This window comes from Streptococcus infantis, from assembly GCF_021497965.1.
GTDB classification, from domain to species: Bacteria; Bacillota; Bacilli; order Lactobacillales; family Streptococcaceae; genus Streptococcus; species Streptococcus infantis_B.
The window spans coordinates 689,753-1,612,498 of record NZ_CP046525.1; the positions used below are offsets into that span (position 1 = coordinate 689,753).

The following is a 922,746-nucleotide window of genomic DNA, read 5'->3' on the forward strand; positions in this document are numbered from 1 at the left end:
AAAAGCTAAGTACTCGGTTCAAGAAGGGGATGTTATCACTTATCAAGTTCCAGAACCAGAAGTTTTAGAGTATGTGGCTGAAGATATTCCCTTAGAAATCATTTATCAAGATGAGGATGTAGCAGTAGTTAACAAGCCTCAAGGGATGGTCGTTCATCCAAGCGCTGGTCACACCAGTGGTACCTTGGTTAATTCCCTCATGTATCATATCAAGGACCTATCAGGCATCAATGGTGTATTGCGTCCAGGGATTGTCCATCGTATTGATAAGGATACTTCAGGTCTCTTAATGATTGCTAAAAATGATGAAGCGCATATGGCACTGGCTCAAGAATTGAAGGACAAGAAATCTCTTCGTAAGTATTGGGCTATTGTTCACGGTAATCTCCCAAATGATCGTGGAGTCATTGAAGCGCCGATCGGACGTAGTGAAAAAGACCGTAAGAAACAATCTGTTACCGCTAAAGGGAAACCAGCAGTGACACGTTTCCAAGTCTTGGAACGCTTTGGTGATTATACATTGCTGGAATTACAACTGGAAACAGGCCGAACTCATCAGATTCGTGTGCACATGGCTTATATCGGCCACCCTGTAGCTGGAGATGAGGTTTATGGACCTCGTAAAACTCTAAAGGGACATGGGCAATTTCTCCATGCCAAGACGCTTGGATTTACTCATCCAAGAACAGGTGAGACTATGGAATTTACTTCCGATATTCCAGCTATCTTTAAAGAGACTTTGGAAAAACTTCGAAATAACTAAACAAAAAGGACTCAGTTGAGTCCTCTTTATTTGCGTTTTTTCTTAGCTTTTTTCATTTTGTTAGCCATGCGTTTCATGGATTGCTTCATAGCAAATTCACCGATTTTACCCTTGAGACCTCCACCGAGCATCTGGCTCATATCAGGCATACCAGCTCCTCCGAGAGCAGACATATCAGGCATGCCACCTTGTCCCATCATGCCTTCAAGGGCGGACATATCCATGCCACCAGGCATATTTTTAGGAAGGTTGTTAGGGTCAATACCCATTTGCTTCATCATCTTGTTCATGTCACCAGACATGACACCTTGCATGAGTTGTTTGGCTTGGTTAAAGTCCTTAATGAACTTGTTGACTTCTATGAAGGTGTTACCAGAACCAGCAGCGATACGACGACGACGGCTTGGTGTGAGCAAGTCTGGATTTTCACGTTCTTCTGGAGTCATAGAAGAGACGATGGCACGTTTGCGAGCAATTTGGCGCTCATCCACCTTCATGTTTTGAAGGGCAGGGTTGTTGGCCATGCCTGGAATCATTTTGAGCAAATCTTCCATTGGTCCCATATTTTGTACCTGATCCAACTGATCAATGAAATCGTTGAAATCAAAGGTATTTTCACGCATTTTTTCAGCCATTTCAAGGGCTTTTTGCTCATCGTATTCTTGGGAAGCTTTCTCAATCAGAGTCAGCATATCTCCCATACCGAGAATACGGCTGGCCATACGATCTGGGTGGAAGGTTTCAATGTCAGTAATCTTTTCACCAGTACCAGTGAACTTGATTGGTTTTCCAGTGATGTGACGAACAGAAAGGGCAGCACCACCACGAGTGTCACCGTCAATCTTTGTAAGGATGACACCAGTAACTTCTAATTGATTGTTAAATTCACGTGCAACGTTGGCAGCTTCTTGACCAATCATGGCATCGATGACAAGAAGAATTTCATTTGGTTGAGCAAGTGCTTTAACATCACGGAGCTCATTCATGAGAAGTTCGTCAATTTGTAAACGACCAGCTGTATCAATCAAGACATAGTCGTTATGGTTGGCTTTGGCTTGCTCCAAACCTTGGCGAACAATCTCCACTGCAGGAACTTCAGTTCCAAGTGCAAACACAGGAACATCAATCTGTTGTCCCAGTGTTTTCAATTGGTCGATAGCAGCAGGACGATAGATGTCAGCCGCGATCATCAATGGACGAGCATCCTCTTCCTTTTTGAGTTTATTAGCAAGTTTACCTGCAAAAGTTGTTTTACCAGCCCCTTGCAAACCGACCATCATGATAATAGTTGGGATTTTTGGAGACTTGATAATCTCAGCTGTATCTGAGCCAAGAACTGTTGTTAACTCTTCATTTACAATCTTGATGATTTGTTGGGCTGGATTGAGGGTATCAATCACTTCATGTCCGATTGCACGTTCACGAACTTTTTTGATAAAATCCTTAACCACAGGAAGAGCAACGTCGGCTTCTAAAAGAGCTAGACGAATTTCCTTGGTTGCTTCCTGGATATCGCTCTCTGTAATTTTTCCTTTTTTTCGTAAGTTTTTAAAGACGTTCTGCAAACGTTCTGTTAAATTTTCAAATGCCATTATTTTCTCCTATTTTTCAATTCAGTGGAAATCGTCCGAAATGTTGTAAACACTCTAGTTCTTCGGGTGTGACTTCTTTCATGATTTCATTTGGGTATCCCCAACAGCTAAAACCTATTTGCATAGCTTTGGAAATATCATTGGGCGAGATAATCTGTAGTCGACTAGGAAATGGTTCCTCTGCGGTTAATAGTTTGCAAGGTATTCCTTGATAAATAACTAGACAGCCCATGATTACTCCCGATTGTCGATACTTGTTAAAATCTCAACTTGCTCTTGTAGAAAAGCATCTTCTGGATAACGCTCCAAAATTTGATCAAAAATCTGACTGCGAACAATGTAGTCAGAATACATATGAAGCTTCATTTCATAATCTTCCAGTATCTTTTCTGTACGTTTGATATTATCATAAACAGCCTGACGACTGACGCCGAACTCTTCTGCAATTTCAGCTAAACTATAGTCGTCTGCATAGTAGAGCTCGATATAGTTCATCTGCTTATCAGTCAAAAGGGCTGCATAAAATTCAAACAGAGCATTCATTCGATTGGTTTTTTCAATTTCCATAAGATTTATTATACCAAAAAATAGCTTGAACTGCTAGTAATGGATTGACTTTAGAGATAAGTGAGAAAAAGTCGTTTTAACGGTTATTTTCTGACTATGAATCCTTTTTTTGGTATAATGGAGTGTATTATAATGTTTTAGAAAGAGGTTCTTATGAAAGAATTAGAAGCCGTGTTAGAGCAACGTTTTGATCTTGTTTTTTCAGATAAACAATTACTTGAAACAGCTTTTACTCACACTAGTTATGCAAACGAGCACCGCCTCTTAAAAATTTCACACAATGAACGCTTGGAATTTTTAGGAGACGCTGTTCTGCAATTATTGATTTCAGAATATCTGTACAAGAAATATCCAAAAAAACCAGAAGGTGATTTATCTAAACTTCGTGCCATGATTGTTCGCGAGGAGAGTTTAGCTGGTTTTGCGCGTGATTGCCAGTTTGATCAGTTTATCAAGCTAGGAAAAGGAGAAGAAAAATCAGGTGGTCGCAATCGTGATACCATCTTGGGAGATGCCTTTGAAGCCTTTTTGGGTGCTCTTCTTTTAGACAAGAATCTGGCTAGAGTGAAGGATTTTATTTATCAAGTCATGATACCAAAAGTAGAAGCCGGCGATTTTGAAATGATTAAAGACTACAAGACTCACTTGCAAGAATTACTCCAAGTCAATGGTGATGTCGATATTCGTTATCAAGTGATATCAGAGATTGGACCTGCCCATGATAAGATGTTCCAAGTGGAAGTCCTTGTTGAAGGGAAAAGTCTTGGAACTGGTCAAGGACGTTCAAAAAAATTAGCAGAGCAGGAAGCCGCAAAAAATGCAGTTGAGGAAGGGCTGGATTCATGTATTTAAAGGAAATTGAGATTCAGGGATTTAAGTCCTTTGCTGACAAGACCAAGATTGTTTTTGACCAGGGGGTTACAGCAGTTGTAGGACCTAATGGTTCTGGAAAATCAAACATCACGGAAAGTCTGCGTTGGGCACTAGGTGAATCTAGTGTAAAAAGTTTACGTGGGGGGAAGATGCCTGATGTTATCTTTGCAGGAACAGAAAGTAGAAAACCTTTAAACTATGCTTCTGTGGTTGTTACCCTAGATAACCAGGACGGCTTCATCAAAGATGCAGGTCAGGAAATTAAGGTAGAGCGTCACATCTATCGTACAGGAGATAGTGAGTACAAGATTGACGGCAAAAAAGTCCGTCTTCGTGATATACATGATCTCTTCTTAGATACTGGACTTGGGCGCGATTCCTTCTCTATTATTTCCCAAGGGAAGGTTGAAGAGATCTTCAACTCTAAACCTGAAGAACGTCGGGCTATTTTTGAAGAAGCTGCCGGAGTTTTGAAGTATAAGACTCGTCGCAAAGAGACGGAAAGCAAGCTCCAACAAACACAAGACAATCTAGACCGTTTGGAAGATATCATTTATGAGCTAGATAATCAAATCAAGCCCTTAGAAAAGCAAGCAGCAACAGCTCGTAAATTTATAGAATTAGATGGTCAGCGTAAAGCTATCTACTTGGATGTTTTGGTTGCACAAATTCAAGCAAGTAAAGCTGAATTGGATCTAACAGAAGAAGAATTAAATCAAGTTCAAGAACTTTTGACCAGCTACTATCAGAAACGTGAAGAGTTAGAAGAAGAAAACCAAACTCTCAAAAAGAAACGTCATGACTTGCAATCTGAGATGACAAAAGACCAGTCCACACTGATGGATTTGACTGGTTTAATCAGTGAATTAGAACGTAAGTTAGCCCTGTCTAAACTGGAAACAGAGCAAGTCGCTCTCAATCAACAAGAAGCTCAGGCACGTTTGGCTAGTTTGGACGAAAAGAGAAATGCTCTCATTCAGGAGAAGGAAGAAAAAGAAGCAAATCTCAGTCAGTTAGAAGAAAATTTAGCGGTCAATACGAAGGAACTCAATCGTTTAGAAGCAGAATTATTAGCTTTTTCTGATGATCCAGATCAAATGATTGAGCAATTGCGTGAACGTTTTGTGGCTTTCTTACAGGAAGAAGCGGATGTGTCTAACCAGCTGACACGTATTGAAAATGACCTTGAAAATAGTCGCCAACAGACTCAAAAGCAAGAAGAACAATTAGAATCCTTGAAGGAACAATTGGCTTCTGCCAAGTCCAAGGCTAGTGAGCAAGAGCATGCCCTTAAATCAGCTAAAGAAAAGGTACAAAGCTTACTTGCTGACTATCAGACCAATGCTAAGCAAGAAGAAGAACAAAAGCAGGCTTATCAAAGTCAGCAAAATCAACTCTTTGACCGTTTGGATAGTCTGAAAAACAAACAGGCCAAGGCGCAAAGTTTGGAAAACATTCTTAAGAACCATAGCAATTTTTATGCGGGTGTTAAGAGTGTTCTCCAAGAAAAAAATCGCTTGGGTGGTATTATCGGAGCAGTCAGTGAACATTTAACCTTTGATGTTCGTTATCAGACAGCTCTTGAAATTGCACTTGGTGCAAGTAGCCAACACATCATCGTTGAAGACGAACAGGCAGCGACTAAAGCTATCGACTTCCTTAAACGAAATCGAGCTGGTCGTGCGACTTTCCTACCTTTGACAACCATTAAGGCTCGTAGCATTTCAGGTCAGAATCAAGATGTGATTGCCTCAAGTCCTGGTTTTCTTGGTATGGCAGATGAACTGGTTACCTTTGATGCCAAGCTTGAAGCTATCTTTAAAAATCTGCTAGCTACCACAGCTATCTTTGATACAGTTGAGCATGCGCGTGATGCTGCTCGTAAGGTACGCTATCAAGTTCGTATGGTAACGCTAGACGGTACAGAACTACGAACAGGTGGTTCTTATGCTGGTGGTGCCAATCGTCAAAATAACAGCATTTTCATCAAGCCTGAATTGGAGCAGTTGCAAAAAGAGATTGCTCAAGAAGAAAAACTTCTTCGCCAAGAGGAAGAAAATCTGAAGTCAGTTCAAGAAGCCTTGAATGAACTTAGTCAAACTTTGGAGACCATTAAGTACCAGGGAGAGCAAGCTCGTATCCAGGAACAAGGCTTGTACTTAGCTTATCAACAAACTAGCCAGCAGGTCGAAGAACTTGAGACACTCTTGAAACTTCAGGAGCAAGAATTAACTAATCTCAGAGGTGGAGATTGGCAAGCTGAAAAGGAAAAATGCCAAGAACGTCTCGCAATTATTGCAACTGAAAAACAAAAGCTGGAATCTGAAATCGAAGAAATCAAATCCAATAAAAATGCTATTCAGGAACGCTACCAAAACTTGCAGGAAAAAATTTCTCAAGAGCGTCTGCTTAAAACAGAAATGCTTGGACAGAAGCGTTATGAAGTTGCCGATATTGAACGGATTAACAATGAACTTGAGAACCTCAATAACGAGCAAGAAGAGATTGAACGTCTTTTGCAAGAAAAAGTAGACAATCTTGAAAAAGTTGATACAGAACTTTTGGCCAAGCAAGAAGCAGAAGCCAAGAGTCAGAAGGAAGAAATTCAACAAGGATTGATTCGTAAGCAGTTTGAACTCGATGACATTGAGGGACAACTGGATGATATTGCTAGTCATTTAGAACAAGCTCGTCAGCAAAATGAAGAATGGATTCGTAAGCAAACACGTGCGGAAGCGACTAAAGAGAAGATTACAGATCGTCTTCGTTATCTTCAAGGCCAGCTGACAGAGGAATATCAGATTAGCTATACGGAAGCTTTAGAGCAAGCCAATCTGTTAGAAGATTTGGCAACCGCTGAACAAAAGGTTAAGGATTTGGAAAAATCCATTCGTTCACTTGGTCCGGTCAATTTGGATGCCATTGAACAGTTTGACGAAGTACACGAACGCTTGGAATTCTTGAATACTCAACGAGATGATATTCTTTCTGCTAAGAATTTGCTTCTTGAAACCATTACAGAGATGAATGATGAAGTGAAAGAGCGCTTTAAATCAACATTCGAAGCTATTCGGGAGTCCTTTAAAGTGACCTTCAAGCAGATGTTTGGTGGTGGTCAAGCAGACCTAATCCTGACAGAAGGAGATTTATTGACTGCAGGTGTCGAAATCTCTGTGCAACCACCAGGTAAGAAAATCCAATCCCTCAACCTCATGAGTGGTGGGGAGAAAGCCTTGTCAGCTCTAGCTTTGCTCTTCTCAATCATTCGTGTTAAGACTATTCCATTTGTAATTTTGGATGAGGTAGAAGCTGCACTTGACGAGGCAAACGTTAAACGTTTTGGTGATTATCTCAATCGATTTGATAAGGACAGCCAATTTATCGTCGTTACCCACCGTAAGGGAACAATGGCAGCTGCAGACTCTATCTATGGAGTAACTATGCAAGAATCTGGTGTATCAAAGATTGTCTCTGTAAAACTAAAAGATTTAGAGAATATGGATGCTTAGTTAGTGCTCGTTACAAATTTTCAGCTTAGCATTTAGAATGACCTTTAAGAAGTCAAAAGGGTTACAAAAATAATTTGAGGAGCTTATATGGATTTTGATCTATTCCTAATGGTTTGTAATTATATTGGGACAATAGCTTTTGCAGCGTCCGGAGCCATCAAAGGATTTGGTAAACGTTTAGATATTTTTGGAATCAGTTTATTGGCAATTGTAACTGCAGTAGGCGGAGGAATCCTAAGAGATTCCATCATTAGTCGCTTTCCAGCTTCTCTAGCAGATCCTAGCCCCATTTATGTCTCTATCCTAGTAGCTGTTATCATGTATGTCTTTGTGACTTCAAAACAGGCCAATGCGAGTCATGATAAAAAGTTCTATAAGTGGTTGAGGGAAGCCTATCTCATCTTTGATTCCATTGGGTTGATTATCTTTTCCTTGATTGGAGCGACGGCTTTGGCAGATAGTAAGTTGAATTTGATGTCTGCAGGTATTTTGGCCTGTTTAACGGGAGCAGGTGGTGGTATTATCCGAGACCTCCTGATCAATGAAGTTCCAAGTGTTCTAAAAGAAGATATCTATGCCCTTCTATCTTTCGTGATTGGAGTAGTATACTACTGGCTAGCCTTTGTCCTTCATTTTCCAAGAATTACTGCCTTTATCATTCTCTCTATTGTTGGTTTTGTGATTCGACTTTGTATCATTAAATTTCGACTCTCTTTACCAAATATGGATAAGAGAACCTTGAACTGATGAATAAGCGAGACTTATTTTATATAGGCGTCTAATCTCGTATAGATTAGGCGCTATTTTATTTTTTGCAAATACGGGAAATATTTGATGAAATTAATATTTTTTGGTATTATATCTAAAATTTAAAATAAGATAGGAGCAGCAATGAGTAATTTGAAGAATTCGGTTGATTTTATTAAAGAAATAGAGAAATTAAAGTCAGTAACAAGATTTAATAGAACTCTTGATGGAAGATTTGAAAATAGTGCTGAGCATTCTTGGCAGGGTGCCATAGCTGCAATGGTTCTTCAAGATTATTATCCTGAAAAATTGAATATGGAAAAAGTGATTTCTATGTTACTGATTCATGATTTAGGTGAGATTTATGCCGGAGATACTTGGGTTTTTGATAATGAAAAAAAGGTTCATTCTCATGATAGAGAGCTAGAATCTATAGAAAAAACAATGAGCCTCCTTCCAAAAGAGAAATATTTGAATATGAAAAATTTGTGGTTGGAATTTGAAAAAGGGCATAGTTCTGAAGCAAGATATGCAAGAGTTATCGATGCATTGGTACCACTGATAAATCATTTAGAAGTATCAGAATTAAATTATAACCCTGATAATATCAGTGCAGACATGGTATTAGAAAAGAAAAAGTTCATAAAAAGTGAATCTGAAGAATTATGGAAATTGACAGAAAAGTTAATTCAGGAAAGTGTAGAGAAGGGCTTATATTTATAATAAGAATTGGCTCTTTGGATTGATTTTTAGTATATTAATGCGTGTCATCCTGCACGTCTTTTTTGCTTTTTCTATGGTATATCTATGGTATAATAGAAGATAGATTTATAACTGGAGAATGTATGTATTTATGATTAAACTAGTCGCAACGGATATGGACGGGACTTTTCTAGATGAAGCGGGCCAATTTGATATGGAGCGCTTAAAAGCTCTTCTCTCTTCATATAAAAAACGAGGAATTTATTTTGCTGTTGCATCGGGACGTGGACTCTTGTCGCTTGAAAAGCATTTTGCGGATGTCAAAGATGAGATTATCTTCATTGCTGAAAATGGGAGTCTCGTTCGCTTTCATGGACAAGACCTCTATGAAGCAACCATGCCACGTGATTTTTACCTGTCAACTTTTGAAAAGCTAAAGACTTCCCCTTATTTCGATGAGAAGAAGATGCTCTTGACTGGTAAGAAAGCTTGCTATGTTTTAGATACTGTAGATGAAACCTATCTCATGTTTAGTCATCATTACAATGAGAATATTCAAAAAGTAGCCAGTCTCGAAGACATTACCGATGAGATTTTCAAATTCACAACGAACTTTACAGAAGAGACAGTAGAAGCCGGAGAAGCTTGGGTCAATGAACATGTGTCTGGTGTTAAGGCTATGACTACAGGGTTTGAATCAATCGATATTGTTCTAGACTATGTTGATAAGGGAGTTGCTATTGTCGAATTGGCTAAGAAGTTAAATCTAGATATGGATCAAGTGATGGCCTTCGGTGACAATCTCAATGACCTTCACATGATGCAGGTTGTAGGACATCCGGTCGCACCTGAAAATGCTCGTCCAGAGATTTTAGAACTAGCTGAAACAGTTATCGGTCACCACAAAGACCAATCAGTTATTGCTTATATGGAGGGATTGTAATGGCAGATATTAAATTAATTGCCCTAGACTTGGATGGAACTTTGCTGACGACAGACAAAAAATTGACAGAACGTACCAAGGCCACTTTGAAGGCTGCGCGTGAACAAGGAGTCAAGGTAGTCCTAACAACTGGACGTCCCCTAAAGGCTATGGATTTCTTCCTCAAAGAACTTGGAACAGATGGTCATGAGGATGAGTATACTATTACTTTTAATGGCGGTTTGGTTCAAAAAAATACGGGTGAAATCCTTGATAAGACAGTATTTTCAATTGATGATGTGAGTCGTATTTACGAAGAAACTGAAAAACTAAATATTCCCTTAGATGCTATTTCTGAAGGCATCGTTTATCAGATTCAATCAGACCAAGAAAGTTTATACTCTCAGTTTAACCCAGCTTTAACCTTCATTCCAACCGCCTTTGAAGATTTGTCTAGTCAGATTACTTACAATAAGTGTGTCACTGCCTTTCCTCAAGAACCCTTGGATGCAGCTATTCTGAAGATTTCTCCTGAATTGTTTGACAAATATGAAATTTTTAAATCACGTGAACTCTTGCTAGAATGGTCACCAAAGAATGTTCATAAAGCGACAGGACTAGCTAAGTTAATTGAGCATTTAGGAATTGACCAAAGTCAAGTGATGGCTTGTGGAGATGAAGCTAATGATCTTTCGATGATTGAATGGGCAGGTCTTGGTGTAGCCATGCAAAATGCTGTGCCTGAGGTCAAAGCAGTTGCAAACGTAGTAACTCCTATGACCAATGACGAGGAAGCAGTCGTCTGGGCAATTGAAAAATATGTACTGAAGGAGAATTAAAGTATGGGATTATTTGACCGTTTATTTGGGAAAATAGAAGAACCAAAAATTGAAGATGTCGTTAAAGAAGCATTAGAAAACATTGATTTATCAGATGATAACGAGCAAAACGAGGCATCGGAATCTGAAAATGCTGAAGTGACAGAACCAGAAGAAGTTATCTTACCTGCTGAACCTCAGGAAGAAACAAATGAAGACTCACCTGCAGTAGAGGTTGTAGAAGAAGCTATCATTGAACCTCTTGATGAAGTTGAAGTTTCTCAAGATGAATCAAATCTATTTGAAGAGGCAGAAAGTCCTCAAGTGGAATCATCTCACGTTGAAGATATGACTTCAAGCGATGAAGAAGAAGAGGATTTTAATCAACTTCAATCAGACGAAACAGAATCAGAAATTTTTGAAGAAGAGGAAGCAAATCAAGCAACCGAGGAAACTCCTCAAGTACAAGAGACTGTACAGGAAAAGTATGATCGTAGTCTCAAGAAAACTCGTACGGGATTTGGTGCCCGTTTGAATGCCTTCTTCGCTAATTTCCGCTCAGTTGATGAAGAATTCTTTGAAGAACTAGAAGAACTCTTAATCATGAGTGACGTTGGTGTCCAGGTGGCTTCAAATCTTACGGAAGAATTGCGTTATGAAGCCAAGCTAGAAAATGCTAAGAAACCTGAAGCACTTCGTCGTGTTATCATCGAAAAATTGGTGGAGCTGTATGAGAAGGATGGCAACTACAACGAAAGTATTAATTTCCAAGATGGGTTGACTGTCATGCTCTTTGTAGGTGTTAATGGTGTCGGAAAGACAACATCAATCGGTAAATTAGCTCATCGCTACAAACAAGCTGGGAAGAAGGTCATGCTTGTTGCTGCGGATACCTTCCGTGCTGGTGCAGTAGCTCAGCTAGCAGAATGGGGTCGTCGTGTCGGTGTGCCTGTTGTAACGGGTCCAGAAAAAGCTGATCCAGCCAGTGTGGTCTTTGATGGAATGGAACGTGCAGTAGCAGAAGGTATTGATATTCTCATGATTGATACAGCTGGACGTTTGCAAAACAAAGAAAACTTAATGGCAGAGTTGGAAAAAATTGGTCGTATCATCAAGCGTGTTGTGCCTGAAGCACCTCATGAAACCTTCCTAGCTCTAGATGCCTCAACTGGTCAAAATGCTCTTGTACAAGCTAAAGAATTTTCAAAAATCACTCCTTTGACAGGTATTGTATTGACCAAGATTGATGGAACAGCTCGAGGTGGTGTCGTTCTTGCTATCCGTGAAGAGCTCAATATCCCTGTTAAGTTGATTGGTTTTGGTGAAAAAATCGATGATATCGGTGAATTCAATTCTGAAAACTTTATGAAGGGGCTTTTAGAAGGTTTACTATAAAAGAAAATCCTGCAAGAATTCTTGCAGGATTGTTTTTGATTATTCTAATCGACCATCTTCACGATAGGCGATATCCGGTTGCCAAGTCCATTCAGCTCCGTATTTTTTGAGTAAATCAAAGCTAGCTTGAGGTCCCATGCTACCAGCTTTGTAGTCATGGAGTGGAGCACCGTTTTCAGCCCAAAGTTTCTCAATACGGTCAATCAATTTCCATGATGCGCTTACTTCTTCCCAGTGGCTGAAGTTGGTTGAATTATTGTTCAAAACATCATAGATCAGTTTTTCATATGGATCTGGTGAAGCACCTGTAGCTGTAGCATCAGTTCTGTAGTCAAGCGAATTATGTGCAAGTTTGAACTCTTCTCCAACTTCTTTACCGTTAAGGCTAAGAGAGAATCCTTCAGTTGGTTGGATGTAGATTGTAAGCACATTCGGTGCTAGTGGTTCTCCGAAAATAGAATCCATTTGTTTGAAGACAATGTTCACGTGTGTTCCTTTTTCAGTCATTCGTTTACCTGTACGGAAGAAGAAAGGTACATCACGGAAGCGGTCGGTATCTACAAAGAAGGCACCTGAAGCAAATGTTTCTGTCATAGATTCAGGGTTGACATTTGGTTCGCTACGATAAGAAATATATTTCATGCCATCGACTTTACCCGAACGATATTGACCACGGATGAAGTGCTCTTTGAGTTCTTCGTCTTTAGGGTGGTAAAGGTTCTTGAAGACCTTGATTTTTTCAGCTCGAATATCATCCTTTGTAAAGCTTGCAGGTTTGTCCATAGCAAGGAGTGATAGGAGCTGGAGGGTATGGTTTTGAACCATGTCACGAAGGGCACCAGACTCATCATAGTAACCACCACGCTCCTCAACACCTAGACGTTCTGCAAAGGTAATCTGAACATTATCAATGTGCTCACGATTCCAAACATTTTCAAAAATCATGTTGGCAAAACGGATAGCAAAAATACTTTGAATCATTTCTTTACCGAGATAGTGGTCAATACGATAGATTTGCTCTTCGTTAAAAGTAGCAAGGAGTTCTTCGTTTAGTTTGCTTGCAGTCTCATAGTCTGTTCCAAAAGGTTTTTCAACAATCAAACGTTCAAAGCCTTTACCGTCAACGATTTGCTCTGACTTGAGGTGCTTGGCGATGGTACCAAAGAATTGAGGTGCCATAGAGAGGAAAAAGAGCTTGTTGTGTTCAGCTTGATATTTTTCGTTTAACTCAGCCTGAAGCTTGCGTAATTCGATGTAGTGCTCAGTGTCATTAACATCGTGACTTTGATAGTAAAAATGACTAGCAAATGCTTGAGCTTCTTCTACGCTATCTGCCAAGTCCAAAATAGATTCGACAACAACAGATTCGAAATACTCTTTACTCCAAGGTCTACGAGCAGTTCCAATAACAGCAAAATGATCAGATAGATTACCTGATTTGTAAAGTCTAAAAAGTGAAGGGTAGAGCTTGCGTTTAGCCAAATCTCCACTTGCACCGAAAATTGTAACAATAACTTTAGATGACATCCAGCTACCTAATTTCTATTTTGTTTCCTAGTCCAACTAGGCATGGGAAAACCCCATTTTCATATCCTTTATTTTATCATAATTTTCTAAAAAATCCAAAATTCCAATACAAATAAGAAAAAAACTGCAAGGTATCCCTTGCAGTTTTTTTAAGCGTTAAGGACCTTGTCCAAAAATTCTTTTAGACGAGGGTGTTGTGGGTTATCAAAGATTTGATCAGGAGTTCCATCTTCTAGAAATTCACCGTCTGCAGTAAAGATAACACGATTGGCAACCTTACGCGCAAATCCCATCTCGTGAGTTACGATGATCATAGTCATGCCTTGCTCTGCCAATTCCTTCATAACGTTAAGAACGTCGCCAACCATTTCAGGGTCAAGGGCAGAAGTTGGCTCATCAAAGAGCATGATATCAGGGTTCATTGCTAAACCTCGAGCAATAGCTACACGTTGTTTTTGTCCACCAGACAAACTATCAGGATTAGCATTGGCCTTGTCAGCAAGTCCAACCTTTTCAAGAAGTTCCATGCCTAATTTTTCAGCTTCTGGTTTGGTTAATAACTTATGCTCAATAGGAGCGAAAGTGATATTTTCCAAAACTGTCATATGTGGAAAGAGATTGAAGTGCTGGAACACCATTCCTACATTTTCACGAACATGGTCCACGTTGGTTGCTTTGTCAGTCAAATCATAACCATTAACTGTAATATGACCTTTTGTACCTTCCTCAAGGAGATTCAAGCTACGCAAGAAAGTTGACTTACCTGAACCAGAAGGACCGATGATACAAACAACATCACCTTCGTAGAATTTTACAGAGATTCCTTTAAGAACCTTGTTTTTTCCATATTGTTTATGTAAATTATCGACATCAATTTTTAATTTTGCCATTATTGAATCCTCTTTTCTAAGCGTTTAGCTAGTCTAGTTAGAAGAGTGATAATCACAAGGTAAAAGACTGCGAGAATTGCATACATTTTGAAACTTTGGTAATTACGAGCAATGATAATCTTTCCAGTTTGGAAAAGTTCAACCAAACCGATTGCAGATACGATCGTTGTATCTTTCAAAGCGATAACAAATTGGTTAACGAAGTTTGGAAGCATGAGTTTGGTTGCTTGAGGCAAGACAATCTTACGCATGGTTTTTCCATATGAAATACCAAGACTTCGACTAGCTTCCATTTGTCCAACAGGAACGGCCTTAATACCACCACGAACAATTTCAGCGATGTAAGCTGCTGAGTTTAGGGAGAGGGCGATTGTACCAGCGACAAAGTCGTTGATTGGACTTTGTTGTCCTGTAAGGGACTCGATAAAGTTAGGAATGCCCCAGAAAATAAATGCTGCAAGAATCATCAAAGGAATTCCACGGATGACGTCAACAAAAATCTCTGAAATCAAACGAAGTGATTTATATGGGCTGACGCTAAACATACCAAAGATAATTCCGATGAAAATAGCGATGGCAAATGAAACAAGGGCTAAGGCAAGAGTAATTCCAAGGCCGTTAAGGAGTTGTTTGTAGTTATTTTTCAACAAGCCCCAAATAGTTGTCTCATCAGCAGTTGAAGTTGTCGTAGTAGAATCACTAGCTAGATACTTATCAAGAATCTTTTGGAATTCTCCATTTGCCTTAAGGTTTGCGAGTCCCTTGTTAAACTTCTCTAGCAATTCTGGATTGCTTCCTTTTTTTACTGCAAAGGCAGTTTCACCAATTGGAGTACCTGCGATTGGTGTTTTTAACTTTTGTCCTTGACTGATAGAGTATTTAATAACAGGTTCGTCGTCCATAACGGCATCAATTGAACCAGTATTTAAACTATCATACATAGATGCAGCATCTGAAAAAGTTTTGATTTTGTAACCGTATTTACTTTGGTTCTCGTTTAGGAAGGTTTGTGAAGCAGTACCATTTTTCACACCTACAGTCTTACCGTTCAAATCTTCATAAGAAGAAATAGTACTTGATTCCTTAACACCAAGAATAGTATTAGCTGTATAGTAAGAATCAGAGAAATCAAAGGTTTCTTTACGAGCATCAGTCACTGACATACCTGCAATGATACCGTCTGCTTGTCCAGATTGGACTGCGTTAATAGCAGCGTCAAAACCAGGGTTGGTGATTTCTATTTCAAAGCCTTGGTCTTCAGCGATAGCCTTGATTAGATCCATATCGATACCAGTGTATTGGTTGCTTGAGTCCTGGAAAACAAATGGTGCAAATGACGAGTCACTGGCAATGACATACTTGGTTTTCTCAGTATCAGCTTTTACTAGTCCTAATGAAAAAATAGGAAATAAAATAAGCAAATAAGCTAGAATTTTTTTCTTCATGTGATGTCTCCTTTCAGGGTATTTTCAAATTATAGCAGAAATAATTGAATCCGGCAACCATTTTGTGTTTTTCGTGTCAGAAGATATGACATGCATTTAACAGAGATAGAAATTTGAGAAACAGAAAGTCTTTCCCTTTTATGGTAAAATAGAAATATAGAAAATGTGTATGAGGCTATTATGATCAATAGAATTACAGACAACAAATTTAAACTTGTATCCAAATACCAACCTTCTGGGGACCAACCGCAGGCCATTGAGCAGTTGGTTGATAACATCGAAGGGGGTGAGAAAGCCCAAATCCTGATGGGTGCGACAGGTACAGGAAAGACCTATACCATGAGTCAAGTGATTGCGCAAGTTAATAAGCCAACCTTGGTCATTGCCCACAATAAGACACTAGCAGGCCAGCTCTATGGAGAGTTCAAGGAATTTTTCCCAGAGAATGCTGTTGAGTACTTCGTTTCTTACTATGATTACTACCAGCCAGAAGCTTATGTGCCCTCTAGCGATACCTATATCGAAAAAGATAGTTCGGTCAATGACGAGATTGATAAGCTCCGCCACTCAGCAACATCAGCTTTGTTGGAGCGTAATGATGTTATCATTGTAGCATCTGTTTCTTGTATCTATGGTTTGGGTTCTCCGAAGGAATATGCTGATAGTGTGGTAAGTTTGCGTCCAGGTCTTGAGATTTCTCGTGACAAACTGCTCAATGATTTGGTTGACATTCAGTTTGAACGCAACGACATCGATTTTCAGCGTGGAAGATTCCGTGTGCGTGGGGATGTGGTGGAGATTTTCCCAGCCTCTCGGGATGAACATGCTTTTCGCGTAGAGTTTTTCGGCGATGAGATCGATCGCATCCGTGAAGTCGAAGCTCTGACAGGGCAAGTTCTGGGCGAAGTGGATCATTTGGCGATTTTCCCAGCCACTCACTTTGTGACCAATGATGACCACATGGAAGTAGCGATTGCTAAGATCCAGGCCGAGTTGGAGGAGCAGTTAGCTCTCTTTGAGAAGGAAGGTAAGCTCCTTGAAGCCCAGCGTTTGAAACAGCGTACTGAGTATGATATTGAGATGCTCCGTGAAATGGGTTATACAAATGGTGTCGAAAACTACTCCCGTCACATGGATGGACGAAGCGAAGGAGAGCCTCCGTATACGCTTCTTGATTTCTTCCCTGATGATTTTTTGATTATGATAGATGAGAGCCACATGACCATGGGACAGATTAAGGGCATGTATAATGGAGACCGTTCTCGTAAGGAAATGTTGGTTAATTATGGTTTCCGTTTACCTTCTGCCCTAGACAACCGTCCTCTTCGTCGGGAAGAGTTTGAAAGTCATGTTCACCAGATTGTCTACGTTTCAGCGACACCTGGTGATTACGAGATGGAACAAACAGACACTGTGATTGAGCAAATCATCCGTCCGACTGGTCTTTTGGATCCAGAGGTAGAAGTGCGTCCAACTATGGGACAGATTGATGACCTCTTAGGTGAAATCAATGCCCGTGTTGAAAAGAACGAGCGTACCTTTATTACTACCTTGACCAAGAAAATGGCAGAAGATTTGACTGACTATTTCAAAGAAATGGGCATCAAAGTCAAGTACATGCACTCGGATATCAAGACCTTGGAGCGAACGGAGATTATTCGTGATTTGCGTTTAGGAGTCTTTGATGTCTTGGTTGGAATCAACCTCCTTCGCGAAGGGATTGACGTACCAGAGGTAAGTTTGGTTGCCATTCTTGATGCAGACAAGGAAGGTTTCCTCCGTAATGAACGTGGTCTTATCCAAACCATCGGTCGATCTGCTCGTAATAGTGAAGGTCATGTCATCATGTATGCTGATACTATGACTCAATCTATGCAAAAAGCTATCGATGAAACAGCCCGTCGTCGTAAAATTCAGATGGCCTATAATGAAGAGCATGACATTATTCCAAAAACCATTAAGAAGGAAATCCGTGACCTTATTTCTGTCACAAAAGCTGTGGCTAAGGAAGAAGACAAGGAAGTCGATATCAATAGCCTCAACAAACAGGAGCGCAAAGAACTAGTCAAGAAACTGGAAAAACAAATGCAAGAAGCCGTCGAAGTGCTTGACTTTGAGTTGGCAGCGCAAATACGTGATATGATGCTGGAAGTCAAGAGTTTGGACTAGTAGGAGGGAAGAATGAAGATTATCATTAAAACAATGGAAACTCCTGAAGAGATAGAAGGAAAATCTCTCGTTCATTGGCAAACGTGGAGAGAGGCTTATGACAATCTTTTACCCGCGGAATATCAGGAGACGATGACATTAGATAGATGTCGTTTCTTTAGTCAAAAGTATCCAGAAAATACCTTGATTGCGATGGATGGAAAGAAGGTCGTTGGATTTATCAGCTATGGAAATTTTTGTGATGCAGCCATTCAAGCTGGTGAAATCATCGCCTTATATGTTTTAAAAGATTACTATGGAAAAGGTGTGAGTAAACAGTTAATGCATGCTGCATTTGCTGCTCTCGATCATTTCTCTGAAATTTATTTATGGGTATTGAAAGATAATAAGCGAGCCATTGCTTTCTATCAAAAAATGGGTTTTACTTTTGATGGTCAAGAAAAAATACTTGAACTTGGAAAACCTGTTAAGGAATTGCGGATGATGTGTTCTTCAAATAAAAAGTCCTAAAGGAAGTCCCTATCAATCTTTGAAACATTATCAATTAATCAAGTATAAAAAGTGAAATAGATAGAATGAAACAAAGAGATGAAGGAGAAGAAGAAAATGGGGAAAATTCACTCAAATGAAAAATAATAGAAGAAAATTAAATACAAAAAAGAATCTATCAAGGCAAGAAGTTTTTCAGTCCTGGCTAGATTCTCATAAAATTATAGGCTTTTTCCTGATCCTTGGTCTCATCTTAGGAATAGGAATAGGTATCAATCTTATTTTTAATAGTCTTCCTATTCCGTCGCCCTATAGAGATATCAACTATAGTTTTCCAATATATATAAATATTTTTTGTCTGGTATATCGATTATTTGACTATTGGTTCCTAGACTTGACTAGGACAAGAATGACGATAAAAAGATATGCAGATTTATTTATCTATCTTAATAGTATCGGTTTAATAGTTCATCTCTTTATTGGGATTGGTGGGAAAAATAGTAAAGGAATTTTGCCATCTCTCTTATCCCTAGATCGCCGCTATATTTGGTTTCCTATAGCATCCTATCTGATCTTTTTCAGTTTGGCATTTATTATAACTCTAGTAATGAAATATATTGAAAAGAAAAGGAGTTAATCATGACGAAACATCTAACTGTTTTTAGAATTATTTACCTTTTGTTCCTGGTATTTGTACTGATTCATTTTATCTTAGGTTTGTTCGGTTTAGCTTTTACACCTATCGTGTGGAATATCTGGTTTTTGGCCCTTGGCTTAACCTTGTTTATTCATCCATGGACAATCTTCTATAAAACTAGAATTTTTCAATGGCATCATCTTATTTTTCAGGCTCTCAGTGGTTTTTTTGCACTTTTAATCTGGTTGATGATATTCTTTTTCCTATCTTTCATTCCAGACTCATCGATTCCTGTCAGTATAGACTATCAAGTTAATACTAAAGACAAGGAGATAAGGATTAATAGAGGATCTTTTCTTGATGATATTCGAGAATATCACGACTGGATTAATCCTTTGATTATGAAATCTAAAGTTAAGTATAAGATAGAAAATTAAAGATTAGAAAGTGGGTCCTATGTCTCGAGCACAATTAACCATTCTTACCAATATTTGTTTGATTGAAGACCTTGAAAAGCGGCGCGTGGTTATGCAGTATCGATCACCTGAAACCAACCACTGGTCTGGCTACGCTTTTCCAGGAGGTCATGTTGAAAATGGAGAGGCTTTTGCAGAGTCAGTTATCCGAGAAATCTATGAAGAGACAGGTCTGACAATCCAAAATCCTCAACTGGTTGGCATTAAAAATTGGCCACTGGATACAGGTGAGCGCTACATTGTCTTTTGTTACAAGGCGACTGAGTTTACTGGTACTCTCCGTTCTTCAGAAGAAGGAGAAGTCTCTTGGGTACAAAAAGACCAGATTCCAAATTTGGATCTGGCCTATGATATGTTACCTTTGATGGAGATGATGGAAGCTCCAGACAAGTCTGAATTTTTTTATCGTCACCGTACAGAAGACGGATGGGAAAAGGAAATATTCTAATCTTTGACTAAATAACCTAGCTGATCCAAGGCCTTCTCGATATAGAGGAGGTCTTGTTTGCTTTCAGCCTCAACCAAATGGTAGTGTATTCCATCTGTTAATTCTGATAGGGGGCGAAAATCTGAAGATTCAGCTTGGTTTAAAAAGTGTTCTACATCTCGTCTACAACTCAACTTAAGAAGGGTTTCAATTTCTCCGTAGACAGGATGGTCAATGAGAATATTTTGTACCCGACCTCCGTTATCAACAATAGCAAGTAGTTCTTGTTCCATGTCTTCCTCTTTGTGTTTAACCTTAAAGAGTTTGTGAACAAAAGGATTGGCTTTATTTTCTTTATATATATAGCCACGATTGGTTGATAGAATAGGAGCTCCATTAGCACGCAGCACAGCGATATCCTGAACAATGATCTGTCGAGTCACGTGAAAATATTCTGCTAAACTTTGGCCATTCATTGGCTTTTGAGCTTCCTTTAAAAGTTGAATAAGTGCTTCTTTTCGGTCTTTAGTCATGATTTACTTTCTTAATGGCGTTTTTTTAAAGCTTTGTAAACAGCTAATGCTAAGTAATAGTCTATCATACTATGAACAATAGTTCCAAAACCAACTAATACAAACAAGACGTAGAACATATTTTTTAAGTCTGTTCCTGTACTAGCATAAAAGATGATACAAGCAAAGACTTCCGCGATAGCATGTACTAAACCAAGTACAAAGTTAAAAATCAAGGAAGATTTCTTGTTGTCCAAGGTTTGAGGATATTTTTGAAGGTAGAAAGCTCCCAGGGTTCCAAAGAAGATATGAGAGAAGGCGCGAAGTACGATGACAATTGGATAACCCGCTAGCAGGAAGCCGATACTAGAAGCAACGATGACAAAAATTGCCATCCAAGGCGAGAGAAACATAGCGATAAAAATAGCTACGTGACTTCCAAGAGTGTAGGAAGCGGGTGGGATAACGATTTTAAATGGCATCACTAAAGGAATCAAAATAGCGATAGCTGTCAGCAATGCGGTTAAAGTCATGAATTGGGTTTTCTTTTTTGTATTCATAATAACTCCTTATATCTGTATATACAGTTGTATAGTATACTAAATATTTTTCCCCGTCAAGAGAGAAATTGAATTTTGAGGAAAAAATAGTTAAAATAAAGTAAAGTAAAGTATCTTAGAAAGAGCAGAGAGTCAAGATGATAGATATTCTTTATCCAATTTTTATCATTCATTACATATCTAAGCAGAAAAAAATAAGATTCAAAGTATCAAAATTCACAACATTTACAGCCTATTGTTTTTTGATTATATCTTTAATTAGAATTGCATTTGGATCCTTAGGACTATTCCTTTTCTCGATTCCCATATTCGGTTTCCTCTATTTTGCAGTTATAGGTGAAATTCTTTTTCATATTAGCATCATTTACGGAATCATTTTACTTTTCTTGTCCTTAACGCTATTCCTAGACAGTCAAAAAAGTAATCAAGATATCCAAATGACAGAAAATACTCCGTTTATATTTCATGTCCTAATGTTAGCATTTCATGCGCTCTTAATCTATACTACCTTGGTACCAATCTTTTCAATTCAATGATAAAATCTAAGTATTTTCTTCCATAAACATCAGTAGAAGCAGGACAAAAAATAATCATTTTTTTTACAAAAAGACTTGCTTTGAAGTAACAAGTGTGATATACTTATACACGGTTTGAAAAAACTGCCTAAGACAGTAGGGGAGCTAGACTCATAAATATCCTACCGAGGACAAAACGTATCATGTAAAAAGAAGCGTATTGTACTTTCGTGTCTAGGTTTGGGCGCGTTTTTCTTTTGGAAAAATTCCCCAAGCAAAATAATTACGGAGGTGAACACACTAATGAGTGAAGCAATTATTGCTAAGAAAGCGGAACTAGTTGACGTAGTAGCTGAGAAAATGAAAGCTGCTGCATCAATCGTCGTTGTAGACGCTCGTGGTTTGACAGTTGAACAAGATACAGTTCTTCGTCGTGAGCTTCGTGGAAGCGAAGTTGAGTATAAAGTTATTAAAAACTCAATCTTACGTCGTGCAGCTGAAAAAGCTGGTCTTGAAGATCTTGCATCTGTTTTTGTTGGACCATCTGCAGTAGCATTTTCTAACGAAGATGTTATCGCACCAGCGAAAATCTTGAACGACTTTGCTAAAAACGCTGAAGCACTTGAAATCAAAGGTGGTGCAATCGAAGGCGCTGTCGCATCAAAAGAAGAAATCGTTGCTCTTGCAACTCTTCCAAACCGCGAAGGACTTCTTTCTATGCTCCTTTCTGTACTTCAAGCGCCAGTTCGCAACGTTGCTCTTGCAGTCAAAGCGGTTGCAGACAACAAAGAAGACGCAGCTTAATCATAAGCTACGCAGCGTAGCCTAGCTACAAAAAATTATAAAAATTAAAATTAAACTTATTTTGGAGGAAATAACAATGGCATTGAACATTGAAAACATTATTGCTGAAATTAAAGAAGCTTCAATCCTTGAATTGAACGACCTTGTAAAAGCTATCGAAGAAGAATTTGGTGTAACTGCAGCTGCTCCTGTAGCTGTTGCTGCAGCTGGTGCTGCTGACGCTGGTGCTGCTAAAGACTCATTTGACGTTGAATTAACAGCTGCTGGTGACAAAAAAGTTGGCGTTATCAAAGTTGTACGTGAAATCACTGGTCTTGGACTTAAAGAAGCTAAAGAACTTGTTGATGGTGCACCAGGTGTCATCAAAGAAGGCGTTCCAACTGCAGAAGCTGAAGAAATCAAAGCTAAATTGGAAGAAGCTGGAGCTTCAGTTACTCTTAAATAATAGAGTGACTACATTTGTAGCTTAAAAATATGATTAAACCACTATTCTTAGGATTAGTGGTTTTTCTTTTGTTCGAAAAGTGTTACAAGAACAATAGTTGTTCTATCTTTAGATTATTTAGTAGTGATTCCTTATGTAAAAAATTTACTTTTTAATTCCTTTCTGTTATAATAGATGGCAAGAAAGAATATCTTATCAGTAGATCCTAAGCGAGCCTGTGGTAGTGGGAGTCAGGTGGTTAAGAGATAAGTGTGGCGCTTTTGGTATTTTAATAAAAGTAATGAAGTAATAAATTAGGGTGGAACCGCGTTTCTGACGCCCCTAGGTCAAACGACTTAGGAGCAAAGACACGGTTCTTTTTGTATCCTGAGTCGGACACCATCATATAGAAAAAGGAGTAAAATATGTCTAAAAAATTGACATTCCAAGAAATTATTTTGACTTTGCAACAATACTGGAATGACCAGGGTTGTATGCTGATGCAGGCTTATGATAATGAAAAGGGTGCGGGAACCATGAGTCCTTATACTTTCCTCCGTGCCATCGGTCCTGAGCCATGGAATGCTGCTTATGTAGAGCCATCTCGTCGTCCAGCAGATGGTCGTTACGGGGAAAACCCAAACCGTCTTTACCAACACCACCAATTCCAAGTGGTTATGAAACCATCACCTTCAAACATCCAAGAACTCTACCTTGAGTCGTTGGAGAAATTGGGAATCAATCCTTTGGAACACGATATTCGTTTCGTTGAAGATAACTGGGAAAACCCATCAACTGGTTCAGCTGGTCTTGGATGGGAAGTATGGCTTGATGGTATGGAAATCACTCAGTTCACTTACTTCCAACAAGTAGGTGGTTTGGCAACAGGTCCTGTTACTGCTGAGGTTACCTACGGATTGGAACGTTTGGCTTCTTATATTCAAGAAGTAGACTCAGTTTACGATATTGAGTGGGCTCCAGGAGTGAAATACGGAGAAATCTTCCTTCAACCAGAATATGAGCATTCAAAATACAGCTTTGAAGTTTCTGACCAAGATATGCTTCTTGAAAACTTCGAAAAATTTGAAAAAGAAGCAGGACGTGCTTTGGAATTGGGACTTGTACACCCAGCCTATGATTACGTTTTGAAATGTTCACATACCTTCAACTTGCTTGATGCTCGTGGAGCGGTATCAGTTACAGAACGTGCAGGTTACATTGCCCGCATCCGTAACTTGGCTCGTGTCGTAGCCAAAACCTTCGTTGCAGAACGCAAGAAACTCGGCTACCCACTTCTAGATGAAGCCACACGCGCAAAACTCTTAGCAGAAGAGGAAGAATAAAGAGAGCGTATTAGATGGGATTGGCTGATAGAGCAATCCTACAGAACCAGTTGCCACAGTGATAATTGTCTCGTTAGAGAAACTAACGATACCAGGCAAAATTGGAGACTTTAGGCTCCAATTTTAGCAATGAAACGACGAAGTCGGTTGCTTGCGTGCCAATCACATAAGGCAAACTGGAAAAAAAGATATTTTTCGGAGAAAAAAACATGACAAAAAACTTATTAGTAGAACTAGGACTCGAAGAGTTACCAGCCTACGTTGTCACACCAAGTGAAAAACAACTAGGTGAAAAAATGGCAGCTTTCTTAGATGAAAATCGTCTTTCATACGAAGGAATTCAAACTTTCTCAACACCACGTCGTTTGGCTGTTCGTGTACTTGGTTTAGCAGACCAACAAACAGATTTGACTGAAGATTTTAAAGGACCTTCTAAGAAAATCGCTTTGGATGCAGAAGGGAACTTTTCTAAAGCAGCTCAAGGATTCGTCCGTGGAAAAGGCTTGACAGTTGATGATATTGAATTCCGTGAAATTAAAGGTGAAGAATATGTCTATGTAACCAAGCATGAAGCTGGAAAACCTGCTGAAGAAGTGTTGACAGGAATTCCAGAAGTATTGGCTAGCCTTAGCTTCCCAGTAGGTATGCACTGGGCAAATAATACCTTTGAATACATTCGTCCGGTCCATACTTTGATAGTCCTTTTGGATGATGAAGCTCTTGATATGGACTTTCTAGATATTCATTCGAGACGAATTAGCCGTGGACATCGTTTCCTTGGACATGAAGTGGAAATTCGTCATGCTGATAGTTACGAAGAAGATTTGCGTAAAGTTTATGTCATTGCTGATAGCATTGAACGCGAAAATATGATTCGGGAACAAATCAAGGCTATTGAAGTAGAACAAGGTGTTCAAGTTCAGGTTGATGAAGGTCTTTTAAATGAAGTTTTGAATCTGGTTGAATATCCAACTGCTTTTATTGGTAATTTTGACCCTAAATACCTAGAGGTTCCAGAAGAAGTTTTGGTTACTTCAATGGAAACTCATCAACGCTACTTTGTTGTCCGTGACCTTGAAGGGAATCTTAGACCAAACTTCATCTCAGTTCGTAATGGGAATGCTGAGCACTTAGAAAATGTTGTTCGAGGAAATGAGAAAGTCTTGGTGGCTCGTTTAGAAGATGGAGAATTCTTCTGGCGTGAAGACCAAAAATTGAAGATTGAAGATCTTGTAGCTAAATTATCTTATGTAACTTTCCATGAAAAGATTGGTTCATTACGTGAACACATGATCCGTACCGGGCAAATTGCTATTCTATTAGCAGAGAAAGCTGGCTTATCAGTAGATGAAACTGTTGATCTTGCACGTGCTGCAGCTATTTATAAGTTTGATCTCTTGACTGGTATGGTAGGTGAATTTGATGAGCTTCAAGGAATCATGGGTGAGAAGTATGCTCTGCTTGCTGGTGAAAATCCTACAGTTGCTCAAGCCATTCGCGAGCACTATCTTCCAGATTCAGCTGACGGAGCCCTTCCTGAGTCTAAAGTTGGTGCTATCCTTGCACTAGCTGATAAATTAGATACTCTCTTATCTTTCTTCTCGGTTGGCTTGATTCCATCAGGCTCAAACGACCCATATGCTCTTCGACGTGCAACACAAGGAATTGTTCGAATCTTGGAAGACTTTGGTTGGAAGATTCCAATGGACGAATTGATTGCGAGCCTTTATGCCTTATCATTTGAAAGTCTAACTTATGATAATCAAGAAGAAGTGCTTAACTTCATTAAAGCTCGTGTTGATAAGATGATGGGTTCTACTGCAAAAGATATCAAAGAAGCTGTTCTCGCAAGTTCGAATTTTGTTGTTTCTGATATGATTGAAGCTGCAGAAGCTTTAAGCGAAGCTGCAAATACTGAAGATTACAAATCATCAGTTGAGTCTCTATCTCGTGCCTTTAATTTAGCTGAAAAAGCAAATGGTTTGGTTAAAGTCGATGCAAGTCTTTTTGAAAATGAACAAGAAAAAGAACTTGCTCAAGCAGTAGAAAGTCTTGAATTGCAAGGTTCAGCTAGTGATAAATTAACGCAACTATTTGCTCTTAGTCCTGTAATTGATGCTTTCTTTGATAATACAATGGTTATGGCAGATGATGTTGATGTGAAGAATAACCGTTTAGCTATCCTTGCTGAACTTGTAAATAAAGCAAAAACAGTGGCTGCTTTCAATCTTCTCAATACAAAATAAAATTAAAAAATAATTGGAGGTTCTAATATGACACCAGAAAAAATTGCTCGTATTAATGAGCTTGCTAAAAAGAAAAAAACAGAAGGGTTGACTGCTGAAGAAAAAGTAGAACAAGCCCAACTTCGTGAAGAATACATTGAGGGATATCGTCGAGCAGTTCGTCACCACGTTGAAGGAATTAAAATCGTGGATGAGGAAGGAAACGACGTGACACCTGAAAAGCTTCGTCAAGTGCAACGCGAAAAAGGTTTACACGGTCGAAGTCTAGATGATCCAAATTCCTAAGTTAAATAAAACAAAACTCGGCTAGCATACACTAACCGAGTTTTGTTGTCTCTTAAAAAAGGAACCTAAAATGGTTCCTTTATCAGTAGTTTTAGTTGCTTGCTCCAGAAGTAGCATCAGCAGCTCCATGGCCACCATCGGCTGAGTCAGAAGCTCCAGAAGTAGCATCTGCATCACCATGACCTCCAGCAGGAGCAAAAGGTCCGCTACCACCTACCAAACGTTGGCCAGTTTCTTTCAAGTACCAGTCAAGCCATGGTTGGAAGTTAAAGACAATTTCATTGATACCAGCATATGATCCATCAGGATAGTACATAGCTTGGTAGTTGTGTGTATTGATAACACCTGCAGGTGAACCAGGAACAATTGTACGTACGTATTCTTGGTTGCCATTGCGAAGCGTACCGATAACCCACTCAACGTTTTTCATACGTGCTGGAGGGAGTGAACCATGAATAGTAGACATACGACCGCCTGATTGGGAAGGAACTCGCTTCGCAAACATAGTATTAGGGTCTTGGTGGGCATTGTTATAGTAGAGGAATTGATTGTTATCATCAGCATATGTCAATTCAAAAGGCATAGCTTTTAAGAACATATCAATCTGGTTAACAGTCAAGATACCATGGTCAAGTTTAACATATGTATCGCCTGAAACAGCACCAGTGATTTCTGCAACTTTTTCTACCCAGTTTGGATCGTCTGGATCAACTTCTGTAATAGTTGTAGCGATTGGTTTGCCACAATCCAAGTCTTCTGGTTCAATTGGTTTTGGTTTTTTCAATTTAGAAACGACTCCTACGTATTTGACAAAGTTATCTAAGCAAGTTTCAAGGAATTTAACTGTTCCTTCATTAATAATGTTTCCATTTGCATCAAAAGCTTCTTTAGCTTTTCCGAGAAGGAATTCATTACCTGGCAATGTGTAGGCATTCACTCCTGGTGCATCAAGAATTTTACGAAGGTGAACTTGAGCACGTGAAGTACCTTGGTCATAGTATGATGCACCCACAATCATAACTGGTTTGTTTTCAAATGGATGAACTTCAAATGAAAGCCATTCAAGTACAGACTTAAGTGAAGCAGAAATAGTGTGGTTGTGTTCAGGAGTTGCAATGATTACACCATCGGCACGAGTAATTTTGTTGTAAAGAAGGCGCAACTGGAAGCTGTCATCCCATTTTTCGTCTTGGTTAAACATTGGAACTTCATCGATTTCCAAAACTTCTAGTTCAAATTTAAATTTAAACTGACGGCGGATGAATTCCAAGAGTTTGCGGTTATATGATTGATCATAGTTTGATCCAACAAGTCCAACAAATTTCATTCTTTCGATCTCCTATCTTACAATTTTTCCCAGTCAAAGTCTTCAGCATCTTTGCGAAGAAGTTCTTGAGCGTTACGCAATTTTTCAGTAACTTTAACAAAGATACGGAAGTCATCAAAGATGGCATCCAATTTCTTGATAACATCAAGATCTACCAAGTCACCATTCTGATCAAATGCTTGAAGAGAATGAGAAAGCAAGAATTCATCTGGGAGAACATTTGCTTTGATTTCAGGAGCATTTAGAATTTGACGAAGTTGCAATTGAGCACGTGATGAACCGAGTGTACCATATGAAGCACCTGTAATCATAACAGGTTTGTTCAAAAGTGGGAATACACCATATGAAATCCAAGCAAGAGCGCTCATAAGAACAGCTGGGATTGAGTGATCGTATTCAGGTGTACCGATAATAACTCCATCAGCAGCTTCGATTTTAGCAGCGATTTCCGTAGCTTCAGCTGGGATTTGTTTGTCAGCTGGTTTGTTAAATACAGGTAGATCTTTAATTTCTACCAATTCGATTTCTGCTTTGTCAGCAAAGTGTTTCTGCATATATTGAAGCAGTTGGCGGTTTGTGGAACGTTTTGAGTTTGTTCCTACAATAGCAATAAGTTTAAGCATGGGCTTTCCTTTCTCTTTTGCATTATTAATTAATTACCGTTGGATACCAGATGAACAAGCGACATGCCCATCTTTGTCAATGAGGATGGCTTCGATACCATCAATATTTTCGACTTGCCACATTATAGAGGCGCTTCGCTCTCCGAATAAACGAGTGGTCCATATCTCACCGTCGACTGAACGGTCAGATACAATCGTTAAACTGGCTAAATCCGTTTCAATGGGATAACCTGTCTCACTATCAAAAATGTGATGATAATCCTTGCCATTGATTTCAAGATGCCGTTCATAAATCCCAGATGTAACAACTGATTTTCCAGTAATAGATAAGGTCATCAGGTGATTACCTCGTGGATTATTTGGATCTTGAATGCCGATTTGCCATGGACGTCCATTTTTTGATTGATTGTTCCCAATTGTGAGGATGTTTCCTCCAAGATTGATTAGAGCAGAAGTGATGCCATTTTCTTTTAAGAAAGCTGCAACCTTATCTGCACTATAGCCCTTCGCTAAACATCCTAAGTCAATTTTCATTCCCTTTTTTTCTAGGAAAACTGTGGAATGTATTGGATCGAGTTTGATATAACTGGGGTTTATCAATGGTAGAACAGAAGTTATCTCTTCAGGACTAGCAACCTTTGCGTCGGAAAAACCAATACGCCAGGTTTGAACCAAAGGCCCGATACTAATATTGAGATGACTTTTAGGTGCCAGACTGTGTTCCAAACCTAATGAAATCAGTTCAAACAAATCAGGGTGGACTTTAACTGGGGCAATACCTGCCTGATAGTTAATTTCCATTAATTCAGATTCAGCACTATTGGCATTGAACCGAAATTCAAGCTCTTTAAGCAAATCAAAAGCTTGTCTGAGCAGACAATCAGCCCGATCATGTACTAAGGAAATGGAAATTGTAGTTCCCATTAGTCGTTCAGAAGATGAACAGAAAGGCAAAAAACTAACTCCTTTCAAGTCAATTGGAAATAGTTGTAAATCCTGTCATGAAAGTAACTTTGAGATTTATATTTTATTCCCGTATAAATAGAATATCATAAAGTCAGCGTTTTCACAATTTATTTTTTAAAAAAGTCAAGAAAAATGCTTAAAAACATAATTATGAAAAATAATACTCTTGATAAGTTTTTTTTATAATAAATTAATATTTAATTCTAGTCAAAATTAAGTAATTTCAAACAAAAAAACTTGTAAACGCTAACAGAAAATGTTATAATATTAAGGAAAAAATAATTAAAGGTAGGATTTATCTTATGAGTAAAATCGTAGTTGTGGGTGCTAACCACGCTGGAACTGCATGTATCAACACTATGTTGGACAACTTTGGAAACGAAAACGAAATCGTTGTATTTGATCAAAACTCAAATATCTCATTCCTTGGATGTGGAATGGCACTTTGGATTGGTGAACAAATCGACGGTGCTGAAGGCTTGTTCTACTCTGATAAAGAAAAGCTTGAAGCTAAAGGTGCGAAAGTTTACATGAACTCACCTGTACTTTCAATCGACTACGATAACAAAGTTGTTACTGCAGAAGTTGAAGGAAAAGAACACAAAGAATCATACGATAAGTTGATCTTCGCTACTGGTTCTACACCAATTTTGCCTCCAATTGAAGGTGTTGAAATTGTTAAAGGAAACCGTGAATTCAAGACTACTCTTGAAAACGTACAATTTGTTAAGTTGTACCAAAATGCTGAAGAAGTTATCAACAAACTTGCTGATAAGAGCAAACACCTTGAGCGTATCGCTGTAGTTGGTGGTGGATACATCGGTGTTGAACTTGCTGAAGCTTTCGAACGTCTTGGAAAAGAAGTTGTGCTTGTTGATATCGTTGACACAGTATTGAACGGATACTATGACAAAGACTTCACACAAATGATGGCTAAAAACTTGGAAGACCACAACATCCGTTTGGCACTTGGTCAAACTGTTAAAGCTATCGAAGGTAACGGTAAAGTTGAACGCTTGGTAACTGACAAAGAAACATTTGACGTTGATATGGTTGTTCTTGCAGTTGGTTTCCGTCCAAACACTGCTCTTGCTGACGGTAAGATCGAACTCTTCCGTAACGGTGCTTTCCTTGTTGACAAGAAACAAGAAACATCAATCCCAGGTGTATACGCTATTGGTGACTGTGCGACTGTTTATGACAACGCTCGTAAAGACACTAGCTACATCGCACTTGCTTCAAACGCTGTTCGTACTGGTATTGTTGGTGCTTACAACGCTTGTGGACATGAACTTGAAGGAATCGGTGTTCAAGGCTCAAATGGTATCTCAATCTATGGTCTCCACATGGTTTCAACTGGTTTGACACTTGAAAAAGCTAAAGCTGCTGGTTACAATGCTACTGAAACTGGATTTAACGACCTTCAAAAACCAGAATTTATGAAACATGACAACCATGAAGTAGCTATCAAGATTGTCTTTGATAAAGACAGCCGTGAAATTCTTGGTGCTCAAATGGTATCTCGCGATTCATCAATCGGTATGGCTATCCACATGTTCTCACTTGCTATCCAAGAACATGTTACAATTGATAAATTGGCATTGACTGATCTATTCTTCTTGCCACACTTCAACAAACCATACAACTACATCACAATGGCAGCATTGTCAGCTGAAAAATAATATCTATTAAAACAGAAGAGCATGCTCTTCTGTTTTTTTGTATATTGAAATAAAAAAGCAATCCTATGATTAGGTTGCTTTTCTGTTTTAAATTGCTAGTTTACCTTGGGTCAAATGTAAATCCTTCCCCTAGGATTTCATGGGCTTCAGTAATAGTGATAAAGGCCATAGGATCTACAGAATGAATCATTTCTTTCATCTTAACCATTTCATTTCTAGCTACAATACAGTAGACAATCTTTAAATCGTTTTTACTGTAGTAACCTTGACCGGAGATAAAAGTAACACCACGACCAAGTTCTTCATTGATTTTATCAGCTAACTCTATTGGTTTTTGAGTGATAATCATAAAGCCTTTTCCAGCATAGCCTCCTTCGCCAATTAAGTCAATGACTCTTGAGATAATAAAGTCAAACAAAAGAGTGTAGGTTACGAGACGTAGGTCTTGGAATATGATTAATATCAGCATAAGAATTAGAAAATCAAGACCAAAAAGTAATTTGCCGATCGAAATATGGGTGTATTTGTTAAGAATACGCGCGACAATATCAGTTCCACCAGTTGTCCCGCCTGCGTTGAAAATGACACCCAGACCAACTCCTAGGAGGACACCAGCTACTAAAGCTACAACAACCAGATCTCCTTCAAGGTTAAACTGGAGAGGAACCTTCTCAAAGATAGCCAACCAGACAGATACAGAGAGTGTTCCAAGAAGACTAGAGTAGAGTGATCTTATTCCAAATATTTTCCAAGCTAGTAGGAAGAGAGGGATATTAATCAAGATATTCATTAGCGAAATAGGGATTTTAAAAAGATAGTAAGTTATCAAGGTTATCCCCGTAGCTCCACCTTCAAATAAGTGATTTGGAACAACAAAATAGGTAAGTCCGAAGGCGAAGATAGCAGCTCCGAATATAATAGTTACAGTTGATTTAATATGCCGTAGCATTGAGCTCCCCTCCTTTATATAAAAGTGTAGTAAGAGTTTCACTACAAATTTTTATTTTATAATTTCATGGATTGAATTTTTTCAGAATCAGGTGTCACACGTAGCGTCTTTTGACCTGTATAAGTCACGAATCCTGGTTTTCCGCCAGTTGGTTTATTAAGCTTTTTAACCTCAATCATGTCAACTTGAACGAGATTTGAAAGGCGTCCTTTGGAGAAGTAGGCGGCAAGTTCTGCAGCATCCGTCTTGACTTCGTCAGAAGGATTCAGATTTCCTGAGATGACAACGTGGCTTCCAGGAATATCTTTAGCATGGAACCAAAGTTCCTCTTTTCGTGCTATTTTAAAGGTTAATTCTTCGTTCTGCAGGTTATTTCGCCCAACGAGGATAATGGTTTTACCATCACTAGCTAGATACTTCTCAGGTTTTTTACGCTTCTGGATTTTCTCCCGTTGGCGTCTTCTGATAAAGCCTGTTTGAATTAATTCTTCACGAATTTCAGCTATTTCATCTAGACCAGCCTGGTTTAGAACCGTCTCTACGCTTTCCAGATAAAGTATAGTAGCCTTGGTTTCCTCTATCAACTCTGTCAGATATTTAACAGCCTCTTTTAACTTCTGATATCGTTTGAAGTATTTTTGCGCATTCTGATTAGGTGTCAATGCTTTATCAAGAGCGATAGTGATGGGCTGATTGGTGTAGTAGTTGTCTAAGATAACTTGGTCTTTGTCATTAGGGACTTGATGAAGGAAGGTTGTTAGCAACTCCCCTTTTTGTCTGAATTCTTCAGCGTTTTCGGTAGCTTGAAGTTCTTTTTCTTGTTTATTAAGCTTTTGGCGATTCTTTTGTAGTTCATTTTCGACACGACGAATGAGTTCGCTAGCTTGTTGTTTGACCCGGTCACGCTCAGCCTTATCTTTGTAAAAGGTATCAAGTAATTGAGAAAGGCTTGAGAAATGATCATCAATGGTATTAGAAAAAGGGACACAAGAAAAAGACTTATCCGTTAAGCAAGGTTTAGTTTCTTGTTTAAAAAAGTTACGGAAATTGGAGAGTTTATCACTGACCAATAATGTTTCCAATTCGTTTGCCGTATCACGACCTAATCCTTGAAAGAGAGTCTGAAGATTTTTGGCCTTCAGTTCCAGTGTTTGTAGTATTTCAAAGAGTTTTTCATCCTTGATGGTAAAGGGGTTTCGAGCATCTGTGCTTGGAGGAGTTATATAAGTAGCACCGGGCAGGAGAGTACGGTAACTATTTTGAGAAAAACCGATATGCTTAATAACTTCAAGGATTTTGTGATTACTCTTATCGACAAGGAGAATATTACTATGTTTTCCCATAATTTCAATAATAAGTGTGGCCTGAATATTGTCACCAATCTCATTCTTGTTAGAAACTGTGATTTCAACAATTCGGTCGTTTTCAATCTGCTCGATAGACTCGATTACAGCACCTTGCAAATACTTTCTTAAGACCATGATAAAGGTAGAAGGTTGAGCAGGGTTTTCAAAAGTCGTTTCTGTTAACTGGATGCGTCCAAAAACTGGATGCGCAGAAAGGAGCAGACGATGACTTTGGCGATTGCTACGGATTTGTAGAACCAATTCTTGTTCAAAGGGTTGATTAATCTTTTGAATGCGACCGTTTAGTAGTTTAGCTCGCAATTCCTCAACCATGTGGTGTAAAAAAAATCCATCAAATGACATGGTTCTCTCCTTATGAATGTATTCCATAGTATTATATCAAAAAGGTAGAATAAAATCATAGAAATATGATATAATAAAGCCAAGTAAAGAGAATCGAGAAGCACATGTATATTGAAATGGTAGATGAAACTGGTCAGGTTTCTAAAGAAATTTTAAAGCAAACGCAAGAAATTTTGGAATTTGCTGCGAAAACGATTGGAAAAGAAGACAAGGAGATGGCAGTCACCTTTGTGACCAATGAGCGCAGTCATGAACTTAATTTAGAGTTCCGCGATACGGACCGTCCAACAGATGTCATTAGTCTTGAGTATAAGCCAGAATTAGAAATTGCTTTTGATGAGGAAGATTTGGAAGAGGATCCGGATTTAGCGGAAATGATGTCAGAATTTGATGCTTATATCGGTGAACTGTTCATTTCAATAGACAAGGCAAAGGAGCAGGCTGAGGAGTATGGCCATAGTTTCGAACGAGAAATGGGCTTCCTAGCTGTTCATGGATTTTTACATATTAACGGTTACGATCACTACACTCCGGAAGAAGAAGCGGAGATGTTCGGTTTACAAGAAGAAATTTTGACAGCCTATGGACTCACAAGACAATAAACGAAAATGGAAGAATCGCGACTTGCTTTCAAGTTTAGATTTTGCCCTGACAGGTATTTTTACTGCCATAAAAGAAGAGCGTAATATGAGAAAGCATGCGGTGACTTCTCTCTTAGTTCTACTTGCAGGCATTGTTTTTCAAGTTTCCAGAATTGAATGGCTCTTTCTCCTATTAAGCATTTTTTTAGTAATTGCTTTTGAGATTTTGAATTCTGCTATTGAAAATGTAGTGGATTTGGCTAGCCATTATCACTTCGATATGCTTGCAAAGAAGGCTAAAGACATGGCTGCAGGTGCGGTACTTGTAGTGTCTTTATTTGCTGCGGTGACTGGACTCATTATTTTCATCCCTAGAATTTGGGATTTGCTATTTTAAACATTATAGAGGTAACTATGACATTTAAATCAGGCTTTGTAGCCATTTTAGGACGTCCTAATGTTGGGAAGTCAACGTTTTTGAATCATGTCATGGGGCAAAAAATTGCCATCATGAGTGATAAGGCGCAGACAACGCGCAACAAGATTATGGGGATCTACACGACCGATAAGGAACAGATTGTCTTTATCGATACCCCAGGGATTCACAAACCTAAGACAGCTCTTGGAGATTTCATGGTAGAGTCAGCCTATAGCACTCTTCGTGAAGTCGATACAGTTCTTTTTATGGTGCCAGCAGATGAACCACGAGGGAAGGGGGACGATATGATTATCGAACGCCTCAAAGCTGCTAAGGTTCCTGTGATTTTGGTGGTGAATAAAATTGACAAGGTTCACCCTGATCAACTTTTAGCTCAAATCGATGATTTCCGTAATCAGATGGACTTTAAGGAAATTGTGCCAATTTCAGCTCTTCAAGGAAATAATGTTTCTCGTCTAATCGACATTCTCAGTGAAAACCTTGAAGAAGGATTCCAATATTTCCCAGCAGACCAAATTACAGACCATCCAGAACGTTTCTTGGTTTCTGAGATGATTCGTGAAAAAGTGTTACACTTAACTCGTGAAGAAATTCCACATTCAGTTGCAGTGGTGGTAGACTCTATGAAACGAGATGAGGAATCTGATAAAGTTCATATCCGAGCAACCATCATGGTTGAACGCGACAGCCAAAAAGGAATTGTCATCGGTAAAGGTGGTGCCATGCTTAAGAAAATTGGTACCATGGCTCGTAAAGATATCGAACTTATGCTAGGAGATAAGGTTTTCCTAGAAACCTGGGTTAAGGTCAAGAAAAACTGGCGTGATAAAAAGCTGGATTTGGCTGACTTTGGCTATAACAAAAAAGAATATTAAGAAGAGGTGGGCGGTAGCCTGCTTCTTGTTTTTAGTGAAGGAGGAGTTATGCCTGAATTACCTGAGGTCGAAACAGTTCGACGAGGTCTTGAAAAATTGATTCTAGGGAAGAAGATTTCAAACATTGAGATTCGCTATCCTAAGATGATTAAGACGGATTTAAACCAATTTCAGAAAGAGTTACCTGGTCAAGTGATTCAGTCAATGGGACGTCGAGGAAAATATCTACTTTTTAACCTTAGAGATAAAGTTTTGATTTCTCATCTTCGGATGGAAGGGAAGTATTTTTATTATCCAGACCAAGTTCCAGAACGTAAACACGCCCATGTTTTAATTCATTTTGAAGATGGTGGTACTTTGGTGTACGAGGATGTTCGTAAGTTTGGGACTATGGAGTTGCTTGCTCCGGAGCTTTTAGAGGCTTACTTTATTTCTAAGAAATTGGGTCCAGAACCGACTGAGCAAGATTTTGATTTAGGAAGATTTAAACTAGCTTTGAAAAGATCTAAAAAGCCTATTAAATCTCATTTGCTGGACCAGACTCTTGTTGTAGGATTAGGTAATATCTATGTGGATGAAGTACTCTGGAGGGCGAAAGTTCATCCAGCTAGGATTTCTCAAGGTTTAACAGCCCAAGAGGCTAAAAAAGTTCATGACGAAACGATCAATGTTTTAGGTCAGGCTGTTGAAAAGGGTGGTTCAACGATTCGTACCTACACCAATGCTTTTGGTGAGGATGGAACCATGCAAGAATTTCATCAGGTCTATGATAAAACTGGACAAGCTTGTTCACGTTGTGGATCCATCATCGAGAAAATTCAGCTTGGTGGTAGAGGAACCCATTTTTGTCCAGAATGTCAAAGGAGAAAGTGATGGGAAAAATAATCGGAATTACTGGTGGTATTGCATCTGGAAAATCCACTGTCACAAATTTTTTAAGACAAAAAGGGTTTCAAGTAGTGGATGCGGATGCCCATGTCCACCAACTGCAGAAACCTGGAGGTCGACTTTATCAGATGTTAGTTGCGCACTTCGGTGTGAAAATACTTTTAGAAGATGGGGAACTGAATCGTCCCTTACTTGCTAGTCTGATTTTTAATAACTCTGATGAGAGAGAATGGTCTAAACAGACTCAAGGCAAAATCATCCGTGAAGAATTGGGCTCTTTGAGAGACAAGTTAGCTCAAACTGAGGATGTATTTTTCATGGATATTCCATTGCTTTTTGAGCAAGACTATGCTGCTTGGTTTGATGAAACTTGGTTGGTTTATGTATCACCTGATGTTCAATTAAAACGTTTGATGAAAAGAAATCATTTATCAAAAGAATCGGCTGAAGCTCGGTTGGCTTCTCAATGGTCTTTAGAAGAAAAGAAAAAATTGGCTAGTCATATATTAGACAACAATGGCAGTCGTGATCAGCTTCTGAGTCAAGTAGAGACTTTACTTGAAGGAGGCGGTGCTCATGCAAGAGATTAGTTGGAAGGATAATCTTCGTATTGCTTGGTTTGGTTGCTTTTTAACAGGTGCAAGCATTTCTCTCGTTGTTCCTTTTATGCCTATTTTTGTGGAACAGTTAGGAGTTGAAGGGGATCAAGTTGCTTTTTATTCAGGTTTAGCTATATCTGTTTCTGCCATTTCTGCAGCCTTTGTATCACCAATCTGGGGTATCTTAGCAGACAAATATGGGCGAAAACCTATGATGATTCGTGCGGGACTAGCCATGACTATTACCATGGGAGGACTAGCTTTTGTTCCAAATGTTTTCTGGCTCTTGTTTCTACGTTTTCTCAATGGCGTTTTTACAGGTTTCGTACCCAATGCGACAGCTTTGATTGCGAGTCAAGTCCCTAAAGACAAGTCGGGGTATGCCCTAGGGACTTTATCAACTGGCGTTGTTGCTGGAACTTTAACAGGTCCATTTGTTGGTGGTCTTATTGCAGAATTTTTTGGAATTCGGAATGTCTTTTTATTGGTTGGCATTTTCTTGTTTTTAGCTGCTGCCCTAACCATTCTTTTTATTAAAGAAGACTTTCAACCTGTGCCGAAAGAAAAAGCACTCCCGACCAAAGAGCTTTTTACATCTGTTAAGTATCCTTTTCTCTTGATAAATCTATTTCTAACCAGTTTTGTAATTCAGTTTGCTGCCCAATCGATAGGTCCCATCCTTGCTCTTTATGTACGAGATCTTGGGCAGAAAGAGAATCTCCTCTTCGTCTCTGGTTTGATTGTATCTAGCATGGGATTTTCAAGTATGATGAGTGCAGGAGTCATGGGGAAATTAGGTGATAAAGTAGGGAATCATCGACTACTTGTTGTGGCTCAGGTATATTCAGTTTTCATATATCTATTATGCGCAAATGCAACAAGTCCATTTCAATTAGGATTCTATCGTTTTCTATTCGGGCTAGGTACAGGCGCTCTGATACCGGGTGTTAATGCACTCCTCAGTAAAATAACTCCCAAAGCAGGCATTTCAAGAGTATTTGCCTTTAATCAAGTCTTCTTTTATCTAGGGGGTGTGATAGGTCCCTTGGCAGGATCAGCAGTAGCTGGCCAATTTGGCAACCACTCTGTATTTTATGCAACAGCTCTTTGTGTAGCTCTGAGTTGTACATTTAATCTTATCCAATTTAGAACATTATTAAAAGTGAAGGAAATCTAGTGCGCGTAAAAATAAATTTAAAATGCTCCTCTTGTGGTAGCATCAATTATCTAACCAGTAAAAACTCAAAAACACATCCAGATAAGATTGAAGTCTTAAAGTATTGTCCCAAAGAAAGAAAAGTGACTCTACATCTTGAATCTAAGTAGAAATTATGGTAAAATAATAGGGATTTTAAGGAGTTTGATATGTATAACCTATTATTAACCATTCTATTAGTATTATCTGTTGTGATTGTGATTGCAATTTTTATGCAACCAACTAAAAACCAATCTAGCAATGTATTTGACGCCAGCTCAGGTGATTTGTTTGAACGTAGCAAAGCGCGTGGTTTTGAAGCCGTAATGCAACGTTTGACAGGAATCTTAGTCTTTTTCTGGCTAGCCATTGCCTTAGCATTGACGGTATTATCAAGTAGATAAGAAAATAATGGGCGAGACTAGGTCTTAGCCTATTTTTATTTTGAAAGAAATAAGGTTTTACACAAAAAATAGTATACAAATCTAGAAAGAAAACATGAAAGATAAAATAAAAGAATATTTAGAAGAGAAGGGAAGAGTTACGGTAAATAATCTAGCTCAAGCTCTGGGAAAGGAGAGCTCTAAGGATTTTAGTGAGCTCATCAAAACTTTGTCTCTGATGGAAAGAAAGCACCAGATTCGCTTTGAAGAAGATGGTAGTCTCAGTTTAAGCAAAAAGAAGAAGCATGAAATTACCCTTAAAGGGACTTTTCATGCTCATAAAAACGGATTTGGTTTTGTCAGTTTAGAAGGTGAAGAAGACGATCTTTTTGTTGGGAAAAATGATGTTAACTATGCTATTGATGGGGATACTGTAGAGGTTGTTATTAAGAAAGTTGCAGATCGCCAAAAAGGAACTGCTGCAGAAGCTAAGATTATCGATATTTTAGAACACAGTTTAACAACAGTTGTTGGCCAAATCATTCTTGATGAGGAAAAACCTAAGTATGCTGGTTATATCCGTTCTAAAAATCAAAAAATTAGCCAACCGATTTACGTAAAGAAACCACCTCTCAAGCTAGAAGGCACAGAAGTTCTCAAGGTTTTTATTGAAAAGTACCCAAGTAAAAAGCATGATTTCTTTGTCGCAAGTGTTCTGGATGTGGTAGGACATTCGACAGATGCTGGAATTGATGTTCTAGAAGTACTAGAGTCCATGGATATCGTCTCAGAGTTTCCAGAGGCTGTTCTTAAGGAAGCAGAGAGCGTTCCAGATGCACCATCTGATGCGGATTTGGAAGGACGTCTAGATCTGAGAGATGAAATTACATTTACCATAGATGGAGCGGATGCTAAGGATTTGGATGATGCAGTTCACATCAAGTCTTTAAAAAATGGTAATTTTGAACTTGGAGTCCACATTGCAGACGTTTCCTATTATGTTACTGAGGGTTCAGCCCTTGATAAGGAAGCCCTTAATCGTGCGACCTCTGTCTATGTAACAGACCGCGTAGTTCCAATGCTTCCAGAACGCCTTTCAAATGGTATTTGTTCCCTCAATCCTCAAGTAGATCGTTTGACCCAATCGGCTATTATGGAAATTGATAAACATGGTCGTGTTCGTAATTACACTATTACGCAAACAGTTATCAAGACAAGTTTTCGTATGACCTATAGTGATGTGAATGACATTCTTGCAGGAGATGAAGAGAAGAGACAAGAGTTCAAGAAAATTGTACCAAGTATCGAACTCATGGCCAAGCTCCATGAAATTCTTGAAGGTATGCGGATTAAGCGTGGGGCTCTAAATTTTGATACCAATGAAGCTAAAATCTTGGTTGACAAGCAAGGGAAACCAGTAGATATTGTGCTTCGTCATCGTGGGACAGCTGAACGTATGATTGAGTCCTTTATGTTGATTGCTAACGAAACAGTTGCTGAGCATTTTAGCAAGCTAGACCTTCCTTTCATCTATCGAATCCATGAGGAGCCAAAAGCAGAAAAAGTTCAGAAGTTTATTGATTACGCTTCTAGTTTTGGCTTGCGAATCTACGGAACTGCCAGTGAAATTAGTCAAGAAGCCCTCCAAGACATCATGCGTGCCGTTGAGGGTGAACCTTACGCGGATGTATTATCCATGATGCTTTTGCGTTCGATGCAACAGGCTCGTTATTCTGAGCATAACCATGGCCACTATGGCTTAGCCGCGGACTATTACACACACTTTACCAGTCCGATTCGCCGTTATCCTGACCTCTTGGTTCACCGTATGATTCGTGACTATGGACGTTCTAAAGAAGTGGCGGAACATTTTGAACAGGTCATTCCAGAGATTGCGACCCAGTCTTCCAACCGTGAGCGTCGGGCTATCGAAGCTGAACGTGAAGTTGAAGCTATGAAAAAAGCCGAATACATGGAAGAGTTTGTGGGTGAAGAGTATGATGCGGTTGTGTCCAGCATCGTCAAATTCGGTCTTTTTGTTGAATTGCCAAATACAGTCGAAGGCTTGATTCATATTACAAATCTGCCTGAGTTTTACCATTTCAATGAACGTGATTTGACTCTTCGTGGAGAGAAATCAGGGACAACCTTCCGTGTGGGACAACAGATTCGTATTCGTGTCGAAAGAGCCGATAAAATGACTGGTGAGATTGATTTTTCTTTTATTCCAAGCGAGTTTGATGTCATTGAGAAAGGTTTAAAACCGTCTGGCCGCAAGGATAGAGGTCGTCGTTCTGATAAGAAAGAAGACATGAAAAAAGTTGGTCGCTCAAGTGATAAACGTAAGCATTCTTCAAAAGACAAGAAAAAAAAGAGTAAGAAACCTTTTTATAAGGAAGTAGCAAAGAAAGGAGCTAAGTATGGCAAAGGGCGTGGGAAAGGTCGTCGCGCAAAATAAAAAAGCGCATCACGACTATACTATCGTAGATACGCTAGAAGCAGGAATGGTTCTAACTGGTACAGAGATCAAGAGTGTTCGAGCAGCTCGTATCAATTTAAAAGACGGATTTGCCCAGGTTAAGAATGGGGAAGTTTGGCTGAGTAATGTCCATATCGCTCCTTATGAAGAGGGCAACATCTGGAACCAGGAGCCAGAACGTCGTCGTAAACTTCTCCTTCATAAAAAACAAATCCAGAAATTGGAGCAAGAAACTAAAGGAACAGGTATGACCTTGGTTCCTCTTAAAGTTTATATCAAAGATGGCTATGCCAAGCTCCTTTTAGGACTTGCAAAAGGGAAACATGACTACGATAAACGGGAGTCTATCAAACGCCGTGAGCAAGATCGTGATATTGCGCGTGTTATGAAAGCTGTTAACCACCGATAGAAAGAGTGAAGAATATGGAAAAACTAGTTGCCTACAAACGCATGCCTGTCTGGAATAAAGACACCATGCCAGAGGCTGTTCAAAGAAAACACAATACTAAGGTCGGAACCTGGGGGAAGATTACCGTATTAAAAGGAGCTCTAAAGTTTATTGAATTGACTGAAGAGGGAGAAGTTATAGCTGAGCACCTCTTTGAAGCAGGTGCTGATAATCCTATGGCACAACCTCAAGCTTGGCACAGAGTGGAAGCTGCCACAGATGATGTGGAGTGGTACTTGGAATTTTATTGCAAACTAGAGGATTATTTCCCAAAGAAATACAATAGCAATCCAGTTCATTCGGAAGTCTTAGAAGCTATGCAGACCGTGAAATCGTGTAAAGCACTAGACCTGGGCTGTGGTCAAGGAAGAAATGCACTCTTTTTAGCTCGGCAAGGATTTGATGTTACAGCAGTGGATCAAAATGAGCTATCCCTTGAAATCTTGCAAAGCATCGTAGAGCAAGAAGATTTAGAAATACCTGTCGGTCTCTATGATATTAATTCAGCAAGCATAGGCCGAACTTACGATTTTATCGTATCGACAGTTGTTCTCATGTTTTTACAAGCAGATCGTATTCCGTCTATCATTCAAAATATGCAAGAACAAACCTCTATCGGTGGCTATAATTTGATTGTTTGTGCTATGGATACAGAAGATTATCCATGTTCTGTTAATTTCCCATTCACCTTTAAAGAGGGGGAGCTGGCAAATTACTACAAGGACTGGGAATTGGTTAAGTACAATGAAAATCCAGGGCATTTACATCGTCGTGACGAAAACGGCAATCGTATTCAACTACGCTTTGCGACCATGTTGGCAAGAAAAGTAAAATAAAAGACTAAGGGAATAGAAAAGGATTTTTCTATTTCCTTTTTTGTTACCCTAATAAGAAAGGAAGTTCTCAATTTATGCTATACTAGAAGTAGGAGAAGTCGATGAAATGAAACAGAATCGTGATAGTTTTAAAATGATTCTAATCGACCACTATTCTATTTCCTTTTTTGTCTAGGAGGTCTTAGGATGACTAGTCTTTTAATTGAACTGTATGACCGTCATACCATTGAGAAAAATGTCTACCAAGCTTTTGTCAGTGATTGTGATGAAATTTTATTTTTATCTTTGAAAAAAATTGCTGAAGAAGAAAGATTATCCCTGAAACATTTTTTATTGGAACAAGTACCCCACTTAAAACAAGTACATTTTCGTCAATTTAAGCTAAATAAAGTCTGGCAGGATTTAGACCTCTTTATAGAAAGTTATGATTCAGTTACAATTGATGTTTTTGGTGGAGATAATCTATTAGCGATTGTCTTATTTCAATATGGTTTAGAAAATAATATTCCGATTATTGCTATGGATGTTGAACAAGGAAAACAGTATGCATTAGGAAGGACTAAAATTGAGGATGAAGTCCTAGACATTCCTAGTCTATCCATTGAACAGTTGGTAGCCTTACGTGGTGGGAAAATCCTGAAATCAAGACGACCTCAGCATACGGTTAAGCAAATTGAAGCTATCAAAAAATTGGCCAAGTACGCTATTGAGAATCCAGAGGAATGGTATCAGATTACTCAATTTTTTGCGATAGCAAAAACAGCCGATTTTCACTCTGAAACAGCAAAAGTTTTGGAAAGTAACGGAAAAACTTACTCCTATCCAGCTAAATTGATTCCTCTATTTAGAGATGCCAATTTACTAAAAATCGAAGAGGAAACAAGTGATAGGGTTACCTATACATTTCTCAGTCCAGAAGCACATTTGTTATGTCGCACCAAGGGACATATTTTGGAGCTTTATATCTATTTACTAGCCCTTGAGTCTGAGTATTTTGACGAATGTCTCATTGGCGCTGAGATTGATTGGAATGGTATCTTTCCTGAGATGGACAATGTTCAAAATGAGATTGATGTTATCTTTCGTAAAGGTCACTCAGTAGTATTCATTTCCTGTAAAATGACAGATTTATCTGTTGAAGCTATTAATGAACTTGAAGTTTATGCCAATCATTTTGCAGGTGATAATTGTTTGAAGATGATTGTTTGCTCTGGTAGGATTAATCCCGTCTACAGCAATCGTTGTCAGGAATATGGTGTGACTGTGATTAAGCAGGATCAAATACAAAATCTCATCCCTATGGTTCAGAAATATATTAAAAATCAAAGAAAATAGTTGAGAATTATATAGTATAAAAGGTTGAATCTATCAGCCTTTTTCTTCTTCTTTTCGAATGGAATAGAAAAGGAGGTCTCTATGTTTCTAGCGAGGGATAAAAATGGGAATTTAATTAGCGCTTTAGGGGATGAAGTAAAGAAACAAACTTATTATTGCCCAGCTTGTGGAGCACGTGTTCGCTTGAGAAAAGGGAAAAATGTACGAACGCATTTTGCTCATGAAAGTCTAAAAAAATGTGATTTTTTCCATGAAAATGAAGGACCAGAACACCTGGAAAACAAGGAGCAATTGTTTTATTGGGCTAAGAAGAATGATGAGGTTGAAATGGAATATCCGATACCTGAACTGAAGCAAATTGCTGATATCTTTATCAATAAACAACTAGCCCTAGAAGTTCAGTGTAGCCCAATTTCTTGTGAACTTTTAAGGGAGAGAAGCAATGGTTATCAAAGTCTCGGGATTCAAGTTTTGTGGTTACTTGGAGAAAAACTATGGATAAAAGAGCGACTAACTCAACTTCAGAGAGATTTTCTTTATTTCAGTCATAATATGGGATTTCATCTTTGGGAGTTAGACCATAAAAGAAGAGTTTTGAGACTTAAGTACTTACTCCACCAAGATTTGAAGGGAAAACTTCATTATCAGGTCAAGGAATTTTCTTATTGCAAAGGGAATCTTCTAGAAATATTACGGACTCCTTATCAACAACAAAACCTGATTTCTTTTTCAGTTGAGCAAGACAGGAACATCTGTTATTACATTCAAAAACAACTTTATTATCAAAATCGCTATTGGATGAAGCAACAAGCTCAAGCCTATTTGAGAGGAGAGAATCTTTTGAATCGGAAGAAACAGGACTGGTATCCCCAAGTAAGGCCGATAGAAAAAGGTTATTTTTGCCAAATCAAACAAGATCTTCATGATTATTATCGAAACTTTCAGGCTTATTATGAGAAAAATTCTCAAAATAAGCAACAAAAGCTCTATCCACCTGTCTTTTATCAGCGTTATTTCCTGAAAAATATGGTAAAATAGAAAGGATGGAGGAAATTTATGGTATTACAACGAAATGAAATAGATGAAAAAGATACATGGGATTTGTCCACTATCTTTGAAACAGACCAAAAATGGGAAGAAGAACTTGCCCTTCTAACGGAAGATACAAAACAAGCAGCTAGTCTTGAGGGACATCTCTTGGATAGTGCAGAGAGTCTTCTTGACATTACAGAGCGTTATCTAGAATTGAGTCGTCGTCTTGAAAAACTTTATGTTTATGCACATATGAAAAACGATCAAGATACAAGAGTAGCTAAGTATCAAGAATACTATGCAAAAGCTATGGCTCTTTATAGTCAACTTGATCAAGTCTTTTCATTCTATGAGCCAGAATTTATGGCTATCACAGAAGAGCAATATCAAAACTTTCTAGCAGAAGAACCAAAACTCCAACCATATAAACACTTCTTTGATAAACTATTGCAAAATAAGGACCATGTCCTTTCACAACGTGAAGAAGAGTTGCTTGCAGGTGCTGGTGAAATCTTCGGTGCTGCTAGTGAAACCTTTGCTATTTTAGATAATGCAGATATTGTCTTTCCATTCGTTAAAGATGAAGATGGAAATGAAGTTCAATTGTCACACGGTGTTTATATGCGCTTAGTAGAATCTAAAAATCGTGAGGTTCGTCGTGGAGCTTATGAAGCTCTTTACTCTACCTATGAGCAATACCAGCACACTTACGCAAAAACTTTGCAGACCAATGTTAAAGTGCAAAACTATCGTGCTAAGGTTCGTAACTACAAGAGTGCGCGTGAAGCAGCTCTTGCAGCAAACTTTGTGCCAGAAAGTGTTTATGACAATCTAGTATCTGCTGTTCGCAAGCATTTGCCACTCTTGCACCGTTATCTAGCTCTTCGCTCAAAAATCTTGGGTATTCCAGACCTCAAGATGTACGATGTCTACACTCCTTTGTCTTCAGTGGAATACAGCTTTACTTATGAGGAAGCCTTAAAGAAAGCAGAAGAAGCTTTGGCAGTTCTTGGTGAAGATTACTTGAGTCGTGTGAAACGTGCCTTCAGCGAACGTTGGATTGATGTTTATGAGAATCAAGGGAAGCGATCAGGTGCTTACTCAGGTGGTTCTTATGATACCAACGCCTTTATGCTCCTCAATTGGCAAGATAATCTAGATAATCTCTTTACTCTTGTACATGAGACAGGTCACAGTATGCATTCTAGCTATACACGTGAAACTCAGCCTTACGTTTACGGAGATTACTCAATTTTCCTAGCTGAGATTGCTTCAACAACCAATGAAAACATCCTGACAGAAAAATTATTGCAAGAAGTTCAAGATGATGCAACACGCTTTGCCATTCTCAACAACTTCTTGGATGGTTTCCGTGGAACAGTATTCCGCCAAACTCAATTTGCAGAATTTGAACATGCCATCCACCAAGCAGATCAAAACGGTGAAGTCTTAACAAGCGAGTTCCTAAACAAACTCTATGCAGACTTGAACCAAGAATACTATGGTTTGAGCAAAGAAGATAATCCACAAATCCAGTACGAGTGGGCTCGAATTCCTCATTTCTACTATAATTACTATGTATATCAATATTCAACTGGTTTTGCAGCAGCTTCAGCCTTGGCTGAAAAGATTGTTCATGGTAGCCAAGAGGATCGTGACCGTTATATTGAATACCTGAAGGCTGGGAAGTCAGACTATCCACTCAACATCATGCGTAAAGCTGGTGTTGACATGGAAAAAGAAGATTATCTCAACGATGCCTTTGCAGTCTTTGAACGTCGTTTGGATGAGTTTGAAGCCCTTGTTGAAAAATTAGGATTAGCATAAGATGGTTGAGTCATACAGTAAAAATGCTAACCACAACATGCGACGTCCTGTCGTAAAAGAAGAAATCGTCGAATTTTTACGTCAACGACAAAAGCAAGTGTCAGGTTCCTTAAAAGAACTAGAAAACTTTGCTCGCAAGGAAAATATTCCCATCATCCCTCATGAAACTGTCGCTTATTTTCGTTTCCTAATGGAAACAATACAACCCAAAAACATTTTAGAGATTGGAACCGCAATTGGTTTTTCTGCACTTTTGATGGCTCAACATGCCCCAAATGCAAAGATTACAACCATTGACCGTAATCCTGAAATGATTGGTTTTGCTAAATTAAATTTTGCAAAATTTGACAGCCGTAAACAAATCACTCTCTTAGAAGGGGATGCGGTAGATATCTTGTCAACATTGACAGAGACCTATGACTTTGTTTTTATGGATTCTGCCAAGTCTAAATACATCGTATTTCTTCCAGAAATTCTCAAACACCTAGATGTTGGAGGAGTAGTCGTCTTGGATGATGTTTTTCAAGGTGGTGACATCGCTAAGGATATCATGGAAGTTCGACGTGGACAACGAACAATCTATCGTGGTTTGCAAAGACTATTTGATGCAACTTTAGATAACCCAGGACTAACAGCCAGTCTGGTTCCTCTTGGAGATGGGATATTGATGCTGAGAAAGACTCAAGCAGTAGTTGAACTGCCAGATTTTGATTAATTTCAGATTTTTTTAAGACAATTTAGTAAAATAGATAATATAAATATTTATCGAGTGAATAAAAGGAGTAATCATGAAGAAAAAATTATTGGCCGGTGCCATCACTTTGTTATCAGTAGCTACTTTGGCTGCTTGCTCAAATAGCTCTGAAGGAGCTGACCTCATTACAATGAAGGGTGATGTTATCACAGAACATCAATTCTATGAAGAAGTGAAAAACAACTCAACTGCTCAACAAGTTTTGCTTAATATGACTATTCAAAAAGTTTTCGAAAAACAATATGGTTCTGAAGTAAGTGATAAGGAAGTTGAAGATGCTGTAGCAGAAGAACAACAAAAATACGGCGATAGCTATCAAATCGTTCTTTCTCGTGCTGGTATGACAGCTGAAAGTCGTAAAGCTCAAATCCGTACAAGTAAATTAGTTGAGTACGCTGTTAAGAAAGCTGCAGAATCAGAATTGACAGACGAAAACTACAAAAAAGCTTACGATGAGTACACACCGGATGTAACTGCGCAAATTATTAAACTTGATAGTGAAGATAAGGCCAAAGAAGTTCTTGCTAAAGCAAAAGAATCTGGAGCTGACTTCGCACAACTGGCTAAGGATAATTCAACTGACGAAAAGACAAAAGCAAATGGTGGAGAAATCACTTTTGACTCTGCGTCAACAGAATTGCCAGACGTTGTTAAAAAAGCTGCATTTGCTCTTGATGTAGATGGTATTTCAGATGTAATCACAGCTCCAGGAACACAAGCTTATTCTAGCAGTTTCTATATTGTTAAATTGATTAAGAAAACTGAAAAATCTTCTAATATTGATGATTATAAAGAAAAATTGAAGACAATCATTCTTACTCAAAAACAAAATGATGCAACTTTTGTTCAAGGTGTCATTAGTAAAGAATTGCAAGCTGCAAATATCAAGGTTAAAGATCAAGCCTTCCAAAATATCTTTACTCAATACATCCAAAGTGATTCAACAACAGAAACTACAACTACATCTTCTAACTAAAGATTAAGACTCTATCTTTCTACTAAGAAAGGTAGAGTTTTTAATATATTTGGAATACCAATTATAAAAACAAAAATTGATAGAGAATCTCAATAAATAGAAATTCAGTTGGTTAAAGGGTAAGAGTTTTTTTCTAACTCAAAAAATGGTATAATAGCAAGAAAACTAAAATTAATAAAAAATAAGATTTGTTAGTGGTGAAGTATGAAAATTAGTAAACGGCACCTGTTGAATTATTCCATTTTAGTGCCCTATATCCTCTTGTCTGTTTTGGGCTTGATAGTGGTATATTCGACAACGAGTGCGTCCTTAATCCAAGAAGGACAGAGCGCTTTTCAATTAGTTCGAAACCAAGGTATATTTTGGTTCGCTAGTTTAATACTGATTGCAGTTATCTATAAGTTGAAGCTAGGATTTTTACGTAATGAACGCTTGTTATTCATTGTGATGTTTTCAGAGTTAGTATTGCTTGCTCTAGCACGTTTGATTGGGATTCCTATTAATGGTGCCTACGGTTGGATTAAAGTAGGACCAATTACTGTTCAACCTGCCGAATACTTGAAAATTATTATTATCTGGTACTTGGCTCAACGTTTTTCAAAACAACAAGAAGAAATTGGTGTCTATGACTTTCAAGTTTTAACTCAAAACCAATGGTTACCAAGATCTTTTAATGATTGGCGATTTGTACTCATAGTCATGATTGGTAGCTTGGCTATTTTCCCTGACCTTGGAAATGCGACAATTCTCTTTTTAGTAGCATTGTTGATGTACTCAATTAGTGGGATAGCTCATCGATGGTTTGCAACTATTCTTGGAATATTGACTAGTTTATCCTTTGTTTCCCTTACAGCCATTAAATTGATTGGTGTGGATAAGTTTTCTAAGATTCCAGTATTTGGATACGTAGCTAAACGCTTTAGTGCCTTCTTTAATCCATTTGATGACGTAGCTGGTGCGGGACACCAATTAGCGAATTCTTATTACGCTATGGTTAACGGTGGATGGTTTGGCTTAGGCTTAGGAAACTCTATTGAAAAACGTGGATATCTACCTGAAGCACACACGGACTTTGTATTTTCTATCGTCATCGAAGAGTTTGGTTTTGTCGGTGCTAGTCTTATCTTAGCTCTTGTATTCTTCTTAATCCTTCGTATTATCTTGGTTGGTGTTCGAGCAAAAGATCCATTTAACTCAATGGTGGCAATCGGTATCGGTGGAATGATTTTGATCCAGGTATTCGTCAATATAGGTGGGATTTCAGGTTTGATTCCATCTACAGGTGTAACTTTCCCATTCCTTTCTCAGGGAGGAAATAGTTTGTTGGTTCTATCTGTAGCTATTGCCTTTGTGTTGAATATCGATGCAAGTGAAAAACGTGCAAAACTTTACAGCGAATATGAAGCACAGCTCTAAGAAAATGTGACAAGGAGAAAAAAATGTCTCTTCAAAAACTAGAAAATAACAGAAATAAAACTGTAGTCCAAGAAGAAGTTCAAATCTTGACAGATTTGCTTGAAGATATTACTAAAAATATGCTTCCCACTGAAACCTTTGACAAGATTATGCAGTTGAAGGAGCTATCATCAAAATTAGACTATCAAGGTTTGGATAAAGTAGTCAGAAGTCTTTCCAATGATGAAATGGTCTACATCTCTAGATATTTCTCTATTTTGCCACTATTAATCAATATTTCTGAAGACGTTGACTTGGCTTACGAGATTAACCATTTAAACAATATCGACCAAGATTATCTTGGAAAATTGTCAACAACCATTGAAATGGTAGCAGAAAAAGAAAATGCCGCTGAAATTCTAGAACATTTGAACGTTGTTCCAGTATTAACAGCCCACCCAACACAAGTGCAACGGAAGAGTATGTTGGATTTGACAACTCATATCCATTCGCTCTTACGTAAATATCGTGACGTAAGAATGGGCCTTATTAACAAGGAAAAATGGCACAATGATCTTCGTCGCTATATAGAGATTATCATGCAGACGGATATGATTCGTGAAAAGAAACTAAAAGTAACTAATGAAATCACAAATGTGATGGAGTACTACAATAGTTCTTTCCTACAGGCTGTCCCTAACTTAATGCTAGAGTACAAACGTCTAGCAAAAGAACAAGGAATTGATCTTAAACAAGCCAAACCTATTACTATGGGAATGTGGATCGGTGGAGACCGTGATGGAAATCCATTTGTAACAGCTGAAACTCTCATGCGTTCAGCAACCATTCAAAGCGAAGTCATCTTCAACTACTATATCAGCAAGATTTCTAGTCTCTATCGAACTTTCTCTCTTTCTACTAATTTATCCAAGACAAGCAAGGCTGTTGAAGAAATGGCTGCGCAATCTAGTGATACATCTGTCTTCCGTGAAAAAGAACCTTACCGTCGTGCTTTTCACTTTATCCAATCTAAATTAATTCAAACGCTTTTGAATTTAAAAGAGTGGGCTCTTATTGGTTCATCAGCAGATGAACGACATCATGTTGAACGTCTCCTTGGTGCTCAAGGATACCAACAGGGAGAGATAACCGACTATATCAGTAGCCGACTTACAGGTGCTATCCAAGACTTAGCAGATGAGCGCCCACCCTACTATGAAACGATTGAAGAGTTTAAGCATGATTTAAATGTTATTAAGGATTCATTGCTTGAGAATAAAGCAGAAGCCTTGTTGACTGGTGAGTTTGCAGAATTACTAGAAGCAGTTGAGGTCTTCGGTTTCTACTTGGCATCAATTGATATGCGTCAAGACTCAAGTGTCCATGAAGCCTGTGTTGCTGAATTGTTAGCATCTGCTGGAATCAATGACCACTATAGCGATTTGTCAGAAGATGAAAAGTGCGAGTTGCTCTTACATGAATTGTTAGAAGATCCTCGCATCTTGTCTGCAACTCATGCTGAGAAGTCTGAACTGCTCGAAAAAGAATTGGCTATTTTCCAAACTGCACGTGAATTAAAAGATCGTTTGGGAGAAGACGTCATTCGTCAAACAATTATCTCTCACGCAACTAGCGTATCTGATATGCTGGAATTAGCCATCATGCTCAAAGAAGTCGGTCTGGTGGATGCTGAAAAAGCTCGTGTTCAAATCGTTCCTCTTTTTGAAACGATTGAGGACTTAGATCATTCTGAAGAAACAATGAGAAAGTATTTCTGTTTACCACTTGCTAAGAAGTGGATTGCTTCTAGAGACAATTACCAGGAAATCATGCTTGGCTACTCTGATAGTAACAAAGATGGTGGATATCTTTCATCTTGTTGGACACTCTATAAGGCTCAAAAACAATTGACTGCTATTGGTGATGAATACGGAGTCAAAGTAACCTTTTTCCATGGTCGTGGTGGTACCGTTGGCCGTGGTGGTGGACCAACTTATGATGCCATTGCTTCTCAACCACTCAAATCAATCAAAGATCGTATTCGATTGACTGAACAAGGTGAAGTTATCGGAAACAAATACGGAAACAAGGATGCAGCCTACTATAACCTTGAAATGTTGGTTTCAGCAGCTATCAACCGTATGATTACTAAGAAGAAGAGTGATACCAATACTTCAAATCGCTATGAAGCTATCATGGATCAAGTGGTGGAACGCAGTTACGATATCTACCGTGAGCTAGTATTTGGAAATGAACATTTCTATGATTATTTCTTCGAATCTAGTCCAATCAAGGCAATCTCAAGTTTCAATATTGGTTCTCGTCCAGCAGCTCGTAAAACGATTACTGAAATTGGTGGTCTACGCGCCATTCCTTGGGTATTCTCATGGTCACAAAGTCGTGTTATGTTCCCAGGTTGGTATGGAGTGGGTTCAAGCTTTAAGGAATTTATCGATCAGGATCCTAAAAATATCGAAACGCTTAGAGAAATGTATAAAAACTGGCCATTCTTCCAGTCTCTTCTCTCTAACGTAGATATGGTTTTGTCAAAATCTAACATGAACATTGCTTTTGAGTACGCTAAACTATGTGAAAGTGAAGAAGTACAAGCAGTCTTCTATACTATCTTAGATGAATGGCAATTGACCAAGAACGTTATCTTAGCCATCGAAGGATATGATGAACTTTTGGCAGAAAATACATACTTGAAAGATAGTCTAAACTACCGTATGCCTTATTTCAACATTCTGAACTATATTCAGTTGGAGTTGATTAAGCGTCAACGTCGTGGTGAGCTTTCTTCAGATGAAGAAAGATTAATTCATACAACTATTAACGGAATTGCTACAGGATTACGTAATTCAGGTTAATACAAGCAATTTTTTCCAAAAACCGTAGGAATTTTCATAATTTTTTAAAATAATTCATGAAAAACCTTGACAAGTTTTAGGAAAATGATATAATTTAAGCATTCAGAAAGTAATCATCGAATTTTTTCTAGCGAGTCTGTGGGTGGTGAAAACAGTCAGATGAAGATGATGAAATTGGGCTGGATGTTATTAAGAATTTGAAATCATAAGAATTCGGTAGGCACACCTTACAGTGCAACTCGTGAAGCGAGTAAGAGCGATAGGACTAGTTCCTATAATTGAGGTGGCACCGCGCATCGACGTCCTCACACAAGTTTTTTGTGTGAGGATTTTTTCTATGAGGAGGAAAAAATTATGGAAATCAAACGATGGCGACGCTTGGTAAAGTTATATTGAAAGTGAAATGAACATTACTAAGTTTAAGAAAATAAGGAGAAATAGATATGAATAAACGTTTAATTAGTATTATCGCAGCACTAGCACTTGTAGTTGGAGGAAGCTTGGTCTACTCTAACTTAACAAAACAGGAAACTAAAACAGAGACAGCTAACAAGACAGCTAAAGTAGGTGTTCTACAATTCGTCAGCCATCCATCACTTGATTTGATTTACCAAGGAATCCAGGATGGTCTTGCTGAAGAAGGTTATAAAGGCGACAAAGTTAAAATCGACTTTATGAACTCAGAAGGTGACCAAAGTAAGGTTGCTACAATGAGTAAACAATTGGTGGCAAACGGAAATGATGTCGTTGTCGGAATCGCAACACCTGCTGCTCAAGGACTTGCAAGTGCAACAAAAGACCTTCCTGTTATCATGGCAGCTATCACGGACCCAATTGGTGCTAACCTTGTACAAAACTTGGAAAAACCAGGTGGGAACATCACTGGGGTATCTGACCACAACCCTGCTGAACAACAGGTTGAATTGATCAAAACATTGACTCCTGATGTCAAGACGGTTGGAGCTCTTTATTCAAGTAGCGAAGATAACTCTAAATCACAAGTTGAAGAGTTCAAAGCTTACGCTGAAAAAGCTGGTTTGAAAGTAGAAACTTTTGCAGTACCTTCAACGAACGAAATTGCTTCAACAGTGAACGTTATGACTGGTAAAGTTGATGCAATCTGGGTTCCAATTGATAACACAATCGCATCTGCATTTTCAACTGTAGTATCAAGTAACCAAACAGCTAAAAAACCAATCTACCCAAGTGCGACTGCCATGGTAGAAGCTGGAGGTTTGGCATCAGTCGTTGTGGACCAACACGATCTTGGTGTTGCTACTGGTAAAATGATTGCAAAAGTCTTGAAGGGTGAAAAGCCTGCAGATACACCAGTTAATGTCTTCTCAACTGGTAAATCAGTTATCAACAAGAAAGTTGCTCAAGAACTTGGAATTACTATTCCTGAATCAGTTATCAAAGAAGCTGGTCAAGTAATCGAATAAGAATAAAGGAGGAGTTGGAGACATCTCCTCCAATTTTTAGAATAAAGGAAACGAATCAAACATGCTAATATCTATTATTTCACAGGGATTGGTCTGGGCTATCCTAGGTTTAGGAATCTTTATGACCTTTCGAATCCTGAACTTTCCAGATATGACAACTGAAGGTTCCTTCCCTTTGGGAGGAGCAGTAGCAGTTACTCTCATTACCCAAGGGGTTAATCCTTTTCTTGCGACTTTAGCAGCTGTAGGAGCGGGTTGTCTTGCTGGTTTAGCAGCGGGTCTTCTTTATACAAAAGGGAAGATTCCCACCCTTTTATCAGGAATTTTGGTCATGACTTCTTGTCATTCTATCATGCTCATGATTATGGGACGGGCTAACCTTGGACTCTTAAACACCAAGCAGATCCAAGATGTTCTTCCATTTTCATCAGAGATTAATCAATTACTGACAGGTTTGATTTTTGTTACTTTGGTCATTTTACTCATGCTTTTCTTCCTAGATACCAAACTTGGACAGGCCTATATTGCTACAGGAGATAATCCAGATATGGCTCGTAGTTTTGGTATCAATACAGGACGTATGGAGCTTATGGGCTTGGTCTTGTCAAATGGTGTAATCGCACTTGCTGGTGCCCTTATCGCCCAACAAGAAGGATATGCCGATGTCTCTCGTGGTATCGGGGTTATCGTAGTTGGTCTTGCCAGCTTGATTATCGGTGAAGTTCTCTTCAAGAGTCTAACTCTAGCAGAACGCCTAGTTACCATTGTAGTTGGTTCCATCAGTTACCAATTCTTGGTATGGGGAGTTATTGCTCTCGGCTTTAATACTAGCTACCTCCGTTTGTACAGTGCTCTTATCCTGGCAACTTGCTTGGTAATTCCAACCCTTAAGGATAAATACTTGAAAGGAGTCAAATTAAGCAAATGACAGCAATTGTAGAATTAAAAAATGCCACAAAAATTGTGAAAAATGGCTTCGACGAGGAAAAAATTATCCTAAACAATGTTTCACTTGAAATTTATGAACATGACTTTATCACAATCTTGGGTGGAAATGGAGCAGGGAAGTCAACCCTCTTTAATAGCATTGCGGGAACTCTACCTTTGACAAGTGGTAGCATTCGCATCATGGGCGAAGATGTAACTCATTTTACCCCTGAAAAACGTGCCAAGTATCTTTCTCGTGTTTTTCAAGATCCAAAGATGGGGACAGCTCCACGTATGACAGTCGCAGAAAACCTTTTGATTGCTAAGTTTCGTGGAGAAAAACGTGGTTTATTTCCAAGAAAACTCTCAGCCTATAAAGAAGAATTTCAAGCAACCATTGAGAAAGTTGGCAATGGTCTAGAGAAGCATTTGGATACTCCGATTGAATTTTTATCAGGTGGACAAAGACAGGCTTTAAGTCTCTTAATGGCAACACTAAAACGTCCAGAACTACTTTTGTTAGATGAACACACAGCTGCCCTTGACCCTAAAACAAGTGTTGCTTTGATGGAATTGACAAATGACTTTGTCAACAAGGACCATCTAACTGCTTTGATGATTACTCACCATATGGAAGATGCTCTCAAGTATGGAAATCGCTTGATTGTTATGAAAGATGGACAAATCATCCAAGATTTGAATAAGGATGAAAAAGCTAAAATGAAGATTTCTGATTATTATCAACTGTTTGATTAAGAATTCACATTAACTATAAGCTTAGAGGTAGTATTTACCTCTAAGTTTTTGTTTTTGAAACGAATAGAAAATTTTAGCTATGATTTTTATTTTCAAGGTTATTTGCTTTTAAATAAAATTTTACTTTAAAAAAGTTCATAATCTATGAAATAGGAGTATGTAAAGGGGATGAAATGGTTTACTTTTTTTCAGAAATAAAGTATACTATATAAAGTAAACTGTGATAAAATGGAGGTATTGTCTATGGTTGACAAGAGAGTCATCGAAGAAATCAAAAACAATACCAATATTGTCGAAATCATAGGAGAAGTAATTTCCTTACAAAAATCTGGACGGAACTTTTTAGGGCTCTGTCCTTTTCATGGTGAAAAGACCCCTTCCTTTAACGTAGTTGAAGATAAGCAGTTTTACCACTGTTTTGGTTGTGGCCGTTCTGGAGATGTCTTTAAGTTTATTGAAGAATATCAACAAGTTACCTTTACCGATGCAGTGAGGATTCTAGGCGAACGTCTTGGGATGCACCTGGAAACTCCTGTCCATAACACTGCTCAACATACGTCCCCTCATCAAAATCTTTATGAGATGCATGATAAGGCTACACGCTTTTATCATGCTATTCTCATGACAACAAAAATGGGTGAGGAAGCAAGAAACTATCTCTATAAACGTGGCTTGACTGATGATGTCATTAAACATTTTATGATTGGTTTAGCTCCTGCTGAACGTTCTTATCTCTACCAACGTTTAGCTAATGATTATAGCGAAAAGGACTTGCTGGATTCAGGTCTGTTTTATCTTTCCGAGAGTAATCAATTCTTTGATACCTTCCATAACCGGATTATATTTCCACTCTCTAATGATCAAGGTAAGGTAATTGCTTTTTCTGGTCGTGTTTGGCAAGAGACGGATTCTCAAACTGCCAAGTATAAAAATAGTCGAGCGACGGCAATTTTTAATAAGAGTTACGAATTATATCATTTGGATAGAGTAAAAAAAGGGTCTGGTAAAGCTCCTGAAATTTATCTGATGGAAGGTTTTATGGATGTCATTGCAGCCTACCGTGCTGGTATTGAAAATGCTGTAGCTTCCATGGGAACAGCCTTGACTGCTGAACACGTTGAACATCTCAAACGCTTTACTAAAAAAGTGATTATCACTTATGATGGTGATAAGGCAGGACAAGCAGCAACCGATAAAGCTCTAAAGGAACTTGGTGATTTACCAGTTCAAATTGTTCAGATTCCAGATGCAATGGACCCTGATGAGTATTTACAAAAGAATTCTCCAGAGGATTTGGCTTATCTTTTATCCAATACTCGAATCAGTCCGATTGAGTTTTACATTCACCATTACAAACCTAGTAATAGTGAAAATCTCCAAGCACAGATTGATTTTATCGAGAAAATTGCACCTCTTATCGTCAAAGAACCTTCTATCACAGCACAGAACACCTATATTCATTTACTGACGGATCATTTACCATCTTTTGATTTTCAACAAGTAGAGCACATTATTAATGAAAGTCGTGTTAGACAGAGACAAGAGAAGGTTAAGCAAGTCGTTAATCCGACACCTATCACAATGTCAGTTTCTAAACAACTGACAGCAGTTATGCGGGCTGAAGCGCATATTCTTTACCGTATGATGGAACATCCTTTGGTGCTCAATGATTATCGCTTGAGAGATAATTTTGTATTTGAAACACCTGAGTTTCAAACCTTGTATGGTCTGCTGATTGATAATGGATCGATCACTTCGGAAGATTTGGCTAACCAGACTAGAGAAGTTGAAAATGCTTGGTACCAAGTGTTAGCCTTGGATTTACCTTCTGAAATGTCTCCAGAAGAGTTAAAAGAAGTGGAAGAGTCGAGAAATCGTGCTCTGTTGAATCAACAAAATTTGCAGATTAAAAAGAAGGTTCAGGAAGCTAGTCATGTAGGTGATACAGATACTGCTTTAGAAGAGCTTGAACGCTTAATTGCCCAAAAAAGAAGAATGGAGTAAGAATGGCAAAAAAACAAAAAGAAGTAACAACTTTTGATGTCCAAGTCGCTGAGTTTATTCGTAACCATAAGAAAACTGGTACTGCGACAGATGATGAAATTAACAATGTCCTTGTAATTCCTTTTGCTCTTGATGTTGAAGGGATTGAAAATCTTTTGCAACGTATTCAAGATGCAGGTATTGCAATCACGGATAACGAAGGAAATCCAAGTGAACGTGTTCTAAGTACAGAAGAAGAACCGGAACTAAGTGATGAGGACTTAATTGGTTCTACATCTGCCAAGGTCAATGACCCTGTTCGTATGTACTTGAAAGAAATTGGAGTTGTACCTCTTCTTACAAACGAAGAGGAAAAAGAGTTGGCCCTTGCTGTTGAGGCTGGCGATGTTGAAGCTAAGCAACGTCTAGCAGAAGCTAACCTTCGTTTGGTTGTGTCTATCGCGAAACGCTATGTTGGACGTGGAATGCAATTCCTTGACTTAATCCAAGAGGGTAACATGGGGCTTATGAAAGCCGTTGATAAATTTGACTACTCTAAAGGGTTCAAATTCTCAACTTATGCAACTTGGTGGATCCGTCAGGCCATTACTCGTGCCATTGCTGACCAAGCTCGTACCATCCGTATCCCAGTTCACATGGTGGAAACTATCAACAAGCTTGTTCGTGAACAACGTAATCTTCTTCAAGAGTTGGGACAAGACCCTACTCCTGAACAAATTGCAGAACGTATGGATATGACACCTGATAAGGTTCGTGAAATCCTTAAGATTGCTCAGGAACCAGTTTCTCTTGAAACACCTATTGGTGAAGAAGATGACAGCCATCTTGGTGACTTTATCGAAGATGAAGTGATTGAAAATCCAGTTGATTACACAACTCGCATAGTTTTGCGTGAGCAGTTGGATGAAGTGTTAGACACATTGACTGACCGTGAAGAGAATGTTCTTCGTCTTCGTTTTGGTCTCGATGATGGGAAAATGCGTACGTTAGAAGATGTGGGTAAAGTCTTTAACGTTACTCGTGAGCGTATTCGTCAGATTGAGGCAAAAGCTTTAAGAAAACTTCGACAGCCAAGTCGTAGCAAACCGCTTCGTGACTTTATCGAAGATTAAGATAGAGGAGACTGAATATGGCTTACACAGAAGAGCAAATTGAAAACATCAAAACACGGATTTTGACAGCTTTAGAAGAAGTTATAGACCCAGAATTAGGAATCGATATCGTCAACTTAGGTCTTATTTATGAGATTCGTTTTGATGGTGATACAGGTGAGACAGAGATTGATATGACTTTGACAACTATGGGTTGTCCTTTGGCAGATCTCTTAACTGACCAAATCTATGATGCAATGACAGATGTTCCAGAGGTTACCAACGTTGAAGTTAAATTAGTTTGGTATCCAGCTTGGACGGTTGAAAAAATGAGTCGCTATGCACGTATCGCTTTAGGTATTAAATAGAATTATATAAAAAAGAGAAATAGTATAGTTGTTAGGAAATTCCCTAGCTTTTATGCTATCTCTCTTTTAATTTGCTGATTTTCTTTCAATAAAATGATATAATGGATAGTATGGAAAAAGAGAAATTACGCATCAATATGCTAAGTTCAAGTGAAAAGGTAGCAGGCCAAGGTGTTTCTGGAGCTTACCGTGAACTTGTGCAACTTTTGAAACGTGATGCGAAAGACCAACTAATTGTAACGGAGAATCTTCCTGTAGAAGCTGATGTTACTCATTTTCATACAATCGATCTTCCTTATTATTTGTCAACATTCCAAAAGAAGCGTTCTGGTCGTAGAATTGGTTATGTCCATTTCTTGCCTGATACCTTAGAAGGTAGCTTGAAGATTCCATTCTTCCTAAAAGGAATCGTGAAGCGGTACGTATTTTCCTTTTATGACCGTATGGAACATTTGGTTGTGGTCAATCCTACTTTCATCGAAGATTTGGTTGCAGCTGGGATTCCCCGTGAAAAAGTAACCTATATCCCAAACTTTGTGAATAAAGAAAAATGGCATCCACTTCCTGTAGAAGAAGTAAGTAAACTTCGACATGACATGGGGTTGAGCGAAAATCAATTCGTAGTAGTAGGAGCTGGGCAGGTTCAAAAGCGTAAAGGGATTGATGATTTCATTACACTTGCTGAAGAGTTACCAGATATTACCTTTATTTGGGCTGGTGGCTTCTCTTTTGGTGGTATCACGGATGGTTATGAACGCTATAAAAAAATCATGGATAATCCTCCAAAAAATTTAATTTTCCCTGGGATTGTTGAGCCAGAACGGATGAGAGAGCTGTACGCTTTGGCAGATTTGTTCTTACTTCCTAGTTATAACGAGCTCTTTCCAATGACCATTCTTGAAGCTGCAAGTTGTGAAGCACCCATTATGCTTCGAGATTTAGATCTTTATAAGGTGATTCTAGAAGGAAATTATCGACCAACTACTGATGTGGAAGATATGAAAGAAGCCATTTTGGAATACAGAGCGCATCCAGAAGCACTAAAAGAATTAAAAGAGAGGGCTAAGGCTATTTCTAGAGAATATTCAGAAGATCATCTCTTGGAAATCTGGCTTAAATTCTATCGGGAGCAAGCAGCTTTAGGAAAAAAATGAGGTAGTATATGCGAATTGGATTATTTACAGATACTTATTTCCCACAGGTTTCGGGTGTTGCAACCAGTATTCGAACCTTAAAAACAGAGCTTGAAAAGCAAGGACATGCAGTCTTTATCTTCACGACAACCGATAAGGATGTCAATCGTTATGAAGACTGGCAGATTATTCGTATTCCTAGTGTCCCTTTCTTTGCCTTTAAAGACCGTCGTTTCGCTTACCGTGGATTTACGAAGGCTCTTGAGATTGCTAAACAATACAAACTCGATATTATTCATACCCAGACAGAGTTTTCTCTTGGTTTATTGGGAATATGGATTGCACGAGAACTGAAAATCCCAGTCATTCATACATATCATACCCAGTACGAGGATTATGTCCACTATATTGCTAAGGGGATGTTAATTCGTCCAAGTATGGTTAAATATCTTGTTCGAGGTTTTTTGCATGACGTTGATGGAGTCATTTGTCCGAGTGAAATTGTACGCGATCTTTTATCTGACTATAAGGTAAAAGTTGAAAAGCGTGTTATTCCTACTGGAATTGAACTTGCCAAATTTGAACGCCCTGAGATTGGTCCTGAACACATTAGTGACTTACGGGATAAACTAGGGATTCAACAAGACGAAAAGATGCTTCTAAGTCTTTCTCGAGTTTCTTACGAGAAGAATATTCAAGCAGTTCTTAAAGCTTTACCAGATGTCTTAAAAGAAGAACCAAATGTTAAACTGGTTGTAGCTGGAGATGGACCTTATTTAGACAATCTTAAGGAGCAAGCAGAAGATTTAAAAATTCAAGATTCGGTTATCTTTACAGGTATGATTCCGCCAAATGAGACGGCACTCTATTATAAGGCAGCCGATTTCTTCATATCGGCTTCTACAAGTGAGACTCAGGGATTGACTTATCTTGAAAGTTTAGCTAGTAAGACACCTGTTATTGCCCATGGTAATCCTTATTTGGATAATCTCATCAATGATAAAATGTTCGGAACCCTTTATTATGAGGAAAGAGACTTGGCAGGAGCGATTCTTGAGGCTTTACTTGCTACACCGTCAATGGATGAAAAACACTTGGCTGAAAAATTATATGAAATTTCTGCTGAGAATTTTGGTAGAAGAGTCCATGAATTCTATCTAGATGTCATTATTTCAAATAATTTTGCCAAAGAAACCAGAACTGACGAACCTGTTACAAAACGTATTTTAAAGACAGTCTTTTATATTCCACAACAGGCCGTTAAGATGCCAGTTAAAGGTTCTAGACGTATGCTTAAGGCATCAAGAAAACAATTAAGAAATCTAAGAAAATATTTGAATGATTAAATTCTTCCGATGAAAGGATAAAACAATGAATAAGAAATTGATGAGAAGTGGTAGAGATCAAAAAATTGGTGGTGTCTGCGCAGGAGTAGCACATTATTTTGATATTGATCCTACCATTGTTCGTGTTATCTGGGGAGTTTTGGCTTTCTGTTATGGAGCTGGAATCGTTGCTTATTTGATTTTGTGGGCAATTGCTCCTGTATCAAATGAATTTTAAGAAAAAGATTAGAGTAAAAGCGAGACTAATAATATTCAATGATTTGAAACTTCAAATCGGTGAAATGGGATTCATTTGGGGTTTATTTCTGGTGCGGGATATTAAATTTCATTAAATAGATTTGTCCGTTAAAGGAGTTGAGATAATGAAAAAGAAAAGATGGGCCAAAATCAGTGCACTGGTAGGTATTGTAGGAGGGCCCTTATCGATCTTCTTTATATGTGCGTTATTGGCTGCTGCGATTGGTGCTAGTCGTTCGGGGGCACTGATATCTCTTGCTTTAGCAGTAGTGACATTTGCCATTATCTTTTTCGTAGCATTGAAAAGTGCTTACTATTATAAAAAAGATGAACGTGTGAATCAGGTGATTGCGAATTTATTTGTAACTTCAAGCGGGGTAGGTTTCGTTGTAACCTTACTGATTGCCTTGGCAAATATTCCAATGTTCAGCGGACTTATTGATTGGATAATGGATGCCTTGTTCGACGGAAGCGATGGCTTTGCACGTGCCCTCGGTTTCATGTTTCTATCAGCGATTTTATCCGTTGTCTGGGGCATTTATTATGCCATGTCCCTAAGGAAATTTGAGGACTAACACTTAAAGGAGACGAGAACATGCAAAGTAAGAAATGGGTAATCTGGTGTGTTTTTGTGGGCATTGTTGGAGGAGCATTTTTAATGGTATCTCCCGTGGGATTACTCGCGGCAGGAATCGGAGCAAATGGCCAGATGTTTGGTTCTATATTAATTCTAATACTGTCTACGTATCTGACGATTTTCTGTGTAGCTTTGAAGAGTAAGCTTTACTATAAAGGCGATGATAGAGTCTCTAAATTCGTGACCAATACGTTTTTAATAGCAGGGACGATTGGATATGCCCCAATCTTTATTTGGTTTATAGGCTATATTCCCTTCTTAAATGACTTGTTATATTGGTTGTTTAGTACGGTTTTTTCTGGACAAGATGCCTTCTCTCTATTTTTTCTAGTGGTAGAGTTTGTCGCGATCCTATCGATTATCAGTGGCATCGGATATGCGATCAGCTTGAAAAACTTCAGAGAATAATGTAAAGCGGATTTTTTCGAGACTTTTATTGATAAGATATTCGGAAATTACAAATAGAGAGGAAATGCGAATTTGACAGATATAAAATAGGGAATCTGATGTGTTTTTGTTGGTGATACATCTGTATCAAATGATTTTTAAAATTAGAGAATAATAATAATAAAGGAGAAAACATGGCATTCGGTGATAATGGTAAACGTAAAAAAACTTTCTTTGAAAAACTAACAATGTTTGTCGTATTAATCATGTTGTTTGTTACTTTAGCAGGTATTTTTGCGACTGCAATTGGTGTATTTAGCAGATTCTAAATTGCTAGTTGTAGGATTTATTTCAAATAGTTGGTGACTGGGATTTCCCAGCCCTTTTTAAAGTGAGAAAAGAATATGAGTATGTTTTTAGACACAGCCAAGATTAAGGTAAAGGCTGGTAATGGTGGCGATGGCATGGTTGCCTTTCGTCGTGAAAAATATGTCCCTAACGGTGGACCTTGGGGCGGTGATGGAGGACGTGGTGGTAATGTTATTTTCGTTGTAGACGAAGGCTTGCGTACCCTTATGGACTTCCGTTACAATCGTCATTTCAAGGCCCAATCAGGTGAAAAAGGGATGACAAAAGGAATGCATGGTAGAGGGGCAGAAGACTTGATTGTCCGTGTACCTCAAGGGACAACTGTGCGTGATGCGGAGACTGGGAAAGTTCTCACTGATTTGATAGAGAACGGACAAGAGTTCATCGTGGCTCACGGTGGTCGTGGTGGTCGCGGAAATATCCGTTTTGCAACACCTAAAAATCCTGCGCCAGAAATCTCAGAAAACGGAGAACCTGGTCAAGAACGTGAATTACAGTTAGAACTTAAAATCCTTGCGGATGTTGGTTTGGTTGGTTTCCCATCTGTAGGTAAATCAACACTCCTTAGCGTGATTACCTCCGCTAAGCCAAAAATTGGGGCCTACCACTTTACGACTATTGTACCAAATCTTGGTATGGTTCGTACCCAGTCCGGTGAATCCTTTGCCGTTGCAGACCTTCCTGGATTGATTGAAGGTGCTAGCCAAGGTGTTGGCTTGGGGACTCAGTTCCTTCGCCATATCGAGCGTACTCGCGTTATTCTTCATATCATTGACATGTCAGCTAGTGAAGGACGTGATCCTTATGAGGACTATTTAGCAATCAATAAGGAACTTGAATCTTATAACCTTCGTCTTATGGAGCGTCCACAGATTATTGTTGCCAATAAAATGGATATGCCTGAGAGTCAAGAAAACCTTGAAGAGTTCAAGAAAAAATTGGCTACTAATTATGATGAATTTGAAGAATTACCGCCAATCTTCCCAATTTCAGGTTTGACTAAGCAAGGACTTGCACCGCTATTAGATGCAACGGCTGAGCTTCTTGATAAAACGCCAGAATTCCTTCTTTATGATGAGTCAGAGATGGAAGAAGAGGTTTACTATGGCTTTGATGAGGAAGAAAAACCATTTGAGATTGGCCGTGATGACGATGCAACTTGGGTTCTTTCAGGTGAAAAACTCATGAAACTCTTTAACATGACTAACTTTGACCGTGATGAGTCTGTCATGAAATTTGCGCGTCAGTTGCGTGGTATGGGAGTTGATGAAGCTCTTCGTGCTCGTGGTGCTAAGGACGGCGACCTTGTCCGTATTGGAAAATTTGAGTTTGAATTTGTAGACTAGGAGATAGCTATGGGTGATAAACCAATATCTTTCCGAGATGCTGATGGAAATTTTGTTTCTGCAGCAGATGTCTGGAATGAAAAGAAATTAGAAGAACTTTTTAATCGCCTCAATCCCAATCGTTCATTGAGACTTGCGAGAATGAAGAAAAAAGCCGAAGAAAAAAAATAAGAACAAAAGAACCCGTGATATTTGTATCACGGGTTTTCTGGTTTACTAATTACTTTTGATCTGGGATTTCCAGACTAGATTGCGCAAGGTCTACAGTTAATTGATAGTCAGTATTGTCACGGACAGTAATTTCAAAGTCAGTAGTATAAAGAACGAGTCGGAGAGTATCGCCTTCTTTTAGTTTATAAATAGTTGGTTGGAGTTCAAATTGGAATTCCATCCATTCATCTGGTTTAACTTCTTCAATTTTTAATAAATCATGACGATTTTGGAGATTGAGGTAGCCTTTGGTAATAACACGTTGGGCATTTGGGCTAAATGGTAGTTCGCAAAGGTTTTCCAGCATATGGTAGCGACCATTATCAATCGTACGAGTAGCCAAGACTCCAGGATAAGGTTGAAGGTATTTCTTTTGACCAAGTTCGAGAAGTTGAGCAGAGAGAAGACCTTTATTGATACTTGACTTGAGACGAAGATTTAGTTTAACACGACCATTGATATGAAGATCTTCAGTCACTGGAAGATCAATAGTAATCTGATTCACCTTACCTTGATAAAGTTCATTGTTAAAGGTTTGGTAAGTTTTTACAAATCGTTCGAAGTCAGAATCTTGGTAATGATTTTCAATGACAGCTTCCTCAGTACCTAAAGAGAAAGTTTTATGGTCAGTTTGATTTCCAAAATCTTCAAGTGACAGCCAAGTTTGAGGAGCAGTATTGTCTTGCCAAACGACACTTGAAAGTTGGTAGTTAGTGCTTTGACCCAATAATTTCTGTGTCAAAAGGGCATTCATGGATTCACGGAAATCAATAGACTGCCAGTTGTTCATATAAACATGGGCACCGTTATGGTAAAAGAGATGTTTATTAATATGACTTGGAAGAGCATTGAACATTTGATAGACATGAAGTGGTTTTACATTCCAGTCTTGTGAACCGTGGGTAAAGACAACTTCAGCCTTAACCTTTTTAGCATTAAGAAGGTAGTTTCTGTCATGCCAAAACTGGTTATAATCTCCAGTTTTACGGTCTAGATTTATCTTGAGTTCTTCTATGGAAGCTTTATGAGCCTCATTTCCACGAATATAGTCACCAGCTAAGAGATTACGAGAATAAGTTAATTCATCTAATGAATCGAAGTCCTCCCCTGGATAGCCACCAGGGCTTGTTACCAGACCATTTTCTCGGTAATAGTTGTACCATGATGAGATACCTGCTTCAGCGATAATGACTTCTAAACCTTCAACTCCTGTAGTAGCAAGACCGTTAGACATTGTTCCTAGGTAAGAAAGACCAGTAGTTGCCACTTTACCATTTGACCAATCAGCTTTTACTTGACGTTTACGACTATGATCCGTAAAGGCACGACAACGACCGTTAAGCCAATCAATAACATTCTTATAGGCTTCAACTTGGCGGTAATCTCCATTGGTCATTAAACCTTGTGAATCTTTGGTACCAAGACCTGATACGTAGATATTGGCAAATCCTCTTGGAAGGAAGTAGTCGTTAAGTGTGTAGCTGCTATTGATATGAGTGAGTTTTTCTTCAGCTTCAGAAACAAGTCCAGCATCCCCAACGGGTTCAACCAAGTCCAGGGTTGGATTTTCTAACGTAATTTCATGTGGTTCCTTGACTTCTAGTTCGGCTTCCATCTTATAGAGAGCCTTATCGCTTGCTTTGTCATTGGTTCCTTGATGGTATGGACTTGCTGTCATGACAGCTGGAATCTTTCCATTGTAGGCTGGACGAATGATATTTACCTTGATGAGGTCAGGTAGACCATCTTTATCAGAATCAACACGAGTCTCTACATAAACTACTTCACGAATGACATTGTTAGTATTGAAGGTTGCCAAACTCTTGCCATTGAAGTAGTGATAGTTATTGTCCTCAGGAATAAGACCATCACTAACTAACTGATCGATAAGGGTGTTCCCTTTTTTAGTGCGTGTATTTAAAAGCTGGTAGAGATTGTCGATTAAATCTCCGTAAACGATCGGAAACGCTGTTTCTTTGTGAAAAGCCAGACCATCTTCAAAGTCTACTAAGTAACTGAATCCAAGTAGTTGAAAGGCAACAGTATAGAAAATTTCTGCTGTCAATTCACGGTCTGAATTGAAGAAAGTGAGTAAATCTGTTTCTTTATCAACTGCTAAAGTAGTGAGGGGATAATCCGTATTTTTAAAATTGAAAAAACAAGTTCTAACAAAAGCTTCAAACTGTTCTTTATGTGAAGCTGAAAGATCAAGCTTGAATCCAAGCTCAGATAATTCCTGTAAAGCTTGTTGGTTTGTAACGGGATAATAACTAAATTGATTAAAACGCATTGATATCTCCTTTAAAGAATCATTCAAGAGTCATTATATCAAAAAATCATAGAAAATAACAGAAAGAGTAGAGTATGTCTGATAGTCAGGCATGATAAGAGAGTCGATACTAAAACATGGACAATTTTCATTTTTTGAGTATCCTATAAGGTTATGCTATACTAGATATATGTTAGATTTGGAGAAATACGGCGTGACCATGTGGGAAGAGGAGAAAATTCTCTCTTTCCGTCAAAAACTTTTAGCCTGGTATGATGAAAATAAGCGAGATTTACCTTGGAGAAGAAGCAAGAATCCTTACCATATTTGGGTATCTGAAATTATGTTGCAGCAAACAAGAGTTGATACTGTCATTCCCTATTACGAGCGTTTCCTAGAATGGTTTCCGACTGTAGAGAGTTTAGCAATCGCACCTGAAGAACGTTTATTAAAAGCATGGGAAGGACTTGGTTATTATTCTCGTGTTCGCAATATGCAAACAGCAGCTCAGCAGATTATGAATGAGTTTAATGGAGAATTTCCTTCAACTTACGAAGGAATTTCAAGTCTGAAGGGGATTGGTCCCTATACGGCTGGTGCAATTTCAAGCATTGCTTTTAATCTTCCACAACCAGCAGTTGATGGGAATGTCATGCGTGTTCTGGCTCGTCTATTTGAAGTCAATCATGATATTGGAAATCCTAGCAATCGGAAAATATTTCAGGCTATGATGGAAATCTTGATTGATCCAGATCGTCCAGGTGATTTTAATCAGGCCTTGATGGATTTAGGTTCAGATATTGAGGCTCCAGTTAACCCTAGACCAGAGGATAGTCCTGTTAAAGAATTTAGCGCTGCCTATAAACATGGAACTATGGCTCGCTATCCCGTTAAAGCACCAAAGAAAAAGCCGGTTCCTATTTATCTCAATGCTTTAGTGGTACAAAATAGTAAAGGACAGTTTTTACTAGAGAAAAATGAAAGTGAAAAGTTGCTTGCTGGATTTTGGCATTTCCCCTTGATTGAGGTAGAGGAATTTTCAAAAGACGAAGAATTAAATCTCTTTAGTCAAGTGGCTGAATCATTTCAGCAGCTCGGTCCTTCACCTCAAGAAAGCTTTGAGCAGGATTATGATTTAGAGGTTGACTGGCAGGATACCCATTTTGAAGAAGTGAAACATGTCTTTAGCCATCGAAAGTGGCATGTCCGAATTTTAGCCGGGCAGGTAGTTGATGACAAAGAATATAGCGATAAAGAAGTTGTTTGGTTAACTCCAGAAGAGTTTGACCTTTACCCACTAGCAAAACCTCAACAAAAGATTTGGCAAGTGTATTCAAAAAGATGTTGATAATACTAGTCTTTCGTGTCTTCTTTGCATTTTTTTGGTATAATTGATATAAGGAAAAAGGTGACTATATGAAAAAAATATTGATTGTTGATGATGAGAAACCAATCTCAGATATCATTAAGTTTAATATGACTAAAGAGGGTTATGAAGTTGTAACAGCCTTTAATGGACGTGAAGCTATTGAACTGTTCGAAGCTGAAAAACCTGATATTATTATTTTGGACTTGATGTTACCAGAAATTGATGGTCTGGAAGTGGCTAAAACGATTCGCAAGACAAGTAGTGTTCCAATTATCATGCTTTCAGCAAAAGATAGCGAGTTTGATAAGGTTATTGGTCTTGAGCTTGGAGCTGATGATTATGTAACAAAACCATTTTCAAACCGTGAGCTACAAGCGCGTGTTAAGGCTTTGCTTCGTCGTACTGATTTAATAGCAGTGGAGAACCAAGAAGAAGATACAAAATTACAAAGTCTTCAAATTGGAGATTTAGAGATTCTTCCTGATGCTTATGTGGCGAAAAAATATGGTGAAGAATTGGATTTAACTCATAGAGAGTTTGAGTTATTGCATCACTTAGCTTCTCACCTTGGTCAAGTTATTACCCGTGAACACCTTCTTGAAACTGTTTGGGGATATGATTATTTCGGTGATGTTCGTACTGTTGATGTTACCATTAGACGTCTACGTGAGAAGATTGAAGACACACCAAGCAGACCTGAGTATATCTTGACTCGTCGTGGTGTGGGTTATTACATGAGAAATAATGATTAATATAATTAAACAAACGATTCTGACAAGAGATTTTATCTTTGTTCTCATTTTAATTGGATTTATCATGCTCGTGAGTTTCCTTTTGCTTGAAGGTCGAAGGGATAATATTCGTCTCAAACAGTTAAATCAAAAGGTTAAAGATTTAATTGCCGGTGATTATTCCCAAGTACTGGATATGCAGGGGAATAGTGAAATCACTAATATCACGAATAACTTAAATGATTTGTCAGAAGTTATTCGTCTGACGCAGGAAAACTTAGAGCAGGAAAGCAAAAGGTTGCATAGTATCTTGTCATACATGACTGATGGTGTCCTTGCAACTAACCGTCGGGGCCAAATCACTATGATTAATGATATGGCTAAAAGACAACTTGGTGTTGAACGTGATGAAGCTCTGAATCAGAATATTCTTGAGTTACTCAAGATTGAGGATGAGTACGAGCTTAGGGACTTGATTACTCAAAGTCCAGAATTGATGATTTATTCCCAAAATGTCAACGGCGAGTATATCAGTTTACGTGTGCGTTTTGCCTTGATTCGTAGAGAGTCTGGTTTTATCTCTGGTTTGGTAGCAGTCTTACATGATACGACTGAACAGGAGAAGGAAGAACGCGAGAGAAGACTTTTCGTTTCGAACGTTAGTCATGAGTTACGGACTCCATTGACTAGTGTAAAATCTTATCTTGAAGCCTTGGATGAAGGAGCTCTTTCAGAACCAGTTGCACCAGACTTTATAAAGGTTTCTCTTGATGAGACCAATCGGATGATGCGTATGGTGACAGACCTCTTACATCTATCACGTATTGATAATGCTACCAGTCATTTGGATGTTGAATTGATTAACTTTACCGCTTTCATTACTTTTATCCTGAACCGTTTTGACAAGATTCGAGCCCAGGATGAGGAGAAGAAATATGAGATTGTTCGAGACTATCCGATTACTTCTGTATGGATTGAGATTGACACCGATAAGATGACACAGGTGATTGATAATATTCTCAACAATGCTATCAAATATTCTCCAGATGGTGGGAAAATTACGGTCAGCATGAAGACAACTGATGATCAGATGATTTTATCTATTTCGGATCAAGGACTTGGGATCCCTAAAGAAGATTTACCAAAGATTTTTGACCGTTTTTATAGGGTTGATAAGGCTAGAAGCCGTGCCCAAGGTGGTACTGGTTTAGGACTTGCTATTGCAAAAGAAATCGTTAAACAACATAATGGTTTTATCTGGGCTAAGAGTGAATACGGTAAGGGTTCAACCTTTACCATTGTACTTCCTTATGATAGAGATGCTGTGAAGGAAGAAGTATGGGAGGATGAAGTAGAAGACTAGAATGAGTGAAACAGGCTTTAAATATAGTATTTTAGCATCGGGTTCTAGTGGGAATTCCTTCTATCTAGAAACCCCTAAGAAAAAGATTTTAGTGGATGCCGGCTTATCCGGTAAAAAAATCACAAGTTTATTAGGTGAAATCAATCGTAAACCAGAAGATTTGGATGCGATATTAATCACGCATGAACACACGGATCACATACATGGTGTTGGAGTTTTAGCGCGTAAATATGGCATGGACCTCTATGCCAATGAGAAAACTTGGCAAGCTATGGAAAATAGTAAGTACTTAGGTAAAGTTGATTCTTCTCAAAAGCATATTTTTGAAATGGGAAAAACCAAAACATTTGGAGATATTGATATCGAGAGTTTTGGTGTTAGTCATGATGCGGCAGCTCCCCAATTCTATCGTTTTATGAAGGACGATAAGAGTTTCGTCATGCTGACAGATACAGGTTATGTCAGTGACCGTATGGCTGGTATCGTTGAAAATGCAGATGGCTACCTTATCGAGTCAAATCATGATGTAGAAATTTTGCGAGCTGGATCTTATGCTTGGCGACTCAAACAACGGATTCTTTCTGACCTCGGTCACCTTTCGAATGAAGATGGTGCAGATGCAATGATACGTACACTTGGTAATCGTACCAAAAAAATCTACTTGGGACATTTATCAAAGGAAAACAATATCAAGGAGCTTGCCCACATGACCATGGTCAATCAGCTAGCTCAAGCGGATCTCGGTGTAGGAGTAGATTTTCAAGTTTATGATACGTCTCCTGATACCGCAACACCATTGACAGATATATAAAAAAAGAAGGCAAATGCCTTCTTTTTATTATGCTTTTTACAAACCAGCAAATTCTTTGATTTCTTGTGCAGACATAGAAGAATCACAACGAACCTTGATTTCTCCGTTAGCAACATGTACGAATCCAGGTACTGTAGGGATTTCATAACGTGAGCGGAAGTCTTGCAATGCATCGAGCTGGCTTGGTTCTTCGCTGTTGATGAAGTAGATGTGTGCTTTTGTTTCGGCAACGACACCAGCCAAAGTTCCGGCAAATTTACGGCAGTAAGGACAAGTTTTACGTCCAACAAAGAAAGTTGCAGTTTCTTTGTTATCAAGGGCTTCTTGAGCACGCGCTACAGTTGTAACTTCAAGATCTTTAATATCTTCTAAGAATTGTTCCATGAGTTTACCTCGCTTTCATTGATAAATCTAGTATGCCATAAAGTTTTTAAAAATGCTTAGATTTGATACGAAAAAAGATGAGATGGTCTATCTCATCTTTTTAAGTTGTTATTTTACAAAAGCGTTGATTTCAGCTTCAATGTTTGCAATTTTGGTTTGTGAATCTTCATTGCTTTCACCAACCACTGCAATATAGAATTTAATTTTTGGTTCAGTACCTGAAGGACGAACAGCAATCCAAGAACCATCCGCAAGTGTGTATTTCAAGACATCACTTGGAGGAGTTGTCAAGGCTGTTACAGTGCCATCTGTAGCAGTAGATGTTTGAGCTTTAAAGTCTTCAACAACAGTAATTGCTGTATTATTGAATTCTTTTGGACCATTGTCACGGAATTTAGCCATAATTGCCTTGATCTGCTCAGCACCATCAACACCTGAAAGGGTAACAGAAATAGTCTTTTCAGCATAGTAGCCGTATTCTTTGTAGATTTCTTCGATACCATCTGCAAGTGTCAAACCACGAGAGCGGTAGTAGGCAGCAAGCTCAGCAACTACAAGAACGGCTTGGATAGCATCTTTATCACGTACGAATGGTTTAATCAAGTAACCGAAGCTTTCTTCAAATCCCATCATGTAAGTGTGATTGTGTTTTTCTTCGAATTCTTGGATTTTTTCAGCGATAAATTTGAAACCAGTCAAAACGTTGAACATAGTTGCGCCGTAGCTTTCAGCAATCTTAGTAACCAAGTCAGTTGAAACGATAGATTTGCAGAGAGCAGCGTTTTCTGGAAGAGTTCCAGCATTTTTGTGGGCTTCTAAAATGTACTTAGCCATGATAGCACCGATTTGGTTACCAGAAAGGTTGAGGTAGCTACCATCTTTTTGAAGGACTTCAACACCGACACGGTCAGCGTCAGGGTCTGTTGCAACAAGAACATCAGCGCCAACTTGGCGACCAAGTTCTTCAGCGAGAGCAAAGGCTGCTTGATTTTCTGGGTTTGGTGATTTAACAGTAGAGAAGTCTGGATCTGGTGTTGCTTGAGCTTCAACGACTTGAACTGAGTCAAATCCTGCTTGTGCAAGTGCACGGCGAGCCAACATTTCACCAGTACCGTGAAGTGGTGTGTAGACAATCTTCATGTCTTTACCAAATTCTTCAATCAAGGCTGGGTTGATGTTTACATCTTTAACTTCTTTGAGGTATTCGGTATCGACTGCTTCGCCAATAACTTCAATCAAACCAGAAGCTTTTTCAGCTTCTACATCAGCAACTTCAACAGCAAATGGGTTTTCGATAGCACGAATATAAGTTGTCAAAGCATCTGCATCATGCGGAGGCATTTGACCACCATCTTCACCATAAACCTTGTATCCATTAAATGGAGCTGGGTTGTGACTAGCTGTAATCATGATTCCTGCAAAACAGTTGAGGTGACGAACAGCAAATGAAAGTTCTGGAGTTGGACGAAGACTTTCAAAGACATAGGATTTAATACTGTGTTTAGCAAGAACTGCTGCAGACTCAAAGGCAAATTCTGGAGAGAAGTGACGGCTATCGTAAGCAATGGCTACACCACGTTCTTTTTCATTTCCCCCTTTTGACTCAATCAAACGAGCCAAACCTTCAGTTGCTTGACGGACAACATAGATGTTAATACGGTTTGTACCTGCACCAATCAATCCGCGCATACCAGCTGTACCAAATTCAAGATTAGTATAGAAGGCGTCTTCCTTTGTTTTTTCATCCATATTTTCTAAATCTTGACGAAGGTAGTCAGGAAGTTCTGCAAAATTTACCCATTTTTGGTAATTTTCTTGATAAGTCATAGGAAATCTCCTTTATTATATATTCTAATCGGCTTCATTATACCATGAAATGAAGTTTTAGTAAAACGTTAGCATGAGTTTCTGATAAGTTGTAAAATGTAGCTTAAGAACAACCCTTGAACGGCTTAAAGAAACATGCTATACTAACTGTATGATTATTTTACAAGCAAATAAAATCGAACGCTCTTTTGCAGGAGAGGTTCTTTTTGAGAATATTAACCTCCAAGTAGATGAAAGAGATCGTATCGGTCTTGTTGGGAAAAATGGAGCGGGTAAGTCTACACTATTAAAGATATTAGTCGGAGAAAAAGAACCAACCTCTGGAGAGATTAATAAGAAAAAAGATATTTCCCTTTCTTACTTAGCACAGGATAGTAGATTTGAATCAGACAACACAATCTATGACGAGATGTTGCATGTTTTTGATGACTTACGGTCTACTGAGAAACAGCTTCGTCAGATGGAGCTCGAGATGGGTGAAAAGACAGGTGCGGATTTAGAAAAACTAATGGCTGACTACGATCGTTTGTCAGAAAACTTCCGTCAGGCCGGAGGTTTCACCTACGAAGCGGATATTCGGGCTATTTTAAACGGATTTAAATTCGATGAATCGATGTGGCAGATGAAGATTGCCGAGCTCTCTGGTGGTCAAAATACTCGTCTTGCACTGGCAAAAATGCTCCTTGAAAAACCGAATCTCTTGGTTTTGGATGAGCCAACCAACCACTTAGATATTGAAACTATCGCCTGGTTAGAAAATTACCTCGTAAACTATAATGGTGCCCTTATTATCGTCAGTCATGACCGTTATTTCCTCGATAAGGTTGCAACTATAACACTTGACTTAACCAAACATTCCTTAGACAGATACGTAGGAAACTACACTAGCTTTGTGGAGCAGAAGGAGCAAAAACTCGCAACTGAAGCCAAAAACTACGAAAAGCAACAGAAGGAAATTGCTGCCTTAGAAGACTTTGTCAATCGGAATCTTGTTCGAGCATCGACAACCAAAAGGGCGCAATCTCGACGGAAACAACTGGAGAAAATGGAGCGCTTGGATAAGCCAAAAGCTGGAACTAAATCAGCTAATATGACCTTCCACTCTGATAAAACATCTGGCAATATTGTTTTAACTGTTGAAAATGCTGCGATTGGCTATGATGGTGAGGTATTGTCGGAGCCCATCAATCTCGATCTTCGTAAGATGAATGCAGTAGCGATTGTAGGTCCTAATGGTATTGGTAAGACGACCTTTATCAAGTCTATTGTTGATCAGATTCCTTTTATTAAGGGTGAGAAGCGTTTTGGCGCTAATGTCGAAGTTGGCTACTATGACCAAACTCAAAGTAAGTTAACACCAAGCAATACAGTTTTAGATGAACTATGGAATGATTTTAGATTGACGCCAGAAGTTGAAATCCGTAATCGCTTAGGTGCATTTCTTTTCTCAGGGGACGATGTTAAGAAATCAGTTTGTATGCTTTCAGGTGGAGAGAAAGCTCGCTTGCTCTTAGCTAAACTTTCTATGGAAAACAATAACTTCCTGATTCTCGACGAGCCTACAAACCACTTGGACATCGATAGCAAGGAAGTCTTGGAAAATGCTTTGATTGACTTTGATGGGACTTTACTTTTTGTCAGCCATGACCGTTACTTTATCAACCGAGTAGCCACTCATGTTCTAGAATTATCTGAAAATGGCTCAACCCTCTATCTTGGTGATTATGACTATTATGTCGAAAAGAAAGCAGAGCTAGAAGCTAGTAAAGTAGAGGGAACATTAGTTGATAGCAATAAGAACGAAGAAACTCCAGTTAATGATTATCAAGCTCAAAAAGAGAGTCAAAAAGAACTTCGGAAACTGATGCGAAAAATTGAAAACTTGGAGGCAGAAATCGAAGAACTTGAAACCAAAGCTCAAGATATTTCTGACCAAATGCAGACTACCAATGATGCAGATGAACTCATGCAATTACAAGCAGAACTGGATAAGATTAGCCAGCGACAGGAAGAAGCAATGCTTGAGTGGGAAGAGTTATCCGATCAGGTATAAAAAAAACAGCGATTGACGCTGTTTTTTTATTCTAGCTATCCACCCTGAGGGAATCGAACCCCCATCTCAAGAACCGGAATCTTACGTGATATCCATTACACTAAGGGTGGAAACTCTCATCATTATATCAAAAATAGGAGTTTTACTCAAGACCAATATAATGCTAAATAAAAGTAAAAAAAGGATTTAGACAAATCTAAATCCTTTTACATTCTTAGTTTTTTTCAAGAAGTGCTTTGATTTCTTGAAGAACTTCCAATTCAGTTGGACCAGCTGGAGCTGCTTCAACTTCTTCTTTCTTACGAAGGTTTTGAGCTTTCTCAATTCCTTTAACTACAAAGAAAAGAACAGTACCAACTACTACGAAGTTGATGATAGCGCTCAAGAAGTTACCGTAAGCAACACCGTTCCATGAAAGTTCAGCAATGCGGTCAACTTTCGCAGCTTTCAAAGCTGGGTTCAATAGTAGTGGAGTGATGATATCGTTAACGAATGAAGTTACGATAGCACCAAAAGCAGTAGCGATGATCACACCGACAGCAAGGTCTACGACGTTACCGCGGAGCAAGAAATCCTTAAGATCCTTTAACATAATCTTTTTCCTTTCAAAATTTTATCAAATTTTTACACATAACATTATATCGTAAATTTGTGGGCAAAGCAAGAAAAGTGCTCAATGATTTTTAAAAACAAAAAGCTTGCTGAAAAGGTAGTTTAGAACGACTATTGTAACCTGTGCAAAAACGATTTCTATGGTGTTAACCCTGTTGATGTCATCACCAACAAATTGACCGATAATATGAGGAAATTTAGTAACAAAGATAAAGGTTAAAGCCATATCAAGTAAGAAGGTAAAAGCTCTAGCTCCTGAGAATTTGATAAGTCGTCTAAACCAATTTGCTCGTTTTTGTTTAAAAACAATGGTATCGTTGGTAAAAAAGGCAAATAAAATACCCGTTATATTACCTAAAGCTGTAGCGACCAACTCTTGTCTAGTTATAAAAAATATGATCATGCGTGTTCCTACTGAGACTATGGTAGTAGCAACACCGAAAAATAAATAGGATAAAATTTCGTTATCGAAGAATTTTTTTATGTATCTTTTCATAAGATTAGTATAGCATAAAGACTATAATTGTGCTATACTTATAAAGTTGACTTGCTCAACCCTTGGTGCTTAGCTTCTTTCACCAAGCATATTAGACGCGGGATAGCCGCTAAAGGAGAAAACATGAAAAAACTAACTGTCCGTGATTTGGCTGATATTGCCATTGTAGCAGCTATTTATGTGGTTTTGACAATTACGCCACCACTCAATGCCATCAGCTACGGTGCTTATCAGTTCCGTATTTCTGAAATGATGAACTTCCTAGCTTTTTACAATCCTAAGTACATTATCGGTGTTACTCTTGGATGTATGATTGCTAATTTCTTCAGTTTTGGACTCATCGATGTCGCAGTCGGTGGAGGATCAACTCTTGTCTTCCTAAGTCTAGGAGTTCTGTTGTTTAGTAAATACAGTAAAGACTATCTGTTTAATGGATTGATTCGTAAAGATCATTTCTTCTTTTCAATTCTATTTTCAATTTCAATGGTAACAATCGCTGCTGAATTGCATATCGTAGCAGAAGCACCTTTCTTCTTTACTTGGTTCACTACTGGTATCGGAGAATTTGCTTCACTAATTGTCGGTGCCATTATCATTGGTAAAATTGGTCAACGTATTGATTTGACTAGATAAAGATATCACATCAAATATTCATGAAAAGGGCTGAACTTTGTTCAGTTTTTTTCTTTGTCCATAAAACTAGTTGCTCAACAAAAGTGGTATAATAAAGAAAAAAGGGATCATTTTAATATGTATAGTTATCGTATTTCAGTTTTTGAAGTCCTTTGGAAAAATCAAGTCATTAGATTTTTGTTAATTTTTTTAGCACTATTTTATTTCTATCTTTTTTTCCAAAGAGTTAAGACATCTTTAAAAAGTGGTGGGAGTATGTTGGATCCTTTTCATATTGCAAAGGGAAGATTATACATTCACACGATTATTCTTTTTAGAAAAAGGATTGTTCCTCTAGCTGAAATTAAACAGATTGATATTGATTACGTTCGAGGGAGAAGAATGAATGGGGACAGGTATCATCTGTACTTTACAAGGAAAGATGGAAAATCTTTTACTTTTCATTTTGGAAAAAGCAAAAGAAACGAGGAGTTATTGAAAAATCTTGCCAATGTGGCCAAGAAGTGCCATATTAAAATCTATTATTATTATTAAGAGTCGATTGCTAAAATTGGATTGTTGTCACTTGTGACAGTTGTCAAAGCTAGGAGAGTAGCTAATATGAATCAACTACAAGTAATAAGAAAAGATAAACAACTAAGAATTTTATTGATGCAAGAATGCGATATTCTCTTTTATGACCAGTTGAAAGAGGTTGAATTTTCTCAGAACAATGAAGTTTATTCTCTTTCGCCCATAGCCTTTGCTAAAGACGGTAGTGGGGGAGAATATGTAATTCTTGAGGATCAGAGTATAGGTTTTATAGGGAGTGAAGGCCAAGTTGGCCGGGTAGCAGAAAGCCTTGATGAATTGCTTACTTTCTTACTTCATGCTGGTTCTATCTCAGACTTTTCCTGTCGGTTACTCTATCAAAACAAGCATTTGTTGGCAAAATTCTGTCAGGGATTTATTAACAAAGCACGAGAAAACTACCAGTCAAAAGGTGAATTGTGGGATAAAGTGAGAGCTGGACTTGCACAAGAGTTGGGACTTGAATTTCAGCCAGAAAAACTGCAAGAGTTAGCCTTCAATTTTTATCAATCAGCGATAAGAACCCCTCTATTCACTTGTAAATATGGTCATGGTGAGAATGAATATGTCTGCGATTCTGTTTTGTCTGATATTGTCGGCTTGTGGGTTTCAGAGATGGTAGGGTTGACTGCAGAAGAAATTATGAATTATAATCGTTTCGGAAATATTGATGAAAGAGGTTCTATTTAATTAAAGTATTGTGTCTATTTTAAGTATCTTGATTAGAAATATACTCCTGTTAGATTCAAGAAAACGCTTCCCATAAATGTAGTTTTATGTTATAATATTCACAAATAAAAAGTTTTAGGAGTTTATATGGTTTCATCAGAATTTATCTCAAAAATTGAATTTGCTTGTAAAAAGAAAGAAAGTCTTTATTCAAATAGCAAATTCAAGTATGCTATCCGTTCAATGTTTGCAGGTGCATTCCTTACCTTCAGTACAGCAGCTGGAGCTGTTGGTGCTGACTTGATCAATAAGATCACTCCTGGTAGCGGACGCTTCCTTTTCCCATTTGTTTTCGCATGGGGATTGGCCTACATTGTCTTCTTGAATGCTGAGTTGGTTACATCTAATATGATGTTCCTTACAGCTGGTAGCTTTTTGAAAAAAATTAGCTGGAGAAAAACAGCTGAAATTCTCTTGTATTGTACTTTCTTTAACTTAATTGGTGCGCTTATCGCTGGTTGGGGATTCGCACACTCAGCAGCTTACGCAAACTTAACACATGATAGCTTTATTTCTGGCGTTGTAGAAATGAAGTTGGCACGTTCGAATGAATTGGTATTACTTGAAGGTATTTTAGCGAATATCTTTGTAAATATCGCAATTCTATCATTTGTTTTGGTTAAAGATGGTGGAGCTAAACTTTGGTTGGTTCTTTCAGCCATTTACATGTTTGTATTCTTAACGAACGAACACATCGCCGCAAACTTTGCATCATTTGCGATTGTGAAATTCAGTGTCGCTGCTGATTCAATTGCAAACTTCGGTATTGGAAATATCCTTCGTCACTGGGGTGTGACCTTTATCGGTAACTTTATTGGTGGTGGTTTACTAATTGGATTACCTTACGCTTTCTTAAACAAAAACGAAGATACATATGTAGATTAAAAGTTGGATTGATTCCAACTTTTTCTTTTTGTTTTTCCATGCTATAATGAAAGTAGTAATGTTAAATTTAGAGGAAAATCATGAACGAAATTAAATGTCCAAATTGTGGCGAAGTTTTTACTGTTAATGAAAGTCAATATGCAGAACTAATTTCTCAAGTTCGCACTGTAGAGTTTGACAAGGAGTTACATGCCCGAATCAAGCAAGAATTAACGTTGGTGGAACAAAAAGCTTTAAATGAACAACAGGCAAAACTCGCTCAAAAGGATCAAGAAATTGCCCAGCTACAAAGTCAAATCCAAAACTTCGATACAGAAAAAGAATTGGCCAAAAAAGAAGTGGAGCAAAGTGCTAGCCAAAGTCTGTTGGAAAAAGAAAAAGAGGTCCAAGCTCTTGAGAATCAATTGGCTACCTTGCGCTTGGAGCATGAAAATCAACTACAAAAAACTCTTTCTGATCTTGAAAAAGAACGCGATCAGGTCAAAAATCGGCTCCTTTTACAAGAAAAAGAAAACGAACTTTCTCTTGCTTCGGTGAAACAAAACTATGAAGCCCAGCTTAAGGCAGCTAGTGAGCAAGTTGAGTTTTACAAGAATTTTAAGGCACAACAATCTACAAAAGCTATTGGTGAGAGTCTAGAACAGTATGCGGAGAGCGAGTTTAACAAGGTTCGTAGTTTTGCCTTTCCAAATGCTTATTTTGAAAAGGACAACAAGATTTCAGCGCGTGGTTCTAAAGGAGACTTCATCTTCCGTGATTTTGATGAAAATGGGCTGGAATTTATTTCCATCATGTTTGAGATGAAAAATGAAGCGGATGGAACTGAGAAGAAGCACAAGAATGCTGATTTCTACAAGGAGTTGGACAAGGACCGCCGTGAGAAAAACTGTGAGTATGCAGTTTTGGTAAGTATGCTAGAGGCTGATAATGACTACTTCAACACTGGGATTGTCGATGTCAGTCATGAGTATGAGAAAATGTACGTTGTCCGTCCTCAGTTCTTTATCCAGTTGATTGGTCTCTTGCGCAATGCGGCTCTTAACTCTCTAAAATACAAGCAAGAACTAGCACTTATCCGTGAGCAAAATATTGACATTACCCACTTTGAAGAAGACCTAGACGCCTTCAAGATTGCCTTTGCTAAGAACTACAATTCAGCCTCAGTCAACTTTGGCAAGGCCATCGATGAAATAGACAAAGCCATTAAGCGTATGGAAGAAGTCAAGAAATTCTTGACTACATCAGAAAACCAACTCCGCCTCGCTAATAATAAATTGGACGATGTTTCCGTTAAAAAATTAACCCGTAAAAATCCAACTATGAAGGCTAAGTTTGACGCCTTGAAGGAAGACTAGGAGGAACCTATGCAGATACGAAAAGCAACCATGAAAGATGCTGAAGCTCTACTGTCTTTATACGAAGACTTGGGCTATCCAACGACCGCTTCTAAGCTGTCTCGACGTTTAGAACTGATTCTTTCTCAGCCACATTATGGCTGTCTTTTAGCTGAAAGAAACGGAGAAATTTTAGGTTTCTTAGGTTATGCAAAGCTCTTCTATTTTGAAGCAGATGGATCTTACTATCGTATTTTATCTTTGTCAGTTGCAAAAGAAACAAGACGACAAGGAATTGCTAGTAGGCTAATCGATGAATTGAAAAAACAAGCAGTAAAAGAAGGAGCTGAGGCACTGGCTTTAAATAGTGGATTAACCGCTGAACGAAATGCTGCACATCAGTTTTATCAGGCTGTTGGATTTGAAAAAGTGACTGCCGGCTTTGCCTTGCATTTAAAAACTCAACATAAATAAATCATGAAAAATATGGTAGAGGGAATGAAGTAATGTCTTCAACAAAAGGGAAAACCTTATATTTTAATGAAAAGAGCATGGACTATGTAACATTTGGAAAAGGAAATCAACATCTCGTGATTATACCAGGATTGGGCGATGGACTACAAACGGTTAAAGGTATGGCTATACCTCTTTCAATTACATACCGTATACTTGCCGAACGTTACAAAATTTATGTTTTTTCTCGAATCAATGAGTTGAGGCAGGGTTATACGACACGGGATATGGCAGTAGATATAGCAGAAGCAATGGAGGTATTAAATATTACCAGTGCCTATGTTATGGGGATTTCGCAAGGTGGAATGATTGCCCAATGGTTGGTGGCGGATTTCCCTGAAAAGGTTCAAAAGCTCATTTTATCTGTAACCACTGCAAAACTAAGTAATCTAGGCAGGGAGAGAATTAGTTGCTGGCTGAACCTGAGTCAAACAGGAACTTATAAGGATCTGATGATTGATATTGCTCATCACTCTTACACGACTAAATCCTTTGGAAAATTTAAATACCTTTATCGAATAATGGGAACCTTTGGTCATATTAAAGATAAACAACGTATCGATATTCAGGCTGTATCTTGTTTGAAGCATGATAGTCTAGATTTTTTGGAAAAAATCAACTGTCCTACGTTAATCATTGGAGCAGAAAAAGATGATGTTCTTGGCGTAGATGGTTCACTTGGATTGCATCAGCATATCAAAGGTAGCCAACTGATTATTTTACCAGGGTGTGGGCATGCACTCTATGAACAGAATAAGGATTTCCAAAAGAGAGTTTTAGTATTTTTAGAAAGTTAATAAATGAACGGTATTATCAACTTAAAGAAAGAAGCGGGGATGACCTCGCATGATGCGGTTTTTAAACTGCGTAAGATTTTAGGGACTAAGAAGATTGGGCATGGTGGTACCTTGGATCCGGATGTAGTGGGCGTTTTACCCATTGCTGTGGGAAAGGCGACTCGCATGGTAGAGTTTATGCAGGATGAGGGCAAGGTCTATGAGGGGGAAATTACTCTTGGCTATTCAACGACGACCGAGGATGCTAGTGGGGAAGTAGTTGCAGAGACTCTTGTTTTAAATCCACTGGATGAAAAACTTGTAGATGAAGCCATTGCGAGTTTGACTGGTCCTATCACTCAAGTCCCTCCGATGTACTCTGCTATCAAGGTTAATGGACGCAAGCTATATGAGTATGCGCGTGCTGGTCAGGAAGTGGAACGTCCTGAACGTCAGGTGACGATTTATAGTTTTGAAAGAACGAGTCCGATTTCTTATGATGGGCATCTTGCACGATTTACTTTTCGTGTAAAATGCAGTAAGGGAACTTACATCCGTACTTTGTCAGTCGACTTGGGAGAGAAACTTGGTTATGCAGCTCATATGTCTCACTTAACACGGACCAGTGCTGCAGGTTTGCAACTGGAGGATGCCTTAACTTTAGAAGAAATTACTGCAAAAGTAGAGTCTGGTGAATTGGACTTTCTCCATCCAATTGAGATTGGAACCGGTGACCTTGTCAAAGTTTTTCTTACACCTGAACAGGCAGAAGAAGTCCGTTTTGGACGTTTTATTGAGTTAGAACAACCAGAAAAACAATTGGCTGCGTTTGAAGGCGAGAAGCTTTTAGCTATTTTAGAAAAGCGTGAAAATCTCTATAAACCTAGAAAGGTTTTCTCTTAAGTATTTGACAAACCAATGATTTTTATCTATTAGTCCAAAGATGAGATCTTCTCATCTTTTTAAAATATTTGCAGATTAATAGTTTTAAAATTTTATGTCCTAAAAAACCATTGAAAATACAGTGTTATTTGACAGTTTGGCTTACTTATGATAAGATTTAATTTAAGAAAAGTTAGAGAAAAATAGAGGATATTATGAGTATTGAAATGACTGTCAGTGAGATTGCTGAAGTCTTGGGGCTATCCCGACAAGCAATCAATAATCGTGTCAAAGAATTACCTGAAGAAGATATTACAAAAAACGACAAAGGTGTCACTGTTGTTACCCGTAGTGGATTGATCAAACTTGAAGAAATCTACAAAAAGACTATCTTTGAAGACGAACCAGTTAGTGATGAAGTTAAGCAACGTGAACTCATGGAGATTCTTGTTGATGAAAAGAACGCTGAAATCATCCGTCTTTATGAGCAATTAAAAGCTAAAGATAAACAACTGGCTGAAAAAGATGAACAGATGCGAGTTAAAGACCGCCAAATCGCTGAAAAAGATAAGCAACTGGACCAACAACAACAGTTAACTCTTCAAGCAATGAAGGATCAAGAAACACTTCAGTTGGAGTTGGATCAAGCTAAGCAAGAAGTACAAGCATCGAAGAAAGGCTTCTTTGCTCGCTTATTTGGAAAATAAGAAAAAACTGCTTGGTTTCTATAAATAGACCAGGTGGTTTCTTTTTACAAACTAATTAGGTACGATAAGATGGAAACAGTAAGAGATTATATCTCATTTGATTTAGAATTTAACAAACACCAGGATAGGACTCATTTGATTCAAGTATCAGCAGTACATTTTAAAGACGGTGAAGAAGTAGGAGCGTTTGACTCTTATGTCTACACTGATGTTCCTCTGAAGAGTTTTATCAATGGATTGACTGGTATTACTTCGGAGACTCTCAAAGATGCTCCAAAGGTAGAAGAAGTTCTCCAAAAGTTTCAAGATTTTGTTGGAGCCTTGCCACTTGTTGGTTATAATGCAGCAAAGAGTGACTTACCGATTTTACTAGAATATGGATTGGATTATCGTGATCAATATAAAGTCGATCTTTATGACGAGTCTTTTGAACGTCGTAGTTCTGATCTACATGGAATTGCTAATCTAAAATTACAAACTGTAGCAAGTTTTCTAGGTTTTAAAGGGAAATCTCATAATAGTTTAGAGGATGCTCGTATGACTGCTCGAGTATATGAAGCTTTTCTGGAGTCGGATGAGAGTCGACTTTTACTCAATACTCAGAGCAACCTCAATTCTAATCCTTTTGGTGGTTTAGATTTATCACAACTTTTTGATTAGGAGGTTTTTTATGAAACCTGAAAAACCGAAAAAATTGGGTTTTAAAAAGATTTACCTAAATCTAGATAAAATCCTCTTTCTATTCTTTCTAATCTTTATGCTGGTTGACTATATTTGGTTGCCATTAAACTCAGTCATAGCTGGATTTTTACTAAGTCAGACTGGATATTTGTTTATTTCTTATAACAATATTTTTTCAATCATAAAAAACGCTCCTATAGTCAGTCTTGGTTTTGTGGTTTTGATAGCCATTAATCTGCTGGTAGCCTATTTTCAACTCAGTATTCTCTTTATTGGAGCACGTCATCTCCTTTATCATGAAAAAAGAACTCTCATAGAATATAGTCGAAAAGTATTCCGTGAAAGCCTTGCTTTTATGAAGAAGTTGACTATTTCTAAAGCATTATTTATCTTTCTTTTTGTGGCAATGCTATTTCCTTTTATCAGAAAGATATTTAAGATTTATTATTTCAATAAAATAGTGATTCCGGAGTTTATCCAAACTTACATGGAAGATAAATATTGGATGTGGTGGGTAGCTATTATTAGCTTATCACTTTTATTCTTCTATGTTTCGGTTCGGTTGATGTTCGCATTACCAAAAGTCTTTTACGAAAAGATGTCAGTTAAGGACTCCGTTCTTTATAGTCTTGAAAAAACCAAGAATAATTTTTGGTTTTATGCCTGGCATTTATTCTTAATTATTGTAAAGACAAACCTATTCTTTTACCTACCTCTCATCCCTATATTATCAATTCAGTTTATAGTGGATAGCATAACACAGAAAGAATCCCTAGTTCTTGCTATTATTAACTTTGCTCTCATCAAGAATTTTCACTATATGGCATTAACCTATTTCCTTATTAAATTCTCTTCTTTTCTAACAGGAGAAGAACTTGACATTATGCCAAGACGGGAGAAGGACCATATCATGAGATGGGGTGTGATGGTCTGTGCAAGTACTTTCTTTGCAATTGAAGGATATAATTATCTAGAAGCTCCTGTAGTCAATCCGCCACTTGTAATTTCACATCGTGGCGTATCAAATGGCAATGGTGTACAAAATACAATCCAATCCTTGGAAAAAACTGCTCAATTAAAACCGGATTTAATAGAAATGGATATCCAGGAAACCAAGGATGGTCAATTTGTCATGATGCACGATGCAAATCTTAGAGGATTAGCAGGTTTGAATAAGACGCCACAGGATTTGACTCTGGAAGAGTTACAACAGATCGACATACACGAGAATGGTTATACGACGAAGATTTCGAGTTTTGATGATTATCTGAATCGCGCAAATGAATTGCATCAGAAACTTCTTATTGAAATTAAGACTAGCCACAAAGATAGTCCGCAAATGATGGATCATTTTCTCGAAAAGTATGCTGCAAAAATTAAGGTTTATGGTCATCAAATGCAATCCTTGGATTACCATGTTGTTGAGAAAGTAACTCAGTATGACAAGGATATTCCAATCTACTTTATTCTTCCTTACAATTCTGTTTTTCCGAGAACGAATGCAACGGGTTATACTATGGAGTACTCTACATTGGATGAATACTTTGTAACCAAACTTTGGAATACAGAGCAGAAACTCTATGTATGGACAATCAATAGTTCTGAGTCATTTGATAAGTCTTTCCGCTTAGGTGTCAACGGCATGATAACGGATAACTTGAAAATGATTAAAGATGAACTAGAAACAGCTCAGGAAGATCCTGAGTATACAGACTTGCTTTTAAAAAAGGCAACTGAATTCTTTGCATTCTAATCAAAAAAGAGGCTGTTAACCAGCCTCTTTTTGTACGATATTAAAAAGGTAATTTACCTGCGAATGCACCAAGTTTCTTCTTAGTAGTTTCGTCAATTTGCTCGAGAGCAGCATTGAGTGCTTGGACAGTCATATCAGATAGTGTCTCAATATCTTCTGGATCTACGACTGCTGGATCAAAATCAATTTTAACGACTTTTTTATCACCAGTTACTGTTGCAGTTACCAGATTTTGAGCAGAAGTTCCAACAAATTCAGTAGCAGCAAGCTCAGCTTGACTTTGTTCCATTTGTTTTTGAAGTTTTTGAGCTTGGCGCATCATGTTTTGCATATTCATCATGGCGGTAGTTAGCTTCCTTTTCTTTTATTTTCCATTTTATTTTAACAATTTTAATTGGAAAAGTCTAATTAAAATTTCAGGATTGCTATATATATATCAACCAACGGTTTAAGGTTTCTTTAAGCTTTCTATATTATTCTGAAGAACTCTATATTAATCGAGAGTTAGAAATGTCAGATTAGAACTCAATTTTGCCAAAAACGTGCTTTTGATACTAGTTTCTAGCTAGAGGGACCTAGTATTTATTTTAAGATAGTGCTAGATTATGATATAATAGGAAAGAATGAGTTTTTAGAACAAACTAAAGGAGAATCAATATGATTTACGCTGGAATTTTAGCAGGTGGAACCGGCACGCGCATGGGTATCAGTAATTTACCTAAACAATTTCTTGAGTTGGGAGACCGCCCAATTCTAATTCATACAATTGAAAAATTCGTCTTAGAACCAAGTATTGAAAAAATCGTTGTTGGGGTTCATGGCGACTGGGTGACACATGCAGAAGATTTAGTTGAAAAATTCCTTCCACTCCACAAGGAACGTATCATCATTACAAAAGGTGGTGCTGATCGTAATTCTAGTATTGAAAAGATTATTGAAGCCATCGATGCTTACCGTCCACTAACAGAAGATGATATCGTAGTAACACATGATTCGGTTCGTCCTTTTATCACACTTCGTATGATTCAAGACAATATCGCTCTTGCTCAAAAACATGATGCGGTTGACACTGTGGTTGAAGCGGTGGATACAATTGTTGAAAGCACAAATGGTCAGTTTATTACAGATATTCCAAATCGTGCTCATCTTTACCAAGGACAGACTCCACAAACATTCCGTTGTAAAGACTTTATTGATTTGTATGGTTCATTATCAGCAGAAGAAAAAGAAATTTTAACAGATGCATGTAAAATCTTTGTCATTAAGGGTAAAGATGTGGCCTTGGCTAAAGGTGAATACTCAAACCTTAAAATTACAACAGTTACAGACTTGAAGATTGCTAAAAGCATGATTGAGAAAGACTAGAGACATGATTAATCAAATTTATCAACTGACAAAACCAAAATTTATCAATATTAAATATCAGGAAGAAGAGATTGACCAAGAGAATCATATCCTCATTCGACCAAATTATATGGCGGTTTGTCATGCGGATCAACGCTATTACCAAGGAAAGCGTGATCCCAAAATATTATCTAAAAAGCTTCCAATGGCTATGATTCATGAGTCTTGTGGAACTGTTATTTCTGATCCAACAGGTACCTATAAGGTTGGTCAGAAGGTTGTTATGATTCCAAATCAACCACCTATGCAAAGTGACGAGGAGTTCTATGAAAACTACATGACAGGTACCTACTTCTTGTCAAGTGGTTATGATGGATTCATGCGTGAGTTTGTTTCTCTTCCAAAAGATCGTGTAGTAGCTTATGATGACATCGAAGATACGGTAGCTGCTATCACTGAATTTGTCAGTGTTGGTATGCATGCCATGAATCGTTTTTTGACAGTTTCTCATAGCAGAAGACAGAGAATAGCTGTCATTGGTGATGGTAGTCTAGCCTTTGTCATGGCAAATATTATCAACTATACCTTGCCTGAAGCTGAAATTATCGTAATTGGTCGTCACTGGGAAAAGTTGGAACTCTTCTCTTTTGCTAAAGAGCTTTACATCACTGATAGTATCCCAGAGGATCTTAGTTTTGACCATGGTTTTGAATGCTGTGGTGGTGATGGATGTGGACCTGCTATAAATGACTTGATTCGTTACATCAAACCACAGGGAACGATCCTTATGATGGGGGTTAGTGAGTATAAAGTAAATATTAATACTCGTGATGCGCTTGAAAAAGGGTTGTTGCTAGTAGGTTCTTCTCGTTCTGGGCGAATTGACTTTGAAAAAGCCGTTCAAATGATGGAAGTTAAGAAATTTGCAAATCGTTTGAAGAATATCATTTATCTAGAGGAACCTGTAAGAGAAATTAAAGATATTCACCGAGTATTTGCAACTGACTTAAATACTGCTTTTAAAACAGTCTTTAAGTGGGAAGTCTAATGGAGGAAGATTGTGGAAAAAATCATTAAGGAAAAACTTACCTCTTTACTATCAACTGATGAGGATATTCTAAGTGTTGAACAATTAGGTGGGATGACCAATCAAAACTACTTGGTCAAAACATCTTCGAATCAATATATTGTTAAGTTTTTCGGAAAAGGTACAGATAAATTAATCGACCGCCAAAATGAAAAGTTCAATCTTGAATTGTTGAAAGATTTGAAATTAGATGTAGAAAATTATCTTTTCGATATTGATGCAGGTATCAAGGTCAATCAATATATTGAAAATGCAGAGACACTTGATTCAATTACCATTAAAACTAAATTCGAGAAGATAGCTCCAATTTTACAAACGATCCATGCTTCGGGTAAAGAATTAAAAGGAGAGTTTGCTCCTTTTGAGGAAATTAAAAAATATGAATCATTGATTCAAGGGGAGATTTCCTATCCGAACTATGAAGTTGTCAGAAAATCTGTATTTTCTCTGAAAGACCAACTTGAAGAAATTGGAATGGATAAGAAATCGTGTCATATTGATTTGGTTCCTGAAAATTTTATTGAAGGACCAGATGGCCATCTTTATCTCATTGATTGGGAATATTCATCTATGAATGATCCTATGTGGGATTTGGCAGCTCTTTTCCTAGAGTCTGAATTTACAAGTGCAGAAGAAGAAGACTTTTTAAGTCATTACGAGAGTGACAAGACTCCAGTTTCAAGGGATAAAATTCGTATTTACAAAATCTTGCAAGATATCATATGGAGTCTTTGGACTATTTACAAAGAAGAAAATGGTGCAGATTTCGGAGATTACGGAATCTCTCGTTACAATAGAGCAGTAAAAGAATTAGAGTCTGAAGGAGATTTAAATGAAAACTAAAAATGGAGTTTCTTTTGGGCTACTATCAGGTGTGTTCTGGGGATTAGGATTAACTATTAGTGCTTATATCTTTTCAATATTCACGGATTTATCGCCCTTTGTAGTAGCAGCAGCGCACGATTTTCTGAGTATTTTTATCTTGTTAGGATATCTTCTATTTAAAGAAGGTAAAGTACGTTTTTCAATCTTTTTGAACATTCGAAATGTCAGTGTTATTGTCGGAGCACTTTTAGCGGGTCCTATTGGTATGCAGGCCAATCTCTACGCGGTCAAATATATAGGTAGTTCCTTAGCTTCGTCTGTTTCAGCTATTTATCCTGCAGTATCTGTCATTCTTGCTTTCTTTTTCTTAAAGCATAAGGTTTCTAAGAATACAGTATTTGGAATCTTATTAATCATTGCAGGGATTATTGCTCAGACTTACAAGGTTGAACAAGTCAATTCCTTCTATATCGGAATTCTTTGCGCCTTGATTTGTGCTTTTGCTTGGGGAAGTGAAAGTGTTCTGAGCTCCTTTGCTATGGAAAGTGACCTCAGCGAAATTGAAGCTCTCTTGATTCGTCAAGTTACATCCTTCTTGTCTTATCTTGTTATTGTGCTTTTCACGCATCACTCATTTGCAGAAGTGGCAAATGGCCAATTGTTTGGTCTATTAATTGTCTTTGCAGCATTTAATATGATTTCTTATCTTGCCTACTATATGGCTATCAATCGATTGCAACCAGCAAAAGCAACTGGTTTAAATGTCAGTTATGTAGTTTGGACTGTCCTGTTTGCAGCGATGTTCTTGGGGACACCTCTGACTGTCTTGACCATTATAACTTCATTTGTTGTAATGGCTGGTGTTTATATTATCATTAAAGAATAAAGGAGAAAACGCGTGAAAGCGATCATCTTAGCAGCGGGATTGGGAACTCGTTTACGTCCTATGACAGAAAATACTCCCAAAGCCTTGGTACAAGTCAATCAAAAACCTTTGGTTGAATATCAAATTGAATATTTAAAAGAACGAGGAATTGATGACATTATCATCGTCGTAGGTTATTTGAAAGAACAGTTCGACTATCTCAAAGAGAAATACGGTGTGCGTTTAGTTTTCAACGATAAGTATGCGGATTACAATAACTTTTACTCTCTTTACTTGGTAAAAGAAGAGTTGGCTAACAGCTACGTTATTGATGCTGATAATTATCTTTTCAAGAATATGTTCCGCAATGATATCGAGCGTTCAACATATTTTAGTGTTTATCGTGAAGATTGTGATAATGAGTGGTTCCTAGTTTACGGAGATGATTACAAAGTTCAAGATATCATTGTCGATAGCAAAAATGGACGCATCTTGAGTGGTGTGTCATTCTGGGATGCTCCAACAGCTGAGAAAATTGTTGGGTTCATCGATGAAGCCTATGCAAGTGGCGATTTTGTTGACCTTTACTGGGACAATATGGTTAAAGATAATATCAAAGAACTAGATGTATATGTAGAAGAGTTAGAAGAAAATTCTATCTACGAAATTGACAGTGTCAAAGATTATCAAAAATTAGAGAAGATTCTATCTTCACAAAAATAACCAACTTTTATGAACTGATACCTTACCTATTTTTACTTGACTTTTCATGTTTGATACAGTATACTAGTGAAAATTTAACCTTTAAGGGAAGTCCAGAGAGACTCACAAGGTGTCAGAGAAAAGAAGCTACAATGGGAACAAGTAAGCAAGTGCTTATTTGCTACTTTTGTGTAAATATCTTAACTGAAACCTTGCTATTGCAAGGTTTTTCTTTATCTGATCCCCTTAAAATTTAAGGAGGAAAAGTTATGAATCCAAATTGTAGAAAACGCATGGGTGCTATTCGCTTGGAAAATATGAAAGTGATTGTTCAAGAGGAAATCGCACCAGCAATCTTTGAGCTGGTACTTGAAGGAGACATGGTTGAAGCTATGAAAGCTGGACAATTTCTTCATTTACGTGTACCTGATGATGCCCACCTCTTGCGTCGCCCAATTTCAATCTCATCTATTGATAAGGTTAATAAAAAATGCCATCTTATATATCGAATCGAAGGTTCTGGTACAGCAATCTTTTCAACCTTAAAAAAGGGTGACAGTATAGACGTTATGGGACCCCAAGGAAATGGTTTTGACTTATCAGATTTAGACAAGCAGAATCATGTTCTCCTAGTCGGTGGTGGAATCGGAGTACCACCCTTAATCGAAGTAGCTAAACAACTGTATGAGAGTGGTGTAGAAATTACAACTGTTCTAGGATTTGCTACTAAAGATGCTGTCATTTTGGAAGATGAATTAGCCAAATATAGTAAAGTATTTGTGACGACCGATGATGGCTCTTATGGGATCAAGGGGAATGTCTCAGTTGTGATTAAGGAATTGGACAGTGAATTTGATGCTGTATACTCTTGTGGAGCACCTGGTATGATGAAATACATCAATCAAACCTTTTACGACCATCCAAGAGCCTATCTATCTTTAGAATCACGTATGGCCTGTGGTATGGGGGCTTGCTATGCTTGTGTCCTAAAAGTACCAGATAGTGAAACAGTTAGTCAACGTGTCTGTGAAGATGGACCTGTATTTAAAACCGGAACAGTAGTTTTATAAGGAGAGTGTCATGACTACAAATCGATTACAAGTTTCTCTACCTGGCTTAGAGTTAAAGAATCCTATCATTCCCGCATCAGGCTGTTTTGGTTTTGGTCAAGAGTATGCTAAATACTATGATTTAGATCTCTTAGGGTCTATCATGATTAAAGCAACTACACTTGAGCCACGTTTTGGGAATCCTACTCCAAGAGTGGCAGAAACTCCTGCTGGTATGCTTAATGCTATTGGTCTACAAAATCCTGGTTTAGAGGTCGTTCTGTCTGAAAAGTTACCTTGGCTTGAAAGAGAATATCCAAATCTCCCTATCATCGCCAATGTTGCTGGATTTTCAAAACAGGAGTATGCAACCGTTTCTCATGGAATTTCAAAGGCAAATAATGTAAAAGCTATCGAGCTCAATATTTCATGTCCTAACGTTGACCATGGAAATCACGGTCTTTTAATCGGGCAAGACCCAGATTTGACTTTTGATGTGGTTAAAGCAGCTGTAGAAGCGTCAGATGTTCCAGTCTACGTTAAACTAACTCCAAGTGTGACTGATATTGTAACCATAGCGAAGGCAGCAGAAGATGCCGGTGCTAGCGGACTTACCATGATCAATACTCTTGTTGGTATGCGTTTTGATCTCAAGACAAGAAAACCAATCCTCGCAAATGGAACAGGTGGGATGTCAGGTCCAGCAGTCTTTCCAGTTGCACTTAAATTAATTCGCCAGGTAGCACAAACAACGAGTCTGCCAATTATCGGTATGGGGGGAGTTGATTCAGCTCAAGTTGCCTTAGAAATGTATCTAGCAGGTGCTTCAGCAATCGGTGTCGGAACAGCAAACTTTACAAATCCCTATGCTTGTCCAGATATTATCGAAAATCTGCCAAAAGTTATGGAGAAATATAACATCGAAAGTCTGGAACAACTTAGGAAAGAAGTAAAAAATAGCTTATAGTCTTTTTAGATTCGTAATGTTTTGAATGCCTTCTTCTTTTTGGTATAATATAACTATGATTGTAACAATACCTATTAAAACTGAAAAAGACATTGCAACCCCAGGACCGACTGTCCTAGTATTAGGATATTTTGATGGTATCCACCTAGGGCATCAAAAACTATTTAGTATAGCTGGTGAAATAGCTGCAAAGAAAAGATTAAGCGTTTCCTTAATTACTTTTCATGAATCACCAAAATTAACCTTAAAAGCCTATTCGCCAGAAAATTTGCTTCATATCCTAAATGCGGACGATCGTGAACGCAAATTTAAACGAGCAGGAGTTGAAAATCTTTATCTGATGGATTTCTCAAGCCGTATTGCTAATATGACAGCGCAAGAGTTCGTAGATAGCTTTGTCAAGGAAGTTAAAGCTGATACCATTGTAGTTGGATTTGACTATAGTTTAGGTTCAGATCGAAAATCTGCAGAGGATTTAAAAGAAATCTTCGACGGAGAAGTAGTTGTAGTACCACCTGTAGAAGATGAAAAAGGAAAGATTAGCTCTACTCGTATTCGTCAAGCCATCCTAGAAGGGGATGTGAAAGAAGCTGGGCAATTACTAGGAAGCCCTCTTCCGACAAGAGGAATTGTGGTACATGGTAATGCCCGTGGACGTACAATTGGATATCCTACTGCTAATCTTGTCCTCTTAGACCGTACTTATATGCCAGCAGATGGTGTCTATACTGTTGATATCGAAATCAAGAGAAAACTCTATCGAGGGATGGCAAGTGTCGGTAAGAATGTTACCTTTGATGGAGAAGAAGAGCGCTTTGAAGTCAATATCTTTGATTTTGATGAGGATATTTATGGAGAGACTGTGACCATCTATTGGTTAGATCGTATCCGAGATATGGTAAAATTTGACAGTGTTCAACAACTGGTCAAACAACTTGAAGAAGATGAAAAAGCTGCAAGAAAATAAAAGAATCAAAAAGTTCGAATGATTGTTCGAGCTTTTTGTTTAGCAAAAGTATTCGATTAAGAGTCTTAGAGATATTTTTACAATCGGTAAAATTTTGGGAAAAAGCAAAGTTTTAGCTTGACATCTTAAATTTTAAGGAGTAGAATGTTTACTAGTTAATTAAATGGTTAAACACTAGTTAAGGAGTTGTGATGAAACAAAGAAGTGTCCTTTGGTTTATGATTGGTCTTTTTGTTCTGATTTTAGGAGCTTGCGGACAAAAGGGCAATCAAGAAAGCAAGAATGCTAAGGGAATGAAAATAGTGACCAGTTTTTATCCAGTCTACGCCATGGTTAAAGAGGTTTCTGGTGATTTAAATGATGTTCGGATGATTCAGTCTAGCTCCGGTATTCATTCCTATGAACCATCCGCAAATGATATTGCAGCTATTTATGATGCTGATGTCTTTATTTATCATTCACATACCTTGGAGTCATGGGCAGGAAGTTTAGATCCGAACTTGCAAAAATCTAAGGTAAAAGTCATAGAAGCGTCTGAAGGTATGACCTTGGAGCGTGTGCCTGGCTTGGAAGATATGGAAGCCGGAAACGGTGTTGATGAGAAAACATTGTATGACCCTCACACCTGGCTTGATCCTGAAAAGGTTGCAGAAGAAGCACAGATTATTGCTGACAAGTTATCCGAACAGGACAGTGCTAACAAGGAAACTTATCAGAAAAATGCGCAAAACTTCAGTGCAAAAGCTCAAGACTTAACCAAGAAATACCAACCAATCTTTGAAAAATCAAGTCAGAAGACATTTGTAACGCAACATACGGCCTTTTCTTATTTGTCCAAACGGTTTGATCTAAATCAACTAGGGATTGCTGGTATTTCACCTGACCAAGAACCAAGTCCAAGACAATTGACTGAAATTCAAGAATTTGTAAAGACTTATAAAGTCAAAACTATTTTTACTGAAAGCAATGTTTCTTCTAAAGTTGCTGACACACTTGTAAAATCAACAGGTGTGAGTCTTAAAACTTTAAATCCTTTAGAGGCTGATCCACAAAATGACAAGTCTTACTTGGAGAATCTTGAAGAAAATATGGCTATCTTAGCACAAGAATTGAAATGAGGAGATTATGAAGATTAATAAAAATTATTTAGCAGGATCTGCAGTGGTCCTTGCCTTAAGTGTGTGTGTTTATGCTTTAAATCAACATCAAGCACCTGAGACAAAAGAAAGCAATCGTGTATCATATGTTGATGGAAAAGAATCTGAAGCTAAGAAAAATGAATCTCTAACACCGGACCAAGTTAGCAAGAAGGAAGGAATAGAAGCTGAGCAGATTGTTACTAAGATTACAGACCAAGGATATGTGACATCACATGGCGACCATTTTCATTTTTACAATGGTAAGGTACCATATGATGCCATCTTTAGCGAAGAGTTAGTCATGAAAGATCCAAACTATCAGTTGAAAGATGAAGATATTGTTAATGAGATTAAGGGTGGCTACATTATCAAGGTGGATGGGAAATACTATGTCTACTTGAAGGATGCTAGTCATGCAGATAATATACGTACCAAAGAGCAAATTGAAAAACAAAAACAAGGGCATACATCTGACCAAAAAAATGATTCTAAGGAAGTTGTGGCAGCTAGAGCTCAAGGACGTTATACAACCGATGATGGTTACGTCTTTAATGCTTCAGATATCATTAAAGATACAGGTGATGGTTATATCGTACCACATGGTGGTCACTATCATTTCATTCCTAAGAGTGACTTGTCGGCAGGTGAATTAGCAGGCGCAAAAGCATATTTATCAGGGAATACTACAGCTCTCAGTCAACCTTTATCAGTGACACCGAATAATGGTGTTTCTGCAGCAGATGATGGTTATGTCTTTAACCCTAATGATATTGTCAGAGATACTGGCGATGCTTATATCGTACGACATGGGGACCACTATCACTATATCCCTAAATCATCTCTTAACAATCATCAAGCACAATCTAACACTCCAAGCTTAGAAAGTCCTTCTAATTCTACACCAAATAATCCGTTACCACATGTTCACCATGAAGAAGAGGAACACGATCATGGTTTTGATGCAAATAGAATTATAAGTGAAGATTCAGAAGGTTTTGTCATGAGTCATGGAGATCACAATCATTACTTCTTTAAGAAAGATTTGACACCTGAGCAAATCAAGGCAGCACAAGATCATTTGAAAGCTAAGTCACCAGTGACACCAAGTCCAAGTCATGAGGACCATGATGAAGATGAGCATGACCACCATCATGGTGAAGACCATGATCATGGCTTTGATGCGGATAGAGTCATCAGCGAAGATGCAGCTGGCTTTATCATGAGTCATGGTGATCACAATCATTACTTCTTTAAAAAAGATTTATCCCCTGATCAAATTAAGGCTGCCCAAGATCACTTGTACGGCAATAAACATTCAGAAACTAGCCCAGATAACCACAGTAGTAAACCAGAAGAACACCATCATGATAACCATGGAAACCATCATGAGGAAGAGCACGATCATGGCTTTGCAGTTGATCGTGTAATAAGTGAAGATGATAAAGGATTTGTCGTTTCTCATGGAGATCACAACCACTATTTCTTTAAAAAAGATTTAACAAAAGATCAGATTAAAGCTGCCCAAGATCACTTGTACGGCAATAAACATTCAGAAACTAGCCCAGATAACCACAGTAGTAAACCAGAAGAACACAATCATGATAACCATGGAAACCATCATGAAGAAGAGCACGACCATGGTTTTGCAGTTGATCGAGTGATTAGTGAGGATGAACAAGGTTTTGTAGTTTCACACGGAGACCATGCCCATTATTTCTACAAGAAAGATTTGTCGAAAGATCAGATAAAGGCTGCGCAGGAACATTTGCATGGTCATCATCAGGTAGAAGCTGTTAAACCTCTTGCCAAGACGGTTGAAAGTTTCTCTCGAGATGCCAGCGATGAAGAAAAAATAGCTTATATTTCTAAAACATATGGCGTTCCTCTTGAGGCTATCAGAATTTCAAATGGATTCTTTGTATTTGGTAATCCAGACCAAGCTTATGATCCAACTCACATTCACCCTTACGCCGTTCGTAAAGAACACGTTCGTATTCCGCTTCAAACAGGTGATGCAGAGCTTGATTTCCTAAACGAACTCTATACAACTGCTTTACGTGATGGTGTTTCTCCTTATAGCTTGCAGGTTGAAAATGGTAGCTTTGTTATCCCTCATGGCGACCACAACCACTATATTAAAGTTCAAACCAAGGGCTATGAAGTTGCTTTGAAACATAAAATCCCTGCTTTGCAATCTAACTACCAACCAGGTGCATTTGATGAAACGACTGTTCAAAATAAGGTTGATCAACTTCTAGCAGAAAGTCGCGAAGTTTACAAGGATAAACCAATTTTACAAAGACAAATTGAGCTTGCCTTAGGTCAATTCTCTGAAAATATGAAGAAGCTCTCAACCAACTCTACAGCTGGGTATCTAGCTGCATTAGATCTCTTTGACAAACAGTATATCCATGTTGATGCTAGCGTAAAACCAACAGAAATCAGTCCTTTAGATAAGAAATATCAAGCTTTAGTAGATAAGATTAATACCTTGGATACGGATGCTTATGGACTTCCTAAGAAGGATTTATTGACTCAGCTTCAAGAAAATAAACTAGCCCAAGATGAAGCAGGTTTAGATGCAGTTGAAGCTAAGTTACAAGCTTTGCAAGATTTTAATGACCGTACTGGTGTTACGACAGTCGAATACATCAAGTATTTCTATCAACATCTATCTGATGGTCGCTTAAATGACACTCTTAGAAATAAAGTTGCTAACTTAACTTGGACACTTTATCAATCACAATCCTTCCTTAAGGCAACTGACTTGAACAAACTATTCCCAGAAATCTACCAAACAAAACTGGAAGTGGAAGAATCGCTCAAAAATGAGCCAGTTGCAAGCAAGCCTTCTGAAACAATCTTAGATACAGAAAAAGTGGACGGTCATAGTGCTAAAACGGCAGTTTATGAGTTCTTGAAAGGTTTGTATGATGATATCAAACCTGAGGAACAAAGCAATCATGTTCAAAAAGCTCAAGTAGAAGGACTCTTAACGAAAGCTGATGAATTAGTTGCTCAAGTCAAAGAAGAAGGCGTAAAAGCTTCACTCGCTGACGAGGTGAAAAACCTGAAAGCTGCTCTAGATAAAGACGACGCAGACCTTGATGAACTAAACACACAAGTTCAAGATCTTATAAAACGTATTTCACAAACCATTCAGACTGAACGTGAGAATGCTAATCAAGACCCAGAGGTTTTAGTTCTCTATCAAAAATTATATAACGGAGTCCTTGCCCTTCATACTTATTTGGAAATGAATAATGGTTCTGATACGGACTTTGAAAAAGTGGACGCCTTGTTCGATAAATTGTCAGCTGCAAGCAAAGACAAACAAGCTCTTCTAGCTCTTGCGCAAGAAATTGTATCATTAAACCAAGAACTTCAATCCAAAGCTAAGCCGGATGAAGCAAGTTCTGAAACAACAAGCAATCAAGCAAGCGACAAACAGACTGAATCAAGCAATCCAACGACTAGTTCTCCAGAAACAAGTGAAAAAGAAGTCAACTAAAAAAGAAGTAGCTTTGCTACTTCTTTTTTAGTCTTTGTAAGATACAATGCCAATGATTGTATCAACTGCACGCTCCATAGTTTGAAGGCTGACATATTCAAAACGTCCGTGCATATTTTCACCACCAGCGAAGATATTTGGAGTTGGAATTCCCATAAAGGAAATCTTAGAACCATCTGTTCCACCACGGATTGGTTCGATAATAGGTGTGATATCAAGGTCTTCCATAACCGCTTTGGCAATGGTTATTGGTGTCATATCCTTTTCAATGACTTCTTTCATGTTGTAATACTGGTCTGTCAAAGTCAAGGTTACACGATTGCTACTAAGTTCTTGGTTCATCTTATCAGCGATAGCTTGCATAGTAGCTTTACGCGCTTCAAAGGTTTCTTTTTCGAAATCACGAATGATATAGCTAGCACGCGCTTCCTCAACACTACCAGATACATCCATGAGATGGTAGAAACCTTGATATCCCTCAGTCAATTCAGGGCGGTCACCAGCTGGGAGTTGGTTGTGGAAGTCAATGGCTAATTGAAGGGCGTTAACCATTTGTCCTTTAGCTGTTCCTGGGTGAATATTACGCCCTTGGAAATGGAGTTCAGCAGCCGCAGCGGAGAAGGTTTCGTATTGAAGTTCACCAAGAGGTCCACCGTCAACTGTATAAGCAAAGTCGACATCGAAATCTTCTGCATCAAATTTGTTGGCACCAACGCCGATTTCTTCATCAGGTCCAAAGCCGACACGAATTTCGCAGTGCTTTATTTCAGGATGAGCGTTCAAGTACTCGATAGCTGTCATGATTTCAGCGATACCAGATTTGTCATCAGCGCCGAGAAGGGTAGTTCCATCAGTAGTAATCAATGTTTGTCCATGATATTTCTCTAAGCTCTTAAAATCTGCTGGATCAAGCTTGAAACCAGATTCTCCAAGATTGATAAGGCCACCGTCGTAGTTTTCGATAACTTGCGGGTTAACTCCTTCAGCATTAAAATCAGCCGTATCCATGTGAGAGATAAAACCAATCTTACGAGTCAAACTAGGATCATTAGCTGGAAGAGTACCGATAGCAAAACCGTTTGGCAAATAATAGACATTTTGCAAACCGACACGTTTCATTTCTGGAATGAGGACATTAGTCGCAAAGTCTACCTGACTCTGAGTGCTTGGTGTAGTAGTAGAATTTTCGTCTGAACGTGTGTTAACCTTAACATAAGTTAAAAAACGCTCTAGTAATGTAGGGTATTTCATCATAACTCCTTTTTATAATTTTTTATTTACCTAAACAGAATTGACTAAACAACTGGGTAATCAGCTCATCTGGCGCAGCATCACCAGTGATTTCTCCGAGGATTTCCCAAGTACGAGTCAAATCAACTTGAAGCAGATCAACTGGCATACCCAGTTCAAGACCTTCGTTAACTGCCTGTAGACTTTCAACTGCCTTTTCAATTAATGAAATATGACGGGCGTTGGATAGATAAGTAGCATCTTGTTCGACCAAGCCAGCATTTTCAAAGAAGAGGTTATTGATGCGTTCTTCAATCTTATCAATGTTTTGATTTTTAAGGACTGAAATACGGATGACATCATCTGGAAGCTCAGCAGTTTCGATCGCTTCTGGCAGGTCAGTTTTGTTGAGAAGAATGATTCGATTAGTATCTTGACTAATTTCAAGAAGTTGTCGGTCTTGGGCAGTTAGAGGTTCGCTAGCGTTTAGGACTAGTAGTACCAAGTCAGCTTCCTTAAGGGCTTTTTTCGAGCGTTCAACACCGATTTGCTCAACAATATCATCCGTCTCACGAATACCTGCAGTATCAATCAATTTTAGAGGAACCCCGTTAATGTTGACGTATTCTTCGATGACATCGCGCGTAGTACCCGCAATATCGGTTACGATAGCCTTGTCTTCACGAAGGAGATTGTTGAGAAGACTGGATTTCCCAACGTTTGGACGACCAATGATGGCTGTTGAAATTCCCTCACGAAGGATTTTACCACGACGTGCCGTTTTTAAGAGATTGGTTAAGAGGTGTTCAAATTCTAAAGTTTTTTCACGGATTACAGCAGTAGTAGCCTCTTCCACATCGTCATACTCAGGATAGTCGATATTAACCTCAACTTGTGCAAGTGTATTGAGTATCTCCTGGCGAGTATTGTTAATAAGATCAGAAAGGGAGCCATCTAACTGTTTGACCGCAATATTCATAGCCTTGTCCGTCTTGGCACGGATGATATCCATAACGGCCTCAGCCTGAGTCAAGTCCACACGACCGTTGAGGAAGGCACGCTTGGTAAATTCACCAGGCTCAGCCAACCGAGCCCCTTCACGGATAGCTAGTTGAAGGATTTCATTAGTTACGGCGATTCCACCGTGAGTATTAATTTCAATAATATCTTCACGAGTGAAGGTTTTTGGAGATTTCATAGCACCAACCATGACCTCGTCCATAACCTTACCTGTCTGAGGATCAACGATATGTCCGTAGTTTAGAGTGTGACTAGCAACCTTGCTCAAATCCTTGTCTCTAAAAATTTTCTGGGCGATAGTAAAACTATCCGATCCACTTAAACGAACAATACCAATAGCCCCTTCACCAAGCGGAGTCGAGATTGCTGCGATGGTATCAAATTCACGTGTAATCATTTCATTTCCTTTTTACAATTTATATACAAATATCAATTAAAATTGTATCAAAATATAGCGTTTTATTCAACGAATGCCACTTATAAAGAAAAGCCTAAGCAGATTGCTTAAGCTTTATTTAGTGCGCATTTCACCTTGTGGGAAATAAGTTCCTTCAGGCATATCGTTAATAATAACGTGAACAGCTGACTGAGGTGCTCCTGTGTTACGAACAACAGCTTCTGTAACTTCCTTAGCTAGGGCTTTCTTTTGCTCTAGCGTGCGTCCTTCAAATAAATCAATGCGTACAAATGGCATAATTGCGTCCTCCACCAGATATTTGATTTCTTCTATTTTACCACAATTTGCCATTTAAAGCTTTGAGAAAATATGGTATACTAGAATGTAGCAAAAAATTTAGAAATGGACGTGAAATAGAAGCATGGCACAGTTGTATTATCGTTATGGGACCATGAACTCTGGAAAAACCATCGAGATTCTCAAGGTAGCCTATAACTACGAGGAGCAAGGAAAAGGAGTTGTGATTATGACTTCAGCTCTGGATACGCGTGACGGTGTTGGCTATGTTTCAAGTCGCATTGGGATGAAAAGACCAGCAATTACTATTGACGAAACGACAGATATCTTTGGATTTATCCGAGATTTACCTGAAAAACCTTACTGTGTACTTGTCGATGAAGCCCAGTTTTTAAAACGTCACCATGTTTACGACCTAGCTCGTGTTGTTGATGAGTTAGACATACCTGTTATGGCATTTGGTTTAAAAAATGACTTTCGTAATGAGCTGTTTGAAGGTTCTAAACACCTCTTGCTCTTAGCAGATAAGATTGATGAAATCAAGACCATCTGTCAGTATTGTAAGAAAAAAGCGACTATGGTCTTGCGTACGCAGGACGGACTGCCTGTTTATGATGGTGAACAAATCCAGATTGGTGGAAATGAAACCTATATCTCAGTTTGCCGTAAACATTATTTTGCCCCTGAAATCAATAAGGAGAATAAGAAAGAATGAATATCTATGATCAACTACAAGCAGTAGAAGACCGTTATGAAGAATTGGGAGAATTGCTGAGTGATCCTGATGTGGTCTCTGATACCAAACGTTTTATGGAGCTTTCAAAAGAAGAAGCTTCTACTCGTGATACCGTTACAACCTACCGTGAATACAAACAAGTTCTTCAAAACATTGTCGACGCTGAGGAAATGATTAAGGAATCAGGTGGAGATGCTGATTTGGAAGAAATGGCCAAGCAAGAATTAAAAGACGCAAAGGCTGAAAAAGAAGAGTACGAAGAAAAACTGAAAATCTTGCTCCTTCCTAAAGATCCAAACGATGATAAGAACATTATCCTAGAAATCCGTGGTGCAGCTGGTGGAGATGAAGCAGCTCTCTTCGCTGGAGATCTTCTAACTATGTACCAAAAGTATGCGGAAGCCCAAGGTTGGCGCTTTGAAGTTATGGAAGCATCTATGAATGGTGTCGGTGGTTTCAAGGAAGTGGTTGCTATGGTATCAGGTCAGTCAGTTTACTCTAAACTCAAGTATGAATCAGGTGCTCACCGTGTACAGCGTGTCCCTGTGACAGAAAGCCAAGGTCGTGTACACACTTCAACAGCGACAGTTCTGGTCATGCCTGAAGTAGAAGAAGTAGAATACGATATCGATCCAAAAGACCTTCGTGTTGACATCTACCACGCATCAGGTGCTGGTGGACAGAACGTCAACAAGGTCGCAACAGCCGTTCGTATCGTTCACTTGCCAACCAATATCAAGGTTGAGATGCAGGAAGAACGGACGCAACAGAAGAACCGTGAAAAAGCCATGAAGATTATCCGTGCGCGTGTTGCTGACCACTTTGCACAGATTGCTCAAGATGAACAAGATGCTGAGCGTAAGTCTACTATCGGTACCGGTGACCGTTCTGAACGTATCCGTACTTACAATTTCCCACAAAACCGTGTCACGGACCACCGTATCGGTTTGACTTTGCAAAAGCTTGATACAATCCTTGCTGGTAAGTTGGACGAAGTGGTGGATGCCTTGGTTCTTTATGATCAAACACAAAAATTAGAAGAATTAAACAAGTAATGAAATTAGCTCAACTATTTAAAGATTTTGAAGAAAAGTTAATAGTACAAGGAGAGGAAGCAGAAAGCCTCTCTTTTGTCTATCGTAGCCTGAAAAATCTATCTTTTACAGACTTTATCTTTGCTCTCCAGCAAGAGGTAACAGAGGAAGATAAACACTTCGTAAAAGAAATTTACACGAAACTGGTAGCTCATATACCTGCTCAGTACATTATCGGTCAAGCTGAATTCTTTGGGATGCAGTTAAAAGTAGATGAGCGGGTATTGATACCACGACTTGAAACAGAAGAGTTAGTGGAGCTTATCCTAGCTGAAAATCCTGAGGGACATCTCAAGGTCCTGGATATTGGTACAGGAAGTGGCGCAATTGCCCTTGCTTTAGCTAAAGATAGATCAGATTGGACAATCACGGCTGCTGATATTTCTCAAGATGCATTAGACCTAGCATCGGAGAATGCAGAGCGTTTAGATTTAGAGATCTCATTTATCAAATCTGACTGTTTCTCCGAAATTTGTTCAAAATATGATATAATTGTATCCAATCCACCATACATTTCTCGAGCAGATGAGGAAGAAGTAGGCTTGAATGTTTTGCATTCAGAACCACACTTGGCACTTTTTGCTGATGAGGATGGCCTAGCAATTTACCGTAAAATCTCGGAAGAATCCAAGGGCTATCTAACTGATGTTGGTAAGATTTATCTTGAAATTGGCTACAAACAAGGTCAAAGTGTACCCGCTCTCTTTATGGAAAATCTTCCTGAGAAACGAGTTCGAACTCTGAAAGATCAATTTGGCCAAGATAGGATGGTTGTCATTGATGATGGAGAAAATTAAGCAAGAGTTGGAAAAGGGTGGAGCAGTAGTTTTGCCAACTGAGACAGTTTATGGCCTTTTTGCGAAAGCTTTGGATGAGAAGGCTGTTGACCATGTTTATCGGCTCAAACGTCGCCCTAGAGATAAGGCTCTCAATCTCAATGTTGCTAGTTTAGACGATATCTTGAACTTTTCCAAGAATCAGCCACCTTGTTTACAACAACTTGTTAAAAGTTTTTTGCCAGGGCCTTTAACCATTATCCTAGAAGCTAATGACAAGGTCCCTTACTGGGTCAATTCAGACTTGACGACTGTTGGATTTCGCATGCCCAGTCATCCCGTCACTCTAGAATTGATTCGTGAGTTTGGTCCCTTAATCGGCCCGTCTGCTAACATTTCAGGACAGGATAGCGGTGTGACCTATAAGGAAATTCTGCAGGATTTTAACCAAAATGTTCTAGGTTTGGAAGATGATGCTTTTTTAACTGGTCAAGATTCGACTATTATAGACTTATCTGGCAGCAAGGTGAAGATTCTACGCCAAGGTTCGATAACTCGAGAAGATATCCTTGCCAAGATACCTGAAATTCCTTTTGAGGAGGTATGATATGCTACGTGAATTAAAAGCGACAGATGTCGAAACAATTTGTGTCATTAACAAAGAAGCGCTAGGTTATGCTTTTAGTCCAGAGGAAACGGCTGGTCAACTAGCTAAGTTGACACAAGACTCCCATCACTTCCTACTTGGTTTTGAGGATTCAATTAGCCATGATTTACTTGGTTATGTTCATGCTGAGGTTTATGAATCCCTTTATTCAAAACCAGGTTTTAATATCCTGGCTTTAGCTGTTTTACCTCAAACACAAGGTAAAGGAATCGGTAAAACATTGCTTGAAGGATTAGAACAGAAAGCAGAAAAACGTAGCTATAACTTTATTCGCTTAAATTCTGCAGACCATCGTACAGGTGCGCATGCATTTTATGAAAGAGTTGGTTATACCTGCGATAAAATGCAGAAACGATTCATTAAATTAATAAAAGGAGAAGACCTATGATTTTTGACAAAGATGATTTTAAAGCCTATGACTCGGATCTTTGGAATGCCATTGCCAAAGAAGAAGAACGCCAACAAAACAACATTGAGTTGATCGCTTCAGAGAACGTAGTTTCTAAAGCTGTTATGGCTGCTCAAGGGTCTATCTTGACTAATAAATACGCCGAAGGTTATCCAGGACGTCGTTATTACGGTGGAACTGATGTAGTAGATATTATCGAAACTCTAGCTATCGAACGTGCGAAGGAGATTTTTGGAGCAAAGTTTGCTAATGTACAACCCCACTCAGGGAGTCAAGCCAACTGTGCAGCATACATGGCTTTGATTGAGCCAGGTGATACAGTTATGGGAATGGATTTGGCTGCAGGTGGTCACTTGACTCACGGAGCTCCTGTTAGCTTCTCAGGTCAAACCTACAACTTTGTTTCTTATAGCGTTGATCCTGAAACAGAACTCTTGGACTTCGATGCCATCTTGAAACAAGCTCAAGAAGTAAAACCAAAACTAATTGTTGCTGGTGCTTCAGCCTATTCTCACATTATTGATTTTTCTAAATTCCGTGAAATCGCAGATGCAGTCGGTGCTAAGCTCATGGTCGATATGGCTCACATTGCTGGTTTGGTTGCTGCTGGTCTTCATCCAAGTCCAGTACCATACGCTCATATCACTACAACAACGACCCACAAAACCCTTCGTGGTCCGCGTGGTGGTTTGATTTTGACTAACGACGAAGAGCTTGCTAAGAAAATTAATTCAGCTATTTTCCCGGGTATCCAAGGTGGTCCTTTAGAGCATGTTGTTGCTGCTAAGGCTGTTGCCTTCAAAGAAGTCTTGGATCCAGCCTTCAAGGAATATGCTGCTAATGTCATCAAGAACAGTAAGGCTATGGCTGAAGTATTCCTGAAAGATCCTGATTTCCGTATTATCTCTGGTGGCACTGAAAACCACCTCTTCCTAGTGGATGTCACTAAGGTTGTAGAAAGTGGAAAAGTAGCTCAAAACTTGCTGGATGAAGTTAATATTACCCTAAATAAGAACTCTATCCCTTATGAAACCTTGTCACCATTTAAGACTAGTGGTATTCGTATCGGAGCGGCAGCAATTACTGCTCGTGGTTTTGGTGAAAAAGAAAGCCGTCAAGTTGCTGAACTTATTATTAAAGCCCTTAAGAATGCAGAAAACGAAGCTGTCTTAGAAGAAGTGAGAAGTGCAGTCAAATCCTTGACAGATGCCTTCCCATTATACGAGGACTAATATTTTATGGACATTTATATTAAGAAAGCTATTATCCATCAGTTCAGCCCTGATGACATAGAGTTGTACTTAGCGGATAAATTTCTCAATATCACTCCTAAAATTGAAGAATACTTGCGTAAAAAAGTGGAGCGTGTGTATTCGGACGATGCCAAAACTGGGATTTTTGAAGAAGATAATCCATTTTTCAACCATATTTCAGAAGATTTAATGGCAACATCTGTGACAATAGCAAACCTTTGGAAAGAAGAATTTTCTGTATCTGAAAATCAAAAGACAAATGATTTAGTCTTTGTCCAGTTTTCAAAAGAAGGAGTCGAACACTTTGCCTTCCTTCGAATTGCATTGCGAGAAACCTTGACACACCTAGGTGGTGAGGTTGATAATCCAATCAAACTGACTCAGAATAATCTACCAGGTTTTGGTACTGGAGCTGATGAAGCCCTTGTGGTTAATCTTCAAAGCCGCAAGTATCATTTGATTGAAAAACGCATCAAGCACAATGGAGCTTTTTTAAACTATTTTTCTGAGAATCTTATTCAAGCTCAACCAAAGATTTCACCTAAGAAGTCAATCAAGGAACTGGAGAAAACTGCTCAGAAAATTGCGGAAACTTTTAATGCGGATGATTTTCAATTTCAATCAAAAGTAAAATCTGCGATTTTCAACAATCTTGAGGAAAACAATGAGCTCTCTCCAGAAAAATTAGCCAATGATCTCTTTGATAATAATCTAACAGCTCGTCTCAGTTTTATTGACCAGGTCAAAGAAGCAGTGCCAGAGCCTGTACAGTTTGATGAGATTGATGCTAGTCGTCAGTTGAAGAGATTTGAAAATCAGAAACTTTCCTTGTCAAACGGGATTGAACTAATCGTACCAAACAATGTCTATCAAGATGCAGAATCCGTTGAGTTCATCCAAAATGATAATGGAACCTATTCTATCTTAATCAAAAACATCGAGGATATTCAAAGTAAATAATGTTTAAATTCATACGAAGAGTGCTGGTGCTAGCAGTCTTCCTTTTCGCTGGCTATAAAGCCTATCTCATTCGTCAGGATGTCAAACAAGTCATGACCTACCAACCCATGGTCCGTGAGATCTTGAATGAAAGAGATACTCCAGCAAACGAAGAGCTTGTGCTCGCCATGATCTATACAGAAACCAAGGGTAAAGAAGGAGACGTAATGCAGTCTAGTGAGTCTGCTACCGGTTCTACTGATACCATAAACGATAATGCAAGTAGTATTCGTCAAGGTGTTCAAACTTTGACAGAAAATCTGTATCTGGCTCAAGAAAAAGGAGTGGATGTCTGGACAGCCATTCAAGCTTATAACTTTGGACCTGCTTATATTGATTTTATCGCCCAAAATGGGAAAAAGAATACGATTGCTCTAGCTAAACAATATTCTAGAGATACAGTTGCGCCGACATTAGGGAATACAACAGGAAAAACCTATCGCTACATCAATCCTATTTCCATTTTTCAGGGTGGAGAACTTTATGTCGATGGGGGAAACTATTATTACTCTAGACAGGTTCAAGTAAATCTCTATATCATGAAAATTTTTAATCTATTTTAAGCATCTAGAAATTCTAGGTGCTTTTATAAGTTTTCTTTAAGGATACTTTAATATGCTAGAGAAGAAAAGGAGGAACGTCTCATGCGAAAGAAATTCTTTCTGACTAGCGCTGCAGTACTTTTAGCAGTTGCAACATTGCAAAGCGCCCAGGCAGCTACTGATGTTCAAAAAGTCATTGATGAAACCTATGTTCAACCTGAGTATGTCTTGGGTTCTTCACTAACAGAAGATCAAAAAAATCAAACACTTAAAAAACTAGGCTATGATGCATCAAAAGATACTAAAGACTTGAAGACCATGACACCAGATGTCTACTCAAAAATTATGAATGTCGCCAACGACTCTAGTCTTCAACTTTATTCGTCAGCAAAAATTCAAAAACTAGGTGAAAAATCTCCACTTGAAGTGAAGATTGAAACACCTGAAAACATCACCAAAGTGACCCAAGACATGTACCGTAATGCTGCTGTTACATTGGGTGTCGAGCACGCACGTATCACCGTTGCAGCTCCAATCCCAGTTACTGGGGAAAGTGCTCTAGCAGGTATTTACTATTCCCTTGAGTCAAATGGTGTAAAATTACCTCAGGAAAATAAAGACTTAGCTCAGGAAGAGCTCAAGGCCTTGTCAGATATTAACGATGAAAACAAGGATAAATCAGGCTTTGATGCCAATAAACTGAACGTAGCCCTTGCCGATATCAAGGCTGCTATTGCTAAGGCTAAAGAATCCAAAGGTGAACTTACAGAAGATGATGTTCGTAAGATTGTCGAAGATACTTTGAAGAACTACAAACTGGATCAAGTTGTTACAGGCAACCAAGTCAATGTCATCATCAACTTTGCCTTTAATCTTTCAAAAAGTGATATTTTAAATAACGAAGACTTTACTAAGACGCTAAAAGATCTGAAACAAAGTATCGTTGCTCAAGCAGGTGACAGTTTCAGCAATATCGACCTAAACTTTGATGCCAATAAAGCTATTCAAGACGGTGGAAATATCCTCAGCTCAATTTGGCAAGCTATCCTTGATTTCTTCAAGAGTTTTGGTGCTTAGGTCAATTCATGGTATAATAGATGGTAACAGGGTTGTTGCCGTCTTTTTTTGTCGGCTTATAGAAAGTGAAAAATATGTTAAAGAAAAATGATATTGTAGAAGTAGAGATTGTCGATTTGACACATGAAGGAGCAGGTGTTGCTAAGGTAGACGGCTTGGTTTTTTTTGTAGAGAATGCTCTGCTGACTGAAAAAATCCTTATGCGAGTACTGAAAGTCAATAAAAAGATTGGCTTTGGTAAAGTCGAGGAATACCTTACACAATCTCCACATCGTAACCAAGACTTAGATTTGGCTTACTTGCGTTCAGGAATTGCTGACTTGGGTCACTTAGCTTATCCTGAGCAACTCAAGTTTAAAACCAAGCAAGTAAAAGACAGTCTTTATAAGATTGCTGGAATCATGGATGTAGAGGTTGCTGATACTCTAGGTATGGAAAATCCGATCAAGTATCGCAACAAGGCCCAGGTTCCTGTTCGCCGAGTAAATGGTGTTCTAGAAACTGGTTTCTTCCGTAAGAATTCTCACGACCTTATGCCCTTGGAAGATTTTTACATTCAGAATCCAGTTATTGATCAGGTTATTCTAGCCCTACGTGATTTACTCCGTCGATATGACTTGAAGCCTTATGATGAGAAGGAGCAGTCTGGCTTGATTCGTAACCTTGTTGTTCGTCGTGGATATCATTCAGGTCAGATTATGGTCATTTTGGTAACAACTCGTCCTAAAGTTTTTCGAGTAGAACAATTGATTGAACAACTTATCAAGCAATTTCCAGAAATTGTATCTATCATGCAGAACATCAATGACCAGAATACCAATGCCATTTTCGGGAAAGAATGGCGTACACTTTATGGTCAAGATTACATTACTGATCAAATGTTGGGTAATGATTTCCAAATCTCTGGACCGGCCTTTTACCAAGTCAATACCGAAATGGCAGAGAAGCTTTATCAAACAGCCATTGACTTTGCGGAGTTAAGAGAAGACGATGTCGTCATCGATGCCTATTCAGGAATTGGGACTATTGGACTATCAGTTGCTAAACACGTTAAGGAAGTTTATGGCGTAGAAGTCATCCCAGAAGCCGTGGAGAATAGCCAGAAGAATGCTAGCTTAAACGGCATCACCAATGCCCACTATGTCTGCGATACAGCTGAAAATGCCATGAAGAATTGGCTCAAGGAAGGTATCCAACCAACCGTGATCTTGGTCGATCCACCCCGCAAGGGCTTAACCGAAAGCTTTATCAAAGCAAGCGCCCAAACAGGAGCTAAACGCATCGCCTATATCTCCTGTAACGTCGCAACCATGGCGCGTGATATCAAACTCTACCAAGAGTTGGGCTATGAATTGAAGAAAGTCCAGCCGGTGGATCTTTTTCCGCAAACGCATCATGTTGAGGCGGTATCACTACTTGTACGAGCTAGATAGTAGCGAAGTAGAAGTAGATGATCTGCCCATGGGACAAGGTGAGACCGAAGGTCGAGAAGGTGCCCTGGGGTATAGGACTCGTAGAATGAGGAGAGACACCGACGAGATGATACGGTAAGTCCGAACCGCTGAGTGTGTGGCTCTACTCTTCCGAACTGAGACAGTCAAAAAGTAGAAGGGGATGGTATTGGTATCAATCAATGAGTAACAAAGTAACAGCATGATTCGAAACATTTGCTTGGAATTTGCGGAGGAACATCAATATGGATGGAATAACAAATGATTCTATAAAAACGGCTAAACTAATGAAACAATTATGGCCCCAATTGACCGATAAAGAAGCTATTGATGAATTAAAAAAATATACGAATGGCAAGAATACTGCAATCTTTACTGAAGTTGAAGGTGACACAATTGTAGGTCTAGCACTATGTTCACTCAGATTTGATTATGTTGAAGGTTGTAAATATAGTCCTGTTGGATTCTTAGAAGGGATTATTGTCGACGAGAAATATCGTTTAAAGGATATTGCTAAAAACCTCTGTACAAAATGTGAGGAATGGGCGAAAAATAAAGGATGTAAGGAATTTGCAAGTGACTGTACTTTAACGAATACGGATTCTATAAGATTTCATCTCAATATTGGATTTCAGGAGGCAAATAGAATTATTCATTTTAAGAAGAAATTATAATTTCAGAACGTGGTCAACATTTATGTATCTTTAGGAAGTGTGAAAGAATGGACGGACCACGAATTACTTTTCATTATTTAAGAATATAGTAATGTTGTAAAGTTAATCGAGGAGTTATTGATGGATTTTAGTAGTAAGATAGCCATAAATAAAGGCTGGTCAGATGATAAAAAATATTGTGTGACAGATCAAAATCAGAAAAAATATTTCTTGCGTGTTTCTGATAAGGATAAGTTAGATTCTAAAAAATTTGAATTTGAGATGATGGAGAAAGTGGCTTCTCTTGGAGTTCCGATGTGTAAACCACTTAGCATAGAACTCTGCGATGACAAAGTATATTCTTTACACGAATGGATAGACGGGAAAGATGCAAGAGAAACCATTTTAACTACTTCGAGAGAACAACAATACACGTACGGTGTAGAAGCAGGAAGAATCCTTTATAAAATTCATTCACTCCCTGTAACAGAAGTCCGTGAAGATTGGGAGGTCTTTTTTAATCGAAAAATTGATGACAAAATCGCAAAATACAAAGAATGTACCGTCCAATATGAAAATGGTCAGATCTTTATTGATTTTTTAAATGCAAATCGAGAATTGTTAAAAGATAGACCTCAGGTTTTCCAACATGGAGATTATCATATCGGGAATTTCATGATTGGTGAAGATTGTAAAATTTATATCATTGACTTTGATCGATTTGATCTTGGGGATCCTTGGGAGGAATTCAATCGTATTGTATGGTCTGCTCAAGTCTCTCCCTCTTTTGCGTCTGGTATGATAGATGGATATTTTGATAGTAAGGTTCCAGATTTATTTTGGAAACTTCTTGCTATCTATATTATAAATAACATAGTTGGTGCTCTTCCATGGTCTGTTCCTTACGGAGTTGAAGAAATGGCAGTAATGCAAAATCAAGCTAAGGAAATTTTAGAATGGTATGATGATTTGAAGCAAATTATTCCTAGTTGGTATTTGATTGAGAAAAAGGCTGAATAATAAAAGAGATTAAATATCAATTTGAAAAAATGTCAAGATTATTTGCTAAGATTATAACGAATTCAATTCTTTATTGATACCTGTCGAGAAATATCTTGAAAATTGGAATGTTGTTTCGGGGTCAAGTTACATGAAAGAATATATTTTAAATTTAGAAAAAGAATTTTCTTTGATAAAAAATGGATTCAAAGAGGAAGAGAATAGAGCTCTTGCTGACTATCTATCAAACGATAATGCGTATACTAAAGAATTAGCATTTTTAGCCTTCAAATCCAATGTATATCAAGTTAGAATGTATAGTGTATTTCTCTTCGGCCATTTGTCATCGTATGAAGAAATTTTGATATTCATGAGGGATGAGGTTTCAAAGGATGACAATTGGAGAGTTCAAGAAGTATTAGCAAAAGCATTTGATGAATTTTGTAAGCAAACAGGTTATGAAAAATCTCTTCCAGTTATTGACGAATGGTTACAAAATAGTAATCCAAATGTTAGAAGAGCTGTTACAGAAGGTTTGAGAATATGGACGAGTAGACCATATTTCAAGGATAATCCAGATGAAGCTATTAAACGAATCGCAACATTAAAAGAAGATTCTAGTGAATATGTTAGAAAATCAGTCGGCAATTCTTTGAGGGATATTAGCAAAAAATTTCCAGAGTTAATTAAAGAAGAACTTGATGGTTGGGATATTAATAGTAAAGAGATTCAACAAGTTTACAAGCTAGCAAGTAAATTTATTAAATGATAATTCTAAACTATAAAGTTAAAAAATGGTAACTATAAAATATTTTCATTCTATAGTATAATTTTAAACAACAACTTTATCCCTTTCGTTCTATAATATAGGAGTATACTAGCACCACATGTTGAGGCGGTAAGTTTGCTAGTCAAGGAGTAAAACGACGAAGATTAGCATTTACTTCCGCCCATGCGATAGCTGTCCGTGATTGACAAGTGCTAGCACGCAGACAGAACGGAGATAGCGAACCGCTGAGTGTGTCGCTCTGCTCGTAAAAGCTTAGAAACCTTTGAACGAAAGGGATAATGAAAGCCTTGATTGCAAGGCTTTTTGCTTTATGGTGGGTAAGTATCAGAGTGAGAAAATTTTTGGAATGAGTAGAAGTGATAGCTAGAAATTATCAGTTTCTATTTCCATTTACCCTGTGGGTACGTGTTTGTTTCCATTGACAAGGAGTTTGTGGGAATAGAAATGTACCCACCTTGTTTGAATCAAGTGAAGTGTAGTTGAAGGAAATCTGTTGAAAGCAATACTTCATTTTACCGAATAAGTAATAATTTAGGCAACTTCAAATCGATTAAAAAAAACTATTTTAAAGGTTAAGAGTAGACAAAAATTGTCCACTCTTTTTTGCAAACTCAATTTATCAATAAATGAAATGAGGGAATGTAAAATGAAATATTTTGAGGTTGAGTTAGAAAATCCTGATGAATTTTTAAAACTACAAACAGAAGATTTTGTGAAAGCTAATCGCTTGCTACTAAGGAAGATAATCCAGAGCGTTACAGTCTATGAAGAAAACTTCGTCATATCCTTTAAATCTGGCATCGAATTGGAAGTATGAGTCTCATTCCATAACTTTTATATTGAACATATCATCTTGTTGTGTTATACTATAAATTGATATAAACAAAGATGTAGGAGGAACCGAAACTATGACAGCCTCAATGCGTTTAAGATAAGCTGGCAATAAAAAAAGCAGAATCTATACCCGATGATAGGCTTTTTTGTTGTGCTTATTTATACGATATTGAGCATTCATTAGTTACGGTGAGGATATTGGTTATTTAACTATACCTTTATTTAACTATGTCTTTAATATGAATGTTTCCAAATTGTATGTATGCAGACCAAAAGCCACATTGTGGGGTTTGGCCTGCATTTTTTATTGCCTAGAATGCTATTCAAAATAGAAATTCAAGCAAAATAATATGCAGGAGATAATATAAATGGAAAAATACAACAATTGGAAACGAAAATTTTATGCAATATGGGCAGGGCAAGCAGTATCATTAATCACTAGTGCCATCCTGCAAATGGCGATTATTTTTTACCTTACAGAAAAAACAGGATCTGCGATGGTCTTGTCTATGGCTTCATTAGTAGGTTTTTTACCCTATGCGATTTTGGGACCTGCCATTGGTGTGCTAGTGGATCGTCATGATAGGAAGAAGATAATGATTGGTGCCGATTTAATTATCGCAGCAGCTGGTGCAGTGCTTGCTATTGTTGCATTCTGTATGGAGCTACCTGTCTGGATGATTATGATAGTATTGTTTATCCGTAGCATTGGAACAGCTTTTCATACCCCAGCACTCAATGCGGTTACACCACTTTTAGTACCAGAAGAACAGCTAACGAAATGCGCAGGCTATAGTCAGTCTTTGCAGTCTATAAGCTATATTGTTAGTCCGGCAGTTGCAGCACTCTTATACTCCGTTTGGGATTTAAATGCTATTATTGCCATCGACGTATTGGGTGCTGTGATTGCATCTATTACGGTAGCAATTGTACGTATACCTAAGCTGGGTAATCAAGTGCAAAGTTTAGAACCAAATTTCATAAGGGAGATGAAAGAAGGAGTTGTGGTTCTGAGACAAAACAAAGGATTGTTTGCCTTATTACTCTTAGGAACACTATATACTTTTGTTTATATGCCAATCAATGCACTATTTCCTTTAATAAGCATGGAACACTTTAATGGAACGCCTGTGCATATTTCTATTACGGAAATTTCCTTTGCATTTGGGATGCTAGCAGGAGGCTTATTATTAGGAAGATTAGGGGGCTTCGAAAAGCATGTATTACTAATAACAAGTTCATTTTTTATAATGGGGACCAGTTTAGCCGTTTCGGGAATACTTCCTCCAAATGGATTTGTAATATTCGTAGTTTGCTGTGCAATAATGGGGCTTTCGGTGCCATTTTATAGCGGTGTGCAAACAGCTCTTTTTCAGGAGAAAATTAAGCCTGAATATTTAGGACGTGTATTTTCTTTGATCGGAAGTATCATGTCACTTGCTATGCCAATTGGGTTAATTCTTTCTGGATTCTTTGCTGATAAAATCGGTGTAAATCATTGGTTTTTACTATCAGGTATTTTAATTATTGGCATTGCTATAGTTTGCCAAATGATAACTGAGGTTAGAAAATTAGATTTAAAATAAACAATATTGGAGGAATATTTATGTATCTTATTTTCATGTAACTCTTCCTGCTAAAATCGCAGGGTTTTCCCTGCATACAAGCAAATGAAAGCATGCGATTATAGACAGGAGGAAATGTTATGGAATTAATATTAAAAGCAAAAGACATTCGTGTGGAATTCAAAGGACGCGATGTTTTAGATATAAATGAATTAGAAGTATATGATTATGACCGTATTGGTTTAGTAGGAGCAAATGGTGCTGGAAAAAGCACTTTACTCAGGGTACTTTTAGGAGAATTAACTCCCCCAGGATGTAAAATGAATCGTCTGGGTGAACTTGCCTATATTCCCCAGTTGGACGAAGTAACTCTGCAGGAGGAAAAAGATTTTGCACTTGTAGGCAAGCTAGGTGTTGAGCAATTAAATATACAGACTATGAGCGGTGGTGAAGAAACAAGGCTTAAAATAGCACAGGCCTTATCGGCACAGGTTCATGGTATTTTAGCGGATGAACCTACGAGCCATTTAGACCGTGAAGGAATTGATTTTCTAATAGGACAGCTAAAATATTTTACAGGTGCACTGTTAGTTATTAGCCATGACCGCTATTTTCTTGATGAAATAGTAGATAAAATATGGGAACTGAAAGATGGCAAAATCACTGAGTATTGGGGAAACTATTCTGATTATCTTCGTCAGAAAGAGGAAGAACGTAAGAGCCAAGCTGCAGAATACGAACAATTTATTGCGGAACGTGCCCGATTGGAAAGGGCTGCGGAGGAAAAGCGAAAACAGGCTCGTAAAATAGAACAGAAGGCAAAAGGTTCTTCAAAGAAAAAAAGTACTGAAGACGGAGGGCGTTTAGCTCATCAAAAATCAATAGGAAGTAAGGAAAAAAAGATGTATAATGCTGCTAAAACCCTAGAGCACAGGATTGCGGCCTTAGGAAAAGTAGAAGCTCCGGAAGGCATTCGCAGAATTCGTTTCAGGCAAAGTAAAGCATTGGAGCTCCATAATCCATACCCTATAGTCGGTGCAGAAATTAATAAAGTATTTGGGGATAAGGCTCTGTTTGAAAATGCATCTTTTCAAATTCCGTTAGGAGCAAAAGTGGCGTTAACTGGTGGTAATGGAATCGGAAAAACAACTTTAATCCAAATGATCTTAAACCATGAAGAAGGAATTTCTATTTCGCCTAAGGCAAAAATAGGTTACTTTGCACAGAATGGTTACAAGTACAACAGTAATCAGAATGTTATGGAGTTTATGCAGAAGGATTGTGACTACAATATATCAGAAATTCGTTCAGTGCTAGCATCTATGGGGTTCAAACAGAACGATATTGGAAAAAGTTTATCTGTTTTAAGCGGTGGAGAAATTATAAAATTGTTGCTTGCTAAAATGCTCATGGGTAGATATAACATCCTAATAATGGATGAACCCAGTAACTTCCTTGACATACCAAGTTTAGAGGCTTTGGAAATACTAATGAAGGAGTACACCGGAACTATCGTGTTTATCACCCACGATAAACGATTACTCGAAAATGTAGCAGATGTAGTTTATGAAATTAGAGATAAGAAAATAAATCTGAAACATTAAATTTAAGGTAGTCGCTGGTCAGTATAGTCTGTTCTGGTTGGCGACTCCATTGTTAAAGAGTATAAAGACTTTAGATTTTATGAATATTAAAAATAGGAACAGTCAATTGAACTGCTCCTATTTTTCTGCTAAATATATTGTAGTTTTCTTATATGTATAATGATAGATTAGCGGATTCTCATCTACGGTACTTACTTCAAATATGAAGAAGTGATCGCGGTTATCTCTGGACTTTTCCTTATTGAGGACAAAGTAATTCTTACGTGAAGTCGCCATTGTTTTTAGGATATCATCAGTTAGGAAGGTCAATGGAATATTCATGTTAGAGTAGCGGTAGAAGTCACGTTCAAAATCTTGGTAGCTCTCGCTATAATAGTCCATTTGTAGGTGATTACGCTGAAACTCAAGCTGATTCATAGAGCACCTCCTCGACAAGTTCAATACTAATAATGTCTTTTAATTTCAAATTGATGTGACCTGTTGTAGTTTTTATCAAAATGAAATCTTTGGTCAGACTTGGTATTGTTCCAGTGTAGGAAACACGCTTGTTTTTTTCAATCACTTGAATGCGTGTGCGTAGCTGCCCGGCGTATACTTGACTGAGGAGTAATAATTTCTTCTCTAGTGATAAGTCAGACATGTACGTTACTTTGTTTGTATCATCAGAGAGTGCTGATGCATGTTCAGATAGGAAAAAGCCCATCCATTTTTGCATCTTTGTATCCTGGTACTCTCTTGCTGATTGAAATGGTAAATATGAACGGTCAATCATATCAAATCCTTTCTATGCAGAGGCAAGGGTATTTTTATCAAATTGAATCGTAAAACCTTGAATTCCCCCACCTGTGTAACATTCTTTAAAGCGATTGATTACCTCAGTATAGATTATCACAGATGAGCTTGTTGGCTTAATGCTAAATGTAAATTCCAATGGTAATCGGTTTTCAGATTTAGCATGTACTAGTCGTATCGATATTTCAGTTGTTTTGAGTTTTCTCTGACGAAGTTTTGAAGTTGCTGTTTCAACGATTCCATGTAAAAATCTTTCAAGCATTTCAATATCATTACATCCTTTGCTACGGATTTCTGAAAATTGTACTGTATTTTTTTCTTGTTTCATTTTAATCCCTCCAATCCACCCGCGGAATGACCACCGATAAGTTTACTGCGTTCAATATTTCTGGAACCTTCAGTTAGGACGGTTCCTTTTTGTATGGCTAAAAAACCAAACTGTTCTCTGACAACATCAATAGCTGTCTGAAGTCTATTATCTTTTTCAATTTGTTCTACATCATCAAAGAGTGATAGTAGAGTATAGCTTTCATCTACGAAGCCACTATAAGATACACCAATTTGTCTCACTGCACCAGAGGTGTATTTTTTCGGAATAATACAAGTACATGACTCACCATTGTTTTGGGGAGATTTGCGGGTTCAATTTTATTCTGAGCATTTATAGATTTTTTCATCTCAGTCCTAGAATAGCCAATATGAATAGAAACGACAGTAGTCAATACTAGGGCTACTGTTCCGTTCCACAGTATCATTTAAAAATCATTTTCACACCCTTTCGTCTATTAGTATAGAAGAAAGCTCTCAGCACATGTCGAGTGTGTAGCTTTGCTGGTAAAAGCCTAGAAACCTTGTAACGAAAGAGATAATCGAAAGCCTTGATTGTAAGGCTTTTTATAGTTAAGTCTTTATTACTAAATACTGAATACAAAATATTAAAAAGGTATAAAAGTATCCTAATTTAAATATTTATATTTTAAAAAGAAAATAATTGATACAAGTGTAACACCTGTGATAGAATTGACTTGAGGTGAAGAAAATGGCAACTGATAAAAATAGAATAATGATTAGCTTGGATGATAAAAATCTAGAGAAACTTGAAAATTTAGTAGAAGATGCTAGAGATAGAAGAGGAATGCGACTAACAAAGTCCCAAGTTATAGAATTGCTCCTAAATACTGTTGATTATTTCGATGATATTATGGGAGCTATTTACTCAAAAAAATAACAGCAAAAATGCTATTATTTTTTTACCAACAGGTGCAACACTAGTGATATAGGAGTGATAAAATGGTTGTTTATATTAGACAAAGCAAACTACCAAGTGAAGTTTCAATTAATAAGTACAATGCTCAAGTAGGTGCATACTTACAAGGAGAAGAAGTTATTTTATATCAATCTTTTTCTGAAATAGAACAGTTAACAAGTGAAGATATAGTTGTAGATTATATAATGGAGACTAGAGCATTACTAAAAATGATGGGGTTAAACGTTCCGGTTTATGACTATCCTATTGAGCTCAAAGAGTTTTATGGTCGAAAGATTTATGAAGGCGTTTTGGGAGAGATTGTAAATATACCTGATAATTGGGGAAAATTTATTAAGCCCAAAGCTGGTTCAAAAGTCTTTACTGGAAGAGTTGTTAACGGAACCCGTGATTTGATAGGTATTGGTTTACCTTTTGACTATCCTATATGGATTAGTGAGGTTGTAGAATTCATAGCAGAATGGCGTTGTTTTGTGTTAGATGGTCGCGTATTAGATGTTCGACCCTATACAGGTGACTATAATGCACAATTTGATCCTAGTGTAATTGATGAAGCCATATCATGTTGGAAAGATGCGCCAATAGCTTATGGACTAGATATCGGTGTTACTAGTGATGGCAGGACACTTGTTGTTGAAGTAAATGATGGTTATGCATTGGGAAATTATGGCCTTTCTCCTTTAAATTCGATCAATTTTCATAAAGCTAGATGGAAAGAAATGGTAAAACCTTATTTTGAAAAAAACGATGTTTTTAATATGCCTGAAAATGAAAATATAAGTCTCTAAAGGAACGGAAGAAAATCTGTGTTTAACTGCAACTAGTAAGTTGCAGTTTTTTATTTTGAATAATGATATAATAGGATAAGAAAATAATGAAAACGCTATATATTTGAAAGTTGAATAGGAAAGTAGAAAGTATGAAAACAATTGATATGATTATTAAATCATCAACTGATTTAGTTATGTATCTTACATAAAGAGAAAGGAATTAATTATCATGAAATTATCTTTGTATAGTGAAGTTGAACATTACCATTCTTTAAGTTCTTATTCTTTAAATGATATTACACATACTGATACCCCAAAAAATATTATTGAAAAGTCTAAAAAAGATAAGGATAGATACCCAATAGTAATACTTAATAAAGACCATAAAGTAATTGGTTTTTTTTGCCTACACCTAAACACTGGTCCTAAAGAGTACGGCTATTATCAAAATGATTATGCGCTTATTAGAGGATTTTCTATTGATGATAATTTCAGAAATCAAGGATATGGTAATAATGCTCTGAATGGAATATTTGAATTCATAGATTCAACTTTGAAATTAGAAATTAACCATATTATATTGGCTGTAAATGAAAAAAATATATTGGCTCAAAAAGCATATAGAAATTCAGGTTTTTTTGTTGTGAAAAAAGATTTAGAAGGAAAAAGGGGGAAATTAATTATTATGGAGAAAAGCAAAAACTAGTATCATTACTAGTTTCTGCTTTTCACTAAGTCTTTAAAGTTAGTATTCTATCTTGTTTCCACATTTTGAGAGAAATAATCTATATACTGAGATTTCATATTTTGCTCTTCTAAAATATCAAAGACTTGGATAGCCTGTTTCATTTTTTCAACACCAGTATCTAAATTCTTTTTAAATTCAAAGTAGCCCTTAGCATAAAGGAAAACAGTTTGTTCATAGTAATTTAATTCGTTATCTAATAGTTTTGTAATCTCTGCAATAAGAAATGTGCAATTATGAAATTTTTCTTTATCAATACTTAATATCAAACAATTAATGGCAAGTTGAGTAACTAATCTTTTATTTGTTTTGTTTAGGTGTGAAAGATATGGAAAGGTCAATAAAGTTTTATAGAGATGGTTTAGGATATAAGACTGATTGCAGAGAAAATAATCCGTCAGTATGCTTTTTTGATACTCCGGGAACAAAGTTTGAACTATTTCCTTTGGAACAATTAGCAAAAGATATTGATGAAAATAATCCACCAAAAGGGAATGGATTTTCAGGAATTACATTAGCCTACAATGTTGAACATAAAGAAGATGTAGAGACTGTAATTGCATTAGTAAGAAAAGCAGGTGGAAAAATTGTAAAAGAGCCACAGGAAGTTTTTTGGGGTGGATATCACGCATATTTTTCGGATTTAGATGGATACTATTGGGAAGTTTCATGGGGACCGAATTTTCAATTTGATGAAAATGGATTGCTGAAATTTTGAGGATAAATAGGGAAAGAGTTTGCCATAAAGTAAGGAATATTTGATTTTGAAGGAGGTAATCATAGTGAATGAATTTAATGAATTTGTTCGTGAGATTTTTTCTGCAGCAGGTGATATTGTCATAAGATCGATGATGGGCGGCTACCTTATATATTTTAACGGTAAGCTGATAGGTGACATTTGCGATAATGAACTATTTTTAAAGAGAACGCCGACATCGGACAAACTTCTTGCAGACTCAGAATTGCGTTATCCGTATGAGGGTTCAAAGACATTGATGTATGCATTCGACAGATTTGAGGATATGGATTTGATTACTGAGCTACTGAAAGGTATGTATGCGGAACTGCCAGAAAAGAAACCCAAGAAAGCTAAATGAGACAAACAAGCTTCAGTTTGTTGAATTTAGCAAGGTACAAGTTTTTATGAGATGAAGCCTATAAAATTTGTACGGAAACTGTAGGGTAAGAAAAGAAAAAATATTTTCATTCTAAAGTTTAAGTTTAAACATTAACTCTATCCCTTTCGTTCTATAATATAGAAGTTTACTAGCACCACATGTTGAGGCAGTATCACTGCTTGTACGAGCTGATACTTTAGCGAAGTAGAAGTAGATCTTCGGCACATGCGATAGGACTCGTAGAAAGAGGGGGGGCACCGACGAAATGATACGGTAAGTCCGAACCGCCGAGTGTGTAGCTTTGCTCGTAAAAGCCTAGAAAGCTTGGTATGAATCAATAATGAAAAGCCTTGATTGTAAGGCTTTTTTTTGTTTTTGTGATAGAATATAGGTAGTTATAATCGAGAACAACTAAGAAGCAGTAAATATACGTAGAATAATTAAGATTAGGAAGAAAAAATGACAGAAATTGATAAAAGGAATTTAAAAAATTATCTTTGTTTTACATTTGGAATTACTTATATAGCTTGGGGGATTCTTGCCATCTTTACGCAATCTCATATTTTGGGATTAGAAACAATTATAGGGAGAATGTTACATATAGTAGGTGCACTTGGTCCAGCTATTGCAAGTTGCTTTTATTTGAAAAGGAATAATATAAAATTTAAACATTTTTTATTTAGTAAGAAAGAAAATAGTAGTATTTATTTCATTATTCATTTGTTAGCAATTTTGATACTATTTTCTGTATCGTCCTTAGAATTAAATGAAGTATCCATTTATCTGATGCCACTATTCTTTATTCAATTAATATTTTTTGGTGGTGGACACGAAGAATTAGGATGGAGAGGCATACTACAACCCTTACTTGATAAAAAATATACTTATTGGAAATCTAATTTGATTGTAGGATCAATTTGGGGGATTTGGCATCTGCCTTTATGGTTTATAGTTGGAGAAAGTCATCAAGGATTTCCTTTTATTTTATTTTTTATACATACGTTATTTTTAAGTTTTGTTTTAGGGCTTCTTTACCGTCAAACGAAATCTGTGGGGTATTGTATTTTATTTCATGCGTTCGCAAATTTGTTAAATCTCTATTTTGTGTTGAAGATTAATCTTACTTTTATTATCATTTTTATAGCTTATTTAATTTATACAATATTAGCAAGTAATAGAATTAGTAAGGAAAAGAATTTGTATCCAAAATAAATGGATACACTCTAGAAAATGAAGATGATTTTGTTCAAGGGAATAAAGTAGAAATAACGAACATTTATATGAAAGGCTTAGAGTAAACATGAGTCTCTTATTTGAAGAATTTAAAACCATTTGTTTCCATTTAAATCGAGTCGGAATTACACCGACACTGATGGGGTCTTTGGGATTGGAATTTAGAACGAAAGAAAATTGGGGGCCGTCTGACATTGACATTCATGTGCATGGTGACCCTAGAGGTTGGGAAGCACCTGATCATCTCAGAATTTATGACTGGGACAAGATAATGAAAGTGATGAAAGACTTAGGCTACGTCTTAATAGATATTCATGAGCATGAATTCAAAAAGGATCGAGTGAGTGTTGAATTTGGAAGTATCGATTCCTTACCTGATTTTGCAGGAGTTTCGGAATCGGATATAGAGCTTATTCACATTGAAGGTATCACTTTTCGTCTTCCAAGCTTGGAACAGTTTTTAAGTATTTACAAGGCTTCTTCCCAAGATTCTTATCGAAATGAACAAAATAACAATAAGGATTTTAAAAAGATAGAGTGGCTGGAAAGACATTTGTAAATTATCATATGAAAAGTAGTAAGTTGTAAGACTGGTTGTCATGTTATTTTTATTATCATTTTTATTGCTTATTTAATTTATACGATATTGGCGAGTAATAGAATTAGTAATTAAAAAATATTTTAAATTTTTGATCAGCTTAACTATTATTGAAAGTAACGATTGATGTATTTAGATTACTGCTTCTTTAAACAGATTAAACAAGGACGTATCTATTGAAAGTCTCACAGTAAGGAGTTTATATATGAAATTCCATGAATTTGGGGATAAGAATTTGCTTCCTATCCTATTGATACATGGCGGTGGCAGTTCTTGGTGGAATTATCTTCGTCAAGCACGGATTTTGTCAGAAGACTACCGTGTTATTCTACCCACTTTGAATGGCCATGGTGAAGAGTATCAACTCGATTATGTTTCTACGGAAGATTCTGCTTTGGAGATCCTAAACTATATCAAAGCAAACTATGGTGGAAAGTTGTTTGCGATCGGTGGCGTTTCTCTTGGTGGTCAAATTGCCATGGAACTTTTATCCTTAGACAGCGAGATAGCTGAGAAGGCCATCATAGATGGAAGCCTCTGTATTCCTCAACCAAGGTTAGCTAAAATCAGCATCTTTCTAGTATCACTATTTGATAAACTGTTGTTCAGTAAATTCTCTTGCAAACTTCAATTAAGCATGATGGACAAACTCTATCCTAAACTGGCTTATCCAGAGGAGATAAAAGCATATTATTTAGAGGATCTGCCAAGGACACCTATCAAAACATTGGTGACCATTTACAAAACCTATATGGGACGTTACAAGCTGAAGGATACGATTTCTGCTAGTAAGGCCCAGGTTCTGTATATCTATGGTGAAAAAGAATTAAACTGTGTGAAAGCATCAGCGAAATTATTTCAGCAGCTACATCCAAATACGATCCTGTATGAAGCAAAGGGCTATAACCATGGCTATTTATCAGCTTACCTACCTCAAGAGTGGATTGATTTGGTAGTACCATTTTTAAAGAGTGATCCATTGGGAATCTGATATGCTGTAAGGAGGAATCTTATGCTAGGAGCAATAGTAGGAGACATTGTAGGTTCTGTTTACGAATGGGGAAATATTAAAACGAAAGGCTTTCCATTATTTCGTGAGGATTGTTTTTTCACGGACGATACGGTAAGTTCGAACCGCTGAGTGTGTGAGTTTGTTAGTGAAACGTAGTTAATCCTCAAAATAAAGAAACTAAAACTCCATTATTTTGAGATGAAAACCTAAACTGTTTTTAAGGAGGTGAAATATTGATAGAAAGCAGACCTATGTTTGAAAAAATCTCATCCTTTGATGAATTTAATAAATATTACTGGTATCGTGATGAACTTTCACAGATATGCAGGTCATTAGGGCTTGAATATAGAGGTACAAAACAAGAACTCAATGATATTATTGAGCAGTACTTCAAGGGAAACTTGATTAAAAAACCATCAGTAAAAAGAAATAAGAAACGAGTAGAAGTCGTTACCTTAGATACGCCCTTACTTGAATGTAGATTCGCCTTTAATGCACACTTTAGAGAATATTTCTCTACTTTAACAGGTGTTTCGCCCTTTAAATTTACTGCTGATATGGCCACTGCCTGGAGAAAAGTAAAAAGGGAACATGATTTGAGTTTTACAATCCAAGACATGCTAAAAGTTTATTATGGAGATTCAGATTATGCCAAGTATGACCATTCGGTTTGTCAATGGAATCAATTTTTAAAGGATTTCTGTGTAGACGAAAATAGTGCCAACTACTTGAATAAACTAAAAGTAGCTTCTATTCTTTGGAAAGAAGTTAGAAATTCAAGTAATGAAAAAATTTATTCAAAGAATCTTTTAACTAAATATGCAGATAAAATAAACGAGTATGGTGAGTAGGATATTATTTATTTGCTTAATAAACAATTTAAAAAAGCCAATACAAAAAAAGTAAAACAAATAAGGTCTTTGATATAAGAATTAATTTAACTCTGATAAGATTTGAAAGGTGATTATGAAAGTAAAATTTAAAGAAACGAATAAGTTTTTTTTCAAAATAGTAGAAGTAGAGGGAGAAAAGTATATTCTAGACTTGACGACCGTTAGCCCCAAATCCTATTTCTGGGGTTCTATTCCTGATGAGATTACTGCAAAAATGCAAAAGTTAGATAAAAGAGATACGCGTTTTGAAAGTGTGGCTCCAACTATGAGTAAATCGATTGGGGTTGCAATTGGTACAGCAATAGGGGGTTCTGGCTATCGTCTAGTGACGAATTTTTTTAGAAACAATGGGATTAGTCACAACCTTCCTTTAAAGATAGGCTTATATGGCCTGTTCATCTTCCTAGCTTATCTTGTTTTCTGGTTCATTGCCATAAGAGCTCGTCATAGTGTCCAAAAAAGACTTGAGAATAAAGTTTCAAACTATCAAATAACCTTTAAACCAGTAGGAAATAAACGTCAATTAAAACATTACAAACTTCTTCCTTTTATCCTTGTTCCGACTCTTGGATGTTTTGCATTCTATCTATATACTGTTAATGGAACAGAGGGAGCCTTACTTGTTATTAATAGTATTCTATTGTTGGGATTCTTTACAGTGATTTTAGGCATGTCACCACTCCGAGAAAGTGTCGAAAAGCAAGAGATTATTTTTGAAAAAATCGAGCAGTTATAAGTTAAGATGAAAGCTATTTTATGATCCTCTTTTGCAGGTCACATTGGGTTATTTTATCAGAAAAAATTATGTAATAGCGAAGAAAGTGTTTATGTTGCTCAATAACTCATTTAAGGTTCAGAACTTCTCTCGTAATGACATTTTATAATTTAGAAAAGGTGTAAAAATGAATTATTTAGAAATACGCAAGAAATATGGATTTTATAGAAAAGTCGTGATTGTTTTGGCTGTTCTTCTCATTCTTTCTGTAGCTTGGATGGTGAAAGATAGGACTATTCAAACCCTTTGTATTTTATTCATAAATGCACTCTTATTTCTTTTCATTGCACTAATCAGAAGAGGGTATGTAAGGAGTGGTACTAAGTTACTGTATATGGACTTAGATTTACCATCTTGGAAGCAATACATTGAATTGAAGAAAGATGCAAAAAGAGCTATTATAAAAATGGATGTGACACTAACATCTGTTGGGTATTCCTATATGATTGGTGATTTCGATGCTGCCATTAAGGAGGCTTCTGAAGCAATGACTGATCAAAAACTGAAGCTGAAATATAGGGATTTTTTAGAAAGTTATCTTATTCGTTCGACAGTTCTTGCAAATCCTAACCTGACCAGGGACCAGCTTAATCTTATGCTAAACAAAATGTCCATCTCAGATTCCTCTCTAGCCGAGAAAACAAAAAGCGTGAGTATCGCACTTTACGATTTAACAATTGCTCATCAATCCAATGATTACTTTGAAGACTTGGAAAACGAATTTAAATATCAACAATTGGAAATCACTTACTATCAAGCTTTGAACTCTGAATTAAAAGGAGATATGACTAGGGCGAATGAATTGTTTAGAATACTCGCTCAAGAAGATGAACAGCTCTATATCGTCCAGAAGTCTAAAGGATTTTTAAATAGTGAATCTATTAATTAGCAATGAATAAGTACAGAAAAGGATTGAATATGAAATCAAACAGTTTATTTTTTTTTAATGGAATTTTTGCTTTAACGTGCTCTCCCATTATTGCATTTGCATTTTTCTATAGATGGGAGATAAGATTTATCAATGGGGCTCTTCGTTTTGTTGATAAACCAGCATGGGCTTTTTCAGTAAATTTAATTAGTTTTATATTTCTTGTTTGTTCTATACTTGCAATTTTCATTTATAGAAAAGAATCAAATGGTCGTAAGAAAAGCTTTTTGTTTCTTTTAGTTGCATCTATCACAGGTTTTATCCCCTTCCTTTCATTTTTTTCAGCAATTTTTGCTCTTATTGCTGGAATTTTATATCTGGTTGATTTTAATCGATTGGTAAAAGAATAAACTAGAAGGTATTTATCATTTTCAGCATATCCAACCTTTTTTAGAACTGATTCTCTCAATCTCCAGTACGTCTGATTTCTATTTTCTGAGGTTTCATTTTATAATAGCATTATATGTAATGACTGATGTAGTTACACTAACATTTCTATTTAAAAATTAAGGAGTATTATCAATGAAAAAAGCAATGTTAATTATAAACCCTACCTCTGGTGGGGAAAAGGCTTTGGATTATAAGGTCAAGCTGGAGAATAAGGCCAAAGATTATTTTGAGCACGTGGAAACCAAAATTACTGAAAAAGCGCTGGATGCAACACACTTTGCTGAGGAAGCCTCTCGTGAGCAGTACGATGCAGTCCTTGTTTTTGGTGGGGATGGTACTGTTAATGAAGTAATCTCTGGCATCGCTGAGAAAGACTACATTCCGAAACTTGCGATTATTCCAGGAGGAACTGGAAATCTCATCACGAAACTATTAGAAATCAATCAAGATATTGACGGTGCGATTGACGAGCTTGATTTTAGTTCTACCAACAAGATTGATATCGGAAAATCTAACGGAAACTATTTTGGTTATATCTTTAGTATTGGTTCATTACCAGAAGCCATACATAATGTTGGGATAGAAGATAAGACGAAGTTTGGCATGCTCGCCTATGCGATTAATACCATGAAGTCAGTGGTTACAGATCAAGCATTTAATATTACTGTTGAGACAGAAAATGGAAATTATTTTGGCCCAGCCAGTCATGTTTTAGTTCTTCTTACCAATTATTTCGCTGACAAAAAAATCTTTGATGAAGACAAGGATGGTTATGCCAATATTTTGATTTTAAAAGATGCCTCAATCCTTACTAAATTGTCAGTTATCCCTGATTTATTAAAAGGGGATGTCGTCGTAAATGAGAATATCGAGTATATAAAAGCTCGTCATATAAAAATTTCTTCTGATTCTGAATTGGAAACGGATGTTGACGGTGATAAATCTGATGACCTACCAGTAGAAATCAAGGTGCTAGGTCAGCATATCGAAGTCTATTCTCAACCGAAAGAATGATAAACTTTTGAAAAGAATAGTAGATAATAAAGGAGGCGATGATGATGAAGATTTTAGCAATTAATTCAATTTCGTTTAAAAAAAGAATGATTGAATTACTATTTGATTATCTTTTCATTCTAGCTTATTTAGCACTTCTGTTTTTAGGTTCTATGCTTTTTTACATTATTATTTTTAATGGTATCCCAGAGTTTACAGAAATTCAGTCACAGTGGCTTGTATTTTTTACCTCTGTTTTGCCAATCACTCTACTTTTTACATTCTTAGATTATACAAAAAATGGGAGTTTTGGGAAGGTGAAAGCAGGACTTCAATTGGTTTACAAGAAAAAAACAGTGCAAGCTAGCTTGCTTAGAAACACCATTAAATTTTTACCTTGGCAAATAGGTCATATGGGCACGATACATGGTTTCTATAGTGAGTTTGATTTCTTATCTATTATCCTCTCGTTTTTAGCTACTCTTCTCGCAGTTGCCCTACTTGCAATGATGGTTTTCAGGAAAGATAAGCGACATCTAGGTGACCTTATAGCTCATACACAGGTACAGTTAAAAGGTGACTAAAATTAAATATTTCATAGATATTTCACTTATTAGGGAGAGTGCCGTGTGCCAGCTTCCTTTTTTAATGATTTAAAACCTACTTTACTTAGCAAAATGCTTGGACTTAAAATAAATTTGAACTATAATATAAGAGAAGCTTATCGACCTGAAAAATCTTAGTTAAAAAGGAAACATTTTATGAAAGTATCTAAAAAAATCAGATTAATGAGCTGCTGTGTTTTAGCTATCTTTACTTTAGCTGCCTGCGTTACAAACCAAAACCAATCTACGGAAAAACAGAATAGTTCAACTACTAAGGTGGCTAGCTCAGGTAAAGAAAGCTACAAAGGAACCTATAGCAATCTTAATAACAAGGAAAGCGAAGAAGAAGTTCGAAAAGCCTTGGCTGCACATTTGGATAAAGATAGTGTCGATGCATTTTTCAACCTTGTAAATGATTACAACGCAACTGTCGGTTCAGTAGGCTTGACTGGAGATTTTTCTACATTTACCAAAACAGACTATGATGTTGAAAAGATAAGCAATCTTTGGACGCCTAAAAAGGGTGATTTTGTCGGTACTAACTGTCGTATTAACAGTTATTGTTTATTAAAAAATTCTATCGAAATTCCTAAATTAGAGAAAGATGATTCTCTCTTGTTTGTCGATAATGATGCCATTGACAAAGGTAAGGTCTTTGATGCAGAAGACAAGGATGCTTTTGATATTTTATTCTCAAGAGTCAAGACCGAAGCAACGACTGATGTCAAAGTTCATGCTGCAAAGATGGAAAAATTCCTTTCTCAATTCAAGTTTAATGAAAATGCAAGAATGCTGTCCGTAGTCGTCCATGATGACTTGGATGGGCAATCCCTCTTTATTGGCCATGTCGGGATCCTTGTGCCAAGCGAGGATGGCTATCTCTTTGTTGAAAAATTAACCTTTGAGGAGCCTTATCAAGCCATCAAATTTGCGACCAAGGAAGATTGTTACAAATATCTAGATACAAAATACGAAAACTATACAGGTGAAGGTTTAGCGAAACCCTTTATTATGGATAATGATAAGTGGGTTCAATTCTAAAGGATGGTAATGAAATGGAAGTAGTACTGGCATTCATAATTTTTGTCTTAATCGGAGTATGGGCTGTTTGGGTTATCAAGGGAAACCAGCAGAGACCAAGAAGAAATGAACGATTTATTGGGTATATCAATCGATACGATGAAGATGGTGATCCTTACCAAGCAGAGGTTTGGGAAGTGACAGAGGATGAGGAGTAGACATATGGAATTACAAGATTTTACGAAACAAGAACAAGAAATGATTAAAAAGGGGTTAACTTTCTCTAAACTGAGCGATAAGGAAACAGCTGATAAGATTATCGCCCTAATCCCTCAAGATATGATTAAACGGATTCCATTTTTTGTTAGAAAACATGCTATTACGCGGACTATTAAGAGAATCTCTCTTGAGTATCCGGAATTGTACGCTGTTGCTGAACAAGAAGGTCAACTTCCAGAAAAAGAAGCTCAAGAATTACGCCAAATTCTTATAACTATTTTCCAAGAGAAAATGACCAAGCATAAGATTAAATAGGAGTTGAGAATGGCTATTGATGGTGTTAAAATCATTGACAGTGATCAAGCTTATGACATTTACAATGAAGTAGTCGGTCGCTATAGAGATGGTGAACATGTGGCGAATATTATCAAGGAAATCCTTGATACGGAGAAAGATGACTGTCAAACAGACTTTTTTACAGAAATTTATTGGACTGCATTTGCCTACTCACTGTGGAAGATTGGTCACCTGACTGACGATATCAGAGATAAAACCTTAGAGATTATTAAAAAAGGTCCAGATCCATTTTGGTTGGAAATAGACTCAAAGGCATTGAAGCAAAGGCAAAAGGTCTTGGATAAACTTGCTATCCAGTTGCAAACTGAAAATCCTAGACCTCTAAAGGTTCCTAAAGCAAAGGCTAAACGAAAACCTTACTTTGAAGAAGGAGACATCCTTGCTGTTAAGTTTGAAGATGAGTATGGTCTTGTATTTGTATCTATGATTGAGCAGAGTCCTAGAAAACTTGAGTACCATCTAGCTTGCACGCGCCTCTTACAAACAAAAAAGCCCTCCATAGATGATTTTTTGACCAGTCAAATCTCCTGTAAGATGGACAATACAAAGTTTGCTCTCGTTACAGATTGCTGGTTCAATCACAAAGATTTAGGGCAATTATTAGAAAATATTGAAAAAATTGGACAGGTGAAACTTAGACCTTTTAGTCTTTGGATGTTGGCACCTGCCCAAAATTTAGAAGACATTTATGAAGAAATCACTAGAGATAAAGGCTCTTCTGGCCTTCGGTTCATCGAAACCTATAAACTTGTAGATGATATTTTTTCAGTCTAATGTCTATCTGATAAGAGGAAAATAAAGGGTGAGTCATTCCCACATGCTGTGTTGGGCTCTGACTCCATAGCTATCAATCGAACCATCTGAATTGAACTTGGATTCAATACGGTATCTTTTCCAGAGGTCGTAATCTGCTGTTTGAATGGTTAGGATAAAGTTGTTATCCTTATCAGAGACATTATAATCAGCAGGATTGACTTCAAAGATATCGATTAATTTTCGTGTTTGAAAATCTTGGAGCTTGAGATTGGCTAAACTGACATGATTGATAGAAATTTCCTGCAACTGATGGGGATCCTTGGGCGTTCTATAGTAGGTAATGACACAGTTTTTGAGTTGATCAGTATCTTTTCCTGTAGGAGTAAGGCTCATAAAGCCATAGGATTGATCATCCCGCTTGACTTCAAGAAGCTGACCGTAGTAGAAGTGGTCGTTTTTTGGATTGGTGATTGGACTATCTGCGCCTTTATCTTCGAAGGTGAATCCATGCTCTAAAAGCTCGGAAGCCTTGGTTTCTCCGATAATGATAGTGGTATCTTGAATGGTAACTGGAACTGGTTGAGCTGGAAGACCACTCATCATGATGCAGAACATAAAAACATAACTTGTTAAAAAAACTGTCCCAATAAAAGCATTGGTTGATGCATAGGCATGACTGTTATGAAAGTTTTTTCTGATAGTTAGTACAATAAATTTACCAATACTTTTTAAAACCATACTAACAAGTACGATGAAAAATTGTTTTTTCAAACATTCATAAACTGCTTGAGGAAAGCTATTACCATGATAGTAGAAGACAGACAATAGGAGTAGATTTACGATTAAATAGATTAGCAAGAACCAATGAATATCTTTAAGGGCCTTAGCATCAGTGATTTCTTCATAGTCAACGTGAATTCTTCCTTGAACAGCATGGCCAAGTTTATAAATCCATTTGGGAATGTCTTTGCCTTTTTTAACCGCAACTACAAGTCTGATATAGAGATAGATAGTAAAGGATAAGGATAGAAAGAAAAGAGCATAAAAAACTAAAACAATAGTAGTGAACATGGTTATTTCCCCTTTTTTTCACCAATGAATACAGAACAATTTATTAGCTCCATTATAGCACTTTCTCGGGAAATAGAGCTAGAAATATCAGTAAAATCCTTAAAGATAAAAAAGTGGGAATCATTGCCATTTATGCTATACCGATTGTACTGATAGAAGGTAGTCCTTTCTTACTAATCGTTTTATTGGTTAGGAATTTTCTTTTAAAGAGAAAGATAAGATTTGAGAGAGAACATAAAGGAGTAGAGAGTCATGGGTAGAACGGTAATTATAGGAACTTTAATGGTTTTTACAATCTTTAATCTGCTACTCGGTCTGGGTTTTTATCTCTTTCTAAAAAAGAGGAAAGAGAATGGGCAGTCATTGTACGAAACCCCTGTAAATCAACAAACTCGAACAGAAAAACTGGGTCTAGGCGAGATTTTAGTCTACCTGTCCCTGATTGTCATCGCGGGGATCTTTGCTTTTCAGACCTTAAATAGAGGTGCTATTGGGAATTCTATTTTAGCCAAAATGATCCTTCTACCTGCTCTAATGGCCCTTTTCAATGCAAGAAAAAGGACTGGAAAGTCTTTACTTGCCTTCCTTATAACCTTGATGGTCTTTCTAGTAGGAGTCATGTTTAATCTCACGATTGGTTTGCCACCTCAAACACCAATTTTGCAAATTAATGAAAGTAAAATCATTTTAGCAGAAACCAAAGCCAGTGAGCTGATGGATGCTGGATTTGACATCTATGTAAGACAGGGTGATGGTGGTAGCGACTACGAAGAGCTCCTGACAGATGGCAGTTTCCAAAAGTATCCAGGCGATAAAACAGTTACCATCGAAAAAGGCTTCAGACTTGATAGCAATGCTGTTCCTTACGCTCCCTATCTTCTTGCAAAAGATGGCATAGTACTGGGCAGTATTTCCTTTTACGGTGCTGAGGACCAGGATGTGGCTTTAGAAGATTCTAAGGTTATTCAGGTTCGATTTAATAAAGACAGTATTGAAGAAGCAAAGAAACATTATATCACTTTCAAGTTAGATGAACTCGACTTAACTAAGCGATTGGACCTTCCTTTTGTTCAAAAAACTTTTAAAAAGCATCTATGGTCCACTCCACCATCAAGTACAAACGATGTCACTCAATTGTGGTATGGGTTACAGTGGTCAAGTAACAGTGACTCTCTATTTTGGAATGAATATTACAGCCTTATCCGTCTAGATGAAAATTATTTGATGACTGATTTTGAGCTAGCTGTTCAAATAGCGAAAAATGAGTAGATATATTTTTAATTAGTGACTGTACTTATAGATAATTAAGGGACTAACTATTTTAGTTCCTTTTTAGTTTTTTAAAACTTAATTTAAAACAGTTTCTATTTTCAAGTTAAATTAATTTCACGAACGAAAAAATGAATTTATTTAAAAAAGTTTCTAGAAATACTTTACAAGTCTCTGAAAACATGATATAGTAATGAAGCTTAGAAAATGAGATGATGTTTTCTAGCAAATATAAACCCGAGTAAAAAATGCCTACGGACAGGCAGGGTTGAATGCCGAAGCGTGGTTGAAAAGCCACATTATTGATAGGGTTAAAAGCCTACTTTTATAAGTTGATGTTAGGGCACCTGTCCTAATTCGTATAGATTTGTTAGTGTGGTGAAAGCACACGTCATCTTGTGAAACGATCAATAAAGTACGTAATATTTGCTACTAGAGAGTTAGGAAACATCAGGAACAGACATACTCAAAAGAAACAAACATAAACACGTCAGTAGATTGTAGAGCAGGTGCCAACCTGCTCTTTTTTCATGAGTGCCCTTTGAGCCTTAGATGATTAAGGTGAGAAAACTATGATAAAGGAGTATGTCTAAAACATGTTAAATCAAAACCAAGCTCCCATCTATGAGGGGCTGGTCAAGTTACGAAAGAAAAGAATTGTACCATTCGATGTACCAGGTCACAAGCGGGGACGCGGTAACCCAGAATTAGTCGAACTTTTAGGGGAAAAGTGTGTTGGTATAGATGTTAATTCTATGAAGCCTTTGGATAATCTAGGGCATCCCATTTCGATTATCCGAGAAGCAGAGGAGTTGGCAGCAGAAGCTTTTGGTGCAGCTCATGCCTTTTTAATGATCGGTGGAACAACATCATCGGTACAAACCATGATTCTCTCCACCTGTAAAGCGGGAGATAAGATCATCCTCCCTCGAAATGTACATAAATCAGCCATCAACGCTCTCGTTTTATGTGGTGCTATTCCCATCTATATCGAGATGAGTGTGGATCCAAAAATCGGTATTGCACTGGGACTTGAAAATGAGCGTGTAGCACAAGCTATTCAAGAACATCCAGATGCCAAAGCAATCCTAATCAACAACCCTACTTACTATGGAATTTGTTCGGACCTTAAGGGGTTGACAGAGATGGCTCACGCTGCAGGGATGAAGGTCTTAGTAGATGAAGCGCATGGGGCGCACTTGCATTTTACAGATAAACTTCCTCTGTCTGCTATGGACGCAGGAGCAGATATGTCAGCTGTATCCATGCATAAGTCCGGTGGCAGCTTGACTCAAAGTTCCCTTCTTTTAGTTGGCGATCAGATGAATCCTGAGTACGTACGTCAGATTATTAATTTGACACAGTCAACATCAGCATCCTACTTGCTAATGGCTAGTCTAGATGTTTCTCGTAGAAACCTAGCCCTTCGTGGCAAAGAGTCCTTTGAGAAGGTCATTGAGTTATCTGAGTACGCTCGTCGAGAAATCAACGCCATTGGTGGCTACTATGCCTACTCAAAAGAGCTAGTAGACGGTGTGTCCGTTTGCGATTTTGACGTGACCAAACTGTCCGTTTATACTCAGGGAATTGGGCTAACAGGGATTGAAGTTTATGATCTTCTGCGAGACGAATATGACATTCAGATTGAGTTTGGTGATATCGGCAATATCTTGGCCTACATATCGATTGGAGACCGGATTCAAGATATCGAGCGCTTGGTCGGTGCTTTAGCTGATATCAAGAGACTTTACTCGAGAGATGGGAAGGACTTGATTGCTGGCGAATATATCCAGCCTGAGTTAGTGCTTTCTCCTCAGGAAGCCTTTTATTCAGAGAGAAGTAGCTTAACTTTGGACGAATCCGTTGGGCAAGTCTGCGGAGAATTTGTCATGTGTTATCCTCCCGGCATCCCAATCTTAGCGCCAGGTGAACGGATTACACGAGAAATTGTCGATTATATCCAATTTGCCAAAGAACGTGGTTGTTCCCTTCAAGGAACGGAAGATCCAGAGGTCAATCACATCAATGTTATTGAGAGAAAGGAGAACTAAATGGATTTATGGTTTTCTGAAGTTCATACTCCAGATGTGAAATTATCCCTGAGAACAGCCAAACAACTCTACGCTGGTAAAAGTGAATGGCAGGATATCGAAGTTTTAGATACGCCTGCTTTTGGGAAGATATTGATTTTAAATGGGCATGTCTTGTTCTCGGATGCAGATGATTTTGTATACAACGAAATGACCGTCCACGTTCCTATGGCTGTCCATCCTAATCCGAAGAAAGTTTTGGTTATTGGTGGTGGTGACGGAGGTGTTGCCCAAGTATTAACGCTATATCCTGAACTGGAGCAAATTGACATCGTAGAACCAGATGAGATGTTGGTTGAGGTTTGTAGAGAATACTTCCCAGATTTTGCTGCAGGGCTTGATGATCCTCGTGTTACCATTTACTATCAAAACGGGCTTCGTTTTTTACGAAACTGTGAAGATGATTACGATATTATCATCAATGATGCGACGGATCCATTTGGACATACGGAAGGGCTCTTTACCAAGGAATTTTATGGTAACAGCTATAGAGCTCTCAAAGAAGACGGTATCATGATTTATCAGCATGGTAGTCCTTTCTTTGACGAAGATGAGTCGGCTTGTCGAAGCATGCATCGTAAGGTTAATCAAGCCTTTCCAATCAGCCGAGTTTATCAGGCACATATCCCTACCAGTCCGGCTGGCTATTGGTTATTTGGATTTGCATCGAAAAAATATCACCCTGTCAAAGATTTTGACAAGGAAGGCTGGAAAAAACGCCAGTTATTCACAGAATACTACACTGCAAACTTACATGTGGGGGCCTTCATGTTGCCCAAGTATGTTGAAGACATTTTAGAAGAAGAGGAAAGAAAAAAATGAGTCGTTTATTAGTTATCGGATGTGGGGGCGTTGCCCAAGTTGCTATTTCAAAGATTTGCCAAGATAGCGAAACCTTTAAAGAAATTATGATTGCTAGCCGTACCAAGTCAAAATGTGATGACTTGAAGGCTAAATTAGAAGGTAAAACAAGCACTAAAATTGAAACAGCTGCTCTTGATGCTGACAAGGTAGAAGAAGTAATTGCCTTGATTGAAAGCTACAAGCCAGAAGCTGTTTTGAACGTAGCTCTACCATACCAAGATTTGACCATTATGGACGCTTGTTTAGCAACAGGAGTCCACTATATCGACACAGCCAACTATGAGGCTGAAGACACAGAAGACCCTGAATGGCGTGCTATTTATGAGAAACGCTGCAAAGAGCTTGGATTTACGGCTTACTTTGATTATTCATGGCAATGGGCTTACCAAGAAAAATTCAAAGAAGCAGGATTGACAGCTCTTCTTGGCTCTGGTTTTGACCCAGGTGTAACCAGCGTCTTTTCAGCATACGCGCTCAAACATTATTTTGACGAAATCCACTATATCGATATTTTAGACTGTAATGGTGGTGACCATGGTTATCCATTTGCAACTAACTTTAACCCAGAAATCAATCTTCGCGAGGTTTCTGCGCCAGGTTCTTACTGGGAAGATGGGAAATGGGTAGAAGTAGAAGCTATGTCTATCAAACGTGAGTATGATTTCCCTCAAGTTGGGCAAAAAGACATGTATCTTCTTCACCACGAAGAAATTGAATCACTGGCTAAAAACATTCCAGGAGTTAAACGTATTCGTTTCTTCATGACTTTCGGTCAATCTTATCTAACTCACATGAAATGCTTGGAAAACGTTGGGCTTCTTCGTACAGATGCTATTAACTTTAATGGTCAAGAAATCGTACCAATCCAATTCTTGAAAGCCTTGCTTCCAGATCCTGCAAGCCTTGGTCCACGTACAGTTGGAAAAACCAATATCGGCTGTATCTTTACAGGTGTCAAAGATGGTGTTGAAAAGACCATTTACATCTACAATGTTTGCGACCATCAGGAATGCTACGCAGAAGTTGGTTCACAGGCTATCTCTTACACAACAGGTGTTCCTGCCATGATAGGGACAAAATTAGTGATGGATGGTACTTGGAAACAACCAGGAGTGTATAATCTTGAAGAGTTGGATCCAGATCCATTTATGGAAGCTTTGAATAAATACGGTTTGCCATGGGTTGTGGTTGAAAATCCACAAATGGTGGACTAATGAAGTTAGAACAAGTACCAACACCAGCCTATGTTATTGATCAAGCAAAACTAGAGGAAAATTGCCGCATTCTACAAGAGGTTCAAGAAAAGGCAGGCTGTAAGGTGTTGCTAGCTCAAAAGGCTTATTCTCTCTATAAAACTTATCCCCTAATTAGCCAGTATCTCTCTGGTACAACGGCTAGTGGACTCTATGAAGCGAAGTTGGCTAGGGAAGAATTTCCAGGAGAAGTCCATGTATTTGCGCCTGCTTTTAAAGCAGCAGATATGGAAGAGTTACTTCAAATATCTGATCACATTGTTTTTAACTCAGAGAGACAATTACGAAAATATGGTCAAACTTGTCGTGAGGCTGGTATCAGTGTAGGTCTACGCCTCAATCCTCAGTGTTCTACTCAGGGAGATCACGCGCTCTATGACCCTTGTGCTCCTGGATCCCGTTTTGGAGTGACTCAAGACAAAATACCAAGTGATTTGCTGGACTTGGTGGATGGGCTTCATTTTCATACTCTTTGTGAGCAAGGGGCAGATGATTTACAAACGACTTTGAAAGCAGTAGAAGACCAGTTTGGTGCCTATTTGCACCAAGTTAAATGGCTCAATATGGGTGGTGGACATCACATTACGAGAGATGACTACGATGTGGACTTACTGATTTCTGAGATTAAACGGATTCGAGAAACCTATAACCTTGATGTCTATATAGAACCAGGAGAAGCGATTGCACTCAATGCTGGTTATTTAGCTACTGAAGTTTTAGACATCGTTGAAAATGGGATTGAGACCCTAGTCTTAGATGCTTCAGCAAGCTGTCATATGCCAGATGTCCTTGAGATGCCCTATCGTCCTCCATTGAGAGATGGTTTTGAAGCCCAAGAAAAAACTTATACTTATAGACTTTCTTCCAATACCTGTCTAACAGGTGATATCATTGGTGACTATAGCTTTGAAAATCCAGTTGAGATTGGAGATAGATTGTACTTCGAGGATATGGCAATCTACTCCTTTGTCAAAAATAATACCTTTAACGGGATTGGACTGCCAAGTTTGTATGTGATGGATAGAGAGGGTAAATGCAGTCTAGTCAAGGCCTTTGGCTACCAAGACTTTAAGGAGAGATTATCATGATGGACAGTCCAAAGAAATTAGGTTATCGTATGCCTGCAGAGTATGAATCCCATCATGGGACTCTCATGATATGGCCTACTCGACCAGGGTCTTGGCCATTTCAAGGCAAGGCTGCAAAAACAGCTTTTAGCCAGATTATCAAAACCATTGCCCAAGGAGAAACAGTCTATCTTTTGGTAGAGGAGTACTATCTATCTGAAGCCCAATCCTATCTTGGAGACCAGGTCGTTTATCTAGATATCCCAACAAATGATGCTTGGGCTCGCGATACAGGTCCGACCATTCTCCTTAATGATAAAAGGGAAAAGTTAGCGGTAGACTGGTCTTTCAATGCCTGGGGTGGTGCTGTGGATGGACTCTATCAAGACTATGAAGCAGATGACCAAGTGGCGCCTTCCTTTGCTAGAGAATTAAATATACCTGTTTATAGCGCCAAACCATTTGTACTAGAAGGTGGTTCCATACACAGTGACGGCCAAGGAACAATACTTGTCACAGAAAGTTGCCTCCTCAGTCCTGGACGTAATCCTCACATGACTAAAGAAGAGATTGAAAATACCTTACTAGAGAGTCTTGGAGCTGAAAAAGTTATTTGGCTTCCTTATGGTATTTATCAAGACGAGACCAATGAACACGTCGACAATGTTGCAGCCTTTGTTGGTCCTGCTGAGGTTATTTTAGCTTGGACAGACGACCAAGATGATCCTCAGTATGCCATGTCTGCAGCAGATCTAGCTCTTTTAGAGAATGAAACAGATGCAAAGGGTCGGAGTTTCACCATCCATAAGCTCCCAATCCCAGCGCTTCATCAAGTAGTGACGGAAGAAGATTTGCCGGGCTATTCATATGAAGAAGGTGAAGAAGAACGCTATGCTGGTGAGCGTTTAGCAGCATCCTATGTGAACTTCTATATTACCAATAAATCTGTCTTGGTGCCACAATTTCAGGACGAAAACGACCAAGTGGCCTTGGATATCCTGAGTAAGTGTTTCCCGGACCGTGAAGTCGTAGGAATCCCTGCAAGAGATATTCTTTTAGGTGGTGGAAATATCCACTGTATTACCCAACAAATTCCAGAATAGGAGAAAAAGATGAGAAATGTAACGGTTGCAGCTATTCAGATGCAATGCGCTAAGGATGTGGAAACGAATATCCGAATAGCTGAACGTCTAGTTCGACAAGCTGCTGAGCAAGGAGCCCAAATTATTCTCTTACCTGAATTATTTGAACGTCCCTATTTCTGTCAGGAACGTCAGTATGACTACTACCAGTATGCCCAGTCGGTGACAGAGAATACGGCCATTCAGCATTTTAAAGAGATTGCCAAGGAACTAAAGGTCGTTTTACCAATCAGTTTCTATGAAAAAGATGGTAATGTCTTATACAATTCCATTGCTGTCATTGATGCGGATGGAGAAGTACTAGGAGTTTATCGTAAAACTCATATACCAGATGACCATTATTATCAGGAAAAATTCTTTTTCACACCTGGAAACACAGGCTTCAAGGTCTGGGACACTCGCTATGCCAAGATTGGTATCGGGATCTGTTGGGATCAATGGTTCCCTGAAACTGCCCGATGTCTTGCGCTAAATGGCGCGGAATTACTCTTTTACCCAACAGCCATTGGTTCGGAGCCGATTTTGGATACAGATAGCTGTGGTCATTGGCAACGTACCATGCAAGGACACTCAGCAGCAAATATTGTGCCAGTTATTGCTGCTAATCGTTATGGTTTGGAAGAAGTCACTCCTTGCGAGGAAAATGGAGGACAAAGTTCAAGTCTGAATTTCTACGGTTCATCCTTTATGACCGATGAAACAGGAGCTATCTTGACCCAAGCAGAACGACAAGGCGAAGCTATCTTGTTAACAACTTATGACCTGGACAAGGGAGCAAATGAGCGCCTAAATTGGGGCTTATTTAGAGATAGAAGACCAGACATGTATAAAGAAATTGTCAGATGAGAAAAGCCTAGTATAGGCTTTTTTCTGTAAATACTATAATAATTTTTGATAAAGTATTAGTATAATGATAAAATGGACTTAGTGTTAGCAAGGATAAAATAGACTGGAAAGAGCTAAATCATTTTTTCCTTGAAGAATTAGGCCACGACTGAGGGTTTTTATGGGTAAATGGACATGTAAATGTGGGCAAGCTATGAATGAACACCGAGCGCCCGATCCAAATGCTTATTCAGTTTATTCGGATGAGTTGCTTGAGGATATTTTTAACAATACTGACGAACATGATAAAATTTCCTATGTAGACATTTCGAAGGCTTCCTTTTATATATGGAAGTGCCCAAATTGTGGTAGTTTCATGGTTTTTGGTGAAGAGGATAATCCAAATTGTTTCACTTTTTATGAGCGCCAGACCAATGAAAAAGTTGAACCACTTTTCGATCCTGATCAGGAGTTGAATCTCGTTGTCGTTGAGTTTCAAGAAGGTGGAAATGGATATACTTATATCTGTGATGATCCAAGTATTCATATTGGGCATGGTGTGATTGTACCAACTGGAAAGAAAAATATTGAAAAAATAGCTCTGGTAGTCCAGAAATATCATGCTTACCCAAGAGATATCACTTATCCCGTTGAAAAGTTAAAAAGGGTCATCCGTAGGTATTCTATTTTTGATCCTGAGACTTCGAAAATAGTTTGTAAAAATATACTTGAGCACGGAAGAATTCTAAATGCTTGCTCGAAAAAAGTAAAAATTGAGTCTAAACAAATTTACCATGCAATCAAAACTCCTCTAGGCTATTTTTGGTTGGAGTTAAATAGAGTTCCAATTCCGATGAAAATCACACAAATTCAAGTACAAGATAAAAAGTATCAGGTTGATGGAGCCTTTTATATAAAGCCTGCCAAGGTAAACTACAGAAAATTGTTAGAACTTGAATTATGTGCAGATTTTGATATTGATGCCTCTCGCTGGATTGACGTTCTATCAGACGAAAATGTTTGGGGAAATACCTGGGAATTGAATGGCCTTCAATTTGGAATTACTGCAGGAGAGTCCCCAGAATTTGAAGATGAAGTAGTTGCAAGAAAATTTAGCCGTATCCCACTTTATTATGACTGGCATCCAGAATTTGAAGACTATTATGGCTTTAGCCTAGCATGGAAAAAATACGAGTCTGATAGTGATTTGTCGATTGATTTCTATACGACATAAAAGAAATGCTCGGTATTATTGTGTAAATTATAAAACAGTATTTGAGATTTTAGATGAAAAGTGATTTAATTTTACAATAAAAAGTAGCCCAATTAGGCTACTTTTTTAAAATTCTTTATAAACATAAGGATTATCGGGTTTGTCGACCTTGATGAAAGACTGGACTTCGAGGGTTGGGAGGATTTGGTTGAGTTCCTTGTGATAGTGTTTGCTAATCTTACCTTTGACTTTTACCCAGGTGTTATTTTCGTACTTATTAGTGTTTCCAGTGGTCAAAAGTCCAAAAACACCTGAATCAGCGATACAGTGCATGATACCAAAGCGAAAGACAAATTGACTATCGCTGTGACTAGGATCGTTATAGACAAAGCCAATAAACTCAATCTCTTTACCTTCAAATTCATTGGGATAATCATAGATAGCTTCCATGACCTCCAGGTAATTTTCATCATTTATAACTATACTTGATTGAGCTAAGTATTTATCAGCACTCTTCCGAATATTATTTTCATGAGCTGTTTGTGAATAAAATCGACTGGTATCCGGTTTGAGATACTGACTGCTCGTTCCTTCACTTGCTTGGATTGCCTTGTCAGTTCCTTCCGACAAAGGGAAATAATATCCTTTTGCCGATACTGTTTGTGAATCCAGAGTGACAGTTGGAAATGTAAATCCAACTAACAAGGGTAAACTTAAGAGGGCAAAACTAGCAAGCTTGGCTGAATAACTATGCAAGTGACTGTGTTCTTTCAAACGCTTGAAGAAAAGATAGGCTTGAACGATGGCTAGTAACAATGACAAAACCATGGTGATATAAGCCAGATAAGAGTAATGGAGGTTTAGATACTGATTGAGTTTACCTGATATCTGCAGATAAAGGGTTAAGAAAAAATAACTCATCAGAATAAGAAATCGTATCATAGAATCACCCCAACTATATAAGAATAGACAAGTACAACAAGAGTTACAATCATCATGAACTGCCAAATAAAGCGAGTTTTAAGATAGTTCTTCATCATGAGTAAGTTTTTGACATCAAGCATTGGTCCAATAACCAGAAAGGCAAGCACTGGAGCGAAGCCAAAACTGGAGAGAAGAGAAGATCCAATAAAGGCATCTGCCTCACTACAGAGTGATAGTAGGAAGGATAAGAGCATCAATAGAACAATAGCAAGCAGTGGGGTAGCGCTGATAGATGTCAGGATCCGGGTTGGCACATATACTTGGACTATACTTGCAAAAAGACAGCCAAAGACCAAGTAACGCCCCATATCGAAGAACTCATCAATAGCTTGGATAAAGACTTGAAGAAGTTTCTGACCTTTCGTTAAATGAGAAAAATCATGTTCATGACAAGCTAGTCTTTTTTCTTTTTGTATAGCTCCTTCCCAGAAAAATCCAAGAAAAATACCCAATATCGTAGCAATGAGTATTGCCCCTAAAGCTCTTAGAAGAACCATTTGAATGGAATTACCAAAGGCTGAATAGGTCGCAAAGAGTACGATAGGATTGATGATTGGAGCGGTTACTAGAAAGGGAACAGCTGTATAGCTTGGAACCTTCTTCTCCAAGAAACGATTGATGATAGGGACAATCCCACACTCACAAGAGGGAAAGAGAAAACCAATGAAGGTACCAAAAAAGATTCTCCCCAAGCGATTTTTAGGGAGAAATGTATAAACCTTCTCAGGTGTGACGTAGACTTCAATAGTACCAGAGATAATGCTACCAATTAAGACGAAGGGTAGGGCTTCAATAATGATTGATAGAAAAATGGCGCCAGCTTGTAGCACACTAGAAGGAAGACTTTGAAAGAATATCATCTATTTTTTCTTTTCAGCCTTATCTTTCTTTTCTTTGTCATCAGGAAATGTTACTTGTTTCAAATCAGGAAGTTTGGCAAACTCTTCGAACATTTTATCTAAGTCATCAGTTTTTGTAAATTTAACAGCCATAAGGCATACCTCGATTCTTTGTGCTACCTCTATTATACTATTATTTCTAGGAAATAGTTATATTTTATAATCAAGTTCCTTTTTATCTTTATAAAGTTGAAATAAAGCAACAAATTAATGAAAACAAGCTTTCCTGCTTATGGTATAATAGTTTCATGGATAAAAAATATGAAAAAATTTCCCAAGATTTGGGTGTAACCTTAAAACAAATTGATACTGTCTTATCTTTGACAGCTGAAGGAGCAACTATTCCCTTTATCGCTCGTTATCGGAAAGACATGACTGGTAGTTTGGATGAAGTGGCTATTAAGGCTATTATAGACCTTGATAAAAGTCTAACCGCTCTGAATGATCGTAAGGAAGCTGTTTTAGCCAAAATCAAAGAGCAAGGCAAGCTAACTAAGGAATTGGAAGAAGCTATCATATCAGCTGAAAAATTAGCGGATGTTGAAGAACTTTATCTTCCCTATAAGGAAAAACGTCGCACCAAGGCAACGATCGCGCGTGAGGCGGGACTCTTCCCACTTGCTCGTTTAATCTTACAAAATGTATCTGACTTAGAAAAAGAAGCAGAAACATTTGTCTGTGAAGGTTTTGAGACTCCACAAGATGCTTTATCGGGTGCAGTTGATATTTTGGTTGAAGCTCTATCTGAAGATGTCAACTTACGTTCAATGACTTATCAAGAGGTCCTTAGACATTCTAAGATTACTTCACAAGTCAAGGACGAAAGTTTGGATGAAAAGCAAGTCTTTCAGATTTATTACGATTTCTCAGAAACAGTTGCCAATATGCAGGGTTACCGTACGCTTGCCCTTAATCGTGGTGAGAAGCTAGGTGTTTTGAAGATTGGATTTGAGCATGCAGTTGATCGTATTCAAGCCTTCTTTGCTGCTCGTTTCAAAGTTAAGAATGCTTATATAGACGAAGTGATTCAACAATCTGTTAAGAAAAAAGTATTGCCAGCTATCGAGCGCCGTATTCGTACTGAATTGACAGAAAAGGCAGAAGAAGGAGCTATTCAACTCTTCTCAGAGAACCTTCGAAATCTTCTCCTTGTTGCACCTCTTAAAGGGCGCGTGGTACTTGGATTTGACCCAGCCTTTCGTACAGGTGCCAAACTAGCAGTCGTTGATGCTACTGGGAAGATGTTGACGACGCAAGTCATTTATCCAGTCAAACCAGCTTCAGCTCGCCAGATTGAAGAAGCAAAGAGAGATTTGGCAGATTTGATTGGCCAATATGGTGTTGAAATCATTGCTATCGGTAATGGTACTGCTAGTCGTGAGAGTGAAGCCTTTGTGGCGGAAGTTCTGAAGGATTTTCCAGAAGTCAGCTATGTCATTGTAAATGAGAGCGGTGCATCTGTCTACTCAGCTAGTGAACTTGCTCGTCAAGAGTTTCCTGACTTAACCGTTGAAAAACGTTCTGCTATTTCTATTGCCCGTCGCTTGCAAGACCCACTTGCTGAATTGGTTAAAATTGATCCTAAATCCATCGGTGTCGGTCAATATCAGCACGATGTTAGTCAGAAAAAACTATCTGAGAGTCTTGACTTTGTTGTTGATACAGTCGTTAACCAAGTCGGTGTTAATATCAATACGGCTAGTCCAGCACTACTTTCACACGTTGCAGGACTTAACAAAACTATCTCTGAAAATATCGTTAAGTATCGTGAAGAAGAAGGTAAAATCACTTCACGCGCCCAAATCAAGAAAGTTCCTCGTTTAGGTGCTAAAGCGTTTGAACAGGCTGCAGGTTTCCTTCGTATCCCTGAAAGTAGCAATATCCTTGATAACACAGGTGTTCACCCAGAAAATTATGCTGCTGTTAAAGAACTATTCAAACGTTTGGATATTGAAGACCTAAATGAAGAAGCGCAAGCAAAACTCAAATCTGTTTCTATCAAAGAAATGGCTCAAGAGCTAGACCTCGGTCAAGAAACACTTAAAGACATTATCGCTGACCTTCTCAAACCAGGACGTGATTTCCGTGATTCTTTTGATGCTCCGGTCCTTCGTCAGGATGTCTTGGATATCAAGGACTTAAAAGTCGGTCAAAAGCTTGAAGGTGTCGTTCGTAACGTTGTAGACTTCGGTGCCTTTGTTGACATTGGTATCCATGAGGATGGTCTCATTCATATTTCTCATATGAGTAAGAAATTTATCAAACATCCAAGTCAAGTCGTATCCGTTGGGGATTTGGTAACTGTTTGGGTGAAGAAAATCGATGTCCAACGTGAAAAAGTAAATCTGTCGCTCCTTGCACCAGCTGACTCTAATGAATCTAACTGATTACGTTAGGCAAGTTTCTTTAGAAGACTTCGGAAAACCTTTCAAACACCAGGCTCAATGGAATACTCGTCTGCGGTCGACAGGTGGACGATTTTTCCCTAAGGATGGGCATTTGGATTTTAATCCAAAAGTCTATCAAGAGCTAGGGGTAGAAGTTTTTCGGAAGATTGTTCGCCACGAACTCTGTCATTATCATCTCTATTATGATGGAAAAGGGTATAAACATAAGGATTTGGCTTTTAAGGAACTGCTAAAAGAAGTGGATGGACTCCGTTTTGTTCCTCCTCTATCAAGTGCTCGTCAAAAACCAGCTTTGGTTTATAAATGTCACTCTTGTGGCCAAACCTATCAGAGAAAGCGTCGAATTGACACCAAACGTTATCGTTGTGGTCTATGTCGTGGAAAGCTCCTCTTGTTAAATCGGCCTAAGGACTGATGTAGGGAGCTTTAGTTCATGTTATACTTATTTCAAGAATACCGAAAGAGGTACAAATCATGAATAAAAATTTTTATAAAATGAGACGAAATCGTATGATATCAGGAGTTCTTGCTGGACTATCTGATAGATGGGATCTTGATGTGACACTGGTGCGCTTTATTTTTGCTATCTTTACAATCGCAAATTTTGGACTCGGAATCATCATCTACATCATCCTAGCCTATATCTTACCAACCAAGGAAGATATCGAAGCGGACATGTACGGAACAGGCCCACGCAAAATAAAACAAGCTGAACCAATCGATGATGATAAAGGCTGGTTTTGGTAACCATCTTACCATTCTTAAAAAATCAAACCCTTGTAGTATCAAGGGTTTTTCTTTTGCTTAAAAATTTGTGGTAAACTAATAGTAGTTGATTTCCAAAAAATATCTCTATCTTACAAAAATGTAAGATTAAAGCTCAATTTGTAAGGTTATGTTATGGAACCAACTCTTTTTTTAGAGTACACTTATATCATAAAGATAAAGGAGCAAAACAATGAAAAATATTTTACAAAAGAAACAAACAAGTAAACCGAGTCCTAAGGATATCGAGCGAGTTGAGCTCGGCATTCAAATGATGCAGGCTCAGTTTCAATTAATGGGATATTAAAAAGGAGATGTCAAAATGACGCTATTAGATGTAAAACACGTTCAAAAGATTTATAAAACTCGCTTTCAAGGCAACCAAGTAGAAGCCTTGAAAGATATTCACTTTACTGTAGAAAAAGGCGATTACGTTGCTATCATGGGTGAATCTGGTTCTGGGAAATCTACTTTACTCAATATTCTCGCCATGCTAGACAAGCCAACTCGTGGCCAGGTTTTCCTTAACGGAACAGACACAGCTACCATTAAAAATTCTGAAGCATCAAGTTTCCGTCGTGAAAAGTTAGGTTTTGTCTTCCAAGACTTTAATTTGTTAGATACGCTTTCTGTTAAAGACAATATCTTACTCCCTTTGGTATTGTCTAGAAAGCCTATTACAGAAATGATGAAAAAATTGGTGGTGACGGCTGAAAATCTTGGCATCAATCAATTGCAGGAGAAGTACCCTTATGAAATCTCTGGAGGGCAAAAACAACGGGTTGCAGTTGCACGGGCTATCATCACAGACCCAGAAATTCTCCTTGCGGACGAGCCAACAGGTGCCCTAGACTCTAAATCGTCTGCAGCCCTCCTTGATATCTTTGATCAGATCAACGAGCAAGGGCAAACCATTCTCATGGTAACCCACTCAACAGCAGCAGCTAGCCGTGCAAAACGTGTCCTTTTCATCAAGGATGGCATTCTCTATAACCAAATCTACCGTGGTGAAAAAACTGATCGTCAGATGTTCCAAGAAATCTCTGACACCTTAACTGTTATGGCAAGTGAGGTGAACTAGTATGTTTCGATTAACCAATAAGTTGGCCATATCCAACTTAATCAAAAACCGCAAACTCTATTACCCTTTTGCTTTGTCTGTCATTTTGGCAGTCACGATTAGCTATCTCTTTTACTCCCTAGCCTTTAATCCAAAAATTGTGGATTTGCGTGGTGCATCTGCTATACAATTTACCCTACAACTAGGGCTTGTCGTAGTGACACTTGCATCTGCCATTATCGTGCTTTATGCCAACAGTTTTGTCATGAAAAACCGTTCCAAAGAACTGGGTGTATATGGCATGTTGGGCTTAGAAAAACGCCATTTGATTGGTATGACCTTCAAGGAACTCTTGATATTTGGGCTAGTAACAGTCACTGCCGGTATTGGGATTGGTGCCCTCTTTGACAATCTCATCTTTGCATTATTGCTTAAACTTGCAAAGATGAAGGTAGAGCTAGTAGCTACTTTCCAATGGTCTGTTGTTTTTTCTATCCTTCTGGTATTTGGGCTTGTATTTTTACTCATTGTCTTCCTAAATGCTATCCGCATTATCCGTATGGATGCTCTGCAACTTTCTCGTGAGAAAGCAAAAGGTGAGAAGAAGGGGCGTTTCCTGGTTCTTCAAACTTTAGTAGGGCTCATTGCACAAGGTGGTGGCTACTACTTAGCACTAAGCGTAACAGATGCATTTAAAGCTGTCGCTACTTTCTTTATTGCGGTCATGTTAGTTATTGTAGGAACCTATCTCTTATTCAATGCTGGTATTACAGTCTTCTTACAGTTGCTCAAGAAAAACAAGAGATATTACTACCAACCCAACAACCTCATCTCTGTTTCTAACCTCATCTTCCGTATGAAAAAAAATGCTGTCGGATTAGCAACCATTGCTATCCTTTCAACCATGGTTTTAATCACCATGTCAGCAGCAACCAGCATCTACAACGGTTCTGAAAATATGAAAAAACTCCTATATCCTCACGATTTTGATGTCAAGGGGCAAAATGTAGAAGTTGAGGATTTAGACAAACTTTTGACTCAGTATGCAAGTGAAAAGAGCTTAACGATTAGTAATAAAGATGTTCTCAGTTATGCGAGTTTCGGTCTTTCTAGTCAAGACGGGACCAAATTAAGCATCTTTGAAAAAGGGCAAAATAATGTTATGCCCAAGACTGTCTTCTTAGTTTTCGACCAAAAAGATTACGAAAAGATGACTGGTCAGAAATTGAATCTCACTGGAGATGAAGTAGGGCTTTGGGCTCGAAATGACCAACTTAAAGGACAGAAAGCATTTAGTCTGAACAATCAGAACTATACGATCAAGGAAGCAATCCAGCAGGATTTTATTGCCAATCATGTTACCAATCCCTATGTACTATTGGTATCGGATTATAACTATCTTGTAGTTGCTGACCTTCAAAGCTTTTTAAAACAGTACCAGGATTCAGCTATATACACACAGCTCTACGGTGGTATGGATGTAACAGCTAGTCTAGAGGAACAGTTAAAGCTATCTGATGATTTTGAGGAGTTTGCAAATAATTTTAGTCATAATCTCAAAAATAAAGACGGTATGGTTTATGGTGGAGGCACTGCAAGTGATGCAATTGCCCAAATGAATGCTCTCTTTGGAGGAGTTCTCTTTATTGGTATTTTCCTCTCTATCATCTTTATGATTGGAACTGTACTCGTTATCTACTATAAACAAATCTCAGAAGGTTATGAAGACCGTGAACGCTTTGTCATCCTGCAAAAAGTTGGGTTGGACCAAAAACAAATCAAGCAAACCATTAACAAGCAAGTCTTGACTGTTTTCTTCCTTCCTGTAATCTTCGCCTTCCTTCATCTAGCATTTGCCTATCATATGTTAAGTTTGATTCTTAAGGTCATTGGGGTAGTAGATACAGCTATGATGTTAAGTGTAACACTTTCTATTTGTGGTATCTTTGCCCTCATCTACGTACTTATCTTTATGATTACTTCAAGAAGCTATCGTAAGATTATCCAGCTATAATAAAAAAATAAATACCTCGATTTTTTCGAGGTATTTTTATGTTTTAAATGCTAAACAATTGTCCAAATAGATAGGTAACACCCATAGTCAAAAGGCCGATACAAAGGTTACGAATCATAGCTGTTTTAGTGGGGGCTTTTCCAAGTTTTGCACTCGTATATCCAGTAATTAAAAGGGAAATTGCTACAATAACAACAGTAGCAGGGATTCGATAGTCGCTTGGGAAGATAGTTATTGAAAGCATGGGTGGAAGACTTCCAAGAACAAAGGCAATAAAGCTAGATGCTGCAGCATGCCATGGATTGGTGAATTCTTCATACTCGATACCGTATTTTTCCTCGACTAAGGCTTTTAGTGGATTTTTCAAAAAAGCTTTGTTAACTAATAGTTGAGCTGAAGTTTCACACTCACCATTTTGAAGATAGGCTGCGTAGAGTGATTTTTTTGCAGCATCCATATCTTTATCCAAAAGTAATTGTTCACGGGCTACAGCGGCCTCCTCCGTGTCTTTTTGAGTAGATACGGATACATACTCTCCTCCAGCCATAGAAAAGGCGCCAGCAAGGATTGCGGCCAATCCTGATAGGAAGATAATCCAGATATTCGTTGTAGCACTCGCTACCCCGATAACAACTCCAGCAATAGAGATAATTCCATCATTAGCTCCCAGTACACCAGCACGCAAGATATTTAAACGGCCAGCAAAGTTTGCATCAATTTCATGAGTAATTTCTGACATAGTTTTCTCCTTTTTAAACATTATAAAGTATAGGAGAAGTGAATACAAACTTTTTAAACTATCTGAAAAAAGTTCTACAATTCTAATTTAAGACAAAGTAAATAGAAGTAGCCATAGCTATTTCTTATGCCAAGATATAACAAAGTTGTATTTGTAACCTAGTGGGATAGGTGATACAATGAACATAATGAAATCTTTGGAGGTCTAAATATGACTCGTGAATTTAAATTTGAAACTCTTCAATTGCATGCAGGACAAGTGGTGGATGCTACTACCAAGTCTCGTGCTGTACCAATTTACCAAACAACATCCTTTGTATTTGATGATACACAAGAGGGTGCAGAACTCTTTGCCCTTCAAAAACCTGGTAATATCTATACTCGTATTACCAATCCAACAACATCGGCCTTTGAAGAGCGTATCGCAGCCCTTGAAGGTGGTGTTGGTGCTCTTGCAACTGCATCAGGTATGGCTGCTATTACCTACACAATTTTAGCTCTAGCTCACGCAGGAGACCACGTCGTTGCAGCGTCAACCATCTATGGTGGTACCTTTAACCTCTTGAAAGAAACCCTTCCACGTTATGGAATCACCACAACATTTGTTGATATTGATAATCTAGAAGAAGTAGAAGCAGCGATTAAAGTTAATACCAAGCTTGTCTTGATTGAAACTTTGGGAAATCCAGTTATTAATATTCCAGATATCGAAAAAATCGCTGAAATTGCTCACAAACACCAGATTCCTTTGGTCGCAGACAATACTTTTGCTACACCATATCTTATCAATGTCTTTTCTCATGGTGTTGATATCGCGGTTCACTCAGCAACTAAGTTTATCGGTGGTCATGGGACAACTATTGGTGGTGTCATCGTTGATAGTGGTAAATTTGACTGGGCTGCTTCAGGGAAATTCCCTCAATTAGTCGAAGAAGATCCTAGCTACCACAATATCAGTTATACTCGTGATGTTGGTGCTGCAGCCTTTATCGTTGCTGCTCGTGTTCAATTGCTTCGCGATATGGGAGCTGCGCTATCACCATTTAACTCATTCTTACTTTTACAAGGTCTTGAAACACTTTCTCTTCGTGTTGAACGCCATGTTCAAAATGCTGAGAAAATCGTAGATTTCCTTGTGAACCATCCAAAGGTTGAAAATGTCAACTATCCAAAACTTCCAGATAGTCCTTACCATGCCTTGGCTGAAAAATACTTACCAAAAGGTGTTGGCTCAATCTTTACTTTCCACGTTAAAGGTGGAGAAGCAGAAGCACGTAAAGTGATTGACAACTTGGAAATCTTTTCGAACCTAGCCAACGTGGCAGATGCAAAATCATTGGTCGTTCATCCAGCAACTACAACACATGCACAGTTGTCTGATTCAGATTTAGAAGCTGCAGGAGTAACTAAAAATCAAATACGACTTTCAATCGGTCTTGAAAATGTCGATGATTTGATTGAAGATTTGCGACTAGCTCTTGAAAAAATTTAAAAATAACTTGTTTTTATCGAATTAAGGATCCTTCTCACGAATAATTAAGTGAGGAGGATTTTTATGTATAGTATTTCATTTCAAGAAGATTCGCTATTACCAAGAGAAAGACTAGTCAGGGAAGGAGTAGAGGCTCTCAGTAATCAAGAATTACTAGCTATCTTGCTAAGAACAGGAACAAAACAGGCCAATGTCTTTGAAATAGCACAGAAGCTTTTAAATAACCTAACTTGCCTAACAGATTTAAAAAAAATGAGCCTACAGGAATTGCAGACTTTATCAGGTATTGGACGTGTTAAGGCAATTGAACTACAAGCCATGATAGAGCTAGGCTATCGCATTCATAAACGCGAAACAGTGGAAATGGAGAGTATCCTTAGTAGTCGAAAGTTAGCTAAAAAGATGCAAGATGAACTTGGAGATAAAAAACAAGAGCACCTAGTGGCGCTCTATCTAAATACTCAAAATCAAATCATTCACCAACAGACTATTTTTATTGGGTCAGCTACTAGAAGCATTGCTGAACCGAGAGAAATTCTCCACTATGCCCTAAAGCACATGGCAACATCTGTGATTCTTGTTCACAATCATCCATCAGGTGCAGTAGTTCCCAGTCCCAATGACGACCATGTTACCAAGCTTGTTAAAGAAGCCTGCGAATTAATGGGGTTGGTCTTATTGGACCATCTAATTGTTTCTCATTCTGATTACTTTAGTTACCGAGAGAAGACGGACCTGATATAGGATTATTTTTTGAAGTTTAGAGGACCCTGCTCAATCGCTTGTAAAGCATAGGACTCTATATCCTTCATATCAATTTTAGGAAGAGGATCAATTGTAGGGACTAGCAACTTTTCTTGTACGATAAAGTCGACAATAGCATTGAAATCTTTAATGTTATAATACTTTTTGGAGTGAATCAAGATATCTCTGTAAAAAACAAGCGATGAACGAAATTTGCCTTTAAATTTTGCATCTGCTTTTTTGCAGAATAGTTTAGACTTTTTAGACCACACTTTGAGTTGCTTTTGTTTTTCTTTTTGAGATAGTTTATCATGATTCACTTTATCCATAGAAAATGCTTGATAGCTTTCAGTAGTTAAAAGTCTGTATAGATTAGAAAGTTGAAAATAAACGTCTATTTTCTTTTCCTTATAGGTTGAGAAATGGTCAAATTCCTTGCTCTTAACAGATGAGAAAACATTAACTTCTAAATCTCTTAAAAGCTCATGAGTAGAAGGGGGGTTAAGTTCAGTCATAATTAATTAACTAATTTAAAGTTCATTGACGACATAGTCAAACAATGTTTTATCTTTTGGGCGATTTTCAAAGAGAAATTCTGGATGCCATTGAACACCGAGATAAGGGAAACCTTCCGTACTTGTTATAGCCTCGATAATACCATCTTTAGGATCATGTGCTACAACCTTTAGATTCGGAGCTAAATCTTTGATACTCTGATGATGGAAAGAGTTGATATGGGAGATTTCCCCATAGATTTCTCTAAGAATAGTATCTGGTTCAGTGACAAGGCGCTGAGTAGTGTATTCAGCTGAACTATCCTGCCAATGATCCTCGATATCTTGATAAAGAGACCCACCCATGGCAACATTAAAGAGCTGGGTACCACGACAGACAGAAAAAATTGGTTTTTTCTGTCTAATAGCTTCTTTGATAAGTGCTAGTTCAAAAATATCCCTTTGAAGGTGGTAGTCGTCGCTATCAATAGCTTTTGACTCACCATAATATTTAGGATCAACATTTTGCCCACCAGTTAAAATAAGCTTATCAATTAAACTAATGTAGTAACTGGCCATTTCTTCATCACCGATCGGTAGGATAATGGGGATACCTCCAGCTTCCTTAACCCCTTCAACAAAGCCTTTGGCCGCATAACTCATCATAAGCTCATCATCTGGATGAACTTTTTCATTTCCTGTAATCCCAATAACTGGTTTATTCATAAATACTTACGCTTTCTAATCCTCTTTACGCATGAAATAGAGGAGAGTTTGAAGTTCGCTTGTAAGATCGACATACTGAACAACTACGTCTTTAGGAAGATGTAGGTGAACAGGTGAAAAACTGAGAATACCTTTGATGCCAGCATCAACCAACAATTCAGCAACTTCTTGAGATTTTATACTAGGGACAGTAAGAATAGCAGTTTTAACATCATTATCTATAATTTTGTCCTTTATTTGAGAGATTCCATAGATTGGAACACCGTCAGGAGTCTGGGTACCAACCTCAGGATGGTCATCTAGGTCAAAAGCCATGATGATTTTCATCTTGTTACGCTCATGAAAACGGTAGTGGAGGAGGGCATGCCCCATATTTCCGATACCAACTAGCATAACGTTGGTAATAGAGTTATCATTTAAAAGATCGGCAAAAAAGTTCATGAGCTTCTTGACATCATAGCCAAAGCCACGTCGTCCAAGTTCTCCAAAGTAGGAGAAATCACGACGAACAGTCGCAGAATCTATACCAATTGCCTCTGCGATTTGTTTGGAATTAGCTCTTTCAATTTTTTCAGCATTAAATCTTTTAAAAATACGATAATAGAGAGAAAGTCTCTTTGCTGTTGCTTTAGGAATAGCAGACTGTTTTTCTTTCACAAAATCACAACCTTTCTATTTACTATTTTATAGAAAGTTTGTGAAAATTGCAACAATAACGAAAAAAAACTAAGAAAAATCTTAGTTTAGGTATTTTCGTGATAGGTTGTTAAAAAACGATAGAGGTTCCCAAGAAGACCTTGATAGATTTCAACCCCATTGTGTGTTAATGAAGTGATAAGAGTCGTATCAGGAAGGGTTACACAACCCGATAGAGAGAGCATAAGAGCTTCATAGTCTTCATATTCTTGAACACGCTCTACTTGATATGAGTCCTTGTAAGTTAATCGAAACATAATAATCTTCTATCTTTTGCTTTTTGTAAATACGCCACGCTCAACAAGACTATCCATCAAGAAGTAGAATTTCTCTTGGTGGATATGTGTTTCTTCTGATTTGAAAATATCAACTAAACGCAGACCAGATTTATCAGTGATATTGATTTTCGCGCCTGTTAAGTCTTTATTAATGATAATTTTCAGCTGGAAACCTTCTCCACTATTTGGAACCTTTTCAAGTAGACGTGTCAGTTCATAGTTACCAACTTTAGTTTCAAAAAAAGTATTATCTTTAAGAGTAAATTTCTTTACAGTTGTGCTAAGTGTGTAATCGTAACGGCAATTTTTTAGTTTAATTGTTTGTTCGAATGCCATTGAGTTATCCTCCGATGATATTTTTAAGAGTATTAGCGAGAGTTATCATCTCTTGTTCTGTATTTTGAGGTGAAATGCTGACACGAACGGATTCGTGCAAACGAGGTGAATCTTCTCCGTAGAGTGCCTGAAGAACATGACTGACCTGAACAACACCAGCAGTACAAGCAGAACCAGTCGAGATAGAAATCCCTTCAAGGTCTAGACGGAGTAGCAGTAGGTCGTTTCGTTGTCCTGGAAATCCAATGTTGAGGACATAGGGAAGTTGCTCTTTACCTTGGTTTAGATAGTAGTTTGATCCATCCATTTCAGCTAGAAATGTTTCTTGTAGTTTTTGAACTTTTTCGAAATTGCTTTCTAAATTTTGGAGATCGTCCTTAAGTGCTGCAACCATACCGATAATTGCTGGAAGGTTTTCTGTTCCTGCTCTTTTTTTCTGTTCTTGATCTCCACCGTGTAGATAAGAATCAAAATCTGTAGAAGCTGCATAGAGGAAACCAACGCCTTTAGGACCATAAAACTTATGAGCAGAAGCACTGAGAAAATCAATCCCCAATTCTTCAGGGAGAATCTCTAATTTACCAACCGCCTGAACTGCATCAACATGATAAACAGCTGGATGATTTTTTAAAACCTCACCAATTTCAGCAATCGGTAATAGAGTTCCTGTTTCATTGTTTGCAAACATAGTAGATACTAAGATGGTATCTTCACGGAGTGCATTTTTGACTTGGTCTGCAGTGATTTCTTGATTTACAGGTTTCAAAACAGTTACTTCAAACCCGAAATTTTCAACCAAATATTCAATTGGTTCAAGAACTGCGTGATGCTCAATAGCAGTAGTAATGATGTGTTTCCCACGCCCTTGGTGGCGAAGGCAGTAACCAATAATTGCTGTATTATTACTTTCTGTACCACCAGAGGTGAAGAAAACGTGCTGTGGCTTTGTTCCTAGTAAACTCGCTAACTCTTGACGCGCTTCTCGTAATAATTTACCTGCTTGACGTCCATGGCTATGAATACTAGAAGGGTTCCCATATGTTTCTTGCATGACTTGAGTCATTGCTGAGATAGCTACAGGTGACATGGGTGTCGTAGCAGCATTATCCAAATAAATCAAAAACTCACCTAATTTCTATTTAAATTTAAATAGTGGACTAACTGGTTTTCTTTCATGAATACGAACCATGGCATCACCAATTAATTCGCTTGCAGTAATGTATTTTACATTTTTTGGTTTTTTACTTTCTGTTACGACAGAATCTGTAACCAAGATTTCTTTGATATTAGCTGCATCAAGCAATTCTGCAGCGCTGTCAACGAAAAGTCCATGACTTGAAACTGCATAGATTTCAGTTGCACCATCGCGTTCTAGGATTTTAGCAGCTTCAGAGAAAGTACGACCTGTATTTAGAATATCATCAATCAAGATTGCTTTCTTGCCTTCAACCTCACCGATAATGTATCCCTGACTACGTTCAGAATCATCTTGAGCATAGTCGATGATAGCAATCGGTGCATCAAGGTACTCAGCAAGGCTACGAGCACGTTTTACGCCTGAATTTTTAGGGCTAACAACAACCACATCTGAACCTGTCAAACCTTTATCGCAATAATGTTTTGCAAAAAGAGGAATTGTGTAGAGGTTGTCAACAGGAATATCAAAGAAACCTTGAACCTGAACAGCGTGAAGATCAAGTGTCAATACACGACTAACTCCGGCTTTAACCAACATATTTGCAACAAGTTTAGCTGTAAGGGGTTCGCGAGAAGAAGCGATACGGTCTTGACGAGCATAACCAAAATAAGGCATGACAACATTGATTGTATTTGCACTAGCACGAACACAGGCATCAACAGTGATTAAAAGTTCCATCAAATGATTGCTAACAGGATAAGAAGTAGACTGGATGATATAAACATCATAGCCACGAACACTTTCTTCGATGTTAACTTGAATTTCACCATCTGAGAATTGACGTGATGATAATTTTCCAAGTGGAACACCTGCAGCATCTGCGATTTTTTGAGCAATTTCATGGTTTGATGAAAGTGAAAAAAGCTTCATATTCTTTGTATCTGACATTGATAAACCGTCCTCTATAAACTACGTGAATCAGCAAAAGCAAACAATTTTAAAACAAGTGTTTTCTGTTACAGATTCTAATATTTTTTATCTCTTTTATTTTATCAAAAAAAGTTGATTATTTCAGGATTTTTTCATATTTTCTATAAATCGTACTAATTTTGAATGTGCTTTCTTGTATTCGATATCATTTGCCTGTAAAAACTCCTGAAAATCAAGACTTCCCTGGTCTCCATTTTCGACTTCCAGCTCTAATTCATAATCAACAACATCGAAGTAGGTACTTTGATCTAATGCCATCAGTCCGATAGAGGTCTCTTTCTCATAACGAACAGTGGTTAAACAACCTAAAACAAGCCATCCACTTGGTGAAACACCTCGATTTGAAAGTTCTTCTAAAATCATACCCTGAGGAAGTTTGCATTCCTCTAAACATTTCTTTGCCTCTTCTAGAGTGAGAGCTTGATTGTATTCCATATTGCCTACAGCTTGAGGAATTTTTATAGTTAATTCAGCGCTATCTTCAAAAGTCCGAATACGCATGGCTATCTTATTGCTACGTAGCTTATAGTCACAAGTATCTAAGTAGTAGTTGTTTTGCGTAATAGGAGTAATATCCGAAAAATATTCTTTTAATTTTATATAGTCTTCTTTTTTTAGAAGAGTTTTTAATTCTATTTCTAAATGTTTCATTTTGAGAACCTTTTATTTTGTTTGAAAGCGATTTATGGTATAATAATAACTGTATTTATTGTATATGATTTTCAAATGAAAATCAAAGAGTAAATGAATATTGTAGCTAAAGAGGGGTGAATCTATAAAATCTATGATTACTGAATGGGAAGAATTTTTAGATCCTTACATTCAAGCTGTTGGCGAGTTAAAAATAAAACTACGGGGGATTCGAAAACAGTACCGCAAACAAAATCGACATTCACCAATTGAATTCGTAACAGGGCGTGTGAAACCTATTGAAAGTATCAAAGAAAAAATGGTTCGTCGTGGAATAACCTATGACACGCTTGAACAAGATTTGCAAGATATTGCAGGATTGCGTGTGATGGTTCAATTTGTAGACGATGTGAATGAGGTTGTATCTATCCTTCGTAAAAGACAGGATATGAGAGTTGTTCAAGAACGAGATTATATCACTCATCGTAAGGCGTCAGGTTATCGTTCTTACCATGTAGTTATTGAATATACAGTCGATACCATAAATGGTGCAAAAACCATCTTAGTTGAGATTCAAATTCGTACTTTGGCAATGAACTTTTGGGCGACGATTGAACATTCACTCAACTATAAATATCAAGGAGATTTCCCAGAAGAAATTAAGGAAAGGCTTGAGATTACCGCTAGAATTTCTCATCAGCTAGACGAGGAAATGAGCAAGATTCGAGATGACATTCAAGAAGCACAAGCACTCTTTGATCCTTTGCATCGGAAATTAAATGACGGGGTAGGAAATAGTGACGATACAGATGAAGAATACAGGTAAAAGGGTTGATCTGATCGCCAACCGTAAACCTCAAAGTAGAAAAGTGTTGTACGAACTCAAGGATCATTTGAAGAAGCATAATTTTATACTTAATGATAAAAATCCTGATATTGTTATCTCCATTGGAGGAGATGGAATGCTTCTATCTGCTTTTCACAAGTATGAAGATCAGTTAGATAAGGTTCGTTTTGTTGGGGTTCATACGGGACATCTTGGTTTCTATACTGATTATAGAGACTTTGAATTAGATCAGCTAGTTACTAATTTACAGTTGGATACAGGAGCTAAGGTTTCGTATCCATTATTAAATGTCAAAATTTATCTAGAAAATGGTGAAGTTAAAATCTTCCGTGCTCTAAACGAAGCTAGTATTCGTAGAGCAGATCGAACTATGGTTGCTGATGTCGTGATAAATCACGTCCCCTTCGAACGCTTTCGAGGTGATGGATTGACTGTATCAACTCCAACAGGAAGTACAGCCTATAATAAATCACTTGGTGGTGCTGTCCTACATCCGACCATAGAAGCATTACAATTGGCGGAAATTGCTAGTCTGAATAATCGAATTTATCGAACACTTGGTTCTTCAATCATTGTTCCTAAGAAAGATAAAATCGAACTAATACCAACTCGAAATGATTATCATACTATCTCTATCGATAATAGTATCTATTCTTTCCGAAATATTGAAAAAATAGAGTACCAAATCGACCACCACAAGATTCATTTCGTTGCCACTCCAAGCCACACCAGTTTTTGGAATCGAGTTAAGGATGCCTTTATTGGTGAGGTGGACGAATGAGGTTTCAATTTATTGCCGACGAACATGTTAAGGTAAAAACCTTTCTAAAGAAACATGAAGTTTCCAAAGGTTTACTTGCCAAGATTAAGTTTCGAGGTGGTGATATTCGGGTGAATGGGCATCCGCAGAACGCTACCTACCTCTTAGATATTGGGGATGAGGTTGTCATTGATATTCCTCCAGAAGAAGGTTTCGAGACACTGGAAGCAATTGATTATCCCTTGGATATTTTGTTTGAAGATGACCACTTTCTAATTCTGAACAAACCATTCGGTGTGGCCTCTATTCCTAGTGTTAATCACTCAAATACTATTGCTAATTTTATTAAAGGTTACTACGTAAAACAAGTTTACGAGAATCAGCAAGTGCACATTGTAACTAGATTAGATAGAGACACGTCTGGTTTGATGCTATTTGCCAAACATGGATATGCTCATGCAAGGCTAGATAAACAACTTCAGAAAAAAAGTATTGAAAAACGGTACTTTGCTCTTGTAAAAGGAGCAGGTATTTTAGAACCAGAAGGAAATATCATAGCTCCCATTGCGAGAGACGAAGATTCTATCATCACAAGGCGTGTAGCTAAAGGTGGTAAATATGCTCACACAGAATACAAGGTCATAGCATCCTATGGAGACATACATTTAGTCGATATTCGATTACATACTGGGAGAACACACCAAATTCGTGTTCATTTTTCACATATTGGTTTTCCCTTACTTGGAGATGACCTCTATGGCGGAAGTTTAGAGCATGGCATACAGCGTCAAGCGCTACATTGCCATTTCTTATCTTTTTATCATCCTTTTCTTGAAGAACAGTTGGAAATATCATCTCCGCTGCCAGATGATTTTAAGAATTTAATAACTAAGTTATCAATTAATTAATATTAAAGGAGAAAACTCATGGAAGTTTTTGAAAGTCTAAAAACCAACCTAGTTGGTAAAAATGTACGCATCGTTCTACCCGAAGGGAAAGAACCTCGTATCCTACAAGCTACAAAACGTTTGGTGAAAGAAACAGATGTTATCCCAGTTTTGCTTGGTAAACCTGAAAAAATCAAAATCTACCTTGAAATCGAAGGAATTCATGAGGGGTATGAAGTCATCGACCCAGATCATTACGATAAATTTGACGATATGGTTGCTTCTCTTGTAGAACGTCGTAACGGTAAGATAACAGAAGAAGAAGCTACTAAACTCTTGAGTGAAGACGTTAACTACTTTGGTGTTATGCTAGTTTATATGGGCTTGGTTGACGGTATGGTTTCAGGTGCACTTCACTCAACTGCTGCAACTGTTCGCCCAGCACTTCAAATCATTAAAACTCGTCCAAATGTAACTCGTACTTCAGGCGCTTTCTTAATGACTCGTGGTTCAGAACGTTATCTTTTCGGAGACTGTGCAATCAACATTAATCCTGATGCTGATGCCCTAGCTGAAATTGCTATTAACTCAGCAATCACAGCTAAAATGTTTGGTATCGAGCCAAAAATTGCAATGTTAAGTTACTCAAGTAAAGGTTCTGGTTTCGGTGAAAACGTTGATAAAGTGGTAGCAGCTACTAAACGTGCACACGAATTGCGTCCTGACCTTGAAATTGATGGAGAATTGCAATTTGACGCTGCCTTCCACCCTGAAACAGCAGCTTTGAAAGCTCCAGGAAGTAAAGTGGCTGGACATGCAACTGTCTTCATCTTCCCAAGTATCGAAGCAGGAAATATTGGATACAAGATTGCAGAACGTCTAGGTGGTTTCTCAGCTGTAGGACCTGTTTTACAAGGTTTGAATAAGCCAGTTAATGACCTTTCACGTGGATGTAGCTCAGATGATGTTTATAATCTTACTCTCATCACTGCAGCACAAGCTATTTACCAATAAAATTTCCAAAGCCCCACTTCTTTAAGAGGGGCTTTTCTAGTCTTTTAATTGTCTAACACCCTGCAAAACTAGCTAAATTATGGTAAAATAGATAGTAATCATCTATGATTTATCGATTAAGTTTGTATGAAGAAAGGGAAATAGAATGGCTATTATTCAATGGTTTCCTGGCCATATGTCAAAAGCGAGAAGACAGGTTCAGGAAAATTTAAAATTTGTTGATTTTGTGACAATTTTAGTAGATGCACGTTTGCCTTTGTCAAGTCAAAATCCAATGCTGACTAAAATTGTAGGAGATAAACCAAGTCTCCTGATTTTAAACAAGGCAGATCTTGCTGACCCAACCCTTACAAAAGAATGGCGTCAACACTTTGAAGCACAAGGAATACAAACACTAGCCATTAATTCAAAAGAGCAAGTTACAGTTAAAGTGGTTACAGACGCTGCCAAAAAGCTTATGGCAGATAAAATCGCTCGTCAAAAAGAACGTGGGATTCAAATTGAAACCTTGCGTACCATGATAATCGGTATTCCAAACGCTGGTAAATCAACTCTGATGAACCGTTTGGCTGGTAAGAAAATTGCTGTAGTTGGTAACAAACCAGGTGTGACAAAGGGCCAACAATGGCTCAAAACAAATAAAGATTTGGAAATCTTGGACACTCCAGGGATTCTCTGGCCAAAATTTGAAGATGAAACCGTTGCTTTAAAGTTGGCTTTAACTGGAGCTATCAAAGATCAGTTGCTTCCAATGGATGAAGTGACGATTTTTGGTCTTAATTACTTTAAAACACATTACCCTGAAAAGCTTCAAGAACGTTTTAAACAAATGAATCTGGACGATGAAGCTCCTGAAATCATCATGGATATGACACGTATCCTTGGTTTCCGTGATGATTACGATCGCTTCTATAATCTCTTTGTTAAGGAAGTTCGTGACGGAAAACTAGGTAACTATACCTTAGATACATTGGATGATCTCGATGGCAACGATTAAAGAAATAAAAGAAGAATTAGCAAAGATAACTGAACTTGAAAATCCCTTGTTTAAGAAATTTGAAAAAGATTCTCGTACTGGTGTACAAAAGGAAATTAAAAAGCGTAAGAAATCTATTCAAGCTGAAATTGATGAAAATCTCCGCTTAGAAGCCATGTTATCTTATGAAAAAGAACTTTACGTTCAAGGTATTAGTTTAATTGCGGGTGTAGATGAAGTTGGTCGTGGTCCCTTAGCTGGGCCTGTCGTTGCCGCAGCAGTCATATTGCCAAAAAATCGTAAAATAAAAGGCTTGAATGACAGTAAGAAGATTCCTAAGAAAAAACACGAGGAGATTTTTCAGGCCGTTAAGGACAATGCACTAGCAATTGGTATTGGAATTATGGACAATCAAGTCATTGATCAGGTCAATATCTATGAAGCAACTAAACTAGCTATGAAAGAAGCTATCTTTCAGCTTGACCCTCAACCAGAACACCTTTTGATTGATGCAATGAAGTTGGATTTGCCGATTTCTCAGACATCCATCATCAAAGGAGATGCGAATTCCCTATCCATTGCAGCAGCATCGATCATTGCTAAGGTTACCAGAGATAAAATCATGGCAAACTATGATCAGGAATTCCCAGGTTATGATTTTTCTCAAAACTCTGGTTATGGTACTGCTAAGCATCTAGAAGGTATTGAAAAGTACGGAGTTACACCCATTCATCGTACAAGTTTTGAACCGATTAAATCTATCATTTCAGAAACTAGTAAAAGATAATTAAAGGAGAGAATTATGGAGGAACAGTCGGAAATACTTAGTTCCAAGAAAGAATTTGCCTTCGCGTCCAGTACGATATTAGCTCAAGTAGGGCGAGGTATTATTGTTGGATTAGTCGTAGGACTTATTGTTGGGTCATTTCGTTTTTTGATTGAAAAAGGCTTTCATGTCGTTCAAGGACTATATCTAGACCAAGAAAATCTACTTCGAAATCTATTGATCATTTTATTGTTTTATATTCTAATTTGCTTGCTTAGTGCCAAATTAACACGCTCAGAAAAAGATATCAAAGGTTCTGGTATTCCTCAAGTTGAAGCGGAGTTAAAAGGTCTCATGTCTCTCAATTGGTGGAGTGTGCTATGGAAGAAATACATTCTAGGTATCTTGGCCATTGCGAGCGGACTCATGCTCGGGCGTGAAGGTCCAAGTATTCAACTAGGTGCTGTTGGAGGTAAAGGAATTGCTAAGTGGCTCAAGTCTAGCCCTGTCGAAGAACGTTCTTTAATCGCGAGTGGAGCTGCTGCTGGACTTGCTGCTGCCTTTAATGCGCCGATTGCAGGGTTATTATTTGTAGTAGAAGAAGTTTATCACCATTTTTCACGATTTTTCTGGGTTTCAACCCTGGCAGCCAGTCTGGTAGCAAACTTTGTCTCTCTTCTCATCTTCGGCTTAACACCTGTTTTGGATATGCCGGATGACATCCCTCTCATGAGTTTGAGTCAATATTGGATTTATCTTGTTATGGGGATTTTTCTTGGACTCTCAGGTTTCCTTTATGAAAAAGCCGTTCTAAATGTCGGAAAAGTCTATGATTGGATTGGCCAAAAGGTTCACATTGATAAAGCTTATCATCCAATTTTTGCTTTTATCCTGATCATTCCAGTTGGAATATTTCTACCTCAAATACTTGGTGGAGGCAATCAGGTTGTCTTATCCTTAACAGAACAAGATTATAGTTTTCAAATTCTCTTACTTTACTTTATCATTCGCTTTATCTGGAGCATGATCAGTTACGGAAGTGGACTGCCAGGTGGTATTTTCTTACCAATTTTAGCTTTAGGATCTTTACTTGGTGCTCTGGTCGGTGTTATTTGTGTCAATCTTGGCCTTGTTACCCAGCAGCAATTTCCTATCTTTGTTATCCTTGGGATGAGTGGTTATTTTGGAGCTATCTCAAAAGCACCTTTGACAGCTATGATTCTTGTGACGGAAATGGTTGGTGATATCCGTAATCTCATGCCTTTAGGTATGGTGACCCTAGTTGCTTATATTGTTATGGATTTGCTCAAAGGAGCGCCCGTATATGAAGCCATGCTAGAAAAAATGTTACCTGAATCAGCAACTGATGATGGAGAAGTTACACTGATAGAAATCCCTGTTTCAGACAAAATAGCTGGAAAACAAGTACATGAACTCAATTTACCTCATAATGTGCTTATCACAACCCAAGTACATAACGGTAAAAGTAAGACTGTTAATGGATCTACAAGGATGTATCTAGGTGATATGATTCATCTCGTGATTCCAAAAAGTGAAATTGGAAAAGTGAAAGATTTGCTTTTATAGAAGTGTTGATTTACATAATTTTTATTACGTAAAGTTATAATATATTTTGAAAGGTTTCTCTATGAAAAAAAATAAGGCAATTTTGGTATATTTGCTAGGAACATTTATCCAATTAGTATCAGTTTGTCTAGTTTTCTTTCTATTGAATCGTTACTCTGTTCAGTCTAATGTATTAACTATTTCAGGAATCATTCTAGGTGGAATTTCTTCAGCTCTTTGGGGAATAATTGTTGCTAATCGATATTTTCATATTCATTTTAAGAAGATTTTAAAAGATTTTTTTAACATTCATACTAGTTATAAACACTATTTATTATCTTTCTTCCTAATTGTATTTGATTTTTCTTTCATATTGTTTGGTGGGAAAATGTTAGAATTTAGCTGGTATCTCCCTTTTTTGATGTTCTTCAAATTTATTTTATTTGGAGGAATAGAAGAGATTGGATGGCGATATGTATTCCAACCAATTTTACAAGAACATTTGCCGTATTTCCTCTCAACAATCTTAACCTTTTTTAGTTGGGCTATTTGGCATCTGTTGTACTTTTACATAGATGGTTCTCTGGCAATATTACAATTGACGCCGTTTTTAATTGGATTACTGACAAATTCTTTCATACTATCAGCACTATATATTAAAACAAACAATCTCTGGATTTGTGTAATGACTCATTCAATTATTAATGTCTTGTCTCAACTAACCATAGATACTAATCAATACGAAACTTACTTGATAAAAATCTTCGTCATCTTAGTTTCGTGCTATATGGTAATGAATAAAAAAGAAGAGTATAGTCGTAACTGATTGTATTAGTAAACTTTCATCTTAATAAAATGAAATATAAAACTCCAAAACCAAAAAAATTTTTGGTTACAAACTATACACTAGCAAAACTAAAAGTTTATGTACAATTGACTTAACGTGAGCTAAACTATTGATACAACTGAATTAGAAGCATAAAGTACATTCTTTAAGGAGTGTACTTTATTTTTATTTTGTACATTATTTTGAAGTGTTATTTTGTATATTTTCTAGTTCATAACATCATCTGATTTAAGGAATTGATTTGTACATTTTTAATCTAATAGGTGCAGAAGAAGTAGTAGTTCAATTGTACATTTTTTGCTACTCATTTAAGGTCTTATTGATAGTAAGATATAGATTTTTACTCGTGGTGCTAGTTAATCTCAAAGTATCAAAGATTATAAGTCAGTACAATTTGCTCCATTCTCAACTGCAATCCTGTTAAGCCTTCTAGCTGGTGTTTGTTCGACATCAAAAAAAAGCACAAAGTTCTGAAAATCGAGTTTCAATAGTCCTCCGTCTCATAGCCATTAGTTTCCAATGATTATGTTGTTTAGCTCTTACCATCTTTTGACGTAAAGGCGTCCAAAGATGGTAACCTTTCTGTTTCAACTGTTCTCTGAGTTCATAGCTAAGATAAGCTAAATCAGCTAAAACATAGGGTTGAGAACAATTTTCTAGTAAGTCATCAACTGCCTTGACAGTCGATTAAACCGACTTCTTTCAAGGAGACACCCACAAGGATTCTTGTTTAGAAGCACCGAATCAATCAAGAAGGAGCATCCTGAGGTTCCAGCATTTGAAGAATATGACGAGCTACTTGAAGCAATCAAAAAATCCCTATAAAGGGATTTTTTTATACCTATAATACCTTGTGCAAAATAGTCGTATATATCAAAATCAGAGTCACGTTACCTACTATTAGACCAAAAGTCGCATGCAAGGTTTTTGATGTACCTGGCTTAAAATCTGCACTAATCAAATATGGCCAAAAGCATATCATTGGGAAAACAGCTATTAACACGCATACATAGACAGGAAAGCTTGTCCAAAGAAAGCGTGTCGTCTCTAACCAGTGACCCCATGAAGGTATCATTATTTTGCTTATAGTGAAAAGTATGCATATAAGGTGGACCATCAGAAGATAAATAGCATACTTTGTCTTACTTAGTACTTTTTTATTTTTCATTTTGCCTAATTATCCCTGCAAATTCTTCTATCGCTCTGCTGCAATATTAGAATTAAAATTGAAATTAACTATATCATTATTCGAATCAAGGTTTAAATTCATAAAATAATGATTCCAAAAGAATTCATTGTTACCTGATCCCCACTGCACGCCATAATGACCCAAATATTCATCTCTTGGCTCGCTTGGAGTCAGCCATATTTTTTTACCAAATACTTTCGTGAACTCGTTTTCGTCAAGCTTCTTTAGCAAATCTATACCATCTATATTATATGAAATTCCATATTTTTTGGCAACAGCTGTGCACTCAGAATCGAAGCAAACCTGCGTAACTACACAGTCCTTCAGCTCCGTATTCTTCCTCTTATCTCCGTAAACACCTATACATCCGAGAACTACATTCTTCTTTACAAGAAGATAGGTAGATCGCGTAACTGCTGAGTCATATGACTTAAAGCCGTTTGGTACGCTAACCCCAGCTCCTTGGTATTTAGAATAGCTCTCCGTTGTCAAAAGCTCATTATAATTAGGATAATCATGTCTACCATTTGACACATAGATTTCAAACCCCTGGTCTATCAAATCCGAAATCTTAGTCTCTGTAAGATGAATTTCAGTTCCGTCAATTTTAAGTGGAGGTGCGTTATCAGGTAGACCTATAATTATATATACAAACATCAAAAAAACGAATACCATAAGCACTGCAACGATACCTATCCAAGATTTCCCGGTTCTCCTTCGTGCATCGAAAAGCGACATTATAGAAGGCGTGATTATAGCAGCACCAATTGGCGCCGCCCCATGACGGAACATGCCCATGACCTTAAAGGCAATTACAGCGCTAATTAGTATTAAAACTATGTGCACTGCATACTCTCCTACGCTTAGCTTACTCGTCCTAGTCTGATTGTTTGCTGGGGCATCGTACACTGGAACACCGTTCTCAAAGGTGTTCTTCATTCTATAACGCAGCCAAAACAATATTCCAATAAACACAACTGCCAAGAACATTAGCATTCCGATAAAAACTAATTTTTCCATCTGTAACCTTTTTTCTGACCTAATTATCGACCATCAAAATTCATATCTAGTCTACCACATTTTGAAATTGTTTTACAATATTTACATACTTGTGCATAAATCAAAAAGTTTTAAAAGAATTTAACGACTTGGCAACAACTCAACAAAGTCTAATGAATGAGTGGGATTATGTAAATAACCTCCTAATAAAAAGTCCAACTGAAATCACAGAGTTGAGTAATATGTCTGTATGGTGGATATGTCAGGAAAGCTCAGATCATCGTTATAAAATTCAAGTTAAAGAAAGAATGACGTACAGAAAACGAAATAAAAAGGCATGTTCGATTTGCAAAGGTTACAGAAGAAAGCAAGAACATTTTATACAGTTTAAAATTGTCAAAATGTACATTTGAAAAATTTTTAGTTTTCACTTAAATAAAGTACATTTTCGTCTGAATTGAGAGTAGTCAAAATTTCTAGTGTTCACTTAAATAAAGTACATAATTGAGTATAAATGGCTAAAAAAAATTTTGGGTTACACTAGCAAGATTTAGATATTGCATATATCACCTATTACATCTTTCCGAAAAACTATAATTTTCTTGAAAAATATATCTGACTATGCTATACTACTAGTATAGAAAGATTTGGAGAAAAACATGAAACGTGAAATCTTATTAGAACGGATTGATAAACTCAAACAAGTCATGCCCTGGTACGTCCTGGAATACTATCAATCAAAACTAGCTGTTCCATACAGTTTTACGACCTTGTACGAATACTTAAAGGAATACGATCGATTTTTTACCTGGGTCTTGGAATCTGGTATATCGAATGCTGACACCATGGCTAATATTCCTTTGAATGTTCTTGAGAACATGACCAAGAAAGACATGGAATCTTTTATTCTTTACTTACGTGAACGTCCTTTACTCAATGCTAATACGACAAAGAATGGTGTCTCCCAAACAACTATTAATCGAACATTATCAGCATTGTCTAGCCTTTATAAGTATTTGACTGAGGAAGTTGAAAATGAGCAAGGAGAACCTTATTTCTACCGCAACGTCATGAAGAAGGTAGCTACCAAGAAAAAGAAAGAAACCTTGGCGGCCCGAGCTGAAAATATCAAGCAAAAGCTCTTTTTAGGCGATGAAACAGAGGGATTTTTGAATTATATCGATGAGGAATATCCTAAAACTCTCTCTAATCGCGCTTTATCCTCTTTTAATAAGAATAAAGAGCGAGATTTAGCCATTATCGCACTCCTTCTCGCCTCTGGCGTCCGTCTCTCTGAAGCCGTTAACCTAGACCTTCGTGACCTCAATCTTAAGATGATGGTCATTGACGTCACTCGAAAAGGTGGAAAACGTGACTCGGTCAATGTTGCTGCCTTTGCTAAGCCTTATCTAGAGCAATATCTTGCTATTCGAGACAAACGTTACAAGACAGAAAAGACTGATACAGCCCTATTTCTGACCTTGTATCGAGGTGTTCCAAACCGAATTGATGCTTCTAGTGTTGAAAAGATGGTGGCTAAGTATTCGGAAGACTTCAAAGTCCGCGTGACACCCCATAAACTACGTCATACATTAGCAACTCGTCTCTATGATGCCACCAAGTCACAAGTTTTGGTCAGCCACCAGCTGGGACATGCCAGCACACAAGTTACCGACTTGTATACCCATATTGTTAATGATGAACAGAAAAATGCCTTGGATAGTTTGTAATGGCACATAATATAATTTATGTAATATTTGTAAAAAGAGCGTTAGATAATCAAAAATCTATCGCTCTTTTATTATTCTATAAAAATTCAATCCAATAATTTCTGTGTGGCTCAATGATAACTGGTTTTCCCCAAAATGACTTTAGATAAGCCAGATTCGCAGGGCTGATGGGTCTTTTCTCTTCGTTATACTTCTCAGCACTTTCTTTCGTTAAAAAGCATTTAACAGCTTCATATGGCGTACCGTCACTAGCTGTACGATCAATACCCATATAAGCAATTTCATCACCTCTTTGAGGACTGTCAGTGAGAAGTTTTCCAATAAAGTAGACTGTTTTATTTTTCATTAATTCATAAGCTTTACAATTTTCAAGTCGGTTATTCGCTACTGCGTACATAATACAAAAACTATCCACGATGTCTTTCATTGGCATTAACGCTTCTTTGCTTACGATGATTTCCTCAGGAGCAAGACCCCCAATAATCAAGTCTTTAAAATGAGCTTGCTGAATAACATTGTCTAAGGCCATTCCCAGAGGGATTTGTACAGCTTGAAAACCTAAAGGTTCTAACTCTTGTCTTTTCTTATCGAAGTGTTCTTGTGTGATACTGACATTCAAATCGTATGGATTTGTAGTTTCTTGTTTCTTAAAAAATGCTACCACAGTACGATCTAACTGTTCAAATAGACCAAGATTTTCAACTGGAATCTTTATCATTATTAATTTTTCCTCTATATATTTAAAATTTCCACTATATTATACTCTCATGATGATCGATTATCAAGTTTAAATAAGAAAGAAATCCACATTACATGGATCTCTCTTTCTTTATTCCACCACTGCCTCAGCAATTTCTTCTGCAGTGATTCCTGCGAAGTAACGCCCTAGGTTAATGGTTTGAAGAGCTTTGAGGACATCTTCACGTTCGTATTTAACACCACGAAGGACATCTTCTACAGCTGCAACGTCTTCGATACCAAAGAAGTCACCGTAGATCTTGATGTCTTGAATTTTTGACTCAATAACGTTAGCAAAGATTTCAACCTTACCGCTTGGGAATTTAGTTCCACGACGGACATTATATTCAGGTGATTTACCATAGTTCCAGTCCCAAGTCCCAAACTTAGTTTCCTTGATACGATTGATTTCAGCCAATTCCTCATCTGAGAAGACATACTCTGTCATTTCAGGGTATTCTTTTTTCATGTATTCCAAAAGTAGGTCACGGAATTCTTCTACGGTGATTTTTTCTGGCAATTCATCTACGATATTGGTTACACGTGCGCGAACTGATTTAACACCTTTTGATTCGAACTTATCTTTAGACACTTTAAGTGCGTTAGCAAGGACTGACAAATCAACGTCGAAGAGAAGGCAACCATGGTGCATGATACGTCCGTTAATATAAGCTTGCGCATTTCCACAGAATTTCTTACCGTCGATTTCAAGGTCATTGCGGCCTGTAAATTCAGCTTTAACACCAAGTTCTGCCAAAGTGTTGATAACTGGAGTAGAGAAGCTCTTGAAGTCAAAGGCCTTGTTTTCATCTTCTTTTGAAATGATTGTATAGTTAAGGTTGTTCAAATCATGATAAACTGCTCCACCACCACTGATACGACGTACTACTTCAATTCCGTGTTCACGAACGTAATCACGGTTGATCTCTTCGATGGTATTTTGGTGACGACCTACAATAATAGATGGTTTGTTAATCCAAAGAAGGAAGATTTGATCTTCGTCCAAAAGGTGTTTAAAAGCATATTCCTCTAAAGCAATATTAAAGGCAGTGTCATTTGAATGATTGATAATATATTTCATAGTATTTCCAAAAAATTAATTTTTAATTTCTATTCATAGCAATACAATTTTCAAAAAGTAGTAAAAAGAAATGCAACGTGTTATCGTTACATTTCTCGGAAAAATTGAGACAAGAGACTCAATTTTTAGGCATGGAACTCTAATAGAGATCGCTGCCGTCCGTACTACTTTAAGAAAATTTTATTAAAAGACTTATTTATTTTTCTTAGGTGAATGGATGGCCATTCCAAGAACATCTGCAAAGGCTTCGTACATTACTTCAGAGTATGTTGGGTGTCCGTGGATAGTATTAAGCATTTCTTCAACAGTGATTTCCATTTCAATGATACTTGACGCTTCGTTAATCAATTCAGCTGCTGCAGGACCAATGATGTGAACACCAAGGATTTCACCGTACTTCTTGTCTGCAATGACCTTAACGAATCCTTGAGCCGCATCTGATGCAATCGCACGACCGTTAGCCGCAAAGTTGAATTTACCAATTTGAACATCGTATTTTTCACGAGCTTGTTCTTCTGTCAAACCAACTGCTGCAACTTCTGGAAGTGTGTAGATAGCTGCAGGAGTCAAGTTCAATTTGGCAACAACGTGATTTCCTTTAAGAGCATTTTCAGCTGCTACTTCACCCATACGGAAGGCAGCGTGAGCCAACATCTTAGTACCGTTGATATCACCTGGCGCATAGATACCTGGAACAGAAGTTTCCATGTATTCATTGACCTTAATACGACCACGGTCTAATTCAAACTCAACATCTCCGATACCTTCAAGATCTGGAACACGACCGATTGAAAGAAGGGCTTTATTCGCGATAATATCATCTTTTCCTTCAACCTTGATACGGAGTTTTCCATCTTCTTCAATGATTTCTTGGAGTTTCGTATCTGTCAAGATTGTCATACCTTTACGTTCAAGAATCAAGCGAAGGTTCTTAGATACTTCCGCATCCATAGCTGGAACAATACGGTCCATCATTTCGATAACAGTAACTTTTGAACCAAAGGTCATGAAGGCTTGTCCAAGTTCGATTCCGACAACACCGCCACCAATAATCACAAGACTTTCTGGTACTTCATTCATTTCAAGGATGTCATCACTAGTCATCACAAGAGATGATTCCATACCAGGAACGTTGATTTTGCTTACTTTTGAACCACCAGCAAGGATGATTTTCTTGGTTTCAAGCAATTCAGAACCATTGACTAGGACGTTCTTATCCTTAGTGATAGTACCAATACCTTTATGAACATCAACTCCATAGCTACGAAGAAGTCCTGCAACACCACCTACAAGGGTATTGACAACTTTAGATTTTGTTTCTAAAAGTTTGTCCATATCAACTGTGAAATTAGGATTTTCAATTACGATACCACGATTTGCTGCATGACCGATACTCTCGATAATTTCGGCGTTGTGAAGGTAAGTCTTAGTTGGGATACATCCACGGTTTAAGCAAGTTCCACCAAGTTCAGATTTCTCAACAAGAGCAACCTTACCACCTAATTGAGCTGCTTTAATAGCAGATACATAACCAGCAGGTCCACCACCGATAACAACGATGTCGTAAGCATCATCACTCTTACCATCATCGTTTGAGGCACTTGCTGCAGGTGCTGGGCTAGCTTCTGGTGCAGCCGCTCCAGCTGTTGGGATATTTTCCCCTTCTTCACCAAGATAACCGATAACTTCAGTAACAGGAACAGTCTCTCCATCACCTTTTAGTATAGCGATTAAATAACCGTCTTCTTCTGCTTCCAATTCCATGCTGACTTTGTCTGTCATGATTTCCAAAAGGATTTCTCCTTCTTTTACAAATTCTCCGACTTTCTTATTCCATTGGACGATTTGTCCTTCTGTCATATCCACGCCGGCTTTTGGCATAATTACTTCTAAGGCCATATCTTACTTCCTCTATCTATATTTCTAAAACAAATATTTTAAACCAACATTGAGATTGGGTTTTCAATCAAAGCTTTCAAATCCTTCATAAATTTAGCACCAGCCATACCATCTACGACACGGTGGTCAATTGTCAATCCAAGACTCATAATTGGACGAATTACGATTTCACCATTTACTACAACTGGTTTCTCAACTGTTGAGCTAACACCGAGGATGGCTGAGTTAGGTTGGTTGATGATAGGACCAAATGATTGAACCCCAAACATTCCCAAGTTACTGATGGTGAAAGTTGAATTTTGCAATTCGCTAGGAGCTAGTTTACCATCTAAGGTACGTCCAATGGCGTCTTTAAATGCAACTACCAACTCAGACAAGCTCATTTTTTCTGCATTATAGACAACTGGTGTCATCAATCCATTATCCATACCAACTGCCATCGCAAGGTTGACATAGTTGTGAGTGATAATTGTCTTACCGTCTTCAGTCAACGAAGCGTTGATGTATGGATGTTTCATAAGAGTCTTAACAACAGCAAGAGAAAGCAAGTCTGTCACAGTGATTTTCTTACCAGTTGATTCCATAATTGGATCAAGAACTTTCTTACGAAGGGCAAGCAATTCAGACATATCTACATCATAGTTAAGCGTAAAGGTTGGAGCAGTTAAGTATGACTCAACCATGCGTTGAGCAATAACCTTACGCATAGGAGTCATCGGAATGCGTTCGATTTCTCCATAAGGCGTTACGTTGTCTGGAACTTCTTCCACTTTCTCAATTTGAGCAGGTGATTTAATGGTGTCATTTTCGATATTTTCAGGAAGATAGGCCAAAACGTCCTTCTTCATGATTTTACCACGATGACCTGTTCCTTGGATTTCTTGCCAAGCAATATTATGTTCTAATGCAATTCGTTTTGCGAGTGGTGAAATGCGAACCACGTTAGTGTCTTTATATGTTTCCACGTCTTCTTTGTGGACACGACCGTTTGCGCCTGAGCCAGAAATATCGTAGAGATTAATCCCTAAATCATCTGCTAATTTTCTAGCCGCAGGAGTCGCTCTTAGCTTATCATCAGCCATGACCTCTCCTATTCTATTATAAGATACTAAGGGCGTCAAAAGTCACAGTGAAAATAGGAAACTGGACGAAGAAACTTTAGTTTCTAGGAAAGTTTATCTTTTTCACACAGACTTTAGCCCGAGTTTAATTTTATGATGCAAAGGGCATTTAAAAGCGACTGAAAAATAGGAAATCTACGCAGACTTCGATGAAGTCAAGAAGATTTATCTTTTTTCCGAGCTTTTAGCCCGTGCTCTAATCTAAGATATCAAGGACGTAGAGGACTCTGCACCTAAAAGATACAAAGCTTCTCGTCTAATTAATTTTGTTTACATAATTTATTTTATGTATTACTGTTTATTATGAGTTTTACGGATTGCATCTTTGATGCTTTCAACTGTTGGGATCATTGCGTTCTCAAGGTTTTGTGCGTAAGGCATTGGTACATCTTCACCTGCGCATCGACGAATTGGTGCATCCAAGTAATCAAATGCTTCTGATTCAGAAATGATAGCTGAGATTTCACCGATAAAACCACTTGTCTTGTGGGCATCGTTGACAAGAACTACTTTTCCAGTCTTCTTAACTGAATTAATGATGATGTCTTTATCAAGTGGAACCAAAGTACGTGGGTCTACTACTTCTACTGAGATGCCTTCTTCAGCCAATTCTTCAGCTGCTTGCATGACACGACGAAGCATTTTACCGTATGTTACTACTGTTACATCAGTTCCTTCGCGTTTGATTTCTCCAACACCAAGTGGGATAGTATAGTCTGGATCAACAGGAACCTCACCTTTTTGGTTAAATTCGGATTTATATTCAAGAATGATAACAGGGTTGTTGTCACGGATAGAAGACTTAAGAAGTCCCTTCATATCAGCTGGTGTACCTGGAGCTACAACCTTCAATCCTGGGATATGAGTAAACCAAGATTCCAATGATTGTGAGTGTTGAGCTGCAGAACCAACTCCGTTACCAGCTGCACAGCGGATTGTCATAGGCACTTGACCTTTACCGCCAAACATGTAACGAGTTTTAGCAGCTTGGTTGACGATATTATCCATGGCAATAACTGAAAAGTCCATGAAAGTCATATCAACGATTGGACGAAGCCCTGTCATAGCAGCACCAGCTGCTGCACCTGAAATTGCCGCTTCAGAAATCGGACAGTCACGAACGCGTTCTGGACCAAATTCTTCAAGCATACCTACTGAAGTTCCGAAGTCTCCACCGAAAACTCCGACATCTTCACCCATCAAAAGAACATTTTCATCACGACGCATTTCCTCAGACATAGCAAGGATAATGGTATCGCGGAAAGACATTAATTTAGTTTCCATATTTTCTCTACTTCTCCTTAGTCTGCGTAAATATCTTCAAATGCTGATTCGAGTGGAGGGAATGGACTTTCTTCTGCAAATTTAACAGATGCTTCCACTGCTTCCTTGACCTGTGCTTGAATTTCTTCAAGTTCTTCTTCGCTAGCAATCTTATTTTCAACAAGGTACTTGCGAAGATTTTCGATTGGATCTTGTTGTTTCCACTCTTCTACTTCTTCACGTGTACGATATTTACCTGGGTCTGATGAAGAGTGACCAAACCAGCGATAGGTTACACTCTCAATCAATACAGGACCTTTTCCAGAACGAACATGGTCTACTGCTTTCTTAAATCCTTCGTAGACATCTATTACATTGTTTCCATCGGGGATAAACATTCCAGGAATACCATAAGCTGCACTACGCTCATAAATATGCTCCACATTTGTCATTTTCTTAATGTCTGCAGAGATTCCATATCCGTTATTGATACAGTAGAAAATAACAGGAAGGTTCCAGATTGAAGCCATATTCACCGCTTCGTGGAATACACCTTCGTTAGTCGCTCCATCACCAAAGAAGCAGACAACAATCTTTCCAGTATGTTTCATTTGTTGAGTAAGGGCAGCACCTACTGCAATCCCCATACCACCACCTACAATACCGTTGGCACCAAGGTTACCAGCATCAAGGTCGGCTATGTGCATTGATCCACCCTTACCTTTACAAGTCCCTGTGTATTTACCAAGGATCTCAGCCATCATTCCATTGAGGTCAATACCTTTAGCAATGGCTTGACCGTGACCACGGTGGTTTGATGTAATCAAGTCATCTTCATTAAGAGCTAACATAGCCCCAACGTTAGCTGCTTCCTCACCAACAGAAAAGTGCGTCATTCCTGGCACTTTCCCTTTTTTTACTAATTGTGTAATCTTCAAGTCCATGCGACGGATTTCTTCCATCTTACGGAACATCTCAAGCAAAAGATTTTTATCTAAAGTTGACATAATCTTGCCTTTCTAAGTTTAATTTCTTAAATTTCTATTCTAACTTATAGGTTAATGAGAGTCAAAGAATATGCTTGCTATTTTTTTACAATATAAAAAAACTATTTCACAAACAATTTTTCAAGGTTTTTCACCAAATTATTTGAATCTTTTCATAATAACTTGTAAACGCCACTGATAAAGAAGACCACTGACAATTAAACTTACGATGAGACCTATCCAATAAGAATAAGCGCCTAGATTTGTCGAATAGTCCAAAAGCCATCCTAGAGGAATAGCTACCCCCCAGTAACCAAGGAGTCCGAGATAGAAAGGTATGACTGTATCTTTATAACCTCGTAAAATACCTTGTAACGGAGCTGCAAATGTATCAGCCAACTGGAAAAATAGGCTATAGGTCATAAAACTAGCTGTCAATTGAATGAATTCAGGATCATAACCGTAAAGTCTCGCAACATTTTCTCGGAAAATATACAAAAAGGAGAGAGTCAAAACGGCGAATACCATAGCAGATAGACGTCCAATTTTGATGTATTTTTTAGCATCTTCTAGCCTTTTGGCTCCAACTTCGTAAGACACCACAATCGCCATTGCTGTTGAAATACTCATCGGAAAAGCATACATGAGTGACGAAAAGTTCATCGCGGACTGATGGCTAGCAATAATCAACGATGAAAATTTAGCCATAATCAAACCAACTGCTGAAAAAATAGCAACCTCTGCAAATACAGTTCCACCTATCGGTAAGCCTAATTTGATTGCTTCTTTTATTTTATCGCCGTCTAAGGGTAATCGTTTCTCTAAATGCAGTTCTTTCAATTTTTCCTGTTTAAGAAGGACTAGTATGGAAATCCCCAGCAATGCCCAATAAGCTAAAGATGTACCAAGACCCGCTCCTGTACCTCCTAACTCAGGTAAACCAAAGGCTCCATAGATTAGTAAATAGTTAAAACCACTATTTAAAGGTAACAATAAAAGCATTAAATACATGGATAGTTTGGTCAGTCCTAGCGCATCCAACAGTGATCGAATTACACTAAATAGTAAAAGTGGAATAATCCCGATTGCTAAAAACCATAAATAGCGTACTGCTATATCTGCTACTGCTGCTTCTAAACCCATATTGTTTAGAATTAGTGGCGCAACAAGAAAAACTAAAGCAAATAGAACAATTGATAAACCAAGTGAAAGATAAAGAAATTGATAAAAATCAGAAGCCACTTCATGTTTCTTTCCTAGACCCAAATGATGTCCAACTATAGGAACCAAGGCTGAGACAATACCAGTTAGGAAGGTAAAAAAAGGATTCCATAGACTTGTCGCCATTGATACCCCTGCCAAATCTATGGTATTATACTGGCCAGTCATGGTCGTATCGACAAAGGAAGCCGAGAAATTGGCAAATTGGTAAACTAAAATTGGAAAGAATATCTTAAGAAATAAGATAAATTTGTCTTTAAAATGATGGGTTGGGTACATATCGTCTCTCTCTAATTAATGATTCGAAAGAGCAGATTTCACCTAGTTCTTATAGACAATCTGTCCATTACAGATTGTGTATTTGACCTGCCCTTTCAAAGATTCACCGATAAATGGTGAATTCGCTGCTTTAGAAGCAAAATGACTATCCACGATTCGGTCCGCTTTATCATCAAAAATTGTAATATCCGCTGGACCGTTTTCTGATAGATAACCTGCTTCAAAGTTATAAAGTTTTGCTGGGTTGTAGGACATTTTTTCTAACAATTGCATTAAACTCAACTCGCCAGTTTCCACCAAATAGGTTAAACCTAGTGACAAAGAAGTTTCCAAGCCTGTCATACCTGATGGAGCTTTGGTAATATCCTCAACATTCTTTTCGTCTGCATGGTGAGGCGCGTGGTCAGTAGCAATGACAGAAATGACTCCAGATTTTAAACCTTCAATGACGGCGCGACGGTCTGATTCCAAACGAAGAGGAGGATTCATCTTAGCGTTACTTCCTTTAGTCAAAAGCAGAGCTTCAGTCTTAGAAAAATGCTGGGGTGCTACTTCTGCAGTTACGTTAGCTCCCAAATTTTGAGCAAACTCCACAACCTTGACACTTTCTTCCTTAGACAAATGCTGAATATGAACATGAGCCTTAGTTGCATTGGCAATCATGACATCACGAGCAATCATAGCGTACTCTGCAACTCCTGTTGCACCGCAGATATGAAAATGCTCTTTAGCGATATTCTCGTTAAAACCAAGCGTACCATTCAAGCCAGGATCTTCTTCATGAAGACTAATAAAAGTATTTAGTTTCTTCGCTTCTTCCATGGCTTCCTTGACAACTTTACTACTTTCAAGCGGTATGCCGTCATCAGAAAATCCAACTGCACCAGCATCTAACAGAGCTTTAAAGTCAGTTAAGTCTTGACCATTAAAGTTTTTGGTAATTGTAGCCACAGACTTAATGTTAATCTTTTCCTTAGCTGCAGATTGAAGAACTTCCTCTAAAGTCTCAACATCTGATATAGTTGGATTGGTATTAGCCATCATAACGACAGTTGTAAAACCACCTGCTGCAGCCGCTAAAGCACCTGTATGAATGTCTTCTTTATGAGTTTGACCTGGTTCACGAAAATGAACATGGATATCTACCAATCCAGGTGCAACCACAAGTCCAGTGGCATCAATGACTTGAGCTTCATCCTTATCAATTTGAGGAGCAATTTGAATGATTTTTCCTTCATCAACCAAAACATCACAAACTTGATCCCAACCAGACTTGGGATCCATCACACGGCCGTTTTTGATTACTAACATAACAATACTCCTTTATTCGTAGAAATCCACTTGGGTATCCAATAACTTATCACCATCATAGACAAACTTGGCTGAAAAGAAGGGTTTATCTTCTAAAAGCCACTCGACAAAGGTATGGTCCCCTTCCCAGGTCGGTTTGCTTAAAACTTCATCGTAAGGAACCCATTCTAAGGTCCCTTCATTACAGTCAATCAAATCACCCTCAAACTCAGTCACCTTAAAAACGTATGTGTACCAGTCCAGGTCTGGTGTAAACTCAGGAAAGGTAATAACTCCCTTTAGTACTGGTTTTGCTTTCAGACCCGTTTCTTCTAAAATCTCACGGGCAGCACATTCTTGTGGAGTTTCCCCGCGCTCTAACTTTCCACCTACACCGATCCATTTTCCTTCATGGACATCATTAGGCTTTTTATTGCGATGGAGCATGAGTAATTCTTTTCCGTTATCAATGTAGCAAATTGTCGCTAACTGAGGCATATTGTCTCCTTATCTAAGCCAATCGATTGGCTCTTGTCCTGTTTCTTTTAAGAATGCATTAGCCTTAGAAAAAGGCTTGGAACCCCAAAATCCTCTGTAAACAGAAAGAGGACTTGGATGAGCTGATTCGATAATTAAATGCTGAGGATTGGTCACCAATGATTTCTTCTTACGTGCATAAGCACCCCAAAGAACAAATACTACTGGTCTATCTAGATTATTGACGACCTTAATCACAGCATCTGTAAAAGGTTCCCATATCTGACCAGCATGACCATTTGCTTGGCCTTCTGGCACTGTTAAACATGCATTAAGGAGTAAGACTCCCTGCTCAGCCCAAGCTGTCAAATCATGCGATTTCTTAACTCCGATATCGTCTGACAGTTCTTTTAGAATATTTTGCAAGGAAGGAGGTGCTGGGATCGAATCAGGAACTGAAAAACTCAATCCCTGAGCTTGACCAGGTCCATGATAGGGATCTTGGCCTAGAATTACCACTTTAACCTCTTCCAGAGGAGTCGTCAAAAGAGCCTGAAAAACCTTTTCTTTGGGCGGATAAACAGTTCCTTGAGCATAAACCTGCTCCATAAAGTGATTGATTTTCCCAAAATAACCTTCAGGTAATTGCTCTTTAATCAAAGCATGCCAAGATGAGTGTTGCATCTTAATCTCCTTTATAGTATCCATCTAAAAGCACGTTTTAATTCATCCGTACCATTTTTAAAAAAGCATAAACCATGTGCGAGTATGATTTTATCCGGTTTCCAGTTTAACATACGGGAAAAGGAAACCTTTGCTTCCCTTTGTCTTCCTAAAAAAGTCATCCGATAATCGATAGGAGTTTGACCATCAGGGGCTGTTACACGAGCTAAACGATAGAATTTTCTGCGGATTGGACTAGCTATTTTTTCTGGTTCAAAATTCTCTATAAGGTCTGTTACAATAAGTGTTTTAGTTGATTTATGAAAAAACACGACCTCTTCGATGACAGAACTTCCCTTAAAAATAAACTGTTCAATCTCATCAGACCATAAGTCAGGAGCCTTATCTGTTAAGGAAGCTTCAAATTTCACCTTGACATTCTGACTTTTCGCTCTCTCTTCAACTCCTGGACTAGACCATGCTTGCGCATGAGGATATCTTTTTCTCCAATCTGCAATATAGGCGTAGTGAATCTTATTTGGTGAAATCAGGTAAGCGACTTTGCCCAAAGCGTCTAGTTCAGTAAACAGTCCCTCATTTGGCGCAATCGGAGAGTGAATCCAAAGTTTGCCATCATTTAACTTAACCACCGTCATACGTGTCTGAAAAGGAAGCTTGAAGATCTTCATATCCATTTGAATCAAATCACCATCTACTATCCAAATATTTTGATCAACTTCCTTTAGTGTATACAATGGTTCATAAAGAGAAAGTTCTGGCCTTGACATCATTAACTACTCCTTCGTTTATACTGCCTCTATTATAGCAAAAAGTGGCTATCTAAACCACTTTTTACAGTTATTAATGCCATTATCCTTCTCGTCGCTAACCATTGTTTTTTGAAAGAAAGAAATCAATCAATCAGTAATTAAAAACTTTCCTATTGTATCAATCGCATGCGAAAGTTGTTCATTAACAAATTTCATTTGTTCTACATTTGCATCCATATAATAAAGTTCGGATAACCCACCCCTAGGTATAAAAAGCGCATGGTGGATGTTTATCTTTTCTCGAGTATTCAATTTTATATGATGATTTAAGGAGTACTGCAATTCCTTTAAGGTATTCACTTGAGGGTGTACATCTTTTAACTGATACTGTTCGATGATACTTAGCAAGTTATCAATCTCTTTAATCACTTTATTTTCCATAAAATAACCTTTTAGACAAAGCATTAAATCGAATCTAAACAATCCAGTAACTCTTGATAAGAATGAACTTCATAGATTGGTTTAGCTTGCGTTTTATTTTCCAGATAATGCGGATTGTACCAGATAGTATCAATACCAGCGTTATTGCCACCCTGGATATCCGCTGTCAGTGAATCACCAATCATCACGGTATTTTCTTTGCAAAAACCTGGTATTTGCTGTCCAATTATTTCGTAGAAAAGAGCGTCAGGTTTTTGTGTTTGCAACTGTTCTGATATAAATACTTGATTGAAATAAGAAGCTAGTCCAGATTGTGTCAAACGACCAGTCTGAATTGAAGTGATACCATTTGTGGCAGCGTAAAGTTCATAGCCACGATCAATCAGATTATCTAAAAGTTCTATTGCACCAGAAAAAATTTGGCCCTGTTGTGCTAAATAAAACTGGTAGCGCTCTGCTAAATGAATGCCATCTTTCTCAATTCCGAAATGTTCAAACAATCTAGAGAAACGAGTATTGACTAATTCTTGTTTTGTAATCTTTTTCAGCTCCAAGTCCTTCCAGAGAGCTTTGTTCATAGGTATATAATAATCCTTATATTCCTGAATATCAGCAACTCCTTCTTCTTTCAGAAGTTGTGTCAACGCTACATCTTCGGCAGCATCAAAATCAAGCAAGGTATGATCAAGGTCGAAAAGTAGAAATTTATAAGTCATAAGTATAGTATCCTAAAGTTTCTAAATAATGGTTGTTAAAATGTCTTCACAATCCTTAGCTCTAAGTATATCATATCGAACATCTTATTTCTGAAACTTAGTTCATATCCTAACTAAATTTTTAACTCAGAGTAGGTTAAATTCTTTAAAAAGTTTGTAAAAAATGAACAATCTTTTTATTTTTTTAGAAATTTGTCGGAAATATCTTACTATTTTATGTTATTGTTTGCCTTTCATTCTTCATTGTGATATAATTCACAGTATAGGGGAGTTTTAGTATTAGACTAGGGGGAGGCTTTATTAAGATTTGTCTGCAAAATTAACCTATATCGTTAAGTCGTTTATTTTGATTTTTAAATAATTCTATTAGAAGGTATAACACAATGAGCAATAAGAAAAAGTTTAGTATTTTCTCGTTTTTGATTTGCGTCCTGACAACTATTTTTGTTTTTAGTTTGAATAAAACTTTTGCTAAAACTCCAGAAGTTTCAGTAACTGGTAAATTTGCAGATACAATCACGATTGTTAACGTTACAAGCAATGAAGGTGGCAATCTAGATTGGGATTTAGCACAATGGGCTACTTTCCGTATTAATGCAACGTATGACTTAGCAGGTAAAAATGTTAAGGCTGGCGATCAAACAGTAGTTACTGTACCAGATGCATTAATGATTACTTCGGATAGTTTTGAAATTCGTGATATCAATACTAACGAAGTCATTGCTCATGCTACGGTTGATGCTACGAACAAAAAATTAACATTAACGTATACAGATTATGTTGAAACGCACTCTGATACAAACGGGTCTTTCTTCTTCTATGCACGAATTGACTTCAAAAAACACCCTCAACAAGGAGAAATTCCAATTGAAGTGACAGTGAACTCAGTAACAAAAGTAGCTGGTAAAGTAACATTTAAAGGTATCGGGGACGGTGACCCAAGACTTTTAACAAAGACTAGCTGGGTTAATAGCGGAAATCATAAAGAAGTTCAATACACAATTTCTGTCAATCGTAACAAACAAAATATCAAGGGTGTAACAATTGAAGATCACTTGAGATTTACTAATGCATCCTATGTAAAAGATAGTATCAAAGTTGTCAAAGGTAAGTTTTCTTACGAAACTGGTGAGTGGGTATTCTCTGATCGCGTCGACGTAACTGATCAACACAAGATAACAATCAGTGAAGATGGACAATCATTTGTTATTGATTTAGGTGATATTACTGATCAAGATCAATACCGTATCGATTATAAAGTACAATTGAATTATGAACCTGTAGATGGTGAACTTTTGAAAAACGAGGCAACTCTTAAAGGTAAAGAGATTGAGAGCAAAGATGTAACTAACATTGCTGCAGTTCAAGTCGCTGGTGGTTCTGGTGTTGGTTATGTGTACTCAATCAATATTCATAAAGTAGATGATGCAAATCAACCTCTTAAAGGTGCTAAGTTTAGAGTTGTTCGTCAAGCAAATAATCAAGTTATTGGTGAGTTTGAGTCAGATGAAAATGGTAACATTGCAGTTAACAAATTGTTAAAAGATAAGTATATCTTAACTGAAATTGAAGCTCCTTCTGGTCACGTTATTAAAGACGCTGATACTGTCGTTAATGTTGAAGACTTCGGAACAGATCACGCTGTAACAAAAACAATTGTGAATCCGAAAGAAGAAACAACTACAACAACTACAACTACTACGACTGAAGCTCCTACGACTTCAACTACTACGACTGAAGCTCCTACGACTTCAACTACTACAACTGAAGCTCCTACGACTTCAACTACTACGACTGAAGCTCCTACGACTTCAACTACTACGACTGAAGCTCCTACGACTTCAACTACTACAACCGAAGCTCCTACGACTTCAACTACTACGACTGAAGCTCCTACGACTTCAACTACTACGACTGAAGCTCCTACGACTTCAACTACTACGACTGAAGCTCCTACGACTTCAACTACTACGACTGAAGCTCCTACGACTTCAACTACTACAACCGAAGCTCCTACGACTTCAACTACTACAACCGAAGCTCCTATAACTTCAACTACTACTACAACTCCAGAAGTGCCAACTCCTTCTTCATCTTCTGAAACTACAACAACATCTACAGCTCCGTCAGTCTCTTCTGAAACTACAACTTCAGAAGAGAAACCAGGACTTCCAAATACAGGTGAAAGCAAAGGAACATTGATTACAATCATTGGGGCTGTAACTTTAATTTCATCAATTGTCCTAGTAGCAATCTTGCATAAGTCAAAAGAAGACTAATATTAATTAGGAACTTAAAAAGGATTTACTTTTAATGAGTAAATTCTTTTTTTATATTTATGATTAACAATAAAAAATCGATAACTGTTTGTAGTTATCGATTTTAAAATATTTTAGTCCTTTTCACCAAGTTTACTATTGATAGTCATCATGATACTTGCAATCTTTTCACCCCAATATGGATCTGAAGCGTAAAGAACATTCATACCAGATGATTTATTTCCTAGGTAAGTTCTGCCATTATCTATATAATTTTGACGAATCCATTTGGCTGCACCTAAGATTCCCTTATCTACATTATCGAAACTCTTAGCTGAATCGTACGGAGTAGTATCGTAGGCTGCAATACCAAAGAAATTATTCTTATCCTTAGCAATCTGACTACGTCCCCATGCGCTTTCTAGAGCGCTGTGAGCTATAAGGTAGAGTGCATTTACTTGATAGCGTTCTTCAGCTTCTTTAAAGATAGCTCCCTTACCTGCCAAACGACTTCCTTTGATATTCATAAGAGAATATACTTTATCTAATTCTTCAGCTGTGTAATTAGTTGGTTTTCTTAAATCCCTGAATAAGAAAGGATTTTCCGCTGTAAAGTTTTCAAAGTTAATACCATCAGCTGAATAATATTTTTTACCAATAGCCATTGATGAGCTATGAGGGGCTACACGAATACTTGTGTAAGGTGATAACTCATGATAAAGATAATTACCGTCAGTGGCATAGTGAGGAATGAATTCACTGTCTGAGCTGACAGCTACTAAATCACTCTTATTCATATAGCCTGAAAGTCCAGAGATTTTGACTGGAAGTCGACCGTCTTTAGCTTCATCTCCATCAATCGATACAATACTTCCTTGCGAAATATAGCTAAGTTTCTCACCAGAAGCACTATATACATTTGCTGTAATTGGTTTTACTTTGTAGTATGCTGCTGTATCAGAAATCCATTTTCCATTGCTTTGGAAAGAATAGTTTTTTCCATTAATGGTAAAATTACCAGTTACATATACCCCATCTTCTTTGAGATAATACCAGGCGTTATAACTTTTATCAAATATCCACTCATTCTTGGCCATATAACCATAAGATTTGAGATAGTAAGAGCCTTGCCATTGGTTTTCAGCATAAGCACCATCAGATTTTAAGTAGAACCAACTATCGTACTTCTTATCAAAGAACCATTCGCTTTGAGCCATTGCCCCACTATCTTTTAGATAATATTTCTCTTTCCATTGGCTACTTAACATGTCACCATCTTTATGAAAAGAGTACCATGAACCATTGATTTTTTCCCATTTATCCCGGATAGCTTTTCCTGAATCAGTAGCATAATACCACTTCTCATCCAAATGCACCCAATCCTTTTCAGCCATAGCGCCACTAGTTTTGAGAAGGTAGTCATTATAAATGGTTTTACTTAACATGATACCTGATTCATCAAAACGATACCATGAACCATTGATTTTCTCCCATTTATTACGGATGATTTTTCCTGAATCAGTAGCATAGTACCACTTCTCATCAATTTTCGCCCAACCCCTTTCGTGCATAGCTCCACTACTCTGAAGAAGGTAGTCATTGTAAACGGTATTAGTTAACATGGCACCAGATTCATCGAAGCGATACCAAGCACCGTTGATTTTTTCCCATTTGTTGCGGATGATTTTTCCTGAATTTGTAGCAAAGTACCACTTGTCATCTATTTTAACCCAAGAATCCTCAACCATAGCACCACTTTTACTTAAGAGGTAGTCATCATAAACAGTATCACTAAGCATCACACCATCCTGGTTAAAATAGTACCAGCGACCTGCTATTTTTTTCCAATTTGTGACAGCCTTTTTATTCTCATAATAACGCCATTGGCCATTTTCTTTTTGCCAGCCATCTTTATTAACTTCCTCAACTTTTGTTTCAGTTGTTGTTTTTTCCTTATTTTCAGGTGTTTCTTTCTTCGGCGTAATTTGCGAAGATTCTTTTTCTGCCTTGTTCAGACTTTCGTTAGAACTTTGTTTAGTCGATTTATCACGACTGTTTGATTGTTTTTGATCTTCTTTTTCAACTCCATTAGCTACAGCCTGTTCTGAAGTTTGAGCTTTATTTCTAGTTTGTGAATCCTCGGCATAAACAGTAGATTTTGCAAAGCCTGCAATCGAGAGAGCAACTGTACTTGCCAGTAAAATCCTTTTCATTGTATTCTCCTTATCATTATATAAATGATGTATTCGTTTTTGATACATAATGTTTAAAACACAGCAATTATCCATTATATTATACAATATTCTATTAAAGATAAAAGTAGAATAATTAAGAAGATAGAAAGTTGTAATATTGTTAAAACATTTTAGAAATAAAAGTCAATAAAAAGCAGTCGAACAGTAACTGAACGACTACATTTTTTTCTAATAATTAACCTTCTATTATTTTGGTACGTTTATTAGTTAGAAGCGGATTTATAAATATAGATAGAATAGCTATGATTGCAAAACTAATACCTACATACCAATATGGTGCATCAAGTGTGGTTGAACGACCAGATAAATTGACAATACCTCGGAATAGTGTGCCTGTTGTAACAATAGCTACTGCCGAATTCCATAAATTAAGGCTAATTCTGGACAAATACGGAAGGACTTTGAGCAAAATTGCTAGTATTATCCCACCCACCAGAGGTACAGCGAACAAGTAATGCATATGAACTGATGTCTCTCCAAAACTAAATGCTTCATAAATTCTAGAAAAAGCAAAGAAGAAAATCGTAATTAGTGTATAAGAGATGACAGTTTTTTTAAAGCGTTTTTTGTTAGTATTAATAACCGATGTAGACAATATCACTCACCGCCCTTTCTGAAATTCTGTTTCCTCCAGTCGTTGGCTTGTTAATAACCTGACCGTTGAAGTAAAGCGTAGATGATCCACCACCATCAAGGTTGTAGGCCGTTTTTACACCGTATGATTTCATGACTTCAGCCATTTGGTACAGTGATAGCCCCTTGCTTTCAGAAGTACGCCCATCTGAAACTACGATAATATAGTGGTTTTCATCAATAATCCCAATAGCAGTACGAGGATTTGATGCCATAGCTTGTCCAACTTCTTCATTTGTTCCTACTGCAATCTCACTATTTTCAACTAAAGCTGGGCCAAAAGCCAAGAGATTGACAACACCATCTTTAACTAGTTGGTCAGCTGAAATTTGATCTTCGTAAATAATCTTGAAAGAACCATCTTTATAAATGGCTAAATCACCATTGCTAGAATCTTCTCGTACAGTATCACGATAGACGACTCCATTACGGATAACATATCCTGTAGAGTTAGCTCCGTAGTAATCTCCATTGACCGCTAGAATAGCATTGTTATCAGCAGCGGTTTCAGAAGTTTTTGCAGTTACATTGGTTCCGAAGGCATTTTGAGCGAATGCTGTTTTTAAATAATCTGATGAGCTTACTGTAATATCTGCAACGTAGACTTGCGTATTTTTGACCGTTGTTTCAGTCAAATTGATGGAGATATTATCATCCTTATAACTTGAGTCTGTTACTGTTGCTGTTTTAGCTGCTTGGCTTGCCGTGGCAGTATTTGTACTAGTGCTAGTTGTTGCTACTGTCGAAATAGTTTCAGCGAGAACAAAGGTCTTCAGCATAGAGTAGCTAAAGGATCCTGTCAAAAGTAATGCGACAACCGAAGCATAAGCATATCGTTTCTTTAAAAATTTCATAGTACAGTTGATGTCCTTTCCTTAAAAATGAATTTCTTCTGAACGGTCCAAGAAACAGCAAAGAGAAGAATTCCAACAATAACCTTAACGATTAAGAGATTCATTCCAAATACTGCATAGAATAGACGAATAAGAAGCGTGTCCAGAACAAAGAGTCCTACTGCCAGACCGAAGTATCCCATCCCTGTTTTCACAAGGCTATCTTCGCTTTTAAAGACTAGTTTTTTATTGGTTGAATAGTTAAAAATTGAGCTGGTCACACGGGCTAATCCATTAGCAAGAAAAATCCGTAAACCAGTTGGGACTGTTGGTAAAAACAAAATAGCTAGAGCATAGACGATATAATCAACAACAAAGCTACTAAGAGATGATAAGGCAAATTTAAAAATATTTTTATAAATCATTAACCCATCTCTAATCGGACGGAAGTGTGAAGCTTCGTTATCATTGATATAAACAGTTTCGATTGGAACTTCCACAATCTCGTATTCTTTAGTCGCCTCAAGAAGCATATTCATTTCATATTCGTACCGTTTCCCTTCTATCTTTAACATAAAAGGGATCAGATTTGTCGTAAAAGCGCGAAGTCCTGTTTGTGTATCTGTTACTCCTACTCCTGTTTGTAATTTAAAGAGTGCTTTTGTTAAGCTATTCCCAAAACGGCTACGGAGAGGGACTTTTCCTGTGAAGGCACGCACACCCAAGATGAGTTTGTTAGGATTTTCAGAAGCTTTGTTAGCCGTACGGAAAATATCTCAAATCTTATGCTGACCATCGGCGTCTGCTGTGACTACTGTTCCATAACTATTTTGTTCTTTGATAAATTGGAAGGCAGTTTTTAGTGCATGACCTTTCCCTTGATTGACTTCATGTCGAAGAATTGTTGCATATTGGGATGCTTTATCAAAAATTTTTTGACAGGCTGGTGAGCTTCCATCATCGATAATAAGGATTTTGAAATCACTCTTGTCATGAATCTTTTCAACAAGTTTAATTAATTTATTATCTGGTTGATAGGCTGGTATAACTACATAGTTCATAACGTCACCTCTTTCTTAGGTAATGGTATAACTATACAAAATTCCGCTTAAAGATAACTTATATCAGTTTTCTTTAAGAAAAAGTTTAGAATAATTTAAGGTTTTGAAAAGATTGTTAATCGTTGCTTGGAATAAATATACACAATATCCCTTAAATGCCTCAGACTTCACTTAACAAATCATTCAATTAAAAAAGTCAGCCCCAAAGGGTTGACTCATGTTAAATCTTTGATTGAGACTCACTTATTATCGTGTGTCTTTTTTAATAGTGAAATTCCAAAGAATCCCATTAGAATAGATGCGATAGTAAAGAATAATTTAGAATTTGCCTCACCTGTATTTGGTAACTGTGCTTGTTCTGCTACAGATTTTGACTCTGCTTCTGTTGCTTTTTCGGAACTAAAAGACTGTATCTGTCCAGATTCAGAACTAGAACCAGGAATCGGATCTACCGTAGTTGTAGTTGTTGGCTCCACTGTTGTAATTGTTGGTTCTACTGTCGTTGTAGTTGTCGGCTCTACTGTCGTTGTAGTTGTCGGTTCTACTGTCGTTGTAGTTGTCGGTTCTACTGTCGTTGTAGTTGTCGGTTCTACTGTCGTTGTAGTTGTCGGCTCTACTGTCGTTGTAGTTGTCGGCTCTACTGTCGTTGTAGTTGTCGGCTCTACTGTCGTTGTTATGATTTCCTTTTCATATTCATAAGCAATATGAACTGTTCCATTTTTCAACGTTCCAGTTTCCGAATCAGAAGAAGTCGAGAGTCCAACAAGACGATATGTGATTCCATCAACCATTATTTTGTCAGGTCGTTCAATGTTATTATCCCCGACTTTGTATGTAACTAACTCTCCAGTTGAATCATAAATAGGAAGTTCAGAAATCTTGTTGTATGTTTCTTTTAATTTTTGGTTAGTACCTTTGATAAGATAATCTACAACTACATTACCTGTATATAAAGCCGATACATCTTGGTCAGCCATATCTTCTTTTTCAGATACATAATAAACTACATTCGTGTTTGCCCTTAGCGTAAATTTATCAACATAATTGAAAAAAGTTGATTTATCTATATTGGTATCTTCAGGAATTCTTGTCCAATCACCATTATTTGGGGTGATATAGGTATTGGGATTGGACACTGACTTGATAAGATGACCATTCCTTACATAACTTTCATCAATGGATGAAGGGTCTCCCATACCACCAATATCTCCATTATCCAAATCAACTGCTAAATGATGGTTAGAATATTCTTCTAAGTTTTGAGATCCGGTTTCATAACTCTGAACACCACCTTCTTGACTAGATTTCCAAATCATTCTGGCATCAATTGGTAAGTATTTTATTTTCTTTGCTTCATCAATTGGAACTGTAACTTCTACTTTGTAAGCTTGACTCTTATCAAAATTGGTAAACAAACCATAAGATTCAACTTTGCCATCTGTCATATATCCATATTCGTAGTTGCTAGTATTGACTACATAAGGTGTTTTCCCAGATTCCAGTTCTTCAGAAGTCGGTGTATTAAAGGTTTCTCGATCATAATTTTCTGTATCATCAAAGCCAATCTCTTTCATTGGAGCATTGACATTGATAGGTTTGCCCTTTGCGTCTCGTGTACCAATAAGAGTAAATTTTACCGTAGCATCCTTAATCTTAGGAATTCGAATCAAAAGATCATTTACTGTTTGTCCATGAGTGCTAGAACTTATCCTCTGATAAGCAACTGTATAGCTATAAGTGACGCTTTTCCCATCTGTACTTACAGTAGCATTTTGCCCCTCTACGTTAACCTGACCACCATTAGAAATGATATTGTCATTCTTTAAAATTTCAGTACTTGTAGTGTTTTCATCAGTTGCCGAAGTAGAAAAATTTGCACTTGGTGATTCAAGAATGGCAATATTAGTAGTAGCAACTTGTTCATCTGCTTTAGCATTAGTTTGGATATAAGCATTTAATACGAAGACTGAAAGAGATGCTATACCGAATTTTAATAATTTATTCATGATTAAGGACTCCTACTTAGAATATAATATCAGTTAATAAAATTAGACTCATAGTCTAAAAAAATCATCCTTTATTATAAATAAAAAAGATTAAGATTGCAACAAATTATATAAATTCCTTCTTTAAAGAACATTTTAGCTATAATCTATATCCAAGAAAAATTCCACCAAATTCTATCTAGTGGAGGTTTTTTCTTTTATTCTATTTTTTCTCTTAACTTCTCGACAAAAAGATAGGCTGCTGGACAGGTTAGAGTATTTTTGATTGTGAGGTTGTTGATTTGGTAGATTTTCTTTCGGTCAGTATGTGGAAATTCTCTACAAGCCTTGGGACGAACATCGTATATAGAACATAGATTATCGCCACCTAGAAATGGACAAGGCATAGATTTAAAAACCTTATCTCCGTCTTCATCAACTTGTAAGAATTCGGCTTCGAAGGCAGGAAGTTTCATCTTAAAATACTTAGCAATGCGTGTGATATCAGCTTCTTTAAAGTCGGGACCAAGAGTTTTACAACAATTAGCACAAGCTGTACAATCAATCTCTTCAAAAACCTCTTGGTGAATCTCAAGTGCGATCTTATCCAAATTTTTAGGAGCTTTTTTCTTTAGGTTTCCTAGAAATTTTCTGTGTTCCTTTTGTTTTTGTAGCGCTAATTGATGATAATATTCAATATCGATTTCTTTTGGCATAAATTCTTTTACATCCTTTTCTAAAACTAGTATACCATAACTGAAAACAAATAAAAACTACTGCCAAAAAGCAATAGTTTTAATAGGTTAGTTAACCTCGACTACTTCTACAGTATCTTTGCCAAGTAAAATTAGGTGTTTCTCAATTCTATCTATCTGATAAGAACGAGATAGAGCCTCAGCATATAATTCTAATTGACCACGATAACGTTCAATAAGTTGACTTGAAAACTCGTATCGATCGGTCTTATAGTCAAATAGAACAATCTTATCATTATAAAGCAAATAACCATCTAAAATACCACGGACAACAAAGTCTTCCTGACTCTTAGCATCTCTTTTTAACATAGAGAAGGGTTGTTCTCGGTATAGTTTATCTTGATTAGCAAGAATCTCTTGACCAAGAATTGTATCAAAGAAGGATAGGATTTTTTCTAGATTGACTTTCTCCTTAACGGCAGGACTTGCTTGCACTTGATCTAAGGCTTCTGATAGAGTTTTCAAAGTAGGCTTCTTATTGAGGTTAATTCGTTGCATCAATTCATGGGTCGCACTACCAATCTCAGCCCCTGTAACTTTTTCAGTTTTTGAAAAATCTGGAAGCTCAAACTGAACAGTAGTCTCTTTTGGTTTACTTTGACCAGCTACTACAACTCCTTCCATATCCATGACCGGTTCATAGAACTTTTTAATCTGACTCGGTGTCTGAACACTTGGAAGATTAATTGCTGCACGGTGGATCTCGTTATACACTTCCACTTCTTTTAGCATTTCCAACGCATCTTTGATGGCTTCTGACTGACGGTTTTCTGCTTGGGATAGGTTTTGAAGTTGACTTTTATGTTCCAATTCTCCGATAGCTTCTTTGGTTAGGTCTTCTTCACCTTCAAAGCGCACACTAAAGTGCAAATCCTCTTTAGAAAATGCTTGATAGATGGCCCAAATCCAATCCTGGAAATTTTGAGCGTCTAGTCTAATTTCTCGACTCAAAAGACCTTTTCCATTTGTCGGATATTCTTTAGACTCTAATTTTTCACGTGATCCTTTTCCAACTAGATAGAGTTTTTTCTCAGCACGTGTCATGGCTACATAGAGCAAACGCATGAGTTCAGAATAACTTGCTAATTGGAGTTCTTCCTCATTTTGCGTATATGTTAAGCTTGGGATAGATAATTTAATGGTAGATGGAACATATTCCTCTTTTGCATTTGTAGCGACTCTAGCTACATAATTTAATCCAATTCCATTTGTGCGACTGAGGATAACCTCAGACATAGTATCCTTCTTGTTGAATTTTTGATCAATATTGAGGATAAAGACATAAGGAAATTCAAGCCCTTTACTCTTATGAATACTCATAAGTTCTACTGCATCCTTAGGTGGTGCTACAGCAACATTGGCAAGATCATGCTGGGCTTCCAAGACTTGGTCAATCATTCGAATAAATCGGGATAATCCCTTGTAATTACTCTTTTCAAACTGATCCGCTCTTAGAGCAAGGGCGTAGAGATTTGCCTGTCTGGCCTGTCCATTTGGCAAGGCACCAACATAGTCATAGTAAAAGCGGTCGCTATAGATTTTCCAAATGAGATCATAAAGAGAATGTGTTTTAGAATAAAAGCGCCATGAATGGACTGTTTCCATGAAAAATTCTAATTTTTTATGAAGTTCAGACTTAATTAAATCCTTATGAAGACTAGTTTTCGCTTGAGCATTGACTAGTTTCTCATAAAAGTTCTCTTGAACTTTATCCTCAGATTTTTGGAGAGCGAGACGAGCCAATTCATCCTCATCAAAGCTAAACATAGGAGATTTCATTAGAGCAACCAAAGCAAAGTCTTGAAGAGGGTTGTGGATGACACGAAGAGTATCCAACATAACCTGGACTTCTAGGGATTGCAAATAGTTTGCTTGAGCACCGTCTGTCTTGACAGGAATACCATATTCAGACAAGGCGAGCAGAACTTGATCATTACGACTTCGACTAGCAGTTAAGATAACCATGTCCTTGAAAGGTACACCTTTATCATTATGAAGGTGAATTATCTCCTTGAGCACCATTCGCATTTCACCAGTCAGTTTATTAGTTGCAAATTCCTCCTCATCATCAGAATCGCTATCATCATCCTTATCGTACAAGAGAACTTCTGCCTTGTTTTCTGGATTTGATTGAATATCAGTATTTCCAAAAACAAGCTGGTGCATACCGTCATAAGATATCTCTCCAACTTCCTCGTCCATGAGGTGTTTAAAGACATCGTTCGTAGCATCAAGAACCTCTGAACCGCTCCGGAAGTTTTCCTTAAGTAGAATTAACTGACCTTCTTTGTCATCTTGAGCAAATCTATGAAATTTTTCGTTGAAAATTTGGGGATCTGCCTGTCTAAAACGATAAATAGACTGCTTAATGTCACCCACCATAAAACGATTATGACCGTTTGAGAGGAGTTCTAGCATTCTTTCCTGGATGTGATTGGTATCCTGATATTCATCGACCATGACTTCATGGAAGCGTTCCTGATACTCTTGTCGAACCTGAGGGAAGTTTTCCAAAATCTCAATGGTATAGTGGCTAATATCAGCAAATTCGAAGGCATTTTCTTCGCGTTTTCGTTGTCGATAAGCATCAACAAAATCTCTCATGAAGACTTGGAAAGTCTTTGCCAAGTCCCAGGACTCTTGATGATAATCTTCTTGGAATTTTAGTAAAGTGATTTGATCATTGAGTGCAATCAGCTTTTCAAATTTTGATTTTCTCTCTTGGTTGTAAGCTTCTTTCAAGTCTTGCAGTTCGGCCTTGCGACTGGCGTTTGTGAGAGCTTTACCATTCTTAGCTTTAGAAATATTTACAACTCGCTCTAAAACTTCTTGGTATTGTTCAAAAGTAGATTCATGAGTTAAAGAACCGATTTCATTAAGAACTTGTTGGACAGATTCTAAATAAGCTGCTTTACCGAATTCATTGGCAACATTATCCAGGTGGTAACGGAAAAAGGTTTCTAAATCCCAGAGTTTCTCCTTTATATCGTCTACAAGTTTTTCTTTAGCTATAGTAAAATCAGCATTTTCACAACCTTTTAGGAAAGAATCCTGTAGCCAGGTCTGAGGATTGCTAGTAGATTGCAAAAAATCATAAATCATATAGACCTGTTTACGCAGTCCACGCGCATCTTTGCTCCTACCTGCAAAGTTTTTGACTAATCGACTAAATTGTTCTTGTTCTTTGCCTTGGTAATGACTTTCAAAAACTTGTCGAAAAACCTCATTTTTTAGGAGAAGTTGTTCACTTTCGTTCTGAAGGATACGAAAGTTTGGAGCAAGATCAAGGAGGTAGCCGTGCTTAGCCAGGAACTTCTGGGTAAAAGAATCCATGGTCCCAATTGCAGCATTGGGTAAATCGGCTAGTTGTCTACCAAGATGTTTTTTTAGTTCCACATCTTGCGTTTCTTGGATCTGTTGGCTGATTTTCTTTTCCAAGCGTTCTTTTAACTCAGTTGCTGCCTTAACGGTAAAGGTAGAGATAAAGAGTTGGCGAATTTCTACACCACGCGCTAGTTGGTCAAGAATACGTTCAGCCATGACAAAGGTTTTCCCCGAACCAGCAGAAGCTGAGACTAGAATATTTTGACCAGAACTATAGATTGCTTGAATTTGTTCAGCTGTTTTCTTAGGTTTCTTGTTAGACTGAGCTTCTGCTATTTGTAACTCTTTAATCTCTTCTTGAGATAAAAATTTCATCGCTCCAACTCCTCTCTGATTTTATTAAACCATGCTTCCTTGTCATTGCTCTTAGCTACCTTGTCTAACAATCTAGCCTGACCTAGATGATAATTAGCTTCAAAACCTGTAATAGACTGATATTGCTGAACATAGGGCGCAATGCTTCTACCGTTTTCAGTATATGGATTGATAGCAAATTGACCAGATAAAATCTTCTCTGCTGCCTTTTTGTAGATAAGGGCATTATAGTCTAGTAATAATTGGAATTCTTCATCAGATAACTGATATGTCTTGTTTTTATTGTAAAACTCTCCAAGGTGTTGCATCTCTTTTTCGAGAAAGAGACCTTGGTATTTCATGCTCTTATTGGTTTCAGTTACTGCCTTTGAAAGAGTTTTAACAGTTTGTAATGACTGAGTTGGTTCAGACATTTCTAAGTACATAGCTCCAAAGAAGTCTTTATTTCCTTCTTTCTTAAGGGCAGCCAAGTATGTTGGCAATTGTGAGTTTAGACCGTTAAAAAAGAGAGGAAAGTTAAATTGAGTTAGAGAAGATTTGTAGTCTACAACACCAATAGCATCTGATGTTTTCAAACGGTCAATACGATCGACCTTCCCACGAACATAAACATTACGACCATTATCTAACTGTACAAAAGCTTGTTCCTTGCCACCAAAAACAGCCTCCTCTTGAATTGTTTCGACATCAGCATTGTGACAAAGAATATGTCCAGTAGCGCGTGCCACATCTAAGAGAACTTCCTTAGCAAATTGAGATTCTAAACTTTCTTGATAAATAGCTTGAAACTCTCTTTCTTGACTAGTTTCAGAGATGGCTTGTTCTAAACGGCGATCAAAAGATGTATCAGCAGGAAGTTTCATTGCACGTTCAAAAATACGATGCAAGAAATTCCCGTGACTTCTAGCGTCAGGTTTTAATCGCAATTCTTCCTGCAAGCCTAAGACATAACGAATGTAATAACTGTATTCATTGCGATAAAACTCCGTCAATCCAGAAGTGGATAGATAAAAATCTTGATCCTTTGGATATAAAGCTTCCAGCGTTTCACTAGCTAAAGTTTTGCTTTTGGGACTTGTTGGTAAAACTGGATTTTCTAAACCTTGGTCTTCCAACTTTTTCCCCATGACACGAGCCAGAACTTTTATAAAAGTTAAGTCTTCATCACTTGAAGTTGATTCACTTTGTTGATGATAGGCAATGAGACTAGACAAAAGACTGTGATAAGAACCGATATCATCTTTCGATAGATTTTTTCTGTCGATTTTCTTTTCGATTTTGCTAAATCCTAAGTTCTGCAATTCCTTCAAATAAATTGACTCTTCACTCTCGTCTTCATTGAATAAACTTGGAGCTGACAAAACTAACTGTTTACGAGCAGAGTTAACCAGAGAAAGCATAGTATAACGATTCTTTTTAAGATTTTCCTGGCTAGCAATCATCAATTGTGAACCTTCTAGAGTCACTTGATTCAAGGTTTCTCTTTCTTCATCGCTCAACAAACTATTATTTTGAGTGATTTTTGGCAAGTTGTTCTGACTTAAACCAAGCGCATAGATATAATCGGATGTCAACGGTGAAATTAAATCATAACTCTGCACCAGAACAGTATCTACTGTTGCTGGAATTGTACGGTAATTGGACAAAGACATACCCGAATGAAGAAGTGCCAAGAAATCATCTAAAGTGACCTGAGAACCTTCAAACACGGTTGCAAATTGCTCCATGACATGGCAAAAAGCCTTCCAGACTTCTTCTTGTCTTTCTTGTTCAGATACCTCCAATGTTTCTGTTAAGACTTGTAACTGCTTGGTCAAATGAGCTTCCTTCAAAAAGTTGTTCCATTTAGCAAGAAGATTTTCAGCCTTTTGCTTGCGACTTCCTAGTAAATTTTCTAAAGGTGTAATGATACGAAGTCGAAGTTCATTTAATTTTTCTAGATCAAACTTTCCGTGATGTGACTTTGTAAACTCTTGTTTAAAATTAGAAAGACCATCAATCCCCAGATAGCGGAGATATTGTTCAAAGCTATCAATTTCCTCTTGACTAAGGTCCGTATACAAGTTAGTTCGTAGGAGATTAATCAAATCTTCCTGACGGAAATTGTATCGTTTCAAACGTCCGATGGATTCTACAAATTGCGTTAAAGGATGATGAGCCATGGACTCACTCTTGCCCAGATAAAATGGAATCTGATACTGATTAAATATTGTCTGCAAAGACAGTTTATAAGACTCTACATCACCTAGCAGGATTCGAAAATTCTTATAGCTCAGTTCTGAGTCTTGGTGCAATTTTTGGCGAATACTACGAGCTACTAACTCCAACTCTTCTTTTTGTGTTAGACAAGACCAGATTTGCAAGTCCTTTCTATCTTCGTCATTCACGTCTAAATTAATTTCGGAATAATCATAAGCACTTTCGAGAAGCCTTGAGGCTTTAGCAAAGGCATCAAGTTTCTCATGGTCTTGACAAGCATTTTCTGCCTTGGTCTGATATTTAAAGGCTAAATGATGCAAAAACTCAACACTGGCTTGATAAAGATTCCCTTCAGTAAATGGACTTGTATAAGCTTTTTTAGTCGCATACACACCAATAATAATCTCAACACCCTTACGGTGTAGCAGATCCACTAGGTGTTCTTCTTCTGAAGAGAAACGAGTAAAACCATCAATAACTAGGGCAATCTGACTAAAATCACTACTTACTTTGTTTTCTTCGATAGCATTGATTAGATATGATAATTGACTCCCTTGTGAAATTTGTCCTTGGTTGAGATATGCTGTTACCTTTTCAAAAATCAAGAGTAAATCAGAACGTTTATCAGCGTCAGATAGACTTTCTAAATCCAAAAAGCTCATCTTTGCAGTTGTCATTTCATGGTAAATCTCAATCAGTTGTTGGATGAATTGAGGATCTTGCTTAATAGCCCCGTAAACACGCAAATCCTTAGCGTCTATCTCAGACAAACATTTATAAAAAGCCATACCCAGACCAATATCATCGAGACTTGACTTCGCGGGTATATCGTTTAAAACCAAATAACGAGCCATTTGTGCGAAGCGCGTGACTGTAATCGCAAAAGAAGCCTGCTGACTCAAGCACTCCAGCACGGCACGTTCCTTTTCAAAAGAAAGAGAGTTAGGGGCAATATAAAAGACTCGTTTGCCTTGGTCAACTAGTCCTTGAGCCTCCTTGGTTAGGATTTCTGTTAAAGAAGTCCGAGTATCGGTATAAAGTAGTTTCATCTCTGCCTCATTTGTTTTTGTCATTACCTTTTATTATATCATTTTTTAAGTCAAAACAGATTGATATAAAGCCCTTATTTTAACCTGTCCCATATCAAAAAAGTCGGAATAAACTCCGACTTTTTATTATTTACCTACCAGAAAACAAGAGTACCCATAATTCCCAAAATGCAGCAATGTTAAACATGATGTGAAGTAAAATAGGATAATAGAGAGAATGAGTTTTTCGGTAGAGGAAAGCTAAAATTGCTCCTCCACTTGCATAGGTGAAAAAGGCAAGTGGTGTTATACCATCAGCAACATGCACATAGCCAAAGACACAGGCTGATAGTAAAACATCTCCATACCAAGGTGAATCTTTCAAAAATGTATTCATCAGAACTCCTCGATATACCAATTCTTCTGTAATTGGTCCTAACAGACAAACAATAAGTAAAAGATAAGGTAACTCTTGTCGCCCTGTCATCTCAGTCAATTCATTTAAAGCGATTTGATTGGACGTTGCTGGGGTTAAAAAAGAAAACACAATATCTGAAAGATAACTGACTCCATAAGCAAGAAGCAAATAAACTGGATATCTCCATTTCCACTTCAACTCAAGAATTCTTCTACCTTCGAATACTAGTAAATAAAGAGTAGCTAGAAAAGTAACGCTAAACTCTAAAAAAGAAAGAATTTGAAAAAATTCTCTACTAGCAAGCACAAGTCTACCTGCAAAATGATTAAAAATCCACCAAAACCATGTCTTTCTATAAATGATTACCAACAAGGCTAGTAAAACCTGTACTGTTCTTCTTTTCATGATAGGACCTCTGCTTTTTTATACTTTACTCTATAAAATTAAATGCTCGCAAATTTAGTATATCATATTTTTGTTATCTATCTAGTAAAAATCCTAAAAAGAAATAGCATTTCTCCTTACTTTAGCCTTATTTGTCTAAAATATGCTATAATATAGGCAGAACACGTAAAAAGGTAAATACTATGATTAAATTACTTGCCCTAGATATGGATGGTACTCTTCTCAACGAAGCCAAGGAAATTCCTCAGGCTCATATTGATGCTATTCATAAGGCTATCGAAAAAGGTGTCAAACTGGTCCTCTGTACTGGTCGTCCTCTCTTTGGAGTTCTTCCCTACTATAAAAAACTAGGTCTTGATTTGCAGAATGAATACGTTATTGTCAACAATGGTTGTTCTACCCACCAAACTAGTGACTGGGGCCTTGTTGACTGGCGAGAACTTAGTAAATCTGACATCGAATACCTGAATGAACTTGCTGAAAAGAGTGAGGTCCAGTTGACTCTCTTTGACGAGGAACACTACTTCGTTCTCGGAGGCAAACCAAATCCTATTGTTCAATATGATGCTACACTTGTCTTTGCTGACCTGACTGAAATCTCACTGGAAGAAGCTACTAGCGGGAAATATCGCATGTTCCAAGGCATGTTCTTAGGCACAAAAGAGCAAACAGATGATTTTGAACAACGATTTGCTGATGAACTTTGTCAGAGATTTAGCGGTGTTCGTTCTCAACCTGTTATCTATGAGGCGATGCCACTTGGCACAACCAAGGCTTCTGCTCTTTCTCGCTTGGCTGAGATTTTGGATATCCAACCTTCTGAAATCATGGCAATGGGTGATGCCAATAACGACATTGAGATGTTGGAGTTTGCAGGGTTAGGGATTGCTATGGGAAATGCCAGCGACTACGTCAAATCTCTCGCGGATGCCGTAACAACTAGCAACGAAGAAGAGGGCGTTGCACGCGCTATTGAAAAATATATTTTGTAAACAAATAAAAGCAACCAGCAGAACATTCTGCTAGTTGCTTTTTATTTTTAAAATAAAGCTGTCAAAGCTGTGATAATCCCAAAAACAATACCTGGTGCATTAGCTGCTGCCAAAGGAATATCACGTTCTTTTTTAAAGAGTCCGTAGTAAACCCAAAGACTACAGTTAATTGCAGCTACTGCTGGCTGAATAAAGTTTCCCTTTTGACCTGCAAGGTTGTTCATAATTTGTGGAATATATGAGATATACATCATCACAGACATAAAGGTTGCAATCCAACCCAACGTTTTCATTTGCTTTTCAGTCATTTTCTTCTCCTTTCGACTTAGAACCACTGTATTATACACTATTTTTCAAATTCATGTAAGCAAAAGTTTCCATTATTATGAAAACGTAAATTATTACAATCATGTGATAAGATAATCATCAAAAATCCCTCTGAATATTACAGAGGGATTTTTATTCGTTAAGAAAACTTACTTTTTCTCAATCGGTGCTACACTGGCTAAGAGTTTTTTGAGACCAACCTCTGGAAAATTGATTTTCAATTCCTGTGTTGATCCACTGCCTGAAACTTCCAGAACAGTTCCTTCGCCCCATTTTTTATGAAGGGCAATATCCCCAACAGACCAGTTTGTATCACTAGAATCTTGCTTATTCCCAGCCGCAAATTGTCCAAATGGTAAACCACTTGATTGGATCGATGTAGGAGCAGCATTCCGCTTTCGTTCTTGAAGCGCCTGAGCGAGACTCATTCCTTTACCAAATGCTGTTCCTCCGCCACTATAAGACGCTTTAAAACTTGTATTAGCCGGACGTGCTAATCCTTGATAGGTCAACAAATCTGAACTAATCTCATTGATAAAGCGTGTGGGACGATTGTAACTAGTACGTCCGAATAGCAAGCGAGAGCTTGCATTGGTCAGATAAAGAATTTTCTCGGCGCGCGTGATTCCTACATAAGCCAAACGACGTTCTTCTTCTAATTCATCTGGATCTTCAGTAGCGCGACTGAGTGGGAAAACATTTTCCTCCATACCAATGATAAAGACAACAGGAAACTCAAGCCCTTTGGCCGCGTGAAGAGTCATCAAGGTTACTTCAGATGTCTCTTGGCTACCAGAGTCCGTATCTGCTATCAAAGCCAAGTCGTTCAGGAATCGACTAAGTTTATCTAGTCCTGTTTCCTCTTCATCACTTTCAGGATCATCATCGAAGTTTTTCGTAACAGAGAGGAACTCCTCGATATTTTCAACCCGAGCCTTACTTTCCAAGGTTGCTTGGGCCTTAAGTAAATCAACATAACCTGTTCTTTCTATTACTGCTTCTACCAACTCAGTGATTGTCAATCGGTCCAGTTGTTCACGCAAATCAAAAATCATATTAGCGAAGTCCCAAATAGATTGAGCAGCTTTCCCCTTGATACCAGACAACATGATATTTGCAGAGGCATCTAACATAGACATTTCTTGCATGTTCGCAAAGTCACGAATCTTCTCAACAGTTCCTGGGCCAATACCACGTTTTGGTTCGTTGATAATGCGTTCAAAACTGATATTGTCACTCAAATTAGCAATAAGGTTAAGATAAGCAATAATATCACGAATTTCCTTACGACTGTAGAATTTTGTTCCACCAACCATTGTGTACGGAATATTTGACTTAAGCAGAGCTTCCTCTATGGTACGTGACTGGGCATTAGTACGATAAAGAACTGCAAAGTCTTTATGTAGGAAGTTGTGGCTACGTCCAAGTTCATCAATCGTTTTAGCTACAAAGACAGCCTCGTCCTGTTCATCATTAGCACGATAGTAAATGATTTGTTCCCCATCTGCATTTTGAGTCCAAAGGTTCTTAGGACGACGGTTCTTATTATTTTTGATAACATCGTTGGCAGCTTGTAGGATGGTTTTAGTGGAACGATAATTTTCCTCTAACAAGACTACCTTAGCATCTGGATAATCCTTCTCAAAATCGAGGATATTCTGCATATCTGCACCACGCCAACCATAGATAGACTGGTCTGCATCCCCAACTACACAGATATTTTTGAAACGAGAAGCTAAGAGTTTAACAAGTTGATATTGAGCGTGGTTTGTATCTTGATATTCATCCACATGGATATACTGGAACTTTTGCTGGTAGTATGTCAAGACATCTGGATTCTGATCAAAAAGTCGCAGCGTCAACATGATCAAATCATCAAAGTCTACTGACTCAGACTGACGAAGCTCCTTTTGGTATGCAGTATAACATTTAGCCACAATATCAGTATACAAATCTCCAGCTTGAGCAGCATAAGCCACATCATCAATCAGGTCATTCTTAGCATTAGAAATAGTTCCTAAAATAGAACGTTCATTCCATTTTTTAGGATCTAAGTTTAATTGTTTTAAGATACGCTTCATCAGTGTTCGTTGCTCACCTGGATCGATGATTGTAAAATTACGATTATAGCCAATATGATCTGCATCCCGACGTAAGATACGAACACACATGGAGTGAAAGGTCGCAATCAAACAATCCTGGGTAGCTGGATTCAAACCATAGGCACGCTCCTTCATTTCACGAGCGGCCTTATTGGTAAAGGTAATAGCTAGGATATTCCATGGATGGACCATCTTTTCATCAATCAAGTAAGCAATACGATGGGTCAAAACTCGTGTTTTCCCAGAACCAGCCCCTGCCATGATTAGCAGTGGACCTTCTGTAGTCTGTACCGCTTCCGCTTGGCGGTCATTCATACCGTTTAATAAAGGGTTCATTTTCTCTTCCTATTCTTCAAATCAATGTTTCTATTATATCAAAAAAGACGAAAAATAACTCGGACTTGGACGAGCTTATTTTACAAAAAAGAACACCAAGCAGTGTTCTTTGTATTTTAATCATGAATTGATTCTAAGAGTGTCAAGAGTGCTTGTGCTGAGCGACGTCCAGCTTCTACGATAAATTCATCAAAAGAAATAGAAGCTTCGTGATTTGCATTATCACTCATAGCACGAACAACCAAGAATGGTAGTTCCAAGGCATTTGCTGCCTGAGCAATAGCTGCACCTTCCATCTCAACCGCAAGAACCTGAGGAAAGTGTTCTTTAATGGCCTTGATCTTATCATCACCAGCTACAAAACTGTCTCCAGTCGCAATCAAACCTAAATGCCAATTTTGATCAAGTTTAGATAAGCTCTCTTGAATCAAAGTAACAAACTTTTTGTCTGATTCAAAGTAAAGTGGTTGTTGTGCCATTTGACCGTATTCATAACCAAAAGCAGTCACATCAACATCGTGGTAAGCTAGTTTTTCAGCAATCACGACATCTCCTACTGAGATACTTTCAGCAAGGGCACCAGCCGAACCTGTATTGATGACAGCATCCACTCTAAAGTGATCAGCTAAGATTGCAACACTCATGGCAGCCATGACTTTTCCAATACCACTTTCCACTAATACAAGCTCAACAGCTCCAATCCTTCCAGTGTGATAAGTATTGCCCAGAACCTTTTCTTGACTAGCATTCTCCAAGTGTTGAATCAGGTAGGCAAGTTCTTCTGGCATCGCTGCAATAATACCGATTTTCATGACATCCCCCATTAAATAAATCTCATTGCTAAAACTAGCAGAATCAAGAGAAGAATAACAGCAAATAGAATCTTATTTAATTTAGAATTAAAGACATTTCTCTTGGTATTTTCGATTCGACGACTCTTATGGATTTGAGATTCAACCTCAATCGTTAGAGTATCTTCACTAAATCCATGGTCACTTGAACGTGAAGCTCTATAATGATGAGATGAAGTAGATAATATCTTTGTCTCTTGATCATCTACTAAAGTGGGACCAGAGATGTCTTCACCACGATTAGCGCGTTCGATAATTTCGTCTGTTAATAAAGGTTTTCCCATGGGTTCCTCCTCTATTTTTCTTGTAATTCCCAGTACTGGATGGCCATGATAGTTTTGGCATCACAAATATCACCAGACTGGATGAGTTGTTTTGCTTGTTCAAGGCTAACTTCTAGTAATTCTAAAGTTTCATCTTCATCTTGTGGACGTGGATTTTCGACTTTGGATAGGTTGCTTGCCAAGTACAGTTTCAATCTTTCATTACAAAATCCAATAGCTGAATAGAAATCATATAAAAGAGTCAAATCCCCTGTGTAGGCTGCTTCTTCTTCTAATTCACGAAGAGCTGCTGCTTCTGGATCTGCATTTTCACCGACTTCTAATTTTCCAGCAGGAATTTCGTAAGAAACTTTTTCAATTGCCTTGCGATATTGCTTCACTAAGACAATCTTGTTTTCTTGAGTAACTGCAAGAACACATACTGCACCGTTATGGAAAATCAAATCGCGTTGAGCCGTCCCTTTTCCTGAAGGAAGTTCAACCTGGTCTTGAACTAATTGGAAAATAGGACCTTTATAGATTTCTTTTCGACTAATCGTCTTCTCTTCAAATTCCATGGTTAGCTCCTATTTGTTTTTAGGATGGTGAGGGAGACGAGTTGCATATTCGTCCTTATTGACTTGACGGCCTCGCCCGATAGCAATTGCATCAGCAGGCACATCTTTAGTAATTGTTGAACCTGCACCAACAAGAGAGTTATCCCCTAGTTCTACTGGAGCGATAATCGTTGAATTTGATCCGACAAAGACATTGTTACCGATGACAGTTTTAAACTTGTGTTGACCATCGTAATTCACAGTGATGGTTCCTGCACCAAAGTTGACGTCACTTCCAACTTCACAATTTCCAATGTAAGTCAAATGACCCGCTTTAGTATTTTCACCAATTGAAGAACCTTTTACTTCGACAAAGTTTCCGATATGAACATCTTTTGCCAAGTTAGAACCTGGACGAATATGAGCGTAAGGGCCAACAGTAGCACCATCTGCAACACTACTTTCCTCAATCATTGAATTAGTAATCACTGCCCCTGATCCAATAGTACTATCAACAATATATGTTCCATTTGTCAAAACAGTCTCTGAACCAATCTTACTAGAACCTTTGAGGGTTACATTTGCTTCAATTTGAACATCTGGAGCAATCTCAACATCAACATCAATATAAGTCGCATCTGGATTTACAAAACTAACACCATTGACCATATGAGCTTGGTTAATACGACGACGCATAACAGCTTCTGCTGTAGCTAGTGCCACACGGTCATTTACACCGAGACTTTCATCAAAGTCTTTCAGAGTATAAGCTCCAACTTTCTCACCAGCTTCACGGAAAATACCAATTACATCAGTAATATAGTATTCACCTTGAGCGTTGTTGGTATTAATATTCTTAAGTGCTTCAAAGAGACGAGCGTTATCAAAAACATAGGTTCCTGTATTGATTTCCTTGATTTGTTTCTCGAAATCAGTCGCATCCTTTTGTTCAACAATACGGAGCACTTCTGCATTTTCATTACGAACAATACGTCCATAACCAAATGGGTCGTCAGCTTCTGCAGTTAAGATTGTTGCTACATTTTTGTGGTTTACATGGAAATCAATCAAGTTCTTTAGACTTTCACCAGTGATTAGTGGTGTGTCTCCTGCGATAACCAATGTTTGTCCAGAAAGACCTTCAAGAATTGGCTCAGCCATCATTACTGCATGGCCAGTACCTAATTGCTCAGACTGTCTCACAAAGTCAGTTTGTCCGGCTAAAACTTGTTCAACAAGCTCAGCCTTATGTCCAACAACTGTAACAGTCTTTTCTGGGTCAATTTCACCTACACTACGAAAAACATGCTCAAGCATTGAAATTCCCGCAACCTTGTGCATAACCTTCGGTAAATCTGATTTCATACGGGTACCCTTACCCGCTGCTAAAATAATTGCATAATTTGCCATATTTTTCTCTTTTCTATAGAAATTCTTTATTATTATACCACAATTTAGTTCACGATACACAAATTTGATGAACTCAATACCACTCAAAAGACTGTCATTACTCAATTTTGAGTAAATATTTTGATTTTTTTCATTATTTACGATAAACTATAGAGGTATGAGAAAAAAAATTCGTCCAGCTTTTATAGTTATTATATTTGCTGCTTTTATAGGACTCTTGATTCTCAATCGTCCACGATTCGAAGAACACCCTGTAAAAACTAAACAAAATCCAGTACAAATAGAAACACAAGCTCTACATAACTTGGATAAGCCTATCATCGATATCTCTGGCTGGCAAAGACCTTCAGAAATCAACTATGATATTTTATCTCAAAACATCTCTGGTGCGATTGTTCGAGTTCACGGAGGAAACCAGATCACTACTGAGAACGATGCATCTTATACAAATGGAATAGATAAAGCTTATAAAAGTCATATTTCAGAGTTTCAAAAACGAAATATCCCAGTTGCTGTATATGCATACGTTTCTGGAAAAAGTGTAGAGGAAATGGAAAAAGCAGCTGAATCATTTTATAATTCAGCCTCGCCTTATAACCCTAGTTACTATTGGTTAGATGTCGAAGAAAAAACCATGTCTGATATGAACAAAGGAGTTGAAGCTTTCCGTGCTAAACTAGAATCACTTGGTGCTAAAAACATCGGTATCTATATTGGTGTTTACTTCATGCAAGAACATAGCATCAGTACAGATAAATTTTCTGCTATTTGGATTCCTTCTTATGGACTTGACTCGGGTTACTTTGAAAGTTCACCAAATACAGAACTTGACTTTGACCTTCACCAATATACCTCAAAAGGAAAAATAGTAGGATTTGAACATCATTTAGACTTAAACATCATTTCCTTATCAAAAGATAAGGAAGAGACATTTAGAAAGTTATTCTTAAAGCCTTAAATATAATTAGCAAGTTTGACATTACTTCTGCTTGCTTTTTTTATTTCTCTTACTTTGTGTTATAATACTAGAAGAGTTTTTAATGAAAATAATGTACGGAGAGAGTTTATGTTATCTTGGATTTCAAAAATTATTAAGGGTATTGTTATTGCGTTAGGCTTTATTTTACCAGGAATTTCTGGTGGTGTTCTAGCAGCAATCTTGGGTATTTACGAGAGAATGATTCGATTCTTAGCTCACCCATTTAAAAATTTTAAAGAAGATGTTCTTTATTTTTTACCAGTTGCAATTGGGATGTTACTAGGTATTGGACTATTTTCATATCCTATTGAATATCTCCTTGAACACTACCAAGTTTATGTATTATGGAGCTTTGCGGGTGCCATTATTGGAACTGTCCCAAGCCTTGTAAGGGAAGCTACTAAGGACTCCGAAAGAGATAAGATAGATATGATTTTGTTTTGGGCAACCTTCATCATTTCAGGGATTGGACTTTATGCTTTAAACTTTGTAGTAGGTTCACTAAATGCAAGTTTTACAAGCTTTATCTTAGCTGGTGCCCTTCTTGCTTTAGGAGTTTTAGTCCCAGGATTAAGTCCTTCAAACCTTCTCTTAATTTTAGGACTATATAGTCCAATGTTGACTGGTTTCAAGACTTTTGATTTAATCGGAACTTTTCTCCCAATTGCAATTGGAGCTGGAGCAACTCTGATTATTTTCTCAAAGTTAATGGATTATGCTCTTCGTGTCTACCACTCTCGTGTCTATCACTTTATCATTGGGATCGTCCTTTCAAGCACTCTCCTGATTTTGATTCCAAACGCTGGTAACGCTGAAAGCATCAGCTATAGTGGCTTATCTCTTGTTTCCTATGTCATTATTGCCTTCTTCTTCGCCCTTGGCATTTGGTTAGGGATTTGGATGAGTCAATTGGAGGATAAGTACAAATAATGGCAAAAAAAACTAAAGTAAAGAAGACCTTAGTCGAACAAATATTAGCTAAGGCAGGTGTTGAACACCAAGGGATTCACATCAATGCTTTAGAGGGAGAGCTTCCTTCTGAGTATGAGAGAAGTCACATTTTTAAAACACTAGCTCTTTTAGGGGACAAGACTGGTCCAGTTATTGGGATTGTTCCTATTACTGAACATCTTTCTGAAAAGAAATTAGCAAAGATTTCTGGTAATAAAAAAGTGAGTATGATTCCGCAAAAGGATTTAGAAAAAACAACTGGGTATATCCATGGTGCAAATAACCCTGTCGGTATCCGTCAAAAACACAACTACCCAATTTATATTGATGAAAGTGCATTGGAATTGGAAAAAATGATTGTTTCTGCTGGAGAAGTCGGACACAGCATTATCATTGCTCCACAAGATTTGGCAAACTTTGTTAAAGCGAACTTTGTAGATATTTTGGAGGAAAACAAGTTATGAAACTTTACTTTGTTCGTCATGGTCGAACAGTCTGGAATCTAGAAGGTCGCTTTCAAGGTGCAGGTGGAGATTCCCCACTTCTTCCTGAGTCCATTGAGACCTTAAAGGAACTCGGTCAATATCTTAAAGATGTTTCATTTGATAAAATTTATTCGAGTGATTTACCAAGGGCTGTTAAATCAGCTGAAATTATTCAAAGCCAACTGACAAACCCATGTCCTTTGGAAAGTGTTCCCGAGCTAAGAGAATGGCACCTTGGAAAACTAGAAGGGTTAAAAATTGCCACTTTAAACGCAATTTATCCTCAGCAGATTCAAGCCTTTAAAACAAACTTAGCCAAGTTTGACACGAGCATGTTCGAAGCTGAATCCCTCTACAGCACAACTCAACGAACCATTCAATTTATTAAATCTTTGAAAAACACGAAGGCAGAACAACTATTACTGGTTGGCCACGGAGCAAATCTTACTGCAAGCCTTCGAACACTTTTAGGATTTAATGAAGCGCATCTTCGTAAAAATGGTGGTTTGGTCAATGCAAGTCTAACAATTATAGAGACCGACGACTTCGAAAAATTTACTCTTAAGACTTGGAACGATACTTCTTATCAAAAAAATAATTGAACTTGATCTATTACGTCAAGTTCTTTTTAGTTTTTATAGAATATCCGTGAATTTCTTGACTTTTTATGATAAAATGGGAGTATCGTGAAAAATTGATTTATTATTTCAAAATTTGATTAAAAACTAGGAGGAACCAATGTCAACAGAACATATGGAAGAATTGAATGACCAACAGATCGTTCGCCGTGAAAAAATGGCTGCGCTCCGTGAACAAGGAATTGATCCATTCGGTAAACGTTTTGAACGTACTGCTAACTCTCAAGAACTAAAAGATAAATTTGCTGACCTTGATAAAGAACAACTACACGAATTAAACGAAACTGCTACTATCGCTGGACGTTTAGTCACAAAACGTGGGAAAGGTAAAGTCGGTTTTGCTCACCTTCAAGACCGCGAAGGCCAAATTCAAATCTACGTTCGTAAAGATGCTGTCGGTGAAGAAAACTACGAAATCTTTAAGAAAGCTGACCTTGGTGACTTCCTAGGTGTTGAAGGTGAAGTGATGCGTACGGATATGGGAGAACTCTCTATCAAGGCTACTCACATCACACACTTGTCTAAAGCCCTTCGTCCCCTTCCAGAGAAATTCCACGGACTTTCAGACGTTGAAACAATCTACCGTAAACGTTACCTTGATTTGATTTCTAACCGTGAAAGCTTTGATCGCTTCGTCACACGTTCAAAAATCATCTCTGAAATCCGTCGTTACCTCGATGCTCAAGGTTTCCTTGAAGTCGAAACACCTGTTCTTCACAACGAAGCTGGTGGTGCTGCTGCTCGCCCATTCATCACACACCACAATGCACAAAACATCGACATGGTACTTCGTATCGCGACTGAGCTTCACTTGAAACGCCTTATCGTTGGTGGTATGGAACGTGTTTATGAGATCGGTCGTATCTTCCGTAACGAAGGAATGGATGCTACACACAACCCTGAGTTTACTTCTATCGAAGTTTATCAAGCTTATGCAGACTTCCACGATATCATGGACTTGACTGAAGGTATTATCCAACACGTAGCTAAAGCTGTTAAAGGTGACGGTCCAGTTATCTATCAAGGAACTGAAATTAAGATCAATGAACCATTTAAACGAGTACACATGGTTGATGCAATCAAGGAAATTACTGGTGTTGATTTCTGGAAAGATATGACTTTCGAAGAAGCTAAAGCTATCGCAGCTGAGAAGAAAGTTCCAGTTGAAAAACACTACACAGAAGTTGGTCACATCATCAATGCCTTCTTTGAAGAATTTGTTGAAGAAACATTGATTCAACCAACATTTGTATACGGTCACCCAGTAGCTGTATCACCACTTGCTAAGAAAAATCCTGAAGATGAGCGCTTTACAGATCGTTTCGAGCTCTTCATCATGACTAAAGAATACGGAAATGCCTTTACTGAGTTGAATGATCCAATCGATCAACTTAGCCGTTTCGAAGCCCAAGCTAAAGCTAAAGAACTTGGTGACGATGAAGCAACTGGCATTGACTACGATTACATTGAAGCACTTGAATACGGTATGCCACCAACAGGTGGTTTGGGAATCGGTATCGACCGTCTCTGCATGCTACTCACAGATACTACTACTATCCGTGACGTACTTCTTTTCCCAACTATGAAATAACAACAAAACTCCTAGAAATTTTCTAGGAGTTTTAAATAACTAGAAAGACAACCTTACATTGAAGGTTGTCTTTTTTTTGTTTACTTAGAATAAACCGAGAACTGTTCCATCGCTTTCAACATCCATATTGAGAGCAGCTGGTCGTTTTGGAAGTCCAGGCATGGTCATAACGTCACCAGTGAGCGCAACGATAAAGCCTGCCCCCAATTTTGGTACCAATTCACGAATAGTAATTTCAAAGTTTTCAGGTGCACCAAGAGCATTAGGATTATCTGAGAAACTGTATTGAGTTTTCGCCATACAGATTGGCAATTTGTCCCAACCGTTTTGTACGATTTGTGAGATTTGAGTTTGAGCTTTCTTCTCGAAGTTTACTTTGCTTCCACGATAGATTTCAGTGACAATCTTTTCAATCTTTTCTTGTACTGAAAGGTCATTGTGATACAAACGTTTGTAGTTAGCAGGGTTTTCGTCAATTGTTTTGACAAGCGTTTCAGCTAGAGCCACTCCTCCTTCAGCTCCATTAGCCCATACGCTAGCTAACTCAACCGGAACATCAATGGAAGCACAAAGTTCTTTCAAAGCTGCGATTTCTGCTTCTGTATCAGATACAAATTCGTTAATGGCAACAACTGCTGGAATACCAAATTTACGGATATTTTCAACGTGACGTTTCAAGTTTGCAAATCCTGCACGAACTGCTTCTACATTTTCTTCTGTCAAAGCATCCTTAGCTACTCCACCATTCATCTTAAGAGCACGAAGAGTTGCAACGATAACTACTGCATCTGGCGCAGTTGGCAAGTTTGGAGTTTTGATATCAAGGAATTTCTCTGCACCAAGGTCTGCACCAAAACCTGCTTCTGTTACTGTGTAATCTGCCAAATGAAGGGCTGTAGTTGTAGCCAAGACAGAGTTACATCCGTGTGCGATATTGGCAAATGGGCCACCATGTACAAAGGCAGGTGTTCCATAGATGGTTTGAACCAAGTTCGGTTTGATAGCATCTTTCAATATCAATGCCAAGGCACCTTCAACCTGTAAATCACCAACTGAAACAGGTGTACGGTCATAACGGTAACCGATAACGATATTAGCCAAACGACGTTTTAAATCTTCAATATCAGTTGCTAAGCAAAGGATTGCCATGATTTCTGAAGCAACAGTGATATCAAATCCATCTTCACGTGGAATACCATTAAGCGGACCACCAAGGCCAACAGTTACGTGACGAAGGGCGCGGTCATTCAAGTCCACTACGCGTTTCCAGAGAATACGGCGTTGGTCGATACCTAGCTCATTCCCTTGATGCAAGTGATTGTCAATCAAGGCAGAAAGAGCATTGTTTGCAGTTGTAATAGCATGCATATCACCAGTAAAGTGAAGGTTGATATCTTCCATTGGTAAAACTTGCGCATAACCACCACCGGCTGCGCCACCTTTAATCCCCATAACAGGACCAAGAGATGGTTCGCGGATAGCAATCATGGTTTTCTTACCAATCTTATTCAAGGCGTCTGCAAGCCCGATAGTGATGGTTGATTTTCCTTCACCTGCTGGTGTTGGGTTAATGGCTGTTACCAAGATCAATTTACCGACTGAATTACTTTCAACCTCACGGATCTTATCAAAGCTTAGCTTAGCCTTATATTTTCCATACAACTCCAAATCATCGTAAGAAATACCAAGTTTCTCAACAACATCAACTATTGGTTTTAGCTCGATACTCTGTGCGATTTCAATATCTGTTTTCATTCAAAACTCCTCTACATCTAATGTGTTAACTCATTATATCATAAAACAAGATTTATTTATACAAAAATGAATTTATTGTTCGTATTTTTTGCCATAATTCTGTGAAATTACAAGAATCATCTATTTTTTATATGTCTTTATAGATAATAACTATAATAACTCAAAGCTAAACTAAACCGCTTTCTTTGACTTAAAACATTTTTTTGTGTAGAATGGTTCTATGAAAATTTTAGTAACTTCTGGTGGTACTAGTGAGGCTATAGACCGTGTTCGCTCTATCACGAATCACTCTACTGGTCGTCTTGGCTTGGTTATAACAGAAGCTTTAATAAAAGCAGGTCATGAAGTTTGCTTGATTACAACTTCTCATGCAATTAAACCAGCTAGTCATCCAAATCTTAAAATTATAGAAATTAAGAATACTTTGGATTTACTTGAGGAGATGAGAAATCTTGTTAAAGATTATCAAGTTTTAATTCATTCTATGGCTGTATCTGACTACACCCCAGTCTACATGACAAGTATAGATGAGGTACAAGCAAGTCAAGATCTATCGAAATTTCTAACTAAGCAGAATACTGAGTCCAAAATTTCTTCAAAGGAAGATGCTCAGATTCTTTTTCTTAAGAAAAATCCTAAGATTATTTCTTTGGTCAAAGAATGGAATCCTAAAATTCATCTAATAGGTTTTAAACTCCTGGTTGATGTTACAAAGGATCATTTGATAGATATTGCTAGAGAAAGTCTTAAAAAGAATCAAGCAGACATTATTGTTGCTAACGATTTGACTCAAATAAACTCTGATCAACACCTGGCTTACTTAGTTGAAAAAAATGATTATCAAACAGCATACAGCAAACAAGAAATCGCTGAGCTAATAATTAAAAAAATTCAAGGATTTACTTTTTAGAAAGGAAAGTTATGGCTCACATTACTCTTGCAATTACTGGTTCAATTGCTTCCTACAAGGCTGCCGATTTAGTCAGTTCTTTGAAAAAGCAAGGACATAGTGTATCGGTCTTGATGACAAAAGCTGCTACAGATTTTATCCAGCCATTAACTCTACAAGTCTTGTCCCAAAATCTGGTACATCTCGATGTCATGCAAGAACCTTATCCAGACCAAGTCAATCACATCGAAAGAGGAAAAGAAACTGACTTGTTTATCGTTGCTCCAGCAACTGCTAATACCATTGCAAAATTAGCACATGGTTTTGCTGATAATATGGTGACTAGTACTGCTCTGGCATTACCAGATAATATCCCTAAATTACTTGCTCCTGCCATGAATACAAAAATGTTTACCCACCCTGCCACACAGACAAATCTTAAAACTCTTGAAAGCTATGGATACGAGATCATCTCTCCTAAAGAATCTCTCTTAGCTTGTGGCGATTTCGGAAGCGGCGCTTTAGCCGATTTGGAAATTATTATAGAAAGAATAAAGGAAACTCTTAATGAACAAACGCTCTAACATCGCACCTGTTGCTATCTTTTTTGCAAGTATGATTGTCATCCATCTGCTGACCTCAATCTTATTTAATGTATTACCATTCCCAATTAAACCTACTATTGTACATATTCCTGTTATTATTGGAAGTATCATTTACGGCCCACGGATTGGTGCAATCCTTGGATTTTTAATGGGTATGATTAGCTTAACAGTTAATACACTTACAATTCTACCAACCAGCTATCTCTTCTCACCTTTTGTACCTAATGGTAACCTATATTCAGTTGTGATTGCAATTGTCCCACGTATCTTGATTGGTTTGACACCTTATTTCGTTTATAAACTGCTAAAGGGAAAAGCCGGGCTCATTTTTGCTGGTGCACTTGGCTCGCTGACAAATACAGTATTTGTCTTAGGTGGTATCTTCTTCCTCTTTGGTAATGTTTTTGATGGAAATATTCAAAAACTATTAGCGACTGTTATCTCTACAAATTCGATAGCAGAATTAATTATCTCGGCTATTTTAACTCTCGCCATTGTTCCAAGACTTGAAAAAATTAAACAATAAAAACTGTATCAAGAGATACAGTTTTTTTAGTTATTACTGAGCTAAACGAGCTTCTTCTAAAATCTTTTCAATCTTAGTAGTCAACAAATCAATCGCTACCGTATTGGTTACTCCTTCAGGAATCACAATATCAGCGTAACGTTTTGTAGGTTCAATAAATTGGTGATACATAGGTTTTACTACACCAAGATATTGATCAATAACACTATCCAAACTACGACCACGTTCTTCCATATCGCGTTTAATACGACGGATGATACGAACATCATCATCAGTGTCCACAAAAATCTTTATATCCATCAAATCACGAAGACGTTTATCTTCTAGAACTAAGATTCCCTCTACGATAAAGACATCTTGAGGTTCTTGACGATAGGTTTTCGAACTTCTAGTATGGGCAGCATAATCATAGGTAGGAATATCTACAGGACGACCCGCCAACAATTCCTTGATTTGCTCAATCATCAAGTCAGTATCAAAAGCAAAAGGATGATCATAGTTAGTCTTGATTCGTTCTTCAAAAGTTAGATGAGATTGATCTTTATAGTAGGAATCGTGTTCGATCATAGCAATTTTTTCGTTGGGAAAATGAGATAAAATTGCTTTAGAAACACTTGTTTTTCCTCCTCCAGAACCTCCTGTTACTCCGATAATGATTGGTCTATTTTGCATAGTTGCCTCCTTGTATTGTCCGTTGTCTATTTTACCATAATTTTTGGAAATTTTACAGACAGAGTTTTCTATACGAAGAAACAAAAAAACCTTGTAACTTATTGTTATAAGGTTTTTAAATGATTAATCGAAGTTAACGTATTCTTTTGAAAGTTCAAGAACTTCTTCCATCGTTGAACATTCAGTAAGAGAACGGTTAGCATATTCTTGCATCTTAGCTGTGTCAAGTTTCTTCATCAAGCTACGAGTACGAAGTACAGATGTGGCTGACATTGAGAACTCATCCAAGCCCATTCCGACAAGAAGTGGAACAGCAGTTTGGTCACCGGCCATTTCACCACACATACCTGCCCATTTACCTTCAGCATGTGCCGCTTTGATCACGTTGTTGATCAAACGAAGGATTGATGGGTTATATGGTTGGTAAAGGTATGAAACTTGTTCGTTCATACGGTCAGCAGCCATTGTGTATTGGATAAGATCGTTTGTACCAATTGAGAAGAAATCAACTTCTTTAGCAAATTGATCCGCAAGCATCGCTGCAGCTGGGATTTCAATCATGATACCAACTTGGATATCATCTGCAACAGCAACGCCTTCAGCAACCAATTTTGCTTTTTCTTCTTCAAGAATACCTTTAGCAGTACGGAACTCTTTCAACAAAGCAACCATTGGGAACATGATACGCAATTTACCGTGAACAGATGCACGAAGCAAGGCACGCAATTGTGTACGGAACATTTGGTTACCAGTTTCAGAAATAGAGATACGCAAAGCACGGTAACCCAAGAATGGGTTCATTTCTTTAGGAAGATCGAAGTAAGGAAGTTCTTTATCCCCACCGATATCCATTGTACGAACGACAACAGGTTTACCATTCATACCTTCAAGAACTGCTTTGTAGGCTTCGTATTGGTCATCTTCTGTTGGGAAGTCTTGTGAATCCATGTACAAGAATTCTGTACGGTAAAGACCAACAGCTTCTGCACCGTTATCATTTACACCTTCAACGTCTTTAGGTGTACCGATATTAGCAGCCAACTCGAAGTGTTTACCATCTGCAGTAACTGTTTTAGCGTCTTTCAAAAGAGCCCATTCAGCTTTTTGTTTAGCGTAAGCTTCGCCAGCTGCTTTGAATTCTGCAATTTGTTCTTCACTTGGGTTAATTACAACTTCACCAGTAATACCTGAAACTGCTAAAACATCACCATCTTTAACAAGTTCAGTAATGTTGTTTGTACCTAAAACAGCAGCAATTTCAAGTGTACGAGCCATGATAGCTGAGTGGCTTGTACGTCCACCAATGTTTGTTACAAAAGCTTTTACAAAGTTTTTGTCCAATTGAGCAGTATCAGATGGAGTTAAGTCATGTGCAATCACGATTACTTCTTCATTAATAGAAGCTGGGTTTGGTAACTTCTTACCAAGAAGATTTGCCAAAACACGTTTTGTAACGTCGCGGATATCCGCTGCACGCTCTTGCATGTATGGATTGTCTTCCATTCCTTCGAAGATAGTGATAAACATGTCTGTAACTTCTTTCAGACCTGCTTCTGCATTTACTTTCTTAGCGCGGATAGTTTCTTTGATTTGACCGATCAATTCAGGGTCGGCAAGAACCATCAAGTGAGCGTCAAATACTTGTGCCGCTTCTTCTCCAAGCGTACCTACAGCTTTCTCGCGGATAAGAGAAAGCTCGTTTTGAGAAGCTTCAAGAGCAACATCCAAACGAGCCTCTTCTGCATTTGTATCTTCGACAGTAATAGTTTCAAAAGATAAATCCGGTTGAACGAGTAGATATGCTTTGGCAACGGCAACACCATCAGATGCCGCAATTCCTTTAAGCATTTCTGTCATTTCCTTATGCCAATCCTTCTTTTTCCATTGTTTCTGAGATAGCAGCGATAGCGTCATCAGCGTCTGCACCTTCAGCAGTGATTGTTACGTCAGCGCCTTGACCAACACCAAGACTCATAACACCCATGATAGATTTAAGGTTAACTGATTTACCTTTGTATTCAAGTGTGATATCTGAAGCAAATTTGCTAGCAGTTTGTACCAACAATGTTGCTGGACGTGCGTGAATACCTGTTTCTGCCACTACGTGGAAATCTTTAGAAGCCATAGTTTGACTCTCCTTTTGTTCTTTCTTTTTTGAGTTATATGTGATAACCCTTACAATTTGGTATTATATCATCTTCTGGGATTTTTTTCAAGTATTTTATGGGATTTCTTCTTTTTCCTTTCAGATAACTTGCTGAAAATCTTCTATTTTATATATCAAAATACATCATGTAGTTTTTTATAATTTTAACATTTAGAAAACGCTGTTGTTTATGGGTTTTATTTTTTGTAATCACTACATATTGTGTTTAGTTGTCTGTCGACCAAAAGAAATCTACAATATTTAGTTTTTCTTCGTTGACAAAGATTTTTTTTCTGATATACTTAAGAAGTAATTAAATTTTTGAAAGAGGAGTTACAGAATGGTAACCGTTTATTCTAAAAATAATTGTGTTCAATGTAAAATGACCAAACGTTTCTTAGATAGTAACAACATCGCTTATCGCGAAATCAATCTTGATGAACAACCTGAATATATCGAACAAGTTAAAGAGCTAGGCTTCAGCGCTGCTCCTATCATTCAAACACCAACTGAAGTTTTCTCTGGTTTCCAACCAGCAAAACTTAAAAAACTTGCTTAAGTATCAGGATTAAAAGCTTCTATGTAAATCTTAGAAGCCTTTCTTTTGTAATGAAATAAAGGGAATTTTATGGGATTAAAACAACTTGAGGATGTAACATACTTCCGTCTAAACAATGAAATCAACCGTCCTGTTAACGGACAAATTATGCTCCACAAAGATAAAGAAGCTTTGGATGCTTTCTTTAAAGAGAACGTTGTACCAAATTCTATGGTATTTAATTCTATCACTGATAAAATTGATTACCTTATCAAACACGACTACATCGAAACAGCCTTTATCCAAAAATATCGTCCTGAATTTTTGGAAGAGCTCTATCAATTTATTAAAGACCAAGACTTCCAATTCAAGTCATTCATGGCTGCATACAAGTTTTACAACCAGTATGCTTTAAAAACTAACGATGGTGAATACTATCTTGAAAGCATGGAAGACCGTGTCTTCTTTAACGCTCTTTACTTTGCTGATGGAGATGAAGCGATTGCTATTGATATTGCAAACGAAATCATCCACCAACGCTACCAACCAGCTACACCTTCCTTCTTAAATGCAGGGCGTGCACGTCGTGGTGAATTGGTATCATGTTTCTTGATCCAGGTTACAGATGATATGAACTCTATTGGACGTTCTATCAACTCGGCTCTTCAACTTTCACGTATTGGTGGTGGTGTAGGGATTTCACTCAGCAACCTTCGTGAAGCTGGATCTCCTATCAAAGGATATGAAGGTGCTGCCTCTGGTGTCGTACCAGTTATGAAACTCTTCGAAGACAGCTTCTCTTACTCAAACCAACTTGGTCAACGTCAAGGTGCTGGGGTTGTTTACCTCAATGTCTTCCATCCAGATATTATTGCTTTCCTTTCTACTAAGAAAGAAAATGCTGATGAAAAAGTTCGTGTGAAGACACTTTCGCTTGGTGTTGTGGTTCCTGATAAATTCTACGAATTGGCTCGTAAGAATGAAGAAATGTACCTATTTAGCCCATATTCTGTAGAAAAAGAGTATGGCGTACCTTTCAACTATATCGATATCACTGAAAAATACGATGAGCTAGTTGCAAATCCAAACATTCGTAAGACAAAGATCAAGGCGCGTGATTTGGAAACTGAAATTTCTAAACTACAACAAGAATCAGGCTATCCTTACGTTGTCAACATCGATACAGCTAACCGCGCTAATCCTGTTGATGGTAAAATCATCATGAGTAACTTGTGTTCAGAGATTCTTCAAGTCCAAGAACCAAGTCTTATCAATGATGCGCAAGAATTCCTTAAAATGGGTACTGACGTTTCATGTAACCTTGGTTCAACAAACGTGGTCAACATGATGACTTCACCTGACTTTGGTCGTTCTATCCGAGCTATGGTACGTGCTTTGACTTTCGTTACAGATAGTTCTCACATCGTCGCTGTTCCTACAATCGACCACGGAAACAGCCAAGCTCATACATTTGGACTTGGAGCTATGGGACTTCACAGCTATCTTGCTCAACAATTAATCGAATACGGATCACCTGAGTCTGTTGAATTCACAAGCATCTACTTCATGCTATTGAACTACTGGACTTTGGTAGAATCAAATAATATTGCGCGTGAACGTGGTGTTACCTTCCACAACTTTGAAAAATCAGACTACGCGAACGGAAGCTACTTTGATAAGTACACAAGTGGTGAGTTTGTACCAAAATCTGATCGTGTTAAAGAACTCTTTGAAGGTATCTTTATCCCATCTGCAGCTGATTGGGCTGTACTTCGTGATAAAGTTAAAGCAGATGGGCTTTACCACCAAAACCGTCTTGCTGTAGCACCAAATGGTTCTATCAGCTACATCAACGATGTTTCTGCTTCTATCCACCCAATCACTCAACGTATTGAAGAACGACAAGAGAAGAAAATTGGTAAGATTTACTATCCTGCAGCAGGATTGTCAACTGAAACAATTCCTTACTACACTTCTGCCTATGACATGGATATGCGTAAAGTCATTGATGTTTATGCTGCGGCTACTGAACATGTAGACCAAGGACTTTCACTCACACTCTTCATGCGCAGTGATATCCCAACAGGTCTTTACGAATGGAAGTCAGAAAACAAACAAACAACACGTGACTTGTCTATCCTTCGTAACTACGCCTTTAATAAGGGTATCAAGTCTATTTACTATGTTCGTACTTACACAGATGACGGTGGTGAAGTTGGCGCTAACCAATGTGAGAGTTGCGTGATTTAAGAACTCGCTAAACCTTATTACTGGGATTCATTATTATTTTATTGATTAAAATTAAAGAAAGAGATTTGTAATGGAAACTTACTACAAAGCCATTAACTGGAATGCCATCGAAGATGTCATCGATAAATCAACATGGGAAAAACTAACTGAACAATTTTGGTTGGATACACGTATTCCCTTGTCTAATGATTTAGATGACTGGAGAAAATTATCAAATCAAGAAAAAGATTTGGTCGGAAAAGTTTTTGGTGGTTTGACACTTTTGGATACCATGCAGTCTGAAACAGGGGTTAATGCCCTCCGCGCTGATATCCGTACTCCTCACGAAGAAGCTGTTTTTAACAATATCCAATTTATGGAATCTGTTCACGCTAAGTCTTATTCTTCAATCTTTTCAACTTTAAATACCAAATCTGAAATTGAAGAAATTTTTGAATGGACTGATACGAATCCATATCTTCAGAAAAAAGCACAAATCATCAATGAAATTTACCTCAATGGTACTCCTCTTGAAAAGAAAGTAGCCAGTGTATTCCTTGAAACCTTCCTCTTCTATTCTGGTTTCTTTACACCACTCTACTACCTCGGAAATAACAAATTGGCTAACGTTGCTGAAATCATTAAGTTGATTATTCGTGATGAGTCAGTTCACGGTACTTATATCGGGTATAAATTCCAACTTGGTTTCAATGAATTACCTGAAGAAGAGCAAGAAAAATTAAAAGATTGGATGTACGACCTTCTCTACACACTTTATGAAAATGAAGAAGGTTATACCGAAAGCCTTTATGATGGTGTTGGATGGACTGAAGAAGTGAAAACATTCCTACGTTACAACGCCAACAAAGCCCTCATGAACTTGGGACAAGATCCACTCTTCCCTGATTCAGCTGACGATGTCAACCCTATCGTTATGAACGGGATTTCAACCGGTACATCTAACCACGACTTCTTTTCTCAAGTTGGTAATGGATATCTACTTGGTGAAGTTGAAGCTATGCAGGACGATGACTATAACTACGGGTTAGATTAATTTGAAATTAGAAAAGAACATCTGTGTTTGTTTTAAACTTAGATGTTCTTTTATTTTTGTTTATTTTTGTTTTCTTTAAGTTGCTGATATGTTTAAAATATGATAAAATGATATTAGATATAGGGGGTGATTCAATGCTAAAACAAGAAAAACTTGATTTGATTTTAGATATTGTCAATACCAAAGGAACAATCACTGTCAAAGAAATTATGAGTCGTTTAGATATCTCGGATATGACAGCTCGGCGTTATCTACAAGAGCTAGCTGACAAGGATTTACTTGTTCGAGTGCACGGAGGTGCTGAAAAGCTTCGTTCAGGCTCTCTATTAGCAAACGAGCGCTCTAATATCGAAAAACAAGGCTTGCAAATCGCCGAAAAGCAAGAGATTGCTCGATTTGCCGGTCACTTAGTTGAAGAAAGAGAAACAATTTTTATCGGTCCTGGAACTACTCTTGAGTTCTTTGCTCGTGAACTTCCGATTGATAATATTCGTGTCGTAACAAATAGCCTACCCGTTTTTATTATCTTGAATGAACGAAAACTTACAGATTTAATTTTAATTGGTGGAAATTATCGAGAAATCACTGGCGCTTTTGTTGGTACTTTGACTCTCCAAGACATCGAAAGCCTTCAATTCTCTAAAGCTTTTGTTAGTTGCAACGGAATTAAAGATCAAGCTATTGCTACATTTAGCGAAGACGAAGGTGAGGTTCAAAAACTAGCATTAAATAATGCAAATAAAAAAATCCTTTTGGCTGACCATAGTAAATTTGATAAATTTGATTTTTACACCTTTTACAATATTGCAGATATCGATACCATTATCTCCGATTCAAAACTTAGCGCTGAAACCCTAAAAGCTTTATCCAAACAAACAAAAATTATTAAATCAACACCTTAAAAAGTCTCACCAATGGTGAGACTTTTTTCTACACATTTACTCGATAAGGCCTGTTTCAGCTACTTTCTTATACCAATAAGCTGATTTTTTCGGGTAACGTTCTTGAGTTTTGAAATCTACATAGAAGAGACCGTAACGTTTTTCGTAACCATTTGACCATGAAAAGACATCCATCAACGACCAGATAAAGTAACCTTTTACGTTTGCTCCATCTGCTATAGCATCAGACAAGACTTCCAAGTGTTGCTTCACGTAATCGATACGACCATCGTCATACACAGTGTTATCAACGAACTCATCTTTATATCCAAGACCGTTTTCTGTGATATAGATTTTCTTGTAGTTTGGATAATCTTTCTTCACACGCATGATTTGGTCATACAACCCTTGAGGATATATAATCCAGTCCCAGTCAGTACGAGGGACATAATCAGGAGCGACTCTTCGACCAACACCTTTAATTTGGTACTTAGAGCTTCCTTTTTCACCTTTACCGTTGTGGATGATTTCAGTTTCACCATCAAATGCTTCCATCCAGTCACTCATATAGTAGTTAATTCCAAGGAAATCATTCAAATCTTTAGCTGCTTCAAGTGCTGCAAAGTCTTCGTCACGAAGATCCAAGCTACCACCATTTACTGATAAGATGTGGTTTACACCTTCCATTGTTGCATCTGAATAGTGTCCAATGTATGTAGCATCCAAGATAAATTTGTTGTGGATGATATCTTCTAATTCAGCAGCACGAACATCTGCTGGATTTTTAGGATCCAATGGATACTTGGTTGGAAGGGCATGAACAACTCCGATTTCACCTTTGTAGCCTTTGTCTTTATACAATTTTACAGCACGAGCATGAGAAACCATCATATTGTGGTGAGATTGGAAGACTTTCGCAAGGTCGTATTGAATCCCTGGTGGGAATTTACCGACCAAGTATTGACCGTCACCGATTGGACCAATTTCATTAAAGGTTGTCCAGTAGTTTACTTCTGGGAATTCTTCAAAACAAAATGCAGCATAATCTACAAAGTGTTCAATGTTTTCACGATTCAAGAAGTCTCCATTTGAATGAAGAGCTTCTGGGGTATCAAAGTGATGAAGAGTAACGAAAGGTTCTACGTGGCGCTTTTGGCATTCAGCAAATAAGTTATGGTAGAACTCAACTCCTTTAGGGTTCACTTCTCCATACCCAGTCGGGAAGATTCGAGACCAAGCAATGGAAATACGGATACCGTTGACCCCGTATTCCTCTGCCAACTGCAAATCTACTGGGTATTTATGGTAAAAATCACTAGCTGGTTCAGCTGTATACCAATAGTTATCTGCTAGATATTTGTCCCAAGCAACTGGTCCTTTTCCGTCAGTATGGGTAGCACCTTCTGCTTGATAGGCAGCCGTTGCCCCACCAAAAATAAAATCTTTAGGAAGTGTTTTTGTCATTTTTTCACCTATTTCTTGATTGTATAAAATGAAAAGTGAGGGGAGAGGAGTTAGTGAGCCATCCATCTCCATCTCACTTCTTGTACCAAGTCACCAAATTGTGACATTAGGAGGTAAAAACGATATCTTTTTACCGACGAATTAACAAGGCGATTAGGAAATTCGCCATAGCGATTTACGTAACGATAGGAGACTGTTTTATTGTCCCTATCGTTAATCGAATTGAGCTTGAACAAAGGCTAGAGCACCTTGTCCATCGCGTGTCAATTTAATGTACTGAGCGCCTTCTGTCTTCGCCAATTTGATGCCTAGTTTATCTGTTTCAGCTTTCATATCCTCAAAGTTTGAAGCAACCTGAGGAGCCAAGATAACCAGATCAAATTCTGGTAACATTTCACGGTGGGCTCCATAGCCACCTGCTGCAGCTTTAACTGGAACATTGTATTCTGCTGCTGCCTTATTCAAAGCATTAGCAAGAAGACCACTTGTTCCTCCACCCGCACAAAGAACGAGGACGTTTGTTTCTTCAGTAATTGTATTTTGTGCTGATTCTACTCCAGCTTTTGCAAGAATAGCATCTGCTTTTGCAGTGTTAAAGTTTGCAGCTACTTTTTCTTTTAATTCATCATTAGCTTTACCTGAACGTTCTTCTTCAAGAATTTGTTCATCATAAACCTTGAGGAATGGATAGTAGATAACAATATCTACTACAATTAATAATGCTGCAAGAGCGAATGATAAGAACTGGAAGTTTGTACCAAGAACAATACCAAGAGGTCCTGGTGTAGTCCATGGAAGGTTGGCAGTAAATGAGTTCATGCCAAGTGTTTCAATAAAGAACTTAAAGATCCATACGTTTGCAATTGGTGCAAAGATGAATGGGATAAAGAAGATTGGGTTCAAAACAAGTGGTGCACCAAACAAGATTGGTTCGTTTACACCGAAGAATGTAGGAACTACTGAAGCACGTCCAATAGCACGATTTCGTTTTGATTTACATAACCACATAAACATGAATGGAACTACAAGTGTTGCACCTGTACCACCCATAGTAACGATAAACATTTGTGTTCCAGATGTAAGGATTTTATCAGCGTGCATGCCTTGTTGAAGAAGGTTCAAGTTAACTTCAGCATTGGCATATGTAATAGCGGCAATCGCAGGCTCAACAATAGAAGGTCCGTGAATACCAATAAACCAGAAGAATGCAAAAGCACCAAAGATAATCGTAATACCAACATAACCATCAGCTGCTGAGAATAGAGGTGCAAAGAATTTACCGATTGATTCTGCTACACTTGCACCGACAAATTGACGAGCAAGTAAGTCAAGACCGTAAAGGGAAACGACAGAAAGCGTAAATGGAATCACATCTTTAAAAACTTGTGAGATATTTGGTGGAACTTCGTCAGGCATGCGAATAGTAACATTGTTCTTCACACAAACCTTATAGATAGCTACAGTCACAAATGCTGCTAAGAAAGCCGAAAGTAAACCTTTTGTACCAAGGAAACCTGTTGCAAATCCACCTTCAATTGGATCAGCTGCCAAGATCAATAAACCAACAACAGCAGCTAATAGAGTTGACATATAGTTGATTTGGTTGGTTTTTTCCATGCTACGGTTAACAGAATCTGTTAAGGATTTAGCAGTTGTACCAGCAACCAAAAGTGCTAGAATTCCCATAGAATAGCTGTAAGGTTTCATCAAAAGTGCTACAACGTCATCCGACCAAACAAATCCCCATGAGTTAGGTACAAAGGCAATCAAGATAAAGATACTTGAGAATAGAATGACTGGCATTCCTGCGATAAATCCATCACGAATAGCGCGAAGATAAATATTTCGAGATAGTTTTTCAAAGAAAGGTTTTCCTTTCTCGATAAAGGCAATTAACTTATTCATTATTTAGCTCCTCTTTTATAAAGTTCAATTAAATGATGCATCAAATCTTTTAGCAAGATTGTTGTCATCAGGTGATCTTGGCCATGCATCATGGTCACGCTATAGGCTAAATCCTCACCAGCAGCTTCCTTAGTCAATAGACTTGTTTGCGCGTGGTGGGCCTCTGCAATACAGCTACCAGCTTCCTCTACCAGAGCGTCCGCTTTTGCAAAATCACCAGCTTCAGCAGCCTTCAAGGCTTCCAATAGTTTTGAACGAGCATCGCCAGCATAGGCAACAATCTCAAAACCTAACAATGTTACTTCTTCTCTATTCATGATAGACTTCTCCTTATGTTTGTTTTCAATAAATGTTATGACAGTAAACGTTGAATATGTAGAACAAGATAAACTCGTTCACTCTTATTAAGGTCTACCCCAGTCTCCTGAGCAATCACCTCATAAATATTACTACCAATTTCAAATGCTTTTGGATAGGTAGTTTTGATATGTTCTTCCATATCGAGCAAGGATTGGTTGTCATCCCGAGTTCGATCCAGATAATCTAAGAAATAATTGAGATGAATCATAAAGCGGTCATAGAAATTATTATTATCTGGTGTTCTCTGAATACCATAGCTTCTTAGAACATTTTCAACACTTTTTAAAATTTCTTTTCTCTTATCAATCGACTCAACTACTTCGACTTCATTCACACCTTCTGCGTTGATAAAATGATAAGCTATACGAGTAATTTCGTCTTCGGGAAGGTTTTCTGTCAGTTTCTGACGATAAATTTCAAAAGCTTCATTTGCAATTTGAAAAGCGGTTGGATACTTGGTAGAAATATCCGGCAAATTACTATCCTTATATCTCCCTTGATTTATAGCTTGATAAGAACAATAGATATGATCTGTCAATGTTACGTAGAGATACTCTTGAACTGGATATTGATATTTTTTCGAAAGATTATCGATTATCTCATAAGTAACCGTAATGACGTCAAGTGGTACGTCCTTAAGTAAAGCTAAGAAATTTTCTCGAGATTCCTCGTTTTTCATTCGAAAGATTTTTTCAACTTGATCCTCAGGAATCAAATCTCCCTTCTTTTTACCAAAGGCAATTCCTTTTCCAATAACTACGAGTTCCTCACCATCACCGTTACGTACCAGTGAAACATTATGGTTCATTGGATTTAATATCCGATACATGATGACCTCCTTATCTTTCCATTTAAGATTATGAGTATAAAAAATGACCACAAATGAACTCAGAAAAATTTTTCCGAGTCATCTGTGATCATGCCTAATATTACTTAGTAACACTCACTCTTATTAACCTGTGACTTAAGTATAGCACAAGATTTTTATTTTGTAAACCTTTACATACAACTTTTTTAAAAAGTTTTTTAGCTGGGTTTTAGACATAAAAAGGGTGGAAATTTACACACGTTCGGTCCATGAAGTTGCTGTTGTTTTAAGAACTTTATTGAGTTCATCGATGTTCTCAAAACCAGTTGTACGAAGCCATTCGCGAGCAGCTGCTTCACCGTCTTTAATATAAGCTTCAACTGATCCAGCCCATGTTGCACGTCCACAAAGAACACCATTGAAGTTTGCACCTGATTCGTGGGCAAATACAAGAGTTTCTTGGAAGAGCTTAGCTGATACACCAGCACTCAAGTAGATGTATGGAAGATTTGTTGCTTCGTCTTGTGCTTTGAAGAATGCTGCTGCTTCTTCACGAGTGTGAACAACTTCACCTTCAGCGAAACCTTCAACGTATTTAACATTAACTGGAACTTCCACTTTCAAAACATCGATGTTAAAGCGTTGGTCTGAAAAGACTTTCATAGCACCGATAACTTTGTGTGGTTTTACTTTTGCGTATTCAGCAGAACCCGCATCAGCAATCTTTTCATCGTAAGCAAGGATTTCAAGGAAGAATGGAATATCTTCTGCCACACACTCAGAACCAATACGTTCGATGTAGGCTTGTTTTTGTTGGTTAAGTTCGTCAGAGCTATCTACATCGTAGTAAAGCAAGAATTTAACTGCATCAGCACCTTGTTCTTTAATACGTTTTGCAGACCAAACATCCAAGCAGTCTGGCAAACGTTTTGTACTTGTTGTGTCATATCCTGTTTTTTCATAAGCAAGGAGAAGACCGGCATTTGGTGCAAGAGCTTTTGTAGCAGGAAGACCATATTCAGGGTCAAGAAGCATTGATGAAGCGTATTTAGTCAATTCATCTGCTACCAAAACTTTGAGTTCTTCCATTTGAGCTACTGTAGGCTCTTCTGTTTGGTATTGAGCCATCAAACGTTTCAAAGCACCACGTTGGTCAAAAGCAAGAGCTGAGATGATTCCATTTTCATCTGAGAGTTTTTTCAAACAAGCACGTTTATTTTCTGTTAAAGTCATTTTATACCTCTTTCACAATTAATTGGTCAAATAAATTTTGATAGTTAGCCATATTGACATGACCGGTCATTTTTTCTTGAGCATTTAGCATACCAAGGACATTCGCCTTAGTCAATAATTCTTGATCAGATTCTTTATGGAAAAGACCTGATGCAATACCTGCTACAGTAGAATCACCAGAACCAACTGGATTTACTACTTGAATTTTTGGAATATCTACTTTATAGAAAGTATCCCCGTGTTTTGCAAAGGCACCGTTAGCACCTAGAGAAACGATAATCCACTCAATTCCATCAAATAAAGGATCTTGAAGAACTTCTTTTAATTCATCCAAATCTTTAGAAATTTCTCTTCCCAATAGTTGAGACAATTCTTCATTATTTGGTTTGATAACCGTTGGTTTGTGTGGTGATTCAAGAACAGCCTGAAGAGCTGCTCCTGAACAGTCCAAGACAACTGGTTTTCCTGCTTGATTAGCAAGTTCCACTAAACTAGCATAATAATCAACTGGGAGTCCAGCTGGTAGACTACCTGAAATAGTTACAACTTCTACAGTATTAAGAAGTTCTTTGAAGTAAGCCAAGAAATCTTGTCCTTCTTTTTCTTGAACCTCAGGACCTTTTTCAAGAATTTCAGTTTGATGATCACCGTGAAGAATAGCGATACAGTTACGTGTTTCACCTTGGATAGAGAAGAAACGCTTGGTGACTTTATCGTCAATATTTTCAACTAGAAAATCACCCAGTTTACCACCAACTAGACCAGTTGCGACTACAGAATCGCCAAATTCTGATAGGACGCGTGTAACATTAAGACCTTTACCACCAGCTGTTTTCGTAACATCAACAACACGGTTGACAGTGTCAATTTTCAATTCATCCAAAGGATAAGAAATATCAATGGATGGATTCATTGTGACTGTTAAAATCATAAGTCACCTCTTAGTCGTGGTATTCACCACGATCCCATTTTTCAAGGAATTCTGTAAAGAAGTTGGCATCAGTTTGGTGATCGTTATGAGTTTCAACGTGTTGGATTTTAGCGATCAATTTTTTGTTTTCTTCAGATGGTTTGTATTCAGCATTGATGAAAGCTTCAATGATATCACACATGAGCAATTCACCAGTGATTTTCCCACCAAATCCGATAACGTTGGCATTCAATTGTTCTTTTGCATAAAGAGCTGTTGTCATATCACGAACCAAAGCAGAACGAACACCTGGAACTTTGTTAACAGCGTTATTGATACCTACACCAGTACCACAAATACATACACCAAGATCAGCTTGACCGCTAACTACTGCTTCCCCAACTTTTTTACCAAAGATTGGGTAGTGTGTACGTGCATGGTCATATGTACCAAAGTCAATGACTTCATGTCCTTTTGATTTCAAAAATTCTGAAACCGCCATTTTTTCATTAGTTACGATGTGGTCACATCCGATTGCAATTCTCATTTTTTTCTTACCTTTCTTTCAATATCAAAAATTAGCACATTTTGTTCAACATGTCGACACGGATTTGGTGACGACCACCGTCGTACTTACCATTTACAAAGCCTTTAGCAATGTTTTTAGCCAATTCATCACCAACGAGTTGAGCACCCATAGTAATCATACGGGAGTTGTTGTGGCCGCGAGTCATATAAGCTGAACGTTCATCAGAAACTTCTGCCGCAACCATTCCTTTGATTTTTGTTGCAACCATAAATGGACCTGCACCATAAGCATCAATAACAATACCAAGGTTTTGTTCTTCTTTCTTAACTTCTTCAGCAACTGCGAGAGTTACATCGACGAAGTCTTGACCTTCAGCAGTAACATCCACAACATGGAAGTTTTCTTTTTCCAAGAAGTCTTTAACAACTTCTTTCAATCTTAAACCTGCAGCATCTGCACCAATAACAATAGCCATATTGTATACTCCTTTTTTTAATAGACCAGTAAACTTTTGAATTCAGATAACATCATCCTCAAAAAGCTACCAGTAGTTTTATTGACAATATTTTGTGTTAAGGATGAACAATAATTTTCATTCTTAACAAGTTTTCATTAGAGAAAAACTGGAAGAACATTTTGTTTAAACAAACACAAATTGTTCTTTATAAACATAATATACTACTATTTACTAGAAAAGTCAACAATTTATGTTTGTTTTTGTTTATTTTTAAAGAATTTCAATATCGAATCCAATGTGATCAACTTGACCTGGTTTTAAAATTCGAACATCTTTCTTTTCTTCAAGTCGATCGCCTTCTTCAAGTGAAGTAGACAAGCCAGACCATGGTTCTAAGGCGATAAAAGGGCCTTTATTAAGAGTTGACCATACAATTAAATTTGGAAATTCTTCAAAGTGTAGTCTCAAACCTTTATCATGTTTTCTTGAGCGCAAAGCTACTTTACGGGATTCTAACTCATCTAATGTCACTGCATCATAGCTAAACAAATCATAATTTAGGCCCAATTCTTTTTGATTGTCTAACCAAGAACTTCTATCTTTGAAATCTAACATTCCTGTTTCTGGGAAAGGTTTCGGAACTGAGCACGTTTCAGGCTCTTCAAATTCAAGATAGTAATCTTCATAAACTTCATCAGCTAAGAGTGGACAATTAAAGCCAGGATGTCCTCCAATAAAGTACGGCATACTCTTTTCAGATTCTTTATTGTAAATTTTATACTCTGTACGAATTGTTTTACCAGTCACAATATAAGTGATTTCTAGTCGGAAATGATAGGGATAATTCTCATACATTTCCTCAGTATCTTCAATAGCAAATGTAACAGAATTATCTGTTTGATCAACTAAATCAAATTCCTTTTTTCTTACCAAACCATGACGCGGAATTTTTCCTATTTCATGACTTCCGTCTTTATTCTCATAAACGACGGTATCATTTCTAACTGATCCGCAAATTGGGAATAAAACAGGCGCTTGTCCACTCCAATAAGTTGGATCACCTTGCCACAGATACTCTACACCATCTTTATCCTTAATTGAAGATAAAGCACCTCCAAAAGTTTGAAACTGTACTTGCAATTGATCTGATTTTAATTCAATCACAGCTGTTACCTCCATTTTTTTCAAAAAAACTAGGCTGACTGCTCCACGCTGGAAACTGACAACCTAGTTTTTACAATTTACATTTTTAGGAGCAAATTATTTAGCATTTGCTGCATATTCTTCGTTACGTTTGATCATTTGTTTTCTGTACCATGCAAAGATACCAACGTAGAATACAAGGAATACTAATGCGCCAAGGATTGCTTTGATATCACCAGTTGTAGCGTTACCAATTGCCCAACCAAATAGTTTTTCGATTGGTCCTTCAAGAGTTGAGTGAGTAATCAATTGTGATTGGTTCACACCTTCTGGGAAGGCACCTACACCTTTAGCAAGTTCAGTTGCAAATGGTGCGATAAGTGTACCTGAAAGAAGGAAGAGTGGCAACAAGAGAGTTCCGAAGATGATCATACGGAGCAATTTACCACGAGTAACTACCAAGAGAGCTGGAGTTACACCCATTGCGATGATACCAGCAAGTGGCAAGATACCATTTCCGACATTTGAAAGAAGCACTGCTTCAACCAACATGATTGGTGCAAGTACGTTGGCACAAGCCCAGATTTCAGCGCGACCAGCGATGAATGGCCAGTCAAGACCGATGTTGAATTTACGTCCTTGAAGACGTTTAGTAGCAACGTTTGTAATACCTTGTGAAAGTGGTTCTACGGCTGCGATGAACCATGAACCGATAAGAGAGAATAGCTCCAAGCAGACACCGGCAGTCAAACCAAGTGACAACCAACCTTTAATAACAAGTTCCCATTTATCAGCGCCTTCTACACCAGCAACTGGATGTGGAGTTCCCATCAAACCGATAACGATACCAAGGATGAAACCGATGAAGAATTTAGATCCCCAGAAACCGATTTTCTTGTTTAGTTTAGCAGCGTCGAAGTCGTATTTATCAAGACCTGGGAAAAGTTTGTCAAAAATCTTATCCAAAACCATGATAACTGGGTTCATCATGTAGTTCATGTGAGTTGAAGTCATTGGTGATGAACTTGGTGCGTTAAGTAGGTCATCAAATGTTGGTTTCATCAAGTCAGAGTTAATGATTTTAAGAACCCCAACAAGAACAACTGCTGCAGTCGCGATAAAGAGTGAAACTCCTTGGCTAACTCCATTGTTGTCAGCATACCATTTGATTAAAAGACCTGTGATAGACAAGTGCCAGATATCGAAGATATCAACGTCAAGTGTATCAGTTTTCTTCATTGCAAGCATCACAACGTTGACAATCAACATGATGAGCAAGAAGTAAAGTGTCCAGGCAGAACCCCATGTGATTGTAGCAAGTGGTGCCCAACCAACGTCGGTGATGTTCAATTGAATACCAGTATTTTCAACGAATTTTGCAAGAGAAGCAGAGAAAGCTCCATTAAGCATTCCGATGATAGCACCGATACCAGTAAGTGCGATGGCAAGTTTGATACCACCTTCAAGCGCTTTGGAGAATTTCACTCCAAAGAGTAAAGCCAAGAGTGTCAACACGATCAGCATGATGACTGGTGCACCCATTTCCAAAATAGGTTTAAAGACCTCATTGGCTATGTTAATAATGACGTCCATAATTTTTCCTCCCTTTATTTTTATGGAAACTTACAAAATAATATTTAACTTAATCCGTGTTCTTTGATTGCTGCTTCAATATTGTCATAAACTGGAGCGCTCATAGCAGGAATACGGAACAAGATTGGTCCAGCTTCAACTACTGGGATACCAGGGTCAAAACCTAAGTCAGTTGCAGCGATTGGTGTGAAGATATCGTAACCTTTAATCAAGTCTTCATTGACGTCTTTTACCATAACTGCGTCACATTTTACATCGTACCCACGGTTTGAAAGCTCTTCTTCTAGAGCACTTTTAATTTGGTGGCTTGAGTTAACACCCGCACCACAAGCAGCAAGAATTTTAATCATTTGGATTTCCTCCGTTTTTTAGTTTCTATTTATTTTAAAATTAAGCAGTTGCTTCTGAGATATACTGGTACAGAGCTTCTGGTTCTGTAATCTTAGAAAGCGCCTCTAGATGACCGTTACCTGTAAAGAAGTCCATCAATTGAGCAAGAATGTTTGTTTGACTTGAACTTGAATTGTTGATAATAAAGAAAAGTAATGATACTTCTACTTCCTTGTCAGGTGCAATCATGTTGTGGAATGTTACTGGTTTTGGTAAGCGAACCACAACAACATTTTCAGTTAAATTATGAATCGTATCTGTGTGAGGGATTGCTACATTTGGCAAGTCCTTCCCTAGAAATTCCATATCTAAACCGGTTGGGAACATTTTTTCACGTTCAATCAAAGCCGATCGATAGGTATCCGTAACAACTTTCTTTTCTTCCAATAGGGTTGCAACTTGATCAAATAGTTGCTCTTGATTATCTGCTTCTAGACAAAAGACTAAGTCTTTGCTGAAGAAATGATCTAATCCCATGATCTTCTCCCTTCATATTTAACTTTTATGTTACAAGTATAACATTATATGAAACCGTTGTCAATATTTTTTGTTGTATTTTGTTTGATTTTTATTTTTTTTGTTTGATTGTAAACAATTGTATTTTATACATATTCTTTAAAGGTTGAAAATATATAAAAAACAGGATAAATATCCTGTTTTAGTTTTAATTCTTTTTCACTGTCCAGCTTTCTTCTACTATTGGAGTCATTTCGTTTACGATTTCTAAATCACCTTCAAGAGTAACTAATCTAATCATATTATCATCCGACTTAAATACCCAAATAAGTACTTTTTTACTATTTTTATAATCTGCATAAATTTTGAGGGCATCATAGCCCCCAATATTTCCCCTATTAGTTCTAACATTTGTAAATCTAGGATTTTCTTTTATATTTTGTACAAATTTGGTCTCAAAATTAGTGAAATTTTTTACGTCTGCATTTATACTTTTAACTGAAATGGCATTCTTGTCAGTACCATCATTGTACTTAAAATCAACACTTTTCTCACCGAAATTACTTTGAACCCAAGATTTAGGTACTTTCAAGTATCCATAATCATCTGATCCAACCCATTGTGTATCTTTAGTTGGAACGGTTGTTGTAGCTTCTGCTGTTTCCTGACTAGTAGTTTCCTGAACAATTGTGGTAGTTTCAGCTGTTACATCTTTTTTACCAGTATTTGTATTACAAGCAGCAAGAGTGATACCACAAAGCAAAAGTGAAGATAAAGTTATCAATTTTTTCATGATAATTCTCCTTTCACTATTATTCTAAAGTAAGAAGAACAAAGTGTCAAATATATACTGTAAACTGGCAGTATTATCGAAAATACAATAAATCTACTACTATATTTACAAAAACTCATTCTTTTAATTTTCATTGCAGAAAGCTCTAATCAGGAAATCTATTTGAAGTCCTAAATAAAACTGGATAAAATAAAAAAGCAGGAAAAATCCTGCCTTTTAAACCTTTTTATTAGTCCAACTTTCTTCTATCAGCGGAATCATGTCTTTCAATACTTCAGGTGTTCCTTCTAGAGAAACATATCTAAACTTACCATCATCTGATTTAAAGATATAGATAACTAGATATTTTCCGTTTTTAGCAATACAGTTTACCACATAGGCATCATAACCACCAATTTTTGACTTAGATCCCCATACTTTAGAGAAATCCTTGCTTTGTTTTTTGGTTTGATAGACACTAGTAGAAACTTGAACGGGATCAAGAGCAGCATATTCACTTTCACTAACACCTAAATGCTCTGGTTTAAAGGTATTTAAAGTTACAATATTGACATCTGTTCCATCACAGTACTGAATATCATCACCACCCTCAACTTCTGTAAAATGAATCCATGATTTTGGAACCTTTACGTAGCCATAAGCATCTGAACCAATTACCTGAGTATCTTTAATCGTTGATTCGGCTACAGTTGTTGTTTCTTGTGCTGAGGTAGTTTCCTGAACTGTTGTTGTATCTGAGGTTGCTTCTTTCTTAGTTTTTGAAGTATTACAAGCAGCAAGAGTTAAGCAACACACTAAAAGCGTAGATAAGCTGATGATTTTTTTCATAATCTTTCTCCTTTCATCCCTATTTTAATGTATGTAAATAAAAGTGTCAAAAGATAACTGTATTAGGAATCAATTATTCTTCATCCATACTCAAAACGCTAAGGAAGGCCTCTTGAGGAACTTCTACTGATCCAATAGCTTTCATGCGCTTTTTACCAGCCTTTTGTTTTTCAAGAAGTTTACGTTTACGAGAAACGTCACCACCATAACACTTGGCAAGAACGTTCTTACGAAGGGCTTTGATATCTGTACGAGCTACAATCTTGTGTCCAATTGCAGCTTGAATTGGAACTTCAAATTGTTGACGAGGAATGATTTTCTTAAGTTTATCTACGATAAGTTTCCCACGTTCATAAGCAAAATCTTTGTGAACGATAAAGCTAAGGGCATCGACCTTGTCTCCATTGAGAAGGATATCCATTTTGACCAGTTTAGATGGGCGGTACTCTGACAATTCGTAGTCAAAGCTTGCATACCCACGCGTCGAAGACTTGAGCTTATCAAAGAAGTCAAAGACGATTTCAGCAAGCGGAATTTGATAGATAACATTCACACGATTGTCATCAATATAGTCCATGGTCACAAAGTCCCCACGCTTGCGCTGAGCTAGTTCCATTACTGCTCCAACGAATTCTTGTGGTACCATGATTTGTGCCTTTACATATGGTTCTTCAATGGTCGCAATCTTTGTAGGATCAGGAAACTCAGATGGGTTCGATACATCCATAGATTCACCATCTGTCTGATTAACCTTGTAGATAACGGATGGTGCAGTCATGATAAGATCGATGTTAAACTCACGTTCCAAACGTTCCTGAATAACATCCATATGAAGTAATCCAAGGAAACCACAACGGAAACCAAATCCGAGTGCTTGAGATGTTTCTGGTTCAAACTGCAAACTAGCATCATTGAGTTGCAATTTTTCAAGGGCTTCACGAAGATCGTTATATTTATTTGACTCAATTGGATAGAGACCTGCAAAGACCATGGGGTTCATTTGCTTGTAGCCGTCTAGTGGCTCTGAAGCAGGATACGACGCCAAGGTAACTGTATCACCGACACGAGTATCCTGAACAGTCTTGATAGACGCTGCAATGTAACCAACATCACCAGTTGCAAGGAAATCACGTCCTACTGCTTTAGGTGTGAAGATTCCGACTTCAGTAACGTCAAAGGTTTTACCATTGCTCATGAGCTGGATCTTATCGCCAGGTTTGACTACTCCATCCATGACACGAACTTGGAGGATAACACCACGATAGGCATCGTATACTGAGTCGAAAATTAGGGCTTTTAATGGTGCTGAAACATCACCGGTTGGAGCAGGAACTTTCTCTACGATTTGCTCAAGAATTTCTTCAATACCGATACCAGCTTTGGCTGATGCTAAGACTGCTTCGCTAGCATCTAGACCAATCACATCTTCAATTTCAGTACGGACGCGCTCGGGATCTGCTGCAGGCAAATCAATCTTATTGATGACTGGAAGGATTTCCAAATCATTATCCAAAGCAAGGTAAACGTTAGCTAGTGTTTGAGCCTCAATCCCTTGGGCGGCATCGACTACCAAGATAGCACCCTCACAAGCGGCAAGAGAACGTGACACCTCATAAGTAAAGTCCACGTGTCCTGGTGTGTCAATCAAATGAAAGATATAAGTTTCACCGTCTTTAGCAGTATAGTTCAATTCAATAGCATTAAGCTTAATGGTAATCCCACGTTCACGCTCAAGATCCATGCTATCCAGAAGTTGAGCTTGCATTTCTCGGCTAGAAACTGTTTCTGTCTTTTCTAAAATACGGTCTGCTAGCGTTGATTTCCCGTGGTCAATATGGGCAATAATAGAGAAGTTCCGAATCTTCTCCTGTCGTTTTTTCAATTCTTCTACGTTCATGATTCTCTTCCTTTCAGGGTATCTATTAATTATAAAATGTTTTTAATATTTTGACAAGACTATACCCTGCTAGGAGTACTAATCTTCAGCAATAAAGCCATCATTTTCGATGAAATAGCGGTCAGTCATACCTTGGTCAGTAAAGACAATACCGTGGAGGACACCGCCATAAACAGCTCCTCCATCCATTCCAATCTTACCGTCTTCTGTAATCCAAAGTTCCGCAGTACCGCGTTCTTGATTCAGTAGACCATAGACTGGTGTATGTCCAAAGACAATCGTTTTACCAGTATGATTAGCTGCTTCGTGGAATGGTTTTCTGAGCCAAACTTTCTTGTAATCTGTAGTATCATGCCAGTCATCCAAAGTCAAATCAATGCCAGCATGAACGAAGATATACTTATCTGTTTCAATCACAAAAGGCATCTGACGGATAAACTCCACTAAGTCAGCTGCTTCAGTTTCAACACGCTTAGCATCTGCTACACCATCTACTGGTGCATCCAATGGGCGACCTAGAATAGAATTAATAGTTGTATCCCCACCATTACGACGATAGTGGTCATAACTTTCTTCAGGGTTATCCAACCAAGTTAAAAACATATACTCATGGTTCCCTGACAAGCAAATAGCTCCCTGATTGTCAACCAAGTCTTTGACCATTTCTAGAACTCGGCGACTATCTTCACCTCTATCAATCAAATCGCCCAAAAAGAGTAATTGAGTCTTTCCATCCCATGTTTTTAGAAGGTCCTCGAGCATTCCTGCTTTCCCATGGACATCTCCAATAACATAATAGTCTGTCATTTATTTCTCCTTACTTTGCAACAATTCTCTCGCTTGACTAAGTGCTGCTTCAGTTACATTTTCACCTGCCAACATCTTAGCAACTTCTTCCACTCTTTCATCAACTGTTAACAAGCGAACGGTTGAAACGGTTGAATGCTCATTGCTAATCTTTTCAATGAAGAACTGATAATCAGCGATAGCGATGACTTGAGGAAGATGCGAAATAGCTAGAACTTGGCCATGCTGACCAATCTTATGAATTTTCTGTGCGATTGCTTGAGCTACACGACCTGAAACTCCTGTGTCTACCTCATCAAAAACAATGCTCGTCTTACCTTCCTTACGAGAAAAGGCAGACTTAATAGCCAACATCAAACGAGATAACTCACCACCAGAAGCTACTTTTACTAATGGTTTAAAGTCTTCTCCAGGGTTGGTTGAAATATAAAATTCAACACTCTCATTCCCTTCACGACTGAATTTTCCTTTAGTAAACTGAACCTGAAATCGAGCCTTGTCCATATAAAGGTCTTTAAGCTCTTGTTGAATCTCAATTTCTAATTGTTGAGCTAAGTTGTGGCGAGCAGATGCAAGTTTACTTGCTAAATCAACCAGACTTACTTCTAATTGCTTGAGTTCTGCTTCCATATCTTCTGAAGAAAGATTATTACCAGTAAGTAAATTGTATTCTTCAGTTATTTTTGCAAAGTATAACAAGACATCATCGACATTTCCACCATACTTACGTGTAATGGCATGTATGAGATCTAAACGACTCTCAATCTGCATCAAGCGATTGCCGTCAAAATCTAAATCTTCGATAATATCCTCTAAACGTTTGGTGACATCTTCTAATGCATAATAAGATTCTGATAAAGAAGTTGATATTTCACGGTACTCAGCATCATACTCTTCTAAACTTTCCATGTCATTCATAGCAGAACGCACGTTAGCCAGACTTGAAAATTCTTCATTATCTAGCATGGTATAAGCATTAGTTAGCGTATCAGCAATATTTTTATGATTCAGAAGTTTATCGCGTTCTTGATTGAGTTTGAGGTCTTCACCTGGCTGTAATGCTGCAGATTCAATCTCTGCCATTTGAAATTCCAACATCTCAATACGAGCCTTGTGTTCCTCTTGATTTTTCTTAATCTCAAGAAGTTGCTTGCGCATTTGACGGTAGGCATCAAAGTTGGTCTGATAAGATTGCTTCAGTTCAAGAAAATCTGTATCACCAAACTCATCCAGCATCTGAATATGTAATTGTGGACGCATTAACTCTTCTTGATCATGCTGACCATGAATGTCGACTAGATGTTGTCCTATTGCGCGTAGAACAGAAAGATTGACCATCTGTCCATTAACTCGACTAACACTGCGCCCGTTTTGTAAAATTTCACGACGAATGATGATTTCATCACCTAAATCGATACCTTGCTCATCAAAAATCTCTTGAAGGGGGAGACTATTTTCGATTGAGAAAAGACCTTCGATTTCTGCTTTAGGTACACCATGACGAATGACATCTGTTGTTGCTCTGGCTCCCAGCATCATGTTCATAGCATCGATGATGATAGACTTCCCAGCACCAGTTTCCCCAGTAAGAACGGTCATTCCTTTCTCAAAATTAAGTGAAATAGCCTCAATGATGGCAAAGTTTTTAATTGAAATTTCAAGTAACATAAGGTCCTACCACTTTTTAACTTGCTCTACAATTTCTACAGCTGCTTCTTCAGTTCGTGCTACAATTAAAATTGAATTATCATCTGCTAAACAGCTAAAAATCTTATCTGAAAATGTTTGGGTTAATTGACTTTTAACAAAAATTGAATTTCCAGGAATGACATCCAAATTGATGAGATTTCCCATTCGTTCAAAACTTTCAATATTGTTCTCAGCCAACTGTAAACTTTTGACTACTGACTTTGGTAATTCGTAGACATAAGTATTGTCTTTCAATGGGATTTTTACAATTCCTAGTTCTTTGATATCTCTAGATACAGTTGCTTGAGTAGCGGAGATACCTGCTTCTTTTAAATGTTCAACGATTTCTTCCTGAGTACCGATTTGATAATCAGTCACAAATCTTCTAATCTTCTCAAGTCTCTCTTTTTTATTCATCTTTAAACTCTCTATGTGCTTTTTCTACTAGTGGTTCTATTTCAGAAACCACCTGATTACTTGCGTGTTCTTCCTTACGTAAATAAGCAAGAAACTCAATATTACCGTGGCCGCCTTGTATAGGTGAAAAATCCAATCCTAAAACGGAAAATCCTTCTTTGACCGCCATTTCTGTTACCGTTTCTAAAACATTTTTGTGAACCTTAGCATCTCTAATAATCCCATTTTTCCCAATTTGTTCTCGACCGGCTTCGAACTGTGGTTTTATGAGGGCAACAACTTGTCCTTGATCAGCTAAGACTCTATGTAGAGCTGGAAGGATGAGACTCAATGATATAAAACTCACGTCAATACTTGCAAAGCTTGGCTCTTCTTCAAAATCAGTCTTTTCAGCATAACGAAAATTAAACTGCTCCATACTAACAACACGAGAGTCTTGGCGTAATTTCCAAGCAAGCTGATTGGTTCCGACATCAACTGCATAAACTAATTTTGCTCCATTTTGAAGCATGACATCCGTAAAGCCTCCTGTTGAAGCTCCAATATCAATGGTCGTTTTACCTTCAACTGATATGTCAAAATTTTCCAAGGCTTTCTCAAGTTTCAAACCTCCTCGGCTCACATACTTAAGCTTCTCACCCTTGAGTTTTAATTCAGTATCATCTGGGATTTTTTCTCCTGGTTTATCAAAACGCTCACCATTTAGAACAGCAACAACCAAACCAGCCATAACGCCACGCTTAGCTTGTTCTCTCGTTTCAAATAAACCTTGTTTGTAGGCAAGTACATCTACTCTTTCCTTAGCCATTGATTCTCAAACTTTCTACTATTTTTACAATTGGTTCCTTATCAAAGGTTACTAACTGACTAATCTCTTCCAGTTTTGCATTAGCTTGATCCAAAGTTTGGTTGCAAAAAGTTTTTGCCTCATCCAATCCTAACAAAGCAGGATAGGTTGATTTTTCAGCTTGCAAATCTTTCTGGGGTGTTTTACCAATTTCTTCAAAGCTAGCTGTAACATCAAGAATATCATCTCTCACTTGAAAGGCAAGACCAATCAACTCTCCAACTGTTTTAAGAGCTATTTGAATAGTTGTATCCAATCCAGCGATGATTCCAGCCGCATGAAAAGGAAAGGCTAATAGTTTACCAGTCTTATTAGCATGGATAGTCCGAAGTTCTTCTAGGTTTAAATGTTTTCCTTCACCTTCCATATCCAAAACTTGTCCAGCTACCATCCCCATACTTCCAGAAGCAAGGGCCAAAGAAGCTATTAAATCTACCTTAATTTCGTTTGGCAAGTCTGCTTGCGCTATCAAAGCATAAGGATCTAAAAATAGGGCATCGCCAGCAAGAATAGCTAAGGCTTCACCAAACTTTTTATGGTTAGTTAAACGCCCACGACGATAATCATCATCATCCATTGCGGGAAGATCATCATGGATTAGACTTCCTGTGTGAATCATTTCAAGAGCTGCAGCAACCTGGGAATGAGCTAATGTAATAGGAACCTTTAAGGCCTCTAAAACTTCTAAAAGTAGATATGGCCGAATCCTTTTACCTCCAGCATGTATGGAATAAAGAACTGCTTCTCTTAAGCTTAATGCAAATTGCTGGTCACCATAAAACTCTTCAAGAGCTGACTCGACCATAGCTAATTTTTCTTTCTTGTTCATAGAAGTTCGCTTTCTGTTCCATCTTCTTGCATGACTTTAACCAAGGTCTTTTCAGCTTTATCAAGTGTTTCCTGCAATTCCTTTGATAAGATCATCCCTTTTTGAAAAGCTGCAATGGCATCTTCTAAAGCAATTTCTCCATTTTCTAAACTCTGAACAATAGTCTCAAGTTCTGCTAAATTTTCCTCAAATTTCTTCTGTTTTGACATCTTTAACCTCTAATTCTACCTGACCATCTCGCATCAATAACGTTACTTGATCAGTTTTTTTCAAATCTTTTGCTGACGATACTACGGCATCCTCTTTTTTCACAATCGCATAACCTCTGGCTACGATACGACTAGTATCTAACATGAGTAGCGCTTCTGACAAACGTTTGACTTCGGCCACCTTGGCATCATAAACTACTGCCATCTGACTACGAAGTAACTTTTCAAATTGGAGTAGACGGTCCTGATAACGATGAACCTTATTGATTGGTGATAACTGCTCTAATCGATGAACTAGTTCTAATACTCTTTGCTCCTGTCTAACAAGTTCAGAATTTACACTTTGTTTGAGACGAAGCTGTAACTGATCCAATCGTTGTAAATAACCATCATATAAGCGTTCAGGTTGCCTGAAAATAACGGATTGACTTAGTACTTTTAATGCTTTTTCTTTCTTAGATAAAGTATTTTGTACAGCTGTAGACATACGTCTCTCTTGATTCTTCAGATAAGTCAAAAGATCTAACTTAGTAACAGGAGTCGCTAGTTCTGCTGCAGCAGTCGGAGTTGCTGCTCTCTTATCTGCTACAAAGTCTGATAAGGTTACATCTGTTTCATGCCCTACACTTGAAATAACAGGTAGGCGTGATTCAAAAATAGCGCGGACAACAATTTCTTCGTTAAAGGCCCAAAGATCCTCAATCGATCCACCTCCGCGCCCAATAATCAGAACATCTAAGTCGTCACGTTCATTAGCCCGTGCAATATTCCGAGCAATCTCCTCTGCAGCACCTTCGCCTTGAACCTTGGTTGGATATAAAATAATTTCTACACCTGGAAAACGTCTAGTAACTGTTGTAATGATATCCTGAATAACGGCTCCACTACGACTAGTCACAACTCCAATTTTTTTTGCAAATTGTGGTATTTCCTGTTTAAAACGATCCTGAAACAGACCTTCTTCTGAAAGTTTCTTTTTTAATTGTTCAAACTGAAGGGCAAGTGCGCCGACACCATCAGGCTCTGCCTTTTCAATAATAATTGAATAACTCCCACTTGGTTCATAGACTTGAACTCGGCCGACTACATTAATCTTCATGCCTTCTTCCAAGTCGAACCCAAGTTTCTGATAGATACCAGACCATATGGTTGCTTGGATAACAGCTCGATCATCTTTTAGAGAAAAATATTGATGAGTTGGACGCTTCCGGAAGTTAGAAACCTGGCCAGTTAAATAGACCCTCTCTAAGTATGGGTCTTTATCGAATTTCATTTTCAGATACTTAGTCAAAGTTGTTACCGATAAATACTTTTCCATCTCAACCTCCTTCTTTCTCTAGTTTTTCCTGGGTATTATTATACCAAAAAAACGTTTAAAAATCTCTTTTTTCACCTCTAGAATACGAAAACAAGACTGGATTTCTTTGACCTTGTCTTATAAGATACAAAAGCCCTTGGAAAACTCCAAGGGCTTTTATTAGTTCACTGAACTATTTTATTTTTTAAGGTTGTAGAATGATTTCAATCCACGGTATTCAGCTACTTCACCAAGTTGATCTTCGATACGAAGCAATTGGTTGTATTTAGCGATACGGTCAGTACGTGAAAGTGAACCAGTCTTGATTTGTCCTGCGTTTGTTGCAACTGCGATGTCAGCGATTGTTGAATCTTCAGTTTCACCTGAACGGTGTGATACAACGGCAGTGTAACCAGCTTCTTTCGCCATTTCAATAGCGTCGAATGTTTCAGTAAGAGTACCGATTTGGTTAACTTTGATAAGGATTGAGTTAGCAGCTCCTTCTGCGATACCTTTTTCAAGGTAAGAAGTGTTTGTTACGAAGAAGTCGTCACCAACCAATTGAACTTTACCACCAAGACGTTCAGTAAGAGCTTTCCAACCGTCCCAGTCATTTTCGTCCATACCATCTTCGATAGTGATGATTGGGTATTTATTTACCAATTCTTCAAGGTAGTCGATTTGTTCTGCAGCAGTACGGACAGCAGCTCCTTCACCTTCGAATTTAGTGTAGTCGTATACTTGACGTTCTTTATCGTAGAATTCTGATGAAGCACAGTCAAATCCGATAAATACGTCTTTACCTGGAACATAACCAGCAGCTTCGATAGCAGCAAGGATAGTTTCAACACCATCTTCAGTTCCTTCGAAACGAGGAGCGAATCCACCTTCGTCACCTACGGCTGTTTCAAGACCACGAGATTTAAGGATTTTCTTAAGAGCGTGGAAGATTTCAGCACCCCAACGAAGAGCTTCTTTGAATGTAGGTGCACCAGCAGGTACGATCATGAATTCTTGGAAAGCGATTGGAGCATCTGAGTGAGAACCACCGTTGATGATGTTCATCATTGGAGTTGGAAGAACTTTAGTGTTAAATCCACCAAGGTAGCTGTAAAGTGGGATTTCAAGGTAGTCAGCAGCAGCGCGAGCTACAGCGATAGACACACCAAGGATTGCGTTAGCACCCAATTTACCTTTGTTAGGAGTACCGTCAAGAGCGATCATAGCACGGTCGATAGCTTGTTGGTCACGTACATCGTAGCCGATAATAGCTTCAGCAATGATGTTATTTACGTTGTCAACAGCTTTTTGTGTACCAAGACCACCGTAACGAGATTTGTCACCATCACGAAGTTCAACTGCTTCGTGTTCACCAGTAGAAGCTCCTGATGGAACCATACCACGTCCGAAAGCACCTGATTCAGTGTAAACTTCTACTTCAAGTGTTGGGTTACCGCGTGAGTCTAGGACTTCGCGAGCGTAAACATCAGTAATAATTGACATTTTTTACTCTCCTTATGAGTTAAATTTTTTACACCTCTATGATACCTTAAAAAGAGACCTTTTTCAAGAAAAAACGTTATCTTTGTGCAAATTTTCCTTAAGTCGAAAAAGTAATCGCTTTCTTTTTCCTTTTATCTTGAGACTTTTGTGATATACTATATTTATGACTGATGTATCTAAACAAATCCTAGAAAAGGCCAATGGTGGTCTTAAACTAAATCCTGATGAACAAAGACGTTTTCTCGGAACATTTGAAGAACGTGTCCTTGGCTATGCAGACCTTGAAACTGCCGATGATGATAAATTTCAAAAAAGATTTTTAACAATTTTAGAAACCTTTAAAAAAGAAACTGAACTTCTATTTGTCAAAATTTCTCCTCAGGTTGAATTTGACAAACAAGTCTTTTATCTAAAACAAGCCAAAGAAGCTGAATGTCAAGCAACCATCGTTTCCGAAGACCACAACTCTTCTCCTTTTGGTCTTATTATCCATAGCGATGCTCCAGTTCAAACAAGTGAAAAAGACCTCAGAAAGGCCTTCTCAGACTTGTGGCAGGAAAAAGAGATGAAAAAAACTACGACTTCTCTCTGGAAAAAATGGTTTGGTTAACTCTGTTTCAATGATAAGATTTGACCGATATTTGCTGCAGTATTTTCTAAATAAGTTGCTGCATTTTTTAAACTATCTTCTAATGGTTCACTTTTTTCTAGAATAGAAAATGCAGCGACGATATTCTCAAATGGTAGGGGTGGTAAATCTTCTGCCAAACTACCACAAATTGCAATGACCGGAACACCCTTGGGTGTTCTTTTTGCTACACCGATTGGCGCCTTACCTGCCAAACTTTGAGTATCCAACCTACCTTCACCAACGATAACGAGATCCACATCTACAACCTGTTCATCAAATTTTACTAAATCTAAACAAGTTTGGATACCAGATACAATCCCTGCTCCAGCAAAGGCACATAAACCAGCTGCAATCCCACCACCAGCTCCAGCACCCTCTAATTTTAATATTTCAGGTGCGACTTTACCATAAAAGTTTTTAATTAAAGTATCAACTTCTTGGAATTTAGCAGGGTTTAATCCTTTTTGTTTTCCGAATGTATAGGTGGCGCCATGAGGTCCACATAGGGGATTGGTTACATCCGCTAAAATTTTAATATGGATATCATCAGGAATGAGACTAACACGACTATCCAAAATCTCATTGATTTCAAACAAGGATAGGCCACGAGCTTTAAGCTCAATTCCGTGTTCATCATAAAACTGATAGCCAAGACCTGAAGCAATACCAATACCCCCATCGTTACTAGCTGTCCCACCGACACCGATGTAGATATCTTTTATACCTTGCTCTATTAAATGTAGAATCAGCTGTCCAATTCCCTTTGTTTGAATCTCTAGTGGATTTCGTTTTTCATAAGGTATCTTAGCAAGACCTACCAAATCAGCAACTTCAAATAGAGCTAGTTGACCTTTTTGAAAATAGGGCATCTGAACCTCATCACCAAAAGGTCCTGTTACCTGACTTGTATGTTCTTCAAGACCTAAAGAATTTTTTATAGCAGCAACGGTTCCTTCTCCTCCATCGCCTACAGGCAAAAGTACACATTCTGAATCAGGCAGAGCTTTTTTAAAGCCCCGTTTTATAGCTTCAGCCACTTGGTTAGCAGGGAGACTCTCCTTAAAAGAGTCAGGTGCAATAATAATTTTCATCTTGATTTCTCTTTCTACCTAAAGGTATCCTATCTTATCTAACACCTTCATCATATCTCTATCATCTACCTGAAGATTTATTTCTTTTTTCACAATATCCTTAGCACAAAAAGCTATTCCAAGCCCAGCTCTTTTAAGCATTTTTAGGTCATTAGCCCCATCCCCAATAGCAATTGTTCTCTCGATTGGCACCTCTAATTGATCTGCCCATCTTACTAGAGTTTCTTCTTTGACTTCTCTAGTGATCACTGGCCCAAAAAGATTTCCAGTTAAGTTCCCAACTTTGATTTCTAGTTGATTAGCAGCAAATAATGAAATTCCTAAATCCTTTGCTAATCTTTCAACAATTGTAGTAAATCCACCTGAAACCAAACCAACTTCAATCTGACTTTCTTTGAGAGTTTTAATAAACTGCACAGCATTTTTACTAAGGTGAAGTTCATGATAAATCTTATCAAAGGCATCTATAGAAAGTCCTTTTAAGAGGGAGACACGTTTTTTCAGACTCGATTCAAAGTCTAATTCCCCTCTCATCGCTTGAGCTGTTAGCTGAGCTACTTCTTTTTCACAATCTGCCTCTTTCCCCAATAAATCAATGACTTCTTCTTCTATCAGTGTCCCATCAACATCAAGGACGCAGAGACCTCTAGCTTTATTCATCTATCTTCCTTACTTTCATTATCTCAAAAAATCGTATGAAAACTTCATACGATTTTAACTATTTAGTTTGCTAAACTGTGATACAAATCAAGGTAAGACTGACAAGCTGTATCCCAAGAGAAGTCACATTCCATAGCTTGAACTTGAAGATTTTTCCAAACATCTGGATGATTATAGTAAACATCCAAGGCAGTTTGTAGAGCCCAGTTAAGCCAATATGGAGTCAAGTTATCAAAACTAAATCCTGTACCTGTTCCTTCAATTGGGTTGAACGGTTGAACAGTATCTCTCAAGCCCCCTACTTCGTTAACAAGAGGTAAAGTACCGTAACGCATAGCCATCATTTGAGATAGTCCACATGGTTCAAAGCGACTTGGCATAAGGAAAATATCACTTGCTGCATAAATCTCTTGAGCCAGTTTTACATCAAAAGTAATATTAGCGGATAATTTGTCTGGGAATACTTGACCAAACCATGAGAAAGCTTCTTCGAAACCAGGGTCCCCTGTACCCAAGAGAACGATTTGAACATCTTCTTGAAGCATGCGATGAAGACCTTCAACAACGACATCAAAACCTTTCTGTCTTGTCAAACGTGATACTATACCAATCATTGGAACATCAGGTCTTACCGGAAGACCAAGCTTCTCTTGCAATTTAGCTTTGTTCTGAGCTTTTCCTGACAGATCAGATTTGTTAAAATGGTAATCCAATAAAGGATCCGTCTCTGGATTGTAAAGATCAGTATCTATCCCGTTTACTATACCAGAAAGCTTACCAGATTCCATACGGAGTATCTGATCCAAACCACATCCAAACTCTGGTGTCATAATTTCATGAGCATAGCTTGGTGATACAGTTGAAACACGATCGGCATAAAGAATACCAGCCTTCATCCAGTTAAGGCAATCATTCCAACGAACAGTACCATCCGCATAGCGCTCAAAACCAACTCTAAATAAGTCCCAAAGCATACCCTCAGAGAACTGACCTTGGAATTCCAAGTTATGGATGGTTAAGATGGTTTTAATATTCTGGTAAGCTTGAATCCATCTGTATTTTTCCTTCAACAAGAAAGGAATCATTGCTGTATGGTAATCATGGGCATGGAGAACGTCAGGGATGAATCCAATACGCTCCATAGCTTCTAGGGCTGCAAGTTGGAAGAAGGCAAAGCGCTCACCATCATCGAAATCACCGTAAACGTGACCACGGAAGAAATAATATTGATTGTCAATAAAGTAGAAAGTAACACCGTTTAAAACTGTTTTCTTAATTCCACAAAATTGTCTGCGCCAACCAACATACACTTCAAATTGAAGAACATCTTCAATCTGGTCACCAAACTTAGCTTCTACCATGTCATAGTAGGGTAAGATAACAGCAACTTCTTGTCCTGCTTTTACTAATGATTTTGGAAGAGCGCCGATAACGTCTCCCAAGCCACCTGTTTTTGAAAAGGGCGCACCTTCAGCTGCTACAAATAAAATTTTCATGAAAGGATATCCTCTGTTACTTTTTCGCCTTTTTTGATGACAACAGGATTTTCTGCTGTACCTCGAATGACAACTCCCTCAGCTATTTCAGCACCCTTATCTACGATTGCATATTCTACCTGAGCACCCTTACCAATGACCACACGTGTAAAGAGGAGACTATCTTTGACTAAGCTGTCTTCATGTACGCGGACATTACGGGATAATACAGAGTTGACTACTTCACCTTCGATAATACTACCAGAAGCAAACTGAGACTTAGCTACTTTAGAGCTTGATGCATAGTAAGTTGGCTCTTCATTTTTAACCTTAGTATAAATCTTTTGGTTCGGAGTGAACAATGAGTAGAACTTATGTAAATCGAGCATATCTTTATTCGCTTGGTAATATGTTTCTACTGAATGAATATTGGCTAGGTAACCTGTATATTCATATGCAAAAGCACCTTCTTTTGCTGCCAAATCACGAAGAACATAACGTAATTTTTCTGGATATTCTTTTTGAGCTTCTTCTTCCAAACGTTTAATCAACCATTGAGTGTCTACAACAAAGATATCTGTTGACATATTGTAAAAATCTTGATTTGATTTTTTATCAAAGAGTTTGTGAGAAACCACATGGTCAGTTTCGTCGATATCAAGTATTGCATTTACTTCTGAAATATCCTTCTTAGGCAATTTCTTATAAACAACTGTAATTGGTGATTTTGTTGTATTATGCAAATGGAAAACTTGATTGAGATCGATATTCACTAAAACATCACAGTTCAAGGAAACTGTTTGGTCTGAACCTGAACGTTTTAGGTAAGTCAAAAGTTGTTGATAGTATTCTTTACCGACCGTGCTACTTTCTACACGTGTATTGTAAATACCCAAATAGTAGTGACTAAGTAGTGTATTCAAGCCCCACTCGCGACCTGAACGAATGTGGTCGAAAACTGAGCTGATATTATCTTGTTGGAAGATTCCAAAGACACTACGAACACCAGCATTTGCTAAACTTGAGAGTGGGAAGTCAATCAAGCGATACTTTCCTCCGAATGGCAAACTCGCCACAGGACGATTACTCGTCAAGGTTGACATATCATGAAAACCAACAGTGTTTCCTAAAATCGCTGAATATTTATCAATCTTCATCTGTTGCTACCCCCACTACTTCGTTATACCCGACTACTTCTACTTCTTCCGTTCCATCAATTTCTACACCATCAGCAATGATAGCACCCTCACCAATAATGGCACGTTTAATCTTAGCACCTTTTCCGACTACTGCTCCACTCATGATGACAGAATCAACAACTTCTGCTCCTTCACGAACTTGAGCTGCTGTAGATAAAATAGAGTGCTTCACGGTACCATTTACATAACATCCATCAACTACGAGAGAGTCTTCTACATGAGCATGTTCTCCAATAAAGTTTGGTGGAGAGATAAGGTTACGAGAATAGATTTTCCATTGACGATTACGACTATCTAGAGCGTTGTCTGGAGAAATATATTCCATATTTGCTTCCCAAAGCGATTCGATAGTGCCGACATCCTTCCAGTATCCACTGAATTCATAGGCATAAACACTTTCTCCAGACTCTAGGTAGTTAGGAATAACATTCTTACCAAAGTCTGACATGTCAATATTATTCTTTTCAGCTGCAACGAGCATATTGCGCAGACGTTTCCAATCGAAAATATAAATCCCCATTGATGCCTTAGTTGATTTTGGTTGGGCTGGTTTTTCCTCAAATTCAACAATGCGATTGTTAGCATCTGTATTCATGATACCAAAACGGCTAGCTTCTTTTAATGGAACATCCAAGACCGCTACTGTCAAACTGGCATTGTTATCCTTATGCGATTGGAGCATATCATCATAGTCCATCTTGTAGATATGGTCACCTGAAAGAATCAAAACATACTCAGGATTGATGCTGTCGATATAGTCGATATTTTGGTAAATGGCATGACTTGTACCTTCAAACCAACGGTTTCCTTCACTTGCAGAGTATGGTTGAAGGATAGAAACACCTGTGTCAATACCGTCTAGACCCCAACTAGATCCATTACCAATGTGGCTGTTGAGAGCTAGTGGTTGATACTGCGTAATAACCCCAACATTATGGATACCAGAGTTGGCACAATTTGAAAGAGCAAAGTCAATGATACGGTAGCGCCCACCAAATTGCACGGCAGGTTTGGCAATACTTTGAGTGAGTTTACCGAGACGAGTTCCTTGCCCACCAGCAAGGATTAAAGCTAGCATTTCATTCTTCATTTTCTACTCCTTTTTGAGTTTTATTAGCGACTTTTTTAGCAGGTTTTATGCGACGTTTGATTTTCCAAATACTTGCACCCATAGCTGGCAAAGTAAAGGTCAATGTCTGCTCATAATCCTTCCATAACCCTTCTTGAGTTTGAACAGTTTGGTTGTGTTCTTTCCAAACTCCACCCCATTGTTCCAACTCTGTATTCCAAATTTCTTCGTAAATACCTGCAACTGGTAATCCAATTGTAAAATCAGGACGTTCAACCGGTGCCATGTTAAAGACACAGACTAGCATCTCACCTTTTTTACCTTTACGAATAAAGGATAGAACACTCTGATCTCTATTATCAGCATCGATGATTTCAATTCCATCATAACTTGTATCAATTTCCCAAAGACAACGGTGATCTTTATAAAGCTGATTCAACTGAGATGTGAAGTATTTCATCTTGGCATTCATTGGATCTTCGAGATTTGACCATTCTAATTGCTCTTCTGATTTCCACTCTAAGAATTGACCAAATTCACTACCCATAAATAGTAATTTCTTCCCAGGGTGACAGATTTGATAAGTGTAGAGATTTCTCAGGCCAGCAAATTGATTGTAACGGTCTCCCCACATCTTATGCATCATACTCTTCTTACCATGGACAACTTCATCGTGTGAGAATGGCAAGAGGTAATTTTCATTAAAGATGTACATAAAGCTGAAGGTAACGAGGTTAAAGTCATACTTGCGGTAAATTGGATCTTCCTCGTAGAAACGTAAGATATCATTCATCCACCCCATGTTCCACTTGTAGTCAAAACCAAGACCGCCCATCTCCTTCATCCCAGTAATCTTAGTACCAGAAGAAGATTCTTCAGCAATCATCATGACATCGGGGTGAGCTAGCTTGATAACAGTATTCAAACGTTGTAGGAAATAATAACCTTCATAGTTGAGATTGCCCCCGTCTTTATTTGGAGTCCAAGGCGCATTATCATAATCAAGATAAAGGATATTACTTACAGCATCAACACGGATACCATCCAAATGATAGAAATCAATCCAGAACTTAATGCTAGAAATTAGGAAAGATTGTACTTCGTTTTTCCCTAAGTCAAAGTTTAGTGCTCCCCAACCATAGTTATGAGCTTTGTTATGGTCTTGATATTCAAAAGTTGGTGTTCCGTCATAATAAGCTAGGGCATCATCATTGATAGTGAAATGACCTGGCACCCAGTCTACAATAACTCCGATATTGTTTAAATGACACTCTTCAACAAAGTCTTGAAACTCTTCTGGTCTTCCGTAAGAATGTTCTAAACCAAAATACCCCATGAGTTGATAGCCCCAGCTCAAACCAAGCGGATGCGCCATCAAAGGCATAAACTCAATATGAGTGTAGTTCATCTCAACTAAGTAAGGAATCAACTCTTCTTTTAATTGAGCAAAACTGTATGGAGTTCCGTCTTGATTTCTCTTCCAAGAGCCTGCATGAGCCTCGTAGATATTAACTGGTCTTTCAAAGAATCCCAAACGTTTTCTACGAGCTAACCAAAGCCCATCTTTCCATTTTTTCTCAGGAATTTCTGTTAGAACAGCGCCTGTCCCAGGTCGGGCCTCATAGCGTACAGCTAAAGGATCAATCTTCATAAGCTGATGACCGTTAGCCCGTGTGATATGATATTTATAAATCTGACCCTCTTGGGCTAAAGTTGTAAAAACTTCCCAAACTCCAGATTCATTTCGAACCATAGGGATTTGATTTTCAACCCAATTAGTGAAATCACCAACTAGATGAACAGCTTGCGCATTTGGAGCCCAAACACGGAATGTGTAACCCCATTCACCGTCTTTCTCCTCACGATGTGCGCCCAAATAGTGCTGAAGATGGAAATTTTCGCCTGTTGTAAAAGTTCTTAAAGCTTCTAATGTATCCATAAATCCCCCTTTATATTGTAAGCGTTTTCTATATTTGTATTATACTATCTTTTTAGAAAAGTTTCAACCAATTTCCGAATTATCATAAATATTTTTTTGAAAATCTTCAAATTATTATCTTGACATTTCTAAAAGTTTCAGTATTGTCGATATTTTTACATGATTTAAGCTTCCATACATCAAATCACTTACAATATTTTCACCAATCTTTATTTTATAAAATAGACACTTTAAAAACCTAACATTATTTTCAAATAATTTTCATTTTGTTCGGATAAAGTATCTTGAGTACAATTTTATCAAATTTTCTGAAATTTTCAACTATTTATTGTATTTTTCCATATTTTTTATTATTAGGATAAATTATAGATAACCACAACAAAAAAACTCAAGATAAAATCTTGAGTTTCATTAAAGATTTATGATAAAACATTCATAACAGCTACACTCACGTTGTCAAGGGTATTTTCTTGATTTGAACAACTGTTCGTAATCAACATTTCGAGATTACCAGCATTTTCATAATAGTGAGATTCACCCTTAGCATTAAAGACAACTAGGTAATGCTCATCATCTCCTTGAATCTCATAAACAATCCACCCACTATTTTCAATGGCTGTATGGACAAAGACATGACGATAAACTTCCTCATATGTAGGGTATGAAAAGGCACTACTCTTTGTTTTAAGACCTATTATCTGACGAATAAATTCAATGCTATCCTGACGTTCATGAATCAAGTCCCAGTTTACCTGGTTAACTGAGTCTGGAGCATTGTAACTGTTCATAGCGCGTTCACGGTCGGCATGGGTCAATTCCCCATTTTCACCTGTAGGAACTAGCTTGGTACGCCCAAACTCTTGACCGAGTTCCATAAAGGAAATACCTTGCATCAGCAGATTCATAGCAGTTGCTGTTTCTACTTTTTTCATGATGCTAGCTTGATTTTCTGTTGGATGGAGTGTCGCTAACAAATCATGCAAATTATAATTATCATGGGCTTCTACATAGTTGACAACCTGGTTAGGGCTTAGATAAGAGCCCAGTTCACGACTACCAAGAATAGCTTTGGCAACAATTGGTTCAGTGGCAGCACCACTTACGAAGCCTGATTTGATATCACCATAAACTTCAGCACCCTTAACCGCATTACGTTGATCATCATTGAAAAATCCAATATTTGGCAACTGATAAGCATTGTCTTTCTTAGCCTTATCGTAAGGTGCTAGACCAGTACCCATATCCCAACCTTCTCCATAAAGGATGATTTTAGGATCGACTTCATCCATTGCCCAACGGATCATCTGCATGGTTTTAATGTCATGGATTCCCATCAAGTCAAAGCGGAAACCATCAATATTAAACTCATTCACCCAATAAAGAAGTGAATCAATCATGTACTTACGGAACATTTCATGTTCACTAGCAGTCTCGTTTCCTACACCAGTACCATTTTGATAACTTCCATCGCGGTTCATTCGGTAATAATAGTCTGGAACCGTTGTTTGGAAAGGGGCATCAACAGTTGAAAACGTATGGTTGTATACCACATCCATAATGACGCCAATTCCAGCATCATGATAAGCTTGAATCATCGTCTTCAAATCGCGGATGACTTGACCTGGATCATTTAGATTCGTAGACATGCTGGTTTCTGGTGCATTGTAGTTTTGTGGATCATAACCCCAGTTGTAGGTCACATTTCCATCTGCATCATACTCTTTGTGACGATCAGCAATTGGTTGCAGTTGAACATAGTTCACACCAAGCTCTTTGATGTAATCAAATGCAGTAGACTGACCGAAGTGATTAACTGTTCCAGTTTGGGCAGCACCCAAGAAAGTACCTCTTAATTCTGGAGCAACACCAGAAGTTTCAGACTTGGTCAAGTCACGAATATGCATTTCGTAAATAACCGCTTGACAAGGATTTTCTAATCGCCAAGTTGCTTCCGTTCCATTCTTAACTTCAAAACCTTCAACTTGACGTTCTTTTTCTGAAAGAATCGCTGAACGTTTCCCATCTGGACTTGTCGCAATGGTATACGGATCACGTGTCAATGATTGATGATGTGGAAAATCAATCTGATATTGATAGGCACGACCTGCAAGACTTTCAGGAACTGTCAAATTCCAAACGCCAATTGTATTATCCTTGTGACTATAGGAATAACTATTTCCACGTTTCATCTCATACTTTTTTAGGATAGGAGCGTCATTGCTTGCTGATTCATAAACTACAACTTGTACAGTTGTAGCTGTTGGCGACCAAAGTTTAAAGCTTGTTTCTTCTTCGGAAACCTTGCATCCCAGTTCTCCTTGGTAACCCCAGTGGTGATCAAAACTAGCACTGTTAATCGCTTTATCAAAAGCAAATGGATTTTGATCTTTATAATGTGGACTTGCAATGGCTGGATTTTCAGAATAATAAACGGTGTCATCGCCATCCAAAATCCATACTTCTGTCAATAGTGGATAATGATTGAATCGGATAGGATATTCTTTGCTTACTCCATCTTTATCAACAGTAAACACCATTTGTTCAAGAGGTGTTTCACTTGATTGGGTAAATGAAAACTTCTCTCCAAAGTATTCTTGCTCTTTAACAAATTCTACTGAATCAGCTGGCCTTTTACTAAAGTTGCAACTCTGATATGCTTCATCCTTACGATGATAATGAATAAGTACAGGATAGTTGTACATGTTTTTCCCTAATTTCTAATTATAAATTTATATAGTAACATTTCTTGATTCACTTATTTGGATAGAAGCAAGAAATCATAGATGATTATTCTAGACTATGTATTCCTTACAAACTCTCCAACCAAGCTTCATCTCGAATCTCAATTCCAAGTTCTTGTGCTTTTTGGAGTTTGCTTCCTGCATCTGCTCCTGCTACCACAAGGTCAGTCTTCTTCGATACGCTACCCGTTACCTTGGCACCAAGATTTTCGAGCTTACTTTTGGCTTCCGAGCGAGTAAGACGTTCAAGTTTCCCTGTCAATACAACAGTGAGACCTGATAAGGCAGCATCTGCTGCAACTACCTGTCCTTTATAGTCTAGATTAACACCTAATTCTTTTAATTCGCTTAAAAGGATTTTAGAACCATCAGTTGCAAAGTAAGTCTGTAAACTTTGAGCAATCACAGAACCCAGACTCTCGATAGTTGCAATTTCTTCTGGATTTGCCTGAGCCAAAGCTTCAACAGAATGAAAGTTTTGAAGTAACAACTGACTTGCCTTGCTTCCTACATGACGAATTCCCAAACCAAACAAGAGTTTCTCAGCAGAGTTTTCCTTAGATGCTTGAATAGCTTGATAGAGTTTTTGGGCAGATTTTTCCTTAATGCCTTCTAGCAAGAGGAAATCTTCCACAGTCAAACGATAAATATCTGCTACATCCTTGACCAATTGTGCATCAAAAAGTTTTTCGACGACAGATGGCCCAAGTCCAGAAATATTCATGGCATCACGCGATGCGAAGTGCGTCAAGCCTTCCTTGATTTGAGCAGGACATCGCGGATTGATACAACGAAGGGCAACCTCATCTTCAAAATGCAAAAGTTTACTATCACAACTTGGACAGTTTGTTGGAATATCGAGTTTTTCTTCAGACACACGCTTAGATTCAACGACACGTAAAACAGCTGGAATGATATCCCCTGCCTTATAAACAATCACCGTATCATCCTTACGAATATCCTTTTCTGCAATATAGTCAACATTATGAAGAGTTGCTCGACTTACAGTAGTAGCTGCCAGTTGAACTGGAGTAAGATTAGCAGTCGGAGTTACGACTCCTGTTCTTCCAACTGTCCAATCAACCGAAAGAAGTTTTGCTTCTTTTTCTTCTGCCGGAAACTTATAAGCCACTGCCCACTTAGGTGCTTTTACTGTAAAACCTAACTGCTCTTGACCGGCTAAGTCATTAACCTTAATCACAACACCATCGATATCATAAGGCAACTGGTCTCTTTCTAGACCAACTTCTTGGATAAAATCCCAAACCTCATCCATGCTGTGCGCTAATAGGCGCCTATGATTAACCACAAAACCTAACTGTTCTAAATGTTCCAAAACCTTCTCTTGGCTATCTCGTGTTGAAGGACTAGCTTCCTGATAGAGGAAAGTTGCAAGATTACGCTTAGCTACTACTGCAGTATCTAACTGGCGAAGGGTTCCTGCAGCAGCATTTCGTGGATTAGCGAATTCAGGCTCGCCGTTTTCTTGACGCGATTGATTAACCTGATCAAATGATGCCCTCGGCATATAGCATTCACCACGAACAGTTATATCTAATTTTTCTGGTAAAGTTAAAGGAATGTCTTTCACTCGTTTAAGATTTTCAGTGATATTTTCACCAATAGAGCCATCACCACGAGTTGCTCCAGCAACAAAAAGTCCTTGCTCATAAGTCAAGGAAATCGATAGTCCATCAATCTTCAACTCACAAATATAAGTGACATCATCCAATTCTTTACGAACACGCGCATCAAAGGCATCTAATTCTTCACGTGAAAAAGCATCCTGCAAACTATAGAGAGGATACTGATGACTATATTTTTCAAATCCATCAAGAATCTTTCCACCTACACGATGTGTCGGGCTTTCTGGCAAGACTTGGTCCGGATGAGCTTTTTCTAACTCTACCAATTTACGATAAAGACGGTCATACTCACTATCAGATACAGATGGATTGTCACTTGTATAATACTCTGTCGCATAGCGATTGAGCAACTCAACGAGCTCTTTCATTCTTTCATTCATAAAACCATTTTACCATAAAAAGGGCCATAGAAACAATACTCAAGCTCTAAAAAAGAAAATGAGAAGGGCTTTTCTATCCCTTCTCACTAATTTTTATTTTTTACGGTTCAAAATAGCGTTCAAGATAATAGCTACTGTACTTGCAATAACGATACCATTTGAGAAGAACATTTGTAATTCAGTCGGTAAAGTATTGAAGAGGTTGCTTCCATTTAATCCCACCCCTGCAGAAATAGAAACTGCTGCAATGAGGAAGTTGTGTTCATTGTGCTCAAAGTCTACACGAGCCAAGATTTGCATCCCTTGCAGAGACACGAAACCGAACATGACGAGCATAGCTCCACCAAGAACAGGGCTAGGAATAATCTGAGCCAAGGCACCAAACTTAGGCAAAAGACCGAGCAAGATAAGGAAACCAGCTGCGTAGTAGATTGGCAAACGAGTACGAATACCTGAAAGTTTCACCAAACCTACGTTTTGTGAAAATCCTGTATAAGGGAAGGTATTGAAAAGTCCACCAAGTAAAACAGCGAGACCTTCAGCACGATAACCATTGCGGAGACGAGTGCTATCAATTGGATCTTTAGTAATATCAGAGAGAGCAAGATATACACCTGTTGATTCTACCATTGATACAGTAGCGATGATACACATCATGACAATAGATGAAATCTCAAATTGTGGAGCACCGAAGTAGAATGGAGTTGGGATATGAATAAGTGGAGCTTCTGCTACTGGAGAGAAATCAACCAAGCCCATAGTTGCAGCTATAATCGTACCGGCAATCAAACCAATCAAAATCGAAATAGATTTGATAAATCCTTTTGTAAAGATATTAACCAAAAGAATAATGAGAACAGTAAGCATTGCCAGGGCTAAACTTTGACCGGTTGGTTTTTCTACATTATTTCCCATATTTCCAATAGCAACTGGAATCAAGGTCAATCCGATAGTTGTGATAACAGAACCAGTTACGATAGCAGGGAACAGATTGGCAACCTTAGAAAAGATACCTGAAATCAGGATGACATAAATCCCTGAAGCAATCAAGGCTCCAAACATAGCACCACTACCATGACTCTGACCAATCATGATAAGAGGAGCAACAGACTGGAAGGCTACACCAAGAACGATTGGCAATCCAACACCGAAGTGTTTATTGAGTTGCAATTGTAAGAGAGTTGCAACCCCACACATAAAGATATCTGTTGAGATAAGGTAGGTCAACTGTTGAGCTGAATACCCCAAAGCACTTGCAATCATGATTGGTACTAGGATTGAACCTGAATACATGGCTAGCAAGTGTTGCAAACCAAGAACGGCCGCCTGTGAGTGTTTTTCTTGTTGTTTCATTAGATGTCTGCCTCCTTGAAGATAACTTTTCCATTTTCAAAACGCTCTAATCGCGCTAGTGATACTACTTGATGACCTGATTTTTCTAACAGCTCACGGCCATCTTGGAAGGATTTTTCAATCACAATTCCGATGGCTTCAACTCTAGCACCAGCTTGCTCGATAATCTGAATCAGCCCTTTAGCTGCTTGGCCATTTGCCAAGAAATCATCGATAATCAATACTTTATCTTCAGGAGATAAGAACTTCCCTGCAATGGATACGGTACTAGTTACTTGTTTCGTGAAAGAATAAACTTCAGCAGTCAAAATTCCTTCATTCATGGTAATATTTTTTGCCTTCTTAGCAAAAATCATAGGTACTTCTAACTGTTCTGCCACATATAAGGCTGGGGCAATTCCAGATGCTTCAATAGTTACAACTTTTGTAATGCCAGCATTTTTAAAATGCTCTGCAAAAGTACGACCAATCTCACGCATCAAGGAATAATCAACTTGGTGGGTCAAGAAGGAATCCACCTTAAGAATATTCTCACCTAGAATATTCCCATCTTTTAAAATACGTTCCTCTAGTATTTTCACAATAACCTCCGAAATAAAAAGGGACTTACAAAGTAAGTCCCTTGGAAACATAGAAACAGATAACACTGATTCTTTTATCTCTCTTCGACTTACTCATTGTTAGGTATTTACGGTACCTTGTAGAAACGCCACGCCAATTCGCGGCATAAATAAGTAATCATATTTTTTTTAGTGAGCATCTCCATTCCAGATAGAGTTCTTCACAATCACATAATCCACATGTCTAAGATCTGCTACTTTTCGACCTCCAGCATAAGAAATCGAACTTTGCAAATCTTGTTCCATCTCTGTTAAGGTATCTTGTAAATGTCCTTTGGCAGGAAGAAGAATCTTCTTACCTTCAACATTCTTATAAGCACCTTTTTGGTATTCTGAAGCAGAACCATAGTATTCTTTAAATTGTTTACCATCGACTTCAACTGTTTTACCAGGACTTTCGATATGTCCTGCAAATAGTGACCCAATCATAACCATACTTGCACCGAAACGAATTGACTTGGCAATATCTCCGTGTGTACGGATACCACCATCAGCAATAACCGGTTTACGAGCAGCCTTAGCACACCAGCGAAGAGCCGCTAACTGCCAACCACCAGTACCAAAACCAGTTTTGACCTTAGTAATACATACCTTACCTGGACCGATTCCGACCTTAGTTGCATCTGCACCAGCATTTTCAAGTTCACGAACGGCTTCTGGTGTTCCAACGTTACCAGCGATGACAAAGGTATCTGGCAATTCTTTCTTGATGTGCTGAATCATTGAAATCACACTGTCTGCATGACCATGAGCGATATCAATAGTGATATACTCTGGAGCATCATCCTTTAATTGACTAACAAAATCATACTCGTAATCTTTAACACCAACAGAGATAGAAGCAATCAAGCCCTTATCATGCATGCGTTTCACAAAAGGGATGCGTCCAGCTTCATCGAATCGATGCATAATATAGAAATAACCACCTTTTGCAAGCTGTTCTGCAACATCTTCATCTAAGATTGTTTGCATATTTGAAGGAACAACTGGTAATTTAAAGGTGTGCTTCCCAAGTGTCACGTGTGTATCAGCTTCTGCACGACTTTTAAGAACACACTTGTTAGGGATTAGCTGAATATCTTCATAGTCAAAGATCGGAAATTCGTTTAACATTTCGATGTCTCGTTTCTTTTATAATGACCTACCTATGCTTTCGCATCACTACGCCTTTTCCGACGTTTCCTTTAAAGATTATAAACTAAGGTAAAGTTTTTGTCAATTATTTTGAAACCTAAAATTTATAACGTTCGGATTTTGCTTATGATTTCATAAAAAAACAGAGAGTCTATGAACTCTCTATGATCTGTTTTATCTTAATAATACTCACCTTGACGATAATCCCATGAGTTAAAGGTATCTGATAAATGCATCATGATTTTATCGATATCCAGTCCTTTACGGATCACAACTGGAGCTGGTGAGATTGAACGTGCTCCACCTTGTTCTGGTATGAGTTTGCCATCCTTATCAACCATAGACACCATCACACCTTGCTCGTAACGAGTTTCAACTGTTTTGTCAGGTTGGATAGATGCCACATAGTCATCTGCTTCAATGACAAGGTCCACTGCCCCTTCGATACGTTGACCGATTCCTTCAACCTTACCACGATTTCCTTTTCCTGATGGGTTAGCTGATGAGGCGTAGACCATCTTACCTTCTTCCCAAAGTTTGGCAGCCAATTGTTCACCAGCTTTCCCAAATTTGATAACAAAACAGCTAGTACCACGCACGTCAGTCATAAGTTCTTCACGTCCATCACCGTATGCTTTCAATTTTTCAAAAGCTTCTGGTTTCCATGGAAGGATACAACCAAGAAGAATGTCTTCATCCCAATGTTTTTGATAGAAGGCTTCAATTTCTGGGTTTAGCAGCGCTAAAGCGCGAAGCTCATCCATGCTACCACAGAGGACTACTCCTGGTTTATTACGATTACGTTCTTTGGCTTCAAACTTACGTTCAAGCCCTGCCTTATCATTAGTCATGATAATGTAACCAACCTTAGTAGGACAAACGATACATCCGCCCTCACCTTTTAAAATTTCATAACCTTCTTGTGAAAGTGTTCCGTTCCATTGAATGTGTTTTGTCATAGTTCTGTTTCCTTTTCTATTTTTTTATTCTTGCCAGTAGGCTGGTCGTTGTTTTTCATAAGCAGCAATCAAGTCTTCATACTGCAAGGTAATACCGATATCATCTAAACCATTTAAGAGCTTGTGTTTCCACTCACTATCAATTTCGAAAGTGAATTCTCCAACTGGTGTGATGATTGTTTGTTGTTCCAAGTCCACAGTTACCTGGTCAGTCGGTTTAAGTTGGGCTAGCTTTTCTCTGATCTCCCTAGGCTGAACAATAGGCAACATACCATTATTGAGCTCATTATTGTAATGAATATCTCCAAAAGAGCCAGCAATCACGACCTTAAAACCATAGTCAGCCAGTGCCCAAGCTGCGTGTTCCCTCGAAGAACCAGCCCCAAAATTATCTCCTGTGATGAGGATACTGGCTTTACGATATTCAGATCGGTTAAAGACAAAGTCTGGGTCCTCAGTATACTGATCATCCACATAACGCCAAGCATACATGAGGTATTTCCCAAAACCTTTCTTATCAATCAACTTGAGAAACTGTTTAGGTAGGATTTGGTCGGTATCGATATTATCATTCATAAGAGGAACCGTTGTTCCTGTATAAACTGTAAATTTTTCCATATCCTCTCCTTACTGGGCTTCTGGCATTTGCCGAACATCTACGAAACGTCCTGCGATAGCTGCCGCAGCTGCCATTGCTGGACTACAAAGATGGGTCTTCGCTCCAAATCCCTGTCTATCTTCAAAGTTACGATTGCTAGTTGAGGCGCAGTGAACACCATCTGGTACCTTGTCAGGATTCATCCCTAGACACATAGAGCAACCTGGGTCTCTCCACTCAAAGCCAGCATCTTGGAAAACCTTATCCAAGCCCAACTTTTCAGCAGCTCGCTTGACTGGTCGAGATCCTGGTACTACGATTGCTGTCAGGTTGGGAGCAATTTTCTTCCCTTCGATAAATCGAGCAGCCAGTTGCAAATCGCTAAGCCGAGCATTAGTACAAGAACCTATAAAAACATAGCCAAGTTGGATATCTGCTGGTTTCTGACCTGGTTGTAAATCCATGTAATGATAGGCCCGTTCATCGTTCATATCTTTTATTTCTGGGAAGCTAGTCTCATAGTCAACTCCCATGGCAGGATTGGTTCCCCAAGTCACCATAGGTGCTAATTCAGAAACATCCATACGGATAACCTTGTCATAGACGGCATCGGCATCACTAACCAGTCTTTTCCAATCAGCTACTGCTGCATCAAAATCCTTTGGAACACACTCACGTCCCTTTAGATAGTCATATGTTATCTGATCTGGATTCATGATTCCCATCTTAGAGCCAAACTCAATGGACATATTGCAGATGGTCATTCGCTCTTCCATACTGAGTGCATCAATCGCTTGACCACGATACTCAACCACGTAGCCAACACCACAAGCAACACCATACTTGGCAATCAAAGCTAGGATGAAATCCTTGGAATAGACTCCTTTTTGAGGAACTCCTGTGAATTCCACCAACATTTTCTTGGGTTTAACCTGCCAAATAGTTTGAGTAGCAAATACGTGCTCGACCTCACTGGTTCCAATCCCAAAGGCAATCGCTCCAAAGGCTCCATGGGTCGCCGTATGGCTATCTCCACAGACGATAAATTTTCCTGGTTGTGTTCGTCCTGTTTCTGGACCAACCATGTGAACGATGCCTTGTTTTTCAGAACCGTGGGCCGCATGTTCAATCCCGAATTCCTCAACATTTTCTGCCAACTTATCAATCTGTGCTTTCGAGATTACATCTCGAATATCATAAATATTTACCGTTGGAACATTGTGGTCAAAGGTACCAAATGTTAAATCTGGTCTTCTCAATCTTCGCCCTGCATCTCGTAATCCTTGAAAAGCTTGAGGACTAGTCACTTCATGGATGTAGTGCTGATCCACATACATGAGTTGTGGTTGTCCCTCTTCTCCTGTGATTACATGGAGGTCCCATAATTTATCAAAAATCGATTTTCCTGCCATTCATTACCTCCATACAAAATACAAAGCCACTAGTGTAGTTACTATTCCTAGGAACCAAACTGTTTTAAAATACCATTTTCTGGTCTTGTGGTGAAAAGTAATTCCTGCCAACCAGGCTCCAAAACCGCCACAAAAGAATGCAAATGATAATAAATATTTTTCCGGGATTCGCCAAGCACCTCTTTTGGCTTTAGATTTATCAACACCATAAATCATAAATATAAATAGATTCCAAATCAAAATAGCAAAAGTAATTCCTTGATTTATCTTCATAATCTTTCAATGATGGCTTCCGTCATTTCCTTGGTCGAAGCCTGTCCTCCTATATCTCTTGTTAAAATACCTGCAGCTAGACTTTCCTCAACAGCACGCTCGATATGCTCCGCATCCTCATAACGTCCAAAACTATCACGCAGCATCATCGCAACTGATAAAATCATGGAAATGGGATTAGCAATGCCTTGACCTGCTATATCAGGTGCTGAACCATGAATCGGTTCATAAAGGCTCGGTCCATTTTCAGAGTGACTAGCCGATGGCATAACTCCAAGTGTACCAGATAGAACACTTGATTCATCAGATAAGATATCTCCAAAAAGATTCTCTGTCACGATAACATCAAACCTGTCTGGATTTGTAATCATGAGCATGGCAGCTGAGTCTACTAGCTGGTGCTCCAAGGTTACATCCGGAAAATCTTTTGCGACTTCTTCAGCCACTTTCCTCCATAGTTTTGAAGTTGCTAACACATTTTGTTTATCGATACTTGTAACGACTTTTCTCCGACTCCTTGCGATTTCAAAAGCCTTACGAATAATCCGCTCCACTTCCTCATAGCTATAGTCGTTGATATCACGTGCCGATTTCTCTTCAAGGATATGATCTCCGAAGTAAATACCACCTGTCAACTCACGCACCACTACAAAGTCAACACCAGCAATTCGATCTGGCTTAAGAGGTGATAAGTGCTTGAGACTCTCAAATATCTTTACCGGACGAATATTGGCATAGAGATTGAGTTCCTTACGAAGATCCAGCAAACCTTGTTCAGGTCGAACTGCGGCATTATCATACTGAGGACTACCAATTGCAGCTAGCAGAATAGCGTCCGCTTCTCTAGCAGCCTTTAAAGTTTCATCTGGTAATGGATGTCCTGTAGCATCAATACCTGCACCTCCAAATGGTCGTCTGTCTATCTCAAAGTCAAAAACTGTTTTTTCGGCTATCGATGCTAGAACTTCTAAACCTGCTTCCATGATTTCTGGTCCAATTCCGTCGCCTGCTAGGGCAACTATTTTCTTTGTCATAGAATTCTCCTTTAAACACTAGGCATGTCACGGTAGGAAAGATTTGGGCCGATCTCGCCAGTATTCTCTTTTTGAACAAAGGTATTGGCATTTATATAAGCAATAGCTGATGCTTTCAACACATCAAAATCAAGACCTGCTGCGTTAAAGATAGTCTCAGTATCAATGTTTTCAACAGTAACTAAGACACGTGCCTGAGCATCAATCCCATCTGTTACTGCATCAATTGTGTAGGATACCAAGCGAACAGATTGATTAAAGAATTTGTCGATAGCGTTAAAGATAGCCTCAACCGAACCTTGTCCTGTTGCATTAAATTCAACCTTTTCACCATCCAAATTAGCCAAGCTAACAGTCGCTTCAATATCATTTTCCGCATGAGTTTGGAGTTGTAGATCATCGAAGTGGAACCCTTCTGGATTTTCAACCATGGTACCAGCTACTAGAGCTCGAATATCTGCATCAGTGACTTCTTGCTTCTTATCAGCCAAAGCCTTGAACTTAGCAAAAAGTGGTTTGATGTCTTCGTCTGTAAAGTCTAGGGCCAAATCTCTTAGTTTCTCAACAAAAGCATGGCGACCAGACAATTTCCCAAGCGGAAGACTATTACTCTTGACACCCACCAATTCTGGTGTGATGATTTCATAAGTAAGAGGATTTTTAAGAACACCATCTTGGTGAATACCTGATTCATGAGAAAAAGCATTTCCTCCGACAACTGCCTTATTTTTTGGAACTGGAATCCCTGAGAAGCGAGAGAGCATTTCAGACGTATTAATCGTTTCATTTAGGACAATACTTGTCTCTGCTTGGTAGTAATCTTGTCGAATATTGAGGGCCACTGCTATTTCTTCTAAAGCAGCATTCCCAGCTCTTTCTCCGATTCCGTTAATGGTGCCTTCAACACGTCCTGCCCCATTCTTAACAGCAGTAAGGCTATTTGCTACCGCCATTCCAAGGTCATCGTGACAGTGAGGAGAATAGATGATCTGACTATCTGTTTGTACATTGTCAATCAGGTATTTAAAGATACTTCCATATTCCTCTGGAGTAGTAAAACCTACTGTGTCAGGAATATTGATATAGGTTGCACCTGCGTCTACCGCTGTCTGAACGACTTGTAGGAGAAAATCGAGCTCAGTTCTTGTCGCATCCTCTGGAGAGAATTCTACTATTTCAAACTTGCTCCTTGCATAGGAAACATGCTCTTTAATAGCTTCCAATATCTCCTCTTTACTCTTATTCAACTTAAATTCACGATGAATAGGACTTGTTGCAATAAAGACATGGATTTGTGGATACTTAGCATCCTTAAGAGCTTCATAACAAGCATCAATATCAGATTTAACAGAACGAGCTAACCCTGTCACTGCTGTTGTTTTCATAGCTTTGGCAATCTCTTGAACAGCTGTAAATGAATCTGGACTAGCTGCTGGAAAACCAGCTTCGATTGCTGAAATTCCCCATTTCTCTAGCTGTCTAGCTATAGCAACCTTTTCTTTAATTGAAAAATTGACACCCGGCGTCTGCTCACCGTCTCGGAGACTGGTATCTAAAAACTCAACTACACGCATGAGAATTCTCCCTTCACATTTTCGATATAGAAAAAACATCTCGCTCGGAGTACCAAGCGAGATGTTGATTTACTCCCGCTTGGTAAGCCAAACAGGACTAATGCTATTGCACTAGTCCGAGTACCTCAACAACAAAGCAAATTGATTAAACTTAGCTGTTTTCATGTTTGACTTTCTCCTTTGTTTGATGTCTTGTTTAGTATTCTAGCATAGGAAAAATCACGTGTCAAGAAAAAATCAAATATTTTCTGAAAATTTCTTCAATAGCGAATATTTTGCAAATTGAAAGTATTTGAAAACTCAAATATGTTCCTTTATTTCTTAGAAGTCAAAAACCAACTTCTCTCAAATAGTTTAACAATCTGTTCATCCGATAAAGTATCATCAAGTGGCAGACTTATCCAATAGCGTTTATTCATATGAAAAGCTGGGTAAATGCCTTTTTCTAGTAATAAATTAGCTACTTGATCATGTTTAAGATTAACGACTTCTACGTGTCCTTCTCGTGCCTTATCTAGTTTTTCCCAGGAAATCTTCATTAATACTGCGTACCACTTCTGATTGTCATCATGGCGTAAAACCGCCGTATCAGGTGATTTCTCCCATAAGTATTCTAATTGATTTTCAAACTTTTCTTGGACTAGAGTCATAATTCTCTTTGTCTGCGGACAGAGAAATTCCTGCACCTCGAAACAGGACTTTCGGATATCATAAAGAACTTCTAAACAAGCCTCTCGAACACTTCCGACAAAAGTACCTCTCATACTTTCCATGTGAACTTGAGGATATAGATCACCAGTTTCTTGGTCATAAATTTGAAAAGATAAGTCTCCATCCTCAACAGTAACTATCATAAGAAAGTCACCCTGTAAAATTGTCGAGCTAAAGGTCCATACACCTTGATTTTCTACAAATCCATACCCTTTGGCCTTTTTACTATTAAACTGATAGGCTTTAAAAATTTCAAACATAAGCGAAAACTGCTACCATAAGCTAGCAGTTCCTTTCTATTTTTTAAAAGACAACCTTTGTTCCATGTAATTGTGTCACGCCTAATTGATCGATAAAGGTTTGACGGTTGTCCATGTCAATCCCTCCACCTGGTAAAATTTCGATTTTACCTGCAGCATGTTCGAGAATTCTACGATAGTGAGCAAATCGTTTCTCTAACGAATCTCCAGATACACCAGCGCGAGTCAGGATGCGTGTCACTCCAGCTTGACTAAGCCAATCAATGGCTTCCAACTGGTCCTCGTCACTTAATTCATCAAAAGCCATATGGAAAACAATTTCCATGCCTTTAGAAGCAGCAATCAATTTTTCAAGGTTGGACTTATCCAGTTTCTTATCTGCTGTCAATGCACCAAATACAACCCCTTGGCTCCCTGCCTGAGCAGTCACACGAATGTCCTCAAGCATAATAGAAATCTCGAGGTCATTGTAAACAAAGTCACCACCACGTGGACGAATCATAGTCATGATAGTCGTATCGTAGTCAGATGCCAGTTCAACAGCTGCCTTAGTTACTCCATAACTTGGTGTCGTTCCACCAACAGCAAGATTATCACAGAGCTCAATACGGCGAGCGCCAGCCTGTATGGCCTTTTTAAGCAAGGTTACATTTTCAGCACAAAATTCGTAAATCATTTGATACTCCTTGACGATTTATTTGATATTATTATATCATATTGTTTTAAGTACCCCCTACTTTTTATCAAGGAAAAACGCTACTTATTAAAGCTATTTCTTATCTGGAATCACCTTAAAGAGATAATAGGTTATAAATATTGTTAAACATCCTAAAGCAATTTTCACGGGTAAAAGCGGAGCGAAATAAATGGAGATTCCCATCAAGATATAAATCGAAACAATGATTTTTTTCTTGCGTTCACGCGCAATAGACTTGGTTTCTCTAAAGTCAGCAACATATGTTTGATAAAGTTTGGTATGATAGAGCCAATCTTCAAAACGCTTAGAAGATTTAGAAAAACAGGCAATTGATAATAAGAGGAAGGGAGTTGTTGGTAATAGTGGCAAGGCAACTCCAACGATAGCCAAAGCTAATGAAATGAATCCAATGCTAAGATAAATAATGCGCATATCTACTCCTAAGTAAGAATAATCTTCTTCTAGTTAAGCATAAAAAGATAAAATCTGTCAAGTTTAAATTAAAAAGAGCTGAAATTATCATTTCAGCCCTAATTATTTTTATTTAATCTTTTCTTCTTCGTAGTCACCATTGCTACATACGATCTGTTTCCCTCCACCACGGATTTTTTTCTCCATGAGGAAGTGACCACATTTAGGACAATCACGTCCAACAGGTTTATCCCAAGAAGTAAAGTCACATTCTGGATAACGATTGCATCCATAGAATATACGATTACGTTTAGTTTTGCGTTCGATGATTTGCCCTTGATGGCAGGTTGGACAGGTGACACCAACTTCTTTAACAATGGCCTGTGTGTGTCGACAATCTGGGAAATTACTACATGCGTAAAACTTACCGAAGCGCCCAATCTTAATCACCATCGGACTACCACAGACTTCACAGTCAAATCCAGCTGGTTCATCCTTGATTTGAATTTTTTCCATCTCTTCTTCAGCTTTTGCAACCTCTTTAGAGAATGGTTTATAAAACTCATCGATGACTCTTTGCCATTGTTCTTTTCCGACTTCGACATCATCTAGCTTCCCTTCCATTTCAGCAGTAAATTTCACATTAACAATGTCAGGGAAGTATTCGACAATCAGCTTGTTCACGACTTGTCCCAAATCAGTCGGTTCAAAACGTTTAGATGCAAGTCTTACATAGTAACGTTTTTGAATGGTTTCAATGGTTGGAGCATAGGTAGATGGGCGACCAACTCCGTTTTCTTCCAAAGTTTTAATCAATGTTGCTTCTGAATATCGTGCAGGAGGTTGTGTGAAATGTTGTTCAGGTTTGCTATTGACCTGTTTGACCACATCTCCTACTTTCATATCTGGAAGCATCTTATTCTTATCAGAATCGTTATAAATCGCCAAATAACCATCAAACTTAACTTGGCTACCATTAGCAGCAAATTGAACTCCATTTTGTGAAAGTTTAACAGCCATAGTATCGAAAATCGCACCAGTCATCTGACTAGCCACAAAGCGGTTCCAGATGAGGGTATAAAGTTTAAGCTGGTCTTTATCCAAATACTTAGCAATTTTTTCAGGTGTATTGAAAACACTAGAAGGCCGAATAGCTTCGTGGGCATCCTGAGCACCAGAGGCATTTTTTACCCGACTACCATGCTTAGAATAGTTACTACCAAAGCGTTCGGTAATATAGCTTGCAGCTTCGTTTTGCGCTACAGGACTAATACGAGTAGAGTCCGTACGCATATAGGTAATCAAACCTTGAACACCTGTACCAATGTTGATACCTTCATACAGTTGTTGGGCGACCATCATGGTTTTGCGTGTACGGAAGTTGATCTTATTAGCAGCATCCATCTGCATAGAAGACGTTGTATATGGAAGAGGAGCATTCCGCTTTCTCTCTTTTTTATCCACTTGATCAACTGTAAAGTCCTTGCTAGTCAAGTGAGATAAGACCTCTTTAACATCTTCATTGGTAGTCAACTTCATCTTCTTGCCATTCATTCCATAAAAAGAAGCTTGGAACTGCTTGGTTCCTTTTTTAAAGGTACCATCAATCGTCCAATATTCTTCTGGTTGGAAGGCATTGATTTCATCTTCGCGATCAATGATTAGCTTTAAAGCGACAGACTGCACACGTCCTGCCGATAAACCTTTTTTAACTTTTTTCCACAAGATTGGAGAAATTGAATACCCTACTAAACGGTCCAAAACACGACGGGCTTGTTGGGCATCGACCAAATCCATATTGATTTTACGAGGTTCTTTAAAGGCATTTTTCACTGCATCTTTGGTAATCTCGTTGAAAACAACACGGTTGGTGTCATTCTCGTCAAGATTTAAAATATGAGCCAAATGCCAAGAAATAGCTTCTCCTTCACGATCCGGGTCACTTGCAAGAAAGACTTTATTGGCTTTCTTTGCTTCTTTTTTCAAATCGTTGATAAGAGGACCTTTACCTCGAATATTGATATATTGTGGCTCGTAATTATTTTCAACGTCAACTGACATACTTGACTTTTTCAAATCACGGATATGACCGACGCTAGCTAAAACCTTATAATTACGTCCTAGATATTTTTCAATCGTCTTCGCCTTAGCAGGTGACTCTACGATTACAAGATTTTTTTTACTTGTTGATTTTTTCTTTTTGGTTGCTGTTACCACAGTATCACACCTTCTAAAAGTAATTAAACTTTATAAAGTGTAAACCATTTTTAAAAACCTGTCAAGACTTAACACCCATATAATAGAAGAAAAGTTTGCTAAATGAAATCATTTCATTCATTAAAATTCAAATTCTGCTAGTATATCCTGCCCACATGTTGCTAGTTTTGCTCCTTCTTGGATCAAATGATGACAGCCGTCTGAGCGTCCATCTAAAATGGAACCTGGAATCGCAAAGACATCTCTACCTTCCTCCATCGCACGCTCACAAGTGATTAAGCTACCAGATCTCATTTTAGCTTCTGCAACGATAACTCCTCTACACAATCCTGCAATAATGCGATTTCTGGCAGGAAAGTGAAATTTCAAGGGTTCTTCCCCTGGTCCGTACTCACTTAGTATTAAATGATTGTCTCCAATGTATTCTTGAAGACGTTTATTTGAACGAGGATAATAGACGTCTAAACCAGTCCCGATCACTGCAATCGTTTTGCCACCAGTTTGAAGAATTGACATATGGGCTGCTGTGTCGATTCCTCTAGCAAGTCCGCTCACCACAACTAATTCATTCTCCAGTTCTTCAATGACTTTCCGGACTGATTTGGTTCCGGTTTGACTACAAGAGCGACTACCTACAACTGCTATCTTGGGTAATTTCAAGAGATTTAAATCTCCTTTATAAAAAAGCAATACAGGTGCATCATAAATTTCACTGAGTGAAATTGGATAAACATCATCCAAAATTGAAAATGATGGGAACTTTTCAAAATCTTTCTGGAGACGTTCCATGCTTTCAAAAGTCAGTTTATGATATCGCTCCATAAAAACTACTGGATTACGACACTCTGAGGCTTCAGCAATTGTCTCTAAACTCAATTCCTGATCATAAATTTCTCCATATTGAAGAACTTTCAGAACCTGCTGATTACTTAAACCTGCTTGCTTTAACTTATAAATCTCGAAATTATCAATCTTAATTTTCATGATCGACTCCTTTTTCTCTCTCAATTTATCTATTCGTAGAAAAAGAAAAAAACTCCCAACAATTTTACTTGTTAGGAAGTTTCTATTTATCATTGTTATGTTAGTAATCAGGTCGAAGAACTCCAGTGACAGTCGCTTTAGTTGCTTCGTAGTCTCCGTCAATAACAACCTTGATAATGCGTTTAGCATCTTCTTCAGGCGCAGGAACCAATGGGAGGCGAGTTGGACCAGCTTCAAATCCCATATAGTTGAGTACTGCCTTGACAGGCGCCGGACTTGGATAAGAGAAAAGAGCATTGACTTTAGGAATAAATTTACGTTGAATCGCTGCTGCCTTCTTCATATCACTCTCTTCAATCGCAGTGAACATTTCATGCATTTCATCACCATTCGTATGAGAAGCAACAGAAATTACACCGTCAGCACCAAGATTCATAGCATGGAAAGCATCCCCATCTTCACCAGTGTATACCAAAAAGTCTTCAGGCTTATGCTCAATCAAATAGGCCATATTTGCAAGGCTGGTACATTCTTTAACTCCGATGATATTTGGATGTTCCGCTAAGCGAAGCATGGTTTCCGGAGTCAATTCAACTACTACACGACCTGGGATGTTATAGATAATAATTGGCAAATCAGATGCGTCTGCAATGGCTTTAAAGTGTTGGTACATACCTTCTTGAGATGGTTTATTGTAGTAAGGAACAATCGCTAGACCGGCTGCAAAACCACCAAACTCCGCTACTTCCTTGACGAACTCGATAGAGTCGCGAGTATCGTTAGTACCAACACCCGCAATTAAAGGAACACGGCCGTTAACAACCTTCTGAACAGCTGCAAACAACTGCAACTCCTCATCGTGAGTAAGAGTTGGACTCTCAGCAGTCGTCCCCGCCAAGAGAATTCCATCTGTATGATGTGCCAATAAGTGTTCAATTAATTTTGGAATCGCATCGAAATTGATAGAGCCATCTTCATGAAAAGGAGTAATAAAAGCTGTAATAATTTTACAATCTTTTAAATCTTGATAAGACATACAATAATTCCTCTCTATTTTAAAGAAGGAGTTCAAACGAACTCCTACATGTTATTTCAATTCAAATTTTAATTCAGCTGTTGGGCGAACCAAACCACGTTCGTGAAGTGTTTCTGCGATTTGGACTGAGTTCCAAGCAGCACCTTTAAGGAGGTTATCAGAAACCACCCACATATGGATTCCTTTTTCTGCATCCAGGTCTTTGCGGATACGTCCAACGAATGTATCACGTGAACCTACAGCATTGACTGCTTGAGGATAGATTTGATGGGCAACATCGTCTTCAAGGACGGCACCTGGGAAGGCAGCAATAGCTGCTTTCACTTCTTCAATTGGGGCTACTTCTTTTGTTTCAATATAGACTGACTCTGAGTGAGCTGACAAGACGGGAATACGAACACATGTTGCTGAAACAGCAATACTATCGTCTTCCATGATTTTCTTAGTTTCGTTTGTCATCTTCATTTCTTCGTATGTGTAGTCATTATCTGTGAAGACATCAATTTGTGGAAGAGCGTTGAAGGCGATTGGATAGTGTTTCTTATCTCCACCTGAAGGCAAGATTTCTGCTTTTACATCACGTGGATTAACACCATCATTCAAGACTTCACGAAGCTCACGTTGAGTTTCAAGAATTGCTCCCATACCAGCACCTGATACTGCTTGATAAGTTGATACGATGATACGGTCCAACCCCCATTTTTGACGAACAGGCTCAAGAGCAACCATCATTTGAATAGTTGAACAGTTTGGACAAGAGATGATTCCGTTGTGAGCATCAAGAGCGTGAGCATTCACTTCAGGTACTACCAATGGTACATCAGGATTTTGACGGAAGTAAGAAGTGTTATCTACAACGACTGCACCTGCTTTAACAGCATAAGGTGCGTATTTTGCAGAAGTTGAACCACCAGCTGAGAAGAGCGCAATATCAACTCCTTCAAAAGCGTCTTCTGTTGTTTCTTCAATCGTCACATCTTGGCCTTTGAATTGCAAGACCTTTCCTGCAGAACGTGCAGATGCAAGATAGCGAATTTTATCGATTGGAAGAGTTGATTCTTCCAACATTTTGATCATTTGAGCACCAACGGCACCTGTAGCACCGACAACAGCAACTGTGTATCCCATAACAAACCTCTTTTTGAATTTTCTAAAAATTTCTATAATAGAAACATTATACTACTTTTTAAAAGAATTGAAAAGTCTTTACCCTATCTATTTTCTGAAATTGACAAGAAAAGGCGGTGGGACAGAAATCGATAGACAAAGTCTCGATTTCGTAGTCCCAGCCCCGCGAGGATGATTAGGAGCTTTTTGGAGTCTAAAAGACGAACAAAAAGTTCAATCAGCTACCGCGTCAAAGTTTGATTGCTAATAAAAATGAGGTCGGGTTCTTTTGTCCCAACCTCTTCTACTATTCATAAAATTGTTTATATGGTTTATTAAAAGCATCTAAAATATTTGATGGAGTATCTGAATAAGATTTTGTCTCAGTCCAATTTCCTTTAACAATAATTCTTTCAGCCGCATTAGCATCTTCACAGGTCACTAGGGTAATTTCATTAATCCCCTCACGATCCTCAATTAAATCTACTCGGTCAGGAGTAACAATTTTAACTTCATCTATCTCATACGTATAGACTTTTTCTTTATCAGTAAGATAAATTTTCATCCCTTTCTTAGCACGAGCTAGAGGTGAAAATAATTTCTTGTCTGCATTATTACCAGTAAATATACGGTGACTAGCTAGAGAATAGTTTCCTTCTCCCATTACTTGATTAGCTTTCATTGTACCAGCACCATAAAAAAGGTTGACGTTATCGAGTCCCTTAAATATTGGTAGATTCATTTCAAGTTCTGGAATAGCAATTCCTCCAATAACCGGGAGTTGCTGAGAATTCCATTGAGCAGAAAGTACTGCCTCTGATGAAAGTGCTTTGACAGAGTTAAAGTCAAAATTTCCTTCTGTTTCTTGATTCTTCTCAATATTTTCCTTCGTTACTTGACTAACCTGATACTTATTAGTATTTAAAATCATAAAAATATCACGTATCTTCGAATTAAAAATCAAGGCTAGAGACAAAAGAATTAGAAAGCCAGCCAAAATATTAATCAGCAGATTCTTACGCTTATTCTTTTTACTTTTTCTTCTTTTTTGAGACATTATTCTTCACTTTCTGTTTCGTTTTTTGCCTCAACTTCTTCCTTCTCTGCTGCTGCAACTGTTGTAGAGGTTACAATCTTAGCATTTTCATCCAGACGCATTACTTTTACTCCCATAGTAGAGCGTCCAGTTTGTGAAATATTGGCAACATTTGTTCGAATCATCACACCGGTATCTGTGATGACCATCAAGTCTTCGTCACCTTTTACTGTGAGTAGGCCGGCAAGTCGACCGTTTTTATCAGTAATATTAGCGGTTTTCATCCCTTTACCAGCACGGCCCTTTGTTGGATATTCAGTAGCAACTGTACGCTTACCGTATCCTTTTTCAGTAATGATAAGGACTTCATCTTGGTCAGTAATCACTCTCGCTCCAACCACAGCATCCCCTTCACGAAGGTTAACCCCTTTAACACCTGTGGCGCTACGGCTCATGCTACGAACCGAAGACTGATTGAAACGAACAGCATAACCTAATTTGGTTCCGATGATGATATCGGTATCTTTTTCAGTTAGTAAGACATTAATCAATTCGTCCTCATCTTTCAAATTCAAGGCTTTGAGACCATTTTGACGAATATTTGCGAATTCTTTTACACTCGTTCTCTTAACGATACCTGCACGTGTTGTAAAGAAGAGGTAAGCATCATCACTACGTTCTGATTCTACGTTGATGATGGTTTGGATACTCTCACCTTCATCTAGTTTCAAAAGGTTAACAACAGGCAAACCTTTGGCTGTACGTCCATACTCAGGGATTTCATATCCCTTAAGTCGATAGACACGTCCTTTATTTGTAAAGAAGAGTAAGTGATCATGAGTACTTGTGGAAACTAACTCACGAACAAAATCATCATCCTTAACACCAGTACCTTGAACACCTCGTCCACCACGTTTTTGAGCGGTGAACTCATCTTGGTCCAAACGTTTAATATACCCTTTGTTTGATAGAGTGATGAGAACATCAGACTCTTCAATCAAATCTTCATCTTCAAGTGTCAAGACTTCACCGACCATCAACTCCGTACGACGTTTATCTCCAAACTTGCGTTTGACTTCATCCAATTCTTCTTTGATGATTTGAGCAACACGTTCTGGCTTAGCAAGAATATCTGCCAAATCAGCAATCAAGGCAATCAATTCGTCATACTCTGACTGAATCTTATCACGTTCTAAACCTGTCAGACGACGGAGGCGCATGTCAAGGATAGCTTGACTTTGACGTTCAGAAAGCTTAAACTTGCTCATCAACTCTGCTTGAGCTTCTTCATCGGTTTCACTAGCGCGGATGATACGAATGACTTCGTCAATATGATCCAGTGCAATCAGCAGACCTTCCAAGATATGTGCACGTGCTTCGGCTTTCTCTTTATCAAATTGAGTACGACGAGTCACCACTTCTTTTTGGTGCTCAATATAGGCATCTAAGATTTGACGAAGAGAGAGAATCTTTGGAACACCATTTTGGATAGCCAACATATTAAAACCAAAGCTAGTTTGCATCTGAGTCATCTTGAACAAGTTGTTCAAGATGACATTGGCTGACGCATCACGCTTCACTTCAATGATGAAACGTACACCTTCTCGGTTTGACTCATCACGTACAGCTGTAATTCCTTCAATACGTTTTTCTTGAACTAAACGTACAATGTGTTCATGCACTTTAGTCTTGTTAACCATATATGGAAATTCTGTAACAACGATTCGTTCGCGACCTGTTTTCGTTTCTTCGATTTCTGTACGAGAACGAAGAACAATAGAACCTTTCCCTGTTTCATATGCCTTATGAATACCTGATTTCCCCATAACAAGGGCACCAGTTGGGAAGTCTGGACCAGGAAGAACTTCCATCAATTCTTTGGTTGTGACTTCTGGATTATCCATCACCAACTTAACAGCATCGATGGTTTCACCCAAGTTATGTGGCGGAATATTGGTCGCCATACCAACGGCAATACCTGTGGCACCATTAACCAAAAGATTTGGAAAACGAGCTGGTAAAACAACAGGTTCTCGTTCATTAGCATCATAGTTATCAACAAAGTCAACGGTATTTTTATTGATATCGCGAAGCATTTCAAGAGCAATCTTACTCATACGTGCTTCAGTATAACGTTGCGCGGCAGCGCCATCACCGTCCATAGAACCAAAGTTACCGTGCCCATCTACAAGCATGTAGCGGTAGCTCCACCATTGAGCCATACGAACCATAGCTTCGTAGATAGATGAGTCTCCGTGTGGGTGGTATTTACCCATGACGTCCCCTGTAATACGGGCAGATTTCTTATGAGGTTTATCAGGCGTAACTCCTAATTCATTCATTCCATACAAAATACGACGATGAACAGGTTTCAACCCATCACGAACATCAGGAAGAGCACGCGATACGATTACACTCATGGCGTAGTCGATAAAGCTAGTCTTCATCTCCTTTGTCAGATTGACATTCACTAGATTTTTATCTTGCATTAAAAAATGCCTCATTTCACTATTAGTAACTAGATATATTATACCATAGTTTGGACTATTTTACAGTCTAACAACACGTCTAAAACGTTTACATATTTATCCCGAAGGTATATCCGTGACAAAACTTAGCAAAAGTGATAGAATGAAATCAAACAGGGTATTACCCTTAAAAAAACAAAGGAGATGTTTAGACTAATGACAGCAACTAAACAACACAAAAAAGTTATCCTCGTTGGTGACGGTGCCGTAGGTTCATCTTACGCTTTCGCTCTTGTTAACCAAGGAATTGCCCAAGAACTTGGTATCATTGAAATTCCTCAATTGTTTGAAAAAGCAGTTGGTGATGCAGAAGACCTTAGCCACGCGCTTGCTTTTACTTCACCTAAGAAAATCTACGCAGCTAAGTATGAAGACTGTGCAGACGCTGACCTTGTAGTTATCACTGCTGGTGCTCCACAAAAACCAGGTGAAACTCGTCTTGACCTTGTTGGTAAAAACCTTGCTATCAACAAATCAATCGTTGAACAAGTTGTTGCATCTGGTTTCGACGGTATCTTCCTTGTCGCAGCTAACCCAGTTGATGTTTTGACTTACTCAACTTGGAAATTCTCAGGCTTCCCTAAAGAACGTGTTATTGGTTCAGGTACTTCACTTGACTCAGCTCGTTTCCGTCAAGCTCTTGCTGAAAAAATCGGTGTTGATGCACGTTCAGTTCACGCTTACATCATGGGTGAACACGGTGACTCTGAGTTTGCCGTTTGGTCACACGCTAACGTTGCCGGTGTAAAATTGGAACAATGGTTGCAAGCTAACCGTGACTTGGATGAAGCTGACCTTGTAGAACTCTTCATCTCAGTTCGTGATGCTGCTTACTCAATCATCAACAAAAAAGGTGCAACATACTACGGTATCGCGGTAGCTCTTGCTCGTATCACAAAAGCTATTCTGGATGATGAAAATTCTGTTCTTCCACTTTCAGTATTCCAAGAAGGCCAATACGGTGTTGAAAACGTCTTTATCGGTCAACCAGCTATCGTTGGTGCTCACGGTATCGTTCGTCCAGTGAACATCCCATTGAACGATGCTGAACTTCAAAAAATGCAAGCATCTGCTCGTGAATTACAAGAAATTATAGATGAAGCATGGAAAAATCCAGAATTCCAAGCTGCTTCTAAAAACTAATTATATTAAAGTTAAAAAAGAAATGTCTAGACAATTTTGTCTAGACATTTCTTTTTTAACTCTAATTCATTTGAGCAAAAGCTGCTTCAGCATCTGCGTTACTAATTGCCCCTAATTGAATCTTAGCAATTTTACCCTGTGAATCAATTAAATACTCTGTAGGGATACTACGAATTTGATAGGCTTGAAAAACAGATCCTTTTGTATCATATAAAACGGGAATGTCTTTATAGCCTTGGTCCTCAAACCACTTTGGAAATTGATCTACAGTTTTTTCACCTTGAAGGCCTGGTGCAATAACAGATAATATTTCGAAATCACGATCTTCTTTTGCGGCTAGTTCCATCAATTCTGGCATACTCTTTTTACAAGGTCCGCACCAAGAAGCCCAAAATTTAAGATAAACTTTTTTACCTTTATAATCAGATAATTTGACTTCTTTTCCATCCATCGATTGGAGGGTGAAATCTGGTGCTTCGACTCCTACAGCAACTTGTTTTACAGTTGCTTGCTGCTGTGTTTGAGTCGTTTGAGTTTCTTGACTTGATTTTTTTTCTTCTTTGCCACAAGCAATCAAAAGAAAGATAGATAGGAAACTAAGTCCAAAATAGATAATTTTTTTCATAGATAACTCCTTTTATCCTAATATTCCAGATAAGATATTTAATTGTCCCAACATTAATAAAATTCCCATAAGGATAATCAGTAAACCACCAATTCTCTTCAATAAGAGGAGGTGAGATTTGATTTTACTAAAATAGGGCATGACAAGTCCTGATGCCAAGGCCAGAACTAAAAATGGAAGCGCCATTCCGAGAGTATAGATAAGGGTTAATAAGGCACCCTGAAGAGCTCCATTTCCTCCTGAGGCAGCCAGTGCTAAAACAGAACTTAAAACTGGACCAATACATGGAGTCCAGCCAAAACTAAAGCTAATACCAAGTAAAAAGGCCGACAGATATTTACTAGACTGTTTTTGATTAAATGTTACTGTTTTTTGGAACTCTAATTTACGTAGATGAAGGATTTCCATCTGATGCAACCCTAATATGATAATAATGACTCCCATGACATAACGGAACCAATCAGCATAGAGTAAGTTACCTAGAAATCCTGCTCCAAACCCTAGAATAAAGAAAATCAAAGAGATACCTGCAATAAAACAGAGTGTCCGAATTAATCCTGACCAGGCAACCTCTTTACCTAAAAAACGAAATGTCTTTGACTCCTCTTGATCATCTAATAGAACACCTGCATATACTGGTAGCAGGGGAAAGATACAAGGAGAAAAGAATGATAAAACCCCAGCTAAAAATACAGAGATAAAAAATAAAATACTTTCCAATTAAGAACCTACTTTCATTTTGTTATATTTTATTTTACTATAAAAGAAAACGTTTGTAAGATATCTGCTACGCAAATTTAATTTCAACTTGAAAGAATCAAAAAAGGAGCTCAGCTCCTTTTTGATTAATAAGTTCCCTCTTCACCTTGACTTGTCAAGATTACAGGTCCATCTTTAGTAATAACAAACTGATGCTCGTACTGACAAGATAGACCACCGTCAATCGTTTTATGTGCCCATCCTGTTTTCATATCTGTATCGATTTCCCAATCACCTGTATTGATCATAGGCTCAATGGTTAAGACCATGCCTTCACGAAGGCGGAGACCACGACCTGCGATACCATAGTTAGGAACCATTGGCTCTTCATGCATGGTTGGGCCAACACCGTGTCCTACAAGATCACGTACAACACCATAACCACGATTTTCAGCATATTCCTGAATGGCAGCTCCAATATCACCAATACGGTTTCCTACAACAGCTTTTTCAATACCGATGTACATAGCTTCTTTGGTCACGTCCATTAAGTTTTTAACTTCTTCTGACGGTTTGCCAACAGCGTATGCCCAACAAGAATCAGCCAATCCACCTGTAAAGTTTTGAGTATATTTTTTCATCTGCTCAACGTTGTTAAAATTGAGTTTAGAAACATTGAGGTCAGACTTAGCGATTGGCCCACCAAGGACCATATCAACCTTCAGCAAATCACCTTCTTTTAAAATATAGTGGCGAGGAAAAGCATGAGCTACTTCGTCATTGAGTGAGCAGCATGTTGCATAAGGATAATCCATAATTGCCCCATCAACACCAATTTGTAAAGGAAGGAAATTTTCTTCTTTACAACGACGGCGCACATATTCTTCTACTTCCCACATATCTACACCTGGTTTGATGATATCGCGCAAGCCAATATGGATGCTTGCAAGAAAATCACCAGCCTTGTCCATAGCTTCAATCTCTCTAGCTGATTTTAATGTAATCATGTTCTCTCCTAGATTCTAATTAATTTTTACAGTAACATTTGCTTTTGATACAATTTGATGATTGAGATAAATGTCATAATCAATAATAGCCGATCGTCTCGTATGGTGAATAATTCTAGCTTGAATACGTAGAACATCATCAATCTGAACAGCCTGTAAGAAGTAAATCAACATCTGCTCAATGATCAGGTTACGCCCACTATTAACGACCAAATCCTGAGTCATATGGGTCAATATTTCTGCAAGAACTCCATTTGCAAGGACACCATTCTTTTCAAGCATAAAGGGTTCAACTGTAATGACAACTTCATCATGATGATAAGATAATTTCTGGCCAATCTGCTCTGAAAATGTTGGTAGAGCCGATACCTGAGAGCGACTCATTTTTTCCATGACATCGCGTCTAGTAATGACACCTAGCAAAGTTTGATTGCTACGAACAACGGGTACCATTTCAAAGTCTTCAGCAATCATTCTCTGGCTAACGTTAGCAACATTCGTTGCTAAACCTGTCATGTAGACTGTTCTTGTCATGACCTTATCAATGGTCGTTCCAGGAGATTTATCTCCAGCATCACGCATGGTAACTACCCCAACGACAACCTGGTGTTGATTGATGACAGGGAAACGACTGGTCCTATTCTTTCGAACCAAATCTAGATAATCTTTGACAGTATCCGTTTCCTGTAGAAATCCATATTCATGACTAGTACGATAAATCTTTTCAACTGTTAAAATATCAGTTTTGATTTGAACATTTGACAAAGCACGGTTAATCATCGTCGCAATTGTAAATGTATCATGCTTGCTTCGTAATACTGGAATATTCTTCTTATCAGCTGCGTTCAAAACATCTTTATGAACTTCAAATCCACCTGTGACCAAGACAGCATTTTCGTTTTCTAGTGCCAACAACTGGATGCGTATTCGGTCACCGACAATGACTAGCCCACCATCATGAAGGTAAGAAAGGATATTCTTCTCAGTCATCGCTCCGATGGAAAATTTACTAAATTCTCTGTCCAAACCAGCTTGACCAGCTAAAACTTCTGAACCAGTGACTTCTGCAATTTCCGCGAAAGTGAGTTTCTCAATGGCAACTTTTTTTGATTTGACACGAACAGTCCCACTCCGAGGCCGTGTTTCTACTAAACCTCTATTTTCAGCCTCTTTGATAGCACGATAAGCCGTACCATCACTAACTCCCAAACGATTGGATATACTTCGAACACTGACCCGTTTTCCAACTGGTAATTCTTCCAAGTAGGCTAATATTTCTTGGTGTTTACTCATTTAGTTCCCCTTTTGTATAGCGAAATTCTAGATAATCTCGCATCTTACGAGTATAGCGATCACTACCTTTGAAACGACGTGATAAAACAAAGCCTGATTTTTGTGCAACCTTTTGGCTGGCAGTATTTTCCAGATGCGTCACAATCAATAATTGCTTTATGTCGAATTCGGTCATGGATAAATCCCTCAATTTGGTGACTGCTTCAGTCATATACCCCTGAGACCAAAAATCTTTCCTTAAAAAATAGCCAATCTCTGCTTCTTTCCTAATTTCATCCAACTTTTCAAACTTGATTGCTCCAATCAATTTTTCTGTTTTTTTATCACAAATGGCCCAAATACCCAAAGGTGATTTCATAAAGTAGTTAGCAAGCGCATATTGACTTTCTTCAATACTAGCTTGCGTAGGAAAAATAAATTGAAGATTTTCAGGGTTTGATGCCAACTCATGAAAGTCATCAACATCTGTAAAAAAGAATGGACGGAAATACAAACGTTCCGTCTCATAAAAAGAAAACATTGCTAATTTTGTCCAGATATTCATTCTTATCCTCAAATTGCTAATCTTCAATCAGCTCAATATCTGCTCCAAGCTTACGTAATTTCTCAATGATATTTGAGTATCCTCGCAAAATAAACTCAACACTTGTAATCTCTGTTCTACCTTCAGCCATTAGACCAGCAATAACCAAAGCTGCACCTGCACGCAAGTCTGTAGCTCTTACGCTTGCACCATGTAAAGGATTCCCACCTTTATAGATAATGTGATCATTAGTAGTTGAAATTTCAGCGTTCATTTTTGCTAATTCAAAGACATGGTTAACGCGTTTTTCATATATGGTATCAATCAGTGTCCCACGTCCTTCTGCTTTTAATAGCAATGGTGTAATTGGCTGTTGGAGGTCCGTTGCAAATCCAGGATATGGAGCTGTCTTGATATTAACAGCCTTAAGATTTGTTTGCTCTTCGACGAAGATACTGTCTTCTGAAACAGTCATATGAACACCCATTTCTTCAAGTTTAGCAATAAAGGCTTCTAAATGCTCATAGAGTACATTATTGATGCGAATTCCTTGACCAACTGCAGCAGCCATTGAGATATAAGTACCAGCTTCAATACGGTCTGGAATAACTTGATGTCGTGTGCCGTGAAGGGATTCAACACCATCAATAATAATCATATCCGTACCAGCACCACGAATATGACCTCCCATATTATTTAACAAAGTAGCCACATCAATAATTTCAGGCTCTCGAGCAGCATTTTCAATAACTGTACGCCCTTGAGCCTTTACTGCTGCAAGCATTGTATTAATGGTTGCTCCGACACTGACAGTATCCATATAAATACTAGCCCCCTGTAACTTTGAACCATTAGTTGAGAGATTCATATTATCTCCCTCGTATGTTGTCTTTGCTCCCATAGCTTCAAAGGCTTTTAAGTGCAAATCAATCGGACGAGGACCCAAGTCACATCCACCAGGTAAACCAACTGTTGCTTCACCGAAACGTCCAAGAAGACTACCGTAGAAATAATAGGATGCGCGAAGACTATTAATCTTACCATATGGCATTGGTTTATTTTGAACACCACGAGGATCAATTTCTAAAACGTCATCATAGCGCTTAACACTAGCTCCCATGATTTCCATAATTTCAATTAAACTGGCTACGTCTGAGATGTCTGGTACACAGTCCAAGATAACAACATCATCAGACAAAATAATAGCCGGAATCAGAGCTACCACACTATTTTTTGCTCCGCTAATGGTTAACTCACCCTTTAAAGGACGGCCACCGTTAATGACAATTTTTTTCATTAGTTACTATATACTCTTTCACTATTTATTCATAAGGTCTCACCCTATATTATACCATATTTCTTTCTTATTATCTATCAATATAAATGAAATATATTGCTAACCTCTCAAGTAATTTCTACTAGTTTTAGGTTAAATTTTATCAGTTCGTCTATCACTGCTTTTTATTTATAAAAAAAGCTTCCCGAATATCTCGGAAAGCCTTATTTAATGCTACTTTCAGCATCCTCGCCCTTTTATTTCAAGGCTCGGGATAAAAAGGTTCACTGAACCCTTTTATTTTGCGATTGGGTAAACAGAAACTTGTTTTTTATCGCGACCTTTACGTTCAAAGCGTACTACGCCTTCAACTTTAGCGAACAAAGTATCGTCTCCACCACGACCAACGTTTACACCTGGATAGATGTGTGTACCACGTTGACGGTAAAGGATTGATCCACCTGTTACAGTTTGTCCGTCAGCTGCTTTAGCTCCAAGACGTTTAGCTTGTGAATCGCGTCCGTTTGATGTAGAACCTCCACCTTTTTTGTGGGCGAAAAGTTGCAAGTTGCTAAGAGTCATTTTTAACATAATGTTTTCCTCCGTGTTAGTTTTCTGTGATAACTCTGGTTTGGACGAACTCAGAAGAGTTCTCCGATAAGTTTGCCATACCTAAGAAAAATGATTCGAAGAATAACTGCGTCATTTCTCTCTGGTGTGAAGGAAGATCAGTTGGAATTTCAACCATCAGATAACCACCTTCATCTTCGTTTAATTCTAAGATTGGTTCGTAGCCTGCAAATTTCTCAATGGAATTGATAAAGTTTATGGCAAGCGTAGAAACCGATGCACACACGACATCTAGGCCGTATTCGCCACTCTCGGCGTGTCCAGTAATCTCCGCACTCCTCAGCTCGCCATCTTCGGCTCTCTCAAAGACTGCTTGTATCATGTGTTCTCCTTAAAATTAAGCGTTGATTGCGTTGATGACAACTTTTGTATATGGTTGACGGTGACCTTGTTTACGATGGCTACCTTTTTTAGGTTTGTACTTGTAAGTAACAACTTTCTTTTGTTTTCCTTGTTTTTCAACAGTTCCAACAACAGTAGCTCCAGAAACAAGTGGAGTTCCAACAACAGTGTTTTCACCACCAACAAGAACAACTTCGTTAAAAGTAACTTCTTGACCAGCTTCAACGTTCAATTTTTCAACGTAGATAGCTTGACCAACTTCAACTTTAACTTGTTTTCCGCCAGTTTTGATAATTGCGTATGTGCTCATCATGCACCTCCTATGATTTTTATGGGTTTCCCCGTATTTTTGTGAAGACTCGCCTAGCATCGTGGGACGAACCACTTATACTTGAAAATCAAGCAACGATGTTCGTGCGGTTGCACAGGAATGTGCATAGTCAACTCTAAAAGTATAACATGTTTCTAATTTTTTGACAAGTATTTTCACTCAAAATGATACTATTTCTCATTCTTTTTTCGAAAAGAAGATAAAAGCATACTCAGATAAAAAACGCTCATCATGATTGGCAGACCTAATATGGTCTTTTCAGTGAAAAAAATTGTCAAGTAAGCTGAAAAAACTACCCCAAAGACAAAACTACTAAGCAGACTCACAAAGATCAGCCCCTCAAATAAAAACGGAGTATGTTTGGTCCGCACGTATTCCCCGAAAGCCAACATAGTGCGTTTGATATTTCCTGTCATAAACGCATTGTTATAGGCAATGCCAGAAACCTGACCAAAGGCTGTTGTCACTAGTCCCATACAAAAAGCAAGGGGAGGAACAATGTAGATATTGTCAACCGTTAAGGGAACAAAGCCTATAATCAAGGACAAAATAGCAAGCGGGAACAGCGATAAGATTGGTTTTTTTACCACACGTAATTTTTCCTTATAGACTGTCAGCAAAAAGACACCCATCATGAAAGAAAGCAAGGTCATGACTTTTGTACTTGCATCTGATACATTATCTTGAATGAGTCCAACGGAAAGAAATACAACATTTCCCGTTTGTCCAGCAACCAAGGTATTCCCCCTTACAATAAACGTATAGGCATCCACATAACCTGCACAGAAAGTCAAAAAAAGCGCCAATCTTTTTGAATGACGAGAAATTTTTCTCATAGGTAATAATCTCATACTAAACTCCTAGTTTTACTATCTCTATTGTACCATTTTTTCATGGAAATTCGAAGCTTCAAAACAAAAGAATTACCTATCTTAAGCTAGTTGACTCTTTCTATGATATAATGAAATCAATTATTACTGACAGAAAAAGGAGTTTCCATGCTAAAACTAGGTATAATCGGAACTGGCGCAATCAGCCATCATTTTATCGATGCAGCCCATACTAGTGGAGAATACCAACTAGTTGCAGTCTATTCAAGAAAAATTGAAACTGCAGAAAAGTTTGCTTCTCACTATCAAGATGTAACATTATTTGACCAGTTAGAAGATTTTTTCAAACACCCTTTTGATGTCGTCTATATTGCTAGTCCAAATTCCCTACACTTTAGTCAGGCTAAAATTGCCTTAGTTGCTGGAAAACATGTCATCCTTGAAAAACCAGCTGTGACTCAGCCAAAGGAATGGAAAGATTTATTGCAAACAGCTCAGAAAAATCAACGGTTTATCTTTGAAGCGGCACGAAACTACCACGAAGAGGCTTTCGCTACAATTAAAGACTTTCTTGCAGACAAACATGTTTTAGGAGCAGACTTTAACTATGCTAAATATTCATCTAAGATGCCTGAACTCCTTGCTGGCAATACTCCTAACGTTTTCTCAAACCGTTTTGCTGGTGGTGCTCTCATGGATTTAGGAATTTACCCACTCTATGCTGCTATTCACTTATTTGGAAATCCAACTCGTGCAACCTATCAAGCTCAGCAACTAGACAACAGTATTGATCTAAACGGAGACGGTATCCTCTCCTATCCTGATTATCAAGTTCATATCAAAGCAGGAAAGAATATCACTTCTAATCTTCCTTGCGAGATTTATACGACTGACGGCACCTTGACTCTCAATACAATCGAGCATATTCAATCAGCTGTTTTTATAGACCATAAAGGAAAGGAACTTCAACTTCCTATCCAGCAGGCACCTCACACTATGACAGAGGAAGTCGCTACTTTTGCACATATGATTAACCACCCAGACCAGACTCTCTATCAGCAATGGCTCACCGATGCAACTGATGTTCATCAAGTTCTTTATACCATGCGACAAGATGCTGGCATTAGATTTGAGGCAGAAAAATGAAAACGAAACTACCAAACGAATGGCAAAAATTGATTGACCAACTAGGTTTCCAAGAATTCACTCCCATTCAAGAACAACTATTTAATCCTATTTTAGAAGGAGAATCACTCCTTGGAGTCAGTCCAACCGGAACGGGAAAAACCATAGCATACCTACTCCCGAGTCTTTTAAAACTCCAAAAGAAAAAAGCGCAGCAACTTTTGATTTTAGCTCCTAACACTGAACTGGCTGGACAGATTTTTGAAGTAACTAAAACATGGGGTGAGGCCATTGGTCTAACGGCTCAGCTATTTCTATCTGGTTCTAGCCAAAAACGTCAGATTGAACGTCTGAAAAAGGGACCAGAAATCTTGATTGGAACTCCTGGTCGAATCTTTGAACTCATCAAATTGAAAAAAATCAAGATGATGAATGTAGAAACCATCATTCTGGATGAATTCGACCAGCTGCTAGATGATTCTCAGATTCATTTTGTTGAGAAAATTACCCATTACGCACCTCGTGACCACCAACTCATCTATATGAGTGCCACTACCAAGTTTGATCAAGATAAGATTGCAGCTAACACGCGCACCATTGACCTTTCGGATCAAAAGTTAGACAACATCCAACACTTCTACATGCAAGTAGACCAACGTCACAGAGTTGATATGCTTCGTAAACTGGCACATGTTGAAGATTTCCGTGGTCTTGTCTTCTTTAATAGCTTGTCAGACCTTGGAAGCGCGGAGGAAAAATTACAATATCGTGATATTTTAGCTATTTCTCTTGCGAGTGATGTCAACGTTAAATTTAGAAAAGTTATCCTAGAAAAGTTCAAAGATAAGCAACTAACACTACTTCTTGCGACAGACCTTCTAGCTCGTGGTATCGACATTGATAGCCTTGAATGCGTAGTTAACTTTGATGTCCCAAGAGATATGGAAACTTACACTCACCGCGCTGGACGTACTGGACGTATGGGCAAAGAAGGCTATGTTATTACCCTCGTGACACATCCAGAAGACCTCAAAAAACTGAAGAAATTTGCAAGTGTACGGGAGATCGTCTTAAAAAATCAAGAACTCTATATCAAATAAGGTTGGCTTTTGCCAACCTTTTTCTTATCCCCATGTAATTTCTAAACGGTAGTCCGCAAATGGAACTCCTTCTTTGTTTTGCAACTGATAGGCTAGTTCAATCTTCTCATCACCAACTTCATAGTGCCTAGTTTGAATGATAAACTCCTGCATTCCCATGGGTGTTGGAATATAAGCCAAACTATCGGAATCCTTCAGAAAACGCATGATAGTCTTGGGATTTGAGAAGCGCGTCATGACGAGCTCTTCTTCTTGAAACTTAATCACAACTTTTTCTTGCTCTTCATTGTAGAAAAGGAGATAAGAAAAATCCCCCTTTTCACGTAGTTCTACATCATAAAGTTGGTCGATTACTTCCAATTGTTCATCGAACTGGATAGTATTTCTCATTCTAATCTTCACAAGAGTTCCTCTTTCTTCTCACTTATCCCTACTATTCTACCAAAAAACCACGGAATTTGCTATAATGGTCTTATGAATGAAAAAGTATTTCGTGACCCTGTTCACAACTATATCCACGTTAACAATCAAGTCATTTATGACCTGATCAATACCAAAGAATTTCAACGGCTCCGTCGTATCAAACAGTTAGGGACATCTAGCTATACCTTCCATGGTGGAGAGCATAGTCGTTTTTCTCACTGTTTGGGCGTCTATGAAATTGCCCGTCAAATCACTGAAATTTTCGAAGAAAAATACCCTGAAGAATGGGATTCCAATGAGTCTCTCTTGACCATGACCGCAGCGCTTCTCCACGACCTTGGACATGGTGCTTACTCTCATACTTTCGAAAATCTCTTTGATACTGACCATGAGGCAATTACTCAGGAAATAATCCAAAGCCCTGAGACAGAGATTCACCAGGTTCTTTTGCAGGTCGCACCAGATTTTCCTAAAAAGGTTGCTAGCGTTATCGACCACACTTATCCCAACAAACAGGTGGTTCAGCTGATTTCTAGTCAGATCGATGCGGACCGCATGGACTATCTCCTTCGTGACTCCTACTTCACTGGTGCATTTTATGGCCAGTTTGATTTAACACGGATTCTTCGTGTCATTCGCCCTGTTGAAAATGGTATCGCCTTTCAGCGTAATGGAATGCATGCTATAGAGGATTATGTCCTCAGCCGTTACCAGATGTATATGCAGGTGTATTTCCACCCAGCTACACGGGCAATGGAAGTCCTTTTGCAAAATCTTCTCAAACGTGCCAAAGAACTCTATCCTGAAAATAAGAACTTCTTTGCCCTAACCTCTCCACACTTACTACCATTCTTTGAAAAAAACGTTAGCTTGTCTGATTATCTAGCACTAGATGACGGAGTTATGAATACCTACTTCCAGCTCTGGATGACAAGTACGGACAAGATTTTGGCTGACCTTTCCCAACGTTTCATCAATCGGAAGGTCTTTAAATCTATTACTTTTTCTCAGGAAGACCAGAATCAACTTGAAATCATGCGAGGTTTAGTAGAGGAAATTGGTTTTGATCCCAACTACTACACTGCTATTCATAAGAATTTTGACCTTCCATACGATATTTACCGACCAGAGTCCGAAAATCCTAGAACGCAAATTGAGATTGTGCAGAAAAATGGAGAGTTAGCTGAACTTTCTAGTCTTTCACCTATCGTCCAATCTCTTGCAGGAAGTCGTCATGGTGACAACCGTTTCTACTTCCCTAAAGAAATGCTGAATCCAAACAATATTTTTGCTTCTACCATTCAACAATTTTCACATTTGATTGAGAATGATCATTTTACTCCAGATAAGAAATAACAGAGGAAATTTATGAGTATTAAACTAATCGCCGTCGATATCGATGGTACCCTAGTCAATAGCAAGAAAGAAATTACGCCAGAAGTCTTTGCAGCTATCCAAGATGCCAAACAAGCTGGTGTTAAGGTTGTGATTGCAACAGGTCGTCCTATTGCCGGTGTTGCTAAACTCCTTGACGACTTACAGTTGAGAGATGAGGGCGACTATGTTGTTACCTTCAACGGCGCCCTTGTCCAAGAAACTGCTACAGGACATGAGTTTATCAGTGAATCCTTGTCCTACGAAGACTATCTGGATATGGAATTTCTCAGTCGTAAACTAGGCGTTCACATGCATGCCATTACTAAAGATGGTATCTATACTGCCAATCGCAATATTGGTAAATATACCGTACATGAATCTACCCTTGTCAGCATGCCAATCTTCTACCGTACACCTGAAGAAATGGCTAACAAGGAAATCGTCAAGTGTATGTTCATCGATGAACCTGAAATCCTTGATGCTGCCATCGAAAAGATTCCAGCAGAATTTTACGAGCGCTACTCTATCAACAAATCTGCTCCTTTCTACCTAGAACTTCTCAAAAAAGGTGTAGACAAGGGCTCAGCTATTACACATCTAGCTGAAAAACTAGGATTGATAAAAGATGAGACTATGGCTATCGGAGATGAAGAAAATGACCGTGCTATGCTCGAAGTCGTTGGAAATCCAGTTGTTATGGAAAACGGAAACCCAGAACTCAAAAAAATCGCCAAATACATCACCAAAACAAATGATGAATCTGGTGTAGCCCATGCTATCCGTAATTGGGTCTTGTAAAAATATTAGAATATAAAAAAACACCTCAGAAGTTAGAGATAAAAACTAACTCCTGGGGTGTTTTAAATTACAGATTACTTTTCCTCATCAAACATAAGTGCGTCTAATTCTTCTCTTTCAGCTGCAATCTCTTCATACGTGGTAATAATATTATTTAATATTTTTAATGTTATAACACCTGTCGAATCTTTCATAGTAATCATGGTTCCAATGCCACTCAAGTCATGAATAAGGACTCTTAATTTTTTTAATTCGTCCAAATCTAGAATATCCACTTCCATAACTGCATCATGATTTTTTATTCTTGATTGAATTAAGGAAAGAGGCAGGGATGAAAAGTTTCTTAACAACTTATAGGTCGCTGACTTATCCCCTATAGAATCAATATAAATGGCTAACATAGTCCTTACTCCTTTACTCACTCTTTATCTCTACCTTCAATCTCATATCATTGCTATAAGATTTTATAGTCAGCACTAAAATAGTAACTCCTACTGTAAATCTTTGATAAATGCCACAACTTGACGGTTTGCTATTCTCACATAATATCCACCGCTATTATTGACAAGTTTATCACCTTCATATTTATCAATCTTTACAGCATAAAGGCCGTTTGGTAAGGGTTGATTGTTAAAGAATTCTTTCATTTGCGATTCAAGGTCTTCAAGATAGGCATTATATAACTGATCTTTCTTGTCTTCTGGAGTATAGTAGCGAAATTGAAATTCTGGTATAAAAATATCTTTTTGGAAAAGATATTGAGCATCCATAGGATACATCCCTTGTAATGCTTGTCCTTTTCTTTGATTTTCCTCTAATATTTCATCATAAAGATACATGTTGCCAGAATTACTGTTAAATTGAAAACTAATCCCTTCATACTTTAAATCAGTCATTTTAGGATCTGTTATTGATATCTCCAATGTTTTTAAAAATTCGCTGGTGCCTGGACTAATCTCAATCCCTAAATAAGCTAATTCTGGAAAAACTTGATAAATTTTTTTATTTTGTTTATAATCTACTTCCGCATCAGTCTTTCTATACGTTTCTTTTTCAGAAGGACGAGTATAGTATTCAAAACGAGTCTTAGTCTGATAGGTTTTACCATCTATATTTTCAGTGTATGTTCCATGAATAACAAATCCTCCAACGCTTGTATAGTTTTTTTCATATTTTTCTAACTCAAACTGACCTGTAAGACCATAGTTCTCATAAGAGCGGTGCACTGCTTGCTCAAGTTCATTCCGACTTGCATGGTCAAATAGACCCCACATATCCATCATAGCAATAATTGGACTCAGTACTATGAACATTGCAAATAGTATAACTATGGATAAACAGCCGATTAATAAGCCTTTTTTCATCTCTTTTTCCTAAATATTCTACGTCTATTATAGCATAAAAAGAGAGCGTTTCCGCTCCCTTTTTTACTCTGGCAATTCTACCTTCAAGCTCATATCCGTTGGTTGCAATACTTTCTGAACCGCTGCGAGAAATTCTAGACCGTTGTCTGATGGAGAATATTGGAAAGTAATTTGGATGACTTTTTTGTCAAACTTATCACCGTATCGCTCCACATACTGCTTGCTTTCGAGGAAGTGAATGTAATTGTTGATTTTTTCTTGCAGAATCTCCAGATGTACTGCTTCTATCTCTTCCTCCCAGCCAACTGGATCCACCAGAAGAAGCTATAAATGATTATCAACTATACCAATTGCATCAAGTTCAGTTGGTTTGAGCTCTGAGGAAATTGCTTTTTGTAAAAGTGCTTCGAATTCTTGATTGGAAAACAATCGTTTAATAGATGATGGATTTACCAAAATCCGAACTGGTGAGGATCTAAAATAATTTTGTCTGTCTACTTCTTTACTTTCTTTAGTCACACATTCCCCAGTTTGTAAGAATAACTCAACCTCATAAGCATCCTGTTCTGACCTTAAAGCCTTGTCCACTAATTCTTTACTAACTGGATAAGTAACTTCTCTATCTTGAAAACCTCCCGTCATCCAAGACATTGTATAATTGCCGTTTTCTTCAGTTATGATAAATCCATTCCCCTTTATCTGATTCATTTAAAAATAAACCTTTCTATTTTCCCCCATAAGCTATTTCAATGGTGATACATAATCATCTGGAAGTTTACCTCTCCAGTCAATCCACATTTGCTCAGCAATTGGAATTAATCTTTCAAGCTCTTCCTGAGTAAATAACTCTCTAGTTTCAGGTAAATCAATTAATGATGTAGGACTCTCTTCTATGAATCGTTTCTCACTAGCTTTCTTTTCTTCTTCCGTTGGTGGCCAACAATCGTGTTTAATCTTCCAAGAAATTTCGAGTAGCGATCTCTCTCCACTATCTAATAGAGAGAATAATTCTTGGGGTAATTCATAAACCACTAACAAAGAAGCTACAGTTCCCTCTTCTGAAACTAAATAATATTTATCCTCATTTTTCCAGATGGATTTCCCATATCCTTCAACTTCTTCAAACTGGATAACATCTTCCCATTCTAAGTTTGTTGGTTTCATTTTATTTGTCCTCTAAAAATAAAGTTATTGGTGCTTTTCTTTTTCCAACCGGTAAATACTCGCGCATATTCAAGCCAATAGAAGGGAAGGCAGACTATGCTCGCTACAACAAGGCTAGGGACAACATACGCCGGCAACGTAAATAAACGTGCTATAACTATTACAATTGCTGAAATCAATAGGTAAACAATAGAAGGAAGAAATAAAAGATTCTTTCTATACTCACCAGGTGGTAATTTCTTAGCTTTAGGGACAATTAACAACTGGTAAACAAAGGTTAGTAGTTGAAACATAATGCTTAGGACAAACAACATGATGAAGACAGACCAGTAGTTCTTCCCCAAAAATAAAGAACTCCAGAAAAGAAACTCAACATGAGAAATTAAAATAGAACTAGCTGGAATCAATTGCAATAATCTTGATTTGGAAAACATTTGAAATAGCAAGAACATGAATAACAAAGCCAATAGATGAAAAATGGTTATGTAAAATACAAGCATACTCACATCATGTTTTTCACCTTCTATAAAAATAGAACCTATTAATATTAGTAAAGTAAAAACAACCTCCATTGCACAAGCTCTTATATAATCAAAATGCTTTATAGGACTAGTATCCACAACTGCCATATTCAAAAATTCATAATATCTTTCTTTCATTTCTCTCTCCCAAAAACAACAAAATCTACATCTATTATAACACACCATAGATATCATATTAAATGTTTAAAATTTGGGCAAAGAAAAAACACTGGTTATCCAGTGTTTTTGTGGCTAGTACTGCCCCCTGCAGGAATCGAACCTGCAACTACTCCTTAGGAGGGAGTTGTTATATCCATTGAACTAAGGGAGCTAGAGAAAAACCCTGCCGAATAAGCAGAGTTTTTTCATCGAATTAACGACGGATTTCTTTGATACGAGCTGCCTTACCTTGAAGAGCACGCAAGTAGTACAATTTAGCACGACGTACTTTACCGTAACGAACAACTTCGATCTTTTCAACACGTGGAGTGTGGATTGGGAAGATACGTTCAACACCTACACCGTTAGAGATTTTACGAACTGTGTAGTTTTCTGAGATGCCAGCACCTTTACGTGCAATAACAACACCTTCAAAAATCTGGATACGTTCACGGTTTCCTTCGACAACTTTCGCGTGTACACGAACAGTGTCACCAGGACGGAATGAAGGGATATCTGTACGAAGTTGACCTTCAGTCAAGCTTTGGATTAATGGATTCATTTTATTCTCCTATCTTTGTCAATCTTGAGGAAACTTCCTCAGCGGATAAACTGTATTTTTGTGCGTCCATTACACACAAGATACAGTTTATCAAATTTCCTAGAAAAAGTAAAGAAATTTAAAGCAAAATTCCCAAAAAAATCGCAAGCAAACCACCCAAGTAAGTCACAAGTAAATAACTATAAAATTCCTTCTTGTCATTGAGCAATCTTTGGAGTTCATCATTCAAGGTTGAAAATGTCGTCAGACCACCACAAAAACCTGTCGCAAGGATAAGATAGACTTCTTTTGATTCCACATGATTATAAAATAAGCCAATCAGAAAACAGCCCAGAATATTGGCTATGAGAGTTCCTAGAGGCAGTACTGAACCCTGATTATAATGTGAAAAGAAATAACGGACAAGGGCACCCAGTCCACAAGCAAGTGCTAGATAAAATACTACCATTTCTTCCTCCCAAGACAATAGGCCAATAAAAGTCCCCCGCCGACACTTAAAATTAGGTACACAAGTAAGCTAAGATATCGTCCTGTATCCAACATTTTCACAGCGTCTAGTATAAGACTAGAAAATGTCGTTAATCCACCACAGAACCCAGTTCCAAGCGCTAGAACGACACCTTTACTACTTCCTTTAGAAACCAGATAACCTTTTACAAGATAAACCAAGCAGAAAATCCCTAGATAATTGACAAGAATCGTCCCCCAAGGGAAGTCTGGACTAGCTGGTAAGTATTTTGTAATCTGAAAACGAACTAGTCCTCCTAGCATACCAGCAAGAAAGATTCCTAATGGATAGAATTGTTCTTTTTTCATTTGATTGTTTTATCCTGATAATCACGCGAACGTTTGAGAATATCTGAAAAAGTCTCAACAATTGTTTCTTCGTATTTTTTATTGCTGACGCGATTTCTGACTTTTTCAAAGATAACTTCTTCTCTTTTGGTATCCAAGATTGGTTTTCCTGTAGACTTTTTATAAGCAACTACACCCTCAACTAGATGCATTCTTTCTTCTAAAAGTTGAACGATTTGGTCATCGATTTGGTCAATTTCTTGTCTAATAATATCTAAATCCATTGAGTCTCCTTCTTTATTTGAATCATTGTGTACAAAGCTACTAAATAGGCAAGTTATTCTCAGGCATATCTAACAAAAAACTGCACTGACATCTATCATCAGTGCAACTTCATGCTTATCCCACTTTGGCAGCCAATTCTTCTGCAAATTGCTCCAAGCGTTCGATATCTTCATCTTCTGCTGAAAGGTCTACTTTAACGCACTCTGAACCTTTTTCAGCTCCTGTTGCTACAAATACACGATCAAAGTCGTCAACAGCCTTACAGAATTCGTCATAGAAAGTATCACCCGAACCAACTACTCCGTAGATTTTCCCATTCAAGTTGAGGTCAGCTAGGTCTTCGTAGAAGTCCATCATCTCATCTGGAAGCTCACCATCACCGTATGTGTAGGTTGCAACGATTGCAAGATCTGCTTCTAAAAAGTCAGAAGCATCAACAGTTGTACACTCATCAACATCGACATCTAAACCTAATTCTCGTAATTTATCTGCTACAATATCAGCGATTTCTTCAGTATTTCCTGTCATACTGGCAAATACAATTTTTGCTAATGCCATAAGGTCCTCCTCAATTTATCTTCCTCCATTATATCACAGATTTTTCATTTTAAAAATAAAAACTCTTGTGCTACAATGATATGAGAAAGAATTGAGGTTATTTATGGAAATTTGCCATCAAATTTTAGAACAAATTAAAAAATACGATACAATTATTATTCACCGTCACATGAGAGCAGATCCCGATGCCTTGGGAAGTCAAGTTGGTCTTAAAGAACTGCTCCAGTATAATTTTCCTGATAAAAAGATTAAAGTTGTTGGCTATGATTTGCCTACCCTAACATGGTTAGCCAAAATGGATGAGGTAGAGGATCAAGAATTTGAAGGAGCACTTGCTATTATTTGTGATACAGCCAATACTGCTCGAATCGATGATAAACGTTATCTTAATGCTGAGACAATTATCAAGATTGACCACCATCCAAACGATGAAGAATATGGAGATCTGGTTTGGGTAGATACGACTTCTAGTAGTGCCAGTGAGATGGTAGCTATCTTTGCAGAGGAAACCAACCTTAAATTATCTGACCAGGCCGCTTACCTCTTGTCTGCTGGAATCATTGGTGATACTGGTCGCTTCCTCTTTCCAGCAACTTCTGCTCGTACGCTTCGTATAGCGAGTCAACTGAGGGAGTATGATTTTGATTATGCTAAACTTACACGTCATATGGATACAATCAGCTATAAAATCGCCAGACTTCAAGGTTATATCTATGATCACTTAGAGGTTGATGAAAATGGAGCTGCTCGTGTCATTCTTACTCAAGAAATCTTGAAGAAATACGACGTTACTGATGCTGAAACAGCTGCTATCGTTGGGGCTCCAGGTCGTATCGATACTGTTAGCCTTTGGGGAATCTTTGTGGAACAAGCAGACGGTCACTATCGTGTACGTCTACGTAGTAAATTTGTCCCTATCAATGGTGTCGCAAAAGAACATGATGGCGGTGGGCACCCTCTTGCTAGCGGAGCAAATTCTTATAGTTTAGAAGAGAATGAGCTCATCTACCAAAAATTGAAAAACTTACTGAAAAATAGATAAAAAGTCTTGCCAAACTTCTGATAATCTGATAGACTAGTATGGTAACAATCTATGGCTCGCAAAGAGACCATGGCAGAAAGGAAATATTGCAAAATGAAAAAAGATATCCATCCAGAATATCGCCCAGTTGTCTTCATGGACACAACTACTGGTTACAAATTCCTTAGCGGTTCAACAAAACGCTCTAGCGAAACAGTTGAGTTCGAAGGCGAAACTTACCCATTGATCCGTGTGGAAATTTCATCAGACTCACACCCATTCTACACTGGACGTCAAAAGTTCACTCAAGCAGATGGACGCGTGGATCGTTTCAACAAAAAATACGGTCTCAAATAATCAACCGCATTACTTGCATAAGGTTGAACAAAAACAACTTCAAATCGAAGTTGTTTTTTTGTTGCTTTTATTAGAATCATCGATGATGATTTCAAATGTAGTTCAACTAGAAATACTAGTTTATCTTCTCCTGCTACTTTCATACCCCTTATACACAAAAAAAGCCTGTTACACAAGCTCAAATGCTTGATATGACAGGCTTTTTATAGAATCATTATTTAACTGTTTCTTTCATACCCTCGTCTCACTTTCCAGCGCCCTGAATTCAATCTCGTGGCTAACTTGTTTTAATAGCTTCTCACACGCTTTTTTGGCTTCTCTGTACGTTGTGTTTTCGCTGATAAAGTAGTCAGCAAGTTCGATGATTTTATCTTCCATGATTGTCTCCATATCAGTCTTGAGACCGATGTAATTCCTCCTTAATTTGATATAATAATTCTTGACTAGGACCTCTCACTGTTTTAGTCAAAAGTTCAATAGAAAGGAGGAAAGAAAATGAATCTAAATCAAATTCGTATTTTAGAAGTTTGTCATAAATTTTTAATTGGTCTTACGGAATTTGAGGAAAAATTACAAAATGATTCCCTTGTCTACCGATCTCAAGATAAAAATATTACGTTTGTAACCTATCAAGAGTACAGGAATTTATCATTCATCGATTTCAAATTAAAATATGATTATCTAGATGACTCTATAACCTATATTGACGATAGAGAAGATTTGATAAATGCATTCCCGAGCCAACACGAATTAAGAGCATTAGCTAGAGTATCAGATCCGGAACAAGCTCGTATTCAAATTTTTAAGTTGCTATCACAAGCTAGTCTTGAAACACTCACTGAAAAAAATCCAAATGCCAAAAAAGATTATTTTGGTTACCAGTTCCGTAATCTCGAAACAAAGGAATCATATCCAATTTATTTGTTCCCAGAAAATGCTAATTTTGAACTAGTTTCCATCATTTGATAGGATATCTGCTTCAAAACGAAACATATTCAGCTTATGAGCAAGTTCTTCAAGCTCATGAGCTTTTTTATTAAACATTTTGACAAGATCGTTAAATTGATCTATATTCGTAACATTTACTTTAACTTCAAGGTTCATTGAATTGATACTCATCCCCTCACCTCCTTTCAAATATGGTATAATCAAAATAAAATGATTGGAGAAAAACATGACTGAAAAAATTTGTTTTATCGTAACTGCCATTGGAGAATCTGGAACACCTACCAGAGAACGAGCTGACAATGTTTATAAGTACCTTATCGCCCCTGTTTGTGAAGACCTTGGTTATAAGCCTGTACGTGTTGACCATGTAAATGCGGTAGATAACATCAACGCTACAATTATCAATTACCTTAAAACTGCTCCTATGGTTATAGCAGATATGACAGACCATAATCCCAACGCATTCTACGAGTTAGGTTTTAGACAGGCGCTTGAACTTCCACTAGTCCCAATCATAAGAGTAGGAGGAAATCTTCCTTTTGATGTTATGACGACTCGTACTGTATTCTATGATACAGACGTATCAAAAATAGATGAATCAAAAATTGATCTTAAGGCTAAGATACAAAGTTTTGAAAACTTCGAAATGCCTGAAAGTCGTATTGATAAAAGCGTTACATTAGAAGAGCTTGATGACAAGTTAACTAAAAAACTAAACAAGATACTTAATCTGTTAGAAAAGCAACAGTCTTATTCTCCTCTCTCACATACGCATGATTTTAATTTAAGAACACCACAAATTGACTATCAGTCATTTGTCCAACAATCTCAAGATAGAATCAAACAGGTCCAGAACCATCCATTATTCCCCGAAGATAAGAAATAGCTAACTCTTGCTGAGTTTGAAGTTCATTAACCTCAGCGACTTTTTGATTTATAAGTCTAACAGTCCTCAACACCTCGTCGAGGGCTTTTCTTTCTAATTCGTTCATTTCCCTACTCCTTTCTCTTTTTTTCGCTCCGTGAGCAACAGCTAGGAGAGGAATCGCACCTCTCTACGCTACCCTAGCTTGTTTAGCTTCTTCAACCTTTTCAAGAACTAAGATTGTAAGAGCCATTTCTTGAAAATCTTTGTCGTCAAATCCGATAACATCGCCGTAAACCCTGATGGCTGTTAGTAGTGTGTTGTACAATGCGTACATATCATCTGATGATAGCTTTTCACGATCTAGGATTTCTCCAAGTTTAAGAGAGCGTTCTCTGCGATTCTTAACTTGTAAGATTTCTTTTGCTAGTGTGATTTGTTCTTGTGTTGTAAATTCTTTAGTCATTGTTTTTTCTCCTGCTTGTTTTTCTTATTTCCTTAAGCTTGATTATAGTTTAACACGTTAAACATAAAATGTCAAGTGTGTTAAACAAAAAAATTTACTTTTTTTATTTAAAGATGTATAATGGATTAAACAATATATAGAAAGGAGTTTTTAAATGAAGTTAGGAGAATTACTTAAATCATATAGAACTGAGCATAAATTATCAATGGATGCTTTTTGTGAATTATCTGATTTAACAAAAGGATATATTTCTATGCTTGAAAAAAACGAACATCCGAAATCGAAAAAACCCATCGTCCCTTCGTATGAAACAATAGAAAAAATTGCTAAAGGTATGCAGATCTCTGTTGAAGGCTTAATTGACATGCTCGATGACGATCAAGAAATTCAAATTAATGCTACTCCCCCTGTTCTTTCAAAATCCTCCATCCAAACCATCTACGACGAACTAAAACCTCCAAGACAAGCCAAAGTCTTGACCTATGCCGAGAGGCAACTGAAAGAGCAAAACGAAGAAAAAACGAAGGTAAACGAAGTATCGGAAAACCTCATCAGCTTGTATCAAGTCGAGATAGTATCTGAGACGGCTGCAGCTTGTGGATTTAACTACGGATTTGGTTACGACGATACAGACAGAGAGACTATAGAGGTTCATGAACGACCACCACGCCACGATATCGCAACTAAAGTCAGCGGAGATTCCATGCAACCTGACTACCAAGACGGAGATATTCTCTATTTAGTAGACAAAGGACTAACTACCTATAACGGAGATTTGGCAGTTATCGCATACGGAGACCGTTCTTACTTCAAAAAGATATATACCGAAAACGGACGCTTACGCCTTGTGTCGCTCAATGACAAGTATGAGGACATTATCCTAGACTTCCCACCAGCCGAAGACACACATATCAAGATTTTTGCTGTAGTTGGGGTGTATAGAGGAGGTGTTACCTATTGAGTCGTCAACCAAAATGGAACAATAGAAAACTTGTCAATCATCTAGCTTCTAAAGATGTTACCTTCAACAACATTTCTATAGGTCAAGCAATAACTTTCTTAGACAAGAATAACTACTACTACAAGCTGGCTGCCTTCAGGAAAAACTTTAAAAAGAAAGATGGTAAATATGTGGATTTAGACTTCTCGTATTTACAGGATCTTGCATCTCTTGATATGAAAATCAGAGGTATACTTTTAAATATAGCAATCGATGTGGAACATTTTATTAAGGTTGAGCTTTCTCGCCAAATAAACAATAATCCGCAAGAAGATGGATATAGCATTCTGACTGAGTTTAAAAACTCGCAATACAATAAATATTACGAGTTTACTAAGAAGAAATTTAGAGAATCACGTTATCAAAACGCTATGTTTAATAAAAGAAAACATGATTATCCATATTGGGCACTGCTAGAACATATGGATTATGGTTGTCTCATTAAATTCGTTACTTTTTACTACCAAAAACATGGATGTAAATCATTGAAAAAAGCTTCAGAATTAGGCGATGGAGCTAGACATATAAGGAACGCCTGTGCCCATAATAGCGTTTTACTACTTAATGTGTTTGAAAAGAACGATAAACTATCAAACGTTAACGCTGTTATTACTACTTTTGCAAAACAAGTCGATGTAATCAAATATAAAAACTATAAGAAAGTAAACGATTTGATTTCACTTCTAGTATTAGCTAAGACTTATTGCTCTCCTGCAGTACTACAGTACCAAAAACAAGCTATAAACAATTTTATAGCACGCTGCCAGAGGAATCAATTGGCTTATGCTAAAAATGTGGAGTTAACAAAAATGATGATCGTATTCAAAAAAATCGTTGACATCTTATAAAGAATTTGATACTATGGATATAGTGTAAGACTGATTTAGTTCAGCGCCCTATAAAAAATGCGTGCATTTACAAGGGAGTCCATACCATAGAAAAAGTCGGCTAGAAACTAGTCGACTTTTACTGTTTTTAGGAAATATATTATATAAAGGCCGTAACTGTTTCCAAACACGAGCAAATTAAACAAGCAAACACAATCAGCAATAACGCCCTTTTCAATAAAAAGAAAGATTATAGGAACTCAACAATGAAAATTTGTTTAAGATGTCAGCATGAGAATGATGACCAAAATAATTACTGCATTAAATGCGGTGCACCAATCAGAAATATTTGCACCAATAAAAAATGTTTAAATTGGGAGCAAGATGTTCTTTTGACTGATGAAGCTGCATTCTGTCCTCTCTGTGGTTCTGAAACCCTCTTCAAAGCCTACGGATTAGCATCTTCTTGGCTCGATGTCTCTGGAGAGGACCTACCGTTCTAATGTATCTGCTATATATTGACGAATCAGGTACCAAAGATTTACACCGAGGAGAAAATAACAAAGAGGGAAACTCGGAATACTTTGTCATAGGGGCTGTTCTTATCAAGACAGAAGATTTAAGTGATATAGAAGAAAAGATACTAGAAATAAAAAAAGAGTATTATAAAGATCCTTATAAAGAATTGAAATCAACCGTTAAAGCTAAAGATTTAAAGACTGGTAAAGATAGAGATAAATTTCTTAAAGCTATTCACAATCAAATAGCCAACTCTTCTTGTCATTGCTTCGGCTCTCAAATTCATAAGCAAACGTTACAAAACAACGAGATACTAAAAAACAAAGATGAAATCTATAAACTTTGTTTTCAATATCTCTTATCAGCAGTTAATAGCTTCATGAGACATAATAATATCAATGAGTCTGTGACAGTATTTATTGATCGCATTGATTCTCACCATAATAAGAAGGTTTATGTTGCATACAAAGAAGCAATCCAGAGTAAAGCTATTGATTTTATAGGATTTGATGAGAAACATTTTTCTCCTTCTATTAATTTTGTTGACTCTGAGTTCACTATAGGTGTTCAACTAGCTGACCTTGTAGCTGGCGCACTGTGGAGAGGTGTCGAAAGACAACAAAAAACATACTCACAAATGCTGCAAGTACGTTTCCCGGTAGATTCAAATAATCAATTTATTGGATTTAGCTATCAAAGATGCGAAGAATGGAAATAAAAAAACGAACAGGGTAGCAGTAATTTCAACTGCAAGCTGACAAGGCATTTCACCCTTGCCACCCAGGCTATTCGGACCTAGACCACTGTTCTTCCGTTAAAACAATTATACACTATATAACTCTAATTTGTCAACAAAAATCCCCCACACTCGCCATCGCCAAGTTTTTGAGTGTGAGGAACAGCTAGTATATAAAAAGGCATTAAAAAGCCCTTTTTACTATACCCATTTTACCAAGAAATGAGGTGAAAAGCAAATGTGGATGGAAGAATTACCAAACGGTAAGTATAAATTTTTCGAGCGCTATAAGGACCCATATACAGAAAAATGGAAAAGAGTTTCTGTTACTCTGGACTCTGGTTCATCACGAGCAAAGAAAGAAGCTCAGAAATTACTAGATGAACGTATAGAAGAAACTTTACAGAATATACAATCAACAGATGTAACTTACCAACACGTTTTGGATGAATGGTGGACATTTTACCAGAAAGAGATTAAGGGTAGTTCTATCAGCTCTCTTACAAGTAGCGTGAATGATTTTAAGGAAGCGTTCGATACAGAAATTAAAGTTAAGAATATAGACACTAAATACATCCAGCGTTTTTTGAATGATCTAGATATTTCTCGTTCAAAACTAGAGCGCTATAAAATGATTTTAAATCTATCACTTGATTATGCAGTTAATCTTGAATACATCAAAGACAACCCTGCAAGACGAGCAAAACTTCCAAAACAAATAAAGACAATCGAAGAATTAGAAAAAACAGAAAAGAAATTTTTAGAAGAGGAAGAATTAAAAAGATTACTAGAGGAATTATACAGAACAAAGAATACATATCGACTAGGATTGCTTGCAGAATTCATGGCATACAATGGTTGTCGAATTGGTGAAGCTATTGCTATTAAACAAGAAAACATTGATTTCGATAACAAGACAGTAAAAATCCATGGCACTCTGGATAAAACAGTAGGTTATTCAAAAGGTCACAAAACAACTACTAAAACTGCTGCAAGCTTCAGAACCGTTTCTTTATCGAAAAGAGAAATTGAAATTTTAAAAGAGTTTATCTCAATAAATGAACTTTCTAAAAATACTCGAAAAACATTCAATGATCTTGGATTTATCTTTGTTACCAAAAACGGCATACCAATTCAAAACAATTCTTTCAATTTAGCAATCCAGAAAGCGAATAAACGTTTGAAAAATCCAATAGATAAACATCTTACTTCACATATATTCAGACATACTCTTGTTAGTAGACTAGCAGAAAATAATGTACCCCTAAAAGCAATCATGGCAAGAGTTGGTCACTCCGACTCTCGAACGACTAATAAAATCTATACACACGTTACTAAAAAGATGGATGATAATATCCTGGATTTGCTCGATTCTTTATAGTTTGCCCCTTATTTGCCCCTTATACACAAAAAAAGCCTATCATACAAGCTCAAATGCTTGATATGACAGGCTTTTTATAGAATCATTATTTAACTGCTTCTTTAAGAGCTTTACCAGCTTTGAATGCTGGAACTTTAGAAGCTTTGATTTTGATTTCTTTACCAGTTTGTGGGTTGCGACCTTTACGAGCTGCACGTTTACGAACTTCAAAGTTACCAAAACCGATCAATTGAACTTTTTCACCAGCTGAAAGGAATTCAGTTACTGCTGCGAAAACAGCGTCAACTGCTGCTGCTGAATCTTTCTTAGTCAATTCTGTAGCTTCTGCTACTTTAGCGATCAAATCTTGTTTGTTTGCCATGTTAATGAATCCTCCAAAATTATTTCTAATTAACACTTATAATCATAACCTAAAATTCCTTTTAGGTCAAGTCAAAAACACCTTTTCTTTGATTTTTCTCAATTTTTTTAGGAATTATAATGAATTAAGATAGCCCAGGCGTTTTCTCCGGTATGAGTTTGGATAATAGAACCAGTTTCTAGGACTGAAATTGGCTTTTCAACGTATGGTTGAAGCACCGCTTTCATCTCATTTGCCCATTCGTTAGTACCAGCATATGAAATGCCAATCTCGGCAACTGAACGATGTGACAAAGTCTCTACTAGTTCATCCAACCATTTTTTAAAAGTTTTTGCACCACGTCCCTTCACAATAGGTTGAAGTTCGTTATTTTTCATTTGCATCACTACACGAATATTAAGCAGTGAGCTCAACAAACCTGTTACACGACCAATACGTCCACCTTTAACAAGGTTTTCTAAAGTAGAAACACCGATATAAAGTTCTGTGTGATTTTTAACGTCTTCTACATGTGCTAAGATAGTTTCTAGGTCTTTACCTTCTTTAGCTAATCTAGCTGCTTCTACAACTTGAAACTTCAATGCTTGGTCTGTATAAGAGCTATCTAAAACAGTGACATCAGCCGATGAAAGGCTTGCTCCTTGGCGAGCTGCTTCTACTGTACCTGATAGAGCATGAGACATGTGAATCGCAAGAACCTGACTACCATCTTTGCCTAAGTCATCAAATATTTCTGCAAAGAGTCCCACAGGTGGTTGACTAGTCTTAGGAAGATTTTTACTTGCTTGCATCAAACGAAGGAATTCACCTTCTTCAAGATCCGCATCTGAATAGAGGACACTATCAATCATTACAGATAGAGGCACAACTGTAATATCTAGTTCTTTGACCACTTCTGGTTCAATGGTAACAGACGAATCCGTTACAATTTTTACTTTTGTCATAATTCAAATCTTTCTATTTTCAAATTTTGTGATTATTCTACTTAACTATAACAATTATATCAAAAAATAACTAAAAATTCATACTGTTTCTATCTATTTTGATTGCTTATTCTTAATTTATTTTTTAGACATGTTTGCAAAAAAATAACCGCCTGTTTAAAGGCGATTATTTTAATTATCTTAAATGAGATGATTATACAATTCTTGCATCTGAATATCATCTGGAACTAGATCAAGATAGGCCTGAATGTATTCTTTTGCTTCTTCTAACTTCCCTAGTTCTCTTAATAAATAAATGTATTGTTCCAAGAACTCCGGATTATCCTTCAATTCTGTAGCAAGTTCCTTATAAAGCTCGTAAGCCGCTTCCAATTCTTCGGTTTCTTGATAGCTACGGGCAATCATCCATTTTGTTAAGAGGTTTTCAGGTTCATACGCTTCTAAGGCTAAAATATCTTCATATCTCTCTTGCTCTTGGTAGATGGTCGCTAAGCGCAATAAAATTTCTTCCTGGTCATCAGCATTCTCTTGTGCTTTCAAAAGATAAGCTTCGGCTTGTTCTGGCTGATGCAATTCATAAGATAACTGTGATGCAAGGAGCAACAAACGTGTTTCAAAAGGATTTTTTGCCAAACCCTGTTGAGCAATTTTAAGAGCTTCTTCCGTTTGATGTTCCTTATGGAGTGCCTGGCTATAGCCATACTCATATCCTTCGAAATCTGGAGAAATCGTATCTAACTGCTTAAAGTATAAGGCTGCTTTTTGATAATCTTCTTGATCAAAATAGAGACTTGCCAGTTCATAGGCCGTTTGCTCGTCATATTCTAGTTCCAAGGCTTTTTCAAGAAATTCAATAGCAGATTCGAATTTTCCAAGTCGTGTATATGCAAGGCCTATTCTCTGATAGGTTGAAATTCCAGTTTGATCATAGATAATGCGGTTATCTAGTTTGGCATAGCCCTGAATAGCTTCTAAATCGTTTCCTAGCTCACTATCTAGCTCTGCTAGTCCAAATATCAAGAGAGGATCATCAGAGTAGTTACGAGCTTCTAAAAGCTTCTCACGCGCAACATCTGTCAATCCTTCCATCTGATATAAATCAGCCTTTAAGGCAAGAGCTGATACATACCATTCGCTGTCTAGCCCGATATTTTCTAGATAGTCAAAGGCTTCCTCAATCAATCCATCTTCACCAGCTATTGCAGCTAGATTGATGTAGACTTCTGGGAATTTCGGTGCTAATTTCTCATAAATTTGTGCTGCCTGTGGGTAGAAACCAATCCCTTCGAGATATGCAGCAAGTTCAAGAAGCACTTCATCTGAGTCTTCTTCTAAAGCTTTATTGAAATATGAATCTGTGCTTGTTAAGTCCTGTTGTTCTAAGGCTTCAAGCATTTGTTGACTATTGTTCACGATCAGTCTCCTCTACCGGTTCATAAAGTCCACTAACTTCTTTGTACCAATCAAAAATCTCTGAGATGACTACTTTAGCAGAAGCATAAATTGGAATTCCTAGCAATACTCCCCAGATACCAAACATAGAACCCGAAGTCAAAAGTACAAAAAGAATAGTAATTGGGTGAATATTTAATTGGCTTCCTAGAATCAGTGGTGAAACGAAACGACCTTCAATAGTTTGCTCTACAATAAAGACAATAATAACTTTTAAGAGCATGACTGGACCTGCAATGAGACCCAACACAAGGGCTGGAATCATCGCAAGGAAGCTTCCAAGATAAGGCACAAGATTCAATACACCTGCAGTAACACCTAGTGCTACTGCATAACGAAGGCCAATAATCTTGAAGAAGATAATAAACATGATAGCTACGATAACAGCTACCGTAATTTGTCCTCTAACGTAGTTAGAAAGTTGTTGGTTCACATCTGATAGAACCTTACCTACTGGTTCTCTTAATTTATTTGGTAAAAATTGAGTGATATAATCTCTCAACCCTTTCCCATCTCTAAGGAGATAAAAGAGCATAAATGGCATGATAATCAAAGCGACGATTACTTGAGAAGTTCCACTAATAATAGCACTCACCCAGTTAACAGCTTTGGAAGAGATATTACTTGCCCATGCAGTTGCCTGAGTTGAAAATTGCGCTAAAACCTGTTCCAGTTGAGGTCTAAAATCATCTGGCAAACGCTTGGTTACAAGATCATCAATCACTCTGTCAGCATCTTCTATATAACTTGGTACATTTTGTGCAAAAATAATCACCTGACGTTGAAGGTTTGGGATCGCAACCGCTAAACCGATAATTAAAAGAAAAGCGATTATCACAAAGATAATACTAATGGCTAAGACACGGTTTATCTTGTACTTCTCCATCAAATCTACCAGTGGATTCAATAGATAAAATAGTAGCCCTGATAAGATAACAGGCAACATAACTACAGATAAAAAGTCAATGACTGGTATAAATAAAAAGCTGATTTTACTGAGAATAAAAATATTCAGACCTAACAGTAAAGTCACCAAAAAGACCGTTACGGCCTTATTATCTAAAAACCATTTAAAAAACCAAGATAAGGTAAAGTGTTTCTCTTTTTGTTCCATGATATCTTCCTTTCCTATGTCCTAACATTATACCATTTTTTTAGGAAAAATAAGGTGTTTTTATGGTGTTTTCATCAAAGAGATATTTGTGATTTCCACTACCAGTAAAGTCGCCATTTCTACCTTAGAATTTTCATCTAGTGCCCCTTTTTATGTTATAATGGAAGTATATTTTCTTAGAGGTATGAATATGAAAGAAACAGTATATTTTGGAACTTATACCCGTCGTATATCCCAAGGGATTTACAAGGCTGATTTTGATACCGAGACAGGTGAACTAGCAAATTTAGAACTCTTTGCAGCAGAACCAAGTCCAACCTATTTAGCATTTGACCAAGACCAGCATGTATATACCGTTGGAAGTCATGATGGCAAAGGGGGTATTGCAGCATACAAGACTGATGGTAGCCTCCTTAATCACGTCGTTGAAGAAGGTGCTCCTCACTGTTACGTTGCAGTTGACGAAAAACGTAGTCTAGTCTATGGCGCAAACTACCATAAAGGACAAGTGTTAGTCTATAAACGAAAAGAAGATGGCAGTCTTGAATTAGCTAATATTGACCAACATACCGGCCATGGTCCACATGAAAATCAAGCTTCTCCACATGTACACTTTACAGATTTAACACCAGATCAGTATTTAGTCACTTGCGACCTAGGTACTGATGAAGTAACTACCTATGATGTCAATTCAGAAGGAAAGATAAGTCCATTAGCTACCTACAACTGTACTCCTGGTGCGGGTGCGCGTCACCTGGTTTTCCACCACCACTACAAGATTGCTTATCTTATCTGCGAACTGAACAGTACAATTGAAGTATTGATTTACGATGGAGTCGGAGCATTTGAAAAAATGCAGGTCATTTCAACCTTACCAGATGACTATAAAGGGTTTAACGGCACTGCTGCTATTCGTCTCTCTAAAGATGGCAAATACCTCTATGCTTCGAACCGCGGACATGATTCTATCGCAGTATATAGTATTTTAGCGGATGGAAGTTTAGAGTTATTAGAGATTGTTCCAACTCACGGACATAACCCACGTGATTTTGATTTGTCACCAAACCAAGAGTTCCTCATCGCAGTTCACCAAGATTCAGATAATGCAAGTGTCTTTAAGCGTAATCCTGAAACTGGTCGACTTGCAGAACTTTCGAATGACTTTCATGTACCTGAAGCGGTCTGCATTAGTTTTCATCACTAACAAAAAAAGAACTTGAATAAAGATCAAGTTCTTTTTTATTTTATAATTTATTTCCGACATTGATACGGTTAATGGCACGTTGCAATGCAATCTTAGCACGACGTTCTTGGTCAATCAAATGTTTATCTTGTGCTTCTTCGATTTCACGTTCTGCACGAAGTTTCGCACGTTCTGCACGGCTAACATCGATATCACGAGCGCGTTCAGCTGAGTCAGCAACGATAGTTATGACATCATTAGCAATCTCAATGATTCCTCCGTTTACTGCTATCCAGTTTACATGAGAATCATCATCAACTCGTTTGACTTTAACTTCATCAACTGCTAATACCGCAATCATATTTTGATGTCGTGGCAAGATCCCCATCTCACCATCCAGAGTTCGTACCGATACAAAGCTGGCATGGTGATCATAGACGAGGCCATCTGGTGTCACGATCTGGACAGTTAACTGAGCCATAGGTCACCTCTTAAAATCCCATTTTTTCAGCCTTAGCAATAACATCTTCGATTGAACCTACTCCACGGAAGGCATCTTCTGGGAGATGATCGTGTTTTCCGTCGAGAATTTCCTTAAATCCACGAACTGTTTCAGCTACTGGAACATATGAACCTGGTTGACCAGTAAATTGTTCAGCAACGTTGAAGTTTTGTGAAAGGAAAAACTGAATACGACGCGCACGAGCAACCAAAGTTTTTTCTTCATCAGAAAGTTCATCCATACCAAGGATCGCAATGATATCTTGCAATTCATGGTAACGTTGAAGGACACGTTTAACCTCAGCAGCAACTGCGTAGTGCTCTTCTCCAACGATTTCAGGTGCCAAGGCACGTGAACTTGAAGCAAGTGGGTCAACGGCTGGGTAGATACCCAACTGAACTAATTTACGTTCCAAGTTTGTAGTAGAATCCAAGTGAGCGAAGGCTGTTGCTGGCGCTGGGTCAGTATAGTCATCCGCTGGCACGTAGATAGCCTGGATAGAGGTTACAGAACCTTTCTTGGTTGAAGTGATACGTTCTTGCAATTGACCCATTTCTGTTGCGAGTGTTGGCTGGTAACCAACGGCTGAAGGCATACGACCCAAAAGGGCAGATACTTCTGAACCAGCTTGTGTGAAACGGAAGATATTATCAATGAAGAGTAGAACGTCTTGGCCTTCAACATCACGGAAGTATTCAGCGATTGTCAAACCAGTAAGAGCAACACGCATACGTGCTCCTGGTGGCTCATTCATCTGACCAAATACCATGGCTGTTTTTTCGATAACGCCTGATTCTTTCATTTCCCAGTAGAGGTCGTTCCCTTCACGAGTACGTTCCCCAACACCAGTAAATACTGAGATACCACCGTGTTCTTGGGCAATATTGTGAATCAATTCTTGGATCAAGACAGTCTTACCAACTCCGGCACCACCGAAGAGTCCGACTTTACCACCTTTAAGATAAGGGGCAAGAAGGTCGATAACCTTAATCCCTGTTTCGAGGATTTCTGAAGAGGTAGACAACTCATCAAAAGTAGGTGCTTTTTTATGAATTGGCTGACGTTCTGCGTCTTCTCCAAAAGGAGCTTCCAAGTCAATGGTATCTCCCAAAACATTGAAGACACGTCCCAAGGTTTCTTTACCTACTGGTACAGAGATTGGACGACCAGTGTCCAATACTTCCATTCCACGAGTTAAACCATCTGTTGATTCCATAGCGATGGTACGAATCATACCATCTCCCAACTCTAAGGCTACTTCAAGGACGATTTTTGTTTTCTTTTCGTCATTTTTGTAGACGACAAGTGCATTGTTAATCTCAGGAAGTTTTTCCCCTGCTGCAAACAAAACGTCTACAACGGGTCCGATAACCTGAGCAATTTTACCTGAACTCATCTCCTTCTCCTATTCTATATAAGATACTGTCGGTTCCTAGTATTGCTAGGTCCTAAGTTCATTCATTTGAGCAGGATGGCTTTATTCTAAAGCGCTAGCTCCTGCCACGATTTCTGTGATTTCTTGTGTAATCGCCGCCTGTCTGGCACGGTTATACTGAATGGTCAAATCATTAATCACTTTTTTAGCATTATCAGTCGCTGTTTGCATAGCTGTCATCCCTGCAGCATTTTCAGCTGTCTTGGCATCAATAATAGCACCATAAATCATACTTTCAGCAAATTGTGGTAGTAATTGATCCAAGATTTCTTCACGACTTGTTTCAAGGTCAAAGGTCAAGCTATAGTTCTCATCCGCTTCATTTGGATCCAAGTCCACAATTGGAAGCATCTGTTCTACACGCATTTGACTTGTCAGTGTATTAACGTGGTGGTTGTAACAAACATAGAGCTCATCAAAAAGTTCGTTTTGATACATTTCAATCGTTTTTGTAATAATCTTACGAACTTCATCAAAGCTTGGTTGGCTTGCAAGTCCACGCAATTCATAGATTGGTTGAATACCGCGTGATTTGAAGAAATCGGCTCCCATACCACCAATACAGATAACCTCAAAGTCATCACCTGAAGGATGGTATTCTTGCTGAAGTTTCATGACTGCTTTTAAGATTGAAGAATTATATCCTCCAACAAGACCACGGTCAGATGTAATGACGATATAGCCTGTTTTTTTGACAGGGCGACTGATCAACATAGGGTTAGTTGATCCGCCTGCACCATCTCCGTGGAGGATATCTGTAACTAGTTTACGCACTTTTTGTGCATACACTTGGAAGTTACGAGATGCTTCTTCAGAACGACCTAACTTAGCTGCAGAAACCATCTGCATAGCGTTAGTAATTTGACTAGTATTTTTCGTTGAGGCGATTTTTGTTTTAATATCATTTAGAGATACTGCCATCTGACACCTCTATTCTTATTGGAAGCTTGATTGATTGAGAAACTCAGTAATCGCAGCATCCAAGACTGCTTCATCTGGCAAGTCTTTTGTTTCACGAATGGTTTCCAAAATCTCAGGATATTGAGCATCAAAGAACATATGGAACTCTTCTTCGAAACGAACGATATCGTCTACAGGAATTGTATCCAAGAAACCATGGGTCAAAGCATAGAGAATAGTAACTTGTTTCTCAACAGGTAATGGTTTGTGAACGGGCTGTTTCAATACTTCTACAGTACGACGACCACGGTTCAATTTAGCCTGAGTAGCTGCATCCAAGTCCGAACCAAATTTAGTGAAAGCTTCTAACTCACGGTATGAAGCAAGGTCGATACGAAGAGTACCAGCAACTTTCTTCATGGCCTTAATCTGTGCAGAACCACCAACACGAGATACGGAAGAACCCGCATCAATAGCTGGACGGATACCTGCATTAAAGAGACTATCACTTAGGAAGATTTGTCCATCCGTAATAGAGATTACGTTTGTAGCGATATAGGCTGAGATATCTCCGGCTTGTGTCTCGATAAATGGAAGAGCTGTGATAGATCCTCCACCCAATTCATCCGAAACTTTAGCTGAACGTTCAAGTAGACGGCTATGAAGGTAGAAGACATCCCCTGGGAAGGCTTCACGACCTGGTGGACGACGGAGCAAGAGAGAAAGTTCACGATAAGCTACCGCTTGTTTAGATAAGTCATCATAAACAATCAATACGTGCTTACCTTGGTACATAAATTCTTCGGCCATAGCAACCCCTGCATAAGGTGCGAGGAAAAGCAATGGTGACGGTTGTGAAGCTGATGCTGTCACGACAATTGTATAATCCAAGGCTCCGTACTGACGAAGTGTTTCTACTTGCGTACGAACTGTTGATTCTTTTTGACCAATCGCTACATAGATACAGATCATATCTTGACCTTTTTGGTTCAAGATTGCATCGATAGCGATGGTTGTTTTCCCTGTTTGACGGTCACCGATAATCAACTCACGTTGACCACGACCAATTGGAACAAGTGCATCAATAGCTTTCAAACCAGTTTGCAATGGTTGTGATACTGATTTACGTTGCATAACCCCAGGAGCTGGTGCTTCAACTGGACGAGTTTTGTTTGTGTTGATTGGACCAAGTCCATCTACTGGACGACCAAGTGGATCTACGACACGTCCAATCAAGCTATCACCAACTGGAACTTCCATGATTTTTCCTGTACGACGAATAGTGTCGCCTTCGCGAATATCTGTAAAGTCTCCAAGGATGATAATACCAACATCTGTTGATTCTAAGTTTTGCGCCATACCATAAGAGCCGTTTTCAAAAATCAACAACTCTCCACTCATGGCATTTTCAAGGCCATGAGCACGCGCAATTCCGTCCCCGATGTATGTTACAACACCAGTTTCAGTCACATCAAAATTGGGTTTGAAATTTTCAATTTGTTGCTTAATTAAAGCGCTGATTTCTTGTGCGTTAATTGCCAAAAGAACACCACTTTCTATTTCAAATTTTCCTTAACAACTTTAAGTTGTTGTTTAATACTAACATCAATTGTCTTGTGATTGGCGATAATGACAAAACCACCGATTAAACTATCGTCGATTTCTTCTTTAATGCTACGCACTTTTAAAGACATCTTTTTCTCGATAATTGGAACCAAACGTTCTTTCTGTTGATCAGTCAGAGGATGAGCAGACACAATCGTTACTTCAAAACGATTCGTTTCTCTCTCAAGACGGTTTAAACAATCTACAATCACATCATAAAAAAGATATGAGCGATGATTGTACAACAGAACTTGAATGAAGTTTTGTAATAATGGCGATGCCGAGTCTTGGAAATAACTAACTGTTTTATCCTTATCAGACTCATCCACATCTACCTGAGACAAAAAAGAAGGCAAATTTGTTTCTTCAGCGACTTGCTTGATTTGAGTCAAATCTGAGAAGATACGATCTTCTTCTCCTTTTTCAATCACCAATTGGACAAAAGGCATGCTGTATTTTTCAATTACCTTTACTGTCTTTTTGTCCATTAAGCTTCTCCTAGCTGATCGATATACTGATCAATGAGTTCTTTGTGGGCATGACCATCAAGGTTTTGTGAGATAATTTTTCCAGCTAGATTAACTGTCAAATCTGCTACCTCACCTTTAACGCTTTGTAAAGCCTCTGCTTTATTTTGCTCAATTTCTTGGTTAGCTTTTTCTTTTAAGCGCCCTGCTTCAAGTTTAGCTTCAGCCAAAATATCGGCCTTACTTTTCTCAGCTGTTTCCTTTGCATTCTCGATAATCGTTTTAGCTTCGGTACGGCTTCCTGCTAACTCAGCTTCACGTTTGCTAGCAAGTTCCTCTGCCTTTTTACGGGCTTCCTCGGCACCATCAATATCTGAAGAAATCTTTTCAGCGCGTTCATCTAAGACACTGGTAATATTTCCCCAAGCATATTTCTTCACTAAAAAGATTAATAAAAGGAAGGAACCAGCGATCAGAATAAAGTCACCAATAATGGTACTAATAGTTAAATCCATCTTCTAATCCTCCTCTACTTACTCTTCCCCTTCATTTATTTTTTTACCAATGTACATAGATGACAACATGGTAAATACATAGGCTTGAATACATGAAATGAAAATCGAAAAGGCTGTCCATAACATGTTTGCAATAAAGGCAAAAGGATACCAATACAAGGCATGTTGTGACAAGGCCAATAGCAATCCTGCTAAGACCTCACCGGCAAAAATATTTCCGTATATCCGAATCGCCAAGGAGGCAAAATTGGTGAACTCTTCTAAAATGTTCATCGGAGTCATGAAGCCAGGTGTAACAAATGCTCTCAAATATTCTTTAACGCCTCTACGACGAATTCCTTCTACATGAGCGATCAAGGTGATCAATAATGAGAGGGATAAATCGTATCCAAGGTTGGCTGTTGGAGAAGTCCACAAGTTATAACCGTTTGTTGTTTGTACCTTTGCCATTAAACCAATATTATTGGCAACCAAGATAAACAAGAATAGAGAAAATAGGAACAAGGAATAGTCCTTGATGTATGAATCTCCAATGTTTGGTTTTACAAAACTAACCACAAAGTCATAAATCATCTCAAGAGCATTTTGTTTGCCCTTTGGACGGATGGTCATTTTTCGACTTGCCCAGTAGACAAAGGCAAAAACCATCAAAACAGTTACAAGAGACATGGCAAGCAGGGTCAAATCAAAGGATATTGGTCCAATATTAACGGTTGGATTCAAACTTTCTTCCATGGTTTGACACCTCCATTTCTAAATAGAGTTGTCTATTTAATGACAAATGACATCGCTAGAGTTACAAAGAATGTTCCTTCGATAAAGGCGATCCCCATGATCATCAAACTACGCAATTGTGGGATGATATCTGGTTGGCGTGCAGCTGATTTGAACAAACCGTTCATCAACATACCTTCTGCAAGAGATACACCCATACAGGCAAGACATAGACCGAAAAATGTTAAATTCATGACGAATTCTCCTTTTTTAAATTAAATTTACCTCCCTAGTTTAGTCCTAAAATTTGCTTTTGTCAACTTTTTACTAGGAATGGAAGCGTTTTGAATCATTTATTTCCATTTTTACGATTTTCAAGACAATCATATAGAAATTTTTAATGTCATTTCATATATTTTTCCTTATCTTTCCTATTTTTCTGAAAAGAAAAAATCCAAGTTTCAAAACCTGGATTTACCTTTTCTTATTTGAAATAAAATGAATGATGACTCTGGCAAGCTGGATTAAATGCAGCTTTACAGTATGGACAAGTGCCCGTCTCTGTATAATCCTCATACGTTAGTGTTTTCCCACAGGATCCACATAAGATAGGTCTATCTTCTTTCAGATTTAAAGGATAGGGAGAAAATATGTGCGACTCCAGTTCATTATGACACTGATAACAGGCATAGTATTTCTGACACTCATAGCACTGTAAGGCTACGATGTCTTTATCAGTATGGTAATGAACACATCTGCTTTCAGCATCTACCAGCAATCCCTGAGCTTGAACCATGATTTTTCCTTATCTAGGCACGAACAGTAACGCTTGTTCCATCTTCTTTATAAAGGTTAATCAGACCTTCTTTCAAAGCACGGACCATATCACCGGCTTGTACTGGTTGAGGAACCTTGATGGTCAAGAGTTCCATTGGGTTTGGTGCACGGTCGATTTTATTTCCTTTTGAGTCATGAAGGTCTTCGATGTAGGTTTCAAAATGACGGAAACCTGGACCGTAAAATTCGACTTGGTCACCTTCATTGATAACATTACGTTGACGAATAGTTGCTGTTTGAGTCGCATCATCATAAGCTACTACTTCAGCAACAAACTTGTATTCTGGAATCTTGCGACGAGCACCGAAAAGCTGTTCATTTTCAGATGGTGTTCCGTAGTAGAAACCTGTAGCCAATTCACGTTGGGCAACCTTCCACATTTCATCAATCAAGTCTTGCTTGATTGCTTCAAACTTTTCAGGACTCTCAAGGTAAGCATCGACTGCAGCCTTGTAGCAGTTTGTTACTGTTGAAACGTAATGAATAGACTTCATACGACCTTCAATCTTCAAACTGTCCACACCATTTTCGATCATATCTGGAATATGGTCAATCATAGACATATCAACCGCAGACATGGAGAATTCTTCAGGAATTTCTCCCTTGAGGCTCTTACGCTCTTTACCAAATGGCATATCGTAAAGATCATATTTCCAGCGACAAGATTGTGAACATCCACCACGGTTGGCATCACGCATACTCATATGGTTTGAAAGGGTACAACGACCAGAGTAAGAAATACACATCGCACCATGTACGAATGCTTCGATTTCTACGTCTGTACGTTTGCGGATTTCTGCCAATTCTTCCATAGAAACCTCACGCGCCAAAACAACACGCGTCAAGCCAAGTTCTTTCCAGAATTCTAGTGTTTCATAGTTGGTCGCACTAGCTTGTGTAGAAAGGTGGATTTCAAGACCTGGTGCTTCAGTTGCCGCAATCATAATCAAGGCTGGGTCTGATACGATGACCGCTGCAATTCCGATATCACGCAATTTACGGAACCATTCTCCAGCACCTTCTTCATTTCCCTCGTGCATAACCATATTAGCCGCTACATAAACCTTAGCGCCATACTTAGCCGCAAACTGAACTCCTTCTTCCATTTGTTCGAAAGTAAAGTTACCCGCACGGCTACGTAGACCATAGGCCTGACCACCGATAAAGACAGCATCTGCACCGTATTGAACAGCTACTTTTAGTTTTTCTAGTGTTCCTGCAGGTGATAGAACCTCAGGACGTTTCAAAGTTTTTGTCATGTTTTCTCCTATTTGCAATATAAAAGTTTGACACTAATCTTTACCATTTTATAGCAAAAAGGTTCTAAAATCAAGTTTTGATTGATTGTTTAGACAATTTTAATTTTCTTGAAAATCTAAGTTCAGCGAACTGTTTCTATTCGCCAAGTACTCCAACCTTTGAAACGAATGGCACCCTTTTGGTCCGTTTTATAAATCGAATTCCCAAGTTCTTGGTTACTTTCCTCATTTTTTTCTTTGAATTTTTTCTTCTTGTCTACCGAAATGACAGTGGTTTTAGGTTGTAAGTTTTTGAAGACTTCTACATCTGTCTTTTTCTTCGATGCTTGCTGATGAGTTATCACAATATCTGCTTGGAGTTTCGGATAAGACTTGGTTAAGAACTTTTCCTCTAAATTTCCAGTAACTAGAAAGGTTTGGTTTAGTAACTTTCCATACAAGACCATTGAATCCTTTTTATCGCCATTTTGGCTAGTGAATGCTTCCAAACTACTGCCAAAAATAAACAACTGCTGCCCTGTTTTAATAGTAGCTACCTTGATTTTGCTTTTCTTCAGCTTATCCATAAATTCTCTTTTAGATAAAGTTTCTTCACTTACTAGAATCTCTTCAAGCTCGAAGGATTTACTCATTTCTAACACATGGTCTAGTTGCTTAGGTTCACTAGTCGTTAGCACAAGCTGATCAATCTTTGCAACTCCTCGACTTTTTAGATAAGGGATTAAACTCCGTTCGGCATTGCTAGAGGAAATCCTCTCCTGCCAGGCTTCTTTCTTGTCACGTTCAGATTTTTCTCCGACATCCAGTAGTATGGTCTTTCCTGTCATGTCTCTTAGGAAAATGCTCCGCCCCTGTTCCATATCTAGGACTGTGATTTCATTCTCCAGTGGATGTTTGGTTACTAAAAAGAGCGAGATAGCAACTATGACAAGCATAGATATTTTTTTCAAATTCTTTCGATAATCGTAGATGAGAGCTAAAATAATCAAAAAAAGGATTAAAATCCAAAGACTCGGCTGACCAAAAACAAGAGGCCTCGTAGATAGCTGAGAAATATAGCGAATGATGTTTTCAAGCCATTCAAAGAGAAAGTTGAACTGGGTGATGGGATATATAAATGACAGACAGAAGAGAATCGATAAGAGCGGTAACAGGACCATATCAAATAAGAATGAAAAGAAAAATGTCAAGAGAATGGACCACGGTTGAAATTCTGAAAAATAAAATGATAAAATTGGCAGAATTCCCAAGGAAATAATGCAACTCTCTCTAACCAGACCTTTTATCCCTGCTACTTCCTCACCAGTCATGGTCAGGATAAAGGCATAAGCACAGGAAAGAACTCCCCCAGCAGTTAAGAAAAAGTTCGGCATGATAAGAAATAGAATAAGAATCGTTAAAGCAAAATTATCCAGTGACTTAAAGCCATGCTGAGCCAATAGCTTTTGTAGAAGACTACGAATAACAGAGGCTGAAAATCCTGTCAAACCTGCATAGACTAAGGAGAAGGGGTGGGCTAACCATTTGAACTTCTCTTGCGTCAAACCCAAACGCAGAAGTAACTTTTTGAAAGCATCCATGAAAAATCCGACTTGCATTCCAGATAAAGCAAAAAGGTGAATAATCCCCAGACTCGAGTAGAGTTCATTCATTTCCTCAAAGTCCGTATCTAAATGACCCAATAAAAGACCGGTCATATAGTTGCGCATGGGATCGGGAAAATTCCGTTTAATCCAGACAACTGCTTTTCTCCTCAAGCTTGATAGATTTTCTCCGATATCCCAACTACTTGTTTGCTTTAGCTCAACAATTTCGGATATAGTTAAGGTCTGATAGATTCCTTGCGTTTTGAGATAGTTTCGATAATCAAAACCAGCAAAATTGTTTGCCCCTTGAGGACTAGCTAACTTGCCTTTCACAGCCATTTCATGTAGTTCAGATAAGTCTTGAAATTTTTTCTTTTCGGCTTCTGACTGGAGCTTATAATAGACCTGAAAGAGTCTACCATCAGCCTTGCCACGAAAAGACAAGCTATCACCATTAACCTTGATGGTATCAGGCAAGATTCGAACTGTATCAACCGTGTTGACTAGATGTTGGCTCGCTTCTTCTTGCTGCCATTTTTGAAATACAAACCAACTCCCAAATAGGCTGCAAACCAATAGGACTTTGGTCACAGTCTTCCATGGAAATTGGAAAAAAAGGCAGACTAGTAAAAAGACAAAGCCAAAAAGTGCTAAGAAATTTGCTGAAAAGATTGCATAGTAGAGCCATAGCAAAAGAAAACTGAGATAGATTTTTGGAATGGGAAAGCGTCTAATCCACTGTAACATACTCTTTTAACTTTTCTATCGTTTTTGCACCAATACCAGAAACCTTTTTAAGATCATCAACTGACTTGAACTTACCGTTGGACTCACGATGGTCAATAATATCTTGCGCACGTTTCGCACCTAAACCTTTGACTTGTTTAAGTTCCTCTACACTGGCTTTATTGAGATTGACTTTCTTATTTTCCTTGTTGTTAGAAGCACTTGATGGCATTTCTTGACTGGTAGCTTCTTCCTTAGTTGGAACATAGACAAGCGCTTCGTCACTAATTCTCTGGGCAAGATTGATAGACTTACTATCAGCATTATCTGTCAGTCCACCAGCTTTTTGAACAGCATCATTGATACGACTTCCAACTGGCAAATCGTAAATCCCTGGCGATTTAACAGCCCCTTTGACATCGACAGTAATTAGATCTTGCTCTACCACTTCTTCCTTCTGATTCCCATCCTCCTTTTCATCCGTCGAATCCTTCGAAACAGTTGTAAATTCTGTCTGCAAATTACTTTCTTTAGCAGGTGTTTGAGCGACTGGTTTTAAGAGGAAAAATCCACCCAAGATCAAACCCAAACTAACACAGATGACGATGATTTTATATTCTTTTATTTTCTCAATAAGTTCTTCCATATTTTCTCCTCTCTTAGCTTATTCGTAAGAGAAAGAAAAAAACAGCTGAAAATCTTTTCAACTTCTTACTTATTTGCAAAATAGTCTTCCTTGGTTAAGACATAATGGACATCTGTTACGAATCTTCCAGGTTCATTTTTATCCATTCTAGCATATGGTTCTTCGTGAGAGAAGCGCATTCCTGATTTCTCCATGACCTTTCCTGATGCGGGATTATCCTTATCATGAAAGGCATCTAACTTATTCATTCCTATCTTTTCAAAAGCCAATTCAATTACAGCTCGATTGGCTTCAGTTGTCAAACCTTGATTCCAATATTTTTGATTGATAATATAACCAATGGTCGCCTTCTTAAGAACAGTATCCATCTTGTGCAGGTCAATAGTTCCGATAAACTCTCCAGTACTTTTTAGTTCAATTCCCCATCGGCCCAAGGGATTGGCTAGATAAAACTGAGCAATATTATTCTTGGTTTCCTCTAAACTTTGATTGGTTGGAAAAGTATAGCGTGTATTTTCTTTATTTGAAGCATACTCAAACATAGCTTCTGCATCATCAAGTGTTACTGGTCTAAGTACTAAACATTCTGTTTCGATAATTGGATACCTCGCTAGTTTGATAAATAGTGATTCCATGATTGTACCTCCTAAAATAGGTTGGTAAAAGAATAACATAAAAGAAATAAGTTTACAAATTTTTCTTGCAATTTAAAGCGGTTTCATATACAATAAAATCATCACAAAAAATCAAAAAAATGTGATATAAAACTGAAACTGTCTAATAGAAAGTGAGTTATATCTATGTTAATTGGAATTCCTAAGGAAATTAAAAATAATGAAAATCGTGTTGCTTTGACACCAGCTGGTGTACAAAGTCTCGTTGGTCGTGGCCACCGTGTCCTTATCGAAACAAATGCTGGGCTTGGTTCAGGATTTACAGATTCCAACTATGAAAAACAAGGTGCTGAGATTGTCGCTACAGCTGCTGAGGCTTGGGCTGCAGAATTAGTGGTCAAAGTAAAAGAGCCACTTGCTAGTGAATATCAATACTTGCGTGAGGATTTGCTTCTTTTCACCTACTTGCACATGGCTGCTGCTCCTGAATTGGCAGATGCTATGTTAGCAGCGAAAACAACTGGTGTCGCATATGAAACTGTTCGTGATACTGAAGGACAACTACCTCTTCTCGTTCCAATGAGTGAGGTTGCAGGACGTATGGCAGTACAAATCGGAGCGCATTTCTTAACGAAACAAGCGGGTGGTTCAGGGGTCTTACTCGGTGGTGTTCCTGGTGTTCCTAAAGGAAAAGTAACCATCATTGGTGGTGGTGTGGTTGGTACACACGCTGCTCGTATTGCTCTTGGTTTGGGAGCTCAAGTAACTATTCTTGATATCAGCGCCAAACGTCTAGCATTCCTAGAAGACGTCTTTGGTCACCAAATCCAAACTTTGATGTCCAACCCATTTAATATTGAAGCAAGTGTGCGTGAAGCAGACGTTGTTATCGGTGCAGTCCTAATTCCTGGTGCTAAAGCTCCAAAATTAGTGACAGATGACATGGTTCAACAAATGCGTCCTGGTTCTGTCATCGTAGACGTTGCAGTAGACCAAGGTGGTGTTATTGCAACAGCTGACCGTGTGACAACCCACGATGAGCCTGTCTATGAAAAACATGGGGTTCTTCACTATGCCGTTGCCAACATTCCTGGTGCAGTTGCCCGTACATCTACCATCGCCCTCACAAATGTGACACTTCCTTATATCGAAGCCTTAGCAGGTAAAGGCTTTAAGAAAGCAATCCTTGAAGATGCTGGTTTACGCGAAGGGGTTACAACTTACCAAGGTCAATTGACTAGTCAACCAGTTGCTGAAGGTTTAGAACGTGACTATACACCTATTAGTGAGCTTATTTAATAAGAAATTCAAAAAAAATAAGAGCAGTTTCTAACTGCTCTTTTTCTTATTTAGTTTCTTCTTGATTTTCTTCAGCCTTAACAGCTAGCGGTTCATAGGCTCTAATAATCTGAGCGACGACCGGATGACGAACCACATCCTTAGCTGAGAAGTGTACAAAGTCAATCTGGTGAATGTTCTTGAGTTTTTCTTGAGCATCAATCAAACCTGACTTGACGTTCCGAGGTAGGTCAATCTGGCTAATATCACCATTGACAATCATTTTTGAATTAAATCCAAGACGAGTCAAAAACATCTTCATCTGCATGATGGTTGTATTTTGCGCTTCATCCAAGATGACAAAGGCATCATCCAGAGTACGTCCACGCATGTAGGCCAAAGGGGCAATCTCAATAATTTCTCGCTCCATGAGACGAGTTGTTTGGTCTTTTCCTAGAATCTGGTACAAGGCATCGTAAACAGGACGAAGGTAAGGATCTACCTTTTCCTTCAAATCACCTGGAAGAAATCCTAGACTCTCGCCCGCTTCTACTGCTGGTCGAGTCAAGATAATACGTTTGACTTGTCCACGTTTCAGAGCTGTTACGGCTAAAGTCACTGCTAGGAAGGTCTTACCTGTACCTGCAGGGCCAATCCCAAAGGTTATATCATGGTGCTTCACACTATCGACATATAGTTTTTGCCCTAAGGTCTTTACACGAATTGGTTTACCTGTATTATCCTTGATAATTTCTTCTTCGTAAAGGGCGACAAATTTATCAATTTCATGATTTCGAACCATATTGATAGCTGTCACCACGTCAGGAGTTCCGACAGTCATCCCACGATTGACCAAGACCATCAAGGCTTGAATAACTTGCCGTGCTTCCTCACAAGCAGACTCCTCTCCCAAGACTTGAACAATCTCTGTACGGGCATGGATGATGACATCTAACTCATCCTCCATCAAGCGAAGATGGCGTTCATTTGAACCAAAAAGGTGAAACAAGTCATCTGGATGACTCAGCTGAATATCTATTGAATGTTCCTTCAAATAAAGAACCTCTCTCATACTTTAATTTCTTTTTATTATAGCAAAGGCATTTAGAAATTGCTATCCTTAACACCTATGCCCTTTTTAATGTTCTAAATATTCCTGCCAGATGCGATCGAAGTCTCCCATATTAAAAGAAAAACTGGCATGTTCTTCTAAAAATCGACTCACCTGATCGAAATCATCCGTATGTTTTGGGAAGGCTGACTCCTCAAAGGCAAGATCCGCTAAAATGGCTTTGGGACTATTACTTTTAGGATTTCGTTCTGTCATAAGCCAGGTATAAAATGATTTTCTCATAGGCCTCCCTAAATCAACTCTGTACCAAACTGGTCTTGTTTAACTTTGCCAGCTTTCATTAATCCGCCGAGAGCTTTTTTGAACTGACCTTTTGAGATACCAAAAGTAGCCTTGATATCATCTGGTGATGATTTGTCATTTAAGGTCATGAAGCCACCATTACTTTCCAAGTAAGTCAGAATCATTTGTGCATCATTTTCTAACATCTCAAAAGATCGTGGTTTTAAAGAGAGATTAAGCGTTCGGTCAACCTCACGGAAACCAATAACTCGCGCATCTAACACTTGTCCCAAACGTGGTTCTGCATAGCGCTCACTTGGATGGATAAATCCAAGCATGTTGTTCTCTGGTAGATAGACAAAAGTTCCTGATAGCTTAAGACGATAAACGATTGCAGGCCAGTTCTGATTTTGCATGTTGTTGTATGCTGGACGTGCCAAACGTTGGAAGTCTTCCTGATAAGCTAAGATTCCCCAGATACGGTCTTTCTTGTCTACTTCTAAACGAATATAAAGTTTATCGCCCTTCTTAGGCCAGAGCTCTTTCAGTTCAGGCAGGATATCAAGTGACACAACGATCTCCTTGTCAGGAAGCCCTGTATCAACAAAAACACCCAAATCCTTACGAACCTCTGTTACTGTACCCCAACCGAATTGATCCTGAGTTGCAGTCACTTCTTGAGTTGTCAAGCGAAGTTTTTGCTTCATGTCTGTGTAGGCAAAACCTTTAACAGTATCACCAACTGTATGCTGACCTTCTTCCTTAGCAAGAGCGTATGTTTGACCATCCTTTTGAACAAAGTAAAAACGGTCATTTTCATCGATGACAAGTCCAACGATAAAACTTGCAAGATTTGTATTCATGTTTCCTTCTTTCGAATAAAACTCAGCCAGCAATGCCAACTGAGTTTTTCTGTTTATTTCTTAGACTTCCAAGATTTCTTTTTCTTTATTGGCAGTCATCTCGTCGATGTATTTAACAGCATCGTCTGTGGCTTTTTGAATATCTTTTTCAAGAGTCTTCAATTCATCTTCAGTGATTTCTTTAGCTTTTTCTTGTTTTTTAGCTTCATCCATAGCGTCACGACGGATATTACGGATAGCTACTTTAGCATTTTCACCAACTTTTTTCACTTCTTTAGCGAGATCGCGACGAGTTTCTTCTGTAAGAGCTGGGATAACCAAGCGAATAACAGAACCATCGTTAGCTGGTGTAATACCAAGATCTGAAGCGTTCAAAGCACGCTCGATATCCTTCAATGAAGATTTATCAAATGGTGTTACCAACAAGACACGCGCTTCAGGAATTGTGATAGAAGCAATTTGGTTAAGAGGTGTTTCGACACCATAGTATTCAACAGTAATACGGTCCAGCAAGCTAGCGTTAGCACGACCTGCACGGATACCACCAAATTCACGAGCAAGTGAGTGGTGAGATTGAGTCATTCTCTCTTTAGCTTTTTCTACAATTGCGTTAGCCATAATTTTTCCTATTCCTTTTCTTCGATATTGTTTGAAACTGTTGTACCGATATTTTCACCAAATACAACACGTTTGATATTACCAGGTTGGTTCATATTAAAGACTACCAAGTCGATGTCGTTATCCATTGATAGAGTTGAAGCTGTTGAATCCATGATACCAAGGCCCTTATTGATAACATCACGGTGAGTCAACTCTTCAAATTTAACAGCAGTTTTATCTTTCTTAGGATCAGCATTGTAGACACCGTCTACACCATTCTTAGCCATCAAAATAGCGTCTGCTTCAATTTCAGCTGCACGAAGAGCTGCTGTAGTATCCGTTGAGAAATATGGTGAACCGATTCCTGCACCAAAGATAACGATACGATCTTTTTCGAGGTGGCGAAGGGCACGTCCACGAATATAAGGCTCCGCTACTTGTTGCATGGCAATAGCTGTTTGTACGCGAGTATCAACCCCTACTTGTTGCAATGAATCTGCCATCACAAGAGCATTCATGACTGTCCCAAGCATTCCAGTGTAATCCGCTTGAACACGATCCATACCAGCTTCTGCTGCAGGTTCACCACGCCAAAGGTTTCCACCTCCGATAACCAAGGCAATTTCAATTCCTAGTTCGTGAACTTCCTTGATTTCTTGGGCCATACTTTGGACAGTTTTGATATCAATCCCGACACCACGTTCGCCAGCAAGGGCTTCACCAGATAGCTTGATTAAGATACGTTTATACTTAGGTTCTACCATTTTCTCTCTCCTTTTTTTATCCTACCTATTTTATCACAATTTCAAAGATTTTTATAGTATCATGAGCAATTCTTTCAAAAAAATTAGACAGATAAAAATTCCTCTAAATCAGACAATGCACGCTCTGCGATTTTTTCATAACGAGTCTTCTTATCACGGATTCGTTCACCTTCTAATTCTTTGATAATGCCGAAGTTGACATTCATAGGTTGGAAGTGTTTGCTATCAGCATGCGTAATATAATGAGCTAAACTACCAATAGCTGTAGTCTCTGGGAAAATAGCTTCGCTTTCTCCCTTGAAAAGACGAGCTGCGTTTATACCTGCTACTAACCCTGATGCTGCTGATTCAACATATCCTTCTACACCTGTCATTTGCCCAGCAAAGAAAAGATTTGGTTGTTTCTTCGAACGATAAGTCTGCTCAAGGAGATTTGGAGAGTCCATATAGGAATTGCGGTGCATAACGCCATAACGGACAAACTCGGCGTTTTCAAGACCTGGAATCATTTGGAAGACACGCTTCTGCTCTCCCCATTTGAGGTGAGTCTGGAATCCCACGATATTGTAGAGACTACCTGCTGCATTGTCCTGACGAAGCTGAACGACTGCATAAGGAGTTTTAAAGTCTCCATCACGAGGTCCCTTGTAATCTTCTGGATATTCTAGTCCAACTGGTTTCATAGGACCATAGAGCATAGTTTTAATGCCACGTTTGGCCATGACTTCAATTGGCATACAACCTTCAAAGTACTTTTCTTTTTCAAAAGAGTTAAGAGGTGCTTCTTCTGCATTAACCAAGGCTTCATGAAAATCCATAAACTCTTGTTTGGTCATTGGAGCATTGAGATAAGCTGCTTCTCCCTTATCATATCGAGATTTGAGATAAACCTTGTTCATATCGATTGTATTGACATCCACAATGGGCGCTGCAGCATCGTAGAAATAAAAACCATCTCCTCCATTAAGTGCATGAATTTTCTCAGCAAGAGCATCACTAGTCAAAGGACCAGTTGCTACAACTGTAATAGCATCTGTTGGCAATTCTGTAATTTCGTCACGAACGACCTCAATCAAAGGATGATTGGCAATCTTTTCAGTAACCATTCGAGAAAAACCATCACGATCAACCGCGAGAGCACCACCAGCAGGAACACGCGTTGCTTCTGCTGATTCCAAGATAAGAGAGCCTAGACGACGCATTTCTTCCTTGAGGAGGCCAACAGCATTTGTAAGTGCATCCCCACGCAATGAGTTAGAACAAACCAACTCTGCAAAATTGTCTGTTTTATGTTGAGGTGTTGACTTGACACCACGCATTTCATAAAGTTTAACAGGAATACCACGCTCTGCGATTTGGTAGGCTGCTTCAGAACCCGCCAATCCAGCACCGATAACATTGATATAAGATTGAGACATGACACTAATACCTCTTTGGGTGCAAACTTAAATCCATTTCAAAAATCACCGGACTGTTTGACACCCACAAATCTTTCTAAATTAATACTTGGTCCATTATACCAAAAAGCTAAGTAAAAAGACAGACAGGAGAATTCCTGAATGTCTTTCAAAAATTATTGTTTATGGAAACTGAAAGATTTAAAAGCATACCGATTACTTTTGTCTTTGTAAGTTATGCCAAAACCTACTTCTGTATTTCTAGGCAAGTTTTCAATTTCAACTATTTGAGCAAGTAAATATTGAAAATCAGAATCAGTCCAATTGTCAATATCCTCATTAGCTAATTGAAGGTTTTGTCTTCGTACCTGCTCTATGTCAATATCTATGTCAATACTAAAGGTCGAACGATTGTCTGCAACCCTTTTTAACAGTAAATCTCGATTGCGAACAAGCGTCTCTTCATCAAGATTGTTGACTCTACTTGGGTCTAGGTCCTCAATTAAGGGAGTGAGTTCTTCTACATCCGTCTTCAAAATTGCTTCTCTTTTCTCTCTCTCTTCAAGACGGGTTTTGGGGTTGCCACTATATTCTTCTTTCGGTTCCAAAGAATAATAGGATTCAAAGGAGTCCAATTCAACTGATTTTTTAATATAAAGCTTCCTAAGCTGATTATCCTTTAAATATGTTGAAGTCAAACTAGCACTTTGAAGTATCGTATTGTAAGCTTCTTTAAGTCGGTCATAGTTCTTATCTTCAGAAACATACTCCATTTCTAAACGGTAAACTGTTTTTTTGGAAAAACCAAAGAAAATTTTCTTTTCAACTTCTTTAAGCTTCGGATTGTATTTAAGGACTGGAGTTTTCTCAACATAATCTTTTTCAAAATCTACATAAACATCAACAAATTTCTTATTTCCTTTTATGTAAAATGGAAAACCATAGTATCCAAAAGTACCAGCAGTCGAGTATCCTTCTGCTTCTAACCCTGCAGCTTCTACTACGGAACGAATGTTTGAAATAGCTGTTTTAGCTAAATCACGATCGACTCTGTTGTTACATGCTGACAATATAAATAATGTGAGAATAGGCAACAGTAGGCCAATTACTTTCTTCAACACTTTGCTTTTCATTACCCCTCCAATTAAGCATTCGTAGTAAAATACTTATGATTGTTAGATTCACTTCAGGAAGAAGACAAACTTCCCTGTTTAGTTGTTAGCTTGTTTCTCTTCCCACTCATGGTAGGCAGCGTAGAGTTGGCTTTTGTTCCACTGATAAATTTTAGCGACTTCCTTAATGGCTTGATTTTTCTTAACACCTTGTTGGATGCGCTCTTGTATCTCAGAGAATAAATCCTCTTCATCCTTATCTTCTACTACTTGACTAGCACCCTCTACAATCAGAAGACACTCGCCCTTAAGTGGTGTTTTAGAAATACTTTCTAGTAGCTCTGTAATCTGACCTCGTTGGTATTCTTCATAAATCTTGGTCAATTCGCGAACCAGAACTACTGGACGGTCACCATAAACTTCTAGCATATTCTCCAGCGTATCGGCCACGCGATGTGGAGATTCATAGAAAATTTGAGTCTCTGGATAATCTTTTTTCGATTCAAAAAATTGCTTTTGTTGACCTGATTTTCTTGGTAAGAAACCATAAAAAATATGCGGTTGGGGTGCTAAGCCACTGGCAATCAAGGCAGAAATTCCTGCACTAGCCCCTGGAACTGTGATAACTGCGATATCCTCTTCAATTGCCGCCTTAACCAAATCGTGACCTGGATCTGAAATGCTAGGAAGTCCTGCATCGGAAACTTGAGCAATACTTTGACCGTCTTTTAAAAGTCGAATCAAATCAGGAATCTTTTCCTTGGCGTTGTGCTCATGAAAACTGATTTGTTTGGTCGGAATATCAAAATGCTTGAGTAAAAGCCCAGTATTTCGTGTATCCTCGGCAGCAACCCAGTCCACTTCTTTCAAGGTCTGAATGGCACGAAAGGTCATATCCTCAAGATTTCCAATTGGCGTTGCAACAAGATATAGTTTACCATAAGGTGACTGACCTTTAAAACTTTTTTGAATTTGCATGCTTACTCCCTAAACAACAACTCATCACAAAACATACATTCCGCATCTTGTTCACGACGCTGTCCATAAAAATCACGACACACATGAAAGCCATCTTCATAGATTCGACGAACATTTTCTCGAACATGCTTGGTCTTTGCAGGCGTAGAATCTTCCTCCTCGCCCAAGCGCTCTCTCAATTTATCATTTTCCAAGCGAAGAGCTGTATTCTCTTCTACTACACTCTTGAGATTTTTTTTGATGGCTTCGACATCTGCCAAGGTTGCCAACAACTGTTGAGAAAAATCATCTAAAGCATCAAATAATTCTTTTTTGTTCATAGACAGCCCTTTCTTTATTCTGTTTTCATCTTCATATTATTGTAAAACGAGGTATTCCAAAGCATTTTGGAAAGACACATTTGCCTTCCACATTCTTCTAGCTTCGAGAAGGTTTTGCAAGATTCTACGAGCTGAATTTTTTAGAATCTCTTGTCCCGCGATTACTTCTAGAATTCTAAATACCTGGTCTTGCTTTTCTTTGTCGTCTGCTAAACTAGCTAATTTTGCCACCTGCAAATACGCTTCCTTTTTCCCAGTTTCTAACCATGCAAAGAAACGCTCACTTTCTTCTACCAAAGTCCAAAAACTTGTTTGATTTATTAGTTTTTCGGCTTCTGCTTGCGATTGACTGAACTCAGCTAAGAGTCTTGCTTTATTTTTGACCAATCCTGCTTTTTCGAATTCAACCATAAGATTTGCCACTTGTTTCTTGAATTGGAAAATCTGTGTCCGACTTCGAATGGTTGGCAAAATTTGTTCTTGATCATTGGTTAAGAAGAAAATATAGATTTCACTTTGAGGTTCTTCGATAACCTTTAGAAGTGAATTAGCAGCATTAACATGCATTTTTTCAGCTTGTTCAATGATAAAAACCTGACGTTGATTTTCAATCCCTGATTGAGAAAACTGACTAACTAGTTCTCTAATTCTTTCTGTTTTTATAATCTGATTAATGGGACGAATAATTGTGACATCAGGAAATTCTTCTTGGTCAATCAACTTACAATTTCGACAAGACTCGCAGGGTAAGACATCCTGTTTTTCAGTACAAAACAAACTCTTAGACAGAAATAAAGCCATCTCCATACTTCCAAAAAAGCCTGAAAAGAGATAGGCATGATTGAGCTGTTTTTGTTCTAAGATATGAACAAAACGTTCAAATTGTTGTGGTTGACAAGCCTTTAATTGCTCTTGATTCATTCTTGCAGCCCCATTCTGTCAAATAAGACTTTCTTAGTATTCTCAACAACTTGATCTAGTGGTAAGCTGGCATCAATCTTAACAATGCGATCACCTTCTTTTTCAAGAAGGGAGAGATATCCCTGACGGACTTTGCGATGCAAGTCTAAACCTTCCAAGTCTAAACGATTCACTTCACGATTACTATTTGCTGCGATTCGTTCAAGACCTTTCTCAACATCAATATCAAAATAAAGTGTCAAATCAGGCTTTAACCCATCTGTAGCATATTGGTTGAGCCATTCAATAGCATCAATGTCCAAACCACGACCAAAGCCTTGATAAGCAACCGAGCTATCAATAAAACGATCCATGATGACCAGTTTACCGGCTGCAAGGGCAGGTAAAACCTTTTCCACTAAATGTTGTCGACGACTAGCTATATAAAGTAAAAGCTCTGTCTTGGCATCCATTTGAGTATGACTTGGGTCTAGAATAACTTCACGAATCTTTTCACCAATCAATACGCCACCGGGTTCACGTGTCGTTAAGACCCCAAAATTTTTTTCTTCTAACACAGGAAGGATAGCTTCAAGTACACTTGTTTTACCAGCTCCCTCTGGCCCCTCTAAAGAGACTAAAAATCCTTTTGACATGACGAACTCATTTCTTTTTTTCTTCCTTCTATTTTATCAAAAAAAGAGGCATTTGTGAAAAGCTTTTTAGCCTAATAAAAATTTATTCTGAAAAACTAGGATATATATTCGTTAATAAAGTAGATAATTATTTAATTAAGTTTCTATATTCGTAATCAACTACCATACTGTCTTATTTTGTCTTTGTATAGCTAGAAAAAAAGAACCTTGCTTAGCAAGATTCTTTTAGTGTCTGACTTAAATAATTGTTCTTCTGGGAACTAAATCGAATTAAGCTTCGATTTCTGTAACCATACCTGAACCAACAGTACGTCCACCCTCACGGATAGAGAATGTAGTACCTTGTTCTACGGCGATTGGGTGGATCAACTCAACGTCGATTGTCACGTTATCACCTGGCATTACCATTTCAGTACCTGCTGGAAGTTCGATTGAACCTGTAACGTCAGTAGTACGGAAGTAGAATTGTGGGCGGTAGTTGTTGAAGAATGGAGTGTGACGTCCACCTTCTTCTTTTGTAAGGATGTAAACTTCACCTTTGAATTTAGTGTGTGGGTTGATTGAACCTGGTTTAGCGATAACTTGTCCACGTTCGATTTCATCACGTTGGATACCACGAAGAAGCACACCTACGTTGTCTCCTGCAAGACCTTCGTCAAGTTGTTTACGGAACATTTCAACACCAGTAACAACTGCTTTTTGGATTTCTTCTTTGATACCAACGATTTCGATTTCGTCGTTGACACGAACGACACCACGGTCGATACGTCCTGAAGCAACAGTACCACGTCCAGTGATTGAGAATACGTCTTCGACTGGAAGAAGCAATGGTTTGTCAGTGTCACGTTCTGGTTCTGGGATGTACTCATCAACTGTGTTCATCAATTCCATAACGATATCTTCGTATTTAGTGTCACCTTCAAGGGCTTTAAGAGCTGAACCTTGGATAACTGGAAGATCGTCACCTGGGAAATCGTATTCTGAAAGAAGGTCACGAATTTCCATTTCAACCAATTCAAGCAATTCTTCGTCGTCAACCAAGTCAACTTTGTTCATGAAGACGATAAGGTGTTTAACACCAACCTGACGTGAAAGAAGGATGTGCTCACGAGTTTGTGGCATTGGTCCGTCAGTTGAAGCTACTACAAGGATAGCTCCGTCCATTTGAGCGGCACCAGTGATCATGTTTTTAACGTAGTCCGCGTGTCCTGGAGCGTCGATGTGAGCGTAGTGACGTTTTTCAGTTTCGTACTCAACGTGCGCAGTGTTGATAGTGATACCGCGTTCGCGTTCTTCTGGAGCAGCATCGATAGACGCATAGTCTTTTGGTTGGTTAACTGATGAAGGCAAGCGACGTGCCAAAACAGTTGTGATAGCTGCAGTTAGGGTAGTTTTACCGTGGTCAACGTGTCCGATAGTACCAATGTTAACGTGTGGTTTACTACGATCGTATTTTTCTTTTGCCATTTGAGTAAAAGCCTCCAATAAAATATATTTTATAGATAGACAGTAGGCAATACAGTCTAACTTTCCTTACTATTTTATCAAATTTTAGCTAAATTGCAAGTGTTTTACAAAGTTTTTGTGAATTATTCTTATACTTATTCGAAGTCCTTGATTTATTAATAAAAAAATAGAGAAACAGTTAAATCTGTTTCTCTATTAATATCGTTACATTTTTTCAACTTCTTGTACTTCTTTGTGTTTTTCGTAAAGTTGTACAAGGAATTTGGATATTTCTTTTAATATAGAATAAGTTGGGACGGCAACAATCATACCAATAACACCATAGATATTACTTGACAATAATAACAGAACCAGGATAGTAATTGGATGAACTTTCATAACACCACCAACAATTCGAGGATAGAGGATATTGCCATCCACTTGTTGGATAATCAACATATAGATGACAGCAATAATCATCTTTTGTGGATCCGTAAATAGATTTGAAATAACCATTGGAACCAAACCGATACTTGGACCAACATAAGGTATCAAATTCGCCAAACCAGAAAAAATAGCAAAGACCAATGCATACTTGAGTCCAATGACACTATATCCGATAAAGGCCAGACATCCGATTATGAATGCATCAATTGATACACCGCTAATGTAACGGGAAATAGTCGCATTCAAGTTTGTTAATAAACCAGAAATATTCAGTCTATCTCTTTTTAAAACAGTTCTTTCTAACATCGGTAAGAACTTATGCCCATCTAGTAGGAAGTATACCAAGAAAACTGGCGTCATAATGATAATTAAAACTGTACTTACTAATGCTGACAGAACGCTACCGACACTGTTTGTTACGCTATTTAAGATATTTTGCAGAATATCAACATAAGAAAGATTTAATTGCTGGATTGTTTGTTGAATATCAAGCTCTTGGAAAGTAGGATATTTTGATAATTCTATTACTAAATCTTGGAGTCGACCATAGATTCCTTGACTAGATATAATCAAGCTACTCAACTGATTGATTAAAATCGGTAAGAGATAGACAACACCAATGACAAGTGACCCAAAGAGAACAAATAGGGTCAACAAAATTCCTATAATGCGGTTAATTTTGCACTCTTTCTCTAAAAAGATAACAATTGGGTTGGTCAAATAGTATAAAAATCCTCCTAATAAAAAGGGAATCATGATGGTATTAACGACACTTACAAATGGTGTAATAATTGCCCCCATTTCCCTCCATAGGTAGAAAATTAAGGTTATTAATAAAATCTCAGTTGTCCAGAAGAATAATTTATTTCTTCGAAACATAGGCCACCTCCTCTTTTTCCTATTTTACCATAATTCGAAAAAGATTGATAACCTTCATCATAAAAATAAGAATATTTTTTGTCTTTATGATAGAATAAAGTTACTATGAAGAAATTATTTTTAACATTAATCACACTTATTTCATTTGGTTCTGCTACTACTGCTTTTGCCCAGGATTTTGATGTCGCCGCAAAACATGCCATCGCTGTTGAAGCGACTACTGGTAAGATTTTATATGAAAAAGATGCGACTCAACCTGTTGAAATTGCTTCTATTAGTAAGTTACTAACTGTTTACTTGGTCTACGAAGCTTTGGAGCAAGGAAAAATCACCCTCTCTACTCCAGTTGAAATTTCAGATTATCCTTACCAACTCACAACCAACTCCGAAGCAAGCAACGTTCCTATGGAAGCTCGTAACTATACTGTTGAAGAGTTACTAGAAGCAACATTGGTATCTAGTGCCAATAGTGCAGCTATCGCTTTGTCCGAAAAGATTGCGGGATCTGAAAAAGACTTTGTAGATATGATGAAGGCCAAACTTCTTGAATGGGGAATCCAAGATGCTACCCTAGTCAATACAACCGGTCTCAACAATGAAACTCTTGGAAACAATATCTATCCAGGTTCTAAGAAAGACGATGAAAATAAATTGAGCGCCTATGATGTAGCTGTCGTCGCTCGTAATCTTATCCTCAAGTACCCTCAGGTCTTAGAAATTACCAAGAAACCTTCCTCTACTTTCAGAGGAATGACCATTACTTCTACTAACTATATGTTGGAAGGAATGCCTGCTTACCGCGGTGGTGTCGATGGTCTTAAAACTGGAACAACTGATAAAGCGGGTGCTTCTTTTGTCGGTACGACTGTAGAAAAAGGAATGCGTATCATCACAGTTGTCCTCAATGCTGATAACCAAGATACAAATCCTTATGCTCGTTTCACAGCAACTTCTGCACTTCTAGATTATATCTCATCAAACTTTGCTCTCCAAACAATTGTAAAACAAGGAGAAAGCTACCAAGATAGTAAATCTCCTGTCCTAGATGGAAAACAAGATACCGTTACAGCAGTTGCTAAAGAAGATATAAAAATTGTTCAACGCCTTGGAAGTCGAGCTCAGTCATCTGTCACCTACACGCCTGATACTACTGAACATACCGCTCCACTTGAAGCAGGTACTGTGGTTGGTCATCTAACCTATGAAGATAAAGACTTAGTTGGTCAAGGCTATATTACCTCTGACAAACCAAGCTTCGAAATGGTTTCTGATAAAAATGTCGAAAAGGCCTTCTTCTTAAAAGTATGGTGGAATCGCTTCGTTCGATTTGTAAATGAAAAATTATAAAAAAATCGCGAGTAATCGCGATTTTTTTATTTTCTTTTTGATAAAGTTGAGTGTTTATAGCCATAAGTAAAGTAAATAATAACTCCTATAATTAAGGCTAAACCAAATGCTATCCATGTTTCAATAGTATATTGTAGCATAAAGGATAGACAAATAAGAATCGATAAGATTGGTAGAAAGGGAACCAGGGGTGTTTTAAATTCTCCCTCTTTAGGCTCTCCCTTATCTTTTCTTAGCTTGATAATCCCATAGGCTAATAAAATAAGATAAGCCAAAGTACAGATATTAAGAAAGGCTGCAATACTAGATAGAGGAAAAATCCCTGCTGCAATCGCTGAAACGACTCCCGTTAAAATAGTAGCATTCTTAGGGACTCGACTTGTCTTAGTTACTTGTTTGAAACTTTGAGGCAAGAGTCCATCACGTGCCAAACTATAAATCATGCGAGATAAGGCATAAGTCATTGAAATACATACTGTAATCAAGGTAAAAATAGCAACAATAGAAACATAGTTTGCTGCCCATCCTATACCAATATTTCTAAGAGCAAAAGCAACCGCATCATCGACATTGAGCTTGCTATAGTGGACAACACCTGTTAAAACTAAGGTTACCAAGGCATAAAGTATGGTTACGATCATCAAGGATAAGACAATTCCACGAGGGATGTTCTTTTGCGGTCGTTGAATTTCATCAACTGCCATAGAAATGGACTCAAAACCTAAGAATCCAAAGAACATGAGTGAAGCTCCAGCCATAATTCCTGTGCTTCCACCATAAATTTGACCAAAACCAAATGGAGCAAAATTGGACCAGTTCTCAGGTTTAATATACCAAATTCCAACTAAGATAAATAAGGCAAGAGCAGAAAATTTTAAAACAACAAGAATCGAATTAAAACGAAGAGCAGTTTTCGAATTCAATAGAACAACACCTGTAACAAGGATAATCACTAAAATTGGTAAAAGATCAATATAAGTACCATTTTCTTGGTTAAATGTCCCGTTTAAGGTTTGTGGCAAGGAAATTCCATAATGACTAAGCAAACCTTTAAAATAGGCTGCCCATCCAGAAGCGACACCAGAGACTGCTGTCATAAATTCCATAATAGTTAACCAACCGGCAATCCAAGCAGGAAATTCTCCCAAAATTGCATATAGATAACTATAAGCGCCACCAGTTGCTGGAACACGAGAAGCAAATTCTGCAAAAAAGAGCGCCGATAAGGAAACACAGATAGCTGAGATAACGATAGAAACAACAAGGGCTGGACCTGCTAATGTAGCTGCAGCTGTTCCTGTAATGGTAAAGATACCTGTTCCCACCATGGCTCCAATTCCCAAGAGAATTAAATCCCATAATTTCAGATGACGATGCATCTCTGTTTTTCCCAGACTTACGTCTTTCGTTCTAAAAATATTCATAATTGATCTCCACTAACAATTATTGTTTTATTTTACCACAAATAATGGATTTTGTGAATATTTATAAAATTGTATATTGAAAAACTGAACAAATTAGTATTTGCTCAGTTTTTATTTCTAGTTAAAATTCGACAGTTATTAGACTTCGTAGTATGGGAACGGACGGTCACTATCTAAAGGACGATTTGGAATTTCTTGTTCCAAAATAGCGCGCCATCCAGATACTAATTCTTCAAAAGTTAATTTGGCTTCTGGAGAAGTTATTGTAATCTTCCGACCAAACCAAGCCATGGTTGCAGTTTCAAACTGAAGCATAGCGTACTGGATTACTGGTACATTTGCTTCTTCATAATTCTCATTTACTGCACACGCTACTTCAGCTGCTTGTGGTAGAAGTTGATTGCTGATTTTATCGACAACACTTGCATCCATCTCTCTCCAAGAAAGTAATTGACCATCCACCTGATAAAAGAGCTCAAAGGTTTCTTGATTTTTCTTAAAATTGGTAAGAACAAAAGCACGTTCCACTGCCTCTGGACCACCAACAGCCTTGACAGCGTTTATAAGAAGATTTTCTTCCATTTGTCTCCAATAATCATCAGCTTCTTCTACTAAATCAATTGTAAAAGGTGGAACAATTTCCTCGGCAGAAATTTCGCCTTTATTTGCTTTTTCGATATTACCAAATAATTTTTTTAAGAATCCCATTTGCTTCTCCTTTTGGGTTTTATCCGACTGATCCTTCCATTTCATAGCTAATCAAGCGGTTAAGCTCAACTGCATATTCCATTGGCAGTTCTTTGGTGAAGGGCTCTACAAATCCCATAACGATCATCTCAGTAGCTTCAGATTCTGACAAACCACGACTCATGAGGTAGTACAGTTGTTCTTCTGAAATCTTAGAAACCTTAGCTTCGTGCTCCAATGCAACTTGCGAGTTGTGAATTTCATTAAACGGAATGGTATCTGATGCTGACAAGTCATCCATGATAATGGTATCACACTCGATGTGAGAAACAGATTTCTTAGAGTTCTTATTAAAGGTCACTTGTCCACGGTAGTCAACCTTTCCTCCGCCTTTAGCGATGGATTTAGACACGATAGATGAGCTTGTATGCGGTGCGTTGTGGATCATCTTGGCACCAGTATCCTGATGTTGCCCTGCATTAGCAAAGGCAATAGAAAGCATGGTCCCACGCGCACCCTCTCCATCAAGGTAAACAGATGGGTATTTCATAGTTGTTTTAGCGCCCAAGTTCCCATCAATCCATTCAACTGTCGCATCTTTCAAAGCTTTGGCACGTTTTGTTACCAAGTTATAGACGTTATCTGACCAGTTTTGGATAGTCGTATAACGCATATAAGCTCCGTCCAAAGCAAAGATTTCTACAATAGCAGCATGCAGACTGTTACTTGAATAAGTTGGCGCTGTACATCCTTCTACATAGTGGACGCTTGCCCCCTCATCAACAATAATCAAGGTACGTTCAAACTGACCAGTATTTTCGTTATTGATACGGAAGTAAGTTTGAAGTGGAATATCCACTTTAACTCCTTTTGGTACATAGATAAAGGTTCCACCTGACCATACTGCTGAGTTGAGGGCAGCTAACTTGTTATCTGTCGGCGGTACCAACTTAGCAAAGTATTGTTTAAACAAGTCTGGGTATTCCTTGAGGGCAGAATCTGTATCTGTAAAGATGATACCTAACTTCTCAAATTCTTCCTTCATGTTATGGTAAACCACTTCTGACTCATACTGGGCAGAAGCTCCAGCAAGATAAGCACGCTCAGCTTCAGGAATCCCAATACGTTCAAAGGTTTCTTTGATTTTTTCAGGAACTTCATCCCAAGAACGGGCTGGTTTATCAGATGGTTTTTGGTAGTAAATCAAGTCATCAAAATCAATCTCTGACAAGTCTGCTCCCCATGTTTGCATGGGCATTTTTTTGAAGGTTTCATAAGATTTCAAACGGAATTCTAACATCCACTCAGGCTCTCCCTTAGCAGCTGATAGTTCACGAATGACATCTTCATTCAATCCTTTTCCTGTCGATAGGACAGGCTCTACATCATCATGGAAACCAAATTTATATTCACCAAGATCGATTGGTTTTGGTTCTACTCTTTCTTCAGCCATAATATCCTTTCTTTCATTATGTGTTTTTATGTTTCTTATTTATTTTCTTGATTTTCAATTGTTCTTTTGAGAGCGTTCCAAGCTAAGGTTGCACACTTAATTCTTTGTGGGAATTTAGCTACACCAGATAAAAAAGCTGCATCTCCAAGACTGTCTTGTCTATCATTTTTTTGACCTTGAACCATTTCTGAAAAAATAGTTGCTAATTCTAAAATCTCTTGCTTTGTCTTACCTAGAACTGCATCCGTCATCATACTGGCAGAGGCAGTTGAAATAGTACAACCTGAATTTAGAAAAGCGATATCTTCCAAGCGATCTTCAGCGTTAAACTTGACAGAGAGATTGATGACATCACCACAGGTAGGATTATTGAGACTGATTTGTTCAGCATCATCTAACTTCCCTTGATGATGGGGATTTTTCGAATGGTCCGCTACCACTGCCATATAAAGACTATCTAGTTTAGAAAGTGCCATTGAAAAACTCCTTTGTCTTTTGTAAAGCATCGACTAACTTGTCGCAATCCGCCTTGGTATTATAGATATAAAAACTTGCACGAGCTGTTGCTGGAACTTCCAAATACTGGAGCAAGGGTTGAGCGCAATGGTGACCGGCACGAACCGCTACTCCTTCATAATCCAATGCAGTCGCAAGGTCGTGAGGGTGAAGGTCTCCTAGGTTAAAGGCAATGACACCTGAACGTTGAGCCAAATCTTGCGAACCGTAAATGGTCAATCCCTCAATTGCCTGCAATTTTGGAAAAACATATGCAATCAATTCCTGTTCATGAGCTTCAATGGCATCCATACCAATGTTTTCTAGGTAATCGACTGCAGCCGCAAGGCCAATCGCACCTGCCATATTGGGAGTTCCAGCCTCAAATTTCCAAGGCAATTCCTTCCAGCTTGCAGATTGTTCATAAACAAAATCAATCATCTCGCCACCAAATTCAACTGGTGACATTTGTTCCAGATATTTTTCTTTACCGTAAAGAACACCGATACCTGTAGGACCAGCCATCTTGTGACCTGAGAAGGCAAAGAAGTCTACATCCAAGTCCTGAACATCAATCTTCATATGAGGTGTAGACTGAGCACCATCTACCACCATAATAGCTCCAACTTTATGAGCCATTTGCGTTATTTCTTTGATAGGATTGACCACTCCAAGAACGTTGGAAGCATGGGCTAGTGAAACGAACTTAACCTTATCAGTCAATTTAGCTCGTAAATCATCCATATCCAGAGCGCCATCTTTGAGATAGACATAGACAAGCTCAGCACCGGTCTTGCGACAAGCTTCCTGCCATGGGATAATATTGGAATGGTGTTCCATGATTGAAATCAAGACCTGGTCTCCCTCGGTCAAGACCTCCTCAGCGAAGCGCGCTACCCAGTTGAGACTAGTTGTGGTACCTCTGGTAAAGAGTACTCCCTTTGTCGAACCTGCGTTGATGAACTTACGAATAGTTTCACGAGCAGCTTCGTAGGAAGCAGTCGCACGCTCTGCCAAAGTATGAACCCCACGGTGAACATTAGCATTATCCTGCTCATAGTAGTGATTTATGGCTTCCAGAACTGCTAGTGGTTTTTGTGTCGTCGCAGCATTGTCCAGATAGACCAAAGGCTCATCATTGACGTTCTGGTCTAAAATTGGAAAATCCTTGCGAATCACTTCTACATCTAACATAGGCTTCCCCTTAGCGTTTTGACAATTTTTCTTCGATCGTCGCAATCATTTCATCACGAACTTCCTTGACTGGAATTTCTACAATAACTGATCCAAGGAATCCACGTACTACCAAGCGTTCTGCAGTTGCTTGATCCAAACCACGACTCATTAGGTAGTACATGTCTTCAGGGTCTACTTGACCGATTGAAGCTGCGTGTCCTGCAGTGACATCATTTTCATCAATCAAAAGAATTGGGTTAGCATCTGAACGCGCCTGGTCAGAAAGCATGAGAACACGGCTTTCTTGTTGAGCATCTGCTCCCTTAGCACCCTTGATGATGTGTCCGATACCGTTGAAGGTCAAAGTTGCTTTTTCAAGGATAACCCCATGTTGAAGGATATTACCGATAGAGTTGCAACCATAGTTAGTCACTCGAGTATCAATCCCTTGAACCTGACGGCCACTTGAAAGCGCTACAACCTTAAGGTCTGCATGGCTACCATTTCCAATCAAGTCACTATCAAAGTCAGCAACAACATTTCCTTCATTCATGACACCGATAGCCCAGTCAATACTTGCATTGTTGCCCAATTTACCACGGCGGCTAATGTAGGCTGTAACATTTTCGCCAAGACGGTCGATCGCTGCAAACTTCACTTGTGCGCCTGAACGTGCAATGACTTCTACTGTGATATTGGCAGTTGCCTTAGCACTACCTTCTCCACGTGACTCCAGACGCTCAAGGTAGCTAAACTTACTGTTCTTACCAGCGATAATGAGGATATGCTTGTTAAATGGCACATCGCTATCGCTGTCTTGGTAGAAAATACCTTCAATTGGTTCTGTGATTTCTACGTTATCTGGAATGTAGAGAACAGCACCACTGTTAAAGTATGCTGTATGGTAGGCTGCCAACTTATCATCATCGTATTTCACTGATGACATGAAAAATTCTTCTACGAGTTCTGGAATATCTTCTAAAGCTGAGTGGAAGTCTGTAAAGACCACTCCTTGTTCAGCCAACTCAACTGGAATTTGTTCAAAAACAGTCTGGGTTCCTACTTGCACCAACTTCAAGTGATTGTCTAGATCAGTGAAGTCAGGTACATTTGCTGACGGTTCACTTTCTGTAATAGTTCCATCACCCAGATTCCAACGGTGAAATTTAACACGCTCAATAACTGGTAATTCTAAACTCTCAATCTTATCAAAGGCTTTTTGACGGAGGTCAGCCAACCAGCTTGGTTCAGCATGCATTTCTGAAAAAAGTTTAATAGTTTCTTTAGTCATTTACTTCTCCTAAAAGATACGAGCGAATTACAATTCTTCCTTGTAGTCATAGCCAAGTTCTTCAGCTAATTTTGCGTATCCTTCACGTTCCAAACGTGCAGCCAATTCTGGACCACCAGAAAGTACAACACGACCTTCCATCATCACGTGTACTACATCTGGCGTGATATAGTTCAAGAGACGTTGATAGTGAGTAATGATCATTGCACCAAAGCCTTCGCCACGCATAGCATTGACACCTTTAGAAACAACTTTAAGAGCATCGATATCAAGACCTGAGTCAATCTCATCAAGAAGGGCAAAAGTTGGTTCCAACATCAAGAGTTGTAGAATTTCATTACGTTTTTTCTCACCACCAGAGAATCCTTCGTTAAGGTAACGCTCAGCCATTTCTTCTTTCATGTTGAGCAATTCCATTTTTTCATCCAATTTAGTGATGAACTCGCGAACTGAAATCTTTTCGTCATCTTCTTTACCAGCATTCATGGCTGCACGAAGAAATTCAGCATTTGTGATTCCAGGAATTTCTGATGGGTATTGCATAGCAAGGAAAAGTCCCATGCGCGCACGCTCGTCCACTTCCAATTCAAGGATATTTACACCGTCAAACAAGACTTCACCTTTAGTGACTTCATAGTTCGGGTTTCCCATAATTGCAGCTGAAAGAGTAGACTTACCGGTACCATTTGGTCCCATGATAGCTGCAATTTCCCCTGTTTTAAGAGTCAGGTTGACTCCTTTTAAAATTTCTTTTCCTTCAATTTCAACGTGAAGATCTTTGATCTCTAATACTGACATGATTGTTCCTTTCTTTTCATCCTTTTTACTGTATTTACCTGAAATTTAACCTTTTTAAATCCCTAGAAAAACACAGTAAAATGTCAATAAATATACCTTAATAGTATAACAAAAAAAAGCCTAAAAGGCTTTGATTTTGTCTAGAAGCTAGGAGCTACTTCTTCCCTTGAAAAGAATCATCTATAGCTCTCACAATTTTACCCATGATATAACTTACGCGAAAATTTCTCAGGATCAAAATAGCCCAAAGCAAGGCCACGATATACCGTTGCTCCATGATGGATTCATTAAAGAAATAAGTCTCAGCAGCAGTAAAGAAGGCCATGATAATAAATTGTTGTCTGTTCATAGTCTACTACCACAAATTCCCTTTAATCTTCAGCTATAGTCACTTTATCTGCTAAAAATTCAAAACCTTGAGGGAGTACTGACTCCTCAACATCTTCCTTGAAAGCTTGTCCTTGAGATGATTTAGCCCTAGCAGAAAAGTCTGCTCGAACTTCTAGCCATTCTTCTTGTGAAATAGCTAAAATTTCTGGAGAAAAACCAGCTGCTTGACTAAGAATATTGCCAAACATGGTGTTAAGATTGTCTCGTTTCATGGTTTGACCAGCATTGAAATTCGATTCAAAAGCCAAAATCGCATGATGTTCATTAGCAGCAACTGGTTTAGAACCAGCCAAGAGTGCCTTATCTGGACCAGATAAGCTTTCAATGACTTCTCCCCAAGCATTCTGAAGACGGATTAAGTTTTGTCGGGCCAAGTCTGGATTTTCTACTGCTTCTTGAAGAATAGACTGTACCTTATTTCGGTCTACACGATAGATGGACTTATTGTTCGTCGGACGACTTGGTGTAGAAGCAGTTTGTTTAGGATTTGAACCAACATTGGCAAAAGCTTGTTTCAATCGTGCAACTTCTTCTCGAAGAGAAGACAGTTCCTCAGCCACTTCACCTGAAAATTCTGGTTGGGTATCAATTTCTGCTAAACGAATGGTCATCATTTCAGCATAAATCTTAGGCTGTAAGCTAGCCTTAATATCAGCCAGACTTTTAGTAGCAAGACTAATCATCTCAAACAAGATATCCTGCGGAAGGTCTAAATTTCTCTCAAATACATCACTATGGTGAGTATTCTCTCCACCTGCTTGAACAATTAAGATATCACGTAAGTATTGTAGTAAATCCACTACAAACCGTGTCATGCTCTTTCCATTCTCAAAAATCAGATCAAGATTTTCCAAGGCGCCCGGTACATCCTTTCGAGCTAAAGCAGCTACGTAATTATCCAAGGCACTTAAACTAATGGTCCCTGTAATTTCTTCTGAGACTGCAGTTGTCAAAGTAGCTTCCTGGGTTAAACTTAATGCCTGATCAAGAATTGATAGGGCATCCCGCATTCCACCTTCAGCCCGTCGAGCAATAATTTCAACAGCCTCTGTTTCGTAATCAATCCCTTCTTTTTCCAAAATCTGGAAGATATGATCTCGAATATCCTGAGTCTTAATAGACTTAAACTCAAATCGTTGAACACGAGACAAAATCGTTGCAGGAATTTTATGGAGCTCAGTCGTTGCCAAAATAAATACAACATTTGGAGTTGGTTCTTCCAGTGTTTTCAAAAGGGCATTAAAGGCACCTGTTGATAGCATATGAACCTCGTCAATGATATAAACCTTATACTGAGCTATACTTGGAGCATAAGTTGATTTGTCACGGATATCACGAATTTCATCAACCCCATTATTAGAAGCAGCATCCATTTCGATAACGTCTTCCAAACTTCCTTCTGTGACGGCTTGACAGATATAACAGTTATTACAAGGTTCTCCCCCTACTTGATTAGGGCAGTTCATAGCCTTGGCAAATATTTTGGCTACACTGGTTTTGCCAGTTCCACGAGGCCCTGAAAATAGGTAGGCGTGACTAATCTTATCCTGTTCCACAGCCTGTTTAAGTGTTCGAGCAATAACATCCTGGCCCACTAACTGTGAAAAATTTTGACTTCTATATTTTCGATAAAGCGCCTGATACATTATGCTTTCTCCTCAAACATTGAAAATATCCATTCTGTTTTTTCCAACAAGATGGTAACAAATTCTTCTAAATAGCGTTGATCAATTTCATCATAATCATCAACATGAGATGAATCTAAATCTAATACTCCAAGAAGCTGTCCATTTTTTACCATTGGAAGAACAATCTCACTACGAGCACTACTATCACAAGAAATATAGTTGGGATAGGTCTTCACATCACCAACGATAACCGTTTGACAACTAGCCGCAGACTCTCCACAAACGCCTTTCCCAAGTGAGATTCTAACACATGAAACTCCACCTTGAAAAGGCCCTAAAATAAGCTCATTTCCGTCATATAAATAGAAACCTGCAAAGACAGTATGAGGAAAGTTCATTTTTAAGAGAGCGCTGGCATTTGATAGATTAGCCAACACATTGGTCTCACCTTCTAAAAGTGCAGTGAGCTGAGCATTGACCATTTGATAAATTGATTCTTTTTCGGAATATAACATAAAACCATTATATCAAAAAATACTAGTTGAAAAAAGAAAAATCCCTTGTTTTAACAACAAAGGATTTGTAATTAAATCTGATTGATTAAAGTTCGATGTCTCCGAACAAGTCAGCCATTGAGAATCCAGTTTGAGTTTCTGGAAGTTCAAAGTCACGTTTTTCTTGACGTTTTGGACGACGTGGACGTGGAGCACGTTTTTCTTCGTTTTGTCCTTCTTCTTGAGCTGGACGTTCTTCAAGAGCCTTGATAGAAAGTGAAACGCGTTCTGCATCAGCGTTAACATCAAGAACTTTAACAGTAACTTCTTGACCAACTGTAAGAGCTTCTTTTGGATTTTCAATACGTTTGTGTGAAATTTGTGATACGTGAACAAGTCCATCAATACCTGGCAATACTTCAACAAATGCACCGAAGTCAGTCAAACGTTTAACTGTACCTTCTACAACGTCACCTTTAGCCAATTTTTGCTCAACGCCATCCCATGGTCCAGGTGTTGTTGCTTTAAGTGAAAGTGATACACGTCCTTCTTCTTCGTTAAGATCAAGGATTTTCACTTCAACTTCTTCACCAACAGTTACTACTGATTTAGGTGAAACGTTACGTTCGTGTGACAATTCAGTCAAGTGAACCAATCCATCAACACCACCAAGGTCGATGAAAGCACCGAAGCTTGTGATACGTGCAACTTTACCAGTTACAACATCACCAACAGCCAATTTACCAAATACTTCAGCACGAGCTGCAGCAGTAGCTGCTTCTACAACTTCACGACGTGAAAGGATGAAGCGGTTTTCTTTAGGGTCAACTTCTTTGATTTTAGCTTCAAATTCTTGACCTACAAAACGCTCAGTGTTACGTACGAAACGAGTATCCAACATTGAAGCTGGGATAAATCCACGCAAACCTTCAAATTCTACTGAAAGTCCACCTTTAACAGCGCGAGTTCCTTTAACTGTAACAACTTCTTCTTCGCGTCCTACAAGTTTGTCCCATGCTTTGCGAGCTTCAAGGCGTTTTTTAGATACAAGGTATGTTACTGTATCAGTATCTTTACCAACTACTTGACGAAGTACAAGAACGTCAAATACTTCACCTACTTTTACAAAGTCATTGATATCTGCATCGCGATCGTTTGTCAATTCGCGAAGAGTCAAGACACCTTCAACACCAGTTCCTGAGATTGCAACGTTAGCTTGATTAGCATCAACTGTCAATACTTCAGCACTAACAACATCACCAGGTTCAACTTGGCTAACGCTATTTAGCAAATCTTCAAATTCATTCATCTAAAAAATCCTCCAACAATCAAGTTTTTTAACTTGACATACTTATAATTTTTTTCCTAAGCACCCGCAACGACATGAACATCTCGAACGTCCTTCAATTATAAAAATAAAATACCCTAAGATATTTTTCTTTTCATCTTGAATTTATTACCTAGAAACTGGGGTAGCTGGATTCGAACCAACGCATGAGGGAGTCAAAGTCCCTTGCCTTACCGCTTGGCTATACCCCAAAAGTGAAATGGAGAGAGAGGGATTCGAACCCCCGAACCCGAAGGAGCGGATTTACAGTCCGCCGCGTTTAGCCTCTTCGCTATCTCTCCGATAATGAACAAAACCTATTATATCATGAAAAATTGCAAAAAACAAGCATTATTTTGCTAAATTATAGTTTTCAATCAATATTTCCACAGCTTTTTCAAGATTCTTGTAAAAACTATCGACATTTCCATTCTTTATGATTGCAAATTGGTTGTCTAGTTCGGCAATTTCACCGATTAACTTTTTACCAATCATTAAGGTATAACCATCGTAGTTATCTTTTCCAACTGCTACTTTAGCATCTGACAACTGAATCTCAATTTTTTTATCTTTTTTACTCATACGATACCTCTTTTCACTTTCTCTATTTTACAAGAAATTCCCCGATCTCGCAAGAAAAAACTCTCTACCAAGCTAATCTTGGTAAAGAGTTCCTTGAATCGTCTAGAGAAATTTTTCCCTTGAATTTTAGTCAATTAATGGGTTGCTCCACCAACTATTTTCAAGTCCTTATCTTTGTAGTCTACGATAGCACCAATCGCAGCTTCGATACCTCGGACAATATCTCTTAAGCACATGGATGCAGTATTAGGCTTATTTACCACTTGTTCGGTCATATAGGGAATATGCATAAAGCCTGCTCTCATATTGGGAAATTTCTTATCCGCTAAATAGAGAGCCTGATACATCAAATGGTTGCAAACAAAGGTTCCAGCTGTATTGGATACTGTAGCTGGCAGCCCTACCTCGTTTATGGCTTGTACCATTGCTTTGATAGGGAGCGTGCTAAAATAGGCAGCTTCTCCATCTAGGCGAATAGGTGTGTCAATCGGTTGATTCCCTTGGTTATCTGGAATTCTTGCATCATCTTGATTGATGGCAACTCGTTCAGGAGTTAAACCAGCTCTACCTCCTGCTTGTCCGATGCAGAGTACAACATCTGGTTGATAACGGACAATTTCTGCTTCTAAAACCTCTGCTGATTTATAAAAGACCGTTGGGATTACTGCCCAATGAAGCTCTGCACCATTGATTTCATACGGTAATGATTTAACTGCTTCCAGAGCTGGATTGACCTTTTCACCACCGAAAGGATCAAAACCTGTAACTAATATTTTCATTTTATTTCCTTTGCTAAAACGCCAAATAGTACATTAAAAATACATGTAGGATTATCATGATAACAGCCACTCCTACTTGCGCTTTGATAACGCCATTTGGATCTTTCATCTCCAAAAGTGCTGCCGGTAATGCATTAAAGTTAGCAGCCATTGGAGTCAGTAAGGTCCCACAGCAACCTGCTGTCATTGCCAAGGCAGCAGCTACGATTGGATCAGCTCCCAAAGCAAATACAAAGGGAACACCAATCCCGATAGTAATGACTGTGAAAGCAGCAAATGCATTTCCCATTATCATGGAGAATAGAACCATCCCAAGGACATAAGCTACTACTCCCATAAAACGACTACCCGAAGGTACTAGACCGCTTATTAAATGCGAAATCAAATCTCCAACGCCTGCCACGGTAAAAATTGCCCCCAAAGCACCTAAAAGTTGAGGAACTATCCCACTGGTTGAAACTTGCTGGACCATGCGATTGTTTTCTGCTAATAAGCTCTTAGGAGAACTCTTGGTAATCAAAAGGAGAGACAGGGTTGCAAAAAATGCTGCAAGGCTGATAGCTATCTTACTAAACTCAGGAATTACTTTTGCTAATACTAAAGCAATCAAAGCCATTAACATGACTGGGATAAAAATTTTATTCTTTAATCGTTTGGCTTCAATATTTGCCTTGACTTCATCAAGTGACGGCAATGTCCCTATACGAACCTGTTTAAAAAGAGTCAGTAGGGCCAATAGCACTACAACAACACCAATCAAGATTGATGGTAAATAGGAACCACCGATAAAACTGATACCCAATAAAGCCCAAAACCCAGCTGTTCCAAAGCGAACTGGGTTTGTTTTATCTCTATAGCTACAATAAGCCGTATGAAGGAATTGACAACCAATCACAATATAGGTCAACTCTAATAACTGTCTTGCTAGATTGGTCATTCTTCTTTCCCTTTACTAAGCTTATTCGCTAGCAGTTTTTTATCAAACAAGTAATTGTAAATCCCTACTACAAGAAGGGCTACCCCAGCAACTATAAGAGAAGCTGAAGCAATTCCTGCATAATTGCTTTCGTAACCCAATTGGTCCAGAGTGCCCCCAACTAAGAGGACACCACCTGCACCAACGAAAGTATTCTGAGCAAAGAAATTTGCAAAATTGTCATTTGCTGCTGCACGCGCTTTTAGCGCTTCGCTTTCCTTCTCTGTTAATTTTCTACCTAATTGTAACTCTGCTGCTGCCTGTCCCATGGGTTGAACCAAGGGTCTTACAAACTGCGGATGTCCTCCGATACGAATAGCAAAGAAACCATCGAGTTCCCGAAAAAAGAAATACACTGTATAAAAACTTCCTACAGTCAGTCCTTTAATCTTTTGAATCAAGTCAATCGAACGTTGCTTGAGCCCAAAAGTTTCAGATAAACCTACCAGTGGCAAAGTCACTATAAAAATCGTCAGAACTCGTTGATTACTAAATTCTTTTCCCAAAATTTCCAAGAACTCAACAAGAGAAACTCCAGAAACTAGAGCTGTAACTAAACTAGCTAAGACTACCGTTGCAATGGTATCTAATTTATAGATAAAACCAACCACAATGATAACTATCCCTATTAGTTTAATCCATTCCATATAGGCCCCTTTTCCAAAATACTAGTATGGTTTATTTGACATGACTTTCTAGTTCTTTTTGGTATTTATTGTTTGATTCCAATTTCTCTTTTTGCCATTTTTCAAGAGCTGCTTGATATTCTTTAGCCGTTACAATCTCTTTTTGCAATTTCATGCCCTTGAAGATATATGGATCACCCTTGATACCTACTTGTGAGTATGGTTTAGAGAATGGAACAACGTTGCTGACAACTGGTGAGCCTCCTGACGAAGCTGTCGGCATCAAGAGAGAACTATCAGTAAGCCATGCTTGAGCTTTGGCATATTTTTCATATCTCTTGTCCAAGTCATTTGTCTCAGAAACTGCATCATCCAAGAGTTTCTTATATTCATCTAAACCAAGTTGAGCTACTACTTCCTTGTCTTTACCTTTCGTAATACCAAGGTGTTTCATAGCAGAACCAGTTTTAGGATCCATGATATTTAGATAACTTGCTGGGTCTTGATAGCTTGGAGCCCAACCAGTGCTATTCAAGTCATAGTCTTTCTGAGCAGGAACACGTGCTTGAGATGTAATACTTTCCTTCTCGTTATCAGTCATCTGAAGAACATCGATAACGACATTTTCAGAACCAAGAGTTGACTCGATTGATTGTTTAAAGGAATTGCTTTGTTGAACTGCAATTGTATCTGTTTGCTCAACTGGGACATCCAAGTGAATTGGGAAGGTTACACCTTTTGCTTCCAATTCTTTCTTAGCTTTTTCAAATGAAGCTTTGGCTTTATCAGGATTATAGATAGTATCTTTTCCGTCTACAAGTTCAACACCTTTCCATTGGTCTCCATAGTTGACCAATTCTGCTTGAGCAATATCACCAAAGTTTTTACCACCAGATTGGACAAAGTTATCTGGAACTAGGCTGTTACGAATAATCTTATCCGCACCATCTTCACCGTTGAGCTGTGCAGCATATGAGTGACGGTTAAAGGCAAAGTTGATTGCTTGACGGAAGTCCTTGTTCAGCATTGCTTCTTTTGTAGAAGTTTTCTGTTCTTCACTTGTCTTCGCAGTCTTATTATAAGATTGACGGTTTACGTTAAAGGTAAAGTAATAACTAGTTGAATCCTGTGGACTATAGGTGATTTTATCTCCGTATTGTTCTAAAGTAGAAGCAAAGTTTGAGCTACTTGGGAAGATACGAGCTGTTGTATAAACACCTGAAGAGAAACTACGGATTAATGATTCTTGGTCTGAACCATCATAGTAAGTCAATTTAACCTTCTCGATTTTAACCTTCTCTTTATCCCAATAATTTGGATTCTTTTCGTATTCGATTAAAGATTTTGAAGTCAAAGTCTTCAAGATATATGGACCGTTATAAAGGATACCTGATGGGCTGACAGCTCCGTAATTTTTACCTGAAGCTTTAAGGAATTCTTCATTTACCGGCAACATAGTTGCTGAAGTCACTTTTGAATTCCAAAAACTTTCAGGTGCATTAAGAGTGTACTGGACTGTGTAATCGTCCAACGCCTTAACCCCAACTGTTGAGAAGTCGTTAGTCTCACCAGTCATATATTCATTCAAGCCCTTGATGGAGTTTTGAATAAGAGTGACACCGTCTGATTTACCATCTGCAACGTGTTTCAATCCTGTAACAAAGTCATGCGCAGTTACTTCAGCGTATTCTTCACCCTCTGAAGTATACCATTTAACTCCTTTACGAAGTTTATAAGTATAAGTCAAACCGTCTTGTGAGACGCTCCAATCCTCAGCTAGAGACGGAACCAAATTTCCGTATTCGTCATTTTCCAACAAACCATCAACAACGTTACCGATGATATCCGTTGTTGAAGTACGAGTTGCAATACTGTAGTCCAAAGATGATGGGTCTACTCCATAGACGTAAGAGAAGGTAGTAGGTGCGTCTGCTTCCTTGTCAGCTTTACCACAAGCTACGAGAAGTACAGCTGTACTCAGGACAACTCCTGCTGTTAACATCCACTTTTTCGTTTTCATAAAGATCTCCTTTAAAAATGTTTAATCTACTTTTACAATCCAGCCTTCTGGTGCTTCAATGTCACCAAATTGGATACCTGTCAATTCATCGTATAGTTTACGAGTCACTGGACCAACCTCTGTTTCACTGTAGAAAACATGGAAATCATCACCGTGTTGGATTCCCCCAATAGGTGAAATTACGGCTGCAGTACCACAGGCACCTGCTTCTACAAATCGATCCAGACTATCAATTGGTACATCTCCCTCAACAGGCTTCAAGCCTAAACGATGCTCTGCCAAGTAAAGCAATGAATACTTGGTAATGGATGGCAAGATTGATGGACTCAATGGCGTTACAAACTCATTATCAGCTGTAATCCCAAAGAAGTTTGCTGAACCGACTTCTTCAATCTTGGTGTGAGTTGACGGGTCTAGGTAGATAACGTCTGAGAAATGGCGGGATTTAGCCATTTTTCCCGGTAAAAGACTGGCTGCATAGTTGCCACCGACCTTGGCAGCTCCTGTTCCATTTGGTGCAGCACGGTCATACTCATCTTGAATCAAGAAGTTTGTTGGAACCAAACCACCTTTAAAGTAATTTCCAACTGGCATGGCAAAGATGGTGAAAATATACTCCTCTGCTGGTTTTACCCCAATGATATCTCCAACACCAATCAAAAGTGGACGGAGGTAGAGGGTTCCACCAGTCCCATAAGGTGGTACGTATTCTTCATTGGCACGAACAACAGCTTTACATGCTTCTACAAACATTTCTGTTGGAACTTGAGGCATCAAGAGACGATCACAGGTGCGTTGCAGACGTTTGGCATTTTCATCTGGACGAAAGAGTTGTACGCTACCATCCTTTGTACGATAGGCTTTTAATCCTTCAAATGCTTGTTGTCCATAGTGAAGACTTGGAGATGATTCTGAAATGTGAAGAGTTGAGTCCTCGGTTAATTCTCCTTGAGTCCATTGTCCATTTTTATAATAAGCGATATAACGATAAGGTAGTTTCATATAGGAAAAACCGAGATTTTCCCAATCGATTGTAACTGTCATGATAATCTCCTTTATTCTAATCAAGCTTTGTGTTCTATTCTACACTATTCTCCTAAAAATTCAAGTATTATTTGTAATTTTCTGAAAATTTTGCTTATAAAAAATCAGTCACTAGGACTGATTTTTAATTTTCTTTATCTTCTTTAAAGACTTCTTTGAGGTAGGCATCAAAAACTTCTTCATCAGAAATAGTATCTGAGATAAAGCTTCCATTACTTGTACGCTCTGATAGATTCAAATCTTGTAGGATTGCTTCATAAATCGTTCCATTATTTGATTGGATGACAAGAGTTTGTTCGCCATCTTCTACTTCTGTACTAAAGAGATCTCCAATAAATCCTTGTTCTGAGACTGCTCCAGCCAAGAAGACGCGATGCGGTTTACTCTTCAATTCTCTCAGAACTTGAAGACCACGCTTAGCGCGACTAGTTGCTGGAATTTCCTCTGTTGATACACGTTTCAAGCTTCCACGTTGCGTTAACAGATAGAAAGATGACGTATTGCAGATAAAGGCAGCTTGAAGCTCATCATCTGCTTTCAGATTCATAGCTTTAACACCTGCAGCCTTGGCTCCAACAACTGGAACCTCTTCGATATTAAAGCGAAGAGCATAGCCATTTTTACTGATTAATAGAACATCATCAAGCTTGATTGGTGCAACAGCTACAATTTGGTCACTATCATCTTTCAACTTAGCGAACTTAACAGATTTAGAACGGTAGGTTCTCCATGGAGAGAATTCTTTGCGTTCTACCCGTTTGATTTGTCCAAGGCGAGTCGCTGCAAAGTAGGTTGTCGCATCCTCAAACTGATCCACAACTTCAACATAGAGCACTTCTTCATTGGTTTCAAAGTTTGTAATCGTTTGGCTCAAGTGCTCCCCAATATCCTTCCAACGAATATCTGCCAACTCATGGACAGGGCGGTAAATGACATTCCCTAGGGTTGTAAATATCAAGAGATGTTGAGTTGTTTTGACAGATTGAACGAATAGCAATCGGTCATCATCCCGTTTGCCAATTTCTTCTAAGGTTGAAGCTGCAAATGAACGAGGGCTAGTACGCTTGATATAACCTGCCCTAGTCACGCTGACGTAAGTATCTTCTTCAGCGATCAGACTTGCTGTATCAATCTCAATGACTTTTGCTGTATCTTCTAAAGTACTCAATCGAGGTGTCGCAAATTTCTTCTTGACCTCACGAAGCTCTTTTTTCATGAGATTGTACATAGTTCGTTCATCACCGATGATAGCCGCAAGCATAGCAATCTTTTCACGAAGTTCTGCTTCTTCTTCTTGCAAGACAACCACATCTGTATTGGTCAAACGGTACAGTTGCAAGGTAACGATGGCCTCAGCCTGTTCTTCTGTAAAATCATAGCTGACCTTGAGGTTTTCCTTAGCGTCAGCCTTGTTCTCAGAAGCACGGATAAGAGCAATAACTTCATCCAAGATAGAGATGACGCGAATCAAACCTTCCACAATATGGAGACGTTTTTCAGCCTTTTCTTTGTCAAAGCGAGAACGCGCCAAGATCACTTCACGACGGTGGGCAATATAGCTAGACAAGATAGGCACAATTCCAACCTGACGAGGTGTGAAATTGTCAATCGCAACCATGTTGAAGTTGTAATTGATTTGCAAGTCAGTATACTTGAAAAGGTAGTTGAGAACGAGCTCCGTGTTCGCATCTTTCTTGAGTTCAATTGCGATACGAAGACCATCACGGTCAGACTCATCACGAACCTCAGCGATACCTGCCACCTTGTTATTGACACGGACTTCATCGATTTTCTTGACTAAGTTAGCTTTATTGATTTCATAAGGAATCTCAGTAATAACTATTTGTTCCTTACCACCTTTAAGCTTCTCAATTTCTGTCTTAGAACGAACAACCACGCGCCCTTTACCAGTTTCATAGGCCTTTTTGATTTCATCACGACCTTGGATAATGGCACCAGTAGGGAAATCTGGCCCAGGCAAGAATTCCATCAACTTATCAACCTTGGCAGTCGGATGATCAATCATGTAGACTGTAGCATCGATAACTTCGGCTAAATTATGTGGTGGAATATCTGTGGCATAACCAGCTGAAATCCCTGTAGAGCCATTGACTAAGAGATTTGGAAAGGCTGCTGGTAAGACAGTTGGCTCTTTCTCCGTATCGTCAAAGTTCCAAGCAAAAGGAACTGTCTTTTTATCGATATCCTGAAGGAGGTAGCCTGCAATCTCAGACAAACGAGCCTCAGTATAACGCATAGCCGCAGGCGGATCTCCATCCATTGAACCATTGTTACCGTGCATTTCAACTAGAATCTCACGGTTCTTCCAGTCCTGAGACATACGAACCATGGCATCATAGATAGAAGAATCTCCATGTGGGTGGAAATTACCCATGATGTTCCCGACAGACTTAGCCGACTTACGGTAGCTCTTATCAAAAGTATTGCCATCCTTATTCATCGAATAAAGAATACGGCGTTGAACCGGCTTCAATCCATCACGAATGTCTGGCAAAGCCCGGTCTTGAATGATGTATTTGGAGTAGCGCCCAAAGCGCTCTCCCATGATGTCCTCTAAGGACATATTTTGGATATTACTCATATAAGATACAAAGGGACGTTTTGGCCTGCCGAAAATTTCTGTAGAAAAATAGGAAATTGATGCAGGGTTACATGAACCCAAAGCAATTTATCTTTTTTCCTAAGAAATTAGTCCCGTGTTCAGTTACTGAGAGTAACCAAACGATCCTTTCTGTAGTTTTTAATACGTGGTTAAATGTTGGAATCAAGAGTTTCACACAGTATTTAGGGCGTGTTCAACTCCTTTCAAAGAATGTAGAGTAGTTTTTTTATAGACAAAGGTGTTCAGTTACTATAAATAACCAAACGATCCTTTCTGTAGTTTAAAGTTATGAATTATGTTCTTTATTTAATTAGTGTTTTGAAGTTTTTCCTCAGCATACTGAATCATCTTCTCAGCTACTTCCCTATCGTAGTCAAACCCCATCTTTTTAGTAAGGCATTGAGCTTCTTGGTGGAAAAGTTGCATTGTAGCCAATAAAGACTGAATGATTTTGTCTAAACTTGAGAAATCAAGCAGATTTGAGAAGTACTTCTCCGTCTCAGCAGGCAAGTAGTTAAAGAGATACTTGTAATTTTTACCGATGACGACTGTTCCTCTATCACTTGCTACCTGCCAAGCCAAGACTTTTAACAACTCTTGCTGGCAAATACCGTAAAGATGGTCCGTCGCATAAATGATTTGCTTGCGACAAATTCCTTTGACCACATAAGCTGACACCCACCAAAATTCATTGCAGGCTTTTTTAAAATCCGTCTCACTAGCCGGATGTATCCAGAAACGCTCTGGACTGGAAGAATAGGACTCAAACAAGCCCTTATCATCTACTAAGACTGTGAAGTCAGCTTCACTATCCACCCATTCTTGGATATGTGCTTTGGGACAGAGGGTTAGATCAATGCGATTCCCATCTTCAAAAAGCATGAGAAATAGACGGCGATGTCCAAGAGTCACCTCTTGCTCAATGATGCGTTCACCGAACTGGTCCAGCCAAGAAAAGTCACTCGACAGATAATCTAAGTCATCCACAATATAGACAACATCATAGTCTTGAAATTCATCTGTTTGAATCTTTTGGTTTGTACGCGAACCAGATAGGGCCACAGCATCAACCTGTAACTTTTTAGCTATTTGTAAAATCAGTCCAAGCATTTCCTGGTCAGTTCTCATGCGGTTCATCCTTAGTTGCCTCTAAGTTCTGAATAACAGCATCTTCTTTTCTTTGCTTAAGAAGCTTCTGAACTCTTTTTCTTTCAAGCTCTCCGACTATGAATTGAAAGATAAAACTAATACCAAAAATTGGTAATAGCAAAATAATTCCCATTTCTTGCGTCAGCATTATAAATAGTAGATTCATCCCTGATAAGATTGCCAAAAACCATGCATTTATCTTAAGAAGTTTTGAGTAACTACTAGGATAATACTTGTGATGTTTGGTACTTTTATAAATAGCTGTAAAACTGAATGCTAAGCTAGCTGATGTGAAAATATAAAAGTCAAAAACATAGAAGAGCAAACCTGCATAAGGATTGGATCTTAAAGGATTATCAAATAAAAAGACACAGGTAGTTACTATGGTTAATAGTAAAAATTCAAGATAGCGGCTTTGCTCAGGTTTACCTTGTTTGGCAATTATATACATAACTGCAGCTAAAGCTAAGACTATGACAACAAATGGACTATCAAACAATAAACTTATCATGATTTATACCTCTTTTAGAGAGCTAAGATTTTGAAAAAGGAAGATTTACTTAAAATACTGTTGCTTCCTCCAGCGTAAACTTCACGTTATCCTCAATCCACTTTCGGCGTGGTTCGACCTTGTCCCCCATGAGGACATTGACACGACGTTCTGCGCGTGCTAGGTCTTCGATTGTGACACGGATGAGGGTACGAGTTTCTGGATTCATAGTTGTTTCCCATAGTTGGTCCGCATTCATCTCACCAAGTCCCTTGTAGCGTTGGAGGGTAGCACCTTTACCAAACTGCTTACGTAGTTCTTCTAGCTCACCATCTGTCCAAGCGTAGGCCACTTCTTCTTTCTTACCTTTCCCTTTTGACATCTTGTAAAGAGGTGGAAGGGCGATATAAACATGACCTGCCTCAACTAGCGGACGCATATAGCGGTAAAAGAAGGTTAAGAGAAGTGTTTGAATGTGGGCACCGTCGGTATCGGCATCGGTCATGATAATGATTTTGTCATAGTTGGCATCTTCAAGCGAGAAGTCTGCCCCAACACCAGCACCGATGGTATAAATCATGGTATTGATTTCTTCATTTTTCAGGATATCTGCCATTTTAGCCTTGGCTGTATTGATAACCTTACCACGAAGAGGCAAGATAGCTTGGAACTTGCGGTCACGACCTTGCTTAGCAGAACCACCGGCAGAGTCACCCTCGACTAGGTAGAGTTCGTTCTTAGCTGGATTTTTAGACTGGGCTGGGGTTAATTTCCCAGAAAGCAAGCCCTTGTCTTTCTTATTTTTCTTACCATTACGACTCTCATCACGCGCCTTACGTGCTGCTTCACGAGCATCGCGCGCCTTGATAGCCTTGCGAATCAGGTTAGAAGCTAGTTCTCCATTTTCCATGAGGAAGAAGGTCAACTTATCAGCCACAATTCCATCTACAACAGGACGAGCAAGGGGACTTCCTAGTTTATCCTTAGTCTGTCCTTCAAACTGCAAGTGTTCTTCAGGGACTAGAATAGAAAGAACGGCTGCTAATCCTTCACGGTAATCGGACCCTTCAAGATTTTTATCCTTTTCCTTGAGAAGACCTGTCTTACGGGCGTAGTCATTCATGACTTTGGTAATAGCAGACTTAAGTCCTGTCTCATGCGTTCCACCGTCCTTAGTGCGAACGTTATTGACAAAGGACAGGATGTTATCTGAAAATCCATCATTATACTGAAGGGCTACTTCTACTTGGAAACCATTGTCTTCGCCTTCAAAGTAGAGAACTGGTGTCAGGGTTTCCTTGTCTTCGTTGAGGTAGGAAACAAAGTCCTGAACCCCATTCTCATAGTGGAACTCGATTGACTCGTCTGTTCGCTTGTCCGTTAATGACAAGGTTACATTTTTCAAGAGAAAAGCAGACTCATTGAGACGCTCTGAAATGGTATTGTACTTGAAATCAGTCGTAGAAAAGATACTAGCATCCGGCATGAAGGTCACTTTTGTTCCTGTCTTAGATTTTGGTGCCGTTCCAACTTTTTCAAGAGTTGTTACTGGCTTCCCACCATTTTCAAAGCGTTGCTTGTAAACAGCACCATCACGCGTAATTTCTACTTCAAGCCAACTAGAGAGGGCGTTCACGACAGAAGAACCAACTCCGTGAAGACCACCAGAAGTCTTGTAACCACCTTGTCCGAATTTTCCCCCAGCATGAAGAATAGTGAAGATAACCTCAACTGTCGGAATCCCCATAGCGTGCATACCAGTTGGCATCCCACGCCCATGGTCTTGAACCGTTAAACTACCGTCTTTATTAATCGTCACATCGATACGATCACCAAATCCAGATAAGGCTTCATCGACTGCATTATCGACAATTTCCCAGACTAGGTGATGGAGACCAGCACCATCGGTGGATCCGATATACATCCCTGGACGTTTACGGACCGCATCCAACCCTTCTAGCACCTGGATGGCGTCATCATTATAATTGTTAATATTGATTTCCTTTTTTGACACAAGGAACCTCCTATTTGTTCATCTTTTCTATTTTACAGGTTTTCTAGGGATTTTGCAAAGCTTTTCTAGTTAAAAAGCCTATTCCCAAGTCCTTTTTAGCAAAAAATCGTCCATCTTCACTAAAAAAAGAAACCAAGATATACATCTTAGTTTTCTTTTCCTTTAATTTGGCTTGTAGCCACATCTTCGCCAAACCATTTCTGGCTGATTTCTTGGAATTTTCCTTCTTGATAGAGCTCGACAAAAGCCTTATTCAAATTGGCTAATAAGGTCTTGTCCGCTGGTCTTACTCCAACTGCAAAGGATTCACTCTCAAAACCAGCTGGGAAAATCTCATACTGGTCTAAGATTCCTTCAGTTTTAAGATAATAGTTGGCATAAACACGGTCAATTAAAAGAGCATCTATCCGGTCATTTTGTAAGTCAATCAAGGCTTCATTAAAACTTTGATATTGGTTAGCCTTTTGATCTTTTACAATATTTTTCAAGAGTTCAGGCTGAGCTTCAAAATCTAGATAACCCGAAGAACCTGCCTGAGCACCTAAAACTTTACCTGCCATATCAGACACTGATTGGATATTTTGTGATTTCTTAGAGACAAGAACCTGCTGATTTTCCATGTAAGGAATAGTAAAGGCTACTTTCTCACGACGTTCATCCGTCGCAGAATAGCCGTTCCAAATTGCATCAATGGTCCCATTTTGAAGCTCTGTCTCCTTCATATCCCAATCAATGGGTTGAAACTGAACCTTGAACCCAAGTTTCTCAGAAACAGCTTGGGCTAAATCAATATCAAATCCAACATATTGCCCATTCTTTTCTTCAAATCCCATAGGAACAAAAGTATTGTCAAATCCGATAGTAATTGTTCCTTGTTGTTGGTATTTTCCCCAATTATCTACTTTAGGATTGCTAGCTTTTTGCGTGCATCCTACGAGGAAAAAAGCAAGAAAGAATACCAAAACAAGGCTGATTTTCTTTCGATTCATAGACACCTCCTACTTAGGCTCTACTTTGAGAATCTGATCAGCAATATTCTCTGCAAACTGTAGATCGTGAGTCACGACAATCTGCGTCATACCTAAGTCACGATTTTGTAAAATCAGTTTTTCAACTTCGAGACGCAACTCTGGATCAAGGGCTGAAGTCGGTTCATCATAACCAATCACTTCAGGATCTATCATCATAGCACGTGCTAAGGCAACCCGTTGCTTTTGACCACCAGATAAGGAATAAGGATAGGCATCTGCATGAGCTTCGAGTCCCAGACGAGTGAGTAAGTCGATTGCCTTCTTCTTAGCATCTGCTTCAGACATCCCCATAGTCTTGATAGGTGACAAAATCAAATTTTCCATAACGGATAAATGAGGAAATAGCTGAAAATCTTGAAATACAAAACCTAACAAGTGACGCTTTTCAAGTTCATCCAATGGTAGAGATTCTCCATTATAAAAAATCTCTCCTGAATCAATGGTCTCAAGACCAGCTAGCATTCTAAGCAAGGTTGTCTTTCCACCACCAGAAGGACCAACGATGGCCAAAATCTGCTTTTCAGGAATTGTTAAACTGAAATTGGATAAAATTTCTTTTTTTCCAAATTTTTTGCTGATATTTCTTAACTCTAACATGGATGACCTCCTATCTATAGTAGCTGAACTTTTTCTCAAGTTTCTTAGCTAGGATTGTAACAACACCAATCATTAGAAGATAGATAGCTCCCGCTAGAAACATCGGAATCAAGCTAGCATCACGATTGGCTGCAGTTCGACTGGCTAGGATTAAATCTGAAATACCGAGTGCATAAACCAAAGAAGTATCCTTAACCAAGCTCATAACCTCGTTAAATACACTTGGTAGGACAATCTTGGTCACCTGGGGCAAGATGATATAGCGAACAGTATCGATAGGATTGAATTTTAAAACTTTCGCTGCCTCATATTGCCCCTGAGGAATGGTTGCAATCCCTCCACGGAATATTTCTGCAAAATAAGCTGCATAATTAAGCGTGAAGGCAATAATGGCTGCTGGTACTCGGTCGAGTCGAATTCCGATACTTGGCAGAACATAATAAATAAAAATCAACTGCAAAAGTAAGGGTGTTCCACGCATCACCCAGATATAAACATCAATCATGTAATGGAGGGGTTTCCAATGGACCTGTAGGCAAAAGGCAACCAAAATGCCTAAAGGGATTGAAAAAAGCAAGACCAGTGCAAAAACTTGTAAAGTCATTGTCGCACCGCTCAATAAACTTGGCAATATCTCGAATAAGTAAGACATATTCCACCTCCTAAAAATAATTGTTCCTATTATAGCATAAATAAACACAAAATCAAAGATTTTCAGAAATTTCCATGAATTTTTAAAACTTTTCATTGATTTCTAATAACAAAAGTACTCATAAGTATCTTTTTCTACTTATCTCAAGTATCAGATGTCACAGTTTGAGAAAAAATTTAGTTCGGATTCTCTTTCATTTCATGGTATAATAGAAACATGATAACAATAGTATTATTAATTTTAGCTTATTTATTAGGTTCAATCCCTTCAGGACTTTGGATTGGACAAGCCTTCTTTAATATCAATCTAAGAGAACATGGGTCCGGTAATACAGGAACGACCAATACTTTTCGAATCCTTGGTAAGAAAGCTGGTATGGCAACCTTTGCAATTGATTTCTTCAAAGGTACTTTGGCGACTCTACTTCCACTCATCTTCCATGTTCAGGGAATTTCGCCTATCGTCTTTGGACTCTTAGCAGTCATTGGACATACCTTCCCTATCTTTGCCAAATTCAAGGGTGGCAAGGCTGTTGCAACCAGTGCTGGAGTTATTTTTGGATTTGCTCCTCTCTTTTGCCTTTATCTAGCAGTCATTTTCTTTGGAATCCTTTATCTGGGAAGTATGATTTCCCTCTCTAGTATATCAGCTGCGATTGCAGCGATTATCGGTGTCCTTCTTTTTCCTCTATTTGGATTTATTTTAACTAGTTATGATCTACTCTTCACTTTGATTATTATCGCTCTTGCGAGTCTGGTAATTGTACGACATAAGGACAACATCAAACGGATCCAAAATAAAACAGAAAATCTCATTCCTTGGGGACTTAACATAACCCACCAAGAACCAAAAAAATAAAACGTCAGTTGAAACTGACGTTTTTTTTTATATTATTTAGACTTGATATAGTTGATACCATCTGCCTTCGGCGCAACAGCTTTACCAAAGAAGGCTGCTAGTACGACAATGGTCAAGAGGTATGGCGCAATTTGCAAGTAAACAGCTGGAACTCCTTGCAAGAAAGGAAGTTGGGAACCGATAACTGCTAAACTTTGTGATAGTCCAAAGAAGAGACTTGAAAGCATAGCACCAACAGGATTCCATTTACCGAAGATCATAGCAGCAAGTGCGATAAATCCAGGTCCGACGATAGTTGTAACTGAGAAGTTAACGGAAATTGATTGAGCGTAAATAGCTCCACCGATTCCTCCAAGGAATCCTGAAATCACAACTCCCAGATATCTCATCTTGTAGACATTAATCCCCAAAGTATCTGCTGCTTGTGGGTGTTCACCAACTGAACGAAGACGAAGTCCAAAGCGAGTCTTAAAGAGGATAAACCATGCTAAGAATGAGAAGGCAATTGCTAGATAACCAAGTAAACTTGTTGACTTAAAGAAGATATCTCCGATAACTGGGATATTAGCCAAAACAGGGAAATCAAAACGTCCAAAAGTTTGCGTTAAATTGTCCGTTTGGCCCTTGTTATAAAGTACCTTCACCAAGAAAACTGCCAAGGCTGGCGCCATCAAGTTAAGTACGGTACCACTGACAACATGGTCAGCACGAAAATGAACTGTAGCTACTGCGTGAATCAGTGAGAAGATAGCTCCGACTAATCCACCAACTAGAAGAGCTAACCAAGGAGTTAACGCTCCTAAATCTTGTGCAAACTCAAGGTTAAAAACAACTCCAGAAAAGGCACCCATGACCATGATTCCTTCAAGACCAACGTTAACAACCCCACCACGCTCAGAGAAAACTCCTCCGATACTTGTGAAAATAAGTGGTGCTGAGTAAATCAACATTGAAGAAACCATAAGGGTTAACATTGTTGTAATCGACATCCTTATTTACCTCCTTTTAGTTGTTTTCTTGGTTTGACAAAGCGTTCGATGATGTAGTGAACGCTGACAAAGAAGATAATTGAGGCTGTAACGATACTTACAAGCTCAGATGGTACTTGTGCAGCATTCATACCCGGAGCTCCAACTTGAAGAACACTGAAAAGGAAGGCTGCAAATAGAATTCCAACTGGTGAGTTTGAAGCAAGCAGACTTACCGCCATACCATTAAATCCAACTGCCAATGATGAACCTTGAACGTATACGTTTTGGAAGGTACCAAGTCCTTCTACCGCTCCACCAAGTCCTGCAAGAGCACCAGAAATAATCATTGATAGAATAATGGTACGTTTCGCTGAAATACCTGCGTATTCAGAAGCATTCGGATTGAGACCAACTGCACGGATTTCAAAACCGAGAGTTGTCTTCTTAAGCAAGAACCAAATAACTGCTACTGCAATGATTGCAAAGAAAATCCCAATATTCATACGAGAGTTTCCTGTTAACTCAGCAAGCCAAGGTGTTTGATAAGTTGCGTTTGCACTTACTCGGATAGATGAGTCTGTACTTTGCATGATATCTTTTGGGAAAGAGTGGATAAAGGCGTTACTTGTATAGAGAACAATATAGTTCATCATGATGGTTACGATAACTTCAGATGTTCCCAGATAGGCTCTTAAAATACCAGGAATAGCACCAACGATTCCTCCAGCAACCAGAGCAATCACAACTGTCGCAAGAATCAACAATGGACGTGGCAAATCTGGATTAGAAAGAGCGAACCAACCACTCATAACCCAACCAGCGAGTGCTTGCCCTGGAAGACCAACGTTAAAGAAGCCAGCACGACTTGCAACTGCAAATCCTAGAGCAATCAAAACTAATGGCCCCATAGCACGGAAGATCTCACCAATCCCACGAACACTACCAAATGCTGTGTAGAACAACTCCTCATAACCCCAAATAGCATCGTAACCGAAAATCCACATGACGATGGCTCCGAGTAGAATTCCTAAAATAACAGAAATCAAGGGAACCGAAATTTGTTGTAATTTTTTAGACATCACTCTTCTCCTTTTCCAATTCACCACCAGCCATCAAGACTCCAAGCTCTTGCTTGTTGGTTGTTTCTGGCGTTACAATCCCTTGAATCTTACCATCATGGATAACGGCAATTCTATCTGAAACATTTAATATCTCATCTAGTTCAAAGCTGACTACAAGGACAGCTTTTCCATTATCACGTTCTTGAATCAAGCGTTTGTGAATGTACTCAATGGCACCGACGTCCAAACCACGAGTTGGTTGGCTGACGATGAGGAGATCAGGGTTTCGATCAACTTCCCGAGCAATGATAGCTTTTTGTTGGTTCCCCCCTGAAAGAGCTGAAGCTGGTACAATCTCGCTAGCAGCACGAACATCGAACTCCTGCATTAATTTTTTCGCATAGTTAATGATGTTGGAATAATTTAAAATTCCCTTCTTACTAAGCGGTTCTTTGTAGTAAGTTTGAAGGGCAATGTTTTCAGAAATCATCATTTCCAAAACCAAACCATCACGGTGGCGATCTTCAGGAACGTGACCAACACTCATTTCTGTGATTTGGCGAGGGTGTAAACCTACAATGGATTGACCTTTCAATTCCACACTACCAGACTCAATTTTACGAAGACCTGTGATTGCTTGGATTAATTCTGACTGACCATTACCATCAATCCCAGCAATCCCGACAATCTCACCAGCTCGAACATCGAGTGAGAGATTTTTAACAGCAGGGACACCACGGTTTTCGTTTACTACCAAATCTTGAATCGATAGAACAACTTCTTTTGGTTGAGCTTCCTGTTTCTCAGTTTTAAAGGAAACAGAACGTCCTACCATCATCTCAGCTAAGTCAGCGTTAGTCGCACCAGCAATCTCCACTGTTTCGATAGATTTACCACGACGGATAACTGTAACACGGTCAGATACTGCACGAATTTCATCCAGCTTATGGGTAATCAAGATAATGGATTTACCTTCTTTAACCAAGTTCTTCATGATAGCCATCAATTCATCAATTTCTGATGGCGTTAAAACGGCAGTTGGTTCGTCAAAGATGAGGATATCCGCACCACGATAGAGTGTCTTTAGAATTTCGACACGTTGTTGAGCACCGACAGAGATGTCTGCTACTTTGGCGGTAGGATCCACAGCAAGACCATAACGATCCGATAGTTCGTTAATTTCTCGAGTTGCCCGAGCAATATCTAGGACACCATTTTTGGTTAATTCGCTTCCTAAAATGATATTTTCAGCAACAGTGAAAGCTTCTACCAACATAAAGTGCTGGTGAACCATTCCAATTCCTAGGCTAGCTGCTTTTGACGGAGAGTCTAGTTTTACAACTTGACCGTTAACCACAATTTCACCACTAGTTGGTTCTAGAAGCCCTGCTAGCATGTTCATAAGAGTGGACTTCCCAGCTCCATTTTCTCCTAAAAGTGCATGAATTTCACCTTTACGAAGTTCAAGGTTAATCTTGTCGTTAGCGACAAATTCACCAAAAACTTTGGTAATTTCACGCATTTCAATGACATTTTCGTGTGCCATGTGCTCTTCCTTTCAGAGTTTTATTTTGTTTCAATAAAACCTGCTAAAGAAACTTAGCAAGCTCTATTGAGACAAAACCATTTGTCTCAATTCTTAAAGAAGCGGCCCCAGGCCGCTTCCTAAGAAATGACTTCCTTCAATTATTTTTCAGGAACTTTTACGCTACCATCAAAGATTTTAGCTTTTGCATCTTCAACAGCTTTTTTACCTTCTTCAGAAAGGTTTGTTACTGCCAAGTCAACACCTTTATCCTTCAATGAGTAAACGATAACTTGACCGCCAGGGAATTCACCTTTTTCAGCTTTGTTGGCAAGGTCTTTTACAGCTGTACCAACTTGTTTCAAAGTAGAAGCAAGTACGAAGTTAGCTTCTTTACCGTCTTTAGAAGTATATTTACCTTCTTCAACTTGGTCGCGGTCTACACCAATAACCCAAACTTTTTCGCTTTCGTTTTTGCTTTCATTCAAAGATTTAGCTTCTGAGAAGACACCTGCACCAGTACCACCAGCTGCTTGGTAGATTACGTCTGCACCTGCAGCGTATTGAGCTGCAGCGATTGTTTTACCTTTAGCAGCATCACCAAATGAACCAGCGTAGTCTACTTGAACTTTAATAGATGGATCAACTGATTCGACACCCGCTTTGAAACCAGCTGCGAACCGAGAAATAACTTCAGATTCCATACCACCTACAAAACCAACTTGTTTTGTTTTAGTAGTTTTAGCTGCAGCCACACCTGCAAGGTATGCTGCTTCGTTATCAGCAAAAGTAGCACTTACAACATTTTTTTGGTCTTTAATCACATCGTCAATCAGAACATAGTTTAAATCTGTATGTTCTTTGGCAGCATCAGCAACTGCATTTTTAAGTGCAAAACCAATTCCATAGATCAAGTTGTAGTTTCCAGCTGCTTGTTGCAAGTTGTTTGCGTAGTCAGCTTCACTTGTTGATTGGAAGTAAGTGTAACCTTTATCTTTTTCAAGGTTGTGTTCTTTCCCCCAAGCTTGAAGACCTTCCCAAGCTGATTGGTTAAAGGATTTATCATCAACACCACCTGTATCTGTAACGATAGCTGCTTTAGTCTTCACATCAGAAGAAGATGAAGCCGCGTTACGAGAAGAGCGATTACCACATGCAGCAAGTCCAAATGCTGCTACTGCAACTAGACCAAGGCCTAGCCATTGTTTTTTGTTCATTACTGAACCTCCTAAATAAGATGCGCAACAAAGTTGCAAGTATGGATTGATTGGCCACAAGGACCCTTGCCACTCAGTGAGTGACACAGACTATTGCAAGTCTGTAAACGAATATGGAAGTAATTCCCCGACCGTCATCTCGACCGTCGTTTTATCTTTGGCGACTAGAGTCACCTTTAGATCTGGTTTAAAAAATTCGACCATAACCTGTCGGCAAGCACCGCAAGGCGAAATAGGTTTCTCAGTTTCTCCATAGACAATCAATTCTGAAAACTCTCGTTGTCCTTCAGAAACAGCCTTAAAGATAGCTGTTCTTTCGCCACAGTTGGTCAAGGGATAGCTAGCATTTTCAATGTTAACCCCTGTATAGATACTTCCGTCCTTGGCTACCAAAACAGCGCCAATCGGAAAATGTGAGTAGGGAACGTAAGCTTTTTTACTAGTTTCAATCGCTAAATCAATCAACTCAGTAGTCGCCATCAGCCAACTCTCCTTTTAAGATTGCTACACCAGAAGATGTTCCGATTCGTGTAGCCCCCGCTTCAACAAAGGCAACTGCATCTGCATAAGAACGAGCGCCACCAGCTGCTTTGACCCCCATATCAGGACCAACTGTCTGACGCATTAGTTTAACATCTGGTAACGTAGCGCCACCTGTTGAAAAACCTGTAGAAGTCTTTACAAAGTCTGCACCAGCTTTTTGGGCCAATTGGCAAGCCAAAACTTTTTCTTCATCCGTTAACAAACAAGCTTCAATAATAACTTTAACCAGTTTGTCTCCGCTTGCTTCAACAACAGCACGAATATCTGACTCGACTAATGCAGCATTTCCTGATTTGAGTGCGCCAACATTGATAACCATATCAATTTCGTCAGCACCATTTTGGATGGCTTCTTTAGTTTCATAGGCTTTGACAGCTGAAGTTGTAGCTCCAAGAGGAAAACCTACAACTGTACAAACCTTGACATCAGTATCTGTTAGACCAGCTTTTGCATGAGAAACCCAGCAAGGATTCACACAAACACTGGCAAAATCGTACTCTCTTGCTTCAGATAGCAAACGATCGATTTGTTGTTCGGTCGCATCTTGCTTCAAAAGCGTATGATCAATGTATTTATTTAATTTCATTTCGGATTTTCCTTAAATCAGGAGATAATTTCAATGATTTCACGCGTTTTTATCGCTTCATCACTTATTTTAATTTTAACATATTTTTGGAAATCTGTAACTAGTTCCGGAGAAATTTTGCCATTTGCATATACTTTTGCAACAATTTCACCTTTTTTGACTGATTCTCCAACTTTCTTCTCAAAAACAATCCCTGTCTCATAGTCAAGAGCATCTGTTTTAACTGCACGACCAGCACCTAATCTCATGGCGAAAAGACCAAACTCCATGGCTGGAAGTTCTACGATAATACCATCCTCTTGAGCAGGAATATCAACTATATGATCAACTATTACAGATCGATAAAGATTGTCTAAATCTCCACCTTGAGCGAGGACCATCTCTTCAAACTTCTTAAGTGCCTGACCATTTTCAAGATGTTGCCTTACTTCCTCGATTGTTTTTTCAACATTTGCCAAAGATAGCATAATCTGGGCTAACTCACAGATAAAGTGGCTGATATCCTCGCGTCCTTTACCTTGAAGAATTTCTATTGCTTCTAGAATTTCCAAGCGGTTCCCAATGGCACGTCCCAAAGGTTGACTCATATCCGTAATGACTGCTACTGTCTTACGGCCAACAGCCTTACCAAGGTTTACCATGGTTTGAGCCAATTCACGCGCCTCATCAACTGTCTTCATAAAGGCACCTTCACCGACTGTTACATCCAGCAAAATAGCATCGGCTCCAGCTGCAATTTTTTTACTCATGACAGAACTAGCAATCAAGGGAATCGTATCAACTGTCGCAGTGACATCTCGTAGTGCATAGAGAAGTTTATCCGCTTTAACTAATTGATCAGACTGGCCAATAACTGAAACCCCAATATCCTGAACCTGTTTGATAAAGTCATCCTGACTGCGTTCAACTTGAAATCCTTTGATGGATTCTAATTTATCAATCGTACCACCAGTATGACCTAGACCTCTACCACTCATCTTGGCAACAGGCACACCAAAACTAGCGACTAAGGGAGCTAAAATCAATGTAACCTTATCTCCCACTCCACCAGTAGAGTGTTTATCAACCTTTATACCCTCAATAGCTGATAAATCAAATTCTTGACCTGTCTTAACCATATTCATGGTTAAGTCAGAAATCTCTCTCGTGGTCATGCCTTTAAAATAAACAGCCATAGCAAAGGCAGACATCTGGTAGTCAGGAACTGTTCCTGCAACATAGCCTTCAATCAGCCATTGGATTTCACTCGAACTCAGTTCTTGTCCATCTCTTTTTTTCTGGATTAGATCTACTGCTCTCATTCTTTCACACTTCTAAGGATATAATATCCCTTATCTTTTTTTACAACCTCGCAGTTGCCAAATACTTCTTCCATCTTGTTTTTGGCACTTGGAGCTCCTTGTTTTTTCTGGATAACAATGGTTAAATCTCCACCGTCTACAAGATAATCAATGCTTTTCTCGATGATTTCATGAACAACTTGCTTGCCTGCACGAATGGGTGGATTCGAAATGACATGATCAAATTGCCCTTCTACCTGCTCATAAATATTGGACTGGAAGATAGTCGCTTGAACATTGTTTTTTACTGCATTTTGCTGGGCCAAATCCAGGGCACGATTATTGATATCAATCATAGTTGCTTGGGCACCATAAGCTTTGACTAAAGACAAGCCGATGGGACCATAGCCACAACCAACATCAAGGATTTTTTCACCTTTTTCGACATCTAGACATCTTAACAACAACTGACTTCCGAAATCAATCATTTTTTTACTAAAGACACCAGCATCTGTCAAAAATGTCATCTTTTGCCCAAGTAGGTCAACTCTAAGTTCATGAATATCGTGAGCTGCATCGGGTTTTTCTGCATAATACATTTTACTCATAGGATTATTTTACCATAAAATTTAGATATTTTAAATCGTTTACACGGTCTATACCAACTAAGGCCCTAAGAAGAGATAACCTAGGAACATACTAATAAAAAATGAAAATAGACAAGCTAGACCAATCAATATCAGCCACCATTTCTTTAACAAAAATGCTAAGAAAATATAGAGAATTCCTAAAGCTGGTAATAGCTTAAAAAATACAAAATAGAGCCAGTTGATATTAAATCTTCCAATAGAAATATCAAAGTTCCATAAAATTGCCGATATCCATAAAAGGATGACTAATAAAATAGAGCCAGCCAATTTTTTATCAGTTAAAAATTTTGCCATAACCCCACACTCCTTTATTGGTATTCCTTAGCTTTATTTTAACAAAGAAAGCGCTCTGATTCAAATCTTTTATTCCCCGTTTAAATTAGAAATATGTTATACTAGGGGGGTTAATGAGGAAAAATTATGACGAACGAATTTTTGCATTATGAAAAAATCAGCCGAAGAACATGGCAATCTTTACATCGTAAAACAACTCCACCTTTGACTGAAGACGAATTGGATTCTATCAAAAGTTTTAACGACCAAGTTAGCTTGGATGATGTAACAGACATTTATTTACCACTTGCGAATCTGATTCAAATCTACAAGCGTTCAAAAGAAGACCTTGCATTCTCTAAAAGTATTTTCCTTCAAAGAGAAAGTAAAATCCAGCCCTTTATCATTGGTGTATCAGGGAGTGTGGCTGTTGGAAAATCTACTACAAGTCGTCTTTTACAAATATTGCTTTCACGTATTGTTCCTGGAGCTACAGTAGAGTTAGTTACAACTGATGGTTTCCTATTTCCTAATGATACCTTAATCGAACAAGGTATTCTGACTAGGAAAGGTTTCCCAGAAAGTTATGACATGGAAGCTCTCATCAATTTCCTTGATCAACTTAAGAATGGTCAAGATGTTGATATCCCAGTCTACTCTCATGAAATCTACGATATCGTCCCAGAACAAAAGCAACGAGTAGAAGCCGCTGATTTTGTAATTGTTGAAGGAATTAATGTTTTCCAAAATCCTCAAAATGCTCGTCTCTATATAACTGATTTCTTTGATTTTTCAATTTATGTTGACGCATCTGTAGAGGATATCGAGAGTTGGTATTTAGATAGATTCCTAAAATTATTAAGTTTGGCTCAGGATGATCCTGATAGCTACTACTATAGCTACACTCAGCTACCTTTAGGTGAAGTAAAGGATTTAGCTCACCAAGTTTGGACAAGTATTAATCTGATTAATCTCCAAAACTATATAGAACCGACACGAAATCGGGCTGAAGTTATTCTTCATAAGTCTAAAAATCACGAAATTGATGAAATTTATTTAAAAAAATGATTTCCCCTTGTCAAAATAACAGTTTTCAGATATAATGGTATAGTTAGTAAATATGGAGGTAAGAACATTGGCAAACATTAAATCAGCTATCAAACGCGCTGAATTGAACGTTAAACAAAACGAAAAAAACTCAGCTCAAAAATCAGCTATGCGTACTGCTATCAAAGCTTTTGAAGCAAACCCATCTGAAGAACTTTACCGTGCTGCAAGCTCAGCTATCGATAAAGCAGAAACTAAAGGTTTGATCCACAAAAACAAAGCTAGCCGTGATAAAGCACGTCTTGCTGCTAAACTTGGTTAATCAAGACTAAAAACAAAATGAGCTCTACGGAGCTTTTTTTGTACCAAATTTTAGAGGGAATAACATGAAAATTTCTATAATTGGATACTCTGGGTCAGGAAAATCAACTCTAGCAGATAAACTTGCCACTTACTACTCCATTCCTAAACTCCATATAGATACTCTCCAATTTCAACCAGGATGGCAAGAAAGTAATCGAGATTGGATGCTAAAAGAAATGCAGACTTTTTTAGCGAAAAACGAGAACTGGGTTATTGATGGCAACTATACTTGGTGTTGCTATGAAGAAAGGATGGAAGAGGCTGACCAAATCATCTTTCTTAATTTTTCGTCCTGGTCTTGTCTTTTTAGAGCCTTTAGACGCTATCTCAAATATAGAGGCAAAGTTAGAGAAAGCATGGCAGCTGGCTGCCCTGAACAATTCAACTGGGAGTTTATCCGCTGGATTCTCTGGGATGGTCGTAGCTCTGTACACAAAAATCAGTACAAAAGAATTTGTCTCGATTATACTCGAAAAATTACGATTATTAACAATCAAAGAGAACTAGATCAATTCTTAAATCAAAAATGAGGACTCAAAAATTGAGCCCTCATTTTATATATATTTTTGTATATTTTATTGTCTCAATTTAGAAAAGACTTCTCCAATTTTTCCCTCAATTACTAAATCAGCTTTACTGTCTTGAGGAGTACTTGACTTGTTTATAACAACAAGTTTTGAACCTGAGAAGTAATTAATCAAACTAGCTGCAGGATAAACAACCAAAGAAGTCCCACCAATAATCAATAAATCAGCTTTCTGGATAACTTGAGCCGCTTGACTAAAAACATCCATATCAAGAGGCTCCTCATAAAGGGTCACATCGGGTTTAACAACCTGGCCACAATCTAGGCAGTAAGGAACAGGACCTTCGAGAGCCAAAAAACTATCTAAATTATAAAATCGATGACAACCAAGACAGTAATTACGGTCCACAGAACCATGTAGTTTCAAAACCTTCTGCGAACCTGCCATCTCGTGAAGACTATCGATATTTTGAGTTACAACAGACTTCAGCTTACCGGCCTTTTCTAATGAAGCCAGATAATAATGGGCTAAATTTGGCTTAGCTTCTGGATATACGAGATGTTTTTTGTAAAAATCGAAAAATTCCTCTGGATAACGTACAAACATAGTATGAGAAACTAATTGTTCCGCAGAAAAATGCCTACCTAACTTAAGACTATATAAGCCATCTGAACTACGAAAATCAGGGATATTAGATTCAGTAGAAACCCCAGCTCCACCGAAAAAAACAATGCTTTGACTGTGGTCTATCAGTTCCTGTAATTGTTCAATTTTATCCATCTTACTTCTCCTTCAGTCTTTAGTTCGAAAAAAGTTGAAAACCATTAGCTATTACCTACTGGGCTTTCAACTTTATTTGATGATTATTGGATATCAAGCTCATAGCCATTAAAAATCGCAAGCAAGAAGATTAGCTTCAAAGCCAAGATTCTTATTCAGCAATCAATGTTTCCAAACCAACCTTCATCATATCTGTGAAAGTATTTTGACGTTCTTCAGCCGTTGTATCTTCATCTGGATTGACCAAGCTATCAGAAATGGTCATAATGGCAAGGGTATCCACATGATGTTGAGCAGCAAGGTAGTAGAGGGCTGCTGCTTCCATTTCTACAGCTTTCACACCCCATTTACCAAGCTCGATGTTCTTTTCAAAGTAGTTTGAATAGAAAACATCTGATGACAAGACATTCCCAACGTGGGTCGTCATGCCAAGGTCTTTGGCAATATGGTAGGCTTTATCTAGCAAATCAAAACTAGCGATTTGTGGGAAGTCGTATTGAGGCCAGTCGTTGCGGATGATGTTTGAGTTGGTTGCAGCAGCTTGCGCCAAGACCAATTCACGGACGTGAACATCCTCATTTAAAGAACCAGCAGTTCCGACACGAATCAATTTCTTCACGCCGTAGTCGACAATCAACTCACGCGCATAGATAGAGATTGAGGGCATTCCCATCCCAGTTCCCATGACAGAAACACGGTGACCCTTGTAGGTACCAGTGTAACCAAACATGTTCCGAACTTCGTTGAAACAAACAGCATCCTCAAGGAAATTCTCCGCGATAAATTTCGCACGAAGAGGATCTCCAGGAAGAAGAATTTTATCAGCAATTTCACCTTGATTAGCAGCAATATGGATAGACATAATATAAGATACCAAACCCGTCAAAAAGCGAAGGGAAAATAGGAGTTGGGCGCAGTGAGCGATGCTCCCTAGACCAACTATCTTTTTCCCACTGCTTTTAGGGTGGGTTCAATTCCTTTCTTTCTTATTTTTGATGATTTAGAGGAGAGTAACCAGTTTTCAGTTCATCGAATACGGTTAACCCATCCTCTCATTTTTATTTAATTTGTTAATGAGTCCAAAAATGCATAGAGTTTGGCATTCATTTCTCGATAATCGTAATCACGAATGGCTTGAGGGTTTTGAACAAAGGTCAATTTTGAACTTTGTTCATCTAAAACTTCTTCACCGTCAGCAGCAATCAAGAGATCAACTGCTTCTGGATCAAATTCCAAGTGGGCTTGGAAGGCATAGTGTTTAGAACTGAAGCGAATAATCTGACGTGGGCACCCTTGACTGGTCGCAAGAACAACAGCATCCTCTGACAAACCTGGCATATCGCCATGCCAGTGACCAGTAATTAGAGCTGGTCCAAGAACTTTGACATATTCATCTTTTAAACCAGCTTCAGTTAGCGTTATTGGAAACACACCGATCTCACGCTCAGGGCTGTGTTCATACTCCGCGCCATAGGCAACAGATAGGAGCTGCGCACCAAGACAGACCCCAACAATATAACGATCTGCCTTGATGGCTTTTTGAATCAACTGGATCTCTGCCTGAGGATCGTAGTATGGAAAAGCTTCCCTATCTTCATCTGGTGATTGAGGTCCTCCCATGACTATCAAAAAGTCAATATCATCCACTGACTCAGGTAGGGTTTCATTCTCATAGACTTTTGTCGTGGTCACCTGATGGCCACGCTCCTGCGCCCATTTTAGATAAGCGCCCGGTACTTCAAATGTTTCATGCAGTACAAAATGTACCTTCATTGTTTCTCCTCCCATCTCTTTCGAATCACGTAAGACAGACTAGCTGCAAGTACAAGCGGGATAGTCAATTTCCAATTTTGGCCTGTAAATCCAAGGCTCAGGGCAATGGCTGTCAGAGGAGCTTTTAAGGTCGTCCCTAAAAAGACGGTCGCTCCTAGTAACATCCCTAGAGCAGGATCCAGATGAATCCCAACTACAGTCAAAAGCAAGGTCACTAGATAGCCAGATCCAATCCCTAAGGCAAATGATGGTGTCAAAGTTCCCCCATAAGCACCATTGCGCAAGAGGAGATAAACCAGAACCCCCTTCACTGCAAGAGTCAGTGGAAGATAAGGAATTGACTGGCTAGACAAGAGGGCTTGCGCTAGTACCTGGCCATTTCCCATAAAGATGGGGAAAAAGGCTACTAGGCTCCCCAGCACTAGAAAGGCTAGAGGAAGAGCCCAAAGAATCGATCCATCCTTCCGCCGTTTGTGACTAGCTCGCTTGGCGAGGAAAGCAAAGACCAGAGCCAAGGGAGTGACTAAGAAAACAATCACAATAGCCTGTAAAAAACTGCTAGCCGACCATGAGACTGCGGACAGGTGATAAACAGCCTCCTGACCAACGATGGGCTGAGCGACCCAGGTGGCCAGATAAGTACTGGTCAAAACCAGTAGAAGATTCTGCCAACTGTAGGCGAGTCCTAAGGTCTCAAAGACGAACAAGCTACTGGCAAAGGGGACCTGATAGACCGCAGCCAAACCAGCTCCAGCCCCACAGGCGATCAAGACTTTTCGCTCTTTGAGAGCTAGTGAGAACCCCTTCGCCAAACGACCAGCTAGAAGAGCCCCGACCTCACGTGGGGCTCCTTCTTTTCCGACCGATGCACCTGCTCCGACAATCGCAACCTGCATCCCTGCATGAAGGAGGTGGGCTAAGGGCGCTGGTTCCCTGTCTCCAGCTAAGTCAATTTGCTGGCGAATAGACAGGATCTTATAACGCCTTTGCAGGACATACCAGAAGCCAGCTGCCAAGCATCCAGTCATACACAAGACCAGAAATCTACGGAGACCTCCAGCTTCTTGAAATTGCTGGAGCAAATCCGACTTATTTTGGCCAAAAGCCAGCCCTTGCACCCCTTCTAGTAGATAACGACAGGCAATTCCGACCAAACCCGTCCCTATTCCTAATGATAAGGTGGCTAGAAGCAACCTCAGCCCGTAGGGCAGACTTTGGAGTCGTGCCTTCATTGGATTAGAGTTCAGCAAGGATCGCTTTTAGCAATCCTTTGAAGTCGCCTTTGACACGCTCTGTCACTTCTACTACTTCTTCATGGTTAAGCTCTTCTTGGAAACCAGCCGCAAAGTTGGTAATACATGAAATACCAAGAACCTTCAAGCCAGAGTGTGCTGCAACGATAACCTCAGGAACTGTAGACATCCCAACAGCATCTGCACCAAGTGTTTTATAAGCACGGATTTCAGCTGGAGTTTCATAAGTTGGACCAGTCACACCGATATAAACCCCATCATCCAGTTTAATGCCGAATTTGTCTGCTACTTGATGAGCAGTCTCACGGTATTCTGGAGTGTAAGCTTTCGACATATCAGGGAAACGTGGACCAAAGTCATCCAAGTTTTCACCGATCAATGGGTTTTGACCTGTCATATTGATGTGGTCAGTAATAGCCATCAAGGTACCAGGACCGAAGCCGATACCTCCAGCAGCGTTGGTTACAAGCACTCCTTCACATCCCAAAACTTTCATGACACGAACTGGGAAAGTCACAACTTCAAGAGGATTTCCTTCGTAGAAGTGGAAACGACCTTGAAGAGCCAAGACTTTACGTCCAGCAAGATCACCATAAACCAATTTACCAGCATGTCCGACTACTGTGGATTGACCCCAGTTTGGAATGTCAGAGTAGTCTACTACGACTGCATTTTCGATTTCTTCAGCCAATTCTCCAAGACCTGAACCAAGGATCAAACCGAACTCAGGAGCTTCGATTTCTTTGCCCTTCAAAAATGCTGCTGTTTCATTGATTTTTGCTAATAATGTCATTGTCTATCTCCTTTTTTATGTTTTAAAAATTGACCAATTTTGTCAAAGGTATTAGCGTTACGAATGGTAATATTGTGATAGAAAGGCATCTTAAGCAAGTGCTTGTGATAGGCTGTTTTAGAGTAGCTAGCTTCTGACAATTTACCCCAGAAGATCCCTAATTTCCCAAAATGAAGCACTTCATCGACCAGTTCCAAACTGTTCACTTGCTTGATGACTTGATCCACATCCAAGCTCTCAGTGTAAAAGAGCACATCCTTTCGAGCCATCGCATGATTCCACCAATCAGGAAGATTTCTAAGCTCCTTTTCATAGTCTTCAAGACTCAGCAAGGAAAAACTCTGAATAAATGGATAGCGTCTTTCAAAGAAAGCCTGTAAATTCTCTATTAATTTAGTTCTAGGCACAATGCTATTAAAGAAAATATTGCCACTATTGATGTAGGTTGCTACATTTTCTAATCCCAACTCTGCCAATTCCTGACGTAGTTGAGCCATCACTACCTTATTCTTTCCACCAACATTGATTCCTCTTACGAGAAGAGCGTAGCGAGTCATCTTAAACTAATTGATCTAGGAAGCTCTTACCAATCATGGCAGTTTCAACGCCAAAGTTATCAGCAATAGTTGCTGAGATATCAGCGAAGTTTCCGACTGGAATTAGACCACTTCCTTTAAAGGATGGGCTGTATGCCAAGAGTGGGATATATTCACGAGTATGGTCAGTACCAGCATAGGTTGGATCGTTCCCATGGTCAGCAGTTATCAAAAGTAGATCATCTTCTCTCATTGCTGCCATAATTTCTGGCAATCGTTTATCAAACTCATGCAAGCAATCACGGTAACCATGAGGATCGCGTCGGTGACCATAAAGGGCATCGAAGTCTACCAAGTTTGTGAATGAGAAACCTTCTTTAAAGTCTTCAGATTTCATAGCTTTTATCAAATTATCAATACCATGGCTGTTAGATTTATTATGGCCCATGTCATTGTTGATACCAGCACCGTTAAAGATATCATTAATCTTACCAACCGCATAAGTATCAATACCGGCTTCATTCAATTTGTCCAAAACAGTTGGCGCAAATGGTGATACAGCCAAGTCACGACGATTGGCAGTACGTGTGAAGTTTCCTGGCTCCCCAACGTATGGGCGAGCAATGATACGTCCTAGAAGAGCCGGACGTTCCAACGTAATGGAACGAGCGTATTCGCAAATACGGTACAATTCATCCAAAGGAATGATGTCTTCGTGAGCTGCAATTTGAAGAACTGGGTCAGCTGAAGTATAGATAATCAACTCTCCAGTTTCCATTTGTCGTGGTCCGAAATCGTCAATAACAGCTGTACCAGAATAAGGTTTGTTAGCTTCACGAATGACCTTACGACCTGAGAACTCTTCAATCTTTGTAATAATTTCTTCTGGGAATCCATTCCAGAAAGTATCAAAAGGTTCAGTGATATTAAGCCCCATGATTTCCCAGTGACCAGTCATGGTATCTTTCCCAAGTGATACTTCTTCTAGCTTAGTCGCATAACCAGTAGGGTTGCTTTCAGCTGGAACGGTCTTCAATGGTGTTTCGCGAGGAATATTTCCAAGACCAAGTTTTGCCATGTTTGGTACATCTAAACCTACAGCTTTTGAAATGTGCCCAAGTGTGTCTGCAGCTCCGTCTGGCACACCCGCATTGACAAAGTTATTAGCATCTGGTGCTGCACCGATTCCTACAGAATCTAATACTACCAAATGAATACGATTAAATTTTGGCATAGTGTGTCTCCTTATTGTTTTAATTATTTTGCTTTTGTTGAAGTTAAAATCTGAAGGCCATTTTGTCCAGCCACGATGACCTTATCAACCATCTGGTTGAACAAGCCGTGCTCAACGACACCAACGACGTGGTCCAATTCTTGCCCAAGAGCAATTGGATCTTCAATCACTTTCAAGTCTAAATCAATGATAAAGTTCTGCATATCCGTCACAAAACGTTGGCCATCCTTTTCACGGAAGCTCGGTTTATAGCCAGCTCGTTCAAATCGACGAAAGACTTGTTCGGCACCGTACTGAACAACCTCTACTGGCAATTTAAAAGCACCCAGTTTCTCGACCAGTTTGCTCTCATCCACGACCCAGATGTATTCTTTTGATGGGGTTGCGACGATCTTCTCCATGAGAAGGGCACCACCACCACCTTTGATGCCATTAAACTGACTATCTACTTCATCCGCACCATCCACAGTTAAGTCTACAAAGTCCACTTGGTCAATCGACTTAAGAGGAATCTGGAGGCCTTCTGCCTGTTTGCTGGTTACACTAGAAGTCGTTACAGCTGTAATCTGTAAGCCTTCTTCCTTGATACGACGACCTATTTCTTCGACGAAATAGTAGGCAGTGGAGCCAGTCCCAAGTCCGACAACCATACCATCTTTGACGAACTCAGCAGCCTTAATCCCTGCCATTTTTTTCAGATTTTCCACTTATATACCTCCAAATAGAGCTACTTCTATTATATCATGAATACGCTTCAAATTCATCCAAATATCAGAAAAACCCGAACATTTTATTTCGGGTTTTTGATGCTTATTTAACCATATCAGGGTCGTAGTCGTAAAATCCAGTATCAAGGAAACGATTTTTAGGATGGAGCTTGCGAACTTCTTCATCTAGCAAAAAGGCTTGGTCATGTGTGAAATTCCCTTCTTGAATCAAGTTACGCGCTTGGATGAAGAGCTTAGCAATTTCTACAAAGTTTTGACCAGGTGTATAAAGACCTTCAAGCTTCCAATGGGTAAAGCCATGTTCTACCAACTCATTCAACTTAGTCATCAAATCAAGGTCATTATTCGCAAAGATATGAGTTCCATGATTGTCCTCAAAAATAGAGTAATGACTCTCTGGGTCACTTGGCTCAGCTAAGAACAAATCACGCTGACGAGTCTTTTCATCATCAATCTGTGTGAAGTTATAGTAGTTTTGCAAGAGTGGACGCTTAGAATGGTGGATAACACTAGCACCATAGACTAAGACTTCAGCAGGAATTTCCAAAATTTCAGGCATTTTGAAAAGTTCCGCAGATGGGATTTCACGCGCTAAGACAGCTTCTGATGCCCCTGCTTTTTGTCCCCAGAAGTTAATCTGACGACTGCTTGTTACCATGGTTGATGCGTCATAGATGGTTTTAAAAGAATAGCCATCACGGTTGACCACATAAAATACCCCTGCATCTCCAACAGTAATATAGTCCGTCTTGATTTCCTCTAGAAAGTCCAAGAATGGCTTGATACGGTCCATCATGTCTTGGTGCATGAGGGCATTGACCGCAACGATTAATTCCTTTCCTGCATCATGAACGATATTTGCGATTTCACGCAATTCTTCATGACTAAATGTTGTCGGCAAACGAAGTCCAAAATCTTTTTCACCGACATAAATGCGATCGACACCAGCCTCGAGTAGCTGTTTTACTTGTTCAATACTTTCAGCAGTTGCTGTAATGATAATCTTTTCCATAGAGAAAATTATACCACATTTCCAAAAAATCAGCTATATAGAAAAGTGAGTCTTATGATGCGAAATTTCAAAAAAGTGAACTGCATCAATGGCAGTTCACTTTTTCGTATTATACTTGTGTCTTTTCAACAAGTCGTCCATCATCCATAACATAAACACGGTCAACCTTATCCAGCAAGCGAGTATCATGCGTAATCATGACAACTCCCCTGCCTTGCTCATGGGCAATTGAAGCCAGCATATCTGTAACCTGATAAGCACGTTGTGTATCCAAGCTGGCTGTTGGCTCATCTGCAAGTACAATACTCGGATTATTGTATAGGGCTCTAGCAATTGCGGCTCGTTGGCGTTCTCCACCTGAGAGAGCTTTGGGATAGTGGTTTTGAACCTTTTCCAAGTCCAACAAACTGAACAACTCTTGTCGGTTACTTTTTATAGATTTCTTTTTATCCAAACGATCAATTAAATCTAATTGCTCCTTAACTGTTAAAAAGGGAATCAGATTTGAAGCCTGGAGGATAAAGCCAAATTCACTAAAGCGCAAATCCGTTTTTTCTTTTTCGGTTAGGTTTCCAGTCTCTTTTCCCTTTACCAGAATCTTGCCACTTGAAGCTTCCTGTAGTTGGCCTAGAGTCGTTAAAAAGGTTGTTTTGCCCGACCCAGAAGGCCCCACAATCGCTACAAACTCACCAGCATTCAGCTGAAAATTGGTCTCATGAAGAGCTGTCACTTTCATATTGCCTTCGCCATATGTTTTTGTCACTTGAATCATCTCAATTAATCTAGTCATGTCATTCTCCTTATCATTCTGCAATGGCCGTAATTGGATCTACTTTTAGCAGACGAGGAAGCGAAATGACGCCTCCTAGAAGAGCCATCAAGCAGATGACCAGGCTTAACACAAAGTATGCCAACCAACTAGGGTAGAAAAAGAAGGTTGCAGGTAAGACTAAAATGACAGCCCCAATGGCTAATAAAGCGAATCCAATACCCAAACCAGATAAGAGAAAGATTTGGCAGAAAAGGGACCATACGATGGATTTTATCTGAATCCCTTGCGCTCGCATAATACCATAGAGGCCTAATTTTTGAATGGTAATGATATAAATAAAAATCCCTACAATCAGACCCGTTATGACTATCATTGCTAGAATCATTCCTGAGAATACATTGACCTGAGGTGTATAACCAGGAATTTTTGAAATCATTTTTTGAATAGAAATCTGCTTCAAGCCATCACCAGTCACTTCTACATCATTTTGCAATACCAATGCAGAGATAGAACGATTGGCTTTTGTCGTTCCTTGTAAATTCCAATACGTTGTTAGGCTTGTAAAGACAACAGGTTCTGTGAAAAATTTATTTTCTTTGGTCAAGCCGACAATCTTAAAACTTGTCTCACTTCCGTTGAGTTGAATTGCGTCCCCAAGTTTGATGCCATAATTTTCAAAAGACTGATCCACTACAACTTCTTGGTCATTTTCTGGATAATGCCCTTCAATCAAGGACGGAGAGATAAAACTGTCCCACTCTTGACCGAAAATAGAGATATTAATCTTGTCACTACTATCGATAAGGTTTGTTACAGCAAACATATAGCTTAGGGGAACAGCATCCTCAGAAACCTTATCCTTGTAGTCTTTTTCAGGTATAAAGGATGCAGTCAAATTGTCATTTGCATAATCGGATAGCACAACTCCTGTTGCTTGCCAATTATCGATAGCAGCCCTATTATTTCGAACGAGTCCTAAAGCCAAACTGGTCATAAAAAAGACCATAAAAGCAATGAGAAAAATGGTAGTTAGAATTAAACTGTATCGCAGTTTATTCTGTAAAATTTCTTTGATAGCAAGATACATGCCAATCTCCTTTAAGTATTCTGTTGTCGGGAAAATACAACTCCCCTCTACACATAGCACTATAGATAGAAAACTATCTTGTCATGAACAACTAGAATCAATTTAAAAGAATCCTGTCCTTACTTCAAAATTGAATTTATTTGCATCTGTGTATGATTTTTATTCGTTTTAACCATCAAACTTCCCCTCGTTTGAAATAAGAGAAAAATAATAAAGTTTAAACGATTCACTCATCCTATCATTTTCCCTAAGGCATGTCAAGAAAACCGACTTTGTCCTTGAAAACAGAATTTATGCAATTTGTAACCATTCTGTAATAATTCTCTCTTTAAAAAGTGATAAAATAGTAATGTATTGTTAAGGAGAGAAATATGCCCGCTAGAAAATTACACCCGTATGAGTTAGAACAAGAAAGTATAAAAACTGCTCAGTTTCAAGATTATGTTCCAGAAAATGCTTCTGTCGCTAGTGTAAAGGAAGTCCTATTTTTTGTAAACATCGCTTGCTTCTGCGTCTTTTTAGCTATCTTTAGCTTTTTGTTCTTATCACTAAAAGTGAATACTGTTTTATCATTTGCTTTGGCTATCGGTCTCAGTCTTGTAGCTTTGCAATTCCAGCGTACTTTTATTAAGAAAAAATTCAAATAAAAACCTTCGATGAATCGAAGGTTTTTTTATTTATTCTTTCGTTTTGATGGTGTTGAGATAGCTATTTTGACTTCAAAAACTGTTCCATTAGGTTTGTTATCTTTCACACTGATGCTTCCCTTAAGGGCATCGACGATCTGCTTGGCTAAAGACAAACCTAAACCGAAACCACCCTTTTGACGCGTACGTGCCTTATTAACGCGATAAAAACGATCAAAGATTTTCTTTTTATCTGCTGCAGAAATACCAATTCCATTATCCGCTACCGTTAAATATAGACTGCGTTCTGTCGTTGAAATTTCAAAATAAATATCTCCTTCTTCTTCCGTATACTTGACAGCATTGTCAAACAGAATGGTCATCAGTTGTTTAAGAAGGAGTTTATCAGTGATGATAGTGCGATGAACACGGTTTTCAAAACGAAAGGCACGATTATTCTCGGATGCAATCATTTCATAGTTGGTAAAGGTCGTATTAAAGAAATCAGGTTCTACTTCACCAAGCTCTGGCTTAATCCCATCATCTCTACGTGCGAGATTGAGAAGGTTAGTCGTCAAAAACTTCATATTTCGGACTTCTTCCAAACTCGAAGCAATGCTCTCACTGGACTCCATAATAGTCGCTTCTGGTTTTCTAAAAAGTGTTTCCAAACGATTTTGGAGAACAGCTAAAGGAGTCCGTAGTTCATGACTGGCATTCTCCACAAAACTCTGCTGTTTTTGCATACTTTCAAGTAAGGGTTTAACACTGACACGAGCAAGATAGAGACTGGCTAAGATAGATAGAATCCAGAAGCTTGCCATGACCACCACAATTAACTGCTCGTGATTTTGACTAATCTGCTCTAGTTGGCTAGTGTTTATCAAGATTGCAGCATACTTGATATTAGTCGAAACCGAATCAATATTCATTTCCGTCAGGACAACACGGTAAACCTCATCCTGACCATAGCTATTCACAATATGAAGTTGGCGAATATGGTTTAAATCCTTTTTATTGAAGGTTATTCTATCCAAACCTAAGAAGCGATTGCCAGTTACTAACTGATTGAGGTTAGAATCCAGCAAAATAACTGCTGTATTGGAGCTGATTGTAACTCTTTTATCCGAATTTGTGGTGACATTTCCACCGTTTATATCCTTTACATCATCTGTTGCACGATTGACTGCCAATTGAATAATATCCTGAGGATTATTGCTCAGTGCTAGAAGTTTCTCATCTACAGACGTGTAAAGACTGGAGTGCATAACCTGCAGGATAATCAAGGTCATGGCAGAGAAAATCAGCGTAAAAACTCCAAAATTACGGATAAAGTAGCTGAAATCTTCTGCGTACCAATTCTTTTTTAACTTATTAAACATGTTTTAAAATATACCCAACACTACGCAAGGTTTGGAGATTTTCAGCAAAGGCTGTCCCCTTTAATTTCTTACGAACTTTTGATACATAAACTTCTACTACTGAAATAGTCGTATCACTATCAAATCCCCATAGACGGTCAAAAATCTGTGTCTTAGGTAGGATAACATTTTGGTTTTGGAGGAAATAGACCAAGAGTTCAAATTCTTTACCGAGCAACTCAACAGAAGTATCGTGAACCTTAACCTCATTTGTAGAGAGGTTAACCGTCAAATCTCCATAAGAAAGAGTATTTTCGTTGAATTTCCCAGAACGTTTGAGAAGGGCTTGGATACGCATCTTGAGCTCTTCCAAATAGAAAGGTTTTGTCAGATAATCATCTGCTCCAAGTTCAAATCCATGTCCTTTGTCATCGATACTTTCCTTTGCTGTCATGATCAGAACAGGAGTCGAAATACCTTTTTCACGCAATTCTTTTAAAACTTGGAATCCATTTTTTTCAGGCAACATCAAGTCCAATAGAATCAAATCATATACGCCACTTTCAGCCTCATAAAGACCTTCTTCTCCATCAAAAACCTGCATAACATCAGCAAAATCATCCAAAAAATCAAAGACTGAATTTGACAGGCCTAGGTCATCTTCCACTAATAGAATTTTGATCATCAAAAATTCCTCCTTATTAAGCTTATTATAACAAAAATATCTTAAAAAAAACTCAACTTTCCTTGTTTTTCTAGGAAAAAGTTGAGTTTATCATCTATTTAGACTTGAATGTGTTAAGCCTTGCTATATTGTGCAACTGCTGCTTCAACGGCTGATTTTTCACGCTTAATCAATTCGACGCGAGCTGCGATATCCTTGATACCCATACGGATATTACGGCTAAGAGCTAGGTCAGATACTTGAGGCTCAAAGAAAGCTTTGTATTCTGCCAAGCGTTCTTCCGTCTTAAAGACGTTTGAAGGGTAGATGACGAATCGATCAAAGCTCATATCTCCACCAAGAGCTCCCTTAACCCAATCCCAGTTTTCACGCGCCCATGTCCAAGCAGTTTCTTGAGTAGCCTTGTGTCCAAGGAAGTGGAGGTACCACAATGCCAGGTCTTGTGGTTTGACGATAAATTTATCCTTCCAAGTTGCAAGAAGCGTTTGGATATTTTCAGCGTCTGTGCTGTATGATAGGGCTGCAGCTAACTGACGTTTAAAGACTGCATCTGTAGCATGAGTATATAAGTCGAGGTAAAGAGCTACCAAGTCTTTAGTCTCATGTTGTTTCATTTCATTGATGAGAACTTGTGAACGAATAGCTGCTGGAAGACCTGCAAGATTGTCCTTATGAGCTGCAAAGATTTGACTTGCGACTTGGCTCGCTTCCTCATCATTTGAACGAATCATCATTGAGATTGTCAATTGACGAACCAATTCGTCCTCATCTGCTTCTCCATCTTTTGCTTCAAATCCAAGGCGATTATAGTTGTAACGAGCAAGTTTCGCAACAAGTGCTTTAAAGGCTTTCTCAGTCTCAGATCCTTCATCGATAAAGCGTTCAAGAGCTGAAATAACTTGAGAAACTGCTGCAACAACTAGGTAAGATTCTTCTTGTGCCAATTGATCTACAACCGGAAGCAAGTCCGCAAATGAAATGTGACCAGCTTCAGCCAACAAACGACGTTCTTGTACGATTTGAAGTTTACTTGTATTATCAAGTTCTACTAATTCTGAAAGGATAGCATCTAGCAATTCACCTTGATAATCTGTAATGTAGTGGGCTGTATTTTCTGTGTTTAGTCGAAGGGCCGTTTTGTTTTCAGCAAGCAAAGCAGCATAGCCAGGAATCTCGATACTTTCAGTTTCAAGAGTATCAGGTAAACCTTTCCAGTTACTGTTAAGTGGTACTACCCATAGACGGTTCTTATCTTCGTGCTCACCGATGAAGAATTGTTTTTGTGAAATCTTCAAGACATCATTTTCAACCTTGACAGTCAATACTGGATAACCAGGTTGCTCCAACCAAGAATCCATAAAGGCTGCTACGTCACGACCTGATGCTTGGCCAAGAGCGTTCCATAAGTCACGACCAATAGTATTTCCATATTGGTGTTTTTCAAAGTAGGCACCTAAACCTTTAGCAAAATCAGCATCTCCTAGCCAACGACGAAGCATGTGCATGAGTCGGCTACCCTTAGCATAAACGATTGCAGGGTCAAAAAGAGTATTGATTTCGTCTGGATGGCTTACTTCTACGTGAACTGACTGAACACCATCAGTCGCATCACGTTTTAGAGCTGAAGGAACACCACTTGTTTGGAAGTCCTCAAAGATATTCCAACTTGGCTCGATGGCATCTACACAGACATATTCCATCATGTTAGCGAAACTTTCATTGAGCCAAAGGTCATCCCACCACTTCATAGTTACGAGATTACCGAACCATTGGTGAGCAAGTTCATGGGCAATGACAAGGGCAACTTGTTGACGACTAGCAAAAGTAGAGTTCTCATCCACTACCAAGTAAACTTCACGATAAGTTACAAGACCCCAGTTTTCCATGGCGCCTGCTGAGAAGTCAGGAAGAGCGATATGAAGAGATTGAGGAATTGGATATTTAACACCATAGTAGTCTTCGTAAAACTCAATAGAGCGAACAGCGATGTCTAGGGAGAAATCAAGGTTTGAAAGTGGATGTGCCTTGGTTGAGTATACACCTACCAAAGTACCATTTTTAGTTGTAGCAGTAACTCCTTGCAAATCACCAGCCACAAAAGCGAGCAAGTAAGAAGACATACGTGGAGTTGTCTCAAATTTCCAGATACCAGTTTCCTTGCGGTTTTCAACGTCAATCTCAGGCATGTTTGACAAGGCCAATTCGCCTTCTGATTGGTCAAAACGAAGAGATAGGTCAAAAGTTGCTTTAGCTTCTGGCTCATCCACACATGGAAAGGCTTCGCGGGCAAAGTGGCTCTCAAACTGAGTTGACAAGACTTCCTTCTTAACCCCATCAACTGTGTAGTAAGATGGGTAAATTCCTGTCATGTTGTCTGTGATTTTACCTGAAAACGAAAGAACCAATTTAACCTGACCCGCTTGCGCAAGTTCGATATGAAGAGCTTCGTTTTCATTATCAACTGTAAATGGACGCGCCTGACCAGCTACTTCTACAGAAGCAATCTCCAAATCTTTTTGGTGAAGGGAAATGCGGTCACTTTTAGCTTGACCAGTGATGGTTACTTTTCCTGAAAAAGTCTTAGTCTCACGACTCAAGTCTAAAAACAAATCATAATTTTCAGGAATAAATTTTTCAATATAATGTTCTACTGCTTGCATCATATTCTCCTATTCTATATTTCTGAGCAAATGCTCTAGTTCAAACATACCTATTTTATCATAATTTAGGACAGAAAAAAGGTTTTAAACTACTTTTGGAAAAATTTTGTCTTTTTGGTCTTGATATATAAGAAAAAAGTTTCCGAAACACTTTCATCTTCTAGATTTTTAGAGCTTTTTTAGAAACTGTCAAAAATAGTCAAAAAACACCTAAATTTACATCAAATTTATTGACTATTTCACATGTTAATGCTAGAATTACTTTGTTTGGTATATTAAATAATAAGGAGGACCAATGAAAAAATTATTTTTTGCTGTTTTTTCTGCGTTTGCGGCCCTTGCACTTCTAATTTCTATCGGTGCATATAGAACGCAAGCAAAAGAATTAACCAGCCAAGTGAAGATTTCTCAGCTTCAAGCTGAAGGGGATAAGATTTCTTATCACTGGGAAATTGATGGAGGTGTGGAAGTTGGAGATACATTCAAAATTTCCATGCCAGAAGATGTTAGTTTTGCGTCAAAAGTCTTTAGCTCAATGAAAAATGCTAGTGGCGAAGAGATTGCAACAGGACAAGTATCAGAAGATGGTAAGACTCTTACTATTACCTTCGTTAAAGGAGGAAATAAAGGAGCTTCAGGTAATGTATCTTTCTGGTATAAATGGGACAAAGAAAACACAACTGGTAAAGACCAGGACCGAACTCTTAAAGTTGGTTCAGAGTCTGTAATCGTAAAACGTTCTGGAACTGGACCAGTTCCAGTATTACTTCCAATCAAGAAGTACAACTCAGGTGGAATTGACCATACAACACTCCAGCATGCTCAAAAAATCTGGGGACCTCTGGGAATTCCAGACTGGAGAGACACTCTCACAGTAACAGATCCAGCTAAAGATGGTTTCTTATACTGGCATATCTCAGTCAATAGCGCAGTTGATAAAAAAGCACCAGCATCAGGAATCGTATTTACTGACCAAATGCCAAATCTACCAGCGCTTGACTTTAGCCGTCTAACATCAGCTAAAGGACAAGATGTTTCTCAATACTTCAAAGGTGGATACTACTTGCCTGCATCATTTGACTTAAAAGTTAATGGAAAAACTTTTGTAGTTGATGGAAAACCAATGTCAGGTCTTGGATTAGAACCATACATTGAGTGGACAGCCCGTGGATTTAAACTTGATTTGACTAAGATCAGCGACAAATTTAAAGTTGAATCTACTGACGAAATTACACTATCATACCAAACACTTCTACAACATGCTGATCAAATCAAGAGCGTAACAAACGTTGCTTCTCTAACAAGTGATCAGCACAAAACTTCTGTATCCAAAGAAAACACTTGGGTTAACAAAGCAGCTTCAGCAGATGCGCAAGTCTTCAATAGTGATGTAACAACTACAACAACGACTACGACATCTACTACAACAACTACAGAGTCTACGACTACATCTACTACAACAACTACAGAGTCTACGACTACATCTACTACAACAACTACAGAGTCTACGACTACATCTACTACAACTACGACTCCTGAGTCTACAACGTCTACAACGACTACAACTCCTGAGTCTACAACGTCTACAACAACTACGACTCCTGAGTCTACAACGTCTACAACGACTACAACTCCTGAGTCTACAACGTCTACAACGACTACAACTCCTGAGTCTACAACGTCTACAACGACTACAACTCCTGAGTCTACAACGTCTACAACAACTACGACTCCTGAGTCTACAACTTCAACTACTACGACTCAAGAGCCTTCAACTACAACCACTACGACTCCTGAGTCTACAACTTCAACTACTACGACTCAAGAGCCTTCAACTACAACCACTACGACTCCTGAGTCTACAACTTCAACAACCACTACGACTCCAGAAGAGCCAACTAGTCAAAACAGTAGTGAAGAAGAATCAAGCTCTACAACTACTACAACTCCTGAGCCTACAACTTCAACAACGACTACGACTCCAGAAGAGCCAACGACTACTGAGTCTACAACAACGCCACAAACAACAATGCCATATTACCCAGGTACAGAGCCAACGACTACTTCAACAACAACTCCAAGTACAACTCCAGGCTCAAATGATTCAACAACTCCAGGTTCAAATGGTTCAACATCATCAACTACTCCTGGAGAAGCTACAACTGATTCAACAACTGGAGACGAACCAGGACTTCCAAATACTGGTGAGCGTAATGGTCTAATTGTTTCTGTTGCTGGTGTTGCAATGCTTATCGTTGCTGTAGGAACTATTTTACATTATCGTAAAAAATAATCAACCAATGTAGAAGTGATAAGAATAGGGATTTTAGAGATAACTATCTTTGAAAACTTTATCCAATAACTTTACTTGTTAGATTCAAAAAAGCGGACATAATTGTCCGCTTTTTGTTTACTCGTTTTATCATTTAAAGTCAGAAAAAAGCTTTGGACGATGATTTCCAAAACTTTCTTCCTGCGATCCTTTTTATATAGGGTAGACCTTTCGAAATTCTTCTAAAACCACCTTGCTATCAGGTGTAAAAGTCAGTCCGGCCTCGCTCATCCACTCGGTGAAAACCTCCTCATGAACTTGGCGCCAATAGGCCAGAGATTTATCACCCTCACCTTCCTTGTAGGCATGGTCGGCTGACACTTGATGGAAAGGCTGAATGGAAACCTTTGTAATTTCAACGATGCAAACAGCCTGATCTTGGCTGTCTAAAATGACATCGAAGGTCCCTTCTTGTGGAAGGGGTTCGTTCTCTATTGCGTATAGATCATGAGCTGAGGCTGTTGCTGTTTTTTCTCCTGTAAACACCAGATCCGCTAAAAGGTCTGGGTCCACACCAAAAGCCCAGGCATCTATCTCATCTCCGATAGAGGGATTGATTTGCTTGTAGGCATTCCACATTTCTTGAGCTGTCATAGGTTGCTCCTTTGTATTTTTTTACTTTCTTCTTTTACACGTTTGAGATGATCTGGATAGTCAATATCTAAATTAAAAATCTCTGGAATAGAACTGTAATGGATAATACATTTGATATCCATTTGATTCATTTTTTGTATGAAAGAAGCATTCAGATATCCTGCTACGGCGAAATCTATCTTTTTCGTCCTTGCTTTATCTTGCATCTGTCTCAGCATTTCTAACATAATGGGACTTTCCATATCATGCCATTGACTATTTCTCACAGTGGCAAAAACAAAAGAAGTCAAATCATTCATTCCCACTACAATCTTTGAAATACCCATTTCCAGTATCCTGTCCAAGTCAAAATAAGCTGAAGGCAATTCAATCATTGTTCCAACTTTTCCAGTAAAATCATGCTGGCGCAATACTCTAATAGCTTGTTTTAACTGTTCAGCATCATTCACAAAAGGAAAAATAACAGACAGATTGGGATTGGTTTGATAAACTTCTGTAACGACATATGCCTCAGCCTGAAATTCATCTGGACATGCCAATAAACGCCTAGTCCCTCTATATCCAAATAATGGGTGGCGTTCATTAAAATACTCTTTAGTCCCGTCTAGACTATTTGCTTCTGTATTTGTTAACTCTGAAAAGCGATACCAGACTTCTTCATCTGAGTATAAATGGCAAATAGTGTCTAGATAATCTTTTACAAATTGCTGACAACTTGGTAACAGGATGTTTTGGTTGAGCTCTCTCAACAAGTATTCCCCACGAATCAAGCCGACGTGGTTCAATAACTGGGGATAAACTTTTTCATCAATTCTTTCGCCACTAAAAGCCAGTTGATTTTGCATGTTTTACCTTCCAATTCATGTAAGAGGTCTTGTCCAATTCTGGAAATCCTCGTAACTCTGCCTTCGCCTTCAATACTAATGGTGAGGCATTTTCTTCGGTCAACTGCTCAAGAGAAATCCAAATGGCATTTGCTGAATCATTACTTCCATCAAGAACTTCATGAGGAAGGGATTTTTGAGAGCCTTCGAAATCGAGTACGATATCATAAAAGGCCATGATATGATGTACGGCGAAGTCTTGCCCTTCTTCATAAACCAGCACATCATAAATCCTAGGATTTGAATACTGGCTAAGCATATAACCCGTCTCTTCCAGAACTTCTCTCTCGAGGGTTTCAGTCAGTCCCTCCCCTACTTCCTGGCTACCACCTGGTAGGTCAAAACGATGCTGATAAGGTCCTCTTGTTTTCTCAATGCAAAGCAATTTTCCCTCTTGAAGACAGACTCCGTATACCCCAAAGTGATTTTTGATTTCCATTAGATTCTCCTACTTCAAGCTCCAGCCACCATCAATAGTCAAGATTTGTCCTTGCATGGCGCTTGCTTTTCCACTTGCTAAAAAGAGGCTGACTTCTGCCACTTCTTCTGGCTCAATCCAGCGTTTGATAGGTGTTTCACTGGCTACCCAGTCTGCCAGACCACCTGGTTCAAAGTCAGCTGCTGTCATACCAGTCTTAACCGCACCAGGAGCAATGCCAAAGACCTGAATCCCAGCTTCAGCATAGTCTAGAGCTAATTGCTTGGTAAAGCCTGCTAAGGCATGTTTAGAAGAGGTATAGGCGTGCCCACCTCCGCCTGCCAGACTTGAAGCAATGGAACACATATTGATGATGGTTCCTCGCTTGTATTCCAACATTTGAGTCAAATAATAGCGAGTCAACTCTACTGGAGTCACATAGTTAATTTCAAAAATCTCTTGGATTTCTTGGGCTGATTGTTCCAGTAAAGATTTGTAGTCATCCAAAATTCCTGCAGTATTACACAGAATATCAACTTGAGGACACCAGTCGAAAATCGGCGTCAAATCAAGAGTTAAGTCCCGCTGTAAGAAGTGAAAATCACCTGCTAACTGAGGATCCGCTCCCTGGTCCACTCCATAGACCTGGTAGCCCTTTTCTAGAAAGAGGCGAGCTTGAGCCAGACCAATCCCTGAGCTAACACCTGTAACTAAGACACGTTTAGTCATGGACTTCCACCCAGTCTGTGGCTAGGACATCACAAGGAGTCGGACTCCACATAGAAAAGCCTTCCCCTTCACCAGAGACGTTGATGAGGAAATAAGGCGTCACTTCAAGAGCGACACCGTTCTGTTCGATGGTGTCGAAAAGCTGGACATAGTTTTCAGCTCCTCCCCAACCAGTACGCACATACTTCTTTTTTGCCTTTAGTCCCGGCAAGATTTCTTCAAATGTCATATTTTTCTCCTTAATAGTTCTCTTGTTTTATTATAACAAAAAACCGTTTTTCAACGGTTTTTTGACAATTATTTTTCATGATTTCTTAAGTCTTAGTAGATTACCATTGCAAACCCGCTTCTCTGATTTCCTTTTTAGAGGCAAACTTTCCATTTGGTCGATGCCATCTTCCATTTCTATCTCTAAAGTAGCCACCTGTATTACTACTTTGTGATTCTTCTTCTGCTAGTGCTGGGGCTTCAGTTTCCTGCTGTTTCTGTTCTTCTTTAGCCTTCTCTTCAGCCTCTTTTTTAGCTTTTTCTTGTGCTTCTTTTTCTTCAGCCTCTTTCTTAGCCTTTTCCTCGGCTGCTTTAACTTCAGCAGCACGTTCTTCAGCTGATTTGACCGTATTTTTTGCAGTACCATCCGCATAATTTATTTCAGCATTTTCTGAAACATTATCTAAGGCAACATGGGTTACGGAATACTTATCAATTTTTTCCTTACTGCTACCTAATTTAATCTCAAGTAACTTACCATCCTGATCAATTCCAACGTACTGTAAGATAATCTGTCTAGGAATCAATTCATTATCCTTATAGACAGCTGTTACCTTATAATCTAGATAATAGTTAGGATGGTTTGCAAGCCATGAATCTAGACCATTTTCATAATAAAGCATGCTACTTTGATTTTTGTCATCCGTTCCAGTAAAGGCACCTGTATTTAACCAGGCTGTCATAGGAACTAGATTGCGACCTTCATCATTAAGTCCACTAAATTGATAACCAACTAAATGACCGCGATTCATTAACCAGGCTTCCTTTGTACCATCACCATAATAAAATTTATAGTTATGCCATCCAACTGGATCAAAGGTTAATTTAGCTTCTCGCTTTTCTTTTGGTTCATCACTATCTTTCAGCTGAATATGAGCATAGGTTGCACGAGATTTGGAATCCAGTTCCCCAAGTTCAAGTTGCTTTTCGTTTCTAAAAGTAAGTAAACCAGCTTCATTGTACAATTTTGTATTATCCTGCGTAGTCTGTTCAGTCGTTACAGGTTCAGTTACTTTCGCCTCTTCCTTATGTTTCGAGCAACCAACTGATGTCAGCAGCGAGAGAAAAACAACAGAAGTCAAAACTATTCTTTTCATTCTATATTCTCCTAAATTATTAAAATATTTATTATATTGTTATTTTATACCATTTTATCATTTATAGTTTGTATTTTCAAACAATTATATAAATTTTTTTAAACAAAAAGAGCGAGATAAAATCTCGCTCTTGAATAAAAGTTAATGTAAAAATAGAAAAGATTAAAGCATATTTTAAAAATTTAATTCTTTTGATTATTTTATTTCTATAAATTTTTGATATATTTTCTTAGTTAATTCTTCTTGCTGGCTTGCTGTTAGTCGTGAAGAAGTACGAATCAAAACTGTACCATATACATAATGCGAACCAGGTTGAAGAGAGGTTCCATCATATGCACTAATATATTTATTACGCTGTTCTGCTTCCTCTTTAGTTTTATATACCTCTATATTACCGCCTGCATCATTTCCTTTTTGAATAATATCAGAACCCTCTACCGGAGGAGTTACTTGATTATCTACAAAATAAACAGATGCCGTATAACCACCTTGTTTATTTAGATGCTTATTAGGATCATTACTTTCTGTCACAGATTGTACTCCAGTAATTGTATCAACTTCTTTAAGTCTTTCCTCAATAAATGTACTAGATGGATTCGTAATTTGTTTTAATTGAATGACGCTATTTTTGTATTTCTCCAGTTTATTCTTTAATTCATTTTGATTTTCTTCATAACTTAATGGTTGATTCATTTCATTAATTTGATTTTCAATATCTTTTGTTTTTTTCTCCATTTCTGGTACTTTTCTTATTGATTTTTGAGTTTCTTCTACAGAATTCTTTAAGTCATCTAAGGTATTTGATTCTAATGCTTCTTCGCCTTTTTCAACTAATGCTTCAGCCTCAGATATTAAGTCTTCAATATCCTTATTTTTTTCTTTTAGAGATACAGAGGCTTTTTCAAAATTACTGACAGCAGTTTTATAAGGTACATAAGATAAAAAGTAATAACCTAAACTAACACCTAGTATCGCAAATATCATAATTGATATGATTACTACAATTTTTTTCATATTTACTTCCTTTTCAAAAAAATATTTATTTTATTATACTATTATTAGTTTGTATTTTCAAACAATTATATAAATTTTTAAAACAAAAAGAGCGAGATAGAACCTCGCTCTTGAATGGATTTCGTTTTAATTTCTATGGCAAATCATTTCCTGCTGCTAGGTAAATCTCATACCATTCTTTTCGTGTTAGAGTCAAGTTACTTGCTTTGCTTGCCTCTAATAGATGTTTGGGGTTTGTAGTTCCTACTACTGCTTGCATCCTAGCTGGGTAACGCAACACCCAAGCGATGGCAATAGCTGATGGGCTTACTCCATATTTTAGGGCTAGTCGATTTAGAACTTGATTTAGTTGTTGGAATTGTTCATTGCCAACAAAATTACCTTTGAAATAACCAAACTGCAAGACTGACCAAGCCTGAATGACCATATCATTTAGTTTGCAGTATTCAAAGACGCTACCATCACGCACAGCTGCCTTGTCACCTTCCATATTGACATGGAAACCAGCGTCAAAACCAGGTGTGAAAGCTGCGCTTAGCTGTAATTGATTGATCAATAAGGACTGTTTGACTTCTCTCTTCAGTAATTCCATCATCATGGGATTTTGGTTAGACACACCAAAGTCTCGAACTTTACCTGATTTTTGTAGAATATCAAAAGCTTCTGCCACTTGGTCAGCTTCCATCAAGGCATCTGGACGATGGAGAAGCAAGCTATCTAGGTAATCAACCTGCAATCGTTGTAGAATCCCATCAACTGACTCTAAAATATAATCTTTTGAAAAATCAAAATAGGTAAATTCTTCTATGCGAATGCCACACTTAGACTGAATCCACATCTTTTCTCGCAGGTCCGGACGATTTTTCAAAACCTGTCCCAGTAATTCTTCACAACGACCTCCACCGTAGATATCTGCCAAGTCAAAGGCGTTGATTCCGACAGATAGGGCTGTCTCAACCAACTCCTCCACTTCTTTGACCGACTTGTCACTAATTCGCATCATGCCGAGGACGATTTCGGATAGTTCTCTTTTCTCATGTCCAAATGAAATGTATTTCATGGCTTCTTCCTCCGTTTTTCTTCATTATAATGCAGAATGCCTCTTTTATTAACTATCGTCATACAAAAGAAAAGAACCAGCTCAAGCTGGTCCTTTTAAAACTTAGCCAATCACACTTCCGTTTGGTACAGCTGGATCAACTGTGAGAAGGGTTAATTTGCCTTCATGTTCAGCTGAGAGGATCATCCCTTGGCTGACATATTTTTTCATCATCTTACGTGGTTTGAGGTTGGCAACGATTTGTACTTTCTTACCGACCAATTCTTGTTCGTTTGGATAGAATTTCGCAATACCAGAAAGGATTTGACGGTCTTCACCATCACCAGCATCTAGGCGGAATTGAAGCAATTTGTCAGAACCTTCCACTTTAGAAACTTCTTTGACTTCAGCAACACGGATTTCAACCTTGTCAAAGTCTTCAAACTTGATTTCATCCTTGTTTAGTTTGAGTTCAACTTCATCTGGATTCCATTCTTTTTCGACAGCTGGCTTGTTACCTTCCATTTGTTCCTTGATATAGGCGATTTCTTCTTCCATATCGAGACGTGGGAAGATTGGAGTTCCTTTGGCAACTACCGTTACGCCTGCAGGTAAATCAGCCAAGCTCAAGTTTTCAAGACTAGAAACTTCTGCAAGTCCAAGTTGAGTCAAGACTGCACGACTGGTTTCCATCATAAATGGCTCAATCAAGTGAGCTACGACACGAAGGCTGGCTGCCAAGTGACTCATAACACTGGCCAATTGGTCACGATGAGCTTCATCCTTAGCTAAGACCCAAGGTGCTGTCTCATCGATGTATTTGTTAGTACGTGAGATAAGAGTCCAGACTGCTTCAAGCGCACGTGGGTAGTCAACTACTTCCATATAGGTGTGGTAGTCAGCGATTGATTGTTCTGCTACTTGGGCAAGGGCATTGTCAAAGTCTGTCACACCTTCTACATAGGCAGGGATTTGACCATCAAAATACTTGTTAATCATTGAAACCGTACGGTTGAGGAGGTTTCCGAGGTCATTTGCCAATTCATAGTTGATACGCCCTACATAGTCCTCTGGAGTGAAGGTTCCGTCTGAACCAACTGGAAGGCTACGCATGAGGTAGTAACGAAGTGGATCGAGACCATAACGTTCTACTAACATTTCAGGGTATACGACATTCCCTTTAGACTTAGACATTTTACCGTCTTTCATGACAAACCAACCATGGGCAATCAAGCGATCAGGCAATTTCATATCCAACATCATGAGAAGGATTGGCCAGTAAATTGAGTGGAAACGAAGGATGTCTTTTCCGACCATGTGGAAGACCGTTCCATTCCAGAATTTATCGTAGTTAGCATGATCCTCTTGACCATAACCAAGAGCAGTCGCATAGTTGAGAAGGGCATCAATCCAAACATAGACAACGTGTTTTGGATTTGATGGAACTGGCACCCCCCATGTAAAGGTTGTACGTGATACCGCTAAATCTTCCAAACCTGGCTCGATAAAGTTTTTCAACATTTCATTGAGACGGCCATCAGGAGTGATGAAGTCGGGATGTGATTTGAAAAATTCGACCAAACGGTCTTGGTATTTGCTGAGGCGAAGGAAATAAGATTCTTCTGAAACCCATTCAACCTCGTGACCTGATGGAGCGATACCGCCCGTCACATTTCCAGCTTCATCACGGAAAACTTCCGCAAGTTGGCTTTCTGTAAAGAATTCCTCATCGGATACTGAGTACCAGCCAGAGTATTCACCTAGGTAGATGTCATCTTGAGCAAGCAAGCGTTCAAAAACTTGCGCTACTACTTTTTCATGGTAGTTATCTGTGGTACGGATAAATTTATCGTATGAGATATCCAATAATTTCCAGAGTTCTTTAACTCCAACTGCCATACCATCAACATAGGCTTGTGGTGTGATACCAGCTTCTTCCGCTTTTTGCTGAATCTTTTGGCCATGCTCATCAAGACCAGTCAGATAAAAGACATCGTAGCCCATCAGGCGTTTGTAACGTGCTAGGACATCACATGCGATAGTTGTGTAGGCAGAACCGATATGAAGTTTACCAGATGGATAGTAAATCGGTGTTGTAATATAAAAATTCTTTTCAGACATAATATTTCCTTTCCAGGCTAATGAAACCTGTTTTTCTAACACTTCATTATACCACATTTTTAGTGATTTTCGATAGAGAAATCCATACAAAAAACAAGATAGACAAGCGTCCATCTTGTTTTTCATCTTGATTGTCTTATTCATAGCGAAGTGCTTCGATAGGATCCAGCTTAGAGGCTTTATTGGCTGGTAGAACACCGAATATCATTCCGATACCAGCTGATACCGCTAAACTAAAGAGAGCGATTGGGATAGATACTCCTACTTCGATACCTGCAATCATGTTTTGAAGTAGAGCCCCTGCAAGCATCGTCACCCCTGCAGCGAACAGAAGACCGAAGAAGCCACCTAACATGGTCAAAATCATAGATTCAATCAAAAATTGAACCAGAATATTCCCACGTGTTGCTCCTAGCGCTTTACGTAGACCAATCTCACGGGTACGCTCTGTCACTGAAACAAGCATAATGTTCATAACACCAGTACCACCGACAAAAAGGGAAATCCCCGCAATAGCACTAATAATCGTTGTTATGAAGCCAAAGAGTTGTTGAATTTCTTGGAAGGCAGCAGACGCATCTGCAACTTGATATTCCCCTTGTTGAAGACCTGCAATCTCTGTCATTCTTCTAGCTAACTCTGGTCCTAAAGTCTGGGTTAAGCTAGTATCATTGACACGGAAGACAATATTTGAAATCTCATCTGTGTTAAAATTAGCTGCTAAGGAAATATTGGTCGTAATTGGTAGTCCTCCGACTCCAAATGTTTTCGCAGCCTTAGCTTCTTTACTTGCATAAACACCAATAACACGGTAACTGATTTCATTTACTTCAACAATTTGGTTGAGGGCTTCTTTTGCAGAACCAAAAAGGCTATTGGCAAGCTCTTCATCTAAAATGATCACACTTGCAAAATCTTTATAATCTTGTTGTCTAAGTCCACGACCTGCAATAATTTCATTTTCAACCGCATCCATATAGGTGACATTCCCACCAGTCATGTTTGCATGTTCGACCTTTTTATCCTTATAGGTCAAGGTAACATTCATTGAGTTGGTCACATAATAGCTATCCACTCCCTTGAGCTTAGCAGCTTCCTTGACCCAAGCTTCTTGAGGTTTTGGTGGTTCAACAAAATCTTCTTCTTGACCACCAGACAAGGTCAATGCAGATTGTCTTTGTGTAAAGGAACCGTCCTTACTCTTTGTAGGTGAGAAAAAGACATGGATATCTTTCTGGGACTTGGTCATGTTTTTATTGACCTGACGAGACATGGAATCACCTAAGGCCATAATCACGACAACCGAGGATACACCGATAATAATCCCAATCATGGTCAAGAAGGACCGCATCTTGTGGGCCATAATGGATGAAAAGGCAAATTTCAGATTCTGCATCTTAGTTTTCCCCCTTTTCTACTAGGCCACTATCAGACGAAATGACACCATCACGGATGACGATTTGACGTTTCGCATAGGCAGCAATTTCAGGCTCATGCGTAACCATGATGATAGTTTTTCCTTCTTTGTTCAATTCAACTAAGAGTTGCATGATTTGATTTCCTGTTTTGGTATCAAGTGCCCCAGTCGGTTCGTCTGCTAGAATGATAGAAGGATTGTTGACTAGAGCACGCGCAATGGCAACCCTTTGCTTCTGACCACCTGACAACTCCGAAGGTAAGTGATGGCTACGTTCTGTCAACTCAACCTTTTCCAGATATTCTGCTGCTAGTTTACGACGTTTAGAAGCCGCAACTCCTGCATAAATCAATGGAAGTTCTACATTTTGTAGAGCATTCATCTTGGACAAGAGAAAGAATTGTTGAAAGACGAATCCGATTTCTTGATTTCGAACCTTGGCTAATTGTTTTTCACCCAAACCAGCTACTTCTTTTCCATCTAGAAAATACTGACCACTTGTAGGGGTATCTAACATACCGATGGTATTCATGAGGGTGGACTTACCAGAACCTGATGGTCCCATGATAGCTACGAATTCTCCCTCGTGAACTTCTAGATTAATGTTTTTAAGTACTTGAAGTTCTTGGTCGCCATTCCGATAGCTACGGCAGATATTTTTGAGGCTAATTAGTTGCTTCATCAGTCTTCACCTCTTTTCCTTCTTGCAAGGAAGCTGTCGGATTACTGATGACTTTTGCTCCATCTGTCAGACCAGATGTAATTTTTTGGTTTTCTGCATCTGCATTGCCCAATCCAACTTCAACTTTTTTGGCCTTTTGATTTTCGTCAAGGATCCAAACATAGTTTTTATCTTCTTCCATGACGATACTGGTAATCGGAACAAGTAATGCCTTACTAGTACTTTTCACTTCGACACTAACTGTAAAGCCTTGTTTCAAGTCACCGAGTTCACTTGTTACATCGACGGTATATGGATATTTAGAACCTGAGTTTGATCCCGCAACACTTGCGCTTGCTTCACTGTTATTTTTTGGATAATTGGAAATATAGCTAATCTTACCATTCCATGTCTTATCTGGATAAACCTTAGATGTGAAGGTGACTTCTTGGCCAACAGAAAGGTTTGCAAGATTGTACTCAGAAAGCTCTCCCTTGACCTGCAAGTTATCGTTACTTACGATATGAACCAAAACTTGACTATTTCCTGTTGGAGATTTTGAAACATTACGATTCACTTCAACAACTGTTCCCTCTACAGTACTCAATACAGTAGCAGAATTCAACTGGGCTTGAGCTTTTTCGAGTTGCGCTTCTGCATCTGCACGCACATCACGTGCATCGCTGATTTGAGAATCAATAGCAGCTGTGGCAGAACCGGATGACTGAGCTGGTGCTTGTCCAGTTGCTCCTTCTAGACCTGCTTGAGGAAGACTTGGTGTTGCTGCGGCGGTATTACGAGCATCGTTTAATTCATTGATATGACGGTCAGCTTTAGCTACAGCACGGCTTGCAGCATCATAGGCAGCCTGGGCTTCTGTACTACTATACTTGACTAGTGCCTGCCCCTCGCTAACCTTATCTCCTACAGAAACCAAAACCTCATCCAAGTCACCCTTACTTGCATCATAATAAACATATTGTTCATTCTGAGCCGTCACAGTACCTGATAAGAGAACCGATGAAGCCACTGAACCCTCTTTTGCAAGAACAATCTTTGCAGTTTCCTCTTTGGTAGCTGCTTGATTTGGTTGTCTTAATAGAAGAACGGCAGCCGCTCCCACTACAAGAACTGAGGCAACTCCAATAGCGGTAAACAATGGCCATTTCTTGGCTTTTGACTTTCTTTTCATATCCATACTCCTTTTTAATTGCATATATTAAAATTATAGCACATGTCCTGAAATTGGACAATTTGTTTCTAATTATCCAAATATAGCTGATTCATATTTTATTCTTGTATTAGTTATATAATACACCTTCTAATTTATTTTTGCAAGCACTTACATAAAATCTTTATACGTAGCAGATTTTTGCATTGACTCCCAAAAAAAGATAGAATATGACTAGAAAACAACAAAGGAGCTTTCTATGAGAGAATATGATATTATCGCCATCGGAGGAGGTAGCGGGGGTATTGCTACCATGAATCATGCTGGCGAACATGGTGCTAAAGCCGCAGTTATTGAGGAAAAGAAATTAGGAGGAACTTGTGTCAATATTGGCTGCGTTCCTAAGAAAATTATGTGGTACGGAGCACAAATCGCGGAAAGTATCCACAAATATGGGCCTGACTATGGTTTCACAAGTACTAATAACAAATTTGATTACGCAACACTTCGTAAGAATCGTGAAGCCTACATCGATCGTGCTCGTTCTTCTTACAACGGAAGTTTCAAGCGTAACGGTGTTGATTTAATTGAAGGTCGTGCCGAGTTTGTTGATGCTCATACAGTCAGTGTTAATGGCGAATTGATCCGCGCTAAGCACATCGTGATTGCGACTGGTGCACATCCTCAAATCCCTGCCATTCCTGGCGCAGAACTAGGTGGTAGTTCTGATGATGTCTTTGCCTGGGAAGAGTTGCCTGAATCAGTAGCTATTCTGGGTGCTGGTTACATTGCAGTCGAATTGGCTGGCGTACTCCATACCCTTGGCGTACAGACTGATTTATTTGTCCGTCGTGAACGTCCACTTCGTGGATTTGATAGCTATATTATTGAGAGTCTAGTTCAAGAAATGGAAAATACTGGACTAAAACTCCATACTCATAAAGTTCCTGCTAAACTTGAAAAAACCGAAGAAGGCATTCGAATTCATTTTGAAGATGGTAGCATGCATACTGCTAGTCAAGTCATCTGGGCTACAGGTCGTCGTCCAAACGTTGAAGGACTTAATCTAGAAAAAGCAGGCGTTACCCTCAATGAACATGGTTTCATCCAAGTTGATGAATACCAAAACACCGTCGTTGACGGTATCTATGCTCTTGGAGATGTTACAGGCGAAAAAGAACTAACACCTGTCGCTATCAAAGCTGGTCGTACTCTCTCAGAAAGACTATTCAATGGCAAAACAAATGCCAAAATGGACTATACAACTATTCCAACCGTTGTCTTTTCACACCCAGCTATCGGAACTGTCGGTATGACTGAGGAAGAAGCTATCAAAGAGTATGGACAAGAAAACATCAAAGTCTATACTTCAAAATTTGCTTCTATGTATTCAGCAGTGACTAGCCACCGTCAAGAAGCTCGCTTCAAGCTAGTTACAGCTGGTGCAGACGAAAAGGTAGTTGGACTTCACGGTATCGGCTATGGAGTTGACGAAATGATTCAAGGTTTTGCAGTTGCTATCAAAATGGGAGCTACAAAAGCTGACTTTGATGCAACCGTCGCTATCCATCCAACTGGTTCAGAAGAGTTTGTGACTATGCGTTAATCCCCCAAAGAGACCTCTTGGTCTCTTTTTTGTTTAAATCGGCCGTTACAACTTTGTAACCTTTGTTTTTGAAAAAGGTTGACATTTATATCTCTTCCAGTATAATAGTTACTATAAATTAAAAAAGAGGTTAACTATTATGAAAAAAGCACACATTTATGCTATTCCTGCTATTGGAGCTGCTCTGATTGCAGTATTAGCCCAAATTAGCATTCCAATTGGACCTGTTCCATTTACTCTGCAAAACTTTGCTATTGGTCTCATTGCTACTGTTTTTAGACCAAGGGAAGCTGTTCTCTCTGTAGGACTTTATCTTTTGCTTGGTGCTATTGGACTTCCCGTTTTTGCTAGCGGTGGAGCTGGTTTCCATGTTTTAGTTGGACCAAGCGCTGGTTATCTTTGGTTCGACCTAGTCTATGCAGGACTTGCATCTTATCTAACACACAAAAATAGTGGTGTTGTACGTATCTTCCTAGCCAATCTCTTGGGTGATTCACTTGTTTTTGTCGGTGGTATCCTCAGCCTCCACTTCCTTGCTGGTATGCCTATTGACAAGGCTCTCGCTGTCGGTGTCATTCCCTTTATCATTCCTGATCTTGCAAAAATTATTGCCATCAGTTTTATCGGACGACCACTCCTTCAACGACTTAGTAGCCAACCTTACTTTTCACAAAAATAAAAAAGAGGCCGGGATTTACTTCCCGTCTCTTTTTATTTATGTATCTATGAACCCTTATTGATTTTTAAAGGCATCCACCATCACTTGGAACTCTTCGTTTGAGAGTGTGATTCCTTTCCCCATCTTTGTGTGATCAGGACTCCAGCTACGAATGTCAAACTTTGCTGGAGCTCCATTAAAGCTTACACGATTGATTTCCTTGGTCCATCCTTTATCGTTTTCAGATAAAGTGAGTAAGTGTTCTTCAATTTCAAAAGTAAATTCTGCCATGTCCTTCTCCTTTTTGTTCTCAATTGATAATTCGAAAAATCTTGTAGATTTCATAAAATTTTTATATAATGAATAAAAGAAGGGAGGCCGGAATGAAAGATTTCTTGAAACAAGCTTTACAAAAAGTCCATGATTTTGTGAATGGTCATGAAGATTCCATTCCTGAAAAAAGCGATCCCCTCATTGCTAGACTTGAAGAAGCACTAGTCAAAAAAACGGCTGTCCATATCATCTTTGCTGAAACGAGTTTTACAGGCGATATTATCAAGTATGATACTGACCGCCAACAAATTATCGTTAAAAATTTCGCCAAAAATGTAAGCCGTATTATTCGAGTATCGGATATCCGGAGAGTAACATTTGTTCCTTCTACTATCCAAACTGCTCAAAAAAGAAGATTTAAGAAAGAGTGAGATGAGTTCATCATCTCACTCTTTTTCTATTAACGAATTTGTTCAAAATGTAGGTGAACCGCGATGTGGTCGCCATAACCACTTCTTTCCAAATCACGTTGCAAACGATAAGAGATATAGTGTTCTGCGATAGTAATGTATCCTGCTCCAAGCAAGCGGTGTTCAACCATTGATTGGATCATGCTGATGGTTGCACGCTCTACTTTTGCTTCTTCCAAGTCCAAAACAACTTTTTTAGTCACTTGAGCTAGGTTTTGGCGCAAATCGTCCGTCAATACATAGACTGTTTGAGCTGCCTTAAGAATAGCTTGGTAGATTTTATCTGGATCAAAATCAGCGACTTGTCCATCACGTTTAATTACTTGCATAGGTTTCTCCTTTTAATTGTTATTTTCTTTTATTTCTGCTAACATTTTTTCTTCTTCTGCTGTCAATTCATACTGTTCCAGCAAATCAGGTCTACGTTGATAGGTTTTCTTCAGACTCTCATAGAGACGCCATTGACGGATATTTTCATGGTGGCCACTCATAAGCACATCTGGGACTAACATGCCACGAAAATCATAAGGTCTTGTGTACTGAGGATATTCTAAGAGTCCAGATGAGAAACTATCATCTTGGTGACTAGTTTCCTTTCCAATAACTTCTGGAATCAAGCGAACCGTCGCATCAATCATAGTCATTGCTGCTAGTTCTCCACCAGTCAAGACATAATCTCCTAACGAAATCTCATCCGTCACCAGAGTCTTAATTCGTTCGTCATACCCTTCGTAGTGACCACAGATAAAAATGAGTTCTTCCTCCTTAGCCAAATCTTCCGCATAAGCTTGGTCAAACTGTTTTCCCGCTGGATCTAGGAGAATCACGCGCGGATTCTTTTTTTCAATAGCATCGAAGGCATCAAAGATGGGTTGTGCTCGGAGCAACATTCCTTGACCACCACCATAGGGTTCATCATCTACATGACGCGCCTTCTCCGCATATTCACGAAAATTATGATATTGGATATCTAAGAGTCCTTTTTCACGTGCCTTTCCAACGATGGAATGCTCTAAGGGTGAGAACATTTCAGGAAAGAGGGTTAAAATATCAATCTTCATCGTCTAACCCTTCTAAGAGTTCTACATCCACACGATTATTTGGAATATCCACATTCAGCACAACCGGTGGGATATAAGGCAAGAGTAGGTCACGTTTACCCTTTCGTTTAACTACCCAGACATCATTGGCACCTGGTTGAAGGATTTCCTTGATAGTCCCAATCAAGTTATCTCCCTCATAAACCTCTAGTCCGATAATTTCGTGGTAGTAAAACTCACCGTCATCTAGGTCATTGAGATTCTCCTCTGCAACCTTTAGACTATAACCCTTGTATTTTTCGATATCATTGATATGGTACATATCTTTAAACTTGATAATATCGAAATTCTTATGCTTCCGGTGGCTCGCGATGACCACTGTTCGAACAAATTGATCTTTATCATCAAATAAGGCGAGTTCTGCCCCTTTTTTAAAGCGTTCTTCAGTAAAATCTGTCACTGACAAGACTCGCATCTCACCTTGCAAACCCTGAGTGTTGACAATTTTCCCAACGTTAAAGTAGTTCATCTGATCTCCTGTATCTATTTCTCCCTTTATTTTATCATGTTATAGGGATTTTCTCAAGTTGGAGAAAACGGCTACTATGGATGATTTCTTTCTAAAAATCCTTCCAAATCTTGTGCATGCTGATACTTGATAGCTGCTTTTTTGTCTTTCTCAAAAATGGTCTTCGTTAAATCAATATTATTTATAGCTGCAATAGCAACTGTGTAGTGAATGATATCTGCCAACTCTTTTGCCAATTCCTCGTTTGAATCTTGAACTCCTTCTTTTCGACCAGAGCGTCCATTTAAAACCTCAGCAACTTCTCCAACTTCTTCTACTAGCTTAATAAAAAGTCCTTCTTCTGTTCTAGATTGTTGGTAGTGGTCAAGTAAGTATTCCTCTAGTTGTCTAACTGTTAAATCTCTCATTCCTTCTCCTTGCAAAAAAAGCGAGACTATGTCCCGCTTTTCTTATTTTTCGTCAATAACGATTCTTACTTTTTTGTCTTCAGTTGGGACAGAGTAGACAATCGTTCTTATCGCAGAAATAGTGCGACCCTTACGACCGATTACACGACCCACATCGCTTTGGTCAAGATCCAAATGATACTCCAAAAATTCTGGTGTATCTTCAATCTTGATAGTTAAGGCATCTGGTTGTGAAATCAAAGGTTTCACAATTGCAATAATGAGATTTTCAATCGTATCCATCTGTCAACCTACTTTAAACTTATTTTGAGAATTTAGAATCGTGGAATTTCTTCAATACACCTTCTTTTGAAAGGATGTTGCGAACTGTATCTGAAGGTTGAGCTCCATCAGCCAACCATGCAAGAATACGGTCTTCTTTCAAAGTTACTTGGTTTTCTTCAACAAGTGGGTTGTAAGTCCCAACTGTTTCGATGAAACGTCCGTCACGTGGTGAACGTGAATCTGCAACGTTAATACGGTAGAAAGGTTTTTTCTTAGAACCCATACGAGTCAAACGGATTTTAACTGCCATTTTTAATATCTCTTTTCTTTTTATTTTTTATTTCGGTGAAATAGCTAAGCTATTTAGCACATGTTCTATTATAGCAGATTTCTGGATGGTGTCAAGAAAAAAACTTGACAGAGTTTAAATATTTTTAAATTTTTTAGACTAATAGGGATAAATTAGAAAGAAAAAAGTAACTTCTACACCTACAAAGCTTACTCTGATCGACTTTATAACTGTCTAAGAAAAAAGTAAAGATTCATACAGTATCTAGATTTTCCAAAAATTCTTTATCATCAAATACTATTAACGAAACTATCCAAACCAAATTCGATGCATTGCTTCAAAGAATTTTTTAGTTGTTTGACTAGCGAGGTATTTATTAAAAAAATTTTTCAAATAATTGCCACATTGACACATAAATTCTTGCTTTCTAAATTTAAGTGTGATATATTTATAACATAAAATTTAAGTGTGATATATTTATAACACAAAAAAGGAGTCTATCATGAAAAAAAGTCAAAAAATGCGTGGCCTCATTTCAATGATTGCCGTAGCTCTCTCTATTGATTTTACTGTTTTATTTGGTTCTAATCTTAGTTGGGGACCCAAGTTAGTTATTGTTGGTATTTCAGTGTTAAGTCAGATTGTAGCTATTTGGGGCTGGCTACATATGAAACCACGACCTCATAAGATTCAGAAAGATAAGGGGAAGACTATTTTTGACTTGTCTGCTAAGCTTTACACGATACTTTTGTTTGCAGCAAGCATTTTTTATACAGTAGGGGTTTGGGCAGTGACCCCAAGTGAAAGTTCTGGTATCAAAGAATGCATTTTGGGAATTGGCCTCGTTATTGAAGTGATTGTATTTGGTTTTTTCTCTTTGAAAAATGTCAAGGAAACTCCGGACGAACGCTTTTATGCTAATTTAGCCAAGGCAGCTAGCTTGATGTTTGTTTTTATGCTAGGCGCACTGATGATCCTAGCAGTTATTATTGGGTATATGGGGTCTCTCACTCTTTACATGGGCCAGATCTTTATTAGCATAGCTGCTTTGATTTGCATCTTTGCGGTTGTCTATCTTATCTTGGAACGGAGAGGATAAGCATGGCCAAAGAAAGCAAGATTATTACTAATCTCAAATCTATTCGTGAGTCCACAGGCATGACCCAGCAGGAGTTAGCCGACCTCATCGGCATGCGACGCGAGACAATTCTGCACCTGGAAAATAACCGTTACAATCCTTCGCTGGAAATGGCTCTTAAAATTGCTCAAGTTTTTGATTTGAAAGTAGAAGACCTCTTTGAACTCAGACAGAAAGAGGAAGCATAATTCTTTTCGAGACCTAGCATTAAGTTCATTGATTAATTAGGAATTGAAGCCAAAAGAAAAATCTTTTGAAAATGTACTCTTTTAAAATATAGTAATTCTTATGGAATTGATATCCCAAAACATTTAGATACGCTTGTTGAAAAAGGATATGCTATTATCGAAACCGCCTTTGACTCGCTTTACCATCTAAATGCTACTATGAAAAAGAGTATCCTTAAAAAGAAGGGTGTTACTGGACTCTCCAAGATGAAGGCCACCGAATTGAATCAAGCACTTCATGATCATTTTTCAGAAGAAGAATTAGCTAACCGCTTTTCGATTCGTGGCTATAAACTAACTCCAAAAGGTGAACAAGCTCTCAAAGACCATCAAGTAATCATTGACCTCCATCCTAAAAAGAATCTTTAATCAACCAAAGCTGGTTGATTTTTTTGTAATTTTTTAAAACACTTACAAATCATTACAATTATTGACAAATGCTTATAAAAAGAGTATAGTATTAAAAAAAGGAGGAATTCCTATGTACCAAGAACAACGATTAGAAGAAATCATAAAACTTTTAGAGGATAGAGGAAGTCTGTCAGCAAAAGAAATGGTTGACCATTTCCATGTTTCCAAAGATACCATCCGTAGAGATTTTTCAATTCTCGCAAAGGAAAAACTAGCAAGAAGAACTCATGGAGGTTTATTGCCAATTCAAAAGCAAAGGATTCTTGATTTTCAAGGTAGAGCAGAACAATCTTCTAAAGAAAAAGAGAAAATTGCTCATTTAGCTACCCAACTCATTTCTGATTCACAACTGATATTCTTTGATGTTTCAACCACTATACTTGAGTTAGCAAAAATTATAGATAAAAAAGTTACTATTTTCAGTCATTCATTAGATAACGCACTTATCTTAGGAAATAATGAAAATGTCGATTTTCATATTCTCGGTGGAAAATTTCATAGACAGAATCGTTTTTATTATTCACTAGAAGAATCCAATACTTTAGAGGGAATTAGATTTGATGTAGCATTTTTTGGCGCTGCTAGTCTTTCAGACGGACAAGTTAGTTTTGAGGATCAAGAAGATGTTCTCATGAAAAAAAGAGCATTTAAAACTAGTAAAATTCGCGTCTTGTTAGCTGAAACAGGAAAGATAAACAAACACTCTCATTTTATACTTTCTGAACTAGCTGATTTTGATTACTGGATTACAGATAAAGAGCCTGATGTAGAAATACAAGAATCTTTAGATGGTAGAACAACAATACTATTTTAAAAAGGAGCAAAATATGTCAAGAATTAAATTAATTATGAGTGATATTGACGGCACTATTTTGGATAAAAATCACCAATTAGATTCTTATTTGATAGAACTGATGCCACTTTTAAAACAATGTAATATTCCTTTTGTTCTAGCTTCTGCTAGATCTCCTCTCGGTATAGCGCCAATTTCTAAAGAGCTTGGCATCACCGAATGTCCCATTGCCTGCTATAATGGAGCACTCATCAGTTTAGGAGATAAAATCCTAAGACAGCATACTATTAATAAAAAGGAATTACTCTTACTACATGATTTTTTAAAAAAAGAATTCCCGACAGTTTCTATCAATGTTTACTCCGGAAAAGATTGGCTTGTGAATACAATTGATGAGTGGGTAGAAATCGAAGCAACTATTACTGGAGAAAGTCCAAAAGTTACATCTTTAGCAGATTTTATAAAAGACGAGAAAACTCTTGTTCATAAACTTTTGCTGATAGATAATACGGATACCATACAGAAACTTCAAAAAATCTTATCCTCAATAGATTTCCCTCAAACCAACTTCTATCTCTCTAAAGATAACTATCTAGAAGTTACACATAATCAAGTATCCAAAAAACAAGCTTTATTAGAATTAGCCAAGTATTATCAACTTTCACTTTCTGAAATTATGACTATTGGAGATAATTATAATGATATTCCAATGATTGAGACTTCTGGACTTGGTGTTGCAATGGGAAACGCACCTACAGATGTCAAAACTTGCGCAAATACAGTAACAGATTCTAATGATCAAAATGGTGTAAGTAAGGCCATAAAATTGTATGTACTATCGGAATCATCACAATTGAATATTTGAAATCCACTTCTTTTTAGGGTACAATGGAAAAAATGATTTTTGAGAGGATTAACATGAAAAAATTAGCTACACTACTACTCATTTCAACTTTTGCTCTTGGTGGATGTACAAGCATCCAACGTGCACTTCGTGGTGATGATTACGTAGATTCTAAGATTGCTACTGAAGAAAGTTCTAAAGCCGCTACTCAAGCAGAAAAAGATTTGAAAGACGCCTTAACAAATGAAAATGCTAACTTCCCTCAACTTTCTAAGGAAGTAGCTGAAGACGAAGCTGAAGCTATTCTTCACACAAGTCTAGGTGATATTCGTATCAAACTTTTTCCAAAGTTAGCCCCTCTTGCGGTAGAAAACTTCTTGACTCATGCTAAAGAAGGCTACTACAATGGTGTTACTTTCCACCGTGTAATTGATGGATTTATGATACAAACAGGAGATCCGAAAGGTGATGGTACAGGTGGGGAATCTATCTGGCACGGTAAGGATCAAACAAAAGACAAGGGAACAGGTTTTAAAAACGAAATCTCTCCATACCTCTATAATATCCGCGGTGCTCTATCTATGGCCAATACTGGTCAACCAAACTCAAATGGTAGCCAGTTCTTCATCAACCAAAGTACAACAGACTATTCAGCTAAACTTCCTACAAATAGCTATCCTAAGAAAATTATCCAAGCCTACAAAGAAGGTGGAAATCCTACTCTCGATGGGAAACACCCAGTCTTTGGTCAAGTGATTGATGGGATGGATGTAGTAGATAAAATTGCCAAGGCTGAAAAAGACGAAAAAGATAAACCAACTACTGCTATTACCATCGACAGTATCGAAATTGTTAAAGACTACGATTTCAGTAAACAATAAACTCATTAACTTTAAGGAGATGTTAAAATGCTTTTACTTTGGGGTTCAAAAGGCTATCAAAAAGTGCTCGGACATACTCAAACTACTATTGAGTGTGGGCACTGTAACAATGTAGGTACTTGGGAAATTACAGAAACCGGACGTAAGTTTACTCTTTACTGGATTCCACTCTTTCCTTACGGTAAAACATATTTTGTTTCTTGCCCTATTTGTCATTACGGTAAAGAAATTCAAAAGTCTGAGATCGAACAATATCTCAACTATTAAAAAGATAGGTCATTCGGCCTATCTTTTTTATTTTCACTTTTATGTAAGCGTTCTCTTTTGCTTCAAATATGATATAATTTAGTTAATAGTAACGAGGAGGTTTTCCTATGAAACCATATAAAATAAGCTTAATACGACTTTGCTTGGTCTTATTAGGATATTTAATCTATAATCTAGTTTATTTTGCCCTCTTCTATTCAGCAGGTTATGCTTTTTTCATTCTATGGCCTATATTCTTTTTAGCAATAGGTTTGATTCTTTTAGGTAATTTTTTTGCCTTTAGAGATCCTCTGAAATTAAAATCAAGCTTTAAAGATAATCAGTTAGTCCAAAAGACTAGTACCATACAAGTCATTTTAGCGACTATCGGAGTCTGCTTACAATTATCAAATATGGTATATCTACGTTGGTGGCCGATCAATTATATTGATAATTTTCCAACATTATTTTGTATTAGTCTTCTCTACTCTGCTATTTTCTTTATCGGAAACTTTCAAAAAACGAAGCTCGATCAAGACGACAAGTCTTCAAACAAATCAAGTCTTGTTTTTGGAGCTATAGTCGTTTTCTTATGCAACCTCTTGTTAATCACTAATAGCAAAGTTTCAGTATGGGGCTCTACGGATCAATATGTACAGGACTTTAAAGACTTTGGACTAAAAGGAAAAGTCGAAGTATATGAGAAAAAACATTTAATTGAACCTTACAATGGAACACTTACAACTTTATTCTATAATGAAACTTTATCGAATGGAGAAAGTTTTATCGATTTTATTTATGTTTCTGATGTGCAAAATGGAACACACGTGACAACATTGGATGAAAAGGACAAGGAAGAAATTCGTTCCTATCTTGAAAACGATACGGAAAAAGAGTTATTTGATAAAGTTACACTTGAACAATTTGAATTCGTCTTAAAAGTCTATGAAGAAAGAATATATAATCTAAAATTAGAAGATGATATAGCGACTAAAATAAATGAGGCAGTTGGTGGCAAATTACTAGAGAATTATAATGTCGAGATTAAACCAGCTGACAAAATAAAATTTTATAGTGATCTTATTAAAGAGGCTGTAAAAAACAGAGAAAATGGAGATACAGATGTTGCAGGATTTTACAATATCGATATTAACAAACATATAAACGATAAAACTTTAATAGTTTCTATCGAGCACTTCAATTTTATTGAAATCGAGGATAAACAAAATCATAAAATTGATAATCGTGTAGACTACTTAAAAGATAAATTAACATCACTTCCAGTTGGAACTCTATCAGATGGTATCTATAAATTCACTGTTAGCACATTATCTGACGGCAACGTCAAAATCACTATGGTGGTTGAAAATGGTAAGAGTTACTTTGAAAAAGATACTGATTAGCAACTAAATTAGTCAAATAGACTCGGCTTTATCATTTTACACTTCCATGTAAACGCTCTATTTTCTTATTCAATTATGAAATAATGCAGTTAACAGTAACAAAGGAGGTTCTCCTATGAAACCATATAAAATCGATATAACTCGGCTCAGTCTTATTCTGATAGGATACTTAATCTTTAATCGCGTTTATTCGATTACTTATGATTCCGGAGGTTTTGCTTTTATACTCATGTGGCCAGCATTTCTCTTGTCATATGCAGTAATTGTGCTAGGAAATATTTTTATTTTTAGAGATATCTCAAAATTAAAAGCCTCCTTCGAAGATAATGAGTTGATTCAAAAGACATGTACTATACAGTTGGTTCTAGCTACAATTGGATTTTTCATGCAAATATTAGGTTTTAAGGGAGCCCCACTTAATTACATTGATAATTATCCAGTACTGGTTTGCGCCAGTATTGTGTACTCTATCATTCTCCTTATCGGTATTTATCAGACAATAAAGCTAGGGCAAGGGAAAGATAATTCAGCCATATTTGGTTTTATCTTTGGGGGGATGATCATTTTTCTCACTAGCCTTGCACTGGTTTTAATCACTTCTCCATCAATTAAATACACTACTCCTTCTTTCGCTGAAGAATTTCAATCACTTGGACTTAAGGGAAAGGTTGAGGTAGTTGATAAACACAGAGAGATTGAAGCATTTTATGGAACTGCCTACAAGCTAACATATACAGAAAATTTATCCGATGGAACTATTTTAAAAGAAACTACTACCGCAAAAATTCATGGAAAGGATGGAGAACATTTATCAAATTTCTTTCTTCTTTCAGGAACAGATCTCGAAACACTTCTTAATGATAAAGAAAAGGCACTGTTTCACACTGTCAAACAAGATGAATTCAGTTTCTTACTAGATGTATACAAAGAAAGACCGAATCTACAACAAGAAGAAGACAGTATCAAAAATGCTACTGCTGAAAAAATAGATAAACTCTTTGCGACACCAATAACTTCTAGTTTTAAATTTGGAAAATATCCAATAGAAAACTACTATGTGGCAATTATGGCTCAGGCTGTCAGGAATCGAGAAAAAGGAGATTCTGACGCAGCTGGCTTTTATAATATTACAACAAAAGATCTCATGAAAAACAAAGGTCTTACTCTCGATTTTGATTGTGACCTTACGAAAATCAAGGTAGAAAATGGAAGTCCTTTATATGCCTTTAAGGAGAGAATCTTATCTTTACCAAAAAATTCATTTTCCGATGGAATCTATAACATGAGTTGTTCTTATGATGAAAATGGAATAAAAAAGAAAGTTACTTGCCCATTTGTTGTTGAAGATGGTGTGGGACACTTTGAAGAGGATGAAATCGTGGGAAATCAAACCAATTAGTTATTTTTGATACAAAAACTAGGAGATAGCAGTATGACTTCTACTAGTTGCAATCCCCGTAAAAAAGCCAAGTCACATAGACTTGGCTTTTTATGACTATTTATGTTAGCTCATTGAAATCCCAGATTTGATCCATCCAGCCTTCATAAAAATCAGGTTCATGACAAACCATGAGGATAGAACCCTTGTATTCTTTCAAAGCACGTTTGAGTTCGTCCTTGGCATCCACATCCAAGTGGTTGGTAGGTTCATCAAGAACAAGGACATTATTCTCTCGGTTCATTAAGAGACAGAAACGAACCTTGGCTTGCTCACCACCTGACAAGACCTGAATTTGACTTTCGATGTGTTTAGTCGTCAAACCACAACGGGCAAGAGCTGCACGGACTTCTGCTTGATTGAGGGCTGGAAATGCATTCCAGACTGCTTCTAGAGGCGTCTGGCGATTACCGCCTTCCACTTCCTGTTCAAAGTAGCCGAGTTCTAGGTAGTCCCCACGTTCAACCTCCCCAGCAATTGGTGGAATAATTCCCAAAAGAGATTTCAAGAGGGTTGTTTTCCCGATACCATTAGCACCGATGATAGCAACCTTTTGATTGCGCTCAAAGGTAAGATTTAATGGTTTTGTAAGTGGACGGTCGTAGCCAATCTGCAAGTCCTTAGCTTGGAAGATAAAGCGTCCAGGTGTACGAGCAGTTTTGAATTCAAAGGATGGCTTTGGTTTCTCACTTTGGAGCTCGATGATATCCATCTTGTCCAATTTTTTCTGACGAGACATAGCCATGTTACGCGTTGCGACACGCGCCTTATTACGGGCTACAAAGTCCTTGAGATCCGCAATTTCTTTCTGTTGACGCTCATAGGCTGCTTCCAATTGCGATTTCTTCATGGCATAGACTTCTTGGAACTGGTAGTAATCTCCAGAATAACGAGTCAACTGTTGATTTTCGACGTGATATACGATATTGATAACATCATTGAGGAATGGAATATCGTGCGAAATAAGGACAAAGGCATTCTCATAGTTCTGCAGATAGCGTTTAAGCCAGTCAATATGCTCAGCATCCAGATAGTTGGTTGGCTCGTCCAAAAGCAAGATATCTGGCTTTTCAAGAAGGAGTTTGGCTAAGAGAACCTTGGTTCTTTGTCCACCAGATAAGGCTGTTACATCTGTATCCATACCATAATCCATGACACCAAGGGCACGCGCCACTTCATCAATTTTAGCATCCAAGGTATAGAAATCACGGCTTTCCAAACGGTCTTGCAGTTCTCCGACTTCTTCCATCAATGCATCAATATCAGCGCCCTCTTCTGCCATTTCCATGTAGAGTTCATTGATACGTGCTTCGGCTTTGAATAATTCATCAAAGGCAGTACGAAGAACATCACGCACAGTTTGACCCTCTTTGAGCACGGCGTGCTGGTCCAGGTAGCCAGCAGTCACATATTTAGACCACTCCACCTTACCTTCATCAGGTAGCATTTTACCAGTCACGATGCTCATGAAAGTTGATTTCCCTTCACCATTGGCACCGACCAGACCGATATGTTCACCTTTGAGGAGGCGAAAAGATACGTCTTCAAAAATTGCACGGTCACCAAAACCGTGACTTAAATTTTTTACTTCTAAGATACTCATTTTAATTCCTTATCTTGTTTTTATATAGTAGTTTATAGAGGACCCAAGCCAGGTAGCCACCCAAGGTATTGGTCCACAAATCATCAATCTCAAAGACCCGATTAAAATCAAAGAAAAAGTCTAAAACTAGCTGTGTACATTCGATTCCTAGACTCAATAAAAAACTGAACAAAATCACTTTTTTAGTATTTCTTAGACCAGGCATGAGATAGAGAAGTTGGAAAATCAGTGGGAATAGTAAAAGGATATTTAAGGCATTTTGCAAAAAAATCCAGAACAGTTGTAAAAAGCTTGTTACTTCTCCCAATTTCCACAAAGAGTTAAAAGGCGTCAAAAGAAAAACCAGGCGTCCAATAGTTTGAATACCTGGAGTTCCCACTCCTATCGGAAGTTTTGGCTGGGGAGTAAAACAAAAACAGACGATACAAAGACTGTATAATAGCACTCCCAAAATTAGTATTTTTTTTCGATTCATCTTATGGATTTACTTCAGCTACTGCTTTTTGGCGATCACGCTTCATGGTATTTGAACGCAATTGTCCACAAGCCGCATCGATATCAGTACCGTGTTCCTGACGAACGACGCAGTTGATTCCTTTTTTCTTGAGAGTATCATAGAAGGCCATGACACGCTCTTTGGGACTACGACTATATTGATCATGTTCACTAACTGGGTTGTAAGGAATCAAGTTGACATAAGACAATTTCTTGATATTCTTAAGCAATTCAGCCAACTCAAGTGCTTGTTCAACTCCATCATTCACTTCATTTAGCATGATGTACTCAAAAGTTACACGACGGTTGGTTGTTTCGATGTAATACTCAATCGCTGCAAAGAGTTTTTCAATTGGAAAGGCACGGTTAATCTTCATGATGCTTGAACGAAGTTCATTGTTTGGCGCATGAAGTGAGACAGCAAGGTTAACCTGAACACCTTCATTGGCAAAATCACGGATTTTGTGAGCCAAACCTGAAGTTGATACAGTGATATGGCGAGCACCAATTGCCATTCCCTTATCGTCGTTGATGGTACGGATAAAGTTCAAAACGTTATTATAGTTATCAAATGGCTCTCCGATACCCATGACAACGATATGGCTTACACGTTCATCTTGTCCACGTTCGTCAAAATATTTTTGAACCAACATAATCTGGGCAACGATTTCCCCGTTATTGAGGTCACGTTGCTTCTTGATTAAACCTGATGCACAGAAGGTACAACCGATATTGCATCCTACTTGAGTTGTTACACAGACTGACAAACCATAGTGCTGACGCATCAGCACTGTCTCAATCAACATCCCATCTGGTAACTCAAAGAGGTACTTCACAGTTCCGTCAGCTGACTCTTGAACGATGCGTTGTTTCAAAGGATTGACTACAAATTGATCATTGAGCTTGGCAATCAAATCCTTAGACAAGTTGGTCATTTCTTCAAATGTCTGAACACGTTTACGGTAAAGCCACTCCCAGATTTGGTCAGCACGGAATTTCTTTTCTCCCTGTTCCAAGACCCATTCTTGCATGCCTTGGCGTGTTAAACTATAGATTGACGGTTTCATGTTTTCTCCTTATTCTCTAATCTTTCTGACGGATGACGAAATGACGTTGTCCTTTTTCTTCGTTCTGAGGTTTCTGTTCCTTACGACGACGTCGATTTCTCTTATCTGCATTATTTCTTTTCTTATTCTGAGAAGTTTTCTTGCCTTTTCGAGTATCTTTTTCTTCCTCTTTTTTGCGCATTTTTTGGTCAAATGGTGCTCGTTTAGGAGTTTCATTTTCTAGGACAAAATAAGCACAACCATAACTGCAATACTCGAGTAGGTAATCTTGTAAACGGCTGATTTTCTCGAGAGACTCTTCAGCTCGCTCATTCTTGTAGAAACCACGTAAGCGCAGCTGCTCATTGCTCCAGTCTCCTACAATATAATCGAACTTACTTAAAACTTCTGAAAAGCGTTGAGTAAATGCTGTTGCATCAAAGGCGTCCTTGCTATTTTCAACCAAGGTAAAGGTAAAACCTTCAGCTTCGACTTTATCTCCAGATAGATGAAATTCAGGACCAGGGAATTTATTGTAATTATATAATTCAGGTGCAATCTCTTTACGCATAATATTCCTTTTTAACGTTTACTTAATACTCTATTTTACCATATTTTTGCCATATTTTCACCTTTAGTTTTAAAATGAAAAAAGTCTGACGATTTAAGCATTAATTGATTGAGGATCCTTTCATTTAGAAAAAAGAAAAAAACTGGGAATTCCCAGTTTTTTAAAGATTACATGTAAAGTAATTTGAAGAGTGCTACTGCTGCAATAGCAGCTGCAATCGGTGCAGCTACTGGTACCCAAGCATACCACCATTTTGAATCACCCTTGTGTTCACCAAGGATTGATTTTGGAAGTACTGCGTGAAGAAGACGTGGTCCAAAGTCACGAGCTGGGTTCAAACCTGGTCCTGTAGGTCCACCTAGTGAAGTAACCAAGGCCATTACGAGGAAACCAAGTGCCAAGTGTGCAATAGCAAGACCTGGTGACAAGAATGGAGCTACTTGAGTTTTTGCTTGTTCAAGAGCTGCAGTAACTTGTTCTTGAGGAATTGTTTGACCTTGGGCAGTCGCTTGTGCCACTTGATCGTTAATCAATCCTTGAGCTTTAGAAAGCAATTCAGCACCAAAGAAGTTCTTTGTCATACCGAGCGCTGCAAAGAAAAGTACGAATGAACCAACAAACTCGTTGATAAAACCGTTAATAGAAGCTGCAAAGCGTGATTCTTTTGTTCCGTGGTCGATACTTGAAATTGTTGAGAAAGTTCCTAAGATGTTGTTTGGGTTTTCTGTCTTCAAGTAGTATGGACGGTGAGCTGCAACAACCAAGGCTTGTCCAAAGATTGCTCCCAAAACTTGAGCGATGATGTATTGAGCTACTTGTGACCAAGGGAAAAGTCCGCTAACTGCAAGTCCAAGAGTGAAGGCTGGGTTGATGTGGTTACCAGAAACATTACCAAACATCAAGGCAGGGATCATAACCCCCATACCGTAACCAACAGCGATAACGAGCCAGCCACTTTGGTGACCTTTCGTACCTTTAAGTTCAACGTTGGCAACTGCACCATTACCCAAGATAATCAAGATGGCTGTTCCCAAAAATTCAGTGGCATATTTGACTGCCCATGTGAAATCCATTGATAGATTCTCCTTAATATTTTTTAGACATTCCCTATTCTATCAATTTTTAGGGCTTTTAGCAACAGATTTTCTAAAAGAATAGCGATGGAAAACGCTTTTATTTTAACTCTTCAAAAAAGACCTAACAAAGAGAGTTTGTTAAGTCTTCATTTCAATTATTCTTGACGTTGTCCAAAGTCCTGAATCATCTGCTCCATTTCCTCACGACTTGATGTCGTTAGCATATAGAGATAATCTCCTTGCAATTCAGCAAAGGCTGCTGGCATAATTTTCTTGACCTTGAACTGGTTTCCATATTTAGCCAGCAAATCTTCTTCTGAATAAACATAATTGGCATTGGCACGACGTGATGTCGCCAAACAGTATAGGGGCTCGAATTGAGAAGCTGGGAATGGTTCACCTGCTACGATAGCAGCATAGCCCTTATACAAGTCAAAAGAATGGGCATAGTTATAGACATCAATTGTGAAGCCACCCGCTGGACGGTTATTGTATTCAATAGCGATATAGTCATCACCCTCACGGAAGAACTCAATATGGAAGAAACGTTCCTTCATACCAAATTCCTTGACAATTGCTTCACCATATTTACGCAATTTTGGATCCATGTCTTTGAGAACATAGTAGGAATTGTCCATCTTATAGATCATGAGATCGAGAGGTGTATGTGCGTAGTCAAAGGTCGTAGAAAAGACGATATTACCATCTCTATCTACCAAACCATCGAAAGTACAGATTTCACTTGAGGTTACAAATTTTTCAAAGAAATAAACGGTTGAGTGGTCCCATTCAGCCTTAAAGTGATTGACATCATCTGCTGTTTCAAGTTTGAAGGTTGCGGCAGCTCCCACTCCATTGTCAGGTTTGGCAATCATTGGAAGTCCGATTTCTTTCACAGCTTTATCAACATCTGCTTCTGTTTCAATAACAGCACCAGGCACAACTGGAACTCCTGCTTTTTTGAAGAGTTTCTTCATTTCAGACTTGAACTTAGTCTTCTTAAGGTCTTCTGGTTTGGCACCAAAGACATGAAACTGTTCACGAAGGGCAGCGTCCAACTCTAGCCAGTATTCATTGTGTGATTCAATGCGATCAATTGGACCATGTTTATAGAAAAGAAAGGCTACTGCACGTTTAACCTCATCGATATTTTCAAGATTATCAACTCGGAAATACTCAGTCAAGCTATTGCGCAATGGTTCATCTAGTTGTTCATAGGGTTCTTGCCCAATCCCTAGAACTGTGATTCCTTTATTGGCTAGTTCAATACTAAATTGTTGGAAATTTTGTGGGTAATAGGGTGAAATTACAAGATAATTCATAAGCGACTCCTTTTATAGACTCATGTGACCAAGGAAATAAGGCATTTGTTTGCGCCACCATTCCCAGTCATGGGCGACATCATGTCCCCATTCTGCAAACCAGGCAGGAATTTGTTTTTGATCAAAGGCTTCTTTGAGTTTGTAGTAAGAAGGTAGGCCATCATGTTCCCAGGCTCCTAGTCCAGTACAGATCACGATTTCAGCTTGACGGTAACGATCGATGAACCAGCCATCATTTTGATTCCAGATATAGTCTACTGGTGAATTTTGATAGATGGCATCATCATTGTAGTAATCACCCACAAAGAAACGTGCATCATAAACACCACTAAGAGCAATCACTTTCGTGAAGACATCCGGATGTTGTAGGAAAAAGTTGAGAGCATGGTAAGCTCCCATGGAGCATCCTGTCGCCATCATACCATCGAACCAACCTGTTTTATGCTTGATAAAAGGAATGGCTTCTTCAATGACATATCGTTCATAGGCACGGTGCATTTCAGCTTGGTCATGCCCGTTTTTCCAAGTAGCAAGCCAGCTCTCACTATCAACACTTGAAAGTGTAAAGAACTGAACACGGCCTTCCTCGATAAAGGATGCACAAGCATCAATCATGCCAAAATCATAGTATTCATTGTGGCTACCACCTGAAGAAGGAAAAACTACAATAGGGATACCCGCATGTCCATATCGGTTTACGTACATTTCACGATTTAGATGTCCACTCCAGTGGCTAAGATGTTCAATATTCATATCCTGTCTCCTTTTTACTATTTACCAATTTTCTGCAAAAAAACGTAGGCAAGCTGGTAGATTTTCTGACCAGGGCACTTCATGGTGAATGGCTCCAGCCTGAACCTTGAGAGAGAGATTTTCTAACCGTACCCCTCCTGCTATCAAATCATGATAATAACGAAGAGAAGAATCAATATAGGCCTGCTTGATATTGCCAGCCATTAGGGTCTTATCTGTGTCATCTGCTTCTTCCGTTCCAACATAGATAAAGATTCGTTGGTCAGGCAAAAGCTTTTTACGTTCAATATAGCGATCAAAGGCTTCTTGGTGCAGCCAGTTAGCTGATGAGAAAACTCCCAAGCAACCAATCTGATCTTGATACTCCAATCCGATAAACTGGGTAATATTCCCACCCAGAGAAGATCCTATCATAGCAGTATGTTTTCTGTCTGATTTTGTCCGATAGTTTTCATCGATAAAAGGCTTAACCACTTCCATAACAAACTCTGCATACTCAACACCTTTACCACCAAATTGTTGACCAGGAATGTTAGACTCTTGGAATTTCCATGCCGCATACTCATTCATCCGTCCAAGTCCATCGTTGTCAATGGCCACGATAATCATGCGACTGATATCCGGATTTCGCTTGATAGCTGGGATAATCTTCCAGGAATGGCCGACGTAGGATTCCTTACTATAAAAGACGTTTTGTCCATCATGGAAATACACAACTGGATAACTTCTATCCGTATCTTTCTCATAGTTTTTAGGGAGGAGAACACGTACGCGACGCTCCTTACCTGTGTAGGGAACCACCAATTTATGCTCTCGCATTTTTAAATAAAAATAAGATTGATTCATTGTCAGAAAACTCTCTATATTCAAAATTTTACCTAATTATATCATAAAAATAGAAAAAAAGTCAGTTTCCGTCCAAATTTAGGACAATAAACTAACTTTTTTTACTTATTTTATCATTTCCTCTGGTTTTTCTGATTAAAGGAGATCATCGATCAACTCATCAACCGCATCCTTCTCAGCTTGAGGGGTTATTTCAGTAATCATAATTCCTGCTACTGCTCGCTCAACTAATCCTTCAACGTCCATACGTGTTTCATACTGTTCAGCATTCTTAATCTTTGGATTTGTTTTGGGACGATCAGGTGCAAAAATCGTGCAACAATCTTCAAATGGTTGGATAGAAATTTCAAAGGTATCAATTTCTTGTGCAATATCAATGATTTCTAGTTTATCCATGGTCACAACTGGACGAATAATTGGTGTGTTGGTCACTGCGTTGATAGCCTGCATGCTTTCAAGGGTTTGGCTAGCCACCTGACCAAGACTTTCACCATTAATGATGACTAAACCATTTCGGACCTCACGGATACGATCTGTTATACGCATCATAAAGCGACGAGTCAGTGTCATCAGATAGGCTTCTGGAGCTTTAGCCTTGATTTCTTCTTGAATTTCCGTGAAGGGAACCTCGATAAATTGGATATTTCCTCCGAACTTAGTCAATTTACGGGTTAAATCCTGGGCTTTCTTGAGGGCACCTGGACTTGTGTATGGAGGGCTAGCAAAGTGGACAGCCTCGATATCTACCCCACGTTTCAGAGCTAGGTAACCAGCTACAGGAGAATCAATTCCCCCTGATAACATGAGCATCCCTTTCCCTGAAGTTCCGACAGGCAAACCACCTGCACCACGAATGGTTTCATATGAAAGGTAGGCTGCTTCTTCACGAATCTCCACCTGAAGGTTAATATCAGGATTTTTCATTTGTGCCTGCACATTTGGAATAGCTTCAAATACTGCTCCACCAAGTGTCTGATTGAGTTCTCGACTATCTAGCTCAAAGTTGTGGTCGCTACGCTTACTTGAGATTTTAAAGGTCATCCCTTCCTTGTAGATGTCCTTCATAATCTCTTGGACAGCAGACTTCAGAACTTCTACGGATTTTTCAACCTTATACACTGGAGAAAAGTTTTGAATCCCGAAAACTTGCTTGAGAGACTCTGCTACTGGTTCGTAATCTGCCCCATTCAGATAAGCATGGGCACGATCGCGATCAGCAGTGACTTTGACTTGAGGATAGATGGATAAAACGTCTGAGATATTATTACGTAGTTTATTGATGAAACGCATACGGTTTTTGCCTTTGGTTGAAAGCTCACCATAGCGAATCATAATTTCTGAATATTGCATGAATACTCCTATCTTACTTTTTTAGTTTGATTGTAGATTAATTTCAACTTGGTCAAGAACTGTTCCACCTGGCTCATATCATTTTCTAAGTCAAGACTGAGACGAACTGCTGACTGGGCTTTATCCTTTTCGATGCCCATAGCAATCAGCGTTCCAGCAGGTTTTCCAGCCTTGGACGAACAAGCCGATGTTGTAGAAATGAAAATATCATAATCTTCAAATGCGTGAACAATAACTTCCCCACGAACTCCCTTTATCCCAAAGGTCAGAATATGAGGAGCAAAGTCTTCCTCACCTGAAAAGACAAAAATATCTGGATATTCAAGTAGAGCTTGGCGGATTACCACTTTCATCTGACTTGTTTTGCTAGCAAATAAGTCCAGTCTCTCCATAGCCAAACGTAGTGCCTTAGCTGTCGCAGCAATCCCTGCTACATTCTCAGTTGTGGAACGATAGTCGCGCTCCTGACCACCACCGGTTAATAGGGGGGTGATTTTCTTGCCAGACTTGATATAGACAAATCCAACACCACGAACTCCGTGGAATTTATGGCTGGAGAAGGTCGCAAAATCCACTCGGTCAGTCAAATACTTTTCTGTCGGAATCTTAGCTAAAGCTTGAACCGCATCAACATGGAAGGAAATCGTTGGCTTATCTGCTAATAGTTCTGAGATAGCTTGAATAGGCTGGATAGAGCCTATTTCATTGTTAACTGCCATGATAGAAACTAGTGTGGTATCAGGACGAAGTAAACCTGCTAAGGCCTCTACATCTACAAATCCCTTTTCATCTACAGGTGCAAAATCCACTTCAAAACCTTGAGTCTTAAGCCAGAGGGCTGACTCCTTGACTGCTGGATGCTCAATGTCAGATACAATAATGTGTCTACCAAATTGCGCTTTTTCAAATGCAACTCCTTTGATAACCCAGTTATCCCCTTCAGTACCACCAGAGGTAAAGAAGACTTCTTCACTATTTTTGCCAATCAAATCTGCAATCTGCTGTCGAGAAGCTTCTAAAATTCTAGTAGACTGGTCACCTAAACGATGAAGACTAGAAGGATTTCCAATAATTTTTGCAGACACCTGCATATAGGTTTCAAGTGCTTCTGGATAGGGCTTGGTCGTGGCCGAATTGTCAAAGTAAATCATGGTTTCTCACGCTTTCTAAAATCACTCCTTCTATTGTAACACGAAAGGAAGGTTGGAACAAGAAAGAAAAAGCCCTAAATTCTGATAGAACTTAGAGCAAGTTTTAACAGTCGTAAAACTCATGTAGCAAATCAAAAAGTTCTTGCTGCTGGGCAAGTAGCATTTGACCAATACTCGTTGATTTAATCAGAGTTCGTTGCGCAACATTTTCAATGACTCTCTTCAAAGATGTTTGAGCAAAAGGATCTTCAACAACCTTTTGTGAGCCTTCAAAAGGCTGATGGGTTACCAATTGAAAACCGTAAGAATTGTTTAGTAAGGAATAGCCTGCTGTACCTGTCTTCTTTTGATAAGCTTTACAAAGGCCACCGTCAATGACAAAAAGCAAACCACCCCCACGAATAGGAGATTCTCCCTTCACAGTCTTAACTGGAGTATGTCCGTTGACCATTCTAGACTCTTTAGAGGAAAGTCCAAATTCTTCCAAAATCAGCTGGCAGACTTTCTCTGAAGTCCGATAAGAAAAATAAGAATTTTCCACTTCTTTGTGAGTATCCTTATCTTCAACAAAATAGCGCTCTAGAGTTGTCATCTTATCTTTACCAAATAGAGGTGAGACTGCCCCTCGCCAACAATACCAAATTAAATCTGTTGAAAAATCATCTCCGATTTCCTTATTCTTAGCAGCTTGTCGAATATGATATTCAAAAAAATCCAATAATTCTCTTCCAGCATAACAAGACTGGTTAATAATTAGAGGTTTCAATTCTCCAGAAGCTTCAAGTGGTATACAACCATGAAAGAGTAGATGCTGATTGTAAATTTTATACATGGAGCCTTTTTTCATTAACAATTCTATATGCTCTGCGAGTTTAGGAGATCCTTGGAAAGAGGCTAGGAGACTATCAACTGCTTGAGACTCTTCTAAACTTAATTCTGCTGGATTAGCCGGATCAATCGTTTGAAAGCAGGTATTCGTAAGATTATATTTTTTTCCATCAATTGTCACACACTCTTTCAAATAATCAATATTATCCAGTTTAACCTGATCCTCCATTTGAAATTCTGGCCTTCTTTTTATCAGTTGAGTTTCCAGTTTAAACTGGATAATGGAAAGAGCCTGGTGAACTTTTTCCAACTGTAAAATTTCTTCGCTAGTGAAATCATCTTCTCTATTTCCTAGGATAGGCCTAAACTGAGGGTTGGCCTTATAGGTCCTATCAGAAAATAACGTTAAGGGCCGAAGATTTAAGCCGTAAGCTTTCTCAATATCCCATAGATATCCATAGCGGGCAGCAATACGTAGTGCATTTAACATACAGGCTTTTGAACCGAAAAAGCCCCCCATCCAGATAATGTCGTGATTCCCCCACTGAATATCCAAAGAATGAAATTGCAAAAGTTCATCCATAACTTGCGGACTACCAGCTCCTCTGTCATAAATATCACCAACCACATGCAAATGGTCAATCAATAAGCGACGGATACTGCTAGAAACACCAAGAATAAAGGGAATAGCTTCTCCTAACTCGATAACATAGGAGAGGATGTTATCAAAATATGACTTTTTATCTGCTAAAGCTATATCACTGTATACTAATTCTTCGATGATATAAGCATACTGGGGTGGCAATGCCTTCCTAAGCTTTGACCGGGTGTACTTGGCAGCCGCAAAAGTCAGTAGAGATAAAAGTTGAGGAATAGTTTCCTTGTACCAGTCTCTGCTTTTACCGCCTTGCTCCAAGACAAGTTCAGGATATGAAACCAATGCTGACAATCTGTTTTTATCATCTTGCGACAAGGAATCTCCAAAGCAATCCTTAATCTTCTCATTAAGGATACCTGCACAACTTCTTAAAATATAGTCAAAGGCCGCAAATTCACCATGAATATCACTGATATATAGCTCTGTTCCTTTTGGAAGGTTTAAAATTGCTTCAAGGTTGGTCAGTTCTGTGATCACCTTTTGTCGAGAATCAAATTCTTTCAGTAAAATACGCTTGTATTGCTCCATTTTTGACCTCCAGCACACTATCCTTTTACGACAAATAATGCACTATTTATTTTCTTAGTTCATTTTCTTTAAATACTCTTCGATTAAGAAGGCTGTTTCTTCAATTGATTTATCTGACATATTAATGACTCGAGCTCCATATTTTCTGAAGACCTTCTTAGAATAGTCCAATTCCTGATAAATCTTTTCCAGATCTGTGTAGCTGGTTTCCTGGGTCAAACCCAAAGAATCCAAACGATTACTGCGGATCTTAACCAATTTTTCTGGCTCACATACTAAACCAATTAGGCGGCGAGAATCAATTTTTTCCAAGACTTGAGGCAAGGGAACTTCTGGAATTAGAGGAAGGTTCGAAACCTTATATCCTTTATTTGCTAGATAAATACTGAGCGGTGTTTTAGACGTACGGGAAACCCCTAGCAGGACTATGTCAGATTCTAAAAATCCCTGCGGTGCTTTACCATCATCATATTTGACTGCAAACTCAATCGCTGAAATTTTATTAAAGTATTCGCTATCTAAACGGTGAAGGGTGCCAGGTACTTCTATCGGATCCCTTCCTGTCTTTTCTTTGATAATTTCAAAAAACGGATGCATCAAATCCAAATAGGATAGCCCATACATCAAGCTAAACTCCCTTGCTACCGAAGCTAACTTGCCATCGACCAAGGTACTGATAACTAGGGCATCATCCTTGATGGCATCACGTAAAATGTCCAACAATTCATCTTCCTTGTTGATAAAAGGGAAACGATAGCTATTATTAAAAATGATGTCTGGATATTGAGCTGTAACAGCGGATAGCAATTTTTGGGAAGTCCCACCCAAAGAATCTGAAATACTATAAACAATCATTTCTTTTTTCATATTTATTCCTCTTCTCTATTTACCTCGGTGCTTCGAGCTTGCTGAATAATATAGTCCAACAAGGCTGACTTGGTCACACTACCTAAAATCTGACGTTCATTCTTTTCGTCGACAATCGGTAAGGAATCAATGGCGTAATCTTGAAGGAGTACAGCGGCTTCCAAAATATTCATATTTTGGTGACATGTTTTAATATGTGGCATCCTAGTCATGCAAACCGCAACAGGAGTACTTTCAATATTCGAATTGAGAGAAGCCCTTAGCAAATCTTTACGTGACATGATTCCAAGAAGAAGTTTTTCTTCATCAATGACATAAATAACGTCTGCATCATACATAAATAGAGTAATAATAGCATCCTGAATATAGGAATCACTGGTGACCAGGACTGGCGAAGTCATAATATCAGCCACTTTTTTCCTAAAAGTATCAAAAAAGAAGACCGATTCTAGATCAGAGCCTGAGTAGGTATACCCGACTTTAGGAGTGGCCTTTAGGATTCCAACCAAGGTCAAAAAGGAAAGATCTGGCCGTAGCGTTGCCCTGGAAATATCAAGTAATTCAGATATTTTTTCACCACTCAGAGGCTGCTTAGCTTTAACGATTTCTACAATCTTTTTTTGTCGTTCACTTAATTTCAATTCACAGAAAACCTTTCTAGATTCTATATAGGTTCCAAATAACGATTGGAAGAACATGCTTATTTTTATTTTACTAAACCAACTTTAAAATAAGCATCATGTATATTAAATATTATAGCAATTATTTGTAATATGTCAATTAATACCCGAAGATTTTTCATTTGACAAATATATATGATGTATATTACAATGGTTTTGTCTTTTATTGTGACGCATATTTAATATTTTGGAGGCGACTATGACAAAATGGATTTATTCCTTCGAGGAAGGAAGCGCAAACGACAAGGCTCTCCTAGGTGGAAAAGGAGCCAATTTAGCAGAGATGAGCAATTTGGGATTGCCTGTTCCTCCAGGTTTTACCATTACAACCGAGAGCTGTATTAAGTTTCTAGAAAATCCGGATTTCTTTGACTCTTATTTAAAAGATGATATTTTGAAAGCGGTTACCGACTTAGAAAGAAAAACCGATAAATCGTTCAGCGGAGAAAGCTCCAATCTTCTCTTAGTTTCGGTCCGTAGCGGAGCAAAATTTTCTATGCCAGGAATGATGGATACTATTTTAAATCTTGGTCTAAATGACCATCGGACAAGAATACTCGCCGAGCAGACGAATCCTGATTTTGCCTATAATTGCTATCGACGTTTACTTCAGATGTTTGCAGATGTTGTATATGGAATTTCTAAAGAACTTTTTGATGAACTATTAGAAGACTTTGAAAAATATCATGGTAAAACTACAAAAGACATGACTCTAGCTGAGCATCAAGACTTGGTTAATCAATATAAAGAAATCTATCTTAAAGAGGACCAATGTTTCCCTGAAAATCCTACAGACCAACTTTTTTCTGCTATCAAAGCTGTCTTTAATTCTTGGAATAATAATCGAGCTAAAGTCTACCGAGAACTTAATAAAATTCCTCATGATTTAGGGACTGCCGTTAACGTCCAGGCAATGGTCTTTGGAAATAGTGACCACAACAGCGGAACAGGAGTCTGTTTTACTAGAAATCCTGCTAGTGGAGAAAATCAACTATTCGGTGAATTCTTACTGAATGCTCAAGGAGAAGACGTTGTAGCTGGTATACGAACTCCAGAACCAATTGCCGCTTTAGAAAAAGCTCAACCTCTAGTTTTTAAAGCCTTTAAAGAGTATGCTCGAATTCTTGAAAATCACTACAAAGACATGCAAGATATCGAATTTACTATTGAGAAAGGAAAACTGTATATCTTACAAACCAGGGATGGCAAACGGACAGCAAAAGCTTCCTTAAAAATTGCTTTGGATCTAGTCGACCAGGGCATTATTAGTAAGAAAGAGGCCCTAATGAGAATATCCCCTTCTTCCATTAGTCAGCTTATACACCCAGTTTTTGAAGAGGCTGCATTGGAAAAAGCTACTCTCATTGCACAAGGTTTACCAGCCAGTCCTGGAGCTGCCACTGGGGAAATAGTTTTTACAGCAGAACGAGCTAAAGAATTCCACAATTTAGGAAGAAAGGTTATTTTAGTAAGACAGGAAACATCACCCGAAGATATTGAAGGAATGGTCGTCAGCCAAGCTATTGTTACCAGCCAAGGTGGCATGACTTCACACGCAGCAGTTGTTGCTAGAGGAATGGGAACCTGTTGTGTAGCTGGATGTAGTGAACTAAAAATCAGCGAGGAAGATAGAACACTCTCTTGTGGTAATCTTGTTTTAACAGAGGGAGATATCATTTCTGTTGATGGTAGTTCCGGTTGTATTTATATCGGAGAAATTCCTACAGTCTTGATTGAGAATAATGAAGACCTTCAGAGACTTCTTTCTTGGGCAGATGAAGTCGCCCGTCTTAAAGTTCGTGCTAATGCTGAGACTGTCAAAGATTTGGAAACAGCTATGAAATTTGGTGCCCAAGGGGTTGGACTAGCCCGTACTGAACATATGTTCTTTGGTCAGGATAGAATTATAGAAATGCGGCGCCTTATCCTAGCTGATAAGGAAGCAGAAATGAAAGCCGCACTCAAGAACCTTTCAGACTTCCAAGCAGAAGACTTCTATCAGATGTTCAAAACGGTTGAAGATAAACCTCTGATTGTCCGACTTTTAGATCCGCCTATGCATGAATTTTTACCTAAAGATTCGCAGGAAATCAAGCTTCTAGCTGAGAAACTAAATAAGTCACCTGAGAAACTGGCCCATCAAATTGAGAGCTTACAAGAAAGCAACCCTATGCTGGGCCATAGAGGTTGTAGACTTGGAATCACTCAGCCAGACATTTACAAGATGCAGACTGAAGCTATTTTTAGAAGTGCTATCAAACTACATCAAGAGGGGATAAAAATTAAACCTGAAATCATGATTCCTTTGATTGCAGATAAAAAGGAATTGGAATTTGTTAAATCCTATCTGACTCAACACATCCAGTTTCTTTTTAGAGAGCATGAACAGGAGCCCTTCCCATATGAAATTGGTACCATGATTGAATTACCACGCGCCTGTCTGACTGCGGATAAACTAGCTCGGGAAGCTGATTTCTTCAGCTTTGGTACTAATGACTTAACTCAAATGACCTATGGTTTTTCTCGAGATGATATTGGAAAATTTATAGGTCATTACAAAAAGACGAGCATTCTTTCATTTGATCCATTCCAACATATTGATCAGGAGGGAGTCGGTGAGTTAATGCGCATTGCAATCAGCAAAGCTCGCCGGGTAAAACCAAGCCTATCCATTGGTATTTGTGGGGAGGTCGGCGGTGATCCTGCTTCTATCTCCTTCTTCCAGGAAATAGGTGTCACCTATGTTTCCTGTTCACCTTACAGGGTCCCTGCAGCTAGACTCGCCGTTGCTCAAGCCGTTCTCCATGAGAAAAAAGACTAGTTGCCTTTATGATATCATCATTTTTGAAACCTAAAGTCACTAATCATGATTCATCACCACACTTCTTGCTTTACACTTTAAAGAGAAAAACCTACTGGTTGCGTTTTCAAAACTAAAAGTTTTATTTTTTTAAGACAATTTAAAATAAAAAACGTATAATGAAAATATGAAATGAATTCAAATTCATATTTAGTTTTGCAAAGGAGTTTGAAAAACCATTATGTCTAACTATTCTCGCCAAAATAAAGAAACAAACAAAGACAGTCAAGAAACTGGCAAGGCTAGCCATCACATCAAGAAAGGTTTATCTGCTTTTCAGAAAACCTTAACCTTAATCGGTAGTATGTTGGGAATTATCACTGCGACAATTACCATTAGCAATGCAATGAAGTCCAATGAACAAAAGAAAGCAGATACTAGTCCTGTTACGCAAACAACCATTATCAAGGAAATTCAAAAGGAAAGCCCTGCTCAATCGAACGCGCCTGCTCAGAATCAAGGAAGTAACCAAGATACTAACGCTGCAACTAGTGGAGTTGATCATAAAAATGACAACAAGGTTCAACCTGAAGAAAATACTCAAGCTCCTAACAATGTTCAACAAAATCAGACTGAAGGAGCTGCTCAATCTGATACAGCTGCCACAGATAATAAAGCAAATCCATAACAAAATAGCTTCTCTCCGATTTCGGAAAGAAGCTATTTTTTATTGTTGTAAGACTTTTCGAGGTTTTGTTCCTTCAGCAGGTCCAATAACACCTGCTAACTCTAATTCTTCCATCAATCGAGTGGCTCGGTTAAATCCAACTGAAAGACGGCGTTGAATCATGGATGCACTTGCTTTTTGTGTCTCGATGACGAGAGCTTTAGCTTCTTCAAAGAGCGGATCTCCAGCATCATCGCTAGAACCAAAATCACCCTCTGTCTCAGATACTTCTCCCGGATCAAAGCTTTCATCATAATCAGCATCAGCTTGAGCCTTGATGAAGTTTACGATACGTTCAACATCGTCATCTGATATAAAGGAACCTTGGAGACGAACAGGATGATTTTCATCGATTGGCTTAAAGAGCATATCTCCTCGACCAAGCAATTTCTCAGCGCCGTTTTCATCTAGGATAGTTCGTGAATCCGTACCTGATGAAACAGCGAAGGCTACACGAGACGGAACATTGGCCTTAATCAAACCAGAGATAACATCTACTGAAGGACGTTGGGTTGCAAGAATCATATGAATACCAGCTGCACGCGCCTTTTGTCCTAGACGGATAATAGCATCTTCTACTTCCTTGCTGGCAACCATCATGAGGTCAGCTAACTCATCGACAATCACAACGATTAAAGGTAGAGGTACTTGTTTGTATTCGGACTGAGCATTAAATTCCTCAACCTTAGCATTGAACCCAGCGATATTTCGAACTCCGACTTTGGCAAAGAGTTCATAGCGGTTTTCCATCTCATCAACAACTTTTTGCAAAGCCTTGCTGGCCTTACGCGGATTGGTCACAACTGGAATCAAGAGATGAGGGATATCGTTGTAGACTGAAAGCTCAACCATCTTTGGATCGACCATCATAAACTTAACCTGATCTGGACGAGCCTTCATCAGAATACTTGCGATGATGCCATTTACCGCAACAGATTTACCAGAACCTGTAGAACCAGCCACTAACAAGTGAGGCATTTTAGCCAAATCAAAACTACGAGCTGTACCATTGACGGCTTTTCCAAGAGGAATTTCTAATAGATTTTCAGGTTTTGTTTGTGATTGTTCCCAAAGTTCACGGAAGGATACCGTTGCAATTTCAGAGTTTGGCACTTCGATACCAACCAAGGATTTTCCAGGAATCGGAGCCTCAATACGGACATCCTTGGCAGCCAAAGCCAGAGCTAAGTCATCTGCTAGGTTGGAAATACGGTTGACACGGACACCAACTGCAGGTTTAACTTCATACTTGGTAACAGATGGACCAATCTCTGCTCTTTCAACCGTTACCTTAATACCAAAACTTGCGAAAGTTTCTTCCAAAATCTTGATATTCTCCCGAACGATTTTCTTTTCTTTAGACTGATCTTTAGGTTTATCGGGTGCAAAAAGTTGCAAGCTTGGGAGTTTATACTCTAAGGCTTTTTTAGTAGAAAAATCGACTTCTACTTCTTCATCATCCTCTTCTGAGAAAACCTCTTCCTCAGGAAGTGCAACTTCTTCAGGGTATTCATACTCGGCTTGAGGGAGAATAATCTCAGGCTCTACCCATTCTTCCTCTGGAAGTGGAGGAAAATCGTGCAGTGGCTCTTCTGATAATATTTCTCCAGTTTCCATATCTACAGGAGGCATATCAATCAAAGCCTGCTCTTCTCTTTCTTTCTCAAGTCTTGCTTGTTCTTCTGCCTCTCTTCGTGCCTTTTCTTCTTCACGCTTGATAAAGCGTTCTTGTTTTTTCTGCTCATGGCGCTCCATCCAGATAGCAAATCGAGCTGAAAGAAAATCAGCAATATCATAGATAGACCATGGACTCATTAAAAGAGCTCCGATTAGGATTAAGATTGCCCCGATGAAGTAGGTACCAATGTTTGAGAATAAAAAAGCTACCGGAATGTAGAGGATAACCCCTACCAAACCTCCACCAGCAAAACTAGTTACTTGAAAACTAGTTAAATCTTTAAAAATTTGTCCGGCAGTCCCTTGGAAAACAGCGTTTGCCATGCTAAATTTCCAGACGAGGTATGCTTGAAAGATGAGAAGCAAGCCTGAAAAAATGAAGAAGAAACCTGCTAATAAACCTTCTTGCTTATGAATCCATTTAAATAAAAATAGATAGATTAACAGAGAAAAAATAGCTAGATAAGCCAAACTCCCCACGAGTAAGCGGATTAGGTTATAAACAGTGATTCCGACTGCTCCCCATTTGAGAGCCGCAAAAATTAAACAAATAGCCAAAGCTAAGGAAATCAACATTCGTTGAATCGCTTGTTTTCTTTCTAATTCTGCTTTAGACGGTCTACGTCTTGTTTTACTTGTATTCTTGTTTGCCATGCTTCTATTATACCATATTTCATGAACTTTTCGAGGGGTTAAAAAAATGACTGACCACTTTCGTGTTCAGTCATTTGAATCTATTGTAATTATTTTTCTAATGGTTTACGAAGGTAACCATAAACCACACCACTAACAAGTGCTCCAATCAAGACAAAGACAAGGTAAAGAAGGGCATTTGTTGTAAGGGCGATAACGAAGATTCCTCCATGTGGTGCCATGAGTTTGATATTTGCAAGACCAACAAGTCCACCTGCTACTGCTGAACCAAGGATAAAGCTTGGAATAGCACGAGCTGGGTCAGCTGCACCAAATGGAATCGCACCTTCAGTGATGAATGACAATCCCATAACGATGTTCGTCAAACCTGAGTTACGTTCTTCTTTTGTAAATTTATTTTTGAAGAGAAGTGTTGCGACAAAGATTGCAAGTGGTGGAACCATTCCTCCTGCCATAACTGCTGCCATGGCTACTGAACCACCTGTTGCCACTGTTGCTGCAAGAGTACCAGTACCAAAGACATAAGCTGCTTTATTGACAGGTCCACCCATATCGACGGCCATCATTCCTCCAAGAACGATACCAAGAAGGACAGCTGAACCGCCTCCAAGACCGCCAAGGAAGTCGTTCATAGCAGTGTTGATTGCTGCCATTGGGATGTTAACAGCTAGCATGACAAATCCTGTCAAGACTGTTCCAAGAAGTGGCAAGAGAAGGATTGATTTAGCACCTTCAAGCGAGCGAGGAACCTTCACGTATTTCTTAATCAATAGCACCAAGGCACCTGCGATAAATCCACCAACAAGGGCTCCAAGGAAACCTGATGATACACCTGCAAGAGCTGAAGTTGCTTCACCACCTTGAGCATAAGGGATTTTACCAAAGGCAAAACCTTCTTTGGCGATAGCACCAGCTACGAAACCTGCTACCAAACCTGGTTTTTCAGCGATTGAGTAAGCAACATATCCTGCAAATACTGGAAGCATCAAACCAAAGGCTGCGCCACCGATTTTCATGAACATAGAAGCGAGTTCATGGTAAGAACCAAGATTTCCAAGGCTATCATTTGGCACACCCATAGCACCATCAATCAAGAAGGCTAGGGCAATCATGATACCACCACCGATAACGAATGGCAACATTTGAGATACACCACTCATCAAGTGTTTGTAGAAGGCACCACCGATACTTTGTTTTTCATTAGATGCTGTTGTTGCTTTTGCTCCATTAGCAGCATGGTAAACTTCAGCATTTCCAGAAAGAGCAAGGTTAATCAATTCTTCAGTTTTACGGATACCGTCTGCAACTGGACGATTTACCAATGGTTTACCATCAAAACGATCCATTTCAACTGCTTTATCTGCAGCGATAATTACAGCTTTAGCCTTGCGGATATCTTCTGCTGTCAATTGGTTCCCAACACCGCTAGCACCATTAGTTTCAACCTTGATACCAACACCCATTTCAGCAGCCACTTTTTGAAGAGCTTCTTGAGCCATATAAGTGTGGGCAATTCCTGTTGTACAAGCAGTTACAGCAACGATAAAGTCATCAGAGTCATTTGCAGGAGCCTGAGCTGGTTCCTCAGATTTTTCTGAAGCTTGATCAAAGAGTTCGATGACTTGATCAGCTGATGTTACTTGACGAAGTTTGTCAGCAAAACCATCTTTCATCAAGTATTGAGATAATTCTGCCAAGGCAGCCAAGTGAGTATCATTGGCACCTTCTGGAGCAGCAATCATAAAGAAGAGGTCAGTTGGTTGTCCATCTAAACTTTCATAGTCAACACCCTTGTTTGACTTAGCAAAGAGAACTGTTGCTTCTTTAACTGCAGCATTCTTGCTGTGAGGCATTGCGATACCATCACCCAAACCTGTAGAAGTCAAAGCTTCACGCGCCAAGATTCCTTCTTTAAAAGTTTCGAAATCTGTCACATATCCGTGCTCTACCAAGCTATGAATCATTTCTTCGATAGCTGCTGTTTTTTCAGTTGCTTGCAAATCAAGCAACATCACATCTTTTCTCAGTAAATCCTGAATTTTCATCTTTTTTCTACCTCAACTTTTTCATAAGTTTCTTTAATAAATGCTGCAGTCGCCAAGTCATCTGAGAAGGTTGTTGCTGTTCCACAAGCCACTCCCCATTTGAAGGCTTCCACTGCGTCTTTTGATTTGACAAACTCACCTGTAAATCCAGCAACCATTGAGTCACCAGCACCTACTGAGTTTTTCACTGTTCCCTTGATTGGCTTAGCAAAGTAGGCTCCCTCGGATGTTACCAGAAGGGCACCGTCACCAGCCATAGAGATGATAACGTTTTGAGCACCTTTAGCCAGCAACTCTCGAGCGTATTTTTCAATCTCATCTAAGCTTTCGAGTTTCACTCCAAAAATAGCTCCAAGTTCATGATTATTTGGTTTGACCAAAAGTGGTTGATAATCCAAACTATCAATCAAGGTCTGACCTTCAAAATCACAGACTACTTGAGCGCCTGTCTGACGCGTCAAAGCAATTAAATCTTTGTAAATAACATTACCCAAGTTTTTAGCACTCGATCCCGCAAATACAACTGTATCTTCTGCTGTCAGGCTTGAAATAATGGCTTTTAACTCTTCAAGTTGTTCGGGTGCAACATTAGGACCAGTTCCGTTTATCTCTGTTTCTTGATCTGCTTTAATCTTGACATTGATACGCGTATCTTCTGCCACTTGGACAAATCGGGTTTCAATTTGCTCCTCAGCTAAAGTATCTGTGATAAATTTTCCAGTAAAGCCTCCGATGAAGCCTGTCGCTGTATTCGGAATATCCAAACGCTTCAAGACACGGCTAACATTGATACCTTTACCACCAGCAAACTTATCATCACTATCCATACGATTAACACTACCAACTTCTACTTTATCCAAACGGACAATGTAGTCGATAGATGGATTGAGTGTGACTGTATAAATCATACTTCTATTACCTCCGTTTTCTCTTTGATAGCTAGCAAGAGCTCATGACCCTTGCTTGTAATGACGATAGCTCGTTTTAGAGGGGCAACCTTAGCGAAACAAGACTGACCAATCTTAGATGAATCTGCCAAGACATAGGTTTGTTTGGCATTTTCTAAGATAGCTCGCTTAACCGCTCCTTCCTCCATATCCGGAGTTGTATAATAACCTTCGTCTACCCCGTTCATTCCGATAAAGGCACGATCAAAGTGTAATTGGTTAATTTGGTTAAGAGCCACCCCTCCGATACTGGCATCCGTTGTCATCTTTACGCCACCACCAATAATGACTGTCGGGATTTGCTTATCCACTAATTGTACCGCATGGTGAATGGAGTTGGTTACTACAGTAATGTCTTTTCGCTCCAATTCCGAAATGAGAAAGGCTGTCGTACTTCCTGCATCCACAAAGATAACATCTTTTTCTTTGATGAGGGAAGCTGCTTTTTGCGCAATCAACTTTTTCTCTTGAAGGTTTTTGACAGATTTCTCTTGAATGGTTTCTTCTTCTTGCAAGGAGTGAGGCAACTCTGCTCCCCCGTGCACTCGACGAAGTTTATTTTCAGACTCCAATTCATCTAAATCACGTCTAACTGTGGATTCTGAAGTATCTAGCAAGCCTACTAATTTCTCTAGAGAAACGACTTTGTGTTTTCTTAGTTCTTCTAAAATTAACTTTTTCCTCTCGGTTTTTAGCATCTACTCACCTCCTGTTAACGATTACATTAATCATTCTATCACAAAAAAAATCAAAGTCAAGCATTTTTTATCATTTTCTTTCATTTTCTGTCAAATCTTCTTCAGTTTTTAAATAAATTTGCAAGAAAGTAGGCTTTGTGGTAGACTAGGTTAGTAACGATTGGAAGATTACTCAAGAGGCTTAAGAGGCCGTGTTGGAAACGCGGTAGGCGTGTATCAGCGTGCGTGGGTTCGAATCCCATGTCTTCCGTATACATTCAAAAAAGATACCCACGAAATCTTGGGTATCTTTTTTTATATGTTAGTTCTAAAACTAGGGTGAATTTCTTAGAAGATATCAAATAGCAATTTCACATTGAGGATGGTCAAGATAATGGAAACGATATAACCAAGAATGGTATTCCATTTAGCATTGGTAAATTCTCCCATCAGTGATTTTTTTGAGGTTAGATAAATCAAAGGGAAAATTGAAAATGGAAGAGCGATAGAAAGAAAGACCTGTGAATAAACCAACAACTGATCCAAGGTTTTTTCCTGATGACCAAACAAAACCGCTACTATCATAACAGGTAGCAAGGCAAAGAGGCGTGTCGCCAAACGAATAAACCATTGTGGCAATCTCATATGTAAGAAACCTTCCATAACGATTTGTCCTGTCAAAGTACCTGTGATCGTCGAATTCTGACCACTGGCTAATAGGGCCAAGGCAAATAAAGTTGACAAGGTTGAGCTAGCTATAGCTCCCGCAATGGTTGAATCCTGCAAGGCATTATACATTTGAGAAAAAGCGGAAATTTCAGATGCATGTCCGAAGAAGAGGGCCGCCCCTAAGATCAAAAGAAGGGAGTTAACCACAAAGGCCAATGATAACTGGAGATTTGAATCCCAAGTCATAAAGCGCACGGCTTTTCGAACATCATTTTCGTCCTTGTGATTGATTTTTCGTGTCTGTGACAAGGATGAATGCAAATAAAGATTATGGGGCATAACAGTTGCTCCCACGATTCCTAGTGCCAAGGTTAATTGACTTTCATGTCCTGGCAAAGGACTTTCAAATAAGGTTGCATTCGGTAGATAACCCTCAACGATTCCTTGGAAGCTTGGATGTGACAAAGCTACAAGATAGGTAAAAATTGCTAGAATGGATAAAATCAGTGTTGTAACGATAGCTTCAATCTTCTTAAAGCCAAATTTCATCAGAAGCAATAAGAGAAAAACATCCAACACGGTCAAGAGGATCGCTATCATAATCGGAATCTTAAAGAGAAGATTGAGAGCAATGGCAGAACCGAGAACTTCTGCCAAGTCTGTCGCCATCAAGGCTAATTCTAAAATCACCCATAAACTATAACGAAGCCATTTAGGTGAATGATGAGCCGTTGCTTGAGCCAGGTCCATCTGGGTTACAATACCAAGCTTTCCTGCCATCTGCTGAAGTTGCATGGCAATGAGAGATGAAATCAAGATAACAAACAAGAGACTATACTTATAGGAAGCACCACCGACTACACTGGTAATCCAGTTTCCTGGATCCATATAACCAACTGCGACAAGAGCACCCGGACCTAAAAAGGCCTTTAAATTTTGCCAGAAATGATTGTTATTTGGAGTATCGATAGATTGATTAATCTCAGAGAGTGACACTTTTTTATGAGAAGACATAGATACTTACCTCTTTCTAAACCTACTTTTTCATTATTTTCTATTAGAGAAAAATAAGATCGACTTTAAACTATTAAAACAATGAAAACTATATGAAAAACATTTAGTTTTTTCATTATTTTTCTTAAGGCACCTTAATTATAACAGAAAATATGATAAAAACTTAAGAAAATTCAGGACTTGATTTAATATTTAGGATACAACAAAATGTTGTATTCTTTTTTTGCAAAAGAATACCAAAGAAAAAAATAAAAAACGTTGATTTAACAACGTTTTAGAAAGGAATGTAAAAGAATACAAAAGAATAATGGAGCCGGTGGGAGTCGAACCCACGTCCAAACACCTGCTAACATATTTGTCTACAACCATAGGTTATGTATTGTTTTAACAGTCCCTCGACACATAACTCAAGCCCAGGAACTGCGAGCCTATCAATCTCTTATCAAACTGCTAGACAAAGTTTGATCGTATCTCGCTAATAATAAGACCTGTCATCAGACACGAGCAATCCGAGTCGGGTCACGCCTGCTGGTTTTTAGGCAGCTAGAGCGTAAGAAGTGTTATTTTTTGCAGTTATATTTAACTGAGCGTTTACGTCGCCACACGAGTCGCAAAATATGCCTCATAATGCCTGTCGAATCCGTAACGACCCCAAAGACAATAAAAATATTATACCTTATCTAAGCTAAAAAAGCAAAAAAGCAAGTAGATGCCTAGAAAATGTAATCTTTCAAGGCTTCCGATAGAATATGATAACCCGAGACACTGAGGTGAAGGCCATCTGTTGTGTACCCCTCCTTGAGCTGTCCTTCCTGATCAAGTAATTTCTCAAAAACAGACACATATTCTACCTGCATATAGGCTGAAGCTAGCTCTTGATAGGCTTGGTTCCACGCCTTGATTTTCTCATTAGTACGAATGTAAACAGTCTGTTTGAAGTTCTCACTCTCATTGACCGGTAAGATAGAAACTAGCTTTATTTGTGACAGCGGATAGTCACGAGAAATACTTTGAATCACGCTTTCAAGATTGTTTAGTGTTTCCGTCATTGGAACATCTTTTCCAATGTCATTTGTCCCAATCAAAAGCACAATCTGATCCACCGCATCACCATAGAGATGAGCATCCAGGTTATCTAGCAAAAGTCCAGTCTGATAACCTCGAATCCCTCGATTCACAATCGTCTTTGATGTACCAAGTAGCTCTTGTAATGGGTAGTACTCAATAATAGAATCTCCGATAAAAATGATATTGGGTTCGATTACTGAAATACGATTAAGTTCACGATACTTGGTTTGGATTTTCTCTTGCTCTTTCAGAAGCCAATTTTCTAGTAGTTGTACTGCCAAGTTACTCTCCTCTTTCTAGCCAGTTTTCTAAAACTTGGTAAACACCCGCCTGACTGTTGGCTGGCGCAACCTTTGTCGCAACTTCCTTGACAGACTCTTCTGCATTTTCCATAGCATAAGAAATCCCTGCCAACTCTAACATTTCGATGTCATTTTCACTGTCGCCGAAGGCCATGATTTGTTCAGGTTTTAAGTTCCAACGTTTAAGCAATTCCTCTAAGCCCCACGCCTTATGAATCCCATCTTGTAAAATATCAATACAGCCATAACCACTAGAAACAGCACGAACATGACCATCAAACAAGTCATTGATTTCCTGTAAGACCAAATTAGTTCGTTCTTCACCAACAACCATACTCATCTTGAGGACACCACCGAAAAGGCTTGAGTCAAATTCATCAACAAAATGCATGCGTTGGTAGAGCTTTTCAATCATCTCTGGAGTCATAAATTTATCAAGTTCTGTAAAAACAGTGCCTTTCTTAACAAAACCACCATTCATACCTGTTACGACAAACTGATCCTGACATTCTCTGCCTTTAAAATGTCCCAAAGCCCTATCAACCATGGCATCATCCCAAGTTTGTGCTTGTAGCAATTCATCATTTTCGAATATACGAGCACCATTAGCAACTACGAGAACGACTCTTTCTACAAGATACTTCAGTAATTGTCGCATGCGATGAACTTCATTTCCCGTTGCAATAACAAAACGAATACCACGTTGATCCAGCTGATCCAAAATTTTCTCTAGACGAGGTAGGTCCAGTTGTCCTTGAGGATCTAACAAGGTTCCATCCATATCTGTTGCTATTATCTTAATATCCATCTTGCTCCTCTTTTTTAGTCACTACCATTTCAAACCTACATGCTCATTCATTTCTTTATAGGCTGTATCAATCCGTTCCTTGGTCGCCTCGTCTAACTGACTACGGTATTTCCCACCCTCTATAAAATCTTCCAAGATATAGGTTTGGTATAGATAGAGTGGGTATCCTTCTGGAGAATAACCTCCCTTAGGAGTCCGACTCACCCAACTTGGATGTGCTTGAGCCGTCTCGATAGTTGTTTTACCAGATTTTTTCTTAATGGTCACATCCATGAGGACTCCACGTTCCGTCCACTTAGCATTTTCAACATCCTGCATGGTTTCAATTCGTTGATTTGAGATAAAATTCCCCATAGAGTAGATGATAAGCTTTTTATCACCGTTTTTTTCAACCGTTTCAGCTGGTTCAACAACGTGAGGGTGACCACCAAAGATAATATCTGCTCCCCAATCAATCATTTTATGGTAAAGTTTCTTTTGCTCCTCAGTCGGCTCAATTTGATACTCAACTCCCATCTGAGGCATGATAATTGTAATATCTGCCTCTTTCTCAGCTCGCTCAATTTCAGCCTTCATTTTATCTTCATCTAAGTCTGAAAGATAACGATTATAATCCTCTTGAGAAATGCTTTGTTCAATTCCGTTAAAACCATAGGAATAAGCTAAAAGGGCAACTTTAATCCCATTGACTTCCTTGATGACAATAGGTGCTTTATCTCGTGGTTCATGAGTGTAGACTCCGATTGGTGTCATTCCAGCTTTTTCAATCGCATCTGCGGTTGAAACTACTCCCTCAATTTGAGAATCCAAGATATGATTATGAGCCAAGTCTAGCACTTGATACCCTGCATCTTTTATAGCGTCCATGACTTCACCAGGTGCATTAAATAAGGGGTAACCTGCAAGATAGTGATCTTTATTTACAGTTCCTTCAAAATCACCAATGACCAAGTCAGCTTGCTTAAGCCAAGGCTTTACGTATTCAAAATTTTCATGGAAATCATAGGTACCATCTGATTTTTTGGCTGAAATATAGATAATGTCATGATAGAGCAAATCACCATTGGCCATGATCCGAGCACTTGTTTCTTGCTCTGTTGCCGTAGTTTTCTCCTTAAAATCAGCTGTCTGACTTACGACAGTTGTACTACTACTGGTCAATGGAAATCCCTTTAGCCCCTCGGCTAATAAAGTCAAAGCCATTGAGATTGCAACGGCAATCAACAAAACAGCGATAAAGGTTTTATTACTCCATTGGTGATAGTTCCTAAAAAATCGAATCAATTTCCCGACAAGCCGAAAGATAGGACCATTTTGATTTCTACTACTGCGTTTTTCCATCTTTTTTCTCCTTGCTTTTTGATGCAAGTCTCCTTATCTTATTATACCACAGACAAATAGGTATTTCCTTTTATTCTATTATTTTTTAACGGCTTCTGTCACTTTCTTTCTCATCTGTTTTGTGTTATCATGTAATTGTAATGGAAGGAAGGAGAGAACATGTCTGCTATAGAACGTATTACAAAAGCTTCTCATTTAATCGATATGAAAGATATTATTCGCGAGGGCAATCCAACCCTACGTGCTGTTGCTGAGGAGGTCACTTTCCCATTGAGTGATCAAGATATTATCCTCGGTGAGAAAATGATGCAATTTTTAAAACATTCACAAGATCCAGTTATGGCTGAAAAACTTGGACTACGTGGAGGAGTTGGACTTGCAGCACCACAATTGGACATCTCAAAACGCATCATCGCTGTTTTGGTTCCAAATATCACTGAGGATGGTGAAACACCTCAGGAAGCCTATGATTTACAAGCTGTTATGTACAATCCTAAGATTGTTTCACACTCAGTTCAAGATGCTGCTCTAGGCGAGGGAGAAGGTTGTCTATCAGTCGATCGAGCTGTACCTGGTTATGTTATCCGTCATGCTCGAGTGACTGTTGACTACTTTGACAAGGATGGCGAAAAACATCGTATCAAGCTAAAAGGCTACAACTCAATCGTTGTCCAACATGAAATTGACCACTTAAATGGTATTATGTTTTACGATCGAATTAACGAAAAAGATCCCTTTGAAATCAAAGAAGGCCTACTCATTCTCGAATAAAGAAAATCCCGTTGCAATACGGGGTTTTATGTTATAATAGAGCCATGAAAACAAATGATATTGTCTATGGCGTTCACGCCGTTACGGAAGCACTTTTAGCAAACACAGGAAATAAACTCTATCTCCAAGATGATCTACGAGGAAAAAATGTAGAAAAGGTTAAGGAACTAGCTACAGAAAAGAAAGTATCTATCTCTTGGACTTCAAAAAAATCACTTTCTGAAATGACTGAGGGTGCTGTTCACCAAGGTTTTGTTTTGCGTGTTTCTGAATTTGCCTATACAGAACTTGAGCAGATTCTTACAAAAACACGCCAAGAAGAAAACCCACTACTGCTAATTCTTGATGGTTTAACAGACCCACATAATCTCGGTTCTATCTTGAGAACAGCGGATGCAACCAATGTTTCAGGTGTTATTATTCCCAAACACCGAGCTGTCGGCGTCACTCCTGTCGTAGCAAAAACAGCAACAGGTGCGATTGAACATGTTCCTATTGCCCGAGTCACTAATCTTAGTCAAACCTTGGACAAACTCAAAGACGAGGGATTCTGGACTTTTGGAACTGATATGAACGGAACACCTTGCCATAAATGGAATACAAGTGGCAAAGTTGCTCTCATTATCGGAAATGAAGGAAAAGGTATTTCAAGTAACATCAAGAAGCAAGTGGACGAGATGATAACTATTCCAATGAATGGACATGTACAAAGCCTCAATGCCAGTGTTGCTGCTGCTATTCTCATGTACGAAGTCTTCCGAAATCGATTATAAAAAAGTTTCCAATCGTTTGATTGGAAACTTTTTTAATTATGTTCAATGATATATTTATAGGCTTCTTGACCTGCAATAGCACCATCCCCAACTGCTGTTGTAACTTGACGAAGGTCTTTCTGACGAACATCCCCAACTGCAAAGACACCAGCAACACTTGTCTTCATGTGGTCATCAGTCACAATCCAACCTGCCTGATCTCGAATCTGTAATTCTTGAACGAAATCACTAACAGGATCTAATCCAACATAGATGAAAACACCACCAAAGGCTTGTTCTGTCACTTGTCCTGTTTTAACATTTTCAATGACAACTGACTCCACACGGTTTTCACCCTTGATTTCTTTGACAACAGAATCCCAAATGAACTTGATTTTTTCATTGGCAAAGGCGCGATCTTGCAAGACTTTTTGAGCACGAAGTTCATCTCGACGGTGAATGATGGTTACAGACTTAGCAAATCGTGTTAAGAAGATTGCTTCTTCAACTGCTGAGTCACCTCCACCTACGACCAATAAATCTTGGTCACGGAAAAAGGCTCCATCACAAACGGCACAATAAGAAACACCACGGCTATTGAGTTCTTCTTCGCCTGGAACTTCCAATAGACGGTGCTTAGAACCTGTTGCTACGATAACTGTGCGAGTTTCATAAACTTGGTCGTCTGTTACGACTTTTTTAAATTCGCCATGGTCCTCAACATTTTCAACAAAGCCATAAAGATGCTCAACACCAAGATTTTCAAGTGGTTCAAACATCTTTTCAGCTAATTCTGGACCGCTGATATTGGCATATCCTGGATAGTTTTCAATATCCGAAGTATTATTCATCTGACCACCAGGAAGGCCACCTTCAATCAAAGCAACTTTCAGATTACTGCGTGCTGCATACAAGGCTGCAGTCATCCCAGCAGGACCTGCACCGATAATAATCGTATCGTACATTCTCTTTCCTTCTTTCTTGTTGTAACTATTTTTATTCTAACGGATTATATCCTATTTAACAACTATTATGCCTTGAGAACCAACAAGATGCTCATGGTTGCAAAAGACAATACTGGAATTGTTAGAACTCCAATCATAATCATATCATAGAGGTGAGCTTGACGCTCCTTAGCAGTTTTATCCGCACCTGATAGAGCTCTAAAACCAATCCAAAGTCCTAAAATAACCAAGACTAGTAAAATCGTCAAAACCAAACTCTCTAAATACAAAGCAAATAGCTGAACTAACATGCTTTCTCTCATTTCTATTATTTTTAAAGAGTAAACCCAGTTAGCTTAGCCAACTGAGTTTTTCTTATCTTCTATTATATCAAATATAGGTCCGTTTGTAACTAGCAAAGAACTCTTTTGTTCGTTCTTCTTTTGGATGATTGATGATTTCATCTGGTGTTCCAGATTCGATAATCTTTCCTTTGTCCAAGAACAAAACCTTATCAGCCACTTGAGAGACAAAGGACATATCATGACTCACCAAAATCATGGTTTGGCCTGATTTAGCGGCATTGGAGATAGATCTTTCTACCTCACCAACCAATTCTGGATCCAGTGCTGAAGTTGGCTCATCCAAGAGTAAGACGTCCGGTTTCATAGCCAAAGCACGCGCCAAGGCTACTCGTTGTTTTTGTCCACCTGACAAGTGGCGAGGATAGTGTTGTTGACGATCAGATAAACCAACCTTAGCCAACTCTTCTTTAGCTATCTTAGTCGCCTCTTCATCGGATAGTTTTTTAACTACTACCAAACCTTCCTTGACATTGTCTAAGGCTGTTCTACGCTCAAACAGATTGAACTGTTGGAACACCATAGATAGTTTGCGACGAAGAGTCAGAATTTCTTCTTGCGTAATTTGAGAAAAATCCACTTTGAAATCATCAATCTGAATACTTCCACTATCAGGAGTTTCCAGGTAATTTAGGCTACGAAGAAAGGTTGATTTTCCTGCTCCTGATGAACCAATAAGAGCAACGACCTCTCCTTTTTGAATATCTAAGTTCAGATGGTCCAAAACAGTCTGACCTGAAAAGGATTTGCTTAAATTTGAAATTTTAATCATTAGCGAAGCTCTCCTTTCACATCTGTCTCAACATTATCTGGTGCTGAAATCGCCATTTTTCTTTCAATGAAACGACCAAGATTTTCAATAGCAATATTTACAACCCAATAAACTAGAGCTACTGAGATAAAACGTTCGAAATAACGATAATCTGCACCACCTAAGATTTGAGCTTGGGCAAAGACTTCTACGACACCCGCGCTGAAGGCTAGGGAAGTTCCCTTGGTCAAGCCAATGAGGGAGTTAATCAAGGTTGGTGTCGCAACTACTGCTGCATTTGGAATAATCACACGACGGTAAACTTGTGCACGTGTCATTCCAAGACTGCGAGCAGCTTCAATCTCACCAGGATTTACAGAAAGAATGGCTGCACGGATGGTTTCACTAGCATAGGCTGCCTCGTTAAAGGCAAAGGCTACAATCGCAAACGCTGCAGCTGGAATCGCATTGATATTAAATGCAGTTCCCCATTGTTGATTCAATGCTTTAAGTGCCAAAGGAATTCCGTAATAAGTCAACATGAGTTGTACTAAAATAGGAGTTCCTTTTAAGAAACTAACAAAAAAGTCTTGTAATGGATAAAGAATTCTAACGCGATTGATTTTTACAATGGCAAAAAGCAGGGCTAGCATAATTCCAAAAAAAGCACCAAATACTGTCAACATCAAAGTTGTCGGTAATTGCTGTACTATTCTTGGAATCCCATCAAAGACTGAACGCCAACTAAAGAGTTTGCCGTCTGGGATATATTGCATCAAATTTTGATACCAATCAGATGCTAAAATCGTTGTAACATTCATAGAAACATCCTCTCAAGATAATGATTCATTCTATCATACTTCTGCCCTAATATAAAATATTTGCTACGGCACATCGTACATTATCTACCTTCTAGTTTATCATACTTTAAAAGTGGGAGGTTATATATTTTACCTATCAAAGAGATAGAAAAAAACTAATTCAACTCCAACTTATCGTATGTTTGTCGGTAACCAATCTGTTTCACCATCCCATTCTCCACTAATATTGGACGTTTTAACAACATACCATCACTAGCTAAAAGTTTGGCTGCTTCTTTGTTTGATAAAGTTCCAACCTTATCTTTTAAGCCAAGCTCACGATATTTGATACCACTAGTATTGAAAAATTGCTTCAATTCAAACCCAGAAGTTTCGAGCCAGTTTAAAATAACCTTTTCACTCGGAGTCTCTTCTACGATATGAACATCTTTATATTCTAGTCCGAGTTGATCTAATTCTTTCTTTGCTTTCTTACAAGTTGTACATTTTGGATATTCGATAAATTCTAACATTTTTTCTCTTTCTATTTTTTATTTTCTTGATAACTTGCACCTTCATGATTCAAAAGCCAAACCTTCTTATCGAGCCCCCAAGCATAGCCTGTCAGACGTCTCCCAGCCCCTAGCACACGGTGACAGGGGACAAGGATAGACCAGGGATTGCGCCCTACTGCTCCTCCGATTGCTTGGGCAGAAGCCACCTGCAAGTCCTTAGCTATTTGTCCATAAGTAACTGTCTGACCAAAAGGAATTCCACGCAAGTAGTTCCAGACTCTTTTTTCGAAGTCACTACCGACAGGAGCTAAAGGCATCTTAGATAAGTCTTGATCTTGCCCCTTAAAATAAGTCTCTAAATAGGAAATAATTTGATTTAAAATGGGATGACTTTCAACAAGAGTTACATCATTTTCAGATAATCCCTTCTCAAAATCACTCTCTTCTTCAATCCATATTCCAAACAGATAGTGGTCATCTGCAACCAGAGATAAAATCCCAACCGGAGACTTGTACAGCATTTTTGCATACTTCTTAGGCATTTGATTTTATTTTTTGGTAGGCCAAGCGTTCCCCATCTACTGGAACTTTACCGACCTGTTTAAAGCCAAGTTTTTCAAAAATATGCTGCATGGCTTTGTTTTTAGCGTGCGTATCTGAACGAAAATCTAGGTAATCAAAACCTTCAATCAAGCCTTCCAAAAAGGTCTGAGCAACACCTTGACCTTGCACATCACTGGCAACTGCGATACGATGAAATACTAAGTATTCTGATTCTCTTCCTTCCCAGTTTCCATCATAAATGGCTTCATAAGCTATTTCTGGACTCTTAGTCACTGCTGCATAGGCTAAGAGTTCTCCTTCCTCTAAGGCTACATAAGCTTGACCAGATATAATATCTTCGATAATCGTATCTGCATCTGGATAGCCGTTTTGCCACTGAGTGCTACCAGCTTCTGCCAAACATTTCTTGGCTCCCTCAATCACTTGCATAATTGCATCAACTTCGTTTGGAAAGGCTAAACGAATTTCCATCCTATCTCCTCTTTTCTGACTAGTTTCTCTCATCATAGCATAATTTAAGGCTTTCTACAAGCAGTTAAAACTTGACTTTTAATTTCTATTATTCTATAATCTAGTTATCAAAACTAGATAAAAAGGAGTTGGAAATGAAATCTGTTTTTTCCTACCCAAAATGGAAAGAAATTCCAAATATCAATCTCTATCTGGACCAGGTTTTACTTTATGTCAATCAAATCTGTCCTCCAGTTTCTCCTGATAAGGAGAAAGGTTTGACAGCTTCTATGGTCAATAACTATGTAAAACATGGCTATCTGCCAAAACCTGATAAGAAAAAATACCAACGCAAACAAATCGCACGATTGATAGCTATTACTACTCTCAAGTCCGTTTTTTCTATCCAAGAAATTGCTCAAACCCTTAATACCCTACACACAGACACTAATTCAGAAAAACTTTACAATGCTTTTGTGGACTATATGAATGAAGACATTGACCCAGCAAATCCTATTATCCAGGCAAGCTGCCAAACTGTCAAACTCTATCATCAAACACTAGCACTAGTCTATACAGAAACTGAAGAGGAGGAAACAAATGAATACTAGTTTCAAACTTAGTAAACGACTTAGTTTTGGAGAAGAAATTGCCAACAGTGTCACCCATGCTGTAGGAGCATTTCTCATGCTCATCCTACTTCCCATTTCATCAACCTATAGTTACGAGGCGCATGGATTTTTATCATCCATTGGTGTTTCGATTTTTGTCATCAGCCTTTTTCTCATGTTTCTTTCATCCACTATTTATCATTCTATGGCTTACGGTTCCACTCATAAGTATGTCTTACGGATTATTGACCATTCCATGATTTATGTGGCAATCGCTGGATCTTATACTCCTGTAGTTTTAACTTTGATGAACAACTGGTTTGGTTATCTCATTATCGCCATTCAGTGGGGAACTACAATTTTCGGTATTCTTTATAAAATCTTTGCCAAAAAAGTCAACGAAAAATTCAGTCTCATTCTCTACCTCATCATGGGATGGCTTGTATTGGCTATCTTACCAGCAATCATCAGTCAGACAAGTCCAATGTTTTGGAGTCTTATGGTATCAGGTGGCCTTTGCTATACAGTTGGCGCTGGATTCTACGCTAAAAAGAAACCATACTTCCATATGATTTGGCATCTCTTCATTCTAGCAGCCTCTGCTCTCCAATACATTGCTATTGTTTATTACATGTAAAAAAGAAGTTGGAAAAATCCCAACTTCTTTTTTTATTTACACATATTTATAAAGTACTGATGCAGGCGAAGATCATTTGTCAATTCAGGATGAAAGGCGGTTACCAGCATATTTTTTTCTTGTGCCGCAACGATTTGATCGTTCACAATTGCTAAAACATCAACATCCTCACCAACACTACTGATAATCGGGCCACGGATAAAAGTCATTGGAATTTTTCCAACGCCCTTGCAGTCAGCTTCTGTATAAAAGCTTCCTAGCTGACGTCCATAGGCATTGCGCTCTACTACTATGTCCATGGTTGCTAGATGGCTTTCCTCTTTAGAAGTGATTTGTTTTGCTAGCAAAATTAAACCCGCACAAGTTCCAAAGACTGGTAAACCATTGAGAATAGCCTCTCTTAGAGGAATTAGCATCTGCTGATCTCGCAACAGTTTCCCCATGGCCGTTGACTCACCGCCTGGCAAAATCAATCCTGATAGCTCACTTCTATGTTGCTGAAAATCTTCTAGGTTTCGCAGTTCAATACTTTCAACTCCTAGTTGAGCAAGCATTTTCTCGTGTTCTACAAAGGCACCTTGCAAGGCCAAGATTCCGATTTTCATCTATTTTCCTCGCTCTGCCATGAGAATTTGGATTTCATTCTCATTGATACCAACCATGGCTTCTCCTAAGTCTTCCGAGATTTGAGCCAGAATTTGAGGATTCTGATAATTGGTAACAGCCTTGACAATTGCTGCTGCACGTTTAACAGGATCACCTGATTTGAAAATCCCTGAGCCAACAAACACACCTTCTGCACCTAGCTGCATCATAAGAGCAGCGTCCGCTGGTGTTGCAACCCCTCCAGCCGCAAAGTTAACAACTGGTAATTTTCCATGTTCGTGGACATATTGAACTAATTCTACAGGTACTTGGAGTTCTTTTGCAGCAACATATAACTCGTCCTCACGGAGGTTTTGAATGCGGCGAATTTCTTGATTCATCATACGCATATGACGAACCGCCTGAACGATGTCTCCTGTTCCTGGTTCCCCTTTTGTACGGATCATAGAAGCTCCTTCAGAGATACGGCGCAAGGCTTCTCCCAAGTCTTTTGCACCACAAACAAAAGGAACTTGGAATTCTTTCTTGTCCACATGGAAACGATCATCAGCTGGAGATAACACTTCACTCTCATCGATATAGTCAATCTCGATGGCTTCTAAAATTTGAGCTTCGACAAAATGTCCAATTCGAACTTTAGCCATAACTGGAATGCTGACTGCTTCTTGGATTTCCTTAATCATCTTTGGATCACTCATGCGAGAGACACCACCCGCTGCACGAATATCAGCTGGGATTCGTTCCAAAGCCATAACTGCTGCTGCACCTGCAGCCTCAGCAATTCTTGCTTGTTCAGGGTTTTGGACATCCATGATGACGCCACCTTTAAGCATCTGTGCCAAATTCTTATTTAATTCATAACGATTTTCAGTCATTTTTTTCATCCTCAATAGTTGTATTGGTAGCTACAGTTTTTTGTATTGATAGCTACAGTTTTATTGTAAGGTATAAAAGACTGCATAACAAGATAAAATAAATCGATTTGTCCGGGTACAATTATCTCTATCACAAAAAAAGCACCCACATTGGGTACTTTTATTTCTTAGATTTTTTAATACTTTTTACAAGATAAAAGAGATATCCTGAAACCATATAGGCAACAAAGATAGTTGCTGCCCATTTAAAGACAAAGCCCCAACCATGTTTGGTAGCATTCAAAAAGAAATAAGGGAAGGGACTATCCTTAGCATTAGGGACATCCATCTTTAAAACAAAACCGTTTAAAAGGGCAAAAATCATATAAAGCAAAGGAAGGCTAGTCCAAATCATGGGATCAACTAACTTATATTGACGACTCTTATCAAAAATAACTGTATCTGCTAAAAACCAGAGAGGGACAATATAATGACAAAGGAAATTTTCCAAACGGTAAAAATCTGTCGTCAAGGGAGCTAGCATGAAATGATAGATGACACAAGTAATCATAATACTCATAGTGACGCCACCTTTGAGACGTAGAATTCCAGGACTCTGCCAACTATCACCTTCACTACGCATCTTTAACAAAAGATAACCTGTAAAAAGTACAACCAAAAGGTTAGAAAGTACAGTGTAGTAAAGCAACATCCCTAAACCACCGCGCTTGGTAATCTCCAAGTATACACCGGTAAAGGCTGCTATAAATAAAAAGATACGACTATAAAATATTACTTTTTCATTTTTAATCATGATTAAATCTTCTTCACAAATTCTGATTTAAGCTTCATAGCACCAAAACCATCAATTTTACAGTCGATGTTGTGGTCACCTTCTACAATACGGATATTTTTAACACGAGTTCCTTGTTTGAGATCTTTTGGAGCCCCTTTGACTTTAAGGTCCTTAATCAAAGTGACTGTATCTCCATCAGCTAGTTTATTTCCATTTGCATCGATGGCAACAACTCCTTCTTCAACTTCTGCTTGCTCAGCAGGATTCCACTCATAAGCACATTCTGGGCAAACAAGAAGTGTGCCATCTTCATATACGTATTCTGAATTACATTTTGGGCAATTTGGTAATTGACTCATGTTATCTCCTTAAAAATTTATGATTATTTGATTGTCAAATTTTCTTTAACAGCAACTATTATACCTTAAAACAGGCCATTTGACAAATCATGATAAAAAAAAGACAAACCGAAATTCAGTTCATCGTTTTTTTAGTTTCTTATAAATGTTTTTGTGCTTCTGATTTGATTTTTTCAACAACCTCTAAAATAGAGAGTCCAGTTGTATCCAAATAGATTGCATCCTCGGCTTGCTTGAGAGGCGAAGTTTCACGATGACTATCTTTGTAGTCACGCGCAGCAATCTCTTCCTTCAAAGTTTCCAAATCCGTTTCGATTCCCTTTGAAAGATTTTCTTTGTAACGACGTTCTGCACGTTCATCTACAGATGCTACAAGAAAAATCTTCAATTCAGCCTTAGGCAAGACCACTGTACCAATATCACGACCATCCATGACAATACCACCTTGCTGGGCAATCTCTTGCTGGAGGGCTACTAATTTTTCTCGAACAGCTGGAATAGCAGCAAAGGCAGAAACAGCATTGGTTACTTCATTTTCACGGATTGGATTTGTCACATCGACATCTCCAACAAAAACAAGCTGTTCTCCTGTTTCAGCGCGACCAAAGCTAATCGGATATTGTTCCAGTAATTCAAGAAGTCGTGAAGACTCTTCTGGACTTACTTGATTGTTCAAAGCGATGTAAGTCGCAGCACGATACATAGCACCCGTATCCAGATAAGTATAGCCAAAGTCTTTAGCGATAATCTTTGCTACTGTACTTTTACCACTGGATGCTGGTCCATCAATGGCAATCTGAATTGTTTTCATCGTCACTCCTATCTTGTCTTAAGAACATCACCAGGATTTGCAAACCAAGTTCCAGTAGACATATGACCAGGATTCAAAGCTTCAAGTTGAGCAATAGAAATCCCTGCTCGAGCTGCAATCGCAGCTTCCCCTTCTCCTGGCAAAACTGTAATAGTTCCTTCAGAATCAGTATGCGCCTCTGTATGTTCTTGTTGAGTTGTCTCTGCTTCTGTTGACTGAGCAGTAGTAGCCACTGTTGTAACTTCTTCTACTTTTGGAGCTGAAGAATCATAAAAATCTTTCAATGTCGAAGTGCGGTCACTTCCACCAGATGACAAGTAAACTAGTACGACTATCATCCCAACAACAATCACAAAGAAAATAATTGCTAAAACAGTTAAAATATGATTAGCCAAGATACCTGAATCATATTGATTACGATGGCGACGTTCTGTTCTTGTTTCTTCTTCCTGGTTTTCATAAATATCTTCTTGCCACGGTTCCTTTTCCATACCTTACTCCTTGAGTTTTTTTTAATTTCTTATTACAATGTAAATATGAAAATTATGCTTATACCTGAACGTTGCATTGCCTGTGGGCTTTGCCAAACTTATTCGGATTTATTTGATTACCATGATAATGGCATCGTCCGTTTTTTCGATGATCCTGAACAATTAGAGAGAGAAATCCCTTCTAGCGCCAATATTTTAGAAGCCGTTAAAAATTGCCCTACTCGTGCTCTAATCAAAGATGAATCTTAAATTGTTGTGGAGTATAGACTTCTATTTTCCACTCCCTCTAGTTTAGCATATTTTTATAGAAATTTATAGTCTTTTTACAGACTTATTTTATTCTATTTTAATTGTTCGTTAAACATTTTTATAACTGATGGATTTTTAGTTGCTATTTTCTATTGATTGTTAAAAAAGAGGAATTTCTTCCTCTTTTTTCTATAATACCTCTTTTTATTTAATCTTCAAATCCATTTGGATGCTGACTTTGCCAACGCCATGCATCCTCACACATCTCTGTAATACCAAGTTCTGCTTCCCAACCGAGCTCTGCCTTAGCTTTTGCTGGATCTGAGTAGCAAGCTGCAATATCACCTGGGCGACGTTCAACAATTCGGTAAGGAATTGGGCGACCAACAGCTTTTTCCATATTTTGGATAATTTCAAGAACAGAGTAACCTTTTCCTGTACCAAGGTTATAAATATTTAGACCTGAACCCTTTTGAAGTTTCTTAAGTGCTGCAACGTGTCCTTTCGCAAGGTCAACAACGTGGATATAGTCACGTACACCTGTTCCGTCTTCAGTATCGTAGTCATCCCCAAATACTTGAACTTGTTCCAACTTACCAACTGCAACTTGTGTAACATATGGCAAAAGGTTGTTTGGAATACCGTTTGGATTTTCACCTAAGTCACCACTCTTATGAGCTCCAATTGGGTTGAAATAACGAAGCAACACAACGTTCCATTCTGAATCGGCTTTATAGATATCTGTCAAGATTTCTTCAAGCATTAGCTTGGTACGACCATAAGGGTTAGTAGCTGAAAGTGGGAAATCTTCTAAGATTGGAACTGTATGAGGATCTCCATATACTGTTGCTGATGAGCTAAAGATGATATTTTTACAATTTGTCTCTTCCATGACTTTCAAGAGACTGAGAGTACCTGCAATATTGTTATCATAGTAGGTCAACGGGATACGAGTTGACTCACCAACAGCTTTCAAACCTGCAAAATGAATTACACCTGTTGGTTCTTCATGTTTGAAAATATCACGAAGGGTTTCAGTATCACGAATGTCTGCTTCATAGAAAGGAATTTCTACGCCAGTAATTCTTTCCACCACTTCTAAGCTTTTACGGCTACTGTTTACCAAATTATCCACGACAACTACTTGGTGTCCGGCTTGAACCAATTCAATAACAGTGTGAGTTCCGATGAAACCTGCTCCACCTGTAACCAGAATTTTTTCTTGCATTTTATTTCCTCAATTCTTGGATTATTTTTTTCATTTTACCATTTTTGATAGGGAAAGTCATTTACTTTCCTAAGACTACCGTAAAAACTAGGTAAAAGATTTACGATTGTTTCTCTTTAATATATCTCTCAGTTGGATAATCTGCTGGATCCAATACTCCACTTCTTCCTTGAAGCATTTGAGCTAGGTGATAACCGATAATAGGACCAGTCGTTAACCCTGAAGATCCTAGACCACTTGCTGTATAGACTTCTGATAAATTTGGGACCAGTCCGAAAAATGGAGAAAAGTTACTCGTATAAGCCCGAATTCCTACACGTTCTCCACTAATCATTGCACCTTTTAAGCTAGGATAATATAGACTTGCTGCTTCTTCCATTTGAAGGAGTAACTTCTCATCAACAGTCAAATCAAATCCCATGTCATTTTCATGGGTAGCCCCTAAAGATAATTTACCGCCTGGAAATGGTATCAAATCCCACTCTCCTTCTGGCATAACTACAGGGTAGGCTCCCATGTCTTGTGGCACTTGATAATCTCTAAGTTGTCCTTTTTGAGGACGAACATCAACCTCATAGCCTAAAGGCTCTAACATGTGTCCAAGCCAAGCTCCTGTGGACAAGATAACTTGGTCAAACATTTGGTTGCCTATTTGATAACCCGATGATAGAGGTTTTAGACTGACCTCTTTCTTTATGACCTTAACCTGACTTGCTTCAAGTAAACGACTGACTATAAGTTGCCCATCTACTCGAGCTCCTCCAGAAGCATAGAGCAATCTCTCAAATCCCTCTAATCCAGGGAATAGGTTACTTGTAGTAGCTTGGTCCAAAATGGCTAATTCGCCAATTAAGGGAGATTCATCCCTACGTTGCAAGGCTAAGTCATAGAGTTCTTCGAGCTTGGAATCATCTTTTTTGAGAAGTAAGACTCCTGAGCGCTGGTAGAAATCAACCTTTTGACCAGATTTTTCTAAATCAGCCAATAAATCCACATAAAAATCCGCTCCCAAGCGAGCCATCTTGTACCAAGCTTTATTACGTCGTTTAGAGAACCAAGGACTAATGATTCCTGCAGCTGCCTTGGTCGCTTGGCCGTATCCATGATCAAAGACAGTTACTTCGATATCTGCTTCTTTAGAGAGGTAGTAGGCGGCCGTTGCCCCTACAATCCCTGCTCCTACAATGGCAACTTTTTTCATTGTCTTTACTTTCTAACTAGATATGATGGAATGGATTGGTAGAAGCTTGACTTGCGATAATTTCGAGAGACCAAGCATTCTCTTTCTTCCATTCGTTCAAGAGCTTTGCAATTTTTTCGATAAAAAGCACTTCGATATAGTGTCCCGGATCCAGAGCTAACAAACCATCTGACAGCATATCTTGGGCAGTGTGGTAGTATATGTCTCCAGTAATGTAGACATCCGCTCCTTTTGCTAAAGCATCAGGATAGAATGATTGACCACTTCCACCACAGATAGCCACTTTTGAGATGGTTTTTCGCAAATCGCTCTCTTTATAATACACCATACGGAGACTATCTAAACCAAAGACTTCCTTAACATAGTCAGCAAATTCCTTAAATGTTTGAGGTCTAATAGCTCCAATACGGCCTATCCCACGTTCAGGACCTGTTTCCTGCAGATAAGCTGTATCCTCAATACCCAATAGTTGGCAGAACCAATCATTAAGACCATTTTCAACAATATCGATATTAGTATGACTGACGTAGACGGCAATATCGTGCTTGATGAGATTGATGTAAATCTGATTTTGAGGACGACTAGCTACCAAATCCTTGATCGGACGAAAGATAGGGGCGTGCTTAACGATAATCAAATCAACACCCTTTTCAATAGCTTCAGCGACTGTCTCTTCACGGATATCAAGAGCAACCATGACTTTTTGGATATCCTTATCTAGAGTGCCAATTTGCAGACCACGACTATCACCTTCCATAGAAAATTCTTGTGGGCAATAGGCTTCATAACGCTTAATCACTTCACTTGCTTTCATGGAGCACCTCCTTGATGGCTTGAATTTTATCTGCTAGAACCTGACGTTCTTCTTGATTTTTTTCTGGAATTTGACTAAGGGCAAACTCAAGCTTAGCAGCTTCTTTTTGCCATTTTTGGATGAAGACTGAACTGCCTTCTTTGGACAAGAAGGGGCCAAAACGAACATCAGTGGCTGATAGCTTCATTTCGCCAGTTTCTGCAACTATGATCTCATAGAATTTCCCAGCTTCTTCTAGGATACTTTCTGCTATGATTTGAAAATCATGCTCCTGTAGCCAACTACGTAACTCGTCTTCACGGTTATTCGGTTGAAGAATCAAATGTTCAACATTGGCTAGTTTGTCCAATCCTTCTTCTAATATCGTAGCAATTAAACGGCCACCCATTCCAGCAATAGTGATGACAGAGACCTGGTCACTTTCTTCGAAAGCTGCTAAACCATTGGCTAAACGAACCTGAATTTTCTCAGTCAAACCATGACTTTCAACATTTGTAACTGCAGATTGATAGGGACCTTCTACAACTTCTCCTGCAATAGCACGTTCGATATGACCCTTTTCAACTAATTCAATCGGTAAATAAGCATGGTCGCTCCCAACATCAAGTAAAACGGCTCCTTGCGGAACAAAAGAAGCTACCGTTTCTAATCTCTTTGAAATCATCTTCTCTCACTTTCCAAAAGTCTATTTCCCTTTATTATACCATATTTTATCTAGCAATCCTGTACCTAAAAAAGACCGCAATCAAGGATTGCAGCCTTTCTTTATCTTCTAGCTTGATAACGACTTGTCAGGATGAAAATGACAGCAAATATGACCATCATAATGCCATAGACAGGTAATGTTTGTCCTGTAAGTGTTGAAATTTCAAGCAATTTTTGGATTCTTGGGAATAGAGCTGTTCCAAGGAAGCCACCAACTGACCAAATAATCAAGAGAACACGCCACAGACTAAATGGCAAGCAAGCTCTAACTACTGACATGAAACCAATCGATGCTAGTAGATAATACAGAAGAGTCGAAATTTCAATGGCTGACCAGCCTTGACTTGTTCCAAAAATTTTAATAAATAGAACGCTAAAGACTACCATCAAGGCACTTGGTAAAGCACGAAGCATGGACTTTCTGAGGAAGTTTTGTTCTACTGGCTTGATATTTCGTTCAAAGGTCAATACGAACGGCGGGAAACCTTCCACAAACTGGTCAATCATGGTAATCTGAATCGGGATAAACGGGAAAATCAAAATCCATTCAGTACGACCTAACAATGCACTTGCAATACAGATGATTGCCAATAAGAATGAATAGATGGTCTTAATCAAGAAAATTGGAGCAATGTGAGCAATATTATTAACTACACGACGACCCTCAAAGAGTATCTCAGGAACATCATTAAAGTCTGAGTTCAAGAGAACCAGATTTGCAATCTGACGAGTCGCTGGATCTCCTTCAGCCATCACGATGGAACAATCTGCCTCGCGGAGAGCAAGGATATCATTGACACCATCTCCTGTCATGGCAGTAGTATGACCTGCTTTTTTCAGAGTTTGGATAATCAGTTTCTTTTGATGAGGCGAGACACGTCCAAAAATCGCTGTCTCCTCAGCCATAGCAATCAATTCCTCGTCCGTGATTTTTGAACAATCTACATAGCTATGATAATCTGCAAAACCTGCTTTTTGAGCAATACTTGAAACGGTAACTGGATTATCACCAGATATAATTTTCAACCCTACTTCCTGAGAACGTAGATAGTCTAAAGTTTCAGCAGCCCCTTCTCGGATAGGATCTAGAATCTCAAGCAGAGCCAAGGCTTGCATATCCGATGGTTTCTGCGGTTTGTGGTGGTCAAGTTTTTCTTGACTTAGAGCTAAAACTAAGACACGAGACCCTCGTTCAAGAGCTTCCCTAGCTTCAGGAACATCAGCATCCAACAACATCTCAGGTGCACCTAGGAAAACAGTTCCGAGACCTTCCAATTCCATGGCTCCCCATTTTCGATCACTAGAAAATGGAAGACTAGAAATCATCGGATAGGCTACCTCTCCCGCAAAACGCTTTCGAATAGCTTGAGCAGTTGGATTTTTATCCTCACTGTGTGCCATATAGCTGGTTAGTATTTTTGCAATAGCATCCTTGTCATAAGCCTGGGTCAGAGGAAGAACAGTCTCAACCTGCATCTTCCCTTGAGTGATGGTACCTGTTTTATCCAAACAAAGCATATCCACGCGTGCAAGGGTTTCAACAGAATACATCTCCTGCACCAAGACCTTCTTCAAACCTAGCTTGATAACAGCGGTTAAAAGAGAGGTAATGGTCAAAAGTGCGATTCCCTTAGGCAACATCCCCAAAAGAGCTGTAGAAGAATTCACTACAGAAGATTTAAGGGGTAAACCTTTTAAGACCAAAGCTTCAAGCAAGAGGGCAATTCCAAATGGAATGATGATTTTCCCAGTAAAGCCTGCAAGTTGATCAAGTGATTTCATGATACGGGAATTGATTGGTTTAACGGTCTTAGCTTCAAGCATGAGTTTAGCAGCATAGTTGTCCGCTCCAACATGATGAACCTGTGCAAAGACAGACCCACTTGCAAGAAAGCTTCCTGACAATATCAAGTCTTCGACTTCTTTTTGTACCAGGTCACTCTCGCCTGTTAACATGGCTTCATTGACTTCTGCAAAGCCTTCTAATACAATCGCATCACTTGGAATCTGATCCCCTGCAGACAAGCGTATCACATCATCCAAAACAAGCTCTTCAGGGTCCAAAGCGATCTCTTGTCCATCACGAATAGTCGTAATCTTTTCTTTATTCAAGAGATTGAGTTTATCAACCATATGCTTGGCACGTAATTCAGTTACAATTCCTGAAAAAGCATTAAAACAGATAACCGCAAAGAAGACCAAGTTACTCCATGCTTGAACAAAAGCGAGTGCTAAGGCGATGGCAAAGTTTAATGCATTGAATAAAGTAAAGACATTTCGCTTTACAATCTGCCAGGTACTCGTACTAGCTGAAGCTTGGAAATCATTGACCTGTCCCTGTTTCTGACGTTCTTTTACTTCTGATTGGCTTAAGCCCAACATTTTATTTTTATCCATAAATTCTATCATATCATTTTTTTTTGAATATTTCTAATTTCATATAAAAAGCTATTCCGCCTAAACAAAAAACATTTGCCTGTCCTACTATGATAAGGTATAATAAAAGAAAGAAAACTGAAGGAGACATCATGTTTTACACTTATCTGCGTGGGCTGGTTATGTTGATTCTATGGTCAATCAATGGAAATGCTCACTTTCACAATACTGAAAAAATTCCAAGTTTAGATGAAAACTATATCCTTGTTGCGCCACACCGTACCTGGTGGGATCCAGTCTATATGGCTTTTGCAACAAAACCAAAGCAATTTGTCTTTATGGCCAAAAAAGAACTCTTTTCAAATCGCATCTTTGGTTGGTGGATTCGCATGTGTGGTGCCTTCCCTATTGACCGTGATAACCCAGGTTCTTCTGCTATCAAATATCCAATTAATGTTCTTAAAAAGAGCAATCGCTCACTGATCATGTTTCCTAGTGGTAGCCGTCATTCCAATGATGTTAAGGGTGGTGTAGCCCTCATTGCAAAGATGGCCAAGGTTCGCATCATGCCTGTTACCTATACTGGTCCTATGACTCTAAAAGGGCTTGTCAGCCGTGAACGTATTGATATGAACTTCGGAAATCCGATTGATATCTCTGATATTAAAAAGATGAATGATGAAGGAATTGAGATGGTTGCAGACCGTATCCAATCTGAATTTCAACGTTTAGATGAAGAAACAAAACAGTGGCACAACAATAAAAAACCTAACCCACTCTGGTGGTTCATCCGTATCCCTGCCTTGATTCTAGCAATTATTATTGGAATTCTAACAATTCTCTTTACCTTTGTAGCAAGTTTTGTTTGGAATCCCGATAAAAAGAGAGAGCAATTATAATAGTCTAATCTTCACAAGCCTAAGTTGATTACTTGGGCTTTTTTCAATGAGTTAAGATACTCTTCAACATATTGACAAAAGCCTAAATCTATAGTATACTTTCTAGGTAAGCTGATTTAGCTCAGTAGGCAGAGCGCATCCATGGTAAGGATGAGGTCGCCGGTTCGATCCCGGCAATTAGCATCATTTATCAGTTCCTTTTTTAGGAACTGTTTTTTCTTGACAAAGTATTGCCCCTATAGTAAAATAAAATCTGCGATGAGTCGATATGTAGCGAGAGCTACAATTGCGCAAAGGAGGTCATTAACGCAGGAGCGGACCTTGAGAAATTGTGTGAACCGGTTTCTCACATGGAGATGCCTCTCATGCTTTCTGGTTTTCCAGAAAGCTTTTTTAATTTTTTTATATTCCACAACAAAAAAGCCTATCACCCAAGCTCGAACGCTTGATGTGATAGGTTTTTATTTTTTGATTAACGTACAGTACGGATACGCATAGTGTTTGTACGAACTGCTTCACCAAGTGGCACACCTGCTACGATAACGATATCGTCACCAGATTGTACAAGACCTGCTTCAACTGCTTTACGTTCAGCAATTTCAAACATGTCATCAGTTGATGATGGAGTTTCTGTCAACATTGGGATAACACCCCAGTTCAACATCAATCCACGTTCTGTCAATTCGTCAAATGTCAATGCTAAGATATCAGCATTTGGACGGTATTTAGAAATCAAACGTGCTGTGTGACCTGTCTTAGTAAGAGTTACAACCAATTTGATGTCCATTGAGTTTGTAGCATCTTTAACTGCTGAAGCCATAACTTCTGTCTTAGAGTTACGTTCAAATGAATCTGAGTTCAAACGTCCGTATTCGTTAAGAAGAGTTTGAGCGTTCTTGTCGATTGTAGCCATTGTACGAACAGACTCAAGTGGGTATTTACCATTTGCAGACTCACCTGAAAGCATAGTAGCGTCAGTTCCGTCGATAACAGCATTAAATACGTCTGATACTTCTGAACGAGTTGCACGTGGTTTTTCAGTCATTGTTTCAAGCATGTTTGTTGCAGTGATAACAACTTTACCAGCAGCGTTTACTTTAGTGATGATCATTTTTTGGTAAACTGGAACCATTTCGAATGGTACTTCGATACCCATGTCACCACGAGCGATCATGATACCGTCAGCAGCTTCAATGATTTCGTCCAAGTTATCGATACCTTGTTGGTTTTCGATCTTAGCGAATAATTGAACATGACCGTTACCAGTTTCTTCACAGATAGCACGAACTTCGTTCACGTCTTTTGCAGTACGTACGAATGAAATCGCGATGAAGTTGATACCTTGTTCAAGACCGAAGCGGATATCAGCGTTATCACGTTCAGCAAGAGCTGGGAAAGGAATTTTTGTGTTAGGGATGTTTACACCTTTTTGTTTAGCGATAACACCGTCGTTTTCAACTTCAACTACAAATTCACGAGTTGCATCGTCTTTTTCTACAACACGAAGACCAAGTTTACCATCGTCAACCAATACTTGGCGACCAACTTCAACGTCATCATAGATGTCAAGAGCTCCAGCAACGTTCAAAGCAATCACTTCACGAGTTGATTTGATTCCTTGTTTAGTTGCAACACGGATTTTTTCACCAGTTTTGTATGAATACTCTTTTGCATCGCCTTCGAACAATTCAGTACGGATTTCTGGTCCTTTAGTATCAAGAAGGAAACCAACTTTTTTACCTGCAAGTTTTTCTGCGAGTTTAACAGTTGCCATACGGTCACCTTGTTCTTGGTGGTCACCGTGTGAGAAGTTGAAACGGAAAGTGTTAGCTCCTGCTTCAATCAATTGAGCAATGTTTTTAGCTGAAGCTTCAACGTCAAGTTTTTCACCCCAGTATCCGTCATCACCGAATTTTTTACCACCACGGATTTCTACCGCAGGACCCAAAGTTGCAACGATTTTTACACGTTTGTTCATGATTTTTGTGACTCCTTTATATAATTCGACCTTTTATGGTCATTTACCAGATTAGTTAAAGTTGATTATGACAAGCTCTTGTTCAAGTCAGAAAGCTCAATATCAGCTTTGTGAGGGTTATTGACAACAATCTTACCATCAGCTGTTAAGCTAAACAAAGCTCCTTCTTCTGCTGTACCAAGAATTGGATTTTCGACCATTTTCTCGTTACGGATACCAACAGCGACACCACCGATTCCTTGTTTAAGGAGTTTAACAGCGTGTGCACCCATGCGTGACGCCAATACACGGTCACGAGCAGTTGGTGATCCACCACGTTGGATGTGACCAAGTTCAGTTACACGAAGGTCGCTTGTATCTCCAGCTTCTTTTAGTTTTTGACCAAATTCAGCCGCTGACATAACACCTTCTGCCAAAACGATAATGTTGTGTTTTTTACCGTGTTCATAACCAGCTTTGATGCTTGCTACGATATCTTCAAATTTGAAACCTTCTTCAGGGATAATGATTTCGTCTGCACCAGTCGCGATACCTGCCCAAAGAGCGATATCTCCAGCGTTACGTCCCATTACCTCAACGACGAAAGTACGACGGTGACTTGATGAGGTATCACGAATCTTATCGATCGCGTCCATTGCAGTCATAACTGCAGTATCAAATCCGATTGTGAAGTCAGTACCTACGATATCGTTATCGATTGTACCTGGAAGTCCAATAGCAGGGAATCCATGCTCAGTCAAGCGCATAGCTCCATGATAAGAACCATCACCACCGATAACTACGACACCTTCGATACCATGTTTTTTCAACTGCTCAATCCCTTTTAGTTGACCTTCAAGTTGTGCAAACTCAGGGTAACGAGCAGAGTGAAGGAAAGTACCACCACGTGAAATGATGTCTCCCACTGAAGCAGCATCAAGTGGATAAATCTCACCAGCAACCATACCAGCGTATCCATCATAGATACCAAATACTTCCATTCCTTCTGAGATTGCTTGACGAACAACTGCACGGATAGCAGCATTCATACCAGGGGCGTCTCCACCACTAGTCAAAACGGCAATACGTTTCATTTGGTTTTGCTCCTTTTTCTTTTAACATTCTAACTGATTATACCATATTTAAAGTTAAAATTCTTTTATTTTCATTGATTTTTAACGATAAATCGTTTTCATTGTCATTTGACTTAAAGATTCTTGTAAGCTTGCGTCTTTTGCTACAAAATAACCTGGCAAAAGGACATTTTTTTGTTCATCCTCATAGCGAATAACGACAGGAATTTGTCCCTTGTATTGCTCTAAAATATGATAAATTTCAGAATCATGGTTATGATTAGCAACTTGAATCCAAAAACGTTCACTCACTGCTTCTTTTAGATTATTTAACACTAATTGAAGACGACCATCTCTTGCCTGTACTTTTCCATTTAGGTAGTAAAATCTTCCTTCATGTAAGAGATTTTTAAATTGGCGATACTGATCAGAAAAAACAGTAACTTCCAAATTTGTCTTACTATCACTTACTTTCAAAAAGGCCATATTTTCACCTTTTTTAGTTCGAATCACTCGGATAGATTGAACCTCAACAAGCACTGTGGCTGTCTGTCCTTCAGAAAGTTCAGCCAAACTCACAATTGGATACAAGGGATTCTTTGCTAAGACCAATAATGGATGTTGACTAACTCCAACTCCTAACCATTCTTGTTCTTTTTTGAATTTTTCAATATTAGAGAAATCCTCTATCTCTGTCCAGCTATAGCTAGAATCAGCAAAGAGGCTACCTAACTCTTCTACAAAAATAAATAGAGTTGGTAGATTTGCTAAAATCTTTTGCCGATTTTTATCAAATCCATCAAAAAGTCCTACTTCCACTAAAGGGGTTAAGAGGCTAATCTTTTTATAATTTTTGGGTAATCGTGTGATAAAATCTTCAACACTGCTAAAAGGACGATTCTCGATTATCCAATAAGCAAAGTCTCGAGACATTCCCTTGATACTCTTGAGTCCTAGATGGATTGTCTTATCTGCTAGCTTATCTTGATATGGAACCGTGTTGATAGAAAGCGGAGTCAGTTCAAAGCCCATTTCAAGCGCATCGAGAATATAATCTCCACTCGCATAATTGAGCATGACCTGATAAAAGATAGCAGGGTAATGTGTTTTAAAGTAGGCAAGCTGAAAAGCTAAAGCTGCATAAGCATAAGCATGCGAACGGTTGAAGCCGTAACCAGCAAATTTTTCCATTACGGCAAAAACTTCTTGCGCCTGTTCTTTGCTATGTCCTTTTTCGAGTGCACCTTGGATGAAACTTTCTTCCATTCGGTGCATCTCAGCTACGTTCTTTTTCCCCATGGCACGACGTAAAATATCGGCCTTCCCAAGGCTAAAACCAGCATAGCGTTGAGCTACTTGCATCACCTGTTCTTGGTAAAGCATAATGCCATAAGTTGGAGCTAGAATATCTTCCAAAACTGGGTCCAGAACTGTCACCTTTTCTTTACCATGTTTTCGAGCCACAAAGTTATCGATATAGTCACTCGCCCCCGGTCTGTTGAGGGAAGTCGTTGCCACTACTTCTTCAAAGCTTTCTGGTTTCACGCGCTTTAATAAGCGAATGGCACCAGGTTGTTCAAACTGAAAGATTCCCTTGGTCTTACCTGCAGCAAAGAGAGCTAAAGTTTCTTTATCTTCAAGGTCTATATCCTCAATTCTTAGCTGAATTCCTTGAGTTTCATATAAGAGCTCCTGCATTTTTTGAGCGAAGGTTAGGTTTCGAAGACCCAAGAAGTCCATCTTGAGCAAGCCATTTCCTTCAACTCCATGAGCATCATACTGGGTAATCAGCATGTCCTCACCATACTTAAGAGGGATATAATCTGTTAGATTTTTATCACTGATTACAACGCCAGCAGCGTGGATGGAAGTTTGTCGAGGATAGCCTTCTATCTTTTTGGCAATTTCAAAAGCTTTTTGGTACTCCATCTTACTCTGAATCAGTTGTCTAAATCCTAGATTACCTTCATAGGCAGATGTTAAGGTATCTTTGGTTCCTATCTTTTTGGTAATGGCCGTCAACTCATATTCAGGGACACCGTACCGTTTAAAAATATCACGGATAGCTTGCTTGGCACCAAAGGTCGAGTAGGTAACAATCTGAGCAGCATGGATACTACCATAGCGGTCACGAACGTAGCGAATAAACTCTGGACGATAGATATCAGGAATATCAATATCGATATCTGGCATGGTATAGCGTTCACGATTCAAGAAACGTTCAAAGATGAGATTCTTAGCCACAGGGTCAATACCAGTGATATCTAAGGCATAGGCCACTAGACTTCCAACCGCAGATCCACGTCCCATACCCATATAATAACCCTGAGACCGACCAAAACGTAGGAGGTCCCAGACAACCAAGAAATAGTCATCGAATCCCATATCATGAATCACAGATAGTTCTTCTTCTAAACGAGCCTGATAATCTTGAATCCATAACCCTTTCTGCTTCAGACCCTGAATAGCTCGTTCCCGGAGTTCTTCAACAGCAGGTCTCTCTGGATTAAAACGTGGAAGTTTGAGACCACTATCAATCTCGTAGGAAGTATCCTTGGTCAATTTTGCAAGATTTTCTAGTGCGATTGGGAACTTTTCAATAAAAGCCTGTTCTAGACGATCAGCTGGTAAAAATAAACCCTGTTGAGATTGAACATCAACCTCCCTCAAGGTCACGTTTTCCTTAATCGCTTTAAGCATCTGTAGGGCTTCCAAATCCTCAGGTTCGAAAGAATTAACACGATATAGCGGGAGGATTGGGTGAGAAAAATTCGATTGAGGCGTATCTGGATAAACCCCGATATAGTAGTCATATCCCAAATCTAAGCCAGCAATCTCAGGATAATAGGGAACAATAACACAGATATCCTCTAGGTAAGAAGAAAAATCAGTCCAATCTTTTTTACCTGTCATCTTTAGAGACGACAGCTTCATCAGGTTTCGATACCCACGATTTGACAGGGCTAGAAAACGTAGATTAATCCATTCATCCTGATGATGAAGTCTCATCTCAAGACCCACCAAAGGCTGAATCCCCTGTTTTTGGCATTCTTTGATAAAATAATAGGCTCCATAGAGATTATCTTCATCCATGATTCCAAGTGATGAATAGCCATATTCTTTCCCTAGACTGACATATCTCTTGATTGAAACCATACTCTCCATGAAACTGTAGACCGTTTTTGTATCCAGTTGGGCAATCATTCTTTCTCACCTCCCTTATTCTTTCTCTATTATACCATTTAAAAAATAGAAAAACAGATACTTTTGTTCTTATCAAACTAAAAAACCACAGCCTTAAATGCTATGGTTTTATGATATGAAATAAGTTCGAAGAAGAGTTGCGCCTAGCTTTTTTAATTTAATTACTTGTATCTTTCGTTAAAAATATACCGATTAAAACTAGAACTAGGGAGAGAAAAGGAAAAATCCTAAAAATCTGCCAATCCGGGTCGAATGCCAAAAGTCCTGAAAGCAAATAAAATCCTGCACTTGTATACAAGACAGTTTTATTTACTTTCTTGATTCCTATCTGTGTTAAGACAGTTGCTATAGCGTAAGCAATTAAATTAGGACCTAGAAAAATCAAGAATACAATTCCCCATGGACCAGCAACTAAAGCAATAGATATAAATAGAAGAATATAGGTAAGAGCCAAATAAAATGAGAAAGATAGAAGAGCCGAAGGTTTCTTGACAGCTTTTGGACCATTCTGCATATCTTCCACCGAATTATTTTCTACAATTAGTTTATCTTCTTTTTTGTTTAGCTCTACATTTGGATTTTGGTCTGACATTTTTTTCTCCCACTAATTTGTTTCATTATTTTTATTATATCCCAATTTGTCAAATTAAGCTAGATAGAAAAAGCCATCTATGTTAGTCTCAGACAAACGCTCACATTTGTCTGAAAGAAACTAACATAAATGACCTACACTACTCCGTATCAAGTTTTTCTGAGTCAGGTGAAATTGTCTAACTCAATTTGACAAATGAGGAGTTTTTATTATTTTTCACGAATCACTTCTACCTTGTATCCATCTGGATCTTTGACAAAGTAATAGTTTGGTTGAGTACCTGGAAGTCCTTTAGGTTCCGTTACTTCATAACCTTTTTCGCTATGTTCTTTGTGAAGAGCTTCAAGGTCAGGTGTACTTAGAGCGATGTGAGCAAAGCCGTCACCCACAACATAAGGCCCATGATCATAGTTGTAAGTCAACTCCAATTCATAATCATCACCGTCAAGACCTAGATAAACAATGGTAAAAGCATAGTCTGGAAAATCCTTGCGACGTAATTCCTTAAATCCAAAAGCATCTTGGTAAAAAGCAATTGATTTTTCAAGATTTTCTACTCGCAAGCAAGTATGTAACATTTTTGAAGCCATCTTCATTACCTCTTTCATTTTATTAGTACTATTATACCTTTAATTAGGAAAAGTTACTAGGAACTTGAACGGATAATTCTTTGCTCTTTGCTTCAATGCTATCCATGTTCTTCACGATTTTCCTTACGAATATTTCGTATAAGTAATAGTAACATAAGGACAAAGAGCACTTCTAGGAAGTAGAAAGCAAACTCATTGTTCATAATTAGAAGGTCCTTTTCAAAAAAGACTTTGCTAAAATCTGGTATAGGTGAAAATAAGATTCTAAATAAACGTCTTAGGAAAATAAATATCTGCAATCCATAAATCATAAATATATTCTTAACACTAGCTACTAAACGCTGATCCTTTGTAAAATAAGACAATGCGATTCCATTTAATAAGAGGAAGAATGTTAAGCTCAGAGTTTCATTCCTTAGAATAACTGGATTAAAGAGGTTTATACGACTGTGAGTAAATGGTAATAATTGAAAGAATAAAATACCCACTATTGTCGGAAAGATAATTTCCTTCAGCGAGGGGGGAAATCCTATTTTAAATCTTGTAAAGTATAGAATACCAATAACTAACATCACAATAAAAATGTAAGATATCACAACATCTGAAATCTTTTCACTTCGGTTTGCCAAAGCAACTAGAAAGCCAGCTGATAGAAACAGTCCAAGTGGAACTAACTTGTTTAAAGAAACAGTCACTCTCAAACCGTGACGTACATGGAAACCATCAATAAAAGAAAAAATGCTTATAAATAATAGACAAGAGATGAGTCCAAGCGGAACAACTGGAACAAAAGAAAGCAGTATTACTGCTAAAACCCAAAGATTTCTATTGTAATAAAATTTTATTTTTTCCCCTCGGGCATTGAGTCCTTCTTTGATTGGTTGGTCTAGTCTCCTATACATGTAGTAATTACAGAGAGAAACCATCCCTATATAAAGCCATCTATTTAAACCAGGTTCATCATAGACACTTAGAAGCAAACTTATAATGGTTAAAATCGCAAAGATAAAAGCTAAGAGCCTATTCTTAAACACCTCTCTTTTTATCCAGCTAAGATAGGATACTTTAGAACTTGGATGACAGAGTTGATAAGCATAGCTGGTCATTTCTTCTAATTTCTGGTCTGTCTCCTCTGTCATCAAATGTGGAGCGTTATTAGAGGTATGAAATTGACTCAAGATAAACTTCAACACTTCTCCGTCTGTAAAACGGTGATACTCCTTATAAATTTGTTCAAAAAAGATAGGATAAATACGAGGTTTCTCTTTATAGACTTGTTTCCAAAGCATCAAATCATTCATGTGTTTATCATCTTTTAACAAGCTGTCGATATAGAGATAACCTTCGTAATACCAGTAATCAAATTTCTCTTTTTTATTGAACTCATATTTCTTGATAGCCCAAGGATAGGAATGCACATCTTTCCAGAAAGTCAATTTCTTCAGATAAGGATTTTCTTCATCATTGATACGATTCTTCACAAATTCAAAAACAAGATCTAGGACCTTTTGATTTGTAAATGGATAAACATCGATTTCCTCTAATAATTGAAGCAAGAGAGATTTATCCTGAGTTGTTTCAAGGAGGTAATTCCAAGCGTCTACCAGTCTATCATCGTCTTGATATGGACTGTAGACTAAGAGATATAATGCCTCCTCAACATCTGAAGGATTTAGCAAATTGTAACGATGAATATCAACTGGTTCAGTTGTTTCTACCTTCAATTCCTCCAAGTAAGCCACAAGCTCGTCATAGGCTTTTTGTTCCTCTTCCCCCACCTCAGGTTTAATCTTCTCCAAGATATAAGCCAAAACTGGAATGCTAGTAATCATTTGTTTACTGCTTTTCAATAGAAAAAGAACCGTACTAGGAGAAAAAGATTGTTTGAAAAACCTGATCCAAACTCGAATTTGATTGGCTTTTTGAGAATCCTTAAGGATAGCTTGGCATAAACAATAAGAAGCATACAATTTCGAAATTTCTTTTTTTGCCTCTTCAGGAGACTCTCCATTTTTGTAGGCAGTAGCTCTTTTAACCTTCCAATGCTTTAGTTTATAGTAGTATCCCCAGTACTTATAGTCAGGAATATAGTCTTCCAGCAAGGGAATGATAATAGAGAATTGCTCAGGTTTGTTAAAAATATAAACATCCATTTCCTCTAAAACAGACTGAACAGTGCTCATATCATATCGATATTGACTAAAAAACTGTTGCCACAGATGTTCTTGTTCTTCTACGGTATAGTCAGGGTTCCCTACAATACTTTCAATCGCATTGCGAATCATATACTCTGACTCTAGATAATCACTAAAATCTAAGACATGACTAGAAGCATTCGACTCGTAAGCAGTTGACTCTTCACTTAAAGTTTCAAAATTAAGCGGAGAAGCAACTATTTTTTCTTCTTGATTACTGAAATGCTGATAGGAACTAGCTCCACTTCCAACAGTTTCTTGTCTCGTACTATTAGACCGTGCTTCTCTCAAAGCAGACTGGTAGGCTTCTACAATTTGTTGATAGATTTCTGGTTGGTCCTCAGGATGGTAAAGTTTCACTAACTCAGAATATCGTTTTCGAATATCCTTAACATCATGAGTTGGCTCAATCCCTAAGATTTCCCATTTGTCCATACAATCCCCTCTCATAGGCCTCGCTCTAGAAACTCTAGATAGTTAGAAAATGATTGATAAATTTTTGGTAAATGATACATAGATGCCTGTCTAACTTCTTCTTCAAAACGTCTAGTCTCTGCCATCAACTCATCTCTTCTTCTACCTAAAAGCATGCTGTATACACGATTGGCCTTTTCAATCAAGAAACGGTAAACCTCAGTTTCTTGAGCATTAATCTTATAACGTGTTAGCTCTACTTGTTTTTCCTTGATTTCATCTTCAGTTAAGGTAATACTCTCTTGAAGAATAACATGATTAAATACTTTCTTTGTTGAATCGATGGTTACTTCTACATCCAAAATCCCATTTAGGTCATAGGTAAATCGAATAGTAAAGCCTTCATGAGCCTTTTTATTAACAGGGACTGGAACTTCCAACTCCCCAAGAAATAAGTTTTGGGAAGCCTTCATCATTTCTCCTTGGTAGACCTCTACCTTCACTTGGCTTTGCCCTAATTCTGCGGTGTAATACTGTTCTGTTCGTGAAGCAGGTAAAGGAGAATTACGCTCTATAATTGGAGAAAAACGATCACCAACAACTGCAGTTCCAAGTGTGAAAGGACAAATATCCGACAACAGTAAATCACGAACCTCTCCTTGACGTTCCTTTATTCCTGCGAGAAGAGCACAGCCTTTTGCAATCATTTTATCAGGATCATCAGCTACCTGTACTGCTTGGTCGATACAGTAAGATAGAAAATCTTGGACTAAACGCAACTTAGAAGTACCACCAACAAGAACAAAATTTTCGGAGGATACATAACTATAGCGCGCATCCATCAAGGCTCTATCTAGTACTAACTTAAGTCGAGCCAGCAATGGCTGGCACAGCTCATAAAATCGTTGATAAGTCAGATTCAAGGAATATTCTTTGTCCTGATCCATCACTAACATCTGCACTTCTTCATTGGTATTCAGATTCAATTTTGCCTTCTCAGATTGAACCAAAATCTTACTGTAAAACTCACGAGAAATAGATTTCTTAGACAATTGATTAGATGCTAAAAATTCCTCAGCAATAGCTGCAGTAAAATCTTCTCCTCCCAAGCGATTATCACCCGCAATAGACACAATCTCAACAACGTTATCAAACAACTCTACGACTGAGATATCCAGCGTTCCACCACCAAAATCGACGACCACAAATGACTGGTCTTCTTGATTGCCCATAGATTTTTTTGCCAGAGCAGCTGCGGAAGGTTCATTGATGATACGCTCTATCTTAACTCCTGCAAATTGTCCTGCTAATTTTGTAGCATATCGTTGGGCATCATTAAAATAAGCTGGTACGCTGACGATCACCTCATCTATCTTTTCACCAAGAAAAGTCTCTGCATCATCCACTAGTTTTCGAATAATAAAAGAACTTAGTTCCTCTGCTTTATAAGTTCTACCCCCTAGAACCAATTCATGTTTACTTCCCATAAAACGTTTGAATTGGGAAAGAGTTTTGTCAGGATGTGTTACCAAACGTTCCTTAGCAATTTTCCCTACAATGATTTCATCGTTATCGTCCAAAGCAACAACAGATGGCGTTAAAAATTCTCCAAAAGCATTTGGAATCAGTTTTACTTGACCCTCTTGATAAACACCTACCAATGAATTAGTCGTCCCTAAATCAATACCTACTATCATTTTTAAACTCCATTTTTTTAGACATACTTCTATTATACAGGAAAAGCCCTATTTTCTTAAACTAAAAATGCAGTTCACGAATCATTCCATGAAAATAAAAAAAGCTTCATTCTCACCAGCAGCTTAAACTACGAGTGTAGAAATGAAACTTTTAAAATTATTTACCAAGTTTTGCTTTAGCTGCATCTGCAAGAGCTGTGAAAGCTGCTGCGTCGTTAACAGCCAAGTCAGCAAGCATTTTACGGTTAACTTCGATCTCAGCCAATTTCAAACCATGCATCAATTGTGAGTATGAAAGTCCGTTCATACGAGCTGCCGCATTGATACGTGTGATCCACAATTTGCGGAAGTCACGTTTCTTTTGACGACGGTCACGGTATGCATAGTAGTAAGAGTTCATTACTTGTTCTTTTGCAGTACGGAACAAGATGTGTTTAGCTCCATAGTAACCTTTAGCTAATTTAAGAATACGTTTACGACGTTTGCGTGATACAACGCCACCTTTAACACGTGCCATTTATATTTCCTCCAAATATTTCCTAGAATTGTTTACTTACAAATACGCGATTATTTCAAGCGAGTAAGCATTGCTTTGATACGTTTGAAATCTCCTGCATGCACCATAGATGCTTTACGAAGATGACGACGTTGTTTTTTAGTTTTTCCGTGGAAACGGTGAGATGTATAAGCACGGAAACGTTTAAGTCCACCAGAACCTGTACGTTTGAAACGTTTAGCTGATGCGCGGTGTGTTTTTTGTTTTGGCATGATTTTTTCTCCTTTTTTTAACTTTCTGACAGATTATTTCTTGTCAGTTGCTGGTGCCAACTGCATAAACATTTGACGACCATCCATTTTAGCACGTTGTTCGATGATAGCAATATCTTGAGTTGCTTCAGCGAAGTCTGCTAAAACTTTTGCACCAATTTCTTTATGGGTAATCATACGTCCCTTAAAGCGAATAGATACCTTTACTTTGTTTCCTTTTTCAAGGAACTTACGAGCATTGCGAAGTTTAGTTTCGAAGTCACCCTTGTCGATAACTGGGCTCAAACGAACTTCTTTCACGGTCACAACGCTTTGTTTTTTGCGTTGTTCTTTTTGTTTCTTCTGGTACTCAAATTTGAACTTACCGTAGTCCATAATTTTCGCAACAGGAGGTTTAGCTTGAGGCTGAATGAGAACCAAGTCCACGTTAGCTTCATCCGCAAGTGCTTGCGCTTCGCTTAGTGGTTTGATACCCAATTGCTCACCTTCAAGACCGATTAAGCGAACTTCGCGTACACGAATTTCATCATTGATGAATAAGTCTTGCTTTGCTATGGTTTTCACCTCTTTTTTTAGTTTAGAGAAAAACAAGAGCGGACTTGCTAACGCAAATCCGCACTACATGATTATATTTCATTCCTGAAACTTGATCTGTAGGGGCCAGACAACGTTAGTCGCAAGGCGAGAAGTTCTCACTTCTGCTTTTCTCATCTTGTATATGATATCAAGTTTTCCCCTACTTGTCAAGATAAAAATTTATCTTTTTTATTTTTTCTCAATGGAATTTTGATTCAAGTCAGTTCCTTAGGTATTGACTCTACTGATTCCGTGAATAGTAAATCTCATGTGGTTTCACATGGTTACCTAGCAATTCAGATACTGTAACAAAGCTATATCCTTGTCCTTGCAGATACTCAATAACTTTTGGCAATGAGTTAACGGATGTTTGATGGATATCATGCATGAGGATGATAGATCCATTTGTCGCTTGACGTTGAATCTCAGTTAAAATAGCAGCCTCATTCTTGCTCTTCCAGTCCAAACTATCAACATCCCACATAATAAAGCTCAAATCCAGGCTGTTGCGGATATCATCTGAAACAGCACCATATGGAGGTCGCATCAATTTTGAACTTGTTCCAAGTACACTAGTAATTGCTGATTCTGTATCCGTAATTTGCTTCTTAGCATCTTCCAATGATAGCTTGGTTAGAACTGGATGATTCCAACTATGGTTTCCAACTTCATGGCCTTCAGACTGCATACGTTTAAGGATTGACTCATTGCCTGCAATATTCTTTCCTTGTACAAAGAAGGTTGCTTTTATTTTGTACTTTGCTAAAATATCCAAGGCTTGTGGTGTTGTTGTTGCATTTGGACCATCGTCGAAGGTGAGAGCTACAACTTTTTTATGTTTTTCCTCTTGAACTTTTTTATAAAGTTCAGCATCTTTTTCTGTTAGATATGATGTTTGAATAAAATCAAAGAAATTTGAAATAGGCATTGCTATTTCTTCTATATTGTTAGTTGCTTTGACTGGATAAAGAACCAATTGACTATCTTTATAGGCAAACTTCCAAGTTGATAATTCTGTCGCTGATAAATCAGCTGAAACTTGATCAACCACTGATTGCTCAACTTGTTTATCCTGAAGAGTAGACTTAAGATCTTCGAGTAATTTTTCCTTAGCTTTGCTTGTATCTGTGAAAAGTTGGTCCAGAGTAAAGACAGAACCATCTTCTTTTAGATAAAGCTGACTGAGTGTGGTATTTTCTAATTCGACAACATTCGAATTTACCAAATTAAAAGCTTGCTTTTTAATCAATCGATTTTCAACCCCAGTTAAAGATGAGTCCCCTTTTTCTGGGTAATAAAAAATCAACTGTTCTTTTCCTTCTACTTTGTCAGTGATATCCTTTACAATCTCATTCTTAACAGAGGAGATAACACTATCTCCAACCATTGGATAATAGGTGATAATCTCTGATTTTTCCTTGCGAAAATGTTCCTTTTGAGTGCCTTGTGAGTAGACTTCATCTTTTTCCTTCTTGAGACTTTCAATCTTTTGTTCGAAAGCATGTTTACTCATCACTTTATAGGTAATTACACTGCCAAGTGCTAACATTGTTATAAATAAAAGCAAGACAAGAGTGCCAAGCTTTTTATTATTTTTCTTCTTTACTTTATTCTGGGGTAATCTCTTTTTTGTCATAGTTTTATCATATCAAATCAGAGCTATAATTTCAATGAAAACACAGAAGAAAGTCGTTTTTAATAGGAAAGGAAAAGTAAAAGAACCCTGGCACATTCTAGGGTTCTTTTTAAAATTAGAAGCGAATACTTTCTCTTGTTTTCTCATAAGAAGTAACAAAACGGTTGGTTACTCCTGGCTCAGCAACTTCTAATGCTTGAGAGATTTTTTCGAAAGATGCTTGGTAATCAAAGGTCGTTTCAAAGATATTCAAAGCTTCTTGGAAAGCTTGTTGAATACGATCATCAAATGATCTGTAACGGTTAGAATATTGAAGCAATTGTTCTGTCAATGTTGCATTTTGAACAATACTGTATGTTTCTTCTTCCAACATATTCATATCATTTGTCGCAATCTCAAGAATACGATTGACAGATTCGATATTCACTTGTGCTTGTTCCAACTCAGCCATTAAGTCTTCTGTACTGTGACTTGCATCAAAGAAGAGCTTCAAGAATTTTTGTGGAATTCCTGGAAGATTTCTCTTCTCCATATAGCGTTTAATGGTATGTAGACGGTTGACGTATACATTTGCTTTTTGACGAGCATTGATGTCATCTTTTTCAATCTGAACAAGGCGTTCGCTGACACCGATTTGGTCATCTTCAATATCTTTTAATGTAGATTGGAGACTTTCTAAACGTTCTTGCAAGACAGAGTATGCTTCTGAAACTTCTGATTGGTCGTTTGTCAATTCTTCAATTGTAGTATTCAAGGCAGAAATATCTGCTTGAAGGCGACGAACTCGATTCACATCGCTTTCTGAAATCAAGTAAGTTTTACCAAGACGTTCGATATCTTTAACCAAGACTTGATTGTTTTCTTTCAAGTGTTGAAGATATGTAGGTAGGGTTGTTACCAATTTCTCGAAAGCTTTATGAGCGTTAATTTCACGAGTGAAAATATCATAAAGCGCATTGATTTCTTCTTGGATTTGAGTATTTTCATACTCTGCGTTATCCAATTCTAACTTACGAATATTCTCGTGATTGTTTTTCAAGGCTTCATATAGAAGTTGAAGTCGTGATTCGATATCAGTTTCTACAAAATGGTAGTTATCGTCCAAAAGCTTACGGTAACCTGCTTCTAAATCCTCAAGCTGGTCTGGCAACTCAGTAGTAAGTTTAGCCACAATCGCTGGAATTCTTTCAACGATATGTGTCAACGCAAGAATATGATTTTCTGCGTTATCCAAAATACCTGCTGCTTCAACTGGGTCACCTGAAGAGTTCAAGGTTACAAATTGAGAAAACTCAGATTGGATATTCTCCAATTGTTTTTCAATTTCTGGAAGAGCTTGACCATATTTTTCAGAATCTTCGGCTACAGTATTTTGTAGTTTTTCAAACAAGTCTAAGGCATGCAATACGCGTCCGCTATTTTTTGATTCTTGTTTTTCCAAATCTGACAAAGCATTACGGATGGCTGCGATGTCCTCTTCTACGAGTTCGATTTGACTCTCAATTTGATCAATTTGGTGTTTAGCCTTCAAGAAACGGAATGAGCTATTGTAACCTTCAGCTTCAAAGAGGTTATTCTCAATATCCGCAAATGAGTTAAGAGATAAATCAACCCATTTTTGGTTCCATTCTCTAAAAGCAACCTGACTTTGACCAATCAGATGCATGTTTTTAACAACCTCTACCTCATCATTAACGGGGAGATTATATAGTTCTTCTTTTCTTTCTTCTAAAGTTGCAAGTCTACTCTCATTACGTTTACGAAGCAAAATTGCTACTGCAAAGGCAATAAGAAGCAGAACTGCGATTCCAATCAAGGTAATAATCAACTGATTATCTGTCATATCTAACTCCTTTTATACTTGACACAATTGTAATGATTATATCATATTTTTAAAGCCTTGGGAACTATTTCCTAATTTTTTTAAACGTCAAGAGTACTGTACACAGCGTTTTCTTCGATAAATTCTCGACGTGGTTCTACTCGATCACCCATGAGCATATCAAAAATCTTATCTGCTTCAGCAGCATCATCTACTGATACACGGGCCATAAGGCGATGTTCAGGATTCATAGTAGTTTCCCAAAGTTGGTGGTCATCCATTTCTCCAAGACCTTTATAACGTTGAATGGTTGGTTTTGAACGACCTTCACTGTAGCGAGCCAAAGCTTCTTGTAAGCGAGTTTCTTGGTCTGCTCCTGGTTGAATATATTCTTTAATCTCACTACCAACTTTAACACCGTAAATAGGTGGTTGAGCGATATAAACATAACCCGCCTCTAAAACAGGTTTCATATAGCGATAAATCAGAGTTAACAAGAGGGTACGGATGTGAGCTCCATCGACATCGGCATCCGTCATAATAACCAGTTTTTGGTATCGAGCCTTGCTGACATCAAATTCTGCACCAAATCCTGTTCCCATTGCTGTGAAGAGACTACGAATTTCTTCATTAGCAAGGATTTTATCCATACTTGCCTTTTCAACGTTAAGGATTTTCCCACGAATAGGCAAGATAGCTTGAAATTCACGGTCACGCCCTGATTTTGCAGAACCTCCCGCTGAGTCTCCTTCGACGATAAAGAGTTCCGTTTCAGCTGGATTATTTGATGAACAGTCAGCTAGTTTCCCTGGTAGATTTGAAATTTCTAAACCTGATTTCTTACGAGTCACTTCTCGTGCACGTTTTGCTGCCACACGAGCCTTAGCTGCTAGGATACCTTTTTCTACGATGCGCTTAGCAATCTGTGGATTTTCCAAAAGGAAATCAGAAAATGCATCACTGAACAAGCGGTTGGTAATCTTGACAACTTCACTATTCCCAAGTTTAGTTTTCGTTTGCCCTTCAAACTGAGGGTTTGGATGCTTCACAGAGATAACCGCTGTCAATCCTTCACGGACATCCTCACCTGTTAGGTTATCTTCGTTATCTTTTAGAAGTTTGTTTTTACGAGCATAGTCATTGATAACACGAGTTAAGGCTGTACGGAAACCTTGTTCATGTGTTCCACCTTCATGGGTATGAATATTGTTGGCGAAACTCATGACATTCTCGTGGTAACCCGTTGTGTACTGCATGGCGACTTCCACTGTAATATCATCCATTTCACCATCTGTGTAGATTGGTGTATCAAAGATAACATCCTTATTTTCGTTGAGGTACTCAACGTAGCTCGCAATCCCACCTTCATAGTGATAATGCTTAGTCTGCTCTAGTCCTTCACGTTTGTCAGTGATAGAGATTTGAAGCCCACGATTCAAGAAGGCTAACTCTTGAATCCGTTTATTTAATTTGTCAAAGTCAAATGTTGTTGTCTCTGTGAAAATTTCTGGGTCTGGAGTAAAGTGAACGATTGTTCCTGTTTTATCTGTATCCCCAATTACCTCTAGGTCAGCCACAACATGTCCACGACGGTATTCTTGGTAATGAATTTTTCCGTTTTTGTGAACGCGAACATCCAACTGAGTTGAAAGAGCATTTACAACGGATGAACCTACACCGTGGAGACCACCAGATACCTTGTATCCGCCACCGCCGAATTTACCTCCGGCGTGAAGAACAGTAAAGACTGTTTCAACGGCAGGACGACCTGTTTTTTCCTGGATATCAACTGGAATCCCACGACCATCGTCAATAACTGTAATTGAATCATCTGGCTCAATAAAAACTTCGATATGACTAGCGAATCCAGCCAAGGCTTCGTCGATAGAGTTATCTACGATTTCCCAGACTAGGTGGTGAAGACCTTCCTTCGAAGTTGAACCGATGTACATACCTGGACGCATACGAACAGCTTCCAGACCTTCCAAAACTTGAATTTGACTGGCATCATAATCTTGTGCCTGTTGGTTTTTAATATCTTCTGTCATGTTTCCCCTTTTTCTTACATGTCTATTGCTTGTTTTAACGCTACAACGTTCTCAAAGAGATAGGCATCTAAGCCTGCAGCAAGTCCTGCCTCTACATCAATAGCACGGTCACCAATGACCAGACCAGATGTAATTTGATACTTATCACGTAAATAAATCATCGATTCAGGATTTGGTTTACGTTTAAATCCTGAACTAGCTGTCACTACTTCTGTAAAGTATGGTGCTATCTTTGTTTTTGAAAGAATCTCCAATACCTGATCATTTCGATGAGAAACCAAGAAATTACGTCCACCTTGGTCTGATATTTCTTCCAAGAGCGCAGGAATCCCATCAAACAATACCGGGTGTTCAAGATCACGGGCTTCATTTTCTTTATATTTCTCAAGAAAGTTTTCAATATCTGGAGCATACTTTTCGATGGCAAAGGCAGTCGAAACCTTCAAAGCTTCGTAGACACTGTCGTGCTCCTGATCAATCCCAAACTCTGCTAATGTTTCTACAAAAGCTGCTGTAGAAGTTTCATAATTATCAAGCAGGGTTCCACCTAAATCCCAGATGTAATCGTGATATTTCATACCCTTCATTATACCATTTTTTTATAAAAAAAGCGATGTTTACCTTGGTTTTGACCTTAAAAAAGAGAAGAATCTTCTCCATCAAGAAAGATTCTCCTCAATTTGTTCATTATTTTTCAAATAGGTCTGTGTAGAGCATGCCATTTCTTAGAGATTCAGCATCTCCGCCCAGTGTTTCAACCAAGTGGTAAGCAAAGGCTAAAGCTGTTGCTGGCCCACGGCTAGTGATAACATTCCCATCCACTACTACTGTTTCTTTATGGTAGTGACTGTTAGCAATTTGTTCCTGGACTCCATCATAGCAGGTGAAGTTTCTACCTTCTAGTAGACCTGCCTGATTCAATGCAATTGGAGCCGCACAGATGGCTGCTACCTTTTTACCGATTTTCTCAAATTTTTGAAGTTCAGTGATCAATTGTTCATTGTCCCGCAAGTGGGCAGAACCAGGCATACCTCCTGGAAGGACAATCATATCATACTCTGATAAATTTCCATCAAACACTCGATCGGCTTGAACTTGAATGGCATGTGAACCTGTCACTTTTTCAGCAAATCCGACCATATGGCAGGTGATATTTGCGCGACGCAAGACGTCTACGACAGTCAAGGCTTCAATTTCTTCAAAGCCATTTGCTAGGATAACTGCAACTTTAGGCATAGCGACCTCCTTATTTCACTTTCTTCAGTACAACTTTTTTACGTTTAAATCTTGTTCGACCACTCTTTTCATCGGCGAGATGTGTTTGGTAGCTCATCGATAAAAGAAGACCGACACCGATGAGATTACTGATAATGGCTGATCCCCCTTGGGAAATAAAGGGCAAAGGAATCCCCGTAAGAGGAAGGAGTCCTGTGACGGCACCGATGTTCTCAAAAATGTGGAACAAGAGCATCATGATAAATCCTGTAGAGATATAGGTGTAAAATTGATTGTTAGATTTGAGAGTAATCTTTAACATACGATAGATGAGGAGCAGATAGAGTGCAATCACTACAACTGAACCAATAAAACCAAAATCTTCAGCGATAACTGTAAAAATCATGTCACTCTCACGGACTGGAATGAGGAGATTGGACACGTTAAAACCTTGACCAAATACTCCACCACTACCGATGGCAATTTGACCCTGCGCCTGTTGATAGGTAGTTGTTTGAGCATAATCAAAGGGATTGAGCCAAGCCAAGATACGGTTAATCTGATAAGTCGGCATGCCAAGTTGGTGCATAAAGGCACGCCCATCCTTTGTAATGAAGATGGCTAAAAATCCTGTAATGGCTGATACAACTGTTACAAAGACTGGAATGATAATCTTCCAAGAAACACCTGACAACAAGACAAGACCTGCAAAGATCGCAACAAAAACCATTGCCGTTCCAAGGTCACTTTGTAAGGCTAGCAACACTAGAACTGGAATCGTGAAAACGATCATCCAAAGAATCAAAAGAAAATCTAAACCGATGGTCCGTGCTTGGTCCTTGTATTTTTTAGTGAAAGTTACAATCACATAGGCCAACATCAAGATATAAGATATCTTCATGAATTCGGAAGGTTGAAAAAGTGTATAACCACCGATTGATACCCAGTTTTTTGCACCTGTTGCAGCAACTAAACTTGGATTATAGAAGACCAAGGGTAAGACCATCAAGGCTAGACCAAGACCATATAGATAGGGGGTGGACTGCCATAAAAACTTGGTGTTAAAAAACATAACTACAAAACTAAAGATAATCCCAAGTGCTATCCAAGCCAGTTGTTGTCCAAGTATGGGCCAAACATTGTTTGGGTAGTCATGACTAACTGCTATATAAATCGCTACAACTCCTATTACCAATAGACAAAACACTGGTAATATTAAACTATAATCGACCCTAGAGTCGAATGAACGTTTCATAACGGCCTCCTTCATTCTTTCTGATATTCAATTCATTGTTTATTTAAAAATTCTTGAACGTTGACAAACACTTGCTCTCGGCTAATATTCCTTACTCGACTAGTGCGAGACAAGGCCTTGCTGATTTGCTTGCCATATCGTTTGCTTGACATGCGGCTGTCTAAAATCAAAACTGCGGAGCGTTGACCAACTCGGCGCATGGTCCTACCTATCGCTTGCTTGAGACGAATAATCGCCATAGGAAGTTGGTAATCATAAAAAGGGTTCTTCCCTTCAAGACGGAGTTCTTGATTCATCTTTTTGGTAAATGGATCCTCTGGATTTTGGAAAGGCAAACGTGTCACCACTTCAATCACCCGAGGATGTCTGGAAAAATCGACTCCTTCCCAGAAACTCCCCGCACCAAGTAAGAGCTCACGCTCTCCTTTTTCAAAGCGTTTTTTCAATTGAGCTGGTTCCCCATGCTTATATTGAGCTAAATGGGGAATTCTTAAAGTATCAGATACCTGCAGCAATAAATCTTTTGCAGTAAATAAGACTAAAATCGGTTCTTCAAGGTAGGACAAATCTTCTAGAACTTCCACAACTGCTTGTGCATATTCCTCAAGCGAAACTTCAGTCACCAATGGAAAATCATTCACCAAGAAAATTTCCTGATTTTCCTGAAACTGTTCATCTAGGTAATAAATATTTGCTTGCGGGAATCCTAACAATTCTGGCAAAGAAACTCTGCTACTAATTTCTAGGGTTGCAGAGATTCCGAGAAGCTGGCAGGATTCTGGAAATATCTGAGAAAATAACAAACGCTGATCGCGACTAGAAGTAATCTCGATTTTTTTACTAGAGAGTTCTGAAACTGATAACCAAAATTCTCCTTCAGACGAGAAAAATCTCTGATAGTCTTTAAATTCTGGAAGATTCAACTCTGAAAAATCCTGTTGGAGCTTATCAATGCTACTAGCTGGGCACATCTTACGTTTGCCAGATAGAAACTGCTCCAGCAGATAAGAAAGCTCAAAACGAATACTCTCTAGCAAGCGTCTTTCAAGCATGCCTTCTTCTTTAGATAGAGCTTGATCTAATTGTTCTAGCAAATCTGTAAGCAAATAAGATTTTCGAGAAAGATTTTCCAAGGTCAACAAGATTTTCTGGGCTTCATCCAAAATCAAGAAACGTCCCTCTAAAAGACTCGGATCATCTTCAAGTCGAGTAACGAGGTAAGCATGATTGGTCACTAGCAACTTACAAGAACGCGCTTTTTCCTGACCACGTCTCCAAAAATCCTCTAACCAAAAGAGAGAATCTTTGTGAAGATTTCCATCATGCACCAAGTTTGGTAAAAATTGCTGGTAGCGATAAAGCTGACCAATTTCGTCTAAGTCTCCAGTATCTGTCTCAGTCAGCCAAACTAGGAGTTGCATCTTGAAACGCGTATACAAACGATTTGATTCTTCTTCCTCTAGCACTGCATGAAAGGCATCTAACTTCAAGTAATTCTGTGGTCCTTTGAGACTGTGAATAGAGATATGAAAAATCTCTTCGAGTTTTTTAGCCTCCTCATGCATTACCTGATTTTGAAGGATTTTAGTTGGAACACTAAGTAGGATCCCCCCTTCATTCTCAAGAGACAAGGCTGGCAGGAGATAGCCATAGGTTTTTCCAATCCCAGTTTGAGCCTGAATAAAAGAAATGTCTTCCCCTTGCAAGCACTCTTGAACCTTTTGTGCGAAGCGTTCTTGCAAGTTTCTCTCCTCCAACCCCAACAAGGCAATATTGGTTTGGAAATCTTTAGATAGTTTTCGTGGAGAAAGGGCTGATTTTTCTTTTCTCAAAAATAGACCTTGCACCTCGACCAAGTCATGTTCAACTAAGAGAGACTGTTTCTGATAAACTTCCTCGATGACCATGTATGATTCGTACAATAAGCTATCAGCCAGACTTAATAAGCGCTCCAACAAACCTTTTGGAAGTTGAAACATCTTTTGTCTCATACAAAGAAAGAGTTCTGCCGTTGCTTGGGCATCTGATAAGGCTGTGTGAGCTTGCTCCAAGGGAATTCCCAACTCTTGGCAGAGAATTCCAAGATTATACTTTTCAAGCTGAGGATAAAAGACTTGAGCCAACTCAACCGTATCGATACGAGGGGTGCGTAATTCATAACCTTCAAAAAACAGGAATTCTGCCAACAAATTGGCATCGAACTGAACATTGTGCGCAACAAAAATACCGTCTTTGACCAGTTCAAAAATCTTTCCAGCTACCTGGGAAAACTCTGGAGCCTTTGCTAAACGCTTATCAGTCAAACCCGTTAATTCTTTGATATGAGAATCCAAGTGTTCATGCGGATTGACATCAGTGGCATATTGCTCAACAATCTCACCATCTTCAATGACTACAATTCCCACTTGGATGATTTTTGCCTTGCTTCCGGTACTTGTTGCTTCTAAATCTACAACCACATACCGATCATTTCTAAAATTCATCACTAAAAATTATATCAAAATTTACACCATTTGACACCCATGAACTTTATTTGAAGAGTCAAGTTTCTTGCAAGATTTAAACAAAAATGATTGAATAAAATGGTAGAAAAGGAGGAAATTCATGAACCCATTGGATTTGTTTAATCAAGTAAAAGAACTCGTCGAGAAAAAAGATTTTTCTGCAGCAAAAACATTTGTTGAAGAAAACAAGGATCAACTAGGGGACTACCTTAGCCAAGCGCAAGCATTGGTTTCAGGCTCAGAAGGGCTTGACGGTCTTGTAGATAAGGTCAAAGGCCTCTTCTAATAGTCAAAAGACACCTGAAAAATTCAGGTGTCTTTTTGTATTTTCTTCATGAATGCAGGAATATGTTGACTAATCGTGGTTGGCAGAACTACATAATTGTCCTCAGCTAGTTCTTGGGCAATTGCTGAATGCAGATATGTCGCTACTGTCACTCTTTCATAGAGACTAACTTGGTGAAATTGACCTACAAAGCCAGCGATCATCCCAGCCAGAGTATCCCCCATACCCCCAGTCGCCTGATAAGGACCCCCAACCTCTAACTGATAAAAATCATCTTGACCAGCTTGCCAGATTCGAGTCGCAGGACCTTTTTGAACTAGAATCGTCCCTGAAGGAAAACTCTTCAAAGCCTCTCCTGTTTCCTCAGCTCCTTGAGAAGTCAAATCTAAGCCTGATAAGACTTGCCATTCCCTTTGATGTGGAGTTAAAACAAGGTGGGCTTTAGGAAATTTCAACCCCGACTTAGCAAAAATAGATAGGGCACCACCATCCAGTATGAGAGTCTGGTCTTGGTCTAAATGATCAAAAACTGTTTGGAGAAGCTCTTCTCCACGCCCATCATCCACTAGTCCAGGTCCAACCAAGACAATGTTAGCCTTCTGCAACTGTTGCTCAAGTAATTGCTTATCGTCAAGAGCAAAAGCCATAGCCTCTGGAAGATGGCTATGCAGAGCTGGAATATTCTCTTTATCCGTAGCTACTGTCACTAAGCCTGCACCACTTCTAACAGCCCCTAAGGCAGCCATAATAATCGCTCCACCATAAGGATACGTTCCACCAATCAAGAGAAGACGACTGTAGTCTCCCTTATGACTAGAACGAGGACGCTCGATGATCACTTTTTTTAGTAAAGCTTTCTTAATATCCTTCATTATTACTTCCTTACTACTTCTTGTCTCTCATTATACTACAAAATAATAGATAGAAGTATCATTACAGAAAATAAAAAGTCGAGATATTACTATCTCAACTATTTTTCATAGTAAACTTAGTCTTTATCCAGCGTTCTTAAAGCAGCCTGATAAGTTTGCTCCATCAGCATGGTAATCGTCATAGGCCCAACTCCACCAGGTACAGGTGTGATATGGCTAGCGACTGGTGCAACAGCATCGTAGTCAACATCTCCACAGAGCTTGCCATTTTCATCTCGGTTCATTCCCACATCAATGACAACTGCACCAGCTTTGACAAAATCAGCAGTCACGAACTTAGCACGGCCGATTGCTACTACAAGAATGTCGGCTTTAGATGCTACTTGGGCTAGATTGTGGGTGCGAGAGTGGGTCAAGGTGACAGTTGCATTTTTAGCCAAGAGCAACTGAGCCATGGGTTTGCCAACAATATTTGAACGACCAATTACGACCGCATTTTTACCTTCTAAATCAATCCCATACTCATGAAACATCTCCATAATTCCTGCTGGAGTTGAAGGAATCATCACTGGATGACCAGACCAAAGACGCCCCATGTTGAGCGGATGAAAACCATCTACATCCTTTTCAGGGTCAATGGCCAATAAAACTGCCTCTTCATCGATGTGTTTTGGCAATGGCAACTGGACCAAAATCCCATGCCATGCTGGATCTTGATTGTATTTGGCAATCAACTCCAACAATTCATCTTGAGTAATGGTCTCCGGAACACGTACAACTTCACTATGGAAACCCGCTGCGATTGCTGAACGTTCCTTGTTACGAACGTAAACCTGGCTAGCAGGATTGCCCCCAACCAAAATAACCACCAAACCAGGAACCAAGCCTGTCTCTTCCTTTAGTTTGGCTGTTTTTTCAGCCAGTTGTCCTTGTAGCTTGGCTGCTAAAGCCTTCCCATCAATAATCTGTGTCATGTATTTTCTCTTTTCTAACAAATATCCTCTATTATAACAAAAAATCGCTCGACCTTCTAACACTTCTTACCTAAGATTCCCTATAGTCTGAAACTATAAGAAAAAGCCCCCTTGGAGCTTTTCTGATAAACAATGTTTTACAAAACCTTACTCAAGAAATCCTTGGTTCTTTGTTCTTGTGTTTGGTCAAAAACTTGCTCAGGTGTTCCATCCTCGACAACTACACCGTCAGCCATAAAAATAACACGGTCTGCCACTTCACGCGCAAAACCCATCTCATGTGTTACGATGACCATGGTCATACCTGACTTGGCAAGTTCTTGCATAACTGCTAGTACTTCCCCTACCATTTCTGGGTCTAGGGCAGAAGTCGGTTCATCAAAAAGTAGGACATCTGGTTCCATGGCAAGACCACGCGCGATAGCAATACGCTGTTGCTGACCTCCAGACAAACTTTGTGGATAGGCATCAGCCTTATCTGGCAAACCAACCTTCTCCAAGAGCTCATGCGCTCTCTTTTCAGCCACTTCTTTATTTTCTCCCTTAGTCTTAATTGGAGAAAGTGTAATGTTTCCCATAACTGTCATATTTGGGAAGAGATTGAATTGTTGGAAAACCATTCCCATCTTTTCACGCATAGCAAAGAGGTCATTTTTCTTATCCGTAATGTCTACACCTTCAAAGATAACCTTTCCTTTTGTAGCCTCTTCGAGGAGATTCATGGAACGAAGGAGGGTTGACTTACCGCTTCCAGAAGGGCCGATAATGACCACTACTTCCCCTTTTTTGATTTCAAGATCAATCCCTTTTAAAACTTCATTCTTTCCAAAGCTTTTATGAAGGTTTTCAATTTTAATTAGCGTTTCAGTCATTATTTCTTATCTCCTTGTCCCATACGATTTTCAAAAGCTTTCAAGGCTACTGTCAAGATAGATGTCATAATTAAGTAGTAAAAAGCTGCAAATAGAAGTGGAGTCAATGGTAGATATGTGGTTGTTGACACTGTAGTTGCTCCATTCCACAATTCCATAACCCCGATAGCTGACAAGAGCGAGCTATCCTTGATAATGGTAATAAACTCATTCCCCAAGGCTGGTAAAATATTCTTGATAGCCTGTGGCAAAATAACATAGCGCATAGCATTTTTAGGACGAATACCTAGTGAATAAGCTGCTTCTAGTTGTCCTTTTGGCACTGCATTAATTCCAGCACGAACAGTTTCTGATACATAGGCACCACTATTCATAGAGATAATGATAATCCCTGGAATCAAACGAGTGAGATCGACATCCAAAAATCCAATTTGAATCGTTGGAGCACTAATATGCATCAATGCATAGGCAATCATAATCTGTACCATCATCGGAGTTCCTCGGAAAATCCAGATATAAAGATTAGCAAACCAAGCAAGTGGCTTAATCTTTGAACGTTGTGCAAAGGCCAACAGTACCCCTAAAATGGTTCCCAAAAAGACAACTAAGATCGAGATAATAATCGTAACAACAGCACCATAGTTAAAATATGGCAAGTATTTCGGTAAAAAAGAAAAATTCATGGACACTCTACTTTCTATATTTAAACTTAAAACTTGTATAAGGATAACATATTCTGCATAAAAATGCAACATTTTCATCTAAGATTTTCAATAAATTTTCAAAGACGATAGAAATAGCGAGAAATCTTAGTTTTTTTCTAGTCAAGTGGAGTCTGTTTATGGTAAAATAGTAAAGATAAGAAATGGAGGAGAATCAAAATGGAATCACATTTGGTTAGAATCATCAATCGCTTAGAAGCAATGACAAAAGATGGTGGTAACTTAAAACGTAACTTTGAACGCGAAGGAGTTGTTGTCGCAGAGGTTGCTTTTAACCACGACGAAGAAAACGGACCACTTTTCACACTTCGTGACGTTGAAGCTCGTGAGACTTATACATTTGATAGCATCGACCTTATTGCGATGGAAATTTACGAACTTTTATACTAATCGTTAAATAAAGGCAGAGAATACTTCTGCTTTGACCAAGAAAATCCTTTTTGTACGACAAATAGGATTTTTCTTTTTACCCTTAAAGGTTTGACTATAATAGACTCGCAACATCAACTTTAATACTCAATCTTTTTACTTGCTTTCCCCTTCAATCATGATATAATGAGACTAAAGAACTTTGACTATTTTTGACCTTTCGGTTTTAGTCAAGGCCAAGAAAGAAACGAGGTAGAGGTATGCTCTGTCAAAATTGTAAAATCAATGACTCAACAATCCATCTTTACACTAATCTGAATGGGCAACAAAAGCAAATCGATCTTTGCCAAAATTGCTACAAAATTATCAAAACAGATCCTAACAATAGCTTATTTAAAGGAATTACAGATTTAAACAATCGTGATTTCGATCCATTTGGAGATTTCTTTAACGACCTGAACAACTTTAGACCTTCTTCTAATAGCAATACTCCTCCTACCCAGTCAGGTGGTGGATACGGCGGTAATGGTGGCTATGGTTCCCAAAATCGTGGACCGGCTCAAACTCCTCCTCCTAGTCAGGAAAAAGGACTCTTGGATGAATATGGTATCAATGTTACTGAGATTGCCCGTCGTGGAAATATCGACCCTGTGATTGGTCGTGACGAAGAAATCATCCGCGTTATTGAAATTCTCAACCGTAGAACCAAAAACAACCCTGTCCTTATCGGTGAGCCTGGTGTTGGTAAGACAGCCGTTGTCGAGGGCTTAGCTCAGAAAATTGTTGATGGTGATGTTCCCCATAAACTTCAAGGGAAAGAAGTCATTCGCCTAGATGTTGTCAGCCTTGTCCAAGGTACAGGAATTCGTGGACAGTTCGAAGAACGCATGCAAAAACTCATGGAAGAAATTCGTAAGCGTAAAGATGTCATCCTCTTCATTGACGAAATTCACGAAATCGTCGGTGCTGGTTCTGCTGGAGAAGGAAATATGGATGCAGGAAATATCCTCAAACCAGCTCTTGCTCGCGGCGAACTCCAACTAGTTGGTGCTACTACCCTCAATGAATATCGCATCATCGAAAAAGATGCAGCCCTTGAGCGCCGTATGCAACCTGTCAAAGTTGATGAACCAACTGTGGAAGAGACTATTATTATTCTTAAAGGTATTCAAAAGAAATACGAAGATTACCACCACGTTCATTATACTGACGGAGCTATCGAAGCAGCTGCTACTCTCTCTAACCGCTATATCCAAGATCGTTTCTTGCCGGATAAGGCCATTGACCTCCTAGATGAAGCTGGTTCTAAAATGAACTTAACCTTAAATTTTGTGGATCCAAAGGTCATCGACCAACGTTTAATCGAAGCAGAAAATCTCAAGGCACAAGCAACCCGCGATGAAGACTTTGAAAAAGCAGCCTACTTCCGTGACCAGATTGCTAAATATAAGGAAATGCAAAAGACCAAGGTAACGGATCAGGATACCCCAATCATCAGTGAAAAAACAATCGAACACATCATCGAACAAAAGACCAATATCCCAGTTGGTGATTTGAAAGAAAAAGAACAGTCTCAACTGATCAACCTAGCAGATGACCTCAAGGCTCATGTTATTGGTCAAGATGATGCTGTCGATAAGATTGCTAAGGCTATCCGTCGTAACCGTGTTGGGCTTGGAACACCAAACCGTCCAATTGGTAGCTTCCTCTTTGTTGGTCCTACAGGTGTCGGTAAAACAGAACTCTCTAAACAACTGGCCATCGAACTCTTTGGTTCTGCTGATAGCATGATTCGCTTTGATATGAGTGAATACATGGAAAAACACAGCGTTGCTAAACTCGTCGGTGCTCCTCCAGGATACGTCGGCTATGATGAGGCTGGACAATTGACTGAAAAGGTTCGTCGTAACCCCTACTCACTGATCCTCTTGGATGAAGTTGAAAAAGCCCATCCAGATGTTATGCATATGTTCCTTCAAGTCTTGGATGATGGTCGTTTAACAGATGGTCAAGGTCGGACTGTTAGCTTTAAGGATGCCATCATTATCATGACCTCAAATGCAGGTACAGGTAAGGCAGAAGCTAGCGTTGGTTTTGGTGCTGCTAGAGAAGGTCGTACCAACTCTGTTCTTGGAGAATTAGGCAACTTCTTTAGTCCAGAATTCATGAACCGTTTTGACGGCATTATCGAATTCAAGGCTCTCAGCAAGGAAAATCTCCTTCAAATCGTTGACCTCATGCTAGATGATGTGAATAAGCGACTTTCCAGCAATAATATCCATCTCGATGTCACAGAAAAGGTCAAAGAAAAACTTGTAGACCTTGGTTACGATCCAAAAATGGGAGCTCGTCCACTCCGTCGTACCATCCAAGACTATATCGAAGATGCCATTACAGACTACTACCTTGAAAATCCTAGTGAAAAAGACCTCAAGGCAGTCATGACAAGTAAAGGTAAAATCGTGATTAAGTCCAAAAATAAAACGGAAACGGTCGAGTCAAACGACTAGTTCCTCACATACAAAAGAATGTTCTTGCTTGACAGTGAGAACATTCTTTACTATTATAGAAAGAAAGCGCACTCACGAAGGAGAAATTTATGGCAAATCCAACATTTGGAGAAAAAAAAGAGGGAGTAACCTACAAAAATAGATATGGCGTTTATGCAGTCATACCTGATGCAAACCACGAAAAGATTATCCTCGTCCAAGCTCCAAATGGTGCATGGTTCTTACCTGGTGGGGAGATTGAAGCAGGCGAAAACCATCTCGAAGCTCTCAAACGAGAACTAATTGAAGAGTTGGGTTTTACTGCTGAAATCGGCACCTATTATGGACAAGCGGATGAGTATTTCTATTCTAGTCATCGTGATACCTACTACTATAACCCAGCCTATCTCTATGAAGCCACTTCTTATCAAGAAATTCAAAAACCTTTAGAAGATTTTAATCATCTAGCTTGGTTCCCAATTGATGAAGCTATTGCAAACTTGAAACGTGGCAGTCATAAATGGGCAATCGAAGCTTGGAAAAAACAGCATCAAATTTAAGCTAACTTTTCCAATTTCCCTAAAAAGTGCTATAATAGACATAGAAACACAGGAGGAAACCTTATGAAGCTCATCAATACTACAAACTCACACTCGCTTCTTGTTAAAAATCAGTTAGAAAGTACTGACGCAACGCTTGTAGAAGTTTATTCTGCAGGTAATACAGATGTTATTTTTACTCAGTCACCGCTTCATTACGAAATCCTCATTTCCAATAAACACCGTGCAATCCGTGAAAAAGAAATTGAGAAAATCCAAGAATTCTTCTTAAATCGTAAAATTGATAAACAAGTTATTGATGAAGCAAATATCAAAACCCTCTATTCTGATAAATTGATTGAAATTTCAATTCCAACAAAATAGATTCTAACTAGACTTTAAATCTACCCCGCAAGGTTAAACCGTGTGGGGTCTTTTCATACCTACTTTTCTAATAGAAATTCTAGAAAAACTGCATTTTCTTATACTTTTTGTGAATATTTCACATTAAAATCGAAAAAAAGAAGAAATTTAGTTATAATAGTTAGAGAGATTTTATGAAGGAGTGTGAAATGAAAGAAATAGTATATAGAGAAGCCAAGCTAGATGAATACCAAAAAATTGGAAAAGTATTGGCTGGAGCCTTTATGGACTATCCTTTTATGACTCTTATCAAAGATGATTTAAAGAAACCAGAATACTACCCATCCTTTCTAGAATTGTTGGATAGCCTTTTGACCAGACTCTACATCAAGGGAGAGACTTGTCTAGTCGCTGAACGAGACGGAGAAATCCTAGCAGTCGCCCTTTTACAACAGAAGGATTTTTCTATTCTATCTTATTTATTAAATGGTATTATCAAGCTTTTCCGTTTTATTACACCACGGAACCTCTTGAAATATCTAGATTTGGTCGAACGTTCTGAACAGCATTTAAAAAGATCGGGCAATTTTGACTGGTATTTGATGATGCTAGGAGTCAATGCTTCTAGTCAACATCAAGGTATCGGTAGTGCTTTTCTACAAGAAGGTGTCGAGCCCTATCTTAAAGCTAAGGGCTGCAAACGCTTGGGCTTAATCACCAGCACTGAGAAAAATGTGTGCTTCTATGAAAAAAACAAGTATGAATTACTGGATTCGATGATGTTGGAATATGGAGCAAAATCTATTGGAAACTGGGCTTTTGTAAAAATACTGGATAAGTAATTGTAAACTAAAAAAGATTGGTCATTACACCAATCTTTTTTGATTTTATTTAACTGCTTCTTTCAAGGCTTCTACCTTGTCTAAACGTTCCCATGGAAGATCGATATCTGTACGTCCCATATGTCCATAAGCCGCTGTTTGACGGTAGATTGGACGTTTGAGGTCAAGCATTTGGATGATTCCTGCTGGGCGAAGGTCAAAGATTTGACGCGCTGCTGCTTCTAATTTGCTTTCAGCAACTGTTCCTGTACCGAAAGTATCGATACGAACAGATACTGGATGAGCCACCCCAATCGCGTAAGCTAATTGCACTTCTGCTTTCTTAGCAAGCCCTGCTGCCACGATGTTTTTTGCAATATAGCGAGCTGCATAAGAAGCGGAACGGTCAACCTTAGTCGCATCCTTACCAGAGAAGGCACCACCACCGTGACGTGAGTAACCACCATAGGTATCTACGATAATCTTGCGACCAGTCAAACCAGAGTCACCTTGAGGTCCACCGATAACAAAACGACCGGTTGGATTGATGAAGAATTTTGTCTCATCATCTAGGTAAGATGCTGGAATCACTTCCTTGATGACCTTGTTAATCACATCTTCATGGATTTGTTCATTGCTGACTTCTGGATCATGTTGAGTTGAAATAACAACTGTATCCACGCGCACTGGTTGGTCATTTTCATCATACTCAACCGTGACTTGTGATTTGGCATCTGGACGAAGATAGCTAATTTCACCAGACTTACGAAGCTCTGCTAAACGACGAACCAACTTGTGGCTGAGTGAAATTGGCAAGGGCATGAGTTCTTCTGTCTCATCCACCGCAAAACCAAACATGAGACCTTGGTCTCCTGCTCCGATCAAATCAAGTGGATCTTGGTCTGCATTTCCACGAACTTCTAGGGCTTCATTAACCCCTTGAGCGATATCAGGAGATTGTTCCACCAATGATGGGTGTACCCCTACTGTCTCCGCAGAAAATCCATACTCTGTATTGGTATAACCAATTTCTGCAATCGTATCACGAACTACACGGTTAATATCGACATAAGCATTTGTAGAAATCTCACCAAAGACATGGACTGAACCAGTATAAACAGCTGTTTCAGCAGCCACGTGTGCTTCTGGATCTTGCTCTAAAATAGCATCCAAGATAGCATCTGAAATTTGGTCTGCAATCTTATCTGGATGCCCCTCAGATACAGATTCAGACGTGAATAATTTACGTTCTGACATAAAAATGTCCCCCCTTAAAAAATATTCGTTATAGAGTTACAAAGAACTGGTAGGAAGAGTGTTTACAATCAAACCTACCACCTTATCGGGACCATATAACCTATCTATTATAACACGAATCTTGTAAAAATACTCGTATGATTACTATTTTTCTCAACGGGAAATTGTTTTCTACTTTAAAGCAAATAAAAAACTCTTAAAGTAGATATGATTTCCTACTTTAAGAGAGATGTTACACTTAATTATTTTCTAGATAAAACTCAAAACGTTCCCCAACATATTGGCTTTTCACATACTCAAAAGCTGTCCCGTCATCAAAGTAGGAAACTTGAGTCAGACCTAAAATGGCATGCCCTTTTTCTACTTCCAGATAATGAGCAATTTTTTCCTTGGCTAAGCGAGCATAAATGGTCTGGTGCGATTTCCCAATTCGATAACCATGTTTCTGTAAAGTTTGGAAAAAGTGCTTGGTTACTTCTTCTTTTTTGAAATTTTTGATAAATTTCTCAGGAATCGATGCCACTTCATAGACAACAGGAACTTTATCTGCATAACGAACACGTTCCATACGAATAATATTGTCAGTTGGCAGTATACCTAGTTTAGCCACTTCTTGCTCATTTGGAATCGTACGACGGTAGGAAATCAGATGACTAGATGGCGTTTTCCCTTGAGCTTTAACAATTTCCGTAAAACTAGTTGTTCCACGCATTCTTTCCTGAACTCGTGTACTTGAAACGAAGGTCCCACTACCAACACGCCGTTCCAAAACCCCTTCTTCAACCAAAAGAGAGATTGCTTGACGCAGGGTCATGCGGCTAACGGCAAATTCCTCAGCTAGATCTCGCTCGCTAGGAAGTCTCTCTCCAATTTTCCAATTTCCCTCATCAATGTCTTTTTTGATTTGGTCATGGATTTTCATATAAGCTGGTAACATGCTTGCTCACTTCTTTTCTTTATTTTTTCCATTGTACCGTATCTCATATGTAAAAGTCAAACATCACTTGTTTAGTTGGTAATTACGATTCATTTATGATAGAATATTCAAGAAGATATTTCTTTTAAGAAAGGGAAAAGATGACCAACATTTCAACTGATTTGCAAGATGTCGAAAAGATCATCGTACTGGACTACGGAAGCCAGTATAACCAACTTATCTCCCGTCGAATTCGCGAGATTGGTGTCTTTTCAGAACTAAAAAGTCACAAGATTTCGGCTGACGAAGTCCGTGCTATCAATCCTATCGGGATTGTACTTTCAGGTGGTCCAAACTCTGTTTACGAAGAAGGATCGTTTGATATTGATCCAGAAATTTTCGAACTGGGAATTCCAATTTTAGGAATCTGCTATGGTATGCAGCTTTTGACTCACAAGCTTGGTGGTAAGGTTGTTCCTGCAAGCGATGCTGGTAACCGTGAATACGGTCAATCAACATTGACTCACACAGAATCTGCTCTTTTTGCTGGAACTCCAGAAGAACAACTTGTCTTGATGAGCCACGGAGATGCTGTTACAGAAATTCCTGCTGATTTCATTCGTACTGGTACATCAGCTGACTGTCCTTATGCATCAATCGAAAATCCAGACAAGAAAATCTATGGTATCCAATTCCATCCAGAGGTTCGTCATTCAGTTCACGGCTATGATATCCTTCGTAACTTTGCCTTGAATATCTGTGGTGCCAAAGGTGACTGGACTATGGATAACTTTATCGAGATGCAAATCAAACAAATCCGTGAAAAGGTTGGAGACAAACGTGTTCTCCTTGGTCTTTCAGGTGGTGTTGACTCTTCTGTTGTTGGGGTTCTTCTCCAAAAAGCCATCGGCGATCAATTGATCTGTATCTTTGTAGACCACGGTCTTCTCCGTAAAGGGGAAGCTGACCAAGTTATGGATATGCTTGGTGGTAAGTTTGGTTTGAACATTGTCAAAGCAGACGCTGCCAAACGTTTCTTGGATAAATTGGCAGGTGTTTCTGATCCTGAACAAAAACGTAAGATTATCGGTAACGAGTTTGTCTATGTCTTTGATGATGAAGCAAGCAAACTGAAAGATGTGAAATTCCTTGCCCAAGGAACTCTTTATACAGACGTTATCGAGTCAGGTACTGATACTGCTCAAACCATCAAGTCTCACCACAACGTTGGTGGACTTCCAGAAGACATGCAGTTTGAACTCATCGAGCCACTTAACACTCTTTACAAAGATGAAGTTCGTGCCCTCGGTACTGAGCTTGGTATGCCAGATAATATCGTATGGCGCCAACCATTCCCAGGTCCAGGTCTTGCCATCCGTGTCATGGGTGAAATCACTGAAGAAAAACTTGAAACAGTTCGTGAATCAGATGCTATCCTTCGTGAAGAAATCGCTAAAGCAGGTCTTGACCGCGACATCTGGCAATACTTCACTGTTAACACTGGCGTTCGTTCAGTAGGTGTTATGGGAGATGGTCGTACTTATGACTACACTATCGCTATCCGCGCTATCACTTCTATCGATGGAATGACAGCTGATTTTGCGAAGATTCCATGGGAAGTACTCCAAAAAATCTCAGTTCGTATCGTAAACGAAGTTGATCACGTCAACCGCATCGTCTACGATATCACAAGTAAACCACCTGCAACTGTAGAGTGGGAATAGAATTAATGAACTTAAAAAAGCCTAGAAATATTGATTTCTAGGACTTTTTATTTTATTTAGACAACAATTTAACTACAAAAGTCTTAAATACTTTATCAAAAAAACAGTAAAACCAACTGGTTCTACTGTTCTAATTTTAAAAGGTTTGACGCTTGGCCTTACGTTCTGCACGCCCGCGAGCACGACTTTCTGCTCGCTTAGCTTTGCGACGTTTTTCATCTACTGCCCATTTAATTTTTTTCTTATAGCCTGGTTTAACTTTTTTCTTTTTCTTTTTAACCAAGCCAATCATTTCGATGTCCAGTTTTTCCTGTTTTTTCTCACGATTAGCACGGCGATCTCGATCATAGGTATCTTGGAATTCTCCATCTTTGACGACTTTCGGAGTAAACTTGATCCCCAATTTCTCCAATTCGCGAATATCTGAGTCATCACTAGGCTGGTAGAGGGTAATGGCTGTACCTGGCAAACCATTACGTCCAGTTCGTCCAACACGGTGGACAAAGAAAGACAAATCCTGTGGAATAGCATCATTGATAACGTGGCTGACACCTTCAATATCAATCCCACGCGCAGCTAGGTCAGTCGCAACGATGTACTCAAAATCAAGATTTTTCACCTGATTCATGATCCGTTTGCGTTCACGAGGAGCAATATCTCCATGAATCTTAGCTACTTTTAGACCTTGTGTAGTCAGGTAAGCATGCAATTCATCTGCACGTGTTTTTGTATTCACAAAAATCATGGCAAGATACGGTTGCATGACTTGAGTCAATTCATAAATCTGGGCATTCTTGTCACGTCCCTTAGTAGAAATCAACCAGTTATCAATGGTATCAGAGATGACTGTTTTGGTCTTGATTTTTTCCATGACAGGATTTGACAAGTATTTTTTCAAGAACGGTTGCAGTTTTTGTGGAATAGTCGCTGAGAAGACCATAAATTGCAAGTCCTTGGGAAGACTTCCTGCAATCTTATCAACTGTTTCCAAGAATCCCATATCCAAGGTCATATCTGCTTCATCGACTACAAAGGTCTTAGCCTTATGAATAGCCAAATCACCAGATTTTACCAAGTCATAAATACGCCCAGGAGTTCCAATAACGATATGTGGCTGATTGCTGGCAAGTTTTTCAATCTGACGCGCCTTGTCTGTACCACCAACATAGTTGGCAACACGAATTTCTACTTCAGAATGTTCCGCAATCTGGCGAGCTGCCTGGTAAATCTGAGTTGCCAACTCACGACTAGGAGCTGTGATAACGGCTTGTACACTATCACTCTCTTCATCTAGCTGTTGGAAAATTGGTAACAAGAAGGTATGGGTCTTTCCTGAACCTGTTTTTGATTCACCGACCAAGTCACGACCTGCCAAAACAATAGGAATCAACTTTTCTTGCACTTCGGTAGGCGTCGTAAACTTCAACTCTTCCAAAGCTTTTTCTATATACTTCTTAAATTTAAATTGTGTAAATGACATAATTTCCTCGATTCTATCTATCTTCTCATTATACCATAATTTAGTTTATTACAGGGAGGTATTTCCGTCAAGGGTAATCGCTTGAAAATTCCAAGGACAAGCATACAAGAGAAACACTCCTAGTTGCGATGAACAAGGAGTGTTATAAGATCACTTGAGAACCCACTGCTCTCTTAGCCAATCACAAAACTGATGATAGCGTTCGTTAAGAGCTTCATGATGCCCATAAGCATCAAATGTAGAATATGTTGTGGGAACTGCTTCTGAAATCAGGTTATGTAGTTCCCTTGCAAACATCGGAGCCTTAGACAGGCGATTGGAATGATTGGCACCTTCTATCTGACCATTTTGCAGATAAATAAGACTTTGACTCTGTATCAGGTCATGTTCCCTACAAAATTCTGTAAAGTCTGGATACCAGAAAGAACCACAGACAGAAAAGATACAGGTCACAGGAAGATAACTACTATAGAGACTATAGATAGCAGCAAGACCACCAAGTGAATAACCACCATATGCAATCCTATTTTCATCAATCAAGTAGGCTTTTTTTAGAGTTGTTAGAATTCCTTGAAAGAGCTTCTCATGATAGGCTTCTACCTTCCCACCAAAATCCGAAGCCCCTTCTTTTAAAGCACTAGCTTTCCAAGGTGTAAAGTCATTCAGACGGCTTTCTGGAATCAAACCCACCAAAATCACAGATTGAGATAGGTCTGACAAATAGTCCAGTTCCCCATCGTTTAGAAGTACAATTGGGTAGGCTTGTTTAGAGTCATAGTTTGAAGGAAGGCTGACCCTAACCTGAATTCTTTCCCAGTTAAACTCCTTATTTCTTGATAAAGTCATTGATTTTTTCAAGTGAATCAATCACTGCAGGACCGTAGTCCATCAACTCATCGTAAGAGATGGTCATGATTTTTTGATTCTTGATTGCTGGGACATTTTCCAAAACAGTGTTTGCCTTCATCAAATCCACTGCTTTTTCATCCAATTTTTTGTTGCGATCGCTAGTTACATAGATAATCAACTCTGGATCCATTGATACTAGATTTTCCAAGGTCAAGCCAGATGTTCCTGTTGCAACATTGGTATAACCAAGTTGGTTAAGCAAGCTTTCTTGAAGGGCTGACTTGTAGGCACCAAAGGTTTCGTCATTGTAGGCAACCATAATTAAAGCTTTTTTCTTTTCACCCTGTGTTTCTGGGTTGGCTTTTTTAACCGCATCGATTTTAGCTTGCAATTGCTCTGCGTATTGATTCGCCTTGTCTTGAACATTGAAAATAGTACCAAGATTCTTTACATCTTCTACGATATTTCCCAAATCCTGTTGAATATTTGATAGTGAGGCTTTTTGCGTATAAACAGGGATTTTATTTTCATTCCAAGCACTAATCGTTCCCATTGACTTTTCAGAGAACATCATGTTGCGCCCCATCAAGGCATCAGGTTCATAAGAAAGAACCGTTTCTTGTGAGACTGATTTCTTATCCCCGATATGAGGGATGGCTTCAATGGCATCCTTGTATTTACCAGTTACGGCATTATCAGGATTGAGCATGCCGGCAATTTTATCTTTCAAACCAAGTTCAAGTAGAATTTCAGTTGTTGAAAGGTTGTTGGTGATAACCTTTTCAGGAGCCTTTTCAAAGACTTGCTCGACTTCGTTTCCTTTGGCATCGTATGTTTTGATGGTTACAGGATAGCTTGTTTCTGTAGTAGCTTTTTGACTAACTTCTGTTGTAGCTGGTGCAGTTGCTGTTTCTTTAGATGTGTTGCTACAAGCCGCCAAAGATAAGGTAGCTACTGTTACGAGCAAAATACTGAGTGATTTTTTCATGTCAATTTCCTTTAAATCTTATAAATAGTGAATCATGGCTTGCTGGTCTTCCGTCCAAGTAACCTTACTTTGGACACCATAGACAACCTGCAAAGACTCAGGAGTGATGGTCTCTTTTGGAGTACCTTGGTAAACTATCTCTCCCTCTTTCATCAGATAGAGATAGTCTGAATAGCGACAAGCTAGCTGAATATCATGCAAGACGGCTAACACATTGATCTTGAGATTTTTAACAATGGTCAACAAGTCCAGCTGGTATTTGATATCTAGATGATTGGTCGGTTCGTCTAAGAGCAAGAGTGAAGGTTCTTGAGCTAAGGCACGTGCTAACAAAACTCGCTGTCTCTCTCCTCCTGATAGAGAAGAGTAAAGGCGATTTCTCTTTTCGAGCATATCTACCTTGGCTAGAGCATCCTCAACCAAGGCAAAGTCTTTTTCTTTTTCCTTTTGTAAGAAAGAGAGATGGGGTGTTCTGCCCAGCATAACGATTTCTTCAACCGTACAATCAAATTGGAGTTGATTGAACTGGGTGATGACTGCCATCTGTTTTGCCGTTTCCTTAACGCTCATTTGTTCCAAGGGTTTCCCATCAAGGGAAATCAGGCCCTGATCAGGCTTTTCCTGTCGATAGAGGAGTTTCAACAAACTAGTCTTCCCACTTCCATTGGGTCCCAAAATCGTATGAAATTGGTTGCCCTCCAGTTTGAGTGAGACTCCTTTGAGAATCTTTTTTTCTCCGATTCCAAAGTGAATATCCTGACACATTAAGTCCATATCAGACCTTCACCTCCCTTCGTCTACTTGCAACCATGTAGATAAAGAAAGGTGCACCTACTAGGGCCGTGAAAATACCAATCGGCAGCTCAGCATTTTGGATTAAAACACGAGCAAGAACATCTGCCCAGATAACAAAGAGGGCGCCGAGCAAGGTTGCTATCGGAAAAAGCCTTCTGTAGTTTGTACCCACCAAACTTCTCGCCAAATGTGGGGTAATAAGACCAACGAAGCCGATAATTCCACAGGTTGATACCAAGATAGCTGTCAGCACAGCCACAATAGCCACATAGAGATACCAGTAAAAACGTAGAGGAATCCCCAAGGTCAAGGCTGCCTCATCTCCCATCATCATGGCATTAAAAACACGGTATTGGGTAGAGAAAAATAAAAAGGCTATTCCCACAACTACTGCTGGCAGGGTTAAGTGAGCCCATGAGATCCCTGCTAGAGAACCCATGGTCCAAAACTTGATGCTCATGACACTGTCAGCATTAGCGCCAATTGAGATAATAAAGTTTGAAAAAGCCAAAAAGAGTGCATTGACCACAGTCCCTGATAAAATGAGGCTTGAAGTTGTCATCCTGCCTTGCATGGAAGCAATGACTAAGACTGCAACTGTTGCCACAAGCGCTCCAAGGAAAGAGCCGAGACCAATCATGACTTTAAACCCAAGAATGATGCTCAACGTAGCGCCAAAGGTTGCCCCAGCTGAAATCCCTAACACATAAGGTTCAGCAATGGGGTTATTGACTGTTGACTGCATCACGCTTCCACACATAGAAAGACCCGCGCCAACTATCAAACCTAGAAAGACCCGTGGCAATCTCATATTCCAAACAATAGCAAGTGTCGACTTCGAAATGTCTCCTATATCCAACGGAGCTCCCATCTTACTGAATATAATCCGATAGGTATCACTCAAACTAATTTGAACAGAACCCATAGAAACAGCAAAAAATAGAGAGACTCCCAATGCTACAAGCAAAAAAGCTAGCAGAAAAAAATATCGCAGGTTTTGATGGCTTCCAGAAAATTTGGAAAGCATGAAACCCTCCCTTAATTAAAGATTAAAAATTTAGACAATTTTCATAATTAGTATACCACATTTCCAAATCAGGAACAAGACTAGAAAAATATAGAAAAAAGCCCTCTGAAGTCAGAGAGCTAATTTGAGCTTGGGCTAAAATCCTAGTGAAAAAGATGAAACTCCTTGTGTTCATCGAACACTGTGTCCTTTCCCTATTTTCATACGGATTTTTATCGCCCTTAGCATCATAATTCTTGCTGGATAAAACGTTTATAGACTAGGTGGCAAGCCGAAGATCGAACAAGAATTTTAGTGAAATAAAAAATCTCCCCAAAGGGAGATGATCTGGTTTATTTTACCTTACAGTGCTAGGAACCGTAACCGAAGATAATACTTGAGTATATCGAGGTAAGGTGACGAAAATAAAAAAAGCTACTCAACTAGAGTAGCCTTATGTTCAAGATATGCTCAATTGAACACGGCCTAAGCACTTGGCAAAAAAGATAAAATCTCCTAGAAACTGAAGTTTCTTCGTCAATTTTCCTATTTTTGCTTTGTGCTTTTGACGGCCTTTGTATCTTGAATTAGCGACGAAGTCCTAGAGAGTTAATCAACTCACGGTAACGGTTAACGTCGTTTTTACGCAAGTATGCAAGCAAATTACGACGGCGACCGATTTTCTTCATCAAACCACGGTAAGTAGCGTGGTCTTTTTTGTGTTGTTTGATGTGTTCGTTAAGGTGGTTGATTTCCCAAGTAAGGACAGCAACTTGAACCTCTACTGAACCAGTGTCACCTTCGTGACGTGCATATTGTGCGATGATTTCATTTTTTTTCTCTTTTGAGATTGCCATGATGTTTCTCCTTTTTATTTGGCTTCATCCGAGTGACAGGTTGGCATGCCTGTAACCAAGAAGAAGTTATTTGTCTTTACGACAGTTCTTATTCTACCAAGAACTAGCTTCTTTGTCAACTGATTTACTATTCTTACCGCAAAAGTGCTATAATAGTTATAGGAAGGATATCTAAGGTGATAGCTTGAAAAATGAGGTGATTACCATGCGTAAATTCTTCAAATATCTCCCCTACTATCTGGTTGTATTTTTCTTTTATTGTCCACTTTATGGATTTTTTATTCTACTATTACAGAATCCAAAACTAACGGAGCTCTATCTTTTAAATATATTTATCCTTACGCCCATCGTAGTTTTTATAGTTTCGCTTCTTTATAGCTATCGATTTGGTTTTTCACTGCATTGGCTTTTAGGTAGTTGCTTACTCTATGGATTTACTATCATTCCTTTCAGAGAATTTATCATTGTTTATTTCCTAGCCTATGAAATCCTTATTCTACTAGGTACAGTTATTGGTGCCACTATCAAGTATCTGGTTCAAAAACTGAAAAACAAAAAACTTTCACAAAATCCTTGAAAAATCTCGCAATCATGCTATAATAATGCATAGAGACAAGTCACTTAGAATCTTTCTTTTAGAGAGTGCGTGGTTGCTGAGAACGCATAGGAAGTCTAAACTGATACTACTCTACTAACTTTTATGCAAACATAAAACGGTGGCCACGTTAGAGCCAATCAGAGGTGTCCCTCTTTTTTGAGGAACATAAATGAAGGTGGAACCACGTTGCGACGTCCTTTCGAGGAGGTCGCTTTTTGTTTTTCTTGATTTAAGACTGCAAAATAGGGAAACACTTCTGCTATAGAAATAATTGATAACTAATAAATATAAGGAGAAAAACATGATTAAGATTACTTTCCCTGATGGCGCTGTTCGTGAATTCGAATCTGGCGTTACTACTTTTGAAATTGCCCAATCTATCAGCAATTCCCTAGCTAAAAAGGCTCTTGCTGGTAAATTTAACGGCAAATTGATTGACACTACTCGTGCTATCACAGAAGACGGAAGCATTGAAATCGTGACACCTGATCACGAAGATGCCCTTCCAATCTTGCGTCACTCAGCAGCTCACTTATTCGCTCAAGCAGCTCGTCGCCTCTTCCCAGATATTCATTTGGGTGTTGGCCCAGCTATCGAAGATGGTTTCTACTACGATACAGATAACCAAGCTGGCCAAATCTCTAACGAAGACCTTCCTCGTATCGAAGAAGAAATGAAGAAAATCGTTAAGGAAAACTTCCCATCTATTCGTGAAGAAGTGACCAAGGATGAAGCGCGTGAAATCTTCAAAAATGATCCATACAAATTGGAATTGATCGAAGAACACTCAGAAGACGAAGGTGGCTTGACCATCTACCGTCAAGGTGAGTACGTAGACCTCTGCCGTGGCCCACACGTCCCATCAACTGGTCGCATCCAAATCTTCCACCTTCTCAACGTGGCTGGTGCTTACTGGCGTGGTAATAGCGACAATGCCATGATGCAACGTATCTATGGTACTGCCTGGTTTGACAAGAAAGACTTGAAGAACTACCTTCAAATGCGTGAAGAAGCTAAAGAACGTGACCACCGTAAACTTGGTAAAGAGCTTGACCTCTTCATGATTTCTCAAGAGGTTGGTCAAGGGCTTCCATTCTGGTTGCCAAATGGTGCGACTATCCGTCGTGAATTGGAACGCTACATCGTCGACAAGGAAATCGCCGCTGGTTACCAACACGTCTACACTCCACCAATTGCCTCAGTAGAACTTTACAAGACTTCTGGTCACTGGGATCACTACCGTGAAGATATGTTCCCAACTATGGATATGGGTGATGGTGAAGAATTCGTTCTTCGTCCAATGAACTGTCCTCACCATATCGAAGTCTTTAAACACCACGTTCACTCTTACCGTGAATTACCAATCCGTATTGCTGAAATCGGTATGATGCACCGCTATGAAAAATCTGGTGCTCTCACAGGGCTTCAACGTGTACGTGAAATGTCACTTAATGATGGTCATACTTTCGTAACACCTGAACAAATCAAAGATGAGTTCCAACGTACGCTTCAATTGATTATCGATGTTTACGAAGATTTCAACTTGACTGACTATCGTTTCCGTTTGTCATACCGCGACCCTAAAGATACTCACAAGTACTTCGATAACGATGAAATGTGGGAAAATGCTCAACGTATGTTGAAATCAGCTATGGATGACATGGGACTTGACTACTTTGAAGCTGAAGGTGAAGCTGCCTTCTACGGACCAAAATTGGATATCCAAGTCAAGACAGCTCTCGGTAAAGAAGAAACACTTTCTACGATTCAGCTTGACTTCTTGCTTCCAGAACGCTTCGACCTTAAATACATCGGAGCTGATGGTGAAGAGCATCGTCCAGTTATGATCCACCGTGGGGTTATCTCAACTATGGAACGCTTTACAGCTATCTTGATTGAAAACTACAAGGGTGCCTTCCCAACATGGCTTGCACCACACCAAGTAACTCTCATCCCAGTATCTAACGAGAAACACGTTGACTACGCTTGGGAAGTAGCGAAGAAACTCCGTGACCGTGGTGTCCGTGCAGACGTGGATGAACGTAATGAGAAAATGCAATTCAAGATCCGTGCTTCACAAACTAGCAAGATTCCTTACCAATTGATCGTTGGTGACAAGGAAATGGAAGACGGTACTGTTAATGTCCGCCGCTACGGCCAAAAAGAAACACAAACTGTCTCAGTTGATGACTTTGTAGAAGCTATCCTAGCTGATATTGCCAACAAATCACGTGTTGAGAAATAAAACGATCACTGTCTGAGAAACATTTTTCAGAGCCAGAAAAAGCAACAACTATTTCAGCTGTTGCTTTTTATATTTTATTTAATCTGAGCTAGTAGTGATTGGTCAACTCACTAAAAATGCTATCCTCATCAACAATCCTTTCTATCCACTAGATTTTGAATATAAGATCTCTTCCCAAGATTTGCTCTCATGAATTAGACAAGTCAATATCCTCAATCCTTGTCTGCTTCATTGTCTGCTTCATTTTCTTTTGCGCGATCGTTTTGTAAATTTTTTTCAGAGAGTTTTTGATCGATATACTTGTCAATGTTTTCGTAAAATTCCTTGATCGTCTCACTATCTGATTTTTCCGAATTATGGAATTGCTTGACTTTCAATTGAACAGATTCAATACCGTAAGAGGCTTGTTTTTGGCGAATGGTTTCTAATTCTTCTTCTGAAATCGGATCTCCAACAACAGTCAAGACCAATTCATTATTACTTGACTTGTAAACTTGATTAATGACCGTATAATTGGCGAACTCTTTTCCTACGAACTGTTTGATCTCTTGTTTTCGTTTTTCATTCATCGTCAGAGTGACTGCTGAATAGCTGGCTGGAAGGACCAATAATACAATCAAGGATATCAACCCAATTCTAATTTTAATGTTTAGCTCATTAAATGAACTTAAGGCAGATTTTTTCATCATAATTCTTGTTCCAACAATGTTGATTAGCATGATAAAGCCACAGTTGATCAAGAAAAGATAAAGGGCCCCAAATAAAAATCGAACATTTCCATTAGCTAAACCATATCCTGCAGTGCAGATAGGTGGCATCAGAGCTGTTGCGATGGCTACTCCTGGTACGATATTGTTTGCTTCTTTTTTCCTTGAACCAATGACACCTGCTATCCCACCAGCGATAGCAATGAGAACATCCCAAATGGTTGGAGAGGTTCGTGCAATCAACTGGCTACTTGCATAAGATAAGGGAGAAATCCAGAAATACAGAGCCGATACAAGCAAACTGACCAATACTTGAGTAAATAAAACCTTTAGAGATTGCTCAATTAAACGCGTATCAAAAATAGCTAAACCAAATCCCAGTCCAGCAATCGGTGTCATAAGAGGGGAAATCAGCATAGCTCCAATAACGACAGCTGTTGAATTCATATTTAGGCCTATAGAGGCAATAAAAATCGAACACATTAAAATCAATATATTACTTAATCGAACATGAAGGTCATCATATAGTTTCTCGCGGAATTCACGTGTTGAATAGTTTCCGGACATTGGTTACTCCTTTTATTTCATATAATCTTGTTTCTGCATGGATGATGGTAGAGAGACTTCTGTCCAAACTGACATGTTTTTAATTCTTACCTGTGATTCTTTTGAACATTATCATTTAAATATCCATCAGTCCATCCTACATATTATATCAAAAATTTTACAGTCTTTCTCTGAAGAACTCAATCAATTTAAAAGATAGCGAACGGAAAAATTCCAGTTACCTTTTTCTTTGTTCTATCCTATTTTCTCACTACATAGAAATCTAAAGAAGAGCTTGAAAGATTTCTTCCAAGCTCTTAGCATTTCTTTTTACTCAATAAGTAGGTTCACTTCCGCAAACTTAATTCGCACGGTTGTTCCTTGACCAAGTTCAGATTCGATACGGATTTGATGACCTAATTCTTGGCTAATTTTCTGGGTTAAATAGAGACCAAGTCCAGATGACTGCTGGGTCATACGACCATTGTAACCTGAAAATCCGCGTTCAAAGACTCGAAGAACATCACTATTTTTAATGCCGATTCCTGTATCCTTGATACAAAGGTCCTGACCGTCCATATAGATTTCAATTCCACCTTCATTAGTGTACTTGAGGCTATTTGAGAGAATTTGTTCAATGACCACCAACAACCATTTTTTATCCGTCACAATGCTTCTATCCAAGTCATGCATATTAATACTTAGGCTTTTCTGGATAAAGAAAATAGCATATTTGCGAATGACTTCCTTGACCAGATTTTCTATATTTTCTTTTTTCAAAACCAAATCATCATGGAAACTTTCTAAGCGTAGATATTGGAGCACGAGATTGGTATAGGAATCAATTTTGAAAATTTCTTGTTCCAATTGTCGCTTAAGCTCTCGTTCAGAAACTTCTGCCACCAATAGACGGGTTGCTGCTATGGGGGTCTTGATTTGATGCACCCACAAGGTATAGTAGTCTAGTAAATCTGTTAGCTTGCTTTCCGCTTCTGATTTCTTTTGATAAAGCTCAGCTTCGCGTTCGTCCAATTTTTCTGCTAGAGCACATTCCAAAGGAGATTTTGGTTCTCTCTCAGAATAAAGCATTTCCTTACGATAAACTTCTGCTTCTACTAGGATATCCCAGATGAAAAATAAAAGGGTTAGAAAACTACAAAGCAGAAAGAAGTAAAGAAAGTAAGAACCTAGATTTGTAAATAAAATGTGAAAGGCGAGGGCAAGGCAGCTAATCAAAAAAATGAAAACCAGAAGGCGAATCCGTGAGCGCAGATAAGCCAGAAAAAATTGTCTCCAATTAAGCATGTTTCAACCCGTATCCGATACCTTTCTTGGTCTCAATAAATCCTACCAAACCTTGCTCTTCCAGTTTTTTACGCAATCGCGCAACATTGACAGAAAGAGTATTATCGTCGATGAAAAAGTCACTATTCCAGAGTTCTCGCATCAGATCATCACGCGCCACGATATTTCCTGCGTGTTCAAAAAGAACACGTAAGATTTGAAATTCATTCTTTGTCAGCGTGATTGCTTGTCCCTCAACATGCAAATCCATAGACTTGGTATTGAGGATCACTCCTGCATACTCCAAGAGACTTTCATCCCGCCCAAACTCATAAGAGCGACGCAATAATCCCTGTACCTTGGCTAAAAGGACCTGTTGATCAAAAGGTTTGGTCACAAAATCATCTGCTCCCATATTGATAGCCATCACGATATCCATAGCCTGGTCTCTGGAAGACAGAAACATAATAGGAACTTTTGAAATCTTGCGAATTTCCTGGCACCAATGATAGCCATTAAACAAGGGAAGACCAATATCCATAAGAACCAGATGTGGCTCAGACTGAACAAATAGCGTTAGAACTTCCATAAAGTCTTCTACCATGACTACTTCAAAACCCCATTCGGAGAGCATTTTCCCAACTTGCTGACGGATTACTGGATCATCTTCTACTAGTAAAATCTTATGCATCTGCTCCTCCTTTTTCTATATTATAGCAAAATTTTTCTCACTACTAGCGAAATTGATGTAAATCTGATATGATAAAAGTTAAGAAAGGAATTCCCATGGCCAATATTTTTGACTACCTAACTAATGTTCAATACGATTCTTTTTATGATGTTCCCTTAAATGAACTAGATGTACTAGCTTTAACAGAGCTGACTTATCTTCCTTTTGATGACTTATTGGGCCAGCCTGTCAATCGTTTAAGCGATGTCGCAACCCGTGTTCCTCGAGAGAGCACCATGTTGACCAATAAAGAACGTCTCCAGCTTCTAGATCAGCTTGCCCAACACAAACGTTTTAGAAATTGCAAGCTATCAAACTTTATTAACGAGATTGATGTGGAACTTCAAAAGCAATTTGCTGCTATGACCTATCGCCTGAATCTAGATACTTATCTCATTGTATTTCGAGGTACAGACGATAGTATTATTGGCTGGAAAGAAGATTTCCATATGACCTACATGAAGGAAATCCCTGCCCAAAAGCATGCTCTTGAATACTTGGAAAATTTCTTTGCTCAACATCCAAAACAAAAAGTGATGGTAGCTGGACATTCTAAAGGTGGCAATCTAGCTGTCTACGCTGCTAGCCAAATTCAACTTGAATTGCAAGAAAAAATATCCGCAGTTTATACCTATGATGCCCCTGGTCTCCAAGCTGAACTGACTAAAAGCACCGGCTATCAAGATGTCATTCCAAAAATTCATCGTTATGTCCCACAAGGTTCTGTCATCGGAATGATGCTGGAAGCTCCTGATACTCCTATTGTTGTCAAGTCTACCGCACTTGGAGGAATCGCTCAACACAATACTTTCAGCTGGCTAACTGAAGGACACCACTTCGTCCAACTAGAGGCAATCAGTAGCGAAAGTTTACAAATCAAAGACACTCTTAAAGAATGGGTGGATAGTGTTCCCGATGAGGAATTAGAGCTCTACTTTGATCTCTTCTTTGGAACCATCCTAGAGTCTGGAATTAGCTCCATTAATGAACTATCTTCAAAAAACGCGATCGAACATGTTCGACAACTAGTTTCCCAGGCACAAACTCTAGAGCCCAAGCAAGTTGAAACCTTAAAAAATCTAACACAACTCCTACTGGATGCCCGTTTCCAAGCATGGAAAAATCATTTTTAATGTATTAAAAAGTCCCTTCTTTTATGGAGGGACTTTCTTGTTGATTGATTTCTTATTTTGTCCTTCTGTGTTATACTAGAAACTGTAAATTCTTTGAAAGAGGAAATCCTATGAAAATCCATAAAACCGTAAATCCTGTTGCCTATGAAAACACTTATTATCTCGAAGGAGACCAACACCTGATCGTGGTCGATCCTGGTAGCAACTGGGATGCTATTCGCAAGACTATCGAGAACATCAACAAACCAGTCTGTGCGATTCTATTGACCCATACTCACTACGATCATATCTTGAGTCTTGACTTGGTCAGAGATACTTTTGGAAATCCTCCAGTCTATGTGGCTGAGAGTGAAGCTTCTTGGCTTTATACTCCTGTTGATAATCTTTCTGGGCTTCCTAGACACGATGATATGGCAGATGTCCTATGTAGACCAGCTGAACATACCTTCGTTTTTCATGAAGAATACCAAATCGAGGAGTTTCGTTTTACGGTACTTCCAACTCCAGGTCACTCTATCGGTGGCGTTTCACTCGTTTTCCCAGACGGACACTTGGTCTTAACGGGAGATGCCCTTTTCCGAGAAACCATTGGTCGAACAGACTTGCCAACTGGTAGTATGGAACAACTCCTTCATAGTATCCAAAGCCAGCTCTTCACCCTTCCTAACTACGATGTCTATCCTGGACATGGTCCTGCTACGACCATCGCTCACGAAAAAACCTTTAATCCATTTTTCTAAAACATAAAAACCAAGGACAATCATCCTTGGTTTTTTGATTACCAAATAATCACACGGTCTTCTGGTGAGCGCCACATGCCGTCGCCTTCTTTGACATCATAGGTTGTAAAGAAGTCATCAAAGTTTGGCACTTGGACATTGACACGGAGTTTAGCTGGCGCGTGCACATCAACGCTGGCCATGAGTTTCATCAACTCTGGACGACCTTTCATTCGCCAGATACGAGCAAAGTTGTTGAAGAACTCTTCAGCTGAGAAGTCTGGCTCTCTCTTAGCAGCTTCTAGCGCTGCGGCGATTCCTCCAAGGTCAGCAACGTTTTCGGATACGGTTAATTTACCATTGATTTTTGCACCGTAAGATTCTTGACCATCAAACTGGTCGATAACCTTCTGAGTTTTCTCTTTGAAGGCTGCATAGTCGCTTTCTGTCCACCAATCCTTAAGGCTACCATTTTCATCAAAGGAAGCTCCGTTGGTATCAAAAGCGTGAGAGATTTCATGGGCGATAACTGCTCCGATACCACCATAGTTGGCAGAAGATGACTGGTGCAAGTCATAGAATGGAGCCTGCAAGATAGCCGCTGGGAAGACAATCAAGTTCTTTTGTGGATTGTAGTAAGCATTGACCATGTGAGCAGGCATTCCCCACTCCTTATAGTCAACTGGCTGGTTCCACTTGCTCCAGCTGTGCTTGATTTCCACACGCGCAAAGGCTAGAGCATTCTCAAAGAGACTAGCGTTTTCGTCTACTACTTTATCCTTGTAGCGAGCTGGGAGCTCTTCTGGATAACCGATATAAGGCTTGATGACATTGAGTTTGACGATAGCTTTTTCTCGCGTTTCAGGAGTTAACCAGTCATTCTTAGCCAAGCGTTCCTTATAAACATCAATCATAGTTGCCACTTTTTTCTCAACGTCTGCCTTAGCTTCCGGAGAGAATTTTTCATGTGCATACCAAAGACCGAGCGCTTGTTTGAATGGTCCTTGGGCCAAGTGGTAAGCAGCCTTGCGCTTATCTTGGGCTTCTGGAACACCTGAAAGAGCACGGCCATAGGCACCTGACAAAATGCGAATCTCATCTGTCAGATAGCTAGTTGAAAGATTGACCACACTCAAGATCAAGCTTGCCTTGAGCAAAGGCCAAGCTTCTTCACTATAGAATTGCTCTGCTGCTTGCCAGAAACGTTCCTCATCTACGATAACCTTATCTGGAGTTTGACCAATCACAGTTTGGAAGAAGTCATCGAGAGGTAGAGCAGGTGCAAACTTCTTGAAATCTTCATAAGAGTATGGATGGTAGAGTTTGGCATATTCTGAACTCTCTTCGTTTGAAAGTACGACTGCTGCGATACGGCGATCCAACTCCAATCGTTTCTCTAAAAGATCTTCGATTTCTTCATCTGAGAAGTCATAGGCTTTGAGGAGATTCGCAGTACTTTCTTTCCAAAGGTTCAATAATTCCTCGCGCTGTGGATGGTCTTCCGCATAGTAGGTTGTGTCAGGCAAGATTGTTCCTGGAGCACTAGCCCAGAGAACATTGGTTCTAGCATCCATAAAGTCTGGTGATACTCCAAATGGAAGGAAGTTTGGTTTCCCTGCTAGCTCAAACTCTGCTAGCTTGCTTGTAAAGTCTGCGAAGCTCTCCAAATCTTGGTATTCCTTAAGCATAGGAAGGACTGGCTTGATGCCATCAGCTTCTCGCTTATCGAAATCTCTGACCATACGATGGTATTTGACAAAGTTTGCTAAGATGGTATCTTCTGGAACATCTTCTCCAACCAACCATTTGTCAGTTGTCGTTAGCATGAGGTCTTCGATTTCTTCGTCAAGGTCGATAAAACCACCTGTTCGTGATTTGTCAGCTGGAATGACTGCAGTCTTTTCCCATTCACCATTTATAGCATCATAAAAATCATCTTGATAACGTGTCATCTTGTTCTCACTTTCCTAATTTCACTTATTCCTAGCTTAGCAAAATTCCCTGGGGAATGCAATTAAAAATGCCTTCTCCTCCTATTTGATTTCATTATTAATATTTTAATTTTTACCAAAATTAACTTGACTTAAAAATAAAATTAAGGTATATTAAAATAAGGAGGAATACAACTGTATGATACGTATCGAAAACCTCAGTGTCTCCTACAAAGAAACTTTGGCACTAAAGGATATTTCACTAGTGCTCCAAGGACCAACGATTACCGGGATTATTGGTCCAAACGGCGCTGGAAAATCAACCTTATTAAAAAGTATGCTGGGCATTATCCCACATGAAGGACATGCTTTTATCGACGATAAAGAAATGAACAAATCTCTTAAGAAAATTGCCTATGTCGAGCAAAAAATTCATATCGACTACAACTTTCCTATCAAGGTAAAAGAATGTGTCTCTCTGGGACTCTACCCATCCATCCCACTCTTTCACACTTTAAAAGCAAACCACTGGAAAAAGGTAGCTGAAGCACTCGAAATCGTAGGTCTTTCTGACTATGCAGATCGTCAGATTAGTCAACTATCTGGAGGACAATTCCAGCGTGTTTTAATTGCCCGCTGTCTAGTTCAAGAGGCTGACTATATTCTCTTAGACGAGCCCTTTGTTGGGATTGACTCAGTCAGTGAAGAAATTATCATGAACACGCTGAGAGATCTTAAAAAGGCTGGTAAGACGGTTCTTATCGTCCACCACGATCTCGGTAAGGTTCCCCATTATTTTGACCAGGTACTCCTTCTCAACAAGGAGCTAATAGCCCTAGGTCCTACCAAGGAAACATTTACCAAAGCCAATCTCAAACAAGCTTATGGTGACCGACTCTTTTTCAATGGAGGTGACCTATGATTGGAGAATTTATAGATGGATTGCAGAATTTCCACTTTCTACAAAATGCCTTGATTACAGCAGTTGTCATCGGTGTTGTAGCCGGAGCTGTTGGCTGCTTTATCATTCTACGTGGGATGTCTCTCATGGGCGATGCCATCTCGCACGCTGTTTTACCTGGTGTAGCTCTTTCTTTTATTTTAGGAATTGACTTCTTTATCGGGGCTATTATCTTTGGACTACTTGCTTCTGTCATCATCACCTACATCAAGGGGAATTCTATCATCAAGAGCGACACTGCCATAGGGATTACATTTTCTTCCTTCTTGGCTCTGGGTATCATCCTGATTAGTGTGGCTAAAAGCTCGACTGACCTCTTCCATATCCTCTTTGGGAATATCTTAGCTGTGCAAGACTTAGACATGTATATTACCATCGGTGTGGGAGCTCTCATTCTATTGATTATCGGAATTTTCTTCAAACAACTCTTGATTACATCCTTTGATGAACTCCTAGCCAAGGCTATGGGCATGCCAGTTAATTTCTACCACTATCTACTCATGGTACTCTTGACTCTGGTGTCAGTGACTGCTATGCAAAGTGTCGGGACCATCCTTATCGTAGCCATGCTGATTACCCCAGCTTCGACAGCTTATCTTTACGCTAATAGTCTTAAGAGCATGATTTTTCTTTCATCAGGCTTGGGAGCTCTAGCTTCTGTCTTGGGACTTTTTATCGGTTATAGCTTTAACTTGGCTGCAGGTTCAAGTATCGTGCTGACATCTGCCAGTTTCTTTCTTATCAGTTTCTTTATCGCACCAAAACAACGCTATCTGAAGCTGAAAAATAAAAAAATCAAACAATAACGAGGGAATCCCCTCTGGAGGAATCTAATGAAAAAATTAGGTGCATTGCTGGTTCTTTGCCTTTCTGTCATTGCTCTTGTAGCATGTTCTACTGGAAAGAAAGATGCAGCTTCTGGACAAAAATTAAAAGTCGTTGCTACAAACTCAATTATCGCTGATATCACTAAAAATATCGCTGGAGATAAGATTGATCTTCATAGTATCGTGCCTGTTGGACAAGATCCACACGAGTACGAACCTCTTCCTGAAGACGTCAAGAAAACGTCTCAAGCCGACTTAATATTCTACAACGGCATCAACCTTGAAACAGGTGGAAATGCCTGGTTTACAAAATTAGTTGAGAATGCTAAGAAGACCGAAAACAAGGACTACTTTGCTGTCAGTGAAGGCGTTGATGTCATCTACCTAGAAGGCCAAAATGAAAAAGGGAAAGAAGACCCACATGCCTGGCTCAACCTTGAAAATGGGATTATTTATGCGCAAAACATTGCTAAGCAACTAATCGCTAAAGACCCTAACAACAAGGAATTCTACGAAAAGAATCTCAAAGAATACACTGAAAAACTAGACAAGCTTGACAAGGAAGCCAAAGAGAAATTTAACGCTATTGATGCTGACAAGAAACTCATCGTAACCAGCGAAGGATGCTTCAAATACTTCTCTAAAGCTTACGGTGTCCCAAGTGCTTACATCTGGGAAATCAATACTGAAGAAGAAGGAACACCTGACCAAATCAAGACTTTGGTTGAAAAACTTCGCCAAATGAAAGTTCCATCACTCTTTGTTGAATCCAGTGTCGATGATCGTCCAATGAAGACTGTTTCTAAAGACACAAACATCCCAATCTATGCTCAAATCTTTACTGACTCAATCGCTGAAGAAGGTAAAGAAGGCGATAGCTACTACAACATGATGAAATATAACCTTGACAAGATTGCTGAAGGTTTGTCTAAATAATTATTTTAAAAACGTCAGTCACCACGAATTGGCGTTTTTTATCTATTTAAATTTCGGTCAAATTATTGGAAGAGTCTGAACATTTAATGTAAAATGAAAGAAAAAAGATTGGAGTAGCTTATGACTACATTCCTTGGAAATCCTGTAACTTTTACAGGAAAACAACTACAAGTAGGAGACAAGGCTCTTGACTTCTCTCTAACAACAACTGACCTTTCTAAAAAATCACTGGCTGACTTTGATGGTAAGAAAAAGATTTTGAGTGTCATTCCTTCTATTGACACCGGCATCTGCTCACTTCAGACTCGTCGATTTAACCAAGAATTGGCCAGCTTAGAAAACACTGTTGTCCTCACTGTTTCTATGGATCTTCCATTCGCTCAAAAACGTTGGTGTGGGGCAGAAGGAATTGAAAATGCTATCATGCTTTCAGACTACTTCGACCACTCCTTTGGACGAGATTACGCCCTCTTAATCAATGAATGGCATCTGCTCGCACGCGCGGTTTTTGTTCTCGATACTGACAATATCATACGCTATGTAGAGTACGTGGATAATATCAACAGCGAACCAAACTTTGAAGCAGCCATCGAAGCAGCTAAGTCTCTTAACTAAAGTAACAAGGCAATAAGCTAGAGAAATCTAGCTTTTTTTGGTATACTAGATACAGATAATAGACAAGGAAATGCGAATGACACCAAATAAAGAAGACTATTTGAAATGTATTTATGAGATTGGCATGGAATTTCCGAAGGTTACCAATAAGGAAATTGCTGCTCGAATGCAGGTATCTCCTCCAGCTGTAACCGAGATGATCAAGCGCATGCAAGCTGAAAATCTCATTCTTAAAGACAAGAAAAAAGGCTATTTAGTCACTGATATTGGTTTAAAACTGGTCTCTGAGCTGTATCGTAAACATCGCTTGATTGAGGTTTTCCTGGTACATCATTTAGACTATACCAGTGATCAGATTCATGAGGAAGCTGAAGTATTAGAACATACCGTTTCAGACTTTTTTGTGGAAAGATTAGAAAGTATGCTAGGATTTCCAAAAACCTGTCCACATGGTGGAACCATACCAGCTAAGGGAGAGCTTTTAGTGGAAATCAATAACCTTCCTCTGGCGGAAACTAAAGAAGCTGGAACTTATCTTCTGACTCGGGTTCATGATAGCTTTGACCTCCTCAAATATCTGGAAAAACATGACATCAATATCGGAGACAAGCTTCAAGTTCAACAGTTTGATGACTTCTCTAACACCTTTACTTTGATTCATAAAAATGAAGAACTCTTGGTAAGTCTAGAAATCGCCAAACAGCTCTATGTTGAAAAACTGAACTAAATACGTCACAAAAAAACCAAGCATACAAGCTTGGTTTTTTCTTATCTATTTTTAGTATCTAGGATAATGGTGACTGGGCCATCATTGACCAGTCCCACCTGCATATCTGCTCCAAAAACTCCCGTCTCAACAGGAACTTCCTTGGCTAGCTTTTGGTTAAATTCTTGATAGAAGGCCTCAGCCATATCCGGTTTGGCTGCACCTGTAAAGGCTGGACGATTTCCTTTTTTGGTATCCGCAAACAGAGTAAACTGTGAGATGGAGAGAATTTCTCCTTGGATATCCTTGACAGATAGGTTCATCTTGCCTTCGGCATCTGAGAAAATCCGCATATTGACAAGTTTTTTAACTGCATAATCCAAATCTTCTTGCTGGTCTTCAGGTCCAACACCCACTAAGAGCAGGAGCCCCTGTTTGATCTGACCATGAATTCGCCCATCAATAGAAACCTGAGCTTCCTTGACGCGCTGAACGATAATTCTCATAGAAATCCTTTCTGACTATCTCAACCAATTTAGCCGTTGGTACGTTTGACTGAATAGACTTCTGGTACACTCTTAATCTTATCAACCACAGTTGTCAACATTGAAAGGTTAGAAATCCCAAAGGATACATGGATATTAGCAAATTTCATATCCTTGGTTGGTTGGGCATTAACTGACGAGATATTCTTAGTTGTATTGGATAGGACTTGCAAGATATCATTCAAAAGACCAGAACGGTTGAGTCCATAGATATCGATATGAGCCATATATTCCTTGCTTGAGAATTGGTCTTCCCATTCAACATCTAGCAAACGTTGCTCATAGTTTTCCTGTGAACGAAGGTTCATACAGTCCACACGATGGATGGCAACACCACGACCTTTGGTAATATAACCAACGATATCATCACCTGGAACAGGGTTACAACATTTAGCAATCCGGACCAAGAGCCCAGAAGCACCTTGGATGACAACTCCACCCTCATGCTTCACCTTAAGCGTATCCTTGTTCTCTACTTTTACTTCGCCACCCTTGACCAGTTCTTCTGCTTCTGCCTTAGCCTTGGCACGCTCTTCTTCACGACGTTCTTTTTCCGTCAAACGGTTAAAGACGGTAATGGCTCCGATTTCTCCAAAACCAATGGCTGCAAAAAGGGCTTCTTCTGTCTTGTAGCTGGTTTTTTGAAGGACTTCATCCATGTGGCGCTTGTCCATGAATTTATTAGCCACATAGCCATTTTCTTGGAGCTGACTAATCAGCATTTCACGGCCTTTATTGATGGACAATTCTTTATCTTGGTTTTTAAAGAACTGACGAATTTTGTTACGGGCCTTGCTGGTTTTAACCATGTTGAGCCAGTCACGGCTTGGTCCAAATGAATTTGGATTGGTGATGATTTCAACCTGGTCACCCGTTTTTAACTTAGTCGTCAACGGAACCATACGGCCATTAACCTTGGCACCAGTTGCTTTTTCCCCGATCTTTGTATGAATCTCATAAGCAAAGTCAATCGGTCCAGAATCCTTTGGAAGAGAACGAACCGCTCCATCTGGAGTAAAGACATAAATCTCCTCAGCCAGATAGTTTTCTTTGACAGTATCTACAAATTCCTTGGCATCATCCGCCTGGTCTTGGAGTTCCATCATCTCCTTGATCCAGTTCATCCCGATAGCAGATTCCTTGCTATTAACCTGACCTTTGATTCCTTTTTTGTAGGCCCAGTGAGCCGCAACCCCGTACTCAGCAACCTCGTGCATTTCCTTGGTACGAATCTGGAACTCAATCGGCCCTTTTGGTCCATAAACAGTCGTATGGATAGACTGGTAACCATTGGCCTTACGATTGGCAATATAATCCTTGAAACGGCCTGGCATTGGTTTCCATAGTTCATGAACGTAACCCAACATGGCGTAAACATCACTCTGAGTGTCTAAGATACAGCGAATGGCAATCAGGTCATAGATTTCCTCAAATCGTTTTTTCTTGTCCTGCATCTTGCGATAGATAGAGTAGATATGCTTTGGACGGCCATAGATTTTTCCTGTAAGGTGGCGCTCAGATGAATATTCCTCAAGCTTCGTCACAACTTCATCGACCAAGGCTTCACGTTCTTGACGTTTTTCCTTCATCATGTGACTAATCTTGTAAAATTCAGTTGGATTGAGATAGCGGAAAGAGAGATCTTCCAGTTCCCACTTCACACTTGAAATCCCCAAACGATGAGCAAGTGGTGCATAGATTTCCATTGTTTCTCTAGAAATACGCTCTTGCTTGTCCTTACGAAGATGCTTGAGAGTGCGCATATTGTGCAGGCGGTCAGAGAGTTTTACCAAGATAACACGGATATCCTCAGACATGGCCATGAGCATCTTGCGGTGATTCTCGGCCAATTGCTCCTCAAAAGATTTATACTCGACCTTACCAAGTTTGGTAACACCGTCTACAATCACTCGAACATCATGTCCAAACTCACGCTCTAAGTCATCCAAAGTAGCATCTGTGTCTTCTACCACGTCATGCAAAAAACCACAGGCAACAGTGACAGCGTCCAGCTTGAGCTTGGCTAAAATACCTGCTACCTGAATAGGGTGGATAATGTAGGGCTCGCCCGATTTACGATACTGCCCACTATGACATTCTACAGCGTAAACCAAGGCCTTGTGTACAAAAGCCACATCTTCTTTCGATAAATATTGTTGCGTTAAAGCGACGACTTCATCGCCTGAATAAATTACTTCTTTTGGCATGCATACTCTCCAGTTCTTCCTACCATTTTAACACTTTTTGGTCAATATGAAAACTAGAAGAACCTAGAGCTTTATAAGAAAAACACTGCTAGAAAATTTCTAGCAGTGTTTGATCATTTCTTATATCTTAGTAAACTGTTTTTTCAGTTTCTACATCGAAGAAGTGTGCTTTGTTTAGGTCAAATCCAAGTTCAACTGTTGCACCTGCTTGCAAGTAGTCACGTGCATCAACTTTAGCAACGAATTCATCTTTACCAACTTGGCAGTATAGGTGAGATTCTGAACCAAGCAATTCTGATACAGAGATAGTTGCTTTCACAACTGATTCTGGGAATGTTTCAAGGAAAGCAGGTTCTGCGTTCACGTCTTCTGGACGGATACCGAAGATCAATTCTTTACCTTCGTAACCTTTTTCACGAAGAACTTTCAAAGCACCTTCTGGAACTTTCAAGTTAAAGGCGTCACCAACGATGTGGTCACCGATCAATTTTACGTTGATGAAGTTCATAGCTGGGCTTCCGATGAATCCTGCTACGAATTTGTTAACTGGGTTTTTGTAAACTTCTTGAGGAGTACCGATTTGTTCAACACGTCCGATAGTACCAGTACCAGCAGGGTTTTTAGTAGCTGACATGATAACGATACGGTCTGCAAGTGTCATCGCTTCAGTTTGGTCGTGAGTTACGTAGATAGTTGTAGCTCCAATACGACGGTGGATTTTAGCGATTTCAGCACGCATTGATACACGAAGTTTTGCGTCCAAGTTTGACAAAGGCTCGTCCATCAAGAACACTTTTGCATCACGGACGATGGCACGACCCATGGCAACACGTTGACGTTGACCACCTGAAAGGTCAGCTGGTTTACGATCCAAGAATTCTTTCAAACCAAGAATTTCTGCTGCTTCTTGTACACGTTTGTCGATGTCTTCTTTGCTGTATTTACGCAATTTCAAACCGAAAGCCATGTTATCGTATACAGTCATGTGTGGGTAAAGAGCGTAGTTTTGGAATACCATGGCAATGTCACGGTCTTTTGGAGCTACGTCGTTGACAACCACACCATCGATAGATGCAGTACCTTCTGTGATGTCTTCAAGACCGGCAATCATACGAAGAGTAGTTGATTTACCACATCCTGAAGGTCCTACGAAAACGATAAATTCTTTGTCTTTGATGTCCAAGTTGAAGTCTTCAACTGAGTAGTGTTCGCTATTTGGATATTTTTTGTAAATGTTTTGAAGATTTAATTCTACCATTTCGGTGAACTCCTTTTAATTTTGATAGTTTTATTATAAATGAAAACGCTTTACATTTCTATGGCAAGGTGACCAAAAAAATAAAAAAGTTCTGTGCAACTTGCACAAAACTTTAAATAATATCTGGTAAAATCAACTGATAACACAAGGTCAAATCTGTCAATTCTTTCAACTGAAGCCCCGTCAATTCTTCCCATTTATCAATCTTGTATTGGAGAGAATTGCGGTGCAAATAGAGTTGCTGGGCTGTTTTAGTCAGGACTGCACTGTTTTCCCATAGTGAGAGAATGATTTCCTGAATCTGATCCTGATCCAAAATCATTTGGTGTAGATATTCTTTGATAAGACCTAAATCCACCATTCTTTCACCGACACTCCAAAGGTAAAGTTGAGAAAACGTATGGAATCCTTGATGGCCTTGACGCCACCAGTTCTTAAACAAGTCACGTTCTGCTTTGATCAAGTCTGGCAGCGCCTGATGGCCAGTTTGTGACCATACCTGACCAAGCATGATGGACAAACGCACCCCAAAGTCGTATTCTACGGCTTCCAAGGTATCCATCAAGATTGAGCGAACTGAGGTATACTTGTCCTGTTGGAGAACAAAAAGGTAATCCTGAGCTCCAACCTGAAGCACTGTCTCGCAATTAGGAAAGAGGGTTTTCATCATATCCAACCAAGAAATCAAGTTCTCCTGTTGATAATAAGAAAGGTGACAATAAACAATCTGTAGCTTTTTAAAGCTCTGCGGGGCTTGTCCCTTGCCCTCAATCAAATAGCTATGCCAGGGATTTAAAGAGATAGTTTGTTCTTGCTGAGTTAAGAGAGCCACCAACTGTTTCTCACGTTCACTAAGTCCAGCTTCCTCTAGTAAAACCCACTGATTTGAGGATACTGGAAGCGTCAGATAGCCTTCCTTGTCGACTGGTTGGTCTACGATTTGAGCTTGTGGAAACCAATCTAGTAATTCTTTTGCAATCATTTCCTAGCCCTCCACTTTTTGAATACACCAAGAAATCAAGGTTTCTAGGCGCTCCACATTTTCGGTCATATGAAGATAACCCATGACCGCTTCAAATCCCGTAGACATGCGATAGGTCACCACATCCGCATTTTTTGCCTTGGTATGACTATTGGTATTGCGACCCCGTTTGTAGATTTCTTCCTCTTTTTCCGTTAGGACTTCTTCTTCCAACATGAGGGAAATCAAGCGAGCCTGAGCCCTGGCCGACACATACTTGGTTGCCTCTTGGTGGAGTTTATTGGGTTTGGTCATGCCTTTGAGGATGAGATGGCGACGGATATACATAGAATAAACCGCATCACCTTCAAAGGCTAGAGCAATCCCGTTAATGAGATTGACATCAATCACGAGTCCACCTCACTCCATCCTTTGTATCAAGCAACTTAATCCCTTGTGCTGCTAGTTGGTCACGGATTTGGTCTGCTGTCGCAAAGTCACGATTGGCACGCGCTTCTTGGCGTTTTTGAATCAAAGCTTCAATCTCTTCATCCAAAACTTCCTCAACAAAGACAACTCCAAAGACTTCCAACATGGCTGCAAGAGTTTCCTTAACACTTGCATCATAGTTACCTGAGTTGATCCATTTGGCCATTTCAAAGACAACTGTGATTCCATTAGCTGTATTGAAATCCTCATCCATTGCTGCTACAAACTTATCTTTAAAAGCTTGCAACTCCCCCGCATCTACAGTCCCAGTAAATGGTTGTTCATAGGTGTTTTTTAGATACTTGAGATTGGTCTCGGCATCACGCACTGCTTTTTCTGTAAAGTTGATAGGTTTGCGGTAGTGTTGAGTCGCAAAGAAGAAACGTAGTACTTGCCCATCGATCGTTTCGAGGGCATCGTGTACTGTAATGAAGTTCCCCAAAGACTTAGACATCTTGACATTGTCGATATTGACAAAACCATTGTGCATCCAGTAATTGGCGAAGGTCTTACCTGTCTTGGCTTCTGACTGGGCAATTTCGTTGGTGTGGTGTGGAAACTCAAGGTCAGCACCACCACCGTGAATATCGATGGTATCTCCTAAAATCTCAGTTGACATGACTGAACACTCGATGTGCCAGCCTGGGCGACCTGATCCCCATGGGCTATCCCAAGAAATCTCACCTGGTTTAGCAGCTTTCCAGAGGGCAAAGTCGACTGGATTTTCCTTGCGAGCCGTTTCTTCATCTGTGCGACCTGAAGCTCCTAACTCCAAGTCTTCCAAGGTTTTATTGGCCAACTTAGCATAGTTGTGGGATTTTTCTACACGGAAATAGACATCCCCTTGACTCTCATAGGCAAAGCCTTTTTCGATCAAATCTTCCACAAAGCGGATGATATCAGACATAAACTCTACAACACGTGGATGGCGAGTTGCAGGCTTCACTCCAAGAGCCGTCACGTCTTCACGAAAAGCCGCGATATACTTGTCCGCTACTTCCTGAGGTGTGATGCCTTCTTCCTTAGCACGATTGATAATCTTATCATCCACATCCGTAAAGTTAGAAATATAGGCAACCTCATAGCCACGATACTCAAAGTAGCGACGAATGGTATCGAAGGCTACTGTCGAACGGGCATTCCCAACGTGGATATAATTGTATACAGTTGGCCCACAGACATACATCTTAACCTTGCCGTCCTCGATTGGGACAAATTCTCGCAAATCACGAGACATAGTGTCATAGATTTTAATCACTCACTGACTCCTTTCTCTTTCTTGTTTATCGTAAAGAGTAGTTTCAATCCAGCTCTCTGGCAATTACTAAGGCTATCTCAAAGAAAGTCATAGCATCTGCTTTTCTTTCTTCGCGTCTGGCATCCCACTCATGATTATGATGGTCGACATAGTCAGCTGTATAGAAAAATTGATAGACCTTGGCTTGTCGATATTGGGCCCAGGCCATGATAGCCGAAGCTTCCATATCTACAACTCTAGCTCCTGCTTCAAGTCTTCGTTTGACCTTAGCAGCTGTCTCACGATAGAAGGCATCTGTGGTCCAAGACTTTGTTCGAATATGCTCAACACCAGCTTTATCCAAGGCGTTTTCCATAGTTAAGAGTAGAGATCGCTCATAGGCTATTTCATCACTTGCTGGAGCATAGTGATAACTAGTACCTTCATCACGTAAAGCCGAACTTGGTAGGATAATCTTATCTGCTTGAATAGACCGGTCTAGAACTCCGCAAGATCCCAAAACAATAAAGTTCTTAAATCCTCTTGCTTTTAGTTCTTCTAAGAGTCCAACAACCATTGGAGCTCCAATAGTAGCCATAGAAACTGCTACCTTACTCCCATCTTTTTCATAGATATACCATGGCAGTTTGCCATTTAGATTGGTAAGATAGCCACCTTCGTAGACACCATCTATCTGCTTTACTCGTTCAAGGATTTCTCCATTAAAAGACAAGATAATGGTATCACAAACTTCTCCACCACTAAGGAGGCTTCGATCAGTTGGCTCGATAACAGCAGGTACATTTTCAAATTCTTCTAATAGCATCGACCTAACCTCCTAATTAACGAATCACTTCTCCTTACAGCCCAGACGACCTGTGACTAGCATCTCTTGCCTGCTCAAGTTTATTGACGTAGTATTCACGTTTTTCTTCGACTTCATGAATGGTGGGTTCATCCTTTTGTCCATGTACTCGAACAATCTTGGCAGGAATACCGACAACCGTCACATCGCTAGGTACATCTGCCACAACGACCGCTGCAGCACCGACCTTGGCATTTTCACCGATTTCAACGGGTCCGATAACTTGGGCATGAGCCGATATGAGAGCTCCCTTTCGAACGGTCGGATGGCGTTTGCCACTATCCTTACCTGTCCCACCAAGGGTTACCCCATGATAAAGGAGAACACCTTTTTCAACGATAGATGTCTCCCCAATCACAAGTCCTGCTCCATGGTCAATAAAGACACCTGATTCGATCTGAGCTCCAGGGTGAATCTCTATCTGCGTCCAAAAACGCCAAAACTGGCTGTGCATACGAGCTAAAAGCTTAAAGCCATGTTTCCAGAGAAAATGAGAGAGACGGTGGGCAGCCAAGGCTTTCACACCAGGATAGGTCAAAAGAACCTCCAAAGTGGTGCGAGCCGCTGGATCATTTTCTTTTACGATATCAATGGTTTCACGCCACCATCCCATACATTTCTCCTTTCTTATTCTGAGTCTTTTGGTGTTTCTGTAGTTTCTTTCTTAGGTTTGTGATCCTTGTGGTGGTGACGAGGACGATCGCCATGACGATGACCTTTATCCCCTTTTTCTTCTGAACGTTCAGGTTTTGGTGGACGTGGCAAGAGTGCCTTCATAGAAGCATCTACACGACCTTTTTCATCGATCTTGATAATCTTAACATCCACAAAATCACCAATTTGAACTAAATCTTCTACATTATTGGTACGTGTCCAAGCCATTTCAGAGATGTGTACGAGGGCATCTGTCTTGTCAAAGAGGTTGACAAAGGCACCGAATTTCTCGATACGAACCACTTTGGCATGGTAAACTTCATCCACCTTCGCTTCACGAACCAAACCAGCAATGATTTCTTTGGTACGGTTAATAGCAGCTTGATCGCTAGAGTAGATAGATACGTTACCTTCTTCGTCGATATCAATCTTAACGCCTGTTTCAGCGATGATCTTATCAATGGTTTCTCCACCCTTACCGATGACAATCTTAATCTTGTCCACATCAATCTTAATAGTATCAATTTTCGGTGCAGTTGGAGCCAATTCTGGACGAACTTCTGGAATCGTTGCTTCAATCACGTCAAGGATTTCAAAACGAGCTTTCTTGGCTTGAGCAAGAGCCTCAGTCAAGATTTCTGCAGTGATTCCTTGGATCTTGATATCCATTTGAAGGGCTGTAATACCGTCACGCGTTCCTGCAACCTTAAAGTCCATATCTCCAAAGTGGTCTTCCAAACCTTGGATATCGGTCAATACGGTGTAGTTGTTTCCATCTGAGATGAGACCCATTGCAATACCAGCCACTGGTGCCTTGATTGGCACACCACCAGCCATAAGGGCAAGTGTTCCCGCACAGATAGATGCTTGAGATGAAGAACCGTTTGATTCCAAGACTTCTGCTACCAAACGAATCGCATATGGGAATTCTTCCAAGCTTGGCAATACTTGCGCAAGAGCACGCTCACCAAGGGCACCGTGACCAATTTCACGACGACCAGGCGCACCGTAACGTCCAGTTTCACCAACGGAATATTGTGGGAAGTTGTAGTGGTGCATAAAGCGTTTCTTGTACTCTGGATCCAAGCCATCGATGATTTGCGTTTCACCCATTGGCGCTAAAGTCAAGATAGAAAGAGCCTGAGTTTGTCCACGCGTAAAGAGACCTGAACCGTGTACGCGAGGAAGGAAGTCAACAACCGCATCCAAAGGACGGATTTCATCGACCTTACGACCGTCAGGACGAACCTTGTCTTCTGTGATCAAACGGCGCACTTCTGCGTGTTCCATTTGTTCCAAGATTTCAGCCACATCACGCATGATACGGTCAAATTCTTCGTGGTCTGCATATTTTTCTTCGTAAACTGCTGTAACTTGGTCTTTGACTGCTTGAGTTGCAGCTTCACGCGCCAATTTTTCTTCAACTTGAACAGCTTTTTGAAGGTCGCTGTTGTAGGCTGCGATAATTTCAGCTTGCAATTCAGCATCCACATGAAGCAATTCTACTTCTGCTTTTTCTTTACCAACTGCCACAACGATTTCTTCTTGGAAGGCAATCAATTCTTTAACGGCTTCGTGTCCTTTGAGAAGAGCTTCCAACATGATTTCTTCTGACAATTCTTTGGCACCAGACTCTACCATGTTGATAGCATGCTTAGTACCAGCTACTGTCAATTCAAGAAGCGATTGCTCTGCTTGTTCTTGCGTTGGGTTGATGATGATTTGGCCATCAACATAGCCTACTTGTACCCCAGCGATTGGTCCGTCAAATGGAATATCTGAGATAGAAAGTGCCAATGATGAACCAAACATAGCTGCCATTGGTGCAGATGCATTTTCATCATAAGAAAGGACTGTATTGATGACCTGCACTTCGTTACGGAAACCTTCCGCAAACATAGGACGGATGGGACGGTCAATCAAACGTGCTGTCAAGGTCGCATCAGTTGAAGGACGTCCTTCACGTTTCATAAAGCCACCAGGAAATTTCCCAGCCGCATACATTTTTTCTTCGTAGTTGACTTGAAGTGGGAAGAAATCACCAGTTGCCATCTTCTTAGACATAACGGCAGCAGTCAAGACAGTTGACTCACCGTAACGAACGACAACAGCGCCATTTGCTTGCTTAGCAACCTGACCAGTCTCTACGATTAACTCACGACCCGCAAAAGTCGTTTGAAACACTTGTTTTGTCATTTTAATCCCCTTTGGATTGATAAAATTATACGCCTTGCCTACAAAAATCAGGATACAAAGGGCGTGAAGAATCCCGTATGAAAATAGGAGATTGACGCAGTGTGCCACGCACACCAGGAAATCTATCTTTTTCACTAGGGATTTAGCCCATGTTCAACTCCGAAATTATTTTAGATCTGATTCTTTAACTTACATCTCTTTGACATAAGATTAAGACTGCTTAAATATCGTTTATACCCTCATCTTTGTATCAAGTACGTACAGAGTCTATTTTATCATATTTTTCTTAAAAAGTGCGGGCTTTTCTACAAAAAAAGAACCATTCTTCTCACCAGAAAAGAATGGTCTGCTTGTTTTATTTTACAGGCTGATGGTTGAACAAGGCATGAGTTGCTTGATGGATATACTGAGCCGTTTCTGCATTGTTCATAGTGTAGAGATGCACACCAGCTACGTCTTGCGTTACCAAGTCCACGATTTGGTCTACGGCATAGGCAAGTCCTGCTGCTCTGAGTGACTCAGGGTCATTCTCATACTTGTCCAAGATAGCCTTAAACTTCCGCGGAAGATGGATATTCTCACAAGTCTTCAAAAGACGAAGCGCTTGGTTACGGTTAAGAATTGGCATGATCCCTGCATGAATAGGAACATCAATCCCAGCCAAGGTACATTTGTCTTGGAAATCGTAGAAACGCTCATTGTCAAAGAAAAGTTGCGTTACTAAACTAGAGCATCCTGCATCCACTTTTTTCTTGAGATTTTGGATATCTGAGATTTGGTTTGGCGAATCTGGGTGCCCTTCAGGATAACAAGCACCAATGATATCAAAGTGTGGTGCCTGCTCCTTGATGAACTCAATCAAGTCTGTCGCATAACGGAAATCCTTCTGTGGCTCAACACCTGGAATGATATCTCCACGAAGAGCCAAAATCTTCTGTACTCCAACCTTATCCAAATCTGCAATGGTCTCAGCCACCTTATCCTTAGTCAAGTAGATAGCTGGCAAGTGAGCAATGGTCTTAATATTCAAGTCATTTTGAATATAGTCAGCCAAACGAACCGTCGTCTCTTTGATATTAAATTTATTATTACTTGCAGTCACACTGATAAAGTGTGGTGCTAAATCCTGCATATTTTGGAGTGCAGAAATAATTTTATCATTGCCTACTTCTGGGTTTGGAGGGAAAACTTCAAATGAGAGGGACGGTGTTTGACGTGACATATGTATGAACCTTTTCTAGTTGATTTCTTACTGATTAACCGTGTAGGGAGAATTGTCTTTTCTTACAATTTCTCACGCGCAGCTTTCGCAGCTTCTACAAGACGGATCAAGCTTTCTTTAGTTTCTGGGATACCACGTGTTTTCAAACCACAGTCAGGGTTGATCCATACTTTCTTGCTTGGAACTTTTGCAAGGATGGCTTCGATTGTGTGGTCGATTTCGCCTTCATTAGGCACACGAGGAGAGTGGATATCGTAAACTCCAGGACCCACTTCTGTCTGGAAGTTTTGAGCTTTGAGTTCATCCAAGATTTCAAGGTTTGAACGGCTAGCTTCAAATGAGATAACATCCGCATCCATGTTGTCGATAGCTTTGATGATATCTGTAAATTCTGAGTAACACATGTGAGTGTGGATTTGAGTATCTGGCGCTACTGTTGAGTGTACCAAGCGGAAGGCTGGAATAGCCCAATCAAGGTAGTCTTCGTACCAGTCGCTACGACGGAGTGGCAATTTCTCACGAAGAGCAGCCTCGTCGATTTGGATGATTTTCACGCCTGCAGCTTCAAGGTCAAGAACTTCATCCTTGATTGCAAGAGCGATTTGAAGAGTCGAATCCTTGATAGAGAGGTCTTCACGTGGGAATGACCAGTTAAGGATTGTAACAGGTCCAGTCAACATACCTTTAACAGGTTTGTCTGTACGGCTTTGTGCGTAGCTAGACCATTTAACAGTGATTGGGTTGAGACGAGTAACATCGCCCCAGATGATTGGTGGTTTCACCCCACGCATACCGTATGATTGTACCCAACCGTTCTTAGAGAAGAGGTAACCTGACAAGTTTTGACCGAAGTACTCAACCATGTCATTACGCTCGAATTCACCGTGTACAAGCACGTCAAATCCAACTTCTTCTTGCCATTTAATCCATTCGTCGATTTGCTCTGCCAAGAACTTGTCATAGTCTTCTGCTGACAACTCACCCTTACGGAAGGCCAAACGTTTAGCACGAACTTCCTTAGTTTGAGGGAATGAACCGATAGTTGTTGTTGGAAGAGCTGGAAGTTTGAAAGCATCTTCTTGGATAGCTTCACGCTCAGCAAAGGCTGGTAAACGAGTGTAGTCTGCGTCTGTCAATCCAGCGATACGAGAACGAAGTTCAGCATTTTCACCAACTCGCTCAGTCGCAAAGAGTTCTTTGTTAGTTGCAAGAGCTTCTGCACCTTGACCGTTGCGGATAGCATCCAAGTCACGGATTTCATCCAATTTTTCTACTGCAAAAGCAAAGTGGTTCAAGATAGCTGGTTCAAAGTCTTCATTTGCTGTTGTAAAAGGCACGTGAAGAAGTGAACATGAGCTTGTCAAAACGATGTTTTCAGCTGGGATTTGCTCAAGAATAGCCAAGCTCTTTTCGTAGTTGTTGCGCCAGATGTTCTTACCATTGACAATACCCGCATAAAGAGTCTTGTCAGCTGGGAATCCGCCTTTAACGAGTTCAAGAGTTTTCTTACCTTCAACGAAGTCAAGACCGATCGCATCTACTGGCAATTTCACAAGGTCAGCGTAAACGTCACGAACGTCTCCAAAGTAAGTTTGAAGCAAGACTTCAAGACCTTTTTTATCAGTCAAGAGTTTGTTGTAGATGTTCAAGAATAGGGCTTTTTCTTCTTCTGTCAAGTCTTTGACAAGAGCAGCTTCGTCGAGTTGGATACGAGTTGCACCAAGTTCAGCCAATTTCGCAAAAACATCTTGGTAAGCAGCTACTAAGCTATCCACGAAATCTTCTGCTTTCACACCTTCTTCAAAGTCTGACAATTGAAGGAAAGTGAATGGACCTACAAGGACAGGACGAGTGTTAAGACCCAATTCTTTAGCTTCTTGGAACTCATCGAAAATCTTGTGACCAGCCAATTTTACTTTAGTGTCTTTTTCAAATTTTGGAACGATGTAGTGGTAGTTTGTGTTGAACCATTTCTTCATCGGAAGGGCACGAACATCCCCTTTTTCTCCTTGGTAACCACGTCCCAAAGCAAAGTAGCGTTCAAGGTCAGACAAGTCCAAGTTTTGTACTGAAGCAGGAACTACGTTGAAAAGGAAGGCAGCATCAAGGAAGTTGTCGTAGTGAGAAAAGTCATTTGATGGGATTTCAGTGATGCCTTTTTCTTTGACGATATTCCAGTGTTTTGCACGCAATTCTTTAGCCGCAGCCAAGAGTTCTTCTTCTGAGATTTCTTTTCTAAAGTATTTTTCAGTTGTAAATTTTAATTCGCGGAATTCACCCAAACGTGGGAATCCGATAATAGTAGTTGACATGTTTTGTCCTCCAAAAATTGTTGTTGAAACTATCTTAACAGAAAAGAAACTGTCTGTATAATTGTAAAAAATTAGGCTTTGATATAGTTTGAAACTATATCTCGATTCAAAAGACAAAAAAAGATTTGGAGAAGATTCCCCAAATCCTTTGATAGATAACGGTTCACTGACTTTTTAAATATCTACGTTCAGAACAAAATATCAACAAATCGAAAGCTACCTATGGCTTGTTATTAGAAAAGACTATAGGCACTGATTCTCAACTATTTTCCTGTTCAAGCGGTACAACCTCTAGTGTCTTGCCTAAACTGGCTAAAACTTTTAAGACGGTATCTAACTGTGGACTCGTCTTCCCTGTTTCCATCCTGGCTATGACAGGCTGACTCACTCCACTGAGTTCTTCTAGCTTTTTCTGACTAATTCCTTGCGCACGTCTAGCTTCAATCAGTTCACTCATGATAGCCACTCGCATATCACTTTCAAGGATTTCCTCCTTGGTGAAGAGTTGAGACCGGACATCCTTCCAGTTACTTCCAATGGCTCTATTTTTCATCACTTAACCCTCTTTCTTTTAAGTCCTTCAGTTCACGCTTGGCTTTTTTAAAATTATAACTTAAAAGTTATTAAAAGTAAATCCAAATATTTATAAAAAGAAGACCTTAGAAAATTCTAAAGGTCTCATTTTTATTATTCGAAAAATTACGAAAAGAGTTATATATTGGAGAACATCCTGACTCTTACTCCAGCTCTATCCCCTTGTCACGAAGATTAGCCAGACACTCCTCATAGTAGGCATGGTCATGCTCACTATAGATAGGACTTTTCAGCTTTTCCTCTGCTAAGTCTTGATAAGGAGGGCAGGTCTTGCCACGGTAGTTCTTGTCCAGCCACTCCGGACTTATCTTGTAGCCACGGCTAGTCATCTCATCCATGATCAAGCAATGATAGGCATAGAGACGATAGGGCGAGTGGGTAAAGACATAGTCCACTGTCGCATGCTTTCTGCCCCAGCCATTGCCACGAAGGGCGCAACACTCCCGATGTTGCCCCAAAAGCTGAGGACGGGGAAGTTGTGAAATCAAAGTCTCATGCCAAAGTCTCATGGGAGTCTCCTTTCAGCAAGCTAGAATGTTGCAGATAGCTATTTGGGTAACGCTCAAGCAAATCTCTCGTCTTAGCAATCAAGTCTTGCTTGGAAGCTTGACCAAAGCGGTAGCGATCCAGCAAGAGCATATAGTCTTTGCGTTCGTCAAGGCTGGCTTGCTTTTTAAAATAGCCCCAAATATGCTGAAAGGCGTTGCAAACTTGACCCCTGTGTTCTGGAATCTTGCAGGCATGGTCAATCATCTCTTGAACCTGACTCACCTCCACCACTTCTTGCTTGAGATACTGGCGAATGTCCTTGTAAATATTACTAGAATGGCTCAAAACAAGGTATTTATTTTCCGCCCAGAGTTGCTGACAAAGGGCACGTTGGTTGTTAGTTTCCATATTTCTCCTAACTTTCTACTAGTTCCCAGGAAATACGGAAACAAAGTTATATCTATAAAATGAGCGAATCAATTGGCTCCATCACCCTTTAAAGTTTTTCAAAAACTCTTTGAGCTCGGCATCAGCTTCTGGTGTGGTTCCGTGGAGTTGACCGAGCATTTCAAGTAGAGAAGCTGTTTGGCTTTCGATCGCTTTATTAGTCTCATTAATCTTGCTGACGATTTCTGTCAGTGGCTCGACTTCTTCTTCCTCAAAGGTGTCTACATAACGAGGGATATTGAGATTGTAGTCATTTTCGACGATTTCTTCATAGCTTGCAAGATGAGCAAACTTATCCATCTCCTCACGAGACTTGTAGGCTTCCAGAATCTTCTCGATATGAGCATCCGTCATGATATTCTGGTTTTTACCCTTATCAAACTCCTTAGAAGCATCGATAAAGTAAACATCACGATTGGTACGGTTCTTCTTGAGAATGATGACCGTGGTCGGAATGCTGGTATTAAAGAAGATATTGGCAGGTAGACCGATAACCGTATCAATGGCCCCTTCTTCTAATAAGGCCTTACGAATGGTTCCTTCCGCATTACCACGGAAGAGAACACCATGGGGAAGGACGATAGCCATGACCCCATTATCCTGCTTGAGGTGGTAATATCCATGCAATAGAAAGGCAAAGTCAGCCTTGGACTGAGGCGCCAGTTTCCCAAAAGGAGAGAAACGAGGATCATTCAGGAAGCCAGAGCTTGCTGACCACTTGGCAGAGTATGGAGGGTTCATGAGAACCCCATCAAAGTTGGTCGGTTCTTGTGTCGGCCAGTCTTCGTCTAGTGTATCAGCATTGTGGAGAAATTGATTCTCAACTGGAACACCGTGTAGAATCATGTTCATCCGAGCTAGGTTATAGGTCGAGGTATTGAGTTCCTGACCAAAGTAGACCACCGTCTGCGGTTTGTGAGAGTATTTCTTGGCATTGAGCAAGAGAGAGCCAGAACCCATAGTCGCATCATAGAGGGTAAAACCTTGCTGATCTTCACGACCCAAAAAGGCAATCTGAGTCATGAGTTTGGCAACAGGCTGAGGTGTATAAAACTCACCAGCTTTCTTACCTGAGTCGGTCGCAAATTGACCGATCAGATACTCATAGGCATCCCCAAGCATATCACCAGCATGACCAGCCACATCTAGCACAGCCAACTCTTTCATGACCGCTGCTACCGTTTGGTTTTGCTTTTGCGGAGTAGCCCCTAGCTTTTTAGAGTAGAGGTCGATATCTTCAAAGAGATTTTCATAGAGGTCGTCACTCTGCTCGATATCACGAAAACCTTGAGCCAAGTCTTCCAACTGGAAAGTCCCTTCATTGACACGCGCTACCAGAGCCGTAAAGGTCAGGTCGGGCTTGATGATATAGTTGAGCTCATCATTCATGACAGAGACTAGATCCTCATGGGTATCCGCATCCTCGTAGTAGTTGCGATAGACCTCAAGGGCATCCTCAAGACTATCTGTCCCCTCTTCCATGGTCTCCGCCACGAAAAAGAGCATCTTGTCTGACAGATACTTATAAAAGACCATGCCCAAAAGATAGGACTTGTAGTCGTTGGCATCCATCTTAGAGCGGAGAACATCCGCTGAGTTCCACAGAGCTTGGTAGAGCGACTGGGAAGTTTGTGTTGTTTCCATAATGTTTCTTTCTAATTTTTGCAATTATTTTTAAACAAGCAATCATTTATAACCAATCACTTCTCTTTCTACCGTTTGAATCAAGTCCAAAGGAATATCAGAAATAGGAAGTTGATAAACGATGTTTTTCGAGGGTTATAAAATCCAGATTTTCGATAGAAAGGAAATCAGAGCCTTTTGAAACAATTACCTTAGTTTTGGATTTCTTTTTCGCTTTCTTGAGTGTGCTTCAAGTTTATTAGCATTTTTCTTGTTTTCTAATAGTTCATTATAAGCTGTCTTTTTAATAATCGTTTTGATTAGATTATCAAGTTCTGTATTTTCTGAGTAGTCAGCTGGAACAAAATAATCAATACGATTATCCTGAGTCATTTTGTGAACTTTCTTTCTGTCATTGGTTTTTGGATTGAATACACCGATAGAGTAGCCACCTCTTGTTTTGACTAGCTTCATACATGGAATATCTGTATCACTATCCCCTAAATAGACCATATTTCTAAAAGGAACTCGTAAATCACTTTCAGCAACAAAATCGTTCACTGCATCGTCATTGACATCTAAAATACCTTTGGTAATTCTAAAAAGAAATTGAGTCTTGTTGGTGTAGTTAACAACTTGAGCAGGCCAGACCGCGACACCCTTTTCATCACAATAAAAGGAAGTCGCATAAATTTTCTTAAAAGCACCATTTTTAGCTATTGAAGTCCCCTCTATCATTTCTTTCAAACCAGATGAAATAATATAGTGCTCAACAATAACTCCGTTTTCTTCACCGTACTTTCGAATGCGTTCAAACCAGCTTTCGACTCCTGGAAAAAGTTCAACCACTGAACCAAACTTGGCTAACTCTGTTTTTGTAAATAGGACTTTCCCTTCAGATTCTGTTTTCATCGTAAACATATAGGCAAGGTTCTTGTCCATATTATTAGCCTTGGCAAAACCATTGGATTTCTTCCAAAATTCACTGATTTCATACCCAAGCTTCTGTATAAATCCTTGGGCTTGCATATCATCAGGAGACAGGGTTTTATCAAAATCATAGCAAATTGCTACTACAGGTTTTTGTTCTTTCTTTAGCGTTTCTGATTTTACTTTTGACATTTTACTGCACTCCTTTTATATAAACATATCCTGCAATAGTTTCTTCTTCAGTGTTTCTAGCTGAGAAATTTTTTCTTGGTGAGAGTTGATGAGATTATCTAGGTTTGAAAAATAGGCTCCGATGGCTTGTTGTTCTTCTAAACAAGGAGCAAAAAACCTAAAATCTTGCATATCTGCTTGGAATAGATGAGGGATACTACTACCCGATACCTTTAGATAAATTAATTTTTGAAATACAGAACTTGTCAAAACCTGATAGAAAAAATGAGAAGAGACTTTCTTAGACAACCGTACTAACATCATTGTTGAATTAATAGTCGCTTTCCCTTTCAAATTCGAAACCAAAGCAGGATTTCCAAGAGATCCATCTTTTGAAAAAATGATATCTCCGTTCTCTAACATAATATCTGGAGATTCATCATATCTCCACTGTGGTATATGGTCGACTTCTCCCCAATCAATTACTCCATTTTTTATATGTTTACCAGCAATCATACTTGGTCCAACTTCAGTATATTCTTCTTGTTTTAGACTTTTCCAACCTAATCTTCCTTTAATTATTGCACAGTCACCTAATCTTATATTCTCCCACTCACCTTCAAATCCATCCAAACGAATCTCAGGAACTGTCTGTCCTGCTTTGGGAAACATCTTGGAGAGCATAATCGCCTTAAGAGATTGATAGTTGGCTAGATTGTCTTTGTAGCTCGCCAGAAGGTCATCGAGAGTATGGAAAAGGGAACCTATGGCGGATTGTTCATCATAGGATGTCATGCCAATCTTCCACTCTCCATATTCTTTCCCATTAACCCCAGGTTGACCTGACCGTTGAGAAGTGATTTCAATAAATCGCTTATACTTATCGGTAAGCGTCTGTTGAAAAACAAAATTCCCATCATATGAATCATGTAATCTTGCCCTAATTAAGAATCCAGCATAATAGACTTCACCATCTGATTCTCTATAAAGATATGTTTTGCCAACACTTGCACCAGTACGTGCGAATAGGAGGTCATTCTTCTGCAATTTATAGTTTTCATAGTCCTCTTCAGTAAAATTGACATCTGGAGAACTAAGTTTATCAGTTAAAAATAATCTAGAAGAATCATCTATATCTGTAATCCTAAGATATAGATGAATACCATCAAAATCCTTTGCAGAAGCATTTAAACCATATTCGATAGAATTTGATATTTCATCAAGTGTTTTATAGTTCCACTTGTCATTAAAATTCATAAATCTAATTTTGGGAATTTTAAAATTATTCATTAGAATTTTCCATTCTATATTCATTTGCATACTTAATTACTAAATAGTGATTATCTAATCTTGCCTTCTCTATAATATATTCTTTGTAATCACCATTTGAACTAATTTTATCTATATTTTTTACAATAACTAGCTTTATATCAGAGTTAGAATTATCCATCATATTCGATAGTTGATTTAATATAATCTGATTAACTATTTCATATTTAGTTAGTTTAATCAACAAATCTGTTGCATTCATCTTAATATTTCTAGAATAATGTTTGGTCATGTTTAAACAAAAATAAGTACAAAACATAATAAATTCACCATTTGGAGAGAATTTATCAAACTCGAAGATTGTTTGCAAAAATGATATTACTCTCTTAATTTCAAATATATTTTCAACAGATAGTTTGAGTATATCGTTAATAACAAGATTATAATTACCATCAAAAATACTTTTCATTACATTCAGTTGAATAGATAAAATAATTGGATTTTCGTCAATTAAATCACTATGTACTAGTAATGTATTTTTACTTGATTGAAATACATCTGCTAGTTTTTCCCAATTATAGTGATGAGTCTGAGAAAAATAGATTTGAAATAAAAGGTTAAATGAAGAATATTTATCACTTAATATTTGATTATCTGAAATAATAGTCTGCTTACAAACGTCAATAAGTCTATTAAAAATTTCTTCAGATAATTTTACATTATCTATCTTAATAATATTAAATATTGTTTGGAAATTATTTACTGACGAAAACGTAAATATCCCATTTTCTCCTTGAGTTCTATTATAACTGATTATATCCTCAATATATTTATCAATATATTTTTCAGGAACAGTATTGTGTTCCAATTCAAGATTGATTTTCTGCATTAATACAGAATTATTCTCTTCAATATATCTTAATAAATTGGTATTATCAATAGAAGAATTTCTTATATAATTTATCAAAGCATTACTATAACTTCCATATGCATCTAATTGATATTCATTATTTTGAAATATAAAATAATTTCCAACTTTTTTCTGAGTTTGGTTTGTTAGCCAACGATAGTCCATTCTACATAATAGAGAAAATGCGCTATCATAAAACCGAATTAGTTTTTTTTCAAAAATTATGTTTAAGATTACAATAGTATCTTCATAATTAAAACGTGTTATTACTTTTTTTAAAGCATCAAAAATTGGCTTTTCCAAATTCAACTCGCGATTATCTTGATTCAACCATTTTATGACCTCTCCTTTAAATTCCATAAGAAACGAAACAATTATAGAATCATTTATATAATCTGAAAAATGATGTAACAAGTAACATTGAGAACGCAAACGATTATTAAAAAAATCAATATTACGAATCAATCCTATAGTATACTCAATCTCTTCTGAACTAATGGTTCCTATTATCTGTTTAGATTTAAGCAAGAAATTCGCTAGTTCTTTGTCCGAAGAAGTTACTGCTAAGACAAATAATTCTTTTTTAAATTCATAACCATCATACATTTCGGCAAGTGTTCTTAATAGCACTTTCATCAAATTTTTTGCATGTTGTATATGAGTAATAGAGGCATAACCTAATGATAATACAAATGATTCCGATATCCATTGAAATAGTCCAATATTACATAGATTATAACTCTTTACAGATTCTGAATATAAATTATCTGCTTGAAATTTGTCTATTTGCTCAAAAAACATTTTCTCTCTTCTATCTAACAATGGAAAGTAAAGAGGCTCTTTTGATTTATTTATATATTCCTGACCTGTATTTAAAATTGGCCATCTATTTTCATAATTCCCTTTCTCATTTTGAACATTTCTTAAATCTATTGCTATATTGTTAACTATCCATTTTGGAATATTTACATCGTCAGTTGCTTTCACTAAACTATCAGATAGAATGGATATTGCACCATTTAGATCACCCCTAAAATATAGTTTTAAAGCATTGAATCTTTGAGTTAGGATTTCTTTTAATTCCTCTTCAGTTTTTGAAACAAAATACTCCTCTAGAATATCAAAATTAATTTCTAAGAATTTATGTTTATTAAAAACAAATTGGAAAAACTTTATTATCTCCTGCTCAATGTTTGATATTTTATTTTCATCTTGTGATAAGTTCAACTGAAACACTTTGAAAAGATATTCACATAAAACTTTTGATTCTTTTGAAATATCAAGAATTGTTGAAGAATACTTATCTGTATTGATGTCAGAAATTTTGTAATCAACAGTATCACTATTTTTATTACGATAATAAAAAATAATATCTCCAACAATTGATTCAATTACTTTTTCAGGGATCTGATCAAACACGGGTATTTCTGAAAATTTTACTTTGGCATAAAGATCTTCCTGTAATTGAGTCTTTTCACTAGAATTTTCAGTACAAAAGAAATATAAACATTTTTTATTATGCTTCTTTGCAGTGTCAATTTCCTTCAAAACCGAAGGACTGATTCCATCTTCATTATCAATGATAATCAAGCATACATCACAAGACTTTACATGATTTACATAAAATTCCTCCGATTTAACACTGCGACTTCCCTCTTCTTCATAACAAATTGAATTCATTAAAGGCGAATCATTAATGAGTTTAGAGAGTCTTTTACGCATCTTTCTATACTTCCCATCGCATTTAGAACTAATAAAAACTATAATCGGATCTTTTACCTTATTCGTACTCATCTCTCACCTAAATTATAATATAGAAATTGTATCTCCATCTTCCTTTCGGATTACGATTTCGACATCAGATGTTAATTTTGTTTTACGTAGCATGAAGTATTTAACCATAAATTCTAATTGTTGCTGATGATTATAATTTAGTTTTGACAAACCAGAACCAATCAAGGGTAGATATATTGGATTACCATTAGAATTCCTAAAACAATTATCAACTATTGCATTCAAAACTATAAGATAGTCTTGATCACTAGTTTTAGCATTCTTATTATTTTCTATAATAGATAATGCTATAAAATGATATCTAACGTTACCAATATCCACAAAAGCAGTACTTCCGATAGGGTACCTTTTATAATTTCCTACTGATTTTCCACCTTGTTTTACATCATTACTAATATTTACTGATGATATACTCTGTTCTTTCAAACTACGCTTAATCTTCTTATCGAGATCCAACTGTGATACTAAATTATTATCGTATAAAAAATTAATAACTTGCCCATGAAGTGAATTGGCAGAAATAACTGAATCATCTATTTCGGTATCAAAACAACTATTTACAGGAACTATTAAATTAACTCTACTAGCGCCAATGTAATCTAGTATATTTCCATATGTTCCTGAAACTACAAACCTATTATATTTAAAATATATTACTCTCCTTTTGAAATAGCAATATAAAAATGCACAAACGAAGCTTAAGGCATATAATATAATTAAAGTTTTTATAACTTTAATTATATGGCTTATTAGATTATTACTTTCATAAATATCACTGATATTTATAAAAGTCGCCAATAATGATAACAAGGATAAAAAACTAAAAAAATACTTGTACGATAATTTAAATGATTTTTTTATCAAATGTATTTTACTTCCCTTCTCCTATCTCCCCACTCTGAGTGGCTCAATCACTTCTTCTATCAGTTGGGTATAGGCTTCTTTGATTTGTTTTTTATAGAGGAGTGGGTTGAGGGCATCTGTCACCTCAACTTTATAGTCCTTGTAGCGCTGACTCTTGGTCAGTTGGCTTTCTCCTAGTTGTTTTTTAGCACCCTTGCGGTAGTGATTGACATAGTAGCGGAGTTCATCTTCACCCACATACCAGGTCTTACTAAAGTCTTGGATATGTTGCTGGATGACTGCTTCAATCATCTGGTCAAGGATATTGGCGATGGATTGACCTCTGTAGCGGTCAGGATTTGCCTGTACTTCTTGCCAAAGTTCTGAGATGATCTGCGCAAGATTTGGATTGGTCTTCTCCAGACTCTGGATATAAGTATCCACTGCTTCTCTGTCTTGTGCGCTGAGACTCTTTTCCGGACTCTGCTCTTGCTCGATCAGGCTTTGAATCAAGGTCAGGATATAGGCGTAGTTAATCTCATCGACTTGGATAGACTCTAGTTCGTAGTGGATATCAAAAGGTCCATCATCGTCACCGCTAGTCCCTTCTCCATCACGAGCTTTGAGTTCAGCAAGGATGTTTTTGTAGAGACCTAGATAGGCTTCGAGCAATTCATCATTTAAACCTGTTTCTTGGTAAATCTCAGCTTCATCATACTCCTTGTATACTCGGATAGAAGCTAGGTACTTATCAAACCCTTGATAGGCCTTGGCGATTTTCCTCAACTGAGGTGTAGAGATTTGTTCCAGTTGGAGTCCTTCGACGGGATCATCAGTAATGAGATTTTGGAAGTCACTACAACTTCTCAAAAAGTTTCTCTTTTCTTCCTCCCAGCTAGGTGCTAGGACATCATTTTCTCCACCATTTGAGTAGAGCTTGAGGGCATTATCCACTGCTTCCTTAAAGGCTATAGGCTTTTGGAAAGTGATGATATGCCCATAGGTCTTACTAAAATCAAAGATGCGATTAGTTCGACTAAAAGCTTGGATCAAGTCCTGCGGTTGCATTGGTTTACGATCGATAAAGAGGGTCGATAAACAAGGGGCATCAAATCCAGTTAAGAGACGATTGACCACGATAACCAAGTCCAACTGCTCATTGCGATAGAGATACTTGTCTTGCTTACGGGCAAGGCGGTTATTGACATCGGTATTAAAGCCACGAAGATCCGCCATAGTAAAGTGAGTATCAAACTCTTGGTTATAGTCCGCTAAGACCTGTTTCATGTGGTCTTGGTTGGCTCTTGAGTCTTCTTCATTTTCAGTGACAGAGTAGGTGATGGTAAATTTCGGAAAGTCTGGAAGGACCATCTTGACTCTCTCAGATACCTCGACACGTGTCTGACCAGCCTTGACTCTTTTAAGAAGGTCATAGTAGGCTTGGGCTTGAGGGATGGACTTGACGGTTAGAATTGCATTGTAGGTATTGCCCACACCTTTTTGGAAGCCAAGTTGTTGGCGCGATTTATTGATAATGGCATCCAAGACTTCCAGCATGTGCTCCTCATTCTCGTAGACGGTATCTGGTATTTCATTTTCATTCTGATCTGTGATGAGAGTATTGCGATAATCCACCTTAAAGCCTAAAACAGCTCCATCATGGATGGCCTCCTTGACCGTATACTCATGGAGACGGTCACCATACTGTTGTTGGGTGGTTTGGGCTAGGTCTCCGACTTGCTGGCGTTTATTTTCCTTAAAGATAGGTGTCCCTGTAAATCCATACCAGAGGGACTGTGGGAAAAAGGCCTTAATATCTTTTTGTGTTTGTGGAGTCACGGCACGGTGGCATTCATCCACGACAAAGGCCACTCGGAGTCCCTTGATTTTGTCCGCATCTCGTTGGTAAAGACCTTGGTCAAACTTGCGCATCATGGTGGTGATTTTCTGGATGGTTGTCACCACCACACGCTTATCGTTACTGCCTAAGCGCTTAACCAAATCATGTGTATTGTCCGTCTCATCGATATCAATGACATCATTGGTCGCATACGAGAGGAAGGATGATGTGGTCTGTTGGTCCAAGTCCCTACGGTCAACGACAAAAATCGTCTTTTGAATAGATGGAATCTGAAGGAGATTCCTCGCTACCTTATAAGAAGTCAAGGTTTTCCCTGAACCTGTTGTATGCCAGACATAGCCTGATGCTTGCTGGCGAGAGGCTTCTTGCACTGCTTCGATGGCATGGATCTGATAGGGGCGCAAGAGGATGAGAGATTTCTTGCTATCATCAATGACCGAATACTGCATGACCATCTGATGCGCACGAGGGATAGAAAGGACTTCGTGGGCAAAGCTAGTCAGGTTTGTCACAGGATGATTGTCCTTATCCACCCACTTGGTTAGAAATTGCTTGTTGAGTTTATTTTCACGAGCTGCTGCGATATAGCGAGTATCGACCTTGTTGGTCACAACAAACATCTGCAAGCTAGAGTAGATTCCACGGAATTTCCCTTCACGGTCATATTTTTTTATCTGATGAAAGGCATCGATAAATGCCGCTTGGGAGCTCTTGAGCTCGATTTGAATCATGGGTAAGCCATTGATGAGGAGGGTAACATCCAGTCTACGGTCTTGGTCCAGAGGATTTACTTTTTCTCGTTGGACTTGATTGACAACTTCGTAGCTAGACTTTCCTGCTGCGATATTGTCACGCCAGATGACTGACAAACGGATGGTGCCTAGACTTGCATCTTCTCTTTGTACCTCGACTTTGGCAATGCCATTTTCTCCGACCAACCACTTGGCAGCGTCATAGTAGCTAACAAAGTTGAGTTGGTTCTGAATCTGGCGTTTTTCCTGCTCAGTTAAGGGATGGTCTGCTAGCAGAGCAACGTTGTTTTGGGCTAGTTTCTCAAAGAAATTGTCCCATAGTTGTTCTTCTGTTTTTAGGTCTTCTCTATAAGTCCATTGGCTTTCACCAGTTACCAGCTGGTTAATCAGTTGTTTTTCTATTTCCAGTTCTGGTTTTACGTGCATTTATATTTCTCCTTCAGGGACAAAATTCTCCCTATTATTATATCATATTCCTAGAAGAAAACGCTCACTTCCTTCTATTTCAAAGCACTTTTAACTTTTTTCTTGGTGATGATGCGGTCGTTTTTGTTGGCTAGGGATTTGAGTCTGGCTTCGAGTAGGATTTTTCGGCCTGCTTCGTTGCGGGTGTAGACGAGTTGGTAGTTGCCAATGTGTGGTGCAACGGCATCTAGGAAGAGCTGGGCATCTTCCTTGCGTTTTTCAAAGAGGCTAGGCACAACGAAATACTTGGACTGACCTGCTGGAGCTTTTTGAGCGACTAAGAGGTAGCGTTGATTGTCCACTGGCGCAAAGAATTCTCCTAAGACCTTGGAAAAGAGTTCCTTGTCTCGCATACTTCCACCTTTTAAATAGGCAAAGACGTTAAAGCTGTCCTTGTCCTCATCGACCTGCACGCGCGACTGGTCATCAGACAAATGCCCTGCAGTCACCATGACCTTACGAATAGCTTCTCCAATCTGGCGCAAGCGTTTATAGGGACTCTTGTAACTGTAATAGCGAAAGGCTGTGATAGCTAGGACGATAACACAAAGTGCTGTCAACCATGGCAAGGCAAAAAAGGTTAGTCTAAAGACATAGGCTAGGAAGCTAATGGCAGATACCATCAGAACATAACGAAGCCATTTTTCAGCATCCGCTAGGGCAAGCAGAGGAATTCGTTTACTATCGGTCGCTACTTCATTGACAATCTCAATCTTATCAGCAACGATGAGAGATTCCTGCCATTTTTTACGAAGGGAGGCACGATCCTTGGATAGTTCCATAATCTTCTCGTTATAGTCTTCGAGTTTCTTTTTCTTAAATGGGAACTCAGGAAAGTCCAAGCGATCCAGACCTGTTTCGATGGTATCTTCTTTATAGGACAAGCCAAGGAAATGGTCCATACGACGGGCAAGGGTTTGTAGGTCCTGATAAGGATTGAGGTCTTGTTCTTCTTGATTTCCATTTGAAAAGGCGGGGGTTTTATATGGTTTGATGGCTACTAGGTGCCAGATATTGCTGGTCTTATCTGGATGTCCTGGCCAGATACGGATAGCACGGCCTCGCATCTGATTGCTGAGCATAAAGCTTCCGACAAAACTTCCTAGGATGAGAGAGTTGACACAAGGCGCATCCCATCCTTCTCCCAAGAGAGACTTGGTTCCGACCAGGACCTGGATAGAACCACGTTGGAAGAGCTCGGTCACTGCTGCGACCATTCCCTTAAAGCTAGATGGAAATCCTACTTGTAGATAGGCGCCTTTGTCAAGTTTTCCGATGGCTGAGAAGGTCAAGTTGGTATTTGGGATGAGAGCTTCGAGTTCTGCCTTGACACTAGCCGGTATGATCACGACACTACCTGAAAGGACTGCTATAGGGACAGAAAAACCTTGTTTTTGCGCACTGCGACGAATGGTTTCAAAATATGGGAGGACACCTAATTGGGTGATTGGTGCTTGGTCATCTCCCAGATAACTGGCAAAATCCTTGCGGATATAGTCCGCCAAGACTAACTGTCTCAAGTCCTGACCTAGACTGGCATACTCGGTTTCAAAGATTGAAGCAATACCAGCCAGTTTTCCTAGAGATTGGTTGAGGATTTGGTCATTAGCCTTGGATTTGACCAAGAAGACCTGACGTTTTTCAATCAATCCTCTTGATTTCAGTTCTGCTTCTATCTTTTTCTTTGTTTCCTGTGGATCCTCATACCAATCAGGTGTCTGATAGAGAAGGCCTTGCAAGAGAACTTCCAGCCAGTAGTAATTAAGTGCAGGCAAGCCTTCGGCACCTAATAAATCTCGTAAGTGCTTAGGAATTTCTAGCTTTTGAGCCTGTAGATAAATGAGTAGCGCTGAGAGATACTTGGGATCTTCAAGGAGCATATCCGCAGATATTTCCCCTTTGAGGACCTTGGAACTCTTAATCAACTCTTGAAAATCAGGATCAACCACTAGTTGGCTGACATACTGCCACTTGGTGTCTTCAAACTCTTCCAAGTGCTTGTCCTCTTCCTTAGTCGGAAAACAGATATAGACAAAGTCCTGATGAGGGCAAAGGGTGTCTTCCTTGACCAGTTCTGGCACCGTGATTTCTTGGTCGATTTCGCCACACATCTGGAGATAGCGATCCCAGAGTTCTGGTTCACTGTCATAAGGCGGTGTTGCTGTTAGAGAGATGACTTGCAGTTGTTGGTAGTTTTTACGGAAGTCTTCTAAGCTTTTCCACCATTCATTTCTCAAGTGATGGCATTCGTCCAGACAGAGGGTTTCGACACCCCTTTCCTTGAGTCTGGCAAGCAGGTCAAAGCCTACAAAGTCCTCAACCTCGCCGTTATCTTCTTGAGATTGCACCTGTTGCATAGCACTGTGAAAGGCTTGGTAGGTGGCGATGGTGATTTGCTTCATGTCCTTGAGATTTTGAGACACGAGACTTGTGACCTGGTTCTCATCCTCTAAAAAGGCCTGGCGAATTCTATCCACCCATTGTTCCCGGATGGTCACTGTCGGTACCAAAACGAGAGCAGGCTTATCAAAGCGGGCAATCAACTCGATTCCTATGGTTGTTTTCCCTGAACCTGGCGCTGCCACCAAGTGGACATGACCATCTGCTTGGTATTCTTGGAAATTGTCCAAGACCTGTTTTTGGTAGTTGCGCCAAGTGCCATTAAACTTCAATCCTAACATGATTTTCCTCATTCTAAGCTGTCATTTTCTTATTCCCATTTTACCATACTTGAGGCAAAGTCACACAAAGTATCCCATGTAGTCTTTCTCCCTAAAATATGGTATAGTAGAATCATACTACACAAGAGGAGTTTACATGTCACACGAGAAAGAAATGAAAGCTGTTTCTCCCCTTCTACAGCAAGCAATCAATATTTCTTCCATCATCGGTGGAGTTGGTACTTTGATTTTCTGTATCTGGGCCTATCAGGCTGGAGTCTTGCACTCCAAGGAAACCCTATCTGCCTTTATCCAACAGGCCGGTGTCTGGGGGCCACCACTCTTTATCTTTTTACAGATTTTACAGACGGTTGTTCCTATCATTCCAGGTGCCCTGACATCCGTTGCAGGTATCTTTATCTACGGTCACATCATTGGGACGATTTACAACTATATCGGCATTGTCATTGGTTGTGCGATTATCTTTTACCTAGTACGTCTTTACGGAGCACCCTTTGTCCAGTCCATGGTCAGCAAGCGTACCTATGACAAGTATATCGGTTGGCTGGATGAAGGCAATCGCTTTGATCGTTTCTTTATCTTTATGATGATTTGGCCAGTTAGTCCAGCTGATTTTCTCTGTATGTTGGCTGCCCTGACCAAGATGAGCTTCAAACGTTACATGACCATTATCATCTTAACCAAGCCCTTTACCCTGGTTGTTTACACTTATGGATTGACCTATATCATTGATTTCTTTTGGCAAATGGTTGGCTAATACACAAAAAAAAACTCAAGGATTCATCCTTGAGTTTTTCTTTGTTAGGCTTCTTTTTTCAATAAAAAGGAAACAAGCACAGATGTAGCAATCATCCATGTCCCTAGTATGATAAAGGTCATTCGACCATCCGTAGTTATGAAGCCAATCCCTGATAGCACAAATGGTGTTAAAGATGCACCAGAAGAGCATCCCAAAACCGCATAGGAAGTCGCTTTGTTGAGGAGTTTTGCTGGGATTCTCTCAGATATCAACTGAAAGACTGTCGTTAGAGCAATACTGTAGGCAAAGCCTCCAAGAATCGAACCTGCAACAACCACCCAGAGTGATGGTGCTAAGGCAATGATAATTTGCCCAATCCCAAAGGTAACACCTGCGACCAATAGAAGTTTTTCCTTAAAGGCAGAGATGAGGTAAGAAAAGCTGATTCCTGCTAAAATACCGATTAACTGCATGGCACTAAGGACCAGACTAGACAACTGAGCATCCCCAAAATCTGCCTCAATCATGAGACTAGGAATACGGAAGGTAATAGCCGTATTGGTACACACGATGACAGCAGCACCAATGGCAAGGAAGAAAATCAACTGTAGCATGGAGCGAGTTAGTTTGGCTGCTTCTTCTGTCTTTTGCTTGGACTCATGAGCTTCTCCTTTTCCATAAGGGACAAAGAGAAGGAAGAGTACGAGAACCACTAGACCTGCTGCATAGGCTAGAAAGGTTGCTGTCCAACCAAATGCTAAAAGCTGACCGACTGCCAATGTCAAGATAGAGGCTCCTACTACCTCAGCTGAGCCACGAAAACCAAGCATCTGGATACGAGTTTTTCCGTGGTAACGTTCACTGATGATCGAAATAGCCTTGGCATTGAGCATCCCAACTCCGAGTCCAAATAGCAAGCGGGTCGCAAAGACAAAGTAATAGCCCTGATACCAGAAAGGTGCAGTTCCGCTGATTGACAAGATTAAAAGTCCCAAGGTCAACTGGAGGCGTTCAGGGAACATACGCTCAAGAACACCATTTAACAAAAGCATGGCCATAATCCCAAAGGATGGGAGGCTGACCAAGAGTTCGACCTGGCCTTTTGAGTAGCCCTGATAATAGTCAAACATGGCTGGCAGGGCACTCGAAATTGAAAACGATGTGATCAATACTAACGATAGGGAGAGTATACTCACTTTTTCCAAAAATTGTTTCATCTTTTCCTCATTCATTATTCATATTAGTAAAAAAGGTCCTTTCCTATCATACACTCTTTACCCAAAATTGGCAAGCGACTGAGCCCCAAGACCAAAAGAAAAAGCGGGGCATCAAGCTCTGTGAAGTCTTGATGACATCCCACTTTTTTATGTGTTTTATCAAGTTATTTAACTTAGATTTTCAAGAATCGACGCATTGAGATTCCTGAACCAAGTGAACCGATACAGATTCCGATGAGGAACAAGAGACCAATCATCATTGGAATAAAGGTATTCGGTGTAATCAAGGATAGATTTTGACCAACCAAGGATGGGTTGACAGATTGGAAGACTTTATTATAGATAAAGTAAACCAAAGCTGATGGAAGGGCTGCTCCCAACAATCCGATAAAGGCACCTTCTAGCAAGAATGGACCACGGATGTAGCTATTCTTAGCACCAACCAAACGCATGATTTGGATTTCACGACTACGTGAAATGATAGTAATACGGATGGTATTTGAAATCAAGAAGACTGCGATGAAAATCAAGAGTCCTGCGATGACCAATCCCCATACACGGATGAAGGAAGCCAACTTGAAGAGACGTTCGGTATTGGCACCACCGTCTTGAACTTCAGAGACACCTTCGATTTTCTTAGCTTCTTCAGCTACTGGTTTTACATCACTTGGTGAATTGGTATCTACGATGTAGGCATCATGAAGAGGGTTTGCGTCTCCTTCAAACACCTTCCACTCGTCACCCATAGTTTCAGTCAGCTTTTGGTACTGTTCTTCTTTACTTGAGAAGGTTACATTTTTAACAGCTGGCAGGGCTTTTAGGGCATTGTAGACCTTGTGGTAGTCATTGTTCGTGACTGTTTGGCCTTCTTTTACAATGGTTTCACTGTTGTCTTCAACGTCTTTACGAACATAAACCATGACGCGGACGTTGTTTTCGATATCAGTTGCTAATTTCGCAGTGTTAAAAATAACTGAAGCAAAGATAGCAACCAAGGTCAAGGTAATCATTACTGAACTGATGGCAGCAATGGTCATCCATCCATTACGCTTTAAACTTTTTAAAGCTTCGAATAGATGGCGGAAAAATCTACTAATCATCGTATCCGTACTCTCCTTTCGCTTCATCACGTACCACGCGACCATTTTCGATGGCAATAACGCGGTGGCGCAAGGTATTTACGATTTGGCTGTTGTGGGTCGCCATCAAAACAGTTGTCCCTTGGAGATTGATACGTTCCAAGAGGTTCATGATTTCCCATGAGTTATCTGGGTCCAAGTTACCTGTTGGTTCGTCGGCAATCAAAACCTTAGGATTGTTTACAATAGCACGCGCGATGGCGATACGTTGTTGCTCACCACCCGAAAGCTCATTTGGGAATGAACGAACCTTGTGCTTCAAACCGACAAGGTCCAAGACTTCCATAACACGTTTTTTGATGTTACGACGACTTTCACCAACAACCTCCATTGCGTATGCAATGTTCTCATAAACGGTTTTCTTTGGCAAAAGTTTGTAATCCTGAAAGACTACTCCGACATTTCTACGCAAGAACGGAATATCTTTCTTTTTGATCTTAACCAGGTTATAACCTGCAACTTGCAAGCTTCCTTTATCGATTTTGACCTCACGATACAAGGCACGGATAAAGGTTGATTTACCAGCACCTGAAGGTCCTACGATGTAGGCGAATTCTCCTGCATCGATATTTACAGTGATGCCACGTAGGGCTGTTGTCCCGTTGTCGTATTTTTTGACAACATCTCTCATTTCAATGATTGACATGTGACTTCCTTTCTTTTAACTAATACGCCATTTCAGATAAGCATCGATGAAACCATCTAGGTCTCCATCCATAACCTTATCTACTTGCGCTACTTCAAAGTTTGTACGATGGTCTTTTACCATTGTATAAGGCGTAAATACATAGGAGCGGATTTGGCTTCCCCATGTAATTTCCTTTTTCTCACCCTTGAGCGAGTCTACCTCAGCAGCTTTCTTTTCCTGCTCCATCTGGTAGAGTTTTGCCTGAAGCATCTTCATAGCACGGTCACGGTTCCCATACTGAGTACGGTCAACAGTTGATGCTACGACGATACCTGTTGGAATGTGAGTCAAGCGGACACCTGTTGAAACCTTGTTGACGTTTTGTCCACCTGCTCCACCTGAACGGAAGGTATCCATCTTGATATCATCCTCACGGATTTCAACTTCGATGGTATCATCCAACTCTGGCATAACTTCTACAGAAGTAAATGAGGTGTGGCGACGTTTAGCAGAGTCAAATGGTGAGATTCGGACCAAACGGTGAACTCCCATCTCTGACTTGAGAAGACCATAAGCATTTGGTCCTTCAAAAGACAAGGTTACTGACTTGATTCCTGCCTCATCACCTGCTTGGTAGTCCAAGACCTCAACCTTGAAGCCTTTGGCATTTCCATAGCGAGTATACATACGAAGGAGCATATCGCCCCAGTCTTGAGCCTCTGTTCCCCCTGAACCCGGATGGATTTCTAGGATAGCATTGTTGTGATCATAGGGTTCTGACAAGAGAAGGGTCATTTCGTAGCTAGTCATCATCTGATCTAACTCATCGAGTTTTTCAACCAACTCATCCTTAACGGATTCATCCTCTGCCAAAAAGTCTAGTAAAATCTCAACTTCATCCTGCAACTCATCCATCTTGTGGAAGGTATTATAGGTATTTTTAAGTTCGTTTAATTCTTGCGACGTTTTTTGGGCCGCAATATTATCGTTCCAAAAATCAGGTTCCGTCATTTTGTTTTCCAAAATGGCAATTTCTTCCTCTAAACCTTCGAGGTCAAAGAGACCCCCTGAAAGAAGCTAATTTTTCACGATTTGCGTCAATTTTTTGACGAATTTCTGAAATGTCCATACATACTCCTTTAATTGTATCTTTTTATTATACCATAATTTTTTTTATTTATCTAATCGGTGTTTCTCCAATTTATTATCAATATATTTCTGTAAGAGGTCTACTCGCCTGATTTCTAGCAAAACTTTAAAAATCTCACAAGAAATTTCCCATGAGATTTAGAGAATTTATACTACTTTTTACAAGTTAACTGTCCACACTTGACCGTCCTTCACGACTTGGTGACCAGCAATATAGACATGATCAACATCACTGGATTTGACAGCGTAAACTAGGTGAGACAGCATGTTTTCTTGGGGTTGAAGATGGATTTTCCCTTGGGGTTGAATGACAAGAAAGTCTGCTTGCTTGCCAACTTCTAGGCTACCAATTTCATCCTCCATTCCCAATACCTTAGCTCCTTCAATCGTCAGTGCCTTGAGGGCAGTTTCAATTGGAAATTGACTGGCATCTCCACTCTTCATTTTCTGTAAAAGGGCTGCTGTACGACCTTCCTCAAACATATCAAGGTTATTGTTAGAAGCAACTGAGTCTGTCGCGATACCAACTGCTACTCCTGCTTGTTGAAGTTGGACAACTGGTGCAATCCCTGAGGCCAGTTTGAGGTTACTGATAGGATTGTGGGCGATGGCGACTTGTGAATCTGCCAAGCGGGTAATTTCTGCTTCATTCAACTCCACACCATGGGCAAAGACAGCCTGATGATCTAAATAGCCAAGTTCATATAAAAAGGCTATTGGACGTTTGCCATAACGCTTCAGGATAATGCCTGACTCTTCTTTTGTTTCTGCAACGTGGATATGAAGCGGAATATCTTCTTCTTTTGCTAGGTTTAAACTAGCCTCTAACAATTCTCGACTACAACTGTAGGGCGAATGCGGAGCCACCATCACCTTGAAATTGGGATCCTGATAGCCTTTGATTGTCGCGATAATAGCACGCGTTCTGGATATAGTCTCGTCTGTCGTCTCCACATCTGAAGAAAAGAGGGTTGGAGAAAAATAGCATCGCATCTTGGAAGCCTTGACCGCTTCATAAATCTTCTCTATCTCCACTCCATTAGGATTGTACATATCGTTGAATGTTGTCGTTCCTGACTGGAGCATCTCTGTTAGAGCCTCTTTGACGGCCTTTGTAGTCATCTCTGGTGTGAATTCTGCCTCAGCTGGCCAGATATAGTCCTCCAGCCATTCGTGGAGATTGCTATCATCACGAATGCCTCTCAAACCTGTCATGGCAGAATGGGTATGGCAGTTAACCAAGCCAGGCATAATCCAAGCCCCCTGATAGTCTATGACTTGATTTGCTTGTTTGAGAATCTCTTGATTTTCCTGACCGACATAGACGATTTGGGATTCTTTAACAGCTAAAATCCCATCCAGATAAACGTGGAAATCATGGTCACAAGTCACGATATTTACATGCTGAAAGACTTTCATCAATAGGCTCCTTTTCTAAATAGGAATTCATACTGGATAATTTTTCTAGCTATTGTAACAAAAAAGTCACCCGAAGGCAACTTTTCTTGTTGTTTATTGGATTAAAAACGTTTTACGATTTACTCTGGACTAAAGGCTGCTGCTTTTTGCATTTGATAGTATTTGCCTTTTCTCGCCATGAGTTCCTGATGGCTACCATGTTCGACAATATCTCCATCCACCAAGACAAGAATCAAATCAGCATCCTGAATGGTTGACAAACGGTGGGCGATGATAAAGCTTGTCCGTCCTTTCATGAGTTTGGCAAAGGCATCCTGAACCAGAACCTCGGTACGGGTATCGATGGATGAGGTTGCTTCATCTAAAATAAGAATCTTAGGAATGGCTAGAAAGACACGAGCAATGGTTAAGAGCTGAGCCTGACCGACAGACAAGGATTCACCTGCATTTTCAAGCTTGGTATCATAACCCTGTGGCAACTGCTGAATAAAGAAGTCCGCATTTGCTGCCTTAGCTGCTGCAATAACCTGCTCTCGACTTGCTCCAGGATTTCCAAAAGCAATATTGTCATGAATGGTTCCTTGCTTGAGCCAGGTTTCTTGAAGTACCATCCCAAACTGCTGTCGAAGAGAAGCTCGGGTATAGTCATAAATCGAATGACCATCCAGTAAAATATCTCCAGAGTTAATCGGGTAAAAACGCATGAGGAGATTGATAAGGGTGGACTTCCCTGCACCCGTTGGCCCAACGATGGCAACCTTACTACCAGCTGGAATGTCAATAGACAAGTCCTTGATTAAGATCTTTTCAGGATTGTAGCCAAAGGAGACATGATTAAAGGAAATAGCTCCCTTGACTTGATTGCTAGTCAAGACTTCCTGACCCGTTTCTGTAACCTCAGGGCTTTCTAAAACTGCATAAACACGTTCAGCACAGGCTAGAGCACTTTGCAACTCAGCTAAGACCGATGAAATATCGTTAAAGGGCTTGGTATACTGCTGCACATAGTTCAAAAAGGTTACCAATCGACCAACCGTCAAAGTAGAACCTGCCATGATTCGCAAGGCCCCAACGCCAGCTAGGAGCGCATAAATGAGGGCATTGACAAAACGAGTTGAAGGATTGACTGTCGAAGAATAAAAGATAGCTGACTGAGAATAACCTGCGTAGTTGTCATTTGCCTCATGAAGTCTCTCGATAAATTCTTCCTGGGCATTGAAGGACTGGATAATGTTCTGCTGGGTGAGGGATTCTTCGATTAGCTGAGTTTGAATCCCCCTCGTTTCTGTCTGCTTCTGAAAGAGATGGTAGGATCTCTTGGCAATAAAGCGTGAAATAACCATAGACAGAGGTGTTAAGAGCAAGACCAAGAGAGTCATCAAAAGATGAATCTGCAGCATGGCAAGGATGCTGACCAAAATCATCAGAATTCCGATGAAAAATTGATTAAATATCATGTTCAGTCCTGCTGCTAACTGCTCGATATCTGTCGTCACACGGCTGACCATTTCTCCACTCCCCTGTCTGTCTACCAAGGCAATCGGAAGACGATGGAGCTTATCGATGATTTTTTCACGTAAATCTCTGGTATAGGAAAATATGAGACGGTTGTATAGGAGGGGATTGGCCCATTGTACCAGTGTATTTCCTATCACCACCAATATCATCTGGAGAAAAATCTGCCAGAATATCTGAGAAGAGCCCGTCACCAAGACTTGGTCAATTACCTGTCCTATCAAGAATGGAAGATAGATTGATAGGGCCACTTGAGCAATGGTTCCCAAGAAAGCTAGAAAAAGAAGGACGGGATGACTTGCTAAATCTTTTGCCAAACGTTTGAGGGTTTGACTTGCATGTTTACCTTTCATTCTAGTCCTCCTTTCCATGTTGGGATGCATTGATTTCACGATAGACTTGACTAATCTTCATCAATTCCTCATGATTTCCGAGTGCTAATTGCTGACCTTTTTCTAAAAGGAGAATTTGATCTGCAATCTTCAAAGTCGAAGTTCGTTGGGAAATCAAGATTAAACTAGTATCAGGCAAGTTTTCCTGAACAGCCTTCAGAAGATTGGACTCAGTAATGGTATCAAGGGCTGACGTCGCATCATCGAGGATGAGAAAAGGAGCTTGACGTAAAACTGCTCGGGCAATCGATAAACGTTGTTTTTGCCCACCTGAGAAATTACGGCCACCCGCTTGGACCTCTGCGTCCAGCTGACCATCCTTTTCACTGACAAAGTCCTTGGCCTGGGCAATTTCTAAAGCCTGCCAGAGTTCTTGGTCCGAGACAGGATTTTCCATACCTAAAGTCAAATTGGAACGAATCGTTCCCTTAAAAAGTTCAACCTTTTGAGGGACATAGGCTATCCAGGACCGCCATTGGGCCAGATCCCGAGGGCTATGTCCAGCCTGATAGAGGCCCACTGTTCCTTTATCTGGTTTGTACAAACCAAGTAAAACCTGGACCAAGGTTGACTTACCAGAACCAGTTCCCCCTATAATCCCAAGAATCTGCCCTTGTTGCATATCAAAAGAAATATCTCTCAGAGAAGGTTGAGCAGCATCTGGGTAGGTAAAGCTCAAGTGTTCAACTCGTAAGGACTGGTTCAACAAACCTTCCCTTTTCTCAATTTCTGCCAGTATATCCTCAGGTTGTTCAGCGAAGACTTCCTCAATACGCTTAGCTGATATATAGGACTGGTTGAGTGAATTGATCAGCATGGCCAGCTTGATCAATTCGACTAAGATTTGCAGGAGATAGTTGATTAAGGCAATCAAGGCACCCTGACTGAGCCATCCTCCCTGGATAGAAAGATAACCATTCCAGATAATCACCAGCAAAGTTCCGTTGACAATCAAATAGGTCAAGGGGGTCAATAGACTAGACCAGTAGCCTGTTTTCATTTGGATAGCCGTATAGATTTGGTTGAGTCGTTGGAAGTTCTCGATTTCTCGTTTTTCTTGCCCAAAGGCACGAATCACGCGCATCCCTTGTAATTGTTGGCGTGTTTCCTGAACCAGCTGGTCTGTTTTCTTTCTCAAACTGCTATATAGAGGATTGACCAAGCGTGATAACACGACAATGACAAAGGTCAAAATGGCAACCATGACCAAGAACCATAGAGTCAATTCAGGCGACAGTCGATAAGCCATAAAAATGGCACCGAAAACAATAATAGGCGCCCTTAAAAAGAGGCGTAAAAATTGATTGATACCTGTCTGAATCTGATAGGTATCTGAAGTCAAACGTGTCACCAAACTCGAAGTCGTCAAACGATCTCGACTATCCTTAGGCAAAGAGAGAATATGACGATAGAGGTCATTGGTCAACTCCTTGGTAAAGCCAACTGCTGCCTTGGCTGAGTAAAACTGGGCTACTAAAGCTACCAAAACACCAATAACTGCAAACACAAAGAGGAGGCCTATTTGCATCCACAGATGACCCTGATCTTTTTGAGTAATGGATTGGTCGACAATCCCAGCTATTACCATGGGAACCAAAAGTTCAAAGACAGCCTCTAACAACTTAAACAAGGGTGCTAGGAAAGACTCTTTCAGGTAGGGTTTAAAGTAAGAAAGTAATTGTTTCATGTGTCCCTTCTATTTTCAAAATGAAGAAGGTGGAAAAACCACCATCTTTTCTACTTGTTCAAATATGGAAGTAGGTAGCCATAGCCAGCCTCTTCCATTTCATCCTTAGCAATGAATCGTAAAGAAGCAGAATTAATGCAATAGCGTAAACCACCTAGTTCCTGAGGCCCGTCTGTAAAGACATGCCCCAAGTGGGCATTACCCGAACGTGACCGGACTTCGATACGTTCCATACCATGACTCAAGTCTTTGTAGTAGTGGATAAGCTCTTTAGAAATGGGGCTACTAAAGCTTGGCCAACCACAGCCTGAGGCAAACTTATCCTTGGCAAAGAAGAGGGGCTCCCCAGTCGTGATATCGACATAAATTCCTTCCTCAAAAGTTTGGTCGTAGGCATTGCTAAATGGAGCTTCCGTTGCTGCTTCTTGGGTAACTCTATAAGACTCTTCTGACAAATTCTCTCGTAAAACTGCCTGACTAGGTTTTTCATAGTTGGCGGCATCTATCAGTGGTTTCTCAGCATCCCTCACATCAATGTGGCAATAACCACCAGGATTTTTCTTGAGGTAGTCTTGGTGATAGTCCTCAGCCAGGATATAGTGACGAAGCTTCTCCACTTCTACCGCTATTTTACGACCGATAAGAAGCTCTTGTTCTCGAACGACCGTATGGATGGTTGGCAAATCCTCTTCATCTTGATAATAAATCCCTGTGCGGTATTGACGACCACGGTCATTTCCTTGTTGGTTGACAGAAAGGGGATCGATAACTCGGAAATAATAGAGTAAAATTTCACGAAGCGAGACTGCCTTTTCATCATAAATAACTTGAACAGTCTCTGCATGATCTGTTTCTTTAATCAATTGATAATTGGTAGTTTCTACTTGACCATTAGCGTAACCAACACTGGTTTGCAGCACTCCAGAAATACGTGAAAAGTACTCTTCCAAGCCCCAAAAACAACCGCCTGCTAGATATATTTCTGCCATTTCAAATCCTCCTTGACCGTCTGTCGGTCGCTAAACACGGGAATCATTTCATATCCCATCTTTCATTTTCAAAAAAAGGACAGGAAGCCCTCTAATAGAGAGTTTCCCCATCCTATTGCTAAATTTATTTTGCTTCGACGCGAACGCCTTCTGTGTCTACTTGTAAATCATGAAGCTTGCCTTTGAAAGGTTGCTTTTCAAGCTCTGCCTTAATCTTTGGCATCTTGTCAGGGTCAGCCAAGACCATGACAGTCGGACCAGCTCCAGAGAGGTAGGTTGCATAAGCACCATTTTTCTTGGCAACTTTTTTGATGGTCGCAAATTCTCGCACCAGTTCTTGACGGTAACGCTCGTGGAAGAGGTCACTCTCAATCGCTTGGCCTGCTTTGAGCATATCTCCAGTCAGTAGGGCTGCAATAGCCACATTGGCGATAGAACTTGCTGCAACAGCTTCCTTGTAAGAGAGTTTCTTTGGCAAGACACCACGACTATCGCGAGTTCGCAATTCATAGTTTGGAATATAAGCTAAGAAAGCACACTCTGGGAAGGGCGCCACAACTGCTGAAACCTGGCCTTCGACTGAGCTTGCAATGACGAGATTTCCATAGATAGCAGGTGCAACATTATCAGGGTGTCCCTCAATCTTAATCGCCAACTGTAATTTTTCATGTTTGCTTAGCTTCAAGTTTCCGAGTTGATTGGCCAGTTCAATCCCAGCAACGATGACCGAGCTCGATGAACCTAGTCCACGCGCAAGCGGAATGTCACTGACCATCTTCAAACGTCTAGGTTGTAGGTCTGGAACAATCTGTAGAGCAATCTTCAGCAAAAGATTACGCTCGTCACGTGGAATCCATTTGCCTAATTGGTGCTCAATCATCCATTCTTCACGTTCCTCACAAACCTGAATTTCTAGATACTTAGTTACAGCTACACCAACAGAGTCAAAACCTGGACCCACATTAGCACTTGTAGCAGGTACAATAATCTTCATCTTAGTCTCCTAAAACCTTGAAAGTGTTGAGAAGTTCAAACTCAGATACACGCTTCAAAGCTGCTGTAATATTTTCAAGTTGCGCCTTGTTGATTTTATGAGTGATGATGACAATACGAGCCTTGCCTTCTTGCTTGCCATCTTGTAGGATTTGCTTGAAGGAAATATCTTCTGCGTTAAAGAGTTCAGCCAATTTCAAGACTTGACCTTTTGAGTCTGGAGCCAAGATTGAGAAATAGTAGTTGGCTTTGACATCTTCTGGCTTAGCCAAGACCACTGGACGGCTGTATTCATTAAAGGCTTTTCCAATTGTTCCATCATTCAAACGACGAACGATACGGGCAATATCAGCCACAACACTTGTTGCAGTTGGTTTTTGACCTGCACCTGGTCCATAGTACATAGATTCGCCGATACCGATAGATTCCACAAAGACCGCATTCATAACACCGTTAACACTTGCAAGTGGGTGTTCTTTAGGAAGGAAGGTTGGCGTAACTTCAGCAGCGATTCCAGAAGCTGTTTCTTCGATAGAACCAACTAATTTAACAACATAACCAAGCTCTTGAGCTACTGCTACATCTTCTGGAGTGATGTTGCGAATTCCTTGGTGGTCAACATCTTCAAACTTGACACTCATCCCAAAAGCAAACTGGCTAAGGATAACCATCTTGTAGGCTGCATCAATCCCGTCCACATCATTGGTTGGATCGCTTTCAGCAAAGCCAAGTCGCTGGGCTTCTGCCAAAGCATCCTCGTAAGACCAACCTTCGGTTACCATTTTAGTCATCATGAAGTTAGATGTTCCATTGACAACACCAAGAACACGAGTGATTTTGTCTGATGCTAGTGAGTTAACCAAGGTACGAAGGATTGGAATTCCTCCGGCAACTGCTGCTTCATAATAAAGAGCAACATTATGAGCTTTGGCAATTTCAAGCAATTCTGCACCATGGACTGCCAAAAGGTCCTTGTTAGCTGTTACGACGTGTTTACCTGCTTCTAAAGCACGAGTGATAAAGGTTTTAGCAGGCTCGATACGTCCCATCAACTCAACAACGATCGTGATGTCTTTGTCTGACAAGATTTCATCGATATTTGTTACAAAATTAAAATCATTTCCTGCTTCAAGCAAGCGGGCTTTCTCTTGATCGTCTTTAACCAAAACTTTAGCTACTTCAATTTCTGACTGGGCTGCTTGAACAATTTTTTCTCTATTTTCCTTTAGCAAGAATGGCACACCACTGGCTACTGTACCAAATCCAAGTAAAGCAATCTTAACTGACATGTTTGTCTCCTCGAAATTTTCTAATAGTCCTATTATACCAAAATTGTGTGAAAATTCCTACCATTCAAAACTAAAAATAGGAGCACCAAATCACAAAAAGCCTGCCCTGATACATTCATGGGCAGGCTTTATATTTGTTATTTTACAAAATACAATTCCTTGCTAGTAGACAGGTCTTCTCGATAGTGGAAACCTGCAAAGCTGAGTTTTTTAATCTCTTCAACTGAGGTTACCTGACCTTCCATCAAGGCTGTTAAGAAGGCTCCTCTGGCTTTTTTTGAAATGGTTGAATGGATTTTTAGTTTTCCATCTCGCTCTTCCATAAACTTAAAGGTCACCATCTTCTCTCGGATTTCTTTTGGAAAGACAGTTTCAAATTCAGAAGACAAGAGTGAAAAGATTAGTTCTTCACCCTTCAGCGACTCTTCATAGGCTGACTGCCAGTGACTTTTCAGGCTTTTTCCAGCGACTTTGAGTTTCATCAAAAAGTCCAGTCTGTGGGGAGCAATGGGGGCAAAGGCCAGAATCACACCATAGAGAGCCGACGTTATCATGAGGTGTTTCTCCAGATAGGCTTGCTCTTTCTTGGTTAGATTTTCTCGTTTAATGTTGCGATACATAAGTCCATCAAAGAGGTGCAAGGCTGGATAGTTTCTAGCCGTTCCATTTTTCAAGGCTTGGATATGGTCATACTCCTCTTGCGCCTTTTCGGCAGAGATTTTATAAAAAATCTCTAGTTCTTGGGCAGAATATCTAGCTAATTCATCCAGAACAGCCTGACTCTCAGGAGACAAAGGTTTTGCATCTAAACTAGGGATTTCAGTGTTCATTTCTTTTGCAGTTGGGATTAAAATCTTCATAGTGTTAGTGTAGCATATTTTTCTAGGAGCACCAAGGATTTGAGCCTAAATGATACGTCCTTCCAAATGATCCAATTCATGCTGACAAATCTGAGCAGGAAAGCCTGTCAGGGTAATGGTCTGCTCTTGCCATTGGATATCTCTGTATCTTACTGTAATCTTTTCATATCTGGTTGTTGGTCTTACTCCTGTCAGAGACAAGCAACCTTCCTCGGTCTCGTAAGACCCTTCAAAAGACTTGAGAACGGGATTAAACATAACCATAGGAATCATGCCGATATTAAAAATAATGACACGTTTTTGCACCCCAATCATATTGGCAGCTAGTCCTACACAAGTTTCACGGTTAGCCTGTAGGGTGTCCTGCAAATCCTTTGCAAGGGGTAAATCCTCTTGACTCGCAGGCTGGGATACCTGCGATAAAAACATCATATCTTTGACAATTTTCTTTTCCAAGATTCTTTCCTCCATACCATATCATTCTCCTTGATTATAGCATAAAATCTTTGTCAGTTTACCTTTATATACAAACAAAAAGCCATCCGAAGATGACTTTTCATAGTGGTTAAATGGCGTTTTTATCTTTTCCGAGTGCTCGTTGGATGGCTTTAACAATCTCAACAAGGACAACAATCATAAGTGCTCCTACAGCAACCACTATCCATTGAGTCAAGCTCAAATGTGAAACGTGGAAGAGGCTGTTAAATCCTGGAACCAAAATTGTCACCATCAAGAGGACAAAGGCAACTGGGATTGACCAGTTAAAGGTCTTGTTCTTGAAGAGTCCGACTGTAAAGATTGATTGGTACACAGACTTAACGTTAAAGGCATGGAGCAATTGGATCAAACCAAGAGTTGCAAAGGCCATGGTAAGGGCATCTGCGTGGATTTCAGTTTGAACTTGATGCTCTGGGAAGAGAATTGCCCAACCGTAAACACCTAGAACGAGCATGGTTTGGAAGATACCTTGATAAAGGATAGCTCCGAATACACCACCGTCAAAGAAGTTTGACTTACGACCACGAGGTTTGTGGGTCATAACGCCTGGCTCAGCTGGTTCAACACCAAGAGCGATGGCTGGAAGCGTATCGGTTACCAAGTTAATCCAGAGAAGATGCACTGGTTGTAACACATCCCAACCAAAGAGGGTTGCAAAGAAGATAGTGAAGACCTCAGCCATATTGGCAGACAAGAGGTATTGAATTGATTTTTGGATATTTGAGAAGACCTTACGTCCTTCTTCAACCGCTACGATAATGGTTGCGAAGTTGTCATCGGCAAGGACCATATCAGAAGCTCCCTTAGAAACCTCTGTACCAGTAATCCCCATACCGATACCGATATCAGCTGTCTTAAGTGATGGTGCATCGTTGACTCCATCACCTGTCATGGCAACAACTTTACCTTCTTTTTGCCATGCTTTCACGATACGAACCTTGTGTTCAGGTGATACACGAGCGTAAACAGAGTATTGCTTGAAAACCTTTTGGAATTCTTCATCAGTCAGTTCGTTCAACTCAGCCCCTGTAAAGACATGGTCTTCTGTATCATTTGGATCGATGATTCCAAGACGTTTGGCAATGGCTTCAGCTGTATCTTGGTGGTCACCCGTGATCATGATTGGACGGATGCCTGCTTCCTTAGCGACACGGACAGCTTCTGCAGCTTCTGGACGCTCAGGGTCAATCATGCCGACCAAACCAGAGAAGATAAGGTCAGACTCAACGATTTCAGATTCCAAAGTTGGAATTTCCTTGCTTGTCTTATAAGCCATCATCAAAACACGAAGGGCTTGTTTAGCCAAATCTTTGTTGGTTGCAAGGATAGCTTGTTTGTCTTCTTCTGTGATTGGACGAACTTCCCCATTGACTTCAATATGCGTCACACGTTTAAGCAATTGGTCAGGAGCCCCCTTGACAGCGATAAAGTAAGAACCGTCTGCTTCCTTATGGATGGTAGACATAAGTTTACGTTCTGAGTCAAATGGCAACTCTGCCACACGTGGCTCATCCTTCAAAACTTCACGAACGTCAAAGTTGTGATCCAAACCAAACTGTACAAGGGCTGTCTCAGTTGGATCCCCAATCAATTTACCAGATGGGTCTACCTTGGTATCATTAGCAAAGTTCATGATGCGAAGCGTATTGTTGCTAGGAGCAATCTCAGCTGCTGAGCTTTGCAATTGACCGTTGGTGTAGACCTTCTCAACAGTCATTTGGTTCATAGTCAAAGTACCTGTTTTATCAGATGCGATGATTTCTGTTGAACCAAGAGTTTCAACCGCTGGCAATTTACGAACGATAGAATTACGTTTAGCAAGAGTAGTTGTTCCTAAAGATAGAACGATAGTTACAATAGCAGGAAGTCCTTCTGGAATCGCCGCAACCGCAAGGGCTACCGCAACCATCAAGCCTTCTAATGGATGCTCTCCACGAACGAAGACACCAACTAAGAAAGTAATGACCGCAATCACAACGATTAAGTAAGTCAAGGCTTTAGATAATTGTTCCAAGCTTTGCTTTAATGGTGTTTCAGTCTCATCGGCATTAGCCAACATATCTGCAATCTTACCAACTTCTGTATACATACCAGTGTTTGTTACGACACCAATACCACGACCGTAAGTTACGTTTGAGTTTTGGTAACCCATATTAACGCGGTCCCCAATACCAGCATCTGCTTCAACAAGCCCTGTCACATCTTTTTCAACTGGCACAGACTCCCCTGTAAGAGCAGCTTCTTCGATTTTAAGAGACGCCGCTTCCAGCAAGCGCATATCAGCAGGAACTACATCTCCAGCTTCAAGCAAGACGATGTCCCCAGGCACCAATTCTTTTGAGTCGATCTCAATGACAAGACCATCACGACGAACACGGGCCATTGGGCTAGACATATTTTTCAAAGCCTCAATCGCTGCTTCTGCTTGACCTTCTTGGTAAACACCAAAGGCTGCATTCAGGACAACTACGGCCAAGATGATAATGGCATCTGTTAAACCGTCCATTCCTTCTGTAATGACAGAAAGTGCCGCTGCCGCTAGCAAGATGATGATCATCAAATCCTTAAATTGATCAAGGAATTTAGCTAGTAGGCTACGTTTTTCGCCCTCTTCTAACTCATTACGACCATAAGTCGCTAAGCGTTCTTGAGCTTGAGCAGTTGACAAACCTTCGACAGATGAATCCAGATTCCTTAGGACTTCCTCAGAAGATTGCGTGTAAAACAAGTCTTTATTTTGTTCTTTTGACAAAACAGTCTCCTCCTTTTTGGCCTCTTTTTACAAAAAAAGAGACCTGTTTTTTAAAAAAACAAGTCTCGCTGTTTAATATAGTGCCGGAAATAATTCGGAATGACGACACTATCGCGGATACCCGCCAGCTACTCCCTTGAGTAGTTCTATTATATCAGAATTTCAAAAGTTTTCAAGTTTTGAGGTGTAGTTAACTTACTTCCCACATTTGAATTTTCCTTGGAAAACCAGTATAATGAAAGAATACTAAAATGCTAGAAAGGGAGTTAGATGAATCAATCGGTTTCAAACTTAAAATTAGCTGAGCGTGGTGCCATTATCAGCATTTTGACTTATCTTTTCTTGTCTGCAGCTAAGCTAGCGACCGGACACCTCCTCCATTCATCCAGTTTGGTGGCTGATGGTTTTAACAACGTTTCAGATATTGTTGGAAATGTTGCCCTTCTAATCGGAATTCGTTTGGCCCGCCAACCGGCAGACAGAGACCATCGCTTCGGTCACTGGAAAATCGAGGACTTGGCAAGTCTCATCACTTCCATCATCATGTTTTACGTTGGCTTTGATGTTCTACGTGACACCATCCAAAAAATACTCAGCCGAGAGCAAACCGTCATTGACCCACTTGGTGCGACGTTGGGAGTCATCTCTGCAGTGATTATGTTTGGAGTCTATCTCTACAACACTCACCTCAGCAAGCAGTCTAAGTCCAAGGCCCTCAAGGCTGCAGCTAAGGACAATCTGTCAGATGCCGTGACATCTCTTGGAACTTCTATTGCTATCCTGGCTAGTAGCTTCAACTATCCAATCGTGGATAAGTTGGTCGCTATTATCATTACTTTCTTTATTCTTAAAACTGCTTATGACATCTTTATCGAGTCATCCTTCAGCCTTTCTGATGGTTTTGATGAACACTTGCTTGAAGATTATCAAAAGGCTATCATGGAAATCCCTAAGATTAGTAAAGTCAAATCACAACGCGGTCGTACTTACGGTAGCAATATCTATCTGGATATCACACTTGAGATGAACCCAGATCTTTCTGTTTTTGAGAGTCACGAAATTGCGGACCAGGTTGAATCTATGTTATCAGAACGATTTGGTGTCTTTGATACTGACATTCACATCGAACCAGCCCCAATCCCTGAGGATGAAATCCTAGATAATGTCTATAAAAAATTGCTCATGAGAGAGCAACTGATTGACCAAGGAAATCAACTGGAAGAGTTACTGGCTGAGGATTTTATTTATATCCGTCAAGATGGACAAGAACTAGACAAGGGAGCCTATAAGGCTGAAAAAGAATTGACCTCTGCTATCAAGGAGCTTCATTTAACTTCTATCAGTCAAAAGACTAAACTCATCCGCTACCAAGTCGGCGATACCATTCATACCAGTATCTGGCGCAGACACGAAACTTGGCAAAATATTTTCCATCAGGAAACCAAAATAGAAAAAGATTAAAGAAAGAGGCCGGGATATATCCCGGCCTCCTTTTTCATGTTTATTTAGCAACGCTCTTAGCAAGAACGAAGTTTCCAAGTGTCGCTGAACCATTACCAGCAACAGCTGGTGTTACGATATAGTCACGCACATCTGGAACTGGTAGGTAGCCATTGAGAAGAGCTGTGAATTTCTCACGTACACGATCAAGCATGTGTTGTTGGGCCATAACCCCACCACCAAATACGATAACATCTGGACGGAAAGTTACAGTTGCGTTTACTGCTGCTTGAGCGATATAGTAGGCTTGAACATCCCATACAGAGCTGTTAAGTTCGATGTTTTCACCACGAATTCCTGTACGAGCTTCCAAACTTGGACCAGCTGCATAACCTTCCAAACATCCATTATGGAAAGGACAAACACCTTTAAATTCTTTTTCAATATCCATTGGGTGTCTAGCTACATAATAATGACCCATTTCAGGGTGACCAACACCTCCGATAAACTCACCACGTTGGATAACACCTGCTCCGATACCTGTACCGATTGTGTAATAAACCAAGTTTTCAATTCGTCCACCTGCGTTATTACGCGCTACCACTTCACCGTAGGCAGAACTATTAACGTCTGTTGTGAAGTACATTGGTACGTTCAAAGCGCGACGGAGAGCACCAAGCAAGTCAACATTTGCCCAGTTAGGTTTTGGAGTTGTTGTGATAAATCCGTAAGTTTTTGAGTTTTTATCGATATCAATAGGACCAAATGAACCAATGGCAAGGCCTGCAAGATTATCAAATTTTGAAAAGAATTCGATCGTTTTATCAATTGTTTCAATAGGAGTCGTTGTTGGAAATTGTACTTTTTCTACAACGTTAAAGTTTTCATCACCGACAGCACAGACAAATTTTGTACCGCCCGCTTCCAAGCTTCCATATAATTTTGTCATGATAAACCTCTAGTTTTTATTTTCTCTATTATAGCATATTTCCAGAAGGAAAGTTGCTCAATATTTTAGTTTTTCCTCTGTAAATTTTACCATTCAAGCAAAAACGAACAAACATAACATTTGTTCGTTTTTTTGATTTATTAAGCTTTAACTTCGATGATTGCATCACCCTTAGCAACTGATCCAGAAGCAACTGGATTTACTGAAGCAAAGTCCGCAGTGTTTGTCACGATAACCATTGTTGTGTTATCAAGGCCTGCAGCAGCAATCTTAGCTGAGTCAAATGTTCCAAGAACATCTCCAGCTTTAACCTTGTCACCTTGAGCAACTTTATGGTTGAATCCTTCACCGTTCATTGAAACAGTGTCGATACCAACGTGGATCAAGATTTCAGCTCCGTTAGCTGTTCTTAGGCCATAAGCATGTCCTGTTGGGAAGACAATTGTCACTTCAGCATCAGCTGGTGCGTAAACGACATCTTCACTAGGTTTTACAGCGATACCTTGTCCCATAGCTCCACTTGAGAAGACTGGATCATTCACATTTGAAAGAGCAACGACATCACCAACGATTGGTGTTTGAATAACACCTTCGCTCGGTGCAACAACAGCACCAGTAACTGCTTCTTCAGTCAAACGATCTGTTTCAGCTTCAGTAATAGCACCTGCAGCTTCTTCTACTTCATCTTCATAACCAAACATGTAAGTAAGAGCGAAACCAAGTGCAAATGATACAGCTACCATAAGAAGGTATTGTAGAAGTTGTCCGTTACCAATGTAAAGCATTGTACCAGGGATGATTGTGATACCATTACCAGTACCAGCAAGTCCAAGGATAGATGCCAATCCACCACCGATTGCACCAGCAATCAATGAAAGGAAGAATGGCTTACGGAAACGCAAGTTAACCCCGAAGATAGCAGGCTCAGTAATACCTAGGAAGGCAGAAAGAGCAGCTGGGAAAGCAAGTGTTTTAAGTTTAGGATTTTTAGTTTTCACACCAACGGCTACTGTCGCAGCACCTTGAGCAGTCATAGCTGCAGTAATGATAGCGTTGAATGGGTTAACATGGTCAGCAGCAAGCAATTGAACTTCAAGCAAGTTGAAGATGTGGTGAACACCTGATACGACGATTAATTGGTGAACTCCACCAATCAAGAAACCACCAAGTCCGAATGGCAAGTTAAGAATAGCTTTTGTTCCAATGAGAATGTAGTTTTCAACAACGTGGAAGACTGGTCCGATAACAAACAATCCAAGGATTGACATTACAAGGAGTGTTACAAACGGTGTTACCAAGAGGTCAAGTACATCTGGAACAACCTTACGAACTGCTTTTTCAAACTTAGCTCCGACAACCCCGATGATGAAGGCTGGAAGAACTGAACCTTGCAAACCTACAACTGGGATAAATCCGAAGAACTGCATTGCAGTTACTTCACCACCAGACGCAACAGCCCAGGCATTTGGAAGTGAACCAGAAACGAGCATCATACCAAGAACGATACCAACAGCTGGGTTACCACCGAATACACGGAAAGTTGACCAAACAACCAAACCTGGCAAGATAATAAAGGCAGTGTCTGTCAAGATCTGAGTATAAGTTGTCACATCTTCTGGAAGTGTCATTCCAAGAGCAGTCAAGAGACCACGAACACCCATGAAGAGACCAGTTGCTACGATAACTGGAATGATTGGAACGAAGACGTCACCGAAAGTACGGATGGCACGTTGGAACCAATTTCCTTGTTTAGCAGCTTCTGCTTTCATTTCAGCTTTTGTTGAAGTTGGCAAACCAAGGGCTACGACTTCATCGTACATCTTGTTTACTGTACCAGTACCAAAGATGATTTGGTATTGACCTGAGTTAAAGAAAGCACCTTGAACTTTTTCCAAGCTCTCGATAGCATCTTTGTTAATTTTCGCTTCATCTTTAACCATAACGCGAAGGCGAGTCGCACAGTGCGCAACACTGTTAACGTTCTCACGTCCACCTAAGGCTTCGATGACTTTTTTTGCAATTTCTGTATTCGTCATTTGCAAAAATCTCCTTATAAAAAATTTGTAAAATGTTTGAAAGCGATTTTATCCGCCCTACGCATATAATTCTATCATGTTTTTAAAATATGTCAAGCGTTTTGCAGAAAAAATTTTAGCATTTTGAATTTTTTGATTGTTTTTGATGTTTTTGAAATAAAACAAGCAATATTTTACCTATTATTGTGAGTTTTTTAAAGATTTTTTTGCAAATTCTTTCATTTTTTCATTTATTTTCATAAATTCCTTCAAATTTTTTCTGTCAATCGTTTGACATTTTTTTCTTAATTTTATGATAAAAGACTTGCTTTTTTAGAAGGAAACGTTTACTATAAAGATAGTAGAATTTATGGAGGGAATAGAAATGGAATGGACTACTGAACGTCGTTACAGACGTTATGAAGATTGGACACAAGAAGAAAGAAAAAAAATCCAAGAAAAAATGGCACAATCCCCATGGCATGTCAGCTATCACATTGAGCCAAAAGAAGGACTCCTTAACGACCCGAACGGTTTTTCTTACTTTGATGGCAAGTGGGTTGTCTTTTACCAAAACTTCCCCTTTGGTGCAGCTCATGGATTGAAATCTTGGGTTCAGCTTGAAAGCGACGACTTGGTTCACTTTACTGAAACAGGTGTAAAAATCTTACCTGACACTCCACTTGATAGCCACGGCGCTTACTCTGGATCTGCTATGCAGTTTGGTGATCAATTGTTCCTATTCTATACAGGAAATGTCCGTGATGAAAACTGGGTGCGTCACCCTTATCAAATCGGTGCCTTAATGGATAAGGACGGTAAGATTGAAAAGATTGATAAGGTCTTGATTGATAAACCTTCTGACGCTACCGACCACTTTCGCGATCCACAGATTTTTAACTTTAAAGGACAATACTATGCTATCGTTGGTGGTCAAGATTTGGAGAAAAAAGGATTTGTCCGTCTCTACAAAGCGGTCGATAATGATTATACAAACTGGAAAGAAGTCGGTGATTTGGACTTCAACAATGACCGCACTGCCTATATGATGGAGTGCCCAAATCTTGTCTTTGTCGGAGAACAACCTGTCCTTCTCTACTGCCCACAAGGTTTGGATAAAAAGGTTCTTGACTATGACAATATCTATCCAAATATGTATAAAATTGGTGCTTCCTTCGATCCTGAAAATGCTCGTTTGGTAGATGTGTCTGCACTACACAATCTAGACTATGGTTTCGAAGCATATGCTACTCAGGCCTTCAATGCTCCTGATGGACGTGCCTTAGCAGTAAGTTGGCTTGGTTTACCAGATGTTTCTTATCCATCTGATCGCTTTGATCACCAAGGAACTTTCTCATTAGTCAAAGAACTTACCATTAAAGATGGCAAACTCTATCAGTATCCTGTAGCTGCTATCAAAGAACTCCGTGCTTCAGAAGAGGAATTTTCAAATCGCTCGGAAACCAAAAACACTTACGAACTTGAGCTTAACTTAGAGGCTAATAGTCAAAGTGAAATCGTCCTTCTTGCAGATAAAGACGGCAAAGGACTCTCGATCAACTTTGATCTTGTCAATGGCCAAGTTACCGTTGACCGCAGTCAGGCGGGTGAGCAATACGCTCAAGAATTTGGAACTACTCGCTCATGTCCAATTGATAATCAAGCTACTACCGTAAATATCTTCATCGACAATTCAGTCTTTGAAATTTTCATTAATAAAGGAGAAAAAGTATTTTCTGGTCGTGTCTTCCCACATGAGAACCAAAATGGAATCGTGATTAAATCTGGAAACCCAACTGGAACTTACTACGAATTAGAATATGGTCGCAAAACTAACTGATGTCGCGAAATTAGCTGGCGTCAGCCCTACTACCGTTTCACGTGTCATCAATAAAAAGGGTTATCTGTCTGAAAAAACCATCCAAAAGGTCAACGAAGCTATGCGTGAGCTGGGCTATAAACCCAACAACCTTGCTCGTAGCCTCCAAGGGAAATCAGCCAAGTTAATCGGTTTGATTTTCCCAAAAATCAGCCATGTTTTCTATGCAGAGTTAATTGACAAATTGGAACACGAACTCTTCAAAAAAGGCTACAAGACGATCATCTGCAACAGTGAGCACGATTCGGAAAAAGAACGTGAGTATCTTGAAATGCTAGAAGCCAACCAAGTGGATGGAATCATCTCTGGTAGCCATAACTTAGGGATCGAAGACTACAATCGCGTCACAGCACCAATCATCTCTTTTGACCGTAACCTATCACCGGACATTCCTGTCGTTTCCTCTGATAACTATGCTGGTGGGGTTCTAGCTGCTGAAACCTTGGCTAAAACTGGAGCTAAGTCTGTTATTATGATTACAGGTAATGACAACTCCAATTCACCAACTGGACTTCGTCATGCAGGCTTTGCTTCTATCTTCCCTAAAGCTCCCATTATTAATATTTCCAGTGACTTTTCACCCCTCCGCAAGGAAATGGAAATCAAAACTATCCTAACCAAACAAAAACCAGATGCTATTTTCGCCTCGGATGATTTGACAGCCATCTTGGTGATGAAGATCGCTCAGGAACTTGGTATTTCTGTTCCAGAACAACTTAAGGTTATTGGATACGACGGAACTTATTTTATCGAGAATTTCTATCCTCACCTTACTACCATTAAACAACCCTTGGAAGAAATTGCTCGCCTGACAGTTGATTTACTACTCCAAAAAATCGAGGGGAAAGAAGTTGCTACGACTGGTTATTTCTTACCAGTTAGTCTCTTACCAGGTAAAAGTATTTAATACTCTTAGAAAATCTCTTCAAACCACGTCAGCTTCCATCTACAACCTCAAAACAGTGTTTTGAGCAACCTGCGGCTAGCTTCCTAGTTTGTGCTTTTATTTTCATTGAGTATAAACAAAAAAACTCAGACTTGATTAGTCTGAGTTTTTCTTATGATCTTAAGTTTTTCAAAAGAGTTTGTGCTTTTTCTAGATTAAAAATTTTTTCAGCAATCAAGCTTTCTACCAACTTAGGCACTTCTGCCTCAGTCGCACCTGCTAAAAGCGCTAACGATTTTGCCTGAAGTTTCATGTGTCCATGCTGAATCCCTGTGCTGACAAGAGCTTTAAGAGCTGCAAAGTTTTGTGCAAGACCAATCGAAACGATAATTTGAGCCAATTCTTTGGCAGATGGATGACCTAGCAACTCATGGCTGAGCACGACTCGAGGATTGAGACCAATTGATCCACCCTTGGTAGCAACCGGCATCGGCATGGTCATCTCTCCAATTAGCTCTTCACTTTCCAGATCTATCCTCCAACGACTGAGACCTCGATAGGCGCCATCATGGCTCGCATAGGCATGCGCTCCCGCTTCAATAGCACGCCAATCATTTCCAGTAGCAATCAAGAGAGCATCGATGCCATTAAAGATACCCTTGTTATGAGTGGCTGCTCGATAAGGATCTGCTTGGGCAAACTGACTGGCTAATACCATTTTTTCTGACAGTTCACGCGCTTCATCCTTCTGGCGACTCAAATAACGAAAGGCAATCCGACAAGTTGCTGTTACTAACGAATCTGTGGCATAGTTGGATAGGATCCCCATTAAGCTTTGTCCTTGACTGATAGCCTCTAGACTAGGTTTTAAAGCTTCAAGCATGGTATTGAGCATATTGGCGCCCATGGCTTCCTGAGTATCTACATGGAGATAAACTACTAAAAAGTCCGTCTCACCAGAAATTTTCTCAACCTTTAAATCACGAGCACCACCACCCCGTTTGACAATGGAGGGATAGGCTTGGTTTGCTTGTTCGAGTAGCTCTGCTTTTTGACTCAGAATAGCCCGACAAGCTTTATCCCTATCTGGAACCTGATAAAGAGCTACCTGACCAATCATTTGGCGTTGATGAACCTGAGCAGTAAAACCACCCGCACGTTTGATAATCTTACTAGCAAAACTAGCTGCAGCAACTACAGATGGTTCTTCGGTCACATAGGGAACTGTGTATTCTTGACCATTTACCAGAACTTCTGGAACGATTGAGTATGGAAGCGAGAAGGTTCCTACCACATTTTCACTCAATTGGTTAGCTACTGCTAGACTGAGATTTTCATTCTGTTCAAGACTTTCTTGGGCTTCGATAGAAGTAAGCGCCTGAGACTTAACGAACTCTAGACGCTCTTGAATTGATTTTTTAGCAAATCCATTCCAATTTTTTTTCATTATTTTTAAACCTTGCTGTAGCGACGTTGGTGGTCTACAATCTCAACAAGGGCATAGTCTTGCCCTTCATAACCTGACATCGTTGCAGATCCAGACTCATCTAATTTCGCTTCTTCAAAGAACATTCGTTCATAATCAGCTACGCTCAATGCTTGACGTTGGTCTAGCAACTCTAAGCGATTATTCTGCAATTGTTTTTCATAGCCTTCAACTAATTCCACACTAAAGAACTCAGATACAGCACCACTACCATAGCTGTAGAGGGCAATCTTATCTCCAGCTTTCAGGCTATCAGAATTTTCAAGAAGAGACAAGAGACCTAAGAAGAGTGAACCAGTATAAATGTTCCCAACTTTTTGGCTATAAATAATAGATTCATCAAAGTGCTTTTGAAGCAAGTCCTTCTTCTCTTGAGGCAAGGATTTGTCGAGAATTTTCTTCAAACCCTTGAGAGCTAGCTTCGGATAAGGTAAGTGGAAACATACAGCCTCAAAATCGTCCAAGTTACAGTTATAACGCTTTTTATACTCTTCCCAAGTCGTTTTTAAACTATCAAGATATTGTTGCGTTGAGTAAACCCCATTTACAAATGGTGTTGTCGAATAGTTTGGACGCCAAAAGTCCATGATGTCACGAGTTTGTGCAACGTTATCATTGTTGAAAATCATCACACGTGGATTTTGGCTAATCAACATAGCAACACATCCTGCACCTTGAGTTGGTTCTCCAGGAGTTTCGACACCATATCTTGCAATATCGCTAGCCAGCACTAAAACTTTTGATTTAGGAGAATTTTCTACATGTAACTTAGCATAGTGAAGGGCCGCTGTTGCACCATAGCAAGCTTCCTTGATTTCAAAACTACGAGCAAAAGGTTGGATTCCTAACAAACCGTGTACAAAGACTGCTGCAGCTTTACTCTGGTCAATCCCAGACTCTGTCGCTACGATAACCATATCAATCTCTTGCTTATCTTCTTCAGTCAGGATAGAATTTCCTGCACTAGCAGCCAAGGTAACAATATCCTCTGTTAAAGGAGCGATACTCAATTCTTTTAAAAGGAGTCCTTTACTCAATTTTTCAGAATCAATTCCTCGGGTTTCTGCTAAATTTTGTAATTTCAAAACGTATTGACTGGTCGCAAAACCAATCTTATCAATACCGATTGTCATATTTACCTCTATTTTTATCATTCATTATAAAAATTCGTACACCTCTATTTTATCATAATTGAGGTCAAATGAGCAAAAAAAGACTTGATTCCCCAAATCAAGTTCATTTTTAAAAGTTTATCTCATTTTAGGATACTCTAACAAACTGAACTGAAGAGCCATAAAAAATCGAGTCTTAGCTAGCTCGATTCTTTTTGAGATAATGATACAATTTCAACAAAACTGTTCCACTGGCCATTCCAATGGAGATAACAAGGGCCAACATCATGACTAGCATGGCACTAGAAATGGCATGACCGTAGTCACCTGTAACGAAGAAGGAAGTTGTTCGATAGGACAGGTAACCTGGAACTAGTGGAGCCAAGATGGCTAAAGCAAAAACCACGGCTGGTGTTTTGTAGAGAATACTCATAATCTGGCTGACACAAGAACCAATCACCGCAGCAATAAAGGTAGCCAAAATAACATTGGTTGGTTCCTTGAGTAGCAGATAGAGTAGCCAGATAGACATTCCCAAAACCCCACCAGGGATGAGCATGGAACGTTGGACGTTTAAAACGATTAAAAAAGTAATAATGGCAAGCAAACTTGCCAGAGCTTGCAATAAAAATGTTGTTACTGTCATATTAGTTCATGAGTACGAGGGCGACTGATGTTCCAGCCCCTAAGGCAAGGGTAACTAGCAAGGATTCAAACATCTTGCTCATACCAGAGTTAATGTGATTGGTCATAATATCTCGAACAGCATTAGTCAGGGCAATTCCAGGTACAAAGGGCATAACCGCACCTGCAATGACCAAATCAGCTGTAGAGGGCAATCCAGAATAGCGCGCCCAAAACTGTGCAATCAAGCCAAAAACAAGAGCACCTGCAAAAGCTGTCATAAAGGGAATACGAATAAATTTTTCTACGTAAAGAGAAAAGGTAAAAGCAAATATGGTCGCTACTCCTGCACCAATGGCATCGTAGACATTCCCCCCGAACATGATAGAGAAGAAGGGAGCACTGAGGGTAGCTGCAGCAGTCAGTTGAACATTGGTGTAGGGAGACGGCTTGGCATTTAATTCCTTTAGTTGGATAAAGGCTGTTTCCAAATCAAGTTGTCCTGATACGAGTTGCCGTGAAATTTGGTTGACATCACACACCTTCTCAATATTATAAGCAGAGGAGGTCACTCGCTTCATGCGAGAGATATTTGTATTTTCAATGGAGAAAAAGATGGCAGCAGGCATGGCCAAAACATTACAATCTATAATGCCCTGTGAATGAGCAATCCGAATCATGGTATCTTCAACACGATAGATTTCAGAACCATTGCGAAGCAGTATCGTTCCTGCTAGCATAATGACATCGATCACTGCATTCAGTTGTTTGACTTCGTCCATGTTTTCCTCCTTTTAAAACTCCTTTTTATTTTATCATAAATTTGAAGGAAAAAAAATCTTTGTCACAAAAACTGTGACAAAGATTGACTAGTTATCCCCTCGATGCAAATCTGACGTTGTAGTGTTTTGATTAGCCTGTGGTTCTCTAATCTGTGGAGATGTTTCTGCACGACTAGGATTGCTTATTGTAGGATTTGTTGTTGTAGTTATTTTCGGTTTATAGATGGAAATCTTGATACGAGTTGTATTCAAATCTACACTTTCACCTGGTTTTGGACTTTGGTTAACAACTGTACCCTCGGCAGTTCCTTCTAGAGCTGTAGAAACCTCTACCACTTCAATATTGGCTTCTTTAACACCGACTATCTGAATCAAGTTATTCTTGGTGAATTCAAGACTAGAACCAATATAACTTGGCATTGAAACACTAGTTACCTTTTTAGCTACAGTCAAGACTATTTCTGTTGCCTTACTAAGATCATATGTAGTTCCTTCTGGCAAGCTTTGTTTCATAACGAGACCTGCCTCTGTTTCACTTGATTCTTCTTCAACAACCTTGATGAGATTTTCAGGAACCTTTTTCCCTTTCAATTCTGCTATAACATCTGTTGATTTACGACCAACATAATTTCCAAGCTTGAAGGATTGTTGACCTGAAGAGATAATAAGATTAACTTTTGTTCCTTCTTTTCGTGCTGAGCCAGCATCTGGATCTGTTCGGATAACTCGACCTTCTTCTACAGTATCACTAGCTTCGGCCTTCTCCTCACCAATCTCAAAATTCGCTTTTTTCAGGTTTTCCTTAGCTTCAGCTACAGTTTGACCTGCAACTTTTGGAATTTCAACAGTAGCTGGTGTTTTCGATACAATCCAGAAAAGGGAAGCCAAAACAAGTATAAAGCTAGCTAAAAGTACCAAATATCTTGCTTTGAAACGGCGTTTCTTGACTGGTTTTGGAGCAGTTTCTTTACTTGCTACCTTTTTATTTGGCTTTTTAGTCTGAGGATTTTCTTCCTTCGGTTGAACTTTAGGAATCGCAGTCAGAGTAGATTGGGACATCTTTGGTAAGGTTTTTGTATCAACCTTACTTGTATCGTCAAATACTAGCTTTGGTTCATTGCGACGATTGTATGAAAGACTACTCAACAAGTCAACATACATCTCAGAAACTGTTTGATAACGGTCTGTTAATTTTTTAGCTGTCGCTTTAATGACCACATTTTCCAATGATTGTGGCACCGATGGATTTTCTGCGATGACTGAAGGAAGTGGTTTTTGGAAATGCTGAAGTGCAATCGTAACAGCACTATCTCCATCATATGGAATATGACCGGTCAACATTTCAAAGAAAATAATTCCCATCGCATAAATATCACTCTGAATAGTTGCCTTAGAACCACGCGCCTGCTCAGGTGATAGATAGTGGACAGAACCCAACATAGAGTTGGTCTGTGTCAAACTGGTTTCTGCGAAGGCTACTGCAATCCCAAAGTCTGTAACTTTCGCAGTACCATCAGGAGTCAAGAGAATATTTTGAGGTTTCAAATCACGGTGAACAATCCCCTTTGCATGCGCCAAACGCATAGCCAAGAGAATCTGTCCCATGATACGAACTGCTTCCTCGTTTGATAGAGGATAGTGTTCTTTGATATAGCGTTTGAGGTCAAGACCAGCTACATATTCCATAGCTAAGTACTGTTGACCATCTTCTTCACCGATATCTGTAATTCGAACGATATGAGGATGATCTAGATCTGCCATCGCACGAGCTTCACGCTGAAAACGCGCAACAGCGATTGGGTCAGTCTGGTAGTTGGTTCTTAAAACCTTTACAGCAACTTCTTCCCCATCCAGAATCAAATCTTTGGCCAGGTAGACATCTGCCATCCCTCCGCGGCCAATTTGTTTGATAATCCGATATCGTCCGGCAAATATCTTGCCGATCTGGATCATTCTGATTCCTCCTCAATCGCAATCAAAGCAACAGTAATGTTATCAAGCCCTCCGGCATTGTTTGCAAAACGCACTAAAGTTGCCGCCTTGTCGTCAAGTGAGATATCACTTGTCACGATGTCATAGATTTCGCAACCTGAAATCATGTTAGTTAGACCATCACTATTCATAACAAGATAATCACCCGGCTCCAAGCTTACGATTCCTAAATCTGGTTGAATCTCATCTTTTTGCCCGATAGACTGGGTAATGATATTCTTTTGTGGATGAGCTTCAGCTTCTTCAGGTGTTAATTGACCTGCCTTAAGCAATTCATTCACCAAAGAATGATCACTCGTTAATTGATGGTATTCTTCACCACGAATCAAGCCGATACGAGAATCTCCAATGTGGGCATAAATAGCTTGATTATCAATAATTGCAAGGGCTTCTAAAGTTGTTCCCATTCCCTTGTAAGCATCATCACGCCCCATTTGATAAATTTTTTGATTTTCGATTTCTAGATGTTCTGCAAACCATTCACGAACTTCATTTACGGTATCGATATGAGTATCAACCCAGGCTACACCTAAATCTGTTACTGCCATCTCACTGGCAATATTCCCTGCTCGGTGTCCTCCCATCCCGTCTGCTAAGATAATCAATGTACGACCGGCACGGTTGACAAAAAGATTAACATAGTCTTGATTATTTGTACGTTTCTGACCAACATCTGTTAATAATGAAATCTCCATTGTGTCAGTTCCTCCCTAATCGGATATCTTGCGAAATTGGCTGATAAAGAATCCATCACTTCCATACAATTCTGGAGTAATGAGGATGCAGCCATCTTTCAGGATATCCTTACATTCGTGTTCTAGTTTAACCTGCTCGAACTCTGGATGACTTTCTAAAAATGCTTGAACAACTTGAAAGTTCTCTTCAGAGACAATAGTACAGGTACTATAAGTTATTATACCACCTTTACGTAGTGTTTGACAAACACTACCTAATATTTCCAACTGAATTTCCTGTAATGACGCGAAATCAGCAGTGTCTTTATTGTATTTGATATCTGGTTTTCGACGTAAGAGTCCAATACCAGAACAAGGCGCATCGACCAAAATCTTGTCAAATTGATCCTTGCCAAAAAACTCATGCACTTTTCGTGCATCCAGTTTTTGCGTTTGAACACGGTTCGCTACACCTAAACGCTCCGCATTTTCTTTTATCAAAGTGAGTTTATGATCGTAGAGATCCAGAGCTGTTACCTGACCTGTCGTTAGATAAGACGCCATATGGGCTGTCTTGCCACCTGGAGCCGCACAAGCATCTAAAACCTGTTCATCTCCTCGCAAATCCAATGTTGGCGCAACCAACTGACTAGACTCATCCTGAATGGTAATAGCCCCTTCAGCAAATAAGTCATGACTAGCAAAATGCCCCTGCTCCTTGACTAGACCAGTGGGTGCCAAGAGCGAATCACTTGCACCAAGCAGAGCTTTGATTTCATCTTTTCGACCCAAATCTGTCACACGGATACTAGCTTTATTGCGTTGCAAAAGACTTTCAAAAATCGCTTGCGCTCTCTCTTCGCCATACTCTTCCTTGAGCTTAGAAATCAACCAAACTGGCAAAGAGTAGGCGATAGAATCACGCTTGTTTTTACGCTTGATATTGGCAATATCTGGCAAACCTTCTCGCAAAATACGGCGCAAAACAGCATTGACTAGTTTTTCACTGCCTTTCTTACGAGATTTTGCAATTTCTACCGCTTCATGGACCACTGCATGATCAGGAAGCTTATCCAAGTATTGAAGTTGATAGACGCTCATGAGAAGCAAAACATAGAGCCAGCTGTCTAGCTTGTCTCTATCCTCGATAAAGTGAGAAACGTACCACTCTAGTATAAGTTTTCGCGTTACAGTCCCATAAACAATCTCTGTCACCAAGCCCTTATCTGCTGCTGACAGTTGACTTCCCTTGAGGTGTTTATTTAAGGCGATATTGGAGTATGCTTGATTGACAAAGACGTCTTCTAGCACCTCTAAGGCTAAACTTCTAGCCGTTTCTACTTTAGTCACCAAATCGTTCTCCTACTGTCAAAGTTCGTCCCACACCGTTGAGGAAGGAAGCAATGTCCATCTTAGGCTTACCTGCTGGCTGCACTTGCTTAAGAGATAGAGCTCCTTCTGCCGTAGCGACGATCAATTCTTTCTTTCCGATGGAGAGAATTTCACCTGGAGTCCCTTGACCTTCTACTGGCAGGGCTTCATAAATTTTAAAACGATCTCCCTTGAGGAAAGTATGAGCAACAGGCCACGGATTCATCCCTCTGATTTGGTTGAAGAGTTGACGGTTAGTCTTATTCCAGTCCAACTTTTCTTCCTCAGGTTTGATATTTGGAGAAAATGTAACCTGGTTTGGATCTTGTGGTTCTGGCTGAATTTCACCAGCTATATAAGCCGGAAGAGTATCCAAAAGCAGATCACGACCAACAATCGCCAATTTTTCAAACAATGTTCCGACATTGTCCTCATCGGTAATCGGAATACTACGACGAGAAATCATATCTCCTGCATCCATTTCCTTGACCATTTCCATAATGGTAACACCTGCTTCCTTATCTCCTTGAATCAAGGCATAATGAATGGGAGCTCCACCACGGTGTTTAGGAAGGAGCGAAGCATGCACATTGACTGCAAAATCCATGCTATCAAGAAGTTTACTTGGGAGGAATTGTCCAAAAGCTGCAGTCACAATCCCATCAGCTCCCAAATTCATGATAGCTTCCATTTCTGGACTACCTGATAATTTTTCGGGTTGGTAGATAGGAAGCCCTGCTTCTTTAGCTGCTTGTTTCACTGGGGTTTCTTGGATGACTTTTTTACGACCGACCGCGCGATCTGGCTGCGTCACGACGGCCACGATTTCATAGCAATCATCTGACAAAAGTCCCTTCAAAACAGTCGCTGAAAAATCGGGCGTTCCCATAAAGATTAGTTTTGTCATCTTTTCTCCTTTTTACAAAAATTGCTGCGGTTCGTGATCAATACTGAGACGAAGCTCACTATTTTCACGTTCTTGAGTTAGGGCCAAGACCTGATTAAGAGTCGAAGCCAACTCATCTTCTAAACGGTATTTAATCAAAATTTGGTAATGATAGAGGTTATGAGTGCGAGCGATAGGTTTAGGCGTTGGACCAAGGATGATACTAGCATCCGACAAACCTGACCGCAAAATTTCCATGACCTCATAAGCTCTTCTAAGAACCTCTTCTTCTTTCTTATGAGACAAGGTAATCCCAATAGTAAAATAATAAGGTGGATAACCCAACTGACGTCTGATGCCCATTTCATAGGCATAGAAACCTTCATAATCCTGATCTTTGGCAAAACGAATGGCATAATGATTAGGATTATAGGACTGAATCAAGACCTGACCTGCCTTTTCAGCGCGACCGGCACGACCGGCTACCTGGGTCAAGAGTTGGAAGGTTCTCTCAGAAGAACGGAAGTCAGGTAGATTCAAGGCTGTATCCGCATTGAGAACACCAACTAAGGTTACATTTGGAAAATCCAAGCCCTTGGCAATCATCTGAGTTCCCAGTAAAATATCTGCCTCACCTTTTCCAAACTGCTCAAGCAAGGCTTGGTGACTACCCTTTTTGCGAGTTGTATCCACATCCATGCGTAGAATGCGTGCCTCTGGAAAGAGTTCTGCTAGCTCATCGTAGGCCTTTTGAGTCCCTGTCCCGTAATAACGAATGCTGCGACTCTGACAATTTGGACAGACATGGGGAATTTCTTTCGAAAAGCCACAGTAATGGCAGTTCATGGTTTTGGTATCCATGTGAAGCGTCAAGGAAATATCACAATTCGGACAGGTATCCACGGTTCCACATTCTCGACACATGACAAAGCTAGAATAACCACGACGATTGAGCATGAGAACAACCTGCTCTTTTTTATCCAATCGATCTTGAATAGCCTCAATTAGTGGTGGTGTAAAGTTAGATGTTTCATTTTGCCCGATATAGTCCCGAAAGTCAATCACTTGAACTTCAGGAATACTGGCTAAAGGATTGGCCCTTTGCGTCAGGCGGAGATGTTGATAAACACCCTTGCCAGCACGCGCACGGCTTTCTAGACTCGGTGTTGCAGAACCAAGGACTAGAGCAGCTTGATTGTACTGAGCTCTTAAAATGGCCACATCTCTAGCATGATAACGAGGATTGCTGTCTTGCTTGTAGCTGGCCTCGTGCTCCTCATCGATAATGATTACCCCTAGATTTTTCAAAGGTGCAAAAATGGCAGACCTAGCACCAACAACTACCTGGGCTTCTCCTCGCTCCACCTTGCGCCATTCGTCGTACTTTTCACCATTGGACAAACCTGAATGGAGAATGGCTACTTTATCACCAAAACGAGCAATGAAACGCTCTGTCATTTGAGGTGTCAAAGAGATTTCTGGGACTAAAACGATAGCTGTTTTCCCCATATCCAAGGCTCCTTGGATAATCTGCAAGTAAACCTCCGTTTTCCCACTTCCTGTGATTCCTTGTAGAAGAAATGGAGGATGTTCTTTCCCAATCGCTCCAACAACTGCCTCACAGGCTTCTTTTTGTTCTGGATTTAACTCTAGGGCTTGATTCGATTCAATTCCTTCAAAGTAGGCAGCTGAACGTTGGACTTCCTTTTGAACAATGGTAACAGCACCACGTCCCACAAAGAAGTTAACTTGTTCCCGTGAGTAATATTCTAACAAATCAGCCAAAGGAACTGTTTCAGGATGTGCTAATAAATATTCTCGCAGTTCCAATTTCTTCTTGGCACGATTTGAGATTTCTAATTTTTCTAATTTGTCAGGATTCACTTCAACCCAAGACTGCGTTTTAACCTTCTTCTGGTCTACAGCCTGATACTCTAGTTTCAAGAGCCCTTTTCGAGTCAACCTCATCATCTCAGCTTGCTTTTCTAGGTCGAGAGATGAAAATGCTAAGGAGTCCTGCGAACCAAACAAACGATGTCTGTCTTCTTGACTCAAACCTTCCAGAGGATAGAGGATCTTATCATAGCTAGAGTTCAAAAACCCAGGAAGCATAGCTTTAAGAATGGAAATTTTATAAGAGAATACTGACTTACGTAGTTCTTCAGCTAACCAGAGCTGTTCCTCCGTTAAGACAGGAGAAAAGTCCAGCACTTCGGCAATCTCTTTCAAGTCCTCGTCTGCCACTTCCGTATCATTTTCTTGTTCCATTCCAAGTACTATCCCTTGAATCAAGCGATTGGCCTTTCCAAATGGAACGTGGACTCGCATGCCGACTTCCAACATATCTTTAAATTCTTCAGGAATCTTGTAACTATAGGGTTGGTCCGTCTGCATCAAAGGAACATCGACAATAATTTTTGCAATAGCCATATCCTCACCTCCTTCTCTTCTTAAATCGTTTCAATTGATTGAGTATTCTTGCAATAGAAAAAATAAGATTGAGTCCCCCCAACCTTAAATTTTTTCACCTTCTTCTTTTTCTTTCGCGATTTGCTCTTTGATTTTCTTTTCTTCTTCTTCTCTCAATCGTCTTTCTTCTTCGATACGACGACGAACAGCTTCGCGTTTTCCTTCTGGATCTGGGTGGATGGTTACATTCCCTGATTCAATTTCTTCCAAAGCACGAAGTGTAGATTTTTCAGATTTGAATTCTTGTGTTGGAGTTGCTCCAGCTTCTAATTCGTGAGCACGTTTTGCTAACAAGATTACGAGTGAATATTTTGATGGTACCTTGTCAAGTAAGGTATCAATAGAGGGTTTAAGCATCATTTGTTTGTACCTGTTTTCTATAGTTTATCGAATAGTCGGAGACTTTGGTAGCATATCCTGATAGTGACCGATAACACGATCCACACGGAAATGTTCAGCTTCAATCACACGTTTGACACGTTCTGCAGCAAGAGGAACATGGTCATTGACAATAGCATAGTCATACTCACGCATCAAAGCAATTTCTTCTTTGGCTTTTTCAATACGCTGTGCAATCACTTCTGCGCTATCTGTACCACGACCAACGAGACGATCTTGCAATTCTTCCAAATCTGGTGGTGTCAAAAATATAAAGACAGCATCTGGAACTTTTTTCTTGACCTGGAGAGCTCCCTGAACTTCGATTTCAAGGAAAACATCAATGCCCTTATCAAGGGTTTCATTGACATAAGTCAGAGGAGTACCGTAGTAGTTGCCCACATACTCTGCATACTCTAACATCTGTCCTTGACGGATCAATTCTTCAAATTCTGCACGCGTACGGAAGAAATAGTCAACTCCGTCTACTTCACCTGGACGTTGAGCCCGTGTTGTCATAGATACAGAATATTGGAATTGATTTTCAGAACTCTCAAAAATTTCTCGTCTAACCGTTCCTTTTCCGACTCCAGAAGGACCTGAAAAAACGATTAGTAAGCCACGGTCTGCCATGATGTCTCCTTTGGATAGTTTGTGAAATGACTTGAAAATTCATCTGAATTCACTATGTAAAGCCATTTCTGCTTACTACAATCTTTCTATCTAGTGTAACAAAAAAGCAGTAATTTTTCAACTGCTCTTTCTTATTTATTTTGCATAATCAACTGCACGAAGTTCACGAATCACGGTCACCTTGATATTTCCTGGGTAATCGAGATTACTTTCAATTTTCTCACGAACTTTATGAGCCAAGATTGTGACCTTGTCGTCCTTGATTTGACCTGGGTTCACCATGATACGGATTTCACGACCGGCTTGAAGGGCAAAGCTATTTTGAACACCTTCAAAGCTATTAGCGATTTCTTCTAAATCATGGAGACGTTTGATGTAGCTTTCAAGTGATTCGCTACGAGCTCCTGGACGGGCTGCACTTAAGGCGTCCGCTGCAGCAACGAGAACTGCAATCACACTTTCAGGCTCTACATCACCGTGGTGACTAGCAATTGTGTTAATCACGACTGGATGCTCTTTGTACTTGCGAGCCAATTCAGTACCAATCTCAACGTGGCTACCTTCTACTTCACGGTCAATGGCTTTACCGATATCGTGAAGGAATCCTGCACGACGGGCAAGGGCTGCATTTTCACCAAGTTCGCTAGCCATGATACCAGCCAACTTAGCCACTTCGATTGAGTGTCGCAAGACATTTTGTCCGTACGAAGTACGGAACTGTAAGCGACCCATGATCTTCATCAAGTCTGGGTGAAGGTTAGGTGCACCGATTTCATAGGCTGCTGCTTCACCATATTCACGAATACGGTTATCAATTTCTTGACGGTTTTTCTCAACCAACTCTTCGATGCGAGCTGGGTGAATACGTCCATCCTTGAGCAAGGTTTCCATCGTCATACGGGCAATCTCACGGCGGATAGGATCAAAACCTGACAAGGTTACCACTTCTGGCGTATCATCAATGATGACATCAACCCCTGTCAAACTTTCAAAGGTACGGATGTTACGCCCTTCACGACCAATGATACGACCTTTCATGGTATCATCAGGCAGATGAACTGTTGAGTTGGTAGACTCAGCTACATACTCACCAGCAATTCTCTGCATGGCTTGGGACAAAATATCCTTAGCAAGTTTATCAGAACGTTCCTTAACTTCTTGCTCAGCCTCACGAATACGGCTAGCAATTTCCTTGGTCAAGTCTTCCTCTGTTTGAGCTAAGATAATGTCTTTTGCCTCTGACTGAGTCAGACTTCCGACACGCTCAAGTTCAGCTTGCTTTTGCTTTTCAATTTCCTCTAGTTGCTCTTCACGTGCATCAAGGTTTTTTGCTCTATCAGAAATACTTTGTTCTTTTTGTTCAAGTGTTTTTTCTTTGTTCGTCAAATTATCGTCTTTACGGTCAAGGCTCGTAGCTCTCTCCGTCAAACGACTTTCGATTTGCTTGAGTTCTTGACGCTCTGACTTAAATTCAGCGTCCACTTCTTCGCGGTATTTTCTGGCTTCCTCTTTAGCCTCCAATAGTGCTTCTTTTTTAAGGGATTTGCTTTCGCTTTTAGCTTCATTGAGTAATAAATCCGCTTCGCGTTCAGCTTGTCCTCGTAAATTAGTTGCTTCTTGTTCAGCATTTAAAAGCATCAACTCTGCAGCCTCTTGTGATGATTTCATCTTGACTGAGATGCTGACATATCCAATGACTAAACCAATGATGACGGCAAAAACAACTATAACAATTGTCATAATTTCCATGTTTTTACCTCAATTTATTTGTTTATCCGAATGACATGCATTCTTATACATTCTACCACAAAAAACTATTTTTAACAAACCTTAAATGGAAGATATTTTGGTCATTTTTTGAGTTGAAATTGTTATTTTCCCTAGTAAAATAGGCTTCTTTAACGAACCCAATTTTTTATAGAATTTTTTACAAAAAAATAAGTAAAAAGCCTACCTTTCAGTAGACTTAGTTTGTTTCGATTCTGATTGGCACTCTGCCAAAATTTTGTTCTGCGATACTTGGATGTCCTAGTTGGTAAATCTGGTCTGCTTTTTGAGTCATGGCATCCCAGGGCTCTTTGCCGATTCGACTAACTAGATGGACCTGCTCTTTCAGAGACTTGAGATGTTGCCTACCTTTTTCGGTAAATCCAAGGATATGAATGGCTTCTGGCAAGGCACTTTCTCTGGCTTGTACCAAGATATAAGTCAAGAGGCGACGTACACGCGCTTTGGTGTAACGTTTAGTCGCAACTGCCTCGACCAACTCTTCCATAGACTGAGCTGTCTTGATTGCATCCTTGATACGAACAGCCATTTCTTGATTGACCTGATAGATAGTGGTTAAGTCAGGGTTTGACAAGATTTGGTAGCGAAGCAAAGGGTAATAATCTTCCCAGCTTACCTTGCTAGCATTTGCAAAAAGGGCAACAGAAGGCATAAAGCGCTCTAGAAAATTCTGGTCTGATTGGTGCTGACGAAGAGCTGTCGCTGAGGCAAAGTCCACATTCTTGTCCACAGAATGGTAACCTGCTCCCTGACGTTGAATTGGATGAAGCTTGATCTTTCGCCCTGCTACCGCTTTAGCATAGGCAAGTGCAAGGACATGATTGGGCGTATCACCAGAAAAATCAAGACCTGCAAATTCCTTCCACATGGCTTGGGTTTTCTGAGGGTAGGAAAGAGAATCCGGTAAGTTTTCCATGAAGAGTTCCATCTCTTGACCACGTTCTGTATATAGGTTAGCAATTTGCTGGTAATCCAGAACTTCTTCTGTCCCAAAGGCTAGGGTATCAATGCCCAAACGAGCCAAGATATCTACTGAACCTTGACCAAAGAAATCCGCTGCTTGTACACTGACTAAAAAGGGTAATTCTACGACCAAATCCGCACCATTTTCCAGCGCCATTTGAGCCCTTATCCACTTGTCAACGATAGCCGGCTCGCCACGCTGCATGAAATTTCCAGACATGGCAACGATTTTCAGGCCATCTGTCTGTTCCAGCAGGTATTTGTGGCCATTATGAAAAGGATTGAACTCCGCGATAATACCTGTAATGGTCATGATATTCTCCTACTTCTGTGCGACGAAAAACCAACGGGTACTAGTCTCTGTTGGCTCCTTGTCTTCAAAGTCCGCAAAGAGTTTGAAGGATTTGAATCCAGCCTGTTCTAGTAAAATATCATAAGTCAAGACCTCATAAGTGCGCTCCTCATGCACTTCATCATGACGACTAAAGGAACCGTCCGCTTCCTTGATAAAGAAGGTCAACTCATGCACGATAGAGTGAGGAGCATCATCCTCATAGGTATCCCAGAGCATGGCAAAATCTTCTGCATTTTCATGATAAGAATAACCTGGGAAGACCTCATCAGTCTGGTAGGTCGAGTGCACATCAAAGATAAAGACTCCGTCCTCATTGAGGGCATTATAGACTTCTTTAAAGACGTCCCCGACTTCCACTTCGTCCTGCATATAGCAGATAGAATCAGAATAGCAGGTCACAAAGTCGTATTTACCAGCCTTGGACAAATCCAGCATATTGCCTTCAATAAAATCAATCTTTTGCTTGGCTGAAGCCGCTCTCTTCTCAGCAATTTTCAGCATATCAGCACTCAGGTCTAATCCTATCACATCAAAACCAGCTTGAGAAAAGCGCACAGACTGAATCCCTGTCCCACAAGCCAATTCCAAGAGTCTCTTTCTCTCCTTAGTCTTAGGCAGATGACGGAGGGAAAAGTCTGTCCATTTGTCATATAAACTATCATCCATAACTGCATCGTAAACAGCCGCAAAAGTTTCATAAGTAGCCATAATTAAGATACAAAGAGCGTTAAAAGCAAGGAGAAAATAGGAAACTTTCTGCTGTATCGTCAGATGCAAAGAAAGTTTATCTTTTTCTCGCAGCTTTTAGCTCGTGTTCAGTTTCAAGATGAACAAAACACGACGCTCTTACCTTTCAATCAATTTTTCTAAAATAAGCAAATAAAACCCAGTTGACTGCAACTGAGTTCATCTTCTAAGCCAGAGTTTCTGAGAGGTCTACTGACTCTGCCTCATGCCAAAGTTTTTCTAGATTATAGTGGGCACGCATTTCTTCTGAAAAGATATGCACAACGACACTGCCAAGGTCTAGCAAGACCCAGCCTCCAGCTGCATCACCTTCGACATGACTGCCTTTAAAGCCTGCTTCCGCTACTTTTTCACGAATATTGTCAGCGATAGCATCCAACTGACGACTGTTCATAGAGCTAGTAATGACAAAGTAGTCTGTCAAACTGGTCAATTCTTGTACGTCAAGCGCGAGGATATCCTCCGCTCGTTTCTCATCAGCCGCTTTCACGACTAGTTCTAGTAATTCTTTTTCGTTCATTTAGTCCTCTTTCAAATAGTGCACATAGGCGTTATAGGTTTCAAGGGTTTGGGGATAGATGGGAAATCCTTGGTGAGCTAAATGCTCCACTGTGTGAGCTGTCTCGTAAGCCACCGCCTTATTTAGCGATAGTTCAGCAATTTCACGCGCCTCATCTACTCCTGGAAAGGTACGATTGTGCTCGATGTAGTCTGCGACATAGATAACTTTGTCAAGGTCTGTCATCTGACTCGCTCCGACTGTATGAATTTCTATTGCACGCAGAATTTCAGAGTCTTGCAAGTTCAAATCTTCCTGAATTTTGTAGATACCGACCATACCATGCCAAACATTATTGCCCCAGTTTTTAAGGTCAGAGTCAAGTTGGTATCGATCAATCAAGTCTAGAAATTCCTGGTCTGACAATTTTTTAGCATAGTCATGAAGGAGACCTGCTAGACCTGCTTTCTCGGCATCCACTCCGAATCGTTCTGCAAGTTCAATGGCTGCGCGCTCTACACCCAAACAATGGGTCAAACGCTTCTCAGGCAGAAGCTCTGCCATTTTTTTCAATAATTCCTCACGGGAACAGTTGATATAGTCCTGGTATGCCATCAGTAAAGTCCTTCTTTCTCGATATAGTCTAATACAGGCTTAGGTAGGAGAAAGTTAGGTGTGCGTCCTTGGGCAATGAAATCACGCACCATGCTAGATGAAATATCCATGAGAGGTACATCCACCCAGATAACTGGATAAGAAGTCCCTGCCTTGTAACGCGGACGTTGAACCCCTACAAACTGAACTAGTTCCACCAACTCATCAATTCGGTACCACTTAGGCAAATAGTCTACCATATCGGCACCGATAATGAAATAGTAATCTGTGTCTGGATTCTTCTCTGTTAGAAGCTTCATGGTGTCGTAGGTGTAGGAAATCCCCTTACGCTCTAGCTCTATGGTCTCAATAGCTATACCTTCGATTCCATCAATCGCCAATTCTAACATCTTGAGGCGATGGTGTTCAGGAATGGTTTCCTTTTTATCTACGTGAGGTGGTTGGTATTCGGGCATGAGCAGAACCTGATCCAATCCCAACTGTTGGCGCACTTGATCTGCAACAATCAGATGGGCATTGTGAACAGGGTTAAAATTTCCACCCAAAATACCGACTTGTTTCCGTTTTTTATCCTTGATTTCTGGCTCTAACTCCACTTTCGTAAAGGGAGTTAATAATTCGATTGCCATAGGTTAATCTCCTTTACTCTTCTGTAAAAACAGTTTTTGGGAGTGTCATTCTTAGATTTCTTTAACTTTTTTAGAAATCTTGCGATTTTCTTTCTTGATTGATTGTTTATACAAAATCAAGATGCGTCCGATTTTTTGAACTGTGTCCACACCGATTTCTTCTTCCAATATTTCAGCTACTTCGTGGATATTCTCATCTGTGTTTTGCAAGAGAGTAACCTTGATCAATTCACGAGCGTCTAGTGCTTGACGTACGCTGGTTTTGATTTGGTCGTTGAGACCATTTTTCCCGATTTGGATGATGGGTTTGAGGGTGTGTGCCTGGCTGTTGAGGAAGGCACGTTGTTTTGATGTTAATGACATATTCTTTCTTCCTTTTTTGATAGTTATTTTAGGTGGTGAGGGACGGTCGGAACTAATTTTCCAAAGATATCATCTTTGAAAAATGGATTTCCTGACCTCACAATTGAGCCTAGGTCTCAATTGTGCCCCTTGCCAATCTATGGATTGGCAATCACACCACGGCAATAACTATCTCTGTATGAGCTCACTTTGTTCGCTCAGTAATTTTATTTTAAATAATTGCTTTTCGTGTGACGACTGCGACGCCTTCTGGGGCCCAGACGGCTACTTTGGCAGTTCCTGTTACACGAATCCAGCCTAGTCCTGAAATAACTAGGTCTGTCTTGTCCTTGATAGTAAAGACATGTTGGACCAGTTTTGGAAAATCTTCTTTTTCCTTGCTATTTGGCGGTGTGAGAAGAGTTCCCAGGTGCTTGTCGTAAAAATCACTAGCTCCCTCCAGTTTGGTACGATGAAGTTTGAGTTCATTGTCAAAGAAAGCTGTGAAACCTTGCTTCTCTCCTGCAATAAAGTCAAAACGTCCCAGACCACCTAAAAATAGGGTTTGTTCAGGGTTTAGCTGATAGGTTTTGGGTTTGATTTCCTTTTTAGGACTGACATACTTGAGATTTTTAGCCGTCAAGTAGTGAGCCATCTGATGACGGTGTATAATCCCCGGTGTATCATAGATATAAGATCCGTCATCAAGCGGAATCTCAATCTTGTCCAAGGTTGTACCCGGGAATCGAGACGTCGTGATGACATTCTGGTCACCCGTGATTTCCTGGATGATGGCATTGATAAGAGTTGATTTACCGACATTAGTCACCCCAACTACATAGACATCGCGTCCTTTACGGTAATGCTCGATTTTTTCAATGACTTCCTTGATAGCATGCTTATTTTGAGCTGAAGTCAGAACAACGTCCACAGGACGTAGACCTTCTTCGTGGGCACGTTCCATGAGCCATTGGCTAATCTTCCCAGCCTTTACTGACTTAGGTAGGATATCTTTTTTATTTCCGACTAAGAGCACATCATTACCTGATACAAAGCGTGGCAAACCTGGGATAACAGAGCCATTGAAGTCAAAAATATCAATGACATTGACCACCAAGGCATCACTATCTCCTACCTCGTGCAAGAGTTTGAGGAAATCATCATCTGTCAACTGCACATCTGTAATTTCATTATAATGACGAAGACGGAAACAACGTTGGCAATATACTTCTCCAGTTTCCAAACCTTTTTCCAATGCTGACTGAGGTGTAAAACCCAACCCAGTCTTATCTTCCGTCTGAATGGTTGCTCCACAACCAATACAGAGAATTTCTTCCATAGTTAAATTCCTTTTTTATAAGTAATAGGTCCGTACTTCTCAGTGATTTGCTTCATAACACGACGTTCACGAGCTCGGTTGATTTGCGTTTTGATGGAATCGTGCTGCACCAAGGGTTTAACCAAAATCGAGCGAATTCCTGCACGGTGAGCTGCACGAATATCTGTCATGAGCTGATCCCCAACCATGACCACTTCATTTTTCTCATAGTGGAATTCTTTCATCGCTCGATCAATCCCGAAAGTAAAAGGCTTCAAAGCCCAGTAAACATAATCAATTCCAAATTTTTCAACTGCTCGTTGAACACGTTTTTTAGAATTGTTTGAGACTACGATAATGCGAATCCCTGCATCACGAAGATCATGCAACCATCGTTTCATGTCTGGAGTCCCGTCAGGGTTATTCCAAGCAATGAGAGTGTTATCTAAATCTACCAAAACAGCTTTTATTCCCTGTTTTTGCAGGCTTTCTACTGTCAAATCATAAACTGCTTCCACAGCAAAATCTGGCATGTAATGTTCAATCGCCATTCTGGCTCCTTCTCTTTTATTTCCTAGTAATTTTCTTCAGCCATTGAGATAAGGCTGCCCATAAAATCAAGCTAGCCATTAAGATATAAATCCAAGCATTTGGCTCTTCTGTAAATGGTAGAGGAACATTCATTCCGAAGAAACCTGTAATAACCGCAAGTACTGCTAGTAAGACGGAGATAATGGTCAAAATTGTCAAACTATCATTCAGGTTATTGTTTAGGATGTTGTTGTAAGAAGCGGAGAGTTGTTGCAAGACTTGAGAAATCAAATCTGTCATAGACACCAACTGATGGGCTTCAATCATCGCATCATCAAACTGCTCTCGTTCGACATCGTTAAATCTCCGATAAAGAGCATGACCTTGGATATGTTCCAATAAAAGTCGATTTTGTTTTGCCGCTGCTGTCAAGTAAACCATACCAGTCTCCAAGTCAGAGAGGGCGAAAAGATTTTTCTTTGTTGTGGTTTGACGTAGCAAGGCACTAATTTCGTCCTTACTTTTATCCATTTCTTCAATGACGGGATAATAAGCGTTACTAATAATCTCTAAACCGGCAAAGAGAAATTTGTAAATAGAAAGGGACTCATGACTATTCAGATAAGATAACATTTGATCAATGACATAAGCGTTCTTATGGTTACTAATCGTAATCATTCGTTGTTTTTCAACGATAAAGGTCATAGGAATGGCTTCATAGTAATCCTTGTCCTTTTCTAAGTCCAGAACATTGTAGATAAAGGTCACAGTCCCATTCTCACGGTTGTAATCCATATGGGCACGTTCATTTTTATCCAGCGCATATTCGATGGTTTCCTTATCCAATCCGTAGATTTCAGATAAATCTTCAAGATTTTTAATTTTTTCAATATCAAGATTTATCCAGGTACAACCATTTCCTAATTGTTTATCTAAAACCATCATTTCTCCTCTGTCAAACTTCCTCCATTATACCATAAATAAAGGGAAATTTCAGTTCTACTCTTCTCTTGAAAAATTGCTAACTACAGTGATATTACGGTTAGGAACAAAGTGGAGGGCTTGGTCATCACCTCTTAGTTGAGTAGTTCGAATTCCAACACTAACTACTTTCCCCGATACAGTAATGGGACCATTTGTCAAAACGACCTCATCTCCCACATCCAACTGACGTTCAAAGAGAATAAAGAAACCATTGATGACATCTGAAAGGAAACCTTGTGCCCCCATACCAATCGCAACCCCAGCAATCCCAGCACCAGCTAGTAAACTTGATACAGGCAGTCCTAGGATAGATAAAATGCAGTAGACTAAGAAGAAATAGAGAATGTAATTAAAGACATTTTCAAGCAAACGCGAAATTGTCTTCTGTCTTCCCGCGTCCCGATTTGAAAATTTAAGCGATGGTTTTACAATTCTCTTAACAGTCGTATGAAGTAGCTTTTTAGCAATATAAAATAGTACAAATAAAATTAAAAGAGAAATCACTTTTGTCAAGAGATTCTCAAATACTGAGGTTAAATCTAGCTTATCAAAATAACTTTTAAAAAATTCTTGCATGTAAAACTCCTTTCTAATTATTATACCACAAAACGATATCTGAACCAGTTTGGCAAATATTCATTCTGCCAATATTATCAATAGATTGACTTGATTTCAAAACATATTTATACTATAATCAAACCACTACATAGAGAACAAATTAGTTTCTCAATAACTCTCTTGGAATAGACCTTTCTACCTCACCTACTACTAAAACTTTAAAGCATTTATCTCAAGGAAATATTCTATGTCTATCACTCAACGTACTTTAAAACTAGTCCTGGCAACCTGTTTTGCTTGTTTACTAGCCTACTTTTTTGATTTGTCATCAGCTGTATCAGCTGGTATCATTGCTATCTTGAGTCTTTCTGATACTCGAAGAAGCACGATCAAGCTAGCCCGCAATCGACTTTTTTCAACCTTGCTGGCGTTAATGATTGGTGTTATTGCCTTTCAACTAACTGGTTATCATATCTGGAGCTTTGGACTCTACTTAGCATTCTATGTTCCCCTTGCCTATAAACTTGGTTGGGAAATTGGAATCACTCCTAGTAGCGTTCTGGTCAGCCATCTCTTAATCCAACAATCAACAGCACCAGCACTTTTACTGAATGAGCTCTTACTCTTCCTAATCGGTACTGGCTTTGCGCTTCTGGTCAATCTCTACATGCCTTCACGTGAAAAAGACATTCAACATTATCATACGCTTGTTGAAGAAAAACTTAGAGATGTCCTTCTACGGCTTTCTTACTATCTGAAAAGAGGAGATGGCCGTAATCAGGCTCAACTTGTAAATGAACTTGATCAACTGCTTGAGGATGCTCTTAAGTTAGTTTACCTCGATCATTCTGACCATCTCTTTCACCAGACAGATTATCATATTCACTACTTTGAGATGCGACAAAGGCAAACGCGTATCTTGAGAAATATGGCACAACAGATTAATACTTGCCAACTAGCCGCAAGTGAGAGCCTTATTGTCGCACAGCTCTTTTCAAAGACAGCTAGTCAATTGAGTCAAACCAATCCAGCCTATGACTTATTGAATGATATCGATAGCTACCTGCAGGTATTTCGCAATCGTAGTCTCCCTAAAACAAGAGAAGAGTTTGAAACACGGGCGACACTATTACAACTCTTTCGTGAATTAGAACATTTTATCCAGATAAAAGTAGATTTCTACAACCGTTATTCTGACAATGACAGTAACAAATAAAAACTTCTATCGGCAACACAGTTGCTAATAGAAGTTTTTTTGTTATTAATAGATTTAATTTTCTCGCTTCTTTCGAATAGACATGAGACTGATATCTCTCAAACTAAAGTAGGTAAGAGCTAGCATCCCCAATGTAATAAAGATTTCTGCTGGAAGTTGGAAGATTTGTAGAGTTGACAGCATCAATAAAATCAAGAGAGCAACCAATCCGAAAACCAGAATAACAACGTTGACCGTTCCCTTAATACTTTGAGGAGTCGCAAAGATATAAAGTAAGAGTAATAAAATCCCTATGATTAGATAGACCATTTTTATCTCTTTCTAGCTCTTATTCAGCTGATTTTTTCTTTTTGTTTGCTTTTTCGCGCTCTGCCTTATTCAAGATTTGTTTACGCAAACGGATTGATTCAGGCGTTACTTCCATGTATTCATCATCGTTCAAGAACTCAAGTGATTCTTCAAGCGTCAAGATACGAGGAGTTTTGATAACCGCTGTTTGGTCTTTAGTAGCTGAACGAACGTTGGTCATTTGTTTTGCTTTCGTGATATTAACAGTCAAGTCATTTTCACGAGAGTTTTCACCGATGATCATTCCTTCGTAAACCTCAGTACCTGGGTTAACAAAGATAGTACCACGTTCTTCGATAGACATGATTGAGTAGGTTGTTGCCTTACCAGCATCGATAGAAACAAGAGCACCACGATGACGTCCACCAATTTCTCCTGGAATCAATGGCAAGTATTGGTCGAAGGTATGGTTCATGATACCGTAACCACGAGTCATTGACAAGAACTCAGTTGAGTATCCAATCAAACCACGCGCAGGAACTAGGAAGACCAAACGAGTTTGACCGTTACCAGTTGAGATCATATCCAACATTTCACCTTTACGTTCAGAAAGACTTTGGATAACAGATCCTTGGTATTCTTCTGGTGTGTCAATTTGCACGCGTTCAAACGGCTCACATTTAACACCATCGATTTCTTTGATGATAACTTCTGGACGAGATACTTGAAGCTCATATCCTTCACGACGCATGGTTTCGATCAAGATAGACAAGTGCAATTCCCCACGTCCTGAAACGGTCCATTTATCTGGTGAGTCCGTTGGGTCTACACGAAGAGAAACGTCTGTTTGCAATTCTGCTTGAAGGCGCTCTTCAACCTTACGTGAAGTAACCCATTTCCCTTCACGACCAGCAAAAGGTGAGTTGTTAACCAAGAAGGTCATTTGAAGGGTTGGCTCATCAATATGAAGAACTGGAAGAGCTTCAACTGCATCTGTTGGAGTAATGGTTTCACCAACGAAGATATCTTCCATACCTGATACGGCAATCAAATCACCAGCCTTAGCTTCTTGGATTTCACGACGTTCCAAACCAAAGAAACCAAAGAGTTTTGTAACACGGAAGTTTTTAGTTGTACCATCTAGTTTAGAAAGAGTTACTTGATCCCCAACTTTCACACTACCACGGAAGATACGTCCGATACCGATACGTCCTACGAAGTCATTGTAGTCAAGAAGTGACACTTGGAATTGAAGGGGTTCATCTGAGTTATCAACTGGAGCTGGAATGTGGTCGATAATGGTGTCAAAGATTGGCGCCATAGTCTTTTCTTGGTCTGCTGGATCATCTGACAATGAAGATGTTCCGTTGATCGCTGAAGCATAGACTACTGGGAAGTCAAGCTGATCATCATCTGCACCAAGTTCGATGAAAAGTTCCAAAACTTCATCCACTACTTCTGCTGGACGAGCTGATGGCTTATCGATTTTGTTAACTACAACGATAGGTACAAGGTCTTGTTCCAAGGCTTTTTTCAATACGAAACGAGTCTGTGGCATGGTTCCTTCGTAAGCATCTACGACCAAAACAACACCGTCAACCATTTTCATGATACGTTCTACTTCTCCACCGAAGTCCGCGTGTCCTGGTGTATCCATGATGTTAATACGAGTTCCGTTGTAAGCAACGGCTGTATTTTTAGCAAGGATGGTGATTCCACGCTCTTTCTCGATATCGTTTGAGTCCATTGCACGCTCAGCCAATTCTGTACGTGCGTCAAGAGTTTCAGATTGTTTCAACAATTCGTCAACGAGGGTTGTTTTCCCGTGGTCGACGTGGGCGATAATCGCGATATTACGGATATCTTCTCTTAATTTTGTCATGATTTCCTCTATTTATTTCAAATTTATTTTCTAACTGAACGATTATACCACAATTTTAAGCAAATGGCATAACTCAAGTAAGTGTAAATGTTTTCAAAAGAAAATTCATTTCTTCTCTTTTCTTTTCAAAAATATCGACTTGTGATAAGATAGGCTGGTATGCGTTTAGATAAATTATTAGCCCAGGAAAAAATTAGTCGAAAAACCATGAAACAAGCTCTTCTCAAAAAAGAAATCTTAGTTGATGGACTCCCTGCTACTTCCCTTGCACACAATGTTGATACAGGGTTGCAAGAGTTGATTTTCAAAGATAGAAAAATCCAAGGATATGAACATACTTACCTCATGCTTCACAAACCAAATGGTGTCGTGACAGCAAGCAAAGACAAAAAACTTCCAACCGTCATGGGCCTCCTTCCTCAACATCTCCAGTCAGACCAACTCTATGCTATTGGTCGGCTGGATCGAGATACGACAGGATTTCTCATCTTGACGGATAATGGACCTTTAGGTTTTCAACTCCTCCACCCTCAGTATCATGTGGATAAAACTTATCAAGTTGAGGTCAATGGACCACTGACTCCTAACCATATCCAAGAGTTCAAGGATGGAATAGTCTTTCTTGATGGAACTGTCTGTAAACCAGCTCAGCTTGAAATTCTAGCCTCAAGTCCTAGCCACAGTAGAGCCACCATCACCATATCGGAAGGAAAATTTCACCAGGTCAAGAAAATGTTCCTCTCAGTCGGTGTCAAGGTCACTGCCCTCAAACGAGTTCAGTTCGGGGATTTCCTATTAGACCCTGACCTAGCAGAAGGTCAATACAGGCACTTGAATCAAGAGGAATTGAAAATCATTAAAAAATATTTAGAAAAGAGTAGGTAAAACAAAAAAGCTTTAAAACTAAAGCTCTTTTGTTTTAATTAATTCTCGAAAGTTGTGAGATAAGTACGATACAGATAAGTGCAGAAATCACAATCCCTAACACAATCCCTAAAATAGAGAGAATTTTTTCTGTCTTATAGTCTAGTCCAGACTCTTTTTGATGTGAATTAGCCAAGGCTAAACCAAAAATACCAAAAATAATACTGAACACTGGGAATCCAAAGGCAAGTATGATAGATATGATACTCAAAACAATTGGGGCTTTTTTCTTTTCTTCTGTATTCATATTATAAAAACTCCTTAAATTTATTACAGATTCATTATACCACACAAAGAGATTTTATCTAATGTGCAATAAATAACCTTTCCCTTGAGCCAGGAAATATTAGAAATGATTGATACCTACTTCGAGAAGATTGGATAAAATAAAAAAGCTTTAAATATAAAGCTTTTTTAGATTCTTGCTAAGCTATAAAATAAAGCGATGTCCACAATCAAGCTAAGGACAGAAACTACGATCCCCCCGATACTTAGGATTCTTTCTCTTTTAAAATCTAGACCAGATTCTTTTTGACTTGAATTAGCCATTACTAGTCCAACGATACCTAGAATCAGTCCTACTATTGGAGATGGCAATCCAAGGACGATTGATAGAATACCTAAAATAAGTGGGTGTTTTTTCTTTTTGTGTGTATCCATATTATAAAACTCCTTAAATTTATTACAGATTCATTATATCACACAAAGAGATTTTATCTAATGTGCAATAAATAACCTTTCCCTTGAGCCGGGAAATATTAGAAATGATTGATACCTACTTCGAGAAGATTGGATAAAATAAAAAAGCTTTAAATATAAAGCTTTTTTGTTAGAATCCTGATTAGTGCATCATCAAAATGACTCCTGCAATCCAGTTAAGGACTGAAATGACAATCCCTACGATATTGAGGATTTTTTCTGTTTTATAATTTAGTCCAGATTGATTTTGGTGTGAATTACCCAATACTAATCCAATGATACCCAAAATCAGACCTACGATTGGAGATAATAAACCAAGGACGATAGATAGGATACCTAAAACAAGCGATGCTTTTTTCTTTTCTTGCATAATAAAAACTCCTTAAAATTTATATTACTATTATACTATAAAAAGTCATATTTCTATATTAAACATATGTGACAAGTTTTTTTCACATTGTTAATTAGATTTCACCTTCCCAGTCCAAGAATCCAATCCATAAGAGAGGATATAGATTTCTGAGAAACCTTGTTTTTTCAAGAAAAGCGCTGCATTTGTGACACGTTGCGCACGTTGGTTCTCATAAAGAAGGACAGGCTTATCCTTGCGAAGCGCTGCGAGACTTGTCTTCAATTGATTTGAAGGGATATTACGAGCTCCGAGGATATGTTTTCTGTGGAAGTCAGCTGGATCACGCAAATCAATCAACTGACCTGTACGAATCAAAGACTCAAACTCTGCATTGTCTACGATTTTCGCTGCTCGACGAATGCGAAGATAGTTGTATCCCATCCAAGCTAACATTGCTACGACAAGTCCCCATAATACCCAAGTTACCATAATACTTAATCTCCATTTTTTTCTAAATAGTCTAATTCTAGTTTGTGCTCTCTACGCAGAACAGCTTCTGCTTCAAGATAATCCAGCTTGTCCATCAAGCCTGCATCATAGATTCGAGATAGTTCAATCTTCATCAGTTCAATGTCATAGAGACGTTTCCCCATATAGACAATAATGCCAAACTGTTTGAGAAATTGTTGCACATCATAGAGTGTTTTCATAGCTTTCATTTTAGCAAATATTCAGAGTTTTTTCAATAGTTCCCGCAGAGGATTCCCTTTTTCACGATTATCTGAATTTCCTTACACTATGACAAAGAAGAAATCCTAAAGTCATTCCAACGATATTTTGCAGGAGATTTGGGATGATTTCTGGTATGGCTGCTCCCCAACCATTCATCCAAGCCGATGCCAGAGCATAGCCAGCTACCATGAAAATAGTCGCCAAGACTAAGCCTAGCCATTGCCATTTCCCTTTAAAACCTGCGAAATAGCCTTGGAAACCATGATTAAGTAAGCTAAAAAACATCCACTGAGGATAACCTGAAATAAGGTCAATGAGAAATCCTGCTAAACCTCCGACAACGGCTCCTTCACGGCTGCCAAAGTAAAAGGCTGTAAAGAAGACACCGACGTCCAAAAGTGTAAAAATTCCGGTTGGGGTCGGGATTTTAATAAAATAACCTAATACTACAGAACTGGCTGCTAAGATGGATACTAGGGCGATTTTAGTTGTTTTGGTTTGCTTCATATTGTCTCACTCCATATTGATCTGCTTGAGCAATAGCTCGGTAAACAAAGGCCTTGGAACTTTCAATTGCTGGCAAGAGTTCCTCTCCCTTGACTAACTGGCTGGCAATACTAGATGCAAAGGTACATCCTGCACCAGCATTTTGTCCTTGGATGACTGGATTTTCAAGGATTGTGAAATTTTCTCCGTCATAAAAGACATCCACAGCCTTATCCTGACTAAGGCGATTTCCACCCTTGATAATCACTACTGGTGCACCCAAATCATGCAGTTTTTTGGCTGCAGTTTTCATGTCTTCCAGGCTTTCAATCTTTTGGTCTGCAAGCAACTCTGCCTCAGGAAGATTCGGAGTAATCACAGATACATAAGGGAAAAAGCGAATCAACTCTTGACAGAGCTCGCTGACTGCAACGTCGTGCGTTTCCTTACAAACCAATACGGGGTCCAAGACCACTGGAACTCCTGATCTTTCCTTAATGAAAATCAAGGCTTTCTCAGCAACACCGACCGTTGGCAAGAGACCAATCTTAATCCCTCCAAAGTCTACACTCTTGAGGCTATCCAACTGTTGTTGGAAAATAGTTTCATCTGTCGGAAAGACCTCAAAACCATTTTCTGTCAAGGCAGTCAAGCAGGTCATAGCTACAAATCCATGCAAACCATTCAAAGTATAGGTGGCAAGGTCAGCAGCTAATCCGCCACCACTAAAAATATCATTTCCTGAAAGTGCTAAAATACGATTATTCTTCATAACGAATCTCCTTCAAATACAAACCATTGGGTGCTGCAGTTGGGCCTGCCAACTGTCTGTCTTTTTTCTCCAAAATCAGGTCAATCTGCTCAATTGACATCCGATTGTTGCCAATTTTTAGCAGGGTTCCAACCATATTTCGAATCTGCTTATAGAGGAAGCCATTGCCAGAGAATGTAAAGGTCAAAAACTGCCCTGTTTCATCAACCCTAAGACTAGCTTCCGTAATCGTTCGAACCTTGTTCTCTACACTAGTCCCTGATGCTGTAAAACCAGTAAAATCATGTGTTCCCTCCAGTTTTTTTACAGCAAGCTGCATCCGCTCCACATCTAGTGAATAGGGATAATGAGTCGCATAATGGCGACGCATGGGATTTTTGGGACGCCCTCTATCTACGATAAACTCGTAGGTCTTGCTATGCTTGGCATAACGGCAATGAAAATCATCGGCCACAATCTCAATCGAAATCACATCGATGTCTTCAGGACTTTGGGTATCAAGAGCAAAGCGAAGTTTTTCCTCATCCATCTGATAGGGAAGATCAAAGTGGATGACCTGTCCTAATGCATGAACACCACTGTCCGTTCGCCCAGCACCATGAATGGTAATGGCCTGTCCTTTATTTAATTTGGCTAAAGTTTTTTCAATTTCCTCCTGAACACTACGCGCATGAGGTTGCCGCTGAAAACCGGCAAAAGCGTAGCCATCATAGGAAATTATAGCTTTATATCTAGTCATGTATCTATTTTATCAAGAAAATTTCTCTGCAACAAGTTTGAGAATTAAAAATTGTAAGGGGACAGTTTTGGGTTTCATCTAGTTCTTACCTAGATTTTCTCATGATGTATTTTCGTATAGGTACTTCAACCATTTGAACGATTTCAAATCCTTCCTTTTGGTAAAGATTGTAAGCTGTTTGATTTGCCTCGTAGACATTTAGAGAAATAGTATCTATGTCTTCATTTTCAAAGGCCAAACTAACAAATTTCCTTAAAGCCTGCCTACCTAACCCCTGCCCCTGTTTCTGAGGATTGATAAAAAATCTCCCGATATGAAGATTCCTGTCTTCTAACCTGATTTTCTGGATGACGCCTACAAACTCTTCTCCAACAAAAATGGAAAAAATCCCTTCCATCTTTTGCAAGGATTGGGTAATCAAGGGATAAGAAATCTTTGGCCCCATCCATTGCTTCTGAAAACTTTCTCCCAAAGCATTAGACCACTGACAAATGAGTTTGGCATTTTCTAACTGAAGTCCTTTTTCAAAGTGAATTTTCATATTTGCTCCTATAACTTCTCCTATATCCAACTATTATACTCTTTCTCTTATTTTTTCCGAATAAATAAGTATGATTCATCTTTACTTTTTTCTTGTTGGAACGATTCTTGCTTCCTTTCTAGGCTTGGTCATTGATCGCTTTCCTGAACAATCCATCGTATTTCCTGCAAGTCACTGTGATTCTTGTCAGACTCCTTTGAGACCTCTGGATTTGATTCCAATTGTTTCTCAAGTAATTGGGCGCTTTCGCTGTCGCTATTGTAAGGTACGATATCCTTTCTGGTATGCTTTCTTTGAGTTAGGCTCGGGACTGCTCTTTCTAGCTTTTTCTTGGAAAATTCTAACCTTGAGTCAAGTCATCCTAATCACTGCCGGTTTAACTTTGGGAATCTATGACTTTCGACATCAAGAATACCCCTTAATCGTCTGGCTAATATTTCACTTAATTCTCATGGTTTGCTCTAGTTGGAATCTAATCATGGTTTTCTTCCTAGTTCTTGGAATCATTGCCCATGTTATCGATATCCGTATAGGAGCAGGTGATTTTCTCTTTCTAACTTCTTGTGCCCTTATTTTTAGCCTAACTGAAATGCTGATTCTCATTCAATTTGCTTCTACAATCGGCATTCTAGCCTTTCTCCTGCTAAGGAAAAAGGAAAGACTTCCTTTTGTGCCTTTCCTATTACTTGCTGCTTGCGTGATTATTTTTGGTAAGCTACTGCTTCTTGGATAAAGTCAGCGATTTCTGCTACTTGTCCTTCATGCAGAGCCTTAACAATCTTGGAACCGACGATGACGCCATCTGATACTGCATTGAAGCGTTCCACATCAGCCTGAGTGGATACACCAAATCCGGTCAATACTGGAATGTCAGCCACTTGATGAAGTTGAGCCAAGTGCTTGTCCAAGTCAGATCGGTAATTTCCTGATTTCCCTGTTACCCCATTGATAGCAACGGCATAGACAAATCCTTCTGCCCCTTCAATGAGTTCCTTTTGACGCTCAATTCCTGTCGTCAAGCTAACAAGTGGAATCAAGGCAATGTCTGTATCCGCCAAATATGGCTCTACAAAGTTGGCATGTTCATGAGGAAGGTCTGGGATAATCAAACCCTTGACTGCTGTATCAGTAAGATCTTTAACCAATTTCTCCACACCGTACTGAAAGAGGGGATTAAAGTAGGTCATGATGACAAGCGGAATTTCTGTTTCAATGGTTTTCAAGGTTTCAACCAAAGCCTGGGTAGAGGTTCCGCGAGCTAGACTGCGCAAGCCTGCTTCTTCGATAACAGGACCATCTGCAACCGGGTCTGAAAAGGGAACTCCTACCTCAATGGCAGACACACCCAAATCTTCTAAAAAGTGAATTGTTTCTCCGAGACCAGACAAACCTTTTTCATGGTCTCCAGCCATAATATAGGGGACAAAAATTCCCTTTCCGGTTGCCTTGATAGCGTTCAGTTTTTCTGTTAGTGTCTTAGGCATGAGCTTCTCCCTTCTTTGCTGCGTCTGCTTCCAAACGGTCTTTGACTTGAACTACATCCTTGTCCCCGCGACCTGATAGACAGACAATCATAGACTTGTCTGGACCAAGTTCTTTGGCTAATTTCACCGCAAAGGCGATAGCGTGACTAGACTCCAAAGCTGGGATAATCCCTTCCACACGAGACAAGAGTTGGAATCCTTCCAAGGCTTCCTCATCTGTCACAGGAACATAGGTCGCACGCTTGATGTCGTGGTAGTGAGAATGTTCAGGACCGATACCTGGGTAGTCCAAACCTGCTGAGATAGAGAAGGCTTCTAAGATTTGTCCATGGGCATCTTGGAGCACATCCATGAGAGAACCGTGAAGAACTCCTGGTCGACCCTTGGTCAAGGTTGCTGCATGATGCTCTGTATCCACACCAAGTCCTGCCGCTTCAGCTCCATACATAGCTACAGATTCATCTTCCACAAATGGATGGAAGAGACCGATAGCATTAGAACCTCCACCAACACAGGCTACTAGGGCATCTGGCAAATCTTGCCCTGTCAAGTCACGGTACTGTTGTTTTGCTTCTCGACCGATAACACTTTGGAAATCACGCACAATTTCTGGAAAAGGATGAGGCCCCAAGGCAGAACCAAGGATATAGTGGGTATCATCGATGTTGGCTACCCATGAACGAAGGGCTGCATTGACCGCGTCTTTAAGCACGCGCGAACCATCTGTTACAGCTTCCACCTTGGCTCCCAAAAGTTCCATACGAAAGACATTGAGGGCTTGGCGTTTAACATCTTCCTCACCCATATAGATAGTACATTCCATGTTGAAAAGGGCTGCAGCTGTTGCAGTTGCTACACCGTGCTGACCGGCACCAGTTTCAGCGATAATTTTCTTTTTGCCCATGCGTTTAGCGAGAAGAACTTGTCCCAAGGCATTGTTAATCTTGTGTGCACCTGTATGGTTGAGGTCTTCACGTTTGAGGTAAATCTTGGCTCCGCCGATATGCTGGGTCAAGTTTTTTGCGTAGTAAAGAGGTGTTTCACGTCCTACATACTGGCGCAAAAGTTGGTTTAACTCTTCTTGGAAACTTGGATCTGCCTGACTTTCACGATAAGCTTCTTCCAACTCCAATACTGCTGTCATCAATGTTTCTGGGACAAAACGTCCACCGAATTTTCCGTAAAATCCTTCTTTATTTGGTTCTTGATATGCCATGTTTTACTCTCTCTATAAATCTTCTAATCTTTTCATGATCTTTTTGTCCGTCTGTCTCTACACCACTTGATACATCTACTGCAAAGGGGGTAAAGTGTTGAATAGCTTCTTCTACATTATCCTCATTGAGCCCACCTGCGATGAAGAAAGGCTGGGCTAGTTCTGTCGTATCTAGTTGCCCCCAATCAAAGGTTTGACCACTTCCTGCCACAGGTGCATCAAAGAGGAGATAGTCTGCCCGAGAACTTGGCACATGACCATCTCCATCCACTTGCACAGCCTGAATGCCGGCACAAGGCAAATCCTCAAAAAAATCATTCGCCACCTGACCATGAACCTGCACCAAGTCCAAGCCAACTTTTTCAATCGCTTCTAGTAATTCTTCCCGACTTGGTGAAACAAATACACCAACCTTTTTTACATTTGTAGGAATAATCTCAGCCAGCTCTGTTGCTTGTTCCAGGGTCACCTGTCTTTTGCTAGGAGCAAAGACAAAACCGATGTAATCCGTCCCTGCTGAAACGGCTGTTCCCACCGCTTCTTTGGTCGATAGTCCACAAATCTTAACCTTTGTCAATCTGCAACTCCTTGATTCTCTGGGCTACGTCTTCTGCTTGCATGAGGGCTGTTCCTACCAAAATTCCGTTAAAGTAGGGTGCAACTCGTTTCGCATCTGCTTCTGTAAAAATAGCAGATTCAGAAATGTAGAAGCAATCGTCCTTAAAGTATTGGGCCAAGTCTACACTGGTCTGTAAGTCGACTTCAAAGGTAGTCAAATTACGATTATTCACACCAATAATTTGAGCGCCAAGGCGGTGAGCCACTTCTAGCTCAGCCAGATTATGAGTTTCCACCAACACTTCTAGTCCAAGCTCTGTCGCATAGTCATACAGTTCCTTGAGGCGTTCTTCTGATAAAGCCGCTACGATGAGCAAGATAACTGTCGCACCTGCATTGCGAGCTCGGATGATTTGCTTTTCATCGATAATAAAATCCTTGTTCAGCGTCGGAATCTGTACCTGACTGGAAATCTCACGAAGGTAATCCAAATGACCTTTGAAGAAAACTTCGTCTGTCAATACAGAAATCATAACAGCGCCGTTAGCCTCGTAAGTCTGGGCCTGTTGAACGATATCCACATCCAGATTGATATCACCCATACTTGGACTCGCCTTCTTGACCTCTGCAATGATTTGCAAGCGGTCCTGATGGTTTTTCAAATATTCAGCTAAGCGATAGCTTGCTCGCAGGGGCTGAAACTCCTCTCGCTCCATCTTTTCAACTTCACGCGCCTTCTGTTCTAAGATACGTGACAAAAATTCCTGACTCATTTTTGATACTCCTGTAATAGTCTGAGTTTTTCAAGGGCCTTACCACTAGCTATCACTTGACGTGCCATTTCAACTCCGTCTTTGATAGTATCTACCTTACCATTGGCATAAAAACCAAGGCCAGCATTTAAGACTGTTGTTTCCAAGAATGGACTTGGTTCGTTATTAAGAACGCTAACAAGAATGGCTGCATTCTCATGAGCATTTCCCCCACGAATGTCCTCAATGGCAATGCGTTCCATTCCCAAATCTTCTGGGGTAAAGGTTGACAAAGTGATTTCACCATTTTCAAGAAGGGCAATGCTAGTAGTACCATTCAAACCAGCTTCATCTAATCCTTCCGGACCAGCTACTACAATGGCACGTTTGCGACCCATGTTTTTCAAAACCTGAGCAGTACTTTCTAGAAGTTCTGGACGACTAATTCCTAGAAGCTGTGTTTCCAAGATCATTGGGTGAATGAGTGGACCTGTCAAATTCATGATGGTTGGAATTCCCAACTCCAAGCGTGCTGGCATGACATATTTCATAGCTGGATGCATGTTTTTGGCAAAGAGAAAGACAATTCCTGTTTGATCAAATACCTTACCCAATTGTGCTGGCTTGAGGTCAATATTGATTCCCAAAGCTTGCAAGACATCTGCTGAACCAGATTTAGAGGAAATTGAACGATTACCATGTTTAGCCATATGGATGCCTCCACCTGCTAAGACAAAGGCTGCAGTTGTTGAAATGTTGAAGCTAAATGACTTATCTCCACCTGTACCGCAGTTATCCATAGCATCTTGAATGTTGGTTGGAATGTGTTGAGCATGTCCTCTCATGACTTGAGCGAGGGCTGTTCTTTCTTCAGGTGTCTCTCCCTTCATCTTGAGGGCTAAAAGAAGTGAAGCGATTTGTGCTTCTGTCACTCGCCCTGTTACGATGCGTTCGATCACATCTGTCATTTCAACACTTGATAGGTCTTCAAAGTTCGCTAATTTTTCAATAATTTCTTTCATTTTGTCTTCCTCACTTTACAACTTTCTCGATAAAATTCTGAATAGAAGATAGGCCATCTGGTGTTCCAATACTTTCTGGATGATACTGCAAGCCATAAATCGGCAAGATTTTGTGTTGAATTCCCATAATGGCTTGGTCATCTGTCGAACGAGCTGTCACTTCAAACTCTTCCGGCATCTCTTCAATTAAAATACTGTGGTAACGCATGACTGGGCGATTGTCCTCAATCTCTTGATAGAGAACGGATGGAGTCTCAAATCGGATTTGGCTTTGTTTACCGTGCATAACTTTAGGAGCCAAGCCCAACTTGCCACCAAAGACTTCTGCGATGGCCTGGTGCCCCAAACAAATCCCTAGAATCGGTTTCTTACCTGCAAAATCACGAATCATTTCTTCCATCTTCCCAGCATCAGCTGGCCAACCTGGACCAGGAGAAAAGACCAGTCCATCTGCCTTTGTAGCTTCTTCATAAAGGGTTGGATCATCATTTCTTAAAACCTGAACTTCTGCGAAATTCCCAATGTATTGGGCTAGGTTATAGGTAAATGAATCATAATTATCAATCAATAAAATCATGGTCTTAGTTCTCCCATTCTAGTCATAGATTTAGCTTTATTAATCGTTTCTTGGTATTCGTTTTGAGCGATAGAATCATAAACAATTCCTGCTCCAGCCTGCACATAGGCTGTTTTATTTTTTAGAACCATGGTTCGAATTGCAATGGCAAAGTCAATATCTCCAGTTGCTGAAAGGTAGCCGATAGCTCCGGCATAAACGCCTCGCTTCTCTGTTTCCAACTCATATATGCGTTTCATAGCACGAATCTTAGGGGCCCCAGAAACTGTTCCTGCCGGAAGAGTCGCTTTCAAGGCATCCATGGCAGTCAGTTCTGGCAACAAACGTCCTTTTACTACGCTAGTCAAATGCATGACATAGCGGAAAAGTTCCACTTCCATATACTTGGTTACTTGGACACTTGCTGTTTCAGCAATTCTACCGATATCATTGCGTCCTAGGTCCACTAGCATTCGGTGTTCTGCCGTTTCCTTTTCATCAGAAAGTAGATCACTTGCAAGTGCTGCATCTTCCTCGTCATTTGCACCTCTAGGTCGCGTCCCTGCAATCGGATTGGTTGTTACAATGCCGTTTTTTACGGAAACCAAGCTCTCAGGACTGGCACCGATGATTTGATAATCTCCAAAGTCATAAAAGTATAGGTAATTTGATGGATTTGTTACTCGGAGATTTCTGTAGAAGTCAAAAGGATTTCCAGTTACTTCTGCTGAGAAACGCTGACTGAGCACGCATTGGAACATATCTCCATTGCGAATCAAGTCGCGAGCTGTTTCTACCATTTCTTCAAATTTCTGAGGTGCAATATGTGGTCTAAACTGAAGTGGAGAAACGTCCAAGTCTTCAAATTCATTTGGAGCAGGGATTTTCAACTCCTCTAAAACCTGATTTAAAGCAACTTCTAGTTCATCATTGCTACGATCACTGTAAAGAGCATCCTCGATGATATGAATTTTTTCTTTCTTGTGGTCAAATACCATATAACTCTCGTAAACAAAGAAATGCATATCTGGCGTCCCAATCGTATCCTCAGGAAGCTGGCCAACCTCTTCGTAAAGAGAAATCATGTCGTAACCAACAAAGCCAATCGCTCCACCACCAAAAGGTAGGTCTGAATGGTGCTGGCTCTTTTGTGTCACCTCATAAAGGAAATCCAATGGGTCACGATCAATCACTTGGCCATTTTGATATAGAACTCCATTCTTAAACTTAATCTCAAAAACTGGATTATAGGCCAAGATAGAAAATCGAGCATTTTCCTTTTCTCTTGGGATACTTTCAAGTATGACCTTGTGTTGTCCATTTAAGCGCATATACGCCAAGATTGGTGATAAAACATCTCCATGAATGATTCGTTCCATTGTAATTTCCCTTTCAGTTCCTTATTTTTAATTTTTTATCTTTTTTCTATTTCCCTTAAATAGTGCGGACGGGAGCAACTTTCTCCGAAATTTCATCCCTAATTTTTGAGCCATGTGTCTCAAAAATTCCGTCCTAGAGAAGCAAAGATGCTTCTCTAGGATACCACCATGGCGGGAAATAGCGGTTCGATGCTCACTTCGTTCGCAAATATTTTATAGAAATCTACCTATTGATGAAGCATAATTATAACTGAATAGCCACACCTATAATACATATATAAAAATCCCCACGCAAAATAACTTGCGTGAGGACGAAATTCGCGGTGCCACCTCAATTATAGGATTTCTCCTATCTCTCATTCCTGTCTCAGATAGCTCCTGTAACAGGTTGTGCGATAAAGGGCACTCCCTTGAGAATTATGAATTCTTCTCTCGTTTGAGATGGACCCAACCTTACAGCTTTCCCTGCTTGTTTTCAGCAACCACAAGCTCTCTGAGAGAGAAACAGCTATAATTTTTCCATCTTTTATTTTTTAGCTTCAAGGTAGTCTGCAATAGCAGCTACGTCCTTGTCTCCACGACCAGAGACATTGATGATGATAATCTCATCTTTACTTAGTTTTGGTGCGCGTTTGACTGCTTCTGCGATGGCATGCGAGCTTTCGATCGCTGGGATAATTCCTTCTGTCTTGCTTAGTAAAAGCAAGGCTTGAACAGCCTCTTCATCAGTCGCTGCAACATACTCTACACGACCAGAGTCTTTAAAGAAGGCATGTTCTGGACCAACCCCTGGATAGTCCAAACCTGCTGAGATAGAGTAAACTGGCGCGAGCTCTCCATCTTCCTTAAAGACTGCATAGGTCTTCATTCCATCGACAATTCCTACACTGCCCTTGGTCATTGTTGCCGCGTGTTTGTCAGTATCTAGACCGTGACCAGCAGCTTCTACCCCAACCAATTTAACTTCTTCATCACCTACATACTGTGAAAAGGCACCGATGGCATTCGAACCACCACCCACACAGGCAATGACGTAGTCTGGCAAACGTCCTTCTTTTTCCAAGATTTGACGACGTGATTCTTCACTGATTACTTTTTGGAATTCATGAACAATCGTTGGGTAAGGGTGCGGACCTACAGCCGAACCTAAAACGTAGAAAGCATCAAGGTCATTCATCCATGCTCCAAAGGCTGCGTCAACCGCATCTTTGAGGGTACGAGTACCAGTTTCAACTGCGTGAACAGTTGCTCCCATCATCTCCATGCGGAACACATTGAGACGTTGACGCTCCACATCTTCTGCCCCCATGTAGACATCACATGCCATACCAAATTTGGCTGCCGCTGCAGCTGTCGCAACACCGTGCTGACCAGCTCCTGTCTCTGCAATGACACGTTTTTTACCCATACGTTTGGCAAGAAGGATCTGCCCTAAAACGTTGTTAAGCTTGTGAGAACCCAGGTGGTTAAGGTCTTCGCGCTTGAGATAAATCTTAGCGCCACCTAAGTGATCTGTCAAACTTTCCGCAAAATAAAGCGGTGTTTCACGACCTGAATAATCCTTCAAGTAATGACGATATTCTGCCAAAAATTCTGGATCATCCTTGTATTTATCAAAAGTCACTTCCAACTCATCTAATAAAGCCTGAATTGGTTCTGGTACAAAACTACCACCAAATTGTCCAAAATATCCTTTAGTTGTCATAAATTTTTCCTCTTTTCCATTGTTCCAAAATATGAAAAAGCCCACACACGGAATTTACTTCCATGTGAGGGCGTTTGTAACGCGGTACCACCTCATTTGTAAAGAGAATACCCCTTTACATCTCTGCCTTGTCTAACAACAAGTTGCACTGTAAGGTGTGCCTACCGAATTTTCATTGTTTCAAATTCACTTTTAAAATCAGCCCAATTTCACTAGTTCCAACCACCTGTTCACAGTAACCACAGGCTCCCTGAAGATTAAAAATAATTACTTTTCTGATTTGTTGAGTTAATTATATGTTATTGTTTTTCCTTTGTCAACCGTTTTCACTAATTTTTTACTAATTTTTTTAATTATTTTTGTGAAGCACCTAGAACTTCATCAGAAACTTTGACAAAAGTCTCAATGATATAATCTACTTCTTCATCCGTTAATTTGGTATGAAGCGGTAATGTAATCTCGTTTACAAAGTAGGCATAGGCCTTAGGATAGTTTGCCATTTCGAAGCCAAGATTTTTATAGGCTGTCAAAAGCGGAAGCGGTTTGTAGTGAACGTTACTTGCGATTCCAGCTTTGGCCAATTCTTGGATAATTTGATTGCGTTGTTCGAGACTAGCACCTTCTACATGGGTAACGTAAAGGTGACGACAAGATTCAACAGTATCTGTCTCATGCGCCAATGGGTAAATACGAGTTCCTGCAAATCCACGGTCGTAGCGACTTACGATTTCTTTACGACGTTGAAGCAAGCCAGGATAACGATCCAATTGTACCAAACCAATTGAAGCCATGATATCTGTCATGTTGCACTTGTAGGCAGGAGTTACGATATCGTATTCCCATGAACCTAGTTGCATCTTAGCTAGCGCATCTTTTGTTTGACCATGAAGGGAAAGAATTTGGAATTCCTTGTACATTTCTTCATCATCAATAGCTGGATTAGCTTTCCAGGTCGCACTTCCTCCTTCAGCAGTTGTAAAATTCTTAACTGCGTGGAAAGAGAATGATGTAAAGTCTGCAATGGAACCAGCTGGTTGTCCTTTATAGGTTGAACCCAAAGCATGGGCACTATCAGAGACAATCACAATACGGTTAAAGGCCTTTTGCCACTTGCTAGTAGCTGTAAAGAGGTCACGTTTCTTCTCAACAACTTGGAACAAACGGTCATAGTCACAGACAATCCCTGCAAGTTCTACTGGGATGATAACCTTAGTCTTCTCAGTAATCGCTTGCTCAAGCTTGTCATAGTCCATTTCAAAGGTATCACCTTGGATATCAACCATAACTGGTGTAGCACCTACGTGAGTGATAACGCTACATGATGCTGTATAAGTCATAGCCGGAACGATAACTTCATCGCCAGGACCCACTTCAAGCACGCGCAAGATCAATTCAAGAGCTGCTGTTGCAGAGTTGAGGCAGACTGTCTTAGGTGTCTGAGTATAGGCAGATAGACGACGCTCCAATTCTTTTGTCTTTGGACCTGTTGTGATCCAACCAGAACGGAGGGTATCTGCTACTTCAGCAATTTCAGCTTCGGTAATATCAGGTGGTGAAAATGGAATATTATACTTTGTCATTGTTTTACTCCTTTGATCGGTTTCAATCTTGCGACTAATTATTTTAAAACTTCAAATACAGTCTGGAACATGATCTTAATATCCCCGAAGAAATTAAAATCACGTAGGTAGGCTAGATTATAGTGCATTTTTTCTGGTAGGACTCTCTCAACATAAGCCTGGTCAACAGTCATACCTTTTGCAGTCATTTGACTGATAATGGCATCCTCGTCCTTATAGTTAATGCTGGCAAGCGACGTAATCCCAGCAGGCAAGAGCAAGGTAGCCATCATTTCTGGGCTGTACTGCTCTGTGTAGCGTGGTACTTCTGGACGAGTTCCCACAAAGGACATCTCTCCTTTGAGAACATTGACCAATTGCGGAAGTTCATCCAAACGAACACGTCGAATGAAATTTCCAACTTTGGTGATGCGGCTGTCATTGGCAGATGTTACGAGACTTCCTTTCTTGTCCGCATCGGTCACCATGGTTCGGAATTTCCAAATCTTGAAATGTCGGTTGTATTGGGTTACCCGAACTTGCTTGTAAATGACTGGGCCCTTACTATCAAGCTTAATCCAAATGCTTAGAATTAGAAATACGGGTGAAGTCAAGATTAACAAGACCAAGGCTAGAAACAAGTCTAGACAACGCTTGAGAATCAGTGAACCTTTTCTTCCAGAGACGAGCTGGTAGTATGGTTTTACCTCGCTCAATTGCATCTCCTGAGGTAGTTCATCCCATTTCAGCATGCACATTCTCCTCTGTTTTTTAATATGTAATCTTTAAACATTCTACATTATACCACAAAATGAAAGAGGCCGTGCAAGAAATCTGTATTTTAAAGGAATTCTTCCTTAGGATAGAGCTCCTGCTTGTAAACTATACATCTTGTGATAGGTACCTCCCAGGGCTAAAAGTTCCTCGTGTGTGCCGCTCTCGATAATTCGTCCCTTGTCTAGAACATAGATACAGTTAGCATCCTGAATGGTAGAAAGACGATGAGCGATGGCAATGGTCGTCCGGCCCTGTCTCATCTTGGCTAGGGAATTTTGGACCAAGGCTTCTGTTTCAGAGTCAATATTGGCTGTCGCTTCATCCAAAATCAGAATTTTCGGTTGACTGGCAACGGTTCTAGCAAAAGCAAGAAGCTGACGTTGACCAGTTGAAAAACTCGAACCACGCTCAGACACAGGGGCATCATAGCCTAATGGAAGATCCTGAATGAAAGAATCGGCATCGACAAACTCTGCTGCTGCCTTAACCTGGTCATCACTGATATCTTGGTACATAGCGATATTGGACTTGATGGTCCCATGATATAGGAAAGGTTCCTGTAGGACCAGACCGATATTTTTTCTCAATTCCTCTTGGCTATACTTACGAATATCCACACCATCTAGGAGAACTCGACCAGACTGAAATTCATAAAAGCGCATGAGAACATTGATGATAGAAGATTTCCCAGAGCCAGTATGCCCGACAAAGGCAATGGTTTCACCTTTATTGACTGTAAAGGAGATATCATCAAGAATCTGGTGTTTTCCATCATAAGAGAAGGACACATGTTCAAAACGGATATTTCCTTCTTGAATCTCCGCTTGTCCATTTTCTTGGACCGGTTCATAGTTGGTCTCATCGATAAGTGCAAAGACACGACCTGCTGACACCATGGATGTCTGAAGAGTAGAAAAGTTCTGTGTCACCTCGATGAGCGGATCAAAGAGACGGTTGATGTACTGGATAAATGCATACATAGTTCCTGCCGTTATTCCTAGATAAAGACCACGATAGCCAAAATAAGCCATCAAAACTGCATACCCCAATAGCTTCAGTAAGCTCATGGCCGGACGTAAAAAGAGGGAGTCCAAGGCTACTGAACGGTTAGCGTAAACTAGATGTTCCTGATTTATCTCATCAAACTCTTCTTGCAGGCGCTTTTCTTGGTTAAAGGCTTGAATGATGCGAATCCCTTCGATATTTTCTGCCAGCTTACTGTTAATATCTGACAAGAGACTTCTGGTTTTTTCAATGACCTTGACCGATTTTTTTCGGTAGAGATTAACCAAAAGGAAAATCAAGGGTAGAAAGAGCAATACTAAAGCTGTCAGACGATAGTCTAAAACGAGCATGGTATAAAGGGTTGTCACAAAGATAAAAACTGCCGAGATAAAGCTAGATAAGATCCCTGAAAACATATCACTAATAGTCTCTGTATCATTGGTCAAACGAGAAACGATGGAACCTGCAGGCGTTTTATCAAAGTAAGACATGCCTAGCTTCTCCATATTGGCAAAGGCATCACGTCGGATATCTCTAACGATGCTGTAGGACACGCGCGCAAAAAGGAGATTCCCCACATATTGGACAGTGGTTTGAAGAATGTAGAGACCATAGTAAACTAGCAAAACTGTAACAGCAAGCTGATTGAGATTGTTTAGATACTGGTCGATAAAGTGTGAAGCCACCAATGGAATAACGCTCTTAATAACAGTCGTCGCGAGGAGAAAAGCAAGGGCTAAAAATGTGAGGAGACTATAGGGCTTAAGATAAGACAACAAACGCTTCAATACAGCCCATTGTTCTTGTTTATTGCGCATCTTCTTCTCCTTTCATTTCTAACTGTTGAGACTGGTAGGTTTGTGCATACCAACCATCCAAGGCGAGTAAGTCTTCGTGTGTCCCTCGCTCAATGATACGACCATCCTGCATGACCAAAATCAAATCCGCATGAACAACTGCACTGAGACGATGGGCAGTGATAATGGTCGTTTTATCTCTGCGAGTTTCCTTGAGATTATCGATGATTGCGAACTCCGTCTTGGCGTCTACAGCTGACAAGGAATCATCTAAAATCAGGATATCAGGATTTAAAATCATAGCCCGACTCATAGCCAGACGTTGCTTTTGTCCACCAGATAGACTGACACCTTTTTCGCCGATAACCGTATCAAATCCCTGGGGCATAGCTTGAATGTCTTGATAGACTTGAGCCAGCTTAGTTGCTTTCTCTACTTCTGAGAAAGGTAGGTCGGGATTCCCAAAGCGGATATTATCTAAGATAGAGCTAGCAAAGAGAAATTGGTCCTGTGGGACGTAACCCATCAAACTACGTAAGTCAGCTAGTCGATAGTCACGAATGTCATGGCCATTTAGATAAATAGCTCCTTGGTCAACATCATACTCACGTAGGAGCAACTTAATCAAAGCTGTTTTTCCTGAACCAGTTTGCCCAACCAAGCCCAAGGTTTGCCCTTTTTCGAGACTAAAGTAAATATCTTGCAGCGTCTCCTCGTCTTCAAAGGCAAAACTATCAATAGCATAGTCCAAACGCCCATTTTCAATCCCGTCAAGTGGAGATTCTGGATCTTTGACAGGTGACTCTTGAGACAAGAGGCTCTCAATACGTTGATAAGAGACTTTACCTCTCTGAGTGATATTAAAGAGGAACCCAATCGCCATCAAAGGCCAGACCAGCATATCCAAGTAAGAGATAAAAGTGACCAGATTCCCGACAGTTACTTGTCCTGCTTGCACCATAAAGGCACCCACTAAGAGAGTTAAGGCATAAGAAGAACCAACAAAAATCAGAACCATAGGGTCAAAGAGACTATCGTATTTCATGGTTTGCAGATTCTTTTGGAAGGTCAAATCATTAACTTCCTGAAAAGATGCCAATTCCTCAGACTGATAGCCAAAGGACTTGGTTACCTTAATACCTGCTACAGACTCCTGAACCTTATTGTTGAGTTCAGAAAAGGCTGCTTGCGATTCCCCAAAAGCTTTATGGGTCTTTCTCCCCAGACGACTAGTCGCATAGGCCATAAATGGCAAAGGCAGAATGGCAACCAAGGTCATCTGCCAAGAAATACTAAAGAGCATGGTTAGTAAAGTCACTAAGGCTGTGATAGAGGCATCCACCGCCGACATGACACCACCACCTGCTAGACGAGTCAGAGCATTGATATCATTGGTAGCGTGAGCCATCAAATCCCCTGTTCGATAATTCTGATAAAAAGCAGGCGACATTTTTGTAAAGTGCTCAAATAGTCTTGAACGCATGATTTGTCCCAGTCGGTAGGAGGTTCCTAGGATATACATGCGCCAAACATAACGCAGATAGTACATCCCGAAAGCAGCAAGCAGGAGATAAAAGAGATGAAGCAGGAGCTCATCTTGTGTTAATCGTCCCGAAGTAATGGCATCGATCACGCGCCCCATAACCATCGGTGGGATGAGGTTGAGCACAGAAACCAAGACCAAAGCTACGATTCCGACTAGGTAACGGCGTTTTTCTAACTTAAAAAACCACCAAAGTTTTTGGATGATGGACATAGTATTCCTTTCTAATAACAAATGGAAACCTGAGGCATGAACCCCAGGTTTTTCTTATTCATATGTGACGACACTCACTTGAACTTTGTCATACTCAGTGATAAAGATATTCATAGGAGTAACATTTCATTTATTTTCAATCTTTTACATAAATCATTCTTTATTATATAGGAATGACCTTGATTTTTCAAACTATACGTTGGGGAAATAGTCCTTTTTCTGGTATAATATTGTCTATAATCTGAATGAAAAGGAATAAACTATGAAACTAATCTCGTGGAACATTGATTCCCTCAATGCAGCGTTGACGAGTGACTCTGCGCGTGCTAAATTGTCACAAGACGTTCTCCAAACTTTGGTAGCCGAAGACGCTGATATCATCGCTATCCAAGAAACCAAGCTTTCAGCTAAAGGTCCTACTAAAAAACACCTTGAGGTACTGGAAGAACTCTTCCCTGGATATGAAAACACTTGGCGCTCTTCTCAAGAGCCTGCCCGTAAAGGCTATGCTGGAACTATGTTCCTCTATAAGAAAGAACTGACTCCAACTATCAGCTTCCCAGAGATTGGCGCACCTTCTACTATGGACTTGGAAGGCCGCATCATTACTTTGGAATTTGATACATTTTTCGTGACTCAGGTCTACACTCCAAATGCTGGGGATGGCCTCAAACGTTTGGAAGAGCGTCAAATTTGGGATGTCAAATATGCGGAATACTTGGCTGAACTAGATAAGCAAAAACCAGTCCTTGCTACAGGTGACTACAACGTTGCCCACAAGGAAATTGACCTTGCCAACCCAGTCAGCAACCGTCGTTCACCAGGATTTACAGACGAAGAACGTGAAGGATTTACAAACCTTTTAGCCAAAGGATTTACTGACACCTTTCGCCATGTCCATGGCGATGTTCCAGAACGCTACACTTGGTGGGCACAACGCAGCAAGACTTCAAAAATCAACAACACAGGCTGGAGAATCGACTACTGGCTCACAAGTAACCGTGTGGCAGATAAGGTTACCAAGTCAGATATGATCGACTCAGGCGCACGCCAAGACCACGCACCAATTGTTTTAGAGATTGAATTGTAAGGATTTTCTTTATGGACTACAATGCAGTTATTCCCGAGTTTATGGTATCAAATATAGAAAAGTCACGTTCCTTCTACTGCGATTTGCTGGGTTTTACAATCGAATACGAGCGACCAGAAGAAAATTTCCTCTTCTTATCTCTTGAAGATTGTCAGCTAATGCTAGAAGAGGGGACAAAGGAGGAGCTAGCTGAACTGGCCTACCCCTTTGGTCGTGGAATCAACATTTCCTTTGGCATAAAGGATGTCCCTCGACTCTATCAGAAAGTAATCGAGTCTAACTATCCTATTCATCGTCCTTTGACTAAAAGAGAATTTCGTGTTGATGAACAATATATCTACCCTCATGAATTTGCAGTTTTGGACCCAGATGGCTATTTTTTAAGATTTAGTGAATAAAATAATTGAGCACTAGACGGAAAAAGTAAATATAAAAAAGAGGCATAAGCCTCTTTTTTATATTTCTAAATTCTAATTCTTTTTTCTTCTGAGCGCTCACCTGTTATAAACATGGTAAAGGTTGCTTTGCAGACATTTTTCCCATCTTGGTTGATGAGGTCTACGTCGACGACACAGGTGGTACGTCCTTTATGGACACACTCTCCCTTGATGGTCAATTCATCTCCGAGATATCCTGCTTTTAAGTAATTGATGGAAGACTGTAAGGTTACAACATCTAAATCAAGAGAAATAACGACTAAGCCACTGATTTGGTCACACAGAGTATAAAGATAACCTCCGTGGGCATTGCCATAATAGTTAAGAGAAGAGTTCACGACCTTGGTAGTTACGGTGACACGACCATCTCTCATCTCCTTGATTTCATAGTTTTCAAAGGCAGATATGGCATCAAAGTGAAAATCCTTCATACATTCCTCCTAGTCTTTCAAACGCTATCATACTACTTTTTATACTAGTATGCAAGAGGAAGGTCCTGACACTATGGCATAAGTCCAACATGATTTACAAAGCGCATAAAGGCTGCCTGTCCTTCTTCTGTTTGCTTGTAAACCCCTGCATCTTCCAATACCCGAGCGAAGATTTTACCAACAGATTCTTGGACGATTTCAAGAGCGTGGTCTTTATCAGTCAATCTAGGATTGGATTCTTTCAACTCATCTGCCCATTCTTGGTGATAATCTGCTACTAAAACATCCTCTCCGACTAGATAAGCTACTACTTGCTCTACTTCTTCCTTCAAGCGTGGTGGCAAGATAGCCAATCCCATGACCTCAATCAAGCCGATATTTTCCTTTTTGATATGTTGGACATCCTTGTGGGGATGATAGATGCCGTCAGGATGATCTAACGATGTCTGGTTGTCTCGCAAGACCAAGTCCAACTCAAACTGCCCATCTCGTTTACGCGCAATCGGTGTGATGGTGTGATGCGGTGTTCCATCACTTTCTGCCAAGACCTGTACACTTGGATCTGAGTACTGACGCCAAGCCAGTAAGATTTTCTCAGCAAGGTTGGTCAAATCGTCTTTTGAATCTGAGGTCAATCGAATCACAGACATAGGCCACTGAACAATTCCTGCCTTGACAGATTCAAAACCTTCAAAGGTAAAGCTCTTTTGTAAAGGAGCCACTTCCATTGGGAAGACATGACGACCGCCTTGATAATGATCGTGTGTCAGGATAGAGCCACCCACGATTGGTAAATCAGCATTCGAACCTGCAAAATAGCCTGGGAACTGCTCCACAATCGCTAACAAACGTTCAAAACTTTGGCGACTGATAGCCATAGGACGGTGTTGACTGTCTAGGAAAATACAGTGCTCATTAAAGTACGCATAGGGAGAATATTGGAAGCCCCACTCCTGCCCAGAAATATCAAAACGAATGATGCGATGATTGCTTCTAGCTGGATGATTGACACGACCATGATAGCCTTCGTTTTCCATACAAAGCTGACATTGAGGATAGTTGCTCGACTTGACCAACTTGGCTGCCGCAATCTCCTTTGGATCCTTTTCAGGTTTAGAGAGATTGATGGTAATCTCCAGTTCACTGTAATCAGACGGAACACGATAGGCAATATTCTTTGCGATGGCCTTTAGTTTGATGTAGTCATTCTTCTGACTGAGTTGGTAGAAGTCCGCAATCGCCTGCTCTGGTGACTGGGCATAAGTAGCCCAAAAGTCACGATTGACCTGACTTGGAGAAGGAGTTACCAAGTTCATGAGGTCAGCGCCGAGAATCTCACGCGCAGCCAGACTATCTTCAATCGTCCCTAATCGAACTGCTTCCTCGAGAAGCTGATCTTTAAGATCAATCAAGCCATCTTGGTCAGTCTCAACTTCGAGAACTCCATCTCCCACCAATGCTAAAACACGATTGGTCAGATAGATACGATCCAACTCTTCAAAGGTGCTTTCTGCAATGACTTTGGTAACAAATTTTTCTACTAAGGTCACTAGAAAACCTCCTTCTTACTTTCTAAATAGTCTCTAACAGCATCCAAATCCTGAAAAACTTGTTCTGTCTTATTTAAGAAAGACTGTGCTGGTATTTTTAAATCTGGAATACAAATAACTGGAATCCCAGCTCTATACGCCGCTTCAATCCCTGCTTCACTATCCTCTAGTACCAAGCAATTCTCTGGTAAAACGTTCAAATCACTGCAGGCCTTTAAAAATATATCAGGGTAAGGTTTGCTTCGCTTTACATCTTTTGCAAAAACTAAATGGTCAAATAGTGACAGTATACCATTGCTATCCAAGATCATTCTAGCTCGAGATTCAACACTTGATGTTGCTAAAGCGATTGGAACGCCTTCTTTTTGCAAATAAGTAAGCAAATTTTTAGCACCTTTTTTTAAATTTACACCTTGAGCTAAGATTTGAGCTTCCAGTTCATAAACTTTTGCCAAGGTTTGGTCAAAGTTCCAAGGTAAATCATAGGTGTCCAAAAATCGTTGAACATTCTCCTCTTCCCTATGTCCACTGTAGTCTCTAGAATAAGTTTCTTCTGTGAAAGGAATTCCAAAATCTCTAAGCAATTCTTGATAAACTTTTAGAGAAATGATTTCAGTATCGGCTAATAAGCCATCTAAATCAAATATTACAGCTTCCATATCCTTCTCTCCTAGTCTAAAACGCGAGTACCACCTGCAACTTCAGCGATATAGAAGCTTGGAGCATAGCCAACGATTTCTTCATAGTGCTTGCCTATAGCTTCTTTAAAGGACTCAACAGCGTCTTTTTGAACCAAGGCAATAGCGCAACCACCAAAGCCTGCTCCTGTCATACGAGCACCGAGAACACCTTCTTGAGCCCAAGCAGTATGAACAAGGGTATCCAATTCCAAACCAGTCACTTCGTAATCATGCTCAAGAGAAACGTGAGACGCATTCATCAAACGACCAAACTTGTCCAAATCTCCTGCTTGAAGAGCTGCTTGCGCTTTAAGGGTCCGTTGATTTTCAAGAACAGCATGGCGAGCACGTTTCAAACGATTTTCGTCTTTGATCAGGTAGCTGTACTCGTCAAAAGCCCATTCATCTAATTCACCCAAGGTTTGGATATCCAAGGCCACTTGAAGTTCTTCCACTGCTTTTTCACATTCAGCACGGCGTTCATTGTACTTAGAATCTGCTAGTTCACGGCGCTTATTGGTATTCATAATCACAACGACATTGTCTTTCAAATCAAGTGGTACCAAGTCGTATTCTAGAGTGTTAGTATCCAGGTAAATAGCACGTTGGTCTGCACCCATACCGATAGCAAATTGGTCCATGATACCAGAGTTAACACCGATAAAGTTATTCTCAGTTAGTTTTCCGATTTTAACTAAGTCTAGACGATCCAATTTTAGGTCAAAGAGGTATTCTGCTACGACACCTGTCAAAAGCTCCAAAGATGCTGAAGAAGACAAACCAGCTCCATTTGGGATATTCCCAAAGACATAGAAATCAAAACCTTTGTCAATCACATGCCCAGCTTCTTGCAAGAAATGAAGGACACCTTTTGGATAGTTGGTCCAGTTGTGCTCTTTTTCGAATTTGAGGTCAGCTAGAGGCACTTCGATGATGCCCTTATCCTCAAAGTTTGCTGAGTAGAAACGCAAGACTTGGTCATCACGCTTACGAGCAGCTCCATAGGTTCCGAGTGAAATAGCTGCTGGAAAAACATGACCACCGTTATAGTCAGTATGTTCCCCAATCAAGTTGATGCGGCCTGGTGAGAAAAAGGTTTGGTCTGCTTCTTGACCAAAAACAGCAAGGAAATCCTTGCGAAGTGCTTCAGCAGTAAGATGTTGTGTCATATGAATTCTCCTTTTACGAAATATTAGGTAAAAAAGTTTATCCTGTAATCGTTTTCTTCTATTGTACCCAAGGGTTTTGCTTAGGTCAACATTTTTACCGATATTTTACTAAACTATGAGTAAAAAGGAAGAAAAATATGCTATAATAACCTAAAAAGGAGGGGAATTATGGCTACACTCAAAGATATTGCTCAGCTAGCCTCTGTCTCGATCGCAACTGTATCCCGTGTCCTCAATCGCGATCAGAGTCTATCTGTGACAGAAGAAACCAGACATCGTATTTTAACCGTTGCCGAAGAACTAGGCTATACCAAACATCTCAAAACTGGTGAATCTCATAAACTCAAACAGAAAATTGCCATCATCCAGTGGGTCAGTGAACAGGGAGAGTTAGAAGATCTCTACTACTACCAGATTCGACTAGGAATTGAAAATAGAGCCCAAGAATTAGATTATGACATTCTGCGCTATTTTAATGACCAGCCTTTCACGCTCAGTGAAGAAGTTATTGGAATTCTTTGTATTGGAAAATTTAGCCAAGCACAGATTGCCTCATTTGAAGAATATCAAAAACCTCTAGTTTTTCTTGATAGTGACACCATCGCCTTGGGCCATACCTGTGTTATTACGGATTTCTATAATGCAGTTAGACAGGTGGTTGATTACTTTACAGACCACGGGCTTAAGAAGATTGGTATCCTATCCGGTCTTGAAACTACTACTGACCAAGAAGAAGTTATCGCAGACAAGCGTTTAGATTACTTCAAATCTTATACGCAAGAAAAAGGAATTTATAACGAGAAATTCATTTTTCAAGGTCTATTTACTGCCCAATCTGGATACGACTTAATGAAAGAGGCTATCGAGAAATTAGGAGATAAACTTCCACAAGCCTTTTTTGCAGCCAGTGATAGCTTGGCCATTGGTGCCCTTCGCGCCCTTCAAGAAGCCAGCATCAGCATACCGGAGCGCGTCAGTATTATTTCCTTTAATGATACCATTCTAACCAAGCAAGTGTTCCCACCACTTTCTAGTATCACAGTTTACACCGAAGAAATGGGACGCACAGGAATGGATATCCTGAACAGAGAAGTCCTTCACGGCCGTAAAATCCCAAGTCTGACCATGCTAGGAACCAAACTAACTTTAAGAGAAAGTACCTTGCATTAAGCACAATAGCTGAACATAAAAAATCCTAATAGAGATTTCCATACTCTATTAGGATTTTCTTTTTTATTCCATCACAATTATAGACTTAATAGACTTGCGTTCATCCATATCTTTGTAAGCCTGATTAATCTCATCCAAGCTGTAACTATTAGTAAAGACACGTCCTGGATTGATATCACCGTCAAGAACTGCTTTTAACAAAACTTGTTTGTCATAAGTAGTAACTGAGGCTGCTCCACCTGCCACTGAGATATTTTGGGCAAAGGTTGAACCAAGGGCACGGTTATTGTAGTGAGGCACACCGACAAATCCCATGCGCCCGCCATTATGGAGGACTCCAAGGGCCTGCTCAACAGCTGCTTCTGTACCCACACATTCAAGAGCAGCATCCGCTCCGCCTCCAAGGATTTCACGGACCTTGGCAATCCCTTCTTCACCACGCTCAGCTACAACAGCTGTCGCACCTGACTCCAAGGCCATCTGTTGACGGTCTTGGTGGCGACTCATGAGGACGATTTGCGATGCACCACGCATTTTGGCTGCGATAACCGCACATTGACCCACAGCACCATCCCCGATAACGACCACCTTGTCACCTTTTTGCACATTAGCCACACGCGCTGCATGGTAACCTGTTGGCATAACATCTGCTAGACTTAAGAAAGATTTGAGCATAGCCTCTGTATAGTCAGAAGGTTGCCCAGGAATTTTGACTAGGGACCAATTCGCATAATGGAAACGAATGTACTCTGCTTGAACACCAGTAGACCAGTTGCTATTACCCAAATGACGATCACAAGTTCCATCAAAGCCATCATGACAGGCATCACATTCCCCACAACCATGTGTAAATGGAGCAATAACAAAATCCCCTGGTTTCACTGTCGTAATAGCCTCTCCAATTTCTTCGACAATTCCGATAGCTTCATGACCACTGTTCAAACGGCCTTCTTTTATATTAGGATTACGATATGTCCATAAGTCCGTACCACAGACACAAGTTCTCACGATACGGATAATAACATCATCTGCTTCCTTAATTTGTGGACGCTCCACTTCAACAAGACCAATCTGTCCTGCTTTACTATAAACTGCTGATTTCATAAAAACAATCCTCTCTGTTTCTTACTAATTCTAGTATACACTTTTATAGCCCATTTTGTAAGAGGAAAATCTTTCTAAGGAGGCTTTTTATCGAATACCCCACTATCTAATGATTATAGAATTAGACTAGCTTAAAAAAGATAAAAATCTTTCTGCTGTTTCTGGTTCTTGATGATTATGAAATAGGGTACTTCCTTGGTCCAAGCCTTCTATGCTCTTCATTTCATCTTCTGTTAACTCAAAGTCAAAAATATCAAAATTCTCTTGCATCCGTTCTTTACGAACAGATTTAGGAATAACAATAACATCACTTTGGAGTAAGAAACGTAGGGCTACTTGGGCTACGGATTTGCCATATTTTTCTCCAATCTCTTTCAAGAGAGGGGTATTGAAGAAATCATTTTTCCCTTCAGCAAAGGGCCCCCAAGATTCAATTTGACAATTATACTTCTCCAAATACTTTTTGGCTTCTTTTTGTTGATAGAATACATGGGTTTCTATCTGATTGATAGCTGGCTTGATCTCCACAAAATACTGAAGATCAATAAAGCGATTTGGTGAAAAATTAGAAACACCAATGGCACGGACCTGCCTTGCCTTATAGGCTTCTTCCATAGCTCTGTATGTGCCATAGTAATCACCGAAAGGTTGGTGAACCAACAAAAGATCAATATAATCTGTTTGAAGTTTTTTCAAGGATTTTTCAATAGAAGCCTTGGCCTTTTCATAGCCAGCATTCGAAATCCAAATCTTTGTCGTAATGAAGAATTCTTCACGTGAAAGACCCGATTCCAAGATAGCTTCCCCCACACCTGCTTCATTGCCATAGATTTGAGCGGTATCAAAAGAACGATATCCAACCTCGATAGCATCAAGAACTACTCGCTTTGTTTCATCTACTGGTGTCTGAAATACTCCAAATCCTAATTGTGGCATTTTGACATTGTTGTTTAAGGTTTTGTAATACATATTTTCCCCTACTTCTTTTATTACTTTTAGTTTACACTCATTTAAAAGATTTGTATACTAGCAAATGAAAATAGCTTTTACAGAAGGAAAAACGACAGCAATTCTTCGTACTTAATGAAGAAAAGGAACATCAAATTTTTCTCCACTTCCTTTAATGCCTATGTCTATCTAAAGATTTCAACTCATCAACACGTCGTTTATGATGAGCATGACTAATCGGACTACTATCCACCTCAATAGTGACATTTTGAAAGCCCCTCTCTTTGAGCAAGTCTCGGACAGATTCTTTACAGACCTCCATATGCTTGACCTGCTCCAGACAAACATGGACAATAGCATTTTTTTCCAAACCATCCATAGTCCAAAGATTAAGCTGATTCACACTGGCCACATACTCCAATTGCTCCAAATCACTCCTGACTTGCTCGATATCTACTCCTTCTGGTACAGCATCTAAGAAAATTTTCAGCGTAGACCAAAAACGTGGAATGGCTTTTGACAAGATAAAGAAGGAAATGACCAGCGACAAGAGAGGATCTAAGATATACCAATCCGTAAATCGGAGAATAATGGCCATCAGGATGACTGCGACCCAACCAAGGGTGTCTTCCAGAAAATGCAGGCTAAGAATAGACTCGTTCTTTGTTTTTCCTTTACGAACCACTAAGCTCGCTAGCACATTTATAGTAACTGCAATGATTCCTAGCCAGAGGATACCCTCATCATTGACAGGTTGGGGATTAAATAGTTTTGTTGTATTTTCCAAAATTACGAAAACTGATCCTGTCATCAAAATCACAGCCGTTATCAAAGCTCCTAGAAGACTAAATCGTTTGTAACCCAAGGTATACTGACTATCCTCTTCACGATTGGAGATTGTTTCTAGAACGGCTGATACCCCAATTGCAACCGCATCTCCTAAGTCATGGACAGAGTCAGCCAGCACAGCACTAGAGCCAAATACTCCACCAGCGATAAACTCGACAATAGCATAACTCAAATTTAAGAAAAAAGACAGCCAAACAGCACGTTTTGAACTCATTTTTTTATTCTCCTTTGGTATAATAGTAGTATGATTATTCTCTTTACTAGTATTATCTCTCACACCAAAAAGAAAGGATAGAAGCACTCTGTTCAGTTTATAAGTTACTGAACAATTTGTTCAAATTATCCATATGAGTACTCAAGATCGTCGCATTACCAAGACTCGAAAAGCTATCTATGCTGCTTTTTTACAGTTACTTAACCAAAAAGATTATGAGGCCATCACGGTTCAGGAGATTATTGACCTTGCTGATGTAGGGCGTTCCACCTTTTACAGCCATTATGAGAGCAAGGAGTTACTACTGGATGAGCTCTGCCAAAAGCTCTTTCACCATCTCTTTGAGCGTGATGAACACCTCTCTCCACAAGACTACTTGGCTCATATCTTTCAGCACTTCAAGAAAAATCAAGACCATGTAAGCAGCCTCTTGCTCTCCAAAAACGATTATTTTATCCGGCAACTGCGAAAAGAACTAGAACATGACGTCTATCCCATGTTAGCAGACGAACTGATTCAAGCACACCCCAACATTCCTCACTCCTATCTCAAGCACCTGGTCGTCAGCCACTTCATTGAAACAATCAGCTGGTGGTTGAAAAATGGGAAATCTTATAACGAGCAGAAAGTGGTCCAGTTTTATTTGGAGATACTGAATGCTAGCTCTAAATAAATCTCATGTTATTTAGAAAGGACCAGCTTTAATGACTACCCTACAATTTTATTTCCTATTTCCGAGTTTATTCATGCTTCATGAACTGGAAGAAATCATATGGATGCCATCTTTTGTCAAAAAAATATCATTACAAATTCCATATAAACAAATTTTCAATTTATACACCCCTTTTGCTTTCAATGTCATTGTCATGGAGCAACTTCTACTTCTACTGATAACACTTTATCTTTATAAGTTGAACAATTTAAGCAACTATAACATTTACACAACCATTGTAATACGCCTTATAATCGCTTATATCTATCTATGTGTTCGGCCATCTAATTCAGACAATTTGTCATTCTAGAAAATATGTGCCTGGATTTGTTAACTGTCCTGCTTATTTTTACGAGTTTATTTTCTCAAAAATATATCTGTCTACACATAACGTACCCATCATCTTTATTGTATCTCTTTGCATTACCTTATCGACTTTTCCTTGTAAATCTTATCTGTTTCATTTATGGTTCTTCATAGGTAAGATCTCATAAGCTTAAGGGTATAGCTAACGGTCTTTACACTATCACGGGGGCTTATTTACTTTATTTATCTCTGAGAAGGAAACATGCTATGTCACTTATCCCATCTGTATGCATCATCACATAGTCTTTTATGGCGCCTTGCTTTTGTCCTTTTCCTCTTGTTTGGGCAGGTTCGTTATCAGGCTAAGTGATAAAAGACATAAAAAAAACTTAGGAACTGGATTTTTGCTCTTATTAATTTCTGTAGTGGTAAACCGAGCTGTATGAGATTATAGAGCTTTTGAATGCAGACAAAAAGTCCCTATAAGAACCTTATACTGCATAATAAGGGCGACGAACTAGCCGGCATTAGGGAGAAAAGAAGATACTTATGAGGGTACCGTAGTTATCAGCATTAGCGGCACAAATTAATTCGTATATAAAGACCTAAAATATCAAGATTTCACTATTTTTGAAACTGGACACAAAAAAACCATGATCGAGATTCTAAGCAAAACTCGATTCCCTCGGGCACCATTAATGTCGCTCATTGCTGCATGGAAATGTATGATCCAATATGACTTTGGCAAAAACGCTGCTAAGATCCCTGCTTTCTCGAAGCAAGCTGGAACGGCGCTACACTAGCTACTTCTGAAGAAACGTCGTTTCAGTGTATAAAGAAGTTGTAAACGATCACGGTAGCTGAGTACATTCAATCGTTGAGATAGAAACTGGCCATAATCTGCGCAATCTAGTCGCGACAAAAGGTTGCACATACTCCTTAACTGATAGGTGTCATTAACGATATTGCCGAATTACTTGCGAGCGTTGTCGACGTCACATGTCTGATCGTTAAGCTTGGATTCATTTTTATACTTTTCAAGGAAGCAAGTTTATGACAAACTCGCCTTCTTAGTGATGTCCTGGGATGAGTTTGGGTTCAAGAAAGTGGGAGTTGCTTTGTTGCTCAAACTTATGAACCAAGCCAACATTCCTAACGCATCCCTGATTAATCGCCAGGGCCGAATAGGACTACCTTATACGCGTAAGGAACTACTTTTGATCAGTTTTTGAAGTATCCATTAAAGCTCCCAAAGGTGCGTTATCACGAATGGATATGTCTGGAGGCTTATATCCCACTAGCACGCGACTCTTCCAAACGCTAAAATTCGTCTTGATTGTTTCCACATTATCCATTCTACCTTGGACGTGCCTTTGTTAAGACTAATGGCAATCATGAGCAGTTCGATAAGAAGTCACTACCCTATCGATCCTTGAAAAATCACTGCGACTCTTCCAAAGGACAGCCGTAACTAACTCTCAATCTCTTTTTATTCAAAGACTTTCCTTCACATTAAGTCCACATGACATCATTGTAAGACCTAGACCTTTTCAGGAAGAGCTTACGACTACTATACACTTTATCAAGCTCTGCTTTTTACTTCAGGAGAAGGAGAGTAGATGAGTTTTTCTTTGAGCTGCTAGAGGCAAATAGGAGCAAGGTCAATCACTACTTTCAACTGTCTGTTAGGACTTTTCCTTATACACAAGCACTACATCAAAAAAGCCCTAGCAACGGAACTATTCAACGCAAAACTTGAAGCGACTACAAGTTGATCAAAGACGTCAAACGGTTGGGGTTCGGTTTAGAAACTTTAACTTTAGGACGTTGTTTTCATCATCTGAACATACATCAAAAGAGTAAAAAAAACCGAAGACCTATCCGGTCCTCTCAGATGTTTAGCTTTTTCGTCCCCCTACAGTTGACAAAGAACGCTATTAACACAAAAAGTCACCCATGTGATTTCTTGCAGAAGCTGAAGTTTAATCCTTCAACCTGGAAAAACCCGCATAGGTGACTTTTTCTATACATCTCGATTTTTCTGGCAATAATCATTAACCGATAAATATGTCTGTGATCACCCAGCGACTCCGCGCTATGTCCATAATCCGCGTGGTAGTAATCCCACTCGTGGACAGTCGTGATCGCTGACAATTCCCGTGGACTGCCGGCGAAGCCAACTTCCCGTGTTCCATCACATACACCGACTCAAACTCGGCGCGAACCAATCCATGTCAGGGTGGATTGTCAAAACCTTGGTGACCGAACAGCCAACTGATGGGAAAATTGCGGTCAACTTGCGCGGCTTCCCAATCAAGCGACATCATCGGTCATCAAATAAAATAAATCGCCGGATTCACTGCCAAAACTGTGCAACGCTCAACAGCTTGCGTTCCGACAAGAAGGCAGATAGGACTTTCAGCTGTTTATCATCAAGCCAACTCTTGTTAGAAGCCGCTAACGACCGCCTGTAAATGTTATTTCATTAATTTTTGCTTCTAGTGTCGTGGTCATCCATGACCTGCGCGACCACTCCCCACTCCACCTCTCGGTGAACGGTCGGGTGAAAGCTGATCGTCAGGATTCTGAGAAAAGTAATCCCAACCTTCAGTAACTTTTCGACTGGTTAAGATCATTAAAAATTTTCTCATCGACTTAATCACACCGGTTTGGTGTCAGCAAGCCGTCAAACAAATGAAGAGCGTTGATTTGCCGGCACCATTTTGGCCGACAATCGCCACCCATCGGATCGGCGAATGTTGTCTTCAACATCCAGCAAAAGGACCCTCCGGATAGTGAACGTCAGGTGGTTCAGTCAATGTGGCATAAACGAACCTCCTTCAGATCCGCGCATTCACCGGGCATACCGGCCATCAGCCAAGTCCAATCCATTTTTGAGCAAGGTTGCTGGGATTGTCACGGGGCTGAATCTGCCAGTTCACTGCCAAATGATTAAACACCCACCCGGACTCCCTTTTTTTGCCCTTCTGCTACCATTTGACCTCGTGCAGCACCCACACAACGCGGCGATTCGCACAAATCGTCAATTCACTGGTGACAATGAAGACAGTCGTCTCTTTGACTTGGGCAGCCATGGAAAAATTGTCGGCGGCCAAGGGGATACATCTGACTGCTGGATCATCCATAATCAAAACCAGCCGCGGTTAGCCGCAATCGCCGTGCAATTGCCAACCGCTGGCTCTGACCACCGGAAAGGGGCTTCGCGGACGCAAATTCAACTGTTCAATCAGCCCATTTGCGTGGCAACTTCTTCAACCCGTTCTTTGAATCGTCTTCAGCCATTCCATGATTAATCCAAGTCAAAGGCGATTTCATCGGCAACCGTGTCTGCCAACCGCTTAGTTGGCCAGCGGATTTGCAGTAACAACTCCATTCAGGCATTATAAACGGGGCAATTTCGGACACTCGCGGCCAAACATGTGCCAGTCGCCCTCAATCTCAGCAGACACAATTTTGGGAATGACCCCGCTAGCACATGGCACAAAGTCGATTGCCGGAGTGGCTATTCCCGATCATCCCACCACCTGGCCGGTATGAACCTCCGCGTTAATCTGACGCAGTTGTGTTTGCTCAGTACCCGGATAAAGGGTAGTCAAATTTTCAATTACAATCCGTTTTCTTCGTCAAATCTTCCACCGACATCAATAAATGAAATCCATCAGACCAATGTGCAGCGTCCGCGACAGGCGATACACGCGCTGGGAGGTTTGACAGTCGGTTGAGATTATTCAAAACCTCTCAGTGGAGAGAAATCGACCGCGTCATCGATTGACAAGGTCTTAACACAATGGAATTAGAACCGGCAGGACTGACTTTAATTCTGAAAAACGTTTTTTGCGGATTGGTTTCCCTTCCCCCCGCTTCCCGAAACTTTTTGTGCTGCTGGATTTTTTATTATTCCGATATTGCGCATCATTTCGGCAAATATAACACACCGACATCAGAACGTAGCGGTTTATAGACAATCCGGACAGTTCCAAATAGGCAGCGTTTCTGAAAACTCGTGGCACCAAAAAGCACTGGTCAAATAATACCAATACTCGACAACCCAGAGTGGTGGCGTAAATCATGCCTTCTTTTGTAGACGAACCCCAAGCACAGAAAACAGCCACAGTTTGATTCCGACTGTAAAATAACCTGGATGATCAGCAACATTAGTCAAATCAGAAACAGGCTGAAATCCCCAGCGCTTAAAGGATGGTAGAGCTAAATTTGGAAAAAATAACATAGCAGTGTGGCGACAAGAATTAATAGGCCTGAAGCAATTAAATCATACTGGCAAAGCTCAACAACGTCATGTTCAAGATGAACAAGAGCTTAGAATCGGATCGATCACCTGGTACCACTTGAGCTTGGACCCGTGGCGCTCCAGACAATCAATGTTTGATCAGTCATCATTTATACGCTAAAGAAGTGCACCACCGCTTCGGCAGCTGCGATAATGATGAAGAATGCCAGGTAGGCCACGCCAGACTTTATCCAAAATATCAAAGACAAACTCATCGATAATGATGGCCAGCCACACTGGGGTGCATGAATTGGCGACATTACCGCAAACAATGGAGTCACCCCAGCGATACGGTCTGACCACCAAAAGAGACGTTTAGTGGCGTGAAATGGACAGATGAAACGAGGGCAGTAAGTAATCGCAGAAAAACAAATACTCGTTCGCGCTGACGAGAACCACCATTCGCGTGCACAACTCCGACAGCAATCCAATTCCGATGCTGTAATTCGCATACACGGTTGAAAATTGGCGATAAGGCTCAACCCCAAGATCACGTTATTGATGTGAAACCACTGATGCACGGCAACCGGCCCAGCCAACATGCTGGCCAAGAAGGTTCCCAAAAGACCAGCCAAACGGGCAACCTTTAACCCCCTCCGCCAAGGCTTTGGCAACATAGTTAATCCCTACGGCAGCGGGAATCAAAGTCATGGTGGCAGCATTAACTTAAATTTCCACCATACTGTGACGATGAATCGGTTTTGTTTTCATAATCTGCTCCTTTGTTTTTTAAAGAGCCGTGTAGAATGACGTTTCGGACGCAACGCTCTATATATATCTACGAACTGTCATACACAAGATTCCATCCTAGTCGACATGAGCTAGAAATTCCTATTTATTAAGTAGTTCACAACCACATGATACACCTATTTGTAATAGTCAAGTGTATTTACAGTAAAAGTTTCTCTCCTTGCCATTTTTCAATGACAATTCAGTAAACTCTAACATAGAAAAAAAGCCAGATAAAATTATTGAGCATCCTAATAGTCGTTTAATGGAGTGAGTTCGCATTTTCAAAGTTATTTCTTCAAACAAACCTTGTTCTTGCAGAAATTCCTTGGGCTATTGTTCTGCTGGCTTGTCTTCGACACGACTGATAGTTAAGCTGGTCATCTCGGCTTTCTGTAATCTTACCAGTAATTTATTAAGCACGTTTCCAACTCTGGATGGTTCTGGAAGAGCTTCTTTAAGCAGTGAGCGCTTGGTATGGAGGGAAGAGTTGGTTATCATCCTCCAAAACCACTAAATCCATAGCGAGCCACTTTCAGCATTTTTCTGTTGAGTAAGCATTGTAATTGAATGTCACCTGACTGGCATGGCTTGGTAGCGAAGAGCTGGTCCATGGTTTGCACATTGAGATCAATCCATAAACAGACGCAAGCCCTTGTTTCTATCCTCACGGTCATTAAACTCCAGAGGAATCCCGCCATTGAGCTGTCCTTCTACTTTTTTCAAGTCTGAAATCGTCTTCAGCCCATATTCTTGCGCAATTTTTTAGGAACTGCTATCGCCTAAGTATTTTGATAAGCCATGGGTTTAAGAAAGGCTAGTTGATCCTGTTTGCAATGCCGTCACGAGCCAACTCGTAAACCTTTTTCTGGGTCATGCCCAAATTTGTGGAGATGGTTGAGGAGACTCTCTGGCACTGTTCCAGAAAATCTGCGATCAGATATCAATGTCCCCTTTTTCAGCGATTTGATAATATGAAAGTCTGTATTCCCAAAGTTAGTTTGACCGTCACCCGTAATATCCGTATTTCCTCGAGGAGAAGCTTGTACATATTCATGAGAAAATCTCAGGTCAGGTCCAACTTCCCAGCTATAACCAGATTTTCTTTCTCTTTATTGGAACATGCTGGAGCATAACTTGCTCCCAAAACCAAGCACACCATAAGCAAAGGCTGCAACAGATTGTTACGTCAACTTGCCTTTCCAACCATTTGAGAACAACATTAAAGAGAATGGCCAAGATGGCGGATGAGATTGACACGATAAATGGAGAACTAGCATTCCGACGATAATTCCCCAAAGGATAAAGGAGCCCAATACACCAGCTCCCACAAGAGCAGCTAAAGTTCGCTGTCCCCAAGGATCATAAACAGTTGCTGTACGAACCCCCGATACAATACGGCAGGCAGTGGGAATTTCAAGAACTTCTTGAGTCGCTCGCACTTGGTCATTCCAAAAGCTAATCCCTGCTCTTCCTCAAGACTAGGATCACTGCCGTTCAAGGCTGTTAATCGTTATTTTCTAAAATCGGGAAAAATAGCGTAAATAACAAGGGCTGTGAGGGCTGGTAAGGTCCAATCCATGAAAAGGAAATCAAAGAGACCCATAAAGCCATTGAGGGTATGGTCTGGAGAGACCCGAAACTTGTAGCACCCAATTCGCCGCTGTTTGTGTCCATTAGATAAACCGCAAGTGGAATGGTCAGAAAAAGAGAGAAACCAAATAAGGTTCAAAAAGAGACAACTGTAAGTGTTGTTCCAAGAGCTGTTACCCATGTCACTAAATCGCTCTGACAAGGTTGAAATCAAATTAGACATGAAGGTTACCTCCAAAACAAGTTTGCTACAAAGTCTGTCGCAGGCGCTTAGTAAAATTGTGTCAGGGTGTCTGCCACTGGCGATTTCCTCCATCCTGCAAAACTGCAATTCGATCCCTAATTTTCTAAGGCCTCGTCCGTATAACGGTGTTACGAAGATGGTGGTCATACCGAATTCTTTATGTAAATCCGTTGGTAAGAGCCTGCAAACTGCTGCGAGAGCTTGCATCAAGGCTGAAAAAAGGTTCGTCCATCAATAGGATTTTTTGGTTCCCAATGATAGCTCGCACAATGCCAATCCGCTGTTGCTCTACACCAGATAAATCACTGACATGCGATTGCATACTCTGCAGCAGGGAGACCAACCTTGAGTCAAGAGTCTTCTGTTTAGAATGATTGCTCCTTGCTCCAGCCCTTCATCGCAGGAATGAGAGCTATATTTTCAGCAACTGTCAAGTTAGGAAATAGGCAATGATTTGTAGGGACATAAACGATGAGACGTAACTCCCGTTCTATAGCATAATGCGTTTCCCTCCGTATAGATATGCCATCTGTCGAGTTCCAAAAGACGGTTAATCATCTAATCATAGTGGTCTTCCCAGATCCTGAAGGACCCACTAGCACCCTAAATTTCCATTTTTAATTCGGAGATTATGACATCTTATTAAAAATGTTTCTATCCGTTTGCTAGCGCAAGGCTACGTGTATATTCAATCATGTTTTTCCTCAATAAGTTTCTAATCTCTAAGAATATCCAAATGGCTGCTTGCTGGAGCCTTAGAAACTTTTTCAATCTGTTGAAACCCCAGCCTGTTTCGCCAGGCTTTAATCGCTGTAAGGGACTGACCCATGCACCGTACTCCCAAGTTTGTGCTGGCCATTTTTTCCGGACTCATAGGCTTCTTCTATGATTTCTATATACGTGGATGTCCTTCACCGATCTCCTTTGAGAGAAGCGATACGATTTCTTCCATGGAAAGATCCTGCTGGTCTGTCAAATTCAGGCTTTGATTTTCCCACTCCTAGGATTAAAAGAAATTTCGCTGCAACCCTAGATGTGCCTTACGGGCAAACAGCTGATACCAGGACATCTACCGGCCTGACCACGAATCTTCATTTTCAAGCGCCAGATCAATCAAAAAGCCCAAGTAAAAATTATCTCTCAAAAAAGTGTAGGTGAACCCTACTCCGTGATATAGCTTCCGTCTGGGCATGATTCGAGACAAGGTAAAAGTGCCTTCTCATCTGCCCATAAAAGGAGGTATAAAACAAATATTGCTGCCACCCCCGCTAGCTTTGCAGCAATCTAAAAAAGTCCTTGTGTCCCTTGACACGCTCTGGATTTCCCGAGCAGAAAACCCACTCCAACAAGATATCGATCCCCTTAGGCTCTCAACTACGTCTGGAGGTATTGGTTATACGACATTTCTACGATTTCGAGCAGACGCGGAAACTGTAGCACGGACTCTGGGATTCGTGCTAGATGGACGGAAGCATTCCTTTTTTATCGACAGATCAGCCCACACATAGGAGCTAAGTTCCCTGTTACACCTGTAATTCCGATCATAACTGTTACTTCCTTCCACACATAGATGTCATTCTCTTTCTTTAGATTTGTTATAATACGGCTCGTGATAGGCCTCAAATTCCGATTTCTTGATCTGAAAAGCCTTGTAAACAATCTCTCCAAGTTCCCGACTAACACGGGTCTCCAATTTCTTTTGCGCCCAACCCAGGTCCCTGTCAAAGAGATATATTTTTTCCTTTTATCCTGCCGTGCAAGGTTGAATCGTGGACCAAACCTTTTCTTATTCCATTTCTTAACCATACTGGTCATGTATTATTGGACTAAACCCGTCGCAAGAGCGTATCGGTCGCAGTAGCGCATCCCAACTCTTGCTTGAAAAACACAAAATCGTTAATTTTCCCTTGCTCACATTCTTATATGACATCTGGTTCCTTGCTCAAGAGTTTTTTTGAAGATACGCCTTTACAATCGGATCTGTAGAGCTTGATAGCCTCCTAACAACTTGTCCATTTTGGTCTCCTTTTTGTTCTATATCACTTTTAAATTATTGTAACACCCTGATTACATCTGGTCAACTATTTCGATATCGAAATTTAAACTTTTTAAAAAAAAAAGAAGTTTAGCTAAGGCTAAACTCTGTTTTTTCATTACTCTTCTTCAACCAAGCGTTTGAACTCTGCTTGTATTTCTGTATTTTCGGTTGTTTTCAAGTACATAATAACCACCATGTCGTTGGTCGGTGATGAAAGACCAGCGCTTTCTTCTTCTGTGTTAGTAATCGCAAAGTATAGCTATGAAATCTGGAAATTTATCCCCAGTTACTATAGCGCATCTAAACGATGCTATAGCTTAGCAGTTCTAACCCATTCTCCGAGTATTCCGCATTTATTTTTTTCACTTGGCCCATCACCAAGGGATAGAGATTAGTCTGCCCGACGATCTCCACCAGCAATTCTTTTTTGTAATTAGGTTGACTCAAGTATTTCTCCCGCCTTTAATAAATCTCTAATTTAGCAATTTTGTTCATTCCAAGGAGCTTTTTGCTTTTCTCCCGAAATGGTCGTACTAGTAGAGTTTCAAATTTCTGCAATCAAAACCTCTTAGATCAATTGATCAGATCAAGTTTTCCAAAATTTAGATCCAATAAATTAGATTCTATTTGAAATTCTTTTTCCTGAAGTTTATAGCCCCCTTTTGCTTTCATTAACTTATATGAGGAGTTCCATAACCTTTAACCAGTTCTGACGACCAACTTATCAAGAATACACACCTGATAAATAATTGCCGCAATCTCCTAGATCCACCATGTACTGCAGCAAAACACTTCTGCTAAGAGAACAGTTACCTCTGTAAAGGATACACACCAGTCAAAAAAGTATTTCCACTTAAATTAATATCTGCTATAAGTAAATCATCGACGCCATCATCATTTAAATCAACAAAGGAATAACGGCATATCATCTGAACGATTCATGGCATTTTCAGAGACCAAATAGTGATAGACGATCAGTAGCTTTTAAACTTTGATAAAGATTTGAAATGCAGTGGATCTTGAAGAAGGTAGAAATAGCTTTTGGTAACATCAAAAACTGACTTGTACACATCTTTATAATCTTTCTTAGACTCCCCAGACTTTATCTCGTTACTAGTAATTGAAGTAGATAAACTAATATCTTGTACTAGAAAGCTCCGAATTTTGATGTTTTTTTTTTTTTTTGTTTTTTTTTTGTTTTTTTTTTATTTTTTTTTTTTTTTTTTTTTTTTTTTTTTTTCTTTTTGTTTTTTTTTTTTTTTTTTCTTTTACTACAACCAACTGTAAAAAAACAAAATAAAGATAAACAGATTCCTACTATATTCTATGACCTAAAAAACACCTCATAAAATTAATGGTGACCATAGATTTGCTTACATGATATCAAATATTTGAGAGTTGCGGTGTAAGATAACGAAATCTTTATATATACAAATACTAAGTAAATATTTTCAATAATTCTTATATTCGATACACTTCAATAAATATTTATATAGCTAAATATATTGTAGAGAAATCCTATAGGACGTATAACAAAAGAGATTAAACCATATTTAAAGCTAACCAATAATAGAGTAAAAATTATTCTACAAGCTTACAGAAATAAGAAAAGGACCATTAACGGATTGAAAGAATAAAATATAAATGAAAGATAAAAGCTAGGAAAAGCCACGAAATCTTAAAAGATACTTTATACTAAGTGACTTTAAAACATTAAACCTGAGAAATCTCCCAAATTTGAAAACAAAAGAGCGAACCATTTTGGTTTCGCTCCAGATAGTAAGAATTCATCACTCAACCACAGTTTTGTCAAAGAAAGGAACCAATTTTGATAAAAGAAATACACAACACAAAAGAGCTAAACGCTCTTTACTTACGTAGAATAGGGATTCGAACCCGTGCGCCGGTTTACCCCGACCTAACATTTGAGCAAACCGTCCTCTTCACCTCTTGAGTAATTCCCTATTAATGAGCCGAGTGGATCGAACCCCGAACCTCACGCTTATCAGGCGTGCCTCCCTAGACCACCTGAGCTACGCCCCAAGTCAAAACTTGGTACTTGAACAAAGTTCAAAGCGGTGACGAGAATCGAACTCGCGACAACACTTGGAATGCTTGTGTTTTTACCACTAAACTACACCCGCTGATAATTTAATAAAAAAATGGAGCTAGACGGAATCGAACCGGCCGACAAGGAGCTCATCCATTGCTCTACCACTGAGCTACCGAGCCATATTGGCGGGAGCAGGATTTGAAACTACGACCTTCCGGGTTTGAGCCCCTTACGAGCTACCGAGCTGCTCCATCCCGCGTTAATAATAAAGGAGAAAATGTTTGGGATTCGAGACCCACCGCACGCTTTTACCGCCTGACGGTTTTTTCAAAGACCGTTCCCTTCAGCCGGACTTGGGTAAATCCTCCATCATTTCAATGGAACCTTGTTTAGGACTTGACCTACCGACCACATCGCTACTGAGCCGAGAGCCTCTAAACCAGCTGAGCTAAAGGTCCAACAAGATCAGTATAGCGGCCGAAGGGGATCGAACCCCCGACCTCCCGGTATGAACCGGACGCTTAGCCAGCGAGCTACACCGCCATTAAATCGTGAAAGACAGGATTCGAACCTGCGACACCTTGGTCCAAACCAAGTACTCTACCAAGTGAGCTACTTCCCGAATTAAATGTTAATGCACCATAAGGAGTCGAACCTCCTAACCGCCTCATTCGTAGTCAGGTACTCTATCAGTGGAGCTAAGAGGTGATCATCATTATATGACGAGACCGGAATCGAACCGGTACGATCGTACCAATCGCAGGATTTAAGTCCTGTGCGTCTGCCAGTCCGCACCCGGCATCTCTAAGCGACGACGGGATTCGAACCGCGACCCCCCCACCTGCAAAGGTGGTGTCTACCACTGAACTCCGATGTCGCATCGACTCTGCTTTAACCTAAAAATAAATGCCGGCTACATGACTTGAACACGCGACCCTCTGATTACAAATCAGATGCTCTAACCAACTGAGCAAGCACGGCGATTTCTTTATGCGGTTAAGGGACTTGAACCCCCACGCCTTTTAAGCGCCAGATCCTAAATCTGGTGCGTCTGCCAATTCCGCCAAAACCGCAAAAGATGACCCGTTAATGGGCTCGACACAGGACCCATTGATTAAAGTCAATTGCTCTACAACTGAGCTAACGAGTCAAATAACTTTCGTTTATTACGGTCCCGACGGGAATCGAACCGCGATCTTCGCTCGTGACAGGGCGAAAAAAAAAACCCGGGTTGGAATTACAAAAAAAAAAAAAAAAAAAAACCCCCGACACTACGGGACCTTATGGGAGTTAACGGGATGAACGCGACCTCTGCTTGTAAGGCAGATGCTCTCCCCAGCTGACGCTAAACCTCACTAGGAGCTAAGCGACTTCCATATCTCAAAGGGGGCAACCCCAAGACTACTTCCGGCGTTATAGGCTTAACTCTCGTGTTCGCATGGTAAGGTATCTCCTAGGCTATCGTCACTTAAACTGAGTAATACCTATCAAATTGAATATTATCAAATACTTAGAAAAACTTCGCTTTCGTTATTCTCAGTACTTGGATAAGTCCTCGAGCTATTAGTATTAGTCCGACTACTGTGTCGCCACACTTCCACTTTAACCTAATCACCTGATCACTCCAGGCTCTTATGATATAAAATCATGGGAAATCCTCATCTTGAGGGTGGGTTTCACACTTAGTGCTTTCAGCGTCTATCCCTTCCCTACATAGATACCCAGAGATGCCTTTGGCAAGACAACTGGTACACCAGCGGAAGTCCACTCTGGTCCTCTCAGTACAGGAGGCCAGATCCTCTCAAATTTCTACGCCCGCGAGCGGATAGGACCGAACGTATCACGACGTTCTCGAAACCCAGCTCGCGTGCCGGCTTTAATGGGCGAACAGCCAAAACCGGGACCGACGGACCACAGCCCCAGGATGCGACGAGCCGACATCGACGGTGCCAAACCTCCCCGCCCCCCCCCCCCCCCCCCTATGTGAACTCTTGGGGGAGATAAGCCTGTTATCCCCAGGGTAGCTTTTATCCGTTGAGCGATGGCCCTTCCATACGGAACACCGGATCACTAAGCCCGACTTTCGTCCCTGCTCGAGTTTCTCGCAGTCAGCTCCCTTATACCTTACACTCTGCGCATGTGAGGGAACCGTTGGGCGCCTCCGTTTAACCTTTTAGGAGGCCGAACACGCCCCCAAGTCAAACTGAACCCGTCAAACACTGTTCCCTCCGATAGGGATCACCTATCCCGGGTTTTAGAGTGCCATAACACAAGGTAGTAATCCCAACAACGTCCTCTTCGAACTGGCTTCCCCCGATCTCATAGACTCCTACCTATCCTGTACATGTTGGTACAGACATCATACAAAAACCTGCAGTCAAAGCTCCATGGGGTCTTTCCGTCCTGTCGCGGGTACCTGCAATCTTCACATTTACTAAAATTTTCACCGAGTCTCTTCGTTGAGACCAGTGCGCCAAAATCATTACGCCCTTTTCGTGCGGTCGGAACTTTAACCCGACAAGGAATTTCGCCTCCCTTAGGACCGTTATAGTTACGGCCGCCGTTACTGGGCTTTCATTCATACCTTCGAGTACCTCTAAGCACTCCTCTTACCTTCCCAGCACCGGTGCAAGCCGTCCAACCCCCTATACATCATCTTCTTGTTAAAAGCAGAGAGCTGTGTTTTTGGATAACAGTTGCTTGGCCTATTCCAACTGCGGCTGACCTTAAAGTCCAGCCCCCCATTCTTCCCCGAAGTTACGGGGTCATTTGCCGAGTTTCCTTAACGAAGTTTCTCTCGCTTCAACCTGAGGACTACCTCGCTCGACTACTGTGTCGGTTTGCGTACGGGTAGAGTATTGTTTTAACGCTAGAAGCTTTTTCTTTGGCATGTGCCGCTTCCACTAACTTCGCTACTAAACTTCCGCTTCCCCATCACAAGCGTCAATGTTATCGAACCTAAGCATTTGCTCAGTTCAACACCTCCCTGCTAGACAGACCACTTCAATCGTCCCCTGCTTTAGTTGCCTACCTGCGTCCCTCCATCACTAACATACCTAGTACAGGAAATATAAACCTGTTTGGTCCATGCGGATACCACCTTCGGTCCTCTCCCTTAGTCCCGAACTAACCCCAGGGGCGGACGAGCCTTCCCCTGGAAACCTTAGGTCTTAACGGTGACAGGATTCTCCACCTGTCTTTCGCTACTCATACGGCATTTTCTCACTTCTATGGTTTTCCAGCGCTCCTCACGGTTTACCCCTTTCGCCACCATAGAAACGCTCTCCTACATAGCCTATAAAGGTATCCACAAGCTTTTCGGTACATTGTTTTAGCCCGGTACATTTTTTCGGCGCAGGGTCACTCGACTAGTGAGCTATTACGCCAACTCTTTGAATGAATAGCTCTTCTACGGACTAACATCCTATTTCTGTGCAAACCCCACATCCCTTTTTCCACTTAACAATTTATTTTTGGGACCTTTAGCTGTGGTCCTGGGGCCTGTTTCCTTTCGACTAACGGATCCTAGGCAACTCGCAGTCTAACTGCCGACCATAATTCATTGGCATTCGGAGTTGATCTGAGATTGGTACTCCGGGATGGACCCCCCTGCCTCACACCCAAACGTGCCTACCTCCAAGAATCTTAATGTCGACGCTAGCCCTAAAGCTATTTCGGAGAGAACCAGCTAGTCTCCCAGTTCCGTTTTTTTTTGGGCATTTCTCCGCTACCCACAATCATCCAATCACTTTTTCAAAACGTGCCTGGTTTTTCGGTCCTCCAGTGCGGTTCCTCACCGCCTTCAACCCTGCTCATGGGTTAGGTCCACATGGTTTCGTCTACGCCATATTACTAATGCGCCCCCTATTCAGACTCGGTTTTCCCCTACGGCTCCGTCCTCTTCAACTTAACCCTCGCACTCATATCGTACTCTGCACGGTTCATTCTACAAAGGCACTGCTACGTTCACCCATTAACGGGCCTTCGAACTTTGTTTTGTAGCACACGGTTCAGTTTCTATTTCACTCCCCTCCGGGGTGCACCTTTTCACCTTTTCCCCTCACGGTGCTGTTCACTATCGGTCACTAAGGGAGTATTTAGGGTTGGGAGATGGTCCCTCCCAGATTCCGACGGGATTTTTCCACGTGTCCCCGCCCGTAACTCAGGATACTGCTAGTACAAGAACTATTATAAAATACCAAGGCCTCTCCCTCTCTTCTTTGGCTTGATTCCTTCCCATATCATTCTTCTATAATCCTTTGAGTCCACTTGCAGTCCTACAACCCGAAAGAGTAAACTCTTCGGTTTTGCCCTCCCTGCCGTTTTTCGCTCGCCGCTATAAGCCAATCGCTTTTTGCTTTTTCTCTTCCTGCAGCTAACTTTATATGTTTCAGTTTCACGCGTCCTTCCTCCTCATATCCTTAACAGAGTAGGTAACAGGTACAGTACCTGTTTGGTTCCCCATTCGGAAATCCTGGATCATCGCTTACTTACAGCCTACCCAAGGCCATATCGTCGGTTGTCACGTCCTTCTTCGCTCCTATGCCAGGCATCCCACCGTGCGCCCCTTATTAAACTTACCTTACTTTTTTTGACTTTCAGTCAAACTCTTTATAATAATACAGCGGTTTTTCGGTTTATTTTCTTGTTACAGTTGATATAGATATTCAATTTTTTTCAATGTGCAATACTTTTGGTGATCTCTCAACCAAATGGGAGCCTAGCCGGATTCGAACCGCTGACCTCCTGCGGTGCAAAGCAGGCCCGCTCTCCCAGCCTGAGCTAAGGCCCCACAAAACTCTCAAGACTAAACAAGACAATTTGCTTTCCTTATCCTTAGAAAGGAAGGTATCCAGCCGCACTTTCCGATACGGCGCCTTGGTCCTTAACGACTTATCACCCCATCATCTATCCACCATTGGCGCCCTGGCTCCAATGGTTACCCTCCACCGCTTCGGGTGTTTTACAACTCTCGTGGTTGTGACGGGCCGGTGTGTAACAAGGCCCGGGACCGTATTCCACCGCCGCGTGCCTGATCCGCGATTACTAGCGATTTCCGACTTCATGTAGGACGAGTTGCAGCCTACAATCCGACTGAGACTGGCTTTAAGGATTAGCCTTGCCGTCACCGACTTCGACTCGTTTGTAACCAGCCATTGTACACGTGTGTAAGCCCCAGGTCAATAAGGGGTCATGATGAATTTGACGTCATCCCCACCTTCCTCCCGGTTTTTATTACCGGCAGTCCCTCGACTAGAGTGGGCCCCAACTGAATGCTTGCAACTAACAATAGGGTTGCGCCCTCGTTTTTCGGGACTTAACCCAACTCTCACGACACGAGCTGACGACAACATGCACCACCTTCACCTCTGTCCCCGAAGGAAAAACTCTATCTTCTAGGCGGTCCAGAGGGGATGTTCAAGTCTCCCTGGTAAGGTTCTTCGCGTTTCTGGCTATCGAATTTACACCACTGCTCCACCGCTTGTGCGGGCCCCCGTCCATTCTTTCGAGTTTCAACCTTGCGGTCGTACTCCCCCAGGCGAGTGCTTAATGCGTTAGCTACGGCCTAAAACCCCGGAAAAGGGGTCTAATCACCTAGCACTCATCGTGTACGGCGTGGACTACCAGGTATCTAATCCTGTTTTGCTCCCCCCGCTTTTCCGAGCCTCAGCGCCAGTTACAAGCAGAGAGCCGCTTTCGCCACCGTTGTGTTTCCTCCCATATATCTACGCCATTTCACCGCTTACACATGGAATTTCCCACTTCTCCCCTTCTTGCACTCAATTTAAACCAGTTTCCAATCGTACTATGGTTAAGCACCCACAGCCTTTAACTTCAGACTTATCTAACCCCCTGCGCTCGCTTTAAAACGCCCAATAATTCCGGATAACGCTCGGGGAAACCTACGTAATAACCGGGGGGGGGGGAGCCCTGGCTGGCACGTATTTAGCCCGTCCCTTTCGGGTAAATACCGTCACCAGTGTGAACTTTCCCACTCTCACACTTCGTTCTTCTCTTACACAGAGCTTTTACGATCCGAAAACCTTCCTTCATACTCCCTCGCGGTTTTGCTCGTCATACTTCGTCCCATTGCCGAAGATTCCCCTACTGCCTTGCCTCCCGAGAGTCGGGGCCGGGGGGTGGGTTCTCAGTCCCAGTGTGGCCGATCACCCTCCTCAGGTTCGGCTTATGTCTCGTCGCCTTGGTGACCGTTACCTCACCCAACTATCTAATACAACGCAGGTTCCCAATCTGTAGTTGGAGCAATTGCCCCTTTTTTTTTAAAACAGTTTATCATGCACTCACTGTTTTGTCATGGCGTATTTAGCTATCGTTTTCCAATTAGTTATCCCCCGGATCCCAGCAGGTTACCTAAGCCGTTACTCACCCGTTCGCAACTCATCCCGCTCGTGGCAAAGCACCAAGCTTCAAGCGTTTTCTACTTGCTGTATAGGCCCCCGCCGCGTTCATCCGTGACCAGGATCAAACTCTCATTAAAAGTTTGCGTTTCCTCACTCATTTTCTGTCACTGACAGATTTATTGTTTTTTCATTGTTCAGATAACTAATAACTTCCGTTTTATAGTGCCCCTGCCACATTGGGTCGTCTTGTTCATTTTTTCAAAGGTATTTGTCGCGCTTGCGACACTATATTAGTATATCACAGTCCGTTTTTTCTGTCTGGTTCAACAGGGTTTTTTTCAACAGGTTTAACTTTTTTAAAATCTATCACCTTAACTGCGATACACACATAGTCCGTACGGGATTCGAACCCGTGTTACCGCCGTGAAAAGGCGGTGTCTTAACCCCTTGACCAACGGACCCTGAGCTTTTCAACTCTTTCTATTATACCTACTTTTTGACGCTTGTCAACTGGTTTTATAAAAAATTAGTTGACTAGAGTCAATAGCTACAAATAGAATGTCGGCAATCACAATTCAGCAATTTGATTCAAGTTTACTTCTGCTACTGTATCATTACCAAACATTGAAATAATCATCTTCACTTTGTTATTATCAATTTCAGTAATTTTTCCTGTGTAATCAGCAAAGGCACCATCGATAATACGGACAGTTTGACCTACTTCAACATTGATATTGAATTCTTGTACAGTTTGTCCCATTGATACCAAGATATCTCTGATTTCTTGTTCCAATAGTGGAGTTGGTTTAGATCTGTTACCGTGTGACCCAACAAATCCAGTAACGTTTGGTGTGTTACGCACTACAAACCAAGCTTCATCTGTCATAACCATCTCTACAAGAACATAACCTGGGAAACGATTTTCTTCAACTTCTTTTTTCTTCCCATTTTTTTCAACTTGTACAGTTTGAGTTGGGATTTCAACACGCAAGATGTTATCCAACATATTGTATGTCTGTGCACGTTGCAAGAGATTTTCTTTTACTTTATTTTCATAACCAGAATATGTTTGTAGGACAAACCATCCTTTGTCAAAACTATCCATCTTTTTTCCTTTCTTAACAGTAAACTTCTTTCAGTGAATTTGTTCTATTTTAAAAAATATTAATGAATCGAATTAATCCGCTAACGATTAATTGGTCAAAAATATAAATAATAACTACAAAGAAGGCAGTGTATTCCATGATAGATTTAAAATCTACCCAACTTTGTTTTCGAGTTGGCCAAGTTGTATCTTTAAGAAGAGTAAAGATATCCTTAATAAAACCCATTTTTATCTCCTATCTCGTTTCTCTATGTGTTGTGTATTTACCACAATGTTTACAAAATTTATTTACTTCTAAGCGAGTCGGTTTTGGATTCCCACTAATTTTAATTGAGTAGTTTCTCGAACCACAAACCGCACAGGCTAGACTTGCTTTTTTAAGTGCCATAGCGCCTCCATCCTAACTATTATAACAAGAATCCCTGTCTTTGACAAGTTAAATTATATTATCAGTTTTTCCTATTTTCAAAATAAAAAAGCCTAGGATTAATCCTAGACTCTATTTTACATTATTTTCCAAGATAGTATTCTTTCACAACGTTCAATTTTTCGTCAAATTCGAATACCAATGGTGGGAAGTTAGGAATTTCCACATCCATGATTTCGTCGTCTGACAATTGTTTGATGTGTTTTACAAGAGCACGGATTGAGTTACCGTGTGCTCCTACGAATACGTTTTTACCGTCTTTAAGAGCTGGAGCGATTTTATCTTCCCAGAATGGAAGGGCACGTTCCAAAGTAACTTTCAAGTTTTCAGCATCTGGAATTACTGAGTCATCAAGTGAAGCATAACGACGGTCAGTGTGAGCTGAGTACTTATCATCGCGAGGCATTGCTGGAGGCAATACATCGTATGAACGACGCCAGATGTGAACTTGTTCATCACCAAATTGTTCAGCAGCTTCTGCTTTGTTTTTACCAGTCAAACCACCATAGTGACGTTCGTTCAAGCGCCATGATTTTTCAACTGGAACCCAAAGTTGGTCAGATGCTTCAAGAGCCAAGTTAGTTGTTTTGATCGCACGTTTCAATACTGAAGTGTATGCTTGGTCAAATTCGATACCAGCTTCTTTGATCAATTTACCAGCGTCGATAGCTTGTTGAGTACCTTTTTCAGAAAGATCTACGTCAGCCCAACCTGTGAAAAGGTTAGCTTTGTTCCATTCAGACTCACCGTGGCGAGCGAAAACCAATTTTACCATTAGTTGGATTCTCCTTTTATTTTTCGAGGTTCCCCTCGTTTATCTATTCTATTTTACAAAATTTTTCACAAAAAAGCTAGTTAAAATCAACGAAAAAGAGAAGAGCGCTTCAACTCTTCTCTTAGATAATCATTTATCCTTCAATTTTAAATTGTTTCAAGCTTGCTAGATACAAAGCTCCACCAATTACGAGGACAATTCCTCCAATCCATCCAAAGAATGGGATCAGTGCAACAACAGAACCAACAATAAATAGAATTGACGGTGCTAGTGAAATACGTTTGTCATCCTTATAGTAGACAAGCGTTAGGATTCCAAGAATGAGGGTTGCAATTTTTACCAAAGAGAAAACGATGAAAATGATTCCCAATATAAGTCCAGCTACATCTTCATCCTCAGAAATAGCTGCAAGAAAAATAATAAAAAATGGTAAGAAAGCTAAAACAGCTCCTGCAATGATACCAATGAATCCATCTACTTGTGCAAGTGTTTTTGTCTTCATAAATGTCTCCTTTTATTTTAATAAAGTATATTATACCATATTTTTATTAAAGTTTTTAATTTTTAAAAAAATACAGGAGTAACTCCTGTATTTTTGTTAAATTATTTTGCTTCAAAGCCCTCTGCTACTGCGTCTGCAAAGTTCTCTTCGACGATGCTTGCACAGTGATCACAGATGGTTGCGTGGTAGTGGCGTTCAGCCGTTGTTGGATCGATACGACGGCAACGGTCACAAACTTCACCAGCTGCACGTTCTACTGTAAAAGCCACATCTTCAAAGCTGACAGCACCTTCAGGAGCTTCTCCTTCTGCGATGGTCAATTCTGACACAATCAAAAGTTGAGCAACATTGCTATCAACAGCTCCAAGAAGGGTTTTCACAACTTCATTTGGATAAACTGTCAAGTGAGCTTCAAGAGATTTACCGATTACTTTTTCATTACGTGCTTCTTCCAAGGCTTTTTGAGCTTGACCACGGAAATCCATGAAGGCTGACCAAGTATCCAAGATTTCTTCTTGGTTGGCAAACGTTTCTGCTTCTGGCAATTCTGACAATTGAACGAAGTCTTCTGCTTCAAACTCAAGGTAAGACCAGATTTCTTCGGCAGTGTGAGGAAGAATTGGTGTCAAGAGTTTAGTGATTTTCACCAAAATATCATAGAAGACCGTTTGCATTTGACGGCGTTCAAGTGATTTTGCACCTTCGATGTAAACAACGTCTTTGGCGAAATCAAGGTAGAAGGCTGACAAGTCAACATTGATAAAGTTTACTAGCGCTTTGTAAATGGTCAAGAATTCAAAATTAGCATAAGCATCACGAATAGTCTTAACAAGTTGATTAAAGCGAATCGTCATGTACTTGTCTACGGAACGAAGTTCGTCATAAGCAACTGCATCCTCAGCTGGGTTAAAGTCAGATGTATTAGCAATCAAGAAACGAAGAGTGTTACGGATCTTACGGTAAGTCTCAGAGACTTGGCTCAAGATATCCATAGAGATACGCACATCATTGCTTGAGTCTACACTTGTTACCCAGAGACGCAAGATTTCCGCACCAAATTGTTTTTCAACGTCACTTGGGGCAATGGTATTTCCAAGTGATTTAGACATCTTCTCACCTTTACCATCTAAAGCAAAACCTTGAGACAAGATTTGTTTGTATGGTGCGACACCATGGTTCGCAACAGAGGTGATGAGTGATGAGTTGAACCAACCACGGTATTGGTCAGAACCTTCTAAGTAAAGATCGGCTGGATATTTAAGTTCTGGACGGTTAACCACAACACCGTTCCATGATGAACCTGAGTCAAACCAAACGTCCATGATGTCTGTTTCTTTTTTGAACTCTCCATTTGGTGAACCTGGATGGGTGAATCCTTCTAGCAAGAGGTCTTTGGCATCACGTTCCCACCAAACGATGGAGCCGTGTTCTTCAAAAAGTTGCGCCACATGCTCGATTGTTTCAGCGGTCATGATCGGGGTTCCGTCTTCTGCATAAAAGATTGGAAGAGGAACACCCCAAGCACGTTGACGAGAGATGACCCAGTCACCACGGTCACGGATCATGTTGTAAAGACGAACTTTCCCCCATTCTGAGTGGAATTTTACTTTTTCAATTTCATCTAAGATATCTTGACGGAATTTTGAAACTGAGGCAAACCACTGTGGTACTGCACGCCAGATAATTGGTTTTTTCGTACGCCAGTCAAACGGGTAGGAGTGAGAGATTTCTTCTTGAGCAAGAAGCAAATCACCAAGTTTTTCAATAACAGTTGGGACAACCTTGTCATAGAACTGACCAGCAAAGTCAGGACCAGCATTTTCCATCATGATTCCGCGTTCGTTAACAGTCACAGCAACTTCGAGGCCATTGGCAATCCCTACATTGTAGTCATCCTCACCAAAACCAGGAGCGGTATGGACGATACCAGTACCTGAATCTAGGGTCACATGCTCACCAAGGATCACCAATTCATCAACTTCCGTATCCCATGGGTGTTCTGTAACGATATGGTTCAATTCTTTTCCTTGGTAAGTCGCAAGAACTTCAGCATTTTCCCAACCGAATTTTTCAGAAAGGCTTGGCAAGAGCTCAGAAGCTACGACATACTTGCGGTCAGATCCAGCAGGTTTCACTACGACATAATCAAACTCTGCACCTACTGTCAATCCACGAGAAGCTGTAACAGTAAATGGAGTTGTTGTCCAAACAACAATGTAGGTATCTGTATCTAGAACACCCTTACCATCTTTAACCTTGTTGGCATAGTAAAGTGATGTAGAAACCAAGTCATGGTATTCAATTTCCGCTTCAGCGAGGGCTGATTCAGAAGACCAAGACCAGTAAACTGGCTTAGCTCCACGGTAGATGTAACCTTTATTGGCCATTTCACCAAAGACACGGATTTGCGCTGCTTCATAGTCAGGCGTCAAGGTTACATAAGGATGATCCCAATCACCTGAAACACCTAAGCGTTTAAAGTCTTCGCGTTGTTTATCTACTTGAGAAAGAGCGTATTCACGGCAAAGTTTCAAGTATTCAACCAAGTCCATTTCTTTACGTTTGACACCTTGTTTAGCCAAGACTTGCTCAATTGGCAGACCGTGTGTATCCCAACCTGGAATATATGGTGCGTAGAATCCTGACATAGACTTAGAGCGAACAATGATATCTTTTGAAATCTTGTTCATGGCATGTCCTACGTGGATGTTTCCGTTAGCGTATGGAGGTCCATCATGAAGAGTGAAATGAGGTTTCCCTTCATTTAACTCTTGACGGCGTTGATACAATTTTGCATCTTCCCATTCTTTTTGCCAAACTGGCTCTTTGGTTGGAAGACCGGCACGCATTGGAAATTCTGTTTTTCCAAGATTAAGGGTTTCTTTTAGTTTCATTATTACTCCTTTAATGTAAATTGAAAAAATAAAAACCACGACTCGCAAAAAGGACGAAAATCGTGGTACCACCTTTGTTCGGAAAAAGACCTTGCCTTTTTCCCTCTTTTCCCGTAACGTGGGTAACGTCAAGTCTTACTCATTTCGGACTTGATACTAAGAGAGGATAAATTTACCAACAGGGATTGTAGGACTTCCACCATCTCCTACTCGCTAGAAATATATTTGATAAATCCTTGTTCTCTACTAAAATCTTATAAAATTAGAACTGACTCTTGTTGAGTATTAGCATCATCTTGAGGTTCTTCATCATTAGCAGATTCAACAGGAGTTTCAACAACTGGCTGAACTTCAACTTCAGGTTCAGTTGTCTCTTCAACATCTTGACTTGCAGTAGCTTGTTGAGCTTCTAATAATTCCTTATTAGCTGCTTCAATACGTGCTTGAAATTCTGCAACTTCTTCAGGAGAGAATTGACGAGTCATGTCAATTGGGTCTTCTTCATGATATGAATATGTTGCTTCACCCAATACTTCTTCAACAACTTCCTTGAATGCTTCGTCACTCGTTTGAAGATAAGTTGCAGTTGGACGTAAAATCTCTTCCCACTCAGATGAATCAACAATGGCCAATTGGCTTTCGATAGTTGATTTCAAGCGTTGGTGGAAGACACGACTCTTATTCTTCAACTCTTCAGTTTCCACAGCAACTTTCTTAGCATTATCAGTTGCTTGTCGCAAGATTTCATTTGCTTTGTACTTAGCTTCATCAAGTAAACGTTGTGCATCTTGTTCAGCTTGTTGAATAATGTTGTGAGAACGATCGTTGGCTGCTTGTTTTACACGCTCAGCTGTATCTTGAGCGATTAAAACTGACTGGCTCAATGAATCTTTGATTTCATCAAAATATGATAGACGATCTTCTAAATTTTTAATATGTTGATCTTTTTCATGATTGCTACGAACCAAATCTTCATAGTCACGAACAACAATATCTAAAAATTCATCAACTTCTTCACGATTAAAACCTCTAAACTGAACACCAAAGGTTTTGTCCTTAATTTCTAACGATGTAATTGGCATATTTTTCCTCACTTACTTAATAAAAAATAGAATCATTCATTGCTTCTGGTTCTTGCTCTTGGTCGTTTGTTACTGTTCTCTTAGGAATATCATTCGTATAATAGGACAGACGTTCTTCTAGTCGTTTAATATAACGTTCCGTCTCATCCTTGTAACGGGTTAATTCCTCGTAATCAATATAAATTTTATCTAAAAATTCGTCAACTTCTTCCTTATCGTAGCCTCGGAATTTTGTTGAGAAAGCTTTATCAACAATATCTTGTGGTGTAATCGACATATTTTTTCTCACTTACTTAATAGTAGCTGAACTGTTAATTTTTTCTTATCTTTCTTCGTTTGACCGTTTTCTTTAAGCAAGATGATTCGGCCAAACCGTCTGACACTTATCAAATCCCCAACTTTTACTTGATAGTCAGATTTTTCAACTATATGATAATTGACTTGAACCAACTTCTTTTCAACTAGAGCTAAAGTTTGTGAACGAGATAATTTCAATATACTTGATAAGAAAGTATCTAGACGAAAACTTGAAACTAGGATTTCTTTTTCTTGATACTCATCTTTAGACTCTATCTTATCTGAAAAAGGACGTTCTACTAAACTTACAGGCAACTTGGAAATCTTTTGAATGCCATCCTGAAAAAGAGTGGTAAATCTTCGATCGACAATAATTTGGGCTTTCTCTTCTGTTACCAGAATGTCTCCAAATAACTTTCGGTCAATACCTAGACGATTGAGAACCGTACCCAGAATTTTTGAATGGGTTAGTTGTTGAAACTTGCTGGAATACTCAATCTCAAGCAAGGTCATTTCAAAATCTTCCAAACTTGGCGCGAAATAATCCGGCGCTAGAATGACCCGAGCATACTCTGAAGGTACAAAACGAGTACTAGAAAAGGTTTTTACCCCTCTATTGTTTCCCAATGTCTCCAAGATAAATACTTGGTGAGGATTTATAAAAGGTGATAAAATCGGTGCGTAATGTTCTTCTACCTGCCCTAACCACTCCAAACCCTTGTCAATGAATGGAATATCTTCTGTTGCAAAATGTTGGTAAAGTTCTTTGCTCATAACATAACCAGCAAATTGATAAGATAGCGACTTATCATGCGCAAGAGAATTAGAGCTATCCAAACTGAGAAATCCAAGCCTGCAATTTGCAGCGGTAGACGTTTCAAGGGTTCCAGAATTGGTTTACACAAGGTCTCCAAAAATTTTCCCAACTGAGTGTCGTAGGCATTTGGAAACCATGATAATAGCGCAAAAGCTACAAGTATCATTGAATAGATATCTGTAGCATTTTGGATAAAACGAATTATTAGAAACATTAACGTACTCTATTTCTCTTCATGTCAAAGTCGTACTCTTCGCTTTGAGTTTCCTCTGGTAAACGGATATCTTCAATGTTAACCACAACACCAACTGGTGTCAAAAGGTACATTGTATGTGCGACTTTTCTCAACTCACCAGCAAGGACATGACGTGCTCCATCCAAGTAATCCAAACAACGACGAGCTTGGACTTCTGTCATATATTGGAAGTCAATCAAGATACTTTCGTTTCCAGCTAACAAATCAACAATATCTGTTGCATCTTCGTAACGGCGTGGGTAACGAACATCGATGGTTACTTTTTCAGTAGAGCGATGGCTTTCAATTGCTAGTTGTTGTTGACGAGCATGAAGTTTTGTAATGTTTTTTTCTTTTGCTTCAACTGGCGAAGATTCTTGAGCAACAGAAGCTTGCTGAGGTAATTCTCTCTTTGGAGGCACTGAAGCTAGTGGACGTTCAGAACGTGCAGCTACAACATCTGAAGCAACTTCATCTCCATCTTCTGTAAAGTAATCTATAAATTTATCAAATTTATCTTTTAATGACATGATTATTTCCTATTTAAAAAATGCTGTACCAATTCGAACATAAGTCGAGCCACACTGAATCGCTTCTTTATAGTCACGACTCATTCCCATACTTAATTCTGTCATTGGCATATTGGGGAGTTGTTGTTCACGAATATATTGTTGCAACTCTTGCGTTTCTTTAAAGATTTTTTGCAACTCTTCTGTTTCAGCTTCAAATGGAGCCATAGTCATAAGACCAACATACTCTATTTGATCCAAGCTTGACAAGTCTGGTAAGACCGCCAAAAGTTCTTCTTTCGAAAAACCATGCTTGCTTTCTTCTCCAGAAATATTGACCTGCAAAAAACATTTAACCTTACGATTGGCACGTTTTTGAATCTCTTGAGCTAATTTCAAAGAATCTAAAGCGTGAAAATAATCAACATAAGGAATAATATCTTTCACTTTTCTTCTTTGCAAGCTACCAATCAAGTGCCAAGTAACATCCTTATCACTTAAAGCATGATACTTTTCAAGAAATTTGTCGACACGGTTTTCACCGATGTGTTGAACTCCTTGGTCGATCAAATTAGCTGCGGTTGCAATATCAACATATTTTGTTACTGCAATTACAGAAACCGAACCGTCTTCACGGCCGGCTTCTGTAATTGCTTTGGTAACCTGTTGAAATACCTGATTTGTGTTTTCTTTTAAATCCATCTCTATTAACGGTTTTTAAAGAATGGTGGTGTTTCTAACTCATCATCATCAGAAGATGGTGCTTCGAAACGCTCAACTGGTGATACGACTGATTCACCTTGACGAACGATTGAATCACGTCTCAAGTCCCAATCACCGAAAGCTGATGCCTTAGGTGCTTCAGAATGACGTTGAGAAGGAGTTGGAAGTTCAGCTGTTTCAGCTAAATCAAAATGACGGTCGTAAGTGTGGGTGTGTCCAGTTCTTGCTGGCTCACGGAATGATGCTTGTCTTGGTTGTGGTGCTACCACTTTTTCAACTGCATCTTGACGAACTCCAGTAGCAACAACAGTTACACGGATTTCATCTTTCATTGATTCATCAATAGAAGTACCGAGCCAGATGTTTACACCGTGTCCAGCAGCTTGGTTAACTATTTCTGAAGCTTCTTCAGCTTCAATCAAGGTCATATCCAAACCACCAGTTACGTTCACGATAACGTCTTCTGCTCCATCGATTGTTGTTTCAAGGAGTGGTGAGTAGATAGCTTTACGAGCCGCTTCAATAACACGCTCTTCTCCACTACCGATACCGATACCCATGAGGGCATTTCCTTTGTTTGCCATTACTGTCTTCACGTCTGCAAAGTCCAAGTTGATCAAACCAGGATTTGTAATCAAATCTGTAATCCCTTGAACACCTTGGCGAAGAACGTTATCTGCTTCAGACAAAGCTTCAAGAAGTGGAGTTTTCTTATCAACGATTTCTAACAAATTGTTGTTTGAGATAATCAAAAGAGTATCAACATGTTCGCGAAGTTCGTTAATACCTTCAACTGCGAATTGACCACGTTTACTTCCTTCAAAACCGAATGGACGTGTTACAACACCGACAGTCAAAGCGCCTAAACCTTTAGCGATACGAGCGATAACTGGTGCAGCACCTGTACCAGAACCACCACCCATACCAGCAGTAATGAAGACCATATCTGCACCACTGATTGCTTCAGTGATTACTTCTTCGCTTTCTTCAGCAGCCTTGCGACCAACTTCAGGTTGTCCTCCAGCACCAAGTCCACGAGTTAATTTAGGGCCAAGCTGGATAACTGTTTCAGCTTTTGTACTGCTCAAGGCTTGTACATCTGTGTTGGCTGCGATGAACTCAACACCTGAAACACCTTCGTCAACCATGCGGTTGATGGCGTTTCCTCCGCCACCACCGACACCAATTACTTTAATTACTGCACCTTGTGCTGCTGCTGTATCAAATGAAAATGTCATATTTTATCCCTCTATCCTATTCATCAAACATGCTTCCGATTAAGCTACGGAATCGCTCAGTCAATTTTGGTTTTTCTTCTGATTGATTTGAAGTTGCTGAGTCAGCAGTATAAGTCGGTTCTGCTGATTCAGTTGAAGTTGTACCAAACACTGAACGTTGAGAAGCTGCAGGCTTTTCCTGACTTGAAGTTCTGAAATCAATCGGTTGTTGACGCAAAACTTGATCTCCTCTGATAGCTCTTTGAGCTAAAACATTAATTTCTGTAAGGCTTCCAGCAAATTCAGACAGACTAATCACATGAGCAAATGCAGGATTGCGGATACCCACTTGGTTTGGAACGTAAAGTTTTACACGAACTCCAAGTACTTCTTGGGCAAGCTCAACGATACCCGGCAGAATAGCATTCCCACCAATCAGAGCAATACCACCTGGCAAATCTAACAAATGTCTTCTTTCCAAATCTTGTTTGATTTGTTCAAAGATGTGTTTCAATCTAGCTGAAATAATTTGAGCCAAGTATAATTCTGTAACTTCAACAGGTTCTACTTCACCAATAACTTCAACTTGGAAAGTTTCTTTGCTTGCAAGTTGCGGATAAGCTTCACCGTAGTTAAGCTTCAAACCTTCTGCAATCTTCTTAGAAGTTTTAAGAACTTTTGAAATGTCTTTAGTGACGTAATCGCCACCTTCTTGGTAAACATTTGTGTATTGAAGCTCTTGATTACGGATAGTAGCAACGCTTGTTTGGCCACCACCCATATCGATAACTGTTGCTCCAAACTCACGTTCGCCTTCGTTAAGAACAGAGTTTACAATTGCAAGTGGTGAAATAATCACGTTATCGACTTGAACTCCAACACGTTCTACAGTTTTACGAAGGTTGTGAAGAATGGTTCTTGGACCTGTATAGAGAAGTCCACGCATTTCCAAACGAACACCCATCATACCACGAGGGTCACGAATACCTTGGAAGCCGTCTACTACAAATTCTTCTGGCACAAAAGTAATCACTTCACGATCAGGTGTCATGCTCTTTGTCAAAGCAGATTTGACAACATTCTCAACATCTTGATCTGTAATTTCTTTTGTATCTGATGTTACAGGAATCATTCCCTGAGTTGGTTCCACTTGCAACAAGTTTGCTGGAAGCCCAACGTTTACTGATTTGATTGAAATTCCTGCTTTTTCTTCTGCTTGAGAAATAGCAGATTTGATAGCCGTTGCTGCGGCCTCGATGTCAACGATAATTCCATCCTTGACACCTTTACTTTTGGCGTTGCTAACACCGATTACATTTACTTCACCATCTACAAGCTCAGCAACTAATACTTTAATTGAGCTTGTTCCAATATCTAAGCCTGTAAAGAAACCATTTCTAGTCATTACATTGCGTCCTCTCTATCTTCCAAGTTTCACACTTTGATTTTTTAACAGCTACAAGAAGGCATAGCTATTCACAGAATATTATATCACAAAAATCTGATTCGTGGCCATTTTTTTATGATTTTATCGAAGGTTTTTCATTAAATTTATTTTAATATTCCATTACAAGTCCTAAATTTTATATTTTATGTCAAAAAATAGTGTAAAACTATTAAAAATACTGAAAATTATTCTGAAAATCAACTGTTCCCCCATAGAAATTTTATTCAAATTCATTCATGAATCATTCATTTTTGTAATAGGAATTGATGTTTAAGTCCTTTGTAAAAAAACTGTCTATTATATTCGATTTTTTTAATAAAAAAAGAGGTCGTTACTGACCTCTTATTTCGATAATTTATTTAGAGCATTAGTGAGGAAAAAGCCATCCCGTATTTTTTTACCAATATATTTAGTTTTTTCAACCAAATCTTGGTAATCCTCATCTGAAAGATAATCAATTGTTGCCTTCAAGTCATGAAGCGACTCTACTGCAATCCCACATCCATTCTCAAGAACAAAGCGAGACAAGGCTGACTGTTTCCAAACAACAAGTGGGAAGCCTGATGCCAAGTAAAGGGAAGCCTTATGAGAGTTGTTATAGCGAAGATACTCCCCAAAAACACCACTACACGTCTGAGCACTGTCACCATCCCAAACAAGTCCAAAACCACCTTCTAGGGCTGCAGGAAGCTCATCAGGCAGGAAGGAGCCAAAATAGGTCTCGTTGGCAAGGGCTCTTTTCTCATCAAAGCCGACACCATAGAGATTGTAGGCCGGTCTAGCAGGCAATTGATAAAGGTATCCTGCTTTTTCTTGGGCTAAATTCCCTGCTACAATGATTGGTTGATCCTTTGATAGACCATCTTTCTCTTGGTAATTCGGAATGAGGTAGTCAAAAATTTCTAAACTAACTAGTTTGTGCTCTGGGATCCCCTTCTCCACCAATACTGATTTCATAATCGGATTATGAGCAATCACTCCATCAGCTACCTTTAATAGACTTGATTCTTGAAGATGGACTCGAATCTTATGCTTCAAAGGTACTGTATCTAGATTGGCATAGCGCAAAGCTTCCAAATCATGGATAATAAAATAGACTTGTACCCCTCTTCGCTGGATTTTTCTTATCAAGCGAGTGGTGAAAAAACTATGATGGAGCATGGGGAATTGAATCAATAGTTGATCCCCTGATTTCAACTGAGAAAAAGCTTGAGCTAGAGCTTTTGCCTTGTGTCGCTGAGCTTTAACGGTTCCCATTTGATACCAATCCTCAACTGTTAACAACAAGGGTTGATAGCCTTCTCGTTTGACGATCTCTTCGACATCATTTCTAGCCTTGTTCCCGGCGTTTCGAGCACCAGAATCTTTCAAAAACTCTTCTTTTAGAAAATACTTCATGAATCACTGTTTCTTTCAATCAAATTCATTTGCTACGACCTCTAGAGCACGCTCAATGACCACGTGCATGTCGTAGTATTTGTAATCTGCTAGCCGTCCACAGAAGATAACCTTGTCATTTTTAGTGGCTTCTTCTTGGTACTTGGCAAACATAGCGTTGTTCTTTTCATCATTGATTGGGTAGTAGGGTTCATCTCCCCGTTTCCAGTCAGCTGGGTATTCACGTGTGATAACTGTCTTCGGTTGGGTACCATACTCGAAGTGCTTGTGTTCGATGACCCGAGTATAAGGAATCTCACGCTCTGTATAGTTGACGACCGCATTCCCTTGATGGTTTTCCTCATCCAAGACTTCGTGTTCAAAACGAAGACTGCGATACTCCAACTCCCCATGTTTGTAATCAAAGTACTGGTCAATCATCCCTGTAAAGACAACTTTTTCAGCTGAAGCTTCCAGCTCTTCACGATTGGCAAAGAAATCAACTCCAAGCTCTACTTCTACATCGCCCAACATATTTTCAATGATGACGTTGTAACCACCGATTGGAATTCCTTGGTAACGGTCATTAAAGTAGTTGTTATCAAAGGTCAAACGAACTGGTAGACGTTTGATGATAAATGGTGGAAGATCTGTAGCAGAACGACCCCATTGTTTTTCGGTATAGCCCTTAATCAACTTTTCATAGATATCTGGGCCAATCAACTTGATAGCTTGTTCTTCCAAGTTCTTAGGCTCAACGTCTTTCATGTCAGCTGTCTGCTCAGCAATCTTATCCTTGACTTCTTGAGGAGTCTTTGTTCCCCACATAGCATAAAAAGTATTCATGTTGAAGGGAAGATTGTAAAGATTGCCCTTGTAGTTAGCTACTGGTGAGTTGATATAGTTGTTAAATTCAGCGAACTGGTTGACATAGTCCCATACTTTTTTGTTGGACGTATGGAAAATGTGGGCACCGTACTTGTGAACGTTGATACCTTCAATATTTTCACAGTAGATATTACCACCGATGTGATCTCGCTTGTCAATCACTTTTACTTTTTTACCACGTTTCGTTGCTTCGTGTGCGAAGATTGCCCCAGACAAACCTGCACCAACAATTAAATAATCATACATTTTAAAACTCCGTTAATGAATTCTACAATTTCTTATCAATGCTGACTCAGAGTCAACATTTCCCTAGAAGGCCACATATCGTCTATCATACCTATCTAAAAATTAATGCTGAAGCTAGGTTATATTTAATGTAACACTATCATTTGATTCTTTTTCGCTAAAGGTATTTGTTGTAAATAGTAAAAACATGAATATATTATATGTAGGAACAAACCAGAAGGCTTCAATCATACAGTTAAAAGCAATCAATGATAAAATCGCAACTAATAAATATTGACCATCCTTATACTGTTTCCTTGAGGCGACAACATAAATTATTAGTAATAGTACTACAGGCACTATTCCATATGTAAACAACATCTGCACATAAGAGGAATCCACATAGTTATACCCTATTACAGATTCTGTTTTCCCACCTGATCCTATAAATTGAACGTTTCTCGTTCCAAATAGATGAACTCCAAATGTATCAAATGCATTCCTACCTAGAGCTAGTCTTCCCGTGATTAATTTGTTTACCGATACCAAAAATGGATTAGACCAAGAAAACTTGTATGACAAATAGGTAACAATTGATGCGAATACAACAGCCGAATAAGGCAGCAAGGCAAATATTTTTAGTTTTTTCCCATTGCTGTAATAAAAATAAATGAAAATAACTGTCGCTAACAAAATTGACAAAGCATTTAAACGTGCATCGCAGTATTTTATAATAAAAGCTGATAGCAAGACGCCAAACAGAGATCTGGTCCATATAAATTTATCTTTTAAAAGATAAGAAACTGCTAAAAATAGATAGAAGCAATGTGATGCAAAATCCGTAGGATAAATAAATCCAAACGAATTTCGAATAACTCCCGCACGATTATATTGCAGGTTAGGAATCATGCCAACCAGCGATAAAAGAAAAACACCAACTACGAGAATACCAGCTACAACTATATAGTTCCTCAAAACTACTTTCATATCTACATTAACCAAGAGGACTAGTAGCATCGAATAGACTAGAAAATTAAGTCTGTTCGTTTGAAAATACACTAATCCCCCCGAAAGCAACAATAGAATAGAAAGTATTAGATATTTGTATGAGACCTGCATCTTATACAAAAAACGAAGTCCTAAAAGCAATACAACTAAAAATAGGAAATTTACTTTGACTTGAAAAAAAGTCCTATCCAGCATCGTAGTTGATATGGTATTAAAAAACACCACTACAGATACAACAATGCTGACTAGTAGGTTTTCAAATTTAATTTTTATCATACTTTTTGAAAAAGAATCATACAGGGTGAATTATAAGAAAAAGAAATATGGAATTGAATGAGAAAAAATAATATTTCTTTAATCTTCTAGTTCACTTATACTCTTCTATCCTCCCTTTCCTAACTATTTAATCAACCAAAGCGAAATTAATTCTATACAAGAGTTCATTATTACAACAAGACTATAAGCTACTGAAATTTCTATTTATTCCTTTCAATTTCACTTATTCAATAACTGCTGTTTTAACTCTCTTGGATTAATTACTTTTAAGAATAGTATTTGAGAAATGTAAAGTATCGCTCCTATTGTAGCAAATACCATAACATTTATAACAGGCGTAAAATTCACTGTAGTTTTTACAACGAATAGTACACCGTACATAAGAGCTGATGCTCCTATAATTTTAAAAGTCGAAGCTAGAAGAGGCACTTCCTTTAAATAGTTTCTTGTAAAATACAGTTGAATAGCCCATACTAAGGCTTCTGTTAATACAGAAACAATGGCTGCTCCGATATAACCTAATTTAGGTAGTAATAATAAATTTAAACCGACACTCACAATAGCTGGAATAGTTGTCGAAATCATAAATTCTTTATTTTTATTATGTGGAATCAAGATTTGAATACCCATAATATTTGTCCAGCCAATAAAGAACATTCTAAAAATCATAATTGCTATCGCATATTTAGCATCTTGGAAATCCTGTCCTAAGAAAAATTGCACGAAATCATCATTAACAATTAACATTCCTGCTATTATAGGAAAAATGACTAAATTGTATATTAAGAAAGACATCTGATGCATTTTGTTTACAGCCTTGTGATCTCCAGTTGATAGGAGATTGGCAACACGAGGAAGCATTACGCTTCCTAACGAAGTCACTAGTGTAAGCAAAATATTGACCAATTTTAAGGCTTGGTCATAAATTCCGACATCTTTAGTTGAGGCTAATGCCCCTAGCATAGTACGATCCAAAGTAACATATAGCGAAATAGCTATTTGCGGCAAAAACAAGAGAACAACTGGTTTCAAGTGTTGTTTAGCATAGGACCAATCAAAATGTGGTTTCCCGATAAATTCTCTGGCTGGCAACCACATACTCAACTGCCCTAGTAGCTCAAATATCGTCAACAAAAAAACATATAAATATAAATCATTTGCTGATTTAACAAACAAGAAAATCGAAATAACACCAACAAGTTTAACAGTAATATTTCTAACTGTTATCTTGCGAAAGTCCTCTAACCCCTGAAATAACCAAGAAATATCCATACCTTTAGATACCAAACTCAATCCCAATATATAGGCAACTGGATTCTGCATAAATGACAAGGACAGACATAAGAGAATGTATAAGCATATCGACAGAATGGTCGCACCAAACTGCAAGGTGTATATGCCCCAAAAGTTTTTTCGGATATCTTTACGATGGCCTGAAATTTCTTTAGTACCATAATTGGCCACGCCCAATGTCGCCAATAAAATAAAGTAGGTTACAATTGAATTGAAATAACCATAAGTCCCTAAATCAGTTGAACTAAATACCCTAGTTACATAAGGTGTTGTTATAATAGGAAGAATTATCACTAGTAGCTGGTAAGAGAGATTATATGCATAATTTTTTAAAACCTTCATTCTTACCTAACTCATCTTCTCTCTAATTTTTTCATACAGTTTTGGAGAAACCAAAAGCATCAAGTATTTCACTTTATTTTTCCTTGTAACATTTGAATTCAGAATAACATCTTTGAAATATTGAATGTATTCTTTTCTAATTTTATTAACTTCAGCATACATATCTGAACTAAGCATAGCATGTACAATATGCAGACCATTAAAAACATAGCGAACATTTAAAGCCCTTCTCATTTCCTTATCATTAGGATAGTCTCGTTCGATATAGCTTCTATTCCATTCCATGGCCTTGTAAAAATCTAAGAGACGATCACTATACTTAGAATTTACAATACTACCAGGTCTTCGATAATATTTATATAGATTAATGTCTCCTACCGCAATGTGTTTACAAGAAGCAATATGCTCGTAAGCTATTGCTAAGTCTTCGTAAAGCATTCCTTTAGGATAAGGGAAACGTGACAGAATCGTCTTCTTATAAAGTTTCCCACCCGAATGAGTCCCTACACGATTTCCATAGAACATCTCTTTTAAGGCTGTATAGCGATCTAATTTTTCAGAAGATTTCTCCGTTAAAGAGCCAGAGAAATCTTTAGATTCATAATCTCGAACTTCAATCACTGGAGTTGCTACTAGTTCAACTCCGTATTTATCTCTAAGTCCTACTAAATATTCTACAGCTCTTTTATCGTAATAATCGTCTGAATCAACAAAGATAATCCAATCAGTTGAGGCTTCTTTAACTCCTGTATTTCGAGCATTGGATATTCCTCCATTTTCAATATGGAGTACTCGTACACGCTTATCTTCTTGAGCATGTTGGTCACAAATTTCTCCCGAACGATCTGTAGAACCATCGTCTACCAGTATAATTTCTATATTTTTATAGGTCTGTTGTCTTAGACTGTCCACACAATAGCTTAAGCAATCTTCGACATTGTATACTGGTACAATAATAGAAACCTTATCCATTATCCCTATCCTTCCAAAATAATATCGACGATTCTTTCACAAGCTTTTCCATCTCCGTATGGGTTGCTAGCCTTACTCATCTTGTTATATTCTGCTTGGTCTTCTAAAAGAAGTTTAAAATTAGAGTAAATATTTTCTTCTTCTGTTCCTACCAATTTCAAAGTTCCTGCCGCAATCCCTTCAGGACGTTCTGTGGTATCACGCATGACTAAAACTGGTTTCCCTAAAGATGGAGCCTCTTCCTGAACACCGCCAGAGTCTGTTAAAATCATATAGCTTTGGTTCATAAAATTATGGAAATCAATGACCTCTAAAGGTTCAATAATTTTCATGCGTTCATTTTCACCAAATACTTTACTTGCCAACTCTCGAACCTTAGGGTTTTTATGAATTGGGTAAACAACCTTAACATCTTCAAATTCATTTAAAATACGGTTAACGGCATTAAACATATGCTCCATTGGTCGCCCAAGATTTTCACGTCTGTGAGCTGTCAGCATAATTAACTTACTGTCCTTAGCCCACTCTAAAATTGGGTGGTCGTAATTTTCCTGAACAGTTGTCTTCAAAGCATCAATAACGGTATTCCCAGTCACAAAGATATTTTTTCTTCCTTCTTTCAGAAGATTCTCCTTGGCCGTTTCTGTTGGTGCAAAATGATAATCCGCAATAATAGAAGTTGTTTGACGATTAAACTCCTCAGGAAAAGGGCTCTGGAGATTATAAGTTCGCAACCCTGCTTCCACGTGCCCAACTTTTATTCCCATGTAAAAGGCAGCCAAAGCCGTAGCAAAAGTCGTAGTTGTATCACCGTGAACAAGAACGATATCTGGTTTTTCTTGCTCTAAAACTGTTTGAATCTTATCAAGAATACTAGTCGTGATTGTAAATAGAGTTTGGTTCGCTTTCATAATTCCTAAATCATAATCAGGTACTACTTCAAAAACATCCAAAACTTGTTCAAGCATTTCTTTGTGTTGGCCAGTTACACAGACAATAGTCTTAATTGAATCATTTTTCTTCAACTCATTTACTAATGGACACATTTTGATTGCTTCTGGACGTGTCCCAAAAACCAACATTACTTTTTTCATTTTGGTTCTCCCTGTATCTCTCTATACAACGCTCGATAATTTTCTAAAAACATAGGATAACTAAATTTTTCGTCATAGGTTTTTTTGGCTTGGAAAGCTAGACTATTTCTTAATGCTACATCTGTTGCTAATTTGTCTATAGCACCAGCTAGGGCAATCGGATCTTTTACTGGGACTAAGATTCCATTTTCATTTGTAACAACTTCGTTTAATCCCGGTATATCCGTGGCAACTAAGGTTTTGCTATTCATAAATGCCTCAATGGCAACTAAGCCAAATCCTTCAAATACTGAAGGCAAAACACAAAAATCAAAACTATTGATACATTCTACGATATCCTTGCGATATCCTAAAAATGTTACTGAATCTTGAAGATGTAGCTCTTCAACCTTATTCTCAAGTTCATTTTTAAGCTCACCATCACCGACGATAAACAATCGAATATCCTTTACCGTAAGTAAAGACATAGCTTCAATAAGATATATCAAGCCCTTCTGTTCAGATAATCTTGCAATACACCCTATTCTAATCCCACTATAACTGATAATCTCATCGACTTGGTCATCCGTTTCTTTGAAGACGACTCCATTATAAATAACCCTACTATCCGTAATGCCTACGTCCTCTTTTAAGTTTTTATTTACTGCTTCTCCTACTGCTACACTTTTAGCATTTCCTAAAGCAAATTTATATAGAGGTAATTTATCTTTGAAGACATTGTGGGCAGTATAAACGTGTATTAATTTTGAATTAAACAGTTTTAATAAACGGATATAAAAAGCGGCCATACGATGATGAGTGTGAACTATAGTAATCTCATTATTTTTGATAATCTGGTAAATAGAATATAGAAGCTTTAATATTGTCAAAGGATTTTTACTATCGATATCTAAAATTTTATGATGTTGAATCCCTTGATTAGCAAGCTCACTCTCCCAAAGTCCACCAGTAGATGCGATATGAACCTGATCAAATTCATCCTTAAGATCTGTCGCCAACTGGTAGACAATCCGTTCCGCACCACCGATATCCATGGTACGTGAAATATGTAGAATATTATTTTTTCGACTTCCGTTTTTCATCTAAAACTCGCTTAATAAAAGTGACATTTCCTACGAAATACCGTTTAAAGAGGCGTTTCGGCTCATTTACCACGCGGAACAACCACTCAAGATTTGATTTTTGCATCCAGAGAGGAGCTCGTTGGATATGACCAGACAGGACATCAAAACTGCCTCCAACTCCCATAAAGACAGAATTAACACCTTGATCCATAAATTTTTGAATGATGTATTCTTTCTTGGGAGAGGTAATCCCAACAAAAACAAAATCAGGATTTTTCTCTCGGATATCTTCTTGAATGCCATATTCATCTTCTTCAGAAAAATAACCATTACGATATCCAAGGACTCGTAAATTTGGATAGTCTTTCTTAAAGATTTCCAACATATCTATTAAAACTTCTTCCTTAGCACCAAAAAAATAAACCGAATAAGACTTTTCATTAGCTAAATGGAGCAATTTTTGCATCAAATCAATTCCAGCGACTCTCTCAGGAACTTGATATCCCAAAAAACGGGAAGCTAGAACGACTGAAGCTCCATCAGCATTAATGATTTCAGAATCGTTCACTATCTTTTTAATCGATTCATCTGTTTGACATTGATTAATCTTGTCTGCATTCACCCCCATTAGATGGAGTGGCCGTTGCTCAAGAACAAATTTTTCAACAGCTTGGACAGTTTCGTCCATTGTTAAGGGGTCAATTCTGACCCCCATTAAATCAAAACTATTCAATTTAATCTCCCCACGTAGACTCAAAATGACCCTTACGCTCAGCTTCTTTTGGTAGTTGCATGTAATCACCATATATTTTTGTCAAATATTCATCAGGATTTGCATGACAACTAATTTGTAAGTTTTCAAACTCTAGTAATTGCGGTTCCCCGAACACTTCTTTTCTTGCGAGTTCTCGCTCGCGGTAAGAACCTAAGACATTTCCAACCATGGTACTAGTCTCGTAATCATATTCTTTAATGATATTTTGTAATTTTTTATTAATTTTTGAAGTGTTTAAAAGCTTATTTAATTTTAAGGCTTTGGAAACTTTCACAATTGCATTTTCGAACGAGCCTCTATCTCTTTCATGCAAACGATCGATGACAGAAATTTTAGACAAGGCACGATAAAGTTTGATTTTATTTGTATGCAACCAGTAGTGAAAACCATCTTCTGGATAACCATCTAAGGGAAAGATATCAATAAAAGGACTACACCATTCATTACCAAATTGAATTTGGACTGAAGTATCCATAATCGAAGTATTACCTAGATTATCATCGTGAAGTCTTAAAATAACACTTTCAGGAAGTTCTTTCTCACAGATTGATAAGAATTTTTCATAATCTTTTCTGGGCATTCCTAAATCCATATCGTCGTCCCACGGGATAAAACCCTTATGACGAATAGCACCGAGTAAAGTCCCACCCAAGGCATAATATCGCAAATCATGCCTTTTACAAAGATCGATATAACTTTCTAAAAGAGTTAACTCTCCTAATTGAATCTCTCTCACTTTATTCATAGAATCACTTTGCTCCATCTCTCATCAAAACTACTTTTATTGTTTTTAATAAAATTTCAAAATCTTTCCAAATTGTCCAATCATCGATATAGGCCACATCTAGTTTGACAACATCATCAAAATTGGTAATTCCACTACGACCACTAATTTGCCACAAGCCAGTAATTCCTGGTTTGAAACTCAAACGACGTTTTTGCTCTGGTGTGTATTTTTCGTATTCATCGACAGTTGGAGGACGAGTTCCTACTAAGCTCATATCGCCAATCAACACATTCCAAAACTGGGGCAATTCATCCAAACTTGTCTTTCGAATAAAGTGTCCAATTTTTGTAACGCGAGGGTCATTGTCCATCTTAAACATCCCACCCTGCATAGTATTTTGGTCCATCAATTGTAGCTTGATTTCTTCTGCATCTACCCTCATGGAACGGAATTTATAAAATGTGAAATAGCGACCATTTTTACCAACTCGGGTTTGAGAGAAGATTGCTGGTCCACCATCTTTTCGAATCATTGGCACAAGGACTATACTTACAAGACCAAATATAATTAGTCCTACAATAGCACCAAGAATATCAATGATTCTCTTAGCAATGATATGACTAGGTTTATATAAATTTGTAGAGAAAGTTACTACATTCAAACCAGCCATCTCATGAATTTGTTTGTTTCTACCTAAATTTTTATCAAAAGCATTTAGATTAACTGTAACATCAATACCCATCGTTTCAAATTGAGAAATAATGCTACCAATGTCATAATCCTCACTTGGCAAATTCACGAAAACCTCATCCACTACTTCGTGAGTTGCATAATGAATGAGATGTTCATGTGGAACAATCGTAACTTTATTATGTTTAAAATTTGGATCATCTAAGACACTTACTGCTACAAGCTTTCCAAAAACATCATTAGAAGTCAAGAGACGATCAATTACTTTCTCAGTACGTGTTGCCGCAGTTATCAAAAGAATTTTACGACTTCCTTTTAAATTATGGTTAAATTGTACCCAATATTTTTTTATAACAAAGCTGAGAATGTAGTTGAAAATCCCATATAATGAAAGGAAGTAAATCATTCCTCTTCTCGAAATCACAAATTGGTCTTTTAAAAAGAAACTAGAGAAACTAATTAACAAAGCAAAAAAGATAATGTATTTTATTGTCTCTATCAATTCGACCGATTGACTTCGTTTGAAAAAATCCTTCCCATAACTACTGATGTAGAAGGCAGCAAAGTGAAGAAAATAAAGGACAAAAACAGTTTTTGCAACAATCTTTGTTTCTGTTACAGAAATTAGTATATAAGCTAATACACTAACCAGTATACTCTGCAAAAACGCTAGAGTTACCTTATAGAAACCCCTTCCTTCCATATATTTACTCCCTAAACTTATTTTTGACCGTAAGCACCATAGCTCCCATAACCACCATATGTGCCATACTTTTCAAGATGAATATCGAACTTATTTAGAATAACACCAAGGAATGGTGTCCCAGTTTGTTCTAATTGGGTCTTAGCTTTTTGAACTTCTCTACGTTTAGTTGCAGAAGCCTCTGTCACTAAAATAGAAGCATCACATTTTTGCGCAATAATCGCTGCATCAATTACAACTCCGATAGGAGCTGTATCTACAATAATATAATCAAAATACTTGCGTAGTGTTTCTATCATAACTTCAAATTTCTCACTTTGAAGAAGTGCTGTTGGATTCGGAGAAATAGCCCCAGATTGGATAACAAATAGATTTTCCACATTTGTCTCACACAACCCTTGTGATAAGTCCTTTGTCCCAGACAAGTAATCTGTTAAACCAGTGATTTTTTCTCGCGACATGAAGACACCAGACATAACAGAATTTCGAATATCGGCATCAACAAGAAGGGTTTTATAACCAGCACGCGCAAAAGACCATGCAATATTAGTTGAAGTCGTTGATTTTCCTTCTCCAGGTCTAACCGAAGAAATAGCAATAACCTTTAACTTATCTCCACTCAATTGTATATTAGTACGCAAAGCATTGTAATATTCCTCTGCTTTTTTTACGAATGTTTGGCGTTTTTCTGATAATTCTAACTTTGCCATTTTTACTCCCTTACTTTAATTTCTCTAAATTTGGAATAACTCCCAAAAGCGAAATATGCATAACTTCTTCAATATCTTCTGGACGTTTTACACGGTCATCTAACAATTCGACTAATAGAGCTAATAGAATGACAATACTTGCTCCTATCCCAACACCCAAGATTGTATTGCGACGAATGTTTGGAGAAGATGGTGATAGAGCAGGGCGAGCTTCTTCTAAAGTAGTTACGTCAGATACTTTCGTAACAGAGATAATTTTTTGAGCAGCCACTTCTCTAAGAGCGTTCGCTATACGACTAGCTTCTTCAGGATTCCCATCTTTTACTGAAATTGACACAATACGGGTGTCTGCTGGAACCGTTACTTGAACTTTTTTAGCGAGGGATTTTGCATCAAAACTCAACCCTTGGTCAGCTACTACTTTTTCTAATACATCTTGAGATAGAATAATTTCTCGGTAGTCTTTTACCAAGTATGAACCAGCTTGCAAATCTTGATTAGTCAGACCAGGTTTATCTCCTTGGTTACGATTGACCACATAGATACGTGTGGTACTTGTAAATTGAGGTTTAACTACAAATGAACTATATCCAAAAGCAAGCGCACCTGTGACAATTGCTGCCAACGCTATTATCAATTTGCGTTTCCATAAAACCTTTAGCATTTGCACTACATCAATTTCGATTTTATCTTGTTCTTTCATCGTTTCTCCTATATAATTTCATCTTTTATAATTTTTGAAGGATTTGTTTCAAAAAGCTCCTGAGCTTTTTCTTTGCCATATTTTCTACTTATCAAATCATAAGCTTCTCTCATATGAGGTCGTCTATCATCCAAATTATGCATATCACTCGCAACAACATGAACTAAATCTCTATCTAAAAAATAGCGAGCACGTTTCTTCATAAACTTATAAGTATCCCCAAATAGTTTCGGTTTTAGAACACTTGAACTGTTTATTTGCGTATAGCATCCCATATTGATGAGCTCTCTCACTCTTTTTTCATCATTTTCCAAAGCGTGATAACGTTCAATATGAGCAATCACAGGCGTTACACCTAACATGAGAACTTTTGACAAGGCACTATGAATCTCTCGATAAGGTGTATTCATACTAAATTCAATTAAAGCATAGCGTGTGTCATTTAGTTTCGGGATAATATGATTTTCTAATTTGTCCAAGATATCGCTAGTGAAATATATCTCAGCACCGTATAAGATTGTTAAGTCAGGAGCTATCTCCTTGGATAGTTCCTGAATGATTTTAAAATTAGCAGCAATTTTATCTTCCGGTGTCTCAAACATTCCCTTTCGTCGATGAGAAGTTGAAACGATAGTTCGAGCACCTTGTGCATAAGCTTCTTTTAGCAGTGCCCGACTATCTTCTATACTTTTTGGTCCATCATCGACATCAAAAACTATATGTGAATGGATGTCAATCATCTTATTTTCCTTCCATGGTATCTTTTATTGCAGTCTTGATTGTCTCCAAACTCGTTGGATCAACTTCTAACATGTAAAGGTTGCTATCTGGCATAGCATATGACGGAAGATCCATACGTCCGGTTCCTTTTAAATCTTGATTTGTAACGGTATATTTCCCTCCGCTTGCCAATTGAGCATTGACCAGACTAACCATTGTTTCTGGCGGCATATTGGTTTGAACCGAATCTTGTAAACTTTGAATAATACTGTCAAAGTTTTTCAAAGCTTCAGTTGAAGTCAATTTTTGAATAATAGCTGTAATGACTTTTTGTTGGTTGCGGCCACGATCTCCATCACCATTTGCCAATGAATAGCGTTCACGAACAAATCCTAAAGCCTGTTCAGAGTCCAGATGAACGTTCCCTACAGGGAAGTGATATTTACCGTGTAGTGAAGTAAACTCTTGATCATTATAGACATCGACGCCTCCGAGAAGGTCAATCAATTTCAAGAACGAAGTAAAATTAAGACGAGCATAGTAATTCAAGTCAATATCATAAAGGTTTTCCAAAGTATGAATAGAAGCATCAACACCATAAATACCTGCATGCGTCAACTTATCATTTTGGTTATTCCCTCCATCTGCTATCGGAACATAAGCATCTCGAGGAGTTGTCGTCAAAAGAATCTTTTTAGTATCTTGATTGACTGTCATGATGATATTAACGTCTGAACGCGAAACAGAACTGATAGGACCATAGGTATCAATCCCACTAATGTAGACATTGAAGGAGTTTCCTGTAGCTACCTTAGGCGCTTCCACCTTCTTGGTTAAATCCTTGGTATAGATTTTCTTAATCTTTTTAGCGTGGTCAGGATATTCCTGCTCAATCAGATTTTCAAAAACGCTATTTAAAACAATCGCTTTGGTTTTACCATCTAACAAACTCTTATAAGCTGCCAGGTATGAAGAGCTCTCTTCTACTGTCAACTCTTTACTTTGAGTTACCTTAATGTCATCCATCAATCTTTGAATATTCTCAGCATCAGTCCCCGTTGGAGCAGTTACACTTGAAAGTTCTGAAACATTATTAATCTCACTATCTGCTAGCACCGCCACACTCATCGAATAACTCGAATAATTAGAAGTGGCATTAAATTGATTTGCAAGACTAACAAACTGTTGTACTGCTACTAACGCAACAGAGTTTAGTAACACTGCTAAGATAAGCATAATCAATGTAAATATTTTAGCTTTTTTCTTTAAAATCAAAACCAAGGCCAACAATCCTACAAGTACGAGGACTCCCGAGAGAATGATATTTACAAAGTGAATGGCTAAAATCTGATATCTAAAAATTAGAAACAATAAAAAACAAGCAAGAACTACATAGATAACTAACAAACCTGCGTTCAAGCTCTGCTGAATTTGACTAGATTTACTTTTTTTTAATCGTCTGGTACTCACGGAACACCTCTACAATATATTTTAATTCAATTATATCACAAACTATACCTCAAGGCTATCTACTTATACCAAGGAAACGCTTACTTTTGAATATGTATTTATCTTGTGCATTTTTATTATTGTTTTTGTTAGTTTTTGCGTTTTTTAAAAACAATCAAAATAAAAATAGAGCTTTTGTAAGCTCTATTTTTTGTTATTTAACGTGGCTTTCAAATTCTTTTTGACTCTTTTCGACAGAATTTTTACGTTCCTGTTCCCATTTAGCCTTGGCTTCAGCAAATTGAGAGCTTGTAACGACATCTGTCTGCAATCTCATGTACTTGTAGTTACTTCCAGTTCCTTTGATACCAACTAGTGAGTAAGCACGTGTAAATGGTGTCACACGTGTCACCGAAGCACCACCACCATTTGATACAACTGGGATTAGAAGGGAACTATCAATCAACCAAGCTTGTGCATCTGCATAGTTTTCATAGCGTTTCGCTACGTCTGTATTTTCTGCATCTGCTGTTTTTAATTTTTGAGTATATTGGTCCAAACCTAGACTAGTAATCTTGTTTGCATCCTTACTTGGATCAAGTCCCAAAATTTTGAGATAGAAACCGTCCTCAGAGTTGAAAGGATTGAGGTAAGTTGAAGGGTCTTGATAGTCAGCTGACCATCCATCCAAATTCAAATCATAGTCATGATCTGCTGGAGTTGGTGCTTGAGCTGTTGCATTTGTATAATCATCTGTCGATAATTGGATAACATCAACCACTACATTTTCAGAACCAAGCGTTGATTCGATTGATTGCTTGATGGAGTTTGTACCTGAAAGCAAAGTCTTGTTAACTTGGTCTACAGGCAAATCCAAATGAATTGGGAAGCTCACACCTTGAGCTTCTAATTCTTTTTTAGCTTCTGCAAACTTAGCTTGTGCTTTTTCTTCGTTGAAATAACCATCTTGAGCATCTTCAAGATTCATATTTGCCCATTGTGTACCATAGTTCACCAATTTAGAAGCAACTGTTTCACCAAAAGTCTTGTCTCCAACTTGTACAAAAGTCGGTGGCACAAGTGTGTTACGAAGAGTGTTCTTAGCTGCTTCTTCACCGTTTGATTGGGCTGAATAAGCTGTACGATCAATGGCGAAGTTGATTGCCTGACGGAAGTTTTTATTCAAAACTGCAGCTTGAGTTGCTTGTTTTTGTTCATCGCTTGTTTTTGCAGTGTGGTTATAAGCACCGCGGTTGACGTTAAAGTTATAGTACCAAGATGTCGCATCTTGCAAACTATAAACGATATTGTCCTTGTATTTTTCCTTTGTCTTAGCAAAGTTTGAACTATTTGGATAAACACCTGCAGATGAGTATGCGCCACTTTCAAAGTTTCGGATCGTCAAGTCTTGGTCTGAGCCATCAAAGTAGGCCAATTTTACCTTTTCAATCGTTACCTTTTCTTGGTCATAGTAATGTGGGTTTTTCACATACTCGATAGAAGACTTAGATGTAAAATCTTTTAACAAATATGGTCCACTATAAAGAATACTATCTGGTTTCAGAGTTCCGAAGTCTTTTCCTTTAGAAGCAAGGAATTCTTCGTTTACAGGGAACAAGATACTGTTAGTTGTCTTAGAGTTCCAGAATGGCTCTGGACGAGTCAAAGTATACTCAACTGTGTAATCGTCTATAGCTTTTACACCAACATTTGAAAAGTCCGTATTAGCACCTGTTACATAATCATCCAAACCCTTGATAGAGTTTTGAATCAAATCCAGAGCTTGACCCTTGTTATCAGCAGCGTACTTGATACCAGTTACAAAGTCTTGAGCTTTAACAGGAGCATACTCTTCTCCATCTGAAGTATACCACTTAGCATCTTCACGGAGTTTGTAGGTATAAGTTAAACCGTCTTTAGAAACACTCCACTCTTTTGCAAGGGATGGAATGAGGTTCCCGTAGTTATCATTTTCAAGCAAACCATCTACCAAGTTGGTTACAATAGCAGTGTTATCACCAGCGTAATCCAAGAGATAGTTAAAGGTTGTCGGATCTGCACCAAAGGTAGACGAGTATGTCTTGCCGTCTGATGCTGACTGGCCACAGGCTGTCAATAGAACCGTAGCAGCAAGCGTCAACCCCACTCCAATCAAATGTTTTTTAAGCTTCATGTTTCATTTCTCCTTGTATGTTAGGTTTTATGACATATAATTATATTATCAAATTTTAGCCTAAAAGTAAAGTTATATACTATTCGACCTCTTATTTGCAATCGAAAAAAAGAAAGAAATCCTGCTAAAAACAAGATTTCTTTATGGATAGTCAAAATTTATTTAACGTGATTTGCTAGCTCTTTTTGGTATTTGGCATTTGTTTCGATTTTTTCTTTTTGCCATTTCTTGAGAGCTTCTTCGTATTCTTTAGCAGTTACAATATCATTTTGCAATTCTAAGCCTTTGAATACAAATGGATCTCCCTTGATACCAACTTGAGAGTATGCTTTTGTGAATGGCACTGTACGGCTAACTGTCGGAGAACCACCTGAAGAAGCTACAGGGATAAGAAGTGAGCTATCTGAAACCCAAGCTTGTGCTTTGGCATATTTTTCATAGCGTTTGTTGAGGTCGCTCGTTTCTGACGCTGCATCATCCAAGAGTTTCTTGTACTCATCAAGTCCAACTTGAGCCATGACTTCTGGATCTTTACCTTTTGTAATACCCAAGTGTTTAAGAGCAGAACCCTTCTTGGCATCTAGGATATTGAGGTAGGTTGCTGGGTCTTGATAGTCCGGCCCCCATCCAGTTCCATTCAAGTCATAGTCTTTTTGAGAAGGCACTTTGGCTTGAGATGTGATACTCATTTTCTCATTGTCAGTCATTTGAAGTACATCGATAACAACATTTTCACTTCCAAGCGCTGCTTCGACAGACTGTTTGAGAGAGTTGGTTTGTTGCACAGCAATAACATCTGTCTGTTCAACTGGAATATCCAAATGAATTGGGAAGGTTACACCTTTGGCTTGCAATTCTGTTTTTGCTTTTTCAAAGGCAGCCTTTGCTTTTGTTGGATTGTAAAGAGTATCCTTACCATCTGTCAAAGCAACATCTTTCCATTGATCTCCGTATGTTACCAATTGTTCTTGCGCCAATTCACCGAAGGTCTTTTCACCAACCTGTACATAGTCATAAGGCACAAGGCTAGTACGGATAATCTTGTCTGCACCTTCTTCACCATTCATCTGTGCAGAGTAGGCATGACGGTCTAGAGCAAAGTTGATAGCTTGACGGAAGTTTTTATTGAGAAGGGCTTCTTTAGTTGAAGTTTTTTGTGCTTCATCTGTCTTGGCTGTTTTATTATAAGACTGACGATTTACGTTGAAAGTAAAGTAATAGCTTGTCGCTTCTTGAGGACTATAAACAATCTTATCGCCGTATTCTTTCTTAGTTGAGTCAAAACTTGAACTAGTTGGGAAGAGGCGAGCTGTTGTATAGGAACCTGATGCAAAGCTACGGATCAATGATTCTTGGTCAGAACCGTCGTAGAAAGTCAATTTGACGTGGTCAATCTTAACATTGTCCTTGTCCCAGTAGTTTGGATTCTTTTCGTACTCAATCACTGATTTTGAAGTGAAGTTCTTCAAAATATATGGACCGTTGTAGAGAATACCTGAAGGAGCTGCTGCTCCGTAATCCTTCCCTTGAGAATTAAGGAATTCTTCATTAACCGGGAGCATGGTAGCCGTTGTCACCTTAGAATTCCAGAAACTTTCTGGCTTGTTCAAGGTATACTCAACTGTATAATCGTCAACTGCTTTGACACCGACTGTTGAGAAGTCATTTGTCTCACCGCTAACATACTCTGCCAAACCTTTGATAGAGTCTTGGATAAGTGTTAAACCATCTGATTTCCCATCTGCAGCATGCTTCAAGCCAGTCACAAAGTCTTGGGCCTTGACTTCAGCGTACTCTTCTCCTTCAGAAGTATACCATTTGACACCTTTACGTAACTTGTAAGTATAAGTCAAGCCGTCTTGTGAGACTGACCAATCTTCGGCAAGCGACGGAATCAAGTTCCCGTATTTGTCATTTTCCAAGAGTCCGTCGACCAAGTTGGCGATGACGTCTGATGTTGAACTTTTACTAGTAATGCTATAGTCCAATGTTGTCGGATCGATGGCATATACGTATGAAAATGTTGTCGGAGCATCTGCTTTTTTCTCAGCCTTGTTACAAGCCGCTAAAAGTAGAGCTGCGCTCATCGTTATCCCTGCTATTGCAAGCCACTTTTTCGATTTCATCGGTATTCTCCTTTAAAATACTATTTTTCACCATTATACCCTATTTTTATATAAAAGCAAGGGTTTTCATGGAATTTTTTAGAAAATTCAAACTAATATTTTTTAAAGAAATTTCTACACTTATTTTAGAAAAAAACTCAAGCATCTTAGATACTTGAGTTTCTGGTTTTAATCAGCTGGTTCGACACAGAAGGCATCCCATGGAGCCAAGGTCTGTGTAGCTAAAACTTTTTCTACTGAGGTATTTTCAATCAAGTTAGACTTAACTGACTCTTCTACTGCAAACTCTTGCTTTTGGTTGGACAAATTGGCCACAACTAGGAAACGACGGTCTCCATCCTTACGGATATAAGCAAAGACTTTTTCAGCCGTATCAAGAAGTTCAAAGTCAGCACGAATCAACCAGCTATTTTCCTTACGAATTTCTACCAGTTTTTGATAAGTGTAAAAGATTGATTCTGGATTTGCTAAAGCTTCTTCTACATTTATCTTCGCATAGTTTGGATTGACTGCAAGCCAAGGTTGACCATCTGAGAAACCAGCATTTTTTGTCCCATTCCACTGCATTGGGGTACGGGCATTGTCTCGTCCAATCACACGAATGCTATCCATGATTGCTTCCATTGGAACACCTTTTTCAAGAGCTTCACGCGCATAGTTGAGGGATTCAATATCCTCTACTTGATCCAAGCTTTCAAACGGGAAATTGGTCATCCCGATTTCTTCCCCTTGGTAGATATAAGGCGTCCCTCTCATGAGATGAAGCAAGATGGCATACGCTTTAGCAGATTTTTCACGGTAGTCTTGGTCATTTCCCCAGATAGAGACAATACGAGGGAGGTCATGATTGTTCCAGAAAAGTGAATTCCAGCCATCTTCAACTCCCAACTCTGTCTGCCATTTGTTGAAAATCTCTTTTAACTTCCCAACATTTAGCTCTTTTTGGTACTGCCACTTAGGTTGCCCTTCCTGATACTGAAGACAGATATGTTCAAACTGGAAGACCATAGACAGTTCTTGTCCTTTAGGATCTGAATAGAGTCTAGCGATCTCTGGTGTTGCTCCCCAAGTTTCCCCTACTGTCAAGAGCTCTTTATCGCCGAAAGTAGCTTGATTCATTTCCTTGAGATAAGGGTGCAACATGGGACCATTATTTACAACTTTCTCATCCGGAATCTTTCCGATCATATCGATTACGTCCATACGGAAACCACCGATTCCCCTATCAATCCAGAAGTTCATCATCTCATAGATTTTTTGTCGGAGTTCTTCATTTTCCCAGTTGAGGTCTGGCTGCTTCTTACTGAAAAAGTGGAGATAGTATTGACCAGACTTTTCGTCATATTGCCAGGCAGAACCACTAAAAATAGACTCAAGTTCGTTAGGTTCATCCCGCCAGATATAGTAGTCTCGCTCAGGACTATCAGGATTTTCACAAGCTTCAATAAACCAAGCGTGCTCATCTGATGTATGATTGACCACCAAATCCATAATGATTCGGATATCTCGTTTTTTAGCCTCAGCAATCAGCTCATCCATATCTTCCATGGTTCCAAAGATAGCCGCAATATCTTGATAATTGGCAATATCATAACCATTATCGTCCATAGGACTGTCATAAACAGGAGAAAGCCAGATTGCTGTAATCCCTAGTTTAGCTAGATAGTCAAGCTTACTAGTAATCCCAGGCAAATCACCAATCCCATCTCCATTGCTATCCTTAAAACTTTTTGGATAAACTTGATAGACGACTGCGTTATGCCACCATTTTTCTTGCATCTTTTTACCTCTTTTAATGTTCACTTTATTCCATCATAGACTTTTTATCATTTTTATGCAAGCGTTTGCTTCATCTTTTTTTCTCACTTTTGCGACTCTCTAGTTTCTAATCTTCTATTTTTTTTATATAATAGAAAACAGAGGTAAAAAAATGAAAAAACAAGCTTTCAGTTCTGAAAAATATCTAAATTTACAACGCGACCATATTTTGGAGCGTATCAATCAATTTGATGGCAAGCTCTACTTGGAGTTTGGAGGCAAGATGCTGGAAGACTTCCATGCCGCTCGCGTACTTCCTGGTTATGAACCAGACAACAAAATTAAACTCTTGCAAGAGTTGAAAGAGCAAGTTGAGGTTGTGATCGCTATTAACGCTAGCAATATCGAACACTCAAAAGCTCGTGGAGACTTGGGCATTTCTTATGACCAAGAAGTGCTTCGTTTGATTGATAAATTCAACGAGCTAGGTATCTTTGTAGGTTCAGTTGTTATTACTCAATATGCTGGCCAACCTGCAGCAGATGCTTTCCGCAATCAGTTAGATAAAAACGGGATTGATTCCTATCTTCATTATCCAATAAAAGGATACCCGACTGAATATGGCCACATCATTTCTCCAGAAGCATGGGGAAAAACGACTACATCACAACTAGTCGCCAACTTGATTGTCGTAACTGCTCCTGGACCTGGGTCAGTAATTGGCAACTTGTTGTCCTAACATGGACCACGACCCACTAAATGGCATTAAAGTCTGGTTTAGCCTAATGTTGAAACCTTCCCATTTTGGAACCTTCCTCTCCATCATCCAGTCAACTTAGCTTATGAGCGGCAACAGCAGACCCTAGATGACGTTAATATGATTGACCCATTCCATCTCCAAACTTACGGAGAAACAACAGTCAACTACAACCGCCGATATCGAGATTTTCCCTTCCCTTAAGCGTATGCTAGAACGATAGCTTGGGTGAATCTCCTTATGCATCTCCAACGACATGGGTGTAAATATGGTGGGTTTTGCAATTACTGATATGCGCCGCTGCAATTGAAGCATCTAACAAGAAATTATCCGTCCGCTATATCAACAGTTCTCGACTTTAAGGCTTGAAAAGTTGCTGAGTCTGCCTGCAAGAAAAATCGAACTTCTTATGAACTATCTCGTATCACACCAGCTGACCGTAAGGTATCTGTACCGCTCGTCCAAAGAGCTGAAGAAACAGACGTACCAGCTTCTGGCTCTTGAATTACCATCTGGTGAAATCGTTTACAGGTATAGAACTCCGAACTCTTCGGCCCAACAGCTGCTGCCTGATCAATGCTATCAAGAAGTCGCAAATACGATGCAGAAAACAAAATTAATTGAACAGAAGGGGTAAAACCAATCCAAGGATTGAAAATCAATCACTTGGGTAGTCGCAATCTACGTCTTCATTCTAACGAATTCCTCAATTGCACTTGCCATCACAGCTATGCAAATCCTGATGCAAGATCGTGCCATGAACGAACTCGGAAATCTCAAAGGAAGCGAAGCCATTCTACAATTATCTAACGGATGAAGACAAGAACTTCCTTCGTAAACTAGGAATCAACGTAACATTTGAATCCTTACTACCAATACGAATCGTTATATCGTAAGGTAGATTGAAGACTAATAGAAAACTTCTTACCATAATCACCCCTCTTCGATAGATTTTCAATCTCTCTTAGGGTGACTTTATTTTATTAAAACTCTGGCAATCTACAAATATCTTTTTTTTCTAATTATTCCAACATGACTTAGGGAGTTTATTTATACTGAGAGAATTACTCAGTCAAAAAAGGAGGAGGGGGCAAAGACATTAAAGATTTAGAAATATTTGTTTGAAATCCGACTGGATTTATCTTTGATGATTTAGCCTAAAATCATTGGCTACAATGCTCGATTGTAAGAGTGATATCAAGGAATTACGTGAATCTTTCCTGACTTTGATATCAGACACTCAACTGCAGGGATTATGATGGTCAATGTCCAACATAAATTGCATCGAGCCGAATCCTACCAATATTTTTACAAACATCTGATTATTTTCAAATCTTTAAAGCCTTTTTCCCTCCAGACAGTCCTTTACCTATGAACATCTTTCTGAGAATCTCTAGATATCTCACTTCCGTCCTTACGAAAGAAGTGCAGATATTAACAAGACACTGACGGAGCAAAAAGACCCCAGTATCGCTTTAATGCTAAGGTAACTCCTATTTCTATCATTGGAGCGAAAGATATTCGTTTTTTCTTCCTCCCAATATTTTCCATGAGGCCTATAGCTTTTTTAAGTGGCCTTTCACGAAATCACAGAAGTCAGATATTGATACTTTGTTTCTTTCTTTATCCATTTTAGGCAAAATTCCCTGCCAAATTCAAAAATCCTCTACCAAATCCGAACGCAGGCTACGTCGATTTGCCCAGAATGAAGAGAGGCTATTTTGTTGCGTTTGCCAAAACAAAGTACTTCTTTTGGTTGAGCCCATCTACGACCAGCTTGATGATTTCCAACAGCAACTGCAAGAATTGGCCCAAGGCCTCAATGTTGAAAATTACCGCAGAGAACCTCAATCAGATTTTTAGCCCTTTTGCGAACCTGCTCCTTCTTCTTTACAGTTTGAAAGATTCCTATGGCCCGTCAGTCCCTTGACAACATGGATCGTTCCTACCATGCGGCACGAGACATTTCTAGACCAACTTGACTCGAAGATTTGGTGTTCAATTTTTCAAATACTGATACCTTGATTTGAGCTTTACACATAACTGCCTTTGCTTGAGCGAAGAGAAATCAACTCTGAATCAATCAATTTCACAAAATAAAGATTACCCCTTGGAAAAGATAAAAAATTCTTCCCCAAATTTTTATGAGGCAACAGTCTTGAAATGTGCGATAGCAAGATATTATGGGGCAAAAGGAGAAACTCCGGCCCCTTTCTCACCTAATCTACACCCTATTTACTCATCCGAGGGCCTTACAGATCAATTATTTGAACATAAAAGAAAGTCAAGGTCTTTGTCCTAAGTGAGTATGATTCGCCCATACACAATTCTTGATTCCCTCTACGAATTCCATCTTCAAATAAAATCCGAGTATGAAACTTGGGATCAAAGAAACCCTCTAATATCGAAAAGAAATCATGGATATGACTACGATGCTATTACTCAATAATTTTGATATCAAAGGCTCGAAGACATGCTCGTCATCAATATCAGTCGACTATCTATCTGCAGTTGTCAACGAACCAATAAGAGTCTATGCAAGATTTATAATAAAAAAGTACTAGTGTTAACTAGACTTTTTTTATTCTACTGTTATGATTAGCAAGGTTACGTGTTTGTCCACATCGAGTCCACGGGTAGGGTTGCAAATGTAAGCGACTAGTGCGTTGGTACGACATGCGATTGGTGAGAGGTAAGTGTACGGTCGTAAGAACGATATCGCTGTATCTTTGGCAACATTTTCTTCTGCGATGGTAAGGACTTCAGCACCCACGCGTCTGCAATTCTTGGATATTTCACGAGTGGGTTAGCAAGAACTGGATCTGACAAGAGGGCCAAAAACAGGTGTCCCTCTTCAATCAAGGCAATCGTTCGTGCCTTGAGGTTACATCCAGCCGCAAAACCTTCAACATTGGAGTAAGAAATCTCTGAGTTTGAGACTAGCTTCCATAGCCAAATATTAGTTCTTGACCACGTCCGATGTAAAAGGCTTTGCGTGTTGTTCAAGGATGGTCACGAACTTTAGCATCAATCAATTCTTTTTCTGAAAGAGTTGATTTCGATAGAAGGAGCCACGATAGATAACGCATGAAAACAAGTCAAAGGCTTTGGCTTTTTCATTGCCAGTTGCTCACCAACCGCTTTTGCAAGTGAAGGACAAGGCTGCGATTTGTGCTGTATAAGCCTTAGTGATGCTACGGCAATTTCCAGGACACCTGCATGAAGCAACATAGTATGGTTGGCTTCACGTGACAGCGTTGATCCTGGCACGTGTCACTGATCAAGCTTGGATACCCATTCCCATTTAGCCTTGGACCAAAACGACGGCTATCAGCTGTTCACCAGACTGACTGATAAAGATGAAAAGAGGTTTCTTGTGAAAGTGGCATATCATATCCACACTCAAGAGAGATTCCAAGTTCAACGGGTGATCCGTCAAGCTCCAACATCTTCTTGAGAAGCGAAATCCTGCATGATAAGATTGTTCCAGCTGAAAGGATGTAGATGCGATCAGCGTTCTTGCAACAGCCTTGATGATGGTGGCGTTCTACACTATACCAGCTCCATCTGTGTAGCTGGATGAGCTTACGCTATCACTGTTGGTTGCTCTCAATTTCTTTGAGCATGTGTAAGGAGTAGGTTCCCGTTCCGATATCAAAAAAGTCCTCTCAGCATGTTAGCAGCACGCGCACGGCTGTTGCCATCGTAGTCTTGCATCGTTCAACGCTATCAGCTTTCACGATAACCCAACTCTTTGGTGCATGGGTCTCCATACGTATTGGGTTATATCGGTGTCACGAGCATGGCCATAGCGTCTGATCAACCATGTTATAGGCTTCCCGAGACCAACAGATAGGTGATTTGTTTTTGCCTACATAGGCTGACATCTGGATTTTCAGAGTCGATCAAGCAAAGGCATAAACCACGGGATGTGAGGTCTTTTTGAAAGCCAATAATGACAAGCCGTCTTCTTCCGCAAAAAAAAATTTCCAATCAATTAAGGGAACGGCGATTTCGTATCTGTTTGTCCCTTGAGTGGTGACCCGCAGGTATTCTTCCTTGATTTCAAGTTTTCAATCACCCCGTTGTGCACCAAGACAAAACGTCCTGTCTCAGAGCGGTGATGGTGGCATTGTCCCCTCTGTTTGGCAGTTCCACCGTGAAGTGGGCCCCAACGAGTATGTCCGACTACCAATTGTGTCAAGCTCAACACCAGCCGTTTTAGCAGACATTCTGGCAATACACACCCTTCACCAAATGTTGTCAGCAGCACCTAGGACAAAAATCCTATCAAACGGCAGTGTTAGGATGAGCTTTTTCAGCCCTTGAATCAAATATCAGGTGACATTTGTGTTTCCAACCACACCAACATTCCACACATATATTAAAAACCAAATATAACGACCAGTGTGTGTGTGGGGTGCTTTCTCCTGAAAATTAGAGTCCTAGTTCTCGAGCCGTTGTGGCGATCAGCAAAGAACAGTAGATACTTGTTTCTGGCACTTAGTCAAGAACTAAAAATTGTATAGTTCAATTGGCTTTTACGAGACAAACAGTGTAACCATTTCAAGGAAACGCTCGTGAACGGCTAGGAATGATTCAAGGGGGGGGTGCCGTGCGATTGTGTGTAGTGCAACACATAATTTTCCCCGTAAGGGGGCCCCAAAGAATCTTTACTGATGTTTACGCACAAGTCCAAGAGAGCAGAGTCGGGTCGGGGACAATTCCCCTCCGTTTCCTCTTCACCTAAATAAAACCATTTCCCTACCGCCGTCCTTGGCGTTTCCTTGACTCAAGACAAAGTAGTCCTTTGGTTGTGATAGCCATGCGTTCGTTAGAATGTCGTCAATCAGAAAAGTCAGGGGTACATTCATAATAGAGTATTTTTGCAAAATCTTCCTAAAACTATGTAGATCATCGGCAGAAAATAGTCCATCTGCCCCCCAATTTATTTTCATAAAGCTTTTTCTTATATCATAAACTTCCTCCTGACACAGTTGAATTTCTAGGAGGCTCATCAACCCTTAGCAGTCTGAGTCTAATAGCCATCATCCGCTTCCTAACCAGAGACTCCTTCAGGAGATAATTCTCTTAATTCAACCAATATCCTGCTTTTGCACTCTCTTTCTCTTAAATATGAAAGAACCACTTTTAGTCTATTTATAAGAGTGTGAGGGGCAAAGAGCGACTTCTCAAGCAGGAGTCAAAATCTAGTCGAAAAATCGACACAGCATTTTTAGTCTCACTGAGCGAGCTCGTATGCTCTTCTGACAAAAAGAAGCCACATCCCTTCGGCGCCATCCCTGGATCTCATGATATGTCCCTTGTCGGATTGGAAGGGCAAATAAGAACGATCAATCATTTTAGCCCATTCTAACCCTCCAGCAGGACTGCCCCTCCGATTAGCCCTTACTTCTGGAAATCACCTGTCTCGATGCATCCTCTAAGGCCGGGGTCGTCGGGACCAGTCGACATTTAAGAGAGAAAGAAGTAAATCAGAATTGCCTCTCGAATTGGGAAATCAATAGCCCCAGTCTGGAGCCCTTCTTCTTTTTCTACTTTATCAACCATCATCAAAAAGGCGAAATCAAACCAAAGGATTCGTCCACAAACTCGGACATAACTGACAGCAACAAATACTGACGGCCCCCCAGCAAGCTGTATTGCCTTATAGGAACTTGCCAGGACATGCCCGACCAAAAAATGGTGTTATTGGTTGGCTCACCTTCATTGCGGTGGGATATGAGGATGTTGTTTTCATTTTTTCGTTACGAGGAGCGTTTTGTGTTACCTGCTGTAGAAAAACCAGATGGATAGATACCACCGTCGTCTTCTTTCTAGCCCCCTTCGAAGAAAAAACCGATAGCCCAACTGTTCAGCCATCTCTCGAAGGATAATTTCAATATCTCGGAACTGCCGTTTTGAAATAGTCTCCTCTGGCTGATAAAATTTTGCGAATTTGCCCTCCAAACCATGAGATTTAGCTTTATACACGGTTAGATGAAATTACCTCGTCAAATCCCATTGCCAGCATGAAACCATAGGCGCAGTCCAGCGTGGCCAAAGTTCTTTCTTCAGAAAAATCCGGATTGCTATTGGCTAATTCTGGAATCGAATAAATCTCTAAGGCATTCAAGCGGCTTCTCCATCCGATGTCCCAATCCCCAAAAGTCGGTCATCTTTGGAATGGACCATGACATATCTGTCACATCTTGATAGGACCAGTTGGCCCTTTAGTCGGTGTGTGCTTGGCTTCATTATCCAAGGCAAACTTAGCAAGCAGAGGATTGGCATTCGAATGCCGGACCGTCGAGTAAATCCCCGGCTGCCGCCAGATCATTCCCTCTGGATACGGCCGAAGCATATCAGCTTATCCTTGCGAGAAATTGCATGTCCTGGGACAAAATAATTGAGCGAATGGTAAATCGATATAAAACCTCATCAATAGAGTAAGGATGATATCCATCTGGGACTCCATCGTTCTGAAGATTCGTTGGATTTCCCGATTAACTGCGATATACTTATCCATCCGAGGAGGAACAATCCACGGTCGCTCGAGGCCCAGTCTTCGATGAAGTTTTACATAGGTCTGGGTCTGTACCGTAAACCTTCGTTTCTTGCATTATAGTATGAAAAATTTACGCGTCTTGATATCAAAGGGCAGGTCATAAGCACGGCCTACATTTGCTTTTCAAAAAACTTTTTAAACATAGGCGAGGAGGCAAGAATAAGCCCAACAGGCAATTATCCGATCGGACTCAGGACACAAAAGGGAGGTTTTGAAGGGGAATGGGTTCCTCTTTCCACCAACACTCAACCACTGGATTAAAAAGGGACTCTCATATTCTCAACAAAGGCAATAAATCAACTTTTGGCTCTTGGGAAAAATTCAAAGTAATAAGCCACATCGGCATCCCCTCCATCGGTACAAAAATTACCACGATAATGCCCACAATTCGCGGATTATTCTTCGTAAGAAATGTGAATATCCTTGTATTTAGGATCGATAGAGACCCAGACGCCAGAACATTCTTCTTCACCGTTTGATATAGGTCTGAGGTGGGGATTGCAACGCATCCTGCAGAGGACGCGCTCCGTCATATGCAAATCGTCGTCTCGAATCTAGAGGCACGAACCATTGGGTTGATATTTAGGTTCCATCGGAATCCCCAGATACCCATGAAGCAAATCGTGATGCCAATTACTTCATTGAAGTAAACCGTATCAAAGTTTCGATCATCATAAACCCGAAGCGTGCCGGGGGATACCAGCCGACACTTGCACGTTCATAGACGTAGATACTCGTAGATTGTGTTTTATTTTTCCCCCCCCCCCCTGAAAAATCATCGAGTGCACGCGTCTTGGCATTGGTTGCTTCTTGAGCCAAATTACGGGGCATAGGAGCTGACCACCTTTTTCTTTCCCGTGGTGGTTCGAGAGGCTATTATAGAGACGGAACAAATTGTCGAATTTGGGTGAAATAGCTTTTGGTACTTTACAGATTTTCTGCTAGGCTGCGTAACCTTTCCTTCAGAAGGCTCTTTGACACCACGCTCACCAAGCCGAATAAGCCTGAAAAACTATGCCAACGCTGCTCTGCAATTTCTTTCTGTTGTTAGCTTTAGCTCTTTTCGGTCCGTAGCTTTGATTTTTCTGGTTTGGTACCTGTTTTTTACCTCCTAGCGAGTGATGTTTGGTCATCGTAGTTGTACTTGTGGTTGCAATTGGCACCATTTTGGTTTAGTTTTATTATATAAAAAGTAAAGAGCTGTCGGGTGTCTACTCAAATGTTGGGGGTTGGCAAACGGCTGTAATGATGATGCTATAGAATTCTTATGCTCAATACTCCGTATGAATCCACTCGTTATTCATTTGAAAGTACATTTTCTATATTTTACCAACCAGGTAAAACCATTTTTGTAAAAGCACACTCTTGTGAAGCCAGAGTTGTAGCGTTGCGTCCCGCAATGACATGGGTTAAGTAAACCATAAGTATAAGGCCTTATCATAAAGTAGTAAAGCCTTTCTAAAACGAGTTTACCGCTTCGCTGGCCATATCCTAAATTAGTAACATTTTCTCCACTCTATATCCAAGTTTCTGCTGTTTTTCTATCCTTCCCTAAAAACTTAAATTGATTCTTCCAACCATAACACCTTGTGTATCTCTAATAAGATGCAGGAGACATCATGATCTCTTGTTCCCTTAACAATTCCTTGTAATTTCTTTAAAACTTTCCTGAATCCAAAAAAAAAAAAAAAAAAATAAGTTGGAGCTGGTCTAGGAGGAACCAACCTTCGCCCAAAATTACTCTCGTATTTTCTTTTTCAAAAGAATAAACACTATGCTATTTTTCTTCAGACATCAACTCTAAACTTATCATTGTAACACCACCTCCTACCCATTCTAATAAAATTCAAATGTAGTCATGTTCACACAAAAGTGATATTTACAGGGAATTTTACAGAGCTATCGTAATTTAATTCATATCGCATCTACATTATAAACACAAAACATACTATGAAGAAAAATAATAATCCATTCAAGGTCCTTCATTTAAATTCCAACATCTGCTAAACAAGGCTGGAAACACCTATGGAAGCTATTTTTAAACCCCTACTTGCTTATTAAAAAATGAGAATGACTTACAAAATAAAGAAGAAAAAACCATCTCATCAATTGGAGATGGTTGATTATTAGTCTACTTTAATAAAAATTGTCGAGCTAGTTTGAGCAGCTTGGACCAGCAGTTAAGCTGTTTTTGACTAAGGCAGAATCTAACCCATCTATAATAAGTCCAGCAGGGTACACACTCATTCCATACCTGGTAAAACCAGATCTAACACTGAATTCACATAGTTCAATGGCTACCATGCTCCCTTTCTCAATGTGTCCCACTGTTTTACTAGTCCATTTTTATCGAATGTAAATCTTGTCAAAGCCCATTTCTCATGGACAAACTAGAGTAGAGAAATTCATTTAGAATGGCTCTTGCTCACTATTTTTGTGATTCAGCATTCGTTTTCTCTTTCTTGTGTCCGAAGGTCTCTTCCTCCTCTGGTGGTTCGTAGTAATACTATCTTGGGGAAGCGTTGAAACTAGAAGTACTTGTGAAACGTCGTTGTCGTACTAGTAGTAGAACGCTGTTCCGTTGTAGGAGTAGTCACTACTTCCTGCACTTGCTTCTTATGATAAAAAAGAAGAGAGAGAACTTATCAGCCACTATAGGGATTAAGGCAACAATAACAAAATCAAAAGCCAATTTATGCCTTTTCTATTTTCATTCATAACTCCTTTAAATTATCTTGACTTAATATATAATACTACACTCATACAAGGAACAAAATATTGATTTAAAATATATTGTTGGGTGAATTTTGTATTTTTAAAACAAAAGACATCCAAGAGAAAATTCTGAATGTCTGTAAATGTTTATAGTATCGTATTGATTAAACGTTTTGAGGCAACTGACTTTGTCATGTGCACCCAATCTTAGTAAGAAAGTACAAAAAAAAGAACACCTCCCGAAAGGTGCTCTTTGTAAGTATAGTAATATTCTCTCGAAGTAACGTCTAATAAATGTGATGCTTTACGAGCTTTTCTTAAAGGTCTATTGAATATATTATTTTTTTAGCTAATAAAACAAGAAACTTACTCATACCTAAAACTGTTTTCCCACCCAAATTAACCTAAAATATTGACCTATTGTCTGATATGGAAATCGAGAATTTCAAAGCTTTGTTTAGTTTCTATGTTTCCCCATAAATATCTTGTTTCAAACACTAAAACCAGAAAAATTTATCATTTCATCATAAAAAGAAATATTAATAAATGTAATTGATGCGATGACCTGTAGTATTTTCAAAATTCCCCACGTATCGTTTCTCTTCTTTGGACCATTCTTCAACCTCTTCAACTACAAAGTTTTTTGCATCAAAAAGTATCTACTAAATATTTCCGTTAAAAAACTCTATTAAATTCTTAACAGCTTCACGGACCTCAATATATGATGGAAAAACTATTTTATCTTGAACAGGGATTTCACTTATTGAATGTACATAGCTAAAAGTAATTCATAAACGTTTTATATTGGGTTGGTTCCACGCGTTTCTAAAGAATTCTATCCAAGTATTTTCGATTTATTTTGCCGTTTCCTTTTCCTTCTTAAGGACAATCAATATAGGTGCTCAAGCTAGTTCTTTAACTCAGGATTTCGAACTCTCGATTTTTATATTTCTTAAGTCATTTAGTTCATAATCCACACAGATTCTATAGTTTTTTAGGGATTCTTTATATACCCCCTTTTGGCAACAAACTCCCAACGTTATCAACCCTTTTGCTAACGAAGTTGGAAATCATTATCTAGGTATTATGTTGTTTTACTTTTGCATTAAATATAAGCAAAAGCAAATCATTAGTAGAAGTATTGAAACTACAACCTATTGTTTTTTTCCTCACAATCAATCCTCTCATTTTTCTATCTTTTTTTCTATTAAAACACTCCTTTGATTTACTGTCAAACTAATAGAAGTTTTACTAGAATATTGTATACGGTCCCTTTTTATATCAAATAAATTTCATTTATTTGATATAAGTTATCGATAAAAAATAACTCAAGAAAAATTTTGTGATAAGTCTTACTTTGTCAACAAAAAAGACATACAAGAGTAAATTCTTGAATGTATGTAAACGTTATATAATCGTATTGATTCACGTTTTGAGAATTCGTGATGCTTTACGAGCTTTCTTAAGACCTGGTTTGGAAAGTATGGGTTTCAGTGTGCGACTAAAAACAGCCGTATTATCAAGGCTTTTCAGAACCGATACTACGATTAATCTCATAAAATCTGAATCAATAGGATATAAATAGGGGAATAGTTTAGGTCTCCTAAGCATTAAATAATACACCTAACTTTGGTCCCCGTTTTTTAGTTATCACTCTTGTTTCGGATAAGTGTTTTAAAGTTATGATGTAAAATGCCGCAATTACATCAGAATCGGATATAGAGGAATTAAAGGGATCGAATCAATCCCACACTCCTTTAATGATTAGGTCATGGTATCAATAACTTTCTATCTTGTGCGGTAAGCTTTCACAGTAATCTTTCTGATCTATATTGGGTTTTATCAATTAAATTTATGTAAAACCGTTTGCTACCGATTGAAACAATAAACGATCAGTCCATAAAAGAGCGGGCCGATCTATTATGATTCATGAATGACCACTAATATTCCAGTAGCCATACGCGGCATAAATGAAACAAAAAATAAAAGAACCACATTCTTTCAAATTCCTCCCTTGTCAACTTGGCTAACTTGCCTGCATTACCTAGGTCGCTGCTTTAAATTATACTTTTTCTTAAACATTTGATACGAGTAGGTATTCCTTGTGAGGAATTTTCATCAAAAAATTTCATAGATAAGTCCTATTATAGAATCATTGGCTAACCAGTAGTAAATAATAGTTGTTATCCTAGTTGATTAAAAAAAATCTCTGATTTCTCATCTTTTATAAAATAATATAAATTTTCCCCTCTTCCTTCTAGTGCCAAGCGTTTTGATTGGCTAGTTTACGAAGGGGTGGGAGGCAGTGTGACATACTGAGACGCCTTAATAAACAGGGCTATATCGCCAGACACAGAGTTCCTTCGACGGGCAAGGAGAGAAAAGATGATTTTATCTGTTTACTATCGGTAAACTTGATAAAGAATAGCGAAGTGATTTTGGATTTTTTCCGTTTTCAAGGTAGTTCTTGCGTATTGTCAACATTTTGTTGATTTATAAACATCACTGGCAGACGACCTATCTTTTTTCATTAATATTTTTCTCCTAGCTTAACAAAGGTCCATAGCATGCAAAAACGTTGTTTTCAATCAGGATATAGTATCCCCAATAATAAAATAAACAACGCGCAATAAACCATCTGCTATATTTTTCCAAGTTCTCACAGAAGGGACTTGTGCCAAACTTTTGGGCAGAAAAAACCAAGCAGATAAATCATGACTAGAAAAGTAAGTAAAGCCACTATCAAAAATTACTCATTTCTGCCCCCTCTTTCTGCGCATTTCATCCCCGCTAAATTTAAGGTAATAAAATAGGGACAAAAAACACCGATACATGGTCAGCACACAACCTTGCAAAAGTATATCATATTCGAATGAAACAGATCAGGATTTTTATTCATCTTTGCGGCAAACCATCTTTTGCAATAGCGTTCTCCATCAGAATCTGCCTAAAAGTCAAAACTTTGAGTCCTAGAAAATTTCGAATCAAAACGAGCAAAAACCTAAAAATCTTTAAATAGGACATATAATTTAAGACAAATGCAAAAGTAAACTTAGCAATATAGGACTAACAGAGCCTAGAAATGTCCTAAATAGATGTTAATGATTGTCTTTTCGCTTTCTTTTAGGCAAAAAAATAAATCATAGGATAATAAGTAAGTTCGGCTGTCCCAGAATACAGGACTTATGGAAGTAACAACATTTTGAATCATAAGAACACCTCATTCAAATTATACTTTTAGCATGCTATTCTAACATTAACCTTTCGTACGATGCATCAAACTTAAAATCCACATTAATAATTGCACTGTCAAGTTTGTATTGTGAAACTAGTTTCAGACAATTATAAGTCATAAAGTATGTCCACTGCCAATGGTTTTTTACAATAATTTAGACAGGGAGGACACCCACATTTTGGTCCCTCTCCAGGGTATATATTTTGCCATCACACCGCCATACAGTTGACACAACGGAGCCAGTACTTCTCAACATGAGACAACTCCAGTTCTTAGTTTTATAACCTCAGCTTCTCGGTCTCTTACCTACTTTGAATATGCAAAGACTAGTACGAACGGCGATTCTTACAAAGTATGTTCAGCATTGTGCAATATCGAAAGATTAGCTGGGGCTCTTTAACCCAATTTAGAGACACCAACACACCAATTAAACTTCATTTATTCACAACTGTTTCTTGAACTATTTCTCTTGAATTAATTCTGCAACGATTCAGATAAAGAATTCATATTCCTCGAAGAAATCTAACGATTATCTAATATAAAATATCACTCATCGGCTTAGAAATATCAGCACTTTCATTCACACAACCCAATATCCTGCCAAGCGTCAAGCAGCAGAGTCACGCACTTAAACCCGTCCTCAACCAATGCAAAAACTAGTTCCGCCAGCTTTCTGTAATTTCCTGAACCAACTGAAAAATTTACCACCTGGTTGTTCTTTTCAAATCAGTATAACACGTTGCAAAGGCAGATGCTCTTAACCAACTCTTCTGTTTTCTAGCCAATCGTATCACAGTTGCCAGAATCAGTTGTTTCCTTGGGCTTTAGCTTTCAATGCAAACTGTCGCCTCGCCTCCAAGGCACGTGTGAGATATCAAAACATCCCAATTAATCTTTCTGATAAGCCAAAAACAATAATTGCTAATGCGAGTCGTTTAGGTGCTTCCAATCAAGGCCAGCCTGCTCACAGAACTTAATTCTTACCTGTTAGTCTGGCATGAGTACATAATTTCACTGCACAAACGATTGCACCATCAAATTTGCGATTAATCCCTTGCTTGCAAACATACGGAAGCTGCCTGCATTTCTTCGTGTTCAATGCCTTCAATTTCAGCTTGTTTAAACAATTGCATTTGCAAATAGGAGATAGAATGTCCTCCAAACATGCACTATTGCTGTAAAATATATCTTTCTCAGTATAATCTCCGAAAGGAAGAAAATTTTTCACCCAAAGGATAACTCGTCGTTGATGGTACCCGTTTTATCAACAAGATAGTATCCATCTTCCAGATATTTTTCTAATACATCACCATCTTTAGAACCATGTTCTCGATTTAAGACCCTTCCCTTTATGGCCGTAAGGGTAGGGCTACAGGTGTGGATATTTTTAGAGCACATGAAAATCCACCAATAAAAAGGAAATGGCTTTTGGCAAAACGAACCTGTTGAACAGATAAGTCAAACCAGCCACCTAAGAAGTTATATTTTTACAACCTTGTCGCCCCGCCATCCTAATAAGACGTTGTTTTGTCTTCTACTCTCATTCAGATTTTTTCATCACGTGATGAGTTGCAAAAAAATAACGATATGTTTTATCTGAGTTATCAGTCACACGAATCTCTGTAACATTCTCGGTTTCCAAAACAGATATTCGCAACATACAGAATCTCCCTTTTTCTTTTCAACAGGAAGCTCTCCCAGTAAGGATACTTCATTGACCATGCACCTAATCCTGAAACCAATTGGCCGTCAAACAAGATTTCATTCCTGGAGACCACTAATACAACCTACTTGAACATCAGAACTCTTGTTTGTTTTTTTTTGTTTTTTTTTTTATTTTTATTTTTTTTTTTATGTTTTGTGTATGCTTGTGATGAACCATGTCTCCCCGACACTAAGACCAAACAATCACTTTCTGTAGCACAGAAGGCTTTGTTAAAATCTGTTTCTGTTTTTTTTAAAGACACTGATTTACAGAGTACCCAAATTCAAGACATAAATATGCTGTTGCTAGCTGTCTTGGCTGCGTTCATAAACAAGGACAACAAATGGCGAACGCAGTCAAGACCTCCATGGTTAGGTTCCTTGCGCGACTAAAAGTTTGATAGGCTTCTGTACATCAACCCACCAAGCCTGAAAACAAGTCCAAAATAAACGAATAGGTAGGTACACAATCGAAACAGCAAACGACTTGAATCGCTGCACACGATACAATTGAAAGAGCACTCTGCTCTCTACGAATGGAAGCTATCATCGAAAGTCCGAAACTTCCCTTGTCAATCTTTTTAAAAAGGCCTCTGCAGCTTTTCTAAATACAGAGAAGCCTCTTTCCTACGGTAGAGTAAATGTTGTGCTGATCCTCTTATAAAACTGACCATAGAGTGAGCCCCTTTTTAATCTTTTAGCCAAGGAACGAAGAATTAAATCTTGTTAATATCCAAGGGCACAGTGAAAACAGAGGAACGATAATCGGATTATGTTGATATCCTCTCGTCGTAGCGCTTTAAAAGACATATTATTCACCTGTCCAGCTATCTAATTGTTCTTCTTGTTCCTTTCCTGTTCGTAGAAATATTAGCGTCTTGTAAAACATCATCCACACCGTGTGTTTTACAACAGACACACAGGATCCTGCCATACAAGCGCCGTGCTTTCTAATTTTGATAAGCTTTTAGCACAGGAGCCTTAGAATAGCCTTGTCCTTAGCGTCTTTACTGCTAAGACTTTCAAGCAAGCGTCCCAAATGCATACCCGTCCTAAGAAGAGAGATGATTTTTTCGAACTTGCGACATTTAATACTTCTTTTAACTGTTATTTCCTCTTGAAATATTGTAGCGAAAAAGGACAGCAACAAGCAATGCTGCGATAGGCCTGATATATAGATAAAAATTCTCTATACTGATATTTAATCTTATTATGATGAAAACAATATACTTAGTTTTTGTATACTGTCAAAAATTATGTGAAAACTTAAGTAGAGTACGAGTGTTAATAATAAGCTTTCCAAGTCGTATAAGAACATGGACCAACCACCCCTTTAGGATTCGGTGACTTTGCTAAAATTATAATCGTCAATCTTAAACAACGTAACTAAGTAACGTTCCAGAGCCTCCTCATTTAGGAAAAAGAACGTCTTTTTCGTTGATGTTTGATTCTTTTGTTAAGAGACTCAATGAGGTTTGTCGAATACATGCTGTGCCCAAATCTGGTAGGGAAACTGATAAAAAAGTTAAAGATTATCGTATTCTCCAGACTTTCCATGACTTCCATACTTTGGTTTCCATTCGGCGAGAAAGTCCTCTAAAGCCTTGTCCTGCCTTTCTAAATTTTCAGCACGATAAATCATTATAAATTGCCCAGAATAACGCTATATCTGCTCGTTTCACTTTACTCGCAGATTTCACTAATATGAATTACGCAACCATTGTTGTTTAGCCATGGGTGAGCCTGACTGATATCTGCTCAAGCCCTAAAGCCGATCTGTAACTACAGAGAAATCTGTTGGATTCCTTGGTTTTGAAGCTTGTCTAACAGGGTGGGACCAAGAAGCATTGTTTTCTTGAGGCAACTGTGCATAGCATATCTCTATGCGACTAAAAGTCGCTAGAGCTATCCTAATGCGCACCGCCAGTTCTCATAGAAAAAAACACCTTGCCAACTGGCAAAGGTTTCGTTTGTATTCTGCTGTCCAGTTAACGAATTAACGTTTACTAAATTGTGATGCTTTACGGGCCTTTTTCAAGCCTGGTTTGGAAAGTATGAATTTCAGTTGGACTAAAAACAGCGTAATATCAAGACTTTTCTCCGCTTTTATAAAAGCGTTTTTCCAATCAAATTCAACTAATTTTATCTAAATGGTGTGGATTTTACCCCCAAAATTACAGAGAATGGAGCTGATAAACACTAAACGTTCACACCATTAGTTAAATGATTTTTTTCATCATTTTTCTTAGATGATAGAACTTCTAATTTATTTCTTATTCAAGCAAAAACAACCTGCTATAAGTAAGAAAGAGGAAGATACAAGAAAAACACGGCGTAAAAACCGATTCAGTTCATTGTCCTCAATCCTTGTCTGCTTCATTTTCTTTTACGAGATCGTTTTGTGAATCTTTTTCAGAGAGTTTTTGATCAATATACTTGTCAATGTTTTCATAAAATTCCTTGGTCGCTTCACTATCTAATGTTGGCGAGTTCTGAACTTGATTCACTTTCAATTGAACAGATTGAATACCGTAAGAGGCTTGTTTTTGGTGGAGTGTTTCTAATTCTTCTTCTGAAATCGGATCTCCAACAACCGTCAAGACCAATTCATTGTTACTTGACTTGTAGACTTGATTAATAACCGTATAATTGGCGAACTCTTTTCCTACAAACTGTTTGATCCCTTCTTTGCGCGCTTGTTCTATTGTCAGAGTAACTGCCGAATAGCTAGCTGGAAGAATCAACAATACAATCAAAGAAATCAAGCCAATTCTCATTTTAATGCTCAGCTCTTTAAATGAAGTTAAAGGAGATTTTCTCATCAAAATTCTTGTTCCAACAATGTTGGCTAGCATGATAAAGACACAGTTGATCAAGAAAAGATAGAGAGCCCCCAATAAAAATCGTACATTCCCATTAGCTAAACCATAGCCAGCAGTACAGATAGGCGGCATCAGAGCTGTAGCAATGGCTACTCCTGGCACGATATTGTTTGCTTCTTTTTTCCTTGAACCGATCACACCAGCAATCCCACCAGCAATAGCAATGAGGACATCCCAAATGGTTGGAGAGGTTCGTGCAATCAACTCGCTACTTGCATAAGACAAGGGAGAAATCCAGAAATACAGAGTCGAGACAAGCAAACTGACCAACACTTGAGTCAATAAAACCTCTAGAGATTGCTTGATTAAACGCGTATCAAAAATAGCTAAACCGAATCCCAGTCCAACAATCGGTGTCATGAGAGGTGAAATCAACATGGCTCCTATAATGACAGCTGTTGAATTCATATTTAGTCCGATAGAGGCAATAAAAATTGCACACATCAAAATCGCTGTATCTCTCAATCGAACATGAAGGTCATCGTATAATTTCTCACGGTATTCCCGTGTTGAATAATTGGCAGTCATTTGTCCTCTCCTCTTTCCTTATTTAAATTGGTATAATAATTAAAAATAACAGCTGATAAACAGCCAAAAAATATGAGCCCATAAATCGTCAAGAAGACACTGGTAATCCTTCCAATCAAGGTCACAGCTAGGAGATCCCCGTAGCCGACAGTCGTCGAAGTCACAAAAGCATACCAAAGACCGTCTCCGTAATTTGTGATAGCAGGTTCAACTAGGAAAAGCACGCCTCCTGACCCAAAAACAAAGGTCACAAAACTCAGAGCAAACCGAGTAAAACCCGTAACCTGCATAATATGCCATAACATTTTTAAACGTTTCATTTGTTCTCCTTATTCATACTAGCTCCTGACCGAGCCGTTTTTTTCCAATAATCAAAGTGAAGATAGGACATGATCTCCATCAGAGAAAGATAGACAAACTGATAGATCTGATTTAAGCTGATTATCAACTGATATTGTTTGAAAAATGACTGGAAGAAAGACCAGATATGACTGTCTTGAATCAGTCCCTCCTTAATATCAGACAGGATATTAGCTAAAGCTCCCAAGGACTGAAACGGTAAATCCTTGACATTTATATAGATCCGGTCCACCACATCATTCAGACTGGTATCTTGGATGGCATGAAATTCTCCAAAGAGAACTCCTGCCGCTCCAAGAGTAGAAACAAATTCCACCAAATAATTTCTGAGGAAATTTTCTCAACCTTTTCCCATAATGTGTTTAGTGCCATCCATAACGATCCCAACCAGAAAAAGGAAAGAAAACAAGCAAAGAAATTTTGCCGTAAATCCCAAAAAGCTTCAAGACTTGGTGTTGTTGGTTTTTCTAACTCTAAAACCAAGATGGTCATAATAATTGCTAGAACAGCATCTGTCAATACAATTAATCTGTCTTTCTTCATCGGATTGCATCCCCTTTCTTTTTTGTAACATTCTATCTTATCGCATAATATTGGATATTCTTTCATAATCCGACTACAAACAAAAATAAACCAAAAAGTATGTCCCTATTATACTATATTTAACTCTAGAAGTATTCATCCATCTAATTAATAAATATATCATATTTCACAATAAGTGAATACTATCAAAGATTCATCCCCTTTCACTTCATCATGTAGTGTTGCTTAGATTTATCAAAAACAACCAAATTTGTATTAATTTCAAGTATCACCTAGTTACAAAAATTTGGGGTGAACAGAAAAAGCATCCCGTATTTTTGATACGAAATGCTTTCAATAAGTTTAAATAAGTTTTAACGTTTACTAAATTGTGATGCTTTACGAGCTTTTTTCAAGCCTGGTTTGGAAAGTATGGATTTCAGTTGGACTAAAAACAGCGTAATATAACGGCTTTTCAGAACTATATCTACTAATTAATTTCATAAAATATGAATCATTATTTTTTAAATAGGGGAATAGTTTAGGTCTGTAAGAATTAACTTATACACTTACAAGGTTTATTCTGATCGACTTTATAACTGTCTACGAAAAAAAGACAGAAATGAGAGATTGAGTGTGGGGAAAAAACTATTAGGTGTAGTTTCAATACTTCTACTAATGCTTTTGCTTATATTAATGCAAGTAAATAGTCAATTCGTCCGAGCATTTCCTTCTCCATCTCCGTAGCAGAAAGTTGAGTTTATTTAACAAACTGATAAAATAATAGAGAAACTAGTTATTTCGAGGCCCAATCATGAACCTATCAAACGTATTTCAAAAATTATCCCCAAATACTCCCATCTTACAAGCTACCTTTGGTCTGGAGCGCGAATCTCTACGAATCAATACTGAAGGCCGTGTCGCTCAAACGCCACACCCTGAAAAATTGGGTTCTCGCAGTTTCCATCCCTATATCCAGACAGATTATAGCGAACCTCAACTAGAGCTCATTACACCGGTAGCACAGTCGACCACGGAAGCTCGTCGCTTCCTCGGGGCCATCACCGATGTGGCTATTCGCTCAATGGATAAGTCAGAATATCTTTGGCCTTTATCCATGCCACCTGTGATTGTAGAAGAAGAGATTCAGATTGCCCAGTTGGAAAGTGACTACGAGTATCAATACCGAGTTGGTTTGGCAGAACGCTACGGCAAATTGCTCCAGTCCATATCTGGAATTCACTATAATTTTGAACTCGGCAAAGATCTGACCCAGCAGCTCTTTGAAGTCAGTGATTATGACGATTTACTGACCTTCAAGAATGCCCTCTATCTCAAGTTAGCTCAGAACTTCTTGCGTTATCGCTGGCTCTTGACCTACCTTTACGGAGCAAGCCCGCTAGCAGAAAAAGGGTTTTTGACAGATGAAATTGGTTGCGTGCGGTCGATTCGTAACTCCAACTACGGCTATGTCAATGCCCCCGATGTTCACATTTCCTTCTCTTCACTGGAGCAATACGTGACCGACATCGAAAACGCTGTTGGATCTGGGCAACTGTCCGCCGAAAAAGAATTTTACTCTGCTATCCGTTTACGCGGTGCTAAGACTAGCCGGGACTTTTTGACTAAGGGCATCTCCTATCTAGAGTTCCGCAACTTTGACCTCAACCCCTTTGAGCCACTGGCAATCAGCCAAGAAACACTAGACACCACCCACCTCTTTGCACTCGCACTCTTGTGGCTAGACGACATGGAGCAAGTCGACGAAGAATTGGCAGTAGCTACTACTCTCAACAACCAAATCGCTCTCAGCCATCCCCACACACCACTTCCTAAAGAGGCTGACCCTAAACCTATCGTGACAGCCATGAAGGCCATCGTCGCTCACTTTGGACTGGATGACTATTATAGCCAGCTTATCACTAAGGTGGAGGCCTCTCTTCTTGATCCACGTTTGACCCTTTCTGGAAAAATAGCAGAGCAGGTTGAAGAAGGGTCCCTTGAAAAATTTGGCCAACAACAAGGACAAGCCTTTCATGACTACGCTTGGACAGCACCTTATGCCCTCAAAGGCTATGAAAACATGGAACTCTCCACCCAAATGATTCTCTTTGACGCCATTCAGCTGGGCTTGAACGTAGAAATTTTAGATGAGGAAGACCAATTTCTCAAACTCTGGCATGGTGACCATGTGGAGTACATTAAAAATGGCAACATGACATCCAAAGATAACTACGTAATTCCACTGGCCATGGCTAATAAGGTTGTGACCAAAAAGATTTTGGACAAGGCTGGTTTTCCAGTACCTGCGGGAGCAGAATTTGCTAACAAGGACGATGCCTTGCGGTACTACGGACAAATAGCCAACTCTGCTATTGTTGTCAAACCCAAATCCACCAACTTCGGTCTGGGCATTTCCATCTTCCAAGAGTCAACAAGCCTTTCTGGCTATGAAAAAGCCCTAGACATCGCCTTTTCGGAAGATAGCCATGTGCTAGTCGAGGAGTTTGTGGCAGGGACCGAGTACCGTTTCTTTATCTTGGATGGAAAATGCGAGGCTGTCCTGCTCCGCGTCGCGGCCAATGTCGTAGGCGACGGAAGCTCAAGCATACGAGAATTAGTCGAAAAGAAAAACCAAGACCCTCTGCGTGGTCGCGACCATCGCTCACCTCTTGAAATCATCAATCTGGGTGATATTGAATTACTCATGTTGGAACAGCAGGGTTACACACCTGATACAGTCTTGCCTAAAGGTATCCAAGCCTTTCTGCGTGGTAATTCTAATATCTCAACTGGAGGCGACTCCATTGACATGACTGACCAGATGGGCGAGAGTTACAAACAACTAGCTGCCGATATGGCGACTGCTATGGGGGCTTGGGCCTGTGGAGTCGATTTGATTATCCCAGACTACACCAAGCCTGCTAGTAAGGAGCTACCAAATTGCACCTGTATCGAACTCAACTTCAATCCTGCCATGTACCTGCACGCCTATACTTACGTAGGGCCAGGACAACGTATCACACCGAAAATTTTACGGAAGTTGTTTGGAGAGATATGAGAATAAGATCAGAGATTTTCTGAGCTTACTTTTTTATATTTGATAAATGGTAAAATATAGTGCAACAAAAAACTCATAGAGCCCAATCTCGTATAAACTGTAAGTAACCACACTAAACAGAACACGGGAGAAATCTATAAGCTACCATCATATTACCATAATTGAGCGAATTAAGATAGAGACTTACCTAGAATTAGGTCTCAAACCCTGCCAAATAGCTAGAAAATTAGGCGTTCACAAATCAACCTTCTCAAGAGAATTAAGTGTGGTAATGACACTTACTCTGCACAAGCAGCACAAACACACAATGAACAATTGGCGAAGCAGAAGGGAAGAAAATCGAGTTAGACTCCTGTGAATTGAAGTAGGAAATTAAAGAGCGATTACAATCTTCATGGTCTCCAGAACAAATTTGTAGTCGTTATCAACTTGAAAATAGGTCCATGGTGTCCTTCAAAATCCAATTTGTAAAATTAAGCTAGAAAAAAAGCATCTCGTATTTTTGATACGAAATGCTTTTAATAAATGTAAATAAGTTTTAACGTTTACTAAATTGTGACGCTTTACGGGCCTTTTTCAAGCCTGGTTTGACAAGAATGATTTTTACTTGAACCAAAAACAATGCAATACCTTGTGTTTTCAGAACTATATATACCTATTGATTTCATAAAATATGAATCAATATATTTTAAAAGGGGAAATAGTTTAGTTCTGTAAAAATTAACTTATACTCTTACAAAGCTTATTTTGATAGACTTTATAACCGTCTGCGAAAAAAAGGTAGAGAAAAAGGTAGAGACTGAAATAATAGAAGAGATTCAGCAATCAAAGTTACTATTTCTACATCTTAATCACTCTCACTAGTAAATAAATCTTCCCACTGAGTGATAGATGCTGGTAGGATTAATTTATATTTCTCATAGAAATTTAATAAATCGTTGTCCCCTATCCTAAATACATTTTCTATCTTATCTAAATTTATTACTCTCGGAGCATATAAATATACTAGATAACCTTCATCTACATATTGTTTAAATTCTAAAGCGTCAAGTTCCTTTGCCTTTTTGCCTTTCACTTGAACTACTGCTTTTCTAGGGTCATCAATTTCTCTTGAAATCATTTCACATTCAATTTTTATTGTTGTTGACTTCTTTGCAATTGAATTAGAAAGGACATAATAGTTTTCCTTAATTTGAAGGTATGAGATGACAAGTTCTTCTAAATCAAATTCAGGCAAATTATCTAAGAGACCTCCACTATAGGTTGTTACCTCAAAATAATTCTTTTTCGAAAATTTATTAAATATCAATTTTGAGTATTCTATTATACTTTTATCCCGTATCCTCTCGACGGTAGCACCAAGAGGTCTATTAAACGATGCTTTAATTTGCCCAGGGACTTGCATTCCCACATTAAATGCATCAACTGGGATGACTGATCCAATATCCAAATGAGTATCGCAAACTACTATAGCTGGAGATTTTACTTTACAAATCCAGTAATTTCCACTTAAATCTCTGGTCCAGAACAAATCATCTTTCTTTGCATCTCTAAAAATATTTATTGCTGGATGTGCTTTACCATTATGTTTTTTAATACGATTATAATATTCTAAAAAATTATCTAATTTAATATCTTCACTCAACCAACTCCAGCCAATCGCAACATACTGTTCAGAATTATTTAAACAGAAATCAATTAACTCTTTCCTAATGTTATCGTCTCTTTTTAAATGTATTCTAGTCACATAATCCATTTAAATTAGCCTCTCTTACTTTTTTCTTTCAAGATTATTTCGACTCCCGCTTGATGTAAAATATCATATCTAGCACGACTTATATCTGATTCATCGATTAAATTAAGAAGATTATCAATTTCTTTTCTTCCTTCTTCACTTAACTTTGGCTTTATTTCAACTAAATTTTTTTGTAGTCTAAAAAACAATTGAATAGCTACTTCATAATCTTTTTTCTCTTGTAATTCTTGCTGCTTAGCTAAAATTTCTTTTTCTTTCTCTTCATTTTTCTTCCTATTTTGTTCAGCCATATCACGAAGCTTTTCATAATCCACTTTGTGATTCTCAAAGTCATCTTTGACTGACCCCATAAATTTAGGTGTGATTCGAATACGATTATAGGCATTTTTGACTAAGGAAGTGATTTTATCCCAATAAGGTACTTCTGAGTCTTCTCGGAACATTAATATTTCTCTATCCGTTATGACAATTTTCTTTTCTTCATCAATGAAATATCCTTTTTCTTTGTAATTATTTAAATCAGAAATATACTTGTCTAATCTCCACTGTTTGACAATTTTTTTGCCATTGTCAGATAAATCATCGTCGACTATATATCTATATAACCAATCAGGAAGATTAACATCACCTATTGTCCATCTTTGCTTCTCATCTGAATATATTTCATTTCTTAGTTCTCTATCAGGAAATTTAACTTTATTATAAACGTACTTAATAATCTCATCACCCTCTTGAATGTATTCGTTCCAATACTTGTCATACTTAGCGTAGGGGCTAAATGGTCGAGTTCTATATATAACTCTACTCATTTCATCTTCTCCTTTAGTTTATATAATTCACAGTATTCTTTTCTAACAGACAAAAATTTATCTTATTCGCTCTCAAACTTCTAGTCAATGTAATTTTCTTGCATTCTCTTAATAAGAGTTTTTACATCATCAATTAACGATTGAGGAGACAAAACCGTTAGAGCATCCGCTTGACTCAACAACCACCTCTTCAGCCCTGGTGTATCTTGACTCACAAACTCAATAATATTGCCAGTTGATGTTTTTTCAATAATTGTTGCTAATGGAAATTGATCAACAACAATCGCTGGATCATTGTCGAATAGAACTCTGATATTTAACTCTTTTCCTATGAATGGATCTACTCGTTTATTACGAATTTCTCCATCTCGAAATTTTCTTCCATATGAGAGAGAAGGTTTTTCTTTTTTAGATTCTTTCCAACTGAGTATTCTATCTAATTTTAAAGTCATATAAGAATCAAAAAGTAAATTATAGGCTACTATGTAAAAATAATGAGTATCATAGTAAAGAGAAACCGGAAAAATTGTATGTCTCTTTTCAGTATTATAAGGAGATTGATAATCAATGTCTAAGACCAACTCTTTACGAATCATTTCAGACCATTCCCAAACCTTATCAATACGGTTTTGTGTATCTGACAGCGGTGCATAATTTAGCAACTCACTTGCAATAATACTGGAAACTTCTTTTTGCTCATCTTTTGAAATAAGTGCCAATAAACTATCAAGTAATGACTTGTTTTCTTCTTTATTCAAAGAACGATTTTCTAGTAAAATCTTTGAAATTACAAGAATATCCTTTTTATTAAATAAAGATTTTCCTTTTAAATACCTAGTATGGTGCCTCGTATCGTAGGCAAGTTCTGCTGCAACCATCGGTTGTGTATCTAAGAAACCCGACAAGAGAGAAAAATCTCGTTGTATAGTCTTTTCACTAACACCAAATTCATCTGCAAGCTGAGCCTTAGCTAAATGCGCGCCAGACTGTAATCGTAAAAATATAGTTAATAAGCGTTCTTGGTCGTTCATATAATCCTAAATCCTTTAACAATATTATAACATTTCCAATGACTTAGATTCAATCAATTTCCTAGTTCAAATCTTCTACCGATACAACTATTGGACAAGTACCTAATCTTTCTTTTAAAGTCTATTATAGGTTACTCCTACCTTCCGAATCCTATCAACGATATTGATTTTGATGATTTTGCTTCAATAGCTACAATAGCCTTATTGATATCTGTCAATGTAATTTGATTTAAAAAGGTATCATCTTCTAACTGATTCTTATCACCTTCAATCACTCGTTGTGCTTGACTGAAGACAATCTCATCTACTAATTTTCGAACGTATCTAGCATTTCCAAAGTTTTTACAATTGACAACTTCTGAAAAATGCTGACGTAGTACCATCTTACAATCATCAGTTAATTGATAATATCTCTTATTTATCATCAATTCCAAAATAGCAATTAGTTGTTCAATTGTATAATCCAAAAATTTTATTTCTCTAGAAATTCTAGAGGAAAGTCCCGGGTTAGTTTCAATGAATTGGGCCATCAATTCTTCATACCCAGCAAAAATAACCAACACCTCATCCCGACGATTTTCCATTTCTTGTATAAGCGCTGAAATAGCTTCATGTCCAAAATCTCTCTCACTACTAGGGATAAGACTATAAGCCTCATCTATAAAGAGTACTCCTCCTTTCGCTTCATCAAAAGCTCTTTTTACTTTTGGAGCAGTCTGTCCAACATATTCACCAACAAGGTCCGCACGCCCCACTTCCACTAACTTATTCTCTTGAATTATCTTGTTATTGTATAAAATTTTTGTATAAAGCCTAGCCACTATAGTTTTCCCAGTCCCAGGATTTCCGGAAAAAACGAGATGACGATTTAATATTTCATTACTAAATCCATGAGCCTGACGCAACGCAGAAACTCGATCATAAGCTAACTGCTGATTAAGGACTATCTTCACTTCTTCTAAACCAATTAATTCACTCAACTTTTTCTCCGCATTTTCTTCATCTTCAACTGAAGATTCATTTTGGAGAATAAATCCATCCAGATTTAATTCGTTTTTATCTGTAGGATCATAATTATTTTGTACTGCAAATTCAACAAGTTCTTGAACAAAAAGTCGAACTTCTTTAGCATCCTTTAGTACTTTATTTCCAGCTATTAATTGTTCATAGTCTTCATTACTCAACTGAATACCTTTTTGATTTAACATTTGAAGGCCGATCTCTTTAAGCTCTGCTTCATCATATTGCGGAAAATTAACAATTGATACTTTACTAAAATCTTCAAGTAATTCTTTTCTAATAGATTCTGCCTCCTGCCTAGTTCTCGCAATAATGACATTAAATGAATATCCCTTTTTTTGCCTAAAAACATCAAAAACATCTGATTTTGTTCTTGGTCTTGCTGAAAGATAATCAACTAATACTGGGAAATCTTTTTCGCCTATCTTAGGAATAAAAAAATTGTTACAATTTACAAATATTGCATTCATGCCAAAAAGAGACATCAGAAATTTGATAGCAAACTTACGGCCAGATCCCCTCTCACCATTAAAAATATAAAAGTGTTGCTGTTGTTCATTATCATTTATTTTTTCTTGAAATGAAAGATATGTAATTAGTTCTTGAACAGCCTTCTTAAAATCAGTGAGACCATAAATGTTTTTCAATTCATCCAGTTTTTCAAAATTAGGTTTTAGATAATGAGAAATTGTTTCTTTATTTGCACTTAATAAGAATTTTACTAGTTCTCTTCTATCACTTGTTTCAAGTTTCTTTATAAAATCACTTTCTGATAGAGTTTTAACTTTGTTTAATGTAAACTCATGATCAAAAAAATCCTTTATTTTCCCCATGATTTCTTGATCATTGTAATTTTCTTTAGAAATAAGGTAATAAGCGTCATCCTCTTTAAATAGTAATAAACGATTAGTCTTAATAAAATCTTCTGTTTGAGTTTTTAAGAAATCATCAGGATTCTTAAACTCAACTTGATAATAATTCATTTAATTTCACCTCTTTTTATTGATAATTTAAGTTTACAAAAAAGAGTGGACAAAGTATGTCCACTCAATTGTTGTTACAAAAAATTTTTCAAAAATGTAGAAAATCTCTATGCCTCCTCTGTATCTTCAGAACCACACCATCGACACTTTTTGAAGTTATCTGTTTCATCGACATCATAACTATAGTACCCTAGACATTCATTACAGTAACGATCAACTTCCATATTATCCTCCTTCTATACTTTAAAATTTACACTTAACTAATATCATTTATCGAATAAATAACATCTTTACGTTCAACAACAATATTACATGCTACCCCCTCTTTCTTTAGTTTATCCAATAACTTTTGATTTGGATTTATAGCTGTTGGATGACCAGTCATTTGAAGCATCGTAAAGTCACCTGTCGTATCCCCATAAGAATAAGAATTATCTAAATCAAAAGGCAGTCTCTCTAGAATTTTCTTTTTAGAATCAGCATCCCACATTGGAATTACTTCTCCACTATACTTGTTGCCATCATTTAAGTATTGAGATGCAAACCATAAATCAGCTCCTAATTTTTCCGCCATTTTTTCAACTAGAAAATCCGGGGAACCAGAAATAAAGATAATCTTATGTCCCTGTTCTTTGTGCCATTTAATACGATCGCGTGTAAAACGATAGAGCTTCTTACTTTCTTTTTCAATCACTTTTTTAGCCACAAACTCAACATCTAGAATATCCTTATTAGATATATATTTTGTATACAATTTCGATGCTGTATACAGATAATCATCGTAGTCTAGTTCTCGATTTTGCCAAGCATTTTTATGAGGTTTTAGTTCCATCTCTACTGATATTGGAAAAACATCATATGCAATACACTTCTCCATATGATGAAGAAGAAGTGAATCTCTAAAAATAGTCCCATCAATATCAAAAATTGCTGCAATTTCTCGACTCATTTATTCTCCTAACTCTCTAGCCATTATCTAATTTTTCTTATTTGACTGCGATTCTAAATTCTCTTTCAATAATTGAAAATCTACAAATTCTCCCAATCGACAATAATCACAATCATCCTTACCACAACCACCAGTAAAATCAGCTACATTTACTTTATCATAGAATTCTTGAATCTGAGTACGAACTATATCCATATCCTCTTTTGTAACATTTACAGTATGGATGGAGTAGCCTTCTTTTGCATCATCATCATCTAGGAAAATATATTGCGTTTCAATTCGTTTACCAGTAGTATCTATTTCAGAAAAATTTTCTAATAAAATATTATAGAAGACGGCTTGGCGCCAATAATCACGTCCAACTGCGAGTTCTTCAACACCTCTCTGAGCAGAACCTGTCTTATAATCTACTACTCGAATCAGATCATCGTCAAATTCTAACTTATCTATAATCCCATTAATTGAGTACTTATCTCCTAATTTGACACGAAGTTCTTTCTCTAAACAGACATTCTTCCCTTTTAAACTGTTAGGAATATAATGTTTAAAAAGATTGGTTAGTAAGCGATGCCCATATTCTTTTAATTCTTCAACGGACATTGTATCTACGATTTCCTCTTGATGTGAGTGCAATGAATTATCGTAGTATTCAATTGCTTTCCCCAATTGTAAATCTACTTTATAGATTTGTTCCATAGTTTCGTGAATTGCAGTACCAAACACAGGACCAGTTGGGGCATGCTTAACTGTTACTTTTGCAGCCTTTTCTTTTGTTCCTGCAGATAATCCAGCTGGTTGAGATAACTGTAAAACATCATCAAAATATACACTCTTCGGACAACTTAAGAAACGATTCAATTTGCTAACACTTAAACTCTTATAGTTGTCTCGTGCTTGTTGGTAAGTTGCAACCTCTAAGGCTTCGGTATTATCAAATTTAGGTTCTCTATTATCGAATGCTTGGAGGCAGTAGTCGCAAGGGTAATTATCTCTGTTCTTTTTCAATAGTCCACAACCACAATTAAAATCACCTTGTTTAATTTTCATAATAGACTCTTTAATCTGATCAAGTACTATATCAACTTCCTTTTGAGTGATTCGTATATCTTCAGTTTCAGAAAAACCGTCTTCACTAGTTGAATCCTCAACAAAAACATATTTAACTAGTATCTCTTTGTTAGAAATATCGATATCGATATCAGCATTTGTAACGAGGATATAGTAGAATACAGCTTGGCGCCAGTAGTTACCACCGAGAGGTTCTTTTTCACTCGGAGCTACTAATTTCTTTTTAGCATTTTCAGCTTCTCCTGTTTTATAGTCAATTAATCGTATAATACCTTCTTCACACTCAATTTTATCAATTTTCCCATTTAACTCAACATCAGATACTTCTGATAGATCAACTTTGGTGTTCAAAATATCACCTAGCTTAATTCCTTTGATATGCTGCTCAACTGCAATTACACCATCTTTGAGATAACCAGATTTTTTGTAGAGATTTTCAATAATCTCTTTACCTCTTGCATAGACATCCGTCTTTACTCTATCTGAAGATAGTTGATAAGATTTATCTAAGATTGTCTCAAATGATACTAAAGCTTCTTCTTTAGACAGAACTGTTTTTGCTGTTAGTTTCGAACTTTGCGAATCATCCTTAGAACTATATATTTTTTCTAAGACTTCGTGAATGATACTACCAAATACCATAACTTCGTTTGTTTCAGATGATAATTTTAATCCCTTATTGAAATAAAAACTCAAAGGACATTTAAGGAAGTCACTCAATGTACTAACACTTAAACTTAATTCACCTAAAATTTCACTCAGAACATCATTAGAAAATTTTGGTACTACTACTTTTTCTACAGATTGACAATCTTCAAAAGATTCTGTTACTTCTACCGAATCAATAAAATTCTCAAATTCACTAATAAAGTGGGTTTTATCGAAATCATCAGAATAAGAGAGATGGAGTACCTTCTTTGCCCGAGTCATTGCAACATAAAATAGGCGACGATTCTCCTCTTCTTTCAGTTGAGATTCATTCTTAGCTTTTCCATTTAAGCTTGGTGGATAAGAGAACCTACCCGAATTATTTTCACCTCCTGGCCAATTTGTATTCTTTTGTTTTCCATCATTACATTTCATCATAAATACATGTTCAAACTCCAGTCCTTTGGAACCATGAGCTGTCATTAATTGAACACAGTTACTTGGAGAACCCGAGATATCTTTAATGGGTAGACTAACCTTCATTTCTTGTAAAGACGATAATTGATTCAAAAATTCTTTTACAGTTAATTTAGGGTGGAGGATACATTCCGTTAACATTAACTCGTAAATTGTATTTAAAGTAGAAACCAAGTGATATTTTTCTTTTGATTTCATGATATAGCCATCAATCCCTAAAGATTTTAAGAGTTCGCTAAGGATATACATAGGTGATAAGTATTTTTCCGATTTACTAATCTTTTTACGAATCGATTCTAATTTCTTATCAATTTCTGCCATTGAAGGAATAGAAATTTTTTCATCATTCTTGAGATTTCGTATTTTTGCGATTTCTGAGACTTCCACCTCAAAGAAATCAAAATATAAAATTTTTCGAAGTTCTCTAACATTTCTTGATGGTTGGCAAATATATTTTAAAATAGCTAGTATTTTTTTGAAGAAGGAATCTTTAAATAAATTCTTCTCTTCTTTTTTCATTTGAACGAAAATACCATTATCACGAAGAATCTTCGCAAACTTTTCTCCATAGGAATTTCTTCCATAGATGACTCCTATCTCCTTAGGAGACACACCTGAATGAATCAACTCTTTAATCTCGTTCAACACACCAAACATCTCAGCTTCTGCATTTGGGTAAGATTTTAAGATTGGCAATTGATAATCATAATCTTTGTTAGCGCCAGCTGCAACAAGAAGCTTCTCTTCTCTTGGGTTATGACTGATTAGTTGTCTAGAAGCATCAATGATAGCTTGGGAAGAACGATAATTCTCTTCAAGGATTATTTTCGTAGGTTGATACTCCTCTTCAAAAACTTGAATATTATCTGCACTTACTCCTTGGAAACGATAAATACTTTGATCATCGTCTCCTACAACAAAAATATTTAGTTTCTCTTTCTCTTTCCCTTTTACTAATAATTTTATGAGTTCATACTGAATAACTGAAGTATCCTGAAATTCATCCACAAATAAATATTTTATAGACTCAGATACACTTTTTTGAAATCCTTCATCTTTCTTCAACTTTTTAATAGTCTTCAGAATCATATCATCAAAATCGAAATAATTATGCTCTCGGATTTTTTCACGATATTTTTCTACAATGGATACACCATCAAGTAATCGTTGATACTTTTTTCCCCCCTTGCATTCTTCAATTTTCTTTTCAATTTTAGCTTTATTCAACCCTTGACGTTTCATCCTTTAAAATAGTTCTAATAATTGCTTCTTAGAAGAATAACGATCTCCACTGTTTTTATATAATGAGCTATTTTCCGTTATATACTCATCCATAATTTCTTTAAGTAATTCATACTTCACAGCTGTCGAAATTACTTTTGGTTGTCTTCCAAACAAATCTGAGTTTTCCAAAATTAACTCACTACAAAAAGAGTGAATAGTCGATACTCTAACTTTTCGCCCTTCTTCACCGATTAATCCTTCAAGACGATCCAACATTTCAGATGCACCCGCGTCTGTATATGTTAAACAGACAATCTCTTCTGGATGTGCCTTGTCCTTTGTCAAAATGTTGGCTACTCGACGAGAAAGAATCTGAGTTTTACCTGTACCAGGACCAGCAATAACCATTACTGGTCCTTCTATAGCATCAACTGCTTTTTTCTGTTGCTCATTCAGTTTTTTATATTCTTGTTCATAAATGTCTTTAAAATCCTTTAATACCATCTTTTTCTCCTTTGCTATAATTGTTCATAATTGTTTAGTAGTTTCATTATAACACTTAGCATGGACGATTAACGTCCACCTGTATAAATATTTTAAATTTTTGAGTTAGTTCATTTCATAATATCATTTCTGCATATTTGTTGATATAATAAAGTGGGAGGAAAATATTATGAAATCATATATTGAAGCAATTGACCAAACACTAAATCATAAATTATCAATGAGTAATATGGAGCTATACCACAGCAATTTACTTGCAAGAGTACTTGAAAAGTATAAAGAAGAACCGTTTTCGTTACTGGAGGGAGTAGTTCCAAACTATAAAGCATACCGTACCATTTGTGTAGAAAGGGAGAGTAAACACAAAGACTTAACTATTATACTTTCAAACGGAAATCAAACTATAACAGTAATTATAGAAAACAAATTCAAATCATTACCTGAACGAGAACAATTAGAAAAATACACAACTAAGGATAGTAATATGTACTATATTCTTCTATCTCTAACAGAGCCTGAAAAGGATATCTTACCAGAAAAATGGTGTTGGAAAAATTACGATGAATTAAGTAAATATTACTCAAAAATAGCAAAGAAGACTAATGATTTACTCTTTAAGGAATTTCTAAAGGATTACATAAGGTATATTTCGGCAGTATCTAAACTATTAAATGCAAGCGAACTTGATATGGAATTAGAAAAGTATTATATAGAACCATCTGTGAGAAAAGAATTAAAAAATATAGGATTAGTTGATTTAGTAGATAAAATTAGATATGAAAAAATGAAAAACAGAATTAAGTGTAACAACGGAATTGGTAGACCCTATTCTAATAGAATGAGTGGAGGATTTTATTTTGGTTATAATTATGAAATAAATGAATATCTAAGTTTTGATATACAAATTCAGGGAAACCAATATCGTCATAAACTAAACATTAAAAAGAGTATTGGAAAATCCAAGGAGGAGTTGATTGATATTTGTGAAGATTTAAAAACAAAGAAATTATTTTTCACTTTCGAAAAAAATGATTTTTTAATCACACCTTCAAGAAGAAGAAACAATTGGAATAAATATGAAAGTGATAAATCAATTGATTTGTATGATTATAAAAAGATTGTGGATCAAGCGACTTTTAAGGATTTGATTACTTATATTAATAACCAAATTAAAATATTAGTTCGTAATTCTAAAGAAATTGAAAATTTGGTAATGAATGAAGAACAGACTTCAAGAAACTTAAAAAAATAGAATACCTAGCATTGAATAAATTCTATCATCGAATTGGACTCATATACCAATGTAGTGTCCCTTTATTTCTAAAATATGAATTTAAAAAATTTTTAATTTTCACTTGAATAAAGGCTGTTTTATAAAAGATGAGTATCTAATAATATTTATCAGTATTTATTTAAACAAAGTACATTATTGATAATATATTGGTTACAAAATTTTTTGGTTACAGATCATCAATTTCCCCTTGTTTTTCAAACTATCTTTCCGAAAAATGTATATTTTCTCGAAAGATATTTAATAGTAGCTGACAACATCTATATTATACTTGTGATATTTATCTGGTATAATATTGAAAGGAGGAAGCAAAATGAAAAAAATAATCGTATTGATATTGGTGTCTGTGTCTACATTTTTGCTAATGGCCTGCTCTAAGCAATCAAATAACTCCTTAGATGGAGAATATTACTGGATAAACGAAAATAGAAATGAAGTAGCTTTTGTTATATCTGGGGATATGGGAACTATTAAACATGGAGAGGCCGAAGGGTTTACTATAGACAAAGAAAAATCAACCATTCAATTATTAGGAGAAAATATCATTAAACTTACAAAAAGTTATACTTTTAAAGATGATGTATTTACTGTAGATATTTCAGGTATGAAACACGACTACTATAAAAAAGATAGCAAGGCTTATCAAGAAGCTTTAAAAAAATATGGCTATCAATAATATACTCGAAAATTAGGGAAGACTTTGCTTAATTCATAAGAACACTACATTCGAGTGTTCTTTTTTTGTATCCGTAAAACATTTTAAAATACTTGTTTATAATCTGTATAGACAGTTCAGAGTTGTTTTTAATCATTTGAGAATTACTAGAGTAATCATATAATTTCTTTTGATATGATATAACCATGAAAAATATAAAAGAAAATAACATTCAAAAAGCATTATGGCATATCAAACGCCATTGTTACTATATAGAAAATAACCACTCTCATAGCGATATGAAAGCTGAACTATTCCATTTAAAAGCAAGTGTTGACACATTACTTCGAGTTTTTAATAATGAAAAACCCTATCCAAATTTGGACAGGGAGGAAGTATTTTAAATCAATATACCATTTTATTGGAATGGAGAGCTCACTATATCTTAAAAGATCACATATCCCTTATCATTTATGTGACATTTCAAATTCAATAAGAGAAATAATCTTATCAAAACAAATATCTTGTATTCTAATATTGCCAGCACTACGACTATCCTTATATTTTTCGAGAATTTCATTCTTTAACTCATCTAATTCCTCGTATCTTACAGCATTGGAAGCTTCAGCCATCCAAAATATCAATTCACCACATTGCACAGTCCTAGGAAAATCCTTGTTTTCACCTCTACGTATCTTATCTTCGCAATAATTCATTAAATGGATATATTGTGACGGCATATCATCTATTTGTTCTATTCGATAGCCCGTTCCTTCTTTTTGAATATAACCTCCTCTCATAAGTGCCTCAGTTAATGGACAGTCTATATCTTTTTTATTTTTAAAGAAATCATATAATTGCTTAATTTTCATAATAAATAATCACTTCTCAATTTTCTAATACATATCGAAAGTATAAATCATTCTTTCGAGATCTTATCTCAATAATATTGATAAAAAACATTCAAATATTGGCCCCATTATACCATACAAATTCTTTTCCAGCTATTTTTAGAATAATTCTACTTAATTTTATCAATCATATAGAAGTTGTTTTATGGTATAATTGAACTTACTACTTGCTTTTTAGAAAGGCTAGACATGAAATTCAATGAACTACTCAATCTTCTTAATGACAATTTAGAAGAAGGACATAAAATGTCAGAAGAACAGCTAAAAACTATACTTCTGGATACATCTCGTATTGCAGATAAATACATAACTGAAGATATTAATGAAATTAAAAAAAATTACTCAATCAAAATTAACTCTACTCAAAAAGAGCTATTACGCAAAGCCATCCTTGGATATAACATCGACGATAAAATAATTGAGGATATCGTCGGTACAGAGAACATAGATTCACTATCCTTTATGGATTTAAAAGATTCCTCCCATTTATTAGAATCAGCATTACACTCTGTAAATGAAGGTTTCCAAAGAAACTCTGAAAAAATGCTCCATTCCTTATCAGCACGATTTTATACCATGTATCTGAATAGAGGGAATGATTTAAATAACTATATTAGATACTTACAACATTTACAGCATAATCAAAGTCAACTTTCTATCGTAGAAATCGATGGAGATTCTCAACTATCCGCTAATAACATAGCCGAAATTATAAAGAATGAGTATGATAATCTCTCTAATTTCCACTATATGATTATTCTATTTAAAGACACTTCTAAACATAAAATAAAGTGGTCAACCGTATCCGAGGTTGCTATTTTTATGGAACATTTCAAAAAAGAGCACCAATTCAGTGTTTTTGAAAAAAGTAATAAAAAACATCGAATCGATGAAATGATAAAATTTATTGATGAAAACAACCACATTGATTTAGATAATGATTTGATTTCTGCTATTAATGCTTTTTACGATGGGGTTGATTACGGTTTTCATTTTGAAGATTTATTATTATCGTCTGATGGATCTCAAAAAGCTTTGATCATGCAAAAAGTAGAATTAGATGAAAACCCCAAAAAATGCCCAGTTTGTCACGAAGAAATTGTTCGAGGAAACTCATACCCACGTCTACTTTATAAAAGTTTTGAATGTCAAAATCCATATTGCTCATCACGAAGTAAAATAGGGCGCGGAAAAAGATATGATCTATTCTCGGCAAAAAGACAAATAATGCTTGAGCGAAATAGTTATTATGATCAAATTTCTGATGACATTTATAAAAACTATAGAAGAGATATTCTCAATTCGAAAAAGATTGAAATTCAAGATTTAATTCAATTATATTCGTGGGACTCAGATACTGTCAAATTAATTAACAGTACATACAATAAGAAGAATTACCTGGGCAGATCCGTTCAAAAAATAGTATATCACGATTTTTCAAATAATGATTATGTAAATTCATTAGAATTAACGGCTCTCTTTGATAAAATAGTTAATAAAATATATTTCAAAGAAAATTATAAAGTTTTAAACAAAAATAAGATTAAAGACTCGATTATACTAAATGGAAATTCTAGTGATCTAATTCCTTTCATAAGTGAAATTACCAGTGCTAATACTATCACAGGAGCAATCACTTCTCCACCGTATTACAATGCTCGGGAATACTCCCAATGGCCTAATCTTCTTCTTTATTTAATTGATATGATGATAAATGCTAAAGCAATTTTCGAAGTATTGGAAGACGATGCTGCATACATATATAACATAGGTGATATAGTAGGACAAGACAATATCTATATAAAATCAAATATGTCAAAAAGACGGCAAATGTTAGGTTTTTACTCTGTATTCATCTTTTCTATTATTGGTTTCAACCTGACAGGAAATATAATTTGGGACAAAGGGGAAGTCCAGAGCAAACGAAACTCTACTTCAAATCATGTAAGTGGATATCTTAAACCAGTCAATGCATACGAACATTGTTGGATTTTCCAAAAACAACCAAATAGTTATAAATCCCAAACAACTATCGTTAAAATTGATCCAGTTAAAAAGATTAATTCAAAGGGAGATAATATATTTGGCCACACTGCTCCATATCCGATTGAATTGGTGAAAATTATATATCCATTTATCAAAAATAAAAACGGATATATATTAGATCCATTTTTAGGTAGTGGAACAACAATTATTTCCATGATGGAGAATGGATATAAAGCTATTGGATTTGAACTTAATGAAGATTATTATAATTTAGCTGTACAAAAGATTGAAGAGTCTACCAACACTTTATTTAATTTAAATTAAAAACAAGGATAATATTCCTTGTTTTTTTATTTGCTACTGAGATGTCTAATAACTTCTAACAACTGATCTATTGTAAAGTTTTGTTGCATCATATTTGATGTGTGAAACGACCAGAATAAATTTGTTGGACGCGCTGCAGTTAAAATTCTATTTAGGTCGGTATTCACGTAAAATTTCTGGAATTTAGCAGATTCATTGTGTGAAACATCCATCGATCTATCCCAGTCAGTTTTATAGGAATCTCCTATTGAAATATTTGCTATTTGTCCTAATTCATAAGAAAAATCAAGATAATTTATTTTTTCTTTTGTTAATGGATCAACCAGCTTGTCATCAACTATACATCCAGATATATTTACACAATATTCTTCTAAGGTCATTGTCTTCCCATTTTCTTCGTAGAAAATCTCTGATAGAACTTCCCTTATTTCTTTAATTAAAGACCTTTGTTCGTCTTTAAATGATTCATCAAATGAATGTAAAACAAAATAAAGCAAAACTAATAATATTTCCTGACAAACTTCCCCGTTAGCATATTCTCTAGCAGGATTAAATAGATATCCCCTGTTCTTTTCTTCTTTTCTAAATGTGTGACTCGAAATAGAATCTTTTTCCCCGCCCTTAATAGATACAAATAGAAAACCAGTCCATTTTTCATTTCCAAAAAAAACACTATTCTCATTTTCGAATTTATCTTTCCTGATGATTCTGTAAAGGTTAAAATCTAAGTTTGAAGCGTCATCAAATTGTGGTGATACATCAAGATTATTTACTTTAATTGGTTTTTTTCTCCAATAATTTATAAACTCCTCATAACTCTTTTTTGCATTAGCACCAGATGATTTTCCATCTATACTTCTAAATGAAATCATTGAGGAAACATTCTCATCCGAACCTATTCTTTTTAGCAATTCTTCAACTACTACACTATTTGCAGTGTTGTTAGAATATTTTACATAGTCATCATTAACAAATTCAACTACTACACCACCTTTGAAGTAGTTTAACTCATCTATTGTTAAATCACTGTCTATTACTGTTTTTATAGAAATTAACACTCTACCCGTTCTTGGTGTTCTTTGTTGAAATAATTCTTTTGGGACATCATATGGGCTAGTTTTATCAATAATATTTTTTACTTTAGTTCCAACTTTTTTATTTTCTGCTGTAACTAGTTTCTTTGCTTTTTTTATTAGGGTTTTAATTTTCTTATATCTCTCTAGATGCTCATACTGAGATTTTTTAGCAACAACAATATTAGCAGCATGTTGTACTTTATTTACTTTCCCATTTTTTATTCTAACTCCATCTTTATCATAGAAAATTAATATGTTATTAGCTATAAAATCGTCTAGCTTAATTGGCATTTTGTCAAAATAATCAACTAATTCACCTTTACAGACACTTCCTGAGCATTCATCAATAATTGATTTAAATGATCTCTCAGTCCCATCCGTAGATAACTCACATTGAGTCTCTTCAAGTTTTTTTATCAAATTTTTTTTATCAAATTTTTCTTGTATTTCTTTTGATAAAGATAAAAATGCTAAATATTGAATTGCATCAAAAACTAGTTCATCTTTGAAATTTTCAAGTATATTTTCTTGATTCATTTGAAAATAGCCTTCTAAGCTAGTCTCTTTACCTTCAAAATGATTAGTGAAAATCAGCTGTTTTGTTTTCATGATTTTCTCCTTTGCCTACGTGTAACTCTGCTATATTCCTCCTCGAAATATTTTTCTAAAGTAAAATTCTGTTGCATCATATTAGATAAGTGTTTTGACCAAAAAACATTTGTCGGACGTGAGGGAGATAATAGCTGTTTTCGTCCTTTATCCCAGTAATACTTCTCATAGAAAACTGCCTCGCTATGTGTAAAATCTATTGATTCTGGCAAATTTTTATCATCAACTGAAAAATCTTTAATCTCAATTTTTTTCATTTGAATAGGGTCACAAAGATAACCATCATCAGAAAATTTTATTGATGGATGATTTTCACAATAATCTAACAAATTTCCATTAAATTCTGGCGTTTCATAGATAGTTTTTGCTAATATATTTTTTGTTCTTTCCAAAAGGGAATTAAAAATGGGAGTTTGTTTACTTTTTGATCGTATACTTCTCAATGCAAAATAACACATAACTAAGTTAATGTCTTCCCCAACTTCTTTACTAGCATATTCACATGCTGGATTAAATAATGTAATATTCCCATGGTGGCTTATAATAGTATCTTGTTGACCTCCTCTAATTGAAATATAAAGGAAACCTTCCCACTTTTCATTACCTGTCCCACCAGCTCCACCTTTCTTTCGCAAATAATAATTTTCGAGATTTTTTGGATTCAATACAGCAATTTTTTTCTCCCCCTCCTCCTCATAATTTACTTCAGTATTTTGAATTAATTTCTCATAAGCATTTCTTTGTTCTTCAGACGAAGAAGACCCTGCCTCTGAACGAATTGAAATTATCGAAGAAACAATACCATCTGATCCTAATTTATTCTTTAACTCTGTAAACAAGGGGTCAGTTTGGTTTTGTTCCAAAAAGAAATCATTATTAACAAACTCAATTACAACACCACCTGAAAAAGAATTTAATTGCTCCATTGTTAAGTTATTTTCCTTAACTTTCTTCCAAGATATTAAAACTCTATTTTTTCGAGGGGTCCGTTTTTGAAATAGTTCTTCAGGTACATTATATCTACCTGTTTTTGCTGTAATATTACTGAACTTTTCCTTTATTTTTGCATTTCTTCTTGCAATCTCTTCCGATTTTACTCCTTCATCGAAATCGCTTTCATCTAAAACATTACGTAGGAATAGGAATAAATCCCTCCTCAAGTTTATTTTTTCTTTTAACATCATTTTTCTCCCTCTACTTGATAATATAGTAATTGATAAGGCATTTTGTGAAGAGCATCCGCAATCTTAGCAACATTTTCAATAGAAACATTCCTTTTACCTCTTTCAATTGAACTAATGTAAGTCCTGTGTAATCCTGTATCGAATGCTAAATCTTCTTGTGATAATCCTGCTTCTTTTCTATAATGTTTTACATTTTCTGCTAATACTAGTTTTAAATCTATAATCATAACGCTTTCACCTCAAAACAATAATACTCAAAAGAATACTATAAGTCTACACACTATAAGTAACAAAAAAAGAAGCCTTAGCTTCTTTTATAAACAAATATTATTGGGAAGTAGATCTTCTAGATTGTTCGTTATGATTTTATCTATAAATTCTTCTTTAGATTTTATGTAATTAGCAAGATTTGGAAAATTATTTAAAAGTAAATATGATTGTGGTGCAACGAATCCCTCATTATTTATTCTTAGTTCTTCTAGTGTAATTGGTTTTATTTTATGAACAGCTTTAATTTCATAGGCATATCTATATTTTTTTAAATATTCATCAATTTTTTTTACTAATTCTGTATCGTGAGAATATTCTTTTTTCCAATCCTCTAGATCATACTTTTCTCCAAAAAATACAATACCACAAATGGCCTTCACAGGTGAGCTAATATACATATACGCATAATTGCAGTTGTCTGGAAATCTTCGTCTATATTCTAATAGCTTTGTTTGGTTACAAATTCTATCATATACATTTGGCCAAAAACTCATCAACGGAATATTTGTTACTTTCTTTTCCATTACATCCCCTTTAATAAATTCATATTGTTTTAAGAACAATTATATAGTCATTTCCCTGTTTATTCAACTATTGACCTTGCTTTCTTAATTCATATATTTGAACTTTATCTTCATAAGTTAATTTCATAATAAAAACACCCCGAAAGTTAGATTTTTTCTGTCTAACTTTTGGGGTGCAGTTCATTATTTAATAGGGTGGTTTTATTTTTGAAAATGCCCTCTTTAATTCATTTATATCACTAAATCTTTGATTCAAATTTGGATTTGTTCCCTTATTAATAAATTCCTCTAAATTACTATATTCAAATTTTGTAAAGTCTTTATATCTTCCAGTTAAGACAAAGTACAATAATTTTGACAAAGCAAAACCTTCAAAATGAAAATTATAATTACAAAACCCAACTCGTTGGAGTCCTGAATAATCATTAAATGCACCTCTTATTTCTGTATCTAGAGATGTTAACATGCTATTACTTAACTTTACATTCCCCAAATCAGCAATTTTAATAATTTTTACATCATCATACTCTTTAATCAAAATATTATTAGGTGATATATCTCTATGAAGTATATCTTTTTTAGCTAGATACTCAAATCCTTTTATTATTTGATAACCTAGGTTCATTCTCTCGGAAAAAGTCAATTTCTGATTATGAGTCTTTATATATTTAAAAAGTGAAGTGTCAGCATACTCCATAACATACTCATTTTTCGTTTTATCAATAGAGTAAACTTCGAGTACATACGGAGAATGTAACTGCTTCATTATATCAAATTCTAAATAAAATCGCTCTAAATCTTTGAATAGAATAGTTTTTTTTGCACGTTTTAATGCAAAAGTTTTGTTGTAATTTTCATCATAGAAACTAAATACAGTAGCATAAGAACCATCACCAACTGTTTTCAATTGGAACCGTTGTATAGTGTTATTCGGGAGCTCGAGAATATCCGATACTTCAAAAATTGGTAACTCATAGTATATTTCAACTTCCGACATATCATCTGGTACTGGGCTTCCACCAGATGACGATAGAAAACTATTACATTTTTTTAATACTTTATCATAGTATTCAACAATTCTAACTTTCTCACCAGAATTCTTAAGGTTGTTGACAAATCTGTTTGATAGTGAAATTGATTTTATCAAATTTCTACTTGGTTCAGCCCAGAAATGTCTCCCACCATTTATACTATCATTTAATATTCTTAATCCCTTCACCAACTGATAGTGTATGCTAGAACATAACTTACTCAGTCTGTCATCAAAAATATCTTTGTAAAGATGTTCATAATCAATAGCAAACTCTTTACCAAAGTAATCCAAATAATCCCTTTCAATACCTACTATACTATTTAATAGTTTTACATTATTATTTACAGAAATCAATTTTTCTCTTCTCTCTATTTAAAATAGACTTACAATATAAAATAAACTTAATCTATTTTAATTAATTGGGCATATGTTACCTAAATCGTTTTAGCGGCCGCTACTTTCTTATATTGTTATTCCTATAATCTTAGCAAGTAACTTAATCCCTTCGAATAAATCTGGTGTCAAGGCAACAGTTGTTGCGATAAATTTCATCGTATTAAAAGCTGAAGTCAAGATGGTCTGCTTTGGTTGTGGTTCTTGAATCTCATTTTTAATAATTTCCAAGTTCTGCTTGAGTACTGATTTAGATTCGCTATTTTCTAATGTTTCAATAGCATCTTCAACATTCTCCATAGCTTTAGAGAATTCCTCGCTATTAATAATATTTACCTGATCAGCGTTGACTGTACTTCCATGTTCAGCTATATTAACTTGTACCCCTGAACTATTAATCGTTATGTTATATGAGCTATCACTATCAAATCCCATATCTGTCGCAATATCCTTAATATACTCCTCAATTTCTAAAACAAATGGATAAATCAATCTGTCACCAAATGCTTTCGCCATATCTTGATATTTTTTACTATGTGCATAGTACCATCCAAAATTAATTGTAGACAACTTTTTAAGGGCAATATAGTCAAATGCTCTATATAGAAGATAAGTTCTTTTACGGCTATCAGTCCCCAAATTTAAAGTTTCATTTCCATATGAGGAATTAATCCTATCAAGTTCTGATTCTAACCCCTCTACATCATAAGATAAACTCTCAACATAATCAAATATCAAAGATGTCTTTTTTATATAATCCAGAAATTCTATTAATGCATCAGTCTGTTCCCCGAAATAAGCATTCATCACATTTGAAGCCAACGTTCTAAATCTTCTGCTAATTTTTCTAAGCTCTTTTTTATTAATCTCCATCTACTAACTCCCCACAAAATGGACAATAGCCACCCTCGAATTTTGATATAGTTCGTAATTTTACTACTTTATCACAACACAAATATCTTTTCTCTTCGAAGTCTCCAACTTTCCTTCCAATTGGCATTTCTGATTCCTTATCTATCTTTTTACCACCCTTAAATTGTATGTCCTTATTGTTTCTGAATGTCCTCTCCAGATCTTCTGAAAAATTATTTAATAAATCAGCAATATAGTTTTGAATTATATTTTCTGCCAAGTCATTTATATCATCATCTAAATAATTATCACTTTTGAGCCCACACTTAGGACACCAAACATCTATCAAGCTATCATCATTTACATCTTGGATTTTAATCATAAATTTTTCACTACAAATTGGACATTTTAAAACAATAAATCCATCATTATCACTAGGAATAGATATTTCAAAATTTTCATCATTTGACATTGTATACCTCTTTTTAACTAATCCTATTTATCTATCTTTAAACATATGAAGTATCTTCATAATATTATAAAAAGGCAACTAATAAAGAAATAGCCATAAGGAGCGATTCCCCAAAAACTGTTATATACTAAAATTCGGCGAAAAGTTTGCCAATAAAACTAGCTAAAATTAAAATAATAAATTAACGCTAAATGTTTTATTACGTCTGCCATACGTATTTTAAAAAGTTGTAATCTTCGCACTTCCAAAATTTAGGATTCCAAGTTAATAAGTAACCTTTTTTTCATTTATATTCAACTCCCCTATTGTTATGATGTTAATTATTTTATAAATATAATTATAATATAAGTTCTGTTTTATTTCTATACTCATTTTGAAAAAGCTTCTACAAAATAATCACAATACTGATTTATCTTTTGAAGAAATTCTTATCCATTAACTCTTTATTTTTATAAACTATTTTCTATATGTATTCATTTTATCTGATTGAACAATCTTATCTCTTTCATTGCATTAATAGTAATTGTAATTCTGCTTTCCTTCTTGCTTCTTGATCTGAGATTTTTGTACTATCCCACGCATATGCTACTGATTTTCCTTTGTTATAAATCAACCAAATTTTTAAATTATCAATACTTTCTCTTAATTCTTTCCAATTATTCTGGTCAATTAACTCTGGCAGTTCCTGACTTGAAACAAATCCCTGTTCAAAAATACGATTTTGGGTCTGAACCTTTAGAGAAGCACTATATTGATTGAACTCATCAATTAATTGTTGTTTTATTTCATGAAACAAACTACGTATTGAAGAATTATTCGTCTCCAGATAGTCATTAACAGCATGTTTAATTTTAACTTCCCCATTTGGAAAATACACTCGTAACAAATCTATCAAACGAAAGTACAGAGCTTGTTTGGAAACCTCCAAACTTTCTTGTACTTCCTGAAAACTATCGCAACTGTAATAGATTTTAGATAATAAGACAATATCTGGCATCAACACTAAAGCAGAAAAAATATTTGCCTCACGTTCTAGTAAACTTTCTTGATTTTCGACAGATTCTGTAAAACATGTACCGTTATGGTTTAGAACAAAATGGCCTAATTCATGACATAGGGTGAAATTCTGTTTAACTTTAGGGTTATCCTTCTCATAAGAAAAACTAATCCCATACTCATCCATTATGGTTAAACCTTCAATCTTGTGATTTGTAAAATGATGACTAATCACTTGAATTTTATTCATCTTTACACAATGATAAAAAAATAAATTGAAATGATATTTTAGTAGAGGAATATTATTATCTTTCATGTACTGATATAATCGTTGTTTTGTAATGCTACTTATTCTTAAATACAATTCATCCAACGAACATTACCTCCTTTGAGTCTTAATGTAACAAACTAAACCAAATTGGTTGAATAAATTATACAAAAAAAGTGGACGGCTGTCCACTGAATAACTTTTAAATTAAACTATTTTAAAGTGTAGAAAAAATAAGTTTATTTCTTTAGTTTCCCACCTATTTTACTTCCGAGCACAGCACTTAACGGTACAATTGCTGCTGCTATATATTTTCTAGTATTCTTATAAGTTCTTTCATGTTCACCACAAAACAGAGCCTGTGGGGTATAAACCTCCTTATCACAATTTAAGAACTTACAAATTTTAATTTTTTTTGATTCCATCTTTCTTTTCCTCTATTAATAACTCCTCTGAATTATCAAGAAGTCTATCAACATTACTAGTTATACTCTGAGTTAATTTTTCAAATGAGCTTGTGTTCCCCTTTGAGAAATTATCAATCTTCCATGCTAAACTTTTTCCATCATATTTTGGCTCTAATAAAGTTTGTTCCATAAATCCTTGGTAATTACTTAATACAGCGATCACTGAATCTTGTTCTTCTAACAACGTATAAGCTATGACATTCAATTGCAATGTTGATGATAAATAACTAAATGATTGCTGAAGTAAATTACTAATCCTATCTGCATCTTTTGGTTTGAGCTTAGAATTCGTAAAATCAGTACTGTCAGTATAAATCGATAACATCAATTTTGAAATAGTAGTATTATTTTCTTTTATTGCTGAAACTAATAAATCTCTTTTCAATAGCTCATTTTTTGTAGCCAAAGCCTCTATAATTAATTGTCTTGAACTAAAAAATCCAGAGAATCTATCATTGTATTGACCTTGTTCGACTCTGATGACTAACTCATTCAACGATTCAATTTGTTCAGAAATAGAAGCTAGCTGACCTTGAATTGCAGAAAGTTCTGGGAGATTCCCAAGTTCTTGAACAGCTCTTTCTTCTAGTGTTACACTACTTTTAATCTTTCCAGACGCCGTATCTTTAATAACCGCATAAGTTTCACCCGTCTTTCTCCGAATCCCATAGCTCCACTCACCTGTTTTTAATTTTTCTTTTGCTACTTCTGATAATTTTGCAACATGTTCCACATCATTTTTATCTTCAATGAGTTTTTTTAATAACTCGATTTCAGAAACATGATCAAATAAGTAATTTTTGATTTTATCAGCAATCACTAAGGAAGCTTCTTTTTGCAACGGTAGTAAGGAGTATGATTGAAAGTCATAATTATATAATTCCTTTTTTCTGACGTCAATTTCAAAATCCTCAATCTTAGGTAGTTCAATTTCAAAATTTTCCATATTACAGTTCCTTTATTAATCAGTATCTTTCACAAACGCCTTTTTCCGCTCTTCCATAAACTCAATCAACTCTTTTTTGAAAACTTTCTTCTCATCATCTGTAAGTCCCGTTGAATTCATACGGAATAGTAATTCTATGTTATCTAAATCATCATCTTTATTTTCTGAATTGCCAACTAAGTAATCTACTGACACATTTAAAATCTGTGCAATTTTAACTAGATTTTCTTGTGTTGGTTTCTTTACTCCACGTTCCCATGCAGCGTATGCCTGTTGAGAAATATCAAGTTTTTCAGCAATTTGAGCTTGTGTTAGTTTTACTCGTTTCCTTAGTGTTTTCAAGCGTTCTGCGAATTCCATATGTGACCTCAAAAAATTTTTAAAAATTTTAGCAGAAAATCGTTGACATTTACAACTGCTGGTTGTATAATATAATCAACAACTAATAGTTGTATAGCGATTGAAAATAATAACCTTATCTTCAAGGCTAAATTACGATCTTTGAAAATTTAATAAAAAGTGCGTCTGACAACCAGAAGACTAATCATCAGAACTACACATAAACTTCGTACCTTTATTGTAAATGTTTTGGAAAGAAAAGTCAAGCTTCTTTATGGTTGAAGTGAAGATATAAAACATTTTTGTGGGCTTCCACGCATTTCGGACTTTCGCACTTTTCCGCATAGTAAAGTGAACTGGCTTCGCCAAAGGGCGTAAGAGAATCCATGAGGTATGATAGTGACTACCTTTTGCGATTGGCTGGGCAAGCGATGGTAATTTACGCAAAGCACCTTGCTAAACGTTGCCACCGTGGAAAGAGTAATCTTTCCAACCAAATAACTTTTCTTTACTGCTGTCTATCTTTATTAGATAGACCAACTCTCAAGCTACTAAGTCTTCAAAATTTCTTAGTAGCTTTTTACTTAAACAATAAAGGAGAAAACTATGACAAACTTTTTTCGCATCACAATGTAAAAGACTCTACAATAATTATATCTTCACTGATAGAATGTTTCGTTCATCTGAGAAACTACAAGCTCAACTTTATTCTCAAACTCTCAGTGATTTAAATACAATAGCTAAAAAATCAATAGCTACTGGATTTCCTCAAAGTGAAGTACATTTTTATACTAGAATGTTTAAACGTAAACTTTCTATTCATTATTACTCAAGAGTGAAGCAATTAGCTTAGCTCTTTTTATTTTACAATCAGAAAGGAAAATACTTATGATCCCAGAAACACTAAAAATGAAACCAGAATTTATCGGCCCAGCTTACTATGAAAAATTAGGAAACGCCCCACGTTTTATCTTTGGAAAAGAAGGTAAATATCAACGTCATATTCTAAACAGTGAAACACATGGTTCCTTCCATGTTATCACACCTGCTTCTACCACAGTCTTCCCAGAAGATGCTCTTGTAGAAGTTGTTAATCCCATCTTCCTATCAGATACTTCTCTGAATGGAAATTCCGTTGCACCTGCACTTAATGTTTTTGCTGAAAAACTAGTATTGAAAAAATAATTACATAAAGGAGAAAATTAAATGGCTAAAATTGGATTAAACTACGGAGAAAAACTACAAATTGCTGACAAAACTTATCGCGTCATCACTGATGGTTTAGACGTCCCGGCAGTCCTTGGAAAATTGACTTTCAGGGGTATTGAAGGACCTGATATTATCTTTGAAGAGGATCGTTCACAAAGAAACCCTGACGGTTCATTTGCTCAAATTAATACCGGAGAAGTTCGTGGTATTGTTGTTGCGATTCATTCTTCTGTACAACATCAGACACTCTTTTTTACTATTGCAGATATGTCCGAATCTGAAATTGAAGAACTTGGCCTAAAATACCGTGAAGAAATTGAACTAGATGTTATTGTTATTACGCATACTCACGTAAATCGAAATGATATATTCAAATTATTTGCTTCTAAAATTAAGAAGAAAACAGGAGGCACACCATCCAAGGAAAATAAATCTGTAGAACATAAAAAGCAAGACTAGGAGGTAAAACATTATGAAACTCTTTACCTATCGAGGACAAAGAGTTCGAATCATTCACCGAAAAATTAAGGGAATCACTTGGTTAATTCTGTGGTTTCCTTTTTTATTATCTATTAGCCTTTATACTTACATTCATCTAGAAGAATTAAAAATTCATCCCCTACCACAAGCTTATTTTATAGGCGCTGTATTCTTTAGTTCTTCTGTTCTTGCTTGGTTCATTAATCAGCTTTGTTACGAGAAGTTACTCTTCTTTCAAAAAATGAATAGCTTACGTATTTTATCTAGGTTTTTATTGGAGAATAATCTCTACCTATCAAAAAAAATTAAACGAGAAAATAAGATTAGTGAAAAGATTGAACTTCCCCAAGTATATCTAAAACAATCACCATATAGAATTGAAATTAGCTTCATCTTAGAAGGGAATAAATTTCAGGATCGTTTCTTAAACCTCGGTTCCACTCTTGAAGTAATGTTTAATGGAGATTTTCGAAATAAGACTTTCGATAAACGCTTTATCAAATATGAAATTGCCATCAATCGTATTGATAGTCGTATTTCTATTGATAATGTTATAGTCAAAGGTTCGAAACTACAACTCATGAAAGATGTGACTTGGGACTTTATTGAAGAGCCTCATCTTCTCATTGGCGGTGGAACCGGTGGAGGTAAAACTGTTGTCCTCATGACCATCATTTATGCACTCGCTAAAATTGGTTTTATTGATATTTGTGATCCCAAAAACTCTGACTTAGCTGGTTTAAAAAAGATACCAGTCTTTCATAACCGAGTTTATACTAGTAAAGAGGATATCATTAACTGTTTTAAAGAAAATGTAGAGTTTATGGAAAAGCGCTATAAACTAATGTCTTCTTCCCATAAGTTTCAAGCTGGTAAGAACTTTACGCACTATGATATGAAACCAAAATTCATTCTAGTCGACGAGTGGGCAGCTCTCATGGCAAAAATAGACCGTGATTATAGCCAACAAGCCGAACTCATGGAATACTTATCTCAACTCGTCCTAGAAGGCCGACAAGCTGGCATATTCATTATTTTTGCAATGCAACGACCTGATGGTGAATTTATCAAAACAGCTCTTAGAGACAACTTTATGAAGCGTCTCTCCGTCGGTCATTTAGAATCAACAGGATATGACATGATGTTTGGAGATGCAAATAAATCAAAAGAGTTTAAAAAACTTGATGAAATCAACGGAATCCGTATTAAAGGTCGAGGCTATATTGCTAACAACGGTGATTTAGCAGGCGAATTTTTCTCACCTTATATTCCACTTGATCAAGGTTTCTCCTTTTATGAAGCTTACTCACAAATACCAGTTATCGAATTTGAAGGAGAAGAGTTCTCTGTCTTTGAAGAATTCCAATCACAAACTAAAACTAAAATAGATACACAGGAGTCTGTTATGGAACTTAAATTTACTAATCGTACCCTTAAAGACTTTTCTGATGAGCAAAATTTAAAAATGACAACACTACGAAAAATAATCTATCTATTAGAGGAAGAAGGAATGACTTTTGAACGTTCCGACTCTGCTATTTTAGTAGAATCTTTCCAAGAAAAACTCCTTCTTGAAATACTCTCACAATTTGATGAGGACGGACGCAAATCTTATCCAAAAGCTGTTGAAGCGATTATTAATCATCATGGGCTAGGACAAGGGCAAGGGCAAGCCTGACCACAGGTCAGGCGCAGACCGTAGACCGACGTTCCTAGTCCATGATGAAACTTCAACCCCCGGTTTCTAACAGGGGGGTTACATTTGGCAAAAACGCCACGTCCACCCCTCTTCATTCCTTATAGGAGTTGAGTTTACAGATTTTAAGAAGTGTGTAACTTTCGTCAAAAAAGTGTGTCACTCTAAAAAAGGAGGTATACTCATGAATGGATAAAATCAGCCCATTCAATCTTAAAAAATTTCGTCAAGAAACTGGAATGAGTCAAAAACAATTTGCAGAAGCTATTGATCTTCCAACTAGAACCTACCGTTCCTATGAATCCGGAGAACGAGGTTTAACTATCGAAAAGTTCCGAAATCTTAAAGAGAAATTGGGATTTCATAAAGATTATGAAGAAAATAGACTGCGTGCTAGAATTGACTATGTAAGAATTTCATTCCCATCCCTACGAGATCTAGAAAGCTTTTGTAAAAACTTTCTCTATTGTCATCTCACTGAATTCACAGAACAAGAAACACGGCTCATGAATTACACTCATCTCTGGCAACGAGGAAATATTTGGATCTTTGATTTCTTTGATAAAATCGAAACAAAGGATTTTCAAGCTTGCCTTCAATTATCTGGTCAAGGTTGCCGTGAGATGGAAGTTCTTTTAGAACATAAAGGAGTAACCTGGCAGACATTCTTTCAAAATCTTCTTTATGCTTATGAGGATTGCCGCATTAAACGACTAGATATAGCCCTAGACGAGCTCTACAAGGGGTTCGGTAAAGAGGATGAACAAATACATCTCCCTGAGTTAATAAAACGTCTATACGCAAAAGAAATCGTCCTAAAGTCACTTAAAAAATGGAATGTGACTGGTGGAGGTTCTTTTACAAATAATGACGACATGGAAGCAAATCACGGACTATCTATTTATTTTGGTTCCCGTCAAAGTCAACTCTACTTCAACTTCTATGAAAAACGCTACGAACTTGCTCAACAGGAAAACATCTCCTTGGAAGAATCCTTGGAGATTTTTGGTATCTGGAATCGCTATGAAATTCGCTTTTCCGACCAAAAAGCACAAGGTACAATCGAGGAATATGTCAATGGAGTGGATCTTGGGGAAATTGCTCGTGGTATCGTTAATAAAGAAATTCAAGTCTATAATGGCACTAATCAATTTGGAGCTTATAAACCAGACGAAAAATGGCAAACACTTTTTGGAGGTGTTGAGCCTTTAAAACTATCAACAAGTCCACAACCTTACAGTTTTGAGCGTACTATTCGCTGGCTAACCCATCAGGTATCGAACTCCTTAGCGCTCGTGAATGAAGCGGATAAAATCATGCAGACGGAGTATATGAAAATGATACAAAATAGTGGAGAAATTACAGACCGTGGGAATGCTATGCTAAATCTTATTAAAGCAAATAAACATTATGAAACATAGAGAGGAATTATACATGGAATATAAAGTAGAATTAAGCTCACTTGAAGGCTTTAAAGCATGGGCTGGCGCCCTAGATACATTAAATACCGTTCGAGAGCGAGGAGGAATGGATGACTTAACCACTATCTGTGAAGAAATTTTCAGCGGAGAAATCCCAACCGAAGTACAAATTAATGACTGGCTTTGGTTTGACTCTGACTTTATCTACCAAGCATTAGGTTACGAAGACCTATTGGAAAACTAATGTTTAAGAAAATATATAGAGAAGATTTTTTTCTATTACCTGATCAAGAATTTTGGACATTCTACATCCTTTTACGAAAAGGAAAAGAGTTTTACTATGAATGTGCTGCAAAATCTAGAGAAGAATCTCCTAACTCAAAAGGATTTTATACATACGACCATGCACTATTCACAATAGATGGTGAGTTAATCAATTTCAACTTAAACATGCGCCTTCTCTCATACACCTATATCAAAAAAAAACAATTAAAGTCAATCAAGAAATATTTAGAAAAGGGAAATAATTATGGCTACAAAAAACACAATTTGAAACGAAAGTCTGTCAACTTCCTTAGGAATTTGGGAATTGCCAAGAAAAAAGGACCACAATCAGATTGGACAAACGTGGGTGAGGTTAAATGCTCCTCCTCAAAAAGCAAGAGAAGTTAAAGAATTAAAACAAGATCTAGTAAGAGCAGCTACAAAATGAATTGCTGAGGATACTACTTCATCACGGGGAGATTGAAAAAGCCAAATAAACGGCTTTATGCAAAAAGGTTCAAAATTATGAATAGCTAATATTTAAAAGGAGTGCTATGAATAAATCAAAGAAACTACCTACTAAAAATTAGAGATTATCTCTCAAATTTTGAAAAAAAGAGAGGAAGAAGGAAAACCACCAAAATAAAATTGGGTAAATAAAAAGACTCGTAAAAATGCTATGATCGGAGGAATTTTTTCCTCCTTTTTATTGTCTAATGGGTTCCTTTCCGAGCGATTACTCTTATCATAATCCAAGTCACTTCTCTCAAGAAGTATTAAAACATAGACATCACTTCAAATCAACACTAAAATGGAGCCCGCTCATACAACTATCAACTTCCAATACTACTGAATGACTATGTTATGCTTTATTTTACTCTCTCCCAAGAATATCCGATAAGCAAACAGAGCAAGTTAAACGATTAGAAAACTTCTACAACTTTGTTTCCTGATTCAAATCACAAGGTCAAATTCGAAACCCCCAAAGTGAACTTGGTCTCATCTCATTACTGACTGTAGAGGGATAATATTTGCCAGATATAAGATTTTAAATACAAAGAAAAGAAAAGATCAATAATGAGAATCCCAAAAGGAAATACCAGATAGTTTCAACTACCTTTGCAAGAAAAAATGGAAAATTCTTTATATCGGACTACCGTTATCTGCTTTAAAAAAAACATATACAAGCCTGGACAGTTTGAACGAAGAAGAGGAAAAACTAAAATTATCTGCGGGAAGATCACATTCTCTGACTCAAAACATATAGAAAAGTAGATAAAACCTTTCTTACGATTTTTCTTTACAAATTATACTAGCAATCAAGATAATTTAAATTTAATTGCACCAGATATCACTTGTTGTGTATAATACAAAAATTTTAAAACTATCGTACTATATTTATCTTAAAAATGAAAGAGGGACCACTATTGCTTATGTGCAATTACTTTTGAAGTTGGAGGAAGTTACTCACTCAGAAAACTTACTTTTACCCTCTCAGAAAAAGAACAGAAGTAAATGTCACAAAATTAGAACACACCATTCATTAAATTATGCAAACGAGACAAGAAATAGCGAGAGAAACATATGAATACTGGAAATCTCACGAACATTTCTTCAATGTGAATGCCGTTTGGATATAGGGAGCATTTGCTGTTCTATTAGCCATTAAAGCATGGCGCAATAGTCTTGCGATTACTCCCCCTTTCAGTACTAGGATTTTATGCCGTCATCGTCTCCCTGACCAAAGGGACAAAGATATCTTGAAAGCTTTGGTTGGTGCCTTAGACCTTTTCGGAATGAAAACAGGTCTTTAATCCTGAATGAAGAAAAAACTATATGACTACAGTAAGGGGCTCAAGTGCCCCTTATGGATTCAAGAAATCAAAAACGATAGAAAGCGTACACGAATTTGGTATTTCGCAACACCAATGCAGTTATCTTTGTTTATTGTCTTTCATCTTCATTGTTTGTGATGATGTTGCTTTTGCGAGGATTTATTTGATTCCAATCGCACAGTTCACACACTCTATTTCATACTTACTCTATTGGTATTTCCTTATAAATTTAGCTAAATTTTATACGGAATATGAACCTAAGGTTAAGAAAAGGCATGTCTTCATTGGAGACTATATCATTTACTTTTGATTTAAATTAAACAACAGCAATCTACCACGAAGATAGAATAAAACCAATAGATGAAAATAGTTTTTGAAAAAACAAATTTATAGAAAAGGATGGATTTATTTTTTCATGAGTATTATTTTAACTTACCCAATTAAAATGCAACAACAAAAATTTAGCACTCCAAAAAAAGAATAATTCAGTGTGACTTACTACGGATTCCTAACATCCTAATCACCATTACGGATGAAGATAAAATAAGAGAAACACAAGATAACCGTTTTCTCAAATCATGAAGAAACTAAAGAAAAAAATAAGCACTTTGAGATTTCACTAATTCCAAAGATTACCTCTTAGAAGAGAAATTCCGAGACTTTTCTGGAAGCTCTGCGAATGATTAGTCGAAACTGGAGAAGAACTCTTCGCTATACGTTATATAGAGAACTGATGAGATGGAACTTCCCTATCAGTACGATTGGGTTATAGGTGAAATCAAGGTTACGTAAACAAAACAATGGTGCAACCTAAAGAACTAAGCTACTGAAAGCTTCACTGAATTCTCTGAGAAAAAGAAAAATTGCTAAATGGATTTGGGAATGAACTTCAAAAACAGATTCTTGAAATTGGTATGACGATTATAAAAGCGATGAAGAAACTAATCTTTCAAGCTTTCTACTCTTCGTGCTAATCGTCTTACTGATGAAGAACTCTGTATTATCAAACGCCATGCACTTACCTTCGTCTATATCACCGCACTTATAAGAAAGAAGGTTCCTGGCCAATCGTTCTCAATTTCAATATTAAGACACTCTAATCAAAAGTCCTTAAGGTGGTATACTCAAAACTTGAAAGTCTTATGGTTCGTCCTTTGTTACTATCCTTCCAATTGGGAAAATATCCTGTGCAATTTCAAGGTTTTCATTTAGGAGAGTTTGTCCAAACGATTGACTTCCCTTAGAGCTACGAATAAAGGCAGGCAGAATTCATTTGATTCTAAACAAAATAAAGGGAAAATGGGGCGCTTAAACACTCGCTTTAGAAAAACATCATGGAAAGAAGGAAGGAAAACACCGATACTGTCCAACAAGATGAAAGTATATGGGGGTTTCCACCCCTAAAAAAGGTAATCTCATGAAAAAGGTGGGTAACAAAGGAAAGAAATCATTGAATACGGGGATTAACTTGTGGTATCAGCCTCAGTGTAACTCAGCTCGTCTCAAGAAGAAAGTTATTCTAAATACTCGATGATATGGGTGTTGAAATTAGCGAAGCTTACAGGCTGGCCCCTTACCCTTTTCAAGCACTTCTTTAGGAAGAATCTCTTCAGAAAAAAACACGGAGCATGGCACCACATTGGTCACAGTGCAGAGGTTTCTCTGAACTTATGCCCTTTACAAGTACTTCCTCAGGAAATCGTATTGGGTTGGTATATCGGCCGTTGTCGATAACGGATGGACGCAGGGATAACATCGAAGAAGAGCTATTGATTCTTCAAAGAATCTTAGTCCTCTATAATGCCACTGGCGGAAATAAAGAAAGATATCGCTGGTACGATCCTAAAAACCCACACATCAATCATTACAGGGGCAACAGGACACGGAAAATCTTTCCTGGCTCAAGATTATCTTTTTAGTGTTGCTTACAAAATGTCAAAACACTCTATACTCGATCCAAAACGGGAACTTAGAAAATCTTATCATGAAGTAAGTTAAATTCTCCGCATTTTTGAAACTATTACCCAGACGAAAAAACAGATTGGAAAACTTCCAATTTTGTGACTCTCGCAGTTCTCTCCCTTCTAATATGGAGTGTTTACGATACAACAATTATAGTTCTAGGAGAAAGAAAAATCCGTAGAAGTCTCTAAAAATATGCTCGAGTTTCTTTTACAAGCTGTTGATGTGTCTCAAGGATCAGAAGACTAGCAATCACAGAAAGCAATCAAGTAATCGTAGAACGTTTAGAGCAGCAGGTTGAAACAGTAGGATTCAAACAGTTTAGGAAAACAATCTCAAACTCCCATTAAAGACTGACATCAACCAAAAAAATCTGGACAGACACCACTCCGAGCGTCTAAGCCTTCACAGCGCTAGAGTGATGTAGGATAACCAATGTCAGATGCCACGTGAAGGGCTCAAGAAACTCTACAATGTGCAGGAAACAGAACCAGTGGGTGCTTTCATCTCGACCGTACTCATCTTGGAACAAAAGCCCACTCTCAGAGAACCGTACGGTATAACTCGCAAATATATAGAAAAATGAGAAGTGGCACTATCTACAAATGTTAGCTTCTTACCAGACAAAGCCTTGGATTCTAATGAAATCCGCGAAGGACGTCACTTAGCGGTCGCACGCATATAGTGGGACGCTCACCCTGATGAGAAGACTCATCATCACCACACAGCGATGTCGCTTTTAATTGCGCATAATCTGAAATGCTTGAGGTATCAAAGCCACTAATACGAATCGACCTAGCGTGCATGAAAAACGACCCCAGGACTTGAAGTTCACAAACTATTCTATTCACAGTATGTCACAGGTTCTGCTGGCCGTCCACACATGATTTTGAAACAAACTGGTCAGAGTGGCACGAGAGGATATTCTGAAAAAAAACGAATGTTGCGCTTGGTATTTCACTTTGTGTTTGTTTGGTATCGTTCACTACAACCAGATCGTGCTTATTATGGAATCATACTCGAATAAGTACTCCCTAGGAAAAACACAATTCTAACTAGAGTGTGTGCCCTCTGACTATACCGAACTGCACATAGTGAGTATGTCCCACTTTAGTCTCCGTAAGTAGTACAACGTTTATTATGGATGAGCTACGGAAATATTAATATGATTGCAATAACATCTATATTGAAATGATGAGTATCGATATGCTTTTGACAAACCCGCAAATGAAAGCCCACTGTATCTTCACTATTTTGAGCAAGCGCAATAACCTAAACGGGCTCGTGAAGGTGGATATGTACAATTTGACCTCTATTGTTAAAATTTTACCTACATGGAAGACCAACAGGTTCATGCAGCCATCACGGCTTTTTAAATAGAATCAAGGCATGCCGGATGAGTGCTCCACAAAATGAACTTCCTTTGTCCAATCTCTTCTTGTGTAGTCATCAATGCTTAACTCATCGTTTAGTTGGCTAATCATTTACTTTTGTTCTTTTGTTCAATTTCCGAAAAACACAGTACTACTGTAAACTGACGAACTCCGAAAGATAGGATCTTCTATGGTTCCAAAACAATACAAAATTACAGAACAGGGCATACGTTACGCGAAATATCAATCATTTCATCTAGTTTGCAAATTAATTCTTTATTGGTACGCACGGTTTATTGATTCACATCTCATATAATTACTAAACCATCGAGTATTTTCTTGTCTTAAATAGGATCAGGATCGACTAAAACTACTTCTTCGATGTTTGGTAGCTCATGCTACTAGGATTCTAAGTCATATTTTGGTATTACCAATGCCCCATAGAAAATTCCGGCAGGACTTTATTATTGGATACCTCCGCAGCAAGCAATGTTGTATTTTTTCCTAACGACAAGACAAGGTCATATAGATCAAACAAAAAGATGGTGAAGTCGATTGCAGGTGAATATGCCAAAAAGACAAAAGTCTGTAAAAGTTGAGGTAGAAGTACTTAGTGCCAGTGCCATAGCTAAGAGCTGAAAACTCATATAAAGCCTATCTTCACTTGTAAATACTGGCCAAGAGAACGGCAAATACAAAAACGTCCCAAAATGGAAAAGAAGAAGATTTCGATGATAGCAAGGCCTTGGAACTAGTGATAGTAAAGGCATTTCACTGCCGGTAAAAACAAAGAACGTTCAATATCTGGACGAACTAGGTAATGGTGCTAATGAGGATGGGAAAAAGGAATCGTGGGTTTCTGCAATGCCAGATTTATCTTTATACGCACATTTATGTCATCTTTAAGGATAGAAGCATTTGTCTTAGCATACAATCATTGTTATTCAATTATTAAATATAATCGCCACAAATTCTATGTGTAACAATGATTCTCATATTCCAATCGTTCTTCTTATTTCTTATTCCTCGAATGCAAGATTTAATTTTGGGTTCTTAAAAGTTATGTTGGGAGGTTAGCCTTTCCAGTATCTTAGTTTAGTTTATTAATCTGTAATTTTCTACATCGAAAAAAAATTGTAGAAAATAGATTATCATAGTTTTGATACTATTTGAAGAATCTGCCATCCTTAGTCTACTGGTCTAGTCTTAAGTTATTAGTTTCGGTAGTTGCTACAGGGTGTCATACTACTTCCTAATATGTAAGTACAAAGCAGAATTATTCAATTTATCCTGGCGTCTAAAGCTAGAATGGTAACATCTGAATATGGTACTTTCTTTCTCAGGTCGAGAATGCGTACATAAAACAAAAGAAATTACATCTCAAATTCCAACTCAAAGCTTGAAGACAGCTCAACATCTGGAACTTTACACTAGCAGGTGCTGGATTTGCTAGTTGAATGTAATGGAATAGCAAGAGCACTTCCAAAAATATTGGCTCCTATTTTACACAAGAGATTCAAATCCATCTATAGAGAATCCGCAGCCTAACCAAGCTGAAAAACTCCAAATTACACCGAACCCTTCTGAAAAAACTAATCATAAAATAGAAACATTCATAAAAACATTCAAAAGCCCGTTGTTACTTTAATGTTCCCACAAGAAACTACTCCACACTAATGAGAATTTCAAACTCTGAAGGAAGAGAAAGAATTTCACCTTCAAGCAGCATCGGATCAATAATATTGAACAGCAATTAGAAAAAATATAAGATTCCAATCAATGTATTAACACAAGGTTCAAATGCTTTTCACTCGTGCTTATCGAAAAACAATGGACACAGATAATAAATTGAAAGCAAATATCGAACGACGTAATCGATGTACTCAACGACTAAAATCAACTGAGAGGAGAACTAAATGAACATTAAAATACGCTCAAGAAATTGCCTTCCCAAAAATCCTTTTGAAGAAACACTTTACAATCTTTATAGAGAAGAAAACGTTCTGTCGATGTCCTTGTTAATTTTTTTTCCGTTTAGAGGAAGAACAAGAACAAATTATGACCAAGTTAAATCTCATTCTGTGTTTTGGATGCTACTAAGTGGGAGATTCGGAACGTCTTAATTTACGGCTTATATTAAACCCTAAAATTAGAAAAGGAGATTCTAGAAAAAAAACTAAAATGGTATCTATTGTCCTTGCCTCATTCCATTAATAATCCAGTCTTCTGTAATTATAATCTCATGGGAGTAATGGGGGAAGTGCAAATAAGATCTCCCAAAACATCAAAAGATTTCAAATATGCTGAACACTGGTCAGATGGAGGACCCATATACACATAATCTCCTTGTTATCGGTATGGTATACAAGGGCTGAACATTAGACGGCTTTTTAGAACATTAGGAATCGCGTTTGACCGAAACAGTATTAACGGGAGGAAAAACTTTAGAATGGGAAGCTAAGTCTAAACTTAAGATGTTCGTGGGAATTGTAGCAATCGCATTAAATGAAAGTTCACTAGGAACGGCTGGTGGTGGCACGAAATCCAGGCGCTAATATGTTTGGCTTTGTGCATTTGACTCCAATCCAGACAACGCGAAGGAATTCAATGATGATATAGCAGGTGGTTAGTCTAAATCAAGCAAACAATTATTGGAAATAAAAAGAAAACCTTTAAAATACAGGTGATAAAAGCTCTCAAGTAGCGAATGAACTCTTAATAGTTATATAGAGGTGGAGTATATTTTTACAGACACTGCGGTTCGGAAAACGGAGAGCAGAAACCATGCAAAAACACTCGATCCAGTATATAGAGAAACATGGAGGAACTCCAACAGCATCCAAAGGAAACAAATGTCCTGGTTCTAGAATCACTTCAAGCGAAATTCCATCAGGATAGCGACATCCACACAAAAACTATTGATACGACTAATTATATAAGCTAGTACCTATCCCTGGGGACAATGTACTTGGTTTGTTTTTTAACAGAGCAAAGCACCTGGAATTACTTTGACCCGTACATGGGGAATGGTAATCAATGGATGGATGAATAATCTGGGTATTCCAACCACGAAAACACCTACGGAAACACTTCCGCCACTATCATTCTATCAAGTCAAGCTTGGGCAGATCCCGTAGACGGCACGTAGCATTTGTAGCGCAAGTTAAATTCTGTGGTTTCTATACTATATCCAATCGAATTTAAGGACTTGGGACTAGTCAGCTATCGCACATTGATGCAGAAAACAGCTAAACAACTTTCTACATATGTCTTAGACATTAGGAAAGGAGAAAATAGGTTAGTACAATACCTGAGAACAGACACAAGAAATTCAACAAATGATTGCAACTCTCTTGAAAAATGAACATCAATCACTTTAAAGAAGATCGGGCAGACAGTCCTTTCTTAATAAAAAGCAAAACTTGTAATTATTGGGTGGATCTAATAATACTTTAGAATCGGGATTGCTATGGGGACTCCCTTATAGTAAAATCTGGAAAAATCCATCGTTTAACAAGGAAAGTATCAATCCAGTGGATGAAATCGCATTAGATGATAAGCGCATAAGGACGGCAAAAATGGGGCATTTCAAAAAACAAAAAAGGGATCCTATAGGCTTAGGGTATATATACCCGCGACGTTCAAGGAAAAGCTGGGGATTGGAAAACGAGTTTGAAAAACGATTCAAAACTCGCAGAGAAGCAAAGGAAGCAGAAATCAAGTAAGCTGGTTGGACAGTGAAAATGCACGTTTAGAAAGGTGTCTACTTTATCGCAAAGGAAAGGAGATATTCTTTCAAAGGACTTAGTGTAAAGATATTGGGCATAGAAACCTTATAAGCAGGGCAAGCCCTGCTACAATTAAACACCTAAGCGGTAACATCTTTCAAACTCGAAAATCTCTTTCGTTTGCAGATTCTCCCGTTCTAGGTAATTATTCTATTGATCATCTCAATGAAAAAAAACAACTAGTTTTTGTCACTTCTACCCCATTATCAAATTCTTATCCAACTTAAATTAGTAGAGGTACTCCATTCTGCTTGGCTGCGGCAGAAGAGCTTGAAATATATTCAAGTCAATAAGGGAAAAAAAGACAATCAGTAGAATTAAAGTAATAAAAAATAGACTCAAAGAAAGTAAAAAGTTTGAAGACTCTGAACATTAAAGAGGAGAGGAACTTAAAACAATGGCTACAAGGCTATTTGAATGAGATCTAAAAAATGATCTGAATGGAATTAAAAGAATTTATGCCTTTGGTCGATACGACATTCTTTTATCAGATCGAAAATCAGAAACCTAGTGCTCCCAATGGAAACATTCAATTTTGAAAAAAATGAAATTCTCATTGAAAAAGCATATACAAATCGGGAAATCTGAAATCAAACCAACAAGGAAATAAAAAAAACTCTAATTTAAAGCACCTAAAGAAACTAATGAAATCCTGCACCGTTGGGAAAATAGAACAAAAAAAGCAAAACCTAAAGCTGTTTGGAATCAAACAGAATGAAAAAGAACTCGTTTTTACATATAACAACGTAGAAAAAAACGGTATTTAACGTTCCACCTCATACTGATTATCTTAATCATGAATGAATACTATTCGAGAAGGAATCCGGAACTTCATCCAGCAATTCTCCTTCACAATTAAGACACACTGCGAGCAACTTTAGAAGACGAGCTGGTAACATCATTAAAGCTATTCAGAAGCACTTATCATAGTGACATCAAAAACGAAGACTTATGTCAATACTACTGAAACAGTAAATCAACAGCAGGAGAAAATAGCCTTTAGAAGTTCTCAAAAAGTAATAGGGTGAATTGGGGTGAACTTTAGTTTTTTGAACAAAAAAAGACAGCCAAGAAAAATTAATCTGGAATGCTGTTAAACGTTAGATATAATCGTGTTGATTAACGTTTTGTTTAGGCAGTGGTTGACATCCAATCAAAACATCGGTTCGCTGTTTTCTTGGGGCAAATGTGCAAGCATAATCTCTATTCGAACTAAGTCGCTAGAGCTATCCTAAGTGCGCACGCCAGTTATCCATAGAAAAAAACACTTGCAAGATGCAAAGTGTTTTCGTTGTATTATGCTGTCCAGCAAACGGGAATTAACGTTTAGAGAACTGGCTAGCTTTACGAGCCTTTTTCAAGCCTGTTTTCTAGTATTTTTATATCTACTGGCAGATTATCCTACTTATCCCCATCAATATCTGACTCTAACTCAACCTCTGAAGAAATCCAAATATTGCGTGCTTTGATATATTCGATATTATTGTTACCTACTAGATCCCCTTTTTAATAAATCTGGGATAACCGATAATTTAGAAATGATGGATGAATCCTTTAAAATCAAGATATTTCCATATCCATCTGTATTTTCATCAAATAGTTTTTTGTCTGCATAGTAATTAGATAGAAGAACTAAGACCTGAGTAGCTTCACCTTCATAATTGCCATTTTCGCTTTCAAAAGGTAATAATTGCTTATTCATAGCTTGGCGAATCAGTTGCACCAGCCAAATTAATTGTCTTGACCGACGAATAAAGCGACTTCTTTCAAGGATTCGACCATAAGGAAACAGTTGGCAGATTCTATAAAAGTGTCGTTGTGATTCGGCACGCTCATCAGACTCGCTACACAGAGCTGGTACATAATATCTGCTATAATTTTCTGGAAGATTTGGTCAAGCGGTCTTTTAGCCGTGTGACAGGCATACAGGAAAAACACTATTTATTTACTTTTTGCACGGGAGGCTTTAAGAATCTAATGGACATCTTTCTTGATAATCACTCAGAGTCGCCAGAGTGTCTGGCCCGAGATATGGCAAGGATATACCGCTGCCTGCACCAGTCCTTCGACGCTGACAAATTGCGACATATCATGTAAATTGTCGCATAAAAGTAGTTTCAAAAAAAAGAAAACTGTGTTATAATGTATATGTAATTTTTAGAAAAGAGGTACTAACTATGGAAAACCTAGTAGTTTCAATCTTTAACACTGAAAGCGAAGCTTATCAGTCCTTTGCGGATTTGAAGGCTTTCCGCCAAACTCAGACGACCAAGGTTGCTCAAATCGCCTTGGTCAAAAATGAAAACGGTCATATCGTTGAAAAAGAACGCTATGACTTTGAAGATTCAACGACGGATGCAGCCCTAAAAGGTGGCTTGTTCGGTGCAGTTATCGGGCTTTTGGGTGGTCCTATCGGCGTCTTGTTTGGTTATGGTATGGGTAGCCTCTATGGTTTGGCTGCTGGTGATACCATTGATACGGCAGAAACTGGCCTGATTGACGTTGTTTCTCAGAAATTGACTAACGGTGAAACAGCCGTTGTTGCCTTGGTGCAAGAAGACAACGAAGCAGTCATCGATGCTTACTTCACCAAGTACGACACCCAAATCATGCGTTGGGATGTAGCAACCGTCGTAGCCGAAATCGAAGCAGCTCTGCAAGTCCAAGAAGACCTCTACAACCAGGCACGTGCACAAATGAAGGCTGAACGTAAAGCCGAACGCAAGGATAAACTTGAAGAGTTCAAGGCAAACATCAAATCAAAATTTGATAAATTGAAAGCCTAACGTCTAAGCGTCTCATAAATTTAAATGTGACTGAGACACCATTTAAAATTTATGTGCGTCGGATTCTCACAGTTAAATAATTGCGTTGACAAATCCGTTACAGCCGTTCTTCCATTCTTTGAAAAGAATGTTTAATAGACAAGAAATCTGGACTAGTATTGGTCTGGATTTTTTTGTGAATATAGAGGTCATAGCTTTTTGACTATGCTTTGTTATAATTAGAAAGATTTTAAGTTTTATCAAGATGAAATCAGTCAGACGCAGGCACCCTGAACTAGCACCAGCTTCCCCACACAAACTAAGACATACTGGTGCGACACTCGCAAAACAAGCTGGGGTTTCTCTTGAAGCCTTCTCAGAAGCTCTTACTCATAGTGATAAAGAGATTACAAAAACTTACGTTAATATCAAAGATAAAGTCAATCAGACTGTAGGTGATATTGCTTTTCGTAGTTTAAAAAATTGATGGGGTGAATATGGGGTGAATTTTGGGGTGAACTTTGATTTTTTGAAACAAAAAAGACATCCAAGAAATAATTCTTGAATGTCTGTAAACGTTGATATAATCGTATTGATTAACGTTTTGAGAATTGTGATGCTTTACGAGCTTTCTTAAGACCTGGTTTCTTACGCTCAACTTTACGTGAGTCACGTGTAAGAAGTCCTGCGCGTTTCAATGAATCGCGGAAGTCTGGGTCTACTTGAAGAAGGGCACGAGCGATACCGTGACGGATAGCTCCTGCTTGACCAGCGTATCCACCACCTACAACGTTAACGAAAACGTCGTATGAACCTGCAGTTGAAGTAACTGCGAATGGTTGGTTGATGACCAAACGAAGGTCAGCGTGTGGGATGTACTCTTCAACATCTTTTTTATTAACAGTGATTTTACCAGTTCCTGGAACAAGGCGAACGCGTGCAACAGCGTTTTTACGACGTCCAGTACCTGCATATTGTGCTTGTGACATACTTTATTGTTCCTTTCCTTAGATAAGTCCTGAAATATCAAGAACTTCTGGTTGTTGTGCAGCGTGAGTGTGCTCAGCTCCAACGAATACTTTCAATTTCATACCTTGAGCGCGGCCAAGAGTATTGTGTGGAAGCATACCTTTAACTGATTTCTCGATCAAACGTACTGCATTTTTAGAACGAAGTTCACCAGCAGAGATTGATTTCAATCCACCTGGGTGGTTTGAGTGAGTGTAGTAAATCTTATCAGATGCTTTTTTACCAGTCAATTTAACTTTTTCAGCATTGATAACAATTACGAAGTCACCTGTATCAGTGTGTGGTGTGAATGTTGGTTTGTTTTTTCCGCGAAGTACGCTAGCAACAACTGCTGAAAGGCGTCCAAGAGGTACATCAGTTGCGTCAACAACGTACCATTTGCGTTCTACTTGGCCTGGTTTAGCCATGAATGTAGTTTTGTTCATGATTTCTCCTATATGAATGTCGTTTTTGTTTACAGGGCGGATGTTCCGGTCCGCAAGTTATTTGAAAGGTTCCGGGGCCTTACAAATGGGGTAAACAATACCGCCTACTATTGTATCAAAATTCTCAGATAAAAGTCAAGCGGTTGGGAAAATATTTTTTCATTTTTGCCAGATTCGTAGTCTTCTTTCACCCTTCTCCTCAAGCATGGTCTGAAACGCCTTAGAAACTAAGTAAATAGCGCAAGTCAAGAACAGCGTAACCACTATATAATTGATCAAAGGACCGTGGTCTCCAACCAATGGTGGTTTTGTCAAAAAGCCATAATCTCCACCCGTCATTAGATTAACCACAAAGATCAGCGCATTAAGCGAAGATGTGATGACTAGGATTCGTTTGAAATCCAATAAACTAGCATCATAGTCCTTTAAAAGATAAATCAAGGAATTTCCAAAGAGGGCTAAATGTCCGAAAATAAAAGACAGAATAGCGATGTGGGGGAAGGGATAGGGATCTGGCACTGGATAAACAAAGGCTGCCAATGTCCCAAAGGTTCCAAGCACAGAAAAGTACTGTTTGACTCTAGAGATTCCCGGGGTCAAAAGCACTACAAACATTGCTAAACGGCAATGATAAAAGGGCAGACTTTCTGTCAGAGGCATCTGGTTGACCAAATACCAACCGTAGAGAAGGATTAACTGGGTCGCCTGTAAAATCTGGAAAAATCGTTGACAAACTTTTTTATCACCATAACGATAGGCAAGAAATACAGTCAATGCCAATAAACTAAATAGACTTCCATACCAAAAAAGATCAAATCGGGGTGGCTCCGTAGCCTGGGTGGTAAATAAAGCATCCCAAACATTCATGTAACTTTCCTCATTTTCATATAAGCCATTCTCTTACTTATCTCTATAGATCATAGCTTACATTTATTTCTAATATTTTTGTGTTCCAAAGAAGCTAGTGGCCTTAAACTAAAACAAAGCTTCTAATCAACATATTGTTCCCGCTCACCCTGATAAACCTGCCATAGGATATCCATTTGTTCCTTAGTTATTCTTTTTTCAGATAAGGGAGGGAGAGCCGAAATGTCAAAAAATCCTAATTCAGCAACTTCTTGATTTTCTTGAAATTGTCCATCTAATAACTGACAGTCAAAGACGAACTTTGCATACTGCTTGTTCTGAAGTTGAAAGCGGTTGGTATCAAAAATTGCCAATAAAGAACCTACTTCTGCCGAAAATCCTGTTTCTTCCTGAACTTCTTTTCGGATATTTTCCTTGGGAGAAAATCCGACTTCGCCAAAGCCACCAGGTAAGGCCCAAGTATCCTCTCCTTGTCCTCTAACCAAACAAATCTTCTGGTCTTGAACAATCCAAGCCCTTACATCCATCAAGGGAGTTGCATAGCTAGCTGTTGGTTTTAAAATTGCAGTCAATTCCTCTTGATCGAGCTCTGTTTGATCTTGCAAGACACTCCATAAAATCTGACGTAAATCCTCATAACGTTCACGGTCAAAAGGATCCTTTGTATAGGTCAACCCAGTATCAGTAATGGCTAACATTCTCTGAATAGCTTTGGCGAAATCAGTTGTGCTCATTTTCTAGACTTTCTACTAGCTTAGCTAGATTCATAGAATTCGAACCTTTAAGCAAGATTTGGTCATGTGCACCAAGACTTTCCTTAACTTGCTTGACCATGGCTTCAAACTGGTCTTCTTCAGCTGTTTTCTTGAAGTAGTAAACATGGCCAATTGGGAACATTTGACTGGCTAATTGAGCCAATTCAGCAATGTCTTCACCATAGAAAATAACAGTATCAAGAACATCTGGTGAAATGCTCAAAATCATCTGATTATGAAGTTGAACAGACTGATCTCCAAGTTCTTTCATATCTGCCAGAACTGCGATTTTCTTACCACCTTCATTTGCTGGAATAGCTGAAAATGTTTCGAGGATGAGCTTCATAGCAGTCGGATTGGCATTGTATACATCTGACAAGATATCCGCTCCGTTGGCAGCCTTTTTCCACTCGGTACGATTGCGGGTCAATTCTAGGTTTTGGAAGGCTTGATGGATTTGCTTCTCAGTCACTCCTTCTTGAAGAGCTACATAAGATGCAATCATGGCATTGGTCGCATTGTACTTACCAGTTACTGGCAAGTCGAGAGCCTGCTCCAAGAAATTAGCCTTGAAAGTCAAGCTATCCTTACGCTCAATCAAATCTGTAATTTTTAGTTCTGCACCTGGACCAAAACGAACTACTTTTTGGTCAGCTGGTAGATAATCCTCAACAATGGGATCAGCTGGTGCCAAGAGCAAGGCACCCTTTCCCATCCCATCAGCGATTTGCAATTTCCCTTTGGCAATCTCTGAACGGTCCTTGAAGAAGGCCAAATGAGCTTCTCCTACCAAGGTCACAATAGCTGTCTTTGGATGAGCTAGTTCAGATAAGAGATGGATGTCTCCTAGGTGATCCTGTCCCATTTCCAAGACTAACTTCTCAGTATCATCTGGCATATGAAGAACCGTGTAGGGAAGGCCAATCTCGTTATTGTAGTTTCCTTGCGTTTTGTAGGTTTTGTAACTTGTAGAAAGCAAATGAGCCAACATATCCTTGGTAGTAGTCTTCCCATTTGAACCTGTAACAGCAAAGACATCGACACCTGTCTTTTGAAGGTAATAGGCCGCAAGTGCTTGAAAGGCTGTCAAGACATCATCTACTAAAATGTAAGGATGACCTTCTACTTCCTTTTCTGACAGGGTTACAACAGCGCCATTTTCAAAAGCTGTCTCTATAAAGTCATGACCATCACGCGCCCCCTTTAGTGGCACAAATAAATCTCCAGGCCCAATCAAACGACTATCAAACTCAGCCTTGACTAGCGGGCTATCCGCATATCCTGTCACATCATTTTTTGCATCGACGGCACGCGCAACTTCGTGAATCGTAAGTTTCATGTTTACTCCTTTAAAAAGGGGCAAGGAGTCCTTCCCCGCCCTTATGTCTGTCTTTACAATAGGTGCGCTTCACGCTTGTCAAAACTTTCCTTAGCAAGATCAACTAAACGTTCAATTAATTCTGGATAAGAAATTCCCATATTGTCCCAAAGTAAGGGATACATAGACCATTGAGTAAATCCTGGCATGGTGTTAAGCTCGTTTAGGAAAACTTCTCCCTTATCTGTATAGAAAAAGTCACAACGTGAGAGACCAAGTCCACCAATAGCACGGAAGGCAGTTTCGGCATTCTTGCGCATTACCGATACCACATCATCGCTAATCTTAGCTGGAATATCCATCGTAATCTTATTATCGATGTATTTTGCTTCATAGTCATAGAAGGCTACATCTTTGACAACTTCACCTGGAAGCGTGCTCTTGACATCGTAGTTTCCTATGAGACCAACTTCGATTTCACGTGCATTGACTCCTTGCTCTACCAAGACACGGCTATCATACTTGAAGGCAAGTTCTAGAGCTTGATGGAGTTCCTCTTTAGTTTCAGACTTAGAAATACCAACACTAGAACCCATATTGGATGGTTTGGTAAAAACTGGGTAGGTTAATTTTTCTTCGACTTCTGCAATCTTAGAGGCCAAGTCATCCCCTTCAACAATCGCTACGTAAGGAACTTGGGCAATCCCAGCAGACTCCAAAACACGTTTGGTAGTAATCTTATCCATGGCAAGGCTTGAAGATAAGATATTGCAACCGACATAAGGCATTTTCAAGACTTCTAAGAAACCTTGAACGGAACCATCTTCTCCCATAGGTCCATGAAGAACTGGAAAGACAACGGCTCCTTCTTCGTAGATAGCACTTGGAGCAATTTTCTTGTCCCAATCAATCGTTTCATTGGTCATGAGACGTTCATCTTGTCCAGGAGTTTGGGTAAATTCTTGGGTTTTGATGAAATCACCGGACTGGCTGATAAAGAAGGTTTTGACTGCGAAACGATCATAGTTAACCGCACGCATCACACTCTCAGCCGACAATACAGACACTTCACGTTCTGCACTGCGTCCACCATATAATAAAATTATTGTTTGTTTCATATGATTGTCCTGTTTCTACTAGAATACTTGCTCTTTAGTATATCACATTTGTCTCTTTTTTTAAACTTGAATAGCAAAAAAGAGACTGGATTAAAAATAAATCCAGCCTCTTAGTTTCTTAAAATCTTATCTATTAGCTAATTGCCTGTTCTATATCCTCACAGACTAGAGTTCTGTACGATTTTCGATGGCTCTTAAGAGCGTCACTTCATCTGCATATTCGATATCAGCTCCGACTGCTAGACCTCGTGCTAGACGAGTAACCTTGATTCCTGCGGGTTTGAGAAGTCGTGAGATATACATGGAAGTCGCCTCACCATCAGCAGTCGCATTGGTCGCTACGATGACCTCAGAAACTTCGCTATCCATGAGACGTGTCATGAGACTCTTGAGATTGATGTCATCTGGGCTAATCCCATTCATAGGTGAAATTAAGCCGTGTAAGACATGGTAAAGACCGTGGTATTCTTGAATATTTTCCATGGCAGCGACATCGCGACTATCTTCCAGAACCAGAATCGTGGATTGGTCACGACTAGGGTCTGTACAGATAGAGCAAGGGTCCTCGTCTGTTAAACGTCCACAAATAGTGCAATAGGTCAATTCTCGCTTGGCCGCAAGGAGATTTTTTGCAAATTCATTGACATCGTCATCCGACATTCCAATGGTATAAAAGGCCAGTCGGGTCGCTGTCTTAATCCCAATACCAGGAAGTTTGGAATAACTGTCAATCAACTTAGCAATAGGTGTTGGATAAAGCATGGCTTCCTTTCTAATTCATTGGATGGTGTTGGTTGTATAGATTGATAATGTCGCGAGCAATTGCTGGCCCAACATTTTTGGTTAAATTGGTATTATGAGGAAAGACTACTGCAACTGCAATTTGAGGATTTTCTGTTGGAGCATAGGCCACGGCATTGGTATTATTAGCTTTTTGACCACCAGCTACATAGCTTTCAGCTGTACCGGTCTTACCACTGATAGAAACAGTGGCGCCATCTGAAAACGCCCGTCCTGTCGTAAGGGGACTAGTTCCATGCGATACTTGGTAAAATCCTTGGTGCAAGATTGCCATATCTGATTCAGAAATATTAATTTTATTCATTTCGGTGCTAGTTGTTTGCTGAATCAAATTTCCTAGACCACCTTGCTCATTATTATCGTAGACTCCTTCTACGATATGAGGAGCCAAGCGAACACCATTATTAGCGATTGTTGCCACATACTGGGCCAACTGCATCGGCGTATAGTTATCAAACTGTCCAAAAGCATTGTACAGATAATTAGCCAAATCAAAGTTTTTAGGAATAAATCCTGTTGATTCCTCTGGTAAATCAATCCCTGTAGAAGCACCCAAACCATACTCACTAAAAGTCGCGCGTAGTTTTCCCATCGCAGACTCTAGTTTGTCGGTCTTAACTGTCATATCTGGTTGATAGGTTTGACCCATCATTCCCAAAGCAGTTTGAATCATATAGGCATTAGAAGAGTATTCCAAAGCCTCGACTGCTGTAATCGGGAAAGAACCATAAGCAAGAGTATACCAAGAATTGATAGCTGGGGATCCTTGGAAAACGATTGGTTGGTCTGTCAAGGTCTGGTTCCCCTTAAGAACACCATTTTCCCAGCCTGAGCTGATGGTAGCCGCTTTAACGACAGAACCCGGTACAAAGACATTGGTCACTGTCCCTAGTGAGTCTGGTGTCAATTCACCAGTCTCCAGATTATGCTTCATCCCTGACATTGCCAATACAGCACCTGTCTTAGGATTAAGGGCTACTGCATAAACGCCTTCTGAGTATTTAGCACCACCATTTGCAAGTTCAGAATTGAAATAACTCTTCAAGAGGCTATCAACACTATCTTGGAAGGTCAAATCAATGGTTAATTTGATGTTTTTACCCTTGCTACCTTCTTCGATATTCTCTACGCTCTCCATGTCTCCGTGCTTGTCCAAATGGATTTCCTTGATCGTCCGTTTACCTTGCAAGACTTCTTCGTATTGTTTTTCAAGGTAAGAAGTCCCGACACGGTCATTGAGCGAGTAACCTTTTTTCAAATACGCATCCACTTCTTCTGCTGGAAGTCCGGATTTTTCACTAGAAACAGTTCCAACAATAGATGAAAGTGAGGTTTCTAAAACCTTTCGATCCCATGAAGTAGAGATAGAAATACCTGGCAATTTCTTAGAAGCAGATGCAATCAGAGCTACCTGCGTATCCGTCAAAGGATCGGTTTGGATATTCCCTGTCGCAAAATTTTCTACTGAATTGAGTTGGCTAAAGAGGTAGATTGCCTTCTTTTCATCATCAGAATAGTTCAGCTGATTCACTGCAATACTCTCAGCAGCATTATTATAGAGTTCAGATTCAGAAAGTTGATTGCCATCTGAATCATACCGTTTATCTTTTGGAAGAGCTTCGACTGTCTTCTTATAAACTTCGGTATCAGCCAAATAGTAGTCAGCCATTTGACGGTCAGTCAACTCTGGAGAAGTAACTGTTACGTAGTCCAACAATTTTTTAGAAATGTCTTTTAGATCAGCTGCAGTCATCTTGTTGCTTCGTGTGAAGGAAACAACTTGCTTAACGGTATTTTGAACCAAAGGCTTTCCTGCCGCGTCATAGATTTCTCCACGAGCAGAACCCATAGTTACACGAGTTTGACTAGCAGAAGCTAGTTTGTTTTCGTAAAAATCCTTATGAAGAACTTGCATATAAAGCAAACGACCAATAATTGCTAAAAAGAGCAAAATGACGATTGCAAACAACAAATTAAGCCGTATCGGTATCGAGTGGCTATTGAATTTTCTCATACGAATCAATCTCGTTTCTAATCAAAATCTTACTTTTCATTGTACCATAATTTAGGGAGAAAATTATGGAAAAAGAAAAGACTTTTCCTTTTTGGCCCAAAAATTATTTTCTATGATATAATAGTGGTAAGCGCTATTTTTATTTGTTAGATTCATCAAAGGAATTCTAGCAAATATCTATAAAAGGAGTCCCATGAATAAGCAAGATATCTCTACGATCATTGATCTTCACTTTGAAGAAATGACCGATTTAGAGCAAGAAATTGCCCACTATTTTCTGCAGGCAGATACGATAAATGATGACCTATCCTCGCAACAAGTTACTCAAAAACTTCATATTTCCCAGGCAGCACTCACTCGTTTTGCTAAGAAATGTGGTTTTAAGGGTTATCGTGAGTTTATCTTTAAATATCAACAACAAAAAGATGCCCTAACTCTCCTACAACCAGATATGAATCCCTTGACACAAAGAGTCTTAAGAAGCTATACTAATCTCCGAGAAATGTCTCGAGAACTGATTGATGAAGAACAACTAGAACGCGTAGCCCAAATGATTGAACAGGCTGAGCGTGTCTACTTCTTTGGAACTGGAAGTTCTGGCTTAGTCGCTCGGGAAATGAAATTTCGCTTCATGAGACTGGGTGTAGTCTGTGAAGCCATAACAGATCCAGATGGTTTCGCCTGGACTACAAGCATTTTGGATAAGAACTGTCTCGTATTTGGTTTTTCTCTTTCAGGAACAACAACTTCCGTCATCGATAGTCTACTAGATGCTCAGGATATGGGAGCAAAAACTGTTCTATTTACCAGTATGCTTAGCAAGGAGACTCAGGACTTTACTGAGACTGTACTTGTAGCAAATCAAGGTCAATCCCCTTATATTCAACGGCTTTCTGCCCAGCTTCCTATGCTCTTTGTCATTGACTTGCTTTATGCTTATTTCTTAGAAATTGATCGTGAAAGTAAAGAAAAGATTTTTAATAGCTATTGGGAAAATAAAAAACTCAATGGTTATCGTAGAAATCGTAAAAATGGAAAATCCTAAATTGATGTAACAATTTAGGATTTTTTTATCACTCAAATGTGGTTATAACAAATTTATCAAAACTCAATTCTCTTTTGAAAGCAAACCTACTTTCATCACTCGAATCGTTGCTTCTGAAGCGAATCCAAGAAGAGCATTATCAGAAACGCTGGTCATTTTCACCTTGAAATCAAAGATGGAATCAGCTTGCTCTGTAAAGTCAATCGTTGGAATCGTGATTGTTTTCTCAGTTTCACCATCTTGGAAGGTCAAGTCAGCTGTTGTGTCCTTATACACTTTACCATGAACCCCTGTTCCTGGTTCTGTTACGACATGGACTGTTGCTGTTCCTTTGCTACCACCAACACGCTTAATGGTTACAGTAACTGGTTGACCTTTTTGAACTTCATAAGTTGTTTCTTTCATCTCAAACATACCCTTGCCGGCATTGTTGAGCGTGTAGATGCCTTCAGTTGCAATGGCTTTTCCAGTCTTGTTAACGAGTTTGATGGTATGTTCACCTGGAGCCAAGTCATCTGTTTCATAAACCATCTGGCTACGTTTACGAGCTGCATTATTGGTTTGCACGTCTGCAAACTTTTGACCATCCACGTAAACTGACATTTCACCGTGGTTTGGATCAACTGTAGACACTACATATGCTTTTGTTCCAGTGAAACGGTAGGTAACGCTAGCATCTTTTTGGTTAGTCCACATAGATGTTCCGCGGATACCTTCAGATTCATCATACCAAGTTGTATTTTCTTTATCGGCTGTTGTGTTTGAATGGTAATCCAATCCAAGTGGGTATCCATCTGTTTTCTCGATACTGCTTGGTGTCTTATAGACAGAGAAGTTTGTCAAGATAGGAGTTGCTTGCGCACCAGTAATGGTTACGCGAATCTTTTGTGCTTCTACTGGCTGACCTTGGATCAGACGACGATAACCAACAGTTGAACCTTCACCGTATGGTACCCAACGACCGTTGAGTTCAACTTCAACCTTGAATCCAGAGATTCGTTGACCTTTAGCAATATCTTCTTTGAGTTCAACTACATCAAAACGTCTCTTTTGACCAAGATCGACAGTAAATTCACCCGTTTTAGCATCATTTGCTGGCGCCCAGCTGGTATCATCCTTACCATCTGTTAGGTGGCTTGCTTGATACAAGTGATTCTTACGAGTAGAGTTTGCAGTAACAGTTGCGCCCTTAGCGAAGTCAGTCGCATACATTTGGTCCAAGGTTGCTCGGAATTCTTGCAAACGAGCCACATCTGCATCTGCGAATTTACCTTCTTTGTTTGGTGGAATATTGAGAAGCAGTGGCGTTCCACGACCAACAGATTTGAAGTAAATATCCATCAAATCTTTGATTGATTTTGGTTGTTGATTGTCATGGTAGAACCAACCTGAACGGATAGAAACGTCTGCTTCACCAACTGAATACATATCTCCTTCTGGATCTCCATGGTTGAGATATTCATTCTTCACATCGTCAGTGATTTTAGCTTTCTTGACCTTATGCCAAACTGGATCTCCAGCAATACCACGTTCATTACCAATCCAACGTACACTTGTTGGTTGAGCAGAGAAAATAGCGATATCTCCTTCAGCTTTCTTGATGTACTCGAACCACTTATCAAAGGTGTAGGTTACTTTTTGAGCCCCGCTACCACGCGCACCATCCATCCATACTTCAATGAACTTACCGTTATTTCCGTATTTAGGATTACCAAGGATTTCCTTGAGTTGGTTGAGATAGTATTCGTTGTACTCTTTTTCAGTATTCACGTGATAGTTTGGATTGTTTGCATCCCAAGGTGATAGGTACACACCCATATTCATGTCATACTTAGTTGCTGATTTAGAGATTTCTTCGAGAAGGTCTCCCTTACCATCTTTCCACGGACTAGCAGCCACGGTATGTTTTGTGTATTGAGAAGGATAGATGACAAATCCGTCATGGTGTTTTACAACCATGATTGTTCGTTTGAATCCTGCATCCTTCAAAGTTTTAATCCACTGATCTGTATCAAGATTTGTTGGATTGAAGTACTGAGGATTTTCTCTACCGTTCCCCCACTCAGAGTTGGTATAGGTGTTCATACCATAGTGGATGAAGGCAGCCAATTCTTCTTTATGGTAGTCCAATTGGGCCTTACTTGGCAGTGGACCGTAAGCTGCGATCTCTGTTTCTTGATCCTCAGGGGAGCTTACTTTATTTTTATATTTTTCTTGTTGATTATAGGTCAATGATTGCTTTCCTTTAGTTCATATCTGTTAGTGTTACTAGCATATATTTGAATTAACTTAAATATACTATATCGAAGTCAAAAATGCAAGATTCCTTGACATTAGTAAGCAAGTTACTCTTTGCTTTTATGTAAAAAACCTAAATTGGCAAAGCCAATTTAGGAATGTTTTGTTCTAAAATGATAATAAGCACCGAGCATACCGGCAGTATTCTGATGGTGGGCAAATTCAAGTTGTGTCTTGTCTGCCAAGCTTGGAACGAGGGCATCTTTCAAGGCCTTACGGATTTTAGGTTTCAAAATTGCTTCTTGCCCCATGATGCCACCGCCAAGGATGACAACTTCTGGATTAACCACATAACAAATATTCGCTAAACCTTTGCCCAGATAATCTACCATACGGTCAATCCCCTCCATACAGAGTTTATTGCCTTCGGTAGCTTCTTTGAAAATTCTACGACCGTTCCACTGTTCCACTTCATCTCCATGTTCGTCTGCTACATACTTAACAAGAGCTGTCGTAGATGCTAAATCCTGGAAAGCTCCATCCTGCATGTGCAGATAACCAACTTCACAGGCAGAATTACTAAAGCCATGAAAAACTTGGCCATCAATGATTAAGCAACCACCGATACCTGTTCCAATTGTCAAACAAAGGGTAATACTTGCACCCTTTCCTGAACCAGAGACAGCTTCAGCAAGACCTGCACAGTTAACATCATTTTCAATTTCACAAGGAATATTAAAGCTAGCTTCAATTTCCTTTTTAAATTGGGTTCCAGCATAATTTGGAATCTGTGGACCAGCGTAGAAAATCTCACCCTTATCAGGATCAACCATTCCCGCTGAGGAAATGGCTACACCTGACACTGGTCCTTTTTCTAGATAGCTAGCTACGATATCTTTTGTTTTCTGTAAGATATGTGGACCGCCCTTATGAGCCTCAGTTGCTACTTCGTGAGACTCTATCAGTTGTCCATCTTGGTCAATCAAACCATATTTGATATTAGTTCCGCCAATATCAATTGCAACGTAATTAGTCATAAAGCCTCCTATTGATTAGAGGAAACTCTCCTTAGTTTCACGAATCAATTGAGCAGCTGCTTCTACAACTGGACGATCTTCTTCGGTCACTGGTGTAAGTGGAGAACGAACTGATCCGATATTAAGTCCTTCATTGATTTTCAAGACTTCTTTGATAACACCGTACATGTTTCCATGTGCAGCAGTCAATTTTCCAATGATAGCGTTGATTGCATATTGCAATTCACGCGCTGTTTCTAGGTCTTTTTCCGCAATCAATTGGTTGAGTTTCAAGAAGAGTTCTGGCATAGCACCATAAGTACCACCGATACCAGCTTTAGCACCCATGAGACGTCCACCAAGGAATTGTTCGTCTGGACCATTAAAGACGATATGATTATCACCACCAAGACTTACAAAAGTTTGGATATCTTGAACTGGCATTGAAGAGTTTTTAACACCGATGACACGTGGGTTTTTCAACATTTCTGTGTAAAGGCTTGGAGTCAATGCAACACCCGCCAATTGAGGAATGTTATAGATAACATAGTCTGTGTTTGGCGCTGCTGCACTAATGTCGTTCCAGTATTTTGCAACTGAGTATTCAGGTAAGCGGAAGTAAATTGGTGGGATTGTTGCAATAGCATCTACTCCCAAGCTTTCTGCATGACGAGCAAGTTCGATACTATCTTTAGTATTGTTGCAAGCCACGTGAGCAATGATAGTCAACTTGCCTTTAGCAACTGCCATCACTTCTTCCAAGATCAATTTGCGGTCTTCTACGCTTTGGTAGATACATTCACCTGAAGAACCGTTGACATAAAGCCCTTGAACACCTTTATCAATAAAGTATTGTACCAAGGCACGAGTACGTTCTGGGCTTACTTCTCCCTCATCATCATAACATGCGTAGAAGGCAGGAATAACACCTTCATATTTTTTTAAATCTGACATAGATTTCTCCTAAGATTTCTTATTTTCTGCTCTGAGCAGATGATTTTTTACTATTTTAGTATACACCTTGTGAAAAGCGCTTTCAATACATCCAAGCCACTTAGATTTTAATTTCTATTCATCTCCCGTAGCTTTTCTTGTTTGAAAGTAGTTTCATATCGTTTTCAATCTGCTTGATATTTAGCAAACAATTTTTCCATTAATCCAGCTTGGCAAAAGGCAAGAAGACCAAAGCCAAAGAGTAGAAACGCTGAACCACCAAGTACTAGAGTAAAACCTGATAGATAGAGAAGCATAATGATTAACAAAATAATCGCAATCATCAAGAAGAACCACACGAAATTAAAGCTAACTAAGAGCAAGCCCTTTTGGAGTGCTTCTTTCCAAGTCAAGTCATAACGCGCTGCAATAGGATAGCTAGCCAACATAACTAGGGTTAAAAATATCAGAATTCCCAAGCAAATGGCTTTAATGAGCTGGAAACCTAGGCCTGTTTGCCCCCAGAATAGAGACAAGTCAACTACACTAATTAGAAAAATTCCTAGTTCCAACAAACCTAACTGGAGACCTAATTTCAAATTTTGCTTAAAGGCTCTCATATATGTTTTAAAAACTGGAACACGACGACTACTCTTAACTTCGAAGATTGTCTGATAGAGACTAATTTTTGCTACTCCGATTGTCACAATAGGCAAACAAGACACAACAAAGAGTAGGTTAACCGTCACGATATCTAAAACCTTCTCACAAAATCGCATAAGAAAGTTATCCGTATCGAATGCCGCTTTTATCAATCCAGATCCTTTATGTGCCATTGTTTGATCCTCCTAACTGACTAATCGATTAAAATTTTAAATAAGTATTTGCGAACTTTATCTTCCATACCTGCATAGCCATTAGGCTGATGAGGTTCACCTGGGAAAAAGACTGCAAAATTGTGATAACCCAATAAAAGTGGGTATTGTTCATGACAATGAACAAAGCCGATATCGCTAGCTTCGTCAAAGGCTACAGCCTCGTCTTTTACACGAGAACCGTAACTAGAATACTCATGTCCTTCAACTAACAAATGCAAATCTGCATAGTTTTTATGATGCTCAAAGCGATCATTTTCTTCTTTATTGAGAACATTTTCTTGTACAACTAGGAAAACTTTATCCCCATCAATCTCGTATTTCCCTAATTCAAAGTTATCTTTACGATGCTCATAGAGATAATCAATAGCCTTGTCCAGATTTGGGTGAATTCCCTTGTAAAAGCTAATGTTTTTTAAATCATCAAAAATCATAGTAATTTCCTTTACTTCTGATGCTTATTTCCAATTTGATTTATCTTTTTATAATTTCCCTTAAATAGTGCGGACGGAAGGTAAAATTATCCAGTGGATGATTTTAGAAAACCATGAAATGAAAGACCTAATTTTTGAGCTCCTCGCTCATTCATTTCTAGGCTCAGGCTAAAATAGTTCCCCGAACTATTTTACTCTCAAAAACTCCGTCCAAGATAAGCACGACATACTTATCTTAGATACCACTAAAATGGGAAATAACTACTCTAAATAGTATCTAAAAAGTCAAAAATCAAGTTTATAAGTGTCTAACAAAACTTCGTGAAGCAAGCAACTCCTCTCCATTTTGTAGACACTTATATATCCTGTATTCTCTTAGTCTATCAACTATACTTCTGTATACTGATAAACAGATTGTACGATATTCAATTTTCGCAGAGTATTATCCTTTGACAGCTCCCATAGTAATACCTTGAGTGAAGGATTTTTGGAAGACAAGGAAGACTGTTACTATTGGCACAGCTGCAAGAGCAGCCCCTGCCATAATTAAACCATAGTTGGTTGCCATCTCAGCCTGCATAGTCGCAACCCCGAGTGAGATGGTCAAGTTGTTACGAGATGTCAACATAACCAACTGCATAAAGTAGTCATTCCATGTATTGATGAAGGTAAAGATTGCAAGAGCTGCAAATCCTGGTTTCACAATAGGGAAGGCTACACTCCAGAAAGTACGAATCTCACCACATCCATCTATTTTAGCAGATTCGAGCAATTCTGTTGGAATGTTTTCACTGAACTGTTTCATGAGGAAAACCCCAAATGGCCATCCGATCAAAGGCAAGATAACCGCCCAAAGAGTATCATGGATTCCCATGAAGTTAACGATACGTACCAATGGCACGAGGACAACTTGTTTTGGAAGAGCCATGGCAGCAATAAAGATAGCAAAGAGAATGCGTTGTCCATAGAAACGTTTCTTAGCCAATACATAACCTGCTAGTGAAGAGGTTGCACAAACCAAGAACATTGTTACCAATGAAATGAAGACTGAGTTCCACATCCATTGCAAGGCTGGGTTTTGCACCATCAATTGTTGGAAGTTCTCCATTGTTGGAGCTTTAGGAAACCATTGTGGTGGAATCATAATGGTATCTGGTTGTGATTTGAATGCACCTGTCAAGATCCAGTAGAATGGGAAGATAAACAGTACAGTCAACAAGAGCAAAATGATTGTTGAAATAACAGTAAAGGCTGTTAATGGTTTCTTTTGTTGTGTAGGTTGCATAGCTGTCTCCTTTCCTTAATATTCTACATCGTTTCCGAGGATCTTGAATTGAGCGAAGCTGACAAGGGCAATCATAACTGCCAAGAATACACCAATAGTATTAGCATAGCCATATTCAGTCAATTGGAAGGCTTTTTCGTATAGGTAGTACATAAGTGTACTTGTTGAATAGTTTGGACCACCAGATGTCAACAACTGAATCAATGCGAAACATTGGAATGAGTTGATGGTTGTGATAATTGCGATATAAAGAGTTGTTGGAAGGAGGCTTGGCCATTTAATCTTCCAGAATACTTGAAATTCAGTCGCACCGTCAACACGCGCTGCTTCTACAAGTGAGTTGTCAATATTACCCATTGCAGCGATATAAAGAATGATTGGTTGACCAACTGATGTTGTCAAAAGGATAATCATAATCGCCATCAAAGCCCAGTTTTTATCACCTAACCAAGAAATGTTTTGGCTGATGATATGACTTGACTTAAGCACGAAGTTCAAAATACCTGATAGTGGATCGTAAATCCATTTCCATACTACTGTTACGGCAACACTACCTGTGACTACAGGAAGGAAGAAAACGAAGCGGTAGAAAGATCTAGCAACGGCATTTTGTTGATAAGTCTGAGATGCTACAAAGAGCGAGAAGAGTACTACGACTGGTACAGATCCGATTACCAAGATTACGGTATTAATCAAAGATTTTGTAAAGACAGGGTCTTTAAACATACGAATGTAGTTGTCCAAGCCCACAAACTCAAAGCTAGTCATCGAGTAGTTAAAGAAACTAGTGATGAAGCCCATGATCATTGGAGCTAAAACGAAGACGGTAAAGAAGATTAATACTGGTGCTAGGAACGCGTATGAAATAATTGTTTCCCTCATGCGAATTTTATTGACTTTCACAGTTGGCACCTCACTTTCAAATAGTTTTGTTTTTTTGACTGTTATCTGACATTGATCTAAAATCAAAATGAAATTCTTTTAAAGATTAACAATGTAAGAACTTCATTTTAATTTTGACCTGTCAGTTCCTTACATTTTTAAACAAAAGTCCCCCTTTTTCGTGCACAGAGGTACACAGGGAAAAGGGGGATTTCAGTTTTTAATTAGAGCTTATTGTTTAGCTGCTTTTTTGATAGTTTCATTAGCTTTTTCAGTAAATGTCTTCAAAGCTGCAGCAGGTTGTTCGTCACCGTTAGACACTGATTGCAACATTGGAAACCAAAGTGTTCTCATTTCAGCAAATCCATCGATTGTGTTGTAGTATGGAGAGTAGTATTTAGTCCAACCACTGATTGTTTCCATACGTTTGTCATCGTAAAGTTTACCAAATGAAGTACGAACTGGGAATGCTCCTGTACGAACTACGTCTTTAGGACCCCACTCTTTATCATCAGCGATGAATTGGATGAATTTCTTAGCTGCAGCAACTTTCTTTTCATCCTTGTTGTTGAATACTGCAAATCCGTTTACAAGGTATTCAAGAGCTGGTTTACCAGAATCAGATGGGAATGGAACTTCTACCACTTCAACTTTACTTGCTTCCAATAATTTAGCTTGGATACCGTTTTGAGCTGGTGCCCAAAGGATTGTGTATGATGTTTGACCATTTGCAAAGTTTTGGATGTCTGCACCACCGTCAAATTGTGAACCGTTGTTCAACAAACCGTCTTTGATCCAGCTAGATGCTTTTTCAAGACCTTTAACGAATTTAGGATCGTCAGTTGTGTATTTAGTTACTTCTTTATCAGTTACAGATCCGCCATAAAGGTTAGCGATGAAGGCACGTGTTCCTTGGTCTCCCCCTTGACCTGAACTGAACAATGAACCTGGTGTGTAGCCTTTATCTTTAAGCGCTTTCAAAACTTTTTCGAAGTCATCTGTTGTCCAACCTTCTTTTACAAGGTTTGCAACTCCTGCGTCTTCCAACATTTTCTTGTTCATAGCCATGTAGAATGGTGCAGAACTGATTGGATACATGTAAGCTTTATCGCCTGCTTTACTTGCTTGGATGATGTTTTCGTTGTTAACATCTTTCACAAATTCGTCTGTAAAGAGGTCGTTCAAGTCAGCCAATTTACCATTTTTACCGTATTGGATGATACGCCCTGGTGCGTCAAAGAGTACGTCTGGAGCAGTTCCTGCTTCGATTGCTGTAGTGATCTTTTCAGGACCAGATTTGAAGTCGATTGTTTCAAGTTTAACTTTGATATCTGGATTCGCTTTTTCGAAAGCTTCGATGATAGATTTTTCATAAGTTCCTACACCGTCACCAGTTTTTTCTTGAGTAAAGACTGGGAATGCCCACCAAGTGATTTCTGTTTTTCCTGAATCACTTGCAGCATCTTTTTTAGCGTCTGATTTGCCGCAAGCAGCAAGAGATAGAACTGCAGCACCTGCAAGTACTGTACAAGCTAGTTTTTTAAATTTCATTAGTATTCTCCTAAATGATGATAAGCGTATCCGAAGCGGATAATGAGTATTGGCAACTTTGTATACGTTTTCATTTTTTTCTACGAATCAACCACTCTCCTCGTGTTTTTATTATCTTATTTGAGTCCAGCAACAAATCGTTCTGTTATCTCTTTTGGTCTAGTAATAGCTCCACCAACTACGATTCCTCGCACTCCGTAACCTAGGATTTGCTTGGCTTGTTCTGGTGTATGAATCTTACCTTCTGCGATAACGTCTACTCCTGCATCGCAAAGTTTCTTAATCAATTCAAAGTCTGGGCCATCCACTTTTGGACTGTAAGATGTGTAACCTGACAAGGTTGTTCCGACAAAGTCAATTCCAGCTTCAACTGCTGTAAGACCTTCCTCAAAAGTACTTGTATCAGCCATCAACAATTGATTTGGATATTTTTCTTTGACTTGACGGATAAATTCTTGAATGTCTAAACCATCATAGCGTTCTCTCTTGGTACAATCAAGAGCGATAACCTCAATGTCCAGAGCTGCTAATTCATCAACCTCTTTCATAGTAGCTGTGATGAATGGTTCCTGTGGTGGATAATCACGTTTGATAATCCCGATAATCGGAAGGTTTGTGATCTCTTTTATTTCCTTGATATCTCGAACACTATTTGCTCGGATACCGACTGCTCCACCTTGCTCAGCTGCTTTGGCTAGCAAGGGCATAACACCTCCCGCTTCTGTATAAAGCGGTTCGTGAGGAAGTGCCTGACAAGAAACAATGATTCCATCTTTAATCTGCTCAATCAAAGCTTCTTTAGTGATTTGTGGCATCTACTTTCCTCCTTTTCTTTTTTCTTATGAGCCTATTATATATCATTTTTAAAGCGCTTTCAATAACTTGTACTAGAATAGATTGAAGTTTCAAAACAATTTTGTGAAACAGATTCTGCTGAAAGTAGTTTCAGAGGGAAACTTTCCACTCGAATCATCTTCGCTCTAGCTATTCCAGCACTTTCTATGCTTTCTATAAACGAAAGAGTCTGTAACAAATCACCGTCACAGACTCTTTCAATTTCACTATTTTTCTTAGATATCTTTAAGATTTAATAGTAGATTAATCTTCTTTTTTCTTGGCCATTCCAAACAATCCCAAGAACATACCAACAAGACCGAGAGATACTAGAGAAGTTGAAACTTCACTTCCTGTTTCAGGGAGAGCTGGTTGTTGTGGTTGAGCTGCAGGAGCTTGGTAAGTCTTATCTTGTTGTGCTACTAGAGTTACAAGTGGTTGTTCCTCGCTTTTATATTCTGGAACTTCATTGACTGCCGCTTCGACTGCATTGACATCACCTGTGAATTCTGGAAGTTCTCGCTCAAGTGTTTGGACTGCATTAGATCCACCTGTAAATTCTGGAAGTTCATTCTTAAGCGCTTCAACTGCATTCACGCCACCCACGAATTCTGGAACTTCATTGACTGCTGCTTCGACCGCATTAATTCCTCCTACGTATTCTGGAAGTTCATGCTTGAGAGCTAGAACAGAGTTGACTCCGCCTACGAACTCAGGCAATTCATTCTTAAGAGCCTCAACTGCATTCACACCACCTACGAATTCTGGGACTTCATTGACTGCAGCTTCGACCGCATTGACGCCACCCGTGAATTCTGGGACTTCATAGATCGCTGCTTCATCGCCTACTGTTCCAATAGCTTCAGTGTACTCAGGAAGTTCTGTTACAGCCGCTTCGTCGCCATTGACACCTCCTTCAAATTCTGGGATTTCTACTGTTGGTGCGGCTTCATCACCTGCAGTTCCAATAGCTTCAGTGTACTCAGGAAGTTCTGTTACAGCTGCTTCGTCGCCATTGACACCACCTGTGAATTCTGGAACTTCTACTGTTGGCGCTACTTCGTCACCTACTGTTCCACTAGGTTCAGTATATTCAGGGAGCTCAGCTACAGCTGCTTCGTCGCCATTGACACCTCCTTCGAATTCTGGGATTTCTACTGTTGGTGCGGCTTCATCACCTGCAGTTCCAATAGCTTCAGTGTACTCAGGAAGTTCTGTTACAGCTGCTTCGTCGCCATTGACACCACCTGTAAATTCTGGGACTTCATGGATTGCCGGTTCGTCACCATTAAAACCATTCGTAAGTTTAGTACCTACCACAGATACTGGCAAGTTATGCATACTTTCAATTGCACCCGCTTCAATAGCTTTAACTTTTTGACCGATATCTTCAGGAGCTATTGTAAATAGGAGAGTCTTCGTATCATACTGAGTCATGAAGGTTGCAGTCTTACCATTAGCTAATTTGAGAGTTGGAGCTTGATTTACCAAGACTTCTGAATCAAATTCCATAGCAATAATGCCTGGCCATTTTTCCATAGCCGCTGTAACTTTCACTTCTTTAGAAGCAAGCCTCTCTTTAGTTAGATAATCCCAGTTGAATTTCTTGAAGGATAGAGTATAAGGATTGCCACCCGCTTCATGATGTTCATACAAGAGACCAAATTCTTTTGGTCCGATCTGTTGAAGTGAGTTATAAGCATACTCACCTTCTTGAATCAAATGATGATGCAACCAAGTCAACTCGCCATCTTCTTCTACGCGAGCCACACGAATGTAGCCATTCTTACGACCTGGTCCATTAGCATTTGCTAGAAGGATATACTCCTTGCCATCTTGAACCGTATGAGTCGCCGCCATTTGAACATAAACATCAGGTACATCATAGCGTGCTACATTGTTGTCCCATGTAATACCACCATCATTACTTGTCGCAACTTGCAAATCACCAGTCAAACCACGCATAAAGAGTTTCAACTGACCATTGTTCAATTGAACAACAGAAGATTCTGTATTTTGAGCGTAGTAATTGTTCATGTTGCTTGAATCAACTACTGTTCCATCATGAAGTGTACGGTTGTCATTGACACCGCCACCCATATGCCAAGTCTTACCATGATCATCTGAATAGATGATGCGAGATGATTGAGATCCGTTGAGGTGGTTGGTTCTGTTTGTCGTATAAACAGGGACAACAATACGACCTTTATGAGGTCCATTCTGGAGGGTAATTCCCACTCCAGGTCCCACACCTAAGAATTTCATCCAATCAGCTTTGACCATTGGAGTAATATCTTGTGGTGCAGACCAAGTCTTACCATCATCATCACTATAAGACATCCATAGGTAGCTGTCTTTAGCAATTCTAAATGGAGAAGTTTTATTGCTTGTAAAGTAGATATTTCCTAGTAGTTGCTCACCTTGATAAAGATCGCCTTTATCACTATAAGCAGGTTTGACAGGATTTACAACAACACGGTAATCCGTTGCCTGACCATCTGGTGTGTAGACAACACCATTTTCACGAATAGTATAGGCTCCATTTTCTCCTTCACGGTATAGAATTTGATAAGTTTTTCCATCAATTTCCTTATAGGCAACTTCTCTTTCAGAAGACATTCCGAAGATTCCTTTACCTTCTGGGAACATATCGTAAACTGAGAAGATTCGTTTAGTTTCCGTATCTTGGACTAGAACCATATCGATGTTTACTGGTGAACCAATGTTTTGATCCTTGGCTTTTGGATTGTCACGTAGATTCGTAAGAGTGATGCGATCCCCCCATGTTTGGCCCTTGTCTTCACTTCGTTTAACGACCATACCGATATCACCCCAGTCATAGTGGTGTAAGCGGCGTTCGTCAGCACCAGCAATCAAAGTTCCCTTGTCAGTCTTAAGGAGGGCTGGAATACGATAGCTATTAATACCATCTGGATTTGACTGCCCATTTTTGCCAGCTGTAAAGACATCTGTTTTTTTAGAAATTTCAGCCCCTTCTGGAAGTTCTTGTCTCAAGTCTCCTCTTTCAAATAATTGACTTCGTGTTCGAACTTCATCTTGTGTTAAGGCGCGGTCGTAGACTGTTAGATTACGGACTTGTAGGTTAGAGCCCCAAACTGTCTTGCTTCCTCGTTTAGTTGCTCCGATTTGAACGTGGTTAACATCTGGCATATCTTTGATGAATTTCCCAGATTTTAAACTTGTTCTGGACAAGACACCATTTACATATAGACGAACTCTTCCAGTAGGGACTTCAGTTGTTGGTTTTTCAACAGTAAAGGTAACTGAATTCCACTGACCTGGGCGAACCTTTAATGGTGCATCGGTGTATTTATCATAGAATTGCGCACCATTTGCATCACGACCTTCGATAAGGGCTGTATTATCAAAGACTGACATGGTGTAGTACTCATTTTCCTTGGTATCACTTGATACAGAGAAAAGATTGTAAAAACGTGGTGCCGATGCATCTGGTTTGAACTCCATATGCACTGTTGCATCTTGAAGTTTCTTCAGTTTCTCTAAGTCACTTGTCAAATCATCTCGTTGATTATTAGCTGCATTAATGACAAGGTCATTTTTTTCTACAACAGTATTAACATTTTCCAATTCTCTTGAGTAATAATCACGTGCGATAGCTTCTTGTTTCTCAGTTTCTTCTGTCTTATCCGTTTCAGCTGCTGGAGTCTCTGCTGGAGTTTCTGTAGTCGTCGCAACTTCCGTAGTCGCTGTCGTTTCTGTTGGTTTTTCAGAACCTGGGTTTGCTCGTAACTCTTCACGGTTGACTTCAGTCCCTTTATCTGTAGATGTTGCCAACTTGTCTGCAAGTTCCTTATCAAGGTTAGCAAGATTTCCTGTTTCTACTTCTTTAGGCAATTCTGGCAAAGCTTGGCCAGCTGTTTCACCATTAGTTGTTGGAGCTTCCTGAGCTAAAACTGGTGATACTCCAAAAACAACTGCTCCAATGACTACGGATGCAGCTCCCACTGTAAATTTTCGAATTCCATAGCGTTCTTTTCGATCAAATTCTCTCTGTTTCATATTTTTCCTTTCGTTTTCACAAAAATAAAGCGCTTTCTTTTTTGCTTAAAATTTTTAACTCTCCTACATCGAAAGTTAAAAGTATCAATCTCATGCTTGCCCATTCCTTTTGATTTTATATGCATCTATCATTTTTCCTGCATACAAAACGATAACAGTTTATCTCCTTTCAAAATTCGTCTTATCTTTATTATATAATAAAGATGTTGCTTTTTTGAGCATTGCTATATAATAGATTTCACTTTCAAATATGTTTCTAGACTTCGAAGCAATTGAAACTACTTTCTGAACTTTGTCACAAAAAGAGCCCTGCTTTGACAAGGCTCACCTCACAAACTTTTACTCGCCAACATAGGTAAAGGGAATTTCACTGCCACATAACCAATTATAAACTTGATCATTGACATGAACATTCATAGCTTCATGCGCGTATTCAGGCATAAGGCGATAACTCTTCTCACAAGTTAGACGATTGTATATAGCAAATTGAGTGATTGGGTAGCAGACGTCATCATCTAGCCCCGTAATCATGCGAACCTCACCCTTAATACGATGGGCAAAGTTTTTCACATCGATATAACCTAATGTTTCCATAATCCTCTCTTCCGTTTCATGGAAAGGATCATGAAATTTGAAATATCTAAAGAGCTCATCATAAGCTTCACTAGTATTCCCAATCTCTAACACTCGTCTAAAGTCAGACAAGAATGGATAGATGGAAACTGTACGCTTGATTTTAGGGTTCAGAGCTGCTGCAACTATGGCTAAAGCCCCACCTTGAGATGCTCCATAGCTAGATAATTGTTCTTCATCAACTCGAGGAAGACTTGCAATAATTTCCACCAACTGATAAATATCTAGATAAACATCCTTGAAGAACAATTGGTCCTTGCCCGCTACAGCTCCTCGAATAATTTGCCCTTTAACTGTATTTCCTAGAGGAGAACACATGCCATCTTGAGAATAACCAGACTGTCCTCTGACATCCATGGATACCACACCATAACCTGCTACGGTATAGGCAAGCATATCTGTCCAATCCCAACCACGTCCCATATAACCATGGAAGTGGAAAATGACTGGTACTTTCTCTTCTGATTTTGGTAAGACTACACGTGCATAAACAAGGCCATCACGTGTACCTTTAAAGGTTAACTCATAGTACTTTACATTTGGAATATGAAAATCACGTTCCTCTAGTTGATAATCTGGTAAGGCCGATAACTTTTTAATCTCTCCATCCCAAAAAGTGTCAAAATCGAGTGGTACTTCATCTCGCCCTCTATAAGTTTTCATTTCTTCTATTAATGCTGGATTTCTCATAAAATCCTCCTTTGTTTTGTAACCGTTATCATAACTGTATCACATCTAGAAATGCAATGCAAGAATGACCTTAAATCAGAAAGTTTTTTTAGGTTATTCTTTCATTTCAAGTTAGACTAAAAGTAGTTTCAAGTAGGCTCTTTCTTAAAAATCCGTAATTAATTTTCAGTTTATATCACACAACTAAAAGTGAGAGGAAATCCTTGCTCTCACTAGCTTATCTATACGTTTACATGTTGTCCTTAACTGCTACGGCAACCATTTTAGCTTTTGCACGCACTTTACCTGCCACTGACATTTCCATAGAAACAATGGCTTTTCTTTCCCCTAGTTCCTCCAATGTTGAAGTAACGACAATCTCATCGTCAATTGGGGTTGGGCTAAGATAATCAACTTCTAAATGAGCTGTGATGAAGCGTCCGATAACTGTTTCGGCTGTCAATTCCAAACCCTTTTGATGATGAGCGAACCATGCAGCAGACGCTGTTCCATGACAGTCAAAAATGACAGCAATCATGCCACCAAAGAGATTTGCAGGAACACCACCTGTATATTGCTGGTCTACCTTGATACGGCTAATGCAGCTTGTGCCCTCTAAACTTGGATAAGTTTTCAAATGCAATCCTAAATCATTCTTAGGTCCACAACCCCAACAGTGTTGAAATCTTTCCCCATATGTATCCTGAATTGCAACATTTCTTGTTTCTAATGTCATGTGAACTCCTTTCAGAAGTATATTGATTATTTTTCTTCATTATAGCAACCTTTGCCACAATAGTAAATAGACTAGTCCGATAATTATTTTAATTCCTAGTCTAAGCTCACTTTATAGAGAAAAAAGAGCGTTTCCGCTCTTTTACTTAGTATTTAGGAGAAGGTACTTGTTTCACTTGAAATGTTTTTTAATCATTTACTTTAATCATCATATGAGAGTCCTTATTTCTTTTTGATGACTCTAGTATAGATCTCTTTCCTAAAACATATCTTATAGTTTTCTTAGAAAATACTTAATCCAAATGTTCTTTCTTTTGTAGATTTAGAGCTATTATATGCCATTCTGGATCCTCTTGCCAGTTAGGGAGAGAACTGATATAGCTTGCTACCTTTCTAGCTTCCTCAAGGATTGGGAAGTCTTCGATGATATCAGCTACATGAAACTCTGGTAGACCCGACTGTTTGGTCCCAAAAATCTCACCCGAACCGCGCATTTTCAAATCTTCTTCTGCAAGGACAAAACCATTGGTCGTTTCTGTCATGATACGCATGCGGTCTTTCCCAGAATCAGTTTTTGGATTGGCCACTAGAACTGCGTAGGACTGCTTGTCCCCACGACCGACACGACCTCTAAGTTGATGAAGTTGACTAAGTCCAAAGCGATCAGCATCCATGATAATCATGACTGTTGCATTTGGAACATTGACCCCGACCTCGATAACCGTTGTAGAAACCAAGATATCTGTCTTTCTCTCTTTGAATTCCTGCATAATCTGGTCTTTTTCATCACTCTTCATCTTTCCATGTAAGAGGGCAACTTTTGCTTTCCCTGCAAAATGAGTCGTCAACTCTTCTGAGAGTGCAATGGCATTTTTAAGATCCAGGGCTTCAGATTCTTCGATCAAGGGCGAAATAACATAGGCTTGAGAACCTTTTTGAATCTCACCTTCCAACCAAGTCAAAACCTGTGGCAGTTGCTCATGCTTAATCCAACGTGTCACGATTGGCTTACGTCCAGCTGGCATCTGGTCAATAATGGAAACATCCATATCTCCAAAGGCTGTGATGGCTAAGGTTCGTGGAATGGGAGTTGCCGTCATCATGAGGACATCTGGATTTTCTCCTTTTTCACGTAAAATACGCCTTTGTCCGACTCCAAAACGGTGTTGCTCGTCGATGATAATCAAACCGAGTTTAGCATAGTCCACCCCATCCTGTATAAGGGCATGGGTACCGATAATTACATCAACATCACCCTTAGCAATAGTTTCCAAAACCGTACGTTTTTCTGCAGCTTTTAATGAACCTGTTAGGAGAGCTAGTTTCAAATCAGGAAAGAGACTTTCTAGACTTTCAAAATGTTGCTCTGCAAGGATCTCTGTAGGAACCATGAGGGCAGACTGATACCCTGCCGTTACAGCAGCATACATGGCAAGACCTGCAACCACTGTCTTCCCACTACCAACATCCCCTTGTAAGAGTCGATTCATGTGATGGTCCGACTTCATATCTGTTAGGATTTCTTGCAGGCTTTTTTCTTGGGCTTGGGTCAGAGCAAAGGGTAACTTTTCTTTTACTGCCCTTAGTTTTTCTTGGGACCAATTCAAGACCAGACCACTTCCATCAACCTTATTTTCAGACTTGAGGGTCTGTAATTGCATTTGGAAATAAAAGAGTTCCTCAAACTTGATTCGACGAAGGGCCTGTTTGTATTCTGCCAAAGCCTTGGGAAAATGCATGGCACGCACAGCCTGACTTCGGGGCATGAGTTTGTATTTATCTAGCAAAGACTGAGGGAGATTTTCCTCTATCAAGAGATCCAGTCCTTGATCAAAGGCGGTCTTGATGACCTTAACAAGTCCTGCTTGACTGATACCTTGTGCGAGACGATAGACTGGTTGAAGGTCGTCCTCCACTTGGGCTAAAACCTTCATCCCTGTTAGACTAGCCTTAGCGCGATCCCACTTGCCAAAGACTGCTAAATTCGCTCCTAGCTCAATCTTATCTGCTAAGTAAGGTTGGTTAAAGAAGTTAACGGCAAACACAACCTCTCCTTGCTTGAGGCTAAAGCGTAGTCGATTGCGCTTAAAACCATAATACTGAACACTAGCTGGCGTCACTACCTGACCAGATAGGACCGCCTTCTCACCATCTTCTAACTCTAGCACCTGTTTGGTCTTAAAATCTTCATAACGGAAAGGAAAGTAGAGCAAGAGATCTTGCAGGTTTTCAATTCCTAGTTTGGCATATTTCTCTGCTGATTTTGGTCCCACTCCAGGCAAGACATGCAAGGGTTGATGTAAATTCATGCTCCTCTCCTTTCCTTTTGTTTCTTAATGATATTCTCTCGGAACTCGATCACTGAGGAGACAAACTACCTCATAATTAATAGTTCCTCGGTAGACTGCTACATCTGTTGCAGTAATTTTTTTGTCCCCGTTTGAGCCAATCAAAGTTACCTTGGTACCTAATGGATAAAGCTTAGGCAAACGAACCGTGATTTGATCCATGGATACGCGCCCTACGATAGGGCACAATTGTCCATCCACCAGAACTGAGAAATTCTGCATATCGCGTGTCCAACCATCCGCATAACCGATTGGCAAAGTAGCAATAACTTGCTCACTGTCTGCCTGATAGGTCGCTCCGTAGCCCATACAAGCCCCAGCTGGAACTGTTTTGACATGAACAATAGCAGTTTCTAAGGTCAAGGCCGGCTTCAGTTCATAAGGCAACTCTAAAACTTGTCCGCTTGGATTGAGACCATACATAGAATCTCCCATACGAACTGCATTAAAAATCGTTTCTGCATGCCATAGAGTAGTCGCAGAGTTACTCGCATGGACTAGTTCAGGGACTTCTTGCAAGCCAGCGAGTATTTCCTTGAAACATTCCAACTGTTGCTTAAAGTAGCTGTCTGACTCTTCATCTGCAGTTGCAAAATGGGTAAAGATCCCTTCAACATTAGCCCCATGTTCCTTGAGCAAAGTTTGAGCCTGTTCTGCCTCGCTTGCACTTCTAAAACCAATTCTCCCCATACCTGAATCAATTTTAAGATGAACGGTTAAACCTGATAAGTCTGGCTCTGTAGCTATGAGTTTCTGGATCCATTCCAATCCTGCCACTGTTAAGGTAATGGCATACTCCTTAGCCAGTGAAAGAGATTCAACCTCAGATACTCCTAAAATAAGAATCTTCTTAGAAATTCCTGCCTGACGAAGTTCGAGGGCTTCATCGATATTAGAAACGCAAAAGCCGTTAACATCATCCTGGATAGCCGTCGCAACAGCTACTGCTCCGTGTCCGTAGGCATTGGCTTTTACAACCGCCCATTTAAGGGTATCTTTGGGAATGTGAGCTCCCATCTGTTGGATATTGTAGCGGATAGCACCCAGATCGATGAGGGCTTTGGTTGGTCTATGTGGACTAGTTTTCATGATTCTCCTCCAAAATAACACTAGCTGTCACAAACTGATCTGTATGGCTGATTGATAGCCAAACTTTTCCTGAAAACGGGGATTTGCTGAAGTAGGGAGCTCCTCTTTCATTGTTCAAGATTTCCAAGTCTTGAAAGCCCAACTTCCCAATTCCCGTTCCCATAGCCTTTGAGAAAGCCTCTTTAGCTGACCAACGACCAGCCAAATACTCGACCTGTCTGCGACCTTTGAGACTGGAAAAGCGCTCCATTTCCTTGTCTGTCAAGACACGTCGAGCAAAACCTTCTCTTTTTTCAACTGCATTTTGTATGGAAGCTAATTCTTCAATATCAATTCCGTGTCCAACTATCATTTTTATCAAAAGGAGTTGAGATACCCCCAACTCCATCCTTTTCACTTATTTTGTTAAGGTAGTATAGATTTCTTCTACCAGGGCTACTGTATTTTCCCATCCTAGGCAGGGGTCTGTAATCGAACAACCAAAAAGTTCTGGTTGATTTTGTCGACCATCTGCCAAGTAAGACTCAATCATGAAGCCTCGAACTGTCTTCTTGATTTTTTCATTCCAGTCACGATTGAGCAAAGATTGGCGAACAATTCGAACTTGCTCCATATATTGTTTCCCTGAATTATCATGGTTGGTATCAATCATGATAAAAGGATTTTCAAGACCCATAGACTCGTAACGTCCAATAGCATCTAAAAGAGTTTCATAGTAGAAGTTTGGCTCATTCTTCCCATATTCATTCATAGCTCCACGTAAGATTACGTGAGCCAAGGGATTTCCTGAAGTTTCAACTTCTTGGCCGTGAAAGAGAAAGGTTTGTTTGTTTTGTGCAGCATAGATGGCATTAAACATAACAGACAGATTTCCAGAGGTTGGGTTCTTCATTCCCACTGGTGCATCGATTCCTGAAGCTACAAAACGGTGTTCTTGGTCTTCTACTGAACGCGCACCCACTGCATGATAGCTCACCAAGTCATCGACTAATACGAGATTGGCCGGATACAGCATTTCATCCGCTGTGGTCAATCCAGTTTCTGTAATCACTCGATAATGAAGTTGACGAACAGCCTGCAAACCATTAATCAAGCTTGGAGCCTTCGAAGTATCTGGCTGATGAACCAAGCCCTTGTAGCCATCTCCATTGGTACGTGGCTTTGCAGTATATACACGCATAACCATGAAAATCTTATCGGCCACTTTTTTCTGCAAGTCTGCCAAACGACGAGCATATTCAAGCACTGCTTCTTCATTATCAGACGAACAAGGCCCAATGACCAACAAGATGCGGTCATCCTTTCCTGAAAGGATGTCTGCTAGTTCCTGGTCACGACTTTCCTTATGTTGCAATGCTTCTGCAGATAGCTGTGTTTCCGCCTTAATCGCTTCAATATCGATTTCTTGACCCTTCTCGATAAATGACATATTATTCTCCTAGTCTTTGGTAGATTTCACGAACAAGAGCTTCAGTATTTTCCCATCCAAGACATGGATCAGTGATAGATTTTCCAAAGACCTCTGGTTCATTTTGACGACCGTCTTCTAGATAAGACTCAATCATAAAGCCACGAACATGTTTTTTAATCTTTTCATTCCAGTCGCGGTTAATCAAAGTTTGACGTACGATACGAATCTGATCCATATACTGCTTGCCTGAGTTGTCATGGTTAGTATCAATGATGATAAATGGATTTTCAAGTCCCATCTTTTCATACTGGGCAATAGTATCCATTAAATTATCGTAGTAATAGTTCGGAATGTTTTTCCCGTATTCATTGAGGGCACCACGGAGAATGGCATGAGATAGAGGGTTCCCTGTAGTTTCAACTTCTTTCCCTAGGAAAAGGAAACTTTGTTTATTTTGCGCTGCATAAATACCGTTGAACATCACATTGAGATTTCCTGATGTTGGATTTTTAAATCCTGTTGGGAAATCTGCTCCACTGGCTACAAAACGGTGTTGTTGATCTTCAACCGAACGAGCTCCAACTGCCATGTAAGAAATCAAGTCATCGACCAAAGGAAGATTCTCTGGATATAGCATCTCATCTGCTGTTGTCATACCTGTTTCAGAAATAACACGGTAGTGCAGGTGGCGAACTGCCTTGATCCCATTGATGAGGCTAGGTGCTTCTTTGGCATTTGGCTGGTGAATCAATCCCTTATAGCCATCACCATTAGTACGTGGTTTAGCAGTGTAGACACGCATGACCATAAAGACCCGGTCTTTGACTTCTTCTTGCAGCTTTGCCAAACGCTTAGCATACTCGAGAACTGCTTCTTCATTGTCAGATGAACAAGGACCAATCACCAACAAAATACGCTGATCTTCACCACGAATAATCGCTTCAAGCTCTTGATCGCGTTGCTGTTTATTGGCCAGCGCTTGTCCTTCTAATTTAGACAAACTACGAACTTCTTCAATATTAATTTTAGGGCTTTTCGCTGTAAATACCATTATTCATCTCCTTATAAAGCAAACGGACGCCAAGCGAAAATTCACTTTTCACTAGGCATCCGCCTGAAAATTAGTCGTTCTTAACGTTGTTTACCGTGACAGTTTTTAAATTTCTTACCAGATCCACATGGGCACAAGTCATTACGTTTTACTTGGCTGAGGTCCAAATCAGCTGGAAGACTTGTTTGTTGCGCAGCGATATTGCGAGTTGCTGTCGTACTGATATGGTGTTCTGTTTGTGGGCGTTCTTGTTCATGAATCTGTGCTTTCATCATCAAGCGAGTCACATCAAACTCAATCGAACCAATCATATCGTTAAACATACGGAAGCCTTCTGCTTGATACTCTACAACAGGGTTGTTCTGAGCATAGCCACGAAGACCAACAGCGTTTCTCAACTGATCAAGAGCATCGATATGGTCTGTCCATTTGTTGTCAACTACACGTAGAATCAAGACTTTTTGGAATTCTTTCACAGCTTCTTCGTCACGAAGCTTCGCAACTTGGCTATCGTAGACTTTCAATGCACGTTGGTAAAGTTCATCCTTGATAGCTTGATCTGATAACCCCTCTAGGTCTGAAAGTGAAATTGAATCTTCTGGAAGCAAATTGTACTTCGCAAAGTTCAAGATTGCTTCGAGTTTTTCATCTTGTTTAGAACGAGCATGGCCATCTACAATTCGTCCAATCGTACGGCGAATCATAGCGTGAATTTCTGGAGCCAAGTCACGATCTGCAGTGATGACATCATAACGTTGTGCGTAGATAATCTCACGTTGTTCACGCATGACATCGTCATATTGAAGGACTTGTTTACGAGTATCGTAGTTATTTCCTTCAACGCGTTTTTGCGCTGCTTCAACCTGACGTGTCAACATACGAGATTCAATGGCTTCGTCAGACATATTGAGACGTTCAAAGACACCCTTCAAGCGTTCTGAACCGAAACGTTTCATCAAATCGTCTTCGAGTGACAAATAGAATTGTGATTCACCTGGGTCACCTTGACGACCTGAACGTCCACGAAGCTGGTTATCGATACGACGGCTCTCGTGACGTTCTGTACCAATGACACAAAGTCCTCCAAGTTCACGAACACCTTCGCCAAGTTTAATATCGGTACCACGACCGGCCATGTTGGTTGCGATAGTCACCGCACCACGTTGACCAGCATTCATGATGATTTGCGCTTCTCTATAGTGGTTCTTGGCATTCAATACTTCGTGTGGTACGCCTGCTTCAACCAATTTCTTAGAAAGAAAATCACTGGTTTCAACAGCAACAGTACCTACCAATACTGGTTGACCTTTTTGGTAACGCGCCTTAACATCTTCAACGACAGCCTTAAATTTTGCATCGAGGCTAGCGTAGAGAAGGTCTGAATGGTCGATACGTTGGATTGGACGGTTAGTAGGAATTGGAATAACACGGATGTTGTAGATTTCGCGGAATTCCTCTTCTTCTGTTTTACCAGTACCAGTCATACCTGCCAATTTTTTATACATACGGAAAAGGTTTTGGTAGGTAATCGATGCTGATGTCTTGGTTTCATCTTGGATTGGCACACCTTCTTTAGCTTCAATCGCTTGGTGCAAACCATCAGAGTAACGACGACCTTCCATGGTACGACCTGTAAATTGGTCGACAATCAAAATTTCTTGTTCTTCGCTGACCACATAGTCAATATCAAGAATCATGATGTAGTTGGCACGAAGGGCGTTGTCGATAAAGTGAGTCAAAGCCACATTTTCGATATCATAAAGGTTTTCTAGTTTGAAGTAGCTTTCAGCCTTGTCAATACCTGAGTCAGACAAACCGATTGTCTTAGACTGAATATCAATGATGTAGTCATCTTTATCCAAAGACTTCACAAAATGGTCAGCCATGTGGTAGAGTTGACTTGTTTCAACTGCATTAGCTCCTGAAACGATCAATGGTGTACGAGCTTCGTCGATCAAGATAGAGTCAACCTCATCGACCAAGGCATAGTTAAGTGGACGTTGAACCATGTTCTCTGCACGTACAACCATGTTGTCACGAAGATAGTCAAAACCAATCTCTGAGTTAGTTGAGTAAGTAATATCACAGAGGTAGGCTTCTTTTTTCTCCATTGGAGATTTTGCAGCTAGGTTAATCCCAACTGACAAACCAAGCCATGAGTACAACTCACCCATTTCAGTTGCATCACGTTCTGTAAGGTATTCGTTGACGGTAACTACGTGTACACCTTTACCTGAAAGAGCATTTAGGTAAACAGGCATTGTCGCTGTCAAGGTTTTACCTTCCCCTGTACGCATTTCTGGAACGTCACCATGGTGAAGAACGATACCACCCATAACCTGAACCTTGTATGGGAAAAGCCCAAGAACACGTTTCGCTCCCTCACGTACGACCGCAAAGGCTTCGTACAAGAGTTGGTCAAGCGTTTCACCATTTTGATAGCGTTGTTTGAATTCTTCTGTTTTTGCTTGCAATTGCTCGTCTGTCAATGCAGCCATTTCATCTTCATATTTGAGGACTTTATCAGCCATCTTTTCTAAGCGGCGGAGCTCCCCTTTATCATTTTCGATGATTGTTTTTAGTAAATTTGCCATTTGTTTCCTTACTTTAAATTCTGAATATTTTAGAATGTTCTTTTTATTGTAGCATATTTGCCAAGTTTTATCAAGAAAGAATCCGTGTTTATGCATGCTAAAAGAGGCACATTTAGAGCCTCTTTTTCATAAATCATCAAACTAGTCTAGTCATTGTTTTTCTTTTAGGAAGATCAAGCTTAATCCTTGGTTGTAGAATTACTAAAATCGACCTTTGGAGCTGTCTTGGCTTCATCACTTTCTTTGAAAGTTTCCGCTTCTTTAAAGTTCATCATGTTTGCAAAGAGAACCGTTGGAAAACTTCTCAACTTTTGATTGTATTCTGTAGCCGCTTGGTTGTAATCCTTGCGAGCTACAAAGATACGATTTTCGCTTCCAGCCAACTCCGTCATGAGTTGTTCCACATTTTGATTGCTCTTGAGTTCTGGATAATTTTCTGTTAGCGAAATCAAACGTGAGATAGCCGAGCTCAACTCTCCTTGAGCCTCTTGATTTTCTTTTGAAGTTACGGAGCCATTCCCAATTTTAGCACGAGCTTCTGCAATTTGGGTAAAGACTTCTGTCTCATGGTTCATCTGACCTTTTACAGACTCTACCAAATTTCCAATCAAGTCAGAACGACGTTGAAGAGCTGTCGCTACATCTGCCTGTGCTTGCTCGACCTTGGTTTGTTCTGATACAAGACCATTATAGGTACCTACTACTGAGCATCCACCTAGCAAGAGAATAGCCAGTAAAATACTTAATACATAAATAATTCCTTTATTTTTCATTTCTTAAACCTACTTATTTCTTTAAATTACATACGAACATTACCAATCATCAGATGAACCACCACCATCAAAGCCACCACCGTCCCAGCTACTAGAAGAATCTGAGCCTGAGTCAGACCAAGATGAACCCGAATCGGATGAGTCACTAAACCACCAGCCGCCGTCAGAGGAGTCTCCCCCTCCGCCACCTCTACCTCTGATAATGGCAATAATGACTCCAACGAAATATATTACCGTCAGGAACATAAAGAAATCTTTTATGGGGTCATTTTTTTGACGGCGGTTTGATGAACTAGTTCTATCTCGATTAGATTTTTTCCCACTGATACTTTCGGAATAACGTTTGATATCAGAGGAGTCATCATCAGACGAGAAGGTCCCAGTTCCTCTATAAAACTGATTGTCCAAACCTTTGGCAATCGCTAGAATTCCTTTACTATAGTCACCAGTTTTAAAATCTGTACGGCTGGCTGCCAAGATCTGCTTGGTTTGATAGTCTGTTATTCTAATGGCGGTGTTATTACTGGTTTCAATTCTTGATTTACGGTCTTGGACAGCTACTACAATGAGACTTCCAAAATTATCGCCTGAATAGCCAATCTTCCAAGCCCTAGCGGTTTCATTTGCTACCGTTTCAATGCTTTCACCTTCCAAACTGTCTACGATATAGACACCTATTTGAAGCTTTTCTGCCTTTTGACTATTGGTTTCATTTAAGTCACGAATTTGAGTAACTACTTCCTCTGTCAAATAATGATTTGGATCATAAATACCATAGTCTGGTTTTTCAGGTGCGGTAAATCCTGATAGGAAGAAAAATGCCATCAGCAATCCAAGTAGACGCACCAAGAATGGATTCTTTAACAATCTATCTTTTTTCATAATAACCTCCTTATGCAAGGAAAATTGTTTAGAGCATTATAGCATTTTGAATCTTACAAAGAAAGTACGTTTCCATTACAAAACCGTGACAAGGACCAGGAAAATGATGTTAATTTGATGACAAATTTAGTCCTACGCTCTTGGTATCCTCTACAAAAAAGAAGGTCTGAAAACCTTCTTCTTTTTATCGTTTTATTTCCGTTTTCTTGCAATCAGATGGATTGGTGTTCCTTCAAAGACAAAGGCCTTGCGGATTTGATTTTCCAAGAAACGCAAGTAAGAGAAGTGCATCAGTTCTTCTTCGTTTACAAAGATAACAAAGGTCGGTGGTTTGGTTGCCACTTGAGTCGCATAGAAAATCTTGAGGCGTTTCCCTTTGTCTGTCGGTGTCGGGTTGATGGCAATAGCATCCATAATCACATCATTCAAGACAGCTGATGGGATACGAGTATTTTGACTCTCGCTGATTTGCTTAATCATCTCTGGTAATTTGTGAAGACGTTGTTTGGTAAGAGCTGACACAAAGATAATCGGTGCGTAAGGCAAGTATTGGAACTGCTCACGGATATCCTCTTCCCAGTTTTTCATGGTGTGGTTGTCCTTATCCAGCGTATCCCACTTATTGACCACGATGATCATCCCTTTACCAGCCTCGTGAGCAAATCCAGCGATACGTTTGTCATACTCACGGATACCTTCTTCGGCATTGAGCACCATCAAGACCACATCCGAACGGTCAATGGCACGCATGGCACGCATAACAGAGTATTTCTCAGTATTTTCATAGACTTTACCAGACTTACGCATACCAGCCGTATCAATCATGATAAATTCTTGGCCATCTTCATCTTTAAAATGGGTATCAATGGCATCACGAGTTGTACCAGCTACAGGACTGGCAATGACGCGGTCCTCTCCAAGGATGGCATTGATCAGACTAGATTTTCCGACATTTGGACGACCAATCAAACTGAATTTGATGACATCTGGATTTTCTTCTTCAACTTCATGTGGAAGATTTTCGACGATAGCATCCAACACATCTCCTGTACCAATCCCGTGAACAGATGAAATTGGCAGTGGTTCACCCAAGCCTAGTGCATAAAAATCATAGATATCATTTCGCATCTCAGGATTGTCCACCTTGTTGACTGCAAGGATGACCGGTTTATGGGTTTTATAGAGTTTACGAGCTACGTATTCGTCAGCATCTGTGATTCCTTCTTTTCCAGAAACGACAAAGACGATGACGTCTGCCTCTTCCATGGCAATTTCTGCCTGGTGCTTGATTTGTTCCATAAATGGAGCATCAACATCGTCAATCCCTCCAGTATCAATCATACTGAAAGAACGGTTGAGCCACTCACCAGTAGCATAGATACGGTCTCGTGTTACTCCTTCGACATCTTCTACGATTGAGATGCGTTCCCCTGCAATACGGTTAAACAGGGTTGATTTCCCAACATTGGGACGTCCTACAATGGCAACAGTTGGTAAGGCCATGTTTTCTCACTTTCTACAATAAGTTCTTTTGTTCAAGATTTTCTCTAGTCGAGCTTGGTTCAGGCTGACCGAATTGCTCCGCAAGACGCTGACTCCAAGTGGTAGTCGCACGCGCTCCTGCGTATTCAGTCTGCACACGGTCATAAGCTTCAATAGCCTCAGCCGTTTGTTCTTGGTATTCTTCCTCAAAAACAACTTGCTCGAGTGGCAATCTTGGTTTTACATCGTGTTGTTGATTTGGTACACCTAGTGCAATCCCAAAAGCTGGATAGGTGTAGTCAGGTAGCTTGAACAATTCTGCTAATTCAACAGATTTGTAACGCACTAAACCGATAATCACTCCACCATAGCCAAGGCTTTCTGCCGCAAGCAAGGTGTTTTGCCCAGCTAATGCAGCATCTACTGAAGTGATGAGGAGCCCTTCAACTCCTTGAGGTTGGAAAGTATCTGTATGGAGACGAGCTCCTTTTTCTGCACGGTTTAAATCACCCACAAAGAGGAGAAAGGCAGCAGACTGACGAATCGCTTCTTGAGGAACAAGCTCATACAAAGCTTCTTTCTTTTCTTGACTTCTGACTACAATCACAGAATACGATTGGAAATTTTTCCAAGAAGAAGCCATTTGTCCTGCAGACAAAATGGTATTTAAATCTTCTTGAGGGATTGCTTCTTCTTTAAATCTGCGAACCGAAGTATGAGATTTTATTAATGTGATTGTTTCACTCATCGGCGATTTTCTCCTTCTAGTCGTGTTTCCTCTGCCAAATAACGGACACGCTCCATCACACGTCTAGCTTCCCAGGTTTCATTATTTCCGTTCTTGCCTTTAGCAAAATGTTTTTCCAAATCTTCAAAATTGAAATTTGAAGTAAAGAAGGTCGGTAAATCTTCTTGCATACGATATTGAAGAATCACTTGTAAGACTTCATCTCGTACCCAAGGTGTTGATTGCTCAGCACCGATATCATCAAAAATCAAAACTTCAGCTTGCTTGATTTCATCCACCAAATTCTTAACATTCCCATCACCGATAGCATTTTTGACATCAATGACAAAGCTCGGATAATGAAGAAGGGTAGATGAAACACCACGTTTTTCAGACAAATCATGGGCTAGGGCAGCCACCATAAAGCTCTTCCCAACTCCAAAGTCTCCATAGAGAAAGAGACCTTTACGGACTTCTGGATATTGCTCAACAAAGGTAAAGAGCTTTTCAAAAACTGGCATGCGTCCCAAGTCATCCAAATCAACTTGAGCTAGGCTAGCTTTTTTAAGACTAGCTGGAAGATTAATCAGTCTGAGACGGTTCTTGATAGCCGCTTCCTTCTCAGCCGCAATCAGTTCTGGAGTTTCCTCATAGGATACATCTGCGTAAGCATGGTTCATGACTAGGATAGGCTTGTAACCACGCGCGATATAGTCTGTATCTCCTCGAAGGAACTTATCTCTCTCAGTGATGTATTGGTTAAACTTGGAAATACTACGGTTCAACTCCTCCTGACTGAGAGATTCCTTCTGGATAAAAGCCGCAACATCTGGATCTTTTACAATCTGCTGGACCAAGTCCTGGTATTGAAAACGGCTGGGATGACCCTTAAGCACATCTCCTACACTTTCCATCTAGTCTCCTCCTTTTCCTAATCGGGCTAACATTTCTTTTTTCTTGCGTTCTAATTCCAAGCGAGTTTCTTCGCTGGTTTCATTTTTATATGCTGGATTACTCCATTTTGGGACATTGGTTTTTCCCTGACTTGTATTTGCTGTTTTCGGTTCTTGTCCCTTTTTATTCTCTCTGATTCGAAGTACAGCTTCCTCAGCAGACCTGACTTTGTTATAAGAGTAATCATTGGCCACTTTCATGGCATATTTTTCATTGAGGTTAGCAGAATCAACCTTATTGAAGGTCAAGAGTATAACAATGTTGATAACCTCATCAAGCAAGCCCAAATCCGCCATCTGTTTTAACAAATCGCGTTCAGCTTGGATAATTCCTGCATTTCGTGTTTGTTTGATTCCCGCTAAAAACTGTAGGGCAGTTTTGCTTTTAGCTTCCCTGATAATAGTCGCTTCTTGGGGACTGAAGTCCGACGAAACAGATTTTTGCGCTGATTTTTCACGCATACGCTTAACAGAGATAACTTGAGAAACAGCTGTCGCCTTAGCCAATTGATAGGTTTCAAACCAGGTCCATTTTTTCTCGTCAGCAATTTTAAACAACTCTAAGACATCTGTCTGTTCATCATGGAAACGGAGGCCGTCTCTAGCCATAAGTTGACGGAAATGTTCCAAATCAAAATCATTTGAAAAATTAGCTTTTCCGAGTGTTTCCTCAGTGTCAGCCATATCTTCTATCTCTGGAAAAGCCTGACTCAAAGGAACAGTCAAAGCTTCCCCATCTGCAGACTCTTGACGCAAATCAGAAACTGCTGGCTCACCGATTTTTTTCTCCAACAAGGTACGATAAACCGTATGACGCAAGAAATCCGAACTAGAAAGCGTTGGGTGAATAACAAGTTCATAGGCATCCCCATTTTGGTAAAGAGTGACCAAGTTGAAGGCTGATAAGATTTTAAAGGCTTTTAAGAGCCTATCCATCCCGAAATTGAGATGATTGAGAATAGCAGCAAAAAGATATTCCTTTTGCCCATTATCCCAAAAGGCTAGGGTGTAAAGGTAAAGACTCAGCGCATCCTGACCGATAATCGGGAGGTAGCACTGCACCAGAGATGTGGGATCTTGCGACACCCGATTATTCTTTAGAAAAGAAAAACGATCATTAGGCTTCATTTATTTTTCCTTTTTCTTCTTTGAAGATTGCGTAATTTGTTTGAGAAGATTCTCGAGCTCACTCACGTCTTTAAAACTACGATAGACACTAGCGAAACGAACATATGTGATTTCGTCAAGTTCTGCTAGCTCTTCCATTACAAGCGAACCAATGTCTTCACTTTGAATTTCATTATCATTGCGACTGAGGAGTTTTTGTTCAATACGATTGACGACCATGCCAATCTCATCACTGGACACCGGACGTTTTTGAGCTGAACGGATAATCCCATTAAAGATTTTATCTCTTGAGAACTGCTCCCGTGTGCCATCCTTTTTGACCACAACTAGCGTTCTTTCTTCTACACGTTCATAGGTCGTAAAACGATGTTGGCATTCTTCACACTCACGTCTTCTTCTAATCGTATTTCCTTCTTCAGCCTGACGGCTATCGATAACACTTGATTTAGTAGCGCCACATTTTGGACAACGCATGCCTTCCCCTCCTTGTCGTTTTCTTTTCATTATACCATTTTTTGAGCAATTCCCAAAATAATTCTCCTTTTGGCTTGACAAGTTTTTTGTTTAGTTGTACTATTTAATTAACACAAGAGAAAAATAGAAAGGAGACCGTGATGTCCTGGACATTTGATAACAACAAACCCATTTATTTGCAGATTATGGACAAAATCAAACTGCAAATTATTTCCCACAAACTTGAGCCTAGTCAACAACTCCCAACTGTTAGAGAATTGGCAAGTGAAGCTGGTGTCAATCCAAACACCATCCAACGTGCCCTATCAGACCTGGAAAGAGAAGGCTTCGTATACAGCAAGCGGACTGCTGGCCGCTTTGTCACAGAAGACTTGGACTTGATCTTCCAATCCCGCAAACAACTATCCGAAGAACAACTGCAACAGTTTGTCACAGCCATGGTAGAATTTGGCTATGAAAAAGAAGAACTACCTACTGTTTTGAGAGATTATATTGAAGGAGTTTAGACTATGACCTTATTAGAATTTGAAAATGTTTCAAAATCCTATGGACCCAACCCTGCCCTTAAAAATGTTTCCTTTGAAATTCCAGCTGGTAAGATTGTTGGTCTCCTTGGCCCAAATGGTTCTGGAAAGACAACCTTGATTAAGTTGATTAATGGCTTGCTTCAACCTGATGAAGGACGTATTCTTATCAACAATACAGAGCCTAGTCCCGAAACAAAAGCCATTGTGTCTTATCTACCTGACACGACCTACCTTAACGAGCAAATGAAGGTCAAAGAAGCTCTTACCTTCTTTAAAACCTTCTACAAGGATTTCAATCTTGATCGCGCTCAACACTTACTTCGTGATCTGGGTATCGATGAAAACAGTCGCCTTAAAAAGCTCTCAAAAGGGAACAAAGAGAAGGTCCAATTGATTCTTGTCATGAGTCGTGATGCTCGCTTATATGTCCTTGACGAGCCCATCGGAGGAGTCGACCCTGCAGCCCGTGACTATATCTTGAACACCATCATCAACAGCTACTCCCCAACTTCGACTGTCTTGATTTCAACTCATTTGATTTCAGACATCGAGCCAATCTTGGATGAGATTATTTTCCTCAAGGATGGAAAAATCGTACGTCAAGGAAATGTAGATGATATTCGCTACGAATCTGGAGAGTCTATCGATCAACTCTTCCGTCACGAATTCAAAGCTTAGGTAAAGGAGATTCTTATGTTTTGGAATTTAGTTCGTTATGAATTTAAAAATGTCAACAAATGGTTTTTTGCCCTCTATGCAGCTGTACTATCCCTATCTGTCATCATAGGAATTCACGGTAGTGCCTTATCAAGTACCTATTATCAAGACAAAGGTGCTCTCATGTTATTCTTTCTAGCTCTGGTTTTTGGGGGCCTCGTTATTACTCTGAGTATTTCAACCTTAATTTTGATCATTCAACGATTTAAGGGAAGTGTCTATGACCGTCGTGGTTATCTAACCCTAACCCTTCCAGTATCTGAACACCAGATTCTCTCTGCTAAAATCCTTGGAGCCTTTGTCTGGTCTTTGACAAGTACAGTGGTCTTTCTTTTGAGTCTTTACATCATCATTGCCATGATTAGCCCTGATGTCTTCATATCAACCTTATTCAAGGATCTTTTCGACTACTATCTAGGCAATTTATGGTTAAGCCTGACAACTTATGTCTTAAATACCCTTGCCAGCATCCTTTGTATCTACTTGTCTATTTCTATCGGTCAACTATTTGATGAATACCGTACAGCTCTAGCTGTTGTGGCCTATATTGTGATTCACACTCTCATTGGATTTAGCGATCTTTTCTTAAATATTAGTATAAATTACAGCTCTTTTCTCACTTATGAAATCATTAAAGATATCATTTTGATTGTTGTCTACTATATCGGCACCTACTACATCTTGAAGAATAAAGTTAACCTTCAATAATAAAAAACCCCTAGCAAATGAATTTTTGCTGGGGATTTTTATTGTTAAACAGATAAAAGGCCAAGAGATACTTGACCTTTAACTCAATATTATACCAGCTACAATTGGACTGATAAAGACATAAAGCAGACCTGTGACACCGATTGCCAAACCAGCCATGGCACCTGCAACTGATCCGTAGCGAAAAGCGGTCCCTGTTCCAACGGCGTGACCTGTTCCTCCTAGAGCCAAACCGGCAGCTACTGGATCGTCAATTTTTAGCCATTTTAAGAGTGTCGGTCCGATAACGCTAGTCAAAATACCAGTCGCTACTACTACGACCAAGGTGATTGTTGTGATTCCTTGTAGCTTTTCTGTGATTCCAACCGCCATCGCAGTCGTTACCGACTTTGGAAAAAGTGAAATCGCCAAGAAGAAATCCATGCCGAAAAATTTGGCGACTAGTGCTGTAAAAGTAGTATTCACGATGACTGCTAAAAAACTGCCTAACAAAATACTTCTAACATGGTGCTTCATGAGATGAAAACTTTTATAGAGAGGAATCCCGAGTGCTACTGTCGAAGGTACAATCAAGTTATTCAAATAAACCCCACCTTGATAATAGGCGGCGTAAGAAATACCCGTCAATTTCAGAAAAGCTATGATAAACAATGTTGCTAGCAGTAAGGGAGTCGTCAGAGGATGAGGGTATCGTCTAAAGATAATCATGCCTCCAAGATAAGCTAGGATAGACAAGGCTATCCCAAAAAGTGGATTGGATACAAATTCGCTCATTTGGCACCTCTTTCTTCGTAATCACCTTCATAACGCTTTTTGATAAACTGAACGACCAGCGCAATCAAGATAATATTGATCACTGCCGCAAAAAAGACAATCAAGACAATGGGCAATAAATAGGGAGCAATCACATCAAATTTCTCCATAATCCCAACCGCAGGAGGCAGAAAGAGAATGGTCATGTTGGCCAGCAGAAAATTCCCAACCATGTTGACATGACGTACCCGCAACCACTTGAACTGCAAAGCCAAAAATAAAATAATCAAACCAATAATGCTTCCAGGGATAGGCAAATGGAAAAGAACAGAAATTCCCTCACCAATCAGCGAAATCACAAAAAGAATCATTAACTGAACATATAACTTCATCGTATACTCCACAAATAGACTTTCTGCATACCAGTTTACTCCTTTTTCAGAAAATTTCAAGGAAATACACAAGAAACCTCCTTCTTGCTATCTCATCTAAAAAGTTGTATACTAATTGCGTGCGCAAGCATCTTAGATGCAAAAATCCATTTACAACTATTATAGAGGAAAGGAGATTAACATGACTTACTTAGAAAAATGGTTCGACTTCAACCGCCGACAAGTAGAGCTAGAAGCTATTTTAGAGCAAACGATCGCTGATCAGAGCGACCAAAGTCTAACGCTCAAAGAATTCTATCTCTTGCACTTTTTAAATCAGGCTCAAGAAAAATCTTTGAGACAGATTGACTTGCCAGATAAACTTCATCTGAGCCCTAGCGCTGTATCACGGATGGTGGCACGCCTAGAAGAAAAAAACTGTGGTTTACTTAGTCGGAGATGTTGCGATCAGGACAAGCGAGCTAGTTTTATCTGCCTCACTAGCGAAGGACAGACGACTCTTGCTTATCTACAAAAAGCAGTCGAAGAAAGTCTTGAAACAAAAGCAGACTGGTTGTTCTAAATTTTTCAAAAAAACTTGCGTGCGCAATCAATTTTCTTGACATTCCTTTTTCCAAGGAGTAAAATGAAGACATGATTTAGCAAAGGAGAATCCTATGATTGAAATCACTTATCTTGATGCCAGTAAGCAAGAGAGAACCGTAACATTCGAGTCATACGAAGAATTTGAACGTTCTCAACATGCCTGCCTGATTGGTGTCGCAGACTACTACCCTGTCCAAAAACTAACCTACAATGGTCATGTTCTGGACTACCATGGGACTTATGGGGATGTTTTCTTCTATCTCATGAAACAAGATTTAAGCCAATATAACTAAAAAGGAGAAATACTATGGCAAAAGCAATTACAGATGCAACATTTGAACAAGAAACTAAAGACGGATTGGTCTTAGTAGACTTCTGGGCAACTTGGTGTGGTCCATGTCGTATGCAAGGTCCAATTTTGGACAAATTGTCTGAAGAACTTTCAGAAGATGTTTTGAAAATCGTTAAAATGGACGTTGATGAAAATCCAAATACAGCTCGTTCATTTGGTATCATGTCTATCCCTACTCTTCTTTTCAAGAAAGATGGACAAGTCGTCAAACAAGTTGCAGGTGTTCACACTGCAGAACAAATCAAAGCTATCGTTGCTGAATTGAGTTAATTATAAAATCCCCCACCTCTTATCATGGGGGATTTTAATATATAAAAAACCTACTCTCCAATGTGATGAGTAGGTTTTTTGAGTTTCAATTATTCTTCAGTTCCAAGGAAATTTTTAGCAACAAGAGCTGCAAGAACTCCACCAACGATTGGTGCAAGGATGAAAATCCAAACTTGTTGAAGAGCTGCGCCACCTACCAATACAGCAGGAGCCAAGCTACGAGCTGGGTTTACTGAAAGACCAGTAATATTCAATCCAACAAGGATCAAAGCAGTCAATGACAAACCAATCACCAAACCAGCAATAGCACCATTACCTTTGCTTGCTGATGTTACAGTCATGATCACCAAAACAAACAAGAAAGTTGCAATTGTTTCAAACAAGAAACCACCAAAGACAGTTACACCATTTGCCAAGGCATTTTCACCAAGACTTGCAGTTGACATACCTGAATTTGCCAAGAGGAAGAATACAGCCCCAGATGCAAGGAAAGCACCAACTACTTGTCCAAGGATGTAGTTTACAAGCTCTGAAGATGACAAACGTTTGTTTACAAACATAGCGATAGAAACAGCTGGGTTCAAGTGAGCACCTGAAACAGTTCCAATTGAGAAGGCTGCGACTACGATTGCTAAACCAAAAGCAAGAGCAATCCCAAGGTGTCCAAGTCCTTCAACACCATTTCCAAAAACAACAGCTCCTGTTCCGATGAACACAAGCATAAATGTACCGATTAATTCAGCAACAAATTTTTTCATAATTAGTCTCCTTTTTTTCAACTACCTATTAGTCTATCAAAAGAAGGGGAGGGATTCAAGAAAAGTGCTTGGAAAATTGCAGGTCTTTGCACTTTTGGTTACCCGAGGCTAGTCAGGACAAACAGCACCAAGGACGGCTAAGGAGTGTCTTTGGTGCTGTTTATTTGGTTGAGTTTATTCTGTATATTCAACATAACCTTTTTCTTGTAATTTAGCTGCAGCTTCACTAATTTTCACTGGTTTTGGTTTGGTCGCAGGAAATTGATTTGGATCGCGTCGATGTAACTCTTTCCAGTCCATAGTTTGGTAATCATATATTACGGTTTGAATGTATTCTCCATCTTCCTTCTCAACTTTAGAGGTTATTCCAGTTACATCCTTATAAAGCTCTTGACTTTTGTTCAGAAGTTGAACAACCTCTTCTTCAGATTTGCCTAATCCTTTAGGGTTATAAAAGTAAATACCAATCTGTTTATAGACGATGTCATCCTTGAAGTAGTAGATAAGAAATGTTGATCCACCTTTATCTATACGCTTGAATCTTTGTACACCGTCTTTTGGCAGAGCTTCTGTTGTATTTTGTTTATTGGACGCTACTTGTGTTGTTGGAGCAGTCGTGGTTTCTTGAGCTGTTTGTGAAGTTTGCGCTGCGCTTCCTGCTGAATTGTTTTGTCCGCAAGCCGCAAGGGCGAAAACCGTTAATAGTAATACGAGTGATGTTTTTAAAGTTTTATTCATAGTGATTTACGTCTCCCTTGATCACTTTTATTTTACTATTGAACATAACCATTTTCAAGTAATTTTGGAACACCGTCACTATATTTTAAGATTGACGGATTATCATCTGGATGTGTTTCAGGAGATCGCTTATGTAATTCTTTCCAAATTTATTCCCGACTATAGCTTGGTTTTTCTTCTGTCACTTTACTTTGTAATTCTTGATACATCCCTAGCACCTCTGCTTTTCTAGTCACTGATCAAAAAGCCATTCATAGATGACTTTTTATTTCTTAAACATCGAATTTTTAATGAAAGAGAATATGGTACAAAAATGAAGTAAAGCACAAGCAATACCAGCTCTACTTTCAGTTCAGTTTTGAAATCACAGCCTCCAACGGCTTTTTTGAAAATAGCTACAAATAATCCAAAGATAATGACTGTCAACCATCCAAAGATCATCAGCAAAGCAATCACCCACCTCTCTATTACTTTACACTTACTCTCCCAACTCTGCACTGTAGGCGATAATCTGATCAACCGTGTCAGACAAGAACTGGATGGTATCACGGAGTGGTTTGTCTGTTGAAATATCCGCACCTATAATCATGGCTGACTCAAGTGGTGTCTTGCTACCACCTGATTTGAGGAGGTTGAGCCAGTCTTCAGCTCCAGTTTCCGAATGTTTCAGATGGAGGTAACCCGCAGTCGAGATGACAAGTCCGGCTGAGTAGGTGTAGCTATACAAACCCATATAGTAGTGAGCTTGGCGCATCCAAGTCAAAGCCGCATCATCATCAATCTCAATAGCATCACCCCAGAAGTCTGTCAAGACTTCCTTCATAATGCTGTTGAGTTTGCTTGCTCCAAAGGTTTCCCCTTCTTCAATCAGTGTATATACCTTACGTTGAAAAGCTGCTTCCAAGAGATGGGTAATAAAGTTATGGAAGTAGGTGTCCGTCAAGCGATGAGCTAAGGCAAAGCGTTTCTGACGTGGGTCATCAGATTGGTGTTCTAAGTAATCACTTAACAGCAATTCATTGAAGGTTGACGGTGCTTCGACATAGTAGGTCGACATGTGGGCATTGAAGTAGCTCTGATGATTATCCGAAAAAATAAATTGACCAGAATGCCCAATTTCATGAATCAAGGTATAAACATCGCTCAAACGACCTGTCCAGCTCATGAGGACATATGGATGCACACGATATGGATCAGCTGCATAACCACCAGAATCCTTGCCACTATTAGCAGCGAAGTCAACCCAGCGCTCTTCTTGATAGCGAGCGATTTCCTGACTGTATTCTTGACCCAAAGGTGCGACTGATTTCATAACTAAATCATAGGCATCATCAATGCTAACCTCTGGATTGAGAGCATTGTCCAAGTCCAATTTCCAATCAGCAAAGGTCATCTTCTCAAGACCATTCACCTTGGCAACATGCTTGAGGTATCTCTGAGCAACTGGCGCAAAGTCCTTCATGATGAGGTCAATCTGGCGGTCAAACATGGCACGGTCCACTTCTTGCTCAGCCAAAAGATAGTCGAATACTGAGTCATAACCTTTCATATCTGCCAACAATTTCTCAGACTTTACCTGAGCAAGATAGGCTGCCGCAGCTGTATTTTGGTGCTTACGTAGTCCATCTGAGAAGGAACGGAAAGATTTCTCACGAACTTCAGCATCCTCGTGATTTTGGTAGAAATTTTCATAGGTCACAAAGCTGTTTTTGTAGGTTTTTCCATGGGCTTCAAAGTCAGCCATTTCGAAATCCCCAGCTCGCATCTTGGTGTAAATATCCTGTGGACTGTAGAAAACTTCGCCAAGATTAGTCAAGGCCTTCTCCACATCAGCCCCTAGATAGTGGGCTTTTTTGATTTTGGCCTGACGAATGGCTGCAGTCAAGTGAGGCAATTCACCCAAATGGTCCAAGACTTCCTCGTCTGCTGCCACCAAGGCATCATCAAAGAAGGTCAAGGCTACGCTGGCATCTGTTTCAAAGTCCATTCCAGCTTGGGCGATATTGGCAAAATCTTCATTGCTATAATCTGTCGTCTGAGGCATAAAGGCATAATTACCAATATGGCTCATCTGGATATAGATTTGCTCCAATTCTGCAAAGGCCTTATCAAAATCCTCAAAAGTGTGAAGATTGCCCTTGTAGTCACGGCTAAATTGATTGATGTCTTCACGCGCCTTCTCTATCGCACGCAAGAAATCCTCACGGTCTTGATATAGGGCTGTTAAGTCCCAAAGTTCATTTTCAGGAAATTCTGAACGGTGTTTTTGTTCCATCTTTTTCCTCTTATTTCTCTAATTCTAACAAAACACTGATGGCTGATAAGGCATAAAGCGGTGCTGTTTCTGCTCGTAGGATGCGAGGGCCCAGACCTGCAAGAACTGCTCCTTTGGCTTCAAAACTTTCAATTTCTGCGGGTGAAAGACCACCTTCTGGTCCAAAGATAAAGAGCAGTTTAGATCCTTTTTCTAACCCAGCAACAGCTTGAATAAGGGCAGCTGATTCACCTTCTTTTGCTGACTCTTCATAGGCCACCACAATGCGGTCAAACTGGTCCAGTTGGGCTAGAAAATCAGACTTTTTTTCAAAAAGAGTGATACTTGGAACAAAGTTCCGCTTGCTTTGTTCTGCTGCTCCAAGGGCAATTTTTTCTAACTTCTCAACCTTTTTGCCCAATTTCTTGCCGTCCCATTTGGCAACTGACCAGTCTGCAGGAAAGGCCCAGATTTGGCTTGCACCCAGTTCCGTCACCTTTTGAGTGATAAACTCGAGTTTATCCCCCTTGGGAAAGCCTGAAGCGGTGGTCACTTGAATAGGTAGTTCCACATTATCAGCTAATTCTTCAACCAACTCAAACTGACGCGCCTCTACATTTACCACGCGCGCCAAGCGCTTGATGCCATCATCAAAGACCAAAGTAACCTCATCATTTTCCTTCAGGCGCATGACCTGAAACATGTGCTTACTGGTTTCCTTGTCCTCAATAGTGACAGGAGAACTAGCCAAACCTTTTACAAAATACTGTTGCATGCTAGCCTCCAATCACACCAGAGATATCCTTAGTTTTTTTGAAGACACAGGCATTCCATTCCCCTTGAATCATATGAGTTTCAAGGAAAAATCCAGCTGCTTCTGCTGACTCACGGACCATGTCCCACTTGTCCCTGATAATGCCACTCATGATGAGGTAACCTTCATCCTTGACCAAGTGATAAGCATCCTCTGTCAGATGAATGAGGATATCTGCCAAGATATTAGCCACGATGACATCTGCCTCAATCTCAACACCCTTAAGCAAATCTCCTGCTGCTACATGGATGTTTTCCATGCCAGGATTGAGCTCAATATTTTCCTGAGCGACTCGAACCGCTACATCATCTAGGTCATAGGCGAAAATCTCCTTGGCACCTAGGAGTGAGCTTGCAATAGAAAGAACCCCTGAACCAGTCCCTACATCTAGCACTGTTTCTCCACCACGAAGGACCTGCTCCAAGGCAAAAAGACTCATCTTGGTCGTAGGGTGGGTTCCTGTTCCAAAGGCCATCCCTGGATCTAGCTTGATAATCTTTTCTCCCGCCGTCGCCTCATAGTCCGTCCATGATGGTACGATGGTCAGGTCATGGGTAATGCGAGCTGGTTCATAGTATTTCTTCCAGTTGTCTGCCCAGTCTTCCTCAGCCAAGGCAGTCGTCCCAATCTTGACCTCTCCCAAATCCATAAAGTCTGTCAATTCTGCAAGACGAGTTTGCAAGTCCGCTTCCACCGCTGCTACATCAACTGTGTCAGGGTAGTAGGCAGTCACCACGATTTCTTCTTGCTGCTCGACCTCAGGGAAAATCTCACCGAAACGGTCGACATTTCCCACATAGTCCATGCTGTCTTCGATCGCTACCCCTTGGGCGCCTAACTCGATCAAGAGATTGGAAACTAATTCCTCTCCCTCACGCTTAACCGTTACTTTTAACTCTTGCCATGTTTCCATTTTGTATTTTCCTTATTCTTCTTAAATTCTTCAATCACATCTGTATAGTGTTCTTTCATTGCGCTATGAATCTGCTGTTTAAAAATACCAAACATAAGATAATAAACAAATAGAACAATTCCTGCAAGCAGTAGCAGTAATAAAAAATGTACTGAAAGGGGCAGTACGAGACCTTCACCACTCAGTAAGGGTAAAACAAGCATTAATCCCCAAATAACAGCCATAGAGATCCCAGCTACTTTCGTACCACTTTCTCTCTGCTTCTTTAACTTTAAATATTCCATGTAAATGAATGTAGCTTCTTCCCTAGAGTATTGTCCAGTTTTTAGTTTGCGTTTAACTTCCTTGTTTAACGTGGTTGTTGCAATCGCAAAAATCATTTCACTTCCTCCAAATAATCCCTCAATCTACCCTGCAACTGCGGAACTACTTGACTGGATGTCAAAAATTCCTCAATGTTCATCAATTTATAGCCCTGCCCTTCATCTCCAAAGGTGATACTGTCAAACTGTTCTTGACTTAGTTGCCCGACCATAAATACTGACTGTCTGCCTTCATAGAGCATGCTGGGATAGACCTTACTCCAGAGCAGGCAATCTTCGGTCAAGTGAATGCCTAGTTCCTCATAAACTTCACGCGCCGCGCATTCAAATGGGCTTTCGTCCCCTTCACGACCACCACCCGGCAACTCCCACATATTGGGCCAAGGGATATTTTCCTTGTCATCACGCAAGATGGTCAGTAGCTTATCTCCGCAAAATAGAGCAATCTTGCAACCTTGGAAATCAGTAAGTTCTATTTCCATGCTAGACTCCTAATATCTCGGATAAGGATAAAATTCTCCCTCTTCCAAGCCTGCTTTCCCTTCTTCAAAGACTTCTTGGTTCCATTCCATGACGAATTCTTCTGCTTCTGGGTCTTCCAAAAAGTCCATGAGGGCATCTAGTCCAACCTCTGCAGTATCTTTGAGGAATAGCGCAAAATAAGCTAAAAATTCACGAGAAAAACCTTTCTTAGGCAGATAAGGGATGACTGCCAAATAGTCTTCCTCATTAACTGTTGACTTGGCAGGGTTGTAAAAGAGTACCGCTTCTTCAAAGAGAATATCATCTGACGACACCTCTCCGTCCTCATCTAGCATCTCCACTCCTGCAGGATTTTGTGCCTCTAGCAAAAAACTCACTTCAACTGCATGATTGCGCTTGTCCCAGCTAATCTCATAGTCAAAAGGAAAGTTCTTATCCAATTCTTCTTGTAAAACATCTAAAAATCCGTATGTTGCCATCTTGTCCTCTTTCTATACAACTCTTCAATCGCCCCGAATACTCGGAAATATGCTAAAATAGATACTACCATATTACCACATTCGTATCAGAAAATCCATGTTAGAAAGGACTGCTATGCCAGACAATCTCGCGCTTCGTATGCGCCCAAAAACCATCGACCAGGTTATCGGTCAAGAGCATCTGGTAGGCCCAGGAAAAATCATCCGCCGTATGGTGGAGGCTAACCGCTTGTCCTCCATGATTCTCTATGGACCTCCGGGTATCGGAAAAACCAGTATCGCTTCAGCCATCGCTGGAACGACCAAGTATGCTTTTCGGACCTTCAATGCCACTGTTGATAGTAAAAAACGTCTCCAAGAAATCGCTGAGGAAGCTAAATTCTCAGGTGGCCTTGTACTGCTACTAGACGAGATTCATCGCCTTGACAAGACTAAACAAGACTTTCTCCTGCCTCTTTTGGAAAGTGGTCTAGTCATCATGATTGGGGCTACGACTGAAAATCCTTTCTTTTCTGTCACCCCAGCCATTCGTAGCCGTGTTCAGATTTTTGAGTTGGAACCCTTATCTAACCTAGATGTTAAAGAAGCCATTCAAATCGCCCTGACTAACCCTGAACGAGGCTTTGATTTCCCTGTTGAGTTAGATGATGATGCCCTTGATTTTATCGCAACATCTACCAATGGAGATCTCCGTTCTGCCTTCAATTCGCTTGATTTGGCAGTTCTCTCCACCCCAGAAAATGATGACGGTGTCCGTCACATCACGCTCGACATCATGGAAAATAGTCTTCAGAGAAGCTACATCACTATGGACAAGGATGGAGACGGACACTATGATGTTCTATCTGCCCTTCAAAAGTCTATTCGCGGATCAGATGTGGACGCTAGTCTCCACTATGCTGCTCGCTTGATAGAGGCCGGTGACCTTCCTAGCCTAGCTCGTCGTTTGACTGTTATTGCTTATGAAGATATCGGTTTGGCCAATCCCGAAGCCCAGATTCATACCGTGACTGCTCTGGATGCAGCACAGAGGATCGGTTTCCCCGAAGCCCGCATCCTCATTGCCAATGTTGTGATTGATTTGGCCCTTTCTCCAAAATCCAACTCAGCCTATGTAGCTATGGACAAGGCTCTGTCTGACCTTAAAACCTCAGGTCACCTACCAATCCCACGTCACCTGCGAGATGGCCACTATAGTGGTAGCAAGGAATTAGGCAATGCCCAAAACTACCTCTATCCACATAACTACCCAGGTCACTGGGTCAAACAAGAGTACTTGCCAGAAAAAATTCGCAACCATAGCTACTTCTCACCAGAAGATAGTGGAAAATACGAACGTGCCCTGGCTCAACGCAAGGAAACCATTGATAAATTACGAAACTTATGAAATCCTTTTCAAAATTTTTAATTTTCCCTTGATTTTTTTTGAAAAAGTGGTATCATATAATCATAGAAACGCTGTGGTGTACGACTTCACATTTAAGTGTTGACCGACTATTTTTTGTATTATTAGGGAAACAAAAGTCTTCTAACAGCATGTAGGCCGTCTCACACGGAAACAGCTTCAGTTAGAGCGAGTTGCCCACCTGCTTAATTGCGCGGGTTCAATACAAACCGTGAAGTTTCGGCACCAATACAGCTTTTTATTTGCCTCCTTAGCTCAGTTGGTAGAGCAGTAGACTCTTAATCTATGGGTCACAGGTTCGAGCCCTGTAGGGGGCATCTAAATCAACAGGAAAAAGCCTTTATTTATAAGGCTTTTTTGCTTGTCTATAACTGATTTACCCCATCATTTGCCCCACATTTTTTTATGAGCAATCTTTCCAGACATCTCTGATTATGAAAAACAAAAAAGCTATCCTACCTTTGCAAATTTGGATAAGATAGCGGAATATTTTAATGCAACTCCAACCCAACTCTTTGGAACGAGTAAAGAGATTGAGTTAGAAAAGAGTGTTCTTGAATCTAATGAATACTCTGATAAAGTAAGTGAAATCTTAAAAGCTGTCAAATACATCGAGCATTTCCTACATACTGATGGACAGTACTTAGAGGATTTACTTTACCTAACAAGAGGCAACCAACTATACACAGAAGATGGAAAAGAGTTGTATATTGATCCAACTTCTCAGAAAAGAACACTTCATACCCAATATGAACCTGGTTTTATTGAAGCAAGAGATAAATCTCCACTAGAGCTCTTAATTGAAAATAAGGAATTGTTTGATAAATAGAAAAAGCGAGGATAACCTCGCTTCAGATTGAAGTTAAAATCTTTAGAAGACACTTTTATAAGGACTTTGTCTTCAATCTGTGAAAAGAAGTGAAAACTCCTTTTCTTTTTGTAAGTCAGACTGAAACTTCCAAATTGTTTATTTATTTTATTGACATTTTCTATAAAAATAAGTACAATAGTTTTATTAGCAAACTATACTATATAGGGGGTATTGAAATGAAATTTTCTAATCGTTTACTGCTATTCCTTGCAGGAGTTGTTTTTGTCCTTTTAGGACTTTTCCTATTTACAAACCCAGTAGCTAATCTTGTTGCTTACAGCTGGTGGATTGCATTTGATTTACTGGTTTCTTCTATAGCAGCTATTTTAGGCTATTTCTCTGCACCAAAAGAGCTTCGCTCACCTGTTTATCTTTTCCAAGGGTTTGTTAGTCTTCTCTTAGCTCTTTACCTCGTTGCTTATGGCTTTGTGACCCTGCCGGTCGTCATTCCGACCATTGTAGGAATTTGGTTAATTGTAGAAGCCATTATTGCTTTCTTTAAAGGCAAACGTCTAGGATTGATTTTCCCTATTATTGGTAGCAATATCACGTGGGTAGCCTTGCTTGTATTTTTACTAGGTCTAGTGATTCTGTTCAATCCAGTGGCTACAGGTGTCTTTGTCGTTTATGTCATTGCCTTTTCATTTTTAGTTACTGGCTTCACCTACATTATTGAGGCCTTTCGTAAATAGTCTAGTTGCTATTTCTATCGCATTCAAAAAAGCTGGGAAATCATATTCTCAGCTTTTTCGTCTCTTTAATTATCACTTTTTCGCATTCCATTCTACGTAGAATTGCTCTAAGTATTCTTCCAAAGTATCGGCTAGAAATGCTGCTTTCCAATATTCTGGAATCGGTGCATTTAAAATCGTTGATTTATCAGTTATAAATTCTACTTTATTTTTAGATGACAACGTGTATCGATTTAAAAATGCAATTTTATCATTCATCTGTTGAACCATTTTATCCTCCGAGGTGGGTTGTTCTTTAGATATAGCTATTTCCCATTATGCTCTCTTTGGAAAGCTTCCATGGCCTTGAACTGCTCAAGCTCTTTTTCATTCGCTGGTTGCTTGCCGAGATATTTATATTCAAAAAAGTCCATTTGTTGACCTGAACTATAATCACTTTCATTCCAAGGTGCATAGTCAAATTCAGCAGATAATTTCGTGCTAATTACTTTTATAGTACAAGAAGTCCACAAAGGTTGGCCTTCTTTCTCAAAAATTTCTCTCAACTCCCAAGCTAATCTAAAGGTGCGTCTTTCTTGATTCCGAAACTCTAAATTAGGAATACCATACCGCTTTGGAATATATAGATTGTAGATATACTCATTTTTCCCCTCTTCATTAAAGAAATAATATACCTCTCCTCCATCAAAAGCTAAACTTATGTTAATAAAAAGATTATCCCATGCTACTGGTATTGTCTCATTAACACTCTGTGCAATCTCACGAATTTTCCCCATAATTTGTTTTTCCATTTTATCCTCCGATTTGGTCTCGCACTGATATTTATTGATAACAACACTATATATCTAGTATAGCATAATCATTAGGTATTATAGGTTTTCAAACCAAATGTGAGTCAATCGTTTTTGCCCCGCTTTTGCCCCATTTTTAAATCCTGACATTGAAAATACCTAAAAGTATTTCCCTAAAATCAGCTATATTTCAACATTTTTGTTTATTTTCAATATGAAAAGTTCTTACAAATTCATGTAGGGGGCATCTAAATCAACAGGAAAAAGCCTTGTTTTCAAGGCTTTTTTGATGTCAAATAACTTTTTGTAGCAAATCATTATAAAGGTTTTCCAACCTTATCAAACTTATCATTTATTCTCAATCAATTGCTAGCAATATTTGATAAGACCAACTGTTTTTTACAGTACAGAGCTAGTCTATAATTAACTAAACTATACTAATTTGTGCCCATATTACATGGCCAATCCGCATAGAGATTAAAATGGGCTATTATGAATTCATAAATTTTCGCAACAGAACAAGAGCAAGTCATTTAGAAATAAAAGAGAAGAGAATCTCTCACTCTCTTCTCAGTATATCTTATTAAATTTAGTTTTTCTTAATCTACCTGATTTTCCTTTGCAACGACAAATTCTTTAACCAGTCGATAGATAACAGCAAATACGGGGGTAAAGAATATCATCCCAAGTAAGCCAAAGAGATTGCCTCCAATACTAGCAGCCGCAAGCGTGAAAATAGCTGGTAAACCAATAGACTGACCTACAACTTTTGGATAAATAAGGTTTCCTTCAATCAGCTGTATAACTTGATATAGAAGAAGAGAAAGTAAGGCTTGAGTAGGACTCACTGTGAAGATAAAAATCGCTCCCACAACACAAGCAATCATAGGCCCTACATAAGGAATGAACGATAGCACTCCTGCAAATATACCTGTCATTACTCCATAGGGTATCCCAAACAGGCTGTAACCAACCGCTATCATAACTCCTATGATAACTGCTTCAATCAGCTGACTCATCAAAAATTGGTCATAAGTCTCTAGTGCTACTTGTCCAATGTAAGTCAACTTTATCACCACCTTCTCTGAAAGTAAGACTTTCAGAAGTCGGCTCGTCATCGCTGCCAAATGTTCCTTACTGGATAAAAATAAAAAGGTGAAGACTATAATCAAAAAGGCATTCATCAAACTTGAAAAAATATTGCCGATATTACTAGTCAGACCTGATAAAAAACCTATCAAAGCTTGGCTAATAGAACTAGATTGTCCCTGTATGCCTGATACGATAGTTGACAACATGTCTTTGGTTACAAATTCCGAGCTGCCTAGCAATTTCCCAAGTTGAGTAAGGACTGTTGAAAGGACTGTTCCCAGCTGACTAATAGTCTGAGCTAGGGTTGGCAGCACCAAAACCAAAAGAGCAATCACGATTAAGATAAGAGCTAGGAAAACAAGTACCATGGCAATCGGACGACGCAACTCTGCCTTTACCTTCAATTTAACTAAGTACTGTTCAATTTTTTTCATAGGAACATTAAGCACAAAAGCAATAACAGCACCATAAATCAAGGTTGATGTTACATCAAAGAGAGAGATTGCTCCTGATATAAAGCTCGATGCATTCAGAATTACAAGAGCAACCAGCCCTATAAAAAGGATTAACGGGGTATATTTTCTAACTAACTTCATAAATTCTCCTTAATAAACATGTTTAGATACGACTATACTATTTGGTTTTTCAAACTCTCGGTCAAGGTAGGCTTGATAAGTTCCTGGTGCGATAAATCCTTTTGGTGAGAGGATATCTGTTCCAGCTTGACCGACTATGGTATCAGCCAAGAGCACACAGTTTGTGGACAAGACAAAGTAGGATTTAAACTTAGATTTGATAAATTTATAAAGTTCCCCATCCGTCTCATGTCTGATTTTATAAGCGTAGGTGTAGTCTTCCTTACCATCTTCCGTTTTAATTTTATCTGCGCTTGGCTCCCAAGGAATCGTTAGTTGTTTTAATTCAGCTAATTTTTCCTGAACCGCTTCTTCCATTTCCGGTGTCAAATCTATTCCGTAACCAAATAGCGTTTTTTGACTCTCCCGTTTACATAAGTCAATGTACTTATCACGGTCACAGAAATATAAGACACCATCTCCTACCATACCAAATAAGGTCTCAGATGACGGATCATAGTTGCCATAAGAAATAACACGGCCCTGATAGCAGATATCCACATGACCAATAGCTGAAAACAGGGAGGTCTCAGCTGTATGAACAAAAATTTCTAGCTCTGCTGTCTTACCAGACTTCACCATTCCAAGATAGATTTCCTCTTCCTTATCAGCATTTTCCTGCATGAATTTATTGATTTTTGCTAAAGTACTTGCAGGGATGAGAGCGGCTAGGGCAATAGGTAAGCTCATTCTGACACGACGTTTGAGATGGTTTTTCCCAATTTCCTTTTCAAATAAGAAACCGTCACGGATATTGGACACACCATAAAGGCAAAAATAAGCCCCTAAAACAAAGAGTTGAAAGACAGAATTTCCCGTAGAGGACAAAAGACTAGTCCCACCAAGAAAAACTAGTACGAGACCATCTAGTAAGAAACGAAAACGAGGTCGAATTTTGTTTTTGCGGTAGAGAACATAGGTGACAAGGTTGATACTAGCATGAAAAATCTGAGAAATTCCAATCACAAGAGCCAAAATATAAATTGGCACATCAGTAGCAAGATTCGAGCCTAGCAAATATCCCATCACTAACAATTTAACCAGTGCAACTCCCAAGGTGTCCGTTGACTGACTTTTTTTGAAAATACGTAATACTAAATCTAAGACCGTTGCTATCCAAGCTAAAAACAGAACCAGTCGAATAACCGTCACTGGCAACCAAGTTCCCGTGACCATCAAGATAAGACCTAGCAGAACAAACAAGAAACCCTGAACAAGTAATTTCTTACCTGTCAGACCTAAAGAAAGAATTTTTTCCATAAAAGACCTTTCAAAAATAATAATTAAGCCCTTTGATCAAATTGACTGGTAAATAGCCAACGGCACAAACAGTCTGTACCAGCAAGACATAGCGATTAGCGATGACTGTAGTAAGGTCACCATCTTGTCTTATGCACTTCTAAAATTTGTTTTATTGAGTCGAAATCAGAGCTTTTAAAAACTAGCTAAACTTGAAAGCTAACCATAATTGCTAGATAAAAAAGGTGCAACCAATCCTTCTTGTAAAGGTAGGAAAGAATTATATCCATTCCATTAATTATTTATATATTACCTATTGTGACACAATACTCACTATAATTCAACTTTTTACCTATTTAAAACCATAAAGCCTACATAACTCTTTGAAGAGAACAAAAATCTGAATGTAATAAGATAGTACCCATTACCCATATTATAATTAGATTATGAATTGAAGCTTTTTGGAACTAAAATTAGGAATAATTGAGAAAGTAGGGAGGGAAATTTTGCTTTTACCCCATTTTGAAATAATTTCATTTTAGATTTTTCTAAGTTTCTTTCAAAGAGCCTGCAGGGGGCATCTAAACAACAGGAAAAAGCCTTGATTTTAAGGCTTTTTTGTTTATCTAAGTATTTAGGATACACCACCAAAGACAGTTTCCCAATGTTCCACTTCTTCCTTAAATCGTACTTTTCCTTGGCTGTATAATCTCATAATCTTCACAAAGCGAACTGGATTGTTTTGGTTATACAAAAGAAATACTGAAAAGAATAACAAGCCAGCTAACCACAAACCATATCCTTCATCAATCGGTTGGCCAAATTTTAGAGGAAGAGTCAAGAAATACAAGAAGTAATAGACAGACACTATATTTACTACAATGCGAGCAAATCGAAAAACTAGAGTGCCTAGTTGTCTGGGATCAAACTGGTTTTTCACAAACAAATTATGAGATGCTGCAAAGAAAAAGACTTTCTCTGTCGTTGGCTGGGCCTTGCGAACATTTTTATAGAGAGCTCGTTCGAGTAAAGCAACTAACGAGAAAAACTGCATCAACCAAAAGAGAAGAATACAGGCTAGACTGAACCAGTTATAGACACCAACAAACTTGAGTGAAAAGAAGCCCGAAACTGCGGGTCCACCTGCTAGTAAGAGAATTACCAAGTCAGGAATAAAGGAATTCGTGTCACCAGCTTTTTCAGTATTGAGCAATCTACTCTTTGGAGCAGCTAAATCCTCTCCTGTCTTTTGGTCATAATAAACAGCTTGACCATTGCATTCGCCGATAAAGACACGACGGCGTCCAAGAAAAAACATATTAACCTCTTTCTATTTATGAAAAATATACTTACTTATCTAGTCTGAATGATATTTTAATAATAGTATACCACAAACCAACTTGCTAGTTCATAGGATAACTAAGGTTGGAAGATTGCTAAAAGGTTGACAGAACTTCGCTCCATAGGATATGATGGGAATACCTAGAATTTTTACTCTCCACTACCTATATGACTTCTACTAAAAAAGCGTTGGCGAGTTCAATTCTATATCTGGAGGTTTCTATGAAAATCTATTATTCAAAATTTGTCGGTGTCGGCTATCTAGTCTTTGCGACGGGTGTATTCTTTCAATTTTTCATTTTCCTCGCGCATGGATTGATCGACTTTTCCAAGCTTAGTCTTCTTACTGTAGTTCCAACCATCCTCTTTTTCGCTGCTATCTATTCAACGATTGCAGGCATCAAAAGACTGACTAGTCGTAGGCTTTCCTTTGAATTCACCTTTGAAGGTATTTATGTCTATCCTGGGTTATTCTTCTCAAAAGAAATCTTCATCCCAAAAGAAGAATTGCTGCGAGCATCGTATGTTGAAGTGGATGTCAGCGACCCTGACCATGTCAACAGCAAGGCTTGCTATTTAGATTTTGACCTGAGAGAGGTGACCCAGCTAGAAGATATTTCTAAGTCAAACGTCATCATCGATACAAGTGTTCTGATATTGCGTCTCGCCCTTAGCCTCTGTCGATTTAGAGAGGAAGAAAAAGCCGAGTTGGCGACCTATCTAAAAGAAAACTACGGAATTGATTTCTTATATTAGCAAGTAAAGAAAGCCCTGATGTAGGGCTTTTTTGATATTATCCTTATTATCTTTCACTTTAAAGTGGACTTGTTCATTATCCAACTTAAACGTCATGTATAGTTGAATGATAAAAAATTTATGCTTTGAGAACATAGAAAAGCAAGGACATTTCACCACCCTTACTTCTGATTGATGTTCTTAGTTACGGTAAAACTGGTTATCTTTGTCGCTTACAGATTGACCGATAGACAAGACATCTTGACTGCCATCTGTACCTGTCACTTCGTTTTGGACTCCAGCTGGGGTAAAGATCAGTCGTGCCCCTTGCCCACCACCGACAAGATGAATACCTGTTGAGTAGTAGCCGTCTTTTTCCTCTACTTGCCCCATCTCGTATTTAAAGGTTCCATTTGAACTTTGGATCGTTACAATTCCATCTGCTGTGACTGTTGCAGTTGTTCCCGCGTAGTTTTCCCAAGTCCCAAGGAATTTAGAATAATCTTTTTGATTTTCCGCCTTTGTCTCAGTTTGACTACCTGTAGCGCTTGAAGAACTTGTCTCAGACTTCTGCTCCTCTTTTTGACTAGCTTCTGTTTTACTTGATGACTCTGTAGTCACCTTGCTTGTTGTCTCCTTTTGGTTTGAAGATGACGTATTCTTGTCAGTCTTTCCACCACAGGCAGCCAAGGTCAAGGCAGCTAACAAGGTCAGGACTGATAGGCTCGTATAGCGCAATGTTTTGTTTTTCATAAAAATCTCCTTTGAAATAGATACAGATAAAAGTAGCTCGTCAGATTTTGCATATATTTGACGGCTGTATCATAGTCTTCAGTGTATCATTTATTTGCTTTTAATTCAATAGCTATCATATATCGAAAAAAGGCTAATCCAAGTAGGAATTAGCCCTTTTATTTCTAGTTTTGATTTGCTCGTTTTTTAGTAGATAAACATGGCATCGCCAAAGCTAAAGAAACGGTATTTTTGCTCGATAGCATGCTGGTAGGCTTCGAGGACCAATTCACGGCCTGCAAAGGCTGAGACAAGCATGACCAAGGTTGACTTAGGCAGGTGGAAATTAGTAGAAAAAGCATCCACCACCTTCCAGTCATAGCCTGGCTTGATAAAGATATTGGTCCAGCCAGAGTCGGCCTGGATTTGCCCGTCAAACTTGCTTCCGATAGTCTCTAGCGTACGGATAGAGGTTGTCCCCACAGCAATGACACGGCCACCATTTTCCTTGACCTGACGCAAGGTCGTTGCAGCTTCCTCAGATAATTGGTAAAACTCTGAGTGCATCTCGTGTTCATCTAGATTATCGACCGAAACAGGTCTAAAGGTTCCAAGCCCAACGTGCAAGGTCAAGTAGACTAGGTGAACTCCTTTTTGTTGGATCTCTTCTAGTAATTCTTTGGTAAAATGAAGGCCTGCAGTCGGAGCAGCGGCTGAGCCACTCTCCTTGGCATAGACGGTCTGGTACCGTTCACGGTCATCCAACTTTTCGTGGATATAAGGAGGCAAAGGCATTTCTCCAAGACTTTCAAGTACTTCTAGGAAAATTCCTTCATACTCAAAACGGACAATACGACCGCCATGGGTTAATTCCTCGGTCACGACTGCGCTAAGTCGACCATCACCAAAGATAACACGGGCCCCGACCTTGAGACGCTTAGCTGGCTTTGCCAAGACTTCCCATTCGTCTCCAGCTGTATTTTTCAAGAGTAAGAGTTCAACGTGGCCCCCTGTTTCTTCCTTTTGGCCATGAAGTCGCGCTGGTAGTACGCGGGTGTCATTCATAACCAGGGCATCACCCGGCTCTAGCATTTCAATAATTGAGTGAAAATGGCGATCTTGAAATTCCCCTGTTTTGCGATTGACCATCAAGAGCTTAGAGGCATCGCGCTTTTCCAAAGGAGTCTGAGCAATCAGTTCCTCCGGCAAGTGAAAATCAAAATCATTTGTATTTAATGTCGTCATTCTTCTTTTCTCTTCTCATTTATTCAAATTACTTATCAAAGCGAACTTCTTCAAGTAGGTACTCGATGAAGCGTTCACCCATCTTAGACAAGCTAGTTTTCTCATGCTGGATATAAACCAGTTCAATCAGATCATCAATATCAAGTGGAATCGAGACAATATTATCTCCATTAAGATTACTATTGAGGATACCAGTCGCGATGGTATAGCCGTCCAAACCAATCAAGAGATTGAACAAGGTCGCACGGTCACTAACAACGATGGATTTCTTGTGGTGTTCCTGAGACAAAATCTCCTCTGAGAAATAGAAGGAATTATGGGTACCTTGGTCATAGCTCAAGTATGGGAAGTCTTCTAGATCTGCCAACTGCACCTTGTCTCTTTTAGCAAGAGGGTTGGTCTTGCTGACAAAGATATGGGGTTGGGCTGTAAAGAGATGGTGGGCAACTAGATGGTTATCATCCAACATCTTAGAAAGGACATCACGGTTATAGCTATTTAAAAAGAGGACTCCGACTTCACTACGGAAGTTCTTGACGTCGTCGATGATTTCCCAAGTTCTCGTCTCACGCAAAAAAAGCTCATACTTTTCCATATCGCTCTTCTTGAGCAAGGAAACAAAAGCATTGACTACGAAGGCATAGTGCTGCGAAGACACACTAAAAAGCTCGCGATGAGCGATGGGGTTCTTATAGCGTTCTTCTAGAAGTTGGGTTTGCTCGACAACCTGACGGGCATAGGACAAAAATTCCATCCCATCACGTGTGAGGGTGATTCCCTTGGGATTTCGAATAAAAATCTCAATCCCCATCTCATTTTCTAGATCACGAACTGCATTTGATAGACTGGGTTGCGTAATGAAGAGTTGCTTGGCAGCCTCATTCATGGAACCAGTCTCTACAATTTTGATAATATAGTGTAATTGTTGAATTCTCATGCTTTTATTGTACCATACTTGACGCAATATAAAAAGAACCAGTCACTGCAAGTCCCATTATCTGCTGTGAATCTTAAAAGAGGTCGGAACAATTCCAACCTCTTTTTATCTTAATAGTTAAATAAGCTTTCAAATCGAAACTTAGCTTCCTCTTTCCCAGAAGATGGCTAATAAAATCATGGCACCGAGAACTGATGGGATAATGGCTGTACCGTTTAGGCTTGGTCCCCAAGCACCAAAGAGTAATTGTCCTAAAAAGGCACCAATCCAGCCAAGAAACATTTTCCCGAAGCATCCCATATGTTCTCCACGATTGGTGATAGCTCCTGCTAGTAGTCCGATTAAAAGTCCGACAAACATACTTCCAATCATAGCTTCTCCTTAAATTGCCCAATCTCCATTGCGGAAGAGTGGAACGCGTGTTCCATCCTCACGGATACCATCGATATCCATTTGGTTAGAACCAATCATAAAGTCAACGTGAACATCGGAACGGTTAAGCCCTGCAGCTTCAAGTTCTTCTTCGCTCATCTCTGCTCCACCAACAACGCTAGTTGCATAGGCTGCACCAATAGCCAAGTGGTTTGAAGCATTTTCATCAAAAAGAGTATTAAAGAAGGTAATACCTGACTGAGAAATTGGGCTTGGATCTGGTACCAAGGCACATTCACCCAAGGCACGCGCACCAGCATTCTTAAAGACAAGGTCCTTCATAACTTGATCACCCTTTTCAGCTGTGATATCAACGATTTGACCATTTTCAAAGGTTACCTTGATACCTTCGATGATGTTTCCATTATAGCTAAGTGGTTTTGTAGATGTTACATAACCATCTGCACGACGGAAGTCAGGTGCTGTAAAGACTTCTTCTGTTGGCATATTTGGCAAGAATCCTTCACCTTGGGCATTAACTGCACCAGCTGATTCCCAAACGTGGTTCTTAGGCAAGCCAAGTGTCAAATCAGTTCCAGGCGCTGTGTAGTGAAGGGCTGAGAATTGTTCTTTGTTGAGCATTTCCGCCTTGCTCTTGAGAATAGCAGCATGTTCTTCCCAAGCCTTAACTGGATCTTCTTCATAGATACGGCAAGTCTTGAAGATTTGGTCCCAAAGGAGGTCAACTGCTTCTTCATCGCTCGCCGCATTTGGAAAGACCTTCTTAGCCCACTCGAGTCCAGCTGCAGCAGCAACTGTCCAGCTAACCTTATTGGATTGAGTTGCGATACGCATCGGCTTCATGGCGATTCCCATCGCTTTTGCAGAAGCAGAAAGTTTTTCAGCGTCCACTCCGTTCAAGGCACCTGGGTCAGAAGAACGGACACCGAGACGACTTGCTTTGTTTTCAAGGAGGTAGTTCATCTCAGCAATCTTGTATTCAGGCACATTGTCCAAACGCTCCATCGGCGCGTGAAGGAATTTCTCACGGTTTACAAAGTCGTCAGCCCATTGAACGATAACTTCGTGGGCTCCAAGTGCATAGGCTTCTTTGACGATTAAGTGAGCCAACTCGCGTTGCTCCACATCGATAGAGAGAGCCAAAGTGTGACCAGGTTGCACGTTAACTCCGTTTGCAACCAAAAGCTTAGCGTATTTTTCTAGATTTTCTTTAAAATTTGGTAAAACCATTTGTGTTTCCCTTTTCTATTTTTATTTTTCTTTCAAAGCAGAAAATAATCCTGCTAAAGCAATAGCACCAGACAAGAGTGCTGTCGATAGAAGAATTGTCTGATCAGCAAGCTCTAACTGATATTCAAAAACCTTTTGAGCAGGTTTGTCTTCCGCAAAAATTCTGAGTTTCATCAAATGTCCTCCGTTACTAGTCCCTAAAACAAATCATCAAACAAACTCAACTGGTTATCCTCTGGCATATTACCGAGAATCCCCATTTCATCCATCTTTTCAACCAAGGTTGATGAGAGTCCACCACGCTTGCGGAGTTCTGTTTTAGAGAGGAACTCCCCTTCTTGACGAGCTCGCACCAATTGCTTAGCAACGTTCTCTCCTAGACCATCCATAGCGACAAACGGTGGGATGAGGGTGTCTCCATCGATGATAAATTCAGTCGCATCACTGCGATAGAGGTCCAACTTCCCAAATTTGAAGCCACGCTCCCACATCTCGTTGACGATTTCAAGCGTTGTATAGAGGTCAATTTCTACGTTAGAAGCTTCATTGTTCTTGCGCTTTTCAGCAATTTCTTGCATCTTGCGTTTGATAGCATCCAAGCCTGCACCCATGGTCTTGATATCAAAAGCCTTGGCACGGATGGAGAAGTAAGCACAGTAATAATAAATCGGATGGTGAACCTTGAAGTAGGCCACACGCAAGGCCATCATAACGTAGGCTGCCGCATGGGCTTTAGGGAACATGTACTTGATTTTTCCACAAGATTCGATATACCACTCAGGTACATTGTTAGCCTTCATGGCCTCGATATATCCATTACGCTCTTCTTCAGAGATTTTGAGCCACATTCCCTTACGCACTCGCTCCATGATGGTAAAGGCCATCTTTGGATCTAGGCCAGCGTGCATGAGGTAAACCATGATGTCATCCCGACATCCGATAACAGTTGATAGGTCCGCAATTCCAGCCTTAATCAAGTCCTGGGCATTTCCCAACCATACGTCGGTACCGTGAGACAGACCAGAAAGCTGGAGCAACTCGGCAAAGGTCGTCGGATGGGTTTCATCCACCATTCCGCGAACGAAGTTGGTTCCAAACTCTGGAATACCAAGCATACCAGTTGAAGTCCCGATTTGTTCAGGTGTCACTCCCAGGATATCTGTACCCGAGAAGAGGGCCATGACACCAGGATCATCCATAGGGATATCATTTGGATCAATGCCTGATAAGTCCTGGAGCTTGCGAATCATGGTCGGATCATCATGACCAAGAACATCGAGCTTAAGGACGTTCTCATCGATATCGTGGAAGTTAAAGTGAGTGGTTTGCCATTCAGCAGTCACATCATCTGCAGGATACTGCACTGGAGTAAAGTCATAGACATCCATATAGTTTGGGATAACAACGATTCCCCCTGGGTGCTGACCAGTCGTCCGTTTAACACCGGCAGCTCCTTGGGCTAGGCGCTCTACTTCGGCTTCACGGTAGAACTTGCCATAGTCACGCTCGTAACCCTTGACAAATCCATAGGCTGTTTTAGCAGCCACCGTACCAACCGTTCCTGCACGGAAGGCATATTCTTCCCCAAAGATATCACGAACATCCAAGTGGGCACTCGGCTGGTCCTCCCCTGAGAAGTTCAAATCGATATCGGGTACCTTGTCCCCATCAAAACCAAGGAAGGTCTCGAAAGGAATGTCCTGTCCATTTTTACTGAGCTTGTGCCCACAGTTTGGACAGTCTTTATCTGGCATATCAAATCCTGAACCGTAGGAACCATCCGTGATAAACTCACTATACTGACACTGCCCACAGACATAGTGAGGAGAGAGAGGATTAACCTCGGTAATCCCAATCATAGTCGCAACAAAACTGGATCCAACAGACCCACGGGAACCAACCAAGTAGCCTCGTTCGTTGGAACGGTGCACTAGCATCTGTGAAGCTAGATAAATCACGGCAAATCCATTCCCCAAGATAGAGGTTAGTTCCTTTTCAATCCGCAAATCAACGATATCTGGGAGTGGGTTTCCATAGATTTCAAAGGCTTTTTTATAGGTTAACTCGGCAACTGTTTCTTCAGCTCTATCAATGAAAGGCGTGTATAAATCACCCTTTACAACCTCCACAGGTTCAAAGATTTCTGCCAAGGCATTGGTATTTTCAATGACAATCTTGCGAGCCAAGTCCTCCCCTAGAAAGGCAAATTCATCCAACATTTCATTAGTCGTTCTAAAATGTGCCTTTGGTAGCGGTGCTGGTTGAGCAGCTTCTCCATGACCAATAGTTCGGTTAATCATAGCTCCCTGACCTAGACTGCGAACGATGATTTCGCGATAAATTTCATCCTCAGGTTCGAGATAGTGGACATTTCCTGTCGCAAGAACGGGCTTGCCGAGACGATCTCCAACCTCTATCAAACTCTTGATAATGGTTTGGAGTTCTTCCATGTCCTTGACCTGCTCTTTAGCAATCAGAGGTGCATAGATAGCTGGAGGCATCACCTCGATAAAGTCATAGTATTTAGCAACTTCGACTGCTGCATCTACACCTTGTGATACAACTGCATCAAAGACTTCTCCTTCCGTACAAGCAGAACCCAAGATTAACCCTTCTCGATGGGCATCTAGTACTGTACGTGGAATCCGTGGTACTCCTTCAAAATACTGGGTATTTGAGAGAGAAACCAGCTTAAAGATATTTTTCAAGCCCACTTGATTTTTTACATAGATAGTTGCATGCTTGACGCGAGCTTTTTTATAAGAGTCCGGACTGATTAAATCAAGGTTTAATCGTGCCAAATCTGTCACACCATGTTTTTCTGCCACTTCCTTGATAAAGATAAAGAGCAGACGGCCAGTTGCTTCCGCATCGTAGTTGGCCATGTGGTGGTGTTCTAGAGCTACACCAAAACGTTTAGTCAAAGGTCCTAGACCATGACGTTTGTACTCAGGATAGAGATTTCTAGCGAACTCTAGCGTATCGATGACAGGTTGAGTAATTTTTGGAAGACCGTGACGCTCATAGTTGGCATTCATAAAACCAACGTCAAAGGTCGCATTATGGGCTACAAGAACGGTATCTTTACAGAATTCTTGGAATTCTTTCAGAACTTGAATCAAGGGTTTGGCATTTTTTACATGGTCGTCCGTGATTCCTGTCAATTCAGTTGTAAAGGCTGATAAGGGGTGGCCAGGATTGATAAATTCATCGAATTCAGCGACGATATTACCCTTATACATCTTAGAAGCCGCAACTTGAATCAAGTCATTATAGATAGCTGAAAGTCCTGTCGTTTCCACGTCAAAGACTACATAGGTCGCTTCAGAAAGGTCCATTTCCACTTCGTTATAGACGATAGGAACACGGTCTTCAACGATATTGGCTTCCATCCCATAGATCAGCTGGATGCCAGCTTTCTTAGCTGCCTTATAGCCATGAGGGAAGGATTGAACATTTCCGTGGTCCGTGATTGCTACTGCCTTGTGTCCCCATTTGGCTGCTTTCGCAACGAGTTCTTCAACTTCAGGTAGAGCATCCATAGTCGACATATTGGTATGCGCATGGAACTCAACCCGACGTTCTCCCTCTGGCATCAAGTCTTTACGCTCATAGTGGACAACTTCCTGCACATCTTGCACATTCATGGTCAAGTCTCGTGTGAAATTATTCATCTCAACATTCCCACGAACACGAAGCCAAGAGTTTTTCTTGATCATGTCAAACTTCTGAGCTTCTTCTTCATTTTTGACCCATTTTTGCATAGAGAAACTAGAAGTATAGTCGGTCATCTTGAAGTTAATCAAAACACGACCTGTTCTAGTCACCTTTTGCTCAACATCAAAGACAACTCCTTCAAATACCAAACGGTTCTCCTCAGTATTAACCTCAATCATTGGAGTAATTTCTGCCTTGTCTAGTTTTGGCTTGGCAGCTGCCTTCTTGGCTTGGAAATCAAAGACAGGCTTGTCCTCTACTGGAGGTGGTGGCGCCATCTGTTCCAACTGCTCCATAGCCCGAAGAGTTTCTTCATTGGCAGCCTGAACAATCATTTGATTTTCCGAATGGAAAGCTTCTTGCTCTTCCTTGGTCAAATCTTCATTTTTCTCTAAAACACAAGTGAATTTAGGAAAGCCAAAGAGTTCCAGCTGTTTACTGAGATTTGGTAGGTGGTTTTTTCTAAAATGTTCTGTATCTGCTGCTTCAGAAGCTTCAATAATCAACTGATCATTTTCAACACGAACCTGACAGTTTTGATACATGGAACGAAAACCCTGGCTAGCACAAGGTCCATCTGAAAAAGCCTCTTGATAGTAGGCTTGTAGAAGCTCTTTTGCAAAGTCTTGGTGGCGAGTTTTTATCTCAAAGGTTGCTTGATTTCCTGTTTTTGAAAATTCTTCTTTCAGACCTTTCTTCAACGCTAAAAAGAGTTCAAAAGGCAGGATATTCTCAAAGACAAAACGAAACTCCCAAATTTTACTTTGTTTGTGTACAATAACTTGTTCAATCTCTGCCTGGGAGAAGGCTTCATGATTTCTTATCTCAGTGGGGATTCCCAACTGATTCATTAAAATTTCAAAAGTGGTTGACATCCATTTTCCTCACAATATACTCCTTCTATTTTACCATATTTGAGGCCATTTTAGCTATTTCTACCAAACAGAAAAAGAAGCCACAAAGTGACTTCTTTTAAAGTGACGGTGAATTATTCTTCACCTTTGTTTTTCTTAATGATTTCTTCTTGTACTGACTTAGGTACATCTTCGTAGTGGTCGAATACCATCATGAATGTCCCACGTCCTTGTGATGCAGAACGAAGAACTGTTGCGTAACCGAACATTTCAGCAAGTGGAACGTAAGCACGAACGATTTGGCTGTTACCGTGTGCTTCCATACCATCTACACGTCCACGACGAGCAGTTACGTGACCCATAACATCACCAAGGTTTTCTTCTGGAACAGTGATTGTTACAAGCATCATTGGTTCAAGGATAGCTGGTTGTGCAGTCTTAGCAGCTTCTTTAAGTGCAAGAGATGCAGCGATCTTGAAGGCAGTTTCAGATGAGTCGACATCGTGGTATGAACCATCGTAAAGCTTAGCTTTAACGTCAACCATTGGGTAACCAGCAAGAACACCGTTAGCCATAGATTCTACCAAACCTTTTTCAACCGCTGGGATAAATTCACGAGGAACCACACCACCGACGATTGCATTTTCGAATTCGAATCCTTTTCCTTCTTCGTTTGGAGTAAATTCAATCCATACATCACCGAATTGACCTTTACCACCAGACTGACGTTTGAAGAATCCACGTGCTTGAGTAGGAGCGCGGAATGTTTCACGGTAAGATACTTGAGGAGCACCTACGTTCGCTTCAACTTTGAACTCACGACGCATACGGTCAACAAGGACGTCAAGGTGAAGCTCACCCATACCAGAGATAACTGTTTCACCAGTTTCAACGTTTGTTTCAACGCGGAATGTTGGATCTTCTTCAGCCAATTTTTGAAGGGCGATACCCATCTTGTCTTGGTCTGCTTTAGATTTTGGCTCAACCATCAATTGGATAACTGGTTCTGGAACGTTGATTGACTCAAGGATGATTTTAGCTTTTTCATCTGTCAATGAGTCACCAGTTGTAGTATCTTTCAAACCAACGGCAGCAGCGATATCACCTGAGTAAACAGTATCGATTTCTTGACGGCTGTTAGCGTGCATTTGAAGGATACGTCCGATACGTTCACGTTTACCTTTAGAAGTGTTCAATACATAAGAACCTGATTGAAGAACACCTGAGTAAACACGGAAGAATGTCAAACGACCTACGAATGGGTCAGTCATGATCTTGAAGGCGAGAGCTGCAAATGGCTCTTCGTCAGATGCAGGACGAGTTTCTTCTTCATCTGTATCTGGGTTGATACCCTTGATTGCTGGGATGTCAAGTGGGCTTGGAAGGTAGTCGATAACCGCATCAAGCATCAATTGAACACCTTTGTTCTTGAAGGCAGAACCACACAATACTGGGAAGAATTCAACGTTGATAGTTGCTTTACGGATAGCAGCTTTCAATTCTTCGTTAGTGATTTCTTCACCTTCAAGATATTTCATCATCAATTCTTCATCAGTTTCAGCAACTGCTTCAACCAATTTTTCACGGTATTCTTGAGCTTGGTCAAGGTATTCAGCTGGAATATCTTCTTCAAGGATATCTGTACCAAGGTCGTTAGTATAGATTTCAGCTTTCATCTTGATCAAGTCGATGATACCACGGAAGTCATCTTCAGAACCGATTGGCAATTGAATTGGGTGTGCGTTCGCTTGAAGACGATCGTGAAGTGTGCTTACTGAGTAAAGGAAGTCAGCACCGATTTTGTCCATTTTGTTGGCAAATACGATACGTGGAACTCCGTACTCAGTTGCTTGAACGCCAAAACTGTTTCAGTTTGAGGCTCAACACCTGATGTGGAGTCAAGAACTGTAAACCGCACCGTCCAATACACGAAGAGAACGCTGCTCGACTTCGATGTGAAGTCCACGTTGGCCTGGTGTGTCGATTGATGTTTACGCCGGTGGTTGTTCCATTGTAAGCTGTTGTCGGCAGCAGCGTGATCGTGATAGTGATACCAACGTTCTTGCTCTGCTCCATACCAGTCCTTTGTGAAGCCTTCGTGAGTTTTTCACCGATTTGGTGGATTTACCAGTGTAGGTAAAAGAATACGCTCAGTTGTATGTGTTTTACCGGACATCGACACGGAGCCATTATACCGATATACGAGTTTTTCCAAGTGAAACTTCGCGTGCCATGAGGTGTGTTTCCCATATTATTTTTTATTCTTCCATCCAATATGTAACCAGGGACGATTAATAAAAAAACGGATTAGGCAGGACCCACCATGCGCGCTTCTCAAGTTATCTTGTTTAGTTGGTTTCAACTTTGTTGAGATGGGAAGTTGCAATTGAAACTCGGGCTCAAAGTTAGTTAGCCGATTTAGCCGGAACGGGGATGCATGTGTGAAAAAGATAAACTTTCCTTGTATTCGGTCGAATACTGCGTTCAGTTTTCCTATTTTCACTTTGCATCCATGCCGTCCTAGCATCATGATTTTTACCAACGGAAGTGTGCGAAGGCACACGGTTAGCTTCAGCCATACGGTGAGTGTTCGCTGCCATCACGCACCCAGCCCTGCCCATTTCCCCCAGTCAGTGGTCATACGCTATAACTCTCTCCCGATCCACGCGACATTAGCGCCTAGGCTTCCGCTTAACACATGCTCACGTTTGTTAACTTGCCCTGCACCAGTGTGTTAGCAGCAGACCAAGATTTCTTTGCAAGGACGGTCTGGCATTGTGTGTTCACCACGAAGGCGAGCGATTGTTACAACCAACGGAAGTCCAAGTGTTGTAGACGCGACAGTTCCGCGACGAACTTTCAACTGGGACTGGTAGTTAGATACCACCAACCGACGTGGCACGTACTTCAAGTACAGGCATGATGTTTTCCATAGCTGTTTCAAATACTTCAAGTGCATCGTTACCAGTAGCTTCTTTGATTTGCTCCAAAAGCACGTAAACGATTGAAGCAGCTGTACCACGTTTACCATCAAGCATAACGCGGTGATAAGACGAGTAAACTAATTGTGAATTCGTAAGGGATCTGGCAATACATAACGTTTTGGAGCTCAATTTTACGACTCATTTCTTCTTATTCCCCTTCCTTATGCTTTTTGGACGCCCCCCCCTTTCAGTACCGTATTAGACGGCCTTGTTTACGATCGTTAACACCTTCAGTATCAAGTGCACACGGACGATATGGTAACGTGACACATGGAAGGTTCTTTTACACGTCCACCCCGAAGAAGCACCACGCGGTGCTGCTTGCAAGTTGTGTCGATACTGGGATGTAAGCAGTAAACTTCGATAAGTGTTGCTCAAACGTACACGAGCCAAACTTGACGAAGGGCAGAGTTAGGTTTTTAGGTGTCATAGTTCCAACCGAGTTGATACACCACGTTTTTTGTGGTGAGGAAACGTTGTGTTGAACTTTTTATGACCGTTTTAACCACGTTCAAAAGCTGGTGATTTGAGATTTTACTTTTGAATTTACGCGGTTTGCGAACCAATTGGTTAATTGAGGCATCTACATTCTCTGGTATTGTTTTATTTTGGTGATGATACACTTGGTGACAGGCTATCATCTGTGTGTACTGTTTGCCAAATCATTTGTCAGACACGTCCAGTACACTTTTGAGAGACCAAAAGTTAAAAAGTACCGTCTAGTATTGTACACGATGTTTGCTATCGTTGTCAATCACATTTTCTTCTCTATTTTCGACTATCCTTCATCTTTGTTTTACTTACAAACCACATACAGACTCCTGTATCCGACAATATAGTCAAATCACTCTTGTAATTGTCTAGAAAATGGGTTTGTTTAATAGATGGTAAGTAAGAGGATCTCTATTACAACTTGATAAAGGAGAAATTATGAAAGTAAGACCGACATTGATAAACAATATGCGTAAGAACAAATCTCTCACTAGAGGCACCAACCTTGTCTCCAAGGAGTTTCAAAAGTTACAAACAGACTTTGTTCAATCAGGCTGGTCCAAAAAAGAAACTCTTAAAGGAAGTTACAAGATCAGGTTTTTCGTTCTCGAAATTCAAAAGATTCAACGGATTTACATGAAAACCGTAAGTGATAGCTGAAACGGGTTATCGAACCTATTGCACTCGACATTCGTCTTACCAAGCCAGTTGAAATTTTACTGCTTCCTTTATCCAAATTTCCCAATCGGAAATTGTCAAACATTGATGCTATCAGTCATCTTAAACTAACCTCCTAACGGCTTGATTGAAATTTATCGTCAAAAAACGGAACAGTTTTACTACTCATCTCGCCAGTATACCTCAAAGCTATTAAGGAGAAAATTAGAACTATGAAAAAACAAGTATTCACGATTGCCACAACTGGTATCCTCATCGCCTTAACTCTATCTATTATCTTTTCGTTTATCCACTCACCAAGTAAACTACGCACCTCTCAGCCCCCAACTTCTTTGATCGGTCAATTCATGAACCAACATCAGGTTCATGGGTCACTCGTCCTACTTTTACTGTCTGCTTATATTGGGCAGCAATGAATTCCTCGTTAGTTTTGGCGGTCGTTCTATTGCCGCAGGAACTGGAGTCTCCTTCGACGCACGTACTGGTCAATCACTCTTCCTTATGTTGATAGGTTTCGTACCTCTAGCAATATATAGCTGGTGGTTCCCGCTTCACTGGACTTTCATCTTAGCTCATCCAGAGTTTGCAATCGTTCTACCTCATCAGTCTGGATTGTTCTACAAGAGAGAATCTAAAAAGTTGCAGGACCTCAATCAACTATGGCTCATAAAAATAATAGCTAAAAACCCCACCACAGGACTGAGGGGTTTTGCTTCTAATTTTGTGTTTCCAGCCTAAACAAAAGAGATTGCATGGCTTGCATAAGGTGTTAATTGTTAAACATCTATTCAGCCAATTCTGCTAGGATAGGATTTCTTCTTTTCATCAACGAGTGACATTTGTTCATGGACAGTAATTTTGTTTGTAGGAATTGGACTTTCATGAAACTTGGCTTCAGTGAGTTAAAATCGCATCCGCTCTTGCTAGTAAGTTCTGCTGGCAAAACCTTTTTTTTGGCCCCCAAAATTTCCTTAGCAACGTGAATACGTACGATGTACAGCTGCGTACCGGTTCAATCTTATGAAGGAGGTAACCTGACCAGTTTGCTCTAGCGTGCCACGGAACATTAACTAGATGTTCAAGACTAGCCTCCAAAGTGGTAATTCATGGTAGTGCGTCGCAAAGAGAGTCTTGGCTCCAATATGCTCATATGAAGTACGCGATTATAGCCTGGGCTAGAGCCATAACCATCATAAGTGCGATTCCACGACCAAGTCATCAAAGAGAATCATGAATCCTCTGTCGCATGACTAATGGCATTATTAGCTGACAATCATCTCTCCATTACCATAAAGGTAGATTGGCCTGAAAAACCAAGTCATCTGCCCGCCCCAATACGGGTAAAAAATTGACATCAAAGATTTGCAAACGAGCACTTTCTGCAGGACAAAGACCCACTGTGCCATGGACCGCTGTTATCACGCAACACTGGCGCATATAGGTTGACTTACGCTCATATTAGGCCCTGTGATCAGTTGGGATGCGGTGTCCTTCATCCATCGGATGCTGTTGGAATATAGGTTGGGCTCCATGACCTTTCAACGACTGCGTGACGACCTTTTAGGTATAATCTTTAGAGTCTTTACCAAACTCTGGGCGAATCAAATGCTGATTTTCAGCTACTATGCTAGTCCTTGAGACATCGACAGTGGCAATTCCTTGGGCCAAGGGCTGCACACGTTGGATATACTTACCAACTTCATCACGAATACGCATAAAGATTTCGTACTCAAGTTGGCTGAATCTCACGCGCCTCTAACATTTCTCCCCTCCCGATACGCGCCAAACTCCTCTGCTCCCAAAACGCTCAGAGTTTATTCAGCGTAGCCTTGCGGAAAAAAGTGGGCTGGTACGTACCTAAGCTGCCGAGTGGTTACATGGAATAGTAGCGTCCTTTTATTGTAGTCAATCTTGAGAGTATGATGCCAGAGTTTTCCTTCCTTGTGGCCGCGATTTCAGCAATCCAAGCTGGTCCATTCTCTGAGAACACGGACCGTATTTGTCCAAGGTCATAAAAGGCCAGTCCCGAATAATGCCACCCTCGTAATCACGTGAGGAGCCTCAGGAGGCAATGGCTGCACTAATAAGACTCTCCAATCAGGAATAGCATCCAGTTGCTCAATTAGATAGGCAAGGGCTGGTAGATTCATTCCCTCTAAAATGGCGGCGAATCCTTGCGAAACACTTCTAAGGTAGTCGCTAATTGCAAGAGGGCTTTAGGATGCTTTCCCAAAAGAAAAAGACAGCCAGACGTTCGATATCGTAAACCCCTTGAGGCTGGATCCGTTAAATCACTGCGCTCAAAGAACATATCCAGGAGACTTGTACACACTTCCTGACGTTCAAGGATACGGTCCTGTCAATCAAAGACGTTGAAATCAAGAACGTAGAAGGACGCACTCCCCATTGCAGTTTTAGTCTCATTCTAGGCAACAGAAAAAGACTCCTTTTTCTATACCTGAGTCGAGCATTTCAACCAAATCCAGACTAGCCTTGGTCGCTTAATCCATCTGCAAGAAATCTAATTCAAACGAAGAAACAAAGGTATTAAGTGATTCAACCCTCTCTCATCTGCGTCCGATGAACATAACTGGAGACAGATTCCACACTAGCTATCTCCTCTCAACAGTTTGCCAATCTTGAATCCAACAGAGAAGGTCTTCATATGTGTCTTGGTTCATAGGAAAGCACTATAGTCATTTGACGACTGAGAATCTGCTCGTTACTTCAGGCAAGTCAAACATCACCACTTCACTCTCGCTTTGAGATTGCGGATTTCACCACAGACTAGAGAAAAATCTGATAGCCCCGTTACATAAAAATCAACCTGTTACTAGGTCCATGTAGGCTAAAACCAAATGGAGACCAGACGATCACGATCAATAGCTACCAAAAAAGTTGTTTTGACTATTCCGGCTTGCACTATCAACGACCGTCGGCGTAAGAACCTGACAAACTTCACGCTTGAACATACACCGACAGCCTGTTTAGGATCTTCAATCGGTTAAGCTATAGAAACCTTTAGCCCGCCCCCTAGAACAATCGATATATTGTGGGCAGAGTGTAAGGAACACCAAGCCATGGAATAGGATTTTCAGCATTTTATCCTGTACGACTGTCAATCGAGATTTCATAGTATCTGGGCAGCATTGACGCATCTCATAAAATAACTCATAAAAATCACCCATACGAAAAAGCAAAAAGGCATCTGGATAGCTTTTGATATCACACATACGTTGCATAAAGTGATAATTTTACAGTAGTCATTTACTCTACATCTATGTAAAAAACAGTCCTGAGAGAGCTCTATCAAGACCTTATCTATCTTCCAATAAACTCTGCAATCGTTCTTCAATGGATTTTAGCTGAATGTGATCTTTACAGATAACCAACAAGGTATTCGCTCCAGCAAACAGTACCTAAATCCATTCATCTTTATTGGAATCTAACAATTTGGCTAAGGACAGATGCTTCTCCAAGTTTAGTATGGAGCACCAAGGTGAATTCAGCTCTTGCTAACACCTTCTAAGTGATGTGGACAGAAATTCGACAAATCAATCTTCTCTGGTCTCATTGCTAATACATAATAGACAAACATCGTTTTTCTTAACTTGGTTAAGCCAAAGACCTCGCAAATCACGAGATAAAGTTGTCTGGTCAAAAGGACATTACAAGCTCAAAACGGACCTGAATTTCTTTGAGGCCTAAATTTTTCTGTAAATCATTCGCTTAATAAGCTGATGACGTTCTCTTTTTCTATATGTTCCTCTCGAGTGCATATTTATAACATTTTACATTGTTTTAGTAAGAACTTATATCCAAAAAACTGGATATTCAAAAAAATCTCTCTTTCAAAAAATGTGAATTGTGTTAAAATAGTAGAAAAGCCCTAAAGGAGCCCTAAATGAATACAAAAGAATTGATTGCTAGCGAGTGGCTAGCGTCATTGATAGCCTGGACAAGAGGCTATTTTAAATATAGAAACACCTAAAACTCAGATATGGAGATGTCGCCTTCCCGCCTTCTCATTGGCAAAAGTTGAACGGTAAAGTTCTTCAAATGATTGCTGCAGATAGTGCGAGAGAAAAGATGATAGCCAACTTTGAAAAGGTTGTAGGCAAACAGTCATTACGTCAACTTTCCTTGAAAGGCTGCCATTTCTGGTCAAGTGACAGACGTGCATTACTGAAAAAAATCACTACGGCTAGACCCAAACAAATTGGTAACCAAGAAAATGTCGTTATCGACATGTCTAGCCTAATATTGCTAAACCATTTTCAATCGGGTCACTTCGTTCAACAGTATCGGTGACAGCTGGTCACATATATTCCAAAAAATCGCTATTCAAACTGTCAAGTCAACCATGGGAGACTGGGGCAAACAGTTTGGGATGTTGATGTTGCCTACAAGAAATGGGGGAACGAAGAAGCAGTTACGCTATCCAACTCGATGAACTTCGCAAACTATGTCGCATTAATGCTGAAGCTGAGAACGATCAAGCTTGGATGAGGAAGCACCGTGAATGGTCCGCAAACTGTTGAAAACGGCGATGAGGAAGCTCTGTCTTGGCATGGTTCCGCGATGAAAGCTTGGTGGAATTTACCACGTCAACAATGAACTACAAGTGAATTTGACGACAGCTACATCGGAGAAGCCTTCTACAACGGATAAAGATTGCCAGTTGTAGATATCCTCGCTGAAAAAGGACTATTGGTCGGAATCAGAAGGTGCCCCCAAGTTGTGAATCTGAAAATATGAATTGAAACACCAGCTCTTATCAAGAAATCTGACGTGCAAACTGTCTCTACATCACACGGACTATGGCTGCCAGCCCTTTATCGCAAAAAACGAGTACCAATTTGCAACTATATAACATGTGTCGGCAAGATGCAATCTGCTCACTTCAAACAGCTCAAGGAAGTTACTAACTAAGAAATGGGTTAACGATGGAGCCAAGACATTGGTCCATGTGCGTTTGGATCTGGTAACAAAAGTTAAGGAAAGAAACTTTCTACTCGTAAAGGGAATGTTATACTTGTTAGGAGCCAACGGTTGCAGAAGCCCATCAGCCGGCAAAAGCGCAGATCGAAGCCAAAAATCCTGAACTTGAAAACAAAGACCAAGTCGCTCATGCTGTTGGAGTTGGGGCCATAAATCTATGACCTTAAAAACTGACCGTACCATGCTACGGACTCGACCTCGAAGCTTGGTATCCTTTGAAGGCGAGACTGCGTCCTTATGTCCAATATGAGTTATGCTCGTATCCAATCCATCTTGCGTAAAGCCGAGTTCAACCGAGCAAGTGCCAATATAGCTTGAACGACGCTGGTGAAAGCGGGAAAATCATCAAGTCATCCAAGACTTCCCAAGTAGTTACTAAACGCGCAGCGACAACTACGAGCCTTCTACATCGACTACATTTGCGATAGCTCTGGCTCAAGCTTTAACAAAATACATGCCACACTACGTAATTTGGATGAAAGTCCAGAACGTGACAGCGCTAGCCCTTAGCTACGCAACTGCAGGTGGGTCCTCAAAGAAGCCCTTCGTTGTGGGTGATAGAGGGCAGAGAAGATGTGATTCAGTACAAGAGCTGGACTAAAGTTATCCTAGTCTCTTGACGGCAATCGCTATGAGGGTTTTTCCTTAAACGTGCTTCACTAATTAATAACAAGTATGCTAGGCGCTTACAGTACTATCACTCGAAAACAATAAAAAAATTTACTTTATCTTACCTCCTACTTCTGTTATCACTTAGGGAGAATTTTTAGAGCCATTAATGCTTATATTCTAGTTGTTATCAGTCCTTCTTTTTTCTCTTTCTTGTGTCACAAATTATGAAAAAGAGAAACTTCAAGACTTGCTTCAGAACCACTATTGAAAGACCAAGCTTTTCGTGCAAAATATCAAAGAGAAATCCAAACGATAGAACACATCAATGATGTCATTGACTACTCACAAGGCGAGACCGTTTAGGGATTCCCTTTCAAAAGAAATCGGTTGATGACGAAATTCGCACTAACAAAAAGACTCGAGGATGCATTTCTCGAGTCTTTTTTATTTATTTTTCTGACCGCTAAGATTTTCTACCAAGGATCACAATCCCTACGGATACCATGGTTTCCCCCACCACAAATGGTGCTTGAATCTTCATCAAAAATTTTCTCAGAGACCAGTAGCAGAGCAATCGCTAATAGTAGCAAAGCTCTCATAGCCATAATATCCTTGACGCTTGGTTTGCGTTTTTATACTTTAAAAATGATCTCTGTACTTTACTCATTTGAACTGTTCCTCTTTTGGGGGGGGGAAATAATTCTATGAATCCATGGGATAAAAATCTATCCCAGCACTCTATCCTCTTACAAGGATTCAAAGTTCACTAAAGCTCTGCAATAATACCTGCAACCTCTTGATATCTCCTAGCATTCCGCGCATTTTCAAAGTCAGTCTATGACTGGAAAACCAAAAGCGCTGCTATATCGCTTTTGGCGGTCAACACAGTATTGGTTATTGAAATTGCGGTTACCCGATCCTACGACATCCAAAACACTTTGCTAGCATTAATCACCATATGCGATAAAGTCAACCATACTGGAGTGGTCAAGATTTCCACATCCTCCATTATCAACGCCATTTGCCACCTTCTAGGTGAATATGGGTTGGGACCCGACGTGGAAATGGATCGTTGGTAGAAAGCCACTATTGGTTGTCAATCTTCAAAGAGTCTTCTCCTTCCTTGACCAATGTCTTTAATATGAATTTTTTTCCACATCAATATCGCATACTGCTCCAACAAATAAGCTTTCAAACGTGTCGACAAAACTCTCCGTGTTTCCCGCTAATGCTGATATAAACTAAGGAATTTTTTTCATCTTTTCCTCCCTCCTTTCTCGAATCCAAAAAATACTACGCAAGATTGTATCTGATAGTTAGCCTTTGTCCTCTTAGGCGATTCTTCCTCTTGTGATTCTGTTTAGTTTCCTTTTTGCTGACGCCATATTTTATAAAGAGCTATTCCCAAAAGAATAACATTGATGACGATGAATATGATAGTGTTACTTTTGACATGATCCTTCCTATACGAAGGGTGTCGTCTTAATCAATTGCATGGCAAAAATCTTGGGATTATTCATATTGTTCATAGACCACCCAACAATATAATAGTAAAGACATATCAACATAATATAGTGCCATACTGTAATTGCTTACGACTAGGAACACAAAGGCTACTACAATACTATGGTAGCAATAAAAGCAATTAGTATCACGTTAAAAATAGAGTGGGATGACTCTGATACTTGTAAGCATAGTTAACAGCTCATCTATTTGTTGAGCACTAAGTGCCCAACATTTTCTTGGCTACACGAAGGGCTTCCTTATTAGGGGACTTGAGTGAAAATTCCAACTACTGCCAAAATGAGCTAATCGGCTGATAAACTAATAAATCCATAGATTAGATTGGTTTCTTTTCATAAACGTCAACCTCCTCACATTTTTTAAACTTATTATAGCATATTTAAAAATGGATAACAAAAGTTAGAGGGTTACATCAATTCTGCTTTGCCGATAAGCCTTAGGAGACTTTCCACAAGGTGTTTTCGAAAAACCTTGTAGAAGTACCCGAACATTACTATAGCCCAACCGTAATAGCAGATTATCCTCATAATACTTCATCATTTGTAGAGAGGCAAGAGTTGCGCAGCCTTGATTGCGTTTGCTTATTGAGAAGTGGGTTTTTTTCGCCAAAGGTTGAATTGGTTTTCCTTCTTGATAACTGCCCGAAATGACATCAGTGTTGATAAAGAGGTCCTGCTGATCATCGCTTGAGCGATAGCTCTTTTTTATAGTCTCTACCAATGATTTCGAGAACACTGACAACATTTTTCATTCATGCGGTATTGACCCAGAGAGGAAGTCAACAAAGGTTACTTTCTTTGTGTATCAGCGACTAAGTACTCAAAAAGTTTGTGATGGGCTGAATATTCTGACGATATCTTGTCATATCATCCTGCTTTCAGATGCTCGAAGAGATGAAGACATCATACCAAACTGAGTAAACGTTGCTTGGTGATGGATACTCTCGGTGTTGTTTCTTCTAGCAACAATCTTCTCGAGTAGGTTTAACCTCATCGATAATCTGCTGAAGATTTCCCTGGATAATAACTCGATAGATTGGTTTTCATAATATGATAAGATAACCTTTCAGACGTGATCTGATTTACAGTTCCATAAAAAAGTGCTTTTTCAACGTCAAACTTCACACTTCCATTTTTCAAAGTTTAACCTGATAAGGTGACTCAAAAGGCAGAACGAGTAAAAACCATCGAATTTCTGATCTGCATAACAGCTGCCATTTGTAAACCCCCGACCCCCCCCCTGCCCCCCCCCCTTTTGTCCGATCATTTTTTGTTTTCCTCTCCTCCCCCCCCCCCACCTTTCTCTTTTCCTCCCTTTATCTTTGTTTCCCTGCTGTATATTTTTTCTAGTTTCCTTTCCCCCTCCCCCCCCCCCCCTTTATCTTTCCCCGCTTTGTTTACCCCCCACCCGGGTTTTTTTTCCCCCGCTTCTTACGTCACTCCCCCCCTCCCGACCTAGGAGTAGTAGGAATGACAAAATCCCCTTGTTTTTCTTTTGGAAAGACCAATCCACCAGCTTTCTTTTGTTGGGGAAAGATGCCCCTTAATGCTTCCTCGTCTAATTTTTTGCTTAACAACATCTCTGGTCCATGCACCTTCTCACGAAGCTGACCAAGCTTTTCCCTCAAGTAAATGCTTCTAGTTCAACTTATCAACTGTTTGACAAGATAGTCTACACATTGAGGTTCATAGCTTTTTTGACATAGTCAATTCTTGGTACCAGAGAGAAGATATAGTAATGCATCTGGCAACATTCCTTCATCTCTCCAATCATTTTCAAGACCTGTCTGTCGGGGCATGTTGACATCAGAAATTAACGACATCTACATGGTGCTCACGACATGTCCCAAGCGTCATCAATGATTCAGCCGTCGCGACGACTTCCATATCCCATTTTTTTCAAAGGAATCAAACGCTTAAGCCCTCTGTATCATGTATCGCATCGTCAACTATATTACTTTATACATGTTTATCCTTTCGCTGCCCGTCCTGAATGTTGATTCGATAATGAACTCCTCCTGTTCAGCCTATTCTCCTAATATCATAGTGCGTTTCTCCAAAGTAAGCACAAAACGTTTCGGGGATATTCACAATCCCAATAGACCGTGTCCGCCCTTAATAATCTGCTGTGTGTTCAAAGGTTCTTTAGTCCAGTTTAGCTTGAATTCTTCTAGTTTTTTCAGCAGACATCCCACGACCATTATCGGTTACCAGATTTTCGACATAGCCATCTTTTTTCAAAGCCTTTATACGATCACTTATCTGTTCTTTGTGATCACCCCATGGGTAATACAAAATAATTTTCCATAAAGGGTTGGAGGGTGAACTTTGGAATACGCATCTCTTCCAACTCAGGATCAATTTTAAATCCATAGGCATGGATTTTGATAGCGAACCATACAGAGATAACTGTACTTCCGACAAAAACCGCACTTCTTGTTTGGGGTCCGTTTCTCGCTGTCAGAGATATTATTGCGTATGAGACTACTGAACTCATGAGTGATATCATCTAGTTCATTTTTGATTGTTCCATCACCGCATACATCCGCAAAAATTCCAAAGTATTATCATGAAATGCGGATTAAATCTTGAGCTTGTAGCGCTTCCGCATGTAACTGGCATCTTTTGATTGAGTTACAGTTGAAAAATATCGTGAATATTACTTTTCTAGTCGATCCAACTATCATTTGTCTCCTCGGCTATTAGAAGTCAATTCCTGGTCCCTTTTTATCTGTGTCGATTGCTCTTGGTCTGCTCTCCCCTTAGTAATGGCTTGGATAGAGTCACCAAGTCCACAACCTGACTTTGATAGTCAGAAAAAGTCCTCTTAAAAAGGGTCTATGATAAAATAGATAAGAGGGCGACTCAAAAATAAGTGCCGAACCTCGCTAAAGCTCCCACTCCAAATAACATAATCCTTTGGTACCGCTACTCGAACTTGATAACCATGGGCTGTTGTTCCCTACTAAACCACGATTCATTATTCCCTTTTGCCCCTATATAGAACATATCTGTTTCATATGTTGCAAATGATCAGTTACTGCTACAGGACATTGGGGGGTTTCCCCTAGTATTGTCAATCGCCTTATAGAGAATTCTGGTTCTATGGGGCGGAAATATAAAATGACTCCGAGAGGCTGGTCCGAGATAGGATCAGCTACTGAACAGCGAAACTATTAGCATCTGGTTTTGAAGTGCTCAGCGGAATTTTCTGTCCACCTCGGTTTTCCTCTTTTGGACCAAATACTCTGTTGATCCTGTAGAACAATCGAAACACCCGTTACAAATCGTTTTCGCACGTATATATCATCAATATTTTTCATAAATGGAAACAGAAATATAGGCGACGCCTTGCGTTCAACTGCCAATAAAAAATCGGTGTACTGAGACTGAAATACTTATAAATCCCTTCAATGCGGGCTTGATTTTCTACCAACCTTGAGCCAGACGAGTGGATTCACGGTAAAATATTCAACCTCGTCGACAGTCCGACCAAGACACGTGACTAACTCGACTTGTCTTCCTTTTCCGCATATCCCCAGTAAGCATAGTGACAGCAATAGAGCAAAAACAAGTGATAATAGCAATCATGACCAGACTATATAGCCTAAGAAGTGAGTGGAGGCGAAACTGTTTGGTTATTATTTTGTGGCCAATTTTTTTCATAATACTCTCATAAACAGGCTCCAACAAATCGCTAATAAAGAGTGCCACATTCCAATACCTACAAAAATAAGGAGGGCTGGCATTTAACCATAATATTCAGTAATACAACACCAAGACCCTACCAAGAAGAACTTGGCCATGCTGATAGGCTCATAAATAGTCCGATGAAAAGACAGCTTTAGGGTGTTTTTATAGGACAATTCAAGTAACCTTGCAGTTTTAAAGACCTGCATAGCCTAGAAATACCAAGGCTACTAAAAGATATTTAGAAAGGTTGCTGCAATGAAAATAGTACTGTTTGGCTAATTGAATCATCATATTACAACCATAATCAAGATTAAGTCAATCCTATAAGAGGGGGGGGGGGGGTGTATAAACTGAGATTTTGCTTTTTACAAAATTACTCTTAAATCAAGCCCCATGCTTCCTTGAACGATAAGCAAGATAAGAATACCGTGTTCTGCATATAACTCATGAGAGTTTTGCACTAGCGTGTGCTATACAAAGACCACTCCTCCTGCTAGTGTCAATAACCAAAAATAAGCCGTCGCTCATCCCCAAAAAGAAACGATGAAAGACTAGCTCATGAAATTTCCCACGGTTTTGCCCTCCTATCAAATTATCTAGTTTTATTATAACATATTCCGAAGCGCTCTCAAAATAGGAGCAAGTAAAAAGGGCAAGCGAATTTACTCATTCCTTTTTTATGAAGTAAGCTTGGAGTCGGGGCCCTATCCTTGTTAAAAGTGTACAACACCAACTATAAAAATTACATATTGGTTTACCAATATGTTTTGCTATAATAAAGAGAGAAAGAGATACCGATTAATATAATCAAAGAACAAAGGCTTTCCAGGGCAGATGGATATGTTTTAAAATTAGATAATTACTATTCACTTATTATTTGACAAAAATAACGAAAGGGTACAAGACATGACTATTTTTATTTTAAGAACACCGGTGTTTTGGATTGCTCTTATTTTGAGTCTTTTCTCTGATAAATTTGTTTCAAAACAACATAGTTCAAAATCGTAAAAATCATGTTAGTCGTATATTATCATATCTGTTCTAAGTTTTTTTAAGAATAAAGGAATTTGTTCAGTCCTGTTTCTTTTTTTTTTTGTTTCCTGGGTGCCAAAATGTCATTGAACAATAAATGACAAGTGATAAAATGTGTAGGTCATTTCAAAATACAAGATAAAACGCTCTAGACAATGGACTAGAGCGTTTTTTTTCTCCGTATGTATTGATTCGTATGACTGCTTACTGTCACTTCATGTAAAAAGAGTTAATATTATTTCTATTTTAGCTGTTAGAGAGGGTGAACGTTTTGTACATCAATTTTTTTTTAAGAATGCTACATATAAAAATGTTAGAGTGATCTGGTAGAGTAAGTAAAATAGTTTTTATCCCTAGTTGATTAAAAATTTCCCGCTGAATTTCCTCTCTTTTTAAAATAATATCTAATTTTCTCACCCCCCTCGCACCCCTCGTCTTCTATTATCCAAGATGTTTTGATTGGCTATTTACGCAGATGGTTGGAGTCAGGGAATCCATACTTAGATTTAGTAAACAGGCTTGATCCAGACCACGAGTTTCTTCAACACAGCAAGGAGATAAAAGAGGTTATTTATCTTGTTTATTATCGGTAAACTGTTTAAATACGAAGTGATTTTTTTTGGACTTTTTGCCTTTACTCAAAGGTAATTTCGTTTGGTGCGGATTGTACCGTTTTGTTGATTTATAATATTTCACTTGGGCATATACTATGCTTTTTTTCATAATTTTCTTCCTCAACTAGCCGGAACACAGAGTCCTTGCATGTCAAAGCTGTTGTTTTCAATCAGGCTATACTCCCCAATCCTAACTAAACAACGGCAATAGAACCATCGTGCTATATTTTTCCCAAAGCCTTCTCCCACAGAAGGGCTGTGCTCAATTTTTGGGCAGAAGAAGACAAACCAGAGAAGGTAAATCATGACTAGAAAAGTAGTAGAAGCCACTATCAATTTCGCTAAATTTAAGGTAATAAATATGGAGCACAAAACACAAATATTGTCAGCACCACAACTTGCAAAAGTAATCATAGCGGCTAGAAAAATCAGGTTTTTTCATCTTTGCGCAAAACCTCGTTATTTTTGCAATAGATTCTTCTCCATCCGAATCTCCTGAAGCAAAACCTTTGAGTCCTAGGAAAATTGGAATCACACCCGAGCAAACCTAAAATCCTCTTTACTAGGAATTATTTAAGACGAAATGCCAAAAGTAAACTTATCAATAATTAGACTAACAGAGCCTAGAAATTGGTCCTAAAATAGATGTTAATGATGATCCTTTTCCTTTCTTCCCCTTCTGCCTTTTTTTTTCTTTTCTCCTTTTGGGCCAAAAAAAATAACCTTAGGATAAATAAGTACGTCTAAAAACGGCTGTCCCCAGAAATCACCATGATTATTGAAGTTAAAAAAGTTCACATATTGAACCATTAAAGCAACCTTCATTCAATATATTTTTGATGAACACCTCATTCAAATATATTTTTGAATGTATTTTAACATTAAACTTTGTAGATGTCAACTTCAGCTCCATCAAAATATAGATAAAAAGGTAGTGTAGCAAACATTAAAAAGTCCTTCCATCGAAATGATAGCAGGGCTTAACTTCAATATCCAGATGATATATTTATCTAAAAAAGGTAGAGAAAAAGGTAGAGTTTGGACTGAAATATAGTGAAATGTATTGAAATTGAAAAAAGAAAAAACGCTTGAAATCAGCGTTTTTCTTATGTATTGATTCGTATTGAATGCTTACTTCACTTCTGTAAACACAACGTGTTTGCGAAGTTTTGGTGAGTATTTCTTCAATTGAAGACGGTCTGGAGTGTTACGTTTGTTTTTAGAAGTAAGGTACAAGCGTTCACCAGATTCTTTGTGTTCAAGTGTAATATTTACGCGCATGGTATCTCCCTTCTATTATTCAGCTGATGCAGCTTTAGCGATCTTACGTCCTTTGTAGTATCCTTTAAGTGATACGCGGTGAGAACGTGAGTAATCTCCAGTAGTTTCGTCAAAGTTTACAGATGGAGCTGTTACTTTGTAGTGTGTACGACGTTTGTTTTTCTTCGCTTTTGAAGTGCGACGTGCAGGTACTGCCATTTCGTTTTTCTCCTTTTAAGATATAAATTCAATTAGGTTTGATTTTCATCAACTTTAATAGTATATCAAAACTTTTTTGTAAAGTAAAGTTACTTGACAAAAAAAGTTGTATTTTTTTATCGTACACTGCTGAATTGTCTGAAAATTCAAGAATTTTCTTCTGTTATTCATGCGAAAATTGTGCTATAATGGAACAAACTGAAATGGGGGGGACTTGAATGACAGAATTAGATAAACGTCATCGTAGCAGTATCTATGACAGCATGGTAAAATCGCCTAACCGTGCCATGCTTCGTGCGACTGGTATGACAGATAAGGACTTTGAAACACCGATTGTTGGGGTCATTTCGACTTGGGCAGAAAACACACCGTGTAATATTCACTTACATGACTTTGGGAAATTGGCTAAAGAAGGTGTCAAATCTGCTGGTGCTTGGCCTGTACAATTTGGAACCATTACCGTAGCAGACGGGATTGCCATGGGAACGCCTGGTATGCGCTTCTCTTTGACGTCTCGTGATATTATTGCGGACTCCATCGAAGCTGCTATGGGTGGTCACAACGTAGATGCCTTTGTGGCTATCGGTGGCTGTGACAAGAACATGCCTGGTTCTATGATTGCCATTGCCAATATGGATATCCCAGCTATTTTCGCCTATGGTGGAACTATTGCACCCGGAAAACTAGATGGCAAAGACATCGACTTGGTTTCTGTATTTGAAGGAATCGGTAAATGGAACCACGGTGATATGACAGCTGAGGATGTCAAACGCCTGGAATGTAATGCCTGCCCTGGACCTGGTGGTTGCGGTGGTATGTATACTGCCAATACTATGGCTACTGCTATTGAAGTTCTAGGTATGAGCTTGCCTGGCTCTTCTTCTCACCCAGCAGAGTCTGCTGATAAGAAAGAAGATATCGAAGCAGCTGGACGCGCCGTTGTCAAAATGCTTGAACTTGGGATCAAACCATCTGATATCTTAACTCGCGAAGCCTTTGAAGATGCCATTACAGTTACTATGGCTCTCGGTGGTTCTACAAATGCTACTCTTCACTTGCTCGCCATTGCCCATGCGGCTAATGTTGACTTGTCACTTGAGGACTTCAATACCATCCAAGAACGTGTGCCTCACTTGGCCGACCTGAAACCTTCTGGTCAGTATGTCTTCCAAGACCTCTACGAAGTCGGTGGTGTGCCTGCGGTTATGAAGTACTTGTTGGCAAATGGATTCCTTCACGGAGACCGTATCACATGTACTGGTAAGACTGTCGCTGAAAACTTGGCTGATTTTGCAGACTTGACACCAGGTCAAAAAGTCATCATGCCACTTGAAAATCCTAAACGTGCAGACGGTCCGCTTATCATCTTGAACGGTAATCTTGCTCCTGATGGTGCAGTTGCCAAGGTATCTGGTGTGAAAGTTCGTCGCCACGTTGGTCCAGCCAAGGTATTTGATTCTGAAGAAGATGCTATCCAAGCTGTCTTGTCTGATGAAATCGTTGATGGCGATGTTGTCGTTGTTCGTTTTGTTGGTCCTAAGGGTGGTCCTGGTATGCCTGAGATGCTGTCCCTTTCTTCTATGATTGTTGGTAAAGGTCAAGGAGACAAGGTGGCGCTCTTGACGGATGGTCGTTTCTCTGGTGGTACTTATGGTCTCGTTGTTGGACATATCGCACCTGAAGCTCAGGATGGTGGACCAATTGCCTACCTCCGCACAGGTGATATCGTCACTGTCGACCAAGATACTAAAGAAATTTCCATGGCTGTATCTGATGAAGAACTTAAAAAACGTAAGGCAGAAACAACCTTGCCACCACTCTATAGCCGTGGTGTCCTCGGTAAGTACGCCCATACCGTATCTTCTGCATCCCGCGGTGCCGTTACAGACTTCTGGAATATGGAACAGTCTGGTAAAAAATAATCAAATCAAAAGCAAGCCTAAATGGCTTGCTTTTTTGTAATTTCAAAATAGATAACTATCGTGGTGGCAGTCCAAGTGCTATGCGTCCATAACGACTAATGCGTGTGATCTTCCAAGCCGGAGACCAGGTAACTTCAACCTTGACATCTTCAATGCCATCAATTTGTTTTAAACCAGCTACGATCTCAATCGGCAAACTTTCTGCACAATCACAGGCAGTATCAGTGAAGGTCATGACAACTGTACAAAGACCAGCCTCATCTAAATGAATCTCATAAATCAATCCAAGATTGTATACATCTAGCTCTACATCTGTATCATAAACTTTCTCGAGTACTTCAATGATTTGGTCTTCCAATGCTAGAGCACGGTCATTAATCTTGATGTCTTCTCTCATTGTATTCCCTCCATTTTTTGACTGTTCCTATTTTCTCATAATTCTGACAATTTGGCAAGTTTTTCCCAATCCTGTTTAAAGCAAAAAAGTAGAGATAGAATCTCTACTTTTCATTGATTATTTTGATTTGACAGGTTTATCTGCAAGAGATTTAACAGCTGCGTTAATCGTTTCTGCATATAGTTTAGCACCTTCATCCTGCTTAGTAGTATCACTACCAAAGTGAACTTGGTCTGTCCCTTTCCAAATATCTGGATGATCTTTGGCTACTTGATTCCAATCTGCAAGTGCAATATATGGATATTTTTGTGCCAATTCACGCGCATAGCTTGCATACTGTTCTACGTAAGGTTGTGTTTCCTGTGTTGTGTCACCCTCGTATGGAGTTACAAGAACAAGCTGATGTCCCTTAGGTAGATTTGTTATCAGTAGATCAAGATCTTCCTTATAATTTTCAGGGTTATTGACACCAGTCGCGATGACTACAATTTTAGGCAAGGCTTTATTCTGACTGTAATTCAGCATCAATGCATTTGCTTGCTTTGTATTTCGACTGACTTGGCCATCAATCTGAGCATCTGGCAAGAGCTCCTTAAGTCCAGCTGAAGCACGCAAGGTTACAGAGTCTCCGATGATGGATACACCATCAGCTATATTGTAGCGACTTGCTTCTGCTTGATCGGCCATGGTTTTTGTTCGAGTAATATTAGTTTGGGCTTGATTGAGACCAGTAACCATCAAATCCGTTTCAAAGGCACCTACTTGTGGAGCTATCAGTATCACGACCAAGGTAATCAAGCTAAGAACACCAGCACTACCAGCAAAGATTGGTTTAATGTGTGGAATTTCTTTTGCCATTTGCAAGAGTTCAGTAGATTTTCCTGCTATCAAAGGTTCGATTACATAGAAAGAAAGGGTTGCGAAGAGATAAGAGAAGATGGTCGTTAAAATCACTGCCGGAATATTTCCCATTAACTGTGAGAAAATAATATAAAACGGCCAGTGGAAAAGATAAACAGCATAGCTGGTATCCGCTAAAAAGCTGATAATCTTTGGCTCTTTGATCGTCGGTGTCTTCTCATGCAAAAGGCGTGCTGCAACAATCATCAGAAGGGCAGCTAAGCTTGCAAACAAGAATCCAAGTAAATAAGCAAATAGATATGTAAATTTCACAAAGAAGGTCAGTAAGAGCAAGACTCCGAGACCAGCTGAAAAGACTAATAAGGTCTGTTTCAAGTCCAAGGTTTGATTCAAACGTTTGAGAAGAGGTGTCGTATGACGGACCCCTATCAAGGTAGCTAGGACACTACCTAGGAAGAATGGATAAACATGAGTCAAAGTTGAGAAGTAGAGTGTTGAGTAGGAGCTAACGATAAAGCTACCAATAAACATAGAAAGGAAGCTAACCATAAAAGTCGCTGAGGAAAGTAGGAAAATCATTCCTCGTAGTTGTCCACTTGTTTTTGCTCGCTTGGCCAAGAACCAAACTGCCAAGCCCCACAAGATATAATAATGAACTTCAACAGCTAAGCTCCAGTTGTGAACAAAGAGATGGGGGATAAACTGGGACTCATAACTTCCTCCTGTCAACATTTCATAGAAGTTAGTCATAAATCCAAGAACACCAGCAATTTGACCACCGATTCCTGCCACATAATCTTGACGAACCAAGAACGTGAAGGGCATAACAACGAGGACCATCAAAACAACCGGCGGAAAAATCCGATAAAAGCGTCGTCTGAAAAATCCTAGGATATCAATTTTACCTTTTTGTTCAAATTCTTCTAATAAAAGTGAAGTAATCAGAAAACCTGAGAAGGTGAAGAAGACGTCAACCCCAAAGAAACCTCCTGGGAAAAGCGTCTGAAAGAAATGGTACAAGAGTACCAAAAGCAAACCTGTAATCCTAATCAAGGAAAACCATTTAATACGCATACGAGTTTATTCTCCATTCATTAGATTAGCAAAAAAAGCCATCTAATTTTCAATCCATAGTACCTTTATTTTATCAAAAAAAACAGAAAAATCCTAAGATAAAACTTAGGATTTTTAGCTGATATCAAGCAAAAATTAGAAATTACGTCCAGACTTGTTATAGCCATATTTTTCAACAAAATGCTCACGGAATTCCAAGAGATTGTCATCCATAATCGCCTGACGAACCTGCTTCATGAGATTGAGCAAGAAGTAGAGATTATGGTAACTTGTCAAGCGGATACCAAAGGTTTCATCGGCCTTGAGCAAGTGGCGAAGATAGGCACGGGTGTAGTTCTTACAAGTGTAGCAATCACACTCAGGATCAAGCGGTGTAAAGTCCTCAGCAAACTGAGCATTCTTCACAACCAAACGACCTTGGCTGGTCATACAAGTCCCGTTACGAGCGATACGAGTCGGCAAGACACAGTCAAACATATCAACCCCACGAATAACGCCATCAATCAAGCTATCTGGCGCTCCTACTCCCATCAAGTAACGAGGTTTATTCTCAGGAAGGAGCTGAGTGGTGAAATCCAAAACAGCGTTCATCTCCTCATGAGTTTCTCCAACTGCTAAACCCCCGATAGAGTAGCCTGGGAAGTCCATGCTTACAAGGTTTTGAGCTGACTGACGGCGAAGATCTTCAAATCCTGCACCCTGTACAATCCCAAATAAACCTTGATCATGTGGACGACGGTGAGCTTTCAAGCCACGTTCAGCCCAACGGCTGGTACGTTCGATTGATTTTTTTACATAATCATAGGGTTGATAAAATTGAGGGCACTCATCAAAGGACATCATGATATCTGAACCTAGATTATTTTGTATTGAGATGGCCTTTTCAGGTGAAAGGAACATCTTAGAACCATTAAGGTGATTCTTGAAGGTTACTCCTTCCTCTGTGATATTACGGCTATCCGCTAGAGAATACACTTGAAAACCACCGCTATCTGTCAAGATTGGTTGGTCCCAGTTCATAAACTTATGAAGCCCACCAGCGCGGGCAATGAGTTCATCACCTGGACGAAGCCACAAGTGATAGGTGTTGGATAGGATTATTCCTGACCCCATCTCTTTTAATTCTTCTGGTGACTGAGTCTTGACCGTTGCTTGAGTCCCTACTGGCATAAACATAGGGGTTGGGAAGGTCCCATGTGGCGTGATAATTTCACCCAGACGAGCTCCCGTGTGTTTTTCTTTTTTGATCAAGCGGTATTTGATTGGCGAATCTGACATTTTTTACCTCCGAAGCTGGGAAAGACAGTCCCAGTTCATACTTTGTGCCCAAGGGCATACTGTATGATTCTATCAAAAAAAACAGGAACTGTCACGAACTATGGTATAATGAAAGAATGAAGTACCCAAAAATTAATTTAAAAGAAGTTCGCCAGCAGGCTAGACAATTTCAAGCTGAGCATCCTCGTCTGCTGCTTGTCTTTTTATTGCCAAGTATTCTCTTGATTCTATCGAGCTTCATCAGGCCTTTATCCCTGCTCGACGAGGGCATTCTTGAGCAGTCCTTCTTGAGTTTTCTAGGCATCACAATCCAGTCTGCTCTCTTTCCGATTGCCGTTGGATTTACAAGCTCCATTATCCTAGCTGGTGCTCTCTTTACTACCATTAATCTTTACAGAATTTCTGAGATAGAGCTTTCCTTTAAAGATAGCCTGTCCTTGCTTGACAACCGCTTCTTTACCCAGACTTTTCTAACTCTCTTACTCAAGCGTTTCTATCTCTTTTTATGGAGCATCCCTAGTCTTTTTGGAGTTTACTTGCTCTTTTATAGCAGTGCCATGGCTCGTAAATTTGTGGAACTTCATCCCGAATTTCCATCTGTCGACGTGACAAATTCAGATATCGAACACTTCCTGCTTACTTTCGCACTCTACTTCTTTGGTAGTGTCCTTGTAATGATTTTGGGAACCATTCTCTATCTTCCGCAATACTACGCTTATTCCCAAGTTGAGCTACTCCTATGTGACACCCTTGCTATCGGAATTGCTAAACCAAGTCGTGTGCTACATACCAGCCGCTTTCTCATGAAAGGCTATAAGTTTCAACGCTTCGTCCTTGATTTACAGCTACTTCCATGGTATCTCCTTATCTGGATAAGCTTTGGAATTGCAAGTATCTCTATCTTCCCTTATATCTATAGTAGCCAGATTTTCTTCTATCAAAGGTTACTTGAAATCAAACGCAGAAAAGTTTAATACTAGTTATTAAAAACCAGCACCTTCTATGGAGAGTGCTGGTTGTTTTTATTTAAAGAAAAGGATACTTAAGATCGTTAAGATTGCCGGTCCACCTTGCTTGAGAATGATTTTTTTATCTGCAGTTAAGGCACCATAGGTCGCTGCTCCTATGACAAATAAAACAAAGATTGTTACGATTTCTAAGCTATGTGAGAAATAAATTCCGTAAATAAGAAACACCCCAATCAAGGCATTGTAAATTCCTTGGTTTTTAAACAGTGAGGTGACAGATGGTCGTGCTAATTCTTCCTTGTTCATATTAAAGACACGGCTGGTTGCGTCTGATTGGGTTGCGATACTTTCCAAATAAAAAATATAAAAATGCTCGAGGGCAACGATAGTTGCTAAGATAGTAGTAATGATTGACATCGTTTTCTCCTTAAAATTCTATTTTTTCTAAACCTGAGACTAGTTTCGTCAGTAAAGCCGTCAGTTTTTTCTGTTCGGCTGTCGATAAGATGCTCTCCATCTGCTCCTTCACTTTCAAGTGATGTCTAGGTGGACTAAGCAAGAGTTGATTCTTGGCTTCTTGGGTTAATTCAACTAAAACTTCCCGCTGATTGACCGGATTACGCTTACGACTGACATAGCCTTCTGACTCCAGTATCTTAAAATGGCGGGTCAAGGCTGCTTGGTCAATCCGTAACTTCTCCTGAACAGCAATTTGGGTACAAGGTGATTTTTGTAGTAAAAACTGCAGGATTTGATAGCGGGTCAAACTAATTCCCAATTGTTTTTCAAAAAGTTGAGTGATGGTCTGATCTGTTAAATGGAGCTGGTACAGTAATTCATGCATTTTTAGTATTTTCTCCTTTTGCCAATATTTGATTTATCAATAATTGACTTATCAAGTATATTACAAATAAATTGACGATGCAAATCTTTTGCTCACTCCGAAAAAGCCTCTTGGTTTCAATCCCAAAAGGCTATTATTTCTATATTCTAGATAAAATCCAGCACTAACCTACCAAATCTGCTCGAAGGATTTCTCCCTCTTTATTGATGACAACTTCGATAGCATGGCCTGCAAAAATTTCCTCGCTATCATCATAGTAGAGAGTCAATTCCCCATCTTCGTTGATCGATAGTTCACTCAAGGAAAGTGAGTTGGTAAAATACTCTTCTGTTAACTCCACATCATTTTCATCTGAATCAATCCAGTCTTGGGCTGTTTCCCACAGTTCTTTGACGATATAGTCTTTAATCTTAGCATCTTGAACTTGGAAAGATCCCATAAATTTCTTTAAATTATCGAAAGAACTTGGAGGAAGACTTTCATCTGCACCCGCATCAAACATAGCATGAATCTTACCGCCTTCATAGGTGATGAAGCCTTCAAACCAAGAATAGGCTCTATTTAGGGTGAACTCCCCAATAGCGTCTCGAATGATAACAGGTTTCTGGTAGGTTTCGATCAAGGTCTCTAACCTAGCATCCGTAGATTGGTCATCTAGGTATTCCAGCAAGCGGTAGCAATTGTTCGCCACTTCTGACATATAAGGCTCTAACTCCATGAAGGGACGTTTTTGACACTTAATGCGGTGAATTTTGTAGGGTTCAAAACTAAAGCCCCAATGCTTTTCTTTAAATTCTTCCGGAGTCAGGAGCCATTCCAAACGTCCTTCAAGTTCAGAAAAGTCCTGAGTTTCGACATTGACACTAGCTTTAAAATGAACGGACGGCATTAGACACCCATCTTTTAAAGAAGCAGCCCCATTTACATTTTGGAGGGTAAAAATCAAGAGTTCGACAATTTCACCACAAAATTCCTGTTCAAAATCATCTCTTGTTTTCTCAAATGGGGGTTTTAATCGGTTTGTCATTCTTATCATCCTTTCGCTCTATGCTTAAAATCGTTAGTATAGCTTTGTATCCGCTTACATTATATCGTGTTTTAGATTTTATTTCACTTATAAAGTGTGTCATAACAAAAAAAGAAGCGGAAACTCAAGTTCCCAACTTCTCATTATTCTTAGTTCATCGATACGTGTACGTGGTCATAGTGGTTTTCTGTAACGCTTCCACGGTCTGGCATTGGATTCCATGTGTAGGCTGGTCCATATTTGCTATCGAATGGTGCATAGAAACGTTGTTTCCAGATGATGTAGCTGATGCCACGGCTAGCCATATTTTGGATAGCATAATCCGCAATTTGGTCTCCGAGAGCTGAGCTTACTGGAACCATAAAGTCAATGGCAAGACCTTTTCCGTGGTCTCCACTATCACCAGGACGGTAGCCGCTAAATGATGTAATACCAAACAAGTTCGCAACTTCTTCTTTAAAGGCAGCCGTTTGTGGTTGAAGACCTGCATTTTCTGATTTCGTAGCTGCGATACTTGCATAATCAGGTGCTGCTGGTGCTGCATAAGTTGTTGATGCACCTTGGCTTGCTTCAGCTTGGTAAGTTGATGGTGCTGATTGTACTTCTGTTACAGCTTCTGTTGTTGCTTCCGTAGTTGCTTCAGCAACTGTTGTGGTTGTTTCTTCCACTACAGGTGTTTCTGTTACTGGTGCTGCAGCCTCAGTAGTAGCTTCTGTTGTTGCTTCTGCTACAGGCTCTGCTACTGGTGTTGCTACTTCGGTAGTAGCTTCTACAGCTGGTGCTGCAGTTTCTGTTACAGCTTCTTCATTAGCTTGTGAATCTGTTGTTTCTGCTACAACTTCTGTTTCTTCAACTGGTTGAGTTAAATCTTCAACTTTTACAGTTTGGTCATCTACGATTACTTGGCTCTTTTTCAAATCTGCTGTTGCACTTGCTACATCAGAACCTACTTCTTCAGGTGTGTATACCTCAACACCTGTTACTTCTTCTTGTTCATTAACGATTGTAGTCAATACAGTATCTGGGAAAATCAAGTCAATATTCGTAATCTTGTTCAAGTTAGCAAGGACATTTAAGTCAACTCCCAAAGCTTCCGCAATCGTGCTTAAAGTATCCCCATACTTGATGGTATAACTTGTTTTATTCTCACTTTTAGCAACATCGTTTTGAATTTGCTCAACTGTACGTGGTGACCATGCAACTTCCTCTGCTTGAGCTGCCAAGGCAGGGGCAATTGATAAAGCTACCGTTGATGCTAAAATAATTCGTTTCTTCATACTATTCAAACTCCTTTTTCAATGTAGTACATGTCTATCATAACACAAAGAAAAAAGAAAAAAAGCCCTTTGGGGGCTATTTAACAGAACTGTACATTCGTTGTAACAAATCACATTACTTGAAATAGTTTGTTAGTTTCTTGTCATCAAGCTGACACATTCTTCCTAAAATACTCTAGAAAGAAAGCGAGCTAATATCTTCTAATTGCTCTATCTGTTGATTACAAGCTGCGGGAGAGGCAAGGAAATTGATACTCTGGATGCCACTGTTTTGAGCAAATTCTATATCCAAGGTTCTGTCGCCTATATAATAGGTACGGTCTGGGTTTAAATGGTATTTATTGATAAGGTAGGTGGCTGCTTCTGGACTTGGTTTGCGGGCAAATCCGCTCTGGCTAGTCAAGATTTCTGTAAAATAAGAATCCAATCCTAAATCACGTAAAATGGTAAAGGCATTGTCTCCTTTATGAGTATAGACAAATTGCTGAATTCCTTGCTTATCCGCCCAGGCTAGAACCTCACGTGCACCTGGCATCAAGACGACTTGAGCATTTTTTTCAGCCAAGCTCTGAGAACGAACTTGATTGAGAAGCCCTACATCTAGTCCTCGCTCTTTTGCCACTTGCTCCAATAAATCCTGGACAGAATATTTCAAGATAAAAGCTCTAACTTCTTTCTTATTGTAAGGAAGAGAAAACTGACGATAGGTTTCCTCAATTCCTGCTAAGATGGCTTCATAAGAATCCAGTAAGGTTCCATCTAAATCCCAAATAAAAGCTGTTTCTTGCATTTCTCATCCTTTCGATGTCATATAAACTTGATAACGATAGCGTAGGAACATCCAACGGAAACCATTATCCAAAAGCGTTCCTGCCCAAATACCAGGCAAGCCCCAACCAAGAACAATTCCCATCAGGTAGCCTGTTCCGATACGGATACACCACATCCCGATACTTGTTGCATAAAAGGGAAGGCGGGCATTTCCCAAACCCTGCCAGACAGCTGTATAAATGACTGTCCCCGTCGTCATAGGAGTCCCTAGTAGAGAGAACAGCGTCACTAAAACACTGGCTTTAATAGCCGCAGAATCACTGGTGTAGAGGTAACTTAGCGGTGTCCCAAGAGCATAGATAGTAAGCGTCAAGGGCAACATGAGAAAGAGGGATAGCCAAAAAGTTTGCCTACTGAGCTTGTCCACCCTTGCCCAATCATTCTCCCCTACTGCTCGTGCTACCTGCATAACTGTTGCCGTAGCAACACCAAAAGCAGGCATGTAGTTAAATTGAGTCAAGACTTCACCAATCGCGTTTCCCGCAACTGCCTCTGTTCCAAAGGAAACAACTAGGGCAATAATAACCACATCTCCAGCTCGCATCATGAGACGCTCTCCCGCTGCAGGTAAAGCTAAGGTCAGCAAGTCTTTGTCCAGTCCAAACCTTGGCCTCGTATATGGAAGTTTTAATTGTGACCACAAAATCACAACCCCGACCAAACGAGATAGAATTGTCCCCCAAGCTACACCAGCAATGCCCATATTAAGGATAAAAATAGCCATACTTGAAAAGACAATATTCAAGGCATTGGACAAGAGACTCACATAGAGGGGGAGACGAGGATTATGAGTAGCACGAATCAAGGCACCCAGACTAGTCATCAACCCCAGGAGAACGATTGTCCCACCAACTAAAGATAGGTATAAGCCTCCACTTTCAGCCACAGCCTGTTCAGTACCCAAAAGACCAATCATCTCTTGACCTGCAAAGATGGACAAGCCACCTAAAATTAAACTCAATAGCAAGGTTATCTTGAGAGCTTCTGTCACATGGTAGGCAAGTCTAGACTGGTCCTTCTGCCCCAGACTTTTTGAAATGACGCTTGAAATCGCAGCTCCTAGAGCAATAAAAATTGCCTGGTAAATGGTAATAATATTACCAGCTACTGACACACCCGAAATGGCTATCAAACCTAGATGGGCCACCAGATAACTATCCACCATTCCCATGAGCATCTGCAAGAAATTTTCACCCATGGCTGGCAGGGCTATGTTGAGAATATCTTTATATTTCTTAAACAATCCTTCCTCCTGATGAAAAGAAACTCAGTTAGTTGCCCAACCGAGTTTACTTCCTCTGTTTTAAAGTCCTAGATAAGATTCTACTGCAGCCTGCATATCTGCTGCTGCAACAGTTGTCTTGTGACAAACCGGAGCTGTTTCGAGACCATCAACTGCTGGTGGCACTGCTACTCCTGAGATTTCATGTAATTGAGCCAAGGCCTCAAAGTCACTAAGACCTGATTGTCCAGTCACAGCTTCTACTGCAACGACTGGGAATTTGTATGGACTAGCTGTTGAAGCAATCACAGTCTTAGTCGCATCACCTGTCGCTGCTTGGTATTTTTTATAAACAGCTGAGGCAACCGCTGTATGAGGATCCTCGATGTAAGAATTAGCCTCGTAGACACGCTTGATTTCTGCTGCTGTTTCCGCTTCTGTCGCATATTCTGCTGCAAAGAGATCAAGGATCTCTGCATCAAAGTCTGTCAATTCATACTGACCTTGAGTGTTCAAGGCATTCATGAGTTCAGCTGTCTTAACCGCATCATTTCCCAAAAGATGGAAAATCAAGCGCTCCAAGTTTGAAGAAACCAAGATATCCATAGATGGGCTAGTGGTTACCTTAAACTCACGCTTCTTGTCATAAACACGAGTTTTAAAGAAGTCTGTCAAGACATTGTTGTCATTTGAAGCACAGATCAATTTACCAACTGGTAGACCGATTTGCTTAGCGTAAAAGGCAGCCAAGATATTTCCAAAGTTTCCTGTCGGTACAGTAAAGTTAACCTTGTCACCGGCCTTAATTTCGCCAGTTTTAACAAGCTGAGCGTAAGCATAAACATAGTAGACAATCTGTGGTACCAAACGACCGATATTCATAGAGTTGGCTGATGAAAATTGCAACTTGTTAGCTGACAATTTCTCACGAAGAGCCACATCATTGAACATATGTTTCACATTAGTCTGAGCATCGTCAAAGTTTCCATCAATGGCGATAACATGAGTATTTTCACCCGTTTGAGTGGTCATTTGCAACTCTTGTACCTTGCTAACACCATCTTTTGGATAAAAGACGATAATTTCAGTTCCTGGTACATCCGCAAAGCCAGCCATGGCAGCCTTCCCAGTGTCTCCAGATGTCGCTGTCAAGATGACAATCTTGTTTTCCAAGCCATGTTTCTTAGCAGCTGTTGTCATAAAGTATGGCAAGATAGACAAGGCCATGTCTTTAAAGGCAATGGTTGAACCATGGAAGAGTTCCAAGTTGTATTGGCCATCAAGTTTGACAAGAGGAGCAATAGCTGGAGTATCAAACTTGCTATCGTAGGCATTGTTGATACAGTAGTCTAACTCTTCTGCTGTAAAGTCATCCAAGAAGGCTGACAAGACAAGTTTAGCCACTTCTTGGTAAGAAGCGTCTTTTAATGTGTCAAAATCCAAATCTACCTTTGGATAACTAACCGGAGTAAACAAACCTCCATCTGTTGCCAAACCTTGCAAAATCGCTTGGCTGGCTGTTACGGTATTTTTCGCATCACGCGTTGATTGATAAACTAATGTCATAAATCTCTATCCTTTATCTATAGTCTCATCCATTATAACATGATTTTTCAGAAAATTCTCCCTTTATAAGAAAATTATAGAGTCAATTCTTCTTTTAGAGGCTCTAAATAAGTCATTTCTCTCTGAGCTCTACTCTCAAGTCCTTGCTCTGCTATAGCCAGCAAGTCTTTGGAGAACTGGACAACACCAGCTGTTTCCTCATCTGTGAGTTGTTTCTTAGAAAACTGTCGTCTCAGAGACTTGTAGTCACGGCCAAAGTTTTCAAAGAAAGGAGCTGTTTCTAGATAAGCTTCAAGCTTGTCTAGATTTACCAACAAACCTAGATGAAAGGCTGCTGAAGTAAAGGTACGGTCTAGCGGTTGCGTACAAACACTACGGAATTCAATCGTCCCTCGAGTTGTTAAGTCTTGATATTGGTAACTACGGTGCGTCTGGAAATCCTTCTCTTGAGGAACCAGAAGAGTTTCTTTTCCATTTAGAGTATAGGCAGGAATTTCATCAGTAGCTAGGTAATCTCTAGCCCGAATTGGAGAAAAATAGTAGGTTTCCCCATCTCGTTCTGCTGTAAAAATCGCAGAGAGGTCTAGATAATCAAAGAAATCATCCTCATCTTTGAAGAGTTTTGCATTGACACCGACATTCTCTGGATAAATTCCATGCATGGATTCTTCCCAAAAGATATCTCGTGAAATCCGAGTATCCCAGTCTGCTCCCGAAAACTCAGAATTGGCAAATAAGTAAGCTTTTGCTGCTTCAATCTGAGTGAAAGCATTAATGACACGTAAGTAGTTAGCAGTCGATACATCCAACTGAACTTGACTCCCACAGATAAAGGCTCCATATTGTGGGAAGTCATGCAAATTAACTCTATCTTGGCGACTTCCCATATGTAGGTAATCCATCAGCATCTGGTAGCGTGGATAAGCCACCGGTCGATTGTCATTCTGATCCCAGTTTGGATGAATCCCCCAACCCTGAATAGCATGATCCTTTTCGCTTAGCTTTTCCTGAATGACCTTCATATAAGCTTGAAATCGTCCTTCGACCTCTTGGATTTTCTGGGCTCTACCAAAGGCAAACTCCAAGGTCGTATAAGAAACCTCAAACAAAATCCGATCCTGACTCGCAGGTTCTACAAGTTGAATCGGATTTCCGTCCTCGTCCTCTTTCTCAACTTCCAAGCTGAGAGCATCCACTAAAAATCGCATCAAATCCTTGGCGACTTCAATATCTGTGGGTTTCCCTTTCGTATGTACGATAGGAAACTCCAACTCAATCCCGATGTAGAGTTCTGGATTTTCTTTGATATTTTTTAAATAACGGCTTTTCAATATCCGAATAGAAGGGGACATACATACCTCTCACTCTAAATTCTCTTACTAGAAACATCAATTGCTTTCTATATTATACCAAAAAACTCTATGAGAACTTGACCGAAAAACGACTTTCTACAAATTAGTGATTACTTTGAAGGTTTATACTAATTTTCCCATGCAAGATTTTATGAAGTCTCGAAAAGTATTGATATATCAATATCTTCAAAAACAAACTTTCCCCTTACATTCTTAGGATTTATTATAAGTAGTTGATTTTTTGCTGAAAACGGTTTATACTTAAAGAGTCTTAAAGTTTTCTTAAACTACAAGTCAAACATTTTATAAGGAGGAATGACAATAATGAGTATCGGAATCATTATTGCGAGCCACGGTGAATTTGCCGCGGGTATTCATCAGTCAGGATCTATGATCTTTGGTGAACAAGAAAAGGTTCAAGTTGTAACCTTTATGCCAAACGAAGGTCCAGATGATTTATACGCCAAATTCAACAATGCTGTGGCTGCATTTGACGCAGAAGATGAGGTTCTAGTCTTGGCTGACCTTTGGAGTGGTTCTCCATTTAACCAAGCTAGTCGCGTAATGGGAGAAAATCCTGAGCGTAAATTTGCCATCATCACTGGACTTAACTTGCCGATGTTGATCCAAGCCTACACAGAGCGTCTTATGGACGCGAATGCTGGAGTGGATAAAGTCGCTGCGAACATCATTAAAGAAGCCAAAGATGGCATCAAGGCTCTTCCAGAAGAGCTAAACCCAGCTGAGGAAGTTGCACCTGCTGCAGCTGCTCCTGTAGCCCAAGCTGCTATCCCAGAAGGAACAGTTATCGGAGACGGTAAATTGAAAATCAATCTTGCTCGTCTTGACACACGTCTTCTTCACGGACAAGTCGCAACTGCTTGGACACCAGATTCAAAAGCAGACCGTATCATCGTTGCTTCAGATAACGTTGCTAAAGATGACCTTCGTAAAGAATTGATCAAACAAGCAGCTCCAAACGGAGTGAAGGCTAACGTTGTTCCAATCCAAAAATTGATTGAGGTTGCAAAAGACCCTCGTTTTGGTGAAACACACGCCCTTATCTTGTTTGAAACACCTCAAGATGCCCTCCGTGCTATCGAAGGCGGTGTGCCAATCAAGACTCTTAACGTTGGATCAATGGCTCACTCAACTGGTAAAACAATGGTCAACAACGTATTGTCAATGGACAAAGAAGACGTTGCTACATTTGAAAAAATGCGTGACCTTGGTGTTGAATTTGACGTACGTAAAGTACCAAACGACACGAAAAAAGATTTGTTTGACTTGATTAGCAAAGCTAACGTTCAATAATTAACATTAAATAGAAAAGGAATAAAACCATGTCAGATATTTCAATCATTTCTGCTATCTTGGTTGTAGTTGTTGCCTTCTTCGCAGGTCTTGAAGGTATCCTCGACCAATTCCAATTCCATCAACCAATCGTAGCATGTACCCTTATCGGTCTTGTAACTGGTAACCTCGAAGCAGGGGTTATGCTTGGTGGATCACTTCAAATGATTGCCCTTGGTTGGGCTAACATCGGAGCTGCCGTAGCTCCTGACGCTGCTCTTGCTTCTGTTGCTGCTGCAATTATCATGATCAAAGGTGGTAACTTTACTACTGAAGGTATCGCAGTCGCAACTGCAACTGCAATCCCTCTTGCCGTAGCTGGACTTTTCTTGACTATGATTGTTCGTACAATCTCAGTTGGTTTGGTTCACACTGCTGATGCTGCTGCTAAAGAAGGAAACATTACAGCTGTTGAACGCGCTCACTACTTTGCCCTTATTCTTCAAGGTCTTCGTATCGCTATTCCTGCAGCCTTCCTTATCGCTATCCCTGCTTCTGCTGTTCAAGATGCTCTTAAATTGATGCCAGACTGGTTGAACGGTGGTATGGCTGTCGGTGGTGCCATGGTCGTTGCCGTTGGTTACGCTTTGGTTATCAACATGATGGCTACTCGTGAAGTATGGCCATTCTTCGCTATCGGTTTTGCTCTTGCAGCAATCTCTCAATTGACTTTGATTGCCCTTGGTGTCATCGGTGTTGCCCTTGCCTTCATCTACCTCAACCTTTCTAAACAAGGTGGAAACGGTGGCGGAGGAGCTGCAACTTCTAACGATCCAATCGGTGATATCCTAGAAGACTACTAGAAAGGGGAACAATCATGGCTGAAAAAATTCAATTATCAAAATCAGATCGCCAAAAAGTTTGGTGGCGTTCACAATTCCTTCAAGGTTCTTGGAACTACGAACGTATGCAAAACTTGGGTTGGGCTTACTCTTTGATCCCAGCTATCAAGAAACTGTACACTAAAAAAGAAGACCAAGCAGCTGCTCTTGAGCGTCACCTTGAATTCTTCAACACTCACCCATACGTAGCTGCTCCAATCATGGGGGTTACTCTTGCACTTGAAGAAGAACGCGCTAACGGTACTGAAATCGATGACGCTGCTATCCAAGGTGTTAAGATCGGTATGATGGGACCTCTTGCTGGTATCGGTGACCCAGTCTTCTGGTTTACAGTTCGTCCGATCCTTGGTGCCCTTGGTGCATCACTTGCTGCAACTGGTAATATCGTTGGACCACTTCTCTTCTTCTTTGGATGGAATGCAATCCGTATGTCTTTCCTATGGTACACACAAGAGTTTGGTTACAAGGCTGGATCTGAAATCACCAAAGACATGTCAGGTGGTATCTTGAAAGACATCACTAAAGGAGCTTCTATCCTTGGTATGTTCATCCTTGCCGTTCTTGTACAACGTTGGGTATCCATCAACTTCACTATCAACCTTCCAGGTAAACAATTATCAGAAGGTGCCTACATCAACTTCCCAGAAGGTGCTGTTACAGGTGGAGAATTGAAGGGTATTCTTGGTCAAGCACTTAGTGGTATGAGCTTGGATAGCGTTCAACCACAAACCCTTCAAGGTCAGTTGGACTCATTGATTCCAGGATTGATGGGACTTCTCCTTACTTTCCTTTGCATGTGGTTGCTTAAGAAAAAAGTATCTCCAATCACAATCATCCTTGCCCTCTTTGCAGTTGGTATCGCAGCTCGTTTCTTCGGTATCATGTAATCTCGACGAGAATGTATAAACAAAAAAAGAATCAGGTTTATCATCTGATTCTTTTTTATTTTCAATTATTCTGCCAAGGCACCCATTGGATCCCAAGGTGCAAGAACGATTGGTTCTGCTTCATAAGCAGCTCGTTCTTCTGCTGTTAGCAATTCTTTACGGACAACAATTTGGTAAGTGTATTCGTCCATCCAAGCATCTGAGGCAACAAAGTAACCATCTGTACCTACTTTATCTCCCCATGAGTTTTCAACTTTCCACTTAATTGATTTACCATTTTCATCCAAATCAACACCTGTCAAGACCATAGCGTGGGTCATCAAGCTTTCGCTGTAGTCCAAACGTCCTGCCTTGTCTTGAGTGAGTTGGATATCCATGCTTGATTCAAAATCATAAACATCTGTCGCAAGGATTCCGGCTTTACGGTTGCTGAGTTGGCCGACATCTGAACCAAACCATACAGTTTCTCCTGTTTGCATTTGAGCAATCGCCAATTCTTTCAAGCGTTCCATCGGTACGTTGATGTAACGAACCGCACGGCTACCAACGACATTCCCCAACATCTCAACTGTATATGATTTACCGTATGGTTTATCAGCAGTCGGAGCATTGATCACAGAAACGTAGTCTTCTAGTGGAAGGTCAACGTATTTCTTGTAAAATTCTTGTGGGGTGATGCCTTTTTCGCTTTGGTAGTTGTTATCCTTATCACGATAAGCAAAGTCAAACTTGCGTGGAGGAAGTCCTAATGACATGGCAAGGAAGTTAAAGATTTCTTGCAAGAGGTCTTCTTTCTTAGCTTGAACAGTCGCTTGGTCTGCGCCTGAAGCCAAGAGGTCACGCAAGATTTGAGCATCTTGACGAAGTAATTTATTAAGGATTGCATTGAGCTCACGGCTGCTGCTAGATGAGACAGATTCTGGATAAACAGACTTAGGTACGACACCGTATTTCTCAAAGAGAGAAACTACCATATCCCATTGTCCGCCATCTTGTTGTGGAGTTTGGAGTAGGAAGCTAACCTTGCGGCTGGTCAATTCTTGGTCAGCAGTCGCAATCACTTGCTCCAAGAACCAGTTAGACTTTTCATACTTATCCCAGAAGAAGGTATGTGCTTGTGACAATTCAAAGTTTTCAAGTTTGTATTGAGAGATGAGTTTGTGGCGGAAGGTATTGAGGGCTGCAAACATCCAGCAACGACCAGAAGCCTTCTGGTTAGTGACCTTGTCCTTTGTCAAATCAAGTGAGAAAACTGGTGTGTTGTCGACATGACTTTGACGACGCTCGAGGGCTGCAAAAATTCCATTGTGGCTAGCAGCATTTTCGATAGCTTGGTATTTTACATTTGCTTCATAGTTGGCAAATAATTTATCTGTAAATGATTCTTGAATCGCGTTCATAAAATCCTCCTTTTTTCTTACTGTCTATTATAACTCTTTTCACAAAGGAAGCAACCAAAAACTGAAAAAGGCAAGGATATTTTCCTCGCATTTTCCTAATATTTCATGGTGTTGCTATCACTAGCGGATACTCTCAAGCAAAGCTTCTAGCTCATCCTTGGTTAAACGACGCCATTCTCCACGTTTCAAATCCTCATCCAAGGTCAAAGTTCCCATGGTCAGACGTTGCAAGTCCACCACTTCCTTGCCACAGTAGGCCACCATCCGTTTGACTTGGTGAAATTTTCCTTCTGCGATGGTCACTCGGACCAGACTTTGATTCTTTTCTGTATCCACAGACACAAGCTCCAGCTTGGCAGGTTGACAGGTAAAGTCCTTGAGCGGAATCCCTTGCGCAAATGTCTCAATGTCTTCATCCGTCATCACTCCATTGATCTGCGCTAGATAGGTTTTATCCACATGACGTTTTGGTGAAAGAAGAGCATGAGCCAGTTTGCCATCATTGGTCAAGAGTAAGAGTCCATGCGTATCAATATCCAAACGACCGACTGGGAAAACTTCCTTTGAACGAGCCAAGTCATCCAACAAATCCAAAACAGTCTTGTGTTTAGGATCTTCAGTTGCTGAAATAACCCCCTGGGGCTTGTTCATCATATAGTAAACAAACTCCTCGTACTCTAGCTTTTGCCCGTCAAAGCAAATCTCGTCTGTATCTTCATTGATTTGCAGCTTGGCAGATTTTTCCTTTTTCCCATTGACCGTCACGCGCCCAGTCTTTAGAAAGTTTTTGACCTCTGTCCGGCTACCAACAGCACAGGCAACTAAATATTTATCTAATCTCATAGGGCTATTATATCATAAAAAGAGAACGGTTTTCGCTCTCTTTCTCTCGGATTATCTTTCTCCAATTTACTTTTTAATCATACTTTCTATCCCTTTGAAAAGAATTTCTGAAATAGCTTCTGGATAGCCTTCATAGCCATTCTGTTCTGAAAGGGCATCAATGACATTTCTAATTTGACCATCCAATATAATGGTTACAGCAGGAACCAGTTCATCTGGACCTTCTTTTTTAAACATCTCTTGCATAATTGATACTTTGTTACTCATATTTGCTCCAATCTTTTTTTAAATTTAATCAATAACACTCTACGAGACTTATTCTTCCGTCTCACCATCCGCAACCAAATCATATGGAAAATACGGAACACTTTCCAATTCCTTGTAATCCAAGTCCTTAAGCTTGCAGAGAGCTCCCGACTCAAAGGACCAGTAGCCCACATGATTTTTTACATTCTGCTGATGTAAATCATACCAAGCAGCGTCCCTGTTTCCTTGATACCATTTCTTAGTCAAATATTCTTTTAACAATTTTAGTGCCTGTTCAGAATTATCTTCTTCAATGATTTTCCGAGTAAAACCATAGGGTCTTGGAAAATTATAGTTCAACCGAATCTCCCACTCAGGATGACGAGCTTGAATCAGGTAATCAATCAAACAATCCTCTGGATTGTCCTTCTTGACCAAGTCTACTAACTGATTAAAAGTCTCTTCATCAATGTTTAAAAGAATCCCAATAGAAAGCGCCCATAGCATTTGTTCGTATCCCCATTCCTTACGCCAAATTGGTATTAGAAACGATACAAATGAGATGTATTCCTCTTTAAATGCTGACAAAGAGGCTCCGCTAGAATAAGTTGCTAATAAAATGTCTCTCTGATAAGACAAAATAGTAGCTAAAGTTGACTTATAAACTTCTATCGTTGGCTTTTTATAGTTTTCTATACCACTCTCTAAATCACTTTGAAGTTTTCGTAATTTTTCTTGAAAATACAGTAAGGCTTCTCGATTTGATATTAAGCCATCTTTATAATTCTCTTCTGTACTTAAAGTATCGCGTAAACCCATTTTATATCTCCTTTAAAAACGATTCGTTAAGTCAATCTAAGATCTCAAGCGATTTTGTTCTACTTCAAAGTCATGTCTCGTTTTGATAAATCAACACCCCACTTCTTTGCTCTCTCAAAATCCGCGTCAGTCGGTTCTAATTTTTCATCGATAATATGGCCAGCCTCATCGTACTCAATATAATTTACTCTTGCCCCAAGAACACAATATTCCTGTGATTTTAATGCGCCGTTTTCATAGTATTTCTTTTGAAGCCCATCAGCTGCACCGCAATCTTGAGGATTGATGCTTTCAATATTTCCATTAGGATAAAACCATACATTCATTCCATGACGGAACCCATCTTTAATATAACCATAATACTCTAATTTACCATCTGGGTATAAATCATAAGCTAAACCTGTATATGGAACTTCTTCTCCAGATTCATTCTCAGAAACAATCTGCTCACAATACCATCCACCCCAATCAAGCTCTTCTTCAAAACAAACACCATTTTGAAGCACTTCTTCTTTTGTTAAAATCTTATCTACCATCATTCTTCAACTTTAGAGTTTATTTTATAGTATTCCTTCCACAACCAAATCACATGGAACATACGAAAGGTCTTCGCTAGTTAATCGTTAACCAAATTAGTTTTTTAATCACTTTATTCCTCCTATGGACATTATTTACCACACAGATGTAAAGAATGAACAAGAGAACAGAATAAATCAGCAATCCTAAAAACTTTGCATAGATCAGGTAAGCTATCACGGAGCCTATCAAACTGACACTACTAATACAGATAAATAAGAAAGCAAGAGTTCCATTTTTCTTTGCTATTTCTAAAAACTCTGAGTACTCAAGGTCCGTAAACAATGCCGGATATAAGTCCAAGTCTTTGTCATAATAGTCAACTACAAATTTCCCTATGAGCAAGGAAAGATAGGAACATAGAATGAAGCTAGAATATTTGATAGTAGGTATATCAAAAATGGTTAAACCATTCAACAATCTAACAATGGGGAGAGATAGCAAAGTGAGTCCAAGAGTGTAGTATTGTTGATTCTTAGAGTTTTTTTCGAGAATTGAAAAGTAAAGTCTCTTTCCCTTTAAGTCATAATAGACTATTTTGTTTTTATACAATCCTAGATTAACTAGCTTCCTATTGTTCTTGATTCTTTTAGTCATCGTTCAACATCTCTTTCTCAGCCCACTGGACTTCCATTTACTCTATTCTCAGAAAATCTCTAGCCTTACTTCTTATACTAGAGAAATCTTTGACCTTTGTCAACATTTCGCAGGTGTCGACCTTTGATAAACACCATCATCACCTCAAGTTAGCAACAAAAAAAGCCGCCTGATTGGGCGACTTAATTTTTTTATAGGGAGATTATTATGAAAAAGTTTTAGGAGTATAAGTTAAGTTCTTCTTAACTTATGAGATAAGTATACAGCTCCTATCTTAAAGTTTCCTTAAGTATTTTTAAATGTGAGATTTTTCCATTTTTCTCGCCAATTTTTCTTGGATAAACGCTTTTGATAGAGCTTCATTCGTTCTTGATTTTCTAAAAAATGAGGAGTCGGACAAACCTGAAAGTTCAAAATATCCTCCAAACCATAAGGCGCAAAGAGCTCTAAAGTTGCGTCAGCTTGCAAGCGAAGTCCTACTGCCGTACAACGTTCAGGATATTTACTCATGGCATCGCAGGAATTTCTATACGGTTCCGTATGGGGATTATGTTGGTGCATATAGACCTGATTTTTCAATTCCCATTGATACTGAGGAAAGTCCTCTCTCAGCTTGCTCTCTAGAGCTAGCGTTTCTTCGTAACTCACCTCTGGGTCAAAGAAAATGACGTCCACATCCGTTTCACGGTCAAAGGCTGGCTTATCTGATAAGAGATTCCAGATAAAATTTCGTACCGAGCCAGCTGCCAACCAGGAATCTTTCAACTCCAAGTCACGGATGATGGTCAGAATAGCCATCATATCAGGATTTTCTTTGAAAGATTCTAAGATTTCAGCCTTATTTTTCAATGTATTCATACCCTAAATGTTCATAAGCCTTGGCTGTCGCGACCCGTCCTGAACGAGTTCGCATGATAAAGCCTTTCTGAATCAGGTAAGGTTCGTACATATCCTCAACCGTCTCACGCTCTTCAGCGATATTAACGGAAAGGGTACCTAGACCGACAGGACCGCCACCGTACATCTCAATCATGGTGCGAAGAATTTTCTGGTCTACATAGTCCAAACCTTCATGGTCTACATCCAACATGGTCAAAGCCTTATCTGTAATCACATCATCAATCAAGCCATCGCCCATAATCTGCGCAAAGTCGCGCACGCGCTTGAGGAGACGATTGGCGATACGAGGAGTCCCACGACTACGGAGAGCCAACTCAGCAGCGGCTTCATGAGTGATTTCCATCTCAAAGATATCTGCCGTCCGCTCGACAATCTCTGTCAAGTCATCCTGGGTATAGTATTCCATGTGGCCTGTAATTCCAAAACGGGCACGAAGAGGATTTGAAAGCATCCCTGCTCGTGTTGTCGCACCAATCAAGGTAAAAGGAGGCAAGTCTAGATGAACACTACGGCTAGCTTCCCCTGCACCAATCATGATGTCGATGTAGAAATCTTCCATAGCACTGTAAAGCACCTCTTCTACTGACATAGGCAAGCGATGAATCTCGTCGATAAAGAGAACATCTCCTGGCTCCAAGTCATTCAAAATCGCTACCAAATCACCAGCTTTTTCGATAACGGGACCAGACGTCTGTTTGAGATTGACTCCCAATTCATTGGCAATGACAAAGGCCATGGTCGTTTTCCCGAGACCTGGAGGGCCAAACAAAAGAACATGATCCAGCGCCTCATCACGCATTTTTGCTGCCTCGATAAAGATTTGAAGCTGATCTTTGACCTTGTCCTGACCGATATATTCACGTAAATATTGGGGACGGAGGGTACGTTCTACCAACTCTTCATCACCCATGATTTCATTATCTAAAATTCTACTCATGTTCCTATTATAGCAAAAATCCAGCCTACAAACAAAAAAGCCACCGAATTTGGTGACTTCTTTAGGGAGATTATTATGAAAAAGAAAAGTTTAGGATTTCTATTAAATAAAGTTAGGAGGTCTTTACTTAATGATTACATGATACATGAGTAAACTTAAAGTTAACTTAAGATAAAAAAATTATTTTAATTTTTTTCGATCCACCCAAATCATTCCTGTACAATCGTAAGTAGATAAGGTTTCAAACCCCAGAGAACGATAGAATCCCAAAGTTTTTTCTGTCTCTTCGGTCGCTAGTTGTACTTGATAAGCATCTTTATAATCGGCTAGAGCTTGCTTCATCAAGGCGCTACCAATCCCTTGGCGTTGATAGCTAGGCAAAACAATCAAATCCTGGACAAAAACGGATGAAAATCCGTCTCCAACCAAACGCACTAAACCAACGATTTTCTCACCATCACGTGCAAGATAAGTCGCTAGCGAATGAGACAAGGCCTGCTCCAACATCTGTGGCTGATTGGTATAATTTGTCCACCCAACTGCCTGGTAGAGCGGTAAAACGTCATCAATTGAAACAGATGTTTCTTTTGTAATCTTAATCATATCAAACCTTCCTAACATTCCCGTAGAGATTTAATCTGTTGTCCATTTTCATCAAAATTTTCTGGGTTCAACCATGCTTCAAAACGAGCCTTAACCCTTGGCCAGTCCTTATCAATCATAGACATCCAATCCGTGTCTCGAGTCCTTCCCTTGTAGATAACCGCTTGACGGAAAGTACCTTCGTAGACAAATCCCAAACGTTCTGCTGCTTTTCTAGAAGGGAGATTTAGCGCATCACATTTCCACTCATAGCGTCGATAGTTGAGTTCTTCAAAGACATAACGAGCTAGCAAATAGTGGGCCTCTGTTCCCATCCTTGTCTGTTTGAGAGCCGGAGAAAAGGTCACTGCGCCAACTTCAATGGTGCGATTGGCTTGGTCAATACGCATGAGAGAAAATGTCCCCAGCGCCTTTCCAGTCGCTTTATCGATAATCGCATAATAGAAACGATCCTTACGCTCAATCATCTGCTTCAAAGCTACGATTAATTCTTCGAGATTTTCTACTGGTGGTTGAAAGAGATAGGTCCACATCTCTCGAGGTGATTCTGGGCCATAAACAGCCAGCAAATCCTCCGCATGCTTTTCTACTGATAAAGCTTCGATAATCGTATACTGTCCTTCTATCCGTACAAGTGAAGGCAAAACTCCAGGTGTGTCGTCTACAGGTTCACCAATCATCTGACCATATTCATTTACTGGCATAGCTTTCTCCTTGTCCTACTCTTTATAAGTTTAAAGATGTGAATAGTATATCACATATCCGTACTAAGCTTCCAAAAAGTCTCCAAAGTAAAACTTTGAAGACTTATCATTTTTTATTTCACAACGATATTAACGAGCTTGTTCGGTACCGCAATCACCTTAACGATTTCCTTGCCGTCAATTTCTGCCTTAACTTTTTCGTCAGCTAGAGCGATTTCTTGCAATTCTTCGCGTGAAAGGTCTTTCGCAACCATGAGTTTAGCACGGACTTTACCTTTGATTTGAACGACGATTTCGATTTCGTCTTCAACCAATTTGCTTTCGTCCCATGTTGGCCAAGCTACGTAAGTGATTGACTCACCTGTTGCTGCGACTGTTTGCCAGAGTTCTTCTGCCAAGTGAGGCGCAAATGGGGCAATCAATTGGATAAAGCCTTTAGCGTAATCCACATAGAGTCTATCTTCCTTGTTAGCCGCATTGACAAAGACCATGAGTTGAGCAATGGCTGTGTTGAATTTCATAGACTCGATTTGCTCTGTGACAGATTTAACGGTTTCATTGTAAACCTTGTCTAGAGCGCCATTGTTTTCCGCAACAATTTCTTTACTTGTAATCAAACGGTACACACGGTCAAGGAATTTACGGCTTCCTTCCAGACCTTCTTCAGACCAAGCGATGGAAGCATCGAGTGGTCCCATGAACATTTCATAGACACGAAGGGTATCGGCACCGTATTGTTCCACTACGTCGTCTGGATTGACAACGTTCTTGAGGGATTTAGACATCTTAGCTGGTGCTTGCTCCAACTCTTCTCCTGTTTCCACATGGAAGAAGGAACCATCACGTTTTTCAACCTTATCAGTCGCTACAAGAGCACCACGGTGGTCACGGTAGCTTGTTCCTAAGATCATTCCTTGGTTAAAGAGTTTTTGGAATGGTTCTTTGGTTGGAACAACACCGAGGTCATAGAGGAATTTATGCCAGAAACGAGCGTAAAGCAAGTGAAGCACGGCGTGTTCTGCACCACCTACGTAGATATCTACTGGCAACCATTGTTTGAGGAGGTCCTCATCAGCCAATTTCTCTGTGTTATGTGGGTCGATATAGCGAAGGTAGTACCAGCTTGAACCCGCCCATTGTGGCATAGTATTGGTTTCACGACGACCTTTCACTCCATCCTCACGAGTCACTTCAAGCCAGTCTGTCAAATTAGCCAATGGGCTTTCACCAGTACCTGAAGGGCGGATGTCCTTGGTTACTGGCAAGACAAGTGGCAATTCACTTTCTGGAACGGCTGTTGAAGTCCCATCTTCCCAATGAATGATTGGAATTGGTTCACCCCAGTAACGTTGACGGCTAAAGAGCCAGTCACGAAGACGGTAGGTAACCTTTTCTTGACCAAAGCCTTTTTCTTCTAGCCAAGACACGATTTTAGCAATCGCTTCTTCTTTGTTGAGACCGTTCAAGAAGTCAGAGTTAACGTGAAGGCCATCTTCTGTGTATGCAGCTTCTTCAACATTTCCACCTTCAAGTACTTCTACGATTGGAAGGCCGAATTGGTTAGCAAATTCCCAGTCACGTTGGTCGTGGGCAGGTACAGCCATAACAGCACCTGTACCATAGCTAGCAAGAACATAGTCGGCAATCCAGATTGGAATTTCTTTACCATTGACAGGGTTGATAGCATAAGCACCAGTCCAAACCCCTGTTTTTTCCTTGGCAAGGTCAGTACGAGCCAAGTCTGATTTGAGGCTGGCTTGGTGTTTGTAGTCCGCTACAGCCTCAGCTTGTTCAGGACTTGTGATGGCATCTACCAAGTCATGCTCAGGAGCCAAGACAGTGAAGGTCGCACCAAAAAGGGTGTCAGGGCGAGTGGTAAAAACTGTGAATTCCTTGTCTGTCCCTTTTACCTTGAAAGTTACGTTAGCACCTGTTGATTTCCCAATCCAGTTACGTTGCATGTCCTTGATAGATTCTGGCCAATCCAACTCATCCAAGTCATTGAGCAAGCGTTCTGCATAGGCCGTGATTTTAAGCATCCATTGGCGCATTGGTTTACGAACAACTGGATAGCCACCACGCTCAGAGGTTCCGTCAGGGAGGACTTCTTCGTTGGCGATAGCTGTTCCTAGTTCCTCAACCCAGTTTACTGGCACTTCTGCTTCATAAGCCAAACCTTTTTCGTAAAGCTTAGTGAAGATCCATTGCGTCCACTTGTAGTAGTTCGGATCTGTAGTATTGACTTCACGGTCCCAGTCGTAAGAGAATCCAAGCGCATTGATTTGGCGTTTGAAGTTGGCAATGTTTTCCGCTGTGAATTCTGCTGGGTCATTACCAGTATCCATAGCATATTGCTCTGCAGGCAAACCAAAGGCATCCCATCCCATTGGGTGAAGGACATTGTAGCCTTGCGCACGTTTGAAACGGCTGAGGATATCAGTCGCTGTGTAACCTTCTGGATGTCCTACGTGAAGACCAGCTCCAGATGGATAAGGGAACATGTCGAGTGCATAAAACTTAGATTTTGAAGCATCTGTTCCTGTCTTAAAGGTGTGATGGTCAGCCCAGTACTTTTGCCACTTAGGCTCGATTTCTTTATGATTGTAAAAACTCATGCTGTCTCTCCAATTTTCGTGATGCTCCTATTATACCATTTTTAGAGGGAATTAGCCTCTTTATTCTTAACTCTTTTCTTTTTTGACCTTGCCTTCCATTTTTAATACTGCTATACTTACTTTAACAGACTCTTCCCAAAGAGGTGAATTATGCCCCATTCTTTCAAAAATTCTCTCCAAAAAGAGATTATTCACCGTAGTTCTTTAGCTGCCCTAGCGACTTCTCTCTTACTCCTTATCCTTCTATTTGGATTTTCCTATTTCCTTCAAAAGCAGCAACTAGCTAAGGATACTCAACAAATTTCTCAACATGTTCAAGACATGAAACAAGCAAATTATGAATTATTGGAAACCATGAATAAAAAAATGGTTCCAGAATTTATAGAAGGTAAACACACTGATAGAGAATTATTTAGTCTATTTTATGAAACAAAAGCTCAACTAAAACTCAGTTCTGATTTTGTCATTCTCGATGAGACTGGCGAACTTTTATTTAGCACCAATCGCAATCATAAAGAAACTCTTTTAGCTCCCTATTATTTAAAATTATTAATTCAAAACACTACCCAAGGATCCATTTCAGAGAAAGTTGCTCTATCGATGGACAAGCAACATTATGCTGTCTTTATTATGCCCATAGTTCACAACCAGCGAGTACAAGCTTACAGTATTTCCTTTGTGAATGAGAACGACTTTTTGTCAAGCATCCCCTTGATTAATTCAAAATACGTCATCACAGACACTTTCGGTAATATATACTCGAGCAATACCAATCAATTCACACAATCAACTCTGGAAAAATTTGATGAGAAATCGCTCCGTTCAAAAACACATTGGTTCGTTGAAAATCCAATTTTGATTGAAAAACGTAAAGTTGATTCAATTTTTTCAATTTACACTTTCCAATCATTCTTTCCTATTCCTAGCTTACTTAGCCTTGCTTCCATACTAACACTTTGCATCTTTCTATTATATTTTTGGCAGGCTAGAAGAATTGCCCATAAAATCGCAACCCATAATGCTGGTCCTATTGAAAGTTTAGTCTTTCAATTACATGAAGTTCCTAAGAAAAAAGAAAAGAAACTTACTCTCCATACTGAGGATGAATTTGAACTGATAGCTGAGAAAATTAACGATATGCTGCAGGAGTTGGACGAGCTTCATCAAAAGATGTTGACCATTGAAAAGGAAAAATGGGTTTTTGAAAGAAAAATGCTAGAAGCTCAGTTTAACCCTCACTTCCTATACAATACATTGGAAACTATTAAAATCACGAGTATGATTGATGCTAGTATTACACAAGACCTGATTCAAAATCTCACGCGTATCTTGCGATACAGTGTGACTGAATTAGAGAAAGAAACAACTCTTGGACAGGACTTAGAGATTATTGAAGCTTACCTAAAGATTCATCAAATTCGTTTTGAACAATTTTCTTATCAAATTGACTGTTCTCAAAGTCTATATTCCCAAACCGTTCCGAAACTTTTCCTATTACCGCTTGTAGAAAATGCTCTAAAATATGGAAGACAGTATCGTATCGACCTTGCTATCTCTATCCATATCACTCAAGATCAGGAAGCACTGACCTTTATCGTTAAGGATAATGCTGGCGGTCTAACCAAACAAGAACGCCTCCATATTTTAGAATCTCTAAACAGTCCACATACACAGCACGGTATTGTCAATAGTTACAAACGATTGAACAACTTTTTTGAAACTGTCGAATTGGATTTAGGGGTGAACCCGCAAGGTGAAACTTGGGTAAAATTTGTTACGAAAGGAAGAACACATGTTTAAGCTAATCATTGTCGAAGACGAGCACCTAATCCGAAAATGGCTTGAAATTGCCGTTGATTACTCTGCTTTAGGCATTCAAGTCGTAGGAACTGCTAGTCATGGGCAAGAAGGGATGGAACTGATTCAAAAACTAAAGCCACATATTGTGCTGACAGATATCACCATGCCCATTATGGATGCTTTTATGATGTTTGAAGCTACAAAGTCTCTCTCTTATGAAAAAGTAATCCTATCTGGTTATGACGATTTTCAAAATGCCAAAAAAGCCATGCAATATGGAGCAGTTGATTTCTTATCCAAACCAATTGACACCAAGGAGTTGACAGAATGTCTTCAAAAAATTGTTTTGCGATTACGAGTTAGCACTCGTCAAGAAACTCCTTTTTTAGAAGAATATCAAACTTTACTCACCTCTATCCAACAAATTGATACACAAAACCAAATCATTCAGCAAATTCTTGAATTTGTGCACCAACACTACTGCATGCACTTTACCATTTCTACCATTGCAGAGAATCTAGGATATAGTGAAAGTTATCTATATAAGGTTATCAAAGAAGACTTCCCAATGACGCTAAATGAATATATCTTACGCTACCGCCTCAAGCAAGCTATAGATAAAATGGCTGAGTCTCCTAATTCTCCCTTAAGCGATATCTCTGAACAAGTTGGATTTTCAGACTATAAATATTTTGCCAAAGTTTTTAAAAAATATCTCCATATTTCTCCAAAAGAATTAAAACTCATGGATAAAAACCATTGATGTAAAAGGATTGCTCAAATCAGGCAATCTTTTTATTTTGTACTTATACTAGAGCAAACTAGGAAACTCACTACAAGCTGCTCAAATCATAGCTTTGAGATTACAGATAAAATGACGTGCTTTGAAGAGGATTACCATCGAAATCCCAGTTACAGTCCCCATCCTTGCTCGAGATACCCATTTCCTATTCCCCGTTTTAGATTTCTTTAAGGTTTATATTATATCCTGTAGAACTCTGCAAATTATAAATATTAAGCAAGTCGTAGAGTAAAAACGTTCGTAAAAAAGGAAATACTTATGAAAAAAATACTATTCTTTCTCTCTTGTGGATGGATATTTCTTACTTTATCAGGATGTTCTTCAACAATAGAAGCGGAAACTAGCGCTGAAAAAGATTCAGATAACACTTTGGTTGTCTACTCGCCTAACCCTGAAGACCTTATCGAAGAAACAATCCCAGCCTTCGAAGAAAAATATGGTATTAAGGTTGACTTAGTACAAGCCAGCACTGGTGAATTGTTTAAAAAAGCTGAGTCAGAAAAAGAAGCTCCTGTAGCTGATGTCATTTTCGGAGGCTCCTACGCCCTCTTCTCTTCTAACGAAAATCTTTTTGAACCTTATATTTCTCAAGAGAACGACCAGATAATCCCTGAATATCAAAATAAAACTGGATTCTACACTCCTTATACACTTGATGTCAGTGTCATCATTGCCAATTCATCTCTTACAAAAGGTATTAAAATTGAAGGCTACAATGATCTACTCAATCCTAAATTAAAAGGAAAAATCGCTACTGCTGATCCAAGTAATGCTTCTAGCGCCTTTGCACAACTAACAAACATGCTTGTAGACCAAGGTGGATACGAAAATGAACAAGCTTGGACCTATGTGAAAAATCTATTTACCCTAGTAGATGGAAAAATTGCATCTAGCTCTTCGAATGTTTACAAAGCTGTCGCCGATGGAGAAATGGCTGTAGGACTCACCTATGAAGATCCTGCCTTAAAACTCTTAAATGATGGGGCTGATGTAAAAGTCATTTATCCAAAAGAAGGAACCGTCTTTTTACCTGGTAACGCGGCTATCGTCAAAAACGCCAAACATATGGAAAACGCTAAGAAATTTATCGATTTCCTCCTTTCTCAAGAAATCCAAGATAAGCTAGGAACTGAAACAACCATCAGACCCATTCGTAAAAATGCTAGAACCAATAAAAATATGAAGGCTATGACAGAAATCAATATTGCCACTGAAGATTCCGATTATGTCATTAAAAACAAATCCGCTATTCTTAAAAAGTACAATGACATTTTTACAGATATCCAATCTAAAAAATAAAATTTGACTTACCAGTTATTAACTGCCAAACCCTGCTATAAAATCAAAAAGATTACTTCCGTTTTTGTAGAGAATTTTACCCTATTAGGATAGAATTCTGAGTTTTAAAAACGCTTACATTTTTTTACAATAGTATTATCAAAACTTTGGAGGTATCCATCATGAAAAAGAAATGGATGTATTTTGCTGCTTGTGGACTTGCTATTTTGGGGCTGACTGCCTGTTCTTCTGATGACGCTTCAGGAGATAAAGCTACTGAAAACGGAGGTAGCGATACTCTTGTAGTCTATTCGCCAAACTCAGAAGGACTAATTGGTGCAACAATCCCTGCCTTTGAAGAAAAATATGGCATTAAAGTTGAACTCATTCAAGCAGGAACTGGTGAACTCTTTAAAAAATTGGAATCTGAAAAAGAAGCACCTGTTGCAGATGTCATCTTTGGTGGTTCTTATACTCAATATGCTACTCATGGGGAGCTTTTTGAAAACTATGTTTCTCCTGAAAATGAAAATGTCATCAAAGAATATCAAAATACAACTGGTTACTCAACTCCTTATACATTGGATGGTAGTGTATTGATTGTAAATCCTGACTTAACTAAGGGTATGAATATCGAAGGATATAGCGATCTTATCAAACCAGAGCTCAAAGGAAAAATTGCAACAGCTGACCCTGCTAACTCTTCTAGTGCCTTTGCTCAACTAACAAACATGCTACAAGCTGAGGGTGGCTATACAGATGAAAAGGCTTGGACTTATGTCAAAGATCTCTTTACTTTAATTGATGGTAAAATCGGTTCAAGTTCATCTGGTGTTTATAAGGCAGTGGCAGATGGAGAAATGGCTGTTGGTCTTTCATATGAAGATCCTGCAGTTAAACTTCTAAATGACGGTGCTAACATTAAAGTTGTTTATCCAAAAGAAGGAACTGTTTTCTTACCAGCAAGTGCTGCTATTATCAAAAACGCAAAAAATAAAGAAAATGCTAAGAAATTTATCGATTTCATCATTTCACAAGAAGTCCAAGACACCCTTGGTACAACAACTACTAATCGTCCAGTTCGTAAAAATGCTAAAACTAGCGAAAATATGAAACCAATCGAACAAATTAAAACACTAACTGAAGACTATGACTATGTCATCAAAAACAAATCAGACATTGTTAAGAAATACAACGAAATCTTTACAGATATCCAATCTAAACAATAATAGGGGTTGACCATGAGCGAGATTAAAATTATTAATGCTAAGAAAATTTACAATGATGTACCCGTTATCGAAAATTTAAATGTTACAATTCCTAAGGGGAGCCTTTTCACTCTCCTTGGGCCTTCAGGATGCGGGAAAACAACTTTGCTTCGTATGATTGCTGGATTCAACAGTATCGAAGGAGGAGAATTTTACTTCGATGATACCAAAATTAATAACATGGAACCTAGCAAACGAAATATTGGGATGGTTTTCCAAAACTATGCGATTTTCCCACATTTGACAGTGCGTGATAACGTAGCATTCGGACTCAAGCAAAAGAAAGTTCCGAAAGAGGAACTCATCAAACAAACAAATAAATACCTTGAGTTGATGCAGATTGCCCAGTACGCTGATCGTAAACCAGATAAACTTAGTGGTGGTCAGCAACAACGTGTTGCTCTAGCACGTGCCTTAGCTGTTAATCCAAGCGTTCTCCTCATGGATGAGCCCCTCAGTAACCTAGATGCCAAACTTCGTCTAGATATGCGTCAAGCCATTCGCGAAATCCAACACGAAGTTGGCATTACAACTGTCTATGTAACTCACGACCAAGAAGAAGCTATGGCCATTTCTGACCAAATCGCGGTTATGAAAGATGGTGTTATTCAACAAATTGGTCGTCCAAAAGAGCTATACCACAAGCCCGAGAACGAATTTGTCGCAACCTTTATCGGTAGAACAAACATAATCCCTGCTCGTTTAGAAAAGCAAGCTGATGGAGCTTACATCGTATTCGAAGACGGCTACTCTCTTCGTATGCCAGATCTTGACCAAGTTGAAGAACAAAATATTCGTGTCAGCATTCGTCCTGAAGAATTTATCCGTGATGAAAATGGCACAATCGATGGAACAATTACCGACAGCGTTTACCTTGGCTTGAATACTGAATACTTCATTGAAACAGGATTTGCTCCAAAACTTCAAGTGAGTGAAGAATCTACATTCGAAGAAGATTTAGAAAAAGGAAATCATGTTCGTTTACGTATCAATACTCAGAAACTCAATGTCTTCTCTGAAGATGGTTCTCGGAATCTCATAAAAGGAGTCAGCCATGGAGCGTAAAAAACTTAATATCTGGACTGCATCTTCCTTCTTCATTTTTCTTACATACTTAGTTTTCTTAGTCTACCCAATCGTGACTGTATTAAAACAAGCGTTGATACATGAAGGTAGTTTCTCTTTAGAAAATTTTGTAACTTTCTTTAGCAAATCTTATTATTCTGAGACACTCATTAATAGTTTTAAGGTTTCTGTAACTGCCACAATCACTTCTGTCGTTGTTGGTACCTTGCTAGCTTATCTTTTTTCAATGTATGACTTCAAGGGAAAGAAATTTTTACAAATTTTGATTATCATCGCATCCATGTCAGCTCCCTTTGTAGGTGCCTATTCTTGGATTCTACTTCTTGGTAGAAACGGAGTTATCACAAAATTTCTAACCAACACACTACATTTGCCAGGCTTTGATATCTACGGCTTTAAAGGTATTGTACTTGTCTTTACACTCCAACTTTTCCCTCTCGTCTTCCTTTATGTAGCTGGAACTATGAAGAGTATTGACAATTCCCTCTTGGAAGCTGCGGAAAGCATGGGATCATTCGGCTTTAAACGTATTGTAAAAGTCATTTTACCTCTTTTGGTCCCAACTTTATTAGCAGCAGCCCTACTAGTATTTATGAGAGCTTTCTCTGACTTTGGTACTCCAATGTTGATTGGAGAGGGATACCGTACCTTCCCAGTGTTAATCTACACACAGTTCATTAGTGAAGTTGGAGGCAACTCAGCTTTCGCATCAGCATTAGCAATCATGGCTATTACAATTGCACTGGCTATCTTCCTCATTCAAAAATATATTTCAAATCGTTTTAGCTTCAGTATGAACTCACTTCATCCAATCGAACCTAAGAAAACGACAAAAGGAAAGATGGCTGCTATTTATGTGACTGTTTATGGCATTATCTTATTCTCTGTCTTACCTCAAGTTTACTTGATTTATACGTCCTTCCTTAAGACATCCGGTATGGTTTTTGTCAAAGGATATTCATTAAACAGCTATAAGACAGCCTTTAACCGCATGGGATCTGCTATTTTCAATACCATTCGTATCCCTCTACTTGCCTTGGTTCTCGTTGTTGTATTTGCAACCTTCATCTCATACCTTGCAGTTCGTAAACGCAACCTATTTACCAATCTAATCGATAGTCTTAGTATGGTACCTTATATCGTGCCAGGAACCGTTCTCGGTATTGCCTTTATCTCTTCATTTAATACAGGTATTTTCGGAAGTGGCTTCCTTATGATTACCGGAACAGCCTTTATCCTAATTATGTCCTTATCTGTAAGAAGACTCCCATATACTATTCGATCTTCAGTAGCTAGCTTGCAACAGATTTCTCCGAGCATTGAAGAAGCTGCAGAAAGTTTAGGAAGTAGTCGTCTCAATACCTTTACTAAAATCACTACCCCAATGATGCTTTCAGGTATCATCTCAGGTGCAATCCTATCATGGGTAACAATGATTTCAGAACTTTCTACTTCGATTCTCTTGTACAATGTTAAAACTAGAACAATGACCGTAGCTATCTATACTGAAGTACTTCGTGGAAATTATGGCGTGGCAGCTGCTTTGTCAACTATCCTCACTGTCTTGACAGTTACTTCATTGTTACTATTTATGAAAATTTCTAAAAACAATAGTATTACACTCTAGTTTTTCTCCTAAAAACAGTCAGATTTCTTATTGGCTGTTTTTTATTTATACTCTCTATAAGTTAATTCTTAATAAATAATATTAATGCAAGTTAGTCCTTTTTATGGTAGAATATAGGAAAGTGCTTTCTCAAAGGAGGAAAATATGAACAAACAAACCATCGCTGTCTTAGGTCCCGGTTCTTGGGGTACTGCCTTGTCACAAGTCCTCAATGACAACGGACACCAAGTACGTATCTGGGGAAATATTCCTGATCAAATTGATGAAATCAATACACAACATACTAACAAACGTTATTTTAAAGAAGCTGTATTAGACGAAAAAATTGTTGCCTATCATGATTTGGCAGAAACCTTGAAGGGTGTTGATGCTATCTTGTTTGTGGTACCAACCAAGGTAACCAGATTGGTAGCTCAGCAAGTCGCTGCTGTTTTGGATCATAAAGTGGTTGTTATGCATGCCTCCAAAGGGCTTGAACCAGATAGCCACAAACGTCTCTCTACTGTTTTGGAAGAAGAAATTCCTGCTGAATTAAGAAGTGATATTGTCGTCGTCTCTGGACCTAGCCATGCTGAGGAAACCATTGTCCGTGACATTACCTTGATTACAGCAGCTTCAAAAAATCTGCAAACAGCACAGTATGTTCAATCACTCTTTAGCAACAACTACTTCCGTCTATATACAAATACGGATGTTATTGGAGTTGAAACAGCTGGAGCTCTAAAAAATATCATCGCTGTTGGGGCAGGGGCTCTCCACGGTCTTGGATTTGGAGACAATGCTAAAGCTGCTATTATCACGCGCGGTCTTGCAGAAATTACACGTCTAGGTGTTCAACTTGGAGCAAATCCACTGACTTATAGCGGTCTCTCAGGAGTTGGGGATTTGATTGTTACAGGAACTTCTGTCCACTCACGTAACTGGCGAGCAGGTGATGCTCTTGGACGTGGCGAAGCCTTGGCAGATATCGAAGCCAATATGGGAATGGTCATCGAAGGAATTTCAACAACCAAAGCTGCTTACGAGTTGGCACAAGAACTTGACGTTTACATGCCTATCACCCAAGCTATTTATCAAGTTATTTATGAAAATGTTAATATTAAGGATGCCGTTGCTGAACTTATGAGCAATGAGTTCAAATCGGAAAACGAGTGGTCATAATCACCGTTAGAAAGGAAGCTCATGAAGCAAAAAGTTAGAAAAGCCGTTATCCCTGCTGCAGGACTTGGAACTCGTTTCCTACCCGCAACCAAAGCCTTGGCCAAAGAAATGTTGCCAATCGTGGATAAACCAACCATCCAGTTTATCGTTGAAGAAGCCCTCAAGTCTGGAATTGAGGATATTCTTGTTGTAACAGGGAAGTCAAAACGCTCCATCGAAGATCATTTTGACTCAAACTTTGAGTTGGAATTCAACCTTAAGGAAAAAGGAAAAACTGATCTTTTAAAATTAGTTGATGAAACAACTGGTATGCGTCTTCACTTCATTCGTCAAACCCACCCACGTGGTCTCGGAGATGCCGTTTTACAAGCCAAAGCTTTCGTCGGGAACGAACCTTTTGTGGTCATGCTTGGGGATGACCTCATGGATATCACTGATGACAAAGCTGTTCCATTGACCAAGCAACTCATGAATGATTATGAGAAGACTCATGCTTCTACTATCGCTGTGATGCATGTACCACACGATGAAGTTTCTTCATACGGTGTCATCGCTCCTCAAGGTGAAGGAAAAGATGGACTTTACAGCGTTGAAACCTTCGTTGAAAAACCAGCTCCTGAAGATGCACCAAGTGATTTAGCGATCATCGGTCGTTACCTACTCACACCTGAAATTTTCGGTATTCTTGAAAAGCAAAAACCAGGTGCCGGAAATGAAATCCAACTAACAGACGCTATCGATACACTTAACAAAACTCAACGTGTATTTGCTCGTGAGTTTAAAGGCTCTCGTTACGATGTCGGAGATAAATTTGGATTTATGAAGACATCTATCGAATACGCCCTGAAACATCCTCAAGTCAAAGAGCACTTGAAAGACTACTTGATTGATCTTGGAAAAGAACTTTCAGAAGATAAATAATTGATGAAACCAGGTTCAAAATGTTCCTGGTTTTTTTGCTGCCTAAACACCTCCAAATCTTGTCTAAGCCTAATTTCTTGCAATAGATGCTTTTATGGTATAATAATAAGAAGTGAGGAAAGAAATGAAGAATAAATTGTTAGAACTTAAAGAAAAAGGACTGGCTTTCCTTCAGTCTCTAAAAACAAAACTAAAAAATATAGATTTGACCAAAATTTGTCCTAAAACTTCTAAGGAGAAAACACAAACAAAGACCAATATCTGGACAATCTTTGCTAATATCTTATTGGGAATCAAGGCAACCTTTAATACCCTTTTTATCATCGCCTTTCTTGGTGGACTTTTGGGCACTGGGGTTGTTTTCGGTTATGCGGTTTCTCTATTTGACAAAGTAACCGTTCCTCAGACGGAGGATCTGATCAAACAGGTGAATGATATTTCATCCATCTCTGAGATTTACTATGCTGACGGATCCATGATCGGTGCTATTGAGAGCGATCTTCTGCGAACATCTGTTGCGTCGGACGCTATTTCAGATAATCTCAAGCAGGCTATCGTTGCAACAGAGGATGAACATTTTGCAGAACACAATGGTGTCGTTCCTAAAGCTGTTATTCGTGCTAGTCTAGGAAACTTTATCGGTCTTGGTTCTTCGAGCGGTGGATCTACTCTGACACAACAGCTCATCAAACAACAAGTTGTTGGTGATGCCCCTACACTCGCTCGTAAAGCTAGTGAAATTGTGGATGCCTTGGCTTTAGAGCGAGCAATGAGCAAGGATGAAATCTTGACAACTTATCTCAACGTCGCTCCATTTGGCCGTAACAATAAAGGTCAAAATATTGCGGGGGCTCAACAAGCAGCCAAAGGTATTTTTGGGGTTGATGCAAATCAGCTAACAATCCCTCAGGCAGCCTTTATAGCAGGATTACCACAAAGTCCTATCTCTTACTCCCCTTATGAAGCGACTGGTGAGATGAAGAATGAAGAGGATATGGAACTCGGAATCAAGCGTTCCAAAGATGTTCTCTACAATATGTATAGAACTGGAGTGCTCAGTCAGGAAGACTACGAAACCTATATAGCATATGACATTAAGCAAGACTTCTTGCCAGCAGAAAGTGTAAACCTAACAGCTAAGGGTTATCTTTACTTCACTGCACTTGATGAAGCGACTAATGTCATGTATGATTATCTGGTCAAAAAAGATAACGTTTCCGAACAAGAGCTTAAGAATGAATCTATTCAGAAATCTTATCGTGAATTGGCTGAAAAAGAAATTCAAAATGGTGGTTACCGTATCACTACTACAATCGATAAAACGATCCATAATGCAATGCAAAATGCAGTGGCAAACTATAGCTACCTTCTAAATGATAGTAGTGGTCAACCTGAAGTCGGAAATGTCTTAATGGATAATAAAACAGGAGCCATCATAGGATTTGTAGGAGGACGAGATTACCAAAGCAATCAAAATAATCACGCCTTTGACACAAAACGATCTCCGGCTTCGACTACCAAACCTATCTTAGCCTATGGTATTGCTATTGACCAAGGCTTGATGGGAAGTGCTAGCATCCTATCAAACTATCCAACGAACTTTGCCAACGGAACTCCGATCATGCACGTCAACAGTCCGGGAACAGCTATGATAAACCTAAAGGAAGCTCTCAATTATTCCTGGAATATCCCGGCCTACTGGACTTATCGTATGCTTCGTGAAAAAGGAGTTGATGTCCGCTCCTATATGGAAAAAATGGGGTATGAAATCCCAGAATACGGTATTGAAAGTCTTCCTATGGGAGGAGGAATTGAAGTTACTGTAGCTCAACATACAAACGGATACCAAACCTTGGCCAACAATGGTGTTTACCATAAAAAATACATGATTTCGAAAATCGAAAAAAGCAGTGGAGAAGTTCTCTATGAACATAAAGACGAACCTGTTCAGGTCTACTCAAAAGCTACTGCAACCATTATGCAAAGTCTACTGAGGGATGTACTTTCATCCCGAATAACTACAAGCTTCCAAAGCGATCTTTATGGTATCAATTCCAGTCTAGCAGGTGCTGATTGGATTGGAAAAACTGGTACAACCAACGAGGAGGGCGATATGTGGCTCATGCTTTCAACTCCACGATTGACCCTTGGTGGCTGGGTTGGTCATGATGATAACAGTCCGTTAGCCAAAGGCGCATATTATCGTAATGCTAAGTATATGGCCCACCTCGTAAACGCTATTCAACAAGCTTCTCCTTCTGCTTGGGGAACTGAGCATTTCAGCCTTGATTCAAGTGTAACATCTTCTCAAGTCCTTAAGTCTACTGGACAGAAGCCTGGTAAGGTCACTATCAACGGCAAAGAGATTGACGTTACTGGAGAAATGGTAACAAGTTACTGGGCTAACCAAGCTGGTGCTCCGACTACTACCTACCGATTTGCTATTGGTGGAAGTGACTCTGATTACCAAAAAGCTTGGAATACGATTGTTGGAAATTTAATAAAACAAGACAACAAAGATAAAGATAAAGACAAGGATAAAGACAAGGATAAGGATAAAGATAAGGATAAAGATAAGGATAAAGATAAAGATAAAGATAAAGATAAGGATAAGGATAAAGATAAAGATAAAAATAAAAATAATAACAGCTCTTCTTCGAATAGGTCCCAACGCTAACATACCTATTATCAAGAGTATGTCACCTAACTCGACTTTTATATGAATCACTATCAAAAAAATATTTTCAAGGGAACCATATATTCCCTCCTTTCCGGATTAATATGGGGTATTTGTGGCATTTTAGGAGAATTCTTCTTTACGCATTATCCAGTCTCCTCTGGGTGGATCACTTCTATGCGACTAAGTCTTGCAGGTGGTTTCGTACTCATCTTGTCCGGCTTTAAGTTCCGTTCACAGTTATTCGATCTTTGGAGAAACCGCAACAATTATCTACCTTTTCTGGCTTATGCTATCTTAGGAATTTTCTCTGTTCAGTATTTCTTCTATCTCTGTGTAGAATACTCTAATGCAACAACGGCAACTATCCTACAATTTATAAGTCCTGTTTTCATTCTCATATACAACCGTCTTATCTACAAGAAAAAAGCTTCTAAAAAAGCAATTTTCTATGTTTTGACTGCTATGCTCGGAGTCTTTCTGATGGCTACTAAAGGCGATCTGTCTAAACTATCCATCACTCCCCTCGCATTGCTGACAGGGCTTCTCAGTGCTCTGGGAGTTATGTTTAATGTTATCTTGCCCCAGCCATTTGCTAAAAAATACGGTTTTGTGCCAACTGTTGGTTGGGGAATGTTGCTGGCTGGACTCTTTAGTAATTTTCTCTATCCTGTTTATAGAATTAGTTTTCAGCTAGATTGGGTGAGTATCTTGATTTGTTTGACCATTTCCTTTTTGGGGACAGCTTTTGCCTTCTTCCTATCGATGAAGGCTGTCTCGCTCGTTTCCCCATTGGTAGTATCCGTTGTCAGTGCTAGCGAACCTTTATCATCTGCTATTCTAAGCGTTCTGTTTCTAGGTCTGGTCTTAGATGGGTACCTGCTACTAGCTATGATCTTGATTATTATTCCCATGATTTTCTTATCCATTGAAGAATCAAAAGATAAACTGAAAGAATCCTCTTTTAACACTTAAGGCTTCAAAATTGAAGCCTTTTTTGGTAGAATAGTAAGCATTACAAAGAGTGAGGAGACACCTATGACTGCTACAAAAATGAATGCACAAGAAATTATCCAATTTATCGCTAATGCTGAAAAAAAGACAAGTGTAAAAGTGACCTTTGAAGGGCAACTTGATGGAGCCATCCCTGCTTCTGTTATCAAGCTTGGGAATGTTCTTTTTGGAGACTGGAAAGATATCGCTCCACTTCTTGAAGGACTTACAGAAAACAAGGACTATGTTGTTGAACAAGACGCCCGCAATTCAGCTGTACCTCTCCTTGATAAACGTGATATCAATGCTCGTATCGAGCCAGGCGCTATCATCCGTGACCAAGTTGAGATTGGTGACAATGCTGTTATCATGATGGGAGCTGTTATCAATATCGGTGCAGAAATCGGTGCTGGCACTATGATTGATATGGGAGCTATTTTAGGTGGACGTGCTATTGTCGGTAAAAATAGTCACGTAGGTGCAGGTGCTGTTCTTGCAGGTGTCATCGAGCCAGCTAGTGCTGAGCCTGTCCGTGTCGGTGACAATGTTCTCATCGGTGCTAACGCTGTAGTTATCGAAGGTGTTCAGATTGGTAGTGGTTCTGTTGTCGCTGCAGGTGCCATCGTTACTCAAGATGTTCCAGAAAATGTTGTGGTAGCAGGCGTTCCAGCTCGTGTTATCAAAGAAATCGATAGCAAAACCCAACAAAAAACAGCGCTAGAAGATGCGCTTCGCACCTTGTAAATAGTAACAGAGGCGGAAACTTTTCCAGCCTCTTTATCGTATTAGTAAAAAGGAAAATAGATATGTTAGATTTGATTCAAACTCGACGCGATCTTCACCAAATTCCTGAGATTGGTTTAGAAGAATTCAAGACTCACGCTTATTTACTCAATGTCATTAAGAAATTAACAGCTGACAAGGATTTTGTTCAGATTCGTACTTGGCGAACAGGTATTTTAGTTTACTTGCAGGGAAGTCAGCCAGAACGTACCATTGGTTGGCGGACAGATATTGATGGACTCCCAATCGTTGAACAAACAGGCCTTCCTTTTGCCTCTCAACACCCAGACCGCATGCATGCTTGTGGGCACGACTTTCACATGACCATTGCACTTGGAAGTCTCGAACGTGCTCTAGAAAAGCAACCTAAAAACAATCTCCTCTTTCTCTTTCAACCTGCGGAAGAAAATGAGGCCGGCGGTATGCTCATGTATGAAGATGGAGCTTTTGGCGACTGGTTACCTGATCAATTCTACGGACTCCATGTTCGCCCCGACTTAAAAGTTGGACAAATTGCGACCAATACTCATACACTCTTTGCGGGTACTTGCGAAGTCAAGATTCGTTTCAAGGGTAAAGGTGGTCACGCTGCTTTTCCACATGAAGCAAACGATGCTCTGGTTGCAACTAGCTATTTTGTGACCCAAGTTCAGTCAGTCGTCAGCCGTAATGTCGATCCTATCGAGGGTGCTGTCGTCACTTTCGGTGTTTTTCAAGCTGGGACAACCAATAATGTCATTGCTGATACAGCCTTCCTGCATGGAACCATTCGAGCTCTTACACACAATATGAGTCTTTTGGTTCAAAAACGTGTCAAAGCTATCGCTGAAGGTGTGGCAGCTGCCTTTGACATGGATGTAGAGATTGAACTCAAACAGGGAGGCTATTTGCCAGTCGAAAATAACCCTGAGTTAGCCAGAGAATTGATGACCTTCTTTGATGAAAAAGAAGGGATTGAACTTATCGATATTGAACCTGCCATGACAGGGGAGGACTTTGGGTATCTTCTTTCAAAGGTTCCTGGAGTCATGTTCTGGCTGGGTATTGATAGTCCCTACGCTCTTCACCATCCAAAGATGAGCCCTAAAGAAGAAGCTCTAGCTATCGGTGTCGAAGCTGTATCAAGCTTTTTAGCAAAGAAAGCTGCGGAATAAACTATGAAAAAAAGCTTACGCAAGCAGGTCTTGCAAGGACTTAAGTCTCTATCCAAAGAAGAAAAGCAGAGCATGAACGCTTGGCTCACAGAGCAGCTCCTTCAACATCCATTCTATAAGGAAGCAAAAAACATCGCCACTTATCTGTCTTTTCCCCATGAATTTCAGACAGCTGAACTCATCGAACAAGCTCAAAAAGATGGAAAGACTATCCTCATTCCCAAAACTTATCCACATGGGAAAATGGATTTGGTTCTATATGAACCAGAGAAGCTCGAAAGAAACTCTTTTGGTCTCCTTGAACCACAGGGGAAAGCTATTGTCTTTGAGCCGTCTCAGATTGACTTGATCCATGTTCCCGGATTAGCTTTCAATACTTCTGGTTATCGGGTTGGCTACGGTGGTGGCTATTACGATCGCTACTTGGAGCATTTCCCAGGTCATACCATTAGTACGCTTTATCCATGCCAGATTCAGGATTTCCAACCGGATCACTACGATATACCAGTTGAGGAGGTACTCATCTATGAAAGAGATTTTTGATCGTCGTTATCCCACCACGAGCTTCTTTCTCCTCGTGACAACGCTAGTTTTTATCATCATGTTTCTAACTAGCGGATTCAATTACACAAGTGCAGCTACCTTGTACCAGTTCGGAGCTATTTATCCTCCTGCCATCAAGGCCATGCCTGAACAAATCTGGCGCTTATTCTCGGCCACCTTTGTCCACATTGGCTTGCAGCACTTTTTTGTTAATATGCTGTCCCTCTACTTTTTGGGACGTCAGATGGAGCAGATCTTTGGCTCTAAACAGTTTTTCTTTATCTATCTTCTATCAGGTATGATGGGAAATCTCTTTGTCCTCGTTTTTAGTCCCAACGCCATTACGGCTGGTGCTTCAACTGCCCTATATGGTATGTTTGCCTCTATTGTCGTTCTCCGTTATGCCTCACGCAACCCCTACCTTCAACAGCTCGGTCAATCTTACCTTTCTCTCTTGGTCATCAACCTAGTAGGTAGTGTTTTAATGCCTGGTATTAGCCTTGCTGGACACGTAGGTGGAGCTGTCGGTGGTGCCTTACTAGCTATTGTCTTCCCAGTTCGAGGAGAACGAAAGATATACAATCCAGGCCAACGTGGTCTAGCAACCCTAGCCTTTATTGCTCTGTCAGCCTTGTTGCTTTTTATCGGATTACTTTAAGACAAATAAAAACCATTGGAAACTCTCTCAGAGAGCTTTATTTCCAATGGTTTTTTGAATTTATTTGAAAAGTTACTTAAAACCCATTATTGTCACTGAGCTCTTTGAACCAGTGGCCTGATTTTTTCAAGCGGCGTTCTTGTGTTTCTAAGTCTAGCTCGACCAAACCATAGCGATTTTTGTAGCTGTTGAGCCATGACCAGCAATCGATAAAGGTCCAAATCAAATATCCTTTACAGTTAGCACCGTCTTCGATAGCACGATGCAGTTCACGAAGGTGACCTTTGACAAAGTCGATACGGTAGTCATCCTGGATCATCCCACTTTCACGGAACTTATCTTCACCTTCAACACCCATCCCATTCTCGGTCAGCATCCACTCAATATTTCCATAGTTTTCCTTGATATTTTGAGCAATGTCATAAATTCCTTGCTCGTAGATTTCCCAACCACGGTGCGGATTGATCTTACGACCAGGCATGACGTAAGGTTCATAGAAATGCTCTGGCAAGAGTGGACTGTCAGGATGCTTAGCAAAACGTGGCGCCATAACACGCAAAGGCTGATAGTAGTTGACTCCTAGGAAGTCAACGGTGTTCTCACGAATGAGTTCCAACTCTTCGGCTGTAGAATCTGGCAGCAAGTCATGCTCAGACAAAATTTCCACTAACTCTTCTGGATATGTTCCTAAAACAGACGGATCTAGGAAAGATTGTGCCTGGAAGAGATCTGCAATACGAGCAGCTTTCACGTCAGCAGGATGTTGGCTACGTGGATAGGCTGGTGTCAAGTTGAGGACAATCCCAATCTTAGAGCCTGGTAAGACTTCATGACAAGCCTTAACTGCAAGAGTGCTCGCCAGTTGTGTATGATAGGCAACCTTAACCGCTGCTTTGGCATCCACCTTATGTGGATAATGGGCATCATAAAAATAGCCAAACTCAACAGGAACGATAGGCTCATTGAAGGTAATCCATTGGTCCACAAGGTCACCGTAGGTTTCAAAGCAGAAACGAGCATAGTCTTCATAAGCCTTAATAGTTGCTTTATTTTCCCAACCATCCCCATCTTCTTGAAGGGCGAAAGGCAAGTCAAAGTGATAGAGATTGACTAAAAGACGAATTCCCTTAGCCTTGATGGCTTCAAATACCTGACGGTAGAAAGCCACCCCTTGAGGATTGACTTCTCCACGCCCTTGTGGGAAAATACGAGACCACTGGATAGAGGTTCGAAAAGCTGTATGTCCTGTTTCTAACAATAGTTCGATATCTTTTTCCCAGTTTTCATAGAAGGTCGACGTCTTATCTGGGCCAATCCCATTGTAGTAACGGTTTGGCTCTACTTGGTACCAATAATCCCAGAGATTATCTCCTTTACCGTCACCAGGAACTCGTCCTTCTGTCTGCGGTCCAGAAGTTGAGGAACCCCAGACAAAATCCTTTGGAAATTTTAGCATAGTACTACCTCTTTTTACGCTTTTAATGTTTACTTTCTCTCATTATAAAGAAAAAACAAGGCAAAAACTAGTTACATTTTTGTCTTGTTTTTCTTCTGATTATAGATTTTATTTGCTGGTTAAGATTTCAAGGGTTTCAAGCAAGTTATCTGCGTGAACTTCGATTGTATCTCCTGTCGCCTTGATCTTCACTTCTACGATACCGTCGGCTGCTTTCTTCCCAACAGTGATACGGATTGGAAGACCGATCAAATCGCTATCGCTGAATTTAACTCCGACACGTTCGTTACGGTCATCTGTCAAGACTTCGTATCCTTTGTTGACCAAGGCTTCTTCGATGCGATTAGTCAATTCAAGACTTGCTTCGTCCTTGACATTAACTGGAATCAAGTGCACATCAAATGGCGCCAATTCTTTAGGGAAGTTGATTCCCCAAGCGTAACGGTATTCACCCTTTGGAGTTTTGTTCACAAAGAGGCGAGCATGTTGCTCCATAACTGCTGAAAGGAGACGGCTGACACCGATACCGTAGCATCCCATGATGATTGGCACAGCGCGGCCATTTTCGTCCAAGACATCTGCTCCCATACTTGCTGAGTAACGAGTACCCAGTTTAAAGATGTGACCAATTTCAATACCACGCGCAAAGTTGAGAACACCTTGTCCGTCAGGAGAAATTTCACCTTCACGAACTTCACGGATATCCACATACTCGGCAGTGAAGTCACGACCTGGGTTTACACCAGTCAAGTGGTAGCCATCTTCGTTGGCACCAGCAACCGCATTACGGCTATCTTGTACCTTGCGGTCAGCGATAATCTTAACATTTTCTGGAAGATTTACTGGGCCAAGAGAACCAAAGTCCGCTCCCAACAATTCTTTCACTTCTGCCTCAGTTGCAGGTTCTAAGAAGTCTGCTCCAAGATAGTTTTTCAATTTAACTTCGTTGAGTTGGTCATTGCCAACGAGTAGAGCCACAACTGGCTCCTCATCTGCAATATAAACCAAGGTCTTGATTGTTTGTTCTTCAGAGACATTCAAGAAAGCAGCCACTTCATCAATCGATTTGACACCTGGTGTTTCCACGCGAGCCACTTGATCTTCAGTCACAACACGATTGCTTGGTTTGTACTCGTTCGTTGCCATTTCCAAGTTAGCTGCATAGCTTGATTCACTTGAGTAAGCAATGGTATCTTCACCAGAAACCATCCATTTGAGCAATTCTGCCTTGATTTCTTCTTGCACTTCTGCAGGAATCTCATCAAATGATGCGACTGACTTGTCTAACACCACCCAACGGTCAAGATCTGTACGAGCAGGTGTGATGGCCATAAACTCTTGGCTATCCTTACCACCCATAGCTCCACCATCACCGATGATGGCTTTGAAGTCTAAACCACTACGAGTGAAGATACGCTCATAAGCTGCCTTATACTCATCATAAGTTACATCCAAACTATCGTAGTTAGCATGGAAGCTATAGCCATCTTTCATGATGAATTCACGCGTACGGAGAAGTCCATTACGTGGACGTTTTTCATCACGGTATTTAGGTTGGATTTGGTACAAGTTTAGTGGCAATTGCTTGTAAGACTTGACAGAATCACGGACAATCGCTGTGAAAGTTTCTTCGTGAGTAGGACCTAGAATAAAGTCAGAACCTTCACGGTTTTTCAATTTGTACAAGTCTTCACCGTAAGTATCATAACGGCCAGACTCACGCCAAAGATCCGCACTGAGAAGGGCTGGAGTCAACATCTCAACCGCACCAATCTTGTCAAATTCCTGGCGCATGATTTTCTTAGCTTTTTCAATAACACGGTTAGCAAGTGGCAGGTAAGAATAGACTCCTGCTGAAACTTGACGAACATAACCAGCACGCAACATAAGGGCGTGGCTGATAACTTGAGCATCGCTTGGCATTTCGCGAAGCGTTGGGATTAGCATTTTACTTTGTTTCATATTTTTCCTCTAATTCTTAAAAGAAGGTTCGCATGATGTCGTTCCAGGTTACGGCGATCATCAAGACAACCATAATCACAACTCCAACTAGAGTAACATAGGTTTCAATTTCTTGTTTCAGTGGTTTGCGGCGAATAGCTTCAATGATGTTGAGCACGATTTTCCCACCATCAAGTGCCGGGATAGGAATCAAGTTGAAAATCCCGATATTGATAGAAATCATAGCCAAGAAGAACAGGACGTTTTCCAGACCATTCTTAGCAGCATCACTACTTGCCTTAAAGATAGCCACAGGACCACCCAATTTATTCAAATCCGGTTGGAAAATCAAGTTTTTCAAAGCATTAAGAATGCGCAAGGCTGAGTCCGCTGCAGATGTGAATCCACCTACAAACATAGACCAGATATCCGATTTGAGTTTCGGTTGAACACCTAAAATATAACGCCCTTGACTTTCCTCAGGTGTCACACTGACTTGTTTTTCAGTTCCATTTTCAGAGACTGTCACATCTAAAACAGGTGCTGTTTTATCCTTGGTCTCTGCTTCCACTGCCTGAATCAAATCTTGCCAGTTACTGATTTCGTGTGAACCGACTTTAGTGATTTGGGCCGTATTTTCAACACCGACCTTTGCAATCGCGCTATCAGGGATGATACTAAAGTTATTACTTTGTGTATCACGAACACCACCTTGCATGAAAATCAAAATCCAGAAGACGATAACTCCTAGGATAAAGTTATTCATGGGGCCTGCAAAGTTGGTAATTAACTTGCCCCAGACAGTCGCATTTTGATATTGGACGTCTAGCGGAGCGATACGAACTTCCGTTCCATCAGATTCCACAATAGTTGCGTCATGGTCTACGGAGAACGTTTTTTCCTCTTCCAAAACCAAACCAGTGATAAAGAGTTTATCCTCAAAGTCATATTGGGTTACCTGCATCGGAAGTGCTGTTTGGTCGACCTTCTTCCCAGAAATATTGATACGCTTAACCTTGCCATCTTCGGCTAAAGTCAAACTAACAGGAGTTCCTGTCTTAATCTCTGTGGTATCCTCGCCCCAACCTGCCATGCGGACATAACCACCCAGCGGTAGGAGACGAATCGTGTAAGCTGTCCCGTCTTTCCCGATATGGGCAAAGATTTTTGGACCCATTCCAATGGCAAATTCACGAACCAGAATGCCAGACTTCTTGGCAAAGTAAAAATGTCCGAACTCGTGAACCACCACTATAATTCCAAAAACAAGGATAAAGGTTAATAATCCTATCATTTAATTTCTGTTCACCTTTCCTTAAAATAAGCCAAAGAGGTGCATAATAGGGAAAACTGCTAGCATAGAATCAAAACGATCCAGTACTCCGCCATGCCCTGGAATAAAGAATCCTGAATCCTTGACTCCAAAATGGCGTTTCATGGCACTTTCAATCAAATCACCTAATTGACCTGCAATACTAAAGAAAATTGCAAAGAGCATCATTTTATAAATGCCGTAAGGAAGGGCAACTGTGCTATCCACTAACATAAAGATGAGTGTGACAAGCATAGCAGCTACAATCCCACCAAAAGCTCCTTCTACTGATTTGTTAGGAGAAACTCTTGGAGCCAATCTTCTCTTTCCAAAATTCATACCCACTAGGTAGGCACCACTATCTGTTGCCCACACGATACAGAGAGCCAAGAGTGCTTTATCCAAGCCAGCGATTCGAGCATCGACTAAAGCGTTGAATCCAAAACCAACATAGAAGCTCATAGCAATTGGGAAGGCGGCATCCTCAATCGTGTAGTTTTTGCTGAAGACAGTCGCTCCAAGCATAACAAAAATTACAACACTGTATGCGACGACATTTCCATCTACGGGCAAAAAGGCCAGATAGTTTTCCAAGGGGATGGTTAGTACGAAAGTTGCTAGCAAGGTCAACAAGCCCTCAGGGGTCATGGTATTTAAACCTTTCATCTGGAGCAATTCATGAACTCCAAGCATGGCTAAAATTCCCATCACAATCTGTAGCCACAGTCCTCCAACCATCAAGAGTGGGATAAAGATAGCTAGGGCCAAAGCGGCAAATATGGTCCTCTTTATTAAGTCCTTTTTCATAATTTTCCTATACTCCTCCAAATCGACGATTGCGGCGGTTAAACTCTGCAATAGCTTCCTTCAAGGCTTCCTCATCAAAGTCAGGCCACAAGACATCTGTGAAATAAAGTTCACTATAAGCTGCTTGCCAAGGCAAGAAATTACTCAAACGAAGCTCGCCACTAGTTCGGATGATTAAATCTGGATCGCGCAAGGTTTTCGGCAAATGTCCCGTAAAGAGATATTCCCCAATCAACTCTTCTGTAATATCGCCTGGATTCACCTTGGCATCCAAAACATCCTGCGCAATCAACTTGACTGCCTGTGTAATTTCAGCTCGTCCACCGTAATTAAGGGCAAAATTGAGAATCAAACCAGTATTCAACTTTGTCAACTCTTCTGCCTTTTTCAAAGCCTCGAAAGTTTGTTTAGGCAAACGATCCGTTTCCCCTATCATTTGAATCTTCATGTTCTTTTGATGCAACTCAGGGACATACTTATCGTAAAATTCAACCGGAAGGTTCATGATAAACTTAACTTCCTGGTCTGGACGAGTCCAGTTTTCAGTTGAAAAGGCATAAACTGTCATAGCCTTGACACCCATATCACTAGCAGCAATGGCTACTGTTCTCAAAGCATCCATCCCAGCCTTATGACCAAAGACACGTGGCTGCATGCGTTTTTTAGCCCAACGACCATTCCCATCCATGATAACTCCGATGTGAGCTGGCACTACCGCTGGTGTTTCTGTAACTTTATCTTTTTTTAAAAATCCAAACATGATTGTATTCCTATTCAAAAATCTATCGTTTCATTATACCATATTTTTCGCATTTCTTCTAACATCTTTTCTTATTCTAAGGCGGAATTTCCTATATAACTCCTATCTTTCTAAACTAACAAGCCTTGCATTTCCTAAAGAAAGTTGATACAATAAAACATAAAGATTTATCCTTGTTCAGTCACAGGGGTTTTTTATTGAAAGGATCTTATCATGTCAAAAAAACTACAACGTAAAAAACAATTAAGAAACAGCCTTCGTCGCTCAGGCGCACTTTCAAACGCAGTTAACAAGGTTGTCGAAGAAACAAAAAAAGTTGTGAAACACGCTGAAAAAGCTGCAAACAACGCAGGTAAAGCTGTTTCTAAGCAAGTTGAAAAAACTGTAGAGGCAACTAAAGAACAAGCTCAAAAAGTTACAAGCTCTGTAGAAGAATTCGCAGCTAACCTAGGTGGACTTTCAGTCGACCGTGCCAAGACTTTCTACGATGAAGGAATCAAATCTGCTGCTGACTTCAAAAACTGGACAGAAAAAGAACTCCTTGCTTTGAAAGGAATCGGTCCAGCTACAATCAAGAAATTAAAAGAGAACGGCATCAAGTTCAAGTAATCTTTCTTGTTCCTTGCATTTCCGTCAAAAACTTGTTAAAATATAGCCATTAGAGGTGTTTTGAGTCCCACATTTTACAGAAAGTGGCGGAGCTGAGAAGTCCACAAATGTGTCAAAACTGGTTGCTAATGGATGAAATTAAAAAATGAAATATAAATGTCTTTTTGTTTAAAAGACGAGAGATGCGGGCTCTGCCCGAAATTGGGTGGTACCGCGGATTAAACACATTCGTCCCTGTCAGATTGATGACAGGGGCGATTTTTTTGTTGCAGCCTAGCAAAAGGAAGTTGTCATGAAACAATCTTTTAAAACCAGCAAACTCTATTTTGGTTTCCCTATCTTCATTTTGGGGTATCAGGACCAGAACTTTGGACACAATATCACGACCTGCAGTTCCTCTTATAGCCTGGGCGATTGGCTAGTCATCGGTGTTGGTGCTGAGGAAAATGCGGCAGACCAGATTAAGCATTATCAACAGTTCACCGTGAACATCCCTGACGAAAACCTCATGCTTGAGATGGAGCAGGCTGGCTTTATCAGCCATCGGGAGAAATTGAAACACCTGGGCCTTGACTATGAGATTTCTGAACGAACTCAGGCGCCGATTTTAGAGGCTTGTCCAGTCGTTTTAGATTGCCAGGTAGATCGAATTATCGAGGAAGATGGCATCTGCCATATCTTTGCCAAGATTCTTGACCGTCTGGCTGATCTAGAGCTCTTAGATGACAAAGGACATTTTATAAATGACCGATTTGCGCCAACTTACTTTATGGGGGACGGCCACCAGCGTGTTTATCGTTATCTGGACGACCGAGTCGATTCCATGGGAAGCTTTATCAAGAAAGCGAGGAAAAAGGATGACAAGAGCTGAACTGCCAGAACGAATCGAAACGGAGCGTCTGGTCTTACGAGTCCGTACAGTAGCGGATGCTGAGGATATTTATACCTACGCTAGTCTCCCAGAAGTTTCTTACCCAGCAGGTTTTCCACCTGTCAAAACCTTGGAAGACGAGATTTATTATCTGGAGCATATCCTTCCTGAGCGCAATCAAAAGGATAATCTCCCAGCAGGCTATGGAATTGTGGTCAAAGGGACTGATAAAATCATCGGCTCTGTTGATTTCAACCATCGCCACGAAGATGATGTGCTGGAGATTGGCTATACCTTGCACCCCGACTATTGGGGACGAGGATATGTCCCAGAAGCAACGCGAGCCTTGATTGACTTAGGCTTTAAAGAATTGGGTCTTCACAAGATTGAACTGGTCTGCTTTGGCTACAATGTCCAAAGTCAACGAGTCGCGGAAAAACTTGGCTTTACCCTCGAAGCTCGCATAAGAGATCGCAAAGATGCTCAAGGCAACCGCTGTGATGATTTGAGATACGGCTTGCTGAAGAGTGAGTGGGAAACTAAAGGTCAACATTAAAAATAGAAATAACTAGAAAGGACACACACATGTCTAAAGAACTTTCACCTAAATACAATCCAGCCGAGGTTGAGGCTGGTCGTTACCAAAAATGGCTTGATGAAGATGTTTTCAAGCCTTCAGGCGATAAAAAGGCTAAGCCTTATTCTATCGTTATTCCACCACCAAACGTAACTGGTAAACTCCACCTTGGTCACGCTTGGGATACAACGTTGCAAGATATCATCATCCGTCAAAAACGTATGCAAGGCTTTGATACGCTTTGGCTTCCAGGGATGGACCACGCGGGGATTGCCACCCAAGCTAAGGTTGAGGAGCGCTTGCGTGGTGAGGGCATCAGCCGTTACGACCTTGGTCGTGAATCTTTCTTGAGTAAGGTCTGGGAATGGAAAGACGAGTATGCCACTACCATCAAGGAACAATGGGGCAAGATGGGACTCTCTGTAGACTACTCTCGTGAGCGTTTCACTCTTGACGAAGGTTTGTCAAAAGCCGTGCGCAAGGTCTTTGTGGACCTATACAAAAAAGGCTGGATCTACCGTGGTGAATTTATCATCAACTGGGACCCAGCGGCTCGCACAGCCCTCTCTGATATTGAGGTAATCCACAAGGACGTCGAAGGTGCCTTCTACCACATGAACTACATGCTGGAAGATGGCTCACGCGCCCTTGAAGTTGCGACAACTCGTCCTGAGACTATGTTTGGGGACGTTGCGGTTGCGGTCAATCCAGAAGACCCACGCTACAAGGACTTGATTGGTAAAAACGTCGTCCTTCCTATCGCTAATAAATTGATTCCAATCGTTGGGGACGAACACGCAGATCCTGAATTTGGTACTGGTGTCGTTAAAATCACACCTGCCCACGATCCAAACGACTTCTTGGTTGGTCAACGCCATAACTTGCCACAAGTCAACGTCATGAACGATGACGGAACCATGAATGACTTGGCCTTTGAATTTGCAGGTATGGACCGTTTTGAAGCTCGTAAGGCAGTCGTTGCTAAGCTAGAAGAAATCGGTGCCCTCGTTAAAATCGAAAAACGTGTCCACAGTGTTGGTCACTCAGAACGTACAGGTGTCGTGGTTGAGCCACGCTTGTCTACGCAATGGTTCGTGAAGATGGACCAATTGGCTAAAAATGCTATTGCCAACCAAGACACAGAGGACAAGGTAGAATTCTACCCACCTCGTTTCAACGATACCTTCCTTCAATGGATGGAAAATCTCCACGACTGGGTAATCTCTCGTCAGCTCTGGTGGGGTCACCAAATCCCTGCTTGGTACAATGCTGAGGGTGAAATGTACGTTGGTGAGGAAGCACCTGAAGGTGACGGATGGACTCAGGATGAAGACGTCTTGGATACGTGGTTCAGTTCTGCCCTTTGGCCATTCTCAACTATGGGCTGGCCTGATGTCGACTCAGAGGATTTCAAACGTTACTTCCCAACTTCAACCTTGGTAACAGGTTACGACATCATCTTCTTCTGGGTATCTCGTATGATCTTCCAATCTTTGGAATTCACTGGCCGTCAGCCATTCCAAAATGTCCTTATCCACGGTCTCATTCGTGATGAGCAAGGACGCAAGATGTCTAAATCTCTCGGTAACGGGATTGACCCAATGGATGTGATAGAGAAATACGGTGCCGATGCCCTCCGTTGGTTCCTTTCAAACGGTTCAGCACCAGGGCAAGACGTACGCTTCTCTTATGAGAAAATGGATGCTTCATGGAACTTCATTAACAAGATCTGGAACATCTCTCGCTACATCCTCATGAACAATGAAGGCTTGACCCTTGAGCAAGCAACTGCCAATGTGGAAAAAGTGGTTAACAAGGAAGCCGGAAATGTCACAGACCGCTGGATTCTCCACAACCTCAACGAAACGATTGGTAAGGTCACTGAAAACTTTGACAAGTTTGAGTTTGGTGTGGCTGGGCACATCCTCTACAACTTCATCTGGGACGAGTTTGCGGACTGGTACGTTGAGTTGACCAAGGAAGTCCTTTATAGCGATAACGAAGAAGAGAAAGTCATCACACGTTCTGTTCTCCTTTATACTTTGGACAAAATCCTTCGTCTCCTTCACCCAATTATGCCATTTGTGACAGAGGAAATCTTCGGACAAATCTCAGAAGGCTCTATCGTTACAGCGGAATACCCAACTGTTAACCCAGCCTTTGAAGACCTTGCAGCTCACACTGGTGTAGAAAGTCTCAAAGACTTGATCCGTGCTGTTCGTAATGCGCGTGCAGAAGTAAACGTAGCACCAAGCAAGCCAATCACAATCCTTGTGAAGACAAGTGATAGCGATTTGGAAGCCTTCTTTAACAGCAATGTCAACTACATCAAACGCTTCACAAATCCAGAACACTTGGAAATCGCATCAAACATCCCTGCACCTGAACTCGCAATGTCAAGCGTCATCACAGGAGCAGAAATCTACTTGCCACTGGCAGACCTCCTCAATGTTGAAGAAGAACTCGCTCGCCTCGATAAGGAACTCGCTAAATGGCAAAAAGAACTGGATATGGTCGGTAAGAAGCTCTCTAACGAACGCTTCGTAGCCAATGCCAAACCAGAAGTCGTCCAAAAAGAACGCGACAAACAAGCCGACTACCAAGCGAAGTACGACGCGACAGTAGCACGTATTGATGAGATGAAGAAGTTGGTGAAATAAATATAAAAAAATCTCTTAGATTCATTTCTAAGAGATTTTTTTCTTTCTCTCCCTCACAACCAGCCTTCTTCTTCGGCAGTTTTGGCTGCTTCGGTTCGGTTGCTGGCGCCTAGTTTGGAGAGGATATTTGTCATGTAATTACGGACGGTGCCGTTTGAGAGGTAGAGCTTATCCGCAATTTCTTGGTTGGACAGGCCCTGGGCAACTCCATGTAGAACAGCGACTTCTTGCTCGGTCAAGGGATTGGGATGGGTCATCATGACTTCCATCAGCTCTGGAGAATACTCCTTGCGCCCCTCTAACACCGTATGCAGGGTTTGCATGAGCTCGGCGATGCTCCGCTCTTTCAAGACATAGGCGTCTACTCCTGCTTTGACCGCTCGTTCAAAATAACCTGGGCGTTTAAAGGTCGTAACGATAACTACCTTGGTTTCAGGTACTTCTTGTTTGATCCACTCGAGAGCTTCGAGTCCCGTCTTGACTGGCATTTCAACGTCAAGGATGGCAATATCTACTGCTTCTTTCCCCAAAATCTCAATAGCCTCGGCTCCATTTTTCGCCTGCAAGACAGTCTCTACATCTGGCTGAAAACTTAAGAGCTGGCACATGGCGTCTCTAAGCATACTTTGATCTTCTGCGACTAATACTTTCATCTACTTTCTCTCCTTATAAGGCAGATGCACGCGCACCTCTGTTGGATGTTTCAAGCTGACCAGCTCTACTTGACCTGAGAAGGCTGCAACACGATCTCGGACTGTATGGAGTTCATTTCCTTTTACAGTTGCAAAACCTTTCCCATCATCTCTGACCGTCAATAGCAATTCCTGATCTGTACGTTCCAGTTTTAGATAGGCTTTTTCAGCACTGGAATGTTTGATGATATTGGTCGCCAGTTCTAACAAAATCATAGCAGCCGTCGACTCCACATCCTGGGTCAGGCTAGCCTTGTCCAATTGATTGTCAACCTCAACCTCAATTCCAGCAATCTCTAGCATTTTTTTGACAGTTTCAAGTTCTGATGCTAAGGTCCGTGATTTCAGATTTTCCACAATGGTCCGCACTTCATTCATGGAATCCTTGCTTATCTGGTGAATTTCTTTTAATTCCTTCTCCACCTGTGGATAAGCCTGCATTTGAAATAACTGCAAGGCTAGATCAGTTTTAACACTCAGCATGGCAAAGGTGTGTCCCAAACTATCATGCAAATCCTGACCAATACGACTGCGTTCATTTTCAGCAAGCAATAGATTTATCTGGGCATTTTGCTTAGCCTGAGCTTCTTTCAAATCCTCTACAATCCGAATCCGAACCAAACCAAAAGTCATTAAATCGACAAAAGTAATAATTCCAAGTATAAATACTAAAAACTCAACTCCGATTTCCTGAAAAATCACAAGTTGCCCCACAACAAGAACTTGAGTAAGGAGAAAAGTTTGAACATGTAAAGAATTAAAACTACGTACACCGAAATGATAAGTTAAAAGATTGGAAAGGAAAAAGAAGAACCAAACATAATTTACAGCAACAAAGGCGGTATACCCAGCTACATAGGCTAGCATGATAATCCAACAGAGCCAGGATAAACGCTGACTCTTTGTGGTTAAAACGCCTAAGTAAGCCGAGACAAATAGAATATCAATCAATAAATGCCAGCTAGGAAGCTCCCCAGTCACTACAGGAAGGATGGGGAAAACCATAAAAATTAAACTGGCCCAAAACATATAGTGTATGCTTTTCAGTCTTTCAAGCATTAAGCATTCTCCTTATGACCTTGAAGGTAAATAGTAAAACCAAATAAAACTGCTGAAAAAACAAGTAGATAAACTGAGGCTGATAGATTGATGCTAGCCTCATTTAAGAAGGTCTTGAGCAACTCCATCAACTGATAAGTTGGTAGGCACTTCCCGATTGCCTGCATCCAGTCTGGAAATAAAGAGATAGGCATCCAGAGTCCACCTAACACAGCCAAGCCTAGATAGAGAAGATTGCCCACGACTGACATCAGCTGACTAGTTGGTAAGAGAGTCAATGTCAAACCAATCGCTACAAAAGCTACACTTCCAACTATCAACAAGAGTGCTGATCCAACCCAACTTCCTAGAGGCATATCCACACCTCTGACAAAATGCCCAACTGAGAAAACAACCAGGATTGAGACCAAATAATCAACCATCATACTTGTTATCTTTGATAGATAATATTCTACCATATTTACAGGGGTATGGCCTAATGTTTTCTGCCAGTTGTTGATCTTATCGGTATGTAAAACAGCTGGGAATGAAAACATAGCTGTCGACATCATGGAAAAGGCTGTCATGGAGATGAGGTAGTCACGCATAAAATTATCTGGTCCACCGGGTGTGTCCTGGTACATGCCTGAAAAGAATAAATAGAATGCTGTCGGCATCCCTACGGATAACAGATAATAGACTAATTGTCGTTTGGTCAATAGAAATTCTATCTTGTTTAGTGCGATCCATCGTTTCATCTTAGTCATCTCCCTTCTGTGTTTCTTCAAAGATTGTATCTAGCAAACTACGGTTATTAACTTCGATTTCTTGTATGCTACATCCTGCTTGCACTAACAGTTGCCAAAAATCATCCGCTTCACGTGTAACTACTTGCAAAGCATCTTGTTTTTGTGACCAGTTTTCAACCAAGTTAGACTGCTCAATGACTTCCTTGTATGCTAGAGGAAGGATAAAGTGCTTTTCAATCTCCTCACTGCGCATGGCTAGAGGTGTTGTATCGCGAATCAACTCTCCCTTATTCAAGACCAAGATTCGGTCTGCTGTATGCTCTACCTCTTCGATATAATGGGATGAATAGAGAATGGTGACTCCCTGCGCTTTTAGATCCTGGACAATTTCCCAAAAACGTTGACGAGTTGAGGTATCCATGGCTGCAGTAGGCTCATCCAAAAAGACAAGCTTTGGTCGGCCAATCAAGGTCAAGACAAAAGAGAAGAGACGCTTTTGCCCACCTGACAATTTTTCTGCCAACTGTTCTTTTTGTTGCTGGTCAAACTGCAATAGTTGATCGATCTCCTGGTTGCTCAAGGGATTTGGGTAAATGCTTTGAAAGAAAGCAATCAACTCTTTGACCTTTAATTTCTGAACGATAACATTTTCTTGAGGCAGGTAGCCTCTAATATAGTCTAACTGAGAACTCGTCACTGGCAAGCCTTGGATAGATACTTGACCGCTGGTGACTAGCTTATCTCCAAGCAAACAGTCCAAAAGAGTTGTCTTTCCGGCACCATTGGGCCCAATCAAGGCGACGCATTCACCTTCAGCTACCTCAAAGGAAATATCCTTCAAAATAGCCTTGCCCTTGATGGTTTTATTTAAGCTTTCTACCTTAATCATGTTCATGATATTCTCCTTTCAACCACTCCTTCCCCATCGGAAAGGCGATAAAAATCATAAATCCTAGACCCCAAGCACCGCGAATGACTTGGTGAAGGAAGGCTTGGTCAAACCACCCTGTAAACATTTCGACCAACCATACCACTAGTGATAGTGCAATAAAGAGATAGAGAATCGCTTTTTTCATTTTTCAAACTCCTTTTTCACATCTGAGACCAATTTCAAACCTTCTCGGATCAACCAAGACATCATACCAAATCCTGCAAATAACTCCCAAGGAAAATGATAGAAGCCTTCGTCCAATCCTGAAAACATGAGATAAGTCATGACTCCTGCTGCTACTAAACTCATTGCGACAATTACTTTATGTTTCATTTTTTCTTCCTCCATTTGATACACCTATTATAATTCTTTGAAGGTTGTGTCACTAGAAGCTTCTGTCATGAGGAGATATGACAAATGTCACAAAAAAATGATGGAATAAAAATTACCAGATTGGATCGATTGTCTAGCCCCCGATCAGCTACCAGCTCAAAAACTCATTGCAAACAAAAAAGAGACCAGGAACGTTTGTCCTGACCTCTTTCTTTTTATTTAATCTTTATTCCACACTGAAAAGATATGGGTAAACTGGTTGTTGACCTTGGTGAATTTCTACTTCAACATCTTCGAATTCTTCTGCGATCTCTTGAGCAATTTCATTTGCCAATTCTTCGCTTCCGTCTTCTCCGACATAGAAAGTTACGATTTCACTGTCTTCGTCCAACATGTGTTTCAAAGTTTCAGTCAAGGTTTGGTGCATATCAGGGTTTGATACGAGGATCTTACCATCTACCATACCAAGATTGTCATTTTCATGGATTTCCAAACCATCGATAGTTGTATCACGAACGGCTGTTGTTACACTACCGCTGATGACATCGCCAAGAGCTGCAGTCATGCGTTCTTTATTTTCTTCGATTGATTTGCTTGGATCAAAGGCAAGAAGACTAGTCAATCCTTGAGGAATTGTACGAGCTTCTACCACAACAGCTGGTTGTTCCAATACTTCAGCTGCAGATTGAGCTGCCATGAAGATGTTTTTGTTATTTGGCAAGAAGATGATGTTGCGAGCATTAACTTGCTCAACAGCCTTGACAAAATCTTCTGTAGAAGGGTTCATGGTTTGTCCACCTTCGATGACATAGTCCACACCTTGTGCACGGAAGATGTCTGCCAATCCTTGTCCAGCTACTACTGCGATAAGGGCATATTCTTTTTCTTCAGCTGGCTTGCTAACTTGAGCTGCTTCTTTTTCCACTTGTGCTTCGTGTTGGTTACGCATGTTATCGACTTTAACCTTGACCAAGCTACCGTATTTAAGTCCTTCTTGCAAGACAAGCCCTGGATCTTCTGTATGGACGTGAACTTTAACGATTTCGTCGTCATTGACAACAAGTAGAGAGTCCCCTAGATTGTTCAAGTAGTTACGGAATTCTTCGTAGTCAAAGTCTTTAGCATAAGTTGGGCCTTGTTTGAGGGCAACCATGATTTCAGTACAGTAACCAAAAGTAATGTCTTCTGTTGCCACATGTCCAGCTACAGACTTGTGGTGTTCAGCATTGATCATCTCACTCATGTTTGCTGGAGTAGCAACAAAGTCCTCAGAAGCGCTGTATTCACCAGTAAGAGCTGAAAGGAAACCTTCATAGATGAAGACCAAACCTTGACCACCTGAGTCCACAACTCCAACTTCCTTCAAAACTGGAAGCATTTCAGGAGTTTTAGCAAGAGCTGCTTTAGCTCCTTCTAAGGCTGCACGCATAACTTCAACTGCGTCATCTGTTTGCTCTGCTTTTTTCTTAGCACCGATGGCAGCTCCACGTGATACAGTCAGGATAGTTCCTTCAACTGGCTTCATAACAGCCTTGTAAGCTACTTCTACACCAGATTGGAAGGCAAGGGCCAAATCTTGACCTGTAAGTTCATCTTTTTCCTTGATAGCTTGTGAGAATCCACGGAAAAGCTGAGAAGTGATAACTCCTGAGTTTCCACGCGCACCCATCAAAAGACCTTTAGCCAAGATACTTGCAGCCTCACCAACTGTTGAAGCTGGTTTGTCTGCGACTTCCTTAGCACCATTTTCAATAGTCATCCCCATGTTTGTTCCTGTATCTCCATCTGGAACTGGGAAGACGTTCAATGAATTGACATATTCGGCTTGCTTGTTCAAACGAGTTGAAGCAGCCTGTACCATTTCTTGAAATAAGCTTGTAGTAATATTTGACACGATTATTCTCCTACAACTTTGATATTTTGAATGTAGACATTCACAGTTTGAGCAGTGATTCCAAGTTGATTTTCCAAACTAAAACGAACACGCTCTTGGATATTTTTTGAAACTTCACTGATCTTTGTACCGTAGCTCAATACAGTATATACATCAACTGCAATACTACCGTCTTCAGCAGCTTTAACGACTACACCTTTTGAATAATTTTCCTTACCAAGAAGGGCTTGGAAATTATCTTTGAGGGCATTTTTACTAGCCATACCGACTACACCAAAAATTTCAGTTGCTGCACCACCTACAACAGTAGCGATTACATCATCTGTCAGTTCGACTTGACCATCTTTTGTATTAATTTTTACAGTCATTTTTTTTACCTCAACTAGTTGATACTCTATTTTATCATATTTCAGCCCAACTGTAAAAGCAGAATGATGTATCATCGGATATTTGCTTGATTTTTCAAATGATTTCAGCTTTCGAGCAAAAGAAAAAGACCCCTTAGGTCTTTTCATGTTTATTAAACGCGTTCTACTTTTCCTGATTTCAAAGCACGAGCTGAAGCCCAAACTTTTTTAGGTTTACCATCGATAAGAACAGTAACTTTTTGAAGGTTTGGTTTTACGGCACGTTTAGTTTGGTTCATCGCGTGTGAACGGTTGTTTCCTGATACAGTCTTACGACCTGTAAAGTAACATACTTTAGCCATTGTGTTTTCCTCCTATTAGATCTAATATAGCGGATGTGCTAGCACCACATACCGTACTATGTTATCACACTTTCTCCATTTTGGCAAGGGAATTGGAAGACTTTTTTTATTTGACGTAGACGACACCAAGTTTCCCGAAAGCTACGTCTCCACGGATAATCAAGGTTTTGCTGGTTGGGGCTACAGGAGCATCTGCCTTGGCTGCACCACAGAAAGTTTCCACCTTAAGATCCACTCTCCAGTGTTGGGGCACATAGATAACTGCATTCCCAAATCCGACTTCTATCTTCAAGGTTGCGCTATCACCTAACATTTCTGCATTGTCATAATAAATCTTAGCATTCCCAAATCCGACTTCAAACTCGTCTTCTACCAAATCTTGGTTCTGCTTGTAAAAGGTTCCGCTACCAAAAGCAACTTCCTTTTCTGTAAGAATGGTCTTTTCACCGTCATACCACCATTTTTTCCCATTCCAAGTTCTATTAGTATGAGTCAGCATACTAACTCCGAGAACGATTAGAACCCCCGCCCAGAATAGCGACTGATTGGGAATAGGTAGAATAGCATAAAAATGATTGGCAATCAATAGGGCCACTAGGACTGTAAAAGAGGCTGAAGTAAAGTGGCGACGAAGCAAAGCTCCAACTGATTGATAGGCAAAAAATCCAATCCCAATCAAGGGCCAAATCTGCCCTCCAAGTGAAGGAATCCCAAAATTCCCCTGTAACAATACTAAAGCTGCCAATACTAGCAACACAATACCAAATGCTTTCTTTTTCATCTTCTTACCTCATGTTTCTTAGATTTTCTTTTAGGAGGGATTGGTAGTGTCGTGACACGTGCACCTCCTTGTGGGTCTGATAAAAGGAAATAGTTCCTGTCCCTGAGAAGGACTTGTCCACCGAGTAGACCTGCCGGAGATTGGCAATGGTCGACTTGGATACCCGACTGAAATAGCGGGGCAGGATGGACTCTAGTTCATAGAGCTTGAGCCGAACCTCGTAGGCATCTTTCTGGGTATGGGCGTAAATCTTGTTGCCTTCCGTCTCAAAAAAGAGGATTTCTGCCAAGTCTAAGTAGTACTCACCCGTCCCCTTATAAAAAATCAACCTAGGAGCCTTGGTTTCTTGCAAGAGTCGTTGCAAGTCAGCTATTTCATCTGTCAGGGCTGCAGCCTTGATGACAATTTCTGTCTCAGTTAATTCACTATTTATCTCGATTCGTAACTTCATCCTATCTCCTTTCTGCATCTACTATACCAAAGCCCATAAGACTTTACAAGGGCAAAAAAGCAAGTGGTCATTTTTGACCCGTAAGTGGTTACGAGGCCAAACCCACTTGCTTTGATTTTTACAACATAAAGAAAAGAATTCCCCAGAGGAGTCCACAGGCATAGCCTACTAGAACATCCTTGGGATAATGAACGCCACCCAAGACTCGGACCAGACCGAGAAGAGCTGACAAGACCAACAAAATCAACCCCGCAGACAAATTTGCGTGCAAGCAAGCCATGGAAATGATGGTCGCTGAAAAGACATGGCGACTGGGCATTGAATTACCAGAACTGTCCTTTTCAAGTAGTGGGACAATTCCCCAAGTTTCATAGGGACGTGGTTGATTGATCCACTTACGAACAAGCGTCAATAGGATAAAGCCAGAAGCTGGCACTAAGATATAAGCATAAAGGTCGTTCCCTATTCCCTTACTTATAAAACTTGTCCCCAACAAGGTCAAGTATGCTAAGGGCATCAGAACTGTCATCATGCGATTAAAGACTCGCATCAGTTGTAATCCTTGTGGTTGTCGAAGAAGGCTTGATTTCCTCTTGTCGTACCACTCTTGATAGTTTTTCATATATTTTCTCGTTATTTTTAGATTTTACACAAGAAGCCTACTAGCATCTCCTACTCTAGTATAGTGTAGAAAAAGAAGGCCGTCAAGCCTTCTTTTAGTTTATTCTTCTACTTCATCTTCTGTAAATTGACTATTGTAGAGATCAGCATAGAAACCACCCTGATCCATGAGTTCCTCATGATTGCCTTGTTCGATGATATTTCCGTCCTTCATAACCAAAATCAAGTCGGCATTACGGATAGTTGACAAGCGATGGGCGATGACAAAGGATGTGCGTCCCTCCATCAAACGGTCCATGGCTTTCTGAATCAACTCCTCTGTACGTGTATCAACTGAGGATGTTGCTTCGTCCAGAATCAAGAGCGGTGCATTCTTGAGAAGGACACGAGCAATAGTCAAGAGCTGTTTCTGCCCGACTGACAAGGTCACCGTATCATCCAAGACTGTATCGTATCCATCAGGCAAGGTTGTGATAAAGTGGTGAATTCCTACTGCTTTTGCTGCTTCAATCATTCGTTCATCACTAATCCCTGTTTGGTTGTAGATGAGATTATCACGAATGGTTCCTTCAAAGAGCCAAGTATCCTGCAAGACCATTGAAAAGGCATCGTGTACTTCTGAACGTTTCATAGACTTGGTATCCACACCATCGATGCGAATACTTCCCTTATCAATCTCATAGAACTTCATCAAGAGGTTGACAATAGTAGTCTTCCCAGCTCCAGTTGGTCCAACAATGGCAATCTTTTGCCCTGCATGAGCTGTCGCAGAAAAGTCATGAATGATGGTTCGCTCAGGTGTGTAACCAAAGGAAACTTGATCAAAGACTACTTCACCCTTCATACCAGACAATTGTGTTTCCTTATGAGATTCGTCTTCCATCTCAGCTTCTCCTAGAAACTCAAAAACACGTGTCATAGCTGCACTAGCCTGTTGCAAGCTGGTAATCCCTTGAGCAATTTGTGATAGGGGTTGTGAGAAGGTACGAACATAAACCATAAAAGCTACGATAATCCCAATACTGATATGGCCTTCAAGAGCCAAGGCAGCACCGACGATAACAACCAAAACATAACTAAAGTTTCCGACAAAGAACATAGCGGGCATCATGATCCCTGAAATAAACTGAGATTTCCAGATACTATCATGTAGGTCTTGATTCAATCCTGCGAATGTTTCTTTAGTGGTATCCACAGCATTATAGCTGGTCACCACATTGTGGCCAGAGTACATTTCTTCCACATAGCCGTTTACAGCTGCTAGGTTGTTTTGTTGGGCTTTAAAGTAACCCTGTGACTTAGCCATAATGACTGAGACAGCAGCAAAACCTACAAGGGTTGAAACAACTGTTACCAATGCCAAAATCCAGTTCATGCCAAACATGGTAATCAAAACAGCGATTAGCAAGAAGCTAGCTGAGATAACGGTCCCTAGACTTTGGTTGAGGGACTGTGCTGCTGTATCAACGTCATTGGTTACACGTGAAAGAGTGTCCCCTTGAGAATGACGGTCAAAGTAAGCAAGAGGCAAACGATTAATCTTTTCAGCGATAGCCGTCCGCAAACGTTTTGAAAAATGTTGGATACTCGTTGAAAAGATATAGGCTTGTGTATAGTTGAGAATAGCACCAAGCACATACAAAATAGCTAAAAAGCTGGCGATACTTGACACAGCTACCAAATCGATTTCTGTAGCCAAGCCATCTGAAATCAAGTTGGTGATTTCCTTAATCTTAGTTGGTCCATAAACCGTGATGATGCTTGAACATACAGCCGCCACAACCGCAACTAGTAGAGGAAGTTGGAGACCTGCTAGAAAAGGTTTATATTGTTTCCAAAAGGACATCTTCTTATTTTCCATGTTCCAATTCCTCCTTCGATAGTTGTGAATAGGCAATTTCTTGGTAAACTTCGTTGGTCGCAAGAAGTTCCTTGTGGGTGCCTTGTCCCACGACTTTACCCTGATCTAAGACTAAGATCAAGTCTGCATCCATGATGGTTGAGATACGTTGGGCAACGATCAACTTGGTCATAGATTGAGTTTTTTCAGCTAGTTCTTGGCGCAAGATACGGTCAGTCTTGTAGTCCAAGGCCGAGAATGAATCATCAAAAATGAGAATTTCTGGTTTACGAGCCAAGGCACGCGCAATAGCCAAACGTTGTCTTTGACCTCCTGAGAAGTTAGTCCCACCTTGAGCCACTTCTGAGTTTAGACCTGCTTCCTTATCCTCGATGAAGCTTTTAGACTGGGCCAACTCAAGAGCTTGCCACATAGCAGTCTCGCTTAGCGGAGTTTCTGGACTCTTACCAAAGTCTAGATTTCCCTTGACATCTCCTGAGAAGAGAACAGCTTTTTGTGGGATATAGCCGACTTTATTCCGCAAGTCTTCCAAATCATAGTTCTGTACATTGACACCGTCTACTAGGATTTCCCCATCCGAAACGTCATAAAAACGAGGCAAGAGGTTCACAAGCGTAGATTTACCAGAACCAGTTGAACCGATAAAGGCGACCGTTTGACCAGCTTCTGCCTTGAAGCTGACATGTTCCACAACTGCTTCTGAGTTTTTAGAGTAACGGAAGGTTACGTCACGATATTCCACTTGACCTTTTACAGATGATTCTGCAGTCTGTGGTTGACTAGGATTTTTAATAGAAGAATGCAAGTCTAGCACTTGATTGATACGTCCTGCAGAAACCAAGGTACGAGGAAGGACGAAAAAGAGAGCACTCATGAGCAAGAAGCCCATCACGACCTGCATGGCATAAGACATGAAGACCACCATATCACTAAAGAGTGGTAGACGGTCTGTCAGGCTAGCATCGTTGATGATATAGGCTCCAATCCAGTAGATAGCTAGACTCAAGCCACTCGAAATCGCCATCATAATAGGATTCATAATGGCCATCAAACGGTTGACAAAGAGATTAAGACGAGTGACTTCCTCATTGGCTTCTTCGAATTTCTTGTCTTGATAATCCTCGGCATTATAAGCACGCACCACTCGAATCCCTGTCAAACTTTCACGAGTAATACTATTGAGTTTATCTGTCAATTTTTGGATGACAGATTGTTTCGGAAAGGCCAGAGTCAGGAGAACAGTTGTCATCAAAACATTGACGATAACAGCGATTACTACTGCCCAGAGCCAGTACTCAGACTTCCCAAGGATTTTTCCAATGGCCCAGATAGCCATAATAGGTCCACGAGTGATTACCTGGAGTCCCATAGTAAAGAGCATCTGGATCTGCGTAATATCATTTGTCGTCCGAGTCAACAGACTTGGGATTGAAAAACGTTTAATTTCTGTCTGAGAATAATCCAAGACACGATTAAAAATATCACTACGCAGATGAGCCGTGTAGGATGCTGCAACGCGAGCGGCAAAAAATCCAACAGTAACGGATGACAGAAAAGCAAGTAGAGACAAGCCTATCATCTTAATAGCTGGTGACCAAAGTGCATCCAACTGCGTCCCTGGTGTCCCAAGTAATGCTGTAATTTCTGAAATGTAAGTCGGTACTTCTAACTCTAGATAGACCGAGAAACAGGTAAAGAGCATGGTCAAGAGAATCATTCCCCACTCTTTTCCTGTGATACGCTTAGCGAGTTTCTTCATTTTCCCCTCCTATTTTTTTTACATTTGCTTGTAGTTTATCAAGTACTTCTTCAAAAATAGCGAGCTTTTCTTCGGAAACACCTTCAAGTAAGCTGCGGTCAATTCGATCAAAGAATGATTTGATTTGCTTCATTTGAGAGCGTGATTTTTCCGTCAAATGAACAAATTTTGCCCGCTTATCACTTGGACTCGCCTCCAACTCTACCAAACCATTTTGCACCATGCGCTTCACTAAATTACTAGCAACTGACTTGGTGACATTGAGTTCTTGTTCAATATCCTTGATAAGCGTCAATTCTTGATCCTGCTCACGACGATCTAAAAAGCGGAGAACCTGCCCTTGTGGTCCACCCATAAATTCGATACCACAACGCTTGGCTTCCTTTTGCACCATCAGGTGAACCTGATGACCAAAACGTTTAAAGACCAACATCGGTTTATCCATGATTTCCCCCTTTTTACATATAAATAGTTCTCTAGAGAACCAATTGGTTTTCATGAGAACTATTTTATCACTTTCAAATAGGATGTCAAGAAAAAAGTTTCCAGGAGAACTATTTTATTTAAAATTGACATTAGGGCTCATTTTATCTATAATAAACACTATCTTACACGGATAAGATTCCAGCCTGACTAGAAATGAGAAAGCCACAAATGAAACAAAAAGAAGAGAAAATCTTAGGAATCATTGCTATCATCTTGGGAACCCTTGCACTTCTCGGATCCTGGTTGCCAATCATCAGCGTACTATCTTTTTTCTTTGCTATTATTGCAATAGGTCTAGGTGTTTTTGGTATCATCCTCAATCTCCAAAACCGTAAAATATTGGCGATTATTGGAACCGCCCTAGGCATTGGATCCATTTTCCTTGTTTTGACAACGCAAGTACTCCCTTCTGGTGTTTTTAACGACTTGGCTAGAAATTTTCGTCACCCATACAGAAGTTTAACCTCTTTAACAGAAGATGACGATTTTGGAACGCTACCAGATAATAGCACCGATGAGGATGAGGACGACGAGGATACCGATTCCTTCACTTGGACCAAGGAACAATTCGATGCTTTGATAGAAGGTGACACCTCGAATCGAGGAAAAGGTGGCTCCAACTACAAAGATATTATCAGCAAGCATGGACAGCCAGATTCTGAAATTGAGTCAACTTCAGGCGACTATGAGATTAAAAAAATCTCCTATGTCTCACTCGGTTCTAATACTAAGACAGTTGTACTGACTTTCGTAAAACAGGAAAACGGACAATTTCTTCTCATCCGTAAATTTGCCCTAGGATTAGACAGAACAGCGCAAACTGATGATGGAGTAAGAGTCTAAGATAACTAAAAAGCGAACAGACTTAATAGCTGCTCGCTTTTTTATTAGAATCCATCTACGTTTGTGTAGATTTTTTGTACGTCTTCGTCGTCTTCAAGAACGCTGTAAAGTTTTTCAAATGTTTCCAAATCTTCACCTGACAACTCAACTTCTGATTGAGGAATCATTTCCAATTCAGTTACTTGGAATTCTTCAATACCAGATTCACGCAAAGCAACGATAGCCTTGTGAAGATCAGTTGGAGCTGTGTAAACAGTGATTGTTCCTTCTTCTGCTTCTACATCGTCTACATCAACATCTGCTTCAAGCAAAAGCTCAAAGATCGCATCAGCATCATCACCTGCAAAGACGATAACACCTTTGTTGTCAAAGAGATAAGACACAGAACCTGAAGCTCCCATGTTTCCACCGTTTTTACCAAAAGCAGCACGGACATTCGCAGCTGTACGGTTAACGTTTGAAGTCAAGGTATCAACGATCAACATTGAACCATTTGGCCCAAATCCTTCGTAACGTCCTTCTGTAAAGGTTTCGTCTGTATTTCCTTTCGCTTTATCGATAGCCTTATCAATAACGTGTTTTGGCACTTGCGCTTGTTTGGCACGATCGATAACGAATTTCAAAGCAGTGTTTAGTTCTGGATCTGGTTCACCTTTTTTAGCTGCTACATAGATTTCTACACCAAATTTTGCATATACTTTAGAGTTAGCTCCATCTTTAGCCGTTTTCTTGGCTACGATATTGGCCCATTTACGTCCCATTAGGAATCTCCTTTATTCACATTTTAATCTTTCTTATTATAACACAAGTCTAGCTGATTTTCACTAGAGGAAATGGATTTTCTTTTGTAAACCAGGCTAAGATTTTCCACCGACTGCCACGATTTTCTTACCTTCTTTTATCCAAGGGTGTTGAGAGAGGGAGAAGTAAAGTTGAACGGTCATAACAACCCAGAGTAGCGGTTCACATAGGATAACTCCAGTATAACCTGTCCAAGGGATGATCCAAGCCACGAAAATAATTTTCCCAAACAACTCGATAAAGCTAGATACGAGGGGCAAGAGTTTTTGCCCTAACCCCTGCAAGCTATTTCTATAGATCAATAACAGGCTTAAAAATGGATAGAACACCGAACTAATACGCAGGTATAAAGTCCCGTTTTCAATCAGGTAGCCGTCTGTCGAACTTGCCAGGAAAGAAACTAGGCTAGGACTTGCAAAAAATAGGAAAACACAGGCAAAGGTTGCCCAAGACATACTCAAATAACTCCCTATACGAAGTCCTTGGACGATACGTTCGGGACGTTTTGCCCCAAAATTTTGAGAGATAAAAGTTGTCATGGAAGCTGAAATAGCTGTCATTGGCAGTAAGGCAAAGGCCATGATTCGGCGTGCTGCCGTTTGAGCACTGATAATGACTGCTCCAAAACTATTGACAGAGGATTGCAAGATGACACTTCCGATAGAGACGATTGATCCCATCAAGCCCATAGCTAACCCTTGCTCTAAAAGGTCAACATAGAGAGCCTTATTCCATTTGAAATGTTTGAGACCTGGAAGAAGCTCTGGAACACTCTTGCGAATATAGAAATAACAAAGGATTGCTGACAAACCTTGCGAGATAATGGTTGCAAGACCAGCGGACTGCACACCTAGCTGCAATTGCGTAATAAAATACAAATCTAGAATTACATTAATAATGGCTGAAAAGATAAGAAAAGCAAGCGCCGCAAGGCTATCACCAATCGATCGTAGCAATCCTGCAAAGAGATTATAGGCAAAGCTAACTCCCACGCAACTAACAATCATGGAGATGTATTCGTAGGATTGGGGGAGAATTTCTGCAGGTGTTTCTAGGTACTGCAAAAGTGGATAAAGACCAAAGAATCCCATCAGCATGACAAGACCACTCAGGATGGCACCCAAAATCCAAGTCGCCGCGACAGCTTCCTTAATCTTAGCGAAATTACGAGCACCGTAAAGACGAGCGATAACAACTCCCATCCCATTTCCAACTCCGAGGGCAAAACCGATAATTAAATCAAAAATGGCTGTCGTAGCTCCAACTGCCGCCAAGGAATCTTGTCCTAAAAAACGCCCCACAATCAAAATATCAGCTGTATTGTATAGTTGCTGAAAGATATTGGATAGTAAAATTGGTAAAGCAAAACTAATCAGTGAAGGAAGGATGGGACCATGAATCAAGTCCACCGTTGATTTTTTATTCATAAGGGTATTATATCAGCTTTCTAGTAGAGGAACAAGGGAGCTTCATTAAGAAAGCGTTGCCTAGATACAAACAATCTGGTATAATCGTGACAGAAAAGGAGGGTAGGTATGACCTTAACCAGCCAGTTAATTACAGATGTATTCCCAGACCTTGAAAAAGTTGAACAATTAAACAAGGAAGCCTTCCCTGAAGAAGAACGCGTCTCTTTGGAAGAATTTTTAAGTTACCAAGATAGAGATGACGCCCACTTTTTCGCTTTTTATAACGAAGAGGAATTTGTCGGCTTTGCCTTTGCCATTTCAAATCAAAAAGCTTTCTACATTAGCTTCTTTGCTATCATGCCCCATCTCCGTAGCCATGGATACGGGAGAGAAATCATTGAAAAACTCATTGATTTTTACCAGCGTACTATGATTCTTGAAGTGGAGCGATTGGACGAAGACTGTGATAATCTCGAACAACGAAAGGCCCGCATGGACTTCTACTTACAAAATGGTTTTAAAACTGCCAATGCTTTTTTAGAATACGAGGGAATGAGTTTTGAAATTCTCTACCGTGGTGACCATTTTGATGAAGAAGCCTATCGCAACATCTTTCAAAAATTGCAAGAAGAGAATTACTTTGACTTTCGCATCAAATACCGACGTTTTAGCGAACATTAGTTCTCATGAAATAAAAAAGTAGCAGTTCTCTGCTACTTTTTTTTTATTCTTCAATTTCGATTTCAAGAGCATCGCCCAAATCAAGAGTCACTTCTTGGTTAGAACTTGTTTCTGTTGCTGAACTTGCTTTAGAGCCTTCTTCCTCTTCGATCAAACCATATTGAACACGAACTTGGTGGTCAATTTCATCAAAGATTTCTGGATGATCTGCCAAGTATTTCTTCGCATTTTCAGAACCTTGTCCGATTTTTTCACCCTTGTATGAGTACCAAGCACCTGCTTTTTGGATGATATCCAAATCACTAGCAATCTTCAAGAGTTCACCAGTTCTAGAAATACCTTCCCCGTACATGATTTCAACAAGAGCTTCTTTGAACGGTGGAGCAACCTTGTTTTTCACAACTTTAATCTTAGTTTCTTTACCGACGTTAGTATCTTTTTGGTCGCCAGTTCCCTTAATTTGTGTGCTTCCACGAACGTCTAAACGAACTGAAGCATAGAATTTAAGGGCACGTCCACCAGGAGTTGTTTCTGGATTACCAAACATAACTCCAACTTTTTCACGCAACTGGTTGATGAAGATAGCAATTGTTTTTGTCTTGTTGATAGAAGCACCAAGTTTACGCATCGCCTGGCTCATCATACGAGCTTGAAGACCAACGTGGCTATCTCCGATATCCCCATCGATTTCCGCACGAGGTACAAGAGCTGCAACCGAGTCAATAACGACAAGGTCAACTGCACCTGAGTCAATCAATTTCCCTGCAATTTCAAGACCTTGCTCACCTGAGTCTGGTTGTGACAAGAGCAATTCATCAATATTCACTCCAAGAGCTGCTGCATAGGCTGGATCGAGCGCGTGTTCCGCATCGATAAAGGCTGCAATTCCACCTTCTTTTTGTGCTTGTGCTACAGCATGAAGGGCTACTGTTGTCTTACCTGATGATTCTGGACCGTAGATTTCAATGATACGTCCCTTTGGATAACCACCTGAACCAAGTGCAATATCAAGAGCCAAAGAGCCTGAACTCATCACTTGTACTTTTTGCTCTGCGCGTTCACCCAAGCGCATGATTGAACCCTTACCGAAGTCTTTTTCAATCAATTTAAGCGCATCATTCAAAGCTTTTTCACGATCAGCTCCAAATTTTTTCCCAATTTCATCTAATTTTTTTGTTGGTTTTTTCGCCATTTTGTTCTCCTATATTTTAATGATTCTAAGGACCTTCTTCTATTATATCAAAAGTCAGTCACTTAATAAAGCTTTGCGAACTAAGTTAAACGCATGCATAACTGCAATCTTACGAACATCCGCTCGGCTTCTTCCAGCTATATTGACTTGAATGACTTCGGTACCTGATGCTTGAGATAGGCCGATGAAAACTGTCCCTGCTGGATGCCCTTCTAGGCTATCCGGACCAGCTACTCCTGTCAAGCTAATCCCAAAATCTGACTGGGTTTTGAGGCGTGCCTGCTCAGCCATTTTTTCCGCAGCAAATGCTGAAACGACTCCATATTCTTCCAACTCTACTTTTGGAATGTCTAACATCTTAGCTTTTTCTTCCAGGCTATAAGTGACAAAACCACCTTTAAAGATTGTTGATGCTCCCGAAAAGTTTGCCAAAGTCGCTTGGAAAAGCCCTGCTGTTAAACTTTCTGCAGCTGTGATGGTTTGCTTTTTCTTTTTCAACTCCTCAACAACTACGCTGGCTAGACTCGCTTCTTCGCCATAACCATAGCAGATATCCTTTAAAGCAACCCCTTCAAAGGTCTGACGTGCAAGGATCTTTTCCTCCAGATTATCTAAGGCCTTTTGAGCCTCGTCTTGACTAGTGGCCTTGGTTGACAAGCGCAGAGTCACCTCTCCCGTTTTTGCATACGGTGCTATGGTTGGATCCGTCTGCTCTTCAATCAAATCTGATAAAATCGTCACTAGCTGGCTCTCACCAATGCCAAAGAAACGTAGCACACGTGAGTACAACTTAGCTCCTGTTGTCAATCTTGGTAGTAGCTCATTTAAAACCATTGGTTTCAGTTCACTTGGCGGACCTGGTAGGACAACATAAGTCACGCCATCTACCTCAATCATACCACCAACTGCTAGTCCTGTTTCATTTGAGAGTGGGATTGACCCCTCAACAATTTGAGCTTGGCGTTCATTATTTGGAGTTCGAGCATAGTCTGGGCGATGAGCAAAGAAATCATCCAGTTTAGCCTGTGCTTGAGCATCAAAAGTCAAATGACGCCCTAGAAATTGAGCCAATGTTTGTTTGGTCAAGTCATCCTCTGTCGGCCCCAATCCTCCCGTTAAGATAACCAGATTACTACGTTTCTGAGCAATCTCCAACAGGGATATGAGTCGAGTTTCATTGTCTCCCACGGCCGTCTGGAAGTAAACATCGACTCCGATTTCAGCTAACTTTTCAGACAAAAACTGAGCATTGGTATTGACAATTTGACCAGTTAGAATTTCTGTCCCAACAGCTATTATTTCCGCTTTCATTTTTTCCTCCTACTTATCTATTCGAATTTCTTTGAAAAAATCGCAGGAAAATTCCTACGATTTCAGTATTTATTTCTTATTGTTCTGGTTGCTCTTGCTGCACTTGATGCACTTGTTGTCCTTGCTGTTCCTGATCTGCAATAGGTCCGGTTGTTTGTGGCAAGCGGCCATAAATATTTTCATACAAGACAACATTTGTCTCTAATTCCGTAACTTCTGGTTTGTCCAATGAACGACGCAAAAGATTTTGCATCTCTAACATATGAGCAGATGACACGATTTGGTAGGATGTCCCATCAATCATTGCATCCTCTCCACGCAACTGTTGAGATTCAATGTTTTTAAAGGAATCTTGGTAACCCATCAACTGAGGAATGGTTGTTGTCGTAATCTCGATATTTGTCTGCATATTATCGCTAAGAGCCTTCAAAATTTCTTGGTAGTGGCTAACACTATTCAAACTTAGAATCTTCTCAACAATCTTTTGAATGACTTCGCGCTGACGTTTCTGACGACCGTAATCCCCTTCTGGATCTTGATAGCGCATGCGTGAATACACCAGCGCCTCTTCACCATTTAGAGTTTGCTCTCCAACGCCGATAGAAATCGTATTAAACGGTTCTTGATCTTGGATAGAGATAGGGAAACCTAGAGTGTTGTTTACTGTGATTCCACCGACAGCATCAACCATTCTTTGAAGGCCATGCATGTTGACCATCACATAACGATCGATGTGGATATTCATCATTTTTTGAATGGTTGAAATAGCAAGTTCTGCTCCACCATCAGCATAGGCGGAATTGAGTTTCGCTTCTTTAACACTACCGTCTGGTTGTTGGATTTGTGTCAGAATATCACGTTCCAAACTCATCATAACAACTTTCTTGGTTTTAGGATTTACTGTTACTAAGATCATCGAATCACTGTTACCCGCCCATGGGTCTGTACGTTCAACGTTCCCCGTATCCACACCCATCAGTAGGATTGTCAGGGGTTCAGTTGCCTCGATAACCTTCGTTTCTTCCCCGATTTGTTTATAGGTTTTAGCTAGAGTCTGTGTACTTTGTTGGTAGATCGTATAGGCATAAGCTCCCACACCAAGCACTGTCACAAGGACAAAGCCTAAAAACATTCCGATTATTTTTTTTGCCATATATTTATTTGTCTATCAGTCGACCCATTTGGTAAACGTCAAGAAACTCTCCTCCCTCTATACAAGCACCACGTTCCTGTAATCCTTCTATGATGAAGCTCATCTTTTTATATAGATGAACAGCCGCAAGATTGCGTTTTTGAACTGTCAATTGTAAACGTCGAATACTAGCACTCGATTTGGCCCATTCAATAGCTTCTTCCATGAGGATACTACCGAGGCCATATCCCCAGTATGCTTTTTTAATTCCAAGAAAGACATCACCAATATGTCGAACTCTCGGACGTTGATCCGCCGTTATATTGATGACCCCTGCTAGCTCATCATTTAAAAAAGCTAGTAAAGTAATTTGATTGTCCGATTGGGCCTGCTTGTCAATAAAATGCTGCATTTCTGATGCAGTCATTGCAATTCCGTTTTCATCCAGACTGGTAAAGCTAGATTCTTGACCAATCTGATCCAAAAGTGCAATAAGAACCGAAGCATCTTGGACTTCTGCTTCACGGACTAAAAGATCATACTCCATCCGTCAACCTCTGTAAGAGCTCTGTTGCTCGTTGGCCACGGGCATGAAAGACAACTTCGCGTCCGTCACCATCTTTGAGAATTTCTAATTCCAGATATTCTGCCGGAAGAGCTTCTCCTAATAGATGCCCCCACTCAATAACAGTCACACCTGATCCAAAAAGAAATTCATCCAAGTCGATAGAATCTGCGTCCCCTTCAATACGATAAACATCCAAGTGATACAAGGGTAGACGACCTTCATATTCTCGAACAATGGTATAGGTAGGACTCTTAATCATTTGATGAATCCCTAGACCTTTAGCTAGACCTTTTGTAAGTGTTGTTTTCCCCGCACCTAATTCTCCAGTCAAAATCAATACATCATTTTTCTCTAGTAAAGAACCTAAATCTTGTCCAAGAGCAATGAGTTCATCTTCATTTTTTATGTGCATGTAATCATTATACCAAAAAGTTTTCTTTTGCGATATTTCTACTAATAAAAAAGGAGGAGATTCCTCCTTCTTTTTTTAAGTGTTTATCATTAGTTAAGAGCCATGCTGATGTAGTTCAAGATAAACAAGGCATCCAAAATCCAAATCATGACATGCACATCTTTAACTTGGCCTTTGACAACCTTTGTCAAAGTATAAGTCAAGAAACCAACTGCAATCCCTTGAGTGATTGAGTAACTGAATCCCATAAAGATAGATGTGAAGAAGGCCGGAACAGCTTCTGACATATCATCCCAAGGAATGTTTTTCAAGTTAGAGAGCATCATAATTCCGACAATAATCAAAATTGGTGCAGTTGCAGCTGTTGGAACAATCGCTAATAGTGGGCTAAAGAAGCTAGATAAAGCAAAACAGATAGCAACAACTAAGGCTGTCAAACCAGTACGTCCACCAGCACCGATACCTGCTGCTGACTCAACATAAGTCGTAACGTTTGAAGTACCTGCAATGGCACCAATTGAAGTTGCTACCAAATCAGAGTAAAGAGCTTTATCCAATTTAGCTGACTCATGGTTTTCACCACTTGTCGCTACGATACCTACTTTTTCACCAGTACCGATAAGTGTACCAATAGTATCAAAAATATCTGTCAATGAGAAGGCAAGAATGGCCATCAAAGTTTCTGGTAAGCGAGAAGTGTTTGAAATCAAAGACCCTAAACCTTCTGAACCAAGAGCAGCACCAAACAAAGTTCCTAGGTCGTTGACTGCTGATGAAAGATTGTTGCTAGCGAAGTCGATTCCTGAAACGTTAACAAGACCAACCGCAATGGCAAGAACAGTCGTTGTTAAAATAGAAAGGATAATCCCACCTTTGATACCTTTAACAACAAAGAAGATAGTAATAGCAAGGCCTGCAAGAGCTACCAAAACTGCTGTAGTATTGAAATCTACCAAACCTGGAACAGCTGCTGAATTCGCAGTAATCGCCGCTTGAGCCTTATCTGCTCCTTCACCTGCTACAGTATATGTACCTGGGTCAATTGAGAATTTCAAAAGACCAGCATTCTTAATACCAACGTAAGCGAGGAAAACACCAATACCAGCTGAAATTGCTGAGCGAAGTGTTGTAGGAATAGACTCAATGATCATTTTACGAACATTGGTCAATGTAATAATCAGTGAAATAACTCCACAGATGAAGACCATCCCAAGAGCTTCTTTCCAAGTATAACCCATCCCAAATACGACGGTAAAGGTAAAGAAGGCATTTAGTCCCATACCTGGAGCTTGTGCATATGGCAAGTTAGCATAGAAAGCCATCATCAAAGTTCCCACAACAGAACCGATGATTGTTGCCAAGAATACACCTTGAACAGGCATTCCTGTTTGTGAAAGCATTTGAGGGTTTACAAAGAGAATATAACTCATTGCAAAGAAAGTTGTTAAACCAGCAAGAACCTCTGTACGGACGTCTGTCCCGTGCTCTTTTAGTTTAAATAGTTTGTCCATTTTTAATCTCCTTTGTCATTTTACGAACAATATGACTATTATAACACCAATCATTCATCTTTTCAAGGTATTTTTACTGAATTATAAAAATCTTATCCGATGCTATTCTTCGTTTTACTTATTGTCAGCTTTTCTAGCCACTTTTTGATATAATAGAAAACATCTTATCTGAAACTAGATTCGGGAGGATTTTATGACTAAAAAAATGATTGCCGTCGATTTAGACGGAACTCTACTCAACTCTGAAAGCAAACTTTCTGACTTTACTATTGAAACAATTAAGAAAATCTCTAAAAAAGGCCACCAAGTCGTTATTGCAACTGGTCGCCCTTACCGAATGGCCAAAGATTTTTATAACCAACTTGAACTCGAAACGCCTATGATTAACTTCAACGGTTCACTTACTCATCTGCCAGGTAAGACTTGGAAATATGAAAAGTGTCTGACTGTGGACAAAAAATACCTCTTGGATATCGTAAAACGAAAAAAGGAGATTGAGGCAGACTTTATCGCTGGTGAATATCGTAAAAAGTTTTACATTACGGCCCCAGACCAAGAAATCGCCGATCCCAAATTATTTGGTGTTGAAAACTTTCGCCCTGAAAATCAATTCAAGTCTGACTTAGTGACCAAGGGGCCTAACTGTATTTTATTACAAACTAGGGCCGACGATAAATATGCACTAGCAGAAGAGATGAACAGCTTTTACAAACACCAACTCAATATTAACACTTGGGGTGGCCCTTTGAACATTCTAGAATGTACTCCAAAAGGTGTCCACAAGGCTTTTGCCCTCGAATACCTTCTCAATGTCATGAATATCGACAAACAGAATTTGATTGCCTTTGGTGACGAACATAATGACCAAGAAATGCTTTCTTTTGCAGGTAAAGGCTATGCTATGAAAAATGCAAATCCTGCTCTCTTACCTTTCGCAGACGAGCAATTACCATTAACCAATGAAGAAGACGGAGTCGCTCACTTTTTACAAGAACGATTCCTATAAATCATAACCTATAAATCAGTAGTTCTATACTTTTGGCTAAAATACGGGCCATTGAGTAAAGAACTTTTTTTCATATAATTATCCATAAAAAAAGGATTTGCACCTGTTTTATCCAGATCCAAATCCTTTAAAATATCTATTTTTTTAAAACAATACGATCTGAAACCTCACGGTCCATGTCGTCGATAATAATCTGGTTCTCTTCTGCCACATAAATCTTGACGTCGTCTCCGATGATGACTTTCTGATTTTCTGGTTCAAAGGTTACCTTCTTAACTTCCTGTACTCCATCCGCTTCCACTTCTGTCCACGTTCCGGTATTACCAGTAACGACAAGCGTAATGCTATCACCCTCGTCCTGCCCCTTATAGGTACCATCCATATTGACGGTTGTAGCATTCGTAGCGCTAGCTGTTGTTGACTCAGATACCTGACTTGTTATCACTTCTGAACTAGTGCTTGCTTGTGGTGTCGAAGTTGTTTGTTCTTTTGTTGAACAAGCAACTAAAAGACTAAGACTTGCCAAAGTGGCAAGAGAAAGTGTGATTTTTTTAAATGACATAATAGCTCCTTTCTTTTGGTGGCTAAAAGTAGCAAAAGCTGCTGAAACATTCCACCTCAACTATATCAAATAAGGGAAGGGAGGTCAATCAATAGATTCATAACCTATGAGGTATGCACGGACCTCTGATATGAAGTAGAGAGAACCTGTCACAAACAGTAACTCTTTCTCCCCTGCAGAACTTTCAAAGCCATCTAAAAACTCTCGATAGGAAGCAACCTTCTGATAATCTCCCAAGTCCTGCTCCTCCAAAGAACCTTGATAATCAAAGCTAGTAACATAGAGAGGAAGGTCTGGTAAATGTTTCGTCAGATATCCAAGCATACCACTGTAATCTTTACGCTTTAAAGCTCCAAAAAGAATTTGAGCTTGATAACCTTGTTGATTTTTTTCCTGGATAAATTCAACCAAACGCTCCAAGGCTGGTAAGTTGTGAGCCCCATCCAGATAAATGTGCTCAGTGATAGCTTCTAGTCTTCCTGCCCATCTGGTAGCTCGCAAGGCAGCTCGTACTGCTTCTTGATCAACCTTCTCACCGCTCTGATTCATAAACAATAGAAAGGCTTGTATGGCAAGAGCTGCGTTTTCCTCTTGATAAGCCCCTTCCAAACCTAGTTTTAGTTGGTTCAGATTCGCAAGAGAAGAAGAAAAATGACCATCCTTGAAAGAAAAATCTTGGTCAGCTTGGTAGAGAGTTACTCCCAAATTATGAGCAGCCATTTGACAAACGAGCTGAGCTTCCGGCGCTAGATTGGCAACAACGGCTGATTTACCTGACTTAAAAATCCCTGCTTTCTGCTCAGCAATTAACTCTAGACTATCACCCAAGGTCTCCTGATGATCAAAGCCGATGGACGTGATAACAGCAATATCTCCAGTTACCACATTAGTGGTATCAAGCAGTCCACCAATTCCAACTTCCAGCAAAACCAGATCCACTTCTTGCTCCCTAAAATAGAGTAGAGCAATCAAGGTCAGCAACTCAAAAAAAGATAACTGATCGTGGGTTTCTAGAAGTTTCAGCTCCATTTTCTTAACTTGATCAGCTATACGAATAAAATCGACATCCGATATGGGGTTTCCATTGATACAAATGCGATCATGAATGCTGACAATATGGGGCGAAGTAAAGGTCCCAACTTTCTTGCCATGAGAAACAAAAAGATCTTTCATAAAGGCAATGGTCGACCCTTTGCCATTTGTCCCCGTCACATGGATAATTGGATAGGTTTGCTCAGGATTCCCCAGTAAATCCACTGCTTTTTGCATCCGTCCCAAACCTGATCTAAAATTCAATCCAATCCTACTATGGAGCCATTTTTCTACTTCAAACACGCTTATCTCCTTAATCCTTAATAAAAAAGCGAAGATTCTCTTCGCTTTTTACTTCATTTGCTAGAACCTAGCTTGTTTTAATTTCAATATGGGGTAAAAATACCCCCCGGATGTTCCAACTCTTTCTAGTTTCTAGGAGTTGGGCTAAAAACGTTCCCCGAACTTACTTACGGTCTTTATTTTTAGCGTCAGGGTAAAAATGTTCCCCAGACGTTCCTGCTTTTTCTCATTTCTAGAAGCAGGGGTAAAAACATCCCCCGGATGTTTTTACTCCTCCATAAAGCTGTTGAAGACTTCTTCAATCATGTTCCATTCGTCGTCTGAATCTTCAGGGATTGGTTGCAATTCGCCTTCTGTTCCGTCTTCATTTTCGATGAATGAGTATGCTTGGATTTCAACTTCTCCGTTTTCATCTTCTTCTGCATTAACTGGTACAAGAAGGACATAGTTTTTACCAAATTCTTCTTTTCCATCAATAGTCAAAAGGATTTCAAACAAAGTTTCGTTTCCTTGCTCATCTACAAGTGTAATAAGTTCACGTTCTTCGTGATCGTGGTTGTGATCGTGTGACATAGTTTCTCCTCTGTCTTAAAATTTTCTATCTAAATAATTTTGCAAAATCAATTGAGCCGCTAATTTATCAATAACTTTTTTACGCTTATTACGACTAATATCTGCTTGCTCAATCAACATGCGCTCTGCAGCAACCGTGGTTAAGCGCTCATCCTGATACTCCACTGGCAAACCAAAGAGCTCTTCCAGTTTTGCTCCGTATGCTTGACTCGCTTCCACCCGCGGTCCACTGGTATTGTTCATATTTTTAGGTAAACCAACAACAAAGCGCTCCACCTTATAGGTATCAACCAATTCTTTGAGTCGTTCAAAACCGAACTCCCCTTGTTCTTCATTGATTTGGATGATTTCGAGTCCTTGCGCTGTAAAACCTAACGGATCGCTAATCGCTACTCCTACTGTTTTGGAACCAACGTCCAACCCCATAATTCTCATTGGTTATAGATCGACTCCTTGTCCCTTAAGGTAGTAGCGAACCAATTCTTCAACAATCTCATCGCGTTCGTATTTACGGATTTGATTTCTTGCGTTATTGTAGCGAGGAACGTAAGCTGGGTCTCCACTGAGAACATAGCCCACAATTTGATTAATAGGGTTATACCCCTTCTCATTCAAGGAAGCATAGACTTCTGTCAATGTTTCGCTAATCTCTTTTTTATTGGAATCGTCCAATTTAAAACGTACGGTTTCTTCAGTAAATCCCATTCTAACACCCTCTTTCCTTAGAATAGTACTATTATAGCACATTCACAGCCGTTCTACAAATCACACAGTCTGAGTTTGCCTGATTTTCTGCGACTTCTTTACTGGACAGTCGCACCACTTGCAACTCGACTTACGATATACTCTTCTGGTTCGTTTTTTAATAGATTTTCCAAGCCAACATTTTTTAAATATTCGCTTTCGCTTGCCTTTTTAACATCTAGAACTTGAAAATCATAACTGCTTTTAGTTTCAATCTCCGTTTCACTTAAGAGAGTGGTTTCGAGACTAAAACCAGGGATTTTACGAGCAGCTTGGACTGATTCATCCTTGTCTTCCTCTTCTTTCAAGGCCGTCTTTGCTTCCTCTAATCCATGCTCGGCAATGTAGTTCTTGAGTTCTTCTGAAACTTGCCGTTTTTGCTGAATCGTTAAGGTCAAGAATTGTTTACCCTTATAGGTAATGGTATGAGTTTGCTGAACTCCATTTTCATCAGTGGGTAGGACAAGTGTCTTGGTTACTACTGTATTGTTATTCGCATTTTCTAGGACTGGTAGAGTTGATCGGAGAGCTTCTGTTGTCGTATCTTTAGTAGGCTCCGCAGATTCTTTTTTCTGACCACAGCCAGCTAGTAAAAATAGAAACGCAACTGTTCCGATAACTATCTTCTTCATGTTCATTTTTCCTTATTTACCTATCAAATAAGGCCAGGAGTCACTCCCAGCCTTTATGTTTTATAGTGCTGCACGTAAACGTGCTTCTGCATTTTCTACATTGCGGACAGAGCGTGGCAAGAAGGCACGAATGTCATCTTCTTTATAGCCAACTTGCAAACGTTTCTCGTCAACAAGAATTGGGCTTTTTAGGATACGTGGTGTCTCCATTATCAAAGTGAGCACTTCATTGACACTCAAATCTTCGATATCAACTCCAAGAGCTTTAGCGTAGCGATTCTTTGATGATACAATGCTCGCAATTCCATTGTCTGTTTTTGTTAGAATATCTAATAATTCTTCTCTAGAAATCCCCTCTTTACCGAGGTTTTGTTCTTTATAACTTAACTGGTGGGCATTAAGCCAGGTTTTCGCTTTTTTACAGCTAGTACAACTTGAGACTGTATAAATTTTGATCATGTACCTACCCCTTTCGCTACATGTTACTATCAGTTTATTCTATTATACCATAAAAAACATCCGACTTGCGACCTATTTTTAAAAAAATTTAACTTTTTTGCTCATTTTTCTCCTTTTTTCTTAACAAAACACGAACTATAACCACTCTTGGTACTTCTTAATGTATAACTTCTTAATAACGGTGACGCTAAACATGTACAAGAAAATAATACCGACTAAAAACAAGAAGTATGGAAGTCCCAATGGAGCTAAACGAAGGATATTCACTAGTGGGCCATAAGGTAGACTAGTTACGAAGAAAGCCGCAACCAAAGTTGTAAAAATCACAAGCCAAGCTGGTCTGCTTTGTACAAAAGGAACTTTTGCTGTACGAAGCATATGGATAACCATAGTTTGAGACCACATAGATTCGATGAACCATCCTGTTTGGAACAAGATAATAAACTGAAGGGCAGATTCAGAACCATGAACATAATGATAGCCTGTCACAAAAGGAACAATGATAAAATAGAGGAAAATAAAGGTCAAAATATCAAAGATAGATGAAATTGGACCCATCCAAACCATAAATCGCGTAATAGATTTTGCTTCCCATGTATGGGGTTGTTTGAGGAAGTCTTGATCCACATTATCAAATGGCAATGCCACACAAGACAAATCATAGACTAGGTTTAAAACAATGAGATGAACAGGAGCCATTGGTAAAAATGGCAAGAAGATACTCGCAACAAGGAGTGAGAAGATATTCCCAAAGTTTGAACTGACGGTCATCTTGATGTACTTTGTCATGTTGGCGTAGACCTTACGACCTTCAACGATACCAGTTTCAAGAACCATGAGATCCTTGTCTAACAAAATAACATCCGCTGTTTCTTTGGCAATGTCTACTGCTGTATCTACAGAAATACCGACATCTGCTACCTTCATAGATGGGGCATCATTAATACCGTCACCCATATAACCAACACCGTGACCATTTCTCTTTAACTGTAGAATGATACGCGCTTTTTGGTCAGGTGACAATTTAGCAAAGACTGTTACTTTTTCAACCACTTCTGCCAATTCTTGGTCTGTCATTTGGTCGATCTCAGCGCCCAAAAGGATGTGTTCAACATCCAAACCAACCTTTTCACAGATGGCTTGGGTTACTTTTTCATTATCCCCAGTTAAAATTTTTGTTTTGACACCATGCTCAAGTAGAGCTTGAATAGCGGGTGCTGCAGATGGTTTTGGTGGGTCCAAAAAGGCAAGGTAACCCGTAAGGATCATGTCACTTTCATCAGTCACAGCATAGGCATAGTCTTCACGTAGACCTGACTTGTAACCAACACCTAAGACACGCAAACCTTGACGGTTTAATTGACCAACTTCTGCCAACACTTCTTGACGAATGTCTTCAGTAAGAGGGATGACTTCTCCACGGTACTCCACATGTGTCGAAATGTTCAACATTTCTTCTAAAGCGCCTTTGGTAACCATACTAACGACATTGCTATCATCTTTGACAATGACACTCATGCGTCTACGTTCAAAATCAAATGGAAGTTCGTCGATTTTTTGGAAGCTAGTATCCAAATTTTGTAGAATAGCATGTTCTTTAGCTTCTTTTTCAGTTCTACTGATAATGGCACGGTCCATCAAGTTTTTCAAACCGGTTTGAAAATGTGAATTTAGATAGGCTCTTCTTAAGACTGCCATATCCAAATCGCCATGGATATCTAATGGGTATTCTAAAACAATCTCATCTTGCGTTAAAGTTCCAGTTTTGTCCGTACATAGGATATCGATTGCTCCTAAGTCCTGGATAGCATTGAGTTTTTTGATGACCACTTTTTCCTTGGCCATGATAATGGAACCTTTGGCCAAGCTGGCTGTAATAATCATTGGTAGCATTTCTGGTGTAAGTCCAACACCAACGCTCAAGGCAAAAACTCCAGCCTCTAGCCAGTCTCCGTCGGTCAAACCATTTGCGAAAAACACAATTGGAACCATGATAAGCATCAAGCGGATCAAGAGCCAAGAAATGCTGTTCATTTCACGTTCAAAAGAAGTTGGTTCATCATAGGTATTGAGGGTTTGCTCAATGGCCCCCATCATGGTGTCATCACCAACTGCTAGAACCATAGCTGTAGCACTGCCTGAGATAACGTTTGTCCCCATGAATGCCAAAGATTCTGCTTCTAGTAGGCTATCTACATTTTGATTGGTGGCTTTATTTAAAGCAAGCTTTTCGACTGCATCACTTTCTCCAGTCAAACCTGACTGTTGAACAAAAAAGTCTCGTGATTCAAATAAGATGACATCTGCTGGAATCATATCTCCAGCGCTCAATTTCACGAGGTCTCCAACAACCAAGTCATCGATGGGTAACTCTTGTTCAAGACCATCGCGAATAACAGTTGCTGTATTGACAATCATTTTTGAAAGATTGGTTGTTGCCTTGTCACTCCGCAATTCTTGGACAAAACGGATGCCTCCTGAAATCAAAACCAAGACAACAATAATGATAGAGGTTGTCGGGTCCTCTTGACCAGGTTTGGCAAGCCAGACGTTTGTAACGAGAGAGATAAAGGCAATCACAAGCAAAATGATTGTGAAAGGATTGATAATGGACTCATAAATCTTTTTAAAGATGGAATCCTCTTGACCCTTTGTGATGGTGTTTTCACCATATAGGTCACGGTTTTCTTCGACTTGTTCTGAATCTAAGCCTTTTAGACTTGTATGGTAAAAAGCTAGACTTTCTTTGAATGGAGTTTGAATAGCTGTTGCTAGTCTTTCTTTTGTAGTTTTCATTGGTTTCTCCTATCTATATGAATAGTGATTTCATACACAGGGACCAATCACTTTATAAGGACAGAACGACACAAATCAGCGATTGGCTGTGTATGTGCGGTTCTGGATGATCGTCAATTTGCATCGTTTGTCTCCTTTCTTTGTTTTAAAACAGCAGAAAGTCCTGCCATAAAATGGCAGGACTAAAAAACTTATTGTCTGTTTTCGTTCAAGCTTTAACTCCATAGGGCGATGTAATGAGCTTAGTCTTGACCTTCGCGACCAGGACTGTTGACCAACGAGTAGTGTCTCCACTGTTTTGCGGTAGTCATCCGTATCCCTATGGTAGCCTCACCTACCGTTTTCGCCTTTCAGTATAAACCTTTAACTAGTAAAAGTCAACGATTTATCTCATTTTTCTTAGATTACGATTAATTCTTTTGGAGCAAGGGTTAATAACTCACAACCTGTATCTGTAATCAAGATATCATCTTCGATACGAACTCCGTATTTCCCTTCAATATAAATACCAGGTTCATCAGTCAAGACCATTCCAGATTTAATAACTTCTTTGGAAGTTTGGCTAAAGTAAGGTTCTTCGTGGATATCAAGTCCAATACCGTGCCCGATACCGTGTGTAAAGTATTCTCCATAGCCTGCTTCCACAATAATATCACGAGGGATTTTATCAAAATCACGGAAACCTAAGCCATCCTTAGCTTGGTCAATCAGAGCTTGGTTAGCCTTCAAAACGGTGTTGTAGATTTCTGCTTGTTCGTCGCTGGCATGACCTAGGTAGATGGTACGTGTCATATCACTGACATAGTGGTCATAAAGGCACCCAAAATCCATAGTGATTGCTTCGCCTAGTTCTACTGGCTTGTGCATTGGGTGAGCATGGGGTTTAGAAGAATTGATACCACTCGCTAGGATGGTATCAAAAGACAAACCAGCAGCGCCTAATTCACGCATACGGAAGTCCAGGAAGTTGGCAATTTCAATTTCTGTCTTACCTGGCTTGATAAAGTCAAGAGCATCGTGGAAAGCTTGGTCTGAGATGGAACAAGCCTTACGAATAGTCGCAATCTCTGTCTCATCCTTAATCATACGAAGGGCTTCAACAAACTGTGTCTGTGGAACTAGTTCTAAACCTTCAAAGGCGGTTTGCATGCGATGATAATAAGAAACTGAAACCTCATCTTCAAATCCGATACGAGAAAGACCCATATCTTTTGCAATCTTTGCGATAGTTGCCAACTCATCACGTTCTGCAAAAATCTCAAAACCGGTTACTTCTTGCTTAGCAGCGATGATATAGCGAGCATCTGTCACCAAGACCTGACGGTCACGACTGATAAAGACTGTCCCATTTGAGCCCCAAAATCCTGTCAAATAGTAGACATTTTTAAGGTTATTGATAATGATTCCATCTAGTTCTTTTTCTTGCATTTTATCTAAAAATGCTTGCACACGTTTATTCATGATGTAACTTTCCTTTCAAATACTGTCCTGTATAGCTAGCTTCATTGGCAGCTACTTCTTCTGGAGTTCCTGTTGCGATAATAGTACCACCGCCAACACCACCTTCTGGTCCTAGGTCGATAATATGGTCTGCTGTTTTGATGACATCCAGATTGTGCTCAATGACGAGAACTGTATTGCCATCATCGACAAAGCGGGACAAAACGGTGAGTAGACGAGCGATGTCCTCAGTATGCAACCCAGTCGTTGGTTCATCTAAAATGTAGAAGGACTTACCTGTCGAGCGCTTGTGGAGTTCACTAGCCAGCTTCATACGCTGTGCCTCACCTCCAGAAAGTGTCGTAGCTGGTTGTCCCAAGGTCACATAACCTAGACCAACATCTTTGATGGTCTGGAGTTTGCGTTGAATTTTCGGAATGTGTTGAAAAAATTCTACTGCGTCATTGACGGTCATATCCAAGACTTGCGAGATATTCTTTTCCTTGTAGTGAACTTCTAGCGTTTCACTGTTGTAGCGAGTCCCATGACAGACTTCGCAAGCTACGTAAACATCTGGCAAGAAGTGCATCTCAATCTTGATAATCCCGTCACCCGAGCAGGCCTCACAGCGCCCGCCCTTGACATTGAAACTGAAACGCCCCTTCTTATAGCCACGAATCTTGGCTTCATTTGTCTGAGCAAAGAGGTCTCGAATGTCATCAAAAACACCTGTATAGGTCGCAGGATTAGACCTCGGTGTTCGTCCGATTGGACTCTGGTCAATATCTATCAGACGATCGATATGCTCGATTCCTGTAATCGTCTTAAACTTACCAGGTTTGTCTGAATTGCGATTGAGCTTTTGTGCAATAGCCTTTTTGAGGATGCTGTTAATGAGGGTAGACTTCCCTGAACCAGATACCCCTGTCACTGCAATGAATTTCCCGAGTGGGAAGCGAGCGGTGATATTTTGCAAGTTGTTCTCACGCGCACCTGTCACTTCGATAAAGCGACCATTGCCAACGCGACGTTCTGATGGTACAGGAATCGCGCGTTTTCCTGATAGATACTGTCCTGTAATGGATTTGCTGTTGCGAGCTACCTGCTTAGGCGTTCCTGCAGCAACAATTTCTCCACCAAAGACACCCGCTCCAGGACCAACGTCAATCAGATAATCAGCTTCTCGCATAGTATCTTCATCGTGTTCTACCACAATCAAGGTGTTCCCCAAGTCACGCATCTTTTTCAGACTGGCAATCAGGCGGTCATTGTCCCTCTGGTGAAGACCGATGGACGGCTCATCAAGGATATAAAGAACTCCTGAGAGGTTGGAACCAATCTGAGTCGCCAAGCGAATACGTTGGCTCTCCCCACCTGATAAAGTTCCCGCTGAACGAGAAAGCGTTAGATAGTTAAGCCCGACATTATTGAGGAAGGTCAAGCGGTCCTTGATTTCCTTCAGGATAGGACGAGCGATGATAGCTTCATTTTCAGATAGACTTAGTTGATCAATGACCTCCAAATGGTCTGCAATAGAGAGGTCTGAAATTTCTCCGATATGGAGCCCTTTTTCTCCTCCTACTCGAACAGATAAGGCCTGGTCATTGAGACGATAACCGTGACAGGTCTCACAAGTTAGCTCGTTCATATAAAGGCGCATCTGAGTACGAGTGTAGTCGCTATTGGTTTCATGATAGCGACGCTTGATATTCCCAATCACTCCTTCAAATGGAATATCGATATCACGAACTCCACCGAATTCATTTTCATAATGGAAATGGAATTCTTTCCCATCTGAACCGTAGAAGATGAGATGCTTATCCTCCTCAGACAAGTCCTCAAAAGGCGTATCCATATCCACTCCAAAGGCTGTCATGGCTTGTTCCAGCATATTTGGATAATAGTTAGAAGAGATAGGGTTCCAAGGTGCTAAGGCTCCTTCGCGAAGAGTTTTGCTAGCATCTGGCACTACTAAGTCCGTATCAACCTCTAGCTTGATTCCCAAACCATCACACTCACTACAGGAGCCAAATGGTGCGTTGAAGGAGAAGAGACGAGGTTCTAACTCTGGAACCGTAAATCCACATACTGGACAAGCATAGTGTTCTGAAAAGAGCAACTCTGAATCATCCATAGTATCAATAACGACATAACCTTCAGCGATACGGAGAGCTGCTTCAATCGAATCAAAGAGACGACTACGGATACCATCCTTGATGATGATACGGTCTACCACCACGTCAATGTTGTGTTGTTTATTCTTTTCAAGTTCAGGAACTTCGGTCACATCGTAAACAACTCCATCGACACGAACACGGACGTAACCATCCTTTTGAATCTTTTCGATCAGCGTCTTGTGCTGCCCTTTTTTCTTACGAATCACGGGAGCTAGAATCTGCAAGCGTTGGCGTTCTGGCAATTCCAAGACCTTGTCTACAATCTGCTCTACTGACGAAGCCTTGATAGCCCCATGTCCATTGATACAGTAGGGTGTCCCTACACGTGCATAGAGAAGACGTAGATAATCGTTGATTTCCGTCGTTGTCCCAACCGTCGAACGAGGATTTTTACTGGTCGTTTTCTGGTCAATGGAAATGGCAGGGCTGAGACCATCGATAGAATCCACATCTGGTTTTTCCATATTGCCCAAGAACTGACGAGCATAGGCTGACAGGCTTTCAACGTAGCGACGTTGCCCTTCTGCATAAAGGGTATCAAAGGCTAAACTAGACTTTCCTGATCCAGATAGTCCCGTCACCACAACTAGCTTGTCACGCGGAATTTCCACATCTATATTTTTTAAATTATGGGCGCGTGCCCCATGGATGACAATCTTATCTTGCATATTACTTCTTTCTAGTTCATTGTTGCTTTCCATTATACCAAAAAAAGTGAAATTCTATTACCAAAAACGCCGAATTTGTAGTATAATAGTACGGTGTCAAAAATCACTGGAACACGGATTAGATTAGGAAAGGATAAGAGATATGAAGCAAGTCTTTCTCTCAACTACAACTGAATTTAAAGAGATTGATACGCTCCAGCCGGGCACTTGGATCAATCTCGTCAATCCTACTCAAAGCGAATCGATGGAAATCGCCTCGGCCTTTGATATTGATATTGCCGATCTCCGTGCGCCGCTCGATGCGGAAGAGATGTCTCGTATCACCATCGAAGATGAGTACACCTTGATCATCGTAGACGTCCCAATCACAGAGGAAAGAAATAACCAGACCTACTACGTGACTATTCCCTTGGGGATTATCATCACAGAAGAGGCTATCATCACTACCTGTTTGGAGCCTCTACCACTTCTTGATATCTTTATCAATCGTAGGCTTCGCAATTTCTATACCTTCATGCGTTCACGCTTCATCTTCCAGATTCTCTACCGCAACGCGGAGATTTACCTAACCGCCCTCCGTTCAATCGAACGTAAGAGTGAGCAGATTGAGAGCCAACTTCACAAATCTACTCGAAACGAAGAATTGATTGAACTCATGGAATTAGAAAAGACCATCGTCTACTTCAAGGCTTCTCTGAAGACTAACGAGCGCGTGATTAAGAAATTGACCAGCGCAACCAGCAATATCAAGAAATACCTTGAAGATGAAGACTTACTGGAAGATACCTTGATTGAAACGCAACAGGCCATCGAGATGGCGGACATCTATGGAAACGTCCTTCACTCTATGACAGAGACCTTTGCTTCTATCATTTCGAACAACCAGAACAATATCATGAAAACCTTGGCCCTCGTGACCATCGTTATGTCCATCCCGACCATGATTTTCTCAGCCTACGGAATGAACTTTAAGGATAATGAAATTCCTCTAAACGGAGAACCGCATGCTTTCTGGCTCATCGTCTTTATCGCCTTTGCTATGAGTGTTTCTCTCACTCTTTACCTCATCCATAAAAAATGGTTCTAAACAGGAGTTATTATGTCACAGATTGATTTAAAAGAATTAACCAAGAAAAACCAAGAATTTATCCACATTGCAACCCAGCAGTTTCTTAAAGATGGAAAAACCGACGCTGAAATCAAGGCCATCCTTGAAGAGGCCATTCCTCATATTCTAGAAGAACAACCAAAAGGTGTGACCGCTCGCTCTATCTACGGAGCACCAACTCACTGGGCTCACAGCTTTAGCGAAAAAGAACAATACGAAAAAGAACATCCAAAGGAAAATGACGATCCAAAATTGATGATGTTGGATTCAGCCCTTTTCATTACAGGACTGTTTGCAGTAGTTAGTGCCTTGATGAGTTTCTTCTCAAACCAACCAGTGGCTTACGGATTGGTAACACTTATCAGTGTAGGAGCCTTCGGTGGAGTTGCCTTTTACCTTCTCTATCACTTCATCTACCGCTACTACGGACCAGATACTGACCGTAGCCAACGCCCTCCATTCTGGAAATCACTTTTGGTTATGCTAGCAACCATGTTTGCTTGGGTTCTCATCCTCTTCTTGAGTAGCTTCATTCCACAAGCCATCAACATCAGCCTACCACCACTTGTTTTGTTGGTGATCGGTGGATCACTTCTTGCTCTACGTTTCTACCTCAAAAAACGTTTCAACATCAAGAGCGCAAGTGCTGGACCTGCTAGATATTAAGATAAACAATAAAAGTAGTGTGTTTTACAGACAGACTACTTTTATTATGGCTCCAAAGCATTTTTTTATTCTCCAAAGAAAAGTAGCTACATTTTCTAAAAACGTTCTAATGTAAAGTCTTTCCTTAGAATCCCGAGGTTTTGTCCTTGAATCCAAGTTGTTTTTCTGTTATACTAATAAAGTAATAAGGAGAAATATATATGACTAAACAGAGAATTAATCAAGTTGTTGGTTCAATTGGTGCCTTTATCGGGATTATTGTATTTATAGCCTACATCCCTCAAATTTTTGCCAATTTACAAGGGAACAAAGCTCAACCATTCCAACCTTTATCAGCAGCAGTCTCTTGCTTAATCTGGGTCATTTACGGATGGACAAAAGAGCCTAAGAAAGATTGGATTCTAATCATTCCAAACTCAGCCGGGGTTGTCCTTGGCGGACTGACCTTCCTTACTGCTCTATAAGAAATTAACTACTATAAAAAGCAACCACATCGAGTGGTTGTTTTTTTCTGTATAGGATTAAAACAAGGCTAAAATAATAAAGGAGAGGCTATTACCTAACATGTGAACAAGTAGGGGATAGTAGACATTCTCCTTTTCTTTCACATAAATAATAGAAAAGGCAAGGCCACCACCTAGGTATCCGACTGCACCGACCCACTCTGATAAACTTAAATTATGCATATGCGTCAGTGCAAAGATAAATCCTACCAGAAGAATGCTTAACCAACTTGGCAGACTTTTCTGCAAGTGATGCAATAAGAGCTGACGGAAAAAGAGTTCTTCCACCAAAGGTCCAATGATACAGGCGAAAACCACTATCAGTAGTGGTTGTTCTTTAAAGGCAGTTTGTATATTAGCCTCGTTTAGTCCCTGTCCGCTTAATCCCAACATCTGTCTCAACATTTCCGATAGGAGCCCAAAAAGAATGGTTGAAAGGAAAAGCAAGCCCCAGCCTTTTAAAACCCCAAAGATAAATTTCCTTTTAGAACTTCTAACCTCTTCCCACTTTTGGAGCAATAGGGACTTAAATAAGAAGCAACCATACACAAACATGATGGTATAGACTAAATAGGTCCCTGCAGAAGAAGGCAATGGAGCATCAAATACTCGTATACCATCAAACACAAAAAGGACTATATAGAGAATCCCAAAAATCAGAACTCCCTTATATTTTGTAGACATCATTTAAGACCCTTCCATTCACAATCATTCTCATGGTCATCAACTAGCCCTGCAGCCTGCAGATAGGACAAGACAGCGACTGGTCCAGTGAACTTAAAACCACGTTTTTTGAGATCCTTGGATATTTTTTCAGACAAAGGCG

851 protein-coding genes, 16 tRNA genes, 2 rRNA genes, 1 other RNA gene, 36 pseudogenes, 3 riboswitches and 4 other annotated features (2 of these 913 only partly in view) are annotated in these 922,746 nt (G+C 39.2%); of the genes and pseudogenes, 291 read left to right on the forward strand and 615 right to left on the reverse strand.

Annotation, left to right across the window (positions count from 1 at the left end; all coding sequences use genetic code 11):
* Positions 1 to 763: the 3' portion of an RluA family pseudouridine synthase gene (locus GOM46_RS03420; protein ID WP_235084042.1), read on the forward strand. It extends 128 nt beyond the left edge of the window; the window shows 763 of its 891 coding nt (coding positions 129–891); its start codon lies beyond the left edge, outside the window; the stop codon is at positions 761 to 763.
* A gap of 26 nt (positions 764 to 789) precedes the next feature.
* On the opposite strand, the gene ffh is transcribed toward GOM46_RS03420, so the two are convergent.
* Genes ffh through GOM46_RS03435 form a run of 3 tightly spaced genes read right to left on the reverse strand, consistent with a single transcriptional unit; the run spans position 790 to position 2,922 of the window.
* Positions 790 to 2,355, reverse strand: a complete 1,566-nt coding sequence (gene ffh / locus GOM46_RS03425) for a signal recognition particle protein (protein ID WP_235084043.1) — start codon at positions 2,353 to 2,355, stop codon at positions 790 to 792.
* A gap of 16 nt (positions 2,356 to 2,371) precedes the next feature.
* A complete protein-coding gene (locus tag GOM46_RS03430) occupies positions 2,372 to 2,587 on the reverse strand; it encodes a 2-oxoglutarate:acceptor oxidoreductase (RefSeq protein WP_235084044.1) in 216 nt (71 codons plus the stop codon).
* A 2-nt stretch (positions 2,588 to 2,589) separates the two neighbouring features.
* Positions 2,590 to 2,922, reverse strand: coding sequence for a putative DNA-binding protein (locus GOM46_RS03435; protein ID WP_125374075.1), 333 nt, complete (start codon positions 2,920 to 2,922; stop codon positions 2,590 to 2,592).
* Positions 2,923 to 3,075: 153 nt separating this feature from the next.
* Between GOM46_RS03435 and rnc the strand changes: the two genes are divergently transcribed.
* From rnc to ftsY, 7 genes are all read left to right on the forward strand, one after another.
* Entirely contained in the window at positions 3,076 to 3,774 is a 699-nt protein-coding gene (rnc, locus tag GOM46_RS03440) for a ribonuclease III (RefSeq protein WP_235084045.1), read from the forward strand.
* Entirely contained in the window at positions 3,765 to 7,304 is a 3,540-nt protein-coding gene (smc, locus tag GOM46_RS03445; RefSeq protein ID WP_235084046.1) for a chromosome segregation protein SMC, read from the forward strand. Before rnc ends, smc begins: the two co-directional genes overlap by 10 nt.
* Before the next feature lie 87 nt (positions 7,305 to 7,391).
* Positions 7,392 to 8,051, forward strand: coding sequence for a trimeric intracellular cation channel family protein (locus GOM46_RS03450; protein ID WP_235084047.1), 660 nt, complete (start codon positions 7,392 to 7,394; stop codon positions 8,049 to 8,051).
* 144 nt (positions 8,052 to 8,195) lie between these two features.
* Entirely contained in the window at positions 8,196 to 8,774 is a 579-nt protein-coding gene (locus GOM46_RS03455) for an HD domain-containing protein (protein ID WP_235084048.1), read from the forward strand.
* A 130-nt stretch (positions 8,775 to 8,904) separates the two neighbouring features.
* On the forward strand, positions 8,905 to 9,696 hold the full coding sequence (locus GOM46_RS03460) for a Cof-type HAD-IIB family hydrolase (RefSeq protein WP_235084049.1): 792 nt from the start codon (positions 8,905 to 8,907) through the stop codon (positions 9,694 to 9,696).
* A complete protein-coding gene (locus GOM46_RS03465) occupies positions 9,696 to 10,514 on the forward strand; it encodes a Cof-type HAD-IIB family hydrolase (RefSeq protein ID WP_235084050.1) in 819 nt (272 codons plus the stop codon). Before GOM46_RS03460 ends, GOM46_RS03465 begins: the two co-directional genes overlap by 1 nt.
* A 3-nt stretch (positions 10,515 to 10,517) precedes the next feature.
* Positions 10,518 to 11,888: a signal recognition particle-docking protein FtsY gene (ftsY, locus tag GOM46_RS03470; protein WP_235084051.1), complete on the forward strand. Its 1,371-nt coding sequence runs from the start codon at positions 10,518 to 10,520 to the stop codon at positions 11,886 to 11,888.
* 39 nt (positions 11,889 to 11,927) lie between these two features.
* Here the strand turns inward: ftsY and zwf are convergent, their stop codons facing one another.
* The 3 genes from zwf to GOM46_RS03485 all read right to left on the reverse strand — a co-directional run bounded on the left by zwf (position 11,928) and on the right by GOM46_RS03485 (position 15,750).
* Positions 11,928 to 13,415, reverse strand: coding sequence for a glucose-6-phosphate dehydrogenase (gene zwf, locus GOM46_RS03475; RefSeq protein ID WP_235084052.1), 1,488 nt, complete (start codon positions 13,413 to 13,415; stop codon positions 11,928 to 11,930).
* 149 nt (positions 13,416 to 13,564) lie between these two features.
* On the reverse strand, positions 13,565 to 14,305 hold the full coding sequence (locus GOM46_RS03480; RefSeq protein ID WP_006150592.1) for an amino acid ABC transporter ATP-binding protein: 741 nt from the start codon (positions 14,303 to 14,305) through the stop codon (positions 13,565 to 13,567).
* Positions 14,305 to 15,750 (reverse strand): amino acid ABC transporter substrate-binding protein/permease, encoded by a 1,446-nt coding sequence (locus tag GOM46_RS03485; RefSeq protein ID WP_235084053.1) that lies wholly within the window; start codon positions 15,748 to 15,750, stop codon positions 14,305 to 14,307. Before GOM46_RS03485 ends, GOM46_RS03480 begins: the two co-directional genes overlap by 1 nt.
* 180 nt (positions 15,751 to 15,930) lie before the next feature.
* On the opposite strand from GOM46_RS03485, the gene uvrB reads away from it, so the two are divergent.
* The 5 genes from uvrB (at position 15,931) to GOM46_RS03510 (ending at position 19,969) form a co-directional block, all read left to right on the forward strand.
* Entirely contained in the window at positions 15,931 to 17,919 is a 1,989-nt protein-coding gene (gene uvrB, locus GOM46_RS03490) for an excinuclease ABC subunit UvrB (RefSeq protein WP_235084054.1), read from the forward strand.
* Positions 17,920 to 17,931: 12 nt separating this feature from the next.
* Positions 17,932 to 18,429 (forward strand): GNAT family N-acetyltransferase, encoded by a 498-nt coding sequence (locus GOM46_RS03495; RefSeq protein ID WP_235084055.1) that lies wholly within the window; start codon positions 17,932 to 17,934, stop codon positions 18,427 to 18,429.
* 115 nt (positions 18,430 to 18,544) lie between these two features.
* Complete coding sequence (locus GOM46_RS03500) at positions 18,545 to 19,045, forward strand: hypothetical protein (protein ID WP_235084056.1); 501 nt, start codon at positions 18,545 to 18,547, stop codon at positions 19,043 to 19,045.
* A 2-nt stretch (positions 19,046 to 19,047) separates the two neighbouring features.
* On the forward strand, positions 19,048 to 19,482 hold the full coding sequence (locus tag GOM46_RS03505; RefSeq protein ID WP_235084057.1) for a hypothetical protein: 435 nt from the start codon (positions 19,048 to 19,050) through the stop codon (positions 19,480 to 19,482).
* 19 nt (positions 19,483 to 19,501) lie between these two features.
* Positions 19,502 to 19,969, forward strand: a complete 468-nt coding sequence (locus GOM46_RS03510; RefSeq protein WP_235084058.1) for an 8-oxo-dGTP diphosphatase — start codon at positions 19,502 to 19,504, stop codon at positions 19,967 to 19,969.
* On the opposite strand, the gene GOM46_RS03515 is transcribed toward GOM46_RS03510, so the two are convergent.
* Together GOM46_RS03515 and GOM46_RS03520 are read right to left on the reverse strand one after the other, a co-directional pair.
* Positions 19,966 to 20,481, reverse strand: coding sequence for a transcription repressor NadR (locus GOM46_RS03515; protein WP_235084059.1), 516 nt, complete (start codon positions 20,479 to 20,481; stop codon positions 19,966 to 19,968). The two genes, GOM46_RS03510 and GOM46_RS03515, sit on opposite strands and share 4 nt — an antisense overlap.
* An 11-nt stretch (positions 20,482 to 20,492) precedes the next feature.
* Positions 20,493 to 21,020: a hypothetical protein gene (locus GOM46_RS03520; protein ID WP_235084060.1), complete on the reverse strand. Its 528-nt coding sequence runs from the start codon at positions 21,018 to 21,020 to the stop codon at positions 20,493 to 20,495.
* A 644-nt stretch (positions 21,021 to 21,664) separates the two neighbouring features.
* Positions 21,665 to 21,800 (forward strand) — a sequence feature (ribosomal protein L10 leader region).
* A 38-nt stretch (positions 21,801 to 21,838) separates the two neighbouring features.
* Between GOM46_RS03520 and rplJ the strand changes: the two genes are divergently transcribed.
* The 5 genes from rplJ (at position 21,839) to GOM46_RS03545 (ending at position 26,637) form a co-directional block, all read left to right on the forward strand.
* Positions 21,839 to 22,339, forward strand: a complete 501-nt coding sequence (gene rplJ, locus GOM46_RS03525; RefSeq protein WP_001287274.1) for a 50S ribosomal protein L10 — start codon at positions 21,839 to 21,841, stop codon at positions 22,337 to 22,339.
* A 76-nt stretch (positions 22,340 to 22,415) separates the two neighbouring features.
* Entirely contained in the window at positions 22,416 to 22,784 is a 369-nt protein-coding gene (gene rplL, locus GOM46_RS03530; RefSeq protein ID WP_001196964.1) for a 50S ribosomal protein L7/L12, read from the forward strand.
* Between the two features lie 404 nt (positions 22,785 to 23,188).
* A complete protein-coding gene (gene glyQ, locus GOM46_RS03535; RefSeq protein ID WP_000038760.1) occupies positions 23,189 to 24,106 on the forward strand; it encodes a glycine--tRNA ligase subunit alpha in 918 nt (305 codons plus the stop codon).
* 209 nt (positions 24,107 to 24,315) lie between these two features.
* Positions 24,316 to 26,352 (forward strand): glycine--tRNA ligase subunit beta, encoded by a 2,037-nt coding sequence (gene glyS, locus GOM46_RS03540; protein ID WP_235084061.1) that lies wholly within the window; start codon positions 24,316 to 24,318, stop codon positions 26,350 to 26,352.
* Between the two features lie 27 nt (positions 26,353 to 26,379).
* Positions 26,380 to 26,637: a DUF896 family protein gene (locus tag GOM46_RS03545; RefSeq protein ID WP_235084062.1), complete on the forward strand. Its 258-nt coding sequence runs from the start codon at positions 26,380 to 26,382 to the stop codon at positions 26,635 to 26,637.
* Positions 26,638 to 26,728: 91 nt separating this feature from the next.
* Here GOM46_RS03545 and GOM46_RS03550 read toward each other — a convergent pair whose 3' ends face one another.
* Genes GOM46_RS03550 through GOM46_RS03560 form a run of 3 tightly spaced genes read right to left on the reverse strand, consistent with a single transcriptional unit; the run spans position 26,729 to position 29,511 of the window.
* Complete coding sequence (locus GOM46_RS03550) at positions 26,729 to 27,964, reverse strand: NAD(P)H-dependent oxidoreductase (RefSeq protein ID WP_235084063.1); 1,236 nt, start codon at positions 27,962 to 27,964, stop codon at positions 26,729 to 26,731.
* A gap of 17 nt (positions 27,965 to 27,981) precedes the next feature.
* Positions 27,982 to 28,587, reverse strand: coding sequence for an NADPH-dependent FMN reductase (locus GOM46_RS03555; protein ID WP_006150642.1), 606 nt, complete (start codon positions 28,585 to 28,587; stop codon positions 27,982 to 27,984).
* Positions 28,588 to 28,620: 33 nt separating this feature from the next.
* On the reverse strand, positions 28,621 to 29,511 hold the full coding sequence (locus tag GOM46_RS03560) for an FAD:protein FMN transferase (protein ID WP_321159629.1): 891 nt from the start codon (positions 29,509 to 29,511) through the stop codon (positions 28,621 to 28,623).
* Between the two features lie 344 nt (positions 29,512 to 29,855).
* On the opposite strand from GOM46_RS03560, the gene nox reads away from it, so the two are divergent.
* On the forward strand, positions 29,856 to 31,235 hold the full coding sequence (nox, locus tag GOM46_RS03565) for a H2O-forming NADH oxidase (protein ID WP_235084065.1): 1,380 nt from the start codon (positions 29,856 to 29,858) through the stop codon (positions 31,233 to 31,235).
* Between the two features lie 100 nt (positions 31,236 to 31,335).
* Here nox and GOM46_RS03570 read toward each other — a convergent pair whose 3' ends face one another.
* Both GOM46_RS03570 and GOM46_RS03575 read right to left on the reverse strand, forming a co-directional pair.
* Entirely contained in the window at positions 31,336 to 32,184 is an 849-nt protein-coding gene (locus GOM46_RS03570) for a YitT family protein (protein WP_235084066.1), read from the reverse strand.
* A 56-nt stretch (positions 32,185 to 32,240) separates the two neighbouring features.
* Positions 32,241 to 33,893, reverse strand: a complete 1,653-nt coding sequence (locus GOM46_RS03575) for an NFACT family protein (protein WP_235084067.1) — start codon at positions 33,891 to 33,893, stop codon at positions 32,241 to 32,243.
* A 104-nt stretch (positions 33,894 to 33,997) separates the two neighbouring features.
* On the opposite strand from GOM46_RS03575, the gene ybeY reads away from it, so the two are divergent.
* The 32 genes from ybeY to GOM46_RS03735 all read left to right on the forward strand — a co-directional run bounded on the left by ybeY (position 33,998) and on the right by GOM46_RS03735 (position 65,019).
* Positions 33,998 to 34,495 (forward strand): rRNA maturation RNase YbeY, encoded by a 498-nt coding sequence (gene ybeY / locus GOM46_RS03580; protein ID WP_235084068.1) that lies wholly within the window; start codon positions 33,998 to 34,000, stop codon positions 34,493 to 34,495.
* Entirely contained in the window at positions 34,476 to 34,871 is a 396-nt protein-coding gene (locus tag GOM46_RS03585) for a diacylglycerol kinase family protein (RefSeq protein ID WP_004252647.1), read from the forward strand. The genes ybeY and GOM46_RS03585 overlap by 20 nt, the downstream gene beginning before the upstream one ends.
* A 17-nt stretch (positions 34,872 to 34,888) precedes the next feature.
* Entirely contained in the window at positions 34,889 to 35,788 is a 900-nt protein-coding gene (gene era, locus GOM46_RS03590) for a GTPase Era (RefSeq protein ID WP_006150601.1), read from the forward strand.
* Between the two features lie 48 nt (positions 35,789 to 35,836).
* Positions 35,837 to 36,661 carry a DNA-formamidopyrimidine glycosylase gene (gene mutM / locus GOM46_RS03595; protein ID WP_235084069.1) on the forward strand — a complete coding sequence of 275 codons (825 nt, stop codon included), beginning with the start codon at positions 35,837 to 35,839 and terminating at the stop codon, positions 36,659 to 36,661.
* A complete protein-coding gene (gene coaE, locus GOM46_RS03600) occupies positions 36,661 to 37,266 on the forward strand; it encodes a dephospho-CoA kinase (protein ID WP_235084070.1) in 606 nt (201 codons plus the stop codon). The genes mutM and coaE overlap by 1 nt, the downstream gene beginning before the upstream one ends.
* Positions 37,253 to 38,452: a multidrug efflux MFS transporter gene (locus tag GOM46_RS03605; RefSeq protein WP_235084071.1), complete on the forward strand. Its 1,200-nt coding sequence runs from the start codon at positions 37,253 to 37,255 to the stop codon at positions 38,450 to 38,452. The genes coaE and GOM46_RS03605 overlap by 14 nt, the downstream gene beginning before the upstream one ends.
* Positions 38,452 to 38,601: a 50S ribosomal protein L33 gene (gene rpmG / locus GOM46_RS03610; protein ID WP_001809104.1), complete on the forward strand. Its 150-nt coding sequence runs from the start codon at positions 38,452 to 38,454 to the stop codon at positions 38,599 to 38,601. The genes GOM46_RS03605 and rpmG (GOM46_RS03610) overlap by 1 nt, the downstream gene beginning before the upstream one ends.
* Before the next feature lie 39 nt (positions 38,602 to 38,640).
* Positions 38,641 to 38,874, forward strand: a complete 234-nt coding sequence (gene secG, locus GOM46_RS03615; RefSeq protein WP_000282517.1) for a preprotein translocase subunit SecG — start codon at positions 38,641 to 38,643, stop codon at positions 38,872 to 38,874.
* Between the two features lie 94 nt (positions 38,875 to 38,968).
* The gene (gene rnr / locus GOM46_RS03620; protein WP_235084072.1) at positions 38,969 to 41,311 is read left to right on the forward strand and encodes a ribonuclease R; all 2,343 of its coding nucleotides are present in this window, start codon (positions 38,969 to 38,971) and stop codon (positions 41,309 to 41,311) included.
* Complete coding sequence (smpB, locus tag GOM46_RS03625) at positions 41,274 to 41,741, forward strand: SsrA-binding protein SmpB (protein WP_235084073.1); 468 nt, start codon at positions 41,274 to 41,276, stop codon at positions 41,739 to 41,741. The genes rnr and smpB overlap by 38 nt, the downstream gene beginning before the upstream one ends.
* Before the next feature lie 14 nt (positions 41,742 to 41,755).
* The gene (gene tehB, locus GOM46_RS03630) at positions 41,756 to 42,616 is read left to right on the forward strand and encodes an SAM-dependent methyltransferase TehB (RefSeq protein ID WP_235084074.1); all 861 of its coding nucleotides are present in this window, start codon (positions 41,756 to 41,758) and stop codon (positions 42,614 to 42,616) included.
* 186 nt (positions 42,617 to 42,802) lie between these two features.
* Positions 42,803 to 43,951, forward strand: coding sequence for a Card1-like endonuclease domain-containing protein (locus GOM46_RS03635; RefSeq protein WP_235084075.1), 1,149 nt, complete (start codon positions 42,803 to 42,805; stop codon positions 43,949 to 43,951).
* An 81-nt stretch (positions 43,952 to 44,032) separates the two neighbouring features.
* Positions 44,033 to 44,989: a competence protein CoiA gene (locus GOM46_RS03640; protein WP_235084076.1), complete on the forward strand. Its 957-nt coding sequence runs from the start codon at positions 44,033 to 44,035 to the stop codon at positions 44,987 to 44,989.
* Between the two features lie 18 nt (positions 44,990 to 45,007).
* Positions 45,008 to 46,810 (forward strand): oligoendopeptidase F, encoded by a 1,803-nt coding sequence (pepF, locus tag GOM46_RS03645; protein WP_235084077.1) that lies wholly within the window; start codon positions 45,008 to 45,010, stop codon positions 46,808 to 46,810.
* Position 46,811: 1 nt separating this feature from the next.
* Entirely contained in the window at positions 46,812 to 47,525 is a 714-nt protein-coding gene (locus GOM46_RS03650; RefSeq protein ID WP_235084078.1) for an O-methyltransferase, read from the forward strand.
* A gap of 73 nt (positions 47,526 to 47,598) precedes the next feature.
* Positions 47,599 to 48,540, forward strand: coding sequence for a peptidylprolyl isomerase PrsA (prsA, locus tag GOM46_RS03655; RefSeq protein WP_235084079.1), 942 nt, complete (start codon positions 47,599 to 47,601; stop codon positions 48,538 to 48,540).
* Between the two features lie 204 nt (positions 48,541 to 48,744).
* Entirely contained in the window at positions 48,745 to 49,956 is a 1,212-nt protein-coding gene (ftsW, locus tag GOM46_RS03660) for a cell division peptidoglycan polymerase FtsW (protein WP_235084080.1), read from the forward strand.
* Between the two features lie 23 nt (positions 49,957 to 49,979).
* A complete protein-coding gene (ppc, locus tag GOM46_RS03665) occupies positions 49,980 to 52,805 on the forward strand; it encodes a phosphoenolpyruvate carboxylase (protein WP_235084081.1) in 2,826 nt (941 codons plus the stop codon).
* 443 nt (positions 52,806 to 53,248) lie between these two features.
* Positions 53,249 to 54,247, forward strand: a complete 999-nt coding sequence (trpX, locus tag GOM46_RS03670; protein WP_235084082.1) for a tryptophan ABC transporter substrate-binding protein — start codon at positions 53,249 to 53,251, stop codon at positions 54,245 to 54,247.
* A 61-nt stretch (positions 54,248 to 54,308) separates the two neighbouring features.
* Positions 54,309 to 55,175: an ABC transporter permease gene (locus GOM46_RS03675; RefSeq protein WP_016465932.1), complete on the forward strand. Its 867-nt coding sequence runs from the start codon at positions 54,309 to 54,311 to the stop codon at positions 55,173 to 55,175.
* Entirely contained in the window at positions 55,172 to 55,930 is a 759-nt protein-coding gene (locus GOM46_RS03680) for an ABC transporter ATP-binding protein (protein WP_235084083.1), read from the forward strand. Before GOM46_RS03675 ends, GOM46_RS03680 begins: the two co-directional genes overlap by 4 nt.
* Before the next feature lie 243 nt (positions 55,931 to 56,173).
* A complete protein-coding gene (dnaG, locus tag GOM46_RS03685; protein WP_235084084.1) occupies positions 56,174 to 57,934 on the forward strand; it encodes a DNA primase in 1,761 nt (586 codons plus the stop codon).
* Between the two features lie 2 nt (positions 57,935 to 57,936).
* Positions 57,937 to 59,046, forward strand: coding sequence for an RNA polymerase sigma factor RpoD (gene rpoD, locus GOM46_RS03690; RefSeq protein ID WP_004252673.1), 1,110 nt, complete (start codon positions 57,937 to 57,939; stop codon positions 59,044 to 59,046).
* Between the two features lie 17 nt (positions 59,047 to 59,063).
* Positions 59,064 to 59,393 (forward strand): metal-sulfur cluster assembly factor, encoded by a 330-nt coding sequence (locus GOM46_RS03695; RefSeq protein ID WP_000331926.1) that lies wholly within the window; start codon positions 59,064 to 59,066, stop codon positions 59,391 to 59,393.
* Positions 59,394 to 59,503: 110 nt separating this feature from the next.
* Positions 59,504 to 60,547, forward strand: a complete 1,044-nt coding sequence (locus GOM46_RS03700) for a glycosyltransferase family 4 protein (protein WP_235084085.1) — start codon at positions 59,504 to 59,506, stop codon at positions 60,545 to 60,547.
* Between the two features lie 8 nt (positions 60,548 to 60,555).
* The gene (locus tag GOM46_RS03705; protein ID WP_235084086.1) at positions 60,556 to 61,872 is read left to right on the forward strand and encodes a glycosyltransferase family 4 protein; all 1,317 of its coding nucleotides are present in this window, start codon (positions 60,556 to 60,558) and stop codon (positions 61,870 to 61,872) included.
* Between the two features lie 25 nt (positions 61,873 to 61,897).
* Positions 61,898 to 62,089 carry a PspC domain-containing protein gene (locus GOM46_RS03710; protein ID WP_235084087.1) on the forward strand — a complete coding sequence of 64 codons (192 nt, stop codon included), beginning with the start codon at positions 61,898 to 61,900 and terminating at the stop codon, positions 62,087 to 62,089.
* Between the two features lie 145 nt (positions 62,090 to 62,234).
* On the forward strand, positions 62,235 to 62,684 hold the full coding sequence (locus GOM46_RS03715; protein ID WP_235084088.1) for a hypothetical protein: 450 nt from the start codon (positions 62,235 to 62,237) through the stop codon (positions 62,682 to 62,684).
* A 20-nt stretch (positions 62,685 to 62,704) separates the two neighbouring features.
* Positions 62,705 to 63,154, forward strand: a complete 450-nt coding sequence (locus GOM46_RS03720) for a hypothetical protein (RefSeq protein ID WP_006150604.1) — start codon at positions 62,705 to 62,707, stop codon at positions 63,152 to 63,154.
* Between the two features lie 173 nt (positions 63,155 to 63,327).
* Positions 63,328 to 63,462, forward strand: coding sequence for a DUF4044 domain-containing protein (locus GOM46_RS03725; RefSeq protein ID WP_000863850.1), 135 nt, complete (start codon positions 63,328 to 63,330; stop codon positions 63,460 to 63,462).
* Positions 63,463 to 63,537: 75 nt separating this feature from the next.
* Entirely contained in the window at positions 63,538 to 64,848 is a 1,311-nt protein-coding gene (gene obgE / locus GOM46_RS03730; protein WP_235084089.1) for a GTPase ObgE, read from the forward strand.
* A 9-nt stretch (positions 64,849 to 64,857) separates the two neighbouring features.
* Positions 64,858 to 65,019 carry a hypothetical protein gene (locus tag GOM46_RS03735; protein WP_235084090.1) on the forward strand — a complete coding sequence of 54 codons (162 nt, stop codon included), beginning with the start codon at positions 64,858 to 64,860 and terminating at the stop codon, positions 65,017 to 65,019.
* A gap of 49 nt (positions 65,020 to 65,068) precedes the next feature.
* Here GOM46_RS03735 and GOM46_RS03740 read toward each other — a convergent pair whose 3' ends face one another.
* Positions 65,069 to 67,348, reverse strand: coding sequence for a Xaa-Pro dipeptidyl-peptidase (locus GOM46_RS03740; protein ID WP_235084091.1), 2,280 nt, complete (start codon positions 67,346 to 67,348; stop codon positions 65,069 to 65,071).
* 169 nt (positions 67,349 to 67,517) lie between these two features.
* On the opposite strand from GOM46_RS03740, the gene mutY reads away from it, so the two are divergent.
* The 4 genes from mutY (at position 67,518) to GOM46_RS03760 (ending at position 71,601) form a co-directional block, all read left to right on the forward strand.
* Positions 67,518 to 68,675 (forward strand): A/G-specific adenine glycosylase, encoded by a 1,158-nt coding sequence (gene mutY, locus GOM46_RS03745; RefSeq protein ID WP_235084092.1) that lies wholly within the window; start codon positions 67,518 to 67,520, stop codon positions 68,673 to 68,675.
* 68 nt (positions 68,676 to 68,743) lie between these two features.
* Positions 68,744 to 69,448 (forward strand): response regulator YycF, encoded by a 705-nt coding sequence (gene yycF, locus GOM46_RS03750; protein ID WP_235084093.1) that lies wholly within the window; start codon positions 68,744 to 68,746, stop codon positions 69,446 to 69,448.
* Entirely contained in the window at positions 69,441 to 70,790 is a 1,350-nt protein-coding gene (gene vicK, locus GOM46_RS03755; RefSeq protein ID WP_235084094.1) for a cell wall metabolism sensor histidine kinase VicK, read from the forward strand. The genes yycF and vicK overlap by 8 nt, the downstream gene beginning before the upstream one ends.
* A gap of 1 nt (position 70,791) precedes the next feature.
* Positions 70,792 to 71,601: an MBL fold metallo-hydrolase gene (locus GOM46_RS03760; RefSeq protein WP_006150622.1), complete on the forward strand. Its 810-nt coding sequence runs from the start codon at positions 70,792 to 70,794 to the stop codon at positions 71,599 to 71,601.
* Between the two features lie 36 nt (positions 71,602 to 71,637).
* Here the strand turns inward: GOM46_RS03760 and GOM46_RS03765 are convergent, their stop codons facing one another.
* A complete protein-coding gene (locus tag GOM46_RS03765) occupies positions 71,638 to 71,985 on the reverse strand; it encodes a thiol reductase thioredoxin (protein WP_006150616.1) in 348 nt (115 codons plus the stop codon).
* Positions 71,986 to 72,093: 108 nt separating this feature from the next.
* Complete coding sequence (locus tag GOM46_RS03770; protein WP_006150600.1) at positions 72,094 to 73,812, reverse strand: phospho-sugar mutase; 1,719 nt, start codon at positions 73,810 to 73,812, stop codon at positions 72,094 to 72,096.
* A 151-nt stretch (positions 73,813 to 73,963) separates the two neighbouring features.
* Between GOM46_RS03770 and GOM46_RS03775 the strand changes: the two genes are divergently transcribed.
* The gene (locus GOM46_RS03775) at positions 73,964 to 75,865 is read left to right on the forward strand and encodes an ABC-F family ATP-binding cassette domain-containing protein (RefSeq protein ID WP_235084095.1); all 1,902 of its coding nucleotides are present in this window, start codon (positions 73,964 to 73,966) and stop codon (positions 75,863 to 75,865) included.
* 38 nt (positions 75,866 to 75,903) lie between these two features.
* On the opposite strand, the gene GOM46_RS03780 is transcribed toward GOM46_RS03775, so the two are convergent.
* The 3 genes from GOM46_RS03780 to GOM46_RS03790 all read right to left on the reverse strand — a co-directional run bounded on the left by GOM46_RS03780 (position 75,904) and on the right by GOM46_RS03790 (position 76,973).
* Positions 75,904 to 75,975 (reverse strand) — tRNA-Arg (locus GOM46_RS03780).
* A 104-nt stretch (positions 75,976 to 76,079) separates the two neighbouring features.
* The gene (gene mscL / locus GOM46_RS03785; RefSeq protein ID WP_178895090.1) at positions 76,080 to 76,457 is read right to left on the reverse strand and encodes a large conductance mechanosensitive channel protein MscL; all 378 of its coding nucleotides are present in this window, start codon (positions 76,455 to 76,457) and stop codon (positions 76,080 to 76,082) included.
* An 81-nt stretch (positions 76,458 to 76,538) separates the two neighbouring features.
* The gene (locus GOM46_RS03790; RefSeq protein WP_235084096.1) at positions 76,539 to 76,973 is read right to left on the reverse strand and encodes a GtrA family protein; all 435 of its coding nucleotides are present in this window, start codon (positions 76,971 to 76,973) and stop codon (positions 76,539 to 76,541) included.
* A gap of 28 nt (positions 76,974 to 77,001) precedes the next feature.
* Positions 77,002 to 77,099: riboswitch (PreQ1 riboswitch) on the forward strand.
* Between GOM46_RS03790 and GOM46_RS03795 the strand changes: the two genes are divergently transcribed.
* The 11 genes from GOM46_RS03795 to GOM46_RS03845 all read left to right on the forward strand — a co-directional run bounded on the left by GOM46_RS03795 (position 77,097) and on the right by GOM46_RS03845 (position 86,436).
* The gene (locus tag GOM46_RS03795; RefSeq protein WP_016465913.1) at positions 77,097 to 77,606 is read left to right on the forward strand and encodes a QueT transporter family protein; all 510 of its coding nucleotides are present in this window, start codon (positions 77,097 to 77,099) and stop codon (positions 77,604 to 77,606) included. (Overlaps the previous riboswitch by 3 nt.)
* A gap of 117 nt (positions 77,607 to 77,723) precedes the next feature.
* On the forward strand, positions 77,724 to 78,140 hold the full coding sequence (locus GOM46_RS03800; RefSeq protein WP_225750391.1) for a hypothetical protein: 417 nt from the start codon (positions 77,724 to 77,726) through the stop codon (positions 78,138 to 78,140).
* Positions 78,141 to 78,206: 66 nt separating this feature from the next.
* On the forward strand, positions 78,207 to 78,866 hold the full coding sequence (locus GOM46_RS03805) for a hypothetical protein (protein ID WP_235084097.1): 660 nt from the start codon (positions 78,207 to 78,209) through the stop codon (positions 78,864 to 78,866).
* A 126-nt stretch (positions 78,867 to 78,992) separates the two neighbouring features.
* Complete coding sequence (locus tag GOM46_RS03810; protein WP_235084098.1) at positions 78,993 to 79,790, forward strand: formate/nitrite transporter family protein; 798 nt, start codon at positions 78,993 to 78,995, stop codon at positions 79,788 to 79,790.
* Between the two features lie 80 nt (positions 79,791 to 79,870).
* Positions 79,871 to 81,145: a DUF2130 domain-containing protein gene (locus tag GOM46_RS03815; RefSeq protein WP_235084099.1), complete on the forward strand. Its 1,275-nt coding sequence runs from the start codon at positions 79,871 to 79,873 to the stop codon at positions 81,143 to 81,145.
* 9 nt (positions 81,146 to 81,154) lie between these two features.
* The gene (locus GOM46_RS03820; protein WP_006149756.1) at positions 81,155 to 81,598 is read left to right on the forward strand and encodes a GNAT family N-acetyltransferase; all 444 of its coding nucleotides are present in this window, start codon (positions 81,155 to 81,157) and stop codon (positions 81,596 to 81,598) included.
* A gap of 32 nt (positions 81,599 to 81,630) precedes the next feature.
* Complete coding sequence (locus GOM46_RS03825) at positions 81,631 to 82,434, forward strand: alpha/beta fold hydrolase (RefSeq protein ID WP_006149744.1); 804 nt, start codon at positions 81,631 to 81,633, stop codon at positions 82,432 to 82,434.
* A 3-nt stretch (positions 82,435 to 82,437) separates the two neighbouring features.
* On the forward strand, positions 82,438 to 83,316 hold the full coding sequence (gene truB, locus GOM46_RS03830; RefSeq protein WP_235084100.1) for a tRNA pseudouridine(55) synthase TruB: 879 nt from the start codon (positions 82,438 to 82,440) through the stop codon (positions 83,314 to 83,316).
* Positions 83,317 to 83,510: 194 nt separating this feature from the next.
* Positions 83,511 to 84,002, forward strand: a complete 492-nt coding sequence (locus GOM46_RS03835) for a DUF536 domain-containing protein (RefSeq protein ID WP_004252719.1) — start codon at positions 83,511 to 83,513, stop codon at positions 84,000 to 84,002.
* Positions 84,003 to 84,071: 69 nt separating this feature from the next.
* Entirely contained in the window at positions 84,072 to 84,662 is a 591-nt protein-coding gene (locus tag GOM46_RS03840; protein ID WP_235084101.1) for a 3'-5' exonuclease, read from the forward strand.
* A 10-nt stretch (positions 84,663 to 84,672) separates the two neighbouring features.
* Positions 84,673 to 86,436, forward strand: a complete 1,764-nt coding sequence (locus tag GOM46_RS03845; RefSeq protein WP_235084102.1) for a glycerophosphoryl diester phosphodiesterase membrane domain-containing protein — start codon at positions 84,673 to 84,675, stop codon at positions 86,434 to 86,436.
* A 40-nt stretch (positions 86,437 to 86,476) separates the two neighbouring features.
* Here the strand turns inward: GOM46_RS03845 and GOM46_RS03850 are convergent, their stop codons facing one another.
* Positions 86,477 to 86,776, reverse strand: coding sequence for a YbaB/EbfC family nucleoid-associated protein (locus tag GOM46_RS03850; protein ID WP_235084103.1), 300 nt, complete (start codon positions 86,774 to 86,776; stop codon positions 86,477 to 86,479).
* A gap of 317 nt (positions 86,777 to 87,093) precedes the next feature.
* Between GOM46_RS03850 and GOM46_RS03855 the strand changes: the two genes are divergently transcribed.
* From GOM46_RS03855 to GOM46_RS03900, 10 genes are all read left to right on the forward strand, one after another.
* A complete protein-coding gene (locus GOM46_RS03855; RefSeq protein ID WP_006149770.1) occupies positions 87,094 to 87,801 on the forward strand; it encodes a 2-C-methyl-D-erythritol 4-phosphate cytidylyltransferase in 708 nt (235 codons plus the stop codon).
* 4 nt (positions 87,802 to 87,805) lie between these two features.
* The gene (locus GOM46_RS03860) at positions 87,806 to 88,828 is read left to right on the forward strand and encodes a ribitol-5-phosphate dehydrogenase (RefSeq protein WP_006149758.1); all 1,023 of its coding nucleotides are present in this window, start codon (positions 87,806 to 87,808) and stop codon (positions 88,826 to 88,828) included.
* Positions 88,829 to 88,840: 12 nt separating this feature from the next.
* On the forward strand, positions 88,841 to 89,710 hold the full coding sequence (locus GOM46_RS03865; protein ID WP_235084104.1) for a phosphotransferase family protein: 870 nt from the start codon (positions 88,841 to 88,843) through the stop codon (positions 89,708 to 89,710).
* Positions 89,700 to 90,578: a DMT family transporter gene (locus GOM46_RS03870; RefSeq protein ID WP_070889522.1), complete on the forward strand. Its 879-nt coding sequence runs from the start codon at positions 89,700 to 89,702 to the stop codon at positions 90,576 to 90,578. The genes GOM46_RS03865 and GOM46_RS03870 overlap by 11 nt, the downstream gene beginning before the upstream one ends.
* A 12-nt stretch (positions 90,579 to 90,590) precedes the next feature.
* Positions 90,591 to 91,280 carry a sugar phosphate nucleotidyltransferase gene (locus tag GOM46_RS03875; protein WP_235084105.1) on the forward strand — a complete coding sequence of 230 codons (690 nt, stop codon included), beginning with the start codon at positions 90,591 to 90,593 and terminating at the stop codon, positions 91,278 to 91,280.
* A gap of 248 nt (positions 91,281 to 91,528) precedes the next feature.
* A complete protein-coding gene (locus GOM46_RS03880) occupies positions 91,529 to 92,329 on the forward strand; it encodes a dihydroorotate dehydrogenase electron transfer subunit (RefSeq protein WP_006149755.1) in 801 nt (266 codons plus the stop codon).
* 10 nt (positions 92,330 to 92,339) lie between these two features.
* Positions 92,340 to 93,275: a dihydroorotate dehydrogenase gene (locus tag GOM46_RS03885; protein ID WP_006149749.1), complete on the forward strand. Its 936-nt coding sequence runs from the start codon at positions 92,340 to 92,342 to the stop codon at positions 93,273 to 93,275.
* 55 nt (positions 93,276 to 93,330) lie between these two features.
* Positions 93,331 to 94,242 (forward strand): bifunctional riboflavin kinase/FAD synthetase, encoded by a 912-nt coding sequence (locus GOM46_RS03890; protein WP_006149764.1) that lies wholly within the window; start codon positions 93,331 to 93,333, stop codon positions 94,240 to 94,242.
* Positions 94,243 to 94,433: 191 nt separating this feature from the next.
* Positions 94,434 to 95,360, forward strand: a complete 927-nt coding sequence (locus tag GOM46_RS03895) for a metal ABC transporter solute-binding protein, Zn/Mn family (protein ID WP_006149753.1) — start codon at positions 94,434 to 94,436, stop codon at positions 95,358 to 95,360.
* 7 nt (positions 95,361 to 95,367) lie between these two features.
* Entirely contained in the window at positions 95,368 to 98,892 is a 3,525-nt protein-coding gene (locus GOM46_RS03900) for a pneumococcal-type histidine triad protein (protein ID WP_235084106.1), read from the forward strand.
* A gap of 27 nt (positions 98,893 to 98,919) precedes the next feature.
* On the opposite strand, the gene pepT is transcribed toward GOM46_RS03900, so the two are convergent.
* The 3 genes from pepT to GOM46_RS03915 all read right to left on the reverse strand — a co-directional run bounded on the left by pepT (position 98,920) and on the right by GOM46_RS03915 (position 101,836).
* Positions 98,920 to 100,143 (reverse strand): peptidase T, encoded by a 1,224-nt coding sequence (gene pepT, locus GOM46_RS03905; protein ID WP_006149736.1) that lies wholly within the window; start codon positions 100,141 to 100,143, stop codon positions 98,920 to 98,922.
* A 22-nt stretch (positions 100,144 to 100,165) separates the two neighbouring features.
* Positions 100,166 to 101,539 (reverse strand): tRNA uridine-5-carboxymethylaminomethyl(34) synthesis GTPase MnmE, encoded by a 1,374-nt coding sequence (gene mnmE / locus GOM46_RS03910; RefSeq protein ID WP_006149739.1) that lies wholly within the window; start codon positions 101,537 to 101,539, stop codon positions 100,166 to 100,168.
* A 114-nt stretch (positions 101,540 to 101,653) separates the two neighbouring features.
* Complete coding sequence (locus GOM46_RS03915; protein WP_001117401.1) at positions 101,654 to 101,836, reverse strand: 4-oxalocrotonate tautomerase; 183 nt, start codon at positions 101,834 to 101,836, stop codon at positions 101,654 to 101,656.
* 124 nt (positions 101,837 to 101,960) lie between these two features.
* Here GOM46_RS03915 and GOM46_RS03920 point away from each other — a divergent pair, with 124 nt between their 5' ends.
* From GOM46_RS03920 to msr(D), 16 genes are all read left to right on the forward strand, one after another.
* Positions 101,961 to 102,551, forward strand: a complete 591-nt coding sequence (locus GOM46_RS03920) for a thymidine kinase (RefSeq protein WP_006149748.1) — start codon at positions 101,961 to 101,963, stop codon at positions 102,549 to 102,551.
* The gene (gene prfA / locus GOM46_RS03925) at positions 102,548 to 103,627 is read left to right on the forward strand and encodes a peptide chain release factor 1 (protein ID WP_006149747.1); all 1,080 of its coding nucleotides are present in this window, start codon (positions 102,548 to 102,550) and stop codon (positions 103,625 to 103,627) included. Before GOM46_RS03920 ends, prfA begins: the two co-directional genes overlap by 4 nt.
* The gene (prmC, locus tag GOM46_RS03930; protein WP_006149765.1) at positions 103,627 to 104,463 is read left to right on the forward strand and encodes a peptide chain release factor N(5)-glutamine methyltransferase; all 837 of its coding nucleotides are present in this window, start codon (positions 103,627 to 103,629) and stop codon (positions 104,461 to 104,463) included. Before prfA ends, prmC begins: the two co-directional genes overlap by 1 nt.
* Positions 104,447 to 105,049, forward strand: a complete 603-nt coding sequence (locus GOM46_RS03935) for an L-threonylcarbamoyladenylate synthase (protein ID WP_176602639.1) — start codon at positions 104,447 to 104,449, stop codon at positions 105,047 to 105,049. Before prmC ends, GOM46_RS03935 begins: the two co-directional genes overlap by 17 nt.
* Position 105,050: 1 nt before the next feature.
* Entirely contained in the window at positions 105,051 to 105,497 is a 447-nt protein-coding gene (locus GOM46_RS03940) for a GNAT family N-acetyltransferase (RefSeq protein WP_006149740.1), read from the forward strand.
* Entirely contained in the window at positions 105,494 to 106,750 is a 1,257-nt protein-coding gene (gene glyA, locus GOM46_RS03945) for a serine hydroxymethyltransferase (protein WP_006149773.1), read from the forward strand. Before GOM46_RS03940 ends, glyA begins: the two co-directional genes overlap by 4 nt.
* Before the next feature lie 6 nt (positions 106,751 to 106,756).
* Positions 106,757 to 107,731, forward strand: a complete 975-nt coding sequence (locus tag GOM46_RS03950) for a nucleoid-associated protein (RefSeq protein WP_235084107.1) — start codon at positions 106,757 to 106,759, stop codon at positions 107,729 to 107,731.
* Entirely contained in the window at positions 107,731 to 108,333 is a 603-nt protein-coding gene (locus GOM46_RS03955) for a lysozyme family protein (protein ID WP_235084108.1), read from the forward strand. Before GOM46_RS03950 ends, GOM46_RS03955 begins: the two co-directional genes overlap by 1 nt.
* A gap of 81 nt (positions 108,334 to 108,414) precedes the next feature.
* Positions 108,415 to 109,389 (forward strand): DUF1002 domain-containing protein, encoded by a 975-nt coding sequence (locus GOM46_RS03960; protein WP_235084109.1) that lies wholly within the window; start codon positions 108,415 to 108,417, stop codon positions 109,387 to 109,389.
* 74 nt (positions 109,390 to 109,463) lie between these two features.
* On the forward strand, positions 109,464 to 110,822 hold the full coding sequence (gene rlmD, locus GOM46_RS03965; protein ID WP_235084110.1) for a 23S rRNA (uracil(1939)-C(5))-methyltransferase RlmD: 1,359 nt from the start codon (positions 109,464 to 109,466) through the stop codon (positions 110,820 to 110,822).
* A 263-nt stretch (positions 110,823 to 111,085) separates the two neighbouring features.
* Positions 111,086 to 111,514 (forward strand): aminoglycoside 6'-N-acetyltransferase, encoded by a 429-nt coding sequence (aac(6'), locus tag GOM46_RS03970; protein ID WP_006153473.1) that lies wholly within the window; start codon positions 111,086 to 111,088, stop codon positions 111,512 to 111,514.
* Between the two features lie 120 nt (positions 111,515 to 111,634).
* Positions 111,635 to 112,513, forward strand: coding sequence for an aminoglycoside phosphotransferase family protein (locus GOM46_RS03975; protein WP_235084111.1), 879 nt, complete (start codon positions 111,635 to 111,637; stop codon positions 112,511 to 112,513).
* A gap of 130 nt (positions 112,514 to 112,643) precedes the next feature.
* Positions 112,644 to 113,261, forward strand: a complete 618-nt coding sequence (locus GOM46_RS03980) for a DNA alkylation repair protein (protein WP_006153957.1) — start codon at positions 112,644 to 112,646, stop codon at positions 113,259 to 113,261.
* A 667-nt stretch (positions 113,262 to 113,928) separates the two neighbouring features.
* Positions 113,929 to 114,099, forward strand: a complete 171-nt coding sequence (locus GOM46_RS03985) for a hypothetical protein (protein ID WP_000873143.1) — start codon at positions 113,929 to 113,931, stop codon at positions 114,097 to 114,099.
* 385 nt (positions 114,100 to 114,484) lie between these two features.
* Positions 114,485 to 115,702 carry a macrolide efflux MFS transporter Mef(A) gene (mef(A), locus tag GOM46_RS03990; protein ID WP_000417519.1) on the forward strand — a complete coding sequence of 406 codons (1,218 nt, stop codon included), beginning with the start codon at positions 114,485 to 114,487 and terminating at the stop codon, positions 115,700 to 115,702.
* Positions 115,703 to 115,821: 119 nt separating this feature from the next.
* A complete protein-coding gene (msr(D), locus tag GOM46_RS03995) occupies positions 115,822 to 117,285 on the forward strand; it encodes an ABC-F type ribosomal protection protein Msr(D) (RefSeq protein WP_000420313.1) in 1,464 nt (487 codons plus the stop codon).
* Between the two features lie 117 nt (positions 117,286 to 117,402).
* On the opposite strand, the gene GOM46_RS04000 is transcribed toward msr(D), so the two are convergent.
* From GOM46_RS04000 to GOM46_RS04015, 4 genes are read right to left on the reverse strand one after another with little or no spacing between them, the layout of a single operon-like run.
* The gene (locus GOM46_RS04000; RefSeq protein WP_001072467.1) at positions 117,403 to 117,702 is read right to left on the reverse strand and encodes a DUF5960 family protein; all 300 of its coding nucleotides are present in this window, start codon (positions 117,700 to 117,702) and stop codon (positions 117,403 to 117,405) included.
* Complete coding sequence (locus tag GOM46_RS04005) at positions 117,689 to 118,057, reverse strand: hypothetical protein (protein ID WP_000567222.1); 369 nt, start codon at positions 118,055 to 118,057, stop codon at positions 117,689 to 117,691. The genes GOM46_RS04000 and GOM46_RS04005 overlap by 14 nt, the downstream gene beginning before the upstream one ends.
* A 12-nt stretch (positions 118,058 to 118,069) precedes the next feature.
* The gene (locus GOM46_RS04010) at positions 118,070 to 118,405 is read right to left on the reverse strand and encodes a hypothetical protein (protein WP_000806926.1); all 336 of its coding nucleotides are present in this window, start codon (positions 118,403 to 118,405) and stop codon (positions 118,070 to 118,072) included.
* Positions 118,402 to 118,647, reverse strand: coding sequence for a hypothetical protein (locus GOM46_RS04015; protein WP_001813542.1), 246 nt, complete (start codon positions 118,645 to 118,647; stop codon positions 118,402 to 118,404). The genes GOM46_RS04010 and GOM46_RS04015 overlap by 4 nt, the downstream gene beginning before the upstream one ends.
* Positions 118,648 to 119,116: 469 nt before the next feature.
* Between GOM46_RS04015 and GOM46_RS04020 the strand changes: the two genes are divergently transcribed.
* The 3 genes from GOM46_RS04020 to GOM46_RS04030 all read left to right on the forward strand — a co-directional run bounded on the left by GOM46_RS04020 (position 119,117) and on the right by GOM46_RS04030 (position 120,820).
* Positions 119,117 to 119,305 (forward strand): hypothetical protein, encoded by a 189-nt coding sequence (locus tag GOM46_RS04020; protein WP_000179769.1) that lies wholly within the window; start codon positions 119,117 to 119,119, stop codon positions 119,303 to 119,305.
* Positions 119,306 to 119,367: 62 nt separating this feature from the next.
* Positions 119,368 to 120,132 carry an ATP-grasp domain-containing protein gene (locus tag GOM46_RS04025; protein WP_075567524.1) on the forward strand — a complete coding sequence of 255 codons (765 nt, stop codon included), beginning with the start codon at positions 119,368 to 119,370 and terminating at the stop codon, positions 120,130 to 120,132.
* Positions 120,133 to 120,343: 211 nt separating this feature from the next.
* Positions 120,344 to 120,820, forward strand: coding sequence for a GNAT family N-acetyltransferase (locus GOM46_RS04030; protein WP_235084112.1), 477 nt, complete (start codon positions 120,344 to 120,346; stop codon positions 120,818 to 120,820).
* 47 nt (positions 120,821 to 120,867) lie between these two features.
* Here GOM46_RS04030 and GOM46_RS04035 read toward each other — a convergent pair.
* A pseudogene (locus tag GOM46_RS04035) lies at positions 120,868 to 121,251 on the reverse strand (Rgg/GadR/MutR family transcriptional regulator); the annotation flags it as partial.
* Here GOM46_RS04035 and GOM46_RS04040 point away from each other — a divergent pair.
* From GOM46_RS04040 to GOM46_RS04110, 16 genes are all read left to right on the forward strand, one after another.
* Positions 121,188 to 121,577, forward strand: coding sequence for a VOC family protein (locus tag GOM46_RS04040; protein WP_049494983.1), 390 nt, complete (start codon positions 121,188 to 121,190; stop codon positions 121,575 to 121,577). The pseudogene GOM46_RS04035 and the gene GOM46_RS04040 sit on opposite strands and share 64 nt — an antisense overlap.
* Positions 121,578 to 121,641: 64 nt before the next feature.
* Complete coding sequence (locus tag GOM46_RS04045; protein WP_006153684.1) at positions 121,642 to 121,956, forward strand: TfoX/Sxy family protein; 315 nt, start codon at positions 121,642 to 121,644, stop codon at positions 121,954 to 121,956.
* Between the two features lie 480 nt (positions 121,957 to 122,436).
* Positions 122,437 to 123,189, forward strand: a complete 753-nt coding sequence (locus GOM46_RS04050) for a CPBP family intramembrane glutamic endopeptidase (protein ID WP_235084113.1) — start codon at positions 122,437 to 122,439, stop codon at positions 123,187 to 123,189.
* Between the two features lie 88 nt (positions 123,190 to 123,277).
* Positions 123,278 to 123,769: a phosphoribosylanthranilate isomerase gene (locus GOM46_RS04055; RefSeq protein WP_235084114.1), complete on the forward strand. Its 492-nt coding sequence runs from the start codon at positions 123,278 to 123,280 to the stop codon at positions 123,767 to 123,769.
* A gap of 244 nt (positions 123,770 to 124,013) precedes the next feature.
* Positions 124,014 to 124,799 (forward strand): alpha/beta fold hydrolase, encoded by a 786-nt coding sequence (locus GOM46_RS04060; RefSeq protein WP_235084115.1) that lies wholly within the window; start codon positions 124,014 to 124,016, stop codon positions 124,797 to 124,799.
* A gap of 21 nt (positions 124,800 to 124,820) precedes the next feature.
* Entirely contained in the window at positions 124,821 to 124,949 is a 129-nt protein-coding gene (locus GOM46_RS08370; RefSeq protein WP_080560899.1) for an ADP-ribosylglycohydrolase, read from the forward strand.
* A 104-nt stretch (positions 124,950 to 125,053) separates the two neighbouring features.
* Positions 125,054 to 125,671 (forward strand): SAP domain-containing protein, encoded by a 618-nt coding sequence (locus GOM46_RS04065; RefSeq protein ID WP_006150683.1) that lies wholly within the window; start codon positions 125,054 to 125,056, stop codon positions 125,669 to 125,671.
* A 115-nt stretch (positions 125,672 to 125,786) separates the two neighbouring features.
* Positions 125,787 to 126,449, forward strand: coding sequence for a DUF443 family protein (locus GOM46_RS04070; RefSeq protein WP_006150696.1), 663 nt, complete (start codon positions 125,787 to 125,789; stop codon positions 126,447 to 126,449).
* Positions 126,450 to 126,615: 166 nt separating this feature from the next.
* Positions 126,616 to 127,377 (forward strand): hypothetical protein, encoded by a 762-nt coding sequence (locus GOM46_RS04075; RefSeq protein ID WP_006150707.1) that lies wholly within the window; start codon positions 126,616 to 126,618, stop codon positions 127,375 to 127,377.
* 29 nt (positions 127,378 to 127,406) lie between these two features.
* Positions 127,407 to 127,766: a hypothetical protein gene (locus GOM46_RS04080; RefSeq protein WP_000841612.1), complete on the forward strand. Its 360-nt coding sequence runs from the start codon at positions 127,407 to 127,409 to the stop codon at positions 127,764 to 127,766.
* 172 nt (positions 127,767 to 127,938) lie between these two features.
* Positions 127,939 to 128,820, forward strand: coding sequence for a diacylglycerol/lipid kinase family protein (locus tag GOM46_RS04085; RefSeq protein ID WP_235084116.1), 882 nt, complete (start codon positions 127,939 to 127,941; stop codon positions 128,818 to 128,820).
* Positions 128,821 to 128,861: 41 nt separating this feature from the next.
* Entirely contained in the window at positions 128,862 to 129,383 is a 522-nt protein-coding gene (locus GOM46_RS04090; RefSeq protein WP_235084117.1) for an RDD family protein, read from the forward strand.
* A 177-nt stretch (positions 129,384 to 129,560) separates the two neighbouring features.
* Positions 129,561 to 130,445 (forward strand): DUF4300 family protein, encoded by an 885-nt coding sequence (locus GOM46_RS04095; protein WP_000868693.1) that lies wholly within the window; start codon positions 129,561 to 129,563, stop codon positions 130,443 to 130,445.
* Between the two features lie 14 nt (positions 130,446 to 130,459).
* Positions 130,460 to 130,642, forward strand: a complete 183-nt coding sequence (locus GOM46_RS04100) for a hypothetical protein (protein WP_000454373.1) — start codon at positions 130,460 to 130,462, stop codon at positions 130,640 to 130,642.
* Between the two features lie 4 nt (positions 130,643 to 130,646).
* Positions 130,647 to 130,958, forward strand: a complete 312-nt coding sequence (locus GOM46_RS04105; RefSeq protein WP_235084118.1) for a hypothetical protein — start codon at positions 130,647 to 130,649, stop codon at positions 130,956 to 130,958.
* Between the two features lie 9 nt (positions 130,959 to 130,967).
* On the forward strand, positions 130,968 to 131,774 hold the full coding sequence (locus tag GOM46_RS04110; RefSeq protein WP_235084119.1) for a hypothetical protein: 807 nt from the start codon (positions 130,968 to 130,970) through the stop codon (positions 131,772 to 131,774).
* A 33-nt stretch (positions 131,775 to 131,807) separates the two neighbouring features.
* Here GOM46_RS04110 and GOM46_RS04115 read toward each other — a convergent pair whose 3' ends face one another.
* A complete protein-coding gene (locus GOM46_RS04115) occupies positions 131,808 to 132,827 on the reverse strand; it encodes a hypothetical protein (RefSeq protein WP_235084120.1) in 1,020 nt (339 codons plus the stop codon).
* 252 nt (positions 132,828 to 133,079) lie between these two features.
* On the opposite strand from GOM46_RS04115, the gene GOM46_RS04120 reads away from it, so the two are divergent.
* From GOM46_RS04120 to GOM46_RS04155, 8 genes are all read left to right on the forward strand, one after another.
* The gene (locus GOM46_RS04120) at positions 133,080 to 134,096 is read left to right on the forward strand and encodes a hypothetical protein (protein ID WP_006150732.1); all 1,017 of its coding nucleotides are present in this window, start codon (positions 133,080 to 133,082) and stop codon (positions 134,094 to 134,096) included.
* 596 nt (positions 134,097 to 134,692) lie between these two features.
* Positions 134,693 to 136,147 (forward strand): aminotransferase class I/II-fold pyridoxal phosphate-dependent enzyme, encoded by a 1,455-nt coding sequence (locus GOM46_RS04125; RefSeq protein WP_235084121.1) that lies wholly within the window; start codon positions 134,693 to 134,695, stop codon positions 136,145 to 136,147.
* The gene (speE, locus tag GOM46_RS04130; protein WP_000366716.1) at positions 136,148 to 137,008 is read left to right on the forward strand and encodes a polyamine aminopropyltransferase; all 861 of its coding nucleotides are present in this window, start codon (positions 136,148 to 136,150) and stop codon (positions 137,006 to 137,008) included.
* Positions 137,005 to 138,264, forward strand: coding sequence for a saccharopine dehydrogenase family protein (locus GOM46_RS04135; protein ID WP_006150675.1), 1,260 nt, complete (start codon positions 137,005 to 137,007; stop codon positions 138,262 to 138,264). Before speE ends, GOM46_RS04135 begins: the two co-directional genes overlap by 4 nt.
* On the forward strand, positions 138,264 to 139,391 hold the full coding sequence (gene nspC / locus GOM46_RS04140; protein ID WP_006150662.1) for a carboxynorspermidine decarboxylase: 1,128 nt from the start codon (positions 138,264 to 138,266) through the stop codon (positions 139,389 to 139,391). The genes GOM46_RS04135 and nspC overlap by 1 nt, the downstream gene beginning before the upstream one ends.
* Positions 139,388 to 140,473 carry an agmatine deiminase gene (gene aguA, locus GOM46_RS04145; protein WP_006150734.1) on the forward strand — a complete coding sequence of 362 codons (1,086 nt, stop codon included), beginning with the start codon at positions 139,388 to 139,390 and terminating at the stop codon, positions 140,471 to 140,473. The genes nspC and aguA overlap by 4 nt, the downstream gene beginning before the upstream one ends.
* 9 nt (positions 140,474 to 140,482) lie before the next feature.
* On the forward strand, positions 140,483 to 141,358 hold the full coding sequence (gene aguB, locus GOM46_RS04150) for an N-carbamoylputrescine amidase (RefSeq protein ID WP_006150742.1): 876 nt from the start codon (positions 140,483 to 140,485) through the stop codon (positions 141,356 to 141,358).
* Between the two features lie 160 nt (positions 141,359 to 141,518).
* The gene (locus GOM46_RS04155; RefSeq protein WP_235084122.1) at positions 141,519 to 142,571 is read left to right on the forward strand and encodes a hypothetical protein; all 1,053 of its coding nucleotides are present in this window, start codon (positions 141,519 to 141,521) and stop codon (positions 142,569 to 142,571) included.
* Between the two features lie 105 nt (positions 142,572 to 142,676).
* Here GOM46_RS04155 and GOM46_RS04160 read toward each other — a convergent pair whose 3' ends face one another.
* From GOM46_RS04160 to GOM46_RS08330, 3 genes are read right to left on the reverse strand one after another with little or no spacing between them, the layout of a single operon-like run.
* Positions 142,677 to 143,492: a TIGR03943 family putative permease subunit gene (locus tag GOM46_RS04160; RefSeq protein WP_025170026.1), complete on the reverse strand. Its 816-nt coding sequence runs from the start codon at positions 143,490 to 143,492 to the stop codon at positions 142,677 to 142,679.
* Positions 143,489 to 144,394: a permease gene (locus GOM46_RS04165; protein WP_235084123.1), complete on the reverse strand. Its 906-nt coding sequence runs from the start codon at positions 144,392 to 144,394 to the stop codon at positions 143,489 to 143,491. The genes GOM46_RS04160 and GOM46_RS04165 overlap by 4 nt, the downstream gene beginning before the upstream one ends.
* Positions 144,395 to 144,526 (reverse strand): SPJ_0845 family protein, encoded by a 132-nt coding sequence (locus tag GOM46_RS08330; protein WP_000268695.1) that lies wholly within the window; start codon positions 144,524 to 144,526, stop codon positions 144,395 to 144,397. It abuts the gene before it with no gap.
* A 155-nt stretch (positions 144,527 to 144,681) separates the two neighbouring features.
* Here GOM46_RS08330 and GOM46_RS04170 point away from each other — a divergent pair, with 155 nt between their 5' ends.
* The 5 genes from GOM46_RS04170 to GOM46_RS04190 all read left to right on the forward strand — a co-directional run bounded on the left by GOM46_RS04170 (position 144,682) and on the right by GOM46_RS04190 (position 150,680).
* Positions 144,682 to 146,820, forward strand: a complete 2,139-nt coding sequence (locus GOM46_RS04170) for a Tex family protein (RefSeq protein WP_006150684.1) — start codon at positions 144,682 to 144,684, stop codon at positions 146,818 to 146,820.
* Positions 146,807 to 147,256 carry a SprT family protein gene (locus tag GOM46_RS04175; RefSeq protein ID WP_025170025.1) on the forward strand — a complete coding sequence of 150 codons (450 nt, stop codon included), beginning with the start codon at positions 146,807 to 146,809 and terminating at the stop codon, positions 147,254 to 147,256. Before GOM46_RS04170 ends, GOM46_RS04175 begins: the two co-directional genes overlap by 14 nt.
* 59 nt (positions 147,257 to 147,315) lie before the next feature.
* Positions 147,316 to 147,588 (forward strand): PspC domain-containing protein, encoded by a 273-nt coding sequence (locus GOM46_RS04180; protein WP_235084124.1) that lies wholly within the window; start codon positions 147,316 to 147,318, stop codon positions 147,586 to 147,588.
* A gap of 340 nt (positions 147,589 to 147,928) precedes the next feature.
* Complete coding sequence (locus GOM46_RS04185; protein WP_006145535.1) at positions 147,929 to 148,687, forward strand: ABC transporter ATP-binding protein; 759 nt, start codon at positions 147,929 to 147,931, stop codon at positions 148,685 to 148,687.
* A gap of 1 nt (position 148,688) precedes the next feature.
* Entirely contained in the window at positions 148,689 to 150,680 is a 1,992-nt protein-coding gene (locus GOM46_RS04190) for an ABC transporter permease (protein WP_235084125.1), read from the forward strand.
* Positions 150,681 to 150,723: 43 nt separating this feature from the next.
* On the opposite strand, the gene GOM46_RS04195 is transcribed toward GOM46_RS04190, so the two are convergent.
* Entirely contained in the window at positions 150,724 to 151,419 is a 696-nt protein-coding gene (locus GOM46_RS04195; RefSeq protein ID WP_006150694.1) for a VIT family protein, read from the reverse strand.
* 210 nt (positions 151,420 to 151,629) lie between these two features.
* Between GOM46_RS04195 and GOM46_RS04200 the strand changes: the two genes are divergently transcribed.
* Both GOM46_RS04200 and radC read left to right on the forward strand, forming a co-directional pair.
* Positions 151,630 to 152,910, forward strand: coding sequence for an O-acetylhomoserine aminocarboxypropyltransferase/cysteine synthase family protein (locus GOM46_RS04200; RefSeq protein ID WP_235084126.1), 1,281 nt, complete (start codon positions 151,630 to 151,632; stop codon positions 152,908 to 152,910).
* A gap of 63 nt (positions 152,911 to 152,973) precedes the next feature.
* A complete protein-coding gene (radC, locus tag GOM46_RS04205; protein ID WP_006150702.1) occupies positions 152,974 to 153,654 on the forward strand; it encodes a RadC family protein in 681 nt (226 codons plus the stop codon).
* Between the two features lie 2 nt (positions 153,655 to 153,656).
* On the opposite strand, the gene GOM46_RS04210 is transcribed toward radC, so the two are convergent.
* From GOM46_RS04210 to GOM46_RS04245, 8 genes are all read right to left on the reverse strand, one after another.
* Positions 153,657 to 154,169: a hypothetical protein gene (locus GOM46_RS04210; protein WP_006150721.1), complete on the reverse strand. Its 513-nt coding sequence runs from the start codon at positions 154,167 to 154,169 to the stop codon at positions 153,657 to 153,659.
* 15 nt (positions 154,170 to 154,184) lie between these two features.
* Positions 154,185 to 154,874, reverse strand: coding sequence for a gamma-glutamyl-gamma-aminobutyrate hydrolase family protein (locus GOM46_RS04215; RefSeq protein WP_006150717.1), 690 nt, complete (start codon positions 154,872 to 154,874; stop codon positions 154,185 to 154,187).
* 15 nt (positions 154,875 to 154,889) lie between these two features.
* Positions 154,890 to 155,531, reverse strand: coding sequence for a redox-sensing transcriptional repressor Rex (locus GOM46_RS04220; protein WP_006150740.1), 642 nt, complete (start codon positions 155,529 to 155,531; stop codon positions 154,890 to 154,892).
* Positions 155,532 to 155,617: 86 nt separating this feature from the next.
* Positions 155,618 to 155,827 (reverse strand): DUF4649 family protein, encoded by a 210-nt coding sequence (locus GOM46_RS04225; protein ID WP_006150724.1) that lies wholly within the window; start codon positions 155,825 to 155,827, stop codon positions 155,618 to 155,620.
* Positions 155,828 to 155,836: 9 nt separating this feature from the next.
* Positions 155,837 to 156,184: a DUF1831 domain-containing protein gene (locus tag GOM46_RS04230; RefSeq protein ID WP_006150663.1), complete on the reverse strand. Its 348-nt coding sequence runs from the start codon at positions 156,182 to 156,184 to the stop codon at positions 155,837 to 155,839.
* A gap of 4 nt (positions 156,185 to 156,188) precedes the next feature.
* Entirely contained in the window at positions 156,189 to 157,304 is a 1,116-nt protein-coding gene (locus GOM46_RS04235; RefSeq protein WP_006150733.1) for a cysteine desulfurase family protein, read from the reverse strand.
* A 15-nt stretch (positions 157,305 to 157,319) separates the two neighbouring features.
* Positions 157,320 to 158,270, reverse strand: coding sequence for a ribose-phosphate diphosphokinase (locus tag GOM46_RS04240; protein ID WP_006150727.1), 951 nt, complete (start codon positions 158,268 to 158,270; stop codon positions 157,320 to 157,322).
* 123 nt (positions 158,271 to 158,393) lie between these two features.
* On the reverse strand, positions 158,394 to 158,963 hold the full coding sequence (locus tag GOM46_RS04245) for a CYTH domain-containing protein (protein ID WP_235084127.1): 570 nt from the start codon (positions 158,961 to 158,963) through the stop codon (positions 158,394 to 158,396).
* A 133-nt stretch (positions 158,964 to 159,096) separates the two neighbouring features.
* Between GOM46_RS04245 and GOM46_RS04250 the strand changes: the two genes are divergently transcribed.
* The 8 genes from GOM46_RS04250 to GOM46_RS04285 all read left to right on the forward strand — a co-directional run bounded on the left by GOM46_RS04250 (position 159,097) and on the right by GOM46_RS04285 (position 166,584).
* On the forward strand, positions 159,097 to 159,768 hold the full coding sequence (locus GOM46_RS04250) for a GTP pyrophosphokinase family protein (protein ID WP_006150695.1): 672 nt from the start codon (positions 159,097 to 159,099) through the stop codon (positions 159,766 to 159,768).
* Positions 159,752 to 160,570 (forward strand): NAD kinase, encoded by an 819-nt coding sequence (locus GOM46_RS04255; protein ID WP_025170024.1) that lies wholly within the window; start codon positions 159,752 to 159,754, stop codon positions 160,568 to 160,570. The genes GOM46_RS04250 and GOM46_RS04255 overlap by 17 nt, the downstream gene beginning before the upstream one ends.
* Positions 160,567 to 161,457, forward strand: a complete 891-nt coding sequence (locus tag GOM46_RS04260; RefSeq protein ID WP_006150719.1) for an RluA family pseudouridine synthase — start codon at positions 160,567 to 160,569, stop codon at positions 161,455 to 161,457. The genes GOM46_RS04255 and GOM46_RS04260 overlap by 4 nt, the downstream gene beginning before the upstream one ends.
* Before the next feature lie 18 nt (positions 161,458 to 161,475).
* Entirely contained in the window at positions 161,476 to 162,450 is a 975-nt protein-coding gene (gene pta, locus GOM46_RS04265; protein WP_006150671.1) for a phosphate acetyltransferase, read from the forward strand.
* A gap of 145 nt (positions 162,451 to 162,595) precedes the next feature.
* Entirely contained in the window at positions 162,596 to 163,447 is an 852-nt protein-coding gene (ylqF, locus tag GOM46_RS04270) for a ribosome biogenesis GTPase YlqF (protein WP_006150686.1), read from the forward strand.
* Positions 163,434 to 164,213: a ribonuclease HII gene (locus GOM46_RS04275; RefSeq protein ID WP_006150723.1), complete on the forward strand. Its 780-nt coding sequence runs from the start codon at positions 163,434 to 163,436 to the stop codon at positions 164,211 to 164,213. The genes ylqF and GOM46_RS04275 overlap by 14 nt, the downstream gene beginning before the upstream one ends.
* A 15-nt stretch (positions 164,214 to 164,228) precedes the next feature.
* Positions 164,229 to 165,779 (forward strand): ClC family H(+)/Cl(-) exchange transporter, encoded by a 1,551-nt coding sequence (locus GOM46_RS04280; RefSeq protein WP_006150668.1) that lies wholly within the window; start codon positions 164,229 to 164,231, stop codon positions 165,777 to 165,779.
* Positions 165,780 to 165,840: 61 nt separating this feature from the next.
* Complete coding sequence (locus GOM46_RS04285; RefSeq protein WP_006150728.1) at positions 165,841 to 166,584, forward strand: CPBP family intramembrane glutamic endopeptidase; 744 nt, start codon at positions 165,841 to 165,843, stop codon at positions 166,582 to 166,584.
* A 391-nt stretch (positions 166,585 to 166,975) separates the two neighbouring features.
* Here the strand turns inward: GOM46_RS04285 and GOM46_RS04290 are convergent.
* Both GOM46_RS04290 and GOM46_RS04295 read right to left on the reverse strand, forming a co-directional pair.
* Positions 166,976 to 167,286, reverse strand: a pseudogene (locus tag GOM46_RS04290) (transposase); the annotation flags it as partial.
* A gap of 514 nt (positions 167,287 to 167,800) precedes the next feature.
* On the reverse strand, positions 167,801 to 168,814 hold the full coding sequence (locus tag GOM46_RS04295; RefSeq protein WP_235083277.1) for a hypothetical protein: 1,014 nt from the start codon (positions 168,812 to 168,814) through the stop codon (positions 167,801 to 167,803).
* Between the two features lie 152 nt (positions 168,815 to 168,966).
* Between GOM46_RS04295 and GOM46_RS04300 the strand changes: the two genes are divergently transcribed.
* Together GOM46_RS04300 and xerS are read left to right on the forward strand one after the other, a co-directional pair.
* Positions 168,967 to 169,206: a zinc-ribbon domain-containing protein gene (locus tag GOM46_RS04300; protein WP_025170022.1), complete on the forward strand. Its 240-nt coding sequence runs from the start codon at positions 168,967 to 168,969 to the stop codon at positions 169,204 to 169,206.
* 246 nt (positions 169,207 to 169,452) lie between these two features.
* Positions 169,453 to 170,523 carry a tyrosine recombinase XerS gene (xerS, locus tag GOM46_RS04305; RefSeq protein ID WP_006150680.1) on the forward strand — a complete coding sequence of 357 codons (1,071 nt, stop codon included), beginning with the start codon at positions 169,453 to 169,455 and terminating at the stop codon, positions 170,521 to 170,523.
* Between the two features lie 76 nt (positions 170,524 to 170,599).
* Here the strand turns inward: xerS and GOM46_RS04310 are convergent, their stop codons facing one another.
* From GOM46_RS04310 to GOM46_RS04370, 13 genes are all read right to left on the reverse strand, one after another.
* The gene (locus GOM46_RS04310; RefSeq protein ID WP_006150666.1) at positions 170,600 to 171,241 is read right to left on the reverse strand and encodes a hypothetical protein; all 642 of its coding nucleotides are present in this window, start codon (positions 171,239 to 171,241) and stop codon (positions 170,600 to 170,602) included.
* A 111-nt stretch (positions 171,242 to 171,352) separates the two neighbouring features.
* Positions 171,353 to 172,342: a lipoate--protein ligase gene (locus GOM46_RS04315; protein WP_006150700.1), complete on the reverse strand. Its 990-nt coding sequence runs from the start codon at positions 172,340 to 172,342 to the stop codon at positions 171,353 to 171,355.
* Between the two features lie 192 nt (positions 172,343 to 172,534).
* The gene (gene lpdA, locus GOM46_RS04320) at positions 172,535 to 174,241 is read right to left on the reverse strand and encodes a dihydrolipoyl dehydrogenase (RefSeq protein WP_006150673.1); all 1,707 of its coding nucleotides are present in this window, start codon (positions 174,239 to 174,241) and stop codon (positions 172,535 to 172,537) included.
* A 38-nt stretch (positions 174,242 to 174,279) separates the two neighbouring features.
* On the reverse strand, positions 174,280 to 175,323 hold the full coding sequence (locus GOM46_RS04325; protein WP_006150720.1) for a dihydrolipoamide acetyltransferase: 1,044 nt from the start codon (positions 175,321 to 175,323) through the stop codon (positions 174,280 to 174,282).
* Between the two features lie 330 nt (positions 175,324 to 175,653).
* Positions 175,654 to 176,646, reverse strand: coding sequence for an alpha-ketoacid dehydrogenase subunit beta (locus GOM46_RS04330; RefSeq protein WP_006150669.1), 993 nt, complete (start codon positions 176,644 to 176,646; stop codon positions 175,654 to 175,656).
* 17 nt (positions 176,647 to 176,663) lie between these two features.
* On the reverse strand, positions 176,664 to 177,632 hold the full coding sequence (locus GOM46_RS04335; protein WP_006150688.1) for a thiamine pyrophosphate-dependent dehydrogenase E1 component subunit alpha: 969 nt from the start codon (positions 177,630 to 177,632) through the stop codon (positions 176,664 to 176,666).
* Positions 177,633 to 177,770: 138 nt separating this feature from the next.
* The gene (locus GOM46_RS04340) at positions 177,771 to 179,111 is read right to left on the reverse strand and encodes an MATE family efflux transporter (RefSeq protein ID WP_235083278.1); all 1,341 of its coding nucleotides are present in this window, start codon (positions 179,109 to 179,111) and stop codon (positions 177,771 to 177,773) included.
* Positions 179,112 to 179,153: 42 nt separating this feature from the next.
* Entirely contained in the window at positions 179,154 to 180,422 is a 1,269-nt protein-coding gene (locus GOM46_RS04345; RefSeq protein ID WP_006150730.1) for a dihydroorotase, read from the reverse strand.
* 12 nt (positions 180,423 to 180,434) lie between these two features.
* The gene (locus GOM46_RS04350) at positions 180,435 to 180,899 is read right to left on the reverse strand and encodes an NUDIX hydrolase (RefSeq protein ID WP_001135768.1); all 465 of its coding nucleotides are present in this window, start codon (positions 180,897 to 180,899) and stop codon (positions 180,435 to 180,437) included.
* 9 nt (positions 180,900 to 180,908) lie between these two features.
* Positions 180,909 to 181,562, reverse strand: a complete 654-nt coding sequence (locus GOM46_RS04355) for a uracil-DNA glycosylase (protein WP_006150691.1) — start codon at positions 181,560 to 181,562, stop codon at positions 180,909 to 180,911.
* Between the two features lie 11 nt (positions 181,563 to 181,573).
* Entirely contained in the window at positions 181,574 to 182,329 is a 756-nt protein-coding gene (locus tag GOM46_RS04360; protein ID WP_025170021.1) for a DUF4336 domain-containing protein, read from the reverse strand.
* Positions 182,330 to 182,458: 129 nt separating this feature from the next.
* Entirely contained in the window at positions 182,459 to 182,752 is a 294-nt protein-coding gene (locus tag GOM46_RS04365; protein WP_025170020.1) for a hypothetical protein, read from the reverse strand.
* A gap of 23 nt (positions 182,753 to 182,775) precedes the next feature.
* A complete protein-coding gene (locus GOM46_RS04370; protein ID WP_006150715.1) occupies positions 182,776 to 183,468 on the reverse strand; it encodes a YjjG family noncanonical pyrimidine nucleotidase in 693 nt (230 codons plus the stop codon).
* A 383-nt stretch (positions 183,469 to 183,851) separates the two neighbouring features.
* Here GOM46_RS04370 and GOM46_RS04375 point away from each other — a divergent pair, with 383 nt between their 5' ends.
* Positions 183,852 to 185,747 (forward strand): Ig-like domain-containing protein, encoded by a 1,896-nt coding sequence (locus tag GOM46_RS04375; RefSeq protein WP_235083279.1) that lies wholly within the window; start codon positions 183,852 to 183,854, stop codon positions 185,745 to 185,747.
* Between the two features lie 113 nt (positions 185,748 to 185,860).
* On the opposite strand, the gene GOM46_RS04380 is transcribed toward GOM46_RS04375, so the two are convergent.
* The 9 genes and pseudogenes from GOM46_RS04380 to GOM46_RS04420 all read right to left on the reverse strand — a co-directional run bounded on the left by GOM46_RS04380 (position 185,861) and on the right by GOM46_RS04420 (position 200,997).
* Positions 185,861 to 187,939 carry a glucosaminidase domain-containing protein gene (locus GOM46_RS04380; RefSeq protein ID WP_235083280.1) on the reverse strand — a complete coding sequence of 693 codons (2,079 nt, stop codon included), beginning with the start codon at positions 187,937 to 187,939 and terminating at the stop codon, positions 185,861 to 185,863.
* A gap of 217 nt (positions 187,940 to 188,156) precedes the next feature.
* Entirely contained in the window at positions 188,157 to 188,582 is a 426-nt protein-coding gene (locus GOM46_RS04385) for a hypothetical protein (protein WP_235083281.1), read from the reverse strand.
* Complete coding sequence (locus tag GOM46_RS04390; RefSeq protein ID WP_235083282.1) at positions 188,557 to 189,468, reverse strand: phosphodiester glycosidase family protein; 912 nt, start codon at positions 189,466 to 189,468, stop codon at positions 188,557 to 188,559. The genes GOM46_RS04385 and GOM46_RS04390 overlap by 26 nt, the downstream gene beginning before the upstream one ends.
* Positions 189,465 to 190,508: pseudogene (locus GOM46_RS04395) on the reverse strand (glycosyltransferase). The gene GOM46_RS04390 and the pseudogene GOM46_RS04395 overlap by 4 nt, the downstream one beginning before the upstream one ends.
* A 239-nt stretch (positions 190,509 to 190,747) precedes the next feature.
* Positions 190,748 to 192,514, reverse strand: coding sequence for an LPXTG cell wall anchor domain-containing protein (locus GOM46_RS04400; protein WP_006150699.1), 1,767 nt, complete (start codon positions 192,512 to 192,514; stop codon positions 190,748 to 190,750).
* 197 nt (positions 192,515 to 192,711) lie between these two features.
* Positions 192,712 to 193,209, reverse strand: a complete 498-nt coding sequence (locus GOM46_RS04405; RefSeq protein ID WP_006150658.1) for a YkgJ family cysteine cluster protein — start codon at positions 193,207 to 193,209, stop codon at positions 192,712 to 192,714.
* 87 nt (positions 193,210 to 193,296) lie between these two features.
* Positions 193,297 to 196,947, reverse strand: coding sequence for a helicase-exonuclease AddAB subunit AddA (gene addA / locus GOM46_RS04410; protein ID WP_235083283.1), 3,651 nt, complete (start codon positions 196,945 to 196,947; stop codon positions 193,297 to 193,299).
* Positions 196,944 to 200,195, reverse strand: a complete 3,252-nt coding sequence (gene rexB / locus GOM46_RS04415; protein WP_006150682.1) for an ATP-dependent nuclease subunit B — start codon at positions 200,193 to 200,195, stop codon at positions 196,944 to 196,946. The genes addA and rexB overlap by 4 nt, the downstream gene beginning before the upstream one ends.
* Before the next feature lie 130 nt (positions 200,196 to 200,325).
* Positions 200,326 to 200,997: a CPBP family intramembrane glutamic endopeptidase gene (locus GOM46_RS04420; protein ID WP_006150664.1), complete on the reverse strand. Its 672-nt coding sequence runs from the start codon at positions 200,995 to 200,997 to the stop codon at positions 200,326 to 200,328.
* A 182-nt stretch (positions 200,998 to 201,179) separates the two neighbouring features.
* On the opposite strand from GOM46_RS04420, the gene GOM46_RS04425 reads away from it, so the two are divergent.
* Positions 201,180 to 201,989: a Cof-type HAD-IIB family hydrolase gene (locus GOM46_RS04425; protein WP_006150716.1), complete on the forward strand. Its 810-nt coding sequence runs from the start codon at positions 201,180 to 201,182 to the stop codon at positions 201,987 to 201,989.
* A 47-nt stretch (positions 201,990 to 202,036) separates the two neighbouring features.
* Here GOM46_RS04425 and GOM46_RS04430 read toward each other — a convergent pair whose 3' ends face one another.
* The 6 genes from GOM46_RS04430 to glmU all read right to left on the reverse strand — a co-directional run bounded on the left by GOM46_RS04430 (position 202,037) and on the right by glmU (position 207,835).
* Positions 202,037 to 202,297 (reverse strand): SemiSWEET family transporter, encoded by a 261-nt coding sequence (locus tag GOM46_RS04430; RefSeq protein ID WP_006150712.1) that lies wholly within the window; start codon positions 202,295 to 202,297, stop codon positions 202,037 to 202,039.
* Positions 202,298 to 202,465: 168 nt separating this feature from the next.
* Entirely contained in the window at positions 202,466 to 204,754 is a 2,289-nt protein-coding gene (pcrA, locus tag GOM46_RS04435) for a DNA helicase PcrA (RefSeq protein ID WP_006150704.1), read from the reverse strand.
* Positions 204,755 to 204,870: 116 nt separating this feature from the next.
* Positions 204,871 to 205,566: a 5'-methylthioadenosine/adenosylhomocysteine nucleosidase gene (locus GOM46_RS04440; RefSeq protein ID WP_025170018.1), complete on the reverse strand. Its 696-nt coding sequence runs from the start codon at positions 205,564 to 205,566 to the stop codon at positions 204,871 to 204,873.
* Positions 205,567 to 205,577: 11 nt separating this feature from the next.
* The gene (gene macP / locus GOM46_RS04445; RefSeq protein ID WP_006150706.1) at positions 205,578 to 205,889 is read right to left on the reverse strand and encodes a cell wall synthase accessory phosphoprotein MacP; all 312 of its coding nucleotides are present in this window, start codon (positions 205,887 to 205,889) and stop codon (positions 205,578 to 205,580) included.
* A gap of 11 nt (positions 205,890 to 205,900) precedes the next feature.
* Positions 205,901 to 206,446: an NUDIX hydrolase gene (locus tag GOM46_RS04450; RefSeq protein WP_006150703.1), complete on the reverse strand. Its 546-nt coding sequence runs from the start codon at positions 206,444 to 206,446 to the stop codon at positions 205,901 to 205,903.
* Between the two features lie 9 nt (positions 206,447 to 206,455).
* A complete protein-coding gene (gene glmU, locus GOM46_RS04455) occupies positions 206,456 to 207,835 on the reverse strand; it encodes a bifunctional UDP-N-acetylglucosamine diphosphorylase/glucosamine-1-phosphate N-acetyltransferase GlmU (RefSeq protein ID WP_006150676.1) in 1,380 nt (459 codons plus the stop codon).
* A 157-nt stretch (positions 207,836 to 207,992) separates the two neighbouring features.
* Here glmU and GOM46_RS04460 point away from each other — a divergent pair, with 157 nt between their 5' ends.
* The 5 genes from GOM46_RS04460 (at position 207,993) to lysS (ending at position 212,479) form a co-directional block, all read left to right on the forward strand.
* Positions 207,993 to 208,793, forward strand: a complete 801-nt coding sequence (locus tag GOM46_RS04460) for a glycoside hydrolase family 25 protein (RefSeq protein WP_006151170.1) — start codon at positions 207,993 to 207,995, stop codon at positions 208,791 to 208,793.
* 108 nt (positions 208,794 to 208,901) lie between these two features.
* On the forward strand, positions 208,902 to 209,744 hold the full coding sequence (locus GOM46_RS04465; RefSeq protein ID WP_006151139.1) for a DUF368 domain-containing protein: 843 nt from the start codon (positions 208,902 to 208,904) through the stop codon (positions 209,742 to 209,744).
* Positions 209,744 to 210,229: an aminoacyl-tRNA deacylase gene (locus GOM46_RS04470; RefSeq protein WP_235083284.1), complete on the forward strand. Its 486-nt coding sequence runs from the start codon at positions 209,744 to 209,746 to the stop codon at positions 210,227 to 210,229. Before GOM46_RS04465 ends, GOM46_RS04470 begins: the two co-directional genes overlap by 1 nt.
* Positions 210,226 to 210,852: a histidine phosphatase family protein gene (locus GOM46_RS04475; RefSeq protein WP_006151144.1), complete on the forward strand. Its 627-nt coding sequence runs from the start codon at positions 210,226 to 210,228 to the stop codon at positions 210,850 to 210,852. The genes GOM46_RS04470 and GOM46_RS04475 overlap by 4 nt, the downstream gene beginning before the upstream one ends.
* A 136-nt stretch (positions 210,853 to 210,988) precedes the next feature.
* Positions 210,989 to 212,479, forward strand: coding sequence for a lysine--tRNA ligase (lysS, locus tag GOM46_RS04480; protein WP_235083285.1), 1,491 nt, complete (start codon positions 210,989 to 210,991; stop codon positions 212,477 to 212,479).
* Between the two features lie 84 nt (positions 212,480 to 212,563).
* Here lysS and GOM46_RS04485 read toward each other — a convergent pair whose 3' ends face one another.
* Complete coding sequence (locus GOM46_RS04485) at positions 212,564 to 214,234, reverse strand: formate--tetrahydrofolate ligase (RefSeq protein WP_006151125.1); 1,671 nt, start codon at positions 214,232 to 214,234, stop codon at positions 212,564 to 212,566.
* 220 nt (positions 214,235 to 214,454) lie between these two features.
* Between GOM46_RS04485 and GOM46_RS04490 the strand changes: the two genes are divergently transcribed.
* From GOM46_RS04490 to GOM46_RS04500, 3 genes are read left to right on the forward strand one after another with little or no spacing between them, the layout of a single operon-like run.
* Positions 214,455 to 215,144: a phosphopantothenate--cysteine ligase gene (locus GOM46_RS04490; protein WP_006151160.1), complete on the forward strand. Its 690-nt coding sequence runs from the start codon at positions 214,455 to 214,457 to the stop codon at positions 215,142 to 215,144.
* Between the two features lie 11 nt (positions 215,145 to 215,155).
* Positions 215,156 to 215,707 (forward strand): phosphopantothenoylcysteine decarboxylase, encoded by a 552-nt coding sequence (gene coaC / locus GOM46_RS04495; RefSeq protein WP_006151129.1) that lies wholly within the window; start codon positions 215,156 to 215,158, stop codon positions 215,705 to 215,707.
* Positions 215,691 to 216,254: an ECF transporter S component gene (locus GOM46_RS04500; protein WP_006151113.1), complete on the forward strand. Its 564-nt coding sequence runs from the start codon at positions 215,691 to 215,693 to the stop codon at positions 216,252 to 216,254. The genes coaC and GOM46_RS04500 overlap by 17 nt, the downstream gene beginning before the upstream one ends.
* A 33-nt stretch (positions 216,255 to 216,287) precedes the next feature.
* Here the strand turns inward: GOM46_RS04500 and udk are convergent, their stop codons facing one another.
* The 3 genes from udk to GOM46_RS04515 all read right to left on the reverse strand — a co-directional run bounded on the left by udk (position 216,288) and on the right by GOM46_RS04515 (position 219,051).
* On the reverse strand, positions 216,288 to 216,926 hold the full coding sequence (gene udk / locus GOM46_RS04505; RefSeq protein ID WP_006151141.1) for a uridine kinase: 639 nt from the start codon (positions 216,924 to 216,926) through the stop codon (positions 216,288 to 216,290).
* Positions 216,927 to 217,049: 123 nt separating this feature from the next.
* The gene (gene ptsP, locus GOM46_RS04510; protein ID WP_006151168.1) at positions 217,050 to 218,783 is read right to left on the reverse strand and encodes a phosphoenolpyruvate--protein phosphotransferase; all 1,734 of its coding nucleotides are present in this window, start codon (positions 218,781 to 218,783) and stop codon (positions 217,050 to 217,052) included.
* A 4-nt stretch (positions 218,784 to 218,787) separates the two neighbouring features.
* Complete coding sequence (locus GOM46_RS04515; protein WP_000146952.1) at positions 218,788 to 219,051, reverse strand: phosphocarrier protein HPr; 264 nt, start codon at positions 219,049 to 219,051, stop codon at positions 218,788 to 218,790.
* Positions 219,052 to 219,412: 361 nt separating this feature from the next.
* On the opposite strand from GOM46_RS04515, the gene nrdH reads away from it, so the two are divergent.
* The 4 genes from nrdH to GOM46_RS04535 all read left to right on the forward strand — a co-directional run bounded on the left by nrdH (position 219,413) and on the right by GOM46_RS04535 (position 223,795).
* Positions 219,413 to 219,631: a glutaredoxin-like protein NrdH gene (gene nrdH, locus GOM46_RS04520; protein WP_006151154.1), complete on the forward strand. Its 219-nt coding sequence runs from the start codon at positions 219,413 to 219,415 to the stop codon at positions 219,629 to 219,631.
* Between the two features lie 69 nt (positions 219,632 to 219,700).
* On the forward strand, positions 219,701 to 221,860 hold the full coding sequence (gene nrdE / locus GOM46_RS04525) for a class 1b ribonucleoside-diphosphate reductase subunit alpha (RefSeq protein ID WP_006151155.1): 2,160 nt from the start codon (positions 219,701 to 219,703) through the stop codon (positions 221,858 to 221,860).
* A gap of 70 nt (positions 221,861 to 221,930) precedes the next feature.
* The gene (gene nrdF / locus GOM46_RS04530; RefSeq protein ID WP_006151169.1) at positions 221,931 to 222,893 is read left to right on the forward strand and encodes a class 1b ribonucleoside-diphosphate reductase subunit beta; all 963 of its coding nucleotides are present in this window, start codon (positions 221,931 to 221,933) and stop codon (positions 222,891 to 222,893) included.
* A 134-nt stretch (positions 222,894 to 223,027) separates the two neighbouring features.
* Positions 223,028 to 223,795 (forward strand): DeoR/GlpR family DNA-binding transcription regulator, encoded by a 768-nt coding sequence (locus GOM46_RS04535; protein ID WP_006151122.1) that lies wholly within the window; start codon positions 223,028 to 223,030, stop codon positions 223,793 to 223,795.
* Between the two features lie 36 nt (positions 223,796 to 223,831).
* Here GOM46_RS04535 and lacG read toward each other — a convergent pair whose 3' ends face one another.
* The 23 genes from lacG to eno form a co-directional block, all read right to left on the reverse strand.
* The gene (lacG, locus tag GOM46_RS04540; protein ID WP_006151164.1) at positions 223,832 to 225,238 is read right to left on the reverse strand and encodes a 6-phospho-beta-galactosidase; all 1,407 of its coding nucleotides are present in this window, start codon (positions 225,236 to 225,238) and stop codon (positions 223,832 to 223,834) included.
* A 213-nt stretch (positions 225,239 to 225,451) separates the two neighbouring features.
* A complete protein-coding gene (locus GOM46_RS04545; RefSeq protein ID WP_235083286.1) occupies positions 225,452 to 227,143 on the reverse strand; it encodes a lactose-specific PTS transporter subunit EIIC in 1,692 nt (563 codons plus the stop codon).
* A complete protein-coding gene (locus tag GOM46_RS04550) occupies positions 227,143 to 227,460 on the reverse strand; it encodes a PTS lactose/cellobiose transporter subunit IIA (RefSeq protein WP_006151126.1) in 318 nt (105 codons plus the stop codon). The genes GOM46_RS04545 and GOM46_RS04550 overlap by 1 nt, the downstream gene beginning before the upstream one ends.
* 35 nt (positions 227,461 to 227,495) lie before the next feature.
* On the reverse strand, positions 227,496 to 228,332 hold the full coding sequence (locus GOM46_RS04555) for a PRD domain-containing protein (protein ID WP_006151150.1): 837 nt from the start codon (positions 228,330 to 228,332) through the stop codon (positions 227,496 to 227,498).
* A 231-nt stretch (positions 228,333 to 228,563) separates the two neighbouring features.
* The gene (lacD, locus tag GOM46_RS04560; protein ID WP_006151119.1) at positions 228,564 to 229,544 is read right to left on the reverse strand and encodes a tagatose-bisphosphate aldolase; all 981 of its coding nucleotides are present in this window, start codon (positions 229,542 to 229,544) and stop codon (positions 228,564 to 228,566) included.
* Position 229,545: 1 nt separating this feature from the next.
* The gene (locus tag GOM46_RS04565) at positions 229,546 to 230,475 is read right to left on the reverse strand and encodes a tagatose-6-phosphate kinase (RefSeq protein WP_006151174.1); all 930 of its coding nucleotides are present in this window, start codon (positions 230,473 to 230,475) and stop codon (positions 229,546 to 229,548) included.
* Between the two features lie 10 nt (positions 230,476 to 230,485).
* Entirely contained in the window at positions 230,486 to 231,001 is a 516-nt protein-coding gene (lacB, locus tag GOM46_RS04570) for a galactose-6-phosphate isomerase subunit LacB (RefSeq protein ID WP_001216925.1), read from the reverse strand.
* A 31-nt stretch (positions 231,002 to 231,032) separates the two neighbouring features.
* Positions 231,033 to 231,458: a galactose-6-phosphate isomerase subunit LacA gene (gene lacA, locus GOM46_RS04575; protein WP_006148584.1), complete on the reverse strand. Its 426-nt coding sequence runs from the start codon at positions 231,456 to 231,458 to the stop codon at positions 231,033 to 231,035.
* Between the two features lie 252 nt (positions 231,459 to 231,710).
* Entirely contained in the window at positions 231,711 to 232,619 is a 909-nt protein-coding gene (locus GOM46_RS04580) for an aldose 1-epimerase family protein (protein ID WP_029689624.1), read from the reverse strand.
* An 81-nt stretch (positions 232,620 to 232,700) separates the two neighbouring features.
* The gene (locus tag GOM46_RS04585) at positions 232,701 to 234,176 is read right to left on the reverse strand and encodes a PTS galactitol transporter subunit IIC (RefSeq protein WP_006151120.1); all 1,476 of its coding nucleotides are present in this window, start codon (positions 234,174 to 234,176) and stop codon (positions 232,701 to 232,703) included.
* A 44-nt stretch (positions 234,177 to 234,220) separates the two neighbouring features.
* Positions 234,221 to 234,526 (reverse strand): PTS sugar transporter subunit IIB, encoded by a 306-nt coding sequence (locus tag GOM46_RS04590; protein WP_000590575.1) that lies wholly within the window; start codon positions 234,524 to 234,526, stop codon positions 234,221 to 234,223.
* Between the two features lie 40 nt (positions 234,527 to 234,566).
* Entirely contained in the window at positions 234,567 to 235,043 is a 477-nt protein-coding gene (locus GOM46_RS04595; RefSeq protein ID WP_006151178.1) for a PTS sugar transporter subunit IIA, read from the reverse strand.
* Between the two features lie 187 nt (positions 235,044 to 235,230).
* Entirely contained in the window at positions 235,231 to 235,815 is a 585-nt protein-coding gene (locus GOM46_RS04600) for a hypothetical protein (RefSeq protein ID WP_006151132.1), read from the reverse strand.
* A gap of 216 nt (positions 235,816 to 236,031) precedes the next feature.
* On the reverse strand, positions 236,032 to 236,643 hold the full coding sequence (locus tag GOM46_RS04605; RefSeq protein WP_006151133.1) for a hypothetical protein: 612 nt from the start codon (positions 236,641 to 236,643) through the stop codon (positions 236,032 to 236,034).
* Positions 236,644 to 236,716: 73 nt separating this feature from the next.
* Complete coding sequence (lepA, locus tag GOM46_RS04610; RefSeq protein WP_006151172.1) at positions 236,717 to 238,540, reverse strand: translation elongation factor 4; 1,824 nt, start codon at positions 238,538 to 238,540, stop codon at positions 236,717 to 236,719.
* A gap of 78 nt (positions 238,541 to 238,618) precedes the next feature.
* Positions 238,619 to 239,347, reverse strand: a complete 729-nt coding sequence (locus GOM46_RS04615; RefSeq protein WP_006151166.1) for a metallophosphoesterase family protein — start codon at positions 239,345 to 239,347, stop codon at positions 238,619 to 238,621.
* On the reverse strand, positions 239,348 to 241,015 hold the full coding sequence (gene recN, locus GOM46_RS04620) for a DNA repair protein RecN (protein ID WP_006151165.1): 1,668 nt from the start codon (positions 241,013 to 241,015) through the stop codon (positions 239,348 to 239,350). It abuts the gene before it with no gap.
* A 6-nt stretch (positions 241,016 to 241,021) separates the two neighbouring features.
* Complete coding sequence (locus tag GOM46_RS04625; RefSeq protein WP_006151158.1) at positions 241,022 to 241,453, reverse strand: arginine repressor; 432 nt, start codon at positions 241,451 to 241,453, stop codon at positions 241,022 to 241,024.
* Entirely contained in the window at positions 241,446 to 242,261 is an 816-nt protein-coding gene (locus tag GOM46_RS04630; protein WP_006151175.1) for a TlyA family RNA methyltransferase, read from the reverse strand. Before GOM46_RS04630 ends, GOM46_RS04625 begins: the two co-directional genes overlap by 8 nt.
* Entirely contained in the window at positions 242,254 to 243,129 is an 876-nt protein-coding gene (locus GOM46_RS04635) for a polyprenyl synthetase family protein (RefSeq protein WP_006151114.1), read from the reverse strand. The genes GOM46_RS04630 and GOM46_RS04635 overlap by 8 nt, the downstream gene beginning before the upstream one ends.
* A complete protein-coding gene (locus GOM46_RS04640; protein ID WP_006151149.1) occupies positions 243,126 to 243,338 on the reverse strand; it encodes an exodeoxyribonuclease VII small subunit in 213 nt (70 codons plus the stop codon). The genes GOM46_RS04635 and GOM46_RS04640 overlap by 4 nt, the downstream gene beginning before the upstream one ends.
* Positions 243,316 to 244,656: an exodeoxyribonuclease VII large subunit gene (gene xseA / locus GOM46_RS04645; RefSeq protein ID WP_235083287.1), complete on the reverse strand. Its 1,341-nt coding sequence runs from the start codon at positions 244,654 to 244,656 to the stop codon at positions 243,316 to 243,318. Before xseA ends, GOM46_RS04640 begins: the two co-directional genes overlap by 23 nt.
* A gap of 177 nt (positions 244,657 to 244,833) precedes the next feature.
* On the reverse strand, positions 244,834 to 246,138 hold the full coding sequence (eno, locus tag GOM46_RS04650; RefSeq protein ID WP_006151137.1) for a surface-displayed alpha-enolase: 1,305 nt from the start codon (positions 246,136 to 246,138) through the stop codon (positions 244,834 to 244,836).
* A gap of 163 nt (positions 246,139 to 246,301) precedes the next feature.
* Here eno and GOM46_RS04655 point away from each other — a divergent pair, with 163 nt between their 5' ends.
* Positions 246,302 to 246,748 (forward strand): DUF1694 domain-containing protein, encoded by a 447-nt coding sequence (locus GOM46_RS04655; RefSeq protein WP_006151138.1) that lies wholly within the window; start codon positions 246,302 to 246,304, stop codon positions 246,746 to 246,748.
* Here the strand turns inward: GOM46_RS04655 and GOM46_RS04660 are convergent.
* The 26 genes from GOM46_RS04660 to gyrA form a co-directional block, all read right to left on the reverse strand.
* Positions 246,745 to 247,860 carry a glycerate kinase gene (locus GOM46_RS04660; RefSeq protein ID WP_006151176.1) on the reverse strand — a complete coding sequence of 372 codons (1,116 nt, stop codon included), beginning with the start codon at positions 247,858 to 247,860 and terminating at the stop codon, positions 246,745 to 246,747. The two genes, GOM46_RS04655 and GOM46_RS04660, sit on opposite strands and share 4 nt — an antisense overlap.
* 18 nt (positions 247,861 to 247,878) lie before the next feature.
* Positions 247,879 to 248,520, reverse strand: a complete 642-nt coding sequence (gene serB, locus GOM46_RS04665; protein ID WP_006151135.1) for a phosphoserine phosphatase SerB — start codon at positions 248,518 to 248,520, stop codon at positions 247,879 to 247,881.
* A gap of 62 nt (positions 248,521 to 248,582) precedes the next feature.
* Positions 248,583 to 250,016, reverse strand: coding sequence for a glycogen synthase GlgA (gene glgA, locus GOM46_RS04670; RefSeq protein ID WP_235083288.1), 1,434 nt, complete (start codon positions 250,014 to 250,016; stop codon positions 248,583 to 248,585).
* The gene (gene glgD / locus GOM46_RS04675) at positions 250,013 to 251,152 is read right to left on the reverse strand and encodes a glucose-1-phosphate adenylyltransferase subunit GlgD (RefSeq protein ID WP_235083289.1); all 1,140 of its coding nucleotides are present in this window, start codon (positions 251,150 to 251,152) and stop codon (positions 250,013 to 250,015) included. The genes glgA and glgD overlap by 4 nt, the downstream gene beginning before the upstream one ends.
* Positions 251,142 to 252,284 (reverse strand): glucose-1-phosphate adenylyltransferase, encoded by a 1,143-nt coding sequence (locus GOM46_RS04680; RefSeq protein ID WP_235083290.1) that lies wholly within the window; start codon positions 252,282 to 252,284, stop codon positions 251,142 to 251,144. The genes glgD and GOM46_RS04680 overlap by 11 nt, the downstream gene beginning before the upstream one ends.
* Positions 252,274 to 254,202, reverse strand: coding sequence for a 1,4-alpha-glucan branching protein GlgB (gene glgB, locus GOM46_RS04685; protein ID WP_235083291.1), 1,929 nt, complete (start codon positions 254,200 to 254,202; stop codon positions 252,274 to 252,276). Before glgB ends, GOM46_RS04680 begins: the two co-directional genes overlap by 11 nt.
* A gap of 419 nt (positions 254,203 to 254,621) precedes the next feature.
* Positions 254,622 to 256,904: a type I pullulanase gene (gene pulA, locus GOM46_RS04690; RefSeq protein WP_006151115.1), complete on the reverse strand. Its 2,283-nt coding sequence runs from the start codon at positions 256,902 to 256,904 to the stop codon at positions 254,622 to 254,624.
* A gap of 106 nt (positions 256,905 to 257,010) precedes the next feature.
* Complete coding sequence (ligA, locus tag GOM46_RS04695) at positions 257,011 to 258,969, reverse strand: NAD-dependent DNA ligase LigA (protein ID WP_235083292.1); 1,959 nt, start codon at positions 258,967 to 258,969, stop codon at positions 257,011 to 257,013.
* 93 nt (positions 258,970 to 259,062) lie between these two features.
* Positions 259,063 to 260,322, reverse strand: a complete 1,260-nt coding sequence (locus GOM46_RS04700; RefSeq protein WP_006151142.1) for a nucleobase:cation symporter-2 family protein — start codon at positions 260,320 to 260,322, stop codon at positions 259,063 to 259,065.
* Entirely contained in the window at positions 260,322 to 260,903 is a 582-nt protein-coding gene (locus tag GOM46_RS04705) for a xanthine phosphoribosyltransferase (protein WP_006151148.1), read from the reverse strand. The genes GOM46_RS04700 and GOM46_RS04705 overlap by 1 nt, the downstream gene beginning before the upstream one ends.
* 76 nt (positions 260,904 to 260,979) lie before the next feature.
* Positions 260,980 to 261,076, reverse strand: a riboswitch (purine riboswitch).
* Positions 261,072 to 262,055 carry a GMP reductase gene (gene guaC / locus GOM46_RS04710; RefSeq protein WP_025170059.1) on the reverse strand — a complete coding sequence of 328 codons (984 nt, stop codon included), beginning with the start codon at positions 262,053 to 262,055 and terminating at the stop codon, positions 261,072 to 261,074. (Overlaps the previous riboswitch by 5 nt.)
* Before the next feature lie 200 nt (positions 262,056 to 262,255).
* Positions 262,256 to 263,035, reverse strand: a complete 780-nt coding sequence (locus tag GOM46_RS04715; protein WP_006151153.1) for an L-threonylcarbamoyladenylate synthase — start codon at positions 263,033 to 263,035, stop codon at positions 262,256 to 262,258.
* 24 nt (positions 263,036 to 263,059) lie between these two features.
* On the reverse strand, positions 263,060 to 263,653 hold the full coding sequence (gene leuD, locus GOM46_RS04720; protein WP_006151152.1) for a 3-isopropylmalate dehydratase small subunit: 594 nt from the start codon (positions 263,651 to 263,653) through the stop codon (positions 263,060 to 263,062).
* Between the two features lie 9 nt (positions 263,654 to 263,662).
* Positions 263,663 to 265,045 carry a 3-isopropylmalate dehydratase large subunit gene (gene leuC, locus GOM46_RS04725; RefSeq protein WP_006151140.1) on the reverse strand — a complete coding sequence of 461 codons (1,383 nt, stop codon included), beginning with the start codon at positions 265,043 to 265,045 and terminating at the stop codon, positions 263,663 to 263,665.
* 3 nt (positions 265,046 to 265,048) lie between these two features.
* A complete protein-coding gene (locus GOM46_RS04730) occupies positions 265,049 to 265,318 on the reverse strand; it encodes a DUF1294 domain-containing protein (RefSeq protein ID WP_006151124.1) in 270 nt (89 codons plus the stop codon).
* Positions 265,315 to 266,352, reverse strand: a complete 1,038-nt coding sequence (leuB, locus tag GOM46_RS04735; RefSeq protein WP_235083293.1) for a 3-isopropylmalate dehydrogenase — start codon at positions 266,350 to 266,352, stop codon at positions 265,315 to 265,317. The genes GOM46_RS04730 and leuB overlap by 4 nt, the downstream gene beginning before the upstream one ends.
* An 11-nt stretch (positions 266,353 to 266,363) precedes the next feature.
* Positions 266,364 to 267,926: a 2-isopropylmalate synthase gene (locus GOM46_RS04740; protein WP_006151112.1), complete on the reverse strand. Its 1,563-nt coding sequence runs from the start codon at positions 267,924 to 267,926 to the stop codon at positions 266,364 to 266,366.
* Positions 267,927 to 268,240: 314 nt separating this feature from the next.
* Complete coding sequence (locus GOM46_RS04745) at positions 268,241 to 268,897, reverse strand: MmcQ/YjbR family DNA-binding protein (protein WP_006151130.1); 657 nt, start codon at positions 268,895 to 268,897, stop codon at positions 268,241 to 268,243.
* A gap of 43 nt (positions 268,898 to 268,940) precedes the next feature.
* The gene (locus GOM46_RS04750; RefSeq protein WP_006151147.1) at positions 268,941 to 269,573 is read right to left on the reverse strand and encodes a copper homeostasis protein CutC; all 633 of its coding nucleotides are present in this window, start codon (positions 269,571 to 269,573) and stop codon (positions 268,941 to 268,943) included.
* A 93-nt stretch (positions 269,574 to 269,666) separates the two neighbouring features.
* Positions 269,667 to 270,026 carry a YbaN family protein gene (locus tag GOM46_RS04755; protein WP_006151143.1) on the reverse strand — a complete coding sequence of 120 codons (360 nt, stop codon included), beginning with the start codon at positions 270,024 to 270,026 and terminating at the stop codon, positions 269,667 to 269,669.
* Positions 270,027 to 270,134: 108 nt separating this feature from the next.
* A complete protein-coding gene (topA, locus tag GOM46_RS04760; protein ID WP_235083294.1) occupies positions 270,135 to 272,222 on the reverse strand; it encodes a type I DNA topoisomerase in 2,088 nt (695 codons plus the stop codon).
* A gap of 120 nt (positions 272,223 to 272,342) precedes the next feature.
* Positions 272,343 to 273,200 carry a DNA-processing protein DprA gene (dprA, locus tag GOM46_RS04765; protein ID WP_414930185.1) on the reverse strand — a complete coding sequence of 286 codons (858 nt, stop codon included), beginning with the start codon at positions 273,198 to 273,200 and terminating at the stop codon, positions 272,343 to 272,345.
* A gap of 106 nt (positions 273,201 to 273,306) precedes the next feature.
* The gene (gene dapA / locus GOM46_RS04770) at positions 273,307 to 274,242 is read right to left on the reverse strand and encodes a 4-hydroxy-tetrahydrodipicolinate synthase (protein WP_006150491.1); all 936 of its coding nucleotides are present in this window, start codon (positions 274,240 to 274,242) and stop codon (positions 273,307 to 273,309) included.
* A 51-nt stretch (positions 274,243 to 274,293) separates the two neighbouring features.
* Entirely contained in the window at positions 274,294 to 275,370 is a 1,077-nt protein-coding gene (locus tag GOM46_RS04775) for an aspartate-semialdehyde dehydrogenase (RefSeq protein ID WP_006150470.1), read from the reverse strand.
* A 286-nt stretch (positions 275,371 to 275,656) separates the two neighbouring features.
* Positions 275,657 to 276,406: a class A sortase gene (locus tag GOM46_RS04780; protein WP_006150485.1), complete on the reverse strand. Its 750-nt coding sequence runs from the start codon at positions 276,404 to 276,406 to the stop codon at positions 275,657 to 275,659.
* Positions 276,406 to 278,874 carry a DNA gyrase subunit A gene (gyrA, locus tag GOM46_RS04785; RefSeq protein ID WP_235083296.1) on the reverse strand — a complete coding sequence of 823 codons (2,469 nt, stop codon included), beginning with the start codon at positions 278,872 to 278,874 and terminating at the stop codon, positions 276,406 to 276,408. Before gyrA ends, GOM46_RS04780 begins: the two co-directional genes overlap by 1 nt.
* A 195-nt stretch (positions 278,875 to 279,069) precedes the next feature.
* Between gyrA and GOM46_RS04790 the strand changes: the two genes are divergently transcribed.
* Positions 279,070 to 280,056: an L-lactate dehydrogenase gene (locus tag GOM46_RS04790; RefSeq protein ID WP_006150492.1), complete on the forward strand. Its 987-nt coding sequence runs from the start codon at positions 279,070 to 279,072 to the stop codon at positions 280,054 to 280,056.
* Between the two features lie 61 nt (positions 280,057 to 280,117).
* Here GOM46_RS04790 and sdbB read toward each other — a convergent pair whose 3' ends face one another.
* From sdbB to GOM46_RS04840, 10 genes are all read right to left on the reverse strand, one after another.
* Positions 280,118 to 280,681: a thiol-disulfide oxidoreductase-associated lipoprotein SdbB gene (gene sdbB / locus GOM46_RS04795; protein ID WP_235083297.1), complete on the reverse strand. Its 564-nt coding sequence runs from the start codon at positions 280,679 to 280,681 to the stop codon at positions 280,118 to 280,120.
* Between the two features lie 12 nt (positions 280,682 to 280,693).
* Positions 280,694 to 281,401 carry a thiol-disulfide oxidoreductase-associated membrane protein CcdA2 gene (gene ccdA2, locus GOM46_RS04800; RefSeq protein WP_006150450.1) on the reverse strand — a complete coding sequence of 236 codons (708 nt, stop codon included), beginning with the start codon at positions 281,399 to 281,401 and terminating at the stop codon, positions 280,694 to 280,696.
* A gap of 125 nt (positions 281,402 to 281,526) precedes the next feature.
* On the reverse strand, positions 281,527 to 282,387 hold the full coding sequence (locus GOM46_RS04805) for a methionyl aminopeptidase (RefSeq protein ID WP_006150478.1): 861 nt from the start codon (positions 282,385 to 282,387) through the stop codon (positions 281,527 to 281,529).
* Between the two features lie 15 nt (positions 282,388 to 282,402).
* Entirely contained in the window at positions 282,403 to 283,680 is a 1,278-nt protein-coding gene (gene spxR / locus GOM46_RS04810; RefSeq protein ID WP_006150467.1) for a CBS-HotDog domain-containing transcription factor SpxR, read from the reverse strand.
* Positions 283,673 to 284,224 carry a GNAT family N-acetyltransferase gene (locus GOM46_RS04815; RefSeq protein ID WP_006150472.1) on the reverse strand — a complete coding sequence of 184 codons (552 nt, stop codon included), beginning with the start codon at positions 284,222 to 284,224 and terminating at the stop codon, positions 283,673 to 283,675. The genes spxR and GOM46_RS04815 overlap by 8 nt, the downstream gene beginning before the upstream one ends.
* Before the next feature lie 16 nt (positions 284,225 to 284,240).
* Positions 284,241 to 285,500 carry a UDP-N-acetylglucosamine 1-carboxyvinyltransferase gene (locus GOM46_RS04820; protein ID WP_006150481.1) on the reverse strand — a complete coding sequence of 420 codons (1,260 nt, stop codon included), beginning with the start codon at positions 285,498 to 285,500 and terminating at the stop codon, positions 284,241 to 284,243.
* Positions 285,501 to 285,776: 276 nt separating this feature from the next.
* Positions 285,777 to 286,070: a 50S ribosomal protein L27 gene (gene rpmA, locus GOM46_RS04825; RefSeq protein ID WP_006149998.1), complete on the reverse strand. Its 294-nt coding sequence runs from the start codon at positions 286,068 to 286,070 to the stop codon at positions 285,777 to 285,779.
* Positions 286,071 to 286,086: 16 nt separating this feature from the next.
* Positions 286,087 to 286,431: a ribosomal-processing cysteine protease Prp gene (locus GOM46_RS04830; RefSeq protein WP_006149980.1), complete on the reverse strand. Its 345-nt coding sequence runs from the start codon at positions 286,429 to 286,431 to the stop codon at positions 286,087 to 286,089.
* A gap of 15 nt (positions 286,432 to 286,446) precedes the next feature.
* The gene (gene rplU / locus GOM46_RS04835; RefSeq protein ID WP_003002830.1) at positions 286,447 to 286,761 is read right to left on the reverse strand and encodes a 50S ribosomal protein L21; all 315 of its coding nucleotides are present in this window, start codon (positions 286,759 to 286,761) and stop codon (positions 286,447 to 286,449) included.
* A gap of 35 nt (positions 286,762 to 286,796) precedes the next feature.
* Positions 286,797 to 286,883: a sequence feature (ribosomal protein L21 leader region), on the reverse strand.
* A gap of 69 nt (positions 286,884 to 286,952) precedes the next feature.
* Positions 286,953 to 287,633, reverse strand: a complete 681-nt coding sequence (locus tag GOM46_RS04840; RefSeq protein ID WP_006150012.1) for a YoaK family protein — start codon at positions 287,631 to 287,633, stop codon at positions 286,953 to 286,955.
* Positions 287,634 to 287,780: 147 nt separating this feature from the next.
* Here GOM46_RS04840 and GOM46_RS04845 point away from each other — a divergent pair, with 147 nt between their 5' ends.
* Both GOM46_RS04845 and GOM46_RS04850 read left to right on the forward strand, forming a co-directional pair.
* The gene (locus GOM46_RS04845) at positions 287,781 to 288,758 is read left to right on the forward strand and encodes a Gfo/Idh/MocA family protein (protein WP_006149981.1); all 978 of its coding nucleotides are present in this window, start codon (positions 287,781 to 287,783) and stop codon (positions 288,756 to 288,758) included.
* A complete protein-coding gene (locus tag GOM46_RS04850) occupies positions 288,755 to 289,837 on the forward strand; it encodes a DEAD/DEAH box helicase (RefSeq protein WP_006150021.1) in 1,083 nt (360 codons plus the stop codon). Before GOM46_RS04845 ends, GOM46_RS04850 begins: the two co-directional genes overlap by 4 nt.
* 24 nt (positions 289,838 to 289,861) lie before the next feature.
* On the opposite strand, the gene GOM46_RS04855 is transcribed toward GOM46_RS04850, so the two are convergent.
* Positions 289,862 to 290,239 carry a DUF1934 domain-containing protein gene (locus GOM46_RS04855; RefSeq protein WP_080560886.1) on the reverse strand — a complete coding sequence of 126 codons (378 nt, stop codon included), beginning with the start codon at positions 290,237 to 290,239 and terminating at the stop codon, positions 289,862 to 289,864.
* Positions 290,240 to 290,311: 72 nt separating this feature from the next.
* Here GOM46_RS04855 and GOM46_RS04860 point away from each other — a divergent pair, with 72 nt between their 5' ends.
* Positions 290,312 to 291,616 (forward strand): HD domain-containing protein, encoded by a 1,305-nt coding sequence (locus GOM46_RS04860; protein ID WP_006149979.1) that lies wholly within the window; start codon positions 290,312 to 290,314, stop codon positions 291,614 to 291,616.
* Between the two features lie 12 nt (positions 291,617 to 291,628).
* Positions 291,629 to 292,435: a sugar-phosphatase gene (yidA, locus tag GOM46_RS04865; protein ID WP_006150014.1), complete on the forward strand. Its 807-nt coding sequence runs from the start codon at positions 291,629 to 291,631 to the stop codon at positions 292,433 to 292,435.
* Positions 292,436 to 292,509: 74 nt separating this feature from the next.
* Here yidA and GOM46_RS04870 read toward each other — a convergent pair whose 3' ends face one another.
* The 11 genes and pseudogenes from GOM46_RS04870 to GOM46_RS04920 all read right to left on the reverse strand — a co-directional run bounded on the left by GOM46_RS04870 (position 292,510) and on the right by GOM46_RS04920 (position 297,843).
* On the reverse strand, positions 292,510 to 292,836 hold the full coding sequence (locus GOM46_RS04870) for a 50S ribosomal protein L7/L12 (RefSeq protein ID WP_235083298.1): 327 nt from the start codon (positions 292,834 to 292,836) through the stop codon (positions 292,510 to 292,512).
* Between the two features lie 90 nt (positions 292,837 to 292,926).
* The gene (locus tag GOM46_RS04875) at positions 292,927 to 293,799 is read right to left on the reverse strand and encodes a hypothetical protein (protein WP_235083299.1); all 873 of its coding nucleotides are present in this window, start codon (positions 293,797 to 293,799) and stop codon (positions 292,927 to 292,929) included.
* Between the two features lie 63 nt (positions 293,800 to 293,862).
* Positions 293,863 to 294,507: pseudogene (locus GOM46_RS04880) on the reverse strand (DUF6572 domain-containing protein).
* 33 nt (positions 294,508 to 294,540) lie between these two features.
* On the reverse strand, positions 294,541 to 294,963 hold the full coding sequence (locus tag GOM46_RS04885; RefSeq protein WP_006149991.1) for a hypothetical protein: 423 nt from the start codon (positions 294,961 to 294,963) through the stop codon (positions 294,541 to 294,543).
* Positions 294,960 to 295,622 (reverse strand): hypothetical protein, encoded by a 663-nt coding sequence (locus GOM46_RS04890; protein WP_006149993.1) that lies wholly within the window; start codon positions 295,620 to 295,622, stop codon positions 294,960 to 294,962. The genes GOM46_RS04885 and GOM46_RS04890 overlap by 4 nt, the downstream gene beginning before the upstream one ends.
* Positions 295,623 to 295,743: 121 nt before the next feature.
* Positions 295,744 to 295,815 (reverse strand) — tRNA-Arg (locus tag GOM46_RS04895).
* Between the two features lie 42 nt (positions 295,816 to 295,857).
* The gene (rplS, locus tag GOM46_RS04900; protein ID WP_001068669.1) at positions 295,858 to 296,205 is read right to left on the reverse strand and encodes a 50S ribosomal protein L19; all 348 of its coding nucleotides are present in this window, start codon (positions 296,203 to 296,205) and stop codon (positions 295,858 to 295,860) included.
* Between the two features lie 118 nt (positions 296,206 to 296,323).
* Entirely contained in the window at positions 296,324 to 296,653 is a 330-nt protein-coding gene (crcB, locus tag GOM46_RS04905; RefSeq protein WP_235083300.1) for a fluoride efflux transporter CrcB, read from the reverse strand.
* A complete protein-coding gene (gene crcB, locus GOM46_RS04910) occupies positions 296,647 to 297,021 on the reverse strand; it encodes a fluoride efflux transporter CrcB (RefSeq protein WP_006149670.1) in 375 nt (124 codons plus the stop codon). The genes crcB (GOM46_RS04905) and crcB (GOM46_RS04910) overlap by 7 nt, the downstream gene beginning before the upstream one ends.
* A complete protein-coding gene (locus GOM46_RS04915) occupies positions 297,018 to 297,284 on the reverse strand; it encodes a chorismate mutase (protein ID WP_006149688.1) in 267 nt (88 codons plus the stop codon). The genes crcB (GOM46_RS04910) and GOM46_RS04915 overlap by 4 nt, the downstream gene beginning before the upstream one ends.
* 115 nt (positions 297,285 to 297,399) lie before the next feature.
* On the reverse strand, positions 297,400 to 297,843 hold the full coding sequence (locus tag GOM46_RS04920) for a flavodoxin (protein WP_006149678.1): 444 nt from the start codon (positions 297,841 to 297,843) through the stop codon (positions 297,400 to 297,402).
* A 103-nt stretch (positions 297,844 to 297,946) separates the two neighbouring features.
* Between GOM46_RS04920 and GOM46_RS04925 the strand changes: the two genes are divergently transcribed.
* Complete coding sequence (locus tag GOM46_RS04925; RefSeq protein ID WP_006149682.1) at positions 297,947 to 298,885, forward strand: DHH family phosphoesterase; 939 nt, start codon at positions 297,947 to 297,949, stop codon at positions 298,883 to 298,885.
* 93 nt (positions 298,886 to 298,978) lie between these two features.
* Complete coding sequence (locus GOM46_RS04930; protein ID WP_004253349.1) at positions 298,979 to 299,221, forward strand: type B 50S ribosomal protein L31; 243 nt, start codon at positions 298,979 to 298,981, stop codon at positions 299,219 to 299,221.
* Positions 299,222 to 299,452: 231 nt separating this feature from the next.
* On the opposite strand, the gene GOM46_RS04935 is transcribed toward GOM46_RS04930, so the two are convergent.
* Positions 299,453 to 299,599, reverse strand: a complete 147-nt coding sequence (locus GOM46_RS04935; RefSeq protein WP_235083301.1) for a hypothetical protein — start codon at positions 299,597 to 299,599, stop codon at positions 299,453 to 299,455.
* A 117-nt stretch (positions 299,600 to 299,716) separates the two neighbouring features.
* Between GOM46_RS04935 and GOM46_RS04940 the strand changes: the two genes are divergently transcribed.
* Positions 299,717 to 300,187 carry a hypothetical protein gene (locus GOM46_RS04940; RefSeq protein WP_006149663.1) on the forward strand — a complete coding sequence of 157 codons (471 nt, stop codon included), beginning with the start codon at positions 299,717 to 299,719 and terminating at the stop codon, positions 300,185 to 300,187.
* On the opposite strand, the gene GOM46_RS04945 is transcribed toward GOM46_RS04940, so the two are convergent.
* Positions 300,170 to 300,340 (reverse strand): hypothetical protein, encoded by a 171-nt coding sequence (locus GOM46_RS04945; protein ID WP_006149674.1) that lies wholly within the window; start codon positions 300,338 to 300,340, stop codon positions 300,170 to 300,172. The two genes, GOM46_RS04940 and GOM46_RS04945, sit on opposite strands and share 18 nt — an antisense overlap.
* A 55-nt stretch (positions 300,341 to 300,395) precedes the next feature.
* Between GOM46_RS04945 and GOM46_RS04950 the strand changes: the two genes are divergently transcribed.
* Positions 300,396 to 301,055 carry a hypothetical protein gene (locus tag GOM46_RS04950; protein ID WP_006149672.1) on the forward strand — a complete coding sequence of 220 codons (660 nt, stop codon included), beginning with the start codon at positions 300,396 to 300,398 and terminating at the stop codon, positions 301,053 to 301,055.
* Positions 301,056 to 301,224: 169 nt separating this feature from the next.
* Here GOM46_RS04950 and GOM46_RS04955 read toward each other — a convergent pair whose 3' ends face one another.
* The gene (locus GOM46_RS04955; RefSeq protein WP_006149661.1) at positions 301,225 to 301,500 is read right to left on the reverse strand and encodes a hypothetical protein; all 276 of its coding nucleotides are present in this window, start codon (positions 301,498 to 301,500) and stop codon (positions 301,225 to 301,227) included.
* Between the two features lie 154 nt (positions 301,501 to 301,654).
* Between GOM46_RS04955 and GOM46_RS04960 the strand changes: the two genes are divergently transcribed.
* The 5 genes from GOM46_RS04960 to GOM46_RS04975 all read left to right on the forward strand — a co-directional run bounded on the left by GOM46_RS04960 (position 301,655) and on the right by GOM46_RS04975 (position 305,963).
* Positions 301,655 to 302,461, forward strand: coding sequence for an XRE family transcriptional regulator (locus GOM46_RS04960; RefSeq protein ID WP_006149685.1), 807 nt, complete (start codon positions 301,655 to 301,657; stop codon positions 302,459 to 302,461).
* A complete protein-coding gene (locus tag GOM46_RS04965) occupies positions 302,458 to 303,348 on the forward strand; it encodes an Abi family protein (protein ID WP_006149681.1) in 891 nt (296 codons plus the stop codon). The genes GOM46_RS04960 and GOM46_RS04965 overlap by 4 nt, the downstream gene beginning before the upstream one ends.
* A 245-nt stretch (positions 303,349 to 303,593) precedes the next feature.
* The gene (locus GOM46_RS08420) at positions 303,594 to 303,830 is read left to right on the forward strand and encodes a zinc-ribbon domain-containing protein (protein ID WP_025169955.1); all 237 of its coding nucleotides are present in this window, start codon (positions 303,594 to 303,596) and stop codon (positions 303,828 to 303,830) included.
* On the forward strand, positions 303,830 to 304,564 hold the full coding sequence (locus GOM46_RS04970; protein WP_006149686.1) for a DUF3800 domain-containing protein: 735 nt from the start codon (positions 303,830 to 303,832) through the stop codon (positions 304,562 to 304,564). The genes GOM46_RS08420 and GOM46_RS04970 overlap by 1 nt, the downstream gene beginning before the upstream one ends.
* Before the next feature lie 256 nt (positions 304,565 to 304,820).
* Positions 304,821 to 305,963: a tyrosine-type recombinase/integrase gene (locus GOM46_RS04975; RefSeq protein ID WP_235083302.1), complete on the forward strand. Its 1,143-nt coding sequence runs from the start codon at positions 304,821 to 304,823 to the stop codon at positions 305,961 to 305,963.
* 85 nt (positions 305,964 to 306,048) lie between these two features.
* Here the strand turns inward: GOM46_RS04975 and GOM46_RS04980 are convergent, their stop codons facing one another.
* The 4 genes from GOM46_RS04980 to GOM46_RS04995 form a co-directional block, all read right to left on the reverse strand.
* Positions 306,049 to 306,324, reverse strand: a complete 276-nt coding sequence (locus GOM46_RS04980) for an HU family DNA-binding protein (RefSeq protein ID WP_004253345.1) — start codon at positions 306,322 to 306,324, stop codon at positions 306,049 to 306,051.
* A gap of 107 nt (positions 306,325 to 306,431) precedes the next feature.
* Complete coding sequence (locus GOM46_RS04985) at positions 306,432 to 307,268, reverse strand: DegV family protein (RefSeq protein ID WP_235083303.1); 837 nt, start codon at positions 307,266 to 307,268, stop codon at positions 306,432 to 306,434.
* A 180-nt stretch (positions 307,269 to 307,448) separates the two neighbouring features.
* Positions 307,449 to 308,681, reverse strand: coding sequence for a tetratricopeptide repeat protein (locus GOM46_RS04990; protein ID WP_006150935.1), 1,233 nt, complete (start codon positions 308,679 to 308,681; stop codon positions 307,449 to 307,451).
* Positions 308,671 to 309,834 (reverse strand): AI-2E family transporter, encoded by a 1,164-nt coding sequence (locus GOM46_RS04995; protein WP_235083304.1) that lies wholly within the window; start codon positions 309,832 to 309,834, stop codon positions 308,671 to 308,673. Before GOM46_RS04995 ends, GOM46_RS04990 begins: the two co-directional genes overlap by 11 nt.
* A 190-nt stretch (positions 309,835 to 310,024) precedes the next feature.
* On the opposite strand from GOM46_RS04995, the gene GOM46_RS05000 reads away from it, so the two are divergent.
* Complete coding sequence (locus tag GOM46_RS05000; protein WP_006150942.1) at positions 310,025 to 311,038, forward strand: lactonase family protein; 1,014 nt, start codon at positions 310,025 to 310,027, stop codon at positions 311,036 to 311,038.
* 40 nt (positions 311,039 to 311,078) lie between these two features.
* Here GOM46_RS05000 and GOM46_RS05005 read toward each other — a convergent pair whose 3' ends face one another.
* From GOM46_RS05005 to GOM46_RS05065, 13 genes are all read right to left on the reverse strand, one after another.
* Positions 311,079 to 311,498, reverse strand: coding sequence for a F0F1 ATP synthase subunit epsilon (locus GOM46_RS05005; protein WP_006150932.1), 420 nt, complete (start codon positions 311,496 to 311,498; stop codon positions 311,079 to 311,081).
* Between the two features lie 10 nt (positions 311,499 to 311,508).
* Positions 311,509 to 312,915, reverse strand: a complete 1,407-nt coding sequence (gene atpD / locus GOM46_RS05010) for a F0F1 ATP synthase subunit beta (protein WP_000094353.1) — start codon at positions 312,913 to 312,915, stop codon at positions 311,509 to 311,511.
* An 81-nt stretch (positions 312,916 to 312,996) separates the two neighbouring features.
* Complete coding sequence (locus tag GOM46_RS05015) at positions 312,997 to 313,875, reverse strand: F0F1 ATP synthase subunit gamma (protein ID WP_006150930.1); 879 nt, start codon at positions 313,873 to 313,875, stop codon at positions 312,997 to 312,999.
* A gap of 15 nt (positions 313,876 to 313,890) precedes the next feature.
* Entirely contained in the window at positions 313,891 to 315,396 is a 1,506-nt protein-coding gene (atpA, locus tag GOM46_RS05020) for a F0F1 ATP synthase subunit alpha (protein WP_006150924.1), read from the reverse strand.
* Between the two features lie 14 nt (positions 315,397 to 315,410).
* Entirely contained in the window at positions 315,411 to 315,947 is a 537-nt protein-coding gene (locus GOM46_RS05025; RefSeq protein ID WP_006150931.1) for a F0F1 ATP synthase subunit delta, read from the reverse strand.
* Complete coding sequence (gene atpF, locus GOM46_RS05030) at positions 315,947 to 316,441, reverse strand: F0F1 ATP synthase subunit B (RefSeq protein WP_006150923.1); 495 nt, start codon at positions 316,439 to 316,441, stop codon at positions 315,947 to 315,949. The genes GOM46_RS05025 and atpF overlap by 1 nt, the downstream gene beginning before the upstream one ends.
* Before the next feature lie 18 nt (positions 316,442 to 316,459).
* The gene (gene atpB, locus GOM46_RS05035) at positions 316,460 to 317,176 is read right to left on the reverse strand and encodes a F0F1 ATP synthase subunit A (protein WP_006150950.1); all 717 of its coding nucleotides are present in this window, start codon (positions 317,174 to 317,176) and stop codon (positions 316,460 to 316,462) included.
* 32 nt (positions 317,177 to 317,208) lie between these two features.
* Positions 317,209 to 317,409: a F0F1 ATP synthase subunit C gene (locus tag GOM46_RS05040; protein WP_001054554.1), complete on the reverse strand. Its 201-nt coding sequence runs from the start codon at positions 317,407 to 317,409 to the stop codon at positions 317,209 to 317,211.
* A gap of 230 nt (positions 317,410 to 317,639) precedes the next feature.
* Positions 317,640 to 317,951 carry a CHY zinc finger protein gene (locus tag GOM46_RS05045; RefSeq protein WP_025170042.1) on the reverse strand — a complete coding sequence of 104 codons (312 nt, stop codon included), beginning with the start codon at positions 317,949 to 317,951 and terminating at the stop codon, positions 317,640 to 317,642.
* A gap of 13 nt (positions 317,952 to 317,964) precedes the next feature.
* The gene (locus GOM46_RS05050; RefSeq protein ID WP_006150948.1) at positions 317,965 to 319,251 is read right to left on the reverse strand and encodes a peptidase U32 family protein; all 1,287 of its coding nucleotides are present in this window, start codon (positions 319,249 to 319,251) and stop codon (positions 317,965 to 317,967) included.
* A 122-nt stretch (positions 319,252 to 319,373) separates the two neighbouring features.
* The gene (locus tag GOM46_RS05055) at positions 319,374 to 321,584 is read right to left on the reverse strand and encodes a ComEC/Rec2 family competence protein (protein WP_235083305.1); all 2,211 of its coding nucleotides are present in this window, start codon (positions 321,582 to 321,584) and stop codon (positions 319,374 to 319,376) included.
* A complete protein-coding gene (locus GOM46_RS05060; RefSeq protein ID WP_006150927.1) occupies positions 321,568 to 322,209 on the reverse strand; it encodes a helix-hairpin-helix domain-containing protein in 642 nt (213 codons plus the stop codon). The genes GOM46_RS05055 and GOM46_RS05060 overlap by 17 nt, the downstream gene beginning before the upstream one ends.
* A 65-nt stretch (positions 322,210 to 322,274) precedes the next feature.
* Complete coding sequence (locus GOM46_RS05065; protein ID WP_006150922.1) at positions 322,275 to 322,844, reverse strand: GNAT family N-acetyltransferase; 570 nt, start codon at positions 322,842 to 322,844, stop codon at positions 322,275 to 322,277.
* A gap of 165 nt (positions 322,845 to 323,009) precedes the next feature.
* Between GOM46_RS05065 and ald the strand changes: the two genes are divergently transcribed.
* Positions 323,010 to 324,122 (forward strand): alanine dehydrogenase, encoded by a 1,113-nt coding sequence (gene ald, locus GOM46_RS05070; RefSeq protein WP_006150941.1) that lies wholly within the window; start codon positions 323,010 to 323,012, stop codon positions 324,120 to 324,122.
* Between the two features lie 46 nt (positions 324,123 to 324,168).
* Here the strand turns inward: ald and GOM46_RS05075 are convergent, their stop codons facing one another.
* From GOM46_RS05075 to GOM46_RS05135, 13 genes are all read right to left on the reverse strand, one after another.
* Complete coding sequence (locus tag GOM46_RS05075; protein ID WP_025170041.1) at positions 324,169 to 325,155, reverse strand: PhoH family protein; 987 nt, start codon at positions 325,153 to 325,155, stop codon at positions 324,169 to 324,171.
* 84 nt (positions 325,156 to 325,239) lie between these two features.
* Positions 325,240 to 325,455, reverse strand: coding sequence for a YozE family protein (locus tag GOM46_RS05080; protein WP_001232087.1), 216 nt, complete (start codon positions 325,453 to 325,455; stop codon positions 325,240 to 325,242).
* 8 nt (positions 325,456 to 325,463) lie between these two features.
* Complete coding sequence (gene cvfB / locus GOM46_RS05085; RefSeq protein WP_025170040.1) at positions 325,464 to 326,318, reverse strand: RNA-binding virulence regulatory protein CvfB; 855 nt, start codon at positions 326,316 to 326,318, stop codon at positions 325,464 to 325,466.
* Positions 326,319 to 326,378: 60 nt separating this feature from the next.
* The gene (gene frr, locus GOM46_RS05090; RefSeq protein ID WP_006150944.1) at positions 326,379 to 326,936 is read right to left on the reverse strand and encodes a ribosome recycling factor; all 558 of its coding nucleotides are present in this window, start codon (positions 326,934 to 326,936) and stop codon (positions 326,379 to 326,381) included.
* 8 nt (positions 326,937 to 326,944) lie between these two features.
* A complete protein-coding gene (pyrH, locus tag GOM46_RS05095; protein ID WP_006150940.1) occupies positions 326,945 to 327,682 on the reverse strand; it encodes a UMP kinase in 738 nt (245 codons plus the stop codon).
* 83 nt (positions 327,683 to 327,765) lie between these two features.
* Complete coding sequence (trmFO, locus tag GOM46_RS05100) at positions 327,766 to 329,100, reverse strand: methylenetetrahydrofolate--tRNA-(uracil(54)-C(5))-methyltransferase (FADH(2)-oxidizing) TrmFO (RefSeq protein WP_006150926.1); 1,335 nt, start codon at positions 329,098 to 329,100, stop codon at positions 327,766 to 327,768.
* Positions 329,101 to 329,255: 155 nt separating this feature from the next.
* A complete protein-coding gene (locus GOM46_RS05105; RefSeq protein WP_235083306.1) occupies positions 329,256 to 330,212 on the reverse strand; it encodes a hypothetical protein in 957 nt (318 codons plus the stop codon).
* 78 nt (positions 330,213 to 330,290) lie between these two features.
* Positions 330,291 to 331,169 carry a 16S rRNA (cytidine(1402)-2'-O)-methyltransferase gene (gene rsmI / locus GOM46_RS05110; protein WP_006150929.1) on the reverse strand — a complete coding sequence of 293 codons (879 nt, stop codon included), beginning with the start codon at positions 331,167 to 331,169 and terminating at the stop codon, positions 330,291 to 330,293.
* 2 nt (positions 331,170 to 331,171) lie between these two features.
* On the reverse strand, positions 331,172 to 331,489 hold the full coding sequence (yabA, locus tag GOM46_RS05115) for a DNA replication initiation control protein YabA (protein WP_006150928.1): 318 nt from the start codon (positions 331,487 to 331,489) through the stop codon (positions 331,172 to 331,174).
* A gap of 36 nt (positions 331,490 to 331,525) precedes the next feature.
* Positions 331,526 to 332,410 (reverse strand): DNA polymerase III subunit delta', encoded by an 885-nt coding sequence (locus GOM46_RS05120; RefSeq protein WP_006150936.1) that lies wholly within the window; start codon positions 332,408 to 332,410, stop codon positions 331,526 to 331,528.
* Positions 332,407 to 333,045: a dTMP kinase gene (gene tmk / locus GOM46_RS05125; protein WP_006150939.1), complete on the reverse strand. Its 639-nt coding sequence runs from the start codon at positions 333,043 to 333,045 to the stop codon at positions 332,407 to 332,409. Before tmk ends, GOM46_RS05120 begins: the two co-directional genes overlap by 4 nt.
* Before the next feature lie 270 nt (positions 333,046 to 333,315).
* Positions 333,316 to 334,512, reverse strand: a complete 1,197-nt coding sequence (tuf, locus tag GOM46_RS05130) for an elongation factor Tu (RefSeq protein ID WP_006150925.1) — start codon at positions 334,510 to 334,512, stop codon at positions 333,316 to 333,318.
* 204 nt (positions 334,513 to 334,716) lie between these two features.
* Positions 334,717 to 335,817 carry an AI-2E family transporter gene (locus tag GOM46_RS05135; RefSeq protein ID WP_006150933.1) on the reverse strand — a complete coding sequence of 367 codons (1,101 nt, stop codon included), beginning with the start codon at positions 335,815 to 335,817 and terminating at the stop codon, positions 334,717 to 334,719.
* A 105-nt stretch (positions 335,818 to 335,922) separates the two neighbouring features.
* Here GOM46_RS05135 and pbp3 point away from each other — a divergent pair, with 105 nt between their 5' ends.
* Complete coding sequence (gene pbp3, locus GOM46_RS05140) at positions 335,923 to 337,164, forward strand: D-alanyl-D-alanine carboxypeptidase PBP3 (protein WP_006150945.1); 1,242 nt, start codon at positions 335,923 to 335,925, stop codon at positions 337,162 to 337,164.
* Between the two features lie 26 nt (positions 337,165 to 337,190).
* Here the strand turns inward: pbp3 and GOM46_RS05145 are convergent, their stop codons facing one another.
* From GOM46_RS05145 to GOM46_RS05270, 26 genes are all read right to left on the reverse strand, one after another.
* Positions 337,191 to 338,588: an APC family permease gene (locus GOM46_RS05145; protein ID WP_235083307.1), complete on the reverse strand. Its 1,398-nt coding sequence runs from the start codon at positions 338,586 to 338,588 to the stop codon at positions 337,191 to 337,193.
* A 138-nt stretch (positions 338,589 to 338,726) separates the two neighbouring features.
* Entirely contained in the window at positions 338,727 to 339,296 is a 570-nt protein-coding gene (locus tag GOM46_RS05150) for a hypothetical protein (RefSeq protein ID WP_006151203.1), read from the reverse strand.
* Positions 339,297 to 339,315: 19 nt separating this feature from the next.
* Entirely contained in the window at positions 339,316 to 340,728 is a 1,413-nt protein-coding gene (sufB, locus tag GOM46_RS05155; RefSeq protein ID WP_006151262.1) for a Fe-S cluster assembly protein SufB, read from the reverse strand.
* 35 nt (positions 340,729 to 340,763) lie between these two features.
* Positions 340,764 to 341,204: a Fe-S cluster assembly sulfur transfer protein SufU gene (gene sufU / locus GOM46_RS05160; protein ID WP_006151184.1), complete on the reverse strand. Its 441-nt coding sequence runs from the start codon at positions 341,202 to 341,204 to the stop codon at positions 340,764 to 340,766.
* Positions 341,191 to 342,417: a cysteine desulfurase gene (locus GOM46_RS05165; RefSeq protein WP_006151186.1), complete on the reverse strand. Its 1,227-nt coding sequence runs from the start codon at positions 342,415 to 342,417 to the stop codon at positions 341,191 to 341,193. Before GOM46_RS05165 ends, sufU begins: the two co-directional genes overlap by 14 nt.
* A gap of 10 nt (positions 342,418 to 342,427) precedes the next feature.
* Positions 342,428 to 343,690, reverse strand: coding sequence for a Fe-S cluster assembly protein SufD (sufD, locus tag GOM46_RS05170; protein WP_006151281.1), 1,263 nt, complete (start codon positions 343,688 to 343,690; stop codon positions 342,428 to 342,430).
* 27 nt (positions 343,691 to 343,717) lie between these two features.
* Positions 343,718 to 344,488, reverse strand: coding sequence for a Fe-S cluster assembly ATPase SufC (gene sufC, locus GOM46_RS05175; protein ID WP_000114489.1), 771 nt, complete (start codon positions 344,486 to 344,488; stop codon positions 343,718 to 343,720).
* 154 nt (positions 344,489 to 344,642) lie between these two features.
* On the reverse strand, positions 344,643 to 344,837 hold the full coding sequence (locus GOM46_RS05180; RefSeq protein ID WP_006151263.1) for a DUF3272 family protein: 195 nt from the start codon (positions 344,835 to 344,837) through the stop codon (positions 344,643 to 344,645).
* A gap of 22 nt (positions 344,838 to 344,859) precedes the next feature.
* The gene (gene dnaX, locus GOM46_RS05185) at positions 344,860 to 346,524 is read right to left on the reverse strand and encodes a DNA polymerase III subunit gamma/tau (RefSeq protein ID WP_235083308.1); all 1,665 of its coding nucleotides are present in this window, start codon (positions 346,522 to 346,524) and stop codon (positions 344,860 to 344,862) included.
* On the reverse strand, positions 346,524 to 347,021 hold the full coding sequence (locus tag GOM46_RS05190; protein WP_006151250.1) for a GAF domain-containing protein: 498 nt from the start codon (positions 347,019 to 347,021) through the stop codon (positions 346,524 to 346,526). Before GOM46_RS05190 ends, dnaX begins: the two co-directional genes overlap by 1 nt.
* Positions 347,022 to 347,106: 85 nt before the next feature.
* Positions 347,107 to 348,309, reverse strand: a complete 1,203-nt coding sequence (gene rpsA, locus GOM46_RS05195) for a 30S ribosomal protein S1 (RefSeq protein ID WP_006145742.1) — start codon at positions 348,307 to 348,309, stop codon at positions 347,107 to 347,109.
* Between the two features lie 158 nt (positions 348,310 to 348,467).
* Positions 348,468 to 348,539: transfer RNA gene (locus GOM46_RS05200), tRNA-Gln, on the reverse strand.
* Positions 348,540 to 348,548: 9 nt separating this feature from the next.
* Positions 348,549 to 348,629, reverse strand: a tRNA-Tyr gene (locus GOM46_RS05205).
* Between the two features lie 49 nt (positions 348,630 to 348,678).
* Positions 348,679 to 348,909 carry a DUF2969 domain-containing protein gene (locus GOM46_RS05210; protein ID WP_178894876.1) on the reverse strand — a complete coding sequence of 77 codons (231 nt, stop codon included), beginning with the start codon at positions 348,907 to 348,909 and terminating at the stop codon, positions 348,679 to 348,681.
* A 134-nt stretch (positions 348,910 to 349,043) separates the two neighbouring features.
* Positions 349,044 to 349,688 (reverse strand): pyroglutamyl-peptidase I, encoded by a 645-nt coding sequence (gene pcp / locus GOM46_RS05215; RefSeq protein WP_006151221.1) that lies wholly within the window; start codon positions 349,686 to 349,688, stop codon positions 349,044 to 349,046.
* Between the two features lie 13 nt (positions 349,689 to 349,701).
* On the reverse strand, positions 349,702 to 350,625 hold the full coding sequence (locus tag GOM46_RS05220) for a DUF979 domain-containing protein (protein ID WP_006151282.1): 924 nt from the start codon (positions 350,623 to 350,625) through the stop codon (positions 349,702 to 349,704).
* A complete protein-coding gene (locus GOM46_RS05225) occupies positions 350,622 to 351,311 on the reverse strand; it encodes a DUF969 domain-containing protein (protein WP_006151190.1) in 690 nt (229 codons plus the stop codon). The genes GOM46_RS05220 and GOM46_RS05225 overlap by 4 nt, the downstream gene beginning before the upstream one ends.
* A 31-nt stretch (positions 351,312 to 351,342) precedes the next feature.
* Complete coding sequence (locus GOM46_RS05230; protein ID WP_006151229.1) at positions 351,343 to 353,310, reverse strand: peptide ABC transporter substrate-binding protein; 1,968 nt, start codon at positions 353,308 to 353,310, stop codon at positions 351,343 to 351,345.
* A gap of 21 nt (positions 353,311 to 353,331) precedes the next feature.
* Entirely contained in the window at positions 353,332 to 354,354 is a 1,023-nt protein-coding gene (locus GOM46_RS05235) for a branched-chain amino acid aminotransferase (protein ID WP_006151265.1), read from the reverse strand.
* A 124-nt stretch (positions 354,355 to 354,478) separates the two neighbouring features.
* Positions 354,479 to 356,956, reverse strand: a complete 2,478-nt coding sequence (parC, locus tag GOM46_RS05240; RefSeq protein WP_080560912.1) for a DNA topoisomerase IV subunit A — start codon at positions 356,954 to 356,956, stop codon at positions 354,479 to 354,481.
* A gap of 327 nt (positions 356,957 to 357,283) precedes the next feature.
* Positions 357,284 to 358,105 (reverse strand): aminoglycoside 6-adenylyltransferase, encoded by an 822-nt coding sequence (locus tag GOM46_RS05245; RefSeq protein WP_025170063.1) that lies wholly within the window; start codon positions 358,103 to 358,105, stop codon positions 357,284 to 357,286.
* Entirely contained in the window at positions 358,095 to 358,637 is a 543-nt protein-coding gene (locus GOM46_RS05250; RefSeq protein ID WP_006151236.1) for a hypothetical protein, read from the reverse strand. The genes GOM46_RS05245 and GOM46_RS05250 overlap by 11 nt, the downstream gene beginning before the upstream one ends.
* Positions 358,638 to 358,686: 49 nt before the next feature.
* Positions 358,687 to 360,630, reverse strand: a complete 1,944-nt coding sequence (gene parE / locus GOM46_RS05255) for a DNA topoisomerase IV subunit B (protein WP_006151256.1) — start codon at positions 360,628 to 360,630, stop codon at positions 358,687 to 358,689.
* A 146-nt stretch (positions 360,631 to 360,776) separates the two neighbouring features.
* Entirely contained in the window at positions 360,777 to 361,619 is an 843-nt protein-coding gene (locus tag GOM46_RS05260; protein WP_235083309.1) for an amino acid ABC transporter substrate-binding protein, read from the reverse strand.
* Positions 361,620 to 361,628: 9 nt separating this feature from the next.
* Positions 361,629 to 362,258, reverse strand: coding sequence for an amino acid ABC transporter ATP-binding protein (locus GOM46_RS05265; protein WP_006151260.1), 630 nt, complete (start codon positions 362,256 to 362,258; stop codon positions 361,629 to 361,631).
* Positions 362,259 to 362,268: 10 nt separating this feature from the next.
* Positions 362,269 to 362,910 carry an amino acid ABC transporter permease gene (locus GOM46_RS05270; RefSeq protein ID WP_006151191.1) on the reverse strand — a complete coding sequence of 214 codons (642 nt, stop codon included), beginning with the start codon at positions 362,908 to 362,910 and terminating at the stop codon, positions 362,269 to 362,271.
* Between the two features lie 216 nt (positions 362,911 to 363,126).
* Between GOM46_RS05270 and plsY the strand changes: the two genes are divergently transcribed.
* Entirely contained in the window at positions 363,127 to 363,768 is a 642-nt protein-coding gene (gene plsY / locus GOM46_RS05275; protein WP_235083310.1) for a glycerol-3-phosphate 1-O-acyltransferase PlsY, read from the forward strand.
* A gap of 32 nt (positions 363,769 to 363,800) precedes the next feature.
* Here plsY and GOM46_RS05280 read toward each other — a convergent pair whose 3' ends face one another.
* The 9 genes from GOM46_RS05280 to GOM46_RS05320 all read right to left on the reverse strand — a co-directional run bounded on the left by GOM46_RS05280 (position 363,801) and on the right by GOM46_RS05320 (position 371,895).
* Positions 363,801 to 364,757: an ABC transporter permease gene (locus tag GOM46_RS05280; protein WP_006151243.1), complete on the reverse strand. Its 957-nt coding sequence runs from the start codon at positions 364,755 to 364,757 to the stop codon at positions 363,801 to 363,803.
* 2 nt (positions 364,758 to 364,759) lie between these two features.
* Entirely contained in the window at positions 364,760 to 365,818 is a 1,059-nt protein-coding gene (locus tag GOM46_RS05285) for an ABC transporter permease (RefSeq protein WP_006151261.1), read from the reverse strand.
* Positions 365,811 to 367,346 (reverse strand): ABC transporter ATP-binding protein, encoded by a 1,536-nt coding sequence (locus tag GOM46_RS05290; protein WP_006151198.1) that lies wholly within the window; start codon positions 367,344 to 367,346, stop codon positions 365,811 to 365,813. The genes GOM46_RS05285 and GOM46_RS05290 overlap by 8 nt, the downstream gene beginning before the upstream one ends.
* Before the next feature lie 140 nt (positions 367,347 to 367,486).
* Positions 367,487 to 368,542, reverse strand: a complete 1,056-nt coding sequence (locus GOM46_RS05295; protein ID WP_235083311.1) for a BMP family lipoprotein — start codon at positions 368,540 to 368,542, stop codon at positions 367,487 to 367,489.
* Positions 368,543 to 368,632: 90 nt separating this feature from the next.
* On the reverse strand, positions 368,633 to 369,022 hold the full coding sequence (locus GOM46_RS05300) for a cytidine deaminase (protein WP_000246078.1): 390 nt from the start codon (positions 369,020 to 369,022) through the stop codon (positions 368,633 to 368,635).
* Positions 369,009 to 369,671 carry a deoxyribose-phosphate aldolase gene (gene deoC / locus GOM46_RS05305; RefSeq protein ID WP_006151248.1) on the reverse strand — a complete coding sequence of 221 codons (663 nt, stop codon included), beginning with the start codon at positions 369,669 to 369,671 and terminating at the stop codon, positions 369,009 to 369,011. The genes GOM46_RS05300 and deoC overlap by 14 nt, the downstream gene beginning before the upstream one ends.
* Before the next feature lie 17 nt (positions 369,672 to 369,688).
* Positions 369,689 to 370,972 carry a pyrimidine-nucleoside phosphorylase gene (locus GOM46_RS05310; RefSeq protein ID WP_006151235.1) on the reverse strand — a complete coding sequence of 428 codons (1,284 nt, stop codon included), beginning with the start codon at positions 370,970 to 370,972 and terminating at the stop codon, positions 369,689 to 369,691.
* A complete protein-coding gene (locus GOM46_RS05315) occupies positions 370,969 to 371,559 on the reverse strand; it encodes a class I SAM-dependent methyltransferase (RefSeq protein ID WP_321159625.1) in 591 nt (196 codons plus the stop codon). The genes GOM46_RS05310 and GOM46_RS05315 overlap by 4 nt, the downstream gene beginning before the upstream one ends.
* A 57-nt stretch (positions 371,560 to 371,616) precedes the next feature.
* On the reverse strand, positions 371,617 to 371,895 hold the full coding sequence (locus tag GOM46_RS05320; protein WP_006151214.1) for a hypothetical protein: 279 nt from the start codon (positions 371,893 to 371,895) through the stop codon (positions 371,617 to 371,619).
* Between the two features lie 126 nt (positions 371,896 to 372,021).
* Here GOM46_RS05320 and coaA point away from each other — a divergent pair, with 126 nt between their 5' ends.
* The 3 genes from coaA to GOM46_RS05335 all read left to right on the forward strand — a co-directional run bounded on the left by coaA (position 372,022) and on the right by GOM46_RS05335 (position 373,814).
* The gene (coaA, locus tag GOM46_RS05325) at positions 372,022 to 372,942 is read left to right on the forward strand and encodes a type I pantothenate kinase (protein ID WP_235083312.1); all 921 of its coding nucleotides are present in this window, start codon (positions 372,022 to 372,024) and stop codon (positions 372,940 to 372,942) included.
* A gap of 52 nt (positions 372,943 to 372,994) precedes the next feature.
* Entirely contained in the window at positions 372,995 to 373,243 is a 249-nt protein-coding gene (gene rpsT, locus GOM46_RS05330) for a 30S ribosomal protein S20 (RefSeq protein ID WP_029689628.1), read from the forward strand.
* 64 nt (positions 373,244 to 373,307) lie between these two features.
* Positions 373,308 to 373,814, forward strand: a complete 507-nt coding sequence (locus tag GOM46_RS05335) for a DNA topology modulation protein (protein WP_006151234.1) — start codon at positions 373,308 to 373,310, stop codon at positions 373,812 to 373,814.
* A 45-nt stretch (positions 373,815 to 373,859) separates the two neighbouring features.
* On the opposite strand, the gene GOM46_RS05340 is transcribed toward GOM46_RS05335, so the two are convergent.
* The 11 genes from GOM46_RS05340 to GOM46_RS05390 all read right to left on the reverse strand — a co-directional run bounded on the left by GOM46_RS05340 (position 373,860) and on the right by GOM46_RS05390 (position 383,779).
* Positions 373,860 to 374,591 (reverse strand): NAD-dependent protein deacylase, encoded by a 732-nt coding sequence (locus GOM46_RS05340; RefSeq protein WP_235083313.1) that lies wholly within the window; start codon positions 374,589 to 374,591, stop codon positions 373,860 to 373,862.
* A gap of 151 nt (positions 374,592 to 374,742) precedes the next feature.
* Positions 374,743 to 375,453 carry a purine-nucleoside phosphorylase gene (gene deoD / locus GOM46_RS05345; RefSeq protein WP_006151217.1) on the reverse strand — a complete coding sequence of 237 codons (711 nt, stop codon included), beginning with the start codon at positions 375,451 to 375,453 and terminating at the stop codon, positions 374,743 to 374,745.
* Positions 375,454 to 375,653: 200 nt separating this feature from the next.
* Positions 375,654 to 376,364, reverse strand: coding sequence for a type 1 glutamine amidotransferase (locus GOM46_RS05350; protein ID WP_006151216.1), 711 nt, complete (start codon positions 376,362 to 376,364; stop codon positions 375,654 to 375,656).
* A complete protein-coding gene (locus GOM46_RS05355) occupies positions 376,361 to 377,596 on the reverse strand; it encodes a chloride channel protein (protein WP_029689627.1) in 1,236 nt (411 codons plus the stop codon). Before GOM46_RS05355 ends, GOM46_RS05350 begins: the two co-directional genes overlap by 4 nt.
* 4 nt (positions 377,597 to 377,600) lie before the next feature.
* Entirely contained in the window at positions 377,601 to 378,410 is an 810-nt protein-coding gene (locus GOM46_RS05360) for a purine-nucleoside phosphorylase (protein ID WP_006151192.1), read from the reverse strand.
* The gene (locus tag GOM46_RS05365) at positions 378,407 to 378,967 is read right to left on the reverse strand and encodes a DUF1697 domain-containing protein (RefSeq protein ID WP_006151228.1); all 561 of its coding nucleotides are present in this window, start codon (positions 378,965 to 378,967) and stop codon (positions 378,407 to 378,409) included. The genes GOM46_RS05360 and GOM46_RS05365 overlap by 4 nt, the downstream gene beginning before the upstream one ends.
* 1 nt (position 378,968) lies before the next feature.
* Positions 378,969 to 380,180, reverse strand: coding sequence for a phosphopentomutase (locus GOM46_RS05370; protein WP_006151255.1), 1,212 nt, complete (start codon positions 380,178 to 380,180; stop codon positions 378,969 to 378,971).
* A 23-nt stretch (positions 380,181 to 380,203) separates the two neighbouring features.
* Positions 380,204 to 380,887: a ribose-5-phosphate isomerase RpiA gene (rpiA, locus tag GOM46_RS05375; RefSeq protein ID WP_006151272.1), complete on the reverse strand. Its 684-nt coding sequence runs from the start codon at positions 380,885 to 380,887 to the stop codon at positions 380,204 to 380,206.
* 103 nt (positions 380,888 to 380,990) lie between these two features.
* Positions 380,991 to 381,920: a peptidase U32 family protein gene (locus tag GOM46_RS05380; protein WP_006151241.1), complete on the reverse strand. Its 930-nt coding sequence runs from the start codon at positions 381,918 to 381,920 to the stop codon at positions 380,991 to 380,993.
* Between the two features lie 109 nt (positions 381,921 to 382,029).
* Positions 382,030 to 382,710, reverse strand: a complete 681-nt coding sequence (locus GOM46_RS05385) for an ABC transporter ATP-binding protein (RefSeq protein WP_006151245.1) — start codon at positions 382,708 to 382,710, stop codon at positions 382,030 to 382,032.
* A 13-nt stretch (positions 382,711 to 382,723) separates the two neighbouring features.
* Entirely contained in the window at positions 382,724 to 383,779 is a 1,056-nt protein-coding gene (locus tag GOM46_RS05390) for an ABC transporter permease (protein WP_006151269.1), read from the reverse strand.
* A 371-nt stretch (positions 383,780 to 384,150) separates the two neighbouring features.
* Here GOM46_RS05390 and GOM46_RS05395 point away from each other — a divergent pair, with 371 nt between their 5' ends.
* Positions 384,151 to 384,426: a DUF3270 family protein gene (locus tag GOM46_RS05395; protein ID WP_006151224.1), complete on the forward strand. Its 276-nt coding sequence runs from the start codon at positions 384,151 to 384,153 to the stop codon at positions 384,424 to 384,426.
* Between the two features lie 26 nt (positions 384,427 to 384,452).
* Here GOM46_RS05395 and GOM46_RS05400 read toward each other — a convergent pair whose 3' ends face one another.
* The 3 genes from GOM46_RS05400 to GOM46_RS05410 all read right to left on the reverse strand — a co-directional run bounded on the left by GOM46_RS05400 (position 384,453) and on the right by GOM46_RS05410 (position 389,111).
* Positions 384,453 to 385,787: a sensor histidine kinase gene (locus GOM46_RS05400; protein ID WP_006151280.1), complete on the reverse strand. Its 1,335-nt coding sequence runs from the start codon at positions 385,785 to 385,787 to the stop codon at positions 384,453 to 384,455.
* On the reverse strand, positions 385,780 to 386,451 hold the full coding sequence (locus GOM46_RS05405) for a response regulator transcription factor (RefSeq protein WP_006151225.1): 672 nt from the start codon (positions 386,449 to 386,451) through the stop codon (positions 385,780 to 385,782). The genes GOM46_RS05400 and GOM46_RS05405 overlap by 8 nt, the downstream gene beginning before the upstream one ends.
* A 113-nt stretch (positions 386,452 to 386,564) precedes the next feature.
* Complete coding sequence (locus GOM46_RS05410) at positions 386,565 to 389,111, reverse strand: M1 family metallopeptidase (RefSeq protein WP_235083314.1); 2,547 nt, start codon at positions 389,109 to 389,111, stop codon at positions 386,565 to 386,567.
* A 295-nt stretch (positions 389,112 to 389,406) separates the two neighbouring features.
* Here GOM46_RS05410 and GOM46_RS05415 point away from each other — a divergent pair, with 295 nt between their 5' ends.
* The gene (locus GOM46_RS05415; RefSeq protein ID WP_006151232.1) at positions 389,407 to 391,404 is read left to right on the forward strand and encodes an LPXTG cell wall anchor domain-containing protein; all 1,998 of its coding nucleotides are present in this window, start codon (positions 389,407 to 389,409) and stop codon (positions 391,402 to 391,404) included.
* Between the two features lie 192 nt (positions 391,405 to 391,596).
* On the opposite strand, the gene GOM46_RS05420 is transcribed toward GOM46_RS05415, so the two are convergent.
* The 12 genes from GOM46_RS05420 to GOM46_RS05475 all read right to left on the reverse strand — a co-directional run bounded on the left by GOM46_RS05420 (position 391,597) and on the right by GOM46_RS05475 (position 402,876).
* Entirely contained in the window at positions 391,597 to 392,037 is a 441-nt protein-coding gene (locus GOM46_RS05420) for an ASCH domain-containing protein (protein WP_006151244.1), read from the reverse strand.
* A complete protein-coding gene (locus GOM46_RS05425) occupies positions 392,034 to 392,882 on the reverse strand; it encodes a putative PEP-binding protein (protein WP_006151212.1) in 849 nt (282 codons plus the stop codon). The genes GOM46_RS05420 and GOM46_RS05425 overlap by 4 nt, the downstream gene beginning before the upstream one ends.
* Entirely contained in the window at positions 392,860 to 393,360 is a 501-nt protein-coding gene (locus tag GOM46_RS05430) for an NUDIX hydrolase (protein WP_006151283.1), read from the reverse strand. Before GOM46_RS05430 ends, GOM46_RS05425 begins: the two co-directional genes overlap by 23 nt.
* Positions 393,361 to 393,369: 9 nt before the next feature.
* The gene (locus tag GOM46_RS05435) at positions 393,370 to 394,068 is read right to left on the reverse strand and encodes a 3-oxoacyl-ACP reductase (RefSeq protein WP_006151199.1); all 699 of its coding nucleotides are present in this window, start codon (positions 394,066 to 394,068) and stop codon (positions 393,370 to 393,372) included.
* Positions 394,061 to 394,297 carry a DUF2829 domain-containing protein gene (locus GOM46_RS05440; RefSeq protein ID WP_000141913.1) on the reverse strand — a complete coding sequence of 79 codons (237 nt, stop codon included), beginning with the start codon at positions 394,295 to 394,297 and terminating at the stop codon, positions 394,061 to 394,063. The genes GOM46_RS05435 and GOM46_RS05440 overlap by 8 nt, the downstream gene beginning before the upstream one ends.
* 100 nt (positions 394,298 to 394,397) lie before the next feature.
* A complete protein-coding gene (locus tag GOM46_RS05445; protein ID WP_006151278.1) occupies positions 394,398 to 395,432 on the reverse strand; it encodes a DNA/RNA non-specific endonuclease in 1,035 nt (344 codons plus the stop codon).
* A gap of 195 nt (positions 395,433 to 395,627) precedes the next feature.
* Positions 395,628 to 396,446 (reverse strand): hypothetical protein, encoded by an 819-nt coding sequence (locus tag GOM46_RS05450; RefSeq protein ID WP_006151205.1) that lies wholly within the window; start codon positions 396,444 to 396,446, stop codon positions 395,628 to 395,630.
* A gap of 133 nt (positions 396,447 to 396,579) precedes the next feature.
* On the reverse strand, positions 396,580 to 397,506 hold the full coding sequence (locus tag GOM46_RS05455; RefSeq protein ID WP_006151227.1) for an aldo/keto reductase: 927 nt from the start codon (positions 397,504 to 397,506) through the stop codon (positions 396,580 to 396,582).
* 102 nt (positions 397,507 to 397,608) lie between these two features.
* The gene (gene metG, locus GOM46_RS05460; protein ID WP_006151279.1) at positions 397,609 to 399,606 is read right to left on the reverse strand and encodes a methionine--tRNA ligase; all 1,998 of its coding nucleotides are present in this window, start codon (positions 399,604 to 399,606) and stop codon (positions 397,609 to 397,611) included.
* Between the two features lie 136 nt (positions 399,607 to 399,742).
* On the reverse strand, positions 399,743 to 401,002 hold the full coding sequence (locus tag GOM46_RS05465) for an ABC transporter permease (RefSeq protein WP_235083315.1): 1,260 nt from the start codon (positions 401,000 to 401,002) through the stop codon (positions 399,743 to 399,745).
* A 1-nt stretch (position 401,003) separates the two neighbouring features.
* Positions 401,004 to 401,705 (reverse strand): ABC transporter ATP-binding protein, encoded by a 702-nt coding sequence (locus GOM46_RS05470; RefSeq protein WP_006151258.1) that lies wholly within the window; start codon positions 401,703 to 401,705, stop codon positions 401,004 to 401,006.
* A complete protein-coding gene (locus GOM46_RS05475; protein ID WP_006151273.1) occupies positions 401,689 to 402,876 on the reverse strand; it encodes an efflux RND transporter periplasmic adaptor subunit in 1,188 nt (395 codons plus the stop codon). Before GOM46_RS05475 ends, GOM46_RS05470 begins: the two co-directional genes overlap by 17 nt.
* 238 nt (positions 402,877 to 403,114) lie before the next feature.
* Here GOM46_RS05475 and gor point away from each other — a divergent pair, with 238 nt between their 5' ends.
* Both gor and GOM46_RS05485 read left to right on the forward strand, forming a co-directional pair.
* A complete protein-coding gene (gor, locus tag GOM46_RS05480; RefSeq protein WP_235083316.1) occupies positions 403,115 to 404,461 on the forward strand; it encodes a glutathione-disulfide reductase in 1,347 nt (448 codons plus the stop codon).
* A gap of 139 nt (positions 404,462 to 404,600) precedes the next feature.
* On the forward strand, positions 404,601 to 405,140 hold the full coding sequence (locus GOM46_RS05485; RefSeq protein WP_006151207.1) for a biotin transporter BioY: 540 nt from the start codon (positions 404,601 to 404,603) through the stop codon (positions 405,138 to 405,140).
* A gap of 54 nt (positions 405,141 to 405,194) precedes the next feature.
* On the opposite strand, the gene GOM46_RS05490 is transcribed toward GOM46_RS05485, so the two are convergent.
* Positions 405,195 to 405,410 (reverse strand): YdbC family protein, encoded by a 216-nt coding sequence (locus tag GOM46_RS05490; RefSeq protein WP_006151239.1) that lies wholly within the window; start codon positions 405,408 to 405,410, stop codon positions 405,195 to 405,197.
* 92 nt (positions 405,411 to 405,502) lie between these two features.
* Between GOM46_RS05490 and GOM46_RS05495 the strand changes: the two genes are divergently transcribed.
* Positions 405,503 to 405,823, forward strand: a complete 321-nt coding sequence (locus GOM46_RS05495; protein ID WP_006151231.1) for a hypothetical protein — start codon at positions 405,503 to 405,505, stop codon at positions 405,821 to 405,823.
* Positions 405,824 to 405,852: 29 nt separating this feature from the next.
* Here the strand turns inward: GOM46_RS05495 and GOM46_RS05500 are convergent, their stop codons facing one another.
* The 6 genes from GOM46_RS05500 to rpsP all read right to left on the reverse strand — a co-directional run bounded on the left by GOM46_RS05500 (position 405,853) and on the right by rpsP (position 408,412).
* A complete protein-coding gene (locus tag GOM46_RS05500) occupies positions 405,853 to 406,191 on the reverse strand; it encodes an ATP cone domain-containing protein (protein ID WP_004253071.1) in 339 nt (112 codons plus the stop codon).
* Positions 406,192 to 406,203: 12 nt separating this feature from the next.
* The gene (gene trmD, locus GOM46_RS05505; protein WP_006151240.1) at positions 406,204 to 406,923 is read right to left on the reverse strand and encodes a tRNA (guanosine(37)-N1)-methyltransferase TrmD; all 720 of its coding nucleotides are present in this window, start codon (positions 406,921 to 406,923) and stop codon (positions 406,204 to 406,206) included.
* Positions 406,913 to 407,431, reverse strand: a complete 519-nt coding sequence (gene rimM, locus GOM46_RS05510; RefSeq protein ID WP_006151226.1) for a ribosome maturation factor RimM — start codon at positions 407,429 to 407,431, stop codon at positions 406,913 to 406,915. The genes trmD and rimM overlap by 11 nt, the downstream gene beginning before the upstream one ends.
* A 74-nt stretch (positions 407,432 to 407,505) precedes the next feature.
* Entirely contained in the window at positions 407,506 to 407,838 is a 333-nt protein-coding gene (locus tag GOM46_RS05515; protein WP_006151253.1) for a MazG nucleotide pyrophosphohydrolase domain-containing protein, read from the reverse strand.
* 42 nt (positions 407,839 to 407,880) lie between these two features.
* A complete protein-coding gene (gene kphA, locus GOM46_RS05520; RefSeq protein WP_000379617.1) occupies positions 407,881 to 408,120 on the reverse strand; it encodes an RNA-binding protein KphA in 240 nt (79 codons plus the stop codon).
* 19 nt (positions 408,121 to 408,139) lie between these two features.
* A complete protein-coding gene (gene rpsP / locus GOM46_RS05525) occupies positions 408,140 to 408,412 on the reverse strand; it encodes a 30S ribosomal protein S16 (protein ID WP_004253064.1) in 273 nt (90 codons plus the stop codon).
* Positions 408,413 to 408,893: 481 nt separating this feature from the next.
* On the opposite strand from rpsP, the gene GOM46_RS05530 reads away from it, so the two are divergent.
* The 9 genes from GOM46_RS05530 (at position 408,894) to GOM46_RS05570 (ending at position 415,733) form a co-directional block, all read left to right on the forward strand.
* On the forward strand, positions 408,894 to 409,490 hold the full coding sequence (locus tag GOM46_RS05530) for a hypothetical protein (RefSeq protein ID WP_006151237.1): 597 nt from the start codon (positions 408,894 to 408,896) through the stop codon (positions 409,488 to 409,490).
* A gap of 2 nt (positions 409,491 to 409,492) precedes the next feature.
* Complete coding sequence (locus tag GOM46_RS05535) at positions 409,493 to 409,717, forward strand: helix-turn-helix transcriptional regulator (protein WP_049509150.1); 225 nt, start codon at positions 409,493 to 409,495, stop codon at positions 409,715 to 409,717.
* 198 nt (positions 409,718 to 409,915) lie between these two features.
* On the forward strand, positions 409,916 to 410,125 hold the full coding sequence (locus GOM46_RS05540) for a hypothetical protein (protein WP_004253056.1): 210 nt from the start codon (positions 409,916 to 409,918) through the stop codon (positions 410,123 to 410,125).
* Positions 410,126 to 410,237: 112 nt separating this feature from the next.
* On the forward strand, positions 410,238 to 410,981 hold the full coding sequence (locus tag GOM46_RS05545) for a DeoR/GlpR family DNA-binding transcription regulator (RefSeq protein ID WP_235083317.1): 744 nt from the start codon (positions 410,238 to 410,240) through the stop codon (positions 410,979 to 410,981).
* A gap of 13 nt (positions 410,982 to 410,994) precedes the next feature.
* A complete protein-coding gene (locus tag GOM46_RS05550; protein WP_006151267.1) occupies positions 410,995 to 411,825 on the forward strand; it encodes a Cof-type HAD-IIB family hydrolase in 831 nt (276 codons plus the stop codon).
* 53 nt (positions 411,826 to 411,878) lie between these two features.
* Positions 411,879 to 412,685: a peptidylprolyl isomerase gene (locus GOM46_RS05555; RefSeq protein WP_025170061.1), complete on the forward strand. Its 807-nt coding sequence runs from the start codon at positions 411,879 to 411,881 to the stop codon at positions 412,683 to 412,685.
* 27 nt (positions 412,686 to 412,712) lie between these two features.
* A complete protein-coding gene (locus GOM46_RS05560) occupies positions 412,713 to 412,952 on the forward strand; it encodes a zinc-ribbon domain-containing protein (RefSeq protein ID WP_006151249.1) in 240 nt (79 codons plus the stop codon).
* Positions 412,953 to 413,059: 107 nt separating this feature from the next.
* Positions 413,060 to 414,334, forward strand: a complete 1,275-nt coding sequence (locus tag GOM46_RS05565) for a hypothetical protein (protein ID WP_006145809.1) — start codon at positions 413,060 to 413,062, stop codon at positions 414,332 to 414,334.
* Positions 414,335 to 414,449: 115 nt separating this feature from the next.
* Positions 414,450 to 415,733 (forward strand): hypothetical protein, encoded by a 1,284-nt coding sequence (locus tag GOM46_RS05570; RefSeq protein WP_235083318.1) that lies wholly within the window; start codon positions 414,450 to 414,452, stop codon positions 415,731 to 415,733.
* Positions 415,734 to 415,833: 100 nt separating this feature from the next.
* On the opposite strand, the gene abc-f is transcribed toward GOM46_RS05570, so the two are convergent.
* The 13 genes from abc-f to GOM46_RS05635 form a co-directional block, all read right to left on the reverse strand.
* Positions 415,834 to 417,375, reverse strand: coding sequence for a ribosomal protection-like ABC-F family protein (gene abc-f / locus GOM46_RS05575; RefSeq protein WP_006150053.1), 1,542 nt, complete (start codon positions 417,373 to 417,375; stop codon positions 415,834 to 415,836).
* 1 nt (position 417,376) lies between these two features.
* Positions 417,377 to 417,850 carry a VanZ family protein gene (locus tag GOM46_RS05580; RefSeq protein ID WP_235083319.1) on the reverse strand — a complete coding sequence of 158 codons (474 nt, stop codon included), beginning with the start codon at positions 417,848 to 417,850 and terminating at the stop codon, positions 417,377 to 417,379.
* 1 nt (position 417,851) lies between these two features.
* Positions 417,852 to 418,937, reverse strand: a complete 1,086-nt coding sequence (gene rlmN, locus GOM46_RS05585) for a 23S rRNA (adenine(2503)-C(2))-methyltransferase RlmN (RefSeq protein ID WP_006150034.1) — start codon at positions 418,935 to 418,937, stop codon at positions 417,852 to 417,854.
* A gap of 16 nt (positions 418,938 to 418,953) precedes the next feature.
* Positions 418,954 to 419,487 carry a YutD family protein gene (locus tag GOM46_RS05590; protein WP_006150049.1) on the reverse strand — a complete coding sequence of 178 codons (534 nt, stop codon included), beginning with the start codon at positions 419,485 to 419,487 and terminating at the stop codon, positions 418,954 to 418,956.
* 167 nt (positions 419,488 to 419,654) lie between these two features.
* Complete coding sequence (gla, locus tag GOM46_RS05595) at positions 419,655 to 420,560, reverse strand: aquaglyceroporin Gla (protein WP_006150038.1); 906 nt, start codon at positions 420,558 to 420,560, stop codon at positions 419,655 to 419,657.
* A 158-nt stretch (positions 420,561 to 420,718) separates the two neighbouring features.
* Positions 420,719 to 421,885, reverse strand: a complete 1,167-nt coding sequence (locus GOM46_RS05600; RefSeq protein WP_006150032.1) for an ATP-grasp domain-containing protein — start codon at positions 421,883 to 421,885, stop codon at positions 420,719 to 420,721.
* Between the two features lie 12 nt (positions 421,886 to 421,897).
* Positions 421,898 to 422,638 (reverse strand): esterase family protein, encoded by a 741-nt coding sequence (locus tag GOM46_RS05605; RefSeq protein ID WP_006150028.1) that lies wholly within the window; start codon positions 422,636 to 422,638, stop codon positions 421,898 to 421,900.
* 21 nt (positions 422,639 to 422,659) lie between these two features.
* Positions 422,660 to 423,484 (reverse strand): alpha/beta hydrolase, encoded by an 825-nt coding sequence (locus tag GOM46_RS05610; protein WP_006150039.1) that lies wholly within the window; start codon positions 423,482 to 423,484, stop codon positions 422,660 to 422,662.
* 135 nt (positions 423,485 to 423,619) lie between these two features.
* Complete coding sequence (gene thiI, locus GOM46_RS05615; RefSeq protein ID WP_006150037.1) at positions 423,620 to 424,834, reverse strand: tRNA uracil 4-sulfurtransferase ThiI; 1,215 nt, start codon at positions 424,832 to 424,834, stop codon at positions 423,620 to 423,622.
* An 8-nt stretch (positions 424,835 to 424,842) separates the two neighbouring features.
* Positions 424,843 to 425,985, reverse strand: a complete 1,143-nt coding sequence (locus GOM46_RS05620) for a cysteine desulfurase family protein (RefSeq protein WP_006150048.1) — start codon at positions 425,983 to 425,985, stop codon at positions 424,843 to 424,845.
* Positions 425,986 to 426,088: 103 nt separating this feature from the next.
* Complete coding sequence (locus GOM46_RS05625) at positions 426,089 to 427,999, reverse strand: fructose-1,6-bisphosphatase (RefSeq protein ID WP_235083320.1); 1,911 nt, start codon at positions 427,997 to 427,999, stop codon at positions 426,089 to 426,091.
* A 54-nt stretch (positions 428,000 to 428,053) separates the two neighbouring features.
* The gene (locus tag GOM46_RS05630; protein ID WP_006150047.1) at positions 428,054 to 428,866 is read right to left on the reverse strand and encodes a pyruvate, water dikinase regulatory protein; all 813 of its coding nucleotides are present in this window, start codon (positions 428,864 to 428,866) and stop codon (positions 428,054 to 428,056) included.
* A gap of 2 nt (positions 428,867 to 428,868) precedes the next feature.
* Complete coding sequence (locus GOM46_RS05635; protein WP_025169978.1) at positions 428,869 to 429,507, reverse strand: CBS domain-containing protein; 639 nt, start codon at positions 429,505 to 429,507, stop codon at positions 428,869 to 428,871.
* 238 nt (positions 429,508 to 429,745) lie between these two features.
* Between GOM46_RS05635 and ppdK the strand changes: the two genes are divergently transcribed.
* Together ppdK and GOM46_RS05645 are read left to right on the forward strand one after the other, a co-directional pair.
* Positions 429,746 to 432,367: a pyruvate, phosphate dikinase gene (gene ppdK / locus GOM46_RS05640; RefSeq protein WP_006150031.1), complete on the forward strand. Its 2,622-nt coding sequence runs from the start codon at positions 429,746 to 429,748 to the stop codon at positions 432,365 to 432,367.
* Positions 432,368 to 432,587: 220 nt separating this feature from the next.
* A complete protein-coding gene (locus GOM46_RS05645; RefSeq protein WP_006150044.1) occupies positions 432,588 to 433,034 on the forward strand; it encodes a DUF6556 family protein in 447 nt (148 codons plus the stop codon).
* Positions 433,035 to 433,073: 39 nt separating this feature from the next.
* On the opposite strand, the gene GOM46_RS05650 is transcribed toward GOM46_RS05645, so the two are convergent.
* The 4 genes from GOM46_RS05650 to GOM46_RS05665 all read right to left on the reverse strand — a co-directional run bounded on the left by GOM46_RS05650 (position 433,074) and on the right by GOM46_RS05665 (position 439,094).
* Positions 433,074 to 435,404: a DNA translocase FtsK gene (locus GOM46_RS05650; protein ID WP_235083321.1), complete on the reverse strand. Its 2,331-nt coding sequence runs from the start codon at positions 435,402 to 435,404 to the stop codon at positions 433,074 to 433,076.
* A gap of 89 nt (positions 435,405 to 435,493) precedes the next feature.
* Complete coding sequence (locus GOM46_RS05655) at positions 435,494 to 437,449, reverse strand: fructose-specific PTS transporter subunit EIIC (protein ID WP_006150036.1); 1,956 nt, start codon at positions 437,447 to 437,449, stop codon at positions 435,494 to 435,496.
* Complete coding sequence (gene pfkB / locus GOM46_RS05660) at positions 437,446 to 438,357, reverse strand: 1-phosphofructokinase (protein WP_006150043.1); 912 nt, start codon at positions 438,355 to 438,357, stop codon at positions 437,446 to 437,448. The genes GOM46_RS05655 and pfkB overlap by 4 nt, the downstream gene beginning before the upstream one ends.
* Positions 438,354 to 439,094, reverse strand: a complete 741-nt coding sequence (locus GOM46_RS05665) for a DeoR/GlpR family DNA-binding transcription regulator (protein WP_006150046.1) — start codon at positions 439,092 to 439,094, stop codon at positions 438,354 to 438,356. The genes pfkB and GOM46_RS05665 overlap by 4 nt, the downstream gene beginning before the upstream one ends.
* Positions 439,095 to 439,256: 162 nt before the next feature.
* Between GOM46_RS05665 and GOM46_RS05670 the strand changes: the two genes are divergently transcribed.
* Positions 439,257 to 439,344: transfer RNA gene (locus GOM46_RS05670), tRNA-Ser, on the forward strand.
* A gap of 77 nt (positions 439,345 to 439,421) precedes the next feature.
* Here GOM46_RS05670 and GOM46_RS05675 read toward each other — a convergent pair.
* The 5 genes from GOM46_RS05675 to GOM46_RS05695 all read right to left on the reverse strand — a co-directional run bounded on the left by GOM46_RS05675 (position 439,422) and on the right by GOM46_RS05695 (position 444,275).
* A complete protein-coding gene (locus GOM46_RS05675) occupies positions 439,422 to 440,756 on the reverse strand; it encodes an Nramp family divalent metal transporter (protein ID WP_006150052.1) in 1,335 nt (444 codons plus the stop codon).
* 305 nt (positions 440,757 to 441,061) lie between these two features.
* Positions 441,062 to 441,409, reverse strand: a transfer-messenger RNA (tmRNA) gene (gene ssrA / locus GOM46_RS05680).
* A gap of 60 nt (positions 441,410 to 441,469) precedes the next feature.
* A complete protein-coding gene (locus GOM46_RS05685) occupies positions 441,470 to 442,105 on the reverse strand; it encodes an SGNH/GDSL hydrolase family protein (RefSeq protein ID WP_006150041.1) in 636 nt (211 codons plus the stop codon).
* Between the two features lies 1 nt (position 442,106).
* Positions 442,107 to 442,934: a Cof-type HAD-IIB family hydrolase gene (locus tag GOM46_RS05690; protein ID WP_006150030.1), complete on the reverse strand. Its 828-nt coding sequence runs from the start codon at positions 442,932 to 442,934 to the stop codon at positions 442,107 to 442,109.
* Between the two features lie 21 nt (positions 442,935 to 442,955).
* Entirely contained in the window at positions 442,956 to 444,275 is a 1,320-nt protein-coding gene (locus GOM46_RS05695; protein ID WP_235083322.1) for a CapA family protein, read from the reverse strand.
* A 159-nt stretch (positions 444,276 to 444,434) separates the two neighbouring features.
* Between GOM46_RS05695 and def the strand changes: the two genes are divergently transcribed.
* A complete protein-coding gene (gene def / locus GOM46_RS05700; protein ID WP_006151109.1) occupies positions 444,435 to 445,046 on the forward strand; it encodes a peptide deformylase in 612 nt (203 codons plus the stop codon).
* A gap of 44 nt (positions 445,047 to 445,090) precedes the next feature.
* Positions 445,091 to 445,819, forward strand: coding sequence for a 23S rRNA (guanosine(2251)-2'-O)-methyltransferase RlmB (rlmB, locus tag GOM46_RS05705; RefSeq protein WP_006151108.1), 729 nt, complete (start codon positions 445,091 to 445,093; stop codon positions 445,817 to 445,819).
* A 32-nt stretch (positions 445,820 to 445,851) separates the two neighbouring features.
* Here the strand turns inward: rlmB and trxB are convergent, their stop codons facing one another.
* The 7 genes from trxB to GOM46_RS05740 all read right to left on the reverse strand — a co-directional run bounded on the left by trxB (position 445,852) and on the right by GOM46_RS05740 (position 450,205).
* The gene (trxB, locus tag GOM46_RS05710; RefSeq protein ID WP_235083323.1) at positions 445,852 to 446,763 is read right to left on the reverse strand and encodes a thioredoxin-disulfide reductase; all 912 of its coding nucleotides are present in this window, start codon (positions 446,761 to 446,763) and stop codon (positions 445,852 to 445,854) included.
* 65 nt (positions 446,764 to 446,828) lie between these two features.
* Positions 446,829 to 447,053 carry a DUF4059 family protein gene (locus tag GOM46_RS05715; protein WP_006149844.1) on the reverse strand — a complete coding sequence of 75 codons (225 nt, stop codon included), beginning with the start codon at positions 447,051 to 447,053 and terminating at the stop codon, positions 446,829 to 446,831.
* A gap of 79 nt (positions 447,054 to 447,132) precedes the next feature.
* Positions 447,133 to 447,876 (reverse strand): amino acid ABC transporter ATP-binding protein, encoded by a 744-nt coding sequence (locus GOM46_RS05720; protein WP_006149923.1) that lies wholly within the window; start codon positions 447,874 to 447,876, stop codon positions 447,133 to 447,135.
* Positions 447,876 to 448,676 (reverse strand): amino acid ABC transporter permease, encoded by an 801-nt coding sequence (locus tag GOM46_RS05725; protein WP_235083324.1) that lies wholly within the window; start codon positions 448,674 to 448,676, stop codon positions 447,876 to 447,878. Before GOM46_RS05725 ends, GOM46_RS05720 begins: the two co-directional genes overlap by 1 nt.
* 155 nt (positions 448,677 to 448,831) lie before the next feature.
* Positions 448,832 to 449,188, reverse strand: coding sequence for a Spx/MgsR family RNA polymerase-binding regulatory protein (locus tag GOM46_RS05730; protein ID WP_006149946.1), 357 nt, complete (start codon positions 449,186 to 449,188; stop codon positions 448,832 to 448,834).
* A gap of 11 nt (positions 449,189 to 449,199) precedes the next feature.
* On the reverse strand, positions 449,200 to 449,712 hold the full coding sequence (locus tag GOM46_RS05735) for a methylated-DNA--[protein]-cysteine S-methyltransferase (RefSeq protein WP_025169971.1): 513 nt from the start codon (positions 449,710 to 449,712) through the stop codon (positions 449,200 to 449,202).
* Complete coding sequence (locus GOM46_RS05740; protein WP_006149788.1) at positions 449,705 to 450,205, reverse strand: GNAT family N-acetyltransferase; 501 nt, start codon at positions 450,203 to 450,205, stop codon at positions 449,705 to 449,707. The genes GOM46_RS05735 and GOM46_RS05740 overlap by 8 nt, the downstream gene beginning before the upstream one ends.
* Before the next feature lie 134 nt (positions 450,206 to 450,339).
* Between GOM46_RS05740 and GOM46_RS05745 the strand changes: the two genes are divergently transcribed.
* On the forward strand, positions 450,340 to 450,795 hold the full coding sequence (locus tag GOM46_RS05745; RefSeq protein WP_006149868.1) for a DUF1836 domain-containing protein: 456 nt from the start codon (positions 450,340 to 450,342) through the stop codon (positions 450,793 to 450,795).
* Entirely contained in the window at positions 450,785 to 451,432 is a 648-nt protein-coding gene (gene trhA, locus GOM46_RS05750) for a PAQR family membrane homeostasis protein TrhA (protein WP_235083325.1), read from the forward strand. The genes GOM46_RS05745 and trhA overlap by 11 nt, the downstream gene beginning before the upstream one ends.
* Before the next feature lie 32 nt (positions 451,433 to 451,464).
* Here trhA and pdxT read toward each other — a convergent pair whose 3' ends face one another.
* From pdxT to GOM46_RS05780, 6 genes are all read right to left on the reverse strand, one after another.
* Complete coding sequence (gene pdxT, locus GOM46_RS05755; protein WP_070677543.1) at positions 451,465 to 452,037, reverse strand: pyridoxal 5'-phosphate synthase glutaminase subunit PdxT; 573 nt, start codon at positions 452,035 to 452,037, stop codon at positions 451,465 to 451,467.
* A complete protein-coding gene (pdxS, locus tag GOM46_RS05760; RefSeq protein WP_006149890.1) occupies positions 452,038 to 452,913 on the reverse strand; it encodes a pyridoxal 5'-phosphate synthase lyase subunit PdxS in 876 nt (291 codons plus the stop codon). It abuts the gene before it with no gap.
* A gap of 160 nt (positions 452,914 to 453,073) precedes the next feature.
* On the reverse strand, positions 453,074 to 453,706 hold the full coding sequence (locus GOM46_RS05765) for a Pr6Pr family membrane protein (RefSeq protein ID WP_006149822.1): 633 nt from the start codon (positions 453,704 to 453,706) through the stop codon (positions 453,074 to 453,076).
* Between the two features lie 2 nt (positions 453,707 to 453,708).
* Entirely contained in the window at positions 453,709 to 454,047 is a 339-nt protein-coding gene (locus GOM46_RS05770; RefSeq protein WP_006149888.1) for a zinc ribbon domain-containing protein YjdM, read from the reverse strand.
* Positions 454,048 to 454,186: 139 nt separating this feature from the next.
* Entirely contained in the window at positions 454,187 to 454,858 is a 672-nt protein-coding gene (cmk, locus tag GOM46_RS05775; protein ID WP_006149878.1) for a (d)CMP kinase, read from the reverse strand.
* Positions 454,859 to 454,866: 8 nt separating this feature from the next.
* The gene (locus GOM46_RS05780) at positions 454,867 to 455,349 is read right to left on the reverse strand and encodes an SAG1386/EF1546 family surface-associated protein (RefSeq protein WP_006149846.1); all 483 of its coding nucleotides are present in this window, start codon (positions 455,347 to 455,349) and stop codon (positions 454,867 to 454,869) included.
* Positions 455,350 to 455,394: 45 nt separating this feature from the next.
* Between GOM46_RS05780 and GOM46_RS05785 the strand changes: the two genes are divergently transcribed.
* A complete protein-coding gene (locus GOM46_RS05785) occupies positions 455,395 to 455,598 on the forward strand; it encodes a ferredoxin (protein WP_176602640.1) in 204 nt (67 codons plus the stop codon).
* A 208-nt stretch (positions 455,599 to 455,806) separates the two neighbouring features.
* Here GOM46_RS05785 and galE read toward each other — a convergent pair whose 3' ends face one another.
* The 5 genes from galE to GOM46_RS05810 form a co-directional block, all read right to left on the reverse strand.
* Positions 455,807 to 456,826 carry a UDP-glucose 4-epimerase GalE gene (gene galE, locus GOM46_RS05790; protein ID WP_006149785.1) on the reverse strand — a complete coding sequence of 340 codons (1,020 nt, stop codon included), beginning with the start codon at positions 456,824 to 456,826 and terminating at the stop codon, positions 455,807 to 455,809.
* A 100-nt stretch (positions 456,827 to 456,926) separates the two neighbouring features.
* Complete coding sequence (locus tag GOM46_RS05795; protein WP_006149898.1) at positions 456,927 to 458,027, reverse strand: NAD(P)/FAD-dependent oxidoreductase; 1,101 nt, start codon at positions 458,025 to 458,027, stop codon at positions 456,927 to 456,929.
* Between the two features lie 16 nt (positions 458,028 to 458,043).
* Positions 458,044 to 458,841, reverse strand: coding sequence for a Nif3-like dinuclear metal center hexameric protein (locus tag GOM46_RS05800; RefSeq protein WP_006149867.1), 798 nt, complete (start codon positions 458,839 to 458,841; stop codon positions 458,044 to 458,046).
* Positions 458,828 to 459,505 carry a tRNA (adenine(22)-N(1))-methyltransferase gene (locus GOM46_RS05805; protein WP_006149958.1) on the reverse strand — a complete coding sequence of 226 codons (678 nt, stop codon included), beginning with the start codon at positions 459,503 to 459,505 and terminating at the stop codon, positions 458,828 to 458,830. Before GOM46_RS05805 ends, GOM46_RS05800 begins: the two co-directional genes overlap by 14 nt.
* A gap of 101 nt (positions 459,506 to 459,606) precedes the next feature.
* A complete protein-coding gene (locus GOM46_RS05810; RefSeq protein ID WP_006149912.1) occupies positions 459,607 to 461,943 on the reverse strand; it encodes a cation-translocating P-type ATPase in 2,337 nt (778 codons plus the stop codon).
* Between the two features lie 131 nt (positions 461,944 to 462,074).
* On the opposite strand from GOM46_RS05810, the gene GOM46_RS05815 reads away from it, so the two are divergent.
* Together GOM46_RS05815 and GOM46_RS05820 are read left to right on the forward strand one after the other, a co-directional pair.
* Positions 462,075 to 462,821: a lysophospholipid acyltransferase family protein gene (locus GOM46_RS05815; RefSeq protein WP_006149906.1), complete on the forward strand. Its 747-nt coding sequence runs from the start codon at positions 462,075 to 462,077 to the stop codon at positions 462,819 to 462,821.
* A 110-nt stretch (positions 462,822 to 462,931) separates the two neighbouring features.
* Positions 462,932 to 463,004, forward strand: a tRNA-Thr gene (locus GOM46_RS05820).
* Positions 463,005 to 463,293: 289 nt separating this feature from the next.
* Here GOM46_RS05820 and pyk read toward each other — a convergent pair.
* From pyk to GOM46_RS05905, 17 genes are all read right to left on the reverse strand, one after another.
* On the reverse strand, positions 463,294 to 464,799 hold the full coding sequence (gene pyk / locus GOM46_RS05825; protein ID WP_006149824.1) for a pyruvate kinase: 1,506 nt from the start codon (positions 464,797 to 464,799) through the stop codon (positions 463,294 to 463,296).
* Between the two features lie 65 nt (positions 464,800 to 464,864).
* Positions 464,865 to 465,872 carry a 6-phosphofructokinase gene (pfkA, locus tag GOM46_RS05830; protein WP_006149885.1) on the reverse strand — a complete coding sequence of 336 codons (1,008 nt, stop codon included), beginning with the start codon at positions 465,870 to 465,872 and terminating at the stop codon, positions 464,865 to 464,867.
* A gap of 81 nt (positions 465,873 to 465,953) precedes the next feature.
* A complete protein-coding gene (locus GOM46_RS05835; RefSeq protein ID WP_006149892.1) occupies positions 465,954 to 469,055 on the reverse strand; it encodes a DNA polymerase III subunit alpha in 3,102 nt (1,033 codons plus the stop codon).
* A 157-nt stretch (positions 469,056 to 469,212) separates the two neighbouring features.
* A complete protein-coding gene (locus GOM46_RS05840) occupies positions 469,213 to 469,647 on the reverse strand; it encodes a hypothetical protein (RefSeq protein ID WP_006149804.1) in 435 nt (144 codons plus the stop codon).
* Between the two features lie 209 nt (positions 469,648 to 469,856).
* Positions 469,857 to 470,237: a VOC family protein gene (locus tag GOM46_RS05845; RefSeq protein ID WP_006149879.1), complete on the reverse strand. Its 381-nt coding sequence runs from the start codon at positions 470,235 to 470,237 to the stop codon at positions 469,857 to 469,859.
* 98 nt (positions 470,238 to 470,335) lie between these two features.
* A complete protein-coding gene (locus GOM46_RS05850) occupies positions 470,336 to 472,867 on the reverse strand; it encodes a J domain-containing protein (protein ID WP_235083326.1) in 2,532 nt (843 codons plus the stop codon).
* 11 nt (positions 472,868 to 472,878) lie between these two features.
* A complete protein-coding gene (locus tag GOM46_RS05855) occupies positions 472,879 to 474,543 on the reverse strand; it encodes a molecular chaperone HscC (protein ID WP_006149896.1) in 1,665 nt (554 codons plus the stop codon).
* 157 nt (positions 474,544 to 474,700) lie between these two features.
* Entirely contained in the window at positions 474,701 to 475,060 is a 360-nt protein-coding gene (gene rplT, locus GOM46_RS05860; RefSeq protein ID WP_000124834.1) for a 50S ribosomal protein L20, read from the reverse strand.
* Positions 475,061 to 475,110: 50 nt separating this feature from the next.
* Positions 475,111 to 475,311 (reverse strand): 50S ribosomal protein L35, encoded by a 201-nt coding sequence (rpmI, locus tag GOM46_RS05865; RefSeq protein WP_003003453.1) that lies wholly within the window; start codon positions 475,309 to 475,311, stop codon positions 475,111 to 475,113.
* Positions 475,312 to 475,344: 33 nt separating this feature from the next.
* Positions 475,345 to 475,875, reverse strand: coding sequence for a translation initiation factor IF-3 (infC, locus tag GOM46_RS05870; RefSeq protein WP_006149857.1), 531 nt, complete (start codon positions 475,873 to 475,875; stop codon positions 475,345 to 475,347).
* Positions 475,876 to 475,890: 15 nt separating this feature from the next.
* Positions 475,891 to 476,021: a sequence feature (ribosomal protein L20 leader region), on the reverse strand.
* Positions 476,022 to 476,128: 107 nt separating this feature from the next.
* Positions 476,129 to 477,523 carry a peptidoglycan-N-acetylglucosamine deacetylase PgdA gene (gene pgdA / locus GOM46_RS05875; protein ID WP_235083327.1) on the reverse strand — a complete coding sequence of 465 codons (1,395 nt, stop codon included), beginning with the start codon at positions 477,521 to 477,523 and terminating at the stop codon, positions 476,129 to 476,131.
* 115 nt (positions 477,524 to 477,638) lie between these two features.
* Positions 477,639 to 479,366 (reverse strand): septation ring formation regulator EzrA, encoded by a 1,728-nt coding sequence (gene ezrA, locus GOM46_RS05880; RefSeq protein ID WP_235083328.1) that lies wholly within the window; start codon positions 479,364 to 479,366, stop codon positions 477,639 to 477,641.
* 80 nt (positions 479,367 to 479,446) lie between these two features.
* Positions 479,447 to 481,393, reverse strand: coding sequence for a DNA topoisomerase (ATP-hydrolyzing) subunit B (gyrB, locus tag GOM46_RS05885; protein ID WP_006149880.1), 1,947 nt, complete (start codon positions 481,391 to 481,393; stop codon positions 479,447 to 479,449).
* A gap of 14 nt (positions 481,394 to 481,407) precedes the next feature.
* Positions 481,408 to 481,971, reverse strand: coding sequence for an HAD family hydrolase (locus GOM46_RS05890; protein ID WP_006149930.1), 564 nt, complete (start codon positions 481,969 to 481,971; stop codon positions 481,408 to 481,410).
* A 109-nt stretch (positions 481,972 to 482,080) separates the two neighbouring features.
* Positions 482,081 to 482,629, reverse strand: coding sequence for a DJ-1 family glyoxalase III (locus GOM46_RS05895; protein ID WP_006149907.1), 549 nt, complete (start codon positions 482,627 to 482,629; stop codon positions 482,081 to 482,083).
* Positions 482,630 to 482,639: 10 nt separating this feature from the next.
* A complete protein-coding gene (locus GOM46_RS05900) occupies positions 482,640 to 483,863 on the reverse strand; it encodes an FtsW/RodA/SpoVE family cell cycle protein (RefSeq protein ID WP_006149934.1) in 1,224 nt (407 codons plus the stop codon).
* Between the two features lie 32 nt (positions 483,864 to 483,895).
* On the reverse strand, positions 483,896 to 486,346 hold the full coding sequence (locus tag GOM46_RS05905; protein WP_025169970.1) for a bifunctional DnaQ family exonuclease/ATP-dependent helicase: 2,451 nt from the start codon (positions 486,344 to 486,346) through the stop codon (positions 483,896 to 483,898).
* A gap of 121 nt (positions 486,347 to 486,467) precedes the next feature.
* On the opposite strand from GOM46_RS05905, the gene GOM46_RS05910 reads away from it, so the two are divergent.
* Entirely contained in the window at positions 486,468 to 486,653 is a 186-nt protein-coding gene (locus GOM46_RS05910; RefSeq protein WP_006149832.1) for a hypothetical protein, read from the forward strand.
* A 23-nt stretch (positions 486,654 to 486,676) separates the two neighbouring features.
* On the opposite strand, the gene GOM46_RS05915 is transcribed toward GOM46_RS05910, so the two are convergent.
* From GOM46_RS05915 to GOM46_RS05930, 4 genes are all read right to left on the reverse strand, one after another.
* Complete coding sequence (locus GOM46_RS05915; RefSeq protein ID WP_006149957.1) at positions 486,677 to 487,525, reverse strand: NAD(P)H-hydrate dehydratase; 849 nt, start codon at positions 487,523 to 487,525, stop codon at positions 486,677 to 486,679.
* Between the two features lie 116 nt (positions 487,526 to 487,641).
* Positions 487,642 to 488,499 carry a bifunctional methylenetetrahydrofolate dehydrogenase/methenyltetrahydrofolate cyclohydrolase gene (locus tag GOM46_RS05920; RefSeq protein ID WP_006149835.1) on the reverse strand — a complete coding sequence of 286 codons (858 nt, stop codon included), beginning with the start codon at positions 488,497 to 488,499 and terminating at the stop codon, positions 487,642 to 487,644.
* 137 nt (positions 488,500 to 488,636) lie between these two features.
* Complete coding sequence (locus tag GOM46_RS05925) at positions 488,637 to 489,371, reverse strand: amino acid ABC transporter ATP-binding protein (RefSeq protein WP_006145885.1); 735 nt, start codon at positions 489,369 to 489,371, stop codon at positions 488,637 to 488,639.
* Positions 489,371 to 490,054 (reverse strand): amino acid ABC transporter permease, encoded by a 684-nt coding sequence (locus tag GOM46_RS05930; protein WP_006149889.1) that lies wholly within the window; start codon positions 490,052 to 490,054, stop codon positions 489,371 to 489,373. Before GOM46_RS05930 ends, GOM46_RS05925 begins: the two co-directional genes overlap by 1 nt.
* 198 nt (positions 490,055 to 490,252) lie before the next feature.
* On the opposite strand from GOM46_RS05930, the gene GOM46_RS05935 reads away from it, so the two are divergent.
* From GOM46_RS05935 to GOM46_RS05955, 5 genes are all read left to right on the forward strand, one after another.
* On the forward strand, positions 490,253 to 490,483 hold the full coding sequence (locus tag GOM46_RS05935) for a DUF1797 family protein (RefSeq protein WP_004253825.1): 231 nt from the start codon (positions 490,253 to 490,255) through the stop codon (positions 490,481 to 490,483).
* Positions 490,484 to 490,722: 239 nt separating this feature from the next.
* On the forward strand, positions 490,723 to 492,972 hold the full coding sequence (locus GOM46_RS05940) for an ATP-dependent Clp protease ATP-binding subunit (RefSeq protein ID WP_049530939.1): 2,250 nt from the start codon (positions 490,723 to 490,725) through the stop codon (positions 492,970 to 492,972).
* A gap of 89 nt (positions 492,973 to 493,061) precedes the next feature.
* The gene (locus tag GOM46_RS05945; RefSeq protein ID WP_235083329.1) at positions 493,062 to 493,511 is read left to right on the forward strand and encodes an NUDIX hydrolase; all 450 of its coding nucleotides are present in this window, start codon (positions 493,062 to 493,064) and stop codon (positions 493,509 to 493,511) included.
* A gap of 63 nt (positions 493,512 to 493,574) precedes the next feature.
* On the forward strand, positions 493,575 to 493,874 hold the full coding sequence (locus GOM46_RS05950; protein WP_006149955.1) for a DUF1827 family protein: 300 nt from the start codon (positions 493,575 to 493,577) through the stop codon (positions 493,872 to 493,874).
* A 188-nt stretch (positions 493,875 to 494,062) separates the two neighbouring features.
* Positions 494,063 to 494,695, forward strand: coding sequence for a GNAT family N-acetyltransferase (locus tag GOM46_RS05955; RefSeq protein ID WP_006149873.1), 633 nt, complete (start codon positions 494,063 to 494,065; stop codon positions 494,693 to 494,695).
* Positions 494,696 to 494,740: 45 nt separating this feature from the next.
* Here GOM46_RS05955 and metK read toward each other — a convergent pair whose 3' ends face one another.
* Complete coding sequence (gene metK / locus GOM46_RS05960) at positions 494,741 to 495,931, reverse strand: methionine adenosyltransferase (protein WP_006149959.1); 1,191 nt, start codon at positions 495,929 to 495,931, stop codon at positions 494,741 to 494,743.
* A gap of 238 nt (positions 495,932 to 496,169) precedes the next feature.
* A complete protein-coding gene (locus GOM46_RS05965) occupies positions 496,170 to 496,868 on the reverse strand; it encodes a GntR family transcriptional regulator (RefSeq protein ID WP_006149854.1) in 699 nt (232 codons plus the stop codon).
* A 140-nt stretch (positions 496,869 to 497,008) separates the two neighbouring features.
* On the opposite strand from GOM46_RS05965, the gene guaA reads away from it, so the two are divergent.
* Positions 497,009 to 498,571 carry a glutamine-hydrolyzing GMP synthase gene (gene guaA / locus GOM46_RS05970; protein ID WP_006149931.1) on the forward strand — a complete coding sequence of 521 codons (1,563 nt, stop codon included), beginning with the start codon at positions 497,009 to 497,011 and terminating at the stop codon, positions 498,569 to 498,571.
* Positions 498,572 to 498,707: 136 nt separating this feature from the next.
* Here the strand turns inward: guaA and GOM46_RS05975 are convergent, their stop codons facing one another.
* The 6 genes from GOM46_RS05975 to rpsO all read right to left on the reverse strand — a co-directional run bounded on the left by GOM46_RS05975 (position 498,708) and on the right by rpsO (position 504,546).
* On the reverse strand, positions 498,708 to 500,051 hold the full coding sequence (locus GOM46_RS05975) for a DEAD/DEAH box helicase (protein ID WP_006149860.1): 1,344 nt from the start codon (positions 500,049 to 500,051) through the stop codon (positions 498,708 to 498,710).
* 150 nt (positions 500,052 to 500,201) lie between these two features.
* Positions 500,202 to 500,897, reverse strand: a complete 696-nt coding sequence (locus tag GOM46_RS05980; protein ID WP_025169969.1) for an alpha/beta hydrolase-fold protein — start codon at positions 500,895 to 500,897, stop codon at positions 500,202 to 500,204.
* Positions 500,878 to 501,888, reverse strand: a complete 1,011-nt coding sequence (locus GOM46_RS05985; RefSeq protein WP_006149956.1) for an ABC transporter substrate-binding protein — start codon at positions 501,886 to 501,888, stop codon at positions 500,878 to 500,880. The genes GOM46_RS05980 and GOM46_RS05985 overlap by 20 nt, the downstream gene beginning before the upstream one ends.
* A gap of 18 nt (positions 501,889 to 501,906) precedes the next feature.
* The gene (locus GOM46_RS05990; RefSeq protein ID WP_006149803.1) at positions 501,907 to 502,662 is read right to left on the reverse strand and encodes an ABC transporter ATP-binding protein; all 756 of its coding nucleotides are present in this window, start codon (positions 502,660 to 502,662) and stop codon (positions 501,907 to 501,909) included.
* A 1-nt stretch (position 502,663) separates the two neighbouring features.
* Entirely contained in the window at positions 502,664 to 503,710 is a 1,047-nt protein-coding gene (locus GOM46_RS05995) for a FecCD family ABC transporter permease (RefSeq protein ID WP_235083330.1), read from the reverse strand.
* 566 nt (positions 503,711 to 504,276) lie between these two features.
* A complete protein-coding gene (gene rpsO / locus GOM46_RS06000) occupies positions 504,277 to 504,546 on the reverse strand; it encodes a 30S ribosomal protein S15 (protein ID WP_001018251.1) in 270 nt (89 codons plus the stop codon).
* A gap of 205 nt (positions 504,547 to 504,751) precedes the next feature.
* Here rpsO and GOM46_RS06005 point away from each other — a divergent pair, with 205 nt between their 5' ends.
* The 3 genes and pseudogenes from GOM46_RS06005 (at position 504,752) to thrS (ending at position 507,389) form a co-directional block, all read left to right on the forward strand.
* On the forward strand, positions 504,752 to 505,123 hold the full coding sequence (locus GOM46_RS06005) for a hypothetical protein (RefSeq protein WP_235084142.1): 372 nt from the start codon (positions 504,752 to 504,754) through the stop codon (positions 505,121 to 505,123).
* Between the two features lie 121 nt (positions 505,124 to 505,244).
* Positions 505,245 to 505,372: pseudogene (locus GOM46_RS08425) on the forward strand (AAA family ATPase); the annotation flags it as partial.
* A 73-nt stretch (positions 505,373 to 505,445) separates the two neighbouring features.
* On the forward strand, positions 505,446 to 507,389 hold the full coding sequence (gene thrS / locus GOM46_RS06010) for a threonine--tRNA ligase (protein WP_006149904.1): 1,944 nt from the start codon (positions 505,446 to 505,448) through the stop codon (positions 507,387 to 507,389).
* Between the two features lie 212 nt (positions 507,390 to 507,601).
* On the opposite strand, the gene GOM46_RS06015 is transcribed toward thrS, so the two are convergent.
* The 3 genes from GOM46_RS06015 to GOM46_RS06025 form a co-directional block, all read right to left on the reverse strand.
* A complete protein-coding gene (locus GOM46_RS06015) occupies positions 507,602 to 508,663 on the reverse strand; it encodes a DUF389 domain-containing protein (RefSeq protein ID WP_006149869.1) in 1,062 nt (353 codons plus the stop codon).
* Positions 508,664 to 508,972: 309 nt separating this feature from the next.
* Positions 508,973 to 509,947: a sensor histidine kinase gene (locus GOM46_RS06020; protein WP_006149936.1), complete on the reverse strand. Its 975-nt coding sequence runs from the start codon at positions 509,945 to 509,947 to the stop codon at positions 508,973 to 508,975.
* A complete protein-coding gene (locus GOM46_RS06025) occupies positions 509,940 to 510,617 on the reverse strand; it encodes a response regulator transcription factor (protein WP_006149950.1) in 678 nt (225 codons plus the stop codon). The genes GOM46_RS06020 and GOM46_RS06025 overlap by 8 nt, the downstream gene beginning before the upstream one ends.
* 95 nt (positions 510,618 to 510,712) lie before the next feature.
* Here GOM46_RS06025 and GOM46_RS06030 point away from each other — a divergent pair, with 95 nt between their 5' ends.
* A complete protein-coding gene (locus tag GOM46_RS06030; RefSeq protein ID WP_235084143.1) occupies positions 510,713 to 511,789 on the forward strand; it encodes a DUF2974 domain-containing protein in 1,077 nt (358 codons plus the stop codon).
* A 110-nt stretch (positions 511,790 to 511,899) separates the two neighbouring features.
* Positions 511,900 to 512,529, forward strand: a complete 630-nt coding sequence (locus GOM46_RS06035; protein WP_006149902.1) for an MBL fold metallo-hydrolase — start codon at positions 511,900 to 511,902, stop codon at positions 512,527 to 512,529.
* Positions 512,530 to 512,567: 38 nt separating this feature from the next.
* On the opposite strand, the gene GOM46_RS06040 is transcribed toward GOM46_RS06035, so the two are convergent.
* Positions 512,568 to 514,460 (reverse strand): M13 family metallopeptidase, encoded by a 1,893-nt coding sequence (locus GOM46_RS06040; protein WP_006149933.1) that lies wholly within the window; start codon positions 514,458 to 514,460, stop codon positions 512,568 to 512,570.
* Positions 514,461 to 514,638: 178 nt separating this feature from the next.
* Here GOM46_RS06040 and GOM46_RS06045 point away from each other — a divergent pair, with 178 nt between their 5' ends.
* The 5 genes from GOM46_RS06045 to GOM46_RS06065 all read left to right on the forward strand — a co-directional run bounded on the left by GOM46_RS06045 (position 514,639) and on the right by GOM46_RS06065 (position 518,505).
* Entirely contained in the window at positions 514,639 to 515,361 is a 723-nt protein-coding gene (locus tag GOM46_RS06045) for a metal ABC transporter ATP-binding protein (RefSeq protein WP_006149882.1), read from the forward strand.
* Positions 515,358 to 516,206 (forward strand): metal ABC transporter permease, encoded by an 849-nt coding sequence (locus GOM46_RS06050; RefSeq protein WP_006149796.1) that lies wholly within the window; start codon positions 515,358 to 515,360, stop codon positions 516,204 to 516,206. The genes GOM46_RS06045 and GOM46_RS06050 overlap by 4 nt, the downstream gene beginning before the upstream one ends.
* A gap of 27 nt (positions 516,207 to 516,233) precedes the next feature.
* Positions 516,234 to 517,163 (forward strand): metal ABC transporter substrate-binding protein, encoded by a 930-nt coding sequence (locus GOM46_RS06055; protein WP_006149938.1) that lies wholly within the window; start codon positions 516,234 to 516,236, stop codon positions 517,161 to 517,163.
* 120 nt (positions 517,164 to 517,283) lie between these two features.
* Positions 517,284 to 517,778 (forward strand): thiol peroxidase, encoded by a 495-nt coding sequence (gene tpx / locus GOM46_RS06060; RefSeq protein ID WP_006149874.1) that lies wholly within the window; start codon positions 517,284 to 517,286, stop codon positions 517,776 to 517,778.
* 76 nt (positions 517,779 to 517,854) lie between these two features.
* Positions 517,855 to 518,505, forward strand: coding sequence for a metal-dependent transcriptional regulator (locus GOM46_RS06065; protein ID WP_235083331.1), 651 nt, complete (start codon positions 517,855 to 517,857; stop codon positions 518,503 to 518,505).
* A gap of 41 nt (positions 518,506 to 518,546) precedes the next feature.
* Here GOM46_RS06065 and dtd read toward each other — a convergent pair whose 3' ends face one another.
* The 21 genes and pseudogenes from dtd to GOM46_RS06170 all read right to left on the reverse strand — a co-directional run bounded on the left by dtd (position 518,547) and on the right by GOM46_RS06170 (position 547,259).
* On the reverse strand, positions 518,547 to 518,990 hold the full coding sequence (gene dtd / locus GOM46_RS06070) for a D-aminoacyl-tRNA deacylase (protein ID WP_235083332.1): 444 nt from the start codon (positions 518,988 to 518,990) through the stop codon (positions 518,547 to 518,549).
* A 29-nt stretch (positions 518,991 to 519,019) separates the two neighbouring features.
* Entirely contained in the window at positions 519,020 to 521,236 is a 2,217-nt protein-coding gene (locus tag GOM46_RS06075; protein ID WP_006149891.1) for a RelA/SpoT family protein, read from the reverse strand.
* A 127-nt stretch (positions 521,237 to 521,363) separates the two neighbouring features.
* The gene (locus GOM46_RS06080; protein WP_235083333.1) at positions 521,364 to 522,494 is read right to left on the reverse strand and encodes an ABC transporter ATP-binding protein; all 1,131 of its coding nucleotides are present in this window, start codon (positions 522,492 to 522,494) and stop codon (positions 521,364 to 521,366) included.
* 112 nt (positions 522,495 to 522,606) lie between these two features.
* Complete coding sequence (locus GOM46_RS06085) at positions 522,607 to 523,476, reverse strand: helix-turn-helix domain-containing protein (protein ID WP_006149875.1); 870 nt, start codon at positions 523,474 to 523,476, stop codon at positions 522,607 to 522,609.
* A gap of 3 nt (positions 523,477 to 523,479) precedes the next feature.
* Complete coding sequence (locus GOM46_RS06090; RefSeq protein ID WP_006148900.1) at positions 523,480 to 523,866, reverse strand: Mini-ribonuclease 3; 387 nt, start codon at positions 523,864 to 523,866, stop codon at positions 523,480 to 523,482.
* Positions 523,859 to 525,202, reverse strand: coding sequence for a cysteine--tRNA ligase (cysS, locus tag GOM46_RS06095; RefSeq protein WP_235083334.1), 1,344 nt, complete (start codon positions 525,200 to 525,202; stop codon positions 523,859 to 523,861). Before cysS ends, GOM46_RS06090 begins: the two co-directional genes overlap by 8 nt.
* 43 nt (positions 525,203 to 525,245) lie before the next feature.
* Positions 525,246 to 526,007 carry a nucleoside phosphorylase gene (locus GOM46_RS06100; RefSeq protein ID WP_235083335.1) on the reverse strand — a complete coding sequence of 254 codons (762 nt, stop codon included), beginning with the start codon at positions 526,005 to 526,007 and terminating at the stop codon, positions 525,246 to 525,248.
* 34 nt (positions 526,008 to 526,041) lie between these two features.
* On the reverse strand, positions 526,042 to 526,659 hold the full coding sequence (cysE, locus tag GOM46_RS06105) for a serine O-acetyltransferase (RefSeq protein WP_235083336.1): 618 nt from the start codon (positions 526,657 to 526,659) through the stop codon (positions 526,042 to 526,044).
* 14 nt (positions 526,660 to 526,673) lie between these two features.
* On the reverse strand, positions 526,674 to 528,896 hold the full coding sequence (pnp, locus tag GOM46_RS06110; RefSeq protein WP_235083337.1) for a polyribonucleotide nucleotidyltransferase: 2,223 nt from the start codon (positions 528,894 to 528,896) through the stop codon (positions 526,674 to 526,676).
* A gap of 355 nt (positions 528,897 to 529,251) precedes the next feature.
* Positions 529,252 to 530,118 carry a methylenetetrahydrofolate reductase [NAD(P)H] gene (gene metF / locus GOM46_RS06115; protein ID WP_235083338.1) on the reverse strand — a complete coding sequence of 289 codons (867 nt, stop codon included), beginning with the start codon at positions 530,116 to 530,118 and terminating at the stop codon, positions 529,252 to 529,254.
* 62 nt (positions 530,119 to 530,180) lie between these two features.
* Entirely contained in the window at positions 530,181 to 532,430 is a 2,250-nt protein-coding gene (metE, locus tag GOM46_RS06120) for a 5-methyltetrahydropteroyltriglutamate--homocysteine S-methyltransferase (protein WP_235083339.1), read from the reverse strand.
* A 259-nt stretch (positions 532,431 to 532,689) separates the two neighbouring features.
* Positions 532,690 to 532,983 carry a helix-turn-helix domain-containing protein gene (locus GOM46_RS06125; RefSeq protein WP_235083340.1) on the reverse strand — a complete coding sequence of 98 codons (294 nt, stop codon included), beginning with the start codon at positions 532,981 to 532,983 and terminating at the stop codon, positions 532,690 to 532,692.
* A gap of 184 nt (positions 532,984 to 533,167) precedes the next feature.
* On the reverse strand, positions 533,168 to 533,533 hold the full coding sequence (locus tag GOM46_RS06130; RefSeq protein ID WP_235083341.1) for a TIGR02328 family protein: 366 nt from the start codon (positions 533,531 to 533,533) through the stop codon (positions 533,168 to 533,170).
* Positions 533,517 to 533,921 (reverse strand): YbgA family protein, encoded by a 405-nt coding sequence (locus GOM46_RS06135; protein ID WP_235083342.1) that lies wholly within the window; start codon positions 533,919 to 533,921, stop codon positions 533,517 to 533,519. The genes GOM46_RS06130 and GOM46_RS06135 overlap by 17 nt, the downstream gene beginning before the upstream one ends.
* A gap of 81 nt (positions 533,922 to 534,002) precedes the next feature.
* Entirely contained in the window at positions 534,003 to 535,604 is a 1,602-nt protein-coding gene (locus GOM46_RS06140) for a type I restriction-modification system subunit M (protein ID WP_235083343.1), read from the reverse strand.
* Positions 535,605 to 535,808: 204 nt separating this feature from the next.
* Positions 535,809 to 536,705 (reverse strand): annotated as a pseudogene (locus tag GOM46_RS06145) (HAD family hydrolase); the annotation flags it as partial.
* A 15-nt stretch (positions 536,706 to 536,720) separates the two neighbouring features.
* On the reverse strand, positions 536,721 to 537,974 hold the full coding sequence (locus GOM46_RS06150) for a restriction endonuclease subunit S (RefSeq protein ID WP_235083344.1): 1,254 nt from the start codon (positions 537,972 to 537,974) through the stop codon (positions 536,721 to 536,723).
* Positions 537,967 to 540,657: a DUF4062 domain-containing protein gene (locus GOM46_RS06155; protein WP_235083345.1), complete on the reverse strand. Its 2,691-nt coding sequence runs from the start codon at positions 540,655 to 540,657 to the stop codon at positions 537,967 to 537,969. Before GOM46_RS06155 ends, GOM46_RS06150 begins: the two co-directional genes overlap by 8 nt.
* Positions 540,658 to 540,669: 12 nt before the next feature.
* A complete protein-coding gene (locus GOM46_RS06160) occupies positions 540,670 to 541,455 on the reverse strand; it encodes a macro domain-containing protein (RefSeq protein ID WP_235083346.1) in 786 nt (261 codons plus the stop codon).
* Between the two features lie 87 nt (positions 541,456 to 541,542).
* Positions 541,543 to 544,539: a type I restriction endonuclease subunit R gene (locus GOM46_RS06165; protein ID WP_235083347.1), complete on the reverse strand. Its 2,997-nt coding sequence runs from the start codon at positions 544,537 to 544,539 to the stop codon at positions 541,543 to 541,545.
* A gap of 74 nt (positions 544,540 to 544,613) precedes the next feature.
* Positions 544,614 to 547,259 (reverse strand): DEAD/DEAH box helicase family protein, encoded by a 2,646-nt coding sequence (locus tag GOM46_RS06170; protein WP_235083348.1) that lies wholly within the window; start codon positions 547,257 to 547,259, stop codon positions 544,614 to 544,616.
* 136 nt (positions 547,260 to 547,395) lie between these two features.
* On the opposite strand from GOM46_RS06170, the gene GOM46_RS06175 reads away from it, so the two are divergent.
* Positions 547,396 to 548,016 carry a TVP38/TMEM64 family protein gene (locus GOM46_RS06175; RefSeq protein ID WP_006149926.1) on the forward strand — a complete coding sequence of 207 codons (621 nt, stop codon included), beginning with the start codon at positions 547,396 to 547,398 and terminating at the stop codon, positions 548,014 to 548,016.
* A 44-nt stretch (positions 548,017 to 548,060) separates the two neighbouring features.
* Here the strand turns inward: GOM46_RS06175 and GOM46_RS06180 are convergent, their stop codons facing one another.
* From GOM46_RS06180 to GOM46_RS06240, 13 genes are all read right to left on the reverse strand, one after another.
* A complete protein-coding gene (locus tag GOM46_RS06180; RefSeq protein ID WP_025169968.1) occupies positions 548,061 to 549,215 on the reverse strand; it encodes an MFS transporter in 1,155 nt (384 codons plus the stop codon).
* A 173-nt stretch (positions 549,216 to 549,388) separates the two neighbouring features.
* Positions 549,389 to 550,315: a permease-like cell division protein FtsX gene (gene ftsX / locus GOM46_RS06185; protein WP_006149801.1), complete on the reverse strand. Its 927-nt coding sequence runs from the start codon at positions 550,313 to 550,315 to the stop codon at positions 549,389 to 549,391.
* Positions 550,308 to 551,000, reverse strand: a complete 693-nt coding sequence (ftsE, locus tag GOM46_RS06190; RefSeq protein ID WP_004251332.1) for a cell division ATP-binding protein FtsE — start codon at positions 550,998 to 551,000, stop codon at positions 550,308 to 550,310. The genes ftsX and ftsE overlap by 8 nt, the downstream gene beginning before the upstream one ends.
* 15 nt (positions 551,001 to 551,015) lie before the next feature.
* Positions 551,016 to 552,111 (reverse strand): peptide chain release factor 2 gene (prfB, locus tag GOM46_RS06195; protein WP_100069481.1). Its coding sequence is split into 2 segments (ribosomal slippage): positions 551,016 to 552,038 and positions 552,040 to 552,111, totalling 1,095 coding nucleotides; the frame shifts between segments, so codons are not numbered across the junction.
* Positions 552,112 to 552,290: 179 nt separating this feature from the next.
* Positions 552,291 to 553,550, reverse strand: coding sequence for a TRZ/ATZ family protein (locus tag GOM46_RS06200; protein WP_235083349.1), 1,260 nt, complete (start codon positions 553,548 to 553,550; stop codon positions 552,291 to 552,293).
* A gap of 119 nt (positions 553,551 to 553,669) precedes the next feature.
* Complete coding sequence (locus tag GOM46_RS06205; RefSeq protein WP_006149792.1) at positions 553,670 to 555,418, reverse strand: ABC transporter ATP-binding protein; 1,749 nt, start codon at positions 555,416 to 555,418, stop codon at positions 553,670 to 553,672.
* Position 555,419: 1 nt separating this feature from the next.
* Positions 555,420 to 557,144: an ABC transporter ATP-binding protein gene (locus tag GOM46_RS06210; RefSeq protein ID WP_006149900.1), complete on the reverse strand. Its 1,725-nt coding sequence runs from the start codon at positions 557,142 to 557,144 to the stop codon at positions 555,420 to 555,422.
* A 50-nt stretch (positions 557,145 to 557,194) separates the two neighbouring features.
* Positions 557,195 to 558,133, reverse strand: a complete 939-nt coding sequence (gene msrB, locus GOM46_RS06215; RefSeq protein WP_006149861.1) for a peptide-methionine (R)-S-oxide reductase MsrB — start codon at positions 558,131 to 558,133, stop codon at positions 557,195 to 557,197.
* 124 nt (positions 558,134 to 558,257) lie between these two features.
* Positions 558,258 to 559,127: a homoserine kinase gene (gene thrB, locus GOM46_RS06220; protein WP_006149783.1), complete on the reverse strand. Its 870-nt coding sequence runs from the start codon at positions 559,125 to 559,127 to the stop codon at positions 558,258 to 558,260.
* A 1-nt stretch (position 559,128) separates the two neighbouring features.
* Positions 559,129 to 560,415 carry a homoserine dehydrogenase gene (locus GOM46_RS06225; protein ID WP_006149863.1) on the reverse strand — a complete coding sequence of 429 codons (1,287 nt, stop codon included), beginning with the start codon at positions 560,413 to 560,415 and terminating at the stop codon, positions 559,129 to 559,131.
* A 137-nt stretch (positions 560,416 to 560,552) separates the two neighbouring features.
* Positions 560,553 to 561,275, reverse strand: coding sequence for a peroxide stress protein YaaA (gene yaaA, locus GOM46_RS06230; protein ID WP_006149943.1), 723 nt, complete (start codon positions 561,273 to 561,275; stop codon positions 560,553 to 560,555).
* 45 nt (positions 561,276 to 561,320) lie between these two features.
* Entirely contained in the window at positions 561,321 to 561,731 is a 411-nt protein-coding gene (locus GOM46_RS06235) for a peptide deformylase (protein WP_025169966.1), read from the reverse strand.
* Positions 561,732 to 561,840: 109 nt separating this feature from the next.
* Positions 561,841 to 564,525 (reverse strand): cation-translocating P-type ATPase, encoded by a 2,685-nt coding sequence (locus tag GOM46_RS06240; RefSeq protein WP_006149899.1) that lies wholly within the window; start codon positions 564,523 to 564,525, stop codon positions 561,841 to 561,843.
* Positions 564,526 to 564,795: 270 nt separating this feature from the next.
* On the opposite strand from GOM46_RS06240, the gene GOM46_RS06245 reads away from it, so the two are divergent.
* On the forward strand, positions 564,796 to 565,986 hold the full coding sequence (locus GOM46_RS06245; protein WP_006149949.1) for a cation diffusion facilitator family transporter: 1,191 nt from the start codon (positions 564,796 to 564,798) through the stop codon (positions 565,984 to 565,986).
* Positions 565,987 to 566,026: 40 nt separating this feature from the next.
* On the opposite strand, the gene scrK is transcribed toward GOM46_RS06245, so the two are convergent.
* Positions 566,027 to 566,914, reverse strand: coding sequence for a fructokinase ScrK (gene scrK / locus GOM46_RS06250; RefSeq protein WP_006149855.1), 888 nt, complete (start codon positions 566,912 to 566,914; stop codon positions 566,027 to 566,029).
* A 140-nt stretch (positions 566,915 to 567,054) separates the two neighbouring features.
* The gene (locus GOM46_RS06255) at positions 567,055 to 568,950 is read right to left on the reverse strand and encodes a sucrose-specific PTS transporter subunit IIBC (protein WP_006149910.1); all 1,896 of its coding nucleotides are present in this window, start codon (positions 568,948 to 568,950) and stop codon (positions 567,055 to 567,057) included.
* A 364-nt stretch (positions 568,951 to 569,314) separates the two neighbouring features.
* Here GOM46_RS06255 and GOM46_RS06260 point away from each other — a divergent pair, with 364 nt between their 5' ends.
* Positions 569,315 to 570,769 (forward strand): sucrose-6-phosphate hydrolase, encoded by a 1,455-nt coding sequence (locus tag GOM46_RS06260; RefSeq protein WP_235083350.1) that lies wholly within the window; start codon positions 569,315 to 569,317, stop codon positions 570,767 to 570,769.
* Positions 570,750 to 571,715: a LacI family DNA-binding transcriptional regulator gene (locus GOM46_RS06265; RefSeq protein WP_006149964.1), complete on the forward strand. Its 966-nt coding sequence runs from the start codon at positions 570,750 to 570,752 to the stop codon at positions 571,713 to 571,715. Before GOM46_RS06260 ends, GOM46_RS06265 begins: the two co-directional genes overlap by 20 nt.
* Positions 571,716 to 571,866: 151 nt before the next feature.
* Here GOM46_RS06265 and GOM46_RS06270 read toward each other — a convergent pair whose 3' ends face one another.
* From GOM46_RS06270 to GOM46_RS06375, 22 genes are all read right to left on the reverse strand, one after another.
* Complete coding sequence (locus GOM46_RS06270; protein WP_006149798.1) at positions 571,867 to 573,141, reverse strand: hydroxymethylglutaryl-CoA reductase, degradative; 1,275 nt, start codon at positions 573,139 to 573,141, stop codon at positions 571,867 to 571,869.
* Between the two features lie 5 nt (positions 573,142 to 573,146).
* Positions 573,147 to 574,313: a hydroxymethylglutaryl-CoA synthase gene (locus GOM46_RS06275; RefSeq protein WP_006149947.1), complete on the reverse strand. Its 1,167-nt coding sequence runs from the start codon at positions 574,311 to 574,313 to the stop codon at positions 573,147 to 573,149.
* Positions 574,314 to 574,488: 175 nt separating this feature from the next.
* Positions 574,489 to 574,938 carry a threonine/serine exporter family protein gene (locus GOM46_RS06280; protein ID WP_006149836.1) on the reverse strand — a complete coding sequence of 150 codons (450 nt, stop codon included), beginning with the start codon at positions 574,936 to 574,938 and terminating at the stop codon, positions 574,489 to 574,491.
* 1 nt (position 574,939) lies between these two features.
* Complete coding sequence (locus tag GOM46_RS06285; RefSeq protein ID WP_235083351.1) at positions 574,940 to 575,698, reverse strand: threonine/serine exporter family protein; 759 nt, start codon at positions 575,696 to 575,698, stop codon at positions 574,940 to 574,942.
* Positions 575,699 to 575,785: 87 nt separating this feature from the next.
* Positions 575,786 to 577,651 carry a Stk1 family PASTA domain-containing Ser/Thr kinase gene (gene pknB, locus GOM46_RS06290; RefSeq protein ID WP_006149818.1) on the reverse strand — a complete coding sequence of 622 codons (1,866 nt, stop codon included), beginning with the start codon at positions 577,649 to 577,651 and terminating at the stop codon, positions 575,786 to 575,788.
* Positions 577,648 to 578,385 (reverse strand): Stp1/IreP family PP2C-type Ser/Thr phosphatase, encoded by a 738-nt coding sequence (locus GOM46_RS06295; protein WP_006149897.1) that lies wholly within the window; start codon positions 578,383 to 578,385, stop codon positions 577,648 to 577,650. Before GOM46_RS06295 ends, pknB begins: the two co-directional genes overlap by 4 nt.
* A gap of 15 nt (positions 578,386 to 578,400) precedes the next feature.
* Positions 578,401 to 579,714, reverse strand: coding sequence for a 16S rRNA (cytosine(967)-C(5))-methyltransferase RsmB (rsmB, locus tag GOM46_RS06300; protein ID WP_006149962.1), 1,314 nt, complete (start codon positions 579,712 to 579,714; stop codon positions 578,401 to 578,403).
* On the reverse strand, positions 579,707 to 580,642 hold the full coding sequence (fmt, locus tag GOM46_RS06305; protein WP_006149786.1) for a methionyl-tRNA formyltransferase: 936 nt from the start codon (positions 580,640 to 580,642) through the stop codon (positions 579,707 to 579,709). Before fmt ends, rsmB begins: the two co-directional genes overlap by 8 nt.
* Before the next feature lie 12 nt (positions 580,643 to 580,654).
* Positions 580,655 to 583,051, reverse strand: a complete 2,397-nt coding sequence (locus tag GOM46_RS06310) for a primosomal protein N' (protein ID WP_006149887.1) — start codon at positions 583,049 to 583,051, stop codon at positions 580,655 to 580,657.
* An 84-nt stretch (positions 583,052 to 583,135) separates the two neighbouring features.
* On the reverse strand, positions 583,136 to 583,450 hold the full coding sequence (rpoZ, locus tag GOM46_RS06315) for a DNA-directed RNA polymerase subunit omega (RefSeq protein WP_006149960.1): 315 nt from the start codon (positions 583,448 to 583,450) through the stop codon (positions 583,136 to 583,138).
* Between the two features lie 24 nt (positions 583,451 to 583,474).
* Complete coding sequence (gene gmk / locus GOM46_RS06320; RefSeq protein WP_006149834.1) at positions 583,475 to 584,101, reverse strand: guanylate kinase; 627 nt, start codon at positions 584,099 to 584,101, stop codon at positions 583,475 to 583,477.
* Positions 584,102 to 584,236: 135 nt separating this feature from the next.
* Positions 584,237 to 585,850 carry a ribonuclease Y gene (locus tag GOM46_RS06325; protein ID WP_004251393.1) on the reverse strand — a complete coding sequence of 538 codons (1,614 nt, stop codon included), beginning with the start codon at positions 585,848 to 585,850 and terminating at the stop codon, positions 584,237 to 584,239.
* A gap of 217 nt (positions 585,851 to 586,067) precedes the next feature.
* Positions 586,068 to 587,165, reverse strand: a complete 1,098-nt coding sequence (locus GOM46_RS06330; protein WP_006149921.1) for a nucleotidyltransferase — start codon at positions 587,163 to 587,165, stop codon at positions 586,068 to 586,070.
* 9 nt (positions 587,166 to 587,174) lie between these two features.
* A complete protein-coding gene (locus tag GOM46_RS06335) occupies positions 587,175 to 587,915 on the reverse strand; it encodes a class I SAM-dependent DNA methyltransferase (RefSeq protein WP_006149941.1) in 741 nt (246 codons plus the stop codon).
* Between the two features lie 205 nt (positions 587,916 to 588,120).
* Positions 588,121 to 588,474, reverse strand: coding sequence for a ribosome silencing factor (gene rsfS, locus GOM46_RS06340; RefSeq protein ID WP_006149799.1), 354 nt, complete (start codon positions 588,472 to 588,474; stop codon positions 588,121 to 588,123).
* The gene (yqeK, locus tag GOM46_RS06345) at positions 588,475 to 589,068 is read right to left on the reverse strand and encodes a bis(5'-nucleosyl)-tetraphosphatase (symmetrical) YqeK (protein ID WP_006149886.1); all 594 of its coding nucleotides are present in this window, start codon (positions 589,066 to 589,068) and stop codon (positions 588,475 to 588,477) included.
* On the reverse strand, positions 589,068 to 589,697 hold the full coding sequence (locus tag GOM46_RS06350; protein ID WP_006145980.1) for a nicotinate-nucleotide adenylyltransferase: 630 nt from the start codon (positions 589,695 to 589,697) through the stop codon (positions 589,068 to 589,070). The genes yqeK and GOM46_RS06350 overlap by 1 nt, the downstream gene beginning before the upstream one ends.
* Before the next feature lie 51 nt (positions 589,698 to 589,748).
* Positions 589,749 to 590,060 (reverse strand): ribosome assembly RNA-binding protein YhbY, encoded by a 312-nt coding sequence (gene yhbY, locus GOM46_RS06355; RefSeq protein ID WP_006149917.1) that lies wholly within the window; start codon positions 590,058 to 590,060, stop codon positions 589,749 to 589,751.
* 211 nt (positions 590,061 to 590,271) lie between these two features.
* Positions 590,272 to 591,378, reverse strand: coding sequence for a ribosome biogenesis GTPase YqeH (yqeH, locus tag GOM46_RS06360; RefSeq protein ID WP_006149823.1), 1,107 nt, complete (start codon positions 591,376 to 591,378; stop codon positions 590,272 to 590,274).
* A 2-nt stretch (positions 591,379 to 591,380) separates the two neighbouring features.
* Positions 591,381 to 591,908, reverse strand: coding sequence for a YqeG family HAD IIIA-type phosphatase (locus GOM46_RS06365; RefSeq protein ID WP_006149928.1), 528 nt, complete (start codon positions 591,906 to 591,908; stop codon positions 591,381 to 591,383).
* Positions 591,909 to 591,924: 16 nt separating this feature from the next.
* Positions 591,925 to 592,830, reverse strand: coding sequence for a magnesium transporter CorA family protein (locus tag GOM46_RS06370; RefSeq protein WP_006149838.1), 906 nt, complete (start codon positions 592,828 to 592,830; stop codon positions 591,925 to 591,927).
* Positions 592,831 to 592,887: 57 nt separating this feature from the next.
* The gene (locus tag GOM46_RS06375; RefSeq protein ID WP_006149940.1) at positions 592,888 to 593,448 is read right to left on the reverse strand and encodes a mechanosensitive ion channel family protein; all 561 of its coding nucleotides are present in this window, start codon (positions 593,446 to 593,448) and stop codon (positions 592,888 to 592,890) included.
* A gap of 229 nt (positions 593,449 to 593,677) precedes the next feature.
* Here GOM46_RS06375 and GOM46_RS06380 point away from each other — a divergent pair, with 229 nt between their 5' ends.
* A complete protein-coding gene (locus tag GOM46_RS06380) occupies positions 593,678 to 594,646 on the forward strand; it encodes an aromatic acid exporter family protein (RefSeq protein ID WP_006149893.1) in 969 nt (322 codons plus the stop codon).
* A gap of 54 nt (positions 594,647 to 594,700) precedes the next feature.
* Here the strand turns inward: GOM46_RS06380 and GOM46_RS06385 are convergent, their stop codons facing one another.
* Both GOM46_RS06385 and typA read right to left on the reverse strand, forming a co-directional pair.
* A complete protein-coding gene (locus GOM46_RS06385) occupies positions 594,701 to 594,955 on the reverse strand; it encodes a DUF3165 family protein (protein WP_006149866.1) in 255 nt (84 codons plus the stop codon).
* Between the two features lie 19 nt (positions 594,956 to 594,974).
* Positions 594,975 to 596,816: a translational GTPase TypA gene (gene typA, locus GOM46_RS06390; RefSeq protein WP_006149925.1), complete on the reverse strand. Its 1,842-nt coding sequence runs from the start codon at positions 596,814 to 596,816 to the stop codon at positions 594,975 to 594,977.
* Positions 596,817 to 596,975: 159 nt separating this feature from the next.
* Between typA and GOM46_RS06395 the strand changes: the two genes are divergently transcribed.
* Entirely contained in the window at positions 596,976 to 597,701 is a 726-nt protein-coding gene (locus GOM46_RS06395; RefSeq protein WP_006149920.1) for a 16S rRNA pseudouridine(516) synthase, read from the forward strand.
* A gap of 34 nt (positions 597,702 to 597,735) precedes the next feature.
* Here the strand turns inward: GOM46_RS06395 and GOM46_RS06400 are convergent, their stop codons facing one another.
* From GOM46_RS06400 to GOM46_RS06440, 9 genes are all read right to left on the reverse strand, one after another.
* Complete coding sequence (locus GOM46_RS06400) at positions 597,736 to 597,987, reverse strand: hypothetical protein (protein WP_006149852.1); 252 nt, start codon at positions 597,985 to 597,987, stop codon at positions 597,736 to 597,738.
* A 167-nt stretch (positions 597,988 to 598,154) separates the two neighbouring features.
* On the reverse strand, positions 598,155 to 598,400 hold the full coding sequence (locus GOM46_RS06405; RefSeq protein WP_235083352.1) for a DUF4190 domain-containing protein: 246 nt from the start codon (positions 598,398 to 598,400) through the stop codon (positions 598,155 to 598,157).
* Between the two features lie 181 nt (positions 598,401 to 598,581).
* Positions 598,582 to 598,809 (reverse strand): hypothetical protein, encoded by a 228-nt coding sequence (locus GOM46_RS06410; RefSeq protein WP_006149827.1) that lies wholly within the window; start codon positions 598,807 to 598,809, stop codon positions 598,582 to 598,584.
* Positions 598,810 to 598,899: 90 nt separating this feature from the next.
* Positions 598,900 to 599,280, reverse strand: a complete 381-nt coding sequence (locus GOM46_RS06415) for a rhodanese-like domain-containing protein (protein WP_006149793.1) — start codon at positions 599,278 to 599,280, stop codon at positions 598,900 to 598,902.
* 5 nt (positions 599,281 to 599,285) lie between these two features.
* Positions 599,286 to 599,510: a YqgQ family protein gene (locus tag GOM46_RS06420; protein ID WP_000646475.1), complete on the reverse strand. Its 225-nt coding sequence runs from the start codon at positions 599,508 to 599,510 to the stop codon at positions 599,286 to 599,288.
* A 58-nt stretch (positions 599,511 to 599,568) separates the two neighbouring features.
* Positions 599,569 to 600,030: an ECF transporter S component gene (locus GOM46_RS06425; protein ID WP_235083353.1), complete on the reverse strand. Its 462-nt coding sequence runs from the start codon at positions 600,028 to 600,030 to the stop codon at positions 599,569 to 599,571.
* Positions 600,008 to 600,781, reverse strand: coding sequence for a bifunctional hydroxymethylpyrimidine kinase/phosphomethylpyrimidine kinase (locus GOM46_RS06430; protein WP_006149815.1), 774 nt, complete (start codon positions 600,779 to 600,781; stop codon positions 600,008 to 600,010). The genes GOM46_RS06425 and GOM46_RS06430 overlap by 23 nt, the downstream gene beginning before the upstream one ends.
* Positions 600,771 to 601,520 carry a tRNA pseudouridine(38-40) synthase TruA gene (gene truA, locus GOM46_RS06435; protein WP_006149953.1) on the reverse strand — a complete coding sequence of 250 codons (750 nt, stop codon included), beginning with the start codon at positions 601,518 to 601,520 and terminating at the stop codon, positions 600,771 to 600,773. The genes GOM46_RS06430 and truA overlap by 11 nt, the downstream gene beginning before the upstream one ends.
* Before the next feature lie 85 nt (positions 601,521 to 601,605).
* Positions 601,606 to 602,061: a GNAT family N-acetyltransferase gene (locus GOM46_RS06440; RefSeq protein ID WP_235083354.1), complete on the reverse strand. Its 456-nt coding sequence runs from the start codon at positions 602,059 to 602,061 to the stop codon at positions 601,606 to 601,608.
* Positions 602,062 to 602,131: 70 nt separating this feature from the next.
* Here GOM46_RS06440 and GOM46_RS06445 point away from each other — a divergent pair, with 70 nt between their 5' ends.
* The gene (locus tag GOM46_RS06445; RefSeq protein ID WP_006149819.1) at positions 602,132 to 602,794 is read left to right on the forward strand and encodes a prepilin peptidase; all 663 of its coding nucleotides are present in this window, start codon (positions 602,132 to 602,134) and stop codon (positions 602,792 to 602,794) included.
* Here the strand turns inward: GOM46_RS06445 and trpA are convergent.
* The 12 genes from trpA to GOM46_RS06505 all read right to left on the reverse strand — a co-directional run bounded on the left by trpA (position 602,763) and on the right by GOM46_RS06505 (position 616,627).
* A complete protein-coding gene (gene trpA / locus GOM46_RS06450; RefSeq protein ID WP_006149858.1) occupies positions 602,763 to 603,545 on the reverse strand; it encodes a tryptophan synthase subunit alpha in 783 nt (260 codons plus the stop codon). The two genes, GOM46_RS06445 and trpA, sit on opposite strands and share 32 nt — an antisense overlap.
* Positions 603,538 to 604,761, reverse strand: coding sequence for a tryptophan synthase subunit beta (gene trpB, locus GOM46_RS06455; protein ID WP_006149843.1), 1,224 nt, complete (start codon positions 604,759 to 604,761; stop codon positions 603,538 to 603,540). The genes trpA and trpB (GOM46_RS06455) overlap by 8 nt, the downstream gene beginning before the upstream one ends.
* Positions 604,739 to 605,338 carry a phosphoribosylanthranilate isomerase gene (locus GOM46_RS06460; RefSeq protein WP_006149903.1) on the reverse strand — a complete coding sequence of 200 codons (600 nt, stop codon included), beginning with the start codon at positions 605,336 to 605,338 and terminating at the stop codon, positions 604,739 to 604,741. The genes trpB (GOM46_RS06455) and GOM46_RS06460 overlap by 23 nt, the downstream gene beginning before the upstream one ends.
* Positions 605,325 to 606,092 carry an indole-3-glycerol phosphate synthase TrpC gene (gene trpC, locus GOM46_RS06465; RefSeq protein ID WP_006149820.1) on the reverse strand — a complete coding sequence of 256 codons (768 nt, stop codon included), beginning with the start codon at positions 606,090 to 606,092 and terminating at the stop codon, positions 605,325 to 605,327. Before trpC ends, GOM46_RS06460 begins: the two co-directional genes overlap by 14 nt.
* Positions 606,089 to 607,093 carry an anthranilate phosphoribosyltransferase gene (trpD, locus tag GOM46_RS06470; protein ID WP_006149842.1) on the reverse strand — a complete coding sequence of 335 codons (1,005 nt, stop codon included), beginning with the start codon at positions 607,091 to 607,093 and terminating at the stop codon, positions 606,089 to 606,091. Before trpD ends, trpC begins: the two co-directional genes overlap by 4 nt.
* A 10-nt stretch (positions 607,094 to 607,103) precedes the next feature.
* Positions 607,104 to 607,670 carry an aminodeoxychorismate/anthranilate synthase component II gene (locus tag GOM46_RS06475; RefSeq protein WP_006149948.1) on the reverse strand — a complete coding sequence of 189 codons (567 nt, stop codon included), beginning with the start codon at positions 607,668 to 607,670 and terminating at the stop codon, positions 607,104 to 607,106.
* A complete protein-coding gene (trpE, locus tag GOM46_RS06480; protein ID WP_006149939.1) occupies positions 607,667 to 609,028 on the reverse strand; it encodes an anthranilate synthase component I in 1,362 nt (453 codons plus the stop codon). Before trpE ends, GOM46_RS06475 begins: the two co-directional genes overlap by 4 nt.
* 526 nt (positions 609,029 to 609,554) lie before the next feature.
* Positions 609,555 to 610,733 (reverse strand): tryptophan synthase subunit beta, encoded by a 1,179-nt coding sequence (gene trpB, locus GOM46_RS06485; RefSeq protein WP_025169964.1) that lies wholly within the window; start codon positions 610,731 to 610,733, stop codon positions 609,555 to 609,557.
* A gap of 63 nt (positions 610,734 to 610,796) precedes the next feature.
* Positions 610,797 to 611,026, reverse strand: a binding site (T-box leader).
* Between the two features lie 60 nt (positions 611,027 to 611,086).
* Positions 611,087 to 612,313 carry a DegT/DnrJ/EryC1/StrS family aminotransferase gene (locus tag GOM46_RS06490; protein ID WP_006149833.1) on the reverse strand — a complete coding sequence of 409 codons (1,227 nt, stop codon included), beginning with the start codon at positions 612,311 to 612,313 and terminating at the stop codon, positions 611,087 to 611,089.
* A 38-nt stretch (positions 612,314 to 612,351) separates the two neighbouring features.
* A complete protein-coding gene (locus GOM46_RS06495) occupies positions 612,352 to 613,044 on the reverse strand; it encodes a sugar transferase (RefSeq protein ID WP_006149937.1) in 693 nt (230 codons plus the stop codon).
* 105 nt (positions 613,045 to 613,149) lie between these two features.
* Positions 613,150 to 614,892 (reverse strand): ABC transporter ATP-binding protein, encoded by a 1,743-nt coding sequence (locus GOM46_RS06500; RefSeq protein WP_235083355.1) that lies wholly within the window; start codon positions 614,890 to 614,892, stop codon positions 613,150 to 613,152.
* Positions 614,882 to 616,627 carry an ABC transporter ATP-binding protein gene (locus GOM46_RS06505; protein ID WP_235083356.1) on the reverse strand — a complete coding sequence of 582 codons (1,746 nt, stop codon included), beginning with the start codon at positions 616,625 to 616,627 and terminating at the stop codon, positions 614,882 to 614,884. Before GOM46_RS06505 ends, GOM46_RS06500 begins: the two co-directional genes overlap by 11 nt.
* A gap of 262 nt (positions 616,628 to 616,889) precedes the next feature.
* Between GOM46_RS06505 and GOM46_RS06510 the strand changes: the two genes are divergently transcribed.
* On the forward strand, positions 616,890 to 617,717 hold the full coding sequence (locus tag GOM46_RS06510) for an exodeoxyribonuclease III (protein WP_235083357.1): 828 nt from the start codon (positions 616,890 to 616,892) through the stop codon (positions 617,715 to 617,717).
* 11 nt (positions 617,718 to 617,728) lie between these two features.
* Complete coding sequence (locus GOM46_RS06515; protein WP_235083358.1) at positions 617,729 to 618,115, forward strand: bleomycin resistance protein; 387 nt, start codon at positions 617,729 to 617,731, stop codon at positions 618,113 to 618,115.
* Positions 618,116 to 618,180: 65 nt separating this feature from the next.
* Here GOM46_RS06515 and GOM46_RS06520 read toward each other — a convergent pair whose 3' ends face one another.
* The 4 genes from GOM46_RS06520 to GOM46_RS06535 all read right to left on the reverse strand — a co-directional run bounded on the left by GOM46_RS06520 (position 618,181) and on the right by GOM46_RS06535 (position 621,984).
* Positions 618,181 to 618,585: a PaaI family thioesterase gene (locus GOM46_RS06520; RefSeq protein ID WP_006149914.1), complete on the reverse strand. Its 405-nt coding sequence runs from the start codon at positions 618,583 to 618,585 to the stop codon at positions 618,181 to 618,183.
* A gap of 71 nt (positions 618,586 to 618,656) precedes the next feature.
* Positions 618,657 to 620,135 (reverse strand): UDP-glucose--hexose-1-phosphate uridylyltransferase, encoded by a 1,479-nt coding sequence (locus GOM46_RS06525; protein ID WP_235083359.1) that lies wholly within the window; start codon positions 620,133 to 620,135, stop codon positions 618,657 to 618,659.
* Positions 620,135 to 620,794 carry an HAD family hydrolase gene (locus GOM46_RS06530; RefSeq protein ID WP_235083360.1) on the reverse strand — a complete coding sequence of 220 codons (660 nt, stop codon included), beginning with the start codon at positions 620,792 to 620,794 and terminating at the stop codon, positions 620,135 to 620,137. The genes GOM46_RS06525 and GOM46_RS06530 overlap by 1 nt, the downstream gene beginning before the upstream one ends.
* Positions 620,795 to 620,805: 11 nt before the next feature.
* Positions 620,806 to 621,984: a galactokinase gene (locus GOM46_RS06535; RefSeq protein ID WP_235083361.1), complete on the reverse strand. Its 1,179-nt coding sequence runs from the start codon at positions 621,982 to 621,984 to the stop codon at positions 620,806 to 620,808.
* A gap of 168 nt (positions 621,985 to 622,152) precedes the next feature.
* On the opposite strand from GOM46_RS06535, the gene GOM46_RS06540 reads away from it, so the two are divergent.
* Positions 622,153 to 623,154: a LacI family DNA-binding transcriptional regulator gene (locus GOM46_RS06540; RefSeq protein ID WP_235083362.1), complete on the forward strand. Its 1,002-nt coding sequence runs from the start codon at positions 622,153 to 622,155 to the stop codon at positions 623,152 to 623,154.
* A gap of 63 nt (positions 623,155 to 623,217) precedes the next feature.
* On the opposite strand, the gene GOM46_RS06545 is transcribed toward GOM46_RS06540, so the two are convergent.
* The 3 genes from GOM46_RS06545 to GOM46_RS06555 form a co-directional block, all read right to left on the reverse strand.
* Entirely contained in the window at positions 623,218 to 624,258 is a 1,041-nt protein-coding gene (locus GOM46_RS06545; RefSeq protein WP_235083363.1) for a zinc-binding dehydrogenase, read from the reverse strand.
* A gap of 126 nt (positions 624,259 to 624,384) precedes the next feature.
* The gene (locus GOM46_RS06550) at positions 624,385 to 625,227 is read right to left on the reverse strand and encodes an aldo/keto reductase (protein ID WP_235083364.1); all 843 of its coding nucleotides are present in this window, start codon (positions 625,225 to 625,227) and stop codon (positions 624,385 to 624,387) included.
* Between the two features lie 151 nt (positions 625,228 to 625,378).
* Positions 625,379 to 626,269: a cation diffusion facilitator family transporter gene (locus tag GOM46_RS06555; RefSeq protein WP_235083365.1), complete on the reverse strand. Its 891-nt coding sequence runs from the start codon at positions 626,267 to 626,269 to the stop codon at positions 625,379 to 625,381.
* Between the two features lie 133 nt (positions 626,270 to 626,402).
* Between GOM46_RS06555 and GOM46_RS06560 the strand changes: the two genes are divergently transcribed.
* The 3 genes and pseudogenes from GOM46_RS06560 to GOM46_RS08430 all read left to right on the forward strand — a co-directional run.
* Positions 626,403 to 626,942 carry a TetR/AcrR family transcriptional regulator gene (locus GOM46_RS06560; protein ID WP_235083366.1) on the forward strand — a complete coding sequence of 180 codons (540 nt, stop codon included), beginning with the start codon at positions 626,403 to 626,405 and terminating at the stop codon, positions 626,940 to 626,942.
* Positions 626,943 to 627,045: 103 nt separating this feature from the next.
* On the forward strand, positions 627,046 to 627,291 hold the full coding sequence (locus GOM46_RS06565; RefSeq protein WP_235083367.1) for a hypothetical protein: 246 nt from the start codon (positions 627,046 to 627,048) through the stop codon (positions 627,289 to 627,291).
* Between the two features lie 1,309 nt (positions 627,292 to 628,600).
* Positions 628,601 to 629,145, forward strand: a pseudogene (locus GOM46_RS08430) (transposase); the annotation flags it as partial.
* 165 nt (positions 629,146 to 629,310) lie between these two features.
* Here the strand turns inward: GOM46_RS08430 and GOM46_RS08375 are convergent.
* The 50 genes and pseudogenes from GOM46_RS08375 to GOM46_RS06805 form a co-directional block, all read right to left on the reverse strand.
* Positions 629,311 to 630,102 (reverse strand): annotated as a pseudogene (locus tag GOM46_RS08375) (ABC transporter ATP-binding protein).
* Positions 630,099 to 630,919 (reverse strand): annotated as a pseudogene (locus GOM46_RS06570) (ABC transporter ATP-binding protein). Before GOM46_RS06570 ends, GOM46_RS08375 begins: the two co-directional pseudogenes overlap by 4 nt.
* Before the next feature lie 30 nt (positions 630,920 to 630,949).
* Positions 630,950 to 631,703, reverse strand: a pseudogene (locus GOM46_RS08435) (energy-coupling factor transporter transmembrane protein EcfT).
* A 3-nt stretch (positions 631,704 to 631,706) separates the two neighbouring features.
* Positions 631,707 to 632,307, reverse strand: a pseudogene (locus GOM46_RS06575) (ECF transporter S component).
* A gap of 351 nt (positions 632,308 to 632,658) precedes the next feature.
* A pseudogene (locus tag GOM46_RS08440) lies at positions 632,659 to 634,141 on the reverse strand (ABC transporter permease/substrate-binding protein).
* Positions 634,134 to 634,820, reverse strand: a pseudogene (locus GOM46_RS06595) (ATP-binding cassette domain-containing protein). Before GOM46_RS06595 ends, GOM46_RS08440 begins: the two co-directional pseudogenes overlap by 8 nt.
* A gap of 911 nt (positions 634,821 to 635,731) precedes the next feature.
* A pseudogene (locus GOM46_RS08445) lies at positions 635,732 to 636,178 on the reverse strand (MarR family transcriptional regulator); the annotation flags it as partial.
* A gap of 2,096 nt (positions 636,179 to 638,274) precedes the next feature.
* A tRNA-Gly gene (locus tag GOM46_RS06600) sits at positions 638,275 to 638,344 on the reverse strand.
* Between the two features lie 92 nt (positions 638,345 to 638,436).
* Positions 638,437 to 638,511, reverse strand: a tRNA-Leu gene (locus GOM46_RS06605).
* 11 nt (positions 638,512 to 638,522) lie between these two features.
* Positions 638,523 to 638,621: transfer RNA gene (locus GOM46_RS06610), tRNA-OTHER, on the reverse strand.
* A gap of 181 nt (positions 638,622 to 638,802) precedes the next feature.
* Positions 638,803 to 638,875: transfer RNA gene (locus tag GOM46_RS06615), tRNA-OTHER, on the reverse strand.
* Positions 638,876 to 638,971: 96 nt separating this feature from the next.
* A tRNA-OTHER gene (locus GOM46_RS06620) sits at positions 638,972 to 639,055 on the reverse strand.
* Between the two features lie 105 nt (positions 639,056 to 639,160).
* Positions 639,161 to 639,234: transfer RNA gene (locus tag GOM46_RS06625), tRNA-Thr, on the reverse strand.
* A gap of 9 nt (positions 639,235 to 639,243) precedes the next feature.
* Positions 639,244 to 639,327, reverse strand: a tRNA-Leu gene (locus tag GOM46_RS06630).
* A 469-nt stretch (positions 639,328 to 639,796) separates the two neighbouring features.
* Positions 639,797 to 642,836, reverse strand: a 23S ribosomal RNA gene (locus GOM46_RS06635).
* A gap of 131 nt (positions 642,837 to 642,967) precedes the next feature.
* Positions 642,968 to 643,045, reverse strand: a tRNA-Ala gene (locus GOM46_RS06640).
* A 48-nt stretch (positions 643,046 to 643,093) separates the two neighbouring features.
* Positions 643,094 to 644,752: ribosomal RNA gene (locus GOM46_RS06645) — 16S ribosomal RNA — on the reverse strand.
* The 16S and 23S rRNA genes sit together here with 9 tRNA genes alongside, the layout of an rRNA operon.
* A gap of 252 nt (positions 644,753 to 645,004) precedes the next feature.
* Positions 645,005 to 645,076 (reverse strand) — tRNA-Glu (locus GOM46_RS06650).
* A gap of 107 nt (positions 645,077 to 645,183) precedes the next feature.
* Positions 645,184 to 645,720: a transcription termination/antitermination protein NusG gene (gene nusG, locus GOM46_RS06655; RefSeq protein ID WP_006149705.1), complete on the reverse strand. Its 537-nt coding sequence runs from the start codon at positions 645,718 to 645,720 to the stop codon at positions 645,184 to 645,186.
* 49 nt (positions 645,721 to 645,769) lie between these two features.
* Positions 645,770 to 645,946 carry a preprotein translocase subunit SecE gene (gene secE, locus GOM46_RS06660; RefSeq protein WP_004254104.1) on the reverse strand — a complete coding sequence of 59 codons (177 nt, stop codon included), beginning with the start codon at positions 645,944 to 645,946 and terminating at the stop codon, positions 645,770 to 645,772.
* Between the two features lie 9 nt (positions 645,947 to 645,955).
* Positions 645,956 to 646,108, reverse strand: coding sequence for a 50S ribosomal protein L33 (rpmG, locus tag GOM46_RS06665; protein WP_001809375.1), 153 nt, complete (start codon positions 646,106 to 646,108; stop codon positions 645,956 to 645,958).
* A 121-nt stretch (positions 646,109 to 646,229) separates the two neighbouring features.
* Positions 646,230 to 646,922: a phosphoglycerate mutase gene (locus tag GOM46_RS06670; RefSeq protein ID WP_006149717.1), complete on the reverse strand. Its 693-nt coding sequence runs from the start codon at positions 646,920 to 646,922 to the stop codon at positions 646,230 to 646,232.
* Positions 646,923 to 647,055: 133 nt separating this feature from the next.
* Positions 647,056 to 647,424, reverse strand: coding sequence for a hypothetical protein (locus GOM46_RS06675; protein ID WP_235083371.1), 369 nt, complete (start codon positions 647,422 to 647,424; stop codon positions 647,056 to 647,058).
* A gap of 101 nt (positions 647,425 to 647,525) precedes the next feature.
* Positions 647,526 to 650,318, reverse strand: a complete 2,793-nt coding sequence (gene ileS, locus GOM46_RS06680; RefSeq protein WP_235083372.1) for an isoleucine--tRNA ligase — start codon at positions 650,316 to 650,318, stop codon at positions 647,526 to 647,528.
* A 254-nt stretch (positions 650,319 to 650,572) separates the two neighbouring features.
* The gene (locus tag GOM46_RS06685; protein ID WP_235083373.1) at positions 650,573 to 651,400 is read right to left on the reverse strand and encodes a DivIVA domain-containing protein; all 828 of its coding nucleotides are present in this window, start codon (positions 651,398 to 651,400) and stop codon (positions 650,573 to 650,575) included.
* 16 nt (positions 651,401 to 651,416) lie between these two features.
* The gene (locus tag GOM46_RS06690; protein WP_235083374.1) at positions 651,417 to 651,677 is read right to left on the reverse strand and encodes a DivIVA domain-containing protein; all 261 of its coding nucleotides are present in this window, start codon (positions 651,675 to 651,677) and stop codon (positions 651,417 to 651,419) included.
* An 8-nt stretch (positions 651,678 to 651,685) separates the two neighbouring features.
* Positions 651,686 to 652,471 carry an RNA-binding protein gene (locus tag GOM46_RS06695; protein WP_235083375.1) on the reverse strand — a complete coding sequence of 262 codons (786 nt, stop codon included), beginning with the start codon at positions 652,469 to 652,471 and terminating at the stop codon, positions 651,686 to 651,688.
* Entirely contained in the window at positions 652,468 to 652,728 is a 261-nt protein-coding gene (locus GOM46_RS06700) for a YggT family protein (RefSeq protein WP_235083376.1), read from the reverse strand. Before GOM46_RS06700 ends, GOM46_RS06695 begins: the two co-directional genes overlap by 4 nt.
* Entirely contained in the window at positions 652,728 to 653,279 is a 552-nt protein-coding gene (locus GOM46_RS06705) for a cell division protein SepF (RefSeq protein WP_016466140.1), read from the reverse strand. Before GOM46_RS06705 ends, GOM46_RS06700 begins: the two co-directional genes overlap by 1 nt.
* Positions 653,280 to 653,288: 9 nt before the next feature.
* The gene (locus GOM46_RS06710) at positions 653,289 to 653,960 is read right to left on the reverse strand and encodes a YggS family pyridoxal phosphate-dependent enzyme (protein WP_006149727.1); all 672 of its coding nucleotides are present in this window, start codon (positions 653,958 to 653,960) and stop codon (positions 653,289 to 653,291) included.
* A gap of 5 nt (positions 653,961 to 653,965) precedes the next feature.
* Positions 653,966 to 655,219 carry a cell division protein FtsZ gene (gene ftsZ, locus GOM46_RS06715; RefSeq protein ID WP_006149714.1) on the reverse strand — a complete coding sequence of 418 codons (1,254 nt, stop codon included), beginning with the start codon at positions 655,217 to 655,219 and terminating at the stop codon, positions 653,966 to 653,968.
* A gap of 16 nt (positions 655,220 to 655,235) precedes the next feature.
* On the reverse strand, positions 655,236 to 655,436 hold the full coding sequence (locus GOM46_RS08450; RefSeq protein ID WP_373113935.1) for a cell division protein FtsA C-terminal domain-containing protein: 201 nt from the start codon (positions 655,434 to 655,436) through the stop codon (positions 655,236 to 655,238).
* Positions 655,412 to 656,603: pseudogene (gene ftsA, locus GOM46_RS06720) on the reverse strand (cell division protein FtsA); the annotation flags it as partial. The pseudogene ftsA and the gene GOM46_RS08450, both read right to left, overlap by 25 nt.
* Before the next feature lie 384 nt (positions 656,604 to 656,987).
* Complete coding sequence (locus GOM46_RS06725; protein ID WP_235083377.1) at positions 656,988 to 658,043, reverse strand: galactofuranosyltransferase; 1,056 nt, start codon at positions 658,041 to 658,043, stop codon at positions 656,988 to 656,990.
* 15 nt (positions 658,044 to 658,058) lie between these two features.
* Complete coding sequence (gene glf / locus GOM46_RS06730; RefSeq protein WP_235083378.1) at positions 658,059 to 659,156, reverse strand: UDP-galactopyranose mutase; 1,098 nt, start codon at positions 659,154 to 659,156, stop codon at positions 658,059 to 658,061.
* Between the two features lie 114 nt (positions 659,157 to 659,270).
* A complete protein-coding gene (locus GOM46_RS06735) occupies positions 659,271 to 660,419 on the reverse strand; it encodes a polysaccharide polymerase (RefSeq protein ID WP_235083379.1) in 1,149 nt (382 codons plus the stop codon).
* A 219-nt stretch (positions 660,420 to 660,638) separates the two neighbouring features.
* A complete protein-coding gene (locus GOM46_RS06740) occupies positions 660,639 to 662,054 on the reverse strand; it encodes a flippase (RefSeq protein ID WP_235083380.1) in 1,416 nt (471 codons plus the stop codon).
* Between the two features lie 6 nt (positions 662,055 to 662,060).
* Positions 662,061 to 663,026, reverse strand: coding sequence for a glycosyltransferase family 2 protein (locus GOM46_RS06745; RefSeq protein ID WP_235083381.1), 966 nt, complete (start codon positions 663,024 to 663,026; stop codon positions 662,061 to 662,063).
* A gap of 5 nt (positions 663,027 to 663,031) precedes the next feature.
* Positions 663,032 to 664,120, reverse strand: coding sequence for a non-hydrolyzing UDP-N-acetylglucosamine 2-epimerase (gene wecB / locus GOM46_RS06750; protein ID WP_235083382.1), 1,089 nt, complete (start codon positions 664,118 to 664,120; stop codon positions 663,032 to 663,034).
* Positions 664,117 to 665,202, reverse strand: a complete 1,086-nt coding sequence (locus tag GOM46_RS06755) for a glycosyltransferase family 4 protein (protein WP_235083383.1) — start codon at positions 665,200 to 665,202, stop codon at positions 664,117 to 664,119. Before GOM46_RS06755 ends, wecB begins: the two co-directional genes overlap by 4 nt.
* Positions 665,177 to 665,899, reverse strand: a complete 723-nt coding sequence (locus GOM46_RS06760; protein ID WP_235084144.1) for a WecB/TagA/CpsF family glycosyltransferase — start codon at positions 665,897 to 665,899, stop codon at positions 665,177 to 665,179. Before GOM46_RS06760 ends, GOM46_RS06755 begins: the two co-directional genes overlap by 26 nt.
* A 19-nt stretch (positions 665,900 to 665,918) precedes the next feature.
* Positions 665,919 to 666,704: a LicD family protein gene (locus tag GOM46_RS06765; protein WP_235083384.1), complete on the reverse strand. Its 786-nt coding sequence runs from the start codon at positions 666,702 to 666,704 to the stop codon at positions 665,919 to 665,921.
* A gap of 4 nt (positions 666,705 to 666,708) precedes the next feature.
* Entirely contained in the window at positions 666,709 to 668,079 is a 1,371-nt protein-coding gene (locus GOM46_RS06770; protein ID WP_235083385.1) for a sugar transferase, read from the reverse strand.
* 17 nt (positions 668,080 to 668,096) lie between these two features.
* Positions 668,097 to 668,789 carry a tyrosine-protein kinase gene (locus GOM46_RS06775; protein WP_235083386.1) on the reverse strand — a complete coding sequence of 231 codons (693 nt, stop codon included), beginning with the start codon at positions 668,787 to 668,789 and terminating at the stop codon, positions 668,097 to 668,099.
* A 10-nt stretch (positions 668,790 to 668,799) separates the two neighbouring features.
* A complete protein-coding gene (locus tag GOM46_RS06780; protein ID WP_235083387.1) occupies positions 668,800 to 669,492 on the reverse strand; it encodes a CspC family polysaccharide chain length determinant protein in 693 nt (230 codons plus the stop codon).
* Between the two features lie 8 nt (positions 669,493 to 669,500).
* On the reverse strand, positions 669,501 to 670,232 hold the full coding sequence (gene cps4B, locus GOM46_RS06785) for a capsular polysaccharide biosynthesis protein Cps4B (RefSeq protein ID WP_235083388.1): 732 nt from the start codon (positions 670,230 to 670,232) through the stop codon (positions 669,501 to 669,503).
* Position 670,233: 1 nt separating this feature from the next.
* Positions 670,234 to 671,682 carry an LCP family protein gene (locus GOM46_RS06790; protein WP_235083389.1) on the reverse strand — a complete coding sequence of 483 codons (1,449 nt, stop codon included), beginning with the start codon at positions 671,680 to 671,682 and terminating at the stop codon, positions 670,234 to 670,236.
* Positions 671,683 to 671,875: 193 nt separating this feature from the next.
* Positions 671,876 to 673,834, reverse strand: coding sequence for a peptide ABC transporter substrate-binding protein (locus tag GOM46_RS06795; RefSeq protein WP_235083390.1), 1,959 nt, complete (start codon positions 673,832 to 673,834; stop codon positions 671,876 to 671,878).
* Positions 673,835 to 673,992: 158 nt separating this feature from the next.
* Entirely contained in the window at positions 673,993 to 675,960 is a 1,968-nt protein-coding gene (locus tag GOM46_RS06800; protein WP_235083391.1) for a peptide ABC transporter substrate-binding protein, read from the reverse strand.
* A gap of 168 nt (positions 675,961 to 676,128) precedes the next feature.
* The gene (locus GOM46_RS06805; protein ID WP_235083392.1) at positions 676,129 to 677,739 is read right to left on the reverse strand and encodes a glycoside hydrolase family 13 protein; all 1,611 of its coding nucleotides are present in this window, start codon (positions 677,737 to 677,739) and stop codon (positions 676,129 to 676,131) included.
* Positions 677,740 to 677,890: 151 nt separating this feature from the next.
* On the opposite strand from GOM46_RS06805, the pseudogene GOM46_RS06810 reads away from it, so the two are divergent.
* Both GOM46_RS06810 and GOM46_RS08455 read left to right on the forward strand, forming a co-directional pair.
* A pseudogene (locus GOM46_RS06810) lies at positions 677,891 to 678,679 on the forward strand (DUF1846 domain-containing protein).
* 462 nt (positions 678,680 to 679,141) lie between these two features.
* Positions 679,142 to 679,285 carry a hypothetical protein gene (locus tag GOM46_RS08455; protein ID WP_414930186.1) on the forward strand — a complete coding sequence of 48 codons (144 nt, stop codon included), beginning with the start codon at positions 679,142 to 679,144 and terminating at the stop codon, positions 679,283 to 679,285.
* A 1,771-nt stretch (positions 679,286 to 681,056) separates the two neighbouring features.
* On the opposite strand, the pseudogene GOM46_RS06815 reads toward GOM46_RS08455, so the two are convergent.
* The 11 genes and pseudogenes from GOM46_RS06815 to GOM46_RS06865 form a co-directional block, all read right to left on the reverse strand.
* Positions 681,057 to 682,856, reverse strand: a pseudogene (locus tag GOM46_RS06815) (SIS domain-containing protein).
* A 361-nt stretch (positions 682,857 to 683,217) separates the two neighbouring features.
* Positions 683,218 to 683,422: pseudogene (locus tag GOM46_RS06820) on the reverse strand (DUF5960 family protein).
* Positions 683,423 to 683,995: 573 nt separating this feature from the next.
* Positions 683,996 to 685,288, reverse strand: a pseudogene (locus GOM46_RS08460) (DNA polymerase); the annotation flags it as partial.
* Positions 685,289 to 685,676: 388 nt separating this feature from the next.
* On the reverse strand, positions 685,677 to 685,874 hold the full coding sequence (locus GOM46_RS06835) for a hypothetical protein (RefSeq protein WP_235083395.1): 198 nt from the start codon (positions 685,872 to 685,874) through the stop codon (positions 685,677 to 685,679).
* A 440-nt stretch (positions 685,875 to 686,314) separates the two neighbouring features.
* Positions 686,315 to 686,856, reverse strand: a pseudogene (locus GOM46_RS08465) (GNAT family N-acetyltransferase).
* Between the two features lie 3,432 nt (positions 686,857 to 690,288).
* Positions 690,289 to 690,969 (reverse strand): annotated as a pseudogene (locus tag GOM46_RS06840) (cadmium resistance transporter).
* A 3,141-nt stretch (positions 690,970 to 694,110) separates the two neighbouring features.
* The gene (locus GOM46_RS08470; protein ID WP_414930177.1) at positions 694,111 to 694,263 is read right to left on the reverse strand and encodes a transposase; all 153 of its coding nucleotides are present in this window, start codon (positions 694,261 to 694,263) and stop codon (positions 694,111 to 694,113) included.
* Positions 694,264 to 695,057: 794 nt separating this feature from the next.
* Positions 695,058 to 696,107, reverse strand: a complete 1,050-nt coding sequence (locus tag GOM46_RS06850) for a DUF389 domain-containing protein (RefSeq protein ID WP_000126416.1) — start codon at positions 696,105 to 696,107, stop codon at positions 695,058 to 695,060.
* Positions 696,104 to 696,427 (reverse strand): potassium channel family protein, encoded by a 324-nt coding sequence (locus GOM46_RS06855; protein ID WP_000825751.1) that lies wholly within the window; start codon positions 696,425 to 696,427, stop codon positions 696,104 to 696,106. The genes GOM46_RS06850 and GOM46_RS06855 overlap by 4 nt, the downstream gene beginning before the upstream one ends.
* Positions 696,424 to 696,783: a hypothetical protein gene (locus GOM46_RS06860; RefSeq protein ID WP_235083396.1), complete on the reverse strand. Its 360-nt coding sequence runs from the start codon at positions 696,781 to 696,783 to the stop codon at positions 696,424 to 696,426. The genes GOM46_RS06855 and GOM46_RS06860 overlap by 4 nt, the downstream gene beginning before the upstream one ends.
* The gene (locus GOM46_RS06865) at positions 696,708 to 697,010 is read right to left on the reverse strand and encodes a TMEM175 family protein (protein ID WP_006151097.1); all 303 of its coding nucleotides are present in this window, start codon (positions 697,008 to 697,010) and stop codon (positions 696,708 to 696,710) included. The genes GOM46_RS06860 and GOM46_RS06865 overlap by 76 nt, the downstream gene beginning before the upstream one ends.
* A gap of 793 nt (positions 697,011 to 697,803) precedes the next feature.
* Here GOM46_RS06865 and gshAB point away from each other — a divergent pair.
* A complete protein-coding gene (gene gshAB, locus GOM46_RS06870; RefSeq protein ID WP_235083397.1) occupies positions 697,804 to 700,050 on the forward strand; it encodes a bifunctional glutamate--cysteine ligase GshA/glutathione synthetase GshB in 2,247 nt (748 codons plus the stop codon).
* A gap of 136 nt (positions 700,051 to 700,186) precedes the next feature.
* Positions 700,187 to 700,508 (forward strand): annotated as a pseudogene (locus GOM46_RS08380) (transposase); the annotation flags it as partial.
* A 389-nt stretch (positions 700,509 to 700,897) separates the two neighbouring features.
* Here GOM46_RS08380 and GOM46_RS06880 read toward each other — a convergent pair.
* The 6 genes and pseudogenes from GOM46_RS06880 to GOM46_RS08475 form a co-directional block, all read right to left on the reverse strand.
* On the reverse strand, positions 700,898 to 701,806 hold the full coding sequence (locus tag GOM46_RS06880; protein WP_235083398.1) for a ribonuclease D: 909 nt from the start codon (positions 701,804 to 701,806) through the stop codon (positions 700,898 to 700,900).
* Positions 701,807 to 701,811: 5 nt separating this feature from the next.
* Positions 701,812 to 702,615, reverse strand: coding sequence for a hypothetical protein (locus GOM46_RS06885; RefSeq protein ID WP_235083399.1), 804 nt, complete (start codon positions 702,613 to 702,615; stop codon positions 701,812 to 701,814).
* Positions 702,616 to 702,695: 80 nt separating this feature from the next.
* Positions 702,696 to 703,646, reverse strand: a complete 951-nt coding sequence (locus tag GOM46_RS06890; protein WP_235083400.1) for a helix-turn-helix transcriptional regulator — start codon at positions 703,644 to 703,646, stop codon at positions 702,696 to 702,698.
* A 137-nt stretch (positions 703,647 to 703,783) separates the two neighbouring features.
* The gene (locus GOM46_RS06895; RefSeq protein ID WP_235083401.1) at positions 703,784 to 705,649 is read right to left on the reverse strand and encodes an AAA family ATPase; all 1,866 of its coding nucleotides are present in this window, start codon (positions 705,647 to 705,649) and stop codon (positions 703,784 to 703,786) included.
* A 256-nt stretch (positions 705,650 to 705,905) separates the two neighbouring features.
* Positions 705,906 to 706,598, reverse strand: a complete 693-nt coding sequence (locus GOM46_RS06900; RefSeq protein ID WP_049496097.1) for an HAD family hydrolase — start codon at positions 706,596 to 706,598, stop codon at positions 705,906 to 705,908.
* Between the two features lie 27 nt (positions 706,599 to 706,625).
* Positions 706,626 to 710,519: pseudogene (locus tag GOM46_RS08475) on the reverse strand (ATP-dependent helicase).
* A 169-nt stretch (positions 710,520 to 710,688) separates the two neighbouring features.
* Between GOM46_RS08475 and GOM46_RS06915 the strand changes: the two are divergent.
* The 3 genes from GOM46_RS06915 (at position 710,689) to GOM46_RS06925 (ending at position 712,869) form a co-directional block, all read left to right on the forward strand.
* On the forward strand, positions 710,689 to 711,771 hold the full coding sequence (locus GOM46_RS06915; protein WP_235083402.1) for a PD-(D/E)XK nuclease family protein: 1,083 nt from the start codon (positions 710,689 to 710,691) through the stop codon (positions 711,769 to 711,771).
* Between the two features lie 352 nt (positions 711,772 to 712,123).
* Positions 712,124 to 712,486 (forward strand): hypothetical protein, encoded by a 363-nt coding sequence (locus GOM46_RS06920; RefSeq protein ID WP_235083403.1) that lies wholly within the window; start codon positions 712,124 to 712,126, stop codon positions 712,484 to 712,486.
* A gap of 185 nt (positions 712,487 to 712,671) precedes the next feature.
* The gene (locus GOM46_RS06925; protein ID WP_235083404.1) at positions 712,672 to 712,869 is read left to right on the forward strand and encodes a hypothetical protein; all 198 of its coding nucleotides are present in this window, start codon (positions 712,672 to 712,674) and stop codon (positions 712,867 to 712,869) included.
* A 63-nt stretch (positions 712,870 to 712,932) separates the two neighbouring features.
* Here GOM46_RS06925 and GOM46_RS06930 read toward each other — a convergent pair whose 3' ends face one another.
* Entirely contained in the window at positions 712,933 to 713,337 is a 405-nt protein-coding gene (locus tag GOM46_RS06930) for a hypothetical protein (RefSeq protein ID WP_235083405.1), read from the reverse strand.
* A 228-nt stretch (positions 713,338 to 713,565) separates the two neighbouring features.
* On the opposite strand from GOM46_RS06930, the gene GOM46_RS06935 reads away from it, so the two are divergent.
* Complete coding sequence (locus GOM46_RS06935) at positions 713,566 to 715,686, forward strand: DNA-methyltransferase (RefSeq protein WP_235083406.1); 2,121 nt, start codon at positions 713,566 to 713,568, stop codon at positions 715,684 to 715,686.
* Between the two features lie 26 nt (positions 715,687 to 715,712).
* Here GOM46_RS06935 and GOM46_RS06940 read toward each other — a convergent pair whose 3' ends face one another.
* From GOM46_RS06940 to GOM46_RS06990, 11 genes are all read right to left on the reverse strand, one after another.
* Entirely contained in the window at positions 715,713 to 717,371 is a 1,659-nt protein-coding gene (locus tag GOM46_RS06940) for a hypothetical protein (RefSeq protein WP_235083407.1), read from the reverse strand.
* The gene (locus GOM46_RS06945; RefSeq protein ID WP_235083408.1) at positions 717,368 to 718,552 is read right to left on the reverse strand and encodes a hypothetical protein; all 1,185 of its coding nucleotides are present in this window, start codon (positions 718,550 to 718,552) and stop codon (positions 717,368 to 717,370) included. Before GOM46_RS06945 ends, GOM46_RS06940 begins: the two co-directional genes overlap by 4 nt.
* Positions 718,552 to 718,782 carry a helix-turn-helix domain-containing protein gene (locus GOM46_RS06950; RefSeq protein ID WP_235083409.1) on the reverse strand — a complete coding sequence of 77 codons (231 nt, stop codon included), beginning with the start codon at positions 718,780 to 718,782 and terminating at the stop codon, positions 718,552 to 718,554. The genes GOM46_RS06945 and GOM46_RS06950 overlap by 1 nt, the downstream gene beginning before the upstream one ends.
* Positions 718,783 to 718,869: 87 nt before the next feature.
* Complete coding sequence (locus GOM46_RS06955; protein WP_235083410.1) at positions 718,870 to 719,349, reverse strand: hypothetical protein; 480 nt, start codon at positions 719,347 to 719,349, stop codon at positions 718,870 to 718,872.
* A gap of 187 nt (positions 719,350 to 719,536) precedes the next feature.
* On the reverse strand, positions 719,537 to 720,736 hold the full coding sequence (locus tag GOM46_RS06960; protein ID WP_235083411.1) for a protein kinase family protein: 1,200 nt from the start codon (positions 720,734 to 720,736) through the stop codon (positions 719,537 to 719,539).
* Between the two features lie 108 nt (positions 720,737 to 720,844).
* A complete protein-coding gene (locus GOM46_RS06965) occupies positions 720,845 to 721,648 on the reverse strand; it encodes a conjugal transfer protein (protein ID WP_235083412.1) in 804 nt (267 codons plus the stop codon).
* Positions 721,638 to 722,099 (reverse strand): TFIIB-type zinc ribbon-containing protein, encoded by a 462-nt coding sequence (locus GOM46_RS06970; protein ID WP_235083413.1) that lies wholly within the window; start codon positions 722,097 to 722,099, stop codon positions 721,638 to 721,640. The genes GOM46_RS06965 and GOM46_RS06970 overlap by 11 nt, the downstream gene beginning before the upstream one ends.
* A gap of 505 nt (positions 722,100 to 722,604) precedes the next feature.
* Positions 722,605 to 723,468, reverse strand: a complete 864-nt coding sequence (locus tag GOM46_RS06975) for an ImmA/IrrE family metallo-endopeptidase (protein WP_235083414.1) — start codon at positions 723,466 to 723,468, stop codon at positions 722,605 to 722,607.
* Between the two features lie 134 nt (positions 723,469 to 723,602).
* Positions 723,603 to 723,788, reverse strand: coding sequence for a hypothetical protein (locus GOM46_RS06980; protein WP_235083415.1), 186 nt, complete (start codon positions 723,786 to 723,788; stop codon positions 723,603 to 723,605).
* Positions 723,769 to 724,776 (reverse strand): hypothetical protein, encoded by a 1,008-nt coding sequence (locus GOM46_RS06985; RefSeq protein WP_235083416.1) that lies wholly within the window; start codon positions 724,774 to 724,776, stop codon positions 723,769 to 723,771. The genes GOM46_RS06980 and GOM46_RS06985 overlap by 20 nt, the downstream gene beginning before the upstream one ends.
* A gap of 15 nt (positions 724,777 to 724,791) precedes the next feature.
* Positions 724,792 to 725,136 (reverse strand): helix-turn-helix domain-containing protein, encoded by a 345-nt coding sequence (locus GOM46_RS06990; protein ID WP_235083417.1) that lies wholly within the window; start codon positions 725,134 to 725,136, stop codon positions 724,792 to 724,794.
* Positions 725,137 to 726,003: 867 nt separating this feature from the next.
* Here GOM46_RS06990 and GOM46_RS06995 point away from each other — a divergent pair.
* From GOM46_RS06995 to GOM46_RS07030, 9 genes and pseudogenes are all read left to right on the forward strand, one after another.
* Positions 726,004 to 726,300 carry a hypothetical protein gene (locus GOM46_RS06995; RefSeq protein WP_000611951.1) on the forward strand — a complete coding sequence of 99 codons (297 nt, stop codon included), beginning with the start codon at positions 726,004 to 726,006 and terminating at the stop codon, positions 726,298 to 726,300.
* Positions 726,301 to 726,321: 21 nt separating this feature from the next.
* Positions 726,322 to 726,783: a conjugal transfer protein gene (locus tag GOM46_RS07000; protein WP_235083418.1), complete on the forward strand. Its 462-nt coding sequence runs from the start codon at positions 726,322 to 726,324 to the stop codon at positions 726,781 to 726,783.
* Between the two features lie 13 nt (positions 726,784 to 726,796).
* Positions 726,797 to 728,482, forward strand: a complete 1,686-nt coding sequence (locus GOM46_RS07005; protein ID WP_235083419.1) for an FtsK/SpoIIIE domain-containing protein — start codon at positions 726,797 to 726,799, stop codon at positions 728,480 to 728,482.
* 206 nt (positions 728,483 to 728,688) lie between these two features.
* A complete protein-coding gene (locus GOM46_RS07010; protein ID WP_235083420.1) occupies positions 728,689 to 729,921 on the forward strand; it encodes a replication initiation factor domain-containing protein in 1,233 nt (410 codons plus the stop codon).
* A gap of 13 nt (positions 729,922 to 729,934) precedes the next feature.
* On the forward strand, positions 729,935 to 730,165 hold the full coding sequence (locus tag GOM46_RS07015; protein WP_235083421.1) for a hypothetical protein: 231 nt from the start codon (positions 729,935 to 729,937) through the stop codon (positions 730,163 to 730,165).
* Positions 730,165 to 730,593: a conjugal transfer protein gene (locus GOM46_RS07020; protein ID WP_235083422.1), complete on the forward strand. Its 429-nt coding sequence runs from the start codon at positions 730,165 to 730,167 to the stop codon at positions 730,591 to 730,593. Before GOM46_RS07015 ends, GOM46_RS07020 begins: the two co-directional genes overlap by 1 nt.
* A 1,412-nt stretch (positions 730,594 to 732,005) precedes the next feature.
* Positions 732,006 to 732,413: pseudogene (locus GOM46_RS07025) on the forward strand (TcpE family conjugal transfer membrane protein).
* Positions 732,414 to 733,820: 1,407 nt separating this feature from the next.
* Positions 733,821 to 734,018, forward strand: coding sequence for an ATP-binding protein (locus tag GOM46_RS08480; RefSeq protein ID WP_414930178.1), 198 nt, complete (start codon positions 733,821 to 733,823; stop codon positions 734,016 to 734,018).
* Positions 734,019 to 738,786: 4,768 nt separating this feature from the next.
* Positions 738,787 to 739,080 (forward strand): hypothetical protein, encoded by a 294-nt coding sequence (locus GOM46_RS07030; protein WP_235083423.1) that lies wholly within the window; start codon positions 738,787 to 738,789, stop codon positions 739,078 to 739,080.
* Between the two features lie 1,467 nt (positions 739,081 to 740,547).
* Here GOM46_RS07030 and GOM46_RS07035 read toward each other — a convergent pair.
* Both GOM46_RS07035 and GOM46_RS07040 read right to left on the reverse strand, forming a co-directional pair.
* Positions 740,548 to 740,821, reverse strand: a pseudogene (locus GOM46_RS07035) (diacylglycerol kinase family lipid kinase); the annotation flags it as partial.
* A gap of 3 nt (positions 740,822 to 740,824) precedes the next feature.
* Positions 740,825 to 740,968: pseudogene (locus GOM46_RS07040) on the reverse strand (IS982 family transposase); the annotation flags it as partial.
* Positions 740,969 to 741,320: 352 nt separating this feature from the next.
* Here GOM46_RS07040 and GOM46_RS07045 point away from each other — a divergent pair.
* Positions 741,321 to 741,929: a DUF1269 domain-containing protein gene (locus tag GOM46_RS07045; RefSeq protein ID WP_235083424.1), complete on the forward strand. Its 609-nt coding sequence runs from the start codon at positions 741,321 to 741,323 to the stop codon at positions 741,927 to 741,929.
* A 244-nt stretch (positions 741,930 to 742,173) separates the two neighbouring features.
* Complete coding sequence (locus tag GOM46_RS07050) at positions 742,174 to 742,395, forward strand: tyrosine-type recombinase/integrase (protein WP_002893762.1); 222 nt, start codon at positions 742,174 to 742,176, stop codon at positions 742,393 to 742,395.
* Between the two features lie 109 nt (positions 742,396 to 742,504).
* On the opposite strand, the gene rpsI is transcribed toward GOM46_RS07050, so the two are convergent.
* From rpsI to pbp2b, 8 genes are all read right to left on the reverse strand, one after another.
* Positions 742,505 to 742,897, reverse strand: a complete 393-nt coding sequence (gene rpsI / locus GOM46_RS07055) for a 30S ribosomal protein S9 (RefSeq protein WP_002893764.1) — start codon at positions 742,895 to 742,897, stop codon at positions 742,505 to 742,507.
* An 18-nt stretch (positions 742,898 to 742,915) separates the two neighbouring features.
* Positions 742,916 to 743,362, reverse strand: a complete 447-nt coding sequence (gene rplM, locus GOM46_RS07060) for a 50S ribosomal protein L13 (RefSeq protein ID WP_001044622.1) — start codon at positions 743,360 to 743,362, stop codon at positions 742,916 to 742,918.
* A 159-nt stretch (positions 743,363 to 743,521) separates the two neighbouring features.
* A complete protein-coding gene (locus tag GOM46_RS07065) occupies positions 743,522 to 744,229 on the reverse strand; it encodes a TIGR02206 family membrane protein (RefSeq protein WP_235083425.1) in 708 nt (235 codons plus the stop codon).
* A gap of 122 nt (positions 744,230 to 744,351) precedes the next feature.
* Positions 744,352 to 744,963 carry an NUDIX hydrolase gene (locus GOM46_RS07070; RefSeq protein WP_235083426.1) on the reverse strand — a complete coding sequence of 204 codons (612 nt, stop codon included), beginning with the start codon at positions 744,961 to 744,963 and terminating at the stop codon, positions 744,352 to 744,354.
* Positions 744,950 to 746,323, reverse strand: a complete 1,374-nt coding sequence (locus GOM46_RS07075; protein ID WP_235083427.1) for a UDP-N-acetylmuramoyl-tripeptide--D-alanyl-D-alanine ligase — start codon at positions 746,321 to 746,323, stop codon at positions 744,950 to 744,952. Before GOM46_RS07075 ends, GOM46_RS07070 begins: the two co-directional genes overlap by 14 nt.
* Before the next feature lie 53 nt (positions 746,324 to 746,376).
* A complete protein-coding gene (locus tag GOM46_RS07080; RefSeq protein ID WP_235083428.1) occupies positions 746,377 to 747,420 on the reverse strand; it encodes a D-alanine--D-alanine ligase in 1,044 nt (347 codons plus the stop codon).
* A gap of 165 nt (positions 747,421 to 747,585) precedes the next feature.
* On the reverse strand, positions 747,586 to 748,182 hold the full coding sequence (gene recR / locus GOM46_RS07085; protein ID WP_235083429.1) for a recombination mediator RecR: 597 nt from the start codon (positions 748,180 to 748,182) through the stop codon (positions 747,586 to 747,588).
* A gap of 10 nt (positions 748,183 to 748,192) precedes the next feature.
* Positions 748,193 to 750,235 carry a penicillin-binding protein PBP2B gene (gene pbp2b / locus GOM46_RS07090; RefSeq protein WP_235083430.1) on the reverse strand — a complete coding sequence of 681 codons (2,043 nt, stop codon included), beginning with the start codon at positions 750,233 to 750,235 and terminating at the stop codon, positions 748,193 to 748,195.
* Positions 750,236 to 750,428: 193 nt separating this feature from the next.
* Here pbp2b and GOM46_RS07095 point away from each other — a divergent pair, with 193 nt between their 5' ends.
* Positions 750,429 to 751,280: a MurR/RpiR family transcriptional regulator gene (locus tag GOM46_RS07095; protein WP_006150866.1), complete on the forward strand. Its 852-nt coding sequence runs from the start codon at positions 750,429 to 750,431 to the stop codon at positions 751,278 to 751,280.
* 63 nt (positions 751,281 to 751,343) lie between these two features.
* Here the strand turns inward: GOM46_RS07095 and GOM46_RS07100 are convergent.
* The 25 genes and pseudogenes from GOM46_RS07100 to nrdR all read right to left on the reverse strand — a co-directional run.
* Positions 751,344 to 753,476: pseudogene (locus GOM46_RS07100) on the reverse strand (alpha-L-fucosidase); the annotation flags it as partial.
* A 194-nt stretch (positions 753,477 to 753,670) separates the two neighbouring features.
* Positions 753,671 to 754,555: an ROK family protein gene (locus GOM46_RS07105; RefSeq protein WP_006150878.1), complete on the reverse strand. Its 885-nt coding sequence runs from the start codon at positions 754,553 to 754,555 to the stop codon at positions 753,671 to 753,673.
* A 15-nt stretch (positions 754,556 to 754,570) separates the two neighbouring features.
* Complete coding sequence (locus GOM46_RS07110) at positions 754,571 to 755,488, reverse strand: dihydrodipicolinate synthase family protein (protein ID WP_235083431.1); 918 nt, start codon at positions 755,486 to 755,488, stop codon at positions 754,571 to 754,573.
* Between the two features lie 164 nt (positions 755,489 to 755,652).
* Complete coding sequence (locus GOM46_RS07115; RefSeq protein ID WP_235083432.1) at positions 755,653 to 756,303, reverse strand: YesL family protein; 651 nt, start codon at positions 756,301 to 756,303, stop codon at positions 755,653 to 755,655.
* Positions 756,304 to 756,323: 20 nt separating this feature from the next.
* Positions 756,324 to 756,776: a YhcH/YjgK/YiaL family protein gene (locus GOM46_RS07120; protein WP_006150881.1), complete on the reverse strand. Its 453-nt coding sequence runs from the start codon at positions 756,774 to 756,776 to the stop codon at positions 756,324 to 756,326.
* 442 nt (positions 756,777 to 757,218) lie between these two features.
* Positions 757,219 to 758,061 carry a carbohydrate ABC transporter permease gene (locus GOM46_RS07125; RefSeq protein ID WP_049502842.1) on the reverse strand — a complete coding sequence of 281 codons (843 nt, stop codon included), beginning with the start codon at positions 758,059 to 758,061 and terminating at the stop codon, positions 757,219 to 757,221.
* Between the two features lie 15 nt (positions 758,062 to 758,076).
* Positions 758,077 to 758,943 carry a carbohydrate ABC transporter permease gene (locus GOM46_RS07130; RefSeq protein WP_033587514.1) on the reverse strand — a complete coding sequence of 289 codons (867 nt, stop codon included), beginning with the start codon at positions 758,941 to 758,943 and terminating at the stop codon, positions 758,077 to 758,079.
* Positions 758,944 to 759,174: 231 nt separating this feature from the next.
* Positions 759,175 to 760,494 carry an ABC transporter substrate-binding protein gene (locus tag GOM46_RS07135; protein ID WP_235083433.1) on the reverse strand — a complete coding sequence of 440 codons (1,320 nt, stop codon included), beginning with the start codon at positions 760,492 to 760,494 and terminating at the stop codon, positions 759,175 to 759,177.
* A 116-nt stretch (positions 760,495 to 760,610) separates the two neighbouring features.
* The gene (locus GOM46_RS07140) at positions 760,611 to 761,309 is read right to left on the reverse strand and encodes an N-acetylmannosamine-6-phosphate 2-epimerase (RefSeq protein WP_235083434.1); all 699 of its coding nucleotides are present in this window, start codon (positions 761,307 to 761,309) and stop codon (positions 760,611 to 760,613) included.
* A 283-nt stretch (positions 761,310 to 761,592) separates the two neighbouring features.
* Positions 761,593 to 765,369 (reverse strand): SIALI-17 repeat-containing surface protein, encoded by a 3,777-nt coding sequence (locus GOM46_RS07145; protein WP_235083435.1) that lies wholly within the window; start codon positions 765,367 to 765,369, stop codon positions 761,593 to 761,595.
* A gap of 339 nt (positions 765,370 to 765,708) precedes the next feature.
* Entirely contained in the window at positions 765,709 to 766,692 is a 984-nt protein-coding gene (locus GOM46_RS07150) for an acetylxylan esterase (protein ID WP_235083436.1), read from the reverse strand.
* Positions 766,693 to 766,921: 229 nt separating this feature from the next.
* Positions 766,922 to 767,407 (reverse strand): acyl-CoA thioesterase, encoded by a 486-nt coding sequence (locus GOM46_RS07155; protein WP_006150831.1) that lies wholly within the window; start codon positions 767,405 to 767,407, stop codon positions 766,922 to 766,924.
* Positions 767,408 to 767,699: 292 nt separating this feature from the next.
* Positions 767,700 to 769,715 carry an ATP-dependent DNA helicase RecG gene (gene recG, locus GOM46_RS07160; protein WP_235083437.1) on the reverse strand — a complete coding sequence of 672 codons (2,016 nt, stop codon included), beginning with the start codon at positions 769,713 to 769,715 and terminating at the stop codon, positions 767,700 to 767,702.
* Between the two features lie 24 nt (positions 769,716 to 769,739).
* Entirely contained in the window at positions 769,740 to 770,843 is a 1,104-nt protein-coding gene (alr, locus tag GOM46_RS07165) for an alanine racemase (RefSeq protein WP_235083438.1), read from the reverse strand.
* A complete protein-coding gene (acpS, locus tag GOM46_RS07170) occupies positions 770,833 to 771,195 on the reverse strand; it encodes a holo-ACP synthase (RefSeq protein ID WP_235084146.1) in 363 nt (120 codons plus the stop codon). Before acpS ends, alr begins: the two co-directional genes overlap by 11 nt.
* A gap of 45 nt (positions 771,196 to 771,240) precedes the next feature.
* A complete protein-coding gene (locus GOM46_RS07175; protein WP_235083439.1) occupies positions 771,241 to 772,272 on the reverse strand; it encodes a 3-deoxy-7-phosphoheptulonate synthase in 1,032 nt (343 codons plus the stop codon).
* Between the two features lies 1 nt (position 772,273).
* On the reverse strand, positions 772,274 to 773,305 hold the full coding sequence (locus GOM46_RS07180) for a 3-deoxy-7-phosphoheptulonate synthase (protein WP_235083440.1): 1,032 nt from the start codon (positions 773,303 to 773,305) through the stop codon (positions 772,274 to 772,276).
* 80 nt (positions 773,306 to 773,385) lie between these two features.
* Positions 773,386 to 775,899 (reverse strand): preprotein translocase subunit SecA, encoded by a 2,514-nt coding sequence (gene secA, locus GOM46_RS07185; protein WP_235083441.1) that lies wholly within the window; start codon positions 775,897 to 775,899, stop codon positions 773,386 to 773,388.
* A gap of 179 nt (positions 775,900 to 776,078) precedes the next feature.
* Positions 776,079 to 776,672, reverse strand: coding sequence for a LemA family protein (locus GOM46_RS07190; RefSeq protein WP_235083442.1), 594 nt, complete (start codon positions 776,670 to 776,672; stop codon positions 776,079 to 776,081).
* 39 nt (positions 776,673 to 776,711) lie between these two features.
* Positions 776,712 to 777,554 (reverse strand): TPM domain-containing protein, encoded by an 843-nt coding sequence (locus GOM46_RS07195; RefSeq protein WP_235083443.1) that lies wholly within the window; start codon positions 777,552 to 777,554, stop codon positions 776,712 to 776,714.
* A 192-nt stretch (positions 777,555 to 777,746) separates the two neighbouring features.
* A complete protein-coding gene (der, locus tag GOM46_RS07200; protein ID WP_235083444.1) occupies positions 777,747 to 779,057 on the reverse strand; it encodes a ribosome biogenesis GTPase Der in 1,311 nt (436 codons plus the stop codon).
* Positions 779,058 to 779,070: 13 nt separating this feature from the next.
* Positions 779,071 to 779,784 carry an NADPH-dependent oxidoreductase gene (locus tag GOM46_RS07205; protein ID WP_235083445.1) on the reverse strand — a complete coding sequence of 238 codons (714 nt, stop codon included), beginning with the start codon at positions 779,782 to 779,784 and terminating at the stop codon, positions 779,071 to 779,073.
* Complete coding sequence (gene dnaI / locus GOM46_RS07210) at positions 779,781 to 780,677, reverse strand: primosomal protein DnaI (protein ID WP_235083446.1); 897 nt, start codon at positions 780,675 to 780,677, stop codon at positions 779,781 to 779,783. Before dnaI ends, GOM46_RS07205 begins: the two co-directional genes overlap by 4 nt.
* Positions 780,678 to 781,844 carry a DNA helicase gene (locus GOM46_RS07215; protein ID WP_235083447.1) on the reverse strand — a complete coding sequence of 389 codons (1,167 nt, stop codon included), beginning with the start codon at positions 781,842 to 781,844 and terminating at the stop codon, positions 780,678 to 780,680.
* Positions 781,845 to 782,318, reverse strand: a complete 474-nt coding sequence (gene nrdR, locus GOM46_RS07220; protein ID WP_004250782.1) for a transcriptional regulator NrdR — start codon at positions 782,316 to 782,318, stop codon at positions 781,845 to 781,847.
* 140 nt (positions 782,319 to 782,458) lie between these two features.
* Here nrdR and GOM46_RS07225 point away from each other — a divergent pair, with 140 nt between their 5' ends.
* Genes GOM46_RS07225 through GOM46_RS07235 form a run of 3 tightly spaced genes read left to right on the forward strand, consistent with a single transcriptional unit; the run spans position 782,459 to position 784,270 of the window.
* On the forward strand, positions 782,459 to 782,824 hold the full coding sequence (locus GOM46_RS07225) for a GntR family transcriptional regulator (RefSeq protein WP_006150869.1): 366 nt from the start codon (positions 782,459 to 782,461) through the stop codon (positions 782,822 to 782,824).
* Positions 782,825 to 782,827: 3 nt separating this feature from the next.
* Complete coding sequence (locus GOM46_RS07230; protein WP_006150834.1) at positions 782,828 to 783,523, forward strand: ABC transporter ATP-binding protein; 696 nt, start codon at positions 782,828 to 782,830, stop codon at positions 783,521 to 783,523.
* A 15-nt stretch (positions 783,524 to 783,538) separates the two neighbouring features.
* The gene (locus tag GOM46_RS07235) at positions 783,539 to 784,270 is read left to right on the forward strand and encodes a hypothetical protein (protein WP_235083448.1); all 732 of its coding nucleotides are present in this window, start codon (positions 783,539 to 783,541) and stop codon (positions 784,268 to 784,270) included.
* Between the two features lie 78 nt (positions 784,271 to 784,348).
* Here the strand turns inward: GOM46_RS07235 and GOM46_RS07240 are convergent, their stop codons facing one another.
* Positions 784,349 to 785,044 carry an LrgB family protein gene (locus tag GOM46_RS07240; protein WP_235083449.1) on the reverse strand — a complete coding sequence of 232 codons (696 nt, stop codon included), beginning with the start codon at positions 785,042 to 785,044 and terminating at the stop codon, positions 784,349 to 784,351.
* Entirely contained in the window at positions 785,041 to 785,415 is a 375-nt protein-coding gene (locus GOM46_RS07245; protein WP_235083450.1) for a CidA/LrgA family protein, read from the reverse strand. Before GOM46_RS07245 ends, GOM46_RS07240 begins: the two co-directional genes overlap by 4 nt.
* A 181-nt stretch (positions 785,416 to 785,596) precedes the next feature.
* Here GOM46_RS07245 and GOM46_RS07250 point away from each other — a divergent pair, with 181 nt between their 5' ends.
* The 3 genes from GOM46_RS07250 (at position 785,597) to trxA (ending at position 786,622) form a co-directional block, all read left to right on the forward strand.
* Complete coding sequence (locus tag GOM46_RS07250) at positions 785,597 to 785,977, forward strand: MarR family winged helix-turn-helix transcriptional regulator (RefSeq protein ID WP_235083451.1); 381 nt, start codon at positions 785,597 to 785,599, stop codon at positions 785,975 to 785,977.
* Positions 785,978 to 786,071: 94 nt separating this feature from the next.
* Positions 786,072 to 786,293, forward strand: coding sequence for a DUF4649 family protein (locus tag GOM46_RS07255; RefSeq protein WP_235083452.1), 222 nt, complete (start codon positions 786,072 to 786,074; stop codon positions 786,291 to 786,293).
* A 14-nt stretch (positions 786,294 to 786,307) separates the two neighbouring features.
* Positions 786,308 to 786,622: a thioredoxin gene (trxA, locus tag GOM46_RS07260; protein WP_001029584.1), complete on the forward strand. Its 315-nt coding sequence runs from the start codon at positions 786,308 to 786,310 to the stop codon at positions 786,620 to 786,622.
* A gap of 89 nt (positions 786,623 to 786,711) precedes the next feature.
* Here the strand turns inward: trxA and GOM46_RS07265 are convergent, their stop codons facing one another.
* From GOM46_RS07265 to GOM46_RS07300, 8 genes are all read right to left on the reverse strand, one after another.
* Positions 786,712 to 787,380, reverse strand: a complete 669-nt coding sequence (locus tag GOM46_RS07265) for an MIP/aquaporin family protein (RefSeq protein WP_006150854.1) — start codon at positions 787,378 to 787,380, stop codon at positions 786,712 to 786,714.
* A 174-nt stretch (positions 787,381 to 787,554) separates the two neighbouring features.
* Positions 787,555 to 788,118: a DUF1307 domain-containing protein gene (locus GOM46_RS07270; protein ID WP_006150859.1), complete on the reverse strand. Its 564-nt coding sequence runs from the start codon at positions 788,116 to 788,118 to the stop codon at positions 787,555 to 787,557.
* A gap of 478 nt (positions 788,119 to 788,596) precedes the next feature.
* The gene (gene pepF / locus GOM46_RS07275; protein WP_235083453.1) at positions 788,597 to 790,393 is read right to left on the reverse strand and encodes an oligoendopeptidase F; all 1,797 of its coding nucleotides are present in this window, start codon (positions 790,391 to 790,393) and stop codon (positions 788,597 to 788,599) included.
* A 10-nt stretch (positions 790,394 to 790,403) separates the two neighbouring features.
* Complete coding sequence (locus GOM46_RS07280) at positions 790,404 to 791,147, reverse strand: 16S rRNA (uracil(1498)-N(3))-methyltransferase (RefSeq protein ID WP_235083454.1); 744 nt, start codon at positions 791,145 to 791,147, stop codon at positions 790,404 to 790,406.
* Between the two features lies 1 nt (position 791,148).
* The gene (gene prmA / locus GOM46_RS07285; RefSeq protein ID WP_235083455.1) at positions 791,149 to 792,099 is read right to left on the reverse strand and encodes a 50S ribosomal protein L11 methyltransferase; all 951 of its coding nucleotides are present in this window, start codon (positions 792,097 to 792,099) and stop codon (positions 791,149 to 791,151) included.
* Entirely contained in the window at positions 792,078 to 792,479 is a 402-nt protein-coding gene (locus GOM46_RS07290; RefSeq protein WP_036758379.1) for a hypothetical protein, read from the reverse strand. Before GOM46_RS07290 ends, prmA begins: the two co-directional genes overlap by 22 nt.
* Complete coding sequence (locus tag GOM46_RS07295; RefSeq protein ID WP_235083456.1) at positions 792,476 to 792,904, reverse strand: NUDIX hydrolase; 429 nt, start codon at positions 792,902 to 792,904, stop codon at positions 792,476 to 792,478. The genes GOM46_RS07290 and GOM46_RS07295 overlap by 4 nt, the downstream gene beginning before the upstream one ends.
* 9 nt (positions 792,905 to 792,913) lie before the next feature.
* Entirely contained in the window at positions 792,914 to 793,384 is a 471-nt protein-coding gene (locus tag GOM46_RS07300; RefSeq protein WP_235083457.1) for a DUF3013 family protein, read from the reverse strand.
* A 115-nt stretch (positions 793,385 to 793,499) separates the two neighbouring features.
* Here GOM46_RS07300 and GOM46_RS07305 point away from each other — a divergent pair, with 115 nt between their 5' ends.
* The 4 genes from GOM46_RS07305 (at position 793,500) to GOM46_RS07320 (ending at position 796,352) form a co-directional block, all read left to right on the forward strand.
* Complete coding sequence (locus GOM46_RS07305; protein ID WP_235084147.1) at positions 793,500 to 794,771, forward strand: replication-associated recombination protein A; 1,272 nt, start codon at positions 793,500 to 793,502, stop codon at positions 794,769 to 794,771.
* 262 nt (positions 794,772 to 795,033) lie between these two features.
* A tRNA-Lys gene (locus GOM46_RS07310) sits at positions 795,034 to 795,106 on the forward strand.
* Positions 795,107 to 795,201: 95 nt separating this feature from the next.
* Positions 795,202 to 795,618 (forward strand): helix-turn-helix domain-containing protein, encoded by a 417-nt coding sequence (locus GOM46_RS07315; RefSeq protein ID WP_235084148.1) that lies wholly within the window; start codon positions 795,202 to 795,204, stop codon positions 795,616 to 795,618.
* 218 nt (positions 795,619 to 795,836) lie between these two features.
* Positions 795,837 to 796,352 (forward strand): DUF308 domain-containing protein, encoded by a 516-nt coding sequence (locus GOM46_RS07320; RefSeq protein ID WP_037611159.1) that lies wholly within the window; start codon positions 795,837 to 795,839, stop codon positions 796,350 to 796,352.
* Between the two features lie 72 nt (positions 796,353 to 796,424).
* Here the strand turns inward: GOM46_RS07320 and GOM46_RS07325 are convergent, their stop codons facing one another.
* The 5 genes from GOM46_RS07325 to GOM46_RS07345 form a co-directional block, all read right to left on the reverse strand.
* Positions 796,425 to 796,622 (reverse strand): hypothetical protein, encoded by a 198-nt coding sequence (locus tag GOM46_RS07325; RefSeq protein WP_235083458.1) that lies wholly within the window; start codon positions 796,620 to 796,622, stop codon positions 796,425 to 796,427.
* A gap of 35 nt (positions 796,623 to 796,657) precedes the next feature.
* Complete coding sequence (locus GOM46_RS07330; protein ID WP_235083459.1) at positions 796,658 to 797,143, reverse strand: immunity protein YezG family protein; 486 nt, start codon at positions 797,141 to 797,143, stop codon at positions 796,658 to 796,660.
* A gap of 599 nt (positions 797,144 to 797,742) precedes the next feature.
* Positions 797,743 to 798,831, reverse strand: coding sequence for an AI-2E family transporter (locus tag GOM46_RS07335; RefSeq protein ID WP_235083460.1), 1,089 nt, complete (start codon positions 798,829 to 798,831; stop codon positions 797,743 to 797,745).
* 9 nt (positions 798,832 to 798,840) lie between these two features.
* Positions 798,841 to 800,130 carry a DUF308 domain-containing protein gene (locus tag GOM46_RS07340; RefSeq protein ID WP_235083461.1) on the reverse strand — a complete coding sequence of 430 codons (1,290 nt, stop codon included), beginning with the start codon at positions 800,128 to 800,130 and terminating at the stop codon, positions 798,841 to 798,843.
* A 613-nt stretch (positions 800,131 to 800,743) separates the two neighbouring features.
* Entirely contained in the window at positions 800,744 to 801,427 is a 684-nt protein-coding gene (locus GOM46_RS07345; RefSeq protein ID WP_235083462.1) for a hypothetical protein, read from the reverse strand.
* Positions 801,428 to 801,672: 245 nt separating this feature from the next.
* Between GOM46_RS07345 and GOM46_RS07350 the strand changes: the two genes are divergently transcribed.
* Entirely contained in the window at positions 801,673 to 802,206 is a 534-nt protein-coding gene (locus GOM46_RS07350; RefSeq protein WP_235083463.1) for a hypothetical protein, read from the forward strand.
* Between the two features lie 180 nt (positions 802,207 to 802,386).
* Here GOM46_RS07350 and GOM46_RS07355 read toward each other — a convergent pair whose 3' ends face one another.
* From GOM46_RS07355 to rpsL, 10 genes and pseudogenes are all read right to left on the reverse strand, one after another.
* Positions 802,387 to 802,938: a DUF6287 domain-containing protein gene (locus GOM46_RS07355; RefSeq protein ID WP_235083464.1), complete on the reverse strand. Its 552-nt coding sequence runs from the start codon at positions 802,936 to 802,938 to the stop codon at positions 802,387 to 802,389.
* 186 nt (positions 802,939 to 803,124) lie between these two features.
* Complete coding sequence (queA, locus tag GOM46_RS07360) at positions 803,125 to 804,162, reverse strand: tRNA preQ1(34) S-adenosylmethionine ribosyltransferase-isomerase QueA (protein ID WP_235083465.1); 1,038 nt, start codon at positions 804,160 to 804,162, stop codon at positions 803,125 to 803,127.
* Positions 804,163 to 804,190: 28 nt separating this feature from the next.
* Positions 804,191 to 805,099 carry a LysR family transcriptional regulator gene (locus GOM46_RS07365; RefSeq protein WP_235083466.1) on the reverse strand — a complete coding sequence of 303 codons (909 nt, stop codon included), beginning with the start codon at positions 805,097 to 805,099 and terminating at the stop codon, positions 804,191 to 804,193.
* A 141-nt stretch (positions 805,100 to 805,240) separates the two neighbouring features.
* Complete coding sequence (locus tag GOM46_RS07370; protein ID WP_235083467.1) at positions 805,241 to 805,471, reverse strand: GlsB/YeaQ/YmgE family stress response membrane protein; 231 nt, start codon at positions 805,469 to 805,471, stop codon at positions 805,241 to 805,243.
* 9 nt (positions 805,472 to 805,480) lie between these two features.
* On the reverse strand, positions 805,481 to 806,722 hold the full coding sequence (locus tag GOM46_RS07375; RefSeq protein ID WP_061863447.1) for an aminopeptidase: 1,242 nt from the start codon (positions 806,720 to 806,722) through the stop codon (positions 805,481 to 805,483).
* 21 nt (positions 806,723 to 806,743) lie between these two features.
* The gene (locus GOM46_RS07380; RefSeq protein ID WP_223140520.1) at positions 806,744 to 806,896 is read right to left on the reverse strand and encodes a hypothetical protein; all 153 of its coding nucleotides are present in this window, start codon (positions 806,894 to 806,896) and stop codon (positions 806,744 to 806,746) included.
* Between the two features lie 23 nt (positions 806,897 to 806,919).
* A complete protein-coding gene (locus tag GOM46_RS07385; RefSeq protein ID WP_235083468.1) occupies positions 806,920 to 811,314 on the reverse strand; it encodes a PolC-type DNA polymerase III in 4,395 nt (1,464 codons plus the stop codon).
* Positions 811,315 to 811,427: 113 nt separating this feature from the next.
* Positions 811,428 to 813,527, reverse strand: a pseudogene (gene fusA, locus GOM46_RS07390) (elongation factor G).
* Positions 813,528 to 814,039: 512 nt separating this feature from the next.
* A pseudogene (locus tag GOM46_RS07395) lies at positions 814,040 to 814,384 on the reverse strand (30S ribosomal protein S7); the annotation flags it as partial.
* Between the two features lie 31 nt (positions 814,385 to 814,415).
* Positions 814,416 to 814,918 (reverse strand): annotated as a pseudogene (gene rpsL / locus GOM46_RS08385) (30S ribosomal protein S12).
* 289 nt (positions 814,919 to 815,207) lie between these two features.
* Between rpsL and GOM46_RS07400 the strand changes: the two are divergent.
* Entirely contained in the window at positions 815,208 to 815,429 is a 222-nt protein-coding gene (locus GOM46_RS07400) for a hypothetical protein (protein ID WP_235083469.1), read from the forward strand.
* Positions 815,430 to 815,659: 230 nt separating this feature from the next.
* Positions 815,660 to 816,107 (forward strand): annotated as a pseudogene (locus tag GOM46_RS07405) (DUF3021 family protein); the annotation flags it as partial.
* A gap of 127 nt (positions 816,108 to 816,234) precedes the next feature.
* On the opposite strand, the pseudogene mutS reads toward GOM46_RS07405, so the two are convergent.
* Both mutS and GOM46_RS07420 read right to left on the reverse strand, forming a co-directional pair.
* A pseudogene (gene mutS, locus GOM46_RS08485) lies at positions 816,235 to 818,714 on the reverse strand (DNA mismatch repair protein MutS); the annotation flags it as partial.
* A gap of 50 nt (positions 818,715 to 818,764) precedes the next feature.
* Positions 818,765 to 819,226, reverse strand: a pseudogene (locus tag GOM46_RS07420) (arginine repressor).
* 125 nt (positions 819,227 to 819,351) lie between these two features.
* Here GOM46_RS07420 and argS point away from each other — a divergent pair.
* A pseudogene (gene argS / locus GOM46_RS07425) lies at positions 819,352 to 821,006 on the forward strand (arginine--tRNA ligase).
* Between the two features lie 884 nt (positions 821,007 to 821,890).
* Here argS and GOM46_RS08490 read toward each other — a convergent pair.
* The 3 genes and pseudogenes from GOM46_RS08490 to GOM46_RS08390 all read right to left on the reverse strand — a co-directional run.
* Positions 821,891 to 821,992: a class Ib ribonucleoside-diphosphate reductase assembly flavoprotein NrdI gene (locus GOM46_RS08490; RefSeq protein ID WP_414930179.1), complete on the reverse strand. Its 102-nt coding sequence runs from the start codon at positions 821,990 to 821,992 to the stop codon at positions 821,891 to 821,893.
* Between the two features lie 2,736 nt (positions 821,993 to 824,728).
* A complete protein-coding gene (locus GOM46_RS07435) occupies positions 824,729 to 824,878 on the reverse strand; it encodes a hypothetical protein (RefSeq protein ID WP_235083471.1) in 150 nt (49 codons plus the stop codon).
* 3,164 nt (positions 824,879 to 828,042) lie between these two features.
* Positions 828,043 to 828,659, reverse strand: a pseudogene (locus GOM46_RS08390) (cadmium resistance transporter); the annotation flags it as partial.
* A 131-nt stretch (positions 828,660 to 828,790) separates the two neighbouring features.
* Between GOM46_RS08390 and GOM46_RS07450 the strand changes: the two are divergent.
* A pseudogene (locus tag GOM46_RS07450) lies at positions 828,791 to 828,976 on the forward strand (FanG protein).
* A gap of 77 nt (positions 828,977 to 829,053) precedes the next feature.
* Here GOM46_RS07450 and rpmG (GOM46_RS07455) read toward each other — a convergent pair.
* Complete coding sequence (gene rpmG / locus GOM46_RS07455; RefSeq protein ID WP_001265622.1) at positions 829,054 to 829,203, reverse strand: 50S ribosomal protein L33; 150 nt, start codon at positions 829,201 to 829,203, stop codon at positions 829,054 to 829,056.
* Positions 829,204 to 829,218: 15 nt separating this feature from the next.
* Positions 829,219 to 829,401 carry a 50S ribosomal protein L32 gene (gene rpmF, locus GOM46_RS07460; protein WP_000290417.1) on the reverse strand — a complete coding sequence of 61 codons (183 nt, stop codon included), beginning with the start codon at positions 829,399 to 829,401 and terminating at the stop codon, positions 829,219 to 829,221.
* A gap of 218 nt (positions 829,402 to 829,619) precedes the next feature.
* On the opposite strand from rpmF, the gene ilvD reads away from it, so the two are divergent.
* A complete protein-coding gene (gene ilvD / locus GOM46_RS07465; RefSeq protein ID WP_235083474.1) occupies positions 829,620 to 831,323 on the forward strand; it encodes a dihydroxy-acid dehydratase in 1,704 nt (567 codons plus the stop codon).
* Positions 831,324 to 831,378: 55 nt separating this feature from the next.
* Here ilvD and GOM46_RS07470 read toward each other — a convergent pair whose 3' ends face one another.
* From GOM46_RS07470 to tgt, 3 genes are all read right to left on the reverse strand, one after another.
* The gene (locus tag GOM46_RS07470; RefSeq protein ID WP_004250665.1) at positions 831,379 to 831,720 is read right to left on the reverse strand and encodes a metal-sulfur cluster assembly factor; all 342 of its coding nucleotides are present in this window, start codon (positions 831,718 to 831,720) and stop codon (positions 831,379 to 831,381) included.
* A gap of 117 nt (positions 831,721 to 831,837) precedes the next feature.
* Positions 831,838 to 833,655 carry an acyltransferase family protein gene (locus GOM46_RS07475; RefSeq protein ID WP_235083475.1) on the reverse strand — a complete coding sequence of 606 codons (1,818 nt, stop codon included), beginning with the start codon at positions 833,653 to 833,655 and terminating at the stop codon, positions 831,838 to 831,840.
* 135 nt (positions 833,656 to 833,790) lie between these two features.
* A complete protein-coding gene (gene tgt, locus GOM46_RS07480) occupies positions 833,791 to 834,933 on the reverse strand; it encodes a tRNA guanosine(34) transglycosylase Tgt (protein ID WP_235083476.1) in 1,143 nt (380 codons plus the stop codon).
* A 116-nt stretch (positions 834,934 to 835,049) separates the two neighbouring features.
* Between tgt and GOM46_RS07485 the strand changes: the two genes are divergently transcribed.
* Positions 835,050 to 835,907: a DUF975 family protein gene (locus GOM46_RS07485; RefSeq protein ID WP_235083477.1), complete on the forward strand. Its 858-nt coding sequence runs from the start codon at positions 835,050 to 835,052 to the stop codon at positions 835,905 to 835,907.
* A gap of 48 nt (positions 835,908 to 835,955) precedes the next feature.
* On the opposite strand, the gene GOM46_RS07490 is transcribed toward GOM46_RS07485, so the two are convergent.
* The 8 genes from GOM46_RS07490 to GOM46_RS07525 form a co-directional block, all read right to left on the reverse strand.
* Positions 835,956 to 836,318: a DUF1304 domain-containing protein gene (locus GOM46_RS07490; protein ID WP_006151369.1), complete on the reverse strand. Its 363-nt coding sequence runs from the start codon at positions 836,316 to 836,318 to the stop codon at positions 835,956 to 835,958.
* A 10-nt stretch (positions 836,319 to 836,328) separates the two neighbouring features.
* Positions 836,329 to 836,745 (reverse strand): MarR family winged helix-turn-helix transcriptional regulator, encoded by a 417-nt coding sequence (locus GOM46_RS07495; protein WP_006151306.1) that lies wholly within the window; start codon positions 836,743 to 836,745, stop codon positions 836,329 to 836,331.
* A 163-nt stretch (positions 836,746 to 836,908) separates the two neighbouring features.
* Positions 836,909 to 837,772, reverse strand: a complete 864-nt coding sequence (locus GOM46_RS07500; protein WP_235083478.1) for a DUF2262 domain-containing protein — start codon at positions 837,770 to 837,772, stop codon at positions 836,909 to 836,911.
* A gap of 149 nt (positions 837,773 to 837,921) precedes the next feature.
* Positions 837,922 to 839,049, reverse strand: a complete 1,128-nt coding sequence (locus GOM46_RS07505) for a LysM peptidoglycan-binding domain-containing protein (protein WP_235083479.1) — start codon at positions 839,047 to 839,049, stop codon at positions 837,922 to 837,924.
* A gap of 175 nt (positions 839,050 to 839,224) precedes the next feature.
* On the reverse strand, positions 839,225 to 839,839 hold the full coding sequence (locus GOM46_RS07510) for an HAD family hydrolase (RefSeq protein WP_235083480.1): 615 nt from the start codon (positions 839,837 to 839,839) through the stop codon (positions 839,225 to 839,227).
* Positions 839,840 to 839,842: 3 nt separating this feature from the next.
* The gene (locus tag GOM46_RS07515; RefSeq protein WP_235083481.1) at positions 839,843 to 841,123 is read right to left on the reverse strand and encodes an MATE family efflux transporter; all 1,281 of its coding nucleotides are present in this window, start codon (positions 841,121 to 841,123) and stop codon (positions 839,843 to 839,845) included.
* A 60-nt stretch (positions 841,124 to 841,183) separates the two neighbouring features.
* Positions 841,184 to 842,668 (reverse strand): threonine synthase, encoded by a 1,485-nt coding sequence (thrC, locus tag GOM46_RS07520; RefSeq protein ID WP_235083482.1) that lies wholly within the window; start codon positions 842,666 to 842,668, stop codon positions 841,184 to 841,186.
* A 74-nt stretch (positions 842,669 to 842,742) separates the two neighbouring features.
* Positions 842,743 to 844,020: a gamma-glutamylcysteine synthetase gene (locus GOM46_RS07525; RefSeq protein WP_235083483.1), complete on the reverse strand. Its 1,278-nt coding sequence runs from the start codon at positions 844,018 to 844,020 to the stop codon at positions 842,743 to 842,745.
* A 324-nt stretch (positions 844,021 to 844,344) separates the two neighbouring features.
* On the opposite strand from GOM46_RS07525, the gene GOM46_RS07530 reads away from it, so the two are divergent.
* The 3 genes from GOM46_RS07530 to GOM46_RS07540 are packed head-to-tail and all read left to right on the forward strand — an operon-like array spanning position 844,345 to position 847,102.
* Complete coding sequence (locus GOM46_RS07530) at positions 844,345 to 845,334, forward strand: PTS sugar transporter subunit IIB (RefSeq protein WP_235083484.1); 990 nt, start codon at positions 844,345 to 844,347, stop codon at positions 845,332 to 845,334.
* Positions 845,335 to 845,363: 29 nt separating this feature from the next.
* Positions 845,364 to 846,176, forward strand: coding sequence for a PTS mannose/fructose/sorbose transporter subunit IIC (locus GOM46_RS07535; protein ID WP_235083485.1), 813 nt, complete (start codon positions 845,364 to 845,366; stop codon positions 846,174 to 846,176).
* 14 nt (positions 846,177 to 846,190) lie between these two features.
* On the forward strand, positions 846,191 to 847,102 hold the full coding sequence (locus GOM46_RS07540; protein WP_004250646.1) for a PTS system mannose/fructose/sorbose family transporter subunit IID: 912 nt from the start codon (positions 846,191 to 846,193) through the stop codon (positions 847,100 to 847,102).
* 65 nt (positions 847,103 to 847,167) lie between these two features.
* Here GOM46_RS07540 and pepC read toward each other — a convergent pair whose 3' ends face one another.
* The 10 genes from pepC to leuS all read right to left on the reverse strand — a co-directional run bounded on the left by pepC (position 847,168) and on the right by leuS (position 857,342).
* Positions 847,168 to 848,502, reverse strand: coding sequence for a C1 family peptidase (gene pepC, locus GOM46_RS07545; protein WP_235083486.1), 1,335 nt, complete (start codon positions 848,500 to 848,502; stop codon positions 847,168 to 847,170).
* Positions 848,503 to 848,622: 120 nt separating this feature from the next.
* Positions 848,623 to 849,345: a pseudouridine synthase gene (locus GOM46_RS07550; RefSeq protein ID WP_235083487.1), complete on the reverse strand. Its 723-nt coding sequence runs from the start codon at positions 849,343 to 849,345 to the stop codon at positions 848,623 to 848,625.
* Positions 849,346 to 849,411: 66 nt separating this feature from the next.
* Entirely contained in the window at positions 849,412 to 849,612 is a 201-nt protein-coding gene (locus tag GOM46_RS07555; RefSeq protein WP_235083488.1) for a hypothetical protein, read from the reverse strand.
* A gap of 48 nt (positions 849,613 to 849,660) precedes the next feature.
* Positions 849,661 to 850,410 carry a PoNe immunity protein domain-containing protein gene (locus tag GOM46_RS07560; RefSeq protein WP_235083489.1) on the reverse strand — a complete coding sequence of 250 codons (750 nt, stop codon included), beginning with the start codon at positions 850,408 to 850,410 and terminating at the stop codon, positions 849,661 to 849,663.
* A 59-nt stretch (positions 850,411 to 850,469) separates the two neighbouring features.
* Positions 850,470 to 850,949 carry a toxin-antitoxin system YwqK family antitoxin gene (locus tag GOM46_RS07565; RefSeq protein WP_235083490.1) on the reverse strand — a complete coding sequence of 160 codons (480 nt, stop codon included), beginning with the start codon at positions 850,947 to 850,949 and terminating at the stop codon, positions 850,470 to 850,472.
* Positions 850,950 to 851,868: 919 nt separating this feature from the next.
* Positions 851,869 to 852,441 (reverse strand): nucleotidyltransferase family protein, encoded by a 573-nt coding sequence (locus tag GOM46_RS07570; protein ID WP_235083491.1) that lies wholly within the window; start codon positions 852,439 to 852,441, stop codon positions 851,869 to 851,871.
* Positions 852,422 to 853,420, reverse strand: a complete 999-nt coding sequence (ruvB, locus tag GOM46_RS07575) for a Holliday junction branch migration DNA helicase RuvB (RefSeq protein WP_235083492.1) — start codon at positions 853,418 to 853,420, stop codon at positions 852,422 to 852,424. Before ruvB ends, GOM46_RS07570 begins: the two co-directional genes overlap by 20 nt.
* Before the next feature lie 180 nt (positions 853,421 to 853,600).
* Positions 853,601 to 854,023: a GNAT family N-acetyltransferase gene (locus GOM46_RS07580; protein ID WP_235083493.1), complete on the reverse strand. Its 423-nt coding sequence runs from the start codon at positions 854,021 to 854,023 to the stop codon at positions 853,601 to 853,603.
* Positions 854,024 to 854,034: 11 nt separating this feature from the next.
* Positions 854,035 to 854,727: a GNAT family N-acetyltransferase gene (locus GOM46_RS07585; RefSeq protein WP_235083494.1), complete on the reverse strand. Its 693-nt coding sequence runs from the start codon at positions 854,725 to 854,727 to the stop codon at positions 854,035 to 854,037.
* Between the two features lie 113 nt (positions 854,728 to 854,840).
* Positions 854,841 to 857,342: a leucine--tRNA ligase gene (leuS, locus tag GOM46_RS07590; protein WP_235083495.1), complete on the reverse strand. Its 2,502-nt coding sequence runs from the start codon at positions 857,340 to 857,342 to the stop codon at positions 854,841 to 854,843.
* Between the two features lie 150 nt (positions 857,343 to 857,492).
* Here leuS and GOM46_RS07595 point away from each other — a divergent pair, with 150 nt between their 5' ends.
* From GOM46_RS07595 to GOM46_RS07660, 14 genes are all read left to right on the forward strand, one after another.
* Entirely contained in the window at positions 857,493 to 859,142 is a 1,650-nt protein-coding gene (locus GOM46_RS07595) for a sensor histidine kinase (protein ID WP_235083496.1), read from the forward strand.
* Positions 859,135 to 859,905, forward strand: a complete 771-nt coding sequence (locus tag GOM46_RS07600) for a response regulator transcription factor (RefSeq protein ID WP_083327664.1) — start codon at positions 859,135 to 859,137, stop codon at positions 859,903 to 859,905. Before GOM46_RS07595 ends, GOM46_RS07600 begins: the two co-directional genes overlap by 8 nt.
* Positions 859,906 to 860,202: 297 nt before the next feature.
* Entirely contained in the window at positions 860,203 to 861,243 is a 1,041-nt protein-coding gene (locus tag GOM46_RS07605) for an ABC transporter substrate-binding protein (protein WP_070888757.1), read from the forward strand.
* Positions 861,244 to 861,404: 161 nt separating this feature from the next.
* Positions 861,405 to 862,451: an ABC transporter substrate-binding protein gene (locus GOM46_RS07610; RefSeq protein WP_004250612.1), complete on the forward strand. Its 1,047-nt coding sequence runs from the start codon at positions 861,405 to 861,407 to the stop codon at positions 862,449 to 862,451.
* Between the two features lie 12 nt (positions 862,452 to 862,463).
* Positions 862,464 to 863,555 carry an ABC transporter ATP-binding protein gene (locus GOM46_RS07615; protein WP_004250611.1) on the forward strand — a complete coding sequence of 364 codons (1,092 nt, stop codon included), beginning with the start codon at positions 862,464 to 862,466 and terminating at the stop codon, positions 863,553 to 863,555.
* On the forward strand, positions 863,545 to 865,203 hold the full coding sequence (locus GOM46_RS07620; RefSeq protein WP_235083497.1) for an ABC transporter permease: 1,659 nt from the start codon (positions 863,545 to 863,547) through the stop codon (positions 865,201 to 865,203). Before GOM46_RS07615 ends, GOM46_RS07620 begins: the two co-directional genes overlap by 11 nt.
* A gap of 144 nt (positions 865,204 to 865,347) precedes the next feature.
* Positions 865,348 to 866,364, forward strand: a complete 1,017-nt coding sequence (locus GOM46_RS07625) for an NAD(P)H-dependent glycerol-3-phosphate dehydrogenase (RefSeq protein WP_235083498.1) — start codon at positions 865,348 to 865,350, stop codon at positions 866,362 to 866,364.
* 21 nt (positions 866,365 to 866,385) lie between these two features.
* Positions 866,386 to 867,285, forward strand: coding sequence for a UTP--glucose-1-phosphate uridylyltransferase GalU (gene galU, locus GOM46_RS07630; protein ID WP_235083499.1), 900 nt, complete (start codon positions 866,386 to 866,388; stop codon positions 867,283 to 867,285).
* A gap of 124 nt (positions 867,286 to 867,409) precedes the next feature.
* Positions 867,410 to 869,962, forward strand: coding sequence for a penicillin-binding protein PBP1B (pbp1b, locus tag GOM46_RS07635; RefSeq protein WP_235083500.1), 2,553 nt, complete (start codon positions 867,410 to 867,412; stop codon positions 869,960 to 869,962).
* Between the two features lie 42 nt (positions 869,963 to 870,004).
* A complete protein-coding gene (locus tag GOM46_RS07640; protein WP_235083501.1) occupies positions 870,005 to 870,937 on the forward strand; it encodes a DMT family transporter in 933 nt (310 codons plus the stop codon).
* A gap of 63 nt (positions 870,938 to 871,000) precedes the next feature.
* Entirely contained in the window at positions 871,001 to 871,699 is a 699-nt protein-coding gene (dapD, locus tag GOM46_RS07645) for a 2,3,4,5-tetrahydropyridine-2,6-dicarboxylate N-acetyltransferase (protein WP_235083502.1), read from the forward strand.
* A gap of 62 nt (positions 871,700 to 871,761) precedes the next feature.
* Positions 871,762 to 872,892 carry an N-acetyldiaminopimelate deacetylase gene (locus GOM46_RS07650; RefSeq protein WP_235083503.1) on the forward strand — a complete coding sequence of 377 codons (1,131 nt, stop codon included), beginning with the start codon at positions 871,762 to 871,764 and terminating at the stop codon, positions 872,890 to 872,892.
* Positions 872,893 to 872,895: 3 nt separating this feature from the next.
* Positions 872,896 to 873,435, forward strand: coding sequence for a 5-formyltetrahydrofolate cyclo-ligase (locus tag GOM46_RS07655; protein WP_235083504.1), 540 nt, complete (start codon positions 872,896 to 872,898; stop codon positions 873,433 to 873,435).
* Positions 873,419 to 874,093 (forward strand): rhomboid family intramembrane serine protease, encoded by a 675-nt coding sequence (locus tag GOM46_RS07660; RefSeq protein ID WP_235083505.1) that lies wholly within the window; start codon positions 873,419 to 873,421, stop codon positions 874,091 to 874,093. Before GOM46_RS07655 ends, GOM46_RS07660 begins: the two co-directional genes overlap by 17 nt.
* A gap of 76 nt (positions 874,094 to 874,169) precedes the next feature.
* Here the strand turns inward: GOM46_RS07660 and GOM46_RS07665 are convergent, their stop codons facing one another.
* The 5 genes from GOM46_RS07665 to GOM46_RS07685 form a co-directional block, all read right to left on the reverse strand.
* A complete protein-coding gene (locus GOM46_RS07665) occupies positions 874,170 to 875,549 on the reverse strand; it encodes a glycoside hydrolase family 1 protein (RefSeq protein ID WP_235083506.1) in 1,380 nt (459 codons plus the stop codon).
* A gap of 108 nt (positions 875,550 to 875,657) precedes the next feature.
* Positions 875,658 to 877,511, reverse strand: a complete 1,854-nt coding sequence (locus tag GOM46_RS07670; RefSeq protein ID WP_235083507.1) for a proline--tRNA ligase — start codon at positions 877,509 to 877,511, stop codon at positions 875,658 to 875,660.
* A 16-nt stretch (positions 877,512 to 877,527) separates the two neighbouring features.
* Positions 877,528 to 878,784 carry an RIP metalloprotease RseP gene (rseP, locus tag GOM46_RS07675; protein ID WP_235083508.1) on the reverse strand — a complete coding sequence of 419 codons (1,257 nt, stop codon included), beginning with the start codon at positions 878,782 to 878,784 and terminating at the stop codon, positions 877,528 to 877,530.
* Positions 878,785 to 878,805: 21 nt separating this feature from the next.
* On the reverse strand, positions 878,806 to 879,609 hold the full coding sequence (locus GOM46_RS07680) for a phosphatidate cytidylyltransferase (protein ID WP_006151336.1): 804 nt from the start codon (positions 879,607 to 879,609) through the stop codon (positions 878,806 to 878,808).
* A gap of 7 nt (positions 879,610 to 879,616) precedes the next feature.
* Positions 879,617 to 880,369, reverse strand: coding sequence for an isoprenyl transferase (locus tag GOM46_RS07685; RefSeq protein ID WP_016466323.1), 753 nt, complete (start codon positions 880,367 to 880,369; stop codon positions 879,617 to 879,619).
* Between the two features lie 213 nt (positions 880,370 to 880,582).
* Here GOM46_RS07685 and GOM46_RS07690 point away from each other — a divergent pair, with 213 nt between their 5' ends.
* The 4 genes from GOM46_RS07690 (at position 880,583) to GOM46_RS07705 (ending at position 885,086) form a co-directional block, all read left to right on the forward strand.
* A complete protein-coding gene (locus GOM46_RS07690) occupies positions 880,583 to 880,978 on the forward strand; it encodes a helix-hairpin-helix domain-containing protein (protein WP_006151340.1) in 396 nt (131 codons plus the stop codon).
* Between the two features lie 292 nt (positions 880,979 to 881,270).
* A complete protein-coding gene (locus tag GOM46_RS07695) occupies positions 881,271 to 881,849 on the forward strand; it encodes a flavin reductase family protein (RefSeq protein ID WP_235083509.1) in 579 nt (192 codons plus the stop codon).
* Positions 881,836 to 882,405, forward strand: a complete 570-nt coding sequence (locus GOM46_RS07700) for a GNAT family N-acetyltransferase (protein WP_235083510.1) — start codon at positions 881,836 to 881,838, stop codon at positions 882,403 to 882,405. Before GOM46_RS07695 ends, GOM46_RS07700 begins: the two co-directional genes overlap by 14 nt.
* Before the next feature lie 29 nt (positions 882,406 to 882,434).
* Positions 882,435 to 885,086 (forward strand): valine--tRNA ligase, encoded by a 2,652-nt coding sequence (locus GOM46_RS07705; RefSeq protein ID WP_235083511.1) that lies wholly within the window; start codon positions 882,435 to 882,437, stop codon positions 885,084 to 885,086.
* Between the two features lie 53 nt (positions 885,087 to 885,139).
* On the opposite strand, the gene GOM46_RS07710 is transcribed toward GOM46_RS07705, so the two are convergent.
* From GOM46_RS07710 to GOM46_RS07780, 15 genes are all read right to left on the reverse strand, one after another.
* The gene (locus tag GOM46_RS07710) at positions 885,140 to 885,739 is read right to left on the reverse strand and encodes a response regulator transcription factor (RefSeq protein ID WP_006151288.1); all 600 of its coding nucleotides are present in this window, start codon (positions 885,737 to 885,739) and stop codon (positions 885,140 to 885,142) included.
* A complete protein-coding gene (locus GOM46_RS07715) occupies positions 885,740 to 886,837 on the reverse strand; it encodes a sensor histidine kinase (RefSeq protein ID WP_235083512.1) in 1,098 nt (365 codons plus the stop codon).
* Positions 886,837 to 887,574 carry an ABC transporter permease gene (locus tag GOM46_RS07720; protein WP_235083513.1) on the reverse strand — a complete coding sequence of 246 codons (738 nt, stop codon included), beginning with the start codon at positions 887,572 to 887,574 and terminating at the stop codon, positions 886,837 to 886,839. The genes GOM46_RS07715 and GOM46_RS07720 overlap by 1 nt, the downstream gene beginning before the upstream one ends.
* A 1-nt stretch (position 887,575) precedes the next feature.
* Positions 887,576 to 888,460: an ABC transporter ATP-binding protein gene (locus GOM46_RS07725; RefSeq protein WP_235083514.1), complete on the reverse strand. Its 885-nt coding sequence runs from the start codon at positions 888,458 to 888,460 to the stop codon at positions 887,576 to 887,578.
* Positions 888,447 to 888,641 (reverse strand): hypothetical protein, encoded by a 195-nt coding sequence (locus GOM46_RS07730; protein WP_000709296.1) that lies wholly within the window; start codon positions 888,639 to 888,641, stop codon positions 888,447 to 888,449. The genes GOM46_RS07725 and GOM46_RS07730 overlap by 14 nt, the downstream gene beginning before the upstream one ends.
* A complete protein-coding gene (locus GOM46_RS07735; RefSeq protein WP_025170070.1) occupies positions 888,638 to 888,844 on the reverse strand; it encodes a hypothetical protein in 207 nt (68 codons plus the stop codon). Before GOM46_RS07735 ends, GOM46_RS07730 begins: the two co-directional genes overlap by 4 nt.
* Before the next feature lie 211 nt (positions 888,845 to 889,055).
* Complete coding sequence (locus tag GOM46_RS07740) at positions 889,056 to 890,723, reverse strand: DAK2 domain-containing protein (protein ID WP_235083515.1); 1,668 nt, start codon at positions 890,721 to 890,723, stop codon at positions 889,056 to 889,058.
* A gap of 2 nt (positions 890,724 to 890,725) precedes the next feature.
* Positions 890,726 to 891,091 (reverse strand): Asp23/Gls24 family envelope stress response protein, encoded by a 366-nt coding sequence (locus GOM46_RS07745; protein WP_000216443.1) that lies wholly within the window; start codon positions 891,089 to 891,091, stop codon positions 890,726 to 890,728.
* 152 nt (positions 891,092 to 891,243) lie between these two features.
* Entirely contained in the window at positions 891,244 to 891,432 is a 189-nt protein-coding gene (gene rpmB / locus GOM46_RS07750) for a 50S ribosomal protein L28 (protein WP_001140948.1), read from the reverse strand.
* A gap of 106 nt (positions 891,433 to 891,538) precedes the next feature.
* The gene (locus GOM46_RS07755) at positions 891,539 to 892,213 is read right to left on the reverse strand and encodes a LiaF transmembrane domain-containing protein (protein ID WP_235083516.1); all 675 of its coding nucleotides are present in this window, start codon (positions 892,211 to 892,213) and stop codon (positions 891,539 to 891,541) included.
* 4 nt (positions 892,214 to 892,217) lie between these two features.
* Complete coding sequence (locus tag GOM46_RS07760) at positions 892,218 to 892,664, reverse strand: LytTR family DNA-binding domain-containing protein (RefSeq protein WP_235083517.1); 447 nt, start codon at positions 892,662 to 892,664, stop codon at positions 892,218 to 892,220.
* A gap of 118 nt (positions 892,665 to 892,782) precedes the next feature.
* Entirely contained in the window at positions 892,783 to 893,286 is a 504-nt protein-coding gene (locus GOM46_RS07765) for a phosphatase PAP2 family protein (RefSeq protein WP_235083518.1), read from the reverse strand.
* A 99-nt stretch (positions 893,287 to 893,385) separates the two neighbouring features.
* Positions 893,386 to 895,146 carry an ABC transporter ATP-binding protein gene (locus tag GOM46_RS07770; protein ID WP_235083519.1) on the reverse strand — a complete coding sequence of 587 codons (1,761 nt, stop codon included), beginning with the start codon at positions 895,144 to 895,146 and terminating at the stop codon, positions 893,386 to 893,388.
* Positions 895,136 to 896,905: an ABC transporter ATP-binding protein gene (locus tag GOM46_RS07775; RefSeq protein WP_235083520.1), complete on the reverse strand. Its 1,770-nt coding sequence runs from the start codon at positions 896,903 to 896,905 to the stop codon at positions 895,136 to 895,138. The genes GOM46_RS07770 and GOM46_RS07775 overlap by 11 nt, the downstream gene beginning before the upstream one ends.
* A complete protein-coding gene (locus tag GOM46_RS07780; protein WP_235083521.1) occupies positions 896,889 to 897,350 on the reverse strand; it encodes a MarR family winged helix-turn-helix transcriptional regulator in 462 nt (153 codons plus the stop codon). Before GOM46_RS07780 ends, GOM46_RS07775 begins: the two co-directional genes overlap by 17 nt.
* Positions 897,351 to 897,559: 209 nt before the next feature.
* Between GOM46_RS07780 and GOM46_RS07785 the strand changes: the two genes are divergently transcribed.
* Positions 897,560 to 898,234 (forward strand): hypothetical protein, encoded by a 675-nt coding sequence (locus GOM46_RS07785; RefSeq protein WP_235083522.1) that lies wholly within the window; start codon positions 897,560 to 897,562, stop codon positions 898,232 to 898,234.
* 44 nt (positions 898,235 to 898,278) lie between these two features.
* Here the strand turns inward: GOM46_RS07785 and GOM46_RS07790 are convergent, their stop codons facing one another.
* The gene (locus GOM46_RS07790) at positions 898,279 to 898,995 is read right to left on the reverse strand and encodes a YebC/PmpR family DNA-binding transcriptional regulator (RefSeq protein ID WP_006146163.1); all 717 of its coding nucleotides are present in this window, start codon (positions 898,993 to 898,995) and stop codon (positions 898,279 to 898,281) included.
* Between the two features lie 96 nt (positions 898,996 to 899,091).
* Positions 899,092 to 900,462 carry an MATE family efflux transporter gene (locus GOM46_RS07795; protein ID WP_235083523.1) on the reverse strand — a complete coding sequence of 457 codons (1,371 nt, stop codon included), beginning with the start codon at positions 900,460 to 900,462 and terminating at the stop codon, positions 899,092 to 899,094.
* 108 nt (positions 900,463 to 900,570) lie between these two features.
* Between GOM46_RS07795 and GOM46_RS07800 the strand changes: the two genes are divergently transcribed.
* Entirely contained in the window at positions 900,571 to 901,125 is a 555-nt protein-coding gene (locus GOM46_RS07800) for a GNAT family N-acetyltransferase (protein ID WP_235083524.1), read from the forward strand.
* Positions 901,126 to 901,168: 43 nt separating this feature from the next.
* Here the strand turns inward: GOM46_RS07800 and recA are convergent, their stop codons facing one another.
* The 6 genes from recA to GOM46_RS07830 form a co-directional block, all read right to left on the reverse strand.
* On the reverse strand, positions 901,169 to 902,317 hold the full coding sequence (recA, locus tag GOM46_RS07805; RefSeq protein ID WP_006149620.1) for a recombinase RecA: 1,149 nt from the start codon (positions 902,315 to 902,317) through the stop codon (positions 901,169 to 901,171).
* A 54-nt stretch (positions 902,318 to 902,371) separates the two neighbouring features.
* Positions 902,372 to 903,628, reverse strand: coding sequence for a competence/damage-inducible protein A (locus tag GOM46_RS07810; protein ID WP_006149651.1), 1,257 nt, complete (start codon positions 903,626 to 903,628; stop codon positions 902,372 to 902,374).
* Positions 903,629 to 903,704: 76 nt separating this feature from the next.
* Complete coding sequence (gene brpA / locus GOM46_RS07815; RefSeq protein ID WP_006149644.1) at positions 903,705 to 904,781, reverse strand: biofilm formation/cell division transcriptional regulator BrpA; 1,077 nt, start codon at positions 904,779 to 904,781, stop codon at positions 903,705 to 903,707.
* Between the two features lie 4 nt (positions 904,782 to 904,785).
* Complete coding sequence (locus GOM46_RS07820) at positions 904,786 to 905,307, reverse strand: GNAT family N-acetyltransferase (protein WP_006149646.1); 522 nt, start codon at positions 905,305 to 905,307, stop codon at positions 904,786 to 904,788.
* Complete coding sequence (gene tsaE, locus GOM46_RS07825; protein WP_235083525.1) at positions 905,297 to 905,740, reverse strand: tRNA (adenosine(37)-N6)-threonylcarbamoyltransferase complex ATPase subunit type 1 TsaE; 444 nt, start codon at positions 905,738 to 905,740, stop codon at positions 905,297 to 905,299. Before tsaE ends, GOM46_RS07820 begins: the two co-directional genes overlap by 11 nt.
* 89 nt (positions 905,741 to 905,829) lie before the next feature.
* Positions 905,830 to 907,251, reverse strand: a complete 1,422-nt coding sequence (locus GOM46_RS07830; protein WP_235083526.1) for an NCS2 family permease — start codon at positions 907,249 to 907,251, stop codon at positions 905,830 to 905,832.
* A 193-nt stretch (positions 907,252 to 907,444) separates the two neighbouring features.
* On the opposite strand from GOM46_RS07830, the gene GOM46_RS07835 reads away from it, so the two are divergent.
* A complete protein-coding gene (locus GOM46_RS07835) occupies positions 907,445 to 908,257 on the forward strand; it encodes a Cof-type HAD-IIB family hydrolase (protein ID WP_235083527.1) in 813 nt (270 codons plus the stop codon).
* Between the two features lie 136 nt (positions 908,258 to 908,393).
* Here the strand turns inward: GOM46_RS07835 and GOM46_RS07840 are convergent, their stop codons facing one another.
* From GOM46_RS07840 to uvrA, 10 genes are all read right to left on the reverse strand, one after another.
* Positions 908,394 to 908,819, reverse strand: a complete 426-nt coding sequence (locus GOM46_RS07840; RefSeq protein ID WP_070678394.1) for an SP_0198 family lipoprotein — start codon at positions 908,817 to 908,819, stop codon at positions 908,394 to 908,396.
* Positions 908,820 to 908,903: 84 nt separating this feature from the next.
* A complete protein-coding gene (locus GOM46_RS07845) occupies positions 908,904 to 910,154 on the reverse strand; it encodes a bifunctional folylpolyglutamate synthase/dihydrofolate synthase (RefSeq protein ID WP_235083528.1) in 1,251 nt (416 codons plus the stop codon).
* A gap of 267 nt (positions 910,155 to 910,421) precedes the next feature.
* A complete protein-coding gene (locus GOM46_RS07850) occupies positions 910,422 to 910,727 on the reverse strand; it encodes a DUF1292 domain-containing protein (RefSeq protein WP_004250503.1) in 306 nt (101 codons plus the stop codon).
* Between the two features lie 15 nt (positions 910,728 to 910,742).
* Positions 910,743 to 911,162, reverse strand: coding sequence for a Holliday junction resolvase RuvX (gene ruvX, locus GOM46_RS07855; RefSeq protein WP_006149608.1), 420 nt, complete (start codon positions 911,160 to 911,162; stop codon positions 910,743 to 910,745).
* A gap of 3 nt (positions 911,163 to 911,165) precedes the next feature.
* Positions 911,166 to 911,432 carry an IreB family regulatory phosphoprotein gene (locus GOM46_RS07860; RefSeq protein ID WP_004250500.1) on the reverse strand — a complete coding sequence of 89 codons (267 nt, stop codon included), beginning with the start codon at positions 911,430 to 911,432 and terminating at the stop codon, positions 911,166 to 911,168.
* Between the two features lie 98 nt (positions 911,433 to 911,530).
* Positions 911,531 to 912,103 carry an SP0191 family lipoprotein gene (locus GOM46_RS07865; RefSeq protein ID WP_235083529.1) on the reverse strand — a complete coding sequence of 191 codons (573 nt, stop codon included), beginning with the start codon at positions 912,101 to 912,103 and terminating at the stop codon, positions 911,531 to 911,533.
* Positions 912,104 to 912,163: 60 nt separating this feature from the next.
* The gene (gene spx, locus GOM46_RS07870; protein WP_006149601.1) at positions 912,164 to 912,562 is read right to left on the reverse strand and encodes a transcriptional regulator Spx; all 399 of its coding nucleotides are present in this window, start codon (positions 912,560 to 912,562) and stop codon (positions 912,164 to 912,166) included.
* A gap of 135 nt (positions 912,563 to 912,697) precedes the next feature.
* Positions 912,698 to 915,358: a magnesium-translocating P-type ATPase gene (mgtA, locus tag GOM46_RS07875; RefSeq protein WP_006149642.1), complete on the reverse strand. Its 2,661-nt coding sequence runs from the start codon at positions 915,356 to 915,358 to the stop codon at positions 912,698 to 912,700.
* A 192-nt stretch (positions 915,359 to 915,550) separates the two neighbouring features.
* Positions 915,551 to 915,707: riboswitch (M-box (ykoK) riboswitch) on the reverse strand.
* A 50-nt stretch (positions 915,708 to 915,757) separates the two neighbouring features.
* Positions 915,758 to 916,819, reverse strand: a complete 1,062-nt coding sequence (locus GOM46_RS07880) for a M24 family metallopeptidase (RefSeq protein ID WP_235083530.1) — start codon at positions 916,817 to 916,819, stop codon at positions 915,758 to 915,760.
* Positions 916,812 to 919,643, reverse strand: coding sequence for an excinuclease ABC subunit UvrA (uvrA, locus tag GOM46_RS07885; RefSeq protein WP_235083531.1), 2,832 nt, complete (start codon positions 919,641 to 919,643; stop codon positions 916,812 to 916,814). The genes GOM46_RS07880 and uvrA overlap by 8 nt, the downstream gene beginning before the upstream one ends.
* A 142-nt stretch (positions 919,644 to 919,785) precedes the next feature.
* Here uvrA and GOM46_RS07890 point away from each other — a divergent pair, with 142 nt between their 5' ends.
* The 3 genes from GOM46_RS07890 to GOM46_RS07900 all read left to right on the forward strand — a co-directional run bounded on the left by GOM46_RS07890 (position 919,786) and on the right by GOM46_RS07900 (position 921,881).
* On the forward strand, positions 919,786 to 920,730 hold the full coding sequence (locus tag GOM46_RS07890; RefSeq protein WP_006149653.1) for a magnesium transporter CorA family protein: 945 nt from the start codon (positions 919,786 to 919,788) through the stop codon (positions 920,728 to 920,730).
* 12 nt (positions 920,731 to 920,742) lie between these two features.
* Positions 920,743 to 921,417, forward strand: coding sequence for a DUF1129 domain-containing protein (locus GOM46_RS07895; RefSeq protein ID WP_235083532.1), 675 nt, complete (start codon positions 920,743 to 920,745; stop codon positions 921,415 to 921,417).
* A gap of 200 nt (positions 921,418 to 921,617) precedes the next feature.
* Positions 921,618 to 921,881: a SemiSWEET family transporter gene (locus tag GOM46_RS07900; RefSeq protein WP_006149211.1), complete on the forward strand. Its 264-nt coding sequence runs from the start codon at positions 921,618 to 921,620 to the stop codon at positions 921,879 to 921,881.
* A 57-nt stretch (positions 921,882 to 921,938) separates the two neighbouring features.
* Here GOM46_RS07900 and GOM46_RS07905 read toward each other — a convergent pair whose 3' ends face one another.
* Together GOM46_RS07905 and GOM46_RS07910 are read right to left on the reverse strand one after the other, a co-directional pair.
* The gene (locus tag GOM46_RS07905; RefSeq protein WP_235083533.1) at positions 921,939 to 922,607 is read right to left on the reverse strand and encodes a CPBP family intramembrane glutamic endopeptidase; all 669 of its coding nucleotides are present in this window, start codon (positions 922,605 to 922,607) and stop codon (positions 921,939 to 921,941) included.
* Positions 922,604 to 922,746: the end of a DNA-3-methyladenine glycosylase I gene (locus GOM46_RS07910; RefSeq protein ID WP_235083534.1), read on the reverse strand. The gene runs 421 nt beyond the window's last position; 143 of the gene's 564 nt are visible here — the last part of the coding sequence; the start codon falls outside the window, past its right edge — the gene reads right to left on this strand; its stop codon occupies positions 922,604 to 922,606. The genes GOM46_RS07905 and GOM46_RS07910 overlap by 4 nt, the downstream gene beginning before the upstream one ends.

What these genes read in the sequence shown, in the direction of transcription:
- GOM46_RS05290 (WP_006151198.1), bottom strand. Translation starts at nt 367,346, where the DNA reads ATGGCACACGAAAATGTCATTGAAATGCGTGAAATTACCAAAGTTTTT.
- GOM46_RS03510 (WP_235084058.1), top strand. Translation starts at nt 19,502, where the DNA reads ATGTCTCGAGCACAATTAACCATTCTTACCAATATTTGTTTGATTGAA.
- leuD (WP_006151152.1), bottom strand. Translation starts at nt 263,653, where the DNA reads ATGGAAAAATTTACAGTTTATACAGGAACAACGGTTCCTCTTATGAAT.
- GOM46_RS06710 (WP_006149727.1), bottom strand. Translation starts at nt 653,960, where the DNA reads ATGGATTTAAAAGAAAACACAAATCAGGTATTTCAACAGGTTACCAAA.
- GOM46_RS03855 (WP_006149770.1), top strand. Translation starts at nt 87,094, where the DNA reads ATGATTTACGCTGGAATTTTAGCAGGTGGAACCGGCACGCGCATGGGT.
- atpD (WP_000094353.1), bottom strand. Translation starts at nt 312,915, where the DNA reads ATGAGTTCAGGTAAAATTGCTCAGGTTATCGGACCCGTTGTAGACGTT.
- sufC (WP_000114489.1), bottom strand. Translation starts at nt 344,488, where the DNA reads ATGTCAGTATTAGAGATCAAAGATCTTCACGTTGAAATTGAAGGAAAA.
- GOM46_RS03790 (WP_235084096.1), bottom strand. Translation starts at nt 76,973, where the DNA reads ATGAAAAGATACATAAAAAAATTCTTCGATAACGAAATTTTATCCTAT.
- GOM46_RS05270 (WP_006151191.1), bottom strand. Translation starts at nt 362,910, where the DNA reads ATGTCTTACTTATTCGAGATATTGCCAAGTTTATTGAGCGGTGCGACA.
- GOM46_RS05795 (WP_006149898.1), bottom strand. Translation starts at nt 458,027, where the DNA reads ATGAAAAAAGTTGCCATTGTAGGAGCAGGGATTGTAGGGGCAACGGCC.
- galU (WP_235083499.1), top strand. Translation starts at nt 866,386, where the DNA reads ATGAAGCAAAAAGTTAGAAAAGCCGTTATCCCTGCTGCAGGACTTGGA.
- trxA (WP_001029584.1), top strand. Translation starts at nt 786,308, where the DNA reads ATGGCAAAAGCAATTACAGATGCAACATTTGAACAAGAAACTAAAGAC.
- GOM46_RS04285 (WP_006150728.1), top strand. Translation starts at nt 165,841, where the DNA reads ATGAAAAAAAATAAGGCAATTTTGGTATATTTGCTAGGAACATTTATC.
- GOM46_RS04025 (WP_075567524.1), top strand. Translation starts at nt 119,368, where the DNA reads ATGGTTGTTTATATTAGACAAAGCAAACTACCAAGTGAAGTTTCAATT.
- GOM46_RS04550 (WP_006151126.1), bottom strand. Translation starts at nt 227,460, where the DNA reads ATGAATAGAGAAGAAGTAACATTGTTAGGTTTTGAGATTGTTGCCTAT.
- GOM46_RS04170 (WP_006150684.1), top strand. Translation starts at nt 144,682, where the DNA reads ATGGATAAAAAATATGAAAAAATTTCCCAAGATTTGGGTGTAACCTTA.
- GOM46_RS06030 (WP_235084143.1), top strand. Translation starts at nt 510,713, where the DNA reads ATGGCCAATATTTTTGACTACCTAACTAATGTTCAATACGATTCTTTT.
- GOM46_RS04390 (WP_235083282.1), bottom strand. Translation starts at nt 189,468, where the DNA reads ATGAAATTTTTAAAGAAACGATATGCTTATGCTTCGGTTGTCGCATTA.
- GOM46_RS04780 (WP_006150485.1), bottom strand. Translation starts at nt 276,406, where the DNA reads ATGTCTCAAAAAAGAAGAAAAAGTAAAAAGAATAAGCGTAAGAATCTG.
- leuB (WP_235083293.1), bottom strand. Translation starts at nt 266,352, where the DNA reads ATGACAAAGAAAATAGTTGCCCTAGCAGGCGACGGAATTGGACCAGAA.
- GOM46_RS04355 (WP_006150691.1), bottom strand. Translation starts at nt 181,562, where the DNA reads ATGCAACACTCATCTTGGCATGCTTTGATTAAAGAGCAATTACCTGAA.
- GOM46_RS06890 (WP_235083400.1), bottom strand. Translation starts at nt 703,646, where the DNA reads ATGAACGACCAAGAACGCTTATTAACTATATTTTTACGATTACAGTCT.
- GOM46_RS06510 (WP_235083357.1), top strand. Translation starts at nt 616,890, where the DNA reads ATGAAACTAATCTCGTGGAACATTGATTCCCTCAATGCAGCGTTGACG.
- alr (WP_235083438.1), bottom strand. Translation starts at nt 770,843, where the DNA reads ATGAAAACTAGTCCACATAGACCAACCAAAGCCCTCATCGATCTGGGT.
- GOM46_RS05320 (WP_006151214.1), bottom strand. Translation starts at nt 371,895, where the DNA reads ATGGCAAAATTTTTAACTGATAAAAAATTGGCTGGCTCTATTTTATTA.
- GOM46_RS07070 (WP_235083426.1), bottom strand. Translation starts at nt 744,963, where the DNA reads ATGAGCACAACTGATTTCGCCAAAGCTATTCAGAGAATGTTAGCCATT.
- GOM46_RS05080 (WP_001232087.1), bottom strand. Translation starts at nt 325,455, where the DNA reads ATGAGAAAATCATTTTATACCTGGCTTATGACAGAACGAAATCCTAAA.
- GOM46_RS06535 (WP_235083361.1), bottom strand. Translation starts at nt 621,984, where the DNA reads ATGACACAACATCTTACTGCTGAAGCACTTCGCAAGGATTTCCTTGCT.
- mutY (WP_235084092.1), top strand. Translation starts at nt 67,518, where the DNA reads ATGTTAGATTTGGAGAAATACGGCGTGACCATGTGGGAAGAGGAGAAA.
- GOM46_RS04090 (WP_235084117.1), top strand. Translation starts at nt 128,862, where the DNA reads ATGATGAAGATTTTAGCAATTAATTCAATTTCGTTTAAAAAAAGAATG.
- GOM46_RS06040 (WP_006149933.1), bottom strand. Translation starts at nt 514,460, where the DNA reads ATGACACGTTATCAAGATGATTTTTATGATGCTATAAATGGTGAATGG.
- GOM46_RS05990 (WP_006149803.1), bottom strand. Translation starts at nt 502,662, where the DNA reads ATGGACTTAATGTGTCAGGATATTCACTTTGGAATCGGAGAAAAAAAG.
- lysS (WP_235083285.1), top strand. Translation starts at nt 210,989, where the DNA reads ATGTCAACAGAACATATGGAAGAATTGAATGACCAACAGATCGTTCGC.
- GOM46_RS04010 (WP_000806926.1), bottom strand. Translation starts at nt 118,405, where the DNA reads ATGAAACAAGAAAAAAATACAGTACAATTTTCAGAAATCCGTAGCAAA.
- GOM46_RS04095 (WP_000868693.1), top strand. Translation starts at nt 129,561, where the DNA reads ATGAAAGTATCTAAAAAAATCAGATTAATGAGCTGCTGTGTTTTAGCT.
- GOM46_RS03505 (WP_235084057.1), top strand. Translation starts at nt 19,048, where the DNA reads ATGACGAAACATCTAACTGTTTTTAGAATTATTTACCTTTTGTTCCTG.
- tuf (WP_006150925.1), bottom strand. Translation starts at nt 334,512, where the DNA reads ATGGCAAAAGAAAAATACGATCGTAGTAAACCACACGTTAACATTGGT.
- GOM46_RS07500 (WP_235083478.1), bottom strand. Translation starts at nt 837,772, where the DNA reads ATGACAAACCGATTAAAACCCCCATTTGAGAAAACAAGAGATGATTTT.
- GOM46_RS06325 (WP_004251393.1), bottom strand. Translation starts at nt 585,850, where the DNA reads ATGGAAATTATGACAATTGTTATAGTTGTTTTTGCCGTCATCATTGGT.
- sufB (WP_006151262.1), bottom strand. Translation starts at nt 340,728, where the DNA reads ATGGCTGAAGAAAGAGTAGAACCAAAACCAATCGATCTTGGTGAATAT.
- trpB (WP_006149843.1), bottom strand. Translation starts at nt 604,761, where the DNA reads ATGGCATATCAAGAACCAAATAAAGAAGGATTTTACGGAAAATTCGGT.
- GOM46_RS06445 (WP_006149819.1), top strand. Translation starts at nt 602,132, where the DNA reads ATGATTCATCTTTACTTTTTTCTTGTTGGAACGATTCTTGCTTCCTTT.
- pbp1b (WP_235083500.1), top strand. Translation starts at nt 867,410, where the DNA reads ATGAAGAATAAATTGTTAGAACTTAAAGAAAAAGGACTGGCTTTCCTT.
- GOM46_RS06335 (WP_006149941.1), bottom strand. Translation starts at nt 587,915, where the DNA reads ATGGCTACTTATGAAACTTTTGCGGCTGTTTACGATGCAGTTATGGAT.
- GOM46_RS04580 (WP_029689624.1), bottom strand. Translation starts at nt 232,619, where the DNA reads ATGGAGGTAACAGCTGTGATTGAATTAAAATCAGATCAATTGCAAGTA.
- GOM46_RS07010 (WP_235083420.1), top strand. Translation starts at nt 728,689, where the DNA reads ATGGATAAAATCAGCCCATTCAATCTTAAAAAATTTCGTCAAGAAACT.
- GOM46_RS05675 (WP_006150052.1), bottom strand. Translation starts at nt 440,756, where the DNA reads ATGTCTTCTCATAAAAAAGTGTCACTCTCTGAGATTAATCAATCTATC.
- GOM46_RS05725 (WP_235083324.1), bottom strand. Translation starts at nt 448,676, where the DNA reads ATGAATGTTACAACGATTTTAGCATCTGATTGGTATCAAAATTTGATG.
- ftsE (WP_004251332.1), bottom strand. Translation starts at nt 551,000, where the DNA reads ATGTCAATCATTGAAATGAGAGATGTTGTCAAAAAATACGACAACGGG.
- GOM46_RS05955 (WP_006149873.1), top strand. Translation starts at nt 494,063, where the DNA reads ATGAAAGAAATAGTATATAGAGAAGCCAAGCTAGATGAATACCAAAAA.
- GOM46_RS08470 (WP_414930177.1), bottom strand. Translation starts at nt 694,263, where the DNA reads ATGGAAGTCATGGAAAGTCTGGAGAATACGATAATCTTTAACTTTTTT.
- GOM46_RS06165 (WP_235083347.1), bottom strand. Translation starts at nt 544,539, where the DNA reads ATGCACGTAAAACCAGAACTGGAAATAGAAAAACAACTGATTAACCAG.
- GOM46_RS03585 (WP_004252647.1), top strand. Translation starts at nt 34,476, where the DNA reads ATGGACTCACAAGACAATAAACGAAAATGGAAGAATCGCGACTTGCTT.
- obgE (WP_235084089.1), top strand. Translation starts at nt 63,538, where the DNA reads ATGAGTATGTTTTTAGACACAGCCAAGATTAAGGTAAAGGCTGGTAAT.
- GOM46_RS06920 (WP_235083403.1), top strand. Translation starts at nt 712,124, where the DNA reads ATGAAAAAAATAATCGTATTGATATTGGTGTCTGTGTCTACATTTTTG.
- GOM46_RS03570 (WP_235084066.1), bottom strand. Translation starts at nt 32,184, where the DNA reads ATGCTACGGCATATTAAATCAACTGTAACTATTATATTCGGAGCTGCT.
- GOM46_RS05245 (WP_025170063.1), bottom strand. Translation starts at nt 358,105, where the DNA reads ATGAGAACTGACCAGGAAATGCTTGGACTGATTTTACAAATAGCTAAA.
- GOM46_RS03860 (WP_006149758.1), top strand. Translation starts at nt 87,806, where the DNA reads ATGATTAATCAAATTTATCAACTGACAAAACCAAAATTTATCAATATT.
- dnaX (WP_235083308.1), bottom strand. Translation starts at nt 346,524, where the DNA reads ATGTATCAGGCGCTTTATCGAAAATATAGAAGTCAAAATTTTTCACAG.
- GOM46_RS06310 (WP_006149887.1), bottom strand. Translation starts at nt 583,051, where the DNA reads ATGGCTATTGCAAAAATTATTGTCGATGTTCCTTTGATGCAGACGGAC.
- pbp3 (WP_006150945.1), top strand. Translation starts at nt 335,923, where the DNA reads ATGAAGAAATTATTTTTAACATTAATCACACTTATTTCATTTGGTTCT.
- GOM46_RS05060 (WP_006150927.1), bottom strand. Translation starts at nt 322,209, where the DNA reads ATGGAAGAACTTATTGAGAAAATAAAAGAATATAAAATCATCGTCATC.
- GOM46_RS06425 (WP_235083353.1), bottom strand. Translation starts at nt 600,030, where the DNA reads ATGAAGCAAACCAAAACAACTAAAATCGCCCTAGTATCCATCTTAGCA.
- GOM46_RS07370 (WP_235083467.1), bottom strand. Translation starts at nt 805,471, where the DNA reads ATGATTGGAAGTATGTTTGTCGGACTTTTAATCGGACTACTAGCAGGA.
- GOM46_RS06395 (WP_006149920.1), top strand. Translation starts at nt 596,976, where the DNA reads ATGCGTTTAGATAAATTATTAGCCCAGGAAAAAATTAGTCGAAAAACC.
- thiI (WP_006150037.1), bottom strand. Translation starts at nt 424,834, where the DNA reads ATGCAATATTCAGAAATTATGATTCGCTATGGTGAGCTTTCAACCAAA.
- GOM46_RS04055 (WP_235084114.1), top strand. Translation starts at nt 123,278, where the DNA reads ATGAGTCTCTTATTTGAAGAATTTAAAACCATTTGTTTCCATTTAAAT.
- pnp (WP_235083337.1), bottom strand. Translation starts at nt 528,896, where the DNA reads ATGACAAAACAAGTGTTTCAAACGACTTTTGCGGGTCGTGAGTTAATC.
- GOM46_RS05105 (WP_235083306.1), bottom strand. Translation starts at nt 330,212, where the DNA reads ATGAAAAGCAAAGTGTTGAAGAAAGTAATTGGCCTACTGTTGCCTATT.
- GOM46_RS03520 (WP_235084060.1), bottom strand. Translation starts at nt 21,020, where the DNA reads ATGAATACAAAAAAGAAAACCCAATTCATGACTTTAACCGCATTGCTG.
- GOM46_RS07240 (WP_235083449.1), bottom strand. Translation starts at nt 785,044, where the DNA reads ATGAGCGAATTTGTATCCAATCCACTTTTTGGGATAGCCTTGTCTATC.
- GOM46_RS06280 (WP_006149836.1), bottom strand. Translation starts at nt 574,938, where the DNA reads ATGACAGTAACAACATTTTTATTGCAAGCTCTGGCAAGTTTGCTTGCC.
- nrdE (WP_006151155.1), top strand. Translation starts at nt 219,701, where the DNA reads ATGGGATTAAAACAACTTGAGGATGTAACATACTTCCGTCTAAACAAT.
- rpsI (WP_002893764.1), bottom strand. Translation starts at nt 742,897, where the DNA reads ATGTCACAAGCACAATATGCAGGTACTGGACGTCGTAAAAACGCTGTT.
- GOM46_RS07155 (WP_006150831.1), bottom strand. Translation starts at nt 767,407, where the DNA reads ATGACATTAGAAACAAGAAATGTTGCAATTCAGGATACATATGGGGAA.
- GOM46_RS05690 (WP_006150030.1), bottom strand. Translation starts at nt 442,934, where the DNA reads ATGGATATTAAGATAATAGCAACAGATATGGATGGAACCTTGTTAGAT.
- GOM46_RS07205 (WP_235083445.1), bottom strand. Translation starts at nt 779,784, where the DNA reads ATGAGTGAAACAATCACATTAATAAAATCTCATACTTCGGTTCGCAGA.
- GOM46_RS07300 (WP_235083457.1), bottom strand. Translation starts at nt 793,384, where the DNA reads ATGGCAACATACGGATTTTTAGATGTTTTACAAGAAGAATTGGATAAG.
- rpmG (WP_001265622.1), bottom strand. Translation starts at nt 829,203, where the DNA reads ATGCGCGTAAATATTACACTTGAACACAAAGAATCTGGTGAACGCTTG.
- GOM46_RS06100 (WP_235083335.1), bottom strand. Translation starts at nt 526,007, where the DNA reads ATGCTATTAGAAGAATTTGAAAATGTACCTGCTGTTATCGAGCCAACT.
- rpsA (WP_006145742.1), bottom strand. Translation starts at nt 348,309, where the DNA reads ATGAATGAATTTGAAGATTTGCTAAATAGCGTTAGCCAAGTTGAACCT.
- GOM46_RS05230 (WP_006151229.1), bottom strand. Translation starts at nt 353,310, where the DNA reads ATGAAAACGAAAAAGTGGATGTTAACAGCAGGAGTTGTCCTGAGTACA.
- ffh (WP_235084043.1), bottom strand. Translation starts at nt 2,355, where the DNA reads ATGGCATTTGAAAATTTAACAGAACGTTTGCAGAACGTCTTTAAAAAC.
- truA (WP_006149953.1), bottom strand. Translation starts at nt 601,520, where the DNA reads ATGACTAGATATAAAGCTATAATTTCCTATGATGGCTACGCTTTTGCC.
- GOM46_RS05005 (WP_006150932.1), bottom strand. Translation starts at nt 311,498, where the DNA reads ATGGCTCAGTTAACTGTCCAGATCGTGACACCAGATGGCCTCGTCTAT.
- GOM46_RS04440 (WP_025170018.1), bottom strand. Translation starts at nt 205,566, where the DNA reads ATGAAAATCGGTATTATTGCAGCGATGCCAGAAGAACTTGCCTACCTG.
- GOM46_RS04110 (WP_235084119.1), top strand. Translation starts at nt 130,968, where the DNA reads ATGGCTATTGATGGTGTTAAAATCATTGACAGTGATCAAGCTTATGAC.
- prmC (WP_006149765.1), top strand. Translation starts at nt 103,627, where the DNA reads ATGAAATTAGCTCAACTATTTAAAGATTTTGAAGAAAAGTTAATAGTA.
- metK (WP_006149959.1), bottom strand. Translation starts at nt 495,931, where the DNA reads ATGTCAGAACGTAAATTATTCACGTCTGAATCTGTATCTGAGGGGCAT.
- GOM46_RS05295 (WP_235083311.1), bottom strand. Translation starts at nt 368,542, where the DNA reads ATGAACAAAAAACAATGGCTAGGCCTTGGTCTAGTTGCAGTAGCAGCA.
- GOM46_RS06855 (WP_000825751.1), bottom strand. Translation starts at nt 696,427, where the DNA reads ATGAAACGTTTAAAAATGTTATGGCATATTATGCAGGTTACGGGTTTT.
- GOM46_RS08370 (WP_080560899.1), top strand. Translation starts at nt 124,821, where the DNA reads ATGCTAGGAGCAATAGTAGGAGACATTGTAGGTTCTGTTTACGAATGG.
- GOM46_RS03915 (WP_001117401.1), bottom strand. Translation starts at nt 101,836, where the DNA reads ATGCCATTTGTACGCATTGATTTATTTGAAGGACGCACGCTAGAGCAA.
- GOM46_RS07735 (WP_025170070.1), bottom strand. Translation starts at nt 888,844, where the DNA reads ATGGAGGAAGAAAAAATGAAACATAAAGTAATTGTCGCAATGAGTTTA.
- GOM46_RS05425 (WP_006151212.1), bottom strand. Translation starts at nt 392,882, where the DNA reads ATGCAAAATCAACTGGCTTTTAGTGGCGAAAGAATTGATGAAAAAGTT.
- GOM46_RS03515 (WP_235084059.1), bottom strand. Translation starts at nt 20,481, where the DNA reads ATGACTAAAGACCGAAAAGAAGCACTTATTCAACTTTTAAAGGAAGCT.
- GOM46_RS07495 (WP_006151306.1), bottom strand. Translation starts at nt 836,745, where the DNA reads ATGCATGAATTACTGTACCAGCTCCATTTAACAGATCAGACCATCACT.
- GOM46_RS03640 (WP_235084076.1), top strand. Translation starts at nt 44,033, where the DNA reads ATGTTTCTAGCGAGGGATAAAAATGGGAATTTAATTAGCGCTTTAGGG.
- GOM46_RS06135 (WP_235083342.1), bottom strand. Translation starts at nt 533,921, where the DNA reads ATGGAAACTAACAACCAACGTGCCCTTTGTCAGCAACTCTGGGCGGAA.
- GOM46_RS06405 (WP_235083352.1), bottom strand. Translation starts at nt 598,400, where the DNA reads ATGGATACACACAAAAAGAAAAAACACCCACTTATTTTAGGTATTCTA.
- GOM46_RS03835 (WP_004252719.1), top strand. Translation starts at nt 83,511, where the DNA reads ATGAGTATTGAAATGACTGTCAGTGAGATTGCTGAAGTCTTGGGGCTA.
- GOM46_RS07770 (WP_235083519.1), bottom strand. Translation starts at nt 895,146, where the DNA reads ATGGAAAATAAGAAGATGTCCTTTTGGAAACAATATAAACCTTTTCTA.
- abc-f (WP_006150053.1), bottom strand. Translation starts at nt 417,375, where the DNA reads ATGAGTATCTTAGAAGTAAAAAATTTAAGTCACGGTTTTGGTGACCGT.
- GOM46_RS07670 (WP_235083507.1), bottom strand. Translation starts at nt 877,511, where the DNA reads ATGAAACAAAGTAAAATGCTAATCCCAACGCTTCGCGAAATGCCAAGC.
- GOM46_RS03680 (WP_235084083.1), top strand. Translation starts at nt 55,172, where the DNA reads ATGACAGCAATTGTAGAATTAAAAAATGCCACAAAAATTGTGAAAAAT.
- GOM46_RS05975 (WP_006149860.1), bottom strand. Translation starts at nt 500,051, where the DNA reads ATGTCATTTACACAATTTAAATTTAAGAAGTATATAGAAAAAGCTTTG.
- GOM46_RS07780 (WP_235083521.1), bottom strand. Translation starts at nt 897,350, where the DNA reads ATGGATAAACCGATGTTGGTCTTTAAACGTTTTGGTCATCAGGTTCAC.
- rexB (WP_006150682.1), bottom strand. Translation starts at nt 200,195, where the DNA reads ATGAAACTACTTTATACCGATACTCGGACTTCTTTAACAGAAATCCTA.
- GOM46_RS04860 (WP_006149979.1), top strand. Translation starts at nt 290,312, where the DNA reads ATGAATGAAAAAGTATTTCGTGACCCTGTTCACAACTATATCCACGTT.
- GOM46_RS06380 (WP_006149893.1), top strand. Translation starts at nt 593,678, where the DNA reads ATGTCTATCACTCAACGTACTTTAAAACTAGTCCTGGCAACCTGTTTT.
- GOM46_RS06260 (WP_235083350.1), top strand. Translation starts at nt 569,315, where the DNA reads ATGGAATGGACTACTGAACGTCGTTACAGACGTTATGAAGATTGGACA.
- ptsP (WP_006151168.1), bottom strand. Translation starts at nt 218,783, where the DNA reads ATGACAGAAATGCTTAAAGGAATTGCGGCATCTGATGGTGTTGCCGTT.
- guaA (WP_006149931.1), top strand. Translation starts at nt 497,009, where the DNA reads ATGACCAACATTTCAACTGATTTGCAAGATGTCGAAAAGATCATCGTA.
- cysE (WP_235083336.1), bottom strand. Translation starts at nt 526,659, where the DNA reads ATGGGATGGTGGCGTGAAACCATTGATATCGTAAAAGAAAATGATCCA.
- GOM46_RS06025 (WP_006149950.1), bottom strand. Translation starts at nt 510,617, where the DNA reads ATGCATAAGATTTTACTAGTAGAAGATGATCCAGTAATCCGTCAGCAA.
- GOM46_RS04680 (WP_235083290.1), bottom strand. Translation starts at nt 252,284, where the DNA reads ATGAAGAATGAAATGCTAGCTTTAATCCTTGCTGGTGGGCAAGGAACT.
- GOM46_RS05050 (WP_006150948.1), bottom strand. Translation starts at nt 319,251, where the DNA reads ATGACAAAAACTTTGAAACGTCCTGAGGTTCTATCACCTGCAGGAACA.
- GOM46_RS05500 (WP_004253071.1), bottom strand. Translation starts at nt 406,191, where the DNA reads ATGCAAGTAATTAAACGTGATGGACAAGTCGCTGATTTTGATCCAGAT.
- GOM46_RS04875 (WP_235083299.1), bottom strand. Translation starts at nt 293,799, where the DNA reads ATGAAAAAAGGCTTATTAATCGGCTGTTTATCCATAGTTATACTATTT.
- GOM46_RS05365 (WP_006151228.1), bottom strand. Translation starts at nt 378,967, where the DNA reads ATGACTCGCTACGCTCTTCTCGTAAGAGGAATCAATGTTGGTGGAAAG.
- GOM46_RS07600 (WP_083327664.1), top strand. Translation starts at nt 859,135, where the DNA reads ATGTTTAAGCTAATCATTGTCGAAGACGAGCACCTAATCCGAAAATGG.
- GOM46_RS07135 (WP_235083433.1), bottom strand. Translation starts at nt 760,494, where the DNA reads ATGAAATTTAAAAAACTAGCTTGTACAGTACTTGCAGGTGCTGCAGTT.
- pdxT (WP_070677543.1), bottom strand. Translation starts at nt 452,037, where the DNA reads ATGAAAATCGGAATCTTGGCCTTGCAAGGTGCCTTTGTAGAACACGAG.
- GOM46_RS03960 (WP_235084109.1), top strand. Translation starts at nt 108,415, where the DNA reads ATGCGAAAGAAATTCTTTCTGACTAGCGCTGCAGTACTTTTAGCAGTT.
- GOM46_RS06780 (WP_235083387.1), bottom strand. Translation starts at nt 669,492, where the DNA reads ATGAAAGAACAAGATAAAATCGAAATTGATGTAGTGCAAATGCTAAAG.
- GOM46_RS06080 (WP_235083333.1), bottom strand. Translation starts at nt 522,494, where the DNA reads ATGGTAGAATTAAATCTTCAAAACATTTACAAAAAATATCCAAATAGC.
- GOM46_RS05920 (WP_006149835.1), bottom strand. Translation starts at nt 488,499, where the DNA reads ATGACACAGATTATTGATGGGAAGGCTTTAGCAGCCAAGCTACAAGGA.
- GOM46_RS06180 (WP_025169968.1), bottom strand. Translation starts at nt 549,215, where the DNA reads ATGAAACAATTTTTGGAAAAAGTGAGTATACTCTCCCTATCGTTAGTA.
- GOM46_RS05715 (WP_006149844.1), bottom strand. Translation starts at nt 447,053, where the DNA reads ATGTTAGTTCAGCTATTTGCTTTGTATTTAGAGAGTTTGGTTTTGACG.
- tpx (WP_006149874.1), top strand. Translation starts at nt 517,284, where the DNA reads ATGACTACATTCCTTGGAAATCCTGTAACTTTTACAGGAAAACAACTA.
- GOM46_RS06475 (WP_006149948.1), bottom strand. Translation starts at nt 607,670, where the DNA reads ATGATTTTATTGATTGATAATTATGATTCATTTACCTATAACCTAGCC.
- ftsZ (WP_006149714.1), bottom strand. Translation starts at nt 655,219, where the DNA reads ATGACATTTTCATTTGATACAGCAGCAGCACAAGGTGCAGTAATTAAA.
- GOM46_RS05210 (WP_178894876.1), bottom strand. Translation starts at nt 348,909, where the DNA reads ATGAGTAAAAAAGATAAAAAAATTGAGATTCAGTTGTCAGATGCTAAA.
- lacA (WP_006148584.1), bottom strand. Translation starts at nt 231,458, where the DNA reads ATGGCTATTGTTATTGGTGCAGATGCTGCAGGTTTAAGATTGAAAGAA.
- rpsO (WP_001018251.1), bottom strand. Translation starts at nt 504,546, where the DNA reads ATGGCAATCTCAAAAGAGAAAAAAAATGAAATCATCGCACAATATGCA.
- pepF (WP_235083453.1), bottom strand. Translation starts at nt 790,393, where the DNA reads ATGGAACAAAAACACCGTTCAGAATTTCCTGAAAATGAACTTTGGGAC.
- GOM46_RS04300 (WP_025170022.1), top strand. Translation starts at nt 168,967, where the DNA reads ATGAATGAGTGGGATTATGTAAATAACCTCCTAATAAAAAGTCCAACT.
- GOM46_RS06545 (WP_235083363.1), bottom strand. Translation starts at nt 624,258, where the DNA reads ATGAAATCAGCAGTTTATAGTAAAGCAGGACAGATTGGTCTTGTTGAA.
- GOM46_RS04185 (WP_006145535.1), top strand. Translation starts at nt 147,929, where the DNA reads ATGACGCTATTAGATGTAAAACACGTTCAAAAGATTTATAAAACTCGC.
- GOM46_RS05720 (WP_006149923.1), bottom strand. Translation starts at nt 447,876, where the DNA reads ATGATTAAAATTTCAAATTTAAGCAAATCCTTTTCAGGTCAGACTGTT.
- GOM46_RS04005 (WP_000567222.1), bottom strand. Translation starts at nt 118,057, where the DNA reads ATGATTGACCGTTCATATTTACCATTTCAATCAGCAAGAGAGTACCAG.
- GOM46_RS06880 (WP_235083398.1), bottom strand. Translation starts at nt 701,806, where the DNA reads ATGGATTATGTGACTAGAATACATTTAAAAAGAGACGATAACATTAGG.
- GOM46_RS03765 (WP_006150616.1), bottom strand. Translation starts at nt 71,985, where the DNA reads ATGGAACAATTCTTAGAAGATATTAAAGATCTTGAAGTTACAACTGTA.
- dnaG (WP_235084084.1), top strand. Translation starts at nt 56,174, where the DNA reads ATGGTTGACAAGAGAGTCATCGAAGAAATCAAAAACAATACCAATATT.
- GOM46_RS04315 (WP_006150700.1), bottom strand. Translation starts at nt 172,342, where the DNA reads ATGAAATATATTATCAATCATTCAAATGACACTGCCTTTAATATTGCT.
- crcB (WP_235083300.1), bottom strand. Translation starts at nt 296,653, where the DNA reads ATGGTAGTATTTTATCTAGCACTTGCTTGTGGACTGGGTGCCCTTGTC.
- GOM46_RS04180 (WP_235084124.1), top strand. Translation starts at nt 147,316, where the DNA reads ATGAATAAAAATTTTTATAAAATGAGACGAAATCGTATGATATCAGGA.
- GOM46_RS07715 (WP_235083512.1), bottom strand. Translation starts at nt 886,837, where the DNA reads ATGCTTGAAAGACTGAAAAGCATACACTATATGTTTTGGGCCAGTTTA.
- GOM46_RS07705 (WP_235083511.1), top strand. Translation starts at nt 882,435, where the DNA reads ATGTCTAAAGAACTTTCACCTAAATACAATCCAGCCGAGGTTGAGGCT.
- GOM46_RS06850 (WP_000126416.1), bottom strand. Translation starts at nt 696,107, where the DNA reads ATGACTGCCAATTATTCAACACGGGAATACCGTGAGAAATTATACGAT.
- GOM46_RS06990 (WP_235083417.1), bottom strand. Translation starts at nt 725,136, where the DNA reads ATGGAATTCGCAGAACGCTTGAAAACACTAAGGAAACGAGTAAAACTA.
- GOM46_RS07550 (WP_235083487.1), bottom strand. Translation starts at nt 849,345, where the DNA reads ATGAGATTAGATAAATATTTAGTTGCCTGTGCTGTTGGTAGCCGGACA.
- GOM46_RS04970 (WP_006149686.1), top strand. Translation starts at nt 303,830, where the DNA reads ATGTATCTGCTATATATTGACGAATCAGGTACCAAAGATTTACACCGA.
- GOM46_RS03900 (WP_235084106.1), top strand. Translation starts at nt 95,368, where the DNA reads ATGAAGATTAATAAAAATTATTTAGCAGGATCTGCAGTGGTCCTTGCC.
- GOM46_RS05630 (WP_006150047.1), bottom strand. Translation starts at nt 428,866, where the DNA reads ATGAAAAAAGAAATGATTGTTTATAGTATTTCAGATTCTTTGGGTGGG.
- msrB (WP_006149861.1), bottom strand. Translation starts at nt 558,133, where the DNA reads ATGGCAGAAATATATCTAGCAGGCGGTTGTTTTTGGGGCTTGGAAGAG.
- rpmA (WP_006149998.1), bottom strand. Translation starts at nt 286,070, where the DNA reads ATGTTAAAAATGACTCTTAGCAACTTGCAACTTTTCGCCCACAAAAAA.
- GOM46_RS05650 (WP_235083321.1), bottom strand. Translation starts at nt 435,404, where the DNA reads ATGGCAAACAAGAATACAAGTAAAACAAGACGTAGACCGTCTAAAGCA.
- GOM46_RS04845 (WP_006149981.1), top strand. Translation starts at nt 287,781, where the DNA reads ATGCTAAAACTAGGTATAATCGGAACTGGCGCAATCAGCCATCATTTT.
- GOM46_RS05335 (WP_006151234.1), top strand. Translation starts at nt 373,308, where the DNA reads ATGAAAATTTCTATAATTGGATACTCTGGGTCAGGAAAATCAACTCTA.
- GOM46_RS05600 (WP_006150032.1), bottom strand. Translation starts at nt 421,885, where the DNA reads ATGAATTATCTTGTAATTTCACCCTATTACCCACAAAATTTCCAACAA.
- GOM46_RS07615 (WP_004250611.1), top strand. Translation starts at nt 862,464, where the DNA reads ATGAGCGAGATTAAAATTATTAATGCTAAGAAAATTTACAATGATGTA.
- prsA (WP_235084079.1), top strand. Translation starts at nt 47,599, where the DNA reads ATGAAGAAAAAATTATTGGCCGGTGCCATCACTTTGTTATCAGTAGCT.
- GOM46_RS05645 (WP_006150044.1), top strand. Translation starts at nt 432,588, where the DNA reads ATGTCTAACTATTCTCGCCAAAATAAAGAAACAAACAAAGACAGTCAA.
- GOM46_RS05420 (WP_006151244.1), bottom strand. Translation starts at nt 392,037, where the DNA reads ATGACAGCTCAAGAAATGTGGAATGCCTACAAGCAAATCAATCCCTCT.
- GOM46_RS07660 (WP_235083505.1), top strand. Translation starts at nt 873,419, where the DNA reads ATGAAAGAGATTTTTGATCGTCGTTATCCCACCACGAGCTTCTTTCTC.
- GOM46_RS05450 (WP_006151205.1), bottom strand. Translation starts at nt 396,446, where the DNA reads ATGAAAAAAATTGTAGTAATCATATCAATTATGATATTTGCGATACTA.
- spxR (WP_006150467.1), bottom strand. Translation starts at nt 283,680, where the DNA reads ATGAGTAAACACCAAGAAATATTAGCCTACTTGGAAGAATTACCAGTT.
- GOM46_RS05040 (WP_001054554.1), bottom strand. Translation starts at nt 317,409, where the DNA reads ATGAATTTAACATTTTTCGGTCTATGTCTTGCCTGTATGGGTGTATCT.
- GOM46_RS06695 (WP_235083375.1), bottom strand. Translation starts at nt 652,471, where the DNA reads ATGAGCAAAGAACTTTACCAACATTTTGCAACAGAAGATATTCCATTC.
- GOM46_RS06400 (WP_006149852.1), bottom strand. Translation starts at nt 597,987, where the DNA reads ATGAATACAGAAGAAAAGAAAAAAGCCCCAATTGTTTTGAGTATCATA.
- pyk (WP_006149824.1), bottom strand. Translation starts at nt 464,799, where the DNA reads ATGAACAAACGTGTAAAAATCGTTGCAACTTTGGGTCCTGCGGTAGAA.
- GOM46_RS06755 (WP_235083383.1), bottom strand. Translation starts at nt 665,202, where the DNA reads ATGAAAAACGGAAGTCGAAAAAATAATATTCTACATATTTCACGTACC.
- sufD (WP_006151281.1), bottom strand. Translation starts at nt 343,690, where the DNA reads ATGACTAAAGAAACTATTAAACTTTTTTCAGAAATGCATGCTGAACCA.
- GOM46_RS06740 (WP_235083380.1), bottom strand. Translation starts at nt 662,054, where the DNA reads ATGAAGGTTTTAAAAAATTATGCATATAATCTCTCTTACCAGCTACTA.
- GOM46_RS03435 (WP_125374075.1), bottom strand. Translation starts at nt 2,922, where the DNA reads ATGGAAATTGAAAAAACCAATCGAATGAATGCTCTGTTTGAATTTTAT.
- GOM46_RS04885 (WP_006149991.1), bottom strand. Translation starts at nt 294,963, where the DNA reads ATGAAACCAACAAACTTAGAATGGGAAGATGTTATCCAGTTTGAAGAA.
- GOM46_RS07710 (WP_006151288.1), bottom strand. Translation starts at nt 885,739, where the DNA reads ATGAAAGTATTAGTCGCAGAAGATCAAAGTATGCTTAGAGACGCCATG.
- GOM46_RS06555 (WP_235083365.1), bottom strand. Translation starts at nt 626,269, where the DNA reads ATGAGTTCAAAACGTGCTGTTTGGCTGTCTTTTTTCTTAAATTTGAGT.
- GOM46_RS04515 (WP_000146952.1), bottom strand. Translation starts at nt 219,051, where the DNA reads ATGGCTTCTAAAGATTTCCACGTAGTGGCAGAAACAGGTATTCACGCA.
- GOM46_RS07175 (WP_235083439.1), bottom strand. Translation starts at nt 772,272, where the DNA reads ATGTCATTTATCGAGAAGGGTCAAGAAATCGATATTGAAGCGATTAAG.
- smpB (WP_235084073.1), top strand. Translation starts at nt 41,274, where the DNA reads ATGGCAAAGGGCGTGGGAAAGGTCGTCGCGCAAAATAAAAAAGCGCAT.
- GOM46_RS03810 (WP_235084098.1), top strand. Translation starts at nt 78,993, where the DNA reads ATGGTTTCATCAGAATTTATCTCAAAAATTGAATTTGCTTGTAAAAAG.
- GOM46_RS07385 (WP_235083468.1), bottom strand. Translation starts at nt 811,314, where the DNA reads ATGTCAACCACTTTTGAAATTTTAATGAATCAGTTGGGAATCCCCACT.
- yabA (WP_006150928.1), bottom strand. Translation starts at nt 331,489, where the DNA reads ATGAACAAAAAAGAATTATTTGATGCTTTAGATGATTTTTCTCAACAG.
- GOM46_RS06835 (WP_235083395.1), bottom strand. Translation starts at nt 685,874, where the DNA reads ATGCCCCGTAATTTGGCTCAAGAAGCAACCAATGCCAAGACGCGTGCA.
- GOM46_RS07075 (WP_235083427.1), bottom strand. Translation starts at nt 746,323, where the DNA reads ATGAAACTTACGATTCACGAAGTTGCGCGTGCCGTCGATGCAAAAAAT.
- gyrA (WP_235083296.1), bottom strand. Translation starts at nt 278,874, where the DNA reads ATGCAAGATAAAAATCTAGTGAATGTCAATCTGACAAAGGAGATGAAG.
- dtd (WP_235083332.1), bottom strand. Translation starts at nt 518,990, where the DNA reads ATGAGAATTATCGTTCAGCGCGTCAAGGAAGCTCAGGTTTCTATTGAT.
- yycF (WP_235084093.1), top strand. Translation starts at nt 68,744, where the DNA reads ATGAAAAAAATATTGATTGTTGATGATGAGAAACCAATCTCAGATATC.
- rlmB (WP_006151108.1), top strand. Translation starts at nt 445,091, where the DNA reads ATGAAAACAAATGATATTGTCTATGGCGTTCACGCCGTTACGGAAGCA.
- GOM46_RS05465 (WP_235083315.1), bottom strand. Translation starts at nt 401,002, where the DNA reads ATGCAGAATCTGAAATTTGCCTTTTCATCCATTATGGCCCACAAGATG.
- rnc (WP_235084045.1), top strand. Translation starts at nt 3,076, where the DNA reads ATGAAAGAATTAGAAGCCGTGTTAGAGCAACGTTTTGATCTTGTTTTT.
- rpsP (WP_004253064.1), bottom strand. Translation starts at nt 408,412, where the DNA reads ATGGCAGTTAAAATCCGTTTGACTCGTATGGGTTCTAAGAAAAAACCT.
- pgdA (WP_235083327.1), bottom strand. Translation starts at nt 477,523, where the DNA reads ATGACAAAAAAGAGATTACCCCAGAATAAAGTAAAGAAGAAAAATAAT.
- GOM46_RS07585 (WP_235083494.1), bottom strand. Translation starts at nt 854,727, where the DNA reads ATGCCAGTAAATGAATATGGTCAGATGATTGGTGAACCTGTAGACGAC.
- GOM46_RS04120 (WP_006150732.1), top strand. Translation starts at nt 133,080, where the DNA reads ATGGGTAGAACGGTAATTATAGGAACTTTAATGGTTTTTACAATCTTT.
- GOM46_RS04775 (WP_006150470.1), bottom strand. Translation starts at nt 275,370, where the DNA reads ATGGGATACACAGTTGCTGTTGTCGGTGCTACAGGTGCCGTTGGTGCT.
- wecB (WP_235083382.1), bottom strand. Translation starts at nt 664,120, where the DNA reads ATGAAAAAAGTAATGTTGGTTTTTGGGACACGTCCAGAAGCAATCAAA.
- dnaI (WP_235083446.1), bottom strand. Translation starts at nt 780,677, where the DNA reads ATGGAAAGTGTAGGAGATGTGCTTAAGGGTCATCCCAGCCGTTTTCAA.
- GOM46_RS03955 (WP_235084108.1), top strand. Translation starts at nt 107,731, where the DNA reads ATGTTTAAATTCATACGAAGAGTGCTGGTGCTAGCAGTCTTCCTTTTC.
- GOM46_RS07640 (WP_235083501.1), top strand. Translation starts at nt 870,005, where the DNA reads ATGAATCACTATCAAAAAAATATTTTCAAGGGAACCATATATTCCCTC.
- GOM46_RS05025 (WP_006150931.1), bottom strand. Translation starts at nt 315,947, where the DNA reads ATGGACAAAAAGACAGTAAAGGTAATTGAAAAATACAGCATGCCTTTT.
- GOM46_RS07905 (WP_235083533.1), bottom strand. Translation starts at nt 922,607, where the DNA reads ATGATGTCTACAAAATATAAGGGAGTTCTGATTTTTGGGATTCTCTAT.
- secE (WP_004254104.1), bottom strand. Translation starts at nt 645,946, where the DNA reads ATGGGTTTTATTAAGGATATCTTTACTCTTCTTAAAGATACAACTTGG.
- atpF (WP_006150923.1), bottom strand. Translation starts at nt 316,441, where the DNA reads ATGGATTTAACTATTAGTACCATTATTGGTGACTTTATTCTGATCGCT.
- GOM46_RS07015 (WP_235083421.1), top strand. Translation starts at nt 729,935, where the DNA reads ATGGAATATAAAGTAGAATTAAGCTCACTTGAAGGCTTTAAAGCATGG.
- GOM46_RS05225 (WP_006151190.1), bottom strand. Translation starts at nt 351,311, where the DNA reads ATGGAATGGATTAAACTAATAGGGATAGTTATCATTGTGGTTGGTTTT.
- pepC (WP_235083486.1), bottom strand. Translation starts at nt 848,502, where the DNA reads ATGAACGCGATTCAAGAATCATTTACAGATAAATTATTTGCCAACTAT.
- nox (WP_235084065.1), top strand. Translation starts at nt 29,856, where the DNA reads ATGAGTAAAATCGTAGTTGTGGGTGCTAACCACGCTGGAACTGCATGT.
- GOM46_RS03555 (WP_006150642.1), bottom strand. Translation starts at nt 28,587, where the DNA reads ATGCTTAAACTTATTGCTATTGTAGGAACAAACTCAAAACGTTCCACA.
- GOM46_RS04640 (WP_006151149.1), bottom strand. Translation starts at nt 243,338, where the DNA reads ATGTCAAAACAGAAGAAATTTGAGGAAAATTTAGCAGAACTTGAGACT.
- GOM46_RS06150 (WP_235083344.1), bottom strand. Translation starts at nt 537,974, where the DNA reads ATGAATAATTTTAAAATTCCCAAAATTAGATTTATGAATTTTAATGAC.
- GOM46_RS07540 (WP_004250646.1), top strand. Translation starts at nt 846,191, where the DNA reads ATGGCTGAAAAAATTCAATTATCAAAATCAGATCGCCAAAAAGTTTGG.
- GOM46_RS07115 (WP_235083432.1), bottom strand. Translation starts at nt 756,303, where the DNA reads ATGGCACATAAAGGATCTGGATTGATAAAAGCGGCATTCGATACGGAT.
- GOM46_RS07760 (WP_235083517.1), bottom strand. Translation starts at nt 892,664, where the DNA reads ATGAAGTTACGAATCGAGATAAATAGTGAATTAACTGAGACAGAAATT.
- GOM46_RS04555 (WP_006151150.1), bottom strand. Translation starts at nt 228,332, where the DNA reads ATGTATCGGATATTAAATCCAATGAACCATAATGTTTCACTGGTACGT.
- GOM46_RS07320 (WP_037611159.1), top strand. Translation starts at nt 795,837, where the DNA reads ATGAAATTTTCTAATCGTTTACTGCTATTCCTTGCAGGAGTTGTTTTT.
- GOM46_RS05485 (WP_006151207.1), top strand. Translation starts at nt 404,601, where the DNA reads ATGAAAAAAGCACACATTTATGCTATTCCTGCTATTGGAGCTGCTCTG.
- GOM46_RS04840 (WP_006150012.1), bottom strand. Translation starts at nt 287,633, where the DNA reads ATGAGATTATTACCTATGAGAAAAATTTCTCGTCATTCAAAAAGATTG.
- cmk (WP_006149878.1), bottom strand. Translation starts at nt 454,858, where the DNA reads ATGAAAACAATTCAGATTGCCATTGATGGACCAGCATCCAGTGGTAAA.
- rseP (WP_235083508.1), bottom strand. Translation starts at nt 878,784, where the DNA reads ATGATAGGATTATTAACCTTTATCCTTGTTTTTGGAATTATAGTGGTG.
- GOM46_RS04100 (WP_000454373.1), top strand. Translation starts at nt 130,460, where the DNA reads ATGGAAGTAGTACTGGCATTCATAATTTTTGTCTTAATCGGAGTATGG.
- GOM46_RS06935 (WP_235083406.1), top strand. Translation starts at nt 713,566, where the DNA reads ATGAAATTCAATGAACTACTCAATCTTCTTAATGACAATTTAGAAGAA.
- GOM46_RS03805 (WP_235084097.1), top strand. Translation starts at nt 78,207, where the DNA reads ATGAATCAACTACAAGTAATAAGAAAAGATAAACAACTAAGAATTTTA.
- trpE (WP_006149939.1), bottom strand. Translation starts at nt 609,028, where the DNA reads ATGGAACGAATCATTCATGGAGATGTTTTATCACCAATCTTGGCGTAT.
- GOM46_RS06275 (WP_006149947.1), bottom strand. Translation starts at nt 574,313, where the DNA reads ATGACAATCGGTATTGATAAGATTGGTTTTGCGACCAGTCAATACGTT.
- GOM46_RS05840 (WP_006149804.1), bottom strand. Translation starts at nt 469,647, where the DNA reads ATGTCAGACCAAAATCCAAATGTAGAGCTAAACAAAAAAGAAGATAAA.
- GOM46_RS05610 (WP_006150039.1), bottom strand. Translation starts at nt 423,484, where the DNA reads ATGAATCAATCTTATTTTTATTTAAAAATGCGAGAGCATAAATTGGTG.
- GOM46_RS06550 (WP_235083364.1), bottom strand. Translation starts at nt 625,227, where the DNA reads ATGTATTACAAAACCTTAAACAACAATGTCAAAATGCCACAATTAGGA.
- mutM (WP_235084069.1), top strand. Translation starts at nt 35,837, where the DNA reads ATGCCTGAATTACCTGAGGTCGAAACAGTTCGACGAGGTCTTGAAAAA.
- GOM46_RS04210 (WP_006150721.1), bottom strand. Translation starts at nt 154,169, where the DNA reads ATGACTGAACTTAACCCCCCTTCTACTCATGAGCTTTTAAGAGATTTA.
- GOM46_RS04890 (WP_006149993.1), bottom strand. Translation starts at nt 295,622, where the DNA reads ATGAAAGAAAGATATTATGAATTTTTGAATATGGCAGTTGTGGATACT.
- ligA (WP_235083292.1), bottom strand. Translation starts at nt 258,969, where the DNA reads ATGAATGAAAGAATGAAAGAGCTCGTTGAGTTGCTCAATCGCTATGCG.
- GOM46_RS05890 (WP_006149930.1), bottom strand. Translation starts at nt 481,971, where the DNA reads ATGAAATATCACGATTACATCTGGGATTTAGGTGGAACCCTGCTTGAT.
- GOM46_RS04805 (WP_006150478.1), bottom strand. Translation starts at nt 282,387, where the DNA reads ATGATTACATTAAAATCAGCTAGAGAGATTGAAGCTATGGACAAGGCT.
- GOM46_RS03895 (WP_006149753.1), top strand. Translation starts at nt 94,434, where the DNA reads ATGAAACAAAGAAGTGTCCTTTGGTTTATGATTGGTCTTTTTGTTCTG.
- gshAB (WP_235083397.1), top strand. Translation starts at nt 697,804, where the DNA reads ATGAACCTATCAAACGTATTTCAAAAATTATCCCCAAATACTCCCATC.
- GOM46_RS03560 (WP_321159629.1), bottom strand. Translation starts at nt 29,511, where the DNA reads ATGGGAACTACAATTTCCATTTCCTTAGTACATGATCGGGCTGATTGT.
- GOM46_RS04815 (WP_006150472.1), bottom strand. Translation starts at nt 284,224, where the DNA reads ATGAATATCTGGACAAAATTAGCAATGTTTTCTTTTTATGAGACGGAA.
- GOM46_RS07150 (WP_235083436.1), bottom strand. Translation starts at nt 766,692, where the DNA reads ATGAGAAATCCAGCATTAATAGAAGAAATGAAAACTTATAGAGGGCGA.
- GOM46_RS04590 (WP_000590575.1), bottom strand. Translation starts at nt 234,526, where the DNA reads ATGATTAAAATTCTTGCTGCTTGTGGTGCGGGTGTTAACTCAAGCCAC.
- GOM46_RS04750 (WP_006151147.1), bottom strand. Translation starts at nt 269,573, where the DNA reads ATGATTTACGAATTTTGTGCTGAAAATGTAACCTTGCTTAAAAAGGCC.
- ileS (WP_235083372.1), bottom strand. Translation starts at nt 650,318, where the DNA reads ATGAAACTAAAAGAAACCCTTAATCTTGGAAAAACAGAATTTCCAATG.
- GOM46_RS04475 (WP_006151144.1), top strand. Translation starts at nt 210,226, where the DNA reads ATGAAACTTTACTTTGTTCGTCATGGTCGAACAGTCTGGAATCTAGAA.
- glf (WP_235083378.1), bottom strand. Translation starts at nt 659,156, where the DNA reads ATGTATGATTATTTAATTGTTGGTGCAGGTTTGTCTGGGGCAATCTTC.
- trpB (WP_025169964.1), bottom strand. Translation starts at nt 610,733, where the DNA reads ATGACAACTAAAGGATATTTTGGACAATTTGGTGGTAGTTTTGTACCA.
- GOM46_RS04935 (WP_235083301.1), bottom strand. Translation starts at nt 299,599, where the DNA reads ATGGAAGATAAAATCATCGAACTTGCTGACTACTTTATCAGCGAAAAC.
- deoD (WP_006151217.1), bottom strand. Translation starts at nt 375,453, where the DNA reads ATGTCTATCCATATTGCTGCTAATCAAGGTGAAATTGCTGATAAAATT.
- GOM46_RS07230 (WP_006150834.1), top strand. Translation starts at nt 782,828, where the DNA reads ATGACCTTATTAGAATTTGAAAATGTTTCAAAATCCTATGGACCCAAC.
- GOM46_RS06725 (WP_235083377.1), bottom strand. Translation starts at nt 658,043, where the DNA reads ATGAAGTATTTTCTAAAAGAAGAGTTTTTGAAAGATTCTGGTGCTCGA.
- typA (WP_006149925.1), bottom strand. Translation starts at nt 596,816, where the DNA reads ATGACAAAATTAAGAGAAGATATCCGTAATATCGCGATTATCGCCCAC.
- GOM46_RS06270 (WP_006149798.1), bottom strand. Translation starts at nt 573,141, where the DNA reads ATGAAAAAAAATTGGAATGGATTTGCTAAAAAATCAATTCAAGAGCGT.
- GOM46_RS04200 (WP_235084126.1), top strand. Translation starts at nt 151,630, where the DNA reads ATGACTCGTGAATTTAAATTTGAAACTCTTCAATTGCATGCAGGACAA.
- GOM46_RS06085 (WP_006149875.1), bottom strand. Translation starts at nt 523,476, where the DNA reads ATGATTGCAAAAGAATTACTAGATTGGTTTCCACAAGCTCAAATCGTA.
- GOM46_RS06050 (WP_006149796.1), top strand. Translation starts at nt 515,358, where the DNA reads ATGATTGGAGAATTTATAGATGGATTGCAGAATTTCCACTTTCTACAA.
- GOM46_RS03825 (WP_006149744.1), top strand. Translation starts at nt 81,631, where the DNA reads ATGTCTTCAACAAAAGGGAAAACCTTATATTTTAATGAAAAGAGCATG.
- glgB (WP_235083291.1), bottom strand. Translation starts at nt 254,202, where the DNA reads ATGGATACATTAGAAGCTTTAAGAACTTTTACAACAGGCGAAAATTTC.
- GOM46_RS07265 (WP_006150854.1), bottom strand. Translation starts at nt 787,380, where the DNA reads ATGAAAAAATTTGTTGCTGAATTAATCGGTACATTTATGCTTGTGTTC.
- GOM46_RS04080 (WP_000841612.1), top strand. Translation starts at nt 127,407, where the DNA reads ATGAAATCAAACAGTTTATTTTTTTTTAATGGAATTTTTGCTTTAACG.
- GOM46_RS05120 (WP_006150936.1), bottom strand. Translation starts at nt 332,410, where the DNA reads ATGAATCAAGAGCAATTAAAGGCTTGTCAACCACAACAATTTGAACGT.
- GOM46_RS08480 (WP_414930178.1), top strand. Translation starts at nt 733,821, where the DNA reads ATGCCACTGGCGGAAATAAAGAAAGATATCGCTGGTACGATCCTAAAA.
- ruvX (WP_006149608.1), bottom strand. Translation starts at nt 911,162, where the DNA reads ATGAGAATTATGGGGTTGGACGTTGGTTCCAAAACAGTAGGAGTAGCG.
- GOM46_RS07565 (WP_235083490.1), bottom strand. Translation starts at nt 850,949, where the DNA reads ATGATGGTAGATAAGATTTTAACAAAAGAAGAAGTGCTTCAAAATGGT.
- rimM (WP_006151226.1), bottom strand. Translation starts at nt 407,431, where the DNA reads ATGAACTACTTTAACGTTGGGAAAATTGTCAACACTCAGGGTTTGCAA.
- lacB (WP_001216925.1), bottom strand. Translation starts at nt 231,001, where the DNA reads ATGAGAATTGCAATCGGATGTGACCACATCGTAACTAATGAAAAAATG.
- lacD (WP_006151119.1), bottom strand. Translation starts at nt 229,544, where the DNA reads ATGACTTTAACAGAAAATAAACGTGCTTGTTTGAAAAAACTCTCAGAT.
- GOM46_RS06775 (WP_235083386.1), bottom strand. Translation starts at nt 668,789, where the DNA reads ATGGCAAAGTTAGAATTATCAGAAAAACGCCAAACATTCGTAAAAAAA.
- GOM46_RS06375 (WP_006149940.1), bottom strand. Translation starts at nt 593,448, where the DNA reads ATGCAAGAATTTTTTAAAAGTTATTTTGATAAGCTAGATTTAACCTCA.
- sufU (WP_006151184.1), bottom strand. Translation starts at nt 341,204, where the DNA reads ATGGCACTTTCTAAACTAGATAGTCTTTATATGGCAGTGGTAGCGGAC.
- GOM46_RS04225 (WP_006150724.1), bottom strand. Translation starts at nt 155,827, where the DNA reads ATGTTTCGATTAACTTACAAGGACTCATATCAAGTAGAGCGTGTTCAA.
- GOM46_RS07835 (WP_235083527.1), top strand. Translation starts at nt 907,445, where the DNA reads ATGACTAAAAAAATGATTGCCGTCGATTTAGACGGAACTCTACTCAAC.
- GOM46_RS07125 (WP_049502842.1), bottom strand. Translation starts at nt 758,061, where the DNA reads ATGCAACCTACACAACAAAAGAAACCATTAACAGCCTTTACTGTTATT.
- GOM46_RS07105 (WP_006150878.1), bottom strand. Translation starts at nt 754,555, where the DNA reads ATGACTAATTACGTTGCAATTGATATTGGCGGAACTAATATCAAATAT.
- GOM46_RS07620 (WP_235083497.1), top strand. Translation starts at nt 863,545, where the DNA reads ATGGAGCGTAAAAAACTTAATATCTGGACTGCATCTTCCTTCTTCATT.
- GOM46_RS06745 (WP_235083381.1), bottom strand. Translation starts at nt 663,026, where the DNA reads ATGGATAAGGTTTCTATTATTGTACCAGTATACAATGTCGAAGATTGC.
- GOM46_RS04345 (WP_006150730.1), bottom strand. Translation starts at nt 180,422, where the DNA reads ATGTTAGTAATCAAAAACGGCCGTGTGATGGATCCCAAGTCTGGTTGG.
- GOM46_RS05415 (WP_006151232.1), top strand. Translation starts at nt 389,407, where the DNA reads ATGAAAAAATTATTTTTTGCTGTTTTTTCTGCGTTTGCGGCCCTTGCA.
- trpD (WP_006149842.1), bottom strand. Translation starts at nt 607,093, where the DNA reads ATGAAAGAAATTATTGAAAAATTAGCGAACTTTGAAGACCTATCAAGT.
- GOM46_RS04365 (WP_025170020.1), bottom strand. Translation starts at nt 182,752, where the DNA reads ATGGAAAATAAAGTGATTAAAGAGATTGATAACTTGCTAAGTATCATC.
- ftsX (WP_006149801.1), bottom strand. Translation starts at nt 550,315, where the DNA reads ATGATTAGTAGATTTTTCCGCCATCTATTCGAAGCTTTAAAAAGTTTA.
- GOM46_RS04745 (WP_006151130.1), bottom strand. Translation starts at nt 268,897, where the DNA reads ATGTTTGAAATTTTTAAAGCCTATCAGTTTAATAGTAAAAAGGCCAAA.
- GOM46_RS04195 (WP_006150694.1), bottom strand. Translation starts at nt 151,419, where the DNA reads ATGTCAGAAATTACTCATGAAATTGATGCAAACTTTGCTGGCCGTTTA.
- GOM46_RS04020 (WP_000179769.1), top strand. Translation starts at nt 119,117, where the DNA reads ATGGCAACTGATAAAAATAGAATAATGATTAGCTTGGATGATAAAAAT.
- GOM46_RS04625 (WP_006151158.1), bottom strand. Translation starts at nt 241,453, where the DNA reads ATGAATAAAAAAGAGAGACTTGAGAAGATTAGAAGATTTGTGACTGAT.
- prfA (WP_006149747.1), top strand. Translation starts at nt 102,548, where the DNA reads ATGAATATCTATGATCAACTACAAGCAGTAGAAGACCGTTATGAAGAA.
- GOM46_RS06670 (WP_006149717.1), bottom strand. Translation starts at nt 646,922, where the DNA reads ATGGTAAAATTGGTTTTCGCTCGCCACGGTGAGTCTGAATGGAACAAA.
- GOM46_RS05315 (WP_321159625.1), bottom strand. Translation starts at nt 371,559, where the DNA reads ATGAGTAAAATGTATTATGCAGAAAAACCCGATGCAGCTCACGATATT.
- pulA (WP_006151115.1), bottom strand. Translation starts at nt 256,904, where the DNA reads ATGTACAACTATCCTGTACTTATTCATTATCATCGTAAGGATGAAGCA.
- GOM46_RS07695 (WP_235083509.1), top strand. Translation starts at nt 881,271, where the DNA reads ATGAAACAATCTTTTAAAACCAGCAAACTCTATTTTGGTTTCCCTATC.
- GOM46_RS05440 (WP_000141913.1), bottom strand. Translation starts at nt 394,297, where the DNA reads ATGACATTTGAAGAAATCTTGCCGGGACTAAAGGCAAAAAAGAAGTAT.
- guaC (WP_025170059.1), bottom strand. Translation starts at nt 262,055, where the DNA reads ATGTTAAACGAATTTCCGATCTTTGACTATGAAGATATTCAGCTAATC.
- GOM46_RS06700 (WP_235083376.1), bottom strand. Translation starts at nt 652,728, where the DNA reads ATGTTTCTAATAATTCGTTTTATCCAAAATGCTACAGATATCTATTCA.
- GOM46_RS07475 (WP_235083475.1), bottom strand. Translation starts at nt 833,655, where the DNA reads ATGCGTATTAAATGGTTTTCCTTGATTAGGATTACAGGTTTGCTTTTG.
- GOM46_RS03935 (WP_176602639.1), top strand. Translation starts at nt 104,447, where the DNA reads ATGATGGAGAAAATTAAGCAAGAGTTGGAAAAGGGTGGAGCAGTAGTT.
- GOM46_RS05475 (WP_006151273.1), bottom strand. Translation starts at nt 402,876, where the DNA reads ATGAAAAGAAAGTCAAAAGCCAAGAAATGGCCATTGTTTACCGCTATT.
- GOM46_RS06370 (WP_006149838.1), bottom strand. Translation starts at nt 592,830, where the DNA reads ATGGTTTTAGATAAACAATTAGGAAATGGTTGTACCTGGATAAATCTT.
- GOM46_RS04820 (WP_006150481.1), bottom strand. Translation starts at nt 285,500, where the DNA reads ATGAAAAAAATTGTCATTAACGGTGGCCGTCCTTTAAAGGGTGAGTTA.
- GOM46_RS07595 (WP_235083496.1), top strand. Translation starts at nt 857,493, where the DNA reads ATGCCCCATTCTTTCAAAAATTCTCTCCAAAAAGAGATTATTCACCGT.
- GOM46_RS06865 (WP_006151097.1), bottom strand. Translation starts at nt 697,010, where the DNA reads ATGAAGAAAGACAGATTAATTGTATTGACAGATGCTGTTCTAGCAATT.
- GOM46_RS04830 (WP_006149980.1), bottom strand. Translation starts at nt 286,431, where the DNA reads ATGATACAAGCAGTCTTTGAGAGAGCCGAAGATGGCGAGCTGAGGAGT.
- GOM46_RS06930 (WP_235083405.1), bottom strand. Translation starts at nt 713,337, where the DNA reads ATGAAAATTAAGCAATTATATGATTTCTTTAAAAATAAAAAAGATATA.
- GOM46_RS07250 (WP_235083451.1), top strand. Translation starts at nt 785,597, where the DNA reads ATGACTTACTTAGAAAAATGGTTCGACTTCAACCGCCGACAAGTAGAG.
- GOM46_RS07785 (WP_235083522.1), top strand. Translation starts at nt 897,560, where the DNA reads ATGAAACAAAAAGAAGAGAAAATCTTAGGAATCATTGCTATCATCTTG.
- GOM46_RS05000 (WP_006150942.1), top strand. Translation starts at nt 310,025, where the DNA reads ATGAAAGAAACAGTATATTTTGGAACTTATACCCGTCGTATATCCCAA.
- pcrA (WP_006150704.1), bottom strand. Translation starts at nt 204,754, where the DNA reads ATGAACCCTTTATTAAACGGTATGAATGACCGCCAAGCGGAAGCGGTA.
- GOM46_RS06980 (WP_235083415.1), bottom strand. Translation starts at nt 723,788, where the DNA reads ATGGAATCAAAAAAAATTAAAATTTGTAAGTTCTTAAATTGTGATAAG.
- GOM46_RS06800 (WP_235083391.1), bottom strand. Translation starts at nt 675,960, where the DNA reads ATGAAATCGAAAAAGTGGCTTGCAATAGCAGGGATAACGATGAGCGCA.
- GOM46_RS03950 (WP_235084107.1), top strand. Translation starts at nt 106,757, where the DNA reads ATGGACATTTATATTAAGAAAGCTATTATCCATCAGTTCAGCCCTGAT.
- GOM46_RS03480 (WP_006150592.1), bottom strand. Translation starts at nt 14,305, where the DNA reads ATGGCAAAATTAAAAATTGATGTCGATAATTTACATAAACAATATGGA.
- def (WP_006151109.1), top strand. Translation starts at nt 444,435, where the DNA reads ATGTCTGCTATAGAACGTATTACAAAAGCTTCTCATTTAATCGATATG.
- mscL (WP_178895090.1), bottom strand. Translation starts at nt 76,457, where the DNA reads ATGTTAAAGGATCTTAAGGATTTCTTGCTCCGCGGTAACGTCGTAGAC.
- rplT (WP_000124834.1), bottom strand. Translation starts at nt 475,060, where the DNA reads ATGGCACGTGTTAAAGGTGGCGTTGTATCACGCAAACGTCGTAAACGT.
- GOM46_RS07795 (WP_235083523.1), bottom strand. Translation starts at nt 900,462, where the DNA reads ATGAATAAAAAATCAACGGTGGACTTGATTCATGGTCCCATCCTTCCT.
- cps4B (WP_235083388.1), bottom strand. Translation starts at nt 670,232, where the DNA reads ATGATTGACATCCATTCACATATAGTTTTTGATGTCGATGATGGACCA.
- ftsW (WP_235084080.1), top strand. Translation starts at nt 48,745, where the DNA reads ATGAAAATTAGTAAACGGCACCTGTTGAATTATTCCATTTTAGTGCCC.
- frr (WP_006150944.1), bottom strand. Translation starts at nt 326,936, where the DNA reads ATGGCTAACGCAATTGTAGAAAAAGCTAAAGAGAGAATGACTCAATCT.
- GOM46_RS05015 (WP_006150930.1), bottom strand. Translation starts at nt 313,875, where the DNA reads ATGGCAGTATCTCTAAATGATATTAAAACAAAAATCGCCTCAACGAAA.
- GOM46_RS07340 (WP_235083461.1), bottom strand. Translation starts at nt 800,130, where the DNA reads ATGGAAAAAATTCTTTCTTTAGGTCTGACAGGTAAGAAATTACTTGTT.
- GOM46_RS05810 (WP_006149912.1), bottom strand. Translation starts at nt 461,943, where the DNA reads ATGGATAAAAATAAAATGTTGGGCTTAAGCCAATCAGAAGTAAAAGAA.
- udk (WP_006151141.1), bottom strand. Translation starts at nt 216,926, where the DNA reads ATGCAAAATAGACCAATCATTATCGGAGTAACAGGAGGTTCTGGAGGA.
- GOM46_RS04280 (WP_006150668.1), top strand. Translation starts at nt 164,229, where the DNA reads ATGGAGGAACAGTCGGAAATACTTAGTTCCAAGAAAGAATTTGCCTTC.
- GOM46_RS06520 (WP_006149914.1), bottom strand. Translation starts at nt 618,585, where the DNA reads ATGAAGGATTTTCACTTTGATGCCATATCTGCCTTTGAAAACTATGAA.
- GOM46_RS06350 (WP_006145980.1), bottom strand. Translation starts at nt 589,697, where the DNA reads ATGGCAATCGAATTATTAACTCCCTTTACGAAAGTGGAGTTAGAGCCA.
- GOM46_RS05550 (WP_006151267.1), top strand. Translation starts at nt 410,995, where the DNA reads ATGTCAAGAATTAAATTAATTATGAGTGATATTGACGGCACTATTTTG.
- GOM46_RS07295 (WP_235083456.1), bottom strand. Translation starts at nt 792,904, where the DNA reads ATGGAAATAGAACTTACTGATTTCCAAGGTTGCAAGATTGCTCTATTT.
- GOM46_RS06885 (WP_235083399.1), bottom strand. Translation starts at nt 702,615, where the DNA reads ATGAGTAGAGTTATATATAGAACTCGACCATTTAGCCCCTACGCTAAG.
- serB (WP_006151135.1), bottom strand. Translation starts at nt 248,520, where the DNA reads ATGAATAAAGCTAGAGGTCTCTGCGTCCTTGATGTTGATGGGACACTG.
- GOM46_RS04405 (WP_006150658.1), bottom strand. Translation starts at nt 193,209, where the DNA reads ATGCCAAAAGAAATCGATATTGAATATTATCATCAATTAGCGCTACAA.
- nrdF (WP_006151169.1), top strand. Translation starts at nt 221,931, where the DNA reads ATGGAAACTTACTACAAAGCCATTAACTGGAATGCCATCGAAGATGTC.
- GOM46_RS03700 (WP_235084085.1), top strand. Translation starts at nt 59,504, where the DNA reads ATGGAAAAAGAGAAATTACGCATCAATATGCTAAGTTCAAGTGAAAAG.
- GOM46_RS05735 (WP_025169971.1), bottom strand. Translation starts at nt 449,712, where the DNA reads ATGCCTAAGAAGTATGCAAAAATGCTGTACAAGTCTCCGGTTGGGATT.
- GOM46_RS05445 (WP_006151278.1), bottom strand. Translation starts at nt 395,432, where the DNA reads ATGAAAAGAATAGTTTTGACTTCTGTTGTTTTTCTCTCGCTGCTGACA.
- GOM46_RS07720 (WP_235083513.1), bottom strand. Translation starts at nt 887,574, where the DNA reads ATGAAACGATGGATCGCACTAAACAAGATAGAATTTCTATTGACCAAA.
- GOM46_RS06940 (WP_235083407.1), bottom strand. Translation starts at nt 717,371, where the DNA reads ATGAAAACAAAACAGCTGATTTTCACTAATCATTTTGAAGGTAAAGAG.
- GOM46_RS04630 (WP_006151175.1), bottom strand. Translation starts at nt 242,261, where the DNA reads ATGGCTAAGGAAAGAGTAGATGTACTTGCCTACAAACAAGGTTTATTT.
- GOM46_RS07305 (WP_235084147.1), top strand. Translation starts at nt 793,500, where the DNA reads ATGCCAGACAATCTCGCGCTTCGTATGCGCCCAAAAACCATCGACCAG.
- GOM46_RS03720 (WP_006150604.1), top strand. Translation starts at nt 62,705, where the DNA reads ATGCAAAGTAAGAAATGGGTAATCTGGTGTGTTTTTGTGGGCATTGTT.
- GOM46_RS03845 (WP_235084102.1), top strand. Translation starts at nt 84,673, where the DNA reads ATGAAACCTGAAAAACCGAAAAAATTGGGTTTTAAAAAGATTTACCTA.
- GOM46_RS06130 (WP_235083341.1), bottom strand. Translation starts at nt 533,533, where the DNA reads ATGAGACTTTGGCATGAGACTTTGATTTCACAACTTCCCCGTCCTCAG.
- GOM46_RS07745 (WP_000216443.1), bottom strand. Translation starts at nt 891,091, where the DNA reads ATGACTGTAAAAATTAATACAAAAGATGGTCAAGTCGAACTGACAGAT.
- GOM46_RS03985 (WP_000873143.1), top strand. Translation starts at nt 113,929, where the DNA reads ATGAAATATTTTGAGGTTGAGTTAGAAAATCCTGATGAATTTTTAAAA.
- GOM46_RS05995 (WP_235083330.1), bottom strand. Translation starts at nt 503,710, where the DNA reads ATGCTTTCCAAATTTTCTGGAAGCCATCAAAACCTGCGATATTTTTTT.
- GOM46_RS03870 (WP_070889522.1), top strand. Translation starts at nt 89,700, where the DNA reads ATGAAAACTAAAAATGGAGTTTCTTTTGGGCTACTATCAGGTGTGTTC.
- GOM46_RS03650 (WP_235084078.1), top strand. Translation starts at nt 46,812, where the DNA reads ATGGTTGAGTCATACAGTAAAAATGCTAACCACAACATGCGACGTCCT.
- GOM46_RS05695 (WP_235083322.1), bottom strand. Translation starts at nt 444,275, where the DNA reads ATGGAAAAACGCAGTAGTAGAAATCAAAATGGTCCTATCTTTCGGCTT.
- GOM46_RS07690 (WP_006151340.1), top strand. Translation starts at nt 880,583, where the DNA reads ATGTCAAAAAAACTACAACGTAAAAAACAATTAAGAAACAGCCTTCGT.
- GOM46_RS04295 (WP_235083277.1), bottom strand. Translation starts at nt 168,814, where the DNA reads ATGGAAAAATTAGTTTTTATCGGAATGCTAATGTTCTTGGCAGTTGTG.
- GOM46_RS06950 (WP_235083409.1), bottom strand. Translation starts at nt 718,782, where the DNA reads ATGATTATAGATTTAAAACTAGTATTAGCAGAAAATGTAAAACATTAT.
- GOM46_RS05470 (WP_006151258.1), bottom strand. Translation starts at nt 401,705, where the DNA reads ATGAAGCAACTAATTAGCCTCAAAAATATCTGCCGTAGCTATCGGAAT.
- GOM46_RS06900 (WP_049496097.1), bottom strand. Translation starts at nt 706,598, where the DNA reads ATGAGTCGAGAAATTGCAGCAATTTTTGATATTGATGGGACTATTTTT.
- GOM46_RS03740 (WP_235084091.1), bottom strand. Translation starts at nt 67,348, where the DNA reads ATGCGTTTTAATCAATTTAGTTATTATCCCGTTACAAACCAACAAGCT.
- GOM46_RS04450 (WP_006150703.1), bottom strand. Translation starts at nt 206,446, where the DNA reads ATGGAATTTGAAGAGAAGACGATTAGTCGAAAAGAAATCTATAAAGGT.
- ezrA (WP_235083328.1), bottom strand. Translation starts at nt 479,366, where the DNA reads ATGACAGATAATCAGTTGATTATTACCTTGATTGGAATCGCAGTTCTG.
- GOM46_RS05220 (WP_006151282.1), bottom strand. Translation starts at nt 350,625, where the DNA reads ATGACCAATCTAGCAAGACAGTTATTAGAGTTGACCTATATTGTGATT.
- GOM46_RS03715 (WP_235084088.1), top strand. Translation starts at nt 62,235, where the DNA reads ATGAAAAAGAAAAGATGGGCCAAAATCAGTGCACTGGTAGGTATTGTA.
- GOM46_RS07000 (WP_235083418.1), top strand. Translation starts at nt 726,322, where the DNA reads ATGGCTAAAATTGGATTAAACTACGGAGAAAAACTACAAATTGCTGAC.
- trpC (WP_006149820.1), bottom strand. Translation starts at nt 606,092, where the DNA reads ATGAGTCAGGAATTTTTGTCACGTATCTTAGAACAGAAGGCGCGTGAA.
- GOM46_RS04085 (WP_235084116.1), top strand. Translation starts at nt 127,939, where the DNA reads ATGAAAAAAGCAATGTTAATTATAAACCCTACCTCTGGTGGGGAAAAG.
- GOM46_RS03675 (WP_016465932.1), top strand. Translation starts at nt 54,309, where the DNA reads ATGCTAATATCTATTATTTCACAGGGATTGGTCTGGGCTATCCTAGGT.
- GOM46_RS07610 (WP_004250612.1), top strand. Translation starts at nt 861,405, where the DNA reads ATGAAAAAGAAATGGATGTATTTTGCTGCTTGTGGACTTGCTATTTTG.
- GOM46_RS05300 (WP_000246078.1), bottom strand. Translation starts at nt 369,022, where the DNA reads ATGGCGACTACTGAGTTGATTGATTTAGCGATTGAAACTAGTAAAAAA.
- pyrH (WP_006150940.1), bottom strand. Translation starts at nt 327,682, where the DNA reads ATGGTAGAACCTAAGTATAAACGTATCTTAATCAAGCTATCTGGTGAA.
- GOM46_RS03975 (WP_235084111.1), top strand. Translation starts at nt 111,635, where the DNA reads ATGGATTTTAGTAGTAAGATAGCCATAAATAAAGGCTGGTCAGATGAT.
- ftsY (WP_235084051.1), top strand. Translation starts at nt 10,518, where the DNA reads ATGGGATTATTTGACCGTTTATTTGGGAAAATAGAAGAACCAAAAATT.
- GOM46_RS06895 (WP_235083401.1), bottom strand. Translation starts at nt 705,649, where the DNA reads ATGAATTATTATCAAGTTGAGTTTAAGAATCCTGATGATTTCTTAAAA.
- nusG (WP_006149705.1), bottom strand. Translation starts at nt 645,720, where the DNA reads ATGGATAGTTTTGACAAAGGATGGTTTGTCCTACAAACATATTCTGGT.
- rpmB (WP_001140948.1), bottom strand. Translation starts at nt 891,432, where the DNA reads ATGGCTAAAGTATGTTACTTTACAGGTCGTAAGACTGTATCAGGAAAC.
- GOM46_RS07225 (WP_006150869.1), top strand. Translation starts at nt 782,459, where the DNA reads ATGTCCTGGACATTTGATAACAACAAACCCATTTATTTGCAGATTATG.
- yhbY (WP_006149917.1), bottom strand. Translation starts at nt 590,060, where the DNA reads ATGTCATTAACATCAAAACAACGTGCCTTCCTCAACAGCCAGGCACAC.
- GOM46_RS07130 (WP_033587514.1), bottom strand. Translation starts at nt 758,943, where the DNA reads ATGAGGGAAACAATTATTTCATACGCGTTCCTAGCACCAGTATTAATC.
- GOM46_RS05855 (WP_006149896.1), bottom strand. Translation starts at nt 474,543, where the DNA reads ATGATAGTAGGTATTGATTTAGGGACGACTAATTCATTGGTAGGTGTT.
- pepT (WP_006149736.1), bottom strand. Translation starts at nt 100,143, where the DNA reads ATGAAATACCCTACATTACTAGAGCGTTTTTTAACTTATGTTAAGGTT.
- vicK (WP_235084094.1), top strand. Translation starts at nt 69,441, where the DNA reads ATGATTAATATAATTAAACAAACGATTCTGACAAGAGATTTTATCTTT.
- GOM46_RS04050 (WP_235084113.1), top strand. Translation starts at nt 122,437, where the DNA reads ATGACAGAAATTGATAAAAGGAATTTAAAAAATTATCTTTGTTTTACA.
- GOM46_RS04310 (WP_006150666.1), bottom strand. Translation starts at nt 171,241, where the DNA reads ATGATAAAGATTCCAGTTGAAAATCTTGGTCTATTTGAACAGTTAGAT.
- rpmI (WP_003003453.1), bottom strand. Translation starts at nt 475,311, where the DNA reads ATGCCAAAACAAAAAACACACCGCGCATCAGCTAAACGTTTCAAACGT.
- GOM46_RS03465 (WP_235084050.1), top strand. Translation starts at nt 9,696, where the DNA reads ATGGCAGATATTAAATTAATTGCCCTAGACTTGGATGGAACTTTGCTG.
- nrdR (WP_004250782.1), bottom strand. Translation starts at nt 782,318, where the DNA reads ATGCGTTGTCCAAAATGTGGCGCTACTAAATCAAGTGTTATCGATAGC.
- GOM46_RS04105 (WP_235084118.1), top strand. Translation starts at nt 130,647, where the DNA reads ATGGAATTACAAGATTTTACGAAACAAGAACAAGAAATGATTAAAAAG.
- eno (WP_006151137.1), bottom strand. Translation starts at nt 246,138, where the DNA reads ATGTCAATTATTACTGATGTTTACGCTCGCGAAGTCCTAGACTCACGC.
- recG (WP_235083437.1), bottom strand. Translation starts at nt 769,715, where the DNA reads ATGAATTTACATCAACCCTTGCATGTCTTGCCTGGAGTGGGACCAAAA.
- GOM46_RS07190 (WP_235083442.1), bottom strand. Translation starts at nt 776,672, where the DNA reads ATGAAAAATAAAGGAATTATTTATGTATTAAGTATTTTACTGGCTATT.
- rplJ (WP_001287274.1), top strand. Translation starts at nt 21,839, where the DNA reads ATGAGTGAAGCAATTATTGCTAAGAAAGCGGAACTAGTTGACGTAGTA.
- rpsT (WP_029689628.1), top strand. Translation starts at nt 372,995, where the DNA reads ATGGAGGTAAGAACATTGGCAAACATTAAATCAGCTATCAAACGCGCT.
- GOM46_RS06795 (WP_235083390.1), bottom strand. Translation starts at nt 673,834, where the DNA reads ATGAAGCTTAAAAAACATTTGATTGGAGTGGGGTTGACGCTTGCTGCT.
- GOM46_RS05180 (WP_006151263.1), bottom strand. Translation starts at nt 344,837, where the DNA reads ATGAACAGACAACAATTTATTATCATGGCCTTCTTTACTGCTGCTGAG.
- GOM46_RS06805 (WP_235083392.1), bottom strand. Translation starts at nt 677,739, where the DNA reads ATGCAAGAAAAATGGTGGCATAACGCAGTCGTCTATCAAGTTTATCCA.
- GOM46_RS07580 (WP_235083493.1), bottom strand. Translation starts at nt 854,023, where the DNA reads ATGATTAAGATTACAAAAGAAACATCTGTTTCAATTGATGACGTTTTA.
- GOM46_RS04245 (WP_235084127.1), bottom strand. Translation starts at nt 158,963, where the DNA reads ATGAAACATTTAGAAATAGAATTAAAAACTCTTCTAAAAAAAGAAGAC.
- GOM46_RS06765 (WP_235083384.1), bottom strand. Translation starts at nt 666,704, where the DNA reads ATGAATAAAGTGAGAGAGATTCAATTAGGAGAGTTAACTCTTTTAGAA.
- lpdA (WP_006150673.1), bottom strand. Translation starts at nt 174,241, where the DNA reads ATGGCCTTAGAAGTAATTATGCCAAAAGCCGGCGTGGATATGACAGAA.
- uvrA (WP_235083531.1), bottom strand. Translation starts at nt 919,643, where the DNA reads ATGCAAGATAAGATTGTCATCCATGGGGCACGCGCCCATAATTTAAAA.
- rplL (WP_001196964.1), top strand. Translation starts at nt 22,416, where the DNA reads ATGGCATTGAACATTGAAAACATTATTGCTGAAATTAAAGAAGCTTCA.
- GOM46_RS06255 (WP_006149910.1), bottom strand. Translation starts at nt 568,950, where the DNA reads ATGACGAATACAGAAATTGCAAAAAAAGTCATCGAAGCCTTAGGTGGA.
- recR (WP_235083429.1), bottom strand. Translation starts at nt 748,182, where the DNA reads ATGCTTTATCCAACACCTATTGCTAAGTTGATTGACAGTTATTCCAAA.
- GOM46_RS03430 (WP_235084044.1), bottom strand. Translation starts at nt 2,587, where the DNA reads ATGGGCTGTCTAGTTATTTATCAAGGAATACCTTGCAAACTATTAACC.
- glyQ (WP_000038760.1), top strand. Translation starts at nt 23,189, where the DNA reads ATGTCTAAAAAATTGACATTCCAAGAAATTATTTTGACTTTGCAACAA.
- GOM46_RS05620 (WP_006150048.1), bottom strand. Translation starts at nt 425,985, where the DNA reads ATGATTTACTTTGACAATTCGGCCACGACCAAGCCCTATCCAGAAGCA.
- trxB (WP_235083323.1), bottom strand. Translation starts at nt 446,763, where the DNA reads ATGTACGATACGATTATTATCGGTGCAGGTCCTGCTGGGATGACTGCA.
- yqeK (WP_006149886.1), bottom strand. Translation starts at nt 589,068, where the DNA reads ATGGCATACCAGGACTATATCAACTGTTCCCGTGAGGAATTATTGAAA.
- rsfS (WP_006149799.1), bottom strand. Translation starts at nt 588,474, where the DNA reads ATGAACGAAAAAGAATTACTAGAACTAGTCGTGAAAGCGGCTGATGAG.
- GOM46_RS06005 (WP_235084142.1), top strand. Translation starts at nt 504,752, where the DNA reads ATGCGTAAATTCTTCAAATATCTCCCCTACTATCTGGTTGTATTTTTC.
- GOM46_RS07400 (WP_235083469.1), top strand. Translation starts at nt 815,208, where the DNA reads ATGAAAGTAAGACCGACATTGATAAACAATATGCGTAAGAACAAATCT.
- GOM46_RS07560 (WP_235083489.1), bottom strand. Translation starts at nt 850,410, where the DNA reads ATGGGTTTACGCGATACTTTAAGTACAGAAGAGAATTATAAAGATGGC.
- glgA (WP_235083288.1), bottom strand. Translation starts at nt 250,016, where the DNA reads ATGAAAATTTTATTTGTAGCAGCTGAAGGTGCGCCCTTTTCAAAAACA.
- metF (WP_235083338.1), bottom strand. Translation starts at nt 530,118, where the DNA reads ATGTCACGTCAAACACCGTCCCTCTCATTTGAAGTTTTCCCTCCAAAC.
- GOM46_RS07120 (WP_006150881.1), bottom strand. Translation starts at nt 756,776, where the DNA reads ATGATTTTTGATGATTTAAAAAACATTAGCTTTTACAAGGGAATTCAC.
- GOM46_RS05985 (WP_006149956.1), bottom strand. Translation starts at nt 501,888, where the DNA reads ATGAAAAAATCACTCAGTATTTTGCTCGTAACAGTAGCTACCTTATCT.
- GOM46_RS04160 (WP_025170026.1), bottom strand. Translation starts at nt 143,492, where the DNA reads ATGATACGATTTCTTATTCTGATGAGTTATTTTTTCTTAACCCTTTAT.
- GOM46_RS05395 (WP_006151224.1), top strand. Translation starts at nt 384,151, where the DNA reads ATGCCCGCTAGAAAATTACACCCGTATGAGTTAGAACAAGAAAGTATA.
- GOM46_RS05280 (WP_006151243.1), bottom strand. Translation starts at nt 364,757, where the DNA reads ATGTCGATTACAACAATGTTAACCCTTATGGTTTCTTCAATGTTGATT.
- GOM46_RS05745 (WP_006149868.1), top strand. Translation starts at nt 450,340, where the DNA reads ATGAAATCTGTTTTTTCCTACCCAAAATGGAAAGAAATTCCAAATATC.
- GOM46_RS07820 (WP_006149646.1), bottom strand. Translation starts at nt 905,307, where the DNA reads ATGGAGTATGATCTTTTAGTCCGTGAAGCAGAAGTCCAAGATGCTTCG.
- GOM46_RS04380 (WP_235083280.1), bottom strand. Translation starts at nt 187,939, where the DNA reads ATGAAAAGGATTTTACTGGCAAGTACAGTTGCTCTCTCGATTGCAGGC.
- GOM46_RS03800 (WP_225750391.1), top strand. Translation starts at nt 77,724, where the DNA reads ATGTATAGTTATCGTATTTCAGTTTTTGAAGTCCTTTGGAAAAATCAA.
- GOM46_RS04790 (WP_006150492.1), top strand. Translation starts at nt 279,070, where the DNA reads ATGACAGCAACTAAACAACACAAAAAAGTTATCCTCGTTGGTGACGGT.
- GOM46_RS06265 (WP_006149964.1), top strand. Translation starts at nt 570,750, where the DNA reads ATGGTCGCAAAACTAACTGATGTCGCGAAATTAGCTGGCGTCAGCCCT.
- GOM46_RS05560 (WP_006151249.1), top strand. Translation starts at nt 412,713, where the DNA reads ATGCTTTTACTTTGGGGTTCAAAAGGCTATCAAAAAGTGCTCGGACAT.
- GOM46_RS07020 (WP_235083422.1), top strand. Translation starts at nt 730,165, where the DNA reads ATGTTTAAGAAAATATATAGAGAAGATTTTTTTCTATTACCTGATCAA.
- GOM46_RS06530 (WP_235083360.1), bottom strand. Translation starts at nt 620,794, where the DNA reads ATGGAAGCTGTAATATTTGATTTAGATGGCTTATTAGCCGATACTGAA.
- GOM46_RS06500 (WP_235083355.1), bottom strand. Translation starts at nt 614,892, where the DNA reads ATGCGCAATAAACAAGAACAATGGGCTGTATTGAAGCGTTTGTTGTCT.
- trhA (WP_235083325.1), top strand. Translation starts at nt 450,785, where the DNA reads ATGAATACTAGTTTCAAACTTAGTAAACGACTTAGTTTTGGAGAAGAA.
- aguA (WP_006150734.1), top strand. Translation starts at nt 139,388, where the DNA reads ATGATGGACAGTCCAAAGAAATTAGGTTATCGTATGCCTGCAGAGTAT.
- pbp2b (WP_235083430.1), bottom strand. Translation starts at nt 750,235, where the DNA reads ATGAGAAAATTCAATAGCCACTCGATACCGATACGGCTTAATTTGTTG.
- GOM46_RS04535 (WP_006151122.1), top strand. Translation starts at nt 223,028, where the DNA reads ATGCTAAAACAAGAAAAACTTGATTTGATTTTAGATATTGTCAATACC.
- secG (WP_000282517.1), top strand. Translation starts at nt 38,641, where the DNA reads ATGTATAACCTATTATTAACCATTCTATTAGTATTATCTGTTGTGATT.
- GOM46_RS05495 (WP_006151231.1), top strand. Translation starts at nt 405,503, where the DNA reads ATGAAAGATTTCTTGAAACAAGCTTTACAAAAAGTCCATGATTTTGTG.
- GOM46_RS05900 (WP_006149934.1), bottom strand. Translation starts at nt 483,863, where the DNA reads ATGAAACGTTCATTCGACTCTAGGGTCGATTATAGTTTAATATTACCA.
- GOM46_RS07365 (WP_235083466.1), bottom strand. Translation starts at nt 805,099, where the DNA reads ATGAGAATTCAACAATTACACTATATTATCAAAATTGTAGAGACTGGT.
- GOM46_RS05235 (WP_006151265.1), bottom strand. Translation starts at nt 354,354, where the DNA reads ATGACAGTTACAATCGATTGGGAAAATCTCGGTTTTTCCTATATGAAA.
- GOM46_RS07730 (WP_000709296.1), bottom strand. Translation starts at nt 888,641, where the DNA reads ATGAAAAAAGCGATTCTCTATCTCTTTATTGCACTATCACTAGTGGTA.
- trmD (WP_006151240.1), bottom strand. Translation starts at nt 406,923, where the DNA reads ATGAAGATTGATATTTTAACCCTCTTTCCTGAAATGTTCTCACCCTTA.
- pdxS (WP_006149890.1), bottom strand. Translation starts at nt 452,913, where the DNA reads ATGACTGAAAATCGTTATGAATTAAATAAGAATTTGGCACAGATGCTT.
- GOM46_RS05845 (WP_006149879.1), bottom strand. Translation starts at nt 470,237, where the DNA reads ATGGCTTCAAAAATGTTACATACTTGCTTGCGAGTAGAAAATCTTGAA.
- GOM46_RS04740 (WP_006151112.1), bottom strand. Translation starts at nt 267,926, where the DNA reads ATGCGTGTAGTTGAGTTTTTAGATACCAGTCTCCGAGACGGTGAGCAG.
- xseA (WP_235083287.1), bottom strand. Translation starts at nt 244,656, where the DNA reads ATGGAAAAGTATTTATCGGTAACAACTTTGACTAAGTATCTGAAAATG.
- GOM46_RS04655 (WP_006151138.1), top strand. Translation starts at nt 246,302, where the DNA reads ATGACTGATGTATCTAAACAAATCCTAGAAAAGGCCAATGGTGGTCTT.
- GOM46_RS04155 (WP_235084122.1), top strand. Translation starts at nt 141,519, where the DNA reads ATGGGTAAATGGACATGTAAATGTGGGCAAGCTATGAATGAACACCGA.
- crcB (WP_006149670.1), bottom strand. Translation starts at nt 297,021, where the DNA reads ATGAAAAAAGAACAATTCTATCCATTAGGAATCTTTCTTGCTGGTATG.
- GOM46_RS04250 (WP_006150695.1), top strand. Translation starts at nt 159,097, where the DNA reads ATGATTACTGAATGGGAAGAATTTTTAGATCCTTACATTCAAGCTGTT.
- GOM46_RS03815 (WP_235084099.1), top strand. Translation starts at nt 79,871, where the DNA reads ATGAACGAAATTAAATGTCCAAATTGTGGCGAAGTTTTTACTGTTAAT.
- coaC (WP_006151129.1), top strand. Translation starts at nt 215,156, where the DNA reads ATGGCTCACATTACTCTTGCAATTACTGGTTCAATTGCTTCCTACAAG.
- GOM46_RS05370 (WP_006151255.1), bottom strand. Translation starts at nt 380,180, where the DNA reads ATGCCAAAATTTAATCGTATTCATTTGGTAGTATTAGATTCTGTAGGA.
- GOM46_RS05340 (WP_235083313.1), bottom strand. Translation starts at nt 374,591, where the DNA reads ATGGATAAAATTGAACAATTACAGGAACTGATAGACCACAGTCAAAGC.
- tmk (WP_006150939.1), bottom strand. Translation starts at nt 333,045, where the DNA reads ATGTCAAAAGGATTTTTAGTCTCTTTAGAGGGGCCAGAGGGAGCTGGT.
- GOM46_RS03795 (WP_016465913.1), top strand. Translation starts at nt 77,097, where the DNA reads ATGAAAAAACTAACTGTCCGTGATTTGGCTGATATTGCCATTGTAGCA.
- GOM46_RS05400 (WP_006151280.1), bottom strand. Translation starts at nt 385,787, where the DNA reads ATGTTTAATAAGTTAAAAAAGAATTGGTACGCAGAAGATTTCAGCTAC.
- GOM46_RS05540 (WP_004253056.1), top strand. Translation starts at nt 409,916, where the DNA reads ATGAAAAAGAGTATCCTTAAAAAGAAGGGTGTTACTGGACTCTCCAAG.
- GOM46_RS07350 (WP_235083463.1), top strand. Translation starts at nt 801,673, where the DNA reads ATGAAAATCTATTATTCAAAATTTGTCGGTGTCGGCTATCTAGTCTTT.
- GOM46_RS07330 (WP_235083459.1), bottom strand. Translation starts at nt 797,143, where the DNA reads ATGGAAAAACAAATTATGGGGAAAATTCGTGAGATTGCACAGAGTGTT.
- GOM46_RS06420 (WP_000646475.1), bottom strand. Translation starts at nt 599,510, where the DNA reads ATGAAAGCTATGAAAACACTCTATGATGTGCAACAATTTCTCAAACAG.
- spx (WP_006149601.1), bottom strand. Translation starts at nt 912,562, where the DNA reads ATGATCAAAATTTATACAGTCTCAAGTTGTACTAGCTGTAAAAAAGCG.
- GOM46_RS05435 (WP_006151199.1), bottom strand. Translation starts at nt 394,068, where the DNA reads ATGACTAAACGTGTCTTAGTTACAGGTGTTAGCTCAGGGATTGGTCTG.
- GOM46_RS04125 (WP_235084121.1), top strand. Translation starts at nt 134,693, where the DNA reads ATGTTAAATCAAAACCAAGCTCCCATCTATGAGGGGCTGGTCAAGTTA.
- GOM46_RS04190 (WP_235084125.1), top strand. Translation starts at nt 148,689, where the DNA reads ATGTTTCGATTAACCAATAAGTTGGCCATATCCAACTTAATCAAAAAC.
- GOM46_RS03500 (WP_235084056.1), top strand. Translation starts at nt 18,545, where the DNA reads ATGAAAAATAATAGAAGAAAATTAAATACAAAAAAGAATCTATCAAGG.
- GOM46_RS07860 (WP_004250500.1), bottom strand. Translation starts at nt 911,432, where the DNA reads ATGGGATTTACTGAAGAAACCGTACGTTTTAAATTGGACGATTCCAAT.
- GOM46_RS07650 (WP_235083503.1), top strand. Translation starts at nt 871,762, where the DNA reads ATGTTAGATTTGATTCAAACTCGACGCGATCTTCACCAAATTCCTGAG.
- fmt (WP_006149786.1), bottom strand. Translation starts at nt 580,642, where the DNA reads ATGACAAAACTAATCTTTATGGGAACGCCCGATTTTTCAGCGACTGTT.
- GOM46_RS04325 (WP_006150720.1), bottom strand. Translation starts at nt 175,323, where the DNA reads ATGGCTGATGATAAGCTAAGAGCGACTCCTGCGGCTAGAAAATTAGCA.
- GOM46_RS07325 (WP_235083458.1), bottom strand. Translation starts at nt 796,622, where the DNA reads ATGGTTCAACAGATGAATGATAAAATTGCATTTTTAAATCGATACACG.
- GOM46_RS06560 (WP_235083366.1), top strand. Translation starts at nt 626,403, where the DNA reads ATGAGTACTCAAGATCGTCGCATTACCAAGACTCGAAAAGCTATCTAT.
- xerS (WP_006150680.1), top strand. Translation starts at nt 169,453, where the DNA reads ATGAAACGTGAAATCTTATTAGAACGGATTGATAAACTCAAACAAGTC.
- GOM46_RS04460 (WP_006151170.1), top strand. Translation starts at nt 207,993, where the DNA reads ATGAGAAAAAAAATTCGTCCAGCTTTTATAGTTATTATATTTGCTGCT.
- ppdK (WP_006150031.1), top strand. Translation starts at nt 429,746, where the DNA reads ATGACAAAATGGATTTATTCCTTCGAGGAAGGAAGCGCAAACGACAAG.
- GOM46_RS06415 (WP_006149793.1), bottom strand. Translation starts at nt 599,280, where the DNA reads ATGGTAACTTGGGTATTATGGGGACTTGTCGTAGCAATGTTAGCTTGG.
- GOM46_RS07505 (WP_235083479.1), bottom strand. Translation starts at nt 839,049, where the DNA reads ATGAAGAAACGAATTATTTTAGCATCAACGGTAGCTTTATCAATTGCC.
- GOM46_RS03550 (WP_235084063.1), bottom strand. Translation starts at nt 27,964, where the DNA reads ATGAAATTTGTTGGACTTGTTGGATCAAACTATGATCAATCATATAAC.
- GOM46_RS04400 (WP_006150699.1), bottom strand. Translation starts at nt 192,514, where the DNA reads ATGAATAAATTATTAAAATTCGGTATAGCATCTCTTTCAGTCTTCGTA.
- GOM46_RS05565 (WP_006145809.1), top strand. Translation starts at nt 413,060, where the DNA reads ATGAAACCATATAAAATAAGCTTAATACGACTTTGCTTGGTCTTATTA.
- GOM46_RS04075 (WP_006150707.1), top strand. Translation starts at nt 126,616, where the DNA reads ATGAATTATTTAGAAATACGCAAGAAATATGGATTTTATAGAAAAGTC.
- GOM46_RS07485 (WP_235083477.1), top strand. Translation starts at nt 835,050, where the DNA reads ATGAAGTACCCAAAAATTAATTTAAAAGAAGTTCGCCAGCAGGCTAGA.
- GOM46_RS05390 (WP_006151269.1), bottom strand. Translation starts at nt 383,779, where the DNA reads ATGTATCTTGCTATCAAAGAAATTTTACAGAATAAACTGCGATACAGT.
- GOM46_RS04040 (WP_049494983.1), top strand. Translation starts at nt 121,188, where the DNA reads ATGGAAAGGTCAATAAAGTTTTATAGAGATGGTTTAGGATATAAGACT.
- GOM46_RS06245 (WP_006149949.1), top strand. Translation starts at nt 564,796, where the DNA reads ATGAATCAATCGGTTTCAAACTTAAAATTAGCTGAGCGTGGTGCCATT.
- GOM46_RS03460 (WP_235084049.1), top strand. Translation starts at nt 8,905, where the DNA reads ATGATTAAACTAGTCGCAACGGATATGGACGGGACTTTTCTAGATGAA.
- GOM46_RS06015 (WP_006149869.1), bottom strand. Translation starts at nt 508,663, where the DNA reads ATGTCCGGAAACTATTCAACACGTGAATTCCGCGAGAAACTATATGAT.
- GOM46_RS06705 (WP_016466140.1), bottom strand. Translation starts at nt 653,279, where the DNA reads ATGTCATTAAAAGATAAATTTGATAAATTTATAGATTACTTTACAGAA.
- galE (WP_006149785.1), bottom strand. Translation starts at nt 456,826, where the DNA reads ATGCAAGAAAAAATTCTGGTTACAGGTGGAGCAGGTTTCATCGGAACT.
- GOM46_RS05515 (WP_006151253.1), bottom strand. Translation starts at nt 407,838, where the DNA reads ATGAGAGATTTAACAGTTAGACAACTAGAGGAATACTTACTTGACCAC.
- GOM46_RS07535 (WP_235083485.1), top strand. Translation starts at nt 845,364, where the DNA reads ATGTCAGATATTTCAATCATTTCTGCTATCTTGGTTGTAGTTGTTGCC.
- yidA (WP_006150014.1), top strand. Translation starts at nt 291,629, where the DNA reads ATGAGTATTAAACTAATCGCCGTCGATATCGATGGTACCCTAGTCAAT.
- GOM46_RS04350 (WP_001135768.1), bottom strand. Translation starts at nt 180,899, where the DNA reads ATGCCTCAGTTAGCGACAATTTGCTACATTGATAACGGAAAAGAATTA.
- GOM46_RS07375 (WP_061863447.1), bottom strand. Translation starts at nt 806,722, where the DNA reads ATGGTTTTACCAAATTTTAAAGAAAATCTAGAAAAATACGCTAAGCTT.
- GOM46_RS04230 (WP_006150663.1), bottom strand. Translation starts at nt 156,184, where the DNA reads ATGGCATTCGAACAAACAATTAAACTAAAAAATTGCCGTTACGATTAC.
- GOM46_RS05165 (WP_006151186.1), bottom strand. Translation starts at nt 342,417, where the DNA reads ATGTTAGATGTAGAAGTGATTCGCAAGGATTTTCCAATTTTAGACCAG.
- pta (WP_006150671.1), top strand. Translation starts at nt 161,476, where the DNA reads ATGGAAGTTTTTGAAAGTCTAAAAACCAACCTAGTTGGTAAAAATGTA.
- speE (WP_000366716.1), top strand. Translation starts at nt 136,148, where the DNA reads ATGGATTTATGGTTTTCTGAAGTTCATACTCCAGATGTGAAATTATCC.
- GOM46_RS07005 (WP_235083419.1), top strand. Translation starts at nt 726,797, where the DNA reads ATGAAACTCTTTACCTATCGAGGACAAAGAGTTCGAATCATTCACCGA.
- GOM46_RS05545 (WP_235083317.1), top strand. Translation starts at nt 410,238, where the DNA reads ATGTACCAAGAACAACGATTAGAAGAAATCATAAAACTTTTAGAGGAT.
- pknB (WP_006149818.1), bottom strand. Translation starts at nt 577,651, where the DNA reads ATGATCCAGATCGGCAAGATATTTGCCGGACGATATCGGATTATCAAA.
- GOM46_RS04950 (WP_006149672.1), top strand. Translation starts at nt 300,396, where the DNA reads ATGACTGAAAAAATTTGTTTTATCGTAACTGCCATTGGAGAATCTGGA.
- pfkB (WP_006150043.1), bottom strand. Translation starts at nt 438,357, where the DNA reads ATGATTTATACAGTCACACTCAATCCATCTATCGACTACATTGTCCGT.
- thrC (WP_235083482.1), bottom strand. Translation starts at nt 842,668, where the DNA reads ATGACATTAGTTTATCAATCAACGCGTGATGCGAAAAATACCGTAACA.
- uvrB (WP_235084054.1), top strand. Translation starts at nt 15,931, where the DNA reads ATGATCAATAGAATTACAGACAACAAATTTAAACTTGTATCCAAATAC.
- GOM46_RS05455 (WP_006151227.1), bottom strand. Translation starts at nt 397,506, where the DNA reads ATGAAATACATTTCATTTGGACATGAGAAAAGAGAACTATCCGAAATC.
- GOM46_RS07530 (WP_235083484.1), top strand. Translation starts at nt 844,345, where the DNA reads ATGAGTATCGGAATCATTATTGCGAGCCACGGTGAATTTGCCGCGGGT.
- GOM46_RS04470 (WP_235083284.1), top strand. Translation starts at nt 209,744, where the DNA reads ATGGCAAAAAAAACTAAAGTAAAGAAGACCTTAGTCGAACAAATATTA.
- GOM46_RS07680 (WP_006151336.1), bottom strand. Translation starts at nt 879,609, where the DNA reads ATGAAAAAGGACTTAATAAAGAGGACCATATTTGCCGCTTTGGCCCTA.
- GOM46_RS05850 (WP_235083326.1), bottom strand. Translation starts at nt 472,867, where the DNA reads ATGGACAAATGGGAAATCTTAGGGATTGAGCCAACTCATGATGTTAAG.
- GOM46_RS04565 (WP_006151174.1), bottom strand. Translation starts at nt 230,475, where the DNA reads ATGATTTTAACAGTCACAATGAATCCATCCATTGATATTTCTTATCCT.
- GOM46_RS07605 (WP_070888757.1), top strand. Translation starts at nt 860,203, where the DNA reads ATGAAAAAAATACTATTCTTTCTCTCTTGTGGATGGATATTTCTTACT.
- parC (WP_080560912.1), bottom strand. Translation starts at nt 356,956, where the DNA reads ATGAGTAATATCCAAAATATGTCCTTAGAGGACATCATGGGAGAGCGC.
- GOM46_RS06225 (WP_006149863.1), bottom strand. Translation starts at nt 560,415, where the DNA reads ATGTCAGTTAAGATTGCTTTACTTGGATTTGGTACAGTAGCCAGTGGT.
- GOM46_RS07195 (WP_235083443.1), bottom strand. Translation starts at nt 777,554, where the DNA reads ATGAAAAAAGATAGATTGTTAAAGAATCCATTCTTGGTGCGTCTACTT.
- GOM46_RS05410 (WP_235083314.1), bottom strand. Translation starts at nt 389,111, where the DNA reads ATGCAAGCAGTAGAACATTATATTGAAAAATTTATTCCTGAAAATTAT.
- GOM46_RS07850 (WP_004250503.1), bottom strand. Translation starts at nt 910,727, where the DNA reads ATGTCACACGATCACAACCACGATCACGAAGAACGTGAACTTATTACA.
- GOM46_RS06970 (WP_235083413.1), bottom strand. Translation starts at nt 722,099, where the DNA reads ATGTCAAATGATGAAAATTTTGAAATATCTATTCCTAGTGATAATGAT.
- rnr (WP_235084072.1), top strand. Translation starts at nt 38,969, where the DNA reads ATGAAAGATAAAATAAAAGAATATTTAGAAGAGAAGGGAAGAGTTACG.
- GOM46_RS04600 (WP_006151132.1), bottom strand. Translation starts at nt 235,815, where the DNA reads ATGAAAAAATTGATAACTTTATCTTCACTTTTGCTTTGTGGTATCACT.
- GOM46_RS03450 (WP_235084047.1), top strand. Translation starts at nt 7,392, where the DNA reads ATGGATTTTGATCTATTCCTAATGGTTTGTAATTATATTGGGACAATA.
- glyA (WP_006149773.1), top strand. Translation starts at nt 105,494, where the DNA reads ATGATTTTTGACAAAGATGATTTTAAAGCCTATGACTCGGATCTTTGG.
- GOM46_RS04930 (WP_004253349.1), top strand. Translation starts at nt 298,979, where the DNA reads ATGAAAAAAGATATCCATCCAGAATATCGCCCAGTTGTCTTCATGGAC.
- GOM46_RS03880 (WP_006149755.1), top strand. Translation starts at nt 91,529, where the DNA reads ATGAATCCAAATTGTAGAAAACGCATGGGTGCTATTCGCTTGGAAAAT.
- queA (WP_235083465.1), bottom strand. Translation starts at nt 804,162, where the DNA reads ATGACGACATTAAATACAAATGATTTTGATTTTCACTTGCCGGAGGAA.
- GOM46_RS05965 (WP_006149854.1), bottom strand. Translation starts at nt 496,868, where the DNA reads ATGTTACCAGCTTATATGAAAATCCATGACCAAATCAAAAAAGACATT.
- GOM46_RS07110 (WP_235083431.1), bottom strand. Translation starts at nt 755,488, where the DNA reads ATGTCAGATTTAAAAAAATATGAAGGTGTTATTCCTGCCTTCTACGCA.
- GOM46_RS06945 (WP_235083408.1), bottom strand. Translation starts at nt 718,552, where the DNA reads ATGTTAAAAGAAAAAATAAACTTGAGGAGGGATTTATTCCTATTCCTA.
- truB (WP_235084100.1), top strand. Translation starts at nt 82,438, where the DNA reads ATGAACGGTATTATCAACTTAAAGAAAGAAGCGGGGATGACCTCGCAT.
- GOM46_RS05380 (WP_006151241.1), bottom strand. Translation starts at nt 381,920, where the DNA reads ATGGAAAAGATTATCATTACAGCAACTGCTGAAAGTATTGAACAAGTA.
- coaA (WP_235083312.1), top strand. Translation starts at nt 372,022, where the DNA reads ATGACGAACGAATTTTTGCATTATGAAAAAATCAGCCGAAGAACATGG.
- glgD (WP_235083289.1), bottom strand. Translation starts at nt 251,152, where the DNA reads ATGAAGATTGATAAATATTCAGCGATTTTAGGAAACACTGTTGGTTTT.
- dapD (WP_235083502.1), top strand. Translation starts at nt 871,001, where the DNA reads ATGACTGCTACAAAAATGAATGCACAAGAAATTATCCAATTTATCGCT.
- gmk (WP_006149834.1), bottom strand. Translation starts at nt 584,101, where the DNA reads ATGGCAGACCGTGGCTTACTAATCGTTTTTTCAGGTCCTTCTGGAGTC.
- GOM46_RS03940 (WP_006149740.1), top strand. Translation starts at nt 105,051, where the DNA reads ATGCTACGTGAATTAAAAGCGACAGATGTCGAAACAATTTGTGTCATT.
- GOM46_RS06685 (WP_235083373.1), bottom strand. Translation starts at nt 651,400, where the DNA reads ATGCCAATTACATCGTTAGAAATTAAGGACAAAACCTTTGGTGTTCAG.
- rsmI (WP_006150929.1), bottom strand. Translation starts at nt 331,169, where the DNA reads ATGCAAATTCAAAAAAGTTTTAAAGGTCAGTCACCTTATGGTAAACTA.
- GOM46_RS05730 (WP_006149946.1), bottom strand. Translation starts at nt 449,188, where the DNA reads ATGTTAGAATTTATCGAATATCCAAAATGTACAACTTGTAAGAAAGCA.
- GOM46_RS04275 (WP_006150723.1), top strand. Translation starts at nt 163,434, where the DNA reads ATGGCAACGATTAAAGAAATAAAAGAAGAATTAGCAAAGATAACTGAA.
- GOM46_RS05590 (WP_006150049.1), bottom strand. Translation starts at nt 419,487, where the DNA reads ATGCGTAAAGAGATTGCACCTGAATTATATAATTACAATAAATTCCCT.
- GOM46_RS04430 (WP_006150712.1), bottom strand. Translation starts at nt 202,297, where the DNA reads ATGACTGAAAAGCAAATGAAAACGTTGGGTTGGATTGCAACCTTTATG.
- GOM46_RS07140 (WP_235083434.1), bottom strand. Translation starts at nt 761,309, where the DNA reads ATGCCACAAATCACTAAAGAAGCTTTGATTGAGCAGATTAAAGATGGA.
- GOM46_RS08330 (WP_000268695.1), bottom strand. Translation starts at nt 144,526, where the DNA reads ATGGCTGTTAAATTTACAAAAACTGATGACTTAGATAAAATGTTCGAA.
- GOM46_RS07215 (WP_235083447.1), bottom strand. Translation starts at nt 781,844, where the DNA reads ATGAAGCCTAATGATCGTTTTTCTTTTCTAAAGAATAATCGGGTGTCG.
- GOM46_RS07880 (WP_235083530.1), bottom strand. Translation starts at nt 916,819, where the DNA reads ATGAATAAACGTGTGCAAGCATTTTTAGATAAAATGCAAGAAAAAGAA.
- GOM46_RS03545 (WP_235084062.1), top strand. Translation starts at nt 26,380, where the DNA reads ATGACACCAGAAAAAATTGCTCGTATTAATGAGCTTGCTAAAAAGAAA.
- GOM46_RS04700 (WP_006151142.1), bottom strand. Translation starts at nt 260,322, where the DNA reads ATGAAACAACAAGAAAAACACTCACAGGCGGCCGTTCTTGGTTTGCAA.
- kphA (WP_000379617.1), bottom strand. Translation starts at nt 408,120, where the DNA reads ATGGATACGATTGAAAATCTCATTATTGCAATTGTGAAACCTTTGATT.
- GOM46_RS05490 (WP_006151239.1), bottom strand. Translation starts at nt 405,410, where the DNA reads ATGGCAGAATTTACTTTTGAAATTGAAGAACACTTACTCACTTTATCT.
- GOM46_RS06735 (WP_235083379.1), bottom strand. Translation starts at nt 660,419, where the DNA reads ATGATAAAAATTAAATTTGAAAACCTACTAGTCAGCATTGTTGTATCT.
- GOM46_RS05555 (WP_025170061.1), top strand. Translation starts at nt 411,879, where the DNA reads ATGAAAAAATTAGCTACACTACTACTCATTTCAACTTTTGCTCTTGGT.
- GOM46_RS06430 (WP_006149815.1), bottom strand. Translation starts at nt 600,781, where the DNA reads ATGAAGAATAATCGTATTTTAGCACTTTCAGGAAATGATATTTTTAGT.
- GOM46_RS03455 (WP_235084048.1), top strand. Translation starts at nt 8,196, where the DNA reads ATGAGTAATTTGAAGAATTCGGTTGATTTTATTAAAGAAATAGAGAAA.
- GOM46_RS05625 (WP_235083320.1), bottom strand. Translation starts at nt 427,999, where the DNA reads ATGGAGCAATACAAGCGTATTTTACTGAAAGAATTTGATTCTCGACAA.
- GOM46_RS05805 (WP_006149958.1), bottom strand. Translation starts at nt 459,505, where the DNA reads ATGATTTCAAAGAGATTAGAAACGGTAGCTTCTTTTGTTCCGCAAGGA.
- GOM46_RS04985 (WP_235083303.1), bottom strand. Translation starts at nt 307,268, where the DNA reads ATGACAAAAGTAAAAATTGTAACGGATTCGTCTGTTACCATTGAACCA.
- prmA (WP_235083455.1), bottom strand. Translation starts at nt 792,099, where the DNA reads ATGGAAACATGGCAAGAGTTAAAAGTAACGGTTAAGCGTGAGGGAGAG.
- rpoZ (WP_006149960.1), bottom strand. Translation starts at nt 583,450, where the DNA reads ATGATGCTTAAACCCTCTATTGATACCTTACTTGACAAGGTACCATCA.
- ybeY (WP_235084068.1), top strand. Translation starts at nt 33,998, where the DNA reads ATGTATATTGAAATGGTAGATGAAACTGGTCAGGTTTCTAAAGAAATT.
- GOM46_RS05945 (WP_235083329.1), top strand. Translation starts at nt 493,062, where the DNA reads ATGGCAAATCCAACATTTGGAGAAAAAAAAGAGGGAGTAACCTACAAA.
- GOM46_RS07470 (WP_004250665.1), bottom strand. Translation starts at nt 831,720, where the DNA reads ATGAGAGAAGACATCAAGATTAATGACCGTGCTCTAGCATTGGAAGAC.
- GOM46_RS05145 (WP_235083307.1), bottom strand. Translation starts at nt 338,588, where the DNA reads ATGAATATTTTTAGAACGAAAGACGTAAGTCTGGGAAAAACAGAGATG.
- coaE (WP_235084070.1), top strand. Translation starts at nt 36,661, where the DNA reads ATGGGAAAAATAATCGGAATTACTGGTGGTATTGCATCTGGAAAATCC.
- GOM46_RS07235 (WP_235083448.1), top strand. Translation starts at nt 783,539, where the DNA reads ATGTTTTGGAATTTAGTTCGTTATGAATTTAAAAATGTCAACAAATGG.
- GOM46_RS04615 (WP_006151166.1), bottom strand. Translation starts at nt 239,347, where the DNA reads ATGACAGACTATTATGTTATTGGAGATGTCCATGGGAAAGCAGGAATG.
- yqeH (WP_006149823.1), bottom strand. Translation starts at nt 591,378, where the DNA reads ATGGAAGAAATTCTCTGTATTGGTTGTGGAGCAACCATTCAGACGGAA.
- GOM46_RS06760 (WP_235084144.1), bottom strand. Translation starts at nt 665,899, where the DNA reads ATGGGGGTCAGAATTGACCCCTTAACAATGGACGAAACTGTCCAAGCT.
- GOM46_RS03495 (WP_235084055.1), top strand. Translation starts at nt 17,932, where the DNA reads ATGAAGATTATCATTAAAACAATGGAAACTCCTGAAGAGATAGAAGGA.
- addA (WP_235083283.1), bottom strand. Translation starts at nt 196,947, where the DNA reads ATGAAATTTTTATCTCAAGAAGAGATTAAAGAGTTACAAATAGCAGAA.
- GOM46_RS03885 (WP_006149749.1), top strand. Translation starts at nt 92,340, where the DNA reads ATGACTACAAATCGATTACAAGTTTCTCTACCTGGCTTAGAGTTAAAG.
- GOM46_RS04975 (WP_235083302.1), top strand. Translation starts at nt 304,821, where the DNA reads ATGTGGATGGAAGAATTACCAAACGGTAAGTATAAATTTTTCGAGCGC.
- atpB (WP_006150950.1), bottom strand. Translation starts at nt 317,176, where the DNA reads ATGGAAGAAAGTTTGAATCCAACCGTTAATATTGGACCAATATCCTTT.
- cvfB (WP_025170040.1), bottom strand. Translation starts at nt 326,318, where the DNA reads ATGAATACAAATCTTGCAAGTTTTATCGTTGGACTTGTCATCGATGAA.
- GOM46_RS07065 (WP_235083425.1), bottom strand. Translation starts at nt 744,229, where the DNA reads ATGAATGTTTGGGATGCTTTATTTACCACCCAGGCTACGGAGCCACCC.
- GOM46_RS04215 (WP_006150717.1), bottom strand. Translation starts at nt 154,874, where the DNA reads ATGAATAAACCAGTTATTGGGATTACAGGAAATGAAAAAGTTCATCCA.
- GOM46_RS05360 (WP_006151192.1), bottom strand. Translation starts at nt 378,410, where the DNA reads ATGACATTATTAGCAAAAATCAATGAAACAGCAGCATTTTTGAAGGGC.
- GOM46_RS07290 (WP_036758379.1), bottom strand. Translation starts at nt 792,479, where the DNA reads ATGATTTTTGCGATTGCAACAACCACGTTAAACAAGGAAGTTAAACGC.
- GOM46_RS04660 (WP_006151176.1), bottom strand. Translation starts at nt 247,860, where the DNA reads ATGAAAATTATTATTGCACCTGACTCTTTTAAGGAGAGTCTCCCTGCT.
- GOM46_RS05980 (WP_025169969.1), bottom strand. Translation starts at nt 500,897, where the DNA reads ATGACTTTATCAAGAAATAAGGAGTTTAACTGGGAAAGAATTCAGGTT.
- GOM46_RS05570 (WP_235083318.1), top strand. Translation starts at nt 414,450, where the DNA reads ATGAAACCATATAAAATCGATATAACTCGGCTCAGTCTTATTCTGATA.
- GOM46_RS06285 (WP_235083351.1), bottom strand. Translation starts at nt 575,698, where the DNA reads ATGGACGAAGTCAAACAACTGAATGCAGTGATCGATGTCATTATGCTA.
- GOM46_RS05665 (WP_006150046.1), bottom strand. Translation starts at nt 439,094, where the DNA reads ATGCTAAAAACCGAGAGGAAAAAGTTAATTTTAGAAGAACTAAGAAAA.
- GOM46_RS04340 (WP_235083278.1), bottom strand. Translation starts at nt 179,111, where the DNA reads ATGTACCCAACCCATCATTTTAAAGACAAATTTATCTTATTTCTTAAG.
- GOM46_RS03770 (WP_006150600.1), bottom strand. Translation starts at nt 73,812, where the DNA reads ATGACTTATCAAGAAAATTACCAAAAATGGGTAAATTTTGCAGAACTT.
- GOM46_RS04370 (WP_006150715.1), bottom strand. Translation starts at nt 183,468, where the DNA reads ATGACTTATAAATTTCTACTTTTCGACCTTGATCATACCTTGCTTGAT.
- mgtA (WP_006149642.1), bottom strand. Translation starts at nt 915,358, where the DNA reads ATGAAAACTACAAAAGAAAGACTAGCAACAGCTATTCAAACTCCATTC.
- trpX (WP_235084082.1), top strand. Translation starts at nt 53,249, where the DNA reads ATGAATAAACGTTTAATTAGTATTATCGCAGCACTAGCACTTGTAGTT.
- GOM46_RS07050 (WP_002893762.1), top strand. Translation starts at nt 742,174, where the DNA reads ATGAAATCAGTCAGACGCAGGCACCCTGAACTAGCACCAGCTTCCCCA.
- GOM46_RS04060 (WP_235084115.1), top strand. Translation starts at nt 124,014, where the DNA reads ATGAAATTCCATGAATTTGGGGATAAGAATTTGCTTCCTATCCTATTG.
- GOM46_RS07890 (WP_006149653.1), top strand. Translation starts at nt 919,786, where the DNA reads ATGAAGCAAGTCTTTCTCTCAACTACAACTGAATTTAAAGAGATTGAT.
- GOM46_RS06210 (WP_006149900.1), bottom strand. Translation starts at nt 557,144, where the DNA reads ATGAAACAATTACTTTCTTACTTTAAACCCTACCTGAAAGAGTCTTTC.
- smc (WP_235084046.1), top strand. Translation starts at nt 3,765, where the DNA reads ATGTATTTAAAGGAAATTGAGATTCAGGGATTTAAGTCCTTTGCTGAC.
- GOM46_RS03705 (WP_235084086.1), top strand. Translation starts at nt 60,556, where the DNA reads ATGCGAATTGGATTATTTACAGATACTTATTTCCCACAGGTTTCGGGT.
- GOM46_RS04165 (WP_235084123.1), bottom strand. Translation starts at nt 144,394, where the DNA reads ATGATATTCTTTCAAAGTCTTCCTTCTAGTGTGCTACAAGCTGGCGCC.
- GOM46_RS05260 (WP_235083309.1), bottom strand. Translation starts at nt 361,619, where the DNA reads ATGAATCGAAAGAAAATCAGCCTTGTTTTGGTATTCTTTCTTGCTTTT.
- GOM46_RS05905 (WP_025169970.1), bottom strand. Translation starts at nt 486,346, where the DNA reads ATGAATTTTAGAAATGATCGGTATGTGGTTGTAGATTTAGAAGCAACA.
- GOM46_RS05285 (WP_006151261.1), bottom strand. Translation starts at nt 365,818, where the DNA reads ATGTCTAAAAAATTACAACAAATTTCGGTTCCCTTGATTTCTGTTATT.
- GOM46_RS07840 (WP_070678394.1), bottom strand. Translation starts at nt 908,819, where the DNA reads ATGTCATTTAAAAAAATCACACTTTCTCTTGCCACTTTGGCAAGTCTT.
- GOM46_RS05065 (WP_006150922.1), bottom strand. Translation starts at nt 322,844, where the DNA reads ATGGAATCACTATTTATCAAACTAGCGAGGTATCCAATTATCGAAACA.
- GOM46_RS06925 (WP_235083404.1), top strand. Translation starts at nt 712,672, where the DNA reads ATGAAAAATATAAAAGAAAATAACATTCAAAAAGCATTATGGCATATC.
- GOM46_RS06200 (WP_235083349.1), bottom strand. Translation starts at nt 553,550, where the DNA reads ATGAAAGTCTTTCAGCATGTAAATATCGTGACTTGTGACCATGATTTC.
- GOM46_RS04420 (WP_006150664.1), bottom strand. Translation starts at nt 200,997, where the DNA reads ATGAAAAGAAGAACAGTACAGGTTTTACTAGCCTTGTTGGTAATCATT.
- GOM46_RS04490 (WP_006151160.1), top strand. Translation starts at nt 214,455, where the DNA reads ATGAAAATTTTAGTAACTTCTGGTGGTACTAGTGAGGCTATAGACCGT.
- GOM46_RS06385 (WP_006149866.1), bottom strand. Translation starts at nt 594,955, where the DNA reads ATGGTCTATCTAATCATAGGGATTTTATTACTCTTACTTTATATCTTT.
- GOM46_RS03695 (WP_000331926.1), top strand. Translation starts at nt 59,064, where the DNA reads ATGGCTTACACAGAAGAGCAAATTGAAAACATCAAAACACGGATTTTG.
- GOM46_RS04000 (WP_001072467.1), bottom strand. Translation starts at nt 117,702, where the DNA reads ATGAATCAGCTTGAGTTTCAGCGTAATCACCTACAAATGGACTATTAT.
- GOM46_RS06045 (WP_006149882.1), top strand. Translation starts at nt 514,639, where the DNA reads ATGATACGTATCGAAAACCTCAGTGTCTCCTACAAAGAAACTTTGGCA.
- brpA (WP_006149644.1), bottom strand. Translation starts at nt 904,781, where the DNA reads ATGGCAAAAAAAATAATCGGAATGTTTTTAGGCTTTGTCCTTGTGACA.
- GOM46_RS03725 (WP_000863850.1), top strand. Translation starts at nt 63,328, where the DNA reads ATGGCATTCGGTGATAATGGTAAACGTAAAAAAACTTTCTTTGAAAAA.
- radC (WP_006150702.1), top strand. Translation starts at nt 152,974, where the DNA reads ATGTATAGTATTTCATTTCAAGAAGATTCGCTATTACCAAGAGAAAGA.
- GOM46_RS04585 (WP_006151120.1), bottom strand. Translation starts at nt 234,176, where the DNA reads ATGGACGTCATTATTAACATAGCCAATGAGGTCTTTAAACCTATTTTG.
- ylqF (WP_006150686.1), top strand. Translation starts at nt 162,596, where the DNA reads ATGGCTATTATTCAATGGTTTCCTGGCCATATGTCAAAAGCGAGAAGA.
- GOM46_RS05350 (WP_006151216.1), bottom strand. Translation starts at nt 376,364, where the DNA reads ATGAAGGTACATTTTGTACTGCATGAAACATTTGAAGTACCGGGCGCT.
- GOM46_RS05135 (WP_006150933.1), bottom strand. Translation starts at nt 335,817, where the DNA reads ATGTTTCGAAGAAATAAATTATTCTTCTGGACAACTGAGATTTTATTA.
- GOM46_RS07355 (WP_235083464.1), bottom strand. Translation starts at nt 802,938, where the DNA reads ATGAAAAACAAAACATTGCGCTATACGAGCCTATCAGTCCTGACCTTG.
- thrB (WP_006149783.1), bottom strand. Translation starts at nt 559,127, where the DNA reads ATGAAGATTATTGTACCTGCTACAAGTGCTAATGTGGGTCCAGGTTTT.
- pfkA (WP_006149885.1), bottom strand. Translation starts at nt 465,872, where the DNA reads ATGAAACGTATTGCCGTTTTGACTAGTGGTGGAGACGCCCCTGGTATG.
- rpmF (WP_000290417.1), bottom strand. Translation starts at nt 829,401, where the DNA reads ATGGCAGTACCTGCACGTCGCACTTCAAAAGCGAAGAAAAACAAACGT.
- GOM46_RS04260 (WP_006150719.1), top strand. Translation starts at nt 160,567, where the DNA reads ATGAGGTTTCAATTTATTGCCGACGAACATGTTAAGGTAAAAACCTTT.
- recN (WP_006151165.1), bottom strand. Translation starts at nt 241,015, where the DNA reads ATGTTACTTGAAATTTCAATTAAAAACTTTGCCATCATTGAGGCTATT.
- GOM46_RS04360 (WP_025170021.1), bottom strand. Translation starts at nt 182,329, where the DNA reads ATGTCAAGGCCAGAACTTTCTCTTTATGAACCATTGTATACACTAAAG.
- GOM46_RS05655 (WP_006150036.1), bottom strand. Translation starts at nt 437,449, where the DNA reads ATGAAAATTCAGGATTTACTGAGAAAAGATGTGATGTTGCTTGATTTG.
- GOM46_RS04850 (WP_006150021.1), top strand. Translation starts at nt 288,755, where the DNA reads ATGAAAACGAAACTACCAAACGAATGGCAAAAATTGATTGACCAACTA.
- GOM46_RS03840 (WP_235084101.1), top strand. Translation starts at nt 84,072, where the DNA reads ATGGAAACAGTAAGAGATTATATCTCATTTGATTTAGAATTTAACAAA.
- GOM46_RS07665 (WP_235083506.1), bottom strand. Translation starts at nt 875,549, where the DNA reads ATGCTAAAATTTCCAAAGGATTTTGTCTGGGGTTCCTCAACTTCTGGA.
- GOM46_RS04955 (WP_006149661.1), bottom strand. Translation starts at nt 301,500, where the DNA reads ATGACTAAAGAATTTACAACACAAGAACAAATCACACTAGCAAAAGAA.
- GOM46_RS05580 (WP_235083319.1), bottom strand. Translation starts at nt 417,850, where the DNA reads ATGAATCGAAAAAAAATACTAATTTTGGGAGTGCTATTATACAGTCTT.
- dapA (WP_006150491.1), bottom strand. Translation starts at nt 274,242, where the DNA reads ATGTCTTATCAAGATTTAAAAGATTGTAAAATTATTACAGCTTTTATT.
- GOM46_RS07765 (WP_235083518.1), bottom strand. Translation starts at nt 893,286, where the DNA reads ATGAAAAACTATCAAGAGTGGTACGACAAGAGGAAATCAAGCCTTCTT.
- GOM46_RS03760 (WP_006150622.1), top strand. Translation starts at nt 70,792, where the DNA reads ATGAGTGAAACAGGCTTTAAATATAGTATTTTAGCATCGGGTTCTAGT.
- GOM46_RS06075 (WP_006149891.1), bottom strand. Translation starts at nt 521,236, where the DNA reads ATGCCAAAAGAAGTAATTTATTCAGGCGATGAAGTCGTCGCTTTAACG.
- GOM46_RS07280 (WP_235083454.1), bottom strand. Translation starts at nt 791,147, where the DNA reads ATGCAACAGTATTTTGTAAAAGGTTTGGCTAGTTCTCCTGTCACTATT.
- GOM46_RS04465 (WP_006151139.1), top strand. Translation starts at nt 208,902, where the DNA reads ATGTTATCTTGGATTTCAAAAATTATTAAGGGTATTGTTATTGCGTTA.
- GOM46_RS05265 (WP_006151260.1), bottom strand. Translation starts at nt 362,258, where the DNA reads ATGTTAGAGTTAAGAAATATCAGCAAAAAATTTGGAAAAAAAGAAATT.
- GOM46_RS06965 (WP_235083412.1), bottom strand. Translation starts at nt 721,648, where the DNA reads ATGGAGATTAATAAAAAAGAGCTTAGAAAAATTAGCAGAAGATTTAGA.
- ald (WP_006150941.1), top strand. Translation starts at nt 323,010, where the DNA reads ATGTTAATTGGAATTCCTAAGGAAATTAAAAATAATGAAAATCGTGTT.
- GOM46_RS05190 (WP_006151250.1), bottom strand. Translation starts at nt 347,021, where the DNA reads ATGTTATATTCCGAAAAAGAATCAATTTATCAAATGGTCAATGCTCAG.
- GOM46_RS04545 (WP_235083286.1), bottom strand. Translation starts at nt 227,143, where the DNA reads ATGAATAAGTTAATTGCCTTTATCGAGAAAGGAAAACCTTTCTTTGAA.
- mnmE (WP_006149739.1), bottom strand. Translation starts at nt 101,539, where the DNA reads ATGATTACACGTGAATTTGATACCATCGCAGCAATCTCGACTCCGCTT.
- GOM46_RS06065 (WP_235083331.1), top strand. Translation starts at nt 517,855, where the DNA reads ATGACACCAAATAAAGAAGACTATTTGAAATGTATTTATGAGATTGGC.
- era (WP_006150601.1), top strand. Translation starts at nt 34,889, where the DNA reads ATGACATTTAAATCAGGCTTTGTAGCCATTTTAGGACGTCCTAATGTT.
- GOM46_RS06440 (WP_235083354.1), bottom strand. Translation starts at nt 602,061, where the DNA reads ATGAAAATTCACTTTGAAAAAGGACTTCAGTTAGAAAATGCCAAACTC.
- GOM46_RS04920 (WP_006149678.1), bottom strand. Translation starts at nt 297,843, where the DNA reads ATGGCATTAGCAAAAATTGTATTTGCCAGTATGACAGGAAATACTGAA.
- GOM46_RS05740 (WP_006149788.1), bottom strand. Translation starts at nt 450,205, where the DNA reads ATGGAAATTCGTTTAGCCTTTCCAAACGAAGTTGATGCAATTATGCAA.
- GOM46_RS05430 (WP_006151283.1), bottom strand. Translation starts at nt 393,360, where the DNA reads ATGGAAATCAAAAATCACTTTGGGGTATACGGAGTCTGTCTTCAAGAG.
- GOM46_RS07685 (WP_016466323.1), bottom strand. Translation starts at nt 880,369, where the DNA reads ATGTTTGGATTTTTAAAAAAAGATAAAGTTACAGAAACACCAGCGGTA.
- GOM46_RS05930 (WP_006149889.1), bottom strand. Translation starts at nt 490,054, where the DNA reads ATGAATTTTTCTTTTTTACCGAAATACTTGCCATATTTTAACTATGGT.
- pepF (WP_235084077.1), top strand. Translation starts at nt 45,008, where the DNA reads ATGGTATTACAACGAAATGAAATAGATGAAAAAGATACATGGGATTTG.
- GOM46_RS07830 (WP_235083526.1), bottom strand. Translation starts at nt 907,251, where the DNA reads ATGGACAAACTATTTAAACTAAAAGAGCACGGGACAGACGTCCGTACA.
- GOM46_RS04730 (WP_006151124.1), bottom strand. Translation starts at nt 265,318, where the DNA reads ATGAAGATAAATCAAGGAATTACTTTTGCTATTTTGATTTGGAATCTA.
- GOM46_RS05785 (WP_176602640.1), top strand. Translation starts at nt 455,395, where the DNA reads ATGAAAATTATGCTTATACCTGAACGTTGCATTGCCTGTGGGCTTTGC.
- GOM46_RS07725 (WP_235083514.1), bottom strand. Translation starts at nt 888,460, where the DNA reads ATGAACATGATTAAGGTAGAAAGCTTAAATAAAACCATCAAGGGCAAG.
- lacG (WP_006151164.1), bottom strand. Translation starts at nt 225,238, where the DNA reads ATGACAAAAACACTTCCTAAAGATTTTATTTTTGGTGGGGCAACGGCT.
- sdbB (WP_235083297.1), bottom strand. Translation starts at nt 280,681, where the DNA reads ATGAAAAAAATTATCTATTTTGGACTTAGTTTCCTATCTATCTTTCTT.
- GOM46_RS05815 (WP_006149906.1), top strand. Translation starts at nt 462,075, where the DNA reads ATGTTTTACACTTATCTGCGTGGGCTGGTTATGTTGATTCTATGGTCA.
- GOM46_RS04115 (WP_235084120.1), bottom strand. Translation starts at nt 132,827, where the DNA reads ATGTTCACTACTATTGTTTTAGTTTTTTATGCTCTTTTCTTTCTATCC.
- GOM46_RS07790 (WP_006146163.1), bottom strand. Translation starts at nt 898,995, where the DNA reads ATGGGACGTAAATGGGCCAATATCGTAGCCAAGAAAACGGCTAAAGAT.
- GOM46_RS06515 (WP_235083358.1), top strand. Translation starts at nt 617,729, where the DNA reads ATGGACTACAATGCAGTTATTCCCGAGTTTATGGTATCAAATATAGAA.
- GOM46_RS06675 (WP_235083371.1), bottom strand. Translation starts at nt 647,424, where the DNA reads ATGAAGACAAAAACACTTGCACAAGTAGATGGATTCATTGGTATCATT.
- GOM46_RS03920 (WP_006149748.1), top strand. Translation starts at nt 101,961, where the DNA reads ATGGCACAGTTGTATTATCGTTATGGGACCATGAACTCTGGAAAAACC.
- gor (WP_235083316.1), top strand. Translation starts at nt 403,115, where the DNA reads ATGAGAGAATATGATATTATCGCCATCGGAGGAGGTAGCGGGGGTATT.
- nspC (WP_006150662.1), top strand. Translation starts at nt 138,264, where the DNA reads ATGAAGTTAGAACAAGTACCAACACCAGCCTATGTTATTGATCAAGCA.
- GOM46_RS04425 (WP_006150716.1), top strand. Translation starts at nt 201,180, where the DNA reads ATGATTAAATTACTTGCCCTAGATATGGATGGTACTCTTCTCAACGAA.
- GOM46_RS07380 (WP_223140520.1), bottom strand. Translation starts at nt 806,896, where the DNA reads ATGAAACTCAGAATTTTTGCGGAAGACAAACCTGCTCAAAAGGTTTTT.
- GOM46_RS04605 (WP_006151133.1), bottom strand. Translation starts at nt 236,643, where the DNA reads ATGAAAAAAATCATCAGCTTATCTACGCTTTTAGTGTGTTGCTTAACT.
- tehB (WP_235084074.1), top strand. Translation starts at nt 41,756, where the DNA reads ATGGAAAAACTAGTTGCCTACAAACGCATGCCTGTCTGGAATAAAGAC.
- macP (WP_006150706.1), bottom strand. Translation starts at nt 205,889, where the DNA reads ATGGGAAAACCTTTATTAACAGACGAAATTATCGAACGCGCTAATCGT.
- scrK (WP_006149855.1), bottom strand. Translation starts at nt 566,914, where the DNA reads ATGACAAAATTATATGGAAGCTTGGAAGCGGGCGGTACAAAATTTGTC.
- GOM46_RS03575 (WP_235084067.1), bottom strand. Translation starts at nt 33,893, where the DNA reads ATGTCATTTGATGGATTTTTTTTACACCACATGGTTGAGGAATTGCGA.
- GOM46_RS05765 (WP_006149822.1), bottom strand. Translation starts at nt 453,706, where the DNA reads ATGATTAAAAATGAAAAAGTAATATTTTATAGTCGTATCTTTTTATTT.
- GOM46_RS05800 (WP_006149867.1), bottom strand. Translation starts at nt 458,841, where the DNA reads ATGAAAGCAAGTGAAGTGATTAAGCGTTATGAAGCCTATTGCCCACAA.
- GOM46_RS04330 (WP_006150669.1), bottom strand. Translation starts at nt 176,646, where the DNA reads ATGGAAACTAAATTAATGTCTTTCCGCGATACCATTATCCTTGCTATG.
- GOM46_RS07095 (WP_006150866.1), top strand. Translation starts at nt 750,429, where the DNA reads ATGAATAAGCAAGATATCTCTACGATCATTGATCTTCACTTTGAAGAA.
- GOM46_RS05910 (WP_006149832.1), top strand. Translation starts at nt 486,468, where the DNA reads ATGAACCCATTGGATTTGTTTAATCAAGTAAAAGAACTCGTCGAGAAA.
- GOM46_RS03635 (WP_235084075.1), top strand. Translation starts at nt 42,803, where the DNA reads ATGACTAGTCTTTTAATTGAACTGTATGACCGTCATACCATTGAGAAA.
- GOM46_RS04635 (WP_006151114.1), bottom strand. Translation starts at nt 243,129, where the DNA reads ATGAACAAGAAAGAAAAATTAGCTATGGTCGAGTCAGCTCTTGAAGAG.
- acpS (WP_235084146.1), bottom strand. Translation starts at nt 771,195, where the DNA reads ATGATAGTTGGACACGGAATTGATATTGAAGAATTAGCTTCCATACAA.
- GOM46_RS04500 (WP_006151113.1), top strand. Translation starts at nt 215,691, where the DNA reads ATGAACAAACGCTCTAACATCGCACCTGTTGCTATCTTTTTTGCAAGT.
- leuS (WP_235083495.1), bottom strand. Translation starts at nt 857,342, where the DNA reads ATGAGTTTTTACAATCATAAAGAAATCGAGCCTAAGTGGCAAAAGTAC.
- GOM46_RS06155 (WP_235083345.1), bottom strand. Translation starts at nt 540,657, where the DNA reads ATGAGTACGAATAAGGTAAAAGATCCGATTATAGTTTTTATTAGTTCT.
- GOM46_RS04240 (WP_006150727.1), bottom strand. Translation starts at nt 158,270, where the DNA reads ATGTCAGATACAAAGAATATGAAGCTTTTTTCACTTTCATCAAACCAT.
- der (WP_235083444.1), bottom strand. Translation starts at nt 779,057, where the DNA reads ATGGCCTTACCAACTGTTGCCATTGTAGGACGTCCCAATGTTGGGAAA.
- GOM46_RS05940 (WP_049530939.1), top strand. Translation starts at nt 490,723, where the DNA reads ATGCTCTGTCAAAATTGTAAAATCAATGACTCAACAATCCATCTTTAC.
- GOM46_RS07755 (WP_235083516.1), bottom strand. Translation starts at nt 892,213, where the DNA reads ATGAAAAAGAAAGCATTTGGTATTGTGTTGCTAGTATTGGCAGCTTTA.
- trpA (WP_006149858.1), bottom strand. Translation starts at nt 603,545, where the DNA reads ATGCCTAAGACACTAACAGAAAAACTGAACGCTATCAAGGCAACCGGA.
- GOM46_RS08420 (WP_025169955.1), top strand. Translation starts at nt 303,594, where the DNA reads ATGAAAATTTGTTTAAGATGTCAGCATGAGAATGATGACCAAAATAAT.
- GOM46_RS04255 (WP_025170024.1), top strand. Translation starts at nt 159,752, where the DNA reads ATGAAGAATACAGGTAAAAGGGTTGATCTGATCGCCAACCGTAAACCT.
- GOM46_RS07525 (WP_235083483.1), bottom strand. Translation starts at nt 844,020, where the DNA reads ATGTCCCCTTCTATTCGGATATTGAAAAGCCGTTATTTAAAAAATATC.
- GOM46_RS03485 (WP_235084053.1), bottom strand. Translation starts at nt 15,750, where the DNA reads ATGAAGAAAAAAATTCTAGCTTATTTGCTTATTTTATTTCCTATTTTT.
- GOM46_RS06140 (WP_235083343.1), bottom strand. Translation starts at nt 535,604, where the DNA reads ATGGAAACAACACAAACTTCCCAGTCGCTCTACCAAGCTCTGTGGAAC.
- GOM46_RS06365 (WP_006149928.1), bottom strand. Translation starts at nt 591,908, where the DNA reads ATGGCGATTGAACATTACATGCCAGATTTTGCTGTGGAAGCAGTTTAT.
- GOM46_RS05530 (WP_006151237.1), top strand. Translation starts at nt 408,894, where the DNA reads ATGAAAAAAAGTCAAAAAATGCGTGGCCTCATTTCAATGATTGCCGTA.
- GOM46_RS04755 (WP_006151143.1), bottom strand. Translation starts at nt 270,026, where the DNA reads ATGCGCATTATTTATCTTAGCATTGGATTCATTTCATTAGCTTTGGCT.
- leuC (WP_006151140.1), bottom strand. Translation starts at nt 265,045, where the DNA reads ATGGCAGGAAAATCGATTTTTGATAAATTATGGGACCTCCATGTAATC.
- GOM46_RS06125 (WP_235083340.1), bottom strand. Translation starts at nt 532,983, where the DNA reads ATGAAAAATAGAGCCATTGGAAGTAACTGGAAGGATGTCCGGTCTCAA.
- GOM46_RS06995 (WP_000611951.1), top strand. Translation starts at nt 726,004, where the DNA reads ATGATCCCAGAAACACTAAAAATGAAACCAGAATTTATCGGCCCAGCT.
- GOM46_RS04030 (WP_235084112.1), top strand. Translation starts at nt 120,344, where the DNA reads ATGAAATTATCTTTGTATAGTGAAGTTGAACATTACCATTCTTTAAGT.
- GOM46_RS03850 (WP_235084103.1), bottom strand. Translation starts at nt 86,776, where the DNA reads ATGATGAATATGCAAAACATGATGCGCCAAGCTCAAAAACTTCAAAAA.
- metG (WP_006151279.1), bottom strand. Translation starts at nt 399,606, where the DNA reads ATGTCTGAAAAGAATTTTTATATTACAACACCGATTTACTATCCATCT.
- zwf (WP_235084052.1), bottom strand. Translation starts at nt 13,415, where the DNA reads ATGTCATCTAAAGTTATTGTTACAATTTTCGGTGCAAGTGGAGATTTG.
- GOM46_RS06955 (WP_235083410.1), bottom strand. Translation starts at nt 719,349, where the DNA reads ATGGAAAAGAAAGTAACAAATATTCCGTTGATGAGTTTTTGGCCAAAT.
- GOM46_RS06690 (WP_235083374.1), bottom strand. Translation starts at nt 651,677, where the DNA reads ATGTCGATTACACCACAAGATATTGTTGATAAAGCTTTCTCAACAAAA.
- GOM46_RS05895 (WP_006149907.1), bottom strand. Translation starts at nt 482,629, where the DNA reads ATGCCTAAAGTTGCAGTTATCCTAGCAAATGGCTTTGAAGAAATTGAA.
- GOM46_RS07080 (WP_235083428.1), bottom strand. Translation starts at nt 747,420, where the DNA reads ATGAAACAAACAATAATTTTATTATATGGTGGACGCAGTGCAGAACGT.
- GOM46_RS07655 (WP_235083504.1), top strand. Translation starts at nt 872,896, where the DNA reads ATGAAAAAAAGCTTACGCAAGCAGGTCTTGCAAGGACTTAAGTCTCTA.
- nrdH (WP_006151154.1), top strand. Translation starts at nt 219,413, where the DNA reads ATGGTAACCGTTTATTCTAAAAATAATTGTGTTCAATGTAAAATGACC.
- GOM46_RS07700 (WP_235083510.1), top strand. Translation starts at nt 881,836, where the DNA reads ATGACAAGAGCTGAACTGCCAGAACGAATCGAAACGGAGCGTCTGGTC.
- tsaE (WP_235083525.1), bottom strand. Translation starts at nt 905,740, where the DNA reads ATGCACATAAAAAATGAAGATGAACTCATTGCTCTTGGACAAGATTTA.
- GOM46_RS04940 (WP_006149663.1), top strand. Translation starts at nt 299,717, where the DNA reads ATGAATCTAAATCAAATTCGTATTTTAGAAGTTTGTCATAAATTTTTA.
- rpoD (WP_004252673.1), top strand. Translation starts at nt 57,937, where the DNA reads ATGGCAAAAAAACAAAAAGAAGTAACAACTTTTGATGTCCAAGTCGCT.
- GOM46_RS06565 (WP_235083367.1), top strand. Translation starts at nt 627,046, where the DNA reads ATGCCATCTTTTGTCAAAAAAATATCATTACAAATTCCATATAAACAA.
- GOM46_RS04980 (WP_004253345.1), bottom strand. Translation starts at nt 306,324, where the DNA reads ATGGCAAACAAACAAGATTTGATCGCTAAAGTAGCAGAAGCTACAGAA.
- rplS (WP_001068669.1), bottom strand. Translation starts at nt 296,205, where the DNA reads ATGAATCCATTAATCCAAAGCTTGACTGAAGGTCAACTTCGTACAGAT.
- GOM46_RS05535 (WP_049509150.1), top strand. Translation starts at nt 409,493, where the DNA reads ATGGCCAAAGAAAGCAAGATTATTACTAATCTCAAATCTATTCGTGAG.
- GOM46_RS07045 (WP_235083424.1), top strand. Translation starts at nt 741,321, where the DNA reads ATGGAAAACCTAGTAGTTTCAATCTTTAACACTGAAAGCGAAGCTTAT.
- GOM46_RS07570 (WP_235083491.1), bottom strand. Translation starts at nt 852,441, where the DNA reads ATGAATACATTGAAAAATAAGGCTGAAATCTTAGAATCTTTCAAAGAA.
- GOM46_RS07625 (WP_235083498.1), top strand. Translation starts at nt 865,348, where the DNA reads ATGAACAAACAAACCATCGCTGTCTTAGGTCCCGGTTCTTGGGGTACT.
- GOM46_RS05385 (WP_006151245.1), bottom strand. Translation starts at nt 382,710, where the DNA reads ATGACTAGATTAATTGAGATGATTCAAGTGACAAAAACATATGGCGAA.
- GOM46_RS06495 (WP_006149937.1), bottom strand. Translation starts at nt 613,044, where the DNA reads ATGCTGAAATGGGATGAACTACCTCAGGAGATGCAATTGAGCGAGGTA.
- GOM46_RS07900 (WP_006149211.1), top strand. Translation starts at nt 921,618, where the DNA reads ATGACTAAACAGAGAATTAATCAAGTTGTTGGTTCAATTGGTGCCTTT.
- GOM46_RS06205 (WP_006149792.1), bottom strand. Translation starts at nt 555,418, where the DNA reads ATGAAAGGTAAACATGCAAGTCAAACCCTCAAACGTTTGGCAAAAGAT.
- GOM46_RS06985 (WP_235083416.1), bottom strand. Translation starts at nt 724,776, where the DNA reads ATGGAAAATTTTGAAATTGAACTACCTAAGATTGAGGATTTTGAAATT.
- GOM46_RS06020 (WP_006149936.1), bottom strand. Translation starts at nt 509,947, where the DNA reads ATGCTTAATTGGAGACAATTTTTTCTGGCTTATCTGCGCTCACGGATT.
- GOM46_RS06505 (WP_235083356.1), bottom strand. Translation starts at nt 616,627, where the DNA reads ATGTCCATCATCCAAAAACTTTGGTGGTTTTTTAAGTTAGAAAAACGC.
- GOM46_RS07145 (WP_235083435.1), bottom strand. Translation starts at nt 765,369, where the DNA reads ATGAAACAGAGAGAATTTGATCGAAAAGAACGCTATGGAATTCGAAAA.
- GOM46_RS07800 (WP_235083524.1), top strand. Translation starts at nt 900,571, where the DNA reads ATGACCTTAACCAGCCAGTTAATTACAGATGTATTCCCAGACCTTGAA.
- GOM46_RS04925 (WP_006149682.1), top strand. Translation starts at nt 297,947, where the DNA reads ATGGAAATTTGCCATCAAATTTTAGAACAAATTAAAAAATACGATACA.
- GOM46_RS03820 (WP_006149756.1), top strand. Translation starts at nt 81,155, where the DNA reads ATGCAGATACGAAAAGCAACCATGAAAGATGCTGAAGCTCTACTGTCT.
- GOM46_RS04945 (WP_006149674.1), bottom strand. Translation starts at nt 300,340, where the DNA reads ATGAGTATCAATTCAATGAACCTTGAAGTTAAAGTAAATGTTACGAAT.
- pcp (WP_006151221.1), bottom strand. Translation starts at nt 349,688, where the DNA reads ATGAAAATATTAGTTACAGGTTTTGATCCTTTCGGTGGTGAAAAGGTC.
- GOM46_RS07490 (WP_006151369.1), bottom strand. Translation starts at nt 836,318, where the DNA reads ATGTCAATCATTACTACTATCTTAGCAACTATCGTTGCCCTCGAGCAT.
- GOM46_RS07255 (WP_235083452.1), top strand. Translation starts at nt 786,072, where the DNA reads ATGATTGAAATCACTTATCTTGATGCCAGTAAGCAAGAGAGAACCGTA.
- rplM (WP_001044622.1), bottom strand. Translation starts at nt 743,362, where the DNA reads ATGAACAAAACTACATTCATGGCTAAACCAGGCCAAGTAGAACGCAAA.
- GOM46_RS05405 (WP_006151225.1), bottom strand. Translation starts at nt 386,451, where the DNA reads ATGATCAAAATTCTATTAGTGGAAGATGACCTAGGCCTGTCAAATTCA.
- GOM46_RS04870 (WP_235083298.1), bottom strand. Translation starts at nt 292,836, where the DNA reads ATGTTAGCCATTTATATTGATTCTATAGGGGATAAGTCAGCGACCTAT.
- plsY (WP_235083310.1), top strand. Translation starts at nt 363,127, where the DNA reads ATGATAACAATAGTATTATTAATTTTAGCTTATTTATTAGGTTCAATC.
- GOM46_RS07810 (WP_006149651.1), bottom strand. Translation starts at nt 903,628, where the DNA reads ATGAAAGCGGAAATAATAGCTGTTGGGACAGAAATTCTAACTGGTCAA.
- glmU (WP_006150676.1), bottom strand. Translation starts at nt 207,835, where the DNA reads ATGGCAAATTATGCAATTATTTTAGCAGCGGGTAAGGGTACCCGTATG.
- aguB (WP_006150742.1), top strand. Translation starts at nt 140,483, where the DNA reads ATGAGAAATGTAACGGTTGCAGCTATTCAGATGCAATGCGCTAAGGAT.
- GOM46_RS04960 (WP_006149685.1), top strand. Translation starts at nt 301,655, where the DNA reads ATGAAGTTAGGAGAATTACTTAAATCATATAGAACTGAGCATAAATTA.
- GOM46_RS06035 (WP_006149902.1), top strand. Translation starts at nt 511,900, where the DNA reads ATGAAAATCCATAAAACCGTAAATCCTGTTGCCTATGAAAACACTTAT.
- GOM46_RS07865 (WP_235083529.1), bottom strand. Translation starts at nt 912,103, where the DNA reads ATGAAGAAGATAGTTATCGGAACAGTTGCGTTTCTATTTTTACTAGCT.
- GOM46_RS04595 (WP_006151178.1), bottom strand. Translation starts at nt 235,043, where the DNA reads ATGGGATTAGATCATTTCTTCAGCAAAGACTTAGTCTTTTGTCTAGAA.
- GOM46_RS07895 (WP_235083532.1), top strand. Translation starts at nt 920,743, where the DNA reads ATGTCACAGATTGATTTAAAAGAATTAACCAAGAAAAACCAAGAATTT.
- GOM46_RS06770 (WP_235083385.1), bottom strand. Translation starts at nt 668,079, where the DNA reads ATGGAAGGAAGGGGTTTCTATAAGGTAACTCTAGCGTTTTTGCAGAGT.
- GOM46_RS03605 (WP_235084071.1), top strand. Translation starts at nt 37,253, where the DNA reads ATGCAAGAGATTAGTTGGAAGGATAATCTTCGTATTGCTTGGTTTGGT.
- GOM46_RS07270 (WP_006150859.1), bottom strand. Translation starts at nt 788,118, where the DNA reads ATGAATAAAACTTTAAAAACATCACTCGTATTACTATTAACGGTTTTC.
- GOM46_RS05045 (WP_025170042.1), bottom strand. Translation starts at nt 317,951, where the DNA reads ATGGTTCAAGCTCAGGGATTGCTGGTAGATGCTGAAAGCAGATGTGTT.
- GOM46_RS03890 (WP_006149764.1), top strand. Translation starts at nt 93,331, where the DNA reads ATGATTGTAACAATACCTATTAAAACTGAAAAAGACATTGCAACCCCA.
- ruvB (WP_235083492.1), bottom strand. Translation starts at nt 853,420, where the DNA reads ATGAGTAGAATTTTAGATAATGAAATCATGGGTGATGAAGAGTTGGTA.
- GOM46_RS03735 (WP_235084090.1), top strand. Translation starts at nt 64,858, where the DNA reads ATGGGTGATAAACCAATATCTTTCCGAGATGCTGATGGAAATTTTGTT.
- GOM46_RS07335 (WP_235083460.1), bottom strand. Translation starts at nt 798,831, where the DNA reads ATGAAGTTAGTTAGAAAATATACCCCGTTAATCCTTTTTATAGGGCTG.
- GOM46_RS07510 (WP_235083480.1), bottom strand. Translation starts at nt 839,839, where the DNA reads ATGCAAGAAACAGCTTTTATTTGGGATTTAGATGGAACCTTACTGGAT.
- rlmD (WP_235084110.1), top strand. Translation starts at nt 109,464, where the DNA reads ATGTTAAAGAAAAATGATATTGTAGAAGTAGAGATTGTCGATTTGACA.
- GOM46_RS04175 (WP_025170025.1), top strand. Translation starts at nt 146,807, where the DNA reads ATGAATCTAACTGATTACGTTAGGCAAGTTTCTTTAGAAGACTTCGGA.
- GOM46_RS07245 (WP_235083450.1), bottom strand. Translation starts at nt 785,415, where the DNA reads ATGAAGTTATATGTTCAGTTAATGATTCTTTTTGTGATTTCGCTGATT.
- GOM46_RS05770 (WP_006149888.1), bottom strand. Translation starts at nt 454,047, where the DNA reads ATGAGTCAATTACCAAATTGCCCAAAATGTAATTCAGAATACGTATAT.
- GOM46_RS06170 (WP_235083348.1), bottom strand. Translation starts at nt 547,259, where the DNA reads ATGTTAGGATTGAAGTTTAATGGCACTTGGCGCAACTACCAAAAACAG.
- GOM46_RS05835 (WP_006149892.1), bottom strand. Translation starts at nt 469,055, where the DNA reads ATGATTGCCCAACTGGATACAAAAACGGTCTACAGTTTCATGGAGAGT.
- GOM46_RS05055 (WP_235083305.1), bottom strand. Translation starts at nt 321,584, where the DNA reads ATGTTACAGTGGATTAGACGCTTTCCCATTCCAAAAATCTATCTCAGT.
- GOM46_RS06410 (WP_006149827.1), bottom strand. Translation starts at nt 598,809, where the DNA reads ATGCAAGAAAAGAAAAAAGCATCGCTTGTTTTAGGTATCCTATCTATC.
- gyrB (WP_006149880.1), bottom strand. Translation starts at nt 481,393, where the DNA reads ATGACAGAAGATATTAAAAACCAACAGGCACAAGATTATGATGCCAGT.
- GOM46_RS03710 (WP_235084087.1), top strand. Translation starts at nt 61,898, where the DNA reads ATGAATAAGAAATTGATGAGAAGTGGTAGAGATCAAAAAATTGGTGGT.
- GOM46_RS05935 (WP_004253825.1), top strand. Translation starts at nt 490,253, where the DNA reads ATGGAATCACATTTGGTTAGAATCATCAATCGCTTAGAAGCAATGACA.
- deoC (WP_006151248.1), bottom strand. Translation starts at nt 369,671, where the DNA reads ATGAAATTAAATAAATACATTGATCATACGCTTTTGAAGCAAGATGCG.
- GOM46_RS05925 (WP_006145885.1), bottom strand. Translation starts at nt 489,371, where the DNA reads ATGACTGAAACGCTAATTAAAATTGAAAACCTTCATAAAAGCTTTGGA.
- GOM46_RS06915 (WP_235083402.1), top strand. Translation starts at nt 710,689, where the DNA reads ATGAAATCATATATTGAAGCAATTGACCAAACACTAAATCATAAATTA.
- secA (WP_235083441.1), bottom strand. Translation starts at nt 775,899, where the DNA reads ATGGCAAATTTACTAAAAACAATCATCGAAAATGATAAAGGGGAGCTC.
- GOM46_RS03775 (WP_235084095.1), top strand. Translation starts at nt 73,964, where the DNA reads ATGATTATTTTACAAGCAAATAAAATCGAACGCTCTTTTGCAGGAGAG.
- rlmN (WP_006150034.1), bottom strand. Translation starts at nt 418,937, where the DNA reads ATGAAACCGTCAATCTATAGTTTAACACGCCAAGGCATGCAAGAATGG.
- GOM46_RS07775 (WP_235083520.1), bottom strand. Translation starts at nt 896,905, where the DNA reads ATGAAGAAACTCGCTAAGCGTATCACAGGAAAAGAGTGGGGAATGATT.
- GOM46_RS04485 (WP_006151125.1), bottom strand. Translation starts at nt 214,234, where the DNA reads ATGAAAACAGATATTGAAATCGCACAGAGTATCGAGCTAAAACCAATA.
- metE (WP_235083339.1), bottom strand. Translation starts at nt 532,430, where the DNA reads ATGTCAACTACTATTATCGGATTCCCACGTTTGGGTGAATTCCGCGAA.
- GOM46_RS04915 (WP_006149688.1), bottom strand. Translation starts at nt 297,284, where the DNA reads ATGGATTTAGATATTATTAGACAAGAAATTGACCAAATCGATGACCAA.
- yaaA (WP_006149943.1), bottom strand. Translation starts at nt 561,275, where the DNA reads ATGAAGATTTTAATCCCAACTGCAAAAGAAATGAACACTGAAATCCCT.
- lepA (WP_006151172.1), bottom strand. Translation starts at nt 238,540, where the DNA reads ATGAACGTAGAAGAATTGAAAAAACGACAGGAGAAGATTCGGAACTTC.
- GOM46_RS05355 (WP_029689627.1), bottom strand. Translation starts at nt 377,596, where the DNA reads ATGAAGGCACGACTCCAAAGTCTGCCCTACGGGCTGAGGTTGCTTCTA.
- thrS (WP_006149904.1), top strand. Translation starts at nt 505,446, where the DNA reads ATGATTAAGATTACTTTCCCTGATGGCGCTGTTCGTGAATTCGAATCT.
- GOM46_RS05310 (WP_006151235.1), bottom strand. Translation starts at nt 370,972, where the DNA reads ATGAGAGCAGTAGATCTAATCCAGAAAAAAAGAGATGGACAAGAACTG.
- GOM46_RS05950 (WP_006149955.1), top strand. Translation starts at nt 493,575, where the DNA reads ATGAAGCTCATCAATACTACAAACTCACACTCGCTTCTTGTTAAAAAT.
- GOM46_RS05780 (WP_006149846.1), bottom strand. Translation starts at nt 455,349, where the DNA reads ATGGAAAAGGAACCGTGGCAAGAAGATATTTATGAAAACCAGGAAGAA.
- GOM46_RS04135 (WP_006150675.1), top strand. Translation starts at nt 137,005, where the DNA reads ATGAGTCGTTTATTAGTTATCGGATGTGGGGGCGTTGCCCAAGTTGCT.
- glyS (WP_235084061.1), top strand. Translation starts at nt 24,316, where the DNA reads ATGACAAAAAACTTATTAGTAGAACTAGGACTCGAAGAGTTACCAGCC.
- GOM46_RS06295 (WP_006149897.1), bottom strand. Translation starts at nt 578,385, where the DNA reads ATGGAGATTTCATTATTAACAGATGTTGGTCAGAAACGTACAAATAAT.
- GOM46_RS06175 (WP_006149926.1), top strand. Translation starts at nt 547,396, where the DNA reads ATGTCACACGAGAAAGAAATGAAAGCTGTTTCTCCCCTTCTACAGCAA.
- ppc (WP_235084081.1), top strand. Translation starts at nt 49,980, where the DNA reads ATGTCTCTTCAAAAACTAGAAAATAACAGAAATAAAACTGTAGTCCAA.
- tgt (WP_235083476.1), bottom strand. Translation starts at nt 834,933, where the DNA reads ATGTCAGATTCGCCAATCAAATACCGCTTGATCAAAAAAGAAAAACAC.
- GOM46_RS04070 (WP_006150696.1), top strand. Translation starts at nt 125,787, where the DNA reads ATGAAAGTAAAATTTAAAGAAACGAATAAGTTTTTTTTCAAAATAGTA.
- trmFO (WP_006150926.1), bottom strand. Translation starts at nt 329,100, where the DNA reads ATGTCTCAATCTTATATCAATGTTATCGGTGCTGGATTGGCGGGTTCT.
- GOM46_RS05250 (WP_006151236.1), bottom strand. Translation starts at nt 358,637, where the DNA reads ATGATAAGTTTATTGTTTGATAGTCCATTTGTTGTCATAGTCTTAGCT.
- GOM46_RS06330 (WP_006149921.1), bottom strand. Translation starts at nt 587,165, where the DNA reads ATGACCATTACAGGTATTATCGCGGAGTTCAATCCTTTTCATAATGGC.
- recA (WP_006149620.1), bottom strand. Translation starts at nt 902,317, where the DNA reads ATGGCGAAAAAACCAACAAAAAAATTAGATGAAATTGGGAAAAAATTT.
- GOM46_RS05150 (WP_006151203.1), bottom strand. Translation starts at nt 339,296, where the DNA reads ATGGGATTCTTAAAAAAATTATTTGGTAATATCGAAAAAGCAAATAAA.
- GOM46_RS06540 (WP_235083362.1), top strand. Translation starts at nt 622,153, where the DNA reads ATGGCTACACTCAAAGATATTGCTCAGCTAGCCTCTGTCTCGATCGCA.
- GOM46_RS04995 (WP_235083304.1), bottom strand. Translation starts at nt 309,834, where the DNA reads ATGGAACAAAAAGAGAAACACTTTACCTTATCTTGGTTTTTTAAATGG.
- gla (WP_006150038.1), bottom strand. Translation starts at nt 420,560, where the DNA reads ATGGATTTCACATGGGCAGTCAAATATGCCACTGAATTTTTGGGAACA.
- GOM46_RS05915 (WP_006149957.1), bottom strand. Translation starts at nt 487,525, where the DNA reads ATGAAGGATATTAAGAAAGCTTTACTAAAAAAAGTGATCATCGAGCGT.
- GOM46_RS04715 (WP_006151153.1), bottom strand. Translation starts at nt 263,035, where the DNA reads ATGACAAAACACATTCAATGGAACGGAACACTTTCACAAGAAGGTTAT.
- rpmG (WP_001809375.1), bottom strand. Translation starts at nt 646,108, where the DNA reads ATGGCACTTAAAAAAGCAAGTCTAGCCTGTGCGGTTTGTGGTTCGAGA.
- GOM46_RS05605 (WP_006150028.1), bottom strand. Translation starts at nt 422,638, where the DNA reads ATGAATATTGAACATCTTAGCCACTGGAGTGGACATCTAAATCGTGAA.
- GOM46_RS04375 (WP_235083279.1), top strand. Translation starts at nt 183,852, where the DNA reads ATGAGCAATAAGAAAAAGTTTAGTATTTTCTCGTTTTTGATTTGCGTC.
- GOM46_RS07555 (WP_235083488.1), bottom strand. Translation starts at nt 849,612, where the DNA reads ATGAGTAACAAAGTATCAATTATGCAAGAGATGTTTAAAAAAGAAGGT.
- rplU (WP_003002830.1), bottom strand. Translation starts at nt 286,761, where the DNA reads ATGAGCACATACGCAATTATCAAAACTGGCGGAAAACAAGTTAAAGTT.
- GOM46_RS06055 (WP_006149938.1), top strand. Translation starts at nt 516,234, where the DNA reads ATGAAAAAATTAGGTGCATTGCTGGTTCTTTGCCTTTCTGTCATTGCT.
- GOM46_RS03980 (WP_006153957.1), top strand. Translation starts at nt 112,644, where the DNA reads ATGAAAGAATATATTTTAAATTTAGAAAAAGAATTTTCTTTGATAAAA.
- GOM46_RS06490 (WP_006149833.1), bottom strand. Translation starts at nt 612,313, where the DNA reads ATGACAAAGTATAATATTCCATTTTCACCACCTGATATTACCGAAGCT.
- GOM46_RS07345 (WP_235083462.1), bottom strand. Translation starts at nt 801,427, where the DNA reads ATGTTTTTTCTTGGACGCCGTCGTGTCTTTATCGGCGAATGCAATGGT.
- ilvD (WP_235083474.1), top strand. Translation starts at nt 829,620, where the DNA reads ATGACAGAATTAGATAAACGTCATCGTAGCAGTATCTATGACAGCATG.
- GOM46_RS07180 (WP_235083440.1), bottom strand. Translation starts at nt 773,305, where the DNA reads ATGGTATTTACAGCGAAAAGCCCTAAAATTAATATTGAAGAAGTTCGT.
- GOM46_RS04335 (WP_006150688.1), bottom strand. Translation starts at nt 177,632, where the DNA reads ATGTCAACTTTAGATAAAAATCTTTTGCTTGAGATGTTCCGTAAGATG.